Annotated in this window: 685 protein-coding genes, 3 tRNA genes and 1 pseudogene; 374 read left to right on the top strand and 315 right to left on the bottom strand. The window is 41.0% G+C overall.

Going from position 1 to position 819,679, the window contains the following annotated elements:
• Positions 1 to 1,937 (bottom strand): immunoglobulin domain-containing protein (locus tag WFY05_RS12465; RefSeq protein ID WP_340113198.1); only part of this gene is annotated, 1,937 nt, incomplete at its 3' end.
• Between the two features lie 1,172 nt (positions 1,938 to 3,109).
• On the opposite strand from WFY05_RS12465, the gene WFY05_RS12460 reads away from it, so the two are divergent.
• Positions 3,110 to 4,273 carry an ATP-binding protein gene (locus WFY05_RS12460; RefSeq protein WP_340113197.1) on the top strand — a complete coding sequence of 388 codons (1,164 nt, stop codon included), beginning with the start codon at positions 3,110 to 3,112 and terminating at the stop codon, positions 4,271 to 4,273.
• Between the two features lie 1,094 nt (positions 4,274 to 5,367).
• Here WFY05_RS12460 and WFY05_RS12455 read toward each other — a convergent pair.
• The gene (locus WFY05_RS12455; RefSeq protein WP_340113196.1) at positions 5,368 to 8,280 is read right to left on the bottom strand and encodes an FAD-binding and (Fe-S)-binding domain-containing protein; all 2,913 of its coding nucleotides are present in this window, start codon (positions 8,278 to 8,280) and stop codon (positions 5,368 to 5,370) included.
• Positions 8,281 to 8,548: 268 nt separating this feature from the next.
• Here WFY05_RS12455 and WFY05_RS12450 point away from each other — a divergent pair, with 268 nt between their 5' ends.
• The 11 genes and pseudogenes from WFY05_RS12450 to WFY05_RS12405 all read left to right on the top strand — a co-directional run bounded on the left by WFY05_RS12450 (position 8,549) and on the right by WFY05_RS12405 (position 22,531).
• Positions 8,549 to 10,495 (top strand): helix-turn-helix domain-containing protein, encoded by a 1,947-nt coding sequence (locus WFY05_RS12450; RefSeq protein ID WP_340113195.1) that lies wholly within the window; start codon positions 8,549 to 8,551, stop codon positions 10,493 to 10,495.
• A 191-nt stretch (positions 10,496 to 10,686) separates the two neighbouring features.
• Positions 10,687 to 12,648 carry a helix-turn-helix domain-containing protein gene (locus tag WFY05_RS12445; protein WP_340113194.1) on the top strand — a complete coding sequence of 654 codons (1,962 nt, stop codon included), beginning with the start codon at positions 10,687 to 10,689 and terminating at the stop codon, positions 12,646 to 12,648.
• A gap of 166 nt (positions 12,649 to 12,814) precedes the next feature.
• Positions 12,815 to 14,101 carry a hypothetical protein gene (locus WFY05_RS12440; protein ID WP_340113193.1) on the top strand — a complete coding sequence of 429 codons (1,287 nt, stop codon included), beginning with the start codon at positions 12,815 to 12,817 and terminating at the stop codon, positions 14,099 to 14,101.
• A 45-nt stretch (positions 14,102 to 14,146) separates the two neighbouring features.
• Entirely contained in the window at positions 14,147 to 15,562 is a 1,416-nt protein-coding gene (locus WFY05_RS12435) for a hypothetical protein (RefSeq protein WP_340113192.1), read from the top strand.
• A 214-nt stretch (positions 15,563 to 15,776) separates the two neighbouring features.
• Positions 15,777 to 17,675, top strand: coding sequence for a helix-turn-helix domain-containing protein (locus tag WFY05_RS12430; protein WP_340113191.1), 1,899 nt, complete (start codon positions 15,777 to 15,779; stop codon positions 17,673 to 17,675).
• 170 nt (positions 17,676 to 17,845) lie between these two features.
• Entirely contained in the window at positions 17,846 to 18,352 is a 507-nt protein-coding gene (locus WFY05_RS12425; RefSeq protein WP_340113190.1) for a hypothetical protein, read from the top strand.
• A gap of 172 nt (positions 18,353 to 18,524) precedes the next feature.
• Positions 18,525 to 18,926 (top strand): annotated as a pseudogene (locus WFY05_RS22265) (helix-turn-helix domain-containing protein); the annotation flags it as partial.
• Between the two features lie 66 nt (positions 18,927 to 18,992).
• The gene (locus WFY05_RS12420) at positions 18,993 to 20,492 is read left to right on the top strand and encodes a hypothetical protein (RefSeq protein ID WP_340113189.1); all 1,500 of its coding nucleotides are present in this window, start codon (positions 18,993 to 18,995) and stop codon (positions 20,490 to 20,492) included.
• 193 nt (positions 20,493 to 20,685) lie between these two features.
• Entirely contained in the window at positions 20,686 to 21,264 is a 579-nt protein-coding gene (locus WFY05_RS12415) for a hypothetical protein (protein ID WP_340113188.1), read from the top strand.
• Positions 21,265 to 21,338: 74 nt separating this feature from the next.
• Positions 21,339 to 21,782, top strand: a complete 444-nt coding sequence (locus tag WFY05_RS12410; RefSeq protein ID WP_340113187.1) for a hypothetical protein — start codon at positions 21,339 to 21,341, stop codon at positions 21,780 to 21,782.
• Positions 21,783 to 22,021: 239 nt separating this feature from the next.
• Positions 22,022 to 22,531 (top strand): hypothetical protein, encoded by a 510-nt coding sequence (locus WFY05_RS12405; RefSeq protein WP_340113186.1) that lies wholly within the window; start codon positions 22,022 to 22,024, stop codon positions 22,529 to 22,531.
• Between the two features lie 37 nt (positions 22,532 to 22,568).
• Here the strand turns inward: WFY05_RS12405 and WFY05_RS12400 are convergent, their stop codons facing one another.
• From WFY05_RS12400 to acs, 4 genes are all read right to left on the bottom strand, one after another.
• Positions 22,569 to 23,312 (bottom strand): SIR2 family NAD-dependent protein deacylase, encoded by a 744-nt coding sequence (locus WFY05_RS12400; RefSeq protein WP_340113185.1) that lies wholly within the window; start codon positions 23,310 to 23,312, stop codon positions 22,569 to 22,571.
• 66 nt (positions 23,313 to 23,378) lie between these two features.
• Positions 23,379 to 26,075 carry a bifunctional acetate--CoA ligase family protein/GNAT family N-acetyltransferase gene (locus WFY05_RS12395; RefSeq protein WP_340113184.1) on the bottom strand — a complete coding sequence of 899 codons (2,697 nt, stop codon included), beginning with the start codon at positions 26,073 to 26,075 and terminating at the stop codon, positions 23,379 to 23,381.
• Between the two features lie 307 nt (positions 26,076 to 26,382).
• Positions 26,383 to 27,633, bottom strand: a complete 1,251-nt coding sequence (locus tag WFY05_RS12390) for an L-lactate MFS transporter (RefSeq protein WP_340113183.1) — start codon at positions 27,631 to 27,633, stop codon at positions 26,383 to 26,385.
• A gap of 65 nt (positions 27,634 to 27,698) precedes the next feature.
• Positions 27,699 to 29,621 (bottom strand): acetate--CoA ligase, encoded by a 1,923-nt coding sequence (gene acs / locus WFY05_RS12385; RefSeq protein WP_340113182.1) that lies wholly within the window; start codon positions 29,619 to 29,621, stop codon positions 27,699 to 27,701.
• 643 nt (positions 29,622 to 30,264) lie between these two features.
• Here acs and WFY05_RS12380 point away from each other — a divergent pair.
• Both WFY05_RS12380 and buk read left to right on the top strand, forming a co-directional pair.
• On the top strand, positions 30,265 to 31,161 hold the full coding sequence (locus WFY05_RS12380) for a phosphate acyltransferase (protein ID WP_340113181.1): 897 nt from the start codon (positions 30,265 to 30,267) through the stop codon (positions 31,159 to 31,161).
• A gap of 1 nt (position 31,162) precedes the next feature.
• On the top strand, positions 31,163 to 32,236 hold the full coding sequence (gene buk / locus WFY05_RS12375) for a butyrate kinase (RefSeq protein WP_340113180.1): 1,074 nt from the start codon (positions 31,163 to 31,165) through the stop codon (positions 32,234 to 32,236).
• Between the two features lie 46 nt (positions 32,237 to 32,282).
• Here buk and WFY05_RS12370 read toward each other — a convergent pair whose 3' ends face one another.
• The 5 genes from WFY05_RS12370 to WFY05_RS12350 all read right to left on the bottom strand — a co-directional run bounded on the left by WFY05_RS12370 (position 32,283) and on the right by WFY05_RS12350 (position 38,891).
• Complete coding sequence (locus WFY05_RS12370; RefSeq protein ID WP_340113179.1) at positions 32,283 to 33,236, bottom strand: hypothetical protein; 954 nt, start codon at positions 33,234 to 33,236, stop codon at positions 32,283 to 32,285.
• Positions 33,237 to 33,465: 229 nt separating this feature from the next.
• Positions 33,466 to 36,207, bottom strand: a complete 2,742-nt coding sequence (locus tag WFY05_RS12365) for a hybrid sensor histidine kinase/response regulator transcription factor (RefSeq protein WP_340113178.1) — start codon at positions 36,205 to 36,207, stop codon at positions 33,466 to 33,468.
• On the bottom strand, positions 36,204 to 38,156 hold the full coding sequence (locus WFY05_RS12360) for a B12-binding domain-containing radical SAM protein (RefSeq protein WP_340113177.1): 1,953 nt from the start codon (positions 38,154 to 38,156) through the stop codon (positions 36,204 to 36,206). Before WFY05_RS12360 ends, WFY05_RS12365 begins: the two co-directional genes overlap by 4 nt.
• A 58-nt stretch (positions 38,157 to 38,214) precedes the next feature.
• On the bottom strand, positions 38,215 to 38,511 hold the full coding sequence (locus WFY05_RS12355; protein WP_340113176.1) for a hypothetical protein: 297 nt from the start codon (positions 38,509 to 38,511) through the stop codon (positions 38,215 to 38,217).
• 65 nt (positions 38,512 to 38,576) lie between these two features.
• The gene (locus WFY05_RS12350) at positions 38,577 to 38,891 is read right to left on the bottom strand and encodes a hypothetical protein (protein WP_340113175.1); all 315 of its coding nucleotides are present in this window, start codon (positions 38,889 to 38,891) and stop codon (positions 38,577 to 38,579) included.
• Positions 38,892 to 39,304: 413 nt separating this feature from the next.
• Between WFY05_RS12350 and WFY05_RS12345 the strand changes: the two genes are divergently transcribed.
• From WFY05_RS12345 to WFY05_RS12335, 3 genes are read left to right on the top strand one after another with little or no spacing between them, the layout of a single operon-like run.
• Positions 39,305 to 40,939, top strand: coding sequence for a hypothetical protein (locus tag WFY05_RS12345; protein ID WP_340113174.1), 1,635 nt, complete (start codon positions 39,305 to 39,307; stop codon positions 40,937 to 40,939).
• A 27-nt stretch (positions 40,940 to 40,966) separates the two neighbouring features.
• Positions 40,967 to 41,470 carry a holin family protein gene (locus tag WFY05_RS12340; RefSeq protein ID WP_340113173.1) on the top strand — a complete coding sequence of 168 codons (504 nt, stop codon included), beginning with the start codon at positions 40,967 to 40,969 and terminating at the stop codon, positions 41,468 to 41,470.
• A complete protein-coding gene (locus WFY05_RS12335) occupies positions 41,467 to 42,306 on the top strand; it encodes an N-acetylmuramoyl-L-alanine amidase (protein ID WP_340113172.1) in 840 nt (279 codons plus the stop codon). The genes WFY05_RS12340 and WFY05_RS12335 overlap by 4 nt, the downstream gene beginning before the upstream one ends.
• Before the next feature lie 57 nt (positions 42,307 to 42,363).
• On the opposite strand, the gene WFY05_RS12330 is transcribed toward WFY05_RS12335, so the two are convergent.
• Positions 42,364 to 42,693 (bottom strand): hypothetical protein, encoded by a 330-nt coding sequence (locus WFY05_RS12330; RefSeq protein ID WP_340113171.1) that lies wholly within the window; start codon positions 42,691 to 42,693, stop codon positions 42,364 to 42,366.
• Positions 42,694 to 42,703: 10 nt separating this feature from the next.
• On the bottom strand, positions 42,704 to 43,150 hold the full coding sequence (locus tag WFY05_RS12325; RefSeq protein WP_340113169.1) for a hypothetical protein: 447 nt from the start codon (positions 43,148 to 43,150) through the stop codon (positions 42,704 to 42,706).
• 203 nt (positions 43,151 to 43,353) lie between these two features.
• Between WFY05_RS12325 and WFY05_RS12320 the strand changes: the two genes are divergently transcribed.
• From WFY05_RS12320 to WFY05_RS12305, 4 genes are all read left to right on the top strand, one after another.
• A complete protein-coding gene (locus WFY05_RS12320; RefSeq protein WP_340113168.1) occupies positions 43,354 to 45,222 on the top strand; it encodes a heparinase II/III domain-containing protein in 1,869 nt (622 codons plus the stop codon).
• 110 nt (positions 45,223 to 45,332) lie between these two features.
• A complete protein-coding gene (locus WFY05_RS12315; protein WP_340113166.1) occupies positions 45,333 to 46,415 on the top strand; it encodes a mannose-1-phosphate guanylyltransferase in 1,083 nt (360 codons plus the stop codon).
• 111 nt (positions 46,416 to 46,526) lie between these two features.
• Complete coding sequence (fucP, locus tag WFY05_RS12310) at positions 46,527 to 47,822, top strand: L-fucose:H+ symporter permease (RefSeq protein WP_340113165.1); 1,296 nt, start codon at positions 46,527 to 46,529, stop codon at positions 47,820 to 47,822.
• Positions 47,823 to 47,840: 18 nt separating this feature from the next.
• Positions 47,841 to 48,188 (top strand): L-rhamnose mutarotase, encoded by a 348-nt coding sequence (locus WFY05_RS12305; protein ID WP_340113164.1) that lies wholly within the window; start codon positions 47,841 to 47,843, stop codon positions 48,186 to 48,188.
• Between the two features lie 76 nt (positions 48,189 to 48,264).
• Here WFY05_RS12305 and WFY05_RS12300 read toward each other — a convergent pair whose 3' ends face one another.
• Positions 48,265 to 49,755, bottom strand: a complete 1,491-nt coding sequence (locus WFY05_RS12300) for an OmpP1/FadL family transporter (RefSeq protein WP_340113163.1) — start codon at positions 49,753 to 49,755, stop codon at positions 48,265 to 48,267.
• A 49-nt stretch (positions 49,756 to 49,804) separates the two neighbouring features.
• Positions 49,805 to 51,256 carry a hypothetical protein gene (locus tag WFY05_RS12295; protein ID WP_340113162.1) on the bottom strand — a complete coding sequence of 484 codons (1,452 nt, stop codon included), beginning with the start codon at positions 51,254 to 51,256 and terminating at the stop codon, positions 49,805 to 49,807.
• A gap of 98 nt (positions 51,257 to 51,354) precedes the next feature.
• Here WFY05_RS12295 and proS point away from each other — a divergent pair, with 98 nt between their 5' ends.
• Together proS and WFY05_RS12285 are read left to right on the top strand one after the other, a co-directional pair.
• Entirely contained in the window at positions 51,355 to 52,830 is a 1,476-nt protein-coding gene (proS, locus tag WFY05_RS12290; protein WP_340113160.1) for a proline--tRNA ligase, read from the top strand.
• A 168-nt stretch (positions 52,831 to 52,998) separates the two neighbouring features.
• A complete protein-coding gene (locus WFY05_RS12285; RefSeq protein WP_340113158.1) occupies positions 52,999 to 53,685 on the top strand; it encodes a hypothetical protein in 687 nt (228 codons plus the stop codon).
• Between the two features lie 34 nt (positions 53,686 to 53,719).
• On the opposite strand, the gene WFY05_RS12280 is transcribed toward WFY05_RS12285, so the two are convergent.
• Positions 53,720 to 54,133, bottom strand: coding sequence for a hypothetical protein (locus WFY05_RS12280; RefSeq protein ID WP_340113157.1), 414 nt, complete (start codon positions 54,131 to 54,133; stop codon positions 53,720 to 53,722).
• A gap of 278 nt (positions 54,134 to 54,411) precedes the next feature.
• Between WFY05_RS12280 and pepT the strand changes: the two genes are divergently transcribed.
• The gene (pepT, locus tag WFY05_RS12275; protein WP_340113156.1) at positions 54,412 to 55,638 is read left to right on the top strand and encodes a peptidase T; all 1,227 of its coding nucleotides are present in this window, start codon (positions 54,412 to 54,414) and stop codon (positions 55,636 to 55,638) included.
• 67 nt (positions 55,639 to 55,705) lie between these two features.
• Positions 55,706 to 57,025: a tRNA lysidine(34) synthetase TilS gene (gene tilS, locus WFY05_RS12270; RefSeq protein ID WP_340113155.1), complete on the top strand. Its 1,320-nt coding sequence runs from the start codon at positions 55,706 to 55,708 to the stop codon at positions 57,023 to 57,025.
• 53 nt (positions 57,026 to 57,078) lie between these two features.
• On the opposite strand, the gene WFY05_RS12265 is transcribed toward tilS, so the two are convergent.
• The 16 genes from WFY05_RS12265 to WFY05_RS12195 form a co-directional block, all read right to left on the bottom strand.
• Positions 57,079 to 57,873 carry a cation efflux transmembrane domain-containing protein gene (locus WFY05_RS12265; protein ID WP_340113153.1) on the bottom strand — a complete coding sequence of 265 codons (795 nt, stop codon included), beginning with the start codon at positions 57,871 to 57,873 and terminating at the stop codon, positions 57,079 to 57,081.
• 13 nt (positions 57,874 to 57,886) lie between these two features.
• Positions 57,887 to 60,055, bottom strand: coding sequence for a TonB-dependent receptor (locus WFY05_RS12260; RefSeq protein WP_340113152.1), 2,169 nt, complete (start codon positions 60,053 to 60,055; stop codon positions 57,887 to 57,889).
• 6 nt (positions 60,056 to 60,061) lie between these two features.
• Positions 60,062 to 60,136, bottom strand: a complete 75-nt coding sequence (locus tag WFY05_RS22355) for a hypothetical protein (RefSeq protein ID WP_496196617.1) — start codon at positions 60,134 to 60,136, stop codon at positions 60,062 to 60,064.
• A complete protein-coding gene (locus WFY05_RS12255; RefSeq protein ID WP_340113151.1) occupies positions 60,126 to 60,536 on the bottom strand; it encodes a Fur family transcriptional regulator in 411 nt (136 codons plus the stop codon). The genes WFY05_RS22355 and WFY05_RS12255 overlap by 11 nt, the downstream gene beginning before the upstream one ends.
• A 119-nt stretch (positions 60,537 to 60,655) precedes the next feature.
• The gene (locus WFY05_RS12250) at positions 60,656 to 61,054 is read right to left on the bottom strand and encodes a hypothetical protein (protein WP_340113150.1); all 399 of its coding nucleotides are present in this window, start codon (positions 61,052 to 61,054) and stop codon (positions 60,656 to 60,658) included.
• A gap of 167 nt (positions 61,055 to 61,221) precedes the next feature.
• Positions 61,222 to 61,653: a hypothetical protein gene (locus tag WFY05_RS12245; protein ID WP_340113149.1), complete on the bottom strand. Its 432-nt coding sequence runs from the start codon at positions 61,651 to 61,653 to the stop codon at positions 61,222 to 61,224.
• Between the two features lie 134 nt (positions 61,654 to 61,787).
• Positions 61,788 to 62,798: an aldo/keto reductase gene (locus WFY05_RS12240; RefSeq protein ID WP_340113148.1), complete on the bottom strand. Its 1,011-nt coding sequence runs from the start codon at positions 62,796 to 62,798 to the stop codon at positions 61,788 to 61,790.
• A 237-nt stretch (positions 62,799 to 63,035) separates the two neighbouring features.
• On the bottom strand, positions 63,036 to 64,184 hold the full coding sequence (locus WFY05_RS12235) for a serine hydrolase domain-containing protein (RefSeq protein ID WP_340113147.1): 1,149 nt from the start codon (positions 64,182 to 64,184) through the stop codon (positions 63,036 to 63,038).
• 126 nt (positions 64,185 to 64,310) lie between these two features.
• The gene (locus WFY05_RS12230; protein WP_340113146.1) at positions 64,311 to 65,417 is read right to left on the bottom strand and encodes a ligand-binding sensor domain-containing protein; all 1,107 of its coding nucleotides are present in this window, start codon (positions 65,415 to 65,417) and stop codon (positions 64,311 to 64,313) included.
• A gap of 11 nt (positions 65,418 to 65,428) precedes the next feature.
• Entirely contained in the window at positions 65,429 to 65,572 is a 144-nt protein-coding gene (locus tag WFY05_RS12225) for a hypothetical protein (protein WP_340113145.1), read from the bottom strand.
• 22 nt (positions 65,573 to 65,594) lie between these two features.
• Positions 65,595 to 66,803 (bottom strand): thioredoxin family protein, encoded by a 1,209-nt coding sequence (locus WFY05_RS12220; RefSeq protein ID WP_340113144.1) that lies wholly within the window; start codon positions 66,801 to 66,803, stop codon positions 65,595 to 65,597.
• Positions 66,804 to 66,830: 27 nt separating this feature from the next.
• The gene (locus WFY05_RS12215; protein ID WP_340113142.1) at positions 66,831 to 67,628 is read right to left on the bottom strand and encodes a hypothetical protein; all 798 of its coding nucleotides are present in this window, start codon (positions 67,626 to 67,628) and stop codon (positions 66,831 to 66,833) included.
• A gap of 340 nt (positions 67,629 to 67,968) precedes the next feature.
• Positions 67,969 to 68,559, bottom strand: a complete 591-nt coding sequence (locus WFY05_RS12210; protein ID WP_340113141.1) for an alpha-ketoglutarate-dependent dioxygenase AlkB — start codon at positions 68,557 to 68,559, stop codon at positions 67,969 to 67,971.
• Between the two features lie 137 nt (positions 68,560 to 68,696).
• Positions 68,697 to 71,630, bottom strand: a complete 2,934-nt coding sequence (locus WFY05_RS12205; protein ID WP_340113140.1) for a LamG-like jellyroll fold domain-containing protein — start codon at positions 71,628 to 71,630, stop codon at positions 68,697 to 68,699.
• Positions 71,631 to 71,987: 357 nt separating this feature from the next.
• On the bottom strand, positions 71,988 to 72,371 hold the full coding sequence (locus tag WFY05_RS12200; protein ID WP_340113139.1) for a VOC family protein: 384 nt from the start codon (positions 72,369 to 72,371) through the stop codon (positions 71,988 to 71,990).
• Between the two features lie 132 nt (positions 72,372 to 72,503).
• Positions 72,504 to 75,734 (bottom strand): S41 family peptidase, encoded by a 3,231-nt coding sequence (locus WFY05_RS12195; protein ID WP_340113138.1) that lies wholly within the window; start codon positions 75,732 to 75,734, stop codon positions 72,504 to 72,506.
• 287 nt (positions 75,735 to 76,021) lie between these two features.
• On the opposite strand from WFY05_RS12195, the gene WFY05_RS12190 reads away from it, so the two are divergent.
• From WFY05_RS12190 to WFY05_RS12180, 3 genes are all read left to right on the top strand, one after another.
• A complete protein-coding gene (locus WFY05_RS12190; RefSeq protein ID WP_340113137.1) occupies positions 76,022 to 78,439 on the top strand; it encodes an ABC transporter permease in 2,418 nt (805 codons plus the stop codon).
• Between the two features lie 177 nt (positions 78,440 to 78,616).
• The gene (locus WFY05_RS12185; protein WP_340113136.1) at positions 78,617 to 79,252 is read left to right on the top strand and encodes a 3-keto-disaccharide hydrolase; all 636 of its coding nucleotides are present in this window, start codon (positions 78,617 to 78,619) and stop codon (positions 79,250 to 79,252) included.
• Positions 79,253 to 79,344: 92 nt separating this feature from the next.
• Complete coding sequence (locus WFY05_RS12180; RefSeq protein WP_340113135.1) at positions 79,345 to 80,841, top strand: IMP dehydrogenase; 1,497 nt, start codon at positions 79,345 to 79,347, stop codon at positions 80,839 to 80,841.
• Between the two features lie 75 nt (positions 80,842 to 80,916).
• Here the strand turns inward: WFY05_RS12180 and WFY05_RS12175 are convergent, their stop codons facing one another.
• The 15 genes from WFY05_RS12175 to guaB all read right to left on the bottom strand — a co-directional run bounded on the left by WFY05_RS12175 (position 80,917) and on the right by guaB (position 103,865).
• On the bottom strand, positions 80,917 to 82,488 hold the full coding sequence (locus WFY05_RS12175) for a M61 family metallopeptidase (RefSeq protein WP_340113134.1): 1,572 nt from the start codon (positions 82,486 to 82,488) through the stop codon (positions 80,917 to 80,919).
• A 161-nt stretch (positions 82,489 to 82,649) separates the two neighbouring features.
• Positions 82,650 to 84,953 (bottom strand): GH92 family glycosyl hydrolase, encoded by a 2,304-nt coding sequence (locus WFY05_RS12170; RefSeq protein WP_340113133.1) that lies wholly within the window; start codon positions 84,951 to 84,953, stop codon positions 82,650 to 82,652.
• Positions 84,954 to 85,030: 77 nt separating this feature from the next.
• On the bottom strand, positions 85,031 to 87,442 hold the full coding sequence (locus WFY05_RS12165; RefSeq protein WP_340113132.1) for an alpha-ketoacid dehydrogenase subunit alpha/beta: 2,412 nt from the start codon (positions 87,440 to 87,442) through the stop codon (positions 85,031 to 85,033).
• 301 nt (positions 87,443 to 87,743) lie between these two features.
• Positions 87,744 to 88,808: a 3-isopropylmalate dehydrogenase gene (gene leuB / locus WFY05_RS12160; RefSeq protein ID WP_340113131.1), complete on the bottom strand. Its 1,065-nt coding sequence runs from the start codon at positions 88,806 to 88,808 to the stop codon at positions 87,744 to 87,746.
• A 20-nt stretch (positions 88,809 to 88,828) separates the two neighbouring features.
• The gene (locus tag WFY05_RS12155; protein WP_340113130.1) at positions 88,829 to 90,412 is read right to left on the bottom strand and encodes a hydroxymethylglutaryl-CoA lyase-like TIM-barrel protein; all 1,584 of its coding nucleotides are present in this window, start codon (positions 90,410 to 90,412) and stop codon (positions 88,829 to 88,831) included.
• 75 nt (positions 90,413 to 90,487) lie between these two features.
• Entirely contained in the window at positions 90,488 to 91,078 is a 591-nt protein-coding gene (gene leuD, locus WFY05_RS12150; RefSeq protein ID WP_340113129.1) for a 3-isopropylmalate dehydratase small subunit, read from the bottom strand.
• Positions 91,079 to 91,161: 83 nt separating this feature from the next.
• Positions 91,162 to 92,583: a 3-isopropylmalate dehydratase large subunit gene (gene leuC, locus WFY05_RS12145; protein WP_340113128.1), complete on the bottom strand. Its 1,422-nt coding sequence runs from the start codon at positions 92,581 to 92,583 to the stop codon at positions 91,162 to 91,164.
• A gap of 40 nt (positions 92,584 to 92,623) precedes the next feature.
• Positions 92,624 to 94,129 carry a 2-isopropylmalate synthase gene (locus WFY05_RS12140; RefSeq protein ID WP_340113127.1) on the bottom strand — a complete coding sequence of 502 codons (1,506 nt, stop codon included), beginning with the start codon at positions 94,127 to 94,129 and terminating at the stop codon, positions 92,624 to 92,626.
• 507 nt (positions 94,130 to 94,636) lie between these two features.
• Positions 94,637 to 95,428, bottom strand: a complete 792-nt coding sequence (locus WFY05_RS12135) for a class I SAM-dependent methyltransferase (protein WP_340113126.1) — start codon at positions 95,426 to 95,428, stop codon at positions 94,637 to 94,639.
• 246 nt (positions 95,429 to 95,674) lie between these two features.
• Positions 95,675 to 97,258: an OstA-like protein gene (locus tag WFY05_RS12130; protein ID WP_340113125.1), complete on the bottom strand. Its 1,584-nt coding sequence runs from the start codon at positions 97,256 to 97,258 to the stop codon at positions 95,675 to 95,677.
• Positions 97,258 to 98,220, bottom strand: a complete 963-nt coding sequence (locus tag WFY05_RS12125) for an AAA family ATPase (protein ID WP_340113124.1) — start codon at positions 98,218 to 98,220, stop codon at positions 97,258 to 97,260. Before WFY05_RS12125 ends, WFY05_RS12130 begins: the two co-directional genes overlap by 1 nt.
• A 17-nt stretch (positions 98,221 to 98,237) precedes the next feature.
• A complete protein-coding gene (locus WFY05_RS12120) occupies positions 98,238 to 99,590 on the bottom strand; it encodes a peptidylprolyl isomerase (RefSeq protein ID WP_340113123.1) in 1,353 nt (450 codons plus the stop codon).
• Positions 99,591 to 99,592: 2 nt separating this feature from the next.
• Entirely contained in the window at positions 99,593 to 100,453 is an 861-nt protein-coding gene (locus WFY05_RS12115) for a hypothetical protein (protein ID WP_340113122.1), read from the bottom strand.
• Positions 100,446 to 102,341, bottom strand: coding sequence for a peptidylprolyl isomerase (locus WFY05_RS12110; RefSeq protein WP_340113121.1), 1,896 nt, complete (start codon positions 102,339 to 102,341; stop codon positions 100,446 to 100,448). Before WFY05_RS12110 ends, WFY05_RS12115 begins: the two co-directional genes overlap by 8 nt.
• A gap of 48 nt (positions 102,342 to 102,389) precedes the next feature.
• Complete coding sequence (guaB, locus tag WFY05_RS12105; RefSeq protein WP_340113120.1) at positions 102,390 to 103,865, bottom strand: IMP dehydrogenase; 1,476 nt, start codon at positions 103,863 to 103,865, stop codon at positions 102,390 to 102,392.
• Positions 103,866 to 104,002: 137 nt separating this feature from the next.
• Between guaB and WFY05_RS12100 the strand changes: the two genes are divergently transcribed.
• Positions 104,003 to 105,907 carry a RecQ family ATP-dependent DNA helicase gene (locus tag WFY05_RS12100; protein WP_340113119.1) on the top strand — a complete coding sequence of 635 codons (1,905 nt, stop codon included), beginning with the start codon at positions 104,003 to 104,005 and terminating at the stop codon, positions 105,905 to 105,907.
• Positions 105,908 to 105,961: 54 nt separating this feature from the next.
• On the opposite strand, the gene WFY05_RS12095 is transcribed toward WFY05_RS12100, so the two are convergent.
• Positions 105,962 to 107,590: a SulP family inorganic anion transporter gene (locus tag WFY05_RS12095; protein WP_340113118.1), complete on the bottom strand. Its 1,629-nt coding sequence runs from the start codon at positions 107,588 to 107,590 to the stop codon at positions 105,962 to 105,964.
• A gap of 297 nt (positions 107,591 to 107,887) precedes the next feature.
• Between WFY05_RS12095 and WFY05_RS12090 the strand changes: the two genes are divergently transcribed.
• From WFY05_RS12090 to WFY05_RS12055, 8 genes are all read left to right on the top strand, one after another.
• Entirely contained in the window at positions 107,888 to 108,505 is a 618-nt protein-coding gene (locus WFY05_RS12090; RefSeq protein ID WP_340113117.1) for a DUF5063 domain-containing protein, read from the top strand.
• The gene (locus WFY05_RS12085; protein WP_340113116.1) at positions 108,506 to 109,078 is read left to right on the top strand and encodes a 3'-5' exonuclease; all 573 of its coding nucleotides are present in this window, start codon (positions 108,506 to 108,508) and stop codon (positions 109,076 to 109,078) included. It abuts the gene before it with no gap.
• 3 nt (positions 109,079 to 109,081) lie between these two features.
• Positions 109,082 to 110,272, top strand: a complete 1,191-nt coding sequence (locus WFY05_RS12080; RefSeq protein ID WP_340113115.1) for a class I SAM-dependent rRNA methyltransferase — start codon at positions 109,082 to 109,084, stop codon at positions 110,270 to 110,272.
• Positions 110,273 to 110,372: 100 nt separating this feature from the next.
• On the top strand, positions 110,373 to 111,086 hold the full coding sequence (locus tag WFY05_RS12075; protein WP_340113114.1) for a phosphoadenylyl-sulfate reductase: 714 nt from the start codon (positions 110,373 to 110,375) through the stop codon (positions 111,084 to 111,086).
• 118 nt (positions 111,087 to 111,204) lie between these two features.
• Positions 111,205 to 111,441 carry a DUF6132 family protein gene (locus tag WFY05_RS12070; protein ID WP_340113113.1) on the top strand — a complete coding sequence of 79 codons (237 nt, stop codon included), beginning with the start codon at positions 111,205 to 111,207 and terminating at the stop codon, positions 111,439 to 111,441.
• On the top strand, positions 111,425 to 111,730 hold the full coding sequence (gene trxA, locus WFY05_RS12065; RefSeq protein WP_340113112.1) for a thioredoxin: 306 nt from the start codon (positions 111,425 to 111,427) through the stop codon (positions 111,728 to 111,730). Before WFY05_RS12070 ends, trxA (WFY05_RS12065) begins: the two co-directional genes overlap by 17 nt.
• Positions 111,731 to 111,741: 11 nt before the next feature.
• Entirely contained in the window at positions 111,742 to 112,482 is a 741-nt protein-coding gene (locus WFY05_RS12060) for a class I SAM-dependent methyltransferase (RefSeq protein ID WP_340113111.1), read from the top strand.
• A gap of 108 nt (positions 112,483 to 112,590) precedes the next feature.
• Positions 112,591 to 113,937 carry an outer membrane protein assembly factor BamB family protein gene (locus tag WFY05_RS12055; RefSeq protein WP_340113110.1) on the top strand — a complete coding sequence of 449 codons (1,347 nt, stop codon included), beginning with the start codon at positions 112,591 to 112,593 and terminating at the stop codon, positions 113,935 to 113,937.
• A 42-nt stretch (positions 113,938 to 113,979) separates the two neighbouring features.
• Here WFY05_RS12055 and WFY05_RS12050 read toward each other — a convergent pair whose 3' ends face one another.
• Positions 113,980 to 115,491 carry a PepSY domain-containing protein gene (locus tag WFY05_RS12050; RefSeq protein WP_340113109.1) on the bottom strand — a complete coding sequence of 504 codons (1,512 nt, stop codon included), beginning with the start codon at positions 115,489 to 115,491 and terminating at the stop codon, positions 113,980 to 113,982.
• 259 nt (positions 115,492 to 115,750) lie between these two features.
• Between WFY05_RS12050 and WFY05_RS12045 the strand changes: the two genes are divergently transcribed.
• The 6 genes from WFY05_RS12045 to WFY05_RS12020 all read left to right on the top strand — a co-directional run bounded on the left by WFY05_RS12045 (position 115,751) and on the right by WFY05_RS12020 (position 121,576).
• A complete protein-coding gene (locus tag WFY05_RS12045; protein ID WP_340113108.1) occupies positions 115,751 to 117,379 on the top strand; it encodes a thiamine pyrophosphate-dependent enzyme in 1,629 nt (542 codons plus the stop codon).
• Positions 117,376 to 117,957: an indolepyruvate oxidoreductase subunit beta gene (locus tag WFY05_RS12040; RefSeq protein WP_340113106.1), complete on the top strand. Its 582-nt coding sequence runs from the start codon at positions 117,376 to 117,378 to the stop codon at positions 117,955 to 117,957. Before WFY05_RS12045 ends, WFY05_RS12040 begins: the two co-directional genes overlap by 4 nt.
• A 164-nt stretch (positions 117,958 to 118,121) precedes the next feature.
• The gene (locus tag WFY05_RS12035) at positions 118,122 to 119,354 is read left to right on the top strand and encodes a hypothetical protein (RefSeq protein ID WP_340113105.1); all 1,233 of its coding nucleotides are present in this window, start codon (positions 118,122 to 118,124) and stop codon (positions 119,352 to 119,354) included.
• A gap of 17 nt (positions 119,355 to 119,371) precedes the next feature.
• Complete coding sequence (locus WFY05_RS12030) at positions 119,372 to 119,803, top strand: ACT domain-containing protein (protein WP_340113104.1); 432 nt, start codon at positions 119,372 to 119,374, stop codon at positions 119,801 to 119,803.
• 40 nt (positions 119,804 to 119,843) lie between these two features.
• Complete coding sequence (locus WFY05_RS12025) at positions 119,844 to 121,142, top strand: phenylacetate--CoA ligase family protein (protein ID WP_340113103.1); 1,299 nt, start codon at positions 119,844 to 119,846, stop codon at positions 121,140 to 121,142.
• A 5-nt stretch (positions 121,143 to 121,147) separates the two neighbouring features.
• Positions 121,148 to 121,576: an ACT domain-containing protein gene (locus tag WFY05_RS12020; RefSeq protein WP_340113102.1), complete on the top strand. Its 429-nt coding sequence runs from the start codon at positions 121,148 to 121,150 to the stop codon at positions 121,574 to 121,576.
• Between the two features lie 68 nt (positions 121,577 to 121,644).
• Here WFY05_RS12020 and WFY05_RS12015 read toward each other — a convergent pair whose 3' ends face one another.
• Complete coding sequence (locus WFY05_RS12015; RefSeq protein WP_340113101.1) at positions 121,645 to 124,017, bottom strand: ABC transporter permease; 2,373 nt, start codon at positions 124,015 to 124,017, stop codon at positions 121,645 to 121,647.
• A gap of 76 nt (positions 124,018 to 124,093) precedes the next feature.
• The gene (locus WFY05_RS12010; RefSeq protein WP_340113100.1) at positions 124,094 to 124,792 is read right to left on the bottom strand and encodes an ABC transporter ATP-binding protein; all 699 of its coding nucleotides are present in this window, start codon (positions 124,790 to 124,792) and stop codon (positions 124,094 to 124,096) included.
• 322 nt (positions 124,793 to 125,114) lie between these two features.
• Here WFY05_RS12010 and WFY05_RS12005 point away from each other — a divergent pair, with 322 nt between their 5' ends.
• The 10 genes from WFY05_RS12005 (at position 125,115) to WFY05_RS11960 (ending at position 136,591) form a co-directional block, all read left to right on the top strand.
• On the top strand, positions 125,115 to 125,945 hold the full coding sequence (locus WFY05_RS12005) for a prephenate dehydratase (protein ID WP_340113099.1): 831 nt from the start codon (positions 125,115 to 125,117) through the stop codon (positions 125,943 to 125,945).
• Between the two features lie 16 nt (positions 125,946 to 125,961).
• Entirely contained in the window at positions 125,962 to 126,486 is a 525-nt protein-coding gene (locus WFY05_RS12000) for a flavodoxin (protein ID WP_340113098.1), read from the top strand.
• A 185-nt stretch (positions 126,487 to 126,671) separates the two neighbouring features.
• Positions 126,672 to 127,988, top strand: a complete 1,317-nt coding sequence (locus WFY05_RS11995) for an aminotransferase class I/II-fold pyridoxal phosphate-dependent enzyme (protein WP_340113097.1) — start codon at positions 126,672 to 126,674, stop codon at positions 127,986 to 127,988.
• 42 nt (positions 127,989 to 128,030) lie between these two features.
• Complete coding sequence (locus WFY05_RS11990) at positions 128,031 to 128,597, top strand: Crp/Fnr family transcriptional regulator (protein ID WP_340113096.1); 567 nt, start codon at positions 128,031 to 128,033, stop codon at positions 128,595 to 128,597.
• Between the two features lie 456 nt (positions 128,598 to 129,053).
• A complete protein-coding gene (locus WFY05_RS11985; RefSeq protein WP_340113095.1) occupies positions 129,054 to 129,281 on the top strand; it encodes a 4Fe-4S dicluster domain-containing protein in 228 nt (75 codons plus the stop codon).
• Between the two features lie 81 nt (positions 129,282 to 129,362).
• On the top strand, positions 129,363 to 130,484 hold the full coding sequence (locus tag WFY05_RS11980) for a 3-methyl-2-oxobutanoate dehydrogenase subunit VorB (protein ID WP_340113094.1): 1,122 nt from the start codon (positions 129,363 to 129,365) through the stop codon (positions 130,482 to 130,484).
• A gap of 10 nt (positions 130,485 to 130,494) precedes the next feature.
• A complete protein-coding gene (locus tag WFY05_RS11975; protein ID WP_340113093.1) occupies positions 130,495 to 131,280 on the top strand; it encodes a thiamine pyrophosphate-dependent enzyme in 786 nt (261 codons plus the stop codon).
• A 12-nt stretch (positions 131,281 to 131,292) separates the two neighbouring features.
• Positions 131,293 to 131,844, top strand: coding sequence for a 2-oxoacid:ferredoxin oxidoreductase subunit gamma family protein (locus WFY05_RS11970; protein WP_340113092.1), 552 nt, complete (start codon positions 131,293 to 131,295; stop codon positions 131,842 to 131,844).
• A 178-nt stretch (positions 131,845 to 132,022) separates the two neighbouring features.
• Entirely contained in the window at positions 132,023 to 135,820 is a 3,798-nt protein-coding gene (lacZ, locus tag WFY05_RS11965) for a beta-galactosidase, LacZ type (RefSeq protein ID WP_340113091.1), read from the top strand.
• A gap of 147 nt (positions 135,821 to 135,967) precedes the next feature.
• The gene (locus tag WFY05_RS11960) at positions 135,968 to 136,591 is read left to right on the top strand and encodes a class I SAM-dependent methyltransferase (protein ID WP_340113089.1); all 624 of its coding nucleotides are present in this window, start codon (positions 135,968 to 135,970) and stop codon (positions 136,589 to 136,591) included.
• Here the strand turns inward: WFY05_RS11960 and WFY05_RS11955 are convergent.
• From WFY05_RS11955 to WFY05_RS11800, 32 genes are all read right to left on the bottom strand, one after another.
• Positions 136,588 to 137,103, bottom strand: coding sequence for a hypothetical protein (locus WFY05_RS11955; protein WP_340113088.1), 516 nt, complete (start codon positions 137,101 to 137,103; stop codon positions 136,588 to 136,590). The genes WFY05_RS11960 and WFY05_RS11955 overlap by 4 nt on opposite strands.
• 85 nt (positions 137,104 to 137,188) lie before the next feature.
• Complete coding sequence (locus WFY05_RS11950) at positions 137,189 to 138,046, bottom strand: alpha/beta fold hydrolase (protein WP_340113087.1); 858 nt, start codon at positions 138,044 to 138,046, stop codon at positions 137,189 to 137,191.
• A 160-nt stretch (positions 138,047 to 138,206) separates the two neighbouring features.
• On the bottom strand, positions 138,207 to 138,953 hold the full coding sequence (locus WFY05_RS11945) for a hypothetical protein (protein WP_340113086.1): 747 nt from the start codon (positions 138,951 to 138,953) through the stop codon (positions 138,207 to 138,209).
• Positions 138,940 to 139,941, bottom strand: a complete 1,002-nt coding sequence (locus tag WFY05_RS11940) for an alpha/beta fold hydrolase (RefSeq protein ID WP_340113085.1) — start codon at positions 139,939 to 139,941, stop codon at positions 138,940 to 138,942. The genes WFY05_RS11945 and WFY05_RS11940 overlap by 14 nt, the downstream gene beginning before the upstream one ends.
• A 129-nt stretch (positions 139,942 to 140,070) precedes the next feature.
• A complete protein-coding gene (locus WFY05_RS11935; RefSeq protein ID WP_340113084.1) occupies positions 140,071 to 141,147 on the bottom strand; it encodes a helix-turn-helix domain-containing protein in 1,077 nt (358 codons plus the stop codon).
• 84 nt (positions 141,148 to 141,231) lie between these two features.
• Entirely contained in the window at positions 141,232 to 141,978 is a 747-nt protein-coding gene (locus WFY05_RS11930) for an alpha/beta fold hydrolase (RefSeq protein ID WP_340113282.1), read from the bottom strand.
• Positions 141,979 to 142,000: 22 nt separating this feature from the next.
• Positions 142,001 to 142,843 (bottom strand): class I SAM-dependent methyltransferase, encoded by an 843-nt coding sequence (locus WFY05_RS11925; RefSeq protein WP_340113083.1) that lies wholly within the window; start codon positions 142,841 to 142,843, stop codon positions 142,001 to 142,003.
• Positions 142,844 to 142,861: 18 nt separating this feature from the next.
• A complete protein-coding gene (locus tag WFY05_RS11920; protein ID WP_340113081.1) occupies positions 142,862 to 143,710 on the bottom strand; it encodes an SDR family NAD(P)-dependent oxidoreductase in 849 nt (282 codons plus the stop codon).
• 290 nt (positions 143,711 to 144,000) lie between these two features.
• A complete protein-coding gene (locus WFY05_RS11915) occupies positions 144,001 to 144,387 on the bottom strand; it encodes a hypothetical protein (protein WP_340113080.1) in 387 nt (128 codons plus the stop codon).
• A gap of 25 nt (positions 144,388 to 144,412) precedes the next feature.
• Positions 144,413 to 145,084 (bottom strand): hypothetical protein, encoded by a 672-nt coding sequence (locus WFY05_RS11910; protein WP_340113079.1) that lies wholly within the window; start codon positions 145,082 to 145,084, stop codon positions 144,413 to 144,415.
• Positions 145,085 to 145,123: 39 nt separating this feature from the next.
• The gene (locus WFY05_RS11905) at positions 145,124 to 146,194 is read right to left on the bottom strand and encodes an alpha/beta fold hydrolase (RefSeq protein ID WP_340113077.1); all 1,071 of its coding nucleotides are present in this window, start codon (positions 146,192 to 146,194) and stop codon (positions 145,124 to 145,126) included.
• Between the two features lie 43 nt (positions 146,195 to 146,237).
• Positions 146,238 to 146,429 carry a hypothetical protein gene (locus tag WFY05_RS11900; protein ID WP_340113076.1) on the bottom strand — a complete coding sequence of 64 codons (192 nt, stop codon included), beginning with the start codon at positions 146,427 to 146,429 and terminating at the stop codon, positions 146,238 to 146,240.
• On the bottom strand, positions 146,416 to 146,643 hold the full coding sequence (locus tag WFY05_RS11895) for a DUF8691 family protein (RefSeq protein ID WP_340113075.1): 228 nt from the start codon (positions 146,641 to 146,643) through the stop codon (positions 146,416 to 146,418). The genes WFY05_RS11900 and WFY05_RS11895 overlap by 14 nt, the downstream gene beginning before the upstream one ends.
• 123 nt (positions 146,644 to 146,766) lie before the next feature.
• A complete protein-coding gene (locus WFY05_RS11890) occupies positions 146,767 to 149,436 on the bottom strand; it encodes a winged helix-turn-helix domain-containing protein (protein WP_340113074.1) in 2,670 nt (889 codons plus the stop codon).
• Positions 149,437 to 149,987: 551 nt separating this feature from the next.
• Complete coding sequence (locus tag WFY05_RS11885) at positions 149,988 to 150,698, bottom strand: DUF4386 domain-containing protein (RefSeq protein ID WP_340113073.1); 711 nt, start codon at positions 150,696 to 150,698, stop codon at positions 149,988 to 149,990.
• Between the two features lie 72 nt (positions 150,699 to 150,770).
• A complete protein-coding gene (locus WFY05_RS11880; protein ID WP_340113072.1) occupies positions 150,771 to 151,763 on the bottom strand; it encodes a linear amide C-N hydrolase in 993 nt (330 codons plus the stop codon).
• Positions 151,764 to 151,777: 14 nt separating this feature from the next.
• Positions 151,778 to 152,608 (bottom strand): class I SAM-dependent methyltransferase, encoded by an 831-nt coding sequence (locus WFY05_RS11875; RefSeq protein ID WP_340113071.1) that lies wholly within the window; start codon positions 152,606 to 152,608, stop codon positions 151,778 to 151,780.
• Between the two features lie 6 nt (positions 152,609 to 152,614).
• Positions 152,615 to 153,742 carry a C45 family autoproteolytic acyltransferase/hydrolase gene (locus WFY05_RS11870; RefSeq protein ID WP_340113070.1) on the bottom strand — a complete coding sequence of 376 codons (1,128 nt, stop codon included), beginning with the start codon at positions 153,740 to 153,742 and terminating at the stop codon, positions 152,615 to 152,617.
• 33 nt (positions 153,743 to 153,775) lie between these two features.
• Positions 153,776 to 154,477 (bottom strand): hypothetical protein, encoded by a 702-nt coding sequence (locus tag WFY05_RS11865; protein WP_340113069.1) that lies wholly within the window; start codon positions 154,475 to 154,477, stop codon positions 153,776 to 153,778.
• An 11-nt stretch (positions 154,478 to 154,488) separates the two neighbouring features.
• Entirely contained in the window at positions 154,489 to 155,130 is a 642-nt protein-coding gene (locus tag WFY05_RS11860; RefSeq protein ID WP_340113068.1) for a class I SAM-dependent methyltransferase, read from the bottom strand.
• A 6-nt stretch (positions 155,131 to 155,136) separates the two neighbouring features.
• Entirely contained in the window at positions 155,137 to 156,144 is a 1,008-nt protein-coding gene (locus WFY05_RS11855) for an amidohydrolase family protein (protein ID WP_340113067.1), read from the bottom strand.
• A gap of 92 nt (positions 156,145 to 156,236) precedes the next feature.
• Positions 156,237 to 157,412 (bottom strand): serine hydrolase domain-containing protein, encoded by a 1,176-nt coding sequence (locus tag WFY05_RS11850; RefSeq protein WP_340113066.1) that lies wholly within the window; start codon positions 157,410 to 157,412, stop codon positions 156,237 to 156,239.
• A 16-nt stretch (positions 157,413 to 157,428) separates the two neighbouring features.
• Positions 157,429 to 157,992, bottom strand: a complete 564-nt coding sequence (locus WFY05_RS11845) for a nitroreductase family protein (protein WP_340113065.1) — start codon at positions 157,990 to 157,992, stop codon at positions 157,429 to 157,431.
• Between the two features lie 140 nt (positions 157,993 to 158,132).
• Complete coding sequence (locus WFY05_RS11840; RefSeq protein WP_340113064.1) at positions 158,133 to 158,696, bottom strand: DUF4386 domain-containing protein; 564 nt, start codon at positions 158,694 to 158,696, stop codon at positions 158,133 to 158,135.
• 17 nt (positions 158,697 to 158,713) lie between these two features.
• On the bottom strand, positions 158,714 to 159,067 hold the full coding sequence (locus WFY05_RS11835) for a heavy metal-binding domain-containing protein (protein ID WP_340113063.1): 354 nt from the start codon (positions 159,065 to 159,067) through the stop codon (positions 158,714 to 158,716).
• An 8-nt stretch (positions 159,068 to 159,075) separates the two neighbouring features.
• Positions 159,076 to 159,432, bottom strand: coding sequence for a heavy metal-binding domain-containing protein (locus WFY05_RS11830; RefSeq protein ID WP_340113062.1), 357 nt, complete (start codon positions 159,430 to 159,432; stop codon positions 159,076 to 159,078).
• Positions 159,433 to 159,464: 32 nt separating this feature from the next.
• Positions 159,465 to 159,662 carry a hypothetical protein gene (locus tag WFY05_RS11825; protein ID WP_340113061.1) on the bottom strand — a complete coding sequence of 66 codons (198 nt, stop codon included), beginning with the start codon at positions 159,660 to 159,662 and terminating at the stop codon, positions 159,465 to 159,467.
• 532 nt (positions 159,663 to 160,194) lie between these two features.
• Positions 160,195 to 160,800, bottom strand: a complete 606-nt coding sequence (locus WFY05_RS11820; RefSeq protein ID WP_340113060.1) for a hypothetical protein — start codon at positions 160,798 to 160,800, stop codon at positions 160,195 to 160,197.
• Between the two features lie 20 nt (positions 160,801 to 160,820).
• Positions 160,821 to 161,798 carry an NAD(P)-dependent alcohol dehydrogenase gene (locus WFY05_RS11815; RefSeq protein WP_340113059.1) on the bottom strand — a complete coding sequence of 326 codons (978 nt, stop codon included), beginning with the start codon at positions 161,796 to 161,798 and terminating at the stop codon, positions 160,821 to 160,823.
• Entirely contained in the window at positions 161,779 to 161,988 is a 210-nt protein-coding gene (locus WFY05_RS11810) for a hypothetical protein (RefSeq protein ID WP_340113058.1), read from the bottom strand. The genes WFY05_RS11815 and WFY05_RS11810 overlap by 20 nt, the downstream gene beginning before the upstream one ends.
• 11 nt (positions 161,989 to 161,999) lie before the next feature.
• Complete coding sequence (locus WFY05_RS11805; protein ID WP_340113057.1) at positions 162,000 to 162,710, bottom strand: DUF6090 family protein; 711 nt, start codon at positions 162,708 to 162,710, stop codon at positions 162,000 to 162,002.
• 35 nt (positions 162,711 to 162,745) lie between these two features.
• Entirely contained in the window at positions 162,746 to 163,930 is a 1,185-nt protein-coding gene (locus WFY05_RS11800; protein ID WP_340113056.1) for a serine hydrolase domain-containing protein, read from the bottom strand.
• Positions 163,931 to 164,347: 417 nt separating this feature from the next.
• Between WFY05_RS11800 and lacZ (WFY05_RS11795) the strand changes: the two genes are divergently transcribed.
• The 3 genes from lacZ (WFY05_RS11795) to WFY05_RS11785 all read left to right on the top strand — a co-directional run bounded on the left by lacZ (WFY05_RS11795) (position 164,348) and on the right by WFY05_RS11785 (position 169,277).
• The gene (lacZ, locus tag WFY05_RS11795) at positions 164,348 to 168,394 is read left to right on the top strand and encodes a beta-galactosidase, LacZ type (protein ID WP_340113055.1); all 4,047 of its coding nucleotides are present in this window, start codon (positions 164,348 to 164,350) and stop codon (positions 168,392 to 168,394) included.
• Positions 168,395 to 168,717: 323 nt separating this feature from the next.
• Positions 168,718 to 168,963, top strand: coding sequence for an AbrB/MazE/SpoVT family DNA-binding domain-containing protein (locus WFY05_RS11790; protein WP_340113054.1), 246 nt, complete (start codon positions 168,718 to 168,720; stop codon positions 168,961 to 168,963).
• Positions 168,954 to 169,277, top strand: a complete 324-nt coding sequence (locus WFY05_RS11785; RefSeq protein ID WP_340113053.1) for a type II toxin-antitoxin system PemK/MazF family toxin — start codon at positions 168,954 to 168,956, stop codon at positions 169,275 to 169,277. The genes WFY05_RS11790 and WFY05_RS11785 overlap by 10 nt, the downstream gene beginning before the upstream one ends.
• A 321-nt stretch (positions 169,278 to 169,598) precedes the next feature.
• Here the strand turns inward: WFY05_RS11785 and WFY05_RS11780 are convergent, their stop codons facing one another.
• The gene (locus tag WFY05_RS11780) at positions 169,599 to 170,366 is read right to left on the bottom strand and encodes a response regulator transcription factor (RefSeq protein ID WP_340113052.1); all 768 of its coding nucleotides are present in this window, start codon (positions 170,364 to 170,366) and stop codon (positions 169,599 to 169,601) included.
• Positions 170,367 to 170,990: 624 nt separating this feature from the next.
• On the opposite strand from WFY05_RS11780, the gene WFY05_RS11775 reads away from it, so the two are divergent.
• The 8 genes from WFY05_RS11775 to WFY05_RS11740 all read left to right on the top strand — a co-directional run bounded on the left by WFY05_RS11775 (position 170,991) and on the right by WFY05_RS11740 (position 180,005).
• A complete protein-coding gene (locus WFY05_RS11775) occupies positions 170,991 to 171,872 on the top strand; it encodes a TlpA family protein disulfide reductase (protein ID WP_340113051.1) in 882 nt (293 codons plus the stop codon).
• A gap of 100 nt (positions 171,873 to 171,972) precedes the next feature.
• The gene (locus WFY05_RS11770; RefSeq protein ID WP_340113050.1) at positions 171,973 to 172,383 is read left to right on the top strand and encodes a hypothetical protein; all 411 of its coding nucleotides are present in this window, start codon (positions 171,973 to 171,975) and stop codon (positions 172,381 to 172,383) included.
• A gap of 160 nt (positions 172,384 to 172,543) precedes the next feature.
• A complete protein-coding gene (locus WFY05_RS11765) occupies positions 172,544 to 173,161 on the top strand; it encodes a hypothetical protein (RefSeq protein ID WP_340113049.1) in 618 nt (205 codons plus the stop codon).
• 471 nt (positions 173,162 to 173,632) lie between these two features.
• Positions 173,633 to 176,146, top strand: a complete 2,514-nt coding sequence (locus WFY05_RS11760; protein ID WP_340113048.1) for a glycoside hydrolase family 3 N-terminal domain-containing protein — start codon at positions 173,633 to 173,635, stop codon at positions 176,144 to 176,146.
• Positions 176,147 to 176,266: 120 nt separating this feature from the next.
• Positions 176,267 to 176,764 carry a hypothetical protein gene (locus tag WFY05_RS11755; protein WP_340113047.1) on the top strand — a complete coding sequence of 166 codons (498 nt, stop codon included), beginning with the start codon at positions 176,267 to 176,269 and terminating at the stop codon, positions 176,762 to 176,764.
• Positions 176,765 to 176,792: 28 nt separating this feature from the next.
• Positions 176,793 to 177,338, top strand: coding sequence for a pyridoxamine 5'-phosphate oxidase family protein (locus WFY05_RS11750; protein WP_340113046.1), 546 nt, complete (start codon positions 176,793 to 176,795; stop codon positions 177,336 to 177,338).
• Between the two features lie 91 nt (positions 177,339 to 177,429).
• Positions 177,430 to 178,371 carry an NAD(P)-dependent alcohol dehydrogenase gene (locus WFY05_RS11745; RefSeq protein ID WP_340113045.1) on the top strand — a complete coding sequence of 314 codons (942 nt, stop codon included), beginning with the start codon at positions 177,430 to 177,432 and terminating at the stop codon, positions 178,369 to 178,371.
• A gap of 44 nt (positions 178,372 to 178,415) precedes the next feature.
• Entirely contained in the window at positions 178,416 to 180,005 is a 1,590-nt protein-coding gene (locus WFY05_RS11740) for a sulfatase-like hydrolase/transferase (RefSeq protein WP_340113044.1), read from the top strand.
• Here WFY05_RS11740 and WFY05_RS11735 read toward each other — a convergent pair.
• From WFY05_RS11735 to WFY05_RS11670, 14 genes are all read right to left on the bottom strand, one after another.
• Complete coding sequence (locus tag WFY05_RS11735; RefSeq protein ID WP_340113043.1) at positions 179,989 to 181,191, bottom strand: MliC family protein; 1,203 nt, start codon at positions 181,189 to 181,191, stop codon at positions 179,989 to 179,991. The genes WFY05_RS11740 and WFY05_RS11735 overlap by 17 nt on opposite strands.
• Before the next feature lie 10 nt (positions 181,192 to 181,201).
• On the bottom strand, positions 181,202 to 183,670 hold the full coding sequence (locus tag WFY05_RS11730) for a hypothetical protein (protein WP_340113042.1): 2,469 nt from the start codon (positions 183,668 to 183,670) through the stop codon (positions 181,202 to 181,204).
• A 21-nt stretch (positions 183,671 to 183,691) separates the two neighbouring features.
• On the bottom strand, positions 183,692 to 186,367 hold the full coding sequence (locus tag WFY05_RS11725) for a glycoside hydrolase family 3 C-terminal domain-containing protein (RefSeq protein WP_340113041.1): 2,676 nt from the start codon (positions 186,365 to 186,367) through the stop codon (positions 183,692 to 183,694).
• A 192-nt stretch (positions 186,368 to 186,559) separates the two neighbouring features.
• Positions 186,560 to 189,304 carry a phosphoenolpyruvate carboxylase gene (locus WFY05_RS11720; protein ID WP_340113040.1) on the bottom strand — a complete coding sequence of 915 codons (2,745 nt, stop codon included), beginning with the start codon at positions 189,302 to 189,304 and terminating at the stop codon, positions 186,560 to 186,562.
• A 143-nt stretch (positions 189,305 to 189,447) separates the two neighbouring features.
• A complete protein-coding gene (locus WFY05_RS11715) occupies positions 189,448 to 190,923 on the bottom strand; it encodes a phytoene desaturase family protein (protein ID WP_340113039.1) in 1,476 nt (491 codons plus the stop codon).
• Positions 190,916 to 191,653 (bottom strand): tetratricopeptide repeat protein, encoded by a 738-nt coding sequence (locus WFY05_RS11710; RefSeq protein ID WP_340113038.1) that lies wholly within the window; start codon positions 191,651 to 191,653, stop codon positions 190,916 to 190,918. Before WFY05_RS11710 ends, WFY05_RS11715 begins: the two co-directional genes overlap by 8 nt.
• Complete coding sequence (locus WFY05_RS11705) at positions 191,632 to 192,792, bottom strand: glycosyltransferase family 2 protein (RefSeq protein ID WP_340113037.1); 1,161 nt, start codon at positions 192,790 to 192,792, stop codon at positions 191,632 to 191,634. The genes WFY05_RS11710 and WFY05_RS11705 overlap by 22 nt, the downstream gene beginning before the upstream one ends.
• Positions 192,722 to 193,276 (bottom strand): lysophospholipid acyltransferase family protein, encoded by a 555-nt coding sequence (locus WFY05_RS11700; RefSeq protein ID WP_340113036.1) that lies wholly within the window; start codon positions 193,274 to 193,276, stop codon positions 192,722 to 192,724. Before WFY05_RS11700 ends, WFY05_RS11705 begins: the two co-directional genes overlap by 71 nt.
• A 62-nt stretch (positions 193,277 to 193,338) precedes the next feature.
• Positions 193,339 to 194,010, bottom strand: a complete 672-nt coding sequence (locus WFY05_RS11695) for a carotenoid biosynthesis protein (RefSeq protein WP_340113035.1) — start codon at positions 194,008 to 194,010, stop codon at positions 193,339 to 193,341.
• A gap of 3 nt (positions 194,011 to 194,013) precedes the next feature.
• Entirely contained in the window at positions 194,014 to 194,694 is a 681-nt protein-coding gene (locus WFY05_RS11690) for a lycopene cyclase domain-containing protein (RefSeq protein WP_340113034.1), read from the bottom strand.
• Entirely contained in the window at positions 194,695 to 195,174 is a 480-nt protein-coding gene (locus WFY05_RS11685; RefSeq protein WP_340113033.1) for a sterol desaturase family protein, read from the bottom strand. It abuts the gene before it with no gap.
• Positions 195,171 to 195,689 (bottom strand): isopentenyl-diphosphate Delta-isomerase, encoded by a 519-nt coding sequence (idi, locus tag WFY05_RS11680; protein WP_340113032.1) that lies wholly within the window; start codon positions 195,687 to 195,689, stop codon positions 195,171 to 195,173. Before idi ends, WFY05_RS11685 begins: the two co-directional genes overlap by 4 nt.
• A complete protein-coding gene (locus WFY05_RS11675) occupies positions 195,686 to 196,522 on the bottom strand; it encodes a phytoene/squalene synthase family protein (RefSeq protein WP_340113031.1) in 837 nt (278 codons plus the stop codon). The genes idi and WFY05_RS11675 overlap by 4 nt, the downstream gene beginning before the upstream one ends.
• A 145-nt stretch (positions 196,523 to 196,667) precedes the next feature.
• Positions 196,668 to 197,315, bottom strand: a complete 648-nt coding sequence (locus WFY05_RS11670) for a carbohydrate-binding family 9-like protein (protein ID WP_340113030.1) — start codon at positions 197,313 to 197,315, stop codon at positions 196,668 to 196,670.
• Positions 197,316 to 197,466: 151 nt separating this feature from the next.
• Between WFY05_RS11670 and WFY05_RS11665 the strand changes: the two genes are divergently transcribed.
• Positions 197,467 to 200,409, top strand: a complete 2,943-nt coding sequence (locus WFY05_RS11665) for a DEAD/DEAH box helicase (protein WP_340113029.1) — start codon at positions 197,467 to 197,469, stop codon at positions 200,407 to 200,409.
• Positions 200,410 to 200,570: 161 nt separating this feature from the next.
• Here WFY05_RS11665 and WFY05_RS11660 read toward each other — a convergent pair whose 3' ends face one another.
• On the bottom strand, positions 200,571 to 202,751 hold the full coding sequence (locus WFY05_RS11660; protein WP_340113028.1) for a CotH kinase family protein: 2,181 nt from the start codon (positions 202,749 to 202,751) through the stop codon (positions 200,571 to 200,573).
• Positions 202,752 to 203,047: 296 nt separating this feature from the next.
• Here WFY05_RS11660 and WFY05_RS11655 point away from each other — a divergent pair, with 296 nt between their 5' ends.
• The 4 genes from WFY05_RS11655 (at position 203,048) to WFY05_RS11640 (ending at position 207,258) form a co-directional block, all read left to right on the top strand.
• The gene (locus WFY05_RS11655) at positions 203,048 to 203,500 is read left to right on the top strand and encodes an Hsp20/alpha crystallin family protein (protein ID WP_340113027.1); all 453 of its coding nucleotides are present in this window, start codon (positions 203,048 to 203,050) and stop codon (positions 203,498 to 203,500) included.
• A gap of 371 nt (positions 203,501 to 203,871) precedes the next feature.
• A complete protein-coding gene (locus tag WFY05_RS11650) occupies positions 203,872 to 204,123 on the top strand; it encodes an OadG family protein (protein WP_340113026.1) in 252 nt (83 codons plus the stop codon).
• A 36-nt stretch (positions 204,124 to 204,159) separates the two neighbouring features.
• Positions 204,160 to 206,043, top strand: a complete 1,884-nt coding sequence (locus WFY05_RS11645; protein WP_340113025.1) for a biotin/lipoyl-containing protein — start codon at positions 204,160 to 204,162, stop codon at positions 206,041 to 206,043.
• Between the two features lie 9 nt (positions 206,044 to 206,052).
• Entirely contained in the window at positions 206,053 to 207,258 is a 1,206-nt protein-coding gene (locus tag WFY05_RS11640; protein WP_340113024.1) for a sodium ion-translocating decarboxylase subunit beta, read from the top strand.
• Positions 207,259 to 207,390: 132 nt separating this feature from the next.
• Here the strand turns inward: WFY05_RS11640 and WFY05_RS11635 are convergent, their stop codons facing one another.
• The 3 genes from WFY05_RS11635 to lacZ (WFY05_RS11625) form a co-directional block, all read right to left on the bottom strand.
• A complete protein-coding gene (locus WFY05_RS11635) occupies positions 207,391 to 207,954 on the bottom strand; it encodes a hypothetical protein (protein ID WP_340113023.1) in 564 nt (187 codons plus the stop codon).
• 241 nt (positions 207,955 to 208,195) lie between these two features.
• Entirely contained in the window at positions 208,196 to 210,505 is a 2,310-nt protein-coding gene (locus tag WFY05_RS11630) for a glycoside hydrolase family 20 protein (protein ID WP_340113022.1), read from the bottom strand.
• 25 nt (positions 210,506 to 210,530) lie between these two features.
• The gene (gene lacZ / locus WFY05_RS11625; RefSeq protein ID WP_340113021.1) at positions 210,531 to 213,683 is read right to left on the bottom strand and encodes a beta-galactosidase, LacZ type; all 3,153 of its coding nucleotides are present in this window, start codon (positions 213,681 to 213,683) and stop codon (positions 210,531 to 210,533) included.
• Positions 213,684 to 213,961: 278 nt separating this feature from the next.
• On the opposite strand from lacZ (WFY05_RS11625), the gene WFY05_RS11620 reads away from it, so the two are divergent.
• The 13 genes from WFY05_RS11620 (at position 213,962) to WFY05_RS11560 (ending at position 228,949) form a co-directional block, all read left to right on the top strand.
• A complete protein-coding gene (locus tag WFY05_RS11620; RefSeq protein ID WP_340113020.1) occupies positions 213,962 to 215,209 on the top strand; it encodes a tagaturonate epimerase family protein in 1,248 nt (415 codons plus the stop codon).
• 52 nt (positions 215,210 to 215,261) lie between these two features.
• On the top strand, positions 215,262 to 216,662 hold the full coding sequence (gene uxaC, locus WFY05_RS11615; RefSeq protein ID WP_340113019.1) for a glucuronate isomerase: 1,401 nt from the start codon (positions 215,262 to 215,264) through the stop codon (positions 216,660 to 216,662).
• Between the two features lie 91 nt (positions 216,663 to 216,753).
• Entirely contained in the window at positions 216,754 to 217,854 is a 1,101-nt protein-coding gene (locus WFY05_RS11610; protein ID WP_340113018.1) for a sugar kinase, read from the top strand.
• Positions 217,855 to 218,188: 334 nt separating this feature from the next.
• Positions 218,189 to 218,860, top strand: coding sequence for a bifunctional 4-hydroxy-2-oxoglutarate aldolase/2-dehydro-3-deoxy-phosphogluconate aldolase (locus WFY05_RS11605; protein ID WP_340113017.1), 672 nt, complete (start codon positions 218,189 to 218,191; stop codon positions 218,858 to 218,860).
• 37 nt (positions 218,861 to 218,897) lie between these two features.
• A complete protein-coding gene (locus WFY05_RS11600) occupies positions 218,898 to 219,881 on the top strand; it encodes a TRAP transporter substrate-binding protein (protein WP_340113016.1) in 984 nt (327 codons plus the stop codon).
• A gap of 21 nt (positions 219,882 to 219,902) precedes the next feature.
• Positions 219,903 to 220,373, top strand: coding sequence for a TRAP transporter small permease (locus WFY05_RS11595; RefSeq protein ID WP_340113015.1), 471 nt, complete (start codon positions 219,903 to 219,905; stop codon positions 220,371 to 220,373).
• Positions 220,373 to 221,836 carry a TRAP transporter large permease gene (locus WFY05_RS11590; protein ID WP_340113014.1) on the top strand — a complete coding sequence of 488 codons (1,464 nt, stop codon included), beginning with the start codon at positions 220,373 to 220,375 and terminating at the stop codon, positions 221,834 to 221,836. The genes WFY05_RS11595 and WFY05_RS11590 overlap by 1 nt, the downstream gene beginning before the upstream one ends.
• 158 nt (positions 221,837 to 221,994) lie before the next feature.
• Positions 221,995 to 222,636 carry a hypothetical protein gene (locus WFY05_RS11585; protein ID WP_340113013.1) on the top strand — a complete coding sequence of 214 codons (642 nt, stop codon included), beginning with the start codon at positions 221,995 to 221,997 and terminating at the stop codon, positions 222,634 to 222,636.
• A 14-nt stretch (positions 222,637 to 222,650) separates the two neighbouring features.
• Positions 222,651 to 223,691 (top strand): sensor histidine kinase, encoded by a 1,041-nt coding sequence (locus WFY05_RS11580; RefSeq protein ID WP_340113012.1) that lies wholly within the window; start codon positions 222,651 to 222,653, stop codon positions 223,689 to 223,691.
• Entirely contained in the window at positions 223,666 to 224,349 is a 684-nt protein-coding gene (locus tag WFY05_RS11575; protein WP_340113011.1) for a LytR/AlgR family response regulator transcription factor, read from the top strand. The genes WFY05_RS11580 and WFY05_RS11575 overlap by 26 nt, the downstream gene beginning before the upstream one ends.
• A 170-nt stretch (positions 224,350 to 224,519) precedes the next feature.
• Positions 224,520 to 225,218 (top strand): hypothetical protein, encoded by a 699-nt coding sequence (locus WFY05_RS11570; RefSeq protein ID WP_340113009.1) that lies wholly within the window; start codon positions 224,520 to 224,522, stop codon positions 225,216 to 225,218.
• A 226-nt stretch (positions 225,219 to 225,444) separates the two neighbouring features.
• Positions 225,445 to 227,196 carry an ABC transporter ATP-binding protein gene (locus WFY05_RS11565; RefSeq protein WP_340113008.1) on the top strand — a complete coding sequence of 584 codons (1,752 nt, stop codon included), beginning with the start codon at positions 225,445 to 225,447 and terminating at the stop codon, positions 227,194 to 227,196.
• Positions 227,186 to 228,949 carry an ABC transporter ATP-binding protein gene (locus WFY05_RS11560; protein WP_340113007.1) on the top strand — a complete coding sequence of 588 codons (1,764 nt, stop codon included), beginning with the start codon at positions 227,186 to 227,188 and terminating at the stop codon, positions 228,947 to 228,949. Before WFY05_RS11565 ends, WFY05_RS11560 begins: the two co-directional genes overlap by 11 nt.
• A 9-nt stretch (positions 228,950 to 228,958) precedes the next feature.
• Here WFY05_RS11560 and WFY05_RS11555 read toward each other — a convergent pair whose 3' ends face one another.
• Genes WFY05_RS11555 through WFY05_RS11525 form a run of 7 tightly spaced genes read right to left on the bottom strand, consistent with a single transcriptional unit; the run spans position 228,959 to position 236,030 of the window.
• Positions 228,959 to 230,047 carry an AMP-binding protein gene (locus tag WFY05_RS11555; protein ID WP_340113006.1) on the bottom strand — a complete coding sequence of 363 codons (1,089 nt, stop codon included), beginning with the start codon at positions 230,045 to 230,047 and terminating at the stop codon, positions 228,959 to 228,961.
• Positions 230,026 to 231,075, bottom strand: coding sequence for an o-succinylbenzoate synthase (locus WFY05_RS11550; protein WP_340113005.1), 1,050 nt, complete (start codon positions 231,073 to 231,075; stop codon positions 230,026 to 230,028). The genes WFY05_RS11555 and WFY05_RS11550 overlap by 22 nt, the downstream gene beginning before the upstream one ends.
• The gene (locus WFY05_RS11545) at positions 231,072 to 231,980 is read right to left on the bottom strand and encodes a 1,4-dihydroxy-2-naphthoate polyprenyltransferase (RefSeq protein ID WP_340113004.1); all 909 of its coding nucleotides are present in this window, start codon (positions 231,978 to 231,980) and stop codon (positions 231,072 to 231,074) included. Before WFY05_RS11545 ends, WFY05_RS11550 begins: the two co-directional genes overlap by 4 nt.
• Before the next feature lie 9 nt (positions 231,981 to 231,989).
• Complete coding sequence (gene menB / locus WFY05_RS11540; protein ID WP_340113003.1) at positions 231,990 to 232,808, bottom strand: 1,4-dihydroxy-2-naphthoyl-CoA synthase; 819 nt, start codon at positions 232,806 to 232,808, stop codon at positions 231,990 to 231,992.
• Positions 232,783 to 234,477: a 2-succinyl-5-enolpyruvyl-6-hydroxy-3-cyclohexene-1-carboxylic-acid synthase gene (gene menD, locus WFY05_RS11535; RefSeq protein ID WP_340113002.1), complete on the bottom strand. Its 1,695-nt coding sequence runs from the start codon at positions 234,475 to 234,477 to the stop codon at positions 232,783 to 232,785. The genes menB and menD overlap by 26 nt, the downstream gene beginning before the upstream one ends.
• A 3-nt stretch (positions 234,478 to 234,480) precedes the next feature.
• Positions 234,481 to 235,611: a chorismate-binding protein gene (locus WFY05_RS11530; RefSeq protein ID WP_340113001.1), complete on the bottom strand. Its 1,131-nt coding sequence runs from the start codon at positions 235,609 to 235,611 to the stop codon at positions 234,481 to 234,483.
• Positions 235,608 to 236,030 (bottom strand): PaaI family thioesterase, encoded by a 423-nt coding sequence (locus tag WFY05_RS11525; protein WP_340113000.1) that lies wholly within the window; start codon positions 236,028 to 236,030, stop codon positions 235,608 to 235,610. Before WFY05_RS11525 ends, WFY05_RS11530 begins: the two co-directional genes overlap by 4 nt.
• Before the next feature lie 377 nt (positions 236,031 to 236,407).
• On the opposite strand from WFY05_RS11525, the gene WFY05_RS11520 reads away from it, so the two are divergent.
• The 3 genes from WFY05_RS11520 to WFY05_RS11510 all read left to right on the top strand — a co-directional run bounded on the left by WFY05_RS11520 (position 236,408) and on the right by WFY05_RS11510 (position 240,466).
• The gene (locus WFY05_RS11520) at positions 236,408 to 237,274 is read left to right on the top strand and encodes an alpha/beta hydrolase (protein ID WP_340112999.1); all 867 of its coding nucleotides are present in this window, start codon (positions 236,408 to 236,410) and stop codon (positions 237,272 to 237,274) included.
• Between the two features lie 140 nt (positions 237,275 to 237,414).
• The gene (locus tag WFY05_RS11515; protein WP_340112998.1) at positions 237,415 to 238,623 is read left to right on the top strand and encodes an esterase; all 1,209 of its coding nucleotides are present in this window, start codon (positions 237,415 to 237,417) and stop codon (positions 238,621 to 238,623) included.
• A 634-nt stretch (positions 238,624 to 239,257) separates the two neighbouring features.
• Positions 239,258 to 240,466, top strand: a complete 1,209-nt coding sequence (locus WFY05_RS11510) for a phage integrase SAM-like domain-containing protein (protein ID WP_340112997.1) — start codon at positions 239,258 to 239,260, stop codon at positions 240,464 to 240,466.
• A 294-nt stretch (positions 240,467 to 240,760) separates the two neighbouring features.
• Here the strand turns inward: WFY05_RS11510 and WFY05_RS11505 are convergent, their stop codons facing one another.
• The 3 genes from WFY05_RS11505 to WFY05_RS11495 are packed head-to-tail and all read right to left on the bottom strand — an operon-like array spanning position 240,761 to position 242,402.
• Positions 240,761 to 241,591, bottom strand: a complete 831-nt coding sequence (locus tag WFY05_RS11505; protein WP_340113281.1) for a nucleotidyl transferase AbiEii/AbiGii toxin family protein — start codon at positions 241,589 to 241,591, stop codon at positions 240,761 to 240,763.
• A gap of 6 nt (positions 241,592 to 241,597) precedes the next feature.
• Positions 241,598 to 241,792 (bottom strand): hypothetical protein, encoded by a 195-nt coding sequence (locus tag WFY05_RS11500; RefSeq protein ID WP_340112996.1) that lies wholly within the window; start codon positions 241,790 to 241,792, stop codon positions 241,598 to 241,600.
• Positions 241,782 to 242,402: a DUF6088 family protein gene (locus WFY05_RS11495; RefSeq protein ID WP_340112995.1), complete on the bottom strand. Its 621-nt coding sequence runs from the start codon at positions 242,400 to 242,402 to the stop codon at positions 241,782 to 241,784. Before WFY05_RS11495 ends, WFY05_RS11500 begins: the two co-directional genes overlap by 11 nt.
• Before the next feature lie 494 nt (positions 242,403 to 242,896).
• Between WFY05_RS11495 and WFY05_RS11490 the strand changes: the two genes are divergently transcribed.
• The 4 genes from WFY05_RS11490 to WFY05_RS11475 all read left to right on the top strand — a co-directional run bounded on the left by WFY05_RS11490 (position 242,897) and on the right by WFY05_RS11475 (position 247,676).
• Positions 242,897 to 243,832, top strand: a complete 936-nt coding sequence (locus WFY05_RS11490) for a hypothetical protein (protein ID WP_340112994.1) — start codon at positions 242,897 to 242,899, stop codon at positions 243,830 to 243,832.
• A gap of 80 nt (positions 243,833 to 243,912) precedes the next feature.
• Positions 243,913 to 244,419, top strand: coding sequence for a hypothetical protein (locus WFY05_RS11485; RefSeq protein WP_340112993.1), 507 nt, complete (start codon positions 243,913 to 243,915; stop codon positions 244,417 to 244,419).
• Entirely contained in the window at positions 244,419 to 245,324 is a 906-nt protein-coding gene (locus tag WFY05_RS11480) for a DUF4249 domain-containing protein (RefSeq protein WP_340112992.1), read from the top strand. Before WFY05_RS11485 ends, WFY05_RS11480 begins: the two co-directional genes overlap by 1 nt.
• Before the next feature lie 6 nt (positions 245,325 to 245,330).
• Positions 245,331 to 247,676: a TonB-dependent receptor gene (locus WFY05_RS11475; protein ID WP_340112991.1), complete on the top strand. Its 2,346-nt coding sequence runs from the start codon at positions 245,331 to 245,333 to the stop codon at positions 247,674 to 247,676.
• A gap of 19 nt (positions 247,677 to 247,695) precedes the next feature.
• On the opposite strand, the gene WFY05_RS11470 is transcribed toward WFY05_RS11475, so the two are convergent.
• Positions 247,696 to 248,010, bottom strand: coding sequence for a hypothetical protein (locus WFY05_RS11470; RefSeq protein WP_340112990.1), 315 nt, complete (start codon positions 248,008 to 248,010; stop codon positions 247,696 to 247,698).
• Positions 248,011 to 248,248: 238 nt separating this feature from the next.
• On the opposite strand from WFY05_RS11470, the gene WFY05_RS11465 reads away from it, so the two are divergent.
• The 9 genes from WFY05_RS11465 (at position 248,249) to WFY05_RS11425 (ending at position 259,913) form a co-directional block, all read left to right on the top strand.
• Complete coding sequence (locus WFY05_RS11465) at positions 248,249 to 249,940, top strand: tetratricopeptide repeat protein (RefSeq protein WP_340112989.1); 1,692 nt, start codon at positions 248,249 to 248,251, stop codon at positions 249,938 to 249,940.
• 174 nt (positions 249,941 to 250,114) lie between these two features.
• Positions 250,115 to 250,513, top strand: a complete 399-nt coding sequence (locus WFY05_RS11460) for a DUF3244 domain-containing protein (protein ID WP_340112988.1) — start codon at positions 250,115 to 250,117, stop codon at positions 250,511 to 250,513.
• 55 nt (positions 250,514 to 250,568) lie between these two features.
• The gene (locus tag WFY05_RS11455) at positions 250,569 to 250,991 is read left to right on the top strand and encodes a hypothetical protein (RefSeq protein ID WP_340112987.1); all 423 of its coding nucleotides are present in this window, start codon (positions 250,569 to 250,571) and stop codon (positions 250,989 to 250,991) included.
• A gap of 120 nt (positions 250,992 to 251,111) precedes the next feature.
• A complete protein-coding gene (locus WFY05_RS11450) occupies positions 251,112 to 252,341 on the top strand; it encodes a C10 family peptidase (protein ID WP_340112986.1) in 1,230 nt (409 codons plus the stop codon).
• A 386-nt stretch (positions 252,342 to 252,727) separates the two neighbouring features.
• Complete coding sequence (locus WFY05_RS11445) at positions 252,728 to 253,432, top strand: tail fiber domain-containing protein (protein ID WP_340112985.1); 705 nt, start codon at positions 252,728 to 252,730, stop codon at positions 253,430 to 253,432.
• A 24-nt stretch (positions 253,433 to 253,456) separates the two neighbouring features.
• Complete coding sequence (locus tag WFY05_RS11440) at positions 253,457 to 254,266, top strand: tail fiber domain-containing protein (protein ID WP_340112984.1); 810 nt, start codon at positions 253,457 to 253,459, stop codon at positions 254,264 to 254,266.
• Between the two features lie 6 nt (positions 254,267 to 254,272).
• Positions 254,273 to 256,717: a T9SS type A sorting domain-containing protein gene (locus WFY05_RS11435; protein ID WP_340112983.1), complete on the top strand. Its 2,445-nt coding sequence runs from the start codon at positions 254,273 to 254,275 to the stop codon at positions 256,715 to 256,717.
• 19 nt (positions 256,718 to 256,736) lie between these two features.
• A complete protein-coding gene (locus WFY05_RS11430) occupies positions 256,737 to 257,321 on the top strand; it encodes a tail fiber domain-containing protein (protein ID WP_340112982.1) in 585 nt (194 codons plus the stop codon).
• Between the two features lie 126 nt (positions 257,322 to 257,447).
• On the top strand, positions 257,448 to 259,913 hold the full coding sequence (locus WFY05_RS11425) for a T9SS type A sorting domain-containing protein (protein WP_340112981.1): 2,466 nt from the start codon (positions 257,448 to 257,450) through the stop codon (positions 259,911 to 259,913).
• Positions 259,914 to 260,057: 144 nt separating this feature from the next.
• Here WFY05_RS11425 and WFY05_RS11420 read toward each other — a convergent pair whose 3' ends face one another.
• From WFY05_RS11420 to WFY05_RS11390, 7 genes are all read right to left on the bottom strand, one after another.
• Positions 260,058 to 260,366 carry a hypothetical protein gene (locus WFY05_RS11420; RefSeq protein ID WP_340112980.1) on the bottom strand — a complete coding sequence of 103 codons (309 nt, stop codon included), beginning with the start codon at positions 260,364 to 260,366 and terminating at the stop codon, positions 260,058 to 260,060.
• A gap of 4 nt (positions 260,367 to 260,370) precedes the next feature.
• Positions 260,371 to 261,165, bottom strand: coding sequence for a relaxase/mobilization nuclease domain-containing protein (locus WFY05_RS11415; RefSeq protein WP_340112979.1), 795 nt, complete (start codon positions 261,163 to 261,165; stop codon positions 260,371 to 260,373).
• On the bottom strand, positions 261,162 to 261,476 hold the full coding sequence (locus WFY05_RS11410) for a plasmid mobilization protein (protein WP_340112978.1): 315 nt from the start codon (positions 261,474 to 261,476) through the stop codon (positions 261,162 to 261,164). Before WFY05_RS11410 ends, WFY05_RS11415 begins: the two co-directional genes overlap by 4 nt.
• A gap of 111 nt (positions 261,477 to 261,587) precedes the next feature.
• Positions 261,588 to 262,472, bottom strand: a complete 885-nt coding sequence (locus tag WFY05_RS11405) for a DUF8464 domain-containing protein (protein ID WP_340112977.1) — start codon at positions 262,470 to 262,472, stop codon at positions 261,588 to 261,590.
• Between the two features lie 246 nt (positions 262,473 to 262,718).
• Positions 262,719 to 263,888: a virulence-associated E family protein gene (locus WFY05_RS11400; protein WP_340112976.1), complete on the bottom strand. Its 1,170-nt coding sequence runs from the start codon at positions 263,886 to 263,888 to the stop codon at positions 262,719 to 262,721.
• Between the two features lie 49 nt (positions 263,889 to 263,937).
• On the bottom strand, positions 263,938 to 264,240 hold the full coding sequence (locus WFY05_RS11395; protein WP_340112975.1) for a helix-turn-helix transcriptional regulator: 303 nt from the start codon (positions 264,238 to 264,240) through the stop codon (positions 263,938 to 263,940).
• 129 nt (positions 264,241 to 264,369) lie between these two features.
• Positions 264,370 to 264,882, bottom strand: coding sequence for a hypothetical protein (locus WFY05_RS11390; RefSeq protein WP_340112974.1), 513 nt, complete (start codon positions 264,880 to 264,882; stop codon positions 264,370 to 264,372).
• Between the two features lie 656 nt (positions 264,883 to 265,538).
• On the opposite strand from WFY05_RS11390, the gene WFY05_RS11385 reads away from it, so the two are divergent.
• The 37 genes from WFY05_RS11385 (at position 265,539) to WFY05_RS11205 (ending at position 319,815) form a co-directional block, all read left to right on the top strand.
• Entirely contained in the window at positions 265,539 to 266,816 is a 1,278-nt protein-coding gene (locus WFY05_RS11385) for a site-specific integrase (RefSeq protein WP_340112973.1), read from the top strand.
• Between the two features lie 26 nt (positions 266,817 to 266,842).
• Positions 266,843 to 267,658 carry a hypothetical protein gene (locus WFY05_RS11380; RefSeq protein ID WP_340112972.1) on the top strand — a complete coding sequence of 272 codons (816 nt, stop codon included), beginning with the start codon at positions 266,843 to 266,845 and terminating at the stop codon, positions 267,656 to 267,658.
• 111 nt (positions 267,659 to 267,769) lie between these two features.
• A complete protein-coding gene (locus WFY05_RS11375) occupies positions 267,770 to 268,129 on the top strand; it encodes a helix-turn-helix transcriptional regulator (RefSeq protein ID WP_340112971.1) in 360 nt (119 codons plus the stop codon).
• Positions 268,130 to 268,303: 174 nt separating this feature from the next.
• Positions 268,304 to 268,969 carry an LvrA C-terminal domain-related protein gene (locus WFY05_RS11370; protein ID WP_340112970.1) on the top strand — a complete coding sequence of 222 codons (666 nt, stop codon included), beginning with the start codon at positions 268,304 to 268,306 and terminating at the stop codon, positions 268,967 to 268,969.
• Between the two features lie 4 nt (positions 268,970 to 268,973).
• The gene (locus WFY05_RS11365; RefSeq protein WP_340112969.1) at positions 268,974 to 270,290 is read left to right on the top strand and encodes a replicative DNA helicase; all 1,317 of its coding nucleotides are present in this window, start codon (positions 268,974 to 268,976) and stop codon (positions 270,288 to 270,290) included.
• 17 nt (positions 270,291 to 270,307) lie between these two features.
• Positions 270,308 to 270,685 (top strand): hypothetical protein, encoded by a 378-nt coding sequence (locus WFY05_RS11360; protein ID WP_340112968.1) that lies wholly within the window; start codon positions 270,308 to 270,310, stop codon positions 270,683 to 270,685.
• Between the two features lie 110 nt (positions 270,686 to 270,795).
• Positions 270,796 to 271,323 (top strand): hypothetical protein, encoded by a 528-nt coding sequence (locus WFY05_RS11355; protein ID WP_340112967.1) that lies wholly within the window; start codon positions 270,796 to 270,798, stop codon positions 271,321 to 271,323.
• Positions 271,324 to 271,642: 319 nt separating this feature from the next.
• Entirely contained in the window at positions 271,643 to 273,778 is a 2,136-nt protein-coding gene (locus WFY05_RS11350) for an ATP-dependent helicase (protein ID WP_340112966.1), read from the top strand.
• Positions 273,779 to 273,850: 72 nt separating this feature from the next.
• Positions 273,851 to 274,438 carry an RNA polymerase sigma factor gene (locus WFY05_RS11345; protein ID WP_340112965.1) on the top strand — a complete coding sequence of 196 codons (588 nt, stop codon included), beginning with the start codon at positions 273,851 to 273,853 and terminating at the stop codon, positions 274,436 to 274,438.
• A gap of 125 nt (positions 274,439 to 274,563) precedes the next feature.
• Complete coding sequence (locus tag WFY05_RS11340) at positions 274,564 to 275,799, top strand: FecR family protein (RefSeq protein WP_340112964.1); 1,236 nt, start codon at positions 274,564 to 274,566, stop codon at positions 275,797 to 275,799.
• Between the two features lie 82 nt (positions 275,800 to 275,881).
• Entirely contained in the window at positions 275,882 to 279,253 is a 3,372-nt protein-coding gene (locus WFY05_RS11335; RefSeq protein ID WP_340112962.1) for a TonB-dependent receptor, read from the top strand.
• 27 nt (positions 279,254 to 279,280) lie between these two features.
• On the top strand, positions 279,281 to 280,831 hold the full coding sequence (locus WFY05_RS11330) for a RagB/SusD family nutrient uptake outer membrane protein (protein ID WP_340112961.1): 1,551 nt from the start codon (positions 279,281 to 279,283) through the stop codon (positions 280,829 to 280,831).
• 193 nt (positions 280,832 to 281,024) lie between these two features.
• Positions 281,025 to 282,731 (top strand): carboxylesterase/lipase family protein, encoded by a 1,707-nt coding sequence (locus WFY05_RS11325; protein ID WP_340112960.1) that lies wholly within the window; start codon positions 281,025 to 281,027, stop codon positions 282,729 to 282,731.
• Positions 282,732 to 282,740: 9 nt separating this feature from the next.
• Positions 282,741 to 284,336: a carboxylesterase/lipase family protein gene (locus WFY05_RS11320; protein WP_340112959.1), complete on the top strand. Its 1,596-nt coding sequence runs from the start codon at positions 282,741 to 282,743 to the stop codon at positions 284,334 to 284,336.
• A gap of 65 nt (positions 284,337 to 284,401) precedes the next feature.
• Positions 284,402 to 285,289, top strand: coding sequence for an alpha/beta hydrolase (locus WFY05_RS11315; RefSeq protein WP_340112958.1), 888 nt, complete (start codon positions 284,402 to 284,404; stop codon positions 285,287 to 285,289).
• Between the two features lie 49 nt (positions 285,290 to 285,338).
• The gene (locus WFY05_RS11310; RefSeq protein WP_340112957.1) at positions 285,339 to 287,513 is read left to right on the top strand and encodes a hypothetical protein; all 2,175 of its coding nucleotides are present in this window, start codon (positions 285,339 to 285,341) and stop codon (positions 287,511 to 287,513) included.
• Positions 287,514 to 287,644: 131 nt separating this feature from the next.
• On the top strand, positions 287,645 to 288,223 hold the full coding sequence (locus WFY05_RS11305) for a LamG-like jellyroll fold domain-containing protein (RefSeq protein ID WP_340112956.1): 579 nt from the start codon (positions 287,645 to 287,647) through the stop codon (positions 288,221 to 288,223).
• Positions 288,224 to 288,245: 22 nt separating this feature from the next.
• Positions 288,246 to 292,046 carry a beta-galactosidase small subunit-related protein gene (locus tag WFY05_RS11300; RefSeq protein ID WP_340112955.1) on the top strand — a complete coding sequence of 1,267 codons (3,801 nt, stop codon included), beginning with the start codon at positions 288,246 to 288,248 and terminating at the stop codon, positions 292,044 to 292,046.
• A 199-nt stretch (positions 292,047 to 292,245) separates the two neighbouring features.
• Positions 292,246 to 292,833, top strand: coding sequence for an RNA polymerase sigma factor (locus WFY05_RS11295; protein ID WP_340112954.1), 588 nt, complete (start codon positions 292,246 to 292,248; stop codon positions 292,831 to 292,833).
• A 197-nt stretch (positions 292,834 to 293,030) separates the two neighbouring features.
• Positions 293,031 to 294,074 (top strand): FecR family protein, encoded by a 1,044-nt coding sequence (locus WFY05_RS11290; protein WP_340112953.1) that lies wholly within the window; start codon positions 293,031 to 293,033, stop codon positions 294,072 to 294,074.
• A gap of 130 nt (positions 294,075 to 294,204) precedes the next feature.
• Positions 294,205 to 297,615 (top strand): TonB-dependent receptor, encoded by a 3,411-nt coding sequence (locus WFY05_RS11285; RefSeq protein WP_340112952.1) that lies wholly within the window; start codon positions 294,205 to 294,207, stop codon positions 297,613 to 297,615.
• A gap of 19 nt (positions 297,616 to 297,634) precedes the next feature.
• Complete coding sequence (locus WFY05_RS11280) at positions 297,635 to 299,239, top strand: RagB/SusD family nutrient uptake outer membrane protein (protein WP_340112951.1); 1,605 nt, start codon at positions 297,635 to 297,637, stop codon at positions 299,237 to 299,239.
• 73 nt (positions 299,240 to 299,312) lie between these two features.
• Positions 299,313 to 300,584 (top strand): hypothetical protein, encoded by a 1,272-nt coding sequence (locus tag WFY05_RS11275; protein WP_340112950.1) that lies wholly within the window; start codon positions 299,313 to 299,315, stop codon positions 300,582 to 300,584.
• A 128-nt stretch (positions 300,585 to 300,712) separates the two neighbouring features.
• Entirely contained in the window at positions 300,713 to 302,089 is a 1,377-nt protein-coding gene (locus WFY05_RS11270) for a T9SS type A sorting domain-containing protein (RefSeq protein ID WP_340112949.1), read from the top strand.
• 16 nt (positions 302,090 to 302,105) lie between these two features.
• The gene (locus WFY05_RS11265) at positions 302,106 to 302,477 is read left to right on the top strand and encodes a hypothetical protein (RefSeq protein ID WP_340112948.1); all 372 of its coding nucleotides are present in this window, start codon (positions 302,106 to 302,108) and stop codon (positions 302,475 to 302,477) included.
• A 156-nt stretch (positions 302,478 to 302,633) separates the two neighbouring features.
• A complete protein-coding gene (locus tag WFY05_RS11260) occupies positions 302,634 to 304,973 on the top strand; it encodes a beta-glucosidase (RefSeq protein WP_340112947.1) in 2,340 nt (779 codons plus the stop codon).
• 11 nt (positions 304,974 to 304,984) lie between these two features.
• Positions 304,985 to 306,577, top strand: a complete 1,593-nt coding sequence (locus WFY05_RS11255) for a GH39 family glycosyl hydrolase (protein WP_340112946.1) — start codon at positions 304,985 to 304,987, stop codon at positions 306,575 to 306,577.
• Between the two features lie 88 nt (positions 306,578 to 306,665).
• A complete protein-coding gene (locus WFY05_RS11250; RefSeq protein WP_340112945.1) occupies positions 306,666 to 308,777 on the top strand; it encodes a hypothetical protein in 2,112 nt (703 codons plus the stop codon).
• Between the two features lie 58 nt (positions 308,778 to 308,835).
• Positions 308,836 to 309,600, top strand: a complete 765-nt coding sequence (locus WFY05_RS11245) for an SDR family NAD(P)-dependent oxidoreductase (protein WP_340112944.1) — start codon at positions 308,836 to 308,838, stop codon at positions 309,598 to 309,600.
• A gap of 25 nt (positions 309,601 to 309,625) precedes the next feature.
• On the top strand, positions 309,626 to 310,480 hold the full coding sequence (locus WFY05_RS11240) for an alpha/beta hydrolase (RefSeq protein ID WP_340112943.1): 855 nt from the start codon (positions 309,626 to 309,628) through the stop codon (positions 310,478 to 310,480).
• 15 nt (positions 310,481 to 310,495) lie between these two features.
• Positions 310,496 to 312,256, top strand: a complete 1,761-nt coding sequence (locus WFY05_RS11235; RefSeq protein ID WP_340112942.1) for an alpha-L-rhamnosidase-related protein — start codon at positions 310,496 to 310,498, stop codon at positions 312,254 to 312,256.
• A complete protein-coding gene (locus WFY05_RS11230; RefSeq protein ID WP_340112941.1) occupies positions 312,256 to 313,575 on the top strand; it encodes a family 43 glycosylhydrolase in 1,320 nt (439 codons plus the stop codon). The genes WFY05_RS11235 and WFY05_RS11230 overlap by 1 nt, the downstream gene beginning before the upstream one ends.
• A 28-nt stretch (positions 313,576 to 313,603) precedes the next feature.
• Positions 313,604 to 314,410: an SDR family NAD(P)-dependent oxidoreductase gene (locus WFY05_RS11225; protein ID WP_340112940.1), complete on the top strand. Its 807-nt coding sequence runs from the start codon at positions 313,604 to 313,606 to the stop codon at positions 314,408 to 314,410.
• Between the two features lie 58 nt (positions 314,411 to 314,468).
• The gene (locus tag WFY05_RS11220) at positions 314,469 to 315,986 is read left to right on the top strand and encodes a hypothetical protein (protein ID WP_340112939.1); all 1,518 of its coding nucleotides are present in this window, start codon (positions 314,469 to 314,471) and stop codon (positions 315,984 to 315,986) included.
• A gap of 85 nt (positions 315,987 to 316,071) precedes the next feature.
• A complete protein-coding gene (locus WFY05_RS11215) occupies positions 316,072 to 318,594 on the top strand; it encodes a glycoside hydrolase family 2 TIM barrel-domain containing protein (RefSeq protein ID WP_340112938.1) in 2,523 nt (840 codons plus the stop codon).
• 62 nt (positions 318,595 to 318,656) lie between these two features.
• Positions 318,657 to 318,962: a Crp/Fnr family transcriptional regulator gene (locus tag WFY05_RS11210; protein ID WP_340112937.1), complete on the top strand. Its 306-nt coding sequence runs from the start codon at positions 318,657 to 318,659 to the stop codon at positions 318,960 to 318,962.
• Between the two features lie 148 nt (positions 318,963 to 319,110).
• Positions 319,111 to 319,815, top strand: a complete 705-nt coding sequence (locus WFY05_RS11205; protein ID WP_340112936.1) for a hypothetical protein — start codon at positions 319,111 to 319,113, stop codon at positions 319,813 to 319,815.
• 498 nt (positions 319,816 to 320,313) lie between these two features.
• On the opposite strand, the gene WFY05_RS11200 is transcribed toward WFY05_RS11205, so the two are convergent.
• Positions 320,314 to 320,387 (bottom strand) — tRNA-Pro (locus tag WFY05_RS11200).
• Between the two features lie 171 nt (positions 320,388 to 320,558).
• Here WFY05_RS11200 and trxB point away from each other — a divergent pair.
• Together trxB and rhaB are read left to right on the top strand one after the other, a co-directional pair.
• Positions 320,559 to 321,560, top strand: a complete 1,002-nt coding sequence (gene trxB, locus WFY05_RS11195) for a thioredoxin-disulfide reductase (protein ID WP_340112935.1) — start codon at positions 320,559 to 320,561, stop codon at positions 321,558 to 321,560.
• A 141-nt stretch (positions 321,561 to 321,701) separates the two neighbouring features.
• Positions 321,702 to 323,171, top strand: a complete 1,470-nt coding sequence (gene rhaB / locus WFY05_RS11190) for a rhamnulokinase (RefSeq protein ID WP_340112934.1) — start codon at positions 321,702 to 321,704, stop codon at positions 323,169 to 323,171.
• Between the two features lie 49 nt (positions 323,172 to 323,220).
• On the opposite strand, the gene trhA is transcribed toward rhaB, so the two are convergent.
• Both trhA and WFY05_RS11180 read right to left on the bottom strand, forming a co-directional pair.
• A complete protein-coding gene (gene trhA, locus WFY05_RS11185; RefSeq protein ID WP_340112933.1) occupies positions 323,221 to 323,862 on the bottom strand; it encodes a PAQR family membrane homeostasis protein TrhA in 642 nt (213 codons plus the stop codon).
• Positions 323,863 to 324,043: 181 nt separating this feature from the next.
• A complete protein-coding gene (locus tag WFY05_RS11180) occupies positions 324,044 to 324,550 on the bottom strand; it encodes a VOC family protein (protein ID WP_340112931.1) in 507 nt (168 codons plus the stop codon).
• Positions 324,551 to 324,645: 95 nt separating this feature from the next.
• Between WFY05_RS11180 and WFY05_RS11175 the strand changes: the two genes are divergently transcribed.
• Complete coding sequence (locus WFY05_RS11175; protein ID WP_340112930.1) at positions 324,646 to 325,053, top strand: hypothetical protein; 408 nt, start codon at positions 324,646 to 324,648, stop codon at positions 325,051 to 325,053.
• A gap of 43 nt (positions 325,054 to 325,096) precedes the next feature.
• On the opposite strand, the gene WFY05_RS11170 is transcribed toward WFY05_RS11175, so the two are convergent.
• From WFY05_RS11170 to WFY05_RS11120, 11 genes are all read right to left on the bottom strand, one after another.
• Positions 325,097 to 325,567, bottom strand: a complete 471-nt coding sequence (locus WFY05_RS11170; RefSeq protein ID WP_340112929.1) for a hypothetical protein — start codon at positions 325,565 to 325,567, stop codon at positions 325,097 to 325,099.
• Positions 325,568 to 325,692: 125 nt separating this feature from the next.
• On the bottom strand, positions 325,693 to 326,535 hold the full coding sequence (locus tag WFY05_RS11165) for an N-acetylmuramoyl-L-alanine amidase-like domain-containing protein (RefSeq protein ID WP_340112928.1): 843 nt from the start codon (positions 326,533 to 326,535) through the stop codon (positions 325,693 to 325,695).
• A gap of 6 nt (positions 326,536 to 326,541) precedes the next feature.
• A complete protein-coding gene (locus WFY05_RS11160) occupies positions 326,542 to 327,615 on the bottom strand; it encodes a VOC family protein (protein ID WP_340112927.1) in 1,074 nt (357 codons plus the stop codon).
• A 17-nt stretch (positions 327,616 to 327,632) separates the two neighbouring features.
• Entirely contained in the window at positions 327,633 to 328,427 is a 795-nt protein-coding gene (locus WFY05_RS11155) for an SDR family NAD(P)-dependent oxidoreductase (RefSeq protein WP_340112926.1), read from the bottom strand.
• Positions 328,428 to 328,549: 122 nt separating this feature from the next.
• The gene (locus WFY05_RS11150) at positions 328,550 to 330,010 is read right to left on the bottom strand and encodes a sodium/proline symporter (RefSeq protein WP_340112925.1); all 1,461 of its coding nucleotides are present in this window, start codon (positions 330,008 to 330,010) and stop codon (positions 328,550 to 328,552) included.
• An 85-nt stretch (positions 330,011 to 330,095) separates the two neighbouring features.
• Positions 330,096 to 331,019: a YitT family protein gene (locus tag WFY05_RS11145; protein WP_340112924.1), complete on the bottom strand. Its 924-nt coding sequence runs from the start codon at positions 331,017 to 331,019 to the stop codon at positions 330,096 to 330,098.
• Positions 331,020 to 331,155: 136 nt separating this feature from the next.
• Positions 331,156 to 332,214, bottom strand: a complete 1,059-nt coding sequence (tolA, locus tag WFY05_RS11140; protein ID WP_340112923.1) for a cell envelope integrity protein TolA — start codon at positions 332,212 to 332,214, stop codon at positions 331,156 to 331,158.
• A 21-nt stretch (positions 332,215 to 332,235) separates the two neighbouring features.
• Positions 332,236 to 332,643, bottom strand: a complete 408-nt coding sequence (locus WFY05_RS11135; RefSeq protein WP_340112922.1) for an ExbD/TolR family protein — start codon at positions 332,641 to 332,643, stop codon at positions 332,236 to 332,238.
• Between the two features lie 9 nt (positions 332,644 to 332,652).
• Positions 332,653 to 333,345, bottom strand: coding sequence for a MotA/TolQ/ExbB proton channel family protein (locus WFY05_RS11130; protein ID WP_340112921.1), 693 nt, complete (start codon positions 333,343 to 333,345; stop codon positions 332,653 to 332,655).
• A 147-nt stretch (positions 333,346 to 333,492) separates the two neighbouring features.
• The gene (gene nhaD / locus WFY05_RS11125) at positions 333,493 to 334,872 is read right to left on the bottom strand and encodes a sodium:proton antiporter NhaD (protein WP_340112920.1); all 1,380 of its coding nucleotides are present in this window, start codon (positions 334,870 to 334,872) and stop codon (positions 333,493 to 333,495) included.
• A 124-nt stretch (positions 334,873 to 334,996) separates the two neighbouring features.
• The gene (locus WFY05_RS11120; protein ID WP_340113280.1) at positions 334,997 to 339,358 is read right to left on the bottom strand and encodes a translocation/assembly module TamB domain-containing protein; all 4,362 of its coding nucleotides are present in this window, start codon (positions 339,356 to 339,358) and stop codon (positions 334,997 to 334,999) included.
• 191 nt (positions 339,359 to 339,549) lie between these two features.
• Between WFY05_RS11120 and tsaD the strand changes: the two genes are divergently transcribed.
• On the top strand, positions 339,550 to 340,578 hold the full coding sequence (gene tsaD, locus WFY05_RS11115) for a tRNA (adenosine(37)-N6)-threonylcarbamoyltransferase complex transferase subunit TsaD (RefSeq protein WP_340112919.1): 1,029 nt from the start codon (positions 339,550 to 339,552) through the stop codon (positions 340,576 to 340,578).
• A 6-nt stretch (positions 340,579 to 340,584) separates the two neighbouring features.
• Entirely contained in the window at positions 340,585 to 341,277 is a 693-nt protein-coding gene (gene sfsA, locus WFY05_RS11110; RefSeq protein WP_340112918.1) for a DNA/RNA nuclease SfsA, read from the top strand.
• 20 nt (positions 341,278 to 341,297) lie between these two features.
• On the opposite strand, the gene WFY05_RS11105 is transcribed toward sfsA, so the two are convergent.
• A complete protein-coding gene (locus tag WFY05_RS11105; protein WP_340112917.1) occupies positions 341,298 to 341,819 on the bottom strand; it encodes a DUF4251 domain-containing protein in 522 nt (173 codons plus the stop codon).
• 97 nt (positions 341,820 to 341,916) lie between these two features.
• Positions 341,917 to 343,506: a beta-N-acetylhexosaminidase gene (locus tag WFY05_RS11100; RefSeq protein WP_340112916.1), complete on the bottom strand. Its 1,590-nt coding sequence runs from the start codon at positions 343,504 to 343,506 to the stop codon at positions 341,917 to 341,919.
• 96 nt (positions 343,507 to 343,602) lie between these two features.
• On the opposite strand from WFY05_RS11100, the gene WFY05_RS11095 reads away from it, so the two are divergent.
• The 4 genes from WFY05_RS11095 (at position 343,603) to WFY05_RS11080 (ending at position 345,819) form a co-directional block, all read left to right on the top strand.
• A complete protein-coding gene (locus tag WFY05_RS11095) occupies positions 343,603 to 344,271 on the top strand; it encodes a B3/B4 domain-containing protein (protein ID WP_340112915.1) in 669 nt (222 codons plus the stop codon).
• Positions 344,272 to 344,326: 55 nt separating this feature from the next.
• On the top strand, positions 344,327 to 344,881 hold the full coding sequence (locus tag WFY05_RS11090; RefSeq protein ID WP_340112914.1) for a 1-acyl-sn-glycerol-3-phosphate acyltransferase: 555 nt from the start codon (positions 344,327 to 344,329) through the stop codon (positions 344,879 to 344,881).
• 165 nt (positions 344,882 to 345,046) lie between these two features.
• The gene (locus WFY05_RS11085) at positions 345,047 to 345,625 is read left to right on the top strand and encodes a superoxide dismutase (RefSeq protein ID WP_340112912.1); all 579 of its coding nucleotides are present in this window, start codon (positions 345,047 to 345,049) and stop codon (positions 345,623 to 345,625) included.
• A 20-nt stretch (positions 345,626 to 345,645) separates the two neighbouring features.
• The gene (locus tag WFY05_RS11080; protein ID WP_340112911.1) at positions 345,646 to 345,819 is read left to right on the top strand and encodes a hypothetical protein; all 174 of its coding nucleotides are present in this window, start codon (positions 345,646 to 345,648) and stop codon (positions 345,817 to 345,819) included.
• A gap of 61 nt (positions 345,820 to 345,880) precedes the next feature.
• On the opposite strand, the gene WFY05_RS11075 is transcribed toward WFY05_RS11080, so the two are convergent.
• From WFY05_RS11075 to WFY05_RS11065, 3 genes are all read right to left on the bottom strand, one after another.
• A complete protein-coding gene (locus WFY05_RS11075) occupies positions 345,881 to 346,954 on the bottom strand; it encodes a BamA/TamA family outer membrane protein (RefSeq protein WP_340112910.1) in 1,074 nt (357 codons plus the stop codon).
• A gap of 10 nt (positions 346,955 to 346,964) precedes the next feature.
• A complete protein-coding gene (locus tag WFY05_RS11070; protein ID WP_340112909.1) occupies positions 346,965 to 347,993 on the bottom strand; it encodes a S1C family serine protease in 1,029 nt (342 codons plus the stop codon).
• 117 nt (positions 347,994 to 348,110) lie between these two features.
• Positions 348,111 to 348,305 carry a cytochrome c oxidase subunit II gene (locus tag WFY05_RS11065; protein WP_340112908.1) on the bottom strand — a complete coding sequence of 65 codons (195 nt, stop codon included), beginning with the start codon at positions 348,303 to 348,305 and terminating at the stop codon, positions 348,111 to 348,113.
• Positions 348,306 to 348,489: 184 nt separating this feature from the next.
• Here WFY05_RS11065 and WFY05_RS11060 point away from each other — a divergent pair, with 184 nt between their 5' ends.
• On the top strand, positions 348,490 to 350,439 hold the full coding sequence (locus WFY05_RS11060; protein ID WP_340112907.1) for a BamA/TamA family outer membrane protein: 1,950 nt from the start codon (positions 348,490 to 348,492) through the stop codon (positions 350,437 to 350,439).
• Between the two features lie 65 nt (positions 350,440 to 350,504).
• On the opposite strand, the gene eno is transcribed toward WFY05_RS11060, so the two are convergent.
• From eno to crcB, 3 genes are all read right to left on the bottom strand, one after another.
• Complete coding sequence (gene eno / locus WFY05_RS11055; protein ID WP_340112906.1) at positions 350,505 to 351,803, bottom strand: phosphopyruvate hydratase; 1,299 nt, start codon at positions 351,801 to 351,803, stop codon at positions 350,505 to 350,507.
• 269 nt (positions 351,804 to 352,072) lie between these two features.
• The gene (locus tag WFY05_RS11050; RefSeq protein ID WP_340112905.1) at positions 352,073 to 352,429 is read right to left on the bottom strand and encodes a DUF190 domain-containing protein; all 357 of its coding nucleotides are present in this window, start codon (positions 352,427 to 352,429) and stop codon (positions 352,073 to 352,075) included.
• Between the two features lie 101 nt (positions 352,430 to 352,530).
• Positions 352,531 to 352,911, bottom strand: coding sequence for a fluoride efflux transporter CrcB (gene crcB, locus WFY05_RS11045; RefSeq protein WP_340112904.1), 381 nt, complete (start codon positions 352,909 to 352,911; stop codon positions 352,531 to 352,533).
• Between the two features lie 35 nt (positions 352,912 to 352,946).
• Here crcB and dacB point away from each other — a divergent pair, with 35 nt between their 5' ends.
• Complete coding sequence (gene dacB / locus WFY05_RS11040) at positions 352,947 to 354,374, top strand: D-alanyl-D-alanine carboxypeptidase/D-alanyl-D-alanine endopeptidase (RefSeq protein ID WP_340112903.1); 1,428 nt, start codon at positions 352,947 to 352,949, stop codon at positions 354,372 to 354,374.
• 285 nt (positions 354,375 to 354,659) lie between these two features.
• Here the strand turns inward: dacB and WFY05_RS11035 are convergent, their stop codons facing one another.
• From WFY05_RS11035 to WFY05_RS11020, 4 genes are read right to left on the bottom strand one after another with little or no spacing between them, the layout of a single operon-like run.
• Positions 354,660 to 360,266 (bottom strand): T9SS type A sorting domain-containing protein, encoded by a 5,607-nt coding sequence (locus tag WFY05_RS11035; RefSeq protein ID WP_340112902.1) that lies wholly within the window; start codon positions 360,264 to 360,266, stop codon positions 354,660 to 354,662.
• A gap of 11 nt (positions 360,267 to 360,277) precedes the next feature.
• Positions 360,278 to 361,417 (bottom strand): ABC transporter substrate-binding protein, encoded by a 1,140-nt coding sequence (locus tag WFY05_RS11030; RefSeq protein ID WP_340112901.1) that lies wholly within the window; start codon positions 361,415 to 361,417, stop codon positions 360,278 to 360,280.
• Between the two features lie 7 nt (positions 361,418 to 361,424).
• Positions 361,425 to 361,940, bottom strand: coding sequence for a phage tail protein (locus WFY05_RS11025; protein ID WP_340112900.1), 516 nt, complete (start codon positions 361,938 to 361,940; stop codon positions 361,425 to 361,427).
• Positions 361,941 to 361,971: 31 nt separating this feature from the next.
• Positions 361,972 to 363,198, bottom strand: a complete 1,227-nt coding sequence (locus tag WFY05_RS11020) for an ABC transporter substrate-binding protein (protein WP_340112899.1) — start codon at positions 363,196 to 363,198, stop codon at positions 361,972 to 361,974.
• A 468-nt stretch (positions 363,199 to 363,666) separates the two neighbouring features.
• On the opposite strand from WFY05_RS11020, the gene WFY05_RS11015 reads away from it, so the two are divergent.
• The 17 genes from WFY05_RS11015 (at position 363,667) to WFY05_RS10935 (ending at position 388,195) form a co-directional block, all read left to right on the top strand.
• Entirely contained in the window at positions 363,667 to 364,263 is a 597-nt protein-coding gene (locus WFY05_RS11015; RefSeq protein WP_340112898.1) for a Pvc16 family protein, read from the top strand.
• A complete protein-coding gene (locus WFY05_RS11010) occupies positions 364,260 to 365,135 on the top strand; it encodes a hypothetical protein (protein WP_340112897.1) in 876 nt (291 codons plus the stop codon). The genes WFY05_RS11015 and WFY05_RS11010 overlap by 4 nt, the downstream gene beginning before the upstream one ends.
• A 20-nt stretch (positions 365,136 to 365,155) precedes the next feature.
• A complete protein-coding gene (locus WFY05_RS11005; RefSeq protein WP_340112896.1) occupies positions 365,156 to 367,243 on the top strand; it encodes a phage tail sheath family protein in 2,088 nt (695 codons plus the stop codon).
• 27 nt (positions 367,244 to 367,270) lie between these two features.
• The gene (locus tag WFY05_RS11000) at positions 367,271 to 367,717 is read left to right on the top strand and encodes a phage tail protein (RefSeq protein ID WP_340112894.1); all 447 of its coding nucleotides are present in this window, start codon (positions 367,271 to 367,273) and stop codon (positions 367,715 to 367,717) included.
• 4 nt (positions 367,718 to 367,721) lie between these two features.
• Positions 367,722 to 368,162 carry a phage tail protein gene (locus WFY05_RS10995; RefSeq protein WP_340112893.1) on the top strand — a complete coding sequence of 147 codons (441 nt, stop codon included), beginning with the start codon at positions 367,722 to 367,724 and terminating at the stop codon, positions 368,160 to 368,162.
• A gap of 2 nt (positions 368,163 to 368,164) precedes the next feature.
• A complete protein-coding gene (locus WFY05_RS10990) occupies positions 368,165 to 368,329 on the top strand; it encodes a DUF5908 family protein (RefSeq protein WP_340112892.1) in 165 nt (54 codons plus the stop codon).
• A 1-nt stretch (position 368,330) separates the two neighbouring features.
• Entirely contained in the window at positions 368,331 to 369,050 is a 720-nt protein-coding gene (locus WFY05_RS10985; RefSeq protein ID WP_340112891.1) for a CIS tube protein, read from the top strand.
• A gap of 2 nt (positions 369,051 to 369,052) precedes the next feature.
• Entirely contained in the window at positions 369,053 to 370,798 is a 1,746-nt protein-coding gene (vgrG, locus tag WFY05_RS10980) for a type VI secretion system tip protein VgrG (RefSeq protein WP_340112890.1), read from the top strand.
• A 1-nt stretch (position 370,799) separates the two neighbouring features.
• Entirely contained in the window at positions 370,800 to 371,093 is a 294-nt protein-coding gene (locus WFY05_RS10975) for a PAAR domain-containing protein (RefSeq protein WP_340112889.1), read from the top strand.
• A 1-nt stretch (position 371,094) separates the two neighbouring features.
• Positions 371,095 to 371,505, top strand: coding sequence for a GPW/gp25 family protein (locus WFY05_RS10970; RefSeq protein ID WP_340112888.1), 411 nt, complete (start codon positions 371,095 to 371,097; stop codon positions 371,503 to 371,505).
• An 11-nt stretch (positions 371,506 to 371,516) separates the two neighbouring features.
• Positions 371,517 to 374,828, top strand: coding sequence for a baseplate J/gp47 family protein (locus WFY05_RS10965; RefSeq protein ID WP_340112887.1), 3,312 nt, complete (start codon positions 371,517 to 371,519; stop codon positions 374,826 to 374,828).
• Complete coding sequence (locus WFY05_RS10960) at positions 374,816 to 377,575, top strand: baseplate wedge protein (RefSeq protein WP_340112886.1); 2,760 nt, start codon at positions 374,816 to 374,818, stop codon at positions 377,573 to 377,575. Before WFY05_RS10965 ends, WFY05_RS10960 begins: the two co-directional genes overlap by 13 nt.
• Positions 377,576 to 377,586: 11 nt before the next feature.
• The gene (locus WFY05_RS10955; RefSeq protein ID WP_340112885.1) at positions 377,587 to 381,855 is read left to right on the top strand and encodes a PKD domain-containing protein; all 4,269 of its coding nucleotides are present in this window, start codon (positions 377,587 to 377,589) and stop codon (positions 381,853 to 381,855) included.
• Between the two features lie 2 nt (positions 381,856 to 381,857).
• On the top strand, positions 381,858 to 383,381 hold the full coding sequence (locus WFY05_RS10950; RefSeq protein ID WP_340112884.1) for a contractile injection system tape measure protein: 1,524 nt from the start codon (positions 381,858 to 381,860) through the stop codon (positions 383,379 to 383,381).
• A gap of 4 nt (positions 383,382 to 383,385) precedes the next feature.
• Positions 383,386 to 385,419: an eCIS core domain-containing protein gene (locus tag WFY05_RS10945; protein ID WP_340112883.1), complete on the top strand. Its 2,034-nt coding sequence runs from the start codon at positions 383,386 to 383,388 to the stop codon at positions 385,417 to 385,419.
• A 61-nt stretch (positions 385,420 to 385,480) separates the two neighbouring features.
• Positions 385,481 to 386,803 (top strand): ATP-binding protein, encoded by a 1,323-nt coding sequence (locus WFY05_RS10940; protein ID WP_340112882.1) that lies wholly within the window; start codon positions 385,481 to 385,483, stop codon positions 386,801 to 386,803.
• 126 nt (positions 386,804 to 386,929) lie between these two features.
• On the top strand, positions 386,930 to 388,195 hold the full coding sequence (locus WFY05_RS10935; RefSeq protein ID WP_340112881.1) for a glucuronyl esterase domain-containing protein: 1,266 nt from the start codon (positions 386,930 to 386,932) through the stop codon (positions 388,193 to 388,195).
• Positions 388,196 to 388,417: 222 nt separating this feature from the next.
• On the opposite strand, the gene WFY05_RS10930 is transcribed toward WFY05_RS10935, so the two are convergent.
• Positions 388,418 to 389,680 carry an aminotransferase class I/II-fold pyridoxal phosphate-dependent enzyme gene (locus WFY05_RS10930; protein ID WP_340112880.1) on the bottom strand — a complete coding sequence of 421 codons (1,263 nt, stop codon included), beginning with the start codon at positions 389,678 to 389,680 and terminating at the stop codon, positions 388,418 to 388,420.
• Between the two features lie 255 nt (positions 389,681 to 389,935).
• Between WFY05_RS10930 and WFY05_RS10925 the strand changes: the two genes are divergently transcribed.
• Genes WFY05_RS10925 through porD form a run of 4 tightly spaced genes read left to right on the top strand, consistent with a single transcriptional unit; the run spans position 389,936 to position 393,226 of the window.
• Positions 389,936 to 390,757 carry an outer membrane protein assembly factor BamD gene (locus WFY05_RS10925; RefSeq protein ID WP_340112879.1) on the top strand — a complete coding sequence of 274 codons (822 nt, stop codon included), beginning with the start codon at positions 389,936 to 389,938 and terminating at the stop codon, positions 390,755 to 390,757.
• Between the two features lie 4 nt (positions 390,758 to 390,761).
• Positions 390,762 to 391,097: a DNA-directed RNA polymerase subunit omega gene (locus tag WFY05_RS10920; RefSeq protein WP_340112878.1), complete on the top strand. Its 336-nt coding sequence runs from the start codon at positions 390,762 to 390,764 to the stop codon at positions 391,095 to 391,097.
• A 10-nt stretch (positions 391,098 to 391,107) separates the two neighbouring features.
• Positions 391,108 to 392,310, top strand: a complete 1,203-nt coding sequence (gene coaBC, locus WFY05_RS10915; protein ID WP_340112877.1) for a bifunctional phosphopantothenoylcysteine decarboxylase/phosphopantothenate--cysteine ligase CoaBC — start codon at positions 391,108 to 391,110, stop codon at positions 392,308 to 392,310.
• Positions 392,311 to 392,314: 4 nt separating this feature from the next.
• Complete coding sequence (porD, locus tag WFY05_RS10910) at positions 392,315 to 393,226, top strand: type IX secretion system protein PorD (protein WP_340112876.1); 912 nt, start codon at positions 392,315 to 392,317, stop codon at positions 393,224 to 393,226.
• A gap of 11 nt (positions 393,227 to 393,237) precedes the next feature.
• Here the strand turns inward: porD and WFY05_RS10905 are convergent, their stop codons facing one another.
• The 7 genes from WFY05_RS10905 to WFY05_RS10875 form a co-directional block, all read right to left on the bottom strand.
• Complete coding sequence (locus WFY05_RS10905; RefSeq protein ID WP_340112875.1) at positions 393,238 to 394,851, bottom strand: TIM-barrel domain-containing protein; 1,614 nt, start codon at positions 394,849 to 394,851, stop codon at positions 393,238 to 393,240.
• Between the two features lie 139 nt (positions 394,852 to 394,990).
• The gene (locus tag WFY05_RS10900) at positions 394,991 to 395,992 is read right to left on the bottom strand and encodes a virulence RhuM family protein/type II toxin-antitoxin system death-on-curing family toxin (RefSeq protein ID WP_340112874.1); all 1,002 of its coding nucleotides are present in this window, start codon (positions 395,990 to 395,992) and stop codon (positions 394,991 to 394,993) included.
• 208 nt (positions 395,993 to 396,200) lie between these two features.
• Positions 396,201 to 396,557 carry a cupin domain-containing protein gene (locus WFY05_RS10895; protein WP_340112873.1) on the bottom strand — a complete coding sequence of 119 codons (357 nt, stop codon included), beginning with the start codon at positions 396,555 to 396,557 and terminating at the stop codon, positions 396,201 to 396,203.
• A gap of 120 nt (positions 396,558 to 396,677) precedes the next feature.
• Positions 396,678 to 397,544: a helix-turn-helix domain-containing protein gene (locus tag WFY05_RS10890; protein WP_340112872.1), complete on the bottom strand. Its 867-nt coding sequence runs from the start codon at positions 397,542 to 397,544 to the stop codon at positions 396,678 to 396,680.
• 461 nt (positions 397,545 to 398,005) lie between these two features.
• The gene (gene eptA / locus WFY05_RS10885; protein WP_340112871.1) at positions 398,006 to 399,529 is read right to left on the bottom strand and encodes a phosphoethanolamine--lipid A transferase EptA; all 1,524 of its coding nucleotides are present in this window, start codon (positions 399,527 to 399,529) and stop codon (positions 398,006 to 398,008) included.
• Positions 399,510 to 400,385, bottom strand: a complete 876-nt coding sequence (locus WFY05_RS10880; protein WP_340112870.1) for a phosphatase PAP2 family protein — start codon at positions 400,383 to 400,385, stop codon at positions 399,510 to 399,512. The genes eptA and WFY05_RS10880 overlap by 20 nt, the downstream gene beginning before the upstream one ends.
• Before the next feature lie 3 nt (positions 400,386 to 400,388).
• On the bottom strand, positions 400,389 to 400,748 hold the full coding sequence (locus WFY05_RS10875) for a diacylglycerol kinase family protein (RefSeq protein WP_340112869.1): 360 nt from the start codon (positions 400,746 to 400,748) through the stop codon (positions 400,389 to 400,391).
• Between the two features lie 338 nt (positions 400,749 to 401,086).
• On the opposite strand from WFY05_RS10875, the gene recN reads away from it, so the two are divergent.
• Together recN and WFY05_RS10865 are read left to right on the top strand one after the other, a co-directional pair.
• Complete coding sequence (gene recN, locus WFY05_RS10870; protein WP_340112868.1) at positions 401,087 to 402,742, top strand: DNA repair protein RecN; 1,656 nt, start codon at positions 401,087 to 401,089, stop codon at positions 402,740 to 402,742.
• Between the two features lie 52 nt (positions 402,743 to 402,794).
• On the top strand, positions 402,795 to 403,634 hold the full coding sequence (locus WFY05_RS10865) for a CvfB family protein (RefSeq protein ID WP_340112867.1): 840 nt from the start codon (positions 402,795 to 402,797) through the stop codon (positions 403,632 to 403,634).
• 16 nt (positions 403,635 to 403,650) lie between these two features.
• Here WFY05_RS10865 and WFY05_RS10860 read toward each other — a convergent pair whose 3' ends face one another.
• From WFY05_RS10860 to WFY05_RS10845, 4 genes are read right to left on the bottom strand one after another with little or no spacing between them, the layout of a single operon-like run.
• Positions 403,651 to 404,847 (bottom strand): DUF6340 family protein, encoded by a 1,197-nt coding sequence (locus WFY05_RS10860; protein WP_340112866.1) that lies wholly within the window; start codon positions 404,845 to 404,847, stop codon positions 403,651 to 403,653.
• Positions 404,848 to 404,850: 3 nt separating this feature from the next.
• A complete protein-coding gene (locus tag WFY05_RS10855; RefSeq protein ID WP_340112865.1) occupies positions 404,851 to 405,891 on the bottom strand; it encodes a DUF6340 family protein in 1,041 nt (346 codons plus the stop codon).
• Positions 405,888 to 406,961 carry a DUF6340 family protein gene (locus WFY05_RS10850; RefSeq protein ID WP_340112864.1) on the bottom strand — a complete coding sequence of 358 codons (1,074 nt, stop codon included), beginning with the start codon at positions 406,959 to 406,961 and terminating at the stop codon, positions 405,888 to 405,890. The genes WFY05_RS10855 and WFY05_RS10850 overlap by 4 nt, the downstream gene beginning before the upstream one ends.
• Before the next feature lie 3 nt (positions 406,962 to 406,964).
• Positions 406,965 to 409,049, bottom strand: coding sequence for a hypothetical protein (locus WFY05_RS10845; protein WP_340112863.1), 2,085 nt, complete (start codon positions 409,047 to 409,049; stop codon positions 406,965 to 406,967).
• Between the two features lie 155 nt (positions 409,050 to 409,204).
• On the opposite strand from WFY05_RS10845, the gene WFY05_RS10840 reads away from it, so the two are divergent.
• Both WFY05_RS10840 and WFY05_RS10835 read left to right on the top strand, forming a co-directional pair.
• Positions 409,205 to 410,971, top strand: a complete 1,767-nt coding sequence (locus WFY05_RS10840) for a M20/M25/M40 family metallo-hydrolase (protein ID WP_340112862.1) — start codon at positions 409,205 to 409,207, stop codon at positions 410,969 to 410,971.
• Positions 410,972 to 411,084: 113 nt separating this feature from the next.
• Entirely contained in the window at positions 411,085 to 411,948 is an 864-nt protein-coding gene (locus WFY05_RS10835; protein WP_340112861.1) for a hypothetical protein, read from the top strand.
• On the opposite strand, the gene WFY05_RS10830 is transcribed toward WFY05_RS10835, so the two are convergent.
• On the bottom strand, positions 411,945 to 412,667 hold the full coding sequence (locus WFY05_RS10830) for a YdcF family protein (RefSeq protein ID WP_340112860.1): 723 nt from the start codon (positions 412,665 to 412,667) through the stop codon (positions 411,945 to 411,947). The genes WFY05_RS10835 and WFY05_RS10830 overlap by 4 nt on opposite strands.
• A 50-nt stretch (positions 412,668 to 412,717) precedes the next feature.
• On the opposite strand from WFY05_RS10830, the gene WFY05_RS10825 reads away from it, so the two are divergent.
• From WFY05_RS10825 to WFY05_RS10810, 4 genes are all read left to right on the top strand, one after another.
• On the top strand, positions 412,718 to 414,151 hold the full coding sequence (locus WFY05_RS10825; RefSeq protein ID WP_340112859.1) for a RapZ C-terminal domain-containing protein: 1,434 nt from the start codon (positions 412,718 to 412,720) through the stop codon (positions 414,149 to 414,151).
• On the top strand, positions 414,148 to 414,276 hold the full coding sequence (locus tag WFY05_RS10820; protein ID WP_340112858.1) for a hypothetical protein: 129 nt from the start codon (positions 414,148 to 414,150) through the stop codon (positions 414,274 to 414,276). The genes WFY05_RS10825 and WFY05_RS10820 overlap by 4 nt, the downstream gene beginning before the upstream one ends.
• Before the next feature lie 134 nt (positions 414,277 to 414,410).
• Complete coding sequence (locus WFY05_RS10815) at positions 414,411 to 415,121, top strand: YebC/PmpR family DNA-binding transcriptional regulator (RefSeq protein ID WP_340112857.1); 711 nt, start codon at positions 414,411 to 414,413, stop codon at positions 415,119 to 415,121.
• A gap of 406 nt (positions 415,122 to 415,527) precedes the next feature.
• Complete coding sequence (locus tag WFY05_RS10810; protein ID WP_340112856.1) at positions 415,528 to 416,751, top strand: isoprenoid biosynthesis enzyme family protein; 1,224 nt, start codon at positions 415,528 to 415,530, stop codon at positions 416,749 to 416,751.
• A 6-nt stretch (positions 416,752 to 416,757) separates the two neighbouring features.
• On the opposite strand, the gene WFY05_RS10805 is transcribed toward WFY05_RS10810, so the two are convergent.
• Together WFY05_RS10805 and WFY05_RS10800 are read right to left on the bottom strand one after the other, a co-directional pair.
• Entirely contained in the window at positions 416,758 to 417,198 is a 441-nt protein-coding gene (locus WFY05_RS10805) for a MarR family winged helix-turn-helix transcriptional regulator (RefSeq protein WP_340112855.1), read from the bottom strand.
• 16 nt (positions 417,199 to 417,214) lie between these two features.
• Positions 417,215 to 417,703 carry a glutathione peroxidase gene (locus WFY05_RS10800; RefSeq protein ID WP_340112854.1) on the bottom strand — a complete coding sequence of 163 codons (489 nt, stop codon included), beginning with the start codon at positions 417,701 to 417,703 and terminating at the stop codon, positions 417,215 to 417,217.
• A gap of 191 nt (positions 417,704 to 417,894) precedes the next feature.
• Between WFY05_RS10800 and WFY05_RS10795 the strand changes: the two genes are divergently transcribed.
• The 9 genes from WFY05_RS10795 (at position 417,895) to arsB (ending at position 423,674) form a co-directional block, all read left to right on the top strand.
• Positions 417,895 to 418,191 (top strand): ArsR/SmtB family transcription factor, encoded by a 297-nt coding sequence (locus WFY05_RS10795; RefSeq protein ID WP_340112853.1) that lies wholly within the window; start codon positions 417,895 to 417,897, stop codon positions 418,189 to 418,191.
• A gap of 53 nt (positions 418,192 to 418,244) precedes the next feature.
• The gene (locus WFY05_RS10790; protein WP_340112852.1) at positions 418,245 to 418,508 is read left to right on the top strand and encodes a thioredoxin family protein; all 264 of its coding nucleotides are present in this window, start codon (positions 418,245 to 418,247) and stop codon (positions 418,506 to 418,508) included.
• Positions 418,509 to 418,520: 12 nt separating this feature from the next.
• Positions 418,521 to 418,928, top strand: a complete 408-nt coding sequence (locus WFY05_RS10785; protein ID WP_340112851.1) for a nitrophenyl compound nitroreductase subunit ArsF family protein — start codon at positions 418,521 to 418,523, stop codon at positions 418,926 to 418,928.
• Position 418,929: 1 nt separating this feature from the next.
• On the top strand, positions 418,930 to 419,631 hold the full coding sequence (locus WFY05_RS10780; RefSeq protein WP_340112850.1) for an aromatic aminobenezylarsenical efflux permease ArsG family transporter: 702 nt from the start codon (positions 418,930 to 418,932) through the stop codon (positions 419,629 to 419,631).
• 34 nt (positions 419,632 to 419,665) lie between these two features.
• Positions 419,666 to 420,709, top strand: coding sequence for a permease (locus WFY05_RS10775; RefSeq protein ID WP_340112849.1), 1,044 nt, complete (start codon positions 419,666 to 419,668; stop codon positions 420,707 to 420,709).
• A gap of 19 nt (positions 420,710 to 420,728) precedes the next feature.
• A complete protein-coding gene (locus tag WFY05_RS10770) occupies positions 420,729 to 421,502 on the top strand; it encodes a pyrroline-5-carboxylate reductase family protein (protein ID WP_340112848.1) in 774 nt (257 codons plus the stop codon).
• 41 nt (positions 421,503 to 421,543) lie between these two features.
• Positions 421,544 to 422,017 (top strand): thioredoxin family protein, encoded by a 474-nt coding sequence (locus WFY05_RS10765; RefSeq protein ID WP_340112847.1) that lies wholly within the window; start codon positions 421,544 to 421,546, stop codon positions 422,015 to 422,017.
• A 10-nt stretch (positions 422,018 to 422,027) separates the two neighbouring features.
• Positions 422,028 to 422,456: an arsenate reductase ArsC gene (locus tag WFY05_RS10760; protein ID WP_340112846.1), complete on the top strand. Its 429-nt coding sequence runs from the start codon at positions 422,028 to 422,030 to the stop codon at positions 422,454 to 422,456.
• Between the two features lie 123 nt (positions 422,457 to 422,579).
• Positions 422,580 to 423,674 carry an ACR3 family arsenite efflux transporter gene (gene arsB, locus WFY05_RS10755; RefSeq protein ID WP_340112845.1) on the top strand — a complete coding sequence of 365 codons (1,095 nt, stop codon included), beginning with the start codon at positions 422,580 to 422,582 and terminating at the stop codon, positions 423,672 to 423,674.
• Positions 423,675 to 423,706: 32 nt separating this feature from the next.
• Here arsB and WFY05_RS10750 read toward each other — a convergent pair whose 3' ends face one another.
• From WFY05_RS10750 to WFY05_RS10735, 4 genes are all read right to left on the bottom strand, one after another.
• Positions 423,707 to 427,777, bottom strand: a complete 4,071-nt coding sequence (locus tag WFY05_RS10750) for a CehA/McbA family metallohydrolase (RefSeq protein WP_340112844.1) — start codon at positions 427,775 to 427,777, stop codon at positions 423,707 to 423,709.
• Between the two features lie 203 nt (positions 427,778 to 427,980).
• A complete protein-coding gene (locus tag WFY05_RS10745) occupies positions 427,981 to 428,877 on the bottom strand; it encodes a mechanosensitive ion channel family protein (protein WP_340112843.1) in 897 nt (298 codons plus the stop codon).
• Between the two features lie 60 nt (positions 428,878 to 428,937).
• Entirely contained in the window at positions 428,938 to 431,157 is a 2,220-nt protein-coding gene (locus WFY05_RS10740) for an amino acid permease (RefSeq protein ID WP_340112842.1), read from the bottom strand.
• Between the two features lie 66 nt (positions 431,158 to 431,223).
• A complete protein-coding gene (locus WFY05_RS10735) occupies positions 431,224 to 431,574 on the bottom strand; it encodes a thermonuclease family protein (protein WP_340112841.1) in 351 nt (116 codons plus the stop codon).
• Positions 431,575 to 431,722: 148 nt separating this feature from the next.
• Between WFY05_RS10735 and WFY05_RS10730 the strand changes: the two genes are divergently transcribed.
• The 4 genes from WFY05_RS10730 to WFY05_RS10715 all read left to right on the top strand — a co-directional run bounded on the left by WFY05_RS10730 (position 431,723) and on the right by WFY05_RS10715 (position 437,753).
• The gene (locus WFY05_RS10730) at positions 431,723 to 433,264 is read left to right on the top strand and encodes an SLC13 family permease (protein ID WP_340112840.1); all 1,542 of its coding nucleotides are present in this window, start codon (positions 431,723 to 431,725) and stop codon (positions 433,262 to 433,264) included.
• A gap of 104 nt (positions 433,265 to 433,368) precedes the next feature.
• A complete protein-coding gene (locus WFY05_RS10725) occupies positions 433,369 to 434,859 on the top strand; it encodes a Gfo/Idh/MocA family protein (RefSeq protein WP_340112839.1) in 1,491 nt (496 codons plus the stop codon).
• Positions 434,860 to 435,125: 266 nt separating this feature from the next.
• A complete protein-coding gene (locus tag WFY05_RS10720) occupies positions 435,126 to 436,994 on the top strand; it encodes a sensor histidine kinase (protein ID WP_340112838.1) in 1,869 nt (622 codons plus the stop codon).
• Positions 436,995 to 437,753, top strand: coding sequence for a LytR/AlgR family response regulator transcription factor (locus tag WFY05_RS10715; protein WP_340112837.1), 759 nt, complete (start codon positions 436,995 to 436,997; stop codon positions 437,751 to 437,753).
• A 36-nt stretch (positions 437,754 to 437,789) separates the two neighbouring features.
• Here WFY05_RS10715 and WFY05_RS10710 read toward each other — a convergent pair whose 3' ends face one another.
• Positions 437,790 to 439,211 (bottom strand): monomeric [FeFe] hydrogenase, encoded by a 1,422-nt coding sequence (locus tag WFY05_RS10710; RefSeq protein ID WP_340112836.1) that lies wholly within the window; start codon positions 439,209 to 439,211, stop codon positions 437,790 to 437,792.
• Between the two features lie 362 nt (positions 439,212 to 439,573).
• On the opposite strand from WFY05_RS10710, the gene WFY05_RS10705 reads away from it, so the two are divergent.
• Entirely contained in the window at positions 439,574 to 440,809 is a 1,236-nt protein-coding gene (locus WFY05_RS10705) for a hypothetical protein (RefSeq protein WP_340112835.1), read from the top strand.
• A 201-nt stretch (positions 440,810 to 441,010) separates the two neighbouring features.
• Positions 441,011 to 442,279: a hypothetical protein gene (locus tag WFY05_RS10700; protein WP_340112834.1), complete on the top strand. Its 1,269-nt coding sequence runs from the start codon at positions 441,011 to 441,013 to the stop codon at positions 442,277 to 442,279.
• A 127-nt stretch (positions 442,280 to 442,406) separates the two neighbouring features.
• Here the strand turns inward: WFY05_RS10700 and WFY05_RS10695 are convergent, their stop codons facing one another.
• The 11 genes from WFY05_RS10695 to WFY05_RS10645 all read right to left on the bottom strand — a co-directional run bounded on the left by WFY05_RS10695 (position 442,407) and on the right by WFY05_RS10645 (position 453,524).
• The gene (locus WFY05_RS10695) at positions 442,407 to 442,598 is read right to left on the bottom strand and encodes a cold-shock protein (RefSeq protein WP_340112833.1); all 192 of its coding nucleotides are present in this window, start codon (positions 442,596 to 442,598) and stop codon (positions 442,407 to 442,409) included.
• Between the two features lie 83 nt (positions 442,599 to 442,681).
• On the bottom strand, positions 442,682 to 443,443 hold the full coding sequence (locus WFY05_RS10690; protein ID WP_340112832.1) for a LytR/AlgR family response regulator transcription factor: 762 nt from the start codon (positions 443,441 to 443,443) through the stop codon (positions 442,682 to 442,684).
• A gap of 12 nt (positions 443,444 to 443,455) precedes the next feature.
• The gene (locus WFY05_RS10685; RefSeq protein WP_340112831.1) at positions 443,456 to 445,177 is read right to left on the bottom strand and encodes a sensor histidine kinase; all 1,722 of its coding nucleotides are present in this window, start codon (positions 445,175 to 445,177) and stop codon (positions 443,456 to 443,458) included.
• Positions 445,178 to 445,297: 120 nt separating this feature from the next.
• Positions 445,298 to 446,599 (bottom strand): peroxiredoxin family protein, encoded by a 1,302-nt coding sequence (locus WFY05_RS10680; RefSeq protein ID WP_340112830.1) that lies wholly within the window; start codon positions 446,597 to 446,599, stop codon positions 445,298 to 445,300.
• A gap of 180 nt (positions 446,600 to 446,779) precedes the next feature.
• Positions 446,780 to 447,205, bottom strand: a complete 426-nt coding sequence (locus WFY05_RS10675; RefSeq protein ID WP_340112829.1) for a DUF4488 domain-containing protein — start codon at positions 447,203 to 447,205, stop codon at positions 446,780 to 446,782.
• A gap of 385 nt (positions 447,206 to 447,590) precedes the next feature.
• Positions 447,591 to 448,862, bottom strand: coding sequence for an NADH:ubiquinone reductase (Na(+)-transporting) subunit F (gene nqrF, locus WFY05_RS10670; RefSeq protein WP_340112828.1), 1,272 nt, complete (start codon positions 448,860 to 448,862; stop codon positions 447,591 to 447,593).
• A 20-nt stretch (positions 448,863 to 448,882) separates the two neighbouring features.
• Complete coding sequence (gene nqrE / locus WFY05_RS10665; protein WP_340112827.1) at positions 448,883 to 449,500, bottom strand: NADH:ubiquinone reductase (Na(+)-transporting) subunit E; 618 nt, start codon at positions 449,498 to 449,500, stop codon at positions 448,883 to 448,885.
• Positions 449,501 to 449,520: 20 nt separating this feature from the next.
• Positions 449,521 to 450,165 carry an NADH:ubiquinone reductase (Na(+)-transporting) subunit D gene (locus WFY05_RS10660; RefSeq protein WP_340112826.1) on the bottom strand — a complete coding sequence of 215 codons (645 nt, stop codon included), beginning with the start codon at positions 450,163 to 450,165 and terminating at the stop codon, positions 449,521 to 449,523.
• A 3-nt stretch (positions 450,166 to 450,168) separates the two neighbouring features.
• Positions 450,169 to 450,867: an NADH:ubiquinone reductase (Na(+)-transporting) subunit C gene (gene nqrC / locus WFY05_RS10655; RefSeq protein WP_340112825.1), complete on the bottom strand. Its 699-nt coding sequence runs from the start codon at positions 450,865 to 450,867 to the stop codon at positions 450,169 to 450,171.
• A gap of 18 nt (positions 450,868 to 450,885) precedes the next feature.
• On the bottom strand, positions 450,886 to 452,061 hold the full coding sequence (locus tag WFY05_RS10650; RefSeq protein WP_340112824.1) for an NADH:ubiquinone reductase (Na(+)-transporting) subunit B: 1,176 nt from the start codon (positions 452,059 to 452,061) through the stop codon (positions 450,886 to 450,888).
• A gap of 116 nt (positions 452,062 to 452,177) precedes the next feature.
• Positions 452,178 to 453,524, bottom strand: a complete 1,347-nt coding sequence (locus WFY05_RS10645) for a Na(+)-translocating NADH-quinone reductase subunit A (protein ID WP_340112823.1) — start codon at positions 453,522 to 453,524, stop codon at positions 452,178 to 452,180.
• A 270-nt stretch (positions 453,525 to 453,794) separates the two neighbouring features.
• Here WFY05_RS10645 and WFY05_RS10640 point away from each other — a divergent pair, with 270 nt between their 5' ends.
• Positions 453,795 to 455,078 carry a type IX secretion system plug protein gene (locus WFY05_RS10640; protein WP_340112822.1) on the top strand — a complete coding sequence of 428 codons (1,284 nt, stop codon included), beginning with the start codon at positions 453,795 to 453,797 and terminating at the stop codon, positions 455,076 to 455,078.
• A 62-nt stretch (positions 455,079 to 455,140) separates the two neighbouring features.
• Here the strand turns inward: WFY05_RS10640 and WFY05_RS10635 are convergent, their stop codons facing one another.
• The 3 genes from WFY05_RS10635 to WFY05_RS10625 form a co-directional block, all read right to left on the bottom strand.
• On the bottom strand, positions 455,141 to 455,848 hold the full coding sequence (locus WFY05_RS10635; protein ID WP_340112821.1) for an outer membrane beta-barrel protein: 708 nt from the start codon (positions 455,846 to 455,848) through the stop codon (positions 455,141 to 455,143).
• A 43-nt stretch (positions 455,849 to 455,891) separates the two neighbouring features.
• Complete coding sequence (locus tag WFY05_RS10630) at positions 455,892 to 456,911, bottom strand: DUF481 domain-containing protein (protein ID WP_340112820.1); 1,020 nt, start codon at positions 456,909 to 456,911, stop codon at positions 455,892 to 455,894.
• A 157-nt stretch (positions 456,912 to 457,068) separates the two neighbouring features.
• Positions 457,069 to 458,901: a sensor histidine kinase gene (locus WFY05_RS10625; RefSeq protein WP_340112819.1), complete on the bottom strand. Its 1,833-nt coding sequence runs from the start codon at positions 458,899 to 458,901 to the stop codon at positions 457,069 to 457,071.
• A 686-nt stretch (positions 458,902 to 459,587) separates the two neighbouring features.
• Here WFY05_RS10625 and pruA point away from each other — a divergent pair.
• From pruA to WFY05_RS10610, 3 genes are all read left to right on the top strand, one after another.
• Complete coding sequence (gene pruA, locus WFY05_RS10620; RefSeq protein ID WP_340112818.1) at positions 459,588 to 461,225, top strand: L-glutamate gamma-semialdehyde dehydrogenase; 1,638 nt, start codon at positions 459,588 to 459,590, stop codon at positions 461,223 to 461,225.
• Positions 461,226 to 461,327: 102 nt separating this feature from the next.
• Complete coding sequence (locus WFY05_RS10615) at positions 461,328 to 461,639, top strand: FtsB family cell division protein (RefSeq protein ID WP_340112817.1); 312 nt, start codon at positions 461,328 to 461,330, stop codon at positions 461,637 to 461,639.
• 87 nt (positions 461,640 to 461,726) lie between these two features.
• Complete coding sequence (locus tag WFY05_RS10610; RefSeq protein ID WP_340112816.1) at positions 461,727 to 462,317, top strand: YqgE/AlgH family protein; 591 nt, start codon at positions 461,727 to 461,729, stop codon at positions 462,315 to 462,317.
• A 108-nt stretch (positions 462,318 to 462,425) separates the two neighbouring features.
• Here WFY05_RS10610 and WFY05_RS10605 read toward each other — a convergent pair whose 3' ends face one another.
• From WFY05_RS10605 to WFY05_RS10595, 3 genes are read right to left on the bottom strand one after another with little or no spacing between them, the layout of a single operon-like run.
• Positions 462,426 to 462,713: a GroES family chaperonin gene (locus WFY05_RS10605; RefSeq protein ID WP_340112815.1), complete on the bottom strand. Its 288-nt coding sequence runs from the start codon at positions 462,711 to 462,713 to the stop codon at positions 462,426 to 462,428.
• A gap of 26 nt (positions 462,714 to 462,739) precedes the next feature.
• The gene (locus tag WFY05_RS10600) at positions 462,740 to 463,243 is read right to left on the bottom strand and encodes a thioredoxin family protein (RefSeq protein ID WP_340112814.1); all 504 of its coding nucleotides are present in this window, start codon (positions 463,241 to 463,243) and stop codon (positions 462,740 to 462,742) included.
• 11 nt (positions 463,244 to 463,254) lie between these two features.
• Positions 463,255 to 463,833, bottom strand: a complete 579-nt coding sequence (locus tag WFY05_RS10595) for a glutaredoxin domain-containing protein (RefSeq protein WP_340112813.1) — start codon at positions 463,831 to 463,833, stop codon at positions 463,255 to 463,257.
• A gap of 196 nt (positions 463,834 to 464,029) precedes the next feature.
• Between WFY05_RS10595 and WFY05_RS10590 the strand changes: the two genes are divergently transcribed.
• The 3 genes from WFY05_RS10590 (at position 464,030) to WFY05_RS10580 (ending at position 467,388) form a co-directional block, all read left to right on the top strand.
• Complete coding sequence (locus WFY05_RS10590; protein ID WP_437127409.1) at positions 464,030 to 464,734, top strand: NigD1/NigD2 family lipoprotein; 705 nt, start codon at positions 464,030 to 464,032, stop codon at positions 464,732 to 464,734.
• Between the two features lie 133 nt (positions 464,735 to 464,867).
• Positions 464,868 to 466,961 (top strand): dipeptidyl-peptidase Dpp5, encoded by a 2,094-nt coding sequence (gene dpp5, locus WFY05_RS10585; RefSeq protein ID WP_340112811.1) that lies wholly within the window; start codon positions 464,868 to 464,870, stop codon positions 466,959 to 466,961.
• A gap of 4 nt (positions 466,962 to 466,965) precedes the next feature.
• Positions 466,966 to 467,388, top strand: a complete 423-nt coding sequence (locus WFY05_RS10580; RefSeq protein WP_340112810.1) for a VOC family protein — start codon at positions 466,966 to 466,968, stop codon at positions 467,386 to 467,388.
• 65 nt (positions 467,389 to 467,453) lie between these two features.
• Here the strand turns inward: WFY05_RS10580 and WFY05_RS10575 are convergent, their stop codons facing one another.
• A complete protein-coding gene (locus WFY05_RS10575; RefSeq protein WP_340112809.1) occupies positions 467,454 to 468,725 on the bottom strand; it encodes a M14 family metallopeptidase in 1,272 nt (423 codons plus the stop codon).
• 95 nt (positions 468,726 to 468,820) lie between these two features.
• On the opposite strand from WFY05_RS10575, the gene WFY05_RS10570 reads away from it, so the two are divergent.
• Entirely contained in the window at positions 468,821 to 469,939 is a 1,119-nt protein-coding gene (locus tag WFY05_RS10570) for a Gfo/Idh/MocA family protein (protein ID WP_340112808.1), read from the top strand.
• A gap of 66 nt (positions 469,940 to 470,005) precedes the next feature.
• The gene (gene malQ / locus WFY05_RS10565; protein WP_340112807.1) at positions 470,006 to 471,490 is read left to right on the top strand and encodes a 4-alpha-glucanotransferase; all 1,485 of its coding nucleotides are present in this window, start codon (positions 470,006 to 470,008) and stop codon (positions 471,488 to 471,490) included.
• Between the two features lie 47 nt (positions 471,491 to 471,537).
• Here the strand turns inward: malQ and WFY05_RS10560 are convergent, their stop codons facing one another.
• Entirely contained in the window at positions 471,538 to 472,341 is an 804-nt protein-coding gene (locus tag WFY05_RS10560) for an alpha/beta fold hydrolase (RefSeq protein ID WP_340112805.1), read from the bottom strand.
• A 46-nt stretch (positions 472,342 to 472,387) separates the two neighbouring features.
• Complete coding sequence (locus WFY05_RS10555; RefSeq protein WP_340112804.1) at positions 472,388 to 473,101, bottom strand: pyridoxine 5'-phosphate synthase; 714 nt, start codon at positions 473,099 to 473,101, stop codon at positions 472,388 to 472,390.
• Positions 473,102 to 473,169: 68 nt separating this feature from the next.
• Between WFY05_RS10555 and WFY05_RS10550 the strand changes: the two genes are divergently transcribed.
• The 9 genes from WFY05_RS10550 (at position 473,170) to murI (ending at position 483,375) form a co-directional block, all read left to right on the top strand.
• Complete coding sequence (locus WFY05_RS10550) at positions 473,170 to 473,835, top strand: CBS domain-containing protein (protein WP_340112803.1); 666 nt, start codon at positions 473,170 to 473,172, stop codon at positions 473,833 to 473,835.
• A gap of 10 nt (positions 473,836 to 473,845) precedes the next feature.
• Positions 473,846 to 474,727, top strand: a complete 882-nt coding sequence (locus WFY05_RS10545; RefSeq protein WP_340112801.1) for an NAD kinase — start codon at positions 473,846 to 473,848, stop codon at positions 474,725 to 474,727.
• Between the two features lie 317 nt (positions 474,728 to 475,044).
• Positions 475,045 to 475,803, top strand: coding sequence for a DUF6089 family protein (locus WFY05_RS10540; RefSeq protein ID WP_340112800.1), 759 nt, complete (start codon positions 475,045 to 475,047; stop codon positions 475,801 to 475,803).
• Between the two features lies 1 nt (position 475,804).
• A complete protein-coding gene (gene uppS, locus WFY05_RS10535; RefSeq protein ID WP_340112799.1) occupies positions 475,805 to 476,551 on the top strand; it encodes an undecaprenyl pyrophosphate synthase in 747 nt (248 codons plus the stop codon).
• Between the two features lie 4 nt (positions 476,552 to 476,555).
• Positions 476,556 to 479,270: an outer membrane protein assembly factor BamA gene (bamA, locus tag WFY05_RS10530; RefSeq protein ID WP_340112798.1), complete on the top strand. Its 2,715-nt coding sequence runs from the start codon at positions 476,556 to 476,558 to the stop codon at positions 479,268 to 479,270.
• Between the two features lie 70 nt (positions 479,271 to 479,340).
• Entirely contained in the window at positions 479,341 to 479,853 is a 513-nt protein-coding gene (locus tag WFY05_RS10525) for an OmpH/Skp family outer membrane protein (protein WP_340112797.1), read from the top strand.
• A gap of 59 nt (positions 479,854 to 479,912) precedes the next feature.
• Entirely contained in the window at positions 479,913 to 480,422 is a 510-nt protein-coding gene (locus tag WFY05_RS10520; protein ID WP_340112796.1) for an OmpH/Skp family outer membrane protein, read from the top strand.
• Positions 480,423 to 480,668: 246 nt separating this feature from the next.
• Positions 480,669 to 482,537: a glycosyltransferase gene (locus WFY05_RS10515; RefSeq protein ID WP_340112795.1), complete on the top strand. Its 1,869-nt coding sequence runs from the start codon at positions 480,669 to 480,671 to the stop codon at positions 482,535 to 482,537.
• 1 nt (position 482,538) lies between these two features.
• Positions 482,539 to 483,375 carry a glutamate racemase gene (murI, locus tag WFY05_RS10510; RefSeq protein WP_340112794.1) on the top strand — a complete coding sequence of 279 codons (837 nt, stop codon included), beginning with the start codon at positions 482,539 to 482,541 and terminating at the stop codon, positions 483,373 to 483,375.
• 105 nt (positions 483,376 to 483,480) lie between these two features.
• On the opposite strand, the gene WFY05_RS10505 is transcribed toward murI, so the two are convergent.
• Positions 483,481 to 484,566: a phosphotransferase enzyme family protein gene (locus WFY05_RS10505; protein WP_340112793.1), complete on the bottom strand. Its 1,086-nt coding sequence runs from the start codon at positions 484,564 to 484,566 to the stop codon at positions 483,481 to 483,483.
• Between the two features lie 40 nt (positions 484,567 to 484,606).
• Entirely contained in the window at positions 484,607 to 485,509 is a 903-nt protein-coding gene (locus tag WFY05_RS10500; protein WP_340112792.1) for a nucleotidyltransferase family protein, read from the bottom strand.
• 323 nt (positions 485,510 to 485,832) lie between these two features.
• On the opposite strand from WFY05_RS10500, the gene gluP reads away from it, so the two are divergent.
• Positions 485,833 to 487,050 (top strand): glucose/galactose MFS transporter, encoded by a 1,218-nt coding sequence (gene gluP / locus WFY05_RS10495; RefSeq protein WP_340112791.1) that lies wholly within the window; start codon positions 485,833 to 485,835, stop codon positions 487,048 to 487,050.
• A gap of 85 nt (positions 487,051 to 487,135) precedes the next feature.
• Here gluP and WFY05_RS10490 read toward each other — a convergent pair whose 3' ends face one another.
• Positions 487,136 to 487,651, bottom strand: a complete 516-nt coding sequence (locus WFY05_RS10490; RefSeq protein ID WP_340112790.1) for a gamma carbonic anhydrase family protein — start codon at positions 487,649 to 487,651, stop codon at positions 487,136 to 487,138.
• A 401-nt stretch (positions 487,652 to 488,052) separates the two neighbouring features.
• On the opposite strand from WFY05_RS10490, the gene WFY05_RS10485 reads away from it, so the two are divergent.
• The 4 genes from WFY05_RS10485 to WFY05_RS10470 all read left to right on the top strand — a co-directional run bounded on the left by WFY05_RS10485 (position 488,053) and on the right by WFY05_RS10470 (position 492,171).
• Positions 488,053 to 489,894, top strand: a complete 1,842-nt coding sequence (locus WFY05_RS10485) for a 2-oxoacid:acceptor oxidoreductase subunit alpha (RefSeq protein ID WP_340112789.1) — start codon at positions 488,053 to 488,055, stop codon at positions 489,892 to 489,894.
• A 3-nt stretch (positions 489,895 to 489,897) separates the two neighbouring features.
• Positions 489,898 to 490,950: a 2-oxoacid:ferredoxin oxidoreductase subunit beta gene (locus WFY05_RS10480; protein ID WP_340112788.1), complete on the top strand. Its 1,053-nt coding sequence runs from the start codon at positions 489,898 to 489,900 to the stop codon at positions 490,948 to 490,950.
• Between the two features lie 136 nt (positions 490,951 to 491,086).
• Entirely contained in the window at positions 491,087 to 491,620 is a 534-nt protein-coding gene (locus tag WFY05_RS10475) for an RbsD/FucU domain-containing protein (protein WP_340112787.1), read from the top strand.
• 5 nt (positions 491,621 to 491,625) lie between these two features.
• Positions 491,626 to 492,171: a dihydrofolate reductase family protein gene (locus tag WFY05_RS10470; protein WP_340112786.1), complete on the top strand. Its 546-nt coding sequence runs from the start codon at positions 491,626 to 491,628 to the stop codon at positions 492,169 to 492,171.
• Between the two features lie 101 nt (positions 492,172 to 492,272).
• Here the strand turns inward: WFY05_RS10470 and WFY05_RS10465 are convergent, their stop codons facing one another.
• The 3 genes from WFY05_RS10465 to WFY05_RS10455 are packed head-to-tail and all read right to left on the bottom strand — an operon-like array spanning position 492,273 to position 494,876.
• A complete protein-coding gene (locus WFY05_RS10465; RefSeq protein ID WP_340112785.1) occupies positions 492,273 to 493,013 on the bottom strand; it encodes a DUF3667 domain-containing protein in 741 nt (246 codons plus the stop codon).
• A gap of 59 nt (positions 493,014 to 493,072) precedes the next feature.
• Entirely contained in the window at positions 493,073 to 494,353 is a 1,281-nt protein-coding gene (locus WFY05_RS10460; RefSeq protein ID WP_340112784.1) for a cryptochrome/photolyase family protein, read from the bottom strand.
• A gap of 52 nt (positions 494,354 to 494,405) precedes the next feature.
• On the bottom strand, positions 494,406 to 494,876 hold the full coding sequence (locus WFY05_RS10455) for a hypothetical protein (protein ID WP_340112783.1): 471 nt from the start codon (positions 494,874 to 494,876) through the stop codon (positions 494,406 to 494,408).
• Between the two features lie 316 nt (positions 494,877 to 495,192).
• On the opposite strand from WFY05_RS10455, the gene WFY05_RS10450 reads away from it, so the two are divergent.
• The 5 genes from WFY05_RS10450 to WFY05_RS10430 all read left to right on the top strand — a co-directional run bounded on the left by WFY05_RS10450 (position 495,193) and on the right by WFY05_RS10430 (position 499,909).
• Complete coding sequence (locus tag WFY05_RS10450) at positions 495,193 to 495,684, top strand: hypothetical protein (protein WP_340112782.1); 492 nt, start codon at positions 495,193 to 495,195, stop codon at positions 495,682 to 495,684.
• Between the two features lie 276 nt (positions 495,685 to 495,960).
• Positions 495,961 to 497,004, top strand: a complete 1,044-nt coding sequence (locus WFY05_RS10445) for a sensor histidine kinase (protein WP_340112781.1) — start codon at positions 495,961 to 495,963, stop codon at positions 497,002 to 497,004.
• A gap of 1 nt (position 497,005) precedes the next feature.
• Positions 497,006 to 498,103 (top strand): sensor histidine kinase, encoded by a 1,098-nt coding sequence (locus WFY05_RS10440; RefSeq protein WP_340112780.1) that lies wholly within the window; start codon positions 497,006 to 497,008, stop codon positions 498,101 to 498,103.
• Entirely contained in the window at positions 498,075 to 499,112 is a 1,038-nt protein-coding gene (locus tag WFY05_RS10435) for a histidine kinase (protein ID WP_340112779.1), read from the top strand. Before WFY05_RS10440 ends, WFY05_RS10435 begins: the two co-directional genes overlap by 29 nt.
• Before the next feature lie 74 nt (positions 499,113 to 499,186).
• A complete protein-coding gene (locus tag WFY05_RS10430) occupies positions 499,187 to 499,909 on the top strand; it encodes a LytR/AlgR family response regulator transcription factor (RefSeq protein WP_340112778.1) in 723 nt (240 codons plus the stop codon).
• Here the strand turns inward: WFY05_RS10430 and WFY05_RS10425 are convergent.
• Positions 499,894 to 500,466: a hypothetical protein gene (locus WFY05_RS10425; RefSeq protein ID WP_340112777.1), complete on the bottom strand. Its 573-nt coding sequence runs from the start codon at positions 500,464 to 500,466 to the stop codon at positions 499,894 to 499,896. The two genes, WFY05_RS10430 and WFY05_RS10425, sit on opposite strands and share 16 nt — an antisense overlap.
• A 48-nt stretch (positions 500,467 to 500,514) precedes the next feature.
• On the opposite strand from WFY05_RS10425, the gene WFY05_RS10420 reads away from it, so the two are divergent.
• The gene (locus tag WFY05_RS10420; protein ID WP_340112776.1) at positions 500,515 to 501,333 is read left to right on the top strand and encodes an aminotransferase class IV; all 819 of its coding nucleotides are present in this window, start codon (positions 500,515 to 500,517) and stop codon (positions 501,331 to 501,333) included.
• A 40-nt stretch (positions 501,334 to 501,373) separates the two neighbouring features.
• On the opposite strand, the gene WFY05_RS10415 is transcribed toward WFY05_RS10420, so the two are convergent.
• Positions 501,374 to 502,528 (bottom strand): iron-containing alcohol dehydrogenase, encoded by a 1,155-nt coding sequence (locus tag WFY05_RS10415; protein WP_340112775.1) that lies wholly within the window; start codon positions 502,526 to 502,528, stop codon positions 501,374 to 501,376.
• A 45-nt stretch (positions 502,529 to 502,573) separates the two neighbouring features.
• On the opposite strand from WFY05_RS10415, the gene WFY05_RS10410 reads away from it, so the two are divergent.
• Positions 502,574 to 503,197: a hypothetical protein gene (locus WFY05_RS10410; protein ID WP_340112774.1), complete on the top strand. Its 624-nt coding sequence runs from the start codon at positions 502,574 to 502,576 to the stop codon at positions 503,195 to 503,197.
• 110 nt (positions 503,198 to 503,307) lie between these two features.
• Complete coding sequence (locus tag WFY05_RS10405; protein WP_340112773.1) at positions 503,308 to 504,003, top strand: head GIN domain-containing protein; 696 nt, start codon at positions 503,308 to 503,310, stop codon at positions 504,001 to 504,003.
• A 199-nt stretch (positions 504,004 to 504,202) separates the two neighbouring features.
• Here the strand turns inward: WFY05_RS10405 and WFY05_RS10400 are convergent, their stop codons facing one another.
• The 7 genes from WFY05_RS10400 to WFY05_RS10370 all read right to left on the bottom strand — a co-directional run bounded on the left by WFY05_RS10400 (position 504,203) and on the right by WFY05_RS10370 (position 516,595).
• Positions 504,203 to 507,901, bottom strand: a complete 3,699-nt coding sequence (locus WFY05_RS10400) for a rhamnogalacturonan lyase family protein (protein ID WP_340112772.1) — start codon at positions 507,899 to 507,901, stop codon at positions 504,203 to 504,205.
• A gap of 107 nt (positions 507,902 to 508,008) precedes the next feature.
• Entirely contained in the window at positions 508,009 to 510,567 is a 2,559-nt protein-coding gene (locus WFY05_RS10395) for an RICIN domain-containing protein (RefSeq protein ID WP_340112771.1), read from the bottom strand.
• A 16-nt stretch (positions 510,568 to 510,583) separates the two neighbouring features.
• A complete protein-coding gene (locus WFY05_RS10390) occupies positions 510,584 to 513,007 on the bottom strand; it encodes a glycoside hydrolase family 2 TIM barrel-domain containing protein (protein ID WP_340112770.1) in 2,424 nt (807 codons plus the stop codon).
• A gap of 162 nt (positions 513,008 to 513,169) precedes the next feature.
• On the bottom strand, positions 513,170 to 513,631 hold the full coding sequence (locus WFY05_RS10385) for a hypothetical protein (protein ID WP_340112769.1): 462 nt from the start codon (positions 513,629 to 513,631) through the stop codon (positions 513,170 to 513,172).
• Positions 513,632 to 513,724: 93 nt separating this feature from the next.
• Positions 513,725 to 515,137: an NAD(P)(+) transhydrogenase (Re/Si-specific) subunit beta gene (locus tag WFY05_RS10380; protein WP_340112768.1), complete on the bottom strand. Its 1,413-nt coding sequence runs from the start codon at positions 515,135 to 515,137 to the stop codon at positions 513,725 to 513,727.
• An 11-nt stretch (positions 515,138 to 515,148) separates the two neighbouring features.
• Positions 515,149 to 515,454 (bottom strand): NAD(P) transhydrogenase subunit alpha part 2, encoded by a 306-nt coding sequence (locus tag WFY05_RS10375; protein WP_340112767.1) that lies wholly within the window; start codon positions 515,452 to 515,454, stop codon positions 515,149 to 515,151.
• Positions 515,455 to 515,464: 10 nt separating this feature from the next.
• On the bottom strand, positions 515,465 to 516,595 hold the full coding sequence (locus WFY05_RS10370) for a Re/Si-specific NAD(P)(+) transhydrogenase subunit alpha (RefSeq protein WP_340112766.1): 1,131 nt from the start codon (positions 516,593 to 516,595) through the stop codon (positions 515,465 to 515,467).
• A 221-nt stretch (positions 516,596 to 516,816) separates the two neighbouring features.
• Between WFY05_RS10370 and WFY05_RS10365 the strand changes: the two genes are divergently transcribed.
• Both WFY05_RS10365 and WFY05_RS10360 read left to right on the top strand, forming a co-directional pair.
• Positions 516,817 to 517,599 carry a Mut7-C RNAse domain-containing protein gene (locus WFY05_RS10365; RefSeq protein WP_340112765.1) on the top strand — a complete coding sequence of 261 codons (783 nt, stop codon included), beginning with the start codon at positions 516,817 to 516,819 and terminating at the stop codon, positions 517,597 to 517,599.
• A gap of 137 nt (positions 517,600 to 517,736) precedes the next feature.
• A complete protein-coding gene (locus WFY05_RS10360; RefSeq protein ID WP_340112764.1) occupies positions 517,737 to 518,231 on the top strand; it encodes a hypothetical protein in 495 nt (164 codons plus the stop codon).
• Positions 518,232 to 518,243: 12 nt separating this feature from the next.
• On the opposite strand, the gene WFY05_RS10355 is transcribed toward WFY05_RS10360, so the two are convergent.
• Entirely contained in the window at positions 518,244 to 520,013 is a 1,770-nt protein-coding gene (locus tag WFY05_RS10355; RefSeq protein WP_340112763.1) for a histidine kinase N-terminal 7TM domain-containing protein, read from the bottom strand.
• 181 nt (positions 520,014 to 520,194) lie between these two features.
• Between WFY05_RS10355 and WFY05_RS10350 the strand changes: the two genes are divergently transcribed.
• The gene (locus WFY05_RS10350) at positions 520,195 to 522,339 is read left to right on the top strand and encodes a S46 family peptidase (RefSeq protein WP_340112762.1); all 2,145 of its coding nucleotides are present in this window, start codon (positions 520,195 to 520,197) and stop codon (positions 522,337 to 522,339) included.
• Positions 522,340 to 522,555: 216 nt separating this feature from the next.
• Here WFY05_RS10350 and WFY05_RS10345 read toward each other — a convergent pair whose 3' ends face one another.
• Together WFY05_RS10345 and WFY05_RS10340 are read right to left on the bottom strand one after the other, a co-directional pair.
• Positions 522,556 to 524,019 (bottom strand): sulfatase family protein, encoded by a 1,464-nt coding sequence (locus WFY05_RS10345; RefSeq protein WP_340112760.1) that lies wholly within the window; start codon positions 524,017 to 524,019, stop codon positions 522,556 to 522,558.
• 306 nt (positions 524,020 to 524,325) lie between these two features.
• Positions 524,326 to 525,132, bottom strand: coding sequence for an NUDIX hydrolase (locus tag WFY05_RS10340; RefSeq protein ID WP_340112759.1), 807 nt, complete (start codon positions 525,130 to 525,132; stop codon positions 524,326 to 524,328).
• A 188-nt stretch (positions 525,133 to 525,320) separates the two neighbouring features.
• On the opposite strand from WFY05_RS10340, the gene WFY05_RS10335 reads away from it, so the two are divergent.
• Both WFY05_RS10335 and WFY05_RS10330 read left to right on the top strand, forming a co-directional pair.
• Entirely contained in the window at positions 525,321 to 526,598 is a 1,278-nt protein-coding gene (locus WFY05_RS10335; RefSeq protein ID WP_340112758.1) for a BamA/TamA family outer membrane protein, read from the top strand.
• A gap of 150 nt (positions 526,599 to 526,748) precedes the next feature.
• Positions 526,749 to 528,842 (top strand): beta-glucosidase family protein, encoded by a 2,094-nt coding sequence (locus WFY05_RS10330; protein ID WP_340112757.1) that lies wholly within the window; start codon positions 526,749 to 526,751, stop codon positions 528,840 to 528,842.
• Between the two features lie 289 nt (positions 528,843 to 529,131).
• Here the strand turns inward: WFY05_RS10330 and WFY05_RS10325 are convergent, their stop codons facing one another.
• The 3 genes from WFY05_RS10325 to WFY05_RS10315 form a co-directional block, all read right to left on the bottom strand.
• Positions 529,132 to 530,109, bottom strand: a complete 978-nt coding sequence (locus WFY05_RS10325) for a lipid A deacylase (protein WP_340112756.1) — start codon at positions 530,107 to 530,109, stop codon at positions 529,132 to 529,134.
• A gap of 189 nt (positions 530,110 to 530,298) precedes the next feature.
• Positions 530,299 to 531,105 (bottom strand): hypothetical protein, encoded by an 807-nt coding sequence (locus WFY05_RS10320; protein ID WP_340112755.1) that lies wholly within the window; start codon positions 531,103 to 531,105, stop codon positions 530,299 to 530,301.
• Between the two features lie 35 nt (positions 531,106 to 531,140).
• The gene (locus WFY05_RS10315; protein ID WP_340112754.1) at positions 531,141 to 531,386 is read right to left on the bottom strand and encodes a hypothetical protein; all 246 of its coding nucleotides are present in this window, start codon (positions 531,384 to 531,386) and stop codon (positions 531,141 to 531,143) included.
• 198 nt (positions 531,387 to 531,584) lie between these two features.
• Between WFY05_RS10315 and WFY05_RS10310 the strand changes: the two genes are divergently transcribed.
• Positions 531,585 to 533,642: an acetate--CoA ligase family protein gene (locus WFY05_RS10310; protein ID WP_340112753.1), complete on the top strand. Its 2,058-nt coding sequence runs from the start codon at positions 531,585 to 531,587 to the stop codon at positions 533,640 to 533,642.
• Between the two features lie 8 nt (positions 533,643 to 533,650).
• On the opposite strand, the gene WFY05_RS10305 is transcribed toward WFY05_RS10310, so the two are convergent.
• The 3 genes from WFY05_RS10305 to WFY05_RS10295 form a co-directional block, all read right to left on the bottom strand.
• Positions 533,651 to 534,079 carry a hypothetical protein gene (locus tag WFY05_RS10305; protein ID WP_340112752.1) on the bottom strand — a complete coding sequence of 143 codons (429 nt, stop codon included), beginning with the start codon at positions 534,077 to 534,079 and terminating at the stop codon, positions 533,651 to 533,653.
• A gap of 128 nt (positions 534,080 to 534,207) precedes the next feature.
• Positions 534,208 to 536,520 carry a M1 family metallopeptidase gene (locus tag WFY05_RS10300; protein WP_340112751.1) on the bottom strand — a complete coding sequence of 771 codons (2,313 nt, stop codon included), beginning with the start codon at positions 536,518 to 536,520 and terminating at the stop codon, positions 534,208 to 534,210.
• An 81-nt stretch (positions 536,521 to 536,601) separates the two neighbouring features.
• The gene (locus tag WFY05_RS10295) at positions 536,602 to 537,174 is read right to left on the bottom strand and encodes a HupE/UreJ family protein (RefSeq protein ID WP_340112750.1); all 573 of its coding nucleotides are present in this window, start codon (positions 537,172 to 537,174) and stop codon (positions 536,602 to 536,604) included.
• A 72-nt stretch (positions 537,175 to 537,246) separates the two neighbouring features.
• Here WFY05_RS10295 and WFY05_RS10290 point away from each other — a divergent pair, with 72 nt between their 5' ends.
• Genes WFY05_RS10290 through tsaA form a run of 4 tightly spaced genes read left to right on the top strand, consistent with a single transcriptional unit; the run spans position 537,247 to position 539,080 of the window.
• Positions 537,247 to 537,759, top strand: a complete 513-nt coding sequence (locus tag WFY05_RS10290) for a DUF6702 family protein (protein ID WP_340112749.1) — start codon at positions 537,247 to 537,249, stop codon at positions 537,757 to 537,759.
• A gap of 53 nt (positions 537,760 to 537,812) precedes the next feature.
• A complete protein-coding gene (locus tag WFY05_RS10285; protein WP_340112748.1) occupies positions 537,813 to 538,193 on the top strand; it encodes a hypothetical protein in 381 nt (126 codons plus the stop codon).
• A 2-nt stretch (positions 538,194 to 538,195) separates the two neighbouring features.
• Entirely contained in the window at positions 538,196 to 538,540 is a 345-nt protein-coding gene (locus WFY05_RS10280) for a translation initiation factor (protein WP_340112747.1), read from the top strand.
• 42 nt (positions 538,541 to 538,582) lie between these two features.
• Entirely contained in the window at positions 538,583 to 539,080 is a 498-nt protein-coding gene (gene tsaA, locus WFY05_RS10275; RefSeq protein ID WP_340112746.1) for a tRNA (N6-threonylcarbamoyladenosine(37)-N6)-methyltransferase TrmO, read from the top strand.
• 34 nt (positions 539,081 to 539,114) lie between these two features.
• On the opposite strand, the gene WFY05_RS10270 is transcribed toward tsaA, so the two are convergent.
• The 5 genes from WFY05_RS10270 to WFY05_RS10250 form a co-directional block, all read right to left on the bottom strand.
• A complete protein-coding gene (locus WFY05_RS10270) occupies positions 539,115 to 541,490 on the bottom strand; it encodes a penicillin-binding protein 1A (protein ID WP_340112745.1) in 2,376 nt (791 codons plus the stop codon).
• A 64-nt stretch (positions 541,491 to 541,554) separates the two neighbouring features.
• Positions 541,555 to 542,034 carry a DUF456 domain-containing protein gene (locus WFY05_RS10265; protein WP_340112744.1) on the bottom strand — a complete coding sequence of 160 codons (480 nt, stop codon included), beginning with the start codon at positions 542,032 to 542,034 and terminating at the stop codon, positions 541,555 to 541,557.
• A 72-nt stretch (positions 542,035 to 542,106) separates the two neighbouring features.
• Positions 542,107 to 542,931, bottom strand: coding sequence for a CPBP family intramembrane glutamic endopeptidase (locus WFY05_RS10260; RefSeq protein ID WP_340112743.1), 825 nt, complete (start codon positions 542,929 to 542,931; stop codon positions 542,107 to 542,109).
• A gap of 54 nt (positions 542,932 to 542,985) precedes the next feature.
• Positions 542,986 to 543,495 carry a GtrA family protein gene (locus WFY05_RS10255; protein WP_340112742.1) on the bottom strand — a complete coding sequence of 170 codons (510 nt, stop codon included), beginning with the start codon at positions 543,493 to 543,495 and terminating at the stop codon, positions 542,986 to 542,988.
• 112 nt (positions 543,496 to 543,607) lie between these two features.
• A complete protein-coding gene (locus tag WFY05_RS10250; protein ID WP_340112741.1) occupies positions 543,608 to 544,978 on the bottom strand; it encodes a C1 family peptidase in 1,371 nt (456 codons plus the stop codon).
• 819 nt (positions 544,979 to 545,797) lie between these two features.
• Here WFY05_RS10250 and WFY05_RS10245 point away from each other — a divergent pair.
• From WFY05_RS10245 to WFY05_RS10075, 35 genes are all read left to right on the top strand, one after another.
• Positions 545,798 to 550,075 carry a hybrid sensor histidine kinase/response regulator transcription factor gene (locus WFY05_RS10245; protein WP_340112740.1) on the top strand — a complete coding sequence of 1,426 codons (4,278 nt, stop codon included), beginning with the start codon at positions 545,798 to 545,800 and terminating at the stop codon, positions 550,073 to 550,075.
• A 143-nt stretch (positions 550,076 to 550,218) separates the two neighbouring features.
• The gene (locus WFY05_RS10240) at positions 550,219 to 550,602 is read left to right on the top strand and encodes a helix-turn-helix domain-containing protein (RefSeq protein WP_340112739.1); all 384 of its coding nucleotides are present in this window, start codon (positions 550,219 to 550,221) and stop codon (positions 550,600 to 550,602) included.
• A gap of 279 nt (positions 550,603 to 550,881) precedes the next feature.
• On the top strand, positions 550,882 to 552,363 hold the full coding sequence (locus WFY05_RS10235; protein ID WP_340112738.1) for a metal-dependent hydrolase family protein: 1,482 nt from the start codon (positions 550,882 to 550,884) through the stop codon (positions 552,361 to 552,363).
• A gap of 48 nt (positions 552,364 to 552,411) precedes the next feature.
• Positions 552,412 to 553,878, top strand: a complete 1,467-nt coding sequence (locus WFY05_RS10230) for a metal-dependent hydrolase family protein (RefSeq protein ID WP_340112737.1) — start codon at positions 552,412 to 552,414, stop codon at positions 553,876 to 553,878.
• Positions 553,879 to 553,885: 7 nt separating this feature from the next.
• Positions 553,886 to 555,229: a metal-dependent hydrolase family protein gene (locus WFY05_RS10225; protein ID WP_340112736.1), complete on the top strand. Its 1,344-nt coding sequence runs from the start codon at positions 553,886 to 553,888 to the stop codon at positions 555,227 to 555,229.
• 55 nt (positions 555,230 to 555,284) lie between these two features.
• On the top strand, positions 555,285 to 556,499 hold the full coding sequence (locus WFY05_RS10220; protein ID WP_340112735.1) for a CaiB/BaiF CoA transferase family protein: 1,215 nt from the start codon (positions 555,285 to 555,287) through the stop codon (positions 556,497 to 556,499).
• Positions 556,500 to 556,543: 44 nt separating this feature from the next.
• On the top strand, positions 556,544 to 557,002 hold the full coding sequence (locus WFY05_RS10215) for a MaoC/PaaZ C-terminal domain-containing protein (protein ID WP_340112734.1): 459 nt from the start codon (positions 556,544 to 556,546) through the stop codon (positions 557,000 to 557,002).
• A gap of 20 nt (positions 557,003 to 557,022) precedes the next feature.
• On the top strand, positions 557,023 to 558,609 hold the full coding sequence (locus WFY05_RS10210) for a class I adenylate-forming enzyme family protein (RefSeq protein ID WP_340112733.1): 1,587 nt from the start codon (positions 557,023 to 557,025) through the stop codon (positions 558,607 to 558,609).
• Between the two features lie 38 nt (positions 558,610 to 558,647).
• Positions 558,648 to 559,424, top strand: coding sequence for an enoyl-CoA hydratase-related protein (locus WFY05_RS10205; RefSeq protein ID WP_340112732.1), 777 nt, complete (start codon positions 558,648 to 558,650; stop codon positions 559,422 to 559,424).
• Positions 559,425 to 559,447: 23 nt separating this feature from the next.
• A complete protein-coding gene (locus WFY05_RS10200; RefSeq protein WP_340112731.1) occupies positions 559,448 to 560,509 on the top strand; it encodes an AI-2E family transporter in 1,062 nt (353 codons plus the stop codon).
• A 25-nt stretch (positions 560,510 to 560,534) separates the two neighbouring features.
• A complete protein-coding gene (locus WFY05_RS10195) occupies positions 560,535 to 561,290 on the top strand; it encodes an enoyl-CoA hydratase/isomerase family protein (RefSeq protein ID WP_340112730.1) in 756 nt (251 codons plus the stop codon).
• 61 nt (positions 561,291 to 561,351) lie between these two features.
• On the top strand, positions 561,352 to 561,984 hold the full coding sequence (locus tag WFY05_RS10190) for a MarC family protein (protein ID WP_340112729.1): 633 nt from the start codon (positions 561,352 to 561,354) through the stop codon (positions 561,982 to 561,984).
• A 325-nt stretch (positions 561,985 to 562,309) separates the two neighbouring features.
• Positions 562,310 to 562,630 carry a helix-turn-helix transcriptional regulator gene (locus WFY05_RS10185; RefSeq protein WP_340112727.1) on the top strand — a complete coding sequence of 107 codons (321 nt, stop codon included), beginning with the start codon at positions 562,310 to 562,312 and terminating at the stop codon, positions 562,628 to 562,630.
• Between the two features lie 270 nt (positions 562,631 to 562,900).
• The gene (locus WFY05_RS10180; protein WP_340112726.1) at positions 562,901 to 564,370 is read left to right on the top strand and encodes a metal-dependent hydrolase family protein; all 1,470 of its coding nucleotides are present in this window, start codon (positions 562,901 to 562,903) and stop codon (positions 564,368 to 564,370) included.
• A 7-nt stretch (positions 564,371 to 564,377) separates the two neighbouring features.
• Entirely contained in the window at positions 564,378 to 565,751 is a 1,374-nt protein-coding gene (locus tag WFY05_RS10175; protein ID WP_340112725.1) for a serine hydrolase domain-containing protein, read from the top strand.
• Positions 565,752 to 565,825: 74 nt separating this feature from the next.
• Entirely contained in the window at positions 565,826 to 567,190 is a 1,365-nt protein-coding gene (locus WFY05_RS10170) for a serine hydrolase domain-containing protein (RefSeq protein ID WP_340112724.1), read from the top strand.
• Between the two features lie 26 nt (positions 567,191 to 567,216).
• A complete protein-coding gene (locus WFY05_RS10165; RefSeq protein WP_340112723.1) occupies positions 567,217 to 568,569 on the top strand; it encodes a metal-dependent hydrolase family protein in 1,353 nt (450 codons plus the stop codon).
• An 18-nt stretch (positions 568,570 to 568,587) separates the two neighbouring features.
• Complete coding sequence (locus tag WFY05_RS10160; RefSeq protein WP_340112722.1) at positions 568,588 to 570,294, top strand: amidohydrolase family protein; 1,707 nt, start codon at positions 568,588 to 568,590, stop codon at positions 570,292 to 570,294.
• Between the two features lie 93 nt (positions 570,295 to 570,387).
• Positions 570,388 to 572,028: an amidohydrolase family protein gene (locus tag WFY05_RS10155; RefSeq protein WP_340112721.1), complete on the top strand. Its 1,641-nt coding sequence runs from the start codon at positions 570,388 to 570,390 to the stop codon at positions 572,026 to 572,028.
• A 71-nt stretch (positions 572,029 to 572,099) separates the two neighbouring features.
• Positions 572,100 to 573,356, top strand: coding sequence for a DcaP family trimeric outer membrane transporter (locus tag WFY05_RS10150; protein WP_340112720.1), 1,257 nt, complete (start codon positions 572,100 to 572,102; stop codon positions 573,354 to 573,356).
• A gap of 116 nt (positions 573,357 to 573,472) precedes the next feature.
• Positions 573,473 to 574,381: a hypothetical protein gene (locus tag WFY05_RS10145; protein ID WP_340112719.1), complete on the top strand. Its 909-nt coding sequence runs from the start codon at positions 573,473 to 573,475 to the stop codon at positions 574,379 to 574,381.
• Positions 574,382 to 574,428: 47 nt separating this feature from the next.
• The gene (locus tag WFY05_RS10140) at positions 574,429 to 575,634 is read left to right on the top strand and encodes a DcaP family trimeric outer membrane transporter (RefSeq protein ID WP_340112718.1); all 1,206 of its coding nucleotides are present in this window, start codon (positions 574,429 to 574,431) and stop codon (positions 575,632 to 575,634) included.
• Positions 575,635 to 575,668: 34 nt separating this feature from the next.
• The gene (locus tag WFY05_RS10135; protein ID WP_340112717.1) at positions 575,669 to 576,433 is read left to right on the top strand and encodes a hypothetical protein; all 765 of its coding nucleotides are present in this window, start codon (positions 575,669 to 575,671) and stop codon (positions 576,431 to 576,433) included.
• Between the two features lie 68 nt (positions 576,434 to 576,501).
• Complete coding sequence (locus WFY05_RS10130; RefSeq protein ID WP_340112716.1) at positions 576,502 to 577,266, top strand: hypothetical protein; 765 nt, start codon at positions 576,502 to 576,504, stop codon at positions 577,264 to 577,266.
• 86 nt (positions 577,267 to 577,352) lie between these two features.
• Positions 577,353 to 578,429, top strand: coding sequence for a PCMD domain-containing protein (locus WFY05_RS10125; protein WP_340112715.1), 1,077 nt, complete (start codon positions 577,353 to 577,355; stop codon positions 578,427 to 578,429).
• Between the two features lie 44 nt (positions 578,430 to 578,473).
• Complete coding sequence (locus WFY05_RS10120) at positions 578,474 to 579,589, top strand: HlyD family secretion protein (protein ID WP_340112714.1); 1,116 nt, start codon at positions 578,474 to 578,476, stop codon at positions 579,587 to 579,589.
• Positions 579,590 to 579,638: 49 nt separating this feature from the next.
• A complete protein-coding gene (locus WFY05_RS10115) occupies positions 579,639 to 580,667 on the top strand; it encodes an MFS transporter (RefSeq protein ID WP_340112713.1) in 1,029 nt (342 codons plus the stop codon).
• Positions 580,668 to 580,678: 11 nt separating this feature from the next.
• Positions 580,679 to 582,076 (top strand): efflux transporter outer membrane subunit, encoded by a 1,398-nt coding sequence (locus tag WFY05_RS10110; RefSeq protein WP_340112712.1) that lies wholly within the window; start codon positions 580,679 to 580,681, stop codon positions 582,074 to 582,076.
• A 113-nt stretch (positions 582,077 to 582,189) separates the two neighbouring features.
• Positions 582,190 to 583,563 (top strand): BamA/TamA family outer membrane protein, encoded by a 1,374-nt coding sequence (locus tag WFY05_RS10105; protein WP_340112711.1) that lies wholly within the window; start codon positions 582,190 to 582,192, stop codon positions 583,561 to 583,563.
• 26 nt (positions 583,564 to 583,589) lie between these two features.
• On the top strand, positions 583,590 to 584,078 hold the full coding sequence (locus tag WFY05_RS10100) for a hypothetical protein (protein WP_340112710.1): 489 nt from the start codon (positions 583,590 to 583,592) through the stop codon (positions 584,076 to 584,078).
• 196 nt (positions 584,079 to 584,274) lie between these two features.
• On the top strand, positions 584,275 to 585,333 hold the full coding sequence (locus WFY05_RS10095; RefSeq protein WP_340112709.1) for a BamA/TamA family outer membrane protein: 1,059 nt from the start codon (positions 584,275 to 584,277) through the stop codon (positions 585,331 to 585,333).
• 20 nt (positions 585,334 to 585,353) lie between these two features.
• Complete coding sequence (locus WFY05_RS10090) at positions 585,354 to 586,076, top strand: ABC transporter ATP-binding protein (protein ID WP_340112707.1); 723 nt, start codon at positions 585,354 to 585,356, stop codon at positions 586,074 to 586,076.
• Positions 586,073 to 587,356: an ABC transporter permease gene (locus tag WFY05_RS10085; RefSeq protein ID WP_340112706.1), complete on the top strand. Its 1,284-nt coding sequence runs from the start codon at positions 586,073 to 586,075 to the stop codon at positions 587,354 to 587,356. The genes WFY05_RS10090 and WFY05_RS10085 overlap by 4 nt, the downstream gene beginning before the upstream one ends.
• Before the next feature lie 10 nt (positions 587,357 to 587,366).
• Positions 587,367 to 588,017: a DUF3299 domain-containing protein gene (locus WFY05_RS10080; RefSeq protein WP_340112705.1), complete on the top strand. Its 651-nt coding sequence runs from the start codon at positions 587,367 to 587,369 to the stop codon at positions 588,015 to 588,017.
• A gap of 89 nt (positions 588,018 to 588,106) precedes the next feature.
• Complete coding sequence (locus WFY05_RS10075; protein WP_340112704.1) at positions 588,107 to 588,622, top strand: nuclear transport factor 2 family protein; 516 nt, start codon at positions 588,107 to 588,109, stop codon at positions 588,620 to 588,622.
• A gap of 435 nt (positions 588,623 to 589,057) precedes the next feature.
• Here the strand turns inward: WFY05_RS10075 and WFY05_RS10070 are convergent, their stop codons facing one another.
• Complete coding sequence (locus tag WFY05_RS10070; protein ID WP_340112703.1) at positions 589,058 to 589,207, bottom strand: hypothetical protein; 150 nt, start codon at positions 589,205 to 589,207, stop codon at positions 589,058 to 589,060.
• Positions 589,208 to 589,420: 213 nt separating this feature from the next.
• On the opposite strand from WFY05_RS10070, the gene WFY05_RS10065 reads away from it, so the two are divergent.
• The 8 genes from WFY05_RS10065 to WFY05_RS10030 all read left to right on the top strand — a co-directional run bounded on the left by WFY05_RS10065 (position 589,421) and on the right by WFY05_RS10030 (position 597,249).
• A complete protein-coding gene (locus tag WFY05_RS10065) occupies positions 589,421 to 590,890 on the top strand; it encodes a glycoside hydrolase family 30 protein (protein WP_340112702.1) in 1,470 nt (489 codons plus the stop codon).
• A gap of 531 nt (positions 590,891 to 591,421) precedes the next feature.
• Complete coding sequence (locus WFY05_RS10060; protein WP_340112701.1) at positions 591,422 to 592,069, top strand: hypothetical protein; 648 nt, start codon at positions 591,422 to 591,424, stop codon at positions 592,067 to 592,069.
• 30 nt (positions 592,070 to 592,099) lie between these two features.
• A complete protein-coding gene (locus WFY05_RS10055; protein WP_340112700.1) occupies positions 592,100 to 593,236 on the top strand; it encodes a serine hydrolase domain-containing protein in 1,137 nt (378 codons plus the stop codon).
• 47 nt (positions 593,237 to 593,283) lie between these two features.
• The gene (locus tag WFY05_RS10050) at positions 593,284 to 593,775 is read left to right on the top strand and encodes a hypothetical protein (protein ID WP_340112699.1); all 492 of its coding nucleotides are present in this window, start codon (positions 593,284 to 593,286) and stop codon (positions 593,773 to 593,775) included.
• 126 nt (positions 593,776 to 593,901) lie between these two features.
• Complete coding sequence (locus WFY05_RS10045) at positions 593,902 to 594,915, top strand: sensor histidine kinase (RefSeq protein WP_340112698.1); 1,014 nt, start codon at positions 593,902 to 593,904, stop codon at positions 594,913 to 594,915.
• Positions 594,905 to 595,606 (top strand): LytR/AlgR family response regulator transcription factor, encoded by a 702-nt coding sequence (locus WFY05_RS10040; RefSeq protein ID WP_340112697.1) that lies wholly within the window; start codon positions 594,905 to 594,907, stop codon positions 595,604 to 595,606. The genes WFY05_RS10045 and WFY05_RS10040 overlap by 11 nt, the downstream gene beginning before the upstream one ends.
• An 82-nt stretch (positions 595,607 to 595,688) precedes the next feature.
• Positions 595,689 to 596,294 carry a hypothetical protein gene (locus WFY05_RS10035; RefSeq protein ID WP_340112696.1) on the top strand — a complete coding sequence of 202 codons (606 nt, stop codon included), beginning with the start codon at positions 595,689 to 595,691 and terminating at the stop codon, positions 596,292 to 596,294.
• Positions 596,295 to 596,733: 439 nt separating this feature from the next.
• Entirely contained in the window at positions 596,734 to 597,249 is a 516-nt protein-coding gene (locus WFY05_RS10030) for a lamin tail domain-containing protein (protein WP_340112695.1), read from the top strand.
• 103 nt (positions 597,250 to 597,352) lie between these two features.
• Here WFY05_RS10030 and WFY05_RS10025 read toward each other — a convergent pair whose 3' ends face one another.
• Positions 597,353 to 598,009, bottom strand: a complete 657-nt coding sequence (locus WFY05_RS10025; RefSeq protein ID WP_340112694.1) for a Crp/Fnr family transcriptional regulator — start codon at positions 598,007 to 598,009, stop codon at positions 597,353 to 597,355.
• Positions 598,010 to 598,187: 178 nt separating this feature from the next.
• Between WFY05_RS10025 and WFY05_RS10020 the strand changes: the two genes are divergently transcribed.
• The 7 genes from WFY05_RS10020 to WFY05_RS09990 all read left to right on the top strand — a co-directional run bounded on the left by WFY05_RS10020 (position 598,188) and on the right by WFY05_RS09990 (position 604,265).
• A complete protein-coding gene (locus WFY05_RS10020; RefSeq protein ID WP_340112693.1) occupies positions 598,188 to 598,532 on the top strand; it encodes a NifB/NifX family molybdenum-iron cluster-binding protein in 345 nt (114 codons plus the stop codon).
• 27 nt (positions 598,533 to 598,559) lie between these two features.
• Positions 598,560 to 598,910, top strand: a complete 351-nt coding sequence (locus WFY05_RS10015) for a thioredoxin family protein (RefSeq protein WP_340112692.1) — start codon at positions 598,560 to 598,562, stop codon at positions 598,908 to 598,910.
• Positions 598,911 to 598,986: 76 nt separating this feature from the next.
• Positions 598,987 to 599,907, top strand: coding sequence for an NAD(P)/FAD-dependent oxidoreductase (locus WFY05_RS10010; protein WP_340112691.1), 921 nt, complete (start codon positions 598,987 to 598,989; stop codon positions 599,905 to 599,907).
• A 39-nt stretch (positions 599,908 to 599,946) separates the two neighbouring features.
• Entirely contained in the window at positions 599,947 to 600,369 is a 423-nt protein-coding gene (locus WFY05_RS10005; protein ID WP_340112690.1) for an OsmC family protein, read from the top strand.
• A gap of 3 nt (positions 600,370 to 600,372) precedes the next feature.
• Positions 600,373 to 600,795 (top strand): thioredoxin, encoded by a 423-nt coding sequence (gene trxA, locus WFY05_RS10000; protein WP_340112689.1) that lies wholly within the window; start codon positions 600,373 to 600,375, stop codon positions 600,793 to 600,795.
• 254 nt (positions 600,796 to 601,049) lie between these two features.
• On the top strand, positions 601,050 to 602,477 hold the full coding sequence (locus tag WFY05_RS09995) for an FAD-binding oxidoreductase (RefSeq protein ID WP_340112688.1): 1,428 nt from the start codon (positions 601,050 to 601,052) through the stop codon (positions 602,475 to 602,477).
• Positions 602,478 to 602,534: 57 nt separating this feature from the next.
• Positions 602,535 to 604,265, top strand: a complete 1,731-nt coding sequence (locus tag WFY05_RS09990) for a tetratricopeptide repeat protein (RefSeq protein ID WP_340112687.1) — start codon at positions 602,535 to 602,537, stop codon at positions 604,263 to 604,265.
• Between the two features lie 60 nt (positions 604,266 to 604,325).
• On the opposite strand, the gene WFY05_RS09985 is transcribed toward WFY05_RS09990, so the two are convergent.
• Positions 604,326 to 605,672: a PQQ-binding-like beta-propeller repeat protein gene (locus tag WFY05_RS09985; RefSeq protein WP_340112686.1), complete on the bottom strand. Its 1,347-nt coding sequence runs from the start codon at positions 605,670 to 605,672 to the stop codon at positions 604,326 to 604,328.
• A 158-nt stretch (positions 605,673 to 605,830) separates the two neighbouring features.
• On the opposite strand from WFY05_RS09985, the gene WFY05_RS09980 reads away from it, so the two are divergent.
• Together WFY05_RS09980 and WFY05_RS09975 are read left to right on the top strand one after the other, a co-directional pair.
• The gene (locus tag WFY05_RS09980; protein ID WP_340112685.1) at positions 605,831 to 606,391 is read left to right on the top strand and encodes a c-type heme family protein; all 561 of its coding nucleotides are present in this window, start codon (positions 605,831 to 605,833) and stop codon (positions 606,389 to 606,391) included.
• A gap of 84 nt (positions 606,392 to 606,475) precedes the next feature.
• On the top strand, positions 606,476 to 608,548 hold the full coding sequence (locus WFY05_RS09975; protein WP_340112684.1) for a beta-galactosidase: 2,073 nt from the start codon (positions 606,476 to 606,478) through the stop codon (positions 608,546 to 608,548).
• Between the two features lie 121 nt (positions 608,549 to 608,669).
• Here WFY05_RS09975 and WFY05_RS09970 read toward each other — a convergent pair whose 3' ends face one another.
• From WFY05_RS09970 to WFY05_RS09935, 8 genes are all read right to left on the bottom strand, one after another.
• Complete coding sequence (locus WFY05_RS09970) at positions 608,670 to 609,434, bottom strand: SDR family NAD(P)-dependent oxidoreductase (protein ID WP_340112683.1); 765 nt, start codon at positions 609,432 to 609,434, stop codon at positions 608,670 to 608,672.
• Positions 609,435 to 609,446: 12 nt separating this feature from the next.
• Positions 609,447 to 609,938, bottom strand: coding sequence for a cyclophilin-like fold protein (locus WFY05_RS09965; RefSeq protein ID WP_340112682.1), 492 nt, complete (start codon positions 609,936 to 609,938; stop codon positions 609,447 to 609,449).
• A 127-nt stretch (positions 609,939 to 610,065) separates the two neighbouring features.
• Entirely contained in the window at positions 610,066 to 610,752 is a 687-nt protein-coding gene (locus WFY05_RS09960; protein WP_340112681.1) for an alpha/beta hydrolase, read from the bottom strand.
• A gap of 33 nt (positions 610,753 to 610,785) precedes the next feature.
• Positions 610,786 to 611,124: an alpha/beta hydrolase gene (locus WFY05_RS09955; RefSeq protein ID WP_340112680.1), complete on the bottom strand. Its 339-nt coding sequence runs from the start codon at positions 611,122 to 611,124 to the stop codon at positions 610,786 to 610,788.
• Between the two features lie 50 nt (positions 611,125 to 611,174).
• Positions 611,175 to 611,573: a cupin domain-containing protein gene (locus tag WFY05_RS09950; RefSeq protein ID WP_340112679.1), complete on the bottom strand. Its 399-nt coding sequence runs from the start codon at positions 611,571 to 611,573 to the stop codon at positions 611,175 to 611,177.
• Between the two features lie 19 nt (positions 611,574 to 611,592).
• Positions 611,593 to 612,351, bottom strand: coding sequence for a carboxymuconolactone decarboxylase family protein (locus WFY05_RS09945; RefSeq protein WP_340112678.1), 759 nt, complete (start codon positions 612,349 to 612,351; stop codon positions 611,593 to 611,595).
• A gap of 306 nt (positions 612,352 to 612,657) precedes the next feature.
• Positions 612,658 to 613,236, bottom strand: a complete 579-nt coding sequence (locus WFY05_RS09940) for an NADPH-dependent FMN reductase (RefSeq protein WP_340112676.1) — start codon at positions 613,234 to 613,236, stop codon at positions 612,658 to 612,660.
• A 159-nt stretch (positions 613,237 to 613,395) separates the two neighbouring features.
• Positions 613,396 to 614,019: a superoxide dismutase gene (locus WFY05_RS09935; protein ID WP_340112675.1), complete on the bottom strand. Its 624-nt coding sequence runs from the start codon at positions 614,017 to 614,019 to the stop codon at positions 613,396 to 613,398.
• A 202-nt stretch (positions 614,020 to 614,221) separates the two neighbouring features.
• Between WFY05_RS09935 and WFY05_RS09930 the strand changes: the two genes are divergently transcribed.
• Together WFY05_RS09930 and WFY05_RS09925 are read left to right on the top strand one after the other, a co-directional pair.
• The gene (locus WFY05_RS09930) at positions 614,222 to 614,848 is read left to right on the top strand and encodes a helix-turn-helix transcriptional regulator (RefSeq protein WP_340112674.1); all 627 of its coding nucleotides are present in this window, start codon (positions 614,222 to 614,224) and stop codon (positions 614,846 to 614,848) included.
• Between the two features lie 114 nt (positions 614,849 to 614,962).
• Complete coding sequence (locus WFY05_RS09925) at positions 614,963 to 615,361, top strand: pyridoxamine 5'-phosphate oxidase family protein (protein WP_340112673.1); 399 nt, start codon at positions 614,963 to 614,965, stop codon at positions 615,359 to 615,361.
• Positions 615,362 to 615,486: 125 nt separating this feature from the next.
• Here the strand turns inward: WFY05_RS09925 and WFY05_RS09920 are convergent, their stop codons facing one another.
• From WFY05_RS09920 to WFY05_RS09860, 13 genes are all read right to left on the bottom strand, one after another.
• Complete coding sequence (locus WFY05_RS09920; protein WP_340112672.1) at positions 615,487 to 616,218, bottom strand: DUF169 domain-containing protein; 732 nt, start codon at positions 616,216 to 616,218, stop codon at positions 615,487 to 615,489.
• Between the two features lie 225 nt (positions 616,219 to 616,443).
• Entirely contained in the window at positions 616,444 to 616,824 is a 381-nt protein-coding gene (locus tag WFY05_RS09915) for a DUF2255 family protein (RefSeq protein WP_340112671.1), read from the bottom strand.
• Between the two features lie 11 nt (positions 616,825 to 616,835).
• A complete protein-coding gene (locus WFY05_RS09910; protein WP_340112670.1) occupies positions 616,836 to 617,063 on the bottom strand; it encodes a tautomerase family protein in 228 nt (75 codons plus the stop codon).
• 86 nt (positions 617,064 to 617,149) lie between these two features.
• A complete protein-coding gene (locus WFY05_RS09905) occupies positions 617,150 to 618,016 on the bottom strand; it encodes an aldo/keto reductase (protein WP_340112669.1) in 867 nt (288 codons plus the stop codon).
• 39 nt (positions 618,017 to 618,055) lie between these two features.
• Entirely contained in the window at positions 618,056 to 618,616 is a 561-nt protein-coding gene (locus WFY05_RS09900; protein WP_340112668.1) for a DapH/DapD/GlmU-related protein, read from the bottom strand.
• Positions 618,617 to 618,625: 9 nt separating this feature from the next.
• Positions 618,626 to 619,105 (bottom strand): (R)-mandelonitrile lyase, encoded by a 480-nt coding sequence (locus tag WFY05_RS09895; protein WP_340112667.1) that lies wholly within the window; start codon positions 619,103 to 619,105, stop codon positions 618,626 to 618,628.
• A 15-nt stretch (positions 619,106 to 619,120) separates the two neighbouring features.
• Positions 619,121 to 619,789, bottom strand: a complete 669-nt coding sequence (locus tag WFY05_RS09890; protein ID WP_340112666.1) for a cyclophilin-like fold protein — start codon at positions 619,787 to 619,789, stop codon at positions 619,121 to 619,123.
• A 201-nt stretch (positions 619,790 to 619,990) separates the two neighbouring features.
• Positions 619,991 to 620,848, bottom strand: a complete 858-nt coding sequence (locus WFY05_RS09885) for a DUF3737 family protein (RefSeq protein WP_340112664.1) — start codon at positions 620,846 to 620,848, stop codon at positions 619,991 to 619,993.
• Between the two features lie 178 nt (positions 620,849 to 621,026).
• The gene (locus WFY05_RS09880; RefSeq protein WP_340112663.1) at positions 621,027 to 622,274 is read right to left on the bottom strand and encodes a DUF418 domain-containing protein; all 1,248 of its coding nucleotides are present in this window, start codon (positions 622,272 to 622,274) and stop codon (positions 621,027 to 621,029) included.
• A 3-nt stretch (positions 622,275 to 622,277) separates the two neighbouring features.
• Entirely contained in the window at positions 622,278 to 623,213 is a 936-nt protein-coding gene (locus WFY05_RS09875) for an EamA family transporter (RefSeq protein ID WP_340112661.1), read from the bottom strand.
• The gene (locus WFY05_RS09870; protein WP_340112660.1) at positions 623,210 to 624,376 is read right to left on the bottom strand and encodes a MalY/PatB family protein; all 1,167 of its coding nucleotides are present in this window, start codon (positions 624,374 to 624,376) and stop codon (positions 623,210 to 623,212) included. The genes WFY05_RS09875 and WFY05_RS09870 overlap by 4 nt, the downstream gene beginning before the upstream one ends.
• 5 nt (positions 624,377 to 624,381) lie before the next feature.
• Entirely contained in the window at positions 624,382 to 624,885 is a 504-nt protein-coding gene (locus tag WFY05_RS09865) for a DUF3737 family protein (protein ID WP_340112659.1), read from the bottom strand.
• A gap of 545 nt (positions 624,886 to 625,430) precedes the next feature.
• Positions 625,431 to 625,853, bottom strand: a complete 423-nt coding sequence (locus WFY05_RS09860; protein ID WP_340112658.1) for a hypothetical protein — start codon at positions 625,851 to 625,853, stop codon at positions 625,431 to 625,433.
• Between the two features lie 115 nt (positions 625,854 to 625,968).
• Here WFY05_RS09860 and WFY05_RS09855 point away from each other — a divergent pair, with 115 nt between their 5' ends.
• The 27 genes from WFY05_RS09855 (at position 625,969) to WFY05_RS09725 (ending at position 640,393) form a co-directional block, all read left to right on the top strand.
• On the top strand, positions 625,969 to 626,148 hold the full coding sequence (locus tag WFY05_RS09855) for a hypothetical protein (protein ID WP_340112657.1): 180 nt from the start codon (positions 625,969 to 625,971) through the stop codon (positions 626,146 to 626,148).
• Positions 626,145 to 626,312 (top strand): hypothetical protein, encoded by a 168-nt coding sequence (locus WFY05_RS09850; protein WP_340112656.1) that lies wholly within the window; start codon positions 626,145 to 626,147, stop codon positions 626,310 to 626,312. Before WFY05_RS09855 ends, WFY05_RS09850 begins: the two co-directional genes overlap by 4 nt.
• 74 nt (positions 626,313 to 626,386) lie before the next feature.
• Complete coding sequence (locus tag WFY05_RS09845) at positions 626,387 to 628,390, top strand: hypothetical protein (RefSeq protein ID WP_340112655.1); 2,004 nt, start codon at positions 626,387 to 626,389, stop codon at positions 628,388 to 628,390.
• 12 nt (positions 628,391 to 628,402) lie between these two features.
• Positions 628,403 to 629,284 carry an AAA family ATPase gene (locus WFY05_RS09840; protein ID WP_340112654.1) on the top strand — a complete coding sequence of 294 codons (882 nt, stop codon included), beginning with the start codon at positions 628,403 to 628,405 and terminating at the stop codon, positions 629,282 to 629,284.
• A complete protein-coding gene (locus tag WFY05_RS09835; RefSeq protein WP_340112653.1) occupies positions 629,232 to 629,903 on the top strand; it encodes a hypothetical protein in 672 nt (223 codons plus the stop codon). Before WFY05_RS09840 ends, WFY05_RS09835 begins: the two co-directional genes overlap by 53 nt.
• A 19-nt stretch (positions 629,904 to 629,922) precedes the next feature.
• Positions 629,923 to 630,372, top strand: coding sequence for a hypothetical protein (locus WFY05_RS09830; RefSeq protein WP_340112652.1), 450 nt, complete (start codon positions 629,923 to 629,925; stop codon positions 630,370 to 630,372).
• Positions 630,373 to 630,375: 3 nt separating this feature from the next.
• Positions 630,376 to 630,594 (top strand): hypothetical protein, encoded by a 219-nt coding sequence (locus WFY05_RS09825; protein WP_340112651.1) that lies wholly within the window; start codon positions 630,376 to 630,378, stop codon positions 630,592 to 630,594.
• Complete coding sequence (locus WFY05_RS09820; RefSeq protein WP_340112650.1) at positions 630,581 to 630,808, top strand: hypothetical protein; 228 nt, start codon at positions 630,581 to 630,583, stop codon at positions 630,806 to 630,808. Before WFY05_RS09825 ends, WFY05_RS09820 begins: the two co-directional genes overlap by 14 nt.
• A gap of 3 nt (positions 630,809 to 630,811) precedes the next feature.
• Positions 630,812 to 631,069: a hypothetical protein gene (locus WFY05_RS09815; RefSeq protein WP_340112649.1), complete on the top strand. Its 258-nt coding sequence runs from the start codon at positions 630,812 to 630,814 to the stop codon at positions 631,067 to 631,069.
• Between the two features lie 2 nt (positions 631,070 to 631,071).
• Positions 631,072 to 631,638: a hypothetical protein gene (locus WFY05_RS09810; protein ID WP_340112648.1), complete on the top strand. Its 567-nt coding sequence runs from the start codon at positions 631,072 to 631,074 to the stop codon at positions 631,636 to 631,638.
• A 2-nt stretch (positions 631,639 to 631,640) separates the two neighbouring features.
• Positions 631,641 to 631,934, top strand: coding sequence for a hypothetical protein (locus tag WFY05_RS09805; protein ID WP_340112647.1), 294 nt, complete (start codon positions 631,641 to 631,643; stop codon positions 631,932 to 631,934).
• Positions 631,935 to 632,480: a hypothetical protein gene (locus tag WFY05_RS09800; RefSeq protein ID WP_340112646.1), complete on the top strand. Its 546-nt coding sequence runs from the start codon at positions 631,935 to 631,937 to the stop codon at positions 632,478 to 632,480.
• 6 nt (positions 632,481 to 632,486) lie between these two features.
• The gene (locus tag WFY05_RS09795) at positions 632,487 to 632,714 is read left to right on the top strand and encodes a hypothetical protein (protein ID WP_340112645.1); all 228 of its coding nucleotides are present in this window, start codon (positions 632,487 to 632,489) and stop codon (positions 632,712 to 632,714) included.
• Positions 632,715 to 632,734: 20 nt separating this feature from the next.
• Entirely contained in the window at positions 632,735 to 633,412 is a 678-nt protein-coding gene (locus WFY05_RS09790) for a DUF3164 family protein (protein ID WP_340112644.1), read from the top strand.
• A gap of 144 nt (positions 633,413 to 633,556) precedes the next feature.
• Positions 633,557 to 633,655: transfer RNA gene (locus WFY05_RS09785), tRNA-OTHER, on the top strand.
• A gap of 39 nt (positions 633,656 to 633,694) precedes the next feature.
• Positions 633,695 to 634,171, top strand: coding sequence for a DUF4494 domain-containing protein (locus tag WFY05_RS09780; protein ID WP_340112643.1), 477 nt, complete (start codon positions 633,695 to 633,697; stop codon positions 634,169 to 634,171).
• Positions 634,172 to 634,226: 55 nt separating this feature from the next.
• Positions 634,227 to 634,562: a hypothetical protein gene (locus WFY05_RS09775; RefSeq protein WP_340112642.1), complete on the top strand. Its 336-nt coding sequence runs from the start codon at positions 634,227 to 634,229 to the stop codon at positions 634,560 to 634,562.
• Between the two features lie 81 nt (positions 634,563 to 634,643).
• Positions 634,644 to 635,174 (top strand): hypothetical protein, encoded by a 531-nt coding sequence (locus tag WFY05_RS09770; protein ID WP_340112641.1) that lies wholly within the window; start codon positions 634,644 to 634,646, stop codon positions 635,172 to 635,174.
• Positions 635,175 to 635,178: 4 nt separating this feature from the next.
• Positions 635,179 to 635,598 carry a hypothetical protein gene (locus WFY05_RS09765; protein ID WP_340112640.1) on the top strand — a complete coding sequence of 140 codons (420 nt, stop codon included), beginning with the start codon at positions 635,179 to 635,181 and terminating at the stop codon, positions 635,596 to 635,598.
• Positions 635,599 to 635,815: 217 nt separating this feature from the next.
• Complete coding sequence (locus WFY05_RS09760; RefSeq protein WP_340112639.1) at positions 635,816 to 636,769, top strand: reverse transcriptase domain-containing protein; 954 nt, start codon at positions 635,816 to 635,818, stop codon at positions 636,767 to 636,769.
• On the top strand, positions 636,762 to 637,064 hold the full coding sequence (locus tag WFY05_RS09755) for a DUF8468 domain-containing protein (protein WP_340112638.1): 303 nt from the start codon (positions 636,762 to 636,764) through the stop codon (positions 637,062 to 637,064). Before WFY05_RS09760 ends, WFY05_RS09755 begins: the two co-directional genes overlap by 8 nt.
• Positions 637,065 to 637,074: 10 nt before the next feature.
• A complete protein-coding gene (locus tag WFY05_RS09750; protein ID WP_340112637.1) occupies positions 637,075 to 637,491 on the top strand; it encodes a hypothetical protein in 417 nt (138 codons plus the stop codon).
• Positions 637,484 to 638,689 (top strand): phosphoadenosine phosphosulfate reductase domain-containing protein, encoded by a 1,206-nt coding sequence (locus WFY05_RS09745; RefSeq protein ID WP_340112636.1) that lies wholly within the window; start codon positions 637,484 to 637,486, stop codon positions 638,687 to 638,689. The genes WFY05_RS09750 and WFY05_RS09745 overlap by 8 nt, the downstream gene beginning before the upstream one ends.
• A 10-nt stretch (positions 638,690 to 638,699) precedes the next feature.
• Complete coding sequence (locus tag WFY05_RS09740; protein WP_340112635.1) at positions 638,700 to 638,912, top strand: helix-turn-helix domain-containing protein; 213 nt, start codon at positions 638,700 to 638,702, stop codon at positions 638,910 to 638,912.
• A gap of 18 nt (positions 638,913 to 638,930) precedes the next feature.
• Complete coding sequence (locus WFY05_RS09735) at positions 638,931 to 639,392, top strand: helix-turn-helix domain-containing protein (RefSeq protein ID WP_340112634.1); 462 nt, start codon at positions 638,931 to 638,933, stop codon at positions 639,390 to 639,392.
• Between the two features lie 57 nt (positions 639,393 to 639,449).
• A complete protein-coding gene (locus WFY05_RS09730; protein WP_340112633.1) occupies positions 639,450 to 639,857 on the top strand; it encodes a hypothetical protein in 408 nt (135 codons plus the stop codon).
• A 323-nt stretch (positions 639,858 to 640,180) separates the two neighbouring features.
• On the top strand, positions 640,181 to 640,393 hold the full coding sequence (locus tag WFY05_RS09725; protein WP_340112632.1) for a hypothetical protein: 213 nt from the start codon (positions 640,181 to 640,183) through the stop codon (positions 640,391 to 640,393).
• Between the two features lie 56 nt (positions 640,394 to 640,449).
• Here WFY05_RS09725 and WFY05_RS09720 read toward each other — a convergent pair whose 3' ends face one another.
• From WFY05_RS09720 to WFY05_RS09695, 6 genes are read right to left on the bottom strand one after another with little or no spacing between them, the layout of a single operon-like run.
• Positions 640,450 to 640,887, bottom strand: a complete 438-nt coding sequence (locus WFY05_RS09720; protein ID WP_340112631.1) for a hypothetical protein — start codon at positions 640,885 to 640,887, stop codon at positions 640,450 to 640,452.
• Between the two features lies 1 nt (position 640,888).
• Positions 640,889 to 641,386, bottom strand: a complete 498-nt coding sequence (locus WFY05_RS09715) for a phage virion morphogenesis family protein (protein ID WP_340112630.1) — start codon at positions 641,384 to 641,386, stop codon at positions 640,889 to 640,891.
• Positions 641,386 to 643,497 (bottom strand): phage portal protein family protein, encoded by a 2,112-nt coding sequence (locus WFY05_RS09710; protein ID WP_340112629.1) that lies wholly within the window; start codon positions 643,495 to 643,497, stop codon positions 641,386 to 641,388. Before WFY05_RS09710 ends, WFY05_RS09715 begins: the two co-directional genes overlap by 1 nt.
• Positions 643,498 to 643,503: 6 nt before the next feature.
• Positions 643,504 to 643,926 carry a phage protein Gp36 family protein gene (locus tag WFY05_RS09705; protein ID WP_340112628.1) on the bottom strand — a complete coding sequence of 141 codons (423 nt, stop codon included), beginning with the start codon at positions 643,924 to 643,926 and terminating at the stop codon, positions 643,504 to 643,506.
• Positions 643,927 to 643,937: 11 nt separating this feature from the next.
• Positions 643,938 to 645,473: a hypothetical protein gene (locus WFY05_RS09700; RefSeq protein ID WP_340112627.1), complete on the bottom strand. Its 1,536-nt coding sequence runs from the start codon at positions 645,471 to 645,473 to the stop codon at positions 643,938 to 643,940.
• A complete protein-coding gene (locus WFY05_RS09695) occupies positions 645,473 to 645,922 on the bottom strand; it encodes a DDE transposase family protein (RefSeq protein WP_340112626.1) in 450 nt (149 codons plus the stop codon). The genes WFY05_RS09700 and WFY05_RS09695 overlap by 1 nt, the downstream gene beginning before the upstream one ends.
• Positions 645,923 to 646,071: 149 nt before the next feature.
• On the opposite strand from WFY05_RS09695, the gene WFY05_RS09690 reads away from it, so the two are divergent.
• The 21 genes from WFY05_RS09690 to WFY05_RS09590 all read left to right on the top strand — a co-directional run bounded on the left by WFY05_RS09690 (position 646,072) and on the right by WFY05_RS09590 (position 665,551).
• On the top strand, positions 646,072 to 647,001 hold the full coding sequence (locus tag WFY05_RS09690) for a hypothetical protein (protein WP_340112625.1): 930 nt from the start codon (positions 646,072 to 646,074) through the stop codon (positions 646,999 to 647,001).
• 66 nt (positions 647,002 to 647,067) lie between these two features.
• The gene (locus WFY05_RS09685; protein ID WP_340112624.1) at positions 647,068 to 648,174 is read left to right on the top strand and encodes a hypothetical protein; all 1,107 of its coding nucleotides are present in this window, start codon (positions 647,068 to 647,070) and stop codon (positions 648,172 to 648,174) included.
• A gap of 1 nt (position 648,175) precedes the next feature.
• Positions 648,176 to 648,343: a hypothetical protein gene (locus tag WFY05_RS09680; protein ID WP_340112623.1), complete on the top strand. Its 168-nt coding sequence runs from the start codon at positions 648,176 to 648,178 to the stop codon at positions 648,341 to 648,343.
• Positions 648,344 to 648,362: 19 nt separating this feature from the next.
• A complete protein-coding gene (locus tag WFY05_RS09675) occupies positions 648,363 to 648,773 on the top strand; it encodes a hypothetical protein (RefSeq protein WP_340112622.1) in 411 nt (136 codons plus the stop codon).
• Between the two features lie 24 nt (positions 648,774 to 648,797).
• On the top strand, positions 648,798 to 649,190 hold the full coding sequence (locus WFY05_RS09670) for a hypothetical protein (RefSeq protein WP_340112621.1): 393 nt from the start codon (positions 648,798 to 648,800) through the stop codon (positions 649,188 to 649,190).
• A 3-nt stretch (positions 649,191 to 649,193) separates the two neighbouring features.
• Positions 649,194 to 649,490, top strand: a complete 297-nt coding sequence (locus tag WFY05_RS09665) for a hypothetical protein (protein ID WP_340112620.1) — start codon at positions 649,194 to 649,196, stop codon at positions 649,488 to 649,490.
• Positions 649,487 to 649,903 (top strand): DUF5675 family protein, encoded by a 417-nt coding sequence (locus WFY05_RS09660; protein ID WP_340112619.1) that lies wholly within the window; start codon positions 649,487 to 649,489, stop codon positions 649,901 to 649,903. Before WFY05_RS09665 ends, WFY05_RS09660 begins: the two co-directional genes overlap by 4 nt.
• A 3-nt stretch (positions 649,904 to 649,906) precedes the next feature.
• On the top strand, positions 649,907 to 650,311 hold the full coding sequence (locus tag WFY05_RS09655) for a hypothetical protein (protein WP_340112618.1): 405 nt from the start codon (positions 649,907 to 649,909) through the stop codon (positions 650,309 to 650,311).
• A 7-nt stretch (positions 650,312 to 650,318) separates the two neighbouring features.
• Positions 650,319 to 650,828 carry a hypothetical protein gene (locus WFY05_RS09650; protein ID WP_340112616.1) on the top strand — a complete coding sequence of 170 codons (510 nt, stop codon included), beginning with the start codon at positions 650,319 to 650,321 and terminating at the stop codon, positions 650,826 to 650,828.
• Between the two features lies 1 nt (position 650,829).
• Positions 650,830 to 651,288, top strand: coding sequence for a hypothetical protein (locus tag WFY05_RS09645; protein WP_340112615.1), 459 nt, complete (start codon positions 650,830 to 650,832; stop codon positions 651,286 to 651,288).
• Between the two features lie 83 nt (positions 651,289 to 651,371).
• Positions 651,372 to 651,527: a hypothetical protein gene (locus WFY05_RS09640; protein ID WP_340112614.1), complete on the top strand. Its 156-nt coding sequence runs from the start codon at positions 651,372 to 651,374 to the stop codon at positions 651,525 to 651,527.
• A 4-nt stretch (positions 651,528 to 651,531) separates the two neighbouring features.
• Complete coding sequence (locus tag WFY05_RS09635; RefSeq protein ID WP_340112613.1) at positions 651,532 to 655,209, top strand: coiled-coil domain-containing protein; 3,678 nt, start codon at positions 651,532 to 651,534, stop codon at positions 655,207 to 655,209.
• Positions 655,206 to 656,066, top strand: a complete 861-nt coding sequence (locus WFY05_RS09630; RefSeq protein WP_340112612.1) for a hypothetical protein — start codon at positions 655,206 to 655,208, stop codon at positions 656,064 to 656,066. The genes WFY05_RS09635 and WFY05_RS09630 overlap by 4 nt, the downstream gene beginning before the upstream one ends.
• A 3-nt stretch (positions 656,067 to 656,069) precedes the next feature.
• A complete protein-coding gene (locus WFY05_RS09625) occupies positions 656,070 to 659,252 on the top strand; it encodes a hypothetical protein (protein WP_340112611.1) in 3,183 nt (1,060 codons plus the stop codon).
• Positions 659,249 to 660,268, top strand: a complete 1,020-nt coding sequence (locus tag WFY05_RS09620; RefSeq protein WP_340112610.1) for an FISUMP domain-containing protein — start codon at positions 659,249 to 659,251, stop codon at positions 660,266 to 660,268. Before WFY05_RS09625 ends, WFY05_RS09620 begins: the two co-directional genes overlap by 4 nt.
• 12 nt (positions 660,269 to 660,280) lie before the next feature.
• Positions 660,281 to 660,613, top strand: a complete 333-nt coding sequence (locus WFY05_RS09615) for a hypothetical protein (RefSeq protein WP_340112609.1) — start codon at positions 660,281 to 660,283, stop codon at positions 660,611 to 660,613.
• Between the two features lie 9 nt (positions 660,614 to 660,622).
• Positions 660,623 to 660,988 (top strand): FISUMP domain-containing protein, encoded by a 366-nt coding sequence (locus WFY05_RS09610; protein ID WP_340112608.1) that lies wholly within the window; start codon positions 660,623 to 660,625, stop codon positions 660,986 to 660,988.
• Positions 660,989 to 660,990: 2 nt separating this feature from the next.
• Complete coding sequence (locus tag WFY05_RS09605) at positions 660,991 to 663,771, top strand: hypothetical protein (protein ID WP_340112607.1); 2,781 nt, start codon at positions 660,991 to 660,993, stop codon at positions 663,769 to 663,771.
• Positions 663,772 to 663,775: 4 nt separating this feature from the next.
• Positions 663,776 to 664,288: a hypothetical protein gene (locus WFY05_RS09600; RefSeq protein WP_340112606.1), complete on the top strand. Its 513-nt coding sequence runs from the start codon at positions 663,776 to 663,778 to the stop codon at positions 664,286 to 664,288.
• Positions 664,289 to 664,310: 22 nt separating this feature from the next.
• Positions 664,311 to 664,574, top strand: coding sequence for a hypothetical protein (locus tag WFY05_RS09595; protein WP_340112605.1), 264 nt, complete (start codon positions 664,311 to 664,313; stop codon positions 664,572 to 664,574).
• Positions 664,575 to 664,732: 158 nt separating this feature from the next.
• Positions 664,733 to 665,551: a DNA adenine methylase gene (locus WFY05_RS09590; RefSeq protein WP_340112604.1), complete on the top strand. Its 819-nt coding sequence runs from the start codon at positions 664,733 to 664,735 to the stop codon at positions 665,549 to 665,551.
• Positions 665,552 to 665,575: 24 nt separating this feature from the next.
• On the opposite strand, the gene WFY05_RS09585 is transcribed toward WFY05_RS09590, so the two are convergent.
• Entirely contained in the window at positions 665,576 to 666,052 is a 477-nt protein-coding gene (locus tag WFY05_RS09585; protein ID WP_340112603.1) for a DUF3737 family protein, read from the bottom strand.
• Between the two features lie 213 nt (positions 666,053 to 666,265).
• Here WFY05_RS09585 and WFY05_RS09580 point away from each other — a divergent pair, with 213 nt between their 5' ends.
• On the top strand, positions 666,266 to 667,162 hold the full coding sequence (locus WFY05_RS09580; protein ID WP_340112602.1) for a helix-turn-helix domain-containing protein: 897 nt from the start codon (positions 666,266 to 666,268) through the stop codon (positions 667,160 to 667,162).
• 27 nt (positions 667,163 to 667,189) lie between these two features.
• On the opposite strand, the gene WFY05_RS09575 is transcribed toward WFY05_RS09580, so the two are convergent.
• The 5 genes from WFY05_RS09575 to WFY05_RS09555 all read right to left on the bottom strand — a co-directional run bounded on the left by WFY05_RS09575 (position 667,190) and on the right by WFY05_RS09555 (position 671,015).
• Entirely contained in the window at positions 667,190 to 668,287 is a 1,098-nt protein-coding gene (locus WFY05_RS09575; RefSeq protein WP_340112601.1) for an MBL fold metallo-hydrolase, read from the bottom strand.
• 158 nt (positions 668,288 to 668,445) lie between these two features.
• Positions 668,446 to 669,111 (bottom strand): SDR family oxidoreductase, encoded by a 666-nt coding sequence (locus WFY05_RS09570; RefSeq protein WP_340112599.1) that lies wholly within the window; start codon positions 669,109 to 669,111, stop codon positions 668,446 to 668,448.
• Positions 669,112 to 669,306: 195 nt separating this feature from the next.
• A complete protein-coding gene (locus WFY05_RS09565; RefSeq protein WP_340112598.1) occupies positions 669,307 to 669,513 on the bottom strand; it encodes a hypothetical protein in 207 nt (68 codons plus the stop codon).
• A gap of 42 nt (positions 669,514 to 669,555) precedes the next feature.
• Entirely contained in the window at positions 669,556 to 670,230 is a 675-nt protein-coding gene (locus tag WFY05_RS09560) for a hypothetical protein (RefSeq protein ID WP_340112597.1), read from the bottom strand.
• Between the two features lie 221 nt (positions 670,231 to 670,451).
• On the bottom strand, positions 670,452 to 671,015 hold the full coding sequence (locus tag WFY05_RS09555) for a Crp/Fnr family transcriptional regulator (RefSeq protein WP_340112596.1): 564 nt from the start codon (positions 671,013 to 671,015) through the stop codon (positions 670,452 to 670,454).
• 175 nt (positions 671,016 to 671,190) lie between these two features.
• Here WFY05_RS09555 and WFY05_RS09550 point away from each other — a divergent pair, with 175 nt between their 5' ends.
• From WFY05_RS09550 to WFY05_RS09520, 7 genes are all read left to right on the top strand, one after another.
• Entirely contained in the window at positions 671,191 to 672,528 is a 1,338-nt protein-coding gene (locus WFY05_RS09550; RefSeq protein WP_340112595.1) for an outer membrane protein assembly factor BamB family protein, read from the top strand.
• 662 nt (positions 672,529 to 673,190) lie between these two features.
• Complete coding sequence (locus tag WFY05_RS09545; RefSeq protein ID WP_340112594.1) at positions 673,191 to 677,249, top strand: hybrid sensor histidine kinase/response regulator transcription factor; 4,059 nt, start codon at positions 673,191 to 673,193, stop codon at positions 677,247 to 677,249.
• Between the two features lie 187 nt (positions 677,250 to 677,436).
• Complete coding sequence (locus tag WFY05_RS09540; protein ID WP_340112593.1) at positions 677,437 to 678,030, top strand: hypothetical protein; 594 nt, start codon at positions 677,437 to 677,439, stop codon at positions 678,028 to 678,030.
• A 333-nt stretch (positions 678,031 to 678,363) separates the two neighbouring features.
• Entirely contained in the window at positions 678,364 to 680,142 is a 1,779-nt protein-coding gene (locus tag WFY05_RS09535) for a T9SS type A sorting domain-containing protein (protein ID WP_340112592.1), read from the top strand.
• Between the two features lie 19 nt (positions 680,143 to 680,161).
• Entirely contained in the window at positions 680,162 to 682,243 is a 2,082-nt protein-coding gene (locus tag WFY05_RS09530; protein WP_340112591.1) for a T9SS type A sorting domain-containing protein, read from the top strand.
• 85 nt (positions 682,244 to 682,328) lie between these two features.
• Positions 682,329 to 684,851: a T9SS type A sorting domain-containing protein gene (locus WFY05_RS09525; RefSeq protein WP_340112590.1), complete on the top strand. Its 2,523-nt coding sequence runs from the start codon at positions 682,329 to 682,331 to the stop codon at positions 684,849 to 684,851.
• A gap of 26 nt (positions 684,852 to 684,877) precedes the next feature.
• On the top strand, positions 684,878 to 687,082 hold the full coding sequence (locus WFY05_RS09520) for a serine hydrolase (protein WP_340112589.1): 2,205 nt from the start codon (positions 684,878 to 684,880) through the stop codon (positions 687,080 to 687,082).
• Between the two features lie 64 nt (positions 687,083 to 687,146).
• On the opposite strand, the gene WFY05_RS09515 is transcribed toward WFY05_RS09520, so the two are convergent.
• The 4 genes from WFY05_RS09515 to WFY05_RS09500 are packed head-to-tail and all read right to left on the bottom strand — an operon-like array spanning position 687,147 to position 689,549.
• On the bottom strand, positions 687,147 to 687,869 hold the full coding sequence (locus WFY05_RS09515; protein WP_340112588.1) for a HesA/MoeB/ThiF family protein: 723 nt from the start codon (positions 687,867 to 687,869) through the stop codon (positions 687,147 to 687,149).
• A complete protein-coding gene (locus tag WFY05_RS09510; protein WP_340112587.1) occupies positions 687,853 to 688,308 on the bottom strand; it encodes a molybdenum cofactor biosynthesis protein MoaE in 456 nt (151 codons plus the stop codon). Before WFY05_RS09510 ends, WFY05_RS09515 begins: the two co-directional genes overlap by 17 nt.
• A gap of 12 nt (positions 688,309 to 688,320) precedes the next feature.
• Positions 688,321 to 688,572, bottom strand: a complete 252-nt coding sequence (locus tag WFY05_RS09505) for a MoaD/ThiS family protein (RefSeq protein ID WP_340112586.1) — start codon at positions 688,570 to 688,572, stop codon at positions 688,321 to 688,323.
• Positions 688,573 to 688,574: 2 nt separating this feature from the next.
• Positions 688,575 to 689,549 (bottom strand): GTP 3',8-cyclase MoaA, encoded by a 975-nt coding sequence (locus WFY05_RS09500; protein ID WP_340112585.1) that lies wholly within the window; start codon positions 689,547 to 689,549, stop codon positions 688,575 to 688,577.
• Between the two features lie 324 nt (positions 689,550 to 689,873).
• Here WFY05_RS09500 and WFY05_RS09495 point away from each other — a divergent pair, with 324 nt between their 5' ends.
• The 7 genes from WFY05_RS09495 (at position 689,874) to WFY05_RS09465 (ending at position 708,089) form a co-directional block, all read left to right on the top strand.
• Complete coding sequence (locus WFY05_RS09495; protein ID WP_340112584.1) at positions 689,874 to 696,683, top strand: LamG-like jellyroll fold domain-containing protein; 6,810 nt, start codon at positions 689,874 to 689,876, stop codon at positions 696,681 to 696,683.
• A 410-nt stretch (positions 696,684 to 697,093) separates the two neighbouring features.
• Positions 697,094 to 698,920, top strand: coding sequence for an NPCBM/NEW2 domain-containing protein (locus tag WFY05_RS09490; protein WP_340112583.1), 1,827 nt, complete (start codon positions 697,094 to 697,096; stop codon positions 698,918 to 698,920).
• A 22-nt stretch (positions 698,921 to 698,942) separates the two neighbouring features.
• Complete coding sequence (locus tag WFY05_RS09485) at positions 698,943 to 699,932, top strand: glycoside hydrolase family 43 protein (RefSeq protein WP_340112582.1); 990 nt, start codon at positions 698,943 to 698,945, stop codon at positions 699,930 to 699,932.
• A 62-nt stretch (positions 699,933 to 699,994) separates the two neighbouring features.
• The gene (locus WFY05_RS09480; protein WP_340112581.1) at positions 699,995 to 700,966 is read left to right on the top strand and encodes a glycoside hydrolase family 43 protein; all 972 of its coding nucleotides are present in this window, start codon (positions 699,995 to 699,997) and stop codon (positions 700,964 to 700,966) included.
• Between the two features lie 425 nt (positions 700,967 to 701,391).
• On the top strand, positions 701,392 to 703,692 hold the full coding sequence (locus WFY05_RS09475; protein WP_340112580.1) for an alpha-L-rhamnosidase-related protein: 2,301 nt from the start codon (positions 701,392 to 701,394) through the stop codon (positions 703,690 to 703,692).
• 493 nt (positions 703,693 to 704,185) lie between these two features.
• Entirely contained in the window at positions 704,186 to 705,631 is a 1,446-nt protein-coding gene (locus tag WFY05_RS09470) for a sulfatase family protein (RefSeq protein ID WP_340112579.1), read from the top strand.
• Between the two features lie 34 nt (positions 705,632 to 705,665).
• Positions 705,666 to 708,089 carry a family 78 glycoside hydrolase catalytic domain gene (locus WFY05_RS09465; RefSeq protein ID WP_340112578.1) on the top strand — a complete coding sequence of 808 codons (2,424 nt, stop codon included), beginning with the start codon at positions 705,666 to 705,668 and terminating at the stop codon, positions 708,087 to 708,089.
• Positions 708,090 to 708,170: 81 nt separating this feature from the next.
• On the opposite strand, the gene WFY05_RS09460 is transcribed toward WFY05_RS09465, so the two are convergent.
• The 4 genes from WFY05_RS09460 to WFY05_RS09445 all read right to left on the bottom strand — a co-directional run bounded on the left by WFY05_RS09460 (position 708,171) and on the right by WFY05_RS09445 (position 714,315).
• Positions 708,171 to 709,730 carry an L-serine ammonia-lyase, iron-sulfur-dependent, subunit alpha gene (locus tag WFY05_RS09460; protein ID WP_340112577.1) on the bottom strand — a complete coding sequence of 520 codons (1,560 nt, stop codon included), beginning with the start codon at positions 709,728 to 709,730 and terminating at the stop codon, positions 708,171 to 708,173.
• Positions 709,727 to 710,722: an ornithine cyclodeaminase family protein gene (locus WFY05_RS09455; protein WP_340112575.1), complete on the bottom strand. Its 996-nt coding sequence runs from the start codon at positions 710,720 to 710,722 to the stop codon at positions 709,727 to 709,729. Before WFY05_RS09455 ends, WFY05_RS09460 begins: the two co-directional genes overlap by 4 nt.
• Before the next feature lie 4 nt (positions 710,723 to 710,726).
• Positions 710,727 to 713,186 carry a glycoside hydrolase family 95 protein gene (locus tag WFY05_RS09450; protein ID WP_340112574.1) on the bottom strand — a complete coding sequence of 820 codons (2,460 nt, stop codon included), beginning with the start codon at positions 713,184 to 713,186 and terminating at the stop codon, positions 710,727 to 710,729.
• 205 nt (positions 713,187 to 713,391) lie between these two features.
• Entirely contained in the window at positions 713,392 to 714,315 is a 924-nt protein-coding gene (locus tag WFY05_RS09445; RefSeq protein WP_340112573.1) for an AraC family transcriptional regulator, read from the bottom strand.
• 383 nt (positions 714,316 to 714,698) lie between these two features.
• Here WFY05_RS09445 and WFY05_RS09440 point away from each other — a divergent pair, with 383 nt between their 5' ends.
• The 10 genes from WFY05_RS09440 to WFY05_RS09395 all read left to right on the top strand — a co-directional run bounded on the left by WFY05_RS09440 (position 714,699) and on the right by WFY05_RS09395 (position 739,069).
• The gene (locus tag WFY05_RS09440; RefSeq protein WP_340112572.1) at positions 714,699 to 717,962 is read left to right on the top strand and encodes a SusC/RagA family TonB-linked outer membrane protein; all 3,264 of its coding nucleotides are present in this window, start codon (positions 714,699 to 714,701) and stop codon (positions 717,960 to 717,962) included.
• Positions 717,963 to 717,978: 16 nt separating this feature from the next.
• Positions 717,979 to 719,796, top strand: coding sequence for a RagB/SusD family nutrient uptake outer membrane protein (locus WFY05_RS09435; protein ID WP_340112571.1), 1,818 nt, complete (start codon positions 717,979 to 717,981; stop codon positions 719,794 to 719,796).
• A gap of 20 nt (positions 719,797 to 719,816) precedes the next feature.
• Positions 719,817 to 722,546 carry a SusC/RagA family TonB-linked outer membrane protein gene (locus WFY05_RS09430; protein ID WP_340112570.1) on the top strand — a complete coding sequence of 910 codons (2,730 nt, stop codon included), beginning with the start codon at positions 719,817 to 719,819 and terminating at the stop codon, positions 722,544 to 722,546.
• A gap of 12 nt (positions 722,547 to 722,558) precedes the next feature.
• Positions 722,559 to 724,268: a RagB/SusD family nutrient uptake outer membrane protein gene (locus WFY05_RS09425; RefSeq protein ID WP_340112569.1), complete on the top strand. Its 1,710-nt coding sequence runs from the start codon at positions 722,559 to 722,561 to the stop codon at positions 724,266 to 724,268.
• Between the two features lie 28 nt (positions 724,269 to 724,296).
• On the top strand, positions 724,297 to 727,233 hold the full coding sequence (locus tag WFY05_RS09420; RefSeq protein WP_340112568.1) for a T9SS type A sorting domain-containing protein: 2,937 nt from the start codon (positions 724,297 to 724,299) through the stop codon (positions 727,231 to 727,233).
• Between the two features lie 101 nt (positions 727,234 to 727,334).
• Entirely contained in the window at positions 727,335 to 729,884 is a 2,550-nt protein-coding gene (locus WFY05_RS09415; protein ID WP_340112567.1) for a glycoside hydrolase, read from the top strand.
• Between the two features lie 14 nt (positions 729,885 to 729,898).
• On the top strand, positions 729,899 to 731,485 hold the full coding sequence (locus tag WFY05_RS09410) for a glycoside hydrolase (RefSeq protein ID WP_340112566.1): 1,587 nt from the start codon (positions 729,899 to 729,901) through the stop codon (positions 731,483 to 731,485).
• A gap of 30 nt (positions 731,486 to 731,515) precedes the next feature.
• Positions 731,516 to 732,901 carry a sugar porter family MFS transporter gene (locus WFY05_RS09405; protein WP_340112565.1) on the top strand — a complete coding sequence of 462 codons (1,386 nt, stop codon included), beginning with the start codon at positions 731,516 to 731,518 and terminating at the stop codon, positions 732,899 to 732,901.
• A gap of 39 nt (positions 732,902 to 732,940) precedes the next feature.
• Positions 732,941 to 736,276: a DUF5107 domain-containing protein gene (locus WFY05_RS09400; RefSeq protein ID WP_340112564.1), complete on the top strand. Its 3,336-nt coding sequence runs from the start codon at positions 732,941 to 732,943 to the stop codon at positions 736,274 to 736,276.
• Positions 736,277 to 736,294: 18 nt separating this feature from the next.
• Positions 736,295 to 739,069 carry a DUF8487 domain-containing protein gene (locus tag WFY05_RS09395; RefSeq protein ID WP_340112563.1) on the top strand — a complete coding sequence of 925 codons (2,775 nt, stop codon included), beginning with the start codon at positions 736,295 to 736,297 and terminating at the stop codon, positions 739,067 to 739,069.
• 163 nt (positions 739,070 to 739,232) lie between these two features.
• Here the strand turns inward: WFY05_RS09395 and WFY05_RS09390 are convergent, their stop codons facing one another.
• Positions 739,233 to 742,103, bottom strand: coding sequence for a BspA family leucine-rich repeat surface protein (locus WFY05_RS09390; protein WP_340112562.1), 2,871 nt, complete (start codon positions 742,101 to 742,103; stop codon positions 739,233 to 739,235).
• 676 nt (positions 742,104 to 742,779) lie between these two features.
• Here WFY05_RS09390 and WFY05_RS09385 point away from each other — a divergent pair.
• Both WFY05_RS09385 and WFY05_RS09380 read left to right on the top strand, forming a co-directional pair.
• The gene (locus WFY05_RS09385) at positions 742,780 to 743,286 is read left to right on the top strand and encodes a hypothetical protein (protein WP_340112561.1); all 507 of its coding nucleotides are present in this window, start codon (positions 742,780 to 742,782) and stop codon (positions 743,284 to 743,286) included.
• Between the two features lie 123 nt (positions 743,287 to 743,409).
• Positions 743,410 to 744,009 carry a hypothetical protein gene (locus tag WFY05_RS09380; RefSeq protein ID WP_340112560.1) on the top strand — a complete coding sequence of 200 codons (600 nt, stop codon included), beginning with the start codon at positions 743,410 to 743,412 and terminating at the stop codon, positions 744,007 to 744,009.
• Between the two features lie 26 nt (positions 744,010 to 744,035).
• Here the strand turns inward: WFY05_RS09380 and WFY05_RS09375 are convergent, their stop codons facing one another.
• The 5 genes from WFY05_RS09375 to WFY05_RS09355 all read right to left on the bottom strand — a co-directional run bounded on the left by WFY05_RS09375 (position 744,036) and on the right by WFY05_RS09355 (position 748,831).
• The gene (locus WFY05_RS09375; RefSeq protein WP_340112559.1) at positions 744,036 to 744,884 is read right to left on the bottom strand and encodes a YncE family protein; all 849 of its coding nucleotides are present in this window, start codon (positions 744,882 to 744,884) and stop codon (positions 744,036 to 744,038) included.
• A 449-nt stretch (positions 744,885 to 745,333) separates the two neighbouring features.
• Positions 745,334 to 746,251 (bottom strand): hypothetical protein, encoded by a 918-nt coding sequence (locus tag WFY05_RS09370; RefSeq protein WP_340112558.1) that lies wholly within the window; start codon positions 746,249 to 746,251, stop codon positions 745,334 to 745,336.
• A 482-nt stretch (positions 746,252 to 746,733) separates the two neighbouring features.
• Entirely contained in the window at positions 746,734 to 746,994 is a 261-nt protein-coding gene (locus tag WFY05_RS09365) for a hypothetical protein (protein WP_340112557.1), read from the bottom strand.
• Positions 746,995 to 747,004: 10 nt separating this feature from the next.
• On the bottom strand, positions 747,005 to 747,940 hold the full coding sequence (locus WFY05_RS09360) for a DUF3871 family protein (RefSeq protein ID WP_496196616.1): 936 nt from the start codon (positions 747,938 to 747,940) through the stop codon (positions 747,005 to 747,007).
• A 54-nt stretch (positions 747,941 to 747,994) separates the two neighbouring features.
• Positions 747,995 to 748,831 carry an AAA family ATPase gene (locus tag WFY05_RS09355; protein ID WP_340112556.1) on the bottom strand — a complete coding sequence of 279 codons (837 nt, stop codon included), beginning with the start codon at positions 748,829 to 748,831 and terminating at the stop codon, positions 747,995 to 747,997.
• Positions 748,832 to 748,962: 131 nt separating this feature from the next.
• On the opposite strand from WFY05_RS09355, the gene WFY05_RS09350 reads away from it, so the two are divergent.
• From WFY05_RS09350 to WFY05_RS09320, 7 genes are all read left to right on the top strand, one after another.
• Complete coding sequence (locus WFY05_RS09350; protein WP_340112555.1) at positions 748,963 to 750,432, top strand: amidohydrolase family protein; 1,470 nt, start codon at positions 748,963 to 748,965, stop codon at positions 750,430 to 750,432.
• 606 nt (positions 750,433 to 751,038) lie between these two features.
• Entirely contained in the window at positions 751,039 to 753,321 is a 2,283-nt protein-coding gene (locus tag WFY05_RS09345; protein ID WP_340112554.1) for a hypothetical protein, read from the top strand.
• Positions 753,322 to 753,640: 319 nt separating this feature from the next.
• Complete coding sequence (locus WFY05_RS09340; protein WP_340112553.1) at positions 753,641 to 754,066, top strand: hypothetical protein; 426 nt, start codon at positions 753,641 to 753,643, stop codon at positions 754,064 to 754,066.
• A gap of 193 nt (positions 754,067 to 754,259) precedes the next feature.
• Positions 754,260 to 754,904: a hypothetical protein gene (locus tag WFY05_RS09335; protein ID WP_340112552.1), complete on the top strand. Its 645-nt coding sequence runs from the start codon at positions 754,260 to 754,262 to the stop codon at positions 754,902 to 754,904.
• 65 nt (positions 754,905 to 754,969) lie between these two features.
• Complete coding sequence (locus WFY05_RS09330; protein ID WP_340112551.1) at positions 754,970 to 755,857, top strand: hypothetical protein; 888 nt, start codon at positions 754,970 to 754,972, stop codon at positions 755,855 to 755,857.
• A gap of 87 nt (positions 755,858 to 755,944) precedes the next feature.
• Entirely contained in the window at positions 755,945 to 756,388 is a 444-nt protein-coding gene (locus WFY05_RS09325) for a hypothetical protein (protein WP_340112550.1), read from the top strand.
• 368 nt (positions 756,389 to 756,756) lie between these two features.
• A complete protein-coding gene (locus WFY05_RS09320) occupies positions 756,757 to 757,878 on the top strand; it encodes a fatty acid desaturase family protein (RefSeq protein ID WP_340112549.1) in 1,122 nt (373 codons plus the stop codon).
• Between the two features lie 95 nt (positions 757,879 to 757,973).
• Here WFY05_RS09320 and WFY05_RS09315 read toward each other — a convergent pair whose 3' ends face one another.
• Complete coding sequence (locus WFY05_RS09315; RefSeq protein WP_340112548.1) at positions 757,974 to 758,360, bottom strand: hypothetical protein; 387 nt, start codon at positions 758,358 to 758,360, stop codon at positions 757,974 to 757,976.
• Between the two features lie 398 nt (positions 758,361 to 758,758).
• Here WFY05_RS09315 and WFY05_RS09310 point away from each other — a divergent pair, with 398 nt between their 5' ends.
• Positions 758,759 to 759,304 (top strand): lipocalin-like domain-containing protein, encoded by a 546-nt coding sequence (locus WFY05_RS09310; protein ID WP_340112547.1) that lies wholly within the window; start codon positions 758,759 to 758,761, stop codon positions 759,302 to 759,304.
• 630 nt (positions 759,305 to 759,934) lie between these two features.
• Here the strand turns inward: WFY05_RS09310 and WFY05_RS09305 are convergent.
• The 8 genes from WFY05_RS09305 to WFY05_RS09270 form a co-directional block, all read right to left on the bottom strand.
• Positions 759,935 to 760,021: transfer RNA gene (locus WFY05_RS09305), tRNA-Leu, on the bottom strand.
• Positions 760,022 to 760,146: 125 nt separating this feature from the next.
• A complete protein-coding gene (pyrI, locus tag WFY05_RS09300; RefSeq protein WP_340112546.1) occupies positions 760,147 to 760,614 on the bottom strand; it encodes an aspartate carbamoyltransferase regulatory subunit in 468 nt (155 codons plus the stop codon).
• Between the two features lie 12 nt (positions 760,615 to 760,626).
• Complete coding sequence (gene pyrB / locus WFY05_RS09295; RefSeq protein WP_340112545.1) at positions 760,627 to 761,535, bottom strand: aspartate carbamoyltransferase; 909 nt, start codon at positions 761,533 to 761,535, stop codon at positions 760,627 to 760,629.
• A gap of 314 nt (positions 761,536 to 761,849) precedes the next feature.
• Positions 761,850 to 762,452 (bottom strand): IMPACT family protein, encoded by a 603-nt coding sequence (locus tag WFY05_RS09290; RefSeq protein WP_340112544.1) that lies wholly within the window; start codon positions 762,450 to 762,452, stop codon positions 761,850 to 761,852.
• Entirely contained in the window at positions 762,452 to 763,306 is an 855-nt protein-coding gene (locus WFY05_RS09285) for a hypothetical protein (protein WP_340112543.1), read from the bottom strand. The genes WFY05_RS09290 and WFY05_RS09285 overlap by 1 nt, the downstream gene beginning before the upstream one ends.
• 41 nt (positions 763,307 to 763,347) lie before the next feature.
• A complete protein-coding gene (gene dnaA / locus WFY05_RS09280; RefSeq protein WP_340112542.1) occupies positions 763,348 to 764,772 on the bottom strand; it encodes a chromosomal replication initiator protein DnaA in 1,425 nt (474 codons plus the stop codon).
• Positions 764,773 to 765,059: 287 nt separating this feature from the next.
• Positions 765,060 to 766,313 carry an MlaD family protein gene (locus WFY05_RS09275; RefSeq protein ID WP_340112540.1) on the bottom strand — a complete coding sequence of 418 codons (1,254 nt, stop codon included), beginning with the start codon at positions 766,311 to 766,313 and terminating at the stop codon, positions 765,060 to 765,062.
• A gap of 45 nt (positions 766,314 to 766,358) precedes the next feature.
• Positions 766,359 to 767,534 carry an N-acetylmuramoyl-L-alanine amidase family protein gene (locus WFY05_RS09270; RefSeq protein WP_340112538.1) on the bottom strand — a complete coding sequence of 392 codons (1,176 nt, stop codon included), beginning with the start codon at positions 767,532 to 767,534 and terminating at the stop codon, positions 766,359 to 766,361.
• 293 nt (positions 767,535 to 767,827) lie between these two features.
• On the opposite strand from WFY05_RS09270, the gene WFY05_RS09265 reads away from it, so the two are divergent.
• Together WFY05_RS09265 and WFY05_RS09260 are read left to right on the top strand one after the other, a co-directional pair.
• Positions 767,828 to 770,413, top strand: coding sequence for a putative LPS assembly protein LptD (locus WFY05_RS09265; protein ID WP_340112537.1), 2,586 nt, complete (start codon positions 767,828 to 767,830; stop codon positions 770,411 to 770,413).
• An 11-nt stretch (positions 770,414 to 770,424) separates the two neighbouring features.
• On the top strand, positions 770,425 to 770,802 hold the full coding sequence (locus WFY05_RS09260; protein ID WP_340112536.1) for a RidA family protein: 378 nt from the start codon (positions 770,425 to 770,427) through the stop codon (positions 770,800 to 770,802).
• Positions 770,803 to 771,470: 668 nt separating this feature from the next.
• On the opposite strand, the gene WFY05_RS09255 is transcribed toward WFY05_RS09260, so the two are convergent.
• The 11 genes from WFY05_RS09255 to WFY05_RS09205 all read right to left on the bottom strand — a co-directional run bounded on the left by WFY05_RS09255 (position 771,471) and on the right by WFY05_RS09205 (position 785,011).
• On the bottom strand, positions 771,471 to 774,338 hold the full coding sequence (locus WFY05_RS09255) for a bifunctional fucokinase/fucose-1-phosphate guanylyltransferase (protein WP_340112535.1): 2,868 nt from the start codon (positions 774,336 to 774,338) through the stop codon (positions 771,471 to 771,473).
• A gap of 112 nt (positions 774,339 to 774,450) precedes the next feature.
• The gene (locus tag WFY05_RS09250; RefSeq protein ID WP_340112534.1) at positions 774,451 to 775,593 is read right to left on the bottom strand and encodes a GDP-L-fucose synthase family protein; all 1,143 of its coding nucleotides are present in this window, start codon (positions 775,591 to 775,593) and stop codon (positions 774,451 to 774,453) included.
• Between the two features lie 87 nt (positions 775,594 to 775,680).
• A complete protein-coding gene (locus tag WFY05_RS09245) occupies positions 775,681 to 776,061 on the bottom strand; it encodes a GxxExxY protein (protein WP_340112533.1) in 381 nt (126 codons plus the stop codon).
• 39 nt (positions 776,062 to 776,100) lie between these two features.
• Entirely contained in the window at positions 776,101 to 777,258 is a 1,158-nt protein-coding gene (gene gmd, locus WFY05_RS09240) for a GDP-mannose 4,6-dehydratase (protein ID WP_340112532.1), read from the bottom strand.
• A 1,240-nt stretch (positions 777,259 to 778,498) separates the two neighbouring features.
• The gene (locus WFY05_RS09235) at positions 778,499 to 780,217 is read right to left on the bottom strand and encodes an ATP-binding cassette domain-containing protein (protein WP_340112531.1); all 1,719 of its coding nucleotides are present in this window, start codon (positions 780,215 to 780,217) and stop codon (positions 778,499 to 778,501) included.
• Complete coding sequence (locus WFY05_RS09230) at positions 780,214 to 781,236, bottom strand: nucleotidyltransferase family protein (protein ID WP_340112529.1); 1,023 nt, start codon at positions 781,234 to 781,236, stop codon at positions 780,214 to 780,216. The genes WFY05_RS09235 and WFY05_RS09230 overlap by 4 nt, the downstream gene beginning before the upstream one ends.
• Before the next feature lie 32 nt (positions 781,237 to 781,268).
• Positions 781,269 to 781,541 carry a PqqD family protein gene (locus tag WFY05_RS09225; RefSeq protein ID WP_340112528.1) on the bottom strand — a complete coding sequence of 91 codons (273 nt, stop codon included), beginning with the start codon at positions 781,539 to 781,541 and terminating at the stop codon, positions 781,269 to 781,271.
• Positions 781,542 to 783,371: an asparagine synthase-related protein gene (locus WFY05_RS09220; protein WP_340112527.1), complete on the bottom strand. Its 1,830-nt coding sequence runs from the start codon at positions 783,369 to 783,371 to the stop codon at positions 781,542 to 781,544.
• A gap of 129 nt (positions 783,372 to 783,500) precedes the next feature.
• A complete protein-coding gene (locus tag WFY05_RS09215) occupies positions 783,501 to 783,638 on the bottom strand; it encodes a hypothetical protein (RefSeq protein WP_340112526.1) in 138 nt (45 codons plus the stop codon).
• A gap of 102 nt (positions 783,639 to 783,740) precedes the next feature.
• Entirely contained in the window at positions 783,741 to 784,151 is a 411-nt protein-coding gene (locus WFY05_RS09210) for a lasso peptide biosynthesis B2 protein (protein WP_340112525.1), read from the bottom strand.
• Between the two features lie 14 nt (positions 784,152 to 784,165).
• Positions 784,166 to 785,011: a hypothetical protein gene (locus tag WFY05_RS09205; RefSeq protein ID WP_340112524.1), complete on the bottom strand. Its 846-nt coding sequence runs from the start codon at positions 785,009 to 785,011 to the stop codon at positions 784,166 to 784,168.
• Positions 785,012 to 786,714: 1,703 nt separating this feature from the next.
• On the opposite strand from WFY05_RS09205, the gene WFY05_RS09200 reads away from it, so the two are divergent.
• A complete protein-coding gene (locus WFY05_RS09200; RefSeq protein ID WP_340112523.1) occupies positions 786,715 to 787,092 on the top strand; it encodes an HU family DNA-binding protein in 378 nt (125 codons plus the stop codon).
• Between the two features lie 595 nt (positions 787,093 to 787,687).
• On the opposite strand, the gene WFY05_RS09195 is transcribed toward WFY05_RS09200, so the two are convergent.
• From WFY05_RS09195 to WFY05_RS09060, 29 genes are all read right to left on the bottom strand, one after another.
• A complete protein-coding gene (locus WFY05_RS09195; protein WP_340112522.1) occupies positions 787,688 to 788,515 on the bottom strand; it encodes a glycosyltransferase family 2 protein in 828 nt (275 codons plus the stop codon).
• 384 nt (positions 788,516 to 788,899) lie between these two features.
• On the bottom strand, positions 788,900 to 789,247 hold the full coding sequence (locus WFY05_RS09190; protein ID WP_340112521.1) for a hypothetical protein: 348 nt from the start codon (positions 789,245 to 789,247) through the stop codon (positions 788,900 to 788,902).
• A gap of 93 nt (positions 789,248 to 789,340) precedes the next feature.
• Positions 789,341 to 790,174, bottom strand: a complete 834-nt coding sequence (locus tag WFY05_RS09185; protein WP_340112520.1) for a glycosyltransferase family 2 protein — start codon at positions 790,172 to 790,174, stop codon at positions 789,341 to 789,343.
• A gap of 2 nt (positions 790,175 to 790,176) precedes the next feature.
• Entirely contained in the window at positions 790,177 to 791,451 is a 1,275-nt protein-coding gene (locus tag WFY05_RS09180) for a hypothetical protein (protein WP_340112519.1), read from the bottom strand.
• Positions 791,423 to 792,004: a WcaF family extracellular polysaccharide biosynthesis acetyltransferase gene (locus WFY05_RS09175; protein WP_340112518.1), complete on the bottom strand. Its 582-nt coding sequence runs from the start codon at positions 792,002 to 792,004 to the stop codon at positions 791,423 to 791,425. Before WFY05_RS09175 ends, WFY05_RS09180 begins: the two co-directional genes overlap by 29 nt.
• 4 nt (positions 792,005 to 792,008) lie before the next feature.
• Positions 792,009 to 793,184, bottom strand: a complete 1,176-nt coding sequence (locus tag WFY05_RS09170) for a glycosyltransferase (protein ID WP_340112517.1) — start codon at positions 793,182 to 793,184, stop codon at positions 792,009 to 792,011.
• A 12-nt stretch (positions 793,185 to 793,196) separates the two neighbouring features.
• A complete protein-coding gene (locus WFY05_RS09165) occupies positions 793,197 to 794,228 on the bottom strand; it encodes a glycosyltransferase family 4 protein (RefSeq protein WP_340112516.1) in 1,032 nt (343 codons plus the stop codon).
• Position 794,229: 1 nt separating this feature from the next.
• A complete protein-coding gene (locus WFY05_RS09160; protein WP_340112515.1) occupies positions 794,230 to 794,961 on the bottom strand; it encodes an acyltransferase in 732 nt (243 codons plus the stop codon).
• Positions 794,958 to 796,094, bottom strand: a complete 1,137-nt coding sequence (locus WFY05_RS09155; protein ID WP_340112514.1) for an O-antigen ligase family protein — start codon at positions 796,092 to 796,094, stop codon at positions 794,958 to 794,960. The genes WFY05_RS09160 and WFY05_RS09155 overlap by 4 nt, the downstream gene beginning before the upstream one ends.
• Before the next feature lie 66 nt (positions 796,095 to 796,160).
• Entirely contained in the window at positions 796,161 to 797,273 is a 1,113-nt protein-coding gene (locus WFY05_RS09150) for a polysaccharide pyruvyl transferase family protein (protein WP_340112513.1), read from the bottom strand.
• Positions 797,270 to 798,097, bottom strand: coding sequence for a glycosyltransferase family 2 protein (locus tag WFY05_RS09145; RefSeq protein WP_340112512.1), 828 nt, complete (start codon positions 798,095 to 798,097; stop codon positions 797,270 to 797,272). The genes WFY05_RS09150 and WFY05_RS09145 overlap by 4 nt, the downstream gene beginning before the upstream one ends.
• A gap of 5 nt (positions 798,098 to 798,102) precedes the next feature.
• Positions 798,103 to 799,071 carry a sulfotransferase family protein gene (locus tag WFY05_RS09140; protein WP_340112511.1) on the bottom strand — a complete coding sequence of 323 codons (969 nt, stop codon included), beginning with the start codon at positions 799,069 to 799,071 and terminating at the stop codon, positions 798,103 to 798,105.
• Positions 799,072 to 799,078: 7 nt separating this feature from the next.
• Entirely contained in the window at positions 799,079 to 800,347 is a 1,269-nt protein-coding gene (locus WFY05_RS09135) for a flippase (protein WP_340113278.1), read from the bottom strand.
• A gap of 1,006 nt (positions 800,348 to 801,353) precedes the next feature.
• Complete coding sequence (locus tag WFY05_RS22260) at positions 801,354 to 801,635, bottom strand: type II toxin-antitoxin system RelE/ParE family toxin (RefSeq protein WP_367575980.1); 282 nt, start codon at positions 801,633 to 801,635, stop codon at positions 801,354 to 801,356.
• Positions 801,636 to 801,642: 7 nt separating this feature from the next.
• Complete coding sequence (locus WFY05_RS09130) at positions 801,643 to 801,861, bottom strand: hypothetical protein (RefSeq protein WP_340112510.1); 219 nt, start codon at positions 801,859 to 801,861, stop codon at positions 801,643 to 801,645.
• Positions 801,862 to 803,254: 1,393 nt separating this feature from the next.
• Positions 803,255 to 803,893 (bottom strand): nucleotidyl transferase AbiEii/AbiGii toxin family protein, encoded by a 639-nt coding sequence (locus tag WFY05_RS09125; RefSeq protein WP_340112509.1) that lies wholly within the window; start codon positions 803,891 to 803,893, stop codon positions 803,255 to 803,257.
• Complete coding sequence (locus WFY05_RS09120; RefSeq protein ID WP_340112508.1) at positions 803,857 to 804,180, bottom strand: DUF6922 domain-containing protein; 324 nt, start codon at positions 804,178 to 804,180, stop codon at positions 803,857 to 803,859. The genes WFY05_RS09125 and WFY05_RS09120 overlap by 37 nt, the downstream gene beginning before the upstream one ends.
• Positions 804,181 to 804,342: 162 nt before the next feature.
• Positions 804,343 to 804,723: a HepT-like ribonuclease domain-containing protein gene (locus tag WFY05_RS09115; protein ID WP_340112507.1), complete on the bottom strand. Its 381-nt coding sequence runs from the start codon at positions 804,721 to 804,723 to the stop codon at positions 804,343 to 804,345.
• Positions 804,716 to 805,009, bottom strand: coding sequence for a nucleotidyltransferase family protein (locus WFY05_RS09110; protein WP_340112506.1), 294 nt, complete (start codon positions 805,007 to 805,009; stop codon positions 804,716 to 804,718). Before WFY05_RS09110 ends, WFY05_RS09115 begins: the two co-directional genes overlap by 8 nt.
• A 443-nt stretch (positions 805,010 to 805,452) precedes the next feature.
• The gene (locus WFY05_RS09105) at positions 805,453 to 805,827 is read right to left on the bottom strand and encodes a type II toxin-antitoxin system VapC family toxin (RefSeq protein ID WP_340112505.1); all 375 of its coding nucleotides are present in this window, start codon (positions 805,825 to 805,827) and stop codon (positions 805,453 to 805,455) included.
• A complete protein-coding gene (locus tag WFY05_RS09100) occupies positions 805,814 to 805,990 on the bottom strand; it encodes a hypothetical protein (protein WP_340112504.1) in 177 nt (58 codons plus the stop codon). The genes WFY05_RS09105 and WFY05_RS09100 overlap by 14 nt, the downstream gene beginning before the upstream one ends.
• A gap of 803 nt (positions 805,991 to 806,793) precedes the next feature.
• On the bottom strand, positions 806,794 to 807,324 hold the full coding sequence (locus tag WFY05_RS09095) for an REP-associated tyrosine transposase (RefSeq protein ID WP_340112503.1): 531 nt from the start codon (positions 807,322 to 807,324) through the stop codon (positions 806,794 to 806,796).
• A gap of 173 nt (positions 807,325 to 807,497) precedes the next feature.
• Entirely contained in the window at positions 807,498 to 807,953 is a 456-nt protein-coding gene (locus tag WFY05_RS09090; protein WP_340112501.1) for a hypothetical protein, read from the bottom strand.
• The gene (locus tag WFY05_RS09085) at positions 807,953 to 808,243 is read right to left on the bottom strand and encodes a nucleotidyltransferase domain-containing protein (protein ID WP_340112500.1); all 291 of its coding nucleotides are present in this window, start codon (positions 808,241 to 808,243) and stop codon (positions 807,953 to 807,955) included. Before WFY05_RS09085 ends, WFY05_RS09090 begins: the two co-directional genes overlap by 1 nt.
• Before the next feature lie 803 nt (positions 808,244 to 809,046).
• Entirely contained in the window at positions 809,047 to 809,313 is a 267-nt protein-coding gene (locus tag WFY05_RS09080; protein WP_340112499.1) for a type II toxin-antitoxin system RelE family toxin, read from the bottom strand.
• Positions 809,303 to 809,533: a hypothetical protein gene (locus WFY05_RS09075; RefSeq protein ID WP_340112498.1), complete on the bottom strand. Its 231-nt coding sequence runs from the start codon at positions 809,531 to 809,533 to the stop codon at positions 809,303 to 809,305. Before WFY05_RS09075 ends, WFY05_RS09080 begins: the two co-directional genes overlap by 11 nt.
• Before the next feature lie 402 nt (positions 809,534 to 809,935).
• Positions 809,936 to 810,238, bottom strand: a complete 303-nt coding sequence (locus tag WFY05_RS09070) for a nucleotidyltransferase domain-containing protein (protein WP_340112497.1) — start codon at positions 810,236 to 810,238, stop codon at positions 809,936 to 809,938.
• Positions 810,223 to 810,651, bottom strand: coding sequence for a nucleotidyltransferase substrate binding protein (locus WFY05_RS09065; RefSeq protein ID WP_340112496.1), 429 nt, complete (start codon positions 810,649 to 810,651; stop codon positions 810,223 to 810,225). Before WFY05_RS09065 ends, WFY05_RS09070 begins: the two co-directional genes overlap by 16 nt.
• 355 nt (positions 810,652 to 811,006) lie before the next feature.
• Positions 811,007 to 811,540: a winged helix-turn-helix domain-containing protein gene (locus WFY05_RS09060; protein ID WP_340112495.1), complete on the bottom strand. Its 534-nt coding sequence runs from the start codon at positions 811,538 to 811,540 to the stop codon at positions 811,007 to 811,009.
• A 1,906-nt stretch (positions 811,541 to 813,446) separates the two neighbouring features.
• On the opposite strand from WFY05_RS09060, the gene WFY05_RS09055 reads away from it, so the two are divergent.
• The 3 genes from WFY05_RS09055 (at position 813,447) to WFY05_RS09045 (ending at position 818,411) form a co-directional block, all read left to right on the top strand.
• A complete protein-coding gene (locus WFY05_RS09055; protein WP_340112494.1) occupies positions 813,447 to 814,235 on the top strand; it encodes a polysaccharide biosynthesis/export family protein in 789 nt (262 codons plus the stop codon).
• A gap of 1 nt (position 814,236) precedes the next feature.
• Entirely contained in the window at positions 814,237 to 816,738 is a 2,502-nt protein-coding gene (locus WFY05_RS09050) for a GumC family protein (RefSeq protein ID WP_340112493.1), read from the top strand.
• 545 nt (positions 816,739 to 817,283) lie between these two features.
• Positions 817,284 to 818,411: an MraY family glycosyltransferase gene (locus WFY05_RS09045; protein WP_340112492.1), complete on the top strand. Its 1,128-nt coding sequence runs from the start codon at positions 817,284 to 817,286 to the stop codon at positions 818,409 to 818,411.
• A gap of 567 nt (positions 818,412 to 818,978) precedes the next feature.
• Here WFY05_RS09045 and cysC read toward each other — a convergent pair.
• Positions 818,979 to 819,593, bottom strand: coding sequence for an adenylyl-sulfate kinase (gene cysC, locus WFY05_RS09040; protein WP_340112491.1), 615 nt, complete (start codon positions 819,591 to 819,593; stop codon positions 818,979 to 818,981).
• Between the last annotated feature and the right edge of the window lie 86 nt (positions 819,594 to 819,679).

The raw sequence follows: 819,679 nt of genomic DNA, 5'->3' as shown, positions 1-819,679 counted from the left end.
GTTGTACCGCAAACATCTTCCACTGTTGGCAGTGTAGGAGCTACAGCTCCAGCTTCACATTCGACGGTGCTTGAAGTAGAAACAGCTTGTTGTCCTTCTGCAATCACTTCAGCAGGATCAATAGTACGGTCTACGGTGTAAGTATAAGTCCAGTAACTGACATTATTTGCTAAATCAGTGTAGGAATATGTATATACCCGTGTACCTTCACAGGTGATTGTTCCTTCAACTCCATCTACGTAATCTACAGTACTAACCAATACTCCCTGGATGGTCCCGTCACAAACATCTGTTGCTGTGGGAATAGGATCTGGTGGAGATGCAGCAGAGAGGCATTCAACTGTTTCAGAACCATTTGCTATATCAACAACAGGGGGAGTGTCATCCAAACTCAAAGTTGCCGCACTGGAAGTTACAGATTGTCCACAGGCATTGGTTGCAATTACATAATAACTACCAGCATCATCTATACTAACGGATGAAATTGTATAAGTAGCACTAGTTGCACCAACAATTAATGTTCCGGTAGGAGGAGTACCTTTGTACCACTGGAAATCGTGTGAAGCTGCACTACCCTGAACAGTTACCGAAAAGCTTGCTGTACTATTAATACAAACATTACTTAAACTTAATGGCCCTGATGTTATTACTGGTTGAGGACAAGAAGCAGGCGGTAAAATAGTTGCAGTTTCGCTTGGAGTTTCACAACCATCCACAATACTAACAATACAACGATAAGCATAAGTTTCATAGTTTTGAGCATTTTCAATGGTCAACGATGAACTGGTTTCACCATCCAAATCAACCCATGTAGGAGTTTCGCCTGCACCAACCGGTTCCTGAACTTGCCATTGGTAGGATAAAATACCATCACCGGTAGCACTAACATTAAAGGTAGCGTTTGCAGTAGCATAAGTTCCATCCGTATTATAAGTAAGATTAAAATCTTGTGGTTGACCAGTTATAGTAGGTCCGGGTACTACTGTTATTGTTGCTGGGAGAGATGGAAGCAAATCTTCCTCCTCGCAGCCAGGAACGGCAACCATTGCCCTGAAATAGGTTGTTCCCGTCAATGGTTCAGATGGTGTAAACTCTGTTAAATCAACGTTAAAAGTTCCTTCAATTCCACTAGTAATATCGTTCCAAGGATCGTCATTAGTGGTTGAATATTGCCATTTAGAAACGGTTCCTTTTTGTCCATTTAATGATAATTTCCCTGGGATTTCACCCGAGCAGATTTCTATGTCGGGTGTTACCATTCCACCTACTCCAATCTGGAGGGAAAGTGTGTCAACACCACATCGGTTGGAACCGATACTATTTCCACTTACCGCGACATATTCGGCTATATTTATTACTCCTGAAGGATCACAGATATCAAATCCTATATCTTCAAAAGGAATGTAAATTTCAAAAAACTCTCCATCACCTGGATTTTCAAAATCTCCTGCAACTCCAGATATACCAGTATCATCAGTAATCTCGGTTAAATATTCATCAAAAACTTTGAAATTTCCATTATCTCCAACACCTATTTGTAAGATATAATCAGCACCAGAAACAGGGAAATCAGGATTCAGATCAGTATCCACGGTTAAACCGGTTCCTGGTTCTGTATCCAGATATATTCTGAATATTGCCGCACCATTGTTCCCGTTCTGAAATCCGAGTTGAATAGCAGTTGGTTCACCAGATCCGTTGGTAATTAATTTTGCCCAAACCTGTTCAACATCACAGGTGCCACTAGCCTGCCCATAGTATTTTGTAAATGAATCATAATACTCATCATTTGGATCAGTTAGATAGTCCGTCTTCAAGGAATAATTCCCATCAACCTGTCCGTTAATTGTAGTTGCTGTTTCCAGCAGAAAGATCCCCATCAGCAGCACCATCAGCACTGCGCGGGATGTACTAAAAGTTTGGTAAAGTTTTTTCATCTTGTTTGTTTTTAAGGTTATTATACTTTTTAAAATTTTGGCATATATATAGGTTAGCCCGGCCACGTGGCAAGGCATAAACACACAGCGCATAAATAAGAACTCGGGGTTTGTAAGATTACTCGGGGTTTGTAAGATTACACGGGGTTTGTAAGATAAAGCGGGATTTGTTTGGACACAATTACAAGACACTGCCGTCCACAGCAATGGCATGTAATTTTACCCTTTGGTTAGTTGAACTAACTTTAAGAGGTAGATCTGCTAATGGAAAAGAAATTAGTACTTTCCATATGTTCAGTTTAAAAGAAAAATTCTGTGATTGGTGAAGAAACCCTAATTTTTTATCACAAATCACATATGTAATTTATGAATAATTATAATAGGTTCATATACAATGATGTCCCATTATGAGAAAACGATGGTCAAAATGTATAAAAGCGCTATTTTTAGGTATGAAATAAGGTATCACTTGTACCAAAATGAAAAATAATTTGTGATTTATTACTTTCAATTGATCATAATTACATAAAAAATACGCTATTGAGCATAGGTTTGGAACCCGGTTTTTGCTCAAATTCCGACAGAATAAAGCCAGAATTATCAAAAGGAGATGGGGTGGCTTCGGTCGCTTTGCTCCCTCGCCATGACGCTTTATAAAGGATAGTATCTGGCAGCAGACAGCGACAGTTTTGTTAAAAGTTAATATGCATTGTCCGCTGCCAGTTCATTTGCTAAAAGGAAAGTCATTGCGAACGGAGAGAAGCAATCTCTTCTACTAGTACTTGAGTTAATATACACGTGCCAGAGCATAAGAAAGGTGGCTTTGGTCGCTTTACTCCCTCGCCATGACGTTTTATCGAGGATAGTATCCGGCAGCGGACAGTCACAGTTTCGTTAAAAGATAATACGCATTGTCCGCTGCCAGTTCATAGGTTAAAAGAAGGTCATTGCGAAGACGACGGAGGAGGAGGAAGCAATCTCCTCTTCTTCATGAGTCGTGTAAAGGATAAGCGGGCTCTTTAGTTGACTGAAAACCATGAGTATTAACCAGTTGATCCTTCAATCGTCAGAAGTCAGTAGAATGGCTGGGTGAAGACAAATGTTATTGTCAATATCCCTGTAAATATAATATTAGATATAAAAAATGCAGGAATAATGTATATATTTGTAGTATGTATATAAACAGGAAAATAGAAGAAGAGGCACTGAAACTGTTGACATTTTTTCCGGTAATCGGAATTATTGGTCCCCGTCAAGCTGGAAAAACAACCTTGGTAAAAGAGCTTATGAAACTTATTCCAAAGGAGACTATTTATCTTGATTTGGAAAGTTCTGAAGATTATACTTTGCTGAATGAAGCTGAATTGTATTTAAAGGAACAATCCGATAATTGTGTCATTATTGATGAAATTCAGCGCATGCCAGCATTATTTCCATTGTTACGTTCGTTGATTGACAGAGACCGAAACCCGGGAAGATTTATTATTCTTGGTTCGGCATCGCCGGAATTGATAAGGGACAGTTCTGAGTCGTTGGCAGGAAGGATCAGTTACCTGGAATTAATGCCATTTAGTTTGACAGAATTACCTCAGGAAATTCCAATGAACAAGCATTGGATTTTGGGCGGTTTTCCGGAAGCTTTATTGTCTGGAAATATCTTCTTTGCAAACAAATGGCACGAAAGTTTTGTAAAAACTTATATTGAGCGGGACTTACCGAATCTGGGATTTCAATCAGATCCAATAAGGGTAGAAAGAATAATTCGGATAATAGCAAGTCTTCATGGACAAATACTGAATTATTCTACCATTGCCAATGCTGTAAATTATTCTGTATTTAACGTACGTAGGATAATCAACATATTGGAGCATGCATTCATGTTAGTTTCATTGCCTCCCTATTTTGTAAATACGAAGAAACGACTCGTAAAATCTTCCAAAATTTATATCAGAGACTCAGGAATCCTACATTATATTTTAAAAATTAATGATTATAAACAACTCGTATCTCACGCAGCATTGGGAATGTCGTGGGAAGGATATGTAATTGAACAAATACGGAATAATATTAGCACCCAGATTCGTTTATCTTTTTATCGAACACAAGATCAGTCAGAAATTGATTTGATATTTGAAAAGGGTATTGAAGTGGTTGCAACGGCTGAAATTAAATATACAGCCACTCCTAAGCTATCGAAAGGCAATACGCTGGCCATTCAGACTATTGGCTGCAAAAATAATTTTATCATTACACCTGATTCGCGGAATTATTTATTGCGAGAAGATGTTCGGGTCTGTTCACTTAAGTGTTTTTTGGAGAACTATTTACCAGTGTAATTTTGAAAACGTATTCAGATGGCTTCGTTTGTTTCACTCGCTCGCCAATGACAGATTTCATTTCCAGACCCTGAAACAAGTTCAGGGAGACGTTCATAAGATTCTTTGCAAGACATTACTTGAGTCGTCATGCTGAACTTCTTTCAGCATCTCTGTTATCGCCTCATTGTGCCCAAAATTTTTGGGTGAACTCTCGCCATGACGCGATAATAGGGTACATCCGGCAGCGGACCGCGACCTTTTTGTCAGAAGCTAATACGCCTTGTCCGCTGCCAGTTCATAGGTTAAAAGAAGGTCATTGCGATGACGACGCAGGAGGAGGAAGCAATCTGTTATACATGTACTTAAATTATGATGCACGTGCCAGGGCATAATAAAGATGGCTTCGGTCTCCGTCAGCTGACGGATCCCTCGCCATGACGCGATAATAGGGTACATCCGGCAGCGGACAGAGACAGTTTTGTCAAAAGCTAATACGCCTTGTCCGCTGCCAGTTTTGTGGTAAGTTGGGTGTCATTGCGATGACGACGCAGGAGGGGGAAGCAATCTGTTATACATGTACTTAAAATATGATGCACGTGCCAGGGCATAATAAAGATGGCTTGGTCTCCGTCAGCTGACGGATTCCTCGCCAAGACGATAAAGTAGAGGACCCCCGGCAGCGGATAGCGACAGTTTCGTTAAAAGATAATATGCATTGTCCGCTGCCCGTTCGAATTAAAAAATGCCAGTCATTGCGATCCCGAGTAATCGGGAGAAGCAATCCGTTTCATGGATAAGCAGGAGAGGAGAATATCCAATAATCAATGCTCAATATTCAATATTCAACGATTCTACTTAGTTGAAATTTCTACATTGGAAATTGGATATTAAAATTTGGGATATACGGTTATTTAATAGTTGCAAATTAATTCTGTCTTTTTACCGCTTACCCTAAAGGGTGAAGACAGAATCAATTCGCTCCCTTTAGGGATGGGGTAATCGAATTGAAATTCAGGTTTAGAATCTGACATAAGCAAAAGAGAACAATCTTATAGTTTTGTCTGATTTTATTAAATCCAAAGGATTGGACACGAAGTTCGAGCGATTTTACCTTAAACCAGTGCATCATACAACACCTCCACCGGATGCAAAGCCTTTTTTCCGGTGCCGTCTTTTATCTGGTGGCGGCATGAGGTTCCGGGAGCAGCAATGATCGTTTCGGCGTTGGCATTTTTCACAGCAGGGAACAATACCATAGCACCAATTTTCATCGACAATTCGTAATGCTCTTTTTCATAACCAAACGATCCTGCCATACCACAGCAACCCGACGGGATCTCCTGAATACTATAATTTTTAGGGAACGACAGTACCTTTTTCGACGGATCTGTTGATGCAACGGCTTTTTGCTGACAGTGTCCGTGAAGAAGAATTTGTTTTTCTTCGTTGGTAAAAAGTGACTGATCGATATTGCCTTTATCGATCTCGGCAGCCATAAATTCTTCAAACAGCAAAGCATTTTTTGCCAGTTTATTCGCGGCTTCCTGCAAGTTGTCGGCAACCAGGTCGGGGTATTCATCGCGGAAAGCCAGAATAGCTGAAGGTTCTATACCGATCAGTGGCGATGCTTCAGAAACAATGTCTTTTAACAGGCTAACATTCTCGCTGGCTATTTTTTGCGCTGTTCTTACCAATCCTTTTGAGAGGAAGGTTCTACCTGATTCTTTGCTAAACGGGATTTTAACCTCGTAGCCCAGTTTTGTGAGCAACAGGATGGCTTTTATACCAATATCGCTTTCGTTGTAATTGGTAAACTCGTCGTTAAACAAGTATACGGTTCCTTTCGAAGTTTCGGGCTTTGGTATTCCGTTCCCGGTCCATTTATTCAATGTAATATTCGACAGCTCCGGAACATTTCTTTGGGTTGAAAAACCAATCAGACTTTTTGTGAATGATAGGTTCATTACCAGATTTGAGAACGGACGAAATACCATGGCCAATTTGTTCAAACGTGGGAGATAAGCGATCAGTTTCGAACGCATCGGAATGCCGTGAATGTCGTAATAATGCTGCAAAAATTCGGCTTTGAGTTTGGCCATGTCAACATTCGACGGGCACTCGCTTTTACAGGCTTTACATGAAATACACAGGTCTAGAATATCGTAGATCTCTTTGTGATCGAAGGCTTGCTCTTTCTCGTTGTTGTACAGAAACTCGCGCAAAATATTGGCTCGGCCTCGAGTAGTTTTATCTTCGTCGCCGGTAGCCATAAAAGTGGGGCACATGGTTCCGCCAATTTTATCGCTTTTGCGGCAATCACCCGATCCGTTACATTTCTCAATGCTTCGGAAATAGCCGCGGTTTTCAGAGAAATCAAAGTTCGTAATGTAATCAGGGATGGCTTTGCCCGGAATTACTCTCAGACTTTCAGTGATCTCAGGTGTTTCCACAATTTTTCCGGGATTAAAGATATTGTCCGGGTCCCAGGCTTTTTTCACCGATCGGATCAATTCGTCGTTTTTCTCACCCAGCATGAAAGGAATAAATTTACCCCGCACGCGTCCGTCGCCATGCTCGCCGCTCATCGAACCGCGGTATTTTTTAACAAGTTTGGCTACCTCGTTCATCAGCGTGTTGAACAGCTCAACATCTTTCGGATCTTTAAAATTGATAAGCGGGCGGAAATGAATTTCTCCGGTAGCAATGTGCGCGTAATAAATACTTTCGAGCCCCAGTTTTTTCAATACTTTTTTAAGGTCGGCAATGTAATCGGGCAGGTACTCCGGATGAACGGCTGTGTCTTCAATACCCGGAACGCCTTTTCGGTCGCCCGGAATGTTGGCCAGCAATCCCAGTCCCGCAGTTCGTAAGGACCAAACCCGCTTTATTTTGTCTTCGCCTGTAATAAGGGGGTAGTGGTAGCCCAGTTTTGCTTTGCTCAATTCCTTTTCCAAACGGGCAGCAGTGCTTGTTAATTCTTCCTCTGTTTCAAACGAAAACTCAATCATAAGCATGGCGCCCGGATCGCCTTTAACAAACCACCTGTTTTTATTTTGCTCGCGGTTTTGTTTGGCAGCCTGCATTACCGGATCGTCCATCAACTCGATGGCCGTAGGTTTATATTTTAATGCTACCAGATTGCCGTGCAGTGATTCTTCCAGCGTTTCGAAGTGTGCACATACCAGTCCTTTATATTTCGGAGGAAGTGGAATGACATTTAATTTTAATTTCGTTGAAAACGCCAGCGTTCCTTCCGAACCGGCCAGCAGTTTACTGAAATTAAAAGTGGGACCACCATCGGTATAAATTTCAGAATCGAGAAGCACATCGATAGCATAACCCATATTTCGGCGGGTGAGTTTCGGATCAGGAAATTGCCCGCGTATCTCTTTTTGATTGGCTTTATCGGTAAGCAGCTCATTTATATTCTCATAAATCGCTTTTTCAAGCTGATTTGGATTGCCGTTTAGTTTTGCCTTGAATTCTTCTTTTGTCAGCGGCTTGAAAACGGTTTCAGAGCCATCAGATAAAACAGCGTCAACTTCCAGAATATGTTCGCGCACACTGCCATAAACCAGCGAATGCAGTCCGCAGGAGTTGTTTCCGAGCATCCCACCCACAACGCAACGGTTGGCAGTGGAAGTTTCAGGGCCGAATTGCATACCGTATGTGGCAAGGAACTGATTTAGTTCAGCCAGTACCACTCCGGGTTCGATAAGCACATAGTTTTCCTTCTCATTGAATTCAAGGATGCGGTTCATGTATTTCGATACATCGACCACAATACCCGGTCCAACTACCTGACCTGCCAGTGACGTCCCGGCACCCCGTGGAATGATCGAGGTACCGTTCTCACGCGCAAAATTGATGATCTTCTTTACGTCTTCTTTATTTTTTGGACGGGTAACAGCCAGCGGCATTTCTTTGTATTGCGAAGCATCGGTCGAATAAAGAACACGCTGCACATTATCGGTAAACAGATCTCCTTCGAGTTGGGATTTCAGCAGATCAAAATCGGGTATCATATTTCTGTTTTTGTAGCGAGGTAAAAATAGAAGATAAAAGGTGTGCTTGCAAGTTCCTTTCAAAAAAAACAATGAAAGAATACCACAAGCTAAAACAACCATTTTAGTTGAAGATTTGATTCCCATATTCGTTTATTCTTTTGGAACATTTATCAATATTATTTCTGATGATTAGTAGTGTGGAACATTCAGTCGAATGATTGTACTTCTGTTCAAAATTTTGTAAATTATACATAGGGGATCGTTTAATGTTTTACTGTAAAAACCAATGAATCAGAAATCCATTGATGATCAGCACTTTTTAAAGCAGCTGGAATCAATTGTTGAATATAACCTGAAGAACGAGAAATTTGGGGTGGCTCAACTTGCTGAGGCAATGGATTTAAGCCGGTCGGCACTTCACAGGCATTTAAAACGACTTACACAGAAATCAGTAAGCCAGTATATCCGCGAACAGCGCCTTCAAAAGGCGCTTGAAATGTTGAGCCAGGATGGTAAAACAGTTGCAGAAATTTCTTACGAAGTAGGATTTAGCAGTCCTGCATATTTTAATCATTGTTTTCACGAACACTACGGCTATCCGCCTGGTGAATCGAAAAAGCATCTTAAAAATTTGCAACACGGGGGTAAGAGAGATGAAAATGGAGTGAGAACTTTGGTAAAGGCAGGTCGTTCATTTTTGCTTAAACGAATTGGTATTGCAGCGGTGCTTGTTGTTGTCGTTCTCGCCGGATGGCTCGTGATCGACAGGTGGATGGTGCATAGTCCCCGTGATTTAAGCATTGCCATTCTTCGGTTCGAGAACCTTAGCTCTGATGATAATTCCCGTTATTTTGCCGATGGGATAAGGGAAGATATTATAAATGACCTGCAATGGATTACGGCATTAAAAGTTGTTTCGCGTACTTCAACTGATCAATTCATAGGAAATAATTATTCCATCCGGGAGATTGCTAAAAAATTGAAGGTGAGGTATATTGTTGAGGGAAGCGTTCGGAGGATGGATGGAAAAGTAAGAATAAGTGTTCAGTTGATCGATGCCAGGGAAGATGTTCATTTGTGGTCGGATAATTTCGACAGGAATTTGGAGGATATTATGGGCGTTCAATCTCAGATTGCGCTGCAGGTAGCCAATAATCTAAAAACTGCTATTTCGGAAGATGAGCAGATACGGATCGAAAGAATTTCTACCCGGAGTGCAGAAGCTTACGACAATTACCTGAAAGCACGTTTCTTTCTGCACAGAGCAAATAGTCCGGAACGAATGGGATTCGATCAGTCAGGTGTGCGTAACTGCATTAGGTATTATGAAAAAGCCATCGAGGCCGATCCAAATTTCGCTGAAGCATATGCAGGTTTGGCCAATGCAAGTTTCAATTTGTCGGCATGGGGATTTATAAACAACAGAGAAGGGTTTTTGAAGGCACGGGAAATGAGTATGAAAGCTTTGGAGATTGATCCCGAATGTGCAGAAGCACATGCTGTACTTGGAGCTTTCCTGGTTTGGGCAGCACGCGATTTTGAGAATGGTGGCAGGGAATTAAAAACATCGGTTGAATTAAATCCCAATTTTGCCACCTCGCGGCAGTGGTATGCTCAATACCTGATGATTACAGGTCCCATCAGCGAGGCACGCATACAGGAAAACAAAGCCGTAGAATTGGAACCCTATTTTTGGGTGGTAAAAAATTTGGATGCCTGGATCGCTTATTTCGAAAAAGACTATAAGCGATCGTTAATAGTGGCAAATGAGGCTCATGATTATAATCCGAATTACCCGGACAATATGTGGTTATTTTTTTTGAATTATGTGAAACTTCATGAGGGAGAAAATGCAAGAGATCAACTCAAAAAAATTGATAAGCAGTTTTCTTCTAACGGTTCACGAGCTAATGAGATCGACGAAGCTTACGAGAAAAAGGGGATTGACGGATTGTTCGAGTGGATGATAGCAATTAACAAATCTGATCCAATTGCAGTTGAAGGCCTTAACGGCGATTACTTTTACCTGGCCTGGTGGAATGCCATTCTTAAACACACCGATCAAGCACTATACTGGCTCGATGAGAACCTCACTTATAAACGACCGGATTACCATTATTTTAACCTGATTCTCTTTCATCCCGATTTTGAATACCTGCATGATGAACTTCGTTTTCGTGTAGTGGTAGATAAACTGGGGCTTTCCAGGTATTGGATCAATGTCCGTTCGTAAGCGAATTTTTACTTCTGAAATCCGGTCCTAGTTGATTTATTCCAGAGAATTCCAGGATTGCAGTTAGCCCCTCCTTTAGGATCTTTCGAAGGAGGGGTTTTTTATTGCTTACGAGTGAACCGGCAATTGCTTATCGGTTAAATTCTTCGTAAATTCATTAAGCAAAAAGATTAAATCAGCAACCGCAAACCATGAGTTCCAACTCCGTTGACGATAAAGCTTTTTTAAGTCGTTTGACATCCATTGTAGAAGCCAATATGAAGAATGAACATTTTGGGGTAAGTGAATTGGCTCAGGAATATGGTAAAAGCCGATCGTATATTCATCGAAGGCTAAAAACATTAACAGGTCAATCCATTAGTCAGTTTATCAGAACCGTCCGGTTGCAGAAGGCAATGAAGTTGCTTAAAGAAAATGACATTTCGGCAGCGGAAGTAGCTTATGATGTTGGTTTTAGCAGTCCGGCCTACTTTAGTCATTGTTTTCACGAACACTATGGTTTTACACCGGGTGAGGTAAAAAACAGGTTTGTTGAGTTCGTTTCGGATGAAGCGGAATTACACAGTGAAATTGCTGATTTCCCGGATAAATCGAGTGATGAGCAAATTTTAAAACGGAAAAAATCGGCGTATAAAAAGTTAATACTGCTGGCTGGTCTCGTGATTATTTTGGTAGCCGGCACCTGGTTCTTCTATTTTAGCCGCGATTTATCGATTATCGTTTTGCCTTTCGAAAATTTTAGCAATAATCCCGAAAGCGAACACTTTACAGAAGGAATCAGAGAAGATATTCTGGATGATCTGCAAATGATAGAAGGCTTAAGAGTTCTTTCGCGAACTTCAGCCGAACAGTTTCGGAACAGTTCCTTGTCGGTTAAAGAAATTGCGCGAAAGATGAAAGTTAAATATGTGCTTGAAGGAAGTGTACGGTGGCATGAAAATGAAATCAGGATTAGCTGCCAGTTGATTGATGCATTCCCTTTCCGCGAGGATCACGTTTGGTCTGATAGTTTCAATCGAAAACCGGATGATTTTATTGGAGTTCAGAGTGAAATATCATTAGAGGTGGCTTCTAATATCAAAGCATCTGTTTCGGAAGACGAAATAAAACAGATTCAGAAAATCCCGACTCAAAACTCAAAAGCCTACAATTATTATTTACAGGCTCGTTTTTTACATCATAAAGCCGATAGCCCGCAACGTTCAGGATTTGACAGAGTTGGAGTAACAAACTGTATTCAATACTACGAAAAAGCGATTGCTGAAGATGAAAATTTTGCTCAAGCATATGCCGGATTGGCAAAAGCGTGGTTTAGTCTTAGTGCCTGGGGCTTTCTAAATTCAAATGAAGGATTTTTAAATGCTCGTAAACTAAGTTTGAAAGCTTTGGAAATTGATCCGGATTGTGCGCAGGCACATGAGGTACTTGGAGATTTTCTTATTTGGGGACAACGCAATTTTGAGGAAGGAGGTAAGGAGTTAAAAACATCCATTCGTTTAAATCCTAATATTGCATCATCGCGCCAGGCATACGCTCAGTATTTAATGATCACTGGCCCAATCGAGGAAGCTCGGGTACAAGTTAATCATGCTATAGAACTGGAACCTTATTTTTGGGTTATTCAAAATTTGAATTCGTGGATTTATTATTTCGAAGGAAAATACGAAGAGGCCCTTGAGGCATGTACAATTGCGTACGATTATAATCCAAATTTTAGTAGTAATGATTGGTTGTTTGTACTAAATTATGCAAAACTTGGTAAAGGAGAAAAAATGGCAGAAAAGCTAAAATATATTGCTAAACGTTATTCTGAAACCGATGATTACACTACGCAAATCCAACAGGCATACGACAAATCTGGTATTGAAGGACTATTCCAATGGATGATTGATGTAAATAAAAATAATCCAATTCGAGTAGAAGGATTAAGCGGTCATCCCTTTTTTATTGCATGGTGGTACGCCATGTTGGGAAATAAGGACGAAGCTGTTTTCTGGCTTGAAAAAAATATGCAGGCAAAACATAAACTTTACCACTATTTTAATTTAATAGCTACCAATCCCGATTTTGATTTACTGCGTGACAATCCCCGATTTTTGAAAATTGTGGATGATATCGGATTAACTCCATATTATAAGCGAAACGCAAAGTAGAGATTCTAACTGTGTCTTTAATCCCCATCAACATAGTTGTAATAAAAACAACATAATTGAAACAGCTATCAACATAGCTGTTATGCACTACCATCTGCTTTTCCCGAAATTGAATATAGATTAAATCAATTCCAAAATCGATTTTAAACTTTCAAAAATTACAATTATGAAAACACTTGTAAGACTATGTTTTATTTTGCTTTCTATGAGCCTGTTAATAGGCTGCTCAAAAACCGATGAGTTTTTAGAAGATTCTCAGCCAGAACTTAAAAAAGCAAAAACGAATGTTATGCCAAGTGCAGCCACAGATGTACTTGTCAAGGCTGAAGAAGACTGGAACAACATTAACGAAGCACTACAAAATGCGGGTTCGGGCGAAGTTGTGCAACTTGGCGAAGGGCTTTTTTATTTGCACAAAAGTATTATTCGCTGGGATTTTAATGGAACACTTAGAGGTTCTGGGATGAATGAAACAATTATTCAGACGGTGCCCGGAGAATTGTTCGATGTTAGTGAATGCCCTCCAATTCATTGGACATTCGAGGAGAATGACGGGGGCTTTATGTTTTGTTTCCCACATAACTTTACTACCGATGAACGAATTGTAATGGTATCAGAACTGTCGATTGTTGTAAGTGAACCAACTACCCATTACCTGCGGTGGAAAGGCTTAGAAAAAGAGATGGAATTTAATTCGTTGCAGGCAATCAATGTATTTTATACTAACCTGGATAATGATTTAGCAAATCCCATAAATTTAAATGTTCTCTATAAAAATCTTTGTATTACTGGCGAAAAAGATGAAAAGTATGCATATGAGGGTTTCAGCATTTTTCACGGCTTAGCCGCTTGTGGATATTCAAACGGAAGCTTTGAAGCTAAAAATGTATATGTTGAGAATGCGGCAGGGTGTATCACACCCTTTGGTTTCTATGGTGATGATGCAACAGTGACTGTAAAAAATTCCACTTTAAAATCTTGCGTTCATGGAGTCTACTCTTTCCTTAACCATAGTTGGACAATTGTTAACAATGTTATTGAGGATAGTAAACTTGGTGTTGTCATGTTAAAGCAAAGCATATCAGGAGAAATACCGGATGGAGTCGACGGAGTTTCATTTGTTAAGGATAACAGAATCTGTTTTGAGTATAAGCAAGGATTAGGAGTAGGAATACAAAATGTAAACAATGTAGAGATTAAAAATAATACTTTCGTGGGAAGTAGTATGTTTGGTGGCATTGGTGGGGCAGGAGCCATAACCGGAGGAGAAAACTGGATTATTAAAGACAATGACTTTTGTGGCGTAGTTCCTCAACCTCCCTTCAATTGCACCATCTGGTTAAATAACTTAACGAATTCAGAAATTAAAAATAATACCAACCAGCTAATTGGTGGCCCGGGAGCCGCTGAGTCATCTGTTATCATTGGGCCTGGCCATGAATGCGATGAATAATTACAGGATGATACTGAAGTTCTAACGTTGAAAAAATTTTAAAAAATGAAAAAACTAAAATTATTATTTATAATTATTACCTGCTTTGGCCTGATAATGGGCTGTAGCAAGGACGAAACCCTGGTAAACGACCCGGGTGAAATGAACCTGAAAAATGCATCGACGGCACCAACCTTTGTGGTTGAACCTAACGGTGTTGACGACACTGAAAACCTGAAAAATGCTTTTGCCGATGCGATGGCTGCTGAACCCGGTTCGATAGTTAAATTAGTTGAAGGTGAATACCATATCAATTTAATTGAAGTTTTTGAATTTCACGGTTTATTAAAAGGAGCAGGAAAGGGTAAAACCATAATTACAACCGTTGCCGACTTAAATGTAGATGATTTGATCAGTCAAGACCTGAAACCCAATTTATTATGCTTTATTGGGGGCAATGTTTGTGTACGCGATTTAACAATTCATACTCCTCACAAACCATTAAGTTCAGGAAGTATAGACTGGATACATGGTCAGCTTGCTTTTTGTTCTATTACGGCCCAGTATGTTGCAGAAAACGAATATGTTAATGCAATGGTTGATAACGTTGAGTTTATTTCAGAAGGATGGGTATTAAATGGATTATTGGCAGAGTCAGGCTTTTTCGAACCTGATCCTGAGAGTGTTCCTCGTGCGGATATCGATATATCAATAAGCGGGTGTTCTTTTAGCGGTCCTTATTGGTGGGGCTATGGTGTGCTACTGCAGGAAATTCGGGCAGGAAATGTTATCGTGGGTTCTCAAGGGAGCACCAATGTTTTTGATAACTGTGATTTGGGCATCTGGCATAATGTAAGCTTAAATACGGTGGTGTATGGAAACGAATTTACCGGTCAGGGAAGATGGTTCCCGTTGCAAATTGTAAATGGCACCTATTTTACGCAGATTCACATGGAACAAGTTTTTCAGTCAGTATGTAACGTGGAGAAAAACACATTTAATGTGTCGTCTTCTACGGGTGCAGTTCTTATCAACGACAACCGTCGAACTCAATATGAGAATGAACTACCCATGTGGGTGCAGGTTAAAAACAACAAAATTCACACAGAAGGAAGTATGAAAACTGCTATTGCATGTTTAAATGCAAGTGGGGCGGTAATACGTAATAATAAATTTACAGGGGAAGCTGAGTTTGGACTTCGGATATTTCCCCAGGTGGCAGAGATATATTCAGATAATGGACTTATACTTGGAAATAATTTCTCAAATTCAGAATATTCAGTAACAACAGTTCTTTTAGGCCGGGGAACTCGAAATTGGTCGGTTGTTGGTGGAGACTTAGGAGAAAGCATAATCGATGAAGGTGAAAATAATCTTATCTCTGGATTCAACAATACCACTTCAGATATCCCGTTTGGACAAACCATTTCCGATAACCTGCAGGAAATAAAAGGGCCAATGGACAATTTTAAAAATGATTGAAACTACCTGATATTAAAAATTTTATCGCAAAACTGCACCTGAAATCCAATCTTTATTGATTTAATCCAAAGGATTTTAAGAGTGCAGTTGGCCCCTCTTTTGGATCTTTCAAAGTAGGGATTTTTATTTTAATGCTCAGGAAGTTGTAATTGTTTATCCGTTAATTTCTTCGTAAATTCAAGAAGCCAAAAGAATTAATCAGCGACCACAATCCATGAACTCCAATTCTGGAAATGATAGGGCCTTTATAGCTCGTTTGACTTCTGTTATTGAAGCCAATCTGGGTGACGAGAATTTTGGAGTAAACGAACTGGCAGAAAAGATTGGTCTGAATCGTTCTCAGGTTCACCGAAGGTTAAAAAAGGCGACAAACAAATCGGTGAGCCAGTTTATACGGGAAATGCGGCTGGGAAAAGCAAAGGAATTACTCGAGAAGGGAAATCTGACCGTTTCCGAGATAGCTTATAATGTAGGTTTTGGCAGCCCTTCGTATTTTATCCGGAGTTTTCATGATTATTTTGGATATCCTCCCGGCGAAGCTAAAAATCTGATCCGGCAAAACAACGAATCGGAAAATGAGGTTCAATCTCAATCTAAACAAAAGAGATTGCTTACAAACCACAGGAAGCTCTTTGTTGGTATTGCAGTTATCACTGTTTTTCTGACTGCCTGCTTTATTTATTATATTTTTACTGTAGGATCATCCGTAAAAATCGATAACCACAATATTGAAAAATCGATTCTTGTTCTGCCCCTGAATAATTTCTCACCTGAAAAAAGTGATTCTATCTTTTCCAATATGCTTTCTTTTGAAATCCGGAGCCGTCTCGTAAAAATAAAAGGATTAAATGTTATTTCCAGTCTCACTGCAAACCAACTTCGGCAGAGTAAACTTTCATCACCCGAAATAGCAAGGAAGGTAAATGCTGACTTTATTTTGGACGGTAGTATACAAAATCAAGACAAAGATTTACTCATTAATATTCAATTGATAGATGCCTTGCATGATCGTATTCTATGGCCGGGAAATTATAACCGTAAATATTTGGATATTCTTGGTATCGAGGATGATATTGCAATAAATGTGGCTAACTCGTTACAATTATTCCTGCCTCCCGAAGAAATAAAACAAATAAAAAAATTACGTTCTATAAATCCTGAAGCAGAGTATAATTGCCGAATGGGGCAATATCTTTGTCACACAAGAAATGTCACGTCAATTCAAGACGGTATTAAATATTTTGAAAAAGCCATTGAAATCGATTCGAATTATACTGTGGCTTATGCCGGCCTGGCTGATGCCTATTATGCGCTAGCCTTTACAGGAAATGTGGAAAGAAAAGCAGGGTATGACAAAGCATATAAACTGGCTGAAAAAGCTTTGGAAAAGGATTCAATGCTTGCCGAGGCGTATGCTGTGAAAGGAGTTGTCAGTTATTTTGGTTATTGGGAATGGGAAAAAGCAAGAGGTTTTCTCGAAAAAGCTCTTGAAGTTGATTCCAATTGTATGGTAGCCCATTTGTATTACAGCAGTTTTCTGGATATAGTGGGGGAACCGGATAAAGCGCTTCAACAAGTCAACAAGGCTATTGAACTGGAACCTTTATATTTCAGGTCCTACTTTTTTAAGGGATTAATTTACCGGAATGCAAAAAAATACGCCGAATCTACAGATGCTTTAATGATGAGCAGTGAACTTGGAATGCAAGCATATGCAGGAATTTTTTTTAATTACCTGCATTTAAATAATGATAGTTTAGCTATTGAATACCTGCAGAAACATTTTTCCAGCAGACCTGTTTTTCAAAAATATACTGACGATATTTTGCCAGCATATAAATCATCAGGAATGAATGGTGTTTTAAAGCTATTGCTCAAAGCAAACTTAGAGTTGAAGTATCCTGATTTGCGCAGCATTGCATCAATTTATAACATGCTCGGGATGCAAAATGAAGCACTGACCTATCTTGAAAAGGCGTGCCGAATAGGCCAGTATGATGTCCCACGAATAATAAGATACTCGAAGCTTGAAAATCTATATTCCGAACCTCGTTTCCAGGCGCTTGTCGATACCATGAACCTCAGGCTCTATTTCCCAAAACCTTCGAAATAAATTGTATCATTTCCCCCCTAAAAATCATAATTACCGCATTCCTGGTGTTCATGCACACATGTTTTCATTAAATACATCATTGTTAATAGGTTCTGCCTACAGCTTTTCCCGAAATTGACGTTGGATTAAATCAATTCCATTCTGTCATGTTAAACCAAAAATGAATGATTATGAAAACTCTAACAGTTTTATTTTTAGGAGTTATCCTCATACTTGCAGGATGCTCAAAAACCGATGATTTTCCGGAAGGAAATATGTCTGACATCCAACTAAAATCTGCCGATTCAAGAACTATCAATTTTGAATTAACTGATTTCCTCCCCGTTCCATATTACACGGAAGTATATTGCGACGGAGAGGTCGTTGATATTCTGGAGGAATATGATCCCGGATCCGAAATTACAGTACATGTAACCGCACACATAATTGATGGCATATTTGTATGGGCGGTAATGCATGCCGAAGGAACACTGACAAGCAAAGTGACAGGTGAGATATTTAAAGTAAATGATAATACCAGAATAACATTCGATGAAAATGGTGAGGTTACTTCAAATATTTATCATGTTCATGCAAAAGGGGATCAAGGTACTCATATTATGAATTTTTTTGAATTAGATTTTGAAGCACAGACATATGTGCTGACAAAAAGCGTTTGTCCCGGAGATGACGAATAATCCAACTCATGTACAGCCCTTTGAAGTGTAACTTCCCATATCAAACGAAAAAACAAATCGTGTTTAAACTGTGTCTGGAATCAAGTCTATCATTGATTTAATCCATTGATTGGTTCTTAAATAGGTGCAGTTAGCTCCTCCTTTAATTTTCTGAAGGAGGGGTTTTTAGTTTATGCTCGTTCTATGTTGTAATTGCTTATACGTGAATTTCTTCGTAAATTCAATAAGCCAAAGAATTAATCAGCAACCACAGACCATGAACTCCAACGACGGAAATGATAAAGCTTTTCTAAATCGAGTTAGCTCCATTGTAGAAGCCAACGTCGGAGACGAGAATTTTGGAGTGAGTGAACTGGCGCAGGAAATTGGAATGAGCCGCTCCCAACTCTTTTTCAGGGTGAAATCTGATACAGGAAAATCTGTAAGTCAGTTTATTCGGGAGATCAGGTTGAAGAAAGGGCTGGATCTGTTAAAACAATCGAGGTTGACAGTTTCCGAGGTTTCTTACCGGGTAGGTTTTAGCAGCCCGGCTTATTTTAACAAGTGTTTTCACGAGCAGTTCGGTTATCCGCCCGGAGAAGCAAAAAATCATGTTCAGGCAGAATTTGATTCTCAAGAACAGGGTAAAGCCTCAAAAGAAATGAATAAAAACGCTACCAGACATTCTTCCATACTTAAATTAGCTGTCATCGCATTAGTTGTTCTGATAGGGGCTTACCTGGGATTTCAAACATTTTCCGACAACGAATCTCAAAACGATTCCAAAACAGCACAAAAATCCATTGTCGTTCTTCCCTTAAAAAACCTTAGCAATAATTCAGAAATTCAATACCTCGCTGATGGAATTATGGAAGATATTTTAACCCGCCTTTCCTATATTGAGGATTTGGTTGTAAAATCCAGGATTTCGTCTGAAAAAATGGGTGGCGAAAATTTAACGGCCAAAGAAGTTGCTAAAGAAATGGATGTGGAATACCTGCTCGAAGGTAGTATTATTCCGGAGGGTGAAAAAATCAGGATCAATGTACAGTTAATAAGTGCAAAAGAAGATAAACACTTGTGGGCAAATCATTTCGACAAAGACTTAACCGAAGTTCTTCCTTTTATCACTGAAGTTTCCGGACAAATAACCGACCAACTTGAAATCATACTCTCACCAGAAGAAAGACACCAGATAGAAAAGCATTTTACAGAAAGTCAGGAAGCATATGATCTGTTTCTGCAGGGACGCTATTACTATTTGTTGCGGACAAAGGAAGGAGTTGAGAAAAGCATTACACTATACAACCAAGCACTTGCACTCGATTCAAATTTTTGCCTGGCTTATGCAGGTTTGGCTGACTCGTATGTTTCCGGTTCGTTTGATAAGTTTATTCCAAAAGGTGTAGGCATCCCTAAAGGAAAAATGTTTGCAAAAAAAGCCTTAAGTATTGAACCGAATCTGGCAGAACCACATGCAACTCTGGGTGCAATAGCTACTTTTTTCGAACAGGATTGTGATAGGGCGGAACGTGAATTTCAACAGGCTTTGACAATCAATCCGGGTTATGCAAGAGGATATAAATTGTATTCAGAGTATTTGAGTCTTGCGGGAAGGCTGGATGAAGCAAGAACCAATCTTAATAAAACCTTGGAACTTCAACCAATGTATTTACGACATATAAAGCTAAGTCAGGAGCTTTATGTTAGAGAAATGAAGTTTGACAAAGCACGTGAAGAGGCGGAAAGGATTTTTTTCATGGATAAAGATGAAGTTGGTTATCATATCAGGAATTTTTATAGTTATCTCCTGCAAAATGAAATCCCAGAAGCCATGAATGAGTTTAAAAAGTATATGGTTAGCCTTTCGCCTAGCTCTGATGCGAATATTATAGATAGTATCTATGCGAAATCAGGAAGAGTTGGTTTTATTCGATTTGTAATAAACGATGCAAAAGAAGCGGTGGGATACGATATTCTGGCAGGATTTTATTTAATGATTAATGAAAAGGACTCGGCCTTTTATTACCTGAATAAAGTCTTTAATGAGTATGAGAAAGAGTATGTTTACGGGATTGAATATAATCCGATATTTAAAGATGTCCAATCAGATCCTCATTTTACGGAGATGCTTAAAAAAATCTATCAGGCTGATGAATAGAAAGTATCTTAACAAGTGTTGATAATACTGACCAAAGAATATCATCACACATTTCAGAACATAATTTCAACAAACAGAACATAGTTGCAATACTTGAAAACGATATTGCTATGTCTTGCACCTGCATTCTCACGAACTTTTCTTTTGGATTAAATCAATTTCAATCCGCATGTTTAACTTAAAATTTCGTGATATGAAAACAAAAGTTTTATTATTCGTTTGCCTTTTTACAGGCATTGCCGTTCTCTTTCCTTCTTGCTCTGAAAAAAACGCTTTGGTTCCGGACTTGAACCAAAATGATGAGATGAATATTTTGAAATCGAAGAAAATCCCGACCCAGTTTTCCGGGATTTGTACACCCATCGATAATATGGGATATGACATTATTTCATGGTACGATACCACAGATGATCCAAGAGTTACAGGAGTTTCCTATTGGGTATTTACCGGCATTGAACCAATCGATGAAGTTACCATTGAACTTACCGGAACGACTGAAATATTTGTTGGTGCAGTTACAGTAGATGATGTTGTTAACGGGAGATATACTGGTAAATGGGAAATGACCTGGAAGGGGTATCAAACCTATACAAGTCCTGAAAGTATCACTTTTAAAATAGTGGCTCACGGTACTGGAGCAGGTACTGAAGGAGAAGTTCTTGGTTTAACTGCCCGATGGAAATATACCATGGACTTTGATGGAACTCCTGAGAGTGGTGCAATTTACTACTCCAAAGGCAAAATTACTGAAACCGTTTCCAAAGATTTTTAGCCGTAATCTGATTCTTCCGTTAGAAATTATAGCCCTTTTAAATGTTAACAATAAAAACTTAAAAAATTATGATTATGAAAACACTTAAATTTTTACTTGCATTCATTATTACAATGACATTTTTCTCTCTGAATTCTTATTCTCAGTGGCCGGATGATCCAAACGACACTTATTCGTACGGGAATAAAACAACGTACTATTATTATACGGGTATATTTTCACCTGATCTGCCCGGAGTAAGTGAAACAGTTACCGGTTCTGCTGAAGCCTGGTGGACAATCTCGGATATTAAAGCAAAGCAGCATGAATTAGTTAAGGGTAAATATGTTGGCGATGTTACGGGAACAATTTACTACACATCGAATGTTACAAACTATTGGTATATAGATGGAGTAATGGTAAAGTTTAGTCAAACATTATGCATTGAAGACGAATATGGTAATATTTACTATACTTCACATGGTAATGTTCATGTAGATTTTACGGATGGCATACCTAATCATGCACATTTCTTTTGATCATTTTTATTCATACCATAAAGTTTAATAAATGAGACCTTTCCCACCTTCCTATTTAAGATTTTAAATATCTGCACCTGAAGTCCAATCTTAACTGATTTAATCCAACGGATTTCAATAGTTCAGTTGGCCCCTCCTTTTGGTTCTTTCAGAGGAGGGGTTTCTTTGTTTTTGTGAAAATTATTGAGTTGTATTTTGATTATTAGTAACTTGAAGCGAAATCATTTAAGCCAATAACTATGAAATCGCGCACAATTTCCATGTTCGTTGCCTTCATTGCACTTGTGTTGAATTCCTGTAGTAATAAAGAAACTGTCCCTTTTGAGGCCACTTTTACCGGCGAATATGCTCAGGTACTTACCGGCGATGATGTCAAAGGTTGCCCTGATGGATTCGAATGTCACGTAACTGTGAATTTTAAAGGAACAGCAACCGAACTGGGTAACATTTCAGGTACGTTTAATTTTTGCGCCTGCGGCCCTGAAGGGGAATATGCGCCAACCGAATCATACCTGGTATCGGAAGATGGAGATTCATTGTTCTTCACATGCAGCGGGAAAGTGATCGAAGGAAGACTTCCTAATCATCCTGAGTTTGTGACTTCTTACTGGAAAGATCCCTTTGTTTTTAAAGGTGGTACAGGTAAATTTGAAGGTGCATCGGGTGGCGGTTCAACCGATGATTATAACAGTTCAGAAGATCCGAATTCACATCATCACTGGACAGGAAAATTAAGTTTGAAAAAATAGTAGTCGGCAAAAAGTTTAGGGCTCAATTCTGAAGACTTTATAAATACAATAGTTTCCCGATTTCGGCCATAATTTCAGCTGCATCACCCTGCAGAAAAACATCGGTTATTTCGCGGGTAAAATGCGTTTCTTCAATGTTAATTTCAATGATTTTTGCACCATGTTTTTTGGCGGTAACCGGAATGTCGGCAGCAGGAAGAACTTCAGCATTGGTTCCGATTATCAGGAGCACATCGGCTTGTTGGGCTTCTTCAAACGCATGTCTTTTGGCATATACCGGAATCGGTTCATTAAAGAATACGATATCGGGCTTTAAAATGCCTTTGCACACAAAACAGGTGGGGGGGAGAAAGTTGAGGTCGGCAAAGCTTATGTCGTACTCCGAACTGCAATCCATGCAAACCAGTTGTTTGTAGGTTCCGTGAATTTCATAAACACGTTTGCTTCCGGCTTCCTGGTGGAGGTGGTCGATGTTTTGCGTTATTATGCTTTCCAGAAAACTGCGCAGCTGCATTTTTGCCAGTACTTTGTGGGCTTCATTGGGTTGGGCTTCACCCAAAGTATCGTAAAAAATCTCCTTTATTTTAAGCCAGGATTGCAGCGGTTTCTTTTTAAAGAATTCAATTTCAAGGAAAATAGGATCGGTTCTGTTCCACAATCCGTTTTCGCCCCTGAATGGTGGAATGCCGCTGGGAACGGAAATGCCGGCACCGGTAAATGCCACGGCATACTTTGCTTTTCGAATAATTTGTACGGCTTGATTTATTTTGTTGCGATCCATGTATTTAAAAAACTCCCGGGAAATTAAGATTTTTTCCCGGGAGCATACTTTTTATATTCAATTTTGTTATTCTTCCTCATCCAGGTTTTTGCTCACTGAAACCGTGGTATCTTCATTAAACCGGATTTTGAAATTGAGTTTCCGGAACACAGTGATCATCGGTTTATTGTCGCGGGTAGTTTCGGCTACCAGCTTTTTAATTCCCCGGCCTTTTGCAATTTCAAGGCAATATTTGGTCAGTGTAAATCCCAACTCTTTTTTCTGCCAGGCATCGGTAATTAAAATCGCATATTCCATAATCTCAACATCAGGATCGGCAATCAAGCGACCAACACCCATCAGTTCTTTTGTTCCGTCGGCTTTTTCATGTTCGGCAACAATGGCAATCTCACGGTCGTAATCAATAAAGCAGAACTGCGAGGCCACTTCATGTGAGTCGAAGTAAAAGTCGTAACGGAAGCGGTGATAGATCGATTCTTTTGAACAACTACCCAGCAATTCCAGCCACATCGGCTCGTCTTCCGGACGTATTGGTCGTAACATTACCGGCGTGTCGTCTTTCAGCTTGCAGGAACAGGTTAAACTTTCCGGGTAAGGGCGAAGTACCAGGTGAGAATATTCTTTTACCGGTTTTTTCAGCAGGTCGTGATCCACTACAATCCGGGCATCGAGTGCAATTACATCCTTTGGCGTAACGATCAACGGATTTATATCAAGTTCCTCAATTTCGGGATAATCCGCTGCCAGGTACGACATTCGGATCAGCACCTCAATCAGTTTATCAATGTTTTTCGGAGTGTCTCCGCGCCAGCCGGTCAGCAATGGATAGATTTTTAGCGATGATAGCATCTGGCGAGCCAGCCGCTCGTTTAAGGGAGGGAACTCAAGTCGTTTATCCTTAAACAATTCGGCAGAGGTTCCGCCCATTCCCACCAGCATAACCGTTCCGAATACCGGATCTTTCTTTGTCCCTACGATCAGTTCGATACCGTCTTTGTTATCGACCATTTTCTGAACGGTAACGCCGTCAATTTTTGCGTCAGGTCGTTTTTGCGCCGCAGTTTTTATCATGTTCCGGAAAGTAGCACGCACCATTTCTTCATTTTCAATATTCAGGGCAACGCCTCCAACATCCGATTTATGGGTAATGTCGGGCGAATAGATCTTGAGCACCACCGGATAACCCTTTTCTTCTGCAATGCGAACTGCATCATCTTCAGTGGCTGCAGGTGTGGGGTGAGTAGTATCAATGCCATAATCGTTCACCAACATTTTTGAATCGTCTTCGTTCAAAATTTTGGTTTTCTGAAAGACATCGCTCAGGTATTTTTTACGAAGTTCGTTTCTGTCGTATTGGAATGAAACTGGCACTTCGCGTGGTGTTTCGTAAAGCATTTCCTGGTTTTCGGAATAATACGAAAGTGTCATAAATGCACGTATGGCCTGTTCGGGTGTCGGGTAGCTCGAAATACCAGCGTTGTTAAATATTTGAATACCCTCGTGCATGGCCTTTCCTCCCAACCACGCTGCCATTACCGATTTGGTAGTGTTCTTTGTCATTTCGGCAATCGCTTTTGCCGTAGCCGTTGGGTCTGTCATGGCCTGAGGAGTTAACAGCACCAGCACGGCGTCTACCATTTTATCTTCCAGAACGATCTCGGTGGCGCGTGCAAAGCGTTCAGGTGTGGCATCTCCAAGTACATCAACAGGATTACCATGCGACCAGAAAGGTGGCAGGTAATCATTTAGCTTGTCCATGGTTTCGTCGGAAAGCTTTACCAGTTTCCCACCCATTGAGATCAGCGAGTCGGTGGCCATTACACCGGGGCCACCGGCATTGGTTACAATAGCCAGCCTGTTGCCTTTTGGAATACGTTTTCTACCTACCAGGTCGGTAAAATCGAAAATATTACCAAAGTCGAATACCCGGGCTAAACCGGCACGGCGGAAAACGGCATCGTAAATGGAATCTTCAGAGGCCATTGCGCCGGTGTGAGAAGCTGCCGCGGCTGCCGACTCGGGGAATCGACCTGATTTGTATACAATGATCGGTTTTTCACGCGAAAAGGCACGCGCTGCCGACATGAAAGTACGCGCATTATCAATCGATTCAACATAAAGTACAATCGATTTGGTATTCGGATCCTGGCCAAAATAGTCGATGAGATCACCAAAACTTACGTCCATCGAGTTACCGATGGATACGAAATAGGAGAATCCGATATTCGACTCGTAGGCCCAGTCAAGCACGGAAGTACACAATGCTCCGGATTGTGAGATAAAAGCCACGTGTCCTTTTTTCGGCATTCCATCGGCAAAGCTAACGTTCATATTTAATCCCGGAACGAGTATTCCCAGGCAGTTCGGACCGATAATTCGCATGTCGGGGAATTTGGCTTTTTCGGCTTTTACCTGGGCTTCCAGCTGTTTTCCTTCCTCGCCCGATTCTTTAAAACCGGCCGACATAATTATTAAACCGTGAACACCAACTTCACCACATTCCCTAACCAGCTGTGGAACCCACTTTGCTGCCGTCATTATAACCGCCAGATCGGGCACTTTTGGAAGGCTTTTTATATCGGGGTAGCACGGAATGCCAAATACCGCCTCGCGTTTGGGATTGATGGGATATACAACGCCGCTGAAACCTCCGCTAACGAGATTTCTTAGCGTGATCCCGCCAACACTGTCGGGATTATTGGATACACCAATAAGTGCAATTCGTTTTGGTTTAAAGATACTGTCTAACTTCTTGATAGCCATTGTTCAATATTTTTGGGTTGATCGATTGTTGTATTGCTTTGAAAGGTTTTGCAATACAGCTTGTTTTGGTTTCTAAATTTCATCAAAAAAAGTCAGCTTTAAAAATTGCAAATGGCGAAAGAGAAAGCAGCTTAAATTGTGTAAGAAGTTGATATTTAATGATTACTGGGTGTGATTCTAATTTCGAACATTATTAGAATATGTTTAAAAACAATCGTAGGGGCAGGTGTTTTAGAACACAAGTTGCCGGAAGCCAAAAAAAAGCACCCCGAAATGGAGTGCTTTTTCACATAATGTGGTGTGTATTTTATTCTTGTGGTGTCTTTACAAATGAAATTAATATGGTTCCGATTAGAACGGCGGCTCCCGAAATAGTGAAAGCAAGTGCAAAGTTATTCAGGTCGCCCATTCTTCCACCCAAAATAGGACCGAAGATACCACCAACACCGTAGGCCAGAAATACAAAGGGGTAGTTTTGCCCAACATTTTTAGCTCCAAAAGTATCGGCTGTGATGGTAGGGAACAGGGCAAAGTTTCCGCCAAAGTTAAAACCAATGAGTGTAGCTCCCAGGTAAAGCAGGATTTCGTTACCGGCCATAAAAGTAAATAGGATAACCGTAATACCCTGAATAGCTGTCATCAAGGTTATGGATAGTTTACGCCCAAGCTTATCGCTTATAAGGCCCCACAAAATCCGACCGAGGCCATTAGCAAGGCTAAAAAATACGGCCATTGCCGTTCCTGCAATCGCACTCGCCGCCGTTTCACTTATTCCTGATTCCATAAGTGCCTGCATCGGGTAAAGTTTCATCAACCCGATGGACATTAATCCGGCACCGGCACTAAACACAAAAGTTAAAAAGATAAGGTAAAACTGAACTTTGCCCAGCATCTCGTTGCTTGTTAAGTTCAGGCTGGTTTTTGGTTTGGTTTCTTTGGCACTTTCTTCGGCTTCAAAACCTTCGGGTTGCCAGCCTTCGGGAGGAAATTTCATCCAAAATCCGCCTATAATAACCATCAATGCAAATGCAAATCCATAGATCACGAATGTTGTTGACAGGCCAAAATTTTCAATCAGATGACCCCACGAACCGGCTAATTTTACCCAGAGCATGGCTCCAAAACCGAAACCGGCAACGGCAAGCCCGGTTATCATTCCTTTTTTATCCGGATACCAGCGCATGCCTACCGCGATCGGCACCACGTAGGCAAAGCCGATTCCCATTCCGCCTACCAGCCCAACCAGAATAAGCACCGTGATGAAGTTGGTACCCCCAAATAAACCGGCCAGCAAATAGCCAAGCCCCAGAATTACTCCGCCTGTCCAGGAAAGTGTTCGTGGCCCCCATGATTTTAATTTTTTGCCGGCAAATACCATAAAAAGTGCAAACGAAGCAAGTCCGACAGCAAAAACCCACTGGGTGTTCTCACTCGACCAGCCTGCTACTTTTAAAGAAGGAGTGAAAACCGACCAGGCATAAATAGCGCCAAGTGCCAGTTGGATCAAAATAGCTCCAAGAACCACAAAACCGCGGTTAAAAGTTTTTTGATTGTTCATAGTTTGGTTTTTTATATGAAAACAAAAAGACACCTTCATGTTGAAGGTGTCTTTTGTGATATTGCTTAGCGTTTAACTTCTACTTTTGCTCCTTGTATAATGTCGTCAACAACACCCGGATCGAGCAATGTTGAGGTGTCGCCAAGGTTGGTCGCATCACCCTCACCAATTTTACGAAGAATTCGGCGCATGATCTTTCCGGAACGGGTTTTTGGCAGTCCGCTCACAATTTGAATTTTATCGGGTTTCGCAATCGGGCCAATAAATTTATTTACCGTTGCCCTGATCTCATTTTCAATGCCATTCAGTTCTGCATCGGTCATCTCTTCGCAGATCACATAAGCATAAATACCCGATCCTTTGATATCATGCGGGTAGCCAACTACAGCCGATTCCACCACTTTAGGATGCTGGTTAATGGCATCTTCCACTTCGGCAGTACCGATGCGGTGACCCGATACATTGATTACATCGTCAATTCTGCCTATAATTCGATAATAGCCCTCTTCGTCGCGTTTGGCTCCGTCGCCGGTGAGGTAATAACCTGGGAACGATGCGAAATATGTTTGATAACAACGTTGATGATCTCCCCAGGTGGTACGTAACATTCCAGGCCATGGATGTTTGATGCACAAAATGCCTTCCTGGCTGTTTCCTTTTAGTTCGTTTCCTTCATGATCGAGCAGAACAGGTTGAATCCCCGGAAGCGGGAGAGTTGCCAGCGATGGTTTAGTGGGTGTAATTCCGGCCAGCGGTGTGATCATAATACCTCCGGTTTCAGTTTGCCACCAGGTATCTACAATCGGACATTTACTTTTTCCTACCAGGTCGTGGTACCAACGCCAGGCTTCTTCATTAATCGGTTCGCCAACGGTTCCCAGTACTTTCAGCGAACTGAGGTCGTGAGAATTCACCCAATCGTCGCCTTGGGCTACAAGTGCACGTATAGCTGTTGGAGCCGTGTAGAACTGTGTGATTTTGTATTTGTCGACAATGTCCCAGAAACGGCCGGCATCGGGCCATGTGGGAACTCCTTCGAACATCACCGAAGTAGCACCGGCCAGTAACGGACCATAAACAATGTAAGAGTGCCCGGTTACCCAGCCAATGTCGGCGGTACACCAGTACACATCACCATCGCCATACTGGAACACATTTTTAAAGCTGTATTCGGCATACACCATGTAACCTCCGGTAGTGTGCACCACGCCTTTGGGTTTTCCTGTCGATCCCGAAGTGTAAAGAATGAACAGCACATCTTCGGCATCCATGGTTTCGGCTTTGTTTTCAGTTGAAACACCATCGATAAGATCGTGCCACCACATGTCTTTCTCCTTATTCCAGTTAATTTCTTCTTTGGTGCGTTCGAGTACCACACAATGCTCTACCGATGGACAGGTTTCCAAAGCTTCATCCACAATACTTTTTAGAGGGATGGTTTTTGTTCCCCGGTAACCACCATCAGAAGTGATTACTGCCTTGGCTTCAGCATCGATCACGCGATCAGCCAGTGCAGTTGCCGAGAATCCTGCAAATACAATGGAGTGAATGGCACCGATACGAGCGCAGGCCATCATTGCAATGGCCAGTTCAGGAACCATAGGTAGATAAATAGCTACACGATCGCCTTTTTGAATACCAATTTTTTTCAGCCCGTTGGCAAATTGTTTTACTTTTTCGAACAACTCGCCATAAGTGAGTTTAATTTCTTTTTCCGCCGGATCGTTAGGCTCCCAGATAATCGCTACCTGGTCTTTGTGCATAAACATGTTGCGCTCAAAAATATTCTCAGTAATATTTAATTTGCCATTAACGAACCAGTTGACGTCCGGGGCACCATCGCCCTCAAACTTGTACTGAAGTACCTGATCCCACTTTTTTTGCCAGTAATGGCTTTCGGCTATTTTCCCCCAAAAACCATCGGGATCGGCTACACTTTCCCTGTACTTTTCGAAGTACTCGGCCAAACTTGTAATTTTATTTACCATAGTTATAACTTTTAGGTTGTTTATGTTAGATATTGAATTAGATACCAGCCGATTTACGACACGGTATTATAAAATTCCATTTGAACGATTCATGCTTGTTGAGAATCTATTGAAGTCTTGTCCATGTTTCTCACCATTCGATGAACCCGCAAACATCTCAAAAATAAAATCGTATGACAGGCAGTGTTGAAGCAAGTTGATAGTATTTGATTTACAACTTAATAGGTTTTGAAATTAGTACATTTATTAATTTATTAAAAAGATTGAGATATATTATAAAACAGCAATTTGATGTTTTGGTTTCTGGTTATAAAACATACCCTGAGGTGTTGAATTAAAGGATGAAATTGTATATATTTTAAGACAATAAAAACCGGAAATTACACCACTTCTTTACAAGTTAAATATGCGGGTAAACGCAAGTTCGAAGGCCTTGGATAATAGATGTATACATTCGTTAAAATGGCAATTTGCAAGCTGCAGCAACACTTTAGTAACAAAGTTTCGTTTTTGTATGTATGGTTCTATCTATTTAAAAAAATAAAATTACAGCTCATGGTTTATAACATAAAATATACTGAGAAAAGTTACGAATTGCACCGGCTGTTTGCTGTAATTTCGTAGTATAACTAAAAGTCATAAAATGAAGAGCTTTAGTGAATTACTGGATGCAGCCCAAAAACAGCCGACCAAACGGCTGGTGGTAGTCAATGGTGTTGATGTAAACACCTTGGAAGCATTGAACAAAGCTGTTGAAATGGGCTTTGTAAAACCCATACTGACGGGAGTCCAAAAACGCATTGAAGAAAAACTGAAGGCACTGCATATTAATTCGGGTAAGTACGAAATCGTGAATGTGGAAAGTTCGAAAGAAGCAACCGAAAAATCAGTACAACTGGTACACGATGGCGAGGCAGACCTGATTATGAAAGGGATGGTTTCTACCGACCAGTTTATGAAAGTCCTGCTAAAAAAAGAATACGGTCTGCTGCCATCGAAGGCAACACTCAGCCATATTTCGGTAATGGACAATGCCAATTACAGCAAACTGCTGATCTTTACTGATCCTGCAGTAATTCCTTATCCTGATCTAACGCAGAAAATATTAATGACCAAATACCTCATCGATGCTGCTCACGGATTGGGAATTGAAGTACCTAAAGTAGCCGTGATTGCGCCAACAGAGCAAATCATCATTTCAATTCAGTCGTGCATGGATGGAGCAACAATCGCAAAAATGTCGGAGCACGGACAAATTGAAGGCGGAATAGTAGATGGTCCGATGGCGCTCGATGTAGCGATTAACGTCGAGGCCGCCGAAATAAAAGGTTTTACATCGGTTGTAGCCGGTGATGCCGACTGCCTGCTGTTCCCAAATATTGATGCGGCCAATGTATTTTATAAAACCAATTCAAAATTGTGTAAAGCCGAGATGGCCGGAATAATAGCCGGTGCTAAAGTTCCGGCGGTGGTGTCATCGCGTGGCGACAGCGAAAAAACAAAACTGAACTCCATCGCTTTGGCTTCGTTATTAAGTTGATATGTATCGTGTTCTCGCCATAAATCCCGGTTCAACCTCTACAAAATTTGCTGTCTATTTTGGTGACGAATGTGTTTTGCGAAAAACCATCCGTCATCCTCTGGAACAACTGCTGCGTTTTAAAAGTGTTGTCGATCAGTTTGATCTGCGTAAAGGACTCATCATTGAAGTCTTGCAGGAAGAAGGTATCGAGGTCGATTCCATAAAATACATCATTGGCAGGGGAGGTTTGACTTATCCGCTTGAATCGGGTGTGTACCGTGTGAATAACCGCATGATTGAACACTTGCGCGAAGGAGTTCTAGGGCATCACGCAAGTAATCTTGGTCCTATGCTGGCCGATTATATTGCGCTGCAGATACCCGGCGCGAAAGCATTTATGGCCGATCCGGTAGTAACCGATGAACTTGAAGATGTAGCACGGTTCGCAGGGCATCCTAAATTTCAACGACGTTCGATTTTTCATGCACTTAATCAAAAAGCTACAGCACGAATCCATGCTCAAAAAGTCGGAAAATCTTATGAATCGTTGAATTTGATCATTGCGCATTTAGGTGGTGGAATTTCAGTTGGTGCACATAAAAACGGTCGTGTGATCGACGTGAACAATGCATTGGACGGCGAAGGCAGTTTTAGCCCTGAACGATCGGGAACACTTCCGGTTGGCCAGTTGATCGATATTTGTTTTAGCGGGAAATACAGCAAAGAGCAGATTCGAAGAATGGTGGTTGGCGAAGGTGGTTTTGTAGCTTACCTGGGGACTAATGATGCCCAAAAAGTGGAGAAAAGAGCTGATCATGGTGATACAGAAGCGGCTATTGTTCAGGAAGCGCTTTTTTACCAGGTGGCTAAAATGATCGGTGAAATGGCCGTTGTACTCGAAGGTAAAATCGATGGAATATTGTTAACAGGTGGCCTTGCTTTTAATCCTGAACTCGAAAAATACATACGCACAAAATGTGGTTTTATTGCTGAAATTTATTCCTATCCCGGAGAAGACGAGTTGGAAGCTTTGGCGATGAACGGACTTCGTGTGGCACGCGGCGAAATAGAAGTGAAGGAATACAAAAAATAAAGTCCCCAAAAACTGGAGACTTTATACGCCCTAAAAGCTACTTGTATTATTTATTGTTATTCATGGCATACGGTTCGGTGTACAAGTAGTTTTTGTGCGATTTGCGTAGACACCAACATTTTTCATCCACCATCCAGTCTTCGAGTTTAAGCGGTTCTTCTTTTGTAATTGCCAGGAACTCTTTACATTTTCTTTCGTACTCGATGGCTTCGTAAACCGCTTCGTTTTTAGCTGACAGCAATCCTGCCAGGTAGCGGTTTTCAGAAAGGCTGGTGTTGTCGGGTGCGGGGGAAATCTCTTCAATGTAAATATCTTCCAGGCTCCAAGGTTCTTCTTCTGAATCCAGTGCCAGAAATTCATTTACAATATGATTCATTTCAATTTCACGTTCTACTGCCTGATTTTTTTCTGCCAGCATGTTTTCCAGAAATTCTTCAAAATCATCGTTGGCCTGATCGCTGGACATCGCAGATTGAGCGACCATCCAGGCTTCAACGTTCAATTCTGTTTCATTTTCAGTAACTAAGAGTTTTCTGATCTTGCGCTCATTTTCCAGGCTGGTAAATACTTCCTCGTTTTTTTGAGTGTACAGATCGTTCAGGAATTCATTTTCAAGCGTTACAAAACGTCGATCGTTCTTTTCATTAAAATAATGTTCTTGAAATTCACTAATCGAAGCGATGTCTTCAAGCAGCAAATCAGGTTCTTCAAAATTTGAAAAGTCTTCTAATGCCTGGTTCATTGCGTCGTGGTGCTGTTGAGTGATGAATCTTCTAAGTTTATCGAGTTCAAGACTGTAAACCTGATTTGGCACAAGTTGAGCTTCGATGGAATTAAGTGTTCTAAACGTCTGATCTTCGGTGTGCAATGTATAAGATCTTGCTTCAATTTTAGTAAATGATGTTGTAGTTAAAAGTACATAGCAAATTACCATTATAAAGATCATGGTTTGGTTATTCCGGGTTTGTTCGCTTTGAAATTTGTTTGATTGCGTTTTCATTTTTATTTCCTCCTGACTTTAAATGTTTCGAAAATTACAATTCAAAGGTAGTTCAACAGCCAGGTGGATTTCTACCACTGATGTTCCAATAAATGAAACTGAAATTTTGTTGTACGCAAGTTATATTGCGGGGTACGGAATATCTACCACAGGAGTACCAAAACATAAAACAGATGTTTCAGATTGCAGTGAAGTAACGTTTTGAAAGGCTTAAAAAGCAAGGTTGGATTTATTCCTTTTTCAGGTATTCCGACGGAAGCATTCCAAACAGTTCTTTAAAGCATTTGGCAAAATAGGAAGGATTATTAAATCCTACTTCGTAGGTTATTTGTGCAATATTCCCGAATTTCTGATCCATTAAACTGGCGGCTCTTTTTAAACGAATCGTTCTGATAAAATCTCCCGGAGATTGATTGGTAAGCGCCTTAATTTTCCGGAAAAGCTGAGTTCGGCTCATAAGCAGTTCATCCTGCAACTGGCCAACCTCAAATTCGGTATTGCCCATATTCTCCTCAATAATCTCCATAATTCGTTCGAGGAACTTCTCGTCGGCTGAGGTAACCGCAATATCCTTAGGCTCTAGTTTTAGATTTTTATTAAAACGCTCGCGGAGTTTCTGGCGTTGTTCAATAATTTTTTCAACCCGCAGTGCAAGTTCTTTCATGTTGAATGGCTTGGGAATAAAAGCATCAACACCGGTTTCCAAACCCTGCATTTTATCTTTATGACTGGCTTTACCGGTAAGCAAAATTATTGGAATATGACTGGTGCGTTGGTCTTGCTTTATTTTTTTGCTCATTTCAATTCCGTCCATTTCGGGCATCATCACATCCGATATAATCAGGTCGGGAATGTTTTGGATGGCTGTTTCAAGACCGGATTTTCCGTTTGTTTCGGTAACTACCCGATAACATTTACGAAGGTTTTCCCGAATGAATTCACTGATCTCGATGTGGTCTTCAACGATTAAAATTTCAGGTACATTTTCATTTTCAAGGGCGGTGGTATCTTCACAAGTTGCAGTCTCCTCGTCGTTGGTACTTGTCGGGCTTATTGCTGAAGTGTACTGCTCCAAAATCGTATACTCATTATTTTGCAGGTGTTCTTTTCCGAGTGGCAGGCTCACTTTGAATTTGGTTCCTTCGCCAACAATACTTGCTACGCTGATTTGCCCGTACATGAGTTCTACTAATTCTTTTGTCAACGACAAACCAATTCCCGTACCGATAGCATTACCGTCATTTGAACCACTGGATTGGTGAAAACGATCGAAAACCCGGGTGAGTTCTTCAGGCTGAATTCCTTTTCCAGTGTCCTGAATCACGAGTTCCAGTAGATCCGGTTTTGGGAAATTGGCAAAACAAAATACCTGTCCGTTTTCTGGAGTGAATTTTAATGCATTGGAGACAAGATTATTTATGATCTTCTCCAATTTGGAGGCATCAAAAAATCGCAGCTTTTTATCGGGTGGTGTATAGCTGTTAAAACTGATGTTTTTTTGTCGTGCCATTGACGCGAAGGCTGCAAAATGTGCTCTGATAAATGAGACAATATCAGATTCAACCAATTCCAACTTCATGCTTTTTGCATCGATCTTTGAGAGATCGAGAATCTGGTTCACTAGGTTAAGAATAGCATTTGCGTTTTTTCGCATCAGTTTGATCTGCTTACGCGAAGGTTTTTTCTCCGCCTCTTTCGAAAGCATTTGTTCGAGCGGTGCAATAATAAGCGTTAGCGGAGTTCGTAATTCATGGGAAATATTCGAGAACAACCGGGTTTTCAACTCATCCATTTCGGTAAGCAGACGATTGGCTTTTTGCTTGTGTTTGTAACTGCGATAAACCGAGAATAAAACTATCAGTGTCAGAAAAATTATGGCTGCAGCCACAGCAATAATGGTTTCACGGCTTTTTTGTTTCCTCTCTGCATCCAATTGGGCAATATTCAAATCCATCTGATATTGCATTCGATCAAGTTCCAACTGGGACTCAATTAACTTATTATCGGCTTCGTATTTGTTGAAACGTTGTAAGTAGACATAAGCGTTCGCGTAGTCGTGACTTGCAGCAAAATATCTGCTTAAAGTTGCGGTAAATTCAGCTTTATATTTTAACGATATTACATTTGAATATTCCGGATTCTCAAAAATCTTTAATGCAGCATTTAAATGCGAATCTGCTTCTTCAAGGTTATTTTGCTCAAAAAGGAATTTTCCGAGGAAATAATTTCCCAGAAATCTTGTTGACATATTATCTAATGATTCTGATAATTTTTCCCCTTCAGAAAAATATAGGAGAGCAGAATCTGATTTTTCTTCTTTACTATAGACGATGCCAAGGTTAAAATAACTATTTACCAGTCCGTCTATATCTTTTTGTTCCGATAATATTTTTATTGCCTTCAAGAGGAATTCTTCAGCAAGACCTAATTTGTTTTGTTCTTCAAACATTCCTCCGATATTGAGGTAAACATAGGTTAACCAGATTGTATCATTGCTTTGCTCGTACAATTCTGCACTTTTTGTATAGTTGTCAGACGAGAGTTGATATAGACCTAAATCTTTGTAAAGCCCCCCAAAACCATTATAAGTTCTTGCTAAACCTTTGATGTCTTTGGCAATTTCATAGTAATCGGCGCTGTAACCGAAATATTGATGGCTTTGAAAGTAATTTCCCGCCGTCCTATGCAATCTTGCCATTCGGTAAGCACAGAAACCTGCAGATCCGTAAAACTCCCTCTGATCGCAATACTCTAGCAAATCGTGCCAAAAAGCCAAAGCCAAAGTGTCGCTGGATTGTTCGAGAATTCCTGTAACATCCTTCAGGATATCTTCTCTTAGCGAATCTGTCTTGAGCGATTTAAACACCGCAATCATTGAGTCGAGCGGTCCTGGTTCTGAACAGTAAGTTCGATGCGAAAACCAACCGGAAAAGAGGAATAAAATAAGTATAACTTTTAAAAGTTGCTTCAATCGATTTTGTTTGATAATTCGACCACTCCCAATCTTTGCATTTTCTTTAACCAAGATAGTATTTCTTTTTTAGATCCCACTGATTTATTCTTTTTTACATAATCCGAGAAATTAAGTTTCGAAAGATTTTCTAAAAAATGTACTTCTTTCTGGTTTAGCCTTATTTTTTTGCATTTTATGGGTGAAATGGCAACGATCAGGTAGTAGTACAGACCTTTTCGCAGGTGCTTTTTATTGTTCCTCCAGCCATTCTTAGATGGAATAATGCTTTCAAGAATGTAATTTGTTTTTAAAATTTTCCAGACAGGTGTCGGCAGTATTTGAGAATCATTGGAGACAACCTTTTGAGTTTTTGGGATATGATTTAATCGCCATTTTGAATTTATTGTGAGTATAAGTGCTACATAAGAATCCAGGTTGAAGATATCTCTAAAATATGGCGGTAGATTATTGTTGCGTTGTTCAATGTAATGTGAAAGAATGTGTATCCAATGGACAACAACTGGAAGGTTTGATTCCTTTTTGGGATGCAACTGCTTGTATACTTCTTTGACCACATGTACGAGTTCAACTGTTTTAGCATCAGCGCGAATGGAATCCGATAAAAGGTAGATGGTATTTCGAAACAAGTTCATTTTATTGATCAACTTATTCAGGAAAACCATTTCTTCACGTTTCAGTGTCTTTACCGGTAGATAGTAAAAAGAACTGAATAGTTCGGGATATTTGCGTATTAGTTTCAGTTCTTCTTTCCCGCAAAGTGTATTGGAAAAATTAGAAAAATTTCCGTCGTACTTAAGCTTGTCTTTATGGGACTCATAAAGAGGTGTTCCAGGAAGCAGCGAAAGTTCTGAACTTTGCACAAAACACCCTTTTGATGCCAATTTTAGAAGTGTTTCCAGTGTTTGTTCGAAGTCTGATTTTGTTTCTTCCGGAAAGCCAAGGATAAAGGAGGCAAACATATTCAAACCAATCGCCCTACATGTATCTGCAAGTGCATAGGACTTTTTAATATCCAGATTTTTCTGAATTTGTTTCTGAACTCTTGGTGAGCCGGTTTCTATTCCAAAAAACACGGACTCACATCCTGCCTTTTCCATTTGCACAAGCATTTCTTTCGATATGCAATCGATACGCGCAGAACACGTCCATTTGAATTCAATCTCTTTTTCATTTTTTAGTTGAATCAGCCCATCACACAGTTCGAAAACAAATTTTCTGTTCATAGTCAGCATATCGTGTGCAAAACCAATATTCGAAATGTGCAGTTTTTCACGAACTGATAACATTTCCTGAATGACACGATTTACCGATTTAGTACGGTGTTTTTTTGAGAAAAAGTCGTTGGTAGTGCAATAGGTACATTTAAACGGGCAGCCCCTGCCAATATCCAGTTTTACCGTTTTTTTTGCAGGGAAAAGATCGTATGCAGGAATAGGCAGATCATCGAGCTTTTGAATCGGAAGTGCCAGGCAATTTTCTTTTATTTCGTCGGTTGAATTTCTGTAAATAAGGCCGGGAACTTGACTAAGATCTGATTTATTACCGGCAATTTCATCAAGTAATAGGGGTAATGACAAATCTGCTTCACCTTTCAGGATATAATCCACGAAAGTGAATTGGCTGAGTGTTTCTTTTGCCGTGATGGACGCTTGGGGTCCTCCAAAAATGATTTTTATATTTGGCTGCAAAGATTTTATGGCCTTTGCAATCAATAGTGATGAAGCATAGGATATGCACCACGTAGAAAATCCTAAGACATCAGGTTGATGAGATAATATATCCCTTGCAACTGTCAGGTAATCTTCCGATTCAATTAAGCGGTGTTTAGGCTCATAAATAGCTACTTCGTTTTTGATACGAAGAATAGATGCCAACGTCAATAAACCTAAGGGCACAAAATCATCTTCCCGCTTTTTAACTATTGGATTTATTAGCGGGGGTATCAACAGGATTTTGTGCTGCTTTTTAATTGGGATTTAGTTAATTAGAGATAGATTCAAACCACTATTCGTATGAATTTACATCGTCGGGATCTATATCATTACCATAATAGTCGAAATCTTCAAACATGATGGATGATTTAGTCGTCAGTTTTCCCTCATTTCTCAAAAATTGAACAAAAGCTGAAATTACAGTAGTATCACTACCGTATTCTTCTGCAAGAATTCCCCCTGTCTTATGAAAGAACTCAGCTATTGCTGAATCAAATGTTTTACTTCCATTTTCATCGTAGTGAGTTCCGAAACCTCTCAATTTGATTGTAAATTTTCTTTTTTTTCTGGGTGGTTTTAAATAATCCATTATTTTTCCCTCCTTTTTTGGTTAATAATAATTTGAAAATATTGATGTACTTTCTATTTGGTCCATCATTTTGATGGTTGTGTCAATAAACCGGCTACAGCTCCAATGGCTGCTGAGCCAATTGCTGTTATCAAGGTTGGTAATTCTGTCTCATTAGAAATTTTGCCAAAAGCATACAAAGTAAATATTCCTACGATTATTAGAATGATAACAATAATCAAACCAGTTACAGCAGTTTTATAAACTTGTGAAGGTATATCCGTCACCGAGTAGTCTCCTAGAGCAGAAACAGGATCTTTTTTGAATTCTTCCACTAATTTGGGATCAGAGATTAATTTTTTTCTAAGGTCGTCGAGAGATTTTACTGTCAATTTAGCCATAGCTAAAAATTTTAGGTTAGTATTTTAACTCAATGGGATTCTATATTGGTATTTGAATTGACTGTTTTAACGGTGATACTTTACAAAGGTTTCATATTGTCAATTAATTCTATGTTCGTAAGTCTGTGAATTAGTTGCTGATTATCAGCGATTAAAATAATACAAAAATGTATTTTTATAGTTTGTGTGTCAGCTGTTGAAGGTATCATAATTTGTATTTCTGATTGGAGTTCAGTAACTTGTAGTAACGTGATTTAACCGGAGTAGGCAGAAGTTTTACGAAAATAAGCAACCATAATCATGAACCCGGTTAAAAGCAACAGACGCTTACAATCTACGTATTTATGTGTTCTGATCAACATGATCGGAAAATGTCGTGTTACGATGAATTTGGACTTTAAACCCCATGTAAAATGACTACCGTAAATCGATTTGCAGACTTGCATTGTCATCCTCATATGCGCTCATACAACTGGCTGCATAAACGGCGACGTCCTGAAAAGCAGAGCCGGTATAATCCATGGTGGATCGTACTTCCCAAGCAAAAATCGGAAGAGAAAGGGAAACGTGCGGCGGCCTACACTCAATGCGACATGGCCAAAATTACCAATGGTAATTTAAAGCTGGCATTTGTATCACTTTATCCGCTGGAACAAGGTTGGGTCACCGGCCGAAAGGATTCGAAAAAGATAGTAGCCCGTAATCTGAAAAAATTCCTGGGCGATACTGTACTGAATGAAGTAGTAAGTTCGGTCTTAAACAGATTTCTTCGTTTTATCGGAAACGATGAAGGAGGTGGATTGGCAGTTCGCGATTTTATTCAGGCGATTTATATGAAAATCCCACTTCGCCGGGTTAATTATGTACAGAGCCGCCATTACGATTATTACAAAGAATTGAACGAGGAAAGAGAATTTCTGCTAAAACGAAATGAAAAGCCTACTGAGACGGAGTTATATATTCCCTTTCCCAAACGTTTGTTCGTGAGCAAAAAGAAAGTTCTGGAAAATCACGCCGGGGATTTGAAAGCGAACGGCACCTATGAAATTGCCTTGAACGGAGCTGATGTTGAGAAAATTGTAAAAAACGATAAAACAGCTTTTGTACTTACTATTGAAGGCGCCAATGTCTTTAACAGTCATGAAGATTATAAAGCCATCGAACAAAAGCTGGCTCAAATTAAAAGATGGGAACAGCCGCTGTTTTTCATCACTTTTACCCATCACTTTTATAACCACCTGGCGGGGCACGCTCACAGTATCCCCGATATTGGGAATCTTCTGCTTGATCAGTCGGAAGGAATGAATACAGGCATTACTGAAAAAGGAAAAAAGGTGCTGCGTTACCTGCTTGCACTGGATGAAAACGGGAAATACGTTCCGATGAAACTTGGACGCCGAATACTGATCGATGTTAAGCATTTAAGTGCCAGGGCACGCAGGGAATATTACAAAGAGTTTGTGTTGCCGAGTTTGAAAACGGATCACCCTATTCCGGTGATTGCAAGCCACGTGGCCTATTCGGGAGTGAAAACACTGGATGATCATATTACGCGAATGCCGGATGAAAAGAACGGAGATTTTAGCGAACGTTACGGGCACAAATTCAACAACTGGAACATCAATATTTGTGATGAGGATGTTGTTATCATTTTTAAAACAGGTGGAGTAGTGGGCATCAATCTCGATCAACGGGTATTGGGAGTTGCCAAAGACGACATCGAAAAAAATGAAACGCATGCCTCCTATGTTTGGCAAAATATAAAATCGATGATGAAAGCGGTTGTTTTATCGGATGATCCCGAGATTAAATCGAAAAAAGAAATCGTAAATACTTTTTGTTTGGGAACCGATTTTGATGGATTTATCGATCCGCTGAACAGTTACCCAACAGTTCTTGATTTTAAACAACTCGCCGGCGACCTTATTGCCGAAATTGAAGCAGACCCTGAAAAGGAAAGCCTGTTGTTTGGGGTAAGTCACGAAAAATTTGTTCAGAAAGTTTGTTTCGACAATGCCTTCGATTTCGTTGTAAAACATTTCAATTAAGAATTTTCTAATTACAAAACTTACAATATGGATCTATTTAAAAAACTATTTAGTAAAGGCATTACCGACGTTGTTGACAGCGTAGGAAATGTGATTGATCGGTTTACACTGAGTAAAGAAGAAAAACAGGAATTCAAGCTCGAAATGCAGAGCCGTATGATGAAACTGGAAGGCGAACTGGAAGAAACCTACCGAAAAGAACTTGATGCCCGGCAGGAGATCATTAAAGCTGAGCTGGCACAGGGTGACAAGTACACCAAGCGTGCCCGCCCTACAATCGTTTATTCCGGATTGGCATTTATTTTTCTGGTCTACGTTATCGTGCCGGTTATAGCTTATATATCCGGGGCTAATGAAATGCCTGATATTCAGTTGCCCAACGAATTTTGGTGGGCCTGGGGAACTGTGGTTGGTGTATACGGAGTAGGCCGGTCGGCTGAAAAAATGGGCATAACCAACAAGTTGACCAACTATATGACAGGATCGGGAGCAACTAACGTAACAACGAAAACTAATAAAGCTGAAGGATGATTGCAATTGAAGAACATAAACTTAAAGATGCTGAAGGAAAAGTAAAAATTTCGTTTCAGGAAACACCGAATGTATCCGGACCGTTTAGTTCCGGATTACCCGATACGATTGTAATTCACTATACAGCCGGAAGTTCTGCTGCTTCATCGGCAAGTTGGTTGCAAAATCCTAAAGCCAAGGCTTCGGCTCACCTTGTTGTTGGGAAAAAGGGTGAGATCATTCAGTTGGCGCCTTTTGATATTCGAACCTGGCATGCCGGCCGTAGTTCGTGGAAGGGCAGGAGCGGCCTCAACCAATACAGCATAGGAATTGAAATTGATAATGCAGGAGTGCTGACTCAAACAGCCGAAGGATATATGACGAATTTTAGCAAGTTAGTATCCAATAAAAACGTGGTTTTGGCGGCACATAAACTCGATAGCAACCAGCGTGGCTGGGAAGCTTACACTGCAGAACAAATCGAAGCAGTTGAAGAAATTTGTCTGGCTTTGGTTGAAACTTATAACATTACAGAGATTGTGGGGCACGATGATATTGCTCCTTCTCGGAAACGAGATCCCGGGCCGGCATTTCCCATGGAGTCGTTAAGGAACCGGGTATTGTTTGGCAGAGATGAAGATCTGCCCGACGAGCCAGATGACACACTGGATGAGCTCGCGATTGTTTCAGCCGATAATCTGAATATTCGTACCTCGCCAGGCACCGGTTCATCTCTGGTATCGAATCCGCTTCCAAGAGGAACCAAGGTAAAAATCACAAAAACACAGGGTGGCTGGTCGTATGTAAAAACCGATATCGAAGGTTGGGTCAGCAACCAATGGTTACGAACCGTTTAACAAATAGGTATAATTAAACAGCAGAATTCACCTGTCCGAAGTTCGGGCAGGTGTTTTTTATACCAGGCTAAAAACTTTGGTAATAACCAGGTTGAGCAACTTGGCTTTCAATTCATCAAGTTTTATCAAAGTAAGTCCGGCTTGTTTCAGTCCAACCATTTCAATCAACTCTTTTTTCGACATCACCAGCCATTCAAATTCATCTTTCGACAATTGTCCGTTAGCCAGCATAATTGTCCACTTTTTTATGTCTTCTTTTAAAGAGCCGATCAGGTTTAGCGCATCTTCTTCGGCTTCTGCCTTAAACTTTTTAAACGTAGCTTTTGCAAGAGCTGCACTTTCTTCTTTTAATTCTTTCAGTAATTGTTCAATATCTATCGATGCCATACTTGTTATTTTAAATTTCCGAAGGTTTTATTTTTTTACTTTCCAGTTGTGCAATCTGGTCGAATGCCGGGCCAATTGTTTTTTTTGCTTCATTAATAAAGAACTCACTAAGTGAACTGTCCTCCTCCCATTTTTCAAGAAATCCGCCAATCAAGTGACCATCTTCATCCAGGAGTTTGTCCCACATTTTTATGGTGATTTCGTTCTTTGGTCGGTTTTTTTCGTATTCATATATTTTCTGCAGATTGGCTTTAAGCGTTTTCACTTCATCGGCATGGTCATTAAACTCATCAACGGCAAGATCCATCACCTGTAGTGCGTCTACCTTTAGCGAAGTGGTTTGAACGTAAGCATACTGGTCGAATTGCGAAATGGAGGCACAGCCTATAACGATAATAACACTGATGATCAGCAGGATTTTTTGCCCGAATGTTTGGGTTGAAGTAATTTTTTGCATGATGTATAAATTTGATGAGAACCATGATTTAATGGATTCAGTATGTAATTTACGGAAAATAGGTTTGGAAATCAATGTTTAGAAGAAAATCAGGCCGGATTATCCGGTTTATCCATTATCTGAGGATTCAAAAAATTGACGGTGGTAGTCGTCTTTACGCAAGGAATAATTTACTTTTAAGGTCTGAATCAATAATAAAACTGATGTCGTTAAAAACTATTTTTATCCTGGCCTGTGTGTCGTTTTTCATTTTTGCAGTCACGAATGCCAAAGCTCAGGAACTTCCAAAACTTGATAACCCTATATCGGTTGAGTACCTGAAAAAGAACCTTAGTAAATCTCAACCTCGATTGGTACTGAACCGAAAATTGGAAAAGAATCTGAAAAAGAAACTCAAAATCGATCCGGTTTTGCAGAATATGTATTCAGCTATTCAGCTCAATGCCGAAAGTATTTTTGATGAAGAGTTGCTTACCCGAAAGATGGTTGGTCGAAGGTTGCTGGGTACTTCGCGCGAGATGCTGTACCGGATAAATATGCTGGCCTTTGTTTACCGGATGGAAAAAGACGACCGCATTTTGAAACGCATTAACGATGAGGTGCTGGCAGTGTGTGCTTTTAGCGACTGGAATCCTTCGCATTTTCTGGATGTTGCTGAAATGTCGCTGGCGGTTGCTTTGGCACTCGACTGGACTGCCGGTGATTTGCCGCAATCGACCATAGAAATGGCTAAACAGGCATTAATTGAAAAGGGATTAAAACCCAGCTGGCCCGAGAGTGGGGAACCTCTGTGGTGGACAAACGGCGATAACAACTGGAACCAGGTCTGTAACGGGGGAATGATAGCTGCTGCTATAACCATTGCTGAGGATGAACCGGAATTGGCAGCACGAACTATTTCAAGGGCTCTCGATGGCCTGCCGCATGCTATGGCCGCTTACATGCCTGACGGAGTCTATCCCGAGGGATCGACTTATTGGTATTATGGCACCAGCTTTTCGGTGACGATTGCTGCTATGCTCGAAAGTACTTTTGGTAGTGATTTTGGACATTGGGATTTTCCAGGATTTAAGGAAAGTGCACTATTTCGAGTGCTCACCAACGCACCCTCTGGAATGTACTACAACTTTGCCGATTGCGGCGATCGCAGAAGTGAGAATGGTGATCTGATTCTGGCCTGGTTTGCAATGAAATCGGGCAACGAACTTTTTTTCGAGCGCGAAAGATTTTTGAGACCGGCCGAAGATATGGGAAAATTAACGCGTTTGGCAGGTGTGGCAATGGTTTGGCTCGCGCAGTTCGAAAAAGATGACAATGCAGTCCCGCCAACATCATGGAAAGGAGAGGGGAGTAATCCCATTGCAATTTTTACAGGAGGTGAGAACGATCCGCATGCTTATTACCTCGGCACAAAAGGTGGCCGCGGGATGGTGAATCACGGAAACATGGATGGAGGATCTTTTGTGTTTGAACTAAACGGCGTCCGTTGGGTGGTCGATCCCGGGAACCAGAATTACAATACTTTGGAACAGGCCGGTTTCGATCTTTGGAATAAAAGCCAGAACAGCCAGCGCTGGACCTTGCTTACAAAAAATAATTTCGGACATAGTACCATCAGCATCAACAACTCGCTTCATCGGACAGAAGGTTTGGTAACCATTCTTGATTTTAAGGAAGGAGAACAGCCGGAAGGAAGTTACGACATGACACCGGCGCTGGGCGGTGTGGTGACAAAAGCCACGCGTAAGTTTACAAAAGAAAGTCCGGTTTCGGTTTTAATAGAAGATGATATGGTGAAATCGGATAAAACGGAACTGATCACCTGGCAACTTATGACTACAGCCGATGTGGAAATTGTAGATGGAGGTGCAGTTTTAACTCAGGACGGAAAAACGCTTAAACTTGAAAATCTGTCGCATCCCGAACTGATGGTTTCGCTGGTTTCATTAGATCCTACTCCCCTGGAACTCGACCGGCAAATACCGGGTTTAAAAAGAATTGAACTCCGAATTCCTGCATGGACGATTGACGGGGATCGGGCAAAAATTAAGGTTCGCTTAATTGGCGAGTAAATCGAGATTACGTTTGTAATAAAATTAGCAGAATCATTTTCCTGAAAATTGAAATTGGCTTATTCAGAGAATAACTTTATTTTAGTCGGGCACAAATCTAAAATCACAGCATGCAAAACATATACACCTTGATTATGGCGGGTGGTTCGGGAACAAGATTCTGGCCACGAAGTAAAACGCGCAAACCAAAACAATACCTCAATATTTTTGGTGAAGATTCTTTGCTGGAAGATACCATAAAACGCTTTTCATCTTTTACTGCCGAAGAAAACATATACATTGTTTCGAGTGCTGCCCAGGCCGAAGTGCTGGAAAAGCAAGCGACCATGCTGCCAAAGAAGAACCTGATCTACGAACCGATCGGACGAAATACGTTACCGTGTATAGGTCTGGCAGCTATGTATGCCGAGCAGGAAAACAAAGACGGGATTATGGTGGTCTCACCTTCCGATCATTTGATTACCAATACGGAGCTTTTTAAAGACACTGTTTTGGCGGCTACAAAAATTGCCGACGAGCGCGACGGAATTGTTACCATCGGGATCAGTCCTACATATCCGGCTACCGGCTATGGCTACGTGAAAACAGCTGATAACATTACCGGCGACGAAAAAATTCCTCAGTTTAAAGTAGAACGTTTTGTTGAAAAACCGGATGAGGCAACGGCTACTTCTTACCTCGAGCAAGGTGGATTCTATTGGAACAGCGGTTTGTTTGTGTTTAAGGTTTCTGTTTTTCTTGATGCCGTCGAGAAATTTGCACCATCCCTCTATGCCGACCTCCGCAAGATTCAGGCCGACTTTGGAAATCCAACTTATCCACAAACGTTGGATACCATTTACCGGGCTGTAGAAAGTATTTCTGTGGATTATGGAATCATGGAACACGCCGATAACATATACCTGGTTGAAGGAAATTTTGACTGGAATGACCTGGGAAGTTGGGAATCGGTTTATCTGACGGATGATAAAAAAGATGAAAACGGAAATGCAGGTTCGCAGGAAACCGTATTGGTGGATACCAAAAACTCGTATGTGTATTCCGATAAAGGGCTGGTTGCCGTGGTTGGCCTCGAGGATGTTATCGTCGTTCAGGACGGAAATACGACCTTGGTGTGCAAACGTGATCGCGCAGAGGATGTGAAAAAAGTGGTTGATCAACTCAAAGCTAAAAACAGAGACGGATACCTGTAGTTAAAATACGAAATCACCTAAATAGATTAAGAACAGGTAAGTACAGGGTGCCAGATCTAACTTATTTTGTAATATTTGATGCCTGTTTCAAAAAACTAAAACCAATAAAAAATGAAAGACCAGAAAAAGGTTGTGGTGGAAAAGAAGATACTTCTCCCGTTTATTCTGATTACTAGCTTATTTGCTTTGTGGGGCTTTGCCAACGATATTACCAATCCAATGGTGGCGGCCTTTAAAACGGTAATGGAAATCTCAAATGCCAAAGCTGCTATGGTACAGTTTGCGTTTTACGGCGGCTATGCAACTATGGCCATTCCGGCTGCACTCATCATAAAACGTTATTCTTACAAACTTGGAATCATTATCGGGCTTGGACTGTATGCCATTGGGGCCTTGTTGTTCTACCCCGCAGCGCAATTCGAAATCTTTAGCTTTTTCCTGGTTTCACTGTACATCTTAACTTTTGGATTAGCATTTCTGGAGACGACTGCGAATCCCTATATTCTGTCGATGGGAGATCCTGCCACGGCTACACGTCGTTTAAATCTGGCACAGTCGTTTAATCCGATGGGATCGATTTTGGGGATGTTTGTGGCGTCAAAAGTTATTTTGTCAGCATTAGAATCGGATAAACGAGATGCTGCAGGCAACCTGATTTTTGATACTTTAAGTGCTGCAGAAAAGGCTGCAATCCGAACAAACGACCTGGCTGTAATCCGAAATCCATATGTGATCCTGGGATTTGTGGTCATTTTAATGCTGATTATAATCGCAGTTGCCAAGATGCCAAAACGTGAAAGCGCTGATCACGAGATTCATCCCTGGCACTCGGCAAAAAAATTATTCAAAAATAATATCTATCGCGAAGGTGTAATTGCCCAGGTGTTTTATGTGGGAGCACAAATCATGTGCTGGACTTTTATCATTCAGTATGCTGATAATCTAGGAATTCCAAAGGCTGAAGCACAAAATTACAACATTGTTGCCATGGCTATTTTTATTACCAGTCGCTTTATTAGTACTGCGTTGATGAAATACCTGAATCCGAGGTTTATGCTGACTCTTTTTGCTGTTGGTGGAATGCTTACTACAACTGGAGTTATCCTTATTCAGGGCATGCCGGGATTGTATTTGCTGGTGGCTACATCGGCGTTTATGTCGCTGATGTTTCCAACCATTTACGGAATTGCACTCGAAGACGTTGGCGACGATGCTACACTTGGAGCAGCAGGTTTGGTGATGGCCATTGTGGGCGGTGCATTGATGCCGCCGCTGCAGGGATTTATTATCGACCAGGGAACCATCGGATTTTTGCCTGCAGTAAATTTCTCGTTTATCCTGCCGTTTATTTGTTTTGTGGTGATTGCCATTTACGGATATCGAACTTATCGGGCGCTGAAAGCTTAAACGTATCAATATAAAAGTATGGAATACAAAAGATATTGCAAGGCACTAAAACTGGAAGATGATCTGCAGTTGATAGAAGAATACAAAAAGGTACATGCTCCCGGGGCAGCCTGGCCTGAAATTACACAGGGAATGCGTGAAGTGGGTATTATCGATATGGAGATTTACTTGCTCGGTAACCAGCTTTTTATGATTATGGATACCATTCCGGATTTCGACCATGATACGGCAATGAAAGAATTGGCTACCAAGCCACGTCAGTCCGAATGGGAAGCATATGTATCACAATTTCAGAAGACCTCCGCAGAAGCTTCAGCCGATGAAAAATGGCAGCTTATGGAACGCATTTATAAAATGGACAAATAGAGCTTTAGTTTTGCAGCTCACAAAAAAGCCATTATCTGTTCTCAGGTAATGGCTTTTTTGCTTCGATTAATGTTTGTTAGAATCTAAATCCAAACGACATTAAAATATTGTGGTTGTTATTTTCTCTCGGAACCTGGTAATAATTGGGCTGTTCTGCACCTTCCGAAATTTTGCTCATCGAATTCGTGTACGCTACATTAATGGAAAAGGCGTTTATGGTATAACCAAATCCCGCCGACAGTACATTTACATTGTCGGTCAATGTAGCCTGTTGCGCCAGCGTGTTTTCATAAGGATTTCCGTACATTTGGTAACCTGCGCGAACGGCAAACTGGTTGGTAAGTTTATATTCGGCACCAACCCGAAGATTGATCACGCTGTTGAACACATTGCCCATTTCTGAATTTAGATCGTTAAAATTATCCGATCCGTAACCTCCGCGGCGATAACGCATTGAAGCATAATCCTGGTATTCAGCATCCACACTGATCAATCCACGTTTGGCAAAAACAGCGGCTCCGCTAAGTACAACTTTCCAGGGCGAATTGAAATCATAATCGTACGTATTTACCCCATAGTTGGAATAATTCTGTGCCAGGTACGATTCCATACTCAATACCGATTTCTCACTGATCTGATAAAAAGTAGGCGAGTGGAATGCCAAACCTAAACGAACGGTTTGTACCGGCTTATAAATGGCACCAATTTTAAAATTGAAGCCGCTTCCGCTCATGTAATAGTCGTTATCGTATAGGTAAGAATTATTATCCTCGAGCAGTTCTTCATATCTCGCATGACTATCGTAACGAATATCGTGGAATGCAAGCGTTGTTCCCAGGTAGAACTTGTGGTTGAAATTCAAACTTACATTAAAAAGGTATTCATCCAATCTTCCATCCTGCGAATAGGTTTTAAGCTGATCAACTTTTTCATCCTGATAAAGGATGCTTTGGTATTGACCGTCGATCGCATTTCCATTCTCATCATATATCGGATCGATCAGGTATGTATCCCAAGCCAGTTTTGTTGTCCAATCTCGGTATTGAATGGCTCCTATGTCTTGTTCAAGGTAGGCATTTGCCAGCGCTTCATTGTTGGCGTAAGCCGTAATATCATCAAGCCATGAAACAGAAGACTGATCAAAATTACCAAAGGAATTACTGTTGTAATTGGCCAGTCGATTATAACCTATTCCGTAGTTAACGCTAACAATTCCTGCCTCCGAACGGTTGGTTCTGAAGGTTCCTACAGCCCCAACATTGTTTAACGCGAAGGATTGCTCATTGTCTGAGAAGGTTCCGCCGCCGACGGTCATATCGCTTTTGTTGATGTAATAACTGGGTGTTATTACAAACTCTCCGGTTTGGTAAACAGCGCTACCTGCAGGATTAATGGAAAGCGAAGTAAAGTCGCCTCCCAGTGCGCCAAATGCATTTCCCATTCCGGCCGCTCGTGCCGTTCCCTGTATTTCGTTATACGACATGCGAAATGCATCCGCGAAATTCTGTGCCAACAAGAGTTGAGGCAATACAATCATCAGTGCGATTAAAACATAATATCGTTTCATGGCATTAGCTTTTTTTGTTAATAGATTTTATTAAGTCAGTGATGTTCGGTTATCTTCTGCCTCCCGAGCGGCTACCTCCTCCGGATGACCGGCTTCCACCTGAACTGCTTCTTGAAACTCCTGAACTACCTGAACTTCTTGACCCTCCTGAAGAGTATGAAGAACCTGAACTTCTTGAACTCCCTGAAGAGTATGAACTTCTGTACGATGACGAAGAACTTCTGCCGTAACTGCTGCTGCCCGATTTTGTTGAGGCAGGAGCACGGTATGTTCTAGATGAAGTTCCACGACTTGTACTTCTGTTGTACGTTGAACTTGAGCGGTAACTTTTGTTATACGATGCCGAAGAACGAGCGGTGGAGTACGAACCCGATTTTGTTGATGAGTTGCGCACTACCCGTGGTCGGGTGTAACTGCTATTGCTACTGCTCTTAGTACTAGTTGCCGGGCGGGTATATGTTCTGTTCTGAACACTTGTACCCGGACGGGTATAACTTTGAGTCCTCGATCTGGTCGTAGCTTGAGTTACATTGGCATCACTACCTGCCTGACCGGAACGGGTATATCTTGAATTTGTGGTTGCTCTCCGCTTTTCAGTTAAAACTCGTGAATTATCGGTAGCCGATTTAGTGGTACCTCTTGTCGAAGTAATTCCTGAACTGCGGCGCGCTTCTGTAGTTCCGCTTTTACTTACTGTTCTGTCTCTTGATGCAGCAACTCCTGAAGTACCGGCTCTTCCTCCGACATTTCTGGCAACACTGCTACCACCGGCACCGGTATTGGTTCTTCTGCCATATCTATAGTGATCGCTGTTACCGTAACCCGGGTATATTGGGTGTGAAGGATATCCCGGATAGTATCCGCCACCCCAGCAACCGTAACAAGGATAGCCCCATCCGTAACCGGGATAACCCCATCCGTAACCGGGATAACCCCATCCATAACCGGGATAGCCCCAACCATAACCAGGATATCCCCATCCCCAGCTCCATGAGAATGACCAGGAAGGACCATAATACCATGGATCATAGTAGAACGGATCATAATAAGCCCAGCTGTCCCAGTAAAACGGGTCGTAAAAATACGGACGGTGGAAACGACGAATACGGTAAGCGTAATCCAGTTCTTCGCCTTCGTAATAATTGTTGATGACGTATTTCATCTCATCATCATTATAGTAAACAGTCGTGTCGCTGTCTTGCATTTCCATCTGATCCATGTTGTAACGCAAAACATCGGCATCTTCTTCGCTACCATCAAAAATGTAATTGTTCATGGTATTCGAACCGTCTTCCGATTTTTCAATATCGCTTATAATAAGTGTATTTGCCGATTTCTTTGCCGGCTTTTCAGCTACCGTTTCTTCTACGGTGATTGGCGGAGGAACATCGCCTGGCGAAAAGTAGATGTCGTCAGAATACGTTCCGGAAACATACCCCCCAGTAGAACAAGCTCCAAGCGCCAGTCCTATAAGTCCTAATAATGTTAATCTTGTTTTCATTACGAATCCTCCGTTTATTTAATGTCAATAATAATTACTTTCTTTGTAAGCTCAAAATTTAAATATTTAAAAACAAAATCTATACCAAAGATTAGATTATGGCTAAAGAATTGACTTCGAGGAGCGAGAATTACTCACAATGGTACCAGGATCTGGTGATAAAAGCTGATCTCGCTGAGAACTCTGCAGTAAGGGGCAGTATGGTAATAAAACCATACGGATACGCCATTTGGGAGAAGATGCAGGCCCAGCTCGATAAAATGTTTAAAGAAACCGGTCATGTTAATGCATATTTCCCGTTATTTATTCCAAAATCGTTTTTTAGCAAAGAAGCCGATCACGTTGAAGGATTTGCCAAAGAGTGTGCAGTTGTTACGCATTACCGCCTTAAGAATGATAAGGAGAACGGTGGGGTAGTTGTTGATCCTGATGCCAAACTTGAAGAGGAACTGATCGTTCGTCCTACCTCGGAAACCATAATCTGGAATACTTACAAGAACTGGATCCAGTCGTACCGCGATCTGCCTATTTTGATAAACCAGTGGGCCAATGTGGTGCGTTGGGAAATGCGTACCCGTTTGTTTTTACGTACTGCCGAATTCTTGTGGCAGGAAGGTCATACGGCTCATGCTACTAAAGTGGAAGCCATAGAAGAAACAGAAAAGATCATTAATGTATATGCCGATTTTGCTGAGCAATACATGGCTGTTCCTGTTATTAAAGGATTGAAATCAGCCAACGAACGTTTTGCGGGCGCTTTGGAAACCTATTCCATTGAGGCTCTGATGCAGGATGGAAAAGCTTTGCAATCGGGAACCTCTCACTTTCTGGGGCAGAATTTTGCAAAAGCTTTCGATGTAAAATTCGCCACCAAAGAAGGAAAAGAAGATTACGTTTGGGCGACATCGTGGGGTGTTTCTACGCGTTTGATGGGGGCACTTATTATGGCGCACTCCGATGATAACGGACTGGTACTTCCTCCAAAGTTAGCGCCTTTCCAGGTGGTAATTGTTCCAATTTACCGTAAAGAGGAGCAACTGGCAACCATCACTGAAAAAGTGGATGAGATCATTGCCAAACTTAAAACCAAAGGCATCAGCGTGAAATACGATGATCGTGACACCCGTAAACCCGGTTGGAAATTTGCTGAATACGAATTAAAAGGAGTGCCGGTTCGTTTGGCCATTGGTCCGCGCGACCTTGAAAACGGAACCGTGGAAGTAGCCCGCCGCGATACGCTGGAGAAAAATACAACTCAGTTGGAAGGAATCGAAGACTACGTGGAGAACTTGCTGGAAGCTATCCAAAACAATATTTACCAGAAAGCTTACGATTTCAGGGCTGCGAATACAACCAAAGTAGATACCTGGAAAGAATTCAAAGAGGTACTCAATAACAAAGGTGGTTTTATTTCGGCGCACTGGGATGGTACTGTAGAAACCGAGGATCAGATTAAAAACGAAACCAAAGCAACCATTCGTTGTATGCCTCTGGAATACGAAGAGGAAGAAGGTAAATGTATTTACTCGGGAAAACCTTCAAAACGAAGGGTACTTTTTGCACTTGCCTATTAAGGTACCGTCATTCCATGCCGATAGTTATCGGGAATTTTCGGAATCTGTCCTAGTTAGATGCTGAAATAAATTCAGCATAACGGACTATAAAATATTCAAAGCAGCTCAGTTTGGGCTGCTTTCTTTTTTTGCCGGATTTGCGTACATTTATTCATCAAACTTTGAGTTATGAACGACAAGGAAGTTAGGGCTTCATTTCTGGAAGCACTGGTGATAAAAGCCTCGGTAAAACAGCAAGTTTACAACAACACGCTCCAAACTTTCAAAATACTGAAAAAGGTATTGGGGCAGCTCGAAAAAGAATACAATAAAACCATTATCGATAAGATTCCGGTAAAGGCTTTGCCGCATTTCAAGGATAAAGGTGCCTTCGAGGCCGAGTTTAAGGTTGGGGGCGACCTCCTCTTCTTCAGCATGCACTCCAATGTGTTTCAGTTCGATGATAAACATCCCGTGTGGAAAACAAAATACATCGAGGAAGATCCGATGCGATCGTATTGTGGTACTATAAATTTGTATAATTTTTTGGCCGACTCGTTCAAGTACGATCGAATGAACGATATTGGTTACTTGGTGGCCCGCATATTTATTAATAAGGAAAATCATTTTTTTGTGGAAGGGAAGCGACAATCGGATGAAGTGGTAAAAGATTTTGCCATCGATACTATTTCGCCGGGAATTCTCAGACAGATCATTGAAACTGCCATTCAGTACAGCATTGAATTCGATCTGCTGGTTCCGCTTTACGACCAGGTAAAAATGGCTACGGTGGAACAAATGCGCGAAAAGATTAGCCATTCAAAAATGGTGACCGGTAAGCGTGTTGGTTTTGGCTTTAATGCAGACGATGTCTGACAAATGTATTTTTAAAAAGGCTCCTGTTTAGTCACTAAAATCCGTTCAGGACTCCGTCTATGACGGTCTTAATTTCTGCCAGGTCTTCTTCAAACGTTGTTTTGAAACTTTCCCAATCTTCTTGCGAGACATTTTTTATTTCGTGCATACGTTTGTTAATCGAAGCCTGTTTGGCTTCAAAATCATCGAGTGCGGTATTTTGGGCCTCGCTTAGTTTGCCCCCTTCCTGAATCTTGTCGTTCAGGTCTCTCACTTTTTGATTGATAATTGCCAGCTCTTCGTTGGCCTTTGCCAGCAAATCGCAATGTGCCTTGTGTAACTCTTCGCTAATAACGTTTTCTGTTGTTCCGGCCTTCTCGGTTTCATGTTTCGAACGGTCTGTACATCCGTAAAAAACGAAGAAACTGATCCCGATCAGAATGATTCCTATTAAACTTTTTCGGTTCATGATTCTATTGATTACTGGTTCATTATTTATCGATAATACGAGGTTTGAATAGTAGAGTTATATTTCTGTATGTGTTTAATAACTAAGTTTTTGAGGGCATGATAAAAGTCAGTTTTTGCCGAGTGTTATTAAGGCGTAATAACTATTATCTTTAATAAAAGGATTGAACGAGATATTAAGGATGAACAGGCTCATTGTCTGCTCCAATAAAAAAGGTCGCAGGAGTTTTAAATTTGTATCTTTGAATTCTACAAAAACATAAATATTGCACAAAACAGATGGAAAAAGTAGTAGAACGATTTATTAATTATGCGAAACAATATACCACTTCCGATCCGGAGAGTACCACTTATCCGAGTACCGACCGGCAGTTGGTTTTTATGAAAAAACTGGTGGAAGAGTTAAAAGAGATTGGCATGCAGGAAGTGGAAATGGACAAATACGGTTATGTCACTGCAACCATTCCCGCCAATGGAGTTGAGAATAGTCTGGTAGTTGGGTTTATTGCACATGTGGATACCAGCCCCGATTTTTCGGGTGAAAACGTTAATCCACAGATTTTGGAAAACTACAACGGTAAACCGGTTCATCTTAAAAATGGGGTGGTCATCGATCCAAAAGAGTTTCCCGAGATTCTGAATTACAAAGGACAGGACATTATTACTGCCGACGGAACAACATTGCTTGGGGCCGACGATAAAGCCGGTGTAGCCGAGATAGTTACAGCGGCTGATATTTTGCGTAATACAAAAAGCTTCAAACACGGAAAGATCAGGGTGGCATTTACACCCGATGAAGAAGTAGGGAAGGGCACCGACTTTTTTGATGTGAAGAAATTTGGAGCCGACTTTGCCTACACCCTCGATGGAGGCGAAATTGGCGAACTGGAATATGAAAACTTCAACGCGGCCAGCGCAAAAATTAAAATCAGCGGGCGAAGTGTGCATCCCGGTTCGGCAAAGAATAAGATGATCAATGCGCTGAATGTGGCCAACCAGCTGATCAGCATGTTGCCGGCTACACAACGCCCGGAGCACACTGAGAAATTCGAAGGATTTTATCACTTGTTGTCGTTGAGCGGAAACGTTGAAAGTGCCGAAATGCAATACCTGATACGTGACCACAGTGCCGAAAAATTCAAGCAGAAAAAGAAGCTGCTCAAAAAAGTGGTTAAGATGATTAACACTGAATATTGTAAAGAAATTGTCGATTTGAAGATGGAGGACCAGTACTATAACATGCTCGAGAAAATTAGACCGGTGATGCATGTGATCGACATTGCTGAAGAAGCGATGAAGCTGTCGGAGGTGGAACCTAAAATAAAAGCTATTCGCGGTGGTACCGACGGTGCACGTCTGTCATACGACGGACTTCCATGTCCGAATGTGTTTGCTGGTGGTCATAATTTCCACGGACCTTTTGAATTCGTTCCAATCCCTTCGATGTTAAAATCAGTGGAGGTGATCCTGAATATTGCACAGTTGGTTGGAAAACTGAATAAATAGTTCTGAAAATTCACCGGGAGACTATCAGTTGTCAATAATAGTAACCAGGTGAATAGTTGAAAAGAATATGCTGCAACAATTCATCCGAAATATTGAGGAGAAGCTGCTGATCGTTACAGGTCAGAAAGTGCTGCTGGCAGTTAGCGGCGGTATCGACAGTATGGTGCTGCTTCATCTTTTCGAACGCTCGGGTTTTGAATACGGCGTTGTACACTGTAATTTTCATTTGCGGGATGATGAGTCCGATGGCGATGAGCAGTTTGTTCGCCAGCAGGTGCAGGAACACGGTATTCCTTCGTGGTTCAAAGATTTCGATACCAAAGAATATGCACATTTAAGTGGTATTTCCATCGAAATGGCAGCGCGTGAACTCCGCTACGAGTATTTTGAGCAGTTGCGCCAGGAACACGGCTACCAACTGATCGCCACAGCCCATCATCAGGACGACCTGATCGAAACCTTTTTTTTGAATCTGTCGCGCAAAACGGGAATCAAAGGCCTGACCGGTATCAAGGAAAAAACCGGAAATATTATTCGTCCGTTGTTGTTTGCCTCAAGAGAAGAAATTGAAAAATACGCCGCGAAACATTACATCGAATACCGTGAAGATTCTACCAACAACGATGTGGTATACCAGCGCAACTTTCTGCGCCACAAGATCCTTCCTTTGCTAAACGAATGGAATCCGGCCTTCAATAAAAACCTGCTGGCCAGTATCGAAAACTTACGCGATGCCGAACGAGTTTACAAGTCAGCGCTGGATAAGGATAAAGAGCAATTGCTTGAAGAAACAAAGGGCGAAATGCAGATTAATATTGGAAAACTCCGCACCACAACATTTCCGAGGTTGCTCTTGTTGGAGGTGCTTTCCCCCTTGAATTTTAATCCGGCTGTTATCGAAGAGGTGTTTCAGGGTTTGGATGCCGAATCCGGCAAGCAGTTCTTTTCATCGTCGCACCGCCTGGTAAAAGACCGCGAGCTGCTGTATATAACTCCGCGAAAAGAGGACGATGAACGGATCTATTATTTGGAAGAGCACGACATGGAGTTGTTTGAACCTTTCGATATCAATATTGAAACAAAAGCTGCTAAAGAATTTCAGCTCATTCGCGATGCAAAAGTAGCCTGTATCGACCACGATACAGTGGAATTTCCTTTGCTGATCCGTAAATGGAAACAGGGCGATTACTTTCAACCACTGGGGATGAGCGGAATGAAAAAGGTTAGCGACTTTTTTATCGATCAGAAAGTACCTTTACACGAAAAGGAAAACACCTGGCTGCTGTGCAGTGGCAAAAAAATTGTCTGGATCATGGGGCACCGTCTCGATGAACGTTTTAAAATCGGCATCGAAACACAAAAGGTGCTGGTGCTCAAAATAAGCTAATTCAGCTCCAACTTGCATAGGTAACCGTTGTCTTTCCAAAAACCACTTAATAATTATCCCAGTTGTAAAATTCGAAAGGCCCCCCGTACCACAATCAGAAATACGATTGAACCAATAATTAAATCGGGATATTTCGATTGAGTGAGCAAGACCAGGATACCTGCCAGTATCACTCCTGCATTAATGATCACATCGTTCGACGTAAAGATCATACTGGCTTTCATATGCGCTTCTTTGCTTTTCGATTTTTGCAGCAGGTACAAACAAATTCCATTGGCAATTAGTGCAAGAACCGATATGCCGATCATCATTCGAAAATCGGGCATTTCTTCAAATCCGATAAACCGACGGATCACTTCAGCTATTCCCAGGGTAGCCAGTGTCAGCTGAAAGTATCCGCTTAACCGGGCCACTTTCTTTTTCCGGATAAGTGTTGATCCCACCGCCCAGAGACTTAATCCATAAACAAATGAATCGGCCAGCATGTCGAGTGAATCGGCCACCAGACCCATGGATCTGGAAATAAGTCCCGTAGTCATCTCGATAATAAAGAATCCAAAGTTGATGATCAATACCGTCCAAAGGAGTTTTGACTGTGCGTCGGATGATTCTTGCACGACCTCAGTATCCTCCACATATTGGGTGTTTACCAGTTTGGCGCCAAAGTTTAAGGCTTCTAAACGCGATGTTATATCCCGGTCTTCATTGGTATGATAAACTGTCAGGCTGCGGTTTTCAATGTCAAACTCCAGTTTTCGGATCACATTCAGACCGTCGAGTTTCATCCGGATCATATTCTCTTCCGACGGGCAATCCATCTTTGGAATGTTGTACGCTGATTTTAACATAGCTCTTTCTTTACTACAATATACTAATCTTAACGCCACCGTTAAACACAAAACCATCAGTAGGTGCCCAAATATCAGTAAAAGTTGGATTACTGGTTGGTGGCAGTACCAAAGGCTCAAATTTAGATTGATTGGTATTTGTAAAATTTTCAAAATTGATAAACACCGAAAAGTTTTCGAACATCCGCATCAGCATGGCACCCATTATCCAGTAATCGGTTTTCGGGTGGTACGCGTTGTCGTATTGCTCTCCCGTGTAATATAATTCGTAGCCAGCCGACCATTTTTCTTCAATCTCATACATTAGGACAAACCCTGCATTGTGTTTTGGCGTTAGTGGTTTCTGACGGTTGATGTTGTCGTATTTCATCTGTGTATTTATAAAGGCATAGTTGAAGTACAGCTTAATGGCACTGTAGCTTAATTTTACATTGGTCTCAAAACCTGAACTCAGAATATTGCCGTCGGCACTTTCAAAATAAGCCGTGTTTGAACTATTGTCTTCCCTGAGAACCAGGGCATTTTTAAGTTGTGTGAGATAAAAGAGTTGATTGATCGAGAAGGTCATCTTTTCGCCCAAGGCTGTTTTGTAGTTTACATCAAAATTGGCTCCTGCCGAGGTTTCGGCATCTACCTGATCCGACAAGGGGAGAATGCCTTTGAAGTAAAGTACTTCGGCATCTTCGGTAAATATGGTGGGTAATTTATAACCCATAGCACCACCGAGACGGGTACTCAGTTTAGGATTGGCTTTGTAAAGCAGGGAAAAGCGCGGCAACACAAAAGTACCGTATTCGGCATTGTAATCTGTTCTCAAACCGGCTTCCAATACCAGCTTTTCGCTAAAATCAGTTGTATTTTGAATAAAGCCCCCGATGGTGTTGTGTGTGTAATCTCTTACGCCCGTTGTATCGGTATGCTCTTCGGTAAATTGTTCGAGGTAATGGTTGATCCCGAATTGCCAGTCCGATTTTTTATTCTTGTGCAGATTGTACATAGCTTCGGAAAAGCCGGAAACCTGATGGCCATTGAAGCGGTAATCGGGGACAGTAAGTTCTCGGTCGAACCAGGAAATGCTGTTTTTGAATGATAGAGTTCTGGAATCGGTCGAATGTAGGAAGCTGAGCTGGGTGGAATAGCGTTCCGATTTGTTTTTTTCGAAAAAAACATGATTGGCATCCGTTTTCCCTTTTATCACTTCAATATCGCCACCGTTCCGTTTGTCGATGGTGGAATTAAAACCAATACTGAGTTGGGTGTTTGGATTGAAATAAAAGTACAATTTTGGATTCAGTCCGAAAGTTTTTGCTTCGGGCATGTTCGAAAAGCCATCGTTGTCGGGATCGTACGGAACCTGGAAACTCCCCGAGCCATAAACCGACAATCCGATCTTGCCGTATTTCTGCGCATAAAATAAATTGCCTGTTGAACCCAACGCACTGGTTTGATTGACCATGACGTCCAGCACAGGCTCATCTTCTGGCTGAATGCTTACCAGGTTTACCAAACCCGCAATAGCTCCGCCACCATAAAGGGTCGAGTTGCTTCCTTTGATCAATTCCACCTGTCTTAAGTCCAGCGGAGGGATCTGCATAATTGAAAGTCCGCCGGCAAAACCGCCGTAAAGTGGCATTCCGTCTTTTAGGATTTGTGTGTACCTGCCGTCGAGTCCCTGTATCCTGATGTTCATATTACCTGAACTCAGCGAAGTTTGTTGCATCAGTACTCCAGTGGTTTCTCTGAGCAGCATCCCGATATTCGAAGAGTTCATGGCTGCTTTTTCGCCCAGTTCTTCACCGGTAATGGCTTCAATCCGCGTTGGAATATCCTGGATGCTTCGCGATGAACGGGTGGTGGCAATAATAACTTCTTCCAGTTCTTCTCCGGCTTCCAGTTCAACTTCAATCACTTTGTTGTTGTCGTCAGGGAAGGTCAGTTCAATTTCCTTTTCTTCGTAACCGACAAAGGAAATCACAAAGGTGATTTCTCCACCAGGCAGCTTTCTGAATGTAGCCAGGCCCTCATCGTCAGTAACCGTACCAGTGCTTGTTCCTTCAATGATCACACTTGCCCCGGGCAATGCTTCGCCCGACTCTTCAACCACTTTAATACTTACGGTATTTTGTGCCCATATCATTCCTGAAAAAAGAAGAAAAAGTAAACTCGACAGAATTATTCTCATTGCATATTAGTTTATAGCTTCAATGGTGCAAAAGTAAAGCAATACTGCGTGCAACAGTAGTGCAAAAGTGTTACCGGCAATTCGGGCAGGTGCCTTTTAATACGAAGTTGGCGCTTTCGAAGGAAAAGCCTTCGGGGAGATCGGTTTGAGGAACGGGCATGTCTTTCATGCAATGTGTTTGCCCGCATTTCGTGCATAAAAAGTGAATGTGAAGGTCTTCCGGTTCGCAGGTGCAATCATCATCACACAAAGCATATTTTACCGCCCCGGTTCCATCATCGATACTATGGATCAGATGATTATCCTGAAATGTTTTGAGTGTTCTAAAGATGGTCGAACGGTCGACATCGTCAAATTGCTGCTCGATCTCGTAAAGGCTCAATGCCTTTTTCTGATGGTCGAGTACTTCATAAACCAGCTGTCGCATAGCTGTTGGTTTAATATTCTTTTGTTGGAGTTTCTGATCTGTTTCGACTTTCATAATCACAAAGGTAGAAGGATTCTGTGAATGGCTAATTTGCGAATAACTTTCTTAAACTTAATAAGACAGGAAGCAAAAAACATCTGAAGGATTATTGCAGGACTTTTATAAATTGAGACTTAACCGTTTTGAAAAGTACGCCACAGTACAAAGACTACACCTACAGTAAAGAGTAAGGTAAAAATTAGCTTGTTGTGTTTGGCCAGCCAGTGGGGGAGAAAGATATCGAAATTGGCCCTGTTGGAATCGGAGTACTTTCGCGCCAAAATTGTAAGCGGACAAAACGAGCGAAAGGCAAGCAATACAAGTCCTTCTGCTACTACCAAACCAATACCAATCCAGGTGCAAGTATTTACTGCGTCGATTATGCCGGAGTACAGTATATAAATGATAACGCCCACAAAAAATACCCAGATGATGGTGTGTGCAATTTTTATGCTCAGTAATTTATTTTCAGGATTCATAGGTGTAAAAATAGTACATAAACGCATTGAAGATGCACCTATGTTGCATCTCATTTACGTTGAGAAGTCAATATTGTGTCGATTACATCGGCAAAGAAAATACTTAAGACTCATATCAGGACAAGATTCCTTTTTTACAAATGTGCTTATCAATGTTTTGCTGCCTGCCGGTTGTTTAGATAAGTGGAGACCTGACAGGGCATTTTTCACGGTACCATTTTTCAGAATCGAATTCGAAGAGTAAGACCCATTTGATTGCCTTGAGCCATGTAATTATGAAAGCTGCAGGGAGCGATCTTAAGGGACAGCTTATCTTGCATGGATTTGTTTATTTTCTTAACTCTTGATGAGTTCACAAGAAGCATTGGTATTCCGATTATAGTTACCAATGCTCCACCGAAAAACAGAAGACCCGCTGTTTGAAAGCTGATTCCGTCCGAAACTTCATTAAAAACAAACATTGAGGCCATGGAAACAGGACCAACAATTGTAAATACCCAGGCTATCGTTTTGTTTTCATTCGCTTGTTTCAGCAAAACGTTGATTTCCTCCGGGGAAAGTTGAGCCAGATTTTCTTCCGAATAGGTTCTTTGAGCGAAGCCCGTGAAGGTAAAGAGTAACAAAAGTACCCCAAGAGTTAATGTTGTTTTCATGGTGTAAAGCTTTGTTACTACAAGGTAAGAAATAAAACAGACAAATTACTCTTTATTGGTATATTTGTCATTTTACATTGCTCATCACCCTTCTCCCTCTCGTTTGCAAAGAGGAGGAAAAGGGCTTGATAAATTTATCTGCTGCTGCCCTGCCGTTCGATCATCCAACCCGGATATTCAGGATCGAGGCGACTTACTTCATCCAGTTTCTTTAACTCGCTTTCTTCAAATTCCACGTTTACGGAATCCAGGTTGTCAGCCAACTGTTCGGGTTTGTTTGCGCCAATAATGACCGTCGAAACTGCAGGTTGATGCAGCAGCCATGCTAAAGCGATTTGTGCTACGGTAACTCCTTTGTTGTTGGCAATTTTGCGCATCACATCAACAATGTCGAAGGCTTTTTCCTTGTTCACCGGCGGGAAGTCGAAATTTACCCTTCGGCCTTCTTTGGTTTCCATATCGCGGCTGTATTTGCCACTCAGCAAACCTCCTGCAAGGGGACTCCAAACCATCAATCCCACTTTCTGATCGAGCAGCAGCGGGATTACTTCGCGTTCCAGATCGCGTCCTGCAATGGTGTAATAGGCCTGTAGCGAAACAAATTTACTCAGGTGCTGCTGTGCCGAAATACCCAGAACTTTCATCAATTGCCAGGCAGCCAGGTTGCTGCAGCCGATGTACCTAACTTTGCCGCTTTTAACCAACATATCCATCGCTTCGAGCGTTTCTTCAAAAGGAGTCAGCTGATCGAAACCATGGATCTGGTACAGGTCGATGTAGTCCATGTTCAGGCGGGAAAGACTTTCGTCGGCCTGTTGCAGGATGTGCTTTTTGCTGAGCCCTACCTCGTTGGGGCCCTCACCCATTTGACCACGCACTTTGGTGGCAATCACCAGGTTATCGCGTTTTAATCCGAGGTCGCGGATGGCCTGCCCGGTCATTTGTTCGCTCAATCCTTCACTGTAAATGTTGGCAGTATCAATAAAGTTTATTCCGCCGTCGACTGACTGTTTAACCAGGCCGTTTACCTGGTCCTGGGGCAGTGTGCCAATGGCTGTCCACATACCGCGGCCGCCAAAAGTCATGGTGCCCAAACAAAGTTCTGATACGTATAATCCCGTGTTTCCCAATAAATTGTATTTCATAATGTGTATTTTTTGGATATAAAGTTCAAATCAGTCGGCGGTGTTTTTTAAAAGAACAATATGGTTTGCGAATGGTTCTTGCAACCGCGATGTTATTCAAAACGATAGGCCATAGGGCAGGATAAGAGGCGGTTGAAAGAGAGAACAGTCAATGAACTGAATCATATTTTACGGTATTATTGGTCGCTTGTTTCAAGCGAAGCATCGATTATAAATCGGCGCCGGCCGAGATGCTTTTTACTCATTATCCAACTCGTCGGCAATGGATCGTATAAAGTTTTCGACTGCGAAATGTCGGATGTTACTATCCGCTTCCGGCCATGCACTGTTTATGGCAACCACAAGTTTCCTTGAAGGGTCGATATAAATCATCTGACCATGAATCCCCAATGCCTCGAAGCTATGGTCGTTAAAAATCCACCACCCATAGCCGTAACCTCCGCCGGGCCATAGCGGCATTTGTAATTGGGTTGCTTCCTTGAACCAATCGTCGGGCACAATGGATTCCCCGTTAATGGTTCCGTCCTCAAGCACGAATTGTCCAAACCTCCCAAAATCACGAAGCCGCATTTGGAGACAACAGCCTGCCATTTCCTGGCCGGTGCGATCCAGTCTCCAGGTAGCCGTTTGCTCCATGCCATAAGGAATCCAGATTTTAGAGGAAAGATAGTGCGACAAGCTTTGCTGGGTAGCTGAGCTGATGAGGGCACCTAAAAGGTGCGTTTCACCTGTACTGTAATTAAACTTCTTGCCGGGCTCTGCTTCAGCCGGTTGTCGCCGCATATAGCTAACTATGGCTTTCATGTCATCTGCGGTGGTATAGTTATCAAATCCGGCGATGTCGGAATCCGGATCTGTGTAATTTTCGTTCCATTTTATACCGGAGATCATCGTAAGCAGATGGCGGATTTTTACACTGTCGAAAGCGCTCCCTTTTAATTTGGGCAGGTGATCTGTTACATAATCGTCCACGCTCTTAATATATCCATCCATGATAGCAACTCCCACAAGAGTGCTCGTTACCGACTTTGCAACAGATAATGACGACCACAGGTTTGTAGCGCTGTGTCCGAGCGCATAGCGTTCCATCCTTATCTTTCCGTCTTGTAAAACAAGGAAGCCGGCTACTTTCTGTTCCGTTAAAAAATCTTCCAATGCCTTTTCTTTTTCTCCACCCGGACTAAAGGCAGCTAAGGGCGATCCCTCCGGAAGCTCACGAATTTTATCCCCGTTAGGCACTACGCGCTCTTCCGGAATCCATTGAGTTGGTTTTTGTGAAATTGAATCCGGGTTAGAATTGTCTTGGGCAAAGGAGGAGGAAGCTAAGGTCAGTGTGAGAGCCAATCCTGCAACTGCCAGGATTTGTGAATTAAGGAGTGTACGCATGATTTTATTTTGTTGATTCTAATTTTGATTTGCTGTTATTTCAATTTGATTCATTCTCTACATAACAACTAGTTACTTTCTAATGTTTGCTGGCGGCTATACATTGTTCTGCGTTCGTATATCTTTTTAGAATTGCTGTTCAAATGTTTTCCCATTGAACTGATATACATTTCCATCTGCCATTCCAAACCATAATTTTTCATTATGATCTTCATAAATCGAGAGAGCAAAGTCATTTGTCAGCCCATCCTTTTTTGTGTAATTCACCATATTCTCTCCGTCATATTTCCAGATTCCTGCATCTCTATCTCCAAACCAAATGTTTCCCTGGCTATCTTCTGTGATTCTAAAAACGTGTTCGAGTGTACCGGGTAGCGACATGTCGCCTTTTCTTCCACTTGTAGGGTGTATTAGGTTTTTTTCTTCCGAAAAATTAATTATTGAATCCCCCTGTTTTAGTAATACACCTATTCCATTATTCCCAATCCAAAGTCTGCCTTTAGAATCTTCGAGTATACTTCGTATATGAAGCGGTGCGATATTTCTGTCAAAACCTAAGGTTTCATCATTGATGATTGTGAAATCACTTCCATTATAGCCAAAAACACCAGCGTAAGTACCGAACCATATCCTATTGTTTTTTCCTGTTGAAATACCGGTTACAGCATATAAATTATTAGAAGGATTAAGGACTTTATGGGGAGGAAAGGTCAAATAATTTAATTTTTGTCCATCAAATCGATAAACTCCTTCTTTAGTTCCAGCTTCAAACCAAAGGTCGTTATCCGATTTCATCCACTTACCCTGCAAAGGTTCATTACTCTGAATTTGGAAAATATCTTGTGAAGTTTCTGTATCCGTTTTGGTGTGATTCTTTATCCTTGTCCCATTATAACTGCTCACGCCATTTTGAGTATTAAACCAAATAACGCCTTTTTTATCTTCTTGTACAGAATGGATTTGGTTGTCAGTCAATCCGTCATTATTAGTAAAGTAAGTGAATGATTTCCCATTAAAAACCGCAACTCCTTCCTGAACACTTCCAAACCAATAATTGCCTTTGCTGTCTTGAAAAATAGATCTAATTCCTGAAGTGAATTTCAGGGTGTCGGTTTTTGAAGTTACTACCAATTCATACTTGTTAGTTTCTTTATCTGTTGATTTCTTTTCAACGCAAGAATAGTTTGGAATCAATACGATTATCAGATAAATTAATTTTAGTTTATTGCTCATTTTTAGTTTTACTAGATCATGCTAACGGTTGGTACATGTTGTTGTTGCGACCTGGTAGTTATCGGGATTGGATTTCGTTCCTGTCCGGCAGAATTGAACGATGTTACGAGAATCCAGCGAATGACACACCACGAACCCCGCAATACAATTTGCATTTGTTACAATGCGTTTTTTTTTTTACATTTTTACGTTTTTTAATTCCGTGATATAATTCTCAATAAAATCTACTGAAATGTAGTTTGCTACATATGTTTTTCCTTCTAAAGCAGCTTGTTTTGCTTTGTTTGCAGATATTATGGCTTCTTCGTTTTTACCTATTTGTTCCAGAAGCTTAGCTTTACAATACAAATTAGACTGAGTTGGTCTGGCTTCAATACTTTTATTAATCCAAACAATTGCTTTGTTCATTAATTCAGAATCTTTGTGTTTGTCAAAGTTGTTCGATACAGACCAGGCTGCTTCTTGAAGTTTATTCCAATTAAGGTATTGATATTCCATATAATCCTCACATGTTTTTACTAATGCTTCTTTGTTCTTTGAATTTGGTTTTTTATCAAAGTCGCCTGCATAAGATTTTACTAATCCTGCTGTTATGCACCTATCTGTTAATGGATGCGCCTTCTCCGATAGCTTTTCAGCGGCTTTATCTCTTTGTGATTTCTTTCCCCATCTCCAAACGGAAAACGATAGTTTATCTTCGATTAACTGAATAACTTCCTTCTCACCAACAGATGGGAAATATTTTGAATACTCTCTTAAAATAAAACTATTGAATATAGTGTCGTTATTTGAAATACTTTCAGTCAATAAATTCCATGCATCTTTGGAATATAGATTTTCAATGGAAGCTGAATTTACGAATTGTTTAATTGCTTCTTTCTTCCCTTCATCATACTTATTACAGCTATAATATCCATAAATTGTTTCTAGAGAATTATCTCCTGATTTCAATTTATTTTTAAACCACAACATGTTTTTCTCAGAAATAGCAGTTTTTCCAGCTTGTAGAAATTCTTGTGCTGCTGTTCCGCTAACTTTCATGTGTTGAAGTTGTCCATTACTATCAACAAAAAGATAAGTTGGATAGGCATGTATTGGGTATAATTCCTTTATAAATTCCCATTCTTTTTTGTCAGGATTGACTTTTATACAAATGAAATGACTTTTATAGAAATCAGCAATTTCAGGAATAGTGAAAACTGTTTTTTCCATTACTTTACAATGTCCACACCAGTCTGTGGAGCAGTCAATAAATAGTAATTTATTTTCATCTTTTGCCAAATGAAAAGCTTCCTCTAAATTTTTTATGGGTGTAAATTCAATTTCCTGACTAAAGGCATTTATGGACAGTAAAAGTGAAAAGGTTAATATCAGATATTGCTTCATTAGGAAGGTATTGATTGGTTTCAAATTTTAATAGTTTAAATATACTTCGCCATTTTCGGTTGAAGGATTAGTATCGTATATCTGATAACTAAGATTGCCAGCCTTTTCGGTAAAAATAGAAACTGATTCTTTCTGCATATAAACCTTTGGATTCTGCGCATTACCAATCGCTATCTTTCTGTCTTCTTGTACATCATCATAATATAATTTGTAAAATATTCGCCAGCCTCTTGGTTCAACATCGGGACTTGTTGTATGGTCGCTAAAGTCGATATTAATTTTATTCGTTTGAAATGGTATAAGAGGTACTGGAAAAAGTTTATTCTGGTCTGCTATCATAACAGTCTTTTGACCATCTTCAAATCCGATACTTCCGTGTTTCATTGAAATTAATGCAAAACCAGTATTATCAGAATAATCATTGTCTTCTACTTGTATCCTAAATTCCAAGTCTTCAGTTGGAATAAAGCAATAGTCAGATTTGAAGCACAAATAATCAGAATTTCTTTCTTCTCCTAATTCATTTCCTAATTGATACATGTAATTAGGAACTCCAAAATCTACCCTTACCCAGTGCTTTTGTCCATTATAGTTTTGGATTGCATTGTAGTTGTAGTTTGAGAAATCCAATGACAAAGTATAAGTTTGTCCTTTTTTTAAAGCGAATGAATAGAAGTTGTCATCTTGCGCTTCTATTTTCAATTCACCAACCTCTGGAATTATAGGTTCGTCATCTTCTGTACATCCTGCAAGCATGAGTAGCGAAGAAAATAAAAGTAAGCAGATTGAATAAAATTGATTTTTAGTGTTCTTTGGTTTTACCATAGTTTTGGATTTTTATTTGTTCTTAAGAAATATTTGAAAGTTTTACAAATTTCATACCACTAAACAATAAATTATTGCTGTTTATATCAAATTTGCACTGAGTTTAAAATGCCCACTAACGTATGTGGAGCCCAACCGCTTGGTTAATATCTTTATTGTCGGGTTGGGTTATACGCCCAATTTGGGGAGATAAACCAACTTTTTGTATTCTTAAGGGAGGGAGTATTTCCATTAGTAAACGTTTGAATTTTAGTTTCCCCGAAGATAAAAAGAAAAAGGCTTTGTCGGGCTATTTAACAGTACATTTTTTGATAGGGTGAAGAGAAGTTAGATGTAGCGATCAGTTGCCGAATCCGTATTTTCGGAAAGTTAAATTGATCCGAGGTTCTGTACAAGTTGGATCGGGTGGCAAGGCATGCTCATACCTTTCCTCGCTGCCTTCGCCCATGAGCAGTAAACTGCCGTTCTTTAACAGGATCGTATCCACCTTACTGGTTAGTTTTTCCCTGAAATGGAAGTTTCTTTCGGCTCCAAGGCTTAGCGATGCAATGTTGGTGGTGTCGCCAAATGCAGCCTGATCGGAATGATAATCAACACCCGCATTTCCATCGGGATAGTAGATGCATACACAGGTTTCAAACTGAATCCCGGTGCAGCTTTCGATACGGTCTTTTACCGCCGTCATTTTTTCCGACCAGATTTGATTATGGCCCCATATCGAATCCGGAAATTTCCCGGCTTCATATAAATTTCGGTCCATAAACATCATCTTGCCATAGTTTTCCCGGTACTGCTCTCCCGTGGCCAAAGTCAGTGAAAACCCGGCAGTAAGTTCTTTGTACGTCAGTAGTTCCTTATACAATTCCATCGATTCCGAAGGTGTCAAAAACGCATCAAAATACTCAGCATTACAATTCAGATCTAATTTCATTTCGTTCGCAGCTTTGCCCTCCAAGATACAATTTTAGAGCCATCTTGTCTTAACTTATTGTCCGATGAAAGGTTGCTATATCAATCCTTAATACATTAATCACAGAAAAGGATGCAGTTTACTGGAGCAATGTATCGTTAGTGGTGAATAATTTTAAATACCTCCGATGATTGATCTGTACTAACCTTAACGATATAAAGCTGTGTTTCAGGTAAAGTAAATTCGGTCTCTCTTGCTGTAACAGTAAATTGTTTTACCACGTTTCCCCCCAGGTTATATACCTGAACCAAAGCAGGCATATCATCAAGCCTCAAGGTAAAAGTACCCGTAGGCGACACCGTTGGGAAGATGCTGATATTTGCTGTTTCAAGATGGCCGAATGGCGCAGCAGTATTAGAGCCCCCGGTCATTAAATCGGCGATTTCCGCCTGACTCATGGATGCATTATAAATTTGTAATTCATCTATCCAGCCCTTAAAAATTGGATCGGGCCACTGTGATTTACCCACATAATTTTGCGTGGTATATCCCAAATCAGACGGATTGATGGTTGTGCCGGTATTCCTTCCGGCAACCTCTCCGTCGATATACATGGTAGCCGTGTTTTCCGATTTAGTAACTGCAATATGTGTCCAACTATGTGTAGGGATGGTTTTAGTTGTCCTGATCTGCTGTTCACTTCCACCTGCTTTAATGGCAAAACGAACAAAGCCATCGTTTGTTTTTGGGGTAAGAAACATGTTATAATCAGTATTGATGCCAAAATCCCAGATTCTGGCCCAAGTATCAAGTGCGGCAGGTTTTACCCAAACCGAGATGGTGAAATCGTTTAAAGTATTCAGGAAATTATTAGGCAGGCGCACATACGACGAAGCTGCCCCGTTAAACTGAATTCCACCATTGGTTTTACCCTGTGTTGTCCACCTACAGGAATTAATGTTGCCGTTATTCCCGCTCCAGATATCGTGTGCTATGGTTCCATTATTTTCATCCATGGGCCAGTAAGCGAATGCATTTTCATTGGGGATAAGAATTATGGAATACGTTAGTGAATATTCATTCCCGTTTCTTAAGTAGGTAAGCGAAACTTCCCGCTCTTCCTGAACGTTCTCGAGGACCAGGTTCTGTGTTTCTTCTCCGCTGCTCCACCGCCATATTCCACCTTTCAGCCCAGGTTTTACTGTGGGCATTAGTGTTACTGTTTCACCGGCAACAACAGTTACCTTATCTCCAAATTCCACACCGCTGTTACCGACCTGATAACTATACCCGAGTGGATCAGTTTTTATCCGGAAATTAACAGTGTATTCTGCTCCTCCGAGGTTTGTTCCGGTTACTGAAAACACCGTATCACTTTTTCCAATCTCAGCTTCTTTTGTACCGGATGTTTCCCCGGTGTTCCACTGATACGTGGAATGCCATGATGATGCCGACACCGCTATCCTGACCGTTGAATGTTGTTTTGCCGATACAATGGTATCATTAAAAATGCCTGCGTCGGTGTTAACGGTATAGGTATATACATCGGGCAAACAGTCGCCATGCACTGAAATACTGAATAGCTGGGTACTCTCATTTCCCTTTTCGTTGGTGTATTTTACGCGGTATAAGGCGCTACTGTCAGCCGTAATTTCCAGATTTCTGGTTTCGCTTCCGGTATTCCAAAGCCAGTTACCGGCATCGCTGACGGTGTCGGGTAGAACAGGGATCAAAATTAAGGAACTACCTGCAGTAACATTGTTAAGTTCAGCTTTACGGTAAGTTGTTCCATTGTAAAGGATATTGGCTTCAAGGGGTGTTGGTGCATTCGCAGTTGATAGTACCGGGCGGGTACAGGTTAATGTGCTGAAGCCAAGATGGTCGTATCCTCCGCTTGTACTGCCGTGAGCGCCGTCATCGGCAGTTACTTTGGCTGCCATTTGGTGTGCATAGTTCAACGAAATTCCTTTTATGCCTTCATAGTGACCGATTATTCGATCCCAGTAAGGTCTGAATTGTCCCCGGCTTCCTGCGTTGGGGCCGGTTTGCTTCCACGAGTTGTTATACGATGTTCTCACATCATGATACCAGTAATCTGTCCAGGGTAAATCATCAGCGCCTGTGTTATAAGCAGCCACCCATTCAATACCGGCAAGCAGTCGGTTATCCATATACCCAAATAAATCATCTCCCTGGTTCCAGGCTGTTTGACAGATGTCAACCGCTAAGCCAAGGGCCAGCGTGGCATGTCCCTGGTCGCGTCCCGATTCCTGCATCTGCCCCAGGTGTCCCAAAGGCCCCCTCTCATCTTCGTGAACAACCGGAACAAGATTTCCAATAAATTCGGTCAGTCCCCAGTTATCAACCCGTGGCAGAGTATTATCATCTTTAAATGTTCCTACTTTATCGTATTTATAAAATGCAAGGCCCTGGTTGTAAATAAATTCATCATCGCATAAAATACCGATACTCATTAAAGCCAGTACATTGCACAAGCCCCAGTTCGACCAGTAGTGCCCGGGAGTTCCGTTTGCCCAGGTATCATGTCTTCGGCTTAAGAAATCGTAGACATAAGGATACCACACGGTTTGCATCCATCGTTGAAATTTTTTGAAATCGGCAGGATCCCAACCTTCATAGTCACGCATCAGTTCGGCTGCATTGGCAAATTCGTAACCGTACAGACCTGCTGCAAGCGATACATTGGTATTGCCGGCAAGACCAGTGGTAACACTGGCCCAGCGGTTCAGGATATAAACTGCCCTGTTTGCGTGCGCCACATTGCCGCTGATTTTCCAGCGTAAAGCATTCAGATAAGCGGCGTGCGCTCCCCGGGCTGCATTTATATAATTTTCATCACCCGCAATTCCCCGTTTAATGGTTTCAACCGGCCAGGTTCCAATGTTTGACTGCGACCACTCGTTGGCTTTTAAATTTTCGTAGCCTGCCACAACGGCCGGTTCACCGGCTGCCAACTGGTTCTTTATTCGTTCAAAATCTTCGTTGGTATGTAGCATGCCCGGATGTACAAACTGCTGAGCATGCACGATTAGTGATGCAAAAACCAATAACAAAGTGGCAAAGTTTTTCATTTTAAGGTTTTTTCTTCTCCTCCATGTTTGATGAAAAAGTATCATTCTTTGAACTCTAATTATTCCAGCATACTTTTTCTCACGATGGAACTAGATAATGCGGAATCAGATGGACTCGTTTATCAGGAAAAAACAGTACCGGTTTTCGGGTATGCTGTTTTACAATCCTGCCTGTCCAACGGCACCAAATCCTGATTTAGAATGCTAAAGTAGAAATTTGCACAGATCCGTCAATAAAGCACCGAAAAAAAATGGTGTTTCATCAAAAATTTTGTGAACTCATGGGAGAACTATATTACCCTGAAGAAGGGAAGCAAGGTAAAGGACCCTGTTATTGAATGTATTTTTTTAGAAACACTATTTTCTTGAATGCAGCGCCACACGGTTGCCTTCAGTGTCGAGGATCAGCGCCATAAAACCATATTCATCCGAGATCTTTGTTTTGGGCTGCAACACTTTTCCACCTGCCGTTTCAACGCGGGCCAGTTCGTTGGCCAAATCGCCCGAGTGAGCTGTGAGGTAAATCAAAACACCATCGGCGGAAGGTTTGTAAAATTCTTCATGTCGGACGAGTGAACCGGGTGATCCCAAACCCTCTTCATTCCATGGAAACCAGGCCATGTCGAGTGGTCCCATCTGGTTCCTGTCCATTTTCAAATCGAGTACGGTTTCATAAAAACCCATGGCCCGCTCCATATTGCTTACCGGAATTTCGAACCAACCTACTGCATTGTTTTTCATAACGTTTCTTTGTTAGTGTGCAAATAGTATAACAATGCAGGTTGGCAACTGGTTTATTCTAAAAAGATTCACCGGATGACTATGAACAGAATCATAGCGTCACCCGGTGAATCAGAGAATGTTAAATCCTACTTATTTTAAAAGCTCTTTTACGGCAGCTTCGAGTTGTTGGTCTTCTCCGGCAGCCATTTTGCCCGGCTCGTTCATCACCCTGATATCGGGCTCCAGCTGGTGGTTTTCGAGGAAAGGTTCACCCAGAGGTTTCCATCCGCCCATGGGAATACCAAATACAATGGTAGGATCGATTTGACGTTCCCACCAAACGAAAGTTCCCGTTCCGGGAACCGGCATTCCGAGGTTTTTGCCAATGCCTTTTATTTTGTAGGCTACCGGGAATAAATGCGCATCGGAATAGTTGCTTTCGCCCATAATAACGATCGATGGTTTTGTCCACTTGTCGCCCGGTTGCGAACCGATGTATTGTCCGTGAGGAATGATGTCCATGTATTTCTTACCGTTCAGGAAATCTGACAGTACATCGTGCAGGTTGCCACCGCCGTTAAAGCGCGTATCCACTACCAATGCATCGGCACCGATGTATCTGCCCAGCGATTCTTCGATCACAGTGCGCATGCTCACATCGTTCATGCCACGCACATGCACATAACCCAGTTTTCCGTCCGAAAGTTTTTCCACTTCCTTGCGCCGGGTTTCCACCCAACGATTGTACAGTAACTGGTTTTCTTCGCCCAGCGTAATGGGTTTCACTACTTCCTGCCAGCGCTTGCCGCTTGCCGGATCGTAAAGATCGAGCAGTACATTTTTGTTGTTTTTCCAGTTTAGGAACTGATAGAAATCAACGCCAGTCGTTAATTCATTGCCATCGATTTTCTCTACGATATTACCGGCTTCAATTTTAAGTTCTGCTTTATCTGCCGGCCCGCCGATCAATACTTCGGCTATTTTTAATCCCTCGTCCTTGTGTTCATAATCAAACAAAAGACCCAGCGAACTGGTCTGGTCGCCTCCTTCAGCCCTGTGACTGTAACGACCACCTGTGTGCGAAGCATTTAACTCGCCCAGCATTTCGCCAAGGAGTTCAGCAAAATCGTAATTGTTATTAATGTCGGGCAAAAATTTGCGATAGGCAGTGTAGTAGTAATCCCAATCGACGCCCTGCATGTCTTCCACGTAAAATTTCTCGCGGACCTGTCGCCAGCAATGGTCGAAAATGTATTCGCGTTCGCGTTCGGTTTGCAGCAGCATGTTCCCTGATGTGTTGATTGGTTTCACCTTACCGTCATTTACATCCACTTTCATCGGTTTGCCATCGGCCAGTACAAAAATAAATTTCCCGTCGTCGGATAATTCCATGGAAGTACTGTTCGCGTTGATCTTCGAGAACAACTTGGTTTCTTTTGTTTTCAGGTCGGTCGACCAGAGGTCGTTCTTGCCTTCGAAGCGGGTCATATAAAACAATTTATCGCCTTCTTTCGATAACAACCAGTCGTTCAGATTTGAGGTATTTACGGTAAGGCGTTTCACCCTCTTGTCCATGTTTTCCCAATCGAATGTTACCGGCTCAATTTCTTTCTCTTTTTCATCCTCTTTGGCTGCGTTGTCTTCGTCATCTTTTTTCTTTTCCTCGTCTTTGTCTTTTAGTTCCTTGGCCAGTTCGGCATCCTCTTTACTGAGGTTAAATTCATCGAAAGCGGCCTGGGTGAAGAACATGGCATACACATCGCCGCTGCGTGTGCGACCCTGTTCCGATTTATTGGCTTCGCGGGTTGAACCGTAAATCATTATTTTTCCATCCATTTCCCATTTGGGCATTACTTCGTCGTATCCGCTTTTCGTGAGGTTTTTAAGTTCGCCTTCACCCGAAGCGCTAACCAGCCCGATTTCATCATTCCAGATGTTTTCTTTTGGCCCGAAACGTGCCAGCAGCCATTTGCTGTCGGGCGACCAGGTAAAATACTGGTCTCCGTCGGAGTAGGAATAGTTATGTTCCGGCCCGAGTACCACTGTTGATGTTTTGGTGTCGAGATCGATCACTTTCAGGGTTGTACGGTTTTCGAGGTAAGCCACTTTTTTGCCATCCGGCGAATATTCAGGCTGAAATTCTTCGGCTGCTGTGGCGGTTACCACATCGTCCTTCAAAATGGTCGACATAAAGAAATAAGGTTCTTCTTCGCGGATCAGCGATTTGGTGTAGATGTTCCAGCTGCTGTCGGTTTCCGCTGCATATAGAATTGATTTACCATCGGGACTAAAGCTTACACTGCGCTCCTGGCGCGAAGTATTAGCAATGCGTTTGGTGGTGCCGTGTTCAACACTGCTTACAAATATTTCGCCGCGGTACACATATACAAATTCTTTTCCGTTGGGCGATAAACGCGCTTCAGTAAAGTTTTTTACGGCGGAAGGTTTGGCCAGGTTATCGCGCCCGTCGTAGGAAATGCTGATGTTTACTTTTTGAGGCTGTTCCCCTTCTGCGAGGGTGTAGATTTCACCGTCGAAACTAAAGCAAAGCAGGTTATTGTCCGAGTTGCTTATAAAACGAACAGGATGCTTTTCAAAATTGGTAACGGCCGTATTTTCTTCAGGATCGCTGAGTGAACTTTTATGAATGTTGTACGAGCCTGTTTCTTCCGAGAGGTAATAAAATGCATCATTGTCGATAAATACCGGGTTGCGGTCTTCGCCGTCAAAACCTGATAACTGTTTATAGCTTTTGTTTTCGAGATCGTATACCCAAATATCGCGGGTGACTGCCGACGTGTGGTGTTTTCGCCATTCGTCTTCATAACCTTTCCGGTCGTGAAAGATCAGTTTTGTTCCGTCGGGGCTAAAGTTAGCGTCGTGTGCGGGTGATGTCAGAATCTGGTCCACCCGTCCTCCGTTTACCGGAACACTGTACAATTCAGTCATCACTCCGGAAGGGAATTGCACGTTGGTGTACAAATCCTGACGAAGTGCAGAGAAGATGATGGCCGAATCGTCGTTGGTAAAACTGCTGGGTTTTTCATTGCCCGAATGGAAGGTCAGGCGTTTTGCTTCACCACCGGATGCCGGCATTACAAAAACATCGAAATTGCCGTAACGATCGGAGGCAAAAGCAATGGATTTGCCATCATTGCTCCAAACTGCGGAATATTCATAACTATCGCTTATGGTCAGTGGAACGGCTGTTCCACCGGCAGTTGGTACTTTGTAAATGTCGCCTTTGTAATTGAACAAAATGGTTTGTCCGTCGGGCGAAATGGCAGGGTAACGCAACCATAGCGGATTGTCTTCGGCATAAGTTGTTCCTGTTAGTGTCAGTAAAAGCACTGAGAAAAGGAATGTGATTTTTTTAATCATAATATAGAATTTAAGGATAGTCGGAACGATATCACAAGTATTTAATGCTTTAAATTATAAAATATTAAGGTTAATACACCTTACTTTTATCATGTAGCAGGGAAACGTTTTTTTTGAATCCTGCGCAACACTTAACAACTAAGTTTCACAATGGTTGATTCAAAATCTTAAGCTTCTTCTGAAATTTTCTTTCTCACAAACGCTGAAGGCACATGTAACTTCAATTCAAATTATGCGTCCTACTTATTGTATGTAATTAAATTCTACCTGATTAAATCGATTGTACCATGATCAAAAACTTACTGAAGCACAGTTTGCGCGCCTTGAAAAAACAGAAAGGTTACGTTGCCATAAATGTGTTTGGCCTTTCGGTGGGCATTGCCTGTAGTTTAATCATCACGTTGTTTGTTATTCATCAGTTGAGTTACGACCAGTACAACCTGAAAAAAGACCGTATCTACCGCCTGACACTCGACGGGAAAATAGGGGAGCAGGAAATAAAAGCGTCTTATACGGCATCTGTGATTGGACCAACCATGGCCATCGATTTTCCGGAGGTTGAAAGATTTTGCCGACTGAACACATTCGGCGAAACCATTGTAAAAGATGGCGACCGCGTATTTACCGTAAAAGATTTTGCCGAAATTGATTCTTCGTTTTTTGAAATATTTTCGATCCCTCTTTTACAGGGAAATGTAAAAACGGTGTTGAATGAACCCAACACGATGGTTTTATCCGAATCGATGGCTAAAATTATTTTTGGCGACCAGAATCCGATTGATAAAATATTACGCATTAATACCCGTCAAGAGCCATACAGAATTACCGGAGTGATGGCAGATTTTCCGGAAGAATCGCATTTTAATGCCGACATCCTGACTTCGTTTATTACCAATCCGAGGGCAAACGATCCGGAATGGCTGAACAACAGCTTTTCGACCTACGTTTTATTAAAACCAAATACTTCGCACGATGATGTAGAAGCTAAATTTCCGGGAATGGTTGAAAAGTATATCGGACCTCGGGTGCAGGAATTGTTTGGAATTTCGCTCAGTGATTTCAAGAGCCAGGGTAACAGGTATAATTTTCACCTGCAGCCGCTTACCGAAATACATCTCGATCCGTCGGTGGAAAGTGAAGTGAAACCGGCTACTGATCCCAAGTATCTGATTATTTTCGGTAGCATTGCGATACTGATCATCGTGATTGCCTCCATTAACTTTATGAATCTGTCAACGGCTCAGGCCACCAAACGAGCCAAAGAGATAGGAATAAAAAAGGTGAGTGGTTCATCAAAGGGGATGCTGATCATCCAGTTTCTGACTGATTCGGTGCTGATTTCGTTTATCGCTATGATCATTGCTGTGATCATGGTTTTTCTCGCACTGCCATTTTTCAACGACCTGCTTGATGCAAAAGTCAGTTTCCATCTGTTCAGCAATTTTAAAACACTGCCTTTGCTGATAATTTTTGCCTTTGTTGTAGGTATTCTGGCGGGAACTTATCCCGCTTTTTACCTGTCGTCGTTCAATCCTGCCACAGTATTAAAAGGAAAGATCAGGAACGGTGTGAAAAACGGAAAACTCAGAAGTGTTCTGGTTTCCGTTCAGTTTCTCATTTCAATTGTGTTGATTATCGGTACCATAATTATGTACCGCCAACTCACTTACATGCTGAATAAAGACCTTGGTTTTGAGAAGGACCGCCTGTTGGTGATCGAGCAGGCCGGTTCGATAGGAGATAAGGTGAATACTTTTAAAGAAGAGGTATTGAAGCTTCCGGGAGTGGAAAGTGTTTCAGCATCAACTGCCGTGCCCGGCCACAATAATAACAATAACGGCTATATGCTCGAAGGCCGCGACGGGCAGACATTTCTCCTTCAAACTTCCTGGGTAGATTACGATTTTCTAAAAACCTACAACATTAAATTGGCCGAAGGCCGCTTCTTCGATCGTTCGTACGGTTCCGACCAGCAGGCCTGTTTTGTGAATCAAAAGACAATTGAAGAATTTGGTATTGAAGATTTTGACCAGGCCAGGTTTATTGCGATGGGAGACGAAGAGAACCGCATGCACATGCCCATTATAGGGGTTTGCAACGATTTTCATTTTCAGTCGCTGCATAACCGGATCAATCCTTATATGATGCGGTTTAAAAAGGACAATTACTGGGGCTATGTTACAGTTAAATTTAATTCGGCTGCTATGGCTCAGTCCGTTACTCAAATCGAAAATATCTGGAAACGTTTTGCCTCCAATAATCCCCTGCAATATTTTTTTATGAACGATGATTTTGGCCACATGTACAAAACGGAGCAGCAAAATGCAAAACTGGCTGTTGTGTTTGCCATCCTGGGAATTTTTATTGCCGCACTGGGATTGTTTGGGCTAACTTCGTTTACCATCGAGCAACGTACCAAAGAGGTTGGTGTTCGAAAAGCATTGGGAGCTACCGGATTTAATATTTTTTATGTTATTTCGAAAGAGATAGTCGTTTTGGTCGGTATAGCGACTTTGATTGCCTGGCCAATAATATTCCTGGTTGCCAGAAACTGGCTGCAAAATTATTACTACCGGGTCCATCTTCAGGTGTACGAATTTTTTATCGGATTTTTAATTGCGATGTTGATTGCCCTGGTCACAATCAGCTATAAAACACTGCAGTCGTTGCGGATCAATCCGGCCAATACGCTACGGTACGAGTAAGGATAATGTAAATTTTCATTTCAGAGAACGTCATCAATAAAACCCGGGTTTCTTTCAAAATTATACCTGCATCGATTCATATCTTCGTTTGAATAACTTAAATTTACATTTCAGCAAAAACAAGTGATAAATGCGATTGATTCGTATTTTGCAGCACTAAAAAATAATTTTGTTCCGATGAAAAAACTACTTTTCGTTTTGCTTCTTTCAGGCATATTTACAGCTTGTAGTGATAGTAAGGAATACCTGTTCAACGGAAAAGATTTGGATAACTGGGTGATTTATTTGGAAGACGATTCCATTCTTCCTGAAAATTTCTTTTATGTAAAAAACGGTGTGATTGAAACACCCGGCGTTCCCTTGGGTTATGCGCGCACCAAAAAAGAATACAGCAACTACAAATTACATGTGGAGTGGCGTTATCCCGAAGAACCCGTGAACAGTGGTGTTATGCTGCATGTAAATCCGCCCGATATGATTTGGATAGAGCATTACCAGGGACAGCTGAAATACCTGAATGCGGGCGATTTTATCGTTCATGGTGTTAATAATAAGGCGACTTTGAACGATACGGTTTATACCTCGACCGAAACTGAAAAACCGCTAATTCCGAAAATGCAACCGACCAATGAAACACCTGCGGGAGAATGGAATAGTTACGATATTGTTTGTAAAGACGATACCATCGAATTGTATGTGAACGGCTTACTTCAGAATGTGGCAACCGATTGTTCAACCACAAAAGGCAGCATCGGGTTACAGGCCGAAGGTTCGAAGATCCAGTTTAGGAATATGTATATCGAACCATTGTAAAGCGGACAATTAACGTTGGGGAATATTCGGAAATATATGGTGTAAATAAGACCACTTTTTTATAGTTTTGCGAAATTTTTTATTCGAAGGTTATGGCAAAAATAATGAATGAAGTTTCAAGAACGTTTAGTGAATATTTGATTATTCCGGGTTTAACAACCAAGGCGCATACTCCCGATAATGTGGACCTGGTAACGCCTTTGGTGAAATATAAAAAGGGAGAACAACCTAAAATTGCTCTAAATACTCCATTTGTATCGGCCATTATGCAGTCGGTTTCCGACGATGGTCTTGCCATTGCTCTGGCTAAAGAAGGTGGTTTGTCGTTTATTTATGGTTCGCAAACCATTGAATCGCAGGCCAAGATGGTACGACGTGTAAAGAACCACAAAGCCGGTTTTGTTGAAAGCCGCGCCAATATAAAACCAGACAACACACTACAAGACATCATGATCCTGAAATCTAGAACAGGCTTTTCAACGGTTGGTGTTACCGACGACGGAACTTCGTCGGGAGTTCTATTAGGCATCGTTACCAGCCGCGATTATCGCCCGAGCAAAGACAGCCCGGATAAAAAAGTCAGTGAGTTTATGACTCCTGCCGAGGATCTGATCACGGCTCCTCATACGGTAACGCTGTCAGAGGCCAACGACATCATCTGGGAGCATAAATTGAACCAGCTTCCTCTCGTAGATGAAAACAACCGGTTAAAATATTTTGTATTTCGGAAGGATTACGACAGCCATAAACGAAATCCGAACGAATTGCTCGATTCGCATAAACGTTTGGTGGTAGGCGCGGGAATCAACAGCCGCGACTACTTGGAACGGGTTCCCGCACTCGTTGAAGCCGGAGTTGATGTCTTGTGCATCGACTCATCGGATGGTTTTTCGGAATGGCAGCAGGAAACACTGGAATACGTCAAGAATGAATACGACGGCACTGTAATGGTGGGAGCCGGAAATGTAGTAGACAAAGAAGGCTTCCTTTACCTGGCAAAAGCCGGTGCCGATTTTATTAAGGTTGGAGTTGGCGGTGGTTCTATTTGTATTACCCGCGAACAAAAAGGAATAGGTCGTGGACAGGCAACCGCATTGATTGAAGTAGCCAAAGCCCGCGATGAGTATTTTGCCGAAACCGGTGAATACATCCCAATCTGTTCGGATGGCGGAATTGTGCAGGATTATCACATGACACTGGCACTGGCCATGGGAGCCGATTTTCTGATGATGGGCCGTTATTTTGCACGTTTTGATGAAAGCCCGACCCGCAAACTTCTGGTTAACGGTAACTATGTAAAAGAATACTGGGGCGAAGGATCGAACCGTGCCCGCAATTGGCAACGATACGATATGGGCGGAAACAGCGCCCTTAAATTTGAAGAGGGAGTTGACAGCTATGTTCCTTATGCCGGAAAACTGAAGGAAAATCTGGAGCAAACGGTGGGTAAAATTAAAGCGACCATGTGCAGTTGTGGAGTGAGTTCGTTAAATGAACTTCAGGAAGACGCCAGAATTACACTGGTTTCATCCACCAGTATAATAGAAGGTGGAGCCCACGATGTGATCGTTAAGGATACGAATAATTAAGCGTTTTAAGATATAATAATGAAGTACCGGTGGTTTATTACTGCCGGTATTTTTTTGTTCCTTTGTACCGATTTTTTATTCCATCAACCAGTTACTTAAAATGGATTGCTGCCTTGCGCTCAGCTCCTCGGTCTTAAGCAGTTCGTATTTTGCACGCAGTTCCTTGTCTTTGTTGATGTTGAGTTTTAATCCGGCATACCCCAGGTACTTCTCGTAATCCAAAGGCTCGGTGGTTGTAATGTATTCAAAAACCTCATCGAGTTTTTTACCTGCAAAAGATTCACAGGCCTGTTTCACTTCAGCATCGGTAAAACCACGACCCAGTTCTTTATAATATTTGTTGTACAGAAACCGCATCACATCGTCGAGCGATTGTTGATTGTCGCTGGCCTCACGGATGGCAAAATCGAGTAATAATCCAACCACCGGTCCTTTTTCGTAGTAAGTGATTGCAGTGTCGCGACCACCGCGAACACCAAAGGGGCCTTCGTCCCAGGTGCGGTAGCTCGACTGTTCCAGCGACTGGTAGGCTTTCCCGGGATCATTCTCCGAAGCTGTGATCACACCAGAGAATGCCTGTAACAATTCATCAGCGTTCAGCAAACCGGCACGTTTCATGATCATGTATTCGTAATAAACCGTTAGTCCTTCGCTGACCCATAGCTGGGTCGTCCGGTTTTCTCTGTCGTAATCAAAAGGTCCTAATTCAACAGGTCTGATCCGTTTCACATTGTAATGATGAAAATATTCATGAGTAATAAATGCCAGTGTCCGGTTAATGGATTCCGGCGATCGTAAATTGTTCCCATTAAAACTAATGGTGGTATTGTTCAGGTGTTCGATTCCACCCATTCCCGGACCGATGCCAATAAAGGTGTAATGTTGGTAAGGAATATCGTCCATCAATTCAACAGAAGCTTCCACCGCTTTTTTTAGTTTTGTGCGAAAAGCTTCTTTGTCAAAATCGCCCATTTTATAGCCAATAAACCGGTGGGGGACACCTTGTACTTCAAAAGGCGGAAGTTCTTCCAAATTACCGATCAGGATGGGGCAGTCGTATAAGATATCAAAATTTTTAGCTGTAAACTCATTCTTCGTGCCTTGAACCGGTTCCAGTCCGGTGGCAATGTCTTTCCATCCTTTTGGCAACTGAATGCTCAGTTCAACAGGATTGTTCAGAAAACCGTCAACATACAGGTAAGTGTTGCACGGTGCAATATAGGCATGCTCCTCATCTACTTTACTAACGGCTACAAATGGCCTTTCAGCCTTTAAAGTGTAGTTTACTTTTACGGTTTGCGAAGAATTTACCGGTACTGTCCAGGTATTATCGTTCTGCTGTGTTACAGGTAGTTCTTGTCCGTCGCTACTAAATGCGCCAATCGAAATCAGGTCTTTTCCGTAGTCCATAATCTGATAGTATCCCGGCATCCATTTGGGCATTTTTAACTGCAGGGTGTCTGCATCCACATTTTTAATCTTCATTTCAACCTGGTAGGTATTTGAAGCCGGATCTTCAAACGAAAGTGTGTACTTAAAGTTGGCATTGGGGTTCTGAGCCTGTACGTTGAACTGTCCGACTGTAAAAAGGAAGAGGAATAGGAAACCTGCTAATTTGCTGGTTGTTATTTGCTTAGTGTGAAACATAATTTGTAATCTGATTTTGACGGGTGTTAAAGGTAACAAAATACCCGATTTTGTTTGATCATTGTTTACGTAAATCAGGATTTTCAGCTTTCAGTTCATTCGCAAAAATGGGGATCCGATCTCAGTCGAATCCCCATTTTTATACTAAGTAACTTAAATTTCTATTTCACTTCGCTGGTCATTGAGTAGGGGAAACTCTCCGCTTCGGTTCCTCTTTCCATGTTTGGCCTGGCCGCCATTTTAAACGAAACTTCACCTCCGTTTTGTATCGTCGCGTGCTTCAGGAAATTCTTGTTGTACGACGCTCCATTCAACGACACGGCATCAACATAAACATTGTCTTTTGAATTGTTTGCTGCATTGATTACAAAAGTATTTCCGTTTTCAAGTTTTACGGTGATCTTATTAAAAAGGGGAGATCCCAACACATATTCATCGGTTCCGGGACAAACCGGATAAAAGCCCATGGCGCTGAAAACATACCAGGCTGAAGTTTGCCCGTTGTCTTCGTCGCCGCAATAACCATCGGGTGCCGACGAGTACAGTTTATCAAGCACTTCACGAACATGGTACTGCGCTTTCCAGGGTTTATCGGTGTAGTTGTACAGGTAGATCATGTGCTGAATGGGCTGGTTGCCGTGAGCGTAATTGCCCATTCCGGCAATCTGCATCTCACGGATTTCGTGAATGGTGCCGCCGTAATACGAATCGTCGAAAATTGGAGGAACAACAAAAACTGAATCGAGCATGGCCACAAAATCGTCGTTGCCACCCATCAGTTGTTTCAGGCCTTCAATGTCCTGGAAAACGCTCCAGGTGTAATGCCAGCTGTTTCCTTCCGTAAATGCATCGCCCCATTTGTATGGACTGAAGGGTGATTGAAACGTTCCATCTTCATTTTTTCCGCGCATCAATTTATGTTCCGGGTCGAAAACATTGCGGTAATTACGAGCACGTTTCTTAAACAGGTCGATCTCTTGCTGCGGACGATCAAGTTCCTGCGCCAGTTTCCAGATGCAGTAATCGGCATATGCATATTCCAGCGTTCGTGCTGTATTTTCACGAATACCAACATCATAAGGAATATATCCAAGTTCGTTGTAATAATCAGCTCCAAAACGACCTACTGAAGTGATGTCCTCCATCCAGTTCTCGGTGTTCTTCAATATGGCTTCGTACAAAGTCTCGATGTCGTAACCACGAATGCCTTTTAAATAGCTGTCGGCGATTAGCGATGCAGAGTTCGAACCGATCATACAACCACGGTGACCAGGGCTGGCCCACTCGGGTAACCAGCCACTTTCCTTATAGGTATTTGCCAGTCCTTCCATGATCTGAGAATTGAGTTCAGGATACATCAAGGTAAAAAACGGGAAAACGGCGCGGAAGGTATCCCAGAAACCGTTATCAGTATACATATAACCGGGCAGCACCTTGCCGTTATAGGGACTGTAATGTACGATTTGATTATCCTTGTCGTATTCGTAAAAACTACGTGGGAAAAGCAACACACGATAAAGTGCCGAGTAAAACGTTTTACGGAGTTCTTCGGTTCCGCCTTCAACTTTTATTTTCGAAAGTTCTTCTTCCCATACTGAAGCGCCATCTTTTTTTATTGTTTCAAACGATTTGTCACCAATCTCGCGGCTCAGGTTTAATTCAGCCTGCTCCGGACTAATAAATGAAGATGCGATTTTAGCGTTTACCTGTTCGCCCTTTTTAGTTTTAAATCCGATGACAGCACCAACATGAAAACCTTTGGCTTCGTCGGCATCCTGCAAATCTTCTTCTTTCCAGGTTTTAGTAATTTCAAAATCCTTGTCGAATACGGCAACAAAATAGTTTTTGAAATTGGCAGGAACACCGCCATGGTTGTTCTGACAGTAACCGATGATCTTCCTTTCTTCCGGGATGATCTTCACCATCGATCCGCCGTTAAAGGCATCCAGCACAATGTACGACGATTCGTTATCGGGAAAGGTAAAACGAAAAGCAACAGCTCGTTCTGTTGGTGTGAACTCGGTTGTGACATCGTGATCGGCCAGGTAAACTTTATAATAATGCGGTTTGGCAACTTCAGCTTTGTGCGAGAACCACGAGGCACGCTCGTCTTCCTTCCATTTCAGTTCGCCGGTAACCGGCATTAATGAAAAGGCGGCGTAATCGTTGATCCACGGGCTTGGCTGGTGTGTTTGTTTGAATCCGCGAATTTTATAATCGTCGTAAGTGTATCCCCAACCGTCGCCCATTTTTCGGGTCTGCGGGGTCCAGAAATTCATCCCCCATGGCCGGGCAATCACCGGATAGGTATTTCCGTTGGAGAGTTTGAATTCGGAATCGGTGCCCATCAACGGATTAACGAGGTCCACCAGTGTTTCAGAATCATAGGACGATGTTTGTTGAGTTTCGCTTACTGAACAGCTAAAAAACAGCGATAGCAGCAGAAGAAATAATGTAAATCTCATTGCAATAACTTTGTTGGTTTAAGTATTGCAACAAAAATAGAATTTCTTAACCGAATTCAACTGTATAATTAGAAGTATTACAGATGTGGATAAGCTTTTGGATCTACTTCACCCATCATTTCATACACTTCGCGAAAAAGGCGTTCAACATTGGGTTTCGAGAAATATTCACCGTCGATACCATAGGCTGGTCGGTGTTCCATGGCTGAAAGCGTTCGCGGTGCGGTGTCGAGGTAATCGAAGGCATTTTGTTCTTCCAGTACTTTTTGCATCATGTAAGCCGTACCACCTCCGGGTACATCTTCGTCCATAAAAATCACTTTATTTGTTTTCTTAACAGATTCAAGAATAATGTGATTTATATCAAAGGGAAGTAAGGTTTGCACATCGATCACTTCTATGGAAATGCCCTTGTATTTTTGAAGCAGATCGGCGGCTTTAATCGCGTGGTGCACATTCCATGCATAGGTTACGACAGTTACATCGCTTCCTTCACGCATAATCTCAGGCACACCCAGCGGTACTTTGTAATCGCCGTGGTTCGATGGCAGTTTTTCTTTTACATTGTAACCTTTTAATGGTTCGATCACAAGTGCCGGGTCGTTTCCTGCGAGCAGCGTATTGTAAAACCCTGCAGCCTGGGTCAGGTTGCGTGGAACACAGATGTACATGCCGCGCAAAGAGCCGAGCAGCATCTGCATGGGTGAACCGGCGTGCCAGATCCCTTGCAACTGATGACCGCGGGTCCGAATAATAACAGGTGCTGCCTGTTTTCCTTTGGTACGGTATTGCATGGTCGCCAGATCGTCGCTCAATTGTGATTGCGCATAAATCAGGTAATCGAGGTACTGGATTTCTGCAATAGGTCGATAGCCTGCCAATGCCAGTCCAATTCCCTGTCCAATAATACTGGCTTCGCGAATTCCGGCATCGGAAACACGCTGCGAACCGTATTTTTGCTGCATGCCTTTCATGCCCTGGTTGACATCTCCAAGCTTTCCGGTGTCCTGTCCGAAAGTGACGAGGTTGGGGTATCTCTCGAATAAAACTTCAAAATTTTTATTGACGATCACCGAACCGTTAACTTCTTCCGAATTATCATCGTATTTTACAGGGGCGGCTTCCACATTCAATGTCGAATCTGAGCCGGTGCGATACAGTTCTCCACTGTAAAACGCCCGGCTTCGCTCTTCAAATTTTTTGATCCATTCCTTTAACTCCTTTTTCTCTTCAGTTAATTCAGGAATAACATGGAGTTCGAGATTCAAACGTTTGGCAAAACTCAAATGATGCCTTCGGGTAGGGAAGATCTTGTCGGTAACCTTTTCGAACCTACGCAGACTTTGTAATTCGCTTTTGTCGTCGATTTTATTCAGAATCTTTATAATGGCAGCACGTTCTTCCGAAAAACCATTGGTGTAATTCTTCCAGGCTGTTTCGCGGGCGTTCTTAGCTTTATTTTTTGCCGATTTTTCTATTTCCTTGAGCAAATCTTCATCAGCCGTGCCACTATCGATCAGCCATTTGCGCATCTGATTCAGTGCATCGAATTCATTCTCCCAATCCAAACGTTCTTTTGTCTTGTATCGTTCGTGCGATCCGGAAGTCGAATGGCCTTGCGGCTGTGTTACTTCATCGATATGAAAAAGTACAGGTGTTTGTGTTTCACGACAATAATCAATGCCGTTTTTAAATGTTTCGATCAACCCGGGATAATCCCATCCCTTGCATTTGTAGATTTTAATGCCGTTGCTTTCTCCTTCCTTCTCGAAACCTTTCAGGACTTTCGAAATGCTGGCTTTTGTGGTTTGTAATTCAGTGGGAACACTTATTCCAAAACCATCGTCGTAAACGGCAACTGCCAGCGGAACCTGCATGACTCCTGCAGCATTGATGGTTTCCCAGAAAATACCTTCGGATGTACTGGCATCGCCAATGCTGCCAAAGACCACCTCGTTACCGGTGATGTTGTTTTTCAGGTGTTTGACCAGGTCGGGTTGTTGACGCGCAATCTTTGCTGCCTGTGCCAGTCCCAGCATGCGAGGCATCTGCCCACCTGTCGATGAAATATCAGAAGCAGAGTTATACTGCTTTTTTAAGTCTTTAATTTCTCCTTCGGGAGTGATGTTAGTTGTGCAAAAATGATTGTTGAAATTCCTTCCTCCGGTTGAAGGATTAATCTCATCGTCGGTATCGCCATAGATCATCGAGAAGAACTCTTCAGGTTGCAGCAAATCAAGCGCCAACATAAAGGTTTGGTCGCGGTAATAACCCGAGCGCCAGTCACCTTTTTTGAAATTCTTAGCATAGGCAATCTGAGCAACTTCCTTTCCATCGCCAAAAATACCAAAATGAGCCCTTCCATTATGTACCTCTCTTCTTCCAAGAATACTTAACTGACGGCTTAAATACGCTATGAAATAATCTTCAAGTGCTTCTTTTGTAGTTATTTGCTTGTTTGATACTGTTTTCTCTTTCGCTAAATGCATAAATGATCTTTGTTAAACTGTCGCATATAAAACGAAAATTTATCGGAAATGTTTAGCTAAGGTGCTAATTTAGAATGCACTAAAAGGTGCATGGATTTTAGGTAATTTGTTTATTGAAGCGAAAACCACCTAATTGAAATTGGATAAGCTTTGAGAATTATAGTTTGAATGGTGTTGGAGCTGAAAACTTTTGATCTATTATTTTGGATTTCAAAAAAAGAACCGTTCTCTTATTGAAAGAACGGTTCTTTATATTTTGGCAGTCACCCGTCTTTTCAACTGAGTGAAGACTAATGATCATTTAATTTTTTTCGATCCAGTCAGCGATCCAATCACCAACCTGCGATGTTTTATAGGCCGGACCTTCAGCAATGTCTTCCGTTACAAAGTTTTCTGTCATCGAGGCAGCTACTGCATCGCGGATCAGTTTCCCTTCATCCATGAGGTTGAAGGCGTATTCAAACATCATAGCTGCCGAAAGAATGGTTGCAATCGGGTTGGCAATGTCTTTCCCTGCTGCCTGAGGATAAGAACCGTGGATAGGCTCAAAAACTGATGTGTGGATTCCCATCGAAGCGGATGGCAACAATCCGAGGGAACCGGTGATCACACTGGCTTCATCGGTAAGGATATCGCCAAACATATTTTCGGTTACCATTACATCGAAATTTTTGGGCCACTGGATAATTTGCATCGCGGCATTATCTACAAACATGTACTCAGTGTTGATGTCCGGATAATTTGGAGCCATTTCCTGGGCAACTTCGCGCCACAAACGAGAACTTTCCAGTACGTTGGCTTTATCAACAACAGTAAGTTTCTTATTGCGTTTTGCTGCAAATTCATAGCCGAGCTTTAATATGCGTTCTATTTCTTCACGGGTGTAAGTGTTGGTGTCAAACGCTGTATTTCCGTTGTCTTTTCTTCCTTTCTCGCCAAAATAAATACCACCTGTCAATTCGCGGATACACACAAAATCGGCACCTTCAACGAGCTCTCTTCTAAGTGGTGATTTGTGCAACAGTGATTCAAAAGTTTCAACCGGACGAATGTTGGCATACAATCCCAGTTTTTTACGCATGGCCAGCAAACCCTGCTCTGGACGAACCGTAGCTTTTGGGTTGTTGTCGAATTTCGGATCGCCAATGGCTCCAAACAGCACAGCATCGGAGTTCATGCATAATTGATGTGTTTCTTCTGGGTAGGGATCACCTACTTCGTCGATGGCCGCTGCACCGGTCAATCCGTATTTGTATTCAAGTTCGTGATTAAATTTTTTGGCCACTGCTTTTACAGCTTTCATGGCCTGTTCTACAATTTCAGGCCCGATCCCGTCGCCGGGAAGTATTGCTATGTTTAGCTTCATCTGATTTAAATAATAGTTGATTATGAAATGGAACTCATGAGTTTATCCAGAATTCCGGGTTTAAATTCGTTTTCTATAAGGTTGAGCATGCGTATCGTTGCTTTGATGGCCGCTGCGTTCTGATCCGGATCAAGTCCTTTTGTTTTGAATTCCCTTTTATCTTTCCAGGTGATCACGGTTTCAACCAGAGCATCGGTACGTCCGCCCGGAGGAATGGTGACCACATAATCGATTAGTTTCGGGAATGGACGCCCAAGGTCTTTGTAAATTTTGCGAAGAGCCTTTACGAATGCATCGTACTGACCATCTCCGTCGCCGGTTTCTTCGTAGACTTTTCCATCGATTTCCACCGCAAGGCTTGCCACCGGACGTAATCCCATGGTGTAGCTCACTGAAAAGTTCACCACGCGTACCTTTTGTTCAAAAAGATCATTCTCCAGAACATCAGCAACAATGTAGGGCAGATCGTCGTTGGTAATGGTCTCCTTGTCGTCGGCAAGTTCTATTATCCGGTCCGTTACTTTTTTCAGCGCTTCAGCGTCGAGTTCAATACCCAACTCAGCAAGATTCTTTTTTATGTTGGCCTTACCTGAGGTTTTTCCCAGCGCATACTGCCTGATCCGACCAAAACGTTCGGGTAACAGCTCGTTAAAATAAAGGTTGTTCTTGCTGTCGCCATCGGCATGAATTCCACTACATTGCGTAAATACAAATTCTCCGATCAGTGGCTTGTTGGTTGGTATACGGATTCCGGAGAAAGATTCCACCAGCTTCGACACCTTGTTGAGCTGTTGCTCTTTTACGTTGGTCGTCATTTTCAAGTGGTCTTTAATGGTAGCAATTACACTCGAAAGCGGTGCATTCCCGGCACGTTCTCCCAAACCGTTCACAGTGGTATGTACACAACGAATACCCGCTTTTATGGCATGAAATACATTGGCAATAGCCAGATCGTAATCGTTGTGTGCATGAAAATCGAAATTCACATCCGGGTAGGTTTCGATCATTTCTTTGCAGAACTCATAGGTCTCGTCCGGATCAAGTATACCAAGTGTATCGGGCAACATAATCCGGTCGATTTTTTCATCTTTTAAATTTGTAACCATAAAATGAACGTAATCCTTCGAACTGCGCATTCCGTTCGACCAGTCTTCAAGGTAAACATTCACCTTAATGCCCATCTTATCAGCATTGCTAATCACCTTCCTGATATCAGCAAGGTGTTCTTCCGGCTTTTTACGAAGTTGTTCGGTAACGTGTTTGTACGATCCTTTACAAAGCAGATTAATGACCTTTCCTCCGGCATCCTCGATCCATTTAAGCGAAATATCGCCGTCAACAAATCCTAATACTTCGATTTTATCCAGGTGTCCTTTCTCGGCTGCCCATTTCATCACGCGCTGTGTCCCTTTGAACTCTCCTTCAGAAACACGGGCTGAGGCAATCTCGAGACGGTCGACCTGTACATCTTCCAGAAGTACTTTTGCTACGCTGAGCTTCTCCGTATCGCTGAACGAAACCCCCGAGGTTTGTTCTCCATCCCGCAGGGTGGTGTCCATAATGGTCAACCTTTTCCCCTTAACTTCTACTGTTTTGCCTGTCATTTCTTTCTGTTTTATCGCTGCCATTTCCCGGAAGAAGGAAGATAAATCTTCTCATTCTTCAGCTTTTTTATGACATTATTTTGCTGCTTCGAATTCAGCAATCTGTTCTTTCATTGCCACGAGGTAATCGATGTCATCCAATCCGTTTTTTAAACAGTGTTTTTTGTATGGATTGATTTCGAATTCGGTCGACTCACCTGTAGTTACAATCGTAAATGTTTGTTTTTCGAGATCCACCTCAAAAGTTGTGTTCACATCGTTCTCGATGGCGTCAAATATTTTTTGAAGGAATTCCGGTGACACAACAACCGGTAGCAGTCCGTTGTTCAAAGCATTGCCTTTGAATATATCGGCAAAGAAGCTCGAAACCACTACGCGGAAGCCATAATCATAAATGGCCCAGGCGGCGTGTTCGCGGCTCGAACCGCTACCAAAGTTTTTACCAGCAACCAATATTTTTCCTGAATATTTGCTTTCGTTCAGCGGGAAATCGGCTTTTGGACTTCCGTCTTTTTCATACCGCCAGTCGCGGAACAGGTTGTCGCCAAATCCTTTACGCTCCACTGCTTTCAGGAAACGTGCCGGAATGATCTGATCGGTATCTACATTTTCAATGGGCAGTGGCACTGCCGGTGTTTTTATTACTGAAAATTTATCGTATGCCATTTTTGTTTAAATTTTGCAGAGAGCCAAGAGCAGAGAGCAAGGCGCTTTTTCGTTTTGCCCTGTGCGCTTTGCGCTTCGCGGTTTTACATTAATTCTCTTGGATCGGTTACTACTCCGCTAACTGCTGCTGCTGCCGCCGTAAGCGGACTAGCCAGCATGGTTCTTGAACCCGGTCCCTGACGGCCTTCGAAGTTTCTGTTTGTGGTAGAAACCGCGTATTTCCCTTCCGGAATTTTATCTTCGTTCATGGCCAGACATGCTGAACATCCGGGTTGACGCAGAACAAATCCTGCTTCTTCAAGGATTTCAACCAGTCCTTCTTCGCGAATCTGGCTTTCAACACGCTTCGATCCGGGAACCAGCCAAGCGTCTACATTTGGTGCTTTCTTTTTACCTTTTACAAACTGCGCAAAAGCTCTGAAATCTTCAATACGACCGTTGGTACAACTTCCAAGAAAAACATAATCAACCTGTTTGCCTTTCATGGCATCGCCTTCGTGGTAACCCATGTATTGCAAGGATTTCAGGTAAGTTGATTTGTCGGTTCCCTGCATGCCTTCTGTAGTTGGAATCTGGTGTGTTACACCTATTCCCATTCCCGGATTTGTTCCGTAAGTGATCATCGGTTCAATGTCGGCAGCATCATAAATGTATTCGGTATCAAATACAGCACCTTCGTCTGTTTTAAGCTCTTTCCATTTGGCAAGAGCAGCTTCCCATTCTTCGCCTTTTGGTGCAAACTGACGACCTTTTACATAGTTGAATGTAGTTTCATCAGGTGCGATCATACCGCCACGCGCACCACTTTCAATGCTCAGGTTACAGAGTGTCATCCGGCCTTCCATTGAAAGATTTTTGATGGCCGAACCTGAATATTCAATAAAGTGACCGGTACCACCACTGGTCGATATTTTTGAAATAATGTAAAGTGCAATGTCTTTTGCTGTTACGCCTTTGCCTAACTCACCGTTAACGGTGATCCGCATTTTTTTCGGTTTAGGTTGCATGATGCACTGGCTGGCCAGCACCATTTCCACTTCGCTGGTGCCAATACCAAAAGCGATAGCTCCGAAAGCACCGTGAGTAGAGGTGTGGCTATCACCGCAAACAATGGTCATCCCCGGCTGGGTCAATCCCATTTCCGGTCCGATAATGTGAACGATACCGTGTCCTTCGGATTGCAGATCGTGGTAAACAATACCATGTTCCGCACAGTTCTTTTTCAGCATTTCTACCTGGTTACGCGAAAGTTCGTCTTTAATCGATAGGTGCTGATCCAGGGTCGGAACGTTATGATCGGGTGTTGCCGTCGTTTTATCGGGGCGGAATACTTTTAATCCACGTGTTTTTAATCCCAGAAAAGCCACTGGGCTTGTTACTTCGTGAATCAAATGACGATCGATGTACAATACATTGGGACCACCTTCAACCTGCTGCACCACATGAGCATCCCAAATCTTATCAAATAATGTTTTTGCTTCCATAATATCTATCCATTCTTTCAAACGGAACTTAACTTTAAACTTTGAATTCTATACTTAAAACTTAATTTGCAACCGGCAATTTATTAATGGCATCAAGGAAAGCTTCTACCGAAGCCGTTATAATATCGGTGTGAGCACCAAATCCATGAAAGATCGACTCTTCGTATTCGACCTGCATGTGCACTTTACCAATATCGTCGCTACCGCGGGTGATGGCCTGAACCAAAAATTCTTCGATAACGATCTGACGATGAATAATCTTTTTAACTGCAGAAATAGCTGCATCAACCGGACCGTTTCCTGCAGAAGTAGCATCAAATTTTTCGCCGGCAATATCCAGGCAAACCGTAGCCATTGGTTTCAAACTTTTACCCGAAACAACCTGCAGATAATCGAGTTTTATACGACGTTCCTGGCGGGTAGCATCGCCAACCAACAGCGCGATATCGTCATCACGAATATCTTTTTTCTTGTCGGCCAGTTTCAGAAACTCTTCGTAGATCTCGTCAAGTTTTGGTTTATCCAGCTGGAATCCCATCAATTCGAGACGGTGTTTCAATGCTGCGCGTCCACTTCGTGCAGTCAGCAAAATAGCCGATTCGTTGATGCCAACATCGGTTGGATCCATGATCTCGTAATTTTCGCGGTGTTTCAATACACCATCCTGGTGAATTCCCGATGAATGCGCAAAAGCGTTTCTACCTACAACCGCTTTATTGGGTTGCACCGGCATGTTCATCAACGTTGATACCAGACGACTGGTGTTGTAAATGTTTTTGGTATTTACTCCGGTTTCAATGCCCAATGCCTGGTAGTGGGTTTTCAGGGTCATTACTACTTCTTCGAGCGAAGTGTTACCGGCTCGTTCTCCAATTCCGTTAATGGTTACTTCAGCCTGACGGGCTCCGTTCAAAATTCCTGAAATGGTGTTGGCTGTTGCCATTCCCAAATCGTTGTGACAATGCGTTGAAATAATCGCTTTGTGAATGTTGGGCACATTATCCATCAGGTATTTGATTTTTGCACCAAATTCGTGGGGGAGGGTGTAGCCTGTTGTATCCGGAATGTTAACCACGGTTGCACCGGCTTTAATTACAGCCTCGATTACGCGGGCCAGGTACTCGTTTTCAGTACGTCCGGCATCTTCGGCGTAAAACTCAACATCCTCTACATATTTTTTTGCGTATTTTACGGCTTCAACACCACGCTCAATAATTTCCTCAGGATTGGAATTTAGTTTGTGGTAGATGTGAAAATCTGATGTTCCTATTCCGGTATGGATCCGTCCTTTTTTCGCGTGCTTTAGCGATTCGGCGGCAACATCAATATCTTTTTTTACTGCGCGGGTCAGGGCTGTGATCGTTGGCCATGTTACCGCTTTCGAAATCTCTACTACCGATTCGAAATCACCGGGGCTAGAAATCGGGAAGCCGGCTTCAATAACGTCAACTCCCAAATCCTGCAATGCTCTGGCAACTTCAATCTTTTCTACTGTGTTCAACTGACAACCCGGCACTTGTTCTCCGTCGCGCAAAGTTGTGTCGAAAATGTAAAGTCTGTCGCTCATGTCTTGTATATTTCAATTATTTATTGTCTGTAAATGTGTTCCTTGTATCATTAAAAAAGCCATCCTCTAATCTGAGAATGGCTTCTATTTTAATTTACAATATTTTATATCAACATACCATTCTCAGTTCTGCTTACCTAGAAGAAGAATATCAAGAATAATACTTAGAATAGAAATGTTGATGTTTAATCTCATTTTGATCGTTTACTTACGATTTCCTGCAAATATCAAAATATTTTTCAAAAATGAAAACAAAACACGCTTTTTTGTGAGAAAAGTTAAGAATAATACCACAAACTCTGATTTTGACGTTCAATTTCGGTACGTCCATGCTTATTGTCCAAATCCTGTTCTCCGATATTATACAGTAAGTTTTTGTAGTTCTCGGAAGCTGTTTTTGAGTTGGCTGTAATCGATTACTTTTTCGAAATAAACCGAAGTTATCTCAATGATTTGCTGGACTATACTCATGTATTGGGAAGAATTAAAAATGCTTCTTATTGGTCTTCAGAGATTCTTTACAGCCTTTACTGAGTAAACCATTGGAATCTTATCCTCGAGGCCTTTTATCTTATATTTTCTGTCCGAAATTTTGATGGTGTTTTGAAAGCAATCATAGGGTGAATAATTGTACTCTTTGAAGTCAGTAATGGTTAGTCCGGTTTTAATTAGTGCATCGATGACTGTGCTCAGGCCATGATTCCACGATACCGATTTTTCTTTAATGGCGGCTCCTCGGTCGGTGTAGGTGCCCTCCAGTTCTTCGATAATAGGAGGCGAATCCATGTAATTGTATTCGATGCGTTCGAAGTCGTAACTCATCATCCAGATAATGGGATGGAACTCTACAAAAACAAGTTTACCACCAGGTTTTAAAAAACGGTGGATCACATTGGCCCATTTCTTCATGTCGGGAAGCCAGCCAATTACACCGTAGGATGTAAAAACAATATCAAACTGTTCATCAAGCACTTCGTGAAGTTGGTACACATCGCTCTGAATAAAGCGGGCATTTGTTCCAAGTTTGTCATTCAGTTCACGCGCTTTTTCAATGGCTTTTCCCGACAGATCGACTCCGGTTGCAATGGCTCCGTGTCGGGATAGTGATATGGTATCCTGCCCGAAATGACATTGCAGGTGCAGTACTTTTTTGTCTTTTAGATCACCCAGAAGATTAAGTTCTATTTTGTTGAGCGAGTCTTTGCCTTTCAAAAAAGAATCCACATCGTAAAATTCAGACTTGTAATGAATTTCAGTTTTCCGATCCCAGAGTTTTTTATTGATGGCGATGTAATCCATTGTTTCGTTACTTAGTTTGTTCCAAATTTAAACGATTGATGCTTTTTGTATGCTTAATTCTGCTCTTTTTAAAAGATCATGGGTACATTAAATTCTGGTCTGTTTGATTTCCTGATTTTTTTAATGTGAGATTTACATTAACATTCCGAGGTACTTTAAAGTTTACATTTTAGCTACAGATAGCACAAGAAGTAAGAAAAAAATGAAGTTAAAAGTGGCGTGTCGCCTTAAAAAACAATAATAGCCCTATTTGCCCGCTGCTTCTTTTAATCCCGGCTCCTCTGCTTTTGGTTCTTCTTTCGACAGGCGAAAAATATCGTCTTTCGAAACCGGACGAAGATCGATCAACCACTTAAACGCAGGAAGTTTCTTATCATTCTCTGTCAGGTCGAGAAGTGGTTTAAGTTCCCCTGTCGGTTGTTTTTGAAAAGCAATTTTAAAAATTTTCCCGTCTTTGAAACGTATGGAAATGTTACTGCTCTCGGCCTTGTTCATCCCAATGATCTCTTCTTTTTCACGGGCATAATATAATGTTTGTCCGTTACCGTCAACATCAATGTTGTTCAATACGCCGTTCACTACATAGCCCTTCATGTCCTTACCTTTAATCTGGTCGTACATTCCCGAATCCTGTTCGGCAATAATAAAACTGTTCTTGTACATCATTAACTCGTCGGGAGCGTTGGCATGCTGTAACATTTCAATCCTGTCGGCACTAATTTGTTGCATGTTCGACCACAAAACAGGATTATCAAAAAGCTGAACGAGCGAATCTTTCGTGAAGTAGATCAGCGAATCGCAGACGCCCTGCACATCGTGGCGAAAAAAACGCACACCATAATACGCCTTAATAATGTTCTCACCTTCAACGGTGTCGGGCATGGTGCGCAATGTATCGGCGTGTAGAAAGAGGCTATCAGTGGCGTTGTACGAAATAAAAATGGCGGAGTCAGTAACATTGGCACGTTCGGTAAGTTCGTTGTATTCCACGTTATTTCCTTTAACGATCGTGCGGTTTTCGTAATCTTCAAGATGGACATGCCCGTAGGCAAAACCGTCGCCCTCACCTTTGTTGTATATTATCTGATCGGCTTTTAACATTTGGGTGTCGTTATAAACCTGTGGATGTTTTTTCAAATCGGCTTCACCGGTCATGGTGTTGTACCAGCCATCTTCGGCATAAAGCGTGTTCACCGAGTCGCGAATAGTTGTGGGGCCTGCAAAATAAATAATTTCGGTTTCGGTATTGTACTTGATGTTCTCGCTGTCCATGGTGTACTTTTCGCTGAAGCCCACGACACTATCGGTAAAATGCGCGAGATTATCATTCAGGTAGTATTTACCCACTTTGCTGGTTAGCGTGTTGGTGCTGTCGACTACCTTGCCAAAACAGTCGTAATAACCAATGTCCAGTTCCATGTCGTAATCCAACGTATCGGTGTACAGAATAATCTCTTTATTGTGTAGTTCAACATCATGTATGGCCTGTGCAAAACTCCGGTCGCCGTCATAAAAAACCTTTTGTGCGTACAGGTGAAGGGTGTCGCCCTGGTTAATGTGAACATGACCGAAGGCATCAACGCGGTTTGTACCTTCGTAAGTGTAAGCGCTGTCGCAGTACATCAAAATATCCTCGTGTTTAATGATCACATCGTTCAGCAGGCGCTGTACATTGGCCATATTCTCACTCTGTTCGAATGAACCGGCCTGTAAAATCTCCACTTCTTTTTTTTGCTGAGCATGCGTGAAAAGGGGCAATAAAAGTATCAGCCCCAGAATCAGAATTTGGAAAGGGGCTTTTGTTTTAATATTGAAACGACAAGTATGCATTAAAGCAATTGATCGATAATATCGTCGATGGATTTATTCTCGGCCTCCGCCTTGTAATTCTTAATGATCCTATGTCTTAGAATGGATGGTGCAACTGATTTTACATCCTCGATATCGGGTGAATATTTCCCGTGAAGCGCTGCGTGTGTTTTTGCTCCCAATACCAAATACTGCGAGGCTCGCGGCCCGGCACCCCATTTTAAATACTGGTTCGAAACTTCGGCGGCGTGACCATTACCCGGCCGTGTTTTAGCGGCCAAAGTTACAGCATATTGCAGCACGTTATCGTTTACCGGCACTTTGCGGATCAGGTCCTGGTAAAAGTTGATCTCTTTACCCGAAATAACAGTTTTTGGCTCGCTGTTAAAGGTTGAGGTCGTATTTCTCACAATCGTAAGTTCGTCATCCAGTTTTGGGTAATCGAGCCAAACGGAGAACATAAAACGGTCGAGTTGAGCCTCGGGAAGGGGATAGGTTCCTTCCTGCTCAATCGGGTTTTGCGTGGCCAGTACAAAAAACGGACTTTCGAGTTCGAAATGTTCGCCGGCGGCGGTAATTGCTCTTTCCTGCATCGCTTCAAGCAGTGCCGACTGCGTTTTAGGCGGCGTACGGTTAATCTCGTCGGCCAGAATGATGTTGGCAAAAAGCGGCCCCTGGATAAATTTGAAATTTCGTTCGTTATCGAGAATTTCAGTTCCGATAATGTCCGAAGGCATTAGGTCGGGCGTGAACTGGATACGGTTATATTTTAATCCCAGCGTTTTTGCAATGGTTGTTACCAGCAAAGTTTTTGCCAAACCCGGAACTCCGATCAAAAGCACATGCCCGCGACTGAAAAGCGATACAAGCACCTGCTCGATCACTTCGTCCTGTCCGTAAATTACTTTTTTTATTTCGTTTTTAAGTTCTTCGAATTTATCGCGCAGAGCATCCAGCGCAGCTACATCGTTTTTGTACTCCATGGGTGATTTTTATGTGCTTATTTTATCCAGTTGTCAAATTTAAAGTTGCAGTTTGCATAGGTATTATCAATTCTTATGTAGGTTTGCGATTGCTGATCGGCAATCCATTCCTGCAGCACATCTTCTTTTTTCTTATTCAGGTAAAGATCGGCCAGAACCTGATAATCATTTTGCAAATCGGCTTTATGCGCATCAATTTTATTTGTCAGTTTAACAATCTTAAACACGGTTTGTTGATTTTCCGGATCGATGGTTTCAAAGGGTTCCGAAATTTCGTTCAGGTTCATTTTTGTAACGATCTTACTTACATCACCATCCAGTTCTTCAACTGCAAATTTCGAAGATAAAGTATTTGGATTGATGGCGATTCCACCGTTGTTTCGCGAGTTTTTGTCGAAAGAGAACATGGCAGCGGCCTGTTCAAAAACGATCTCGTCTTTACGGATAAGAGTTGCCAGGCTGTCCAGTCGATCGTGCGCTTCTTCAAGAGCATCCACCGAAACTTTTGGCTTCATCAGAATATGACGAGTGGCTACTTTACCTCCCTGTTTATCGATCAGCTGAATAATATGATATCCAAACTCACTTTGAACCACATTCGATATTTTATCGCCTTTTAAGTTGAACGCTGCAGTAGCATAAGTAGGGTCGAGTTGGGCGCGGCCCATGTAAGGCAAACGACCACCGTCTTTGGCAGAGCCCGGATCTTCAGAATAAATTACGGCCATAGCTTCAAAGCTGGAACCGTTCTCAATTCGTTTTTTAATATCGCGAAGTTTGGCTTTTACCCGGTTCTGTTCCTCCAGATCAATCTGCGGCTGTATCGTAATTTGTGCATATTCGTACTGTGTTGGAATTGTCGGTATCTGTTCCTTGTCGAGGTTACGGAAATAATAACGCACCTCGGAAGGTGTTACGGTAACGTTCTCAACAATTTTAGATCGCATTTGCTGACTGAGCAACTGGTCGCGAATGGCTTCCTGCATTTCTGATTTTACCATTGCGATTGGTTTTTTAAAGTACGCTTCCACTGCGCTCTCGGTGCCAAAGTGTTGCAGGTACATTTGCATTTGCTGATCCATTTGCTGATTCACCTGGCTTGGTGTTACCGTAATCAGCGAGTCGAGTTCGGCTTCTGCAACCAGTAATTTGTTGATCAGGAATTCCTCGAGGACTTCGCATTTCATGTCTCCTTCGGTAGTAATTCCCTGTGCCTGCTGGTTGATGGTCATGTTCTCGATGTCCGATTTCAGAATAATGTTACCACCTACGATGGCCACAATCTGATCGATCACTTTATCCTGAGCCATACTGCTCAAAACAAGTGCACTCAGTAAAAATGTTCCCAGTATTCTTTTCATGTTCTTCATTGTCATTCGTTTTCGACGTATATTTTAAATTTCTTTTGTCGTTCCCCTTCCGTAAAAACCGTATTCTCCAGCTCTTTCAGGAATTTGATTTTTCGCTGGTTCAAAATTAAATTTTTTATGTTGTTTTCCACAAATTCAAGGGGAGCCAGGTCGTTGGCGAGCATATAATCGTGAATATTTACCAGATAATAGTAATCCGAATCGCTCATTTCACGGAGCTTGTTCTGGGTGAGAAAACTTTCCGGATCGTTGATTGATACCGGAAGATTGCGATTTAGCACCGTAAAATCGATCCAGTTGTCGAGTGCGATTTCAAAGTTTTTTGCATACTGCATACAATAGTCCTGCAATTCGCTTTGGCCCTCTTCCGAATCGTCCTTTATCATTTCCTTAAGTTGTTCAGGATGGGCTAGGTCAATCGGTATTTTAATGAATACAGCTTTTACAATGCATCGATCGAGCAGAAAGGTTTGTTTGTTTTGTGTGTAAAATGCTTCAATCTCTTCGCGGCTCACTGCGGTGTCCATTCGTTGTTTTACCAACTCGTTTTTGTAGCGGTAAATGATCAGCGAATTGCGGTACTCCTCCAGTTCGCGGTTAACGTCCTTTTGCTCCTCACTCAGGTTTTCGTTGGCTTTTTGAATCAACAGTTCCTGCTTTACCCACTTATTGATGTATTCGTTTGCCAGCACGGCACTGTCTTCTTTCGAGGAATTGGGTGGTAGCATGCGCGAAACATCAGAAGGGTAGAGGTAGTGCGTGCCCACTTTTGCCAGGGGCTTTTCCTCTGCAGAATTCGAGCAGGCCGCCCACACCACCACCACAATAATCAATAAACCATATTTTCGAAGCGTTTTAAACACCCTCAATTGTTTTCAATATTTTTTTATTCACCTTGATCTTGTATTTCGACCGAAGTTCCTTTATCCACTTTTCTTCGAGGTATTTTTGATAATCGGAAATGTAAAGGCCGCGGGCTTCATCCAGCGTTTTTGGCTCCGGTTCGATTTTGTCGCCACGGATAAAGGTAAGTTCACTGTTAAAATCTGCCGGTTCAGGACCGTTCCAAACATAATAATCAACAATTGGATTTTCGCCTTCTTCCCAGGCACCGTCTTCAATCTGAATCAATTCTCCCTCCACATTGATGTGTTCCATCACTTCATCGTTGTTCATTTCGGCTGCAAAAAGTTTGTCGGCCTGTTCGTGAACAGCGGCATCTGTGCAGGTAATAATGCTTCCTTTAAAACGTTCGCCCCACATGTGGCTGCCTTTGTTCTTTTCGTAAAAAGCTTCCAGTCCGGCGGTATCCTGACTGGCAAAGTTCCAGATTTTCTCCTGTGAAATGTTGAACAGTAAAATTCCATCGTGGTATTCCTGCATCAGGTATTTAAATTCGGGGTGCTTTTCTTCCAACTTCGAATCTTCAAGGGCGAGTACCTCTGCATCAACCCATTTATCGTATGCCGAAAGGTAACTTGCATTTGGCTCATTACTTGCTTCAAGCCATTTTGTAAAATCGGATCCGCTATAATTTTTATCATCGACAGTAAACAGCACCTGATTCGAAATTTCAGCACTATCCTGAATGCTTTTTCCTGCCAGCTCTTTATTACCCAGTTCGTTTTCCTTGAATTGGTATTCTTCCTTCAGTTCAGCGATAAAGGCATGCTGACTTGAGTTACTTCTTTCCGGATCTCTTTTGATGCGTGTTGAAATTTCGGTTTTCATTTCCTCGAAAGGAGCAATTGGTTTTTCGTCCAGCTTTTTAATGATGTGAAAACCAAACGGCGTTTCAATCGGTTTTGTGAAATCTCCAATATTTTCAATGGCGAAAGCAGGAGTTGAAAATTCGGGGATGATACGTCCGGCAGCAAACCACGGCATTTTTCCACCTTCGGTTGCTGTGCGCCGATCGTCCGATTCCTTTTTTGCCAGTTCAGCAAAATCAGCACCATTTAGCAGTTGCTCATAAATCGCATCGATTTTTTCTTTTTGCGCCGCTTTGGTTTCTTCAGTGGCATTTTGTGCTACATTTTTCATGATGTGTGCAACCAGGATCTCTCCTTTATTTTTACGCACATCGTTTACTTTAATAATGTGATACCCAAAGCGTGTACGAACGGGTTCCGAAACTTCGCCCACCGGTGTTTCAAAGGCTGCATTCTCGAAAGGATAAACCATCATAAATGCGGTAAAATAGCCAAGGTGGCCTTTGTTATCTTTTGCCGACGGATCTTCGGAATATTCAACGGCAGCATCGCCAAAATCCCTGCCACGCAGAATTTTCTGACGGATGGCGTTGATTTTATCCAGCACTTCCTGTTCCTGCTCGGGAGTGGCATTTGGATCGAGGCGCAGCAGAATGTGACTGGCGTCCACCTCGCGGGTCATTCGGTCGTAAGTATCTTTTACCAACTGCTCGTCAAAACTTGAATCGGTGAGGTAAGGTGCTGCTATTTCATTTCGGTAACCGGCCAGTTCGTTTATAAACGACTTGCTGGTATCCATTTTAAGGTTTTCAGCTTCAATTACTTTCAATTTAAAATCGATGAACAGATCGAGATAATCCTCCGGCGATTTTTTGTCAGCCTCGCTAAAAACATTGTTGTTGTTTTTTGAGTAGATGTATTCAAACTCGGCCTTTGTTACAGGTTCTCCATCAATAGTTAGCAAGATTTCATCCTCCTGTGCAAAAAGCATGAATGTTGAAATGCATATTGCTACAAATGAAAAGAATGCTCGTTTCATTGTTATTGTTTGTTTTTTATAATTCATATCAAATAATTAGAAAACCGATTATTGCCGGCTACTGTAGTTAGGTGCTTCGCGGGTTATACTTACATCGTGAGGATGACTTTCCTGTACTCCGGCATTCGAAATTCGGGTAAATTTAGCTGTCTGCAGCTTTTTTATATTTTGTGCACCGCAGTAGCCCATTCCGGCACGTAAGCCGCCAATTAGCTGGTACAAAACTTCATACAGCGATCCTTTGTACGGAACTCTGGCTGCAATGCCTTCGGGAACCAGTTTTTTAATGTCTTCTTCCATATCCTGAAAATAGCGGTCTTTCGATCCTTGTTGCATGGCTTCGACGGATCCCATTCCGCGGTACGATTTAAATTTTCGTCCCTGGTAAAGAATGGTTTCACCCGGCGATTCTTCAACACCGGCAAACAATCCGCCGGCCATAATCGAATCGGCACCGGCTGCCAAACCTTTTACAATATCACCTGAATAGCGGATGCCACCGTCGCCAATAACCGGAATACCGTAATCTTTTATTGCCTTTGAAACGTTATAAATGGCCGATAATTGTGGAATACCAACTCCGGCAATGATCCGGGTGGTACAAATTGATCCTGGTCCGATACCTACTTTTACAGCGTCGGCACCTGCTTTTGCCAGTGCCAAAGCCGCTTCGGCTGTACCGATATTACCGGCTACCACATCTTTTTCAGGATATTTTGCTTTTATCTTTTTTAATACTTCGATAACGCCTTTGGTGTGTCCGTGGGCCGTGTCGATTACCAGTGCATCCACCTGCGCTTTGATCAGTTCATCCACACGGTCGATGGTGTCGCCGGCAATACCAACACCGGCAGCTACACGCAAACGGCCTTTTTCGTCTTTGCAGGCCAGTGGTTTATCTTTTGCTTTTGTGATGTCCTTATATGTAACCAGCCCGATCAGCTTGTTATCTTTATTCACCACCGGAAGTTTCTCGATCTTAAATTTCTGAAGTATATCGGCTGCCTTTTCCAGGTCGGTCGACTCGGTGGTGTACACCAGGTTTTCGCTGGTCATTACTTCTGATATGGGGCGGTTCATATTGCGCTCGAAACGCAGGTCGCGGTTGGTAACAATGCCAACCAGGGAGCCATTTTCTTCCACTACAGGAATTCCGCCAATTTTAAAATTGGCCATGAGTTCCAGCGCATCTTTCACCTTTTTTTCGGCTGTAATAGTAATCGGATCGTAGATCATGCCATTTTCAGCACGTTTCACCGTTGTTACCTGGTGAGCCTGTGCTTCAATGCTCATATTTTTATGGATCACACCAATTCCGCCTTCACGCGCTATGGCAATAGCCATATTGTACTCGGTAACCGTATCCATAGCCGCCGTTAAAATCGGGGTGTTAATCGTAATGTTCCTGGTGAACTTTGAAGTCAGATCGACTTCGCGTGGTAAAAGCTCTGAATATGAGGGGAGTAGTAGTACGTCGTCGAAGGTCAAACCTTCAAATTCAATTTTATCTTCAAGAAACGACATGGTTACTTTTTTAAGTATTTTTGTTAAGTCGCAAAACTACAAAAAAATAGCACACAGGGAAGGCTAAAATGGCCGCCGAAACTATTTTGAACAATAAATATTGTTAAAGGCTAAAATGATTTCTTAATTTGTATTAAATGGAGTCTTTCAGGCAAATACTGATCAAACTTTGGGGGTACTCTGATTTCAGGCCACTGCAACTTGAAATCATAGAATCTGTGCGGGCCGGAAAAGATACGCTCGGACTTATGCCAACCGGTGGTGGTAAATCCATTACATTTCAGGTGTTTTCGCTTTCGAAGCCCGGAATATGTGTAGTGGTTACTCCTTTGATCGCGCTTATGAAAGACCAGCTTGAAAACCTCAACAAAAAGGGGATCAAAGCGCTAGCCGTTCACAGCGGAATGTCGAAACGCGAAATCAAACTAACGCTCGATAATGCGGTTTGGGGCGATTATAAATTTCTGTATGTTTCGCCTGAACGCTTGAATTCCGAACGTTTTTTGGAACGCATGAAGCAAATGAATATCAATTTGCTTACGGTTGATGAAGCACACTGTATTTCGCAATGGGGATACGATTTCAGACCAAGTTACCTGAACATTGTGGAGGTGCGAAAGTTTCTGCCTGATATTCCCATATTGGCGTTAACGGCAACTGCAACGCCAAAAGTGGCCGACGATATTCAGGAAAAGCTGGCTTTTAAGAAAAAGAACCTGCTGAAAATGTCTTTCCAGCGCGATAACCTTAGCTACCTCGTCAGGAATGTGGAAGATAAAACAGGCTATTTGTTGAAAACGCTTGCCAAAGTAAAAGGCTCGGGTATTATTTATGTACGAAGCAGAAAAGCCACGCGCGAGATAGCCGAAGAACTTCGTAAAAACGGGATTTCTGCCGATTATTATCACGCCGGATTAAGTAACTTGGTCCGCAACACCCGGCAGGATAATTGGGTGAATGGCAGGACACGTGTAATTGTTGCTACCAATGCCTTTGGGATGGGGATTGATAAACCCGATGTTCGTTTTGTGATTCACATTACACCACCCGATTCGCTGGAAGCATACTACCAGGAAGCCGGACGGGCCGGTAGAGACGGTAAGAAATCGGCCGCAGTTTTGCTTTATAATAATACCGACCGTGTAAAACTGAAAAAGCACGTGACAGTGGCTTTTCCGGAGATTGCCAACATTAAAAGAATCTACGATGCGCTGTGCAATTTTCTTCAGGTAGCCACCGGTTACGGAAAAGGAATGACTTACGAATTCAGTCTTCAAAGTTTTGCTCAGGCTTTTAAATTTCAGCAGGCCATGGTGTATAACAGCCTCAAGATTTTACAGCGCGAAGGTTACCTCGAGTTTACTGAAGAAGTGGATAATCCGTCGAGGATTTCATTTGTTGTTTCGCGCGATGAATTGTACAAATTCCAGGTGGCCAATGCCAATTTCGATAATTTTATTAAACTGATTTTACGTTCTTATACCGGATTATTTAGCGGATATGTAAGGATTGATGAGGAACTGTTGGCCAAACGTGCCGGAATTGATCAGGATGGTGTTTACAATTACCTGAAGCATCTGCGCAAATCGAATCTCATCGATTATGTTCCCCGAAGCCGGACTCCGTTTATTTATTTCAGCAAAGAACGAATTGCAATATCGCGACTGAAAATATCGAAAGAAAATTACGAGGTTAGGAAAAAAGATTTCGCCGAACGGATTGATGCCGTAATTCATTATGCCGGAAGTTCGGATACCTGTCGAAGCCAGATTTTACTTTCTTATTTTGGCGAGGATGATGCAGCACCTTGTGGTAGCTGCGATGTGTGTAAAAATGTTGAACACATGGAAATCACAACCTTCGAATTTAAAAGCATTGGCGAGCGGATTCAGAAAATTCTGGCTGAGCCGGTTAAAATGGAAGACCTGATTTTTAAACTGAAAGGAGATCCCGAAAAAATGCGCAAAATATTGAAATGGTATGTCGACAACCGTAAAATCGTTTTCCGCGTTGATGACCGCCTGGAGTGGAAGGAGAAATGAGCTTAGAGTTAAAAGTGTAAAGAATAACTTCAAATCGCAATAAAATCCATATTTCTATAGTTCCCGAACCTTTGCAATGGCCTGCTCAAAACTCGATAAAATCACTTCTTTCCCCAGCAAATCGCTTACCTCATGTTTATCGAGCTCTTTCAATACATCGGGTTGGACACCTGAAAGGATGACCGTTGTGTTAACATGTTTTAATTCTCGGATGACAGTTTTAAGATTGTGGATTCCTGTTGCATCAATAAAAGGAACATGACGCATTCTGATGATCAGTACACTCGATCTGGAACCGATGGATTTCAGCGTAGAACAATATTGTTTGGCCGATGCAAAAAAGAAAGGTCCGCTGATCTCGTATATTCCCACACCTTCGGGTAAGTCCGAATAATTTTCTAATACATCGCTGTCGACATCCATCGTGGCATTTTTGCCCGAATCGGCCATTCGTTTCATAAACAGTAGTGATGATAACACAACACCCACTTGAATGGCATAAGTAAGATCGACCAAAACGGTAAGAAAGAAAGTAACCAGTAGCACCAGGATGTCGAATCCCGAACCTTTCAGAATGGAAACAAAAGATCTCCATTCACTCATGTTGTAGGCTACCACAATCAGAATTCCGGCCAGGCACGACATTGGTATCAGCTTCGCCCATTTGCCCACAAAAAGCATAATGAGCAGCAAGGTAAGTGCGTGAACAATTCCGGCAACAGGAGTGCGACCGCCGTTTTTTACATTGGTGGCCGTTCTTGCTATGGCTCCGGTGGCCGGGATTCCACCAAATAATGGAGTCACAACATTGGCAATTCCCTGCGCGATCAACTCGGTGTTTGAGCGGTGATTTCCACCGATCATCCCGTCGGCAACTACTGCCGAAAGTAACGATTCAATACCGCCCAGCAAGGCAATGGTTAATGCAGGTGCCAGATACGAACTCAGTTGACTGAGTTCAAAGCTTGGAAAGGCAAGGTGAATATTGTTCGGAATTGATCCAAACACAGTTTCAATGGTGGTAACTGGTATATCAAAAAGCTGTACGAATCCGGTAAGCAATATAATGGCCACAAAGGAACCTGGGATTTTGGTTGTTACTTTTTTAAATAATACGGTGATCAGGATAGTAACGACTGTAATGCCCGCTGCCCAACTATTTAAGCTACCTAAACTTTGAAAATAAGTACTCCATTTGGGGATGAACTCCGACGGAAGTTGATCAATTTCCAGTCCCAGGGCATCTTTTATCTGCGTCGAAAAAATCACCAGCGCGATTCCACTTGTAAATCCGACAACCAATGGGTGTGGAATGAATTTGAGTAGTGATCCCAGTTTCAATAGTCCAAACAAAATAAGGATAATACCGGCCAGCATGGTTGATATCAACAAGCCATTAAAGCCATGAGTCTGCAAAATACCAAAAACAATAACAATAAATGCGCCGGTGGGGCCGCCAATTTGGACCCTGCTACCTCCCAGTAACGAGATAACGAGACCTGCAATTATCGCCGTAATTAAGCCTTTTTCGGGCGAAACACCTGAAGCTACTGCAAAGGCAATGGCAAGTGGCAGGGCTACAATACCAACTATTATTCCTGCAAAAAGGTCGCTGGTAAACTTTTGGTTAGAATAATCCTGTTTCAGAACACTGAACAATTTGGGACGAAATAAATGTACCATGAATGATCAAATGTAGATTTGAACAGCAAAGGTAAGGACAATCTGTTGCTCGTGATGTACTGACTCCATATATTTTTTGAAAGACGTGGTTTGTTAAATCATTCGCATATTTTTTATTCAATCGATTGAATGTTTTGATTAAGTAAAGTGGGATTTAAATTTGTTTTGCTTTTTCAATGTTCATTTATTAGAACTTCCATTTAGACCTTATGATTTTCTATGAAGTGATTCAGTTTTAGCTTCCGGCATGGTATTAAAATATCTTTACTACTTTTGCGGAATATTTAAAAGGTACGAATGAACGATCAGGGTGTCAGTCAAATAGTGTACTCCAAAAACGTGGTTGAGTTTGTTACCGTTGCCAACGAGTTCTGTACAAGCATGGAAAACGTGGGGCATCGTACGCCTCAGGAAAACCTGGATACGCTTCAGAAACTTCTTCCTTTGCTTTACCTGAAAGCAGCCGTTTTGCCCAAGGTAGAATCTGTTATGGATGAAGAACTGGAAAAGTTTGTTTCTGAGCTTGATTACAATACCCTGCACCAAAAGTGGCTGAAATTGCTGTGTGAATACGACAGTTTTTACGAAGTATTTGACCCGAGTATTCAGTTTGGCGACGAAACAGTAACGGCCAGCGTTTCAGAAAACCTGATGGATATTTACCAGGATCTAAAGGATTTTGTGACGGCCTACAGTATCGGAAATGAAGAAGTGATGAACGATAGTCTGGCTGAATGTGTTTTTCATTTCAGTGAGTTTTGGGGGCAGCAATTGGTAAATGTTTTGCGTGCCGTTCACATGCTGGTGGTTGGCAATATCGATTTTTCGGAGGAAACAATTGAGGAACCTGTCCCGGGTAAAGGAAATCCCAAATGGCTGGATAACTTTTGGGGAACGAATGAAGAGGAAGAATAAATGTTTAAAGAAAGTATAACAAACGAGGAGTTGGTTGAAATGCCTTTGAGATCGTTCGAAGGTGAAATTGTAGTTGTCGATTCCATGAAGAGAGTGCGAAATGCAGTTAAAGAATTGTCGCAGCATCGGGTGATCGGGTTCGATACCGAAACAAAACCATCTTTTAAAAAAGGAGTGGTGAATAAAGTGGCTTTACTGCAGCTTTCAACCCGCGACCGGGCCTTTTTGTTTCGCATCAATCACATTGGGTTACCAAAGGAAATTGTGAAGTTATTGGCCAACAAAAATGTGGTTAAACCCGGAGTTGCTATTCGCGACGACATTAAAGGATTGCAGGAGTTTGCCAAATTTAAACCGGCCGGGTTTGTTGAATTACAAGATGAAGCCAAAGATATGGGTATCCAGAATTTCAGCTTGAAAAAACTGGCCGCCATAACCAGTGGCTTTCGTATTTCAAAAGGACAGCAATTGTCGAATTGGGAAGCACCCGAACTTACCGACGCTCAACAACTTTATGCTGCTACCGATGCATGGGCTTCACTCATTATTTTCGAAAATTTTTCAAACAGCTAGTTTATGTCAGCCGATCTTGTTCAAGTGAGCCTGAAATCGGGAAAGGAGCAGTCGCTTAAACGGTTTCATCCGTGGGTATTTTCAGGTGCCATTCGCGATATGAGTGGAAATCCTGCCGAAGGCGACCTTGTAAAAGTCTTTTCGAATAAGAATGAATTTTTGGGAACAGGACATTACCAGATCGGATCAATTGCTGTACGCATTGTTTCTTTTCAGGATGTGGAAGTGGACTATACTTTCTGGAAGCAAAAAATTGAAAGCGCCTGGAAACTCCGGGAAAAACTCGGATTTTCAGATAATTCAGAAACCAATGTTTTTCGATTGATACACGGCGAAGGCGATAACATGCCCGGACTGATCGTCGATTTTTATAACGGAACAGCGGTGATGCAGGCACATTCGGTTGGAATGCACTTGATACGTGAATTGTTGGTAAAAGCCTTGCAGGAAGTTTTGGGCGATGCGCTAAAAGCGGTTTATTACAAAAGTGATAAAACCTTACCATACAAAGCCAATATTGATTCGGAAGACGGTTATTTGTATGGTAGCGATTCTGAGACTGAGGTAAAAGAATACGGATTGAAATTTAAGGTAGACTGGGAAAGTGGTCAGAAAACCGGTTTCTTTGTCGACCAGCGTGAAAACCGAAAACTGGTGGAACAATATGCCAAAGATCGTGAGGTGTTGAACATGTTTTGTTACACAGGAGGTTTCTCGTTTTATGCCATGAAGGGCGGTGCGAAACTGGTCCACTCCGTTGATGCATCGGAAAAAGCGATTGAACTTACCCGCGAAAACGTGGAGCACAATTTCCCGGGCGATAAACGCCACGATGTTTTTTCTGCCGATGGATTCGAATACCTGAAAAATATACGGGATAAATACGACCTTATCATTCTCGATCCGCCGGCATTTGCCAAGCATCGGAGAGCCTTAACTCAGGCTTTAAAAGGATACAAACGGATAAATACACGTGCCTTTGAACAGATCAGGAGCGGAGGCGTTTTATTTACTTTCTCCTGTTCTCAGGTGGTCACTAAGGATAAATTTCGCGAAGCCGTTTTTACTGCGGCCGCTATTGCCGGACGTAAGGTTCGCATTCTGCATCAGCTAACGCAGCCGGCCGATCATCCTGTAAATATTTACCATCCCGAAGGGGAATACCTCAAAGGTTTGGTTTTATATGTTGAGTAGTTGAAGAAATCAAAGATTGATAGAGATTGATTGTTATATTTGAGCACCTGAAGAGTTGCTTGAATCGCAACAAATGAGGATAAAAAAATTATTTTAGATTATGGATTTACGGAAAACAGCCGATCAATATAACTCCCAGCTTACTGATAAAACAAGTGTTGAAAAACTTAAGTTCCTGGCAGAACAACATCCGGGGAAGGTGGTGTTTACCACAAGTTTTGGCTACGAAGACCAGGTGATTACCGATATGATCTTTGATAACGACATCGACATCAAGATGATTACGCTGGACACTGGGCGATTGTTCCCCGAAACGTACAAAGTTTTCAGAAGTACGGTTGAGCGCTATAAAAAGGAAATTCAGGTTTATTTTCCGCCCGCAGATAAAGTGGAAGAGATGGTTACCAGGAAAGGGCCTTTCAGTTTTTATGAGTCGCTCGAAAACCGGAAAGAATGTTGTTTTATCCGTAAAGTGATTCCTTTAAAACGAGCGCTTTCAGGAAACGAAATATGGATCACCGGGCTTCGTGCATCGCAGTCGGACAACCGAAGCGATATGAAAGAGTTTGAAGTGGATGAAGGCAACAATATCGTAAAATGCAATCCGCTAAAAGACTGGGATCTTGATAAAACGATCGATTACGTTAAAGAGAAGCGTATTCCGTATAACGTACTTCACGATAAAGGTTTTGTAAGCATTGGTTGTCAGCCTTGTACGCGAGCCATTCAACCCGGAGAAGATTTCAGAGCCGGACGTTGGTGGTGGGAGCAGGGATCGGGCAAAGAATGTGGCCTGCACGAGGTGAAAAAATAATTCCGAACGATACATTATCGCCCCCTTTTTCAACAAAATCTATTTATGATATTTATTATCTATTGACAGTTTGAAACCAAAATCTGCAACTGTTGTTTGATTAATTACATAGTTTAAAATGGAAGCATTAAAAAACAGGCGTTTACAGCTTATCTTTCTGGTTTTAGGAGCCATTGGAGGATTTCTTTATTGGAGGTTTATTGGATGTACAAGTGGCTCTTGCGCCATTAAATCGGTTTGGTACTGGAGTACGCTGTGGGGTGCGGCCCTGGGTTATCTGGTTGGAGACTTTGTTAGCGACATTCTCCTAAAGATAAAGAAGAAAAAGGAAATAAAGAATGATAGGGAAGTTTAAAAATATTATTAATTCAAGTCGTCCGGTTTTAGTCGACTTTTATGCCGATTGGTGTGTGCCGTGTAAACAAATTCCACCTATTCTGAAAGAAGTTAAGGAGGAGTTTCGCGAGCAGTTGAGGATTATAAAAGTGGATGTGGACAGGAATCCGAATATTGCGACTCAATACCAGATTAGAAGCATTCCCACGGTAATTTTATTCAAAGACGGAGAAGCTAAATGGACCGGAATGGGCGTACGTTCGGCAGCCGAAATAAAATTGATGGTTCAACAACAAATGGACAATTAAATACCTTTAATTTGGACAACCAGCAAAACATATTTTATACTTCCATCTCAACTCACTATTCCGATATTTTTCCATTTAATCCCAAACAACTTTCCTTTGTTACAAACAAATTGAATTCGTTGCCCGATAAACAGATATTGGACATTGGGTGTGCTACCGGTCAGTTGGCTTTTCAGCTGGCAGCACAGGGAGCAAATGTTACCGGTATCGATCTGAACGAGGATCTGCTGGAGATCGCCAACGAGAGTATCCCGCAACCGAACCTGAAGTTTAGATTGGGAAATATGCTGGAACTGGAGGCCGATTTTGAGGCTGGAAAGTTAGACGGGGTGCTTTGTTTTGGCAATACTCTAGTACACCTGCAGGAACTGCACGACATGCGTAAAATGATCTTTGCAGTTTATAATCTTTTAAAAGATGGGGGACATTTCATGTTGCAAATTCTGAATTACGATTATATTTTGAAAGATAAGGTTACAGAACTGCCTGTAATCGAAAACGAAGCCATTCGTTTTGTGCGGAAATATGAATTTGTGGAGAAAAGCCGACTGGTGCATTTTAAAACCGAACTTCACCTTAAAAAGAAGAAAGAAACGATCTCGAACGAAACAACGCTTTTTGCTTTAAAAAGCAAAGAACTGAAACAGCTGTTAAATTCAGAAGGTTTCAGGAATATCGAATTCTTTTCCAATTTTAACGGCGATGCTTTTGGCGGCGCTCATTTACCCCTTGTTGTCAGCTGCCAAAAATAAACTCATCGCAACTATCTCAAGTTTTATTACTCCCTGAAATTTGACGTATCTGCAGGTTCGTGGAAGCAATTCTTCTAAAAGTGTTAATTTAGCTCCAAAACCAAATCAATGAAGAAAGTTGCATTCTATCTGTTATTGCTGTGTTCGTTTCTCAGCGTTAGTGCCCAAGACAATTATTTCCAGCAGTGGCCTTCGTTTCGGGGTCCTTTTGCCCACGGATTTATCGATGAAGCTCAAACAGTAGAAACCTGGAACCTCGAAACCGGCGAAAACATACTTTGGCAAACCGCCATTCCGGGCTTGGGGCATTCCTGCCCGGTTATCTGGGACGATAAAATTTTTGTAACCACTGCCATTAGCGGTTCGGGCGAAAATTATCTGAAAGTTGGTTTATATGGCGATGGCGATGCCGTTGAAGATGATTCAGAGCACGAATTCAAATTGTATTGTTTAGATAAAAACACCGGAGAAATACTCTGGGAACGTTTGTGCCATAAAGGTGTTCCGGTAGTAAAACGACATACAAAGGCCTCGCATGCCGATCCAACCCCGGCAACCGATGGAAAACATGTACTGGCATTTTTTGGATCGAATGGTTTGTATTGCTACAACCTCGATGGCGACCTACTCTGGAGTAAAAAGTTTGGCAAAATGAACGCGGGGCCCTATGATGCACCCAGCCTGGAGTGGGGATTTTCAAGTTCGCCGATCATTCATAGAGGTAAGGTGATTTTACAGTGCGATTTTTTGGGGAACGGTTTTATCGCTTGTTACGATGTGGAAACCGGGGATTTTATCTGGGAAGTTGCCCGCGACGACGTGGCTACCTGGAGTACACCCACAGTTTTTGAAAAGGATGGTAAAACGCAAATTGTGGTAAACGGCTGGAAACACATGGGCGGTTACGATTTTGAAACCGGAAGAGCAATCTGGCGAATGAGTGGCGGTGGCGATATTCCGACACCGACGCCCGTTTTTGCCCATAACCTCATTTTTATAAATAATGCGCACGGCAGATATTCCCCGATTTATGCCGTAAAACCAAATGCTACAGGCGATATTACTTTGGGCGACGATGAATTAACAAACGAATATATTGCCTGGAGCATTAAGCGTGGAGGAGCCTACATGCAATCGCCCCTGATTTACGGTGACTACCTTTATAATCTCCGCGGTAATGGTTCTTTATCGGTTTTTAAAGCCACTAACGGTGAATTAATGTACAAAGAGAGTCTGGGCTCAGTTGGGGGTTTCTCCGCTTCGGGAATTGCAGCCGATAACCGTATTTATTTCTGTGCAGAAAATGGCGATGTGTTTGTAGTAAAAGCCGGACCTGAGTTTGAAGTTCTTGCCCACAACAACATGAATGATATTTTAATGGCCACGCCTGCCATTTCTGAGGATGTGATTTATTTCAGGGCACAAAAATCTGTTATTGCAGTTGGAAAGAAATAGGTCCGAATATATTCAATTGCTTAGGAGATGCAATAAAAGCTGTCACTTTCGATAAACCATCCACCAGATAAGTACACCGCTGATAAGAACGATTATCAGACAAATACCCGCCAGTGGAACAAACAGGATATAAAAACCACCGATCAGGTGTTCAAATATTCGCCCGGTGTGTATTTCCTGCGAAACATTCCATAATGACATGGGAGAAGTTGTACGAATTTCTTCCGGCATATCAGGAAACTGATCTCCGTTCAATCCGATGGCACCACGGTTATAGTCGAACCAATATGCTTTTTCGCGGGAAGCTACCAGTCCCGAAGCCATATCAGCCGCAATGGGACGAGCCATTCCTTCAGGTGCGTGATAGCTTGCTCCACTAAAAAAATCGTTTACCTGCCCGGTTTCGGTATTCCATACGAACATACCGCTGAACGAACCTACCAACAGATGTTTCTTATTAATTGGCTCCAATACATTACAGCCCATAACACTAACCGGTGGTTGGTTATTTGCGGATTGCAGTTTTTTCTGCAGGCTTTCTTCAGCAAAGAAAAAGCCTTCAGAAGTGGAAAAAATGTAACGCTGGTTAGTGGCGTCCCACATTACGCGTCGCAGCTTATCGAACCACGTGTTTGGCTGATCGAGGTGTGTGCCCGGAATAATGCCCACCTGCTTGCTGGCAATAGCAATTAAAAGCGGTGGCCGCAGGTGTATGCCTGCAAAAGTGTTGATCACCAAAAAAAGTACAAAAACGTAACCCACCATGTTGTGCCAGTGAAGGTTGGTGCGTTTCGAGGCCAGCACATCTTCAAACGGTTTACCCTTTTTCTTCCATTGTTTAATAATTTTCGGGAAAAAGAAATGCAGTAGTCCGGTTACCGAAAGAAGGATGGTTACAATCCCCAGCAAATCGACAATAAGTTTCCCGGTAAGGCCGAAAAGTTCACCGCTGTGCAGTTGCCAGAAAGTGTCGAACAAACCTGTTTTACGCTTGTAATTCACCGGATCCGGGAGTTGTATTTTCTGAAATATGTTGCCATCGTTACTTTTAAAAAGGTAGTCGCGGGTTAAAATCAGCAAAGTATCTCCTTTTAAACTTACATCGGCTATCCGGTCGTTTTTTACAGAAAGTTCGATTTTCTCCCATGCTCCATTAGTTATCATGCGTTTGTACAAGCCCAGGTGCGTGCCGGCAAACATGGTATTCCTGAATTCCTGTAAAGCGTAGATTTTTCGGTTGTCTATTCCCGGTGGGAATCCCTGATTAAAATCGGAAAAGTTCTGGAAATCACGATCGCATTTCCAAATGCCGACATTCCCGTAAATAAAAATAGCGTTGCCCGATTGCAACGAACCACGCACGGCCCCCAGGTTCCAGTTGTTGTAGCTGTAATTGCCGGGCAATAGCTTTCGTGAAACATCAATCGCAGAAAACACGCCACGGTGGTTCATAACAATTCCCGAAGCCGCAAACAGAACAGCAATTAATGCGATGATTATTGCGGGCCATTTATGCAGCTTCTTAAAAAATCGGATCACTCGGCTCTTCTTCATCTTTTCGGATTTTGTCGCTTTCCTGATTGGTTTGGCTCTCGTGCGTAAAGATCAGCCATGTTATTCAACTGAATTGTAACAGTTGTTACAAAATGAATAATCCGCATTGGTTTTAATCAATTTCGAGGTATTTCCAAAAGTTTTTTTTAGCTGGATTTTGCTTTAGCGAAACTGTTAAAGAATACATTTTTACATGACAATTTTAATGTGTGACGGCAGTGGGTTTCCATAATTTTGTAAGAAAGAAAATTGTACCAAAATGAAGCAAAACCTATACCTGGGAGTTGAGGCTATCGGACAGGCTGCCATCGATGGTGGCATCTCCGGTGTTTATGCCTATCCGGGAACTCCTTCAACCGAAATAACAGAATTTATACAGGACAGTAAATTAACTGTCGAAAAGGGCATTCGCAGCAAATGGTCGGCCAACGAAAAAACGGCCTACGAAGCTGCACTTGGTATGTCGTATGCGGGAAAACGCTCCATGGTTTGTATGAAACACGTAGGCCTTAATGTAGCCGCTGATGTATTTATGAATTCGGCAATTACAGGAGTTAATGGTGGGCTTGTACTGGCCGTAGCAGACGACCCGTCGATGCATTCGTCGCAAAACGAGCAGGACTCCAGGTACTACGGAAAATTTGCGATGATTCCGGTTCTAGAGCCTTCGAATCAACAGGAAGCATATAACATGGTTTATCACGGATTTGCACTTTCCGAGAAATTGAGTGTGCCGGTAATGGTACGTATTACAACGCGTCTGGCACATTCGAGGTCGGGTGTTTATCGTCTCGAAGAACAAGCGCAAAATCAGCTTGTTCTGCCCAACGATCCGAGTCAGTTTATTTTACTGCCTTCGAGTGCACGCAAACGCTACCAAAGTTTGTTGAGTAAACAGGATGATTTTGAAAAAGAAGCTGAAGATTCGGAATACAATTCTTTGGAGATTGGTTCCGATCGTAGTCTGGGTATCATTGCCTGTGGCATTGCTTACAATTACCTGAATGAGAACTTTCAGGACGAGGAATGTCCGTTCAGTGTTTTGAAATTGTCGCAGTATCCGATTCCGGAAAATACGGTATTGGAAATGCAGAAGCATTGCGATGAAGTGCTCGTGCTCGAAGAGGGCTACCCCGTAGTTGAAGAACTGGTGAAAGGTATTTTTTCGAAAAAAGTAAAAGTAAGCGGCAGATTAAGCGGTGCAGTTCCTCGTTCGGGAGAACTGAACGCAGACCTTGTTGCATTGGCTTTGGGCCGGGAAGACAAGCAGGGACTGGAAGTTCCCGGGTTGGTGGTGAATCGTCCGCCGGCACTATGCCAGGGATGTGGCCATCAGGACATGTTCAATGCCTTGAATGAAGCTGTGAATAAATATTCAAAGGGAAGGGTTTTTTCCGATATAGGCTGCTATACACTGGGAGCTTTGCCGCCCTACAAAAGTATTTATTCGTGTGTCGATATGGGGGCATCAATTACCATGGCAAAAGGTGCGGCTGATGCCGGATTAATCCCTTCGCTGGCTGTGATCGGTGACTCTACTTTCACCCACTCGGGGATTACAGGTTTACTCGATGCAGTAAACGATCAATCAAATGTAGTGATCGTAATTTCCGACAACGAATCCGTATCGATGACCGGAGGTCAGGATTCTTCGGCACTCGGAAAAATTGAAGCTATTTGCAAGGGTGTGGGCGTTGATCCCGACCACATTCGAACCCTCGTCCCGATGAAAAAATACCACGAAATTATGGTGAAGACTTTTGAGCAGGAAATGGCTTATGAAGGCGTGTCGGTGATTGTTTTCAGAAGAGAATGCATTCAGGCAGCAGCACGACGACGCAGAAAAGAAAGAAAAATAAAAGAGAATCCAAAAAAACTGGCAGAATGAAGACAGATATAATATTGGCAGGAGTAGGTGGACAAGGGATCTTATCCATCGCATCGATTTTAGGCGACGCCGCTCTGCGCGAAAATCTTTATTTGAAACAGGCCGAAACCCATGGAATGAGTCAGCGTGGCGGGGCAGTGGTTTCTCACCTGCGGATTTCGGATTTCGCCATTGCAGCCGACCTGATTCCAAAGGGATCCGCGGATCTTATTTTGTCGGTTGAGCCGATGGAAGCGTTGCGTTATCTTCCATTTCTGGCTAAAACCGGTTGTGTGGTTAGCAATGTAACACCGGTACTTAATGTGCCCAACTACCCGAACATTGATGAGGTGTTGCGTGAAATTAAAAAACAACTCAGGTTTGTGGCTATCGATGCGGATAAGATAGCAGCAGAAATAGGGAACAAGCGTGCCTCAAACGTGGTGATGTTGGGTGCTGCTGCTCCTTTTGTTCATATTGATGCCGAAAAAATTGAAGCCGGTATCGAGCGAATTTTTGGAAGTAAAGGCCGGGAAGTGGTCGACCTGAATAAAAAGGCGTTTCAGGCCGGGATGCTGTTTGCATTGAAAGAGATATAGCTAGCGGGGAAATGATTATTTGTTTAAAATAATTTTAAATAAGTATTCTGTGTTGTTAAGCTTCCGGTTCTGTTAAACGATTAAAAAGAAAAGCTATAATTTCGTTATAACAAATTGTATTTGACCTTTCAACCTTTATCGTTTTATAAAAACCAAAAATTTCTATGAAAAAGTTAGTTATACTCTTTCTAATTGTTTCTGCATTGAATGTCAATGCCCAGGATTTTCTGACCCAAAAAGGCATGAAACTCGAAATCTCCGGATTTGTGCGCAATGATTTTATCTTCGATACGCACGAAAATGTTGATGCCTGTGACCATTTGCTCGATATCTTTCCTAAAAAACCGGTTTACGACTCGAACGGTGAAGATATTCTAGCTCATCCAAGTGCCCATTTTCTAAACATTTTTACCCGTTTCGGAACACGTTTTTCCGGACTGGAAATGCTTAACGCGCAGGTGAGTGCTTATGTTGAAGTTGATTTTACAGGTGGAACGGCAACAAACAGTCTGCGTTTCAGGCATGCCTATACCTTGTTTGAGTGGGAAAAAACCAAAATGCTGTTTGGCCGGACCTGGCATCCTACTTTTATCGAAAAAGTGTTCCCTTCTACCCTGCACGAAAATACCGGCTTGCCCTTCCAGGTATTTAATCGAAGTCCTCAACTGCGGGTTACGCATCAACTTGGCGATCATCTCGATTTGATTGCGGCGGCTGTGTATCAGTTTAAGTATTCCAATACCGGTCCCAACGGAAAATCATACGAGTACCAGCGAAATGCATTGATACCCAACTTACATGCGCAGTTGCAATATTACGATGCGAATTGGGTACTTGGTGCTGCCTTCGACTGGAAAATGCTACAACCGCGAACTTCGACCACAGGAACTCAGGGAACATTTAAAACCAGCGAAAAATTTGGTTCTTACGCAATTATCGCCTACCTGAAATACACCCAAAATAAATTTCAGTTAAAAGCGAAAACCATGCTTGGCCAAAACGTTTGTGAGAGTTTATTGCCGAGTGGTTATGCGGTTGCATCGGTTGATGAAGCAACAGGAGCCGAAACCTATACACCATTTAATCACACATACAACTGGATTAACTTTACCTATGGTGGTGCCTGGAAAGTGGGAATGTATGCGGGGTATTTGAAAAACCTGGGAACATCAGAAGATCCAGTAGGTCCACTTTATGGTTTTTACCCCGATATTGATTGGATCTACAAATTGTCGCCTCAGTTGATTTATACCTATAAAAACTTTATGTTTGGATGGGAAATCAGCCTTACAACAGCTGCATACGGTGATAATAACTTGAGCGATAAAGCCAAAGTTATAGACACTGTCGAAGTTACTAATTTCAGAAACATGCTTTCTATTGCTTACAAATTCTAACCGGTAAAACAAAAGCTATGGCCTACGAACTTTCCGTTTTTCTTAAAAACAAGATCACCCATTTCGAGAAGATAACAGCACTGTTAAAATCTTCATCAATAAACATACGGTCGCTAACATTAACCAGTATGCCGCATGGCTGGGGAGTATTGAATTTATTGGTCGATCAACCTGAAAAGGCCTACCAGATCCTTACGGATAAGGGACATTCAGCGACGCTTCAGGAATTGATTGCCATGGAAATGAAAGACGAGGCCGGCGGTCTTGATGAACTACTGGTAAAAGTCGCAAGAGCAGGAATTCATATCGAAAATGCCTATACCCGGCTAATTCAGGAGAGTAAAATGGCTGTACTTCTGCTCGAAACTCCCGATGTGCTGGAAGCCAGACGAAGGCTGGAGATCAATCATGTTGTGCTTCTTGAAGACAAAGTAGTTTATGGCAAATAAAATCAGACGCTAATTCTAAACAAAAACCAATAAAAAATAAATGATCTGGAATGAAACCATTGAATGTGCATCACGCGATGAAATGATGTCCATTCAATCCGAACGACTTGTGCGTACTGTTCAGCGGGTTTATCATAACATACCCAGCTACCGGGCCAAAATGCAGGAAAAAGGATTGCTGCCCGGTGATATAAAAGGTATTGAAGACATTTCGAGACTGCCGTTTACCGAGAAAACAGACCTCCGCGACAATTATCCTTTTGGAATGTTTACGGTTCCAATGAGCGAGATTGTGCGTTTACACGCCAGTTCAGGAACGACAGGAAAACCGACGGTGGTTGGCTACACCCGAAACGATTTGCAAATGTGGTCGGAGGTAGTTACCCGATCGTTGGGAATGGCCGGCGTTCATAAGAACGATATTGTACAAGTAGCATATGGCTACGGATTGTTTACAGGTGGTCTTGGTTTGCATTATGGTACCGAGAATCTTGGTGCCACGGTGATTCCTATTTCCGGCGGAAATACGCAAAAGCAAATTCAGCTGATGCAGGATTTTGGCTCTTCGGTGATCGCATGTACACCGTCGTACGCGCTCTACCTTGCTGAAGCTATGCGCGAAATGGGAATCGATCCGGAGTCTTTAAAACTGCGTGTCGGGATTTTTGGTGCTGAGCCCTGGAGCGAGAGTATGCGAAAGGAAATTGAAGCTCAGCTAAAAATAAAAGCCATCGATATTTATGGCCTTAGCGAAGTGGTTGGCCCCGGTGTATCGTGCGAATGTGAAGAGCAAGCTGGAATGCATGTAAACGAGGACCATTTTGTACCTGAAATTATTGATCCTAAAACGTTAGAACCTGTTGCGCCAGGTGAAGTAGGAGAGTTGGTGTTTTCTACCATCACCAAAGAAGGCATCCCGATTCTTCGTTATCGAACGAGAGACCTTACCCGGCTGATTTATGACAAGTGCGAATGTGGCCGTACGCTGGTTCGAATGGAAAAATGCAAAGGCCGCAGCGATGATATGCTTATCATTCGCGGGGTGAATGTTTTTCCGTCGCAGATTGAAAGTGTGTTGCTCGAAATGAGTGAAACCGAACCACATTATTTGCTGATTGTTGAACGCCAGGGAACGCTGGATGTGCTCAAACTTATGGTGGAAGTGCAGGAACAGTTTTTCTCCGACGAGATTAAGGAACTGGAAGCCCTGCGTAAAAAGATCAGAAACAATATCCAGAGTACCCTTGGAATTTCTACCGATATAAAATTGGTGGAACCAAAAACCATCGAACGTACTGCCGGGAAAGCCAAAAGAGTAATCGATAACCGCAAAATCTGAATGCCATGATAATAGAACAAGTTTCTGTTTTTTTAGAAAATAAATCAGGACGACTGAATGAAGTCACTAAAATTCTGGGCGACGCTGGAATAAATATCTCTGCTTTTACCATAGCCGATACCTCGGATTTTGGCATTCTGCGCTTGATCGTTTCTGATCCGTATAAAGCATTTGAAGTATTAAAACAAAATGATTTTTCGGTGCAGACCACCGAAGTTGTGCTGGCAAAAACACCCAATGAGCCGGCAAGTTTATCCAAACTTTTGAATATACTTCAGCAAGAAGAAGTGTTTATTGAATACATGTACGCTTTTTCGATGAATGATGAGGGCGCGGTAACAGTAATTCGTCCAACCCGCGTAAAATACTGTGTTGAAATGCTTCAGAAACATAAAACGGAGTTGCTCGGGGCTGATGAGTTGTACGAATTATAGAGATTAAAAACGTTTTAGAAATAATTCAGCGGGTAACTCAATAACAAAAGAGATACCCGCTGAATTTATTATTCATACCTGAGAGCTTCGACAGGATTTCGGACTGCAGCTTTATAGCTCTGATACGAAACGGTGAGTAAAGCAATTCCAACCGCCAGTGTGCCGGCAATGGCAAATATCCACCAGTCGAGGGTGGTGCGATAGGCGAAATTCTGCAACCATTTATCCATGGTATACCACGCCACCGGCGAAGCAATTACAAACGATACAAACACCCATTTAATAAAATCTTTATTCAGCATGGTCAGTATTTGTGATACTTTTGAGCCATTTACTTTCCGGATACCAATCTCTTTGCGCTTGCGTTCGATGGCATAAACCGATAGACCAAATAATCCGATGCACGAAATAAAAATGGCAACTATGGAAAAATACCGGAATAAGCCTGAAATTCGGATTTCTGAATTATACATCTGCTCTAACCTTTGATCGAAAAAGCCAATTTCGCAATTGCTGTCAGGAATAATTTCGTTCCATTTTTCGTTAAGAGCCGCTAGTGTTTCTTTAAAATTATCGGGGCTTATTCTTAAGATCATATAATTAGGATTATCCGTCAGCGGAATCATGATCATTGGTTCGATGCCTCTTTTCAGGTTTTCAAAATGAAAATCTTTCGCCACACCAACAATTGTACCCCGATTGTCTTCCTGCCGACCAAAGAATTTACCAAGCGGTTCGGTCATTTTCATGCGTTTAAGCGCTTCTTCGTTTAGAATTACCTCGCCGGCAAATTCCTTTTCTCCTTCATTTATTTTGTCGTAAAACGGTGCAAAACTTCTGCCTTCAACCATAGAAATACCCAGTGTCTCAAAATAATTACGGTCAACTTCCATGCGGCAAATCAGTACTCTGTTCTCCGGGGCTTTTCCCTGCCACGTATAGCCCCATGATGAATTTCCTCCCCAAAATGGCAGTTTATCTGATTTGGTAATATTTACAACGCCTGTAATGGTTTGAAACTCGGTTGAAAGTGCTTCGTGTTTAGTTTGTGTTGCTTCATCGAGCGAGAAATAAACCAGGTTGTCTTTGCTGTATCCCAGGTCGTAATTGTTCAGGTATTTTAGTTGAGTGGTGACTGCTATCGTGCAAATAATCAGAATAATAGACAAAGAGAATTGGACCACTACCAGTAAGCTTCGAAAACTAATTCTGCTGCCCTTGCTTTTTACTGCTTTCTTAAGAATCCGAGCTGGAGTAAACGACGAAATGTAAAGCGACGGATAAGCTACTGAAAGAATGAGTGTGGTAAGAACCATTGCCAGTATCATAAAAAGCAAGTATTTGTTACCTAGCATTCCAAATGCAATAGTCTTTCCTGATACCTGCGTAAACAGTGGAGTAAAAGCAAAAACCAGGACAACTGCCAAGAGCAGGCTGATAAGAATCATCATTCCTTTTTCGTAAAAAAACTGGTGGGTGAGGTTGCCTTTTGTTGCCCCCAGAACTTTTCGTATTCCAACCTCCGGTCGCCGGGTTTCGGAACTGGCGGTTGAAGAATTTACAAAGTTTATCGATGCGATCAGAATAATTATTAATGCGATGGCCAGAAACTGGTAGATGTATTGTATCCGGTTGTTTTTATCCGAAAAATTGTACAACCTCATTTTCGAGAAGGGGAATAAAAACAGTGAGGTATTATCCTGTCCCTTTTCTTTTAACAGGCCTGTAATTTTTGCCTCAAATTGATCAGCGTTCGAGCTTTCGGCAAGCAAAATACTGGTAAACGGCCAGTTGTTGCCCCAACGTGTTAAATCGGCTCCCATGTTTTCGGCTACTTTAACCGAAGCCAGGATATCGAACTCGAACGAAGAATGTTTTCGCGGATAATCGATTACTGCTCCCACCGTAAAATCGAAACTGCCGTAAACGGTTAAAACTTTTCCAATTGCCGATTCGTTAGGGAAAAACAGTTCGGCTATTTTGGGTGTGATCATAATTTTATCGGGTGTCTCTAGCGTGTTTACATCACCTTCGATAATGTTGTATGAAAATACATTCAGAAACTCATTATCGGCCAGCATCAGCGGTATGTTTTTGTACTCAATTGTTTCGTATTTCACTGGCTGTTCTCCAAGGAATGTGAAGGTTGTGGCATTTTCCACTTCCGGGAAGTTTTGTTTAAGCTCGCTCGAAAGCGGGAAAGGCGTACAACCAGTGTGTAAGTCCTGTCCATCGGAATACACCTGATGTTCGTATATCTGGTAAATCTGATCGATATTTGTATGGAACTTATCGTAGCTCAGTTCGTCGACCACCCAGAATAAAATCAGGGTAGTTACGGCCATTCCAATGGCAACGCCTCCGATATTCAAAAAGTTAAAGAATTTGTTTTTTAGGATGTTTCGCCACCCGATTTTTAGGTTTCTTTTAATTGCTGACATGGTTTGTTTTTAATGGTAAAGTTTGTGGTGAAAAAACAGAGAATTTTAGGAGGTAAATGCAAATTAATCTTGGTTTTTATAGTAATATTTCTCCAAGTTCTTTTTTTACCTCCTGTGTAATCACCATACCATCGAACAGGTTAATTACCCGATGGGCAAACTCCGAATCTCTTAACGAGTGAGTTACCATAACAATCGTAGTTCCTTCCTGATTAAGTTCAGTCAAAAGATTCATAACTTCCAGACCGTTTTTCGAGTCGAGATTACCTGTCGGCTCGTCAGCAAGAATCAGTTTTGGTTCGGCAACTACTGCACGTGCAATGGCGACGCGTTGTTGCTGGCCGCCCGAAAGTTGCTGTGGGAAGTGTTTTTTCCGGTGACCGATTTTCATCCTATCCAACACTTTCTCCACTTTTTCTTTGCGTTCGCGGGCACTTAATTTTAAATAGATGAGCGGAAGTTCAACGTTCTCGTAAACACTCAGTTCGTCAATCAGGTTAAAACTTTGAAAAACAAATCCGATGTTTCCTTTTCGCAGCATAGTTCGGTTTCGTTCTTTTAATTGACCAACAGCTTGTCCGTCAAATAAATATTCACCCGATGTTGGATTGTCAAGAAGTCCGATAATATTCAGCAAAGTTGATTTGCCGCAACCAGAAGGTCCCATAATAGCTACGAACTCGCCCTTTTTTACATGAATATTAACCTGGTTTAATGCTGTTGTTTCAATCTCGTCGGTACTAAAAACTTTCGAGAGTTTGGTTGTTTTAATCATTTCGGCTTTTTTAGTATTACGTTTATAAGACGACTGAAATTTCTATGAGTTACACATGAAATTATTTTTGTGCATTTGGATGGAACTAAATGTTGTTCTATTATTTAAATAAAGAAAGGGCTTGAACTATGCAGCAACAAAAACAAACCAAGTTTAATTTTCCATTCATTCCGCGTTAAAAACCGTATTCTCTAAGCATAATTTGTATATTTGGTACGCTCTTAAAATTTAATGGCGGAAATCATTTGCGGTAGTCAACTTTATTTCAGACTGAAGGTTTTTCAGCTGTTTAAATGAGCTAAACCTGCAAGAAACTTGAAAAATGAAACGGATAGCAATACAGGGGATCGCAGGATCTTTTCATGAAGACGCAGCCCTGAAATATTTTGATGAAGAGGTTGAGGTTGTAGAAAGCAAAACATTTACAACGGTTTGTGATTTGGTAGATTCCGATAAGGTGGATTTTGCGGTTATGGCCATAGAGAATTCCATTGCCGGAAGTCTGTTAAAGAATTACCAGTTAATTCGCGATTATCATTTACGGATTATCGGGGAGATTTTTATACATATTCAAATGAATCTTCTTGTAAATGAAGGAGTGAAAGCTGCTGATATAAAGCATATTTACTCTCATCCGGTGGCGCTGCAGCAGTGCATGGAATATATCGAAAGCAATTTTCCCGGTGCTCGATTGTATGAAAGCCTTGACACTGCAGCTTCTTCAAAAAAAGTGGCAGAAGAAAAGTTGAAGGATGCTGCATCCATTGGTAATTTGCGTTCAGGCGAATTATATGGATTAAAAGCACTCGAAACCGGAATCGAAACCAATAAGAGAAATTATACGCGATTCCTGGTCCTTTCAAAACACGGTAATCCTACTGCAGGTACCAATAAAGCTTCAATCTGTTTTGAAGTTGGTCATTTTCATGGTGCGCTGGCAAGTGTTCTGAATATTTTTGCTGAAAACAGAATTAATCTCAATAAAATACAGTCGGTTCCCATTTTAGGGAAACCAAATGAATATACTATTCATGTTGATATTGAATGGGAGAAACCGGAAAATTACGACCGTGCCATTCATCAGGTACTGAAGAGTGCCTCGAGCCTTTCAATTTTGGGTGAATATAAAAGAGGAGAAATAAACTTCCAATAAAACTAAAATTTGAATTATGAGCAAAATTGCAATTTTTTATGGTCCTGTTGGCGGTGCTGTAAACCGCGTTGCTGATAAAATAAAAGATGCCATCGGTGAAGATAAAGTAGAAATGGTGGCAGTAAAAAATGCATCGGCAGCAGATATTGAAAAATACGATAAGATAATATTTGGTCTATCCACGGTTGGGAAAGACACCTGGGATTCCAGTTTTTCATCCGATGACTGGGGGAAATTTTTACCCGAGGTGGCCAAAGTTGATTACAGCGATAAAACCATTGCGGTATTTGGTTTAGGCGATCATGTAACTTATGCCCACGGTTTTGTTGATCATATTGGCTTACTCGGAAAAGAATTAATGGAGCACGGCGCCGAACTGGTTGGCCCGGTGGATACCGAAGGTTACGAGTTTGACGATTCGGATGCAGTAATCGACGGAAAATTTATTGGCCTGCCGGTTGATGAGGATTTCGAACCCGAACTGACCGACGAGCGTGTAGCCAACTGGATCGAACTCATCCGCGAAGATTTTGGGTTTTAAGAAAGATGGATTGCCTTAGGGATTGAAGGATTGAAGGATTGAGGGAATGATAGAAGGCGTTAATGCTTAAATGCATGAATGCTTTAATCCTGAATCCTGTATTCGGCTTCCAGAAACGAGTATCCGGAATCAAGAATCAAGGTTCTTCTCTGAACTTTGAACATTAAACTTTGAACTGATTTTGTATGAACAATTCTCCGTTAGACAAGTCACTTGTCGATGAAAACATAAAAAAACTACGTATTCCTGATATCGGGAAAGCTTCGATTCGCGAAATTGTGGCTTTGGTTAACCTGGTTGAAGAAGCTAGCGATTTTAAATACATACGCATGGAGATGGGCGTGCCCGGATTACCGCCGGCCCAGGTTGGGGTGGATGCGGAAAAGGAAGCTCTCGACAGGGGAGTGGCAGCCATTTATCCCATGGTCGACGGCATAAAACCATTGAAGGAAGAAGCGTCGAAGTTCATTAAAAATTTTCTGAATGTTGATCTGGCACCGGCCGGTTGTATTCCAACAACGGGGTCAATGCAGGGCACTTACACAGCATTTCTGGCTGCCGGACACGTCGATAAGAAAAAAGACACCGCTTTATTTATCGATCCCGGTTTTCCGGTGCAGAAACAACAAATGCTGGTTCTCGGACAGAAATACGAGACCTTTGATGTTTTTAATTATCGCGGCGAAAAACTGGCTGCCAAGCTGGAATCGATTCTGGAGAAAGGTAACATCAATTCCATTATTTATTCTAATCCAAATAATCCGGCATGGATTTGTTTTAACGACGACGAGCTCAAAATAATTGGTGAGCTGGCCACTAAATACGATGTGATTGTGATGGAAGACCTGGCCTATTTTGGAATGGATTTTCGACAGGATCTGTCGGAACCCGGTGTGCCGCCTTATCAACCAAGTGTTGCGCACTACACCGATAATTATATCTTGTTTATTTCCAGTTCAAAAATATTCTCGTATGCCGGTCAGCGCATTGGTGTTATGGCCATTTCCGATGTACTGTTTAATCGCGATTACCCCGATCTGCAGGAACGTTTTAAGGGAACCACTTTTGGCGCCACCGTTACGCTGCGTTTGTTGTATTCCTTATCTTCCGGGACCAGTCACTCGGCACAGTGGGCACTGGCGGGAATGCTAAAAGTCGTAAACAACGGTGAGTATAATTTCGTCGACGGGGTGAAAGAATATGGCGAGCGCGCTCATACCATGAAGGAGCTATTTCTTAAAAACGGATTTAACATTGTTTATCAGAACGATTTGGAAGTTCCAATTGCTGATGGTTTTTATTTTACGCTGGGTTATCCGGGAATGACCGGGAATGAGTTGGTGGCGAACTTGTTATATTACGGAATAAGCGCGATTGCTCTTGATAACACAGGTAGCGAGGAAGAGGGAATCAGGGCCTGCGTTTCATTTGTGCTGAAGGATCAGTTCCTCGATCTGGCTGAACGCCTCAGGTTATTTAACGAACATTTTTCAAAACAATAGAAGATCTGGGCTCGCTTACGCGGGTGGTCAGAGAAGAAGCGTATGGATAAAAACAAAATTATTTCCAGATTTGAACACACCCTGGAACTCATGGATACATTCGACCTTAAAAATGAACCGGTAACCTTACGGAAAGGCGAACTGTTTATCGATTACGGGGAGAAAAACCGGAAAATCGGAATTCTGATGGATGGATTACTGTACGCTTCTTACCTCTCGGATAACGGGACAGAGTGGGTTTCGCGTTTTTTCTTTCCTCCCAATAACTTTATCGTTAGCAACCACCGGGGTTTTGTGTTGGGGAAAGATTCAACTGAAGCGATCAGAGCGTATGAAGATTCCAAACTAATCTATATAGAAAAAGACGAGTTCAAGTCACTTCTCGATACAAACCATAAATTTGAGCGCACGGTACGTATTCTTGCTGAAGAGAGTTACATTCAGTCTATGGACCGAATCCATTCGTTTCAATCGTTGAATGCCGAACAACGCATTCGCAAGTTTTTTGGCGATTATCCCGAACTGGCACAAAAATTACAACGCCAGCACATTGCGTCCTATCTTGGTATTCATCGCAACATCTTAACCCGGATACTTTATAAGTTGTAGATTCAAGCTTCAAGTCGCAAGCTACAAGCGGCGAGGTTTATGTTTAGTTTAGATTGATTACTCATTACTGAATCTTGATAGCTTCTGTTAAGTTGACCAGACACTTCTCACAATATAACAGTTAAGCAATTTTACCATTTATCGGTTTTACATTTCATCATTCAATCTCCATCAATCTCTTCAATCTCAACTTCAATCCTTCAATCACTCCGTCATTCAATCATTTCTCCATCCGATAAAGCAACATTAGTTGCACACTTTTCATGTTGTATAAAATAGTTTTGTGCTTACAGCTGAGAACTCAACAACAAACCTTGTGATAAAATTGGAATCTGAAAGTAAAAATCCACGTTGTGTTAAGATTTTAAAGCACTGATTTTAAAAGGTCAGGAACCTGATTTTTACAGGGTTTTTAGTGGCTTACGTTCGTTAAATTTGTTAGAAAATAGTTATGATATGGCAAGAGTAATTGGAGCAGTCGTAGTTGATAAAGAGGGGTGCAAAGGATGCAGCCTCTGTGTAGAAGCTTGTCCGCACGATGTGCTGGACCTGCATATGCAAGTAAACAGTAAGGGATACCATTATTCGTACATGAAAGATCCGGATGCCTGCATTGGATGTTCCAACTGCGGTGTAGTTTGTCCGGATACCTGTATAACTGTGTACCGCGTGAAAGCAAGCTAAACGTTAGGGACTGAAGGATTGAAGGACAGAAGGATTATTAAAAATATCTGGAAACAAGTATCAAAAATCAATTATCGAGATATGGGAGAAGTAAGATTAATGAAGGGAAACGAGGTGTTGGCCGAAGCTGCTATCCGCTGCGGATGCGACGGTTATTTTGGCTATCCCATTACACCTCAGTCGGAAGTTATGGAGACCCTGATGGCACGTCAGCCATGGAACAGCACCGGAATGGTAGTGCTGCAGGCTGAGAGTGAAGTGGCATCGATAAACATGGTGTACGGAGCGGCAGCTACCGGGAAAAAAGTAATGACTTCATCTTCGAGCCCGGGCATCAGCCTTATGGCAGAAGGGATCTCTTACATAGCAGGTGCCGAGTTGCCCTGTTTGATCGTGAACGTGCAGCGTGGCGGTCCGGGACTGGGAACCATCCAGCCTTCGCAGGCCGATTATTTCCAGGCAGTAAAAGGCGGCGGTCACGGCGATTATAAAATGATCGTACTGGCTCCATCGTCGGTTCAGGAAATGAACGATTTTGTTGATCTTGGTTTCGAACTGGCTTTTAAATACCGTAATCCGGCGTTGATTTTGGCCGACGGTGCGATTGGCCAAATGATGGAAAAAGTAGAGCTGGCCGATTATAAACCTCGCTGGACAAAAGAAGAAATTGACGAGAAAAGCGGAGAGTGGGCCACAGTCGGGAAACCGGCTTCGCGAAAAAAAAATATCGTAACATCGCTTGAGATGGACTCTGATCGCATGGAGGCCAATAACCTGCGCTTCCAGGAGAAATACCGGAAAATGGAGGAAGAAGATGTGCGCTACGAAGCCATTCAGTGCGATGACGCCGATTTTGTGATCGTTGCTTTTGGAACTTCATCACGGGTTTGTTTAAAGGCCGTAGAAATTGCACGCAACAAAGGACTTAAAGTTGGCCTGCTGCGTCCCATCACCTTGTTCCCGTTCCCGAATAAAGCCATAAAGGAACTGGCACGTAAAACCAAGGGATTTTTATCGGTTGAAATGAGCGCCGGTCAAATGGTGGAAGACATAAAACTGGCGGTTTACGAAGCCGGAAGTAATGCACGTGTCGATCATTTTGGAAGAATGGGAGGTATAATTCCTACACCAACGGAAGTAGTAAAAGCACTGGAAGAAAAATTTTCATGGGAGTTAAGTTATGGAGTTAAAAGAAGCTATTAAACCGGAAAAGATGGATCTACAGGAAATTATAAAACCCGAAAACCTGGTTTACCAGAAATCGGAAGTAATCAACGACGATGTGATGCACTACTGTCCGGGCTGTTCGCATGGCGTGGTACATAAAGTGCTGGCTGAGCTCATTGAGGAAATGGGGATTCAGGAAAAAACAGTGGGTGTGGCACCGGTTGGTTGTGCAGTATTTGCCTATAACTACATCGATGTCGACTGGCAGGAAGCGGCTCATGGCCGTGCTCCAGCAGTGGCTACCGGAATTGCCAGGTTGAACCCGGATAACTTTGTATTCACCTACCAGGGCGATGGTGATTTAGCCTCTATCGGATCAGCTGAAATTATGCACGCCTGCAATCGCGGCGAAAATATCCTGGTGATTTTTATCAATAACGGAATTTACGGAATGACCGGTGGTCAAATGGCACCGACTACACTCGAAGGAATGGTAACTTCAACCACACCGACCGGGCGAAATGTGGATTTGAACGGTTACCCGATGAAGATCACCAATCTGATCGCTCAATTGCCGGGAACTTCATATGTAACACGACAAGCGGTACACACTGCGGCGACTGTTCGCAAATGCAAACGTGCCATTAAAAAAGCCATTCAGAATGTAGTGGATAAAAAAGGGACATCATTTGTTGAAGTGGTATCTACATGTAACTCGGGATGGAAAATGACACCGGTTGATGCCAACAAGTGGATGGAAGAAAATATGCTTCCGTACTATCCGCTGGGCGATTTGAAAGACAGTGTGAAAGGTGAACATTCTGATAATTAAAAGATTGAAGTTATGACTGAAGAAATGATTATAGCCGGTTTTGGTGGACAGGGTGTGCTTTCAATGGGGAAAATCCTGGCGTATTCAGGGATTATGGAAGATAAGGAAGTAACCTGGTTCCCGTCGTACGGACCCGAAATGCGCGGAGGTACAGCTAATGTTACCGTAATTGTTAGCGACACGCGAATCAGTTCTCCTATTTTGCAGGAATTCGATACTGCGATCATCCTGAATCAGCAAAGTATGGATAAGTTTGAGAAAGCAGTGAAACCCGGGGGAACTTTATTGTATGATCCCAATGGTGTGATCAATCGGCCAACGCGAACCGATATCAATATTTTTAGAGTAGAAGCTACCAAAACTGCTGTTGAAATGGGCAATCCGAAAGTATTCAATATGATCGTTTTTGGAAGCTATCTGAAGGTACGCCCGATACTTTCGTTGGATAACGTTGAAAAAGGCCTGGAAAAATCCTTGCCCGAACGTTACCATAAACTCATTCCACTTAATCTGGAGGCCATTCAAAAAGGGCAACAGATTGTGGAAGATGTTCAACTGGTTTGAACTAACTAACTTAAAAATAATTGAAGGCCTCTTATTCTGTCAGGAATAAGGGGCTTTTTGTTATGCTGTTTTCAATAAAATTCAAAAAAGAAAGAGTTATGTCAACATAAATATTTGGGGGTACTCGGTAATTTATATTATTTTTATTCTCATCAAATAAACCAATAAACCTGATATCATGCCGAAAATTATTAGCATTATTCTGCTGGCATTGTTTAGCAGTTCTGTGCTTTCTGCGCAGGAAATTAACGATTGGGAAAATCCAGCCGTTTTTAACATCAATCGACTTTCACCTCATGCCTATTTTATTCCATTCGAAACGGAACAAAAGGCGCTTGACAACAATCCGAACGAATCGGAATTTTACAGTTCTCTGAATGGGATCTGGAAATTTAATATTGCGATTAATCCCGATAGCAGACCAATTGATTTTTACCGTGAAGACTACGACTTTAGTGAGTGGGCAGATATTCCTGTTCCCGCCAATTGGGAGCGTCAGGGATTTGACACTGCTATTTATACAAATACGCGTTATCCGTTTTGGGTGATAAAACGAGAACGCCCGAATCCCCCGAACATTCCTCATGAGTACAATCCTGTAGGAAGTTATCGCCGGGATTTTACCATTCCAGAAAACTGGGACGGGAAACAGATAAAAATTCATTTCGGAGCCGTAAAATCAGCCTTTTATATTTGGGTGAACGGACAAAAAGTGGGATACAGTGAAGGTGCTAAAACACCTGCTGAATTTGATCTCACAAAATACATCAGATCAGGGCAAAATACAGTGGCGTTGGAAGTATATCGCTGGAGTACCGGATCGTACCTCGAATGCCAGGATTTCTGGCGGATAAGCGGAATTGAACGCGATGTTTACCTGCTGGCTACACCAAAAGTAAATATTCGCGACTATTTTGTATTGGCCGGATTGGATGCCGCGTATACCAATGGAACTTTTTCATTGGATGTGGAAGTACAAAATCAGGGAGATCAGACCGGTGGAAACTATGCCGTTGAAACTTCGGTAGCCACAATGGATGGCAGCGAAACGCTGATTGATTTGTCGAAATCACTAGGCGTTGGGGCAGAAGCGACACATTTTCAATTCAAAGCAACTGTTGAAAATCCTTTAAAATGGTCGGCCGAACAGCCCAACCTGTATAAGATGCTGATCGTGCTAAAGGATGACGCCGGAAATGTTGTTCAAGCCTTGACACAAAATATTGGCTTTCGCACGTCAGAAATTAAAAACGGTCAGTTGCTGGTAAACGGTCAGCCTATTTATATGAAAGGTGTGAACCGTCATGAGCACGATCCAGATCTTGGACACGTGATCAGCCGCGACCTGATGCTGAAAGATATTCAGGTGATGAAGGAATTCAATGTAAACACCGTGCGCACCTGCCATTATCCCGACGATCCTGAGTTTTATTCCTTGTGTGATCTTTATGGCCTGTACATCATTGACGAGGCCAATCTCGAATCGCATGGAATGGGCTACGGTGAAGCCAGTCTGGCCAAACAACCGGAGTGGGGACCAATGCATCTCGATCGCACGAAGCGAATGGTTGAGCGCGATAAAAACCATGCATGTATCGTTGTCTGGTCACTTGGAAATGAGGCCGGCGACGGCATTAATTTTGTGCAGGATGCAGCCTGGATTAAAGAGCGTGATCAAAGTCGTCCGGTTCAGTACGAACGTGCCGGGTTGGCAGCACATACCGATATTTTCTGCCCGATGTACATGGGAATCGATGGTATTGCCAATTACGCGCAGGGAAATCCTGATCGCCCGTTGATCCTTTGCGAATATTCGCATGCCATGGGAAACAGCTGCGGAAGTTTGCAGGATTACTGGGATGCTATTGAAGCTTATCCTGCACTTCAGGGAGGCTGTATCTGGGACTGGGTTGACCAGGGTTTGCGCGAAGTGGATGAAAACGGCAGAATGTATTTTACTTACGGTGGCGATTATGGAACCGACATGCCAAGCGACAATAGCTTTTGCATCAACGGATTGGTGAATCCCGACCGGATTCCAAATCCGCAATTGTACGAAGCAAAAAAAGTATATCAGAATATTTCGATAAAAGCAACAGATCTGAGTGGAGGTCAGTTCACCATTCAAAATAAATTCTTCTTTACAAACCTGAATGAGTTTACGTTTATTTGGACCATCAAGAATGCCGAAGGAATTGTTGCACACGGAATGCTGCCTGCGCTGGATGTTGCACCGCAGACCACCAAAGCTTTTTCTTTTGAATTACCAGAACTGGATCAGCCTAGAGCTGGACAATCTTATGTGTTGAAGTTTTCGATGATCAACAAAAAAAGAAACGGTTTGGTGAAGAAAGGACATGAGCAAGCCTGGGAAGAATTTATATTGCCCATTCAATCACAGGTATTTATGATGGTTAAAAATACAGGCGATCTTTCAATGGAGCAAAACGAAAATGCCAGCATCATCAAAGGGAAGAATTTTAACCTTACCATTGATTCGAAAACAGGGATCATTTCATCTTATCTGTTAAATGGTAGAGAATTGATGAAACAGGGACCAAAGCTCAACTTTTTCCGGCCTCCAACTGAAAACGACATACGCGACAGAAACGGAATGCGTGCCTGGTCTTCTGCCGGTCTCCATAACCTGGAGCAGCTTGCAGGTGAGGCGACTGTGAAAAAAATGGATGATGGAACGTTGCTTGTGATTATTCCGCTTACACTGAAAAGCACCATGTTGGAATTTGATGCGGTTATTCAGTACCAGGTGTTTGGCGATGGAACATTCAGCGTTTCCAGCGAAGTCAATCTTCCTGATAGAGTGACCGCGGTTGCCAAAGTTGGTTTACAAATGAAAATGCCACGTTCGTTTGATGAGCTAAACTGGTATGGTTTGGGTGGAGTTTCAACGTATCCTGACCGTAAAAGCGGTGGAAAATTCGATTTCTACTCGTCAAGCGCTGAAGACTTGTACGATCATAACATGGTGGTGCCACAGGATAATTGCAATCAAACTGACGTGCGCTGGGCAACTGTTACAAACATGGAAGGTATCGGATTGATGATGAACGCATCGAATCCGATGAATTTCAGTGCATACCCGTACGATGACAAGGACATAACTAGTGCCCGCCATATGAACGAACTGGATGAGGCAGACTTTGTAACCGTAAACTACGATGATGTGGTTGGGGGACTGGGAACAGCAACCTGTGGCCCCGGAGTTCTTCCGCAATATATTGCAGGCAGCGGCATTTATCGTTTTAGTGTTACCTACAAACCGGTTCAGTTTCAGCAAAAGGAAATATTCGACTATGCAGCTGAAAAGTACAATACTGCAGAATTGTCTCTGGCACAGGCGCCGGAAATCATACGCGATGAAGATGGTTTCGTAAGCTTGAGTTCAGAAAAAGGTGCAACAGTTTATTATTCAGTAAACGACGGTAAAACGGAACGCTACAAAAAGCCGATCGATTTATCAAAAGGAGGAAAAATTGCGGCCTGGTCCGAGGTGAAAGGGAAGATGCGAAGCAACCGGATAATGCAGACTTTTGCCATCAATAAATCGAAGTGGAAGGCCACAGCCGATTGCAGCTACCCGGGAGAAGGCCCCGAGGCTGCCATCGATAACAATCCTGAAACTTTCTGGCATTCCGACTGGCGAGACGAAAAGCTGGTTCATCCTCATTTTATCCAGGTCGATATGGGGGAAGCACTCAATATTATTGGATTTGAATATTTACCGCGTCAGGAACAACGCAACGGGCGTATTACGGAATACAACCTGGAGGTAAGCCTTGATGGTAAAACCTGGAAGACAGTGGTTGAACATGGCCGTTTCTGGCCCGGTAGTCGTCGTCAGGAAAGGATGTTCGACAAACCGGAAAAAATGCGCTATTTCAGAATAACTGCTTTACGCGAAGCCGGTAACAGCTTTTATAGCTCGGCAGCTGAAGTGGGCGTGATTCTTTATTAGAAAGCGAATACTATAAAGTACATCTGTTTGCAATGCTTTTAATAATTGCAGGCAGATGTGCTTTTTTATACCACTTTTTATCGAATCTAAGAAAACATAGTACTTTAGCCTCCGGCTTTTTAGGACGATAAAATGGAATCAAATTTTATGGAGGTAAATTTCAAGAAACACTGGGAGAAGGTATATTTCAGCAAAGAACCGCACCAGGTAAGCTGGACCCAGGATACCCCTCAAACTTCTCTCGACTTTATTCAGACATTTGAATTAAAGAAGACATCAAAGATCATTGATGTTGGCGGAGGCGATAGCAAATTTGTGGATCATCTGCTGGATGCCGGTTTTGAAAATGTACATGTGCTGGATATTTCAGGAAAGGCACTGGAAAAAGCTCAAAAGAGGCTGGGGGAACGTGCTGCTCTGGTAAAGTGGATTGAATCCGATATCAGGGAATTTGCTCCGGAAACCACTTACGATGTCTGGCACGACAGGGCGCTCTTTCATTTTCTGACGGACAAAAACGATATAAAAAAATACAGGGAGATTGTTGATCAATGCGTATCAAAATATTTGACAGTCGGAACTTTTTCGAATAACGGACCGGAAGCCTGTAGCGGCTTACAGGTTAAACAGTATAACGAGAGGGAACTTACAGAAGTTTTTAAGCCCCGATTTGACAAACTGCAGTGTTTTACCCGGGATCACATTACACCGAGCGGTTCGGTTCAAAATTTCATGTTTTGCAGTTTTAAAAGAATCGATTCATTGTTTTAGTTTCGAGGTTTATCCGAAATTCTTTTAGCAGTGAACTCAATCGGAGTATGAAGTGAAACTCCGCCCTCGGTTTGCATAATAAACTGAATACCATTGTCAATAATTCTACCAAAATAGCGATGCGTTGATTCTTTTGACTCACCGGAATCCCAGCTGCTTGAAATTTCTTTTGTTTTTGTGATGAATTCCAGTCTGTTGTTTGTTAAAGATCCTTCCTGGATGATATGTTTACGTTTTAGAAATGTAGCTGTACCATGCAGTTCTTCGCCTTCGCCTTCGAAAACAAAAGTTTCAGTATAATTCGAACCGGGCCAGTCGTATTCCACTTCTGCTGCCCACTCTCCGTTAATTTCCGGACGCTTTTTTTGGTCAAACAAATCGAATAAATTTTTAGCAGCATCGGTAAATGTAGACAGGGCGATAAAGATGGTGCCGATCACTATTAAAGTTGAAGTAACTTTATTGTTCCTGATCCACCACATGATTTTCTCGTACCTGCTTTTATCATCCATAGCTATAGTAATTCTCGGTGCTGTTCTCCCTCAATTTACGACATAATCCGTTTCAAACAAAGCAACATGTTACCTGATGATTCAATTAACGAGTACGGTTTGATTTTATAAACTGAATGATTTCATTTTCAAACCGGCTTAGAATTTCCTTGTTAAAGGGCATATGACCCATTTCAGGGATAAGCACCATTTGTGAGTTCGGGATACATTCAGCTGTTTGTATTCCTCCGTATTTGTCGACCAGGTAATCTTCCTCGCCATGAATAATTAAAGCAGGAAGTTTCACCTGTTTCAAGGCTTCCGATCGGTCGGTTATACCGGCCTGTGCTTTTACATGCGATTCGCCCAATGCACCTATGATCGCTTGTCTTTCGTATAAATTTCTGGTGTATTCTACCGCCAGTTCCTCGTCAAATCTGGTGCTTCCGTTCAGGTATTCCCATACTTTCATAAAACCCGGTAGGTCATTTTCAAAATTATTGGTGGGACTCATTTCCATAAAAATCTCCCAGGTTTTTGCAGGAGGTAAAGGAACCTTTGGTGAATTGGTAGAAGCAGAAGCTGATGTTATCGTAATTACCCTTTCCGGGAAATGAATGGCCAGTAGTTGCGCAATAAAACCGCCCATGGAATGACCAACAATATGTGCCTTTTTAATCTCCAGCGAATCCAGAATGTTTATTGCATCTTTTGCTAGTTGCAGAATATCGTAAGGATTTTTCTCGTAATCGATTTTAGTGGAATAGCCAAAATCGCGGTGGTCGTATTTAATTACATAAAAGTCCTTTTCAACCAGTTGGTTGCATAACCTTTCCGACCAGAATGAGGAATTGGCGCCGGCACCTGAAATGAATATTACTGCTTCATTGCCAGATTCTCCATAGTATTCGACCCATAATTTAAGGCTCGGCTCACTGTGTATATACGATGCTCCATTTTGCATTTGATTCTTCTTACCATTAAATTCTTTAGATCAATATTTTGACTTAAATAGAACTGATATTGCTTACATAAGCAATATCAGTTCAGCAATTAAAAGTACTATACTTATTATTAAAAGTACAAGAAATAATATCTTTTCAATTTTCTTGTTCATTTTAGAATCAAAACGATTTACTAATGCCAACTTTCGCATAAAAGGGTAAAGTCGGATTGTCTTCAAAATTTTGTCCAAAGACTTTGCCCAGGTGTAAAAAAAGATTTGTAGATTTTATTGAGGTATTTGCCTGCAAACCAAATTTGAAATTACCGCCTGCACTATTATACCATCCATCAGTAATTTCGGGATAATAATCTTTTAAAAGGCGATTTTCAATTTTGGTTACCTCCGACCTTTCATAAGCGATTTCTGCAGCAATTCCCCATTTGGGTTTCTGATAACCAAACAAAGTTGAGAAACTGGATCCAAAATTCAAGAGACTTGCAACTTCCGATTCAAATTTCTTTGTAGTTACAGAGGCTTTGGCCGACCACCATAAGTTATTATTATTCCATACTTGTGCCTGAAGCCCAACTCTGGCATCCCAATCATCAAAAGCATCTTCACCAAAAGGAACGTCAAATTCTGCATCGATAATAAGAGGTAAAAATTTATTGGATATACTGTATCCATAGTTTAGTCCGTAATATGTGCTGAAATCGGCTCCTAAATTCAGGGTTACAAAATGTTTTTTGCCTTCTGTTACTTCTGACCATTTAATACCCTGTGCATTGACCATACCAACTTTAAAAGTGAGTAAGAGAACGAGTGCTATAAATATTTTATTAATTGTTTTCATTTGTTTTGTATTTTTTGTTTTCTGATTGTTTAAAACCTTTATGATTTTTTTATTCGTGCTATTGTATTTCATTTAAATAGGATAAAACTTTGGGGTACATGTCTTCCCAGCCGAAGTAAAACATTTCATGACCGGCGCCCAGTACGATTTGTATTTCTTTGTTTGGGAAAGGTGCAGCAACTTCCTCGGCCCAATTTTCGCCATAAGCTTCGTTCCGTTCACTGTACATAAAAAGTACCTTTGGACTATAGTTCCCCAGGTTGTTTTTGAAATCAAACCCATGTTCAACTACATAATCAAGCGAGGCACTGTGCGCTACGGCGCCATTCCTCCAAAAAGGATAGGGGCCTGCGTTTCCAATTGTATTTCCTTCAGCATTTTCAAACGAAAGAAAATATAATGCCTTGTAATCCAGTATTTCATGTTCATTTCTTCCGGCAAAAATCTGCTCCGGGAAAATGGCATCATTAGTTGCCTCCTTAAAAAATTCAACCTGATTTGACCGTGATAAATATTCTTCCATCTGATCGAAAGTTAAACCGCCCGGTTCAGCTAAAACTATTCCGTCAATAGCATCAGGATATTGATTGACATAACCAGCGGCGAGCATTGAACCCCATGAGTGGGTAAGCAGAATAACTTTCTGATTTTCATCGTAGCGGTAATAATCAATGACTGCTTCCAAATCATCAATGTACATTTGTACAGTGAATTGGTCTGCATCATGCCGCTGTGATAAACCTGATCCGCGTTGGTCGTAAAATACAATGTAATATCCGTCGTCAACCAAATCGCGGCTACAAAGAAGTGAGCGATAATCTCCACCCGGTCCGCCGTGCAAGACGACAATCATTGGGTCCTCAGGATTTCCAAAGGCTTCGGAATGTAACATTGTGCCATTAATTGTGATAGATGGCAAATCGGGATTTTCATCCACTGTAAGAGGAACCAGTTGTCCGGGTTCATCCATTTCATAAAAATCGTCTTTACTGCAGCCAAAAATTAAAATGGTTGCCCAGACAAAAATTGATAACTTAAAAAATTGTTTCATCGTTTTCATGTTTGTATTTTTTTAAATGATTAATAATTCGATACAAACATAAAGCGAGAAACAAGGCGCATCGCCTCAGCTTAGAAGGTGGCACTTTATTGTGGTGTCAGCCTGAAAGTTGGCACCCGAAAATAGATGTTACTTAGTGGTTATCAGAGAGAAATACTGCGATGGTGTTTGGCCGGTACTTTTCTTAAAATACCGGTTAAAAGATGACTTTGAATTAAATCCGCACTCATAAGCCAGCGACAGAAGTGTTAGCTGTTGATTTTTGGGAATGGAAACCAGACGTTTGAATTCTTCCACACGATAGTGATTGATAAATTCATAAAAATTCTTTCCTTCTTTTTCGTTTATCACCTGCGAAAGGTAATTGGGATGAACCTCAAGTTCGGCAGCCAGATCATTAATCAGTAATTCGTTTTTAGTGAACAACTTTTTGTCATTCATCAAACCTTTCAGTTTCTGGAACAACTCTTCCGAAAGGTCTTTTTTCAAGCCTGACTTTAAATATTTTCCCTTTTCTTTGCGCGCTCTATCAAGTTGTTTTTGAGGATAAACGGCGATTTGTTTAATTCCGAAAAATCCCATCACGAAAACAAAAAACGTAACCGTTAGAAAATCGTAAAAATCATCCACGTCCAGAATTACCACCATCCAGATAACTGCCATTCCCCACACCAGGATTCGCAGCCAGTTCAGGTTTATTTTTTCAATATCCGAAAACTGATTTAATATATTTTTTTTATGACGATTCAGCAAAATGATTGACCATATTTGGTACCCAATTCCGGTAATCAAATAACCCCATAATAAAAGTCTCATAAATAACTCATATCCCAATCCATTATTCTGGTAGATATAGATTTTTTCTTCAGTAGGAAGTAAAAAATAGGGAATCAGATAAATAAAGGCCGCGCTTACAGGAATAAAATGAAGCAACAAAAGTTTTTTGTTTTTTGGTAACTGACGTGTTGACGATGCCACATAAAGGTAAAGCATCACACCATGAATCATAGGAAGAGGCAGACTGAATCCCAGTAAAAATGGATAGTTCAGGTTTTCTTTGGTATAGTTCATGAAAAACAGGAACATATGCACGGAGATTAGAAACATCCATACAATCAATATTTTATCGGATTGTATTTTGTTCTTCTTGAAAATGAGAAGCAACTCAAAAAAAACTGCAATGCTTATTCCGGCAATAAATATCATTCTTAAAAAGATTGGATGATAAATTTATTAAAAGTATACAAATTTCTTTTCAAGTGCATGATTACCCTATATAACAGTAAGTTGCTATTCCGAATTATCCATAAAAAGTTGAAAAAACTCATCCTTGTTTGACAACATTGCTGGATGGTTACCCTCTTCAAACAAATGAATTTTTAACGCCGGATTTTTTATTTGCAGTTTCCTGTATATTTTGTCTAAATGACTGCAATATTCATCTTGCAAACTTCCGGTTAGAAGTGTTGAAACATTCAGTTGTGAGATAGGCTTACGAAAAAATGATTTTCCTGTCTTAGCAAAGTCAATGTTCACCTCGGTATCTAAATCTACTACTTTTTCCCAACCTTCACCATGCATAAGTCTCCAGAATAATTGAGCTTCTTCGTTCTTTTTGTCACTTTCCCTTTCTTTCCAAATACTGTTCACATATGACTCCAGAGGAAATTCTCCCTCAAAACTATCGGCCACCAAAAATTTAACTTTATCCGGATGTTCAAGAGCGAGGTTAATGCCAACCAATGCACCTCCGCTTGTGCCAATCACGTTAATTTTTTTAAGCTTCAATTCCTCCAACAATGCATTTGCAACCTCGGAATTGTAATACCAAAAATCTGTTTCGAACTTCTCTAATCGTGAAGATTGTCCATGTCCGGGAAAGTCAAAAACTATAACCTGATATTTTTCGGAATATGTATTTATAACCGAGTCAAACATTTTGGAAGAAACACTATTCCCATGAATTAGTAAAAGCGGTTCTCCTTTTCCTGAAATTTTGTAATAAACGCTGTTTCCCTGATAATTAAATTGTGGCATCACGAATAAAAAGGATAATATGCTAAGATTTTCTCATTTTACAAAAAGTTACATTCTCCCCACTCCATAAATTGCCATCAGCAGGAAGTACGTTCTCGCAAAATTCGATTTCGGTAAAATCAAATGTTTTTAAAAGACGCATTAAATCATCATGCGAAAAATAGTGCGTCCAAAACCGGTAAACGCTGGTATTTTCATCTTCAGCAACAATATGTTGGTTGAGTATCACTTTTTCTTTTTCATAGAAAAATGATTCTGAAAGCGTTAAATAGGGATTCTCTCTCCAAAATCCCTGCCCAGCAACTTCCCAGTTTTTCGGACTTACTTTTTTATCCAGATCTTTATCATTCAATACATCGAAAATTAGAGTACCGCCGGGTTTTAAAACTTTTTCTATTTTGCTTAGAAGTTGATTTCGTTCTTCAGGTAGAAGCACACCCAGATCGGTGTATATCATCATTACCAAATCAAATGCATTTTCCGGCAAATCCAGGTCCAGGTAGTTTTTATTGATGTATTCAATATCCAGGTTTTTAGCTTTTGCTTGCTGCTTTGCATAATCGATCGAGTTTTCAGAGAAATCGACTCCGGTTACTTTATGACCTCTTTGTGCGATTATTTGTGTGTATAAACCCGGACCACATCCCAAATCAAGGATTTTCATTTCATTATCCTCAACCTGTTCAAAAATCCATTTGATTGTTTTTTCAACAGTTGACTTTTTTCTACTGGCGAGATCTATATCAGGATGCAGGTGAATCTCGAGCAATTGTTTTGAAATGTGCGGATCGGTCCACATCACATCTGTTCCTTTTTCGTAAAGAGCAGGTTTTCCTGCGTATTTAACTATTTTATTTATACCCATTTTTATTAGTTTATCAGTTTATGTACGTTGCGTTTCTTGTTTTGTATTCTGCTCTATGCTTTCAAGTTTTTTTTGAAATAAGTAGCGTACCAGCGAGCTGTTCATATAAAGCCACTTTGCAAAACGCTTTTTCCTTCCTGGAATAAAAATAGTTCTATTTTTTTCTAACGCCTTTAAGGATTGTGAAACAACGCTCTCCGGTGTCATCCATGAAGAATCAGGTATAACACTTTTGTCAAAGTTTTTCAGATCTCCGGATTCATGAAACTCTGTACTCATGAATCCGGGACATAGTGCCTGTATTTTTATACCCGACCCCTGTAATTCGAGGCTGAGGTTTTGCGAAAATGTATTAAGAAATGATTTAGTAGCATCATATAGTGCATTGCCCGGTGTTAATATAAAAGCACCTATTGAAGATACATTTATAATAACGCCCTGTTTTCTTTTGCGCATAATTTGAAGAGCAGCATAGGTAAATTGTACCGATGCTTTTATATGCACATGAATCATACGCATATCTTTTTCAACAGGTACATCAATGAAATTACCGAGTGTGGCAAAACCGGCGTTGTTTATTAAAATATCAAGATCTGAAATTTTTTTAATATGGTCTGCAACTTTTTCAATGTCTTCATCAAGAGCAAGATCAGCCGGTAATATTTCACATTGAATGGAATGCTCCGATTCAAGTCTGGTCGCAATATCCTGAAGTCGATCCTTTCGTCGTGCAATCAATACCAAATCAAATCCGTATTCTGCAAGCTTTTTAGCAAAACATAATCCTAATCCAGCAGAAGCTCCCGTTATTACAGTTCTTCCAGCATTATTATAGTTCAACAGAACTTTTTTTTCTTTGATTTTCACTTGTATGTAATTTAGTTAATGTATTGTATTTCAATTATCAAAGGCAGTAGGTATTTTTTACTGCCACGAAGCCGTGGAACTCGCATAGATAATTTATTAATATCCTTCTGTGTTCTGTAGACAATGCTCCTTTCATTTTTTGTTTTTATTAGATCTTTTGACCTTAGCCCGGATTATTCATAAATAATCCCTGTCTCCGACAGCGACTAAGATTACGTAAAATCTTTTTTTAAAAGTTTAACTTCATCTAAGTCGGGATTAACCTGAACTTAATTCATCTTTTTGAAAATTTATGAATAGTTCTGGTTAGAATTAAAATAGGCAAATAAAAAGAATGTACTTATCAGGGTCAGGTGAATCCATAACGGAAATATTCTGGCTATTTCAATGTAGCCAGAGTATACCGCATAAATCTGAGCCAAGACAATTCCGGTTATAACAGGGAATACAGTTAATACTAAAATTCCTCTGCGTTCAACTGGTTTTATACTTCCCCAAATTAAAAGTGCTGTCCAGCCGACCATTAAAGCAGCTCCCATTCTAAGCGCATATCTGTATTCGGGAGTTATTGCAACTTCCTCATGTTTAAAGAAATATGCTCCGAGTTCCGGAAAAATCATAATAACAGCGGCCAGGGCATCGGTAATGGCACCTATCCAAAATGCAATTTTCAACATTTTTATTTGTGTATGGAATATCATTTTAAAATCTGTAAGCAATTCCCAAGTTAACGTGCATTGGAGAACCTCCGTAACTATTCAACTTTTCGGTAAAGGGTAATTTCACTTCTAAATGTGTATCCAGCCTTTTCTTTACTGTAAATCCACCCTCAATTCCAATCTGGAACCTTCCACCGGCACCTTTGTACCAGCCATCTACAACATCTTCGTAATAGGTTTCTTTGTAGAAATCAGTATGCTCAATCTTATTCAGAAAGATTTTTTCATATTCAGTCGTGAATGCAACAAATCGTTTCTCGCCGTATATTCCAAATGCCACCTCATCGGCTGCAGCAAATCTTTTAGAATCGAAATTCTTTGCCGACATGCTTCCGACTGATAAATTCAGGTTGTTTACGATTTTGAATTTCCCTTTTCCAAAAACCGGCAGAATACCGCCTACTTTAAAATCGTTGTTGCTGAAATTGGCAACGGATGAGCCAAATTCTGCGTATCCTACAATGTTTTGATTTAAAAATCCGACATCAAACTTGCGTTCATAACCCAAGGTAAGCATGGTTGCAGGCTCTATTCCTGTTCTCAAATAAACCCTGTTATATACGTCAGGGTCATTATTTATTATCGTTTGCCCTGACAGCTGATTTAACGTGAACAGCAAGGTCATAGCAATAATAATTGTTATTATATTTTTCATTTTGTTTGTTGTTTTCTGTTTTTTGTTTAAAATCTACTTCTACTGAAAATGATTTCTGATTAATGATGCGATTTCATCCGGTTTTTCCCAGGGGCCGGTATGCCCAACTCCTGAAACCTCAATTAAATCCGATTGTGGATAATACTGCATTTGCATATCGGCATACTCAGGTAATTCATTCAGTACATTTTCACTGCCAATGAATAAAAACCTTCCCTGGAATGAGCTTAGACTTGAGGTGATATCGAAACTATTCGATTCTATAAAGTCTAGGTTATCATCAAGGAGTAAAGCTCCGCTTCTCCAATACGGAGTGTTGGGATCAGCATGAAATTCAGGCTGTGATTTATCGGCCTGGCTTACGTTCATCATATATTGATAATCGGCTCGCTCGTGGCCATCCGGAGTAAAATGATCGTGAGCAAGCAAATACTCTTCCAGCCATTCTTTCCCGATTTGGCTTAATACAAACGTTGTATTATCCTTAATATAATCCCAAACTTCTACAGATAACGGTCCCGGTTCATAGGCAACAATATCTTTCACTTTTTCAGGATAAGTATTGATATATCCTGTAGCCAGTGTTCCTCCATACGACCAGGCAAATATATAAACCTGAGAATCAGAAGATCCTGTTTCGTTTTCCTTAAGCTGAAGATAATAATCGATAATGTCGTTTAAATCCTCAACGTACAAGTCAAAGCTCAATTCACCTTGATCAAAACGTGGTGAAAGACCACCTCCACGCTGGTCGTAAAAAACACAAAAATATTCATCCTGAAGTTGGCTTATTCCACCGTTGGTAACTGTTCTTTCCTCGGGATACCGCGAAGCGTTTTCAACTCCTCTCTGGCTAATCATTGGTCTGTAATCACTTCCCGGACCTCCATGCAGAAAAATAATAATCGGGTTTTCAATGTTTCCCATCGTTTCAGCGTGAAACAGTTTCCCGTTTATTTCAAGCCTTGGCAGTAAAAGATCTTCCGTTACTGTTTTCGGAAGCAGATTACCCGGTTCGTCCATGTCATAGATTTCTTCATCGCATCCGAAAAAAGCAACGAATGCCCAGATAAAAATTGATAATTTCAAGAATTGTTTCATTGTTTTCATGACTTTGTTTTCAATTGTAATTGTTTTAAATTTTCTGTTGATTTTAAGTTGTTTTTGCAAGCATTGAACTAATGATCAGCCCTAATCCAACCCCAACCATAAGGCAGGCTGCAGAAGCCATTACTGATTTTTGAGGCATAAAAAATCCGGCACACAATCCGAGTAGCGATAAGGCTCCGATTATCCATGCATCTGAAGTTGTGATTTTGTATTTATTTAGTTTAATTGTTTTCATGGCATTGATTTGATTGGTCAATTTTTTCCACTGAAATAAGTTTCAGGTTTAAATCGCGAATTTTATTGATGACGCCATATATAAATGCTTCGTCTCGTGCATCTCCCAGCAAGATGGTGTGGTCTCCTTCAATCACAATGTCGAGTCCATCAAACCAGTCTTTCCAGGATGGATTCAGATGACCTTTGATTTTTATTTTAATAATGCTGTTCATTTTAATTTTGCTTTAAAATCACAATCCAAAGGTCTTGATCATCCAACAAAAAAAAATCACCCAGCAGGGTGATTTAAGGGGGTGATTTTGAATATTTAAAATGTTGTAAAAACTATTTATTGATTAGATTATTCCAATCTGCTTCGCCTTTTTAACCGCATCAATGCGGTTGTCAACTTCAAGTTTGAGGTTGATGTTTTTCAGGTGGGTTTTTACGGTGTTTAACGAAATAAACAATTCATCGGCTATTTGCTGGTTGGAATATTCTTTAGTCAATAGTTTAAGCGTATCCAGTTCACGAGAACTTAATACATCTTCGAAACTATTATTAAATGTTTTCTTTTCATTTTCAAATCCCTTTAACAAAAGGTTTAGATAATCTGTTGAAATTGTATCTAAAATTTCATTTGACTTAATTGCTTTTTGTTTTTTTACTTCTTTTAGAATCTTTTCAATTTCAATGCCTTCATTCAAATACAATCTAACCAAACTTTCATCCTGGGTTAGAACTAACAATTCTCTAATACTGTTAATCGCATCATCATTTTTCCCTGTCTTGATGAATACCAGTGCTTTCATAATTTCCACTTCAGCAAACAACTCAACTATCTTGCTATTCTTTAGTTTCAATGATAGTTCCTCAAGAATTGTCGCCGCTTTTTGGTATTTATTAAAAGATATGAAATAACGGGCACTTGCTATACCATATAGAATGTGTTCAATTGGATTATTATTTGTTGGGTTAATTAGTTGTTTGTATAATGAATCAGCTTCATTTTTCATGCCTAGCTGAGATAACAACTTTAGCTTTAATGCAAAGGATAAAACAGCTAAATGATGTCTCGAATTATTCAGGAGTCTTGGTTTCTGCTTTTCAATAGTTTCAAGAGCTGTCCTGATTTTACCGGCTTTATAATAACTTTCAGCCAATAATAATAATCCGACGCCTTTAAATGACATACTCACCAGATTCTGTGATAGTTCATAACCTTTTAATGCATTTTCGATGCCTGAGGTTATATTTCCCTGTTCGGTATATATAAAGCCAATTGTTGAATACAATATTGATGAATACAGGTTAAATTTAAATCCTTCTGTGTACTTTTTCTCTTTATACTTTTCAAGTAGTTCCTGGCATATTTTAACTGATTCATGATATTTCCCTCTAAGCTTTGAGAAATATGCAAAATGGAATGTTTGTACAATTTCTAAATACGTATTATCGATATTCTTTGCATAATCCAATCCAATAAAAAATGAAGATGTGCATTTTTCAAGGTCGAACTGCAATAATTCAGATAATCCCTTTCCATAGTATGCCCAGGAGTTCCAAACATTGTCATTATCATTTAGATGGTTGACGGATAGATTAGCAAAGTATGCAGCACTTTCTACGTCACCCATGTAATCTTTAAGAAGGGTATTGGTTGTATAGAGTCTTCCTAACAGCACCTTGTTCTTATTTTTGATATTTTCATCATGAACCAAAACATTTAGTCTGTTTAAAAACTCTTCGGCTTCAGCTAATCTTCCTACAATTATTAAAGTCCATGCATGCATAACACCGAACTTTAAATTTGAAAAAACCTCTTTCTCAGGAAAAAAATCAGCAAATTTTAAAACCACGGCGTATTGAGAAGTTGCTATCAGGTGATCAATAATTTGATCAATGAGTTCAAGACCTTTTTTAATATTTCCTGCTTGCAGTGTATGCTCAATGGCATGTAATGGAAGCTTGTTCTTTTCAAACCAGGTTCCCGCATTTTGATGCAAGGTTTTAATTCGATGTCCATAGATTCGATTCAGCCTTTGTTCCAATAAATCGCCAAACAGGTGATGATAACGATACCATACTCTCTCATTATCCAACGGAATGAGGAACATATTGTTTTTTTCAAGTATCTCTAACAAATTTTGGCTATTCTTTTTCTCAAGAACCGCATCACAGAGTGATCCTGATAATCTATCAAGTATCGAAGTACAAAGAAGAAATTCTCGCATTTCATCATTTTGAATTGCAAGAATCTCTTCCATAAGATAATCCATAATATACCTGTTGTTACCTGCTAACTGTTCTATGTATTCAGAAATATTATCCTGACCTTTAAAAGTCAAAGACACCAACTGTAATCCGGCAATCCATCCTTCCGTTTTTATTTTGAGTAAGTCAATATCTTTATCGCTTAAACTTAATTTAAGTTTCCGGTTAAACAACTCACCAATATCGCTCTTCGTAAAACTTAATTCAGCTGATCTTATCTCAACAATTTCATTCTGACTTCTAATTCTGGAAAGAGGTATTTGAGGATCTTGTCGGGTAATAATTACAAAATGAATGTTTTTAGGACTATTCTCAAGCAAGAAAAGTAGAATGTCTGAAATTTGCTGATTATTAATTAAATGAAAATCATCCAACGCTATTAGAATATCTTCTTCGATTGGCAAAAGTTCATTAATAAACGACTCAACAATATAGCTAATTTTAATGGTGTCTGATGATTTAAGTAATTCTAAGGAGTTATCGCCGATACTATTATCAATATTTCGGATACTGCTAAATAAATACTTTAAAAAAACTACTTGATCATTATCCCGTTCATCCAAGGAATACCATGCAGTTTTAAAATTATGTTTATAAATCCAATTACTAACAAGTGTTGTTTTTCCATATCCTGCAGTTGCTGAAACCAAAATGAGCTTTCTTTTCAATCCCTGGTCAAGTTTATCGAAAAGCGAAGGACGATGAATGACATTTTCTCCTGATTGAGGTATATGCAGTTTAGTTAGAAGCATACTTGATTAATAGCTAATAGTTTACGGCTGAATTTGATTTAAAGATAACACTTACACCGGGAAAAGCCAGTTTTGCAGAAGATGATCTGCATTAATCATTACTGATTTTTAATCCATCAACACTTTTACAAGTGCCTGATTTTTATTATCTGTAACAAAATAGTAATCATTACAGCTACATCAATTAAAGTGAAGAGGATAATTTTGAGAATGGTTATTTTATGGTAAGCGGTTTTAATTTTTCTCTATTCTAACAAATGTAAAACCTGTGGTTCTCTTCTAAATGGAATTGCAGGTGTTTTCTTTGGAAACACCAGGGCAAGTGGAGCCACAATTTTATAGTTTTCCGGTATTCCCAATTTGTTCAATAGTCTTGGATCTTTGATTTCAGTTCCAAAATTCATCCAGCAAGTGTCCAGTCCTTTTGAAGTTGCAGACGCATAAAATAACCGACAGCAAGAGCGTAATCAGCAACCAGGTTTCTCCAGGAAGTTTCTTACCGACCTTCTGTTTCTGTATAATTCTGATAAATTCATTTTCTTGGTTGGTTACTACCGTTTAATTGAAATTCCTTTAATTAGAAGCCAGCATCCACAAATCAATTCAAATAGAAAACTAGGCAAAGTCAGTGCCATTAGATTCATTGCCGGATTGATAATGGAAAAGATTCCGTATATAAAAATCAGGGAAAACGAAAATATACCAAATCCGGAAATAAGTTTTGGAATGAGTTCTGACCTGTATAATAACAAGGAAAACAGTATCATTTCAATTCCTAGAAATAGCATTGGGACTGAATTGAGTGTGCTATGCTGCTCAAACGCAAATCCGGTTAGTATATGAATGTTGTTTTCAATTAATGCAGGGAATTCGTTTGAATGAATAAGTATTTGCAATGCAAAAAACGAAAACAAGGTTACCACAGCCATTAGCAATGCCTCCACAACTTTTAAAATAAAGGCAAATTTTGAAATAATTTTATCGACGTGCCTAAGCAACAGGAATAAACTGTATCCCAAAGCTACCAAACCCACTGCCAGAAACATTTCAAGCAGAATTCCTATGCGAAACAGAAATTCATTATTAATGATATTTTCAGCTGTTAAAACCGGATTTTCTTTAACTAATAATTTTGACTGGATAAACACATAGCCAAGGGTTGGAACAATTAAATTGAACAAGAAAGTTATTCCAGCTATCTTTCCCGCTTTGTAAATGATGGACTTTTGTTCCGTCGTTTTATTTTCTAATGTTGTTTTCATTTTAGTTTTTAAAAGAAGTAATTCATGGTCTATTAATCAATACATTGGGTTAATTCTTACGAATCCGGAATCTTACTGAGTTGTTGAATAACTGGCAATTTCCTCCTTTTCATTTCCTAAAATATGATTAATAAATTCAGACTTATTGCATATTGAATTTATCATTTCATGGTTTATCGCCTGACTAAAAATCAACCAGTTAGCTTTAACTTCAGGATTTTCATTAATATGAATCGTTTTACTATTGGTATCTGAAAAATTACATTCACTTAAGTATAAAAATCGTATGGCTTTTTGGGATTGTGTTCGGTAATAAATCTTCAGATTTTTAATGTCATAAACTATCTGCCATTGGGTATTGTTTCTTACTGCATCAAGCACAGAAAAACTGTAATCTATCGCATTCTGCTCCTTATATTTCTCGATTAATTCTGTTGCTTTCTTAAATCTTTCCAATGAATTTGTGACGTCAGTTGGGCGATTATTCCTCACGTTTTCCTGAGAACTTTCATTTTGCCGTATTGAACTTTCTAATGTACTATTGGATAAAACTCCCGCCTCACAGGCTTCGTTCTTGTAAATCAACATTTTCCCATTTAAGAATTCAAAAATAGCGCTGTCTCCATTTCTGTCCATCGTGTTAAAATGAATGGGAAATTTGGAATCCAAATCGGATATTCGTACCCTAGAACAAGATTCAATTATATCATTCACAGAACCGCAGGTATCAAGCATGTATTGAATCCACTGGTGAGACATTAATGCAGGTCGGGTATCTGATTTTTCATAAATTGAATCTTCCAAATACAAATGTTCCACAACCAGTCCTTTTTCATTTATGCCGCCATGTGGAATATCCTTGCTTATTTGATTAAAAGTGACACTACCAAATTTTGATTTCCATTCTGCCGGAATTTCCTTGCTTCTTTTACTAAAATAGGCTCTCTTTTTTTGTCCACGTGGATTGATAAATACAGTTCCAATATCACTTTCCACATCCAGATTTCTTCCAAAAATCAATTCTGAGTGGGTTTTAATTGTAAAGGTTGTACAGCCGTATAACATGTGATTAAATGAATTTAATTGCTTTCCAGTTCATAATAAACTGTCCACTGTATTTTTCTGAGAGAATCAATACTTTGCAGAAATTTTCTGAATGGCAAATTGGCTTGATCACTGTCAAGGTAACACCAATCCTGAATATACCGGTAATTATGGTTCCAGTTTTCTATTTCGTTGCTGTCGGCAATCCCAAATTTAAAGACTGTTTCCTCACCAAGTTTTAATTGCTTTTTCATTTTTACAGCCATTGTTTTACCCCGCCATCCGCTTAGCCATTTTGAATTAAATACCTCAAAAACGATTTCAGGGTTGGTGAACTTTTTATGAAGCTGATGAAATAAATTCTTTACATCCACCGGCTCGCAATACATGAAAACGCCTTCAGCCAACAGAAACACGTGATCACGTTCTATCTCATTTAGCCAATCGAATTCAAAAACTGATTTCGCAATTTGTTTGTACCGCTCTGCCGGCGGAATAATCTTTTCTTTAATGGCAATTATTTCAGGGAGATCCAGATCGTAAAACTGGATTTGACCATTATCAATCCTTTTAAACCGGTTATCCATCCCACAACCAATATTTACAATCGCAGCATCAGGAAATTTTTCAATAAAACTTGTGGCAAATAAATCATACTGCCTGGCGCGAAGTGCAATGTGATTAATCAGACTCCTTTTAATTTGATTTGAATTAAAATCTGAAAACCCGGTTTTTTCTTTTAGCGTTTCAAATGTGTTTATAGAATCCGTATCATTCAATATCGGATAATCGGAAGTAGCATCCAGTGCATGACATTGCAGTGTCAGAAATGCTGTTTTTGCTACTTGTCCAATTTTTGTTTCCATTTTACTTCAATTGTCAAAACTGTGTTTTTTTACTTTCATTTCACATGGATTCCCTTCGTAAATCCAGAAACATTTTTCCTGTGGCTGTGCAATAAAAGAAACCAATGTTTTGTAATTATATTTTAGTCCTTTGGGATGTTGACAAATGCTTTTCCCTTCCGACTCATCTCCTTTTTCGCCATGGTCGCTGGCCATTTCATACATAACATGCGTATCGATTAAGCCGTCATGTTTTTTGAATAGTGCAGCCATTCGTTTCGAACGGATTTCGGCATTAAGTGTTTGTTTCATTTCAGGTGCCCCGTTCAAATGCTGCAGTTCCGGAGAAGTTATAAGATTTGTATTGCCCCGGTACCCGTTCTCAACAACTTCATATGCTCTTTTCTCGTAGGTACATTCCACCCGCATGAATTTATGGGTGTCTGCAATATAAAAATCGGTTCCCAGTTCATGATTGGGAACTGATTCAAAATACTCCTTCACCTCTTCAACGGTTGAGCAGGTATTTAGGACTTTCATCAATACCAGCATAGGAGGCCTTATTTTCTTTTCAGGTGCAGGTTTTGTCCACAACAAAGAACCAGCAAAAGTAAGGCCTTTCTCGTTCATTCCATGGTTGTAACCGACCCATCCTGTAAAGGCTGTAACTTTATATCTGAATCCTTTATCGGGATTAACATGCAAAACCCGTTCAAACTTTTGGGTCATGGGTTCTTCATCGGCATTCATTCCAATCAGCGGTTCATTATTTAAGGTACTTTCACCGGCAGCGCCCCAAACAGAGCAGGTTATAATATTTTCTGTGGAAATATTCAACGAAAGTACATCAATGTATGGAAGTTCTGCGCCTTCAGCAATTCCCTTCATAAAATCAATGGCATCGGGATGATATTTTTGAATTTCTTTTTCATACTCCCTGGCCAGAGATTGCCATTTTTTAATTTCCTTTTTAAACGTAAAATACGTTGGGATAAAATACCACATGTTGGGATTAAACACTTGTGACCCCGGCTTTTTTGCCAATGAAGCCATCAGGTAAGACATTTTTGCGAATGATTTTATTTCTTTTTTGCTTTCTTTTCCGAACTGGCGGCCCATTTCGTAAAATGAACCATGAAGATTTAATTCTTTCATGACTTTAATATTCTCTAATTGTTTTCTATAAGTTTAATTCGTCAATACTTTTCGAACGGCATCCGGCCACTCTACTTTACCTTTTTTATAGAAGCAGTATTTGCACACGCCTGAATCTATGGTTGAGACTTGTTTCAAACCAACACCCAGCAGTTCGGCTGTGGTAAAGTCAAAAAATGTACAGTAAGGACGAATATCGCCTTCACCAATCGATTCCCAGAAAGCTACCATCTGGCAGTTTCTGGTTTCAACGCTCATGTTGAAATCATCGGTTTCTTTACCGTCAATAACACGGGTTGGCCAGCCGTTTTCAGTAACACTTTTGCCAACCTTTTTCAGGTATTTTCGCATAAGTTTGCTCAAATAAACTTTACCACCCAGTTTCAATAGAAAAGAAGGGACTTTCTCTCCTGATTTACGAGCATCTTCAATCGAGAACCGGACAAACTCTTCAGTACTGATTCCGGTTGCTTTCATCCCTTTTTTCAAAGCTGCCATTTTCCCCGCAGTTGCCATTAAGGCATCATACATGGGCGTATTAAAAGTTGGTGTTTCCTGTACCAATTTTGGATATTCCTTTTCGGCCACCGAATAAACCTGGTTGGTTGCTGATTCTCCAAATTTCAGGATCATTTGCTTTCGTTTCGATTTCAAATATTTCGGAAAGCTCTTGATTAATTTTACTTGCTTCTTTTTATTGAACGCCGGATTTGACACTTTTTTTATTGTTTCCATTTTTTATTGATTTATTGTTTGATACAACGGATGTAAAATGCCCTGGACTTGTTTCCCAGCAATGTGCTTTTCGAGATTTTAAATCCGTTTTTAACAAGAAGCTGCTCCACGCTTTTTTGAGTTGTTTTTTCTTTTGTGGCATCCTCCGAAGGTTTCCCAAATGTTTTTAGGTAGCGGATACCCATGGCCATCCTGTTAAAGAAATTCATTTCGGTGATGGCAAAGGATGTAATAATCAGTACACCACCTTTTTTCAGCACCCTTTTGCTTTCCAGAACAAGCTTTTCTGCATTTCCAATTACATGGATGAGATTGGCCATAAAAACCGTATCAAACGTTTCCTCGTCAAATTCAAGATCAAAAGCATTCGCCTTTATATATTTCACATTCTTCAGATATCCTCGTTTATTCCTTGCAGCAGTAACCATCTCTTCCGAGTAATCTGTTGCCGTAACCAGCGTCGATACTTTTTGCAGACTCTCGGTGAATAAACCGGTTCCGCAACCCAATTCGAGTACTTCACCCAGGTTTTGTTCTTTAGATAATTCAGCTTGCATGAGCGATAAGATATTATCACCCACAACCTGTTGCTGTTTTTGTTCGAACTCGTCAACAAACTGACTCCAGTATACTTCTTTATTGGGATCACTCATAGCCAACTAATTATATAATTTTTCAAATTCCGGGAATAAGTTTAAACCGTTGCGATATGACATTTTATTGTATTCTTCTTCGGTGAAATCGCCGTCCTTTTTAAGATTTTTCGTGGTTATTGCTGCCAGCTTGTTAATACATAGGTCACTACCAAAAACGATGTTATCGGGACCAGCAAAAGCCTGGAGGGTTTTAACAGCAGATTCACCTGAAACAACTGCCGTATCGTAGTACATCTTTTTCAAATGGTTTAATCCTTTGGTTGGTTCGCCATTCACAAGAAAATCATAAAAGGTCCGGATGATCGGGGGTTTTTTATCTTTCTGCCCGTATTCAATACCAGCCAGTCGCCAGGCTAAAAATGGAATTGTTCCTCCTCCATGTGACAGAATATATTTGATGTTCGGGTACCTGTCCAAAACACCACGATACATCATGTTCGCCACTGCACGTGTGGTATCAAAAGTTACTTCAATCAATGCATTGGGTATTCCCAGTTTAAAGTCAAATGCTTCTCCCGGATCGTTTGGATGAATATAAACTATGGCGTTTCTCCTGTTTAATTCTGTAAAAAATGGTTCAAAAGATTCATCTCCTAAATATTTCCCAGAATAGTTGGTCAACAGACAAACTCCATCTAAATGCAGCGTGTCGAGCGCATAATTCATTTCATCAATGGCAGCTTCCTGGTTTAACATTGGAATAGTCGCAAAACCGCCAAAACTTTCCGGGTATTTTTGTTTTGTCTCGGCAATGATTTCGTTTGTCATCCGGGCCAGTTTTTCAGAAAACCCATCCGGAAAATCAATCCCTTTAAAATATACTCCGGGTGATGAAATGGATAACATGGCAATTTTGATCCCGTTTTCTTTCATTTTTTTGAAAGAGGTTTCTACCGTCCATTTTGGAAAATCCACTCCTAATGAGTTTTTCACACCAGCGTCTTTTAAAGCATTTACATACTCTTTTGGAAAAATGTGATGGTGTACATCGATTTTGTTAGTTGTTTTCATCTCTTTATATTTTTTTAATTCTTTATGTAATCGTTGAAATTCATACCGATTTATTCGGTACTCATTTCATGATTAATTACTTTTTGATTTCGCTATTCAATTGCGGGTAAAATGTATTTATCCAGAATTTTATATTGTTTGACCTTTCTTTGGAAGTTAGCACCCGTAAAAACAACCACCGCGTTTAAGTCCGGGATTACCATGATTTTCTGTCCGCCCCAACCAAGTGCGAAAAACATTTCCCCATATTTTCCACTTTGTTTTGTCCACCAGGTATAGGCATAACCAACATTTCCCAAATCTTCTCCAGGGACTTTTATACCAGTATTTCCGGCGTAAGGTGTAGCACATTTCGATACCCATTCTTCGGACACGATTCGCTGGCCATTCCACTTTCCTTTATTCAACATCATAGCACCAACCTTTACCATGTCACGAGGGGTTAGTTTTAATCCTCCTGCACCCTGAATCTGGCCGCCTGACGGAAATTTCAACCACCAATCAAATGAAGTAATGCCTAATGGTTCAAACAGGTATTTCTCTGAAAATTCATCCAGTTGCATACCGGTTGCATTTTCTAGTATTTCTACTAAGATCTGAATATCTCCGCCTGAATAGTTAAACCTTGTGCCCGGCACTGCAGCAAAATCACTACCAAGCACATAATTTATTGGGCCGACATCCGAGAAAAATATTGCAATTTGATCGTTTTCAACAGAGCTCAGTGATATGGCCCATTCTTCCCACTGCAAACCCGAAGTCATTGTCAGAAGATGTTCAATGGTAATGTATTCCTTATTATTTATATTTAAGTGCTGATAATCTGGCAAATAGTCAAATATTGATTGATTTACACTTTCAATAAAACCTTTGTCCATAGCTATTCCGATACATAGGGAGGTTATGCTTTTTGTATCTGATTGAATACAGTGTTGCATTTCACTGTCCCAGGCAACCCATTCACCTTTATGACCGGGTGCATCCCATTGGTAAGTATGCCCCGGGAAATATTCTTCAAGCACCAGTTTATCATCTTTGTAGATTAAAATGGAATGAACTTCGCCGTATTTACCCCTTTCAATCCGGTCCACCACATCGGTTATAAGTGAAGTATTGAAGCCTAACTGCTCCATTGAAGCAACTTGCAAGCCGTCGGTTGTTTGCTCCGGAACCTGGTAATTACGACCGTTGCTGGTACTATTACAACTTGCAGTGGCCAGAACAAAAAGTAATGTTACAATTCCTGAAAGTTTTACTGGTAGTTTCATCTTTTCTTATTTTGTATTATTTAATCACTTTTAAAATTTGAGCTTCTTTTCTGGAAGGAATACCCGGAATTTTTTTCGGATAACCCAGAGCCAGGGGAGCAACAATTTTGAGATTTTCGCTTATACCTAATTCGTTTCGCAATTCAGGACCTGGTTCTCTGCCAAAGTTTACCCAGCACGTTCCCAGTCCGAGGGAAGTAGCTGAGAACATGAAGTAACACGCGGCCAATGCACAATCGGCAACCAGGTTTTTCACCTGTGCATCTCCCGTAATAAATACAACTGCAGGCGCGTGATAGAAAATATGGAACGCTTCGTTTTGTAGCATCTTTTCGTATTTCTTTGCAGGATCATCGGGATTGGCAGCAATGCGTTCAAGAAAATTCTTTTTGCATTCAGCCGAAATCCGGTCGATCATTTCCCGGTTGCGGACAACAATAAATTTCCATGGTTGCTCATTGCCTGCACTGGGAGCTAAAATGCTGTCATGTATTATATCCACGATTAAATCCACAGGAACAGGTTTATCCTGGTAGTTCCGTACAGATCTGCGGTTTCTAATTAATTCAGATAAATTCATAATCTTTAGTTTAACTGGTTTGCAAAATGATTCTCTCTGGATACCCCGCCCCTAAAGGGAGCAGAGACAATCAATTCGCTCCCTTTAGGGAAAGGGGTAAACGAATTCATATTTATAACCAATATTTTCATTTTCTGTAATTAGCTTCTAATTGAAATTCCTTTTCTAATCAGCCAGACTCCCAAAAAAAATTCATTTAATATGATTGGCAAAGCAAAGAGTAGAACCAATTCGCCCTGTGGCTGATAGACATTTAAATAAATGATGAGCAGAACACCGGCCCAGCCCCAAATGCTTATAAAGCGGGGCAACAGTTGGTATTTAAACAAAACCGTGTAAAAGATCAGAGCACCGCCACAAAAAAACAGCGGGATCAGTGTTCCGGTGTGAAAGGCACGCAGTTCAGTACCATTCGTTAATGCCAGGAGAGGCAGCAGAGCGGCAGAAAGACAAACCAGTGCCTCCACCATCCGAAAACCAAGGTAGCCGATAGCTGCACTTTTCCAGACCCGTTTCAGAACCGGGAACAATAAAATTCCGATACCCATAACTGATATTGCATTGAACATTTCCAGTATTACTCCGGCAATCAGTAATAATTGTTCGTTGGCGGTTTCTATCAATCCACCTCCGACAAGACTGCTTACCATTGCTGTAAGAAACAGCGCACCTGAAGCTTTTATGGCTTTATTCGTTGATATCATTTTTGGTTCTTTTAGTATTATTGAGCTTGTACTATTGCCACCGTATTTGGTTTCATTTTAACTGCAACTCCCGAAACACCTGTTCCACCGCATGATGAATTCGTGGTCATCCGGACTTTTATTATAGCGTCGGCTCCCAATTCGGCTGCTTTCTTTTTTAAATGATTAACAGCTGCATCAGCATCACCGATAACATCGGCTGCGAAAGAACCCATCACAACATATTCCTGTTCCGGTACTCCGAAATAGATCTCTATATTCTCCGCCAGGGTGGGACTGTAGGTTTTACTTCCTGTTTGCGGATAATACGCATAGAAACAACTGTTTAAGAGTGTCATTAGTAATGTGAAAGTTATTGCTCTTGTTTTCATGGCTTTGATTATTTATGGCTTAATTCATCAAATTTTACAGCTGTCCCGGAAGCAATTACGGCGTTTGCCAGTACTCCGGAACCAATTTTCAGGCGAAGATTGACAATACCGTCAGCACCCAGTTCTGCTGCTTCTTTTTTTAGGTATTTCACCGAAGCTCGTCCATCGCCCATGGCATCGACACTGGCAACCACTTCGCCGATTACAGTATAAGGTCTGTTGGCCTTTTCTGTAGAATAAACTTCAACGTTTTTGGAGTTTACAGGAGCATAGTGTACTTGCGAGTTACTACTGCTCAAATGCTCAACACAACAGCTTTCGATCAGTATGCCCGCAATAATTAAGGTTAAGATTCTTGTTTTCATGGCTTTGATTGTTTATTGGCTTTTAATTGTTATCAGGATTTGTGTTTTTCAAACAACGAAATAACAGGTGCAATAATTAATCCGAGGCCCACTCCTGAAATGATGGCGCCAACGAATATTAATACCGATGTTTGCAGATACATTATACCTACTCCCAGGCCGATCATTGTTGTGCCGCCAATGGCCCAATTGCTTTTCTCTTTGTTTTTGTTCTTTTTTAATGTTTCCATGATTCTTAGTTTTTGTAATTAAATTTCGATGATGTAAAGGTCTCTTGAATCGTGACGCAACGCTAATCACTCATGGTGAAATGAATAGCAAGTTTCGCGAGGATGTATAACTGATGATGCAGCGGCATAAATTATGATGTAAGAGCCTTAAAAAGGATAAAACTCGGACCCATTTTAGAACATCTTTTATTTGACGCATTCGCCTGGTATTAACTGATTTCATAACTGACTTTTAAGCTCTCGTGTTCTGTAATTACTGATGACATTGTCACGTTCTTCACTGATCTCCTATGGTTAAATGTTTTACCGATCACGAATTTCAATTTGCTCCCAACAATAATGTGTGGTTTTCTTCTTTGATAATATCAAGGCCATCAAACCAGTCTTTCCAGCTTGAATCCAGATGCCTTTAATCTTTATTTTAATCGTACTATTCATTTCAGTTCTAACTTTAAAATCATAACCTAAAGGTCACCATCATCCGCTAAAAAAAATCACCCCGCAGGGTGATTTTAGGGGGTGATTATTACTACTAAAATGAGTAGCCAAGCGTCAAGCCGAAATCCAAACCGGAGGCATACTTGTATGTTTTTGCCCAGGAATCTCCGTCAGTAGGCACAACATCTTTCCATTTGAATTCTGCACCGATTGGTGGACCATAACCCAGCCAGTAACTGATCGTGAATCCCGACTTCCATACATGGGTTTGCCCAATACCGGGACCAACAAAAAAGGAATCGAATTGGAACCGGGCGTCATCATGAATCCCGTCGAGGTTCATGTACCTGACGTTGAAATCTAAAAAAGTATTTCGGTAAGCCGATTTAAACAGCCCCAGGAAACGGGTGTCGCTAACGAGCGGCAGAATGTATTTATAGTGAATCCCGAAACCGTATTCTTTCTCTTCTGAGATACCCGGGAATGAACCTCCGCCCTGCACAAACAAGGCGTGTTCCGGACTCAAACGCAATTCATAAGCTACGCCGTAACGTTCGAAAGCTAATCCGGCGATATTGAATTGAATTGAATGACGGTGGAACATGGCAACATTATCTTTTTTAATGTCAGTAAAATTTTGAGCGAACACGGTCGATGCTGTCAGCAAAAGCGCCATTGCTATTAGGATGATTCGTTTCATGATTTTGGTTTTTAAGGATTCTAATATTCAATTCGAATAACAACATGCCCTTTTTTATGACCGGTGTCCACATAAGCGTGTGCTTCCCGGATCTGCTCCAGGGTGAAGGTTTTATCAATCGCAGCTTTTAATTTTCCCTCCTCAATCAGGCTTTTCAGAAAGTTGAGGTTCTCGACGGTGTAGGGAGCGACGCCACCGATCACTTTTTTACTGCTTTTTATCGAGAGTTTAATGCCTTCAATAATACGGGAAAGTTCCAGGTGAACAGCCGACAGGTACATGCCTCCCTCTTCGAGTAGATTCACACACTGCGTTATCGGTGCTTTGCCAATGGTATCGAAAATAACGTCGTAGTTGGCGTCCGCTTTCGACAGCTCAACTTTGGTATAGTCGATCACTTCGTTGGCTCCCAACTCTTTTACCAGCTTCACATTTGCAGTGCTGCAAACACCGGTTACTTTGGCTCCAAAAGCTTTGGCAATTTGAACCGCATAAGTCCCGATTCCACCTGAAGCTCCGTAGATCATCACCTTTTGCCCGGTGCCTACATTTCCTTTTTTCAGGTAATGCAAAGCGGCCAGTGCACAATGGGGTACAGCTGCAGCTTCTTCAAAGCTCATTTTTGAAGGCATTTTTGCCATTACGGCTTTTTCGGGCAGACAAATGTACTCGGCATAAGCACCAAAAGCGGCTCCGCTTGAGGCAAAAATTTCGTCGCCAACCTTATATTGAGTTACATTTTTACCAATGGCTTCAATAGTGCCGGCCAGTTCAACACCCAGCACTTTTTTGCGCGGTCCTTTAAGACCCATAGCCAGTTTTACCGGAAAATTGAATATGGAAGGGAACACGGCTCCCCTGATGCGGGCATCAGCTGCATTGGCGGTTGTAGCCATCACTTTTACCAGGACTTCGGTGTCTCGAGGCACCGGATTGTCGACTTCAGTTACACGAAGGACTTCCGGCGTTCCGTATTTTTCACAAACTACTGCTTTCATTTTTTTGCGGTTTTTCAGTTACAAATGGAGCGGCGATCAATCCCACTGCGACTCCGATCAGCAACGAGGCCAGGAAAAACATGACAGAATATTTCAGCAGGATAAATCCTACACCCAAACCCATCATTGTTGTTCCTCCGATTACGAGTGAACTCTTGTTTTCGTTTCTCTTTTTCTTTTTTGTTTTCATGACTTTAAATTTTATTGATTTTTCAGTTCAATTTGAATTTCTGTTATAATGGCGTCTATTTCAGAAATTGCTTTGTTGTAAATCAGGTCTTTGGCTTTTGTGAGGTAAATACTTTCAACCAGAAAATTTTGAATTTCAACAGAATAGAGCCTTTCATGTTTTATGATCTCGAGTGTGGCATAATTAATCACTCCTCTTATTTCGGGATACAGCTCATTTAATATAATTTCCCAGTGTATGTCTTCCAATTTATTCATGCTGGTGTAGGTCATTTCCAGCTTTTGAAGCCCGCTTGTGATTTTCGAATTTTTAAGCAGTTGAATAGCCCCACTGTTGACCAGCGTTTCGTAAATATTCTCGCTGCGGTGGAAATCGGAATACTGTGAAAGTTCCATGATGATAACAGCGATCGAATCGGATTTGTCTGTCGCCTTGTTGTTTATCAACTGACCGGCACGTTCATACCTTCCTGAATAATAATTGTTGAAGTCTCTTACCCCGGTGAGTTCACTGCGATCCTCCATTAACTGACGAACGATATTCTGATAGGATTTTACAGCTTCTTCGCTATCCAGTCTTCGCGAATTCCAGTTATTGATCTGCAAGGCCAACAGAATCCCAACAACCAATAAAAAAATTTCTCCGGCCGCATAAATCAAATAGGAACTTAACTTGTTTTCAGCACCAAGCCTAAACTGAATATGTCGAAAAATACGTAACATTTTATTTTTGATTTTAAAGTGTATAATGAAGTGTTCTAATCTTCAACTGCCGGTAAAACATAGTTGTCTATCAGCTTAAACAGTTTCGATTTTGTGGCCCAGTTTCCACTGGTGAATACCACCACCATATCCAGTTCGGGAAGCACTGCGATTACCTGGCCGCCCCAACCATTTGCACGGTACATTTTTATTTTCTGTCCATCACGGTCCAGTTCACTGATCCACCAGGTGTAGCCGTATCCGTTCAGGCCTGAATCTTCTATCGGAAGCTTTATCCCGTGGTTGTTGCGGTAAACCGTTGCGCTTTTTTCTACCCAGTTCTCCGGGATGATCTGTTGCCCGTTCCACTTGCCATTGTTGAGGTAAAGGGCTCCAAATTTGAGCATGTCGCGCGGAGTAAGGCTTAATGAGCTGGCTGTTTCGAGTCTTCCGTTAGGATAGCTCCACCACGATGCCGAATCGATTCCAAGCGGTCCGAATAAATATTCTGCTGCAAATTCGTCCATGTTCATGCCCGTGGCATTTTTCACGATCTCGCCCAAAATATTGATACCACCACCATTGTAAGTAAAAAAATCTCCTGGAGCAGCCCACCATGGTCTTTCCAAAACGGCCTTTATTTTGTCCTCAACCACATAAAGGTGATCATAGTCATTTGTTAATTGTCCGCCATGAGCCGCGTTCCATTCGTCCCAGGCCAGGCCCGAAGTCATGGTCAGCAGGTGTTCAATCGTAATATATTTTTTGTTGTCTGTTTTCAGGTACTGGCGTTCGGGCAGGTAATCAAAAATCGATTGATCGACACTTTTTATAAAACCTTTGTCGATGGCGATACCGATGCAGGCCGAAGTAAAACTTTTTGTGCACGACATGATCGGGTGGGGCATCGTCGGTGTCCACTGAACCAGCTCACCATAATATTTCGGACCATCCCATTGATATTTGTGTCCTTCAAAATACTTTTCAAAAACCAACTGGTCGGCTTTATAAATAAGCATCGAATGAATTTCTTTGAACCTGCCTTTTTCGATGGCCTTTGTTGCATCCTCCAGTAATTCGATGTTCAATCCGGCTTTGGAGGCATCGCCAACTTTCAGACCGTCGTTCATTTGCTCGGGTACTTTATATTGTTCCGCGCGGGCAGATAAATTGCATCCGGTTTCTGAGAATAAAAAAACCAGGATAAAAATGGCTGCGATTGTTAGTCCTAAATTTTTCATGATGCATAAGTTTTTGTCGTTGAATTTTGATAATGTAAAGTTCTGCCGAATCGTGATGCAGTACTAATCATTTATGCCCTAAACAATAATAAGTTTCGGGAAGAGGTATAAATTATGATGCAACGGCATGAATTATGATGCAGGAAGGATTCTCAAACGGTTGTATTAGCGGGATTTGGTGGAGAATTTAGAGGAAAAATTAGGCTCCACTACTTCGTCTTCGTATTCTAATTCACTCCTCTTTCCAGGGAGAAGAAATTTCGTAATCCGATTCAATTATCTGATGAAGGTATTATTATCTTCCGTGAATTATTTAGCAGTGTCGCGCTTCTAACGAGATATTCAGCCAAACAGCTGGCATAAAAACTGAAAAGGACTATTTTTACAGCTATCACAGAATTTTCAAAAAATTCATCAATGAGTTACAGACGATTCAAACCGGGTTTATTGCTTTTGTTGGCATTAGTGCAACTGACGATAAACGCAGGGGCACAGGAAAGTGTTGAGGTTACAGGAAACGAATGGTATAACCAACCCGATGTTTTTCAGTTGAACAGGCTTGAAGCACATTGTACGCTAATTCCTTACAATAATTCGGATACAGCGCTTGACACAGATATCCGATCATCGGACCAATATTTTACCCTAAATGGAACCTGGAAATTTAATCTGGTCACCAAACCTGAACTCCGGCCAACGAATTTTTACAATGCTGGATACGATATCGGTTCGTGGGATGATATCGAAGTTCCCGGAAGCTGGCAACTTCAGGGATTTGATTATCCCATTTATACCAATGTTACCTATCCCTGGAGCGGATATGAGAACATTTCTCCACCTTTTGCACCTACTGTTTACAATCCCGTTGGCTCGTATTTACGGACATTTGATCTGCCCGAAGGATGGGCATCAAAGCCTTGCATTCTTCATTTTGCCGGTGTCGAATCCGCTTTTTATGTTTGGATAAACGGACAATTTGTTGGCTACAGTGAGGATAGTTTCACACCTGCCGAATTCGATGTTTCCGATTTTATACAAGCCGGAACAAATACCATTGCCGTCCAGGTTTTCCGATGGAGCGACGGCAGCTGGCTCGAAGATCAGGACTTTATCCGATTGAGTGGAATATTCAGGGACGTGTATTTGTATTCCATACCTTCTGTCCATGTCAGTGATTTCTTTTATACAACCGATCTGGATGAAAGCTACACGGATGCTACATTAAATTTTTCGGCAAAAGTTAGTGCCGCTGATCCGGTCAACAAAAGCGGATATTCACTAGATGTACAACTTTACGATAAAAACAAAAACGAGGTTTTTGCTGAGGCATTGAATATTCCTGTAGTTTTCGAAGGAAACGAAGCAAAGATAAATTCTTCGGTGATTGTTCCCGGGCCGGAAAAATGGTCAGCTGAATTTCCAAACCTTTATACCTTGCTTATTTCGTTAAAAGACGGTTCCGGCGAGGTAACAGAAATTGAAAGCTGTAAGGTAGGTTTCAGGGAATTTGAACTGAAAAACGGGCAAATGGTTCTTAACGGCCAACCGATCATGTTCAAGGGAGTCGACCGGCATGAAATTCATCCGGAGACAGGACGTACACTTTCGCGGGAAACCATGCTGAACGATATCCTGATCATGAAACGATTTAATATCAATGCTGTTCGTACTTCGCATTATCCTAACGATCCTATATGGTACGAATTATGCGATGAATACGGCATTTATATCATCGACGAAACCAACCTGGAAACTCACGGTGTTCGCGGCAGCATACCAACAAGCAATCCGGATTGGACTGCAAATTGTATCGACCGTGCTAAAAGCATGGTTGAAAGGGATAAAAACCATCCCTGTGTATTAATCTGGTCCCTGGGAAATGAAGCCGGCAGCGGATCTAATTTTCAAGCGATGGCCGATTGGATCCATGCTTTCGATTCATCGCGTCTGGTGCATTACGAGGGGTACAATGAAGTGGCAGACATGAACAGCTACATGTATGCTTCGGTTGAAAGCGTTGAAAATTACGGTAAGTCAGGAAATCAAAAACCATTGATTTTATGTGAATACGCCCATGCTATGGGAAACAGTGTTGGTAACCTTTATCAACATTGGGAGGTGTTTGCAAAATACGACAACCTGCAAGGTGGATTTATCTGGGATTTTGTCGACCAAAGTCTGAAAGATGAGCAGGGATTTAAATACGGTGGCGACTGGGGCGACAATCCAAACGATGGTAACTTTTGTGCCAACGGTATAGTCAGTGCCGATCGGACATTACAACCCGAAATCTATGAAGTTAAAAAGGTATATCAGAACATTAAGCTGGAATCGATCGATCTGATCAACGGAAAATTTAAACTTAAAAACGGTTTTCTTTTTACCAATGTCAATCAGTTTGCGGCTTCTTGGCAATTACTCTCCGACTCCACTGTGATTCAGACCGGCCAACTTACAGAAAGTCAGTTAACTCTGGATCCGTTGAGCAGTAAGGATTTGAGTATTCCCTTTTCGGAACCGGATACGGAGCCCGGCACAAAATACTGGCTCAACATTCGTTTTACGACTAAAGAAGATAATCTATGGGCCGCAGCCGGGCACGAGATTGCAGCTGCCCAGTTTCAAATTCCGTTTGCTACTTCTGAAGTGGGAAAAACAGATAATTACGGCGACGAAGAACTTGCAACTTTCAGTAATGGTGTTCTGTCGGTTGAAAACAGTTCACTAAAAGTGGAAATTGATGAAGGTACCGGATTGATCGATAACTACACATATCGGGGAACAGAACTGATTAGCCGTGGACCAACACCAAACTTCTGGCGAGCGCCTCTCGATAATGATCGTGGCAACGGAATGCCCGGCAGATGTGCAACGTGGAATAGCGCCAGTTTAAATCGCACGCTCGATACTTTGATTGTGGATGACAGCAACGAAAAGAATATCCGGATTTTTGTCTATTACACTTTTCCCGAACAAAGCTCTATGAGCCTGATTTTGGAATATGGCATTTTATCGAACGGAGAAATTGAAGTTACAGAGCGTTTTTACCCGGGTGTCGGATTACCCGAAATTCCATTGATCGGAAATGTACTTCGTTTACCTTTAGCGTTGAATCGCTTTACATGGTATGGGAAAGGTCCGCACGAAAACTATATCGACAGGCAGTTATCGGCTCAGGTTGGAGTTTATTCCAAATCGGTTGAAGATAACTTCTTTCCCTATATTCAACCTCAGGAAACCGGAAATTACACCGGTGTTGATTGGGTAAAGGTGGTGAATGATGCCGGAAAAGGTATCCTGGTCGCCGGAGATCAATTCGAGTTTAGTGCCCTGAATTACAGTCCGTTCGAATTGGAAGACAAAGCTCATCCCTATGAACTGACAAAAGAAGATGCTACACTGCTCAACATTAATTACCGGCAAATGGGCGTTGGCGGCGATAACAGCTGGGGAGCTCGTCCACACGACGAATTTACCATCTGGCCCGATCAAAACTATAGCTATTCCTACCGGATCATTCCTGTCGACAGTATGTCGAATGAAATGGAATTAGCCAAAATTCAATATGTTTCGGCAATCAGCTCCGAAATACCTGATATCCTCGGCATGAGTGAAGAAGATGCTTTACAGACCATCAGCGATGCGGGATTTATTGCCGGCAAGAGGGAAGAAACTTACGGTACTTATGACAAAGGTCTGATATCCTTTCAACAACCTGTTTCCGGCGAACTTCTGCCGGAGGGTTCGGTAATTAACTACACGGTAAGTAAGGGAAAGAATCTGGCGCTGGATAAACCTGCCTGGGCCAGTTCGGAGGAAAGCAGCAAAGGAAACTTTATCACAAATGCCAATGATGGCAACTATACAACACGATGGTGCGCGGCTGATGGTAACTTAAATCAATGGTGGGCTGTCGATCTGGGAGCGAAATACAACCTCGAATATTTCAGGATTAACTGGGAATTTGCGGGAGCTTATAAATACATCATCGAAGTTTCAGCGGACAATGAGAACTGGACCTCTGTTGTTGATCGACAGGAGAGTAACTCGAACGAGCAGATTCAGGAAGGGGAATTGATAGCTGAAAATGTGCGTTACGTGCGAATAACGGTTAAAGAGAACTTTTCGTGGTACTGGACCAGTTTTTACGAATTCGAAATTTATGGTTCGTCAGCAAATCCAACATCAGCCCCGAATCCTGAATATCAGGCGGAAGCACTGTTAAAAATCTATCCTAATCCTGCGCACGACGATGTAAACATCGCATTTGATCTTATCACTCCCGGAGAGGTAGTTTTAGAATTGTATAATTTGTCGGGTGTTAAAATTAAAGACATCTACAGCGCTTATTCCCGTGAAGGAAAGCATCAGGTAAAATTGAAAAAAGAATTTAACAGCGGGCTATACTTCGTGCATTTCAAAGATAGAAATGGCGAAAGTTTTCATCCTGTAATTTTTTACTAAATCTCCTTCTTGTTAATGCGGTACCGCTAATTTTGAAGTACATAAATTTCCGGTTCCCGAACAAATGTTTTCGTTTGAAAGAGCGGATTGTTCTAACCCTGCTCCCGAATACCTCATCTCCAGGTTCGAAAGTGGGCGAATTACTTTAAAACATTCAAACCGTTTAACAGTCAACATTAAACAAGAATCTAATGCATTTTCTCCCGCAGATAAAAATCCAACGCTTAAACCAAAGCTACGAGACATGCATTAACCGTTGGCCCAAATTTTTAAATCCGGATAAATGTTATAACTTTGTAATTACATTTTTTAAAATATTAGCTATGGAAGTTTCAGTAATAAAAATCGGAAATTCAAAGGGGATAAGATTGAGTAAAACCCTGCTTGACAGATACAACATTAAAGATACTGTTGATTTAATAATGGACAAAGGACAGATTATATTGAAACCAATTTCAAAACCAAGAAAAGGTTGGGAAAAAGCTTTTGAAACAATGGCTAAAAATGGAGATGACAATTTATTATTTGACGATGTGTTTGACGATGAAAATCAGGAGGAATGGAAATAAAACAATATCAAATCATTTTGGTTAATCTCGACCCGACCATTGGCAGCGAAATTAAGAAAACCAGACCTTGTGTGGTAATTTCTCCCAATGAGATGAATAAATATTTACGGACAATTGTAATTGCTCCCATGACAACAAGTTCTAAAAAATATCCAACAAGGATGAAAGTTAAACATGACAATAAAATCGGTTGGATTGTTTTAGACCAAATCCGAACAATTGACAGACAAAGAATAATAAAAGTTTTTGGAGAACTACAAGATTCAGAAATTCAGGAGTTAAAATCGGTTTTAAAAGAAACTTATATTGACTAATAACAGGATAAAAAAACTAAGGCTGACAAAATTTACAGGACAGGCGGGGATTTTAGCCCCCGAAAGTTATCTGGGTGACAAGTCAAACGAGTGCTGTCAATCCCTGCGATTCTGACAGGATTTCTGTTGTAAATTCCGCCACGACCTATACCATCAGCGTTAACACAAAAATTTATAAACTTGCTAAAGTTCAGGAACAGTCTATCAAGCGTCATGCTGAAAAAATAGAAAAAAAAGGATGAAAGGTGTTATACGCATGTCTCCCATTCCTTCGATGTATTTTAAGAAAAGACTCCAATAGTCTATAACTTTTCAAAAACATTACAAAATCCCTTGGCTATTAGCAAAAAGAAACACTGCTTCGGCAGTAGTTTTTACATTTAACTTTTTAAATATTCGCGTTTTGTGGTTCTTAACAGTAGAGCTTGAAATACCTAGTTTATTCGCCACATCATTTAACCGATATCCCAAGGATAAAAGTTTTAATATTTCTATTTCCTTCGGAGATAGCTTTTGTTTAGCAACTTTTTCAAAAATCCTTTTTCTAATGTTTAAATCATATCGCGATGAATCGTCTTGCATAATAATGTGAACATCCCCTGGTTTTTTCATAACAGAAAGTGTTACCAGGCAAATTGACATCCAAATATTTCCTTCGTCCGTTAGTAGTAATGGAGACAATTTATGGTTAATCAGTATATGACTGTTATTGTTTCTATGTTTTAACCTAAAATCGTAGGAGATAGTCGCCTTATCTCTTCTATCTTCTGATAGTTGGTAGAAAAAATCGAAGCCAACCTCATTTAATAATAATAAAAGTTTCAGGTCATCTTCTGGCACACACAAAGGGTAAAAATCAAATCCTAATGACATTACCTCTTTTTGAGAATATCCATTAAGAAATAATGGATTAGGTGAGACATACTGAAAGGACCGCTTGTAATAATCAACAATGTAAAAACTGAGATTACAAACCTTTGATAATGCCTGTAAAGTTTTCAGATAGTATTTTATTTTTCGATAATTTTCAGATCCTATATACTTAGTTTGTTGAATGGGATCAAAAAACTCATCAAGGGCGAAATTCATTTTACTTTATCTAAATAATTGTTTTGCCTAAATATCCTTAATTTGTCTCTAAAATATAAATGCTTTCGCATAAATTATAAAACTATAATAAAATATAAAGTTATATAGAAGATTGATCCATTTCGTGTAAGTTAGAATAGGTTATCTTCCAAGTTAACAGTCTGAATAACGTATCTTTCCAAGATATATCATTACAATTTCTGGTTCACAGAAAAAGTCCTTAACTATATACTTTAAAAATATTTTTTTAATACTAATATTATATCCTTAATTTCAAAAAAACTGATTTTACTATAAACAATTTTACATCCAGGCAATCCAAACAGAATATAATCAATTCTTTATCCAAAGAAATGATTGGCTCAAATATTCAACCAATCGATTAAGATTTGTCCAAATGTCCTATTTCATTTGAATTGATTATAAACTATTATTGTTTAACCAAAAATTGTGAATAGTCGATTTCTGAATCTTAAGCGAAACATAACGCTTATGCTGAACAAGAACAATTGATACGATAAGAGTAACTTTTAAAAACGATTACTACAAAATTAAGAATTCATACTCCAATGGCGAAAAGTTAGATATCGACTCCAACTCTATTAATAATTTAACAATAGTAAAATGAAAAAATTACTTATTCTCTTTCTTATACCATTCCTGCTTTCATTTTTTGTCTTTTCCTGCAACGAAAATTCAAAAAAAACTCAATTAACAGAAAAGGTTGAAACTCTTGAACCTAAAGTCGAGATCAGTGAACTTAATTCTGATTTCATAAAATGGTGGACTTACTATTCATATAACATTTCTTTGTCATCAGATTTCACAGGATTAGACGAACAGTCGGACACGATTGACAAAAAACAATTTTTGAAAGAGTTAATTACCGGCAATTACATTCCTCTAAAAATAAAATCTGACAGTAAAGTAGAAATATATAAACTATATAAGCTTGACGTTAATGCCGACAAAAGAATTGGAGGCACAATAAAAAATGAATCAACTATAATCTACGGTTTATATGAAATGGAAGGGGCGCCACTTCCTGAATTTAACTTTACCGACTTGGACGGAAACGTCTACAACAACGAAAATACAAAAGGAAAAACGTTAATTTTAAAAACATGGTTTATCAATTGCAAAGCTTGTGTAGCTGAATTTCCGGAACTGAATGAATTTGTAGATAAATACAAAGATAGAAACGACATCATTTTCCTGAGTTTAGCGTTGGATTCTAAATCGGAATTAGAGAAATTTATACAACAAAAGGAGTTTGAATATAAAGTAGTTCCCAATCAAGAGGAGTATATCTTGAAAAAATTATACTTGAATGCCTTTCCAACCCATTTAATTGTAGATGAAAATGGAACAATATTAAAAGTGGGAAATAATGCATCGGAAATGATTGCCTTTTTTGAAAATGGAAAGAAATCAACTGACAAAAAATTACCACCACCACCTTCAGCGGCCGCACCACCTCCACCACTACCACCACCATCGAGATAAAAAAATGATAAAGCAGAGTTCGAAAGATTTAGCTAAGATTCTGTGTATTCAGTTAGTGTGTAACTGTTTCAACTAAAGCAAACTTATATAATTGTGAAATATGAAAAACGACTTACTTTTTACAAGTAATGAAAGTAAAAAACGTGGTTATATATTGTTATTTCTTGTTGTACTTATAATTAGTGTTTTTATTGGTTTAATCATAAAAAAGAACTCAAAAGGAGAAAAAAGCTATGTAAAACTCAAAGCTAGTGTAAGGCTGGATAACGAAAAAATCATATTTACGAATAAAGACACTTTCGATTATATAGACGCCGTTATGTATGTTAATAATTATTATAAACTGAGTGGATTCAGTATAAAATCAGGTGAGACAAATACATTTTGGACAGTACAATTTTTTCATCCTCATGGGAGAAATATGGGTCCAAATGAAAAAGCATATTCATTTTCAATAACATGCGATTTATATAATGAAGAAAAAGGCATTTACCAATCCAAACTTAAATAAATTGATGAAAGAAAATGACTGAAAAGTCTAATGACATAGATGTAAAAACTATGCACAACAAGTTACACATAGCAGGGCATATTCGATGTTAAGCTAACTGAGAAAGGTAAATCCGCCCCGGCGGCTTGTAAGCAACCTGTTACAAACAATTTTAATATAGATGCGAAAAGGAAATATAAATCTTTGGACTTTAGGAGTTTTATTTGGTTCAGTACTGGCATTTACAGGTTGGACTGGATTTGGAACACAAACGTTCTTAATGGGAAGAACTGGTGAGATTTCCGGAAAAGTAATTGAGATATTTCCGAATGAACAAGTACAAAGTTACAGTCGAAGAATTAAATATGTTTACTCTATAGATAACAACTATTTTGTTGACTTTAAGAAGCTCGGAACAGAGGATCCAAGGCAAGAAATTGGAAATGAATTGAAACTTATTTATTTGATTAAGAAACCAGAAAAAAATAGAGTTAAAAGCCATTTTTCAAAGTATGACAATTCAGTCGGGAAAATATATTATTCGACAAAAGAAAATGGTTATATCGAGTTACGACTAATTAATGGAATCTTCAAATACAAAGAATTCGCAGAAGGAGGTAAAATCATTTTTGACTTTTTTGGAGAATATAAAATTATCAATGACTCAATAAAATTCGAGAATTATATATTCGAGACTGATAATGAGTATAAAAACAGACCTGATCTATTTGTGTTTTCACCGGACAATGACCGTCAATTAGTTGATTTAAAAACAAAAAGAATTTTTAAAAGATTTTAATAGTTGTGATTAAATTGTAAAAATTGAAAATGATGCGGAACAAAGTACATATTGCAGGGCGGGGCTCGGTGGTTCGCCAACTGTGTCCACCGCTGGCGCGGATTTGGAATCCGTGCCCTGGCCGTAGGACCAGAAACAGACAGTTGAAATGATCGGGTTAAAATTTGCAACCAAATAATATCTTCGCTCGTGCCTTCCAATAGTTATCCCGCTGTAACTGGAGCAATCTGTAAGAATTTAAATACTAAATTGTCAGCCATAGGCTGAGGCTCAGATTATAAATCCGCGCCGGCAATAATCAACTTCGAAATACCCAAATCGATTAATTATCAGTAACTAACAGAAAATATTACTGCCGCATTATTGTTAACCATAAATTTTGTTTTTACCTTTAATAGCAAAACAAAAACCTGGCTTTTTTTAAAGGTTTTCGCGTTCAAACATAATCGCGTAACAAGAGGAGATAAACCAATGAACCTAACTAAAAAATCGAATGGGTCAATAGAATTTTTCCGTCTGTTGATTTTTCTGGTGGTTACAACTTTATTTTTTTCCTGCAGTAAATCAGTAAATTATCCGGTTGAACCTGAACCACTGGGATCGGGAAATCTCAAGTGGTCGGAATCGCAAACTCCCGATGGTTGGATCCGCGTAAGTAATGAAGAAGGGACTACCATCGGATATTCAAAAAAATCCGGACTAAAGCTTATCCAGGTTGACGGATATGCTTTCAAAGACCTCAACCGAAATAATTTGCTTGATCAGTTTGAAGACTGGCGCGTCGACTTTGAAACACGTGCAAAAGCTATGGTGGAAGAGATCCCGGTAGAGCAGATGATGGGCATGAAAATGAATCCTTTTGGTGGATGGAGAGTCAATCCTGATTCGTTGGATACCATCATAAAAAATTCCCTTGATCTTGGTTACAGGCAACTACGGGCACCTCGAGGAGGGTCGGCTGATGCCAGGACAAAGGTGAATTGGAACAATATGGTGCAGGAATACATTGAAAGCCTTGATAATATTGTCTGTATCCCTGTGGTTTGGATAGATGATCCCCGCTCAGGAGACGTTTCCAACTGGCCAAGCAATCTGGCTTTGGCGGCAACATTCGATCCCGAAATCGGAGCGCAATATGGCAGAATGATGTCGGAAGAATGGCGGGCCATGGGAATATCGATGCAGGTAGCCACACAAATGGACCTGGCAACAGAGCCTCGATGGAAACGTATTCCCGGCACCTTCGGTGAAGATCCTGCACTGTCGATGGATATGGCCAGGGCGATAATTAACGGCTGGCAATCGACCTACGATAAAGAAGGAAATGACCTGGGGTGGGGCAAACACAGTGTAAACAACCAGATGAAACACTTTTCGGGAGACGGTGCTGCCGAAGGTGGTCGAGAGTCGCATACACGAGACGGAGCATACAACGTTTTTCCCGGTGGTCAGTTTTTTACGCATGTTTTGCCTTTTCTTGCCTGTATGGATTTGCCGGGGAAAACCAAAACGGTTTCGGCAGCCATGACCAACTATTCTATAGGTATTGAAGCAGATGGATCTCCGGTGGGTGGAGAGCGTGTCGGCTCGAGTTACAGCCATTATAAAATCAATCATTTGTTGCGCGAAAAGTACGGCTGGGACGGTTATATCTTAACCGACTTCGGCATTCTCACCAGTAAGAACTACGGAGTTGAAGATTTGACACCGGTTGAAAAAAGACTGGCCATCCTAACCGCCGGATGCGATGCCTTTGGGGGCGAAGGCAGCGACAGAGAGAAAAGTATTGAATTGGTTATGGAAGCCTATGAATTGGGTGTTACACAACTTGGGAAAAAGCAGATAGGGGAGATCATGAGAAAGTCGACGGAACGGATACTCCGGACCCACCTCAATATCGGTATTGTCGACAATCCATATTTAAGTCTTGAAGTAGCCGAATCCACCTACAAAAAACCGGAGCATGAAGCAGCAGCGCACCAGGCACACCTTAAATCAGTAGTGATGCTGAAAAATCATGGTGGTATTATTCACAAAGCCTCGGCAGGTGAAAATAAACCTAAAGTGTATATCCCAAGATTATATACAGCAGCTACAGGTGGCTGGAGAAAGACACCGGCATCAGCCAAACCCGGATTTGATCTTGAAACTGCGGGCAGGTATTACGATGTTCTGACTGATAAACTGGCCGATCAATATACCGGCCCGGCAGATCACAGAGGCAATCCAACCTTATCGGCACAAGACATCATACGAGCATCGAAAGAAGAAATAGCTGAATGTGATTTTGCTATTGTCCGGATCACCAGTCCTCAAAACGGGAATCCAACCTTCGACGAATCCGGAGGTATGCGGGATGATGGCCGGGAACCTGATGATATCGAGGAGCAGCGAAAGAAGTATACCTACCTTCCAATTTCGCTGCAATATCGACCTTACACTGCCAATTCAGAATTTGTACGTAAGGAGTCGCTCGGAGGAGATATGATTGAAGTAACAGAAAATTCGGAAGATGGCGAAGCAAAGAAACTGAAGAAAGAGAATCGTTCCTATTTCAGCAGAACCGGGATCATCAGAAATGAAAGTCACCTGGATCTCGTGCTGAACACTGCCTCTGTTGCCACTAAGGTCATTGTTGCTCTTGACGCATCGAGCCCGATGGTTTTGGGAGAGTTTGAAAAAGAAGTGGATGCTATAGTCATGGGATTTGGCGGAGGACGAACTGCCTGGCTTCCCGATGAAGTTTTCCTGGAGATTATCTCCGGAGAAGCGGAGCCGTCCGGATTGCTACCACTTCAAATGCCGGCAAATATGGAGACTGTTGAGGCACAATTTGAAGATGTGCCACGGGATATGGAATGTTATGTCGACAGCGATGGCAACAGCTACGATTTTGCGTTTGGTCTGAACTGGTCGGGTGTGATCAAAGATGAACGGACAGCCAAGTATAATGTTCCTCCTATCGCGGGCGAAGCACCTGAATAGATTGAAACCGAGAAGGCGGTTTTCACCATCGAATTGGCGTTATAACCCAACCCTATAATAGGGCAATAACCCAACTTGTTGGGTTCCACACACGTTATAAACCATTTAAATAAAAGGCAAATGGAAAGATCAGAAATTAATATTCACAGAATAAAGGAAGTACGAAATATCTTTTTAATTGTATTAGGATTTCTGGCATTCGGTGCACTTGGCGGAGGAATAGTGCTTATAATCTCTCCATCGGGTGAATTGATGGGGCTTCCATTGTCTGAATTCAAGAATATGCCTTTCGATAGTTTTCTAATACCAGGAATTATTTTATTCGCCGTACTGGGAATTATACCAGCTTTGCTGATAATTGCTTTATTAAAAAAAACTAAATGCAAACTAGCTGAGAAAACCAACATATTTAACGATATGCACTGGGCATGGACTTATAGCATATATGTTGCTTTTGCGCTAATTGGCTGGATACATATCGAATTAATATTTCTGGAGGGAACCGTACATTGGTTACAAACGTTTTATATGTTTTATGCGATTTTAATTATTATCCTTGCTTTACTTCCCCAAATGAGGTATTTATATAAAAGAAACAATAATATTAGAATGCAGTAAAATCGATTAATAACAAAAAATGAGGAAAATGAAACATTTTAAAAAATCAATTTGGCTATCATTTGTAATGCTGCTTTTATTCTCTTTTCCCGGCTTCAGTCAAACATCAGCGTCAGAGGATTCGCAAAGAGATGAATTAATGAATGCAGCACGGGAAATTATGACTTCTGCCAATACCTGTGCACTAATAACTGTCGACAAAGAAGGAAGTCCCGCGGCCAGAACCATGGACCCGTTTCTTCCCGAAAATGATTTTACCGTTTGGTTTGGAACCAACACCAGAAGCAGAAAAGTAATCCAGATTAAAAATAATCCCATGGTAACTTTATATTATTTGGCCAGCGATGAATCAGGCTATGTTACCATTCATGGGAAAGCTCAACTTGTGAATGACGAATCGGAAAAAGAAAAAAGATGGAAAGAGGAATGGAACGCTTTTTATCAGAACAAAACGGAGGATTATCTTTTAATTAAAGTTTCTCCGGAATGGATGGAAGTTATCAGTTATACTCGCGGTATTACCGGTAATGCTTCAACATGGGATCCACCAATAGTAAGATTTGATTCAAAGTAAAATGAAAACGCCTGAAACCTGATTTTTTAAATTATTGGGAGTTTAGGTGCAACTGCGCGGCAGCGGGGAATAAAGCGAAAAATACCAAATAATGAAGGCCATTGAATGTACCCGATACGGCGGGCCTGAAGTGCTCCGGCTAACTCAAGTGGAAAAACCTTTACCTAAAGACAATGAGGTACTGATAAAGATGCGGGCAACCGCTGTAACAGCCAGCGATTGTATCGTTCGTGGTTTTAAACTTCCACGTCGTTCGCCGCGGGGAATTCTGATGGGTCTCGTACTTGGATTTAAAAAGCCAAGGAACCCGGTGCTGGGAATGATCGTATCCGGAACGGTTGAAGAAGTAGGGAAACAAGTCACACGTTTTCAAACGGGAGATGCGGTGTATGGCTGGACCGTGAAGGACGATTTTACCATCCGCTTTGGAACATACGCTGAATACAAATGCCTGACGGAAAACAGCACAATTGTAAAGAAACCAGAAATGCTTGGTTTCGAAGGAGCCGCTGCTATCCCTTACGGAGCTTTGATGGCACTTCTCTACCTAAGAAAAGGAAAAATACAACAACGTAAAAAGGTGTTGGTGTATGGCGCGTCGGGGGCCATCGGTACTGCAGCAGTTCAGCTGTCAAAGTATTTTGGCACGGAAGTGACTGGTGTTTGCAGCACCAACAACCTGGAATTGGTAAAATCGCTTGGAGCCGATGCTGTTTTGGATTACACCAAAGATGATCCGTCAACTGCAGGAAATGATTTCGACTTTATGCTCGACGCGGTTGGTACCTGGAAAGATTCGGACTTTAAGCAGCAATGCCGTAAAGCGTCGACGGTTAATGGAACTTATGTCTCGGTGGATGAAGGTAGTCCGAATGCTACTATTGCCGATCTGGAGCTGCTTAATAAAATGGTGGAAGAAGGTAAACTGAGGCCGGTGATCGATAGAACTTACAAGCTGGAGGAAATGGTTGAGGCGCATCGTTATGTGGATGCCGGGCACAAGAAAGGCAACGTTATCATCGCCATTGCTTAAGAATTACCTATCTTCAATACCTGGTTTGTAAACCTGATAAGTGAATGAATTTTAAGCGCGACCTGATAAATCTGCTGTTGCTTTTTGTTTTAACCGGAATTACATCCTGTAGCAAAAAGAATACACATCCCGAACACCCCAATATTATTTTAATTTATGCCGACGATCTGGGGATTGGTCTGCTGGGCGCAGAAGGACAGCAGATCATTAAAACACCAAATATCGACAAACTGGCCAGCAACGGAATACGTTTTCAAAATGCCTATTCGTGCATGCTTTGTGCACCTGCACGGGCATCGCTGCTTACCGGCCGTCACGATTGTCATGCCGACGGCCATGAGATAACGGACGCGGGTATATACAAAAAAATAAGTACGGGCGAATACACACCTGAGCAGGTTGAGGAGATGATCAACAAGACACTTTCTCCCATGCCTGATAACATCGATTTTATGGCGGATATCGCCCGGAAAGCCGGATACCGAACGGCAGAATACGGTAAACTGGAATGGGGCTTTGCAGCTTCCGATAAACAGATGAAGGAACATGGCTGGGATCAGTATTTTGGTTACCTCGACCATGTTCGTGCTCATGGTTTTTATCCGCCGTTTTTATTTCACAACGGCAAACTCATCGAGATTGAAGGAAACACGCGAACCGATTGTGGCAAAACGAGTGAACCGGAAACACCCGAAGTATACAGTGAGCGCTGGAATATGGAAGGGAAAACGAAGTATTCTCAGGAGCTTTTTATGGATAGTGTGCTTCATTTTATTGAGGCCAATCGAAACCGACCATTTTTCCTGTATTTTCCCACACAATTGCCTCACGGGCCCGTTGCCATTCCGGCTGTTCATCCCGATTTTGAAAATGACGACCGGCTGATGCCCATAGAAAAAGAATATGCTTCGATGGTTAAAATGCTGGATGATAACGTGGGTCAGATCATCGACGAATTAAAACGACTGCAAATCCTGGAGAACACGGTGGTGATTTTTACGTCGGATAACGGACATGAGATTTATTACGCCCAAGAGGGGAGGGTACAAAAACCTTATACCAACATGCAAACGGGCAAACGTTTCAACAATCTCGATTCGAAATACTACAGCGAACTGGCCGGTGATGTTTTCGACGGAAACGGAGGCCGTGCCGGAATGAAGCGCAGTAATCTACAGGGCGGAATTGTTATGCCACTGCTTATTCAGTGGCCGGATAGAATAAAGCCCGGCCGGACCAGTAATTTACTCACCGCTAACTACGATCTGCTGCCGACAATTGCCGATTTGACAGGTTATAAAGGAGAAGTCTTTACCGATGGTCTATCGATTTACAATGAGTTAATGGAGCAGGAAAATGCAGAACACGACTATTTGGTTTATTCGTCGTTTACCGGCCCAACACTTATCACCAACGACGGCTGGAAAATCAGGACTTTTCTATCGAAGGATGTTTTCGAGTTGTATTATTTGCCCCACGATTTTAAGGAGGAACACAACCTGGCAGAGGCTTATCCGGAGAAACTGGAGGCACTGAAAAAAGCACTTCTAGCGGCTTGCGACGGTGATCTAAATAACGGATTGTATTCTTCGGCGAAAAGTCAGATGAGAATTAAAGTCAACGATCAAAAGTAACAATTTCCTTCACCTTAAATTGCCGCATGGCTTCACCTTCTTCAAGCGTGTAGGTGATTTGCCGCATGCCACCAGTAGGATTGGCATTCGAATCGCCGTCTTTATAAACCGGAAAGCGCTGAACCAGGTAATTCTCCACTACACGAAATTCGTCGTGCCCCATATAGCCTTCGCTAAGGGCAGTATTTTGGGTGAGCGGAGGAAAGTTAGCCCTGCTTACTGATTTGCCGTTATTTACCGAAAAGGCCAGTACATTTCCGTAGCTGCCACTGCCAAACGATTGCGTATAGATCAGTAACTCGGGTGAGCCATCGGCATTCAGATCTTCAATTTCGGCATCCGTAACAAAGCCGTCGATGGTGTACGTTTCAACTCGATTTGAATTTTCAAGACCGAAGGGCGAAACAGTAACAGCTGTTTGCGGTCCCTGTCGCACCGAGGTCACATTAAATCCAATTCCCTGCAAACGCAGCACTTTACTGAAAATCGTGGAATCAACTTGTTCAGGATCGAGTGGTTCATCGATTTTTATGTAGTTACCGGCGACGGTAGCGCCGCCCGAACAATAAAAATATAGTACATTTTCATTTTCGGCAGCTATTGAAAGTGTGTCGTTGTTAAAAGCAAAGAACACCTTTGAACCGTCTTCCATGGTGTAGTACATATTTTCCGATTCCCGGTAAATGCTGGCATCCCAGGTGCAGGTTGGCTTTTTTCGGTCGGCCCGCGAGCGTACTTGAACCAGCAATTGATCATCGACAGTCCTGCTTACTTTTACGCCCACCCAGTCGTAGCCTTTATCACGCTGAAAATAATCGGCATTTACATAGTTTCCGGTATGCGTGTTTGCTTTTAGCTTTCCTGAAGCGAGTGTTTCATCGTCTTGCATCCACATAAATTCATTGCCTTTCGTCCAGAATACATAACCGTCGTTATTGCTGTATTTGGCGCCGCTGGCAGCTTCGGTCTGAACAAGCATATAAACTTCTCCTTTGTTCTGATCGGTGACTTCAATCTGCTTGCTTCCAAGTTGTTTAACGTTCAGCTTGTACTTACCGTCGTAGGAAACATAAAGGATCGCTTTCTTCGATGAGGTTTCCGATACATCTGCTGTTTTTTCTTTTCCCGAATTGGAGCAAGAAACCAGCGTAAAAAGCAGAAGTGATATCCAAAGGGCAGTTTTCATTATTGTACTTTTATTTCATTTTAATTTGTTCGGTGTCGCCTTTTAAAATCAGCTCCACACCCGCTGATGCATCATCACCGGCGTTTGAGAAACTACAGTCAAAAGTAACAGTTTGTTTCCCTTTTTGCACCGAAGTATCTGTATTTTGTAGCGCTATACTACGAATTTCGTTCCAGTTTTTATCGTAAACTACCGCTGTTTTGCCATCCTCAATCTTTATACTTTGATCTTTTTCCAGTACGATCGGGAATTCGAGGTTTTTATAATTATTGATTTCAATTTTGATGTTTGATATGTCTGCGTTTTTTGCCGTGATGATCATACCCATTGGCTGTGTATCACCCGTATTTTCAAAACTGAAAGTAGAGTATAACGGTTCACCGGGTTGACGGGTTTTATTCTCGTGTTTGAATTTGTTGGAATAAACCTGTGTCAATTCAAGTGTATTATCGTCGGATTTTTTCAAACGGAATTCGGTGGAGATATCGCGCATTTTTTCTTTCTGCCGTTCGTTAAATACACCGGCCAAACGGGCAGTTTCCCAAATGTTAAGGATGGCAAATATCTCGTCGGAATTTCCATTTTCTTTAATTGAGGTCATGTCTGTTACAAAGGCAAAACCTGCATCGTACCCCGCCGAACGAGCCATCAGCCACTCAATATCTTCGAGGGTGGTGGAGGAGGTCATTCTGAACCAGCCCAACATACCGGGCATCAGGTTACGTTTGTAAAAAGCCTGGTTGCGCAGGCGGTATTCGGTCTGGCTTTCCCGAAATCCGGCGTACCAGGGCTCGCCCCAGTTCATGCGCGAATAAATGTGCCACAGGTAATGTGCCGTTCTGCTCGAGCCTACTAAAAAATGACTTTTCAGATCGTCGTTCAGGTGATTGTACCACTGCGAAACCATAAGCGCTTCACCGTATTTTCCCATTCCGGTGGATGAGGTGCCTTCCACGCCATCGAAATCGAGCATCCGCACTCCGGTATAGTTCATAAAGTCGGCAATGTTTTCGGCAATTTCCTTGTTTAGATCCGCATCCCCCAAAAATACTTTATAGGCATGATCGGCCAGCATCCCGATGGTTTCACCTTTTTCATGCGATGCTGCTGAAGTGCCAAAAGCACCACGCTGGCAGTCGAGCAATTTCCAGGGAGCCGTTTCGCTGACTGCACCATAACGAATGATCTCATCTTCGATGACAACACTGCGCAGGTTGTTGTTCTGAATCTGGTTGAAGAATTCCGGCGATTCAATATCAATTTCAATTTCATCTTCGCCAAGGCTTTTGGTAATGATCGAATTGCCGACTCTTGCCAGTCGGTCGTCGGGAACCGGCGTTACATATTCATCGTTGGTATTGATAAAATTACTGAGCGTGTGTGTGCCAATGTAAATGCCTTCTTCTTCCGCTTTCTCCACACAGGCCTTCATACCGTCATATCCGTTAGGGAATTTCTCTTTGATCAACGGGAAATGTCCCCACGATGCAAAAGGGTGACTGTGATAGAGGTAATTGAAGCCTGACATCTTGGTATATTTCAGACATTCATTGATGCTCTCTTCATCAAAGTCCATAATGATGTAAGAAGAATTAATAACAGGCGATTTCTTTACCCATTGCCCGTCGATCGTAGGGTGGGGAAGTCCCTCAGCTACTTCAAGCTCTCCGATCGTGTTCAGCGTTTCATCTGTCGGACAACCAAACAAAGCTATTTTCGAACCTGTTAATCCACCGTCGTCATAGGCAGGAGCCAGGTATTTTTTATTTCCCCAGTTTTCAATAATACGGTCATGATTGCGGTTACGTGTGTAAGCCTGCAATGAACTTCCGTTGTGTACGGGTTTGGCAGCTTCTACCGAATACAGGGTATAAGGCGTGCCTTCTTCCTTGGTCATGTTGTTCACGTCCGACTGGCTGAAAATATCCATCTGGGGAAGGAAATCGTCGTCTTTCCACGGGTAACCGCCAAGTGTTTTGGCGTTCAGTGCTTGCAGGCCGAGCGTCAAATTTTCGCCCTGAGCAATGCCTACCACTTCGCCAATGCTTTTATTCAGTTTGGTGTAATAAGGTCCCCAAACTGCGGCATCAATTCCTTCTTCGTCAGAAACCGATGCAATCTCGAAACTGATATGTTTTTTTCTCGGCAACACCGTCAACTCAACTGATACTCCATTCTCATATTCCAAAGTCATACTCTCATCTTCTTCAGAAAAAGCTGCATTTACGGGATGCAGGATGGAAGAATCAACTTTTAACGAAAGGATGTAAGTTTCCTGATCGGGTAAAAGAAGTTCCTGCCGGTTGATCTCATCGATCCAGGAAAGGATCTGACCTTTTGTGTTTACGGTGAAACTCCAGTTTTCAGTTTGGTATATATGTCCTTTTTCTGAGGTGCAGGCACTCATCAATAAGGCCAAAATCATCAGGAAAATACTTATGGGATTGTAGCACTTTTTTGCTGTACTGATCAAGTTCATGGTAAAGTGTTTCATTATGTTTTAGTTGTTGTCTTTTACGTTCAAAATACCTCGCAGTCGAATATCGTTTGATGAGGCGCCGATCATGATCCTAAAATCGCCGGGTTCAACCACACGCTCCAGTTGTTCGTTAAGCATGCTCAGCAATTCAGGTGTGATTTTGAAACTTACGTTTTTGCTTTCCCCTTTTTTCAGATGAATCCGGTCGAATCCTTTGAGTTCCATTACCGGTCGCGCCACCGAAGCGAACAGGTCGCGGATGTACAGTTGCACCACTTCGTCGCCATTGTAATCTCCGGTGTTGGTGACAGTACAACTTACTGTCGTTGTTTCGTCGGACGCTATTTGCTTTTTGTCGAAACTGAAATCGCTGTATTCAAATGTGGAATAACTCAGTCCATAGCCAAAAGGGAACAGCGGTTTACCGGTCAGGTTGTGGTAATCGTCGCCTCGTCCGGTTGGTTTATGGTTGTAGTACAATGGAAGTTGCGATTCGTGTACCGGGAAAGTGATCGGCAAGCGTCCGGCCGGATTATAGTCGCCAAACAGCACATCGGCCACGGCATTTCCACCGTCATCGCCGGGGTACCATACATCGAGTATTGCGGGAACTTTATCGATCCAGTTTTGCATAGTAATGGCACTTCCACCTACCAGAACTACAACCATCGGTTTTCCTGTTGCAGCTATTTTTTGGATCATTTCTTCCTGTTTCCCGGGAAGTGAGAGGTAGGCACGGTCGTTAAACTCGCCTTCGTCGATTCCTGCAACCACAACTGCCACATCACTTTTTCGAGCCAGGTTAACGGCTTCCTGAATTTTACGTTCGTTGTTGTCCTGAACACCAATGTTCCAGATCAGGTTAAAACGGGCATTGCCAATGGTTTCGTAGTATTCAATTCGAAGGTCGTATTCCTTGTCTTTCCTGAAAGCATATTCAACGGTTTTGCGCTGATATGTTTGCTTTCGCCAGTTGTCGAGTAACAGTTTGTTGTTGATATATATCCGGTAACCGTCATCACCTTCAACACCAATCTCAAAAGTACCTGTTTCGGGAGCTACCAGTTTACCGGTCCAGCGAATGGAATAGCAGTCGTAATCAATTTTCTCGGGATCGGGAGAAAAGAGCGTCCATCCAAATTTCATCCGCCTGTCGATGCGGGTAAGTACGGGATCCCCTTCCAGCTTCGAATTGCTGAAATATTCACCATTCAGCCCGTTTCTCTGGCCATTTTCGGTAAGCAGATTTTTTGTTGGAATAGTTACAAACTCTACCTTTTCTCTGCCACATCCCGGAACATAACCCACTTCCCCCTGCACTTTGCTTTTTATGCCGTCAAGAATGCTCACCGGATCGTTTCCGGGGCCGGAATAGCCACCAAGGCGGGCTTCTTCAGCATCCACTCCAATAACTGCAATAGAGGAAATTCCGGGATCGAGCGGAAGTGTTTGCTTATCGTTTTTTAATAAAACAATCGACTCAAGGGCGGCCTGCTTTGCAATTTCGCGGTGTTTTTTTGTACCGTTCCATTTGGCTGCTTCTTCTACATCGATGTAAGGATTTTCAAATAAACCGAGTTTAAATTTGGCGCGCAATACACGACGAACCGCTTCATCGATAGCAGCTTCATCAATCATCCCTTTTTCAAAGGCTTCCCAAAAAAGCGGGTAGTGATCGTAGGAGGTTTGAAAGATAACGTCCAATCCATTTTCGATGGCCTGTTCAGTTGATTCGGCATAATTATGAGCAGTAAAATGCAATACATTGGCGCCGCCTGTGGCTCCTGCATCCGAGATTACAAATCCCTGAAATCCCCAATCTTCTTTAAGCTTTTTATTCAGCAGCCAGTCGTTGGACGTACACGGTCTCCCATCAAGCGAATTGTAAGAAGTCATTACCGACCAGGCATTGGCTTCATGAAAAGCCGCTTTAAATGCAGGGTAGTAAATTTCTTCCAGCAAGCGGTCGTTGAAGTGAATGGGATAACTGTCGCGGCCACCGTCGCCAACATTAGCCACAAAATGTTTTGGAGTAGTGATCACTCCCTTTTTCTCGAATTGCGACATAAAAGCCACACCCAAACGAGAAGTCAGGTAAGGATCTTCACCGTAGGTTTCTTCAACGCGGCCCCAGCGAACATCACGTGCAATATTTACGACCGGCGAAAGAATTTGCCGGATACCGCGGGATTTTACCTCCAAAGCAATGGCGTTGGCCACACTACTAACCATCGCTGTATCCCAGGTTGCAGCCAGGGCAATTGATTGCGGAAAGGCAGTAGCTTCAGGCCGCACCAATCCGTGCAGCGCTTCATCGAAAGCGATGATCGGGATTCCTAAACGGGTTTCTTCCACAAAATATTTTTGAATACTGTTGACCAGTTCGGCAGTCTCGGTTGCAGCGCCGCCGCCCGAATAATCGAGTAATTGTTCGGCCGAATTTTCTGATTTTCCTTTGGTGGCCACCTGAAACCCAAATATGCCGTTTTTGTATCGTTCATTGCCATCGGAAAGATCACCGGGTATCATGAATAGTTGCCAGAATTTCTCTTCAAGTGTCATTCTCGACAACAAATCTTCCACCCGTTCATCGGTTGAAACGGTTGCATCTTTATACTTTGGCGTTTCAGTTCTGTTGCAGGATAGTAAACTGATCATGAATGCAATCAGCATACTTTTTACGATAATCTTCTTCATTCGGCTGAGTATATTTTAAAATACTTTAAAAACATTTCTCAAAGATAAGATATTATTTAAAAAGTAAGCTTGCCTCAAACACGAATCGCTTTGGAAATAATCGCAATTATTTCTTGAACCGACACTGTGATGAATTTACAATATATGGCTGAAATAGAGTCGTTCCGAAAAAATATCTGTCGGGAGAATTGATTATCCGGTTGTACCCATGGCATTTGAAATGGCATTCACCGAGATCAGCAATTCGTTTAAAGTCTTTTCCTTATCGGCTTCCGATTCAAAGTCGGTGTTTCGCCACAAGCCAAGGTTGCTCACCTGGTTTTTGTGTAACACGTCGAGAGCTTCTGCACGCAATGCAGTTGAATAAAAATGGTTTTTTCGTCTTTCCTGCATCGGGCGACCCAACAGTTCCTGGGTATGTTCGCGTGTTTTCATAAGCTCGTCGAGGATATTTGGAAGAATCGAATTTCTGACTTCGTCGCTTTTCACCAGCGAAGCATACAGTTTCATGATCTCCTCGTCGGAACTGGCTAAACTGGTATCGATATTGGTAAATACGTAGCGTACAAAATGGCTTCCCCGAATCAGTTCTTTTAACGAACGATACTTGTCGGGATGTTCTTTTTTGAGCTTCTCCAATGTTGAACCAACACCGTACCAACTGGTGATGTGAAAACGCGATTGTCCCCAACTGAATACCCAGGGTATGGCACGTAAGTCTTCAAAAGTCTGCTGACCGGTACGACGTGAAGGACGGGAACCGATCTTGCTTTGTTCAATCACATCGATCGGGGTAGCCTGGCGGAAGAATTCGAGAAAATGTTTGTCGCGGAGCAACTCTACATAAAACTTCTTGCTTTCGGCACCCATGTATTCAACTATTTCGGCGGCAGTGGCATTGCCTTCCGGATGTTGTTTGTGCATTAAGGTGTTCAGCGTACTCCCCGATAACATCAATTCGAGGTTATAGGCTGCATTTATTTTGTTGGCATATTTCTTTTCGATGGTTTCGCCCTGTTCTGTCATTTTTATTTTTCCGGAAAGCGTTCCGTTGGGCAGGCTGCGTAAAAACCAGTGGATCGGGCCGGCACCACGGCTGATTGAACCTCCTTTACCGTGGAAGAATTTCAGGTCGATATCGAATTTGTTGGCAATTTCGGTGAGTTCCTTTTGCGCTTTGTAAAGGTACCAGGTGCTGGCCAGAATACCGCCGTCTTTATTGCTGTCGCTGTAACCGATCATCACTTCCTGTATCTTGCGTTTTCGATTGTTTTGCTTACGCTGGTATTCCAGACTTTTTTGCACCTCGGGATACGAAAAGTATTCCTCCATGATCTTTGGACTGGCAATGAGATCGTCGATGGTTTCGAACAGCGGAACAACAGGAAGCTTCAAAATTAGCTTATCCTCAAATTCGGTCAGTCCGGCTTCACGTGCAAGAATGTATACTGTGAGCAGGTCGTCAACGGTCCGCGTCATGCTAATAATGAGCGAACCCAGTGCGTAACCCGAATATTTGTTGTAATGATTTTCGAGCACGGCAAAACAGTCGAGGGCACTTTTAGCCTCGGTCGGTAATTCATTCCAGTGACGGATAAACGGCCGGTTTGAGCTCAATTCTTTTCTAATAATTTCCGATTTTTCTTGTTCTGTCCAATCGGAGTTCGACGCATCAAGAATCTGATGCAATGCTTTTTCGTAATAAGCACTGTTCTGACGTACATCGAGTTCGGCTAAATGGAATCCAAAAGTCTTAACAATTTGAATGGTGTGATACACCGAATTATGTACCAGCGAATCCTTTACCAGTTCAAAAAGACCGTCTTTAAGAATCTCCAGATCGCGAAGCAATTGTCTGGAATTGCTGTAACTACCGGGAGTATCTAGAAGTTCGAACGACTGTTCGCGGCCAATTTTTACAGGAAGTTTGGAAATGAGCAAGAGTACAAAAAGTTTAAAGGCCTCGCGGCGATTTCCGGCAATCAGCGGTTTTAATTCGTCGGCATTTTCAGCAATAATTTCCTTCAGACGTTTTGAAATTGTGGCGGGTAACTGGTTGATCCGAAAATAAAAACTCATGTCCTCGGCCAGTTTGCTTAGTTCATTTTTAATAACAAGAAACGCATTCAGCCTGAGTTTTTGCAGCGTGCGTTGAGTTACATCGGCCGTTACAAACGGATGTCCGTCGCGATCACCACCAATCCAGGTGCCAAAACGCAGTTGCGGATAAGTATTTGACCGGATCAGTTTTTTTGGATCGAATCCGGCATATTGCCAGGCTTGTATCAGCCTTCGGTTATTGATGGTAACGATTTCGGGAAACACATTGGTAAAATAATGGATCACATTTTCCAACTCGGTTTCCACGTTGGGTTTTTCCATGTAAAATTCATCGATGTTCCAGATTGCATTGATTAGTCGTTTGATCTGGTTCCGGTTTTCCTCCTGTTCGTAAGAGTTGTACATCGAGTTTTCGCGTTTTACCAACAGCAAGTACAATTCGCGGTATTTTTTTAACACCACCGGGCGTTTGGCTTCCGTGGGATGAGCGGTCAGCACTGGTTGAACTTCAATTTCTGAAAGCATTTCCAGAATTTGCTGCTCAGAAATATTATTGTCTTTTAAAAGTTTTAAGCTGTTGGCCCACAAACCATTGATCGATTCCAGCGAGCTCTCTTCTTCAGTGGCCCGGCGGTTTTGCACGGCTCCGTTGGTTTCAACCAGGTTCAGCAATTGAAATGAGATGGAAAACAAATGAAAATGCTTTCGACTAAAATAAACGGATTCAAAACTGCTGTGGTCACAAATCCAGGGCATTGTTTTCGCCAGTTCTGCTTCGCCGTTTTCTTCAAGCACTTCCCTGAAACAGTGCATTAAAAATTCAAGGTCGTGATAAGGTTTACCAAGTTCTTGCTTTATTATTTCGAGTTGATTCATCTGTTTATAATTGTTTATTCTTAAGGTTATCCCGAGTAATATGGAGAACGTCCATGTTTATAATCATTCACGTTTTGTGAGATTTTTTCATGCTCGTTTCACAAGCTATAATTAAAGGAATTTCCCACAACACTAACAACAGTTTAACGGAAGTGTTTATCAATTCGTTCAAATGCAAGTTTCGAACTGATAATGGCCATCGGCAAGCCGGCGCCCGGAGCAGTGGAAGCTCCGACGTAAAAAACGTTGTTGTATTTTTCATCAACATTTCTTGGTCGCATGTGTCCAATCTGGTTCATGTTGTGTGAAAGTCCAAGTCCGCTTCCCCGGTGCAGGTTAAAACGGTCGCGCCATTCGATGGGGGTATAAATGGTTTGTGTAACGATCTCTTTTTGAATGTTCACCCCAATTCTTTCGGAGAAGTCATCGATTATGCTGTTAACAATTTCCTGTTTGTCGCTCCAGTCGGGTTTGTGGTAGAGGTTTGGCACTGGGCAAACAAAGAACAAACTTTCGCAGCCTTCGGGGGCGCAGTCGGCATTATTTTTCGACAGAACGTTTACGTAGTAGTAAGGTTTTTCGAGAGTATCAGGATTTTGCATGATGTTGTTGGCATAAGCTTCGTAGTTGCCGCCCAGGTAGTAATTGTGATGGTCGACCATTGGTAGTTTACGTTTGATGCCCACATAAAAAGTAAGGTAGCCCATGGTCCAGCTCATCTTGTCCAATTTCTTTTCAGAATAAGCTTTGCGTTTAAAAATATTTCCTCGGAACCAGGCTGCATCCGAATTGATCAGGTAGCTGTCGGACTGCCATTTTTTGCCGTTTTGGTCAATCAGGCTAAGCAGTTTGCCATTTTTTTCTTCGAATCCGGTGATTTCGGTATTGTAATGAATCCTGATGTTTTCCTTTTCGAGTTCTTTTACCAATCCTTCAACAATTTTGTACATCCCGCCTTTTACGTTGTAGTAGCCGTCGTGTTTGAACTCGGTGTACGACAGCAGACTGTATATGGCCATGGTATCGAAAGGCGTTCGGCCCAGAAAAAAAGCGACCAGCGAAATGATCTGTACGGCTTCTTTCGACGAAAAGTACTTATTAACGTGTTGATAGAAACTTTTAAAAAGCACGGGAATATGCACGGGATTTACACGCATCAGCGTGAAGATGTAATGCAACATCGAATTAAAATTCTGCTTTATCACCAGGTCAACCGTATCGTTGAAAAGTGCACCGGCTTTTTTCTGGTATTTCTCAAACTTTTCCTGAAAATCGGGTTCGATCTCCGCAAACTGTTCGGCCAGTTTTTGGGCATCTTTAAACAGGTGAAAAGTTCTCGGATTGTCTTTAAAATTCACCGAATATAAAGGATCGAGTTCGAAATAATCGAATGGAAGCTCGATGTTGCAATCTCTTGCAAACTCTTCAAATTCGTAGGACATGCTGAAAAAACTTGGCCCGGTATCGAAAGTAAAACCGTCTTTTTTGATCTGGTTCAACCGTCCGCCGGCCTGCTCGTTTTTCTCGATCATTTCAACCGAATAACCCCTTTTTACCAAACGAAGGGCAGTGGCCAAGCCGCCAAGTCCTGCACCTACAACCAATACTTTTTTATTCATCGTTTTTTTTCTTGATTAATCCCGGCAGCAATTCGTCTTTTACCCACTTAAAATCGGGTTCTGCGGCCAGGGCCTGCATATAATATTTTTCTGCCTGTTCCCATTTTTCCATTTCTTCGTACGACTGCGCAATCAAAACCAGTAAGCTCAGATAGTTCCAGTCGTTTTCCACCGATTCTCCATTTTGTTTCATCAGTTGCAAGGCTTTCCCGAACTTTTTGATGGCCTCGGTTTTTGATCCGCCAAAAATCGGCGGCATGTAAAATTGCGCATTGCCCTGCTGAATGTAGCCCATTGGATTGGTTGAATCGGCTTCGATAGCCAGTTCAGCCTGCTTAACGCTTTTAGGCCCGAAAATAGGGGCTTTGATTGGTGATAAGCCAATTTTATATCCGTAAAAAGCCGATTTGTATGCGTGGATATCTGACGGTCTGTATCCCTCGTCTTCCAACATATCCAAATTTTTTTCGGCCTTTTCGAGGTAATTGCGTGCCTCCTTGTCTTTTTCAACGCCCAAACAATAGCCAATGTATCCGTACTGGTAATTCACCAGTTTGGCAAGCCGGGCAGTTTCACTGGTTTTGTGGCTTTCCATGTCATCGATCACCGCTTTCCAGTCTTCCATCCGGTTGTGAATAAATGCCTGGTAGATCCGTGTTTTTTCAGAAGCTGCCAACAGCAACGGAAATACCACTAAAGTAAATAGTATTATACTTGTCTTCCTTTCCATTCGAATGTACTTTGCAGTTGCGAGCGTAAAGCAATAAAAATCACATATCCCAGCACCCACTTCTGAAAAAATCCTAACAACAGGTTTTTTAAAATGTTTTGTTGGCTGGCAAACGATATAAAAACACGTGTGAAGAGCAAGATCAGCACATACATTACAAAGCTGCCAGGTGGCAGGACAAACCACACGAATAGAAATCCGAGGGTGCTGACCGTCCAAAAAAGGAGGGTCATAAAAATGGAGTTACCAAAAAACATGATCACACTTCTCGAAAGTCCTTGCAGTGCGTTGTTGAAACCGCTGTACATTCGGCAGCGAATATCGTTTGTGCCTGTAAGGCAGCCAATTTTGATGCCTGCTTTTTTGAATGACCGGGCAATGCTAATGTCTTCAACACGTGTCATCCGGTGTTTCAAATGAGGCTCTTGTTGTCTGTAAGTTTGGGCATCGAAAAGCATGAACTGACCGTTGGCGGCAGAAATGGACTCAAAGTTCGATAAACGAATCATTACAAGCGGAAGTAGCGTCAGAAGAATGTAATTCATGGAAGGAACTACCAGCCATTCGCCCCATGTATTCATCATCTGTCGGGGGAAAATTGTCAATAGTCCGAGTTGGTGTTTTCTGACCATGCCAATTGCCTGGTGAACGATGTTTCCACTGACTCTGACATCGGCATCCAGAAAGAGGTAATAATCTCCTTTTGCTTTTTGAGCCAGCCTGTAACAGGCATGATTTTTTCCCAGCCAGCCTTCAGGCAGTCCTTCGGAATTGATCAACTTAATACGTTCGTCGGCAGCAGCAAAATCTTCAACAATCGCTGCTGTTTGGTCCTCCGACTGATCGTTAAAGACCAGCACCTCGATATTTTTGTACGACTGCCCCTGTACATCTTTTAAAATTTGCCCAATATTTTGTTCCTCGTTTCGTGCAGGGATCATTACTGAAACCAAAGGTTGAAAATCAGGATCGGGTTGGGGCAGAGCTTGACGAAACAAGACGTTGACCAGCGCAACGACAAGTTGAAGCACTGCAAATCCGAATATAAACCAGGCAACGATCGACATATTAAACTTCCTTTTTTTCTTGTTGTTGAATACATTCCCGGTAGAAGGCGTTGTATGCTTCCTGTATCGCATTCAGAGAATATTCACCGCTGTAAACAGTCGCGTTCAAATAAACGCTCGGTTTTGCCTGTGAAAAGTAATCTACCAGGTTTACTTCAAACACGAGCTCGACTTCGTTATTTGTTCGTTTGAGAATGCGCTCAATACCCTTCTCGAAAGTAAACGTTCTGCGGTGCATGCTTTGTAATTTTCCCTGCGGAAACATCAACACCAGGTTGTTTTTATTTTCAAGCAATTCAGCTGCATAATTAAGCGATTCCACTGCTGTTCGGTCAGATTTTCGAATTGAGAATCCGCCTGTGTATTGGAAAAACCAATTTTTTTTGAGTTGTTCCTCCAGCATCATAAAATGAAATTTACGATGAAATTTTTGCTGGTTGAGGTGCAATGCCCAGATGCCGTCCCACCAACTGTTGTGGTTGCAGATCAGCAAAATAGGTTTGCCTTGGTCTTCAACATCCGAATTGATTATAAGCTCATGGAATGATCGTTTCATTTTCCGGATGACGTACCATCGAAAAAACGGATCAATTATGGCGTTATGTTTTGCTTTTATGATCACGGCCTGTTCAGTGTAAAAAGTAATACAATAAAAAAGAGGGTCTGGCAGCTTAAAATTACGGGTGCCAGTCGGTTTTTTACGGGTACTCCCGAAAAAAGCAGTACTCCTGAAAGTAAGACCGCCAATACCAGCCAGGCGAGGTAGTTTTGCACAGGAACTGTATTGTTTTGCCAGCTCCACATATCGATCAAAGGCGCTGCCTGTTCAAGGATCAGATCGTAACCCACAAGTGCTAAGCCGGCCAGCAAAATCACTCCGAAGCGATTACTTACAAATCGTTCGATCACTGAATTGGCCGCATAGACCAGCAATAACCAGTTCACCCCGATAATGAGTGGAGTTTCTAATAGCTTTGGTCCAAGTCCACTTCCATAAGTATAATGTCCAAAAATTAATTTGGTATTCACCCCAATCACTTCAACGCCAAATCCGATCAGGTAGATGACGCCAAAAAAGGCCAGTGCTTTTTCGGAATATGTGCGATGAAAAAAGGCCATGGCAACCGTGCTCAGTAAAAGTGCGAGTGGTGTTAGTTTTGTAAAAATGGGGTAGGTAGCTGGTATCGACAAACCGATAATTCCAACCCCGTAAAACACCACAAAAAAGAGCACAACTTTAGTAAAGTGGAGGTCGAGGTAATCCGCTATTTTATCGAATTGCTGTTGCAAGGATCAGTAGAGTTTTTTTAGTTTTTCAATCAGCAGAAGATTAAGCAGGATCATGCTAAAGGCATACGCAAAATCTTCAACAGGTATAGTAAAAATACGAATTCCAAGGGTTTCTGCATCGTTGTACCAAACTACTTCTTCATCGATAAACGATCCTGTGAGGATGCCGTTTACGATAAGAAAAGGGATGAGAATGACGATAAACGTCAGGTAAAAAGACCTTATAGCCCGGGAACGAAACCAAAGTGCCAGAATCAAAACGACGGCCAGTTTGGTGAAAATATAGAAGGTGTAACTCTTTTCAGTATTCGAAATTAGTAGGTCAAAACTGAGTAGTACTAAAAAAATGGTGAGTACAGTATTGAATTTATGACCCAATTTTACCTGCGGGAAATATTCAAGGATCGATTCGTGCAGAAAGATGCTGGCGTATGGAACCACCACAAAAAACAGCACTTCTTCAATTGGCAAATGAAAAAGGTAAATGCCCGAAAGGTAGCTTGGGTTAAATCCCCAATAATCCATTTTGGTAAAATAAACATCGACGGCAATGTATACAGCTGCCACGGCAATGATGGAAGGTAACACATATTTCCAGGATTTATAAAACCGAAGCCGCTTGTCGAAACTCAACGACAAGGGAACAATACCGGTAATCAGCAAAAGCAGGAAGTATAACGACATTTATTTCTTTAAAAATCGAGGTTGAAAAATAAGCAATCCATAATTGTTGAAATCTTTTACATTCTTGCCCCGGTGATGTGCCAGATGTGCTTCGGCAACGGCCTGCAGGTACTTGCTTTTTGGATGAGTAAGAAAAGGTATTTTCAGCCGCTGATGGATCATCACATCATGGATTGTAAAGTACGTCAATCCATAAAGCGAAATGCCAATTCCGATAGCGATTAAAGCGGAAATTGAAAAATAAAATCCGAGCGCCAAAAGGATAATAGCAGGAATCGCATAAACCAGGAAAAAGTAATCGTTCTTCTCAAACCCCGGATTATAGAGGTCGGTTTGCGACGCATTTTTCTTGTGGTCGTTTACATGATGATCGGCATGCCATTTCCACAAAAAACCGTGCATAATGAATTTGTGGTTCGACCATGCAACCAATTCCATGAAGGCAAATGAAAGGATAACCAGTATGATGTTTACAATCATTTATTTAAATGTTGATGTACCCGGTCCACAATCTTAAGGAACCAAACGGTGTAATTCTCCGGGTGCTTGTCAATGTCCTTTTTTAGTTCATCGTAAGTTACATATTTCCAGTTGAATACTTCGTCGGTGTTTATATTGGGGTGTTCGTCGCTGAAACCGATAAACACGTGATCCAACTCGTACTCGGTCAATTCGTTGTCGAGTGGCTCCTTGTAGATAAAGTGAAACATCTCGGAAAGTTCAGCAGTCATTCCCATTTCTTCTTTCAGGCGTCTCTTAGCCGTTTCCAGGCTACTTTCGCCGGGTCGCGGGTGGCTGCAGCACGTGTTTGTCCATAAGCCGTTGGAGTGGTATTTACTAAAAGCACGTTGCTGCAAAAGCCATTCTCCCTTACTGTTCACAATAAAGACAGAAACCGCCCGATGCAAAACAGCATTTCGGTGCGCCTCCATTTTTTCCATAACACCCGTCTCCAGATCGTTTTCATCCACCAGTATTACTTGTTCTGTTATCATAAAATATTAAATTTTCCCAGTACAACAGCTTTTACCATTAATGCCATTTTAACGGAATTTGGAACACGAATTCGTCTTTCTTTAATTTTTCCGGATGGAGTTACCTTTAATTTAAAGAGTAATTTCTGATAATAAAGATAAGCAAGTAATACAGCTATTCGGGCATCTCCCGGCAATTGTTTAATGCCTTGATAGGCAACAGCGAAATCATTTTCTATTTCCGAAATAATGAGCAACTTCTTCTCCTCGGTAAATTCTGCGTTTTGCAAATGATGAAAATAACTTCTACCCAGTTCTTCCGAGTCGGATTTTATATCGCGTAAGAAATTCACTTTCTGAAAGGCAGATCCCAGACGCATGGCCGGTTCTTTTAAACGTTCGAACATATCATCGTCGCGAAGCGTGAAAACCTTTAAACACATTAAGCCAACCACATCGGCCGAACCGTAAATATAGGAGTCCGTTTCATTCTTATCTGTGTAGGTCTTTTTGTGCAGATCGCTGCGCATACTGTCTAAAAAAGCAACGATGTACTCGAAAGGAATCTGGTATTTATGCACAACCAACTGAAATGCGTGTAGCACCGGATTTAAGCTAATATGATTTTGCAAAGCACTTTTAAGATCTGTTTCCAGTCTATCGAGCAACGCTTCCTTGTCGTGTGCATGAAAAGTATCTACAATCTCGTCGGCTAAACGAACGAAACCATAAATGGCATAGATTGCATCGCGCATTTCTTTTCTCATCATGCTGGTAGCCAACGAGAAAGAAGTGCTGTAAGTTGTGGTTACAACTTTCGAGATCTTTAGGGCGGTAATATCAAATAGCTCCATTTTCGGTCTTCACTACAAGTTAATATTGATGATACAAATTGTTCCAGAAGGCCTGAAAACCTTTACTAACTTAATTTCATAATCTTAACCAATCAGATCAATTTTTGTTCAATTAAAATACAAGAAAAATAAACAGTATAAAGTGCTATTCAAATTCTATTTCACCAAAGAATTCCGGACGGTGATAATCCGGCGTTTTGGTATTTATCGGATTCCAGCTCACAAAATGCGGTTCCGAAGTTTCGTCGCCACATTTGTAGAAATTACCTTTTGCCTGTAATTCTTTTAAACTCGATAATTTATCGAAGGCAAAACAATCAATGGGGATTTTAATCATCATTTCCCACTTAAAATCACCTTGTTTTTCTTCAAACGGCTGCTCTCCCAAACTCGATGTAACTTCAATTTTTTCGGCGATTTTCGGATTAACCAGTAAGCGTTTACCGCGTCCCGTTCCATAACCTGCATGAATAGTACCAATGCAACTAAACTCAAAGTTATAGTATCTGTCGTTGTTCAAAGCTATAAAGAACTCCACAGTACTGTCCTTATACACATCGCCATTTGTGCGGGTTTCAAGTGCCCTGATGTATTTTTCCCTCACGTAAAATTTAAGCCAGATCTCTGTTCCGGTATGCGCAATCCTAAATTTTAATTCCGGCTTGTAAGGATAATCCGGCCAGTTGATAACTTCAATGCTTTGAAGGGCGCCTTTTTCTTCAATTAGTTTTGATACCTGTTCAAGCTTTATCGTATTTTCTGCATCAATCGGTGGTACTTTCAGGTGTTGCATTAATTCTTTATTAGGTTTCTAAACAAATATAAGAAAAACAATGAGGCGGATTCGCTGCGTTTCGCAATAGCTTTTTATATTTGAGGTTCTTTTGGATTTTTGAATTAGCGCGATCGAACTCAATAAGGAAACGGCTTTCTGAAACAAGCACATGGAAGAACTCGAATTTATCATAGCACTCACCGATCATCGTTTTCTGGGAAAGGTATTCCAACCGTTCCTGATCAGAAAACGTGAAAAATTTTATTCAGTGGTTCGTTTGCTTAAGCCGCATGATTTTGATACGGGTGACTACACGTGGAACCCTTACGAAAAAGAGTTGGTAAAGATCATTGAACGTTACAGTGACGAGCGCCTGGTAAAACGTTTTTCGCGTTCCGGAAGTGTAGCATCATTTTATTCTTCCATCGACACGGGAGTGTACGAGCAGCAGGTGGTTCCATTTATGGAAAATGCGATGATGGAAGTGGTCTCGATTTTAATGTTGAGCCCGGTCAGGTTGTTTCTGAAGGAAGCCCAATATTCGAATTTATACGATGAAGATGTGGTTGAGGTGCCGCCAGTTTTTGCGCGCCCCGAGTTTCATTTCGAGCGTACCGAAATGCAGACACGTTACAAATTGAAATTGTTTCTCGAAGAAAGGGAACTGTTGATTTCGGAACGAACCTGCACCATTATTGCCAACGATCCGTGTTTGTTGTTGTACCGCAGGCAGTTGCTGGCTTTTGAAAAACTAAATGCCAGAAAACTTTTGCCCTTTTTTGAGAAGGATTTTGTTTCGGTGCCCAACACCATCGAGGACAAATATTACTCGGGTTTTATCCTCAAAACGATTCGAGATTTCGATGTAAAAGCCACCGGATTCACAATTCGTGAGGAACAGCTCGAGAGATCGGCAGAACTGTCGCTGGAAACCAACCTGCAGGCACAACCTGCGCTTGTACTTCGATTTAATTACGGGCAGGAGAGTTTTCTTCCCAACGCAAAAAAGCAAACCGCGGTTAGTTTCAGGAAAGTTGAAAAAAGCTTTGAATTTTACAAGACCCGCCGTGATCAGGCATGGGAAGAGAAGGTCCTTCGTCGTTTAAAAAAGATCGGTTTATTGGAAGATAATGGCGCTTTCTCATTGAAAGGAATGGAGGTTCTGGAATTGCAAAATGCCTTGTATTTTCTCTTGGATTGGTTAAGTCGGCATCGCGCGGAATTGGAACGCTCCGGGATTCGGTTAAAACAAGAAAACACCGGGAAAAAGTACTTTACCGGCAGCCGCGAACTCGAAATCAAGGCCCAGACCAAAGGCGACTGGTTTGATGTGTTTGCCGTTGTTCGTTTTGGCGAGTTTCAGATTCCTTTCATCAAACTGAAAAAATACATTCTGAATAATATTAAGGAATTTGAATTGCCCAATGGTGAAATTGCTGTTTTACCGGATGAGTGGTTTGCGCGTTACAAAGGTTTGCTGCCGTTTGGAAAGGACCACGGGAAAAAGATCAGGTTTGAAAAGCATCATTTTACCTTGCTGCAGGAATCGGTTCAGGAAATTGATAAGGAAGTAAAGCAAAAATACCTCGAACTGTTAAATACCGAAAAAGAGGACCTCGTTGTTCCGGCAAAATTAAAAGCCCGGTTACGGGGCTATCAGGAAGGAGGATTTCAGTGGATGTACGGTTTATACAAAAACGGAATGGGGGCTTGTCTGGCCGACGATATGGGACTCGGAAAAACGCTGCAAACACTAACTCTATTGCTTAAACTGAAACGTAAAGCTCAAGGCATAACTATTTCAGATCCGCTTGATAATTCGGGGCAACTGGATATGTTTGCCATCGACAAAGAAGCTGAAACACCGGATCAGCCGGCCAGCCTGATTGTGGTTCCCACTTCGCTGGTGCATAACTGGCACGCTGAGATCGAGAAGTTTACCCCGTCGTTAAAAGCCTTTATTTATTTTGGAACGCAGCGTAAAAAGGTGGAAGATATTCATAAAATACTTGGTTATTACGATGTAATTATTACCACCTACGGAACGGTTCGGAATGATCTGGAAATGATGGAGGGAAAAGAGTTTTTCTACCTGATCCTTGACGAAAGCCAGTCGATTAAAAATCCAGGATCAAAAACGTATAAGGCGTTGATGTGTATGAAAGCGCGCCACAAACTGGTGATTACCGGAACTCCCATCGAAAATTCGCTGTCGGACCTGTGGTCGCAAATGAATTTCCTGAATCCCGGCCTTTTGGGTAGCCTGGCATTTTTTAAGCGATCGTTTATTACACCCATTGAGAAACACGCCAATGAGGAGCAGCAGCAGAAACTGCAACTGATGATCCGTCCATTTGTGCTGCGCCGGACCAAAAGCGAGGTAGCCAGCGATTTGCCACCATTGATGGAAGAAGTACGCATTTGTCCGATGGTGGGCGGGCAACAACGCATGTACGATAAGGAGAAATCGGTGATCCGAAATACCATACTTTCTACCATTGAAAAGGACGGGATGAACAAATCGCAGTTTGTTGTTTTGCAGGGACTAACGCGTTTGCGACAACTGGCGAATCATCCATCGCTTTTTGAGCAAGTAGCCGATGAAAGTTCGGGAAAATACGACGAAGTTTTTCGCATGCTTCGTAACCTTGTGGCCGAGAAACACAAAGTGCTCATTTTTTCGTCGTTTGTAACGCACCTGGAACTGATAGAAGGGGGCATTAAAAAAGAAAAGTGGAGCTACTCGAAGCTTACCGGAAAGACCACTAATCGTAAACAGGTGATCAGTAATTTTCAGGATGATGAAGAAAATCGCATTTTTCTGATCTCCTTAAAAGCGGGTGGAGTTGGACTTAACCTCACCGAGGCCGATTATGTCTTTATCCTTGATCCGTGGTGGAATCCTGCAGCCGAAAATCAGGCCATTAACCGGGCACACCGCATCGGGCAGGACAAGCACGTTTTTGTGTACCGCTTTATTACCGAAAATTCGATAGAAGAGAAAATACAGAAACTAAAGGAACGGAAAAGCTCGCTGGCCGATAAGTTTATTAATTCAAACGATCCGTTCGAACAAATTTCGAAAGAAGAAATTGTTGATCTGTTTCGGTAATAATTGTATTCCAATTAAAAAATAATTGTGGCACCGGAAACTACAAAAGTGGGAATCTTGATTAATCGACCTTTTCCATTCCGCCGTTTACATCAAAAATTTTAAGGCTTGCCTGTGTTTCTTTTTCAAGGTAGAATTTGTACTTAATTTTTAGTCGGACTCTATTTGTGCATGATTGTTCCTGATTTTATGCGCTGACCTCCCGAATAAATGGAATAAATGAACATGTTGCCATGTTGTCCCAGTTCGTCGTAGGTAATTTCAATACGCTGCCTTCCCGGCACGGCATTAAGCGATTTTCGGCAAACGGTCTGTCCCAGCAGATTTTCAATAACAACTTCCATGTTCGTGTAACTATTTGCATCAATTTCAACCGTAAATCTGTTGCTGAACGGATTGGGATAAACCAGCGGATTCATTTCATTTGAAGCAGTAAGATCCTGATCGATGGAAGTTACAGGTTCAATCTTATCCATCTGTTCATCCAGCCAGTCAATCCGGCCATTGATCCAGGTTTTCAAATATTGTATTTCGTTGGGGTAGGTACCTCCCACGTAATTGTTTGGCCAAACGTAAGAATCCAGAATATTAAATTTCTCGAAGTTTCTGACCTGGGCATCCTTCAGCTCGTAACTACACGAATCGATAAAGCCGAATATGTTGTTTTTATTTAGTACGTCTTTTCTTAGTTCCTCCCATCGGTATTTCAGAACGGTTTCAAAATATGGATCTTCTCTGAACCGGTCCCACCAAAACGGAATTTCGTACCAGTCGCCGGCACCAATACCATCGGATGCCCATCCTATTTGGTATCCTGCACTAAAAAAGTTGGCGTTTCCAAAACAGATGTTGTAATCCCAGAATGGAGTCATGACGATTTTTCCGCCTTTACTGTCCTTGTCTTTGTGGAAATAAACACTTACCCTGTATCCGTCAAGGTCGCGGCTCAATTCGGTGATGATAAAATAGTCGACAAAAGACTCCACATCAATATAGGCGCGATAACCCTGTTCCGGATCTTTAAAATTATCACCGTGCAACGCGTCCTCAAATTCAGTAATATACTCTCTAATGTAAGCGCGTTGTTCAGGGGTGAGTTCATCGTACTTCGGATCGACATAGGAGAATGGAACATCTACACTTCCGGTTCTTCCCATATAGGGCGAGTTCCAGCTGCCTTCCTGGTCTCTGTCGATGCTGATTATGTAACCGCCGGTCAGTTCATCGCCTGAATTATCGTCGGGTTTTAAGGTGGCAATATCAACACGGTTATTATCAATCTTAATTTTCTCAACAAACAGGTAAACTCCTCGGTACTCGCCGTTAATTTCAAGCTCTACAAAACGGTTACGCGGATGCCAGCCATTTTTCATGCCATGACCGATATTGTATGCCAGTGCATTTCTCATCAATGATTTGTCAGAATAAGGGCCGTGGAGCACCCAGTCGTTTTCCTTTGGCATTCCCAGTATTGAAACATTGTTGTTCGAGCCGTCGCTTAAGCGGGTTTCAACCGTGTAGCTTTTCTTGGGGAACATTTGTGCCGTATTACCCCTGATTTCAATGCCGATATCGCCATCATATTCAAAAGTTGTATCGTCGAAATAGTTTACCCCGTTAGCATTGTTAATGATCTGCATTTTTGCCATTATCTTGGGCTCGTCCTTAATGAATTTTCCCTCCGTATTAATTTTTATGATAGGCAGGTTCGAATAGGTGTAAGACACGGGTTCCTGAAACCAATCCGGGACGTCGCTGAAAAGTATGTTACTTCCATCGAATTCTGCATTCAGGAAAATCCTCGACGACATGTCGGAAGAGTTTAGGCTGATATTTAAAATGTGTACAGCCAGAACATTTGTTCCGGTTTGAACCAATTCCTTATTTACAGAAAAACGCTCGGGCTGTCCGCCTGAGTAAAGTCTTGCCTCGTGATCGGAGGAAACAGATGCGTTGATCGTAGGGGTTCCGGCGGAAAGATTTCCGGATCGTCCAATTTCAACACCATTAAGATAGGCGACAAAAGCATCGTCGTAATCGATATCCAAAATCAGGTTATTAACAATATCAGCACTGGTAAGTGAAAATTCCTTGCGCAGGAAAATAGATTTCGATACGGGAATTACGGTCGTGTCATCATTGTCACCATATCCAAATCCACCGTTTCCGGTTTGCCAGTTATCGTCGGAGAAATCTAATACTCTCCAGTCTTCAACTGGCTCTTTTGTTGGGATTGTGTACTTAAATTCATCGGTTTCACTTACAATACTTTCCCAATGCGACTGAGCAAATATTTGCGAAAAAGATAAGATCAGGATGAGTATGAAATGTATTTTTAGCATTTCTCGAAATCGTTTTATTGTTCTTAGTTTCTTAAAAAAGGAGGGGCAATATACAAATTATTATACAACGGTTAGTTCCTGATTGGTTTTGCCTTTAAACGATAGGATCAATACCTTGGCGCACTAAACATCTTCAGCAGAATATTTTGTGTCAAAATTTCACAAAAAATGCCAAAAATTCATCGAATTAGCTGGGTTGTATGTCATTCTTTCTTAGTTGTTTAGGTGGTATGGGTTTTGCTTTTTCTGAAATGTAAATACAAAATGTCTAACTTAAAATAATGGAGGATTAAATTATGGCACTACCAAGAGTATTTAACAGTGATTATTCATCATTTCCTTCGTTGTTCGACAAATTCTTTGAAGGAAATATGATGGACTGGAATAACTGGAATTTTGCAGGCACAAATTCAACTTTACCGGCTGTGAACGTCAGCGAAAACCAGGATGAATATAAAATTGATGTGGCTGCACCCGGGATGACCAAAGGAGATTTTAAACTGAATTACGACAATGGAAGATTGACTATTTCTTCGGAAAAGAAAGACGAAAAGGAAGAAAAACACGGCGATACCGTAACGCGAAGAGAGTTTAGCTACCAGTCGTTCCAACGTTCGTTCACGGTTCCGGAAACAATCGTAAACGCCGAAAAGATCTCGGCAAAATACGACAACGGAATTTTGCATGTAACCTTGCCAAAGCGCGAGGAAGTGAAGCCGAAACCGGCAAAAGAGATTAAAATTTCATAAGTTTACTGAAGGCGTGAAAATTTTCACGCCTTCTTACTTTTTAAAATAATCAATACTCATTATAAATAAAACTGCTGATTAATACTACGAACTTAAGCTCTATTTTCATACTTCCATGTCTTTTGTAACTCCCCAATGTTAAGTATATTAAGAACATGTTGCAGAACAGGTAGGCATTTGTTTTTAAAGTTACCTATGTGCATTACTGCATGTCTATTAGTTTGTTAAGCTCCATTTATTTTTACTCCCAAAGAACTCCTGTATTGAAAATCGTAAGGAAAACTGCATTAAATCTTTCAATTTGATATTGTCATTTCTACATAATTCGGAGATAAGTATAATTTTGGGCCTTTCACAAAAAAAACAACAATATGTCTGAAGTTTTAAAGCTAGTCCTGACCGGCATGGGCACCGTATTTTTTATTCTGATCATGGTGGTATTGCTGGGCAACCTCATAATTCGAATTACCAATACATTTTCTCCGGCAGTCACTGTTCAAGCGAGTTCCAATGCCGGTTCATCCGAAATTGAGCCCGCTAAACTGGCCGCAATCGTTTCGGCGGTCGAAAGTGTTACCCGGGGAAAAGGAAGAGTAACTTCTGTTGAAAAAATTGACAATTAAAATCACAATCCAATAAGAACTATAAAATTGACTGATATGAAGAGAGAGATTAAATTTAGTTTGCTTTACCGCGATATGTGGCAGTCGTCGGGGAAATATGTTCCCCGGGTTGACCAACTGGAAAAAGTAGCTCCGGCAATTATAGATATGGGGTGTTTCGACAGGGTCGAAACCAACGGTGGTGGATTTGAACAGATTAACCTTTTATTTGGCGAAAATCCGAACATTGCCAATCGTCGCTGGACACAGCCGTTCAACGATGCAGGAATACAAACCCATATGCTTGAGCGCGCTCTTAATGCAATTCGCATGAGCCCGGTTCCTGCCGATGTTCGAAAGCTAATGTTTAAAGTAAAAAAACTACAAGGAACCGATATAGCCCGTTCTTTTTGTGGTTTGAACGATCCGCGTAACCTCGAAAACTCCATCAAATTTGCCAAGGAAGGTGGAATGATTTCGCAGGCCGCTTTAAGTCTTACCATTTCTGAGGTACATACGGTAGAATATTATACCAACCTGGCTGAGCAGTTAATTGAAATGGGTACCGATGAGATCTGTGTAAAAGACATGGCCGGTATCGGTCGTCCTGCTTTTATCGGTAAGATCATCAAAAACATTAAAACCTCGCATCCTGAAACTGTTGTTCAGTACCACGGCCACTCCGGCCCCGGTTTTTCGATGGCGAGTATTTTAGAAGCGGCACGTGCTGGAGTTGATTATGTCGACGTGGCTATGGAACCGCTTTCTTGGGGAACAGGACATGCCGATGTGCTGGCCGTTCATGGAATGCTGAAAGATGCAGGTTTCGCGGTGAAAGACATTAATATGAAAGCCTACATGAAGGTGCGTTCGATGACACAGGAATTTATCGACGATTTTCTGGGGTACTATATCAACCCGAAAAACCGTCATATGAATTCCTTGCTTATCGGTTCAGGTCTTCCCGGTGGAATGATGGGAAGTTTGATGGCCGATCTTGGTAACAACCTGGAAAGCTTGAACAAGTGGCTCACAAAACGCAATAAACCAACCTTAACGCAGGATGATCTGCTGATCAAATTGTTCGAGGAAGTAGAATACATTTGGCCCAAACTGGGTTATCCGCCACTGGTTACACCATTCAGCCAGTATGTGAAAAACCTGGCTTTGATGAATGTTCTGCAGGTGATAAAAGGCCGCGAACGCTGGAGCATGATAGCCGATAATATCTGGGATATGATCATTGGTAAGTCGGGAAAACTTCCGGGTGAACTTGCTCCTGAAATTGTTGAGTTGGCCAAAGCCAATGGCAAAGAATTTTACACCGGTGTTCCGCAGGATCTTTATCCTGATGGCCTGGAAGTTTTCAAAAAAGAAATGAAAGAGAACAACTGGGATTTCGGACAGGATGATGAAGAACTGCTCGAACTGGCCATGCATCCCGAACAATATCGTGCTTACAAATCGGGAAAAGCAAAAGCTGATTTTGAAGCCGACCTGGCTGAAAAGAAAACTGCCAAAGCTCCAAAAACAGAGAAAGTGGAAGTACCGGCTGCTTCATTCGAGCCTAAATCGATGATTATTGATGTCAATGGTGAGAAGTTCAATGTAGGTGTAAGTTACGGTGACATTGAAAGTGCTCCGGCAGCTTCAAACGGTTCAGCAAAAACGGTTGAAAAAGAAGCTCCTGCTGCGGTAAACGGAAGCGCGGCATTTGAAGTCATTTCGCCACTTGAAGGTAAGTTCATGCTGACCAAAGATACATCGGAAACACCAATAAAGGTAGGAGACACAGTAAAAGAAGGTGACGTGGTTTGTTATATCGAATCGATGAAAACCTACAATGCTGTTGTAGCCGAGCAGGACGGGAAAGTTGTTGGAATATCGAAAGCCAACGGCGACAATGTGGAAGAAGACGATGTATTGGTACAACTGGCTTAAGATCAATTTATGGACATATTAAGAGAACTGTTTAACATGACAGCTTTTAGCGCCATTACCTGGCAAACGCTGATCATGTGGGCAATAGGTTTTGTGTTGTTGTACCTCGGCATAAAAAAGGGATACGAACCCTTGTTGCTGGTTCCAATAGCTTTTGGAGTTTTACTGGCCAACTTTCCCGGAGGACAAATGGGAGTTGTCGATCCTCAGTTGATTGAACTGGAAGGGCATCGTTATATGAACCTGTTTGAGATTGCGCATGAATACGGGATCATGAATTACCTGTATTATTCATTGATCAAAACCGGGCTTTTACCTCCGATTATTTTTATGGGAGTGGGAGTATTAACCGATTTTGGCCCGATGTTACGCAACCTGAAACTGGCGTTTTTTGGAGCGGCTGCCCAGATCGGTATTTTCAGTATACTGGTGGCTGCTGTGGCAGTTGGTTTTACCCCAAAAGAAGCTGCTTCGCTGGGTATTATTGGTGGTGCCGACGGGCCTACCGCCATTTATACAACCATTAAACTGGCTCCGCATTTGCTTGGGCCGATCGCTATTGCTGCTTATTCCTACATGGCGCTGGTGCCGGTAATTATTCCTTTAGTGGCACGTTTGCTCATTTCTAAAAAGGAATTTACCATCAACATGAAACAGATGGATAAAATGTATCCGGCGAAATATGAGATCAAAAATATTAAAGCGGCTAAAATTATTTTCCCGATTGCTTTAGGAACTCTGTCTGCAGTTTTGGTGCCATCGTCGGTACCGCTGCTCGGTATGCTGCTTTTTGGTAACCTGATCAAAGAGATCGGCTCATCAACAAGTCGTTTGGCTGACGCTGCCCAGGGACCGATCATGAATACGGCTACTATATTTTTGGGACTTACCGTTGGCGCAACGATGACGTCGGAGGTGTTCCTGACAACAAAAACGATAGGTATTGTAGTTGGCGGTTTTGTGGCTTTTGCCATTTCCATTGCCGGTGGTATTCTGGCTGTAAAAATTTACAATACGTTTTCGAAAAAGAAGATCAACCCATTGGTTGGGGCTACCGGATTAAGTGCTGTGCCCATGGCATCGCGGGTGGCAAACGAACTGGCATTGAAATACGATAAAAAGAACCACATCCTTCAATATTGCATGGCCAGCAATATCTCCGGGGTGATTGGATCTGCAGTTGCGGCAGGTGTTTTAATATCCTTTTTGCTGTAACACCGATTTTTAGTTATATGAATTAGAAAAATGGGGTAGCCGCTTGGTTATCCCATTTTCTGTTTTTAGTGATGAATAGTTGTTAATTCTATTACGAGAACAACACATAGTGGTATAACAGCCAGTCAATATCTACTCTGGTAAGTACTTCGGTACAGGTATCATAATATGTACGTAAGGTGTACCACTCCACATTATCCATGGGCCACCGTTATCTGAATTTGTTGGTAGTCCTTCAAGAATCGATTTGTCAGGTGAAACAACTACAATGTGTGGCACTTGTACCTCCATCCATTCGTTTTCTGGTGACGGACCAGTATCATACGGATTTGCATTACTCCTTGGAGCTCCTCCCTGCAAAAAATAGCCAAACCCGGTTTGTGTTATTTTGGGGTCCCTTTTTTCCGCTATAGCAGTAAACAGTTCAATCATTTGAGCATCCACACACATGGGATTATGTCCTGGCATGTGAGGGTTGTCAGGCAGACATGTCCATTCATTTGTGCCTTGACGTAAAATTACTTTGTCACCACCGGGTTCTGCCGGATAATTAAGTATAGTTGCATTTGCTGAAATTGACGGTGGGGCTGCACTCATGGCTTCTTCGATCTTCCTTTTTACCTCCTCGCTTTGTGCCTCTGCACAGAGATTCTCAAACCCGATTAGAATTAACGCTAGAACTGCCAGTATTTTCATCTTTCTATAAATTTCTACAAAAAACATACTAAAAGGTATGAATTATAAAAAAGAAAGACAAACCAGCCTGGACCTGAATTGGATATTTTCAGTTTACAGCTTATTATTAAACAATGTTTTGGCTTGTTGAATACAGATATGAGGAACCTCTAAAATTAAAAAAGAAATGGGACAACCGTCAGGTCATCCCATTTTCTGTATTTGGTAGTGACAAACTACCGATTGCTATTTAACTATTAATCTATTCAATTGTAATTTCGTCGACAAATAACCAGGCTGCTTTTCCTTCGCCGGCATGTCCTTTTGGACAGGTTCCCAGATTCTTCAGTGTTACGCGAACATAGCGTGCCGAAGTTTTCTTTTTTACTTCCAAATCCTGTATCTGTCGTTCTCCATCGTCTGGACTCACTTTATTTTTCACCCGGCCAATTTGCCTGAAATTTTGATTGTCGTCAGAAGCTTCAACGATTAATTCTGTTGGGTAAAAAATCCAGGCTCCGGAATTCTGCAATACTCCGGTACTGACTTTCGATATTGATTTCTTTTCACCCAAATCGATTGTAGCCACCATGTCGTCGCCATTAAAACCTTTCCAGTTTCCGTCGCTATGGTTAATACTGCCCTTAATTCCGTTAACGAGGGCAAGATCGCCATCTGCATCGTAATATTTACTGTTCGGAAATTTTAAAGTCACCGGGCATGCAATGGCTTTATGAATAAAGAATTTTGTTGCCAATGCTTTCGACATTGGTTTTCCGTTTTCAACAACAACTGCTTTTACCGTAGCGGTTTTGTCAATTTCAAAAGGCCCCGTGTATTTCTTTGAACCGGCGTCCGGTTCGCTTCCATCAGTGGTGTATCGTATCTCGGGTTTCCATGCTTCCGTGGACAATTTTACACTGATTGTTTTCTTGTCCACATTCAATTCCGGATCAGCTGATACCTGGAAAGCACTGTTTGCATAATTTACTCCCAGTTTTTCGAAACGTTGGTATTGAGTTTCCATTCGCTGAGAGAAATCTCCCCAATCCTTCGATCCTGCAAGTGACCATAAAACCTCGGACAGCGCAGACATTCGCGGCATAATCATGTATTCCACCTGTTTCCCATCGGGTATGTATTCGGTCCATACGTTTGCCTGGGCACCCAGAATGTGTTGAGCCTCTTTTTCGTTTAACTCTTCGGGTATCGGTTCAAAACTGTACACTTTTTTTAGGGTAGTCATACCTCCCCAGGCTTTGGGTTCCAGCGACGGATCGCCTTGATAATGATCGAAATAACAATGCGATCCCGGAGACATTACTACATCATGACCTGATTTAGCGGCCTTTATTCCCGGGCCTGAGCCTTGCCACGACATTATCGTTGCTGATGGATCTAATCCTCCCTCCAGAATTTCGTTCCAGCCAATAAGCTGTCTTCCTTTGTTGTTCAGAAATTTCTCGATGCGTTTGATAAAGTAGGCTTGAAGTTCATGTTCATCTTCCAGACCTTCTTCTTTCATACGATTCTGGCATAATTCGCATTTCTCCCACTCGGTTTTGGTTGCTTCGTCGCCGCCAATATGAATGTAGGTGGATGGGAAAAGTTGCATCACTTCGCTCAACACGTCCTCAAGAAAGTGAAAAGTTTCATCTTTACCCGCACAGAAAATATGGGTGATTGGCCACACACCACCTGAAGGAACCGGAATATATTCGCCACTGCATGAGTATTCGGGATAGGCTGCCAATCCTGACATGACGTGCGCAGGCATTTCAATTTCCGGTACAATTATAATGTGTTTTTTTTGTGCGTAAGCTACCACCGATTTTATTTCCTCCTGCGTGTAAAATCCACCGTATTTTGGCTCATCCTTTTTCACCGGTCCTTTGCGTGCATCCCATGCCAGGTTTTCACGATCCGCACGCCAGGCACCTACCTCTGTCAGTTTTGGATATTTTTTGATTTCAATTCTCCAACCCTGGTCGTCTACCAAATGCCAGTGGAAAACATTCATTTTGTGAAGCGCGATGTAATCGATGTACTTGTAAATGAATTCAACCGGCATAAAATGTCTTGACACATCGAGGTGCATACCACGCCAGTTAAAACGCGGATAATCGGTGATCTCGCCACATGAAAGTGTTTTTCCGTCGGATGCTGTAAGCATTTGCCAAATGGTTTGCATTCCGTAAAATAAACCGGCAGTGGTGTTAGCATTTAGAAAAACACGATCGTTCCTGATTTTCAGTTGATAACCTTCGGCACCAATTTGTTCGTTAAACGGCTGGTTGAGTTGGAGGAGGATGTTTCCTTTTATATTGCTGCTATTTGGACTATTTACCGGTAAGTTTAATCCACTTGCATCGGAAATTAATTGAACAGCGAGATCTGACAACACTTTTTTGTCTTGTGTATCCTGATCGAAAAGTAACTGCGTTGAACTTTTCAAAGTAAAATTCCCGTCATGTTTTTCGGCTTTGACCGGTTTTGGAATAATGTCCATTGTTTGTGCGTATACTGCTGCATTAAACAGGAGTATCGCCAATAATAAAATCTGTTTTCTCATTTCGTATTATTTTCAATCAAATGTTTTAAAATACAGGTTCAATTGTAAATCCAAATTCATAATCCTGTGCAGGAAGCGAATATTCTTTATACGGACGAGCCCCCCATGAGTTATCACCGGCAACTCCCATTTGTTTCAGATCGGTGGTAATAAACACACCGTCGCGTTTAACAATGTCGTTGGTGTGGCGGTAATCCTGCATGTCTTCCATGTCGAAATCCTTGATCGGGTTGTGCAGTGCTGAGAAGCCGATTGGAGCATCTCCGGTAACGCGCAGACCAAATCCGTTTTCATTTCTTAACTCAAACCAGCGAACACCGGTTTTGTTGCCATTTTCCTGCGGACGCACATATTTAAAATACTGGTGGGCAACCTTGCTGTTGTAAATTCCAACAAATGCACTCCGGTTTCTGTCGATGTAATTTTCCTGTGGACCGCGGCCATAATATTCCAGGTTGTCGAAATTCACCGGCATTTCCCAGCGCATTCCAAAACGTGGCAGGTCCGGAATTTCTTCGCCGTTGATTGAAATGGATGAATGAACTTTTATTTTTCCATCGTTTGAAACGGCATAAGTTACATCCTGTTTTGCATCCACCTGATCTAATGAGTAATTAACGGAGATAATAACTTCGATACCGGAAGTTTGCTCTAAAGTTGTCTTACTCGGCTTAACTCCGCGCGAAACTTCGCGCCAGATTCCAAGACGGTCCAACATTCTGCTTCCTTTATCGTTGTCGTTTGCAGGGCGCCAGAAATTAACCTGTGGCCCGCTTTTAATCAGTTCAACGCCGTTGATCACGTACGAAGAAATTGTTCCGCTTACCTTGTCAAAAGTCAACTCGAAGTTTTCGCCTTCAACTACAATGTTGCTATGAGTTTCTTCGGTCTCCAGTTCGCTGTGGAATCCTTCAGAATCTGAAGCCGCATAATTACCTTCCATTTTAAATTGCTCGTGTGCCACCTCAAAACCTGCAGGACGGAATGGTTTGTCTACTTTCAATTTCACCGAAAAGTCGATAAAACGTTCAATGCTTGGCAATAAGGCAATTTGAGGAACAGGAATAATCAATACCTGACTTTCGCCGGGTTTAAGATTAATGTTTTCGAATGTTCCGCCGAATTTTTTAATTCCGTTGTCTGAGATGGTCCATGAAATTTCGTAATCGCTCAGGTCGATAAAATCGTGGTAGTTGGTCACTTTGAAACCTTCATCTGTCTTATTGAAAAGTACATACTGGTAGGCATATTTAACTTCCCAAATGGCCGGGTGCGGCGTGTAATCGGCCGAGATAATACCGTTGCAAACAAAGTTATTGTCGCTTGGCATGTTCTCGCCATAATCGCCACCATATGCCCAAAACTCGGTGCCGTCAGCAGCTTTTTTTACAAGTGCCTGATCGATCCAGTCCCAGATGTATCCACCCTGTAACTGGTCGTTACGGTCTTCGTTGAACACATCCCAAAGATCGGCCAGGTTACCGTTGCTGTTTCCCATAGCATGAGAATATTCGCTGGAGATAAACGGTTTTGGCTGCTTTTCCTTTTTGTAATTCTCCAATGTATGAACACCGGGATACTGCGGACAAAAAATGTCGGTATTATCGCCCATAATTGCACGCTCGTAATGAATAGGACGCGAAGGATCGCGCTCCTTGATCGCTTTGTAAACTTCGCTGAAAACTACACCATCACCTGCTTCATTACCCATCGACCAAACAATGACACTCGGATGATTTTTGTCACGTTCTACCATCCGTATGTTTCTATCCACGTGCGCTGCTGTCCATTCCGGCTTTTTTGCCAGCGAATGTTCGCCGTAGTACATCCCGTGCGACTCGATATTGGCTTCGTTAGTGACATAAAGACCATACTCGTTACAAAGGTCGTAAAAGCGCTCGTCGTTGGGGTAGTGGCTCGTACGTACCGCGTTAATATTGAATTGCTTCATCAGTGCGATCTCTTTTATCATAGCCTCTTCGCTGATCACGTGGCCGTTGTATTGATCGTGTTCGTGTCGGTTTACACCTTTAATTGCAACGGGAACTCCGTTGATGTAAAAAATAGCATCGATGATCTCTATTTTGCGGAAACCTATTTTTGCGCTAACTACCTCGGTTGTTTCTCCCTCTGCGTTTTTCAAGCTGATCACAAGTGAATACAGATTAGGAGTTTCGGCAGTCCATTTTAAAGGATTTTCAATTTCTTTAGAGAAATTAAGCTGAAGGTCTTCTTTCTTATTGATTTTGGCTTCCTGCTCATCTTCAGCAATCAAACCACCTTTTGAACCAAGAATCTGGTATTGTACACTATAATTACCCGAGCGTAGTTTTGAAACCTGGTTCTTCAGATCAACGTCAAGGTTGAACAGGCCGTTTTTATATTCTGAATCAAGATTGGTTTTGGCAAAGAAATCGCGAATCCGAACCTGTGGAGTAGAGTAGAGGTAAACATCGCGCTCGATTCCGCTGATGCGCCAGAAGTCCTGGCATTCGAGGTACGAACCATCTGACCAGCGATACACCTCGGCAGCAACAACATTTTCACCTTCCTGTATATAATCGGTAATGTCCCATTCGGCAGGTGTTTTACTGCCCTGACTGTAACCCACTTTTTGGCCATTGATCCAAAGGTAAAAAGCTGATTTTACCGCACCAAACTGGATAAAAACACGTCTTCCGTCCCACGAGTCAGGAATGTTAAATGTTCTCCTGTAGGAACCTACCGGGTTGTAATCGTGAGGCACCTGTCCTGGATTAGCCGGGTAAAGATCGTCGATGAATTCGATTTCATTAGAAACCGGCGCTTTGTGATCGGCAAATTCATATTGGTGATTCACATAGATCGGAACACCATAACCTTCCAGTTCCCAGTTCGAAGGAACCGTGATATCATCCCAGTTCGAAACATCAAAATCGGGTTGATAAAAATTAATCGGGCGATCGGCAGGCTTGCGTACCCAGTTGAATTTCCAGGTGCCGCTTAAGGTTTGGTAAAATACCGATTGATGATTTTTTTGGGTTAAGGCTTCTTCAACGTTCCTGAATGGCATTAAAGTAGCATGTGGTTTTTCCTTGTTCAAGTCAAAAACAGCAGGATTTTCCCAATCTGGATTCTCTTGCTGAGCAAAACTGCTCAGACTAAACAGAAGGATGTAAAGTGCGGTTATTGTTTTCATTGATTTAAAATTATTTCAAAAGTATTTAATCTGAATATTATTAATTTACAAAGATAGAATTTCCCCTGAAATTTTCCGATGTCCTTGAACTTTTCAAAAGGTTTTAAAAACGTGAAAAATTAATGATTGCTGTATTGTGTTGAAAATTATTGTGTTATGTTTGATTTGAGCGCTTGAAAAACAGCATTTAATTTGCCAGATTCAAAATATAGTTCTATTTTCGTGCACGTACACGGAAATCAAAAACAGTAAATAATAATCACAATCTAAGCTACAGCATGGAATTAGGAAAATACAGCTTTGGAGTGGGCGACCGCTTCAATCATGAAGGCGAAGCACAGCTGAGTGCATTAATTACCGCCACCTCAAATGGAGTAGAAATTACACCTGTTTGGAACAAGTCGAACCGCGAACATCAGATTGTTCATTCAGAACCGGAAGGAACACGAATTGAAGCGGACAGCGCCGTTAAAAATCTAGGCTGGGAAGGGCCATTTTGTGTGGATGCCGATCATATCAATCTTACCAATGTGGATCGTTTTATCGAACATTCCGATTTTTTTACGCTCGATGTTGCCATGTACATTGGTAATGATAGTTCGGCTGAAGATATTGCGGCTTTCAAGAAGTCGTGTGAAGCTTTTGGCGATAAAGTGGAAATTCCCGGAATTGATGAGCCAATTGCAGTAAGCGATTCACTTCTAAACGAGGTGACTAAAAAATTTCTGGCTGCCGTTAAAGAAGCCGGGAAAATTTACCGGCATATTGAAGCCGTCAAAGGCAAAGGTAACTTCGTAACGGAGGTATCGATGGATGAGGTGGAATCGCCACAAACTCCGGTAGATATGTTCTTTATCCTGAAAATGATTGCCGACGAAAAAATTCCGGCCCAAACCATTGCGCCTAAATTTACCGGCCGCTTTAATAAAGGTGTCGATTATGTTGGCGATACGGTTCAATTTGCCAAAGAATTTGAACAGGATCTGATGGTGATTGATTATGCAGTTAAAAACTTTGGACTGCCGGCAGATCTGAAATTGAGTGTTCACTCGGGTTCAGACAAATTCACCATTTACCCGATCATGGCCGAGATTATTAAAAAACACGATAAAGGACTTCATGTAAAAACAGCCGGTACAACCTGGTTGGAAGAAGTTATCGGTCTGGCCATTTCAGGCGACGAAGGTTTGGCGGTTGCCAAAGACATTTATAAAAAAGCTTTGGGCCGTAAAGATGAACTCTGCGGACCTTATGCCGATGTGATCGATATCGACGACAGTCAGCTTCCGTCAGTTGAAGAAGTAAAAAGTTGGTCGGGTGAGAAATTCGGAAACACATTACGTCATATTCCCGGACATCCGGATTATAACCCGAACTTTCGACAACTGATCCATGTCGGTTACAAAGTAGCTGCCGAAATGGGAGAAACTTACACCGATTTGCTGAAGAAAAATGCTGAAGTAGTTGGCGGCTGCGTGGAAGAGAACATTTACGAGCGTCATTTAAAAAGATTATTCGATTTATAATAACTCCGGACTTCGGGCTTTCAACTTCCGACTTCCGACTTAATTCTTCATTATGAAACCTTTTATGGACAAAGATTTTCTTTTGCAAACCGATGTTGCAAAGGAATTATACCATAATCATGCGGCTAAAATGCCGATCTTTGATTATCACTGTCACATCAATCCAAAAGAAATAGCCGAAGACAAACAGTTCAAAAATATAACTGAAATCTGGTTGTACGGCGACCATTATAAGTGGCGCGGAATGCGTACCAACGGAGTTGATGAACGTTACTGTACCGGTGACGCTAGTGATTGGGAGAAATTTGAAAAATGGGCCGAAACAGTGCCACATACACTTCGTAATCCATTGTATCACTGGACACACCTGGAACTGAAAAGATTTTTTGGCATTGAAAAACTACTGAGTCCGGAAACGGCGAAAGAGATTTGGGACGAATGTAATGCCAAATTGCAAACACCTGAATATTCGTGCCGCGGCATCATTAAAAAAGCCAATGTGCATACCATTTGTACAACTGATGATCCGATTGATTCGCTGGAATATCATCGGGCAATTAGAGCCGATGGTTTTGAAACCAAAGTTTTGCCGGCCTGGCGTCCGGATAAAGCAATGGCAGTAGAGAATACCGGGGCTTACAACGAATACATCATTAAACTGGAAGAAGCGGCCGGGATGAATATTTCATCGTTCGAAGACCTAATGGCTGCCCTGCATAAACGTCATCAATTTTTCCACGACAATGGCTGCCGGTTGAGTGATCACGGTATTGAAACTGTAATTGCGGAAGACTATACTGCGGCTGAAATTGAGCAGATCTTTGCGAAGATCAGGGGAGGAGCCGATTTGGAAAAAGCTGAGATCATGAAGTTCCAATCGGCCATGTTGTACGAATTCGGAATTATGGATCACTCGCGCGGATGGACACAGCAGTTTCATATTGGTGCTTTACGAAACAACAATACACGCCTGTTCAATAAACTTGGTCCCGATACCGGTTTCGATTCGATCGGCGACTTTGAAGTGGCTCGTCCTTTGTCTAAACTGCTTAATCGTCTTGACCTCGAAGACAAACTCGGCAAAACCATTTTATACAACCTGAATCCTCGGGATAATGCCTTAATTGGTACCATGATCGGAAACTTCCAGGATGGTTCAGTTCCGGGGAAAATTCAATTTGGTTCGGGTTGGTGGTTTCTCGATCAGAAGGACGGTATGGAGCAACAAATGACTGCACTTTCAAACCTGGGGCTTTTGAGTCGCTTTGTAGGAATGCTCACCGATTCAAGAAGTTTCTTATCCTATACACGTCACGATTATTTTAGAAGAACACTTTGTAATTTGATTGGCAGAGATGTTGAAAACGGAGAAATTCCATATGATATGGACTTGCTGGGTACCATGGTTGAAAACATCTGTTTCAACAATGCGAAGGAGTATTTTAAGTTTTAGTAAATAAGCTTGAAAAATCAATCGGTTTTGCGGCAAAAATAGTGTGAACTATTATTTTTGCAATCGATTGCATAAAATTAAAAACTAGATCATGGCCAAATTGGAGATTAAATCGAAATCAGAATGCACTTATGATTGCATTTCACTTGGTGAAGTTATGTTGAGACTCGATCCGGGTGAGGGGCGAATTCGTACAACACGTCAATTCAGAGCCTGGGAAGGCGGCGGTGAATATAATGTCTCCCGTGGACTGAGAAGGTGCTTTGGGAAAAAGACGGCTATTGTAACTGCACTTGCCGATAATGAAGTTGGCGCATTAATTGAAGACTTTATGCTTCAGGGCGGGCTGGATACCCAGTTTGTGAAGTGGGTGGAATATGATGGCTGTGGTCGAACTGTTCGAAACGGACTAAATTTCACCGAAAGAGGTTTTGGAATTCGTGGAGCAAAAGGAGTTTCCGACCGAGGTAATACTGCAGCTTCACAATTAAGACCCGGTGATATTGACTGGGAATACATTTTCGGAACACTTGGTGTGCGCTGGATGCATACCGGTGGTATTTTTGCTGCGCTCTCTGTAACCGCAGCTGAAACGGTTATCGAGGCAGTGAAAATTGCTAAAAAGCATGGCACTATCGTCTCTTACGATTTAAATTACCGTCCGTCGCTTTGGAAAGCCATTGGCGGGGAATCAAAAGCACAGGAAGTAAACCGTGAGATTGCCAAATACGTGGATGTGATGATCGGTAACGAAGAAGATTTCACTGCTTGTTTGGGACTGGAAGTTGAAGGTAACGACGAAAACCTGAAAGAGCTGGATTTTTCGGGCTACAAAGGTATGATCAGGAGTGCGATCAAAGAATTTCCGAACTTCCAGGTCATTGCAACTACTTTGCGCACAGTAAAAACAGCCACCGTAAATTCATGGGGGGCAATTTGTTATTCCGAAGGTGAAATTCATGAAGCACATCACCGCGAAGATCTTGAAATAATGGATCGTGTTGGTGGTGGCGACAGCTTTGCATCCGGTCTGATTTATGGTTTCCTTGAGTTTAATGACGGAGCCTTAGCTGTTGAATATGGGGCTGCACACGGTGCTTTGGCCATGACCACTCCGGGTGATACCACCATGGCCACTTTATCGGAAGTGGAAAAAATCATTGGTGGCGGTAGCGCGCGCGTTGACCGATAAAAGGTTCGAAGTAGGAAGCTGGAAGAACGAAGAAAAAACGTTCCTAAATCCCTTAGGGATTAGATTTTGGTAGCCCCGTGCTTTAGCGCGGGGATAATAAACAATAACGAAATACGGCGCATCCAAAAAGTGTTCTGAAAATGATGGTTGCATGTGCCGTAACGTTAAATCGTCGATTAAATAAAACGTTCTAAAGATATTTTGTGGAGAATGAAATTACCCCGTGATTTATCAAATAAATTGAAAATCTTGTCACCCTTTTTTCGGGGGATAATTGGGGTTTGTAAGCTCCGGATGAAATTAAGAAAAGTATAACTGAATCAATAATAAAGAAATGGCTCAATTTTCAAGAATAGAAGTTGCATTAACAATGAAGGAAACCGGAATGGTACCGGTTTTTTACCATAAAGACGCAGAGGTTTGTAAAAACGTGGTAAAAGCCTGTTACGATGGTGGTGTTCGTTTGTTCGAATTCACTAATCGTGGCGATTTTGCCATCGAGGTTTTTTCCGAAGTAACAAAATGGGCAATCAAAGAATGCCCTGAAATGATCATGGGCGTTGGTTCTGTAATCGATGAAGCTACAGCAGCCTTGTACATCGCAAATGGAGCCAACTTTATTGTTGCTCCACTAATCGACGAAGCAACTGCAAAAGTTTGTAACAAGCGGAAAATTGCCTGGAGTCCAGGTTGTGGTTCGGTAACCGAAATTGGCCGTGCTCATGAATTGGGAGCTGAGGTGGTTAAAATCTTCCCCGGATCGCAGGTAGGAGGACCAAGTTTTGTGAAAGCGGTTAAAGGTCCAATGCCCTGGGCGAGTATAATGCCAACAGGAGGCGTTTCGCCCGACGAGGAAAACCTGAAACTTTGGTTCGATGCGGGTGTAACCTGTGTGGGAATGGGATCGCAATTATTCCCGAAAGATGTGCTGGTAGATAAAAATTATGGCTACATTACCGAAAAATGTGCAAACGCACTAAGCATTATCGCAGCGCTAAAGAAGTGATGTAACGGAGCTAAAAAGACGATCAAATAAAATACCTATGATAAAAAACAAAATAAAGCTGCTTTTTGCTGTTCTGCTGCTGGTCCCATTTATGGGCTGCCAGAACACGGAACACCATAAAGTACTGAAACTGGCGCATGGCTTGGATCCCTCGCATCCGGTGCACAAAGGCATGGTCTTTATGGCTGAGCGTTTGGCCGAAAAATCCGACGGACAACTTACTATCGATATTTATCCCAGCGGACAGTTGGGATCGGAACAGCAATGTGTAGAACTCCTGCAGATCGGAAGTCTGGCGATCACTAAAGTGTCGGCAGCCGTTATGGAAAGTTTTACACCTAAATTTAAAGCACTGGGACTACCCTATGTATTCCGTACGAAAGAGCATTCTTTTAAAGTATTCGATGGCGAAATTGGAAAGGAATTGTTGTTGGGAACCGAAGAGTTTTGGATTCGTGGACTGTGTTTTTATGATGCCGGATTTCGGAGTTTTTATACCATTAATAAACCCATTCTCACACCCGACGATCTTACAGGCTTAAAATTGAGGGTTATGAAAAGCCAGTCGGCTATGGAAATGGTTCGTGCGCTGGGTGGTTCACCAACTCCAATTTCGTGGGGTGAATTGTATACCGCTCTGCAGAGTGGTGTAGTTGATGGTGCCGAGAACAATCCGCCCAGTTTATATACTTCACACCACTACGAAGTTTGTAAAGAATATTCATTGGATGAACACACTTGCGTTCCCGACGTACTAATCATTAGTACCAAAGTGTGGAACAATTTAACCGGGCAGGAACAAAAATGGTTGCAGGAAGCTGCTGACGAATCGGTTGCGGTTCAACGGAAATACTGGGCCGAATCTGTGGAAGAATCATTACGCGAAGTTCAAAAAGCTGGTGTAACCATACACCATCCCGATAAAAAATTATTTGCTGATAAAGTACAGCCACTTTTGGATAAATACAGGCAGGATGAGGTGTTGGGAGATTTGCTCCGCAGAATTGAAGCCGTGAAATAACAACAAATCAAACTTATTGAAATGACGCTAAGACAACGTATTGATAAAGTAATTGAAATTGTACTGGTGGCCATTATGAGCATTCTGGTTATCGACGTGCTTTGGCAGGTTTTTAGCCGCTACGTGCTTGCCGCTCCGAGTTCATTTACCGATGAGCTGGCCGGTTTCCTGTTAATATGGGTTGGTTTGCTGGGAGCAGCTTATGTTGCCGGTAAAAACGAACACCTGGCCATCGACCTCATGCTTCAAAAAATGAAAGGTGCAAAGCGTCGTCGACTTCAAATTATCATAAATACAATTGTTGGCGTATTTGCCCTTTTTGTGATGGTAGTTGGCGGCACATGGTTGGTATATACCCGTTTTTATTTGGGTGTAAAATCGGCTGCGCTGGCACTGCCGCTGGGCTATGTTTACCTTATTCTACCCATCAGTGGTATACTTGTGATCTACTATGTAATCGATAATTCACTTAACCAAAAAATTGAAGCATAATGGAATTTCTGGGAGTAATCGTTCTGGTCGTTAGTTTTATTTTCTTGCTGGTAATTGGAGTTCCAATTGCTTTTAGTATTGGCATTTCGGGTATTCTTACCATGCTGGTAACCATTATGCCTGTTCCGGCAGCAACTACTTTTGCTCAGCGAATGGCAACTGGACTCGATAGTTTTGCACTGCTGGCCATCCCTTTCTTTATACTAGCAGGAAATATCATGAATAAGGGAGGAATAGCCATCCGGCTCATTAATTTTGCGCGTGTTATTGTTGGTCGCTGGCCTGCTGGTCTGGCCTTTGTTAATGTTTTTGCCAACATGTTATTTGGCGCTATCTCCGGTTCTGCTGCCGCCTCTGCTTCTGCTATCGGAAGTATAATGATGCCTGAACTCAATAAAGAAGGTTACGATAAAAACTTTAGTGCGGCGGTTAATATTACTTCTGCAACAACAGGGCTTTCTATTCCGCCAAGTAATATTCTAATCGTTTATTCGCTGGCGAGTGGAGGTGTTTCCATAACTGCATTATTCTTAGCTGGTTATGCGCCGGGTATCCTTACCGGTTTGGGAATTATGGCTATGGCCTTGGCGATGTTTTCCTACAAACAGTTTGGAATGAAAGGCATGGTACGAAACGTTTCGAAATTCTTTGCCGTTCTTTTTGCTTTGGCACTGATCGTGATAGGAATGATTAAAGTGAAATCGCTGGTTTCGCCCGGTGCCGCAAGCTTAATTTACGGTGGTTTGGGAGCTGTCTTTGTTGCCTTTTTCGCGTATTATGCGAGCAAGCATAAGCAGGGTGCCAAACGTGCCTTAAAGACATTTTTAAGTGCTTTCCCTAGTTTGATGCTGCTGGTCATCGTAATCGGTGGAATTGTAGCAGGATTCTTTACGGCCACCGAAGCTTCTGCAGTAGCTGTGCTTTATGCATTGATCCTCGCTTTTGTTTATCGCGAATTAACCTGGAAAGACCTTCCCGATGTGATTCTTCGTTCGGTAAAAACAACGGCTTTTGTATTGCTTTTAGTGGCTACCTGTATTGGCCTGTCGTGGATTATGGCCTACGAAAATATTCCACAGAATGTTAGTGAAGCCCTGTTGGCGCTGAGCGATAATAAATTTGTGATTTTATTGATCATTAACCTGATTCTGCTGTTTGTGGGAGTGTTTATGGATATGACACCGGCGGTATTGATCTTTACACCAATATTCCTGCCTATTGTGACCAACCTCGGTCTCGATCCCGTTCATTTCGGAATCATTATGGTATTGAACCTAAGCGTTGGACTTGGTACTCCGCCGGTAGGATCGTTGCTTTTTATCGGATGCAGTGTAAGTGAGGTGAAGATAGAAACAGTAATAAAACCATTGTTGCCGATGTTTGTGGTGATGATTGTAGCCTTGTTGCTGGTTACTTACATTCCTGAAATTTCGATGTGGCTACCGGATAGTTTAGGATTCTGATAGGTTAAACTACATTAAATTAGCACGGGGAGAACCGGTCTGTTTGCGATAGATCGGTTCTTTTCTTTTTCAACGATGATTTACTTCACCTCAACGAAAAAATTCTGTATTAACATGGTTTGGATTTACCTTTGAATTGAACGTAAAAAATCGGAATTATGAAGTCACGAAAATTTGTTCTAATTGCAGCACTGGTATTTATTTTCTCGGGGTGTGTGGTATATTCTTTTTACCCGCTTTATACCGAAAAAGATCTGTTTCCCAACGAAATTCTGACCGGCCAGTGGCTGGAGACGGATAATGATGACGCGACATTTGAAAATGCTAATGGAATATGGACCTTCGAGCATCCATACATCAATAAAAAGAAAAGCGATGAAAGAGACAGCCTTTCGTATGTTCTGACATTAAAACAAAAGGAAGACGGTAAATATTTTGAATCGGTTTTCGATGTGCACGTTATTGAACTCGGGGGCGATTATTTCCTCGATTTTTATTTGCGCGATTTTTTGGAAGGGAAAGAACTTACTCTCGACAATTTTCATATAATACCGGTGCATACCTTTGCAAAACTTACAGTTACTGATTCGGGTTTGTTTATCAACTGGTTCGATCCGGAGTGGCTGGAAGATCTGGTTCGCCAGAATAAAATTCGGATCCATCACGAAGATAATGACGATTTTATTTTGCTGACAGCCAAACCAAAGGAACTTCAAAAGTTTGTAACAAAATATGTAAATTCGGAGGAAGCATTTGAGGATGGACTTCAGGTAGAACTCATCCGAAATAAAAATCAATGATCGGATCTTTAAAAATGAATTTACAGGACTTAGTTCGAAATCGGGTATTGCGGCACATTTTGTTTTGGTGCCTGTCGTTTCTAATTTTGTTGAATATTTTAAAAGTATCAGTTGAAGTTAAACCGATCGATCTTATTTATACCGCAATTTTCCACATCCCGATTATTGCGGTAGTTTACATCAATTTGCAGGGGCTGATACCATGGTTTTTCGAACGCCAAAAATATTTACAGTACAGCGCTTTGGTAATTACTCTAGTGGCTTGTGGCGCCGGATTTTATCTTCTTCTGTTTGATAAATGGATCGATTTTATATTCAGAGGTTACTATTTTATTGCATTTTACAGTTTTTGGGATATCTCTCTGTATTTTGCCATTTACTTGTTGTTAACCAGCTTGCTGCACCTGGCAAGAGGATGGTTCCGCTTGCAGGAAATGGAAACCGAGAAACAAAAAGCCGAGCTCAAAGCCTTGCAAACACAGATCAATCCACATTTTTTATTCAATTCGCTAAACAGTATTTACTCTCTGTCCCGGAAAAGCTCGAAACAAGTACCCGATAAAATTGTGCAGTTGAGCGATCTGCTTCGACATATTATTTACGATTCGGAGCGGGATTTTATACCGCTTGAAAAGGAAATCCGGATGATCAGGAATTACATTGAATTACAAAATCTGAGAACCTCCGAAACCCGGCGGATCAGTTTTGAATTGGAAGGCGATTTAAGTGGTAAATCGATTGCGCCTATGGTGATACTTCCGTTTATTGAAAACAGCTTTAAGCACGGTTTAAAAGGTGGCGCCGACAATGCTTTTGTGAACATCAGAATTAAAACGTTTTCGAAAAGCCTTAACCTGGAAATAGAAAATAGCAAAGGGAAAGCGATTGAACCGGAATCCATGAACCGTGGGATTGGTGTTGAAAATGTGAAAAAAAGGCTCGACCTGATTTATCCGGGGCGACATAAGTTGAAAATAAAAGATGAAAGCGAATCGTTTAAAGTACATTTGCGAATAGAATTGACTGAAAATGAAGCTGAATTGTCTGGTAGTTGATGATGAACCTCTTTCGCAGGAAGTGATCGTGGATTTTGTGAAACTTTGTCCCGAGTTGAACCTGGCAGGAGTTGCCGATGATGCTTTGGAAGCGGGCGAAATGCTTAAAAACGATACAATCGATCTCCTTTTTCTCGATATAAACATGCCAAAATTAAGTGGCCTTGGATTGATTAAAAGTCTGCAGGAAGTGCCGCTTTTCATTTTTGTAACCGCTTATCCCGAATACGCTGTCGAGGGTTTTGAGGTTGATGCAGTGGATTTCCTGTTAAAACCTGTTTCTTTCGACCGGTTCCGAACTGCAGTAAATAGGGCTGTCGAGCGTTTTAAGGCAAAAGATGAAAACACGGCCGGACACATTATGCTCCGGGCCGATAAAAAGAATTATCGCGTCGAGTTCAATGAAATTCATTTTCTGGAAGCGCAGGGTGATTATGTGCGATTTATTACCGAAAAACAAAATTTAACTGTCCACGGTAAACTTAAGAATTTTCTGGCAGAATTGCCTTCCGGACTTTTCGAGCGCATTCACAAGTCGTATGTAATCGCATTAAACAAAGTGGAATACCTCGAAGGAAACCGGGTAAAAGTAGGCGATCATAAACTTCCTGTTAGTCTCAATTTCAGAGAAAACCTAAACAAAAAACTTCATCCTTAGTTGTACGTATAAACGGTGACCGGTATCCCATATTAAATGGCTACAATGCCGAAAACTCATGGAAGAAATCACACGAAGTAATTTTATGTAATTGTGGCTGTTTTTCAAGCTTGCCGTAAGTTTATATTTGGCTATATTTGACGCCGTTTTTAGGAAGTTTTTTAATTATAATGAGATTTTTGCGATCAATATACATCATCATCTTTTCCTTGGTTCTACATCAAACTACACTTGCTCAAGTTCGTTTAGATGAGGTGGATACTACAAAAATTGAATTACCGAGTATCATAAAATACTTACATCGTCAAACCGATCGGGGGATCGAAACTTTTGCCGATATTCAGCCGTCAATAGAACCGGGGCAGAGTATTGATAATTACCACATTATAGACCGCGAATTTCTGATCAAAGACAGTATTGACAGAGTTTGGGACATTTATGTGAATTCAGGTTTGCAACGTGCCTGGAGCACCCGCAAAATACATTATGGCTTTTCCTATTCACGCGACGATGATCACATTTATTATAAAAATGATCCTGTCGGTGGTGTTATTCCGGGACTGATCGTTTACCTCAACCTCGACCTGTTGTTTGGCGTTAAAAACCTGGCGATGGCTTTTGAAGTTACCCGTGTCGATCCGGAAAACAAAGTGATCGAGTTTAGTTACCTGAAAGGCAATGAAACGGAAGGGAAACAACAACTCATTTTTGAATCAACACCAAAAGGCAATACTCTGATTGCTCATCTTAGCTATTACCAAAGCCGTATAAAAACACGCGATAAAGTGTATCCGCATGTTCACGCTACGATCATCAACCGCTTTCACCGAAATATGAAACGGATTTATAAAGAAAAAACAGAAGATTAGGAAATATCCTACTGAATGTTCCTGAATAAATCCAATTACATTTTAATGATACATTTCTCTGAACTTTTATTTGGTGAGTTGGTTTAACAAGCTGAACTGAAAGTTGGCAAAGACGAATGAAATGATGTACAGTCAGGTTAAAACTGAGTAATTTTACTCACCTTTTGCAGGATTGATGCAGTCGAAGGTACATTTTGATTTACTTTGCAGAACAACACGATTTTTCATGGCAGGGAACAGGAAAGCAGACAAAAACAAAACAGGAAATGGCCGGATGGGTATGTTCAAATTATTGAAGCCCTACAAAAAAATGATTGTTTTACTGATCATTTTTGCGCTCGCCGGTAATGCTGCCAACCTTGTTATTCCCCGAATAATTGCACACGGAATTGATTCCTACACCGCCGGCAATTATGTTTTTAAAACCATTCTTACTGAATTTTTGATCGCTGCCGGAATTATCTTTCTGTTTACCATTTTACAAACCATCGTACAAACTTATGCTTCCGAAAAAGTAGGATTCGATCTTCGGAAGAAACTTTCGGATAAAATTTCGCGTCAAAGTTTTTCGTTTATTGAAGAAGCTAATCCTTCTAAATTATTGACCAACCTGACTTCGGACATGGATTCGATAAAAATGTTCGTTTCGAATGGTGTGGCCTCCATTGTTTCGTCGGTGTTCATGATCATTGGTACTTCTGTATTTCTGCTCATCATCAACTGGCGGCTGGCCATCCCGGTTTTATTTCTGATTCCGGCTGTGGGCGTTAGTTTCTTTATTATCCTGAAAAAAGTACGGGTGCTTTTTAAACGCAGTCGCGAAGTGATCGACTGGTTGAATAAGGTCATTAACGAAAGCATCTTGGGAGCCGCAATCATACGTGTCATTAATTCACAGCAGTTGGAATACAGGAAGTTTTTAAATGCCAGTGCCGAATCGCGCGATATCGGTATTTCTATTGTAACGCTTTTTGCCACACTCATTCCTATGATCACATTTTTTGGAAACCTGGCAACGCTGACCATCCTGATTTTAGGTGGTCATTTTGTGATCACGGATAGGTTGTCGCTTGGTGATTTTGCGGCATTCAACAGCTATGTAACCATTCTTATTTTCCCGATCATCGTAATTGGTTTTATCAGCAATCTCATTGCGCAGGCATCAGCTTCATACGAGCGGATAAAATCGGTTTTAGACAAGGAAGATACAGCCGATACCGGAACGATTGAAAAGCAGCTTGAAGGTAATATCGAGCTTAAAAATATTAGTGTTTTGTATGATGACAAACCGGTGTTGAAAGATGTTTCATTTCAGGTTAAACACGGAACGCGCACCGCTGTAATCGGGCCAACAGCGGCCGGTAAAACACAATTGCTTTATCTGCTCACGGGGCTAATAAAACCAAATTCCGGCGAAGTGCTTTTTGATGGAGTAAATCTGAAGGAATACAAAAAAGAGACTTTTCATAACCAGATCGGAATTGTATTTCAGGACAGTGTAATGTTTAATCTTTCGGTACGCGAAAACATTGCCTTTAACGATCAGGTTAGTGATGAAGACCTGAGATTAGCTATAGAAACAGCTGAACTGAAAGAATTTATTGATGTGCTTCCCAAACATCTCGATACCTTAGTATCTGAACGCGGGACCAGCCTTTCAGGCGGACAAAAGCAACGAATAATGCTGGCGAGGGCGCTGGCACTGAATCCCGGCATTTTACTGCTCGACGATTTTACAGCGCGTGTCGATCAGCAAACTGAGCAAAAGATCCTGCGTAACGTATACGTAAATTATCCCGGTTTAACTTTGATATCAGTGACACAAAAGATCAGCCCGGTAAAGGATTTCGACCAGATAATTCTGCTGATGGAAGGAGAGTTGATTGCCTCAGGAAAACATCAGGATTTGCACGAAACATCGCCCGAATATGTACAGATATACGAATCTCAAAAAAGTACCAGTCATTATGAGGTATAATCTGAACGAAAAAGAGGAGGTTCAAAAGAAGAAAAGGCTGGGCTTTAAATCGGTAAAAAGTCTGATCGCTCATATGGTGGCGGAGAAGAAAATTTTGATCGTAGCTTTTGTGGCTATGGTTATAACAGCGGTGCTTAATCTGGTTGGGCCGATCATCATCGGTAATACCGTTGATAATTACATCCAAACCAGTCAGTTCAGGGGTGTTTTAATTAATGGTGGTATTTTATTGGCAACCTACATTGTAGCCCTGTTTGCCGGTTACCTTCAAACGCGTTTAATGGGATCGGTAGGTCAGCGCATGCTGTATAACCTGCGAAATTCGGTTTTTAATAAACTGCAGGAATTGCCTTTCGATTTTTTTAACCAGAATAAAACCGGCGACCTGATTTCAAGGATCAACAACGATACCGACAAGATCAACCAGTTTTTTTCGCAGTCGCTCATGCAGTTTCTGCGTATTATCCTGGTGATGATCGGTTCGGGAATATTTCTGATCTCCATTTTTTGGGAACTTGGATTAGCAGCATTGGCCCCGGCTGTTCTGATCTGGCTGTTTACCCGCATCTTTTCTCCCTGGGTGAAAAAGAAGAATGCCGAAAGCCTTAAAAGTGTGGGCAACCTGAGTTCCGAAGTACAGGAAAGTCTGAATAATTTTAAAGTAGTTGTGGCATTTAACCGCCGCGATTATTTCCGGGAACGTTTTAATGAAGTCAATCAGGAGAATTATAAAGCTGCCGTGAAAGCCGGAATCGCGAACAATCTGTTTTTACCGGTTTACACGCTGTTCTCAAATTTTGGTATGCTGATCGTTTTGGCACTGGGAATTTATTTTATTTCAGTTGGTGAGTTTACAGTGGGTTTACTGATCAGTTTTATTGCTTACGTGAACAGCTTTTACAATCCACTGAGGCAACTCGCTTCACTGTGGTCCAACTTTCAATTGGCTCTGGCAGCCTGGGATCGGATTCGGAAAATCCTGGAGCTCGAAAATAACATGCCTACTGTTTCGTCGAATGGTGTTGATGATACGGCCACTCTGGTTTCATTTCGTGAGGTTTTCTTTTCCTATCCGGGCGGGAGTGAGGTACTTCACGATATTACCTTCAACCTGAAAAAGGGAAAAACGTATGCATTTGTTGGACCTACCGGTGGCGGAAAAACAACGACGGCTTCACTGATCGCGCGTTTGTACGATGCAACAAAAGGAACCGTTCTGCTCGATGGACACGATATTCGTTCGTTTTCGGCCGAAGAACGGAGCAAACGTATAGGTTTTATTTTGCAGGATCCTTTCCTGTTTAGTGGAACAGTTCGCGAGAATATTTTGTATGGAAATGAAGAATATGCAAAAATCAGTAATGAAGAGTTAAAAAAGATTTTTCATGACACCGGCCTCGAACTTTTGTTGCAACGCTTTGAAAAAGGATTGGAAACCCGTGTTGATGTCTCGGGCGACGGTATAAGCCTTGGACAAAAGCAGCTTATCGCTTTCATGCGTGCGGTATTGCGGAAACCCGATCTGCTAATACTTGATGAAGCAACTGCCAACATCGACACAGTGACCGAAAAACTGCTGGATGATATCATCCAGAAATTACCCAATTCAACTACAAAGGTGATCATTGCGCATCGGTTGAACACCATTGCGAACGCCGACGTAATTTATTTTGTAAATACGGGGCAGGTTACCCGTGCAGGATCGCTCAAAGACGCGGTGAATATGCTCATGAAAGGGAAAATGGCGAGCTAGTTAAGTGACTCAAATTAATCTCAGAAGTGCTTCTCTGTCCACTTTAAAAGACTTGTTCCGGGGAAATTCTTTAACAGAATAAATTTGTTTGGGTAACATTTTCTTATTAAAATGCGGTTTCAGTTGACTTATTAAATCCTCACTGTTTTTTTGTGAAGTAGATTCCACAATCAAAATCATTTTTTGACCAAGTAACTGATCGGGAATACCCATTACAACACAAGGCAATTTTAGTTTTTCACTAAACTGTTTTTCAAGCATCTCTGGCTGAATTTTAATACCTCCCGAATTAATTACATGATCGTATCTTCCCAGCCATTTAAACCGGTTGGGAGCAAGTAATTCGACGCGGTCGTTGGTGATTACTTTTTCGGGTAAATAAGCGGCTTCAATAACCAGGCATTCTCTTTTATCCATTGAAAGATTTACCTCCGGCAAGGCTGTAAAAATATCGTTTGCTGTTTCTCCGTTCAACATTTTCAATGCAACATGCGAGCAGGTTTCCGCCATCCCGTATGTTTCGTAAACCTGCGTATCTACTTCTTGCAAAAGTTTTTTCAATTCTAAACCGGTTTCGGCTCCACCAAGTATCAGTGTTTTTAAATTTGGCCACTTTTCTTTTTCCAGAAGTTGTGTGGCTTGCATCGGCACCATAGCACAAAAATCGATCTTTGCCAAGCCGGAAAGTTTGGGTGTCCCTAATGGTTCAACAAAATGCAGGTTTAATCCACCAAGTAGTGCACGAACCATCATCATTTTCCCGGCAATGTATCGAATGGGCAGACAAAGTACTGCTACATCATTCTCTTTTAGCTGAAAAAAATCGATGGTGTTTTTAGCTGATGTCAGCATAGCGGTTTTCGGAAGTTCAATACTTTTTGGAGCTCCGGTCGTTCCCGAAGTTTGCTGCAAAATGTATTCTGAATCCGATAGAAAATCAATAATAAACCGATAAACATCCAATTTCCAATCTGGCTCTTTTTCGGCATCAATCTCGTCTTTGCAAAATTGAATCAAATCAGGCAACGCATAATAGCGACTGTTGAGTGTTAGGCCATGTATTTGATTTTCGTTGTTCATAAAGACTCCAGCTTCCATTTTTTATTGGAATTGTAACGGATATAACCTTCCGAAACATAAAGCGGACTTTCAATATTATTCGTAAACAAGGCACCGGTTCCCAGACCTTGAAAATTGGAGGTTCCCAAAGTTGCTGTCCATTGCACAATGGCATTTAGCCCGATGTTAGACTCAAGTGCCGAGGTTATCCACCAGCCTATATTACGATCTTCGGCCAGTGAGATCCACTCCTCTGAAGCTTTAATGCCTCCGGTTAAAGTTGGTTTAAGAATGATGTATTGCGGTTTTATTTCATCCAGAAGTTTTGCTTTTTCGTTATAAGCAGCAATTCCGATCAACTCTTCATCGAGTGCTATGGGAAGTGGTGTTACTGCACATAATCGGCGCATTTCTTTAACCTGACCGGCTTTAATGGGCTGCTCGATGGAATGCAAGTTGAAAGCGGACAGTTTCCCCAGAATTGAAAGTGCATTTATAGCCGGAAATGCTCCGTTGGCATCCACCCTGATTTCGAGTTGTTCTGCCGGGAAACGATCACGAATGGATTGCAAAATATCCAGTTCTGCTTCAAAATCAATTGCCCCGATTTTTAATTTCAAGCAGGTAAACCCGGCTGCCAGTTTTTCTTCTACCTGCTGCACCATAAATTCTTTGCTTCCCATCCAAATCAATCCATTGATAGGAATTCCCTTTTTATCGGATGTAAATTCTGAAGGATAAAGTAATACCGGCGAATTGGAATCTATTCCTTTTAAGGCCGTTTCAAATCCAAACCAAACCGCAGGAAATTTCGACCATTCACTTTGATTGACGGCTTCACCTTTATTTATTTGGCGAACTAGTTTTTTGATCTGCTCTTCCAGTTCAGGGACCGCGTCGGGGCTGAGTTTTGGGATCGGGGCAATTTCTCCTACACCTTTTTTTGACGCATTTTCAGAATCGGTAAGCGTCAGGTAATACACTTCTTTTTCGGTAAGAACACCGCGCGAAGTGCCTGCAGCTTGCTTAAAAAACAAGGTCCGTTTTGAATAGGAAGCTTGTATCATTTTATCAGAAAAATTCCTATGGAGTAGGTGACAGAAAAGAAAAATGTGGTAAGCGCCAGTATTTTAAGTTGATTGTTCAGTTTGTCGGGTACATGGTTTTTGAAGACTTCGTACAAATGAAAGCCGAGGGGAAATATGGAAAGCAAAAACATTAATTGGTACACCGATTGCCAGGTGCGTATTACATAAATCAGCGATAAAACGGGGGAGAGGATGATCAACGAGGCATGATAAACCTTTGCTTTTTGCGAGCCCATTCTCACTACCAATGTCTTTTTCCCGCTGGCTGCATCGTTTTCAATGTCGCGCATGTTGTTCAGGTTCAGCACTCCGGCACTCAAAAAGCCAATGGATGCTGCCGGAAGCAAGAGTAAAGGATCGAAATGATTGGTGTGCAAAAAGTAAGTTCCGCAAACGCCCAGCAGTCCGAAGAATACAAAAACAAATATGTCGCCAAAACCTGAATATCCGTATGGATTTTGACCAACAGTGTATTTTATGGCTGCAACAATGCTGGCAATCCCCAGGACAAAAAACAGAATGATCATTCCGGCGTTGGCCGTTTTTATTCCCGAAAAAATTAGTAATCCACCTGAAATTAGCGACAAGATCACAAAAGTGGCGATCAAACGTTTCATCTCGGTTTTTGAGATTTTGCCCGACTGAACGGTTCTTAGCGGTCCCAAACGCTTTTCGTTATCTGTTCCATGAAGTGAATCGCCAAAGTCGTTGGCAAGGTTCGAAAGAATTTGCAGAAATATGGTGGTAGAAATGGCCAACCCAAACACCAGCGGATTAAATTGTCCGTCGGCATAGGCCAGAAAACTTCCAAGTATTGCACTCGACAATGCCAGCGGCAAAGTACGCAACCTGAAAGCTTCTATCCAGAATTTCAATTTCTCCATGCCTTTAAATTAAGGAAATTTCGGGTATTTCTGAAAATCCGGGTCACGTTTCTCAAGGAATGCCTTTTTACCTTCCTGTGCCTCTTCTGTCATATAATAGAGCATAGTGGCATTTCCGGCAAATTCCTGGATCCCGGCCTGTCCATCCAGTTCAGCATTTAATCCGGCTTTGATCATTCGCAATGCCAGCGGACTACGTTGCATCATTTTTTTCGCCCATTCCACCACGGTATCTTCCAGTTGATCGAGCGGAACCACTTTGTTTACAAGGCCCATATCCAACGCTTCCTGTGCCGAATACTGTTCGCAAAGGAACCAGATCTCTCGTGCTTTTTTCTGTCCGACAACACGTGCCAGGTACGACGAGCCGAATCCGGCGTCGAAACTACCTACTTTTGGGCCGGTTTGTCCGAAAATGGCGTTCTCGGAGGCAATGCTTAAATCGCAGATAACATGCAACACATGCCCGCCGCCAATGGCATAACCATTAACCATGGCAATTACGGGTTTCGGGATGGAACGAATATGTTTCTGCATATCCAGGATATTCAGTCGCGGAACACCGTCGCTGCCAATGTATCCACCAAAATTTTTCACATTCTGGTCGCCACCGCTGCAAAATGCCTTGTCGCCTTCGCCGGTAAGCACCACCACCGAAATGTTGGCATCTTCGCGGCAACGTACCATGGCATCGATCATTTGCTGTGTTGTGTCGGGCGTAAACGCATTTCGGTAACGCGGCCGGTTTATTGTAATTTTTGCAATGCCTTCAAAAAACTCAAATTTAATTTCGCTGTATTCTTTAAGGATTGTCCACTTTCGTTCCATAATTTTTATTTAAAAATTTGAAAAAATCTCTTGTTATCTGTGGCTCTCCGTTATTCGGAGTTTTGATTTCCAGTATTTCTGTCTGATCACTGTTTTTCAGACTTTCGATGCAGGTTATTAATTCATCTTCGGTGCTGCTGCATTGATAGTTCACTCCAAATGCTTCACTTAACTTTTCAATGTTAACCGGGTGATGTGCATTTACAAATGGCAGGAAAGCTTCATGTTCCGATGGTCCTTTTAGCAAATGGAAGATTCCGCCGCCTTCATTATTCACCAAAATAATCTTTAGGTTTTTGGGAAGTTGGCGATTCCACAATCCATTTGAATCGTAGATAAATGCCAGGTCGCCAACAACTGCATAAACCGTTTTAGTGGTTTTTGAAGCCAGGCCTGCTGCTGTTGAAATGCAGCCGTCAATTCCGGAAACACCCCGGTTGGAATAATATTTTCTTTCATTCTGATCGAAATACAACAGGTAGCGAACAATGCTGCTGTTTCCAGCAAAGACAATGGCCTTTCCCGGAAGTAGTTCAGATAGTTGTTTGAACACCTTTAAATCGGAGAATGCAATTTCTTCAGTATATTTTTTTGTTAAAGCAAGGGCATTCGATTTTTCTTTTACCCAAAAGGCTTTAAATGCGTTTGATTTTTTTCCGGTAGTTACATTCAGCGCTCTAAGTGCAGAGATTGGATCGGTTTTCAGATGCCCGCTAAGGTTTTGAAAAGTATCGATCAGCTTATCTTCCGGCGTGATATACCAGAATTTTGTGTTGTTTAATCCACGTAGAAAAAGCTTTATTTTTTTTGATACTACCTGGCCGCCAAAATAAATCACCAACTCAGGAATGGCCTCAGCGGTATATTTTATTTTGCTGTTTAGTGTGACTTCGGGATTCGGGATCGTGGCAGATTCGTGCAAGTTTGAAACCGGCTCGGCTGCAACAACTACTCTTGGATCCGCGGCAACTCTTTTTAATTCCTTATTAAGTTCATCATTTGGTGGCAGTTGTCCGCAAACGATCATGATTGAATTGGCTTTTTCCCAATGTGTATGAAAAGCTCCACTTGTTGAAACACTTTTTCCCGCTACTTCTTTTTGAATGATCTGCAGATTTTTCGATGCTTCAGGCAACTCCTCGTACAACGGTTCTCGGAGCGGAACATTGATGTGTACCGGACCCGGATTTACTGAGAGTGTTTTGTGAAAAGCTTCGTTGATGGTTCGATGCGCCATCCAAATATCTTCGGTATGGGCTGATTCAAGCGGAAGCGAGTAACTGGCTTTTATATAATTCCGATAAACATTTTCTTGTTGCATCGCCTGGTTATCCTGTTGCCCGATCCATTCTGCAGGACGGTCGGCAGTGACGATCAAAAGCGGTACCTGCTGGTAAAATGCCTCGGCAACAGCCGGTGCATAATTCAAAACCGCGGTTCCCGATGTTGAGATCAGAACACTTGGTTTTCCTGTTTTCAAAGATTGCCCGAGTGCAAAATAGGCAGCACTTCGCTCGTCAACCAAACTGTGGCAATTTTCGCTAAACGTATCGTAAAAAGCACGGATCAAAGGAGCATTTCGCGAGCCGGGTGACACCACAACATCTTCAACTCCATGCGTGAAAAGCAGAGCTGCCAGATCGCTGATGTGTTGCAGATGATGCGCCATTGACTAACAAATATCTTGAATTACTGACAGCAAAGTACTGGCCTTTATTTCGGTTTCGTACCATTCATCAACCGGGTGTGAATCAATCGTCAGTCCACCTCCTGAATACAGGACGATGTTAGCACCCACAATTTTCATACACCTCAGGTTAACAAATAGTGTTACGGGCTGTCCCATTCCAACCGGCCCCAAAAATCCACTGTAATATTCGCGGTTGTGTTTCTCCACATCACTGATCATTTGCAGTGCTTCTTTTTTGGGGAAGCCGCAAACCGCAGGTGTAGGGTGCAGGTTGGAGATCAAATGCCCCAGATTGCCGTTTGTTGGCCCCGAATTCGAAGTAAAATCGGTGCGTAAATGCAGCAGGTTGCCCGCCTTTTTTACATAGGGACCATGGTGTTTTATATTTTCCCAGTGGTTGGCATTCAACACACTGTTAATGTAGTCGGAAACATACTGTTGTTCCAGTTTTTCTTTGCTGCCCCAATTTTCGATTGAACGGTATTTGTCCTGATTTTCCTTGGTACCTGCAACCGACGAGGTATGAAAAATGTCGTTATTCAGAAAGGCAAAGGGCTCGGGTGTGGCGCCTACCCAAAGTTTTCCAGGCGCGCTGAATACGTAGATGAAGGCATTGGCAAAGCGATCGCATAAATTCGATAACAATTCAGGAATATGACCGGCCAGGTTATTTTCAACGATTTTGGCACGGCTCAAAACTACTTTCTGCAGCTCGTTGTTTTTTATCGAATTTACAATTTTATCGATTTGTACGAGGTATTCATCTTTGCTTACTTCGTACGGAAGTTCCTGCTCGGTACTTTCTTTTGCAAGGTGATTGATATTGCCGATCTCTTCAAAATCATTTACTGAAACTTCGCCTTTAAAGTGATAATCCGGTTGAATCAGAAACATTGGATTTTCGGAGGAAGACACAAAGGGTGCCACCAAAAATCCATTCAATACTGTAATGTTTGTTAAATCTTCGATCGGCCGGGGGGCATATTGTTTTTGCACGATCAACTCTGATTTGTCGTTGTTGGGCAAACGGTATGCTGCAAAAGTCAGATTATGCTCCAAACAAAGTGAAATGGTCTCCTGAATTGATTTTATTGATGTTTTTACCTCCCTCATTCGTTCTCCTGTTTCTTTATCTCAACAATCATATTAGTAACCCTTACGGTAGAAATAAGTTTATTGTTTTCAGCAGTAATTTTAACATCCCAAATGTGTGTTGTTTTTCCCTGGTGGATCAGTTCGGCCTTAGCCCTTAAAATACCGTCGGTTACGGTTGATACGTGATTTCCCGAAATCTGCATGCCAAAAACATGATATTTTTCACGATCGACCAGTAAATACGAACCTGCTCCTGCCAGTGTTTCAGCGAGTGTCAGCGACGCTCCACCATGCAGGAATCCGTTGGGCTGGCTGGTTTTTAGGTGTACCGGCATAGTTGCCACAATGCTTGTTGAGCTAGCTTCCGTAAACTTAATGCCGAGCAAGCCAATCATCGATTGTGCACAATATTCGTTTAAAGCCTGTATTTCATCCATTCTTTTTGTCTACTTATCTCCAGCCTCTTATGCAATTATAACAATTACTGCGAGTTTTAAAAATGATATCGAACCGACAAAAATAAAAAAAACAATTGGTAGCCATTTAATTGATGAGTGATTTTAAGGTGAAATTGCGTATTAAGGACTTAAAATTGGTTCGACTTGAGGTATTTATATTTCCGCCGTATTTCATCTTATGCTTTTGAAGCCCCTTAAACGTGAATTTAGAATAAACACTTAATTACAGTATTTTCTATATTTTTAGTGAATCAACCAATACCATAATTAAACCATTTGTTCTTATTCACATCTAAGTTGCCAGGTGATATGATAGTATTATCTAACCTTTCTAATCTTCTTAATGAAAAAAAATAATGAAACAATCAATTTTAATTCTATTACTGTTTTTCTGTACTCAGTCGTTTGCTCAGTTTCCCGGAATGCCACAACAGGGTAAAGCTTCATATGATAGTATTAAAAGTGAAGTTTTAGGAGTTACCCGTCAGTATTCGGTGTATTTGCCCAAAAGCTACACAACAAGTCCTGAAAAGAAATACCCAGTACTTTATCTTTTGCACGGCGTGTGGGGGAACAACACCGACTGGGTGGAACGTGGTCACATTCAGGATGTAGCCAATAAACTGATCGACGCTGAACAAGCTGTTGAGATGATCATTATTATGCCCGATGCCGGCCGCATTTGGAACGGTTATTTCGACATGGACGGTTGGCCTTACGAAACCTTTTTCTTCAAAGAATTCATGCCTTACATTGAATCGAAATACCGCATTACTGGAGATAAGCAACACCGTGCACTGGCAGGTTTATCGATGGGTGGCGGCGGAACAGTAGTATACGCCCAAAAACATCCGGAGCTTTTTTCTTCGGCCTATGCCATGAGCGCCTTAATGGGTATTGAATCCGGTGGTGGTATTCCTCCAAGTGATGATAAATTTCAAAAACTTAATGAAAGTGTCATCGAAAACCATTGTGTAAAATTTGTTGAAAATGCTGACGATGCTACCAAGGAAGAGCTACGAACAGTCCGCTGGTTTGTCGATTGTGGCGACGATGATTTCCTGTTCGATGTAAATATTGCCTTTTGTCAGGCCATGAGAAAAGTACAGATTCCTTATCAGTTAAGAGTACGAAACGGCGGTCACGATTGGGAATACTGGCACTCGGCACTTTACACTGCTGTGCCATTCGTTTCTTATACTTTTCGTGTATGCTCAGAATAAAAGATTGCCCGGCTTTGCTGTCGAAAAACCAAAAACAAGACATTCGTTTTAATAATGCCGAACGTTTCTTCAAAATGAATCTAGAAGATTTCAATTGGTCGGAACAGAACCAATAATACTAACCAATTTAAAAACTTATTATGAACTCAAAAAAACTACTTTTAGTTATCCTTACACTGGCATGTTTCTCCATTTCTTATGCTCAGGAACTCTCCAATTTCTGGGGCCGCGAACCGATCATTTCGCCTGAAATAGGAGAAACCGAAGTCACCTTTCGCTTTTTGGCACCCCAGGCCGAATCAGTAAAAATTACCGGAGGTTTTACGCCTACCGTTAAAAGGAAAACTTCACGGGGCGAGATGGATGTGCCATCCAGCCTCGATCTTACAAAAGATGAAAAAGGCCTGTGGTCGATTACTTTGCCCTTGCCCGAACCTGAACTTTATACCTACAGTTTTAATGTTGACGGCACCACTGTAAACGATCCAAACAATACGTTTATGCAACGCGACGGAACCCGCTACCTGAGTGTTTTGTTGGTTCCCGGCGAAAAGACTGAAAATTATTTTGAAGCCGAAAAACGCGGCAACCTGCACCAGGTTTGGTACAATTCGCCAACCCTTGACCTTAACCGCCGAATGTTTGTTTACACGCCATACGGTTATGAAACCAGTAACAAAAGTTATCCGGTCTTGTACCTGCTGCATGGTGCCGGAGGCGACGAAGATGCCTGGAGTTCAATGGGCCGTGCCCGCCAGATTCTCGACAATTTGATCGAAAAAGGATTGGCTGAACCCATGATTTGCGTAATGCCCAATGGAAATCCAAATCAGATGGCGGCCAATACCCTTCAACTACCTGCGGCTGAGTACGACTATCGCGATCCGGCCAACAGAAACCTGTATGTAAACAGCATCGTGAAGGACATTGTGCCATATATTGAAAAGAATTACCGGGTAATTGCCGATCCCGCACACCGTGCTATTGCTGGTCTTTCAATGGGTGGCGGTCATACCATTTCAACCACCTTATTGTACCCCGGATTTTTCGATTACATCTGCCCACTGAGTATGGGAATCGGAGGAATGAGATTTGGAGGCAGTGAAGCGGATCAGGAAGAAATGATGAAGAACTACGAAACTCAGTTTAAGGCTTTGAAAGAAGCAGGTTATAAAATGTACTTTCTGGCCTGCGGCGATTCCGATTTTCTTTTTGAATCGGCAAAAACGCTCGACAAGATGTTGACAGATACAGGATTGGAACACACTTTTTTCGTGACTTCGGGCGGACATACCTGGTCGAACTGGCGAATCTACCTGAATACCTTTGCACCCAAACTGTTTAAGTAAATTATACACATACTGAAAAAGCTAATCTTGTAGTGCGGGTGAATAAAGAATGAAAAGAGTGGAATTGGCAGACGACATCTATGATATAGCCATATTTTGTGTATACAACCTATTGGTGGTTGAAACGCATAAATGGGGAGATAAAATTAGATGTTATTACAAAACCTATCGGACAGAACAGTTTCGTTGATACGGAAAAGTTGTGACATAATTGCGACAAGTATAAAAAAAGAGGTTAATCCTATTTGGCTAACCTCTTCATTTTCAGCAGTCGGGATGACAAGATTTATTTTTTGAATGAATCTCTGGTGGGGGAGATGCTCAACAAAAGAACCTTACTCACTTCGTTCGTTATAGTTTTGTTTTTTTACTTAGCCTCAAATAAATTTGAACTCTTTATAAAAAACAAAACCCTTCACTTTCGTGAAAGGTTCCTTTGTTGTCGGGATGACAAGATTTGAACTTGCGACCCCTCGCCCCCCAGACAGAAATATTCATTTTGCATAAATTGTCATATGTTTGTATGTGATTGTAATACAGGATTATATGTATTTTTCTTTTGCCATGAAATATTATTTATTTACCTTTAAATACCAATTTGTTGTACCTATGTTGTACCCATAAATATGCGTAAATGATTAGTTTTAAGGCCGTTTTAAGGAAAAAGAAGTTGTCGACAGGTAAATATCCAATTTATTTACGAATTTCCAAAGATAGAAATTCTATTTTCTTTCGTACCCCGTACACGGCAGAGACAAGAGAATGGAACGCAAAAAAGGGATTATTCAATCAAAACTCAACAAATTATTTAAATAAAAATCGTTTACTACTCAAGCTTATCGATCAGGCAACAGGTATTGTTACAGAACTGCATCAACGAAAAGGAAGTTATACTTTGTCGGAAGTTGAACGAGAATTTCGCATTAGTGCTAATCCAGTTCACCAAAACATATTTAAGTTCTGGGAAGAACTCATTGCCGAAATGGAAAAAGCAGGAAGAACCGGGAATGCGAGAATATATAGAGATACGTCTAAGTCAGTTAAAAAATATGTGAATAGAAAAGTACTATTATTTGAAGATATTACCCCTGCTTTTCTGGAAAAATATGAAGCCTATTTAAGATCAAGAAAAGGGACTGACGGAGGAATAAGCGTGCAAATGAGAACGATTAGGGCTGTTTTTAATTCAGCTATAAAACGAGAATTGATAAAGCCAAACGTTTACCCGTTTAAAGTATATAAGGTTTCCAAATTTAAAGGACGGGGACTTAAAAAAGCACTTTCGTTTGAAGAAGTTCAAAAGTTGATTAACCTAGATCTGGGAAATCATCAGCGGCTCATAAATTCCAGAAATTATTTTGTCTTCAGCTTTTATACACGAGGAATGAACTTTGCAGATATGATGAAACTTCAATGGAAAGATGTTTCAGAGGACAGAATATATTATATACGGTCAAAAACTAAAACAAATTTTCATATAAAGATTTTGCCTCCCGTTCAAAAGATCTTGGAATATTATCGAAATAAGAAGAGTCGTACGAGTTATGTTTTTCCATTACTTTTAAAAGATAAACTAACTCCGTCTCAAATCGAAAACAGGAAGAAAAAAACATTAAAGCAATACAATAAAGATTTAAAAGAAATTGCTGGATTATGTGGAATAAATAAATCAGTATCAAGCTATGTTGCCCGGCATAGCTATGCCAACAGCTTAAAGCAGAAAGGAATTTCTACCGATATTATCAGTGAATCGTTGGGGCACCAAAATTTAGCTATTACCCAGGCATATTTAAAAGAACTTGATAACTCACTTGTTGATGAAGCAATGGAGGTATTATTATAGAAATATAGCAATACACTCTTGTTTCAAACCCGTAAACACCTCTAGCAACATTTCCGAAAGATTTTCAAAAGGAAAAGGAATAAAAAATGAATGGAAAAAGCGGATGTGTTAATGTGGGATATCAAATAGTTTTAACCGAAGTATACGAGGTTAAGTCTTTTTGATATTGGCATTGTGCGTTGGCCTGAATTAACTCTTCCGGTTTTGAAATGAATGGTTTATGCCGGAAGCTTTTAAAAACCCGCAGGGCTTGTCTTTTGGAAATTTAGTAGTTTTGTATAAGGGTTTGAGCTTTTAGGACTTTGGAAACTGAACCTTCATCTTCCATTCCTGCTTATTGATTACATTGGCACTGAAATCCTGAATAACAGTTATCATTTCCTCAAATGATGGAGAATCACCATAAATCATTTGTTCCTGCATGGTTTTGTAATCAGCTTCCCATGCTTTGATAAATTTGGGGATTGGTATTGGATTAATGGTTTGTGGTTGATGGAGATTGTAATTAACTCCTCCAACACGAAAGAAAGAATGGCGGTGAACTACGATGGTTTCATATAGCTCCTTGTCAAGTATTGCACTTTCAGCATAACCACTTTTGATTAACTGAAATATATCGTAAAGATGACGGCTTAATCTTTCTACCCTAATTCTATCGTGTGGGCGTTGAAATTCCTCATGTAACAAAAAGATTTTTTCAAGAAAAGTTCGTTCAGGAATGGCTGTTGGTATATCAACAGGTGTTCCAGTAAAGTCCTGGTCTGGATAATAGTCATCCAGTAGTGAGCTGAAAGTTTGAACTTTATTTGGTTCTTTTAATGAACTGCTACTTATTTCCAAAAGTACTCGTGGTTGAATATAACCAGGATACTCAATAACATTTGGATAGAAGATCTCAACTTTTGCCGGGTCGGCATCACTGGCTTCAGGTTCAATATAGTTTAGGGTTACATCATTTAATCCATTTTCTTTAAGCTTAGCCTCTAATTCCGGGGTAAATGATTCCGAAATAAATTTTCCGGTTTTTTGTCTCAGCTTTTTTATCTGTGTCCGGCTAATTTTACCCTCAGAACCAAGATAGTTCCGGTCAAATGCTAAGTCAATATCTTCCGAAAATCGCTCAATTAAATTTCAGGCTTTACTCAATGATGTACCTCCTTTAAAAATCAGGTATAGCCCAATATCCATCTTAAAAATTGCCGATAATGTTTGCACAACCCACCAATCTTTTTCTACAGCATAAGGAGTCATCCCCTTTTCTTCTGCAATTTGGGTATAAGCATTAACTTTAGTTTGAGCGGGTACCTCGTGCCATTTATTTGCCATGCTTTGTCATATTTGTTAGGGCTTCTCGCATTATCACTCTAATCCATTCGGGAGCTAACTTTGTATCATGTTCCAAACGATAACTATCCTCTTTTTTTAGGTACTTTAATATTATTCGCTTTTGACTTTCGGTCACATTGTCTTTCCCAAGTTCTTTCAATGCCTGAATTGCCAGGCTACTGATTTCGCCGATGGCTGCCAGATTTTTAGGACTGGTCTTTTTGAAAACAATTGTACGTTTGCCAACATTTATTTTGCGCGCGGCACCATCCGTTAAATACACCACGTTCATTGGAACCTGTGTAGATAGGCCAAAGGTATTTAATGCCAAAGCTCCTGTTGGAACAATTCGAGCTTTATCTCTTTTGGCAATGGCTTTGGCAATGGCTTCGGTTCCCGGTTTCACCGGTCCTAAAATCGGGTCTTTCTCCAATCGGGCATAAATACCACGCGCTACTCTTGAAATTTCTTCTTTTTCAACAAGGCGCTCCAAGGCTTTTGAGATGGTCTTGTAGTTCCCAAAACGCAAAAAATCTTCAACAAAAAACAGCGAACCCCCTCTCGCTTTTTTTATTTTTGTTAAAACTTGTATTTCAGTATTTATAATCAATTATTTATTTGTTTATTGTCGCAAATTTAGTAAATATTTGCGACATGTAAATGCAGACAATAAACTTAGATATCAATTTTTAAATAGTCAATACTATAGGTTAATGAATCCACCACCTCCTTTATTTAGAAGATTTTTAAATTACTCTGCCATTTTACTTTTAACATTATTCTTAATGTGAGAAAGAACTGATAATTATATATTTATAGTGTTGATTCAGGAACCCCTGTTCATCGACACAAATTCTCAGGACAAGGACAGTATAAAATCAGTGAGGGAAAAACAAAAACACAGAGGTGTTTTGATTTAAATGTTTAGTTGCAATTGCTTAATTACAAACGTAATAAGGTAATTGCAAATAGAACAACAATTAAAACAATATAAAACCAAGGGCAAAAAGTAACCCAGCCCTTTAAAAGAACCGGGTTACAGAAACTGTTTTTTAACCGGAAAGGGGAGCAGCCACTCCCCATTCCACAAAACTTTACAAAGAAATGAAAAAATTAGTATGGTTTGCTATGATTTTAGCAGGATTAAGAATTTTTAATGCTTGTGAAAAAAGTGATGATTTTATCGATGTGAATGTCGAAGATGCTCAGGCAGAAGTAAAACAACTGTCATTTGACGGATTAGACAGTATTGCTTTTTCTGTGGAAAATAACATTTTTGTTTTCGAAACTGAAGAAGATTACCAAAAATGTCTTGACTTCCTAAGTGTCTTTGACGTAGAGGACTATGAACTATTTGAACTGGAAGTAGGCTTTAGTTCACTTCTTTCCAATTCAAGATCTAAAGGTCAACCTTGTCCTATTGAAGATGAAAAATTTGCTACACTTTTGAGTCCTAATAAGCAAATTATCGTTGAACATTATTTATTTACTTTAAATCACGACGAAGAAAAAGTAGACGCCTTGTTTATTGGAGATGATTATGAGTTGAAGAGTATAGATGTAAATTCGATGAAAGAATTTAGCTATGATGATGATGTATTTGCAATCTTAAAAGGTGAAAATTTAAAAAGTGTTGCTACCGATTATTGTGGTCAGGAAAATTCTATTCATGAACCAGGAGACGGGATTGTTACAGTTGTTGATTACAACAAGTATGGTATCTATAATTCTTTAGTTTCGAAGATATATACTGTATTCCAAGGATTGCCGCTTTATTTAAAACATGAAACAATAGATTGGCCATGGGGAACTGTTCCCTCTGGAATTTCTTCACGATGTTTTTATAAACGTGAGGGAAAACAAAACGAGATTATTTATTCTTATGGTTACACATATGATGATACGCTTAAAAAAACTTTATGGGATAATGTTAGAAGATTAGTGGGATTTCGTTTAGATATGGAATACTCTTGGTACTTTTCAGGAAATCCCTACTTAATCTATACAGATACTAATATGATTGAATGTCATCAGTACTAATTAGATATTTCATCTCCGGCAGGACCGGAGATGAAGTTTCATTAGCTACATGGAAACAATAAACAAATTGAACTATGAACATGAAAATAATTATATTTCTGCTATTAATGGTTCCTCTATCTTGCTTAGCCCAAACGGAAAAAGAGAACGCTAGAAATTGGAATATTGGTGCAAGCATTGTGCACCGAAACCTCAACTCATACGAAAATTTAGACAACTATAATTACCCTCGATTAAGTGCTGAATATAGCTTTCCCAAATGTTCGTCGGTCGAATTGATGGCGGAACGCGTTGGAAAAATTAAAACTACAAACTATACTTATCCGCCCTACTACCCTATAACTGTAGGTTATAAACTTAATATTTTGCCTTGGTTCACAAAAAACGAATGGCTAGTGCAAAACCTGAAAATTTATAACAGTTTACGTTATTCAATTATTTTTTATGAAGGACATACCGATCATAAATTATTGTATGCTCCGGGAATTGAGTGTTATGTCTATAAAAACCTTGGGATAAACACCGAGTTCGTATTCGGACAAAACATGAAAACCACTTTTGCACTTGGACTAAAATACCGTTTTTAATGAATCGAATCCCCTTAATCATATGCTTAGTTCTTACACTTTCCGCCTGTATCGAGGTAGTTGACCTTGATGTGGAAGATGTGCCCCAAGAACTTGTAGTAAACTGCTTCTTCACTGAAAACGAACCTTTCGTTGTAAATGTAAGCCGGCTGGCTCAATATCCTGATTTAAACGACCGAAACATTGAAAATGCCAGTGTTACCATTTTTGAGAACGGAACAGAGAAAGGCAGATTAAAACACACCGAAAGTGGCATTTACACCAGCAAAGCATTTACCCCAAGCCGGGGAAATATTTATTCCATTAAAGTGGAAGTGGAGGATTATCCTGAGGTAACCGCAAGCGATTCGATCCCTGAAAAAGTATTAATCGAGAATTGCACCTACAAAAGGCAGGCTGGCTATGATGAAGAAGGAGATCCATACGGAGAAATTGCAATTGCATTCACAGACCATCCAAAAGTTGAATTTTACACAGTACAGTTTTATTTAAGATGGTTGAAAGCCATATACGACCAAAACGGAAATTATGTTGGGGATGAAGTAATATGGTATCCAACAGAACAATTCAGTAACGACCCGGTAATCCTTGCCGAAGGCATAACTAAGAACGACTACTCAAAGTATTTTGCATTTAACGACGCTCTATTTACAAATAAAAAGTATCAATTAACTGTAAGTGCTTCATCTGAATATGACTCAGAAGACAAACTGAGGGTGCTTTTCGAAACCGGGACAACTCATTATTACCAATACCGGAAACGCCTTTTAAAACATGAAAGTTACTCATATGAAGATCCTTTTAGACCTTATTCTCCGGTTCCTCTTTATTCCAACATTTCTGGAGGACAGGGAATTTTTGCCGGCTATCAGCGAGATATTTATTATTTACACTTCTCTGATTAATCAAATTTGAAAATTGTCCTTTCCATATTATTTGTTTGCTTAGTTTATCTGGCTACTGCACAGGTAAGTATTCACGGCTATGTTCAGGATAAAACAACTAAGGAGCCACTGATTGGAGCCACAATCTCAATTTCATGGACCACCCAGGGGACCACGACAAACAACAGCGGTTACTTTACGCTGCGTGTTCCCGAGTCAGTAACAACCAGTCTGACCATTCGATACATCGGTTATAAAACTCAATACATTGAGGTTTCCGGACACAATACTTCACCCGGGTATTATTTCCTCGAACCGGGAGTTGAAATTGAAGAAGTAACGGTTAATGCTCCGGTATTTTCAGAAAAACAATTCGGGGTGAATATGACTGAAATTCCGGTGCAGGAACTAAAAAAATTACCGGCACTTGGCGGCGAAGTTGATCTCTTACGCACCTACCAGCTTCTGCCCGGCGTTCAGGGTGGCAGCGAAGGAAAATCCGGGTTATATGTTCGTGGAGGAGGTCCGGGACAGAACCTGGTGTTACTTGATGGTTCGCCGCTTTATTACGTCAATCATTTAGGCGGTTTCTCCTCTATTTTCGATCCTGAATCCGTTAATAATTTCAAATTGTATAAGGGAGGTTTCCCTGCACATTATGGTGGACGTTTATCATCGGTTTTGGATGTTCAAATGAAAGAGGGTGACAAAAGTAAGCACCAGACATTTGCAAGTATCGGTACCATTTCAGGCCGGTTCAATATGCAAGGCCCTCTACAACAAGGCAAAGGTTCGTACTTTGTTTCGGTAAGGCGAATGTGGCTCGATTTATTGATGCGGCCTTTTACATTGGCTGTTACCGAAAAAGCTTCAACGGGATACAGTTTTTACGACATAAACTCAAAAGTATCACTCCAACTATCACAAAAAGACAAGCTATTTCTAAGTTTGTATTCGGGCGATGATAAGTTGGTGCTTTCGTACAATGAAAAATTTATAGGCCCAGACCAGAAAGCCAAGCAAAAAGTAAAATGGGGAAACCTGCTTGCTGTGGCGCGCCTGAATCATACCTTCAAACCTGGACTTAGCAACAACACCAAAGTTTCGTTTACCAAGTACCGCTTTATTGATAACGACTTGTACCAGGATAAATCGGATAATATCGAACTCAACTCCGAATTTAAAAGCCGTATTTACGACTGGGCCATCAACAGCGACTTTGAATTTCAACCTGGGAATAAGTATAAAATGTTGGGCGGTGCCGGAGCCACTTTCCACTTTTTTATGCCGGGAAAAACAAGCGCCACCCACACTGAAGCCGTTGAAACATATATCGATAGCACCTATGGAAGTACTTCGTTGAGAGCCTTCGAAAGTCAGGCTTATATCGAAAATATTTTCTCATTTAAACACCTGAACGTTAACCTGGGAGCGCGGCTCTGTCATTTTCTAGTTGAAGGAAAAAATTATTTATATGCCGAACCGCGTGTTTCACTGGGAGTCCCATTGTTTTCAGCTACTTCAGCTACAGCCTCTTATACACAGATGCACCAGTTTGTAAATATGCTTTCGAATCCAACGGCAGGTTTTGAAACCGACTTTTGGGTTCCGGCTACCCGAAAAGTTCCTCCGAGTGATTCAAAACAGTTTGCATTAGGAATTGAAAGGAATACCCAGGATTTTGAGGCAGGAATTGAAGCGTACTACAAAAAACTAAACAACCTGGTAACCTTTAAGGAAGGCGAAGTTTTTCAGGGAAATGCTACCGACTGGCAGGAACGTGTAGCATTGAATGGTACCGGAACCTCGAAAGGCCTTGAATTCTTTTTAAGGAAGAAAACAGGAAAATTCACGGGCTGGGTGAGTTATACGCTGGCAAAATCTGATCGACAGTTTGATGATATCAACTTTGGTGAAACCTATCCATACAAATACGACCGTCGTCACGATTTGAGTTTGGTGATAAGTGTTCCGATAAACGAAGAATGGAATTTCTCGAGTACCTGGGTTTATGGTTCGGGCTACCCCATTACACTTGCTTTGGGAAAAATGAATACCATTGAAATGAATGATATCCCGAATGGCTCGAATAACTATTACCAGTTTGATGAATATGGCGAATACTACGGAAAGAAGAATTCGTTTAAAATGCAGGACTATCACCGCCTCGACATTGGTCTTACAAGAACCCGGGAAAGTTACGGAGTGGAGCGCACTTTAACCATTGGTATTTACAATGTGTACAACCGAAAAAATCCATATTACTATTTCTATAAACAACGAAAACCCTGGCGCGGCGATTATACAACCGAGCTATACAAGAGCAGTTTTTTACCCTTTTTACCCGCAATAAGTTATAGCTGGCGATTTTAAAAAAAATATTCTATCCTTACTACATCTCTCTTGTTAAATTGGGATTCAAATTAAATTTAAATAGTATTTGGAAGATGAGCCAAATCATTATTGCTGCGATCAGCCATAAAAACCACCTCGGAATAACAACACTCTTATTCAATTTCTGCTTATGATCTTCCAAAAGCTGTTCCAGCTTATCTGTGTTTATATGATATTTTAATTTGGTTGTTTTAAGAGTCTGAAATTGCCTGGCAGTTTCAGGAGCAATCTCCTTTATATTCTCAGTAGTTTGTTTAAGTGTTTTGATTTTTTGAAATTGGCTCTGTGTGCAGGCGGCAATTAACTCTTCCATTTGTGGAATGAATGGCTTTATGTCGGAAGCTTTTGAAAACCCGGAGGGCTTGTTATCCGAAAATGTAAGTATTTTGTGAGAGGGGTTGGTGCCTTTTATTGCCAATTCATAGTTGAACGTATTTGATATACATAAAATGCAATATTTCTCTTTATATTTTTTATTGACAAGTACAACCGACCTTAAATCCCAAACAAACTTTAAATAATTTTCTATATTTGATAAAAACCTTAATCACATGAATAAAAGGCTAATAACAATTTTCATATATACCTGTATACTGTTTTTGGGCGTTTCCTGTCGATTTCAGGACAAAAAGGTGAAGCCAGTTCTCGAAAGCGCTGAAGCCTTATTGGAAACTCACCCCGACAGCGCTCTGGTAATATTGAGCGAAATTGCCAATCCGAAATCGCTGCAAAAATCATTGTATTACGAATATTTTCTTGTGCAAATACAGGCCAAATACAAATGCGACAAAGACATTACTTCCGATACATTAATTTTTACAATTCGCGATTATTACCAAATCAGAAATAATCCGGACGAAATTGCGTTGGCAACATTTTATGGTGGAAGGGTATATCAGGAACAAAAAAAAATTGAAAAGGCATTATTACAATATTTAGATACCGAACAGATTTTAAAACAAAGCACAAATTATAACTTAAAAGGTTTGTGTCATAGTGCAATCGGCTATGTGTATTATAAGCAACATTTAGTTAGTGAGACCATAGAGCACTATAGAATTGCAGAAGAATATTTTGGACAAGCAAAGAATTACAAAAACCAAGCTTCTTCAAACAAATTCATTGGTAATTGCTTACTTAAAGCTGAAAAGATTGATAGTGCTTTTATTTATTATAAGAAAGGATTAGATATTGCCGATAAATATGAAATTAGAAATCAACAAGTAGAAATAAGGCAAAGCCTATCAGTAGCCTACAGAGAGATAAAAGATTGGCAGCAGGCGACTTATTTTGCAAAAGAAGCTATAGAGTTTTCGACTGATTCTTTAAATAGGGCAAAATTAGCAGCTAACCTGGGGCGTGTTTATGGCCTTCAGAAAGATAGTGATTCAGCTATTTATTATTTGCAACATGCTTTAGACTATATGCCTCGTGAATTAAACAATTACCTTGCTGCAAACATTTATAAAACATGGTCGGCCATTGAAGAAAATGAAAATAATTATAAGGAAGCATTAAATAATTATAAATTTTACAGCAATCACCTGGCACAAATTATAACTGCGAATAAGAATGCAGCAATGTTGGAAATTGAAGAAAAATACAACTTCCAGCTTATCGAAAACCAAAATAAACAATTATTGATTGATCGACAACGGATATTATTAATTGCTTTGGTCTTATTCCTAATATTGGGACTAATAATTTTATACTTATTCAAACGCGCTACTCAAAATAGAAGACGACTAAAAGAAACAGAACAAAAGGTCAGGCAGTTAAACAGGTTGGCTCAAAGTTTTAATGATAAAGAAAAATCATTTCGTAATATCTTAATTGAACATTTTGATATAATTAAAAAAGCTGCTTTGCTGGAAGGTTACCTAAAAGAGGATGAGCGAAAAAAAGGGCAACCTTTGTTACGGAGATTTAATGAGGTAGTTTATGGACAGAAAAAACTGAACTGGGATATACTTTATAAGACACTAGACAAATTGAATAATGGGTTCTTTGAAGAGTTCAAAAATAAGTTTTCTCAACTTGATGAATCCGAATTTCGTATTTGTTGTTTATTGTATGTCGATTTTAATAACACCGAAATTGCTATATTATTAAACTACAGCATTAATACAGTACAAGCCAAAAGAACTTTAATCCGAAAAAAACTGGGTATAAAAACCTATGGTAATATCTTGGATTTTATGAAATCTACGAATACAAACCAGTCTCATTCCTCTTCTTTTTAACAATAAATTCCACAAAAAGCTGTATGAAGACAAAGACTGTTTTTGCGCAACTCGCTAAGGATGTGTCTTATATGATTTTTAGTTCCTTGTAAAAAGTTATATGAGCTTGAAATATCCTTGTGGCTGAATTGTTGGTGATCTACTTTTGCTCCAAACAATTTACAATAAGAAATCATGAAAAATTTATTCAAAATTTGTCTTTTATTATCGGTACTAATTATTCCGCAGGTAAGTCACTCTTTAACTTTTGCACTTCCTAATCCAGAAGATATTGAAAAAGTGATAGACTTGGATGGTAATTTGGGTAATAGTCCAGAAAAATCACTATTTCCAAAGCCGGTATACGCAACAATTAGTTCCTTTGAACTAAATGCTGAAGTTTCAAAAAATCTGGGAGATATTAATATCGAGGTTTATAGCATAACCTCCGGGTTCGTATTTGAAAACAACGTCAACACTCAAACACAACAGTACATATCAATCAATATTTCTGATTGGGATAGCGGCATCTACGAGATTCGTTTCGTAAATTCTGTAGGTAATTGTTTGTATGGCACGTTTGAAATAAAGTAATTTAGATGAAATTTTTATATAAAATCATACTAGTCTTAAATTAAACATATTTGTTATGAATAAAATACTCACTATAATGTCTTTTGCTTTTTTATTATTGTTTTTCGGATGCAAGAAAGATCATGTAGATGGTCCCGGGGATAGCCCATTTATGGAAGAATTATCAGCTACACTGCCTTCCGAAGGTGGTAAAGTAGTATTACAGGCTAAAAATGTGTTTTTCAGTATTCAATATCTTACAAGTATTCAGTCAGGAGATACCATAAAACAATCGTTCCCGGATTTTAATGCTGGTGAGCAAGTAATATCCGGAAGTTGGTTCACGGTTGAGACCATAGGAAATGGGGAGAGCGCATTGCCCAAAGAAATTGAAGTTTCTGTCCAGGCAAACGCTAATAGTACAGAACGACAGCTACTTATAACTGTATGGAACGGTTTGCGCAGTGATCTGGTAATGTTGACACAAAGCCCGGGCTAGAGGTATTTCCTTAGATTATTGCAACCCCTTATGATACCTTGAATTTTCTTATGGATGAAGAATGTATACTCAGGGTTTATTATGCCCATACATTAAATTATTTACGCTAAATTATTATACATGACAACAAAGAATTACTTATTTGTTTTGATAATTATTCTGTTTTTTGGATGTTCTAAAGAACAACTGGATCTGGATTTAAACGCAATTGTTGAACCAAAGAATAATATTAATGAATCAGATGGTTTATCACAAGAATACCATAATGCGGTTGATTTAGTTAACCACTTTTATGATCAAGTTAATATTGCTTCTGAGATAAAGTCTACAAAAATTTCGGATTTGTCGCTAACAAATATGGAAACGTTACATTTACAAACATTCAATACAAAATCAGCTGAAGAAACAATTATCGATAGTATCAATATCTATACTTTTGATTTGGATATTGATGGCGAAAGTGGTTTTGTAATAGCTAGCGGAGACGACCGGGTTGGTAGAGTTTATGCTTTTGTAAAAAGTGGAGCACTGGCTGATACTGCACATATTGAGGGAATGGCTCAAATGGTTAGAAACATTCCAAAGTTGTGCAAACACGACATTGAAGTATATAATTCTGGCGCAATTACGACAAAATCTACATTAACTTCATTTGTATATGGCCCTTACATCGAGACTAGATGGAACCAGGATGAGCCATATAATTATGGATCACCTACGAATGGTTCTTGCACTAATATGGATTATTATTATGCCGGATGTGGAGTTATTGCTATGGCCCAGACAATTGCCTATTATGGAAAGTGTTCTCAAAGCTATGATTTTTCAGCACTTACAGCACAAAATCATATAACAATATGGTCCAGTGAATATTTACAATCAGAGGTATCCTCGTATATCGCTTGGTTGGGTAGTTATGCAAATATTAGAGCAGATTATGATTGTGAAGGGACATCATCGAAAATAGGAAATTGCAACAATGTATTAAAAAACATGGGGTATAGCCGCCATTACGAAACAACAAACGATGTTAGCGATTCAAGATTATATAATAGTGTAAAAACGCAAAATGTTGTATTAACAAGAGGATCAACAGCCTCCGTGGGACATATGTGGATATTTGATGGTTTAACCGGACAAGCAAATTCTGATGGAAGTTTGTCAAGTATTGCAACGGTTCATTGTAATTGGGGTTGGGGAGGATCATGTAACGGATGGTACGCAGCCTATAATAACATGTATAATGAACCAAGTTATAGCGCATCAGATAATGATCCTAACGATGGGGCGGACGATCCTGGTATCTATAATTTTTATAAAGACAACGCGTATATTTATATCACAGAATAAAACCCGCGTCAACACCACGGATCCCGTTATAAGTCGGCATCAGTGGGGACAATTTGATGGAAATTTTAAGATTCAGTAATAAAATACTGAGAACTACCCTTTTACTAAAAAATACCAACAATTAAATTCTTGATCAAAGAAAAAAGTAACCTAGCATTTTAGGTGCCGTGTTAAATTTATTTTATAAATCCGGAGTAAGAAGTAGTAGCTTCTTGCACTATAATACATTGTAAAAATATGAAAACTACTTTTAAGTTAATCATTTTAGTTTTCTCATTTTAGTTTTCGTCGTAAACACCTTCCCGGGATATGCCCAGGTTAAGGTTTATGATGATAATCGTGTAAAGCTATTTGGAGATAGACCAACCGATGATTACAATAAGGATTTGTCACTTCAGGTTTATGGAAAATATGGAGAATACCTAACCAACGGACGAATTGGTATAGGTGACTACAATGGAGGAGGCTTTATGACAACCAAAAGGGTATATTTTGGAGAGGCTGGCAATAATTTCGACTCAGACAGATTAGAACTTTGTGGCTCGGATGGGCTTTATTTTACCTGGGGACAAGGATATGATTTTGAAAATGTAATAGGAAAACTCGATTGCGAATACGAAGTAATTAGTGTTTATCCTTTATATGAAGATATTTATATTAATGTTTCCTCCTTTAAATTCAATACTGATGTTTATGCACATGGGATCATAATTAACTCAGATGAAAGGTTTAAAGAAGACATTACTCCGCTAGACAGTAATCATTTAAAGTTGAGTGAAATAAGTCCGGTATCGTATAATTTGAAACCCAGTGAAGCATTTGTTTTCCCATCAGGGTTAACATCCGAAACAGAAAAACAGAGACTAGAGATACGAGAAATTACAGAAGCAAAAGAAAAGATAAAAATTTTAGAGAAGGAGCGATTTGGATTTCTGGCACAGGAACTACAAGAGGTTTTTCCAGAGTTGGTTTCGCAAAATGATGATGGACTCTATGTCGACTATTTAGGGATCTTACCGCTCTTGGTAGAAACAATAAAAAAACAGCAACAACAAATAACAGCTATCAACGAACTATTGAATAAAAATTAATAAACACTAAAAAGAAAATAAATCATGAAAAAATATATCATACTTATCTCTGCTTTTGTAACTATAATGATTACAAATCAGCAACTAAATGCTCAGATAAAAGTTAATAGCGATGGGCAGATAAAAATTTTGGGAGACAGAGAAACTGATGATCCTAACAAGGATTTATCGATGCAGGTCTTCGGTAAATACGGTACTTACTTGACTAACGGTAAAATAGCTGTTGGAGATTACGGGCGCGTTGAGAATAGCGGGGCTAATGTTTTTATCGGAGAACTTGGTACCAACTGGGATAGCGACCGATTAGAGCTTCACGGGAAAAAGGGAATATACTTAACTTATGAACAAGGATATAACTATGGTGATATTATCGGCAAATGGGACATTGATCAGCCCGACCGCTTTCAGTTTGAAGTAGATGTTTATGCGAAGGGAATAAAACTCAACTCCGACGAGAAGTTTAAAACAAACATTAAACCTTTGGGCAAGAAATTGGATGTTTTAAAACAATTAAAAGGTGTCAGTTATAAATTGAAACAGGAAAAGATTAAACTTTCGCCTGAAGAGATTGAAGAATTATCAGGAAAGGAACAAGAAGATTTGGCATTGATCAATAGTTCAACTACAGATGATCGTACCAGATTGGGATTTTTGGCACAAGATGTGGAAGCTTTGTTTCCGGAGTTGGTTGAAGAAGACAAAGACGGGTATAAATATGTTGATTACGTTGGACTGATACCTGTACTGGTTGAATCGGTTAAAGAACAACAAGAGCAAATTGATGAACTTTTAAAGTTGGCTGAAAAAAAGGGATTATTAAACCAAGAAAACTAAAGGAATATGAAACGGATAGTTTTATTAATTACTGTTGTATTTTGGGTTTCGCAAGTGAAAGCTCAGTATGTCTATGATGAATGGGGTAAAGTAATTCCTTTTTCGCTACAGGAAGAATACAAAGATGAAATAGAAAAATACGGTGTTCCAGTTTTTGCAATCCCAAAAATGAATAACGATTCACTTTGCAGAAAATACAACGATGGAAAATCCTTCCATGAACTAGGTTCTGATTTTACAGGTGGAATAGATATTAAAAGTAAACAGATTCATATAAAAAAAGATGGTGTATGCATTCAGCTTAAGAATGGAAAATTGTGGAGATATTCCATTGAAGGTGAGTCGGCTGGGGGTATTGGATTTGACCTTGGGTTCCCAAAACTACAGGAAGGGACTTATATTGCAGTTTTTGCACCAGATACTACTTATATAAAAGACCCATATAAAATCTACTATTCCGAAAATCTATTGAAGAGACATAAAAAAATGGGGATACGTGGTGGTGTCTCAGGGAAAAAATTAATATTAGAATATTATGAGCCTGATTCAATAAAAAATAAAGAAAATATAGTTATTAAAAATATTTATTATGATTTTGTAGCATTTCCGGGTAGGGATCCATCATCATACAACAAGCCAGCTTTGAAAAGCGGATTCTATGGGTCTTCTGAATTTCCGGATTGCCAGCAAGATGTTGAATGCACATTGTACAAAAATGAAGCAAAATCTGTGGTATTTCTTTATGTGAAATTTTTGATAGATGAAGATGAAGATGAATATTTGGAGACTAACTATAGTAAAGCAACCGGATTTTTTCTTAATAAATCCGGCGGATATGAAGACTCTAATTCTCCTGTTTTGGTTACAGCAGGACATCTTTATAGCTATTATAAACTTGATATAACACCTATTGATATAGATAGTTATATTAGTGAATTTCGTGTGGTAACAAAATATCAAAATTCAGAATGTGGTAATGATGATATTGAAAGCAAGGGAATTTTACTGGATTGTTCGTTTAATAGAATAGCATTAGGAAGTTCTTATGATGAAGGAGGCCTTCCGTTTTATTCGGCAAATAAGGATTATGCTGTACTTCAGGCTAATTCAACAGTGAATAATTTATCAAAATATGATTTAGTTTATGGCGCATGGACCAAAAATTATAATTACAATACAGGTGTAGGCTATATTTGTATACATCATCCTAAAGGAGATTCAAAAAAATTTAATAAAGATAATGATGCTTCCTATTCTGTTTCAACCGATGGATTTAAATTGAAATATGATATTGGAATCACAGAGGGAGGAAGTTCAGGTGCTCCAGTATTTAATTTATCTAAAGAAATTGTTGGTTTTCATGTAAGAGGTGCTGTAGATAAAGATTGTAATTTATTAGGTCAAATCAGTTCTACAAGTGGAAAATTCGATTATCTCTATACTGAATTTAGTTCAATACTTGATCCAACGGGGGGTGGTTCAGCGCAAAGTTCCAACCCTCAGCCACCTTCCTATTCCGAACTCCCAGATCATTGTAAAAACTGTGAACAAGATGGAGATGAGACTGGGATAGATTGCGGAGGGGGTTGTTACCCGTGTGGCATGCAGGATGTTATGGCAATAAAAACTGAGATGGATTTGCAGGGGGTAAATAAAAGCCGTTATGAGATTTTTGCAGAACCCGATCCTGGGTCTTTACTGGCATTAAAAAGCGGGAATTCTTCGCTGGAGGCAGGGATGAATGTTTACCTGAACGGCGGTTTTGAAGTGCAAAAAGGTGCCACCTTTTATGCAGGCATCGATGCAGAATTGATGAGTGAAGCAGACAGGGGGTGCCAGCCTGCTTGTTTTGCACCAAATTGGGCATTTAGTCCTAACGGTGATGGTGTTACTGATTACTGGTATTTTAACCAGGCTTTCATTCAGGAATATAATATCAAGATTTTTAGCCCGGATGGCAAATCCATAATATATTCAGATAATGGTGTTCCTGTATTTGGCAATGGTACTATATATGCATGGGATGGCAGTGGTTACAATTTTACTCAATCAGAACAATTTCCGGTAACTATTGATTATTTGGATTGTTATGGAATATGGCGCTCTAAAAATGACTGGATATGGGCAGGTTATTCAGCTAATAAATCAGCAGAAATTCAATCGCAGAATTCTCTACAGGAAATAAATACAAAAAATGTAGACGGTAAATCAGATACAGGTTCAATTGATCTATTCCCAAATCCAGTTACAAATCAACTAAACATACAATACTCGGGTGATACTTTTCCTTTAAAATACAAATTGACCGATCTAAATGGAAAAGAAATTATTATGAAAGAAACAAGTACTGCCAATGAACAGGTTGATTTAAGTGGAGTTTCATCAGGTGTTTACATCATACACGCAAAAGCGGGAGATTGTAATTTGATACAGAAAATAATTAAAAAGTAGCGATGGGCAGATAAAAATTTTGGGAGACAGAGAAACTGATGATCCTAACAAGGATTTATCGATGCAGGTCTTCGGTAAATACGGTACTTATCTAACTAACGGTAAAATAGCTGTTGGTGATTATGGACGTGTTGAGAATAACGGTGCCAATGTTTTTGTCGGTGAACTTGGAACCAACTGGGATAGTGACCGATTAGAGCTTCACGGGAAAAAGGGAATATACTTAACTTATGAACAGGGATATGACTACGGTGATATTATTGGGAAATGGGACATTGATCAGCCTGACCGTTTTCAGTTTGAAGTAGATGTTTATGCGAAGGGAATAAAACTCAACTCCGACGAGAAGTTTAAAACCAACATTAAACCTTTGGGCAAGAAATTGAATGTTTTAAAACAATTAAAGGGTGTAAGTTATAAACTTAAAGAGGAAAAAGTTAAAGTTTTGCCTGAAGAAATAGAAGGATTGTCCGAAAAGGAGCAGGCTGACGTGGCATCAATCAGCACTTCGAAAACGAATGATCGTAACAGATTGGGCTTTTTGGCACAAGATGTGGAAGCTCTGTTTCCGGAGTTGGTTGAAAAAGACAAAGATGGCTATTAATATGTTGATTATGTTGGACTAATACCGGTACTGGTAGAATCAGTAAAAGAACAGCAGGAGCAAATTGACGAGCTTTTGAAGTTAGCTGTGAAAAGGGGACTAATAACTAATGAAAACTAGTGGAAAATGAAACAAGTATTTATCTTAATATCAGTTGTTTTTTTTGCTTTGCAAGTGAAAGCGCAATACATCTACGATGAGTATGATGAAGTAATACCATATACATTGACAGAAAAGTATAAGGATATAATAGAAAAGAATCAAATACATTCAGTGTTGCTTCCCCATTATGATAACGATTCAATTTATTTTAAAAGTAATAAGGTAAATTCTTATGATGAGGTAGATTCCAGATATGCGCAGGTTGTTGGTTTTAGCATTGATACCAATATTGTTTTTCAGGATTATGCTTCGAAGGTTAATATCGATGAAGGAACTTTATGGATTATGACTTTAGAAAGTTCAACTGCTCAATATTTGGGAATTAGCATAGAACAACTTGATTTTCCTGATGAAGCATATTTTACTGTTTACCCGGGAACTATTCCTGGAGTAATTGTGGAGCCAGAGGTCGCCTTTAAGGAAAGTATGAATGATTGGGCAAAAGGGAATTGCTTTGAAACGAAAGTTTATGATAAAAAAATAGTGATTGAGTTTTTTGTCCCTAAAGAAATTAGATCTAAACCAAATTTTATTCTAAAGAAAATTGATTATGGATTCAAAGGTTTAGGTAGACCAGGTAGTAAAATGAATTATGAAAAAATTAAAAAAGAGAATAGTGGAGGCAGTTCTTCCATTCTAAAAAGTGGAGGACTAACTAATACTCCAGCACTAACTTGTCAGCAAGACGTCGTCTGTGCTAGTGTTAATGGTTGGTCCCAGGAAGCTAAATCAGTCGTTAATATAAAAATCCCATATACATATAATAACAATAATTATGAGAGTCAAGGAACTGGCTTTTTCATCAATAAAGCAGGAAATGGATATAGTGATTCTGATCAACCAATTATTGTTACTTGTGGACATTTATTTGCTCCAGAGGTAACCCCTGGAAATCATTACGATATTTCTGGCACACACGGGAAAATTCAAATTTATGTTGATTACGAAAATCAAAGCTGCAATGAAACTAAAACAAGATATGGAAAGAATATTGTTGCTGGATTTAGCAGTGCAAACCGTTTAAAATTAGGATCTTCCTACATTGTAGCATCAAATTATAATGAAAGTCAAGATTATGCCATTTTACAACCAAGTAAAACGGTGGATAAATTGAAAAAATATAATATTGAATATGCAGGATGGACATCTAATCCAGATTATTTACAGGAAGGCTATGCCGCAATTGGACATCCGGCAGGGGATGTTAAAAAGGTTAATATCGAAAACTCCAGAGCGTGGGCAAATGCTGACAATTTTGGATTGTATTTTGACGTCGGTGTAAGTGAACATGGTTTCTCTGGATCTCCAATATTTAATTCATCAAAGAAAATAGTAGGTTGGTTATGCACTGGGACAGGAAGCTGTTCAACTGTTGGGCAGACGAGTTCTAGCAATCATACTTCATGTGGTAGATTTGATAATTTACATTTTGATATTATGACTTATGTCGATCCAACAGGTATAGGTTTAGCTCAAAATACGAATCCCCAGCCACCAACTCCTGAAGAACTTCCTTCTCATTGTAGCAATTGTGTACAAGATGATGATGAGACTGGAATTCATTGTGGTGGAAGTTGTTACCCTTGTGGCATGCAGGATGTGTTGGCGATAAAAAATGATCTAGATTTGCAGGGAGAAAAAAAGAGTCGGTATGAGATCTTTGCAGAGCCTGATCCGGGGAGCTTACTTTGTTTAAAAAGCGGAAATTCATCGTTGGAAGCTGGCATGAATGTTTATTTAAATGGAGGATTTGAAGTACAGAAAGGTGCAACCTTTTATGCCGGTATAGATGCTGAGTTAATGTCAGAGGCAGATAGGGGGTGTCAGCCTTCATGTGTGAATCTTGCCAATGTATTTACTCCAAATGGTGATGGCGTAAATGATTATTGGGTATTCTCGCAAACATTTGTGACGAGTTACGATTTGCTGATTTGGGATAGGAACAATCAAATAGTTTATTCTGAAAGTAATCAACCTGTATATGAAAATGGCGTTATTTTTGCTTGGGATGGTTCTGGGACCAGCAATGGCGAAGTTTATTATGGAACTTTGACATATACCGATTGTTATGGAAATACATATTCTGAACCTTTCTTTACTCATACATATAAATCGGCAGAAATTCTGTCTGAAAATTCTTTGATAGAAGAAAATAAACAGGCCAAGGTCATCGAAGTTGAAATGAATGAAGAGAGTGGATACATTAAGGCATATCCAAATCCATTTAACGATAAAATTCATGTTGAGTACACTGGCAATACTTTTCCATTGGAATACAAAATTTTTGATGCAAGTGGGAGATTGATACTGAAGAACTCAATTGATTCAAATACTGAAGAAATTAATTTGGGAGGCTATTCTCCCGGAAATTATATTATTAATGCCAAAGCAGGCGTATATAATTTGAGTCAGAAACTCATCAAAAAATAAACAGCACTATCTCATAAACTGTGTAAATAGGAATACCGGGGGTTGCAACTCCCGGTATTTTTTTGTTTATTTTTAAACTTTACACAGTAATGAAAAAAGAAGATTTATTAAATGATGATTTTCTATCAAGCCACAAATAAAATGTTATACCGGTGCCTTCAGATAAAGATAAACCACATTCTGAATAATCATCCAAATCATAATTCCTGCGAGTACCCATAAAAACCATCTCGGAATAACCACACTCTTTTCTAATTTCCGCTTATGATTCTCCAGAAGCTGTTCCAGCTTATTGGTGTCAACCTCATATTTCAGTTTTGATGTTTTAAGAACCTGTAATTGCCTGGCAATTTCAGGAGCAATCTCATTTATATTCTCAGTGGTTTGTTTGAGTGTTTCAATTTCGGAGGTTAAAATCTCCAGTAATTTTTGTTGCGATAAATTTTTTCTCATGGTATTAAAAGCTTATTCCAAAATCCCTTGAAGGACGGTTTTGTTGTGCTTGTTTTCTTTGTTTCTCTCGTTCGGCACGGTACATTATTTCATAATTTTGCAGAATCAGTTTTTGCAGATTGGCAGCACTAAACTCCCGGCCAACACTACTGCCTTTAATGGTTTCCTCTCCAATCTGGAATTTCAACCCAACAACTTTTCCATCGGAGGCAATTCTCCTGTGGGTTTGGATTCCATATTCTTCCATCAATTGGGCATAATCATTAATGTCGCGAGGCATTACAGTCAAAACCCGTTGGTGGGCTTCTTTAATGTAGTTGCCCAGTCGTTGCTCATTTTGTTGCTGAATTTCTTTGGCAGTAGTAAATCCCCATTCTTTAGCCACACTTTCAGCAATTCGCTGCGCCTTTTTGCTGATAAAGTGGTCTTTGTACGCTTTCCCGTTAAAATCAATACGGTTGACGAAAATGTGCAGGTGCTTGTGTTTCTCATCGGTATGCAGAAAAGAAACAAACTGATGATCGTCCAATTTCATTCGTTTCAGAAAGTCTCCGGCCAGTTTTGCAAAATCCGAGTTACTAAGTTTATCACCGTCAGGAATGGATGGACTTAAAACCATGGAAAAAGCATTCTTCTGGCATTTGGAATTCAGGTTCTGAAAGATCCTGAACTCCGTTGCAATTTCTCTGGGAGTTTCGCCTGCAACTTTATTCCGGCTGATCTCCTTCGCTCCGGGCTTTTTCATGGCGTAATTGACAGCATTAATCGTATGTGAGATGCTTTTTGCTTTGCCGATCATTGTTCAAACTTTCCAAGGTGGATTTTAATCAGTTTAATTACTTCTTCCAATTCCCGGAGAACAGTTTCATTCTTATTAAAATGTTTGCTTCTTACCAGGTTGCCGATGGCCGTAAAGTTGCGATGGTAGGTGTGCAGGTTATTGTACACCTCCAATTCTTCGGGAGAAAATCGTAAGGTTACCTTCATGTTCAGTGATGCCCGCCGGGCAAACTCACTGGTACCTAATCCACATTCCTGGGCAGCCATTGTGATGGCCCTTTTTTCGATATTGCTTACTCTAAACGAGATATATTTTGTGCGAACTCTCATTTTCTTTAACCTTTAAATTAATATTTAGAACCTGCGCTGTGCGCCCCTTTGCGAGCCTGGGAGCAAAGCGAGAGATGCCCATGGTGCAACCTGGGCACCTCTCGACATGGCTTACCACGGAGACCTCCGCAGATGTTGGCTTCGGGCTATCAACAGCTGATTCAGATCTTTTTCGTTTTTATAGATGGCCGACATATCGACACTGTTCGTTAGATCGGCCAATAACTGTTTGGTTGCTTTTTTACCAGCTGAATCATTATCGAGATAGAGACCAGCTTTCGGATAAGTTTGGGCAATCTTATGGATGCGGTTGATAAACGAAACAGAATTCAATACCAAAAAATCTGATTGGTGTGGTAAGCCAGGATAATGCATTAGCAAACTAAAAAAATCAAACATGCCTTCAGTAACACTCAAAAATTGTTTCCCTGTAGTGAAATAGGAAAAGTCTTTTGGTGCTGCAGCATTTTTATAATATGGATTTCGAAGTTCCCAGCTTCCCGAAACATTTTCCAAACCTAAAGCGAAGTATCGTTTTTGATTCATCGAATAATGAACCTGACTGGCAAAACGGCTTGCAGTTTTTGCGTCAATTTTTCTTTCCGATAAATATTTGATCAAAGCCGGGTGCCGAATGGGGAGGATCTTTTCGATCTGGATTTCAGGTTCAGGCGCTAACTCAACCAAATTATGCTGCTGTTGAAAAGAGAAAGATGGAATGTTTTTAGCCAAGATTGCCAGTGCTTCAATGACACTGCAGCTGTTATTCATTTCAATTACCAGGTCAATAATATTTCCTCCTTTTCCAAGACCATGATCGTACCAGCGGTTAAGAACCTTGGAAACCTTAAATGAGGCTTCATTTTCCTGTCGGATCGGACTAAGGTACCAGGCTGAATGTTGGTTTTCTTTTGCCGGTGAGTATCCGGATCTTTTCAGGAATTCTGTTATCGGAATTTCACGGGCTGTATCACATTGTAGTTTTTCTTTTTTCATCAGCAAAATTTTTAAAAAAGTTGATTTTCGCTTACCTACTTACCTACGATCAGATTATCAGTCTCTTAGTATATAGGTAAGTTGATTTTTCATCCTACCTATCTTACCTGATAGGTAACTTAGGTAAGATCCAGGTAACTTAAAAACTATTCATCTTACCTAAGTAAAGCTCAGTGTTTATCGTACTTTTCATTCTTTTAGGTAAGTTGGTAACTTGTTTTCTGCTTTTTTGCAGAAAACTACTGTTTAGCCTGTGTTAATATTTGATCGGGCCAAATAACCCCAGACCTGTCTTTTCGGGTGTTTTACCCGCTGAAAATTAAATCCCGACAGAGCTTTGCCAATATTGATGTGATTCAATCTCAGGTTTAGAAAGTTCAAAGCTATTTCAACATCCGAAGCAGTTACAAAATCTTCCATATCCTGAGATTTTTCGTAATACTTTGCAATTAGTTCCTGTTCGGTTGAGAGCCGGGTGTACTTCTTATTTCGTTCCTCGTTTTCAGTCACATCCTTTAACGAAAGTTCTGCGTCAAAATCTTCCAGCTGATAAGCATAATGATAAGCCTGGCTCCATACCTTATTAATATCCACTTCTTTTGAGTAGGCAAAATCAATTTTATCACGAAGTTCAAAACACAACCAGCGAACAGAACCGGTTTCATCACTGAGAAAGGATGCCATATTTGTAGATCCCACGAAAGAACAGATCCGTGGTAGGGTAGTGTTCTTTTTATCGTAGGGTAATCTTTCATTGATAAAAGTTTTCGAAAAGAAGGCTTTTAGTGCATTTACATCTTTTCTGGAAAGTACGGCCAGTTCGTCGAGGTTAAGCAGAAAATTTCGGCAAAGCTGAATGCGTGCATCCTTATCGTTGCTGATATCTTCAGCCATATATTCAGAAAGTAGTGGGGGACAAAGAAACCTGCACCAGGTGGATTTCCCTGAACTTTGACCTTTGTGACTAAGAATGAAAGCCTGCTTGTTAAAATAGTCAGGTTCCAGAGCACATCTGACTGCTCGTACCAACCATTTCCGAAAGTGATACAGAAAGGCTTCATCTTCATAAGTAGGAACATAAGAACACAGTTTCTGTATGTAATCGATGCCATCCCATTTGGGTAACGATTCAAAATAGTTCAGAATCGGATTATGTTTGGCAATGAGTTCTGACTTGATAAAGATTTCCAGTTTTCCTGGCGAAATTTCAATCCCGGCTTTTGTGAGTTCAATAATCAGTGAATTGATATTAAGATAGTGCCAATGGTTTTCTCCAATTAATGAAATCTGATAGTCATGAGATATTTCATTATACCTGATGTCGTATTTTTCAAAAAGATAATCAGCTGTGTAATCAAAAACAGTTTTCTTTTTGGGATTATTGGCAATGTATAAACCGGATTCTTTTTCTTCCATAACCGTACTGGATTAAGATCTAACTTCAAAAGGCTGTTGAATGCCGGTTTTAATACTTTCGGTTTCTGGATAGCATCTGGTTGAATTTCTCCTCGTCTTCCAGTTCTTCTTCGGAAATACCCATCAACCAAAGATCGATGTCCTTTTTATAAAAGAATTTTTGCCGGATATTGGCATTGGTACCGGTTGGGATAAGTTTTTTACTGAGCAGCTTGTAAATTTTGCTTTTGGATAGCCCGGTGTACTGAGCCAGTTCTTCAACATTAAAAACGGTTTTGTTCTCTGCGAGTAGAGTTTTAATTTGTTTCAGTTCGCTAAGAACCTGTTTTGATAGAAATACTTGATTTTCCATAGGTGACATATTTATTAATGAGTAATGACGCTTGATGCGAGAAAATCTCATCAGCAAATATGTAGCTATATGTGGCAGTAAATCAAGAGGGTAATTTGAATTACGGGCTAATTACGGGAGAAATACCGTCTATCGAAAAAGTATTTTCTGAAAGGCCTTTAGGTTTTCTGAAAATTCCGTTTCACTTTCATTCACAAACTCTGAAAACCGCGAGTTCAAACTCGCCCTTTTTACTTCTGAACCATTTAGAGTAAATGTATTTTCAATGAAATTGAAAAGAATCTCTTTTGGTTCCTTTTTGAAATCTCTAATTCCTCCATTAATAAGTAAATGCAGTATTCTAAACAGCTTTTTATAATCAGCTGCAGCCCGATTATCCGATACCAGTTTAAAATCGATTTTACTTTTTATTTCAAGTCCATTTAATACCAGGTTTATATTTTCCCGATCTGTTTCCACGAATCCCAGGTCTGGTATATGGATTCCGTTCAAATTATTTTTTACAAACTGAAAACAACCGGAGGGTACTTGTTTTGATAATCTGCGAGCTTCATTCAGTGATCCGATAAAAAGTAAAGTCAAGAAAAGTATTGTTAAGCTTATGGCAGAGTAGAGGATAACATGGATAAATGAAAATCCCATGCCCCAGAGTCCGAATAACAGAATCAGAAGACAAACAAACAGGATAAAAAGGATCGTTGTATTGTGGTTGCGTAATATTCTTATATTGAAGATCCACCGGAGTTTCCGGTTGAATCGAAATATAATTACTCCTGATTTCTTGATTATTGTTTCCATATTGGCTCATCTGTTAACAGGTTCCGGTAACTATCAACATTATTTTATTTTTTCAATAGCATTGATAATTAACTGATTAAAAGTAAATAATCTGTCAGGTGCAATCAAATGAAAATCCGTGTTGGCGTAGATTTTACGCTCATTTGGCTGTATTTGGCTTTCGAAATGTTGAATAACATAGAATGACTCTGTGTATCTGGTAGTTTTTGGTTGTTTTTATTGGGTGATTTTGTTGTACCTATGTTGTACCCGTACAAATAAAAAAGGAGCTAAAAATTCGTTTAACTCCTTGATTTTAAGTGGTCGGGATGACAAGATTTGAACTTGCGACCCCTCGCCCCCCAGAGGTGTAGTTTTCTTCTTTATTTGTTTTGTAACTATTTGATTTTATTTAACTTTAAGCCAGTATTGATAAGGTTTGTGTGAAGTTAAAAAAAGACCGTTTTTAGTCGTTTTTACACCAAAAATGCGACTAAAATGCGACTAAATCAGCGACTAACATGGAAGTAAACCGGACATATAAATTCTTTATGCGGACTACACAGCCGGATGCTGATGGGAATTACCCGGTGTACCTGCAACTGACCCGAGACCGCAAACGTGCCTATATCGCTTTAAAAATATATGGAGAAAGGGATCGATGGGACGATGCCCAGGAACGCTTTGTAATAGAGAAGGGATTGCGAACCAAAAAAGAAAAGGAAGCCAATGAGCAACGTAGAAAGGATAATGACCTGATTGATAATTATAACCAGAAAGTAAAGGCGGTAATCTCACAGTTTGAACACGATAAGAAGGACTGGACGATCAACCAGTTTAAGAATGCCTTTCTTTCACGGTCGAAACAAGGTAATTTCAATGATTATCTGGACGACCATATTCAAACTTTAAAGGAAACGGGGCATACAGGTAATGCCAATTGCTATGCATCCACGCAGCATATCTTAACCTTATTTGATAAAAAACTGGGAGAAAGGACATTTGGGGAAATCGACATCAAATACGTGAAGCGTCTCGATGTGTTTTTACAGAAAAGGGGAAACTCTGGCAATACCCGTAAATATTATTTTAAAGCCTTACGGGCAATCCTGAACAAAGCATTACAGGACGGTGAAGGAAATATAACTACCTATCCGTTTGGTACAGGGGGATTCAAAGTGTCCGAATTGGAAGAAAAAACGGCTAAGAGATTCCTCCCGGTGGCTTACTTGGAAAAACTGAAATCAACTAGTTCGAAAAGAGAGGTGGGAGAATATGCCCGTAATTTGTTTCTTTTTTCGTACTACTGCTTCGGGATGTCATTTATTGATATGGCCCTTCTAAAACATCGTAACCTGGTTAGCCACGATGGGGAACTATATCTGGTTTACAAAAGGGAGAAGGAAAAAAATAAACGTAACACGCCACCGATACAGATTAGGATCAAACCTGAAATTGAAGAATTAATTGGTCACCTAAGGCAGTTTAAGGAGCCAATTGAAGATTACCTTCTTCCAGTAGTAACCATAAATCACTTTGGGGAAAAACTCTACAAGCATATTACTAACAGGAGGAAACGGTATGTGGGCTATTTAAAGGATCTGGCAACGGAATTTGAGTTTGATTTCAACCTAACTTCCTATGTGTCACGCCACACGATGGCTATGCAGCTTCAGAATAATAAAATTCCAAGGGAAGTAATCAGCCAGGTAATGGGGCATCAGAACCTGAAAACAACCAATGTATACCTTGACAGCCTGGATAGTTCCGTGATAGATCAGGCCAGTAAGGTTCTATAGCATTAAAATAAATTCAAATTAGTGTGATGAGACAAATAATGAACATAATAAAGAATGAAGGAATAGTTGTAGGGAAAAATGAGAAAAAGGCGAGGTTCTATTGTCAGGATTCGGGTCCTATTCGGCTGATTGAGATTGATGAATTTGGGGACTATATCTGTACAAACATAGATGAATGTCCAATTGTAATGGATGGGATTACTGCATTTGCCGTCAAACAATGGGGTAAGAACATTGCATTTTTATTCGATACCTATTATAAAATTGAAAAGCAAAAATATTTAAAAACTGAGCAGGCAAAATTGGAGTCTTTAGAGAGAAATCTTGAAGAAGAATTTTACAAAATTCATATTGAAAAGGAAGACATTTCTGTCATATCTGATTTGTTGAAAACTTACATAGAAGATAAGGAAATAGAAGAGCTTAATGCTATTAAAAACAATTATTTAAAGTATATACAAACTAACTCTCCAAAACAAATTGTGGTAGAAGGAAGAATGAAAAAAATTGTTGATGATGAAATCAATAAAATTGTGTCGATATGGGAAAATCAAAGTTGGGATTATGTTTTTTATGATCAAGCTGATTTCGAATTATTTTTTAATATGATAAGAACATTTTTTCAAGATCAACCAATTACTCTACCAAAGTCTCCGATAAAGTTGAAACCTAACAGAAAATCCTATGCTATTACTGCAATGGGTAAGATTCACTCCAACATAAAAGAAGATTATAGTGAATCAGGGGAGTATTTTAATATTGCCAGGACATTAGATCCTTATCAACATTGCGAGGATAAGGATCTAAAAAATGCAATGTCGAAATATTCACAATATTATTAAAAATTAATCCTAAGTGATTGGAATTAAGATAGTCCCTTAAACCCCTTAGGTCCTTTTTCTAGTCCCTAGTTCCCCCCATTACCTTCGTGATACAAATTTCAGAGAAGTATCATGAAAGAAAACAATTACTCATTTGACAATCTTCCACAGCTTGTTGCCCAACTAACAAAGGAATTCCAAGATTTAAAATTGGTGGTCAATAAATTATTACTACAAGATATCAAAAAGGATGATCGACTGGGAATAATGGAGGTTTCTGACCTAACAGGATACAGCCGGAATACATTATATCAGTTAGTGCATCGAAACAAGATTCCATACCACAAGCCTGAATATGGTGGTCGAAAACTAATTTTCTTCCAGTCAGAAATCGATGAATGGCTTAGAGGCAAAAAAAATGAAACATCTCAAGAGTATTGTGTCCGCAAACAAGATGAATTATACACAAACTCGAAAGGAGGTATGCGATGAGCTGGAACACGTTAAGTCGAATTGGTGGACGGGAAATTACCCATAAGGTAGTTAAAAGTCTTTGGGGGGATCTACGAATTGTATCCGCAGAATATTCCCGAAAACAAGGTGAGATCGTATGTTTTAGAGGAATTAAAAAGCAGTGTGAGTGGTATATTAAATCGAGACATTAATATGGGATTAAAAGGTTACATAAAATTGCAACGCACTATCCAAGAAAGTTGGATATGGAACGACTATCGATTTAAATGGTGGTTGATAATTCTTCTTAATGTGAATCATGCCCAAACCAAGGTTTCCGTTGCTAATATAATTTACGATTGCCGGCCTGGTCAATCTTTTAGAAGTATTGAAAATTGGGCAACACTTATGGGTTGCGCAAAAAGTACTGTCGATAAGTTTTTTGATCTTTTACAAAGAGACGATATGATCAAAAGGGAAACTATTGGTAAGGGGAAACGAAGGAAACACTTGCTAACAGTGGTTAACTGGACTAAATATCAAGCTAAGGGAAACGGTAAAGAAACGGTAAATGAACGCAAACTAATCCCTAACAATAATGAAAATAATGATAATAAATTATTTGAACATTTCTGGGATTTGTACGACAAGAAAATCGGGAAGCAGAAATGTATAAAACTGTGGCAAAAGCTTTCCAAAGATGAAATAGAGAAAATTATGGTGCATTTTCCAAAGTACGTTGAATCCACTCAAGAAAAGCAATTCCGAATGCATCCTTCAACCTATTTGAATGGGAAATGCTGGAATGATGAAATAATCAGTATTGCGCCAAAAGAATCAAAGCAGGAAAAAATTAATAGACAACTCTTAAAACCATAATGCCATGAAAATTTCGGAAACGATATTAGATAGGTTGCCACCACAGGCAGTAGATGCAGAGAAAGCCGTTCTGGGTGCTCTTTTACTTGAAAAGGACGTATACGAAAAAATCAGCTCCTTTTTAGATACAGGCCATTTTTACTTGGATTCGCATCAGCGTATTTTTGAATTTATTAAAAAGAATTTGATCCAGAAACAACCAGTTGACCTGATTACTGTAACAAAGAGCTTGAAAGATTCATCACTTTTGGATTCAGTAGGGGGACCACAATACCTGACATCTTTAACCCAAAACGTAGCATCAGCGGCACATATTGAAGCACATGCTCGGATTATCGCAGAAATGTATTATAAGCGGGAGTCTATTCACAAGGCAACCGAAATAATATCGATGTCTTATGATGGCAAAGATGTTGAAGAAATTAGCCATCAGTGGCAAAATTCAGCAAGCCAAGTAGAGAATATTTTTATGGTTGCTGATTCTGGAACTCATATCAGAAAGGTACTTAAGGATACGATTGAAGAAATTAATCGTGATAGCGTAGCTCTAAAGCAAAAACATTCACCAGGTATTCCTACTGGTTTTCAAACTTTTGATAATGCTTCAGGTGGTTGGAGGAATGGAGATCTGAATATCCTTGCTGCAAGACCGGGAGTCGGAAAAACTTCCTTTGCTTTGCATTTTGCCCTGCATGCTGCATTTTCTGGATATTGGGTTAATTTCTATTCATGGGAAATGAAAAAGGAAGATTTAGCAAGGATTCTGATTGCAGCTGTTAGTGATATTTATCGTTCAAACATAAGAGATGGGAGGCTTGAAGATGAAGATTGGAAAAGGATAAATAAAGCTGTGGGGCAATTGGAAAACCTTCCGGTTATCTTTCGTGATGCCAGTGGAATGAACATAGAACAAGTCCAATCTACTGTAAGGGAAAATTACAGACATAGTCACTGTGATTTTGTGGTAATTGACTATTTGCAATTGATCAGTCCGGTAAAGAAAACAGCGATTAGGGAACAGGAGGTGGCACAAATCAGTCGTACCCTAAAATTAATCGCACAAACACGTAATATACCGGTGTTGGCGCTATCACAGCTTAATCGTACTGCTGAAGGAGAACGTCCTAAATTGTCTCATCTAAGGGAGTCAGGGGCAATAGAGCAGGATGCTGACAACGTTTTGTTCCTTCATCAGTCCGATGAAAATCAAAATATGATACAACTTACAATAGCTAAGCACAGAAGAGGTCGTCAGGGGAGTTTGGATATTTCGTGTAATGACCAAATGACCCGATTTCAAGAGATAACTTTAAAATCATAACAATTAAATTTTAAAACATGAAAAAAATTGAAGTTTACAAATGCATTTTCTGTAGCGAAATTTTCGATGACAGAGACGAATGTACTATTCACGAGCAAGTATGTCCTGAAAGGATGGATACAATGACTTGCTTAAACTGTAAGTTTTATAGGGACAGTACTCTACTATTTCAACCGGGTGGTTTAGCGTCCATACCTATTTGTCTAAGAAATATTGATATTTCAGAAGGCTTCAAGCAACAATGTGACAATTATATTGATGATGCTGCTTCTATCGGTAAAAGTATTTTAAAACAAGCTGAAAGGAATTTTGATCCAACTTCATTGTTTAAAATGCTAATGCGGGATCTCTTTCCGAATAATGAAAATGGGAATGACTTCGAACTTCCATTTTAATCTTTAGGAGGACATTCGGATTTTGAAATAAAATACTGCCGATTGTATTAACAATTGGCAGAACTTTCAGGACTTAAAATAATGAACGCAAAATCTTAAATTCTAAAACCATGAAAAAATCAAAACGAAAATATTACATACCTAACATTGAAGAGAAACTTCGATACCTGAGAGTGTTGGAAAGCAATGATATGAATAAGAGCTTGACGGCACGGCAGCTCAACATTTCAAGAACTGCATTAATTAATTACTATAAGCAGTATTGGAATGAATATATCGAAAAAAGAAATCAGGTGAATTCAAATGCACTTGAAATTGAATCTAAAAAAATTATGCTTTCGGCGGATCTGGAAAAAGCCAGGATAGTGATTGCAGAAACTTGTCAAAAGGCAATTCACCAAATGAATACTCGTCTTACCATCAATCCTGAGAGAGTAAAAACGAATGATTTGATTTCATACATAAATACTCTGTTGCCGTATATAGCAGATAAGAAGGCAGTAGCAGGAACAAAGGATTCAAATGACAAAAGTGTCAGCCATACAACTTTCGTTCAAAGTCTAACTCAAAAGATTCAGCAGATCAATCTGGAAAAGAAAAGGCAAGAGTTATTAAAAGAACAACAAAATACAGGTTAACAAAATCGTTTATTCTGAACTTGAATTTTAATTCGATGTAATTCAGGCTATTATGCAATGAGTGACAAGCTGTTGTGTTTTTTCAAGTGATTAGTTGTTCTTTGATCTTGATTACTGCCAGATACTTTAAAAAACCAAATTGTATAACAGGCAAGTGGATAAAAAATGCTCGGATGGATCGGCAGACAGCAGTTCAATTCCGCTGAGGCTACCACTCTATCCGAGCACCTGACAAAGGTATGGAAAAAAATTGAAAATAACCTCGCAAAAGTTAGATCAGATTATTACAACCAAGAATATGAATTTAAAAATGGGAAGGATGATACAAAAAAATAAATACAGAGAAGATAAATTAGTCGAACTATTGGATTTGGTTAGATCAGATAATATAAATAATCCAAAGACAGAAAACTACTCACAAGTACGTGAATCACTATCTGGCTACACATATACCGAAATTGAGTTAGATGGTTTGACAAGGGAACGAGTAAAGGAACTCCAGCTGATAGCCAAGTCTATTGAGAAAAAGGTTGTAAGTCATAAACTTGAAAATCCTGCAAGATTCAAGATTAATTACGCAAATGAATTGAACGCTGAACAACTAAGTGCAGTACTGGAGATTGCTAATCCACTTTTGGTTATTGCTGGTGCCGGAAGTGGTAAAACACGGGTTATAACCTATAAAGTAAGCTACCTGATCGAAAAAGGGTATTTGCCGGAAGAGATACTGTTACTTACCTTTACCAGGAAGGCATCAAAGGAAATGCTCAATAGGGTAAGTGCTCTTCTAAAAGGTGAATACCCGGGTAATGTTTTTGGTGGAACCTTTCATTCATTTGCCAATTACATCCTGCGTACATACCACCGGTTGATCAATATGCCACCTAACTTTACAATTATCGACACCCAGGATGCAGCTGACATTGTTGATCTGGTGAAAACAGAACTGAAACTTGGAAAGAAAAAGGATAACAAAGCATTTCCACGAAAAGCCACCATTTATGATATTATATCCAAGGCAAGGAATCTTGAACAATCGATTGACGAAATTATTGATACTTACCATGGGAATCTTGAGGTTTACCAGCAGGAAATAAACGTGATCAACGAATATTTCATAATATACAAAAAGGCTTCAAATCTGCTTGATTACGACGATCTGTTGGACAAATTACGGTTCGAACTGAAAAGCAATACGCCGTTTAGAAACGCTTTGCAAAATCGCTTTAAATATATTCTGGTGGACGAATACCAGGATACCAACCTGGCTCAGGATGAAATCGTTGAGTTAATTGTAGGAAACCGCAGTTGTGTAACCGTCGTGGGGGATGACATGCAATCCATTTACTCGTTTCGGGGTGCTAATTTTGAAAACATACTACGTTTCCCGACCAAATTCCCGCTATGTAAAGTCGTAAAAATTGAAACAAATTATCGGAGCAGTAATCAGATACTGGATTTTACAAATAGGATTATAGATTCAGCACTACTTGGCTTTAAGAAGAAACTGGCTGGAATAAAGGAATCACCAAATGTCCCTTCGATTAAGAAGTTCTATGATCCAGAACTGGAAGCAACCTTTATCGTAGATAAGATGCTTGAATTGCGCAATAAGGAAATACCCCTGACTGAAATCGCTGTACTGGTTCGAGCGATGTGGCACTCCAACTATGTCCAGGCCGAGCTTATAAAGCGATCGATACCATTTGTTGTGATCGGAGGGATCAAGTTTGTTGAAAGGCGGCATGTAAAGGACGTAATGGCCTTTTTAAAGATAAGCTTTAACGTTCTTGACGCCGTTTCATGGCACAGGGTATTGATACTGGTCCGAGGGATAGGAAAGGTCACTGCTCGTGATATTGTCAGGGAAATCCGAAACAAGAACGGGACAGTGGATTTCTCTCGATTTAAAGGTAAAAAGTTTGCTGAAGCATTAAACGATTTATCCGCCTTAATCAACGGCTTGATAAAACTTCAACAAAACCCAGTTCAGGCCATTGAAGATATATTAAGCTATTACCGAACGGTTCTGGAAGGAATTGAGGCCGATGCTGAAATCAGGTTCAAGGATCTGGAAGTACTTGTTGGACTTGCTTCGAAATATGATTCTGTTGAACGCTTTTTAAGTGATTTGACGCTGGAACCGCCATCAAATAAAATTCAGGATTCACTAAGTCCTTTAATCGATCAGTCAGACGAAAAACCTGTTACCATTTCGACGATCCATTCAGCTAAAGGACTGGAATGGCATACTGTGTTTGTTCCATTTGCATTGGATGGATTGATCCCTTCAGTGAAATCACTCGGTAGTATTGAGGAATTGGAAGAAGAGCGCAGGTTATTTTATGTAGCTTGCAGCCGACCAAAGGAAAATCTTTACATCACAATGCCTTCGTTTGTTTCTTCTTGGGATGCAGTTTTTACGCAGCCGTCGAGATTTCTTCCAAGAAAATAAGGAACCCAAATATGTCGCTGTTAAGAAATTTGTGAATACTCCTCCCAATTTATTTATATTTGCTCAGAACTTATGAATGTAAACGCCGATAAAGAATTATGGGAAGACTTCCTTAAGGGAGAGGATTATGCCCTTTCTCATATTTACTATCAGCATGTACAGAGTTTATACCGGTACGGCAAAAAGTTTTCTAATGATGATGAACTGATCAAAGACACCATTCAGGAACTCTTTTTTGATTTAATCCGAACCCGGAAGAATCTTTGTAGTACGGATAATATTGGCTTTTATCTTATTGCATCGTTTCGAAGAAAATTGGCAAAAGGTATCAGAAAAAGTAAAATCTTTTCCAACACTCCTGACGAAGAACTTTTTAAAGCAGAGATAGAATATTCAATTGAAAAAGAGTTAATTGAAAAAGAAGAATTGTCGGAAAAAGAAAAGCTGGTTCAAACTGGATTAAAGGAATTATCTGCAAAACAGAGAGAAATTCTATACTACAGATATATATGCGAATTTTCATACGAACAGATCTGCGAGATTACTTCTCTTAAATACGATTCGGCTAGGAAGCAAGTTTTTAGAGCATTAAAATCGTTACGCAAAGCCCTAAGCGATAATTCAAGTATGGTTTTCTTCATATTTTCTTTTCGGTGGTAAAACTTTTTTTAAAAAAAAAGTATAATTCTTGTCCACAAAACTTTTCCTAAAGTCTTTATTCGTTTAAAGAGACATTCTCAATAAAACAATAAAGCAATCTTTTTATTTAAAGGATCGAACCTAAAATGGAAAAGAAATATCTAAAATATAGCCTGGAAGAGCTCCTTGATGACAGTCAATTTGTTGCCTGGATTCTAAAAGGAAAGAACAAGGCGGATTGGAACTCCTTCATTCACGAACACCCCGAATTCAAATCCAAAGTCAAAAAAGCTGAAGAAATCATTCTGTTTTTAAAAGATACATATGATATTCTTGACGAGGAAGATGTGATGAAAATGTGGCATAACATCGATCGATTCAACAAGTTGTATGGTAGTGTTTCCAAGCGAATACAACTTCGTAGAACAATTGCTATCGCTGCATCGGTTTTAATCGTTATCTCGGTGGGAATTCTAGGCTATTCATATTTCAACAACAGGAATATAGAATATCAATTTGCCTCGTCTGATATTTCTGATACCCAGGAGGATGCTCGTTTAATATTGTCAGATGGTGAACAAATCGACCTTGAACTAGATAATTCTACCATTGAAATCGATGAAAAAGAGAAAATTACTATCAATAACGAGGATGTTATTGATCAGTCTGCAAATGAAGAAAAAGATGCAGAAAACAACCGGATGAATGAGGTAGTTGTTCCTTACGGGAAAAGCTCGGAATTATTACTTGCTGATGGTACAAAAGTGTGGATAAATGCCGGGAGTCGTTTTGCTTTCCCAACAAAATTTACTAAGGATACTCGCGAAGTATACCTGGAAGGAGAAGCTTGTTTTAAAGTTGCTAAGAATCCCTCACAACCGTTTATCGTTAATGCAAATAAGTTGGGAATTAAAGTTCTGGGAACTCATTTTAATGTTTCAGCTTATCCAAATGACGAAAACATCGAAACCATTCTTGTTGAAGGAAGTGTTGTTGTTGGTAAAAAAACATCATTTGGAATGAGTCAAAATGTAGAGTTAAAACCTTATCAAAAAGCAACATTCAATAAAGAAGAAAAGGAAATAATAGTGTCGGACGAACCTGATGCCGATGTATACCTTGCGTGGACAGAAGGTTGGTTTCAGTTCTCACATCAAAATCTGGACAAAGTCTTTACAAAATTAGAACGATACTATAATGTAAACATCATTGTACGAAACGAATCATTTCCTCAAGAGGGAAAAATTACAGGGAAACTTGATTTAAAAGATTCATTAGATGAAGTTTTAACTGCTCTCTCGGATGTGATAAAAATGGAGTATCGCATTGATGGAAAGAAGGTATTTATAAATAAAAAGATGGAGGAGATTCCTATGAAATAAAGAAAGAAAACCGGTTAGCGGGCAGGCTTTCCGGTTTTCAAACTAAATTAAATAAAGTATTTAATCTAAACGTTTCAAAATTATGAAAAAAAAGCGAACAGCGCTTTACTTCCCAAGAGGAAGTATGGCTAAAATTCTTTTAAAGATGAAATTACTAACTATCCTGTTGCTTTCAGTCTTTGCTGTTTCGGCAGCTAACGATTCCTATTCGCAACAAACTAAATTCAATCTTGATCTTTCGGAAGTTAGTGTAAAACAGGTGTTTACTGAAATTGAGAACAGTAGTGAATTCATTTTACTTTATGATGAGAACAGTGTTGATGTCAATAGGAAAGTGAGTGTTCAGGTTACTGACCAAACAGTGGAAAATATTCTTGATCAGGTTTTCGCTGGAACTGAGAATACTTATAAAATATACGATCGGCAGATTGTTATTTTAAAAGATGAAAAGGCCAAGGTTCCTGAAGAAATAGTAGAACCCACTGAATCAAAGCAGGAGAAATCAATAAGTGGTAAAGTAACGGATTCGAATGGAGAACCGCTTCCTGGTGTGACAGTGGTTGTAATGGGCACAACAATTGGAACGACAACTGATTCTGATGGAAATTATACACTGGAAGTCCCGAGTGATGATGTTGTGTTGCAGTTCTCATTTGTGGGTATGGAAACCATGGAAGTGCCGGTAAATGGACAAAGTATAATCAATACAACATTAGCCCAAAGTACTATTGGATTGGAAGAAGTAGTGGCCGTTGGATATGGTACTCAGAAGAAAAGTGATGTAGTTAGCTCGGTCGTTTCTGTTGAAGTGGAAGATGTAGTAAAAGTTGCCAGCTCAGATTTAGGTGAAATGCTCCGTGGTAAAGCTACAGGTGTTCAGGTTACTACTGCCGATGCTAGTCCAGGAAGTAGTTCTTCAATTCTGATAAGAGGGAAAAGATCAATAAATGGAGGTAACAATCCTCTTGTTATAGTTGATGGAGTCCAGGTGTCAGACATTAATGAAGTAAATCCTAATGATGTTGCATCTATGGAAATTCTTAAAGATGCTGCTGCCCAAGCTATTTATGGCGCAAGAGCCTCAAACGGTGTGATTTTAATTACTACAAAAAGAGGCAAATCAGGAGAGACCCAGGTTAACTATTCTGGATATTATGGTTTACAAACTGTCCAAAAACATTTTGAAGCCTATAATGGAGATGAATTTATTGCCTATAAAAGAGAGGCCTTTCGCGCTAACGGAGGACCTGACGGTGATTTCTTGCCAGATAATCAGGTGTTTACGGCTGATGAATTAGAGACCATTGCAAGTGGTGATTACATTGATTGGGAGGATAAAGTATTGCAACTTGCTCCTATAACAAATCACAATGTCAGCTTAACCGGTGGAACTGAAAAAACAAAGGTTTTTACTAGTATTAACTACTTTAGTCAGGAAGGGATTATTAAAGGAACGGATTATGATCGCGGGACTGTTCGTCTAAATATTGATCAAACGTTAACGGACTGGTTAAAGTTGGGAATTAATTCTTCCTGGCAAATTTCACAAAAGGACAATCCCGGAACAACTCACGCAACCAATGAACCTGCCGCCGCAATGTTAGTGAGAACAATTACAACATCACCATTAGGACAAGTTTACAATGATGATGGCACTTTAAAACTTCATCCGAGTGACGTACAAGATAGCTGGAATCCTTTGCTTGATCTACAGGAAATTACAAATGATACAAAAGAAAACCGCAGTATTATGAATGTCTTTGTGGATGTAACTCCTTTCAAAGGATTCAAATATAGGTTGAATGCTAGTCGAAATGGATTAAACCAAAAGAATTACCTGTATAATTCATCAAAATCACTATCCGGTACATTAGCTGGTGGATTAGGATTAGGATCCGTAAGTTATATTGACAATGCAACCTGGCAATTGGAGAATATTGTAACCTATAAACCAAATTTAGGAGATGGGACACACGCTTTGGATTTTACATTTGTTCAGAGTTTTTTGAACTCAAAATATTCTCGTTTTCTTAATGAAACAACCAATATACCGAGTGATGCTATCGGTATTTATTACCTCTCTGCCGGGGTAAGCCAACCAAGTATTAATGCAACAGAAAGAAATTTATTGTCTTATGTTTTTCGTGCTCAGTACAATTATGGTGGAAAATATTATTTATCAGCATCCATGAGAGCTGATGGATCTAGTGTTTTTGGAGACAATAATAAGTGGGGATACTTTCCGGCAGTCGCCGCTGGATGGAATATAAACAACGAAGATTTTTTAATTGATAGCGAAACCATTAGCGTCCTGAAATTACGAGGTAGTTACGGAAGTGTTGGTAATGAAGGTATTCAACCATATCAAAGTTTAAATACGGTTCTTCCATACGATTATATTTTCGGTGGTTCCAAAACAGCAGGACTTTTACCTGGAGGAACACTGCCAAATCCAGATTTGAAATGGGAAACGACTACCTCTTTCAATATCGCAGTTGATTATGGCTTCCTGAAAAATCGAGTAACTGGAACTTTTGAATACTATTTAACCAGAACAAAAGATTTATTGGTGAATAGAGCAATAGAGCAAGTAACAGGATATTCACGAAAAATTGTAAACCTTGGAGAGATAGAAAATAAAGGGATTGAGTTTTCTCTGAACGGTGATGTAATTAGAAAATCTGACTTTACATTAAGTCTTGGAGCGATGATTAATTTGAACCGAAACAAGATAATAAGTCTGTACGGTGAAGATAATGATGGCGATGGAAAGGAAGATGATGATATCGCAAATCGTTGGTTCATAGGTCAACCAATCGATGTTTACTACGACTATAAAATGGTTGGCATATTTAGCACTGCAGAGGAAGTTGCAGCATCAAACACACCAAATGCTGTACCAGGAGATATTCAGGTTTGGGACAGAGATCCTAACGATGGGGTCTTGAATCCGGATGATAGAGTGATCACTGACCGGACACCAGACTGGTATGGTACATTTAACCTGGATATGACATACAAAGGACTTGATTTTTCTGCTAGTCTCTATACTGTTCAGGGTGTAACTAAGTTTAATACTTTCTTGGTTGATTACTGGACAGGTGGTAATCCTAGAGGTATTTTAAACGGTATTAAACAGGATTATTGGACTCCTGAACATACCGACGGAACACGTCCAAGGCCGTTAGAAGCAACTGGACGAAGATTTATGGATCAAGGTAATGTTACTGCAGGTTTGCAGGATGCTTCATTTATCAGACTCCAAAATGTGACAATCGGATATTCGTTACCCGATGACGTTATCAGTAGGTTGGGCTTATCTAAATTAAGAGTGTACTTCACTGGCCAAAACCTATTTACAGTGACCGATTTTGAAGCCTATAGCCCGGAAAACGATGCACGTTCCTACCCGGAAACTGTTTCGGTAATCGGTGGACTTCAAATTGGATTTTAATTAGTTGAAAATTAAAATTTTAGTAAAATGAAAGTAATTTTTAAAATATATACACTATTAAGTATATTTCTTATTTTCTCATGTTCTGATCAGCTAGATGAGACACCAATTGATGCGATAGATGCTGATTACATTTATAGCTCTGAAGCCGGCCTTGAATCAGGGATTACCGGATTGTACAATAAAATGCGCGAATTAAATTATGACGAAGGTACAGGTTCTATATTTTCAAGTGTTTTTTTCAGGATTGCTACCGACTTAGGTCTTGGTCGAGTAAACCTGGATCAATGCTATAATCCTAATAGATATAATGCTAATTGGCCCATGCAAAATTGGGGGCGATTGTATTACATTATTGATAGAAGCAATGCTATTATTGCCTTTGCATCTGATATCGATATGGATCAGGATAAAAAAGACGTATTACTAGCTCAAGCTAGAGCAATTCGGGCTGAGGTTTACATGCAATTGTATACAACTTATAATAATATCATCTTTAAACCTGAACCAACAACAATTGAGAACATAGATCAAATAGATTATACACCTGCAGATCCAGCTGATATTTGGGCATTAGTAGACAGCGATCTTGATTTTGCAATATCAAAACTTGATTGGGTGGTTGAACCTGGAAGATATGGACAAGGCGTTGTAAGGCATTTAAGAGGGATTAGTGCTATGTGGCAGGAGGATTGGCAGGAAGCCGTTAATCAGTTTGATGCTATCGTTGAAAATGGTACTCATCATCTTGTAGAAGTGGATGAAGTATTTACGGGAGATAAGAATCATGCTGAGTCACTTTATACCTATCAGACAAGTCGCGCCTTAGGAGGTGGAAATGAACTTGCCGGTGGTGGGCCTTCCGCTTTAGCAAGTATGTTCAATTGTCGCATTTACGAATTATCGAGTGGCGAGATGATTCCCGAAGTACAGTATGGAGGTTTAGCATTCGGATGGGCTTTCCCCAATGACTATTGCCAGTCCTTATACGATAGAGAAAATGATAAGCGATATACGACATATTATTATGAACAAAATTATATTGTGAATAATCCAGACCACCCGAATTTTGGTCAACCTCTACCGGAATCCTCTATTGAAGATAATTATAGAAGGTACCATTTTAGTCTGAAAAAGTTTCATGATCCAGACAAACCGGCTAGTTCAGACCAGAGTTACCAAAATTTTGTTCATTATCGATTTGCAGAAACCCTGCTTTTTGGAGCTGAAGCTCACTGGCATTTATCGGGAAGTAACACAGATGCAAAAGCTTTAGAGTATATCAATATGGTTAGAAGAAGAGCTTTTGGAGACAATAACCATGATTATACAACAATAGATCTGGACAGCTATCTTGAAGAACATGCTCGTGAGATGGCTCTTGAAGCTTCACGTTGGTATGTACTTAAAAGACTTGGTGTGTTAGTTGAGAGAGTGAATCTTCATTTTCAGGGGGGCTCAAATTCAGGTAATGTTCATGGAGTTCAAATGGAGGATTATATGGTTAACTATCCTATACCACAATCTCAAATAGATTTGATGAAAGGATTTCCACAAAATCCTGGTTATACCCAATAAATAGCTAGTTTGGTTAGAGTTAGGGAGGTATCTTCGGAAGAAGGTATCTTCCTTTCTTACAGCAAGAGTCTGCAATCTGATTTAAATGAGGATTTTTCCTCAATTGTTTAGGTCGGTTATTTCCTTATGAAAACATTCAAAAGTTAAGCCAGACGTTTACACGAAAATAAATAAAATTTTATAACCTAAATCGATGCCTAAAAACAGAAGAAATTTTTTAAAAACTGTTGGCCTCGGATCAGCCACGCTCGGATTTGGAGGAATGACTTTGTCTTCCTGCTCTAATGAATCCATCACCAAGGAATCCTTACCGGAACAAACGGTTGAAGTTTCAGAAAACGGTGCTATTGTTGAAACGAAATATGGGAAAATAAGGGGTTACCGCAGAAACGGTATTTATACCTATAAAGGGATTCCATACGGAGATTCAACGACAGGGAAAAATAGATTTTTGGCCCCTAAAGAGCCGGAGCCATGGACCGGTGTGCGAAATGCTTTATATTGGGGAAATGCTGCCCCGGCTGAAGCTGGTTTAGGCTATCCGTTCGAGCCAAGTTTCGACCACATGGACAATAGTTTTACCTACAATTGGGGCCATAAACGATTTGGAGAGGATTGTTTGTCGATAAATATATGGACCCCGGAAATAAATGATAATACAAAGCGGCCCGTACTTGTCTGGTTCCATGGAGGTGGTTTTGCCGGAGGTTCTTCACACGAACTTGATGCCTACAATGGGGAAAACCTGAGTCAAATAGGAGATGTAGTTGTTGTAACAATAAATCACCGCCTTAATATGTTTGGATTTTTAAACCTTGGTGCCATAGGGGGAGAAAAATACAAAGATTCTGCTACTGCCGGTATGCAGGATTGTGTTGCATCGTTGAAATGGGTAAACGAGAATATCTCAAATTTTGGAGGAGATCCGGGGAATGTGACCATATTCGGTCAGTCAGGTGGTGGTGCAAAAGTAAGTATTGTAATGGCTATGCCTGAAGCTAAGGGACTTTTCCATAAAGCTATGACAATAAGCGGTGCTGCTTTGAATGTTGCATCATACGAATCCCAGGCAGAATCGGCAGGCGCCCTTCTTAAAGCTGCTGGGATCAGCACTTCGAATATTGATAAGATACAGGAAATTCCATGGCGGGACCTTTATAAAATAAGTCTGGATTCAGGACTTGGAAGAGGTTTTGGGAGATTTGCACCATGTTTGGATAATTTGCACATACCTCAACATCCATTTGATCCGGCAGCACCTGCTATATCTTCAGGTATTCGAATGATTATTGGTAACACCACCGGAGAACAGTCTCATAGTGGTAATGACCCTTCTTTGGAGGACATCACTTTTGATGAGCTCAAAGAGAAACTCCGTAATTCAAAACGAGGCGGAATATTTGACAGAGGAATACCGTTTGGGAACAGCCGGATCGGCGAAGTTGTGGATGCCTATGCAAAAGTATTTCCTGAGAAAAAACCTGTTGCGATTTGGTCGCTGTTGAGTGGTCGTGATCGTATGTTAACACAAGCTGAAAGACAAACAGCCAACGGCGGGGCCGTCTATAACTACTGGTTCGATTGGGCTACACCACTTTATGACGGAAGACCAAGAGCTTACCACAATACTGATATCTCATTTTGGTTCAACAATACAGACTTAATGGATACCATTACAGGAGGAGGTGCCAGACCACGCAGATTGGCTGAAAAAATGAGTCTGGCACTTACCAGTTTTGCCAGAACGGGCGATCCAAATCATCCGGGAATCCCAAACTGGCCAAAATATGACACAAAGGATGGAGCAGTAATGATCTGGAACGATACCTGCGAAGTAAGAAACGATCCTGACCGCGAAGCCAGAAACTTGGCTAATGAAATAAGAAATTCAAATTCTTAAATAAAAACTATGAAACCAATAAACAGAAGATCTTTTCTAATTACCACACTTTCGAGCATTCCGGCAGCAATGTTAGCAAGTAACGGGATGTTAGAATTAACATCGTCAGATGTTGAAGCTGAAACCATTTACGGAAAGGTTAAAGGTTATGACTTTGATGGCGTTAAGATTTTTCGAGGTCTTCCATACGGTGATTCTACTGCCGGTGAAGCAAGATTTTTACCACCTAAGAAACCACAAAGCTGGGCAGGCGTAAAAGATTGCACAGCCAATGGATCTCGTTGTATTCAGGGAGGACGCAGTATTTTTGAGACAGATCGACTTGGACCTTATTTTTCGGGAGGTCGTTCAGATCGATTTGAGCTCTCCAAACAACCCAGTGGTGAAGATTGTCTGAACCTTAATGTTCTTACTCCCGGATTGACGGGCAAACGTCCTGTAATGGTCTATATTCATGGAGGTGGCTTTCAGGATGGTGGAGGATTACTCGCTGTTTTTTCCGACCGGCATGTCAGGGAACAGGATGTGGTTCTGGTAGGTATTAATCATCGTTTGAATGTATTTGGATACACCTATTTTGGAGGGATTGACAAAAAATATGAAGTTGGGAATCCCGGACAGTTGGACTTGGTTGCAGCCCTGGAATGGATTCGCGACAATATTGAAAACTTTGGAGGTGATCCCGATAATGTGATGATTTTTGGTGAATCAGGTGGTGGTGCTAAAATCTCCACACTTTTGGCGATGCCCGCTGCAAAAGGATTATTCCATAAGGCAGCTATCCAGAGCGGAAGTTTTGTAAACAAGGCCACTGACATTGAATCAGCAACAAAAACAGCGAGGAACCTGATGTCGAAATTTGGGATAACCCAAGTAGATGATCTGCAGAAAGTGCCGGCAAAGGAATTGTTTCAAACAACAATGCAGAGCAGAATGAGACTTGGACCTGTTGTTGAGGATCATTCTTTACCAAGAGATCCATGGTATCCTGATTCTCCGGAGATATCTGCCAACATACCCTTAATCATCGGTAACGATAAAGATGAATCCACGCTTTTCGCTCTTAGCAACGAATCACTTTTCAATCTTGATGAGTCAGGATTACGTACTGAATTATTGAAAGCAAAGATACCTGAAAGCAAGGTAGATGACTTACTAAAACTATATAAAAGGAATCACCCTGGAGACAACCCAAGTGATTTGTATTTTCGTATTTCAACCGATCGTGGAGCCCGTTATAATGCAGTAAAACAGGCCGAGATGCAATTAGCAAGGAGGAAGGCAGAAGTATTTATGTATTATTGCCAATACAATACTCCTCTGGAAGATGGCAAACTAAGATCATTTCATACCTGCGATCTTCCTCTAACTATGCGATTAACCTTATTTCCTGAAACAGAACAACTTTCCCGTCAGCTAAGTTCAGCCTGGGCAGCATTTGCCAGGAATGGCAATCCGGGGACTAAGAATCTTCCCTGGCCTTCCTATACAGTCAAAAACAGGGCTACTATGATTTTTGATATCGATAAGAGCGAAGTAGTAAATGATCCGGATAAGGATATTCGAAAAATGCTTCTCGAAATACCATCTCATTCTTTATTGTAAAAGGATTCGTGATTGAATCTCATCAAAAGAAAATTGAAATCTAAATTATAAAAATGAATGCTTAAATGAAAAAAACACTTTTGATAATTTCCCTTTTGACTTTAATGTATGGAAGTGCAAACTCACAGAAGATTGTGCACCTATATGAAGGGAAAGCCCCCGGATCAGAGGATTGGAACTACACTGAAGTGGAATTTGCCAATCCCGGCACTAAAACAACAATGCTTCGTAATGTTGTTGATCCTACTCTGGAGGTATTCATACCTGAAGAATCGATAGCTACAGGTACAGCAGTGATAATTTGTCCCGGAGGGGGCAATGTCTGGTTGTCATATGAAAGCGAAGGAACGGCAGTGGCCGATTATCTCGTGAAAAAGGGAATAACAGCATTTGTTCTTAAATATCGTCTTAATAAGACTCCAGAAGATCCTAAGGAGTTTGATGATTTCTGGAACAACTTCGGTTCAAGGGTAAAAGCATTCTCAAAGGAGAATTCTTCAGATAACAAACCAGTTGTAAGCCCTCGCAACTATGGGGGAGAAGATGGTTTAAAGGCGGTTCAATATGTAAAAGAACATGCCGGTGAATATAATGTCGATCCTGAAAAAGTAGGGATAATGGGATTCTCTGCCGGAGCCGGAGTTACTACTCATGTGATTCTCAACAGTGATGCGGAATATATGCCTGACTTTGCAGCTCCTATTTACGGTGGTTGGTTAAGAGGAGAGAATGTTCCTGAAAATGCTCCGCCTATATTCATATTGTGTGCGGCTAATGATCGTATTGCAGCAGGAAGTCCCGATTTGTTCAAAGCATGGTTAGCTGCAGGCAAATCAGCGGAACTTCATATTTATTCAAAGGGTGGGCATGGATTTGGTATGGACAAGCAAGGATTGCCTGTGGATAATTGGATTGAGTTATTCCATGACTGGGTAACAACTACCGGCTTCTAACAATCCCCTAATTCATAAAAAATTACAATAACAAATAGAAAAACTAATTATGACTATAAAACGATTTCAACTATTGATTTTCTCTCTTTTCATAATGGCTGCGAGTTATGCTCAAGGAATTAAAGCAGGAAATACTTCTACGCCAATTAATCGACATGAGCTAGTTACCCGACACAATATTCGGTGGGGATGGGAAGAGCGTGGACAGATTCCGATGGGTAATGGCGAGTTTTGTTTTAACGTTGACGGAACAGGACTTCAAACCTTTGGAGGTAATACAATGTCGCACTGGGGATGGCACTCATTTCCACTTCCGGAGGGTGTAACTCCTGACGAGGTTCCTGAAACAGGATCTTTCATTAATGTAGGAGAAGGTGAGCGGTATATCGGACCTGATACCGTTCCTGCAGGAAAAGAAGCGATACGAAACTGGATGTATGATAATCCCCATATCATGAATCTTGGGCGATTACGTTTTGTTAGAGGAGATGGTTCGGAACTGACTGTAGAAGATATTACAAGCAATGGCAGCAGGAATCTTGATTTGTGGACGGGAACACATAGTTCACGGTTTGTGGTAAGTGGTGATTGGGTAACCAAGGGCGATTGGGTGAATCCGTCAGAAGCAGCAGGCAGTGGTTTTCAGGTAATAGTTACTACCTATGTTAATCCGGAGACTGATCAGGTTTCGGTAAAAGTTGAGTCTGATCTACTTGCCAGAGGGGTAATCAAAGTGGCACTTGATTTTCCTTATCCGACATTAAATAATGAAACTGACTGGGTAGGTGATTTCAAAAGAACTGAAAATAATTTAACTACTCTAACACAAACCAGTAAAGTCCGGGCTGACTTTAAAAGACAGGTGGATGATTTTACCTATTACGTTGCGTTGAACTATACTGAGGGTGCTAAGGTAACGCCTTCAACGTATGATGGAGGTAAAGTTTGGTATCTAGAAGGAAATGGAGTATCAACAGTTGAATTTAGTACTACTTACTCACCGACACCTATAGGTGATGAGGTGCCAGATTTTGAGTCAACCAAAAAGGCAAACGCAGAATATTGGGAAAACTTCTGGATGAATGGCGGTGCTATTGATCTTTCTGAAAGTACCGATCCGAGGTGGTATGAATTGGAGCGTCGCATTGTACTTTCGCAATGGGTAACTGCTGTGCAAACAGCTGGGAGTTGGCCTTCTTCAGAGAGCGGACTCAGGAATATAGATCCCTGGCGCGGGCAATTTCATTATGAAATAATCTGGTTTCACCAGGCTCATTATGGATTTTGGAATCGTTGGGAATTAACTGACGAAGCTGTACAATCTTATCAACGTTTTATCCCTACTGCACGTAAACGAGCACAACAATTCGGATTTAAAGGATTAGAATGGCCTAAATCGGCTAGTCCATCAGGGCGCAGTGCTCCATGGGAAGGCAATCAATCCTTATTATGGAAGCAGCCTCAACCGCTTCATTTTGCAGAACTGGACTTCAAGATACACCCTACGACTGAAACACTTGATAAGTGGGCTGAAGTAGTATCAGGGACAGTAGAATATATGGTCGACTTTTTAACTCTTGACGAAGAAACCGGAATCTATCATATTGTCCTTAATCAGGGACGTGGAGAATGGGGAGCCAACATGGATAATCCTCAAGTTCTGGCTTTCTGGCATTGGGGAATTGAGCAAGGGCAAACCTGGCGTGAGCGGATGGGATTAGAACGTAATAAAGAGTGGGACGAAGCATTGGATAAACTGGCAACTTTTAAAATTGAAGACGGGATTTATGTTGGTGCTAATGGTCGACCATTATGGTTGACAGGAATCCTTGGATTGATGCCACCTTCCAAAGCAATTACACTCGAAACAGCAACGCGTACACAGGCTAAAATGAATGAATTGAGAGCTGCATCGCATAGAGGTGTTGAAAGCATTTCAGGTGGTGTTGGCTGGGGATCAGGAATGAGCGCTGTTGGTCTGGCAAAAATGGGAGACTCAAAAAGTGCTGTGGAAGCGATACTTGGGGGACTCGGAACCGGCTTTGACAAGGCTGGTATTAACCGTGGCCTTGGTGGTGACTATTTACCTACAAATGGTGCTTTGTTATATGCCGTTGCTGTAATGGCTGCAGGCTGGGAAGGAGCACCGGACCGAAATGCACCCGGATTCCCGGATGACGGTTCATGGGTTGTTAAGTGGGAAGGGCTTATACAAGCTCCTTAACAAGGAGGAGATTTGAACGTAAACAAAATAGATTCATGAGTAGAAATTCCATGTTTTACTTATCACTTTTTATTTGTCAACTAGTAGTTTTCACATCCATACATAGTTTAGCACAGATAAAAAAATCAGAGGTGGTTTATATCATCTCTGATTTAATTGACGCTAATGAAAATGTAACGCTTGTTGGTAATCCGATGGAAATTGATTCTCCGTATGGAAGTGCGGTTCAGTTTGACGGTAAAGACGACGCTATTTTTATTGATGAAATGCCGTTAAAAGATCTAACGGAAATTACCATTGAAATGATTATTCGATTTGATAGTGGTGGCAGTCATGAGCAGCGCTACTTTCATACCGGTACGGTGAAAAAGGATCGTTTACTTATGGAAATGCGATCGAATGCCGATACCTGGTATTTAGATGGCATGTTCGAATCGAGAAAAAAATGGGTTGTGTTAATGTCTCCGGAATTGACTCATCCCCTGGACGAATGGTACCATATTGCCTTTACCGTTAAAAACGGAGAACAGGCCACATTTGTTAACGGCCAAAAGGAACTGGAAGGCGATGTCGATTTTGCTCCCCTTAAAAAAGGAAAAACTTCGGTTGGCGTTCGTCAGAATAAAATTTCCTGGTTTAAAGGAGCAATTTATAGCATAAGAATCACCGATAAAGTACTAGATCCCGATGAGTTCAATTTTTCCAAATAGAATGATTTTAACAATGTTGAAAATGAACATGAACAAAATATTGATTCTTTTAGCCTGCACGTTTTGTGTAACTTCTGTATGGGCTCAAAAGGGAGATTTTTTAAATAACCTATCCTATTACATCGAGAATACTGAGGTATTTGAGCAGGGACAGGAAGAAGGCAGAGCATTTCATATTCCGGAGCAAAACATTTTACTAAATGGTAGTTGGAAATTTTATTATAGTGATGTGACTGAAGGAATCCCAACTGATTTCTTTAAAACAGATTTTAATGATTCAGTATGGGATCAAATTGATGTTCCATCCAACTGGGAAATGAAAGGTTATGGAGACCGGATGTTCCGAAATATCAGTTTGACCTATCAATATGGAAGAACAGAAGAGGAAAAAAAATCAGCAGGCGAATTTGCTGTAATACCTCCGGAAGTTCCGGATGAATACAATCCTACCGGAGCGTACAGAAAATCATTTGATTTGCCATCTGATTGGAATGGGCAGCAGGTTTTTTTACATTTTGAAAAAGTCGCATCAGCATCATTTGTTTGGGTGAACGGGAAAGAAGTTGGCTATAATGAAGGTGCTCAAGAACCTTCTGAATACAATATCACATCTTATTTGAAGCCTGGTAAAAATACCATCGCGGTTTTAGTGTTGAAGTTCTCTGACGGATACTATTTGGAAGGACAGGATTATTGGCGTCTGGCCGGTATTTTTGATGATGTTTGGGTGTATTCTTCACCACTGGTTCGTCTTTTTGATTGGCAGGTAATCACAGATTTTGATGAAAGTTATACTGACTCAAAACTGTCTCTCAATATTGATGTAAAAAACTATGGAGCGAGTTTAAAGGATTATAAGCTGAATGCAACTTTGGAGAGAAAAGGCCGGAAAATTGCCACCATTAAAAGTACAAAAATCGATGTGAAAACCGGTAAGCAAACCATTAGTCTTTCAGAATTAATTCGACAACCAGAAAAGTGGACTTCAGAAACTCCAAATCTCTATGATTTGAGAATGGAGTTACTCAACAGCGAGGGCAATGTAGTTGATCAAATACAGACCAGAATTGGTTTCCAGAAAACAGAAATCATTGGGAACGTTTTTTACCTAAACGGTGTGCCGGTGAAACTGAACGGTACAAATACACACATGCAGCATCCGGAAATGGGGCATGTTGTGGATGAAGCTACTATCCGTAAGGACATGGAATTGTTGAAGCAATTCAATTTTAACCTGGTTCGTATTTCCCACTATCCTCCGGTCAACAGGTACCTGGAGCTGGCGGATGAATACGGTCTTTTTATTGTTGATGAAGTGGGTAATGAATGTCACGCCACACAATACATGTCAGAATTGCCTGAGTACACTGAAATGTACAGGGATCGAACCCGAAAAGCAGTGCTTCGTGATCGAAACCATCCAAGTATTCTGTTTTGGAGTGCCGGCAACGAAGCAGGTGAAGGCGAAAATATCACCGAAGTGATAAAGGAAGGGAAACGGCTCGATCCAACCCGCTACTGGATGTACGGAGGAAACGATATGGTTCATCCTGCAGAAGATATAATTGGTCCGCGTTATCCTTCTCCGTTACAGGAAGAAGTTAATCTTGGACTGGACACCACTGATAGCAGACCATCATTTATGGACGAATATCTTTCCGTAACCGGTAATGGCGGGGGCGCTCTTGATGAGTACTGGCGGGTTATTTACCGGCATCCGAGAATTATGGGTGGTGCAATATGGGATTTTGTTGGTAATGGTTTAACCGACTCGGTTCGTATTTTATCTGATAAATCACCGTTTGAAACACCAAGCTACGCTATGGGTAACTCTAAATTGGTAGAAGGAATAAACGGAAAATGTCTGGATCTGAACGGGCATGATGAATGGGTTGAAATATACAGAAGTGAGAATTTAGAAATTTCAGGGGATCAGTTGACCATTATGATGGATGTTTATCCCCGTTTGTTAAATCGTAGTTCCGGCAATTTCTTAACAAAAGGGAGCAATCAGTTTGGAGTGGTACAAAACGGAAAAAATACCCTGGACTTTTACATTTTTACAAACGAGAAGCAGGTATTAAGTGCAGCACTTCCCGGAAATTGGGAAGGAAATTGGCACAACATTGTTGCTTCCTTCGATGGAAATCAAATGAAGATTTTTATAGACGGGGCAGAAGCCGCAAGTATGAAAGTGAGGGGGGAAATTAAAAATTTACCGTACCCTGTAAACATCGGGAGAAACGCCGAATCTCAAACGCAGGATACGAAAGACTATACCTCTGATTCGAAGATTGATAATGTAAAGTTATTTGCAAAAGCTGTGGCACCAGGTAGCGATATGAAGCCATCCGATGCCATTTTATGGTTAGATTTTGAGGGAACAACAAACGGAGGAACATATTACAGCAATGGAATGGGTGCCCGAACCTATGGCAGTATATGGGCAGATCGCACCCCACAGCCGGAGATATGGCAGATGAAAAAATCGGCGCAGCCAATTTCATTTAAATTATTGAACGGGGAAAAAGGAGTTGTTGAAGTTTGGAACCGAAGCAATTTTACAAATGCCTCTTATTGGGAAACAACCTGGACACTTACCGAAGACGATAAGGTACTTCAGAAAGGTATTTTGGAATTGGACGTAGAGCCGGGAAATCGTGCTAAAGTTACAGTTAACTACAATAAGCCAGAGATTATTCGAGGCAAAGAGTACCGTCTCAACATTAGTTCCTCATTAGGGAATGACGAAATTTGGGCTAAGAAGGGACATGAAGTATCATGGGATCAGTTTGAGCTAACAGGCTGGAATGATCCGGCACCACCAAGAGTGCCAACCAATTTGGCAGTATCGCTATCCACCAAAGATGGGAGTCATATCATTACAGGTGAAGGATTTTCCTACACTTTTGACGGCAATTCGGGTGAACTTAAATCTATGTTGTTGGACGGAGATGAAATGCTCAAGGCACCTATCAAACTAAACATCTGGCGTGCGCCGGTTAACAACCAAAACGATCGATGGGCTGGCTACAGCTTCAGACAACCTAACTGGAAGCCGGAGTATGGAAGAACCATGGCTACGGATTTATATTCAAATGGAGTTGATGAGCTCCAGTTTATTCCACTTGAAGTGAGAGCGGATGAGGCTGAGGGAGTGGTATGCATATATGTCCGTGAAGTTGCCCTAACAAGGCAAGATCAGAATACCGTATCGCTTGATTACCTTATTGAAGGAGGAGCAGCTGGTGCAATTGGTGGATTCGAAAGTATCTATGAATACAAAATTTATGGAGATGGCAGCATAGAGGTTAATCACAGTGTTATGCCACAAGGTCAAATGCCCCAGTTGCTACCACGAATCGGAATAAGTTTGATGATGGATAATAAATATGATCAGGTGGAATGGTATGGCAGAGGTCCCCAGGAAAATTACCCTGATCGTAAAAGTGGCTACAGACTTGGTATATACAATTCAACTGTAGATGAAATGTACGAGCCTTATTTGGTTCCACAGGATTATGGTTTGAGAATGGACAATCGATATTTGAAAATGACGAATGGTAACGGAATCGGTCTTGAGTTTTCAATGAATCAGCATTTCAATTTTAATGTTCATGCATTTACAACTGAAAACATCACAAGGGCGCTCTACGCATTTCAATTGAAAAAGGCAGACGGAATTACGATTAATCTGGATTATAAAACTACAGGTGTAGGTGATACCTCGCAACCGGTTTTAAATTCTTACCGCGTGTATCCGCAGGCATATTCGGGAAATATTACTATTAAACCAATTAATGAGAGAAATGAGGTCAGATAAGTTATGGGAAGACTAAAAATTCCATCACGAAGTTCATTGAAATAACTAATCCAGGTGATGACCAATTATTAGAGTTGAATTGAGTTGAATCATAGAAAGAATTGTTGGCGATATATTCAGTTTAGATTCGATTAAACTTTTTATTAAACCCACTTTAGAGATCACAATTTGTTTTTTATCTTCACAGGAGAAAATCTCTATGCCAATTAACGAAAATATACCAGATTACGAATTAGTTAGAAAGCTTCACGGGGATGATGTTGATGCTTTTGATCAAATTTTTAATAGGTATGGAGATCGACTTTACGGTTTTGCGTATAAGTACTTGAAGTCCAAGGAAGAAACGGAAGGGCTTGTACAGGACGTTTTTCTAAAGATCTGGGAAAATCGCAAAAAACTAAAAAAGGAATCTTCACTCAAATCATATCTTTTTACAATTGCCTATCACAATATTTGCCATTTGTTCAGAAAGAAGCAAATATTTTTGAAGTATATTGAGGAAAGCAAAGTTGTTGAAACCAAGACCATTGACCTTGAAAAACAGCTTGAGTACGAAGCTACACTGTCGCAAGTAGACAAGTTGATTGATAAATTACCTGGAAAGCAAAAAGAAGTATTTATCAAAAGCCGTAAAGAAGGAAAAAGTACAAGTCAAATTGCAAATGAAATGAATCTTTCGCCGGGTACAGTTGACAATTATATTTCAACAGCGTTAAAGCTTTTAAGAAAACAGATCTCGGGGGAAGATTTTGCCTTACTATTATTCTTCGCATTTTTTTTTCAATAAATCAAGACCTAAAAGTGACTCATAATTAGGTGGTTACTCATTCGTCAGGAATATTGTTCTGAAAAAATCGCTTTTTTTTTGTGAGATTAATGCTAGTTGTGGCTATTACTAGTAGATGAGGATATAAAATTGATTGTTTATACCTTTAGTTTAGTTAAAAATCCTATTTGTAAAAGGGGATTTTAAAATAGAAATTAATGATTGACCAAGGTGATATATTAAAGTTGGAGCGATTCATAGAAGGAAAAGCTTCGGAATCGGAAAAGCAGCAAATATATGCCCTTTTCGCAGAAAAGGAGAATGATTTGGATTTTCAGAAAATAGTCAGAAACGACTTTTTTGATCATCTGAATAATAGAAAAGATGAAAACTATAATCTGTCATTCTTACTTGACCGAATTCACCACACTATTAATAGGAATGAAAACATCAGAAAAAAAACTGTAATTAGAAAATTGTACAGTTGGTATTCTGTGGCAGCAGCTATTCTTCTCATTCCAATATTAATTGCAAGTGTTTTGTGGATCTCTGATATAAAGACACGTGGCTATGCAGATGAAGGATCCATGATTTCCACACTACATGCTCCTCAAGGGGCCAGGATAAGTTTTTCGCTTCCCGATGGGACCGAAGGATGGCTTAACAGTGGTTCGTCAATTGAATATCAAATACCGTTCTCAAAAAACAGGAATGTAGAATTAGTGGGTGAGGCATGGTTTAGTGTAACTCATGACCAAGAACATCCATTTGAAATACAAGCAGGAACGTCTCGTATTAAAGTATTAGGAACTAAATTCAATTTAAGTGCTTATCCAGATGAGAACTATGTTGAGGTTGTTTTGGAAGAAGGAGCTGTAAATTTTTCAACAACAGAATCCAAGACAGGTATCACAATGAAGCCTTCTGAGAGGTTAATTTATAAATCAGACTCAATAAACCTTACTATTACCGATCCGAGTAAATATTCTGCATGGAAAGAAGGAAAACTTGTTTTCAGAGGTGATTCAATGGCTGAAGTGGCCCGCCGATTAGAACGGTGGTATAATATTGAAGTTGTACTGGCAGATAAAGAACTTGAGGAATATATAATAAGGGGAACATTTGAAGATGATTCACTTGAAGATGTTCTAAAATACCTTGCTATGACTTCGCCAATTCGATATCAAATAAATGAACGAAAAATTTTAGATGATGGCAGTTATCGAAAAAAGAAAGTGATGCTATATAAGACTAATCAATAATTATTTGAACTAAAACTATGACTAAAATGAAAAATCAGACTGGACCACCATAAGTAAAAAAAGGAAATCGCGCCAACGATTTCCCTAAAAAATCTTTGTCAAATTTTTTAATACTTAACAATTCAAATTTATGAAAATTAATAACATTTTTCATGAGTGTGATTATCTCGCTCTACATAAAATATTAAGGATCATGCGAATCACTATATTTATACTTCTTGCTTCCATCTTCCAAACTTTAGCGATTGACACTTATTCTCAGAGTACTAAGATTTCACTTCAGTTATCGAATATAAAGTTGGAAGACGCATTTGACGAAATAGAGAATCGTACAGAATTCTTTTTCCTTTACAATGAAAAGTTAATAGATATTGACAGGATGGTTACAATTTCTGTTGAAGATCAGAAGATTGATGAAATTCTTGATCAACTTTTTAAAGGCACAAATATCGATTATACGATAACTGACCAGAAGATAATTTTAGCACCTTCTGATTTACCCACCACTACGCAACAACAACGAAAAATTTCCGGTAGAATTATTGATGAGAATGGACAGGCACTTCCAGGTGTTACCGTTGTAATAAAAGGAACAACCCAGGGGACTGTTTCAGATTTTGAAGGAAATTATTCATTAAGCGTAACATCTGAAAACGATATTCTTGTCTTTTCATTCGTTGGAATGCAAAAACAGGAAATTCCTGTTGGAACACAAACATCCATTGATGTTGTTTTGGTTCAAGAAACCGTTGGTATCGATGAAGTTGTTGCTATCGGATATGGTGTTCAAAAGAAAAGTAATGTTACTGGCGCCATATCAAGTATACAATCATCCGATTTAGAAAATCGTTCAACCGGAGATATTGCCCGCTCTGTTCAGGGGAAAGTGGCAGGTGTTCAGGTTATGTCATTATCTGCCGCTCCTGGAGCAAGCGCAAGTTTTCGAATCAGAGGATATTCCAGTAATGGTCTATCAGATCCGCTTTTTATTGTCGATGGCCTTAAAGTGCCTAATATTGATTTCCTGGATCCTGAAAACATCAAATCCATTGAAATATTGAAAGACGCAGCTTCGGGTGCAATTTACGGAACAGAAGCGGGAAATGGAGTTGTACTTATAACAACCAAAACTGGTAAAAAAGGAAGAAGTCAGATTTTTTATAATACACAGTTCGGTGTTCAATCGATGACCAATAAGGTTGAAATGATGGATACCAAAGAATTTAAACAATTTTGGAAGGATGCTGGTGTTTCTGAAGGAGCATTTCAGAGTGGAAATACCAACTGGCAAGATGAAGTTTTTGAAAACGGAGAAACACAAAGCCATATCGTTGGTTTTGAGGGAGGTAATGATAAGGGATTATTTTTTGCTTCGATGAAATACAGCAAAAACGATGGAATGGTAGTTGGAAATAAAGATGTATTCGAACGGCTTGTCGGTCAGCTCAATGCATCTTATAACATTAATGATTGGTTAAAGGTTGGAACTACTAATTACATCGAACGCAGTACGACAAAATCAGTTTCACAAAACGCCTACAATTCAATAAACAGTGTTATTGGGAGCGCCTATTTCTACGATCCTACGGTACCTGTTTATTATGAAAATGATTCAGATGCACCTACAGAATCGGGCTATAATTTGCTGGCAGCTGAAGCTGAAGGGTATAATGTGCTACGCAATAGTGAAAACAAACTTTACGGTACTTCCCGTTTCCTTATTGAGCCTGTGAATCCTTTAGGAATGATACATAATTCTGATAATTTAAGAAAGCGATCATCGTTCAGCGGCACTTTTTATGCAGATCTTACACCATTCAAAAACTTCACTTATACTTCCAGGCTTGGCTATCAGCTTGGATCAGCTCATAATTCAACCTATTTGGAACCTAACTGGTGGAATGCTTCTAAAAATAGAGTACATGCCGCTCTTTCCGAGAGTATGTATCAAACAACATATTATCAGTTGGAAAATTTTGCCAACTATAATTTTACAAGGAACAAACACGATTTCACCGCAATGGTGGGTATGCAGTATACACAAGGTATAACTGAGTATATTTCAGCAAGTACAGATCAGTTGGTCAGCACTTTACCGAATTTTCATAATTTAAACAGTTCATTTACAGATGCGAATGATAATGTGGGAGGAAGCAAATCAGAGACCAGCAATATTTCATATTTTGGACGTCTCGCTTGGAACTATGGAAGTAAATACATGCTCCAGGCAAATTTCCGTGCCGATGCTTACGACGCTTCACGACTTTCAAAAAATAACCGATGGGGCTATTTCCCATCAGTATCGGCTGGGTGGGTGGCTTCCAATGAGAATTTTATGCAGAACCTGAACAAAGATATTTTTTCGTATTTAAAATTTCGGAGTTCATGGGGGATAAATGGGAATGTAAACTCACTGAGTAATTACAGGTATACCACCTATGTGAACTTGGCAAGTGATTATTATAATTTTAACAATGGACTTCAGGCGGGTTCCGCTCCATCAGATGTTCTCCCAAACGAGGATCTAACTTGGGAAGAATCAGAACAATTTGATGTTGGACTGGATACCCGATTCTTCAGGGATCGCCTAACATTTACATTCGATTATTTCTATAAGGTTACAACTAACCTGTTGACAGAGATGACCGCCCCAGCTGTATCTGGAACCACCAGTCAATGGGTAAATTTAGGAAAAATTGAAAACTCTGGTTTAGAGTTTGATCTTGGTTGGAAAGATAAAATCGGAGATTTTGAATATGGAATACAAGCAAATATATCTACTCTTCATAACGAGGTTTTAGAAAGTCCGTATGAAGAAGGTCGTTATCCCGGTGGAGGTGGTTTTTTTACTGAAGCCACTTATTTTGAGGTAGGGTATCCAATCTGGTATCTTAGAACTAATATTGTTGACCATATAGACTGGTTGACTGGTCAACCCGTTTTTAAAACAAAAGAGGAACTCGGGACAGATGACGGTAAAGACTACGTTGGTTCCAGTATCCCTGATTATACTTACGGAATTACGTTAACAGCCGATTATAAAAACTTCGACTTAAAAGTTTTTGGCTCAGGAGTTCAAGGCTCAGAATTGTTCTGGGCAATTGTTCGGTTAGATCAACTAAAAGGGAATTTACCTACTGCCATTGTTGAAGATTACTGGTCGATGGATAATATTGATGGCATACATCCTGCCCCAAGTATTTGGACTAATAATACAACCTTATATTATTATGGCTCATCCGACCATTTTGTATTCAATTCGTCTTATTTCAAAATAAAGCAAATTCAACTTGGATATACATTCCCAACTAAATTAATTTCCAAATTAAATATGTCTTCATTAAGGGCATATGTTTCCCTTGATAATTTCTTCACGTTCACCAAGTATCCAGGTAATGATCCGGAATCAATGTCGGGTCTGTCTAAAGGTGACGAACCCAGGAGTTCTACCGGCATGTCGCAAGGAGGAGGAATGGGAGTAGATAGAATTCAATACCCCGCCATGAAACAGGTATTAGTTGGTCTTAATGTTTCATTCTAATCTTAAAGATAAAATCGATATGAAAAAATATAAATTAATTATTACACTGCTGGTTACCGGGTTATTGTTTACCATGTGCAACCAGGATCTTTTAGATATTGAACAACAGAGTGTTGCTAATTTAGACAGTTATTATGCTAACGCTACGGATGCTGATGCCGAAGCCCTTATTGCATATATTTATGCTGAAACTTATAATATCACCGGTTATTTTTGGGTAACTTTTTTAAACTCAATGTCTGATGATTCTCCGGCAACAGGTGGTATATATTCCAATATTAATACTACTTCAACGAACCATACAGGTAATCAGTATTTCACAAATTTCTACAACATCAATTACCTATGTAATTTAATTATCGAGAAACTAGAACCTGATTCAGAGGTGAAAGAGCAGGTCATTGGTGAAGCCTATTTCTGGAGGGCATGGGCGTATACTAAACTTATCAGATTTTGGGGCAATCCTCCTCTTATTGATCATGTATTATCCAATGATGAATTAACACCTGTTAATGGCACAACCGAAGAACTTTGGGATTATGTGGAAACCAGTTTACAGGAAGCTATCAGCAGGCTCCCGGAGAAATCCGGGTTGGGAGGTCAGCAAGCTATTGGTGGTCGTGTCACAAAACATTCAGGTTATGCGCTCTTAGGTAAAGCACAGTTGCTTAAAGGAAATTATTCAAATGCCATAACTAATCTAGGCATGGTTATCAATTCAGGAAATTATGATTTGATTGAGGATTTTAGGGATTTGTATCATATGGCTGCCGATTTTTCTGATGAGTACATTTGGGAGTGGAATGTGGATGATAATTCAACTGCAAGTACCTATATGAACGAAGGAGACTTTAGATTCATGAGATTTACCTGGAACACTGCAAATGTTACCGTTCCTGGCGGAATTCAACAGCAGGGCGTTAGCGGTGCTGATGTTAATAAGAATTTTTATGACTTTATGGTTGCCCGCGGAGAAAAAGGAAAACCTCGTTATTTAGGGACTGTTTGGGATTATGAAGATATTTTACAACGTTTTATTGATCTTGGTTTAGCTACTGATACGGAAGATGCCATATCTAAATTCTGGAAAACCGATGCATCAATGATCAATTGCCAGGGCTATTTCAGGAGTAAAATGTTGGCATGGGAAGATGAAGTGGTTCCAGAGTCAATCGATAACGGTCTTCCTTATACTTATACAAACTGGCCCGGGATGAGGTATTCTGAAGTTCTTTTGTTATATGCTGAAGCTTGTATCCAATCTGGAACAAACATCTCCGAGGGGATGGAAGCACTAAATAAAGTTCGGAACCGTGCGGGACTTAACGGTCTTGCATCATACACAATGCAAGATGTTAAAGATGAAAAGAGAGCAGAACTTGCATTTGAAGGTGAAAGATACCTTGACTTAATACGTTGGGGGGATGCACCGGAACAACTGGCCAATCGTGGTTTAAAAACTTATACTTTTTACGGATACATTTCCTCAACAACAAACTACGATGTTACTGAAGAACCATTTGCAGGATCTTCTGGATTTCAGACTGGGCGTGATGAATTATTCCCATATCCTTATTCAGAGATGCTTCTAAATCCAAACTTAGAACAAAATAATGGTTGGTAATATGAGAGATCGCAAAACAATTATGTGATGCTTTTTTTCTGTATTGGATTTTGAATAATTAATAAAGAGTATTATGAAAAGAAATAAAATATTACTAGCTGCTTTAATAATCCTTGGACTGCCTTTCATGTTTTTATCTTGCAGTGAAGAGGATGAAGTAATTATTAAAGCTACCCTCGAATTAGAACTAGGAGAATTGAGTGTTCCTTATACAGCTGGTGACACAATAATTGGTGTTTCAGCTAACGATGACTATGCAGTTACTTTATATGAGGATGCTGGAGATTGGATATCATATGAAATACAAAATAATGGCGAATCTCTATTGGTATCATATACCCCAAACGATTCAACACTAGAGAGAACTGGACGCTTAATTATTATCAATGACGATGTCATGAGGTTTTTGGACATCAAACAGGAAGGTGTACCAAGTTCTGGTTCAAATAAAATTGATATTGAATATACGGTCACTACTCAGGGTGGATATACCATATTTTCAGTGGGGGAACAAGAATGCAATAAGATTCCTATTGGAGCAACGGTTGTTATTGACTGTGGAGATGTAGGCACAATTTCGTTGTTGGATGCCAACTACACAGAATATGTTGGAGGTGGACCCGTAAATGGTACTTTTAGTTTTGTATGGACTCAAGAGATTGCCAATATTACAGCAACGGGAGGAATCACCACCGGAGTATTACGTGATGGCTTTGAAATAAATTCAGTTTATGCCGTATATACGAAAGGCAATCTGCAATATTCAATCAATAGTCAAGGTGGCTATACAATTCTTTCCGTTTCTGCGGAAGAATGTGCTAAGGTACCAGTAGGTTCAAATGTAATTTTCGAATGTCCAAGTGATGCAGGAACAGTTTCGCTTCTTGATGCTTCTTATAATGAATTTGCAGGAGGGAGTCCGGTCAATGGTTTATTTAGTTTTGGTTGGACATCTGCCATTGCAGAAATTACTGAATCAGCAGGTATCACAACCGGAGTTCTGCGTGATGGATTTGATATTTCCAGCATGTACTTCACTTCAGTAATTACTGATCTTGAATATTCAGTTAATAACCAAGGGGGCTATACAATATTCTCAGTTACAGTTGAAGAATGTGCAAAAATTCCGATAGGAGCAACTGTGGTCTTTGAGTGCCCAAGTGATGCAGGAACAATTTCACTTCTTGACGCCAACTATGTAGCATTTGCTGAAGGAGGACCTGTTAATGGGGTGTTCAGTTTTGTTTGGACCAAAGAAATAGCTGCCATAACTGCAACATCGGGAATTGCAACCGGTGTTATTCGTAATGGATTTGAAATAACATCATTATACTGTCATAATTAACTATTTCAATTATAATAGGATCATATTGTACATTCTGCAGTATGATCCTAAACTACCTTTCCTTTTATAACTGAACTAGTCAAAAGCTGGTTTCATTAAATTCTTTTACATACTTAAAACTCAATACTATGAAAAACTTTACCTTTTTTCTTCTGGCATTCTTTTTTGCCCTTAATAATTTATTTGCACAGGACTCAATGAATAGTGTAAACTTTTTAGGCGAAACGCCAAATTCTGCAATAGTTGGTGGAAAAGCAATATTGGATGTTAATATCAATGTTGCGGATTCGCTACCAGCTAATTTAATGATAGGTATTATCAAACTTGATGCAGAGGGAAATCCCGATATTCAGCCTGCGACAATGAAGATTATTCAACTAACAGATACTGTTCCCTATTCAAAACAAATTACGGATACGGTAGCTGTTCCTGCTGATTTGGCATTAAGCTCAACATTAACTAACGGAGACAAATATGCATATTTCTGCACTATTTTAACAGCTGCATTTTCACCTATAGATCAGGAATACAGTGAAGTAAATGTTGTAGACACTTCTGTGGGCAATAATGTAAGCTTCTCCCCTTCCCCGTATGATATAGTAATGCCAGGTAGCAAAATTGCACTGACTGCGGACCTAACTATAGCCGATGCTCAAGCCGCGAACTTAATGCTAGGTGTAATTAAACGTGATGCGGATGGAAATCCAGATGTTCAGCCGCAGATTATGAAAATAATTCCTCTCACAGGAGATGCGCCATACTGTATGCAAGTAACGGATACAATTTCTTTACCTGCTGACTTTGCCTTAAGTTCAACCTTAACAGACGGAACAAAATATTCTTATTTCTGCACCATTTTAACAGCTGCATTTTCTCCGATTGATCAGAAATACAGTGATGTTAATGTTGTGGAAAGCACAAACAGCGTGTCTTTTTCTCCCGTGCCAGATGGCGCAGCTTCACCCGGGGATAACATATTAATAAGTGCCGGTCTAACAGTAGCAGATGCTCAGCCAGCGAACTTAATGATTGGTATCATTAAACTCGATGTAGATGGCAATCCTGATGTTCAACCACAGATAATGAAAATAATTCACCTTACCGATGAGGCACCTTATTGCAAACAGGTTGCTGATACAATTTCTATCCCCGCCGACTTTGCCTTGAGTTCTACATTAACGAACGGAGACCAATATGCATATTTCTGTACCATTCTAACGGCCGCATTTGCTCCAATAGACCAAGAATATAGCGAAGTGTTAATTACTGCAACTTCAATAAATGAATATAATCTAAAAAGTGTAGGACTTTATCCTAATCCTGTTAAAGACAAAATACATCTAACAGATTATGAACCGAATGAGCAAGTTGGGATTTACAATGTCGCCGGTACCTTGATATTAAACTCAGTAATGTCTTCAAATGAGATTGATGTTTCAAAACTTAATCCAGGTGTTTACCTTATCAAAGGAGAATCTTTTGTTTCGAAGTTCATTAAGCAATAATTGAAATTATATAACAATGAAAAAGAAATTTTCAATAATCACTGGACTCTTTTTACTCATATCTGTTCAATTTTCAGTTGCTCAGAACACTCCTGATTATTTTGTTGGTGACTGGGATGTTGTGGCTAAAGCTACTCCAAACGGAGATGCAAAAATGAAAATGCATATAGAACGTGTTGACGGGAAATTAACAGGGTCAATCAAAAACGAAGGTATTGATGCTGTTAAAATAAGTAAGGTAGAAGAAGCTGAAAATGAGATTACAATCTATTTCAGCGCAGCTGGTTATGATCTTTATATGACATTGAAGAAAAAGGATAATGATAACCTGGATGGTCGCTATCTGAATATGTTCGATGTCGAAGGGAAACGTACAATTGAGAAATAGACATTTACAGAATGAAAGGGAGGTAGAATTTCCTCCCTTGTTCAAATCTTGTATTAATTGTAATAGAATTTAATTCCGTCGGCAGCTCAAATTCATCTGATTTTGTCACGTAATCTTAAGCATGATCAGAAAGCTGTTTTAACTAATAAAAGAGTAATGAAACGATTTAAAATAATAATAGTTAGTCTTTGTCTGATTTCCGCTAGCCTAATACTGTTTGAAAAAGTGTACGGACAAGATATTTCAAACCTCCCTCAGTTAGGGAAAGCACCAATCGAGGAAGTAATAGCAGCAATGACGCTTGAAGAGAAGGCTGCTCTGGTAGTTGGTACTGGATTAAAAATGGGGGAGAAAGAAAACAATATGGGATTTCAGATTCCCAACCAACCGATTCCAGGCAGTTTGGCAGATCAAACTAAAGTATATGTTTCAGGAGCAGTAGGTAGAACTTTGGAAATTCCTCGTTTGGGAGTTACAACTATTGAAATGGTTGATGGACCGGCCGGACCAAGTTTCGGTTCAAGAACTACCGCATATCCCATAGCAACTAATTTGTCCTCAACATGGGATGTCGATCTTGTATACGAAATTGGAAAATGTATGGGTAATGAAGTTTCAGAATACGGGCTTGATTTATTACTCGCACCAGGTATGAACATCCATCGGAATCCATTAGGTGGTCGAAATTTTGAGTATTATTCTGAAGATCCGTTGCTGTCTGGGAAAATTGGAGCTGCTATGGTCAAAGGTATCCAATCACAAGGTGTAGGAACTTCAGTAAAACATTTTGTAGCAAACAACCAGGAAACAAACCGGATAGCAGTGGATGCGCTAATTAGCGAACGTACCCTTCGTGAAATTTACCTGAAAGGTTTCGAGATTGCAGTGAAAGAATCTGATCCATGGACATTGATGGCTTCCTATAACTCGATAAACGGTGCGACAGCAACAGAAAATTTTGATTTGCTTACTACCATTGCGAGAAAAGATTGGGGATACGAGGGAATAATCATGTCGGATTGGGATACCGGAAAAGATCCGGTGGAACAATTGAAAGCAGGATTAAACCTGATCATGCCTGGACCATATCAAGATACAGTGATTATTCAGGCTGTTAAAAGTGGAAAATTAAGCGAAGAAGTACTGGATAAGAATATCGCATGGATATTAAAAAACACAATGAGATCTCCAAAATTCAAGGAATACGAGTATTCCAACAAACCTGCCCTGGAGAAAAATGCTCAAATAGCAAGAAAGGCCGGTGCTGAAGGTATGGTGTTATTAAAAAATGAAGACAACGCCCTTCCGTTAAAAGATAAAGATCAAAAAATAGCCTTGTTCGGAAATGGCTCGTATGTTACCAATGTGGGAGGATCAGGCAGTGGGTTTGTAATGCGTGCAGGCCCAACCGTGAATATTATTGATGGCCTGATAAATGCAGGATATAAAATCGAGGAAAAGTCAAATCAGATTTATAGCGATTACATTAAAGAAAATACACCCAAACAAAACATGATGCGGGCCATCAGAGGCTTTATAAATAGAGCTGTTGAAATGCCTGTGAGTAAGGAATTGGCAGAAACAATTTCAGAAAAGGCAGATATTGCAGTTATAACTATTCGTCGAAATTCAGGTGAAACTGCTGATCGAAAAATTGATGGTGATTTTAACCTGACTGAAACGGAAAAGAACAATATTGAAAACATTACAAGTACCTTTCATGCTTTAGGTAAAAAAGTCATGGTTGTTTTGAATATTGGAGGGGTGATTGAAACAGCCAGTTGGAAAAACTTGCCGGATGCGATATTGATTGCATGGCAACCGGGACAGGAAGCTGGAAATGCAGTTGCAGATATATTAAGTGGGAAAATTAATCCATCAGGTAAACTTCCTACTTCATTTCCGATTCAGTACGATGATGTACCTTCTGCAAAAAACTTCCCTGGAACTCCTTCGGATAAACCCGAGAAAGTCATTTACGAAGAAGGCATTTATGTTGGGTATCGTTACTTCAATACCTTCGATGTTGAAACATCATATCCTTTTGGGTATGGATTAAGTTACACCGGTTTTAGCTATAGTGATTTGAAACTCAGTTCGACGAATTTTAGAAATGAAATTAAGGTCAATTTTAAAATAACGAATAACGGCAGCATTGCAGGAAAAGAAGTTGTTCAATTATACATTACAGCTCCTGATAAGCAATTGGATAAGCCATCCAAAGAATTGAAAGGTTTTTCAAAATCAAAATTGTTACAACCCGGCGAATCACAATCAGTATCCTTCATAATTGATGCAAAGAAACTGGAGTCTTTTTATTCTGAGAAGTCTTCATGGATAGCAGATGCTGGTGAGTATACAGTTAAGATCGGTGCATCGTGTGAGGACATAAAGCTTTCACAGAAATTCAATTTAAAAGATGATATTCTGATTAGGAAAGTGAGTAAGGCTTTGACCCCCAAGGCAACAATCAATGAAATTAAAAATATTAAGTAAAAACTAGAAACATGAAAAAACTAAGATTACTAATAATTCTTTTGTCACTATCTACATTTGTTGGCTGCAATAGCGCACAAAAGAATCAACCGGAACAACAAGAACAAAAACAGGGACAACCTGCAATTTCTGATGAAGTTAAACAATATCTGAAAGAGCAAGGAATAGATGTGAGCAAGCCCGTAGGACCTATGCTTTCCACCAATGTGCAAGAAGCCGAAATAAATGTGGATTGTGCAGAAACCCTTAGTGATTTTTTGCATGTTGAACGATATAACAATTTCGAGAGTAGCATGGAATTTGTGGATCAGCGAGATGCAGATATAAAATTCTTCAACGAGAGCGGTTTGCATGGAAAAATATACCGCGTTTGGTTCATTGGAAATAGCTATTATGATGAAATCACCGACAAGGTTGATATTAGTGAGATGTCGGATTATTTATCAGATGCCAGCAAAATTTCAGATTATGTGTTGGTTAATTGCAGCCATCTTGGAGTAGTACGAGGATGGGATGTCAGTGACGATATAAAGGTTGAACGTCTTTCAAAAATTTTGAAGGAGCTGAAAAAGAACTTCCCGAAAATAAAATACATAGAAGCAACCAATGAGCCTGATTATGCCAACGAAGGAGTAACACCTGATAACTACTACGACTATTACAAAATTTATTATCAGGCAGTAAATAAGGTTAATGATGAATTGAATCCAGAAATTCCGTTGTTGGTAGGTGGTCCTTCAGTATCGCAATTTTCGATGAAATGGTTACAGCCATTTCTTGATGCCTATGTCAAGGATCCTTCACCAGAGAAGCGCCTTGATTTTATTTCATACCACGGATATTATACTAAACCCGATTCTGCATATATTTTATTTAAAGATGATCCGTCTCTAGTAAAAGAACAGCGTACACTGCTTAACAGAGAACTTGCTAGCAGGGGAATACGTATCGATATACCGGTATTTATTACTGAGATGGGAATCTATCCTGGACCTGCTTTTGACGATTTTGTAACAATGAAGAATGATCATTTAAGACAGGCTGTAGGAATGGCCTCATTGTTTTATTGGTACCTCACTACGGCCGATAAAACATATCCATTCAACTGGGTTATGCGCCATCGCAAAGAAGGACGAAAAGATCAGTTGGTAACAAGGAATGAATTTGGACAACCAATGATAGAAACACAAAAGCTTACTCCATATGGAAATATGATGGTAATGATGTCAAAAATGAAAGACACCAGGATTTCTTCCACGTCAAGTACTGAAATTGAAGAGGGAAAAGGATTGTATTCATTAGCCACAAAAGATGAATCAGGGATTTCAGTTATGGTTTGGAATTTTCAAAGTCGGGATACACAAGGTTTTGATGCCACTTTAAATCTGAATAATCTGCATAAGGCACTTAATACTAAAAATGTCAATGTAAAGCTTTATAAAATAGATGGTGAACACAGTAACTATCATACAGATCTGGAGAATTGTAATCTTCAAATGGTTGAAGAGAAAACGATAAAAACTGATGATGTTTTTAAATCGACTTTACATTTTGAACCCAATACTTTGCAGCTTATTGTTTTGGAACCCGCAGAAACAAATTAGAACATTTGCTATCAGAAGCGAGTACAACATAACTGATGAAAGGCATTTCAAGAAATTGCAACTCGAATAACCAGGAAAAATAGAAGATATGAGGCCTAAAATTCTTACAATTACTATCGTTATTATCTTATGCATTGTTGCGGTTATAAGCATTCAGTGTAAAAGAGAGACTGGGCTAAAACCAATTGACCGTTATGCCCTGGTAACCCGGCACAATATTGAATGGAACGATCCATCTGGACAAATTCCTCTTGGTAATGGTGAGTTTTGTTTTAATGCAGATGGAACAGGGCTTCAGACTTTTGGAGGCAATACCATGTCGCATTGGGGTTGGCATTCATTTCCACTTCCTGAGGGGGTAACATCTGATCAGATTCCGGCAACCGGTACTTTTCAGCAAGGGCGTAATGCCGGACCCGATATTTTTCCAAAAGATAAGGATAACATTCGTCAGTACATGTTTGATAATCCTCATATTTTCAATCTTGGCAGAATACGTTTTGCAATGGAAAACGGAATGGAACTGACTTTGGAAGATGTCAAAGGTTTGTCACGATCACTTGATCTGTGGACCGGGATATTACATTCTTCCTTTACGATAAATGGTCAGCCGGTTAGGGTCGCTACTTGCGTAAATCCTAATTCAGATATGGTTTCTGTACAAATTGAATCTCCACTTTTAGAAAATGGAGAACTTGTTGTTGGCATCGATTTCCCATATCCTAATTTAGAACGTTACAAACCCTGGGTTGGTGATTTTGAGCAAATAGATAAGCATAAAACAATTCTTCTTAATGGTAATGATCAACGTGCTGATTTTCGTAGAGAAGTTGATTCGGTAACCTACTTTACGTCTTTGATATGGAGTAAAGGAGCTGAGTTAAAACCAATTTCCGAGAATAATCCGCATGCATGGCAACTTGCAACAGAAGGAGTGAACTCGCTTGAGTTTACATGTGCCTATTCGAAATCATCAGACAAGGAACAGGTTCCGGATTTTGTGCAAACGTCAACAGCTTGTAAGTTACATTGGCCGGAATTTTGGCAAAGTGGAGGAGCTATCGATCTTTCAGAAAGTACCGACCCAAGATGGAAAGAACTTGAACGAAGAATTGTATTGTCTCAATATCAAACTGCGGTACAGTCGGCCGGAAGTTTTCCACCTGCAGAAGGAGGACTTATGGGAATCGGCCCTTGGAAGGGACAATTCCACATGGAAATGATCTGGTGGCATACTTCACATTTTGCTTTATGGGATCGTTGGGATTTAGCAGATAGTGCTTTAACAATTTACAAACGATTTACTCCCTCAGCACGTGCACTTGCTGAGCAGTTGGATTACGAAGGACTTAAATGGCAGAAATCAGCAAGTCCCGGAGGACGCACGGCTCCGTGGCTAGGAAATCAGGTTTTGTTATGGAAGCAACCTCACCCAATCTTTTTTGCCGAACTCGATTATCGCCTACATCCAACTAGAAAAACACTAGAGAAGTGGGCCGATATAATTGATGGGACAGCAAAGCACATGGCTGATTACCCGGTGAAAGACGAAAATGGTATTTACCATTTAGATCCAGTGATGCCTCCGAGCGAACAGGGAATTACTAAGGATGCTGTATTTGATTTGGCTTACTGGACCTGGGGATTGAACCAAGCTCAGACTTGGCGTGAACGAATGGATATGGAACGGGAACCGAATTGGGATGATATCATTAAGAACATGGCTCCTTTACCAACAGATAGTGGCGTTTATATACACTCTCCAGAATGGAAAGATACCTATACAAAACGGGCTTGGGAGCATCCTGATCCTGTTGGTGTTTATGGCATGCTACCTCCTCAAAAAAATGTAGATAAGGAAATTGCTCATCAAACCCTTTTAAAAATTTGGGGTACTTGGGACTGGGAGCGTTGCTGGGGATGGGATTTCCCCTGGACTGCAATGGCAGCAGCACGTCTTGGTGAACCGAACCTTGCTATTGATGCCTTGCTGAAAGATGCGGGGACTAAGAATTATTATGACGAACGTGGTGTTTGTACCGGTGGCCCCTGTCCTTATTTGCCGGGGAACGGAGGACTACTTTATGCGGTTGCAATGATGGCCGCAGGCTGGGATGGTGCTCCCGACATCCATGCTCCGGGATTTCCTGATGATGGTTCTTGGAAAGTTCGATGTGAAGGTTTGAAACCCGCGCTTTAAGCTAAAAACGAATTTATAAAATATATTCTCAAATATTTAAAAGATTAAGAAAACAATTATGGAAGGTTTAAAAGACAAAGTAATAGTGTTCGCCGGTGCTGGTGAGATTGCTGATGGTGTAGCCAAATTTTTAGGAGCCGGAGCCGCTAAAATTGTTGTTGGTGACATTGTAAAGGAAAACGCCGAACGATGTGTTGCAAGTATAAAAGAAGCAGGCGGAGATGGAATCGCCACCAAAACAGACATTTCAAGTCCGGAAGACGTGAAGGCGCTGATTGATCTGGCAATTAGTGAGTACGGCAAAATAAATGGATTGTTTAATGTTGCAGCCAATATCAATCCTGCCGAAGTTATGAAAGATACAAATCCGGTTGATATTGATTTAACGGATTGGCAGCGCAACATTGATATTAATCTTACCGGATTTATGCTTACATCAAAATATGCAATTCCGCACATTCTGGAAGCCGGTGGAGGATCAATAGTAAATACTGTTTCAGATGCATTGTACGCAGGCATGCCCGACAAGGTAACTTACGCAGTTACAAAAGCAGGAATCGGAGCAATGACAAGAAATGTAGCAAGCAGATTCGGTAAGCAAGGTATCCGCTGTAATGCAGTTTCACCTGGTTTGGTAATGACAGAAAGTGGTCTCCAAAATTCCGAGCAAATTGTGGGTATGGTATTGCAAATGATCCCGGCTCCACGAGTTGGAAAACCTGAAGATATGGGATCCATTGTAGCCTTCCTTCTTTCAGATCTGTCGGAATGGATTACAGGGCAGTCAATTTGTGTTGATGGTGGTGCTGTGATGAGAACTTAGTACAAAATTTAGATCAAACCTTAATATGAAAAATTTAGCAATAGCTCTGTTTCTGATAATGATCACTTATTGCAGTTATGGACAAAAAATAATACCTCTGTATAATGGTGAGACACCTCAGGGAAATGAGCTATTAACGTTGGAAGAAAGAGTTCGGCTGGATGAAAACGATGAGATTGTTACCATTCGTAATGTATCAATGCCAACTTTAACTGTTATTCAACCTAAAGAGGAAAACAATAGGGGAACGGCTCTTATAATCTGCCCGGGTGGTGGTTTTCAGGGACTGGCCTATCAACAGGAAGGAACAGCTACTGCAAAATGGTGCGTAGAGAATGGCATTACAGCATTTATTTTGAAATACAGATTGATGCCGTTCCCATATGCTGAATTAGATAAAGCTAATCCGTCTCAACGTGATTCACTCTTCATGAAGTTTGTTCACCTTGCTGTTGCAGATGGACTTGAAGCAATAAAATATGTACGGAATCATGCATCGGAGTATGGACTTGATCCTGCCAGAATTGGTATTGTGGGATACTCAGCCGGAGGAACACTCGTTGGTTCTGTTGCCCACATTTATACCTCGGAAAGCAGGCCTGATTTTGTTGTCCCTATTTATGCCTACTGTGGAGCAATGCTTGGAGATGAAGTTCCAACTGATGCTCCTCCTATGTTTCTTGTGTGGGCTGCTGATGATCAAATTGCGAGTGGTAATCCGGGACTATATGAAAAATGGAAGAAAGCTGGTAAATCAATTGAGATGCATAGTTTTTATTCCGGAGGACACGGCTTTTCAGTTATAAAGCAAGATAAACCATCAGATATTTGGCCTGAGCTGTTTATGGATTGGATGGAATATCAGGGATTTATAGAATAATATAGAATTGAACAGATGAAGAAAAAAAGTATAATTTTAAGTCTACTATTGGTGTTGTGTTTTACAGGAATGGCGCAACTCCCCCCGGTGTTTAAGAATCAGGATCCAGGTAAAGTCCGATCGACAAGCTTAGTTCGTAAAAATCTTACACCTGAGCGAATTGTTTGGAGTTCTGATACCACCGGAAATTATATCCGGAATGCAGAATCGTTGCTAAATCCAAGTACTGGACAAGCAGATTTAAGCTTTGGCGAGTTTTTTACGATTCAAAATGATGAGGAAACTCAGCACGGAATTATACTTGATTTTGGTAGAGAAATCCAGGGAGGAATCGAAATAGTTACAACCCGTGGAAATCTGAGTCCTGCCGGGAAAGTGCGTATTCGTTTTGGTGAATCGGTAGCAGAAACAATGTGTGATGTTGGAGAAAACGGAGCAACCAACGACCATGCCATGCGTGATTTTGAAGTGACATTACCAACTATGGGCCGGTTGGAAGTAGGCGAATCCGGATTCCGTTTTGTACGCGTCGATTTAGTGGGCCCAAATGCAAAAATCCTAATCAAAGAAATTAGTGCCAGTTTCAGGTATCGAGACATTCCTTATTTAGGTTCATTCGCAAGTAATGACGAACAACTGAATAATATTTGGATGACCGGCGCATATACCGTCCATCTTAATATGAATGAATATCTTTTGGATGGAATAAAAAGAGACCGTCTGGTTTGGGCCGGTGATATGCATCCTGAAATGATGACAATTAATTCAGTATTTGGCTACAATGATGTGGTACCAAAAAGTCTTGACTTTGCCCGTGATCAATATCCATTGCCCAATTGGATGAATGATATTAGTTCGTACTCAATGTGGTGGATACTTCTGCAGCAAGAATGGTATAAATCTCAAGGAGACTTTGAGTACCTGGCCAAGCAAGAAGAATATCTCGTTGGAATACTTAACCAACTTGCAAAACATATTGACGAGGATGGAAAAGAAACGTTGGATGGAATGCGCTTTCTGGACTGGCCATCCAGTGAAAATGAAGCAGCTATTCATGCGGGTCTGCAATCAATGATGGTTATGAGCTTTGAGGCAGGTGCAGAACTTTGTAGCTTGCTCGACATCCCGGAGACCAGGGAGATGTGTCTCCAATCAATAGAGAAATTAAAAAAACATATACCTGATATGGCGGGATCGAAACAAGCTGCTGCTTTGTTGGCCATGTCGGGATTAATTTCACCGGAAAAAGCAAACTCTGAAGTGCTAGCTAAAGATGGCGTTCATAAAATGTCAACCTTCTATGGTTATTACATGCTGATTGCACGTGCTATGGCTGGCGATTATCAGGGAGCGATTGACAATATCAGGGAATATTGGGGAGCTATGCTCGACTTGGGAGCTACTACTTTTTGGGAAGATTTTGACATCAGTTGGATGGAAAACGCAGCCCGGATTGACGAGTTGGTACCTGAAGGAAAAGTAAATGTACATGCAACTTATGGAGGCTACTGCTATGAAGGTTACCGACATAGTTTTTGTCATGGATGGGCATCAGGTCCGACAGCTTGGTTAACACAGTATGTACTTGGTATAAATGTGGTAGAAACGGGATGCAAAACGATAAAAATCAGTCCTCATCTTGGCGACCTTGAATGGGTTAAAGGAACTTATCCAACTCCGATGGGCATTTTGTCTGTCGAGCATAAAAAAATGCCGGATGGTTCAGTGCAAACAAAATATACAGAACCTGATGGCGTAAAAATTATTCTGGAATAATGAAGTATTGTCTCATAATTACTCTTTTTCTATTTTTTGTTCAAGGGGCTGTTGGTCAAAATCCAATTGTTCCGGCCGGTATGTATATTGCCGATCCATCAGCACATGTCTGGAAGGATGGAAAATTATATGTTTATGGTTCATTGGATGAAAGCACTGAATATTACTGTTCGTTCAAACATCATGTGCTTTCAACTTCCGATTTGAGAAACTGGAATATTACAGAAAATGTTTTTTCTTCGATTGGAGAAAATGACCAGGTTCCTTATTCTAATAAAGAACTCTACGCTCCGGATTGTCAGTACAAGGATGGTACATATTACTTGTATTATTGCCAACCAGATCGAAAGGCCGCAGAAGGTGTCGCTACAAGCAGCTCTCCATTAGGGCCATTCATGAACGGCAGAAAAATGAACTTAGCCGGAATAGAAGAAATTGATCCTGCTGTGTTTATCGATGATGATGGTCAGGCTTACTATATATGGGGCCAATTTCAGGCAAAAATTGCCAAACTAAAGCCTAATATGACAGAAATAGATACTTCGACTATTGTAACTGATGTGATTACCGAAAAGGAGCACTACTTTCATGAAGGAAGTTACATGGTTAAACGCAATGGCATTTATTACCTGATATATTCAGATATGAGCCGTAATAATCGGCCAACTTGCATTGGGTATTCTACCAGTAATTCACCAATGGGACCGTTTAAATACGGTGGGGTAATAGTTGACAATGATAAATGTGATCCGGCAACATGGAACAACCATGGATCTATTGTTGAGTTTAACGGACAATGGTACGTTTTTTATCATCGATCAACCCATAATAGCCGGATGATGCGAAAAGCTTGCGTCGAACCCATTTATTTCAATGAAGATGGATCTATTGATGAGGTTGAAATGACATCACAGGGTGCAGGCCCTCCGTTAAATGCCTTTGAAAAAATTGATGCCGAACGTGCTTGCCAGTTATTCGGGAATGTAAGAATTGAACAATGGGAGCAAGCTAATGAAAAACTTGGAAAAATTCAGGATGGTGATAACGTGGCTTATAAATACGTTGATTTTAAGAACAGAGCAGATGAAATCAAGTTGAGAGTTAAAGCACTTAAAAATGGCGGAACAATCATTATCAAACTTGATCAACCATGGGGACCTAATGCTGGAGAGTTAACCATACCGGGGAGAGAAAATGCAGAATGGGAAATCGTTTCTGCCAAAATCAAAAAAGTTGAGGGAATTCATTCTGTTTGGTTGACATTTCAGGGGAAAGATGGTGAGATGTTTGACCTGGACTGGTTTGAATTCGGTCATTAGCAATGAAAGAGAACTAAAATACGCATAAATGAAAGTAAAAGACAAAACAATAGTTGTTACCGGTGGTGGAAGCGGAATGGGTAGAGAACTGGTTTTAGCATTGCTGAAGAAAGGTGCTAAAGTAGTTGCCATCGATATTAATAAAGATTCGTTGGAGGAAACGGTTCGAATAGCCGGGGATTATGGCATTAATGCTAGTACATTTGTGTTAGATATTACAGATAAATCTGCCGTTGAAGAAACAGTAAAAAAAATGCTTGTGCGGCTTAAGTCGATTGATGGACTCATTAACAATGCTGGAATAATTCAGCCATTTGCCGCGGTAAACGATTTGGAGTATAAAACTACCGAAAGGGTAATGAACGTCAACTTCTGGGGGACATACTATTTAACCAAAACCTTACTTCCGCATCTATTAACACGACCTGAAGCACATATTGTAAATGTTTCCAGTATGGGAGGATTTATTCCATTTCCAACCCAAACCATTTATGGTGCTTCGAAGGCAGCTGTAAAAATATTAACTGAAGGACTTTATGCGGAATTAAAAAACACTCAGGTAAAAGTGACAGTAGTTCATCCGGGTGCAATTATGACGAACATTACACAAAATTCGGGATTAGGTGGACCGAAGGTTGATAACAACGATAAGAATAATATGGCACTTTCTCCTTCAAAAGCAGCTCAGATTATCATCAGAGCAATGGAGAAAAACAAATTCAGAGCTACAGTAGGAAAGGATGCCTGGTTTTTGGATAAGCTTTATCGTTTGGCACCAAAATTTGCAACTAACTTTATTGGTAAGATGATGAAAAAGAGCCTTGCACAACATTAACCATTAGGATAATTGCTCTCTGTTCCCGAAATTAAAAGTTTTCAAATTAAACCATAAAATGAACCTGAAATTAGCAGCCCTATTAGGATTTGTATTCCTTCTTTCAAGCAGTTGTACTGATAAGAGACCAAAAGAAGACGAATTGGAAATCAATCTTAAAACGATGAATTTTATTGGCGAGGTTGACGAAAGGTACCAGTCAATAAATATCGAAATGTGTGAAGTTGTGGGAGGCGATTTTTGGATTCCTTATCACCTCTTTGATACTGCAAAAGTAAAAAGCGGTGGATTTGCGGCTTTGAAACGATCAATCCCGCCCGTAAATCTTTACGATAATAAACTTCGCACACTTGCTTCAGCCTTGGGACCAATGTATGTGAGGGTGAGTGGGACATGGGCAAACACAACTTATTTTCAGGATAATGACGAATCGAAACTCAAAGCTGCGCCCGAAGGATATGAAAATGTTTTAACCAGGGCAGAATGGAAAGGTGTTATTGATTTTTGTAAAGCAACCGATTCGAAACTCGTAACTTCTTTTGCCATTAGTAATGGAATGCGCGACGAGGATGGAAACTGGATGCCGGCGCAGATTGAGCCACTAATAAATTATACTAAAGCGATTGGTGGAGAAATTGCTGCTGCCGAAATGTTTAACGAACCTTCTCATGCCGGACATGGGGGTGCTCCGGAGGGATATGATGGAAATGCGTTTGCAAGGGATTTCGAAGCTTTTAAAAGTTACGTTGATGTGGCTATCCCTGAAATGAAAATTCTTGGCCCGGGCTCAACGGGTGAAGGCGGTATAATTTCTGGGCAGTCGTTATCAACCGACAGTATTTTTACAGCACATCCAAAACCTGAGTTCGAAATATTTACTTATCACTATTATGGTTGGGTATCGAAACGTTGTATGGGTAACCGTACACCGGAAAATGCTTTGGATGAAGACTGGCTGAGCAAAACAGAACTCGGGTTGGAGTATTATGAAAATGCACGTAATAGATATGTGCCGGGTGCACCCATTTGGTTAACAGAAACGGCAGAGACTGCGTGCGGAGGAAATCCCTGGGCCGCAACATATGTAGATTGTTTTCGATATTTGGAACAACTAGGGAGATTGGCGAAAAAAGGGGTGAAAGTGGTAATGCACAACACCCTTTGCGCCAGCGAGTATGCGTTGCTTGAACAAGATACGCATGAACCACGACCAAATTACTGGGCTGCTCTGCTTTGGAATAAATTGATGGGGGAAAAAGTATACGATGCAGGATTAAATGACGATGGAATTGATGTTTTTGCCCACAATCTAAAAGGGCAAAAAGACGGATTCGCTGTTTTAATTGTAAACCCAGGCGCTTCAGAAAAGACGGTGGTAATTCCTTCAAATGCCGAACAATACCTGCTTACTGCTAATGGCGAAAATCTTCAAACTAAATCGGTAAAACTCAATGGTGAAGTACTGAAATTAACTTCAGACGAAAGTTTGCCTACGATAAAAGGGGAAAGAATAAAAGCCGGTGAAATTCAGGTTCCCGCATACAGTATATTATTCCTGTCATTTAATGAAATTTAGAATCTTATTCTATGCATGTTTTATCAGCTGTTTTCCTTTACAAAAATCTAAACCAGGAAACTATAAACCTTCAAAATTGTACAATATGATCTATCATTACCGAGCAGGATTTTATGCTTTAATCTTCTTCCTATCGATAAGTTGGGGATGTAATTCAAAATCCGATAATATGGACAACGAGCGTGAGCAGTTATTTAATAACGGATGGAAGTTTATACGTGATTCTATTGGCGAAGCGGAACAATTGGTATTTAACGATTCTGCCTGGTTGGAGGTTGATCTTCCTCATGATTTTAGTTTGATGGACATCGATGGAGAAGATGCTGCTGACCAGATTGGTCCTTTCTCAAAAAAGTCTCCTGGGAACGGAAATTCAACCGGACATTTTTTGGGAGGAACCGGATGGTACCGAAAAACTTTTTCGATCGATAAAAAGGATGAAGGGAAAACCGTCATATTAAAGTTTGAAGGTGTTTACATGGAATCGGAAGTTTGGGTGAATGGCCATAAAGCCGGCAGTCATAAAAATGGCTATACTCCTTTCTGGATCAATATTACACCGTTTTTGAACACGGCAGAAGAATCGAATGTAGTTGCAGTAAAGGTTGAAAATATTGGCCGAAATTCGCGCTGGTATAGCGGTTCTGGAATTTACCGAAACGTGTATATACAGGTCACTGATCCTGTTCATGTTGGGGTTTGGGGAACAAAAATTACTACGCCGGAAATCAATCCCAACGAAGCAGTTGTCGAGGCTGAAGTTACGGTTCAGAATGACAATATAAAGGAGGTAAATGCAGAGATAACAATTAATATTAAAGACGCGAATAATATTTTAGTAGGTACTGTCGGCGGATCAGATGTAATTCCATCAAAATCAGAGGCAGTAGTAAGAAGTCTGGTCAAAGTTGAAAATCCGGTTCTCTGGTCATTGGATTCGCCTAATCTTTATACCGCAGAAGTGGTCGTTAAAGTAGGGGATGAGGTAAAAGACATATACGATCAAACTTTTGGAATCCGTACTATAGAGTTCTCTGCCGATAAAGGATTTCTTCTAAACGGAGAATCAGTTTTACTAAAAGGAGCATGTATCCACCATGATAACGGATTGCTTGGTGCAGCTGCATTTGAAAGAGCAGAAGAGAGAAAAGTTGAGGTATTAAAAGCCAATGGTTTTAATGCAATTCGCTGTGCTCATAATCCATTTTCTGACGCTTTTTATAAGGCTTGCGATAAATATGGAATGCTGGTGATTAGCGAATTTACAGATATGTGGGAAAACTATAAAAATCCTCAGGATTATTCGCTGTTTTTCAAGGATTGGTGGGAAAAAGATTTAACCAACTGGATGATGCACGATCGAAATCATCCAAGCATTATTATGTGGAGTATCGGAAATGAAATTTTTGAGCCGGTGGATTCAACTCGTTTACGAATTGGTACTCAACTGGCGAATCGTGTCAGGGAGTTGGATGATAGTCGTGGTGTAACCATGGGAGTAACAGGATTTTTCTATCCAAAAGGGTGGGAGTCAACAACTCCAATGTTTGATCTGCTTGATGTTTGTGGTTATAATTATATGATCGATGAAGTAGAATCCGATCATCAGAAATTCCCGGAGCGAATAATTTATATGTCAGAGTCCTACGCTACATCTGCTTACGATTATTGGGAAACTGTAGAAAAATACCCTTTTGTGATAGGCGATTTTATATGGACAGCCTGGGATTATCTGGGTGAAGTTTCTATTGGAAAACCGAATTATGTTCCGGAAAGTCAGGGACTGGGATTTTCAGGGAATTTCTCCGGATTTAAACTGCCGGAAGGTGTAAATATATTTGATCTTCAGGCGATGCGTCCATCTAACTGGCCCTATTTTCTTGCCAATTGCGGAGACATTGATATAACCGGGGAGAAAACTCCACAAATGCTCTATCGCGATGTAATTTGGGGAAACAGCAATCTTGAAATAAATGTACATGAGCTAATTCCTGAAGGAATGATAGAAACAGCAGGAGCATGGTCGTGGCCAATGGAATTTCCTCATTGGAACTGGCCGGGAAGTGAAGGTAAACCACTTCAGGTAAGAGTGTTTACAAGGGCTTCACAGGTTAAACTGGAATTGAATGGAGAATTGTTTGCTGAAAAGGACTTAGCTGAAGCAGATAAATACATCGCCACATTTGAGGTGCCATATCAACCCGGAGAATTAAAAGCCTCTTGTTTTGAAAAAGGCGTAGAGGTTGAAAGCAAAATATTAAAAACTGCTACGGAACCAAAGACCATCAGGCTAACTGCAGAGCAGAGTAAATTGATAGCTGATCGTAAAGAAGTAGTATTCGTAAAGGTTGAAGTGTTGGACGAATCAGGACAACTTGTTCCAACTAATGAAGTAACAATTGAATTATCTATATCAGGAAATGGTGAAATTATTGCTTCGGGCAATGCAAGTCCCAATGACATGGAGAGTTTTAATAGCACAAACATAAAAACATATCAGGGGAAAGCACAGGTAGTCATTCGTCCATTCGCTAAAGCTGGTGAAATAATATTAAAAGCTCACTCTCAAAATTTAACAGATGGAGTACTAAAAATTGTTTCAGAATAAATATTAAACCTTTGAATAGAAAAAACAGGTTTGTGGTCATTTAATGTTGTAGGTTTGTAGTAATGATCGATAAATTGATAAATACAATAAAGGAAGACGAGAAGAATTGGTCGCGCTTTCAGAAGGTATTTGTTGAAAGAGAAATTACCTCAAAAACGATCCTGTTACAGGAAGGGGAAATTTCGAAGCATATTTACCTCATTAAACAAGGCTGCCTGCGTGAGTGGTTTAATAAAGATGGAAAAGATATAACCTTCCAATTCTTTTTTGAAGGACAGGCTATTGCTTCCATCGATAGCTTCATGAATAACAAACCAAATCTATTTACTATTGAAAGTATTGAACCATCTATTTTTGTGGTTTTTTAGGCCTTTTTTTGATGTGTATTTTGTGCAAACAAAAAGAGTCACAAGAAATAAATCTTGTAACTATTGATATTTATGTTGGTATTTGAGTCTTCGGTTTAAAAAGAAATTCCAGCTGCTTTTCTTATCTTCAAAGTACAGTTCCCATCCAATGGATACAGAAAACAACATTATTGCAAAAGATGCCAAGTGCCTAGCAGAAAGAGTTTCTGGACTAACTTATAAGCTATTCTTTTGGCGGAATAGCTTTTATGAAGTGTCGTATACATACGGAAGTGATGATATAAAGAGGATAGAACATTTGGAGAATGAAAGTACCCTGAACCTTTACATTGAAGCTATGCACCACACCGGGGAGCCGGATACATGTGAACGCGATCAGGATGAGAACCTGAACAAAACAGGAAAGATAATAGCCAGGATTTTAAAAGAGGACCATTTGGATTTTTATCTTAAGCTGCTTTGGGATCAAAAACTACACTGGTATTGCAATATGCTTGAAGTACGTGCAGCCTACCTCATTGATGAAATTAAGACGGCTGAGATTAAAATAATCGAAGCCAGGGACATAGCTATCCGGGAGTTACTAAAGGGCGATCCTGAACGGCATATAAAACCACCCTACATCAAAACATCGGAAGGAGGGATAATGATACAATATCCAAGGTGGACTTATAACAGGAAAAGCATGGCCAACTTTATCATTGAAGATGATTTTCTATATGGTAATGGAATTAATGATGTTTTGGGTAGAGTTCATTCCTTTGGTGGCTATGAAGATGCTACTGTGCAGGAATATTGGGATGAGCAATCACGGTTAATTGAAGAGATTAAGCGGAAGAGAGGGATTGCATAAAATTCAACTTACATCTTAGGAAGATGATAAAGTCGGGACAATATCGGGACATAAAAAAAAGATTAACCTGTTTTTCAACTAGTTAATCCTTTTAAAAGTCGGGATACCAGGATTCGAACCTGGGACCCCCTGGTCCCAAAACAGGATCGAATGTCGCCGAATGAATATCCGAATTTTAATTGATGAGTTTATGAAACTAGGGAAGTAATAATTTTTTCTTTGGTTATAATATCTTTAGGGTATGCATCAGGGTATGAGTCAAAAGAAAACCCGATGTAATAATCTGTATAACATCGGGTTGTAATATGTATTAGTGCCCAGAAAAAGACTCGAACATTAAATAGTGTCTATATCATTCTCAGATTAATACTATTTTGATTTTGTATATTTCTTTGAAGGTAATAGGTTAAAATTTAATTGTAAAATCTGCGACTAAATTGCGACTATTCAAATAGAAAAAGGTTAACAAGTATTTGTTAACCTTTTGATAATCAGTTGTCGGGATGACAAGATTTGAACTTGCGACCCCTCGCCCCCCAGACGAGTACGCTACCAGACTGCGCCACATCCCGAAATAATGTGCCTGCAAATGTAATGTTAGAATTCGTTATTACAAAAGCTTTTTTTCAATTTCCACCGAAATAAGATCAATAGAATTCATTTATCGCATATGTTTATAATCGATTAGTTTTTTCTTCGCAAACTCACTTTGTTTTGTATTTTTGTCGCAAAAATTACATACCATGTTTAAACCACTTGATATTAACGATAACGAAGAAAAAAAATCCGGTGAAGAGGCTGCTAGCGAGCGTGTTAAATGTTTGATTGTTGGGTCGGGACCTGCAGGTTACACTGCGGCTATTTACGCTGCCCGGGCCAACCTTGAGCCGGTAATGTACGAAGGCTTGCAGCCCGGCGGACAATTAACCACTACTACAGAAGTTGAAAATTACCCGGGTTACCCCGAAGGAGTTACCGGTCCGGTAATGATGGAAGACCTTAAAAAGCAAGCACAACGTTTCGGAACTGATGTACGTTGGGGAATGGCTACAAAAGTTGATTTCTCGGGTGAAATTCATAAGGTTTGGATCGACGATGAAAAATTGATCGAAGCTGAAACCGTGATAATTGCAACCGGTGCAACTGCCAAATATCTGGGGCTTGAAGATGAGAAAAAATATGCCGGTGGCGGAGTTTCTGCCTGTGCAACCTGCGACGGATTTTTCTACAAAGGAAAAGACGTAGCCGTTGTTGGCGGGGGAGATACAGCAACTGAAGAAGCCATGTACCTGGCCGGTTTGTGTAACAAGGTATATTTGATTGTTCGCCGCGATGAGCTTCGTGCCTCAAAAGTAATGGCGGAGCGCACGATGAAAACTCCAAACATCGAGATTCTGTGGAAGCACCAAACCAAAGGATTGTTTGGCGATAACGGAGTTGTTGAAGGCGCAACGCTGGTTAAAAATTTAGGTGAAGCCGGTGAGGAAGAAGTGAAGATCAAAATCGATGGTTTCTTCCTGGGAATCGGACACAAACCAAACTCCGATATTTTCAAAGATTACATCGATACCAACGAGGTTGGATACATTAACACCGTTCCCGGAACTTCTAAAACAAATGTTAAGGGGGTATTTGCCTGTGGCGATGTTCAGGATGATCAGTATCGTCAGGCAGTAACGGCAGCCGGTTCAGGGTGTATGGCCGCTATTGATGCCGAACGCTACCTTTCCGAAAAACACGGATAATTCATTTATTACGATAGAGCAACAAAGCAGGAGAGATCCTGCTTTTTTTTGTTTTAAACGCGGAAAACAGATACAGCAGGATACGGGAAACAAACAGATTTATTTAATTTGCAATTCATAAATCGGAACCTGAAAACTGTTATGAACAAAAAGCAATTACTGGCATTCGATCTGGGTGCATCGAGCGGTAGAGCCATTCTTGGAACATTAGAAAACGGGAAACTGGAACTGACAGAAATTCACCGTTTTAAAAACCAAATGATCCGTATTCACGGAAATTATTACTGGAATATTTACAGCCTTTTTGAAGAGCTGAAAACAGGATTGAAAAAATGTATCCTCGAGCATCGTGTACAGCCAGATTCCATTGGGATTGATACCTGGGGAGTTGACTATTCGCTGGTTTCAGAATCAGGACAACTGGTGGGACTTCCGTTTGCATACCGCGATCACCGGACTGATCAAATAATGGACGAGTTCTTTACTATTATGTCTAAAAAGGATACCTATCTGCTTACCGGTATACAGTTTTTGCAGTTCAACACCTTGTTTCAGTTGTTTGCTTCAAAAAAGGAAAGTCACTCGCGATTAAATATTGCCAAAAGCCTTCTTTTTACACCCGATACGCTAAACTACCTCTTTACTGGCGAAAAGAAGAATGAATATACTATCGCCAGCACTTCGCAGATGGTAAAGCCGGGTAAAGCCGAGTGGGAAGAAAAATTACTTTCGGCGGTTGGCGTTCAACCCGGACTCGTTGAAGAACTGGTTCAGCCGGGAACTTTAATTGGCAACATTCTGCCCGAAATTCAGGAAGATACAGGAAGTAAAGAAATACCATGTGTTGCTGTGGCGTCGCACGATACGGCATCGGCCATTGCATCGGTTCCTGCAAGCGATGGCAACTGGGCATACCTGAGTTCAGGTACCTGGTCATTACTTGGAATAGAAAGTACGGTGCCACTGGTTTCGGAAGAAACACTCGAGATGAATTTCACCAATGAAGGCGGTGTGGATGGAACTAGCCGTTTCCTGAAAAACATTATGGGAATGTGGCTGATTCAGGAATGCAAACGCATTTGGGATGAAGAAAAGGAGCTGGAGTGGCAGGAAATTGTGGACATGTGCATGGATGCTCCGCATTTTAAATGCTTTATCAATCCTGACAATTCAGTATTTCTCAATCCGGGAAATATGCCCAAAGCCATTCAGAAATATTGCCGAAATACCGGACAGGCTGTGCCGGAAACGAAGGGCGAGATCGCACGTTGTATTTACGATAGCCTGGTGCTAAAATATAAATTTACCATCGAACAGATTGAGTCGGTTATCGGCAAAAAAATAGATAAGCTTCACATTATAGGAGGAGGTGCCAATAACAGCATGATGAACCAGTTAACGGCCGATGCGTTGGGAATCCCGGTTTATGCCGGACCAACTGAAGCAACGGCAATTGGGAATTTAATGATCCAGGCACGTGCCCTGAAAGCGGTAGATTCGCTTGATGAAATAAGGCAGGTGGTAAAGAATTCGTTCGAATTAATAGAACATCAACCCAATCCATCACTCGACTGGGATTCAGCCTACCTCAGGTTTAAAGAACTCGACTAATTTGTTATTTGAAAGTGATCCTTTTGAAAGGACAGGATTCAGAAATAAGTTATTTCAGGCTGTAAAATACCGAGAAGAAATGCATGATGCTTCCCGCCAAAACAAACAGGTGCCAGATGCCATGACCATACTTCAGCTTTCGCCAGGCATAGAAAATAACACCGATTGAATAACAGGCTCCTCCGATAAAAAGGAAGACAACGCTGGCAGGAGGCAGGTTCTTGATCATTGGAACAATGGCAAAAACAAACATCCAGCCCATAGCAAGATAAATGCCCACCATTAATTTACGAAAGCGCGTAAGGTAAATCGAACGGATAACAACTCCACCAATGGCCAGCGCCCATATAATCCCAAAAATGGTCCAGCCCAAAGCACCACGCAAGGTTGTCAGAACATAAGGCGTGTAGGTTCCGGCAATAAGCAGAAATATGGCAGCATGATCGAAACGCGCGAAAAGGTTCTTGATTTTTTCTTTGGTAAAACTGTGATACAAGGTTGAAGCCAGATACAACATAACCATTGTACTGCCAAATATGCTGAAACTAACCACGTGCCATGCATTGCCTTTTGTGGCTGCAATAACCACCAATAAAACCAGTGCAGCAATGCTTAATAAAGTACCGATTCCGTGAGTTATACTATTGAAAATCTCTTCACCCAAACTCAAAGTTCGGTATCCTTCTTCCATTCGATTTTGCCTTTTCATACTATCCATGCCAATTATTCGAATAATGATCAAAGATATTCGAAAATAACCAAATAACATTCAGGCAAATGTTAATGAATGATTATTAAAAATAAGAGTTTTGTGAATCGGCTGTAAATCAACCGATAAATACATTTGTGTGTCTGTTATTTAGAATCGTCGGCTATTCGGGGCCAATAATTTCAATAAATATTCCGTCGGGATCCTGTACCAGCAAAAATTTTTGATTGCCACCGATCGTCGAAGGGGAGCCGCTTAAAATTTTCACCTCATGCTTTTTAAGCCTTTCCAATACAGGATTGATATGTTTCACTTTTAGCGTAATGTATTGCATCCCCGTATCATCGCTCATGTGTTTTTGTTTCGGATGCTGCGATTTTGTCCCCAGGCTCATCAACTTCCATTCGCTGGCCTGTTCGCTGTTTTCGAGCTTTAGTATGGTCACATCGAGCTGGTATTTATCGGTTAAACCGAGTTCTTTACCGGTTTCCTTATCAACCGAGAATTCTCCTGTTTTAGTCATTCCTATAATGTTGGTATAGAAGTCGATGGAGCGTTCCAGGTTTTCAACTACAACGCCAATCCCAATGCTGCGATTACTAAAGTTGTTTTGGGCAAAGCTTGCGAGTATCCAAAGGTTCAGAAAAGCGAAAACTGCTAATTTTTTCATAAGGTGTGGTTTAATTGATTATTGGTGGAAGTAAAGTTACAATTTTAGCGGATAAGAATTGAGGTAAGTTGTATCTTTAAGCAAAATGTAGCATCATGGATTTTCCACAGGTAAGTAACAGCAATGTTGAAGCCCTTTTAAATAAAGCGGAAATTGTTCGGCAAACCGCTGAACAGATCATGAAAGATTTTGGGATGTTTGGTGTTGAAATTTCATTTTCGGGAGATGTACACCAGGCCTACGGGGAACTTCACCATCAGTTGGTTGACCAAATTAGCCGCTTAATTGAAACGAATTACGATCTTTTATTGTCCGTGCTTTATCAGGTGGATATTACCGAACGGGAAATGGCAAAAGCCCAGGCCGAATTGCCGCAGTATACCCACATTGAAGTGATTGCACACCAGGTAATTGCCAGAGACCTTAAAAAAGTGTTATTGCGTCGTTATTTTAAAATGAAAGATGCCACCGATCGCTTCAATGACAACGAATTGATGGCATAGAAAAAGCGCCGAAAAGGCGCTTTATATATCATTCAAAAAATTTTTACTGTCCGAATACATACCTGATGTTAAATCCAAAACCTCCGGCATGAAAACTGGTATTATCAACAACTTCCAACAAAGGGCGGTAGTCAATGCCTAATGCCATAGGGATACTGTTAAATCTGTATTCAAGACCTATCTCAAAAGCAGCTCCAAAGTTAAAGTTGGTGTCATTATCTTTACCATTATCATATACTCCAAGATAAGGTCCAACACCCATATACCAATTAAAAGCTTCACCGCCAAGAGGTCTGTACAGAAAATCCCATAACATATCAACGCCGAAACCGTTACCGAATGACACATCAGCATGGATTCTACTAAATTGCCCGGTGCTAAAAATTCCATCTATAGCTACATTTCCTCCCGAAACATCACCAAAGCGAACACCAAGTTCTTGGGCATTTGAAGCGACGATACTTCCCATAACAATTGCTGCAACCAGCAAGACTTTTTTAATTGTGCTTTTCATAATTTTTAATTTACGTGTGGATTATTTGTTTTCAAGTTACAAAATTACGAACAATATGTTCAGTCAAATAGTATTAATCTTTGAAAAAGGTTTGTTTATCGGGGGTATAAAAAGTGTTTCAAATGTTAGAGTGGTCGTACTACAGCAATGCCTGTTGTGCTTTTTCCGGCTCTTAGATAATCTTCAAGTGTATTCTTGGAAATTACCACTTTTTTGGCGGAAGATGAAGCATGCATCAGATGAATCCGACCATTTATACGCACCAGAATTCCAACATGCGACATATCCAGTCCGGCAATCGAGGTCGTTATCCCAACAATATCGCCCGCTTTGAGCTGGGTTTCATGACCGGAAATCTGATCCTCAGGAATATAGAACATTTTTCGCTTGCTGATTTCTTTCTCTTTTTTAGCCAATGCATCCACAAAATCCTTGTTTGATTTAAGTTGCGGATAACTGTCGGGGTGAGTACTCATAAAATCAACACGGAGCGGATAAACTGTGTTGGTAATTTGTTTTGAGTATTGTTTAACAAATCCTTGTTGTTCATTCTCAAAAATCCAATCGCTAAAGTAATGAAGCCTCGATGGATAATTATCGATGACGCCAAAGCGGTACCTGATTTTTTGAAGTTCCCCTGCAAAAGCAAAAAATGAAGTATTTCCATTCTTTACACAGCGTGCAATAGCCAGGCAGTTTTCAGCGTATGTGGTGCAATCCATTCCGCGAAGATTGACAATTAACTGTTCTTTTTCTGATTCAAGGGTATGTGCGACATAAGGTGTCCCCAACAACGATTCTCCGGCAAGAACAACGAGTTCTGCTGTCGATTTATCGGATTCCAGTTGCAGCTTTTCAAATATTTCGGATAAGATCGCCGCGTCTTCTTCCTGGAAAACGACCTTGTTTTGGGCCAATGACAAATTAGCCCATACAATCAGGAAAAGAAGGAGTAATCGGATTTTCATTTGTTATCAGTTTTTATCCTTTACACGCATAAATCGAAATAGTTTCATGATGTAGTTGGGCAGCGGTCGGTGTCCTCGTTTTTTGAGGTCCATGTACCAGCCAATTTTCTTAAGTATCGGGATCCGGTGCGTCTCCACAAACTCTATAAGTGTGCCTTCCGGTGCCTGGATATAGGCAAAATTTCCGGCTGCTTCGCCCATGTCGAAGGTTTCCATGGCTTTAGCGCTGTCAACCGTAAACGGATGGCCCACATTTTTTGCTCGTTCGCGAAAAGCATCCATACCGTTGATGTCGAAACAAAGGTGAATAAAACCGGGATCTCCCCAGATACGACCTTCATAAATATCGCGGCCTTCGTAATCGATAGCTTCAATAAGTTCGATAACCGACTGGCCAAAAAACGGACTGAATGCACCACTTTTTACATCGGAATGTTTTAGTAAGATACGTCGGAATTTTCGATCGCCTCCGGGCAGTCCTTTCAGGTCTTCAAAAACTCCCGTTTTATCGTAAACAATCTGGTCGTATTGCAATATTTCCTGGTAAACGGGCAGGCTTTCTTCCATGTTTTTTACTCCGATCAAAGCGCCGAGAATTCCCCCACTAACCGATTTTTCCTTTTTACGGAATACGCTTTTCTGGTTTTTAACTTCCCACATGTTCCCGTAAATATCTTTCAGGTAGAAATGATCGTTGCCTGCCGGATCTTTTGTTACGGGTGTAAGAATATTTAGCCCGGAAGCCTTGAACGTATTGTAGGCTTTTTTTACGTTTTTGGTTTTTATTTTTCCAATGGTAATACCAAGATCACCAAGCTGAATCTCGAAAGGGCAGGGAACTGGTTTTTTCCCGGTGTGTTGCCAGATCTCGAATCCGCCGCCACCCTGCATATTCAGTGCCAAAACGGCATGACGTTTTCGTGGTTTACCGTCGGTATGTGCCAACATTAATTCGGCGGTAGCTTCTTCTTCGAACATCCTGATGTCCATCGAAAAATGTTGACGATACCATTTCCAGGCTTCGTGAACATTTTCCACTCCAACTCCCAATTGTTGTATTCCGTTAATTTCCTCTTTCATACCTTTTTCTTGTTGAATTACATAGGTTTAACACGTGAAGCGAGGTAGTAGTACAAGGCAGGAATAAACCTGCGGATATGTACCATTATTTTATCTTTTTTCCCAACCAAAATCTCTTTTTTCTCTTTTTTTAGCCCATTACAAATTTTACGGGCACAAACGTCAGCTGGCATTCCTTTTGCCTGGTTATCATCTAGCTTTCCGTGGGCTTTCCCTTCTTTATTAACGGCATTTACCGAAATGTTGGTATTTATAAATCCGGGAATGATCATCGAAACCTTAATGTTGTTTGATTTGTTTTCGGCCAGCAAACTCTCGAAAAAACCATGCAAGGCGTGTTTCGATGCCGAATACGATGAACGGTACGGAAATCCAAATTTTCCAACCAGGCTGGAAGTTGCAGCCAGTTGTCCACCACCATTTTTAATCATATCGGGTAAAACCAGTTTGGTCAAAGCGATGGTACCAAAGTAATTTACCTCGAATAATTTACGATCTACAAACATTGGGGTTTCACTTACCAGCGATCTTTGGCTGATCCCTCCCAAACTGTACAAGGCATCAATTCGAAGATTTTTAGCTATTACCGTTTGGTAGGCGGCTTCCACAGATTTTTCGTTACCAAGGTCGAATGGAACAGTGGTCACCTCGCAATTCTTGGCTTCACAGGTCGCTTTTACTTCATTGAGCGCTTCTTCGTTTCTACCCGATAAAATCAGGTGTCCGGCTTCCTCCGAAAGTTCGATGGCCATTGCTTTTCCAATGCCCGAAGTTGCCCCTGTTACCCATATGGTTTTTCCCTTAAAAAGCATCGTTTTTTCCAGAATTCACGAAGATAATAGAATATTTAGGCACAGAAGAATTCAAGCCTTTAAAATTCTTAAAAATTTGCACAATTGTTTTGCTATTGTGACCTCAGTTATAGGCTGATGCCTTACTTCGTACTTGCAGTATCGTTTGACCGTTCAGGAAAGACAAGGCTAAAAACAATACCCATTGCAAACGCCAGCAGATAACTTGCCAATCGTTCGGAAACTCCTGTGATATCCACCAGCCAGGTTTTCCATACTACGGCCGAGATGGTTCCTGTAATCAGGATGGCAAAAATCCCGGTTCGTGACAATTTCTTCCAGAACAGAAGCAAAATAATTGCGGGTCCGAATGAAGCTCCAATTCCGCTCCAGGCGTAGGATACCAGTCCATACACTGTGTCTTCCATGGTTATTGCCAGTATAAAACCGATAACACCAACTGCGAGGGTCAGGATTTTATTCAAAAACAACATTCTCCGCTCCTCGATTTTGTGCGTTGTAACATGGAGGTAAAAGTCTTCAGTCATTGACGAAGATACAACCATCAATTGTGACGAAGCTGTTGACATCATTGCTGAAACTGCACCAGATAGCAGTATTCCTGCCAAAATCGGATTTAACAAAGTCATGACCATAAGTGGCAATATCTCTTCTGAATCCTGCGCCACACTCGAAGCTGCTTCTCCTAACAGGCCAGCCTGGACCAGTTTGTAACCTACAACTCCAATCAAAAATGCCCCAATATATGCCAGTAGGGTCCAGATGATGGCCAGCCAGCGACTTTGCTGAGTTTCTTTTTTGTTGCGCATGGCCATCATTCGGGTCAGCAATTGTGGTTGACCGGTGTAACCAAATGCCCAGCTTAATCCGTTCAGAATAAGCAAACCTCCGGTGGCCTGTTTTGCCGTATCAATATTCAGAGGGACCAAATAACTGGCATGTGTTATGGCTTCAGCAATATTGATGTTGTGGGTAGCCGCAATGCCCAGGGCAACTATGGGAAGTACAACACAGGTTACAACCATGAGTACGGCCTGAAAGGCATCGGTGGCAACCACAGTGATAAAACCACCGAGCATGGTGTACAGTGTTACCAGCGACGAACCAATCACCATGCCCCAAAACGGATCGATTTTAAACGTATCGTTGAAAATTTTACCGGCACCACTGAACTGGGCCGCGATGTACAATACAAAAAAGAAAATAATGATGAACGACGACAGAATACCGAAACTTCGCTGTGTGCCTCTGAATTTTGCCGAAAATAAACCCGGTACTGTTAGTGCACCTGTTTTTTCAGTGAGTCTTTGCAGCGGCTCGGCCATAAATATCCAAAGAAAGAGGATCCCGCTCACACAGCCTAATGCAACCCAAATTGCCGCCATTCCTTCGGCGTAGGCATGCCCGGTCAGTCCCAAAAGCAGCCAGGCCGATTCGCCTGTGGCACGTTCGGACAAAGCGAGTGAAAAACCGGAGATTTTTTTCCCGCCAATTACAAAATCGTTGTTGGTCTTTGAACGACGTGCGGAGTAGCTTACAATTCCTATGAGAATGACAATGTAGGCAATAAAAACAAGGATCATAAATTTGTGCTGCTTTAGTTGAAATTCATTAAAGATAGAAAGATTCTGTTTAGCAGCAATTCAAGAATTGGCAAGCAAATCTATGCTAGTCGTTTTTGGTATTAAGGCTTTGAAAACCTTCGCCTAAAATTTCTTTAGTGTCCATTACCGTAATAAAAGCGTCGGGATCGATGTTTCGTATGTACTCTTTCAACACCGCAACTTCGCGTCTGCTTACTACCGAAAAGATGATTTCCTTGTCGTCGTTGGTGAACATTCCTTTACCGGCAAGGTAAGTACCTCCACGATCGAGATCGCCAATAATTTTATCGCGTATCAGGGCGTGCTTTTTCGAAATGATAAACAGTGCTTTGTTGTAATCGGCTCCTTCGAGCGTAATATCAATTACTTTTCCAATGATGTAAATAACAACCCACGAGTACAGTGGAATGGCCCAGTCGCCGAAAGCCAGCAATCCAAAAAGAACGATAACGGAATCGACGTAAATGATCAGCCGACCGATCTGCATGTGCGTATATTTTCCGATGATCATGGCGATGATATCCGAACCGCCGGAAGTTGCTCGCGATTTAAAGATCAAACCCAGACCAAATCCTGCAAGAGCTCCGGCAAAAACACACGAGAGCAACACGTCCTCTACAAGAGGTACGTCGGCAGGTACCTGACGTGCCCAGGTCAGCAGGTCAGTAAAAACTGCAGTAAGTACCGATCCTGTGATTGTTTTCACGCCAAACCGGGGCCCCAGAATCTTGATTCCGGCAATGATCAGTGGAATATCCAGCAGAAGCGCAAAAAGACCGATCGGAATGCCATCGGGCCAAAACGAGAATACTCCTTTGCTGAGGTAGTGTACAACGATGGAGATACCGTAAACACCGCCCGGAACAATTTTATGCGGCGTTATAAAAAACACAAATGAAGCCGCCAGAATGAATGATCCGGTGACGATGAAAACATAATCTATCAGCCATTTCCTACTGAAAATCCTGTCTCTGGTTAAGAATGCCATATCGTTAGAATTTTCGGCAAAAAACCGAAAATTGTTGGAATAAAAACGTGATTGTTATCAGCGATTTACGGAATAAATCAGAAGAGATTATGTTTTAAAAGATTAGATATGAATTGCCGGATGTACCCCAAAAAAACTAGTCGAGCACAAAGCGGTAGGTGATGGTTCCACTTTGAAACGCAGGTGCATTGTTATCGACATTAAATTTGGCTTTTAATGCTGCTTCTTCAGCTGCTTTATGGAATCGTTCATCCGCAATACTTGTTCCTGGAGCACCAGCATCAGCTGAAGTAACATTTCCATTTCTATCTACAGTAATTCTTACTACAACAGTACCGGCATCGTCACCCGGATATTTGGGTTTTGGCCAGTTTCCTGCTGTGGATCGGCCAGATAAACTGAATGAAGGACCAGATCCCTGGTTGCCGCTGCCGCTGCCACCCGGTCCGTAGTTATTGGCATTTTTATCGCCGGTGGGAACGCCCTGGTTTCCGCCCTGAAAAGTAACTCCCTGGCTTTTTCCTTCACCTGTTCCCGTGCCGCCACTTCCGTCACCACTATTGGCAAAAGCATTGGAGGTGCGCGAATTTATCTCGTTTATTTTTCGTTGCTCTTCCTCACGTTGTTTACGCTCGGCTTCTTCTCGTGCTTTTCGTTCCGCTTCTGCCTTGGCTTTTGTCTCCGCTTCAGCCCTCGCTTTTGCCTCTGCTTCAGCTTTTGCCTTTGCAGCAGCATCTTCAGCCTGCTTTTTCTTTAGTGCTTCCTGCTCTTTCCTACGTTGCTCATCAAGTTGCTCCTGTTTTTTGCGTTCTTCTTCGAGGCGCTTTTTTTCTTCGGCAGCATCGATGGCAGCTGTTTCTTCGTAATCCTGGGTCATAGCCACTTCTTTGGCCGGCTCGGGTTGAGATTGTTGTGCTGGAGGGGGAGTTGTTTGTGTTGGCGGAAGTGGTGTAGTTTGTTCCTGATTTTGAGGAGGTGGCGGAGTTTGCCTTTGCTGACGACGGGCCGGTGCGGGTTCACGCTCGCCTAAACCTGTTTCAGAGTCGCCAAAATTAACCAGAATACCTTCTTCTCCTGGAAGCGGCAGAGGAGTAAAAAAGCCAAAGATCAGCAATAATATCAGCACGATCACGTGAAATATGATCGTTCCGACAAGCCCCTTCTTTTTTTCGCTATAGTATTCTGTTTCCTTCATAAAATAATCGTGGCGCAACTATTATTCCGGTGCCGTGGCCGCTATCATTTTATACTTATTTCGGCGGCAGATGTTCATTATTTTTACAACTTCTTCCCAATCCACCGATTTATCGGCGTGCAGCGAAATATAAATATCGTCGTTTCCAACACCGTATTTTCCTTGCAGAAACGGTTCGATCTCGGGGAACGAAACGCGTTTCAAACTACCATCATCGTTGATGTAGTATTTCAAATCTTTAGTGATTGAAATGGTAGTAATGGGTTTGGCAGCTGTTTGATTATTACTTTGTGGCAGCAGCAACTTGAGTGCGTTAGGCGCAATCAACGTTGATGTGACCATGAAGAAGATAAGCAGCAGAAAAACAATGTCGGTCATCGACGACATGCTAAAAGCTGCATTAATTTTATTTCGTTTTCTCAATGCCATAATGTGGTATTAAGCCGGTTCGTTCAACAAGTCCATAAAATCGGAAGTGGTGGCTTCCATTTTAAATACTACTTTTTCAACATTCGATACCAGAATATTGTAAGCAAAATAGGCGATAATACCTACGATCAATCCGGCTACTGTGGTAACCATGGCCTGGTATATACCGGTTGAAAGCAAGGTGACATCGATGTTATTCCCAGCATTCGACATGTCGTAAAAAGCCTGTATCATTCCCATTACTGTTCCGAGGAACCCTATCATTGGAGCTCCCCCGGCAACCGATGCCAGAACGGGAAGTCCTTTTTCCAGTTTTTGAATTTCGAGGTTTCCTACGTTTTCGATGGCGGCATTTACATCGGTGAGTGGTCTGCCAATGCGGCTGATCCCTTTTTCGAGCATGCGCGATGCCGGATTTGGATTACTGCGACACAAGGCAATTGCGGCATCAATTTTATTGGAAGTAATATACACTTTAACTTTTTCGAGCAAGCCCGAATCAAATTTTCCGGCCTTTTTTATGGCAAAATAACGGTCGAAGAAGATGTAAACGGCCACAAAGGATAGTAAAATAATGGGGACCATGATCCAGCCTCCTTTTAGTGCCAAATCGATAAATTTTGTGGAGATTCCTTCCGGTTCGTTTGCCAGTGCTTCCATTTCCTGTGAAAGATCTGCCTGGATCATCAATAAGTTTAACATGTTCTCTTAATATTGTTCTACAATTATGAAATAAAAACGAGGTATAATATCAAATATTATACCCCGCTAAAGTAAGGAATATTTTTAGTGCTTTTTTTTGTCTGATGTACTGTGTTCCTTTAGTTATGAACAATCCTTATTTAATTGTTACAATCCGAACATCAGATAGTAAACGCCTGCTCCGGCCAGGTAACCGATTACAGCCAGCCAGGTAATTTTTTTCAGGTACCAGATAAAATCGATTTTTTCGAGGCCCATAGCGGCAACACCGGCAGCCGATCCAATAATCAGCATACTACCTCCCGTACCGGCTGTGTACGCCAGGAATTCCCAGAAGGCACCGTCAACCATAAAGTAGGCGTTGTATCCTGTGGCTGCTGCATCCGTAATCGGATACATACCCATGGCACCTGCAACAAGCGGTACATTATCAACGATCGACGAAAGTACACCGATAGCCAGATCGATCAGGAAGATGTTTCCGAGTTTCTCATCGAGGTATTGCGACAGTAAACTCAGGTGGCCGGCCGATTGCAATGCGGCAACTGCAGAAAGAATTCCGAGGAAAAACAGCACGGTCGGTACATCAACACGACGCAGCACAGCTGTTACTTTCAACTTTTCGCGTATCTCATGCGGTTTGTCTTTGTGAATCAGTTCACCAACTACCCACAAAAGACCCAGAGAAAGCAACATGCCCATATAAGGAGGAAGGTGCGTTACTGTTTTGAATACCGGAACAAACAGGAGACCTGCTACACCGAGCACAAGAAACAATATTTGTTCGGTTTTAGTGGTGTATTCAATATCGTCATCCTCCAGTGCCGGACGCGTTACATTGCCTTTCATGGTGAACGAAAGAATTCCCAGAGGAACAATCATACAAACAAGACTTGGCAGGATGACGCCTTCAATAATTCTGAGTGTTGTTACTTGTCCTCCAATCCACAGCATAATGGTGGTTACATCGCCAATTGGCGACCAGGCACCACCGGCGTTGGCAGCAAGCACTACCATACTGGCAAAAAACCAGCGTGTTTGCTTATCGTCGATAAGTTTTCGTAAGAGCGCCACCAGTACAATGGTTGTGGTCAGGTTATCAAGCAATGCCGACATGAAAAAGGTTAGGAAGCTTAATATCCAGAGTAATTTAACTTTGTTGGTGGTTTTTATTTTGTCGGTAATGATCTTAAATCCTTCATGCTGATCCACAACTTCAACAATAGTCATGGCGCCCAACAGGAAAAACAGGATTTCCGCAATTTCCCCGAGATGGTGAATGATCTCACTTTCTACAATAAACTCATGAACTGCGTGCAAGCCATGCGAATCGGGATGACTGGCGAGGAAATTGGACCACGACGGGCTGAATCCCAAATGCAAAATCGATTCGGCACCAAGAATGTAAACTACCCATGTTAATGTTCCGATAATTAAGGCAGAAGCAGCTTTGTCTACCTTCAGAGGATGTTCGAGAGCAATAGCAGTATACCCCAGAACAAAAATCACAACCATTAATATAAACATAACTGAAGACGTTAAGGTTTTAGTTTTAAATTAAGTGCACAAAATTAAGTTTTGCTGATGACAATAACAGGAATTTTATCAGCATTTTTTCAATATTTAATGTTTGCCGATATGTTGACGATCTCTATTCGCTTTCTTCGTCTTTCTTTTTACCGGTAAATAAATTCTTTAATTTTTTTAGCAGGTCACCAATAGTATTGTATTCTTCAGTAACCGATAAGCCAATTCCCTGGGTATAAGGTGCGGTTTCGTAGATGAGGTTATTGTTCGAACGGTTGTAGGCTTTAAATTGAAGTTTCCCGCTGGGCACCAGTTTTACATTAATTTCGAAATCACCTACAATTTGGCTGCTGTTTGTTCCGTACTGATTCACGTTATTCCCGATATTTCCGTTCAGGGTTACGCGATCGTTTAAAATCTGTGTACTCAGTGCCAGTTCAATTTCGTCGTCGGTAACATTGTTTCCGGGACGGTAGTTAATGCCCACATCCCAGTTTTCGTTGATTTGCGAGAGCCAGTTGCTCAATTGGTTTGAGAAGAGTTCGCTGGCTGTTGTTCCAAACATGTTTGTATTTTGGGCTTCGTAAATGCCACGTTTGTATTCCGGGGTATAAAACTTCCCCATTACAATTAGCGACAAAATCTGTTTGTTGAGTTCGTCCTCGGTATTAATGTACTGCTGCACTTTGTCTTCAACTAGAGCTTCGATATTCGGGAGATTAATGTCGAAACTGATGGTCGGGTTGGCCAGTTCATCCTTCAGGTGAATAATGCATTCAACCTGTACCCTTTGATTTTGACTCAGGTTTTCATAATCGTCGCTCAAAAGGTCGTAAAGCGAAGCTTTTAATTTATAAACAGCACTTAAATCGATATCGGCGTTGTAAGGATCGCCCGACCAAACTATCGATCCGCCCTGCTGGATGGTAAATCGCTTGTTGATCACATTCTGAAGGGTGAAAAGATAATCTCCCTTGGTAGGTTGGTAGTTCCCCGAAAGGAAGATATCACCTTCGGGATTCATTTCGAAGATAAGAATGCCTTCGCCCTGCGCTTTAATGATGTCGCCAATTTGTGAGTTGTAGATCAACTGAACCTTAGCTTCGGGAGTTGCTTCGATGGCCAGGCTTAGACTGAGTTCTCCCGCCGGCTCCGATGAAATTTTGTAAAAATCAGATTCTTCAGTAGCATCGGGTTTTACAAATTGTATAAAATCGTACTTTTCTGCTTCATTCTCCGCTTCCATCGAAATATTGATCTCGGTGCCTTGCAATGAAGTAACCGACCCATTTAGTTTCACGACGTTGCCTTTACCCGTGATATCAAGTTGTCCGCTTACCACTGCCACGCCATAAAATTTATCGTTATCGCTCAGTGTAGTATTCATGGCCCGTATTTTATTCGAAGTCATACGAAGGTCAAAAATCATGTTCTGAAAGTTATCGTGAACGATGGTCCCGTTAAATCTTCCTCGGTTATTCCGGTCGTCGGTCACCAGGATATTATCGAACAAAATGGTATCGTTTATAAAATACACACTGTCACTAAATGAATATGGAATTTGTGTCACATCAACGGTCAAACCTGCATTGCCCCCCATTAAAGCACCGTTCAGAAGAATGTCATTCGCCGTTCCCCCGATGTTTACCTTTCCGCTACCGTAGCCCTGGAAATCGGAGAAACTCTTTCCTATAAAGGATTCCAGCACAATCAGCGGTACACTATCGAGGGTAGCATCAAAATCCAGTTTGCTGGTCGAAGGCTGATACGAACCATTGGCGTTGAGTTTTGTGCGATTATTACTGACTACTTTTAATTCCGAGTCGATCTGCGATTTATCGCTGTTCCACCTGCTTTTCAGCGAAATGTCGCCCAATATTTGGTCTTTATACTTCAGGTTCGAAACGGTCATGTCCGATAAAAACATGGGCTCATTAAACAAGTTCGAGAATCCTATTGTACCATTGGCTATACCCGAGAAATCGAGTTCGGTTTTAAAATAGGTGCCCAGGTGTTGCAGGTTTATGTTTCTGAACTGAAGCCGCAGCAGGTCGGTTTGACTTTTACGGGCCGTTCCGCTTAGCGACAAACGCTGGTTCTCGTTAAAGATATTTAGCCCCGAAACTAGTATGTCGTTCGAATCGATACTGATTTCAAAAGGTGTGATGTGCCACAGCGTATCGGCAATATACAGGTTCGATTCGCTGCCTGAGATATTAATCTGCGTAGATTTACCCGAAGCCGAATTTGTGAAAACGGTATGCGTTCGAATGTCACCGCTGTAGGTTATTTCGTCGTAATTGCTCCACGAAATGGTATTGTCAATCACATTTTCGGCAATTTTCGAATCGATTTTAAAGTTGTACAAATTCATATCTTCGGCCAGGTGAATTTCGCCAAAACGGAATTTCGAAGTGTAAGTGTCGTCGATTATCTTGTTCCCGATAAAAATATCGCGGCCAATAAAATTGTTGTAACGAATGCCGGGGATGCTTCCTTCCAGTTCAAAGTTGTTTTCTTCCGAATTAACGACCCCGTAAAGCAGAAACGGTTTGTCGATTCTTAAACCCGGCAACATGATGTTGGCCAGACTGTTGATGTCTTTAACACTAAATTTATAGCTGAATGTATTTCCCAGTTCAGCCTGGTTGATTGCAATCGGATATGAAGGAATAAATTCATTAAATGTTTTGGCCAGCGTGGTTATCAGACTTCTGAAATGGTAATCGCCTTCAATATCGACGTCTAAAAAATCAGAACGAAAAGTTAAGGAGTCGGTGTGGTTTTGCTGAGAGGTATTCAAGGTCATTCCGCCAAGATTGATCTCACCGTTTCGGTTTTTGTAGAATCCTTCCCGGATCTCGATGTTGCCATCAATGTTATCGATTTTTGTTCCCCTAAAATTTGCATTCATATCAAATGCCGTTTCAGCATTCGGAAAAGTTTCGCTCAGGTTAAGCTTGCCGGGAAGAGCACGATCGACCTCGAGCATAAAATCGAAATCGGGAATTTCGTGGTTAAAATCAATTTGTCCGAGAAACGAAAATTTCAAATTCGGGTCGTTCATACTCAGCAGCCCATCAAACATTTTATCGAGCAAAATGCCATCGAATTTTATGTCGGTATAGGCATAATCCAGGAGATCGATCCTTGAAATATCGCCTTTAAAAATCCCTGAAACATGTTTACTGCTTGTATTGTAATTTCCATCAACCGATCCGCTGAATGTAAGTTCGCCAAGGTAGTTTTTGTTGAACAATTCATCGAGCCTGAATTTTTGAGTGGATAGGTTACCGCGGTAATAAATGTTTCCTGATTTTTCAGGTGTAACGAGTATATCGGTTTTCAATGTACCCATTTGGCTTCGCAGGGTTCCGAAGGTTACAAAATCGCTGAGGAAACCGCTAAAATTACCGTTAAAATTGAGTAAACCGGCCTCGTAGAATCCTTCAGGAAAACTCAGGTAGTCGTATTTAAATGTATTTGGAAGACGAATGTTGGCCAGATCGGAAAAAGAAGTTTGCGATTCCTTTAGGTCGATAAAAAGATACATGTTCTCGGGGTCACGCGGTTCGTTGATGTAGAAATCGATTATGGCGCTGGTTTCCTGTCCCGTATTCAGTAATATGTTCTTTCCTTTTAAATCGTTGATGTTTCCGTATACCCGTCCTGAAAATTCAACCAGTTGATCCATTCCTTTAAATCCCGGAAGCAGTATTCCCAGTTCGCGAAAACTGACCTTCGATTTGTCAAGGGTAAAGTCGATGTTCAACGGAGTTTTTACCGAGTCGTTCTGTTCCGGAAGTTCAAGATGAACATTGGCATTGTCAATGGCCGAATAGCGACTTTCGAGGTTGCCTTTCAGAATGTTTATTTCTTTGGCTTTTATGGTCACATCAGCATTCAGCTTATTTAACTCAAGACTTTTGCCATCGTTCATCACTAAACGATTGATCCTGAACGAAACCGAATCGGCAACACTTCGGAATCCTTCAACGTCGAGATTCAGGTTATCGACAAAAACTCTCTTTTTATCTTGGGCATAATAATCGTAATACTCGATGTCCATGCCTTTGAAAAGAAAAGAATTGCAGGCAATAAACCAGTGGTTATTTTTATCCAACGATTGATTACCGATAGCCTGAAAAATGAAGTTAAAGTTGAAATTATCGGCCGTGTCGCGGTTGACTTTAAGTTGATTTCCACTAAATGAAAGTTCATCGATCTGCAGAATGTGCTTCTTAATTTTAAATGTATCAATGGTGGCTGTCACCAGTTCGGCATAAAGTAAGGTGTCGCTGCTCTGGTCTTCAATGAGGATATCTTCGAGGTAAAGCTTCTTAAAAAATCGGATATCCACGTGACCTACCGTGATGTTAGTATTCAGCTTTTCGGATAAAATGTGTGCTACGTGACGGGTAATACGGGTTTGTACCCAACTGTTCTGCAGGGCCAGATAGGATGCTCCCAGTAGTGCAACAAGCACTGCCAAAACAATGATGCTTATTTTCCAGCCTTTTTTGATAGTTTTGCAAATTTAAGCGAACATATATCTTTTAACGGATTTAGTGACAAGTAAAATGAGCGTTTTGTCAACCAACCCTTATTAATAACGCAAAGATATAAACCAGTTCCGTTAATTCTTGTTTAATAAACGTAATTTACTTTGATACTTATATGTCGGAAAATGGAATAACAATATTGGGAATTGAGTCGTCGTGCGACGATACTTCGGCGGCCGTTATCCGCGACGAAATGATTTTGTCGAATGTAGTGGCCAGTCAAAAAGTTCATGAAGAATACGGAGGCGTTGTTCCGGAACTGGCTTCGCGGGCACACCAGCAAAATATTATACCGGTTGTCGATCTGGCAATTAAACGTGCCGGGATCGACCGAAAAGAGATTGACGCGGTAGCATTTACACGTGGTCCAGGATTGTTGGGCTCGTTGCTGGTTGGTACTTCGTTTGCCAAAGGTTTTTCACTCTCGATGAAAATTCCTTTAATCGAAGTGAACCACTTGCTGGGGCATGTCTTGGCTCTGTTTATCCGTGAAAATGGAATTGATTACAATCCACCCAAATTCCCGTTTTTGTGTTTATTGGTTTCCGGTGGAAATTCGCAGATCATTTTGGTGCGCGACTACCTCGATATGGAAGTGATCGGGCAAACCATCGATGATGCCGCCGGGGAAGCGTTCGATAAATGCGCAAAAGTAATGGGACTGCCTTATCCCGGAGGTCCGCATGTTGACAAACTGGCTAAAGAAGGCGATCCTAAACGATTTGAGTTTTCGCGTCCGCGTATCCAGGGACTGGATTACAGTTTTAGCGGATTAAAGACCAACTTTCTTTATTTTCTGCGCGATCACATAAAAGTGAACGAGAATTTTGTGGAGGAGAACAAAGCCGATCTTTGTGCCTCGCTGCAACACACCATCATCGAAATTTTATTGAGCAAACTAAAACGGGCCGCCAAAGAAACGGGGATCAAGGAAATTGCGATAGCCGGTGGCGTTTCGGCCAATTCAGGATTGAGAAATGCATTGAAAAAGAATGCCGATAAATTTGGCTGGAACCTGATCATTCCGAAATTTGAATATACCATGGATAATGCAGCCATGATCGCCATTAGCGGATATTACAAATACCTGAACAAAGAATTTATCGGGCAGAATACGGTTCCCTTTGCACGCACACAACTCTGATTTTTAATGAAGTTCAAAACACAGCTTATACACGGAAAACTCATCAAACGCTACAAACGTTTTCTGGCTGATGTTGAGTTGGACGATGGTACGGTCGTAGTGGTGCACTGCACCAATTCAGGTACCATGAAAAGTTGCCTCGAAAGTGGGGCAGAAGTTTACCTGACACCGGTTAACGATCCAAAGCGAAAAACAAAGTTCACCTGGGAGATGATCAGGATAAACGGCGACTGGATTGGAATTAACACCGGAAATCCAAATGTTTTGGCGAACGAAGCCATAAAAAATAACGAGATCCCGGGTTTGACAGGATACTCTAACGTTAAACGGGAAGTGAAATACGGCGATTCGCGCTTTGATGTCTTTGCTGAAAATGAACACGAAAAGTGTTTTATAGAGGTGAAGAATGTTACCCTGAAAGAAGGCAAATATGCCTTGTTTCCCGATGCTGTGACCACGCGCGGACAAAAGCATCTGAAAACACTGATGCAGGTAAAAGCCGATGGAATGCGGGCCGTGATGCTCTATATCGTTCAGCGAACAGATGTGGAGGTTTTTGCTCCGGCTAAGGAAATCGATCCGGATTATGCAGCAGCTTTAAAGGATGCTGTTGAAAATGGTGTTGAAGTGATTGTAATGCAAGCCAAAATAAAACCGGAAGAGATTCGCTTTACAAATCTGCTTCCGGTCGATATTTAACTTTTTACGTTCGGTAAATTCTATTGTTCTTCTTTTTCTGGAATCTCCTCAAGATCACCGTAATAAGAAATGGATTGACGGTTGGTACTGATCACATTCAGTGATGACGAACCTGTTTCCGCAATCGTGAATGTAAAATTAATCACATCGTTTTTGTTTTTAGCTCTGAACTTGACAATCCAGCCTCCTTTTTTCCAATCTTCGATAGAATATTCAGTGATGTCGGATACAAATTGCAAGGGCGATTCTCTTGAACCATAATCTGCCTGGTAAGCTTCGCCAAAGTAGGGGAGGTATGAATCCACCTTTTTGTCCTTTAAAATGACACTGTAAGAAGTAGTTAGAGATCTGCTTCTTCCTTTTGCGGGAAGCATCTGCGTGGCGCTGAACTGCCATGCTTCAGCTTTAATCAGCGCTTTTGTTTTTTCAATCTGCTCAGCCTTCTGTGCTGCCTTACGCTCTTTTCTGCTCATTTTAGTGTCCTGCGCTTGCATCAAAACCGATGAAAACAGGAACAAACTTAATATCAGTATATGTTTCATGATTATTACTTTTATATTTTAACATTGGCCAATGGCCGACTGCTTAACAATTCTACCTAAAATTAAGCCGAAAAAATGTCATAATGAAAGATCACTTCTATTTTTTTCGGTGATCGCGATAATTTATGCCTGCTTTATTCAGGCGAAGGTAATCAACTTCCAGTCGTTTTGAAAAATCCTCAAAGTCTTTCTTTTCTTTCGGAGTCCAGGCAACTTCAGCCTCAGCCTGCAAGCGGGGCAGCAACATGTATTCTGCCTTTTTTGTTGTGGCCACATATTCTGTCCAAAGATTGGTTTGAACACCTAAAATATGTTTTGCTTCCAGTTCGCTCAGTTCTTCGGGCAGAGGCTCGTAACTGTACACTTTTTCAACGGCTAGAAATCCACCGATGGCGAGCGGTTCATCCTCTTTGTTTTTCGATTGATAGTAATCGATGTACATGTGCGAATTCGGACTCATCACCACATCGTGGTTTTGTTTGGCGGCTTCAATACCTCCTTTTGTACCGCGCCAGCTCATCACGGTGGCTTCCGGTGCAAGACCGCCTTCCAGAATTTCATCCCAGCCAATCAGTCTGCGTCCTTTTGAGCTCAGGTAGTGATCGATTTGCGTGATAAACCAACTTTGAAGTTCGTGTTCATTTTCCAGGTTGTTGTCCTTAATTCTTTTTTGACAGGCATCGCATTTTTTCCAAGCATCTTTCGGGCATTCATCGCCGCCAATATGAATAAATTCCGATGGGAAAATGTCCATTACTTCATCCAGCACATCTTTTAGAAACTCAAAAGTTTCGTCTTTCCCGGCGCAGTAAACATCTTTATGAACGCCCCAGGTTTGTTGTACTTTATAAGGTCCTCCGGTACAACCCAAATTGGGATAGGCTGCCAGTGCAGCACTCGAATGCCCGGGCATTTCAATCTCCGGAACAACAGTAATATAACGTTCAGCGGCATAGCGAACGATGTCGCGGCATTGATCTTGTGTATAAAAACCGCCGTAGCCAATTCCATCCATTCCCTGTCCGCTGCCGTAATGACCCAGCATTGTTTCATCGCGCCAGTGCGAGATCTCTGTCAGCAACGGATATTTTTTGATCTCAATCCGCCAACCCTGGTCTTCGGTCAGGTGCCAGTGGAATGTATTGATTTTATACATGGCCAGAATGTCGATGTACTTTTTAATAAAACTCACCGGAAAATAATGCCGGCCCACATCGAGCATATTTCCGCGCCAGGAAAAACGAGGCTGGTCTTTTATGTCGACACACGCAATGCTCAGGCTTTGCCCGTCGGCTTCAAGCGGTAAAAGTTGCTTGAGCGATTGCATACCATAAAATAAACCTGCCGGAGTTGAAGCGGTGATCACAATGCCATCTTTGCTCACTTTTAGAAGGTACGCTTCATCGCCGAGGTCAAGAGCATGAATAATTTTAAAATTCACTGCCTTTCCGTCAGCATTTGTTGAAAGTTGCAAACCATAAACATTTTCAAAATACTCGTTAATAAAGCCTGCAATTCGTGCTACTTCTTCGTTGTTTGCATCGAATTTTAAAGTCGTGTTTTTATTGATTTCGAACCATCCTTCCTGTGCCGAAATTTCTGCGGGTTTGGGAATGATAGAAAGCTCCTGTGCGAATGCCGGAACGGCCAGAATAATTAGAACGATAAAAGAAATAAGTCGATTCATTTTAATAGTTTTGATGTTTATAGTACGAAAATAATGAGTTTTGTAAAAATTTCATAAGTTTCGCTCGAAATGATGAAAAATTAAATATGGTCGTTCATGCAAAAAATTGAAATCTCAGAGAATTTAAAGCAAAAAGTGCCTGAACTGAATTTGTCGTGTATAGAATGCGACGTTGAGGTGGAAGAGAAAAAGGAGCAGCTCTGGGAAAAGATCGAACAAAAGATCTCGGAACTGAATGAGACCCTCAAAGTGGAAGATATCAGCAAATTACCGGCGATTTCTGCATCGCGAAAAGCCTACAAAGCCTGTGGAAAAGATCCGGCACGTTACCGTCTTTCTGCCGAGGCCTTGCTCCGAAGAGTAGTGAAAAGGAACGAAATCTACCAGGTGAATAATGTGGTGGATGCTTTGAATCTGGTTTCAATTACATCGGGATTTTCGATTGGCGGATACGATGCCGATAAAATTAACGGAGATATTGTTTGTGGGATCGGCCAAAAAGATGAACCGTATTCCGGCATCGGGCGGGGAGAACTGAACATAGAATCGATGCCTGTTTTTAGAGATGCTGATGGGGCTTTTGGAACTCCAACCAGCGATTCGGTGCGCACCAGTGTTAGCTTGGAAACAAAGCGTTTTCTGATGATCATTATCGATTACGGATCGCAGGGGCAATTGGACGATGCAACAAAATTCGCTGTTGACTTGCTCACGAAATATGCAAAAGCTACTAATTTTGACCTTAAAACAATCGGTGTCCATTAGGCATCGAGAATTGACGAGTTATTGAATCTCCAATTGATTAAACTGAACTAAAAATATGAAAGGATTTGCCAAATTAATGTTGCGATTGCTGGGATGGACACCGGTTTACGAAGATATCCCCCAGGTTGATAAATGTATAATTATTGGTGTACCTCACACAAGCGCCTGGGATTTCATGATTTCGTGGTTGTATTACGCATCGGATGGGAGAACGGCCAACGTGCTCATAAAAAAAGAATTTTTCTTTTGGCCGCTGGGCTATTTCATCAAAAAAATGGGGGGACTGCCCATCGATCGTTCGCGGGGCGCCAATGTCATCCGACAAACCATTCAGCACATCAATGAAAAAGACCAGGTTCATCTGGCGCTTACTCCTGAAGGGACCAGAAAATTAACTAAAAAATGGAAAGCCGGTTTCCATATTATTGCCCGTGAAACTGGCATTCCGGTGTATTTGGGCAGTTTCGACTGGGGAAGAAAAATTATTACTACCGGCGAACGCTTTGAAATTACCGAAGACGCCAATGCCGATATCAAACGAATGAAAGCCTATTACCGGGAAAAAGGTATTGTTGGCAAACATCCCGAGAAGTTTACGACTGAGAATTGATGGCTGTCTGGCTGATACTTGAATTTTATTCTAGCGCCTTAATTCTGCTTTCGGATTTTATTTAAACTCCTTCCAAATTGGTTTTGACATCAATCCTTTTTGGCGTAACTTCGTTATTGCTACAAAAAAACCAAAAAGAAATCTTTAATCTTTAAATTCATTATTATGGCTTTTAGTTTACCAAAACTTCCGTATGCCAACGATGCATTGGAACCAGTGATAAGTGAGAAAACAATTAATTTTCACTACGGAAAACACCATCAGGCTTATGTAAATAATGTGAATACCCTGGTGAGTGGCACAGAATTCGAAAATGCCAGCCTCGAAGATATTATTAAGAAGGCTGACGGTGGAATTTTTAACAACGGAGCCCAGGTGTGGAACCACACGTTTTATTTTATGCAGTTTAATCCCGATGGATGCCACGAACCCAAAGACGAGCTGAAAGCAGCGATTGAGTCGAAATATGGTTCGTTCGAAGCTTTTAAGGAAGCGTTCACGAAAGCAGCCGCAACTTTGTTTGGTTCAGGGTGGGCCTGGTTGGTTGTTAACAAAAGTAACGATCTTGAAATTGTACAAACGAGTAACGCCGGAAATCCAATGCGTGATGGCATGAAACCGATACTTACCTGCGATGTTTGGGAACATGCTTACTACCTCGACAAACAAAATGCACGTCCGAAATACATCGAGGATTTCTGGAAAATTGTGGACTGGAAAGTAGTGTCGGAGCGGTTTGCCTAATTGTTTAAAACGATAAAATCATGAGTAAGGAAAAAGTGCTGGCGGCCATGCAGGCTGCGGGAAAACCTATGAAGGCCGGCGAAATTGCCGAAGCTGCCGGGTTGGATAAAAAAGAGGTAGATAAAGCGATGAAGGTGTTGAAGAGCGAGGAAAAAATCGTTTCACCCAAACGTTGCTTTTGGGAACCTAAGTAAAGAATTGAATGAATTCACAAGAGGCTGTCGTTAATTGGCAGCCTCTTTTTCGTTGTTATAATTATCGGCCAAACGACTCACCAATTCTGAAATACAAGCCCCAGTCGTCTTTTCCTTTGGCTACATCTATTCCTATGTTAATGCGTTCTTTCTTAATCATCAAATATCGTAACCCAACACCGGCGCCGGGAAGTACCTCGGTACTAAAAATATCGCCAAAATTATTAACGGCAGAGGCCACACCGGCAAAACCCACTGCCCCGAATTGCTTGTAAAAACGCCAACGGTATTCGGCCTGAATGGCATATACTTGGTTGTCGCGGTATTTACCGCTCGAATATCCGCGTATATCGTCGTGACCCACAACGCTTTGTCCCTGGAAAGGTACATCTCCTGTTGCGATAATGGCCTTCATTCTTGTCGCCAGAATATTTCTTTCGTTCTTTAGCTTGTAATAGTGGTTGTAAGTTAATTCCAGCTTTTCGAAATTGTTTCCGCTGTTTAGCCAAGTTCGGTAGAATTCGTTTTTAATCTCGATATTATATCCGCCGTAGGGATTCATTTGATGCTCTCGTTTATCATAGTTCAAAATTAAACCCAGATTATTCATATTTCGGGTATCGGTCCTGATACTGTCGGGAACAAAGTCAGGCATATCAAAATCGGTTATAGTTTTTGAAAATACTCCACTCACTCCACCATACAGTTCTTTATAAATCTTTCGTTCAACACGCGCAAATGCAAATTTAGCCCCGGTGCCAAAGTCAATGAAAGTGCCGCCGATCAGTGGAAGGTCCTGCCAGTACTGGTAATTAAAATTGCCAAATCCAATGGCAGCCAGAATTCTCCAGCGGTCCTCGTTGAGGAATAGACGCTGAAATGCCGCAACAAAGTAACTTTTGTTGGTTGTATACAATCCCATAATCCCCGACGACGAAGAGGGTGAAATGGTATCATTTTTATTGACTTTGTAAAAGCCCTGGGTCATTGCGCCAAAGGTTGTTCCCAGTGTTTTGTTGTAATTTACAAAAGGAATGGCGGCCAGGTTCACCTTTTTGGTCGTATCCTGTTCCTGACCGTAAGCCAGGATGCCAATGAGAAATGTGAATAATGTCAGGAGTAATTTTAATTTCATGGTTTCCGGTTTATTGCGTCATTCGCCAGCGCAGTGTTTTTGTTTCACCATTCCGAAGTATTTTAACCTGATATTCCTGTCCCTTCTCGAGGTTGTTCATGTATTCGTAAAAATGCTCAATGTTCTCGTTCGAGTTTAACAAAATATCATCAAACTGAAGGATTACATCGCCCCCTGCTAAGAATTCCATTTCTCCAATTTTCATTGAAACATAACCGCCCTTTAAGCCCATAAAATAGGCCGGAGAATTATCCACTACATTCTGCACCATTAACGCACCTTCCTGTGGCACATTAAAAATTTTGCATAATTCGGGACCCATTGGGAGTATATCGGTGCCAAACCAAATGCGGCCCTGCTGGGTGAGAATTTCTACGGCAATGTTTGATGTGGCAGCAAATCCCAGTCCTTCAAAACCGCCCGAAAACGTCAATATCGAACTCACTATCCCAATTACTTCTCCCTGCATGTTGAACATCGGGCCGCCACTATTGCCTTTGTTGATCGATGCATCAGTCTGGAAAAATTCCTGGGTCTTACCTTTAATGGTTGTATGCATTTCAGTATGTTTGCCACTGATGATTCCTTTCGAAACGGAGAAGGACAGCCCGAGCGGATTACCGATAATAAAAATATCTTCGCCCACACGCACCTTGTCTGAGTCACCTATTTTAGCTGCCTGGAAATTGCTTGCAGGCCTTTCCAATTCTATAAGTGCCACATCAGCAGTTTTGTCTAACCGGCGGTTGGTAGCGTTTAACATTGAGCCGTCGGCAAATTCAACCTGAATTTTTGAGGCATTGGCAACAACGTGTGCAGCGGTTAGAATATAGCTGTTTCGTTTGCCCACCAACACTCCGGACCCAAATCCCTGGGCCGAGGTTTGCGTGGTTGGATTACCAATACCCGGATTCTTTTTTTCGAGTACGTGTATTTTAACTACGGATGGTTTTACTTCGTCGACTAAATCGGCGAAAGTTTGTGCGTTTGCTTGCCACAATATTACGCTGAGCAAAAGGATTGCGAGAAATTTGTTCATTTTACAATAATTTGGAATAGTTCGTTTACTGTAAAAATAGGGTTTAAATTTTTTGTGTCAATACTTTATTTGCACCAATTTTAGCTAATTTGGACAATGGGAGCTAAAAAGAAAGGATTATTTCTTTTTGTTTCGTTTGCGCCAAAAATATACCACCAAAATCAAAACAGGTATGCCGATCAGAAGAATAACGTTAAACAGGTCCCATTCCACTGGTTCCGGATCGCCATACGGAACACCTCCGGGTGCCTGGGCAAACAATAAAGTGGAAAAGACGAGCAGTAAAATAAACAGACCTGATTTCTTGAGCATACTCTTTAATTTTATTTTTATTCGCTGTAATAAAAGCAAATAAGTGCGAGGATTTGTTCACGAATTATCGGAGGTTTCAACACGCTTAAAAATTACCAGAAAAGGGGAGAATCGAAAAAAAACAGTGTTTTATTATTTCTTATCTTTATACTGTTCACCCGATTCGAACTATATGGTCCATTCAATGCGAAATTGTAGACACCGGTACCTCCTGATTCTTACCTTTTTGCTTCTTGGTTTTGGCTTAAAAGCGCAGGAACCTGATACGGTCATTATTCGCTTCGACCAGATACTGGTACTTCCCGATACATCGTACTTTGGCGTGAACGATTCAATGATCATAATAGAAAAAGGGACAGAATTCGAAGTGATCAAAAATTTTCTGGTCCGCAAACCTTCTTATTACAAACGGAAACCGCACAAAGTAGAGTCGGCCAGACGACTGAATGCCAAATACGGTCGTATCCTGATGGGAGAGATTTATGATTCGAAGGATAATTTGCCGGAAGAATTTAACCCGGCAGATAACTACTACAGCATTTACCAGAATCGTGTGGTAAAATCCATACAGATCGAGCGGGTCGCCGTTTTGGATGGAAATGTTTTTGATACCGCCAATGTAAAAACAACAGGGGTGGGGCGCTTTTTGAATTCCACCTATCAACCTACCAGGGAACGGGTGGTGAAGAATAACCTGAAATTCAGGGAAAACGACCTGCTGAATCCACGTATTTTTTCCGATAACGAAAGGTTATTGCGCGATCTTTCCTATATCGAAGATGCAAGAATTCAAGTAATGCCGGTAGAAAACTCGATGGATTCGATTACTGTTCTGGTGGTGGTGAAAGACCGGTATCCGATTGGTATTGGCGGAAAAATTAATGATTACAATGCATTTGAAATAGAACCTTACAGTCGCAATTTTCTGGGAATGGGCCACAATCTCGGCGCCATCTTTGAATTCGACGGAAGTACTGACGAAAAATTTGGCTATGGTGCCTATTATGGTGTCGATAATATTGGAGGATCGTTTTTTAATGGCGAGGTCAGTTACAGTCGCGGACTGGATAAGGATTATTTCGGTGTTACGCTTTCTAAACCATTTGTTACGACATACACCCGCTTTGGTGGCGAATTACATTATGAGAAAATCACTGAGAAGATTAGGAAGTTGCGAAATGTCAGGGATTCGCTGATTGATAGGAACGATATGTACAGCGCGAACCTGGTTGATATGTGGATGGGGTATTCTTTTCTGTTTCAATACGACAACAAACACCCCTTTCTGAATATTGCCGGACGTTACTATTATAAGAAATTCACAGATCACCCGGATATAGATTACGAAAATAATTATCCTTTTCACGACAATCAGGCATTTCTTGCATCGCTGTCGTTTCAGCAAGTTTCCTATATAAAAACCACCAAGTTGGTTCAGTATGGTCCCATTGAGGATATTCCGGTCGGCATTAATGCGAGCATTACAGGCGGGTGGCAGCACACTTCATTTGTCGACCGGCCTTATGCAGGTGCCCGCCTGAATTATGGAATCTTTTTTCAGAACGCAGGAATTTTTTCAACTTCAGCTGATTTCGGAATGTTTCGTTATAAATCAAAGTTTGAAGATGTGATTAACGTATTGAAACTAGCTTATGCAAGCCCGCTTACCAAGGTGGGCAACCTCGAATTACGAAACCTGTTTCAGGTTACGTTTAATGCGGTGTACAATCCACGCTACCTGATCCCCGTGTTATATACCGACTATTTGATGGCACGCGACAGCCGCGACGGATTTTACGGCAACCAGAATTTTGCAGTGAATTATCACCCTATTTTTTATACCAATTATAACCTTTGGGGATTTCGCTTTTCGGTAGATCCTTTTGTCGACTTTGGCTGGATAAACCAGGCCATTTACGAGGATAATAAATGGGACCGTTACACCCGCCTGGGACTTAATTTGAGTACCAAAAACGAAAGTTTGATTTTTCCGGCCATGCACATTCAACTGGCTTATTATATTGACGCTATTCCGCAGAAAGCCCGTTTTAAATTTAAACTGATGTTTAAAGACATTAAACTACTCAAGAAATTTACCGAACTAAAACCCCGCATCGCAGAGGCGATAAGATAGAAAAACATAAAAAAACCGCCCCGTCGGTTGACGAAGCGGTTTCATTATATCGTTAAAAAATAAGCTTATTTCTTGTAGATTTTTTTGTATCCATAAATGGCGCTGGCACCCAGTTCTTCTTCGATGCGAAGCAGTTGGTTGTATTTTGCCATACGGTCTGAACGGCTCATAGAACCGGTTTTGATCTGACCTGAATTGGTAGCCACTGCAATGTCGGCAATGGTTGAGTCTTCAGTTTCACCCGAACGGTGAGAAGTTACCGAAGTGTAACCCGCGCGGTGTGCCATTTCAATTGCATCAAGCGTTTCGGTTAAAGTACCAATTTGGTTTACTTTAATAAGAATAGAGTTAGCAGCACCCAATTCTATACCTTTTTGCAGGTACTCAACGTTAGTCACGAAAAGGTCGTCGCCAACCAGCTGACATTTGTCGCCAATGGCAGCGTTCAGTTTTACCCATCCGTCCCAGTCGCCTTCGTCCATACCGTCTTCGATAGAGTCGATCGGGTATTTTGCGATCAATTCAGCAAGGTAAGCGGCCTGTTCCTCAGAATTACGTTTTACTCCGTTTGGCTCGAAGATGCTGTAATCGTAAACACCGTCTTTGAAAAACTCAGATGCAGCACAGTCCATTGCAATTGAAACATCGCCACCGTCTTCGGCACGGCCAGGTTTGTATCCTGCATTTTCGATAGCCGAAAGGATCGATTCGATAGCTTCTTCAGTTCCACCTAACATAGGAGCAAAACCACCTTCGTCGCCAACTGCAGTTGAAAGATCTTTACCGGCTAGTACCTTTTTCAATGCGTGGAAAACTTCAGCACCCATGCGCAGACCTTCTTTAAATGAAGGAGCACCGATCGGGCGGATCATGAATTCCTGGAAAGCAATGGTTGCGTCAGAGTGCGATCCACCGTTGATGATGTTCATCATCGGAACAGGCAATGTTTTTGCATTGGTTCCGCCAATGTATTTGTACAACGGAAGCTCCGAGTATTCAGCGGCAGCTTTGGCAACAGCCAGAGAAACACCCAACATAGCGTTGGCACCTAAGTTCGATTTTGTTTTAGTACCATCAAGTTCCAGTAATTTGCTGTCGATAGCAACCTGGTCAGTGGCATCCATACCAATAATTTCTTTTGCAATAACGTCGTTTACGTTTGCAACAGCTTTTAAACATCCTTTTCCTAAGTAACGGCTTTTGTCGCCATCACGAAGTTCGAGTGCTTCGTTTTCTCCGGTTGAAGCTCCTGACGGAACAGCTGCACGGCCAAAAGCACCGCTTTCGAGCAATACATCAACTTCAACAGTTGGGTTACCACGTGAATCAATAATCTCTCTTGCTTTTACATCGCTAATTAACATCTTGAGTAGTTTTTTTTATTGTTTAACTTTATTTTGTTATTTGCAGTAAATCAGGATATTAAGTCCTGATTTTTTTGGCAGTCCAAAGGTAGTAATTTCTGGCACACTAAAACAGAGCTAAAATGCATGAATCGGCTGATTTGATATTGGGTTAACTTAAAAAGTGTTAAAGAAGCTACGAGTTACAATCCCCAGGCTACAAGTATCCATCATCCAGCTTTCATCTTCCCACTGCTAGCTTCAAGCTTCCTGCTTCCAACTTCCCGCTTCTACCTGTACTTTTCTCCTTTTTCGTAGCGAATCACGCTCAGTTCCTGGAAAGTTACCAGTCCGCCTCGTTTGCTGGCCTCCATGATCTTATTAACCGTTTCGGCAAACTTGTCCAGTTTGTCGATGTTATCGATGATCTCGACGATGACGGGCAGATCATTTGACAGTGCAAAAATCTTCATGGTGTGTATCGAGTGGCTGGCACCAAACGACATCATTCCCTTGTACACAGTAGCTCCCGCCAAACCTGCGTTCCGGGCTTCAAATACAATTTCTTCGAACAACACCCGTCCGTTTATTTTGTCCGATTCGCCGACATAAACTTTGAGTACCCCTGTTTTTTCTGAAATGTTCATAGCATTGGTTTTTGGTTGATTGCATTCAATCCTGTTTACATAAATCGAAGGTCTGATGTTTCAGAATTTAATGAATTTGTTCGGAAGTTCGGTGGCGATGCTTAGAATATTGCTTTTACAGCGATCATTCCGAGGTAAACAGCCAGCAGACCAAAAACAAGGCTGCCACCTACATTTAGGATGAATTGTCCGTAAACGCCTTCGCGCAGCATGGTTAGGTTGTTGTAGGCGAAAGAAGAAAAAGTAGTAAAACCACCGCAAATGCCTACTGCCAGGAACAGACGCCATTCGGCACTCAACAGGTTGCCTTTCTGGGCCAGTGCGAAAACCGCTCCGATAATAAAACTACCAGCTATGTTGGCAACAAAGGTTCCCCACGGAAAAGTGCTCGACATATCGCGTTCAACAAAAAGCTGAACAAGGTAGCGCATCACACTTCCGATAAAACCACCGACACCAACTATGAAGAGTGTTCGCAACATATTTTACGTACTTTAGAAGCTCAAAAGTAATAAAAATGATTGCACGTTTCTTTTTCATCTTGTTTTTAGGCAGTTTCTCACTTTTTCTTCAGGCACAGGAAAACTTTGAAAATTCGATAAATGAATTGTTGAAAAAGCCTGAATACAAAAACGCCACTGTTGGGATTTTGGTTAGCGATCTGGAATCGGGGGAGAAGCTTTATAGCAGGAACGCCCAAAAATTGTTGATACCGGCATCCACCATGAAACTAATTACTTCGGCTACTGCCATAGAAATACTTGGTGACGATTATCGTTTTCAGACCAAACTTGGATTTACCGGAAAAATAAACCGTAACAAAGTTCTGAAAGGTAATCTCGTGTTGACGGGAGGCGCTGATCCCGCACTTGGATCGGAATATTTTCAAGATCATTATTATCATTTTCTGCAAAAGTGGGTGCAAAAAGTAAAAGAGGCCGGTATCGATAAAATTGATGGAGATCTGGTGTTAGATGCCTCGGTTTATGATACCGAAAAAGTACCGGCTACCTGGATTTGGGAAGACATTGGAAATTATTACGGCGCAGGTGCTAATGCTTTTACGGTGTACGATGACATGTTTCGAATTTCGTTTCGATCACCTAAAAAGGTCGGAGAACCAACCGAAATAATTTCTACCTGGCCAAAGATCGAAGGAATTAAAATTAAAAACGAGGTTCGATCGGCAGGCGATAATCGCGACAATGCCTATGTTTTTGGAAGTCCGCTGGATAAAATCCGGGTGATTCGCGGAACAATTCCGGCTAACCGGAGGGCATTTACCATTAAAGCCGCAATACATGATCCCGGGCAGGTTCTGGCAGCTGATTTTCAGCAGGCTTTGATCGATAAAGGTGTCTTCTTAAGCGGTAATGTTATTTTTAAAAACGTTGATAAATCAGAGGTACAAAATATTTTTATTCAGGAGTCGCCAACACTGGCAGAAATTACCAAAGTGCTGAATTACGAAAGCGTGAATTTATTTGCTGAACACTTCCTGAAACAAATTGCGGTTGAAAATACCGGTATTGGAAATCGTGAAGACGGTATTGAAATGGTGAAAGAATATTGGCAGGACAGGGGATTAGCTGCCGATGCTATTTTTATGGAAGACGGAAGTGGCCTGTCGCATTTCAATGCCGTTTCGCCTGCATTTTTTGTTGAGATGCTTAGCAAAATGGTATATAATAAGGCATTTGTTGCATCGCTTCCGGAAGCCGGAGAAGGTACCCTGTATTCTTTTGCACAGGCTAAATTCCCGGGAAGGACTTTGCAAGCTAAAAGCGGTAGTATGACGCGTGTTCGCTGCTATTCCGGTTATTTAAAAGCCGACTCCGGACAAGAACTTGTCTTTTCCATCATGTTCAATCATTTTTCGGGATCACATTCGGCGCTCGTCAAAGAAATTGAGCATTTGCTTTTGGAACTGCAAGAAACAAATTAGTTGCTGAAGTAAGTCAATGGAATATCATCCAATTATTTTGTCATTTCGAGCCATCAATCCAACTTTTTGACTGTAATACGATGTTGAAAGAGATGCTGAATCGAGTTCAGCATGACGAATTTTATAATGTATTTTTTCATTTCACAATACCGTCACCCTGAACTTGTTTCAGGGTTTTGTAAAAAATCTACAGGGGCTGCAAATCTTTTAAGGAAGTAGTGATCTTAGATCATAAAAAAACAGGAACCCAACCCGGATTCCTGTTCTATGATTTAATGTGATGATTTATCGTTTGTTCAAAATAAGTTTTCGCATGTAATGCTGCCCGTTCGCCTGAACATTTACAAGATACATTCCTGAAACCTGATCGCTTAAGTTGAGGTTGATGAGTTTACTTGCCAGGTAAGATTTTTTAAGGATCTGTTTACCCGCAATGTCGGTCACAAGTACTTCAGTTTTATCTGCAACCTGCGTATCAAATTCGATGGTTACCAATCCTTTCGAAGGATTCGGGAACATATTCAGACTTAACTCGTTGTTGTTTATTTCGCCTACACCTACCGGGAATCCTTTTACGCAAACCGCAAAAGTATCACTCACTGAAGCCAGGGATGGATCGGTAGCTGTGATAACCACTGAAATACAGCCAGTGTCAGCAATTGAAGGTGTGATGTAAAGGGTATCATTCATAACCTCGAACCATGCCGGCAAGACTAATTCATCTTCCAAGGCAAATTCAATCAGCAGCGAATCACCGTCGTTATCAACAAACAATGAATCGTTGAAAGGGATTTTAAGTTCCCGATCGGCAATGAGTTCCTGGTCGGATAAGGCGTTCATGACCATCGGGACCTGGTTAATATGATAGATGGTGAACGCAAAAGTCCGTGAAACAGTGCCACCTTCGCTGTCTTCCACGTTTACGGTAATGGTGTCACTTCCGTTGGCAGCAGCTGGAATGCTTAAGGTTAATTCACCGCTTGCTTCGGGTGAGGTGTAATCAACACTGATGTTATTAACAACATCGCTGTTGATCCCTGAAGCGCTTACTGCAATTTCCTGCCCGGCACAATCAGCGCCATATGAAATACCTGTTAATGGAATAATGAATTCTGAAACAGTACTCGTTGTATCGATATCAGCAATAGGATCGAGGGCAGGAGCTAGGTTATCTGATGTAACAATAACATTAAACGAGAACTCCAGCGAATCTCCTTTTGAATTGCTTAACAGCCATTTCTCTTCAGTGGTACCTACCGGGAATACACCGTCAGGTCCGAGACCGGAAATTTGGGCGAATTCGGCGCATTTGTTGTTTGTCGTTAATTCGGGGTAGGATATGGATATGGTGGTATCGCACCTGGCAGCACCAAGATAAACTTCAATATCATCAACCGGATTCATTGAAAGAGGGAAAGTATCGATAACATTAATAAGCCTGATGCAGTTACTCCTGTTTCCTGCTTCGTCGACAGCAAATACCTGTACCACTATTTGATGACCGTTTTCGTTACAGTTAAATACATTGGAATTAGCTAATGCATAAATATTCAGGTTTTCCGGTGCACTAACATTGTCGGTAGTTCCGTTTGATAGTTCAGCCACTTGGTCATCAGTTAGCGGGTATTCGCCATTTTCATCCATGTAAATGGTAATTGGATTACATTCTACATCTGGTGCGATGTTATCTCCAATTGTAACGATAGCGGTACAGCTATCTGCATTGCCGTTTACATCAGATACGTAGAGTGTTATTAGGTTTGAGCCTAAATCAGCGGCAGTAAAATCGTATTTATTCAGCCACATGGAATCAATTCCCGAGATATCGGTTGATCCATTGTCTATCTCAGGTGCAGTAACTGAAGCAGTTCCGCTTTGATCGAGCCAAATAGATAAATCCTGGCAAACTACCGTTGGAGGTGTACTATCAACAACACCAACAGATTTAACAAAAAACGAATAATTCGATTCATCCGGATCGTCTGAACCCACAGAAATCAAAGAGATGTTCTCCCCGAGTTGAACTGGTTGGAGGGAAATACCGAAGCTTGTTGAATCAGAAGGAATAAGATTAGTTTTTATCCCGGCAGTATTAAAAGAGTAAAATGCAGGAGCCTGGCCTATAGAATACAACGTTAAATCGGCATTCCCTTCGTTGAGTACAAAAATGGTAGTATCTGATTGATCTCCCATTTCAACATCTCCAAAATCAATGGTGTCTCCGACGTTTATGTAACTTCGTCCGGTTTTCAAGGCAATGTCCGGTTCGAATAAAACAACATTTATAGTAAAACTTCCTGAGGTTTGATTGCTACCGCCATTGGCTGTTCCGTCTCCGTCATTCAATGTAAGAATGAATGTTCTTGAATCAATTCCAGAAGGGGCTGAATAGCTTAGGTTTCTGAGTAAGCTTTGTATGTTTGCATTCGTTGAATTTGCACTGTTAAAATCAATTTCAAGTGTATTTCCACCTTGTCCGTCATTAGTGGCATGAACAGTTCCAATTGCGGTGCCTCCCACAGCAACTGTTTCTCCGGCAGCAATTGTGGCATCGCCACCTGAGGTGACGGTTGTTCCATCCATTCCAAAATTACCGTTCGCTGTTCCGCTTGTTTGATTAAGACTAAGATATCCTCCATTCATATCAGGTGAGTCAACATCTGAAACCGTGGCATCATTCAGATCACTTATGCTTTGGGCTCCATTCCCTACTTCGATCTCTGTAGATGAATCGCCGTAAACATTCGTTATTACAGGAGGATCGTTTACAGGAGTTATATCGATATTTACCGTTCCTAAAACGACATCAGAACCTCCACCAAGACCAGTAAATCCATTGTCATTTATTGTTAATGTTAAGGTTGTCGCGTCATTCCCACTTAAATCCTGAGGGGCTGAATATTGAATATTTGTAGGGAAGTCGAGATAATTATTGATATTTGCAAGTGAACCCGAAATCGTAATATAACCCGATGCATTTCCGTTAAAATTCATATTTGGTGCGTTTGCCAGAAAAAATACACCGGAACCAGCTTCTATTGTCAAAGTAATTATGCTGTCACCCGAATCATCCAGAATATTAGCCGATGCAATATTAACGGGAGTCGGCGTATCTTCCAATACTGTAATATTTGCAGGCAGACCTGTTATTGACGGATCAGTGTTATAATCGATCACAATATTCAGATTATCAAAAGGAACATTAGATAATGTTTGGTTTGTTTGTGCAAATAACCAATTACTGATATCTTCAAAATCAACATCTTCAATCAGTACATTTCTTTTTGTTGGATCATACTCGGTCCGGTTAGGAGCCGTTGCTGCAAAACCGTCTACTACCAGAGCCTGTACGTAAATTCCGGAAGGATCCTCTGAAGCAGGAATAGCTCCACCGGATGAAGCAACCACACCGGTGTATAAAACCGAGTAAATATCAACTACTCCATTTGTCGGATCGTTATCATCATCCTCGTAGGCATAAAAGGTTTCGCCGTCGGTTGCCAGTGCCAGGTTTCCGGATTCAAGCGTTATACTTCCGGTTTCGGTTGAACCGTTACTTCGTGTTACTGAAAAAACATCCGGACTTGTTTCGGTAACTACAATTACCTGGCCTGAAGGCACAATCGTTGATGGAGACGTCCAGGAAAGAACCGCTTCTCCCGAAGAAAACATGAGCGTAGTATTATCGAATGAATTATCGGTGAAATAGATGGTTGTACTTGCCGGAATATCCTGTGCCGCTACAAAGGAGAATCCATCGGGTGATTCATGGTTTAAACCCGTTATCGCTACCAGAGGATCGGATGTGCTGGTATCGTCGTTTGAGATTGTTCCTGTGGCATCGTTCGGAGATCCTCCGTCATATCCTGTTCCTGAAGTAATAATGAGCTGAACAGATTCCTGTGTTTCAACATCAGAATCTCCAACGGGGACTAGCGAAACTACAGCAGTTGATGTGCCATTGGCAATTACTGCACTACCGGAAGATGCAGTGAAAGAACTTGCTCCGTCAACGGTGTAATCTGTCGAAAAGTTGGCAGTTCCTGCTACGTCAAAGTTTATGGTAATGTCACCTGAGGCCGGTGCACTCATTGTAAAAGTATAGAAAAGGGTATCGACTGCATCTTCCACAACATCCGACGGAGAAACAGCAAGTGTAACTGTCGGACTTGCAGAGCCTTTTGAAATGATAATATTGCTGAACGGTACTTCAGAAAGATCTTGATTTGCCTGTCCATGCAGCCAGTTACCAACGTTCTGGAAGTTAGCATTATCGACGGTTACATTTCGTTTCGCCGGGTCGTACTCTGTTCTGTTCGGTGCGGTGGCAGCAAAGCCATCAACAACAACAGCGCTGGTGAACACAGTGGACGGATCTTCTGACGATGGAATATTTCCGCCTGACGTTGTAGTCGTTCCCGTAAATAATACCGAATGAACTTCTGTTACGCCATTGGTCGGATCACTGTCTGAATCAGTATAGGCATAAAACTGCTCGCCAGTGGAAGCATAAGACAGGGTTCCGCTTACCAGCGAAATGCTACCATTGTTACCACTTTGGCTACTGGCAGTAAAAGTGCCTGCCGGATCTTCTTTTACTGCAATAACTTCGCCTCGCAGAACATCGGTACCCGGAGAGGTCCAGCTCAAAACAGCTTCCGTTCCTGAAAACGCCAGCGAACTGTTATCAAAGGAGTTTTCGGTAAAATAAATTACGGTTCCTGAGCTAATATCATCGAGTGCTACAAAAGAAAATCCTTCCGGATCGTTTTGATTGGTTCCTGTGATTGCAACCAAAGGCATTACAGCTTGTGTATCATCATTAACAATAGTTCCGCTGGCCGATGACGGACTTCCGGCATCATAACCTGTTCCTGATTTCAGGGTGAGAACGATTGTTTCATCGGGTTCAAGTCCGTCATCTGAAACGGGAGTTAACGTGATGTCAGCTGAATTCGTGCCCGAAGAAATGGTGACTGTCCCGCTGGACGCATTGAATGTTGTCGCACCACTTTGCGTGTAATCGGTGGTAAAGGTTGCTGTGCCGCCAACACTGAAATTGATAGTGATATTGCTTGTGGCATTCGCACTCAGCGAAAATGTATAAGTGATTGAACTGCCACTGTTTTCATTAACTGAAGCAGGTGACGCGGATACAGTCAATACAGGATTTGATTCTGAAAGACTAAAATTGGTAAAAGACTGCGTAGAAAGCGCTACGGCAGTGCCTGTAGTATAATTCGTTGGATTCTCCAGCATGGTTTGGTTAACATTGGTGCGGTCTCCGGCGCCGGTGTTGAATTCCAGGCGATCGGGTACAGAACCGTATGTAAAACCGTCAACCACAACGGCGTTGGCGTAATCGTTGGTGGGATCTAAATCGGCAGGTATGTTTCCTCCGGTTGCTGTTGGTATTTCTCCTGAACCGGTGCACAATACGGAGTAAATCTCAGTCACTCCATTCGATGGATCTTCATCCACATCAGAATAGGCATACAGCGATTCCCCGCCTGAAGCTATCGAAAAAGACCCGCTCGAATTTGTTTTTACTGCAGTTCCGTTTCCGCTGCTTGAACTTATGCTGAAGGTGTTTGTACTTGTCCCGGTTTCGCTTATAAATACAACGTTTCCGGTATTAATTGCTGAAGTAACTGTAAATGCAACTACTCCTTCTTCGAGGTTTACAAAAGCATTGCCTGCATTTGAATATTCATTTTCAGTAAAATAAATAATATCCCCGACAAGCAAGTTTTCTGCTGCCAGAAAAGAAAAGCCATCGGTGTTTGGACTTGTGGAGTTATGGTTAATCCCAATCACAACAACTTTTTGTGCCAGAAGCGATTGTGTCCAAATCATTATTAATAGAGTGAGAATAAAAGTAAATGTTTTCATGCTGAATGTTTTTAAGTTATGATGTAGGGATTTTGCCACCCGCTTAACGGGAGGTCTTTAAATTGATCGTACAGACTTTCTTCTCCATTAAGATCAATCTGTTGCAATGCTGTACGTTTATAGGGTTGTTTTGTGAAATCGTAATGCGATACGAAATATCCAGTTGTTTGTGATTCATGAAAAGAATTAAACGATAGCTCTCTCCGGGGAGACCGGATTTTGATATCTTCGGAATAGGTGCCAAGTTCCGGTGGAAGATTTCCTTCCTCGTCAACCGAGTTCAATACAGTTAAACCTGTTTCAAATCCCAGGAGACTGATAACATTGGGAGAGGCATTGTATTTTTTTTCAAAGGCCTGAATGAAATTGTGCATTTCCGGTTCTTCAGGAGTGAAATCCCATGAGGAAATGGAAACAACATTTTCTAACGCATATTCTTTGATGGTTTCTGTATTGAGGCCGATCAATGGTGAACAAATAACAGGCAGGCTTTTATCTTCAATTTTTTCGGAGAGAATGCCCAATACTTTCTGTTCTTCTTTGTAGGTAAATAGTGAGAACACAAAATCAGGTTTGTTGTTCTGAATGCCGTCGATTAGCGCCTGGTAAGTTTCTGTTTTATAGTCGAAAGGAGCAACATATGAGAATGCAACAGATCCTCCGTTTGCGATGAAACCTCTAACAAAACTTTCAACCAGGTGATAGCCGCCATCGTAAAACGATGCTGCAATTGCTGCGCTTTTACCAAAGTTTTTTGCCGCATATTCTCCCGATTTATAAGCCGATTGCCAAAGGTTCAGGGTATGGTGTAACACATACGGATTAACATGTTCTTGTGTTAATACATTTCCTCCTAAATCGAGGTGAATGAGATTTTTTTTGTAGGCGGAGAAGATACTTGCCAGATCTTTCAAATTATGGATGCTGCAGAAAGATACGGTCAAATCTACGTTTTCCTGAAGTATCATTTTTTCAGCGGTTTTCAACACAGAATCTCCGCATGCATTTCCAATGCTTTCAACTAATAGTTCAGGAGTATTAGCATTGTTACCCCAATCTGATACTCCCATCCTGAACCCGTTTAAAAAATCGAGTGCCAGAGTAGGGAACATGTCTGATCGGGGTAACAATATGCCAATTTTAATACTCATATACAGCTTAGCTTCGCGATGGGAAAATACCAACAAGGGCAATACTGATGTTTAAACCGAGAAAGGGATCTCTGGTGCTGAAAGCCTGACTTCCACCTGCATTGTTACTATTTACGCCTGCTAAATTAGCACCCGAACTTGGCTCTTCACCAAATGCTCCGCTATGGGCTGCCAAATAACCAGTTGGTGCTGAGGATTCACCTGCTCCTGTTTGCACTGCAACCGAGGGTGCATGATTGTGAGACGGCATATTTGCAACGGTTAAGGTTACCTGTTCCTGGCCACCTTTTTGTCCTTGCCTGATGTCACTCAAGCCTGGTCCATTACCCATTCCTACCATCGACCGTCCTCGTAGGTCGGGGAGTGCAAAAGTAGTTCTTCCGTCGCCTCCGTATGTTGTTCCCAGGAGAGAAAACAATGCTGTGTTTTGGGAGATTGCTAAAAGTTGACCTTGACAAAATGCCCAGCCTCGTGGGGCGAAATTAAAACCAAAAGCTTGAATTTGTCCTAAAAAGGGTTCCATAATTTATAAGATTTAATGGTGAATAATTTATTTAAACAAACAAGTAAGGATTAAGCCATCCTGAATGTATATTGTTTGTATCCTGATCCAAAGTTGTTTCAGTATGATCATCTTCGGAGCGGATTTTTTCAAGAATCACATTTTGAGGCGAAGAAAAATGTCCCGAAACTGTTTTGCACACATAAACCGGGCTTTCTGTAGTACAGCCGGTTCCTAAATCAAATTTAATTTTTCCGACAGGCGATTGCAGCGAAAGCTCGCCGGCTGTTAGATTTCGTTTATTTTGTTGACTTTTCAAAATCAGTCCGGTTTGGTATCCCAGGTAACTAAACTGATCGGGATTCGTGTAAAATTCATTCTTATAATCAGAAACAAATTTTTTATTCTCCTCACCTTCTAAATTCGTGGACCACGATCCCAAATGATAAACATTATCCATGGTTTCGCCAGCATGAATTAACTGGTTTTCATCGGCAACAAAAGAAGTTGTCATTATTGGGACAGTTAATTTTTTATTTTTTACAGTCCTAAGAAAATTGTAGGCTTTAGGTCCGTTCATCAATATAAAAATGCCATCAAATTCCTGTTGTTTTATTTGAGTGAGCGTGCGCTCATTAAAATCGCTGTCAACTTGTTGGTCTGTAAATACTTCCGAGATGCTTCCTCCTGACGTTTCAACTCCTTGTCTGAAAGCATTTATCGAATCGTATCCACTATCGTACAAACCGCATACAACGGCCAGTCTTTTCCCAAAGTTATCTACCATAAATTTCCCGGCCATAAGCGAGTTCCGGCATAAATTTAAAGTCGAGAAGTTGAGGAATGGATTGCCTGCTAATTCATTGCCTGTGGAATTTTCACCGGCATTAGCAATATAAGTCGGTATTTTTGCTTCCCGGGTAATTTCACCGACATGATAAGCGACATTAGTATTTAAGAGCCCAATAATCAGACCGACCCGGTTGCTTTCTATTAATTTCTTTGTTTTTCTGACTGCCTGGGATGTGTAACCAAATTTTACCATTTCAGTGACTAACTCTATTTTGGAACCTTTGGCTGACAGTTCATCCAAAACCAAGTTGAGTCCATTCAAAAAAGATTCCGGATATTCCGGATATTTGGTCGAAGTAGGTAACAAAACACCAATTCTTTTAGTGTTCATTATTGATTCTGAAGCGGTAGAAGTAACTGATCCGGTGGTTAATGCTGCACCCAAACTCAGCCCAAAAGATTTAAGGAAATTTCTTCTGTTATTCATAATTTGATCGGTAACTGGGTTGTAATGCAATGCAATTTAAGACAAATAAGTCTTAAATAAAAGCATGTTTCAAACTTTATTTTTTTTAGGTTCAGATTAAAGCTAGTGAGTTTTGTATGTATTAAATTCTGAGAGCTTATTCGGCAGGAGTCAGCCTAATATAATTCTATTTGAAATGGATACAATTCATTTACAAATAGTGAAATTATAATAAAATAGTTTTTTGTTAAGTGGTTTGTTTTTCAGTTGATTATTGATTAATCCTTATTTAGATTCAGTAAAAGTATTGACTTGTACTCCTTATTGTCGTAACTTGCAGTAACTGTTAAATCACTTGAATCCTGAACCCGGATTCATTTTATACAGAAGATAGACGCCAAAGCCCTTTTATCATTAGAATTTATAGGTATCCCAGCGGGATAAAACTCGTATGTAGGTCGTTTAAATACAAACCCTAATGAGAAAGAAATGATATTCGAGACCGTACAAATTCTAAAAGAACAACTTGATAATTACTTTGACGAGGTAGGTTTAAATAAGAATCTGATCCTCGATAATGTTGCTCTTTGGGAGTCGGGAGCAAAAGAAGCAGAACGGCTTGACGGAAAGGTGATTATTAGCCTGTTAAGTGTTGAAGAGGAGCCAACTCTTAAAAATATGCCTGCGGTTAAAGTGGTCGACAACAAATCGGAATACCGCAATCCCCCGGTAAACCTGAATATATATTTAATGGTAGCTGCCAACTGCGAATTTTACGATACTTCGCTCACCAGTATTTCGCGTACCATCGAGTTTTTCCAGGGGAAAAAAATATTTACATCATCAAATACGGTATATAACCGCGACAATGCTTCTCTGGAAGACCTGGATCATTTCAGGTTTATTGTAGAACTGTACACTCCGGGCTTCGAAGTACTGAATAATATATGGGGAACTCTGGGCGGGCGACAGCTGCCTTCGGTGATCTACAAGGTCCAGATCCTGCAGCTTGAACGCGATAAAAAGCTGGGAACTTCAGAAGTTATTACTCACATTAGTGGAACCCTAAACGATATGCAACAATGACGTTTTCAATCACATATAAACCCCTGTTCGAGGTAAAGATATTACACCTTTATTATTTAGATAAAGGAAATGATGAGTTCTTTTTAATGAACGATAAAGACAAGAAAAAGCAGCTTGCCGACTTTGATATTTCAACCATTTTTGAATTGGTCCCTTCAACTGTAACTCTGCGCCAAATGGCCGGTCATAAACTGGTTTTTAAAACCACTAATACCGGTTTTACTGTTTGGGCACACGTTTCAGAGAATAGTGATTCCACTCCACTGGTAACACTGGATGACACATTGGAATTCACATTTTTGTTAAAACTTATAGATCACAATTTTTACAATCTTACGCATCTTGATCTATCGAATGCAGGTAAGCTCTTTTTCTTTTCCAATAGACGACTGAACACTGAATCTCCCGGTTTCCCACTCATCAAAAAAAGTAATGTAACACAAGCAGCCGGCGACGATTATGTACTTAGCGTTGAGGGTGAAAAGGATATGCTGGGCAAGTTGTCTAGCTCTGAAAAGAAAGGATTGTTCGGGATAATTAATTTATCGATGAAAGGCGATAATTCCACGCTTAATATTACTACTGCACAGCAAAAAATCAGGAATCCTTTCGCCTCTTTTCAACTGGTTTTTCGGAACCGAAAAACATACTGGCGGTACTTTTTCAGAACCGACCAAACAGTGAAAAATAAAGATGATGTAGAAAAAGAAAACGGTAGTGCACAACAACTGGTCACTAAAAAGGATCATCCGCTGACAGAAAAAGGATTTATAAAGATTGAGCTCGACAAAGGACAATTGCCTAATCCCGATGCAAGCATCATAAAGCCCAACGAGGCTGACAATAAAATATACTCAGAAATATACATGTAACACATTAAATCAAAACAGTTATGGCAACAACTTACAAAACACCGGGCGTTTACATCGAGGAAATATCCAAATTGCCTCCATCGGTAGCGCAAGTTGAAACAGCTATCCCTGCTTTTATTGGTTATACTGAAAAAGCGACCAATAAAATAAAAGGCGATCTTAAAGGTGTTCCCACAAGGATTACCTCGATGCTGGAATACGAAACGTATTTTGGTACTGCAAAACCCGAAACTTCCATTGGAATTACAATTAATGATACCCTGCTGAATGGCGTAACAAAACGCGATTTAGTGGTTACACAGCCCGCATCAAGGGAACCGTTCCTGATGTATTATTCATTACAACTATACTTTGCCAACGGTGGCGGGCCTTGTTACATTGTTTCGGTTGGCCGCTACGGAACCGATTTGGATGACGATGACACTCAGGTGACTTCGATCAACAATTCGGATGATTTTAATGACGGATTGGCCGAGGTGGCCAAAGTGGATGAGGTTACTTTGCTTCTTTTCCCGGATGCCACTGCACTGTCAACTCCATCAGAATTTTTTAGCCTCTACAACGATGCTTTAGCGCAGTGTAACAAACTTCAGGATCGGTTTACAATTATCGATACATTAAGTTATGATGCAGCAAGCCCAACTGATTCGAACATTGCAGATTTGCGTAAATTTATCAGTGCCGATAAAGCATACCTGAAATATGGTGCAGCCTATTATCCGTTTTTGAAAACAATTCTGAATTATCAGTTTGATGCTAAAAAAATTGTTGTCTCGCATTATTCCTACGATGCAACAGCTTATGAAACCATCGATGCCAATGTAACGGCTATTGAAAGTCCCGGATCGGGATTACCTGCTACTGTGGCTGATTTGGTGGATTTGACAACTACACCCGGAGATATTTCGGGAGCAGTGAGCGATGTACTAATGCAAATGTACAGTGCCGGCGGCTTCGATCTTGGAGGAACTTTTTCGAGCGACAGCACCAAAAAAACAGCTTTTCTCGATGCGGTTGAAGCATTGCTCGAATCGCTTGGCGAACTCAATGATTTTAAAACAAAACTGAACACTGAGGCCAAAGCGGCTTCTGATACAATTTCGGATGAAGATCAGACAATTGCCGACGGAATAGATGCGGCATTAAATACCTTTAATGCTGATTTTGAAGGAGCAGGAAAGATCGATGAGGTCTATATTAACCTCAAGGAGCTGTTTGTGAAAATGCAAAACGCTGACACTTCTACAAAAATCAAAAATTTATTGGATGTAAACGCTGTAAACTTCGATGCTGAACTAAAAAAGCTTGAAGATTATACCCCGCTGAATACACAAACGGGCATTACATCAAACTCAGATGCTTTTGCTAATGTGGTTACAAACATGAATGATCTGATCACTGAGATCAGGAAAGTAGAAGGAAAAGACAAGAATAACGGTGCCATGAACGGACGGAGTTTAAATGCCGTTGAACAGGTTGACGATGCCACTTACAATAAGATTCTCACCGAAATTGGAAACCTTCCGCTCGAACTACCACCAAGTGCTGCCATGGCAGGTGTTTATGCACGTGTTGATGGTGAACGCGGTGTATGGAAAGCACCTGCAAATGTAAGCCTGAATTATGTTTCGGGATTAACCGTAAAAGTAACCAACGATATTCAGGACGACCTGAATGTACATACGCAAGGTGGAAAATCCATCAATGCAATCCGGGCTTTCACCGGAAAAGGAATATTGGTATGGGGTGCACGAACACTGGCCGGTAACGACAACGAATGGCGCTACATTTCGGTGCGACGTTTCTTTAATATGGTGGAAGAGTCAGTGCAAAAAGCAACCGGAGTTTTCGTATTCGAACCTAACGATGCCAATACCTGGGTAAAAGTAAAAGCCATGATTGATAATTACCTGGTGAACCAGTGGAAAGCCGGTGCACTTGCAGGTACAACACCCGAACAGGCTTTTTATGTAAAAGTTGGACTTGGAGAAACAATGACAGCGCAAGACATTCTCAACGGTTATATGATCATCGAGATAGGTATGGCAGCCGTTCGTCCGGCTGAATTCATCGTGCTGAGATTCTCTCACAAAATGCAGGAGGTTTAAATCAATAAAACTTTAAAAGAATAAATTATGGCAACTACATATCCATTACCAAAGTTTCATTTTAAAGTGAGCTTTGGCGACACAGAATTTAACTGCACCGAAGTTTCAGGCCTCGACTTCGAACGCGAAGTGATCGAGTACCGTGCCGGTGCCGATGCCGAATACCACAAAGGCAAACAACCCGGTCTTTCAAAATACAGCAACATTACTTTGAAACGCGGAACATTCGCCGATAAAGGGCGTGAGTTCTACGAGAAATGGGTGAAAACCGTTTATTTCCAGGAAGAAGGCGAGCAGTATCGTGGCGATCTGGTGATCAGTTTGTTGAACGAAAGTCATGAGCCGGTAGTGAGCTGGAAAGCGATCAATGCCTACATCACCAAAATACAGGCGACCGATTTTAAAGCCGATGGCAACGAAATTGCAATCGAGACCGCCGAGTTCGTGCATGAAAAACTGACCATGATCGAATAAGCAAATGAGTGAATTCCATCCACCCATAGGATTTCATTTCAGCGTTGAGTTTCCGAATATCTCATCCAGTAGCGGCGATCAGCGTTTTCAGTCGGTTGCAGGACTGACTGTTGACGTGGATACTGAGGAAATTGCTGAAGGAGGAGAGAACAGGTTTAAACACAAAGTTCCCGTTCGGACCAAGTATCCTAACCTGGTTCTGAAACGCGGACTACTGGTGGATTCGGAGGTGATAAAATGGTGCCGTGATGCGGTTGAAAACTTCAGCTTTAAGCCCACCAATCTCATTGTAAAACTGCTGAATGAAAAACATGAGCCGCTGATGACCTGGAACGTAGTTCATGCCTACCCGGTGAAATGGAGCATGAGCGACTTTAATGCTGGAGAAAGCAAGCTGGCCATCGAAACACTGGAACTTACTTATAACTATTTCAACGTAATATAATTATGCCGATAGAAATTAAGGAACTACATATCAAGATCAATGTTTCCAGTGAGCCGGAACAGCGACAAAGTAGTGGTGTTGGTGAAGGGGACAACTCAAAAGAAAAGATCATTGAGGCCTGTGTGGAACAGGTGATGGAAATCTTATCGAAAAAAGAAGAACGCTAATATGTCGGGAGAACTTACAAAACTGCAGATAAAAGCATACCGCGACGAACAGTTCAATAACGAAGTTGCCCATGGCGAATTTCAGACTTTGCTGAACCCGGAAAAGTATGTTTTCAAGTACAAGGTGGAGCAGAATGAGCAGCAGGCATCGGGGACAAGTTCTTCTTCGCCGCGCTATAATCGCACACCGCCTGAAGATCTCGAACTGGAGTTTATCTTCGACCGAACGGGAGTTTTGGTGAATTATGGCGACACTTCAACTGCCGATGACAACGAACTTTCGGCCGATGAAGGAAACGGTATAATGGAAGATATCGACCAGTTTAAACGGGTGGTATTTGATTACAACGGTGATGAACACCGCCCTAATTACCTGGTAATTTCGTGGGGAACGCTTTTATTCAAAGGTGTTTTAACCGAAGTTGATATTACGTTCAAACTGTTTAAATCCGACGGTACGCCGCTTCGCGCAACAGCCAATGCAAAATTTAAAGGTTTTGTTGAAGATACCTTGCGGGTAGCCACCGAGAATAATAATTCGCCCGACCTTACTCACATTCGGGAGGTTAAAGAGGGCGATACGCTGCCATTGATGACGCACCGGATTTACGGCGATTCGAAATATTACCTCGAAGTGGCAAAAGCAAACCGCATCACCAATTTTAGAAAATTAGAGGTAGGACAGAAAATATTCTTTCCGCCCATAGAAAAAGTATCGTAAATATGCCTGAAACGCGAGTCATACCAACTGCACGGTCGGCCGACCTGGTTACTTACAAAATTCTTGTAGAGGGGGAAGAACTGTCTTCTACTAACCAGGTTTTGAGCATTACGGTGCAAAAGGAGATCAACCGGATTCCCTGGGCAAAAATTGTCTTGCTCGACGGCGATCCTGCGGCCCAGGATTTTGTATTGAGCAACGAAAGTTTCTTTGTTCCCGGAAAGGAAATTGAGATTAAATGCGGTTACCATTCCGAGGAAGAAACCATTTTCAAAGGGATTGTGATCCGGCATAATCTGAAGATTCGGTCCGACAAAGCACAGCTGGAAATTGAATGCAAAGACAAGGCCGTGAAAATGAGCATCGGCCGCAAATGCAAATATTTCTATGACAGCAAAGACAGCGATATTCTGGAAGAAATTATTGGTACTCATGGACTGGAAGCCGATGTGGAATCCACTAACGCTGATTATCCTGAAATGGTGCAGTATCGTGTTAGCGACTGGGATTTCTGCATAACGCGTGCCCAGGCAAACGGCAAAGTTTGTGTGATCGACGATGGTAAATTTTCGGTGCTGGCTCCCGATTATTCGCAGGAAGAAAAAATGACGCTGGTTTACGGGGCTACGATCCTTGATTTTGATGCGGAGATGGATGCCCGAAATCAGTTTGCCAATGTAAGCAGTTTTGGCTGGGATGTGGCGAACCAGGAAATTGTGGAAAAGGAAGCCAATAATGACGATGTTGAACTCAACGGAAATATCTCGCCCGATGAACTGGCTTCGGTAATTGAGCTCGATAAACTGGAATTACGCGATGGAAGCGCCAGTACCGATGCCGGTTTACAGGATTGGGCCAATGCCAAAAAGTTATTTAATCAGCTGTCGAAAACGCGCGGAAGGGTGCGCTTTCAGGGTGTGCCCGATGTGAAGCCAAATACAACAGTAATACTGTCAGGCGTGGGTGATCGATTCAACGGCAAGGTATATGTTTCTGCCGTTCGTCATCAGATTACTGAAGGCAACTGGACCATTGACACCCAATTCGGAATCAATCCTAAGTGGTTCTCCGAAACAGTTGATATCAATGAAATGCCGGCAGCCGGATTGCTTGGTGCGGTTAGCGGATTGCACGTGGCAAAAGTCACGCAAATTCACGACGACCCGAATGGCGAATACCGGGTACAAGTGCGCATGCCAATTATTAACAACGACGAACAAGGTGTTTGGGCACGCGTGGCAACACTCGATGCAGGCGACAGTCGCGGTTCTTTTTTTCGCCCGGAATTGGACGATGAGGTGATCGTTGGTTTTCTGAATGACGATCCAAACGATCCGGTGATTTTGGGCATGTTGCACAGTAGTGCATTGCCATCGCCGCTTGAGCCTGAAGAGCCCAATAACGAAAAGGGATTTGTAACACGCAGCGAACTGAAATTCCTGTTTAACGACGAGAAAAAGTCGATCGTTCTTGAAACGCCCGGCGGAAAAATAATAACGGTTGACGATGATGCAGGAACGATAAAAATCGAAGATGAATCGGGAAATGTGAGCACTTTCGATTCCAGCGGGATAACACTCGAAAGCAACGGAGATATTTCGATAAAAGCAACGGGTGATGTAAACATCGAAGGAACCAATGTCGGCATTACAGCCAATGCTGAATTTAAGGCCGAAGGAGGCGCCGGTTCAGAACTGGCATCATCGGCCATTACAAAAGTTACAGGATCATTAGTACAAATAAATTGATATGCCACCAGCAGCAAGAATAAATGATATGCACGTCTGTCCGATGGTAAATCCGAACGGAGCACCACATGTTGGAGGACCGATTTTACCTCCCGGCGAACCGACGGTTATGATTGAAGGATTGCCCGCAGCGCGCGTAGGCGACATGGCTACTTGTACAGGGCCGCCCGATACGATTGCAATGGGATCGGGAACCGTTTTTATAGGAGGAATGCCGGCCGCTCGTGTAGGCGATCTCACGGCACACGGCGGATCAATAGTAATGGGAAGTGCATCCGTAATAATTGGAGGTTAACATGCAGGAATACAATTCATTTTTAGGACGCGGATGGAGTTTTCCCCCGGAATTTAAAAAGGGGACAAAAAGCGTGAAACTTCTGGAAGACGAAGAGGACATAAAAAGTAGTCTGGAGATTTTGTTGTCGACCCGTTTGGGTGAACGAATTATGGTTCCCGGTTACGGCTGCAATCTTGATGAACTGCTTTTTAAACCCTTAAATCTTACGTTGAAAACTTACGTGATCGATCTGATAAAAAGAGCCATCCTGTATCATGAACCACGAATCGATGTGAATAAAATCGCCATCGATCCAATCAATGAGCTGGAAGGCGAACTGCTGATCAACATTGATTACACCATTCGGTCGACCAACTCGCGAAAAAATATGGTATTCCCATTCTACAAAACCGAAGGCAGCGAAACATAAACGAAACTTAAATGGCAAATTGCGGAAAAGACATATTACTACCTCGTGAGGGAGCCGAACAACAATCGCGGTTTATTGAGGCGCTCGATCCGGCATGGGTAAAACTGAACGATTTTGGGCTGGAAGAGTGGATGAAATTTGCCTGGGATTTTGCGGATCACGTCAACTATTTCGATACCAAAAACGACCAGGTTCCGGCCGGTAACTGGCAGGACTTTTTTATCGCAAAAGATGAATTGACAAGTTTTTTGGAAGAGCTCGAAAACGGTTCGGAAATCACACCACACCTGGCTTTGTTCATTACGTTTATTAAACTGCTTGATACCACGAAAAAACATTTTAACCGTTTAACAAAGCGACACCTCAATTTTTACTATAAAAAGGTACTGAAACTCGAAAAACAAGCGGCAACTCCCGATACCGTTCATGTTTTATTTGAACTGGCCAAAAACGCGGAATCGGAAATCATATCCGAATCTACAGCTTTGGATGCCGGGAAAGACGCAAACGGTAAAAAACTCATTTATAAAACAGAGGAAGACCTGGTAGCCAATCAGGCCAAAGTGGCGGCACTAAAAAGCGTTTACAACGATCACGAGTACCAAAAAATAAAAGCTGCCGATGTTGCCAATTCATACGATGGCGCCGGTGCCGATTTCCCGGATAAAAGTGTAAAATGGTGGCCGTTTGCCTACTACGAAGTTCCGCCGGAAACGAATGAGCCAGATTTGCGCGAATACCCTGAATTGCCTGATGCCAAAATTGGTTTTGCGGTTGCAGGCGAAATTCTTGAACTGCAGGAAGGAGAGCGCTTTGTACAACTGACACTCGATTTCGACACGGCACTTTCAAAATCGTATTCGTTTGATGATTTGAAAGCCAATCTTGAAATTCTGTGTACTGGCGAAAAAGGCTGGCTAAATTCCGCAGAAATCATCGAAACGTTCAAAAACAATGCAATCGGTGCTGATTTTTCATCCGGATCTAATGCAAGCGATTTGAGTTTGATTCATATCCTTTTCAAAATTCCAAAAGACGAGAAAGCTGTTGTAGCTTACGATAAAAAAATACATGCCGAGAATTTCGATACAGAATTTCCGGTTTGCCGAGTACTCATCAACACAAGCAATGAAACGGGGCACGAACTCTACCGCGATCTGGTCGATAAAAAACTGAATGAACTCTCGATAGATGTGGCAGCGGTTGGTGTAGAGAACCTGACCCTTTACAACGATATTGGTGCAATAAATGCCGCAAAACCCTTTTATCCGTTTGGCACACAGCCGGTAAAAAAATCGAAGTTTTATGTAGATTATGCCGAGTTGTACAAAAAGAAATGGAACAAACTGAACATTAATGTTGAATGGAAAAATACGCCGGATGACTTTAAAGACTGGTATTATGCATATCGTCAAAATAAGTTGGCACGTTTTTCCGGAAAGAATTATATAACCGGTATTTACGATATTCCGGAAATTGATTCCTCTTCTGATTCAGGTGATGAAACTTCAGATAGCGCAACCTTTCCAAATGTGCAATTGAACGCAGTTTCGGGGCAATTTAATTTTTCTGGATTGGGAAATATATCTCAATTCAATTTTCTGACCAAAACGCTTATCGTTAAAAACAACTCGTACTTTACTGCAGCTGTAGAACTGAATCAGCAAGAGGTTTGGACCGTACAAAGCGAGTTGAAAGAGGTTTCGCTGTTTGATGAACCGGTGGAGCAAATCTTTTATTTTTCGTTTGATTTGTCAAATCCCGATGCAGAAAATGAAAATGTTGGTCCGGTTCGACTTTCATTAAATACACCATTTCTGCATGATATGTATCCGCGCTTGTATGCGTTGGCCATGAGTAATGAGGATAAAAGCGTAATTGTTCCCAATGAACCTTACACACCGTTTATCGAAAAACTAACGCTGGATTATTATGCTTCAGCGAAACTAAAACCTGACGAAGATACCTATGAGGTTAAAGATTTTGAACTGTACCACGAACATCCTTTTGGTCAGGCTTTGGAAGATATTGAGCAAAAAATTGCCAATAAGATTTTGCACGGAGACGAAGCAAAAATACAGCATGCAGTCCCCACTTATTGTAATGGCGGAGAACTTTACATAGGGCTTGAAAATGCACAGCCACAACAAAATGTATCGCTGCTGGTACAGGTGCTCGAAGGCAGTGAAAATCCGGAAGCAGAATCGTTTGTGGGCAAACAAAAAGTAGAGTGGTGGATGTTGTGCAGCAACGAATGGAAACGCCTGGAACGTTCTTCCATTATTTCCAACCAAACCGATAACCTACTAAAATCGGGCATATTTAAGTTCAAAATTCCTAAAGAAGCTACCAGTGACAACACTTTGCTTCCCGACGGAATGATGTGGCTGAGAGCCAGGATTCACAAAAAATATAATGCTGTTTCAAAAGTTATTGGAATTCATGCACAGGCAGTAGAAGCCAAATTTGAAAACAATAATAACAAGCTGGATCATCTGAACGACGGATTGTCCTCTAACACCATTTCGAAGATGGTAGTAAGGCCGCCAAGAATTAAGTCGCTTTCGCAACCTTACAGTTCTTTTGGAGGCCAGCCAACGGAAAGTGATTCAGCTTTTTATCGCCGTGTTAGTGAGCGATTGCGACATAAAAACCGGGCCATTACTTTGTGGGATTACGAGCATCTGGTACTTCAGGAATTTCCTGAAATTCATAAAGTAAAGTGCCTGAATCATACTTCAACAAAAGTTGAAAATGAAAAACGAAAAACAAGCTACCTGGCGCCCGGAAATGTGTTGCTGGTAGTGATTCCCGATATCGTTAACCGAAATGTATTCGACATCTATAAACCCAGGGTGAGCAAGGCAACACTGAATCGTATTGAGAATTTTATCCGGAAATTAAACTCTCCATTGATCAGTACGAAAGTGATCAATCCGGAATACGAGGAAGTACGTGTCGATCTGAAGGTACAATTTCATGAGGGATACGACGAGGTTTATTACAAATCAGTACTAAAAGAAGATCTGACGCGCCTGCTTTCGCCCTGGGCTTTCGACAGCAAAGCACTTATTCAGTTTGGCCTTTCGTTGCACAAAAGTATTGTTATCGATTACGTCGAAAAACTAAAATATGTGGACTTTGTCAGCGATTTAAAACTGTTTCAAACCGATGCCGCCACGGGCAAGGAAACGGAGGTGAAAATCGCAAGTCCGAACAGTCCCGAAGCCATTTTGGTATCATCGAAAATGCACGGAGTTTACGATGTCGAAAATAATTGTTCAAACGTCAAAATCGAACCCGCAGAACCATGTCAGAGTTAAACGAACATATTACCATTCCTAAAAAGGTGGCAACAGGCGACGACCTGGATTATGCTTTCCTGCGCCAAAAAGGACAGGAATACATCGAAAAGCTCGCCGGAAATATCTGGACCGATTACAACGAGCACGATCCGGGTATCACCATCCTCGAAATGCTAAGCTATGCCATTACCGATCTCGGTGCGCGCATTTCAATGCCGCTCGAAAATATTTTAACTCCTTCCGGCCCGGGATCGCTAAACGATCAGTTTTTTGATGCCAAACAGATTTTGCCTTCAAAACCGATAACAGAAGACGATTACAGGAAGTTATTCATAGATATTGACGGCGTTAAAAATTGCTGGCTGCAAAAATTTGAAAAGACAGTTCATGTGGATTGTAAAAATGACTTACTGAGCTACGATCCAAAAGATTTTGAGGCCCTTGATAAAGAGGAACAGAAGCAGTTCATAATAAATGGATTGTACAAAATTATTGTGGATTACGACGAACGCGTTCTTGAAAAAGCGGATAATGAGGATGCCAAAATTGAAGAAATTGATCAGAAAATAATTACTACTTACCATGCCAACCGTAACCTTTGCGAGGATCTGGTGAAGGTAGAAAAAGTGGAAACGCATGCGATTCAGGTGTGTGCCAGCATAGAACTTGATCCCGAGGTGGATGAAGAAAAAGTTCATGCGCAGGTTTTACGCGCCATCGATGCCTATTTTTCACCAAAGCTCTGGTTTTATTCGTTACAACAAATGTTTGACAAAGGGTATTCAAGCGACCAGATTTTTGAAGGACCGGTTCTTGGGCATGGTTTTATCGATCCTGAAGAACTTGAAAAGGCCAGCCTGCGAAAAGAAATTCGCCTGTCCGACATTGTTAAACTGATCATGAAAATTGATGGGGTAAAACTCATCAAAGACATCTCGATAAATGATTGCAATAATCCCGAGGAAGAAAAAGATGTTTGGCTGGTTTGTGTGGATGAGGGCAAGAAACCCGTTCGCTGCCACCTGAGTGCCTTCAGCTACTACAAAGGCGTGTTGCCGGTAAACGTAAACAGCAAAAGAGTAAAAGAATACATGGCTGAACTGGATACCGAAGAAGGCGACCGACAGGAACTTTCAGCGTTGGATAAAGATATTCCCGTTCCTGAAGGCGAGTATTTTGGAACCGGCGAAACAACTACCATTCAGAACGATTTTCCGGAGACTTATGGAATTGGGCAGGTGGGTTTGAATTCAAGAGCCACAGTTACACGAAAAGCGCAGGCGAAGCAGTTAAAAGCTTACCTTTTGTTTTTCGATCAGATTTTTGCCAGCTACTTTGCCCATCTCGATAAAGTAAAAGAATTGCTTTCGGTGGATAACAGTTTGAGTAGTACGTATTTTACACAGGCTGTAAAAGACATTAAAGGATTTGCCGATTTGGTAGAAGATTACCCGGAATCAGATGATGAACTCCTGACCAAAAACCTGTTGGCAGATCTCGATGAAAATATTCCCCGCAAAAATCAATTGCTCGATCATTTGCTGGCACGCTTTGCCGAAAACTTCACCCAGTATTCATTTTTAATGAAACAACTGTACGGGAATTACGCCGGACAAGCCGTGGTAAATGCCAAGCAAACTTTTCTTTCGGAATACGGCGAGATTGTGAAAGAAAACGGTGAAAAAAAAGAAATTGTAAACAAAGGCATCAGTAACTGGCGTGGAAGTGCGTTCAATTATTTCGACCAGGAACCTACTCAACTTTGGGATACAAAAAATGTGGCCGGTGCTCAAAAACGAATAGCTCGTTTGTGCGGCGTTCAGGATTTTTGCCGGCGCAATCTGTCAGGTTCGTATGCCGAGATTTATGAGCTGAAAGATTCGGACGAAAAAACCGTTTACCGCTGGCGGATCAGGAACGATGAAGGCGAGGCTGTACTTTCGGCAACGGTAAATTACAATGCGCCCCGTTTTGCCCGCGAAGAAATGTATCAGTCGATCGTTAAAGTGGTGGAAACTGATCCTGAAGTCATAAAAGAGGGATTTCAGCTTACTATTAACGATGAGGCCGAGGTTGGAAATTTCGAAATTCAAAAAGCGGAGAGTGGAAAGTATTCGTTTGACGTGATCAATCTGAATGCCGATCCCGACAGCACCGACCGGATTATTGCGCGGCAATTTCTTTACTACGACACCCAGGAAGAAGTAAAACAGGCTATTCTTGACCTGATCCGGTTCCTGCGCGAAGATTTTAAAGAGGAGGGAATGTACATTGTTGAACACATTCTGCTGCGTCCCGATGTGACTGCAGACGAGGGATTAAAAGATGAGTTTATGTCGGTGTGTACCGATAATTGCGAAAGCTGCGAACCTATCGATCCGTATTCGTACCGCGTTACTGTGATTTTACCCGGCTGGACATACCGTTTTGGAAATATGGATTTCAGAAACTTTATGGAAGACTTGATCCGCAGGGAATTACCCGCTCATGTGCTGGCACGCGTTTGCTGGATTGGAGAACCAAAAGGCTGGGTAGATGACGATAAAAACGACATGGTTCAGTTTGAAAAAGCATACAAAGATTGTCTGCTTTCGAAAACAAAATCGGGGCAGAAACAGGTGAAGACTAAATTGAAAAAGCTAATAGAATCGCTCGAACAACTGAATTCGATTTACCCCGCAGGCCGGTTGATCGATTGCGATGATGAAGAAGATTCGTTGGAAGGCCGGATGATTCTGGGCCGAACAAATATTGGAAACCTTTAATTACAGAAGTGATGGCATCGAAATTAACAGAAATCACAACCAAGTATCATACTTTCGTCGATAACCAGGTATTGACCGAAACCCAGTTGAATGAGTTTATAACTTATTTTGACGACCAGGATCGTTTGACGCGGGTTTTCCTGAATGGCGTTGGACTGGTTTGCGGATTCAAGGTCAGCAAGAGTGGGGCGAATATTACCATTTCGCAAGGTGTTGGTGTAACTACTGACGGCGATTTGATTCAACTACAAAAGGCCATTGAGAAATCGCCATTGAAGAATATTGTCACCGGTTCGTTGACGTATTCCATGTACAAGAAATTTAAGGACGATGCTGCTTCGTATGAACGTTTTCGAAAACTTTCCGGTGGTGATGACATGGGCTTCGAAGTGCTTGATCTGTATGAGCTTTATCCTGCGGATACACAGGTTGAAGATGTAACGTCATTGAGCGAACTGCCTGATTTGAATAATATGGTAGTGTTGCTCTATCTTGAGTCATTTGCCGATGCCAGCGATCTGTGCACAGCCATCGATTGCGACAACCAGGGAGTTGCCCAGATCAATCGTTTGCGGGTGTTGCTGGTCTCAAAAGCCGATGCCGAATTTATCGCTTCCAACGATGTGATTTATACCAACCACGACCGCTTCGAACAATACTTTAATCTGCCCGAACCTGCAGTGAAACGGGTGGTACTCAATCAAATCAATACCTCGAAATACGAAGAATTAAAACGGGCTTATTACGATGCAATAAAAGGCAGCACATTAAGCAAAAACAATACGGTTTCGCAACTTGGACAGGGGATAAGTTTGATCGTAAAAAACTTTGGCAAATTGTTGCAAGTCAGTATTTCCAAAACTTCGCTGAGTTCTACGCTTTCAAAACTGAACAGTTATTATGCCTTCAGTCCGTATGGTGTGCCTTTCGATATTCAGTACCGTTACGATCTGCTGAAAGATCTGGTGGATACTTACAACGAATTAAAAGATTTGCTGCTTCAGCTCAAACAGCTTTGTTTGCCCGATATTACTGCTTTCCCAAAACATTTGATGCTGGGATTGCTATCGGAAGTTATTAGCGAACCTAAAGATTTGCGTCATGATTTTTATCCTTCGCCGGCCTCGGGCTGCGATTGTAAAGAGATTGCAAAAGCCAGAAGTCTTTTGCTAAAACTGTTTGAATTGATCAACAATTACAACTTCAAACCGGGTGGAGATATTAGGATAACGCCTTCGAACAAATTGCATGAATTGAGCCAGCGAAGCATTCCATTTTATTATAAGCTCGATACCAGTTTTTTGAAGGCCTGGAGCTATTCAAAAACGAAATTATTTAAATACAATTTCAATTTGGGATACCGGATTGAGAATCTGGCATCAGCGCCGCAGGTTCAGGATCCGCTGAGCTACAACATGGATACCTCCGATTTTTACCGGATCGAAGGTCACCAGGGGAAAGATTACCGCGACGTGCTGGAAGACCTCGACGATCAGAAAAAAAAGTACGGACTTTCCTTCGATGTAAAAGCACTATCAGTCAATCTCAGAACGGATAATCTCGACATTGATGATTACGAGTGTGAATTCGAGGATTTGAAAGTGATGCTGAAAGCGTGGACAAAAGAGCAGGACTGCATTCTTGCCGAGGTGGCGAGTTTCTTTTCGGCTTTCAGTACCAAGATTCCCGGGGCAAATGTTAAGGAAGCTGAACTTGATTTGAAAAGGCCAATGGAGCTCAATACGAATTTTGATGTGAATTATACAGCCGCCAGGACTTATCAACCTGTTTATTACAAATCGACGATCGGAACGGCTTCAAGAACCTTGTATGAAGAGGCCGACAAAGGTAAGGCAGTTGAAGAGAATATCACAACTGTAGAAGATACCATTGGCGTGGAAATGATCAAGGCGATTGAAGAGACCAAAGGTGGATCGGTAAACGATATTATTGCCAATGCCAGCAAAAAGTTAGCTGATAAGGTTGATACCGAAGAATGGAATGCCGAGCCCGATTTAAAAGAATTTGTGGTGGATAGATCGGTGGAACTGATGGCGCACACTTATGTGCTCACTCAGCGAATGCCGGTAGCGGTTAACCTGGTTGATGTAAGCCGGGTAAACGATTATAAACTGTCGTTAACTCAGTTGTGCAGTCTTGTAAAAAAATTAAAAGCGAGATACCAAACTACGAAACTGTCGGTTGGACTGCAGTCGTTCACGGGGTTGCTGATCAACCAGTTATCAACTGTTTGTTGTTCGGGTAAAAAACTGGAAGTTTTGCTCGACGAGGTAAATGCGCGCAAAGAGCAGATCTTACTGCGTTTGCAACTTTCGAAATTTATAGAGCAACATCCCGGGCTGGAGCACAAAGCCGGTGTTGAGCCGGGCGGAACGCTGGTTCTGGTTTATAAAAACAGCGAAACAACACGCGATGTTACCAATGTATTTTCCGACGCTGTACTTTCAAGATCATCAATTGCAGCCGAGGAGTTGATGGCTTCGAAGGCAATGATCTCCGATAAAATAATGAATCTGGAGAAGCTGTCTTTATCGGAGCGATCAACGGTTTTGAAAAGCGCTACTGAATTGATTAAATACGAGGATTATACATCCCGTTTAAAAGAAATTAATGTGCTCGACCGCTTGATCCCAACTACGCAAATTGCTGACAATACGGTAGTGGCCGATTTTGCTTTGCCTTACATGTGTTGCTCTGATTGTGCACCGATCAATTACATTATTTCAAAACCGCCGGCAACATTACGACTTTCGCGCGACAGGTATTGCCTGCTGACAGATACCGATCCGATACTTTACGAAGTTTCGCCTGCCGACGGAGAAATTGGAATGAATCCCGAGGTTTCGGGAGTGAGCATTGCAGATGGCAAAATAAGTATCGTGGCCGATAATTTCCCGGAAGAAATGTTAGGACAGGCGATTCATTTTACCGTTGACAATCAGGTAACCGATGCGGTATTGACGGTTTACCAGGGAATTCAGGTTGATTTTGAAGTTCCGGCCGAACCAACGACGGAGGCAACTCATCGTTTTGTGCCAACCGGCGATTTGGAAGGAACCGGCTTTTTCTGGGAGTTTGGTGATGGAGCAACAGCTACTGCACAAAATCCTTCGCACACTTATAAATTGCCGGTTAACGACGAGAACAAAGTTACGCTGCGATTAACAGCTACTGCAGCTAACGGCATTTGCAAAACAACTGTTGAGCACGATATTATTTTTGCTGAAATACAGCCGGAGATTAATCTTGATACCGATACATTCTGTGCCAACGATAAAACGGAATATTCGTTTAAAGTGACACCCGAAGGAGCTAAAGTTGAGATATCGGGCGATGGAGTAATTGCAAATAATGCTGGAGGATTTAGCTTTATTCCGGCGGCTGCCAAACCGGGAAGCAACAAAATTTTATTGAACGGTGAAGATTCAGGATTGTCTGTTACTGTTCATGCAGCACCTGAAGCGGCTTGTACGCCAAAACAGCTTGAAAATCAAAATATTCTTGTGATCACCAACGAATCCAAAAATGCCTCGACGTTTGAATGGACCATAAATGGTTCTCCGCAGACAACCACAAATCTTGAGCCGATAACGATCAGTATCCGGCCCGAAGATCCTACAGAATGGAGAATTACCTTGGTGGCAAGAGGCGCAGATGTGTGTCCGGCTGATCGGATGAGCACATCGGTAACAACAAAGTACATTGAGGAAACACAGGTGAATACCTGTCTTGAAGAAACAAAAGCTGCAATAATCAGCGATGCTAAAATTTTGTCAGGCATTAAGCCGGATACAAAAGGAGTATTGGCAAATATTCTGATGCAGACCCGAAGTATTTATGGTGGTACCAGCGATTTTAATAAAGGAGTTCTCGACCGTATCGATGAGTTCTTAAAAGGCGATGCCAACGCCGAATTGGAAAAAATGTTCCCGGGTCTTATGAATGACACCTCGGGCATGGTCATGGAGCTGGCCAATAATCCGGAACTGCAGAAACAGGCATTGACATTACTTGAATTGCAATTGCAACTCTTCTACAACATTTTGGGATGTCAGGATAATGAGGTGATTGAGAAGTTTAGTGAACTCATTGGCAGCATATTGAGCCAGATACTGGGTATGTTGAAAAAGTTGCAGGGAATGCAAATCATCTTTAGCGATACCATGAAAAAGTTTGTGGAGGTTTATGCCACAAAGGTTGCCGACATGCTACTCCTGGCCGATCATATGAAAGTGATCATCGAAAATAAATTTATCTGATCTTGAATGCCGACCGACATATCATTGACAAGGTTTTTCTCGATATCGATGCGATAAGCGAGAAGGAAGCCTACTGGTTAAAAGACCACATCAGTTCGTTTTTGAACGACCAGGTTTTTCCGGGGCTGGAACAATTGTTTAATGATGTGGGAGCCGATGATAACATTTTGCGTTTTGAACAGATCGATCTGGATATTTCGCTGCATAACTGGGATAATCCCGATGCCTTGCGAATAGAAATTAAAAATCAGTTGAAGCAAGAAATGGCCATCGCAGCCATTATAAAACGTTACCCGGTAAACGGTGAGAATAAAGGTTCGAACGGCATTTCAGAATACCATCAAGTCAATAAAATTTCCGGCGAGCAGAATCTGCAAAGCATATTCTTGTTTTTTCTGAAGAAAGGACATTTACCGTGGTATGGGCAAAAATCAGATATTGATCAATTGCTTTCAGAAAAGGAATGGACAAAAGGTCTTCAACAGGAGCGTTTTGTAAGCGAAGTAAAACAGCTTCTGAAATCGGATGAAACGGTTTTGGAAAGGTTTGTGTTGCAACTTCCGGTTAGAAACATCATGCAGTTCATTAACTCATTTGAGGCTTATGACTTGACTCTTGATCCCGGGTGGAACACTTTTGTCGAAAGTCTGGGTGCTTCTCTCAGAAGTCAATTTATATCCGTTTTATTGAAAATAGGAATGCAACAATCTGCATTAAAATGGAAGCCGGATTTGATATGTTTTTACGCTGCATATTTATCAGAGAATTATTCCGAAAAATCGATAGACGAACAAATTCATCTGCTTGGAGATACGCTTAAAAAAATTTCTCGAGACACAAGATTTTTGCTTGCGAAAAAAGATAGTGAGAAAGTTTCGGATTTATTAACACAGCGGGACCGGAATCGACTCACGGAAAAGGGGGTAACAAAACAAAAAGGGGGTAAAACTGAAAAAAATTCAACCATTAATTCAAACGAAAATAGTTTTACAACAGAAAAAGAACCGCTGTTTTTTGAGAAAGACGCCGGCGATATTGCCGTTCAAAATGCAGGACAGGTTCTTTTTCACCCCTTTTTGAAATTGTTTTTTCAGCAATTTAACTGGCTCGATGAAGCCGGTAACATAAAGGATCATGATCGCCTAAAAGCCGTGCAGGCACTTCATTATTGTTCTACAGGAAATGATCAGTATTTTGAAGGCGACATGGTTTTGGAAAAATTTTTGTGTGAGGTGCCGCTTCAGACAACACTACCTGCCTCGAGTCTGTTGAATGAATCCATTAAAAAGGAAGCGGATAATATGCTCGGCGAACTCATAAAAAAGTGGCCGGCCTTAAAAAATACTTCGCCCGATGGATTACGGGAGATGTTTGTGCAGCGAAATGGTAAACTCATTCAAAAAGATCGGAATTTTAAGCTGATCATAGAACGAAAAACACAGGATATCCTGTTGGAAAAATTGCAATGGAACATTTCCATTATTAAACTGCCGTGGAAGAAGGAATTAATAATTGTTGAATGGTAATCGTATGAAAACAAATGCAGCAAAGCAAGATGCGGTAAAAAGTAGTGATAACCGTACTCCTTTTTTTTCAAATGTAAAAGCTGATTCATTTTTTGCTTCGGCTGACCATGCATATAACAGTCGAAAGGAAATTACAGACAGTGAGATGTCTATTCAAATGCAGCCAGAAGAAGAGGAAGAACCGGTTCAAACACAAAGAACCGGAAATCTTCAGATGCAGGAAGAGGAGGAGGAAATGATACAGACGCAACCAATGGAGGAAGAGGAAGAAATGGTTCAGCCAAAAATGCAAGGAGCTCATACGATCAATAAGATACAACAAACCGCGCGTACAGGTTTTCTGGGAAGTCCGGTAGCTTATCCTTTTTTCCATCAAATTCAAACATCTTTCGGGAAACATGATATATCGGGTATACAATCTTACAGGGACTCCAACTCGCGAAATGCAAACCGTAAAATGGGTTCATTGGCTTATGCTTCAGGTAACAAAGTTGCATTTCGTGGATCACCGACTCTTCATACGGCAGCTCACGAAGCAGCACACGTAGTTCAACAACGAAAAGGGGTGAGCCTTAAATCAGGTGTCGGAAAACCCGGTGATTCGTATGAACAACATGCCGATGCGGTGGCTAATCTTGTTGTGCGTGGAAAATCAGCAGAGAATCTTCTAAACAATATTCAAGATAGCAAATCTGTGATGAGTAATGCTATACAATTTACAAATACAAATGCTGGCGCGGATTTAGGAACGTTTTGGGACATGTATGTATATCCGGGAAATCATCCGGGGGTTGCACAGGGGCAAAAAAATACAGGACGACAAGTTCGATCTTTTCAACGATTGCACAACCGTTCAAGCCATCGTGAAGAAGGACAGCGGATTATTGATGTTAACGATCGTAGTTTAGCCGCAAGCCAAACTCTTACCGACAGCGAACAAATTACTCAACCAGAAGAGAGCGGCCCGCGCGAATGGAATATTGATTTGACAACACATGAGTTGTTTGATCCTCAACCCGAATTGGCCGATGTAATCCAGAATGCCATAGGTGATTGCTATTTACTTGCAACGTTGCAAGGTATGGCTGCACGTGGAGGGGGCAGAACGCAGTTAACCAACGCTGTAAATGAAACCGAATCTGGGTATTCAGTTGAGTTTTACCGGCCACAAATAGTTGGGGGACAGGCAATAGTTGATGCCAATTCACGAATTAGGGTTTCATTAGGTAGAGGATATGATCCAAGAGGTGTTGAACTCAGAGAGAAAAACGAAGTGATGTCGGATGCAGATGCCAGACAACTTTTAATCGAAAATGGCTATGAGTCACAATTGCAAGATGGAGATACTATTAACGTTTGGTGGACAAAACGTATTGTTTGGCCTTGGGCAATAGAAAGAGCTTATGCCGCTGTTTGTGGAGGATTAAGTCGTATGGAGGGAGGTTTTTCTGCCTTGCCAATTATGGTGCTAACCGGTGAGATTCCACGTCACATTTACAACTACTCCAGTTTTTCAATAGCGAATATCTCATTAATGTTAAGCACAATGAACAGTTTGGTTGATAACGATACAATAATCACAACCGGAACCTACGCCAATCTGGATACAATTTATAGCAGATCATTTATTCTTGAGGGAGCTAATGAAACGAATGGTCTGCGCTTTAGAGGTTTAGACGGAATTGTCACTTCGTGGATTCCATGGGGGCAGATTAGGAACTACATTGCAAATTTCGTTATTCTTGATCCGCTTGGTTATGCTGAAGGCAGGCCAATTATTAGCAACAAGGCAGATTATTCCGATTGGGAACAGGCATTGATAGATGCATCGTCCCGAAGTGGAGTATTGATTACCGGAACCTTTGCAACACTTTGTTTAGGACAAGGATTGGTTCTTGTTCCTGCTCATGAATATTCTGTTACGGCGGTGTCGGCAAGCGGAGCCCAGACTTCAAATCCATGGGCAGCTCTTCATCCGGGACTAGTTACCCCTGCACAAATAAGAAGAGCTTTCCAATTAATTACTTTTAAAGTTTAAAGGCCTATTAGATTCTAGAAGGGAGTTAGTCGGAATAATTAAAAGCTTGAACTCAGAATTTATGGTTGTAATAAAGGAACTGGATTTTTTGAAAAGTGTAATTGAGTATAGGCTCAACAGTCACTTAAAGGCAGAAGAGAGTGATTTCCCAGAATGGAATATATCAAAAGGAATTAACTCTGAATTACATGAGTTTTTGATTGAATATCAACTGTCACAGGTCGAGATGCTTATGCTGTTAATTGCCTTAGTTCCACATGTATCTCCCGAATTCTTCAATAATATAATTGCAGAATACCTCCCCAACGGAGGCGACTTCCCCGAGTTTGGCGGAGTAAAAGGTAAGAACCACCGCGGAATATTGCCCACCGGCGAAACCTTGCTTTATATTCTGGCGGGACGCGATCTGGATAAAAGAGTGAAGCTCTCGGCAATGTTCGAAGATGATCACCTGTTTGCACGCAAAAGTGTTTTGTACATTGAACCGGTGCCGCATGGCGAACCCAAAATGAGCGGCCGGCTGGTTCTCGATGATGAATATGTCGACCTGTTTTCTTCGGGAAAGATCTCGCGCCCAAAACTAAGCGGCGATTTTCCGGCGCAGTTGATCACTACCGATTTGGAATGGAATGACCTGGTTTTGGCTGGTAAAACCATGGAAGAGATCAGGGAAATTGAGGTTTGGCTAAAACACAACGCTCAACTGATCGAAGACTGGAAAATGCATGGGAAAATAAAGCCCGGATACCGGGTTTTGTTTCATGGTCCTCCCGGAACCGGAAAAACCATGACCGCCTGTTTGCTCGGTAAATACACTGGTCGGGATGTATTTCGGATCGATCTGTCGCTGGTGGTTTCGAAATACATCGGCGAGACCGAGAAAAATCTGTCGAAGCTTTTTGATAAAGCTGCCAATAAAGACTGGATCCTGTTTTTCGACGAGGCCGACTCGATTTTTGGTAAGCGCACCAATGTCCGCGATGCACACGATAAATATGCCAATCAGGAGGTTTCGTATTTGCTGCAACGGATTGAAGCACATGCAGGCCTGGTTATTCTGGCTACCAACATGAAGGCCAATATCGATCCGTCATTCACCCGCCGCTTTAATTCTTTTGTGGAATTCGAAAATCCGGGAGCGACAGAGCGATTGCAACTGTGGGAGAATTACCTGCCGAAAGACATTAGCCTCGATAAAAAGATCAGTATAAAAGACCTGGCCAGAAATTATGAATTAAGTGGTGCCAATATTGTCAATGTTATTCATTATGCTGGCCTTCAAACCCTCGAACAAAACAACAAAACAATAGCCGGAAGCGACCTGCTAAAAGGCATTGAACGAGAATTCAGGAAGGAAGGAAAAATGATACGAAAAAGTAGGTAAGCACTATTTGGCGTTAATTGCATAAGCTCTGCTGAGCGATTGCATTCCCGTCATGTATGGTGATGTTGTAATTTTGGGAAGTGCGATTAAAACCTTAAATTCACAGTATACGCAAAGGGGGATGCAATGATACGTACTGTTATTCTGCTGTTATTTTCTGTAATTATCACAACTGCCTCGGCACAATGGGAACCAAATTACGATGAGGCCAAGGTTCCGCAATTCAAATTGCCCAATCCGCTCAAAACATTTTCAGGGAAAAAGATCAGAAATGTAAAGAATTGGGAGAAGAAAAGACGACCTGAATTGCTGGATTATTTTGCTGAGAATATTTACGGAAAGATTCCGGACAAATTGAAAATCAGTGGGTATGACATTCTGGAAGAGAGTGAAAATGCACTCGGAGGAAAAGCCATTCGCAAACAGGTTGAGTTGACTTTTGAAAAAAACAGCCGGACACTTCATTTTACCATTCTCATATACCTGCCCAAATCGAATGAGAAAGTACCGGTATTTTTAGGTTATAACTTTTTAGGAAATCACACGGTATGCGAGGATGCCAATATTCTGATTTCTACGGCCTGGGTAGCCAATAATCCTTCCTTAGGGATAGTCAATCATCAACTGACTGAACAATCAAGAGGAGTTCGAACCGATCGCTGGGCCATTCGGGAAATGCTGGCTGCAGGTTTTGGTTTTGCCACGATTTATTATGGCGAGATCGATCCAGATAAAAACGATATGACCGACGGAGTTCAAAGCCTGTTTTATATCGATGATCAGCTTCAGCCTGCTGATGACGAGTGGGGATCGATCGCAGCATGGGCCTGGGGCTTAAGTCGGGCACTCGATTATTTTGAGGGTGATGATGATGTGGATGAGTCGAAAGTCGTTGTTTTCGGGCACTCCCGCTTAGGGAAAACTGCCCTGTGGGCTGGAGCCAGTGACCAGAGGTTTGCAGGTGTTATTTCCAATGATTCGGGTTGTGGAGGTGCAGCCTTGTTTAAACGCGAATTTGGCGAAACCATCTGGCGCATCAACCGAAGTTTCCCTTACTGGTTTTGCGATAATTTTAAGAATTTCAACCACGACGAAAAAAAGCTTATAGTCGATCAACATGAACTGATTGCATTAATTGCTCCTCGTCCGGTTTATGTGGCCAGTGCCGAGGAAGATCAGTGGGCCGATCCAAAAGGAGAGTTTCTGGCGGCTTATTATGCCGGACCGGTGTACAAACTTTATGGAATAGAGGGGATTCCGGAGGATGTTCAGCCCCCCGTAAACAAACCCATCCTAAACACGGTGGCTTATCATATACGCAGTGGCGGACACGATGTTACCGCGTTTGACTGGAAGCAATACATCAACTGGGCACAGATCTATATTCAATAAAATTTTCTGGATTCTTCGGGAATGATCAACAAAATTTAGAGTAGAAAACTTTCTGAAAACTCTCTCTCGATTCCTCCCTACGCGTAGAGAGGAACGATTGTGTCAAAGGCACAATCAGGGTGAGTCTGAATATTAGAACCGTAATTTGCTATTGATTTTCGGTGACTTTCAATAAAAAAGGGAACCTTAAAAAGGCTCCCTCCATATATTATTTGATAAATCTTATTTATCAACTTCTACTTTTGCCATTTCACCCGTACGGTATTCTCCGGCTATCAGTTTTTTGCGGGTTTCTTTAAATGCATCCACGGTCATTTTAACATCTTCGAGCGTGTGCATCGCAGTCGGTATCAAACGAAGAAGAATTTCACCCTTCGGAATTACCGGATAAACCACTATCGAACAGAAAATGCCATAATTTTCGCGAAGGTCGTAAATCATTTGTGTGGCTTCTTCTTCTCCACCTTGCATATAAACCGGGGTAACCTGCGTATTGGTTTTTCCAAGATCGAAACCTGCCTCTTTTAAACCGCTTTGCAGCGCCTTAACAACCGACCACAGATTTTCGCGTAACTCTGGCATGGTACGTATCATATCCAAACGTTTCAATGCACCGATTGTCATGGCCATTGGCAATGATTTTGCAAATGTTTGCGAACGCATATTGTAGCGCAAAATGTAACAGATATCGGTTTCGCAGGCAATAAAACCACCAATACCGGCCATTGCTTTAGCAAAAGTTCCGAAGTAAAGGTCTATTCCATCCTGAACTCCAAAATGTTCGCCCGAACCGGCACCTGTTGGTCCCATGGTTCCAAATCCGTGAGCATCGTCGACAAACAAACGGAAGTCGAATTCTTTTTTCAGTTCAACGATTTCGTCCAGTTTACCAACCTGGCCTGTCATACCGAAAACTCCTTCGGTAATCACCAAAATACCTCCACCTGTTTCAGCAGCACGTTTCTGTGCAAAACCAAGCATTTTACGGCATTTGTCAATGTCGTTGTGCGAGTATACAAAACTTTTTCCACCTTTTGCTTTATGGAGAAATACACCATCCATAATGCACGCGTGCGATTCAGAATCGTAAACAATTACATCATTACGGCTGGCCAGCACATCGATGGCCGAAACCATTCCCTGGTAACCATAATTCAATAAAAATGCATCTGGTTTGCTTACAAATGCTGCCAACTCACGTTCAAGCTGTTCGTGTTTAACGGTTTGCCCCGACATCATACGTGCCCCCATCGGATACGCCATCCCATACTGGGCGGCAGCTTCCGCGTCGGCTTTCCTTACCTCAGGGTGATTACCCAGCCCCAGGTAATTGTTCAAGCTCCAGGTTAATACTTCTTTCCCACGGAATTTCATTCGTGCAGAAATTTCACCTTCAAGTTTAGGAAATGCAAAATAACCATGTATCTGATCCATCCACTTCCCAATGTCGCCTTTGTTGTTTCTGAATTTCGCAAATAAATCCACTTCTTTACTGTTTTAAGTATTCGTTTAAGCTTGCAAATGTAAACTTTTTTAAAATGTGAGCAAATGTGTTAAATAATACTAAGTTGTGCTTAATTTCTTATGGCTATCTTGTACTTTGGTGGACCTGTATTGAAAGGTGGAATAGTTATTGAGCTAGAAATGAATGAAATAAGTAAGATTTTTAGTCTGTTTTTCAATGCAAATTTTGCAGCTGATATAGTTTCACTTAATTAAAAAAAAGTATATTTTTGCGCCATGTTTAAGAAAATGAGGATTCTGGGAATAAGTATTGTATTGTTAGCCATGATTTTAAGCGCGTGCAGCGACTTTAATAAAGTGGTTAAAAGTACCGATTACGAATTCAAGTACAAAAAGGCAGTAGAGTATTACGAAGATGGGGAGTACGTTCGGGCATCGACACTGTTCAAAGAACTGGTAAACATTTACCGCGGAACCAGCAGAGCCGATAAGATCTACTACTTCTATGCAAAAAGTACGATGGGCCAGAAAGATTATTTAATGGCCGGCCATTATTTTAAATCTTTGGTTCAGGAATTCCCGATGAGTGAATACGCCGAAGAATCGCAGTTTATGATCGGCTATTGCTCGTATCTTTTATCACCCAAACCAAGGCTCGACCAACAGATTACCCAGGAAGCGATCGATGCCCTGCAGTTGTACATCAACCTGTATCCGTTTTCGGAAAGGGTTGACGAGGCCAACCGCCTCATTGATGAACTGGAAGATAAACTCGTGTATAAGTCGTATTTAAATGCTAAATTGTACTACGATTTCGAAAGGTATAAAGCTGCTGTTGTGGCACTTACGAACAGTTTGGAAAAATATCCCGACAGCAGGTACCGCGAAGACCTGAAATACATGTTGCTAAAGTCGAAGTATTTGCTGGCCGAGCGTAGTGTGAGCGACAAGCAGATAGACCGTTACTCCATGGCGCTCGACGAATATTTTTCGTTTATCGATGAATATCCGAACAGCAAGTACAAAAAAGAGATTGATAAATATTACGAAAAAGCATCAGAGCTTTTACATTACATAGAAGAAACAACTATAGAATAGAAATATGGATTATAAAAAAACAAAAGCAGCACCGTCAACCATCTCACGCGATTTGGAAGTGCTGACACAGGAAACAGGAAACATTTACGAAACAGTGATGGTTTTGGCCAAAAGAGCCAACCAGATCTCTTCAGAACTAAAAGAAGAGCTGAACCAGAAACTGCAGGAGTTTGCTTCCTATACCGATAATCTGGAAGAGATTTTTGAAAACCGCGAGCAAATCGAGATCTCTAAATTCTACGAACGTTTACCAAAGCCAACACTTATTGCGTTCGAAGAATTGAAAAACAGTGAAATTTATCACCGTAACCCATCGCGCGAGAACAAGCAACGCATATAATTTCATGCCGATGAGGCTGAAAGGTAAAAATATTATTCTTGGAATAACCGGAAGTATTGCCGCTTACAAAGCAGCAGTACTTCTTCGGCTTTTAGTAAAAGAGGGAGCCGAAGTTCAGGTGGTGATCACACCTGCAGGGAAGGAGTTTATTACTCCGGTTACCTTGTCAGCACTTTCGGGCAAACCTGTTATCAGCGAATTTTTTGGATCAGGCGATGGCACCTGGAACAGTCACGTAGATCTGGGTCTTTGGGCCGATCTCATGCTGGTAGCGCCGGCAACTGCCACCTCCATTGGCAAAATGGCAAACGGCATTGCCGATAATATGCTCGTTACCACTTATCTTTCTTCGAAATGTCCGGTGATGGTTGCCCCGGCAATGGACCTCGATATGTTTGCTCATCCTTCCACTCAGCGCAACCTGTCGATTCTGAAAGATTACGGAAACCTCATTCTGGATCCTGCCAGCGGAGAACTGGCCAGCGGGCTTGAAGGGAAGGGACGGATGGAAGAACCCGAGAACATTCTGGAAAAGGTCGTAGGGCTTCTCTCACGAAAAAAAAAACTGCTGAATAAATCGTTTCTGGTCACAGCAGGACCTACTTTCGAAAAAATTGATCCTGTACGTTTTATTGGAAATTACTCCTCCGGGAAAATGGGTTATGCCATTGCCGAAGAACTGGCTGCTGAAGGAGCACAGGTAATTTTGGTTTCAGGCCCCGTAACGGTGTCGGCTCAAAACCGTAATATCGATGTAGTGCTTGTTGAATCGGCACATGAAATGTACGAGGCTGCGGTAAAAGCTTTTGGCGAATGTGACGGTGCGGTGATGTGTGCGGCAGTGGCCGACTTTACACCCGTTGAAAAACACGCTGAGAAAACCAAGCGGGGAAAAGAGAACTGGAGCATTAAATTGCAGCCCACAAAAGACATTGCCGCGGAACTGGGAAAAAGAAAGACGGACCAGCAACTTTTGGTAGGTTTTGCACTCGAAACCACTGATGAGATCAGCAATGCCGGAAAAAAGCTCGAGCGTAAAAACCTCGACTTTATTGTGCTGAACTCGCTAAACGACAAAGGTGCAGGATTCGGTGTGGATACCAACAAAATAAGCATTCTCGAAAAAGACAATAAAAGACAGGATTTTGAGTTAAAAACTAAGAAGGATGTGGCCCGCGACATTGTAGAAAAAATGATTGAATTGAAAGCGTAGCATTATGAAGTCCAAATTATTTTCCACCATATTATTAGTGCTGTTGATGGTTGTTGCAGCATCAGCACAGGAGTTGCGCTGTAACGTAACGGTTTCGGCACGCGGTATAAAAGGCGCCAACCAGAACCTGTTCCGTACCATGCAGTCCGACCTGTACGAGTTTATGAACAACCGTAAGTGGACCGATCATGTTTACAGTTACGACGAAAAAATAAAATGCAACATTCTTATTCGTCTTGATGAACAGATCTCGGCTGATGAATTCAAGGGTTCCATCCAGGTGCAGCTTACACGACCGATTTTTAATTCGAGCTACACATCAACGGTGCTGAACATTAAAGACAACGATTTTCATTGCAATTACGTGGAGTTTCAGCCGCTGGAATTCAATGAGACTTCGAACCGCGACAACCTGACCAATATCATGGCTTATTATGCCTACATTATTTTAGGCTTCGATTACGATACCTTTTCGCCCGAAGGCGGTACACCGTATTTTGAGAAAGCGCAGGCCATTGTTAACAACTCGCAAAATGCGCGCGAGCGGGGCTGGAAAGCCTTTGAAAGCGAACGCAACCGCTACTGGCTGGTCGAGAATGTTTTAAATAAATCGTATTCGTCGTTCCGAAGTGCGATGTACACTTACCACCGTCTGGGACTGGATATGATGTCGGATCGCGTGGAAGAGGGTAGGGCCAATATCGCAGAATCGCTGCGCGACATCCAGAAAGTTTTCCGTCGCAGGCCATCTACTTATATTTTGCAGATGTTTTTCGATGCCAAATCCGACGAACTGGTTAAAGTATTTTCCAAATCATTCCCCGACGAACGTAACCGGGTAGTAGCTATTTTAAACGAAGTAGATCCTTCAAACGGCAGCAAATACGATAAAATTGCCGAAAGCGAAGGATTGTAATTCCCGATCTTCTATTTCGGCTCCTTGAGTTTAATTTTAAAAGTGCTGCCTTTTTTCAGTAACAATAATTCAAAATTGTCCGAATCATATTCGTACTTATCGGCTCCGGTAACCGATTTAGCTTCCTGAACTCCTACCAGCCTTAGTTTATATTTACGTTCCTCTTTTGAGGCTACTTTTAGTATCCCTTTCTTTTCATCCATTTCAACAGTTATATCTGTATATTCTGTGCCCTGTCCGGCAGGTTGGTGAAAGACATAGCTCGATTTGCCTTCGGGAAATATCAGGAACTCTACAATGTCCTTTTTGTCGATATCAACAGGAATAATCGCTCCGGCTTTTATAAATATAGGATATTTTTCAAGTGGATAATATTTAAGGATCGTCTCTGAAGCTGCAAATACCTCTTTTGTATTCCAGTAATTGATCCATTTGTTTTTATCAGGAAATACAATTTTTACGGTATCGTTTTCGCTTGTAATGGCTTTAACGAAGATATCATCACCCAGCAAATGACTGTTATTTTCCGGAAAGCTCTTCTTTATAATTGAATGTCCGTTTAAATGCCCTTCAACGGAAGTGCTGAAAAGGTAAGGTGCTATTCTTTTGTGAAGTTGCACATAGTCCTTGTAAATAGTAATGGTCTGCTTATCGTAGTTCCAGGGTAAGTGGTGCTCCAGTGCACCGTCCCGGCCGCCATTAACCATGGTGGGCACCATACTTGCCAGTTGGGTATATCGTATAAATGATTTTTTATCGGAAGGCTTGCCCCAGTAACCGCCAATTTCGCAGGCAGGAGCCCCATATCCTTTGTTTGCCGATAAGTAGATAAAACTCAACTGGCTGGTCAGTCCGCTAAAATCTCCGTCGAAGTCGCCAGTCCACTGGCAATGCGAATAATTTTGCGGAGCCATATCGAGGTATTGGTCCAGTATATGCACATGTCCGTAGGTATAACACAAAAAATCCGGGTTGACTGACTGGGCATATTCAAATGCATCTTTGTAATGATAATGTCTGAATTCTTTGTTCGACAGGTAGCCCGCTGATGTCAGTATTCCGTCGCGCAACCATTCGGCGCTTATATCCACTTTCCAACCGTCGATGCCCAGTTTTAGTACCTTATCCACCTGTTGGTGCCACCAGTCTCTTGCTTTGGGGTTGGTAAAATCAATGTGGGCGCCTTTTCCTTTATGCCACTGATACAGGCCGCCATTATTTACCGTGTAATTGTTGTTTACGGCCGTTTCAAACAGTGGCGACTGGTTTAAGGGAACCTCCCTCGACTCCTTGTTCACAAATCCGCTGTACCATAAAATCAGTTTGATATTTATGCTGTGCAACTCATCGATCAGTGCTTCATAATCGGGATAAAGCGCCGTATCGAACTCAAAATTATTATAGGCCGACGACCACGGACTATCGAACAACACAACATCAACGGGGATGTCGTTTTTTGAATAAGCCTCCACCAGGTACCTTACCGTATTTGAAGTATGAAACTGGTCTTCCCATATCCAGTGGCCAAATCCCCAATACGGGGTAATCGCAGGTTTAGCTGGTTCTTGCGCCTGAATCCCCGAAAAAAGGATCAGAAATAGTAGAAGGACGGTAAGCTTTGTCATGCATTTATTTTTTAGCAACGGTCACTTGTATGTGGGGCGGGCGGGATTTCGAAAAGAAATCCAGTCAGACCTACAGGAAAGTGGGCACGAGGTCTGACTTGTCAGACCGCTAAAACCTCCGCCTGCCATATATAACTTGTTAACGTGCTTTATTTTTCTTATTTATCAGGTTTACTATAATTTTTGTAATTGTGTCTTTTTCTTCAGTCTTGCTAACAGCAATCATTAAAGTCAACGCAACCAAAGCATTGTCCGCAATTCTTTTTTCTCCATTTTCGTTATACAGAATTCCGTTTCGTTCCAGGAAGTAAAGAAAAAGGAATGCGGCAATTCTTTTATTTCCATCTGAAAATGAATGGTTTTTTGTTACCAGATAAAGCAGGTTTGCAGCTTTTTCTTCAATGCTTGGATATAAATCTTTTCCGTCGAATGTTTGATAAATTGTTGAAACCGAACTTTTAAAGGAATTGTCTTTTTCGCGACCAAACAATTCACTATTTCCATATTTCTGTTTTACCAGTCGAATTTGTTTAATTGCTTCGTCGTAAGTAAGTTGATATTTTTCTTTTCCTGAAGTTTCCTCGATTTTTAACGTCTGGTAATCATACCGGTCTAAAATGTCCAGAGCAAAAGCGTAGTCAGTGATAATTTTTAGTAAACCGATACTTTCTCCACTTGATAATTCTTTTTGGTTTACAATATTCCCTAAAATTTTTACAGATTCCTTTAATTCCCTTAATTGCTCATTTTGTTTGGATAACCGTTTTTCATTTATTGAAAATCCTTTTATTAAAAAGTTTTTTAAAATTTTGTTTGCCCAAATTCTGAATTCGGTTCCTCTTTTCGAGTTAACTCGGTATCCGACCGCAATAATTACATCAAGATTGTAGTATTTGATTTTTCGTTTTATCTCCCGGTCACCTTCTTTTTGAACTTGTTCAATTTTTGCACAAGTTGACTTTTCCTCAAGTTCTTCAGTTTTATAAATATTGGAAATGTGTCGGTTTATCGAAGTCCTGTTTGTTTCAAATAAAGATTCGAGTTGATATTGATTTAGCCAAACTGTTTCATTGTCAAGCTGAACTTCAATTTCAGTCTTTCCATCTTTTGTCGTAAATATTTGAATTTCGGAATTATTCATATTTGATTTTTCTCAAATATAGCCAATCTTTAAGTGACTTTTTTGTCCCCTTTCAAAATGCCCTGTAACGGTAAATTGTATGAGTAGTGGCAGATTGCGTGGTAATTTCCTGTCAAACCGCTACGCTGTTTGAGCGGGCTACAAACTCTGATATTTACCACATTGCCTGCCATTACTTATACAAAATGTTGGCAACAGTTTTTAGCTGTTATTCCTTCAAATATACCAAAATCATCTTTGTCGGTTGGTCTCCTGAGTTAATTACTGCATGTGTCTCAGCATCACCAAACCAAATGGATGTACCAGATTTAACTTCAATTTCCTGAGTCTCTCCATTCTCGGGAGTAATCTTAACTTTTGCATCTGTTAAGACAATAGTTAAGTGAGGTTCGTGATGGTGCATCCCCAATCCGCATACATCGCCTTGTGGTAAACTGAAATATTCGATTACTTCAATTTTGTCATTATCAATAATGACTTTTTCTCCTGATTCAGGAGTTTCCTGATTTTGCGCAGCAAGTGTGCCACAAAAAAACACTAATGATAAAATAAACAAATTCTTCATGATGTTAATTTTTTAATGATTAATAACTACATCACAAAGTTAAATGCGCATCTATCAAAGCGTTTTTCTTAAAAAATCATTCTTTTTGTTTTGGCATCCAATACAAAATACATTGACTATTTATTTGTTTTGATTCCGATATTCAGAGGGAGATACATTGAACGAATCCTTAAAAATCCGGCTAAAATGTGATACATTCTCGAAGCCACAATTAAAAGTAATATCACCAATCGATTTTTCTGAACTGATGAGAAGCAGACTGGCTTTTTCAAGTCTTTTCATTGTTAACCATTTCCCTGGAGTGGTACCATAATGTTTTTCAAAATCTCGTCTGAATGTACTTGTACTTCTGTTAGAAATCTCAGCAAATTCTGAAATTTTTAAATTATACATATAATTCACCTCCATTACTTCCCAAATCGGTATCACATAATCTTCAGTGATCTGATTTATATATGCCAGGATGTGCTTATTTTCTGGGTGTGTCAGGATGTTGTAAAGTAATTCCTTGAACTTTCCTTCAAAAATAGTATCAGGTAGTAATTGTGGATTCTTAAAATAAGGTAAAAGGCTCTCATAACAATTACGAATCTGGTCGTTTAGCATGAACTGTTGAATCATGTCTACATTTACTTCAGGCAGATTATTTAGCTGTAGATAGTTTCTAAATTCATCGAAAATTTTCTTCAAATAATTATCTTTTAAATACAATACCAAAACTTTCCAATCTGTAAAATCATTCGGTAATTCCTGATGGAAGGCACCTCTTTTCAACAAAAAGCCCTGACAATCATTTAATATCCATTTTTTATCTCCATGCTTAATAATCCGCTTGCCGCTAATAGTAAAGGTTAACTGATTATGATTAGAATATAACTGAAGGACTTTATCCTTCTGAGGGCATTCGTAATAACAGAATAGCTGGTCATTTAAGCTTAGCTGGTTAAATATATCCGGATTCGATCTATGTATTTCGTATATATTCATTCAATTAAGTTCTACAAGCATCAACAATCTCGGATTCAAATTGTTGCCAACTAGTGTGCATCATTACTAGTAATGTTATTTTCCTTATATCAATTATTTTCTTTTTTAAATAAACTGTCTGTTTTACAATGCAATATCCGTTTGTAAATATTTGTAAGCGTTTATAAACGCTTACAATCGGAAAAAAAGCTTACAAAACCTCCGGGTGAAAAATCTCTCGCTGCAATTCGGTCCGGGTGTCACCTGGATTAGTAACCTTAAAATTATATGTTAATCAGGGAAATAGCAACAGGCAGAGTAACTTGTAGGGGTTCTAAATAGTAGCTTTTTCGCTTCGTCGGATCAAAAAAACTTTACGATGAAGCTTTAACTGCCGGCTCAGCAGTGGGGGCGGGCTACTTCCCATGCAGGAGTGCTTTTCAAACCAAAATACAATACGAGTAAAAACGAGCAGCTCTGACTTATTTTTTCAGGATACTCATATTTTCATCATAAACCGGGCTGTCGATCTCCAATAAGTCTAAAACAGTATGAAAAACATGATGCTGCGATAACAATTGGCGATCCTTAAATTCCAGTGAATTATTCGAGGCCCATACAATAAATGGAATCTCGTATTGCTCTTTTGGTGCAATGCTTAGCGGTATTCCGTGCATGTATAGGTTTTTCTCGCCGAGGGATTCACCGTGGTCGGAAATAAAGATCATGGAAGTATTGTATTCCTCCAGTTGTTCCAATTCCTCAATCAAACTTGTCAGAATGTGATCGGTATAAAGAATCGTGTTGTCGTAGGCATTTATCAGTTCCTGCTGGGTGCACTTGGCCAACTCAACGCTTTTGCACACCGGTGTGAATTGGTTAAATTCGGGCGGGTATTTTTTATAATAGGCCGGCCCGTGACTGGTACTGGTATGCAGGACAATAAATATTTTGTTTTTTTCGCTGTCCAGTATCTCATCTTTCAAACCATACAACAGAATTTCGTCATACTCAAAATCTTCTTTATTGTACGCATTAATGAGCTCTTCCTTTGTCTGGTAGTCTTTTATTTTAACGGTGGGCTCTCCCCAGTTTGTTGTTCGCCATATCACCTCAAAACCATTTCGGTACAGATAGTTGGGTAAAATTTCGTACAACTTACCGGTCTTCTTGTGTTCTAAAATCGATTTTATTCCTTCGGTGGTATAAGTAGCGGCCGATTCTGCGGGGTAAACATGCAGATTGTCAATTTCTTCCAGTTCGGGGTTTGTATTTCTCGGGTAGCCGTATAGCGAGAAATTTGCGCTTCTTGCAGATTCTCCAATTACAAGAACAACCACCGATTTTGTGCTGTCCCTGGCTGTGGCATCCGGTAGCAATATTTGTTCCTTATTTTTTTTGTTCTTGCTGTGATAATACCTGCTGGTATTTACCACATACGACCATGGCATCACCAAAGCCCCTAATTTTTTCGAGTTTTTATCGATCCATAACCAGTTGGTGGCGTTGGCATAAACCAGGGCCAGTAACAAAACCAAAGTTACAGCTACCTGCACACCGAACCTTTTGAAATTCGCGTATTTGACTTTAATTTTCAACAACAGAATGCTCGGAATAATCCCCAGGAAAATAATGTAGATCAAAAAAGTGATTGAAAAGAAACTGCTTGCTTCTTCATAATTCGTATTCAGCACGTTACCGATCATCGATTTGTCGATGATAACGCTGTAGGTGTTTATAAAATATACCGCAACAGCATTGATGTTAAAAAACAATACCAGCAACCATTTACCGACTTTACGAAGCAGTTGTACGCCGATGTAGAATACCAAAGCATTTAGTGCGATGGTTAAAACCAATAAACTGATAAGCAGCAAAACACCGTTTAAAGTTTTAATATCGATAATGCTGTAAACGAATTTATAAAAGGAAAAATGATAAAGTATCAGATTTAAAAAACTAACTATTAAAGCATAATAGATGAGTTTAATTTTTCTTTTGAACATACGATTTTAAAATTAGGTACAGTGAAATCACTAAAGCGATTAATGAAAAATAGAATATCAGTAAATTATCGGCTACTATTTTTTGAACAATGGCAAAAATCCAGGCGGCAAAAAGCACCACAAATACAGGGTGGTATTTTTTATTCCTCATCCAGGTCAACCAGTTGAGTTTGGCATTGATCCTGATTCCGAGAACTGCTACGATATATCCGATGGTGCTGCCAATCAGAACATCAAAAGGATAGTGCGCACCAACGCCAACCCGCGAAAAGGCAATAAACAGACCTGTTGCAAGCATTAAAATGATCCATATTATTTTCTGCCTGTTCCTGGCCGGCATAAAAGCAAATAACAAGGTTGTTATTACTACAAAAGTAGCTATCGAATGCCCCGAAGGTAATGATGTATTTCCGGTGAGGGTTCTGCCTATAATGGTAAAGGTATCGTTGTCGAATATGGCTGCCGGCCTTGGTACATGAAATAATTTTTTTAAGCCGGCCGATACGATCAGTGAAAGAATTGCCGAAGTTATTAAGCCTTCCCAGAGTTTTGGTGAATACACCATAAAAACCGTTAAAAGCGGGAAAAAGATAAGAACATCGCCCAATTGCGTGAGGTTAAACTGTAAACCCGGAAATTTGGATAAATAAGCATTGATCGTTAAAAACAGATCTTTTTGAAGGCTAATATATTCATCGACATAACTACCACTTCCTTTTGAGAAAATAAAATAAATATAAAAAAGAAGCAGAACTAAAAAGGGTGGAATTAACGAGCTGTAATTTACCCGCGTAAAATTCTCTGTAACTTTACTGTTTAAGTGCGTGTTAACTAATTTTGACTGATCGTTTTTCAAAAGCTAAAATATATAAGGAAAATAAATAATTGCTGCTATAATTATAGTGAAAATTACTGCAAACGAAACTGCTCCCGCAGAAATGTCCTTAATTAAGCCAATACGGCTGTGAAAATCAGGATGAATATAATCGCACAGTTTTTCTATGGCAGTGTTCAGGCTCTCAACAGCCAGAACCAGGCCCATCAGTAAGAGTTGAATGATCCACTCCATGCGAGAAATCTCAAAGTAAAATCCCAGAACGATAAAAACCATTGCGATGGAAAATTGTGAGATTACAGCATGTTCGGTTTTTAAGAGTAAAAACATTCCCCGTAAAGCATATTTCAGGCTTTTTACCCGACCTATTAAAAAATTACGCATAGTGGTATCTAATTTTTCGTGTGATATTACATGAGCAATAGCTTTTGCGGAACCAAAACAGTAGTTCTCCACGTTTGTGCCCTCTGTGTGAATCACCCAAATTTTGCACGAAAGTAGTTCATTTTGTGGATTTTTAAAATTCGAAGTTCGATACAGAACATGCTAATATCTATGCAGAATTTAATACTAATGAGATCGGCGGATATTAAATAAAGCCAAATTTAATTCATATTACAAGCTTATGTCACGTTTCCCACGCTCCACGATTTTTTATTGCTTGCAGGCGGTGCTTCTTCTGCTATTTTTGGTATTTTCGTTACTTCGTAATACAGGGTAATATGCTGTCGAAATTATTCATTACTAATTATGCTTTGATCAACGAATTGCAGGTCGATTTTCACCGCAACCTGAATACGGTTACCGGTGAGACCGGCGCCGGGAAGTCGATCATCCTCGGAGCTCTTGGATTGATCCTGGGCGCCCGGGCCGATCTTTCGGTGTTAAAAGAAAGCAGCAGGAAATGTGTAGTGGAGGGGACATTCGAAGTTAAAAATTACAGGCTGCATTCGTTTTTCGAGACCCACGACCTGGATTACGACGACATCACCATTTTGCGTCGCGAAATTACTCCTGCCGGGAAATCGAGGGCATTTATCAATGATACACCGGTTAAGCTGAAGGTGATCAGGGAACTGGGACTGCAACTGATAGATATCCATTCGCAGCATCAGAACCTGGAACTCAGCAATCAGAAATTTCAACTCGATCTTGTGGATGCGGTTGCTAAATCGGCGGGCTTGCTCACCGATTATAAGACGCTTTACACGGCTTTTAAAAAGGCTCAAAAAGCGCTCGCAGATCTTGAAGAAAAGGCGGCCAAAGAAAAAGCCGATCTCGATTATTTTGAGTTTCAGTTTAACCAGCTTGAAGAAGCCGCTTTACAGGAGAACGAACAGGAAGAACTGGAGCACGAACTGGGCATCCTGAATCATGCTGAAGAAATAAAAACTGCTTACTCGGCCGTTTCTGAATTGCTCGATGACGAGCAGTTGTCGGCGGTTCAAAATGTAAAAGCCGGGAAAAAGGCGCTCGAAAAAATCAGTGCTTATGCTGAAGAAGCTGCCGAATTGGAAAAACGCCTTGAAAGTGCTGCCATCGAATTGCAGGATATTGTGGATGAGGTTTTGATGCTTGCCGAGCGCATCGAACACGATCCGGCCCGCATCGAGCAGGTAAACGACCGTTTGAACTTGTTGTACAGCCTTCAGCAAAAACACAACGCAGCCTCGGTAAGCGAGTTGATAAAGCTGCGCGATGAACTGGATGAAAAAATAAACACGGTAACCGGTTACGAAGGCGAAATTCACAAGCAGCAAAAAGCCCTGGATGAGTTGCGGGAAAAGCTAAAACAAAAGGCGGAAGAACTGACAGCTCTTCGGAAAAAAGCTTTTACGGGAATTGAAAAGTCGGTGATTACCGACCTGACTCAACTGGGAATGCCCAAGGCAAAATTCAAGATCGAACATCACCCGCTCGACGATTTCCGTGAGGACGGTCTGGATGCGGTCACCTTTTTGTTCAGCGCCAATGCCGATGTGAAGGTCGATGATATTTCCAGGATCGCATCAGGCGGTGAGATGTCGCGGGTAATGCTGGCCATCAAGAACTTATTGCGCAATTCGAAAGCGCTGCCCACCATTATTTTTGACGAGATTGATACCGGGGTGTCGGGCGAAATTGCCATAAAAATGGGGAACATCATTAAAACCTTCTCCGGATCGACACAGATCATCAACATTACCCACCTGCCACAGGTGGCTGCGCGCGGCGACTCACATTTCAGGGTCTACAAATTCGAAGAGGCAGGCAAAACATATACGTCGATTAAACTGCTGAATGCCGACGAAAGGGTGGAAGAGCTTGCCGTGATGGTAGGTGGCGAAAAACTGACCGATACCACTTTGCAGACTGCCCGCGAATTGCTGGCAAATTAGCTCGAGGCTCCAGGTTTAACTTATAGGAACTACTTTAAATAGCTACTCAATTATGACAGAAATAGGAAAAATAAATACACTTCCCATTGTGCGTGAAACGGCCAACGGCGTTTATCTCGACGGCGGCGATCTGGGCGAGATTCTGATGCCTCAGAAATTTGTTTCAGACGAACATAAAAATGCCGGAGAAGCCGAAGTTTTTATTTATACCGACTCGGAAGATCGACTGGTGGCCACTACTGAAAAACCACTGGCAATGGTTGGCGAATTTGCTTACCTCGAAGTAAAAGCTGTAACCAAAGTTGGTGCTTTCCTCGACTGGGGACTGCCCAAAGATCTGCTGGTTCCATTCAGCGAACAAAAACAACGAATGGAAACTGGCAGGCATTACTGGGTGTATGTTTACCTCGATCTTTTGACGCGCCGTATTGCTGCTTCTTCTAAATTGCACAAGTACCTCGATAACACTCCGCCGGAATACAAGCCGGGTCAGGAAGTGAAGGTGATTATCACCGAAAAAACGGACATCGGCTACAAGGTGATAATAAATCGAGAGCATTCGGGGATCCTATATAAAAACCAGGTCTTTCGTGAAATTCATGCAGGCATGGAAACAACTGCCTATATAAGTAAGGTTAGGAACGATGAGAAGATCGACGTAATACTTGACAAACCCGGCTATAAAAAAGTAGATCCGGTAACAGGCGATATCCTCGAAAAACTAAAAGCGAACAACGGATTCATGGCAGTTTCCGACAAGTCGTCGCCCGAAATGATAAAAGCGCTTTTCGGTATCAGCAAGAAAACTTTTAAACAAGCCGTGGGCGCGCTTTATAAAAAGCGTCTGATCGCTTTTGATTCCGATGGTATTCGTTTGATCGGGGAGGAGTAAACCCGGGATATGGTCTTTATTCGTCGAGGCTAAGTTGCTTTTCGATGATTTGCTGATCTTGTTTGCGCTGTGCCAGTATGTTGATGTATTCGCGGCAATTGGCGGAATGTACTTCGTTTTTTTCGCCATATACATAATACGATTCTACCACCCAGCCCAATGCGGCATCAATCTGGTCGTTCATTTCGCAGGCCACAGCCATGTTGAACTTACATTTTGCAGCAAGAGCCTTGTTCTTGTCATTGGTATACTTTTTCCACACTTCGGCTGCCTCCAGCCATTTCCCGTTATTCACCATCTGCGAAGTCGGTTTTATTTCCGGATTTCCCGATTCATAAAATATACGCTGAACCGTTCTCCAGTGAGGTACCAGAAATTCGGCGGTATTCGCACCGGCAATATCGGCGGCATTTAAAACGGCATCGCGTCGCGGCGGAATGCGTTTCAATGCTTCTTTTTTATAAGAGGATTGATGCGACCAGAAAATGGTATCGCCTCTTGAGAAATGAAAGGCCAGTTTTTTCTCTTTCAGGTCGTAAGCTGTCCAGGAGTAATGGACGTGCACCACTTCCTTTGCTGTGGAACTGTACTCTAAATACGCAAGGGCATTTTCGGTGTAAAAATGATCAAGCGATAGCAATACATCGGCCGAACAGGTATCGGCAATAGCCGAAAGCTCTTCCTCTGAATACAAGGCCAGTTTTGGATCAAGGTATTTTTTTTGCTCAACCCGACCCGGCATCGGTTTCGTTTTTCTGATTTCTGCAGCCAAAATGTGTGCTCCCACAATGCTTGTCAATTCCTCCTCAGTCAGGCTTGAATCCGCCGGATCAAATTCCGGCTTTGTGAGCGTATCGATAAGCTGTGTATGCGAATAATCAGCTGCTTTTATCTCGGTGATTTTTTCGAAAAATTGCTGCTCCTTTAATGTGGAAATAAACAGCTCAAAATATATTTTTGAGGCTATACTATCCAGGTTCGTAGAATCGGTGACGCTTTCACTGTCAAGGAGATAAATAGCTGTATTTGGATTCCAGGCAACATTTACATTGTTGTAACGTACCGCCATTTTCTTATAATCTTCAGGCAGCTTTACCCTGGCCGGTTCCACAATGTCGATACTAATTGTTTTGGGATTGTACAGCGTGTAACAGCCCTGAGTAAAAATCAGAATGCCAAACAATAGCGCAATATTGAAAGTTCGTGCTTTCATTGACTATGGCTTGAGATTGGTTTCGGTCTGGTTCAGCCGGTTAATGTCCTTTTGGCGTTTAAGAAGCAGTTGACGGTATCGTAAAATCATTTTCAGGTCTTCCTTACTTCGGTAGTCCTGGGCAATTTGCTGAGCGGCAATGAGCCACTTTTGAGCGGTGTCGAGTTCATCCTTCATTTCGTAGCCCAGCGCCAGGTTGTAGCGGGCATTAATAGCCATTTTGCCGTTGCTGTCGTCGGTATATCGTTTCCAAAGCATAATGGCGTTGTCCCATTCTCCCTTTTGAACGTACGCGTCGGCAGCGGCAAAATCGGGGAGTGGGGGAACCGAATACATGCGGTCAACACTTTGCCACGAGGCAAAAAATCGTTTTGAATAGTTTTCCCCGGCCATTTGCGAGGCTATTTTCAGAGCTGTAATTCGCGGTGGCAGTTTGCTTTTGCGCCGGTAATTCCCCTGGTCGTCGTAGCCGTTCCAGAAAATAGTGTCGATCATGGTTTTGTGTTCCAGCATTTTTTTTGTGTTTGGATTATAAACTGCCCAAACGGCTGCTGTAATCACTTCATTCGATTTCCCCGGATATTGCTCGGTAGACGAATATTCTGAGTAGAAAGAGGAATAGGTCTCCAGCGAAATCAACAGGTCGGATTGAGTGGTGTTCGTTATTTTATTAACCACATCAAAATCGAGTGCCGGCAATTTTTCGCCATGATGTTCCTTGAAAAGCTCAGGGAAGATGTGAATATTGGTAAAAGCATTTTTTTCTTTCAGGTTTTTAGCCAGTTCCTGCATGCACATGTTCACCAAAATTGAATCAAGGTTTTCCGGATCCTTACGCGCTTTTTTCAGCCTGAAGTCATCCTGGTAGTAATGTTGCAGTGTATCGTTTGTGTATTTGAAATTGCGGTAAACGATCGATACATTTTCGGCCTGTGGCGGCACGGCTATTAATCCCGGCTGGTAAATTTCTATGGGATATTCTTTATAAACGGTGCACGCGCTTAAGGCAACTATTATGATGGCAAATAGTAAAATGCGTTTCATTGGCTTTGTTTTTGGAGTTCACGTTTCCGGTATTTCAGGCGTTCAAGGTAGTCGTAGGTCAACTGTTGGTACATGGTGTTGTATGAGTCTACTCCGAGCGAAATGGCTTTATCCAGATCGCCCTGAATTTCGGCTGCAACAGCGAGGTTATAAAGCGCTTTACTTTTTACACTTTTCTTAGTGCTTTCTGTAGCCAGTTTTGTCCAGATTTTGCTTGCTGCAGCCCAGTCGCCTTTATCAATGTATTCACCTGCCCACTTTAACTGCTCGTCACCACTGGTAAACAGCTTTCGTTGTTCGGGAATCCACGAAGTACCGATCTTCTCGGTAAAATCGAGAGCCAATGCTATCCCGGCTTCAGTGAGCGCCTGTTTTACCGGAGTAAACCGGGTAAACAATTCCTGTGCCGAGCCGGCCATATCTTCCCAAATAATGGTATCGCGCATAAATTCACGCAGCACTACTTTTTCACTATCGGGTTCATAAACTTTAAAGAGTGCCTCGTAAACCACAACCATGTGTGCTTCCAAAGCCGAAAAAAATCCATTGTCGGCCGGATTAAAGTAGGTTTCTTTGTCGTACTTCGTTATAACTCTTGTGCTGAACATGTCTACCGACAGAACAGCATCGGTACTGTACGCTTCACAAAGCGATTTTACTGCATCCCACGACATCGATTCGCTAAAAAATGCATTTTTTTTATGCTCAATAAATCGTTGCTCCGGAATAACAACATCGTAACGCCCCGATTCAAACAGCAGATCTCCCATAGCTTTTAGCATGGTATCAGCGGCCTGGATGTCTTTTATTACGGTATCAGTATTAAATCCTTCGTCGAAGAAAAGTTGCTGTAGTGAGTCGGATTTTAGGTTGGTGTATGAGTCGTCGACTGTTCGGTTAATAATAAGCAGACTTTGTATCTCCGGCGATAATTCTTTTTTTGCTTCTTTAGGGAGTTCTATCGTTATTGTTTTTAACGAAGTGCATGAGCTCATAATCAGAAACAACGGAAGCCATACAACATAATATTTTTTAAAGAATATGTTCATTTTCAGTAAACGAAAGATCATGTTTTAATACACACCCCAGTATTTTCTCAAAAACCATTCCACACTGAGTAGAAATAATAAAACGAAAAACAGCCATTTCAGGTTCAGCAACTCATTTACCATTTCCTGGTAGTAGCTCACCGCTTTAAGCTTATTACTGCTTTTTAGCTCGTTGATGAGCTGCCCGGTGTTGCCAGGTAGGTAAAATCCGCCACCACTTAAACTTGCCAGTTGATAAAGTGTATTGTGGTTGGCACGTGTTACTACATTTTCGAGATTTACTGCCACTACCGTGAAATAGCCAGTTTCGGTAAACTGTTCGTCGCCAAGCATAACTTCAGCTTTAAAAGTATAGTCTCCTACCGGAAGATGCCCGGTGTTTAAGTAGTAGTTATCGCCCTGAATATCGAAAGTGAAATTGAATTCTTCGTTGTTCGAATTCCTCAGTACAATATTGACTTCGCCACTGTTTACTTTTTCGTAGGCGTCGTTGTAAACCTCGGCAGTAAGTATCACGTCGTCTGTTTCGGCATAAACAGGCTGATGGTCGATAATGAAATTGTCCTCATTCTCGCGCAGTGCCAGGTACTGGATCATTTGGTTGATCAACTCGTTAAAATGCTGATGACTCTGGATTTGGTAATAATCGTATAAACGCCATCGCCAGATTCCTTCGCCAAAAATAAAACCAATCTTCCTTCCCTCGACTTTTCCGGTGGCCATCAAAGGTTTACCGGTTTCAATGTTTTTTAGTTTTTGGTAGAAGAGTGTTGTGAATCCGTCGTCCAGGGTGTAATCAGCAAAATTTACCATTAAGGGCGGAAACATCGGGAGCAGTGTTTTAAAGTCTTCCGAAAGCTTAAAAGTGGCAAAGGCCGGATTTAACACCGCCTGAGCTTCTTCTCCCGAACCGGCCAGCAGATCTATCCGGGCACCCTGCGCCAACGTATTGAATTGCGGGATAAATGTTTTGCTGCCTAATATAAAAAGCACTGGTAGTCGGGCCGCTCTGGCTCTCTCCACTATTTCACCCATCGATTTACCAGAGGTTGGCAACTGGTTTAACAGTAGCAGGTTAAATTCTTTCAGGTCGTTTGGATAGGGTTCTTCAGTAAATACCGAAACATCGTAACTTTTTTGTTCGTCGAGTGTGTTTTTTATGGCGCCGATATCGGGGTGCGATCCATCGGAAATGATCAGCACTTTTTGTTTGTTCTCGAGAATATTGATTACAAACTCAGATGTATTATTGTCGGTGTTTCGCTCGTTATCGGTAGTTTCAATTCTTGCTGTGTAATGTTGCAGGCCCGGCTCATCGGCTTCCAGAATAAACTCCTTGGTAATAAAATAATTATTGTTGGGCGGGGTGATCATCACACTTTCCAGTTCCTGGTTATTATGGAAAACAGAGAGTTTCAGTGCCTTGTTTCTGATGCGCGAGAACTGAACATCCACTTCCACCGGAAATTTATTTCCCGAAAATGCTGTTCGGTTTGTTCGTACATCCTGAATTCGGGCGTCCTCAACAATTGTTGTGTCTCCAAAACCGATGGTGTACACCGGAAATCCCACTTCTTCGAGCAGGTTCAACGGATTCTTGCCCCGGTTATAAATGCCATCGCCGGCTACGATAAGCGCCCCGATATTTTGGTTAAAATGATTGTTGACCACCGATGTCAACATCTGGCTGTAATCCGATCTTTTTTCGTTAAAAGTCAACTCATCAGGATTCAAGTCATCTCCAAAAGTGTAGTTGATCACTTCGAAATCAGTCGAAAGTTGATCGTTGATTTCATCATGAATGCCATCGACAGCAATGGCGGCATTTGTAGAATCACCACCAAGAATCATCGATGAACTGTTATCCCAGGCCGCAATGATCACAGGATTTTGTGTGATCTTTTTCAGGTTGCGGATAAAAGGCGACAACAGCAGAAAAGCGATCAGAAAAAACGACAGAAACCGCAGGCTCATCAGAATAAGCCGCTGGCTTTTTGAGAGTTCGTTGTTGGCTTTATTCCTGAAATACAGCAACAAGGAAATTCCAAGAGCTGCCGCTAAAAATGCTAATAAAATTGCAGGCCAGTATGTTGTTCCGAATGAGATCAAATCGTATAATTTTTAAAAGTCGTAAATATAGTCATCTACTTTTTTATAATCATGAATTATGGTTAATATTACACCACGGTTCCGGGGAATCGGGGAGTGATTTTAGTTGTTAAAACCATTTCCGAAACAAATTGTTTCATTCAAAATTTTTAATAATGAAGTATTTATCCATTGTATTGATTGTTCTTGGATTTACCGCCTGCGGACCAAAGTATAATCCTGATATTACTGTTGCAGAGATACAGGACGACATAGGTTACCTGGCATCCGACTCGTTAAAAGGAAGAAAATCGGGTGAAGCCGGTGATAAACTTGCGGCTGAATATGTGCGCTCCAAATTTGAAACTGCCGGATTGGATTTGATGTACGACGATGGATTTCAGTATTTTAATCTCGTAGCTGATGCAGAATTGGCCGGGGGAAACATATTAGAAGTAGGGGAGCAGAGTTACACTCCGGAACTTGATTTTCAACCTTATGCGTTTTCTGCAAATGCAACGGTGGAAGCCGGCGTAGTTTTTTGCGGATATGGTTTGGAGGTGGATCAGGACACACTGAAATGGAACGATTTTTCCGGTGCTGATGTATCCGATAAATGGATGCTTGCACTTCAGGGCGATCCTGAACTTGATAATATGAACAGTCCGTATTTGCAGTATTCAACCGAACGTGCAAAAGGATTAACGGCTTCCGACAAAAACGCTGCCGGATTGATTCTGGTTGCCGGGCCGGAATTTAATGACAAAGACGAACTCTCGTCCTTGTTCTTCGATAAGAACAGCAGCCGTTTTTCCATTCCGGTTTTACAGGTCACGCGTAAAGTTGCTAACGAAATTTTAAAAGGAACGGGTGAAACAGTGTCGTCGCTGGAAGCTAAGATAATTGAAAAGAATACCGGGATGAATTTGGCAACGGAGGCAATTGTGAACGCTACCATAAACGTAAAACTCAAAGAAAAGACGACAGAAAATGTAGTGGCAATGTTGCCCGGTACCGATGAGAAACTTAAAGATGAATATGTGGTTGTTGGAGCGCATATGGATCATCTTGGAATGGGTGGACCGGGTTCAGGTTCACGTGCTGTTGATACAATTGCTGTTCACAACGGTGCCGACGATAATGCATCGGGAGTTTCAGCAGTGATTCAGGTGGCCGAGAAAATAGCTGCAGAAAAGAGCAACAGACGCAGCATTATTTTTATGGCCTTTGGTGCCGAAGAAATGGGATTGGTTGGCTCGAAAGCATTTGCCAACGATCCGGCTGTTGATCTGGACAGTGTAGTGGCCATGATCAATTTCGATATGATTGGCCGCCTCGATACAACCACAAATGCTATCAGCATTGGCGGAACAAAAACTGCGAAAGAAACCGAACAGATTCTTACTGATCTTAATCCCGGCTTTGAGCTGGCTTTTTCAGGCGAAGGAATCGGCCCTTCGGATCACGCCTCATTTTACCTCCAGGATATTCCGGTGTTCTTCTTTTCCACCGGTGCTCATCCCGATTACCATACTCCACGCGATGATGCAGAATTGATCGATTACGAAGGTGCACAAAAAGTTATGGAATACGGTGCTGCTGTTCTGGAAGAAGTTGCGAACCGCCATGAAAAACTTACTTTCCAGGAAGCCGGAAGCAAGTTCCAGCGCAGCCGTGGTGGACGTTTTAAAGTGACTTTCGGGATTATGCCCGATTATGCCGGATTGGAAAAACGAGGCATGCGTATCGACGGCGTAACCAAAGATAAACCGGCCTACCGTGCCGGCATGGAAAAAGGCGATATTATTACCGCCATTGAAGGAAAACCGGTAAAAAACATTTACGATTACATGGCTCGTTTGCAAACACTCGAAGCCGGACAGCGTGTTTCTGTTGACATCATCAGGGACGATAAAGAAACAGTGTTGATTGTGGAGTTGTAAATCATTTATACATTTCAATACTGAAAAAGGATGTGGGTGCATGTAATACCACATCCTTTTTTTGTGCTTATAATTTTGTAACTTGTTTGAATAGCAAAAAATACAGAAGCAAAATGAAACATTATATACCCATTATTTTCCTGGCGATACTATTTTGGGGTTGTGGAGGAGAAATGCAGGCACCTGCTGAAAAAGCAACTGATTTGTCGAGTGATAAAAGTGTGGAAGAAAATATGCCTGAAGAAGATATGGTACCCGAAGAAGAAACTGTTGCAGAAGATGCCGGTTCAGATATAGGAGTCGGAGAAACAACAACCACAACTTCTCCTCAAATTGACACGTCCATGTCAGGAATGAGCGATTTACTTACGGACGCAGATCTTTATGAGCCGAACTTCAAGAAACTGGCTATATATTGTCCTCATAAAATGACCTATAAAAAAACAAGTGAAGTGATCGGTTTTGTTGCTGATCTTCTCGATGATGAAATGATCAGTCGATTGATGGATGAAAGGGTGGCAGAAACTACCGGCGATGAAGATTTCGAATCGGCAGATGAAGATCTGTTGATACGAGAACTTCAGTTATTCAATTTTTTGGAATTGAGACTTGACGATGCCGATAATGAAGGATTTACCATAAAAAAGATTCATGATAAAGACATTCAGCAAGTTGCGGTGAATATGGAAGGCTGGCATTGGAAAGTTACACCGACCACCACTGATGCCGTGCAACAACTGGTGCTAAAAGTGATTGTTTACGATGATAATATGAAGCGTGTTACCTCGTTTGATAAAACCTACCACATCGATATTAAAATTGAATCACGATTATTTTTGCGTAATACTTATGCGTTGTTTGTTGAGAATCCGGAATGGGCTTTTGCCAGTATAATTACACCGGTATTAACTTTCTTATTGGGGCGCTACAATTCGAGAAGACGTCGTAAAAAAAAGAAAACTGATAAAGGGGCTTAGATCCATCCCCGAAGTTTATAATACGAAAGTGCAAGCATTTCCCGCACGAACAGTATTTCGTATTTCAGGTGGTTCCAAACCTGGTAACGCATGTTCATGCTTTTTCCTACATCGGGAACCAACACTGTATTTCCGCCCAGTTCATCGTCGTGAAAAGTAAAATCGGCTTCGGCGGCATTTTCAAATGCCGGCAAAGCGTTTACCTTTTCAAAACCCACTTTCTGAAAACAAAGCACCGCACGCCGCATGTGTTCGGGCGAAGTAACCAGTAATATCGGCGTTTTGTAATTCACCAATCCGGCGCAATTCAGCGCCTGCGAGCGCGTATTGGTTCCTTTGGTTTCTAATATTATGCTCGAAGGATCTATACCTCTTAATATCAGTTCCTCTTCCATTTTTCGGGGAGTACTTCTGCTGTCGGCTGCATCACCGGGCATAGCGATAATGATTTTGGAATCGGGGAAACTCTGATAAGCATTGGCAGTATGCCAACTGCGCATTAGGTTGCTTTGGCTGGGCATTCCTCCACCTCCCATAAGCACAATATATTTAGGCTTCCATTGAAGTTCCGATTTGCTGGTACCCAGCCAGTGGTAACCCCAGTAGGGCCAGGTTGTAAAAGCTATCAACACACAAATGGTGAAAAACATGCCAACGATCACAAAGAAATTTCTCAGTAGTCTTAAAAAATAGATATTTTTGACTCTCAGTTTGGCCATAAGCGATTTTTGATCGTATAAAAGTAAGTTAAAAATTAAAATACCATCATTTGAATACTTCAGAAAAAAACGAGATACTACAACTCTTTGAGCATCAGTTTAATGAAAGCGTTGAAACTTTTGAAATGTTACCACAGTCGGGTTCGTACCGCGAATATTGCCGGCTGGGAAATCAGAACCGGACCGTTATAGGGGCCCTGAATAGCGATGTGAAAGAAAATACGGCTTTTCTGTCGTTTTCAAACCATTTGTATCATCGAGGAATCAAAGTGCCTAAGATCTATACGGTGAGTTCTGATCTGAAAAAATACCTGCTTGAAGATCTGGGTGACACCACGCTTTTTGCTTTTTTGAGCAAAACCCGTGAAGAGGAAGGATTCTCGGAAAACATCATTGCTGAGTATAAAAAAGTGTTGACGGCTTTACCCAGAATTCAGATCATTGGCGGTAAGGATATCGATTATTCGGTGTGTTATCCGCGAGAAGCTTTCGATAAGCAATCGATGATGTGGGACCTGAATTATTTCAAGTATTATTTTCTGAAACTGGCCAAAATTTCGTTTGATGAACAGGCACTGGAAGATGATTTTCAGCAATTCAGTAATTACCTGCTGAGTGCCAGTTCCAATTATTTTTTGTACCGCGATTTTCAGTCGCGAAATGTTATGCTGAAAAACGATGAAGTGTATTTTATCGATTACCAGGGAGGCCGCCGTGGTGCCCTGCAATACGATTTGGCTTCGTTGTTGTACGACGGAAAAGCCGATATTCCCGAAAGCGTGCGTCAGCATTTGTTCGAATTCTACCTCAATGAATTGAAGAAATACATGAAGGTAGACGTGGAGCGCTTCAAGGCCTACTTCAAAGGTTTTGTGCTCATCCGTATTATGCAGGCCATGGGCGCTTATGGTTTTAGAGGATTCTACGAGAAGAAGGAACATTTTCTGAAAAGCATTCCATACGCACTGAAAAACCTGGAGTTTCTTTTAAAAGATCTCGATTTGCCGGTAAAAATGCCCGAGTTGCTGAATGTTCTGAAGAGTCTGACTAAATCAGAAGTTCTGAAGGAAATCGGGAAATCCGATTCCGACCTGACGATCAGGATCACCAGTTTCTCTTACAAAAAAGGTATTCCTGAAGATCCTTCCGGAAATGGCGGCGGTCATGTATTCGATTGCCGTGCCATCAATAATCCGGGACGTTATGAGGAGTATAAAAAGCTAAGTGGTAAAGATCTGGCTGTACAGGAATTTCTGGAACAAAAATCGGAAATGGGGCTTTTTCTCGAATCGGCCAAAAAACTGGTGGAACAGTCGGTGAAAGTGTATCTCGAGCGTGGATTTTCGCATTTGTCGGTAAGTTTTGGTTGCACAGGCGGCCAGCACCGTTCGGTTTATTCGGCCGAAAAATTGAGTGAATATCTGCAAAACAATTATCCGGTAAACGTTGTTTTAGTACATCGTGAACAGGAGAATTGGAGATGAGTAAAAAAGCATGTAAGAAAAAAGGTTTCGAGGATAAAGAGCACCCAAAATACACCTGTAAAAAATGTGGTGCCCGGGTAAAAAAGAAAGACAAGGTTTGTAAACCCGAAAAAATGGCTTCGTAAAAAACGCTTGTTGAACGCCCACCACATTTTCTAATATTTTTATGGTTTAATTTGTAAGCGATTTTCGTGTTACCTTCTTGGTAATTAGACGGGCAGTTTATATTTTCGCACAAAATTTTAAAACAGACTAACAAATGGGAAGAGCATTTGAGTACCGCCGTGCAGCGAAAGAAAAGCGCTGGGATAAAATGTCGAGGGTTTTTCCAAAACTCGCTAAGAAAATAACTATTGCAGCCAAAGAGGGAGGACCCGATCCGGATATGAACCCGGCTTTGCGTACGGCAATCTTAAATGCCAAGCACGAAAATATGCCCAAGACCAATATCGATGCGGCCATTAAGCGTGCTTCGGGGAAAGATGCCGCCGAGTATACTGAGGTCTCATATGAAGGGAAAGGGCCGCACGGAGTTTTGGTTTTTGTTGAATGTGCAACCGACAACACTACCCGCACCGTTGCCAACGTTAAAAGTTATTTTAATAAAGCCGGTGGAGGTCAGGTTCCAAACGGATCGCTTGAATTCATGTTTTCGCGGAAGGCTGTTTTTGAGTTTGACCTGCCCGAAAGAATGGAACTCGAAGAAATTGAGCTGGAACTGATTGATGCTGGTCTGGAAGAAATTGAAGAAAACGAAGGTAAATATTATGCATACGCCGATTATACCAGTTTTGGTGATCTGGCTTCGGAGTTCGAAAAACTGAACATTGAACCCAGCAAGGCGGAATTACGTCGCATTCCGACTACACCGGTTGAATTTACGGAAGAGCAGATGGAAGAGATCGAAAAAATGCTCGATAAAATGGAAGAAGACGACGATGTTCAGGCGGTTTATACCAACATTGCATAAGTTTCGAAACAAGATTTTAACGATATTTGAAAACGCATTTGCCACCAGGTAGATGCGTTTTTTGTGTCCGAGTTTGTAAGTATACTCTATACCCATTCGTTTATCCTCCCCTGCAAGCAAGGAAGGAAGATTGGCTGGTGGTATTGACCAGTGCAGCTCAATTGTTGAGCTAAGGATCTTTGAAAAGGAGGCTAATCGTCTCTCCTTTGTCAAAGGGAGAGACAGGAGAGTGGGTAAATTATCTTCACATTTTAACTCGTTTAATATTTCTTTTTGATTTTTAGAAAATATTATTGTTTTAGTTTTATCACCCAAATTGCGGCATTAACCTCAAAAAAAGCTACACTCATCTAAAAACTTCAAAATTTCTGTAAGTTTTCCCTTATTTTCGGGTAAAACAATACTTATGCTGCCAGTACAGGAATACATTCAACATTTTAAAGAAATCTGGGAATCGAGCCCAGATCACTTTCCACACTTTCGCAAAGAATACAGCACCGTTGAAAAACAGGCACGGGAGCAGAATTACGAGCATTTTCAGGTCAAAATCAAAAGTCTCCAAAATCGCAGTAAAATACAACAGCTGAAAAACGATCCCGGAAGTTCGTTTTTCCCAATGTTCAAGGCTTTTCTCGAAACGGTTTTCGATTTTGAAAAAGACCACCTCAAACTGATTCTTTCGGATGAGTTTAAAAATGTTTCAAAAGACTTTTTTTACAAGGCCCGTGCGTTTGGTCCCGAGCTGAAACCTGATAATATTTATCAGGGTATGCGAAATGTCTGGATCATGAACGGCATTCAACTCATGCTTAATGTTCCGGTAAGCATAACTCCATCGGTTTTTGCATACTCCATGATCTATCCGTATAGCGATAATTTTCTGGATGATCCGGATATAACGGGTGGAGAGAAAGAGATCTTCTCAAGACGATTTAACAGAAGATTACATGGAGAAGAAGTATCACCTGCTTCATTTACTGAAGCGCAATTGTTTAAGTTGGTTGGAATGTTCGAGGATGAATTCCCCAGAATCAGTTTTCCTAAGGTATACGAAAGTTTGTACGCCATCCAAAAAGGACAGACCGAAAGTCTGGAAATGCATGCCGACAATGGACTGTCCGACGACAGCATATTACGAATTTGTTTTGAAAAGGGAGGCGCTTCGGTTCTTGCTGACGGATATCTTGTTACAGGAAAATTAACCCGCGAACAGGAACAGGCTTTGTTTGGCTACGGTGTATATCTTCAGTTGCTTGACGATATTCAGGATGTAAAAGAAGACTCGCTGGCTTTTACCAAAACCATGTTTTCGTGTCTGCCCGAAGATAACCTGGGAAGTTTTGTCAACCGCACGATCAATTTTGGCCGTGTAGCTTTGGAAGAAATGCGCTGTTTTGAAGGCGCCCGGAATGATGAATTTATCGATTTGATGAATCGCAGCATCGAAACAATGATCATTGAATCGGTTGGATTGAATAGAACCTGGTACACTCCTGCTTATCTGAAGGAACTTGAAAAATATTCACCACTTCATTTCGAATTTGTTCGACAGAAACGGGCCCAATCAAAATCTCAACGATTCGCAATGTTCCAAAAATATTTCGATACGGCCCAGCCGGTGAATGTCTAATGGTATTTAATTCTTAATCGCTTGAATCAAGTGGTTTAGCTTATCACGCAAGTCGATAATTTCATCTATACTTAGGTCGTCAACATCCAGTTTCCCGGCCAGCTGCATGGGAATTTCGGCGGCTTGCTCCTGAAGGTTCAAACCTTTTTTGGTCAGACTAATTACCATGCTGCGTTCATCTTTTTCCGATCTTTTACGCGTGATCAATCCCTGAACTTCCATTCGCTTGAGCAGGGGAGTTACCGTATTCGTATTCAGGATCAGTTTATGGGTAATTTCATTTACCGAAACCCGGTCGTTTTCCCATAAAACCATTAAAACCAAATACTGAGGGTAAGTCAGATCGAGTTTTTCGAGCAATGGTTGGTAGGCACGCGTAATCAGCCGCGAAGCCGCATAAATGGGAAAACAAACCTGGTTACTTAATTTTAACTGTTCATATTCCATTTAACGAAATTTGTTTTTAATTCTGTTCCAGCAATTTAGTAATCTCCGGTTCAAGTTTCTCGGGTGTGGTAATTGGCGCAAATCGCTTTACAGGTTTTCCATTCTGATCGATCAGAAATTTTGTAAAATTCCACTTGATCTTTTTTCCCAAAGTTCCACCCAGTACATTTTTTAGGTATTTAAAAAGCGGGTGAGCGTTATTGCCATTTACATCTACTTTCGAGAACATCTGAAAAGTGACACCATAATTGATCAGACAACCTTCAGCGATCGATTTTTCGTCGCTGGGTTCCTGGTTGCCAAACTGGTTACAGGGAAATCCCAAAATAGCCAGACCTTTGTCTTTGTATTTCTCGTGGAGCTCTTCCAAACCGGCATATTGCGGCGTAAAACCACATTTACTTGCCGTGTTCACAACGAGTACTGTTTTGCCCTTAAAGGCTTCCATGTCAATTTCTTTCCCTTGTAAACTCTTTGCTTTAAATTGATAAAAATTGTTTTCCATTGTTTAATCGTTTTTATACCATTTAATATATATCGTGTGCGATACAAATATAGGCATTTTAAAAATATATCGCACGCGATATAAAATTTTGGAAGACCATTTAATAATTAATTCACCTAAAAATCACAAAGAATCCATTGCATATTCAAAAAACAGTTCGTAGTTTTGCGAACAACGAACAATTAGTTATTATGGATGTAAAAGTATTTTCAGACAAGCAGGAAAAACTGGCCCGTTATGCCAAGGCGTTGGGACACCCGGTGCGTGTATATGTACTCGAATTACTGGGAAAACAATCGTGCTGCTACAGTGGCGATTTAAGCGAAGAGTTGCCGATTGCAAAATCGACTTTGTCGCAACACCTCAAAGAGTTAAAAGATGCGGGATTGATCCAGGGCGAAATTGAAGCCCCACGGGTAAAGTATTGTATAAATAAAGCGAACTGGGAAGAAGCAAGTGAATTGTTTAAAGCACTAATGAAAGATTAAAAAATTTAAATAATATGTTCGCCATTTTGCGAACTACGAACAATTACAACATTATGAATTATACAGATTTAAAACCGGCCAAAATGAACATTCAGGTGTTAGGAACCGGATGCGCCAAATGCAAATCGTTGGAAAAAGCTGTGATAAAATCGGTGTCTGACCTGGCTTTACAGGCTGACGTTAGCAAAGTGGAAGACATTGTGGAGATTATGCAGTTTGGTGTAATGAATACACCTGCTCTGGTTATTAACGGGAAAGTGGTTTTAAGCGGCCGATTGCCCAAAGACAAAGAATTAAAAGAATTATTAACCCAATAAAATTCAACTAAAATGAAAACAAAAATCAACTTAAAACTGCTTAGTCTTGTTTTTGCTCTGTTAGTAAGTTTAGGCCTTTCGGCACAACAAAGTACACCAACTCAGGAGAATGAAACGACAAAGGTGGATGTTTATTACTTTCACTTAACTACGCGTTGTGCCACCTGCAGAGCTATTGAATCGGAAGCAAAGCAAGATGTAAAAGAACTTTTTGGAAACGATGTAACATTCGCTGCCTACAACCTTGATGAGCCGGCCGGTGAAGCCAAGGGAAAAGAACTGGGTGTGAACAGTCAATCGTTGATAGCGGTGAAAGGCGATAAAAAAGTCAATCTCACGAATGAAGGATTTTTATATGCCCGCACCAATCCCGAGAAATTCAAACAGGTAATCGAAGAAAAGATTAAACCGCTGCTTTAGCATGGAAGGATTTTTAAGCGGACTGCTCGAAAACAGCTCATTGCCTTTTTTTACCGCATTGATACTGGGACTAATGACCGCCATTAGTCCATGTCCGTTGGCGACCAACATCACTGCAATTGGTTTTATTGGCAAAGACATTGAAAACCGAAACCGTGTTTTTTATAATGGTTTGGTTTATACGCTGGGCAGGGCAGTGGCTTATACCGTTCTTGCTTTAATTATTTTTCTGGGTGCCGACCAGTTTTCGCTGTCCGGGATTTTTCAACGTAATGGCGAAAAGATCATCGGTCCGCTGCTGCTTATCATTGGTTTGCTGATGCTCGATGTATTGAACATTAAATTTCCGGGAGTTAGCAAACTAACAAAGCGATACGAAAAGAATGGCATCAGAAATTACTGGGATGTGCTTTTGCTGGGCGTATTATTTGCGCTGGCTTTTTGTCCATACAGTGGTGTGCTTTACTTTGGCATGCTTATCCCGATGACCATCAGCAGTGCATCAGGTTTGTACTTACCGGTAGTATTCGCCATTGCAACGGGTATTCCGGTCATTATTTTTGCCTGGCTGATTGCCTATACCATTTCGGGAGTCGGGACAGTGTACAACAAGCTTAAAACCTTTGAGATCTGGTTTCGAAGGCTGATTTCAGTAGTTTTTATATTGGTAGGAATATACTACATCATAACCGTCTATTTTTAATAAATCGTTTAGGGAAGAATTAAGGAAGAGAGAAATGAACGAAAAAGTACTGACACTGGAAAAAACTAAAAATACCTGGCTGGTACCGGTTTTATTGTTGCCGCTTTGGGTATTGCTTTACGCCAACCTGGAGCACATAACCAATTTTCTGGTGTACGATCTGGTAGGCCTTGAAGAAGGAAAACACCTGACCGAATCCATCTGGTTTTTTGTTTTTGAAGTACCCAAAGTCATGCTTTTGCTGGTGTTGATCGTATTTTTTGTTGGCATCATCAGAAGTTGGTTTTCGCCGGAGAAAACAAGAAAAGCGCTTGAAGGAAAGTCGGTTTTTGCCGGTAATGTAATGGCCTCGGGACTGGGGATTTTAACCCCATTCTGTTCGTGTTCGGCAATTCCTTTGTTTTTGGGATTTGTAGAGGCCGGAATTCCGGTAGGAGTTACCTTTTCGTTTCTGATTGCTGCTCCGCTGATCAATGAAGTGGCCTTAATTCTGTTGGCCGGACTGTTTGGCTGGAAAGTCGCGTTGATTTATGTAGCAACGGGTCTGGTGATTGCAACCGTTTCCGGATTTATAATCGAAAAACTAAAACTTCAAAAATACGTGGCCGACTGGGTATACCAGGTTAAAGCCAACCAACAGGATCAGTCTGAAGAACGCCTGAATTTTTCCGACCGGATAAAAGTTGGCATTGATACTGTAAAAGAGATCGTTGGTAAAATCTGGATTTATATCCTGATTGGTATTGCAGTGGGTGCCGGTGCTCATGGCTATGTCCCGGAAGATGCACTGGCCCGGATCATGGGCGAGGGAAGTTGGTACGCCGTTCCACTGGCGATCATGCTCGGGATACCGCTGTATTCGAACGCCGCCGGAATTATTCCCATTGTAGCCGTGTTAATGGAAAAAGGAGTTAGTCTGGGTACTGCCCTCGCATTTATGATGTCGGTTATTGGCCTGTCATTACCCGAGATCATCATCCTAAAAAAAGTATTGAAATGGCAGTTTATCGTCATTTTTGTGGGGATTGTTGCGCTGGGAATTATCATTGTAGGATTCACCTTTAACTATATCATGTAAAACTATCAAACAAAAAATTATGAAACTAAAATCAATAGGATTTGTTGGCGGGGGAAGGATCACACGGATTTTTCTTCAGGGGCTGACAAACAAAAATGCCTTACCCGAAATCGTAAAAGTTTTTGACCCGAATGCCGAAACTATAAAAGCATTGCATGCTGATTTTTCAGAAATAACTGTTGCTGAATCTGCTGCCGAAGTTGCCACAGAAGACATCGTTTTTATTGCGGTGCATCCTCCTGTAGTGATGGAAACCTTGCAGGCCATAAAAGAATCAGTAACAGAAGATACGATTGTAATTTCTCTCGCACCAAAAATCACCATTGAAAAAATGGCATTGGTTCTGCCAACTCAAAAACTGGCAAGAATGATTCCTAACGCCACATCGTTTATTAACGATGGTTATAATCCACTTACTTTTTCTGACGATTTTGGTGCGAAGGAGAAAAAACAGGTATTTAAAGTGCTTAAGAAATTGGGCAAAATCCTTGAAACAGAAGAATCGAAACTGGAAGCATATGCGATTGTTTCGGCCATGTTACCCACCTATTTTTGGTTTCAGTGGCAGGAGATGGAAAACATTGCCCTCGAAACCGGTTTATCGGAAAAGGAAGCTCGGAAGGCAGTTTCATCAAGCTTGAAAAAAGCATGGAAACTCTATTACAAGTCTGATTTGAATCCTGAAGAAGTAATGGATTTAATCCCGGTGAAACCCATTGGGGAAAACGAAGATGAGATAAGAGATATACTGAATACTAAACTGATTGGTTTGTTTGAGAAGATCAAACCGTAGTTTTTTGAATAGACTGGAGTTGTTTTAGGAAGACATTTTAGATGAATATGATAAAGAAACATGGCATTCTGATCGTTTTGATTCTTGTAGTAGCAGGTTTACTTATTGCATTGGTTTTCAAGAATAAAATTTACGATTACATTGGAAGTGAGGTAAGTAAAAGTGCTTCAGAAGAGACGCAGTTTGTTGCTAAAGAATACATCCGTAAGCATTTCAACTACCTTGATAATAACGAAGACTTTGAATTTACTTTGTTGGAGTTTAAATCATCAGGTTGTACCATCTGTAAACAAATGGAGCCGGTTTTGGAAGCCATAAAAAACTGGGATGCTACAAAAGTAAATGTTCAGGTTATTCAGATCTTAAATCCCGACAGCCAGGAACTGATGAAATATTTTGGAATTGCAGCAGTGCCAACACACATCATTCTTGACAAGCAGGGAACAGAAGTTTTCCGAAAATACGGTTTTGTTTCAAAAGAAGAATTCAAAAATATAATTCAATTAAAAATTTAGAAAGAGAAGCATGAAAATACTTATACTTTGTACAGGTAACAGTTGCCGCAGCCAGATGGCACACGGTTTTTTGCAGTCGTTTGATGTGCGTATTCAGGTTGAATCGGCCGGAACAGAAGCATCGGGAAAACTCAACCATAAAGCTGTGGAAGTGATGAGCGAAATTGGGATCGACATCAGCTCGCACACTTCCGATTCGGTAGAAAAATACCTCGGAGAGGAGTGGGATTATGTAATTACTGTTTGCGGCGGTGCCAACGAAAATTGCCCGGCATTTTTAGGAAAAGTAAAAATGCGTTTGCATATGGGCTACGACGATCCTTCGCATGTGGTAGGAACTCCTGCATTTATCGAGAGTGAATATTATCGCGTTCGCGACGAGATAAGATCCGGGTTCCGAAAACTTTATGAAGAAGAATTGAAACCACAGTTGAGTTAGTTCAGTGTTCAAAGTTCAGAGAAGTTCTCAGTTTGTAGATGGCAGATTGGCTACTTTAATTTCTGTCATAACTTCGAACCACTTTCTAATCTTCTAAAATTCTAACATTCAAATATTCCAAATATGCCGTCACAACCACGTCTCAAATTTCTCGACAGATATTTAACGCTATGGATCTTTTTGGCCATGGCTGCAGGAGTGTTCAGCGGGTATTTATTTCCGGCGATCGCCGAGTTCTGGGAGTCGTTAAAACCATCGGAAGAAAGTACAACTAACCTGCCCATTGCTATTGGTTTGATATTGATGATGTATCCACCGCTGGCGAAAGTAAAATACGAAGAATTGGGCGATATTTTCAGAAATTACAAAGTGCTGAGCCTTTCGCTTATCCAGAACTGGGTGATTGGTCCGGTTTTAATGTTTGCACTGGCCATTGTGTTTTTTAAGCTGTTTCCAGGCGAAAACAATGCCAATCTGCCTTATATGTATGGAATTATCATGATCGGGCTGGCACGATGTATCGCCATGGTGATTGTGTGGAATGACCTGGCTAAAGGCGACACTCAATATGCTGCCGGACTGGTTGCATTTAACTCCATATTCCAGGTGCTGTTTTTTTCGGTTTATGCTTGGTTTTTTATAGCCGTTTTACCCGGCTGGTTTGGTGTTCCTACCAACGCCGCAGTTGAAAATATTACCATCGGGCAGATCGCCGAAAGCGTGTTGATCTATCTTGGAATTCCGTTTGCAGCCGGTTTTCTGACACGTTTTATCCTGATCAGGGTAAAAAATAAAAAGTGGTACGAACAGAAGTTTATTCCTAAGATCAGTCCGATAACTTTGATCGCATTGCTTTTTACCATTGTGGTGATGTTCTCGCTGAAAGGGGAGTACATTGTTAAAATTCCTATGGATGTAGTTCTGATTGCTATACCACTACTTATCTATTTTGTGGTGATGTTTTTTATTTCCTTTTCCATGGGGAAAAAGGTGGGAGCCAACTACAAGCAAACCGTTACGCTGTCGTTTACCGCTGCCAGTAACAATTTCGAACTGGCAATTGCCGTTGCCATTGCCATTTTCGGGATGAACTCGGGAGAAGCTTTTGCAGCAGTTATTGGTCCGCTTGTTGAGGTTCCGGTGATGATTGCACTGGTAAATGTTGCGCTTCGAATGAGACAAAAATTCAGTAAAACAGAAAAGGCTGTTTCCAGTTAGTAACAGCCTTTTCGTGTAAATCGACGATTTTATCAGCGCGTTTTTATCAGTTGTTCGGTTTTTGTCCAGTCATCCAGTTGAACGGTGATAAAATAACATCCCGGACTGAGATGTATATCCTGTATCTTAATTATACCTTGTTGCCCAAATACTTCCGAATACATGAGTTTTCCTGCGATATCACGAATATGTATTCTTGACTTTTTATAATCGCCATTTCCGCTAATCTGTATATTAATTTCATTCTTAAACGGATTCGGGTAAACTTTCAACGACAATTCTTCAGCAACCGGTGTTGAGGGTTTAACAGAAGCGCTTTTGGTTGATGCCGCTACAGAGATGTCAAAATCTTTCACATCTCCTTCAAAACCGTCGTCGCAGGGCAAAGGCAATGCTTGATTTCTCATACTGATTCTCATTCGGGTATTTTCGGTAATTACAGGAACCGTAATATCTGCACTTATTGTTCCCTTTTTACTCGGAATAGAAAGTACAGTTTCTGTTAAATCGTCGAATACACCGTCGTAATCCGAATCGATCCATATTTTCCAGTAATTGCGGTTTTTACTGTTCTCCGGAGTAAGTTCAACAGTGTTTGTTCCGGCGCTCAGTGAAACAATACGCTCAGTATAATACTGGTAACCTGATCCCAACTCGAAAGTTTCAGAAAAGCTGCCAATCGTAACTGCCTTTATGAAATCTCCGGTATTGATCATATTCTCTGGGAAACAGTAGTCGGAAGCTTCGCAGGCATCATTTGGATCTGTAGGACAAGCGTCGCATCCATCCGGAACGCCATCATCATCCGTATCAACATTGTCATCATAACCAGGACAAATGTCGCTGTCATCGCAAATACCATCAATATCGCTGTCAGAAAAGGTTCCTGCACACACATTACAATCAACATAGATATCATTTTCTGTACAGGGATCATTATCGTTACAACTCTGTCCTAAAAGATTATTATCAAACTCAGGACATTCATCGCAACCATCCGGAAAACCATCTCCATCTGTATCAATATTGTCGTCATATCCCGGACACTGATCAACTTCATTACACACTCCGTCGCCATCGTCATCAGCACAAGGTTCAACTTCGCCAGTACAGAAATCAACTGCACTAAAGCTAATACTCATGGTTGATGATCCTGAGTCGCCATCATCGCCATCGGTTAAACTGACTGTAACCGATTGCACATATCCGGAAATACTAATTTCAACAGTACTTACATCTGCTCCGCTGTATATGCCTCCAGATTGCGTAATACCATTTTCATCAATATAAATTATCGAGACAAGTTCAGTGTATCTGTTGGCTGGTTTACCTAACTGTGTGTTGATTCCACTTATTGTAAAGGAAACATCCATACTATTGTTTGGAAGATCTAATGTTGTTGAACTGAGACCAGATCCGGAGTGAATCAATAAATTATCTTCAAAATTGGTAGTTTGAGCCATACAATCATCGATACAATCGGCAATACCATCATTATCCGAATCGGTATCCTCAATACCACACCCACAATCTCCGGGTTCCGTTTTATTCGGATCATCCGGACAGCCGTCAATACAGTCGGCTAAACCATCGTTATCCGTATCAGTATCAGCAACTCCACATCCACAGTCACCCGCTGTTGTTTTGTTTACATCATCAGGGCAGTCATCCATACAATCAGCAACTCCATCGCTGTCGGAATCAGTATCCGGGATACCACAACCGCAAACCCCCGGTGTCGTCTTACTGGCATCATCCGGACAGCCGTCTTGACAGTCTGCAAGACCATCACCATCTGTGTCGATAGATACACCAAATTCATCGACATAATCCGGACACGGTGAATTAATTTGATTATCATTGGCATCGCAAACTCCATCACCGTCGCTGTCGAGACAACTTACTGTAAGCTGTTGCGAAGTGTTGTTGCTGGCATCGTCATCATCCGTTACAGTTAGCGTTACGGTAAATGTTCCGGGAGAGGAATAAGTGTAAGTTGGATTTTGTTCCGTAGATGTGTTCCCATCTCCAAAATCCCATTGCCAATCGACAATGGTTCCATCGCTGTCACTTGACTCATCAGTAAAATCTACGTCAAGATAAGTAGCAGAATATGAAAATTCCGTTGCAGGAGGAATATTATCATCGCCAACAGTATATTCGATGGTTAAAACGGCTGCAGAGGCAGGCAATCCGTCATAAGCCACGGCAACTCTTTTGTTGGTTTCGGTTCCGGTAATAAAAAGCGAAATGGCACTTGTTACAGAAAATCCGGGTCGATCGACAATTTCCTGAATAACAGGCGAAAAGTCGGGTGATTGCTGATTTATACCAGCTTCGTTAACCGTGTTCCAGTCAGGAGGGCTCCAGTTTACGTTATTTAAAGTCTTGGTCCGGTTTGAAAGATCATATGCTGAACTTGTAAATGCCGGCGAATCATCACTCGCATCTCCCGATATGATAAGGTTAACAGTTCCGGCTGAAGCTTCATCAACTGTAAATTGAATCGATGCACTTGTAATTGTAGCTCCCTGTGGAATATTAAGGTCGCTAAAATGCAGTCCGACTGTTTGCAAAAACTGGTCGTTGTAGGTATCGTAAATCAATTCCAGGTCGGTACTGGTTGTGTACATGGCTCCATTTTGACCTTCCTCAACATCATCGTTGCTTGATGCAATCTGCGCAGAAACAGTTTCAGAAAAGACTCCAACTGTAATGTTCACAGGTTCGGAAGTGGTTTCTGCATTCAAATCATCGCTTGCTTTTGCTGTAATGGTGTAAGTCCCGTTGGCAGGAATAGTCCAGTTTACTTCGAAAGGCGATGTATTATCTGATCCAACCGAAACACCGTCAACAAAGAATTCAACTTGCGAAACGGAGCCATCCGAGTCACTCGCATTAGCTAAAAGAACGATGGATTGCGTGAGGTTAAAATGTTCTCCTTCTTCCGGATTGGTGATCGAACAAACAGGTGATTCATTGCTTATACCTCCTTCTATAAATATTGGAGAAGAGATTGCTTCATCACCGTCGTTTTGTGTTACTTTTATGTAATAATAATCGCCATCGGAAGTGCTTATATTTTCGCTGATATTTACATCTGGAATGCCGGGAGTCCATGTGCTAAGCACTGCTCCATTTAAAAACAGTTGAACTTGCGAGAATATTTCAGCATCATCATCGGAAGCAAGAATTTGGAGCGATTGTCCTGAATTGCCCTGTATGGTAGAGCCCATTTCCTGTCCATTTATTGTGAACGACAATTTCAGGTTCTTATCAAGCGTGGTAAAAAATCGTTTGCTTTTTATCGCCTCATAAATATCGGCTCTGGTCAGATTACTGGCGAGTACAGCAAGTCGGTTATCCGTGCGCGTTCCCCAATTGGAGGTATGGTTATCCTCCGAACCTCCCGCACCAATCCTCCAGTCTTGGGTTAATGCCTCATCAAAATATCCTAAGTTGCCATCCTGAGAATAATAACCATCGTTGTAGTAATACACATTAAACACATCTGTTTTGTTCCACAATTCCATACCAACAAACTTGTCAGAAGGAGTATCAAGGAACTGTCCAAATTCTTCATCGGTGGAATTCTGCCGGCCGGGATGATTAAAAAAGGCAGCACATTCCCGTGAACTCACCCATGAAAGCAAATCACTGAAATTTGGTTCGGTACCTGTTGTGCAATAATCTTCAGTATTTATTACCGTTACGTGACCGTGTGTGCTGTGCGACCATTCAAAACCCCAAAAAGTGGCAAACACGCCATCTTCATTGTAGTTTTCGGCCGTATTTTTAATGGTTGTCCACTCCGTGGAATTGATCAGATAGGCGTGGTCGGAAAGGCTGAAGAAATCCAGACCGGCGGTATTTTTTGCGTAGTTATAGGCCTCATCTGGTGTTCCTGTTCCATCCGAAGCATTGGAGTGGTTATGAAGGTGACCGTAATAGACATTATAATCTCCAATTGCCTCAGCAGGAGCAGCGTTAAACATTGGTTTGTTTCCATCTCTGGCGTCCGTTTTCGCAATCACCGTTCCTGATATAATCAACAAGGAAAGTATTGCACTAATTTTAAAAGTGAATAAAGTTTGGTTTTTCATGATTTAGTTGTTTTTTTGAAACTGATTTTATAAAGGGTCTGAAAATAAGATCGATACAAAATACGATTTTTTGTTTCAAATAAAAAACTGAATTTCATAAATACATCAATTTGGATTTATGTTCAATATTTTTTCGCCTTTCAATTAGTAACAAATCTTGTTTTTCAATTGATGCAGATACTATTTGTAAGTTAGAAATTAATTCAGTTTTTCTCTCCGGCCGTATAAAAGCGTGTTGTTGGGTAAGCAAACTGGATGTCTTTTTCGGCATTAAAAGCAAGCAATACTTTTTGCCAAAGTGCATTTTCACTGCCGCGGCGGGTGCGCGGGTTGCAAAGATACCGGACCGTTAAACGCACACCAAATTCTTTTACCGAGGTGTAAACGATAGGAGTAAGGTGTTTGTAGTAAATCATATAATTCTTGCTGGCTTCATGGATTTCTTTTTGTGCCTTTATCGGAATATCCTCTTCCAGCTCGTTAATTATCTTTTCGAGCAATGCTTTTGCCTTCTCCCAGTTACTCTCGAAAGTAATGTTTACAGCCACTTCATTCCAGATGTATTCGAAACCCGAACTGTAGTTGGCCTGCGGTTTCAGGAATACCTTTCCGTTTGGCAGGTGGATGATTCTTCCGGTGCTCTGGTCAGCTTCTACCCAGTTGCCAATTTCGAGCATGGTAAACTGAAAAGGACGAATATCGATAATATCGCCGGTGTGTTCGCCAACCTGCACCCGGTCGCCCACCACAAAAGGTTTTCTAAAAATAATGAAGAGCCAGCCGGCAAAATTGGTCAGCGGGTCCTTTAATGCAATGGCAATACCGGCAGTAAACAGTCCCAGAAATGTTCCAAACTCTTCAAATGCCTTAACCCACACTGCACCAATGAGCAGGAAGCCTAAAGTTGGTATGAAAAATGATAAAGATCGTTTCCACTGGTAGCGCGTTTTAATGTTCTCGGTATTTCGCCAGACTAGCCTTAATACAAGAATCCGAAACAGCGACAGAAAAATAATAATTAACACCGTAAACACTATTTTTTCAAATGTTTCGGTATTTAATCCAACATGATGCGTCAGGAATTCATTTATCTGTTTCATTGGCGCACGCCTTTTACGAGGAAATTTACATATTATAGAGCAAATTGCAACTATTGAAATCTAATTAATACTTTTCTGATCTTTTGAATGCACAAAAAGAGTAGTACCTATATTATCGTAACCTTTAAATACCTCTTCCTTACCATGTTTCACCAGTTCTTCACGAAGCCCGATTAAAGTGAGCCCGGCTTTATCCGACTTTTGCGAAATAATTTCTTTGGCCGAAACCCCCTCAGGTTGAATGATCACCTTGATGTTATTCTCGTTAATGGGAAGACGCCCCAGGATGACCAGGTTTTTGAGCTCTTTGCGTATCAACGGGAGTTCTTCTTCTTTGCATAAAGCAAATATTTTTATTTCGGTTTTTTTCAGTTCGGGATGACCAAGAATAATAAAACTCAATAAAATCATCAGGTTGGCATTTTCGGTGTCCAGTGAATTAATCCAAATGTGAATGCCGTTTTTCATGTTCATTGGTTTTTCAGAACATGCCAGGATACAGATGTCGAACTTACCACTGTTAACCAGTGCAAAATTCTCGACCACTTTTTTGAGTTTTTCCGGACTTTCTTTGTCGTATTCAAAAATTACCATATTGTTTTCCATACCGGCCACACCGGGTATTTGTATGGCTTGCGAAATAGCTGAAGTATACGAAGGCGAAATAATGGTATCGATGTAAACATAATTTTCGGTATTGCTGATCCCCTCAAAAATTTCGTGCAATTTCTTCTCGGCCTGATCTACCGTATTCTTCGAATAATAATCCTCAATCAAATGTAAATAGGTTCCAAACCCGTATTTAAACGAAATCCAGTTGAGCAGGTTAAATGCTTTATTCTGGTGAATTGGCTTACTCGATATACAAATGGCACTTGGTCGCCATTCCTGGTGGGTAACTTTATCGCGGCGTTTCTGAAGCATGACCTGTAAATCGCGGTTTAGTTGAAACAAGGCATTGGCAAAAATAGAGGCAAATCCTTTGCGGTATTTGTGGTAATGATTCACGTACAGATACATCAAAGTCATTACTGAAATGGCCAGCAGCGCATAAGGTGTACTTATTTTGAACATCACCCACACCGAAACCAGGAACCCAATCAGTGAAATAAACCATCTGGAACGGAATGTTGGCCGGTAGGAAGGAGAGGAGCCAAAATGGTTGAGAAAAGAAATCAAACACAGCGATCCGTAGGTAACCATAAAAAACATCGAGATTATAGATGCTACTGCATTTACATTCCCGAGCGCCACGAATACAAATGCAATGATTGCGGTTACGAGTGAGGCATTTTGCGGTTCATTGTCGGCAGGATTTACAGTGGAAAGCCAGCGGTTAACTTTTTTTGATGGCAAGGCTTTATCGAGTGCCAGTGCCTGCAATGTACGCGGGGCTACCATAAACGATCCCAGGGCAGACGAGATGGTTGAAGCAGCCAGTCCCAAAGGAACAACAATGGCACCGGCAATGGCAATATCGCCCATGATCAGTTGTTTATTCAACAGGTCCTCAATTGGGGCCGACGACGCCAGTTTGAATACAATAAAAAAGTAAATGATCATGCCCGAGACCGTAGCCAGGATTGTACCCAGCGGAATCGATCGGGAAGGTCGTTTCAGATCACCGGATAATCCCACACCAGCCGTCATTCCTGTAAAAGCCGGGAATATAATGGCAAATACAACAAAGAAACTTTGCGGATTTCTGAATGCGCTGTCTGACAGGGAATAGCTTGTGTTTTCGGCATGAGTGGTGTGTCCCAGGAAAAACATGACCAGTGATATCAGTAAAACGCCAACCACAATATACAATGCTTTTACGCCAAGGTTGGCGCCTTTTTTTATGATCAAAATTGCCAGGCCGATCATTACCGGCAGACTGATCACTTGCCGTGGCAGAATAAAATCATAGCTTCGCGCGATCCAGTCGAACAGAAATTCAAAGGCTTCGGTAAAAGCGATCACGTAAAAAGCCACGCTGATGGCCTGCGAAAAATACAGTGCCATTCCAATGGTAGCCCCAATATTCAGACCGAAAGATCGCGAAATAATAAAGTATTCTCCACCGCCTTCAACGCGCTTGTTGGTGGCAATCTCGGAAATGGCCAGAGCGGTTGGTATAGTTACCATGTGCCCGAGAAGAATGATTAACACCACACCCCAAAAACCGAGCGTACCAACGGCATAGCCAAAGCGCAGAAAGAGAATTGCTCCTAAAATGGTGGAAATTGCAGTGAAAAAAACGGGAGCTGTCCCAAATTGTCTGATCTGTTTTGTCATAAAAAATTATAAAAATTGAGCTGTAAAAAGATAGACAGTTTTTTCGGGTTTACAAGACATAAAAAATCAGTACTCGGCATATTCGGCAAAACCTTTTTCAACCAATTCATCGTTTAACGATTGTTCGTTATCGGCCAGGCGAATAATGCCAATGTAGCGGCCAAATTTGCCCACATCCTTATCGGTTTCAACAATCACTTCGTTGTTGTTTTCTCCAATCCTTTCAAGAACGAAAGCTTTGGCTTTTATGCCTTTTTTATATTCTTCAGAATTCTTTTTTACGTTGTAAGTTTCCGGGGTGTTGATTCCACGCAGCCGTATGCGCTGAAAAGTGGTGATTTTAAATCCAAGATCGATGACCAGATCAATCGTATCGCCATCGACTACGCGGTCTACCTTCGCTTTGTATGTATACATGGTTTGTGTGTTATAATTTTGTTTAAGTTATGCAAAAAGCGAATGATAATCAAGTAAAGCAAGCAAAGACATTCATTCTATTTTTCTGCAAATGATGCCGAACGGCTGCTAAAGTTTTATTAATTTCGGAGAAACCATTGACCAATATATGCCAAAAAAAGTAAAATCAGCATCGCTAAGAAATAAACGTATCGCTTTAATTTTAGCCCCACTCATTTCACTCTTAATCATTCTTTTTACCGACCTTGCGCCCGGAAACAGGCAGGTGACATATTGTTTCGCCGTTGCCCTTTTAATGGCGGTTTGGTGGATAACCGAAGCCATTCCACTGGCAGTAACAGCGCTGTTACCGGTGGCCTTATTTCCGCTGTTTGGAGTAGTAGATGGCAAAACCGTTTCATCCATGTATTTTAATCACCTGATCTTCCTGTTTATTGGTGGTTTTTTGATGGCTTTTGCCATGGAACGCTGGAACTTGCACCGGCGGATTGCACTGCGGATCCTTATCCTGTTTGGCATCAGCCCGGGAAGAATTCTTTTGGGATTTATGCTGGCCACATCTTTTCTGTCGATGTGGATGTCGAATACAGCCACAGCCATGATGATGGTACCGATCGCACTTTCAATTATTATGAAACTGGAAGAAGCGTTGGGAGAGAAAAACACACAAAAGTATTCCATCGGATTATTGCTGGGAATCGCTTATTCCGCTTCAATAGGTGGTGTTGCTACGCTTGTAGGTACTCCTCCAAATTTGTCGTTTGCCCGGATCGTAAACATCATCTTTCCCGAAATGACGGACATTTCATTTGCCGACTGGTTTATCTTTGCACTCCCGGTAACCATACTGTTGTTTGTAGCTTCCTGGTTGCTGCTTTTTCTGATGTACAAGCCCAAAAAAAGCTGGAAGAACATTCAACTCGATGATTTTAGAAAAGAATATACAGCGTTGGGCAAAGCCAAACCCGAAGAAAAAATTGTATTGATCCTGTTTGCTATGCTGGCCACGCTCTGGATCTTTCGATCGGGATTTAATATTCAGTCGTTTGTAATTCCCGGCTGGGCAAATCTTTTTGAGGATCCTTCGTACATTAATGATGGCACTGTGGCTATTTTTATTGCCATTTTGCTGTTTATTATTCCGTCTAAATCAAAGGAAGGCGAACGTTTAATGAATTGGCAAACAGCCCGAAAAATTCCCTGGAACATTGTTTTGCTTTTTGGAGGTGGTTTTGCGCTGGCGCAGGGATTTGTCGAGTCAGGATTATCCGAATGGTTTGGCGAACAACTGGCCGATTTGGCCAATGTTGAGCCCATCGTTCTTACCTTTGCCAATGTTACGATGATGTCGTTCTTAACGGAATTAACCTCCAATACAGCCACAACTGAAATGATCCTTCCAATTTTGGCCGGATTGTCTGTGACCATAAAAATCAATCCGCTTTTACTAATGATTCCCGCAACACTGGCAGCTTCACTGGCTTTTATGTTACCGGTAGCTACTCCTCCAAATGCTATCATATTCGGTACCAACCGTATACGGGTAAAAGATATGGTGAGAACAGGAATCCTGCTCAATATTACAGGGATTATAATTGCAACTCTGGTGATGTATTTCTGGGGTACAATGGTATTTGATATTGATGTATCTGCTTTCCCGGATTGGGCTGCCAATGTAAAAAGTCCATGATTTTCGTCAGTAATTCGGAAACGAATTACAAATCTTTGAAAATAAATTAATAAGTTTAAAGCGAATTTCTGATAATATCAAAAATAAATCATAAAAGTTAAATCATGAGTACAAACCGTAGAACTTTCTTAAAGCACATTGGTGTTGGTGCCGGTGTTGCTGCTACCACTCCGTTAATGGGTGCCTGCAATCCTTCGACAAATGAAGAAGAAAAAGTAAAATTTATTCGGGAATCAGCCGAACGTGTTCCGGCCATGAATTTTAACATGTGTGGATACGCCGCTCCAAAACTCGATAAAGTTCGGGTAGGTTTTGTTGGAATTGGCGACCGCGGTTCGGGTGCCGTAAAGCGAATGACTTACATCGATGGTGTTGAGATTGTGGCACTGTGCGATATCCGTCAGGCGGCAGTTGACGGTGCACAGAAAATTCTGGAAGATGCCGGGCTGCCTAAAGCCAAAGAGTATGTAGGTTCGGAAACTGAATTTAAACGCCTTGCAGCCGATGGAGTTTGCGACCTGATTTACACGGCAACGCCCTGGGAATGGCACGTGCCTGTAGGAATTGCTGCCATGGAAGGTGGTGCTCATGCCGCACTTGAAGTATCGGCAGCAAAAACCATGGATGAATGCTGGCAAATGGTGGAGACTTCGGAGCGTACCAAAAAGCACTGTGTAATTTTGGAGAACTGTTGTTACGACTTTTTTGAACTACTTACCTTGAACATGGTCCGTCAGGGAGTCTTTGGCGATCTGATCCATGGTGAGGGAGCGTATATCCACGACCTGGATTACTGGCACTTCAATAAACCACAGGATGAAAAGATGACCGATGGTGCCTACCAGGGAATGTGGCGTTTGCACGAAAACAGAAGAAAAGCTAATGTATATCCAACCCACGGTTTAGGCCCGATTTGTCAGGCGATGAACATCAATCGTGGTGATAAAATGGATTATCTTACTGCAATGATGGGCGACGATTTTACACTTGCAAAACGTATCGAGGAAAAAGCAAAAGAAGATCCTTTCTTCGAACAGTTCGTAGGTTGGGATATGCGCGGAAACATGGATATGCAAATGATCCGCACCGCAAAAGGAAGAACGATCATGATTCAGCACGATGTTTCTTCTCCTCGTCCGTATTCTCGTATTCACCAGTTGAGTGGTACCAAATGTTTTGCTCAGAAATATCCGATTCAACAAATTGCCTTTGGGCACCAGGTAGCTGATGAGGCAAAAATGAAAGAACTCGAAGAAAAATATACACCCGAAATTGTAAGAAGGGTAGGCGAGATGGCCAAACAGGTGGGAGGTCACGGTGGCATGGATTTTATCATGGACTGGCGCCTGATCGACTTATTGCGCAACGGTCTTCCGATGGATATGGATGTTTACGATGCTGCAGCCTGGAGTTCGATTACGCCGCTTAGCGAGTGGTCGATTGCCAACGGCTCGAAACCTATCGATATTCCTGATTTTACCCGCGGTGCATGGAAGACAAATAAACCGCTCGATTTGAGCATGAACGAAGGCGGAACAACCGGTGTTCGCAACCTGGTTGATGCCAATTCAGAAGGACAGTTAAACGTACATTAGTTTTTTTTCATAGAATAGAATGGAGGCCGTTTCTTTTGGGGAACGGCTTTTTCTTGTTTGAGAATCTGAAGGATTCCTGGAGTCAGTTTTAACGAGAACTAATCTCCCTCACAACATTTATTCTGGATAGTTTCATGGTACCGGTACAGCCGTATTTGTCCGAATTAACCATTTTATCACTTAATTATACCACCTTGTCGGAAAAACATTGAAAACTGCTCCGTGATATTCTTCTTTTGGGAAGTATTAATTCTAAATTTATCACGATGAAAATATTACTAACCTTTTTATTTTCTTTTTTAATTGCTGAAAGTTGCTTCAGTAGTAATACCGAAGAAAAATTACCTGAAATTCCCTGGAGGGCTATTGCTGAAACATGCAGGGATGAAATTGTTAATAATTGGAATGGTATGATAAATGTTAAGCTTTTTGGTAATTACGATTCCACAGATGTCAGGATGGTTGAACATTCAATCAAAGAACTAAATCCTTTACTCGGAACAATTAATTTAGTCCTTTCAGGTTATGATCGGGGAAATATTGAAATATATTTTTTAGACAGCACTAATTTTTATAAATATAAAAGCATCATAACGCTGAACGGTTCAGAACAATCAACGTGGCGTTCTTCTTTTAATACTACCAGAGAAGGTAGGCAGCCTGCACAGGTAAGCATGGCTGTTAATACAGGATTAGTCCCGACGGAGTACAGACAGAATTTTCTTACAAATAACCTGGCTTTTTCTCTGTTCCCTTACTATTGGAATGACATTGAGTGGAAAAAAAATAATCGTACAGCCGATGGTTTACCTCCAAGCATATTTCGGGCAACTGACGTTGGCGAGCGGAAACAACTTTTCTACAAGGCCTTACCGGAGTTTGATCAAAAAATATTAAGCACTGTTTATTCGCCTGATTTTAAAGCTAAACTGGCTGTCGCAAAAGAACAATATAAGACTTATCACATTTCAGAATGGTTAAGAAGATATGCGCGTCAATTTATACTTCTGCCTTCTGGTATACTGTTTTTACTCATGTTATTTGTATTTCTTAAAATTTCAAAAGCAATTGAAAAAGGAGTGACCAATCAATTATTCCGTTTAAATCTGAATGGCGTTATTGGCTTGCTTATGATTGCCATATTGGTGAGTGCTTATTTGGTCGTTTCAGATTCGATCCGGTGGTATAAAGTCATAAAACCAAATGATTTTTTAATAAACTTTCGGAATATTAGTTTGGCGGTGTTAATAGTCGGATTGCCAGCTATCAACATGCTAAGGGTGGTAGAGAAACAAATTCATAGAAATACCCATAAAAAAGTGCTAAAGACTGTCTTAATATTTTTATCCACCGGATTAATTCCATTTAGTGCGTATTTGGCAATTACGGCCTTATTTAAAAGAAATGACTCTCCGTTTATAACCAAGGATGAAATCGAATTTATTTCATTTGTTTTTATGATAATTATGATTATTGCGGCATTCAGGGCTTTAATCAGTTACTTCTTTTTTAAGGAGAAAGACCTTGTTATCGAAAATGAAACAAAACTGATTCATTTACGCGAACTAAAAACCAAAGCAGAATTAAATGCCTTGCACTCAAGAATCAATCCCCATTTTCTGTATAATTCATTGAACTCAATTGCCGGATTGGCGCATACAAATGCCGATCAGACCGAACACATGGCGCTTTCATTGTCGAAGCTGTTCCGGTATTCCATCAACAAAGAAAAATCGGATTGGACAACATTTCATGAAGAACTGGAAATGGTGAAAATTTATCTTGATGTTGAAAAAGTCCGTTTTGACGACCGGCTGGTTTATTCAATAGAAATTGCCGAAGAGATGAAAGAACTAAAGATTCCGCGTTTCATCATTCAGCCACTGGCCGAGAATGCTGTGAAGCATGGCATTTCACAATCGGTGGAAGGTGGTGAAATAAAGATCAAAATTCAGAAAGACAAAAAAGATATTTTGATAACAGTAGAAGATTCGGGAAAAGAATTTCCACAGGATTTAACGCCGGGATTCGGGTTACAGAGTATTTACGACAAACTGGAAATTTTATACGGAGATAAGTTTGAATTAAGTTTCACAAACAGCCCTGTAAAGCAGGTTAGCCTAAAACTTAAATAAATGAGACGCTTTACAACATTGATAATTGATGATGAGCAAATTGCAAGGCAGCGATTAAAGAGACTATTATCTGGTTTCGATACAATTTTTGAGCTAACTGTTGAAGCCCGAAATGGGGAAGAGGGGCTGGCAGCTATAAATCAACTAAAACCCGACGTGGTATTTCTGGATATACAAATGCCCGGGAAAAATGGTTTCGAGATGCTCCATGAACTGGAATATGTTCCGATTATAATTTTTTGCACCGCTTATGAAGAATACGCTGTGAAAGCATTTGAAACTGTGGCTTTAGATTATTTGATAAAGCCGGTAGAGAAGGAGAGGCTAATGTTAACGATCGACAAACTAAAGAGTGTTGAGAGTAAGAATATGAGTCGCAAGATAGCAGAGCTGCTTGATTATGTACATGAAAACAAGGAGTCAAAGGTTTTGCAGTCGATCCCCCATAAAATAGGAGATAGGGTGATCCTGGTAAAACCGGATAAAATTACCTATTTTGAGGCCAGCGACAAGTATGTCGATTTTTATACCAGCGATGGTAAACGATACATGACAGAGATGAGCCTTAAAAAACTGGAAGAGCGTTTAGAAAGCAATTTTATGCGTGTTCAACGGGGGATAATAGTCAACTCTAATTACGTTTCCGAAGTTCGGAAATATTTCAGAGGGAAGTATATTTTGATTCTTGACGATCAGGGTCGGACTAAAATAGAAACAGGGCGATCGTTTGCTGTAAGCATTCGCCAGCTACTTGAATAGTGACTAAATATTTTGTTTCACGTGAGTTTATCCGGTTTATTTCAAATTTGTATTGAATAATTTCCTATTTCCGTTCATATCACCCAGCGATCCGGGGCCGTTGATACAGCCACCTTCACAAGTCATAACTTCGATAAAATCGGCCGGTGCTTTTCCGCGCGAATAAGCTTTTAGCAAGCCCAGCGCTTTTTTATCAATGCCATTTATGGCCATTTCATTGATTTTCAACTCTGGACGTTCGGCTTTTACTGCCGCAGCCACACCACCCGAAAGCGCAAATCCGCGGTCGAGTGTTTTTACATTGTTTCGCCCATCGTTATCATGTAAAGTGCCCAGGTCGATCTCTAAAGCAACAATCATGGCATTCAATTCTTCAAATGACATCACCAGATCGACTTTATTGTTCTTTTTGGCTTCTTTACGTTTACCGATACATGGGCCGATAAACACCACTTTGGTTTCCGGATGTTTTTCACGTGCCATATCGGCAGCATACATCATCGGCGAAGGCGTTTCCGAAACAAAAGGCTTCATCGCAGGAACGTGTTTTTCAACGGTCTCAACATAACTCGGGCAACAACTTGTGGTCATATATGCCTGTCCGGCTTTCATTCGCTCTACAAATTCGGCACTTTCGTGCTCAACGGTTTTACGTGCACCATCGGCAACTTCAATAACTTCGTTAAAACCAATTTCTTTTAGCAGGTTCTCAATCTGTCCGGTGGTAAGGTCAAACTGGCCGTGAATCGATGGTGCAAACAGCGCAGTCAGGTGCTCTTCTTTACGAATCGACATCAAAATATCAACCAACTGGCTTACTTCGAATATACTTCCAAAAGGACAGGCCATCAAACATTTTCCGCAGTAGATACACTTATCGTCATCAATACGTTCCACGCCGTTTTCATCTTTCGAAATGGCACCCACTGGACAGGCAGCCTCGCAAGGAATAGGAACGTGAATGATAGCGTGGTACTGGCACTGCTGTTTACAAATTCCGCAGTTAATGCATTTTGCAGGATCTATTTTTGCTTGTCCGTCGACCATGCTAACTGCGTCTTTCGGACAATTCATAATGCACGGACGAGCCACACATCCCCGGCAAAGGTTACTAACCACATATTGGGCTTTAACACAACTGGTACAGGCTTCGTCAACTACAGTTAGTATTTCGTCTTTTACTTTGTCGCGCGAAATGGCGGAAGCAGCATAATTACTCAAAGGCGTTAACTCGTCCTGCTCATCATCCATGGTAAAACCGAGTAGCGGAAACATTTTATACTTGATAACTGCACGTTCTTTATGAATGCAGCAACGAAGTTGTGCTTCCCTGTTTTTGGGACGCATCTCAAGCGGAATGCGATCGATTTTATCTACCAGATCACCATTGGCAAACAGTTTCACAATTTGTCGTAGTAAATCACGCCGTATAATGTGTGTATTGCTTGTATAACCCATAACTGCCTGTTTAATTGACAGCGCAAAAGTACGTCTTTTAAAAATTTGCGCTGACAAAAAGTAACTGTTTGGTAAGTGGTATTAAGGTAGGCTTAATACCGAAAAACATACCCAAAAGTCCTTAAATAGGGCGATTCAGAAATATGAGAATTGGTCCTGCAAAAAGTATGCTGTAGTTCTTCTTCAAAGGAGCTTATCTATTAAATGAGCATATGGTAATGAATAAACGGGAATGATTTTGTATATTTAATAAACTGAAAATGATCCTTTAAGCCAATATTGGCTGTTGACTTTTAAAAAACATACAATGCAAATTTTATATCCCTTGATAATTTGACAGTGTTTAACATTGATTTGATTCTATGTCAGATCTTAAAAACATATTGTTTTTATTTTTCATTTTGCTGCTGGTTAGTGCTGCCAGCGGACAGGAAATTGCAGATTCTTCTAAAAATGATGGCTGGTTTAATTATATGCAATTTTCGTACCTGCATGGTCATCATACAGATTTTGAGGGATACAGACAATTGCTGGAAGGCGACTTCAATGGAGTAGGGTTTCGTTTAGGTAAACAATCAAGTGGACGGCAGGCCTGGCAGGTAGTTCATGCTTATCCGAAGTATGGTATTGGGGTTGCTTTCTATGATCTTGGCAGGGACAATGTTGATGAATTGTTTGGGAAACCCATTTCTTATTATCTTTTTTACAGCGAACCGATTTTATCTGTTTCGAATAAGTTTCGGTTAAACGCTGATTTAGAGATTGGTTTAGCAACCGCGTTTCATAAGTATGATCCGGAAAATAATCCTGAACAAAATATAATTGCTGCAAAAAGCAACCTACATGCGAACCTGTCGCTCGAATTGTATTATATGTTAACTGAGCGCATTGACTTGGCATTGGGAATTTCTTTTCTACATTTTAGTTGTGGCCGGATGTCAACACCACAAAAAGGTATTAATATGTTGGGATTTAATTTGAGTTCAACTTATCATTACAACTCTCCACGAAATAAACAGTTTGTTGAAAAACCTTATCGTCGCCCCAATTTTATACTTGCTGAAAAGCCCAAATTTGAGCCTTATTCCGAAATAAGTATTATGGCAGCCGTCGGTAATGTACAAGCTGAACCCGGCAACTGGAAACACAAGAATGGCGATATGGATAGCACCCAAAATGTGGGCCCAAGGTATTTTACAAACAGTGTTACCGTAGATTATGCCTACCAGTTTAACCATAAACTAAAAATAATGGGTGGTATTGATTTCTTCTTCGATCGTTCGGTGGTTAACTACTATAGTACAACCAATCCCGATGCATTGAATTTTAGTGATAAAGCTTTTTACGGAGCACATGCAGGAGTACAATACGTAGTGGGTAAAATTGCCTTGATGTTTAATTACGGAAGGTACATTTACAAACCATTTAAGGAACGCGGGAAATGGTATATGCGCGCCGGAGGAAGGTTTGAGATTTTACCAAAGCTTGACGCTCAGCTCTCGTTAAAAACCCGTGACGAACGAGTTGCCGACTGGATAGAATGGGGGCTGGTATATAAAATGAGGTGGAGAAACCAGAAGAACAGCTTGTCATTTTAGTAAGAGTGTCTGGAAAGTTGCAGTGTTTCTAGCATCGGTATTAAATTCTTCTAAAATGGAATAAGAATGCTGTGAAATATTACCGAATTCTTATATAATTATGTTACATTGTCGTCATTTTATCGATGAATCATTAATCAGAATAGACCTAACTTTTATAAACTGCTGATTATTCGACCTCAGATTTTAAACTTCTCAAAAATGAAAACAAAAATTATCTTACTTGTAGTTCTTGTGCTACTTGCCGCGGTAGTAGTGGGCAATATTATTTACGGAAACAAACTGGCGAAAGAAATTGATGCCGGTCTAAAAGAAAAAATAGCAAACAACGAACTACCTGTTGCTATCGAGTACACTGGAGTGAAGGTAAATCCACTTTTCTCGCAGGTAAAAATTAAAGATATTTCTGTTGGCGCTTTAAATAAGGAGGCAACTTTTAAATGCGAGATGCTCGATATTGATATCCCGTATAAAGAGGCGCAGCGCTGGCTGGAGAGCACTGAATTTGAGGCAATTAATTCGCTGAAAATAAAACTGGTGAAACCCGAGGTGAGAGGGGAAGATGAAAATGTATCTGTGATTTTCGACGATGTTACAGTTGATTTTGACGGTCAGCTTAGTAAAGAGGATTTCGACAACATGGAGACACGTTTCCCCGATAAAAAACAAGAATTGCTTTTATCGTTTTCCGGATTGAAAGTGAAACTGCCGGAGAACACCTATTCCAATCCACCCTTATCGCAATTACAGGAACAGTTGACAAGTATTGATGCAGGAAACTATACACTGGTTTACAATCCTGAATTAAAAGAAATTTATATCCGCGAGTTTTCGATTGAATCTCCGGTTATTTCGTACAAAGGCCATGCTACATTTAAATACGAAGGTGAAGGAGGAAGGGATTTTGAACCCAAAACAGCTGCGATGGAAAGCCGTTTAAGGCTCGAACCTAAACACTTTGAATGGGAAGATGAAAACGGCGGAAAAGGCGAATTTCAACTCGATAAGCTGGTTTTCAATACTAACTCCACAATGTCGTTCGATCAGAAAACCTTTCCGCAGGGAGACATGGATTTAGAAGTAGTAAATCTGAAAATTCAATACGATAATCCGAACACTAACAATGGACAATCGATGATGAGTCTTTCTATGAGCGACCTCGATGTTGAACGCTTCAACTTTAATTATCACCTGGACCGCGAAAAACTGAGTATTACCAATAGCAGGATTAAAAGTTCGCTGCTCGATGCCTATATCAATGCCGATGTTGATATGGACCTTTCAAATCCGGCCAATTCTACTATAAAGGAAGCAAAAGTTACCGTGCATGACTTAGCGCCCGATTTGGAAAAAATGGTAAATGGTTTTGAACAACAAATGGGAAAAGAACTGCCACGCGAAAACGGGGCGATCGTACTTGAATTAAGCGGAAAGTTGGCTCGGCCAACGATTAAAGGTTTTGAGTTTTAGTATAAACTCACATGTTATGCAACTATAAAAAGTTCGAGGATTTTAACAGAGTTTGGTGCCGAAAGGTGAGGAGCTGGTAAAAAAAAATCCTGCCTCAGGCAGGATTTTCATGTAAGCAATATAATAACTAAACTAGTTTTACATTTACTGCGTTCAGCCCTTTTCGGCCTTCTTCCAGATCAAAAGTTACTTCGTCATTTTCCTGAATTTCATCTTTACATCCGTTGGCATGTACGAAATACTCTTTTGTCGATTCTGCGTCTTTAATAAATCCAAATCCTTTGGCGTTATTAAAGAATTTTACTGTTCCTTTATTCATGTTATATAAAAATTAATGGGCGCAAGCTACAACTAATTTTACAATAAATCACAAAATATATATTAAAGCATGTTTTTTGTAGGTTATTGACTTGCGAAACTACCTAGCGCATCTTTCACAAAATTCCGCTTTTGTCTTGAAATTGGAACCGTTGTTGAATCCTTCATCAGCAATTTTCCACCATCTTCTTTCAAAAAGCTTTTAACAAAATGAATATTGATCAGGTGCGATTGATGCGTTCGAATAAATTGGAACGATTGTAATATCTCGGCGTATTCTTTTAATGGTTTACTAACAACGATCTTTGTTTTGTCACGAAGATAGAAGGTGGTATAATTGTCCAAAGCTTCACAACGAATTATCTCGTTTGTTTCTACATAAAATACTTCATTAAAAGTGGGGAGTGCAATTTTAGGAGATTCATTTTGCCCACGTTTTATAAACTCCATAAGATTCTCGATATTCAGGTTCTGCTTTTTTTGGGTAATGCGCTTTTTAGCCTTCTCAACGGCCGTTCGTAAATCGTCGATATCGATTGGTTTTAACAGATAATCGAGTGCCGAAAATTTAATCGCCTGAATTCCGTATTTGTCGTAGGCGGTAACAAATATGATCTCGAAGTTGATTTCCTGAAACATTTTAAGCAGATCGAACCCTGATTTCCCGGGCATTTGAATATCCAGAAAAATAAGATCGGGTTGATGCAAATTAATTTTCCGGAAAGCATCGTCAGCGTTGGTAGCTACGTCAACTACACGAAACTCATTGCAGCACTTTTTTAAAATACCCTGAAGATTTTCGATATTGTTTAACTCGTCATCGACGATAACACATTTAATATCCATAATTGTAAACCGCTAAAACCAACTCTTTAAAATTAATACGATTTTAGTACCGGACGAAGCGGATTCTATTTTTAATTCAAATTGATGGTCGTACAATTGATTCAGAAGTTTAATTCTTTCTTTTACCAGTTTTATTCCCAAAGAGTTTTCACCAATTGCTTCTTCCGAAAATCCGCTACCGTTATCCGTAATCTGCATCAGCAAATTATTTTCATCCCGCTTAAGCTCAAGTTCTATTTTTCCGTCCTTACCAAGTGGTGCCACACCATGTTTAACCGCATTTTCGATAAAGGGATGTAAAAGCATAGCCGGAACTTCGGTGTTTGCTTTATTAATGGCATCATCGGTTTTAATTCTGAAACTGAAGTTAAAACGCAACTGTTCCATGTATAAATACTCTTCCAGAATAAGCAGCTCATCTTCGAGGCTGATCATTTCTTCGTCACCCGCGTCAAGTACTTGCCGTGTGAGTTTCGAGAATTTACCAAGGAACAGATTGGCCTCTTCCACCTCATTTTTGTTCATCAGGTTTTGAATGGAGCTTAAGGCATTAAACATGAAATGCGGATTTAACTGCGCTTGTATCGCTTTTAGTTTTAAATCGATTAGTTGTTTTTGCCGGCTTAGTTTGGCTCTTTTTCTTTTATTTACCAGGTAATACACTAAAAAAACGAGGGCGAACAAAAGTATAATAGCTGCCCCAAAATAAACCACTTGAAGCAAGGTAAAACTCTGGACTTCCACTGGGGAGGAAAGCACTTCAAATTTAAAATGTAATTTTTGATCTTCTTTATTCCGATTTATCCCAATACGATGAATCGTTAATTCATATTTCCCTGGCTCCTTAAAAAATTTTGAAGAGAAATCGTAATAATTGCCCAATATCTCGTAATCTAAGTATTCCACAGAGATTCTGGAAGCTATTTCCTTTTTTAAAAATATTGCGTAGGGTACGGTTTCATGATTTTCGAAGTAAAAACGAAAATTATCAATACTGTCAACCGGGAAAGCAAGATTGAGTGGCATACCTGATTTCGGATCGAATTGTGAGACCCAACCCCGGTTTAATTTTGAAAAGTTCAGGTTGAATTTATCTTTGTTTGTAAGGACGCTAATTTGGGTGACTCTGGGTGTGAAATCGACCCGCCAGTCGAATATAATTCCATCGCGAATCGAATAGTCGTTTTTATTTACCACTTCAACCAAAATCTGATCTCCGGGAGAATTGTAGGTTCCCAGGTTGGCGAAAGGCCTTTCTACGCCGTATCTTTTTTCGAGATTTGATACCGAAACCGAAGTCCATGGGATGATTTCAACACTGTCGTTTTTTACCACATGGTATTTGTAATCCTTATAGTTGTCGGAAGTAATACCGGCCGCAATTATTTTTACATCGCTACTGTCTGAAATAACATAGCAAACAAAGTCTTTTGTATACGACTTTACATCAGACGTGTGGAAGTTTGTAAGTTCATGATTCAACAACACGCCAAGCATTATTGGGCTACGAAATTTGGCATCACGTTCGAGTTTTTTATATTCAGTAAAACCATAAACACCATTAATGTTGTTTGTGTCTGCATTATAATATCCCTTTTGCCTTAGCATAAATCGACTGTCGGTACGCTCCATTGCAAATTTTACGGTCGGTCGGTAAGTTTGTGAAAGTGCTTTTTGCTTGCTGTACAAAGTTGACAGGATAATAAAAACTATGGCAATTGTTGACTTTCTCATTGGTTTCGTTTTTATTTTGTGAACTACATTTTACGTCTTTCTCTTTTTTTACATGTACCACAATGATCACTTGAATGTGGCGGTGATAACTGCCATATTACAATGTGTTAACGTGCGTATTTAATTAAGTTTTATGTTTTCTTCTAATGTCGAAACAAATTTACCTAGTCTTAAATCATTTTCTTTTGCGACAATTTTGCCATCAGGGTCAATAAAATACAGAGTAGGATAATGTGTAATGTTGTATTCTTTCTGAATTAGTTTTTCCTCTCCATCAGCCACAATAGTCCACTTAATATTATTTTCTTTTAAGAAGATTTCAAGTTCATGCGGTAAATTATTTGCTACACCAACAATCTCAAACTCATTACCACCATATCTCTTGTAAATATCAATGTAATAGTCTTTCATCTCCTGAATACAAGGTCCGCAATTTGTCGCCCAAAAATCTAAAAGGACATATTTTCCCTTATAATCTGATGGAAAATTAATGGAATCTCCGGAACAGGATTTGGCTTTAAATGCTAATGGCGGCATACCAATTTGAGTACTCCCATTTGTGAGTGCTTCATCATCCTTTGTTAAAAATATTTTTGATCCATCGGTGCTACAGTTAAATTTGTAATAATGATTGCCGAGTTTAACATATTCTCCCACGTCATATGTATTGCTTTGTCTACTGATTGATTGAGTTAGAGTAAAAGTTGTACCACCTGTATAAAGACAAAAACCAGAAGGGCGAACTTCAATATTGTAGTTAACAGAGTCGAATTGGAATGAGGCTGACGTTTTTTCGCAGAATTTTATCCACATGCGACCACTAAATTCATCAAAGGCAACCCATGTAGAATCTTTTTGAATCTCTTTATTGACAACCTTCTCGTATAATATTTTATATGGTTGATGTTCCTTATTCTTTTTATTTAAAGAATTACGTTTTGAAGTTTCAAATAAAACTTCATCGCTTAAATCATAATCATTATTGGAATCAAATAGAAAATACTTCCGACCTGTTTTTGATTGTCCTGTTGCAATAATTGCATATGTTTTAACATACTCTGGAATACAGTCTGCTGTATCAGCCCCCCATGCATTATAATAGTAATCAAAATCATTTTTGTGAACGACTCCTGCTTTGTATGACTGATATAAAGCCTGGATATTATTGAACCAACTATAGTAATACTTTATATTTGCTAATGAATCAGGCATGCCTTTTACTTCAGGGAAAACATTATCCCAAAATCTACCGTCTTTAGTACTCATGCCAAAAAATATTGAATGATCATCAATTGGGATACTTTGTTTGATGGCATTTAATTCAATACGCCTATCAAAGTCCGTATAAACTCTTTTTTGTTTCCTATATCCAACTGAAAAAGAAATCAATAGGCTAATCAAAATTAAATTGTATTGTTTCATTTTTGGTTTTTTTTATGCATGTTAATGATCACGTGTAAGTTGTCGTTGCCGATTTCAAAGTACGTAAATGTTCGGTAGGCGATACGGCTGAAAAATAATCAACGGCATCGCTCTGCACCAGCCCCGCGATGCAATAACCATTTTGTGTGTTGTCCTATTTTAAGAGCCCATTATTGAAAATTAGTCCTTCACCTTTTTCCAAATTTCATCGAGGTCATTGTTAGTCCCTTTAATAAACATGTAGTCCTTTTTTATTTCTATGGTAAATGAATTCATTTTGTTAAGATAACCTCTGAAATTTGCATTGGTGTATTGAATAGATTCATTGTAAACACCATTTTCCACCGTAAATGTCCCATTAATTACGCCAAGTATTTGTTGGCTTTTATTAGTGAAATCCATAACCATAAATGTTTCTTTGGTTATTAACTTGTATCTCGACATGTCTTCCGAATCGTAAAGATTTGTCGTTACCGTACCATCAGGATTACAGAGCTGCCATGTGCCTATTAATTTTTCCTGAATGCTGGGCTGATTATTACAAGCTACAAGAAATACGATACAACCCAAAATAACAGGAATAGTTAAAATTTTCAGTTTTTTCATTTTGTCAGTTTTTAAGTTAAATAAATCAATTATACTTTGTTGATAGGTTCGAGTTGTTTACCAAAAGATGAACAACTCCAACGGTTTTTTAAGTTCTGTTTTTGTAAGAAGTACAACGATTCTAATTTGTTGATATTGTAGGTATTATCAGGTTCGATTCATTTGCTTTTTATCAAAACTAAGTAAAAAGTTAAGTTATTAAAAGACCAACTGAGAATTTGGCAGGAATGAAAAAGTATTTGGTTGACGCAGCACATAATATTGTTAAAATGGCGACATAAAAAAAAAGCCACTCTCCGTCAGGAAAGTGGCTTTGAAATATCTAAGTTTAAAACTTCGATTTTGCTCCCCTTTAGGGGAGATCCCGATTTATCGGGAGAGGGGTTTACGATCCAAAGTCGTCGAACAGTACGTTTTCGTCCGGTACGCCCAGATCGTAAAGCATTTTCTGAACGGCGTCGTTCATCATTGGCGGGCCGCACATGTAGAAATCGATTTCTTCGGGTTCTTCGTGCTGGCTCAGGTAATTGTCGTAAATCACCTGGTGAACAAATCCGGTTTTGTAAGTAACATCAGCTTCATCGGCCGCCGGATCAGGACGGTCGAGCGCGAGATGAAACTCAAAATTCGGGAATTTCTTTTCGATTTCGCGGAACTGATCGTAGTAAAATACTTCTTTCCACGAACGTGCACCGTACCAAAAAGTAATTTTCTTATCCTTCTCTTTTAGCGTATGGAACAGATGGAAAAGGTGCGAACGCATCGGAGCCATTCCGGCACCACCACCAACAAACATCATTTCGTTGTCGTTGTCTTTCAGGAAGAACTCTCCGTATGGACCTGAAACCGTCACTTTGTCGCCAGGTTTAAGGTTAAAGATATACGAAGAACAAATACCCGGATTTACCTTTTTAAACCCATTGCTTGCACGATCCCAGGGTGGGGTGGCAATACGAATGTTCAGCATTACAATGTTTCCTTCGGCAGGGTGATTGGCCATCGAATAAGCACGGAATGTTGGTTCCGGGTTTTTCATTTTAAGATCAAACATGCCAAATTTTTCCCACTCTTCGCGGTACTCTTCTGCAATGTCCATGTCTTTAAAATCAACATCGACCTTTGGTACATCTATCTGAATATAACCACCCGATTTAAAATCGAGGTTTTCGCCTTCAGGCAATTTTACCACAAATTCCTTGATAAAAGTAGCTACGTTGTCGTTCGAAACCACTTCGCATTCCCATTTCTTAACACCAAGTACTTCCTGCGGAATTTTTATTTTAAGGTCTTCTTTTACTTTTACCTGGCAAGCCAGTCGCCAGTTTTCATTCTGTTCCTTACGGGTAAAGAAACCGGTTTCGGTGGGAAGAATAGAACCTCCGCCTTCCTCAACCTGGCAACGACACATGGCACAGGTACCACCACCACCACACGCCGATGGAAGCAGAATTTTGTTGTTACCAAGTGTTGACAGCAAGGTGTTTCCGGGATCAGTTTCCACATTCAGGTCGCCGTCGTTAATGCTTACCGTCACGGTTCCCGAAGGAGTAAGCTTTTTCTTCACGTAAAGCAACATAGCAACCAACAGGATAATAACGCCCAGGAACACGGCTACACTCGCCAGAATTACTGTAGTTTGAGCTGATAATATGATCATTATTCTCTGATTTTTCGATTCTACAATTTAATTCCCATGAAACCCATAAACGCCATTCCCATTAAACCGGTAACGATAAACGTAATACCGAGTCCGCGGAGAGGAGCGGGTACACTGGAATACTCAATTTTTTCGCGGATAGCTGCGATACCAACAATGGCAAGGAACCAGCCTACGCCCGATCCTAAACCATAAACAGTAGCTTCTCCGATGTTTACAAAGGCTTTTTGCTGCATAAACAACGAACCTCCGAGGATGGCACAGTTTACAGCTATAAGAGGCAGGAAAATACCCAACTGGCTGTATAAGTCGGGTGCAAATTTTTCAACTACCATTTCAACCAGCTGCACCATCGATGCAATTACTGCAATAAACATGATAAAGGAAAGGAAGCTAAGGTCTACATCGGCAAGCGAAGGGCTTAACCATGCCAGAGCACCATCTTTCAGTACATAGTTCTCAAGCAGGTAGTCAACCGGAACTGTGATTCCCAAAACGAAAATAACAGCAATTCCAAGACCGGTAGCGGTACTCACTTTTTTCGAAACAGCAAGGTAAGAACACATGCCCAGGAAATAGGCAAATACCATGTTTTCGATGAAAATCGACTTAACAAATATATTTATTAGATTTTCCATGATGATCTGTTTTCTTCGTTTTAGTCTTCAATTAATTTACGGTTACGGCTACGTTGTACCCAGATAATGATTCCTACCGTGATCAAAGCCATTGGAGGAAGAATCATCATACCGTTGTTGGCATAAAAACCACCATTGGTGATGTACCAGCTTTCTGGAATAAGTTTGAATCCGAATAATGAACCGGAACCAAATAATTCGCGGGCTGCACCAACTACAATCAGGATCCAGGCATAACCGGCACCGTTACCGATACCATCTAAGAACGATTGCCATGGACGGTTACCCAGTGCAAAAGCCTCCAAACGACCCATGATAATACAGTTGGTAATGATCAGACCAACAAAAACCGACAACTGTTTACTTACATCGTAAACATAGGCTTTCAGTATCTGGTCGACCAGAATTACGAGCGAGGCAATTACTACCAGCTGTACAATAATCCGGATACGGTTTGGAATTGTATTTCTTAAGAGTGAAATAATAACGTTCGCAAATGCTAATACCGCAACTACCGATAGTGACATTACCACAGCCGGTTTTAGCTGGGCTGTTACTGCCAGTGCCGAACAGATACCCAGCACCTGTACGGTGATCGGGTTACTGCTGTTCAACGGATCGGATAACAGCTTTAAGTTTTTCTTTGAAAATAATGGTTCACTCATCGCTTAAGATTTTTTCTTTTTTAAGAATTCTTCATATCTCGTAAAGTCGTCGAGAAGCATTTTCTCCAGTCCTTTACTGGTAATTGTACCACCGGAGATTCCGTCGACTTTGTGTTCGGCCGGCGCATCCTGTCCAACCTTGGCAACAATTATGGAATACAATTCACCATTGTCATCAAATAATTTCTTTCCGATAAATTGCTTCTCAAAAGGTTCAGTAGAGATTTCAGCACCTAAACCGGGTGTTTCGCCCTGGTGGTCGAAGTTGGCACCGTAAATGGTGTTCATATCTTCATTTAGCGAGATATAGCCCCAGATAGGTCCCCAAAGCCCTGTTCCCCGAACCGGAAGAATGTATTTTAAACCTTCGTCGGTGTCGCACTCAAAAACAGGAAGATGCATATCTGCATTGCTTTTAGCATGTTCCTTTTTCAGATCAATGTTAAAAGCATCGCCTTCCACTTCTTCGCCCTTGGTATTAATAACTATTTGATTAACGATCTTTTCGGCATAGATATCGTCAGCGTTTTCAACTGTACTGGCAATATTAACCGATGCAAGGATACTCTGCTTTTTCTCAATCTCGATATTTCTGACCTGTCTTGGCTTAAGCGCCATGGAAACCGAGGCCAGAATAGCCGCAACCAGAATTACCATGATTGCTGCGTATAAAACTGTATATGTATTACCGTTTCTGTTCATGATCTGTCAATTTTTCGATTAAGCAGAGACTTTTGCTCGTTTCAGCCTGCGTTTGATATGACTTTGTACTACGTAGTGGTCAATAAGCGGAGCGAAGGTGTTCATCAACAGAATTGCCAACATCATTCCTTCGGGATAAGCCGGGTTGATCACACGAATTAAAACCGCAATAATACCGATCAGGAATCCGTAAATCCATTTACCTTTATCGGTTTGTGCAGCCGAAACAGGGTCGGTGGCCATAAAAATGGCACCAAACATAAATCCTCCTAAAATGAGGTGATGCCAGAACGGAATTGCAAAGAATACCTGGTTGGCGTCAGAAAGTGCAGAACTTCCGGCAAAAGCGTTTAAAATAAGTCCCATAACCGCACCACCGGCAATGGTTGAAAGCATCACTCTCCAGCTTCCGATTCCGGTGATAAGAAGTAAAACCGCACCGATAAGAATGGCCAGTGTTGATGTTTCACCGATTGATCCGGGAATTAATCCGAAAAAAGCATCGGATGCAGTGTACGTAATACTACCTGCGGCCGCATCTCCAAGCGGAGTAGCACAGGTAATGGCATCGGTTGCCTGGCTCCCTGAAGCTACCCAAACTTTTATACCCGACATTTGTGCCGGATAAGCAAAGAACAGGAAAGCACGTGCTACGAGTGCCGGGTTCCAGATATTCATTCCGGTACCACCAAACACCTCTTTACCGATAATTACGGCAAAGGCAGTGGCTACAGCGATCATCCAAAGTGGTGTTTCTATCGGCATTACCAATGGAATAAGCATTCCCGAAACAAGGAAGCCCTCCTGTATTTCGTGCCCGCGGATTTGTGCAAAAACAAACTCAATACCCAAACCAACACCGTAAGAAACGACCACAATAGGCAGTACTCTGATCAATCCGAAAAGGAATATCTCAAAAAAGCCGGTTGATGCCAGTTCGCCAATTGCTTTGAAATGCTGATATCCGGTATTGTACATCCCGAAAAGAAGTGCCGGCACCAGTGCCAGTACAACAATCGACATGGTTCGTTTCAGATCGATGTGATCGTGAATATGCGAACCTGACTTTGAAGTACTTTTTGACACATATAAAAATGTGAAGAATCCGTCGTGCACAGACTGAAGCCAATGATACTTGCCTCCCTTCTGAACCAGCGGTTCTGTTTTTTCAAAAAAGTTTTTTATGAATTTCATTTCATTTATTGTTTACATTTTTTGCATTCAATGTAACTCGCTTGATTTAGCTTCTTGTGTAACTTAGCAGTTTGACAGCTCGTTTCATTTCAAAAAACTAAATGATTATCCAATTTTTAGCCGAGTTCCTTGATCATGGTATTTATGCCTTCGCGAAGAATTTTTTGTACTTCAATCTTCGAGGTACAGGCGTATTCGCAAAGTGCAAGGTCTTCTTCAACTACCTCGTAAATACCCAACTGTTCCATTTTGTCGATGTCGTTTACCAAAACGGCTTTCAACAAATGAACCGGAAGGATATTCATAGGAACAAGTTTCTCGTATTGTCCTGACATTACAAAAGCTCGCTCGCCGCCGTGCATATTGGCGTTAAGCGTATATTCTTTTTTAGGGAACAATTTTCCGAAGAAGGTTTTCGATGCACTGAATTTCCCAAAACCGGGATCGGCCCAGCCAAAAAATTCGTATTCATCTCCTTCAGGGATAACCGACAGCAATGAATCGTAATATCCCATATAAGTGCTGGTATTTACTTTTGTTCCGGTAAGTACGTTACCACTGATAATTCGCTGGTTATAATCAGCCTCAACCAACTTGTCTTTTACCAGCGAAGCAACAGGCGCTCCCAAAATTGTTTGATAATATTTCGGTTCTTTAATTTCTGAACCGGCAATGGCAATCGTTTTGGTAAGATCAACCTCTCCGGTTTCGAAAAGACGACCAATAAACAGGATAGCCTGAACATCGATGGTCCAAACCACATCGCCTTTATTAATCGGGTTGGTATTCGCGATTTGGATCCCCACATTTCCGGCCGGATGCGGACCTTCGAAAGTATTGAACTCCACATTTTTGATCCCGCTAAACGCAGAACCGGAATTTATACCCAGGTAAATTTTCCCGTCGGTTAGTTTTGCCAAAGCATTAATACCCGTCTGGAAGGTATCCAATTGCCCGTCAACTAAAAAATTGTAATCGGGTGCCAGTGGTGCCGTGTCGAATGTTGAAACATAAATCGAAACGGGTTTTTCTTTCGGCGATGCAATAATTCCGTAGGGACGTCTTTTGAGAAATGGCCAAAGACCACTTTTCAGGATCTGCTCTTTAACCTCCTCTTCCGACAAACTAACAGGATCTGCTTTTTTGAATTTTACTTTTCCTGCTTTTTCGCTTGTTTCGATAACTACCTCCAGAATTTTACGACGTTCGCCACGGTTTACTGAAAGCACTTTACCGCCAACAGGGGCTGTAAAAATAATTTCAGGGTGGTATTTGTCGTAGAATAAGGCGTCGCCTGCTTTTACTTCAGCTTCGGCTTTTACGCTCAGTTTTGGAGTTAGTCCCGGGAAATCGGTTGGTTTTAGAGCCACTGTTGCCGGAGCCGGCAATTTTTCGAGTACTTTTTCAGCACTTCCTTTCAGCTTAATATTCAGCCCTTTTTTTAACCTAATCACTTCTGACATATTGAATTAAGACTAAAATTGATTTTAGGTGGGCAAAAGTAATAATTAATTGCGCTTTAACAATGAATAAAATTAAAGACTTAAGATATAAATATAGTACGATTAGTGCATGTGTGTTGGCATCGAAATAGGGGCATTTTGTAAGCCCCTGATTTTATGAAGAAAATATTCGCTTTCTCAAATTAATTTAACAAATTTGACGTTATTTTAGAAAGGTTATAAATTGCTATTGGGCAAGCTTTTGATGATAAATTGAGAAAATATTAAACGATGAGAAAAGCATTTCTGCTAATTTTTGGAGCTGTTTTATGTTATATCGGCCGGGCACAGGACGACAATTTTTACTACGAAACAGCTGTTTACAAGGAGACAATCAAATCAGCGCAAATGTACCGAACCGGCTTTCTGTTGTCGAACCCGGTGATTGGGCTGAACGAAAACCAGTCGCTTACTTTTAAGTTCGATGATCTGTCACCGGATGTAAAGGATTACTATTATACTATTGTGCATTGCGATGCCGATTGGAAAGAAAGCTACATTCCGCAAACCGATTATCTTGATGGCTTTGCCGACAATCCGATTACGGATTATGCCTTGTCGTTTAATACCACATTCGACTACGTGAATTACCAGATTGAGATCCCAAACGAAATGGTTAAACCCAAGTTATCGGGAAATTATGTGCTGGTGGTGTACGAAAATAATGAGAAGGAGAACAAAGTGCTTTCGCAGCGTTTTCAAATTTATGAAACAGCTGTAACCATTGAAGGAACAGTAAGACGCGCCACTTTCGATGCATTTAAGGGGGGCAGCCAGGAAGTGGATTTTACAGTGTATCATCCTAAGCTCGGAATTCTTAATCCGAGAGAAGAGGTAAAAGTGGTTATTATGCAAAACAACCGCTGGGACAATGCCATTACCAACCTCAAGCCATTGTATATACGAGATGGCCAGCTGATATACGATTACGACAAGGAAAACGTTTTTAAGGCCGGAAACGAGTTTCGTTATTTCGATATTCGAACCAACCGGATGAACGGCGAAAATGTGATTGCAACCGATTTTTTACGTCCGTATTACCACAAAACACTGGCTACAGATGAAATAAGGGCGAATAAGGATTTCTTCCAGTACAAAGAAATGAACGGAAAATATACGGTAGAAAGCCAGGATCAGGAAGTGCGCGATTATGACACGGAGTGCGATTATGATTTTGTGCATTTTAGCCTGCCGGTGGAGTCGCCATTACTGGGCGGAAGCGTGAATGTTTTTGGAGCGCTTACGCAGTGGAACGCCAATAGAGGCAATGAAATGACCTACAATTTCGATAAAGGAGAATACGAACTTACGCTTTTGCTTAAGCAGGGATACTACAACTACATTTATGTTTATGTACCGCAAGGTTCAAGGACGGCCGATCACACCAATATAGAAGGCAGTTTTTGGGAGACTGAAAACGATTATCAGATTTTTGTGTATTACCGCGATCTGGCGGCTCGTTATGATCGTTTGGTGGGGTACCGTTTATTGAACTCGATAGAAAACAGACAGTAAATAACTAAAAAGGTTGTCACTTGGCGTAACAACCTTCTTTGTGTAAATCCTAAAAATTTAGTTTAGTTTCCAACTTTTATTGTTAGTCCCCCTCCAATATAAAACTGGAAAAAAGTAGAGTAAGTTGAAATTCCTGCTCCTGATCCACCACCTCCAAACCAAAAGCTGCCACCTGCAGCCTGAACCGCCGAGTTTAATCCGGTTTGAATTTTCAGGCCGATCATTTCACTGGCCCATATGTTCAATCCGGCTTTGAGACCCCAGGCAAATTTTGTGGCATTGCCTGAATTTCCATTGTCAGGATTTTCGACATTAAAAATGGCCAGGCCTAACTGGGCGCCGGCATAGGGTTCGATGGCTGCTCCGGTTGGAAAATAGCGGTTTCCACCCACTAAAATATAATTGGTAGCCACATCGAAAACAGAATATTGTGCACCGTTGTTGTAATAGTTCATAGGAGCTTCAGTATCGAGCCGGAGATAACTGATCTCAATACTTTGAACCGGTGCAAGCATATATTCCAGTCCGCCTCCCCATTGAAAGCCACCTTTAATTTTTCCATTAAAATAATCGCTGCTTGAATAGTAAGAATCTACTTTGTCGTCGAAGGCATAAAATGTGTAACCGTTGATGCGCAAATGTGGTTCAAAAGATTTTTGTACCACCATTATTCGCTGCGGTTCTTGTTCCGTTTTAGTGTCGGCTGCACTTGAATAACCGTAAACTCCGTTTAAAATAAGTGCCAGTAAGATAAGTGATTTGTTTTTCATTTTTAATTGTGGTTAGATCTGTTATTTGATTTAAAAAACTGTTTTACCATTCCCATCCAAAACCGGTATGGAACACATAATCGTTTTTCGACGATCCTTCAGCAGGTTTATTGTCGAAGTTATGTGTATAACCCAGTTTTACATAAAAGTCGAGTGGAAGATCGTATTTCATATCGAATTTAAAATCGGCACGCCAACGTCCGGATTCCGTAAAACTTGGGTAGGCAATAAATTGTGACATCAGGCTTAAATCTCCAACATTAAAAAGATTCAGTTCCGTGCCCAGGAAACCCTCCCAGCTTGAACGGTCAGCGGTAGTTCCCCCGGAATATCGTTCGTCGTTGTAGTTGGCTCCCGCCGAAAATCCCCAGTACAGGCTATTGGTGTGAATGACGTAGTTTCCCATACCTAGCTTAGCTGTGGTCCTTAAATCGAGTTGCTGCTCGCTATTGCTCAACAGAGAAACCGAAACCAAAGGGTACCAGTCGTGGGGTAGAAAATATTTGTAAGTAAGCGAACCGTCGGTACGGTGAATATCTTCAACATCATCCTGTTGGGTTTTTAACAGGTTGTAACCGGCATCCAGTTGCCAGCGTTTGGCAATGTAGCCCAGGTTACTGCGCATCGAATATTGCCTGAAATTGTTGGCTTTGGTAATGTCCCAGCCAAAATCTACCGAAGCATATACCTGGCTCCAGAATCCCTGGTCGATGTCATCAAGAAATACTATTTCTTCAGGATTTACTTCAATGTTTTGACCATCATCAGTTGAAATAGATAATTTCCCGGGACCCGATGAATTGATATTTCCGTTGTACCGGTCTCCGCTTGAAAGTGTAATCAGGAAGAAAGTTTTTGTATAAATTTCTTTTATGCCGTCCCATTCGATGGTAAAATCGTCATCGCTGTAATCGGTTTCAATCGAAAGCACATTTCGGTCCATCGATTTTACTTCACCAACAATGTAATTTCCGTTGTTAAAGATTATTGAATCTGGTGCCTGTGCAAATGCGGAGTAACCGGTAAATAAAATGAGAAAAACGATAGAAAAAAGATGTTTCATTTTTATTGGATTGTTTGAGTTATAATATTTATTCAAAATTACATTTTATAAGTTAACAATTCCAGTTGCGAATGGTTTTGTTTGGTAGCTGTGAAAAATTGAATGGCCGCTTGAATTGATTTCAAAGAAAACACCGATTGTCGATCAAAAAGTTACTTTACTTAACAACTGCCATATAACCTTTTCCTTCGGTAAATGGAACAGCAAACCAAAATTCGCTGCCTTTGTCCACCGTGGAATTAAACTGCAGTTCGCCACCCAGCAGTGCAATGTAGTGTTGTGCAATTGAAAGTCCGATTCCCGAGCCCGAGGTAGTTTGGTTGATCGAATTTGGAATGCGGTAAAAACGGCTGAAAATATTCTCGAATTCTTCTTCGGGGATGCCAATACCGGTATCTGTTACGATGAATTTGACATACTCGTTTCGTATCATTTCGTATCCAATGGTAACAGTTCCTGCCGCAGTGTATTTTACGGCGTTATCGGTAATAATGGTCAGGGCTTCTTTTAGGAGATTGGCGTCGGTGCTAAAACCAAATTCCGGATTCATTACATCCAGTTTTTGCTGAATGCGCAGATCTTTCGAATCAGGAATATTAGGAGAATAAACGTTATAAATTTCCCGTATCAGTGAGTTGATGTTGGAGAATTCGTGTTTTACTTCGATGTTTTCGGTTTCTATTTTCGAGAGGTGAATGGTGTTGTCGATCATGTTGATCAGCTGTTTGCCGTTTTCAGTAATGGCATCCGAAATTTCCACCCGTTCAAAAGGATTCATTTCTGCATCGGCCAGCATTCGCGTAAAATTCGTGATGATGTTCATCGGTGTTCTGATTTCATGCGACAGATTGGCCAGGAATGCCGATTTCAATCGATCCGATTCTTCGGCACGATTCAGCGCTTTCTCCAGGTTGAATTCGGCAGTTTTACGTTTGGTAATATCGCGTGCCACCGAAATAACAGAATTCGCATTTAATTTGGCCAGACGCATTTCGAACAGAAAGGTGCCATTGGGCGTGTTTAAAGAGTATTCGATGGTTTCAATTGAATTGGTCTTTAAACAGGTTTTTATACAACTGTAAATCTTATTTGCCATGTTATCTGGAAAGCCGGCATTAAAGATCGAACTACCGATAATATTGGCATCTTCGATTTTAAAAAGATCACTTTCTTTAATTACAAAGTCTTCATAAATACCATCCTTGTCAATTACGAAAAAGATATCTGGAATGGCTTCGAGCAGCACTTTGTATCGCCGTTTGCTGGCTTCAAGCTGCGCAATATTTTCTTTTATTTTTGTGATGTCCTCAAAAATGAGGTAGAAAAGATTGTAGCTGGGATTGATGACATGGATTTTAAACCATTTGTCGAGGTTCGCAGCTTTGAACTCAGAAGTTTTACGTCGATTAAATAATAATATTTTGTTAACATCGAATTTACCTTTAAAAATCAGGTTGAAAACATACTCCGCTTCCTGCCCCTGAACTTCATATAAATTGAGTTTAAAAGCTGATTCGAACGCGTTGTTTACTTTATCTACTGTTAGCTTAACCACATTGCCATCTTCATCTCTTTCGGCGCTAATTCGGCTGATCATAAACGACGAACTTTGCAGCACACGATTCAGACTTACCTGCTGGTTGCGGAGCATTTCCCGCAATTTATTCTGACGTATTGAAAAGCGTTTCCACAAATAAAACGTAGGAATAAAAACGGCGGTATATATAAATAGTGGGTGAATAACAAACGACTCGTAATAGGAAAACGAGGTGCCCAGTTGGCCACTAAAATACAAATGCCCGCTAATGGTAAGTAAACTCACAATGCCGTACAGGATGATTTTTAAATCCTCTTCGGTAAAAAAATAAAGGTAAATAAGGCCGGCAATGGTCCACCAGGTGGTAAAATGAACGGTTTGAATGGGGGGCAGGTGATTGCTGAATTCAGAAATGTAATATCCATAAAGAAAAACCGGTGTCAGAAAAACCATGTTAACTGCACAGTTTTCCTTTCCGTTGAGTGTACAAATTATGGTGAGAACAGACGCCGAAAAGAGTAAAATATCGCAGATTAAGCAAAGAATGGTTTCAGGGAAAAAGATATGGCTGAACAATATAATAACCATAACAATTCCCACTGCAGACCAAATGGAAAGAAGTTGAAACAGCTGTCTTTGCTTTTCCTTCGGAAGATCAGCCCAAAACTGGTTGTTTATGATATTAAATAAGCTTCTTAACAATAATGTAAATGTATCAAAAATGTCGTAAAAGCCACATTGACAGGTACAATTTTACGAAAATACATTTATTCGTCAGAACATGAACTTTAATTATTATGCATATCAAGTTCTGGCAACTGATTACAGTTTTAAAAGTGGTAGTATGGCTTTCCTCAAAATCGGTCAAAAAAATGATTTTTGTTTTGTTTTTCGGCCAAGTGGTTGTTTAAGAAAATGTAAAATAGTGAATGACTGATTTTTGTTATGATTTGAACGATTCGTAATTTTTAGTTTTGTACAATTCAGCAGAAAAACTTGCACCTGTATAGAACGTGTTGCTGCATTCAATATCAGTTGTTTTCAACTTATTGTTTTTGAAAGCAACAGGCGAAAAATCGAAAAAGGTTTTATGGCAAGCTGAATGAAGAGAAATTAATTTAAAACTAAAGGAGAATATCATGCCAAAAGGAATTTTTAATGTACCGGTTGCGAAAAACGAACCGGTTTTGACTTACGCTCCGGGAACTCCCGAACGTAAAGAATTGAAAGCAAAAATTACAGAGTTAAAAGCTCAGGAGGTTGATTTGCCAATGGTAATTGGCGGAAAAGAGGTGTTCACAGATCGTAAGGTGAGAATGTTCCCTCCACACGAAATTGCACACACACTCGGTTATTATAACCAGGGCGACGAAAGCCATGTTGAAATGGCCATTGATGCTGCCTTGAGTGCTCGCGAAAAATGGGCGAACATGTCGTGGCAACACCGTGCTTCAATCTTTTTGAAAGCAGCCGACCTTTTGGCCGGTCCATACCGTGCAAAAATTAATGCAGCTACTATGTTGGGGCAATCAAAAAATGCATTCCAGGCTGAAATTGATGCGGCTTGCGAATTTGCTGATTTCCTTCGTTTTGGTGTTCAGGTAATGACTGATATTTACAAAATTCAGCCTGAATCGGCTAAAGGAATGTGGAACTATAATGAATTCCGTCCACTGGAAGGTTTTGTGTTCGCGCTTACTCCTTTCAACTTTACATCAATTGCGGGTAACCTGCCTGCAGCTCCGGCATTAATGGGTAATGTTGTTGTTTGGAAACCATCGAAAACGGCCGTTTATTCAGCCGGTGTAATAATGGAAATTTTTAAGGAAGCAGGTTTGCCTGACGGTGTTATCAACTTGGTTTATGCATCAGGACCGATGACAGCTGACAAAGTACTTACTCATCCCGATTTTGCTGGTATTCACTTCACCGGATCAACCGGAGTATTCCAAAGCATTTGGAAGAAAATTGGTGAAAACATTTACAAATACAAATCATACCCGCGTATTGTAGGTGAAACAGGTGGTAAAGACTTTATTTTTGCCGATAACACGGTAAATAAACGCGCCCTGGCCATTGCCATGTTACGTGGTGCGTTCGAGTATCAGGGGCAAAAGTGTTCGGCAGCTTCGCGTGTTTACATTCCCGAAAGCATTTGGCCCGAAGTAAAAGAAATCTTCGGAAAGGAATTGGCCACTGTTAAAATGGGAACGCCTGAAGATTTCACAAACTTTGTAAATGCGGTTATCGATGAAGCATCGTATGATAAATTGAAAGGATTTATCGATCGTGCGAATGACGATGCTGATGCCGAAGTGATCTTTGGAGGAAAATGTGATAAGTCGGTAGGGTACTACATCGAACCAACTGTTATTCAGGCTAAAACTCCTGATTATATTACCATGCAGGAAGAATTGTTCGGGCCGGTGTTAACTGTTTATGTATACGAAGACGAAAAACTGGACGAGACACTCGATATCCTGGATAAAACTTCGATTTATGCTTTGACCGGCGCCGTAATGTCACAGGATCGATACAACATCGAGAAAATTACCAAGCGACTGGAAAACACCGCAGGTAACTTCTACATTAACGATAAACCAACCGGAGCTGTTGTAGGTCAGCAGCCATTTGGTGGTGCACGCGGATCGGGTACCGACGATAAAGCAGGTTCTATCTTTAATTTCCTGCGCTGGACGTCAATTCGTACCATTAAGGAAACTTTTGTTCCGGCAGAAGATTATACTTATCCGAATTTTCAACCCGACAAAGAATAATAAATACCAACGATAGGTTGTTCATAAAGAGGAGGTGAATTTGTTCATCTCCTCTTTTTTTTGATGCATTAGAATTCTATTTTTGAAACTACAAGTTTCAGTATGAAAAAGGATTTCTTAAATAGCAGCACATTCAAATTTCTGGGGAATAAATTTTTTATTGCTTCCGTGGTATTTGCTGCCTTTATTCTTTTTTTTGATGAAAATAGCATCTCGCGACATTTAAAAGACCGGCGAAAACTTAGCGATCTAAAAGAACAGAAAGCTTACTACAAAGAGCGCATCGTTATCGACAAACAAAAATACCGGGAATTGAACCGTGGAGATGCTGAACTCGAGAAATTTGCGCGCGAACAATACTACATGTCCAAACCCGATGAAGATGTTTTTATAATCGAAGAAATAGAAGACTAAAAACATTTTTTCTCTTTGCCCGTTACCTTATTGAATGCTCTGTACCCTATTTGACGTATGATATTATTTTATTATATTGCTGATAGAATGGAAAACAACAATGACATATTTAAAATAAGAACAAACAACGTAGCACCTCAGAAGGGACGTATTTTGATTGCTGAACCATTTTTATCGGGTAATTATTTTAACCGCTCGGTGGTTTTGCTTGTAGCGTACAGCGAAAAAGGGGCAGTGGGTTTTATTTTAAATAAGCAGGTTGAATTTCCGTTGCAGGAAGCTTTTCCCGATTTTCCCGAATTTAACACCACAGTTTACTTGGGAGGGCCAGTTTCAACCGACTCGATTTACTTCCTGCACAAACTGGGTAACAAAATACCGGGTAGTATTCATGTACTTGGCGATTTGTACTGGGGAGGAGATTTCGATGCCATTAAGCGCGAAATTCGTTTGGGTAGTATAAATCCTTCCGATATTCGCTTTTTTCTTGGTTATTCGGGTTGGGACGCCGGTCAGTTGGAAGATGAATTAAAAGAAGATTCGTGGCTGGTTACCGATGTTGAACAGGAGGCGATTATGGGCGATTTAAGTTCCGACTCGTGGTTTGGTTTTGTAAAGCGTGCCGGAGAAAGGTATACAGTTTGGGAAAACTTTCCGCAAAACCCCGCGTTAAATTAATTCACCACATTTTTGTACAAAAAAAAACCGATCCGTCAATGGACGAACCGGTTTATGTGTCGAAATAAAAAATGTTTTTGACAGAATGTATAAAATCCTGAATTCAGCTTAAATCGACTCGGTTTCTACAACTTTCGATAAGATTTCAGAATAAGGCAATAACAGGTATTTTTTACCTTCGAAATCCAATTCTGTTCCTACATACTTTTTGTAGAGTACCTCGTCACCAGGTGCTATTTCCGCATTTTCGATGTTACTGATTGCTACTACTTTTGCAACCTCTTGCTTCTCTTTTGCAGAATCAGGAATAATAATTCCTGCAGCGGTTGTTTGCTCCGAAGTGTCCTCTGCCAGTTCGAGCAATACATTTTGGTTAATAGGCTGTAATTCTTTCATTTTACAATTAAATTTTAAATTATACTCTAATTCTCTGTCAATAACAGTTTGTCAATATTGTCAGTGAACATCTTTTTGGTGTCTTCTTTTGTTCTTGCAATTCCCGAGGTCATGGTTGGTTTGCCCGACATTGGGATGTACAAAAATGCTGGAATTCCCTGAACTCCGAATACAGCCGCCAGTTCGCGTTCTACCTGTGTGTCGATTTTGTAAACCGTAACTTTGTCGCTGTATTCCTTGGCAACTTCTTCCAAAATAGGAGAGGCGGTACGACATGGTCCGCACCAATCAGCGTAAAAGTCAATCAGCACAGGTTTTTCACCTTTGAATTTCCATTCTTTGGGAGAATTCTCGTAGTCCCATACTTTTTCAAGAAACAATGATTTTGTGAGTTTCACCGTGGCTTTTTCATCAGATGAAACGCTTTTAGTCGGATTTTCTCCAACCGATTTTTCCGATCGTGCCTGGCAGTTGTTAAATCCCAGTAACAGGGCGCCTGCAACTACCAGCGTTAAAAATGTTCTTTTCATATTATTCATCTTTAATTTATTCCTAATAAGATATTTATTCTTGTTTTATCAAATCCAACAATAATCTGGCCATCAATTTCTGTTTGCGGAACGCCTTGTTGTCCGCTTTTCTTTACCATCGCTTCGGCAGCCTTTGCATTGGCGGCAACATTCACCTCACGGTAGCGAACGCCATTTGTGTCTAAATGCCGTTTAACGGTGGTACACCAACTGCATGTGGGTGTAGTATAAACAACAACATTCTTCTGCGCTTTGTTCTTTTCGCCACTTGCTGAAACAAACGATTGCCCTTCAATAGCTGCTTTAAACTGTTCCGGTCGGTGGCATCCTTTTAATGTTTTCTTCAGTTTCCCGTTTTCAAATTTCATTAACAACGGCACACTTGTTATTCCGTATTCCGGATGAATATCGCGAACTTTGGATACATCGGCGAAATATAAAAAAGCATTCTTGATCTCATCCGAAACTTTCTGAAAATTTTCGAATGCACAATTGCTTTGCTCAGAACCGCTTTTGTACAAGAGTAGCCATATTGTGTCGTTCGTACTATTGGCTTCCTGTAATTCCTTTAATGATCCTATTTTTTTCATTGCCTGTAAATATATGTAAAAATATAGATATGTGCATACAAACCCTGTGCCAATCCTTTTAGGTAGATTTTATGTCAGTTCCTGACAAAATCGTGTCAGTTTTTTTAGTGACACGCAACCATTTTCGGTTTGAACCAATCTATAGAGTAAATTGTGAATTAAATTAGAGTAGGATTTTAATTGAGGAAAGATGAAGATGAAAAAGTTTGCATTTGTATTGCTGGCAGTACTTAGTATTGCCCTTTATTCGTGTTTTGACGACGATGGTTATTCGTTGGGGGATTACTGGTTGGGATTCGGAATTATCCAGACAGAATCAGATGCCTATACCATTGTACTGGATGATGGAGATGTTTTGGAGGTGGTGGCCTGGAATGTTCATCCCGACTATTACGAATGGCTGGAAGATGGAGGCCGTATTTTGGTGAATTTTACAATTCTCGACGATGTTAGCGATGAGAATGGAAATATTGAGAAATACCTTGTAAAGGTGAACGAACTCAGCGATGTGTTAATGAAAGGTATTATGAATATTACCGAGGAAAATGCTGATAGTATCGGTAACGATCCTATTACAGTGCAGGAGTACTGGATGACCGACAGCTTATTGAATTTTAAGTTGCGTTACACCGGATCGTATAAAACACATTTTCTGAATCTGGTGCAAGATTCTAATGATCCTGTTACCGAAGACGGTGCTGCTAAACTGGAGTTGCGTCATAATGCCAACGACGACGAGCAAGCCATCAATTTTTCAGCTTATGTTTCGTTTAGCCTGAATAGTTTGCGGGAAGCCGGGACCGATGTGGTAAGTTTTCAGGTTTCATCGACCGATTACGAAGGAATTACCCACACCTTTACCGAAGAATTCGATTACAGTGATTTGGATTTGCCCAACTAGCAAAATTTAAATACAACAGGAATTGAAAGAAAGGTGCCGGAAAAGGCACCTTTTTTTTGTTTTTGTAGAATTCTGTTTGAAAGCTCACACCAAATTAATTACTTTGATGCTAAACTGTTCAAAGAATGATCACATGAATAAAATTACACTTTTCGTAATCGCGTCGGCCCTTGTTTTTGGCTGTCAGCAAAAAGAAACCACCATAATGAAGCAAGCTAAAAACTATGTTCCGGAAACGCCACAATTGCAATCGGACATAATGACACCTGAAATTCTCTGGTCTTTTGGGCGTTTAGGAGGAGCACAACTTTCTCCCGACGGAAGTACGGTTTTGTATACCGTAACTTATTACAACATCGAGGAGGATAAATCGTACCGAGATATTTATACCATTTCGGTTAACGGTGGGGAAGCAAAAAACATTTGTAACACGGCAGCCAAAGAATCAGGTGCAGTTTGGCGTCCCGATGGTAAGAAAATCGGTTATATGTCGGCTGTATCAGGCACTAACCAGCTGTGGGAAATGAATCCTGATGGTAGCGGGGCCAAACAAGTTTCGAAAGTTGATGATGGGATCTCCGGATTTAAATATTCGCCCGACCAGTCGAAGATCTTATATATTAAAGCGGTTAAGCTCGATGAAAGCATCCACGACTTGTTTCCGGATCTTCCGAAAGCCAATGCCCGTTTGGAAAACGATATTATGTACCGCCACTGGGATACCTGGCATGATTATACCTACAACCATATTTTTGTCGCCGATTACGACAAGGGAAAAATCGGGAAAGCCGTCGATATTATGGAAGGCGAGCGTTTTGATTCGCCCATGAATCCATTCGGTGGAACCGAGCAAATTGCCTGGAGCCCAGACGGAAAAACACTGGCCTATACGTGCAAAAAGAAAGTGGGGAAGGCTTATTCACTTTCTACTAATTCTGACATTTATTTGTACGATGTTGAAAGCAAAAAAACAATCAACTTCACATCAGGAATGATGGGTTACGATCAGAATCCAGTTTTTTCGCCCAATGGAAGACTTTTGGCCTGGGAAAGCATGGAACGCGATGGCTACGAATCGGATAAAAACCGTTTGTTTGTGGCCGAACTTGAGACAGGTGAGAAAAAGGACTACACTGAAACTTTCGATCAGAATGCCCAGGGATTAAACTGGAGTGAGGATGGAAATTCCATTTATTTCATCAGCGATATTCATGCTACCGACGAGATATATCGACTCGATATGGCCGATGGTTCCATTGCCCGATTAACTGATGGCGTGCATAATTACCAAAGTGTAGTTCCTGCAGGTGAAAAATTATTGGCACAAAAAGTATCCATGTCGCAACCCGCCGAGTTGTATTTGGTTGATCGGATAACCGGTGAAGAAGAAGCGTTGACCTCTGTAAATAAAGGAATTCTGGATCAGCTGACGATGGGGAAAGTGGAAAAACGCTGGATGGAAACTACCGACGGCAAACAAATGTTGACCTGGGTGATCTATCCGCCACATTTCGATCCGTCGAAAAAATACCCGACCTTATTGTACAACCAGGGAGGTCCGCAGGGAACAGTAAGCCAGTTTTGGTCGTACCGCTGGAATTTCCAGATGATGGCAGCCAACGATTACATTATTGTGGCGCCTAACCGAAGGGGGCTACCGGGATTCGGACAGGAGTGGAACGAACAAATTTCGAAAGATTATGGTGGACAAAACATTAAAGACCTGCTAACAGCTATCGATGAAATGGCTAAAGAACCATATGTTGATGAAAACAATCTGGGTGCTGTGGGTGCAAGTTATGGGGGTTTTTCGGTGATGTACCTTGCCGGTCATCACGAAGGGCGATTCAATGCTTTTATTGCACACGATGGTATTTTCAATTTCGAGCACATGTACACCACCACCGAAGAAATGTGGTTTGTAAACTGGGATTACGGCGGCGCTTACTGGGATAAAAACAATGCCGCAGCCCAACGTTCTTACACCTTTTCTCCACACAAATACATTCAAAACTGGGACACACCAATTCTTATCGTACAGGGCGAAAAAGATTACAGGGTTCCTCCTGAGCAGGGACTGGCAGCATTTAATGCGGCGATTCTTCGTGATGTGCCTGCCGAGTTGTTGTACTTCCCCGACGAAAACCACTGGGTATTGCATCCGCAAAACGGAATTTTGTGGCAGCGTGTATTTTTTAACTGGCTCGATAAATGGCTGAAACAATAAATGAATGCAGCCGATAATCGACCACATTCAGATAACGGTTAAAAACCTTGATGTTGCTGAGAAATTCTACGATGCTTTTCTTCCAATTCTTGGTTTTGACATCAAACGAAAAGTAAAAGCGTCTATTCCTGAACATGATTTTCATGTCGTAGAATATTCGCATGAAGTTTTGGCCTTTGCCATCAATTCTCCGCGCGAAGCATTTAAAAACGATGAGGTGCATCGCCGAAAACCAGGTTCATTGCATCATCTCGCTTTTAAAGCCGAATCGCGCGATGAGGTTGATCATGCTTATCAGCAACTGTTAGAAATCGGGGCTGTAATTGTTACTCCGCCAAAGTTATATCCCGAATACAGCGAGACTTACTACGCCGTATTTTTTAAAGATTTGGAGAATATCAAATACGAGATTGTTTGTACTAAGTAGCTGCCGTTAGATTCATAAAACGAACAATAAAGCAGTTCTATAATATTGCCCAATAAATCTTCGAATCACCGGTTGAGCATAAGTTGCATCGTATTTTCAGCGGTCAGTTCGCCCTTCTTTTGAATCAGGTCGCGCGGAGTATTATCACCAACTTCATAGGTGAAGGCTTCGGCATGAAACGAATGAAATATTGAAACAGTGGAATTAATGTGCAACGCATCTTTTTCGTTGGGTCGTATATTCGGATCGTAACCTGGTAGATCTTCAGCCATTGCCTTAATGATCTGCGGAACAAGGCCGGGCATGTTGCCTTTTAACTGTGGCGCAATGGTATAGTAAATGTCCTCAATAGTGGAATGGAAATCAATGGCCAGGTAAAATGTATTCTTTCTCAGTATTTTACCCTGCATAAATTTTCGTACAGCTTGTGTCTCAGGTTGATTAAAAGCTTCCCAGTCGCGGTTCAAATCGATCCCGGCAGAGCTGTGTCGCCAGTGCCCGTTGTCAACACCATCAGGGTTCATACAGGGCACAACATAGGTACAGTATTCATTCCGGAATGCTTTGGCCAGAGAATCATTCTCGCAAATACGTTCAACAAAGGCTTTCATAGCCAGCCATCCGGTAACTTCGGGTGGATGTTGCCTCGACAGAACCATGACTAATTTATTACTCTCCGGATTATCGATTTCCAGCATTTTTATCGGGCGTCCTTCGCGGCTTTGGCCAATTTCGGAAAGTTGAATAAAGGAGCTGTCCGCCAGGTTTTCGGCCCAGCGATTGATATCAGAAGAGACAATGAGTTCCTGCGCTGCTATCCAAACAGTATCCTTATTCACCGGAAGATCGATGATGCAGAATTTTGGACTTTCCTTCTTATTGTTTGCTGCAGGATCGAGATGACAGGAAGCGGAATCAACAGGCAGCCAGTTTTTTCTGTCATAACTTAATTTAGGATAATATCGATGTGAATACCCCGCGGTGTAGGTAATTTTTAAGTGAATGTTTTGTGGCTTATCTGACCAAACTTTAAAAGCGTACCAAGGGCTGCTGTTAATGGGCGTATTTTCGGGGGTAATCAGCACGCTCACTTCATCAGGTCCGGTAAGTGCTGCACCGTTCAGTCGTGCACCGGCAAATTCGTTCGATAAATAAACACCTAAACCGGGCTCATAAGTTTTTTTTAGTTGAAATTGAATTGGGCGGGTACTTGTATCCACCTTTTTTAACGGCGGCTGTCCCTTCCATTTCGAATCTTTTATCCCACACGATGCCAGGAATACTAATACAAGCAGTCCAAATGTCCTGGAATTTATTGCATTAATAATTTTATGCATGGTTAATTGAACCGGTTTAAGTTTTAAATTGTATTGTTAAATCTAAGCAATTTCATTCAAAACAGTAAATTTGACGTGCATTTCATATCACGATTATGGCAAAAATTAAAGTTGGTTTTATAGGAGCAGGAGGAATAGCCCGGGCACATGCGTACGCGATTGAAGCCCTGAAGTTTTATTATAGCGATATCCCGGAAATCATTCTTGAGTCGGTGACATCGGCGCGCAAAGAAAGCCGCGAATCTTTTACCAAAAAATATGGTTTTAAAAAGGCGCAATCGTTAAATGAATTTGCGTCAAATAAAGAAATAGAGGCGGTATTTATACTTGGTCCTAACAAAGTGCATTTCGAACATTTTGAAATGGCACTTAAAATGCCGTCGGTTAAATACATTTACCTCGAGAAACCGGTTTGTTCGTCACAGGAAGAAGAGCAAAAAATGAAGGTTTTACTGCTGGAAGCGGGAGACAACGTAAAGGTGCAGGTGGGTTTTCAGTATTTGCAAACATCATCTGTACGCCAAGCACTCAAGTTCTGGAAATCGGGGAAAATAGGAAAACCTATTCATTTTGATTTGAAATACTACCATGGCGATTATTTGCAGAAAACTTACCGCGAAAAACGGGTAACACGATTAACTCCGGCTCCGGATGGTGGCGCGATGGCCGACTTGGGCACGCACGGGATAAGTTTGCTAATGGCTTTTTTAGGCGAAGAACTACAAATTACCTCAGCGCTGCAGGCAGGCGATTTTCAGGATGTTCCTGCTGGATCGGACTTGTTTAGCTCGCTCAGTATGTACGATCCCAACACGGGTGCTGTCGGGAATATAGCCGCCAGTCGTATCAGCTCCGGATCGGGCGATCTGGTACATTTCGAATTGTATGCCGAAAAAGGTGCTTTACGTTATTCGTCACAGCATCCCGATTTCTTTGAATATTACCTCGAGGGAACCGATCAGTGGGTAAAACAGGTGGTCGGCAGTCATTATAAGCCCGTAACTAGTTTCCCTTCAGGACATGTGTCTCCCGGGTGGCTGCGTTCGATGGTTCATGCGCATTATCTGTTTTTTACCAACGATGACCAGCAGTCGAATATAGCTGATCTGCAACACGGATTAGCGGTTCAACGTATCGTGCGGGAAACAGCCGATCATCTGGAAATATTCCGACAGGAGTTTAAACATGAAACAAACGATCGGAAAATAAAATGACAAGTAGATTACTAAAGCACAGAGGAATTCCACACTTCAAAATAAACAACAGGCAACTTTAATAGAATGGAAAAGCGAAAAAGCGGAATACTGCTTCACATAACTTCATTGCCGGGAAGCGACGGTATAGGTACTTTAGGGAAAGAATCCTTCAATTTTGTCGATTTTCTGCATGATACCGGTCAAAAGCTTTGGCAGATTTTGCCGCTGGGACCTGCTGGTGCCGGTAATTCGCCGTATCAGTGTTATTCTGCTTTTGCAGGTAATCCTTTAATGATCGATACCGAGCTGTTAATTGAAGACGGACTGCTGGAAGAAGCGGCAATAAACGATCGGCCGGTATTTCAGAAAAGGAAAGTGAAATTCGAAAAAGTGGCGGATTGGAAATACTCCGTTTTGCAGAAATCATTCAGGATTTTTCGCGTTCATGCTGTTCATCGTTTCCAGGATGAATACTGGAAGTTCCTGGATGAACACGCTTGGTGGCTGAACGATTATGCCATGTTTATGGCGGCCCGAAACCATTTCGAAGGACTGGAGTGGGGGAAATGGGAAGAGCCGGTGAAATTCAGGAAAGCTGATGCGATGGATATTTTAAGGGATGAACTGTCCGATGAGATTGAATTCCAGAAGTACCTGCAGTTTGTGTTTTTCAGGCAGTGGCATCGTTTAAAAGCTTATGCCAACCAAAATAGTGTTGATATTGTTGGCGACGTTCCGTTGTACGTTAGTGGCGACAGCGCTGATGTGTGGGCCAATACCGATATCTTTAAACTCGATGACCAGTTAAAACCGATCGAAGTAGGTGGTGTTCCCCCTGATTATTTTTCAGCAACCGGTCAGCTTTGGGGCAATCCTGTTTTTGACTGGGAGCGACTTCGCAAGCGCGATTATGACTGGTGGGTGGCACGACTTCATTTTAACCTGCGCATGTATAATTGTGTTCGTATCGATCATTTCCGCGGTCTTGAATCTTTCTGGTCAATTCCGGCAAAGGAAGCCACAGCTATGAACGGATTGTGGTTGCCTGCTCATGGTCACGCTCTGCTGCAAATTCTAAAGGATCACCTTGGCGATCTTCCGTTTATTGCCGAAGACCTGGGAACGATTACCTCGGAGGTGGATAAAATGCGCGATGATTACGATTTACCGGGAATGAAAGTGCTGCAATTTGCATTTTCTACCGATGCAGCCAACAAAGACCTGCCACACAATTACGAGAAGAATTTCGTGGTGTACACCGGTACGCATGACAATGACACAACTCTTGGCTGGTTAAAGTCGGCAAAACCGGATGAAAAAGCGATGCTTCGAAAATATGTGGACAGGCCTATTGAAGATCAGCTTCGGAAATTGGTGGAAATGGCTTTTGCTTCGGTAGCCAACATTGCCGTTGTTCCTATGCAGGATATATTGGAACTGGATACCAAAAGCCGCATGAACACCCCGGGAACTTCAGAAGGGAACTGGGAGTGGCGATTTCAATGGAAACAACTTAAGCAGGGGCAGAAAAAATTTCTGAAAGAACTCACCTCAAAATATAACAGGTAGGAAATCAGCAACTAAACCTTAAAACTGGCAACATTCAGCTCTGAATTTTAACAACATAACATCACCGCTTTCATAAACTCTTTTGGTTTTTCGGCATGTAGCCAGTGGCCGGCTTCAGGGATGTCGACGACGGTGGCATCGGGATAAATTTCTTTGATCAGTTCTTTGTCTTCATCCTGAATATATTTCGACTGCAGTCCGCGAATAAAAATAACCGGGTAAGCACTGATTGGGATACGATCGTCGAGCCAGTTTTTGTTTACTCCACTCACAATCTCGTCCAGGTGATCGTACAACACCTCGGGATTTACCCGCCACTGATACTGTTTTGTTTTTTTATTCTTCTCGACGTTTTTCAGTAAAAACTGACGTATCCGCTCATCATCGATCTTCTCGGCCATAAAATCGTCAACATCGCTACGTTTCTTGACCAATGAAAAATCGATTTCCTGCATGGCCAGTAAAATGTTTTGGTGCAGATAGTACTGGCTGTTTTCTTTTAATTGCAGGTAGTCTTTTGGAGCAATATCGGCAATCACCAGTTTTTCAATTTTTTCAGGAAAATCGGCAGCAAACCACATGGCTGCTTTACCGCCCATACTGTGCCCCAGTAATGTCGCTTTTTCAATCTTGTGTTGCTCAAAAAATTCCAGGAGATCATCGCGCATATCGTCGAAAGTATGTGAATTGGCAAAAGGCGACCGGCCATGGTTCCGCAGATCGATCATGTAAACCGTGTGTTTTTCGGCCAGTCGTTTACCGATATTCATCCAGTTATCCGAAGAACCATACAAACCATGAACCACAACCAACGGCGATCCGCTGCCTTCTTTTCTGTAAAAAAGTTCCATAATAATTAGCTGTTTATCCCGAATTCCAGGTTTTGCGTAACAATCTTTATTTCAAACACTCCAGGTATTTTTGGATGGTAATTTCAAGTCCCAGATAGAGCGCATCGGCAATTAAGGCATGGCCAATAGAGACTTCTTTCAGGTTCGGAATTTTGTGGTACATAAAATTCAGGTTCTCGAGGCTTAAATCGTGACCGGCGTTTATATCGATACCCAGACTGTCGGCCAGCTTTGCTGCACGCACAAACGGTTCAATGGCCTTATTCCTATCGATGGGGTAGAGCGTCGCGTACGGTTCGGTGTACAATTCAATCCGATCGGTTTTAATCTCAGCAGCTCCTTCCACCATGCGTTCATCCGGATCGACAAAAATAGAGGTGCGGATGCCGCTTTGCTTTAAACGCAGAATTACGTCTTTCAGAAAACCAAGATGTTCCCAGGTATTCCAGCCGTGATCGCTGGTTAGCTGTGTTTCCGAATCGGGTACAAGTGTTACCTGGTCGGGCTGAACTTCGGTCACCATTCTCAAAAAATCCTCACCCGGATAACCTTCAATATTAAATTCGGTGGTAATCAATGGTTTGATCTCGTATACATCCTTTCTCGTAATGTGGCGTTCATCGGGGCGGGGATGTACAGTAATGCCCTGTGCACCAAATTCCTGACATTTTATCGTGGCCGTTTTTACGCTGGGTACGTGCCCACCGCGCGAGTTTCGCAGTGTTGCAATTTTATTTATATTTACACTAAGCCTGGTCATTTTATATTAATTTTGAAGAACGAAGTTACAATTTTAGGTTTTAACGAGTAACGAATAAAGGAAAAGTTTTGTTAGCAGAAAGTCTCATATCAGACGCCATTCCTTCGGTCAGGAGCGATGAAAAAGGACGAAAGGCATTGAGCCACATGGATGTGTACCGTGTGTCGCATATTCCCGTGGTGGAAGATTCGAAATACCTCGGACTTGTTTCCGATAAATTAATATATGACCTGAACCTGGTTGATGAGCCGATTGCGAATGAACTCGACAAACTGAACACTACGCATGCTCACGTTAAGCAGCATATTTTTGAACTGGCCATAGTCATGTACAAGCTAAAAATAAGTGTGTTGCCTGTGCTCGACGATGATCATTATTACGTTGGCTCCATTACACTTTACGACCTGGCCCGAAGATTTGCCAACCTGTTTTCGTTGCAGGAAATGGGAGGTGTGCTGGTGATAGAAACCAATGTTAACGATTATTCAGTTTCGCAGATCAGCCAGATCATTGAAAGCAACGATGTAAAAATCCTCAGCTTTTTTATCGATCGCAAACCCGGGATAAGTACCATCGACCTGATCTTGAAATTGAATACCGAAGAACTTTCGGGAGTTGTTCAGGCGCTTATGCGCTACAATTACAACGTTAAAGCCATATATCGGGACGAGTCGATGCTGAATGATCTTTATAAAGACCGATACGACCAGTTCATGAAATTTATGAATTTATAAACAAGCATTCATGAAGGTAGCAGTTTTTGGCACCGAAGTTTCCGACGATTTTCTTCCAGTACTTGAGGAGTTCTTTGGATTTCTCAAATCGCACGAAGTTGAGGTGCAGTTGTACAAACCTTTTTACAATTACATTACGGAAACACTGAACGCGAAGACTTACTATACTTCATTCTTTCACTCGCATACCGATTTCGATCGCGAAAATAATTACATTTTTAGTGTTGGTGGAGATGGTACCTTTCTGCAATCGGTGTTGCAGATACGCAGTTTCTCGGTTCCGGTAATTGGAGTGAACGGTGGCCGACTTGGTTTCCTGGCCGATATTTCAGCCGAGCAGATTAATGATGCGCTGTTTAATATATTCAATAAAAACTACAAGATCGTTGAACGCTCGATGCTTGAAGTTGAGTTTTCTGATCGCGAGAATCTCGATTTCAATTATGTGTTGAATGAAATGACGGTGCTTAAAACCGACAACTCATCGATGTTAAATGTTGCTGCCTATATCGATGGTGAATTTTTGAACAATTACTGGGCCGATGGTTTGATTATTGCCACTCCTACAGGCTCTACAGCGTACTCGCTAAGTGTTGGTGGACCAATACTGACGCCCAATTCCGAAAATATCATAATTACACCTCTGGCACCGCATACCCTGACAGTCCGCCCGATGGTAGTTCCCGATAATTGCACGATAACTTTAAAAGTAGAAGGCCGCGGATCCAACTACCTTACTTCACTCGATTCGAGATCGGTGTCTGTTGAATTTTCGACGGTTATAAGCGTTAAAAAAGCACAGTTTAAACTCAAGACATTGCAACTGCCCGAGCAGCCGTTTTTCTATACCCTGCGTAACAAACTAATGTGGGGAATCGACCGCAGGAACTGATTTTCCGGGCCTACTTAACAATTTTTAATCTTTGTTTGTGTTTTATAATAGCGACAGGTTATGTTATTTTTAGAATTATATTACTTTTGTAGCTTTTACAAGCAAAAGGAGTGTCGTTTTTCGATGATTAAGTTTGCTGATATTCAGTTGGTTATAGAGGTGTTTTAAAAGCCGGTCCGAAGCAGATTTTATGAAAAAATAAGTACAAAAATCAAGTCTAGGAAATCGCCTGAAAACAGCCGGAATAACAAACACGAAAGAATGATAAAAATAACATGTCCAAAACCATTGTTAAAGAAACGAATTTGAATACCAGTATGAAAAGACTAGCATTGGTGTTTGCAATAGTTTTGATAACCATATCAGGGCATGCACAAAAAACAGCAGATATCGGAATCTGGGGCGGAACAGCTACCTCCTGGGGCGATATGGACAAGAACACTCCGTTTGAAAAATTCAATTTAAATTTCGGAGCTTATTTCAGGTACAATTTCAATGCCCGTGTGGGTATGCGTGCCATGTTTTTAACCGGCAATGTTTCGCGTGAAGGTTTCGTGGAAAATGCAGAATGGGCTTTTGATAAAGGTGTGCAGGATCTGACTGTTCAGGCGGAAATAAACTACCTGAAATACATTCTTGGATCGAAAAAAATGAAGTTTAGCCCATATGTTACTTTCGGGCTGGGAGTATCGTATTATACCTACAATTTCCGACCCGAAGATATTTGGACGTTTAACCCCGATCATCCGGAACTGACGTACACGGCAGGCGGCGACCTCGTAGTCGACGACAGGGAAGAATCGTTGGTGGTTCCGACATTTCCGTTCGGGATTGGTGCCAAGTGGGCCATTGGACAACGACTTGGAGTAGGTGTTGAATACCAAATGAGAAAACACATGAGTGATAAGCTGGATGACCTGGATGATCCGTTGGCATTTGTGAATGATATGGGTGAAACCGTTAATTATACGACACAATTTCACAACAACGATTGGGTGGGTTATCTTGGAGTTCATGTCACTTATAAAATTTATATAGGCAAAAAGGCGTGTCCGGCTTACCAAAGTAAAGAATAGAATGGAGTCGTTCAGAGACAGAATAGATAATAATAAAGTACCAAAGCATGTGGCCATCATCATGGATGGTAACGGCCGTTGGGCTGAGCGACATGGCAAAGTCAGGGTTGTTGGGCACGAACATGGTGTCGATTCCGTGCGTTCGGTTGTTGAAGGCGCCGGCGAGATTGGAGTGGAGCACCTTACGCTTTATGCTTTTTCTACCGAGAACTGGGACCGTCCAAAGTCGGAAGTTCAGGCCTTAATGGAGCTGCTTGTACATGCCATTGAGGCGGAAACCGATTCGCTCATGGAAAATAATGTCCGACTCGACGCCATTGGTGATTTGGAGCATATGCCGTCACACGTGCTCGACAAACTCAATAGTTGCAGAAACCGCTTACAAGAAAATACAGGTCTGAACCTGAACCTCGCTTTGAGTTATAGCGGACAGTGGGATATTCTGAACGCTGCCAAAAAGTTGGCACAGGATTTGGCCGACCGGAAAACAAATGTTGAAGCCATTGATTACGATTTGTTTAGTAACTACTTATCGACCTCGCACATGCCCAACCCGGAATTACTGATAAGAACCAGCGGCGAATACCGCATTAGTAACTTCCTGTTGTGGCAGATCGCTTATTCTGAATTGTATTTTACGCCCAAGTTGTGGCCCGATTTCAGGAAAGACGACCTTTTTGAGGCTATTGTTGACTACCAAAATAGAGAGAGAAGATTCGGAAAAACCAGAGAACAGTTAACGAGATAGATGTATGTGTAAATTTTTAAAATCGACAATAACCTTTTTAATCCTATCCATTGCTTTGTTGCCTTCGCTAACGGCGCAGGAAGTAGATAGTACCAATTTTTCTATTTACTATTCGAGTGCACAGGAATACACCATTGCTGACATCCAGGTTTCAGGAATTCGTTATCTCGATAAAAATGTTTTGATCCAGTTGTCGGGGCTGCGTGTTGGCGAAGAGATTATGGTGCCGGGCGACAAGGTAACACAGGCCATTAAGAAATTATGGCAGCAGGGTTTGTTTTCCGATGTAAAAATAACGGCAACAAAAGTGGCTGGCAACCAAATGTGGTTGGATATCTATCTCCAGGAACGTCCTCGTCTTGCCGACGTGAATTTCTACGGTGTTTCGAAATCGGAAAAAGACGATATTACCGAAAAAGTATTACTGCTTCGGGGAAGCCAGGTTACCGATCATCAGATAAACAGTGCCGAGCGCACAATCATGGGAATTTTCCATGGAAAAGGATTCCTGAACACCGAAGTTAATATTGTACAGCGCGACGATACAACGCAGAATAACAGCGTAATTCTCGATATCTACGTAGACAAAAAAGAAAAAGTTAAGGTCAATAATATCGAAATTGAGAACAACGAAGCACTAAGCGATGTAACACTCGAACGGGCGATGAAAAAGACGAATGAAAAGGCCTTGCGCAACTTTTTCAAAACCAAAAAATTTCTTCAGGAAGAATACGACAAAGATAAGATCAACCTGATCGATAAATACAACGAAAAGGGTTACCGTGATGCGGTGATTGTTGACGACAGCATTACACAGGTGCAGGTAGGACGCAAACAAAAGACCCGGCTAAATATTGATATCGACGTTGAAGAAGGAAACAAATACTACTTTGGCGATATAAAATGGGTGGGTAACACGGTTTATCCGGCCGATTTTCTTACGATGCGACTGGGCATCAAACGGGGCGACGTATTTAACCAGAAGATCCTCGACAAGCGTTTGTTTGATAACGACGAAGGTTTGAACAACGTTTACCTCGATAAAGGATACCTGTTCTTCAATCTTGAACCGGTGGAGGTTAATATCGATAACGACACCATCGATTACGAAATGCGTATTTACGAAGGTAAACAAGCTACCATTAACGAAGTGCGTATTGTTGGAAATACGAAAACACACGAGCATGTTGCCCGCCGCGAACTTAGAACATATCCGGGCGACCTGTTCAGCAAAACCTTACTGATGCGTTCGTATAGGGAACTGGCTCAGTTGGGGCACTTCGATCCCGAAGCCATTAATCCAGATGTGCAGCCACATCCCGAAGACGGTACAGTGGATATTGAATACCAGTTGCAGGAAAAAGCCAACGACCAGATTGAACTTTCAGGTGGTTGGGGAGCCGGCATGTTTGTGGGTTCAGTAGGTTTAAAATTTGCGAACTTCTCGGTACGAAATATATTTAATAAAGAAGCCTGGCGTCCGCTGCCAACCGGTGACGGGCAAACCCTGAGTTTGCGTTACCAAACCAGCGGAAGGTATTACCGCACCATAAGTTTGTCGTTTATGGAGCCCTGGCTCGGAGGTAAAAAACCGAATTCATTCTCGGTCTCGCTGTCGCATTCTAGAGTGAATTACAGCGCCAACAAATATTACCAATCGGGTTATGGAAGCGGCTACGGCTACGGTGGTTATCCAAGCTATGGCTACGGTGGTTATCCGGGGTATGGAGGCTACGGTGGCTATGGAGGTGGTTATAATCCTTACGGTTATGGCGGTTACGGCAGTTATTATCCTCAGTATAGCTACAATTACGAATCGGAGAATGAAGATGATACAGAGGACGAGATCTGGGAAACCACAGCACTGGCATTGGGTTACGGATACCGCCTATCGTGGCCCGATGACTATTTTACGGTGTACCACGAGCTTTCGTTCGAGCATTATAAACTACAGAACATGTACCGGTATTTTTCGTTCCTGGCCGATGAGAGTGGACAGGTGAACGGAACGGCTAATAACTTCAACTTGAAAACGGTTATCGGAAGAAGTTCAGTGGATAATCCATTATACTCGCGCAGCGGATCGAGTTTTTCGCTATCTTTAAAACTTACTCCGCCATATTCGTGGTTTAACAATGTCGATTATTCGAGCCCCGATATTTCGAATGCCGAAAAGTACAAATGGATTGAATATCACAAGTGGTTGTTTAAGGGACAATTGTTTAATCCTTTAACAAAAAATACCAACCTTGTGTTACGAACTGCTTTCGAAGCGGGATTCCTGGGCTATTACGATAAAAACCGGAAATCGCCTTTCGAAGGATACATTGTTGGAGGTTCGGGAATGTCGGGTTACAACATGTACGGTACCGATTATGTGGCCCTGCGTGGTTACAAAGATTATAGTTTGGTTCCGCCGAATTATAACAGTTCGAATATGTATACCAAGTTTACCATGGAAATGCGTTATCCGATTACCTTGAAACCAAGTGCCACGATTTATGCACTAGCCTTTCTCGAGGCCGGTAATACCGGAATAACATTTCAGAACTATACACCGTTTAAATTGCACCGTTCGGCCGGTGTGGGTGTACGTATCTTTTTGCCTATGTTTGGTTTGATGGGAATCGACTGGGGATACGGATTCGACCCGATACCCGGAAGATCGAGCGACAACTGGGGAAGCCAGTTCCATTTCGTGATCGGTCAGCAGTTCTAGAACCTGGAATGAATGTTTTGGCATAAAATATGATATAAGAACATCAGTTTAACTTTAAAAAGAATTTGCCATGAAAAAGATAGTTTTAACGCTTGTTGTAGTTTTCTCACTGGCTTTGGTTTCAAAAGCTCAGAAGTACGGTTTTATCGATTCGGAATACATTATGGATAACATACCTGCTTTTACTGCGGCACAGGAACAATTGGATCAGTTGTCGTCGCAATACCAAAAAGAGCTGGAATCGATGCATGCCGAGATCGAACAGATGTACAAAGATTTTCAGGCCGAAAGTGTATTGCTGTCGGAAGATATGAAACGCAAACGCGAAGATGTGATCATCTCGAAAGAAAAAGACTACAAACAATTGCAGCGCAAGTATTTCGGACCCAGCGGCGACTTGTTCAAAAAGCGCCAGGGACTGGTAAAACCTATTCAGGACGATATTTTTAATGCGGTGCAGGAAATTGCTAACGATGGCAGCTATGCCGTTATTTTCGACAAGGCCGGAGGTACGACTTTGTTCTTCACCAATCCGCGTTACGACCTTAGCGATGAGGTTTTACAAAAACTCGGTTATAAATAGAGATATAATACTATATTTGCATGCAAAAAATTAAGACCACGTTAATTATGAGAAATTTGATGAAACTACTGGCAGTATTGTTGATCACCGTATCAGCCGCTACTGTTAATGCACAAACCTTAAAGTTTGGTCACGTAGATCTTCAGGCATTGGTACAGTTAATGCCGGAAAGAGCTACCGCTGAACAGGAATTCAATGCGTTCCAGGCCGATCTTGAAGAAATTTTGGGTGAAATGCAGAAAGATTACCAGGATAAACTGGCTGAATTCGAGCAAATGGGACAAGAAGTATCGGAGATAAAAAGAAACGCAAAAGTTGCCGAGATACAAGATATTCAACAACGTATCCAAAACTACCAGGTTACTGCTCAACAGCAGATCAATCAAAAACAAAACGAGCTGCTAATGCCGGTTTTCGAAAAAGCCGAAAATGCAATTGCTGAAGTAGCTAAAGAAAAAGGATTGATCTACGTTTTCGACTCAGGTCAGAACAACCGAACAATTCTGTACAAATCGAACCAGAGTTTAGATGTACTTCCACTGGTAAAAACAAAACTTGGAATCGAATAAGACTTTTTTAAGCAGAAAATATTTAAAAGCCATTTGTCCGTTGACAGATGGCTTTTTTGTTGTAGATAGTTCCGCTTTATTTATATCCAGCAGACGGGGTATCGCATGTTGCGGTAGCGGCTTAACATAAGCATCCTTTTTCCCCTAAAAAATTAAAGCGATTATTAAAGCAAAGCTACTTGTTTTACGGCAGGTAGCTTTTTTATTGCGCGCTATTGGAGGGATTACAGATAAAAGTTATATTTAATGGCAACTAAATTTTCAAATACTACACATATGGGAACTGCCGAAAAGAAAAGAGAGGGGATAAGTCAAGCTACCGTACGAAACACAAAATTATTCGAAATAGCCTGGGAGGTATGTAACCAGGTGGGCGGAATTTACACGGTAATCCGCTCGAAAGTACCGTCGGTGATCGAAAAGTGGGGGGTCGATAATTATTTTCTTGTGGGGCCTTATTTCGAGGACCAGGCTGCTGCGCATTTCGATCCGGCAACCGACTACTCCTCACCAATCGGGAAGGCAGTGCTCGAAATGCAATCGCGGGGCTTTGACGTGCATTACGGAAAATGGATCGTTTCTGGACGACCCAATGTAGTGCTATTTAATCCGTACTCGGTATACGATAAGCTCGACGAAATAAAACACATGCTTTACCAGGATTACCACATTTCGGTTCCGGGTGGCGACGACCTACTCGACAAAGTGTCTGCTTTTGGCTTCCAGGTTAAAGAGTTCTTTCATTTTTTATGCCTGAATGGCTATTGCGAAAGCAATGTAATTGCGCATTTCCACGAGTGGATGGCCGGAATCCCGATACCGGGTATTCGTAAGTCGAACCTGAATATTAAAACGGTATTTACTACCCACGCAACCTTGCTTGGCCGCTACCTGGCTATGAACGATCATGATTTTTACAGCCACCTGCCATTTTACAACTGGGAACAGGAAGCCACCAATTTTAATGTGCGGGCCATCGCTGAGATTGAACGTGCTTCGGCACATGGTGCTCATGTATTTACTACTGTAAGTGAAGTTACCGCCAAAGAATGTACACACCTGCTTGGCCGTACGCCCGACCGGATTCTTCCAAACGGATTAAATATTCAGCGTTTTGAAGCTTTGCACGAAATTCAGAACCAGCATGTGCAGGTAAAGAACCAGATACATGAGTTTGTAATGGGGCATTTTTTCCAGAGCTATCCTTTCGATCTTGATAAAACGCTTTATTTCTTTACATCGGGGCGCTACGAATACCAAAACAAGGGCTACGACCTCACGCTTGAGGCACTGGCAAGGCTGAACTGGAAAATGCAGCAGGCCGGTACCGATATGACGGTTGTTTCATTCTTTATCACCAAACGTCCATTTTACACTTTCAATCCCGATGTGCTCGAGTCGAAAGCCATGATAGAAGATGTCCACCGCGTTGTGGATGAAATAAAGGAGCAACTGGGGAAACGCCTGTATACGAACATCACCACGGCCGGTGGCCCTTATGAATTTCCGGATCTGAGAGCGATGGTCGACGATTACCTGCGACTGAAACTCAGAAGGAACGTTCAAAGTTGGAAAACCCACAGTTTGCCCAAGGTTGTCACTCACACACTGGTTGATGATGCCAAAGATGAAATCCTTAACTTTTTGCGAACTGCAAACCTGGTGAATAACCGGCACGATAAGGTTAAGATAGTATACCACCCCGATTTTATTTCTACTTCGAATCCATTGTTTAAAATGGATTACACGCAATTTGTGCGTGGCTGCCACCTTGGTATTTTCCCAAGTATGTACGAACCCTGGGGATATACACCGCTGGAGTGCCTGGCAAGTGGTTTGCCATCTGTGTCGAGTAACCTGGCCGGTTTTGGAGATTATGTGGAAAACAATGTGCCCGATCATGAAGAAAAGGGCATGTTTATAATCGATCGGAAAGACGGCAATTTCCACCGTGCAGCTGAAGAATTGGCCAACATCCTGTTCGATTTCGTCCAGATGTCGAGGCGCGACAGGATTTCGCTGCGCTACAAGTGTGAAGAAGCTTCTCTGCATTTCGACTGGTCGAACCTGGGTAAATTTTACGACGAATCCTACGAACTGGCAGTTCAACGATAATATGGCAGATAAAACTTACGCACCAATTGGTGTTTTCGATTCGGGCTATGGTGGTCTTACGATACTAAAAGAGCTTGAAAAGACTTTGCCGGAATACGATTTTCTTTACCTTGGCGATAACGCACGCACACCTTACGGAACCCGTTCTTTTGATGTGGTTTACCGTTATACCTTGCAGGCTGTTAAGTACTTGTTTGATCAGGGCTGTCCTTTAATCATCATTGCCTGCAATACGGCTTCAGCAAAAGCCTTACGGAATATTCAAATGCTCGATCTTCCAAATCTGGCTCCCCATAACCGTGTTTTGGGTGTTATCCGGCCAAGTGTAGAAAAGGTATCGGAAATGACTAAGAACGGACATGTAGGCGTACTGGGTACTGTGGGAACGGTAGTTTCGGAATCGTACCCCATCGAGTTGGTAAAATGGTCGGAAGGAAGAGTAAAGTCGACGGTTCAGGAAGCCTGCCCGATGTGGGTGCCTATTGTCGAGAACAATGAAATAGGTACGGAAGGAGCCGATTATTTTGTGCGTAAAAATATCTTGAATATCCTGGCCAAAGATAATCACATCGATACACTAATTCTGGGATGTACCCATTATCCATTACTGGAAACGGTAATCAGGAAACATGTGCCCGATGGGATTCACATTTTAAAGCAGGGACACATTGTAGCAGAAAAGCTGGTGGATTATCTTCTGCGCCATCCCGAAATAGAGTCACGTTTATCGCGCTCGGGGCAGGTGACTTTCGATACCACCGAGTCGGCTGAAAATTTTAACAGCAAAGCTTCACTTTTTATGGGGCGTCCTGTTGAAGCCAAAACTGTTTCGTATTGATTGGGTCATCTTTAAAATACTGTGGAGCGAACATCTTTAAAAATCAACGGGTAACTCTTTGTTTGCAATTCAAGTCACCCGTCGAATATTTAATTCCTCAAAATATCAACTTAATGCTTTAACAATCTTGTTCATTTCTTCGAACTGAGCTTCCATGCTTTGCAGTAGTTTATACTGGGCACGGGTACGTATCAGGTTGTGCTCCGGCGATTTAACCTTGTAGTAATTGTCGCCATCAATGTAATCCATTAAAAAGCGGAGCACCTGCTCATAAGTGATGTATTTGGCCGAAAAAGCCAGGTATTCTTTTTCCGTGTCGCTTAAAAACCAACTTGTTTCTTCGAGGTAGCCTTTCGCAAAAGCTTTATAGATTTCCTGATCCATTGAAACGTTCTCCAGGTTCTCGTCGTCTTCGAGACCGGTGTTGGTGTAAAAGCGCATGGCATCGCCAAAATCGTTCAATACAGTGCTGCTCAATACGGTATCCAGATCAATAACACAGAGTACATCACCTTTTTTATCAAAAAGAATGTTGTTGATTTTGGTGTCGTTATGACTGATGCGGGTTGGAATGGTTCCGTCTTCCACCAGTTTCCAGAAATCGAGCATTTCTTCTCTTCGGCTTTCGATCCATGAGATCTCTTCAACAACACTTTCTTTGCGGCCTACCGGATCTTTTGCCAGCACTTCGTCCCACTGTTTGAAGCGGTATCGGATATCGTGAAATCCGGGCAGAATATTCACCAGTGGTTCTTTCAGGTCAGCCACCAGCGACTGGAACCTGCCAATTCCTTTTCCACCGGAATAGGCCAGTTCCGGCGTTTCTGCCGCTTCGTAAGCAATGGTGTCTTCTATAAAAAGACAAACTGCCCAATATTCCTCTTCTTCATCAAGAAAATACAATTTACCATCGTTAGCAGGAATAATCGTCATGGCTTCCCGCATGGGATCGCCACCAGTCGCTTCAACCTTCTTTTTTATATGTAGGCACACTTTCTGAATGTTCTCCATCATATCCGGGATGGGAGAGAAAATGTTCTTGTTTTTGCGCTGCAGTATGTACTTTGGTCCGTTTCCAACGGTATTAATTATAAAGGTATCGTTGATAAAACCCTCGCCAAGTGGCGCTACCTCTTCTACTTGCCCTTCCAGTTTAAAATTGGATGCAATTTCAGTTAAATGTGTACTCATTTGGTAAATTAAAGTAAAGTTGATTTATATAAAGGTGTCGTTAACTCCACAGCTTCTCCGGGTATTCCCCGGCGTCGATAAGTTTGCGTAGTTTATTTACAACCTGTGGTTTGTCTTCTTTGTAAGTGACTCCAAACCAGGGCGAATCTGCTTCAAGTACTTTTACATTGGCTAATTTCTCGTCAATCATTTCAAACACCACTGACGGGATGTACATTTCCGATTTTGGCTTCAGCATTTCCGTTTTCAGGAAATCGACAAATTTGCTTTCCAGGGTTCTAAATATCGAAGGTTTAAATCCCCACATGTTCATCGAAACATTCTCGTTGCCGGTAAGCGTCTGTTCACTGCCATCTTCTTCGATGGAAACAACTCCGCCGTTTTTCTTCACGATTTTTGTGGTTTCCACAATTTTGAGGAGGTTTTTGTTATCGTTAACTGAGCAAACTCCGCGCGATACCGAACCAAAATCGGAAAGTGTGTTTTTTAGGTGGTAGGCAACCATCGAATATTCCATTTCGTTGGTTGATGTGGTCAGAAAATCGGCCATTACCTGGTAAGCTTCTTTTCCGTAGAAATCGTCAGCATTAAGTGCGCAGAAAGGTTCTTTAACCGCATCTTTGGCCACAAGAATAGCATGGGCCGTTCCCCAGGGTTTTTCTCGCCCTTTCGGTAAAGCAAAACCTTCAGGCAGGTTATCCAGTTCCTGGTATACATATTCCGCATCGATTTTACCTTTTAGTTTGGCATCAAATTTTTCGCGGAACGCATCGGCAAAACTTTCCCGAATTATAAATACAACTTTGCCGAATCCGGCGCGAATTGCATCGTAAATAGTATAGTCAATTATGGCTTCGCCGTTGGGGCCAACAGGTTCAATTTGTTTTAATCCACCAAAGCGGCTACCCATTCCGGCTGCCAAAATTAGAAGTGTAGGTTTCATTTGTTACATATTTTCTATTGTTCCCAACAAATTTACATCATCCACTCTGTTATCCTTAGCATTTTCAGATGTATGCGGTGCTTCTTAATTCTATATTAAAGCTTTTGCGAAGAAATAAAAATTAATTCATCTGAAAAAGAAAAACACCAAAAAGATATTAAAAAAATTAAAAAGATTGATTATTGATGCGAAAATTAATTAAAAGAATTATATTCGCGTCCGTACATTTCTTAATGTTTTGTACCCAGAAAAGTGTTTATCATTACATCCAAAATGAACAGAGGTTTTGGTTCTTTACAAACTGAATAAAATAACTTGATCAAATGAGTGAAAATTCATCGAATACCGGAACACGGTTTTTATTACCGCTAATTATTATTGGCATAATGTTTTTTGCCATTGGTTTTGCACTGGGCATCAACAGCTATTTGATTCCGCTGCTGAACAATGCCCTGGAAATATCTTCAGGAGAGTCGTACCTGGTGCTGGCTGCTACTTTTTCGGCATTTCTTATTTTTGGATATCCGGCTTCGTTAGTAATCTCAAAAATCGGTTACAAACGAACCATGGCCTTGTCGTTTTTAATGTTTGCCATCGGGTTTTATCTGTTTATTCCATCGGCAAAAATGGAGAGTTTGCCCTTGTTCTTGGTGGCATCGTTCATCAGTGGGGCAGGGAACGCCTTTTTACAGGCTTCGGTAAATCCATACATCACAATTATGGGTCCCATGGAAAGTGCGGCCAAAAGGATGAGTTTTATGGGTATTGCAAACAAACTGGCCTGGCCGATTGCCCCGCTTTTCCTTTCGCTGGTAATCAGTAAAAGTGTTGATGAAGTTTTGCTCTCTGATATTTTTCTTCCGTTTGTGATCATTATCGGAGTATTCGTTTTATTGGGAGTTCTTGCGTTGCTGGCTCCGCTTCCCGAGGTAAAAGCTGCCGGCGAAGACGATGAAAGTTCAGCAGAATGCCCGTATGCTGTCGATAAAACTTCCATCTGGCAGTTTCCGCACTTGCTCCTTGGCGTGCTGGCCTTATTTATATATGTGGGTGTTGAAACCATTTCATTAGGTACGCTCATCGATTATGCCGAAAGTATCGGATTAACCAATCCGGAAGCTTATGCCTGGATTGCTCCGGTAGGAATGGTGCTGGGTTACCTGGGAGGAATTGTATTTATTCCGAAATACATGAGTCAGTCGCAGGCTTTAAAAGTGGTTTCATCCATTGCCTTCTTCGGTTCTATTATGGTGGTTTTGATGCCTGAAAATATTTCAATATTCTTTATTGTATTTATGGCGCTGGGATGTTCACTGATGTGGCCGGCACTTTGGCCGCTCGCTATGACAGATCTGGGTAGGTTTACCAAAACCGGATCGTCGCTTATGGTTATTGCCATAGTTGGTGGTGCGGTGTTTCCTACTTTATACGGTTTTTTAAAAGATGCCGTTGGCGCTCAGGATGCATATTGGATTGTAATACCCGGGTTCCTTTACATCTTTTATTATGGTGTGAAGGGACACAAGATCAGAATAAAGTAATAAACGTGTCATGTCAGGTTTTAATGTCGTTTGGTAACGATAGTCTGGCACGACATTATTTATATAATTTCGGATAGCGCCGGTACTATTCTTTGTACCAGCTCGAATACATGTGATAGGCGTTGGCAATGCGTTCCACTTCGCCATGCAACAATTCGGTACTAATGTCCTTCACCTTTTTAGCCGGTATTCCGGCATAAACGCTTCCCGATTCCACCCTGGTGCCTTTTGTTACAACGGAGCCCGCAGCAACAATCGAATTGCTTTCAACCACAGCATTGTCCAGAATCACTGCATTCATCCCGATCATTACATTGTCGTGCAGTGTGCATCCGTGAATGATGGCACCGTGAGCAATGGTAACATTGTTCCCGATGTTTGTGGGCGATTTCTGGTAAGTTGCGTGGATGGTAGCGTTATCCTGAACGTTGGAATTATTCCCTATTTTTATATAATGCACATCGCCGCGCAACACAGCGCTGTACCAAATGCTGCAATTATTTCCTATTTCAACATCGCCAATCAAAGTGGCTGTCTCGGCCAAAAAACAATCCTCTCCAATTTTTGGTGTCTTTCCTTTTAATGCTCTTATTATTGCCATTATCTGTATTGAATTTAAATAGGATACAAAAATAAGAAATCCCGAAAACTATCATAGATGTCATAAATTTACTTGTTAAATAATGCTTACATTTGCGAGTAAAGAAAGCATCAACCATCAATGAAATCGGTTCTGAAATTATGAATTATTAATTTTAGGGTCGTTTTTTTTATGATTTCATTATTTTGACCGACAATCGAAAAAACAGGAAGAGAACGACAAAAAAATAGGAAAACAAGATTAAAGCCTGCTTCAGATAAATTGGATCAGGATTAAGCACATATGAATTGATAATTTTCTACAGATGAAATGAGCATTTATAAGGAATTCACACGATATACAGAGGAATTTAAACAAATGCGAATTCTATACGATGCCAATAAAAAAACAATTTTATTCGTATGAAAGACACTAAAGTAATAGAACTAGAAGAAGTTACCATTCGGTTTTCCGGTGATTCGGGAGATGGAATGCAGCTAACCGGAACTTTGTTTTCAGATGCTACGGCACTACTGGGAAACGACATCTCCACTTTTCCTGATTACCCGTCTGAAATTCGTGCACCCCAGGGAACTGTAGGTGGCGTTTCGGGATTTCAGGTACAGTTTGGCCATAAGCAGGTTAATACTCCCGGCGATAACGCCCACGTATTAATTGCCATGAATCCGGCCGCCATTAAAGCCAATGCCCGTTTTATGAGCCCGGGCGGTACAATTATATACGATTCGGATTCATTCACGGAAAAAAACCTTAAGAAGGCCAATTTTGAAACCGAAGATCCTTTTAAGGAATTAAACCTCGAAGATTACTTTAAAATTCCCGTACCTATATCTAGCCTCACCCAGGAAGGTTTAAAGGAGTTTGGGCTCGATAACAAGAGTGTGCTGCGGAGTAAGAATATGTTTGCACTCGGATTGGTGTGTTGGATGTTTGGCCGTCCGCTGGAATACGTCGAGGAGTTTATCCAAAATAAATTCAGGAAGAAACCCGTAGTAGTTGATTCCAATGTAAAAGTGTTGCACGACGGATACAATTACGGGATGAACATGCAGCACATGACACCAAGTTATCTGGTAAATCCTGCTGAAATTGAAAATGGTACTTACCGCAATATTAACGGAAACCATGCAACAGCGTGGGGATTTTTGGCAGCCGCCGAAAAATCAGGATTGCAGCTTTTCCTGGGATCTTACCCAATCACTCCGGCAACTGATATTCTTTCTGCACTGTCGCAACGAAAAGACCTGGGGGTAAAAACCTTTCAGGCCGAAGATGAAATTGCAGGTATAACCTCGGCAATTGGAGCCGCGTTTGCAGGAAGTCTGGCGATTACCACAACATCAGGTCCTGGATTGGCTTTAAAATCAGAAGCCATTGGTTTGGCTGTTATGGCCGAACTGCCGCTGGTTATTGTGAATGTCCAACGCGGAGGTCCGTCAACGGGTTTGCCAACCAAAACCGAACAGTCGGATTTAATGCAGGCGCTTTACGGACGAAACGGTGAAAGTCCGGTCGTTGTTTTAGCCGCCGGTACTCCTTCCGATTGTTTCTATTATGCTTACATGGCATCGAAAATTGCATTGGAGCGCATGGTACCGGTAATTTTACTAACCGATGGTTTCCTTGGAAACGGTAGCGAACCGTGGAAAATTCCTGCTATGGCAGAACTTCCATCCATAACTCCGCGCATTGCAAAAGATGTTGATGAATTTAAAGCTTATCGTCGTGATGAAGCAACGCTGGCACGCGAATGGGCATTCCCGGGAATGAAAGGATTTGAACATCGCATTGGCGGGCTCGAGAAAAACATTACAGGAACCGTCAGTCATGATCCGGAAAATCATCAGATAAACAGCGATATTCGCGAAGAAAAAGTTCAACGTGTTGTTGACCTGGTTCCCGATCTGGAAATTTGCGGAGATGATGACGGAGGCGAAGTTCTTGTTGTTGGATGGGGTGGAACATATGGTCACCTGATTAGTGCGGTACGTGAACTGCGCCGGGAAGGAAAAGATGTAAGTCTGGCACATTTTAATTACATCAAACCGCTTCCAAAGAATACCGGAGAGGTATTCAGCAAATTCAAAAAGATTATTGTATGTGAGCTGAATCTTGGACAATTTGCGGCTTATTTGCGCGATCAGCTGCCTCAATACACTTATTATCAGGCCAACAAGCTAAAAGGTTTGCCATTTACTGTTAGCGAATTGAAAGAAAAAGTGAACAAACTGTTGGAGGACTAAGACATGACAGATTTACAATACACGATAAAAGATTTTAAAAGCAATAACGAAGTACGTTGGTGCGCAGGGTGTGGCGACTTTGCCATTATTAATGCTGTGCAGCGCGCTATGGCCGGAATGGGAATACCCCGCGAAAAGTTTGCAGTTATTTCCGGAATCGGATGTTCTTCTCGTTTTCCGTATTACATGAGTACATTCGGATTTCATACCATCCACGGACGGGCAACCGCTGTCGCGTCGGGAGTGAAAGCCGCAAATCCCGAATTAAGTGTTTGGGTGATGACCGGTGATGGTGACGCGATGGCAATCGGTGGAAACCATTTTATACACCTTATCAGAAGAAACATCGACATCAATCTGGTACTCTTCAATAACCGCATTTACGGTTTAACAAAAGGGCAGTATTCACCAACTTCCGATCGTGGTTTTGTGAGTAAAACTTCACCTTTCGGAACTGTCGAAGATCCTTTTGTGCCCGGGCAACTGGTAATTGGAGCACGCGGTACTTTCTTTGCACGTTCAGTCGACGGTAACCTGAAGCTCAGTCAATCGATCTTCCAGGATGCTGAGAAGCACAAAGGAACATCGGTGGTTGAAGTGCTTCAAAACTGCGTCATTTTTAATAACGGAATTCATTCGGCAATTACCGATCCGAATCACCGTGCCGATCGTCAGCTGATCCTTGAACACGGCAAGTCCATGTTATTTGGTGAAGAAAATGAAAAAGGACTGGTATTTGAAAACGGGAAATTACGCGTGGTGAAAATCGGTGAGAACGGAATTACCGAAGATGATATATTGGTACACGATACCCGGGAAGAAGATCCGACATTGCACATGGCTTTAATAAATATGAAACTGCCGGATTACCCGGTTGCGCTTGGTGTAATTCGCGATGTACCCGCGCCGGTTTACGATGTTGAGATGGAAGCTCAGATCAAAGAAGTTCAGAAAAACCGAAAAGTTACCTGTGTTGACGAGTTACTGAATTCGGGTAATACCTGGGAAGTAACCGGTAATGTGAATGGTAACGGTAACGGCAAAAAATGCTCGTAAAAAAGCAAATCAAAGAATAAAACGGAAAAGACCCTGCTGTTTGGCTGGGTCTTTTTTTGTGGTTGCTAAATTGTGTTCTTGCACAATTACCAGCTTTTGGTAATTTTGAAAAAGGAGTTCGTTAATATTTCATCTTATGAAGAAATTCGTTTTTTTATTTACAATCATACTTTTCATGACATCGACAAGTTTTTCGCAAAGCGACTGGAGAGAGGAACTACAAAAACAACTGCCATTACTTGGTCACAGAAACTGGATTTTAGTGGTTGATGCGGCTTACCCGCTTCAAAGCAAGCCTGCCATAAAAACATTGGCCACCGGAGAAGATCAGCTTGACGTGGTAAATGAAGTTTTGGCCGCTGTTGAAAAGGCACCTCATGTTTATCCTGAAATTTACCTGGACAAAGAACTCGATTTTGTACCTGAGGGAGAAGCAGCAGGAATTGACGCTTATCGTGAAAATTTGTACAGGATTTTACAAGGAAAGAACACTACAAAGGTTTTGCACGAAGAGCTGATCACTGATATTGACGGAGCCGCCAAATTATTCAATATACTCGTACTGAAAACCAATCTGACAATTCCTTATACATCGGTTTTTATTCGCCTCGATTGCGGGTACTGGAATGCAGAACAGGAAAAGAAGTTAAGAGATTTGATGGAAAAGTAGAAAAAATGGCTTTGAAAAAGAATAGTACATTTATAGCTACCAGTATCGATGGATATATTGCCGATAAAAACGGCGGTATCGAATGGCTGAATGCAGTTCCAAATCCGGAGCATAAAGATTTGGGGTACCTCCATTTTATGGAAAAGATAGATGCTTTGCTGATGGGACGACTTACTTTTGAGAAAGTGTTAAGTTTTGGGATCGACTGGCCCTTTGACAAGCCTGTTTTTGTTTGGAGCAGTCAAATGAAATCAGTTCCTAAAGATCTGGAAGGGAAAGTGCAGTTGGTGAGTGGAACAGCAGCGACGGTTCTTTCTGAAATTGAACTGAGGGGATATTCGCAGCTTTACATTGATGGGGGAGCAACCATACGATCGTTTTTGGCGGAAGATCGGATAGATCAGTTGATCATTTCACGAATACCTGTTTTGTTGGGAGGTGGAATTTCACTTTTTGGTGAATTACCCGGGATGCTTTCTTTTTCATTGGTAAAAACAGAAGTATTTCTCAACCAGATTGTACAGGATACTTACATCAGAATAAGGGATTAGGAAGCCAAATCAGAAGTCAAAAGCCATAAAGCATTCAAGAACCTTAAATAAGATTGTCGGATTAAAAGTTTTATCCAGTAAGCGAATTCTTTAATAAGTAATCAGGAGCCAAACAGATATAGATAGCCAAGAATGATAAAAACAGATAAAATCATAAAACTCACGAATGACAAAAAATTAGTAAATAACGCGAGTATAATGGTTTTCAAACGATTGGCTTTGTTGAAAAACTGTGTGTAGATCCATGCAATTAAAATATAGCTGATCAATAAACTTACCGTGGTGTAGGTACCGTAACCGATTTTCAAAAAGTAGAACACCGGGAAGATCAACAATCCGATAACGATTCGTTGTCCGGCTACAAAGAAATTCAGAATCAGTAATTCGGCGTAATTGTATTTTTGCCGGGGGAAAAACAGGTAGGTCCAGAAGGCAAAAATGGGCAAAGATGCCAAAAGAGTTATGGTTTGGTGGTTTTCCAGCCAGTCATTGACCAGTGTCATTTTTTCGGCATACTCATAACCAGCCTCATAAGTAGGCACTTCGTTTCTAAATCCGATGATATGAAACAACAATACTTCGAATGTAGTTAAGACGATCAGAAAGGAAACCGGTCTGAAGTGAGCAACCCGTTTCCCCTCAATGTATTCTCGTGCAGTGTGACCAGGGCGGGAGAGCAACTGTTTAACGGTATATAGGAATCCTGTATCAAAGCTGAGTAGCCCCTGACTCACGTCGAACCAAACGTATTTCAGGTTTATTTTATGGAGATGTATGTTTTGCCCGCATTTGTTGCAATATTCACCTTCAAACTGATTGTCGCAATTTTTACAGGTATGCATTTATTTTCGCTTTTACCAGGTTTTGCTGAATTGATACAGTTAGCCAAATTTATGTATTCTTAGTTAATAATACCGCTCTTGTACGCTTTTAAGGCTCTTTCGCGAGCTAACTTGTGATCGACCATTGGAGCCGGATAATCAAACGAATTCAATTCGGGAATCCACTTTTTGATGTAGTTCAGGTCTTTATCAAATTTTCTCTGTTGCTCGACCGGATTGAAGATCCTGAAATAAGGAGCGGCGTCGCAACCTGTTCCGGCAGCCCACTGCCAGTTGCCATTATTTGCCGACAGGTCGTAATCGAGAAGCTTTTTCGCAAAATAAGCTTCGCCCCAGCGCCAGTCGATTAGAAGGTGTTTGCATAAAAAGCTGGCGGTAACCATTCGCACCCGGTTGTGCATGTATCCGATTTTATTTAGTTGCCGCATTCCGGCATCAACCATGGGATAGCCGGTTTCGCCACGACACCAGCGCTCAAATTCAATTTCGTTGTTTCGCCATTGAATCCCGTTATATTTCTCCTTAAAATTCTCGTGAACAACGCGTGGATAGCGAAACAGGATCTGCATAAAAAATTCTCGCCAGATCAATTCATTTAAAAATACCGGGTACTTCTCATGGACTTCCCGAACTATCTCGCGGATGCTCACCGTACCAAAACGAAGATGAACACTCAAATAGCTGGTCTCATCGTTACCGGGTATGTTGCGTAATTTTTCGTAACGGTCCAAATTCGAGAGATCGTAACCGCGAACTTGTATCGTCGATGGTTTAAAACCGATCTTTTCCAATTCCAGGAAAGGTTCATTTAGCTCTGCCAGGTTTTCCCATTCAGCCGACTGAGTTTCCGGCAGACCCAGTTCACTGAATCTTTCCATCCATTTGTTTTTATATGGGGTATACACGGTATAATTTCCGCCGTCGGGTTTTAAAACTTCATCTTCTTCAAAAATCACCTGATCTTTAAAAGCATGCGAAGCTATGTCGTTTTCATCGAACAGTTCTTTTATCTTATTGTCGCGGTTTTTGGCATAAGGCTCGTAATCCTTGTTGTAAAAAACGGCGTCGGGTTGCTGATCTTTAATGAGTTGCCTCCAAACATGTTCCGGTTTTCCAACTTTCACCAAAACCCCCGAATTTTTAGCTTTTAATTGTACATTGATGGCTTCAAGCTGCCGGTAAATAAATGTTACCCGTGCATCGTCGTTTGGAAGTTCATCGAGAATATTGGTATCGAAAATAAACAGGGGAATGACTTCCTTGCATTGGTAAAGTGCCTGCAATAGTGCGGTATTATCGTTTAATCGTAAATCTCGTCGGAACCAAAAAATTGCTTTCATAGATTAACATTATTTTCAATTTAACAAACCAAACTTTTTAATGTTGGCTGGTTTAAAGTGCTTGCAGTTCTTCGCGGTAATCGTATTGCAGGTCTTCATGCATCATAGAAATTACTTTCTGAATGCGTTTTACCTGGTTAATATAAAGGTTAAAAACAACACGGCTCGATTTGTAATTGAGTTTCGAAGTTTTTAGTTTTTTGCAGAAATACATTAACAGTTCAACCTCGGTTTCTTTCCGGCCCGAAAAACGTATGTGCTTTTTGGTGGTGCGCAATACTTTTCGGATGGTTTTCTTGGCAAGGTAAAAACTACTTCGGTTCAAACTCAAAAATTCCAGGTCAATTTCCTTTTTAACCTGCTTGATGTATTCGTCCTCGTTCCACGCATCAAAAAGCAGGTAGCTCATCAATTCCTTATTTTCTTTTTTGTACTTGGCCAAGCGCAAAATGATTGCCTGCAGTTCTTCGGGAGGCAGGTTGGTCAGCTCTTTTTTTATATGACTGATCGATGCAATTTCCATGATTATTACAAAGAAAACAGATAATTACAGAAGTTTAAAACACTTGTGGTGATAAATCTCTTCAAAAAGTGAAAATAAGGGCTCGTTCTTCAAAATAGCCGTTTTGCACTACGAAACTACTGTTTTGTTCTTCAAAATAAGACCAAATACTCTTTATATGCGTTTTTGGGCTCAAAAATCAATGAACAAATTTTGCAGAATAAAAGCTCCGTTCGCAGATGTTACTCTGTAGATCACTGAATTAAGTGGCGCTGCATCAATCTGTTATATATCTTTGATTTTGTAAACAATAAACAATTATTAAACAGCAGAAATCATGAAAACAAAATCAGTTCTTTTAGCAATTTGTGTCATCCTTCTTAGTGTAGTTGCAAATGCAAAAATCAAAGACGGACAATCAATGAGTGGAAATTCATTAAGTGAGTTAGGTCAGTATACTATTACACATTCCGAAGCTCCGGTTATTCACGATAATCAAGTACTCGAAACTTACGAATTGAGGTACGAAAATGCTACCAATTCAGTAAAAATAGCAGTAGTTGAAGAGAAAAAATGTAAAACATTTATTGTACGTAACGACGAATTTGAAGTACAGTACAATTGTCAGAACGGAGTTTTTGGAGTTAAGAAAATTGAAAAACGTTTCCAGGAAATTCCTGAAGAAGAAATGAATATGAAACTTAACAGAGTAAGCTACTATGCACAACGTGTAATTTGCCAGGGTAAAAAATCGGATGACGATTATCTGGGATTGATAGCATGCTACTTCCCTGAATTAGTAAACGAAGAATATCAGGCCAGTTTCTAGAAACAAGAAAACATTTAAACAGCGCAATTTTTCATAGAAATGTATGAATTGAAGAACCCCGCCAGAGGGCGGGGTTTTTTCTATTGACAAAACGAAGCGAAATTATATAGTGAGTTTTTTAGAGTGAGATCCTAAATACCTCGTGCCAGAACGGGGTATTTATTTATAACTATCTTCGGATCCTCAGCACAATAAAAATTACGTCAAAGATTTATAGCGTGTTTTTAACTGAAATTCAATAACTTTAGAAGAACAAAGAGATAAGATTTAAGATTTGTGAATCAAAATTTTACGACTTTAACCTCGAAGTGGACCTTGAAACGTACGGCCTGCCATCTGGCATTTTGGGGGTTTTACGTTTTGTTTTTTGGCATAATTTATGGCAAATATGGCAAGGATGTCAGTCAGCATTTGATTGAAACCAGTGTTATGTTACCCTTTGTTATGCTGGCTACATACTTTACAATCTATGGTATTTTACCCAATTATTTAAAGAAGCGTAAATTGTTACGCAGCTTGTTTTTTATTGTATTGTTGCAGTTTGTGGTTACCATGAGCGAACGTGCCGCATTGCGCATGCTTAACGGGATGCCGCTCACTGCAGATACCATGATTGATGTAACTTCGATTTATTTATTGCTCGAAACCAATTTTATGGTGGCCCTTGGTTATGCCATAAAAGTGTATAAAATCTGGCATCAGCAACAGGAGGAACAATACAAGGAAGAAAAGAAAAACCTGGAAAATGAACTAAAGCTGCTGAAAGCTCAGCTGCATCCACATTTTCTCTTCAACACCATGAATAACCTGTACGCGCTTTCGCTCGAGAACGATACCAAAACATCGGAAGGAATTGCAAAGGTTTCAGAGTTGTTGCGCTCTGTTTTGTACGAATGTAACGAACGAGAAATACCGCTTGAACGCGAGATTGCCATCATCGAAAATTATATCGAGCTGGAAAAAATGCGTTACGGGAAGCGCCTTATAGTAAAATTTAATGTAGATGGTGACATTCACCAGTACAAAATCGCACCGATGATCCTGTTTACCTTTGTTGAAAATTGCTTTAAGCACGGTTGTTCTAACGATCCCGATAATCCGTATGTCGACATTGGTATTTCTTCAAACGAAGCTCAATTCCATTTTGAAACAAAAAATGGGAAAGCAAAAGACCAGGCAAAACCGGACCCCAAAAATAATGGTGGAATTGGTCTCAATAACGTAAGAAAACGCCTCGAGATTTTATATCCCGGAAAGTATGAGTTAAATTGCAAAAGTGAAGATGATTGTTACAATGTTTCTTTAACACTGAGGCGCTGACATGAAAAAGCTTTTGTACGATAACTCATTTTTGTACAGGGGAACCCGACATTTTTTGTTTTTTACGTTCACTGTTCTGGTGTTTTCGTTCATCCTGTTCAGCCAGGATAACAGTACCTCGTTTGCCCAGGTTTTACATGTTACTTTTATAAATGCTCTTTTCTTTTTTGGCTACGCTTACATCACCATTTTTTTATTGATTCCCGAGTTTCTTCTGAAAAAGAAATTAATGATTTTTCTGCTTCTTTTTGTTTTGATTGGTTTCGGACTTTCAGCAGTTAAACTGGTTATTTCAGAAACCATTTTTTATGCCTCCATATCTCCCGAAAACGTGAGCAGTGAAGGTTATCTCGATTTACGTTTCATCCTTGTAAACACCAAAGACATGTCGTTTATTGTGGCAATATTTTGTATTGCAAAATATGTGAAAGATTTTGTGTATGCCGAGCAAATACGATCAAAGCTCGAACTTCAAAAGAAAGTAGCTCAGAAAAAACTTTTGGGATCGCAGTTCGATCCGCATTTCATGTTTAATACCATAAACAACCTGTACGCGCTTTCTTTGCTCGATCCCGCAAAAACAAGGGAAGTGATCTTTAGGATAAAAATTGTGTTGAATTACATTATCGACGAAAGTCAGAAAGAATTGGTCGATTTAACAGACGAATTTGCATTGGTGGAGAATTATATCCAACTAGAAAAGTTAAGGTACGGAAAACGTCTGAAAATAAGTTTTGAAAAAGAAGGGGAACTCAAAGCGACAAGGATTCCGCCCATGATTCTTTTTTTCCTGGTAGAGAATTGTTTTAAGCATGGTAGCAGTTTAGACGCCGGTGTTCCGTGGATAAGAATTTACGCCGGAGTTGAGAACGACAAAATAAAGTTAACAACTGAAAACAGCAAACCCCGGTCGGCGGTTGAAAAGCACGTGAATGAACGGGAAGGAGAGGGATTTAAAAACCTAATAAAACGATTGAATATATTATACACTCCCAATGGTTATAATTTACAGATCGATAACAGGGAGGCCGCTTTTAAAGTAGTTCTTGAGTTGGAAACAAAGCAAAAAGTTGAAGTTCTACAGCGTACATATCGATAAAAAAGACGTTCTGGGGCATGTCCTTTTCTGGTTGACCTGGATCGTTACTTTTGTGCTGGTGCAAAGCCTGGGCGAAGGTAAGCACGAGTATTTCGTGTGGTTGATGTATTACCTGATCACATTACCAATTTTTGTAGTGCACACTTATCTGATTGCTTACTGGCTGGTTCCCGTTTTCTTTTTTAAACGCCACTATCTGATGCTTACGCTGATCGGATTTGCATTGTTGTTTGTTTTTTCTGTAATCGAGCTGGTAGTAAGCAACGAACTGGTTTTTAAAGTTTTTGATCCATCGAAAGAATTTCAACCGGGCTACCTTAATTTTAAGAATATTCTCATCAGCGGACTTGGTAACCACTACATTATTTTTGTGTTTTTAGCCATAAAGGCCGGTAAATCGTGGTACAGTTCTGAACAACGACGTGAAGAACTCATGCTATCGAGTGTTGAAACAGAACTGGAGATTTACCAGTACCAGCTTCAGCCAAAACTGATTCTATCCTTGGTGGAGCAAATGGAAATGCTTGCACAGAAGCAGCCCGACAAAGCTCCGGATATGATTATCAAAATTTCCGGATTTCTAAATCGCTTTTTATTCGATGGCAAGGAAGATATGATCTCTTTGCAGCTCGATGTAAAGCTTCTGGAAGAATATCTCGATATACATCGCGTAGCCTTGGGCGATCGGTTGCACCTGAATTTTGTGGTGAACGGAAATCTGAAACCTTATATTGTTCCGCCACTTTTATTGCTGCCGTTTTTGCACGATTCGTTAAAAATTGTTTATGAGTGTAACAATTCTTTCGAAATCTCAGTCATTATTAAAACGGAACGGAACTACTTGCTCTTTTCTTTTTCGATATGGAGTGAGCAGAATTTTCGTTTGCCGGATAACAGCAACCTCGAGATTACTAAAAAGCGTTTAAATTACAGGTTTCGGGGGAAGCATCGCTTGATCGAAAATATCGATGATAATTTCAATGAAATTAGTCTGGAGATATTTACATGATGATTTGTAATGATTTTTTTCTTATATTACGAATAGATTACTAGAACAGAAAACAAAAGCTTACCGTATTATCCATGAAAACTAAATGTCTCATTGTAGATGATGAGCCTCTAGCGCGCGACTTGGTGCGGAGCCACATCGAAAAATTAGAAAATTTCCAGATTGTAGCGGAATGCGGCGATGCCATGAAAGCTCTACAGGAGTTGAGAAACAGCACCGTCGACCTGATGTTTATGGACATTCAGATGCCCCAAATTACCGGTATCGAATTCCTTAAAACTCTTAAGAATCCCCCGAAAGTGATCATCACAACTGCGTATCGCCAATATGCACTTGAAGGTTTTGAGCTTGATGTTGTGGATTTTTTGTTGAAACCAATAACCTTCGAACGTTTCCTGAAAGCGGTTAATAAATATTACGAGATTAACAGCGATGATTACACGAACGGTTCGCCGGTGATGAATAACAACAACCACAGCGAAGAGCCATTTATTTACGTGAAGGAAAACAAAAAGGTACTTAAGATTCAATTGGACGAAATACTCTATCTTGAAGGTTTGAGCGAGTATGTTAAGATCCATACAGAGAGTAAAAAGATTGTAACGAAAAACAGCATGACCAATATGGCCGATAAACTGCCGGATAGTGAGTTCATGCGTATTCACAAATCGTACATTGTGTCCATGTCGAAGATTCAGGCTTTTACTACCAGCAGTGTTGAAATCCCCGGAAAGAAACTACCCATTGGGCGGAGTTACAAAAATTCGGTTATCGAAGCGCTTCAGGTACAGGGATAGTTTTGGAACAACTCCCAAAGCCTTAGAATTCCCGATTCACCTTTTCGCAACGATTTTATTGGCGATAACTTTAAATAGTTTTTTCGCACACGGTTAATTACATTCAGGTTGTTTACCGATACAGGATCGATACGGAGTGCCAACGATTCCAGTGCCAGCACAGTTTTTAAAGTTGTTGCACGCACCCTGATGGTGTGTGTGGAATATTTTGCGGGGTGAATATGAGTGTAGCGCTCAGGATCATCGCCCTTTTTTATCAGCCATTCCGAATGATCGGAAAGCGTGATCTTTTTCCATTTTGGCGGATTGAGCCATTCCAAAAATTCAGCGTATTCGTCGATTCCTTCGCAATTAAAGTATTGAAGGGTTTCGTATACGATCTCATCAACGTCAAGATCACCCAGGTAAAAATCGAGCAGGTTGTTTCCAATGCTTAAAAGCTGAGCGTTTACTGACGACCATTCCATTTGCCTCCAGTCATCGAGTTCGCTAAGCAAAAAACGAAAGTGGTGTTTATACGAATTGAATGTTATTGGTGCAGGAATTTCGACCGGCATTTCTTTTGTTTTCAAACATTTCAATAAATTTACCACAAATCCTGAAGAATGGCACTTTTACCCATCCATCAATTTTTTAGTCGAAATGCTAAACTTACTCCCTGCTCCAAGTTTGTTGAATCGGAAAACGAAGGTGGAATTTACGAAGTGCTGCGTGTAGTGGACGGTATACCATTGTTTTTAGAGGATCATTTGAAGCGTTTCTATTGTTCGGCCAAACTTGCCCAAAAATCCATTCGTTTCAATCCCGGCCAAATACTGGAGATCCTGAATGAACTGATAAGTGAAAATCAGGTAAGTGATGGAAATATTCTGATCTCGTGTAAAGAAAATTTAAAGGCATTTTTTATTGCGCATTCTTATCCGTCAGCAGAGAATTACAAAAACGGTGTGAACTGTGGACTTCTACATGCCGAGCGGAATAATCCCAATGCCAAAGTTTTTCAAACACAGGTTCGGGCTGAGGCTAACCGACAAATTGCCCTGCACGGTTTTTACGAGATGTTGCTGGTCGATCACAACCAAAACATTACTGAAGGCAGCAGAAGTAACGTTTTTGTAGTCACCAACAATAAAATTATTACGCCTCCTTCGGGAAAAGTGCTAATGGGAATTACGCGGCAAAAGACCATAATTTGCGCCCAAAATCTTAGCATTGAAGTTGAAGAGCAGGAATTGCCTCTGGAAACACGTTCCGGAGAACAGGCCGTTTTTCTGACGGGAACTTCACCAAAAATACTTCCTGTAAAAAACATTAGTTCCATGAATTTCGATGTGAACAGCGAAATATTGAGGCGTCTGATGCACGAATACAATCAAATGATCAACAGCTACATCGCCGATAAAAAGAATAGCCCTATCAGTTGATCACCAATAGGGCTATTATATATCGCAATAATTTCGATGGTTATAAGCGGTCTTTTAAAATGTCTTCTACTTCTTTATAATCAATATCACCTTTCTCACCGAATTTCATGCCGCTTTCCTGAAAGCGCAGGCTGATTTTATCGATGGTACTTGCGGGCACATCGTATTCTGGCAGGGTAGTGGGTACTCCAAGCGATTCAAAGAATTCAATCGTTTTTGCAATGGCAGCATCAACGCGTTCATCAGCTGTACCTTTTGTAATTCCCCAAATACGTTTCCCAAATTGAAGGATTTTTTCTTTTTTGTTTTCCCGTTTAAGGTTCATCATTCCCGGAAGTACAATGGCCAGTGTTCTTCCGTGATCGATGCCATGAAAGGCAGTGAGTTCGTGACCGATCATATGTGTGGCCCAGTCTTGAGGAACACCAACAGCAATAACTCCATTAAGCGCCATGGTCGCGCTCCACATAAAGTTGGCGGCTGTTTCGTAATCTTTTCGGTTGGCCAGAACTTTCGGACCTTCTTCAATAAGAGTAAGCAGGATACCCTCTGCCAAACGGTCCTGAAGCGGAGCATTCACATTAAAAGTGAGGTATTGCTCCATCACATGTACGAAAGCATCAACAACTCCGTTGGCTACCTGCCGGTCGGGAAGTGTGAATACACATTCCGGATCGAGAATCGAGAACTGCGGCATTACGAGTGGCGATCCAAAAGCTTTCTTTTCTTGGGTGGCGGCTTTTGTTATGACTGAATTTCCGTTCATTTCGGAGCCGGTTGCCGGTAGAGTCAATACATCGGCGAGCGGAAGAGCTGCTTTTACTTCGGCTCCTGTTGCCAGAATATCCCAGGGATCATTTCCTTCGTAACGTGCAGCAGCAGCAATAAACTTGGTAGCATCAAGAACTGATCCGCCTCCAACAGAAAGTAAAAAATCAATGTTTTCGCTTTTTACCACCTCAACTGCTTTCATGCAGGTCTCGAAATGTGGATTGGGCTCAATTCCGCCGAATTCAATGAGTTGCCAATCTTTTAAGGCATTTTTTACCTGATCGTAAACACCGGTGCGTTTTATGCTTCCACCGCCATAGGTCATCAATATTTTAGCACCTTTCGGGACTTCGTTAGCGACTTGGGGAATTGTTCCTTTTCCAAAAACTATTTTTACCGGATTTTTGTATTCGAAATTGTACATGACTTAAATTTTATGTATTATGATATTCGATTAAAACAGATTCTTTTGTCAAAATTAACTCAAATATTCAAAAAGCGAAACAGTGAGGACAGGAAGGATTTTCGCGACCAGATACTCGAATGTAACGATGAAGCATTAATAAAGATTCTGACGCAACGGACTTACTATATTCCTGAAGCAGCACAATTAGCAATTGATGAGGCAATTAGGCGAGGAATTATCAGTTCGGAACAGGACCTGTTACAGGATAAATACCGGGTGCAAGAACTGAATTTTACCTGGTTTCCACAACCGATCAACAATAGCAACAGAACCCGAATTCGAAAAAGTGTGGGACGCAGTCTGGTGATATGCGGGATATTCCCTGTGGTATATGGATTTATAAAGCTCAACGCCGGTAATCAGATCGAAGGCAAATTGATACTGGGGTTTGGTTTACTCTGGATATTTCTTTCCTCGCAGTTATTGCGCACTTTTCAAAAACAATTTGTTTTTGTATTGCTGGCAGCCAATATCGTCTGGGCAGTTTTTGTATTTGTCCGCCTGCTCAGTTTTAATCGGTCGCCTTTCATGGACTTCTTTGTGGCTGTTGTACTTTTTGTGCTTGTTTTGTACGGATTAATTTATCTGTACAAGATCGGTAAAACCACCAAGGACGTTAAAATATAGGAGGAAGTGATGGTCTCAGGCATTTCGTTTATCTATTAAAATCCTCCATTCATCGAAATAAAGAGCAATGACAGGCGTTCTTCCATTACCTTTATCTGAAAATTAAAACCATGAAGACTGTTCTCGCACTTTTTTTAGCCTTAATATTGGTTAGCCCGGCACTTTCTGCTCAGGATGATGATGATTGGGCAAGTCGTGAATATTCCATCGATGATTTCTCGGAGTTATACCTTTATGGTGGCTACAAAGTTTTTCTTACACAGGGAAATAAACCGGCGCTGACCATAAAAACAAGTGACAGCGATGTCCTTGATAACCTGAATGTAAAAAATTGGGGTGATGAACTTAGGCTGGTAATGGAAGACGATTTTATCACTTACAAACGCATTCGGGTGTATCTGACGTTTACCAATCTTGAAGCGATTAAAGCGGAAGGTGGATTAAAGCTGGAAACCGCCGGATTTCTCGATTTAGAAGATTTTTATTTGAGCGTTGAAGGCGGTGCTAAAGTCGATTTACAAATGAAAGCCGATGATGTTGATGTAGCAGGTGAGGGAGGTGTGCTGGTCGATTTGGAAGGAGTTGCCAATTCTCTTGAAGTAAGGTTATCGGGAGCGGGGCATGTTGATGCCGATGAATTAAAATGCGAAGATGCCCACATTGAGATTGAAGGTGTTGGTACTGCCAGTGTTTATGCAACCGATAAACTGTTTGCCAAAATCGACGGCGTTGGAAAAGTTTCATACACGGGCCATCCGAAAGTAACAGAAGATATAAATGGTTTAGGTTCAGTGAGTAAAAAATAACAAAGATACTACTACCGGTTTCTCATACCGGCAATTTTTTAGGTTTGGTTTAGGTTTTATTGAAGGCTGCTGATGAGCAGCCTTTTTTTGTTGGATTTATAATCTGGCAAGTTCTTCAGACTTCGCTTCAATAAGTGTCAAAAATATGGAACCATGGAATTGCCTATGATCATTGCCATGTCATCCTTCAGGAATTAAGTTAATTCTTACGAACCAGCTTTATGGTATTAACAAGTTTTCCTTCGAGGGAAATGGATGCAATATAAATACCGGGATTTAGATCTTCAGCATTCCATTGATATTTAAAAGATCTGCCGTCACTCTCAGTTATTTCGGCACTTTCCACAAGCATTCCTAATACATTGTATATGGCTATGGTTGGATTTACATTACCCGGTAAACTAACAACAATAGTTACAGTATTTCTGAACGGATTTGGATAGGCGGTTAACGATGGCTGTATTACAATGTCTTTAATACTAGTGTTGATTGTATCAGAAGTTTTTGATCCGATAACAATTTCGTCCAACAAACCAAAATCATCGTTTAAAGCTTCAACTCTAATTGTATTTTCAAATTCTGCATTTAGTTTCACCTTTAAGGTATCGAATACATAATTTGTCCAACCAGATGTGGTAGCCATCACATAAGTAAAAGTTGAATCATTGACGGTGATTTCACCCATTCCGGAATCATTGTTTTGGGCGTGTTTGATAAGTAAATTATACCATCCGGAATCAGGACTGTACACATAATCCAGCTTTGCAAAACCGAGTGGATCGAATGCGATATAACCTGTCCCGCTAAAGCCTTCATAGGTATTCTCAACCCGGGCGTTAAAATAAAAACCATCTTCAGCCTGTACAACAATACTGTCGCCCGGTATTACTGAAACAGGATCGGGCCAGTATGATTCATTGTTATCTTCGGTAACCGATTTTACCATGTAATTGTATTGTGTCCCGTTTTCCAGATCAGAATGTGTAAACGTAGTATCGGTGATCAATTCTTTATTTAGTTTCCAGTACAAAGAACTTTTGTTTATGGAATAATAGACATTGTAACCAGCCACTTTTGACCGCTCATAATTGTATGCTCTCTTGGTCACTGTCGCGGCATTCATGCTTCCTTCATAAATATTAAATTCATCAATAGTGCCTAACCATGTCGGATCGTTGTTATATCCGCCTCTGCACAGCCAGGCCTTATCATTACTGATATTTGCAATTGAATTGTTCCCCGAAACATCAGCTTTTCCTACCAGATTCCCGTCATTATATAGTGTAATTGTACTATCATTCAATACGCTCACAATATGATGTGTTTTTCCAACGCTTACCGGATCACCTGTAACGCCTTGTTCAGCAGTCCAGGGCTGAGTCAGGTTTCCACATGAAATGGCAGTACGACTTTCTTCCCATCTGTCGGGAGTTAAGAAGTACCCGTTTCCGCCAAGTCCATTTACATTACCGCCAAAATAGGCCATCATATTTGGTTCTGTATTATCGACATTTGCGGTAATAACTGCCTCCAATGTAATGGCAGAATAATTGTTGATGGCAATAGCATTTGCCGGTAATTCGATATAATCTCCGTTTGATGCAGCTTTATATTTTCCATTCGATATTGTACCCCCGAATAATGTTCCGTCTGCATTCCCAATTTCATCTTTAATATTTCCGTCATTAAACGTGTAGGAGTGTTTTAAAACAAGCCCTTCCTGTTCGCTTGAAAATATGTTTTCCTGGATGGCATTCCAGAAGACCAGGTTTTTTTTGTTTCCCATTCTTCCTATGATATTATGCGGAGGATAAGGTTCAACCAAATTAGGGAAGGCTGATTTAACCGCCGATGGTTCTGATTTATTTCCATCGTTATCAACAGCAACCACATAATATTTATAAACTGTATACAGTGATATTGCACTGTCGGAAAGACTGGTGATATTGGTAGGCGCATCACTCAGCGATTCGAAGGGACCATTATCAACTGATTTATAAATGTAATAGCCCTGGATATCGCCCTCAATATTGGCTCTCCAACTCAAATTAACACGATATTCTTCGGCCTCAACGTTGAATTCTTTGGGCGAGCTGGGTGGAATTTCTCCTGTCGATTTGTCCATATCATACCCGAGGAAGAATGAAGTATGCGGTGGTTGGTTGTAGCTGTTGTTTTGCCACGCAATTGCAAGTCGATACTGTCGATCGTGCATCAGTGTTTTAAGTCGGTGCGTAGTAACATCAGTAGTCGTATATATTCGCAGATGGCGGTTATCGGCAGTCCGCCAGATTACTTCTTCCCGCCAGTCTCCGAAAATATCGGCTTGTAAACAAGGATTTGCTTTTGATCCGTTATTGGAATAACATCCGGTTGCAGTCAATAAGTTTCCGGCTCCATATTTATCAATGTGAATATCATTTAAAAGTTCTCTTCCAAGGTCGGCATCCCACCACACTACATGATTGGTAGAAGACGGCCAGTTACCCGCGTATTCATTGGTTGAGCTTCTAAGTCCGTCAGTGCCTCCCCAAACTTCCATGCCGTAGAAATCAGGTGTTAAATCGCCTGCAGTAGCCCGGCCAACATCACCAGCGGGTGTCTTCCACAATACCTCTCCGGTTGCGGCATCCACCAGGTGCGAGCCGGAATTACTATATTCCCCGCAAGCCCATCTTTCAAGGCCGGGTCGTTCAGGTACCATATCGGCCAAATGCATGGCATCGCCTGTTGAGGTTCCTATATCCTTCTTTAACGACCAAAGCCCTTTCCCGTATTCATCAATGGCACAGTGCCCATAAACAATTTCGTCTCTTCCATCCAGATCAACATCGCCAATACTTAAATTATGACTTCCCATTCCTGACCAGTCTTCATAACCCTCCTGGCTTTTAAAAATCCATCGTTGTGATAAATTCTGGCCATCCCAGTCGTAGGCAGCAATTTCAACTTTGGTATAAATACCACGACACCACAGTACGCTTGGTTTTTCACCGTCGAGGTATGCTACAGCCCCCAGAAAACGGTCAACACGGTTTCCGTAATCATCGCCCCAATCCGATACACTTCCCCGGTTGGGTTCAAGGTTTATGGTTTGCAACTCGCTTCCATCAGTACCTTTAAAAACCGTTAAGTATTCCGGTCCTGTTAAAATATATCCCCAGTTATTCCGGTAGTCGGCATTGTCGTTATCGTTAGCGGCCGGGCCGTGACTCAGAAATTGTTCCGTTCCATCTTTTGTTCCCGGTGCAGTTCTGGCTACTATTTCCGCAATGCCGTCATCATCTAAATCATAAACCATGAAAGGGGCGTAATGCGCACCTGAACGTACGTTGATTCCAAAATCAATTCGCCACAGCCGTGTACCGTCAAATTCGTAGGCATCTAGAATGGTATTTCCGGTAAAACCTCCCTGTGAATTGTCTTTTGAGTTGGTTGGCATCCATTTGAGAATAATCTCGTATTCACCATCGCCATCCAAATCGGCAACACTTGCATCATTGGGTTCATATGAATAGGTAACTCCATCGTTTGAAGTACCTCCCGAAGGTCGTTGCAAGGGAACTTCAAGAAAGTTTTGAGACCAGATATCCGCTGTTACTGAAGGTTCTTGTGTCGTTTCATCAATAATTGGAACAACATAATATTGATTTGTTGCAGCCTGATTTGCACTTTCATCCAGGTAGTTAGTGGCTCCGGTAATGGGCTCGTCGTTTAATTTTACCGGGCTTCCATCCGTTACCCGGTATAGATCGAAAGCTATATTCTCAGGATCTGAATTTAAAATTCGCCAGCCAACATAAATTCCGTTTGAACCTTTTTCCAGGGCTACAACTCCTCGGTTAATATTTTCGACATCGGTTTGTGCGGATGAGTTGGTCATCGCTCCAAGGATCATTAAAACGACGATTAAACTTCGTAAACAGTTTGTTTGAGGTTTAAAATTGTGAACAGTTGTCATTTTCTATACTATTAAGATTGGCGTGTACATGCATGATAAGTTAATTATCTAACAATTACTTTATTTACCTCCGCCTTATGACTGGAGTGCACTGTATATCTTACGATATAAATTCCTGAATGAATTGGAATCCGCGTATTATAGCCCTGTATTTCCTGGTGCAGCAATTCAGCTCCTGCTATGGAGTATACTTTAACCTGGGCCGATATGCCGGGTGTTTGTAGAATGACGATCGAATTTTGCGTACCAAAAATTCGCACTGATTCCATCTCATTTATTTTAACCTCGTTATTAATCCCACTGGGGATATCAGCCTTTTTCAAAGTGGGGGGTAATACAAACATCCACTGTCGATGGCTGGCTGCGGGAGTGTTTCCATAAGGCCACAAACCTACTTGAGTTCCTGCCGTATTGTTTTCACCTTCCAGATCCAGGGATTTGCCGGTACGGTTTGACTGAATCCTGTAACAGTCATCACCTATATGCTCGATCTGAAATGTCTGATTTGATAAATTTTCGATTGAAGATGTTTGGACTTTGTATGTTCCGGCATCCGTCAGGTATTTTCCGGCAAGGTTTTTTATGGTGTATCCGTTTCCTGATTCTGTTAAAGTCCAAAGTTGGGTAGAATCGCCGTACAGGTAATTATTAATGGATACTGAATTTGCTGTCGATTGCATTGGCAAACTTGCCGTGCGAGAAAGAATCAGATAGGAAATACCTGTTTTAATCTGATTTTCTGTCGTTTCAAAAGTAACAGGTGCCACCACTGTTGTTACGCTATAACCCGGAAGTGTTATGAACAGCGCGGAATCATTTAATTCATACTCAGTACTTATTGCATTGTTTTCTGTTTCAGAGGTACGAGTCACATCTATTGAACTTCCAAATTGGTCAAACATCGTTAAATCGATCCGGTGACAAACTTCTGTTGATGAATTATTGAGCAACACAATGGTCAGCGAGTCATTTGGAGGATTTAAGGCTGCCAGCATCTGGTCATTAGGTACAGAAAGAAATTTCGAGCCTGCTTTGATATATCGGCTGAACTGTTGCCGAACGAAATAGTTTTTTACCCGCGTATAAGTCTGCGAGGCAAAATTACCCCGGACCATGCACCACTGATCGTTATTTTCTTCAACATACTGCCAGTCGATCCAAGCTTCAGGCCGAATATATCGGATATCATCCATGAGTTTTTGTGCCAGGCTGAGGTTCCCTGAAATACCTGAACCTCCTGAACCGACTTCGCTCATCCACAGTGCTTTATTGTTAGCCGTTGACAGCGCCCGCAGGTTTGCTCTGGCTTTATGGGTAGCGCCGTAGGTATGCGTATTCCACTGACCGACCAGATCAAGAGCTGTTCCGTCTTCAATGTATGCCAGAAAATCGGTAACAGACTGTTCTGCAATTGATTCATCAGAGGCTGATATTATGGTATTCAAACCCGAAGCTTTCAGTACAGGCGACAGTACCTTTAAAAAGTTAATTTGCGCGGGCGTACTGAAATGACAGCCTTCCTGTCCGCCATTTGCAGACCAGTAATTGGTAACCGGTTCATTAAAAGGTTCAAGGGTTTTGAATACAATACCAAATGAATCTTTGTAAAATTTGCAGACATCCACCAGGTAGTGGGCAAATTCATCATAAAACTCAGGCTTAAGATTGTCTTCCCATGCATTAATGTTACCTGCACAGCAGCCACTGTATGTCATGTAGTAGGGAGCAGAATTGCTAAAAGCTTCAAATATGGCATCCGGTCGTTTCTCTTTGATTTTGAGCATTATTTTTCGCTGCGCAGCATCACGGCTCCAGTCGTAATCAGCGTTCAGCGAGTCTTTAAATCCTTCCATTTCTGCACGAATTCCTTTTCCACTTGCCATGTGATGAGGTGTGCAGTTGCGATTTAGCGGGTCGTCGCCACCGCCAATATTGTAGCGGAATATTTTGTAATTCAGTCCTTCGGGGCTTACCAGCCAGTCAACAATCTCATCAATCTTCTCATCGCTCCATCGTCCGCACATATTTGCCCACCAGCAAAGCGATACTCCCCAACCTTCAAATGCATGGTTAAAAGTTGCATTGGGATTAATGAGATAAGTCAAAGTATCTGTCGGGACAGAGTTATAGTTTTCAGAAATATACCAGTAGTGTTTGTCGTTTGTGCCATTTTTATCTGAATAAACGTAGGAACCGCTTGTGGTTTCATCGGTGCCCAGATATTTAGAGTTGACTTTGCATCTTATCCTAACAAAAGAATTGGATACCTTTTCGATGGCCCATTTTGCATTATCTGATGTTGAATCTGACACAAAATAGGTTCTCCATGTCTCCTGGTTTGCCAGGTATGTATTCCGGCTTTTTGGTTTTATCCAATAATATCCTGAACCGGCGGGAATAAAATATAACAGCTGTTCGTCGGAACCTGAATAAGACTGAATAACGGCCCTTTCTTCGCTGTTCTCGCTCATTACATGGCCGCTTGAATGAATGAGGTAATACGTTTTGGTACCATCGGGTTCTATTACCTGGCTCAGCGAAACTGATGGAATAAGTAGGAGGGCCCAAAGTACCAAAACAAGTATATATTTTCGTGATTGCATGACAATTTAACAATTGCTATTTTGCACTCATCGCTGTGAGTTTAATTTCATAATCTCCTAAAGAGGGCTCCTTGACTTTTAGAACAATATTGCCGGTATTTTTTGTGCTTCTTACCACAACCATTGCCCGTCCGTGAAAGGTTTTACGTGAATTTCCCACATAAGGGTCTAAATCCTTGATGTCGCCGTTGGCAACTCCGATGATTGCTCCCGGTCCTTCAATTTCAAATTGCAGTTGATTATCCGCATTTGGATCAGGAATTCCTTTCTCATCTGTTATTTCTATGGTGATGAACGAAAGATCATGTCCATCGGCTTTAATTTCAGTTCTGTCGGCAGTTAATTTGATTTTGGATGCATCTCCGGCAGTTTTCAGAACGGTGTTTTCCATTTCGGTGTCACCAACCACCCCCACTGCTTTCAATTCACCTTCCCGATACGGCAGGTTGAATAAAGCTTTAAATTCTTCATTTCTTCCGGTCAGTTTTTCTCCAATCAATTCACCATTCAGGTATAAACGAACCTTTTCGTATTTCGAATAAACTTCCACTTCAATTTCTTTGCCTTCATGTCCCGGCCAGGTCCAGCTTTCCCACGTCGGCCATGTGCCCCACATGGTAGTAATAATTTTTGAGCCTTCCTGTTCCGGCTCCCGAACGGCCATATATAACTTCTCGGTGTCGTTGTATAACATGCTGCGATAGTGAGAGATGGGTTTCCGCCAGCCTGTCATGTCTATATCTCCGCAATAGGATGCATGCCAGGGAAAAAGGTCCCTTTCCCAGTGTTCTCCCGGTACATCGCCTTCGTAGTACCAGCGTCCAATGCCTGATTCGCCAAGGTAATCGATGGCAGTCCAAACAAAATCACCGATAATGTATGAATTATCTTCCACCAGGTTCCAGCAAAAAAACGCGTCTTTAGGATAAGACTCTGATTGATAGATTATTCGAGACAGAACACGTTCGTGATCAGTTTTGGCCTCGTGTAACTGGTAATTGTAGCCACATACATCGTGCTCGGCCATCAGCGGATCAAAGATGTCCCAGCCTTGTCCCCACGTGGTCATTGCTGATGTTACCGGACGAGTAGTATCAATTTCTTTTACGGCTGCAGCCAACTTTCGGGCAGTTTCCACTGCTTCTGGTTTTGTTCGTTCGATAATCTCGTTCCCGATGCTCCACATAATAATTGAAGGGTGGTTTTTGTCGCGTTTCACCATGGTTTGCACATCAGTTTTCCACCATTTATCAAACAGGGTTGAATAATCGTGGGTGACAGGTGTAAATGTATGTTTCATTTCCCGCCATCCGTCAAATGCTTCGTCAATAACCAGTAACCCCAATCGATCGCAAGCATCCAGGAACGCTTCTGAAGGAATGTTGTGGGAAGTCCGGACTGCATTAAAACCGGCTTCTTTTAATAATTCTACTTTTCGTTCTTCAGCACGGTCGAATGCCGCAGCGCCAAGGCAGCCGTTATCGTGGTGTACACAACCACCGTTTAAAATTACTTCCTGCCCGTTTAGTTGAAAACCTTTTTCACTACTGAATTCAATGCTGCGAATTCCAAAAGCATGGTCTGTTTTATCAATGATCTGTTCACCTTTTTTTATGCTGACACCGACGTGATAAAGATGGGGAGTTTCAGGTGTCCATAGCGCGGGATTTTCAACGGTAACATTTTGAATGATTTTCTGCTGCGAATTTGGTAGCAATTCCAATTTTACTTCATCGCTTCCGGCTTTTTGTTTGTCGCTGTTGCTAATCTCTGCCGAAAGAGTAACTTCCTGTATCGTGGAAGTTTCATTCTTTACCATTGTTTTAATTTCAACTGTTGCTGTTTTATCCGTGATCTCGGGTGTGGTAATGGCAACTCCCCACTGATCGATATGTACAGGATCGGTTATAATTAGCGACACATGGCGATAAATTCCCGAACCACTGTACCACCTGCAGTTTTTTTGCTGTGAATTATCAACACGGACTGCTATGGTATTTTCTTCTCCAATTTTCAGGTGAGGAGTGAGGTCGTAATAAAACGATGAATAGCCATAAGGATAAACACCAAGCGACCGTTCGTTTATGAAAACCTCGGAATTCATATAAACTCCGCCAAAATAAATAATAACCTTTTTGCCTTTCCATGTTTCAGGCACCTCGAATTGTTTTCGGTACCACCCAACACCGGTCGGCAGATAGGCACCATCGTTTCCTGCAGGATTGGAAGCATCAAAATCACCCTCAATACTCCAGTCGTGCGGAAGGTCGAGTTTGCGCCACTCTTCATCATTATAACCGGCTTTGGAGGCATCGGCGATGTCGCCTAAATAAAACTTCCAGTCATTGTCGAACTTTTGTTTGCGATCCGGAATTTGGTCACCTTGAATGCTACAAGAAAATAACAAGATCACTGAAAGGACGGACAGAATTGATTTCATCTGAAGTTATTGGTTTAATATTTTAGTGCAATATGGAGTTTCTCGTAACAATGAAGCGCCTGATTTCGGGCGAATATTGCAGGAAACTCGTCGGACATCAAAAATATTAAAATCCTTTAATTCCCTTTTAGCTTTACACTAAAGGACAGCTATCTTAATGTTTCAGTAAATTTGGTTAATGCGAACCTGCTTCCCGTTGATGGTGAAAGTATCACCAGTTGTTTTTCCGGCCATCATTTTGCCAAAGGGAGATGAAGGTGAAATGCAAAAAACAACTGTTTCATTCACGTTAATTCTTCCGAACGGAATGGAAATAAAATAGGCGCCCTGTGTGGTGAACACCAAACTTCCAAATACCACTTTATCGTTGACTTCTTTAGTGTCAATTTTTGCGAGGTTATTTCTAAAAGCTTCTGTTTTACTTAGCTGCGCCTGATTTTTCTCAAGTTCCATTTGGGTCATGGCGCGCCCGGTTTCGTATTTGTCGCCAACGCTGCTTTTGGTTTCATTATCGCGCGATTCTTTGGCAGCTATAATCATTTGGTTCAATGCCAGTATCTTTTTTTCGATCTCGATTGTGAGTTGTTCGATAATCTGAGCTTTTAAATTTTGACTGACTTGCATCTTAACCTTGTTTTTCAAAAATAAAAGTAAATCAAAAATGCCACCACCGTCAGCAGACGGGATGGCATTTCCGTATTTCGTTATAAATTGTTCTTACATACTCTTGATCTCGTTCACCAGGCTGGTGATTGATTTCTTGGCATCGCCAAACAGCATGCGGGTTTTGTCGTTAAAGAACAGGAAGTTTTCGATTCCTGCATATCCTTTACCCATACCACGTTTCATGATAATGATGTTTTTGGCCAGGTGTGCATCAATGATCGGCATTCCATAGATCGGGCTGCCCGGATCGTCGTAAGCTGCCGGGTTCACCACATCGTTGGCACCTACCACAATGGCCACGTCAACGTTTGGCATATCCGGATTAATATCATCCATTTCCACCAGTTGTTCGTAAGGAACATCGGCTTCAGCCAGCAATACGTTCATGTGACCGGGCATACGTCCGGCAACCGGGTGTATGGCATATTTTACTTCCACGCCCTTGCTTCCAAGCAAGCTGTCGAGTTCGTGTGCAATGTGCTGTGCTTGTGCCACGGCCAGTCCATAGCCTGGAATGATCACTACTTTTTGTGAGTAGCTAAGCAGAACCGCAGCGTCGCTTAAGGTAATTTCCTTGATACTTCCCTGTACATCGGCATGGCTGGCACCACCACCACCAAAAGCGCCCACAATAACGTTGATCAGCGAGCGGTTCATAGCCTTACACATTTGAATGGTAAGGATGGTTCCGGCTGCACCAACGAGGATACCACCAAGGATCATGGCTTCGTTTTGATAGATAAAACCTGCCATTGCTGCTGCAATACCCGTTAATGAGTTTAGTAGTGAAATAACCACAGGCATATCGGCTCCACCAATAGGCATTACAAAACTCACACCGTAAACAATACTCAAAATGAGCAGTCCGTAAACGAGGTAGGTCCTGGTTTGAACGTCGAATCCGCCGAAAATTACGAGTAGGATAAGCGCCACGATTACTGCCATGAAAAACAGGTTCAGGTAAGTCATGAATTTGGCAAATATATCGCCAACTTTTCCGTCGAGTTTTCCATAGGCGATCATACTACCACTAAAAGCAATACTACCGACCATTAATCCCAGCAGGGTAACCAAAATGGCATTATTCGGATCTTTGTGGTATTCGATCAAAGCAACGGCTGCCGAAGCAGCACCCCCTGTAGCATTGAAGAAGGATACCATTTGTGGCATGGCGGTCATTTTCACCTTACGCGCCATAATCGATCCAACGATAGTACCGGCTCCGATAATCAATAAAATGGCAATAACATTCACCAGACCAATTCCTTCGCCTGCAGCGTCTTTATTAAGGATCAAAGTGGTGATCATTGGAAGTATCATACCCGATGCAGCCCAAAAGTTTCCTTTACGGGCCGTTTCCGGATGACTCTCAAGTTTCAGACCGATCACAAACATGATCGCTGACAGAAGATAGCTGTATTCCAGGACAACTTGTCCCGGCATCATTGTATTTAGTAAAATCATAGCGTTCATGGTTATTTTTTCTTCTTTTTAAACATTTCGAGCATACGATCTGTCACAACAAAACCTCCTGCCACATTCAGCGTAGCCATAAAAAGTGCTATTGAGCCAAGCACCCATTCCAGTGTTGTTGTTGCATGACCAACAAGTATGATCCCTCCGATAATGATAACCCCGGATATTGCGTTGGCTCCCGACATGAGGGGAGTGTGCAACACCGACGGAACATTTGAAATAACCTCAAAGCCAAGAAAGACGGATAACACGATAATGAATATCGCATCTTTATTCGCTGTTAAAAAACTTAATACGTTTTCCATATTTTAGATTTTATTTTGTTTCGATTACTGATTTTACACGTTCGTTGTATAATTCTTTTGCATGCGTAATGCAGGTTCCTTTTACAATGTCGTCTTCAAAATTCAGGTTCAAAGCACCTTCTTCTCCGATGATAAGTTTCATGAAATTCAGTACATTTTTACCAAACATGCGACTTGCATCTACCGGTTTTTGAGCCGGATAATTTGATTGGCCAATGATTGAAACACCTTTGTGAACCACGGTTTCGTCGTTTTTGGTGAGTTCGCAGTTACCACCCGACGAGGCAGCAAGGTCGATGATTATCGAGCCGGGTTTCATTCTTTCAACCGCTTCCTTAGGAATCAGCAACGGAGCTTTTTTCCCCGGGATCTGTGCAGTACAGATCACCACATTTGCCTTTGCTGCATGGTCGTTAATGGCCTCCTGTTGCTTCTGTTTGTAATCTTCGGTTTGCTCAACGGCATATCCACCGGCGGCTTTGTCTTCAGTGGCACCTTCCACTTCAACAAACTTTCCGCCCAAACTCATTACTTCTTCTTTAACGGCCGAACGTACGTCGAAAACCTGTACCTGAGCACCCAGTTTTCGCGAAGTTGCAATGGCCTGTAAGCCTGCAACTCCTGCTCCCAGGATCAGCACATTTGCCGGACGAATCGTTCCTGCTGCCGTCATGAACATAGGGAAGAAGGTAGGAAGTTTTACTGCTGCCTCCAACACGGCCATGTAGCCCGAAACAGTTGCCATTGAAGAAAGAATATCCATGGCCTGCGCACGGGTGGTACGCGGGATCATGTCGAGACTGAAGGTGGTGAGCCCCGCATCGAGGAATGTTTTTACCAGATCAGTTTCCCATAAGGGATTAAAAGCACTGATCCAAACCTGCGAATCCTTAATTTTCTTAGTATCTTCTTTAGCTGGTGGCTGAATCTGCAACAGCACTTCGGCCTTTGCAAACACATCGCTACGACTTGCAATCTTTGCACCGACTGCTTCGTAGTCGGCATCATTAGCAAAAGCTTCCTCTCCGGCACCTTTTTCAACCAAAACCTCAACTTTTAACTCGGTAAAGGTCTTAACGGTCTCCGGAAGCAATGCTACTCGGGTTTCTGTACCGTACTCTTTTAGTAAGCCAAGAATCATAAAATTTGATTTAGATGTTTAATAAGAAACAAATCTAACAAATAAAAATCATCGTGTGCGTTAACGGTATTCAAATTTATTATGATGTATAACAGTTTTAACTTTTACTGTCGGGTAGGATTTGTTAGTGCATAGACGCTATGAAATAGGCCATTATGACATTGGGCAGCAGTAGCTGAACTTATTTTGAATGCGTATAAATTTGAAGTAACTTTAATTTTATGCGGGATTTTCATGAAAATACGACAAATCATGCTCCAAAAATAAGACAGGTAAAGTTTCGGTTTTACGAGGAACTCAACGATCATCTTCCGGATAAACAAAAAAAGAAATCGTTCGCATATACTTTTAAGGGAAAGCCCTCGGTAAAGAATGCAATTCAGGCAATAGGAGTACCTCATGGTGAAGTTGATCTTATTCTGGTGAATGGCAATTCTGTTGATTTCGATTACCAGTTGAAGGGCGGGGAGGAGATTTCGGTTTATCCGGTATTTGAATCGTTAGATATTGCTGAATTAATCCGTTTGCGTGCCGAGCCATTGCGCCAAACAAAATTTGTGGTGGATGTTAACCTGGGCAAGCTTGCACTGAAACTTCGTTTGCTGGGTTTCGATACCGTTTTTCGAAACGATCTGGAGGACGACGAAATTGTGGAAATTTCCCGGAAGGAATCTCGTATAATTCTAACTCGCGACAGAGGTATTTTACAACAGAATGCAGTTACGCACGGATATTTCCTACGCAATACTAATCCTAAAAAGCAACTGGTTGAGCTGGTAAAACAGTTGCAGCTTCAAAATTCTTTTCAACCATTTACACGCTGTTCGGTATGCAATGGTTCGCTCGAACCGGTTGAAAAGTGTAAATTGCATAAGGAACTAAAAGCCGGTATTTTGGAATTTCATGATGCATTCTGGCAATGTAAAGGTTGCAAAAAAATATACTGGGAAGGATCGCATTTCAAACGCATCAATCAATGGATAGAAGAGCTTAAAGATTCATAATTAGCAGACTAGCTGGTGAAAATACTTCTCAGCAAAGAAATGTTTGGATGCATTTAAGATGTAATTTAGAAGGACATAAAACAATTTTGGATTTTGAGGGTTGTATTTGCTCAGTTAATACTTTTTAATACGAACGAATGATGAAAAAGATTTTGATGCTGCTCTTGGTCAGCTCGTTGGTTTTTAATGCATTTTCACAGGAACACGAACACCACAACGAGGAGCATGAACAGGAACATCATCATGTGCATGAAATTGGTGTGTCGGTAGCACCGGTTTATTATACTAAAGCCGGTGAATTAAGTACAGCTACACATTTTCATTATACATACAATTTTCCGCAAACCGGATTTGGACTGGGGATTGGTTACGAACGAATTTTCGACGATCACAAGCATAATTTTGTGGGTGCAGAGTTATCCTATCGTATTGTTCACCCTTTGAGTTTAAGCCTTTCTCCCGGTGTAGCTTTTGAAGGCGATCATCCGGATGAAAAGGAATTTGCACTGCATTTTGAAACCGTATATGAATTTGAAGTTGGCGCATTTCATATCGGCCCTGTGATGGAGATGGCTTATCATCCCGAAGATTTTCACGTAAGCCTGGGCGTTCATATTGGTTTAGGCTTTTAAGTAATCCGGTTTTTATTTGGAAGGAAGAATAAAGAAAAATTCAGCACCTTCGCCTTTCTTGCCGCTGCTTTCAACGCCAACCGAACCGCCCATTTTTTCGATGATACGTTTAGCAATCGACAGCCCCAAACCATAACCAAAGGATTTGTCGGGAGCCAGTCGTGTATGTTTATTAAACAACAAGGTTTGATCTTCAGTCGATATTCCATCGCCATTATCGCGTACCCAGAATTTCACCTTATTTTTGCCGATTTTTCTGCTGCCCACGGTAATTACAGGTGGATTTCCACCATACTTGATGGCGTTGCTGATGTAATTCATCCACACTTCAATGATCCAGGGTCCGTAGGCCAGAACCGGCTGCCAGTCGGTAGTCACTTCAATTTGTGCATCGTACTCGCTGATCAGATTTGCTACCTGTCCTGTTGCCTGATCAAAAATCTGTTGCATATATACCGGCTCTTTTTCTACATCATCATAACCGGCGGTCGCCAGTTTCATCAGTTCCTCGGTGATCTGAATGGTTTTAAATGCCGAGTCTTTAACCAAGTGTGAAATTTCCCGGATCATTTCGTGATTGCCTTCTTCCTGTAAATCGACAAGTATTTCGCTGGAAGAATAAATGCCACCCAGCAGGTTTTTTAGGTCGTGGGCAACGGTATGTGCAAATGAATCAAGATCTTCAATCAGCTTTTCGTTGCGTTCGATCTCCTTTAGTAACTGGTGGTTTCTGTTTTTAAGTTGCAATTCCGATTTTCGGATTGAGCTAATATCGGTGATAATAATAAGCTTCCCCGACTTTTGTTTACTGCGGTTGAAGATCGGCGATATTTTTACCATGTAATAGCGAATCCCTTCTTTCTTCTTCAATCGCATCTCGAAATTATTTTCCTTATCGTGTTCAATGGCCGTCATTAAATCGCTGTAGTTTTTAAATATTTCCTTAAAATCTGCACGATTCATATTCTCCGAACCGAAATTAAAAATCTGTTTCGATGTTGGATTCATTTCTTCAATTTCCCCCTGGTTGTTCACTACAATCACACCATCCTGTAATACCTCAATAAGTTTTTGCGTGGCCAGGGGAATAACCTCAAACATGCGATGGCGGTATACTCCTATGGCAATGACCAGTCCGGTTACCACAAAGCAGGCTGTGGTCCAGTCGAAACCCGGAATAGGATTCAAATTGGTGATGTAGGCAAAATTTCCAAGAACAGGAATAATGGATGCGATAAGTAAAAGAGAGATTTGTGACCTGTAATAACGGCTAAAATGGAAATATGAGCGGACCAGATTCAGCAGCCCTAAACCAATCAGCAAAAAAGCATAACCATAAAAAATCCAGAACCATGGGCCATGTTCGTAAAACATGATGTCGGAATTTTCTGGCAGGCTGATATCTTTCCATACCCAGTGGTGCAAATTGTTGGTAAGAACCAGCAAAACTGTTAATATCGGGAGTATACTTAGCAGCAAGTAATTCTTTGTGCTTAAAAAACGGAATTTCTGGTTAAATGCCTGCGTAAAGAAGAAATAACTGACCGGAAGAAAAGCAATTCCGAAGTAGGAAAGCTGCGACCAGAATATTTTATTTTCGAGAACAGGCGTGCTGAATTCGCAGGCATAGGTAAAGGCCCAAACAGCCACATTAATTTCGATGACTATGAGGTAGCGAACTTCGGCCAGACTTCTGTTCTTCCACAACATCACTACAATTGCAAGTGCTGCCAGAGTGGTAACAAACTGAATGATACCGTTTGTTGAAAGAATTTCAAGCATAGATTTGTCGGGTTCTTTGTTCGAGGCTAAAATAGTCAAATATTAAAAAACAGTTCGACCAAACGTTTACGAGTAATTAACAGTTATCAACTCCATTCATGTCCGGAATTGCTGAAAATCATTTTTTATAAAATCATTTTGAATTTATTTGCACTTCATTTTCAAATTCTAAGATTTTACAATGAAGAAGTTAGTATTACAGGTTCTGATATTACTTGCAGCTGTACAAGTGTCGGCTAAAGAAGGGATGTGGATCCCTACGCTGCTCGAAAAGTACAACATGACCGAAATGCAGGAAAAAGGTTTCAAGCTGAGTGCAGCAGACATTTACGATGTTAATCATGCGAGCATGAAAGATGCGATCGTTTTGTTTGGACGTGGTTGTACCGGCGAGGTGATCTCCGATGAAGGATTGCTGATCACCAATCATCATTGCGGATACCGGAATATTCAATCGCACAGTTCTGTTGAAAATGATTATCTCACCAATGGTTTTTGGGCCATGAGCAGGGAAGAGGAACTGCCCAATCCCGGTCTCACGGTAAGTTTTCTGGAATATATGGAGGATGTTACAAAGCGTGTGTTCGACGAAACCAAAGGTTTGGAAGGTGAAGTGTTTCAGAAAAAAATAGATCAGAATATTGATCGCATAAAACAGGATGCCTCGAAAAACGGCAGGTTTAAAACCGATGTAAAACCTTTGTTTTATGGGAATCAGTATTTTCTGTACGTGTACAAAGTGTACAAAGATGTTCGTTTGGTGGGAGCGCCTCCTTCGGCAATCGGAAAGTTTGGAGGCGATACTGATAACTGGATGTGGCCCCGACATACCGGTGATTTTTCCATTTTCAGAATTTATGCTGATAAGAATAACGAACCTGCAGAATATTCGCCCGACAATGTTCCGTATAAACCCAAAAAGTTTTTGCCGGTGTCGCTAAAGGGAATTGAGCCCGGCGATTTTACCATGGTTTTTGGATATCCGGGAACCACCACGCAGTACTGGCCGCATCAAGCCGTTGAGGTAACTATGAATCAGCGTGATCCGGACCGAATTATGCTGCGCGACAAAAAGCTTGAGATTATTGGTGCCGATATGCAAAGTGATCCACAAATACGAATTCAATACGCGGCTAAATATGCGAGTATCAGTAATGCCTGGAAAAAATGGCAGGGCGAGATCAAAGGACTTGAACGCCTGGATGCCGTGAATAAAAAGCTGGAGTTTGAAGCTGAATTTGAAAACTGGGCTAAACAAAAGGGAATATGGGACAGCCAATACAAAGTTGTATTCGATAATTTTGAAGATTTGTATGCCGAATATGCCAAATACATAAAAGCCGGCGATTACTATTCTGAAGTTGTAACACGTGGAGTGGAATTGTTTGGACAAGCCCGCAGCCTGAATGACATTATAAACAGCATTGAAAACAAACAGGAAGAAAAAGTAGCCAGTCAGCGAAAGACAATGTTGAGAGGACTGGAAAGATTCTATAAGAATTTTAATCAGCCTACCGACGAGAAACTGTTTGCCGAATTGTTACCAGTTCTTGTAAGGGATCTTGAACCTGAGTTTGTACCCGAGGAAGTTAAGGCGACTGTTGAAAAGTACAATGCGCAGCAACTGGTGAAAAAAGTATATCGAAAATCGATTCTTACCGATCGGGAGAAACTAAACGATTTACTTGAAAATGCTTCAGAAAAGAAGCTGCTGAAACTTCGAAAAGATCCGGTTTTGCTGTTGTTTAACCGCCTTAATTTTTTAACTGAAACCAAGATAAAACCCAATGTGAAACGCATAGAAGCCGTCATCGATGCCAATATGAGAAGTTATGTGGCCGGCCTTATGGAAATGAAAAAAGGGCAGGCATTTTATCCCGATGCCAATCTGACTATGCGAATTACTTACGGACAGGTTGAAGGTTATAAACCACGCGACGGTGTGAAGTACATGCACTACACAACACTCGACGGAATTATGGAAAAAGGTAATCCGGCAATTTACGATTACGATGTTCCTGAGAAGCTAAAAGACTTATACAAAGAAAAAGATTTCGGGCGTTATGCGGTTAATGGTACAGTACCGGTGGCGTTCACTGCTTCAAACCATACCAGTGGCGGTAATTCAGGGAGTCCGGTTATTAATGCTGACGGCGAACTCATCGGTGTTAATTTCGACCGTTGCTGGGAAGGCACCATGAGCGACATTATGTACGATCCGGAGGTTTGCCGTAATATTTCGCTCGATATTCGTTATGCACTTTTTATCATCGACAAGTTTGCCGGTGCCGGTTATTTGCTGAAGGAAATGGAGATGGTGGAGTAGGAGCTATTGCTAAGTCTCAGTTATAAGTAATATTCACCCGGGATCTTAAAGTCACCGAGTGAATATTTTAATCCAGAGTTATTTTGCAGTTAAACTCCCTTCTAATTTTGGATCAACAGACCTAAGGAAATGTTGATTTTACATTTCTTGGTTACAAGTAGCTGAATCCTAGGTGATTTTACTAACACTCTTTCTGAAGCATTGTCAACAATTTTATTATTTATTCCAGCCTCTAAGGTTGTTGTTGATTTCATTCTCAAAAGAGTTTAATCTGTTTTTCAACTCCTCTGCTTTTTCAGGATATTTCATTGAAACATCATATGATTCATCAACATCCTTACTCAGATCATACATAAAAGGACCAACCTTAATCATCTTGTAAGTGCTGTTTTCTGACTTATTTTCTCTGAAGTATTTATAATTACCATCGATTATAGCTTCCGGTGTTTTACCTTGAAATAATACAAGTTCTCCACGATTAAATTCGGTATCTTCACCTTTAAAATAGGATAAAGCATTAACGCCATCAATTTTTCGATCTTTAGTTAATTCAATACCCACTAAATTCAATAGAGTTGGATAAAGATCCATACCACTAACTGTATGGTTAAGTATGGCTCCTTCCAGAATAACTCCCGGCATCCAGGCTATAAATGGAACTTTAAATCCTCCGTTATGGATATTTCCTTTTCTTCCCCTGTTAGGTCCTGAACTACCTTCAAACCATGGACCATTATCACTGGTGAAAATCACTATGGTATTATTATCAAGCCCGTGTTTTTTTAATGTCTTCATAATTTCACCTACACTCCAGTCAAGTTCCTGAACACAATCTCCGAATAATCCGCCATCAGACTTACCAATCCAGTCATCACTGGCATTAGGCGGGTTGTGTGGAAAGGGAGAGGCATAATATAAGAAGAAAGGCTTGTCTTTATTTTCTTCAATAAAGCGAATTGATTTTTGAGTTAAGTCCTTGGTTAAAACAGTTTGATCAGCAGGGGCCTCAATAGCTACTTCACTATTTTCATATATTCGATATGGCGTCATGTCGTTGCTGTAATGGGCACCATAGAAATAATCAAAGCCATTATCATTGGGCCTTTCGCCTTCTCTTTCTCCCAAATGCCATTTTCCTATCAATGCCGTTGAATAACCTCCTGCACCCAGTACTTTCTGGAGCATTACTTCATCCTGTGCAATGGTTTCCATTCCGTAGGAATAAACATTTGCAATATGCATGATCCGATTTGCAGTCCTATATTTGAAATCATCACACCTGAGAAAAACATTTGGAACATGTGCCCTTACAGGATAACGTCCCGTTAATAATCCGGCTCTTGATGGTGAACATACATTTGATGGAGCATAATAATTCGTTAGTCTTACTCCTTTTTCTGCTAATGCATCTATTTCGGGTGTTTTAACAGCTTCTGATCCAAAAGCAGAAATATCGCCATAACCCATATCATCGGCATAAATAATGATAATATTGGGTGCGTCTTTCCCTACTTGAGGTATGCTTTCCAAATAGCTCTTTTCAAGATCAAATCTAAAATCCCGCTTTTTTGAATTTCTTTTTTGTGCATATATCAGATTTGTTACAATTAAGAGCGCTATAATTGTCATCAGAGATCTGCCCCAGCGCAACTTATACTTGCCGTTTAGCTTTTGTTTCATAAAAAAAAATTTAATCTTCATTTTTACTTGTTTAATTAAATGATTCTATTTTACGATTGTAAATACAACGACAGCTTGCAATAAATTATACTCCACATAAAGAGTTTAATATTTTTGCTTGTACACAAAATATCTAAATTGCACGCTGTATACAATTGAAAGTTGATTTCAATACAACTATCAAAATCTTATGAATAACTGAATATTAAGCCTACAAGTAAATGTAGTAAAAGAGGATTTTTAACATTCAGATTAAGCATCCGAAGTATTTAGACCATATAGTTATTAACCTTTTTGCTAAATTTATTATACAAATAAACCAATTCCCTTCTTTAGGAGTGACTCATATTTTTCTTTATCAAATGAGTATAAATACGGGGCTTTATTGGCTGCTCCCGTCATTAGTTTTTCATGTCTGTTTAAAATATCCAGTTTTAGCATTTTACTCTGAAAATTTGATCGTTCCAAGGGTTTTCCAAGAAAACCTTCATATACTTTTTTTAATGCTTTCATCGTGAATTTTTCAGGTAACAGAGCCATACTTATAGGAAGATAACTTAGTTGTATACGAACATGATCCATTGCTTTATTAAAGATATCATCGTGGTCCATAACCAATTCAGGCTTATCTTTTATGGGTACCCACCTACATTCTGAACTATATATATCCTCAACAGGTGTAGTATTCTCCATATTGACAACCGTAACAAATCCGGTTGTCAGGTAACGGGTTCTGAACCACTTTTCTATCTTAATGTCATATTTCGCCGCTATTGAAAGCATTAGCTGAATTTCTTCCTCGCTTCGCCTGTTTATACCACTGAAAGTATGAAACTGCTCTAATACTGAAACGGATATTCCTGTTCTTTCTTTCAAAGACCTATGAGCTGCATCTTCTAAAATTTCATCTTTATAAACTACACCGCCAGGAAGAGCCCATTTACCTCCCATTTTCCATTTCATCAATAATACATTGAGTTCCTGCTCATTGTAATCAAATCCAAAAACCACACAATCTATTGAGTGTCCCGGTAAAATTTTCTCTATGTTGTAAAAACTCATATTAAAAAAATATGCGACAAATATATAAAATTTATATTGTATTGTTTGCACACAATAAAAAAACAATTTACTATTGTGCGATTTTTATACAATAGGGCACAAAATAGCAGAGGATTTATTTTTTGTGATGTTTAAAAGTCAACAGGATTATTTAGAAAATGAGATATTTCTATAAATATCAGTTACTTATTACTCCTGGAATTTGAGTTTATTTTAAGTTAATTATTAAAATTTGAGTAATGAATAAAAAAACAACTTTACTAACAATTGCTTTATTATTAATAAGTATAATAGTTGTTAATGCACAAAAGCCAACAAGAGAAAAGTTTCTTTCAGAAAGAGAAAAAGCGCAGTCTGAACTAGAAGCTGCCAAACAAAATGGAAATAAAGATTCCATTAAAGTTGCCAAAGAGAACTACAAACCTTATAAAAAGCTATATTTTGCTGCAGCACCGGTTTATTTATATAATCCTATGCTCTTAAATGCAGTTGGACTTTCAGGTAGTTTTAATTTTAATCTTGACAAAAAGATGGGAAGTCCAATGTCGAATATAACACTTACAGCTCTTAAATCGCTTAACAATAGTGGTTGGCTATTGGATGCTATCGGATGGCAATACCTGAATGAGGATAAATGGCGTTTTAATGAAAGAATCTCTAAAATTGAAATGGAAATGCCTGTATCTCTTGAGCAATTGGGCCCCGGAATGGAAACAACTATGCACGGAGATGTTACGATGTATATTGGCAGGGTATACAGGAAAATTGCAAATAATTTTTACGTAGGTCCGCTTGTTCAATATAACAAGGCTTCAATGACATTTGATACAGTTAGTATTCCAGGAATGGGAGAAATGAAAATTCCGGATAGTAATACAGAATTTTTAGGAGTTGGTATGGGAGCTAATTATGATACCAGGGATAATAAAATGTATGCAACAAAGGGATGGTATAACTTTAATGCATTTACCTATTTGAACCATGCATTAGGATTTAAATCAACAAATCCTGAAACGGGTCAGGAATACACTGATCCGGTGGCTACTTATTTTGTTGGTGATGTGAAGAAATTCTATTCGCCAAATAATCATTGGAGCAGAACATTGGCATTCCGATTAAAATATGATTTTAGATTAGGTGATACAGGCTCATCACAATGGGTTAATCAAACTACCTACCAACGTGGATTTAAATCACAGGCAGTTACAGGAAATCATGTGCTAGTTCTAAATGCTGAATATGCTCATTTCTTTAACAAAGTGTTAAACGGCAAGGCTGGTGTAGCTGTATATAGCGCTTATGGTATTTACGGACAAGGGAATCTAAGTCCAAAATTTAATACTAAAACAACCTCAGGTTTGACAAGCGGTTCGGCCATTACAGCAGGTTTAGGTTTAAGATACATGTTATTACCTAAACAAGGCATTGTTGCACGGGCTGACTGGGCCATGGGTTTTATTCCAGGATCTAGTTCTGACCAAAATGCCTGGAATATTGGTATTGGAAGATTCTTCTAAATTTAAATTTAGCAGGGAGAATTAATACCTTAATTTCTCCGAATGAAAATAACAAAACAAGAAATAGTACTCAACGCCCAAAAATTTTGGGTACTATTTCTTTTCCAGTAATTTAAAATTAAAGGGGATGATGAAATGAAACCGTTTAGTATGAAACCAATACTATTAATATTACTGCTTTTTTTGGGAGTATCAAAAATTGTCAACTGCCAAACAAAAAGTGAATTTGTACCACTTTCTTATGAAGAGGCTGATGCCAAAGCTGATTCTATTTTAAGACTGATGACACTGGAAGAAAAAATCAATTATATTGGCGGTAGGCATCTGTTCTACTCAAACGAGGTAAAACGTTTAGGTATTCCGAGTTTGCCCTTTGCCGATGCAGGACAGGGACTTAGAATGAATCCTCGAATTGCAAACATTGGTTTTAAGAAAATTGCAGATAAATCGGTAGCTTATCCTTCTCCCATTTTGCTTGCTTCTACGTGGAATAGAGCTGCAGCTTATGTATACGCTTACAGCATTGGCGAGGAGTGTCGGGCTGCAGATATACCTGTGCTTTTGGGCCCCGGTTTCAATCTTTACCGAAATGCTCAAAACGGTCGTAATTTCGAGTATTCAGGAGAAGACCCATATTTAACCGGGAACATGATTTCGGAATACGTAAGCGGAATGCAGGCAACAGGTACGATTGCTACTTTAAAACATTTTATAGGAAACGACACGGAGTATTATCGGAAAAGCAATAATTCCATCATTGACGAAAGGGCTTTACATGAAATATATATGGTTCCTTTCAAATATGGAGTTGATGCCGGTGCAAGAGCTGTAATGACCTCTTTTAATCAGGTTAACGGCGAATATGCAGGCCAAAGTAATTACGTGATCAATCAATTATTAAGAAATAATCTGGGATTTAAATGGTTAGCAATGACCGACTGGTTTTCGGTTTACGATGGCGAAAAAGTAATAAAGTCGGGACTTAGCCTTGAGATGCCTTCGCGTAAAGCTACAAAACATACCGATAAATTATTGGAGGAAGGCCTGGTTACTGAAGCAGATATTAACCGAATGGTTAAAAGCACTTTGCGTACTTTTATTTCTATGAAATCGTTTGACACAAATGCCACACCACTAAGCGACGACGATTACAAACGACTGGAAGATGTTGCCCTTAACACTGCTCGTGAAGGTATGGTACTGTTAAGAAATCAGAATAATATCCTGCCAATTGATAAATCAAAAGATCAAAGAATTTTGGTTACCGGCGAATATCTTGATAAGCGATTGCGTGGCGGAGGTGCTGCATCCGTGAAAGGATACAACAACATAGTACTTAAAGATGCATTGAAAGAAGAATTTGGCGAGCAACTTACTTTTGAGAAAAAACCAAGTGTACAGGAGCTTAAAGAAGCTGATATTGTAATTGTTAGTGTTGGAACAAAAGATAGCCAGGGATTCGATCGTCCTTACAATTTGCCGGAAGAACAAGAACAGCTTGTTCAACGATGTTTAGCTGCAAATCCCAACACTGTAATCCTTGTAAGCTCAGGTAGTGCAATAAATATGAGTAAGTGGCAAAATGCACAAGCGATACTTTATATGTGGTACATGGGACAGAATGGCGCTTTAGCTGCGACCGAAATTCTTTGTGGAAAAACAAATCCTTCGGGAAAACTGCCTATTACAATTGCTGAAAAGTATGAAGATACGCCTGGTTTAGGTTATATGCCTGAAGGTGAAGAGCTATATTCGGGATTCAAGTTCAAGGGTCGTAAGGATGTTTACGATGTAAATTTTAAAGAAGGAATATATGCGGGTTACCGCTGGTACGAACATAAAAACATTGAACCCCTCTTTTGTTTTGGGCACGGTCTAAGCTATACTACATTCGAATTGTCCGATTTAAAATTTTCATCTAAGGCAATTGACAAAACACAAAATCTGGAAGTCAAGCTATCCGTTAAAAACACGGGTATGGTTGACGGAGCAGAAGTGGTTCAGTTATATGTGTCAGATTTGGAATCTTCTGTTGAGCGACCTGTGAAAGAACTGAAAGGTTTTAAAAAAGTATTTTTAAAGGCGGGGGAATCAAAAGAAGTTTCTTTAGTCCTGGAACCTCATGACTTTGCTTTCTGGGATCCGCAAACAAAAGACTGGAAAATTGAAAGCGGTGATTTTGAAATTATGGCAGGTGTATCAAGTAAAGATATTAGATTGAAAGAAAATATTGTAATAAAGTAAGTGCATATTTATAACTTTATATTTTAAGAGTATTATTGGTATTACCGGTAATACTCTTCTTTTTTGGTGAAATTTTGAGGGATTGTTGTATTCGATTGTATGACATACAGTTAATAGTCGAAATCAGGTTGGTTGGCGCCGTTTGAGACATATTGGTTTTCAAAGACAATTTAAGATAAATTGCTTTGGGATCTGATTTGAATAAAAAAACAAACGCCCAAATTATTTGCGATCTGATAGATAAATTTATGACTCCCGACTTCAGACCGAAAGTAATGATAATCAATAATCATTTCCCAAACACGTAAATAATCGATATTTGCTGTTGCTGGTCAATGGTTTCCCAATCGACAACGTGCATCGAAAGATTAAATCTTCCTTTAATGTTTTTGTGGTTGATAAAGTACCAGATAAGGTCGGTGCGTGAGTAATTGGAAGCTCTGTAATACGGATCGCCAAAAGCAAATTTGTGACCGCCACCGACATTCATTACCGATTTTATCCCGAAGTTTTTATAACGCATGTTGGCTTCCGCAAAAAAGCTGTTCGAGACTTCATAACCATCTGTAATGCTACGTTCGCGATAAGTCGAGTTCAGCAAACCCATTTTCAGGTATCCCTGAACCTCCAAATTTTCGGGAATTCTGAATCCTGCCTGGAGTGCAAATCCCAGGTAGTCTTCAATATGAAGGGGCGGATCATTGTAACGTGTATGCGCGTTATGGAACATGATCAGGTAATTCTGCAAAAAGAGGCTCTTGAAAAATAGTTCACCCGAAAAACCGGCCATAAACTGTTCGCGTTGTGTTTCGGTTTGGCGGCCTACCCAGTCGACAAAAGCCAACTGATGTCCCCAATTCCAGTTTATTTTACCATACAAACCTTCAATATTGGGCCGGTAGTACAGCAAGGTATCGGAAAGCATGGCCAGTGGGAAATCAAGCCTGTCGCGGCGGGGAAAAGCACCAAACAGAAATTCTTTTTGAGCATCGAAATATTGATAATATAGTGTTAGTTTTAGTATTTGTGCGTCGATATCGCTACCAAATTCAAGCAACTGACTTAGTCCGCCCCGTAAATGATGATTATCGATGGATACGCCCAATTCGAAAGCACCCCGAGAACCAATAATTGTTTGAGGCGTTGCATAAGGTTGGGTAAACTCGCGATTGTCGCCAATACCTTCAAATAATACCTGGTATTTAAATTCCTGGGCGACTGAAACCAGGGAGGACAAAAGAAAAAGTAATATTAATCCTTGCTTCATTTGGTTAGAATTCGAGCTACGAATGTAACAATTCAAAATTAGTTTTATGCTTCAACCTTTGAGTTTAGTGTTCAGTTTGCGGTATGCAATTTGCAAAGGGCAACCGGCAAATTTACAATTTTGCAGTTCTTCAATCAGACAAAGTATTTGAGGGAAATTGCTGCGACAAAGCAACTGCATTCCAATAAATCAATCACATAAAATATAATTGTCACGGCGTGGATTAATGACCATTACAGGAAGTTTTCCGGCTTTGCTGATGATTTTTCGCTCGGGCAAACCAACCAGGTAGTCCAACGGAGTGATGCTTGAGCTGCCGAGTAGAACAAAAAGATTACAATCGGATGCAAGAGCGTGTTCCAGTACTTCAAACGAATTTCTGAAACTTGATTTGCTTCCTTTGTAAACGGAATGACGGATGTTGAATTTATCGTAAAGCTTGCGGCTGAGCATTACATTTTTAGCTACATTCTGTTTTCCTTCTTTCGATTTATCGTTGGCGGCCACCATTACAACTTCGGCCTTATTGTAACGTCCGAAATACGAACACCACAGACTACCGTCGCTGTTTTCTTTGCGGAGATCCATGGGTTGAACAAGCCGGTTGTAATCGGTGATTTCTGATTGAGGATGAACAAAAATAAAGGGAATCGGGCTTTCAGCCAGCGACGAAGAATAGGCTTTAAATTTGAGGGCGTTGGCAACAATCAGAATTCCTTCGTGATTTTCGGCCAGTAAATCGGGCAGCGCCACTTTTTTTTCGGAGAGGAGTAGTGTGGACACCTGTAATGCCGGCAGTTCTTCTTTTATCTTTTGGGCATATTGATAAAGCTGTTCTTTAGAACCAGCAATTCTTTGTTTTGAGGGGCGATTAAAAACCAGGCAAAGTTCTTTCTTGAAAATATAGGCGAGTTTTATGCCGTGTTGAATCAGGACATCGTCGCCTTCGCTTAAGGTTGTATACACAATAATTTTTTGCTCCTGGATCTTTTCCATTGCGGTAAAAGCTTAATCGCTCCGGCTTTTTGTTTTTACTTTTTGGTCCAGGCCTGCCAGGTTTCCTTGAGAATTACAGGAAAACCCTTCATCTGTAACTTCTGACCCGAACGGGTATCAATGACTTCGAAACGTGGAGATAAAACTAGCGCCGAAATGGTTATAATCAGCACAGCCATTCGCGGAACTGTACCAAAAATAGCCCAATATCCCAGAAAAATTATTATTCCCACAAGTACGACTATCAATAAACGGTAAATAAAACTTTTAAAATAGATCATCTGATATTTTGTTTGCTACACCGCTTCTGTTTTGTGTAGTAAATTGATAAAACAGCACTTCCTTGTTCAGAACAAAAGCTGTAGAAAATGCTTTCTCAACAAAAATAAAGATTTCGTGATAGCGACCTTACTGATATGGAAAAAAATCAGGAAACGTTAGCTGCGATTTCTCTACTTTTATAACCAAAAGCTTAAAACATGATCAACGAACAGTTGCTCAATCCAAAAAGTATAGTTGTTGTTGGTGCGTCGAATAACATTCACAAGCCTGGAGGAAAGATTGTTAAGAACCTGATCGACCACAATTTTAAGGGGCAACTTTATGCCTTAAATCCGAAAGAAGATCAGGTGCAGGGAATCCCATCGTTTGCAACGGTTGAAGAATTGCCAGCGGTTGATCTGGCTGTTCTTGCTATTCCTGCCAAATTTTGTGTGGATGTAATTATTTCGCTCTCCGAACAGAACGATACCAAAGCTTTTATCATTATTTCGGCCGGTTTTTCTGAAACCAGTGTTGAAGGGAAAAAACTGGAAGAGCAGTTGAAGGAAGTGGTAGACAAACACGATGGCTGTTTAATTGGTCCCAACTGCATTGGCGTTATGACACCGAGGCATGCCAGCGTGTTCACCACGCCTGTACCTGAATTAACGCCTGATGGCTGCGATTTTATTTCCGGATCGGGGGCAACAGCTGTTTTTATTATCGAATCAGGAATTCCCAAAGGATTGCGTTTTGCCAACGTTTTTTCAGTAGGCAACAGTGCTCAAACGGGCGTTGAAGACGTGTTGGCATTCCTCGATGAAAACTATGTGGAAGGGGAGAGCTCACGAGTGAAGCTTCTTTATATCGAGAACATCGATGATCCGGATAAATTGTTATATCACGCTTCGTCGCTGATTCAAAAAGGATGCAAAATAGCGGCGATTAAAGCCGGAAGTTCTTCGGCAGGCAGCCGGGCGGCTTCGTCACATACCGGAGCTTTGACCAGTTCGGATGCTGCGGTTGACGCCTTGTTCAGAAAGGCCGGAATTGTTCGTTGTTACGGCCGTGAAGAATTAACCACTGTTGCCGGTGTTTTTATGTGCAAAGCGCTTGAAGGTAAAAAAATGGCCATTATAACACATGCCGGTGGACCGGGCGTGATGCTGACGGATGCTTTGGAGGATGGAGGTTTAAAGATTCCGGCCATTGACGATTCGCCGGCAAAAAAAGAATTACTTCAAAAATTGTATCCGGGCTCGTCGGTTGAAAATCCGATCGACTTTTTAGCCACAGGAACGGCAGAGCAACTTGGTGTAATAATCGATGCCTGCGAAAATGATTTTGATGTGGATGGTATGGCCGTGATTTATGGCAGCCCCGGACTTTTCCCGATTCGCGATGTGTACGATGTACTTTCGGCTAAAATGGAAACGTGCCAAAAACCTATTTATCCGATCCTGCCTTCAGTGATCAATGTAAAAGAAGAAGTGTCGCGGTTTATTTCGCTGGGACATGTCAACTTCCCGGATGAGGTATTATTGGGGCGCGCACTTACCAAGGTTATTCATACACCACCACCCAGTCTCGACAATCAGCCGGAATATCCAATAAATATTGACGAAATACGCTCAATAATATTGAAGGCCAAAAATGGCTATCAGTCCCCCTCGGTTATTCATCGGCTTTTTGATTTGGCAGGAATTGCGCGAGTAAAGGAAATTGTGGCTAGCACTGAATCGGAAGCAGTTCTGGCTGCCATGAATATTGGATTTCCTGTGGTAATGAAAGTGGTTGGACCGGTACATAAAACCGAGGTTGGGGGAGTGATACTTGATGTAAGAAGCGTAACCCAGGTACGAAAAGAATTCCATCATCTTTTTGAGATTGAAGGAACAGAAGGAGTTTTGATCGCCCAAATGGCTTCGGGCACGGAACTATTTCTTGGAGCGACTTACGAGGAAAAATTCGGACACGTGGTGCTGTGCGGAATGGGCGGAATTTATGTGGAAGTAGTGAAAGATGTAGCTGCGGGACTGGCTCCTTTATCGAAAGGTGAAGCCATGACAATGATCAAAAGCCTGAAATCGTACCGAATTCTGAAAGGTTACAGGAAGCAACCCAGCGTTAATATCGATTCATACGCCGACAGCATCGTTCGCTTATCGTGGTTGCTGCGTTATGCCACCGAAATCAAAGAAATCGATATTAATCCCTTGCTGGGGAATGACCGGAAAATACTGGCTGTAGATGCCCGAATCAAGATTCAGAAATAGTGGCTTACTTATAAAAAAAGCTTTGCCAGCTTGAATTTCTTTGTCAGTGGTTCAATCTGATCTTTTACCAGTTTGTAGTAATCAGCGGCTTTACCTTCGCCAAGTAATTGTTCAATAAAATCTTTGCGTTGGCTTTTCAGGGCATCCACTTTGGCCATTTTATCTTCTTCTGTGCCCGAACCATTTACTGCCTCCAGAATGTTACCAACAAAATCCTTGTTATTGCCTAAAAGTTTCATCAGTTTATCGGGCGATGTAAAACTTTTACCAGGATCAAGAGCTTTTAGTATGTCTTTGCTGAATTCGTTGTCCGATACATTATCAATCAGAGGTCTGTCAATTTCTCTTAAGCCAGTCGGTACCATAGTTTGCGAATACAAGTTGTTGGATATTAATACAATCATCAGAAAACTGAGCAGGGAAATACATTTCTTCATCCTTACTTTTTTTGAAAGTTAATGCTTCAATAACAATATTCCGGTGCTATTTGTTCCTGCGGATTAAAGCAAAAAAAAGACTGCCGGAAAGTGGCAGTCTTATGTATTTTTTTCACGCATGTCAAAATTTAATCGTCGCTTTTGGCTTCCTGCATTGGATTTTGACCTCCATACCGGCCACGACCATATCGGTATTTGTACAGTTCGAAACGGCTGGGTTGTTTACGATGCGGCCAGAAATTATTATCCATGTCGGTGTCGGCAGTTTCATAAAATGGATCGAGTGTAATTTCTTTCACCTCCTTGTTAAACATGAAAACCTTCGACACTTCTTCGTTGTTTTTTCGCCAGATTTCAGCAGGAATACGCTGTATCTCATTACTTCCATCAGTAAATTCAAACTTAATAATAAGCGGCATAACCAAACCACCAACATTTTTAAAGTCGATTTGATAAAAATTCAAGTCTCCGCCTAGCATTTTTATTTCTTCTTTGGTAAGCGTTGCGAGATAGCGGTCGTATTCTTGTTTATCCTTATCGGTAACTTTGTATTGGTCGTAAGTGGTATAAAAATCAGCAGCTTCCGGGTTTTGTGCTAGGTAGGTCTGGTCGGCCAGTTCGGCGTTTCTTACATCAGTTAAGGTAACCTTTTCGTTATCCTGTTTTTTCTGTAGCGGTTTTTCTATTTCCGGATTTTTTGTATCGGGTTGATACCATGTTACATTTTCGAGCGAAATATCGCAATTGTCGGTGGTAAAAAACCAACCATGCCAAAACCAGTCGAGGTCAACACCCGAAGCGTCTTCCATGGTGCGGAAGAAATCAGCCGGAGTAGGGTGTTTGTACATCCAGCGCTGGGCGTATTCTTTAAACGCGTAATCGAAAAGTTCGCGCCCCATAACTGTTTCGCGTAAAATATTTAGTGCGACTGTGGGTTTACTGTAAGCATTGCTGCCGAGGTTCCATACTGATTCGGAGTTTGTCATGACGGGCGAGATGAATTTTTTGTCGCCTTTCATGTAAGGAACAATGGTATAAGGTTTTCCTGAACGTGAAGGGTAGTTGGGTTCCCATTCCTGTTCGGTCAGAAACTGGCAGAAAGTGTTCAATCCTTCATCCATCCAGGTCCACTGGCGCTCGTCAGAATTCACGATCATAGGGAAAAAGTTGTGTCCTACCTCGTGGATAATAACACCGATCAGCGCATATTTCGAGCGCTCACTGTACGTTCCGTCTTCTTGAGGGCGACCACCATTAAAGCAGATCATCGGATATTCCATTCCGCCTACATAGCGGTTACTTACCGAAATAGCCGCCGGATAAGGATAATCGAAAGTATGTTTCGAATACACTTTTAAGGTATGTGCAACTACGCGTGTTGAATATTGCCCCCAAAGCGGATTTCCTTCCTTGGGATAATACGACATGGCCAGCACCGTTCGGTCGCCAAATTTAACACCCATAGCATCCCAGATAAATTTTCTTGAACTGGCAAATGCAAAATCGCGAACATTCTCGGCTTTAAATATCCATGTTTTCTCCTCGTTGGATCTGCCTTTTTCAGCTTTCTCCGCTTCATCCTGAGAAACAATAACTACAGGTTCATCCGAATCTTTTGCTTTTTCAACACGATCAATTTGATTTTTACTCAGTACATCTTTTGGATTCTGCAGAACACCAGTTGCTCCAACCACATGGTCGGCGGGAGCAGTTATAGCCACTTCGAAATCGCCAAAAGTTAGCGTAAATTCACCGGTTCCGAGGAACTGTTTATGCTGCCATCCTTCAACTTCGTTGTAAACTGCCATTCGCGGATAAAACTGCGCAATGGTGTAAATGTAATTGTTTTCGTCTTCGAAATATTCATAACCCGATCTCCCGCGATCTTCAGCCATGTTGTTGATGTTGTACCACCATTTGATTTTAAAGGTGAAACTTTCACCAGATTTCAAAGGTTGTGGCAATTCAATCCGCATCATGGTTTTATTGACCGTGGCAATCAGATCGTTGTTATTTTTGTCTTTTACGTAATCAAGTTTAAATCCTCCGTCAAAATTATTCTGCATACGCTGCATCTGCTGAAACGAGACCCGCTCACGCATTTCGGATGTTTGGATTTTATAAGTGTCCGAGTTTTTTGCCCGAATGTTCTGGTCGAGTTGAACCCAAAGGTATTTTAGGACGTCCGGCGACTGGTTGTAATAAGTAATGGTCTCATCTCCGAAGATTCGCTGATTTTCATCATCAAGCCTGATCGCTATTTTATAATCGGCTTTTTGCTGGTAATACTCATGCCCGGGAGCCCCCGACGCTGTTCTGTATACATTGGGCGTTGCCAGTTCTTCTTTTAACTGTTTGAACTTGTTGTAGTTGTAGTTTTCCTGGCTAAACAGGCTAAGTCCTGGCAATAATAAAATGATAAAAATTGCAGCTCTTTTCATTTCTATTTGATACGATTTTTTAATATTTTGTGGAATTTTGATGACTGCTAAAGTAACAATTCTCACCACTTATTGTTCCTTTTACCAGAATTTATTCTCAATTAATAAAATTAGCGAGATACCAAATGCTGCTCCAGAAATGTATATCCTCCAGAAATCGTGTCTGAGTTTGAATAAGTTGACCGTAATCAGCAAAATCAGGAAGTATATGGCCAAAATTACAATCTGTCCAAGTTCCAATCCGAGGTTGAATGCCAGCAAAGGTGTAAAAATGTTGCCCTCACGTCCCAACAGCTCTTTCAGGTAATTCGAGAATCCTAATCCATGAATCAACCCAAAAAACAGGGTTACGATGTAACCCAGTTGCTGCCGGCCTGATTTTAAAGGCAGCACATTGGAAATGGCCGTGATGAGGATGGTTGCCGGGATCAGGAACTCCACAACATCGGAAGGTATACTTACAATATTAAGTGTCGACAGTGCCAGGGTGAGTGAGTGTCCAACAGTAAAAGCAGTTATAAGAATCAATACTTTACGGATTTGATTCAGGCTGTAGCCCGCACATAAAACAAGCACAAAAACAATGTGATCGTAACCATGAACATCGATAATGTGCTGAAATCCCAGCCGAAGGTACATTTCAAACTGACTCATAAATTTTCTTAATTTTGGGCATTAATAATTACTTGAGTATTAATACTCCAATGTAAACAGTAAATTAGGCGCGTGAAAATAATTAAAAAATATTTATCGGTACTATTCTTCTTTTTACTAACCAGTGGTGCGCTGATGGCTCATCCTTTTTACCTGAGTATCTGCCAGATGGAATTTAATCCTGGAACCCACGCGCTGGAAATTTCACTAAAAACTTTTGCCGATGATCTTCTGTTCGGTTTCGAGAATGCCGGCCATAAGGAAGTTTTTCTGGGCGAAGCACGTGAAAATCCAAAGACCGATGAATTTCTGTATAAATATGTCAGCTCAAAATTGCAATTTGTAATTAATGGAAACCCGGTGGAATACAATTTTATTGGCAAGGAACTGGAAGATGATGTAGTCTGGTCGTATTTTGAAATAACAGATGTTGACGAACTTCATACGGTTGGTGTGCAATGCACTTTACTGACCGAAATTCATGAAACACAAAATAACGTTATACAGGTAGAAAAAGGCAAAAAAATAAAAAGCCTGTTGTTGAATTTGCAGAAAACCTCCGGTGAACTCGAATTTGATAACTGATCAAAAATGAAACTTATACCTGTTTTGGTGTTTATACCTAAATAAATACAAAAATGAATCCGATTTCAGTAATAGGCGCTTTTATTATGACGCTCGCTTTTTTAGCGTACGGTATTGGAAGTGTTACACTTGAGCGGTTTCGAATCGTAGGCAATATTGTGCTTATTTTCATGAGTTTAGGGATATTGTTCGAGACTGCCGCAATTGTCCTGATGATTTTGGGAAAAGAACATGGCGGAGATGTTTTACATGTGTGGACCGGCAGCGTTTCATTTTTTCTATTTATTGTGAATGCTACCTGGGTTTGGTTACATTACCTGCGCAATGGAATAGATGCCGCGGTAGGGAAGTCGTTAGTAAATTATACTAAAACTGCTTTTTTTATTTGGGTAGTAGCTTACCTTGCCGGAATTGTATTATTAATTTGGCTTTAATTATGACGAAAGATTGGAAAGACCGACTTGGGGTTGTATTCTCAACCAATCCCGATTATCAGTACGATAAAGACAATGAGGAACAGGAAACTACGTTGCCGCCGCAACAGCAGAACCTGAAAGTAATGCTCGATCGCAAACAACGAAAAGGGAAATCGGTGACTTTAGTGACCGGATTTGTTGGTGCCGAAGACGATTTAAAAGAACTGGGCAAAATGCTAAAAAGCAAATGCGGCGTTGGTGGCACTGTGAAAAACGGCGAAATTCTTATTCAGGGCGATTTTAGTAAGCGCCTGATTGATATATTAAAAGCCGACGGATATAAAGTAAAGCGTTCGGGTGGCTGATCTTGCTTTTCCGAATCATTCAAAACCGCAAAAACCAAAAGCATGACAGAAGTTTTAGAAACGGTGAATCTTACCGTAATTGGAAAGATAAGGACCACTCACAACGAAATTTCCAATATGCCCATTCAGTCTGTTGGAGCCGATATGCAGAACGGAACTGCTGAACTGTATCCAAAATACGCAGAAGGATTATTGGATGTTGACGGCTTTTCGCATGTGATTTTACTGTACTATTTTCACCGTCAAAATGGCTATAAGCTCAAGGTTAAACCATTTATGGATACAATTGAGCATGGTGTTTTTGCCACACGTTCGCCCAAGCGGCCCGCTTCCATTGGGATGTCGATTGTGCGGGTATTAAAAATTGAAGACAACAAAATCTATTTCGAAGGAGCCGATATGCTCGACGAAACGCCGTTAATCGATATAAAGCCATTTTTCCGATCTTTTGATAATCGCCCGGATGCTATAAGCGGCTGGCTGGAAGGAAAGGATGAAAAAGAGATCAAAAAGATCCGTTCCGACGACCGTTTCAAGTAACCCCGGATACTGGAGTTCATTGCTTCCTTCACTACTACTCCTTCTTCTTAAAAATACTTTTGATCTTCTTCCAAAACTGACCTTTTTCTTTTTCTTCGGCTTTTACTTCGCGTCTGTCACCAAGCTTTTCTTGTTTATCTCTTCTGAAAATATCAGCAAGATTAAATTCGTGTTTTTGAATATCCAGAACATCTCTGTAAACAGGTTCACTAAGCATAGCCAGCATTTGCACGCTTGGCGTTTGAAAGGACGAATTGGCCAGACTGGCGTATTTGGGATCGCGATAGGTTTTATAGAAGAATTTACCAACAATTGGAAGTGCCATGTAGGCTCCCTGACCAAGTGTGGTGGTTCGGAAATGAACGCGAGGATCGTCGGCACCTACCCAGCAACCCGTTACCAGGTTGGGTGTTAATCCGATAAACCAACCATCGGAATTGTTCTGTGTGGTTCCTGTTTTTCCGGCAAAATCACCCGGAATATTGTAAATGGTGCGGATGCCTCGGCCTGTTCCCGAGTTTACCACTTCTTCCATCATATTAATAATCGCCCGGCTGTTTTCGGACGACACCACCGGATCGTACTCCAACCGGTGATTAAAGGTGTGCAATACATTGCCGTTTTTATCGGCTATTTCAACCAGGTAATTGCTTTCAACCGGTACACCATCGTTTACAAGGCCTGCATAAGCTTCAACAATTTCTTTTAACGAAATAGAGGCAACACCCAAGGCCAGCGACGGATATTCCGGCAAATCAGCTGAAATGCCCAGATCGTGGGCGATATCGATGGTTTCATCAATGCCTGCTTCAAGCAACACATCCACCGATATGGTATTTATCGATTTCGCAAGTGCTCCCTTCATGCTGTAATATCCTTCGTATTCGTTGTGCGAATTGCGCGGTGCCCAGTCGTTGTATTCTTCATAAACTTTATACTGGTTGGGGAAATAAGTATCGGCTGGAATGTTCTCTTCCAATGCGGCCAGGTACACAAATGGCTTAAAGGTTGATCCTGTTTGACGCGGTGCTTTTACATGATCGTATTTAAAAAACCGGTAATCGATTCCGCCTACCCAGGCTTTAACTCTGGCATTATAGGGATCGAGCGCAATAAAGCCTGCATTCAACATTTTTAAATAATGCTTTAACGAATCGAGCCTGGTAATGTCTTTGTTTTCCAGTCCGTTCCAGGTAAAAAGCGTGGTATTGATCTCTTTGTTGTATTTTTTTAGCTCTTCGCTGTACGAACTCCCACTGTGATTTTGGTTCTGAACAGCACTTTTAATGATCTCAGGATTCTCTTTGAAAAGATCGCGGTATTTCCAGTGGTTATCAAATACCTTTTGCAGGTCTTTCATGTATTCACGCACCGACTGCTGGGCATAAACCTGCAGGTTATAATCGAGTGTTGTGGTAACTTTTAAACCATCGGTGTATAAGTTGTAACGGTCGCCTTTCTCGTTGCTGTTTTCCTTGCACCATTCCAGAAGTTCGGGTTTAATCATTTCCAGAAAATAAGGTGCCGGTCCCTGGTTGTAGGAAATCAGACGGTATTTAACTCCCAGCGGTTTTTCTTTGTAAACAGCTGCCTGTTCCGTGCTTAAATAGTTGTGTGTTTCCATCAGATCGATGACCACATTCCTGCGGCCAAGAGCCCGGTCGGGATGGGTGCGCGGATTGTAATAATTATTGGCTTTTAACATGCCCACCAAAACAGCAGCTTCGTGAACATCGAGATTCCTGGGTGACTTACTGAAAAAGCGTTCGGCGGCAACTTCAATACCGTATGTGTTTTCGGCAAAAGGAACAGTGTTCAGGTATAAAGCCAGTATCTCTTCTTTGCTGTAAATCCGTTCGAGGCGGTAAGCGATTATCGATTCGCGAAGTTTATTTACCGGCATCGAAAGCGGACCATAATCTACCCGTGGAAAAAGGTTCTTGGCAATTTGCTGGCTGATGGTACTACCACCGCCCGAATTGTCCTGCCGGAGAATAATTGATTTTACCAGTACGCGCGCCAGTGCAATTTCGTCGATACCACGGTGCTCATAAAATCGGGCATCTTCGGTAGCGATTAGTGCATGAATTACACTTGATGAGATCTCATCGAAGGTGGCATAACTGCGGTTCTCTACATAATAACGTCCAAGGATTTTTCCATCGGAAGAATACACTTCAGAACCCAGTGGGTTGTTTATCTGGTGAAGTTGAGTTTTTGATGGAACAGGGCCAAGCACTCCCAGAAAAACCAGGATAAAAAACAAGCATCCCAGGAGAAATAAAACGACAGCACTTTTCCATATCCATTGCCAGACGGGGAATTTAGCTGATTTCTTCTTCGATTTTTTATTACGGCTATGCGAGGGTTTGCGTTTGGAAGCCGCTGTATTTGTTTTCTTTTTCGCCACTTGACAAAACTATAATTTAATGGATAAGTTTTCGGATAAAACCTGATTTAAGATCCTTACTTTACTAAACGATTAACTCTTTAAAAAAGTGCCAGGTCATTAATCCCGAGGTGATTAATTTTAAAAGTGTTCCGAGCAAAAATCCTATAAACGATCCAAAGCCTGATTTTATGGCCACACCGTGATCTTTTCCTGAAGTCAGTTCTCCGATTACCGCACCCAAAAATGGCCCGATGATTATGCCAAAAGGCGGGAAGAAAAACAAGCCGATCACCAAGCCGATAACACTGCCCCAAACCCCACGTTTGCTGCCGCCAAAACGTTTTGTTCCCCATGCAGGAATAATGTAATCGAGTGCGTAAACCACTACCGTAGCAATGGCCCAGAGAATAAGAAAGCGACTGGAAAACTGGTAGCGTTCGGTAAAATGCAAAAGAAGTAATCCGATATAACTTAGAGGAGGCCCGGGAATTACCGGCAGCACGCATCCCAGTATTCCACTGATGATAAAAATAACTCCCAATCCAATCAATACATAATCCATTGCAGGCTTGTTTAAATTTTAAAATTCAAAAATAGTTTTTTGGAAGGAGCGAATTGAGACTTTTCGGTAAACTTACGATTTTTTTCGATTTCTGCGCAACCAGGGAATGCTTGTAAAATACATCAGAATAATTGAAAGCCCCATTATAAAGGCGCTAAACGCAAGCAATTTGGGTCTTTCCATGAGGTAAATAGGATGTTCGTGCATTTGGTCGTAATAAGAAACGGCCAGTAAAACGAGTGTATTGTTGATTGAATGTCCGATGATGGCTGCCAGAATATTGTTGGTGCGCAACATCAGCCAGCCAAGTAAAAGTCCAAGAACAAAGGTTGCCGGCATTTGCCAGGGATTGAGGTGGAATAGTGAAAACAGCAGCGCCGACATAACAACCGCAACAAATCCATTGTAATTCTTTCGGAAGCCATTAAAGATCAGTCCCCGGAAAATCAACTCCTCAACAACAGGAGCAATCACTGCCACTTTTAGGAAAATTCCCGTAAAACCGTAATCTCCTTCAAATATCTTGTTAAACAATTCCCAAAACCACGGCGGAGGAGGTAACACTTTTGCGACCCATTCATTCACTAGGTCGAGAAAATTATGTGCACCCCACAGAAATGCAATTATCGGGATAAAAATCAGTGGATTAAAAAGTTTGAAGGGAAAAATATCAAGCACAGGTTCCTTCGATTTTTTAATACCGTAGATTAAAATAAAAAGTACCGAGCCCACACCGAGAACAATTTTTTTTATTGGATTGTACAGGTATTCGGTATCCTTGTAATAATCGATAAGTGCCAATGGAAAATCCACCAGGGTTTGAATAAAGATGTACAAAATAACCAGGTGGATGCCCTTTAAAATGGTGGGATAATATTTTTGCTGATAATTTTCCATACGCATATTAAAGATAGCTAAATAGCGTAAAGTTCAAATCAAAGCCCATAAATTTTATCCGGCGATTTCTTGTCGGGCAGTTTGAAAGGTAAAGTAGCGTTGAGCGAGATAACTGTATATAACAACAAGAATTGTGGTAATAACTTTTGAGAGTGGTGCGTACCAGCCAAAATATTCGACAAACATTTTCAGGAAAACGTAATTCAGCAAAATAGAACCGCCTACCGAAAGCAGGTAACGGAACAACTGGATGCGTCCTTTTAATATGGAAGCCGTAAATGTAACGTATTTTGCCAGAAAAAATCCGGTGGAAAATGTGATTGGAAAAACAAAGAGAAACGCTGCAATGTGCCCGCTGATGGCAACAAATCCCAAATCAACGATCTGCCCCTTAAGAATAAACTGATAAACAATGAAGTAAAGTATAATATCGAGCAGGGTGTTGGCGCCACCGGTTGCTGCATAGCGAAAGATCTCGCGCGGAATAAATTGCAGGAAGGAAAAATAGAACGTGTCTACAATCCTGATGATAATGCTCCCGATTTTTTCAAAAAGATTTCGCACAAGCTTATAGCTAAATATTTTGAGCGAACAAAGAAAAGAAAACTATTTCAAAAAACATATTTGAAGCTGTAAGGATCCGATCCCTTCAAAAGGATCGGATCCTTCTTTCACCTTAAAACATGGGATCCCAAGGTGGTAGCATTTCAGTCTCCTCTCCATAAATATCGAGAACCTCCCGGCTGATGTATTTTTTATTTACAACAATGCGAAACATGTATTCATTGAACCAGTCATCGGTGAAAGTGAGGTAGCCTTTTTCCCCGGCTTTTTCGCCCCAACTGTTTTCGAATTGCCATTTTAGCGGTTTTTCGTTCTCGTCCACTTCAACAGCAATTAAGGCCATTCCGTGGCTCGAACCGGTTTCTTTGGTTTGGATACGCTCTTTCTTGTCCATTCCAAAAGTTACATTGTATACCGCTTCGTAGTTAAAGTTATCCACGTCGAGCACGCCAAAATCGCGGCGCAATTGTTTACCCACATCGCACGATGTGTACATCGCCTCGTTATTTTTTATCGATTCGATGCAGAATTGCTTGATCACATCATTCGGAAGGTTCACGTAATGCCAGTTTTCGCCTTCCTGTACGTTGCGGTAATTTTCCACTTCGTAGTGTTTCAAGTAAGGGCGCGAAGGATCGTTCATCAGCATTACATAATCGCTCAGCGGAGTTTCGCCCATAATTTCTTCCATAAATGAAAGTGGTGTATACGAAAGGTTTTTCGAAAGAATTCCGTTTTTGTCTTCGTAACGATATTTAAAAATAACCGGTGGTTCACCCAGGTTAAGCACCAACATACGATAAACCACGCCCAGCATTTCAATCTTCCGGGCCTCTATTTGCTCATCGTTTTTGCCTTCGTTTTTCATATCGCGCAATTCGAGTGCCTGTTCGCGCAATTTTCGTTTGAGCAATTTGGTCATCCAGGCCGTGTTCTCGCTCGAATAGGTTTCTTCCATGGCTTCCCTTGGGACCATTCCGTATTTGTTGGCGAGGTTTACAAAATTGATCCACTGGCCTCCATCGTCAACAGGAGACTGAAAATACCAACGTACTTTTTCATCGTCGAAACCACGGTCGGCAGTAGCAACAATATTATTCAGAAATAAATTCGATTTCTCAAGCAAATCATAGAAATAAAGGTAGTTCTCCGAAAATTCGAAGGATGATACATTAAAATGCCGCATGGCTGCCGGACGAAAAATATTCAGTGAGGTAAATAACCAGCAACGTCCCGAACTTTTTTGGTCGGTAATTCCCGACACATCAACCCGGTAAGTAAAATAATGATCGTTGCTACCTTCATTTTCCCGGCTCCATGCCAGGTCAGTAATCGGGTTCGATGATAAGGCATTCTGCATTGCCTCAGAGTAATTATCTTTTACAAAACCTGAACGGATCTTTTCCAGATCTTGCTGATCGATGCTTTGCGCCATTCCAACAAACGGAAGTGCCAGAACAACGAGTAATAGCCAATTCTTCATTGTATAAATTTTTGATGTTATTTTAGAATTTGCTCAAAATTAGAAAATATACAACAGTCGGGAAATTTTATCACTATAGAATAGATAAAGGCCCAAGATTTAAGTCCTTATCTATAATGCCGGAGGTTTTCGACGACTCTTTTTTTCAGACTGCTGCTTTTTGTTTTCCATTCGTTTCAGGCGCGAAGCTTTGGTAGGCTTTGTTGTTATACGCCGCTTCGCCGGGGTAAGTGCTTTTTTAATCAGTTCGAAAAATAGTGCAGTAACTTTTTGACGGTTTCGTAGTTGGCTTCGTTCGGTTTCATATGTCAAGATTAATTCACCATCTGAATTTATCCGGTTTTTAAGTTTACGGATCAGAATACTTTTTTTGCTTTCAGAAAATACGGCAGAGTGGGGAATCGAAAACCGCAGTTCGACACGCGTGTTTACCTTGTTAACGTTTTAGACAGTTTAAACAGCTTTGGTGCAGGGATTAATAGATTTGCCATGGGCTCTTTGTCGACAATCTTGATTCTGTCGGATTTATGCCAGTACCCCCTGCTTGTAAGGCATAATCTCAACAATACGGAACATTTTGAAATATCATCTATTTGAAATCGATTTTGGAATTCTATCATGATTTTTTGATTTTAACGTATTCTCTTTAAAAAGGAAGTTTCTTTCAAATATGCAATTATACCACAACATCAAACCCAAAATAGTAGAAATGCAAACGGTTCTACTCATTAGTTTTAACAGAATTGAAATGTTTTTCTAAAACATTAGTTTTACTTTTAGTCTTTTCAACTCGGGTATAACACCATTATGAAATTTCAAATGCGTAGAATCAAGCATTTTATTATAATAGTTATTATTTTTTTGGGTTTGCCGACCTTTACCCATGGAAACGATACCATATCGTTTTCAGCAGCTCCGTCAGATAAATTTTCAGAGCTGAATACGCTGAACGATGGGTTTGCCACGCTCCACATGGACCAGGTTTTTGTTGACGCGAAAGGTAGAATGTGGATAAATCCAACTGTCGGAGATGCAAAAGATTTACGCCTGTCATTTTTCGAATACGACGGTACACAGAGTCTTTTTTATGAATTAAAACCAAATTGGCTCACTGAAGAAAACATGGTCCCGGTTTGGTACCTTCTTGGACTCACGCCCGATGGATTTCTCTTTGGTGCGAATCGTCAAAACAATATCCTGTTTTACTGGCATCCCGACACACGAGAACAATTCTTCTTCAAGCTTGAAAATGGATTAAAGATGCTGAATATGGCTTCCGATCCAAATGGAGGTATTCTTGTTCTTCTTTTAGATGAAGAAAATGGTACCTATATCGTAACGCGGCTTTATCAGGAAACAAAAATGGACGTAGCATCTATCCAACTGAATTTTGATGATGATATATTGCCGGTCAGCCCGGGTTCGTTGGCACATCCTTTTGAGGTTAAGGGCGAATGGGCCTGGTTCTTTCATCAACGAAAAGGATTGGTTAAACTGAACACGAATAAACAGACTATAGTTTTTAAAGCCTGGAATGAATTTGAGAACATCCCACCTGTTAATAAAGATGTACTGGATGTACATCATAAAGAATTTGTTTGGAAACTGATTGATAAAAATAACGATGAAATTCTATTGTACCTGGGGTATCAAAATGGTTTTTTCAACTTAAACAACAGCTCCCATCAACTTAGTGTTGCAACACAACTGGATGCATTATTGCTAAAAGATAGAGGAGAAAATTCCTTTCTCGGCGTCTATTTTGCCAAAGATTTAGAGAACAACCTTCTAATAGCATCAGGATATTTTGACCCCTGGGTAAATTACAAAAAAGTAAACAACCTTCAATCTGTATTAATAGATAAGAAAGGCAATTGGTTCAACTACACTTCGCTTGTTCATAAAATGATTGATCAATCCTGGAATTCCGATTTTGCATTTGACGGGAAATTTTTTAGTGCAGATTTTCAACAGGAGATTGGCTCGACAGTTACGGAAAGGGGAATGAAGTTGTTGACTTTAAATCCTGATTTGGAAATAAATTCAATAAAGCACGTGAAAGGATACAAATTACTTTCCATGTTGCAAATAGACAGCACACATGTATTGATTAATACAAACCTGCAGGTACTCCGCTATAGCGAGGAATATACCGAAAGGCAGACCAAGGTCTATCGGCTGATAAAAGATGGGTATCATATTAAAACTAAGGATTATTCTTCAGTTGTAAAAAGAAACAATAAAATTTGGATGTCGGCACGGTTTTACCTCAAAAACAGAACAGGTTTGCAATGGTACGATCCGGCTACAGATACCACCGATCATATTCCCACAGAAATAGTTTTTGAGAAGTTTGCCTTTATCAGCGATAAAGAAGTTGCCTTGTTTGAGGATAACGGAGACTTTACAAATCTCGGAAATCTACATGTTTTCAATATCGAAACAAAAACGATGCGACCTTTTCTGTCTGAAAATGTACCGTTTACGATTGGGGCAACAGTGAATGACATTTATCAACCGGAAGATAGTATTTTATGGATTGGTGCACAGAACGGATTGTGGCAGATCGATTTCAAAAGAGGCAAGATACAGCACTATAACCAGGATGAAAACTTAAAAAACGCCAACATTATCTGTATTAATGAAGCTAAAGACAGTGTACTTTGGTTAGGTAGCGGCACATTAGGTATTTTTATATTGGATAAACCACGCCATTCCATCAAGCAAATTTCCATTGCCAACGGATTGTCGAACAACACCGTTGCCGGTATTCTTACTGACGATCATTTGAACAGATGGGTTTCCACTTCTTATGGAATAACCGTATTAAATCCGGAAGGAAAAATCTTGTTTTATTTAAAGCAATCAGATGATTTAATCAGCAACCAGTTTAACGAAAACTCTTGTCTGAAGTTATACGACGGGAAAATGGCTTTTGGAAGCGATGATGGACTTAGTGTTCTGAATCCCAATCACATCCTTCAACTATTTTCAAAAAAGAAAAGTAATAAAATCTATTTGACCGGATTAAAATATTACGACAAAAAGAAAAAGGAGAATGTTGTGAGACAGGGGGCGTATAATAGCACTGATTTTCTTCAAATTCCTGCTGCTCACAACTATATAAACATTGATTTTGCAATTTCAAGTTATATAAATCTGCAGCAGCAAACCTACAGTTACCGATTACTCCCTTTTTCCGAATCGAATGAACAAGATGTGTCAATTGAATGGATAAACCTTGGATCAGAATCACAGGTTACGATCAACAACCTGCCTCCCGGAGAATTCATCGTTCAGGTTCGTGGTGCTGATGAGCATTCAATTCAGGTTGATGCTCCATTGGAAATACCAATAAACGTGCACGATTTATTCTATCGTACCTGGTGGTTTTATTTGTTAAGTGCATTCACTGTTCTCATGATTGCTTTTATATGGATCAGAAGAATTATTTCGGAGAAAATACGTCTTGAATTGGAGGTAGAACGGCGAACGATACAAATTCAGGAAGATAAAGCTACTATTGAGTTCCAAGCTGAAAAACTCCAGGAACTCGACCAGGCCAAATCGCGTTTTTTTACCAATATTTCACACGAATTTCGTACTCCGCTTACTGTCATCCTGGGAATGGCAGGGCAAATAAAAGAACAAACCAGAATCAAAAAATTAATTCAACGAAATGCACAGGTATTGTTACGCCTGATTAACCAGATTCTGGAACTAAGGAAATTGGAGAACGTTGGTGCTGAAGCCCTTTTGATTCAGGGAGATGTAGTTGCATTTATCCGAAACATTGTAGAATCCTTTCACTCCTTAGCCGATGACAGAGGCGTGTTATTAAAGTTCGAACCGCAATACGAGGAACTTGTATTGGATTACGATTCCGAAAAATTACTTCACATCGTATCGAATTTGCTCACCAATGCAATTAAGTTTACTCCCGATGCAGGCGAGGTGAAAATCATTGTTGAAGCCCCAAAAGATGAGAATTCTTCAGTTTATCAAATTTCAATCTCCGATACCGGAACAGGGATTCCCGAAGAAAAACTTCCACATATTTTTGATCGCTTTTACCAGGTGGATGATGAATTAAGCCGAACGGGAAGTGGCACCGGTATTGGTTTGGCTTTAGTAAAGGAATTGGTTAAGCTCTTAGGCGGAGAAATAAGCGTTGAAAGCAAACTGAATAGAGGTACTGCTTTTAAAGTGCAACTTCCTTTTACCCAAAATGCCGAATTAGCAGAAGATACCCGGAACGTAACCCCGGATTTCATTGACGCGAATGAGGAACTTTCCGAACTAACTGCTCTGGAAAAAGTGAATGGTGAAGAATTACCAACTCTACTGATTGTTGAAGATAATAGGGATGTGGCAGAATATTTATCCACTTGCCTGGAAGAAAAATATAAGTTGTTATATGCCGTCGATGGTCAGGAAGGGATCGACATGGCTCTTGAACATGTTCCGGATATTATTCTGAGCGATGTTATGATGCCCAAAGTGGATGGATTTACGCTTTGCAACAGCTTAAAAACAGATATTAAAACCAGTCACATTCCAATTGTTCTGTTAACGGCAAAAGCCGATATCGATTCACGGATTCTTGGTTTACAACGTGGAGCAGATGCCTATTTGGCGAAGCCGTTTAATGAAAAAGAATTGGAGGTTCAGCTTCAAAATCTGCTACAGTTGCGCATTCAATTACAACAGCGCTACGCGAACACCGAAAATCTGGAGCCCAGCGAGGATGTTGCCATTCAACAGGAAGACGAATTTGTAATTCGTGTTCGTGAAGCAATACTCGAAAACATGGACCAGGACAACTTCGGAGTTCCTGAGCTCTGTAAAATACTTTTTATGAGTCGCACCCAGCTTCACAATAAGCTCAAATCGCTCACCAATAAGTCTACTTCTCATTTTATTCGTTTGATTCGCCTGGAAAAAGCCTGTCAACTTCTGCGGGAATCGGATTTAAATATCAGCCAGGTTTCGCTGGAAGTTGGTATTGAAAGTCTGCCGTATTTTTCAAGAATTTTTACAGAACATACCGGCCTATCTCCGAACAAATACCGCGAAAAATACCATTTAGAACAATAGGTTAAGCAAATGGAACAATAGGTTAAACCCCTGACATATCGCATCTTGTATATTTACAGGTCGATTAATCTTTATGATCTAACAACAAGATACTGTAATTATGTTTCGAAGCAATTTTATGCGATCGTCAAAACCATATTGAATTGACGAATCAAAAAAACAAATCATCCAACGAAATTCGTACTGTTAAACATGATGATGAATTTATTGTACGAATACGCCAAATCATACTGGAAAATATGAAAGCAGAGGGATTTGGTGTTCGAATGTTGTGTAAAATAAGCTTTATGAGCCGAACTCAATTACACATCAAAATGAAATCAATAACCGGGCGTTCAACTTCTCATTATATAAAGTTTGTTAGAATACAAAAAGCCTGTCAGCTTTTGCTGGAAACCAACCTGAACATTACGCAAATTGCAATAGAGGTAGGTGTCGACAGCCTACCTTATTTTTCACGAATATTCAGAACAGAAACAGGCTTCAGTCCACACAATTACCGGGGAAAAATCCGATCGGAACAATAGGTTAAATATTCGGAACAATAAGTAAAACTGTGCATCCATCTTATTCGGAGATTTGTAGAACGAAAAGCAATAATTCTGTGAAAATAGGATATTGTCATAATAGGTTTAATCACATGGGAATAAAACATTTGTTTATTTATTGATTTGCGATCTGAATTTTTGTAACTTTTATTAATCGAATGATTATGAGTCCATTAAATTCGTTTTTTTAGTATCTCAAGACTGCCAAATACTGCAGAAATAATAATAATCGACATTATAAACTTTAATTACCCAACAATGAAAAAAACAGTATTTATTCTAATTGCTTGCTTGATAATTGGTTCATCACTTGTTAAAGCACAATCAGGGACCTCTGGTCAAGTAGACGATAATGTAGTTCTAATTAAAAACGTCAACATCTTCGATGGTGAAAACGAGAAATTACTGGAAGGCTACGATGTTCTTGTGGTGAAAAACCTGATCAAAAAGATCGACAAGAATATCCAAATTGCAAGTTCCTACGAAATTGATGTAAAAACCGGTGGATTAAAAGTACAACAAGGAGCTCATGCCAATGATTTTTCCGTATCCGGCGATCAGACCGTAATGGTTTACGAACCCGAAAAGGATGTAAAGAAAGAGGTTACCGTAAAAGTTATTGATGGAGGTGGCCGTACATTAATTCCGGGCCTGATTGATGCCCACTGGCATACTACCTACGCGTCTACGCCTGCTACTATTCTTTTAATGAACCAGGGAGATATGCCCGAAGTGGCTATTCTTAGTATGACTGCAGCAGAAGAAACACTATTACGTGGATTTACTACTGTAAGAGACATGGGCGGAAACTGCTTTGCTATTAAAAAGTTGATCGATTCGGGACAATATCCGGGTCATCGTATTCTTCCATCAGGTCCTTTTATGAGTCCGACTGCCGGTCATGCCGACCATTACAAAGTTCCGACTGAAACTCCAAGAGATAAACGTTTCCTGAACTATTGGGAACAGAATATGATGGCCATGACTTCTGACGGGGTTGATGAGGTTCGGCTTCGTACCAGGGACATTTTAAAATACGGTGCTACACAAATTAAAATCTGTACCGGTGGTGGAGTGTCTTCTTTGTATGATCCACTGGATGTTAGTGAATATTCGATGGATGAAGTGAAAGCAGCAGTAGAAGAAGCTACGAACTACAACACTTACCTGGCATCGCATGTAATGACCGACCGGGGAGTTCGTGCCTCTGTAGAGGCTGGTGTAATGAGTATTGAACACGGATTTTTTGCATCAAGAGAAACGTTGGAATTGATGAAAGAAAAAGGAGCCTGGCTGAGTCCTCAACCCATGAAACCGGAAGATATGGTTTGGGCCAATCCCATAAGCGCAGCCAAATACAAGCAGGTAACCGATGCTGTTGCTGCCCTGTATCCAATGGCTAAAGAAGTAGGCGTTAACCTCGCTTTTGGAACTGACCAGTTACTTGATGCATCAAAAGCACACCAGCAAAGCGATTACCTGGTTCGTCTGGGCGAATGGTTTACTCCTTACGAAACGCTAAGAAAAGCCACATCAGAAAATGCCCGGTTTTTAGAATTGAGCGGCCCACGCCACCCTTACCAGGAAGGACCACTTGGAGTAGTGAAAGAAGGAGCTTATGCCGACTTGATCATAGTTGATGGCAATCCTCTTGAAAACCTGGAATTGGTTGGAGATCCGGGTAAAAACTTTGTGCTGATTATGAAGGACGGTAGAGTCTATAAAAATACTATAGAATAATCGGTTTTAGAATCCTATCAGTAGGTACTAAATTATAAATAGCTAACAATGAAAAAAACAGCATCTTTTATTCTTTCAGCAATCATGCTGCTAGCCGTGAGTTTTATGGCTCATGCGCAAGATGAAGAAGTTACCTTAATTACCAATGTCAACATCTTCGATGGAGTAAACGAAAAGCTACTTGAAGGTTACGATGTTCTTGTGGTGAAAAATCTGATCAAGAAGATCGACAAAGACATCAAAATTGCAGAATCGTACGAGATTGATGTAAAAACCGGTGGATTGAAAGCCAGGCCAGGTGGATACCTTTCTGATATGACTCCTCAAAGCGAAAATAATATTGTGATGGTTTATGAGCTTGAAAAGAATGTAAAGAAAGAGGTAAAGGTGGTCGTTATTGATGGAGAAGGCCGCACGTTAATCCCGGGCTTAATAGATGCCCACTGGCACATGGCCCTGGCCGAGCTACCTATGACATTTATCTTAACCGGAGATGCTTTTGAGGTCGGAATAAGAAGTGCCATTGCCGCCCCAAAAACCTTAATGCGTGGCTTTACTACAGTTCGGGATATGGGCGGAAATGTATTCAGTATCAAAAGGTTGATTGATGAAGGAGTAGTGGTTGGCCCGCGTATTTTACCTTCCGGTCCAATGATCAGCCAAACGGGTGGACATTTTGACTATAGACTTATCAATCAAATACCAGATAGACTTGGCAATATGACCTACTGGGAAGAGGTAGGAATGACAGCAATTGCAGATGGTGAGGCCGATGCGCGCAAGCGAGCCCGGGAAGCTTTTATGTTAGGAGCTTCTCAGGTTAAAATTGCTGGTGGCGGAGGTGTGGCATCTAGCTACGACCCAATCGATGTACGCCAATATTCACTTGAAGAAATGAAAGCTATTGTGGATGCTGCAAAAAGCTACAACAGTTATGTAGCAGCCCATATTTTTACCGACGATGCTATTCAAACTGCCGTAAAAGCCGGAGTTAAAAGCATCGAACATGGTATGCTAATGGGCCGCGAGACCCTTCAAATGATGAAGGACAATGATGTATGGTTAAGTACCCAGCCCATATTGAATGATGAGGATGCGGAAGAATTTCCTAATCCTGAATCAAACAGGAAGTTTACAGAGGTAACAAAAGGTACAGACAACGTCTACAAGCTTGCGAAAGAAATTGGAGTGAAAATGGCATTTGGAACAGACTTATTTATGGGTGCAGAGGCTGCAGCCAAACAGGGAAAGTTGCTTGCCAAGCTTGATCGTTGGTTTACTCCGTATGAGACATTAAAGATGGCAACTTCAAATAATGCAGAGCTGCTGAAGCTATCAGGGCCACGCCACCCTTACCAAAAAGGAGAGTTGGGCGTGATCAAGGAAGGAGCTTATGCCGACCTGCTTATCGTAGATGGAAATCCGTTGGAAGATCTAAGCCTGGTCGCTGATCCTGAAAAGAATTTTGTGGTAATCATGAAAGACGGAAAAGTCTACAAAAACACTTTAAAGTAAATTAGTCATGAAAAAGATAAACCTTATCATTCGGATGTTTGTGGCGATGATCCTTTTTAGTGGATTCACTTTTGCCCAAACACCGGAAAAGCAAATCTTAATTACAAATGCCAAAATCTTCGACGGAACGAATAAGTTGGTAGAAGGAAAAGATGTGCTCATTCGGGGCAACAAGATCGTGCAGATTGCTGAAGGGATCATGATTACGCAAGACGAGAATTCCCAAATCATCGATGCCACAGGCATGACGCTGATTCCCGGGCTTACCGATGCGCACTGGCACACGATGCATGCCCACATTGCAAGTATGCAAATCCTTGTGAATGACATTGGCTATCTGACACTGGCAGGCGCAGAAGCCGCCGAAGCAACACTGATGCGGGGCTTTACTACTGTCCGCGATGTTGGAGGTCCGGTTTTTGGAATCAAGAAGATGATCGACGAGGGAAGATATCTGGGGCCTCGAATCTATGCTTCAGGTGCTTATATAACGCAAACCTCCGGCCATGGAGATATGCGCTTTCCAACGGTGATGACAAGGAAAGACGGAAGAGAACTTCTCGATGGGGAAATGATGGGGTGGACAAAGATCGCAGACGGTGTTCCCCAAGTGATAAGACGGGTGCGTGAGAATTTAATGGCCGGTGCCACTCAGATCAAGGTCATGGCAGGGGGAGGCGTGGCTTCACTCAGCGACCCGCTGGATGTAAGGCAATATACGCTGGATGAAATGAAGGCTGCAGTGGAAGTGGCTGATACCTGGAATACCTATGTATGTGTGCACGCCTATTCAGATGTTGCGGTCCGCGGAGCCCTGGCAGCGGGCGTCCAATCTATTGAGCACGGACAGATGATAACGGAAGAAACCGCAAAACTGATTAAGGAACATGACGCATGGCTTTGCTTGCAACCCTTGCTGAATGATGAAGATGCCGTTCCATTTCCGGAAGGATCTTTTGAACAACAAAAATTCCTGCAAATGACTGCCGGCACGGAGAAAGCCTATGAGTTGGCCAGTAAGTATGATTTGAAGGTTGCCTTTGGCTCCGATTTGCAAAACGGTGCAGCAATTGCTGCCACACAGGGGAAAGCACTGGCAAAACTCAAAAGGTGGTATGAGCCATGGGAGGTGTTAAAAATGGCCACCAGCACCAATTACGAGCTCTTCAAAATGTGTGGACCCCGGGATCCGTATCCCGGAGAGAATGGCGTGATCAAGGAGGGTGCGTTGGCTGATTTACTCCTGGTCGACGGCAATCCGCTCGAAAACCTCGATTTGATCGCCGATCCTGGAAAGAACTTCAAGGTAATAATGAAGGACGGAAAAGTGTATAAGAACACTTTAGAATAACTGGTTTAAGAATGGTATCAGTAGGTATCAAATTATGAATTTAAAATAGCTAACAATGAAAAAAATTTTAGAAGGAATCAAAGTAATTGAAGTCGCGTCGATGGCTGCGGCACCAAATGCAACGGTGATCCTTGCGGATCTCGGGGCAGAAGTGATCAAGATTGAACCGCTAAGCGGCGATCCCTGGCGCTATGGGCATTTAACACCTGGATTACCACCAAGTAAAGTTGCCTGGACAACATACATTCAGAACCGTACCAAGAAGTCGGTGGCACTGAACCTGAAGGAACCAAAGGCACAGGAAGCCTTGTTTAAACTGGCGGCTACGGCCGATGTCTTTCTGACTAACTCCCCCTATCCGGTACAGAAAAGTCTTAAGCACACCTATGCAGACATTAAGGCGGTTAATCCTAAAATCGTTTATGCCTCAATCAACGGCTTCGGCCAGGAAGGTCCCGATAAGAATTCGCCGGGCTTTGATGCCACCGCATGGTATGCAAGAACCGGGATTATGGAAGAACTGCGACCTAAGGACGGAGCCCCTGTACCTTTACCCGTTGGGTTGGGTGACCTGGGTACGGCATCAACCCTCGCCGGTGCAGTATTGGGAGGACTTTTCCACCGCGAGCGTACAGGTTTGGGCGCTGAAGTTTCTACTTCGTTGATGCATAATGGATTGTGGGCAAACTCCTGCATGACGCAGGCTGCCCTGGTTGGCACACCGCCCATGCCAAAATACCACATCGAAGAGTGGCCGAACCCGGTATCCGGTGGCCGTTTCAGAACTAAAGACGGCCGTTACATCATAATCATGGAAATAAATCCCAACAATATCGGGAATCTTCGGGATGCCTTCGGTGCGGATCACCTGAAGGGGGATGAGCGTTTCGCAACTCCGCAGGCGCGTCTCCAGAATGCCAGGGCACTTTTCGATGAAATGCAGGGTATTGTTGAGAAATATGATCTTGCTGATGTAAGAAAACGCCTGAGTGAATTTGGCGTGAATTACAGCGTGGCGCAAACAACTGAGGAATGTACACGCGACGAACATATGATTGCAAATGGCTGCTTCCCTGAAGTTGAAGGCGCAGATGGTATTCGCACTGTCGACAGCCCGATGCAGATTAATAGCGAGGGCTATGAGAGAGTGAAACCACAAGCACCACCGGCTGTTGGCGAACATACCATAGCTGAACTTACAGCACTCGGATACAGCGAGGACGATCTTAAGGCGTTAGCTGAAGCTCGTGTAATAGGCTTACCCAGATAGTAGAAATACACCAATAAAAAATGCAATAATAAATATTTAAAATTATGAGTAACGAATATAAATTTTTCGAAGATTTTAAAATTGAAGAGTCTTATATGACTGCTGGCAGAACAATAACGGAAACCGATATTGTGATGCACGCCATGCATTCTGGTGACTTCATGCCGCACCATATCGATGAGGAATTTGCAAAATCACAGCCGATCAAACACCGAATTGCGCACGGAAACCTGACGTTCGTCTTCAGTACGGGGCTGATTTTTCAGACTGCGGGAATGAATCCCAACGTCATGAACTATGGCTATGGTAAGATCCGCTACCCTGGTATTGTCTACATCGGAGATACAATCAAAACCGAGGTCAAGGTCGTAGACAAGAAAGATGCCAAGCAACCTACCCACGGTGTTTTGACGCAGACCGAGACGACGACAAACCAACGTGGCGAGACGGTGTGCTATGTCGAGCACATGCTCTACGTGACCAAACGGAATCCCAAAGCGTAAAATTGAATTGAAGTATAACGATGAAGACAATCGATATGGGATACAATATATTAAAATCATTTCATGGCATGGATGTCATCTGGCTTTTAGACCAATGGGTTGAGCGTCAGCCAGACAAGACATTTGTAATTTGGGCACCATTTGAAGGCGAAGAGCGTCGGTGGACTTATGCTGAATTAGCAGGCTACGCCAAACAATTCGGTGCAGGATTACACGCCCGGGGTGTCAGAAGTGGGGATTTTGTTCTTATTCATTCTAATAATTCGCCCTATTTCCTGACAGCCTGGTTTGGCTGTGCTTATGTCGGTGCTGTCCCTGTAACCATCAATATCCGGTCGGTTGCCGAAAATATTAAGTATTTCGCTGAAGTGATGGAGCCGGTATATGTCATTACACAGCCTCACTTTGCCAGAATGGTGCAGAAAGCCTGTGGTAAAGGGCCTAAAATGATTGTTACCGGTGAGGCAACCAACGAAGATGAAATGAAGGGTGTAGATGCCGAATCCTTTACCTCTGTATTTTCAGATATGCCTTTGCCTGCATTGCCACCAGATCCTAAAAAGAATTTTGCTGTACAATTCACGTCGGGTACAACATCCCGCCCAAAACCTACTGTCTGGACAAACGCCAATGCGCTCTGGGGTAGTAAATCCATGTCAATGAATTTGCGGCTAAGACGTGATGATGTTACGCTGATAAACATGCCACTTTTTCATGCGAATGCCCAGATTACTTTGCTTACAGCGCTGTGGTCGGGAGGAACGATTGTTGTGCATCCCCGCTTCTCTGCATCGCGGTTTTGGGATGCCTGCGCGAAGTATGGTGTTACCTGGATCTCGATGATTCCCTTTGCATTTAAAGCATTGAAAGGCCGGCCTGTACCGAAACATAAGGTTCGGTTACTGGTAGGGCTGGAGCGTCTGCCTGAGGCAGAAAAGGAGTTTGGTGCAAAAACACTGGCCTTCTGGGGAATGACAGAAACAGTTACGGCATGTATCATAACCGATGCTGATATTTCGGGTCCTGCCGGTACAATGGGACGACCGACACCATTCTATGGAGTTGAAGTTCGCAAGAAAGATGGTACTCCGGCAAAACCCGGCGAGGAAGGTCGGCTCTATATCAGAGGCGAAAAAGGTGTAACACTCTTCAAAGAATATTATAAGCATCCTGAAGCGACCCAAAAAGCTTTTGATGAAAGCGGAGCTCTCGATACAGGAGACCTGGTACGTATCGATAAAGACGGTTGGATGTACTTCGTCAATCGTGAAAAGGATATGCTTCGTGTTGGTGGAGAGAATGTGGCAGCATTGGAAATTGAACAGGCAATTTTTGAAACCGGATACGTGCTGGAATGTGCGGTAGTGGCTCAGAAACACTACATGCTGGGTGATGTTCCTGCTGCCTTTATCTCGTTAACCGAATCGGGCAAAGCACAAAATATCGAGGAACTCAAAGACAAGATTGTTTCTCACTGTCGAAAGCAATTGGCTGATTTTAAGGTGCCCCGGTCAGTACATATTGTCGACGATTTTCCTCGTTCAACCCTGGATCGGATAGCTAAAAGTAAACTGAGAGAACAGTTGCCTTCAATAGAATCCGATTAATGTGTGTAGTAAAAATTGACAACCATAAATAGCTTTAAATGAAAGAATATAAATATATGAAAACCGAGCGTCAGGGAAATGTTGGAATTGTAACTTTCAACCGCCCTGAGGCCTTGAATGCACTTAACGAGCAAGTGGAAACAGAAGTTACCGATGCTTTGCTGGAATTTGATGCAGACAATAGCATTGGCTGTATGATCCTTGCCGGTGGCGAAAAGGCATTCTGTGCCGGAGCCGATTTAAAATGGATTGCTTCACAGGATTTTGAGAGCGCCTATCTTACTGATCTGGCAGCCTATATGGACAAAGTTGCGGAACTGCGTAAGCCTGTTATTGCAGCGGTGAGAGGTTATGCCTTTGGGGGCGGTACCGAAATATCGCTTATGTGTGATATGATTATCGCAGATACAACCGCAAAATTTGGCTTGACTGAAGTAGGCTTAGGTGTTATTCCCGGAGGTGGTGGCCCGGCCCGTTTGGCTGCTGCAGTTGGAAAAGCAAAAGCAATGTATTATGTATTGACCGGCAAACCTTTTAGTGCCGAAGAAGCCGAGCGAATAGGTATGATTACAAAGGTTGTTGAAGATGGTCAGCTAATGGATGAAGCGCTGAAGGTTGCAACAACCATTGCCAATAATCCACGCTTAGCAGTTTTGGCCGGTAAGGAAGCTGTAAACCAACAGGTAGAAACCCCTCTTATTCCGGCATTGAAAGTGGCCCGCCGACTTTTCCACGGGATGTTTAGTACTCCCGATCAAAAAGAAGGCATGACAGCCTTTGCCGAGAAACGAAAGCCCAATTATCATAAGTATTAAAACGCTTTAAAAATTTAATCAAGATGGATAATAATCAACAAATTAACCAGAAAACACAATATGTAATTGAAATTGCAATTCGCTTAGGTTTTCTTGCCTTGCTGGTTGCGTGGTGTTTGCAACTACTTTACCCATTTGCAGGAGTCGTTGTATGGGCTCTGATTTTGGCTTTGGCCACAGCCCCAATTTATAACATGCTAAACCGATGGCTTGGAGATAAACCTTCACTGTCTGCTGCATTGCTCGTGATAGTTGGTTTAATTGTTATTATTATACCCTCCTGGCTGTTTTTCGACTCTTTCTTAGCAGGAATTAATCAGCTGGAAGCCAGTATGGAAGCCGGCTCCCTGGTAGTCCCTCCTCCCAGCCCGAAAGTGGCTGATTGGCCATTGTTTGGCGACGAAATTTATGGATTTTGGGCTCAGGCAGCGTCAAATCTCGATGATTTTCTGATTCGGTACGATGATCAGGTTAATAAAATGGCTATAGGTCTGGTAAATGGCGTAGCTAATATGGGAGGGAGTGTTCTCCAGTTAATTCTGTCAACGATTATTGCCGGTGTTTTACTGGCAACAAAAGGTACGGCAGATTTTACACAAAGATTCTTTTATAAGCTGGTTGGCTCCACCGCTGATGAATTTGCAAATATTGTAACTACTACCGTACAAAATGTTCTGAGAGGGGTAGTTGGTGTAGCACTGATTCAAGCCTTACTGGTGGGAATCGGATTTCTTCTTGCAGGTGTACCTTACGCAGGGCTTTGGACACTCTTGGTTTTTGTTTTGGCAATTCTTCAGCTGCCTGTTCTGCTACTAATAATATTTGTTATCATCTGGTTATTCTCCGTAATGAACCCATTGCCTGCGGTACTCTGGACCATATATCTGTTACTGGCGGGCGCATCAGACAATGTGTTAAAACCAATATTGTTAGGGAAAGGAGCTGCTGTTCCTATGGTAGTAATTTTCCTTGGTGTGATCGGTGGTTTTATGCTGTCCGGGTTCATCGGTTTGTTTACCGGTGCTATTATCATATCGCTTGGCTATAAGTTGTTTATAGCATGGATAAATAAAGACAAAATCTAAAAAATAATATTTAAAATAATAAAAGATGAAAAAAGTAATTGTTGAAAAAAAAGGTGGAATTGTTTACGTTAAAATTAACCGCCCTGAAGTATTGAACGCATGTGATGGTGATACCTATAACGCTATTGCTGATGCATGGGAAGATCTTGAAAATGACCCAAATTTACGAGTAGGAATTCTCAGTGGAGAAGGTCGTTCATTTTGTGTTGGTACCGATATTAAATGGGTTAAATCGCCCGAAGCTGAAGGCTTTGTAGATCGTTTGTACCCACGCATGCTTACCCTTACCAAACCTGTGATCGCAGCTATTCATGGTCACTGTAATGGGGGTGGTTTGGAACAGGTATTAGCCTGTGATATCAGAGTTGCTGCAGAAAATGCCCACTTTGGTTCAGGTGAAGTTCGATTGGGCTGGATTCCGGGAGGCTATGGAACTCAACGCTTACCACGTGTAATTCCATTAGGCAATGCGCTCGAATTATTATACACCGGTGGCCGCATTGATGGAACAGAGGCATATCGTTTAGGCCTCGTTAATCATTTGGTGCCCGAAGATCAATTAATGGCAACATGTGAAAAAATTGCCGGTGAGATTCTTAAGAGTGCTCCACTTGCTGTACAAAAAATGAAGGCTGTTGTTATGCAAGGGCTTGATATGCCTCTGACTCAGGCTGTCAGACTCGAAAAAGAGTACTTCGACTGGCTCATGCGGACCGAAGATTCGAAGGAAGGTGCTCTGGCTTTCGCCGAAAAACGAGCTCCAAACTGGAAGGCTAAATAAAATTTAGTTCCCGGCAAATTTGTAATCATTTTAAAAATAGTAATAACTAAACAGTATAAAAATGGAAATTGGAATATTAGATATAATAGTACTCCTTCTTATCTTAATGGGACCGCTTAAACCAGCGATTGTTTTTGTAACACTTACCGCTAAGTCTGATGCCAAGTTTAGGCGGCGAGTTGCACTTAAAACCGTAGTTACTGCAACCGTTGTTGCCGTGTTATTTGTGCTTGCAGGTGAATTCCTCCTAAATGCCTTCCATGTATCTCTTCCGGCCCTTAAAATGGCAGGCGGATTAATTTTACTGCTTTATGCCCTTGAAATGGTGATAGGTGGCGATTCAAAAAAAGATGATGTAAAAGAAGATATAGAGGTTTCTTCTGATATAGCAGTATTTCCACTCGCCATGCCATTAATGGCAACTCCCCAGGCTTTGGTTGCACTTACCACCGTTACAGCATCAAAGCCGGAAACATCGGAGTTACTATTGATAGTAGGATTAATTTTCGGTGTTATGATCCTCAATTTTTTCTTTTTACTGGGAGCCAATAAAATATTGGGAGCAATTGGGCCGGCGGCACTTAAAGTAGTATCCGTAATAGTGGGATTACTTCTTGCAGCTTTAGCCATTCAGTTAATGATTTGGGGGCTTACCGATTTAGGTGTATTGGAAGCGCTGGATGCTGCCCATTAAATTATCCGGAGCAGGGCAGTGGGATTGAAATTTAGCTGCAATGCAATGGAAAGGTTTACAAGAACACGTTGAAATAATAAAACAAAATCACATGAAAAAATATCCTTGTAATTACTGTAAACCCTTCAGGTGAAGCATCTTGTGTGTTTACTTGTCGATTAAACTTCAGTATCTAACAGTATGATGCTGAAATAATAATTTAGAATCGATTTTATACAATCGCCAAAACGGTAAAGAATTGACAAATCTAAAAAACAAATCATCTAACGAAATTCGTACTGTCAAACATGATAATGAATTTATTGATCGAATTAGTCAAATCATCATGGAAAATATGAAAGAAGAGGGTTTTGGAGTAAGGAAGTTGTGTAAATTGGTTAGCATGAGCCGAACCCAATTGCACATTAAAATGAAATTGCTCACCAACCGCTCAACTTCTCACTATATAAGATTGATTAGGATAGAAAGAGCCTGCCAGCTTTTGCTGGAAACCAACCTGAACATTACGCAAATTGCAGTGGAGGTAGGTGTCGATAGCCTACCTTATTTTTCACGAATATTCAGAACAGAAACAGGCTTCAGTCCACACAACTACCGGGGAAAATTCGATCGGAACAATAGGTTAAACATTCGGAACAATAAGTAAAACTCGGTAATAATGTAATTCAGAAATTTGGAATCAGAAATAAATGGTTAGAACACGAATTAAATTAAATGACAACAAATAGGTTTACATATTAATAAGAACCACTAGTAATTATTTGTTAAGCAGATAAAAGGTTGTAGGTTTTTGTAACAAACAGGTTAATAGTTCATAAAGCAAAAATATCTAATCATTTGATCAATAAAAACAAGCCTTGAAAGGCTGCCAAATAAAACATATAATAAATAAAGTATAGAATTTAAATAGCTAACAATGAAAAAAACAGCAACTTTTATTTTTACAGCAATTATGCTGGTAGCCGTGAGTTTTATGGCTCATGCGCAAAATGAAGAAGTCACCTTAATTACCAATGTCAACATATTTGACGGCGAAAATGAGAAACTACTTGAAGGCTACGATATTCTCGTGGTTAAAAATTTGATAAAGAAGATCGATAAAGACATTAAAATTGCAGACAGCTATGAAATTGATGTAAAAACGGGTGGTTTAAAAGAAATGCCCGGAGCACACGCCCATGATTTGCAGGGAAGTGGCGATAAAGTAGTGGTGGTTTACGAACCGGAAAAAGAGATCAAAAAGGAAGTCAAAGTCAAAGTCATCGATGGTCAGGGGCGCACCCTGATTCCCGGACTAATTGACAACCACTGGCATACCATGATGAACTTTTGGCCTGTATCCAAAGTACTCAATGCGGACATTGGTTATCTAAGCCTTGCGGCTGCTGTATATTCTAAAGAAACACTTTTGCGTGGCTATACCACCGTACGCGATGTAGGCGGTCCGAGTTTTGGCGTGCATAAGGCTATTGAAACTGGTTTCATCGTTGGTCCGCGTATGTTTGTATCGGGCCCTTATATCTCTCAATCCTCGGGCCATGGAGATTTCAGAGGACCACTGGATGTTCCCACAAATCCGGGTGAGCCTCTTAGTTATAACGCAAGAACGGGATTTACCCTTATTGCTGACGGCGTGCCTGCAGTGATGATGCGGACTCGCGAAGCGCTGCGCCTGGGTGCAACCCAGGTCAAGGCGATGGCAGGGGGTGGTGTATCGTCCTTGTACGATCCGCTGGATGTTACTGAATACACCTTCGAAGAAGCGAAGGCGATATGTGATGTGGCTGCCACCTGGAATACTTATGTGGCCATTCACGCCAATACCGATGAAGCCATTCATATGTGGGTAGAAGCAGGTGCCAAGTCTGTTGAGCACGGCTTTTTTATTTCTGACGAGACAGCAAAGTTAATGGCTGAGAAAGGTGTATGGTGGAGCATGCAGGCGATGGATGCCTATGGTGAAGATGCTTTTGAATTTGAAAACCCTATCAGTAGTGCAAAATACATTGAATGTGTTTCCGGTCTTGAATCTGCCATGGCTGCCTGCAAAAAATACAATGTGAAAATAGCCTGGGGAACGGATATGCTTTTCGATCCTGTGCTAGCGGCCAAGCAAGGCAAGTTCCTCGCCAAAATGCAGAAATGGTTCACCCCATACGAAGTCTTGAAAATGGCAACGCACGACAATGCCGAATTAGTAGAAATGTGCGGTCCCCGAAATCCCTATCAGGAGGGTGAATTGGGTGTGATAAAAGAAGGTGCCTATGCCGACCTGATTGTAGTTGAAGGTAATCCTCTGGAAGATATAGACCTGGTTGCCGACCCGGAAAATAATTTTAAAGTGATTATGAAGGATGGAAAGGTTTACAAGAACACTTTAAAATAGATAAAACATGAAAAGTCTAAAAACAAATATTTTAAAAACTGCATTTGTAGTTGGTTTGGCGCTGAGTTCAAGCCTGTTGTATGGTCAGGATAATCCATTGGCGAAATACCTTGAAGTGCCGGGTGCTACGGTAACCCTGCCTATTAGCGCAGCTAAATCACCGTTTTCGCTCGAGTTTGCGCAACAAGCACAACAAAGCTTCGAAAATTTCCACTACCAAATGGGAGGCGACCATGCGGTGTATTATAATCTGCATCTGAGCGAGATGTTGCCAACCGCTACTTCTAAACCCAATGAGCTGTATAAGCCGCTGGAAAAAAGTCTTGATCCGGAAGTTGGCAATAAAGTAACTTTTCCGGTTAAGGAGGGCGAGTTGACCGTCAATGAATATGTGGTCCACCCAAATCATCGGGTACAGGGAGTCCTTATGATTCACAAAGGCAAAATCGTTTATGAAGCCTATCCCGGCATGAATCCTATGGACATGCATGCCTGGATGTCACCGGGTAAAACAACCGTCGGCTTGATTATGGCTCAGCTGGAAGCCGAGGGCAAAGTCGATATGCAAAAAGAAGTGGTGGATTACATCCCCGAGTTCAAAGGAACCAATTGGGACGGCATCAAAATGATCGATGCAGCCAATATGGCTACAGGACTCCAACTGGAAGAAACTCTGGACGCCATCATCAATCCATCTTCCATCATTGTAAAATTCTTTAGCGCTGAGTTTGGCGCAGCTAATCCTGAAACCGGGAAAGTAGATAGCTGGATGGATATTTTGAAGGATGCAGAAAAAATTGAAGGTGAAAAACCCGGAGAGGTCTTTCGTTATTCTTCAGCCGTTACTCAAATTTTTGTGGTGATTGCCGAGCGCATTGAGAACAAGACCTGGGCCAAACTATTTGAAGAAAGAGTCTGGGGTAAAATGACTGCCCGTCTCGACATGCAGCATCACCTGACACCCGATGGCACATCCGTAGCACATGGATTACTATCAACCACGCTTGAAGACTTTGGACGCTTTGGTATGTTGTTTACTCCCAGTTGGGATAAAGCAGCCGTAGCGCCTGTGGTTTCCCCGGCAGTATTGAAAAGATTACAAACCGCCGGAAACGTAGAAGCTTTTAGAAGAGGTGCAAAATTTAAAGGACTGACGGAAGATTTTGGGGAAGAACCGCTCATGAATTCTATGCAGTTTGATGCGGTATTTGAAGATGGAGCACTTTATAAGCACGGTAATGTTGGGCAGGGTATCTATATCGATCCGGCACGGGATTTTGTCGGGGTATATTTTTCTACCAACGGTTACATTCCTCCTTATGGCGAAGACAAGATGATGGGGTACTTAAGAAGAGCAGCAAAATATCTTGATGGCAAATAAATTCAAGGTGATTATGTAGGATTACATAGTGTATAAAAACACTTTGAATCAATAAACTAAAAAGATAAAATATCATGAAAAAAAACATTCTGTTTATAGCTGCATTATCATTGTCAATCAGTGTTATGCAAAGTTGCACACAGGCTAAAAATGATAAAACTATGGTAAAATCAACCAACGACGATTCCGGTGTTATCTATGCCAAACCAGAAAACATTGCTTCCAATATTTCATTCGATGAAGTTGCACGAATCAGCACCTATTTCCATCAACCGGAAAATGCTGTAAAAATTCAGTTTCCCAGTGATGAAACCAAATATGCATGGCAACATTGGTCGCAGTTTTACATTACCGCACCGCTTTTCAGAAGTGGACAGGTAAGTGAATTGCCTTATAATATTCATCCTGAAATTGGCGAGGTAAGTTTTGTAGGTAGAAACGACAAAACAGAAACCGTAAACTCCCATTTCGAAAACTTCCCGATCGATGCGATGGTGGCAGTAAAAAATGGAGAAATTGTGTACGAACGTTATAAAACCATGCGTCCTGTCGATAAACACATCTGGTTCTCGTGCAGTAAAGTTACCGGTGCTACCATGCTGGCCTTTTTGGAGTATGAGGGAAAAGTTGATGTTAAAAAACCTGTCACCTTTTACCTCGAAGAGCTGAAAGGAAGCGACTGGGATGAAGTAACAGTTGAGGAAACGTTAGATATGGCTACCGGATTGAATGGTACCGAGCATGACGAACCTTTACATGATTCCCGCACCAATCCTGAACAAATCTGGTTCCGATGGGCTGCCACTTCCGATGTGGCTGTTTTGCCGGGAGACAGAAGCAAAAACTGGTACGATGTTCTAAAAGAAATGAAACGGGTAAAACCCGGGCACGAAGCATTTGAGTACAATTCGATCAATACGTTTGTGGTAAACTGGATTGTAGAAAAAGTTGGAGGAATGCCAATGCACGAACAATTGAGTGAACGTATTTGGAGTAAACTGGGTATGGAGCACGATGCCGCCCTTTCAGTTAGCCCCAGTGGAAAGACGCTGGGTTGGTTAGGAATGAACACCAGTGTAAGGGATATGGCACGATTTGGAATGGCTTTTACACCCAGCTGTACAAAAATTGCCGGAGAGGAAATTATTCCTCAAGCCATTATTAAAAAGATTCAGGATACTTCACATTCCGATATGTATGACAAGGCCTATGCCGGTAAAAAATTCGTGCAATCTTTCCCCGATGTGGAGGGCTTAGCCAACCGATACCAATGGGATGTGGTATTCCCCAATGGCGATTTCTTTAAAAGTGGAGTAGGCGGACAAGGTCTTTTCGTTTCACCTTCTCAGGATATGGTAGTTGCCTGGTTCTGTACCGGCGATGGAAGCGATCGGGAAGAAGCGATGGCAAGGGCGATTATTTATAGTCTTGCTGAATAATAAACTCGAATGTAAATCTGTCTGATATGAAACGCAGTTCTATAAAAGTTGTCGTTAGCCTATTCCTGGTATTCATTTTCAGCAATTCCGGTTTTGCTCAAGAACCGGTCAAGCAAATTTTAATAACCAACGCGAAGATCTTTGATGGCTCTGATAACTTGGTTGAAGGAAAAGATGTGTTGATCCGTGGAAACAAGATCGCTCAGATAGCTGAAGGGATTATGATTACAATGGATGAGAATTCAACGGTAATTGATGCGGGAGGAAGAACGCTGACGCCCGGCTTTATTGATATGCACTATCACCTGAGTCTTGCAAGCGTTAAGATTTCAGATATGGCTGGTTCGTATGCTCCTGATCTTGATTATATTGGGATTCAGGCAGCTCTGGAGGCAGAGCGGCTTTTAAAGCGAGGCTTTACCAGTATACGGGATGTTGCTGGTGCTTCATGGGGAGCAAAAATGGCAGCCGACCGGGGCGAAATTGCAGGACCCAGGGTATGGCCAAGTTTAAGAGCTATCTCGCAGTTTGGAGGGCATGGTGACGCCAATCCAAGATACATGGAACCAAGGGAGTTTGGAGGTCCTGAAAATAATCTGGAGCGATTGGGCTATAGCAGGGTTGTAAACGGCAGAGATGAAGTATTAGTAGCCACTCGGGAAAACCTGAAAAACGGAGCTTCCCAAATAAAAATGCATCTGGCTGGCGGAGTAGGTACTGAGTTTGACCCAATCGATGGAAGGCAGTTCACTCTTGATGAGATTAAGGCAGCCGTTGAGGTGGCTGAAGGATTCGGGACCTATGTTATGGCTCATGTTTATACCGTCGATGGCATCAAGCAAGCTATTAAGGGTGGCGTAAAATGTATTGAACATGGCAATCTGATCAATGAAGAAATTGCCAAAATGATGGCTGAAAATGATGTCTGGTTAAGTCCGGAGGTAGTAGTATATCTAACCTTCTCCTCCGATCTTGGACCGGTGCGACTGGCAAAGGGAGCAATGGTTAGAGATGGACTTGATAATATGTTTAAGCTGGCTAAAAAGTATAATCTAAAAATAGTTTTCGGTACCGATGTGGTTGTTAATCCTGAGGCCGCTGCTGACCAAAACAGGGAGTTTGTAGAACGTGCCAAGTGGTTTACTCCGGCTGAAATATTAAATCAGGCCACTTCCCTTGCTGGTGAACTCTTGCAGTTATCCGGCGAACGCAGTCCGTACCCCGGAAAAATTGGTGTTATTGAAGAAGACGCTTATGCAGATATACTGCTGATTGATGGAAACCCGCTTAATGACATTTCAATTCTGGCTGATCCCCATAAGAACCTTGCATTAATTATGAAGGACGGTAAAATCTATAAAAACACCTTAAATAAATAATCTTAAACAAACGAAATTATGAAAAAAATCAAGCAATTATTCGCAGCAATTCTCATGTTTGGAATTGCAATAGTATCATGCACATCTCCAACTGAAAAAACAAATGTAGATCAACCCAAATTTAAATCGTTGCCGGCCGACACCGAATTTGATGTTGTTATTCTGAACGGCCGGGTAATGGACCCTGAAACTAATTTCGACGCGGTTCGAAATGTGGGTATCAAAGACGGAATTATTGGTTTAATTACCGAAGATGAAATAAAAGGTAAAGAATCTATTGATGCTACCGGATTGGTGGTGGCCCCTGGTTTTATCGACGGCCACCAGCATTGCATTATGCCCTATGCCTACAGACTGATGGTACGCGATGGTCGTACAACCATTATGGATTTGGAGGTGGGAGCACCCGGATCCAAGGTCGATGCATTTTATAAAGCCAGGGAAGGAAAGTCGCCGATCAATTTTGGAGTTTCAGTGTCGCACGAGTTTGTACGTGCTGCTGTTCTGGATGGGGTTGACAACTGGCAAACTTTTCATACCCCAGACATGCGTTTGACCAGAGGAGGCAGTGAGGGATGGTCCAAAACCAGACCAACGCTGGAACAAGGAAATCAAATCCTCTCTTTAATCGATGAAGGTCTTCGCCAGGGAGCGCTGGGAGTTGGTTCTACCGTAGGGTACATGCGTGAAGGCGTATCCTCCCGTGAAATATTCGAATTACAAAAGCTTGGTGGCAAGTATGGCCGCTATACAGGTATGCACTTCCGCCTTACCCCGGGCAACGATGTGCAGGAAGTAATGGGTATTCAGGAAATGCTGGCAAATGCTGCTGCTTTACATTCTCCGGGTATTGCCTTACACTTTAATAATCCCGGCTACAACATGGTACACGAATTATTAGTTCGAATGCGTGAGCAGGGTTATAATGTTTGGGGCGAAGTATATCCTTACAATGCCGGTGGAACAGCCTTGAATGCTGTTTTTTTAGAACCTGAAGTATGGGTTCAATCACTGGGATACAAGTATGAAGAAACGTTAATGGATGTTGAGACCGGGGAATTTTATACGCAAGAGTCGAGAGAGGAAATGCTTAAGAAAGAACCTACTCGTCTGGCAATTGTATATAAAATGCCTGAAGAAGCGATTCTGGACTGGCTGAAACTACCGGGCGTAGCGATAGGTAGTGATGGAATGCCGATTATCGATGATGCCGGTCTGGAATGGGATACCCCATATGAAGAATTACCAAATACACACCCTCGTTTTTCAGGAAGTTTTGCCAAAGTATTGCGACTGGCACGGGAAAATAATATTCCGTTGATGCAGGTCGTATCCATGACCAGTTACAACTATGCCCGACCTTTAGGTGAAATGGGACTAAAATCAATGCAAGTCCGCGGTCGTATGCAGGAAGGTATGGTGGCAGACATCACCATGTTCGATCCGAAAACCGTAACCGATAATTCTACTTATGCGCATGGATTGGTTCCATCAACAGGCATACCTCACGTTATTGTAAACGGAATTATTGTTATGCGCGATTCCGAACCTCTTAAACGTTTCGATGCCGGTCAGCCTATTCGTTTTGCAGTGCAGGAAAAAGGAAAGTTTGAACCACTTACCATTGATGGCTGGACCAAAGAATTTTATGCCGTGCCGGAAGACTTTAGTGGAACGGCTGATTTATGCTGTGGCAATTTTGGCCAGGAAGGTCATAAACATTAATCTGCTAAATAATCTGTCTGTCATATAGATAGGCAGATTGTTCTTATCGTGAAAAATGAAAATACTTATAAAAACACTTTAAAATAATTTATCATGAAAAATTTAAACCTTCTGCTTTTCACCCTATTGTTTTCCAGTATGGTGATGGCGCAACAGTATGACGTGGCTATCTTGAATGGAAGGGTCATGGACCCAGAAACGATGTATGATAACATCGCCAATGTTGGTGTGAAAGATGGGCGAATCGCCATTATCACCAAAGACAACATTACTGGCAAGGAAACCATTGATGCCACTGGATTGGTGGTGGCCCCCGGTTTTATTGATGGCCATCAACATTGTATTGAAACTTATGCTTATAGATTGATGGTACGTGATGGCCGTACGACCATTATGGATCTTGAAGTGGGTGCCAGTGGTCCCAATGTTGATGCGTTTTATAAGGATAGGGAAGGAAAATCACCGGTAAACTTTGGAATTTCAGTAGCACATGAATTTGCGCGTGCAACTGTTTTGGATGGGTTTACTGAATGGAAACATTATAATACACCTGATGGATTCGTTTCAAGAGCACAAGCCCAGGGATGGTCTAAAACAAGGCCAACGCTTGAACAAGGCAACCAAATCCTGGCTAATATCGATGAAGGTCTTCGCCAGGGAGCGCTTGGGATAGGTTCTACTGTCGGATACATGCGTGAAGGCGTATCATCCCGTGAAATTTTCGAATTGCAAAAACTCGGCGGTAAGTACGGTCGCTATATAGCTATGCACTTCCGTAATACTCCAGGCAATGATGTACAGGAAGTTTCGGGTATACAGGAAATGTTGGCAAATGCCGCTGCTCTTGGTTCACCAGCAATAGCCTGCCATTTCAATAACCCGGGATACAATATGGTACATGAATTACTGGTTAGAATGCGGGAGAAAGGAAATAATGTTTGGGGAGAAGTTTATCCCTACAATGCCGGTTCTACTACTTTGAATGCTATGTTTCTTGAACCTGAAATCTGGGTTGATGCCCTTGGTTACAAATATGAAGAAACCTTAAAGGATGTTGAAACCGGAGAGTTTTACACGGTAGAGTCAAGGAAGGAAATGCTCAAGAAAGAACCTACCCGTCCAATTATTGTGTACAAAATGCCCGAAGAAGCAATTGTAGACTGGTTAAAAATGAAGGGAGTCGCTATTGGTAGCGATGGAATGCCAATAATTCCGGATGATGGCCTGGAATGGGATACCCCTTATGAAGACTTTCCAAATACACATCCACGTTTTGCAGGAAGTTTTGCCAAAGTACTGCGACTGGCAAGAGAGAACAATATTCCATTGATGCAGGCTGTATCCATGACCAGCTACAACTATGCCAAACCTTTGGGTGAAATGGGCTTAAAGTCCATGCAAGTCCGCGGTCGAATGCAGGAAGGCATGGTAGCCGACATCACCATGTTCGACCCTGAAACAGTCACTGATCATGCCACTTATGCGAAAGGCACACTTCCGTCCACAGGAATTCCCCATGTGATTGTGAATGGTATAATCGTGATGAGAGATTCAGAACCATTGAAGCGTTTCGATGCCGGCCAGCCTATTCGTTTCGAAGTACAGGGAAAAGGAAAGTTTGAACCGCTTACCATTGAAGGATGGACTCAGAAATTTTATGCAGTGCCGGAAGACTTTAGTGGAACGTCTGGTTTGGACTGTTGCGATTTTGGCCAGGAAGGTCACGAACATTAACCGGCGTAGGACACTTATTCCTGTCCGAATAGAAAAGACTGAATTATAGTTCTCAGTAAAAACAATAAATAATGAAAATAAAACTCTTTTGGATATTTATTGTGTACTTCTTTCCAATGATTGTTTTCGCCCAACAGGCGGATTCTCTTGTAGTCGATTCTTTAAACATCAGCCAAAAAATATTTCCGATGGGTGATGTCAAGGAAACGAGCCAGGTACTTTCAGCCAATGATTTGGTGGAATCTGATTTCCCCGGATCATGGCCGATGTTTGGCTCTGATATACGTATGAAAATTGGTGGATATGTGAAAGTAGATGCCATCTATGATGTAGATGGAACCAACGACAGAACACAGTTTCTGATGTCAACCATTCCGGTTGAAGGGCAGCCTGAGCATGATTACCATGGCTATTTTAGTTTCTTATCAAAAGAAACCCGGTTTAACATCGATATCAGGCGTATAGGAGAAGGAAAAGTCCCCCTCAAACTTTTTATTGAAGGGGATTTTTGGTCGGAGGGTAGTCGCTTCAGACTCAGGCATGCTTATATAACTGCAGGAGATTTCATCATTGGCCAAACCTGGACCACCCTTTCCATACTTGAATCCTTACCGTTTATGATTGATTTTGCAGCCGGTGATGCACTCTTTGGCGGAAGAACCACACAGATCAGGTTTCAAAAACAATTTGAAGGTAAGTTAAAATTAGCCATGGCTGTTGAAAGCCTGGATTTGATGGGAATTGAAAATCCCGGTGACTTGCCTGGAAAACCATCTGCACAATTACCCTTATTTGCCGCCCGGCTGGATTATAACTGGAAAAGTGGATTATTGGTATTAGGTTCCAGCGCCGGACAGTTGAGATGGGATAAAGGTGCTGACGGCACCACACAGGCACTTCAGATTGCCGGTGTAATAGCCGGGAGGCAGTACATTGGAAAGAAGAATTATCTCACCTGGAATGTAAGTGCCGGATACGGCTCAGGCGAAAATATTATGGCTTTTGCAGGGAGTAATGCCAATGCCGTTATAACTCCGGAAGGAAAGCTGGAGACAATTCCTTCTTTTGCTATGGTACTTGGTTTCATGCATAAATGGACCGAGACCTTATCCTCTAACTTTTCGTATGCATACGGTTGGCTTGATACGCCCGAATCAAGGGCTGATTATGCTATAAAACGTGGAGGGATCGGACATGTGAACGTCATTTTCAGACCTTATAAGCGCTTTTCAACCGGTATGGAATATATATGGGGAGCACAACGAACAACAAATGATGCTTTAGGTAGTGCCAACAGAATTCAGGCAATGGCAAAGTTTGAATTTTAATCAATAGATATTCTTTTGATTCATGATCATTAATCAATAATATGAGAGGTATTTAATGCGCATTTCACGATGCAAATGCTTTTTTTCTTTATGAATAAATTTTAAAACATAAAAAAATGAAACGACTTTATATTGTATCAATTGTATTGTGTATGCAACTGTCTCTCTTTAGTTTATCGGTGTATGCTCAGGAAGAAACAGCTCCACAAAGCGAAGCCGAAATTGCCAGGGAGCTATCGAATCCAAATACCACACTCGGAACCATGGCTTTTCCCATCGACTATATTCATTACAATGGCGACCTGCCGGGGGCTTCCAGTCAAAATGGCTTTTTACTGAATTTTCAACCCAGTTTACCTATCCCATTGTCGCAGGGAGTGAATTTATTCGTTCGGCCGTTAATCCCGGTTTATTTAAGCCAGCCGGTATATGGCGATAATGGTTTCGAGAATAAAGGTTTCAACCTGGGGAACATCAGTGCCGATATAGCCTTAGGAAAAACATGGCCTTCAAAACTAATTACTATAGCCGGAGTATTTGGTGGCTTTCCAACTGCAACCGACAAACAATTGAGGTCGAAATATACGACAGTTGGTCCTGAATTTATGGTGGCTCAGCTGTTTAATTGGGGAGCACTTGGACTTTTTCTTAGTCAGGCGTGGAGTGTAAATAGTTACACTCCCGACGATGAAGTCGGGATAACCTCTTTACCCGACGAGGTCTGGATTTCTACTGCCAACCGACAAACGGCAAGTGTTACAGCCGGACAATATTTTTATATTTTCAATTTGAAAAATGCCTGGCAAATTACGGGTCAACCCACTTTTGCCTATAACCACAAAGCCGAAAAAGGTAACCGCTTTACTTTTCCGGTCGGAACGGGTGTAAACAAAGTAACCCGTTTTGGGAAGTTACCTGTAAAACTCAGTGTTCAATATTGGTATTATCTGGCGTCGCCCGATGTATTTGGCCCGCAACACCAGATTCGCGTGCAATTTGCTCCAGTGGTTCCTTTACCATGGTAGTCATATTTGAAAAATAGTAAACAGGATAATTAAAACTATAAGCTTGTATGAATTCTATAAAACACCGGTTTCATCTTATAATTCTTAGTCTTTTCGTTGTTGCAAATTTAAATGCACAGGTTAAAGACAGTATTATTCATACCCGCGATGATATTGGCGATATGAATGCAGCGGTAATTCGTGCAGGTGAATTTCCCGGGGCGATTACCCTGCCCGGTTCTCATGTTTCATTGGCAATCGGAGGATTTATAAAAGCGACTGCCATATACGATACGAAGTATTCTGTAAAAAATGAGATTATAATGCCCGGTACTTTCAAATCGAGTGATTTCAATGAAGGGCAATCTTATATTGGCGCACGTTCTTCCCGTTTGTTTTTCGACGGACGGGTAACATACGATGGCCTGGCCATTAAAGGATATTACGAAATGGATTTTAGAGGAGCTTATGGTTTTACCCTTCGACATGCTTATTTACAATTGAACAATAAAAAGGGGCAAAGCTTGTTAATGGGCCAATACTGGAGCCTGGTCATGGATCTGAAAAGTATCCCTGAAGGTCTGGTTGAACCAACAATGAGTGGTGGAGGATTTTCACGTCACGGACAGATTCGATTTGTAACTCCTTTGAGCAATAGCTTAAGTCTTTCAATTTCTCTCGAAGAACCAAACAGTACTGATATAAAAGGAGAGGCCATACTTCCGCAAAACAGATATGCCGATGTCATCGGTTTTCTCTCAATAGATCCATCAGAGGCTGTTCATCTTGGATTAACAGGTATGTATCGTCCTCTAACTTATGTTGTTCAATCTACTCGAAACAAAGAAGTAGAAAACGGATGGTTAGGTAACGCAACTGCTGTTTTCAAGCCAGGGGCAAAGGATAAAATAGCTCTCTCTGCAATGATCGGTTCCGGTGCTTCAAATTATATCATGGGAACCGACGGTACAGGCGCTTATTATTCTGAAAACAGTTTGGAACTGCAGGTCGAGCGTGGTGGATTTGGCTCGATTGGTCATAAATGGAATGAAAAGTTAAGAAGTAACCTGGCACTTGGAATGTTTCATGCCGATGAACTGGACACCAATCCAAATCCTCATATTAAATCGAGCACTTTTGGTTTCGTAAATACTTTTTATCGTTTGAATAAATACGTAAATGTGGGTATAGAATGGCTTTATACGAACAAGAAACAGTTTAACGGTGAGGGCTTTACAAACAACCGAATACAATTTGGTATTCAAATATTTTAATGAAGAATTTAGCAACTATTTAACAAAAATAACTATGGTAAGAAAGATCAAAACATTATTTGCATGTATGCTTTTATTTCCTTCATTTTTGTTACATGCACAACAATTTAACTCGGACAATTACTTAACGATGCCACACGGTACCGGTACTTTTGTTGTCACAAGCGGGCAAAGGAATTCCACTCTACTCATGTCGTTTGCACTCATCGACCGTTTCGAGTTTTTTGCCCAGGGCAACCTGTATCGCGATTACCGTGTAAAGGACTACAACCAGCATTTTACTACCACCGTTTATGCCAAGTATATGTTCTGGGTAAATGAAAAGAAAAACGGCGGAGGTGCTGCATTTTTAGGATTTGGGAAGTCACCGGGCTATTACGACGAATTTAACTACTCGGAGCTGCACAAGAATGTCTGGACAGCTATACCTTTCACCGTCTCTTTATTTAATAATGCTGTTTCGTGGGATATTATGCCGGGAGCACTGGTTGATTTCGATCACGGAAACAATAAGGAAACAGCCTGGGGTTTTACCTGGTCATCCAGGCTTGCCATTTATAAAATTATCCCTAAAACGGCGATTATAGCCGAGGCTTTTGGGACAGAAGGAAATGTCTATTCAAAACCGGAATATAAAGTTGGTTTAAGATGGGAACCCAACGACTACATCATTCCGGCAATATCATACGGAGCAAGCTTCGACGGGAGCAAGGCTGCTGGATTTGAAATTGGAATAATCATTTTTACTCCACAGTTTATTAAGAAGGATTTTATAAAAAACAACCATATTCAATATTAAGAGTACCCGCAATAATCATTTGTAGCCATGCCAGAAAAGAACAAGCAAACTCTATAATCTAAATACAAATGAAGAAAATTATATTGTCACTATTCATCCTGTTTTATGCTATAAATCTGTTAGCACAAGAGGATACATTATCGGTTGATGAGAAACAAACACCATATGATTTGTTGTCGAGCTACTATTCCGGGAAATTCAAGCCCTTTAAAAAAGGCAATTTTTTTGCCGGATTGGCATTCTCTCTCACCGATAAAAAACTGGAAAATACGGATTACCTCATTCAGCAGGTTATTGATGGCGATCGTCTGTCATATGATGTGCTGGTAAAAGGAGGATACTACACCGGCGATTACGGAATGGTTTTATTAAATCTCAACTATTTTCAGGATAAGTTTTCTGGTACGATTTATCGCGATCCGGACACACTCCAGTCGAACACAATTAGCAGGGGATTTGCAGTAACACCTGCAATCCGTTCATCCGTTCCGCTTACAAAAAGTGAACGTCTAAGCTTTTTTACCGAAATCGGTTTGACATTTGGAAAAACTAATTCGTTAACCCGCAATACCAAAAATCTGGATGAGATTGAAAAAATATATGGTGACGACTTCCATTTCAGAGTTGGGCTAAGTCCGGGGATTACATTTTTTGCTATGGAGAATTTTGCCTTTGAAGTAGAATTGAATGTGTTAGGCTATGATTTAAGAGTTTCTGAAAGCAGTAAAAACAATGGCCCAAAATCAAGAGAAGTAAGGCAAAATGTAGATTTTAATATTGATCTGCTATCGCTGCAATTGGGATTGGCCTACTATTTCGGTGCAAACAAGTAACCATAAAAACTATGAAAATGAAACGAGTCCCGAATTTTCGGGACGAGTTCCATACTATACCTTTTAAAACAAATAATTTTAATAGTATGAAAAGGATAATATATACTATTTTGCTGATACTTGTTATCGTCTCTTGTGTAAAAGAAGATTATTTCGGATTATCGCCTTACGGAAATATTAAGAAATTTTTAGTGAGTAACCAGGCCGGGAATGCCGTTATCGACCTAACTACCCAAACAGTTACCGTTGAAATTCCAGCCGGAGTAGATCTGACAGCACTCGCTGTTCAGGAACTCACAGTTTCAAGCTTTGCTACAGCCAGTTTAGCGATTGGAGAGGAGATCGACCTCAGCAGTGATGCCACGATAAATGTAACTTCTGAAGATGGCAATGTTCATGTCTGGACAGTCAAATCTTTTATTGCCTCGGCTACACCGCAGCTCGCGAATGGTGATTTGAATGCCTGGTACAAAACCAGTTCGGGATATTATGAACCCGGAGCCGATGCGGCGTCAACCATTTGGGGAACAGGAAATCCTGGAACTCGAATTTTAGGAAAATTGGCTACTACACCTTTCGATCTTGGTGGCGGAAACCTGGCCGCACATATGGAAACCTACGACCTTGGTTTGGCAGGAATTCCACTAAAAACTCCAATTGCCGCAGGATCGCTGTTTACCGGTTATTTCGATTCCGACAAGCTTGATCCAACGGATCCGGAAGCTGCTGTTGTTTTTGGAACTCCATTTACCGGCAGGCCAGATAAAATCAGGTTTAAGTATTCTTATGTTCCGGGAGAAACCAATGAAGACCGCTACGGTAATGTATTGGATTTCGATGACAACTGCGATATATATGCACTTCTGGAGGTCCGGCTGGCCGGGAAGACGCAGCGCCTTGGAACAGCCTGGTTCAGAAGTGATGCAAATCAGCCGGACCTGGTTGAAAAGGAAGTTGAATTTGTTTATGGCCCGCTTGACGATTCCTATCCGGAATATATGAGGGAAGAAGATGTTGATTTTGTTGCGGCCGATTCGGCTGCATATATGTTGCCTACCCACATCACTTTTGTGGCTTCATCGAGCTATGCCGGAGCTGTTTTTGCCGGAGCCGTGGGCAGCGAATTGATAATAGATGATGTGGAAATGATATATGAAGAGTAGGTATTTTAGAACAGAGTCCCAGAAAATAAATACAAAATAGCGTTATGGCAGAAACCAAAGCAAAGCAGGATGCAGGTCAACAAAAAAAGAAAAAAACGCCATCAATGGTGTGGGTTACACGAGTAACCTTGCTGTTGGCGGCTTTAATTTTTGTTTGGTACGTTTTATCCGACAGGAATACACCCTATACACAACAGGCAAGGGTTACCGAACTGGTAATCCCAATTTCGCCAAGAGTAAGTGGTTATGTAACTGATGTTCGTGTAAAGTTAAACAGTGCTGTTAAGGCTGATGATCTCCTGTTTCAATTGGATAAGTCTCCGTTTAATGTTGCTTTACGTCAGGCACAGGCGAATTTGGATTATACAATGCAACAAATGGGGGTGAACGGGGCTAATGTGAAAGCCGCTGCAAGCAGTGTTGGAGTTTCCAGGGCCCAGCTCGATCGTGCCCAACGTAACTATGATCGAACCCAACGATTGATCAATAAAAATCCGGGTGCAGTGTCTCAGGCAGATATCGATCGTGTTGAAACATCACTAAGCCAGGCACAGGAACGATTGGCTTCAGCAGAAGCAAATCTTGAAATAGCCAAAGAACAGCTGGGAGTTGCTGGTCCTGAGAATCCACAATTGCGACTGGCATTAGCCCAGGTGGAACAGGCTGAGTTGAATTTATCATTCACATCGGTTTACGCACCAAACGACGGATTTATTGAAAGTTTTAATATTGATGTCGGTTATTTGGGACAACAAGGACAAGCGCTTGCCACATTGGTTTCGAAACAGGACATTTGGATTCAGGCCGATTTTAAAGAGAATAATATTTCGAATATGAAAATTGGTGACCCTGTAAAGTTTATTCTCGATGTTGCACCGGGCAAAATATTTACCGGAACGGTACGGGGCATTGGAAATGGGGTTGACTCAGGTAATAAAGTTAATCGTGGTGGATTACCCGCAATAAATAGTTCCAGTTCCTGGTTGCAGGATCCTCAACGCTTTCCTATAACAATTGCTTTTACCGATGAAGATGCAAAACGTATCTGCCGGGCTGGTGGCCGGGCAGATGTGGTCGTTTTTACCAAAAATCAGGGGATTTTATACAAATTGGCTAATTTCCGTATTTGGCTTAATTCATGGCTTTCTTATGTCAGGTAGTTCTTCCCATAGAATTTTCTTTGTTCCGGTAGCATCCGAAAATATTCCGATGTTAAGGTATGCTTTGGGTGCAACCATAATGATGTCGGTGGCTATGGCTTTTGCATGGGATATGGCTTATTTAACACCTGTTCTGTCTTTGAGCTTTCTGGGTGTTGGAACGAAGATGCCTACGCTTAAGGGAGGAATATCATTTGTAGGTATTATCGCAATTCTAACGGTAATTGGTTTTCTGACTACAAAGTACTTTGTTCAATACATCGTATTTTTTGTCCCACTGCTTGCACTAATCATGTTATCTGTTTTTTATACCACCAAACTAACATCCACACTTAAGTTATTTATATTAATGATATTGCTTGTAATGCCCATGCTTGGGATGATGGGAACGGCAGTTGCTTTTGGTTTCACGCTTATATTTATTTTTGGTGTATGCGTAACCATCCTTCTTGTGTGGATGGTTTTTACGCTAATTCCAGATCACGTACAAGCACAAAAAAAGAGTGTAGAAAAGAGTGCTGCTCAAGCTATTCCGGAGAATATTCGTTTTACAAAGGCATTGGAAACGCTCTTAATTGTTTTTCCTGTTGTGCTGTTATTTTTTGCGTTTCAGTTTACCGGAAGTTTGTTGATTCTGATTTTTGTAGTAGTGTTATCAATGCAACCGGCTTTTGGCTCAAAGAATGCCATCGCCATGCTGGTAGGAAACCTGGCCGGAGGTATCGCATCCATTGTCGTTTACGAACTTTTGGTGATTGTACCCAGCTACCTGTTTTTTGTATTGCTTATAGCTACTGTAAGTTTATTCGTTGCCGGAAAGCTTTTTTCAGGAGGGAAAATGGCTCCCTTGTATGGTATGGGGTTTTCTACTTTTTTGTTGATCATTGGCCAGTCGCTTACCAGCACGGCAGATGCAGGCAGTAAGGTTTGGCTTCGTGTTTTGCAAATAATGGTTGCAGTAAGTTATGTTGTTCTGGCTCAAAAAACGCTTGAAGCTAATAAGCAGTGGCGTAAATCAAAACGAGTAAAAGAAAATACAGATGTACAAGACAAAGGTGTGGTTGATAATCCGGAATAAATAATTTTAAAATGAAAAGACAATATTTATACGCTCTGTTACTTTTCTTACTTGGTTTGTCCGGGTGTATGATGGGGCCCAATTTTACAAAACCGGTAACACAGAATCCTGCTGGTTTTCGATTTGATACATCTGATAATAATGATGAAGTAAATTTACTATGGTGGGAATTGTTCGAAGATGAAGTTTTAGACACGCTGGTAAAAAAGGCCTTATTGAATAACAAGGATGTGCGAATTGCAGCTTCACGACTTGAATCAGCCAAAATAAATATTGCCTATACGAAAGCTGACCAATGGCCGGCGTTTCATTATGGGGCTGGTGTTTCGGCTTCCGGATTTTCAGGTAATACTTCCAGCAGTTTTAATGTCTATCCACAGGTAGGATGGGAAATTGGATTTTGGGGAAAATACAGGCGATTGAATGAAGCAGCCCAGGCAACCTACCTGGCCGGCGAATTTGCCCAACAAACGGTTAAATTGGGAATTGTAAGTGCAGTAGTATCAACCTATTATTCCATACTGGCCTCCCAAGATCAACTGCAGATTGCCAGTAATACTGTGGCTTCACGAGATAGCGGGCTGATAATTATGCGTGATAAATACGAAGGTGGTTTGATTTCGCTAATGGATTATAATCAGGCCAAAATACAACGTGATGTGGCAGCCACTATTGTTCCCGTATATAAACGAATTATTGCAAATTATGAGAATGCGTTAAGCATACTGATTGGAGAAGCTCCGCATGAAATTGAAAAAGGAAAACCTTTTTATCAACATAAGTATCAGTTGGATATTCCGGTAGGAATACCATCAGAATTACTTACTCGCCGACCGGACATTCAACAAAGTGAAGCGCTATACAGGGTAAGCACTGCCCAAATAGGCGTGGCAGAAGCCTTACGCTGGCCATCCTTAAGTTTAACTGGTCTAATGGGAGTAGCAAGCAGCGATCTTACATCACTGAATGCTATGGGATTGACATGGTCGGCAGGAGGGAGTTTATTCGGACCTATTTTCCAATATGGTAAAAATAAAGCGCGCGTTGAGCTGGCCAGACAAGATGCCCAGGTTGCACTATTGCAATACGAGCAGACTGTCCTCAACGCATTTAAGGAAGTTGAAGATGCGCTGGTAAATATTTCCACCTACGAGGAGGAGTTAATTGCTCAGGAGTCCCGAACATCAACGGCAATGGAGTCAGAAGAATTAGCGTATGTTCGTTACGAGGAGGGATCAACTACCTATCTGGAAGTACTGGAACAGCAGCGCCAATCCTTTTCCGCTCAACTTGATTTACTGGCCAATCGCTTAAATATTTTAAACTCCTATATTTTGCTTTACAAAGCACTTGGCGGAGGCTGGTTGTCGCCTGAAGAGCAACAAGTATTTCTTAACAATCAAGAATAGATGCAAATAGAGAACGGTTGTATATATGGTTTATAATGAAAGCATAAAAATTAACACAATGAACAAAGGAGTTTTTACCGCAACTCTATAATATGCCCAACAGAGATAACTTTATGAGTACAAGAAAAACAATAATAGAAAATAAATTGGATAAGAAAATTCAACTGAAAATTCGAAAAATAGTTGTCCACAACTTGCGAAAAGTTAAAGTCAACATAAATCCTTTTTCAGGTTTTGTCTTTCCTGGAAAAACAAATGCATTTTGCCGAATTCACTCAAATTTCAGAACAGTTTGGAGAAGGATTGGTACAGCTTTTTCGGCACATGTTTATGTTGCATTGATTTGTTTTTTTTCACTTTTGATTCCGGCAGTTTCTGTCCTTGCGCAAACCGATTCGATGAACGTTGCCGTTAAAGGGAAAAAAATATCCTTTAAGGATTCTGTTGACGGAGCTTTTGATGTAAGCTCCTTTTTGTTGGAACATCGGGGAGTATTACCCGTTATTTCGCCTATTACAGAGCCTGCAACCGGGTATGGCGGTGCTGTTGCGCTATTGTATTTTCACAATCGTAAAACCAAATATAAAAGTTACGTACCGCCTGATGTTTCCGGGTTGATAGGTTTAGTAACATCCAACAGAACATGGGGAGTTGGAGGATTTCATTCCCATACTTTTGGTGAAAACCGGGTTCGTAGTATGACAGTGATTTTTAAACCCGATTTAAGAATCGATTATTATGGAAATAATAATGAAATCCTGGAAAATAATCCCGTTACCGTAAACCTGGATGCATGGGTTTTTTATCAGAAATTACAACTACGTATCGCTGAATCTCAGTTTTATGTCGGTGCTTCGTACACCCATTTTAATAGTACAGTTACGCTGGATACCATTGAAGGTAACCGTTTGCTGAACGAAATAATTAAACGCTTAAATGTAAATTCTCAAATTGTTACCATAAAACCACAAATTGTTTATGATAGCAGAGACAATGTTTTTACACCAACAAAAGGAATTAATTCTGAATTATCCATAAACCACTCGGCCAAATGGCTCGGGTCCGACGATAACTACAGCATTCTTAAAACCAACTTTTACGGCTATTTGCCTATTGGTCCGAAACTCTTTTCGGGCTGGCGTTTTAACGGCAGTTTTATGTTGGGTGACGGGCCATTTTACGCCTATCCATTTGTATCGCTCCGGGGAATTCCGGCCATGCGCTACCAAAGCGACAATGTACTTGTTGCAGAAACTGAATGGCGTTACAATTTTTATCGGCGGTGGTCAGTAGTTGGTTTTACAGGTGTGGGAAAAGCATTTAAAGATGCAAGTACCTTTAACGATATTGATTTTACGTACACCGTAGGCAGCGGATTTCGATATAAACTGGCGCGAATGATGGGTATTCACACAGGATTGGATTTTGCCATGGGTAATGGAAAAGATTTTGCATTCTATGTTGTTTTTGGAAGTTCGTGGCAGTAATAGGATATAAATGAGAAAATAAGGATATGATAAGGAAATTAAGTTTAATGGTGTTAACGGCGATACTGGTATTTGTTTCGTGCGAGCAACCCATGGATCCCGTTATAAAATCGGTACAAGAAACAAATGCGCTGCTACAGGCGCACCAATGGCACGTTGATGATTTTAATGTAGAGGTGAAGGATGAAGATGTACCCGCACCCATACTTTGGAACCTGGCAGATTCAGTTATGAAAGCCGGTATGTTCGATTTGGATGACATGGTTTTTGATGCTTCCGAAACACGTAAAATGAAAGTGGAGTTTACTCCCAACGGTACAAATTTATATTATGCATTTAATAAAAAATTATACTCCCCATGGAGTATGTCGGTTGGATTTAACTACCAACACAATAAACGGTATCAATTAACAGGAATGTATAACTTCCTTGGCAGTCGGAACCAGTTTACTTTGGGAATAACCTATCGGTTCGGTATCAGGGGGAAAAATTACCTGCACGGACTTACATTGTAATCCGCTGGTGGTAGTAGAGCGGAGTAAAGTATTAGGCATGAATTTTTACAAAAAGAAACATATAAAAAGTATCGTATCCAAAGTTTTTGGATTCGTTTATTCTTCTGGTTTTTTCAAACCGCTCTTCTTGTCGTTTTTATTCCTGATACTCTCAGTTGTGGTAAATGCACAGAGACCGATACGAAACGTTCAGAAAATGAATGACATGTTGGATGAATTATATTTTGATGAGTCAGATACAAGCCGGTTTACAAATGACCAAAAAGGACTATTGCCAATTCCGATGATTGTAACAGAACCAGCACTGGGCGGGTTTGGAGGCGGTGTGGCTCTTGGGTATCTGCACTCAAACAAACGTAGTTTGAGAAAGAATACTCCGGCCACTGTTTCAGGGATATTTGGTGGAATGACAATGAACAAATCGTGGTTATATGGGGCAGCACATTCAGAAACCTTTTTTAATGATCATCTCCGCTATACAGGTGTTGTTGTTAAATCAGAGGTTAACATCGCTTTTTATGAGAAAATTCTTTCTGCCACTATACCGATAAAAGTAAAGCTTAATCTTTGGGGCACAGCTCATAAATTATTATTCCGTCTAGGCGAAACAAATCTCTTTCTCGGTCCCCGTTATATTTTTTCGAAAACAGTGATCCGACCGGATATAAATACCACTTCCCCGGGATTGGATTCTTTGATTAATAATATTACGGGTACTTCCAAATTGGGCATGTTGGGCCTGGTATTTAGTTTTCAAAATGTGAAAAATACATTTTCTCCTGATAAAGGATTCGATGCAGGTTTGTATCTCGATTACAACGCCACTTTTTTCGGTGGTGATGAGAATTTTGCCAAAATGGAACTCTTTACCAAGTATTATTTTAATCCTGCACAGAAAATATATGGCGCGGTTCGTTTCGAAGGACAATTTGTTGAAAACAATGCACCGTTTTATGCCAAACCTTATGTAGATTTACGTGGGGTACCTGCCATGCGCTACCAGGGAGATAATTTAATTTTAGCAGAAACACAGTGGAGATGGGCTTTTTATAAGGAATTGTCGGTGCTTGGTTTTGTGGGAAGTGCAAAAGCAATGAATGATTTTGCTAAATTTAAAGATGCCGATTGGATTTACAATTATGGAGGTGGGTTTAGGTTTGCATTAAAAAAACTATTTCGGATACGACTGGGAGTTGATGCGGCTTGGAGTAACGAGGATTTTGCCTGGTACATTTCAGTCGGCAGCTCATTTTAAATTGTGCTACAAAAGATTTTATGAAACAAATCAACATAAAAGATCTTGAATTTAAATGGAACGGACAGGAGAAGACACTGCTCAAAATTGACCATTTGAGTATTGCCAAAGGTGAACGTTTTTTTCTTCAGGGAGAAAGCGGAAGCGGTAAAACCTCGCTTTTAAGTTTGCTTGCAGGAATAACCGTTCCTCAAAAAGGAGCCATTGAATTGCTGGGGCTGTCCATAAATAAAATGAAAGCCAGCGAACGTGATGAATTTCGTGCCAAACATATGGGCTATATTTTCCAGCTGTTTAACCTGGTGCCTTATCTTTCGGTTATCGAAAATGTTACGCTTCCCTGCCAATTTTCGAAGCAACGAAACAAAGCTTTCGAAGTATCAGGAACTAATGCAAAAAACGAAGCCATTCGTTTACTGAATCATGTAGGTTTGGCAAGTAAGGAAGTGCTACACAAACCGGTAACCGAATTAAGTGTGGGGCAGCAACAACGTGTGGCTGCCTGTCGTGCCCTTATCGGAAGCCCCGAGATTATTATTGCCGACGAACCCACTTCTTCGTTGGATGAAAAAGCACAACAGGCATTTATTAGCTTGCTTTTGGCAGAATGCTCGGCCAACCAAACTACCCTGGTTTTTGTAAGCCACGATAAAAAGTTCTCGCATCTGTTTGACAAAAGTGCACACCTCGAAAACGGAGAAATTATTCATACGGAACAAAAAAGCGAAGGAGGTGCCCTATGAAATTCATCTTAAAACTTGCACTAAAAAGTATTCGCTACCGAAAGGCAACACTTTTGCTTAGTATTCTCTCCATCTCCTTAAGTGTGATTCTGTTACTTGGAGTTGAACGGATCCGCTCTGGTATTCACGAAAGTTTTACCAGTACCATTTCGGGCACCGACCTGGTGATGGGGGCCCGAACAGGAAATATTTCCTTGCTCTTATCTACGGTTTTTCATATTGGTTATTCCAATCAGAATGTCAGTTGGGAAACCTATGAAACAGTTTCCGCGATGCCCGAAGTTTCGTGGAGTATTCCGCTTTCGCTGGGCGATTCGCACAAAGGTTTTCCTGTTTTAGGCACAAATGCCGAATTCTTCACGCATTTTAAATATGGCCAAAACCAAACGATTCAAACAAAATCGGGAACGCCCGACATAGAGGAAATGAATTGTGTTCTTGGAGTAAAAGTGGCAAAAGAACTTGGTTATGCGGTTGGCGATAAGGTGGTGGTGACCCATGGCATGGGAAAAGAAGAATTTGTAAAACACGATGCCGAAAAATTTACCATTTCCGGGATATTGAATCCAACCGGCACTCCCGTTGATCAAACTGTTTTTGTTTCGCTTTTTGCCATAGATGCCATTCATTCACACTTTTATAGCAACGACGCAGCTACGCACGATGTATTCGCGGATGTACTGGATGATCATGACGAACACGAAGGAAATGACCATGATCACGCCGAAAATTCTATTACCGGATTTTTTCTTGGTCTGAAGAATCCTGCTGATATTTTGAGTGTTCACCGTGAACTGAATAACTATCAGGTTGAACCTTTATCGGCAATAATGCCGGTGGTAACACTAACCGAACTGTGGACAATTGTTCGGCCCATAGAAAAAGTGTTGATTGTGATTTCTGTTTTGGTGTTAATTGTTGCATTGGGCGGAATTTTGGCCACATTAATTACCAGCCTGAACGACCGCCGGCGCGAGATGGCAATTTTACGTTCGGCAGGTGCAAAACCCAAACATATTTTCGGTTTAATCTTAATCGAAACCATCGGTGTAATTATAAGTGGAGTGATCGTTGGAATCGCAATTTTACAACTTCTGGCGATCCTTAGTAAAAACATTGTGGCCGAAAAATTAGGATTAATAATCCCAATGGAATGGTTTACGACAAACGAATTTCTGTTGCTGGTAAGCATTTTAGTACTGGGAACTTTTGTCGGATTAATTCCCGCTTATCAATCGTATAAAAAATCAATGTCGGATGGACTTACAGTTAAAAAATAACAATACAAATATGAAATTGATTGTAGTAATTTATTTGCTGATATCAGCATTTGCAGGAGTGGCGCAAGACTTCAAAGAACTATCGTGGAGTGAGCTTGCACCAAAAGTTGAATTTGATGATCCGTTTACAAAATTATCTTCTGAGCAATTATACAATTTAAGCCAGGTCGCAAAATACAGGGAAAGAGTAGCAGCAATTGATACTGATTCCCGAATAAAAAAACAGACAAAAATTGATAGTCTGGAGCAACAACTTCAAGCTGAAGGTGTGAATATTGACAACCTGCTGGATATGCGGGCCAAAATAGGTGAATTGCGCAAAGAAAAGGCAGAAACAGTAAATACGGCACTCGACAATACAACCATAAGTCTTTCGGGATATTTGTTACCCCTGGATTATGTTGATGAGAAATCGACAGAATTTTTATTGGTTCCATGGGTTGGAGCTTGTATACATACGCCACCACCACCCAAAAACCAGATTGTTTATCTAAAATATGAGAAAGGATTCAAGGTTAATTCACGCTTTGAAGCAGTTACGATAAAAGGACAAATTCAGTTGAAGGACAAAATCTCACAGCTTTTTTTAGTCGATGGTTCTGATGACATATCAACCGGTTACTCAGTACTGGATGCTGATATTTCGAAATATGAACAATAATTTATTCAATCTGCGAAAGCAATTATCTGTAAATATGAATACAGAACTTATTATCAGGAACATATAAAATCTATTTAAAATTTATACATATGAAAAAAGTAAATTACATTATGATGGTGCTATTGGGAATTATGATTCTTTCCTGTACCGATCAGAATCAAACAATTCAAGAGAATCTAAATATTGTGGAGAAATTTCAAAAGGCGTTTCAGGATCATGATATTGAATCCCTAAAATCAGTTTTGGCTGACGATTATGTTGGGTATGGTCCTTCTATCGGTGATTCGATACATAAAGATGATGCCTTACTAATTTGGGATCAGAACCTGGAATACTTGTATGAGAAAGTAGCGATGAATGTTGAAAAGACTGTTGCTGTATCAAATGTCGAAGTAAAGGATGGCGGGCAATGGATCTCAAGTTGGGGAACTTTAACTATAAAATTCCAAAAAGGAGGCAACGAAACAACGATATGGGCCAATCAAATCTTTTTGGTAAAAGATGGAAAAATAAAGAAGACCATCATATTTTACAACGAAGCTGACGCTTTACGACAGGCTGGTTATAGCTACAGTTTTAAAGAACCTATTCCTTCGGACAAATAGTGTAGGCCAAAGAATCAAAAGGACATCAGAAAATTGGGACAATTGGATTACATGATAGTTAGTAAGGGTTAGTACAACGCGGACAAAGAAAAAAGGAAAAGCTATATTTTGAGCTCGTAGCCTTTCCTTTACCGTATCTTTTAAACAAGCACTGTTTCACAATGTGTCATGAACTGTAAAATCCCAGGTGTTTAGATACCGATTCTTTCATTAAAATTCATCATTTTCATTCGTTTTAGGTCTTTTGTTGATGTGTCTTTGTGCAAATTTTGTGCAAATAAAAAAGAGCTACAAGAAATAAATCTTGTAACTCTTTGATTATTAGGTCGGGATACCAGGATTCGAACCTGGGACCCCCTGGTCCCAAAACACAAGATAAATTCACCTCCTGAATTATCTTCATTTTTTAGTTTTGAGAATTTATCCTTTGGAATGTTAGAAAACAATATTGTTCTGAATAATGAAAAACGTATCAACTTTGGTAGATAGTTTGTTTACATTCTGTCCGCCGGCGCCACTGCTTCGCGAGGCCGTAAAAGTACATTCTGCTTCAAGCTGTTGTTTTTGTTCTTCTGTGAGTTGCACCCTAAAAATTTGTAAATGCTGTTTTCAGCTACAAGATAATTGTTTTTGATTTTAAGGGAGTGGTCTTTGCATTCTTAAAGAAGGATTTTATGGGTTTGACAGTGATAGGTGCTGATTAGTTTATATTGCTAAGATGCTGAATGTGTTTACTCACGATTATTAATATGCGGGTAATTTTGCGGCATTAATTATCAACCAAAACTTTTGAATAAAATGAGAAGGTCAATTCCGGTAATACTATTCCTATTAATAGGATTAATAACCCATGCACAAAAATTTCAGTGGACTTCAAGTACCGAAGGTGAAATATGGAAACAAACTTCGATTCAACTCGAAAAAACATCAAATGTAGAAACGAGTTTGACGGTTGGTGAAGATGATTATATTGTGACCTTTAAAGCCTGGGGAGGAACCTTTAACGAAAAAGGCTGGGATGCTCTGAATATGCTACCACGCGAAAAACAGGAGATTATTTTAAAGAAATTGTTTGCACCCGATGGTGATCTTAGATATACCCTTGGTCGTTTTTCAATGAATGCCAACGACTATGCACGCGACTGGTACAGTTGCGATGAAGTGCCGGGTGATTTTCAGTTAAAGTATTTTAATATCGATCGGGATAAGACATCAATCATTCCATTTATTAAAGCAGCACAAAGTTATAATCCTGAATTAAGATTTTGGATTTCTCCCTGGTCTCCGCCATCGTGGATGAAAATCAATCAGTACTATTCGGTGGTGAGCAACAGTGAGTTTAATGAACTGGATCCAAAACTGGATTATCTCCTTTTTGAGGATGTAGACGATAAGGACAAATCAGTATTTCCAAATCAAGTGACCGAAAACGACTACTTTATACAGGATCCACGCTATTTACAGACCTATGCCGACTATTTCAGTAAATATATCTCGGCCTATCAAAAAGAGGGAATTGATATTGGAATGGTGATGTTTCAAAACGAAGCCTGGAGTTATACCCCTTATCCGGGCTGTGCCTGGACGGCAGATGGAATTATTCGTTTTAACGTTGAATACCTCGCTCCAACACTCAAAAAAGATCATCCCGATGTGAAGGTGTATTTGGGAACGATCAACACCAATCGCTACGATATTATTGATGAAGTTCTTTCTGATCCCCGAATGCCGAAAACCATTCAGGGAGTTGGTTTTCAGTGGGAAGGTGGACAGATATTACCCAAATTAAGGGAAAAATATCCCGATTATAAATATGTTCAAACTGAAAGTGAGTGTGGCTGGGGATCGTTCGACTGGGGTGCCGGTGAACATACCTTCAATTTAATAAATCACTACCTGGGTAATGGATGTGAAGAATATACCTTTTGGAACTCTATTTTATACGATAACGGTGTAAGTGGCTGGGGATGGATTCAAAATTCATTGATCAGAGTTAATTCTGAAACAAAAGCGGTTACATACACACCTGAGTATTATGCAGTAAAACATTACACTACTTCTGTTCCGTCGGGAAGTGTGGTCAAAACTTTTAAAAGCGGAAGAGAAGATAAAATACCCATTCTGGTTGTCTTTACACCTGATGATAAATATGTGGTGTTGGTGGGTAACTTTACAGATGAAGAGCAGGAGGTTTCGGTAAAAATCGAAGGGAAGTACTTAAATGTAAAAGTAAAGGCTCATTCGTTTAATACGTTTAAAGCATTATAATTTAAAGAATCGAAATTAAAATATTTCTTATAAGACAGACCTGAATAGAACTTCTTTTAATGCGGATTATCGCCCGATTCCTCTCTCCTGCGCGAAGGAAATCGGGCGATAATTTATTACGGGTTTATGCCACTTCCATTATCAAACAGCTATAATACACTTTTTAATAGTTGTACATTTCCAATCCGAATCATTGACTCTGTCTGCCTTAGAAGCAAAATCATATTCGAGCTAATGTTTTGTTCTTCAGTTTGGTGCCCTAATTAATTTTTTTAACTACAATTTCTAATCCCAAATAAGCGTATTGTGATCCGTGTTTCAAATTCTGAAGTTGAGGATCTGTTTGAAGAGCATATCCAAAACACAAATGGCCCATAACAAATTATGTTAGAATGCGTAACAGTAAAATATTTAAAGAATAGATTAAAAAGGTGAAAGTGTCGATAAAAATCTGCCAGGAATATATCGGATTTTTAAAGCATTTAATAATTGCAGAATTTTATACCAATTAATCACTAACTGATTCTCGCCATGAGATCATTACCAAATATTTGCATTCTGTTGTTCTCATTCCTATTGGTAACTGCTTGTTCGGAAGAAAAGCTTGTAATTAATGAGATACCGATTGAGGACAGATGTATCTTTAGTACAGGCGACACCTTGCTCTATAAATGCAGTAATGGATCAATTGACACTGTATTTGTGAGAAAGGTTTTCTACAGAACTGAATCTGGAACCCACACAACGCTGGGAAATCATGACTACGACTACGTTACCGACGAACAAGAAATAATAATTGAGGCTTCTAATGATAACTGGATATCAATACTGAACAAAACCTATGATAATGATTGGAGATCGCAGAGCTTTACAATTTTAAAATCGGTAGAATACAGGGATATTGATAATTATATTCCACGGGGAGATATAACATGGGGAGATAACAACAAAGGTTTTTTAAGTATTGCAGCAAATTGGGGATATGAAGGAGAATGGTATCAGTTCCATGCAATAAAAATATTTAACAATAAAAGTTACCAAAACGTATATTCCAATTCAAGAGGCGACGAAACTAACGGTTTTGAGATTTACTGGAACTTTAAATACGGGATTATCAGCTTCACTGGAATTTCAAATGGGCAAGAATTGAACTGGTTGATGGAAGATAAAGATCAATAAGACTCTTTTTTAAAAAGACATACCTGAAAAATGAAACTACCCAGCAGCAATATCAAATTAGGAGCTATCGTTTTTATAGCTATAGTAATCAGCTCGTGCAGGGCTATTTACTACAATATACCTGATATTGATGACCACAAAATTTTCCCCGCTCAAACGATCAGGCACGATGACTCAAATGTATTCCGTTTCTACAAAGCTGAAAATGCAAATGATTTTGGTAAAGAAATTTTGGTAAATAACAAGTCATTTGGAACTCAGGTGGTTGATCTTGAGTCATTTTGTAATTGTACCCAAACAGCTGCTTTTTTAATAATAAGAAATGACTCTGTGATTTATGAATATTATGGTGAAGGTTACAGTGACTCCACTCTGCTCAATCCATTTTCCATTACCAAGGCATTTCTAACAACGCTAACAGGTATCGCAATAAGAGAAGGCAAAATAAAAAGTGTTGACGATCCGGTATCAAAATATCTACCTGAATTCAGTGATACAGAAATTGGTGATGTGAAGATTCGACAATTGTTGAAACATACATCCGGTATAAAATTTAATGACAGCCAATTAAATCCCCTGGCAGGAAACGCAAAATATTACTATGGGCGAAATCTCCGTAAATACATGACCCGGCTCGAATTAGATACGCCGGAAGGAACTGAGTATAAATACAGCAGTGCAAATGCGCAATTACTGGCAATGACAATTGAAAGAGCTGTTGATACCACCTTATCTGCATATTTAGAAAGCAGGTTGTGGCAAGAAATAGGCATGCAGTATGATGGAAGCTGGAGCATGGACAGAAAAGGTGAAAATGCTATGGAAAAAGCATTTTCAGGGTTGAATTCCACTCCAATTGATCTTGCGAAACTGGGACGATTATACCTGCAAAAAGGCAAATGGGACAACAAGGCGATAATTCCAAAAGAATTTGTGTGCGAAGCCACAAAAAGAGATGTAAGCGAGGGGAGTAGATTGGATTATCAGTATAACTTTGGAGTGGGGCCTGAAAAATACGGCAGTTTCTTTGCTGTTGGCCTGTATGGACAACTGGTGTATGTTTATCCGGAAGAGCAAATAATAATGGTTCGAAATGCCGAATCGTGCAGACATTATAATCCACCGTTTATTTACTATGTGATGGCACAGATTGTTGATCAGCTTTAATACATCATGACATTAAATTATCCATATGAATTCAAATTAATCCTGTTATGAAATCTATACACTTTCTTTTTATTGGATTAACAGCACTCTTCTTAAGCTGTAACAATACTACTTACACGATGCCTGGATTAATAACAATTAGAACTTTTGAAGGTAGTGTTGGCCCGGAACAAGATAGTATACTCGCCATTATTTATGATAAAATGAACCGTGATTCTATTGAAAGTGAAATTGTAAGCAATTATTCTGAGTTTGATAGTGTGAGTATTTTCATAGGTTTAGACAACGGGGGAGGAGGCATCCCAGATACAGAAGGAAGAGATCGTTATATTCTAATAAAGATTCTTGTAGATTTTAAGGCTTCTCAAACATCGCAAGCTTATCAGATAACGGAATATTACAAAGCTCTAATCATCGAGGAACTCAAAAAATACGGTTATTCACAGATGCAGGATAAAAAGTCAACATATTACGTTCTTGATACCAAACGAAATACTCTGGATCATCGAGAGGTAAGCCCTGCTCGTCAAACCGAATAACACTTCAATTTAAAGTGTAGATAGAAAAAGTGGAAATGTCGACAATATACGAGTGGGGATATAATGTATTTTTAGAGATAATAATATAATCTGACCTTTGAAACAGTGATTTAAAGAAAAGGAATTATGAAAAAGTCAGTAATTATTTTATCACATATTGGATTCTGGCTGATTATCTGGATTCTATTCGTTGGAATTTTTTACCAAATGTATTCTCTTGCGAATGCGTTTATGGGATCCGGATCTCTGTCTTTTTGGGATACATATGAATTTCCAACATTGGCAGTAATGGTACTCACGATTCCCTTTTACGGTTTCTTCTTCTTCACAAAACTAATTCTGAAGAATATTAAGTTATTGATATATCCTTTGATACTGATTATACTGCTGTATCCTTTAAACTTATTTATTTTAAGAGATAGTGGTAAAGGTATATATATAAGTGCCTTAATAAATGTCATTATCATTTTATTGTTCGGTCTACTGGGAGGCTTAGCCTATTTCTTTACCGATTGGTTTAAAAAGAACAAATTAAAAACAGAACTTGAACGAAAAAACCATGAAAGCACTTTAGCCTTACTTCGTTCACAGATAAATCCGCATTTTTTGTTCAATACATTGCACAACATTAACACACTTATTCACGATGACCAGGATAAAGCGACTGAATCACTGGTTATGCTGGCTGATATCATGCGTTACATGCTGAAAGAAGCTAAGTTTGATTTGGTGGAACTGCAAAAAGAAATAGAGCATTTGGAAAGCTATCTAGCACTGGAAAAATTACGACTGAAAAATGAAAAGTTTCTGAATTACTCATTTAGAGGCGATTGCAAAGGAATTAAAGTCGCGCCAATGCTTATGATCCCTTTTGTTGAGAACGCGTTTAAACACTCGGTCGATTCAAACATTGAAAATGGGATAGTAATAGAATTAGCAATCGAAAATGGCACTCTAAAATTTTGTTGTATTAATCAGTTTTATAATTTGGAGTCGGATAAGGATAAAGGGCATGGCATTGGATTAGAGACTGTTCGTAAACGATTGGACCTGATCTATCCGAATAAACACAATTTGACTGTTGATTCAAGGAATCAGATATTTGCGGTAAATTTAGAACTTGAACTAAATGAAAATTAATTGTATTGCCATAGAAGACGAGCCTCTTGCCTTAAAAAAGATTAAGGAATATATAGTGCAGGTAGATTACCTCGAACTGTTGGAGGGATTCAATAACGCAATTGACGCCGTCGGGTATTTAAAGGAAAATACTGTTGACCTGATTTTCCTTGATGTTAGAATGAAAAAACTATCGGGGATACAGTTCCTGGAAGCACTTCAAAACAAACCCAAAGTAATAATTACTTCTGCTTACGATGAATACGCCCTAAAAGGTTATGAATTAGATGTTGCCGACTATCTTTTAAAACCTTTCACTTTCGATCGATTCTTAAAATCGGTTGATAAGGTGTACAACCAACTAATGGAAACAAACAGTAGCAGTTCCAATGGTTATATCTTCGTGAAAACGGAACACCGTATTGAGAAAATAGTCATTAACGATATTCTATTTATCCAGGGGATGAAAGATTATTTGCAGATTCATACCAACGACAGAAAGATCATGACCTTGCAAACTTTCAAGAATCTTTTAGAGATATTGCCTGACAACGATTTTCAAAGAGTTCACAATTCCTATATCGTATCCATTTCAAAAATTGAGAATATTGAAAGAAACAGGATACGAATCGGTAAAAATCTAATTCCAATTTCCGATAGTTATAAAGATAAATTTTACGGGATATTAAAAGAGAGAAAAATATTGATTTAGGATAGTAAAGAATAAAAAGGGCATTTCATTCTGCTAAAAGAAACTTCTATAATTGATCTGAACAACCTGAAGTTACATCGCCATGAAAGAACTAATTTTCACTTTATTTATTCTCTTCCCTTTGTTCCTTAGCGCCAAGACGCAATGCTTAATTAATAAGAAGTCATTATACATTAAGGATGCAAGAAACTCACAGAGTATCCGGTTATTTTCCAATAACGAATTCTTTCAAGTTGAGAATGAAATTTGGGAAAGCGATGATAAAAATTCAATTTTGATTTTTACCCCGAGTTTACTTCAAAAAAGTAATTTCACTCAAGGTCAGAAAAATGAATTACAATCTAAAAGTACCAACGAACCGTTTACTATCCATCGAAAATACGAAACTGATATATCGCTTGAGAATAATCTCCCTGCGACAGCAGTATCAGCTTATAATTTTCAAAAGGTGGAAAGACGAACATTAATGGCAATTGGATTAATCGTTGTTGGCATTCCTGTAACAGCAATTGGTCTGACAAGCAATGAAATGGCAATTTTTACTGTTGGGGCAACCGCAATATTTGCCGGATGTACAATTGCGTTAACCGGAGGATACCGGGTAATTGAACCAGGATTTGCAATTAAACGTGAGGCAGTTACAATATCGGCGGTAGAAAATGGTTTTGGACTTGCATTAAATTTCTAAAAGGAAAACATTTTAAATCTAAGCTGATTACCAATACCAAGGCATGATTTTCAAAGAGTTCATTATTCTAATATAGTATCCATTTCAAAAATTGAGAATATTGAAATAAACAGGATAGGAATCGGTAAAAATCTAATTCCGGTTTCCGGTAGTTATAAAGATAAATTTTACGGGATACTAAAGGAACGAAAAATATTGATTTAAAACAGATATAGAAAAAGTACGTATTGTGCGAGCTAACCAAAGTCGATATCCTTGCAAAATTATCCGAAATATCTTTATTTTTTGAACTTCAGCTACAGCCATTTTAAACCCTGGTTTTCTATTTTCCTGAATTTTGAATCGCTTTCAACATTTATTTGTATTTTACGCAGCCAAAAATAATTTAAATCAAGTTTAGTCATTTTTGTGGCTAGCCATTTAGAAAAGAGAATATTCAATGAAGTACCTTAAATCCGTCCTATTTTTTTCAATTCTTTTTGGAGTGATCGCGTGCAGTAAGGATGATGATGAGCCGGAAGTACCGGAAATTCCTGATGTTGTAATTAATGAATTGCTGCCCAAGAATTCACAGAATGGTTACGACCACGATGGTGAATACGATGATTGGATTGAACTGTACAATCCTGCTGACGTCGATCAGGATATTTCAGGATATTATCTTTCCGACAGCAAAAAGGAACCTTCAAAATGGAAGTTCCCTGAAGGAACTGTTATCGGCAAAATGGGCTATCTGATTGTTTGGTGCGATGGCGATACACTTCAGGCCGGTTTGCATACCAATTACAGATTGTCGGCCGATGGTGAGAATGTGGTTTTTCTGGATACTGAGTTAAATGTAATTAACCTGGTGGAGTATCCACTGACTCTCGTAGAAAAATCGTGGGCGCGCAAACCCAATGCTACAGGCGAATTCGAATGGTCGGTACCCACTTTTGATCAATCGAATGATTAAAGCATCCTAATTTATTTCAATTGTAATACGATTTAAACCCCGTTAAAATGGTTCTGCTTTGTAGTTGCTTTTGGACTGAATCTTTCGGCAGCTAATTCCGCGATTATCCATTTTTACTGATCGTTGTCAGCGCCTTCGCGTCAGTAATGTCAATGTTTTTGCCATCAAGGCTTATCATGCCTTCTTTTTCAAATTCCTTTAAAAACTTAATAGCACTTTCTGCCGATATGGAGGCGAAATCAGCCAGATCCTGGCGGGTGAGGTAACTAAAAATATCTTCACTCAGAAAATCATCCTGAGAAAGGTAAAGCAGTGCCGAAGCCAGTTTGCCACGCATTTGTTTGTACGAAATATTTTTGATGATCTCAAGCAGATGTTTTTCCTGCCTGTAGTTTTTTGAAGTCACCTGCAACGCAAATTCAGGATGATCGACCAGAATTTGTTTGAGGCTTTCTTTTTCGATCATACAAATTTCGGCATTGGTGAGCGCCTGCGTAGAGTAGGTATGAACGTTCTCGCCAAAGATAGACGCGAAGGCCAGAAAATCGCCGGGTTTGGCAATGGCAAAGTTAAGCTGTTTTTCGAAACCGGTTTGCAGGTAAACTTTTACAAGACCTTTTACCACATAAATAACATAAGGCGCAAAAGCCCCTTGTTTAAAAATGTTTTCACCCTTTAAATATTCCACCCGGGTTTTATGTTCTTCAAGGTCGGAAAACTGCTCGAGCCGGCAATCGTTATATGATTCTGAATGTTCCATTTGTAAGTCATACAAATTTATCATTTCCTCGCAAAAATCAGGCTTTAAAAACAAATTCTGTCAAACGACAGGAAAAAAACTGTTAAAGTTCAGTTGCCCGGCTACAACCTCACAGCGCTAAATTCTGGCAGGGAATCATGGCTCGCTCTATCTTTGTAAACGTAAAACAAAGCAAAAAATGAGACGGGTAGCCATACCAATAGCAGACAATAAACTGAGCGAATATTTCGGAGGATGTAATTTCTACGAAATTTTCGAGATCGAAGACGGAGCGGTTCGAAAGTCGTCGGTAGAAATACCAACTGTAGAAACAGTAGATGAACTGCCGCAGTGGCTCGAACAGCGTGGAATTACCGATGTGATTGTATTTAAAATCAAAAAAGAGATCATATCGCTGTTTGCTTCCCAAAAAATAAATCTGTTTGTAGGAATCCATCAGGATACACCCGAAAATCTTATTGGTGATTACCTAAATGGTAATCTTGAGTCGGACAAAGAAATAATTCAAGAGATAACGCATTAATTAGTAACATTTTAATTTGATTTAATCATGAAACTATTAAGTACAGCACTGCACGAAATTGATAGCGCAGCAGAATTGGAAAAATTCATCAACGAAAACGAAAATGTAATGGTTTGCTGTGGCCGCATGGGCCCGATGTGTCTGCCGGTATACGATGTTATGGAAGAGTTGGAAGAAGAACGTACAAACGTAAAGTTTGCTACTATGGCTTTCGATAATCCTGAGGCAGCAGTAATTCGTAACGCACCCGAGTGTCGTGGTTTTATGGGACTTCCGTTCACTATGTACTATAAAAACGGTAAAGTTGCACATGCTACCAGCAGCATTCAGAATATGCAGCAGGTAACCAGCATCCTCGACGAACAATTTGGAGCATAATAAAAACCCAACTTTATATATGGATATTCCCGGTACGTCCGGGATATCCAATTTTTAACGAGTAACTATTCATAAAATGAGCGAAGTTTTTGATACCATTGTGATTGGAGCAGGAGCTGCAGGTTTAACTGCAGGCATTTATTCGTCGCGAGCCAAACTTTCAACTTTAATTTTGAATGAAGGAGCTGTAGGCGGACAAATGGTGCTGACCGAGGAGATTGCCAATTATCCCGGTGTGCCAACCACGAAAGGATACCTGCTGGCCAATAACATGAAAATGCAGGCCAAAAGTTTTGGTTGTAAGATCAAATCGAATGTAAAAATTGCCAGGTACGATCTTGAAGGAGAAATTAAAACCATTGAACTGGAGGATGGTCGCTCATTTCAGGGAAGGTCGGTGATTCTGACTCCCGGAGGAAGACCTCGTTCGTTGAATATTGAAGGCGAAGACACGTTTAAGGGGAAAGGAATATCGTACTGCGCTACCTGCGATGGCGATTTCTTCACCGGAAAAGAAGTAGTGGTTGTTGGTGGTGGAAACTCGGCACTGGAAGAAGCCGTTGCACTGACCAATTTTGCAACAAAAGTGACGATCGTTCACCAGTTCGATCAGTTTCAGGCTTTCAAACATGCAGTGGAAGAAGCTGAGAAAAATCCGAAAATCGATATTGTGATGGAATCGGAACTTCGCGGATTTTATGGAAACGGTTCGTTGCAGAAAGTTTCAATTGAGCACCTTCCAACAGGAAACCGCTCGGAACTGAATACCGACGGGACCTTTATTTTTATTGGCTATGTGCCCAATACCGAAGATTTAAAAGATGTGGTGGCACTGAACGAACGCGCTGAAATTATTGCAGATGCCGAGATGAAAACCAACATTCCGGGTGTTTTTGCTGCCGGCGATTGCATTAACAAACGTTACCGCCAGGTAACAACTGCCGTGGCCGATGGAACGATTGCGGCTTTGAGCGCTTCAGAATTCCTTCGTGGATAAACACGAAAAAAATAGAAAGAATACAATTTAAAATAAGATATGTCGAAACAAGAAGTAAAAGTAGACTGGCTGGAAAACATGGCTTTTGAAGCCGATATAAGTGGTCATAAAGTAATTATAGACGCTGCGGAAGCAGTTGGTGGCGAAGATCGCGGACCACGCCCAAAACCACTGATGTTGACCGCACTGGCTGGCTGTACCGGGATGGATGTGGTTTCCATCCTCAAAAAAATGCGGGTAAAACTCGATGGTTTTAATGTTGCTGTGGAGGGAGACCTTACGGAAGAACATCCAAAGCAGTTTTCAAAAATGCATGTGGTGTATGAATTCAAAGGAAAGGACCTTCCTTTGGAAAAACTTCAAAAAGCTGTTTCTTTGTCCGAAGAAAGATATTGCGGAGTTAGTGCGCTGTACAAAAAAGCGATTGAACTGACTTCAGAAATTAAAATAAAAGAAGCTTAAGTTATGTCTACAACATTAATTGTAATAGGTGCGGTACTTGTTGTTTTAGTGGTTTTGATAACGGTAAATTATTACCGCATGAAAAATGCCAAGCCCGTTGCCAATAGCAAAAACATTAAAGTACTAAACAACAAAAATTTTAAAGCCGCCACCAAAAGGGGAGTCGTTCTCATCGATTTCTGGGCGGCTTGGTGTGGTCCGTGTAAAATTATTGCACCAACATTAAATGAAATTGCCGACACCCGCGACGATTTTAAAGTGGGCAAAATAAATGTTGATCACAACCAGCAAGTGGCAAAGAAATTCAAGGTAATGAACATTCCTACACTTCTTATTCTAAAAGATGGTAAAGAAGCAGGTCGGATTGTTGGGGTGAAAACAAAACGTGCTATCCTTAAGGAGGTAGAAGCTGTTATGGCCAGTTAACATTTGAAACTACAGAAATACAACTTATACATTTTATAGAGAGGTGCCTATGGTACCTCTTTTTTTATGTTCAAGTAGTTGATTTTTAATATTTTTTATAATAAAATACTTGCATGTCTTTAATAGGTGTCGTAACTTGTTTCATAATTCGAGTAATTGTTTCTTCTGTTGGCTTCACAAACACGATCCGAGAACCTGAGACTATTTTAGATTTTGTAACGGGGATACCTTATAAAATCTTTAAAGCTAATAATATGGAAAATTTAAATGTAATTCTGGATACCGGAGAAGAATCGGTTATTCAGGCTTCAGTCGTTTCCGACTTTGAAGCAGGTTTCAGTGGATCGGTAGTAAAAACTTCCGATGACGATTATGATGATGTACGTCAACTGTGGAATGGTATGCACGACAAGAGACCGGCGTTAATAGCACGGTGTACAGGAGTGGCCGATGTGATTGCAGCTGTAAATTTTGGCCGCGAGAATCATGTGCTTACTTCGGTTAAAGGCGGTGGACACAATGTGGCTGGGAGCGCTTCCAACAATGGTGGATTGATGATCGACCTTTCGTTGATGAAGGCCATTTGGGTTGATCAGTCGAAGCAAACAGCACATGCCCAGGGTGGTGCAACGCTGGCTGATCTCGATCGTGAAACACAGGTTTTGGGACTTGCTACTGCGGGCGGCGTGGTATCAACCACCGGAATTGCAGGCCTGACACTTGGCGGTGGTTTGGGCTGGTTGAGGAAAAAGTACGGCCTTTCGATTGATAACCTGGTTTCGGTTGATATGGTAACTGCCGACGGTAAATTCATAAAAGCCAGCGCCGATGAAAATTCCGACCTTTATTGGGCAGTTCGTGGTGGCGGAGGCAATTTTGGTATCGTCACAAATTTTGAATACCAGCTACATCAGGTGGGGCCGATGGTTTCACTGGCAGCACCTTTTTATCCGGCTGAAGAGGCAAAAGAGATATTACCCGTCTGGCGAGAGTTTATGGAATCATCGCCTGATGAGATTGCAGGAACTGCCATGTTTTGGACCATTCCTCCGGTTCCTGATTTTCCGGAAGAAACACATGGAAGAAGAGTTCTGATATTGGCAACGGTTCATTGCGGTGATGTGGATGAGGGTGCAAATACTTTGCAACCATTGAGAGAGATTAGCACTCCACTTGTCGATTTGAGCACACCAATTCCGTGGACGATGCTCCAGTCTATGTTTGATCCTTTCTTCCCGAAAGCTGCGCAGCATTATTATTTTAAATCAACTTATTTGAAAATACTTGATGACGAAGCCATTAATGCGATGCTGGATCAGGCAATAAATCCACCTCAGCCAATGGTATTGATTGCTATTTGGCATTATGGAGGAGCAATGTCGCGTATAGATGATACCACTACTGCATTTACCGGAAGGAAAAACAAATATTTATTTAGCATTGATGCCTGTTGGGCTGATGCGAGTGCCGATGATGAAGTGTTGGCTTATGCCAGGGGATTCCTGAAACACATGCAGGAATTTTCTCCGGGTGGTTTGTATGTGAATTTTGCCGGTTTGGGAGAAGAAGGCATTGATCTGGTAAAGGCTGCGTACGGCGTTAACTACGATCGCTTACTTGGGATTAAGCGTAAATATGATCCGGACAATTTCTTTAGGAATAATCAGAACATCAAGCCTTAATTATTCTGAAAATCCAATTCATTACTATTCCTAAAAACAGAATTTAAAAGTGTAACTATGAAATATTTTATGGTCTGGTTCAGTGTGTTGGGTTTCCTCATTTTTTCGAATTGTAAGATGGGGAAAAAGGAAAAACAACAATTGAGTTATACCACTATTACCTGTAATCCGGTGCCTGCAACAAGTGATGATGACTGGTACAACACCAACAAAACAGCTCCTCTGTTCGATAATCTTGGCGATCATTCTTTTCCGATAAGTACTGAAAATGAACTGGTTCAGAAATATTTTGATCAGGGATTGATTCTGGCTTATGCATTTAATCATGCAGAAGCGGCGCGTTCATTCTATTATGCATCTAAACTCGATCCTGATTGTGCCATGGCTTATTGGGGTTATGCATATGTACTGGGGCCGAATTACAACACGGCAGGTTACATGGAAAGCAAAAACTACTCGCCGGCTTACGATGCAATACAAAAGGCGGTTTCATTAGCGGACAATGTTACACCGAAAGAACGAGCACTTATACGTGCCATGTCGGAACGTTATACCAGAACGGTACCGAGAAACAGAGCTGCTTTGGATCAGGCATTTGCCGATGCCATGAAAACGGCATTTGAAACTTTTCCCGACGATGCGGATATCGGTACTATTTATGCCGAATCGTTAATGAATGTGCATCCCTGGGATTTATATGACTTCGATGGAACACCACAACCCTGGACACCGGAAATTGAGGAAATTCTGGAAAAAGTAATTTCAGAAAGTCCCCGACATCCCGGAGCGCATCACTTTTATATTCACGCTGTTGAGTCTTCACAAACTCCTGAAAGAGGTCTTCATTCTGCCAGTGTATTCGATGACGGACTTGTACCCGGAGCAGGGCATCTGGTGCACATGCCTTCGCATATTTATATCCGTACCGGGCACTATCATAAAGGAACGCTCGCCAACATAAATGCGGTTGCATCCGACAGTTCATACACTACCGCCTGTCATGCACAAGGCGTGTATCCATTGACTTATTATCCGCACAATTACCACTTTATGGCAGCGACGGCTACACTGGAAGGCAATAGCCACTGGGGAATACTGGCATCAGAAAAACTGGGGGAGATGGTTAGCAGGGAGTTAATGAAGGAGCCCGGCTGGGGAACTTTGCAGCATTATTACACCATACCGTACTATGTATATGTGAAATTTGGCAAGTGGAACAAGATTCTTACGCTACCTAATGAAACTCCTTCATTGAGTTATCCGACTGCAGTTCGGGCTTATGCTCGGGGAATGGCCTTTCTTGCCAAACAGGATCTTGCCGGTGCTCAAAAGGAACTTGATCAACTTGAACAGTTGGCTCTGGACGAAGGATTAAAAGATCTGACCATTTGGGAAATAAACTCAACTTATGAATTGGTTCAGATAGCGCGAAATGTATTGAAAGCTGAAATTCTTGCTACGCAGAAAGATTATTCTCAATCAATTGAATTACTCTGTGATGCAATAAAAGTGGAAGATGCATTAAACTACAATGAACCGCCTGATTGGTTTTTCTCAGTACGTCACCATTTAGGTGCTGTTCAAATTGAAGCGCAAAATTATCGGGATGCCATCGAAACTTATCGGGAAGATCTTGCTCATTTTCCCCGAAACGGTTGGGCATTGCATGGCATGAAACTAGCCTATACTAAGATCGGAGATTCTGATAAAGTCGCCGAAATTGATGAGCAACTAAACGATATCTGGTCGACAGCTGACATAATTATCTCCAGTTCGAGAATAAAGTGAAATACAAAATTTAAGGCCGTAATTACCCGGCCTTGCTAAAAGTTGTAGGTGGTGTTTTTCTTAATTTCCTATGCAATAAATCTTATCTACTCCCTTAAATATGTAATCATTTCCGGCCACAGCAACCGATGCCCAGAATTTGTCATCGAGTGTATTGCTTCCCAGAGCTTTAAATTCTGTTCCTGTCTGAACGATTTGAGTAACGCCTTTTTCATCAGAAAAATACAGCCGGTCGTTGGCAATCCACGGTGATGCCCAGCATGTTGCTGCCTTACCTGCTTTTTCTTTGTAAAGTCGTTCCCCTGTATTTGCATCAAAACACGATACTTCTCCGCCACGATCGGAAACAATGTAGAGAAGGCCATTGTACAAAACCGGTGATGGATATCCAAGCCCTGCAAGAGTATCAGACCATGCTACAAATTCATTTCCATTTTCGTAGGCCGGAGTCAGAGTTCCGCTTGCACCGGCTTTCACGGCATGTATTGGTCCAATGTCACGTGGACCGCCCGAAAGACCGATATATATTTTTTCTTTATCGTAAACCGGCGAGGCTGCCGCGCGTCCTTTATTGAATTCGAGTTCCCACAAAAGTTCTCCGGTATCCGGATTATACGAACGAGCTTTCGAGCCTAGTGTTACCAGTTCTGTTCGCGCCGTGTTTTCCCATATTACAGGTGTGCTGTAGGTAGTTTTTTCATCGCGGTTCACTTTCCATTTTTCTTCTCCGGTTTGAGCATTATAAGCTACCAAAAAGGAGTTTTCCTCGTTATCAACCAGCACATAAAGTGTGTTGTTGTAGAGAACCGGCGACGATCCTGTTCCCCATCCGTTGGCTGTCGGGTACACTCCGGGATCCTGTTTCCAAGCAAGGTTACCTTCCATATCGTAACAATACACGCCATGCATGCCATAGTAAACCCAAACATGTTTTCCATCGCTTACCGGTGTTTCGCAGGTATAGGTACTGCGTGCATGTTTTTTTATTCTTGGTGTGCCTTCGTAAGAAGTTACATTCCAGAGTTCATTCCCGGTTTTTATATCGAGACAACAGAGTTGTAAGCGGTAAATATCTTCAGGCAGGCTATTTTTGTCGGCTTCCTGTTGCGCAGGATCTTCTGATATTGGTTTTTCAGGTGCCTTTTTTACCAAAACAGCGGTTGAATAGAAAACTTTATCGCCGGAAACGATAGGCGATGACCAGCTTTCACCTTCCAGGGGATGTGTCCATTTAATGTTCAGACTATCATTCCATGACGTAGGCAGCATTTCATTCACCGTGATCATGTTGTCATCCGGTCCGCGAAATTTTGGCCAATCATTGTTGGTCTTACATGCTGAAAGAATGAAAACTGAAATGATGAGGATAAAGACTCCCCTGAATAAGTTGATTTTTTGCTTTTTCATGATGGTTAAAGTTGTTGTTAATTTTGGTCGATTTATCGTAAAAATATGAAATTTAATGAAAGAAGAAAATCTTTTGGAAGCAGATTAAAGCACTAATCGATAATGATTTAACCCAATATTTTTCATATCTTTTGTGCAAAAATAAACATATGATTATTATGCGTAAGATTTTAACAATTACAGTCCTGGTTGTATTTATTCTCTTTTCGTGCAAAACAGGTATTGATCCTGAAACCTATCAGGAATATCAGTCAAAGGGAAATGAAGTAACAAACCTCGCACAAGCAACACTTCTTTCCAATGTTGGAAGTGCCATTCAAAAAGGTGGTCCGGAATATGCGGTTGAGTTTTGTAACCTGAAAGTGTCGGGGATAGTTGACAGTTTAAATCAGGTTAACAATTGTAAAATATCACGTATTTCCGAAAAAAACAGAAATCCCGGAAATGCATTAAAAACTAAAGCAGATAAAAAACTATGGGAACTTTTTGAAATGAGCGCCCAAACCGACACGGTAATACAGGATAACAACGCGATATTGTATTACAAACGTATTAACACTGCTATGCCGGCCTGTTTAAAATGTCATGGAAATCCGGATGCAGATATCAATTCCTCCACAAAAGAGAAACTGCAACGACTTTATCCTAAGGATTTGGCAACCGGTTACGATCTCAACGAATTCAGAGGTCTGTGGAAGGTAGAATTTAATATGCAGTAAAGTTTTCGAAATTCTATTTTGTAAATTGGACAATATCCTATAAAACCTTATACTTGTATTTTAACCCAATTATCTGATCGACCGATGAAATATTTGCTGACCTATTTGCTGTGCGCGCTGATTGTTTCTGCAACTTTTGCGCAAAATCCAAAATCCTGGTTCCCTGACAATCAGCTAACCACAGTTGGTGCGTACTATTATCCTGAGCATTGGGATGAATCGCAATGGGAGAGAGATCTGAGAAAGATGTCGGAGATGGGATTTGAGTTTACCCACTTTGCTGAATTTGCCTGGGCGCAGCTCGAACCTGAAGAAGGCATTTATGATTTTGCCTGGCTTGACAGGGCAGTGGCACTGGCCGATAAATACGGATTAAAGGTGATGATGTGCACTTCAACGGCAACGCCACCGGTTTGGCTTGTTCGCAAACATCCCGAAGTACTGAAAACCCACGAGGACGGAACAAAAATGGATCATGGTTCGCGTCAGCATGCATCGTTTTCGAGTAACTTTTACCGCAGCTATTCGCTGAAAATGATTGAAGAACTGGCTAAACATTATGGCAACGATTCAAGGATAGTTGGTTGGCAATTGGATAATGAGCCCTATACAAATACTGACTACGGTCCGGATGCGCAACGGCGATTTCGGGAGTGGCTTAAAAAGAAATACCAGACAATCGATGCGCTGAACAAGGCCTGGGGCACCAATTTCTGGAGCGGTACCTATACCGATTTTTCACAGATCAATATTCCGAAACACAAACAGTGGGGAATGAACTTGTACCAGCGCCTGGATCACGGGCGCTTTTGCGATGAGGAAACTTCTTCTTTTCTCGATGATCAGGCGAAGGTGATTCGTCAGGATTCAAATCCGGAGCAGTGGATCACAACCAACTATATTCCATACTACGATGCCCGCTACATAGGTCAAAGTAAGGAACTGGACTTCATTACCTACACCCGTTACATGGTTTACGGCGAACATCCAGGTATCGGACTGAAAGGTTATCGCGTTGGAGAATACTCACGTATAGCCATGGCCAACGATTATTTTCGCCCTCTTTCGCCACTTTATGGGGTTATGGAATTGCAGCCCGGACAAGTAAACTGGGGGACGATCGACTCACAGCCTCTTCCCGGAGCAGTTCGTTTGTGGTTGTGGCATGTGTTTGCCGGAGGAAGCAAATTAACCTGCACCTATCGTTTCCGTGCTCCGATTTATGGCTACGAGCAATATCACTACGGAATTGTTGGAACCGACGGCGTAACGCCAACACGTGGAGGTTTGGAATTTCAGCAATTCATGGACGAGATAAATACCCTGCGCGCTGCCTATACCGGTAGTGCTGTGCCTTCCGAATATCTGGAAAGGAAGACAGCGGTTTTGTACGATCCTGATAACACTGCGGCCATCAGTCAAAATAAACAAACGCGTCTTTGGGATACCGAAAGCCACGTGCTGAAATATTACAAAGCTTTAAAATCGTTTGGTGCACCGGTTGATTTTATCCGCGATACCATGGATTTTTCAGAATATCCGGTCTTGGTAGTACCGGCCTATCAACAAATGAGCCTTAACACAACAGATAAACTTACAAAGTATGTGAAAGCCGGTGGTAATTTGGTGATGTCGTGCCGAACCGCACATCAGGACGAATTTGGACATTTGTGGCAGGCAAAACATGCAGAACCGATTTATGATCTGATCGGGGCGGAAATTGAATTCTTTGATTTGCTGCGATCCTATGCACCTGATACCATAGTTACACCCGAAGGCAATTTTGCCTGGACTACCTGGGGCGATATCCTGAATCCTTCGACCGGAACCGAAAGCTGGGGAACTTATTCCGGAGATTTTTATGCCGGAAAAACTGCCGTTACTTTTCATCAACTTGGAAAAGGCACAGTAACCTATTTAGGCGCCGACAGTAATGCAGGTGATTTGGAACACAGTGTTCTTCAGAAAGTTTATAAGCGACTGGAAATAGATGTGGAAAACTACCCGCCGGGAGTTATTGTGGAATACCGCGATGGATTTGGTATTGCCATGAATTACACCGATAAGCCTTTTGAAATGCCGGTGCCGGAATCTAAAATTTTAATAGGAGAGAAAACCATACCGACTACCGGTGTTTTAGTGTGGGAAATTGATTAAGTCATTTACCTGAAATTGATCCTTTCCTTTGGCTGCCAGCCAGGGATTGTGTGAATTTTTAGTTTCTGATTTTTACTTTGATAAACTTCGGTGTTTTTTGTAAATCAGTCTGTTGGGTTATTTATGAAAAAGGAATCCCGGAAATCTGCTCACAGACCGATAAGTATTTTTCCTGAATTTCAATTTCTTTTGCCTGCGGATTAAATGGTTCTTCCTTTTTGTGATAAAGGTAACGACCACTAATTCTGGCCGCTTCATCGTTGGATGTGGCGAGCCAGACCTGCGTAGCAAATCCCTTGTTCAGGTCGTCGGGAGCTCCGCTGCCACCCATCTTTGTGGGTACCCAACCCGGATCTACGGCATTTGAAATGACTTCGGGCCATTTATGCGCAACCGCAAGTGCCAGAATCAGATCGTGAAGTTTGGTGTCGGAATAGCTGGGATTATTTTTTCCCCCAAGAATTTCATTTAGTTGTTTTAAATCAGCATTGCCATGCAGGTGCATATTTGAGCTCAGGTATATCAGTCGTTCTGGACGATGAATTAAAGCCGTTAAAATATATGGTGCAAGGCTGTTGACTGCATAAGTCAACGGCAACCCATCTTCGCTTTTGGCGTTTGCCGGAAGCTGATAAACACCGGCATTATGAATAATGGCATCAAATTTTCCCAGGTCATTAACCTGCGTGGCAATACTTTTGGTTTCTTCCATACTCGAAAGATCTCCAATTATTACATGTTCCGCATCAGGAATTCTTTGGATCGTTTGTTTAGCTCTTTCTTCATTCCGCGTATGGGCAACCACCTGATGTCCCAGCGAAATCAGTTTTTGGGCGGCCAATAGTCCCAGTCCGTCTGAGGAACCTGTGATAAATATTCTTGCCATTTTCAAACTCTTTTATTCCACTGGCAACGATAAAGTAATCGTTACATTTCCCGCTCCGAGCACTTGCATCAACTCTTCCTTTGTGATATTGTCAATTTTTCCAAGTCGGGTGAAACTCCAGGTATTTGGCGCATAATAAATGACCAGTGCATTTCCCTGGTACAAAATAATATCGCCCGGTTCAGTGGTTATCGACTGATCGTTTCGTGGATAACTTTTACCGAGTGACCCTACTTTTTCCATGTTGCCATAGTCGCGCATTTCAACTGTAATTGATCCTTTTTTCAGTTCAGCTACCAAAGCTGCAGCCGAAGAATTATCTGCAAGAGTTGCGGTAAGTGTGGTATCCCCGATTTGTAAATTCATAGTACTTGTGTTTATCGTATCGATTGTAATTTCTTCGTTTTCAGTGTCAACAGATTCTAAATCGTGACTTTCGCCTGAACAGGCGAGGGTAATTGTAATGACTGCGATGCTGAAGAACAAGAAGATATTTATTTTCATGGTTTTTGTTTTAATTCCACAGAACATGATGTGGATTGTAAGTTACTAAGTTTCGACGGCTCTAAAAAGAACTAAAACGCCCCGCAAATAGGAGGCGCTTTATAATCAATTACCTTTCGTAGAATCTTTATTTCAGATTTTCTTTGAAGAATGATTCTAATTTGTCGAACGGAATTACATCTACTTTGTCATACAAATCGGTATGAACAGCACCCGGAATAATCATCAGTTCTTTTGGCTCGTTTGCTGCTTTGTAAGCATCTTCGCTAAAGTAACGAGAGTGTGCATTTTCGCCGGCAATAATTAATACCGGACGAGGCGAAATCTCATTGATGTACGTAAGCAACGGCATGTTCATAAACGATAATGCGTTGGTTGCAGTCCAAGATCCGTTTGAGTTGATCGAACGTGAGTGAAATCCGCGCTCTGTTTTGTAGTAGTTAACGTAACCTTGTACAAATTCTGGTTCTTCACCGGTTAACTGATCAGGCTCAGGCAATCCGGCAGGACCATAAGCAGGTGCTCCGTTTTCTGCATCTTTCCAACGTTGCTCACCCAATTGTTCCAGCATTTGTGAACGTTGTTCCGAAGTCATGCTGTCGAAATAACCCCGTGCTGTAACGCGCGACATGTCGTACATACTGGCAACTGCCACAGCTTTTACACGTTTGTCGACAGCGGTAGCGTTTAGACCCATTCCGCCGAAACCACAAATTCCCATAATTCCAACTTTCTCACGGTCAACAAAGGATTGAATTCCAAGGAAGTCGATAGCTGCGCTAAAGTCTTCAGTGTTAATATCTGGTGATGCCACGTTGCGAGGCTCGCCACCGCTCTCACCTGTAAATTAAGGATCGAAGGCAACTACGGCAAAACCACGTTGTGCGAACTGGTTTGCGTAAAGACCTGATGATTGTTCTTTAACTGCTCCGTAAGGACCACTGATTGCCAATGCAGGAAGTGGTTCTGTTCCTCTGTCTTTTGGTAAATACAGGTCACCGGTCAGGGTGATTCCGTAACGGTTTTTGAAAGTTACTTTTTCGCGTGTAACCTTGTCACTTAATTCAAAAGTGTAATGTTCTTCTGTCTGTTTCATCTCTGTTTGTTTACTTGTTTGTTTGTTTACTGAATATGCCTGTGACAGTGTAGCGACTGACAACAGTGCCACAAATAATAGTTTTCTCATTTTCTAATTGCTTAATTGTTTCTGTTTTGTAATTGTTTTCTGTTTCTTGCTTAGCCCAACTTGTTGTATTCTTCGTCGGTAACCGGGCCGTTCCATTGTGTGGTCGATCCTTCAACCGGAACTGACAATGCGATGTGTGCGAACCAGCTGTCTTTTGCTGCTCCGTGCCAGTGATTTACTCCGGCCGGAATGTTAACTGTGTCGCCCGGATGCAACTTCTGGGCAGGTTTGCCTTCTTCCTGGTACCATCCTGTTCCGGCTGTGCAAAACAAAATTTGTCCGCCGCCATTGTGTACGTGCCAGTTGTTGCGGCATCCCGGCTCGAATGTTACGTTGAACGAAGGAACGCCTTCCAAGGTTAATACTGCCAGGTAACTTTGTCCTGTAAAGTATTCTGCGTAAGCATCGTTTTTCTGTCCCAGTGGGAATGGTTGTTTAAATTCACTCATTTTTTAATCCTCCTTTTATTTATTTGTTTTCTGGTATTACTTCGTTTATGCATGCCAATGCATTCAATGTTCTTGGGAAACCCATATAAGGCAAACATTGTGTTACAGCTGTCAGCATGATGTTTTTATCGTTTCCAACACTCAGGTTCCCGTTTACGTGCGATTTTACCTGGTTTTCGCAGCCGCCCAGTGCGCTTAAAATACAAAGGGTGAGTAGCTCGCGGGTTTTAAGATCCAGTGTTCCACGTGTATAAATATCGCCGAAACAAAACGCCGATAAGTAGTTCTGAATGTGCTTCTGATTTTCGGGAGCCATTTCGTGCATTTTGTCGATGATCTCACCAAAAATGCTTTTTTGCACTTTTAATCCATCTTCGAAACGGGTTTCTTCGGTCACTGTTTTCTGACTCTCAACAGGAAGCGAAATGTTAGCCGCCTTAAAAACCTCGTTGGCTTTATTAATGGCATTTAGCGTTTTTGGAAATCCAAGGTAAGGCGCACATTGATATATGGCTTCCTTGATTTCAACCGGCGATACGCCAATATTTAAAGCTGCAAAAACATGTGCCTGCAGTTGCTCAAGCGTTTGATTGGTTGTTAATACAACAATTGTAATTAACTCACGTAATTTGTCGCTCAAATCGCCCTGATAGAAGACCTCTCCGAAAATGAAACGGTTTAGCATCTCCTGCAAATCCGGATCAGTTTCTGCCAGTGGACCTGTGTGTTGTCCGAATAATTCTTCAAACTTTTTCTTACTTAATTCTATCCTGTCCATTTGTTTGTTTTTTAAGAATTGCTCAACCTCAAACAATTATGAAAGTTTCACAATGCAAATATCATTATTAGCTATCTTATAAAATTACCAAAATAACGGATAGAGTTACCCCGATTACGGAATGTTATGCAAAAGGAGGGAATTGGGGTCTGTGAAATTGAAAATTGTGATAATTTGCTGGGAATTAGCTTAGTGTTTTATTGTGAAAAGTGCAGATTGGGGCATGCTGATTTTAGCTGACGGGTGAAATCATCAACACAAAAACAAATTAGGGGGTAAAAAAACGTGCGTATTAAGGAATGGAAGTTATCCTGCAACCGGGACAAAAGTTTCTCTGACCTCAACCTTTCTGCTGGTAGCCAGATTAACCAAAAGATTCAGTTTCTCTTTATTGGCAGCTGTAATTTCTGTAGGATTTTCTGCTTCAAACAACGTGCTTCTAACCAAAGGCGCGCTAAATGGAACCGGCCAGGCCCGAAGTGCTTTTGCAATGGCGTCCATGGTGTTAATGCCTTGCATGGCCTGAATTCCGTCGGCCCAGCAGATCATACCAATATTTTTGTCGGTAAGGTAGGGGATCGGTGCTTTTGAGCTGACCTCGAGCCAGTCGAGGCAGTTTTTCATCGCACCGGGAATGCTTCCATGATACAAAGGAGCCAGCCAAAAATGTACATCGGCTTCTAAAAACTGTTGATTCATTACTTCTACCGAATGTGGGACTTCTGTAAGGGCTGTGTCAAAAAGAGGAATTCCGGCATCGGCTAAATTGAAAATTTGGTTTTCAATACCCATCTCGTCCAATCTTTCTGACAAGTAGTTGGAAAGTAACACCGGTGTTGAATGCAACCTTCTTTCCATGGCTCCGTTAAATATTATGGCTTTCATATCTGTTTTCTGTTATGGATTTGGTTGAAGTTTAGCGCTTGTTATGGTTTTCTGATTTGGGGAACCGGAAAAAATCAGGCCCTGCTAATTTTGCAGAGCCGACCTTTTTTTATCAATTGTTGTGCTATGCTGTTATTGGTTTTTCCAATAATCAGGTTGTTAGAGTTTTGACAAAGCTTCTTCGTATTTTTTCTCTACTGAAGCCCAGTCCAAAACCGACCAAAATGCATCGAGGTAATCAGCTCTTTTGTTTTGGTATTTCAGGTAATAAGCGTGCTCCCATACATCAACACCTAAAATTGGAAATCCTTTGTCACCTGATTCCAAATCCATCAGCGGGTTGTCCTGGTTTGGAGTTGCAGTAACTGCTACCGAACCATCAGCTTTTACGTAAAGCCATGCCCAGCCCGAACCAAACTGTCCTAAACCTGCTTTTTTAATTTCTGCTTTCAAATTGTCTACATCGCCAAAAGCTGCGGCAACTTGTTCAGCCAGTTTTCCTGTAGGATTTTCCTGTGGAGTTGGCGACAAAATTTCCCAGAACAGCGAGTGGTTGTAGTGTCCACCACCATTGTTGCGTATGGCTTTGCTGTATTTACTTACTTCGCTGATAATTTCTTCCAGACTTTTGTTTTCTGCTTCTGTACCTTCAACGGCATTGTTCAGGTTATTTACATACGCCTGATGGTGACGTTTGTGGTGAATTGTCATTGTTTCGTTGTCGAAATGTGGCTCCAATGCATCTGTTGCATATGGAAGAGCCGGTAAATTGAATTTGCTCATTATGTTGTTATTTTAATTGTTATTAACTGAGAGCAAATTTACAACATCGATTAATAAAACAACTAAAAAGTTGCTAAAAAGTAAATTGGTTTTGTCTATGTGTCATTGATAATATTGTTACATGTATGGTATGTTGGTGTTTGTGAACTATTTTGTTATTTTTACCTTGTATTAATAAAACAACTAAATGTTGTAAAATAATATGAAAAAGAATTCGTCAGAACGTATATTAATGCAACTCAAAATGAGAGGAGAGGCCACGGCACTTTTAATCTCCGATGAGCTTGACATGACCAAGGAGGGAGCGCGGAAACATTTGCTGAACCTTTCTGAAGCCGGTCTTGTAAAAGCAACGGTGAAAAGTGAAGGTGTGGGACGTCCTTCAACTTATTATTCACTTACCGATAAAGGTTTGTCGCGGTTTCCTAATACACATGCCGACATTACGGTACAATTGCTTCAATCGGTGAAAAAACTTTTGGGCGAAAATGCACTCGATTTGCTGATCAGCGACCGGGAAGCGGTTATTTACGAACGCTACGAAAAGCAAATGGAAGGCTCGGAAACCATTGAACAAAAGCTGGATGTATTAAGCAAAACACGTTCGGAAGAAGGCTACATTGCCGAGTGGAAAAAAGAAGGCGCTGCATATTATTTAATCGAAAATCATTGTCCGATTTGTGCGGCAGCCACCGAATGTCAGGGATTTTGCCGATCGGAATTAAAAAACTTTAAAGAGCTGATTGGCAAGGGTTACGATTTGGAGCGCACAGAATATATCATTGAAAATGGCAACCGATGCGTTTATAAAATCAAAAAATCGAGCTAGACGTTTTTAAAATCCCTCACATTCAAATTTTAACATTTGTAAAAAGAATCACGAGCCAAATCCATTAATTTAGTACGATATTTTAAGCTTAATTAATTTTAGGAGGATACAATTATGTCACAGTTAACAGCTGAAATGAAAGAATTGGTAATGAGCCAGCAGTGCTTTCATGCAACCGTCAGCAAAGATGGAATTCCAAACAATGCACCAAAACGATCAACACGTGTTTTTAATGACGGGACTTTGATTTTTAACGAAGGAGTGGGGGGTATCACTTACCAGAATATTCTGGATGGTTCGAAAGTAGCGACTGCTGTTGTTAACCGCGATGTGATGGACGGTTATCGTTTTATTTCGAGACCGGAAGTTATTACAGAGGGTGAACTTTATGAGAAATCAGCTGAAATGTCGCAGAAAGCGGGAATGCCAAAACCAAAAGCAGTGATTCTGTTACATATCGACGAAATTCACAGTTTGAAGCCAGGACCAATGGCGGGCAAAAAAATTGGATAACCAGTTTAATTAATTAACGTTTGAATGCCGGTTTGTTGAGCTGCTTTGCACAATTAACCGGCATTTCTTTGGTTGTCACTTCCTGTTTTACGGGTTGAACCGCCTCGCAGGGTATTTTGCGGGACCTAATCTATTCTTGATTGAAGATTACGCCAGGTTTCTTTGGTCAGGAAGCTTTCTTCCACCTGCTCTTCCAATTCCAGAAATCGTTGATACGGTATCCCAAATGAAAGAATATCTTTATCGATAAGTTTGCGCACCGAAAGATCGGTTAGCCCCACAAAACAATTCGAGCCTCCTTTTTCTGCTTCGTGCATAGGATACAAAATGGTTTGCTGGCATCCGGCTGCGAAATCGATTTTAACATTGTCCTGCGTTTCTTTGTCGTAATTGGCGAGTACTACCAGCGCAGAAATCTGATCGGCATTGGCCAAAATAATGACAATTTCAGGAGTTTCGTCTTTCGTTAGTTCTGCAAGTGGTTTAAAAACAATGTACTTCTTGGTTACAATTTCAGGCAATCCGGTTGCGAATTTTTCAGCCAGATCCTGCGTTTTTAAATAATATTCACCATCGCGTCCATTCGGGAAACCGGTGGACAAAAGCTGCTTGATAAAATTTACATCGTAACATCCTACACCCAGTCCAACCTGGCCGCCCATACAGGGTGTTGTTTTTTTATCGAATACAACGGTTTTTCCGTTGGAGGCAGCATTTAATAAGGAAACTACGCAGCCCCATTTCCCCTCTTTAAACTGGGTGGCTTTTTCCGGTTTGCTGGTTGAACGGAAAACAGCAACCGGATGAGTCTTTAGCTTTAAGGCTTCTGCAATTTTACTTTTGGTTTTTAGAATCATTACATTTCCGTTTTTGAGTTCATTAAATATCGGAAAATATTTACTCAAATCTCGTAAGATGATTCCGGATTGGATTTCAGTTCTTCTTTCTTTCCCTCATTCTGACGCTAACAGGGAGAAGTTGTACTTTACCTTTTGTCAATGTACTTTTTTGTGATGTTACAAGGCAAAAACTGCTTTACGGAACGGTGCAAAATAGTTTTTAAAACTTGATTGAAATTCGAATTAAAATACCCGAACAGTTGCAGCTTTAGCCCTCTCACTTATCATCGAGTTCAAATAAGGACTGTCTGTGTATTTTGCACGGTAGGCATCGTCAATTTTTTCGTTAAGACCACTATCTGTAATGGTCTCAAACTGTACCTTTTTTACCATTCCGGCGGCTTCAATCTTACCCGCTTTTTGTTTGACAGCCGACTGGTACCATCTTGATTTTGTGCCGTAATAGGCTCTTACATATAGATTTCCATCAACCTTTACATTCCATATCCAGGTTGGCGTTCCGTAGGTTACTCCGTCCTCACGAAATGGCGCAATATGAAAATCGTCATTTTGAGCTATAAGAGCTATATCCTGTGGTGTTAATGATACTGAGTTTGCTGTCATCTTTTGACTTTTTACATTTTGTATCCCGGTTCTTTGTAGAGCACATCTTTTTTACCCATGATGTCATTGGGATAAACTTTCTTCTTCCAGTCATCAAAAGTAAAATCTTCAATGCTTACAGAATAAGATTCATCACCGTATCCAATCACTTTTTGAGCAGCCTTTACGACTTCTTTGGCCAGTGCTTGCTTTTGCTCTTCCGTTTTGCCTTCCAGCAATTTAATTTGAAAATGTGGCATATCCGTATTTTTTCGAACACAAAAAAGCCTGTCGAAGAAAAGCCTCTCTCCGACAGAACTTTAAAGTGATTCTCCCCTTTAATTAATTATTTTAATTTGCCTCCGTATACCGGAAACATGCTGGCATCGCCGTAATCTTCGATTTGTTTCAGATTCTTCAGTGTTTCCATATCTGCTTCCGAAATCACAAAATCAACATCTGCATTGTTTTTCATGTGTGCCGGATTGGCGGTTTTTGGAATGGGTAACAGCCCCAATTGCAGGGTGTAACGTATGGCCAATTGTGGTATCGAAACACCAGATTTTTCAGCCATTTTTGCTACTTCCTCGTTTTTCATCAATTCGCCGTGTCCGATTGGAGAATAAGCCTCAACAAGAATGTCATTTTTCTCGCAATACTCAATCAACTCTTTCGGTGTATTGCTGATGTGAGCCAAAATTTGATTGACCATTGGTTTTACCGTGCATGATTCAAGAATGTTCTCGATGTCGGCTTTCTGGAAGTTTGAAACGCCAATAGCTTTCAGTTTTCCTGCTTTGTATGCTTCTTCCAGTGCTTTCCAGGCTTCACGGTTTCCGTCAGCATGAGTATCTTCTTCGTGGAATTCCATCCATGGTTTCGGACTGTGAATGATCATCATATCAATGTAATCGAGCCCCAGTGTTTCCAACGACTGATCGATCGATTTCACAGCTTCATCATACGATTTTACTTCGGCAGCCAGTTTTGTGGTTACAAATAAATCTTCGCGTGCAACTCCACAAGTTCTGATGCCTTCACCAACTCCGCGTTCGTTTTGATATGCCTGAGCAGTGTCGATGTGACGATAGCCCAATTCTACGGCATCTTTCACCGCTTGTATTGAATCTGAATCACTTATAAACCATGTTCCGAGTCCCAGTTTTGGGATTTCAACGCCGTTTGACAGCGTATAATTTTCTTTTAATATCATAATAATATCTCCTTAAAATTAATAATTGTCTCTATCTGTTTAGTCTATTTTTTTGATGAATTTGGCAGGAATCCCACCAACAATGGTGTTCGCAGGAACATCTTTGTTGACGACTGCTCCGGCTGCTACAATCGAATTTTCTCCCACGGTTACTCCGGCCATAATTGTAGCTCCTGCGCCTATCCAGGCATTTCGCTTTATAACCACAGGTTTTACTTCAAGTGCTCTTCTGTTTTCAGGATCTATGGGATGTCCTTCGGAAGTGAGATTCACTTTGGGGCCGATCAATACGTTGTCTTCAATATAAATCTTCCCCAATGCAAGCATGGTACAGGCATGGTTGATGTATACATTTTTTCCGACGCTAACAAATTCGGCATGGTTGATAAAAACCGGAATTTGAACATAGGAAGTAGGATCAAGAGGCGTTCCTGTTAAATCGCCCCACATTGCTCTTAGCTGATCCGGATCGGAAGTGGCATTGTATTTAATCAATAATTCGGTAGTTCGAATGCCTGATTTGCCCACCTGCTCATACTGAGGATCGCTAAAGGCGACTACTTCGCCGGACTGTAATCGTTCAAATATATTGTTACTCATAACCTTCAATTAATTGATGCCCGTATATTGTTCATCTGTAACGGGCTCTTTCCACTCAACAATTCCTTTCTCGGTATTTGGAACAATGTAAATATGGCTCATGCTTGCATCTTTTGAGGCACCGTGCCAGTGATCTACATCCGGTGGACATTTCACAACATCACCTTTATGGATAACCTCGATGGGTTCTCCTTTAATTTGATGATAGCCAACTCCGGCAGTAACAATTAGAATTTGTCCGGCCGGATGCGAATGCCAGTTGCTGCGTGATCCTGCTTCAAAATAAACTTCACCGCCGGCGGTCGTAAATATGGAATCATTGTCAATTAATCCGGTGACATACACGTTTCCGGTAAAAAAATCATCTGGTGCCAGCTGGCCTTTTTCGAACACATGTTCTACCTCTGTATTTGTGGTGTTATCACAACTTGTAAGAAACATCGCTACTAACATCACGCTTGCAATGATCTTAATGTTTAAATATCTCATAATCATATGTTTTTATTAATTCTTAACAACTTTCTTTACCACAGGTTCGTCATTTCCTAGTTCAATCTTCAAAAAATATATTCCCGATTTTAATGTGCTGAGATCAATATCGGCTTCCATTGTTTCCAGCATTTCCCGACCATTGGAATCAAGCAGAGTAATTTTTTCGAATTCGCCCGATACTTTCACTGAATTTTCTGTCGGATTTGGATAAACTTGAAAATCATTTTTATTCAATCTTTTAATGTCTGTTGTTGGATCAGCCAGTTCCAATGTTACCGTAACATCGCCTTCACCCAAAACTGCTTTTAATTGCTCCTGTGTAACATTGTCGATTTTTCCCAGGCGTGTAAAGTTCCATGAATTCGGTGCGTAATAAATCACCAGCGCGTTGCCCTGATACAAAATAATGTCTCCGGGTTTGGTAGTAATTTGCTGGTCGTTTCGTGGTAAAGTTGTTCCAAGCGGGCCAACTTTTTCCATGTTTGCGTAGTCGCGCATTTCAATAGTCAACGGTGCTTCCTGTAATAGCTCAATCAATGCTGCCACAGATGAATTATCCACCAAAGTGGCAGTCAGCTCTGATTGACCGTTAACCGTAATAGTTATTTGTGTTTCCTGCGCCGAAACCTGCGCTGTTAGAAAAACGATCGCAATCAATAATATTTTGAATTTTGTGCTCATAGCCTCTTCTTTTAGTTGGAATGAAATCACTTTACAAATATCGGTAGAAGAAGTGGGAGAAAATGACCAAAATTACGGAGTCACTTACCACTTTTACGGAATCAGGTTTCTAATGAACGGAATGTTTCAGACACCTGCCTAATATTTTCAGAACAAGGGAACACCGTGAACTGAATTTTCCATCATCGTTTCGCATGGTAATTATACACTTACTTCGCTTAGTACCGTAATTTTACAGCCACCCGGATTTTTACAGTTTTTATCCATGATAATTTCACCGATACGTGGTGCCATAATTTCCCCTTGTGATGGATTTTTAATACTAGTTACCGGGCTGTTTATTTCAGCTTTTAGTGAACTGTATTCAAATGCCAGATCTGCGTTTTCTTTCATCGTGCAGTTTTCAAGTACCAGATTTTTAGCATAACACAAAGGCTGGGTACCTCCAATGATACAATTAACCAAACGCAATTTTTTCGAGTGCCAGCCCAGGTATTCACCTGTAATAACCGAATCGTAAACGGTAACATTTTCCGTATTCCAAAATGCATCTTTTGAAGCCAGATGAGAGTCGCGGATTTCAATGTTACGGGCATACTGAAAACCATAGTTTCCCTGCAAAGTCAGGTTGTCGATTTTGATGTTTTTGCTGTCCTTAAAAATGTAATCGCCATTTGTTACTTTTACATCTTTCAGTTTAATATTCTTACACCACCACAAACATTCTTCCGCATCGGTAAGCTCAACGTTTTCAAGTTCTAAACCATCAATTTCGCGAAACATTTTTGGCGCATCAACACGCGTATTTACCATACGAAGATCTTTGCAATACCAAATGGCAGCACGTCCCCCGGGGGTAAATAATGAGTCTTCGATAATGCTGTTTGTATTGTGCCAAAACGGATATTTACCGCCAAAAGTGCAGCCGGTAGCTTTTATATTGCTGGCTTCTTTTAATGCCGATTCGCCTAAACCAATCTCAACATTTTTAATATGTAAATCCTTCTCCGCAAATAATGGTCGTTCTCCTTCAAAAAATTTGTTCTCTATCGTTTTCATATTTCTAAAACTGATTGCTAAAATTATGGATACAAAAGTCGGGATTACAAGTCTAACAGGATGACCCGTATTCCGGTATTGATTACCCATATTACGGAAATTGCAGGTTGGAATAATCCGATGTATGAAATTTCATCAATGCATCTGTTTGCGTGCTAAAATAAGGGTAGATTTGTTTTTAATTTTTTGCGCTTCTGAGAGCTTGCATCTTGTTATAGGTTAAACTGCGCCAGATCCATTCCAAAGGACCAAAACGGAAATACTTTAGCCAAATGTTGCTGACGATCATTTGGAAAGTAAATATAATAAGCGCACAAACTGTCCAGGCCAGAGGCCCGAATTGCTCAGCTAAACCAAAACCTATTCCATAAAATACAATTATCCCGATTAAACTCTGGAGAACATAATTACTAAAGGCCGTTTTCCCGACTGCCAACACAGGTTTTAAAAGTTTCTGAATCCATTTTTTATCGTACATCAGCGCCAGCGCCATCATATAAAAAATGGCCAGCGGAAATACAACAAATGCAAAAGCAATAGTATAAACGAGACCTTCCATTTCGAGATTATAATATGCGGTATCGTTTTTCAGAACACTTACCAGAAAATAATTCAGAGGAATAAAGACCATAAGACCTGCAATGCAGATCCTTAGCATTTTCTTTTTATGGTTCATGAATTTATAGTACAGGTCGGTTCGCCCAATAACGAAGCCAATTAACATGGCACCAAGTACTTTTGGAATCCGGCTTACTGCAAACAAATAGGCAAAGCGGTAAGGCGCATCAGCCAAGGTAATTTTAATGCTGGTTATGATGCTCTTGCTTTTGCTTAATACGCCCGTCCTGCTGGTGTCCTGGTCAATCCAGCCAAAGTGTTTATACGTTTTTTCTCCAAAGTTGTATAAATAGTCGGAAGGGGAGTTTACCCACGGCCAATTCATCTTCAGGAAATATAGTAAAATGGGGGATAAGAGTAACAGAATTCCTGTGATAAGCAGGGTTTTGCTTGAATAGTTACGGAGAGCAACCAGAATAAATCCTGTTAATCCGTATAAAAATACAATGTCGCCTTCCCAGATTAAGAATAAGTGTATTCCCCCTAAAAGCAGCATAAACCAGAGTCTTCGGCGCAGAAAACTTGCTGTAGATGCATCATCCTTTTTCGAGCGGTTGATCTGAATGGCCAGGCCCCAACCAAATAAAATACTAAAAATGGAGTAGAATTTACTTTCGATAAATACGTGCTGCAAAAAGTATACGGTATTGTCGATCTTTGGAAAAGTGAAGAGTCCGCTCACTTCCGGCGAATACAGGGAGAACCACCTTAGGTTGGCGATAAGAATGCCAAAGATCGCGATTCCTCTCAACATGTCCATGTATTCAATTCTTTCGCGAGAAGTGACCGGTGTCAGGTGTTTTTCCATGTTTTACTTCTTGATTAACTTTTTCCTTTTCAGCCTGACGAGAGATACACTAATAAGAATCAGCACCAATCCTCCGATTTGAACTCCGGTAACTAGTTCATTTCCCAGGCCAACTCCAATAATTATGGCAATTACCGGGTTCACGTAGGCGTGAGTAGCAACTTCGGCGGCCGGACGTACTTTTAACAGCCAGATGTAGGCCGTATATGCGAAAATGGATCCAAAAATAATCAGGTAAATAACTGCTGCCCATGATGAAGTGGAAATAGCAGCCATATCTACGGTTGATGTTTCACCACGCGATAATGCGAATATCCAGAACATGATGGAAGCAAAAATCATTTGCCAGGCAGCACCGGCAAAAGCATCGACTGTGGCTTCGCGCATCGAATAATATTTGGTATAAAGCGTACCCAAAGCCCAGGATATACAACCAAATATCAGAATATAAATTCCTTTATTATGAATATCGTCGATATTTTCATTCAGATATTGCTCCAGGTATAATAGTAAAACTCCAAGAAATCCCAGAATGATTCCGCCGGTTGTAAACGGGTTTCGAAAATTCTTTTTCCACATCGGGAAATCGAGAAGCAAGATCCAGATTGTAGTGGATGAAGCAATGATGGCCACAAGACTGCTGGTTACGTAACTTTGCGCCAGCATAATAACAGCCATGTCGATAAAAAGAAGAATAAGACCGCTCACTGCCGATTTTCTGACCAGGCTTTTCTCGAATACTTTTACACCTTTATAATAGCGCCACGAAAGCAACAAAACTCCGGCAACGGAGAAACGTATGGCACCCAGCAGAAAAGGGGGAAAATCGTTTAATGCATAGCCTATGAAATAATACGTGGAGCCCCAGACCACATAGATCAGAAAATAGGCAAAAATGATTTGAATCGGGCTGTTTTCAGTCTTGGCGGCGCTACTCATGTTCCAAGGGCTTCTTTTATTTTTGAGAGACCTTCAATCAGTGTTTGTCGCGGACAGGCAATGTTTATTCGTATAAAACCTTCGCCGGCCTCACCATAAATGGCTCCAGCACTGATGCGAACATTTTCCTTTTCGAGCAGCAGTTTTTCAATTTCTCCGGATTTCATATCCGTTGTACTGCAATCGACCCAAACCAGGTAAGTGGCTTCCAGTGGAAGAACAGGAAACTGTGGCAGATTCGTATTAAAGAATTCTTTTAAGTACAGGTAATTTTCCCAAATGTAGCTTTTCAGGTTCTCCAGCCATTTCTCCGAATCTTTATTGGAGTAAGCAGCAATTAAACCTTCAACGGCAAACGGGCTCACATCGCAAACCTCGTTAATATTGATGGCCTTGTCGATTTTCTTTCGAATGTCAGGATCGTAAGCAAAGATATTGGCGATCTGTAATCCTGCCAGATTAAATGTTTTGCTGGGGGCGGTACAGATCACCGAATTCTCCAGGAATCGTTGCCCTATCGAGGCGAACGGAACATGTTCGTGTCCCGGATGCACCAGATCGCAATGGATTTCATCCGAAATCACGATCACGTTGTTCCGGAAACATATTTCACCAATTTTCTCAAGTTCTTCCCTGGTCCAAACGCGGCCGGCCGGATTATGAGGATTGCATAGTAGCATCAATTTGGCTTTCGGATCGGCTGCTTTTTTCTCCAGATCATCAAAATCGATGGTGTATTTTCCATCCTCATATTTCAGATCATTCGAAAAACTCTCGCACTTATTGTTACGGATTGAGGAGAAGAAGCAATTGTAAACGGGTTCCTGAACAATCACCTTGTCGCCCGGTTCGGTAAGTGCCAGAATTGTGGCTGAAATGGCTGGGACTACACCAATGGTATAGATCATCCACTCTTTTTCCGGCTTGAAATTGTACCGGCGACCAAACCAGCTGATTACTGCATCGTAGTAAGCATCGGGCACTTTTGTATAACCAAAAATACCATGCTGAACACGTTTGGCAAGCGCATCAATAATGGGCTGAGCCGTTTTAAAATCCATGTCGGCCACCCACAACGGAATAATTTCATCGCTGTTATCGGAATCCCACTTGTACGAATTACTGCCTCTACGGACTATTTTTTCGTCAAAATTATTTTGCATAAACTTTAAACCTTTACCTGACTTTCTACAGTAATTTTACAAGCCCCGGGATTTTTACAATGTTCATCAAAAATTATTTCTCCAATTTTTTGAGCCACGATTTTTCCGCTACTCGGATTTTTTACACTGGTAATTTCGCTGTTGATTTCTGCTTGCAAACTGCTGTATTCAAATGCAAGGTCGGCATCTTCCGCCATTTTGCAATTTTCCATCACTAAATTATGGGCATAACACAGCGGTTGGGTTCCACTGATGATACAATTTACCAGGCGCAGGTTTTTCGAGTGCCAGCCTAAATATTCACCGTCAATTACCGAGTCGTAAACGGTTACATTCTCAGTGTTCCAGAAAGCATCTTTTGAGGCCAGGTGCGAATTGCGGATTTCGACATTCTTAGCATACTGAAAACCATAGTTGCCTTGTAGCTTCAGATTGTCGATTTTTATGTTTTCGCTGTTTTTAAAGATATATAAGGGGGTAAAAACATTTAATACAAAACCCCTCTCCATTATTATTCATTAAAATACTTGATTTATTGTCAGTTACGTGATTGTTGTAAAAATCAGCGCAAAAAACAATTTGTACAAAAGTATGATTTTGGTTTAATTCTGCTTTAATTATTTTGAGCCGATTCGTTTAAATTGCTTTTAAATGTTTAAATAAGTGCAATAAAACGCTGTAAAATGGCCTGTACTGGCCTAAAAACAAAGCATTACACCCAAATTACAAGAATAACAAAACGAGGCCTTAAAAGGGCCTTTTTTTGTGCCCAGGTACCAGGTTTCTTGACGGAGACGAAAAAACGATAAAAAACAAAAAATACACGAGTTAGGGCGGAGTTAGGGCATAAAATAGGGCAAAAAACAGGGGTTTAAGACCGCTTTAGTACTTTATATGGTTCAAAAAACGGGGTAAATGTGGCGATTATGCACCCTTTAATCCATTAAAATAAAAGGTTAACATATATAATAAAATCACGCAACTACTTATTAATTAACGCATTGCTTTGTTTTAGGCAAAAAAGGTGGCTAAAAAAATCCCTCTTTATAATGTATTATTTGTTTTTGTCGGAATTTTCATGCTCGGGTTCTGCAGCTATTTGGGGGCTTTTATGCTTTTGGTAGTTCTGTTTAAGCAGTTGATCAATCCTTTCGTTTAGCCTGGCATTTTCTACAGCTTGCTGATCAATGCGCTGGAACAATGCGCTTACAACCGGCTCAACTGGTTCCGCTCCAGGATCATGATCCTTTTTTAATGGTTCGCCAGTTCCACAAACAAACCATTCGGCTGAGTAATGAGGAAATATTTCCAATATTTTGGAAGCAATGCTACATTTTAAGTCTCCATTGTTATTGACGATTTTATTCAGAACTCCCTGTGAAGTCCCTACCATTAGCTCCAGCCTGCGGATATTGATCCCTTCGGACTTAGCTATATATACTATGCGGTCACTAATATTTTGGTAAATATTTCCCAATTAATTGTAATTTATTCCTTATAAAATTTGTTTTATGGAAATAATTCCTTTTAATTTGTAAAAGTTTCAACGTTGAAACTCGCTGTAAAGTTACAAATTCAATAATTAATATCAAATGGGTAAAATTTTAGTGGCAAATGGAGAGAAGCGCAAGCTGATGGAAATCTTCAATAAGAGCCATGTTACTGTAAGACGTGCCTTGAATGGTGAAACCGACACTAAGCTGGCCCGCAAAATCAGAAAAGCCGCAATTGAACGCGGTGGTGTAGAACAACCTCAAACCAAACAATCATGAAAAAGATATGTCTCATAAACTTTACGCTAAGTTTTTTAGCAATAGTGGGTGTGGATACCGATGCTACTCCATTATGGGCAGTGGGTTTGCTGCTTGTATGGCTTGTGGTGTCGGTTTTTCTTTTAAAGAGAGTGATGCCGGAGTTATGGGAAGATAAAAAGTAGGGAGGAGGACAACCCGGTAAAAGGCGCGATGCTGCCGGATCGAAACCGGCACCGGGTACAAAACATTCAGAAAAATGTATCAGCAACTTGAAGATAGTACAATAGTTATTACGGTTAACGACTGGTTGAGAGCTGGCTTATCGTATAATCAGTACAATCATGACCTTAAAGGCGGATTTCTGAAGTTAGCCAGGCGAGGCATTAACGGAAACTCTGAAATTGATGTTACAAGTATTCGTCGCCCGGAGAGGCTAAGGAAAATTGAGGCTGCTTACGGCAAAATTGAAAAGGCTAAGAAGACCTCGATCTTTCATGTGGATATTGACACCGAAGCCCGAGACTTTTATTTGACATTTACTACTGCAGAAGGAGCTCCGATAGATCCGCAAAAGGTTGAAGAGTACACCAACCAGGCGAGCATATTGAATGCATTGAAACAAGGCATTGAAAAACAACTGGCTGCCAGAGCGAGAGCAGGCAAACGCCTTAAAATGGGTGAATTCTGGAAAGATGCCGCTCAGTGGTACCTGGAACAAATTGAAGACTACCCATGTAAAGCCATCGGCAATCCGCGAAGCCTGGAACGGGTTTTTAAAGCATATATTAAAGGAGGTCGTAAGAATTATGAAACGCTGATACACGGTAACCAGGGGAACGATGCTGCGAGGAAGGTTAGTGCAAGGATGGAGCAGCTCCTGGTTGCCCTCTGGCGTACTTACGACAAACCATTTATGAATGTGGTGCATGAGCGGTACCTGGAGTTTGTATCAGGATCGCGCATTGTATTCGACAAAGTAACCGGTGAGCAGTTTGACCCGAAAGACTTCCGGTACAAAGGCCGTGCAATGGAGATATCGGATGCAACGGTTTGGAATTACCTGAAAGACCATGTTAATGAGACTGCCGTGTATGCTGACCGCAACGGAAACTTTGACTACGTAAACAAAAAACGTCCGAAACAGAAACGCAAACTCGGACGCTACTCTCTTTCTAAAATATCGATGGACGACGTGGCCTTGTCGCGCAAAAGTGTACGCGGCTGGGTTTATAAATATATTTCGGTGGATGTATTGAGCGGTTACTGGTTCCGCCCTGCCTATGTGGTTGGTAAACCAACACTCGACACCGTGTATGAAGCATTCAGAAATATGTTTATCGAGCTTGGTGAGCTTGGATTGCCTCAACCAGGAGAGCTGGAAGTTGAGCATGCCTTAATGAAACACCTCGACTGGCTGCCTGAAGTTTTCCAACATGTGCGCTTTGCAAAATCGAGTACGGATAAACGTGCGGAGCATGCGATCAGAGCCTTTAAATATGGTGTGTCGAAAAAAGAGGGACATACACGCGGACGCTGGTATGCAAAACACGAAGCTTACCGTGTGGTACGTAATAAAGTGGAAGGTGATTTTATTGAGCCTGAATTCCAGCCGCAAACCATTGTTGCCGACGATTTGGCCGACATCGATAAACACAACAATGAACTGCATCCTCTGCAGAAGACTTATCCGGGAATGACCCGCCGCGATGTGTTGATCAAACATTTCAACCCGACACTGAAAAACATTGAACCTTATTACCTGTATCGTTTCATTGGTAACGAGACAGAAACCAGCATAAACAACAACGACTATGTACAGGTGCAGCAAATGGATTTCTGGCTGAAGGATTACACCATGCTGAAACGCCTAAAACCAAACAACCGCACTGTAATGGCTTACTGGTTGCCCGAGGCGGATGGCAGCATTGATAAAGTTTACCTGTACCAGGGCGACACATTTATTGGCGAGGCTTATAACTCTACCAAATACGAGTACAACGAATTTACGATTGAGCGTACCGAAACTGACGAGGCGAACATGCTGCATCAGAACAAACGCAACGCCAAGTTCGACAAGTTTATTAAGGAACGCCGCGAGGAACTTCCGGTGGTTGGATTTGAAACACCAGAACAGCAGGCCGACCGAGCAGAAGTAACTCCAGAAGTAATCGACGAAACCGTTCAGCCCAAAAATTACGACGGATACGACGATCTGGATGAAGACATAGACTGGACATCAAGAGCAATTAATTCACTTTAAAATATCACACCCATGATTACTAAAGAATTTAAACTGAAGATTATTGAAGCCCTTAAGCAAGCACGAGGCAATTTCTATGGATCTGATGCGAAGTTTGCAACCAGCATCGGCATATCAGGATCGCAATACAGCCGCATAAAAAACGGCGAAACCGAACGTATTCTTTCTGATGCCAGCTGGATAGCATTGGCCCGTTTGCTGGATGTTAATCCGGCAGCTGATGCAAAATGGCAAACGGCTAAAACACCGGTATTTCAATTTATAAACGCTCAGCTTGAAGTGTGCCAGCGTGAAGGATTAAGCTCTTTGCTTTGCGATTTTTCCGATATCGGTAAGAGCCATGCCGCTCAGCACTATGCCCGGCAAAACCGCAATGCAGTTTATATTGACTGCAGTCAGGTGAAAAGCAAACAGAAGCTGATCCGCCGTATTGCTCAACTGGTTGGCATAGGTGGCAGCGGACGTTATGCTGATGTGTACGAGAACCTGGTTTACTACCTTAAAACCATCCCTAACCCTATGATCATCCTCGACGAGGCCGGAGATCTTCAGCACGATGCTTTTCTGGAGGTTAAGGCATTATGGAATGCAACAGAGCATTGCTGCGGTTATTACATGATGGGAGCTGATGGCCTTCAGCATAAAATGAGCCGGAGCATCGACAACAAAAAGGTAGGATATACCGAATTATTCAGCCGCTTTGGGAAACGTTACGGCAAAGTGATCCCGGTGGGCGACGAGTCAAAAAAACTACTTGAGACCACTGCCCTTATGATCATTAAAGCCAACGCTCCCCAGGGAAGTGATTACAACAAGATTTTGAGAAACACCATGGGCGAAGATGGCCGACCAAGCCTTCGCCGGATATTTAATGAACTGGCTAAGCGAAAATAACGATATGGGTAGAGCCTATTCGGTGGCTAATGTGCTCGATGCCAAATTTAACCGGCTGGAACTGGAAGGAAAATGGCGCGACGCCATAGGCTGCCCGGAACTAACAGGAACCTGGTTTGTGCAGGGGGATATTAAAAACGGTAAATCATCACTTACATTTCAAATGACTAAATACTTGACACGGTTTGAAAGGGTTGGCTACAACTTCGTAGAGGAAGGCTTGAGCGCGACGGTGCAGGATCTGTACCACCGCGAAAACATGCGCGAAGTGGCCGGTCGTTTTATCCTGATCGACAAGGAAAGCCCGGAAGAGCTGTACGAGCGTTTGAAAAAGCACAAAAGCCCGAACATTGTAGTGATTGATACCATCCAGTTCTGGGAATTCAAGTTCTCGGACTATAAGCAGTTTAAACACGAATTCAATAAGAAACTATTCATCTACGTGAGCCACATGGAAGGCAAAAAGCCTGCAGGAGCTGTAGCGCAAAAAATTTGGCGCGATGCCAACGTGGCATTTGTAGTTGAAGGCTTTAAAGGTTTTCCGACCAGCCGATATGGCGGTGGCGAACCGGTGATAATTAACCAGGAACTGGCCGATGCTTACTGGGGCTTAGGGTAAACGATAAAATTAAACGATCATGCTGACAATAATGGACAAAGAAAAGAACCGGTACCTAAAGCGCTTTCACACGCTGCTTAGCAAGGTTGATGGCGACAAAGACATGATTAAGGAGACCATCCTTGACAGTTTTGGAGTACAGAGTAGCCGAGATTTAAACGCTCATGAACTACTGGAGGCCTGCGCCGCCCTCGAGGGTGAATTAAGCCCGAGAACCGCCGACTACGACAAATGGCGCAAACGCCTGATTGGCGCAATTGGCGGTTGGCTGAAAGCTATGAACAAAGAGAGCAATATCGACCTGATAAAGGCGATTGCCTGCAGGGCAGCCGGAGTTGATAATTTCAACCGGATACCGATTGAAAGGCTGCGATCGCTTTACCATGCTTTCAGAAACAAGCAAAAGGATCTTCGGTTTGTGGACGGAGTGACCCGGGAGGAGTTGGATTTCTTAATTGCAATGAACTAACGGATGGGATACAACCGGATTAATTACCTGAAAACGGTACTGAGCATACAAAAGCTGGTGCAACACTACAAGAAAAAAGGCGTGAGCCAAAAGTGGGTTTTCGATAACGTAATCAACCAGCCGGAATACCCGGTGAACATCACCTACGCCACTTTTAGAAAATACATGTGTGTGAACGCAAAAGCAGAATTGAACAAACTAATACCCAATGAGAAAAATTGAAACCAAAGCCGACCTGGAGCTGCGCAAGCAGGAACTGGAGGAACGTATTGAAAAGCTGGAGAACGAACTGGAGGCCGATGGCTGGAACGAAGAAACGAACCGTGAGCTAAACATTCTGAGTCATCGCCTGCGCGTATGCAACGAGCGATTGAACGACGAATGGTTCCGCGATGAATACTGCGACGATGTTGAACAATTACCATTTAAACAATAAGCAATGAGTTATTTAGGAATATATGTCATTATCCTGGTCACACTGGTTGTGATATTCTTAATACAGGCCTGGTTTGATGCCGTAAAAAAGAACTTTTATGCCAACCCGATAGGCAAACGCTGCCGGTACCATTTCTCGGGCAAATGGATAAAAGGAACTGTTGAGTGGAACAATGGCCCTTACTGGTACATTACTCCCGACAGCAAAAAGATGGCCACCGACCTGGTGAACCGCAAAAATGTTAAACCCATTTACTTCTGATTATGGCAACACTCGGATTCAGTACAAAATGGCCTAAAAGTATGGGCGGAGGCGACACCTTGTTTGTTCCCAAAATCTGGAAAGGACTAATCGATAACGATCTCGCTCAATGGGCAGGTCAACATTCTGAATATGAAACCTGGGCTGATTATAGCTTATCGGCTGAAATAATAGATTCGGAATATTATAAGTGGTTCAGTGGAAATACAGTATTTGTGCGCGAACAAAATGCGAAGCTGCACACTATGCGCCAAGACCCGAAAGGACTTTGGGTACCGGGAAGAAAAATACACATGGTTGTTTTTAACCGCACTAAAAACCGCTTTCAGTTTGCTCCTGTTCTGGAGTGCAAGTCAACCCAGGAAGTAAGCATTAAATACAAAGGAGGAGATAAATACCCTGTTGTAACCATCGATAACAAGCAATTTACCGCCAACGATCGCTACGGTGTTGAAATGCTGCGAGAGATAGCTTTTAACGATGGCTTTAATTCGATGGATCATTTTTTCATGTGGTTCAACACCAACGACACCTACAAACTAATTCACTGGACGGATTTAAAATACTAACCATGATAGTACAAGTACATTTCTCAGGAACCGAGATTAACCAGTTTTTTGAATCCAATGGTTTTGAAATCGTTGATGGCGAATTCGGAAGATGGGAGAAAGCCTACCATAACCGTGACGAATGGAACGGCTACACTGCAGATGCCGTGCAGATAGATAACCGATATGTAAAAGCCACCGATTTGTTTGCAGCCGTATCAGAACACCGGCTTAAGCAATTAATAACCGGCATTACTCCGGACGATGTACAAACCTCCGTTAAAACTTGTTTTAATCAACTTTTAAACAGCATTTAAATGATAGATAATAAAGACATAGCAGTATTGCCAATGGATGCCCAGGCGGATGAAATAAACCCATCGCTGGTAGGTGTGATAAGAACTTACACCGGCATCGCATTAAACGTACTAAATCCTAATGCGGAAGATATCTGTATTGAAGATATCGCTCATGCATTGAGTAACCAGTGCCGTTTTGGCGGCCATACGGTAAAGTTTTACAGTGTAGCCGAGCACAGCATCCACTGCGCCGATATGGTAGGCCCTGAATATGCTTTGGCAGCCCTTATGCACGATGCCGGTGAGGCATACCTGGTTGATGTGCCATCGCCCATAAAAATAGTGCTGCCACAATACATTGAGATAGAAGACAGGCTGATGCAGGTTATTGCCGAAAAATACGGTTTTGAGTGGCCGATGCACCACATGGTAAAACGTGCCGACAAGGCCATGCTCGACATGGAGTGGAAAAACCTGATGCTAACCGATAACTGGGTTCCGATGCCTCCCGAATATGCCTGTGCCCGGTTCCTGGAACTGTTTGATAAAATCACTTCAAAATAATGAGATATGCAAGAAAGAATGATTGATGGTTCGGTAGGAGCACCAATGCCTTTTTCGAACGAGAACCTTGAACGAAGCTTAAATGATCCGAACGTTGAGTCGGTAGATGTTTTTAGAGCCACACCAGAAGCAATGAGACGCAGACATGATCTTTTTAGAGATCAACAGGAGGCTAAGGCTCGAAGGAAAAGGAAGAGAAAAAATAGAATAGCTAAAAAATCAAGAAGGTCTTAATTAAAAACAACATAAGAGATATGAAAGAACTTGAAACTTTAACAGAAGATCAACTGCAGGCGGAGCTCGATCGCAGGCAGGCTGCAAAAAAAGAGGAAGCCAAAAAGGCAAAAGAAACGTACGAAAGCAACCGCAACGAGCTGGTAACACACCTTGTTGAATCGGCCATTGAACTGAACCAGCAAATGCAGTTTTTTAAGCAACATGCCATCGACAACCTGAACGACTTTGCCAAAGAGGCTTTTAAATACGGCGACATTCGCAAACACAGCAAAGGTGGCTTTAGCCTGCGCAGTGCTGATGGTACCATGAAAGTGGCCCTGGTGCGAAATACAAAACAGGAATACGACGAGCGTGCGGATCTGGCAGAGAAACACCTGCGCGACTTTCTTGCCGATATGGTGAAAAAACGCGATCAGAACGCTTACGAAATTATTACTGCCCTGCTTGAGCGTGGTAAAGCCGGTGAGTTTAATCCTGCAGCCATTGCAGCACTGATTAAGATGGAAGACCGCTACACCGACGAACGCTGGGTAAAAGCCATTAAACTGTTCAAAGAAAGCCACAACCTGATCCTGATCAGCATGAATGTGGAATTCTACATAAAAAACAGGATGGATAAAGACGAAGCTATCACCCTCACTTTTGCCAGCATACCGATTGAGCAGGAAGCTGAGGCTGAAGAAGCAAAACAGTGACCCTTATTTTTTCATCAATACAACAACCTGGCGGAGTAAAGGTAAACCGACCGCGTTCTTTATAGCAATTCTTTAATCAGGCGGGGTAAATTGAACTTAATTGATTGAATCAGTTTTTTTCGAAGGTTGCAACCCCGCCTTCCTGCCGGATTAGCTCAGTTGGCAGAGCAGTTAGGTAAAGTAATATGCCGAGTTAAAGAGTAGGCTCCCTAATGGTCAGCGGTTCGAATCCGTTATCCGGTACAACTTCTTTTCAATAATTAATAATTAAAAATTCAAGGTATGATGCAAACATGGTTTGAAGCCAAACTAAAGTACATGAAAGTTACCGAAAGCGGTAGCGAACAAATGACAACAGAAACATTCCTGCTCGATGCGGTAAGTTTTACCGATGCCGAAAGCAGAATGATTGCCCAGGCTCAGCAGATGGTGAAGGGTGGCGAGTTTACAGTGAAAGACATTAAGCAGAGCAACATTTCAGAGGTATTTCCTTACGAAGTTGGCGAGTGGTGGTGGAAAGCAAAAGTAAACCTGGTAACGGTTGACGAGGAAGCAGGCCGCGAAAAGAAAATAAGTGTTTACCATGCCGTTGAGGCCGACGATGCCAAAGAAGCATTGCAACGCCTTGATGAATGCCTCGACTATATGGTAATTCCTTATGAAGTGGTAACACTTAACCGAACTACCATTGCCGATATTTTTCCTTACGACCTGGAGGAACATGCAAAAGAATGGGAAGATAAAAAAGAAGGTGAATAACCCGGCTGGCAGCCATCCCGGTTCAAGGCCGGGACGGGTACAAAGAATAATTAATATGAAGTGTCCAACAGGAAAAGTAAAATTTGCCGACCAGGTAGCTGCTGAATTCTACCTCGCAAAACTAAAAAAGACCTCGTGCCGTGCAGTAGTTCCGCAACGGGCTTACCTGTGCGAATACTGCAATACCTGGCACCTGACCAGCGAACCGGAATCGCCCAAGCAGATAGATCCACAGGTGGTCGGATTTTTCATCACTATTCCGAAGGAGAAATGGGAACGCAAGCTCAGGTGGATAAAGAAGTACCAGGAGAAGATCCGGGAGCAGAAGCGAGTGATCACCGACCTGATGGCACAGAATAAGAAACTCAAGCAAAAAGTAAATAGCAAATAAAACCCTCCGCAGTCGGTGCGAATGACAATACGGAGGGCATGTTAAACCGGGTGAATTCACCCATAATTCAATATCAAAAGTATGGAAAATATTCCAAGACGAAACAGATTAGACTTATGCAAACCTTCAGAGCTGGCCATTGTAACAGCTGTTGAACAGGTTGAGAAGATGGGAGCATCGGTTAAATTGACCGATGCAGTTACGAAACTGAATGAAGCCAGGGAACTGGTTGCCGACTTTATTGACCAGCAGATTGCTGAAGACTGGAGAGTAAAATCTTTTAATGATGCTTGTGATCGTTTGGGTTTAGATCCGAACTCTATTCTAACAGCTGCCGACACTCCAGACGAGGCTGCTTACAAAAAGCTTAAAGTTATTGCGAAAGCTATTAACAATGGCTGGGAACCAAACTGGGATGATACCGATGAGAAGAAATGGTGGCCCTGGTTCAATCTGTCTTCGGGTTTCGGTTTTTCGCTCTCGTCTTACTACTACGGTCGCTCGTATACGACTGTCGGGTCTCGCCTTTGCTTTGAGAGCAAAGAGAAAAGCACCTATGCTGCTGAAACATTCCTTAGCATTTACGAAGAGTTATTAACCATCAAAAAGTAACACCATGACTGATAAAAAGAAAAACACCCAGGATAAAGCTGAATTCGATTTCAGAACAATAAAAAGCTTTGAAGATGCCTGTAAACACTTAGGTATCGATCCAACCAAATTGCCCGACGTATCGATGATACCAGAGGAGTTTGCAAAACCGATTATTGCCAATTATAAGCTGACAGTAGTTTACAAAGCTATCAACAATGGCTGGCGCCCCGATTGGAGCAATTGGGATCAGTACAAATACTTTCCATGGCTGTCGGTTCTGTCTTCGGGTTTCGGTTTTTCGGGCTCGTATTACGGCTACGGTCACTCGAATACGTATGTCGGGTCTCGCCTTTGCACTGATAGCAGAGAAAAGGCCCTGTACATTGCAGAGCAGTTCCAGGACGAATACAAGGACTTCTTTTTATACCCCGAAGGGGAATAACTGAATAAACGGTTGTACGCTGCTTTACTGTCAGTTCTGTCTTCAGGTTTCGGTTTTTCGAACTCGAATTACAACTACGATAACTCGAATACGAATGTCAGGTCTCATCTATGCTTACTAAAATACTTGCAGCGTAAACCCTGCCACTTGGCAAAAAACAACTCATTTAAAAGGGCGTTAGTAGCCACACGAAAGCGACCTGTTAAAGCAAAGGCAAATGAAACGAATAGGGAACTTATACGAACAAATCTACAGCATTGAAAACCTGCAACTGGCTGATCAGATAGCCCGGAAAGGAAAAGCAAAACAGCCGGGCGTGATCTGGCACGATAAGAGCCGTGAAGCCAACATTCAGAAGCTGCACGAAATGTTAAGGGATAAAACATACCAAACAAGCGAATACACCACTTTTACGGTATATGAACCCAAAGAACGCCTGATCTTCCGTTTGCCATTCTTTCCCGACCGCATCACCCATCACGCGGTAATGAATATCCTGGAACCGGTTTTTGTTTCAACTTTCACTGCAGACACTTACAGCTGCATTAAAGGCCGTGGCATTCATGCCTGTGCCAATGCGGTTAAACGTGCCCTGCGCGATGTGGAAGGCACTCAGTTTTGCCTGAAGCTGGATATAAAGAAATTTTATCCGAGCATCGACCACGAAATTCTGAAACAATTACTGCGTAAGAAAATCAAAGACAATGATCTGCTTTGGTTGCTGGATGAAATTATCGACAGTACCGATGGCCTGCCCATAGGAAACTACCTGAGCCAGTATTTTGCCAACTTTTACCTTACTTATTTCGACCATTGGATGAAAGAAGTAAAGCGGGTAAACTACTATTTCAGGTATGCCGACGACCTGGTGATTCTTTCCGACAGCAAACCTTATTTGCACCAATTGCTGGCCGATATACGCGACTACCTTTCCGGCAACTTAAAGCTGGAGGTAAAACAAAACCACCAGGTGTTCCCGGTGTCCTCACGTGGGATTGATTTTGTGGGATACGTTTTCTACCACACGCACACACGATTGCGAAAAAGCATTAAAAAGAACTTTGCCCGAATGCTGAAGCAGCGCAAAAACGAAAAATCGATTGCGAGCTACAACGGCTGGGCCGCGCATTGTAACAGTAAAAACCTCTTGAAAAAATTACTCAATGAATAGTTTTAAACAGTTCAACATAAAAGCCCCTGAAAGGGGGTTTGAAGGCGATAAAATTAAGATTTCAAAAGTATTGAACCGTGAGATAGTTGTTCACCGGTTTAAAATTGAAGACTCGAAAGTGTTTAAAAAAGGTGCCGACAAATGCCTGCACCTTGAGATTGCCATAAACGGCAATAAGCACGTACTGTTTACCGGATCAACCGGGTTACTGGAGGCCATTAAGCAGGTTCCTGCCAATGGTTTCCCATTTAAAACCACCATAGTGGAAGAAAACGACAGGTATATGTTTACTTAAAATCATCAACATGCCCGAAGTTTACCGACATAGCAAAAATACAGTAGTTTGTTACATGCACGGCGTACACTATTACGGTTTCGAAAACGGTACCCAACCAGAGCTTAACACCGATCCTGTACGCCTGTATGGACAAACTCTTACTCCCGGCGATAAAATCAACGGTTTCGACAGTGGCAACAGCCGCACTTCTTACATATTGGCTGATCCGGGCGATTACCTCACATATGTGGGCAGATTTGGAGTAGATCTGCTCTTCCAAAGTAGCCCCGGCAAAAAACCACAGCAGGGCAACCTGTTTCAACAGCGACCAAACTGGTACCTCGCATTCGGCTACGTTAGCGAATTTGGCGGTCTGTTCTCCGCTTCATCACCCGGCACCGGCTGGGACATTCAACCAAAGAAAATCATTCGAAACAATGGATAACCTTTTTGGAATAGAAAAAATAAGCGTTGGCGATTGTCAGGAATTGACAATTCAATCGATTAACGCATACGCATACCAGCACGATCATTGGGTAATTGCTTGGAGCGGAGGAAAAGACTCAACTGCAACTATGACACTGATCATTTACCTGATTCTGTCAGGCCAGATCAGGCAACCAAAGAGTTTAACTGTAATGTATGCCGATACTCGAATGGAGCTTACACCTTTGGCTATTGGAGCAGAAAACATGCTGAAGCAGATAAAAGCTTTGAATCTTCCTTGGTTAAGAACTCAGGTCGTTATGTCAGATATGGATCACCGGTTCTTTGTTTACATGTTAGGGCGTGGCGTTCCTCCGCCAAACAATATGACTTTGCGCTGGTGTACCCAACAGATAAAGGTTACTCCCATGCAAAAAGCTATTGAAGCAGAATTCGATACCATAGGAGAAAAGGTACTTACATTCACCGGAGTGCGCATGGGCGAAAGTGCGATCCGTGACGGAAGACTCTCGATGGCTTGCACAAAAAATGGAGCCGAATGTGGTCAGGGTTGGTATATGAACACCCTCGATAATAAGATCACTGCCACAATCGCTCCTATCATACACTGGCGGGTTTGTAACGTTTGGGACTGGCTCCAGGTGTTTGCGCCTCAAAAAAGGTATGGAGGCTGGGATACAAGCATGTTGATTCAAGCCTATGGCGGCGAAAAGGTAAAAGAGGTTAACGCCAGAACCGGCTGCAATGGATGTCCACTGGTAGATGAAGATACAGCTCTGGATGCCATTATGGAGAAATTCCCCAAGGACTGGGGATATCTGCAACCATTAAAAGAACTACGCCCACTTTATCGAGAAATGAGAAAATTTGAATACCGGCTGAGAAAACATGGTGAAACCAAGATGGACGGTACACCAACAAAAAATCCATACAGGGTTGGGCCTTTAACTATGGAAGCCAGGAAGTACTTTACTAATGCAATTATTCATATTCAGGCAAAAGTTAATAGACTGGCCACAGCATTCAATAGACCTCAAATAGATATTCTGAACGATGAAGAATTAAGCAGAATAGAATGGCACTGGGAAAATAATATCTGGCCTCAGAAATGGGAAGGAACGGAACCATTAGCAACTGACCCGTTTAATCAGATTTATAACGATGGATCAATGGAAGTAAAATTATTTGAAATGTAAATTTTAAAACATGGCAACATTACAATCACAAACAGCAAAGATCCGCGCTCACCTGGAGAGCGGAAAAAAGATCACTGCACTTGAAGCACTCAGCCTTTATGGTTGTTTGCGATTGAGTGGACGTATTTACGACCTCACCCACGATGAAGGGTTAAAGATCGATTCGCAAATGGTGAAACGAAACGGAAAACGGGTGGCGGAGTATAGCCTCCTATCTCAATAACCAGAAAAATTACAAGTTATGGAATTAAAGGATTTTAAAAAGGCAGGAATAAAAGACAAAGATCAGCTGCGCGGCTTTAGAATGGCTGAGCGGCTGCGCCTGCTGCGCAAATATTACAAGCTGCTGTATGCTGCTTACAGAGAGCTTGGCGAGAAGAAATTTGAATTGATGTTATCGGTGGCAGCAAAACTAAATGTAAACAGTACAAGTGCCTACGAGCTCGAAAAGGTTGCAAACTATGTGGGGTGCGATCCTGATGAGTTACAACAGAAAACACGTAACCGCGATATTGTGGAAGCCCGACAGGTGGCTATGTATTTATCGAAACGAAACACCAAAGAAAGCCTGGCAAAAATTGGCCGTACGATTGGCAATAAAGATCATGCTACCGTTTTGCATGCCTGCAGAACGGTAAACAACCTATTGGAAACAAATCCAGGTTTCCGGGATAAGTGGATGCCTTTATTAACGGCACAATAGCAAGCTAATTTTTACTACATTTAAACACTGTTTCATTAACCTTTAAAAACAATTAAAATGAAAAGACTAATCTATCTCACACTTTTACTTACAGCCCTGGTGGGTTGCAAGCATAAATACACTTATATCGAGATATCCAAAGAATACGGAAGTGTGAGAGAGCTGGAAAAGAATACCATTAAAGCCAAAACGGATTCTATTGCATACCTGGAGGCTTATCGTAGTTTTTGTATAAGTCTTTCATCAGAATCAGAGGTTCGGAAATCATCCTCAGACTATTCTCATATTTTGGGTTTCAAATTAATGGATTCAAAGGGAAAGGCTGTTGTAATGCCGATGTCTTTTGAATCGAAGCAAAAGCAACAAAAGGCATTGGAGAGTTTAATATTTAATCTATTTAAGCCGGACGATATTGCTAAAACAAAATTGGAAAACTTTAAACGAACGGAATTACTAATTGATTAGTATCTTGATTACTATAATTTACCGAATAAAAAAAGCGGAGGCAAATCACCTCCGTTTTTTTATTGCCATTCGCCCAAAAATGCTAAATTCACGCCCGACTTACAATTTTCATATCCTTGCGCTGCGCAAGGTTTTGCTTACTTCTACCCGGCCACTTGGCGGGTAATAAACCCATAAGCAAAGCCGCTAAGGTGGTATAGTTGGAAACGGCTATGCTGGTTCGCGTTGCGCAGCAATTGAGAATTGTAAGTCACACCTAAGGCGGCTTTGTCCGTTTTATAGATCAATAAAACCGGAGTTCTAATACCCTAAATTTTAAAGCCATGACAAGAGCTGAAATTAACAAGGCGCTGGATGCGTTATTGTTGGAAACAGACGGCGAGGTTTGTATTGAGACCCTCGACGAGTTTTTTGAGTGCTGGCTTACGCACGAGCGTACCGACAGCGACGATTTTAAAATGCGTGCCAAACGCTGGCAAGCTTACACCAGCCTCCGCAAACTATTGCACTCAATCAACCCCGAAGGAGACCACTAAGCCGGTAGCCCGGCAATTTTACTAATCCATAGTCCGCCCCTTATCCCATTTGCATCTTAATTGGCGGTGTTGTCTTCAAACTGCACCGAGAAAGTGACAGGATACCGAAATGTTCCGTTTTTGATGGTTCCTTCACCCTGGCTTGTACGGCTCAAACTGTCGAAGTTTTCAGTTCCCCAGCCTTGCAGTGCTGCATAGGTGTCGGCGATTATATCGTAAACGGCCAGACCTTCCATGCGCTTTACTGCAGGTGCATTCCCGGAAGTGCGCTCCGGCACATCAAATGCCAGGGTAACCGTTACCTGGGCTTCGCAGTCCTGAATCGTATCGGTAAGGCTTTTGGCTTTGGTGACCTTAATTGATATAAGAGCGCATGGCAGCATTACAGCCGGACGTTCGGCTGAGTCGAGCTGTCCAATATTCATGTCAGTCCATTTTAGGGCCGGTACCTGGTCGGCTAATCGTGCGATAATTGCCTGATAGATTGTCTTCATGCTATTTCGATTTTAGAATTTCAATAATCCGGCTTTTCAGCTCGGTGTTAATTTTCTTCACCATAACTTTCGATCGTCCTACAAAAGGCCGCTTGAGCATGGTAAATGCTTTCTTTCCGTAGATGTATGCCTGCAGGCCAAACTGATGCACTGCTGCATAGGCTTTGTCGTTGATCACTCGCACGCCTGTTTCGGTATGTTTGTAGCTGAAGGCATTCTTCAGTTCGTTGGTTTCGCCGGTGAGGATCTTCGCCGTGGTTCGTGCTGCACTAAACTTGCCTGTCTGCCCCGAGTGGCCATACCAGTCGCTATCTGTTTTGCGGCGTTCAACCTCCGGCCACTTCTCCAGGTTCTCATCGGTAAAACCTTCGTTGGTGAACGACTCGCGGAAATGCTCAATAGCTTCCGTTCCCATAACATCACGGGCATCCTTCTCAACAAACTCCTTCACTTGCTGCATTTTCTCGGGAAACTTCTGTGCAAATTCACTGATGTCCATTAGCTTTCCTCCTCTTCCTCTTCCAACTGGCGGCGCAGGCTTTCGAGCATGGCAGCCAGCGCAATTACCGTTGCACGCAGCTTTTTAGCCGTATTTTTATAGTAGGCCGTTTCTTCGGTTACCACGAACTTAGCCGTTTCGCCAGGGTTGTTTGCGAAGACCGGGTCGACAGGTTCAGCTTCATCAGGCACTTTTGTTGCCGGTTTTTTTGTAGGCTTAACACTACACTGGCAATTCCAACGCGATGGCGGCAGGTTCTTTTTCCACCACTCGTCCCGGATAGGCAGGATTGTTCCAACCAGTGCCAGGTGATCCAGGTCTTTATGCTCGGCAATGCTCTCGATGTACTCGAGATTGGGATACAGCTTTTCGTTGGCCAGATACTTGCGGAAGTTGATGGCCGCACGGGTTGATTTAATCGCCGTATTGTACTGCGTTTGCAAGTGTCTCTCCTCAACATCTTTAAGGGCCAGACACTTCTTTTTGTAAGCTTTAAACGTAAGCTGGTTACCATCTTCATCGTAAAGCAGTTCTGCAAAATCTTTGGTAAGGTTATGTGCCTTAAAGCCCGAGAACTCGGCTCCGTTCTTACGAAATTCCTTAATAAAATCGGCGTTGCCTTTTCCCCAGTCGTCGCCCTCTTTACCAAATTCGATACTGAAGGCATTCTGCAGCGGATCGTTTGAGAGGTTAAACAGGCTTTTGTTCACGGGTGAAGTATCACCACCGTACACCTCTTTAATTGCCTCTGCGAAGATCTTGTCGAAATCGATGCTGTAACCGTCTGCCAATTCCACTTTACCTGTTATCCAACGCTTGAAACGCTGCCACAGGGTTCTGTTGATCGCCCCGGAATCTGTCAGTTCAGTTACCGGGGCTTCTGCGAAAAAATTGCGAAGCTTTTTCTTTTTGGCTTTGGGTTTCTTTTCCGGCTCAGGATCTGGTTTCGGTTCCGGTTTTGGCTCGGGTTGTTTTTCAGGTTTCGGAATACCTGAAGTTTCATAGAACCAATCGTCGTCAACATAAACATCGGCTTCTTTTTTCAGTTTGATGCCACGTTCAATCAACTGGTCGGTGGTGGTGTTTTCGCCCTGTTCCGGGAATGAGAAGTAACCACCGGCAACCGGATAACCACGTTTAAGCAGAAGCGGTACCAGTTTCCGGTTCAGAATACGACGAACAAAACGGCGGTCGTTTTTGGCAATTTCTTCCTGCGTTTCCTGGTGAACTTCCGACTGTGAACGCGAAGATCCATCGAGGGTAGTCATTAGGTTACCTAATACCGCAATCAATATTTCTTCGTTGCAGGCATCTTTCAAATCCTTGTAAAGCGTATTGCTGCCACTGCTTTTGTTTTCCTTCACCTCCAGATCGGTTTCCTTTGGGATGGCCGCACGTGGATTGGAACCAATCTCCGACAACGCTTCAAACAATTGTTGTTTTGCTTTAGGATCGTAACCGTTGTATTTTCCTACCAGGAACGGCATACCGAAGATCTCGGCAAACTGTGCCCAGTCGCCAAAACCGCCTCGCTTGTAAATTACATACGGAGCAGCTTTGAATATAAAACCCAGGTCGTCGTCTTTCCCACACTCGATAATGTACGGATCGTTCTCATAGTCGTAACCTTTGGTAAGATCGCCTTCTTTCTCAATTATGAACCTGCGGCGTTCTTTTAAGGGGCGATCCATTTTATCGATGCGAATGTGTTTGCGCGGAATGCTGAACACATCGAACTCGGGATTAAAGGAGATATCGGCCACGGTTTTTCCCCAGGCTTTGCTCAGCACAATCTCACGGATCAGCTCTTCGAACTCCGGAGTGTCGATCAGGTCGTCCATGGCCTCAACGGTTTGCCCGTCTTTCATGAATGCGATCTCGGCATTGGTAATTGCATTTACCCGCTTATCGATGGCATCGGAAAGAACCGGATCGGCCAGTATGTTCTCATACAGGTTGTAGAGCTTTGTACGATAGCCGCGTTTGGCACTGTTTACCGCTTCAACCCAGGAGCTGATGTCTTCGCTCTGGATGCGTGCCGGACGAACCACCATCATATCGATGGTTTGTTGAGCCGGATTGGGTGTGGTATTTTGTTTCTTTTCAGCCATGGTATTTTAATAAATGTGGTTACTGCGTCGTGGATTGCTTCCGATAATAAATGGTGTGGTGTTTTCTTCCTCGCCCAACTCATCGGTTGGCAATGGAAAGTCGGGAACGATATCGCCTTTTTGCACACCTTTTAGCCAGGATATTGCAGCCTGGTACCGTCGCTCGCGAACGGAAAAGTCGACACCCGGATTGGCAATGTTTATGTAATGCCATACGGCAATGTCTTTGAGCCAGATCAGGAGCAGGTCGTCGCGTTCGTCGCCTGCCTTTGCCCAAATGGCCTCTATGTCGTATTTGTGCAGGTAGCCTTTGGCTTCTGATTCGGCTCCTTTAATTGCCATGGTTAGCAGCGTTGTTTCTGCTCCCTCAATAGCCTGCATGGTTTCTTCGCGCAGGTGGCTGTTTAATTCTTCAACTGATAGGTACATATTGGTATGTTTTACATTCGATGCTTATTTCTTGGAGACTTCCATGTCTTGAAACTATCGGGAGTCATGGCTGTATTTTTCTCGTTAATAATCCACACACCACCTTCGATACAGTCGGGGCCATCGGCAGGCGATTTCATTTGTGGATTTAAAAGCTTGAACTGCTCTTCGAGCCGGATCATGTGTGGGTTGTCCTGCTCTTTAATATTAAAGATCAGGTTTCCGAACCGGTTGATCGGTTCCAGGTTACCTTCTATGCGGCTAAACTTATCCGGCTTATCGCGGGTGTCGGGTGTGATGCCGATAAAACCCTTTGATTTTGCCGCTTCGTTAAATAAGGGAATAAAAACCTGCTGGTAAAATGGATCTTGCAGCTTGTTGTTTTCAATGAAATTGTAGACCTGCGTTTTACCACCGATGTAGTTCCGGAGTGCATAATACCATTCCACAAACTCAGCATTGGTAACATGATCGAGAAATCCCGAAATAACATAGTATTTACCTTCGCGAAATCCGATTGCAAAAACCGACTTATACGATCCCTTTCCGTTCTTACTGTTGCTCGGAGCAGGGTCGCCATAAACCACAATAAATTTAAAGTGATTGAGGTGTGGTATTTTCCCCCAGGTGATCTCCTTAAACACATCGCCTTCAGCCAGCGGATTATTCATGTATTCGCTTTCGTAAGCTGCAGTACTGATCTTGCTTTTTATCCGGGCAATATGCTCGGGCAGGTTTTTCTCCGGCCAGGTGGAGTTTCCGTGTTTATCCTCCAGGTTAACGATGTCCACTTTATCGGCCATCTTCATAGCCCGTGCCATGCAGCTGTCTTTTGCAATCAGGTTGTTTAACCAGATCACCTGAAAGTCTTTACTCACCGACCGGGTTGGGAACACCGCTTTCTCAAACCAGTACCAACGTTTTTTAATGGTTTCACTATTCCGGCAATCTTCATCCGTATCGATATCGGAAATGATCACCTTGTCGGGGCGCACTTCTTCGTCGCGGGTACCACGAGGCGACTGATCGGCACCAACTGCCAGAAAAGAAACACCCTGAGTGGTGGTAAAATCGCCGCGCTTCCAACTGCCCGGCATTTCCTGTTGTCCGTAATCGTGAATGATACGTTCATTGCTCTCCAGGTTGATCTTGTATGGTTGTAACAGATCTGCAGCATTGTCCCAGCTGTTAGAGATAAGCATAACCGAACGTTTTTTGCCGGTGAGTGCCTGGTTTAAAGTGATCATCATTTGCACAGCATCTTTTGCAAGCTCTCTGGCCCACACATCGCATTCGTACCACTCTGGATTGTTTAACTGTCGGTTAGCAGCCCGTTTATGGAAGCTTGCCGATGGTGCATAACAATACTTTGGGAAGTAATACATTTTCCAGGCTTCGAAGTCTGCCTCGAGTGCTGCAATGCGTTTTCTCTTCTGCTCCGGAGTTTCGGTCAGATCGGCATGCACCGAGGCGACAAAACTTTCGTAGTAGTTATCCCAGTCGCGGGCAGCTTGCCTGTCAATCGGTTTTATTTTGTTGTACGCCATCAGCCTTTTAATGAATGTTTGATAAAGTCGTTAAAGATGCCGGAGATCTCGATCGATTTTGCAGCATCGATCGGACGCAACCAGTTTAACAGCCGTTTCGATACTTCCACTATATCGGCCACGCTGGCTTCTGTTTCCAGGGAGCGAATTGCAGATGTAAGTTTATTCAGGGTATCGGCCTCTTTGGAGTCGGCATACCGTTTCCCTTCCTCCTTTAATTCAATGGCACGTGTCAGTTCATCAAACTGTGCGTAAAGTCGCCCCAGTTGTTTATCGCGGGTAACGAGCATTTGCCTGCGGATCTCGTCCCAGTTACCGGCACGCACCCAACGGGTCATCGTTACTGTTGTGGTGCCAACCTTTTCAGCTACTTCTTTTTGCGAAAGGTTATTGGTGACATATTCGGTATATGCCCACTCCTTTTTCTGCTTATTTGTTAAACCGGCCATGTTCTATTTTTCGGGCTAAACTAAAGCTTGGAACTTACTTTATATAGTTTTTGTATTTACCTACTACTTAAAAGTTTATGGTAAATACATAAAGTTGCACGAGTGGTAAAATGGCTTTTGTTTTGAAGTGCTTAAGAAATCAAAAAGTAATGGCCAAAACATTTATACTACACGACGAAAGTCTGAACAACCACGGATTCTGGATGATGACATCCGGTGCCGATCTTTCGCAGTTCAAGAAAAACCCGATCATGCTGTGGAACCACAACCGTACCTGGCGAGGAAACGAAGATGAAGTATTGCCAATTGGTCATTGGGAAAACATTCGCATTGAGGGAACCAAAATACTTGCCGACGCGGTATTCGATGAAGACGACTTTTCACAGAAAATTGAAAAGAAAGTTGAAAAGGGAACTCTGCGTATGGCCTCAATGGGAGCTATCGTTATCGAAGAGAGTGTGGATAAAAAGTACATCAAACCCGGTCAACGTTATGCAACAGCATTAAAATGGAAAGCCAAAGAAGCTTCAGTTGTTGATATCGGGTCCAACAACAATGCATTAGCCCTTTACGACGATTCGGAAAAACTTATCGAGCTATCAGAAGGTGGCAATACCATTCCATTAAAAGCAATTGAAACTCAAAATAATATTGAAATGAAGGATTTAGCAAAAGTTTTAAAACTAAAGGACAATCCGACTGAGCAGGACTACATTAATGCAGTTCAGCCTATGATTGACGAGGTTGTGACCCTTAAAGCTGACCTGAAAAAAGAACAGGATGAGAAAAAAGTCCTGCAGGATAAGCTCGATGCTATTGAATTGGCTGATAAGGAAGCCAAAGAAAAAGAGGCAAAGGCATTAATTGCCACTGCCATTAAAGATGGTCGCCTGGACGACGATGAGAACCACACCGCAGAGGCTTTCTACCTGCGCAATTTTGAAGCTGATTTTGAAGGTACCAAGGCTATGCTCGAGAAGCTGCCTAAAAAAGCGAACCTGAAAGACCAGTTTGCTAACGACGGTGAAGAAAGCGCCTGGGAAAAACGTCAGCGCGAGATTGCTGAAAAGAACAAGTAGCCCTTCGACTACGCTCAGGGTGACAGTGATCAGTTTACAATGAATTAATTGAAAAACGTTTATAAGATGAAAGCAACGAAAACCATTCTCTCTGTACTTATCGTCCTTTTGGTTGGGGCGACTTTTGGAAGCGACATTGCTTCGGCAGCCGGTATTAACCCGGTGGCTTTTGTTGGCGGTACCGGCGTATTAGGACTCCTTATTGGAGGCAGCCTTAACGGTGCTTTGCCAATGGCAATCAATATCACCAGTGTTTATGCCGGTGAAGTTTTAGACACGCTCCTGGTAAGAGCTACCACAGCCAACGAGCTGGTGGATGGCGGACACATTCACATGGAGCCGAACATTCAGAAGAAATTTACCATTCCGCGTTTGAAAGTGGGTAAAATGCTGCAGAAACGTAAAGAGCAGCCTACCGAGGAAGACAGCAAAGGTGACTTTAACGTAACCGAGAAATACCTCGAGCCGCAGGACGTGATGGCATTTACCACCTTTAATCCTCGTTCGTTCGAGAAGTTCTGGCGACCCTTCCAGCCAACCGGCAACCTGGTATTCCGCGAACTGCCACCTGAAGCACAGAATAAGATGCTTGCAGAGATGGCGAAAGTGGTAAACTTCGAACTGGGTAATGAATTCATTAACGGTGTAAAAGGCGACGCTGAAGGCGAATATTTCGACGGCATCCTTACCCGTATTTCCGCTGATGGTGATGTGCTGACTGTTGATACAGCAGCAGCTATTACTGAAGTTAACATTATTACAGCGTTGAAAGCTGTTGTAGCCAAGATTCCAAAGGCTCTGAAAAAAGCCAACGTTAAGCCAAAGGTTAAGTTGTTCATGAGCGTTACAAACGCCGAAATGTACGACTACGTACTTACCGAGAAGCCTTACAAAGGTATGGATTACACCGGTATGAATCCTGAGCGCTTCAAAGGGTATAAGATTGTTCCTCTGGCCGACTGGCCCGACGACGTGATTGTAGCGGCATACGCCAATACTGAAATGGATTCGAACTTCTGGGCTGGAGTTGACTATGTTGACGACGCTGAGGTGATCCAGATCGATAAGCTTACCAACGCAGGTGAGAAATACTTCTTTAAAATGTTGTTGAAAGCCGATACCAACATTGTATTTGGCGAAGACATCGTGCTTTGGGACGGTAGAGCAGTATAGTATGGCAGGTAAAAACACAGAAGGAAAGGTTTCAGTAAAAGTGCTGAAACCTTTCCATACAGGAATAGATAAGCCGGTTTATTACAAACCAGGTGGAGATAACGTTGAGCTTCCTGAAAAGGTAGCACAGCAGGCAATTAAGCAGGGACTGGCCGAGGCCGTTAAGTAGTAATTTAAAACGAACGAACATGGCAAAAGTTAAAGTAATAATTGAGCGCAGATGTCACGATAAGGACGATCCTAAAAAGGTGTTCGCTGTTGGGCAAAAGGTTGAGTTCGATGAAAAACGAGCTGAGGATGCAGTAACCCGAGGTTACGCAAGTTATGTGAAGGCTGCTCCTGACACTGAAGCCAGGAAAAAAGCGGAAGCTGAAGCCAAAGCGAAAGCAGAGGCAGAAGCAAAGAAAAAGGCAGAAGCGGAAGCTAAAGCGAAAGCAGAGGCAGAAGCAAAGGAGAAAGCTGAAAAGGAGGCCAAAGAAAAAGCTGAAGCTGAAGCAAAGGCCAAAGCTGATGCCGAGGCAAAGAAAAAAGCTGAAGCAGATGCTAAGGCAAAGGCCGAAAAGGAAGCCAAAGCGAAAGCAGAGGCCGAGAAAAAGTAGTAGTAACGCAAAATCGAATATACGATGAAAAGATTCTTTTTAATGATGATCCTGGTAGTTACGGTACTTGTTGCCGGGGCACAGGAAAAACTGGTAAGCCATAAGAGCTTTGGCTCTAAAGCTGCTTACGAAGTAACACTAACGAACGATACCGTGGAGTTCACCCCGAAGTACTCGGCCACTTCATACATCGTTCCGATCGACACCAACGTGGTGATTATGGCTGATACAGTGAATGCCAATCCGGGTAACGTGGTGTATTTCCAACTGACCACCGATGCAACAAAACGCTATGTAACTTTTAGTACAGGTTTTAATGCAACGAGTGACAGTATATCGGCCAGTAAGTCGCGAACCTGGGCATACGTGTTCGTGCGAGGCAAATTTGTGCAAATCAGCAGGTCTACCGAATATTAATTATTGAACCGGGCAGTTCCTGACGATTCTGTCAGGGCTGCCCTTCTCCAATTAGGTATGAGCGACCAGGAAAGAGACAACATTGATTTGCAGAAGCTTTCGCAGCGCGAGTTACTGATTGTAACTCACCGGAAAGTGAACGAAATAGCCGACTCGCTCGAGAAGATCTCTGAAAGGCAATCGAAGCATGAGGTGAGGATCTCGCTGGTAGAACAGCGGGTAATGTTGTGGGGAGCTCTTTTCGGAGCAGTAGCGGCAATAGTAACACAAGTAGTTGTAGCACTAATTAAAGGACAATGAAAGCAGTTTTAATAAGGCTAAGGCAATTGAGCAACCACCTGCAAACCTGCGGGAGGTTTATCGTGATGAACGACGACGGCGATGTTGTCTTTCAGGCCGTAAGCCTGGAACTTCCCTGGAGAGGAAATATCCGCAACGAAAGCTGCATCCCTGCAGGTGCTTATTCAGTTAGCAAGGCAGTAAGCCCGAAGTTTGGCGAAGGAACCTTTAAGCTGCACGAAGTATCAGGCCGGAGCAACATCCTTATCCATCCGGGCAATTTTACCCGCGACATTGAAGGTTGTATTCTGTTGGGCGAACGGTTCTCTGACATCGATAACGACAAGATTACCGATGTGACATCGAGCCGGAAGACCATTAACACGCTGAAACAACTGGCTGACGATTTTGAGTTGAATATCATTCAAATTTAAGACATGACCATTCTGAAGAAAATATTTGGCACTAAAACCATCGATCCGCAAAAAACCTTTGATACGGTTGCATCGGGTATCGATAAGCTGTTCTTTACTGCAGAGGAAAAATCGGAAGCATCGCAGAAAGCCTGGGATCAGTGGATTGAATGGTACAAGCTGAACAGCGATGAAAACAGTGCCCGAAGTAAAACGCGCCGGATACTGGCTATCCTGTTTGCGTCGTTCTTCCTGTTTTTGTTGTTGGCAGCAGCAGCACTCTACTGGTTCAACGAGGCTTATTCAGCCTTTTTATTCGACCTGGCAAAAGAGATCTTCCCGCTGGTTTCGGGTATCATGCTCTTCTATTTCGGCTACTACGGCTGGAACTCGATTGTGAAAAACAAAAAAGAAACAAATTCTAAATAATACTACAATGGCAGAGAATCTCATTTTAAAAGCACGAATTTCCTCCATGGCAATGGCTGATCCTATTGTTAATGCAGCCGGACTGGCTACAGCAGTATGGACAGACCTTCCGCTAACCCTGCGCGACGACGAAGTATCGATCGTTGACCTTGATCCTGAAGAGAGCGAAGTGTTCTCTCACGAAAATGATGTGGCTGAAGACTACGACATTATCGGAAAAGGAACCACCATTAAAGGCTCGTTCATTAAGATTGCTTACGACGACCTGGTGACCTTGCTTGGCGGAACCAAAGAGGGTGTAGATCCTGACTTCAAATTCCACCGCTCGGGCCAGCGTGCCCTGTTCAACAAAGCACTGAAATTCACATTGAAAGATGGAAACACCATCGTGGCCGTGAACGTGAAAGGCTTTGTGCAGTCGAGTATGAGCATTGGCTTCGGCGGTGTAAGTAAGTACCCGTTCTCGTTTAAAGTACTTCCGGGAGCATCAGACTGGAACGTAGACCTGGTTTGGTAATATGGATATACGCCTTGAGGCAGCAGAACGAATTTTGAACAGGGGCGTGCGGTTTAGGCTGCCCGCCCCTTTTTTTTCGCGTCTGCTGAAGCGGAATACAATAGTTGTACATCCGCCCTACGGAGGCACTATCCTTGAATTTTCGAGAATCGTTCTGAAACATAAACTGGAAGATGCGATCGCATTGAGCGATTATGCTGCCCTGGAGAAGTCGATAAGTCCGGTTGCCTTATGTGTGGCCATATCGATTTTGAATGATAAGCATAAGATTGCGGAACAAGCCCACGAGCTGGCTGAGAAGCTGCTCTGGAAAGTGAAACCGCGATTGCTGATCGAGATCTTCCTGACCATTGAGCGGATGAACCTCCGCGAGGATTTTATGACTATTACCAGGTATTACGTGATTCAGACATCGATGATGATGAATCCGAATCTGGGTCAGGAGGAAAACGGGAGGTAAAGGGCTTTTATACAGGCCTCCATAGCCCGTGGGGATTAATCGGAAAGATAAAGGATCAGCGCGGATATACAAGCGAGCAGGTATTGTGGGGCGAACCCTGGATAAACCTGCTGATGGAAGCAGCCGATGCACCGCGATGGGTGAAAGGGCGCAAACCGGCACCGGTAATCAACTCGAAAGAGGAACTGGAGAAAGTGCTGGGAAAAAGTCAAAAGGAAAAAGTAGAAAGTCAAAAGTAAAGCAATGACTGAAGAACCTGTTGAAATAGATCTTAGGCTTATCCAGGATGTTGATACGGAGGGTAAGAAAGCTACTGAAGGAATCAATGATGTTTCGGAGGCTTCGGAGAAAATGAAAGCCGAAACCCAGAAAGCGATGGAGGCACAAAAGAAAGTGATAGCCTCGCTTACTACTGAAATAAACAACCTGAAAAAGGAGCTGGCCAAACCCGTAAAAACGAACGACGCAGCCCTTATTCAGGATAAGGAAAAGCTAACCCAAACCGTTGCCCAGCTCGAAAAGAAACTGAAGGATGCTGAGGCAGCATACACCGCTTTAGCTGCCAAAGGCAAAACCACCACTACTACAACTCAGGGAATTGGGAGTTCTACGGTAAAAGCAGCCAAAGGAATGAACCAACTGGGCTACTCGGTGCAACAGGTAGCACGCGAATTACCTTCGCTGTACATTAGCCCCCAAATGTTCTTTCTGGCCATATCGAACAACTTACCGATACTGCAGGATCAGCTGCGCAGAACCAGGTTGGAAAACGAAGCATTGAAAGCCAGTGGTCAGAGCACTGTGCCGGTTTGGAGACAGGTTGCAAAATCAATTTTTAGCTGGCAAACAGCACTGATAGCTGGGATTACTCTATTAACGGTATTCGGGAAGGACATATTTGCAGCCATTGGCAATATGACGCAGTTTGGCGATGCGGCACGGCTTACCCGTAAGGAGCTGAAAGAAATGACTGCGGAGTTGTCGAAAAACATGGGTACCGAACTTGGACAGATGGATCTGCTGTTCTCGAAACTCGAATCAGCTAAAAAAGGAACCAATGAATATTATTCGTCGAAACGCGAAATTATTAAACAGTATGGTAACTACCTGCAGGGATTAGACAACGAGATTACAGCCCTGAATGATGTGGCCGGAGCTTACAAGATTGTACGATCGGAGATTATTAAAACGGCTAAGGAGAAAGCTCTGAAGAATGTATTTGAAGAGCAGCAGACACAATTCACTGATACCTACCTCACCCAATTGCCAAAGATTCGTGAATTGCTGGTGGATCAGTACGGCGATATCATGGGAAACCAATATGCCGACCTCATTGATGAACAGTTGCAGCAAGGTAAGGAATTTAGCTACGATGTACAGCGTGTGATCGACAGCTTTACAAAAACAGGTTTCCAAACCTTTACCTCCACATCGGGAGCAACGCAAACGGTTGAGTACGAATATAACAACCTACGTGAAGCGATTGAAAAGGTAACGGATGCACAGAGCACTTTTGAAGGTAAGGTGGCCGATGCAAAAAAATCGTTGAACTACGTTTATAAAACCGAGTCGAAAGAAGTAAACTCCCTTATTCAGGATCAGCGCGATTTGATTGAACAATACAAGCTGATGCCGGAAGCTACTGAAGGACAGATAAAGGCTAAAAACAAACTCATTGAAGCTGCAGAGGAAGAAATCAAACGCCTGCAGGAACTTGGCAGAACCAATAAAAAAGAACAGAAGAAAGAGGAAACTGAAAAGGGGAATGCAAAAACCGACCTTGCGGAGATCTCGGTAAAAACCCAGGAGGAAATCGATGCGGATACCATAGCAGCTATGCAGGACGGTGCTGCTAAACGGATTGCTGAGGTAGAACTGGAGTACACCAAACGCAAAAATACGATAGCTGCCAAGTTAAAAGAGATTGAAGAGCTGGAGAAAAAGACCGGAGCTCCGGCCACCGGGCAACGCCAGTTACTGGCCAATCTGCTGGAAGCATCAACCGCGCAGTATGAAGCATCGAAACAAGCCATTGAAGCCGAAGCACAGGCCGAGATAGACGGTGTTTTTGCCGATGTGAACCAACGCTTTACTTCGCAGCTGCAAAACCAACTGAACCGGGTAAAAACCTACTACGATGAGCAGTTGAAGATTGTACAGGACAATACCACTTCGCGCAAGCAGCTGGAAGATCTGCAAGCCGAACTGGAAGAAAAACGGTTAAAAGAACTGGCCATCGTCAGGGAAGAGCACAATTTAAGAACCCTTGAATTTGAGGAGCAGATTGCATTAAAGCGTCAGGAAAATGCAAACGAGGAACTGGCATGGGAAGCTGACAAACAAAAGAAGCTGCTCGAGGTACAATTGCAGTATGCTACACGCCGCTTAAATGCCCTGAACAATATTAAGATTAACGGTGGTGATGCTGAGGAAGAAATTGCCCGCCTGCGTGCCGAAATTGAACGTCTAAACAAGGAACTTGGAAAAACCGACAGCAGCAAGCTTCGTGAGATTACGGATGTATTACGAAACTCGCTCGATTCGATTGCCTCTTCGCTTAGTAAAATACCCGGAACCCTGGGTAAGATTGGTGAGGCCATGTATGGTATTGCCGACAATGCTAACAATATTGGAACCATACTGGATAAGAACAGTTCGAAAACCGACATTATAAGTGCCGGTGTTGATGGGCTTGCCAACCTGTTTGGCATGGTTGCCGGTCAGATTGCCGAGAACAAAAAAATGCAGGAAGAGTGGAACGAGAAGATCCGCGAAGCTGCACACCAGGCTGCACTGGCACGTATTGAACTACAGGCTTACCAGGAAGGGAATATTTTCGGCATAGAGAATCCGTATGCAAAAGCCATTGCCGGTGCAAACGAATATTCGGCAGCCATGCAGGAACTGCAGCAAAGTGCTGCCATACTTGCACAGGGGCAGGTTCAGGTTGGAACCACAAAAAAGGTAAGTGGTAAAAATGTTGCTACAGGTTTGGCTTCGGGAGCTGCTGCAGGAGCAGCTGTTGGTACAATCGTTCCGGTTATCGGTACTGCGGTTGGTGCCGTGGTTGGTGGTATTATCGGAGGTATAGCCGGGTTGTTCTCGAAAAAGACAGTACCGGTGTTTGAATCGCTGGCTAAAAAGTATGGCGAGATCTACGACAAGGAAACCTTTGAGCTGAATCCTGAGATACTGGCCGACTACGAAAAGCTGGACGATGCCACTAAAAAACTGGTGGATAACTGGGAAGAGATACGTACCAAAGCGGAAGAAGCCCAGCAACAGATGCGCGACACCTTTAAGTCGCTGGCAGGCGATATCGGTACTCAGCTATCGGATGCCCTGGTGAACGCTTTCCGTAACAACGCGCTTACCAGTGCGATGAATGATTTTGAATCGGGTGTTTCATCGATGATCGAAAACATTATCGCACAGATGGTTTTTGCCACTTATTTTCAGAGCATGCTGGACGAACTGCAGCAGGGATTTGAAGACAGTTTTAAGGACGGTGGCGACCAGGATATAATCGACGACATTATAAAATTCACACAGGAATATACCGACGCGATACCCGGCTACATGGATGCTATGAAAACATGGCGTGAAGAAATGAAAAGGCAGGGATTTGATGTGTTTGAAGCGGATACACGGACACCATCGAGCAAAGGCATTGCACAAGCGAGCCAGGACTCAGTGGATGAACTGAACGGCAGGATCACCAACATTCAACAAATGATTTACGACATACGCGGGAACGGGCAGCAAGGCCTGAACCAGAATGCGGAGTTTATTAACCATCAGAAAGCGATCCGTAACCAGCTGGACAGGATTGCAGAGAATTCAGAGTTCCTGCGCAAACTGGAACGGATTGATACCAGTCTTGATAATATGAATTTAAGAGGGGTGAAGATTAAGCAATGATAGGAGCAGTAATCATAGACGGAACGGACATAGCCACGCTGGGTGTAATGATGGTTCGTGGTGGCGACCATGACTTTATTTCTTTTCCTTCCAGGAAAGACCCGGTGCTGATTGACTGGCCTGATGAAGATGGTTTTGAGATCGGCGATTTTGAACCTGCGTATGATGCCAAAAAGCTAACTGTGAATTATCTTTTAACGGGTAATGAAACGAACTTTTTAAGCCGTTTAAACGCCTTTGCAAACCTTCATTTTGTTGCTGCCAACAATTCGATCTATGTACGCGAATTTGATACAACCTTTAGTTTGCGCTTTGCCGGGATCAGCTCACTGGATTTGAGCCGTGGTTTTACCCGTACCGGAGAAAAACGTGCCCGGATCAGTATCGATTACATAATGGACAATCCTACGCAGTTTTTGAACCCGGCCATTACGGTTCCAACCGCCAATAGAACACCCGATACAAAGGTGGAGATTGGCGGAGTTGACCTGTCGGCATTTGGGATTATCATTAAAGGTGTGTATCCAACCGCACTGAAACAAGCTCCTAAAGATGGAATTATTTACAGTAGTCGCTATACCACAGGTCAAACGGTGACTTTCCCTTCGGCAGTAAAAAAACAAAAGCAAAACATTGCGCTGTCGTGCGCCATGGTGTGTGCCGACAGGGACGAGTTTATGGAGAACTGGAATGCATTATGGAATGCGGTTGCCGTGAGTTCGCTTAGCCTGGGACTGACTGCAGCCGGGAAAACTTACACGGCTTATTACAACGATATGAGTGGTTTTAAAAAGCGGCCTCTGGGAGTGAAGGCAAAGGCAGAGTTTGAAATGAATTTTATGGGATACGAGGTTTAGTACATGAAGATCTACGATAAAAATAGTGTTGAGTTACTGGATGTGCAGGTAAGTGATGAGAGTTACCGTTTCCGGGAAATTGCAGGGGTGTCGGCGTTGACTCTGTATTTTCGGTTGAATGAGTTTGTGGAGATTCCAGTGCAATCGTATGTTGATTACCAGGGCGAACGGTTTTATTTGTTCGATACTTCCAACTTCAAGAAAAACAGCTCGGAGGATTTTAACTACACGTTGATCCTGCACGGCATAGCCGAAAAACTGAACACACTCCGCTTTTACGACTTTGTACAGGGCGGATTGATATTTACACTTACTGCCACACCAGCCGACCACATAGCTATGCTGGTGAATGTGCTTAACTCGAAGGACAGTGGATGGTCGGTTGGTACGGTTGACGATATGAGCGAGATTGTAGTAAACTATAATCACAACTCGTGCATGGAAGCCCTGGGCATGATGTGCGATGAAGCAGAGACCGAGTTTGAGATCACAGGCGGGAAAGTAATCAACCTGCGTAAAACTGAATATAATAAAGAAACGCCTCTGGAACTGGCTTACGGTAAAGGCAACGGATTAAAACCCGGAGTTGAACGCCGGAACGATGACAACAAACGACCGGTTGAGCGGCTGTTTGTTCAGGGTGGTACCCGAAACATTGACTATTCAAAATACGGATCGCGTTATCTACTCCTTCCTGCCAACCAGCAGCTCACCTATAACGGGCGCACTTACCAGGTTGATGAAAATGGATTATACATCCAGCGAAACGACAAAGCGTTGATTACAAATTTTGAGGGTAGCCTGGATGCATCGACCATTTACCCGAGTCGGATAGGCGTGGTTTCGGATGTTGAGATTGAAGACCTGGAAAATAATCTCTACAATGTTATTGACGACAGTATCCCGGAGTCGCTGAACTTTGAGGAGCAGCTGATCGCCGGGCAAACCATGACCATAGTGTTCCAGACCGGCATGCTAACCGGGAAGGAATTTGAGGTGCATTACACCCATGAGTTTAAACGATTTGAACTGGTACCCAAAGATATTGACGGTTACAATATGCCTTCCGGAGCATTTGTACCTGCGGTGAATGATACCTTTGTTGTATTTGGCTGCTCGTTCCCCGATGCCTACGTTCGCGACGATGCCACCAAAACAGGTGCAAGCTGGGATATGTTCCGCGAGGCAGTGGCTTATATGTACGAAGCCGAAGAGGACAAATACAGCTATGGCGGTTCGGTTTCTCCGATTTGGTTGAAAGAAGGCTGGGGTGCCATTTCTTTAAAGTTGATACTGGGTGGATATTGTTCCCTCACAGATCCAGAGCTGGGCGGAGTATTAATCCGAATCCGGAGCATTAAAGATTATGTGAATAATCCGTACGACGTTGAGATTGATTTAAGCAATGCCCTGGTAAAACCGAGTATAGCATCTACACTGGCAAAAATCAACTCCTATAAATCGTCGTTGCAGCAGCTGATCCAGAATTATTATGAAACAATAGAAGAGGGTGGCGACATTGGGGATATCATCGATATACTGCGGGAAAGCGGTTATATCGATACGCAAACCAAACTGATCAGCGGCCAAGTGATCTGGAAAGAAGGCATGACCTACGAAACCACCGATTTTTTATACTTGATACTGGGCACCCGTTACGAATGCCCGGCAACTACGATAACCTTACAGGATTCAGATCCAACTAATGGCCGTATCGATGTATTTTATCTGGACACTTTTGGAAACCTGAATGTTAAGACCGGCACACCATCGGCCAATCCACTGGAACCTGTTCTGGGCGAACTGGAACTGTTTGTGCAAAGCGTATTTATCGGAGCCGGTGCCCTGGAGCCTTCAAATATTTCGGTAGAGAAGATCTACGACGAAAAGACTGCCCAGGAGTGGACACCAACGGCAACTGCAGAGGCGGGTAAAACTTACATTAACCTGGAGTCCATTGAAGATCCGTACAGTGGTGACAAACATATTAAAGCCGAGGTTGATGTTCCGGACGAGGAGGTGAGCCTTCCTGATCATTATATTGGTGAGGAGTACCAGGGCGGAAAGATATTCTGGATAAATCCTGCCGACAGCCGCAAGGGATTAATCGCTGCAGAATTTGATACGGTAACGGATGTTTTCTGGAGCCGTTTAAGCGGGTTCCCGATTTACAGTACAAACGGACGTGCTACTGCTATTGGCACAGGTCAGGCCAACTTTGCGGCTATGCTGGCAAACGATGCAGCAGCCGGTCAGGCAGCCCGTTGGGTTGATGAGCTGGTTATTGACGGTTACGACGACTGGTTTATTGGTTCGGAAGACGAAATGAAGATGCTGTGGAAACGCCGCAACCAGATCGGGAACTTTAATCCGACCAAAGACTACTGGACATCGACTGAAAAAGACTGGAACGAAGCCCGCCGTATCGATTGGGAAAGCGGCACCGCTGCTTCACGCGATAAAAACACCCGGCGCAATGTACGTGCCATACGTGCTTTTGACGACAGCCTGTTGCCATCGAGCACTCCGGTTGAATATTACACTCCTGTCGATACGAACATTGTTTTCCAGGCTCCGGAGGAAGTGCTGGCAGCAGAAGGAATACTCTCGTTTAAAATGAAGAGCTCTTTACCATGGAGGCCAAACTCTATCCTTCGGATTGAAACTTATCTCGGGGCAGTACGCACAGGAAGTTGTGGGCTTAGCCCGGCTACTAACCTGTTCGGATTTAATCCGCTCGACAATGAGAGTTACCAGTTGGTAGCCATTTACCATGCCAACTTTGCCCTGAGTCAGACCCGTTTTGATGCCGTGAAGTTTTCCTTTATAGGTAGCTGGCCAAACGATATTGATGTGCTGATCGATTCAATACGATATCAGCACACCACTGCTTTGCAGGAACGCGAACAGGGAGTGGTATTGCAGGTTCAGGAACAGGTGCTTATTGCAGCAGACTGGACATTAAATGCCGAAACAGGCATTTATGAATATGTATATGAGAATGTAAATATTAAGGATACCTCGTTTGTGGATATTGTTCCATATACCGAGGATGTGTCGATTGTAATTGCAGCGGGAGTATTCCCGGAGACAAAGAGCAGCAAAGGACAGGTGATTTTATTTGCGCAATACCAGCCCGAAGCTGATATAAGAATAACAGTTAATATAACCGAGAGTACGCTATGATAGGGAAGTTTAGTTTACCGTTACCAAGAGGGTTGAACTGGAAAGGGCCCTACAATCCGGCAACATCATACAGGATAAATGATGCTGTTGGCTATGATGGCAGCTCGTATATCTGTATCTCTCCTACGACCGGGAATGATCCAACAAACGATACTTACTGGGACTTATTAGCATTAAAAGGGACTGATGGCTCCGACGGACAGGATGGAGCAGCAGGCGCAGATGGAGCAGACGGTTTGTCGGCTTATCAAATTTGGTTAAATGAAGGTAATTCGGGAACCGAACAGGACTTTCTTGATTCGTTGGTTGGCCCTGCCGGAGCCGATGGAGCTGACGGTGCTGATGGTACCGGAGGTGGTACTGATTTATCGGATGTAAAATATTCCGATTATATGTTCTCTGAAAATGCCTCGGAGTTATATACATTGGTTTGGAAAGCTGAGGCCTACAATGAACGATTGGGCGAATTTAAGGCCACCGTTTTTATCCGTGACAGGGTCACTAAAACAAAATACCATCTCCAGGCAATATTAGGCTTCGACCATCTGGACGACACCGATAGAGACAGCAAGCAGAGCAATGTGATCTCTGATGGAACCGTTACTTTGACTTTGAGCATTAATGCTGCCACAAACTTTCTTGAAGCTACTTTAAGCGGTATGCCCACAAATAACAAGGTTATACATTATTGTTTTGAACGCTGCGTGGTTGCAGCAGAAGATGTTCCTCTTGAATTTGGGGTATTGTATAATAATCCTGCAGTAAAAGATACCCGACTGATTGCTCCAAGTGGTTACCGGGTGGCAAATATTGAAGATATAACCGGCTTATTGGATTACCTGGGAGGCGCTGGTGAAGCCGGTGGCGAGCTGAAGGCAACAGACGGTTGGAACCTGCCAAATACTGAGGCTACCGACAGCAAGGGATTTGCAGCCTTGCCTGCAGGCTACAGAGATGCGATAGGTGAATTTAAAGAGAAGCTTGCAAAAGCCAAAATATGGATAAACAACACATAAAAAACTATAACTATGGCAAAAAGAATTAAAGGCTCTGTCAGCCCTGAAATGGCAGCAGGAAGGGTACTGGCTCATGGAAAGGTAACTGATCTTTCGGCTGGTTTTAATATCGATAAAGGATACACTCCTTTTTCATTATTCATAATCGAAAAAGCAAATAAAAGTACTGATCCGGTATTGGTGAACTGTGAGACATGGCACGGCGATGGTTTTGCCGATTGTCCGCTAACTCCTAATTGTTGGGATGTTCCGTTTGTTCGCCGCATTAATACCAATGGTATTGATCTGGCATTGTATGATGTTTACTGGGGTACCGGAGGAGACGTTAGCGATGACGATGAATAGTATTTAGCGATGAGAAATCTAATAGGAAATAACAGAATACCCGTACGAATCAGAGGGATAATCTTTCAGCGTGGGTTTCCACCTGCAGCATATGGTGTTTTATACAACCCGGCAGCAATGAAGAATCCCAATCTGTTTACACCTCCCGGATGGCGCGTGCCAACCACTGAGGATGTAACGGATTTAATTAACTATCTGGGCGGGTCTGGTGTGGCAGGTGGTAAGTTAAAGAAAACCGATGTGTGGGAAGATCCTAACACAGGAGCAACTAATGAAACAGGATTCTCGGCTGTTCCGGCAGGAAACCGAAAAGACGACGGAACTTTTGAGAACAAGACTAAGAAGATTCGGATTTTAATTGATAATAGATTTTAGATATGGGACAATTCACAAGTTATACCGGCATAGTTAATGGCTTACCATCGCCAGGATCGAATAAGGCACATCCATCCGTATTTATTTATAACGGTGAAATGTACATGTACAGTTCCGGCGATAATACGGCCTATAAATGGAACGATACAAGCGGAATATGGGAATCAAATACCCTTTTTGCCACCTTTAGCGGTGGAACACCTTATAATTATGCCGCTTCTACTATTTTTACCTACAATTCTGAATTGTATCTAATAGAACAAAAAATTTCCGCACCGCAAGGTTGGAAGTGGAGCGTAGCAAACCAACAATGGGAACTAAACACCGCAATAATAGCCGGCTTAACTTATTCCAGTACCTATCCCTGGCCTAAAGTTTTCTTTTTAGGTGGTGAAATGTATTTGCTAATGGGGAACTCCGCCGGGACAACTGATGGTTGGAAATGGAACGAAACCGGCCAGCAATGGGAAACAAATGCTGGGATAACTGCCGGCCTTGAAGCCGACACAGGGGCTTATAATAGACTTGGTGTTGGATGGAATGGCGACGCTTTAATATTGATACTTGATGCCACTTTTCATTATAAATGGAACTCAGGGACAAGTCAATGGGATGCAATAAGCCTGGGAACGCTTCCAGACTATGACTATGAACTTTTTACATGGGATGGCACATTCTACTTAATTGCCGGTTCATCTTCATACTTGGGATACAGGTATGAACTTACGGGGAAAATCGATTCTGTAACTACTGAAGAAGGAACAAACCTGCAGGCAAAATTAGTTCTCAACCTTACGGAAGCATTGGAATCTGGAGAAACCTTAACGGCATATGATGCACCCTCAGCAGGCGATTTTGGTGATCCTGCTTACTTGGTCGAATTAACCCAGGTTGATAGTGTTACCTGGGAATATCAAACCAGCAAGGAAGAGGGAAGTATGTGTTACTTCCAGGTAAACGAAATTGCCAACGAAATTGAAATTGACTCCGGTGAATTTTCCGGGCGGTTTTACATTACAGCGGCAATAGTTCCAACAGCAATTAATATTAACAATGCCGACAATTACAGGGTTTTAGACAGTCCGGCGCATAATTTTAATCATGGACTTATTCTCTACAATGGATTTATTTATGGTTCGGCTCGTAACCTGCCAACAATAGGAGACGCAGATATTTTTAAAATTGAGGCAGCCGATTATTCAAATTATAGCCAAACACCATTATATAAATACAAAAACACCGTTAATGGTAGGCTTTATCCTTTCGATCAGCTCATCCAGGCCGGAGGGTTTCTTTGGTTGCACAATCAAAATAACTTGGTAAGAGTTAATCCAAGTGACCTCGATTATATGGTTTTTAATGGAGTGCCAGCAGCAAGCCATAAAGAACCACTTTGTACCGATGGAACTCACATATATTTAACTGGTGGCCTTGCAGCTACGAAATTAGATATTTCTGAATTGACTGGCACTTTTGCTTCGTATGGTTACGATGGATCGGATGCCGTTGCAATTCCACCGGCGGCTATTGTAGGATCGTGCACATTTAATCAATTACATCCGACAGAAACGGTATATTGCCATTCTTCAATAACCGACAGCCAGTATTTGTACTGCAGCATGTCAACACCTGCCAGCACACTAATCGGATACGATAGTGCCTTGGATATTAATATGTGCCATGTTCAGAAGATACGCAAATCGGATATGGTTTCGGTAGGTGATGTTGCTATACCTCGCTGTACTGACGATGTAATTCAAAACGGTGAATATTTATTTTTAGGCCCTGAATTGGGAACCGCCCCAAACGCGAATCAATTAGGCCATGACTGGGGCCTTTTGGCTATCAGGAAACAAACGCTGGAAATAAAGTATTTAAAAACGATTGTTCCGGCAAACGATACAGCATTAACCGACCGTAGTTTGTTTGGATTATTCCTTGTAGGGGATAAGATTATTGTACAGACGAATGCGACGCTTAAATATACACTTGTTATCGACATTTCAGAGGTTGAAAGCTGGGGGCCAGATCTTCCGTTTGGATATGCAACAGATGATATTTTTACATTTCAACTTAACGGAACAAATTTTACAGTTGCTTGTAACGAGTTGGTATTAGATAGCGCAGGTAATGTTCACACCAACACCTGGGAATCCGATACAATGGTGTTTAAGTTTACGCTTGACACCTTAACGGCAACCGATCCGGAGCCAGTAATAAGTACATCGTTGGTTTCATCAAGTTCTGATAATGCTGTAATAAGCGGCGAAATCATTAACACAGGTCAAAGTGCTATGACTGCCGTAGGCTTCAGATACGGTACTACTCCTGGAAGTTTAACCACAAATGTACCTGCCACCCTTGGCGATACTTTTGAAGAAACGCTATCGAGCCTCACACCGGGTATTTACTATATACAGGCATGGGGAACTAATACAGAGGGAACCTGGTACGGGAATATTATTGTGTTCTCAACCTACAACGTACTAACGCTTAGCCACGACAGCGACGATGCACTACTCGAATGGGTGGATGAAGCATTCGGATGCTCCATTCGTTGCGTTCAGGATGCGCCGGGAGTGGCAGACGGAACCACCGAAACCGCCACCGACCAGGACGGGAACGAATACAACACGATAGTTATTAATGAGAAGCGCTGGTTTGTTGAAAACCTGAAAGCAGTAAGCTACCGTAACGGTGAAAGTATCCCGGAAGTTACAGACGATATTGCATGGGCAGCCCTTGAGTCGGGAGGCCGTTGTTTCTACCAAAATAAAGAATAAGAATATGAAAGCACTATTATTGATTCCATTGTTATTGATCCCTTACCTACTTTACATTTATTGGCGTTACGGCATGACAGTCTCCATTTCGGCTACTGCTAAGCACCACCGCAGTACCTGGGAAAGCGTTTGGTTTGCCTTATCGCTTTGGGCAGTGGGTATTCCACTGATGATTGTGGGTTTTGAGGTTTCGAATCCCGACAGTGTATTGATACTTTGGCTACTGGCCGGTGGATTTATTTGCCTTATAGGTGCTGCCCAGGTATTCTGGAAAGGTGGGATGGAGTATAAGGCACACATGACAGGCAGTTATGGCGGCATAGGAGCCGGAATGCTGGCCCTGTTGATACATTGCACTTCGGTTGTAACTATTGCACTGGTGAGCCTGTTTGTTGTGTTTGCAGCGGTGCAAATGATTCCGTGGAAGAAGTTTGAAAAGTATAAGATACAAAACCGGATCTACTGGGTTGAAGTGTCGGCTATTGTAACCGCTCAACTGGCGCTTTTGTTGGCTTAATTAACGAATAGGAGGACAAAAAATGACTGTTAAGGAATGGTTTAAAACACAAGTAACGTTCGATGCTATTAAGGCATCGCTACCCATTTGGAAGAAAGTGTTTACTGACGGGTGGAATCTGATTATGTTTGCCGCTTTGGCAATTATGTGTTTTGTAATGTGGCGAACGAGCGACGACGCGGGAGCAGCTACCACCTTTTTAAGCACGTGGCTGGTGGTGCATCGTTACATAATTGCATTTAAGAACATGCAGCTGTCGGATTTAATGAACAGAAGAGGGGAATAAAAACCCCCGCCTCTCCCTGGTAAAGCTCTCACCCCGTACCAGGAAGCAAAGGTGCCATAACACCACGGCGAAGGCAGTAATGTCTTCACGGTGTTATGGCACCTTTATTTTATGGAGTGAGAGACGACAAATGTAAGAACTTTTTAATGATTTAGTGAATGAAAACGCCAATCAGTTACTACGGAGGGAAGCAAAACCTGATTACCACCATTATGCCATTGATACCCCCGCATGTTACCTATGTTGAACCTTTTGTGGGTGGCGGGGCTGTGTTTTGGTCGAAGCCCAAAAGCGAGGTAGAAGTGATCAACGACTACAACCGTGAGCTGATAAACTTTTACGAGGTGGCACAGAGCGAGTTTGTGGAGCTGGAGAAGATGATCAGAATTAGTTTGCACTCGAGGTCATTGCATAGTGATGCTACGGTGATTTATAATAATCCGCATATGTTTACCCGGATAAAAAGAGCCTGGGCAGTTTGGGTGCTGGCTGCACAGTCGTTTAGTGCCATGCTGGATGGCAGTTGGGGCTACGATAAGCAGAAGGGAACTACCTCGAGGAAGATTGCCACCAAGCGCGATCAGTTCACTATTGACTATGCCATACGCCTGCAGAACGTGCAGATTGAATGTACCGATGCGCTCCGGGTGATCCGTGCCAGGGACTATGATAAGGCTTTCTTTTATTGTGATCCGCCGTACTTTAATTCTGATTGCGGCCATTATGATGGCTACTCACAGGACGATTTTGAGGGGCTTTTGAAGCTGCTGGCAGGCCTGCAGGGTAAGTTCTTGATGAGCAGCTATCCGAGTGATATACTGGCTCAGTACGCCCGTGAGAACGACTGGTGCACCCGGCAGATAGAGCAGGCGGTGAGCGTGGCCAACGGCACCGGCAATGGAGGGAAAAGAAAGATAGAGGTACTTACAGCCAACTACGACCTGACCAACCCAAGTGGTGGCCTGGTATTGTTTTAATGGCCTTATAACAGCCTTGCAACACTATTGCAACTTTTTTGTACAAAATGTTTTAGATTTGTGTACTAAATGATTTGGCGAATATATATAATCGCCATTTTTTATTTTAACATCTTTAAATTCTATGTTCTTCGACCACCATGTACACTCCTGTGCATCGGTAAGTTCAACGTTCTCCAGGTACAATCCGTCAATCTCACGAAACATTTTTGGTGCTTCAACACGGGTATTAACCATTCTGATGTCTTTGCAGTACCAAATAGCAGCACGACCATAAGGAGTAAAAAGCGAGTCCTCAATAATTGCGTTGGTATTGTGCCAAAAAGGATATTTACCGTAAAATTCGCATTTTACTGCACGGATATTGCCGGCTTCTTTAAGCGCTGATTCTCCTGGATAAAATTTTACATTGTTCAGGTGTAAATTCCGGGCTGCAAATAAAGGACGTTCTCCTTCAAAAAATTTGTCTTCTATCAATTTCATTGCGATTTTTGTTCTCATTGTTATAATCAGACAACTTTATCTTTAATTGGTTTAAAATGGAGGCGCAAATTCCTGAAAAATTTTAATAAAAGAATGAATTTACGATGGAACCGATAGGAGCAATTACCCGGATTACCGAATTACATACCCATATTACGGAATATTGGTTTAGTGGGTAACACCTTAAAGAATAGTTGTTTAAATTTGTACTCAGTTTTAAAGCGATGAATTATGAGCGAAGTATTCAAAATAAAATCAGTAACCGAGTATAATAATCTGGTTGGACAGGAAACGCTGCACCCCCTGGTTAGTGTTATCGACTTTTCTAAAACCGAGCCGTTCCATTATTTCAAAGGGCAAATGGATGTTTATGCCATCTTTCTGAAAGACATTAAATGTGGGAATATAACCTATGGAATTAACGATTACGACTACGAAGAAGGTACACTGATTTTTATTTCGCCAGGCCAGGTATACGGAATTGAGGGAACCGGGGAAAAACAACAGGCTTCGGGTACCGCCATTATTTTTCATCCTGATTTGATACATGGCACATCACTGGGGAAGCATATCGATGACTATTCATTTTTTTCGTACGAAGTGAACGAAGCGCTGCACCTGTCGGCACGTGAGAGGTTAGTAATAAATGAATGTATTTCGAATATCAACTACGAGTTGCAACACGCTATTGATTCGCACAGTAAAACACTGATCGTTTCGTATCTCGAGCTTTTCTTAAACTACAGCAAACGCTTTTACGAGCGTCAGTTTGTTACGCGAAATCATGTAAATAAAGACTTATTGGCTCGGTTTGAGAAAGTACTAAACGACTATTTTAAATCGGAACAACCGCTTGAATCGGGCTTGCCTTCAGTTCGTTATTGCGCCGATAAATTGTTTATTTCTCCCAACTATCTGGGCGACCTGTTAAAGAAAGAAACCGGAAAATCGGCGCAGGAGCACATTCAGCTTAAAATGATTGAATTGGCAAAAGAAAAGATTTTTGATACTGAAAAATCGATCAGCGAAATTGCTTACGAACTGGGTTTTAAACATCCGCAGCATTTTACCCGAATGTTTAAAAAGCAGGTTGGTATGTCACCAAATGAATACCGAAGTCTTAACTAATTGCTAAAATTCGAATTATCCTTCGGATCAGTCAATTCCTTTCCACCACATTTTGAAGGTTTGCGTGCTGTCGGATAGTAGGACCGGCTCACCAATTTGCGGTGTTAAAACGGCAATCTCAGAATCAGCCTTATTTGTCATGATCTTATTTAGCGGCTCATCCCAGGGATGGTTGGCCAAAGCAAATTTGGAATTATGAACCGGCAAAATATTTTCAGCCTGAAGTTCTTTTGCTACTTTAAATACTTGTTCCGGCATCATATGAATCAGGTTCCAGTTGTTATCGTATTGTCCCTGTTCAAGTATGGCCAGATCAAATGGACCGAATTTTTTACCAATTTCTGCAAAGTGCGTATCATATCCGCCATCGCCACCTAAAAACAGATTGTAATCCGGTGTTTGCAGTACAAAAGATGCCCACAGAGTTTGGTTGCCTTTCATTCCTCGTCCCGAAAAATGGCGGGCAGGAGTGGCTGTTAACTGCCATCCGCTTTCTAATTCTGTTCCTTCGTACCAGTCCAGTTCGGTAATCTTCGAAGGATCGAAACCCCAGTGTTCAAAATGCTGGCCAACTCCCAAACTGCTAATTATGTGGTTTGTTTTGGGTTTTAAATCCATTACTGTTTTATAATCCAGGTGATCCCAGTGGTCGTGAGTAATGATCAAATAATCGATGGGAGGGAAGTCTTCAGCCTGAAATGCGCTTGTTCCTTTAAAAGCTTTGTTTATGAATGAAAAAGGCGATGCATAAGGGCTAAATACAGGATCGATAAGAAATGTTTTTCCTTTTAACCGGATGAAATACGACGAATGTCCGAACCAAACCAAAACATCTTCTTCAGGATTCAAAGCTTTAAGATCGGTATTAATCACCGGAAGTTCTTTGGTTGGTGAAAGCCGGATTTTCTTGCGGAACATAAAATCCATCATTACCTTAAACCGGCTTTTATCGGCAGTGATTGTTGGTGTTTTGCTCAGGTTTTTAAATTCACCGTCTCTGTAATTTGGCGATTTTTTAATCCGCTCTAAACGCTCGCCTTTGGGCAGTTGACCAAATTTGGGCTGGTTTAAAATAATAAAGGCCGTTACAGCTATTATGAGTACGATCGCTATTAGTATTCCCATTATTTTCATGTTTTCAGAATAAATGCTTTTGTCCGATAATTATGGATGTAAATATGGTCCGAATTTTTGTTATTCAACTTATCCCGTTTACGGATTTACCTACCTGAATTACGGATAACAAAACATCCGTTCAAAAGATTTGTTTTTGGGAATATTATTTAATTCTGGTCAATATACTTTTTTAAGGCTTCAGATATGCTATGTTCACCGCTGCTCATTTCGATGGTTTTACGGAACGTGGCTTCATTTTCAAGAACGGCCATTATTATTTCGGCTACAGCAGTTCTCGGAATCTCGCGCTCGAGTTGAGAAGGATCATTTGTCATTTTTACTTTTCTGGCTTCGTATTCGTCGGTCAACCTTACTGGCCTTAAAATGGTATAATCGAGCTCGCTTCGAGTCAGTTCCTTATCAGCGTAATGTTTGGCAATATAATAAGGTTTTATGCTCGATTGGTTCCAGTAAGATCTGTCATCGGCACGCGCGGCACTCACCATTACAAAACGTTTTACCTGATGATTTTCTGCCGCATGGATGGCTTTTACTGCCCCGTCTAAATCAATTTCCAGTGTTTTATCGAAACCTGTTTTACCGCCTGAACCTGCAGTAAAAACAATAGCATCAAAACCTTTAACCACTTTACCGATTACTTCTTCAGAACTTTCCAGGCTTTCAATGATTACCGGAACTCCAATTTCCTCGAAATATGCGCGCTGTTCTTCTTTTCGAATAAAAGTGGTTGGTTTATATTTCTCCGAGGTACTTAATCTTTCTGAAAGGATTCGCCCTATTTTTCCGTTTGCTCCAATTATTAATACTTTCATTTGGTTCTTCTTTAAATAATACATACAACTGTTGTCCAAAAATGTTTTTCACAGTGGAAATTGAGGAAAGTAAATGCAGTTTGCCGGAAAGCGGGAATGGACGAAAAAAGGTCCTCCGGAAATATACCCGGAAGACCTTTCATTTAGTTATTTTACGACAATAAAACTATCGTTGTTCCTTAACTGGCATTTATTTTATTTCTGTTTTTTTCGTTGTATGACTAAAACACCAACAATCCCCATAAAGCCTCCCATAAATCCGCTGATGGCACCACTCATGCCATTCCCCATTGCATTGTCGATTATTGAGTCGGGCACAGGAATAAAGAAGTATACCATTATAAAACTCATAATAAATCCCATTGTTCCACCTATAAGTCCTTGTTTCAAAAAGTTTTTCATTGTTATTTGATTGTGTTTATAGTTAAAATACTTTAGGAAAGCCTATTGCAATAAGGTGCTGATAAAAATCCCAAACTGTTGATCTTCAATTTTATGAGGACTGTAACAATCGAAGTTATAAGCTGCCCCAAATGAAAACGTTTTATAGCTGAGTCCCAGGCGACCATAAACAAAACTACGATCGTGTTTCCCAATTTCTGTATTCTGGCTGTAAATTCCCTGAACATGAGTATACAACGACCATGCACCTTTAATTTGCGGACGATATTCAACGATGGCTAAAGTTTCGAAATTTTTAGTTTCGGTGAGGTGAAAACCCGAATTGATTACACCCATAAAATTTCTGCTATGATAAGCATACTGGGCGCCTGCATACGGCCTGAATCCCCACTGTGAGTTAAAAACTGCTCCTGAAAGCAGGCTAACTCCTTTATACAGATCGTATTTAAAAAAAGCCAGGTTGATCGATTCTCTTAAAAATTCATCGTTATCGTAGTCGGCTTTTAAATACGATAAACCAAAAAATCCAAACTTACTGCCTGCAGCCAGTTTTTTATCAATTATCAGCTGCGAAGTCCAACCATCGGTTCCGAGGAAAATTTCCAGGGGAATAGGTGCCGACTGATGTGCCGGAGCATCACCCGGTTGAGCATTACTTTGGATTGAAGTAAAAACTGCGATAATCAAAACCAATATTCCAACGCCAATTCTTTTCATAACTTTTCCTTTTTAGTTTGTTTTTTCAATTCTTCGTTTCCTTTGATTCAGCGATAATTCCTGGCAGACTGGGCATAGTTTTCTAAAGCAAGCCGGTGTTCTTTATGCTTCTGCAATGATGTTGTCGTGACCGTGTCTGGTCATTCAACTTGAATATTAAGAAGACGATGATGCAAATGTATTTTTGGGGGAGGAGAATTCTTTTTACAAATGTTAAAAAGCTATTTTTTTGAGCGGATGCGACTTAACTGTACCTGCGAAATGCCCAAATAACCGGCTGTATCGCCCAGACTAATTCGTTGCTGGAGGTGCCCGTATTCGCGAATAAACTTGGCGTAGCGCTCCGTTGCATCAAGATAAAGCAAGCCTTTCAGGTTTGAAATGGCGGTATAAGCAACTATCGAAACAAACTTTCGGGCGAAACTCTCGAAAGAATGATATTGCCGGCAAAGACGCTCAAATTCCTCGTATTCCAGGTAGTGAATCACTGATTTCTCCAAAGCTACTGTTGAATATTCGGCCGGCAAATCATTAAAGAAGCTGTCGGTGGCAATAAAAAATTGGTTCTCTTCAAAAAAACGAAATACAAACTGATTGTCGTTATGGAAGTAGAAGTGCTTTACCAAACCAGATTTTACAAAAAACAAGTGCCTGCATATTCTACCTTCATTATGTATCTGTTCTCCTTTAGCGTATGTTGCCGTTTTAGTGAGTTGTAATAATTCGGCAGCCGCTTCATCCGAAAGCGGTGAAATCTTATTTATATTATTTAAAAATTCGTTCATGAACTAAAATCAAACAACACTGCGCTTGTAACGATAATATGAAGGCTTTTCGGCCTTTTTTGTTCAAAGGATACTAATGTAGTTATTTTCAATGTGAGCACCTATTTGCCGCGAAAAGGATTAAACTATTTCACAAATTCGAAGTCAAAAAAGCTAAACCACAAAAAAACTAACTATGAAAAGGTTATTCCTACTTATCCTGTTTGTTTCTTCGTTTACATTTGTTTTTGCCCAGGACTGGCCCCAATATCTCGGACCTGATCGTAACAGTATTTCACCGGAAAAAGGCCTTCTTCGTTCGTGGCCCGAAACAGGTCCGGAAGTACTTTGGCGGATTGATGTTGGAATTGGCTATGGTGGCCCGGTGATAAAAGACGGGAAAGTGTACCTGCTCGACCGTAATGATGAGGAAGGGGATAAGATGCGCTGTTTCGACCTGAATACCGGCGAAGAACTTTGGAAGTTTGAATACGATGCGGCCGGTGAAGTAATGTTTCCGGGCTCGCGAAGTGTCCCGATTGTGGATGATAAGCATGTGTATTCGTGCGGCCCATACGGCGATTTGTATTGTATCGACATAAATTCACACAAACCGATCTGGAACGCTAATGTGTGGACTGATTTTGGAGGAGAGATTCCCGAAGGTGGAAATCCCGGATTTGGAGACAGCGGAGGTTTTCCAACCTGGGCCATTTCGCAATGTCCATTAATTTATGGCGATTTATTGATTCTTGCTTCGCAGGCTCCTGAAGCCGGTGTAGTAGCTTATAATAAAAATTCGGGTGATTTAGTTTGGAAAACACCTTCGCTGGGGAAGACCGGGTATGTAAGTCCTACAATTGTTAAAATTGATGGTAACGATCATGTAGTGATGATAACAGCATCGGGTGGCGGTCGTGGCGGCCAGCCGGTTGAACCGGGAAGCGTGGTTGGGATCGATCCGTTAAGCGGAGAAAAACTTTGGGAATTTAACAACTGGGTGTGTCGTATTCCGGTGCCAAGTGCTGTTGATGCCGGCGATAATAAGTTATTGATAGCCGGAGGATATGAACTTGGAGCTTTAATGATTCAGGTTGAAAAGCAGGCCGACGGAACTTATGGCACCAAAGAAATCTTCAGAACGGAAGAGTTTGGCGACCAAACAAAAACACCGATCCTTTACGAAGGATATTTTTATGCCGAATATGGAACAAACAATACCCGCGACGGTTTAACGTGCATGAATATGGATGGTGAAATTATGTGGAAAACCAAACGCGATCCCGATTTCAATAAAGGAAGCATGATTATAGCCGACGGCTTAATGCTGGCTACCGACGGCGCTAAAACTTTGTACTTGATCGAGCCGGATCCTTCAGGCTTTAAACCTTTGGCATCGTCTGAGTTATTGACGGAAAAAGAAGGTGGAGGAGGTCGCTTTGGCACCCAAAACTGGGCTCCGATTGCACTGGCTGAAGGGAAACTGCTGATTCGCGATCAGAAACAGATGTTGTGTGTGAAGGTGGGTGAATAAATGCTCAATTATTCCAGCATGACCGTCAAATTCTAACTCATGTAGGTTCATTTTGTGAATTAGCCTGGTGAAAAGCGCTTAAGTTGTTGAATTTAAGCGCTTTTCTTTTTGATTTTACAGGTAGCGTTATTGACGGGAGAGAATACGGTTACCTTGCACAGAGTCCATCAGGTTTGGATATGTTGGATTCCAGATTGCCTTTGTATTATCCAATTCAGAAGGCAAATTATTATTTGTATTACATAATGAATTGGCATTTAGGCGTTTAATTTGTATATTATTTATAAGCGAATTTCAATGTCATGAAACAGTTAGAGTAAATAACCGTAATACTTTTATCTCAAAAGATGGGCAAGTGGGAAATTGTATTTCTTCAGGAGCAACTGATTTTGTTATGGATTTAAACACAACTGCAGAATAATAAAATGATCATTCATCGAAGGTACATATTGTTGCTATTGATTGCTGTTTGTGTAATAAATATACATTTTTGTGAAGCTCAATATTATCATTCGTTTCAATACTTTGCTCCCGATGAAGTTCAAGTTGCTTTTTCGAGAGCATTTCTTGACAGAGACGGATATATATGGTTTATTCCAACACAACAAGACTCCGATGAATTTTACAGATTCGATGGATATTCTTTTAAGTATATAACTAAATTGAAAAATCTTGATGGTTTTTTAGCTTATGGCAACATCAGGAATAATGCAAAACTTGATCATGATAGAGAATTCTGGATAGCCGGAAATACCGGTCTGTTGTGGATGCGAAATGGAAATATCTACAGACATATTAACAAAACAAATGGATTAATTAATGATACCATAATAGCTATTGAACCTGCTGAGAAAGGAATCTGGGTTGTTCAAAAAGGAGGGATATCATTTATTATAAAAGATGAAAATGACGTTGAAGTTTTCAATGTGCCTGATGCATTAATACCTACCGATATTCAAATTTCAAAGTCTTTGTCAGAAAATATCTACCCAATTCTGATAAAGACACTAAACAACGATTGTTTGGTCGCTCACCAAATTAATATTGACGGGACAATGGTCCTTCATAAATTTTCGTTTAAAGACTCGGTTTTTTTTGTTGAAGAATTTGTTAAACTGCCATTTGCACTAAAAAGACTAAATGAAATTAACAATCACCGGGATTTGATTGGTTATTCAAGTGACGGTGCGAAATTAATCTATATTCAATCGGATGGGACCTTTGAACCAATCGGCGAGGAATACAGTGATTATTTTGGGGAAGATAAAAATGGGAACGCGTATTTTTGTGCAAATGAGCAAGACAGTTCAGAAATTATACGGGGCCATATCAGTGATTTTATTAAAAATTCCAGTACTACTAAAAGCACGGCTTACTTTAAATACAGTGCAAAATTAAAAAGGATACCACTATCGAATATTTACACTAATGATGTATTTTATTGCGGCAGATATCTCGCCATAAAACCATTTGATGAAGAACAGGAATATTTACTTTCTGATGATGAGATTATTAAAACCAAAACAACGTATTGGGGGATGTTTTGCCAGATAAACAGTAATAGTCTGTGGTCGTCAAAATGGCAAACCAACGATACGAAATTGATTACTTATAATCCAAACATCATATTGCACGAATTCAGCAATGATATTAACGGATTTTTTGTATTCAATAAATCTGAGAGTAATTTAGTGGTTGCCTATCCACGTTTTTTGGATAAAAAGAGGAATCCTGATCCCGAATGTTTCCATCATAATTCCAGTCATAAATTTAAGTTCCTGTATACCAATCCGAATAACAGGATATTAAGGGACAAAAAAAACAACATTTGGATTAAAGATTGGTCCGATAGTGAGTTGAAAAAAATAGATGTATTAACAAAAAATACTGCCACTGAACAAACTCTGAAAGTTAAATCAAAGGGCTGGTGGGTTCCGGATCAGGAAGGTGGAGTCTATCTCAGAGATAATGATTCAACATTCAGTCATTTATCTGAAAATTTTAAATATTCCTATAATTTTCCATTTCGTGAAGAAGTATTAGCAGCGAGATTATTAAGTCGTGATAAGCTTATCTTTCAATTTAATAACTCATTGTTTACGTGGCATAAAGGGGAATGGTGTAATATTAACTTATCGGACACGTCAGGTTTCAGGATAATTGACGATAACAATTACGGTGCAGTAATTGAGTTCAACTCAAATCGCTGGGCAAGGATAACCGAAAACAATGAGTTAAAATTCTATGATAAATATTTTGAAAATAATAAATATGAAGAATTTACTTTTTCACAAACCGACAAACATAACAGAACCTTTTTTCTGCACAAGAATCCTGAAGATTATATCACTGACGTTCTGCTGATTGAAGAGAATGGAAATACTAAAATATTACCCTTTGCAAAACCTGTTAATGTGCTATTTAAAAGATATTTATCTACTCCAGAGATACTGGACGAATCAAAAGAGATCGTTTATCTTTTAAATAATGATATTTACATATTCAATGATTCAATCGGATTTTTCTACAAAGTTGGTAGTACAAATGGTTTTCTGACTTATATCTGGAGTAGTTTTATAGACGATGAACTATACATATCCGGCTGGGGAAACCATATTCTCGAAGTGGATTTTAATAGCATAAAATATAAACTTCCGGAAATTATTCTTCAAAATGTCATTTTAGCTGATCGTACTAAACTATTCCTTTCTGACGAGCAAATTGAGTTGAAGGAGAATCAAAGTATCGCTTTTCAATATTTTACCACCGACGAGTATATCACTAAGAATATAGAATATCAAACCAAACTTGTTGGATTTGATGGACAATGGAAGACACAGGCAAAGAGAAACTTTATTGAATACACGCACCTACCTCCCGGAGATTATACTTTTATGGCCAGGGTGATTGGTGAGAACTGGGTATGGAGCGAACCCGTTCGTTATAATTTTACAGTACTTCCATTGTGGTATCAGTCGAAGCTGGCATATACTACATATTTAATACTACTTTCTGGATTTATTTATTTAATCGTTAAAATAAGTATCAGTCGATTAAAACGAAAGAATATTATACTTGAAGCAAAGGTTAAAGAAAAGACAGATCAAATAATAAATCAGCACCTTCAGGTTGAAGAATTGAAAAACCGATTTTACACGAATATTTCACATGAATTCAGAACACCGCTCACGCTAATAAACGGTAATACAGAACAACTCGAAAGAGAAACTGAAAAGCCAAGACAAAAGAGAATGATTCACTCCATTCGAAAAGCATCGAACCAGTTATTAAAGCTGGTAAACGAAATGCTGGATCTTACCAAACTTGAAGCAGATATGTTTAAGTTATCAGGACAACGAACCAATGTAGTTCATACAATCAAACTGGTGTGGCAAATGTATATTTCGGAAGCCGATCGTTACGGAATAAAATATACTTGCACCTTCAGCAGGAAAAATATACTGTTATGGCACGATAAAAATATCCTGGAGAAAATTTTACAGAATCTGATATCCAATGCTTTGAAATACACGCAAAATGGAGGATCTGTTCATATCCAAACAGATGTAATTGATCGTGATGGAAATGATGAAGAGTGTTTAAGAATTTCGGTAAAAGATAACGGAATAGGAATACCTTCAGATCAGATTCAAAAAATATTTGATCGTTTTTATCAAACCGGTCAAAAATCCATTAGAGTTACGGCAAGCAGCGGAGTTGGACTGGCACTTGTAAAAGAACTTGTGGAACTGCATAAAGGAACGATAGAAGTAATAAGCGAAGAGGGAACAGGTACTGAGTTTATTCTGTTATTTCCAATGAATATGGAAGAAAAATTAAATGGTGATGAGATCTCTGAAAATGAAAAAACTCCTTACCAGTTACACCAGGAAACCCGGCAAGTTGATACGTTTCTGAATACCGGAGAGAATGGTAAAACTGAATTAAAAAAAACAGACAAACCTTTGATTTTAGTAGTTGAGGACAACCACGATCTACGTGAACACATAAAAGACATATTACATGATACGTATCGTGTAAATGAGGCAATTAACGGGGTGCATGGTTTAGAACTCGCCATTAAGAAATTGCCGGAACTGATACTCAGCGATGTAATGATGCCCGAAATGGATGGGGAAGAAATGTGTCGTAAAATAAAAGAGAATAAAATAACCAGTCACATCCCGGTGGTTCTCTTAACTGCAAAAGCAGATAAAAAAAGTAAAATTTCCGGACTTGAACTTGGTGCCGATGATTACATCACAAAACCTTTCGATCGTGAAGAACTTATCGCCCGTATTAAAAACCTGGTTGAACAGCGCAGGTTGCTAAAGCAAAAGTTTTCATACGCTTTTATTAAGGGAGAGAAAAAGCTAGCTGGCAACATCAGGGATGATAAGTTGATAGAACAGGTAGTTGATTTTATTCAAAAGAATATCGACAGAACAGATATTACTGTCGAACGACTATGTCGAGAGTTAGCAATGAGCCAACCGAACCTGTACCGCAAAATAAAAGCCATCACGAATTATACTCCGTCGGAACTGATCCGTTTAATCCGGATCAAATATTCGATATCCTTACTTCAATCCGGTAATACTGTTTCTGAAGCAGCTTATGCATCAGGATTTAACAGTGTGGCCTATTACTCAAAAAGTTTTAAAAAACTGATGGGCAAATCACCGGGCAGATATTTAAAATCTACTGATTCTATTAATTAGAATAAACAAGTACTGCTATCATTTAAATCTCCAACAAGCATTTTTCAAATCCTGAAAAACGAAATTTCATTTTTTGAAATCCCTTTGAATGATTCGTATAAAAGTCAGAATGATTTGTGTAAGATCATTTAGTAGCGAATTAATAACTTGAATACCAATGAATTCATGTGGAATTAAAATTTAAGTTATGAAAAGGATTTTATTGGTATTTTGTATTGTGTTCCTAATTTTCTCGTGCGAAAAAGACGATCTTACAGGTTCTGATACTTTGGACAGTCAGGATTTATTATTGAAAAGCGGCAAACCCAATCAACCGGGCGACAATTTAAAAGTATTTAGGTACCAAGGTGAAACCGTTGGATATGTGATATACGATGAAAAAAGTAACCTAATGGCATTTGTTGGTGGTGATGTTCGTGAATTTTGTTCAGGTGGTTGGGACGTTGATATTTTAAACTTGCAAGAAATTGTTTTGGAAGATGGTGGAGACTTCCCCAGGGTCATTCAACTAAAGAAAGGAGATGAGGTTAGAGTTCAGGTCTATAACTTATCTTATTGGGATTGTGACATTTTAGCATCAACCGAGCCCGTATTTGTTGGCAAAGGGCACTACGTGTTCACAGATAATGATGCATTTGCATGGGATGGGGAAGGTAATAACACCAATGTGTACGGATTTAGATTAAATGGTGATGGTGTTACCGTTATATGGCATGTGATGTGGGATGGTGAAGATTTTTGGTCATCACTTAAACATAATGAAATCGTTAAATTGAAATAATCGAATTTAGAAAATGAAGAGATTGCAGAATCTCATCACTCTTTTTTAACACATATAATGAGGCCGTCTTAAATCTTGTTATGAGATGGCCTCATTGCCCTCAGTTCCTGCCCTGAAATTATTTAGAATTCGTAGTGGAGAAGCTATGTATACTGATTAAAGCTACTTATGTATTATGACGGATAACCAGATTAGATCAAATTCTTCCCCAGACCTAAACTGAATGATTTGTACAAAAGATCGAATGATATCTGAAAGAACACCACCTATTAAATCGGTATCTTACTGAATAGCTACTAATAGCTGTAAATGTGAACTCAAAAATTATTTAAGATGAAATCAAGAATTTTTACTTATGTTACAATTTTAGTGCTGTTGACTATCCAGTCAGTTTCCGCACAAAGTTGGTATAACAGGGGTAGCCTGCCGGAATCATATGATATGGGTGGGAATCCTATGAACGATCATGGAACAACCACTCCAGGGTATGTAATTTCCAATACTTCATCACCTCCGGATGGATTTGGAACGTATATGACAATCATTAGTGCAAGTCAATACCTTGGCAAAGCTATTAAATTGAGTGCCTATGTAAAATCGGAAGATGTTACAAACTGGGCCGGATTATGGGTGAGAGTTGATAGGGAGGATGGCAGTTTAACCTTCGATAATATGTCTCCAAGACATATTTCCGGAACAACCGATTGGACACAATGTGAAATAATATTGGATGTCCCGGTTGAAGCCTCAGAAATATATTTTGGTTTGTTATTGGATGGAGACGGTAAAGTATGGGTTGATGGGCTGAAACTGGAACAAGCAGATAAAATATGGGAAACTCAAAACTCAGGTCTTCAAAGTGATGTGTGTTTTTCGATTCAGGCAATAGATGAAAATGTTGTTTGGGTGGGTGGCGAAAATGGTTACTATTCAAAAACGGATGATGGTGGTGCTACCTGGTCTCCTGGAAAAATAAATAATACGCCGGATGGAGCACTTTTTTCTGTGGCGGTTATTAATTCAAATGTATGTTATTTCCTCTGGCAGAATTGGAACTCTGGAGATGCACGGATCTACAAAACAGTAGATGGGGGAGCTAACTGGGTCTTATCATACAGGAATATAACTCCGGGTGTATGGTTAAATTCAATTGCTTTCTGGAATGAGAATGAAGGTATCGCTACAGGTGATCCGATTGATGGTGAATTCCTAGTTGTTACCACATCTGATGGTGGATCAACATGGGAAAAAGTCGCCGGAGAATATATTCCAAATCCAAAAGATAATGAAGTTGGGTTTACCGCTAATGGAGGAACATCCCTGGCAGTACAAGGCGATGGGAATGTTTGGTTTGGAACATTTAACCAAACGAATTCTGCACCAGTACGTATTTTTAGATCTAACGATTATGGGAATACCTGGAACGCCGTAACAACACCAATTTCTACAAATGGTGAAGCATCAGTAATTGCGACTATCGCTTTTAAAGATTCACTTACAGGATTTGCAGGAGTTAATATCTATCCTTATTCAGGCTCCGATAGTACATTGTTACAAACAACTGATGGTGGATACAACTGGTCTTTTGTCGAGTCTTTTCTGCCAATTAATCCCAATACAATAGCATTTATACCCGGAACAAATTCACTTTTTGTTACATCACTTCAGGGAACAGGATTTTCTGAGGATGGTGGTTTGACCTGGCGGCTTGTTAGTACAGAAATACTAGCACCAATGAGTTTCGGCAGTACTAACTCTGGCTGGGCTGGAGGGAACTTTGAAGAGCGACAAGTGGTAAAATACTACGGCGATTTTGTTACCTCAATCCCAGCCAATGCTATTCCATATTCTAGGCATTTTGATCTTGATCAAAATTATCCTAATCCGTTCAACAGTATCACACAGATTAATTATGATTTATTGGAAGCGACGCAGGTACAGCTTTCCCTTTACGATCTTGCTGGAAGAAAAATTAAGATACTAGTCGATGAACATCAGCAACAAGGACTACATTCTTTTCAATTTAATGCCTCAAACTTGCACGACGGTATATATATCTATGAATTGAGAACTGAAGAATCCATTCAAAGTAGGAGAATGATAAAGAACTGATCTATTACTTGTAAGAATCATGAGATTATTATCGACCATATTTCTCATTTTGTCTGTGACAAATAGTGTTTACTCTAAAGTTTTGGATGTTCCCACTGAAAAATATCCCACTATTCAGGCAGCTATTGATAGTGCCGTGGCTGGTGATACAGTATTGGTTCAACCGGGTATTTATTACGAATCCATCTTTATTGGCAAAAATATTTCGGTAGCCAGCTTATTCCTAACCACCGGCGAAGCTTCCTTTATACATAATACTATAATTGATGGAAATGATCTCCGAGGCTGCGTCGGAATTAGAAATTTTCTTAAAAAGACTTCATATCCAAGCGCGACCACACTGCTTTGTGGCTTTACCATAAGGAATGGTTCTGGTGGTTGCGGGAGTCTAAGTGTATGCACCGGAGGAGGGATTACTATCAAAAATTCCAGACCCATTTTATCGGATTTGATCATCACATCGAATACAGGATCTTGGGGTGGTGGAATTTATATGGATAGTAATTCTATACCTCATTTTAGAAATGTTACCATCAAGGAGAATTTCGCCGATAGAGGTGGAGGAATTTTCATTGGTTCAGTTGGGGGACTTGGAAATTTTGGAGGACCATACACAGGTGTTGCCCATCTTGAATTTGACGAATCGAAGCCCAGCAGTATTTATAACAATTATGCCACTTGTGGAAACGATCTGTATTATCATGGGAACCGTAAACGTGGTGACAGCACAATTATAAACCTGGTACTGGATACCTTTACGGTAAAAAAACCTACCAATATTCACCTCTGTCCTAAAGACAGATTCACGGTTCAGATTCGTAACAATAAAATAGAACAATCATATCAGGATTTATATGTTTCGCCTTCTGGCGATGATAACAATAGTGGTTTATCTGCAGAAGAACCTTTAAAGTCCTTTCAATCTGCAATCGTAAAGATTTATGCTGATAGTCTTCATCCAAGGACGATTCATCTTGCCAATGGAAATTATATAATCGATAATTTTTCATTTGGAATTCCTGACTATGTGAAAGTAAAGGGAGAGTCAAGGGACCTAGTTAAGTTACAAAATACAACTTATAATGAATTTTTCAGTCTACGCAAAAATAAGTCTGCAACTCTTGAAAATATGACATTGCTGGGAGACGGAGACCAAACAGGTATTTATTCCAACAATTCAATACTGGCAGTTCGCAATGTTACTTTCAAGGGAGTATCTTTAATTATTAATAACTCGGACGCTCAAATAACTAACTCAGTAGTTAAAAACAATCAGGACGCGGCCGGTATTGTAATGTTCGAGTCAAAAGCTGAGTTAAGAAATGTTGAGATTAGCAATAACAAAGATTGGTTGGTTGGCGCAATACGGTGTGAAGAGAACTCATATATAAATATGTTTAATTGCACGCTTAACAATAATACATCTAATAATTATAGTACCGGAGGAATACATATTAGCAATGAGTTATCCATTCATATTGTGAATTCAATTTTATGGAATAATGGATGGAAGGAAATTGGGATTAATGTAGGTGGAGAATCTCAAAATGTAATTGTAAGTGTGGTTAATTCATTAATAAAAGGTGGAGAAGAAGGTAGTATTTTACATTATTATCCGGGTGGAACTGTAAATTGGTTAGATGGGAATATAGACCTCGATCCACAATTCCTTGATGCTTCAGCTGGAGTTTATTCACTATCATTTACTTCTCCTGCAATTGATAATGGGATTCAGGATACAATGATTGTATACAACGACGGGAATGATACCCTCTTTGTTCCTGCAATGGAACATTATGGCTCATATGTTGATATGGGAGCGTACGAATTCAATCCCGAAATTACTACAATAAGAAATCTACAACGGGATGATCAGTTTACATTGTTCAAAATTTATCCTAATCCAACTTCAGGCAGAATAGAGCTCAGTGGCCTTACAAATCCTGCGGATCTAAATATTTTCAATATGAAAGGTCAGTTAATAAAAAATATACAGCAGGTTATGAAGACTATTGACATATCGGAACTTCAGCCCGGGATTTATTTATTAGAAATGCATACAAACGATAATAATTATTTATCCAAGGTGGTTAAAAAGTAGCATGCTTGAATGGGCAATAAAGGATCACTGAAAGGACCGGATCGACAGTAGACTGGTTCATTTACAAATTACAAATTTAAAGGTCATGAAACATTTAACACTACTACTTCTTATTTCATTGTTAGGTATCGCTCAACAAGGGATTAAAGCACAAACATACTTTGGAGATCCCGGTTTAAAAAACAAGTCGGGGAAGAAAACTGATTTAAGCGACGAAAAACGCCGTGAAATTAATGCTCTAACGGATTCCATTGGTAAACGAAAAAGCGAATACACCAAGGAAGACTGGCAAGCGTTGATTGATGTTTGGTGGGGCGAAGGATTATCTACCGATATGAAACTAGAGATATTCGACCGCTACTGGAAAGTGATCGATGAAGAATTTGCTTGCTTTAATCGGTTAGATATTGATTGGCAGCTTTTAAGGCAATTGTATAGGCCTGAAATTGAGGCAGGTGTGAGCAGAGGTAGATTTCAGGCCATATTAAGCCACATGAACTTAGCTTTAATGGATGGGCATACTTATGCATTAAATTCATCTATTGCCATGAATATCTCAGAAGTAGGTATTCCATTAATCGGTAGGAATAATCCTTTTGATTCAAATGCTAATAATCTGGGTGCTGCACTATCACCTCTTCCGGACAGTACTTTATTAGTTTACAAGGTTGTTGAAAATCATCCATTGGGGTTAAAGCCTGGAGATAGAGTAATAGGCTATGAAGGTGTGCCCTGGTCTATTTTATACAAACAGTTATTATCATGTGAAATACCTCTTGCAAACTTATTCCCAGGTTGCACAAAAGAAAGTACCTATCATTTTTGGTTAACCAGTGCAGCAAATAATGCTCATCTTTTTGAAACCGTCGATATAATTAAATATGGACATTCTGATACCTTGCATCTGTCCACAGAACCTTTGCATAATGTGGAAATCAAAATATATGCAAATCCTCAATTATCAGTTCAAGGTGTTGATTTTCCTGATTATGAAAATGGCCAGTCGGTAAGTTTTGGGGTGTTGGAAGGCAGCAACATAGCTTATGTATACATGTATGATTGGTTTAAAGAAACCGGGGGAGATGATTTTAAAGACTTCATGGAATATCTATTACTTGATTCGATTTCGGAAGGATTGATTCTGGATACTAGATTCAACAGTGGAGGTGATATCACCCTAGCAATAGGTGGGATTGAACCGCTGTTTAATAATAGTTTTTATACGTTAGGTTGGTCAATTAGAGAGAATAAAACAGATCATTTAAAATTAACTAAAAATTTCAGCGATTTTAACAGATTTTATGAACGGGACAAAATATCGGGTAATGATCAGATATACGGTAAACCTATTGCCATTTTAACAGGACCTGCATCTATAAGTGTTGGAGATATTTTTCCATATGTGGCTAGTAAACATCAGTACTCTAGAACTTTTGGAAAACCAACTGCTGGTGCTTTCTCTTCATATGACTATGGTCAAAGTATGATCACATCAAATAAAGATTTCTATTTTAAGTATGCCGTATGTAATTTCTTTAGTCCTGATAGTTCGGATGTGTATCTAGCGCATACAGCTCCTCCTGTAGATGAAGAAATATGGCTGGAGCCCGATGCTGTGGCAAAAGGAGTTGATAATGTAGTTGCCCGTGCTGTAGAATGGATCAATCAGGAAGTCTATCCGTATTCTGCAATTGCTTACGATGTTTATCAGAAACCAGGCACCATCTATAAAACAGGAGTACATATAAAAAATTCTGACGATCACGAGGTTGCGGTGTGGTCTTATTTGTACAACAAAGACTTGAATTTAATTGATTCTATAGAGTTGCAACACATCGATTCAAGCTATTATTCGGCTGAGTTTCTACTGAGCGAGCAGGAAGCAGATTATCATCTTGGATTTAAATCGTTTGACCTCACAAAAAATGTTCAACACGAAATTTCTTCTGCAAACTTTTTTACTACCAAAGGTCCAATTAAATACATGGCCTATCGCGTTGGCAATGATTCAATCATAAATCCTAAGACACACCCAGGCGACCGATTTAGCTTCCACCTTTTAATGTATAATGCAGGGAAATCATCCATTTTAAATGGGATTAAAATAAAAGCAAAAAGTCTGGATCCTGCCATTAATGTTTATCGGAATGAATCAGGGCCAACCAATATCGATCCTTTGGGAACAACCTGGTTTCAGTCAGGACTTGGTATAATCGTCTCTGATACTGCTAAAACGGCTGAATACCCCATACAACTTAACATTTATAAGGATGATCAGCTGACCTGGATTGATACTATGTATCTCGCTGTGAATGATGGAACAGTCGATATCACTGAATTGCAGACATCATCGGTAAGTTTGCAGCAGAATTTCCCAAATCCTTTTACTCATTCATCCCACATAGTATATCAACTCCCAAAACAAACTAAGGTACAACTCACCGTTTATGATGTGACAGGAAGAAGAGTGTGTACACTTGTTAATCAGCAACAACAAGGGGGATATCATCAGGAGCTTTTTGACGCATCCGGTTTGCAAAGTGGAATTTATATCTACGAATTAAGAACGGAAAAATCCGTTCAAAGCCGGAGAATGATTAAGAACTGATTACGTAATTCATAAATACCAATGTCATGAAAAAAATTATTTTCACAATAATTGTTGGCTTATTTTCTTTACCCATGAGCCTTACGGGCCAGATTATAAATGATTATTTAAACAGCGATCAAAAAAAACAAACCGTTAATGAATACAATGGTGTTGAAGAGGATTTTAAAAAGCTGAAGAATCTTTGGGGTAAATCCACGTTAAATTCAGATTTTGATTCGATTCTGAGTGAATTGTTACAGTATGCTTTGGACTCAACAATGGCAGTTCACAATATTATTGGAGCTTCGGCTAGTTTGATATTGCCAGAAAAGGGTACCTGGAAAGGAGTTTACGGAATGTCTAATCCATCAACTAAAGATAGTATTAAATCAGACATGTTATTTGGAATTGGTAGCTGCACAAAAATCTATGTTGCGGCAGTTCTGTTAAAATTGGCTGAAAAAGGATTATTATCACTTGACGATTCTTTACATCATTGGTTACCTGCATACGAGAATATCGATAGTACTGTTACCATCCGCCAATTGTTAGGCCACAGAAGTGGTGTTAATGACTATCTCAATGAAAATCCTGCTACTTGGAATGCTCTTATAAGTGATTTTTCAGCCTATTGGTCCCCGGAAAAGATACTTTCTTATGTACTACCTGAAAATTTTCCACCTGGTACATTGGGGAGATATTCCAATACAGGTTACATTTTAGCCGGTATGATAATTAAAGCAGCAACGGGTGATACAAGTTTTACCCAAACATTGCATAGTGAAATTTTAGATCCGCTTAATCTTACATATACAATGGTCGATATTGAAGAACCGCTAGTGGCAGACTTAGCTCATGGTTGGTTTGATTACGATGAGGATAAAATTCGGGAAGATGTATTTGAACACCCTAGAACTGCATTTTGGAGCGGTTACTGGACAGCAGGTGCGATTTTAGCAACTGCCAAAGACCTTTGTGATTTTACTTGGCATAATTACCGAGGTGATATTTTGAATCAAACATCATTGGAGGCGATGTTTGATTTTAAACCAGTACAAATTAGTTATAACTGGGAAGATTATGGATTAGGTGTAGTCAAACAGAATATGTTAGGTGAAGAAATTTATTGTCATAGCGGCAATGCAGGGTGGTATTCAGCATTCACAACATACTTTCCAAAATATGATATAAGCATTTCAGTTTTAGTGAATCAGGAACCCGTTGACCTTGTCCCTCCGAATTTTGGATCAAGGTATGCAGCCATTGAGTTATTTAGGGTGATATTGGAATACTTTAAGTTCCCATACGATAAAGTGTATCCATATAATTCAGTTTCAAAAACCCATAATATAACAGGATCGCACTTCCAGGCAAAAGTTCACTTGAATAATCCCAACAATCACTCTGTCGAGCTTTGGGCATATTTAATCAATAAAACTGATGGAACTATTGCAGATTCTACCCAATTAGCACTCGCAGATTCAACCCTTTATGGCGGGTTTTTAAAGATACCTCTTTTGGAAGATAATTTCTCCTTGACCTATAAAAGTGTGGATCTAGTTAGCGGATACGTGCATACTCTTTCTGATGTGGACAATTTTACGACCAAAGGTCCGGTTGAATACCTGGCCTATCGTGTTGGCAATGATACAATCTTAAATCCTGAAACACACCCTGGGGACCGATTTAGCTTCCACCTTTTAATGTATAATGCAGGGAAATCATCCATTTTAAATGGGATTAAAATAAAAGCAAAAAGTCTGGATCCTGCCATTAATGTTTATCGGAATGAATCTGTTCCAATGAATATTGGGCCTTCAGAAACGACTTGGTTTCAGGCGGGACTTGGTATAATTGTCTCTGATACTGCTAAAACGGCTGAATACCCCATACAACTTGACATTTATAAAGATGACCAGCTGACCTGGATTGATACGATGTATCTCGCTGTGAATGATGGGACAGTCGATATCACTGAATTGCAGACATCATCAGTAAGTTTGCAGCAGAATTTCCCAAATCCTTTTACTCATTCATCCCACATAGTATATCAACTCCCAACACAAACTAAGGTACAACTTACCGTTTATGATGTTACAGGAAGAAGAGTGCGTACACTTGTTAATCAGCAACAACAAGGGGGATATCATCAGGAGCTTTTTGACGCATCCGGTTTGCAGAGTGGTATTTATATCTACGAATTAAGAACTGAGGAATCTGTTCAGAGCAGGCGAATGCTTAAGAATTGATAATCGTGTTTGAAATACATTACTTTATACATGGGCTATATCACCCGTATTCCAAACAATTTTATCATTTGGAGAACCTGATCAGATTGAATCGATTATGCTGAATGTTAAAAACCAGAAGCTTTCCACTCAAAACTTCACCGTATCCGGTAATGATTTTTATGATTTCGTTGGCCTGGAGCGTTCCTGCAACTCCCGGTAAAACACCAATCAGCCCGATCTCATTTTCAAGATAAGTTCCGTCTTTTGGTACAGCAGGAAAAAGATCGGAATAAACCGGCCCGTCTTCATAGTTGAACACACTAAGCTGAGCCTCGTAATTTAAGACCGATGCAAATGCCAGCGGCTTATTCAGTTTTGCTGACATCTTGCCAATAAGAGCCCTGGTTTGGTAGTTGTCGGTACAATCGGCAATAACATCGTAAGCACTAAACAGTTCTTCGGCGTTTGCTTTATTCAACCTAAAATTATAGCTGTCTATCTCAATTTCAGGATACAATGCATTCAGCTTTTTTGCGGCCAACTCCACTTTTTTTAGTCCAAGCTCGGCTGAAGTATACAGAATTTGCCGCTGAAGGTTTGAGACGCTTACATGATCATCATCCACAATACCTATCGTACCAATTCCCGCTGCTGCCAGGTAGATCAAAAGTGGACTTCCCAGTCCTCCAGCACCAATAACCAATACACGGGCATTTTTTAGTTTTAGTTGCCCTTCTTCGCCTATTTTAGCCAATGAAAGGTGACGTGTAAAACGCGAATAATCTTCTTTATTTAGCTTCTTCATGATGATGTTCGTGGTCATCAGTTACACAATCACAGTTTTGTCCCCACTCGCTTGTGCCATCGGTAAAAAACTCGTGTTTCCAGATGGGAACTTCATTTTTTACACGATCAATAATAAAGCGATTGGCAGCGTAAGCTTCCTTTCGGTGCCCCGATCCGGTAATGACAACAACGGCACAACCACTAATATCAACTTTGCCTAAACGATGCACGCAAACCGCATGGTTAAGGTTGAAACGGGCGATGGCTTCTTCCAAAATGTTTGCAATCATTTTGTTGGCCATAGGTTCATAGGCCTCGTATTCCAGATGAGTAACCGCCCGGCCTTTATTGTTGTCTCTTACCTCTCCGCTAAAAAGAACCACCGCACCGCTGTTCGGATTTCGGAATTCATCAAAAAGCTCGGCGTAGTTTATTTCTTCATATTGCAGGTGTTTCATATATCTTTCATTTTAACCTCCGCTTGAGGGAGGAATTAAAAACAGCATGTCGGCCGATTCTATTTTTTGTTCCGGCAAAACAAATTCTTCATTTACCGCAATTCGGCAACTCGATAGTACGTCTGTTGCTTCAGGTTTTGTGAGCTTCAGTTCATCGATAACTTTCGAATAAGTGGAATCAGTTTCCAAAGTAACTGAGGTTTCACTACCGAAATATTTCCGAAGACCGGCAAAACATACAATTTTGATGATTTGTTTATCCATATTTATCCTCCTATGTTTCTCATTGATAATTCGCTGCCATGAAACCGAACCGGCTGTTTCAGCAACAGCAATCCTTTCAGTTTTTCAGTTAGCTGATCTTTGTCGTGTAGATGAGGTGCCAATTTCTCACCATGAGCATTACTCAAACAACCATAAAAAATGCCGTTGCTATCCATTCTTAGCCTGTTGCAATCGTGGCAGAAAGGAGTGGACTCATTGGCAATTATTCCAAAGATCCCCCGATTCGATGTTCTCCAGTAATTGGCTGTTTCGGCATGTTTCCTCGGGAGCTTTTCGATTGCGTACTTCTCTTTAATGGTTTCGAGGATTTCAGCCTCCGAAAAGAAATGACCATTTTTTGATTCATAGAGATGTCCCATTTTCATTAATTCCAGGAATCGGATTTTAATGCCCAGTTCAGTCGCGTAATCCAGTAGTGGAATTATTTGCGAATCATTTTCACCGCGCATAATAACGGCATTCAGCTTTACATTTAATCCGGCTTTAACGGCTGCTTCGATGCCGGCAAACACCCTTGATGGATCAGGATGTCGAGAAATTCGTTTGAACAGTTCACGATCGATGGCATCTACCGAAATATTTACAGATTTTACTCCGGCTTCAGAGAGTTTAATGGCTTTCTCTTTCAGGTAATAAGCATTGGTGGTAAGTCGGATATCATTTATTCCGATACTCCTGATATTTTTAATTAATGTGTAAAGATCTCTGTACAATAGAGGTTCTCCGCCGGTTAACCTTATGCTTTTTAGTGGATTTAAGCTATGTATTTCAGAGATAATACGGTTGAATTCATCGGGAGTCAGTGGCTGTTCTTTGATTGAATTTGTAGAAAATACTGCAGGAATATCATTTGCATCTTCGCTTACACAATAAACACAAGAAAAATTACAGGTATTCAATAAACTAATCCTCAACTTCTCAAATCGACGTCCTATCCGATCTTCAATTTTCGTCATGCTTATTTAACTGATAAGCGAAATAATTGTTTTTGAGATTCGGATTTTTGAGTATTTATTTCCATCGGGATATCCGACTGACCGATGCTTAAAGATTTTTTTAAAATTGCATTTTCCCTTCAACCTAAGAAAAAGTCATTTTTACACTTATTCCTTGCAATTGATAAAAATTTACTTTTAATTTAATCAAATATTATCACGTTTATCTTCTTTGCTGAGAATGTAGTTTTCCTTTGCCGAGAAAATGAGCCTCGAAAGAGATTTGAGTCGATAATATTAAGCAAAATTTAACTACTCTTTATTTAACTACTTAAAACTAGACTTATGAAGAACAAAACTTTACTTCTTAGATTTTGTATGGGCACTTTGTTGCTCGGAGTGCTGACCTTATTCAGTACAAATGCATGGGCACAACCACCTACCTGGGATGCTCCCACTTATTACGGTGAAGTGCCTACCTCTGGTAATGCTTACTATATTTATAATGTAGGTGTAGAGGGATTTTTAACTGTTGGAGCTGATTATAATCAACATGCAACGGTTGCTCCTAAACCGAGATTAAATCAATCTGCGGTTATAGTTAGCTGGACGATGGATAACTCAACCGGGAAATGGACTTTTCAACGTACTCAAGATGGAAATCCAATTGCAAACCAATATATATTTTCTACAACCTGGGAAGGTGTAGGCCATTTGTTTTGCGATAATAATCCTGATAATCCAACTAATGAGAACATTCATTTTAATATGGTGGAAACCGATGCAGTAAATCATCATTTCACCATTCAGAATGAAGATACATGGGGAGGTTATGTTGCTGATCAATTTGTTGGAACAACGGCTGATGCAATTGAATACAGAGCGGGATACAGCAACAGGGTTGATTATGATATTACTTCAGCTGATGATTATATCAAATGGATCTTCATTTCACAGGCGAATTATGATCTTTATCAAGCCAAAGCAAAGTTGGACAGATACATGAATTATGCTATGGTGGTTGGTGGAGTTGACCTCACATCGTATATATCAGTTTATAACTCTGATGTAACCGCTGCTATTAATGCCGCTGCTGTTAATTTGAAGGCAGAACTGGGACCTATTGATGTTACCTCATCCATTACAAATCCAAGTTTTGAGAGTGGCTTTACAGGCTGGACAAATGGACTTCCATTTTACACCCAAGGTAACAATCCGAATGGTACAGGTATGTCCAAAGATGGTTCAACTTATGCAGAAAGATGGACCGGATCGGTTGGTTATCTGCCAAATGGATCTATTACACAAACCGTCACAGGCCTGACAAATGGTTTTTATAACCTTGAAATTAGTGGGCATGCAGTGCAACAAGCAGGTGCAAATCCAATGCATTCCGGTGCATATGTTTTTTGCGGAACTGATTCTACTGAAGTCACAGTTGGTGATAATTATGTTGTCGATATCGTTGAAGTTACAGATGGTTCGTTAACCTTTGGATATACGTTGGAGGGTACCACATATGTTAACTGGACGGGTTTTGACAATTTCAGGTTGTATTATTACCCACCGGCTGCTTCTAATGCAAGCTTATCAAGTATTACCTTGTCTGAAGGTAATCTGACTCCGGGTTTTGACTCGGGAACGACATCGTACTATATAATATTACCTAATGGTACAACAAGTGTAGATGTAGACGCTACAACTGTTAAGACCACTTCAACTATCTTATCAGGAACAGGATCAATCCCAGTAACAGATGGCGTTGGTTCAACTGATATTGTTGTGGAATCCGCTGATGGAACAACAAAAACTTATACACTGTTTTTTAAAATCCCTGAATTAATGCACTCTTATACTTTTGAAACAGATTTATCAGATGTTATAGGTGATGCAGATGGTACTGCAGTAGGTGGTGCATCTGTTTCCGGAGGAGCGTTAGTATTGGATGCCAACGGAGAATATGTTACTTTCTCAGGAGCATCACTTAATTTAAATTCGTATGATGCAATTACAACAGAATATTTCTTTCAGGCATCAACAACAGCAAATACCGCGTGGACCTGGACAAGTTACTTTGGAGGAAACGGAGGAAGCAATGCTTTCTATACCGCGTTAAGCCATTGGGGGAGAGAAATGCGTACAACCTACTCAGGACAAGAAATTGTTAGACGCGATGTTTACCATAATGATGGTAGTTTACACCATATTGTATCCATTTTAACCAAGGATTCTTTGTTGTTATACCGGGACGGTGTACGATATGACCAAAGGGCCATTAGTGGTGGATTTACAATTGATCAAGCACAAAACTATTTGGGAAAAGGATCCGATGCCTGGGGGGGAGATCCAACTTGGCAGGGATTGATTTATGAATTTAATATTTATGATGGGATTATGCATCCGGACTCAATTGCTGCGCATGCTGCAGCATTAATCGAATCAGATGCTAATTTGGCATCCCTTACCGTAAGTACGGGTACCTTGACTCCGGATTTTGAAAAATCTACCTTGCATTATGTTGTAGAAATTCCTCAGGGAACAGCAAGCGTAAATATTAGTGCAACACCGCTTGTTTTGGGTGCAACCGTAAGCGGTGAAGGAAACGTTGATGTTTCTGGTGGTTCAACATCTGCAGATGTCACGGTAACTTCAGTTAACGGACAATTTACTAAGACTTACACTGTTGACTTTGTCATTGAAGATCCAAATTGTTACACACAAAGTTATGACGATCTTGTTAATCTTATTGATGATCCCGAGATCACCGACGATTCTTATTATGGTGGCTGGGGTAATAGTAGTATCGTTTACGGTTTGGAAGCCTATTGCGGCATATCAGCAGGAAAGATTGACGGTAGCGAACTTTGCTGGCCAAACGGAGGTTCTCTGGATACAAAAGCGATCGATTGGCTTCCGAATACAACTTACCTGGTACGTGCCAAAGTAAAAACATATGGTACTTTCAACATGGGTGCAGCAAATATTTATGGAGATGCAGATGGAAACCTATCGGGGCAAGATTTGCTGGTTCCGGATACAAAAGGGGAATGGAGGACGTTTGAGGCTACTTTTACCACGAATGCATATCCAGGTTCAGGCGTTGTATACTTCAATAATTGCGGAAGTGCTAATGGTATGAAGGCCTATATCGACAACTGGGAGCTATATGACATAGAGAGTGATAACACCGAGTTAATATCGTTGACTTCTCCGCAAGGGAAAATTACCCCTGACGTTATGCCGGGAAGAGATGCCTATAATTTAAAATATTCGCTAGGAGTAGTAACCGACAGTATTGTTGAGATCAATGCAGTTCCGCGTTTTGAATCAGCTGTTGTTAAGGGAACTGGTGAATATAGGGTCGATGGAAGTGCTCTTCTTGTGAAGATAACTGTTAGATCCAGAAGTGGAAAATTAGGATCTTACTGGGTACAGGTTGAACCCAATTTCGACGATGTATCATTAACTTCATTGACAGCAAGTACAGGATTTCTCAAACCTGACTTCGATAGTGAGACTACGGAATATCAATTGATCGTACCATCAGGTACCGGGTCTGTTGATATCAGTGCTGAAACAGGCGATCCTGAGGCAAGTCTGACCGGAATTGGAACCTACACTTTGGTAAATGACAGCGCAACAGCCGAAGTGATTGTAGCTTCTAGGGATAGTACAAACTTCCGCACCTATTTGCTTAACATTGTTGCTACAGATTCATATTATACCTTGACTCACTCGTATACATTTGAAGATGGTACCTATAACCTTAGTACAGTATTTGACCAGGTTGGAACGCTTAACGGAACAATTGGTGGAAATAAAATTATCATTGCGGATGGCAAAGCAACTGTGTCAGGAGCTACATCAAATAGTGATGGATGGATTTCATTAGATGGTGCAAAATTAGCGCTTAATAAATATTCCGAAATTTCCATTGAAGCATTTTTAGAAACGGGTAATACACGAAATACAGGCTACACCATGTTAGCCTATTTCGGAACTTCAACACCGGGCAATGGTTGTTTCTGGATTCAGCCAACAAGAGGTGCTACCGAAACCAGAGTTGAAACAAATAACGGCACCACCACCATAAATGCTATAAAAAGCGGATATGAAGTAGACGACGGGCTGATACACCACCTTGTAGCTGTGCTTACAAGCGATGAGCTCATCTATTATCTCGATGGTGAAGTTCTAGCTGAGGCATCGACCCAAGGCGCCGATTTTATCAGCACAATTGGTACCGATGTTGCAAATATCTTCAGGGGTGTTAATGGCTGGAACGATCCGAATTATAATGTTTCGTTGCACGAATTCAATATTTACGAAGGTGCATTGGATGCCGATACCATTGCTCAACGAGCCAATGAGTTTTTGGGGCAAAGAGATGCAAGTTTAGCCTCTCTAACTGTTGATGCCGGAAAAATGAGTCCAACTTTTGATGCCGGTAAAACCAGCTATTTCGTTACCATTCCTGCCGGTGCTACCTCAATTAATGTAGAAGCAGTACCAAGTAATGCTAATGCAACGGTGGTTGGTACCGGAGCAGTTGATGTTTCATCTGGTAGTGCAATGGCAACCGTGGAAGTAACTTCTGAGGATGGATCTATCCATAAAACATATACTATTGAATTTAAACCAGCGGTTGAATTAAGTTTAAGGCACTCGTATACTTTTGAGGATGGAACAGCAGCTGATGTAATAGGTGATCTTGATGGTAATTTGAACGGAAGTAAAATTTCAATCGCAGATGGTAAATGTACTGTTTCAGGTGCAACTACACCAACAGACGGTTATATATCGCTTGATGCAGCCAAACTTGCATTGAATACATACGATGCTATTACGGTTGAAGCTTATATCGAATCATTTAATAATGCCAATACCAGCTATACCATGTTATGTTACTTCGGTAATAATACAGGTGGCAGTAAGAGTTTCTGGTTCCAACCTACAATTAGTGGAACTGGTTCAAGGGTTGCCGTTGACAATACCAATCCGAAAGCTGAATATGCAGTAGAGGTAGATGACGGTAATCTTCATCATGTTGTGGCAATATTAACCTTAGATGTATTAAAGTATTACTTAGATGGCGAACTGATTGCTGAAACAACAACAGGAGGAAACTATATTTCTACCATTGATAATGTAGTGGCCAATATCTTTAAAGGTCCTGACGGCTGGGGTGATCCAAACTATAATTGCTCACTCGATGAGTTCAATATTTACAATGGAGAAATGGATGCTGATTCTGTTGCAGAACGTGCCAATGACTATTTAGCATTGTCTAATTCAGAATTATCTGCTCTGACCGTGGACGGTACATCAGTTCCTGGTTTTGATCCGGGTACTTTAAGTTATGATGTGGAGGTAGCTGATGTTGCAGGTGCTGTAGTAGCAGCTGTAGCAAAATACGAGAGTTCAACGGTTGAGATTACACAAGCATCTGCTATTCCGGGAACTGCTACTGTTGTAGTTACCTCCGGCGACTCAAGTAGTACATCAACTTATACCATCAATTTCATGCAGGAACCAACATCTGTCGATGACGTAACAGATGATTACCTTGATAATCCGGGCTTCAATATTGAATGTAATTATCTTGCCGGTGCTGATTCTATAAATTTGGCCACCGACAATACCGGAGCGTCTTCAATGGAGATAACCGGCTGGTCAATGGGTGAAGGAACTGAATGGAGAGCTTCTGCCACGTTTGAGTGCGGATATACCGGCATGTTGAATGGTGGAATGATTCCATCTCTTGATTCTGAAGGAGAATCAGGAGAAGAAAAAGGTGTTTTGGGTATTCAAGCTTCATGGGGAGGTCATGTTACTTATTATCAGGAAGTGACTTTACCCGCCGGTACATATATCCTGAAAAATATGACCTATAATTCATCAGCCACTACGCAAGCAGGAAGCAGTCTGTTTGGTTGGGTACCCAATGAAGGTAGCATGATTTTGTCTTCTAAAGCTTCATTTGCATCAGGAGTATGGGAAAAAGATTCAGTTCAGTTTATCCTTACTGAAGAAACCACTGGAAAAATCCAGGTTGGTGTTCAGGCCATTGGTGCAGGATCCGGTGATAATGCAAAAGTGTTCTTCGACTACGTAAAACTATATAAAACAAATGCAAATAGTTTTGTTGTCGATACAGAGTCAATGAGCTTAGATGATGTTGACAATACAACAGCTGTGTTCAATATCACGGGAAGTGGTTCTGATTTTGAGGATGTCACATTTACCGTTCCAACAGGTTTAAGCCTGAGCGTTGACGGTGTGGAAGTGACAACCATAAGCGGAGCCGATGTGACTGCAGATGGAGGAGTAGATGTTACCGTAACTTTCGATGGCAGTGCAAATATACTTGATGGTGAAATTGTTATCATGAGTGGATCGCTTTCTGAATCTGTTTCGGTAGTTGCTTCTGCAGATATGCTTTGCTTCGAACCGCTGTTTACAGATCGTGAAAATCTTATTTCACATCCATTTATGAACAGCCTCGATTCATATACAGGCTGGGGGAACCGCACTATTTATACAGGTGAAGATGCTTATTGCGGTGCAAGTTGTTACTATGCCGACGGACAGGAGGTTTGCTGGCCTAACGGTGCTTCACTTGACTATGCTATAACCGGTATGAAGAGCGATACTTGGTACCGTCTCAAATTTATGGTAAAAACCGTTGATGGTTCGTTTACTATAAATACCAACGGATGGTATGTAAATGGTGAGCAAGAAAATGTAATGGAGATTAACACCGGTGGCGAATGGGCTGTGTTCGATACCACATTGCAGACCGGAACTTTGACCGGTGGTCAGAATTTGTACTTTAATAACTGTGAGGGAGCTACAGGTATGAAAGCATATCTGGATAATTACGAATTGTACGAAGTAGATGCTCCAACATCGGCAATTGACTGGAAAGAAGCTTCTATTAGGGTTTACCCGACCTACTCAAGTGGTGACTTTAAAGTGGAAACCAGCGGAAGTCGTGGCATGATTACCGTTTACAACCTGACAGGTAAACTGGTTCTTCAAAAGGAGATTGAGAATAACCTGGAAACTATTACAGTTCGTGACCGGGGTATGTACCTCCTGAAGGTTGAAAATCAGGAAACATTAAGAACTTTTAAAGTCTTTAAAACCAGATAATTTAATAGGTAGTTAATAAAAGGTTTTGTTTTAAAAGGGCTGTCGAAATTTGTTCGACAGCCCTTTTTATTCATGTATTAAAATGAAATCCAATAGTTGAACAGATTGCAAAAGATTGCGGTTTTTTCCTTTATCGTTGTGTTGCTGATTTACTGATTATTGTTTGCTGAGTTTGTATTAAGAGGAATCGGCCAATCAATGTACATTTGTTGCTTTTGAGTATTGAAGCACATTTATAAATAATGATGACTAAACCGACAACTAAACAACATCACCCGACTATAAATAACTTCCGTTTATTTCAGATTACTGCTTAATAAATCAATAGAAAAATATCAATGATGACTAAACGAAGACTTATACAGAATACTACGAGACGGAACCTTTTCTTACTTAGCATACTCGGTTTAATGCTTCCATTTTTTTGGGCATGTTCAAGTTCGAAAAAGCAGGATGAGTCCTCACTGGCAGAATTCAGGACCTGGGCACTTACACCTCCCATGGGCTGGAACAGCTGGGATTGCTTTGGCCCTTCGGTGGTGGAAGAGGAGGTAAAAGCAAATGCCGATTATATGGCTGCTAATCTAAAAGAATCCGGTTGGGAGTACATAGTCGTCGACATTCGCTGGTACGTCGATAACCAAACCACCGGGCATTACAATGCCTACAAGAATTCAACCTTTATAATTGATGAATATGGCCGTTATTTGCCTTCACCAAAGCGTTTCCCGTCAGCAGCAAACGGAGCCGGATTCAAACCACTGGCCGATTATATTCACGGGCTGGGTCTGAAATTTGGTATTCATATTATGAGGGGAGTGCCCAAAGAAGCCGTGTTTAACGAACTTCCAATAAAAGGAACAAGCTTTACGGCAGCCGACATTTATTCAACCGATCACGAATGTACCTGGCTGCAGGACAATTATACCATCGTGGCCGGCAAATCCGGTGCTCAGGAATATTACAATTCCATTTTCGATTTATATGCTTCCTGGGGAGTAGATTATGTAAAGGTCGACGATCTGTCGCGTCCTTATCACGACGATGAGATTGAAATGATCCGAAAAGCTATTGATCAAACCGGAAGACCTATCGTTTTCAGTATGTCTCCGGGAGCTACTCCGATAGATGAGCATGCACATGCGGCAGCAAATGCCAATATGTGGCGGACAATCGATGATTTTTGGGACAATTGGGCCCAACTGAATTATTCATTTGGGAAATGTGCCGAGTGGGCGCCCTATATTCAACCCGGAGCCTGGCCCGATGCCGATATGCTTCCGATGGGAAAATTCATCCGTGGAGAACGCGCTAGCAACCGTTATACCAACTTCACAGAAGATGAACAGTATACGCTGATGACGCTATGGACCATTTTCAAGTCACCTTTAATGTTTGGCGGAAACCTGCCCGATAATAATGATTTTACCAATACTTTGCTGACCAACGATGAAGTATTGGAGATGCATGCCAATTCCGTCAATAACAAAGAGTGGTATAACGAAAATGACCTGATTGCCTGGACGGCTGACGATCCTGAAAGCGGTGATAAGTTTCTGGCACTTTTTAACAGTGCCGGCGATGGCTTTGTAATAACAAAAGACTTGTTGTACCGGAGTGGAACTGTATCGCCGCTCACTGATGGATTTGGAGAAAACATTGATATTGAATTGCCCGCAGGCAGCGAACGTCTATATCTCATTGTAAATGATGGCGGAGACGGCTATGCTTACGATCATGCCAACTGGATAAATCCTGTGGTTTATCTCGATAACGGTGATTCCATCCAACTCACCGATATAGAATGGGAGTCAGCCGGAGCAGGGTGGGGAACCATTGGCCTGAATAAAAGTATTACCGGGAATCCGTTGAATGTGAAAGGGACAATTTATGAAAAGGGAATAGGGACACATTCACGATCCATTATAGTTTATACAATTCCGAAGAACAGTACACGCTTTAAGGCTTTTGCAGGTTTGGATATTGGCGGAACAGATCATCAGGGTGGTTCAACGGTGGAGTTCATGGTTTCTACTACCGACCCAACTCCAACCGAAGCCGACAAAAACGCTACAGTTTCCATCCCGGTAGACTTAAATGATTTAGGATTCGGTGGGGAATGTAACATTCGCGATCTGTGGGAGAAGAAAGATGTTGGAATATTTTCCGGTTCCGGGTATACTTCAGTTGTGAATTATCACGGAGCAAAATTATATCGCATTTCAGAATCGAGATAGAACATAGTAATTTATAAAAGAAATGAATTTAAGGATTAAGAATTTAGTGAGAGGGATAGCAACTTTATTAGGTGTGTTTGCAGTTTTTACTGCTTACTGTCAATCAGATGGCGACAACTTGTACAACTTCGAATCAAATGGCAATCCGATTATTACGCACAAATATACAGCCGATCCTGCTGCCTGGGTAGAGCGCGATACGCTTTGGTTATATACCGGGCACGATTTTGCCGGAGGTCAAAAAGGCTATAAGCTGAAAGACTGGCTGGTTTTCTCAACCACCGATATGAAAAACTGGACAGAATACCCGGTGCCTTTAAAAATTAGCGATTTTTCGTGGGCAAAAAGCGGTGATGCTTATGCTGCACATGTTGTCGCGCGCAATGAAAAATATTACTGGTATGTAAGTACCAACTGGTCTGGAATCGGAGTGGCCGTATCAGATCGCCCCGAGGGCCCGTATAAGGATGCTCTGGGAAAACCGCTTTTGACAAATGACGATTGTTTCGATTCCCAACATTCATGGGCTTGTATCGATCCTGCAATATTCATTGATGATGACGGTCAGGCATGGATTTTCTGGGGAAACGGACAATGTTATTATGCCAAATTAAAGGAAAATATGATTGAGATTGATGGTGAAATCAAACGGATCAACTTTGAGGGTTTTGGGTTTACGGAAGCCCCATGGATACACAAGCACAATGGGAAATATTACCTGACTTACGCCAGTGGATTTCCCGAGAAGATCTCCTATGCCATGTCTGACAATGTGACCGGGCCTTGGGAATACAAAGGTATTCTGAATGAAATTGCGGGAAACAGCAATACTAATCACCAGGCAATTGTTGAATTCAAGGGCAATCCCTATTTTATTTACCACAACGGAGCGATACAAACTGACGGAAGTAGTTACAGCCGTTCGGTATGCATTGATCGTTTGTATTATAACGAAGATAATACCCTGAAAAGAGTGCAAATGACAACTGAAGGTGTACAAAAATTAAAATAAGGGGTGTACATTCGGGAATTTAATCTTCTGAATTCTTTATTGATCAAATCAAATCCAAAAAAATGAGCAAAGTATCTTTATTATTCGTTACAATTGTCACGATTTTTTTATTTACGAATTGTCAGGAAAAAACCACAGAGTACAGTGGTAATCCGCTATTTGAAGAGCCCTTAACTGCGGATCCCAGCGTTCTCGTATACAACGACACGCTTTACCTGTTTACCGGATCAGATGAAGTGCCTGTGGGCGAAGACGGATTTGTTATGAAAAAATGGTACGTGTTTTCCACGGCAGATATGGTCAACTGGACCAATCATGGTGTAAAGCTAAGTGTTAAAGATTTCGATTGGGCATCGCATAATGCTTTTGCCGGGCACTGCGTTGAAAATCACGGAAAATTTTGGTGGTATGTGCCGATGGTGTTAAAAGATACGACAGCGATTTTACACGAAGGATTTGGAATTGGCGTTGCAGTTGCCGATCACCCGCTGGGACCTTACAAAGATGCCTCCGGACAACCCATCATCTGCGACACAACAACTAATTCGATCGTTCTGAATATTGATCCGGCAGTTTATGTTGACGATGACGGGCAGGTATACATGTATTGGGGTTCGTGGAATGCTGCACGCTATGTGAAATTGAAAGATAACATGATTGAAACCGACGGGCCGGTTGAAACCGTTGAAGCCAAAAACTTCTTCGAAGCACCCTGGATACACAAGAAGGGTGAAACCTACTACCTCTCATACGCGGCGCACTATCCTTCTACCACCGAATATTCGACTTCTAAAAGCGTAACAGGTCCCTGGAAATATCAGGGTTTAATTAATGATACCATTACCAACTCACCAACAAACCATCAAGCTATTGTAACGTTCAAAGGACAGGACTACATTTTTTATCACAACGCCGGCACTCCAACGGGAGGACCTTTCCGTCGCAGCGTTTGTGTCGATAAACTGGAGTATGATGAGAACGGCAAAATTATAAAGGTCGAGCGTACTAAAACCGGCGTTCCTGCAATTGATTAAGCAAGAATACTGCAGAAGATATAAAATTTTTTTTCCGGAAGAATCAATTCCGCTGTTGTGTTAAGTTTAAGGCTCTGGATCGATAAATCTAACAAATATCAATGTTATGACACGATAATAGATTAAGGATAAAATTCTAACCTATCTTCATTAATCAGAAACATATGTCTAACCTTGTTTGATGTTACTTTTAGTCAATCCGTGATGTGATTTACTGACTTGTAAATTGGAGTTTTTTAGCGATAAAATATTGTCGTTTGGCAGATTCTGAACAATCATTTATGCGATTATTATTTAAATATAAGTAGATTAACAAACCAATGATAGAATTTCGAAAAACGATACAAAATATACTAAACAGGCAAGAAAATAACGTAACGCTAAAGCACTTATGTAAATTGTTTTGTTTTCAAATCTTAATACTGTTGGCCATACTGTCGGGTGGATTCTTCGCAAATGCACAGAGCAATTTGAATAAACCATGGAACGCTAATTGGATCTGGCAAGAAACAGATGGTCCCCGGGATACCTGGATGTGTTTTCGTAAAACAATTTCGCTGGATTCTGTTCCTTCAAAAGCAATAGCGCGTATTTCTGCCGATTCGAAATACTGGTTGTGGATTAACGGGGAACTTGTGGTTTTTGAAGGACAGTTAAAGCGAGACAGACTGAATGAAACGTATTATGATGAGGTAAATCTGGCTCCCTATCTAAAATCTGGTTCAAATTTAATAGCTGCTTTGGTTTGGTATTGGGGAAGAGAAGGATTTTCGCATCACGACGGCGGAAAGGGCGGATTATTATTTGAAGCTGATTTTAGCGAAACTCCCATATTTTCTGATTCAACCTGGAAAATAAAAAGACATTCAGCCTACGAACATTCAACAACCGGAGGACAACCCAATTTCAGGCTTTCCGTATGGAATGTCCGATTTAGGGCTACCAATAATACATTGGAAGGTTGGCAGTTGCCGGAATACGATGATTCTGATTGGAAACCTGCAGCTGAAAAAGGTGTTCCGCCCATGCTTCCCTGGAATGAAATGGTCAGGCGCCCCTTTCCGAAATGGAAAGATAGTGGATTGCAGGATTATACAAATTCGGCATCGCTTCCCGGTTCTGGAAATGACGGAATCGTTGAAGGCATTCTTCCTTATAATGCCCGTGTTTCAGCCTATCTTAAAGTTAAATCTCCGGCCGGCAAACTGATCAACATTCAGACAGATCAATACGATGGATGGTACGACTTTGGAGAAGGACCGGCTAACCGGGCTGAATACATCACAAAAGAAGGTATCCAGGAGTTTGAAACTTTGGTTTGGATGAGTGGAAATACAGTTAATTATACAATCCCCGAAGGAGTGGAGATTATATCACTAAAATATCGGGAGATTGGCTACCCGGCTGAATTCACCGGTGATTTTACATGTAATGATCCGTTTTATAATACACTTTGGAACATGGCCCGTCGAACTTTATACATCAACATGTTTGATAATTTCATGGATTGCCCGGATCGTGAACGCGCCTTGTGGTGGGGAGACGTTGTTAACCAAAGTGGAGAATGCTTTTATACACTCGACACCACATCCCATGCACTTATTCGAAAATCCATCAAGACCTTGGTTGACTGGCAGCGCGATGATAGTACGCTTTATTCTCCAACATCTACACTTTGGAGTGCCGAATTACCTCAGCAGATGTTGGCGAGTATCGGCTGGTATGGTTTCTGGAATTATTTCGTGAATACGAATGACAGTTCTACTATTCGGAATGCTTATCCTGCGGTTCGAAAATATTTGAGTATTTGGAAAATGGATGAGAATGGATTGGTGCAACATCGAAGAGGAGCATGGGATTGGGGCGACTGGGGAACCAATATCGATATCGCCATTCTCGACAACGCCTGGTACTACCTCGCCTTAAAAGCAGCTATACCAATGGCTACAATGAGTGGTTATGCAAAAGACACTGCTCAATACAGTTCACGAATGAATAGTATGGAAAATAATTTTAACCGGGTGTTCTGGAAAGAAGATGAACAACATTTTCGTTCGGACAATTTAGCTGTTCCCGACGACCGTGCGAATGCCATGGCAGTGCTTGCCGGCCTTGCTAAATCAGAGCAATATACAGGTGTTAATAAGGTGCTGAATGAACAAATCTTTGCCAGTCCGTATATGGAAAAATATGTGCTCGAGGCACTTTGCAGGATCGGTTCCGATTCGTTGGCGCTGGTAAGGATGAATGAGCGTTATACTGAGATGGTTGAAAGTAAATACAATACTTTATGGGAAGTTTGGAGTGGACTAAAAGAAGGTACCATCAATCACGGATGGAATGCACCCAATACGGTGTTGTCACAGAATATTGTTGGTATTTCTCCTGTTAAACCGGGATGGACTGTTTACGAAATTCTTCCAAAAATGGGAGGTTTGAAAAAAGTAAGCCAAACCGTACCTTCTGTTAAGGGTGATATAAAAGTTTATCACACCAAAGGACATACTAATTTTACTACTCGTTTGGAGTCTCCCAAAGGAACAAAAGCCATTGTTGGTATTCCACAACAGAAAGTTCGATCCATCAACATTAATGGCCATCAGATCTGGAATAATGGCAAAACTATTGCGAGTGTTCCGGGCGTATCTTCAAAAGGTGTAAAAAACGACTTTATTAAGTTCATGGTTGAACCCGGAATTTGGAAGATTGAAGCCACACTAGAGTAACAATTATTAAAACACTAATCACTCAACATAAAGGTATCTACGGAAAGATAAAAAGTAAGCCATTAACTATAACGACTTGCTTTCTATGCATTTATATTGAGAAAAACAGATGTTTTTTTTAATTCATCGTTCTGTTCTCGTCAGGTGAGTTCGTAGGCAATCTGGCGGATCGAAAAGTCTTTTATCCGGAGGATTTGCAATAGTTACTATAGTGGTTGACTATTATAAGGCAACAGTCTGTAAATTAGGTTGTTGGTTTTTTCTTGGCACCATATAAAGAAGTACTGAATACGATATATGAAAACATAACGATAATAATAATCGCTTAGTTCGCTGTATTGCTTTTTGTTTAAAACCACCTATTTTTATTTACTGTAATAATTCTTTCACGACAAAATTAAGTTACAAATCAAATGAAGAGCTTATTAAAAAATAAAGAGTTAATAATGAGAATTTTGATTGTTGTTTTACCCTAAAAATTGATAAGGATACGATGAAAATACGGATATTAAAACCCGATAATTCTCAGAAAAACAAAAGTATGAAGTCTGTTTTTACAATATCAGTAGTTTTATGCCTATTACTGGTTTTTGCATCATGTAACAAAACTGAAAAAAGAAAAACAACAAACAAGCCCAATATAATTTTTATTCTTACGGACGATCAGCGCTGGGATGCTCTTGGATTTGCCGGTAATTCTATCATTAAAACACCAAACATGGATAAACTGGCAGGCTCCGGTTTATATTTCAAAAATGCCTTTGTTACAACCCCAATTTGTGCTGCCAGCAGGGCATCGCTGTTTACCGGACTTTACGAGAGAACTCACGACTACACATTCACTCAGCCTCCAATAGACGATCAATACATGTATGAGAGCTATCCGTATTTATTAAAAAAGGCGGGATATAAGACAGGTTTTGTCGGAAAATTTGGTGTGAAAGTTAATGAAGGTATTGAAGATTCATTATTCGATTCGTTCATTGTTACTAACTACCCATATCTGAAAGATGTTGGCGGTGATAAAATGCATTTGGTTGATATCAACGGAAACTATGCCATCGATTTTATAAAATACAATAAAGATAATCCATTTTGCCTGTCCCTTTCCTTTTGGTCGCCACATGCCGATGATGGGGCAGAAGAACAATATTTCTGGCCTTCGTACTGTGACAGCATGTATGCTAATGCAGATATACCTGTTCCCGCAACAGCTGATCCCGCTTTTTTTGAGGCATTACCGGAATTTTTGAAAAAGACAATGAACAGGAAAAGATGGTACTGGCGCTACGATACTTCTGAAAAATTTCAGAAAATGGTAAAAGGATATTATAAAATGATCAGCGGTGTTGACAGTGTGATTGGCCGGATACAAACTGCTCTTAAAGAACAGGGACTGGATGACAATACCGTGATTATTCTTATGGGCGATAATGGTTATTTTCTGGGAGAAAGAGGATATGCAGGGAAGTGGCTGATGTACGAGCAATCTATTCGAGTGCCCCTGATAATTTTTGATCCAAGACTACCGGAGTCAGAACAAAGTAAAACATTTGATGAATTAGTGCTGAATATCGATGTCACGCCAACTATACTTGATCTCGCCGGTGTTGCTGTTCCCGACAGGTATCATGGTGAAAGCTTGAGCGCATTTTTCAATGGAAATGCTGAAAACTGGAGAACTTCCATTTTTTGCGAACACCTTTGGGCAACAAATCCATTAATTCCCAAAACTGAATGTTTCAGGAACAAAAACTGGAAGTTTATAAGGTATGAGGCGCATCCTGATTTTGTGGAATTATACAATCTGAAAGAAGATGCGAATGAAGTCAATAACCTGGCCTTTCAATCGGAATATTCTGAGCTGGTGAACAATTTTCGACACAAGAGTGATTCCGTTTCGATGAGATTACTTTCGGATAGAATAAGTTCCAATTAAACTAACTTGCCTGACAAGATTGGAAATGGCCAAAATGAAATCATATACAATTCTATTTTTTCTGTTTGCTATATTATCCTGCAAACAACCTCCAGAACAAACTGACATCCCTGTTTTTGATAGAGGTGTGATAGCAGACTGGATTACGGATACACGAGAATTGCCGAAAAAAGATTCACTGTTCTACCTCGACCGGCCGACTCCACTATTTCGAAAGGAATTTGTACTGGGTGATGAAATAAAAAGTGCAACGCTTTTTATTACGGCTGCCGGCTATTACAAGGCCACTATAAACGGTCAGAAGATTGGAAAAAGTGTTCTTGATCCGGCATGGACAGATTACAGCAAACGGATTTATTATTCTGAATACGATGTTACATCATCACTGATTAAGGGAACCAATTGTTTGGGAGTTTCACTGGGTAACGGATTTTATAATCCACTTCCGCTTCGAAAATGGGGACGGAGAAATTTAAGAAATGATTTGAACAAAGTTGGGAAACCTGCTTTTATTGCAAAGCTTGTAATAAGCTACGAAAATGGGAAAACGCAAGAAATTGTATCCGATAATACCTGGAAATTTGCGTTAGGGCCACTTTTGCAAAACGATGTTTACATTGGCATTGTTTATGATGCCCGGAAAAAAATATCCGCTTGGAACTGGCCTGGATATGACGAAACTTCCTGGAACTTTGCACAAAAAACTGAAAGCCCCGGAGGAAAAATACAAAAAGCATTCTTTCCACCTGTGCAGATTGTAAAAGAGCTAACACCAGTAGAAATTTATTCACCTGTTACCGAAACGTTCATAGTGGATATGGGAGTTAATTTTACCGGAACCTACAAAATAAAATTATCGGGGAAAGTGGGCGATACCATTAAGTTTAGGTTTGGTGAAAGAGTATATGAAGATGGGACCCTGAATCCGATGACCACAGTTGCCGGACAAATTAAACGCAAAGGGGTGGGAGGCCCCGGTGCCCCGGATATAGCCTGGCAAACCGATAGTTATATTGTTGGAGATACCACAAATACCTGGTTTTCTCCGGAATTTACCTATCACACTTATCGGTACATGGAAATAAAGGGACTCAGCAAAAAGCCTAAAATTTCTGAGATCAAAGGATTGTTTATGCATTCAAATGTTTCTAATGAAAACAGTTTTTTCTGTTCTTCCGATCTTTTAAATTCGATTCAGGAAGCCACTGAACGAACATTTCTGGCGAACCTTGTAAGTGTTCAGTCCGATTGTCCGGCAAGAGAGAAATTTGGTTACGGTGGCGATTTGAATGCAACAAGCGAGTCGTTTATATACAATTTTGATATGCAGGCATTTTACCGCAAGACAATTTACGACTGGATTGATGCTATGAATGATTCCATTTTTGTTGATACTGCTCCATATACCGGAATAGAATATTGCGGAATCAGCTGGGAGTCAGCATTTCTTATTACTCAGTATTATCTCTATTTGTACTATGCTGATACAGATATAATTAAAGAACTTTATGAACTGGATAATAAGTGGATGGACAAAGTAGCTCGTATTCATCCGGATGGCATGGTTGATAAAGGGCTCAGCGATCATGAATCGTTGGAACCTGTACCGGAGCAATTGACGGGGACAGCTCATTATCTGCAATGTGCACGGATCATGCAAGTATTTGCCGGAATAATGGGGGACAAAGAAATGGAAGAGAAATATGAAAGGCTGGCTGAAAAGCTCAAAAGACTGATAAGGGCAGAATTTTGGGATAAGCCGGTTGTGGGGGAAATTAACGGACAAACATTGTATTCTACCCTACTTTATCACGGAATTATTCCTGAAACAGATTTGAGTGCTGCAGCGGATTCTTTGCTACTGGCAATTAATAATGGTCCTTCCGGCCATTTTAATACCGGGATTTTCGGAACAAAATATGTATTGGAAGTACTTTCACAATATGATAGCCCCGAAAAAGTATTTGAAATTGCAAACAGCACAGAATTTCCGGGCTGGGGATTTATGATTGATAAAGGGGCAACTACACTCTGGGAAACATGGAAAGAGAGTGAGAACACATATTCCAACTGCCATCCCATGTTTGGATCTGTAACAGAATGGTATTATCGTTGGCTTGGTGGAATCCGGCCCCAGGCTCAAAATCCGGGATTCAAAGTGTTCACTTTGGCTCCTGCAACTCCTGAAGGACTCGAGTTTGTAAACTGCGTCTATCATTCTCCCTTCGGAGAAATTGTATCGAACTGGCAAAAGATTGGCGAAAATTCTTATTTGTACGAAATGAAAATCCCGGCCGGAAGCAAAGCTGAGGTTAAACTAAATATTGCTAACTCTCAATCTATCTCAATCCAAAAAGAAGGAGTGAATTTTGATCATGAGAAAATTGAAGGTCTGGAGACCGGAAGATTTAACTTAAACGAGGGGAGCTACATCATTACAGTTTCAAACAGAAGTTGAAATTGTAAATGTTGTTTTGGTAAAAGATGCTCCAGTACAAGTACTGTAGGTTTTGAACAGCTTACTTTCGATTTAAATAATTTACTTTTTTGCAAGTTTCAGTTTCAGTTTAATCGCTTCCTCAGTAATTGCCAGTCCTCCTTTTCCTGTACATTTCACGCAATTTGGCATTGTTTTACTCACCCTGGAGACTGTTTTTATTACCTGGTCAAGCGGAATAACATAATCGTACCCGGACACGGACATTATGGCTGAAGCGTAAGCATTAACAGCAGCACTTATGTTTTTCCCAAGGCACGGTACCTCAACCCTGTCGGCTACAGGATCGCACACCAGACCAATCATGTTTTGAATGGCCATAGATGCAGCACCTATTGCCTGTTTTACTGTTCCTCCCAATAACTGAACGATTCCCGCCGCCGCCATTCCTGCAGCTGCTCCACATTCGACTTGACAACCATGTTCCTCGGCGGAAAATCCCGGTCCCTGAGCAAAATAAGCGCCTACAATTCCGGCGGCAAAGTAGGCTTTAATAAGTTCATCTTGGGAAGATCTCAGATTTTCAGAAATTGCTTTTAACGAACCCCCAACCGTTCCACAGGAGCCAGCCGTAGGCACAGCAACAATAACTTCCATAGAACTTTTGGACTCCATGATTGCCGATACGTTCGCGATTATCCTGTTTATTATCGAATCCTTTATTTTACCTTCTTTCTCTGCCTTTTCAATTAAATGCGACTGTTGCTGCAGTATCCGGTCCTTGAATGAGGTTCCAGCCAATCCGGTAGCAATACTTTTATGAATGATATGAATGATTTCCTCCATTTTCCTGATCAACTCCTGTTCGGGGGCTTCACTTATGCATTTTTCATAAATTAATCCCATGTCTCCCAGGTCAGCATTGTTTTCTTCGGCATAATCGATTAAAGACTGAACGGAGCTAAATGGCATCTCCGATTGTTTGCCGCCGATGACGGGCATTATTGGGTGTATAAGTGCAATCTCATCGACAGCCGGAAGTTGTTGAACTTGCCTTACCAATTCAGACGAAAAGGATTGCGAAGATTTTAATAGATATTTTATTTCCTCTTTTTTCTTTTCGGATGATATTTCAATACCTGAAGGGATAACGGTTTTTAATTCTTCTGACTGGTCCGGCTTATTTTTGGTGGAAATCAGCATGTAATATAAATCACCGCTTAATTGCACCTGAAAACCGTCAACAGACCGGATTTCAAAACTACCACCCCCAAGTGAAACAGCGATAATTTGTACTTTCTTTTGTGACTTTCCCCACAACGTTAGGCGCACTGTATTGGCATGGTTGGTTTCGAAGGAGCTGATCTTATATTCGATGGCTATTCTCTTTTCCTGAGCATAACCTTCAGTATCTTTCATTCGTTCATCGGTGATCTCCAGTCCCAAAAGACCGCCGTTCATTCCCATTGTTGTTCCTTGTTCGCGATAATTCGGTGCCCAGGCTCCTTCACGATCAAATTCAATAAGTGCCTTTTGTAAAGGTTCATTTAATATTTCAGTTCCGATTTTGCCTATTCGCCAGGAGGCTGCCGTATGTGAACTGGATGGTCCTCTCATTACAGGGCCAATCACATCGTTAAAAATACCGGGTAATTTTTTCATGATTCAAAAAGTTTAATTTCCTGTCCGAAATTCGTAATAAGTGAAGCATTGTAAATATCGGTTGCTACGGCATAATCCTGAATGGCAACTCCCACACTTTTGAATAGTGTAATCTCATCATCAGATTCCCGTCCTTTTATTTTATTTAAACAGAAATCTCCGATTTCCCCAACAATGTGTTTTTCCGAAATTATACCTTCCAATATAGGTTTTATCATATCACCACTTTCTTTCAGACAAGGTCTTGCCTGATCAACATAAACCTTGGCATCCCTGATTAAAAAGGGATCGATTTCCTGCATTTTTGGCTGAAATGATCCAATAGCATTTATGTGGACACCCATTTTAACTTCCTCTTTTTTAAATAGAGGTTTTGTGGAATTGGTTGCAGTACAAATTATATCGGCTTCAGACAATAGGGAAGTGTCTCTGCTAAATATCAGTTTCGGTTTCAATTTTTTTCCCATCTCTTCGATAAGTCTGCTTGCCCGGTTTTTGTTCTTATCAAAGACAAAAACTTTTTTAATGTTGCGTTCGCAAAGCACTGCTTCAAGCTGCGTTCGTCCCTGTGCACCGCAGCCGAATAGGGCCATTGTTTGGGCATCCTTTCGCGAAAAATAGCGGGTTGCCAGTCCGCTGGCAGCACCGGTTCGCAGGGCTGTGATGTACTCGCCATCCATTATCGAAAGGATTTCGCCACTCACCGAATCAACCACCAGAATAATTCCCTGAATAGTTGGAATCCCCTGTATGCAGCTTCTTTCGCGCTGGGTAATGATTTTAACAGCCACACGATTATCTTTTTCAACATGGGCAGGTTTAAACAACATCAAAAGTTGTTTTGAGGGAAGACTTGATACATAGCGTGCAGGTACAAAACTCTCGCCGGAAGATAAAGAAGTAAATGCCTGTTCCATGGCATCAATCGCTTTCTTCATGGAATAATTTTGTTTTATTTCAGCAGCTTTAATTATCCGAACAGGTTTTCTCATTATCTCATTTTTGGGTTAATTGGTAAACTTCTCCTTTTACGGTTTTAAATTCAACCGAACCATCCTTGTTAGTTTTTATTTTTACTTTTTCCCCGTCTTTGGTTACCTTAAGATTTACCCCGTTGTTGATGCGGCATATTGTTCCGGCTTTTGATATGATTTCAAGCTCGGTAATGGATTTGTCCTTCCAACTCATATCCAGCTCAAAACCGCCGCGGACACAAACTCCGTCAAAATGACCTTCATTCCATTCATCGGGTAATGCAGGCAGCAAATCAATAGCACCTTCATGCGATTGAACCAGCATTTCGGTAATACCGGCGGCAACTCCCATTGTTCCGTCAATCTGAAGAGGGGTGCCACATTTAGCGAACAATTGTGGATAGCACTGCTCCCGAATATATCCTTTAAAAACGGTATTGGCCCTGTTTCCATCATAAAGCCTTGCCCAAAGAGCCATTTTCCATCCCCGTGAAAATCCTGTTCCGCCATCTCCACGTTGCTCCAGTACTGCTTTGCATGCATCAATATATTGAGGGGTTCGTTTTGCTGAAATTACATTTCCGGGATACAAACCATACATATGAGAAAAATGCCTGTGTTTATCTTCCAGTTGTGCATAATCTTCTGTCCATTCCTGCAAAGTGCCATCTTTCCCGATTTTTGGTGGCGACAATTTTTGGCGGGCTTCGGCGACTTTTTTAGCAAACTCATCATCCAGTCCTAATATTTTAGACGACTCAATATAGTATTCGAAAAGGTCAGTAAGAATTTGAATGTCAATGGAAGAACCATAGCAAATGGTTGCAAAATAGTACATCCCTGTAACCTCGTCGTAAAAATATTCATAGCCGGGTCCTTTGGGTGGATTTTCAGGCGAAGTGGAGGGATTGGTCACCAGGTATTTCCCTTGCGGATCTTTAATCAAGAAATCCATAAAAAACTGAACTGCACCTTTCATCACCGGATAAAGTTCCTGGAGGTATTCCTTATCCTGTGTATAAAGGTAGTGATCGTACAACTGGTTGGTCAGCCATGCACCTCCAACAGTAAACGTACCCCAGCAAGGTCCGTCCATTGGGGCGGCTACCCGCCACAAATCGGTATTTTGATGAAATACCCAACCACCGGCGCCATAATGCTCTTTTGCCACCTGCGCTCCCTGGTCGCTGAGTTCTGTTACCATTTTGGTCAGCGGTTCAACAAGTTCAGCCAGATTGCCCGATTCAGCCGGCCAGTAATTCATTTCAGTATTAATGTTGGTGGTATATTTCGAATCCCACGGAGGATTCATATATTCATTCCAGATTCCTTGCAGATTGGCAGGTTGTGTGCCGGGTCTTGATGAACTTATCAGCACGTAACGGGCAAAATTGTAACACAACGATGCAAGACTGGCATCAGTATCCGTTTTTATTGCTGCCATTCTTTTATCTGTTGGTAGGTAGGAGTTTTTCGATACCGGAAGTTCCAGAGAGACCCGTTTGAAGTATTTCTGATAATCAAGCACCGAAGCAGTTGCCATTTCGTCAAAAGTTTTGCCCTTTATCGCTTCGAGCGCATCGGCCACCCGTTTATTTTGATCTGCGCTTACATTTTTATAATTTATAAAATTGGTTGCTGCCGCAATGCACATGGTCACGGCATTTGCATTTTCTACAATTAAATAGTCGTCTTCCGTTCTTATTGTCCCACCTTCAGAATAAGCTTTGAGTTGAGCTTTGTACCTCAGCTTACCTTCAATTCCCAGGTAATCTGCCGATTTTCCATTCAACATTAATCCATCTTCGTCTATCTCGTCCATGGAAAAATAATCAGTTGCATAATTGGAGTGGGCAGCATTGCGAACTCCACGTAACTGCGCCTTAAATGAGAGGCTGCCCGGTTTACTGGTTGTTATGTGCACAAGTATTACCTGCTCGGGAGCTGAAGAAAGAACCTCTCTGCCATACGTAACTCCGTCTATAGTATATTCTACGCCGGTTATGCCTGTGTTTAGATCGAGCCATCGTTTGTATTCGCTTATTTCCGAATGGTTTTCAAAAAAAAGAATAAGGTTAGCCAGTGACTGATATTTCTGTTGTTCAACCGGATAACCCATTAAATGTCTTCCAAATAATTTATGTGCTTTTATCGGCTCGCCGTCAAAAACATGTTTCTGAATTTGAGGTAGAAATTCTGCACCTCCTTCTACAACTGTTGAATATGGGCCACCGGTCCAGTAGGTATCTTCATTGAGCTGGATTCGTTCTTCATCATATTTCCCAAAAACCATGGCACCGAGCCTTCCGTTTCCCACAGGAAGTGCTTCTTCCCACTCTTTTGCAGGTGAGTCGTACCATAACAAGGTTGCCGGATCAAATTCCCTGTTTTCATTGTTTTCTGAAATGTTCTTAATCTGAGCAGATGCACAAACGGTTATTCCCGAACATAAAAGAAAAAGAAAGATTAAAGGTTTATTCATAAAGCTGGTTTGATTCCGTTATACGATCCTGTAATTTTCAATAAATATATAGATTCTGGATGGCTTAATGGTTTGTGATGAATCTGAAATTTAGAAATTTGCCTTAGTTTCTTTAGTGCCCGGTAAAGGACGATCCTGTATTCTCGTTTACACTATATCAATTTCTTCAGATGTAGATGATTTTATTTTCAGCTCAACCTATCCTTTATGTATTTGGTTTGTTCATTTTTGTAAAAGTACCCGGGCTCGATCCAATGTGCTTTGTAAATATTCGCGTAAAATAGTATTGGTCGCTGTAGCCAAGTCTGAACGCTACTTCTTTTATTTTAAGCGATCGACTGATTAAAAGTCGTATGGCTTCCTGCATTTTCAAATTAATGAAATAATCCATTGGAGAACTTCCTGTTTTATTCCTGAATATCTTGGTCAGGTGCGACTCAGATAGTTGGACATGATCCGAGATGTCAGATATTTTTATTGTTTTATTTATGTTACTTTGCATAAAAATAATAGCCATATCAACCGGATTTGTTCCTCTGTATCCTTTTGCAGCACGATAAGTTTCAACAAAAAAGAAGGAAGCCAGTAAACTGTTCAGACTTAAATTGGCAAAATTTATATTTTCTTTTGAAAAGCCTAATTCCAAAGTTGTCAACAGCTCATTGAATTGTTCGATCCTGTCGTCTATTCTCGATTTTGTTGATTGTTTTATCGTAGTGATTTTGCCAAAATGTTCAGTAAATCCGGAGCTGCGTTTACCTCTGAAGTGTAACCAGTAAATCGACCAAGGGGTAGCAGGAGATGCCCAATAAGTATGCGCAACATGCTGTGGAATCACAAAAAAGCTGTTTGGTTCGAGCTCGTATTTTTTGTTTTCAATTAAAATTGTTCCATTTCCGTCGATGCAATATATTAATATACAATCATTTATTCCCTTTTTTCTTTCTCTGTAATGATGTTTTGCATGGGGATAAAATCCAATGGCAGTTATGTATAATTCCTTTATTAATGGATTTTCTTTAATATTCTTTAATTGTTTATGGGATAATACAACGCTTCTGTCTCCCGTAAAACTATCCGATTTGCCAAGTAAAGGGGCTGCCAGGTTTTTATCCATTTTATTCTCCATCAGAACTGGTTTAAATTCTCATATCAAAGAAAAGATAATGTGATCAGATTGTCAAATTATTGGTTCTTTTAAATATCTTGTCTTTTCTATCATAGCTGTGGCTGATATCCTTTTTTGATTTTTTAAGCTTTATCATAAAATTTTTAAAGTTATTGATATGTAGGTATTTGAGAGTGTTTGTTTTGTGGATTTATTTTTGATGACTAGGATTTTTTAAAATTCAACCTGGCAATATTTGTCCTTTTGTTGAAAATGTATTTTGTACAATTAAGATAATTAATAATCGGATAGTGCAAATAATTGCAATATTATCCATTTACTCAACTTGTATTTCCCCTTAATTTTGTATTTGATTGTATAAAACTGAATTAAAACTAAAGCTTATGAAATTATCGAGCAGGAATAGCATACTGCATACATGTCTTCGACCTGTCTGGATTTTTCTTTTTCTTTTTTTGTGCGGGGCTTCATTTGAAGCAGCTGCATCCAGTTCCGAAGAAAAGGACGAGTTAAATGCTATTCAAGAAAGTGTAAAAATTAAGGGTACTATCGTTGATGAAATGAATGAACCCATTCCCGGAGTAAGTGTCGTCATTCAAGGTACTACGAAGGGTACAGTTACAGATGTAAATGGTACTTTTGAACTTGAGGTTCCCCTCAATTCGGTTGTAATGGTATCATACATTGGCTTCGGTTCTCAGGAAATTACCATTTCCGGAGATCAAACAGAATTCAACATTGTTTTACTAGAGGAAACGGAAAGTCTGGAGGAAGTAGTGGTAGTAGGTTATGGTGTTCAAAAGAAAGAAACCGTAACCGGATCGTTATCAACAGTTTCTTCGGAAGAATTGGTTTCGCAACCGGTAAGCAGTGTTTCGCAGGCCCTGGCAGGGCGTCTCCCGGGTTTAATTGCCAATCAATCCGGAGGTCGACCCGGTAAGGATGCTGCTACAATAAAAATCCGCGGTATCGGAACCCTCGATCAGGGTTCCGGCTCAAATCCACTAATATTAATCGATGGAATCGAGCGGGATCAGACAGCATTAAATTTTCTTGATCCCAACGAAATTGAATCGCTGTCTATCCTTAAGGATGCATCTTCAACCGCCGTTTTTGGTGTTCGGGGAGCAAACGGTGTAATTCTGGTTACAACAAAACGAGGAAAGAGCGGTCCTGCCCAAATTAATTATAAAGGTTCGATGGCCGTAATGGTTCCAACGTTTAAGATTGATCCTGTTGATAGCTACACGCAAACAGGCTTGGTAAACGAATACATGGGCTTTGCAGCCAATTCTACAGATCCAACTGCACCATATCCACAATCGATAAGAGACAAGTTTAAAGGTGTTGCTGATGGTAATCCGCTGAACCCCAATGATCCGTATTTTTATCCAAGTACTAATTATGCTGATTTGATGCTTAAGGATTATGCCTTACAACAACAGCATAATATAACTATTGGAGGTGGTACCGAACGACTTAAATATTTTGCCTCGTTGGGATACTTTAACCAGCAGGGAATGTTTGAAAATCTAAATCCTAATCTTGATAAATCAACCAGTTATAAAAGGTACAACTACCGTACAAACATCGATATAAACATTACACAAACCACTTTGGCCAAAGTAAATATCGGGGGAAGTTTTAACGAGAATATCTCATTAGGACAAGCCGGAAGAGAACCTGCAGAAGGTTTTTACTGGAATATGCTGGTACACTCTTCTCCCTGGGATGGATATGTACAGGACGACAAAGTTGTACTGCTTCAGGACAATGCCAACTCTGTACTGCTGAACAGTGATATGCGCGGTTATACCATTGAACTTCAAAATACAGCTGACTATAGTATTGTTCTCGATCAGAAACTGGATTTTATAACTAAAGGTCTGTCGGCTAAAGGAACAGTATCTCTTGTTAGTTATTTCCAAAACTTTATTCGCAGGGATAAGGATGAAAAGAAACGTCCTTACTGGCGACCTTACCTGAATGAAGATCAGAGTGTAAGTTTGTACCAGGTGCAGGAAGATGTGCTACCGTATAATTCAACCTCACAGAGTAAAACACGAAAAGAGTATTATGAATTTGCACTGAATTATAACCGTAATTTTGGTGGCGGACATAATGTAACTGCCTTGGCACTGGTAAATGCCGATAAATCACACTTTTCTGAATCGTACTGGAATGAAATTCCGAGAGCCTATTTGGGGGTAGTTGGCCGTGTTACCTATAATTACGCCAACAGATATATGCTTGAATATAACCTGGGCTACAATGGTTCTGAAAACTTTGCAGAAGGAAAACGATTCGGTTTTTTCCCTGCATATTCAGCCGGATGGACGTTTACCGAGGAAAACTGGCTAAGAAACCTGATTGGTGAAAAAATACTGACTTATGGTAAGTTGAGATTTTCGTATGGAAAGGTGGGTAACGATCGCATGAACCAACGCTTTTTGTATTTACCCGACAAATATGTAATGAACAATTATGCCTATTACGGATGGCGTGATACAGGAATTAACTTCGGATTGCCTGGTGAAGTGCAGAATTATCCAATGGCTTACCAGGGGGCTGCCGGAAACCCGAACGTAACCTGGGAAACTTCAACAAAAATAAACTATGGTGTCGACCTTCATTTTTTGGATAATAAACTGACAACCAAGTTTGATTATTTCACCGAAGATCGAACCGATATTCTAATCAATCAACAAGTTGTTCCAGTCTATCAGCAAACAGGAGAACTGGCACTTAATCTGGGCCATGTTGAAAATTCAGGATATGAAGTGGAACTAGGCTGGAGTGAAACAAAAAACAACTTCCGGTATTGGGTAAATTTAAATTACTCATTTGCCCGAAATAAAATACTGAAGATGGATGAGCCACAGCAACCGTATGAGTACAGGATGCAAACCGGAAGACGAGTTGGAGAGATGTGGGGCTACATCCAGGAAGATTTCTTCAGAACAGAAGCCGATGCCAATGCCTATCGCGATGAATTATGGGCAACTTACAGTGCACTAAATCCTGACGCGGACAAATATTCGTACCAGGCTTATCAGATATTTACGGCCGGTCATGATGTGTCAGCCGGCGATTTGAAATTTATCGACAGGAATGGCGACGGTTTAATCAATAACCTCGATGAAGGTTACCTGGATACTCCAAGTTTCCCTGAAACCATGTTTGGGTTGAATACAGGATTCGAACATAAAGGATTCTCCTTATCCGTCCTGTTGCAGGGAGCTTCTAATTATTCAATTAATACGAGAACAAACTATAATCCAACTCCGAACAAAGGAACAATACTCGATTTTGTAATGGATCGATACACTCCGGAAAAATATGCAGCGGGTGAAAGTATTGAATATCCCCGGCTATTAAATACAAACGATAACTGGAAATATGTTGGGACATACTGGATTAAGGATGCTACATATCTTCGACTTAAAAATGTTGAAGTGGGTTATACATTTAATTCTGATGTGAAGGTTATTAAGAATCTTGGATTGAACAGTTTCAGGATTTTTGCTAATGGAATGGACTTGCTTACGTTTTCGAAGATCAAAAATATCGATCCGGAAACGACGAATGGAGTACTTCGTTACCCCAGATCAAGAGTGTTTAATTTAGGGGTAAATGTTCAATTTTAATTGAAAACAGGATATCATGAAAAAGAATAAAATACATCAGATAATAAAAGCTTGTTTAATTGCAGTCGTATCGCTTTCTGTATTTTCTTGCCAGGACAATTTTCTGGAAAAACCAGCAGGAGCCGATATCACATTAGACACAGTTTTTGCATCGACAAACAATGCACAACAGCTCATTTTTTCGCTTTATCACGATGAATACTTTGGAGCAGATAATATCAACCTGAGTTGGTGGGACGGCTACCTGAGCTGGTCGGATATTGGCGAGCAAATGTACGTTCCAAATATCAGCGATAATCAATACATGAAATACGTTAACGGTACGTTGAGCTCTACAACAAGCCAGATTTATCCGCTCGACAAATTATATCTGGCCGTAAGAAACTGCAATACATTTATTGAAAAATCAGGTGATATACCAACTTCTTCTTCGACTGAGCAGGAATATGTAAAACGTATGCTTGGAGAAGCTCACACTCATATTGCCTATCAGTATTTTAAAGGATTTAAAAACTGGGGAAGTCTACCGTGGATCGGGAAAAGAATGGTAGGTGGAGAAGATCCAATTCCAAGAGCAGCCTTTGGCGACATGATCGATAGCATGGTTTACCATTTAGATTTGGCAGCAACCTTGTTGCCGGAACAGTGGGAGGATCGTTGGACAGGGCGATTTACCGTTGCAGCATCAAAGGCTTTAAAAGCTAAAATATTGGTTTATGCGGCAAGTCCGTTATATAATGGGCCTACTCCTGAATATGCTTCAGGATATGAACATCCAGAAGTGTTAGGTTACGGGAATAGCGATGATCAACGCTGGCAACGAGCCGCAACTGCCTGTAAAGAAGCTATAGATGCTGCTCATGCCGTCGGACACGCGCTGTATACCGGCGGTGGTGTTGAACACAGTATTTACGAACTGGCCATAAACCTTACTGATGAACACATTATTTATCAGCGTTTTGATCCGGGTAACTCAGAAGGCGGCTGGGAATACACGCACAATATGATGAACTGGCCATACGGAATTGGCTGGTACAATCGTGTTGATGTTACCTATCAACCCACTTTTCAGCATGTAGATGGTTACCAATTGCGTAACGGTAAGTTCCCGATCTCAGGTTACGAGAACGGCGACGGGACAAAACCTGTAATCTCACAAGCCGGTATTGACGCCGGATATAACGATCAGGAATACTGGAAAGATAGAGACCCGAGATTTTATCAAAATGTGGTGTATCACGGATCAGAATTTGGAACAAGTTACAACAGTAAGTTGATCAATTTTGATATCGATCCTTCTGTTCCCGACAGAACACATGGCGACTGGACAGAGTTTAAAACCAGCTTTATGGTACGCAAATTTGTAAACGAAGAATTGGGAGCAGGTCCTTCAGTGGTTTACAGACCGGTGCACCCAATTATTCGTTTGGCCGAGTTGTATCTTCTTTATGCTGAGGCATTAAGTGAAGCAAATAACGGCCCTACAGCAGAAGCCATTCAGTATTTAAATGAAGTTCGGTCACGTTCCGGGATGCCGGGATATGAAGCCGGTAATTATGAGGGGTCTTCAGCGAGAGAACAATTCCATAACGCGATTAAATATGAGCGTCAGGTAGAATTTTTCCTTGAAGGTCAGCGCTATTTTGATCTTAGAAGATGGAAAGAAGGTGATGAGTTGCAGCTGGATATGGTTGGTGCAATTATTAATGATGGAGTTGTGTCAAGGAATAAGATCAATTGGGTGGATTTCTTTGAAGATAAATATTACTTCCATCCGCTCCATAATGATTGGGTTAACAATACTCCGGGACTCTATCAAAATCCAAAGTACTAACCAGACTAATTATGAATATTATGAGAAAATATTTAAGCAAAATAATATTACTTCTAATCTCTGTGCTTGGATCGCTTTGTGCATGGGCGCAAAACGACTCCCTGGAGATTATTGAAGTAAAGCACAACGACGAAATAAACATTGCTTACGGCTTACAAAAGAAACTCAACGTTTCCTCATCAATGGCTACTGTTACAGGCGAGGAGCTTTCAAAAGGTGCTGTAAGTAACTTTGGCAACACCCTTTATGGTAAACTGGCCGGTTTATCGGTAATACAGGGAGGAGGAGAACCTGGCTATAATTTGCCCACGCTTCGGATAAGAGGTGCAAATGGTGATCCACTGGTTATTATCGATGGATTTGAAAGAGATTTAACCTATTTGAATCCTGAAGAAGTAGAAACAGTTTCAGTACTGAAAGATGCCGCTGCCGTTGCGTTGTTCGGAATGGAAGCCGCCAACGGTGCAATCCTGATTACCACAAAGAGAGGTAGAGTTGATGAGAACATTATTGATGTAAGTATTCAGTCAGGTCTTCAGAGTCCTTCAAATACAATTGATGTGTTGGGAGCGCGGGATTATATGACCTTGTATAATCAGGCAGCCGCAAACGATGGGCTAAGTGCAAAATATTCTGATGCCGATATTGCAGCTGCCGGAACATCACCTTTGTACCCCGACGTTGACTGGTACGATCAGGTGGTAAAAAATGCATCAAATATTTCAAGGGCAAATGTGGGAATCAGAGGTGGTTCTGATTTTATCCAGTACTACGTTAATGTTGGATTTTTGTATAACAATGGGATGTACAAACCTGAAAATCCTGACATGAAAGCCAACGCTAATTTAACTCAGTTGAACCTGAGATCGAACATTGATATTAACATATCAAAAACTACGCGATTCTCTATGGATTTGTCGGGGATGATGAACAAAAATACATTCCCTGCTTATTCTGCCGGCGAGATTTGGACTGCATTGTCTACCCTTCCGCCAAATGCATTTAATGTAATTAATCCGAACGGAAGTTATGGAGGTACATCCTTGCTTAACAATAATCCGTTTGCAATGATTGAATACGGAGGAAAAAACAACTCGGTTACCAGTTTCTTAAATGCCGGTTTTTCGTTAACGCAAAAGCTCGATTTTATTGCCGAAGGTCTATCTGCCGGAATTGGATATGTATTGGATAACGGAGCTGTTAACGGTGACGGTAACTGGAGGTATTTCCCTTATTCTCAAATTGGATCGGCTGCTGGCGGAAGTTACAGTTACTACTCGTATCGCGAAGCTTCGTCGTATAATGTTTGGAGCAATGCCAGCAGTGTAAGAAACAATGTGGTTACTGCAAACATTAGTTATGACCTGACTACTTCGGAAAACCACGATTTAAGTGTCTTGCTTCGATACCAGGGTGATAAGGAATACCGCGAGAATACAGATTTGTCCCCATACCTCACCAATAATTATGGGGCGCGGGTGCAATACGCTTATGCCGGTAAATACCTGTTGGAAGCGTCGGCCAGTTATTTTGGTTCCGATCAGTATGCCGAGGGGGATCAGTATGGTTTCTTCCCGTCAGTTTCTGCAGGATGGATATTCTCAAACGAAGATTTTATTGGTGAAGAAAGTGCTATCAACTATGGTAAACTAAGAGCATCATATGGTATTACCGGTTTAAATCGTTATGTAAACGGAAGATATCCCTTTACACAGTTTTATACGGGTGGAGGTTCTTTCCCCATAGGTACAGGCTGGGACATTATTAATGGTATTCAGCCGGGAATGTTGGCCAATTCTGATATTCAGTGGGAAATTTCCAGGAAACTAAATATTGGTATCGATCTGGAGATGTTCGATCACCTGACTTTTGCCTTCGATTACTTCCTGGATAATCGATCGGATGTTTTATACATCGATTACAATCATCCTTCGGCAACGGGAGCTGATTTACCTTATGAGAATATTGGAGAGCTTACCAACTCAGGATTTGAATTTGAATTAGGCTACTCTTCGCAAGAGAATGAATTTAAATGGTTCTCGAACCTCGTATTCTCATATTTCGACAATACCATCGATGAAATGGGCGAATCGCTGAACGGATCGGATTTGGCACAACTGAACAGAACCGGAAACTCAGTATCGACCGTTTATGGTTACCAGGTTGAAGGAACTTTTGACAGTGAAAGTGACATTCAATCGTCACCAACTCAAACTTTTGGTACGCCCCGGGTAGGCGACCTGAAATATGCTGATTTAAACAACGATCAGGTTATCGATTCAAGAGATATGACCGCAATAGGTGATGTTGTAGGTAACGTGGATGTTGGTCTGAATCTCGGACTAGAGTACAAAGGATTTGATCTGGAAGCCATGTTGCAAGGACAGTTTAATCGCGATATTTTACTTTCTGAAAGTGTCCTTTACCAACCATTCTTAACCGGTAATGCTGCTACCGAGATTGTAAACGAAAGCGATTTTCCTGCTTTGTCGTTAACCAATACAAATAATTACCAGGCTTCTACATTCTGGGTGCGAAAAGGCGATTTCATAAAACTTCGCAACATCGAACTTGGATATTCGCTCTCGGAGAATTTTACCACCCGAATTGGAATGGAAAAAGTAAGATTCTTTGTCCGGGGTGTTAATATGCTGACACTAAGTGATTGGGATTACACGGATCCTGAATTTACGGGAATCGGATATCCCCCGATGAAATCCTATTTTTTAGGTTTAAATCTTAACTTTTAAATAAGAACAGATATGAAACGAGCAAAACATTATATAAAAATCTCATCAATCCTGGGTGTCCTGATCATTCTTTTATCAGCTTGTCAGGAGCTTGATATGGAACAAGATACCGGAGTTACGGATGATCTGATGTGGAACAATCCAACCTATATCGATCGCTACATTGTTGATCTGATCAGTGAAATGCCAAATGGATTTAGCCCCGAAGGATTTAGCCAGGGTGAATTGTATGGGAATGCAACCGACGAAGCCGAAAATGCCAATCCATGGGCAAGCATTCAGAATTTCAATTCAGGAAACTGGAACTCTGTATCTCATCCCGATAATGTATGGAATAAATACTATAACGCCATATACAAGGTAAATCTGTTTTTGGAAGAAACGAAATCGACAACTTACGAAACATTTGAACCGGCTAACAGGCAGGTATTTCTTGAAAACCTGGCCTATTACAGAAATGAAGCCCTGTTCCTGAGGGCCTTGTATTACTACGAACTGATAAAAAGATACGGCGCAGTTGTTTTGGTGGGTGAAAATGTGGTGCAAGACATGGGTGATTTGTCGAACAGTGCATTTGCTGAAGGCAGAGCTACTTTCGAGGCGTGTGCTAACTATATTATTGACCAATGCGATTATTTGATCGACAACGAATTGCTGCCCTTGCTTGATGAAGGAGCTGACCAGGGAAGACCAAACGGAACCGCTGCAAAAGCTCTAAAATGTAAAACCTACTTGTTGTTGACCAGTTCAGTTTACAACAGTTCAGTTACTGAAGGTTCTGATCAGCAGAAACAGTACTGGAAACAGGTTTTAGATGTGGCACAAGACATTGCTTTCGATCGTGTATTTACATTTGGTCCCTACGACCAGTTTAATGGCACCAGCCCCGAAATTATTCTGGGTTACCGCCAGGCCGATATCAATTACATTGAGCAGGTTAACTTTCCGGTAGGTTCGGAAGGAGTTCTAACCACAGGAAGCACAAATCCAACTCAAAATTTGGTTGATGCCTACCGTATGTTGAACGGCAAAAAGATTGATGAACCTGGATCAGGATATGATCCGGCAAATCCTTATGAAAACCGTGATGAGAGATTGTTGCACACCGTAATTGTAAACGGCAGCAATTGGGACGAAAGAAATACGGAATCTCGAATAATCGAAATATTTAAAGGTGGACGCGACGGAATGGATCGTGATTATGGTACTAAAACAGGCTATTATTTGAGAAAGTTTCTTGATCCTACACTCGACCTGAGACAAGGACAAACATCGAATCGCGAATGGCCAATTTTCCGGTTTGCCGATATGGTTCTGATCTGGGCAGAGGCTGCCAACGAATTATACGGTCCTTCTAACTTGGGAGAGTCTTATTTAACAGCTACTACATTGCTAAATCAGACCGTTATGCGTCATGGCGGGCTGCCTGAAATCATGCTGAATAGTATGAGTAAAGAAGAAATGAGAGACAGAATTCGTGAAGAGCGCTTTATTGAATTTGCTTTCGAAGATCAGAGAGCATGGGATGTACGTCGGTGGGGGATTGCACCGGAGGTATTAAGCCAGCCGGTATATAAAATGGATATTACTCAAAATTCGGACGGTTCGTACAATTACCAGAAAATGGAATTGGAAGACAGGTATTTCGAAGAGCGCATGAATCTATATCCAATTCCACAGCGGGATGTGAACAACGGACTAACTCAGAATATGGGTTGGTAATGTAATTACAACATTAAAACAAGGAAAAATGAAAAAAATAAAATATTTAGTTGCATTATTAATCTGTTGGAGTTCTCTGGCGGTAGTTCACGCCCAGGAGCATTTTATGCCAAAAACAGACGGGACGAAATATTACCTGCTTATCTACGATGGAGCAGGAAATGAAAAAGTATTAAGTTTCCATCCCGAGGTAGCATCGTGGTCGGATCAGTTAGGATATTCAGATTATTTCGATGGCTCAGGATCACAGCTTTGGGTGTTTGATGAGCAGGAGCAAAATCCGGGCTATATCAATGTTCGTAACCTGGATGAGAGTTTAAGTGATAAGCATTTTTTGAAATCATGGAGTAACCTGGCCTATCTTGAACCTCAGGATGCAGATCATGGACGAGAAGGGAACGAGACACATGATAAGGAACTGGCGTTTCGATTCACTAATATTTTTGATGATTGGTATGCATTTGAAACTATTGATAAACCGGCCGATTTAAGTGGAATGAATTATTCTCCCGGTCCCAATGCCCTGAATTTTGACGCAAGTGGCATTGCTGCCTTTCGTCTGAAAACAGCTGATATTACGCAGGAGAATGCTGTAAATTGTGTTTTTAAACTCGTCGAGTTCAATCCAATTGCCCTGTTTGAATCTTCCATTGAAAGAGGTATGGAATTATATGAGGCTAATTCAGACATATCAGAAGTAGTTCTTGCTGACTTTTTCTACGCTTTGGAAAAAGCCCGGGAAGTAAGGGTTTTTGGAACCGATGGTGAGATGCTTAATTACCAGCCAACTATTGATGCGGCAACGGCGGCTTTCAATAATTATCTAAGTTTATCTGATGAGGTCGAGAATGCAAAAGCGTTCATCGATTCTTCAGCGGTTGACGACGATATTAAGGAATCATTTAATGCTTTGATTGATAACCTTGAAGAGTTTCTTGCATCAGATAATCCTGATTATGCTTCCATCGACAGTTTAAGTAATAACCTTTCGGTAGCACAGAATTTAGTGGAAGCGATTATGCAGGCTGAAGATTATGCTGCTACTTTGGTTGATCTTGATGATCCAAGATACAATTCAGGCGTACTCCTTTCAGTAGAATCGTCGAAAGCTGTGTTGGCTGAACCGACAAGCAACGCTGATGATTATAATAATGCAATAAATGTAATGGACAAAGTTCAACAACTGATAGCCGAAATATTTACGGCAAATGATTTAATTGCCAATACACAAGAATTTGAAGAAGCTAAACAGGAGTTGAATAACGCCATTGAAGATGCGTTGACATTAATAAATACCGAAGGGGTAACAGCACAACAACTGGATGAAGGTATCGTAGCTATGCAAGCTGCAATAGTAGCATTCCAGAAAGCTTTGGAAGCCGGTGATACCAGTGTTGAGCTAATTAATGCGGATTTTGAAAATGAATTTGAAAAATGGAACTCAACTTCTGATACTGATTGGCTGCCTTATACCGAAGATAAAGGAGTTGACGGCTCGAAGAATATGACCATCTGGCAAGGGGCCGATTATACTTTTATTACGTATCAATCTATTTCAGACCTGCCGAACGGAACCTATGAGCTAAGTGTTATGTCGGTTGTAAGTAACGATAGCACCATTGCACTTTTTGCAAGAAGTGGTGATACTGAAGAAATTAAACCACTGGCCTTTGAGGAATGGACAAATACAAAACGTATGCTGAAAATTGAGGTTACAAACGGCGTGCTGGAATTTGGAATAAAAGGAGTGGGAGCCAATAACGGAATTCCGGCCAATAACTGGGGAACCTTTGATAATTTCGAATTAAAATGGCTGTCTAACATCAGTGTTGTAAATCCGGGATTTGAAAATGAGTTTGAAGGCTGGACCTCAACATCTGATACAGATTGGTTGCCTTATATTGAGGATAAAGGTGTTGACGGGTCGAAAAATATGACCATCTGGCAAAGTGCCAACTATACTTTTATTAATGGTCAAACTTTGCAGAATCTGCCGAATGGCAAGTACCAGGTTTCGGTAATGAGTGTAGTGAGTAACGACAGTACTATTTTCTTATATGCCGATGGTGGTGAAATGGTTGAAGAACCACTGGCCTTTGAAGAATGGACAAATACAAAACGGAAATTAGTAGTTAGCGTTACAAACGGCAGTCTTACTTTTGGTATAAAAGGTGCCGGAGCCGAAAATACAATCCCTGCAAACAATTGGGGAACTTTCGATAATTTCGAGGTGGTTCGTTTGCCTGAGGTTGATCTGATTAATCCTGGTTTTGAGGAAGAGTTTTTGGGATGGGATCATGAATCGGATACCGATTGGCTGCCTTATACCGAAGATAAAGGTGTTGATGGTTCGAAGAACATGACTATCTGGCAAGGAGCAGATTACACTTTCATTTGCGGACAAACAGTAAACGGTTTATTGGATGGAAGCTACCAGGTTTCGGTAATGTCAGTAGTGAGTAACGACAGTACAATTTTCTTGTATATTGATGGCGGAGAATTAGTGGAAAAGCCACTTGCATTTGAAGAGTGGAGCAACACCAAACGTAGCCTGGCGGCAGCTGTTAGCGGAGGAACACTAACCTTTGGTATTAAAGGTGCCGGAACAGAAAATACGATTCCAGCAAACAACTGGGGAACTTTTGATAATTTCGAACTGAAACTGCAATCAATTATTCCTTATTACGAGATTGTAATACCAAATGCACCAAAAGCAATGGTTACTAATGTAGATATTCAGGAATCGGAGAATGAAATAGTTTATTGGCAAAGTGGTCAAAAACTAAATATTCGTTCTATAAATAATATTGTGAAATATTCCGTATATAATATTCTTGGAGCTCAGGTTGAACAAGGTGAAACCCTCAGTACTACAATTTCGATACCAGTGAAACAAGGTGTTTATATTGTAAAAGTGTTAACTGAAAACGGATACGTAGACACCGAGAAAGTTTCAATTAGATAGTTTAGTTTGGTTAGAGGAAAGAAGATGTTCATCCGAACATCTTCTTTTTCTTCTCATTGGGTTCTAATAATTTAGAGCTGTAGTTTTTTCAAGCGATCGTTATGAACTTTTTTAAGCTGTTTTTGGGATTTATATTACTTTGTGTAAATAGTATTGCTTTTACACAAAGCAATATTCAACCGATTGCAAACTATACATTTAACGGTGGCGCCGCAGTTGACGAAACAGGAAACTCGGAGTTGTTCCTTTATAACAATGCGTCAATGTTTTCCGATAGCGAAAGAGGTTCTGTTTTACAATTCTCCGCAGACGATAAAAGTTATGCAGCATTTAATAAGAACTTACTTGATACAGATACCTTCACGATTTCTTTCTTTTTCTTTTGGGAAAATGTCAATGCCGGTTCATGGCATCAGCTTTTTGAAATTCACAATCAGGAAACAAATTCAAATTTGTTTTTTACACCTCAGATTGGATGGGGAGGTTACGGTTGCGCTTTAATTAGCGACAGCAAAGAATACAGCTTGTACGAAACCATTGAAACCAGTGTTCTTCAAAAGAATAAGTGGTTGCATATTGCAATTACTTTTGAGGATAAACTGGCAAAGATTTATCTGGATGGATCTGAGATCTCAAGCGGATATCTCAATATTTCTCCCGCATTAATTCAGGGTGATTCATTGTATTTAGGGGGTAATCCACATCGCTCTGACAATTATTATATTTCAGCACGTTTAGATGAAATTAAAGTTTTTGATCAGGCGCTTTCAACAAATCAAATTCAGGCGGTTTATAACGAGACTGAAATTCCTGCACCCGAAAACAAAACTACAAACTGGGAGACAGCGGGTGATACAATTGATCTGAATATCGATCTTTCAGCTAAAAAACAGACCATTCAGAATTTTGGTTCGTCGGATGCCTGGAATACGGAACGTATCGGCAAATACTGGCCGGAAGAGAAAAAGGAAAAGCTGGCCGAATTGTTATTTAGTACGGAAAAAGATGCCAACGGAAATCCGTTGGGAATTGGACTTTCTGCTTGGCGTTTTAATATTGGTGCCGGAACAGCAGAACAAGGAGCCGCCAGCCGAATTAGCGAAGAATCGCGCAGAACAGAAGGATTTTTGAATGCCGACGGTCGCACTTACAATTGGGAAAAGCAGGAAGGACAACAGTGGTTCCTGCAAAAAGCCAATCAATACAATATTCATCATTTAATCGGGTGGCAAAACAGCCCGCCGGTAGCTTATACCGAAAATAATCTTGGATTTCGCGAATACGGAACCGAAATGGCAACAATTCTGAAGCCTGAATATTTTGATGATTATGCACGTTTTTTAGCCGATATCAGCGAGCATTTTGACAATAAAGGAATTCATTTCGATTATATTAGTCCGCTTAACGAACCGCAGTGGGGGTGGGCTCCTTCTACAAGCGGAGGCACTGTAACACAGGAAGGCACACCGTGGACCAACCAGGAGATTTTTGATGTGGTTTCAGCAATTGACGATGAATTTTCGTCTCGAAATATATTCAGCAAACTTTTTATCACTGAAGCCGGATCGATTAACAGTATGATCGGAGGAACAGGCCATGCCGATAACCAGTTGTATAAATTCTGGAACGCCAATTCCGGACTTTCATTGCTTGACAAATCATCTTTTTCTGATATCGTTTCTTATCACAGCTATTTTACCGATTATGGATCTGCGTTGGTTGATACACGCGAGGAAATGGTTCAAATGGCGCAGGTGTTAAATCCGAAACCGCAATTGTGGCAAACCGAATATTCGTTGTTGGCTGATGGTTACCGTTTTGGTTATCCTTCGAATGTGAAATTAACAGAGATGCAGTGTGCACTTTCGCTTTCCAGAACGATCATGGCTGATTTGAACATTGCCAATGTCTCGGCCTGGCAGTGGTGGACAACCTTTGAGATGGGAAAACATAATGGCGAATCGCGTTTTTGTTTGGTTGAAGCACTGACCAAAAATGATAACAGCGATGGTGTCTACCATTTAACGAAACTGTTTTATACGTTCGGAAATTTCTCACATTTCATTCGCCCTGAAATGACAAGAGTTGAGCTAACTCGCTCAGATAATCTGACCACAAGCGAAACCTACGATAATATTGTTTTTTCAGCTTATACAAATACGAAAGAGAATTCGCTGGTATTGGTTGCAGTAAATTTCACGGCAGATGCCAGGGCAGTAAACTTATCACTTGAAAATGCCAATGGAAAAACAATAAAAAATCAGGCACTCTTTTTAACCGACGAGTTTACAAATCTTGAAAAACAAGACATTGATCTCTCGGATGGAAATCTTATCATTCCGGCTCATTCAGTTGTAACTTACACGGCCGATTTGGAGGTGGAAACATCAATTGATCAGGACTTGAAAGAACAGGATTTTAAAGCATATTACAATGGACAGTCACAGCAAATTATAATTGATTTGCCATTGGGGCATTCCTACAAACAAATTAGCTTGTACAATATTTCCGGTCAGTTGCAGCTAACTATGCCGGTTGAGAAACAACAGCAAAGGATTAGCATTCCTGCAGCTGAATATAACAAAGGTATTTACTTCGTTTCCGGAATTGCCCCCGGTAAGCGGGAAACTGTAAAAGTCATCATATTTTAAAGGTGTAAGAAAAAATGAAATCTATTCTAATCATATTGTCAGTTTTGCTTTCGTTTCAGTTGTTGGCGCAAAACAACAAGGTAACAGTTCAGGTAAACCCGGATAAAACCTACCAAAGCATCCAAAATTTTGGAGCTTCTGATTCCTGGCGATGTCAATTTGTTGGCGAAAACTGGCCGGTAGAAAAACGTGAGAAAATTGCCGATTTGCTTTTTTGTATGGACACAGATGAAAGCGGAAATCCAATAGGAATTGGGCTATCAAACTGGCGATTTTATATTGGAGCCGGTTCTATGGAGCAGGGCGATGCTTCCGACATTGTAAATGTGTGGCGACGTTCGGAGTGTTTTCTGGATGCCGATGGAAATTACGACTGGACGAAATATAAAGGCCAGCGTTGGTTTTTACAGGCAGCCAAAGACCGGGGTGTTCCTGAGTTTACTGCATACACTATTTCGCCGCCCGTGTTTTACACTAAAAACGGACTGGCGCATGCAACAAAAGGCGATCTGGGTTTTAACCTGAAAGAAGACAAATACGAAGCTTATTCGAAATTTCTTGTAGATGTAGTGGAGCATTTTGAAAAGAATGAAAATATCCATTTTGCCTACCTGAGTCCGTTTAACGAACCGCAATGGGCATGGGATGCAAGCAATCAGGAAGGTACGCCGGCAACAAATAAAGAGCTTTACAAATTCACACGTATTTTATCGGATGAACTAGCCTCGCGTGGTTCAATTACCAAATTGCTTTTTGGTGAAGCCGGAGATGTGGAATACCTGTACAAAAAGAAAGGAAATAACTCAAATGGCGACCAGATCAATGTTTTCTTCAATCCGAAATCGGAGATGTATCTTGGCGATCTGAAAAACCTGGAATATGCCATTACCTCGCACTCGTATTTTACCACCTGGCCTATAAAAGCACAAATCGAATACCGCCAAAAACTGGCAGAGCGTTTAACCGAGATAAATCCTGAATTGGATTACTGGCAAACCGAGTTTTGTATTCTGGAAAAGAATGACGAAACCACCGGTGGTTGGGGACGCGACACCGGAATGCCGACAGCCTTGTATGTGGCTCGTGTTATTCATTCCGATCTTACAATTGCAAATGCACGTTCGTGGGATTGGTGGACAGCACTCTCGCAGTTTAATTACAAAGATGGCCTTGTTCACCTAGACGACGGGAAAGGCCCTGGAGTTAATAACGCTACAGGACAGTTGAATTACGATTTGCGTTTCGATGGCGAAATTACAGAGACCAAATTGCTGTGGGCAATGGGTAACTATTCAAGGTTTGTGCGTCCTGATATGGTACGGATTGATGCAAAAATTGAGAACAGTTTATCGCTGGTGGAGCAGGCAACAGATTTGCAGGTAGCAGCTTTTAAGGACCTGTCTTCAGGGAAACTGGTATTTGTTTTTATGAACTATAAAGACGAAGATAAACCGGTAAGTTTAGCCGGGAGGGTGCAAGCTAGAGATAAAGCAGCTCTTTATATCACTGACGAAACAAGAGATCTTGAAAAAAGCACCGTTCAATTGGAAGAGCTTGTAATTCCTAAACGATCGGTTGCAACTTTAGTGATAGAAAAATAGAAAAACATAAATCAACAAGTCAACTTAACAATGCAAAAATTAAACACAAGGTACATATTCACGATCTCAATGGTTTCGGCAATGGGAGGTCTGCTGTTTGGATACGATTGGGTCGTAATAGGTGGAGCAAAACCGTTTTACGAGCAGTTCTTCCACATCAGTCAAAGTCCTTTTTTGCAGGGGTGGGCTATGAGTTCTGCACTTCTTGGATGTCTATTGGGGGCCTTAACTTCAGGAGCTTTTAGCGACCGATTAGGACGGAAAAAACTACTCATATTTTCAGCTTTCCTTTTTACGCTCTCCGCAATAGGTACGGGAGCATCAAACAATTTTACTCCATTTATTATTTACCGCATTTTGGGTGGTGTTGGTATTGGGCTGGCATCTAATTTATCGCCCATGTATATTGCAGAAGTCTCGCCTGCATCAATGCGTGGAAAATTTGTTTCACTGAATCAGCTAACCATTGTGATCGGGATTTTGGGAGCACAAATTGCCAACTGGCAAATTGCTCAACCTGTTCCGGAAGGTGCTACAGCTGCCGATATTCTGGCATCTTGGAACGGACAAATGGCATGGCGCTGGATGTTCTGGGCCGAGACTTTACCGGCTGGAGCATTTTTCCTGCTCATGTTTATCGTTCCTGAAAGCCCGAGATGGCTGGCTAAAAATGGCAACGAAAATAAAGTATTGAGTATTCTTGGTAAGATTGGCGGAGAAGAGTACGCCAAAAAAGAATATAAAAGCATTCACGAAAACCTGGTGCACGATAAAGGCCGAGTGAATTTTAAATTCCTGAATTCTCCCGGAATGCGCAAGATATTATTGATAGGTATTGTTATTGCAGCTTTTCAGCAGTGGTGCGGTATCAACGTTATCTTCAATTATGCGCAGGAAGTATTTGCTGCAGCCGGTTATGGTGTTTCCGACACCCTTTTCAATATTGTGGTTACCGGAAGTGTAAACCTTGTTTTCACATTTGTGGCCATTTATACGGTTGACAAACTAGGCCGCCGGGTGCTGATGATTCTAGGTTCAGCCGGATTGGCCGGTATTTACGCTTTAATGGGAGCCGGATATTATTTTCAGGTTACCGGGTGGCCTCTGTTACTTCTTGTTGTTTTAGGAATTGCCTGTTATGCCATGTCGTTGGCGCCGGTTACCTGGGTTGTACTTTCCGAGATCTTTCCAAATCGTATTCGCGGTGCGGCCATGTCGTTCGCAACAGCATCGTTGTGGATTGCTAGTTTCCTGTTGACCTACACATTTCCATTGTTAAATTCAGCCTTTGGCGCCTCAGGTACTTTCTGGTTATACGGAATAATCTGTGCTGCAGGACTGTTGTTCATATACAAACGATTACCGGAAACAAAAGGTAAATCACTGGAAGAAATTGAAGTGGAGATTTTGAACTAATGAGAATTGAGATTGCATTAACAGAGAAAGTAATAGATGATGAAACAAGTAAAAGCGCACATAGACAACCTGGTACTTCCCACTTACGAATTGGGAAAATCAGAAATTAACCCCGTATTCTTTGAAAAAAGAGTTTACCAGGGATCATCGGGTAAAGTTTATCCGGTTCCGTTTATCGATAAGGTTTACGATCATAAAGTAGATCGGAATTACCAGGCAGCAACACTTGAAAACGAGTTTGTGAAACTGGTAATGTTGCCCGAAATCGGTGGAAGAATATTTGAAGCGCAAGATAAAGCCAATAATAATTACAACTTTTTCTACCAGCAGAAGGTGATTAAACCGGCGCTTGTTGGTTTAGCCGGCCCCTGGATTAGTGGAGGTGTGGAGTTTAACTGGCCACAGCACCACCGTCCGGGAACGTATTTGCCCAGCGATGTTTACATTGAAGAAGAAGCTGACGGTGCCAGAACGATCTGGATGTCGGAGTACGACCCGATGTACCGTCTGAAAGGAATGCACGGAATTCGCATTCGCCCTAACAGTGCTTTGGTTGAATTGCGGGGACGCTTGTTTAACCGCACGCCGCTGACACAAACGTTCTTGTGGTGGGCAAACGTGGCTGTTGAGGTGCATAAAGATTACCAAAGCTTTTTCCCGCCCGATGTGCATTATGTGGCTGACCACGCAGTGCGTGCACAAAGTAGTTTCCCTTTTGCTGAGAACGATTATTACGGCATTCCTTACCACGAAAGACCGGGTAGAAACGATTTACGTAATTACAATAATATTCCTGTGCCAACCAGCTATATGGTTTGCGATACGAAATACGATTTCTTTGGAGGATACGATTTTAAAGAAGACGGTGGATTTATTCACGTTGCTAATCGTCATATTGCGCCGGGTAAAAAACAGTGGACTTGGGGAAGTGAAGATTTTGGCCGTGCCTGGGATCGTGAACTGACCGATGAAGGTGGACCATATTTCGAGTTGATGGCAGGCGTTTATACCGATAATCAGCCCGATTTTACTTACCTGCTTCCTTACGAAACAAAAACTTTCTCGCAATTCTGGTGGAGCTACAAAAATCTGGGACCGGTACAAAATGCCAATAAAGATTTGGCTATCCGGTTCGAGATTCAGCAAGGAAATAAATTGGATTTAGGTGTTGCAGGTAGCCGTAAATTCGAAAACCTTCAATTCATTCTAATTATCGGTAACGAGAAGAAAGTTTTTGAAAATCAAACGATATCACCTGAAAAACCATGGAAAGATACTTCTATTCAGATTGAGGCGGGACAGGAGAATTCAATTTCGTTGATTGTGGTTGATGAAACTGGAAAAGAATTAATCGCCTATCATCATCGAGAAGTTCCAAAAGAACGCAACCGTAAACTGGCATTTGAGCCAAAACAGCCCAATGAAATTGAAAGTGCCAATGAGTTGGAATTGATTGGCGAACACCTGGAGTTGTATCGTCATCCTACGCGTTACCCGGAACCATATTGGCAGGAAGCCATAAAAAAAGATCCGAATAGCTACAAATCATACATTGCTTTAGGTCGCGTTGAGCTTAAAAATGGCAAGTTTGCCGAAGCTGAAAAGAACTTCAGAACGGCTATTGATATCATGACCACTTATCACCCAAACCCGGCATCGGGAGAGGCACATTATTTCTGTGGTTTAGCTTGTTCTCTTCAGGGCCGAAAAGACGAAGCTTACGGATTATTTTACAAGTCGACCTGGAACTTCGAGTGGCGATCATCTGCCTACTATCAGTTGGCAACGCTCGATTGTTTGAAGGCTGATTATGATACAGCTTTAGAGCATTTGGAAGCATCGTTGGATACCAACCGTCAGAACAATAAAGCATACATCTTAAAAGCTATAATCCTGAAAAATCAGGGCGAAAAAGCAACTGCAGAAACCGTGCTGGCAGAACTGTTCAAAACAGATGCACTCGATCAGTGGGCAAAATTCGAATTGGCCACCTTGTCGGGTAATTTCGATGAGTTTATCGAGTCATCAAGAAACGATGCACAAACAATAATCGACATTGCGTTTGATTATGCCAAAGCCGGTTTTTATCAGGAAGCAATTGAAATTATCGAGTTGCATCATAAAAACGAAGTTCCTGAGTGTGTTGTGCCAAATCCGATGGCAAAGGCAGTAATGACCGAGTTTGTTTTGGCCTGGTTATACGAATTGAGCGGTGATAACACAAAAGCTGCTGAGATTCTTTCACAAACAAAATCAGCGTCGTATGATTATGTTTTCCCATCGCGTACTTACGAACAACTGGTGTTGGAATGGGCATTGCAAGTTGATTCGGAAAATACAATTGCAGCTTTCGGATTAGGGAATTATTATTTCAACCTGAAGCGTCATAAAGATGCAATAAGCATATGGGAAAAAGCCGCCGATGCAAACAGTAAATACGGTACGCTGTATCGTAATTTAGGAATCGCTTATTGGAATACTTTTGAAGATGGCGAAAAAGCAAGAGAAGCTTTCCTTAAAGCTGTTGAACTGGCTCCGAACGATATGCGTATTCGTTACGAATTCGACCAGTTGCGTAAAAAATTGAACGACGATCCGAAACAACGATTGGAAGATCTGTTGTCGATTAAAGACCAGATTACAACCCGCGATGATTTTTCGGTTGAACTGGCTGCGCTGTACAATTTTAACGGTGAATACAACAAGGCATTAAACCTCCTTGAAAACCGTGATTTCCATCCATGGGAAGGTGGTGAAGGCCAGGTTCTGCGTCAGTTTACCTACGCCTGCTTAAAACTTGGACAACTGGCCTTGCAAAACGGAGATGCTGAATCGGCTTTGGAGTACTTTAATAAATCAGTAAATACACCGGATAATCTGGGTGAAAAATACCATCCGCTTCAGGCAGTTGCACACATTAATTACTGGAAAGGCATGGCTCTGAAAGCGTTCGGAAAGACAGAAGAAGCCAAAGCACATTTCCTTGAAAGTAAAAACGAAGAAGGCGACTTTATTGATATGGCCGTGAGTACTTATTCAGAATTGTCGTACTACAAAGCCCTGTCGCTAAATGAATTGGGTGAGAAAGTTGAGGCTCAGAATTTATTGGAGGATATTAAGAAATTTGGAGAATCCAAGTTGAACGAGAAAGCGCAGATTGACTATTTTGCAACTTCGCTGCCACTGTTGCTGGTTTTCGAAGATGATATCCAGAAACGAAATACCATTGATGCGAAATACCTGATTGCATTAGCGCATGTTGGTCTCGGATCATATGGCGATGCAATTGACAATCTGAAAGAAGTATTGCAGTTGAATTCGATGCATGTGGGCTCAAAGAATTTATTGGAACAGGTTACTGCTGAAGTTTCGTAAGAATTAATTGAAAATGTTATGAGATTGAAATATAGTGTTTTAGTATTATTTATAGCCATTGTTTTTGCGGGGTGTTCAAAATCGTCAGTAAAGGAAATCAACCTGGCCGGAGAATGGTCTGTGAAACTCGATTCCATGAACATTGAAATGGATGAAAGATGGGCCGATAAAAGGCTGGACGATGTGTCGGTTCAGTTACCAGGTACTTTAGACGATGCCGGATTAGGAAAGGCAAATACGCAAGAGCCGGTAATGGACAACAGTGTAATGTGGGGACTTACTCGAAAGCATCAATACATTGGAAAAGCTTGGTACCAGAAAGAAGTTGATATTCCGGCGAATTGGGAAGGGAAAAACATCGAGTTGGAACTGGAGCGTGTGATCTGGCAATCGCAGGTGTTTGTTGATGGAATGTCGGTTGGCAAAAACGAGAGTTTAACAACGCCACATTTCTTCGATTTAAGTTCGTTGTTAACACCGGGAAAGCACCTGATAACTGTTTGCATCGACAACTCGAATATATACCCGCTGATAAATGTGCAAAGCGACAAATATCCCGATCCGATAAATCAGGATTTGGCGCATGCCTACACCAATCATACGCAAATTAAATGGAACGGTATAATCGGCGATATCAAACTTACCGCATCAGAAGCAGGAAAAATTAAGGACTTGCAAGTGTATTCGAACGTTGCGGAAGGTACGATTAAAGCTATTTTTAAGAATACAGGCAATGTTGAAAATCTGAATTATCAAATTCTGACAACCGCTGGTGAAGTTGTTGCCGAAGGTGTAATTGAAAAAGGCGCTGAAGAAATCACACTTCCAAAACCTAAAGGAGTGGAACTCTGGGATGAATTCAATCCGAATTTATATGATTTTAAGGTAACTGCCGGAAATGAATCCACCACAGTAAGATTTGGTTACAGCCAGATTGCAAAAGATGGTGGTATGCTTACTTTAAATGGTAAACGAATCTTTTTACGTGGTAACCTGGAATGCGTGATCTTTCCCTTGACCGGTCATCCGCCAATGAAAGAAGAGGAATGGGCAAAGTTGATTGCACAAGCCAAAGCATATGGATTAAATCATCTGCGTTTTCACTCGTGGTGCCCACCTGACGCTGCATTTGAAGCCGCCGATGAGGCGGGGTTTTATTACCAGGTGGAACTGCCACACTGGAGTTTGCATTTTGGCGAAGATGAAAGAACAACCAAGTTTTTATTAAACGAAGCGGATAGGATTTTAAGCAATTATGGAAATCATCCTTCATTTATTATGATGGCGTTGGGTAATGAACTGGAAGGCGATGCCGATTTGATGAATTCTACAGTAGCAGCTTTACGCGCAAAAGATAATCGTCATTTATACATGACAACGACCTATTCGTTTCAGTATCCGTTAGGAACGATTGCTCAACCTGAGGATGACTTTTTTGTAACCCAAAAAACCGATAAAGGCTGGGTTCGCGGACAGGGTATTTTTAACGAGCAGTATCCTAATTTTAACGAAGATTATACTGCCACCAGCGAACATGTACCGGTTCCGTTAATTTCGCACGAAATCGGGCAATATTCTGTGTATCCCGACATGTCGGAAATTGAAAAATATACCGGTGTTCTTAAGCCGCTCAACTTTATGGCAGTTCGGAACGAACTCGAAAAAAACGGTTTGTTGGATCTGGCTGATAAATTAACTTATGCTTCAGGAAAACTGGCCGTAATTCTTTACAAAGAAGAAATTGAACGCGCTTTGAAAACGCCGGCATTCGATGGTTTTCAGTTGTTGCAATTACAGGATTTCCCGGGCCAGGGAACTGCGCTGGTTGGATTGTTGAATGCTTTCTGGGAGTCGAAAGGTGTAATCAGTGCTGAAGAATTTCGTCAGTTTAATGCCGAAGTGGTTCCGCTTATTCGTTTCGAAAAAGCAGTTTTTGAAGATGGCGAAACGTTTAAGGCTTCATTAGAGGTAGCCAACTTCTTTAAGGAAATGAATGGACAAACGCTGGCCTGGTCAATTGTTAACGACGCCGGCGAAACTGTGGATTCGGGAATCGAAAGCAATATCGATTTACAATTGGGCAACAATGGTAATTTAGGAAATATTGAGTTTGGCGTTAATGCTGAAAATGCTGAAAAAATAATGATCAATGTATCATTAAATGGTACAAGTTATAAAAACAGTTGGCCAATTTGGGTGTATCCAAAAGAGGCAAAAGTAACTTCTGATAAAGTAGTTGTAACCGCATCCTTTCAGCAGGCTAAGCAGGAATTAAAAAAAGGAAATACAGTACTGCTAAACCCTGATTATAATAAGCTGAAAGGAGTTGCCGGACGTTTTGTGCCAGTGTTCTGGAGTCCTGTACATTTCCCGAATCAACCAAGTTCAATGGGCTTGTTACTGGATGAAAATCATGCTGCTTTTAACGATTTCCCAACCGATGCATATACTGACTGGCAGTGGTGGGATTTGTGTATCAAGTCTAAATCGCTGATTGTAGATGGAATGGATGTAAAGCCAATTGTTCGGGTGATCGATAATTTTGTAACGAACCACCACCTGACCAATATTTTCGAAACAAAAGTAGGAGAGGGTAAACTGGTATTTTCATCCATCGATTTAATGAATAATCTCGATGAACGTCCTGTGGCGCGTCAATTACGGGCGAGTTTGTTGAAATACATGGAAAGCGATGCTTTTAATCCTGAAGGAAATGTAAGTATAGAAGACCTTAATTTTACTGATATAAATTCGGAAAAGAAATTTGAGGCTACTGATATTTATAATGATTGAAAGGATATCAGACGTAACGAGATAAAAAAAACGTTATGGATTTTGTTGGGAGTGTAATCTAAACACGGTCTGTTAATTTTCTTTCATTCAAGTCCAGCAATAAATAGCTAAATCCTCAGTATTTTTATCTTACACACTTTGTGAAAAACTCTATTCAATGGGCTTACTCTTTAATAATCTTTTCAGCAAATGATTTATTCTTGGAGGTCAAATTCATGATATAAAAGCCTGCAGGGAATTCAGATATGTCAATGGTATTGCTTACCAGGTGAAATGATTTTAACAACTGACCATTGGTACTATATATTTTTATGTCCACAGGTTCATTAAGATCTTCGATGGATACAATACCTGGGGTGGGATTGGGATAAACTGAGAATGATTCAGCTGTGAACAAGTCATCAATACCAACCTGCAGCGGACAGGTTCCCCATTTTGGGTAATATGCAGGTTGTAGGGATGGTGCAAAACCCACCGGTTCAGATGGAATGTTTTCGACGCACCAATTTGATAAATCCTGATTAAATATCATTGTCATCCCACCATCCTGAGAAAACATCCCGCTCATATTCCTTACGTTACTTACGTCCCAGGAACCGATATCCTGATTAAATGAGGTATTTGCATGAAATATCCCGCCCATATCTTCAACTCTGCCAACATCCCAGGAACCAATATTTTGATTAAAAGCATTATTGTGATAAAACATACTGTTCATATTCGTTACACTACTTACATCCCATTCTCCAATTTTCTGATTAAACGATGTACCTTTAAACATGTGTGACATATTTGTTACCTTGCCAACATTCCAGCCGCCAATATCCTGGTTAAAAGCACCTGCAGATTCAAACATTCCACCCATATCCGTCACATTTCCTACATTCCAGGAGCTAATATTTTGATTAAAAGCCCCATTACGAAACATTTCATGCATATTAGTCACCTTACTCACATCCCATAAATCCAAAGGTTGGTTAAACGTCATGCGTGCAAGAAAGGTAGCTCCAAACATAAAAGCCATATTTCTTACATTGCTCACGTCCCAGGAATTTATTTCTTGATTGAAATTGACTGCATATCCAAACATCCCTTCCATATTAGTCACCAGTCCTACATCCCACGCTCCAATATCCTGATTAAATGATGTGGCTAGATAAAACATATTTGGCATGAGAATTACATTCCTAACATCCCAGGCACCGATATCCTGGTTAAAGGAACGGGTACCATAAAACATGGACGACATATTCCGTACCCAACGAACATCCCATGATCCAATATCCTGGTTAAAGGAATCGGCGTCAAAGAACATGGAGGTCATATCCGATACCCTACTAACATCCCAGGAACTGATATCCTGATTGAAATCTTCCATGCCATAAAAAAGGCTATCCATATCAGGAACAAGCGAGGTACAAAGAATCGTTAAATCGGCGCCCTCATCTCGTCTTTTTTCAAGTAACTTTCTGTCCACTGCTTCATAAGTAATGCCATTAACCGTACCGGTATCTCCGGGTTGGCAGTTTTCACATTTGATAGTGATACTGTTTTCATCCAGGTAAAAGTAGGGATCAGCAGTTGTGCCGGTGATATTGAATTTTAAAACCTTTGAAATTAGTGGAGTAGTTGGGCTGAATTTTGATTCCAAACGTAACCATGCGGTGTATTGGCCGGGATCAAATAATCCAGGTGTAATCTCTAAAGTAATCACTTGGGAATCTTCGGGGGCCAGTTCAAATTCAGAGGGTGAAACAGACATTGCACTTGAATTAGTAGTACCGCTATTTTCAATATATGCAAATACTGAATCTGTTTTTGCTCCTGAATTAGACACAAAAAAGGTTGTATCAAATTTCGTTAAAATTAGAGAAAAGTCGCCTAAGTCCAGCCTTGAATTATCAAATGTTAAACGGGGATACAATACTTCACATAATGCATCAAAAATAATCCGGCTGTTTGCATTATCATCATTGGCCATTACTGCAATACATATACTATCTACAGGGGAATAGTAAACTTCGGTATTGACACCGGGTGACCAACCTGAATGTCCCCGGAATTCTGTATTAAATATAGAAAACCTGGATACACCCAAACCATAATCTTCCGGTCCGAAAGTAAGCATTTGCTCCATAGTTACCGGTTCCAGTATTTTGCCCTGCATCAAATACTTCATCCAGCGGGCCATATTTTCGGCGGTTGAAATGACACCACCGTTTCCAAAGGAAACACTGGCAACCGAAGTCCTTAATATGTCATGTATATCTTCCAATATGCCATCACCATCCAAATCAAACCACGGATGGGCAAAATCACCTGGTATGGTGTCTGACCAAGTGAAATAAGTGTGGTTGAGTCTGTTATTATCTCCCAGGTATTTATTCATCGCGTGCGGAAAATATAATCCTGTGGCTTCTTCGATAATCATACTTAGAAGACAATAATTAGTATTTGAATAGTGATAACCCATTCCGGGTGGGAAATAAGGCTCATGTACAAAAGTTGATAAGCGTTCTTCCTGCGTCCATAATTTATCCAGATCAGCGGATACTTTGGATTGAAAAGAAGGATCATCACCCATGTTGTAAACACCACTGGTATGATTTAACAACTGTTTTATGGTAATGGTGGTGTCAATGTAGGGGAATGCAGGAAGCCACTGATATAATGAGTCATCAAGATGCAATTTTCCATCATCCACCAACTGCAGTATCACCGCAGCGGTCATTGTCTTGCCGACACTTCCGGTTCTAAATAACATATCCGAACGAATAGTGTCATAATTAACAGGATCGGATATGCCGCTTGCACCCAACCAAATCGAATCATTGGGCAATAAGACTGCCGCAGAAAGGCCTTTTATGTTTTGTTGTTCGACCTGATTGTCTATTGCCTGCCGAAGTTGCGCAGCAAGACTGCTGTCAATATCCTCCACGATAGTTGGATATTTTTCAGTCGGAACTCGTAAATCTTTTGAATAGACATTATTTAATGCGAATAAAACAAAATATATGACTAATATTAATTTCATGACTTTTGTGCTAGCATCTTATTAAGATACGAATTAAAACACTGAAATACAATTAAATATGTACAATAAAGACTAATTTGTCTTATAATTTGAAGGCTATGTGGTTATGGTGCTAGTCCATAAATATAAGGATTCAGTATTTAACACTTCCTAAAAAATATGTAACTCTTCAAATCATTAATTAAATAGAATGAATTATTCACATACGAGTGTTATTATTGATCAATTCACAATCCAATAGCTTCATTCAATCCACCACCAAACTGCTAACATCTATTCTGAGGGTTGAGGTATACGCGAGAAAAATACTTTTACTTCTGGATAGGACTTTATACCAATGAAAGGAGAAAGTGCTGAATATCGGTGGCATGTAGACCCTCAGAATGGAAAATTAAAAAGTTTGATAGCTCTTCCATCCGAGGAGAGATAGTATTATTTCATTAACATTCAACGTGTATGTTGTGCAATCCAGTCCTAAATTTTCCAGCGAAGAAATGAGTACCTGATTTCTGATTTGCTCACCAATCAGGTGAATTATTATGTGTTTAGTATTCATGATTAACATTTTAATTTGTGATGATGATCAATCAACAACCCTAAATATGAAACATTAAAACACCATATCTCACTGCCTTGTAATAGATTACATTATTTATTCCTAAATTGTAAAGAAAAAATGAAAACATGTTACGCTACAATATTCTTATTGTCAGTACTTCTTTTTTTTAATACTGCATGCGAGACACATCCTTACAACACGCTTACTATGGTTTATGGTGAAGCAACCCTAACAGATCTAGTCTCAATTGATAATGGTATTCAAAGGTACTACCCTGTCTTTTCCTGGCAGATCAATCCTGATAGTATTGGATTAAGAGAATTCAGTAACTGTCGATTATCCCTAAATAAGGAGAAAGAGTATTATATCAGTTATCATTTCGTTTTTTATACCTATGAGGATACTGTACTTTTTGAATGGGAGGATTATGGACAATATGATCTTGATTTTGATGGTTATCATTTCAATTCAGCTATTGGAAACAATTGGGATAGCAGATCCTATTTGCAAGAAGATCTAAACACATTACATATGAACGATATCCCAAATATAAAGGATTGGGATTTGAGTATGGATTGGGATTTAAGTAATTGTAGTTTTGAAGAGGTCAAAGTATATTATTAAAGGACAACTAATAAGTCTATTCAATTCGATTGCCTCCTATTATCTGCTAACAAATTGCTGTAAAAATTTAACTCACATCTTATGTATTATTTTGTTACATTTAATAACTTAAAAACCAAATCTATGAGATACATTGTCTTCCCAATAATATTTTGGTGTCTGATTTCTTCTTATAGTAATGCTCAAACAAATTATGGCGAAAATTTAGTACTTACAGTTGAAAAAGTTATTAACTCTAATGCTAAGGAGTTCTTTTTCAAGCCAAATACAAAGATTCGCATCTATACTTCTCGAGGTAAATTAGTAAAAGGATCTGTCTCTTCCTTGTTACAGAATGCAATTGTTATAAATTCAATTAGGACAACCTATAGCGATAATTATTCTGCCAATTATAAAAAGATGCACTCTAATGGCATGGATACGATCCTACTTGCTGACATTAGTTGGATAAAAGGAAGGGTATTCAAGGATGAAGGGAGAAAGGTTGCTGGTGGAATGTTGACACTTGTTTCAATTCCTGCTGCATACTTTCCTTTGTATGCTGCTGCTTGGGGAGCTATAGGCCCAGCCTTTTTACTTGCAATACCAGTTGTAGGAATAATGGCAGGAGGAATTTCTCTAATGGGACCACGTAAATTCAAAACGGATAGTGGATGGGGTGTAAAAATAATCCCAAACGCCAATAATCAATTGATGCTTATTCAGCACAATGGCTTCATTTAAACAACCAATAAAACTGTAATTCACTGTTACTTTACCCATTCAATATCAGTTGGATAATTTAATTCATCCATGAATAATAAGTAACTATCATTTACCAAATCCACTTTATAAATTTTATTTGCAAAGTTCATAGTTATGTATGCATAAGTTCCATTTTCATCAACAGCTAATCCCACTGCATTGTAACCCATAAAAGTGCAGATCAATTCATTTTCATAAGCATCTGGCTTTGCTCTATAGATAAATCTTCCATCGCAATGATAAAAAATCCCGTTGCAAAAATCAATATCTCCTAGTGCTTGTAACAAATGTATTGAACTCTGGTAGGAATTCAGATTTATACTCAGAACCGTGCCATACCCTGTATTTGCAACGATCAAAAAACTATCAACCACAACTCCATTCACATTTTGCAGATTCTCAGGACTTGGATTCTCCATGGGAACATCAAGAATAAACTCTCCAGTGGCAGTTGTAAAACTCACCTTGTCATTTTTGTTGTCTAAAAATGCAAATCTGCCATCTGGGAGGATGCAAAATTGTAAAGGGTAAGAAACTTCTGGAGAAATAGAAATGTCTCTTATATGATTTCCTGACAAGTCTATTACAGACACTATGTAATTGTTATGTACATATATCGTATCATTTTGAACCTCAACTCCTACATTTAAAGGGCGGTATTCAAAATTTTCTATGTCTATTAATCTCTTATTTCCCTTTTCATCAACTCGCCATACTCCAGCATTATCACAAAATATCATTTTAGGAACAATCTCGGGTAAGATTTCTTCTTGGTTATCTTGGCAGGAATAAGTAAACATCAGTTGTAATACGACAATAACCAAAATCGTGAACTTGAAAGTTAGTGTTTTCATAATTATTGATTTTATTGCGTATGCAATTCAAAGTGAGAATGTTGTAATTAAATTTACAGACTTTAAATGAAATATAAAAGAACCACCCTTTTTAGAATGATTCTTTATTCAACTTACAAATCAATGTTGCAATTAAGATCACACAAAAAATGTGGACCTTCTTTTAAGGGTTGACGTATAGAAATTTTAGCCACTTTCTTTTCGAGATAGGGGTATATGTTCATCTAAAGGAGATAATGCGAAAATTCCATACATGTCACCCTAATTGAGGGGATTATTCGTGTATAAAATTGTATTTGTCTAAGGGGGGATTTAACCTTTGCTCTTTTGATCAAAGGCTGCTCTTGGGAGTTTAGTAGTATTTTGAATAATGAAAAAGGGTCTAGCTATAAGAAGCTAAACCCTCAGTATTTTTTTGTTACACACTTTGTGAAACAGTGTCTTCAAATCTACATAACAGTATTTCCCTCACAGCCTCTATATAGCTCAGTTTCATCAACAGCTATTCCTCCATCAACATTAATAAAGGTAAACCATCCGTATCTATTTCCGCCTACTTCATCTGGAATAACATCTACTGAACTATTCCTTGTTTCTGTAAAGAGAATAGAACCATTTGCATCTAAAAGGTTTAAGTCAACTGCAAGTGTTCCTTCTGCATTATAAAATTTATGCTGGAATGTATACCACCCTGCGGATGTTATTTCATAATTATTAATATTTTCCAAGTCTTGTCTTACAGCAAAATTGGTATTGTTTGAACCTGCAACCAATAATTTTCCTGTAGATTCATCTTTAGTTACATGAAAAATAAAATCTCTTAGATGTGCTCCACTAATCCTAGATGTTGCAACTGAATAATCAAAACCTGAACCAACTGCCCAAGCAGGATCTAAATAAATATCAATTTCAGCACTCCAACCGTTGTCAGGGAATATACTTTGGTATCCGTCAAATCTGGTAAATGGACCTGTTACTCCACCGTCTTCAGTTACACCGTCTTCAAATAGTGCATACCAACTGCCAAACGAAGCAGGAAGCAAAGAGGTTGCCTCAACTCTTGTAACAGAACCATACCAGCCAGAATTACCGTCCATCCATCCAGTTGCATCATCTTCAAATCCTTGATAATAATCCGGTTCACAATACATAATGTCTCCATGGGACAAATGGGCATCCACAGCAGACTGGGCTACTTCAATTAAGATATAATTCCCATCGCTGGTTAAATGCCAGATTTTAACTTTCTCAGGTTTGTCACTTGCACTTTTTAAAATAATGTCGTTCACACCAGTAGGTTCTACAGAATCTTTTTCACATGCCGAAAAAAACATGGTAATAAAAGCTAACAGTAATAATTTTTTCATAGTTCTACTTTAAAGATTAAGATTGAATAATTTTTGATTTATTTTATATTAAATATGTGTAAATAAGAGCTTTAATGGACATATGGCTTAACAATACTGATAACACAGTTATCGCACAACTCAATTGAGTCAAGATCAAATACAAGCCTGGAATTTGTCCATATTGGGGTAAAGGATTAATATGAAGTGAATATAATAATTACGAGATTAAATCCAAAATTTTGAGCTTATGCTTAATTGGATAGTTTCAATGTGGGAGAATCAGTTTTTTGGTGGGACAGAATCCAATAGCTTCAATTAATCCACCATAAACTGCTCACATCCTCTCAGAGGGGTACAGTATAGATGCGTGAAATATTTTCTCTTCCTGCTGGTAGTTTATACCACTGAAGGGAGATTGTGCTGTATATAGGGTGTAGTGATATGCTCAGAATGGAAATTAGCTGTAAGGAACAAACCCACAAGAGCCTTTGCTCAAATGATCAAACCTTCACAGCAAAATACCACACCAAATAAGCTTTTCGTTCAATGATGAACACATCCTGAAGATGGAGAGTCATCTTTACAGCTTCAACGGTGTATTCTTTTCCTTTCTCCAGAGGGGGAACATCCACTTTTGCTATCACCCAGAACGGACAATACAAACGTTTTAGCTTTCCTCTGGGGAGTACAACAAGAACACTATTTGTTCCTACGATACTAAAAAGCTCGGAAATATACTCCCGAGCTTCTTTTTCGTTCATTGCTGTCATATCAATTCCCCAGATACCATGAATTTGAACCACTTTCCAAATGTTCAGCCAGAAATTGTGTAAAGGAAAAGCAACCTGCTCCTCTGTCAAGGAAAGTGTCAATGTATGATGATTTATTGGCACCAGTGAATAGGTTGTACAATCTCCAGAGGTCTATGCTTCCATCACTCTTTCGGCTGAATGATTCATCGTTGTAATACTCACGGGCAATAGCACCCACCTGAGCATCACCCAAAGGAAATGCTTGCAGAGTTTTCTTTTGTTTAGCTGGCAGATATTGATACATACGAGCTTTTCCCAAGAGTTGAGCAAATAGGTGTTCCGGCAATTCATAGTTTCCAAAGTTCCGCAAAAGCTGTAACATCCTTGCTGGTTCAAATTCACTCAGCAACTTGTATATGGACATAGCAAGTTCATTGATCGATCTCACCTTGATTTCCTGATAAGCTCCATCGGTGAATACACATAAATTGGTGCACACCTTGTTCTTAAATCCAACAAACACTTTGAATTTCTCCTCACTCTTTTTGTTGTACAGGTTTTCATGGTTGTATGCTCTAACACCACCAACAGAAAGTGAAAGTGTATTTCCATGAACATCTTCAGCAATACTGGGCACTTCAATTACAAAAGCCATACGTTCGAAATAAAGTGTTTTCTCAGCTTCAGACAATTCCTTGGCAGGTTTTCCCATTGCTTCAGGAATTCGCCCTTTAATGGGATGTGATACACGAATATTGGGCTTCAACAGGCTCTCCTGAGGAAAGAATTGCTGTGTAACTTCATAAGTAGCTTCCACAAACTCTGTATGACTTATAGTGCTTTCATTGTCTTTACTAAACACCGGGATAATGCATCCATTTTTCAGCTCTTTTGGCAGAATGGTAATTGTATTAGCCTCGATAAACTGGGCTGTTGACTGCTGTTCATCTACCAGAACAGCTTCTTCTACAACTGGATTTACAGGTACTAAATTAATAATGGTAAAATTTTAATGGTTAATGTTTTCAGCAATGGGGCTGATGATTTGATTCTTTCGTTCAATGGCTAGTGGTTCAATTTGTGCGCGGAACTCCGGGAATTGTTTGATGATATCACGCAACTGATCAACTGAATTTGCCTTACCAATCAGTTCTATCACTTCTTCCACAGATATGCCGGACATACACCATCGTTTAATGCGTTCACCGGTTTTGGATGAAATAACAAACTGCGGTTTGTCAGCAAACATACCTGTTCGATCTTTGGAGGCAGTTGCATTGTGTTTCAGATCCAGTTCAAACACAAGGGTGAATTCATAATCCATCCCATCACGTGTAACACCTTTCAGTCCTACCTTCTCAGGAACCATTTTACCATTCTTATCAGAAAGCACATAGTCCTGCTTAGAACGGATGGTGGAAATTACATGACAATTGGATTGCAGGATTTTCTGTACAAAAGCATTATGACGAGGCGTAATTTTACTCCAATTGGTAAAACTGTTCCCAGTCATATTTCCATGCTGATCAAGGATACCACCAGATCCATCCCATTCGTGAGTGATGGAATCAATGATAATAACTTCCATATCTGCCTGTTCACAGGCTTCAATGGCTTTAATATACCGTTCAGGTGTGAACGGGGATGAGAGCTGCAGTACGTTATACTGACCTAAGTGTGCGTACAAATCAGCTGAATGGTTCTCTGTGTCAATTACAGCAATTTTTGACCAGTCAGTGATTCCTGATGCCAGCAGTAGTGCTGACATTGTTTTTCCAGCTCCAGCAGGAGCCTGTAAGGCAAGCTTAATCTTAGCTTCCTTACGTTGAGCTTTTCTGATTTCCATAATAATATGATTAAGTGATTTGAAGTGCAATAGGATTTTATACCAGTGGATTATTTTGTAACTTGTTTAGTCTTTTCCTCCCTCTCATCTTGTGATATCCAGAAGATTTTATAAACCAAAAATTAACTGTCATGAAAAAGGATGTACTTTTTACATTATTTCTTCTGTTTGTGTTTTTGTTGTCCTCATTGCTTTTAAACTGCTCTCAAAAGAGAACTGTCGTTTCTGATCTGGCTATTGTTCACACTTCTATTATAGATGCTACTGGATCACAAGCACAATCCGATATGACTGTGCTTATAAATGGTAACACAATAACTGATATTGTACCTAGCAAAAGCGTAAAAATTGATTCTAAATCTAAAATCGTCGATGGAAAAGGGAAATTCTTAATACCTGGATTATGGGATATGCATGTTCATATATCAAACGATAGTATATTTTTCCCGTTGATGATTGCAAATGGAGTAACCAGCGTTCGTGATATGTTCTCGAATAGAAAAAATTTTCCAACTAAGTTAGAGTGGCGTAATCAGATTAATACGCAGAAGTTAATTGGTCCTAACCTTTATATTCCTATCGCTGTTTTTGGACCTTTACAAAGATGGAATGGAATTAAAGTAAAATCAAAAGAGGGAGTAATAGCAGTTGTTCAGGAGATACGAGAGTCTGGCGCAGATTTTATAAAAGTGTTTGATTTATACGATCCGGATATCTATTTTACCCTGTTGAGTGAAGCTCAAAAGAATGGGATACACGTTGCAGGACATGCTCCAATGTCAATCAATATAAATGAAGCTGCCCAAGCTGGTCAAAGAAGCTTTGAACATTTGTTAGGAGTTTTATTGGCATCTTCCTCAAAAGAAGAGAGTATCAGAAAAGCAATGTATGCTAAAGCAGACTCAGTACATGATTCTTTTTCTGATCTTGCTCATCTTTTGTACTTTATCCACCCAGGGGAAATTCTTGACAGCTATGATACAGCAAAGGCAAATCAGTTGATGGAGCAGTTAAAAAACAGTGGCTGCTATATTTGTCCTACCTTATCATTGTGGAATGGTCAGTTAAAAGTTATTAACTCCGAATTGATTCAAAATGAAAATATTAAATATGTGCCGGCACAATACCTGAATGGATGGTCAACCTTTGCTTCAAATGGTTTCACTGCTCATATTTTACCGAGCGAATATGATCTGTTTAAACGATTTATAAATAAGCGATTTGAAATGGTTAATGAAATTAATCAATATGGTATTCCTTTTCTTGCGGGAACGGATGTTAGCTGGTGGAATCACAATATAATGCCAGGGTTTTCTCTGCATGAAGAGTTGTCCTTACTTGTTAATGCAGGGCTTACACCGATGCAAGCCTTGCAGGCTGCTACAAGAAATGCAGCAGAAGCTCTAAACGTATTAAATAAAACGGGAACTATTGAAGTGGGGAAAAACGCTGACCTGGTTTTGTTAGATGTAAATCCTTTGGAAGATATTAATAATACAAGGAAAATTAATGCCGTAATCAAGGCAGGGCAATATATTTCAAGGGAAGAGCTGGACAAGCTTTTAAAAGAGGTTGAAATAAAAATACATGAATCACAATGAGTATGAAGGTGCAACAAAGATTCTTTTAGGCTTGTTCTTCAAATAGATAACATGGATGAATCCTTTAAACTATCTAAAAATACAATAATAGTCCGTTTCAGAATCAACTTTTGATGACATTAAAATGTATGATAAGAAATGCAAAATAGATAATGCCCCGCTAACAAAAGCTATATGTAATACGGGGTACAGCAGGTAATTCAACCTAAGTTCTTCGTTACAGTAATGCCAATTTGTCTTTGACATTTGGCAATTAAAACCAAAATATGAACAAACGAATTGGCTCAGAGGCAGCCTGACTGTGAAGCGTTTCAATGTCCCGCACTCCACATGGCTAAACCGTCAACTGAATAATTTCTTTGAAAAGGGCTAACCTCTTTGGTCGCCCTTATCTTCCATTTTTTCAGTGGATTTTAATTTCACATACACCTCAGGAAAAATCCGTCTCAAAAAATGTGACTAAGATGCAGTATAAAGATCTGATAAGAAGTTGTTTATGTTGATTTATTTTTTGCACATTAAAAGATTAATTCGTAAATTATTTAATCTTATAATTCACCTAATTACTTTTTTAAACAGATTAACTAAAAACCAAAATCACCTTCTATGAAAAACCTTCTTACTCTACTAATCTGTCTGATTCCATCTTTAGCGCTTTCTCAGATTCATATGATGGAAATAGTTGATACCACTTCTTTAGATAGAGACCAACAATCATGCGAGGACTTAACGTCAGTATACCAGGAAGACCAGATTGATTGGTTTGATATTTTAAAAACAAATCTTTATAAAACAGAAAAATCAGGAAATGACACTATAGTGGTCGATTCGACTTACACCTTTCATTTTTATACTCCGGTTGATTCAGTCCTTGTTTTAAAGCAATATGCAAATTACTTTTTCGATGAAAATAAAATATTACTTAGCAGGTTTCAGATGGATAGTTTATCCGGGGAATGGCTGCATGTAATTGAAGATGTATACTACTATGATGATTTTGGAAACGAAACTCTTAATGTCACCGATGTAAAAGACACTATTAATAACACATGGGTGCATGATAAAAAAGTCGAGCACGATTTCGATATCAATGGGAACGAAATCTATTATGCTTTTTACCGGTGGAATGATTCATTAAATATATGGATTGGAAGTAGTAAAACGGTAAGAAATTACGATGAACAAAATCATTTACTCTTGCGGGAAATATATGAGTGGGACAGCGATTCCATTAAATGGGATATGGTTATTAAACATGAATATGCTTTTGATAGCAAGGGCAATAAAATTTTAGACGTGTCGTACGGAAGGGACTGGCAAACAAATGTATTAACGCCAAGCAACAAATATGAATATCAATTTGACGGAAATGGGAATAAAATTATGGGGGCCAGTTACAGTTGGAATAAAGAAAAAGAACAATGGCGTGGAACTTCTAAATCTGAAAGTGTTTACGATGATTTTGGAAACAGTACTTTGTCCTATGATTACACATGGGACAATGAAAATGATAAATGGAAATACTGGCAAAAATCAACAAAGACTTTCACTGAAACGGGATACAATTATGAACTTTATTTTTGGGATGATGGATTATTACAATGGTATGGAGCCAGTAAAGTAGATCTAGTTTTTAGCACATTGGGCAAGGATTCTATAAGCATTGAATATGAATGGAGTTTCGAAGATACTGTTTGGTATAAAAGATCAAAAACAGAATATTCTTATTACAAACCGGAGCTTTATCCCTTAAGAATTATTTACAAATGGAGCAGGGAAATAAATGATTGGGAACTGGACAGAAAGATTGATTTAGACTATGATGAAAGTGACCGACTCATTTTAGAAGCATATTATAATTGGAATGATAGTCTGCAAGCATGGATAGGTGAATCTAAAAATGAAATATTTTACAATAGTAATGGTGACAGAACTGCGACAATTTATTATGGATTCGATACCGAAGTCTGGAAAATCATTGCTAAATCCGAGAATATTTACGATGACCATGGCAGCCTTATCTTTTCCAAAGTATATAATCTCCATGTTTATGCAGATACCTTAAGAACCATTTCAAAAACCAAATATGAAATAACATATGATTCTGTCGGGAATCAGACCAGTTATGCAGAATTTGATTGGGATTTTAATTCAAATTCATGGTATGGGATTTATAAAACAGAAAAATTGTATGATAGTTCCAACAGAATAATAAGTGTTGCAGGCTATTCATGGGACTATGAAAAAGAAGATTGGAAAGGGGGTACAAAAAAAGAAACTTCATATGATAAGAACGGGAATGAAACAAGCAAGACATATATCTATTGGAACCAAGCTACAAACAATTGGATGCCAAACTCTAAAACTGAAACCTACTATAATAACGATAATGAAAGAACAAAACTTATTGATTATGATTGGAATGAACTAACTGAAGCTTGGGAGGTAAAATATAGCATTAATTATACGAAATACAACTATGTTTTTGACGACAACAATAATTTGACTTTGCTCGAATATTTGCAGTGGGACGAAAACCTGTTAGAATGGAGAGCTTATGAGAAATATTATTTTTATTATTCAACTCACCAAATGAACCCAACCGGGATCTTATCGAAAACAAACGAAAAATCAATTATCCATGTATATCCAAACCCATTTTCAGAAAGGTTATTCTTTGAATTCTCCCGTGAAGAATCTGATACCGGATTACTTGAAATATTTGATGCAACAGGTAGAAAAATCGCTGTGCTCTTTGATCAAAATATCAATAAAGATGAAACTTACCGTGTAGAATATATGCCAAACAATATAGCAACCAACATGATATTCTACAGATTGACGTATAGTGATGAAGTCATTAATGGCAAATTAGTTTACCGAAAATAGTATTTCAGTCATTAAAATTTTATTGGTCATTTAATTTAAAACAATTAAAACCGTTGGGATAAATCTCAACGGTTTTTTTAATGTTGCCTGAATGTATTCGCATTCAGCATTTCCATTTTTTCAGTGGCATTTTTTATACATGCATCAACAGGAAATGCCTTCTCAAAAAACTTGTAAAAATACAGCAGAAAACCTGTTTTTCAATTGACACACGATTGCAATATTTTTGTGATTAATTAACTATTTTGTAACTTGTATTCACTACCAATTTTCACTTTTCCTTTTAAACCCATTTTTTTGAATTTAAAACTTGTGGGTTATGAAAAAAGCTTTCTGCCTTATCACATTCCTGATCATTGTTTCAACCCTCTATAGTCAAACAACTAGTGGACAGTTCACTACCGATTACTATTTGCAAAAAAGTAAAAAACAGTATAAGACAGGCGGAATATTACTTGGAGTAGGAACCACAATGGCGGTGGTTGGAGCTATAGGTTTTGATAAAAATTTTGTAATGTTTGAGAAAGGTGGCAATGAAACAAAAGCCGATGTTTATGGATTTATAATGCTGGCAGGTTTAATAATGGACATTGTAAGCATTCCAATTTTAATATCTTCAGCAGTGAATAAGAAAAAAGCTTTAAGTCTTGTAATTAATAACCAATTGATCTACGATCCGAATGGTTATTTATTGGCATTTCAAAAACAATCCATACCATCTTTAACGCTGATATTGAAATTTTAATCATCGCGCCAAATTATAACAGATTAGAAAAATCCTTCTCAAATATTTGAGAGAAAATAAAACATAAACACCAGATTGTTTGGTGGATGCAATATAAAGCCAATTGTATTTGTGGAGGCTATTTCGTAACTTGTTAATATCACCATTCTTCAAATTTCCTTTTAAGCCAGTTTTGAACTTAAAGTTATTTGTTATGAAAAAGTTGATTTTCATATTCATACTTCCGTTAGTCTTATTCGGCTGTGGGAAAGAAAGTAGGGAAATCCCGCTTTATGAAATACCAGTTGAAGACAGGTTTATCTATAAAAACGGTGACAATCTACTTTACAATTGTAGTGATGGTTCTTCATTACTAATAAAAATCGAAAATGTAAGTCTAACGACTCAGACATGGACTTTTAATGGTTGGTTTAGCGCTGAACCAGTTTTCAAATATCATTCATACCTGATTGCTTATAAAGTCTCAGACGAATCATGGAATACATTAATAAACGAAACTTTTGAATTTCTAGGTGAACAGAATGATGCGGAAAATATTGGTTATATCAGCTCTCTGACTCATTATATTTCAACAGGATTACATGAAGACGGACGACCATGTACATCGATATCATCTTCCTACGGGGATTTTATTGCAAGTAGTTGTATAGAATATGAAGAAATATCAATTAACAACACTTCCTATTTAAAAGTGTATCATCATAGTTTTGATTCTGGTACCGATGAGCCCCTTGAATCTAACGTTGAAATGTTTTGGAACCTAAAGTATGGCATTATCCAATTTAAGGGAACTACTGGTGACACAACCAAAACCTGGGATCTAGCAGGAAAAATCTGATATAAAGCTTCTGCAGCCTACAATTGGAATAGAATCCTGATTTTTTTCACCTAAAAATAATGCTTATGAAAAAGTTGATTTTCATACTCATATTTCCGACGGTTTTGTTAGGCTGCGGAAAAGATGGAGAAGAGCTCCTTCCAAACTTTATTGACGGCAAATTTGTGTATAGCATAGGTCCTGTTTATACAAGAAATTTAAATTGGACAAATCCGATTGAATTGACGGCAGATGATATTTCCGATGGAACATATGCACCTCAATATTATAGCCCACAATGGTCATCTGATGGATCACAAATTCTTTATATTAGAGATAATAGGTATAATTCATACTCCATTATGAAAATGGATAGTAATGGAGACAATAAAGAACAGGTTTTGGCATTCTATTATAGAATTCATACAATGGACTGGTCCAATGATGGTCAATGGATTGCTTATCCGAATGGAGATAGTGTTCATATTATATCTGTTGATGGAGAGGAAAAAAAAGTTATAATCGTTAATGATAATCCAAGTATAGAATTTATTAGCTGGTCATCTGATTCAAAAAAAATAGCTTTGTATGATACAGGAGGGAATTTAATTATATTGGATGTTGAAAGTGGAGAAGAAAGTTTACGTAAGACCAATATCTGGGGGATGGACTTTAAACCCAGGTGGTCACCCAATGATAAATACATTGTATACAACACCTCAATCGAAGGAACAGGACAAATTGTGCTACTCAATATCACTGATAATTCTGAAACAATCCTTCAGAAACCACAAGGCGTGATCGATATTTTCGGATGGACTCCTGATGGGGAATATATCATCTATGTATCAGGAACAGGTAAGTATCGTGACTTTACTGCATTGCAAGTATCAAATGGACAAAAAAAAGAATTAATATATAAATCTGACGGTTGGTTAGACTACCCCAAAGGTGATTTATTTATTTTTCAGTAAATGGAGATATTACCTAAAAAGGGCAAATAAAGAGTTGTTTGTCTCTATTTGTATTAGTAACTTGTATACAAGCAGAAATTCATTCTTATGAAACTAATCTTCTATTTAAGCTTATTTTGTTTATTATTTGAATTCACTTGTCAGGGGCAAAATAAGTATTCACTGGAATACTTCCAAGAGTCCTCGCCCGAACAATTAAAAAACTACCTCATGCAATTTCATAAAAAGAAAAATGCAGGCATAATTTTAACTTTAACCGGGTCTGCATTATTCATTGGAGGTGTAGCAACTTTTAACCATTACGATTTATTTGATGATAGAGCAGGGGTTGGCGTTGGAATGTTCATTTCTGGATTTATTGTTACGTCAATTGGCGCGGTGATGTGGGGAACCTATGCTTCACGAATAAAAAAAGTCAGGAAAATACTGAATAATCAAAATGAATTATCCATAACATTGGCACCATGTATTTTGAACAACAATGGATATCAAGATATACATCCCGGACTTACCTTAAAACTCAACTTCTAGAAATGAATTATAATGTTGGAAGCAAAATTACGGTACTTACGATAAATAAAGTTATTTGATTGAGACGCGAAGTGAAGTGCAATGCTATAGTATTTTCGTCTGATATTTTGTAATTTACTAATACCACCAATCTTCAAGTCTCCTTTAATCCAGTTTTTACCTAAAAACAATTATTATGAAAAAGTTGATTTTCATTGTAATATTTCCGCAGGTTCTGTGAGGCTGAGGAAAAGAAGGTGAAGAGCCTGCAGCAAATTTTATAGATGCAAATTTGTGTACAAGGAAGGTTCTGTGTCCACGAAAGAATTAAACCGAACAAGTTCACTTGAAATAATTTTTGAAGTTGTTGTTCAATTAATATTTAGAATATGCTAAAGAAAACCACCATTCGGAAGCGAGTAAGATTTAATAGTTCACCAAAACAGGATGAATTTCTCCGCGAGTTAAAAAAAAGAGTAGACCATTATTTTCATGAAAACAAGATTTCAAAACACGCGAATCCTCAGATGGTATGGAAATCAATTATTGGATTTGGGTCATGGTTATTAGTTTATGCTCTGATAATGTCAAACTTGTTAAGCCAATTCCCGCTTCTATTGATTCTTGCATTTACTTTACTGGGCTTTGTTAATATATTTTTGGCTTTTAATGTAATGCATGATGGTACACATGAAGCTTATACCGACAAGAGAAAATTGAATAAACTACTGGGATATACTTTTAATTTTATTGGTGGGAATCAATATTTGTTCCGTTTGATGCATGGAGCTCATCACGGTTTTGTTAATATACAAGGAATAGATGTCACATTAGAGACTCATGGACTGTTTCGTTTTACTCCACATGAACCTTACAAATGGTATCATAGATATCAGCATTTTTACACCCCGGTACTTTACATGTTTGCTCATATTCATTGGGTTTTTATCAAAGATTTTAAATGGTTTTTTGTCGAACGAAGTATTGGTAACGTAAAAAATATAAAGACTCCTTTTAAAGAATACGTAATTCTTATTGGCACTAAAGTTATTTACTTGACACTTACTTTGGCTTTGCCAATTATATTTTTGTCTGCACCAGTTTGGCTGATTTTGTTAGGATTTGTTTCAATTCATATTTTACCAAGCCTAACTTTCGCCCTCATTTTTCAAGTAACACATGTTTTTGAAGGAACATCTTATCCTGAACCAGACAATAATGGTATTATTGATAATTCATATGCAATTCATGTACTTGAAACAACTGCCGATTTCTCACGCAATAATAAAACAGGAAGATGGCTTATGGGATGCATTAATATTCATGTCATCCATCATATTTTTCCTGAAATATGCCATATTCATTATCCTGCTCTAACAGAAATCCTTATTGATGTGGCTAATGACTTTGGATTGGAATACAAAGAAAACAAAACCTTCTGGATTGCTCTAAAAAAACACATATGGATGTTGAAGGAACTGAGTAACCCTCCTGCACCGGAGCTTTATTAGTGTAACAAGTCTCCCAAGTCCAATATTTTGCTTGTATATGAATCTCATGTATAAAAGGAAAGACCAACCAATCGGCTGATCTCCCTTTCATCCTGCTAGCGGTTAACCACAAGGGTAGTTAGCTTTTTATCAGCCATTGTTACTTCCGGTTCACCTTCAAAGATGGCTTCTTCAAGCGTTGCTCCTTCGGGTAGATACACCCATCGAAGGGATAATTCTAACACTTCGCCGGTTTCCTTGTTGGTCCATTCATAGGCTTCACAACTTTTCTTTACAACACTCCCGGGAACTCTTTCTCCAACCATTTCTTTGGCTGTTTCTTCGTCAAAAGTGGAAGGAATACTACACTGTTTTACCGTAGCATAAAAATTTCCTGTGTTTTGACTTTGTACGAAGCTTAAGCCTCCCTGTATGATGAGAGCTACGAATTCACTTCCATCATCTTTTCTCTGCCTTACGGCGTAATCAAAAACTTTAACCATAATTCAAATTTTTAATTAATACTTGATTTGGCAACCGGGGGATGTCCCGATTGCTTGGGATCTATGGGGGGGTATTGGTGGAAGTACCCTTACTTCTTATATGAACTATAATTTTTAAAGATTCAGTACATCTTATATTTAGGAGCAACTATATGTGGAGTTTAAATGAATTGACTTATGATTTGATTTTTTGTACCTTATTATGTCATTAAACTAATAATCAGATTTCAAAGAGGAGAAATGTCTCCTGTAATTATCAAAGATCTGTGAATGAACTGCTACAGGCAAAAAATTGGGTTATACACCCAAATTGGCGATATAACCCAAAGTGATAATAGAGAAATACCCTAAAGTTTTGGTGTACATATACGTTATAGGTCATTAAAAAACTAAAAGCAATGAAAGAATTTATTACGATCTCATCTTTAATAATCTTATGTTTTACAAGTTGCAAACATAACTCTTCAACAAAAAATGATGAAACGGATACAATTATTGAGAACATAAACATGGAAAATATGAAAAGTCAACAATTTGTAGGTTCCTGGGAATTACAAGAATGGACTATCGAGTCAAAAGATGGGAAAAAAGATTTTCCTTTTGGTAAGGATGCAATAGGGCAGATAAATTATGAAAGCAATGGAAATATGTCAGTAATGATAATGAAAAATAATAGGCCTAGATTTCTTTCAGAGGATCCGCTTCAAGGCCAACCAAATGAGGTTATCGCTGCTTTTAAGGGATTTATTGCTTACTCGGGAAAATATAAAGTGAATACTAATTCAAAACAAGTAGTCCATCAAATTAAAATAAGTTCTTTCCCGAATTGGATTGGTCAAAATCAAATCAGAAAATTTGAGTTCAACGAAGATAAGCTAACCTTAAGCACTGATTTTATTGGTCCAAACAAACATAAACTAGTATGGAGAAAAATTGACTTCTAAATAAAGACCTACAACATTATATAAATTGAAGTAAAACGCACTTTGTACTTGCCGTTAATACTCTCAGTAATATTATTATTCCTCTGGAGGAGATGATATAACTTTTCTTGTTATTTCTCTACTTTTATCGAAAAGCAGACTAATCAAAATAATTATTGCATTTCAGAACGTTAATCAAAATTGTTTGTGACAAAACCGGAGTCAAATTCACATCCCTTTCAATGAATAATCATAAAGCTATTAATATGAGCAACGAAATGCCAGCTGATTTTTGATGCTGATAAATTCACTTTTAACACGAGTAATGAACCCCTATCATCATATCTCCATCTTCAGGAAAGAAGAAAAACGTGGCAATTAATCAAAGCATCATCCAACACAAAATGATGTTATTCCCATTCAATTCCAATAAACATTGAAAATGGTGTAAAATGCACTTAAAAAGCGCATCAAAAAGCGATAAATATATTAATCGTCTATACTTTAATTGAATTGTGGGGGAGTGGTAAATGGGTGTTATGGGGACACTGCACCTTTCTCTTGGATATTGAAAAAGTTTCAGTAGTGTTACAGTAGTAAAAAACAAAACTCCGATAACTGATTCAATATGAATAAGATACCGAAGTTTATTGGTGCCCAGTAAAGGACTCGAACCTTCACGTCCATGCGGACACTAGTCCCTGAAACTAGCGCGTCTACCAATTCCGCCAACTGGGCATTTTCTTTTTAGAACTTTCCTTGTCTTTCGGGGTGTTACCCCGTTCGATTTTGGACGTGCAAATATATAAAAAATCCGCTCTTTGCACATACAAAAAGCGGATTTATCTGATAGCACAAAAAAATTAAACCATTTTGATTTGATCGAGGTTGGTAATCTTTTCGCAATACTTGCATTTTAAGGCAATTGGCGATTTTTTGATTACCGAGAAACAGGTAGTAATTTTCTCGTTATTGGTGATACATTTTGGATTAAAACACTTCACAATACCGGTTATTTTTTCCGGGGTTTCAACGATTCGCTTTTCCACTACGGCGTAATCGCGAATGATGTTTAGCTTGGCGTGTGGGGCGAGCAGCGCAATTTTATTGATCTCGCGGTCCTCGAAAAACACGTTCGATACTTTTATAATTGCTTTGGATCCCAGTCGTTTACTGTCGAGGTTGGTTCCGAAAGTAATCTGATTATCAATTTTGTCGAGTCCCAAAATACTGATCACCTTAAACAGGTGTTTTGCCGGAATATGATCGATAACCGTACCTTCTTTAATGGCACTGACTTTTAGTTTGAGTTTCTTTTTTGAATTATCCATGGTCTTTCGGAATTATTTAAGGTTCATAACGTGAGAAATAATGGCTTCCCGTGCAAATATTCCGTTGCGGGCCTGATCGAAATAATAAGCCTTATCGCTCGAATCAACATCGGTGCTTATTTCATTAACGCGTGGCAGCGGATGTAAAATGCGCATGTTGGGCTTGGTATTTTCAAGCATGGCTTTATTCAGAATGTAAACATCCTTCACTTTTTCGTATTCAATCGGGTCGGCAAAACGTTCTTTCTGAACGCGCGTCATATATATAATGTCAGCCTCCGAAATTATGTCGGTAAACTCTTCATGTTCAAAATAACGGATGTTTTTCACCTCAAGGTGGTGTTTGTATCCCGGAGGCATCTGAAGGTCTTTTGGAGCGATAAAATTGAAGATCGGATGGTCAAACTCCGACATGGCCTGTAAAAGTGAATGTACTGTGCGCCCGTATTTCAGGTCGCCTACCATAAACAGGTTCAGGTTGTCGAGCGTTCCCTGTGTCTTTAAGATCGAGTACATGTCCAGCAGGGTCTGGGTAGGATGCTGATTAGCACCATCACCTGCGTTGATCACCGGAACGGGCGATACTTCCGCAGCATAGCGAGCAGCTCCTTCAAGCGGGTGGCGCATTACGATCAGATCGGCATAATTACTTACCATTTTAATGGTGTCATGCAGTGTTTCTCCTTTGGTAGCGCTCGAACTATCGGGATCGGCAAAACCAACGATTCGTCCTCCCAAACGACTAATGGCCGTTTCGAAACTCAAGCGCGTGCGTGTAGAAGGTTCGAAAAACAACGATGCTACAACTTTACCTTGCAAGAGGTTCTGGTTCGGATTTGCTTCAAATTCGGCAGCCAGCTCCATGATCCTCATGTACTCTTTTTTCGAGAAATCTGTAATCGAAATTAAATCCTTCTTCATTACCTTAAATATTGATTTTATGAATTATTGGTAGCAACAAAAAAAAACCAACACCTCTTAAAAGAAAATGTTGGTTTTTATGAATCATAAAAAAAGTTCTGACTTTTTTGTTTTGAAACACGATTGCTTTAAAAAATCGTATGATGCATCGATAAGGAAAAAGAACCCTCTTTTTGAGTTCTGTAGTACCTCTTTCAAGAAAATTTGTTAGGAATATAGGACCTTGCATCATGTTGTCAAAATTAGTCAGATTCTGTTTTTTGCTTATATTTTCGTGTTTCTATTTATCAGCATTTTATTAACATTGGCTTAATTCACGAAAGCTTTTTTATGGCTACACCATAAATACTATCAAAGATGTTTTGCGCTTTCTCAGTGTCGCTTTTACGAACCGAAAAAATCAGTCGGCAGGATTCCTGAAAATCGGTTTCAACAATGTTCAGTCCTTCCTGCTTTGTGGTTTGCATCACTACATTTAACAAGGGGTATTCAAATTTTAGTTCGAAGGTATTTTCGATCAGTTTCGAAACGATCTCAGCATTATACAGTGCTTCGATGGTTGCATTTTTATAGGCATTAATAAGGCCGCTAACGCCCAGTAAGGTTCCGCCAAAATAGCGAACCACAACAACCAGTATATTTGTTACTTCGTAGCTGGTCAATTGTCCGAGTATGGGTTTTCCCGCTGTTGAAGACGGCTCACCGTCGTCGTTGGCGCGGGTGAGTATTTCTTCGGTTCCTATTCGCCAGGCATAACAATGGTGACGGGCACTGTGGTGTTCTTTCTTCAGGCCCTGAACGTATTCCTTGACTTCATCCTCATTTTTCACCGGATAAGCGTAAGCGTAAAATTTGCTCCCTTTATCTTTGAAATATCCTGTGGCTGCTTTCTCTATGGTTTTGTATTCGTCGTTCATTACAATAAAAAGTAAAGACTGATTATGGCCAGTATAACGCCTGCAAAGTTAATTTTATTCAGTTGTTCTTTAAAAAGTAAGGTTCCCAGAACAGTTGTTAGTGCCACCACCGACATGTTGTTCAAAGCAAATACCAGCGAACTTTTTAGTCCTGTGTTATTGAGTGCCAGGATGATAAAATACAGCGATCCGAAATTAACGATGCCCAGCAGTAAACCCAGTAGCAGGGTAGGAGGATGAATCCTAACTTGTAGCTGACGGGTAAGCAGTTGAAAGATGGTACCGCAAATAAAGGCGACAAAGAAAACAACAGTGGTGTAGGCACTTACTTCATTTGCTGCTATTTTTTCGGCCTGAACAAATTTAACGAGTGTGTCGACCATACCGCTGCCCAAAAATATAAGGAGCGGTAGTGCAATCAGCAGCAGGTTGGTTTTTCGCAGGTCTTTTTTGTAAACTGTAAGTGCAATGGCTATAAATGCTCCGGTCAGTCCAATGTATTTTAGGGTTGAAATGTGTTCGTGATAATACAGTAACGAAAACAATACCGGAAAAACCAGCGAAAGTTTATTGGCCAGCGTAGTTACCGCAATGCCGGCTTTTTGCGAAGATCGTCCGATGAGAAAGAACATGACGATAAACAATATCCCAAGCAATGCACCAAAAGGAAGCCAGCTAAAAGATTGCTGTATTGAAATTTCCTTAAAAGGTTGAAAGAACAACAAGCCAAGTAAAGTGGCGGCGAGATAATTGTAGGTAATCAGTGGTGATAGCCGGCATTGGTGGTTTTTGGCGATCCTGAAAACCACATAAATCATCGAAGAAGAAATAATGCTGGCGAATAAACTAATCATTCTGACAGAAAAAAGGCAGACTTAAAAGCCTGCCCTGTTCTTTACATTTTTAATTTCTTTTCTATCTCTTCAACAAAAACCCTGAAGTTCTTGTCGGTGTCTTTCAGGTTGTTCACCGTTTTACAGGCGTGAAGTACAGTGGCGTGGTCTTTGCTCCCGATTTGAGCTCCAATACTTGCCAGTGAGTATTTGGTGAGACTCTTGGAGAAATACATGGCAATTTGCCGCGCCTGAACAATTTCCCTTTTACGTGTTTTGGCCTGTAGCGCATCAACCGGCATATTAAAGTAATCGCAAACCACTTTCGAAATGTACTCGATCGACAATTCGCGTTTTGAATTTTTCACCAGTTTAGTGATCAGTTTTGCTGCCAGTTCCAGTGTGATTTCGCGTTTGTTCAGCATTGACTGGGCCAGCAACGATACCAGCGCACCCTCCAGTTCGCGAACATTATTGGTAACATGCGAGGCAATGTATTCCAGAACTTCTTCTGAAAGCGTGATACCGTCTTTATACACTTTACGACGCAGGATTTCCATGCGCGTTTCAAAATCAGGAATCTGCAGGTCTGCAGTTAATCCCCACTTAAAGCGCGAAAGTAACCTTTGTTCCATTCCTTTTAACTCGATGGGCGGTTTATCCGATGTAAGGATCAGTTGCTTTCCCATTTGGTGTAAATGGTTGAATATATGGAAGAAAGTTTCCTGTGTTTTTTCTTTTCCTGCAAATTCGTGCACGTCATCAAGAATCAGAACATCTACCATTTGGTAGAAATGAAGGAAGTCGTTCCGGTTGTTGTTGCGTGTGGCTTCGGTAAATTGCGTTTGAAATTTATTGGCATTTACATACAGTACTACTTTGTCCGGGAAACGCTCTTTAACTTCAATACCGATAGCCTGAACCAGGTGGGTTTTTCCAAGTCCTGAGTTGCCGTAAACCATTAAAGGATTAAAGGCTGTACCTCCAGGATTTTGTGCCACTGCATATCCCGCACTTCTTGCTAAACGGTTGCAATCGCCTTCCACAAAATTCTCGAAGGTATTGTCCGGCTTTAGTTGCGGATCGATTTGTAGCTTTTGAATGCCGGGGATGATAAACGGATTTTTGATCGTTGGTTTCTCATCGGCTTTCAACGGAATTGTTAACGGTTTGTTCTGGATCTTTGTATTGTTATTGGTAGGGTAGCTCACCGTATACGGCTGGCTGTTTTTGTTGCCCATAACAACATTATACTCCAGTTTAGCGCCGTTTCCGATGACCATGCGAAGTGTTTTTCGAAGGATGTCAATAAACTGTTCTTCGAGGTACTCGTAAAAAAAAGCACTTGGGACCTGAATAGTTAATACTTTGTTCTCAAGTTTAACGGGTTCGATAGGTTCGAACCAGGTTTTGAAGCTGCTGCTAGGAACGTTATCTTTTATAACGTTAAGGCATTTTTCCCATGCAGATTGGTGTTCATTGTTCATTTACAATTGCAGGCTAATTGAGGTTCTACAAAATTTTTCCTTAGTGGTATTCCTGAGAACAAAAATTGCTAAAAAAAAATGAAAAAAAAAATCACATTTCTATTGTTTTGTATGTGAATTTTATACTAGGTTCTTTATCAGGCTATTAAAAAAATATATTTTTCAGATATTTATAAGTGTCTGAAAATCAATTATTAACAATTAATGCCTTGATAGCTAATAGAATAACTGGTTGGTAGTGGTTGGTAAATGAAGATGAACAATATATAAGGATATAAAGAGGTAAATTAATTTATAGATTTAAGTGCTTTATCGAGCTTAATCAGCTTTCCCTTTTTAAATGCGACGATCGTGGATTCCGGGAAGTTTTTTCGGACTTCGCGATGAAGTTCTTCGATCTCGGAATACACTCCTGTATTTCCAATTAAATAAGAGTAGGTTCCTCCGGAATAATATTCCTCCACATTTTCGAGACCTTTGAACAGGTCGCTGTTCATATCTACTTTTATTTTACTCGATACCAGGTGTATTTTAAATACGATATCTTTCGATGAAACATCTTCGCGGGTATTGACATATACTTCTTTTCCAAAATCGAAGGCCGAGAATTGCAGGTACCGTTTTGGATTGGTTTGAATGTCTTTTACCAGGTAGGCGAGGTTTTCTGAAAGTGTATTGATCGAATGGTAAAGCTCATCGTCGTTCAGAAGTAAACCGGCCGAACTTTCATTGCTATTCAATTTATCGAGGGTAGAAACCAGTTGTTCAGAAACGGTTTCGATATTATTTAGCATGGGTGTAACTGATAATTGCGAAAGTGTATCGCTAAACGAATGCAGGTTTTGCAGGGTTGCCCTAAATATTTCTGTATTGTTATTTAAACTGGTTGTAATGTCGTCTACATTCGAAATAATGCTTTTTATGCTGGTTTTTTCCGCCGATACAATTTCTTCGAGGTCGGCAGTGGTCGCTTCAAGGTTTTTTATGGTTTGGTTGATGTTGGCAAAACTGGAAGAGAGGTTTTCCTGTGCATCTTCGTTTAAAATCATGGTCAGCACCGTAATGGCCGAATCGATGGTTCCCAGCAGTTCTTCGGCTTTATTTTTTAGTGGCAGTACCTGGAGACTTACCTGTTCTTTTAAATCGCTTTCAATCGCACCCAGTATAGTGTCATTGTTTTGATGGTATTGTTTCGCGTCGCTCATCAGCAATTTAACCGAGCGTGTTCCCATAATGTCGCTGCTAACGATTTGGGCGACCGAGTTGAGCGGAATTTTGAAATCGGCATCAACGGCAAGAGTAACCAGCAATCGGCCACTATTGTCGGGAGCAAATTTTACTTCCCTTACCTTGCCGATGGGGTAACCGTTCAGTGCAATATTAGCCGAATTGGCGAGCCCGTCAACGCGGTTGTAATACACGTAGTAAAAATCGTTACGAGAGAAAATGTCATTGCCTTTAAGGTAGGCCAATCCCCAAACCAGAACGGTTAGTGATATAACAATTAATATTCCAAGTCGTGCAAATTTCGAAATTCTCATGGGCGAAAATTACAACATTTATTGTAAAATTGAGGCATTCAGCGGTCAATTCTTGTTTTCCTGAAGCTTTTTTAACGAAATCAGCTCGTTGTTTTTAAAAGCCACAACAAATGCCGATTCATAGCGCACAAGTAGTAATTCCTTATTGATCTCGGCATTTTCGAGCGATGAATATTTACCTACAAAGTAGCGACTAATGCCTGGCGAATCAATCCTGAATACATTATCAAGACCATTAAAATTCTCGGGTGTTGTTTCTATTTTTTGCTTTAGTGCCATAATTTGAACCGAATAGAAGAGGTCTTCTTCTCCGGCACTTTTCTCTGCTGAGCCTGGTGTTGTTGCCGGTGTTACATTCGCACCTGTAGCCACTTTTTCTATGGGCTGAGGTGTTTCATCGTCTGTAACGAGGTGGAAACTGCTTTTCTGTTCCACATTGGTTTTGTAGGCCTCAAAAGCGCTAAATATAGCCAATGCAATCTGATCGCGACCATTATTGCTGTTGAGGAAGTCCCGTTCGCTGGCGTTGCTCAGAAATCCGGTTTCCACCAATACCCCCGGCATGGCGATTTGGCGCAACACCAGGAACCCGGCCTCTTTTACACTTCGGTCTTTGCGTTTGGTTCGTAGCCGAAATTCGTTCTGAATGGCATTGGCCAGCGAGATACTTTGTTCCTTGTATTCATCCTGAACCAGCTCGAACATGATGTACGACTCCGATGAATTTGGATCGAATCCTTCGTAAGTAGTGGTATAGTCATCTTCCAGCAAGATCACTGAATTTTCCTTTTTTGCCACCTGAAGGTTGTCCTCGCTACTGTGTTGCCCAAGCACAAAGGTTTCGGTTCCGTGCACGTATTTATAATCCACTGCATTGGCATGAATCGAAATAAACAGGTCGGCATCTGCCTTATTGGCGATTTCTGCCCGTCGGTACACCGGAATAAAAACATCGGTTTTACGGGTATAGATCACTTCAATCTCGGGGAATGTACGTTCGATGTAATTTCCTAGCTTAAGCGCGATATCCAGTACGATGTCTTTTTCCTCAACATCGCCACTGCTGGTTCCGGAATCGATTCCTCCGTGTCCGGGATCGATCACTACAAGCGATACCAGCGAATCGTCCTGCTTTGCTTCGGAGCGGTTATTGGCCGGCACCGATTGAAGCACTGCAAAAGCAACAATTAACAAGAGGTATTTTAGTGGATTTTTCTTCATAATGATCAAACAAGCTCTTCGCCAACATATAAAACCGAAATTCCCCGGAACTTATTATCTTGCTTCCTCTGAATTCTTTGCCGGGATCGTTCTTCCTGCTTTATCTGATAAAAATAGAAATTTAGAATTATTTTGCATTTATTAGCTTAATAGTATAGTGCATATTTATATTTTTGTCGAGCCAATAGTAGTTGAATACAGAGAACATATTGAATAAATTAGTACTTACATATCTCTTCCTTTTTTGTCCTATCTTCTTACTTTTTGGTCAGGAAACTGAAACGGCAGTTCGAATGGATACACTGGTCGAATCGCGGGTTGTAAACGACACTGTTTTAACGGATACTTTGCATGTGATGGCCGTTGATACGATTAGGAAGAAAGCACCTGTAATCGCCGATCCTATTCAGTATGAAGCGTCGGACTCGATGGTTGTCTCGCTCGACGGACAAAAAGTGTACCTGTATAACAATGCCCGTGTAACTTATCAGAATATCGAACTGAATGCCTATTATATCCAGCTTGATCTGGACACCAAAGAAATATATGCAGAGGGCATTCTGGACTCAGCCGGCGAACTCAGCCAAAAACCCATCTTTAAACAGGGTGCTGAGGAATACGAATCGGAAACGATGCGTTATAATTTCGAAAGCGAAAAGGCTTTTATTACCAAAGTGGTTTCGCAACAGGGCGAAGGTTTTATTCACAGCGATCGCACCAAGAAGATCGGTGAAGAAGTATTTATTACCGAAAAAGCCAAGTATACGACCTGCGATGCGGATCACCCGCATTTTTACCTGCAACTGACCAAAGCCAAGGTGATCTCGAACGAAAAGATCATTACCGGACCGGCGTATATGGTGTTGGAAGATTTTCCGATCTATTTTCCCTTTTTGCCTTTTGGTTATTTTCCCAATTCGCCGACCTATTCATCGGGGATTCTGATTCCCAAATACGGGGAAGAGAATAACCGTGGATTCTTCCTGCGCGACGGGGGGTATTACTGGGCGGCAAGTGAGTACTTCGACCTTGCTGTGCAAGGCGATGTCTATTCTAAAGGATCGTGGGGAACCCGGATTAAAACCAGCTACCGGAAGCGGTATAAATTCAGCGGAAGTTTTGGTTTCGATTACGCCATTAATAAATACGGTGAAAAAGGTTTGGATACCTACTCAAAATCAAAACAATACAAATTAACCTGGTCGCATTCGCAGGATGCCAAAGCCAATCCTAACCGTACTTTTTCGGCCAGCGTTAACCTTTCTTCGAGCGGCTACGACAAACAAAATGCCTACAATACAAACGACTACCTGACGACAACTAAATCTTCGAGTATCTCGTATTCACGAAGGTTTGAGAATACGCCGTTTAACCTGTCGGTAAACCTCAGGCATTCGCAAAATACGCGCGACAGCACCATGTCGCTTTCCTTGCCCGAGATGACTTTTAGTATGGCTAAGGTGTATCCTTTCCGCAAAAAGAACCGAAGCGGAAAACTGAAGTTTTACGAAAAGCTGGGTTTTAATTACACCGGTAATTTGAAAAATACCATCTCGGCAAAAGAGTCCGAAATTTGGGGGAGCTCATTTACTGAAGACTGGAAAAACGGAATCAGGCACAATCTGCCGCTGTCGTTTCCGAGTTTTAACCTCTTTAAATACATTAACTTTAGTCCGGGCATCAGCTACAACGAAAAATGGTATTTTAAAAAGTACGATTATGAATACGTGGAAGGCGGTAATTTTACCGATAATCCGTCAGGAGTGCCAAGTACCATCCGTGTTGATACCATTACCGGATTGAATCGTGTGTATGATTATGCATACAGCCTGAGTTCGTCGACCAATATTTACGGAATGTTTATCCCGCGGAATCCAGATTCGAAGGTGAAAGGGATACGGCACAAAATGACACCTTCAATTGGTTTTAGCTACCGGCCCGACTTTGGTAGGGACAAGTTTGGATACTGGCAGGAAGTGCAGGTAGACTCGACTGGGAGAACGCAATATTTTGATATTAACCGCGATGGTGTCTATGGAGGATCACCGGGAAGGGGAGAGTCGGGAGCAATTTCGTTCAGCCTTAGCAATAACCTGGAAATGAAAGTTCTGGAGAATGCTGATTCGACCAAAGCAGACGAAGAACAGAAATTTAAAAAAGTGAAACTGATCGATAACCTGAGTGTTTCATCATCTTATAACCTGATCGCCGACTCGCTTAACCTGTCGCCCTTTAGTATCAGGGCACGTACTACGGTTGCCGGAGTAAGTATAAACATGGGAACGACACTCGATCCATACATGGTGGATGAAAATTACCGAAAGATCCATAAATACACCTGGAACGAACGAAGCGGATTAGGAAAGCTCGGACGTGTAACACGTGCCAACCTTTCGTTTGGAATGAGTTTTAATTCAAAAAGTAAGGATAAGAATAAAAAGGGTGGAAATGGAAACGATGATAATTCAGCCGCTCCCGGAGAAGATGCGCCGGAGGATGCAGGCGTTTTAGCTTCAGCCTACGACAATTACCTGGATTTTAGTATGCCCTGGGATTTTGGTTTTGATTACAGCCTGAATTACACCGGTCCGTCCCGCTCATATCCCAACGGACGGGTATCGCAAACTATCGGCCTGCGTGGCAACGTTAAGATCACCGAAAAATGGAATGCCAGTATGAATACCAACTTCGATATCCAGGCCGGAGAGTTTTCATTTACTACCTTTAATTTAACCCGCGACCTGCATTGCTGGGGTATGTCGTTTAATTTTGTTCCGTTCGGATTCCGAAAAAGTTACAGCTTTACCATCAGTGCCAAATCATCGATGCTGGCCGACCTGAAACTGCAAAAACAACAAAGTCACTACGATAACTTCTAAAATAGATTAGGATGAAACGAATTATAGCTACCGAAAATGCTCCACAGGCAATCGGACCATACAGCCAGGCCGTTGAAGTCAACGGAACACTCTACATTTCAGGTCAGGTGCCGCTTGATCCGGCAAGCATGAAAGTGGTGGAAGGAGGAATTAAAGAGCAAACCGAGCAGGTAATGAAAAATATCGGTGCCATCCTCGACGCCGCCGGATATTCGTTTGCCGATGTAGTAAAGTCGACCTGTCTGTTAAGCGATATGGCCGATTTTAAAGCCATGAACGAAGTATACGGTTCGCGTTATACCGAAAATCCGCCTGCACGTGCTGCATTCGCTGTTAAAGAACTGCCGCTGGGAGTGATGGTAGAGATTGAAACGGTGGCGGTGAAGTAGGGGATGCCGGAAGCTCGAAGCAAGAAGCTGAGGGATTGAAGGACTGAATCGCAGTGATCAGTGGCAATGTTCAGAGTTCAGAGTTTGGTGACTGCGCTATTGAGTCAATACTTTAATGTTAGAAGCATGAAGCACGAAGCATGAATCATGAAGCTCAATTTCACAATTTATCAGTTTTCAGTCGCAGTGATCAGCATTCAGTGTTTGGCGTATAAAGTCAAAAGTAAAAATATCCAAATACAAATGTCCAGTGACTAATGACTAGTAGCTCGAAGCTTAAATGATCAATATTCACCCTTTGAAATAATGCGATGCATTAAGTCGAAGACTTATTTCACAGGGTTCAATTTCCTATGACGTGTAACCAATGACCAATGGTTTGCAGCAGATCCCTCTCCTGAGTCCTCGGGATCGGGATGACAGCAAATTATGATGTCGAGGCGGCACGGGAACCGTTTTGTTGAGATTACATTCGTTGGGTGCCGCCGGTTTATATACATAAGATTGTCATTCCGAGGGAGGAACGACCGATGGAATCTGTTTCTTGAAAATTGTTGTGCGCCGCCCAAAACACATCCCACCCGTCATTCCAAACCGTCAAATGACGGAGAAGAATCTTTCTCAATACTGTTCTTCATACTTTTTGCTTTTTAATATAGAGCACTCAACTAGCTTTTCGTGACCTGGAAACCGGTTTGGGATATTTCAAAATCAACAAAACGACCCCGTTCGTTTACTGGATTTTTACTTAGCGTATTTTTGATTCGTGCAGCTGCTTCATCATCTCTGGCAACGATCAGCATAAATCCACCACCACCGGCTCCCAGCAATTTGAATCCAAGTGTATCCGCCTGAATGCGATCGATCATTTTCTGGATTTCGGGCGTGTTGGTACCCGCATCTAATTTCTGGTTGAGTTTCCAGCTTCGGTCGATCATGGATGCAAATAAAGCCAGGTCTTTTTGCAGAAGTACATCGTAGGTGTTGATGGCATGAAGTTTTAAGTCTTCCAATACCTCCAGATGTTCCTTTGAATTCAGGAACATTCCCCGAACGATCTCCCCTAAAATATCTTTTGCAACCCGTGTAATCCCTGTATAGTACAACAAAATCCTGCCTTTTGTAAGCGGATCATTAAAGAGTGATTCGGGCAGCCATTTAACGCGTGGCTCCTGATGTTTTCCTGCATTTGTTTCCAGGAGTTTTATGCCTTCAAACAGGCCCCCGAACTGATCCTGCCAGCCTCCTCCCGTTGTCAGCAGCTGCTCCAGGGCAAGTGTACGTTTCCCGACCTCCTGTTTATCCCAGTTCAGGCAGCACACTTCAGAGAGGGTTCCCAGCACTGTTGCTGCCAGGATGGAACTGGTACCCAGTCCCGATCCTTTGGGAACTGCCGAAAGAATGGTCAGTTCAAGACCTCCCCCAAGGCTTTCCAGCTGATCTTTCAGGGTTTCAAATTTATTCTGCGCAAATTCCGGTAAGAATCCACTGAGGGCCAGGGCGGCTTTGGGGATGGAAAATGCCGATCGGATATTCTCATACGACCGTATATCCTCAAAACTTGTAAGCACCTCGCGTGCCCCAAGGTCGATGGAACGCAAAACGATTTTATGTTCCGAATTGCCTCTGATGTAGCAATGCAATGGGGGCTGACCGTTTAATTCAACGGCAACATTTACGACCTTACCTCCATACAGGAAACAATAGGGAGGCGTATCAGACCAGCCTCCGGCAAGATCAAGGCGCACCGGGCTTCTGCCCCAGGCAATCTGGTCGGGCAAAAGGCTTATTTCAGGGGATACCCGGTCGTTTTTGCAGAGGTCAACAATTTGCTGCTGCAGGTATTCAAATGCTTCTTTCTCCTGCCGGGCTCCGTCTTGTCCTTTTAAGCGAAGAACCTGTGACCTGAACATGAAATCGTGGATCGGCAGCCAGTCATTCCCCGAGAATTTTTTTTCTTCAGGTAGTTCAAGTTTGTTGCTTAAAAAATCAGAAGCCGTTTTTTTCAGATCAAGCTGATAAAAAACCGAGCTTTGATAATTGGCTGCCAGTGCCGGGTAATTTGTCTTTCTTAAATCCGTTCTTTGCGCCTCAAGACGATCGATAAAACTCTGATCATTCAGATCGGCACAACTCAAGCGCTTACTTTTTAGCCATCGCTCTGTAAATTCCTGATTCTGGGGCGGATTGATCTGAAGCAACCATTGTATATAAGCTTCATCAATCTGTTCCTTAACCAGCACAGGAAACAGTGAAAGCTGAAAGATGTCTTCTTCGTTGTCAAAACCATCGAAGGCATTCTGAAGGTTTCTTTTTTGCAGCCATTCGTTTAGTGGCGTATTCATAAAAAGCGTGGAAGCGTTCTTCCGTTCTCCCCTGAATTTGTCATTAAAACCATAATTACGCAGGGCGACTTCATTTTTTCCAAGCGGTACGATATCAAGACAGGACCCCGGATCAAGCTGAATACTCCACTTATTAGACGGGATTCCGGTCAGCACATTATCATGAGTAAACGACCATGAATCGGGAACCACTGAATTTTCCACCCAGATGTTCTGATTGGCTGGAGAAAAATTGTTTTTAAGGACTGAATTAAGTACAAAAACCGAAGGATGTGGTTTTATCTGTTTGTGCCATATTTCACGTTGGTCATTAACCCGGTTTTGAATCGCCAGGTTGCTGCTTACCAGTTCAGAAGTGTTTCCCAGGTGGTAAAATTCTCCGCCTTCGAGGTTCAGCAGTGCCACTTTTAGTTGGTTGATTTCAGCATTGTGTGCTCCGGGAGCATTTCCCAGGGCAGTGCCAAAAGTGCTGTACAGGTCATAAAAGTTAGGAATTCCTTTTGTGAACTTATTCCCGTTCCAGCCACAGTTCTTCATTAATATCGAAATGGCTTTAGGGCTCAGCAGCCAGATCCCGATGTCCATTAAGAAGTAGTGATCGTGCACCAGTTGCTGTATTTTCGGGATCGAAGGTTTTTGCAACATAAATTCCAGTTGCTCCGGTGTTTCATGTTTGGCAAAAAATACCCCGTGATTGGTTGCTTTTTCAGGTTCAAGCCAAAGTCCAAAACACACCACATCGGCTTCAGGGATTTCCGGAAGTTGTTTACCTCCGAATATGAGTGTATCACCACTGGCAATCAGTGTATTTAATTTCTTTGGTGCCTGTTCCAATAACTGATCAAAAAGCGGAAGCTGTAAATGCACCAGGCGTTGGTTTAATTGCTGTCCACGCGACCAGCGAAATACGGGCATGGGGATCAGGCTTTTTCCCAGTGGTGCATAGGCCGGCAGCCTGCGACTTTGTCCTCCGGCGTGAATGATGGCTCTTTTCTCACCGGGCAACCAAGCCGTGAAATCCCCGGCATTTTCGTTTTGGAACAATTCCGATAAAATATGAGCAGTTCCGCCTCCCGAACCGACTTTAGTATTTTCGGGATCGGAAGTAACAAACCAATCCTTAGGATCTAATTCGGCAATGTGGTGAAAATGGGGAACTACGTTTGTTGGAACCGATATAAGGTGTTTCATCAATTTAAAAAGTTGCTTGTTTCATCGGCATTTTCAGGCAGCCGGTTTTATTTTTCGTGAAAATAGTAAAACCTTCCGGGCCTTTTTACTTATTTCATCCGAAAATATATTTTTACCTTTTGGCCTGATACCACTCATACATTCTTTTTACACCTTCCTCAATTTCGATTTTGTGCTGCCAGCCCAGTTCGTGAAGTTTTGTAACATCGGTGAGTTTACGCAGGGTGCCATCCGGTTTGGAGGTGTTAAATACCAGCTCGCCTTTAAAACCGACGATTTGTTTGATCAGAGTTGCAAGACCTTTGATGCTGATCTCTTTCCCTGTGCCGATATTGATGTGGGTGTTTCTGACCTCCTTCAATCCCCCTTTATCCCCCTTCACCAAGGGGGACGAGATCACATCCTTAAAGTCGACGTTTTCCATCAGGTACACGCAGGCATCTGCCATTTCTTCACTCCAGAGGAATTCGCGCATCGGAGCGCCGGAGCCCCATACCTCGACTGAGACTTTGCTTTTCAATCCCCCTTGATCCCCCTTTTCAAAGGGGGACGAACTAATTCCATATTCTGACAGGATGGAACATACTGTATCAGTTGAAGAATTGCCATTTATACCTTCAATGGGACGCTGATCCAGGTCTGAACGAACAGCTTCCCAGTTGTTCTCTTCTAAGCAATGACCAAGGTGGATCTTACGGATCAGTGCCGGCAGAACATGTGATTTTTCCAGGTCGAAATTGTCATTTGGCCCATACAGGTTGGTGGGCATAACTGATAAAAAATTCGTGCCGTATTGCAGGTTGTAGCTTTCGCACAATTTAATCCCGGCGATTTTGGCAATGGCATAAGGCTCGTTGGTGTATTCCAGCGGGGAGGTGAGGAGTGAATCCTCCGGCATGGGTTGCGGAGCCTCCCGCGGATAGATACAGGTACTCCCCAGAAACAATAACTTCTTTACACCATATTTCCAGGCATTATGGATAATGTGGTTCTGGATCACAAGATTCTCGTAAATAAAATCAGCACGATAGGTATTGTTGGCTACAATTCCACCCACTTTTGCTGCGGCCAGAAAAACATATTCCGGTTGTTCCTGTTCAAAAAATGTTTCCACAGCCTGTTGGTCCAGCAGGTCCAGTTCCTGCCGGGTTTTTCCGATCAGGTTCGTATAAGCTCTTTTCTGCAGGTTTTTCCAAATGGCCGATCCTACAAGCCCCCTGTGACCGGCGATGTATATTTTGTCGTTTTTTTTCATTTTAATAATTCTGTTTGACATAGGATAATTGGTCTTCTCTGATTAAGTTTGAACTATTTTACTGATTAACACGGATTCCACAGACCTTTAGGTATTGATAAAACGTTTCCATTTCAAACTTGTTTCTCCGAAGTTAATCAGCAATCCAACTTTTAAACCGGAGGCATTTAAGTAGTTGATGGTTTGTTTACTGAAGTCAGTAGCCAGAAATCCTACAGCTTTAATCTCAAGAATTATCGCTTCATAACAAAGAAAATCTACCTTGAAATACTTTTTTAAAGGCTCTCCATCCAAATATACATTTAACTTATGCTGTTTTACGAATGGTATAGCTTGCTTTATAAATTCTCTTTCTAAAGCTTCCTGATAAACAGATTCAAGAAAGCCATTTCCAAGCTTTCGATGAACATTCATCATACAGGCACCGATAATATTATATGTTTCTTTTTCGTATAGCAGTGATGACATAATCTGCGCAATCAGTGGAATTCTGCGTAATCTGTGTCTTTATTCAAAATAGTTAAGCGTCCTGTACCCACCATCCTGTAAATAACGGTCTTTTTTCATCAGTTTGATATCCGATTCCATCATGTCTTCGATCAGGCCCTGAAGATCGTATTTCGGCTGCCAGTCGAGTTTGGTGTTGGCCTTGGTCGGATCACCGATCAGCAGATCCACTTCAGCCGGACGAAAATAAGTCGGATCAACTGCCACACTGGCTGTTTTGCGATGTTTAATACGTTCTTTGATGTCCCCCAGGTACTCTTCACCCACTTTTTTGTTAAAAACCTTTTCATCTACCGCAGAGATAAACCCTTTTTCTTCAGCATTCTCCCCGGAGTAACTGATTTCCAGTCCAATTTCTCCAGCGGCCATCTGCACAAAATCGCGGATGGAAGTAGTGATCCCGGTGGCGATTACATAGTCGTCGGGTACTTCCTGTTGAAGGATCAGGTACATGGCACGGATGTAATCTTTGGCATGTCCCCAGTCGCGTTGTGCCGAAAGATTTCCCAGGAAAAGGGTGTCCTGCATACCCAATGCAATCCTCGATAAGGCCCGGGTGATCTTACGGGTCACAAAGGTTTCGCCACGGATCGGTGATTCGTGGTTAAACAGGATGCCGTTACTGGCATGGATACCATAAGCTTCGCGGTAATTCACGGTGATCCAGTAGGCATACAATTTTGCTACCCCGTAAGGCGATCGCGGGTAAAAAGGAGTGGTTTCCTTCTGAGGAACCTCCTGTACCAATCCGAATAACTCGGATGTAGAAGCCTGGTAGACCTTCGTCTTCTCTTTTAATCCAAGCAGGCGTACGGCCTCCAGAATGCGGAGCGTGCCCAGCCCATCGGCATTGGCCGTATATTCAGGTGTATCAAAACTTACCATTACGTGACTCATGGCGGCCAGGTTGTAAATTTCATCCGGCTGAACCTCCTGGATGATCCGCGTCAGGTTCATACTGTCGGTTAAATCGCCGTAGTGCAGGATCAGGTTGCGGTTGTCAACATGCGGATCCTGGTAAAGGTGATCGATGCGATCGGTATTAAACAGGGAAGAACGCCTTTTTATACCGTGAACTACATAGCCTTTTTTGATCAGGTACTCGGCCATATAAGCGCCATCCTGTCCTGTTATCCCAGTTATTAATGCTGTTTTCATAAATGTTAGTTATTTATTTTGTGATGTTAATTTATCCTGCTGAGTGAAATGAAGCCCTGATGCTTCGTTAGAGTTAATGCTGTATTCATGATGTAATAATAAGATAATTGTGTTCTTCATCATCCATCAAAAATAGGGATTTTATAGTTGATTAATAAATTTCCAATGTTCAATACTCACTATCCGGGGACTAATGACTTTTAGCTCAGGTGCCCCGAAGGGATTCCGATGGAAAAGCCCGGGTTAACGGGCAACGCGAGTAAATCGGCGCATGCGGCTGCCTGGATAGATGTTGGTGGGTTGTTTGCGCCGAAATAGCGTTGGTAAATTGAGCATTCATGTTAATTCATCTGACGCTGACACCCCTCCTGGCCAGGAGGGGAATTTCTTATTCCAGGTTTGTGAAATGCTTCAAGGTTGCGGTTGCGGTTGCCGGTGGTCTGTGATTGAGATCCCTCATTCGTTGCTCTCATTCGGGATGACAATTGTAATTATAAAACCAGGCGGCGCGTGAATTATCTTATATTATTGTATTTGTGCTGCGCCGCCTCAAAAGCCCTGAAAGGGCGATAGCTTAATAGCCCCGGGTGAAGCCCGAGGTAACGATCAGCGTGAGTAAATCGGCGCATGCGGCTGCCTGGATAGATGTTGGTGGGTTGTTTGCGCCGAAATAGCGTTGGTAAATTGAGCATTCATGTTAATTCATCTGACGCTGACACCCCTCCTGGCCAGGAGGGGAATTTCTTATTCGAGGTTTGTGAAATGCTTCAAGGTTGCGGTTGCGGTTGCCGGTAGTCTGTGATTGAGATGCCTCATTCGTTAGTCGGTATTCAATTCCCAATGACAAGTGCCTAATGACCCGTTGCTTGTTTTCCTGACCCCCAATCCCCAAGGGAGCGTTTGTTATTCATTTATGGACTGCGGGATAGATTTGTTGAAGGATTGAGTTCTATACTGTTTCAATGCTTAAAGGCAAGGCAAAAGGCAGAAGGCAGAAGGCAGAAGGCAAAAGGCAGAAGGCAAAAGTGAAAAGTTCAATATTTAATATCCAATGTCCAATTCTCAATGACAAGTGACCAATGGCTCATTGCTCGTTCCTCATTTTCTCAGACCACCTAAATCCCCCCAAGTGGGGACTTTTGTTCAGTAATAAGATAGTGAATGACAGTCCAAAGAGCTTATGTTGAGTTTACGATGGATTGAAGTCGTTTTAATGAAATAAAGACCGATGACTCACGGCTCACAGCTCGTGGCTTGTAGCTCCTTTATCCAAATCAATCACATGATCGAACCAGGGGAGGAGGGAGCGGCGATGGGTGACAAAGATGATGGTTACCGTGCTTTTCAGGGCGGCAATGGTTTCCATGATCCGCTGTTCATTCTCCGGGTCGAGTGATGAGGTGGCTTCATCGAGCAGAAGGAGCGAAGGGTGGCGCAGCAGTACACGTGCCAGTGCCAGTCGCTGGCGTTCACCGCCGGAAAAGTGAAAATGGTAGTTCACCAGATGTTCATCGAGTTTATTCGGGAAACGTTCCACCAGATGAGCGGCATTTACCCGCCCGAGCATGTCCATGATGGCTGCATCGTTAAAATCCTTACGGCTGTCCCATACCAGGTTCTCACGCAAGGTGCCATCGATAAAAAAGGCATCCTGTGGCAGGTAACCGATGCTCTGCTGCCAGCCGGGAAGTGTGTCGTTGTTTAGCTTTTTTCCGTCGACGCTGATGGTTCCCGAATGCGGTTTTTGCAGCCCGGCGATCAGATCCATAAAAGTGGTTTTCCCGGCGCCCGAACTGCCCATGATGCCTGTGATCCGGTACGCGGGTATGTTTTCGTTCCAGTCGGTGAACAGGCGATTTGCTCCGGGGTAGCCAAAATTCAAAGCACTGATACTGATCGCCTTTTGCAGATCGATATGTTTTATTGTTTCTTCCCGGTGCAAAGCATGGTCTTCCAATTGCCGGTCGAGGTTGATTACCAGTTCCACCGACGGGATGTTGGTAATGATCATGTTCACATCGGTGTTCATCGCGGTAAAGCGCGGATAGATCCGGGAAAAAAGGATGATCAGTATAAAAAAGGAAGCCAGTGGCACCATTTGAAATCGGAAGCCCACATAAACCACCCCAACAAGCACCAGTAATCCGGCGATCCGATAGATCAACTGGGGGAGGGCATAGTTCTTTTGCATCCGGTATTCGATATCCACCAATGTGGAAGAAGCTTCGTCGAACTTTTTATAATAGAACGGCTCCGAGCGGTGGACCTTGGCAATTTTTACGGTCTGCCAGAAATCATCGATGTACTTGAGCAGGCGGTTGTATGATTCGATATAGCCTTCGCCCAGGTGAAAAGCTTTAAACAGAAAGCGACGTAACAGTATGAAGAGCACCAGACCAATAAGCGTGATGATCAACGTAAATTTCACCGACACCAGCATGGCCCAGGCCAGATAGGCAGCGGCCATGATGAGCGAGGTAAGCAGACGCAAGAGAAAATATACAAAGTTAGCCAGGTTGGGTACCTCTTTGCTCAGTACCTGCAGGTGATTGGTCTTGCTGTTTTGGTTGAGCACGGTCCAGTCGGCCATAATGATCTTGCGAAACAGTCGGCGGCGCAATTGGTAAATAAAACTTTGCTGCCAGGAGGCATCGAGCAGCGACTTTGTATACTGAAGCAGGGCGCTGACTATCAGTAAAACCACAAATACCAGCAATATCGATTCGAAGCTCAGGTTAAAGTGGAGTTTCTCTGCCCATTGGTTGATGTAAAATGCTAATCCTTCCGGAGCACTTTCCGTTCCGGGGGTAAGCAGTTGCAAAAGCGGGATCAGCAATACAATGGATACACCGCCAACAGTACCCATAATGAGAGTAAGCAGAAAGATCAGGACCAGACGTGCCGGTTGATGCCGCCTGATGAGGTGAAGACTGTCTATGATCAATCGATTTTTTTTCATGAAAATCTGCGGATCAGTTTTTTTATGAGCCGGTAAAGGTTGTGAAACAGCGGATGTGCTAATAATCCTTTTCTGTCCAACTGATCGTAGGTAAAATTAAAAGTTTTCAGCACATTCCATTTGTAGCTAAGACCGGGAAAACAGCGCATCAGGTAGATCATTCCCACAGTAAGTCCTTTGAAACTATCGTCGTATGGCTGTTCTTCCTTCCTGTTGATGCTTTCGTTATTCTTCTTTAAAAGCCAGGGGGAAACTTTTGTTGTACAGGAAAGAGGCTCTATATCGGGAAAAAATTCTTTAAGCATGGCATTACACAGTGCCACCATGCGCCCGGCTTTCAGTTCTTTTACATAGCCCGAAAAAACAGATTGTTCGTATCCAACTTTAACAAGGTAATCCTTAATATCGACGAGCCACTTTAATCGTTCCCAGCGGTGCAAACCACCGTGGATGATCAAATACAGCAATTCGAATTCGCGGTTTAACAGCTTTATCGTCTGGCCTCCAAAATCAATAGTCCGGGTATTGTTCCAGAGGAGTTCCTGTATGGATTGTTGGCGAAGGACATTCGATTTAAAAGGTTGCCAGTGGAACTCAACGCTCAATTCCCCTGCGGGATGAATCAAGGCCGCCTGGTTGGTATACTTGAACAGTCGTTGTTGTTTTTGTTCTGATTCCGGCCAGCTAAAATAAGGCGAGGAGTATCCCCGTTGCAACAGCAGTTCGTAGGCCTTTGAAAGCGATTCCGCTTTGATAAAAAAATCAAGATCCTGGTAATTCCGGTAGAGCGGGTCTTTGTATAACAGGTAGGAGAGTATGGGGCCTTTAAAAGGGATAAACTCAATGCCCTCTTCAATAAATAAGCTTATAAGTGCATTGAATTCCGCCAGTTTGGGCAGGTGCTGGGCTTTGGCTCCGGGAAATTCCGACCGACGGTTTTCGCCCAGGAGGTCATCGATCTGGTCGTGGCTTAGTTGGTGGTGTTGGTATAAGATTTCCCGGTCAAATTTCTCAATCATTGTTTTGTTACGTTGAAAGCAGACACTGAGAGTTATTTTTCTTCTTTTGCAAATACCAGTTTAAGGCGGATCATCTCCTCCAGGTGTTCTCTTACTTCCTTCATGCATTGTTGTTCTTCCACATCAAATTCTTCCTGAAGTATATTGCAGAGTTCTTTCAAAGTTTTTGCGTCCTCTAGCAGTTCCCAGATTCGTGTGGCCACGGGGTTCAGTGAAAAATATTTGCCCTGGTCGAGGTCCATCATTACCATTTCGTTATGCAGATTTCCTGATACTGCTTCTTTTTTTCTAAAATATCTTTTCATTTATAATGCAGGTACTTTTTTGTATTGAATAGTATATTCGTGCAACTGTTTTGCAAAAAACAAGGCTAAAAGTAAATAGGAGAATGAGTTATAATCAGGATTCTTATTGAATTGAATTATATCTTTTTTTATTTTTTTGAAGTCAATAAAAGAAAGTTCAGAATTTTGCTCAATAGAAGGAAGCTCATTTATGATTTCCAAACTTAATTTATTCACCATTTTTGGTGATTCCTGATAAAGAACAGGATCAAATGAAGATAAATTCCATCTTACGCTTTCTGGAAGAAAACCATCACTTATTTCCCTCAAAATTGTGCGAGAGAAATTACTATTTGCAAGCAATTTTGAAGGTACTTTTAACATGTATTCCACAATATTCTTGTCAAGAAGAGGAAAACGATATTCTATACCTTTATGCATACCTTCAATATACCAATTTTCCAATCTATAATTAAGATGGTAAGTTTTTAGAAATCCCAAATGCAATTTTCTTCTGGACGTAAAAAAATAAAAGTTTGATACTGTTTTTTTATCTGATTTTTGATATTCGGCCTTGATGTATTTACTTGATTCCTTTTGTAATTTCCGCACTGATAATGGTAAGATGTTTAAGGCTGGAAATAATATTTCGTTAATTATACGTTTAAATAGTGAACGTGGTTTGGCGATGCTATTCCTTTGCAGAAATGATGAAAATTGAAGATTAAATAGAAGATCCATATCTATTCCACGATCACCTTTGCTAACAAATTCGTCCCCTCCATATCCACTGAAGATCAAATTAACTCCTTCTGTTTCGGCTTTCTGTAAAACCTTGTACTCCTGATAAAACTCTCCAAACCTGAGTTTATTTGAAACAAAGTGGCGAAAATCGGTAAATGACCATTTTGCAAAATAAGGAGTGATCTCGTTTAATTTACATTGTTCACGGATAAGTTCACGCTCATCATATTTGCCTGATTTATTGTTTAATTCTGAAGGTGACCATGAAAACCCGTAGAATATTTTTTGATGTTGATAATATTTTTTTGCCAGTGCTGCTACAATGCCTGAGTCCAATCCACCACTAATATGTGTACCTGCTGTATATTTAGGATTACATCTGATTGCCACAGCGTTATCAATTATTTTTTCGATATCCGACAGCATTTGAACTTTACCTAAATTATTATCAATCTGAATCTTTTCAGGATGCCAATATTTTATTGTCTTTACACTATTTTTTGAAAATTCAAGATAATGACCAGGAGGCAGCTTTTTTACTGCAGAGTTAGGAGTTTGAGAAAAATCAATCATTTTGAATTCATTGAGCAAGAATTCCCGGTTTAATTTATCTCCTTCATAAAATGATCTGCACAAACTGGTTATATCAGAAGAAAAAAATAAGTTATCATTATACTTAGTATATGCAAGAGGTCGTATTCCTAAATGGTCTCTAAAAAGAAAGAGTTTATGAGATTTTTTTAAAAATATTGCAAAAACAAAATCACCATTTAATTGATTTACAAATCCTAAGCCTCCGTTTCGATAGGCAACGTACAATTTTTCAGCAGTGGATATAGTTTTTCCTGAAATGCCATATGATTCAATAATCGTATCAATGTTATATATGCATCCCGAGAGAAGCAAAGTGTTTCCAGTGTTTGGATCATTAAAAAAAAAGTCATTTTTAGATAATGGTATTTTTTTAGAAACGTAATACCCTGCAAAGAAATTCCCATCCGTTTTTCTCTGATGATAGAAATCATCAAATTTCATTAATTGTTCAAGTAATTCAATCTTTGTTTCGATTAATGAATGCCTTGAACCTGATAAACATCCATAAATCATACACGTAAGTTTAAAAATGCGGAAACTATATTAAATAAATCCTCAACTTTAGTTGCTTGTAATGTTAAGAAAGGAACAAACATGCATATTTTGGCATTATGTTCTGTTCCAAAATATTAATACTATTCTTTAAGGTTTACTACCCGGTCGCTGAGGATGAGACTCAGTGGTATTGGTTGCGGATGTACCAAACGTATCCTTCTTTATACTCAGTGTTTGGACTTCAGGTTTTTGCCAGGTTCTCTTTTTGATTTCCAAGTTTTTCATAACCAATAATTTCAAGTTTTTTTTAGTGAACTAACAATTAAAACTTGGGTTTGTTTTTTATATTCAGGCGTCAGGCATCAAAGTTAGTATTATATTTTTTCATTAAAAGTTTTTTAATTCCAGATAGTCCCAATTTTTATCAATAATTTCAAATTGGGACACTTTTAGCCACGCATGGGCCTCCGGTTTGCCGTTTTTGTTGTGTTTTATGCCCAGCGACAGCCGGGAAGGGATATTTCTGCGGTTCAACATCCAGCGGGCTGTAAGGCTTTGTACCAGGCATACATTTTTCCAGAACGAAAAGCGGTTAGCCCTTGCTATTGCCGATTTTATGCTGATCAGTAGCTCTATGTCCGGTGTTGTATCTGAACAGTGCCTGGTGCTTATCCGCATGATCCATTTAAAGGGCAGCATCAACAGAACCACCTTGGCGAGGTACATCATGACCAGTGCTTCTAGCAGCAGTTTTTTGTCCCATTTTGGTAGCGATTGCCATTTTTTGATCTGTTTCATGTGTAAAGTAAACATTAAAAAACTGACATATGTTTGTAAAGTACTGCGATCAAATCATTCAGGGGAAATTCTTCCGGTCGATCGACACGGGTGATCTGAACATTTTGGCTGATTTCCAGTAGCTTATGGAGGTAGTAAGCTTCGGTTTCTTTCATCCCGGCCAGCATTTCCCAGCCACAGATCTCTCCGCGTAACAGGATAAAGCGCTGCATCGGTTCAAGTTCTGTAAGTTTGAGTTGCTTGGTTTTACCTTTTACAATCCACAGCACATGGTCGAGTGGGGCATAAGTTTCTGAGGGTGCCTCCTGTTCGAACCACTTTTTTTGGTTAAAAGGATTTACCCCCGACCATTTTTGCTTGTTGTTAGGGAGTTGCGACAGGGTGTTTTCCGTTAATGCCATTTTTGTGCTAAGGTGGCGAATCATCGGCTTTGAATCATTGAATTCAATAACAGTAACATCGTCGTTCATGAAAGTGGCTCCCTGAGCACAGAAGCCGGCAGTAAGCGAAGATTTACCTGCCCCGGAGTCGCCACAGACCATAATGCCTTTTTCGTTCAGGGCAAATGCACTGGCATGAAAGTTCAACCATTTACGCTGGTGCAACAGACTTACCAATCCCCAGTTGCCCACCAGGATCTCGATGATTTCGTCTTGTGCATCTGTATCCGGAGCAAATTCCAGCCGATTACCTCCTTGGGTATACAGCCATCCCGCACCTTCCATATACATGCTGAACTCGTCGGGAGCAGAACACTGTTGATCTTTGCAGAACAGTGGATCAGCAATTTTTGTCGGTGTATCTGTAATTCTGATTTCGACATCTTTTAGCGGGAAGCGGAGTTTATAGTCACTGGTCATTGGTTACTGGTTGCTCGATATTAGATTCTTGATACTCGATACTTGATACTTGATACTTGATACTCGATACTTGATACTCGATTCTCGATACTCGATTCTCGATTCTCGATTCTCGATTCTTAATACTCGATACCCTGATTGCTTCGCATCGGGATTCCTGCCAGCCGGCAGGCTGGAATTCCACTAACAACTTTTAATGCGTTTCACTTTTAAAAGTTGAGTGTCATTGAACTTGATTCTCGATACTTGATACTGGATGCGAATTTATAATTTTTTGGTTTGAAGGTAGTATTTTGAACAACGAACTTAAAACCTTGAAGGTTTGTGAAACACTTCAAGGTTGTTTAATGGAACGTCAGTAGAATTTTGTTTGAGATCCCTCACCCATTTCATGGGATTCGGGATGACAATCTTAATAATAAGACCAGGCGGCGCATGAATTATCTTGTAACATTGTATTTGTAATGCGCCGCCGGATTAACGGTTTACCAGTCCTGAAAGGGCTAAAGCTTAATAGCCCCGGGTGAAACCCGGGGTAACGAGCAATGCGAGTAAATCGGCGCAATCGTGTATGCAGTTTGAAATGCCGGCCCTTCTTGTGCCGAAAAAACGGGGGTTCATTAAAACGCTTTACCAAAATAAAAGTTGATATATTAGATTTTGGGTATCGTTGCCATACAAATGTGGATTCAACCGGCCACTATTTATAAAGAAGGGGCAACGGAGAACATCCTAAATTCTCAATATCTTCATCTCATCCCTACGGGACTTTGGCTGGGCATGTATTTTGTATTTTACCGATATTTCCTGCCTACGGCAGGTAACTGTTCAAATACCTGTGTCCTAGAATTGGTTTAGAAAAATCCCCCTCTGTCGGCCACCCACGTGCCTTACCCTGACACCTATCTACGGTAGGCAGGTCTCCTCTCTATCTTATAATCTTTTAGCTACTAAGGTTGCTTGTTAGGTTAAGGTTCTTTGTTTTGGCTTTTAAACCTTGAAGGTTTGTGAAACGCTTCAAGGTTGTCTATGCGGCTGCCGGTGGTTTATTCGGAAACCCCCTCTCCCGAGTACTCGGGATCTCCCCCCAAGGGTGGAGAAAAGAATTCTTTTTCCAAATCCTCATTTTCGGTTGGCCCTGAAGGGGCGATAGCTTAATAGCCCCGGGTGAAACCCGGGGTAAACGAGCCACGCGAGTAAATCGGCACAACATTTAAGTCAATTTGAAATACTGGCCATTTTTGTGCCGAAATGATCAGGTGTTGATTGAAGCTTGTTTTATGAACAAACATTCAATACATATGCGGGTTCAACCGGCCTCAATTTATAAACAAGAGGCAGCGGATGTTAATAATTTTTGTTCTATTTATTATAATATTTTATCAAATAAGGCACTTGTTGAAAACAGGAGGCCAGTCCTTTTCCTGTTCTTACACGGATCTGATTTAAAATATCTGCCGAAAATAAAAAAGCTCACAGCTAATGGTTTTTATATGACAATCAGATGTTTATAACTTTCGAATACATTTTATAGCTAAATATTGCGCTTTGCCCATCATCGTGCTATATTTGTATTAGAACCCATCTCAAAACAATAACCCATAGTGTAATAATTTAAACCGGACCTGACTTTTGTTGGAGAAATCCGTCCGATACCTTTAAAGGTTGGTAGTCGGTTTAGTATAAATTTAAATTCTAATAGTATGAATTTAAAGACTATTTCGAGGTTAAACCCTCAGGACAGAAATGAAGCGCCAAAGCTATATGCATCGGCGGTTCATGACGAACGTGTTGAACTTGATGATCTGGCTACCATGGTGGCCGATCGGTGCTCGCTACGCCGTTCCGATGTGCACGGTGTGCTGGTTGCCTTAATGGATCTGGTCCCCGACCAGTTACTGGAAGGCAACATTGTTGCTCTCGGACAACTCGGAAGTTTTTATGCCAATGTTAGCAGCGATGGTGTAGAAACCGAAGAGGAAGTTTCGGTTTCGCAGGTACGCGGAGTGAATATCCGCTACCGGCCAACAAAAGAGCTTAAGAAAAAACTGCGGATGATTGACTATTCTTTCGCCGGTTAATTCTCAAGCTCATGTGATGAATCCAGAGGCTCGTAATGGTGTTCCCGCACCAACGGGCCTTTGTTTTTTTACGTCATCGAAGTTAAGCTTATCCTCCCGTTATTCCATATTTTTTCCTCATTATTTTCCAGGATTTTATCTTCTCAAAAAACTTGCGGACATGTTTTAAATCTTATACGGACATTTTTTATTTTCTTGCGGACTTAAAAAAATTAAGTAGGGAAGTTTTTTTCGTCTTGTCAGTGAGTTTTTTAACAGTAGCACGAATGTCCTCCTTTTGAAAGGAGGTGGCGCCGATAGGTGCCGGAGGATTAGAATAAGATATTCCCAAAATCAATCCCCCTTTAGTTCCCCCTTTTCTAAGGGGGACGAGGAAAAATCAATCCCCCTGAATCCCTCCCGATGCTGCGATCGGGACAGGCTCTTCTCCAAGGGGGACGAAGAACGGTCAATCCCCCTTTGATTCCCCCTTCTCCAAGGGGGACGAGGAAAGAGGCAATCCCCCTTTATTGTCTTTTATTGCCAGGAGCACGAAAGTCCTCCTTTTGCTAAAGGAGGTGTCGCCGATAGGTGACGGAGGATTAGATTATCAATTCTACTTCAGCAACTGCGGGATCTTTCTCAGGTTTTTCATCAGCAATACGCCAAAGGGGAAGCGAAAGCCGTTATTGCGCAGGACCCGCAGGTCTTCACCCTTTTTACACAGCAACTCGCCAAAGTTGCCGGTACTGGCACCTCCTTTGCGCATGCGGACAATGGTTTCGGGCAGGTAAGCCAGATGTATGCTTTCCTTGCGCATGATCCGCAGCATCTGGTCGTAATCGCCGGCAATGCGAAAGCTGATGTCGAACAGCCCGTGTTGCTCATACACCTCGCGGCGCAGGTAGAGCGTGGGGTGGGGTGGTGCCCAGCCCCTGCTGACTTCCTTACGGTCGAAGGGTGTGCTGATCCAGGTGCGAACTACCTTATTCGTATCATCGGGATCGACAAATACCAGGTTGCCGTAAACACCGTGGATTTTTTTTGCTGACTGTTTTTTTAGAGAATTATTTGCTTCATAGTTTGAGACCCCCTCTCCCGAGTACTCGGGATCTCCCCCCGGGGGGGGAGAAAGGAATTCGTTTGCTATGGCTGATATTATATGTGGGCTGGCCAGCATATCATCGGAATGGACAAAGCCGATCACATCGCCGGTGGCCAGTTGGATGCCTTTGTTCAGGGCGTCGTAAATGCCGCGGTCGGGTTCGGAGATGTAACGGCTGACCGAGGAAAAACTTTTTACAATTTCCAGGGTACGGTCCTTCGATGCGCCATCGATAACGATGTGCTCGATGTTGGGGTAGTCCTGGTTAGCGACAGATTGGAGGCAGTCGGTTAGGTTGCGTTCGCTGTTGTAGGTTGCGGTGATGATTGAGATTTTCATAGTTGTAATACCCCCTTTGTCGGCCTCCCACTTGCCTTACGCTGACACCTGCCTGCCGGCGAGGCAGGTTTCCCCCTGAACCTCTCTGTCCGTCCTCGCACGTTCCTTATGCCGGACATCTCTCCTGGAAGGAGAGAAAATAAGGACTTTTCGATTCGTTGGGAAACAGATCGGAATGTTTTATTGTTTGTTGCGGTTACTATTGTGATTTTCATGAATTTGTATGAAAAAGATTAATGGCGCACGAATGTCCTCCTTTTGAAAGGAGGTGGCGCCGATAGGTGCCGGAGGATTGGAATAAGATATTCCCAAAATCAATCCCCCTTTAGTTCCCTCCCGATGCTGCGATCGGGACAGGCTCTTCTCCAAGGGGGACGTGAAGAATCAATCCCCCTGAATCCCTCCCGATGCTGCGATCGGGACAGGCTCTTTAACCTCTCTGTCTTTCCTCCCACTCCCGATTGATATCGGGGCCTTACGCCAGACATCTCTCCTAAAAGGAGAGAAAATAAGGATTTTTTTATTTTTTGGGGACGAACAAGTTTCTAAACTCCCTTGCTTCTGACTTCCATCTTCCATCTTCCCACTTCCGACTTCTGTCTGCCGACTTCTAACTTCTGTCTGCCGACTTCTAACTTCTAACTTCTTTTTCAAATTTCCATCCCATATTCCTTCTTCACATATTCCCTGATCTTTTCCACATTGCATCCGCAGGCTTTTTTTATTTCCCATATTTTGGCATCTACCAGGGTGCGGTACCACCAGCCCTGCAGGAAGTGCTAGTAGAAGCCTTCCTTTCCTTACAAAGGATGATTACTTTTTAATTTATAACGACTTTCCCTTCTGTTGTAATTTTAACTCTTTAACCTTAAGCACGATAAAATACTCGTAAATACTTATGAGAATTGAGTAGATAAATCCTGGTTTGCCATCGAGAAATCCGCGATTGACGATGTACATATGAATGAAACGAAAGAGAGGTCGACCCGGTAAGCGAAAGGACAATTTTTTCATGGCATTTCTCCGAATTATCCTGTCGCCTGAAAAAAGCTCTTTGAATTTAAAATCTCCGCTTTCAAGTGACGACATGGTTTCTATAGCCTCGTATGTACTGTATTTATTGTGTCTTTCTATCCAGTCAAAATATCCTTTGCTGAAAAAGTAATGTTCGAATCTTTCTTGCAAATAACCAACCTTTCCGTCGATCAAAGCAACAGGATTGGCACCTCTTTCCCAACTCATTTTTTTAGGTTGCCACAACCTTGCGATCCATGCCTGTTCTCCTCCACAACGTTTCAGCCATTTTCCCATAAAGAAGTTTTTCCTTCGTGCAAAAAAAGCAATTTCTTCAGTTTCCGGATTAGAACAAATTTCCTGGATCTCTTTGGCCAATTCAGGTGGTGTGACTTCGTCAGCATCGACATACCAAACCCATTTGTATTTGAATTCAATGTTCTGAACGGCCCAGTTTTGATTATTTGCTCTTCCGTCGTATTTGCGTTGAAAGAATCGGCAGCCATATTCTTTGGCAATTTTTTCGGTATTATCGCTGCTGAAAGAATCCAGTACAACAATATCATCCGACCAGCTTACGCTATCCAGACAGCGGGGCAGGTTATTTTCTTCGTTTAATGTTTGAATGAAAATGGAAACGCTCATAACTAATTCACGATATTTTTGATATCCACTAAAAACATGTCTCTTTTCCCGTTCATGGCCGAATCGATAATGACTTTATCCCCTGAACTGTTAAAACGGGGATGCAGATCGACCCTGACCTCTCCATCCAGTTCTTTTGGTGTTTTGTACCTGCCAATTTCAAATAAAGCTTCCGTTTCCATGTTGTATAAATAAAGGGGTAGTTTGTTATTTCTGTCTGTGTATCCGTCGGTGAGTATCCACTTTTTGTCAGAGGAAATGGTACAATGCCCGTCGCTGATCAATTTCCCGAATGCAATACGTTCAGCATTGTTCTCCGACTCAACATCCTGAATTAAATAATAACTGTCGCCCATTATTTTTTGCATTAGAAAGCGAGGTTTGCCAAGGGCATAGTAGATTGGTTTTATTATTTTTTTTAGAGGTCGAAGAAGATCCTTTTTGCCGGATTCTCCCTGACCCAGTAACTTTCGTTTACCTGCCCATGCCAGTATAGTAGAATCGTTTTTCCAGGAATAATGACTGATCATTCCTTCGAAGATTAACCTCAAATTTTTACCATTGCTATTCGCTGTAAAGAACCTGCTGTAAATGATGCCATCAGGCCTTTGGAAGCGATGCAGGAAACAAAACCTTGTCCCGGAAGGATTGAACATCATGTGATTCACCCAGTGTTTGGTGTATAATCCCAGGTTGTTCTCCTTGTATTCTGCAATTTCTTTTATCGAAAGAATTAGTTTTTTTGTGTTCTTCTCAATATCAACGCTGTAAATACCGTCTTGCTCCGGTTTATCAATATCCGACCATGAATCGATGGCGCAGGCATAGCCATAATCTTTGCGGTTTTGGTAGAGCCTGCCGTAATTCAGGGTGAGTGCCACTTTCCCGTTGGCAGCAATGGTGTAAATACTGCTATCAACAATCTTTTCTTTTCCGCTGGCCGGATTCACTATTTTCGATCGCTCTTTGTTTCCGTTAAAATCATTGAAAATGATTTCTTCACCATTTTCATTTTGGTTAAGCCATTGTAATTGGGTGCCTTGTTGCCAGTTCCACGATTGCGTTTCACCCATTTTAACAAATTGTCCATCGGCCAGTTTGATGTAACCCATTTCCACCGTTTCGCCTGAATCCGGGAAATTCGTTAATAGTTTGGAACGATGTGCCAAAACTTTTGTTTCATCCTTATTCCAGGGCGATTTATCGTAATAACCAAAAAAATAATTCCAGTCGTTAGCCGGATTGATTCTATTTATCGGACAATGGGTTTTTTTCATGGCTTCTGTCTCTGCTTATTATTCTGGCTTTAATTGGTTTTGCCGGGTTTCCAACACAAACTTTCCAGGCGGGTAGGTCTTTAAACACACTCGACCGGGCACCCACCACTGTTCCTTCTCCTATGGTTACGCCCGGACCCACGAAAACATCGGCACTTACCCAGGCTTGTCCTTTTATGACAATTGGTTCAGCGTATAGCGTAAAATGACTGTCCTCGTAATCGTGTGTGGCGGAGCATAAATAAGAATATTGAGATACGGTGGCCTGTTTACCGATATGTATTTCAGCGGTAGAATAAATGATGGCATACGGTCCGATAGTTCCGAAGTCTTCCACGGTCAGGTTCCAGGGCATGGTTATTTTAGCAGAAGGAGATATCCTTGCTTTTGGTGATACCTTTGCGCCAAACAACCTCAATAAAAAAGCACGCCAGCGACGCATGGGGCCAGGGGTTGTTCTAAAAAATATGGTGTAACAAACGGCCCATAATACCCTTTTAATTTTCACCTTTAAGGAATGCGGACTGGGCTTATTGGAGATGTCTATGTTCATAGAATTAATCGATTTTTACAAATTCAGGTCTTGTAATTTCTTTATTTTTTACCCATTGAAAAAGCTGGATCATCTGATTTGATATTTGTTCCCATGAATATTTTTGTTTCACCAGAGTAAGTCCGTTCTTACCCATTTCTTCCAGCGAACTTTTATTTAGCGATAAGGCTGTATCTAATGATTTAATCAGTGGATCAACTCCATAATCGATCCACCAGCCACAGTTATGCTCTTCAATTTCGCCCCATGGAGCTCCCTTGGTTGTAATTACCGGCTTTTTAAAGGCAAAAGCTTCCGGTATCACGATGCCAAAATTTTCGGTTTTAGTTGGCAGAACGAACAAATCGCACATACTGAACAGGGCATTTTTATCTTTTCCGTAGACGCTGCCTGTAAAGGTTACACGGTGATTTATATTTTTCTTATCTACTATTTGCACCAGTTCACTCAGGTATTGTTGGTTTCCGTCGCCTGCAATCACCAGATGCCAGTCTTTAAATTTGTCTTTTAATCTGCTCCAGGCCAGGATTAAATTTTCTACCGATTTTATGGGATCCACTCTGGACAGGAAAAGCAAAATCCTTTTGCCTTTTAATTCCGGCCATTTGTCAAAAATTTCTGTTTCATCTGTTTTTTCCTGGTATAAGGATAAATCAATTCCAATTGGAACAATCGCGATTGGACATGTTGCTCCAAATCTTCTTACATTCTCGTATTCATTAAGAGTTGTAACATGCACACAATTGCAGCTTTGCAATGATTTAGATATGAACAATTTTGACATTATTTGCTTTTTAAACCTGCTCACTTTCAAAGCTTCGGAAGCAAACATTCCATGTGTTGACAGCAGGTACGGGATCCTGTACTTTTCAGCATAATTGAATCCGGCAAGGTGCGAATAACCCCAAATGGAATTGATATGCAGTACATCGTAATCCCTTTTTTGCTTTAAAAACGACTGCATCTCTCTTGAATATCCGAATTTGAATCCGTTCCAGGGCTGTTTTTGAAAGGCTTTGAAGTGCAGTTCAGGATATTCATCTTTACCTGTATCACCATCGCAGAGGGTAAGGATTTCGTAATCCAAGGAACTATGTAAACTCTTGTATTGTTCCTTTAGATAATAAGCGATTCCGCCCCCTTTATTTGAAATGGAATTCGAAAATACTCCGACTTTCATGACACAATAATATTATAAGACAATACTCATTAAATTAGCTGCTCCAATCTCCGGAGTGATATTTTCCGCGATTCTTTTACTATGGATTGAAAAATCATAAAGTTGTTTGGAGTCAGCCAACATAATTTTCTGCATGGCCTCTTTTAGGTTTTGGACTTCAGTATTTATACTGTATCCATTCCAATTATTAATTACGAAATGTGGTGTTGCACCACAAATGGTTGTTGCTATTACTGGAAGTCCGGCTGCAACGGCCTCATGTATAACTAGCGCCCATGGTTCAAATACAGATGGTAATATGAAACAACCAGAGTTCTGCATTTCCTGAATGAGCTCATTATGAGGCATAAAATCATTCACAATTATACTATTGTCATTTAGGAATTGTTCTTTTAACGGGCCATCTCCAATCATAGATAGTTTCCACCCCCTTTTATCTTTTATTTGCCTCCAAGCATTTAAAAGATTATCCAATCCTTTTACTTCTACAAATCTGCCAACGAAAATAAATTTCTTAGGATATTCTTTTCGTTTTTTTTCAGTAGAAACTTTATTGAAAAGTTTAACGTCACAACTTAAACCATTGTATAATATTTTTTCTTTCCTAAATCCTAGTTTCCTAGCATATTCATATTGGTAGATTCCTGCTACCCAAATGTGTGAAAATGTCTTTTTTAGGAACCAAGGACTAATAATAGTATTGATTTTTTGTTTGATACTTCCTGTCCATTGGGTATCTGAGTATGAAACAACAGGGATATCTAATTCTTTTCTAATTTTTTTTGATACATTAACAAAATCTTTTATAAACCACCCAGCAACTACTACCAATTTGGGATTTATTTTCAGTATTTCTGTATAAAGTTTATCAGAATGAAATTGCCCCGGAGGATAAGTAACAAGACCTTCAATATTGCCTGGGACATAAGTATAATTCTTACTTACACTAAATGAATGTATTTCAACATCATAATTATCCAACAAAGCCCTAATGGACACTATTTGGTGTGGCATGTAGCTTGCAACTAAAAAAACAATTTTCATTTTAATCTTCTTTCAATAATATTGCTTTAATTTCTTTTTCTTCCTCATCTAAAACCCTGTAGATTCCTGTCTTTTTTAATTCTGCCGGTGAACCTGCGATTAATGAGTAATTAGGTATTTCAAAAGTTTTGTTACACATGCTACCTCCTGCAATAATACAGTAATCTGGGGTAATTGTACCTTTCATAATATTTGCGCGATTTCCGATCCAATTGTTGTTTCCAATAATAATTCGCTTATTTTTAGGAGCAACTTCACCGTTTTTTTTGTTTTTTATGTAATGAAAGGTAGTGTCAATTAACTGGCATTCCCAGGCTATTCTACAGTTATTTCCTATGGTTATACTTTCGTAACTGATTATTTTAGTATTATTACTGATGCGTACATTATCCCCAATAGTCAGTTCTGCATTTGGTTCTACTCTGATAGATACTCCAATTCCATAATGAGAACTGCCTTTAAAAGTTAATGCACCTCTTATTTTTAGCAAAATTCTGTTATTTTTCCACACATTGGTATCTTCTCCAAAATACCCCATTCGAACCATGAAAGGTTTAACCTCTCCTTCAATATTGATTTTACCTGATAAATCATAGAAATAGGTGTTTCGAGTGACGATAATTGGTAATTTGAGAGCCTGTTGTAAAGGAAGTTTTGAGAAATTTAAGAATATCGTTTTTATAAAACCAATACGTATAACTCTTCTTAGTATGTTGATAATTTTCCAACTCATTGAAATATTTGTTGATATTCAGAATTCGATTGTTTTAAATAAATATCTGTAATTCCTAACGATAACCAAAAATGGATAAAAAGACTACTCCCAGCAGAAAAGGCATATCCCTCAGAGGTTAAGTGTATTATGTAGAAAATGTTATAGGCGCCAAGCAGTGCAGAAGAATAAATGTTTTCATGTTTAAAGAGAGAAATAAGGTTCCTTATTTGGATTAAAAAAAACGGTAAAAAGCCAAATAAGCCGGTCATTGATAAAATAGCCAACCATGATGAACCTGGTTCTATTCTGCCAGAACTTATGGAAAATTTGGAACCTTTATTATTGTCGGTATCAACAGATGAAAAGCCAATGCCGATGATTGGGGATGTAAGAAATTCATTGATTCGTGCTTGCCATAATTTATCTCTTGAAGCGGTCAAACTACCTTGCTGACTGCTATATTCTATCTTTTTTTGAAGAAATACTGTATGTTGCTTCCAAAGAGGGAATGATAGTATTAGAATTCCGGAAATCAACGCAATACTGAAAAGGTATTTGAAAGGTTTACTTTGGTTAAATTTATATATGAAATATAATATTCCACCAGTTCCTCCGAGAAGTGCAATTCTGGAACCTGCAACAATGGCGGAAAGGAAACACAAAAGTGCGGCAAAATAATATAGCCAACGTATCTTATTTTTATTGTGATAAAGTGCCAGTGTAATTGAATAAATCATTGCAATAACAGCAATTGGTGATAATACCATGGAACCATTAAAAAAACCTGAATAGTTATGATGTGCATCTAATCCCGAATAGATTCCAGTTACTTTTGCCAGAAATGACACTGTTACCAGTATGATAAATGCATTTGATAAAATATGAAACAGCTTTAATTTAAACTGATCCAATATATCCGAATGAACCAAAGGGCCTAATAGTCCCATGGTAAGGATGAATGCAAATAGCCTTTCATACGGACTAAAAAACTCTGGGATTATATTGAATATAATACTGTAAAGAGCAGCAAAAACTAACCAAAGAGATAGCAGATTTAGTTCAAAATTTTTACTTAATACCAGCAGAGCAAAAAAGCAACTCCATAAAATCACAAAGTACAACACACCAATATCAATTCCTAATACAGTCATTTGATTTATCAGAACCAATGAAGTAAGAATTAATAAGAAATAAAATAAGAGTTTCACTGTAAGTAGTTATTGGTTTAATGCAGTAGCTAAGAACTTTAAAGACGATTTACGTTCTTTTTTTAGGATCTCATTTACGTGTGAGTAGTCAATTTTCAAGAAAGAGTTATTGATATCAGGGAACCGTTCACCTGCAACTATTGATCTGTGTTGTAATTTTAGAATTTCTAACAACTGTTTTTGTCTTGAATCATGATTTTCCTTACCGCGTAATATTGATAAAAAAGGTTTTTCAAAGTTAACAGCAAAAGCAGTAGCATGAAAAGATTGTCCTAAAATAACAGCTGCATTGGCAAAAAATCCTAACCATTCTGCTGGTCCAGCATCAAGTATATATTTCATATTGGAATTGAAATAATCGTAAAATTTTCCGTTTATCCGTATAATCTTGTATCCGGTTTTTTGTTGAATATGGAGCGCAAGTTTTTCCAAATATCTGTCTTTGGAAGAAATGCCATAGCATAAAATATAAGGGCTATCCACTTTCGGCGCCTTCATTACATTCATCCAATCATTTTTATTTAATAAAAGTGTTGGGTCAAGAACTACCTTAGCATCTATACTCGTGAGTTCTTTGATGATTTCTGTTCCTGCGTATTCTCTAACTCCAATAGCCGAAAAATTTTTCAAAAATTTTGCATAGCTTTTTTTATATTTTTCAGGAACAGACGTACATCCAAAACTTGAGGCATAGGCTATCTTTTTCTTTCCTTTCACGAAATCCAGAAAAAAGCAAGGATCTCCTTTTACAAATTCAGGCCGCCAGATCTGATCGCTTCCTGCTAAATAAATATCATATTCCGGTGGATTATCCATTAATGAATCAACAGTAGGATAACTGCTTTTAGAAAGCTGATAGTGTTTGGTTGTAAATGTTTTATAGTTGTTTACATAGGTTGAGTATTTTTTGCCGGGAAGCAAGTCTTTTAAAAAAGCATTTGCTTTTGCTAAGGCTTTCGATTTTAATGACTGCTGTTGCTGATGAAATGGATTTGGGTATTTGTAATCGATTATTTCGGCCTTGTACCCCAAATCTGCAATCGCTTTTTGCGTGGCGTATGCTTGCAAAATTGAGCCGTAGTTGTATATGTCGTGTACGGTTATTATTCCAACTGATTTCATTTGTTATGTTTTTTAGGGAGAAAAAGTAATTTGGTTGTATTGAGTATACTCAAACAAGCTCTTAAGTAACCTTTATGTATTCTTATGAAGTCGATATATTCGACAATGTTTCCTCCGGTTTTGGAAAACAATCTCTTGGCGCGTTCTTTTAGAGGTAATTTTGGATCGTTCCATAGTATTCGTTCTCCGATGGAGCATTGTCCCACAATTTTACTGGTGACATGACATGAGAATCCATTTTTTATTGCTCTATATCCGTAATCGTTATCTCCAAGACCATGACTAAATCGTTTACTTAAGTTTCCAATCTTATTGTAAATAGTCTTTGAGACAAGAACAAAGTTTCCGGTTACATAAGTGCATGTTGAAGGAACTCCTGAAGGAATTACTTTTTCTCTATTAAACCGCCCACTGTATGAAAGATCATGAGATATAGGATCCTCTAACGCACTGACAAGAAGTGATTCAATATTCTTATTTTTTAGAGAGATATAATCATTTAGTATGGTTGTTAACGCATCAGGAAATATAAAAGTATCGTCGTTTAGCCATAAATAAAAGTCATATTCTTTCTTTTTTGCCGCAATTTCCCAGGCCAAGCGCATTCCTCCTGTCCAATACAATGATCCGGTACCCGAAATGACATTAATTTGAGGGTGATTTTCTTTAACTTTTACACCTGTGTTGTCAGGGGATTTGTCATCAACGAGAAAGACATCGAAATAGTATCCATCGGGAACTTCCGCTTTATATAAATGCTCAAGACATTTAAGTGTTGTATTTACCCGATTGAAGCAGGTCATTAAGACTGCGATTGATTTCATAAATGTTAACTTAGTAATTTTCCTTTGCTCCAGTTGCTTATTTTAGAGTACATCCATGTATTGAGATGGAATCTATTAATTAGTTTTGTTCGCTGATATTGTAGCATATCCTCTATCGGGAGTTGAAAACTGGTTTTAACCTGGCTCAGTTCGTTTAAAATATGCTCTTTGTTATACCCCTGAATTTCGAATGTTTGATTTTCAAGTTGATTAATGTACTTTTTCGCAACACTTATGCGAAATTTTGTATTCAATATGTTCTCCCACTTTCTTAATGATTCTTTTTCTATTTTTTTATACTTTTTTGCTCCGGTCGGATCACCCATCTTTCCTTTAGTATTTTGCGACTCAAAATTTGTTGTCATATCTAGTAAATAGTCAATTTCCAGATAGTTACATATTCTTTTTACTGATGCTTCGGGATTTTCAACAAATGATTCATATGTTAAAGCGATAGACTTGTTTTTTAGTAGTTTATATCCATCCGATAACAGTTGCGGGCCATCATATAAATCGATAGCGTATTCATGGAGCCTTTTAAAGGATTTATTTGACCAGGTTTCCATTATTGAACTCATTACGTGTATAGGGTTACGAAACAGAAAAATGAATTTTGCATTTGGGAATAGTTCAGCTATCTCAGGAATTATTAAGTAATATCTAGGAGTTTTATCCAGGAAGAAAAGCTCACCATTTTTACACTGCTTATCATATAAATTAAAAATAAATGTTCGAAGCTCGGTTATATAATCTTGTTTTGAATTTGGAAGATTATTGATAAATGAATTTAGTCCGCTACTACTTTTAGTGTGATTATAAAGTGATGCAATGCCAGAAGACTTGGTGCTAAAAAGAAACGGCAATAATAACCAAGGTTCAGCAACACTTGCAATTTGAGGGTGTGTCATTAAAACTCGTTGAAGTAAAGTCGATCCTGAACGAGGTAACGAAAAAATAAATATAGGTGATTTCATTCTGCAATTATAATTTGAATAAGGGAATTGTAAGAATGCCCGTTTTTTGTTTTACAATGATAACTTTAATAATATTTTCGGTACCAAATGTAACAGCACTTGTAATTGCAGCGCCGATACCTCCGTAAATAGGGATAAGCCAAAAATTTAATCCAACGTTTATAACCGCGGATAGAAGTGTAATTTTTCCCAATAGTTTTTCAAATCCGGTCATCATTAAAATTACCCCGGTTGCGCCTGTTCCTATGTTTATAAATTGCCCTAAACTGATTATAACCAGTATCGCGTATGATTTAGTAAACTCCGTTCCCCAAATACTTAGAATATATTTCCCGAATAAAATAAAGATCAATATACTTACGACAGATAAAACTATTAATCCTCCGGTAACTTTTTGAATCATTCTTTCTAGTTCAAGGATTTTACCCGTTGCAAATAAGGATGCAATTTTAGGAGCTAAATTTGAGTTTGTTACTAACAATAGAAAATTAGTTAACAAGCCAAGCCTTATTCCCACACTGTATAATCCAACTTCCTTTACATTGCTAAGCCATCCCAACATTATCGTGTCGGCATTGGTGGCTATCAGATTCGAGGAACTAAAAATCAGCAATGGAATCCCCACTTTTAACATTCCTGCTGCATTGGATCTTTTCTTTCCGTTGAATTTGAAAAGTTTTTTCCAATAGCTACCAATGCTAATAGTAACCAATATTCTTGCTGTTGCATATAATATGGCTACATTAATAACTGTGATCTTAATTCCAAAAATAATCATGGCATTTAGTCCGATTGCGACGATCATTGCACTCAGTGTATCGTTTACAAGACTACTTTGCCATATTTTTCTGAAGCCGTTAACTCCCGACGCAAAAATCCTTGATGTTATCTGAAAAACTACAACAGTAAGTGAAATAATAAGTGGGATTTTTAAGTCAGGTTCATGAAATACGTTTTCAATTAACCAAGGTGAAACTAAAACCATCAAACCACTAAATAAAAGAGCGAGTGGTATATTGATTCGAAATGCCGAAAATATAGTATTCGCAACATGCTGCCAATCTTGTTTCTCGAAGCCAATTGCCACCTCTTTCAAAACAACATTGTTCATGCCAACAGTGGCAAAAATTAAAACAATTGCCACAATGCGATTGGAAAGATTAATAATACCTAATCCCTCGGGACCTATTGTTCTACCCAATATAATGCTAACGGCGAATGTTGCAGCCATGCCAACAACTTTCACCATCATGGAGGCCGACGACTTTTTTATCACTTCCAAGGTGTGTATGTCGAGCCGGGCAATAACTGTTGCAGCTTTATTTTGAAGTTTTTGTATCACGCTTACTTGTGGTTAAACAAACAGATTTTATTTTGATAAGAGAAAGTTCAGCGAATAAATCTGCAATCTTAATTCGTTAATCGACATTCGAAATTCAAGGCAAAAGTTAAAAGTTCATCCCTGTGAAATGATGTTATGCATCAAAATCTTTGATTTTATTTCACGGGATAAAAAGGCAAAAGTAGTTTCAGTTGCCAGTCTCAGTTTTCAGCACAGCACATCTGCAATCATAAATCGTTAATCGACATTCGGTCTTCGTTGCGTGAGATCCTTCACTTCGTTCGGGATGACAGGTACGGGATTAGGTTAGGCGGCGTTATGATGTATTTTGTTTTAATGTTATTCTATGTTACGCCGCTGTTGTATATCTTTACGTTGTCATTCCGACACCGAGTACCTCAGTTAACGAGGTGGAAGGAATCTGTTTCTTGATGCTAAATACTCGATTCTCGATACTGGATACTCGATTCTCGACTCTGGTTACTTGATACTTGATACTTGATTCTCAGTACTCAGTACTTTTCTTCCAAATCTGCAATCTTCAATCGTTAATCGTCATTCGTAATTCAAGGCAAAAGTTCATCCCAGTGGAATAACACTTCGCGTTAAAGCTTCGATTTATTCCACGGGATTCATCCCTGTGAAATGATGCTTCGCATCAAAATCTTCGATTTTATTTCACGGGATTCAATATCCTCGCGATTCGACAAAGTTCATCGGGACTGATCGCCGGCATTTGTCCGGCTACAGAATGACCAGTGACTAATGTCTAATTTCTAATTCCCAGTGTCTTGTTTCCGCGACCCCCAACCTCCCAAGGATTGCATACGCAATCGGGACAGGCCTAAAGGGGCGTTTGTTCAGTTTCAGCGAACACATCTGCAATCTAAATTCGTTAATCGAAATTCGAAATTTAAGGTCCCTCGCTGGCACAGGCGATTTAATCTGTTGGCTTTATCTGATATTTCACAAATCCAAAAATTTCAATTTGTTGCTTTGTGATTCTGTAAACGATAGTGTAGCCTTTAAAAATTAAATCCCGAATGTTTTCATCGTCAAAATATATCGATCTTCTATTTGATTTCGGATTCCTTGGAATTGCCTTGATTTTTGTAATCAGGTCTTTTTTGAATTTTTTTGCAGCAGTGGGATTATCAATAGAGATGTATTTTAACTGATTTTCCAATCGAATAACAAAGCTTTCTTTATAGACGATTTTCATGAATGGATTAAATAATGCTGTCTATACGATTCTCAAATTCACTTTGAGAAATAAATTTTGCCTGTCCTTCCTGAATCTCGTCAAGTTCGCTTTGCAGATATTCCTTTGTTTCAAGAAATGCCGTGTCGTCGCTTATTATTTCAATCTCTTCTTTACTGAATTTGCTCAATAGCCAAAGAAATTTCTCGTAAACCTTGTCGTTTATTTTTAATTGCAGCGTACGCATAGTCATCGTTTTTTACAAATATACATAAAAGCTATGCCAAATGTTCATGCTGATGTTCAATTCGTTGCACATTCAAAGGCAAAAGGCAAAAGTGAAAAGTTAAAAGTAGTTTCAGTTGTCAGTCTCAGTTTTCAGCGAACACATCTGCAATCATCATTCGGTCTTCGTTGCGTGAGATCCCTCTTCCTCGCGCTGCTCGTCATCGGGATGACAAGTATGAGATGATGTCAGGCGGCGTTATGATGTATTTTGTTTTAATGTTATTCTTTGCTACGCCGCTGTTGTATATCCTTACGTTGTCATTCCGACACCGAGTACGTCAGTTAACGAGGTGGAAGGAATCTGTTGCTTGATAGTTGATGCCTCAACGCTATCGGTCGGAATTTCACTTCGTTCAACTAAATGCTAATAAACAATTCAGAATATTCAACTACCAATAACTAATGACCAATTCCCAGTGTCTTGTTTCCGTGACCCCCAACCCCTAAAGGGGCGTTTGTTCAGTTTTCAGCGAACACATCTGCAATCGAAAATCGGTCTTCGTTGCGTGAGATCCCTCACTTCGTTCGGGATGACAAGTATGAGATTAGGTTAGGCGGCGTTATGCTGTATTTCGTTTTAATGTTATTCTTTGCTACGCCGCTGTTGTATATCCTTACGTTGTCATTCCGACACCGAGTACGTCAGTTAACGAGGTGGAAGGAATCTGTTGCTTGATACCCGATACTCGCGGCTCGCAGCTTCGATGCATGAATGCTATAATGCTTTAATGCAGGAATGCTTAAATGCTGGATCCTGGATACCCCGATTGCTTTGCATCGGGATTAATTCCGATGCTTCGGTCGGAATTAGTTCATCTAAACCAACTATTTCGCTTCGCTTATAATTGATAAGATTCACTGAATTCCACTAACAACTTTTAATGCGTTTCACTTTTAAAAGTTGAGTGTCATTGAACTTGATGTTTGATACTGATGCTCTGTACTCCATGCTTACTACTCTGTACTTACTTTGTACTTAATACTTGTGGCTCGTAGCTCGTGGCTCTTTTACCGGAGATCCCTCTTCCTCGCTGGTGCTCGTCATCGGGATGACAAGTATGAGATGATGTCAGGCGGCGTTATGCTGTATTTCGTTTTAATGTTATTCTTTGCTACGCCGCTGTTGTATATCCTTACGTTGTCATTCCGACACCGAGTACGTCAGTTAACGAGGTGGAAGGAATCTGTTGCTTGATACCCGATACTCGCGGCTCGCAGCTTCAATGCATGAATGCTATAATGCTTTAATGCAGGAATGCTTAAACGGTTGATACCAGATCCTTAATCCCGGCTTTTGACTTTTGACTTCTGACTTCTAACAGCTGTTTCGTAATCCGTGATTTCGATCATCTCTAAATTGGCCTGCCCTGTTTGTCGGGTTGATCCTGCATGAGAATGATTCTGCTTTTAATGGTTTCCCAGCGAAAAGCTCCCGACGAAGCAAGCATTTGAATCGGTTCACTGAAATCGATATCATCAAAATAAAGTAAGGATTTCAAACCCATTATTCTGTTGTTCCGGTATTTTAGCTCGTAGGCATCGAGCATTTGATTAAGGCTTAAGTAGGGTGACAAATAAGCGATATCGATAAAATCCTTTAGTCTTGTTCCGTTGGTAGTTATTGCATTTAACTTCATTGCAGAAATTTCGGAGAGTGAGGCGATTCTAATATCTTCGATCATCTGTGATGGCTCTAACCAGGGATATCCATGGCGGATACAGTCAATTTTTGTGCTTTCAATTTCTCCTTTAATCGTATTTTTTGCCAGAAAGTCGGCTTCAAAACTGTAATTCTGCTTTAGGTGTTCCATTAGTTGGGGAGCATCGAAATTTTCGCTTGTAAACAAATCGATGTCGATGCTTATGCGGTGACCTATTTGTAATGATAAAGCAGTTCCGTCTACCAGGATAAATGAGTCAAGCAGGGGATCATTCATCAGTCGCCTGATAAGTTTCAATGTGTTGTCGGAAACTGTATTGTAGAACAACATCGCAGTTCTTCTTTTTTCAGGTTAAAAACGGTACACACAAAAGTGATATCTTTTTTATGCAGATTCGGAATTTTCCGGATGGAATGTTTTACCTCGTTTAATCCGTATTTACTTAAAATAAACTGAAAGTCCTCGATTCTTCCTCTTTCAACAACACGCTGTACTACAAGGTTCTGCATTTGTTGCCAGTTAAACTTGCTTAGGTCGTATTCCCAAAGCAAAGTCTTACGGATACTATAGGTTTTATTTTTATCGTAGCTAAAAAACATGGATTCTAATTCTCGCATTTGTGCAGTACTAATGTAGTTATTTTCCGGTAACAGATAAGGCCGGTGTTCGAAATTAAGTATTGCGTTCAGGAACTAAAGGACTGGATTGTGAAGGCAAAAGTAGTCTCAGTTGCCAGTATTCAGTGTTCAATTCCCGGTACTCGATTTTTAATGTTTGATCTACTTATTCTTTTTAAGGTCGCTTTTTATCGTGGCAAGGACACTTAGCAACAGTGGAATATCTTCGCGGAGCGTATTGAAAATCTGTTCGGCATCAACATCGAAATAATGGTGAACAATAATGTCGCGCATCCCCATTGCCTGTTTCCACTGTATTTGAGGATATTTCGGTAAGAGTTCTTTATTGCTTACTTTGTCAAGGTTTTTAATGCTTTCGCCCACGGCTACAAGTTTCATGCAAACACTGTCGAGTAGGATCATGCCTGCTTCTGAGGACGTGAAATCATCGGATGATGTAACACTTCTTGTTCTTTGCCTTACGGTGTTAAGGTTATCTTCGATTAAAGTTATCAGGTCGAAGGCCAGAATTTTATCAAACATAAATGCCCTCTCTTTCAATTCTTTTTTTCAGCATCTGATTCATCACCTCACGAAGGCGCACTATGTCGACATTACAATGCAACAGACTTTCAAGTTCATCTTTTAATGCTGCCAGTTTGAAAAGGCTTAAGGGTTTCCCCTCGTAGTAAATATCTACATCACTTTTCCCGGTTTGCTCACCACGGGCTACCGAGCCAAAAATCCCCATCTTGTTTATACCGTATACAATACCTCTTTTTGTTTTGAAGTCGGATAATAAGCTTATATATTCTTGTGTAGAGTTCATTTATTGTTGCCCAAGTAAATTCTTTTGTAAAAGTACAAAATCTTTTATTTGCTGAGATCTTAGCGTGTTTAGTATTTATTAGTTAAAGCCCGAAGCCCGAATTTCATCCCTATGAAATGATGCTTTGGATCAAAATCTTTGATTTTATTTCACGGGATTAAATATCCAATATTCAATGTCCAAGTTTGCGTTGGCTTCCCCCTTTAGGGGTCAGGGGTAGCGTGGGCAATGGTCAGTATTCAGTTTGCAGTCTCAGTATTCAAGGAATAAATCTAAAATCTTCAATCGTTAATCGACATTCGGTATTCAACTGCAGTTATTGAGTGACTGAGTGACTGAGTGACTGAGTGACTGAGTGACTGAGGGATTGAGTTAATCAATGCTTTAATGCGTAAATAACTGGTTCTTTTCGTTCATGAAATGTAGCTGGTGGTTAAACAGGTCTATTTTTCATATAAAATAAGGTCGATATGGCTATCCATTTTTCTAAATCCTTTGTCGGCTGTTACCAACGGAGAATTGATGTAAAGGGATGTGGCAGCTATGATTGCATCGGGTAATTTTGCATTGAACTTTTTTCGTAAATCAATTGTCTGCGTCTTAACTTCGTTGGGAATATCGATGACCTTGCACTCTCTAATAAATGACATGAGTATTGTTTTATCACTTTCTTTTATGCCCGGATAAGCAAGGAGCTCCAGTTCTGTTATGAAGGAAATGAATAATTGTTTTTCTTCAAGAATGGGAATCAGCGTTTCTTCTCCGCTCAAAAGGTAGAGGATAATGTTTGTGTCGATAAGAAGACTATTCCCATTCATCTCTCATTTTTGTTTGAATCAATATTGGATCAGAATCCAGGGATAATGCTCCACAATATTTATTGAAGTCAATCTTTTTAAGACTGGTTTTCCCTTCTTTTGCCTGTTGAAGCAAAATTTGTATTTTCTTTTTATTTGTCCCTTTTGTTATTATCGTAGTCATGCTCGTTTTTTTCAAAAATAAGTATTTTCTCTAAAATTGCCATGAATTCAGTTGATACTCGTTGCTGGATACTTGATACTGGATACCCCGATTGCTTCGCATCGGGATTAATTCCGATGCTTCGGTCGGAATTAGTTCATCTAAACCAACTATTTCGCTTCGCTTATAATTGATAAGATTCACTGAATTCCACTAACAACTTTTAATGCGTTTCACTTTTAAAAGTTGAGTGTCATTGAACTGGATGTTTGATACTGATGCTCTGTACTCCATGCTTACTACTCTGTACTTACTTTGTACTTAATACTTGTGGCTCGTAGCTCGTGGCTCTTTTACCGGAGATCCCTCTTCCTCGCGCTGCTCGTCATCGGGATGACAAGTATGAGATGATGTCAGGCGGCGTTATGATGTATTTTGTTTTAATGTTATTCTTTGCTACGCCGCTGTTGTATATCCTTACGTTGTCATTCCGAGGTGATCCGTCAATCGACGGAGAGCCGAGGAATCTGTTTCTTGATAGTTGATGCCTCAACGCTATCGGTCGGGATTTTACTTCGTTCAACTGGATTCTTGTAACCTGGATATTATATTTTATCAAACACTTTTTAGGGAAACTTGCTGTATATTTTACTTCGTGGTGCGAATGCTGCGAAAATTATTGTGTCATTCTCAAAAAAGAAACCGATCCTGTATTTACCTTTACGGTATCGATACGCGGTAGTATGTCCTTTCAGTTTTTTGATGTTTGGTAATTCACTCGCTGGCGCAGATTTGCAATCTGTGCCATTGCCTGCAAGGCAATATTATTTTATCACAATAACATTAATTAATCCTTTCTCTCCGGCATAATCAGCCGCACTGCTATATAAGTAATCTTCAGCTCTGAATACGATACCTTCTTCTACCGGATTATTATGGATGTAATCAATTTTCTGATCAATTACCTTGTTGCTCCATAATTCTATCGGTTTATTGTCGCCCCGCCAAAACCGATTCCCTTCAGAAGTTTTAAATTGTTGCAATAACCATTCTTTTCTACTTTCCTGAATATTATCCTCAATAGATTTTACTATGGCTTTGCTGGTAAATTTTTTATAATCTCGTAAAATATCATGCAATAAAATCTCCCCACCAGCTCTTAATACCATGTGAACATGATTTGTCATTATACACCATGCAAAGATTTCCATCCCTTTGTTTTTCTGGCAGTATTTTAAGTTCTCAATAAGGATATTTTTGTACTCATTACGTGTAAATACGTCAACCCATCCCTGCACAGCAAATGACACAAAATACACGCCTTCTGGATTGTGAAATTTGTATTTCCTGCTCATTGTTATTTTTTTAGCCTTTTGGGCTAAAGCACGGATTGCAAATCCGCGCTAGCGGAGGAAAACGGGTATTTTTTGGATTGTAATTTTTATGCAAATGTTTTTCAGCCTTGTGGCTGAGGTACGGATTGCAAATCCGCACCAGCGGAGTAATATTTAAAATCGAACTCAGGTTATTAAATCCAGTTTCGTTTTTCGATAAACCGGAAGGTATGTTCAATGTTGTTTTCAAGATATGAACAATTGGCAATTACCTCGGGGATCAAATCAGTAATGGCTTCGGGAATGTATTCGTGGGTGATCTGGTTTCTCAGATCGCGAATTTCCAATAGCTGATCGGCTGATTCAATGATATTCATTTTTTCGCCTTTGTTCAACATATCGATAAAAGGAACAAAAGGTTCGTGTAGTAAGATCCAAATTGTACGCAGCACTTTTTGCGTATAGAGATCGGAACATCGGCCAAATTTTGATGTTAAGGAGTCGAATGATTCCATATTTTCAAAAGTATATTCACTATTAGGGAAAATAGCATTACACTTCTCAACAGACAGGCTTAAGGTATTAACTGCCTTTTTTAGAAGATCCAGTTCTTCGGACAGAAGTTGTAAGGTTAATTGTTCGTTTCGCATTATACAATAGGTTGAGCGGTGGTTAAAATTAACCTTTTGAAAGCAGATGTGTCGTTTTTTGTAAAATTAACAAGGTCAATTTTTTGCCAGCCAAATTTTTTATAAAAATCGAGGCGAAAGCGTCTTAACCTGGTTTTATTAATCATTTGGTCGGTAAGTAGAAGGATATCAATGTCGCCACCACGTCCCTGATCATTTGTTCGCGATCCAAAAAGATAAACCTCTGTGTCGGGTGACAGATCGTGAGCTTTGTCTTTTATAAAAGTTTTTATTTCGTTTTTTAGCCGCATTATACAAATTTAAGAAAAAGTAGTTAAAGTTTGCTGCTGTATCCGATTGTATAGTGTTCTGCCGGAGGGTTGTCTTCGGGGAGTCGCAGTTGACTGTCTCAGTTTGCAGTTGCAGTTTGCAAGGACTGAAGGACTGATTTGTTGAAGGACTGGGTTCAGAGTTCAGTCGCAGTTGCCAGTCTCAGTTTGCAGTGTTCAGAGTTCCCCCGACAGTTGTCGGGATTAGTTCTACCAACTACTTTTGATTCGCAAACTCTCAAAAGCAGGGTATCACTGAAAGAGTTCAGAGTTCAAACAAGGCAAAAGGACAAAGGATAAAGGCAAAAGTTAAAGGATCCAATTTCCAATATTCAATTTCCAATATCCTCCCGATTCGACAAAGCTCATCGGGACTGATCGCCGGCATTTGGCAGGCTACAGAATGACTAATGACTAATGGCCAATTCCCAGTGTCTTGTTTCCGTGACCCCCAACCTCCCAAGGATTGCATACGCAATCGGGACAGGCCTAAAGGGGCGTTTGTTTGCTGCATCAAAGTTTGATCTTTAGTACTCAATACTCACTACTCATCTTTCAAATCTTCAATCTAAAATCTTTACCCGGCTAGCGCAAGCTGACGGGGTTAATCGAAATTCTACAATCAATGCTTAAATGCTTGAATGCGAAAATGCCTTAGTATTTGATACTGGATACTGGATACCCCGATTGCTTCGCATCGGGATTAATTCCGATGCTTCGGTCGGGATTTTACTTCGTTCAACTGGATTCTTGTAACCTGGATATTATATTTTATCAAACACTTTTTAGGGAAACTTGCTGTATATTTTACTTCGTGGTGCGAATGCTGCGAAAATTATTGTGTCATTCTCAAAAAAGAAACCGATCCTGTATTTACCTTTACGGTATCGATACGCGGTAGTATGTCCTTTCAGTTTTTTGATGTTTGGTAATTCATCGAGACTATTCGCTTTTTCGAATTGTTGGATGCATTGAAATACAACTTTAGCAAGTGTTTTGTCCTTACTTCGGGCCAGATCTTTTTCAAAACCACTGAGAAAACTAATCCTCATTTTTATAATCTGTTTCCTTGTCGTTTAAAATATTTTGGATCGTGTTTAACACTTTTTCTTTCCCAACATATCCGGTGTTTTTGTTTTCTTCCATATCGGCCAGTAGTTGAGCTTCAACAACGTCGCTTATTGTTTTTATTTCAACTCCCAGTCGATGCGCCAATTCTACGAAAAAGTTAAATTCTTTTTTATCTCTGGGATGTATAATAATGGAATCCATAATTCACTTTTTTACAAATATACTAAAATGCCTTGACGCCGGGAGCGCGAAGCACGAAGTTAAAAACAAATCTGCTATCTATATTCAATGCGTCAATGCTTTAATGTTAAGGCAAAAAGTAAAAGTTCACCCTGTGAAATGATGCATTGCATCAAAATCTTCGATTTAATTTCATAGGATAAAAGTAGTCGGTAGCAGTTATTGAGTGAGTTATTGAGTTACTGAGTTTATCGATGTAAGAATGTTTTAATGCGTGAATGCTTAAATGGGTTAATTCTCAATACTCAATATCTAATATCCTTCTGATTCGACAAAACTCATTGGGACTGATCGCCAGCATATACCAGGCTACAGAATGAACAGTGACTACAGGCTAATGAATCGCAGCTCGCAGCTCAAAAATTATTTCCTGTAAATGCATTTGCCTACCCGCTTGATATGGTCGATCAGGTCCTTGTTTTTGATGGTGCTGAAAATGGAAATGTCGAACATATAGGGTAGAAGCAGCTTGTCAATTTCATCGGTGATATTATTGAGATCAGCCGTTGCGATGTTTTTGCCTTTCAGAGTAAGATCGATATCGGAACCTTCGGTATAATTACCTTTTGCCCTGGACCCATATAAAATAACCTCACTTACGTGGCCGTATTGGCTGAAGACCTTTTGTAATTGTGTGATGGTTTCCGGGCTCAATCCATATGCCATAGTTGTTCCATTTTCTTTTCGAACGCAGTAAATAAAGTGTAGTACTGATCTACTATCCGGTTTAATATCTGTTCCGAAATTTCTTCCTGGTAAGTGTGAGAAGTCAGGTTCCGGTCGGCAATCATATTCATCCATACCTCGCCATTGGTGATCAGCCCCCGGTTAAAGGCCAGCCGGGTAGCATCTTTTGATCCGTAAATAGCCGTTTCGCCACGGTCTTTTAAAAAGTCTTGCATCACCTTCCAGCAGAGCTCATGGGTAAATTCAAAACCTTGTATAAGGCCTTGTTTTTCAAGGTCAGTAAGACCGGATTTATGATACTGATGTACTCCGGCAGTGAGCGTTTCCAGTGCTTTCCTGTAATTGGTAAAACGCTGTTTCCATCTAATATCGTTTTGTTCCTTGTTGCTCATTATTGACGAAGGTAGAAAATTTTTGAGTTTTGTGAGACTGGTTTTTGAATTGAATATGTGAATGCCAAAATGTTTCTTAGCTCAGAGCCTGCCCTGACTGAGCGCGGCGAACGTCATGGGTTCGGTTGCGGTTAATGAGTTAATGAGTAACTGAGTTAATTAATGCTTTAATGCGTGAATGCTTAATGGGTTAATATTCCCCTGTGAAATAATGCGAAGCATTAAGTCGAAGACTTATTTCATGGGGTAAATGGCTGAGGTACGTATTTCAAATCCGCACCAGCGGCGCGAGGTGAGGTACGAGACGTGGTGGTCTCATGCCCGGTCTACCCAACTTTATTATTTGTATGAATGCTTAAGCTTCATCCATTTTCCAAATCAGCAACGCCGGCTTATCGGCAAAGTAGCTGCTCATTTCATTAGCAGTAAGTACCAGGTGGCGGACTTTACGGCCTACCAGTGTTTCGGCGCGGTGAACGAGCTGGTTGATATAGTCGTGGTCGAGTTGATCGCCTACCAGCACCAGGTCGATGATCTGCGAGTCGATACCGCGGGCAAAATCGCCGGTAATGTAGGCGGCTTCGAGGTCGCCGATCTGGCTGGTCACGCGTTCGATCAGCTGGTCGATACCAATGGTCTTGATCAGTATATTGTGGATCTCGTTAAACAGGGGATGTCCCGTGTTGGCCGAGAAATATTTTCGGTTGCTCTGTGTTTCCGAAACCAGCAGTCCGGCCTTTTCGAGGCGGTTGAGCTCTACCCGAATGGAATTCGACGATTCGCCAAACTCCTGTGCGAGGTTTCGCAGGTAGCTTTTGTTCCGGCTGTTCAGAAAAAACTTGAGCAAAAGGCGTGTGCGGGTTTTGGATGTAATTAATGAGTTGAGCATAGCAGGGTTTAGAGTTCAGTCTCCGTTATTGAGTTATTGAGTGATTGAGTGATTGAGGGATTGAGGGATTGAGTTTATCAATGCTTTAATGCTTAAAGGCGTAAATGGGTTACTATTCACCCTTGTGAAATGATGCTGTGCATCAAAATCTTCGATTTTATTTCACGGGATTAAAAGTTGAAAGTTGAAAGTCGAAAGTTGAAAGTTGAAAGTCCCCTGCTGGCGCCGATTTGCAATCGGTGTCATTGCCTGCAAGGCAATATTATTTTATCACAATAATATTAAGTAATCCTTGCTCTCCGGCATAATCAGCTGCACTGCTATATAAGTAATCTTCTGCACGGAAAACCTCGGGGCTCTGTAATTGAGATCCCTCACTTCGTTCGGGATGACGTTTAATGAGACATGTCAGGCGGCGCTATGGTGTTAATATTTGAAAGTTATTCTTTGTTGCGCCGCAGTATTATACCCCTGCGTTGTCATTCCGAGGAAGCCGTCAGCTGACGGGGACCGACGGAATCTCTTTGTAATTTGTAATTTTCAATATCCAATATTCAAGTTTGCGTTGGCTTTTCCCTTTAGGGGTCAGGGGTAGCGTGGGCAATGGTCAGTATTCAGTTTGCAGTCTCAGTATTCAAGGAATAAATCTAAAATCTTCAATCGTTAATCATCATTCGATATTCAACTGCAGTTATTGAGTGACTGAGTGACTGAGTGACTGAGGGATTGAGGGATTGAGTTTATCAATGCTTTAATGCTTAAATGCGTAAATGGGTTACTATTCACCCTTGTGAAATAATGCGAAGCATTAAGCCGAAGACTTATTTCACTGGGTTCCATATCCAATATTCAATGGTTCAAGGCTCGTGGCTCGCAGCTCATTTATCAGATCCCTCTTCCTCGCGAGTGCTCGTCATCGGGATGACGTTTAATGAGACATGTCAGGCGGCGCTATGGTGTTTTACTTTTGTTGTTATTCTTTGTTGCGCCGCAGTATTATACCCCTGCGTTGTCATTCCCCGCGTATCGATTCACCGAAAGAGTCCTATGGACCTATGGAAGAGGAAGGAACGACTGAAGGAATCCAAATCTGCAATCATAGATCGTTAATCGTTGATCGACATTCGGTTGCTCGCGGCTCGTGGCTCAAAACTTGCAGCCCGTTCACAGCTCCGCCCTCTTCCCGAGTCGTACTTTCATTGCTCTCGGGACTTCGCTTTGCTCAGCACTTCGAGGGCTCCGTTCACAGCTCCGCCCTCTTCCCGAGTCGTACTTTCATTGCTCTCGGGACTTCGCTTTGCTCAGCACTTCGAGGGCTCCGTTCACAGCTCCGCCCTCTCAGTTACATGCGTGGTGCAGGTCCGAGGATTGGAAATGGTTCGTCAGTTGACGGAGCGGACATAAGAAATCAATAGCCGTTTGCAGAAGGAATAAAAAAGATCCAGCTGACGTTTGGCAGGTAACCGGCGGTTACATCTGTTAGGATTTTTATGTCATATTGAGCAAAATTTTAACTCAAAACTGTGTACAAATATAAAAAATGAATTTAGCCGTCAAAGCGGAAAATTGTTGTAATATATTGTTTAGAATAATTCCAAATGAAAAGTAACATTCGCTTAAAACAACAGGAAGGTTTTTTGCAGTATTCTGTTAAGCTACCGGCTTTGGTAATGGTAAGCTAACAATTTGTTTTAAGGTGCTTCACCTGCATTGTATTGGAAGATCGCCGGGGCAGGGCTGATTTTTTCTGTCGATCATCAGTAAGGTTTCGTTAAGTTTAAATCACGTTTTTTGTTTATGATAAGAACGGCAAAAGCGAGTAAGTTATTTGCAGGTTGTAAAAAAGAATCTAATTTAGCGCCCTTAATTTATGTACCAAAGAAAGTCCAAAAATCACCTGATGAGCATGAAGAAACAGACCCTGAGTTATCCTTTCCTAATTGCAATCGTTTTGCTGGTACTTGCGTCGTGCAGTACGCCGCGTGAACAGCTGATCTATATGAATGGCATTCAAGCCGACCAGACCTACGACAATGTTCCATTACCGGGTGAGTATCGTATCCGTCCCAACGACCAGTTGTTTATCCAGGTGATCAGTGATGACCCGCTGAATGCGGCCTTTCTGAACCTGACCAATACGCAGATGAGTAGTTCTGCCGGAAGCAGTTCAGGGAGCATGGAATTAATTACATACCTGGTAGATGAGCAGGGACAAATCGAATATCCGCAACTGGGAACTATTGAGGTGGAAGGATTAACCACTACCGAAGTTCGGGAATCACTGCAAAAAGAGGTGGATCGATACCTGGAGGGCGCTTCGGTGTTTGTAAAGCTCGTAAACCGTACGCTTACGGTGCTGGGTGAAGTTAAAGCACCGGGACAGGTGCTGATGGTGAAAAACCAGTTATCGATTTTTGAAGCACTTGGTGCCGCAGGTGATATTACTGATTATGGTGATCGAAAGACGGTTAAACTGATCCGTGAATTGCCCGAAGGAAAGCATGTTGTGGAGCTGGACATGACAGATCCCGATCTGATCAACTCACCTTATTATTATATATTGCCACACGATGTATTGTATGTGGAGCATCGTACCAAAGTGTACGGGGCGAAGAATATGCCTTACGGAACCCCTATTGCCATAACGACTTCTATCATTTCAACTTTGGCACTTATTTTAACTCTGGTAAAATAACATGGAACAAACAAGAATTACGGTGAATCGTCCGCAGCCTGGTTTGCAACAAAATAATGGTGACATTAAAAAGATCGTTTTTAAGCTCCTGCGCAACTGGTACTGGTTTTTACTGAGTGTACTTATTGCGGGGAGTGCCGCCTTTTTATACAATCGTTATACCACTCCCATGTACCAGATGGATTCGTCGATCCTTTTCGAAGGCGATGCTTATGGTTATGGAGGTGGTGCAGCTGATCTCGGAGCACTGGGAAGTCAGGCAAATGTATTCCAAGGACTGGGAGGCATGAGTAGCATGCAGAATATCTATAACCAGATGATCATTCTGAATTCGACACCTATTGTTACCAGAACACTTAACGGACTCGATTTTGAAGTGAGTTATTATAACGTTGGACGAATAGCTGATTCGGAAGCCTACAACGGAGTGCCTTTTCGGGTAGAGTGGGACAGAGCTCACCCACAACTCATAGAAACTGATTTTGATCTCACCATTCAACCTGATGGACAGTTAACCATAACTACTGAAGGAGAAGAGGGAGAGGTCTACGATTACGCTGAAGATAAAGTGCTTAAGACCATTACTGAGTTCTCTTTTTCGAAGACGATTGAAGCCGGAGTAAAACTAACTTCTGATGAGTTCGCTTTTACGATCCTGCTTAACGAGCGTTTTGATCCTAAAGCCCCGAACAACTATAAATTTTGCTTTCATACACCTGCTTCGCTGGTGAAAAAATACCGTAGCGCATTACAGGTGAGCCAGCCCGACGATTATGCTTCGGTGATCCGGCTCAGCCTTCGTGATCTTAATATTCAGAAAGGTGTGGATTTTCTGAACCGCCTGGCGGAAGTATACCAGATGGACAACCTGGGTAAGAAAAATGAGAATGCTAACCGGACCATACAGTTTATCAACAATCAGTTACAAACTATTTCCGATTCGCTGAATGTTTCGGAAACCCGGATGGAGGATTTCCAGAGCGAGAACCAGGTGCTGGACCTGTCAGCGCAATCGCAACAGTTGCTCGAGCAGTTGAGTGAACTGGACAAGGAAAGAGTTGCCATGGAGACGCAGAACAAGTACTACCATTATCTGAAGATGTATATTGAGAGCAGTCAGGAGTTGGAAACGGTGATTGCGCCTTCAGCCATGGGTATTCAGGATCCTTTACTGAACAGCCTGATCCTTCAGTTAAATGAACTGATCACCCAGAAATCGAGCCAGACCTCGATCCGGCAGGATTCGGATCACCCGACGATCCGCCGCCTGAATGCACAAATCGAAAGTGTTAAGAAATCGCTTTTGGAGAATACGAACAGCATTATTTCGCAGTCGGATATTGCGCTTAGCGACATTAACCGACGGATAAAGAGCATGGAAGCTGAGGCCAGGCGTCTACCGGCTACCGAACGGAATTACGTAAATATTGAACGCGATTACCAACTGAATAATGAGATTTATACTTACCTGCTCCAGAAATTGTCGGAGGCACAGATCGCCAAAGCCTCAAACATTCCCGACAGCCAGGTGATCGAAGAGGCAAGAGATGGAGTGAAAGTAGCTCCGCAAACCCGACGTGTATATGCGATCGCGCTATTACTGGCTTTGATGTTCCCGGCTATGCTGATCTTTTTGGTGCAGTTTTTTAATAATAAGGTGATGAGCCAGGAAGAAATTGAGGCGATGACCGATTTCCCGGTGATCGGCCATGTATTCCATAATGTACGTGAGTTTGCCAGTCGTACGCTGGTACTGGACAAACCCAATTCGCCGGCCAGTGAGCCTTACCGGGCCATCCGGAACAAGCTGAACCTGATGACCAAAGGGAATGAGAAGCCGGTGATCGCAGTAACTTCTACCTTTCCGAAAGAAGGGAAATCGTATAATGCCATTAATGTGGCATCGTCATTTGCACTGATGGGAAAAAAGTCGGTGGTGCTCGACCTCGATCTGAGGAATTCGAAAATGGAGGAGGAGTTTAATCTGAAATCGCACCTGGGGGTGGTAAACTACATTATTGGAAAAGCCGGAATCGATGAGATCACATTTCCGACAAAGCACCCCAGGCTTAAGATCATTCCGGCAGGACCAATACCTCCGAACCCGGCGGAGATGCTTACTGACGACCGGGTAATGGAACTGATTAAAAAGCTAAAACAACAGTACGATGTTATTGTGATCGATACACCGCCTGTAGGCTTTGTGGCGGATATTTTCCAGTTGTATGAACAGATCGATGCCAACCTGTATGTCGTACGCCATAAATACACCCATAAGTTGGGGCTGCAAACCGCTCTGGATGAAGTAAAGAAACATCAACTGAAAGGAGTGGGGATTGTTGTAAATGACATTAAGCGTGGTAAAAAGAACTATGGTTATGGTTACGGCTACGGTTATGGCTATGGTTACGGTTATGGCTATGGCTACGGTTATGGTTACGGCAGCGACAAAGATCTAAAGAAAAGCAAGCGTAAACGGCTCAATCCGGAGGAGATAAAATAAGTTGTGACGTTACTTTCAGGATCCGTCAGCTGAGGTATAATTGAAAGTATGAAGACGAAGTGATACCGATGCGCAGCCATCGGGATGTAATGGGTTCCTTTCCCCGCGCCCTGGGGCAATCTGAGAAACATCACAGTTGTATTCTGAGCAGCAGGTCGATGCTTATAAGATGTCTTTGCAAAAGTTCATGTATTTTGTCAGTAAAAACAAGGTTCATTCTGACCCAATGTAAATTTTAAAAATGATTGAATTGAACATATTAATTGATTATTATTGCCGCCAGGTTAACCAAAAGTTAATTGTGTTACAGTGGTACAAATAAATACTAATTAGTGGTTTATTGTCTTATTTGTTTGATTTTCATAGTATTTTTTACCGATTTGTAATGTTCTGGTCTAAAAATGTATGGGTTTGTAATTTAAATGGATTTTAAATTATTCGATATTTCCCTAATTGGGACATATGTTTGAAATTTATTTCTTTTATTAGTGTTGTTGTTATAAACAAAAGATAAAAAACCAAATTACACAAAGATTACACAAAAAATGGAAGCTGTACTGACCTCACTTGCTTTACTTATGGCGTTTTTTATTTCGGTTTTGGTAATTCCTCCTGTTTTAAGGGTGGCTTATTCCAAACAGCTTTTCGATGCGCCGGAAGGAAGAAAAGTTCACACACGTATTATTCCCCCGTTAGGTGGCATAGCCATTTTCCTGGGATTTGTACTTAGTAGCATAATTGCAACCGATGGATTGAGTTTTGATGAACTCAAATACATTATCGCCTCGGTGATCATCGTTTTTTTTATCGGGCTAAAAGATGATCTGATGGATATCTCTGCCGGAAAGAAATTTCTGGTTCAGATCATTGCCTCCTTAATTCTTGTAATATTAGGTAATGTGCGTATAACTTCACTGCATGGTATTATGGGTTTTCATGAAATATCCTTTCCCGTAAGTTTTCTGTTGAGTACTTTTGTTGTTCTGGTTATTATGAATGCCTTTAATCTCATCGATGGTATCGATGGGCTGGCTTCAGGACTGGGGATGCTTGCCGGTCTGTTTTTTGGCGTCTATTTTTATCTGGTGGATCATATTCCGTTTGCGATCATGTCGTTTGCCCTGGTGGGCAGTTTAGCCGGATTCTTCTTGTACAATGTTTTTGGAAAAAAGAATAAGCTATTTATGGGCGACACGGGATCGCTGACCATCGGTTTGGTGGTTTCGGCACTTGCTATACGATTTAACGAATTCAACATACATACAGATCATGGTTTTGCAGTACATTTTGCTCCTATGGTATCCATAGCTGTGCTTAGTGTACCGCTTATTGATACCCTTAGGGTGATGATCATCAGAATGGTACAGGGACGGTCTCCTTTCTCGGCCGACAGAAATCATATCCACCATAAGATTTTGGAACTTACTCCAAGTCATTTGAATGTGACCTTATGGATACTTGCTGCAAACAGTGTATTGATCGGAATAGCTTACTGGATGAGTTTTTCTGCCATTAACCGGACTGCCTTGCTGGTCATCTTATTTTGTATTACCGTTACTTTCTCGCAATTGCCATCGCTTTTGGTGCGGTGGGTAAAGAAAGATGTGGCAGAAAGCAAAAAACGATCACGAATCACACATGCGTTCTCACACAAAGGAGCCTGGGGTAAATAGATCTGTTTCTTAATTATACCACATTAAAGGTACGGTTGTAATGCAAAGTGCTATACCGGCGCCGATCTCCACCACGAGAAGTGTCGAATGACCAAGGGCTCACAGCTCGATGCTCAGGGCTTGTAATTACAAGATATCACTCGGGTTCCAACTGTGTTGAAAGACTAAGGGACTGAAGGGTTGAAGGATTGAGGGATTGAAGGATTGAAGGATAGGAATGCTTAATTGCATGAATGCGCAAATGCTAAAATATCCAATATTCTATATTCAATTCGCCAAATGGTTTGAGATCCCTCTTCCGACTGCTCGGGATCGGGTTGACAAAAATTTTTGTGTTGAGGCGCGTGTGAAACGTTTTTGTTTCGAATTAATTTCTACAAGCACCGTGGATGTAGCTCTTATTACTGGAGGGATCCGTCAGCTGACGGAGACTGAAGGAATTTCTTTCCGGATCCTTGATCCTTGATACTGAAAGCTCAAAGCATAATTCCCAATGTTGATGACTAACTGCCGTTTACCAGAGCCATAAAACCAATAATCAATTTCCAATTTAACAGTTTTTCAATATTACAGTATATCACTAGGATCCCAACGTACCTCAGGTATAATCTTCTTTAACATTTCCCGTACAGTTTCATTGATCTCGGGATTGGTATTTTTAACGGACATAAAAGGATGTGCAGGAACCTCGAATGGAGCAGAGATACCGGTAAAATTAGGAATCTCTCCGGCTCTTGCTTTTTTGTACAGGCCTTTGGGATCACGTTGCTCACACACTTCCAGCGGAGTGTCGATAAACACTTCCAGGAAATCGTCTTCGCCGATGATCTCACGGGCCATGTTACGCATTTCATTAGTGGGGGAGATGAAGGCGCAGATCAGGATAATGCCACAATTCATAAAAAGCTTACTGACCTCTGCTATGCGCCGGATGTTCTCCATACGATCAGCATCGGTAAAACGCAGGTTTTTGTTAATGCCCGAGCGAACATTGTCGCCATCCAGGATCTGGCAGAAATAATTAAGTTCAAAGAGTCGTTTCTCCAGTGCGCTGGCCAGGGTGGTTTTCCCTGAACCGCTTAGGCCGGTCATCCAGATGACTTTTCCTTTTTGTTTAAGGTAGACTTCTTTGGCACTTCTGTCTTTGATTTGCTCGAATGTTGTGTAGATATGGTTTTCCATTTTGTAAAGTATTTTTTATTGAGGCTTTGCCTCAAACTCCAGTTACTTTTTTGTCTTAACACAAAAAACTAACGAAAAAAAGTCAA

The sequence above is a fragment of the Maribellus mangrovi genome (assembly GCF_037646455.1).
Taxonomy (GTDB): Bacteria; Bacteroidota; Bacteroidia; order Bacteroidales; family Prolixibacteraceae; genus Draconibacterium; species Draconibacterium mangrovi_A.
The sequence above is the reverse complement of the archived record's forward strand: the minus strand, read 5'-3'. Positions and strand labels throughout refer to the sequence as shown.

Coding starts and splice junctions, on each gene's coding strand:
- WFY05_RS12460 (WP_340113197.1), top strand. CDS start 3,110: ATGTATATAAACAGGAAAATAGAAGAAGAGGCACTGAAACTGTTGACA.
- WFY05_RS12455 (WP_340113196.1), bottom strand. CDS start 8,280: ATGATACCCGATTTTGATCTGCTGAAATCCCAACTCGAAGGAGATCTG.
- WFY05_RS12450 (WP_340113195.1), top strand. CDS start 8,549: ATGAATCAGAAATCCATTGATGATCAGCACTTTTTAAAGCAGCTGGAA.
- WFY05_RS12445 (WP_340113194.1), top strand. CDS start 10,687: ATGAGTTCCAACTCCGTTGACGATAAAGCTTTTTTAAGTCGTTTGACA.
- WFY05_RS12440 (WP_340113193.1), top strand. CDS start 12,815: ATGAAAACACTTGTAAGACTATGTTTTATTTTGCTTTCTATGAGCCTG.
- WFY05_RS12435 (WP_340113192.1), top strand. CDS start 14,147: ATGAAAAAACTAAAATTATTATTTATAATTATTACCTGCTTTGGCCTG.
- WFY05_RS12430 (WP_340113191.1), top strand. CDS start 15,777: ATGAACTCCAATTCTGGAAATGATAGGGCCTTTATAGCTCGTTTGACT.
- WFY05_RS12425 (WP_340113190.1), top strand. CDS start 17,846: ATGAAAACTCTAACAGTTTTATTTTTAGGAGTTATCCTCATACTTGCA.
- WFY05_RS12420 (WP_340113189.1), top strand. CDS start 18,993: ATGAATAAAAACGCTACCAGACATTCTTCCATACTTAAATTAGCTGTC.
- WFY05_RS12415 (WP_340113188.1), top strand. CDS start 20,686: ATGAAAACAAAAGTTTTATTATTCGTTTGCCTTTTTACAGGCATTGCC.
- WFY05_RS12410 (WP_340113187.1), top strand. CDS start 21,339: ATGAAAACACTTAAATTTTTACTTGCATTCATTATTACAATGACATTT.
- WFY05_RS12405 (WP_340113186.1), top strand. CDS start 22,022: ATGAAATCGCGCACAATTTCCATGTTCGTTGCCTTCATTGCACTTGTG.
- WFY05_RS12400 (WP_340113185.1), bottom strand. CDS start 23,312: ATGGATCGCAACAAAATAAATCAAGCCGTACAAATTATTCGAAAAGCA.
- WFY05_RS12395 (WP_340113184.1), bottom strand. CDS start 26,075: ATGGCTATCAAGAAGTTAGACAGTATCTTTAAACCAAAACGAATTGCA.
- WFY05_RS12390 (WP_340113183.1), bottom strand. CDS start 27,633: ATGAACAATCAAAAAACTTTTAACCGCGGTTTTGTGGTTCTTGGAGCT.
- acs (WP_340113182.1), bottom strand. CDS start 29,621: ATGGTAAATAAAATTACAAGTTTGGCCGAGTACTTCGAAAAGTACAGG.
- WFY05_RS12380 (WP_340113181.1), top strand. CDS start 30,265: ATGAAGAGCTTTAGTGAATTACTGGATGCAGCCCAAAAACAGCCGACC.
- buk (WP_340113180.1), top strand. CDS start 31,163: ATGTATCGTGTTCTCGCCATAAATCCCGGTTCAACCTCTACAAAATTT.
- WFY05_RS12370 (WP_340113179.1), bottom strand. CDS start 33,236: ATGAAAACGCAATCAAACAAATTTCAAAGCGAACAAACCCGGAATAAC.
- WFY05_RS12355 (WP_340113176.1), bottom strand. CDS start 38,511: ATGGATTATTTAAAACCACCCAGAAAAAAAAGAAAATTTACAATCAAA.
- WFY05_RS12350 (WP_340113175.1), bottom strand. CDS start 38,891: ATGGCTAAATTGACAGTAAAATCTCTCGACGACCTTAGAAAAAAATTA.
- WFY05_RS12345 (WP_340113174.1), top strand. CDS start 39,305: ATGACTACCGTAAATCGATTTGCAGACTTGCATTGTCATCCTCATATG.
- WFY05_RS12340 (WP_340113173.1), top strand. CDS start 40,967: ATGGATCTATTTAAAAAACTATTTAGTAAAGGCATTACCGACGTTGTT.
- WFY05_RS12335 (WP_340113172.1), top strand. CDS start 41,467: ATGATTGCAATTGAAGAACATAAACTTAAAGATGCTGAAGGAAAAGTA.
- WFY05_RS12330 (WP_340113171.1), bottom strand. CDS start 42,693: ATGGCATCGATAGATATTGAACAATTACTGAAAGAATTAAAAGAAGAA.
- WFY05_RS12325 (WP_340113169.1), bottom strand. CDS start 43,150: ATGCAAAAAATTACTTCAACCCAAACATTCGGGCAAAAAATCCTGCTG.
- WFY05_RS12320 (WP_340113168.1), top strand. CDS start 43,354: ATGTCGTTAAAAACTATTTTTATCCTGGCCTGTGTGTCGTTTTTCATT.
- WFY05_RS12315 (WP_340113166.1), top strand. CDS start 45,333: ATGCAAAACATATACACCTTGATTATGGCGGGTGGTTCGGGAACAAGA.
- fucP (WP_340113165.1), top strand. CDS start 46,527: ATGAAAGACCAGAAAAAGGTTGTGGTGGAAAAGAAGATACTTCTCCCG.
- WFY05_RS12305 (WP_340113164.1), top strand. CDS start 47,841: ATGGAATACAAAAGATATTGCAAGGCACTAAAACTGGAAGATGATCTG.
- WFY05_RS12300 (WP_340113163.1), bottom strand. CDS start 49,755: ATGAAACGATATTATGTTTTAATCGCACTGATGATTGTATTGCCTCAA.
- WFY05_RS12295 (WP_340113162.1), bottom strand. CDS start 51,256: ATGAAAACAAGATTAACATTATTAGGACTTATAGGACTGGCGCTTGGA.
- proS (WP_340113160.1), top strand. CDS start 51,355: ATGGCTAAAGAATTGACTTCGAGGAGCGAGAATTACTCACAATGGTAC.
- WFY05_RS12285 (WP_340113158.1), top strand. CDS start 52,999: ATGAACGACAAGGAAGTTAGGGCTTCATTTCTGGAAGCACTGGTGATA.
- WFY05_RS12280 (WP_340113157.1), bottom strand. CDS start 54,133: ATGAACCGAAAAAGTTTAATAGGAATCATTCTGATCGGGATCAGTTTC.
- pepT (WP_340113156.1), top strand. CDS start 54,412: ATGGAAAAAGTAGTAGAACGATTTATTAATTATGCGAAACAATATACC.
- tilS (WP_340113155.1), top strand. CDS start 55,706: ATGCTGCAACAATTCATCCGAAATATTGAGGAGAAGCTGCTGATCGTT.
- WFY05_RS12265 (WP_340113153.1), bottom strand. CDS start 57,873: ATGTTAAAATCAGCGTACAACATTCCAAAGATGGATTGCCCGTCGGAA.
- WFY05_RS12260 (WP_340113152.1), bottom strand. CDS start 60,055: ATGAGAATAATTCTGTCGAGTTTACTTTTTCTTCTTTTTTCAGGAATG.
- WFY05_RS12255 (WP_340113151.1), bottom strand. CDS start 60,536: ATGAAAGTCGAAACAGATCAGAAACTCCAACAAAAGAATATTAAACCA.
- WFY05_RS12250 (WP_340113150.1), bottom strand. CDS start 61,054: ATGAGATGCAACATAGGTGCATCTTCAATGCGTTTATGTACTATTTTT.
- WFY05_RS12245 (WP_340113149.1), bottom strand. CDS start 61,653: ATGAAAACAACATTAACTCTTGGGGTACTTTTGTTACTCTTTACCTTC.
- WFY05_RS12240 (WP_340113148.1), bottom strand. CDS start 62,798: ATGAAATACAATTTATTGGGAAACACGGGATTATACGTATCAGAACTT.
- WFY05_RS12235 (WP_340113147.1), bottom strand. CDS start 64,184: ATGCGTACACTCCTTAATTCACAAATCCTGGCAGTTGCAGGATTGGCT.
- WFY05_RS12230 (WP_340113146.1), bottom strand. CDS start 65,417: ATGAGCAATAAACTAAAATTAATTTATCTGATAATCGTATTGATTCCA.
- WFY05_RS12225 (WP_340113145.1), bottom strand. CDS start 65,572: ATGCAAATTGTATTGCGGGGTTCGTGGTGTGTCATTCGCTGGATTCTC.
- WFY05_RS12220 (WP_340113144.1), bottom strand. CDS start 66,803: ATGAAGCAATATCTGATATTAACCTTTTCACTTTTACTGTCCATAAAT.
- WFY05_RS12215 (WP_340113142.1), bottom strand. CDS start 67,628: ATGGTAAAACCAAAGAACACTAAAAATCAATTTTATTCAATCTGCTTA.
- WFY05_RS12210 (WP_340113141.1), bottom strand. CDS start 68,559: ATGAAATTAGATCTGAATTGTAATGCTGAGTATTTTGATGCGTTTTTG.
- WFY05_RS12205 (WP_340113140.1), bottom strand. CDS start 71,630: ATGAAAAACTTTGCCACTTTGTTATTGGTTTTTGCATCACTAATCGTG.
- WFY05_RS12200 (WP_340113139.1), bottom strand. CDS start 72,371: ATGAAAAACAATGCAGTAGGTTGGTTCGAAATTCCGGTAAGCAATATG.
- WFY05_RS12195 (WP_340113138.1), bottom strand. CDS start 75,734: ATGATTAAAAAAATCACATTCCTTTTCTCAGTGCTTTTACTGACACTA.
- WFY05_RS12190 (WP_340113137.1), top strand. CDS start 76,022: ATGATCAAAAACTTACTGAAGCACAGTTTGCGCGCCTTGAAAAAACAG.
- WFY05_RS12185 (WP_340113136.1), top strand. CDS start 78,617: ATGAAAAAACTACTTTTCGTTTTGCTTCTTTCAGGCATATTTACAGCT.
- WFY05_RS12180 (WP_340113135.1), top strand. CDS start 79,345: ATGGCAAAAATAATGAATGAAGTTTCAAGAACGTTTAGTGAATATTTG.
- WFY05_RS12175 (WP_340113134.1), bottom strand. CDS start 82,488: ATGTTTCACACTAAGCAAATAACAACCAGCAAATTAGCAGGTTTCCTA.
- WFY05_RS12170 (WP_340113133.1), bottom strand. CDS start 84,953: ATGAGATTTACATTATTTCTTCTGCTGCTATCGCTGTTTTTTAGCTGT.
- WFY05_RS12165 (WP_340113132.1), bottom strand. CDS start 87,442: ATGCATTTAGCGAAAGAGAAAACAGTATCAAACAAGCAAATAACTACA.
- leuB (WP_340113131.1), bottom strand. CDS start 88,808: ATGAAGCTAAACATAGCAATACTTCCCGGCGACGGGATCGGGCCTGAA.
- WFY05_RS12155 (WP_340113130.1), bottom strand. CDS start 90,412: ATGACAGGCAAAACAGTAGAAGTTAAGGGGAAAAGGTTGACCATTATG.
- leuD (WP_340113129.1), bottom strand. CDS start 91,078: ATGGCATACGATAAATTTTCAGTAATAAAAACACCGGCAGTGCCACTG.
- WFY05_RS12140 (WP_340113127.1), bottom strand. CDS start 94,129: ATGAGCGACAGACTTTACATTTTCGACACAACTTTGCGCGACGGAGAA.
- WFY05_RS12135 (WP_340113126.1), bottom strand. CDS start 95,428: ATGGATTACATCGCCATCAATAAAAAACTCTGGGATCGGAAAACTGAA.
- WFY05_RS12130 (WP_340113125.1), bottom strand. CDS start 97,258: ATGCATACTTGTCGTTTCAATATTAAAACAAAAGCCCCTTTCCAAATT.
- WFY05_RS12125 (WP_340113124.1), bottom strand. CDS start 98,220: ATGGAGTACAAAAACGATGTAGCTGCGCTGGATGCTCTGCGCGATAAA.
- WFY05_RS12120 (WP_340113123.1), bottom strand. CDS start 99,590: ATGAAGAACATGAAAAGAATACTGGGAACATTTTTACTGAGTGCACTT.
- WFY05_RS12110 (WP_340113121.1), bottom strand. CDS start 102,341: ATGAAACGAGCATTCTTTTCATTTGTAGCAATATGCATTTCAACATTC.
- guaB (WP_340113120.1), bottom strand. CDS start 103,865: ATGTCGTTTCTTGAAGATAAAATTGAATTTGAAGGTTTGACCTTCGAC.
- WFY05_RS12100 (WP_340113119.1), top strand. CDS start 104,003: ATGGAGTCTTTCAGGCAAATACTGATCAAACTTTGGGGGTACTCTGAT.
- WFY05_RS12095 (WP_340113118.1), bottom strand. CDS start 107,590: ATGGTACATTTATTTCGTCCCAAATTGTTCAGTGTTCTGAAACAGGAT.
- WFY05_RS12090 (WP_340113117.1), top strand. CDS start 107,888: ATGAACGATCAGGGTGTCAGTCAAATAGTGTACTCCAAAAACGTGGTT.
- WFY05_RS12085 (WP_340113116.1), top strand. CDS start 108,506: ATGTTTAAAGAAAGTATAACAAACGAGGAGTTGGTTGAAATGCCTTTG.
- WFY05_RS12080 (WP_340113115.1), top strand. CDS start 109,082: ATGTCAGCCGATCTTGTTCAAGTGAGCCTGAAATCGGGAAAGGAGCAG.
- WFY05_RS12075 (WP_340113114.1), top strand. CDS start 110,373: ATGGATTTACGGAAAACAGCCGATCAATATAACTCCCAGCTTACTGAT.
- WFY05_RS12070 (WP_340113113.1), top strand. CDS start 111,205: ATGGAAGCATTAAAAAACAGGCGTTTACAGCTTATCTTTCTGGTTTTA.
- trxA (WP_340113112.1), top strand. CDS start 111,425: ATGATAGGGAAGTTTAAAAATATTATTAATTCAAGTCGTCCGGTTTTA.
- WFY05_RS12055 (WP_340113110.1), top strand. CDS start 112,591: ATGAAGAAAGTTGCATTCTATCTGTTATTGCTGTGTTCGTTTCTCAGC.
- WFY05_RS12050 (WP_340113109.1), bottom strand. CDS start 115,491: ATGAAGAAGAGCCGAGTGATCCGATTTTTTAAGAAGCTGCATAAATGG.
- WFY05_RS12045 (WP_340113108.1), top strand. CDS start 115,751: ATGAAGCAAAACCTATACCTGGGAGTTGAGGCTATCGGACAGGCTGCC.
- WFY05_RS12040 (WP_340113106.1), top strand. CDS start 117,376: ATGAAGACAGATATAATATTGGCAGGAGTAGGTGGACAAGGGATCTTA.
- WFY05_RS12035 (WP_340113105.1), top strand. CDS start 118,122: ATGAAAAAGTTAGTTATACTCTTTCTAATTGTTTCTGCATTGAATGTC.
- WFY05_RS12030 (WP_340113104.1), top strand. CDS start 119,372: ATGGCCTACGAACTTTCCGTTTTTCTTAAAAACAAGATCACCCATTTC.
- WFY05_RS12025 (WP_340113103.1), top strand. CDS start 119,844: ATGATCTGGAATGAAACCATTGAATGTGCATCACGCGATGAAATGATG.
- WFY05_RS12020 (WP_340113102.1), top strand. CDS start 121,148: ATGATAATAGAACAAGTTTCTGTTTTTTTAGAAAATAAATCAGGACGA.
- WFY05_RS12015 (WP_340113101.1), bottom strand. CDS start 124,017: ATGTCAGCAATTAAAAGAAACCTAAAAATCGGGTGGCGAAACATCCTA.
- WFY05_RS12010 (WP_340113100.1), bottom strand. CDS start 124,792: ATGATTAAAACAACCAAACTCTCGAAAGTTTTTAGTACCGACGAGATT.
- WFY05_RS12005 (WP_340113099.1), top strand. CDS start 125,115: ATGAAACGGATAGCAATACAGGGGATCGCAGGATCTTTTCATGAAGAC.
- WFY05_RS12000 (WP_340113098.1), top strand. CDS start 125,962: ATGAGCAAAATTGCAATTTTTTATGGTCCTGTTGGCGGTGCTGTAAAC.
- WFY05_RS11995 (WP_340113097.1), top strand. CDS start 126,672: ATGAACAATTCTCCGTTAGACAAGTCACTTGTCGATGAAAACATAAAA.
- WFY05_RS11990 (WP_340113096.1), top strand. CDS start 128,031: ATGGATAAAAACAAAATTATTTCCAGATTTGAACACACCCTGGAACTC.
- WFY05_RS11985 (WP_340113095.1), top strand. CDS start 129,054: ATGGCAAGAGTAATTGGAGCAGTCGTAGTTGATAAAGAGGGGTGCAAA.
- WFY05_RS11980 (WP_340113094.1), top strand. CDS start 129,363: ATGGGAGAAGTAAGATTAATGAAGGGAAACGAGGTGTTGGCCGAAGCT.
- WFY05_RS11975 (WP_340113093.1), top strand. CDS start 130,495: ATGGATCTACAGGAAATTATAAAACCCGAAAACCTGGTTTACCAGAAA.
- WFY05_RS11970 (WP_340113092.1), top strand. CDS start 131,293: ATGACTGAAGAAATGATTATAGCCGGTTTTGGTGGACAGGGTGTGCTT.
- lacZ (WP_340113091.1), top strand. CDS start 132,023: ATGCCGAAAATTATTAGCATTATTCTGCTGGCATTGTTTAGCAGTTCT.
- WFY05_RS11960 (WP_340113089.1), top strand. CDS start 135,968: ATGGAGGTAAATTTCAAGAAACACTGGGAGAAGGTATATTTCAGCAAA.
- WFY05_RS11955 (WP_340113088.1), bottom strand. CDS start 137,103: ATGGATGATAAAAGCAGGTACGAGAAAATCATGTGGTGGATCAGGAAC.
- WFY05_RS11950 (WP_340113087.1), bottom strand. CDS start 138,046: ATGCAAAATGGAGCATCGTATATACACAGTGAGCCGAGCCTTAAATTA.
- WFY05_RS11945 (WP_340113086.1), bottom strand. CDS start 138,953: ATGAAATACAATAGCACGAATAAAAAAATCATAAAGGTTTTAAACAAT.
- WFY05_RS11940 (WP_340113085.1), bottom strand. CDS start 139,941: ATGAAAACGATGAAACAATTTTTTAAGTTATCAATTTTTGTCTGGGCA.
- WFY05_RS11935 (WP_340113084.1), bottom strand. CDS start 141,147: ATGATATTTATTGCCGGAATAAGCATTGCAGTTTTTTTTGAGTTGCTT.
- WFY05_RS11930 (WP_340113282.1), bottom strand. CDS start 141,978: ATGCCACAATTTAATTATCAGGGAAACAGCGTTTATTACAAAATTTCA.
- WFY05_RS11925 (WP_340113083.1), bottom strand. CDS start 142,843: ATGGGTATAAATAAAATAGTTAAATACGCAGGAAAACCTGCTCTTTAC.
- WFY05_RS11915 (WP_340113080.1), bottom strand. CDS start 144,387: ATGTTGAAAATTGCATTTTGGATAGGTGCCATTACCGATGCCCTGGCC.
- WFY05_RS11910 (WP_340113079.1), bottom strand. CDS start 145,084: ATGAAAAATATAATAACAATTATTATTGCTATGACCTTGCTGTTCACG.
- WFY05_RS11905 (WP_340113077.1), bottom strand. CDS start 146,194: ATGAAAACAATGAAACAATTCTTGAAATTATCAATTTTTATCTGGGCA.
- WFY05_RS11900 (WP_340113076.1), bottom strand. CDS start 146,429: ATGAAAACAATTAAACTAAATAAATACAAAATCACAACTTCAGATGCA.
- WFY05_RS11895 (WP_340113075.1), bottom strand. CDS start 146,643: ATGAACAGCATTATTAAAATAAAAATCAAAGGTCATCTGAATCCATCC.
- WFY05_RS11890 (WP_340113074.1), bottom strand. CDS start 149,436: ATGCTTCTAACTAAACTGCATATACCTCAATCAGGAGAAAATGTCATT.
- WFY05_RS11885 (WP_340113073.1), bottom strand. CDS start 150,698: ATGAAAACAACATTAGAAAATAAAACGACGGAACAAAAGTCCATCATT.
- WFY05_RS11880 (WP_340113072.1), bottom strand. CDS start 151,763: ATGTTATACGGCTGTACAACCTTTACAATTAAAACCCACTCAGAATTG.
- WFY05_RS11875 (WP_340113071.1), bottom strand. CDS start 152,608: ATGGAAACAAAAATTGGACAAGTAGCAAAAACAGCATTTCTGACACTG.
- WFY05_RS11870 (WP_340113070.1), bottom strand. CDS start 153,742: ATGAAAGAATTAAATCTTCATGGTTCATTTTACGAAATGGGCCGCCAG.
- WFY05_RS11865 (WP_340113069.1), bottom strand. CDS start 154,477: ATGGAAACAATAAAAAAAGTGTCAAATCCGGCGTTCAATAAAAAGAAG.
- WFY05_RS11860 (WP_340113068.1), bottom strand. CDS start 155,130: ATGAGTGATCCCAATAAAGAAGTATACTGGAGTCAGTTTGTTGACGAG.
- WFY05_RS11855 (WP_340113067.1), bottom strand. CDS start 156,144: ATGAAAACAACTAACAAAATCGATGTACACCATCACATTTTTCCAAAA.
- WFY05_RS11850 (WP_340113066.1), bottom strand. CDS start 157,412: ATGAAACTACCAGTAAAACTTTCAGGAATTGTAACATTACTTTTTGTT.
- WFY05_RS11845 (WP_340113065.1), bottom strand. CDS start 157,992: ATGAATTTATCTGAATTAATTAGAAACCGCAGATCTGTACGGAACTAC.
- WFY05_RS11840 (WP_340113064.1), bottom strand. CDS start 158,696: ATGATATCAACGAATAAAGCCATAAAAGCTTCAGGTGCGCTGTTTCTT.
- WFY05_RS11835 (WP_340113063.1), bottom strand. CDS start 159,067: ATGAAAACAAGAGCAATAACTTTCACATTACTAATGACACTCTTAAAC.
- WFY05_RS11830 (WP_340113062.1), bottom strand. CDS start 159,432: ATGAAAACAAGAATCTTAACCTTAATTATTGCGGGCATACTGATCGAA.
- WFY05_RS11825 (WP_340113061.1), bottom strand. CDS start 159,662: ATGGAAACATTAAAAAAGAACAAAAACAAAGAGAAAAGCAATTGGGCC.
- WFY05_RS11820 (WP_340113060.1), bottom strand. CDS start 160,800: ATGAAACGAATCATCCTAATAGCAATGGCGCTTTTGCTGACAGCATCG.
- WFY05_RS11815 (WP_340113059.1), bottom strand. CDS start 161,798: ATGAAAGCAGTAGTTTGTGAAAAATACGGAACGCCGGAAGTCCTTCGT.
- WFY05_RS11810 (WP_340113058.1), bottom strand. CDS start 161,988: ATGAAAACAAAAAAGAAAAAGAGAAACGAAAACAAGAGTTCACTCGTA.
- WFY05_RS11805 (WP_340113057.1), bottom strand. CDS start 162,710: ATGTTACGTATTTTTCGACATATTCAGTTTAGGCTTGGTGCTGAAAAC.
- WFY05_RS11800 (WP_340113056.1), bottom strand. CDS start 163,930: ATGAAAAATTTAGGACTAACAATCGCAGCCATTTTTATCCTGGTTTTT.
- lacZ (WP_340113055.1), top strand. CDS start 164,348: ATGAGTTACAGACGATTCAAACCGGGTTTATTGCTTTTGTTGGCATTA.
- WFY05_RS11790 (WP_340113054.1), top strand. CDS start 168,718: ATGGAAGTTTCAGTAATAAAAATCGGAAATTCAAAGGGGATAAGATTG.
- WFY05_RS11785 (WP_340113053.1), top strand. CDS start 168,954: ATGGAAATAAAACAATATCAAATCATTTTGGTTAATCTCGACCCGACC.
- WFY05_RS11780 (WP_340113052.1), bottom strand. CDS start 170,366: ATGAATTTCGCCCTTGATGAGTTTTTTGATCCCATTCAACAAACTAAG.
- WFY05_RS11775 (WP_340113051.1), top strand. CDS start 170,991: ATGAAAAAATTACTTATTCTCTTTCTTATACCATTCCTGCTTTCATTT.
- WFY05_RS11770 (WP_340113050.1), top strand. CDS start 171,973: ATGAAAAACGACTTACTTTTTACAAGTAATGAAAGTAAAAAACGTGGT.
- WFY05_RS11765 (WP_340113049.1), top strand. CDS start 172,544: ATGCGAAAAGGAAATATAAATCTTTGGACTTTAGGAGTTTTATTTGGT.
- WFY05_RS11760 (WP_340113048.1), top strand. CDS start 173,633: ATGAACCTAACTAAAAAATCGAATGGGTCAATAGAATTTTTCCGTCTG.
- WFY05_RS11755 (WP_340113047.1), top strand. CDS start 176,267: ATGGAAAGATCAGAAATTAATATTCACAGAATAAAGGAAGTACGAAAT.
- WFY05_RS11750 (WP_340113046.1), top strand. CDS start 176,793: ATGAAACATTTTAAAAAATCAATTTGGCTATCATTTGTAATGCTGCTT.
- WFY05_RS11745 (WP_340113045.1), top strand. CDS start 177,430: ATGAAGGCCATTGAATGTACCCGATACGGCGGGCCTGAAGTGCTCCGG.
- WFY05_RS11740 (WP_340113044.1), top strand. CDS start 178,416: ATGAATTTTAAGCGCGACCTGATAAATCTGCTGTTGCTTTTTGTTTTA.
- WFY05_RS11735 (WP_340113043.1), bottom strand. CDS start 181,191: ATGAAAACTGCCCTTTGGATATCACTTCTGCTTTTTACGCTGGTTTCT.
- WFY05_RS11730 (WP_340113042.1), bottom strand. CDS start 183,670: ATGAACTTGATCAGTACAGCAAAAAAGTGCTACAATCCCATAAGTATT.
- WFY05_RS11725 (WP_340113041.1), bottom strand. CDS start 186,367: ATGAAGAAGATTATCGTAAAAAGTATGCTGATTGCATTCATGATCAGT.
- WFY05_RS11720 (WP_340113040.1), bottom strand. CDS start 189,304: ATGAATCAACTCGAAATAATAAAGCAAGAACTTGGTAAACCTTATCAC.
- WFY05_RS11715 (WP_340113039.1), bottom strand. CDS start 190,923: ATGAATAAAAAAGTATTGGTTGTAGGTGCAGGACTTGGCGGCTTGGCC.
- WFY05_RS11710 (WP_340113038.1), bottom strand. CDS start 191,653: ATGGAAAGGAAGACAAGTATAATACTATTTACTTTAGTGGTATTTCCG.
- WFY05_RS11705 (WP_340113037.1), bottom strand. CDS start 192,792: ATGCGATACAGGAAGCATACAACGCCTTCTACCGGGAATGTATTCAAC.
- WFY05_RS11700 (WP_340113036.1), bottom strand. CDS start 193,276: ATGAAACGATCATTCCATGAGCTTATAATCAATTCGGATGTTGAAGAC.
- WFY05_RS11690 (WP_340113034.1), bottom strand. CDS start 194,694: ATGTCGTTATACTTCCTGCTTTTGCTGATTACCGGTATTGTTCCCTTG.
- WFY05_RS11685 (WP_340113033.1), bottom strand. CDS start 195,174: ATGATTGTAAACATCATACTGGTTATCCTTTCATTTGCCTTCATGGAA.
- idi (WP_340113032.1), bottom strand. CDS start 195,689: ATGATAACAGAACAAGTAATACTGGTGGATGAAAACGATCTGGAGACG.
- WFY05_RS11675 (WP_340113031.1), bottom strand. CDS start 196,522: ATGGAGCTATTTGATATTACCGCCCTAAAGATCTCGAAAGTTGTAACC.
- WFY05_RS11670 (WP_340113030.1), bottom strand. CDS start 197,315: ATGCAACACCTGAAAGTACCACCGATTGATGCAGAAAATACGATAAAG.
- WFY05_RS11665 (WP_340113029.1), top strand. CDS start 197,467: ATGGAAGAACTCGAATTTATCATAGCACTCACCGATCATCGTTTTCTG.
- WFY05_RS11660 (WP_340113028.1), bottom strand. CDS start 202,751: ATGCTAAAAATACATTTCATACTCATCCTGATCTTATCTTTTTCGCAA.
- WFY05_RS11655 (WP_340113027.1), top strand. CDS start 203,048: ATGGCACTACCAAGAGTATTTAACAGTGATTATTCATCATTTCCTTCG.
- WFY05_RS11650 (WP_340113026.1), top strand. CDS start 203,872: ATGTCTGAAGTTTTAAAGCTAGTCCTGACCGGCATGGGCACCGTATTT.
- WFY05_RS11645 (WP_340113025.1), top strand. CDS start 204,160: ATGAAGAGAGAGATTAAATTTAGTTTGCTTTACCGCGATATGTGGCAG.
- WFY05_RS11640 (WP_340113024.1), top strand. CDS start 206,053: ATGGACATATTAAGAGAACTGTTTAACATGACAGCTTTTAGCGCCATT.
- WFY05_RS11635 (WP_340113023.1), bottom strand. CDS start 207,954: ATGAAAATACTGGCAGTTCTAGCGTTAATTCTAATCGGGTTTGAGAAT.
- WFY05_RS11630 (WP_340113022.1), bottom strand. CDS start 210,505: ATGAGAAAACAGATTTTATTATTGGCGATACTCCTGTTTAATGCAGCA.
- lacZ (WP_340113021.1), bottom strand. CDS start 213,683: ATGAAAACAATAACCGCACTTTACATCCTTCTGTTTAGTCTGAGCAGT.
- WFY05_RS11620 (WP_340113020.1), top strand. CDS start 213,962: ATGGAATTAGGAAAATACAGCTTTGGAGTGGGCGACCGCTTCAATCAT.
- uxaC (WP_340113019.1), top strand. CDS start 215,262: ATGAAACCTTTTATGGACAAAGATTTTCTTTTGCAAACCGATGTTGCA.
- WFY05_RS11610 (WP_340113018.1), top strand. CDS start 216,754: ATGGCCAAATTGGAGATTAAATCGAAATCAGAATGCACTTATGATTGC.
- WFY05_RS11605 (WP_340113017.1), top strand. CDS start 218,189: ATGGCTCAATTTTCAAGAATAGAAGTTGCATTAACAATGAAGGAAACC.
- WFY05_RS11600 (WP_340113016.1), top strand. CDS start 218,898: ATGATAAAAAACAAAATAAAGCTGCTTTTTGCTGTTCTGCTGCTGGTC.
- WFY05_RS11595 (WP_340113015.1), top strand. CDS start 219,903: ATGACGCTAAGACAACGTATTGATAAAGTAATTGAAATTGTACTGGTG.
- WFY05_RS11590 (WP_340113014.1), top strand. CDS start 220,373: ATGGAATTTCTGGGAGTAATCGTTCTGGTCGTTAGTTTTATTTTCTTG.
- WFY05_RS11585 (WP_340113013.1), top strand. CDS start 221,995: ATGAAGTCACGAAAATTTGTTCTAATTGCAGCACTGGTATTTATTTTC.
- WFY05_RS11580 (WP_340113012.1), top strand. CDS start 222,651: ATGAATTTACAGGACTTAGTTCGAAATCGGGTATTGCGGCACATTTTG.
- WFY05_RS11575 (WP_340113011.1), top strand. CDS start 223,666: ATGAAGCTGAATTGTCTGGTAGTTGATGATGAACCTCTTTCGCAGGAA.
- WFY05_RS11570 (WP_340113009.1), top strand. CDS start 224,520: ATGAGATTTTTGCGATCAATATACATCATCATCTTTTCCTTGGTTCTA.
- WFY05_RS11565 (WP_340113008.1), top strand. CDS start 225,445: ATGGCAGGGAACAGGAAAGCAGACAAAAACAAAACAGGAAATGGCCGG.
- WFY05_RS11560 (WP_340113007.1), top strand. CDS start 227,186: ATGAGGTATAATCTGAACGAAAAAGAGGAGGTTCAAAAGAAGAAAAGG.
- WFY05_RS11555 (WP_340113006.1), bottom strand. CDS start 230,047: ATGGAAGCTGGAGTCTTTATGAACAACGAAAATCAAATACATGGCCTA.
- WFY05_RS11550 (WP_340113005.1), bottom strand. CDS start 231,075: ATGATACAAGCTTCCTATTCAAAACGGACCTTGTTTTTTAAGCAAGCT.
- WFY05_RS11545 (WP_340113004.1), bottom strand. CDS start 231,980: ATGGAGAAATTGAAATTCTGGATAGAAGCTTTCAGGTTGCGTACTTTG.
- menB (WP_340113003.1), bottom strand. CDS start 232,808: ATGGAACGAAAGTGGACAATCCTTAAAGAATACAGCGAAATTAAATTT.
- menD (WP_340113002.1), bottom strand. CDS start 234,477: ATGGCGCATCATCTGCAACACATCAGCGATCTGGCAGCTCTGCTTTTC.
- WFY05_RS11530 (WP_340113001.1), bottom strand. CDS start 235,611: ATGAGGGAGGTAAAAACATCAATAAAATCAATTCAGGAGACCATTTCA.
- WFY05_RS11525 (WP_340113000.1), bottom strand. CDS start 236,030: ATGGATGAAATACAGGCTTTAAACGAATATTGTGCACAATCGATGATT.
- WFY05_RS11520 (WP_340112999.1), top strand. CDS start 236,408: ATGAAACAATCAATTTTAATTCTATTACTGTTTTTCTGTACTCAGTCG.
- WFY05_RS11515 (WP_340112998.1), top strand. CDS start 237,415: ATGAACTCAAAAAAACTACTTTTAGTTATCCTTACACTGGCATGTTTC.
- WFY05_RS11510 (WP_340112997.1), top strand. CDS start 239,258: ATGATTAGTTTTAAGGCCGTTTTAAGGAAAAAGAAGTTGTCGACAGGT.
- WFY05_RS11500 (WP_340112996.1), bottom strand. CDS start 241,792: ATGGCAAATAAATGGCACGAGGTACCCGCTCAAACTAAAGTTAATGCT.
- WFY05_RS11490 (WP_340112994.1), top strand. CDS start 242,897: ATGAAAAAATTAGTATGGTTTGCTATGATTTTAGCAGGATTAAGAATT.
- WFY05_RS11485 (WP_340112993.1), top strand. CDS start 243,913: ATGAAAATAATTATATTTCTGCTATTAATGGTTCCTCTATCTTGCTTA.
- WFY05_RS11480 (WP_340112992.1), top strand. CDS start 244,419: ATGAATCGAATCCCCTTAATCATATGCTTAGTTCTTACACTTTCCGCC.
- WFY05_RS11470 (WP_340112990.1), bottom strand. CDS start 248,010: ATGGAAGAGTTAATTGCCGCCTGCACACAGAGCCAATTTCAAAAAATC.
- WFY05_RS11465 (WP_340112989.1), top strand. CDS start 248,249: ATGAATAAAAGGCTAATAACAATTTTCATATATACCTGTATACTGTTT.
- WFY05_RS11460 (WP_340112988.1), top strand. CDS start 250,115: ATGAAAAATTTATTCAAAATTTGTCTTTTATTATCGGTACTAATTATT.
- WFY05_RS11455 (WP_340112987.1), top strand. CDS start 250,569: ATGAATAAAATACTCACTATAATGTCTTTTGCTTTTTTATTATTGTTT.
- WFY05_RS11450 (WP_340112986.1), top strand. CDS start 251,112: ATGACAACAAAGAATTACTTATTTGTTTTGATAATTATTCTGTTTTTT.
- WFY05_RS11440 (WP_340112984.1), top strand. CDS start 253,457: ATGAAAAAATATATCATACTTATCTCTGCTTTTGTAACTATAATGATT.
- WFY05_RS11435 (WP_340112983.1), top strand. CDS start 254,273: ATGAAACGGATAGTTTTATTAATTACTGTTGTATTTTGGGTTTCGCAA.
- WFY05_RS11425 (WP_340112981.1), top strand. CDS start 257,448: ATGAAACAAGTATTTATCTTAATATCAGTTGTTTTTTTTGCTTTGCAA.
- WFY05_RS11420 (WP_340112980.1), bottom strand. CDS start 260,366: ATGAGAAAAAATTTATCGCAACAAAAATTACTGGAGATTTTAACCTCC.
- WFY05_RS11415 (WP_340112979.1), bottom strand. CDS start 261,165: ATGATCGGCAAAGCAAAAAGCATCTCACATACGATTAATGCTGTCAAT.
- WFY05_RS11410 (WP_340112978.1), bottom strand. CDS start 261,476: ATGAGAGTTCGCACAAAATATATCTCGTTTAGAGTAAGCAATATCGAA.
- WFY05_RS11405 (WP_340112977.1), bottom strand. CDS start 262,472: ATGAAAAAAGAAAAACTACAATGTGATACAGCCCGTGAAATTCCGATA.
- WFY05_RS11400 (WP_340112976.1), bottom strand. CDS start 263,888: ATGGAAGAAAAAGAATCCGGTTTATACATTGCCAATAATCCCAAAAAG.
- WFY05_RS11395 (WP_340112975.1), bottom strand. CDS start 264,240: ATGGAAAATCAAGTATTTCTATCAAAACAGGTTCTTAGCGAACTGAAA.
- WFY05_RS11390 (WP_340112974.1), bottom strand. CDS start 264,882: ATGGGATTTTCATTTATCCATGTTATCCTCTACTCTGCCATAAGCTTA.
- WFY05_RS11385 (WP_340112973.1), top strand. CDS start 265,539: ATGGAAGTAAACCGGACATATAAATTCTTTATGCGGACTACACAGCCG.
- WFY05_RS11380 (WP_340112972.1), top strand. CDS start 266,843: ATGAGACAAATAATGAACATAATAAAGAATGAAGGAATAGTTGTAGGG.
- WFY05_RS11375 (WP_340112971.1), top strand. CDS start 267,770: ATGAAAGAAAACAATTACTCATTTGACAATCTTCCACAGCTTGTTGCC.
- WFY05_RS11370 (WP_340112970.1), top strand. CDS start 268,304: ATGGGATTAAAAGGTTACATAAAATTGCAACGCACTATCCAAGAAAGT.
- WFY05_RS11365 (WP_340112969.1), top strand. CDS start 268,974: ATGAAAATTTCGGAAACGATATTAGATAGGTTGCCACCACAGGCAGTA.
- WFY05_RS11360 (WP_340112968.1), top strand. CDS start 270,308: ATGAAAAAAATTGAAGTTTACAAATGCATTTTCTGTAGCGAAATTTTC.
- WFY05_RS11355 (WP_340112967.1), top strand. CDS start 270,796: ATGAAAAAATCAAAACGAAAATATTACATACCTAACATTGAAGAGAAA.
- WFY05_RS11350 (WP_340112966.1), top strand. CDS start 271,643: ATGATACAAAAAAATAAATACAGAGAAGATAAATTAGTCGAACTATTG.
- WFY05_RS11345 (WP_340112965.1), top strand. CDS start 273,851: ATGAATGTAAACGCCGATAAAGAATTATGGGAAGACTTCCTTAAGGGA.
- WFY05_RS11340 (WP_340112964.1), top strand. CDS start 274,564: ATGGAAAAGAAATATCTAAAATATAGCCTGGAAGAGCTCCTTGATGAC.
- WFY05_RS11335 (WP_340112962.1), top strand. CDS start 275,882: ATGAAAAAAAAGCGAACAGCGCTTTACTTCCCAAGAGGAAGTATGGCT.
- WFY05_RS11330 (WP_340112961.1), top strand. CDS start 279,281: ATGAAAGTAATTTTTAAAATATATACACTATTAAGTATATTTCTTATT.
- WFY05_RS11325 (WP_340112960.1), top strand. CDS start 281,025: ATGCCTAAAAACAGAAGAAATTTTTTAAAAACTGTTGGCCTCGGATCA.
- WFY05_RS11320 (WP_340112959.1), top strand. CDS start 282,741: ATGAAACCAATAAACAGAAGATCTTTTCTAATTACCACACTTTCGAGC.
- WFY05_RS11315 (WP_340112958.1), top strand. CDS start 284,402: ATGAAAAAAACACTTTTGATAATTTCCCTTTTGACTTTAATGTATGGA.
- WFY05_RS11310 (WP_340112957.1), top strand. CDS start 285,339: ATGACTATAAAACGATTTCAACTATTGATTTTCTCTCTTTTCATAATG.
- WFY05_RS11300 (WP_340112955.1), top strand. CDS start 288,246: ATGAACATGAACAAAATATTGATTCTTTTAGCCTGCACGTTTTGTGTA.
- WFY05_RS11295 (WP_340112954.1), top strand. CDS start 292,246: ATGCCAATTAACGAAAATATACCAGATTACGAATTAGTTAGAAAGCTT.
- WFY05_RS11290 (WP_340112953.1), top strand. CDS start 293,031: ATGATTGACCAAGGTGATATATTAAAGTTGGAGCGATTCATAGAAGGA.
- WFY05_RS11285 (WP_340112952.1), top strand. CDS start 294,205: ATGAAAATTAATAACATTTTTCATGAGTGTGATTATCTCGCTCTACAT.
- WFY05_RS11280 (WP_340112951.1), top strand. CDS start 297,635: ATGAAAAAATATAAATTAATTATTACACTGCTGGTTACCGGGTTATTG.
- WFY05_RS11275 (WP_340112950.1), top strand. CDS start 299,313: ATGAAAAGAAATAAAATATTACTAGCTGCTTTAATAATCCTTGGACTG.
- WFY05_RS11270 (WP_340112949.1), top strand. CDS start 300,713: ATGAAAAACTTTACCTTTTTTCTTCTGGCATTCTTTTTTGCCCTTAAT.
- WFY05_RS11265 (WP_340112948.1), top strand. CDS start 302,106: ATGAAAAAGAAATTTTCAATAATCACTGGACTCTTTTTACTCATATCT.
- WFY05_RS11260 (WP_340112947.1), top strand. CDS start 302,634: ATGAAACGATTTAAAATAATAATAGTTAGTCTTTGTCTGATTTCCGCT.
- WFY05_RS11255 (WP_340112946.1), top strand. CDS start 304,985: ATGAAAAAACTAAGATTACTAATAATTCTTTTGTCACTATCTACATTT.
- WFY05_RS11250 (WP_340112945.1), top strand. CDS start 306,666: ATGAGGCCTAAAATTCTTACAATTACTATCGTTATTATCTTATGCATT.
- WFY05_RS11245 (WP_340112944.1), top strand. CDS start 308,836: ATGGAAGGTTTAAAAGACAAAGTAATAGTGTTCGCCGGTGCTGGTGAG.
- WFY05_RS11240 (WP_340112943.1), top strand. CDS start 309,626: ATGAAAAATTTAGCAATAGCTCTGTTTCTGATAATGATCACTTATTGC.
- WFY05_RS11235 (WP_340112942.1), top strand. CDS start 310,496: ATGAAGAAAAAAAGTATAATTTTAAGTCTACTATTGGTGTTGTGTTTT.
- WFY05_RS11230 (WP_340112941.1), top strand. CDS start 312,256: ATGAAGTATTGTCTCATAATTACTCTTTTTCTATTTTTTGTTCAAGGG.
- WFY05_RS11225 (WP_340112940.1), top strand. CDS start 313,604: ATGAAAGTAAAAGACAAAACAATAGTTGTTACCGGTGGTGGAAGCGGA.
- WFY05_RS11220 (WP_340112939.1), top strand. CDS start 314,469: ATGAACCTGAAATTAGCAGCCCTATTAGGATTTGTATTCCTTCTTTCA.
- WFY05_RS11215 (WP_340112938.1), top strand. CDS start 316,072: ATGATCTATCATTACCGAGCAGGATTTTATGCTTTAATCTTCTTCCTA.
- WFY05_RS11210 (WP_340112937.1), top strand. CDS start 318,657: ATGATCGATAAATTGATAAATACAATAAAGGAAGACGAGAAGAATTGG.
- WFY05_RS11205 (WP_340112936.1), top strand. CDS start 319,111: ATGGATACAGAAAACAACATTATTGCAAAAGATGCCAAGTGCCTAGCA.
- trxB (WP_340112935.1), top strand. CDS start 320,559: ATGTTTAAACCACTTGATATTAACGATAACGAAGAAAAAAAATCCGGT.
- rhaB (WP_340112934.1), top strand. CDS start 321,702: ATGAACAAAAAGCAATTACTGGCATTCGATCTGGGTGCATCGAGCGGT.
- trhA (WP_340112933.1), bottom strand. CDS start 323,862: ATGGAAGAAGGATACCGAACTTTGAGTTTGGGTGAAGAGATTTTCAAT.
- WFY05_RS11180 (WP_340112931.1), bottom strand. CDS start 324,550: ATGAAAAAATTAGCAGTTTTCGCTTTTCTGAACCTTTGGATACTCGCA.
- WFY05_RS11175 (WP_340112930.1), top strand. CDS start 324,646: ATGGATTTTCCACAGGTAAGTAACAGCAATGTTGAAGCCCTTTTAAAT.
- WFY05_RS11170 (WP_340112929.1), bottom strand. CDS start 325,567: ATGAAAAGCACAATTAAAAAAGTCTTGCTGGTTGCAGCAATTGTTATG.
- WFY05_RS11165 (WP_340112928.1), bottom strand. CDS start 326,535: ATGAAAATCCGATTACTCCTTCTTTTCCTGATTGTATGGGCTAATTTG.
- WFY05_RS11160 (WP_340112927.1), bottom strand. CDS start 327,615: ATGAAAGAGGAAATTAACGGAATACAACAATTGGGAGTTGGAGTGGAA.
- WFY05_RS11155 (WP_340112926.1), bottom strand. CDS start 328,427: ATGCTTTTTAAGGGAAAAACCATATGGGTAACAGGGGCAACTTCGGGC.
- WFY05_RS11150 (WP_340112925.1), bottom strand. CDS start 330,010: ATGATCCTTGTTTTTATTGCCTACATTGTCATTCTCATAGGAATTGTA.
- WFY05_RS11145 (WP_340112924.1), bottom strand. CDS start 331,019: ATGGCATTCTTAACCAGAGACAGGATTTTCAGTAGGAAATGGCTGATA.
- tolA (WP_340112923.1), bottom strand. CDS start 332,214: ATGAAGGAAACAGAATACTATAGCGAAAAAAAGAAGGGGCTTGTCGGA.
- WFY05_RS11135 (WP_340112922.1), bottom strand. CDS start 332,643: ATGGCATTGAGAAAACGAAATAAAATTAATGCAGCTTTTAGCATGTCG.
- WFY05_RS11130 (WP_340112921.1), bottom strand. CDS start 333,345: ATGTTAAACTTATTGATGATCCAGGCAGATCTTTCACAGGAAATGGAA.
- nhaD (WP_340112920.1), bottom strand. CDS start 334,872: ATGTTTATATTAATGGTTGTGATTTTTGTTCTGGGGTATACTGCTATT.
- tsaD (WP_340112919.1), top strand. CDS start 339,550: ATGTCGGAAAATGGAATAACAATATTGGGAATTGAGTCGTCGTGCGAC.
- sfsA (WP_340112918.1), top strand. CDS start 340,585: ATGAAGTTCAAAACACAGCTTATACACGGAAAACTCATCAAACGCTAC.
- WFY05_RS11105 (WP_340112917.1), bottom strand. CDS start 341,819: ATGAAACATATACTGATATTAAGTTTGTTCCTGTTTTCATCGGTTTTG.
- WFY05_RS11100 (WP_340112916.1), bottom strand. CDS start 343,506: ATGAATCGACTTATTTCTTTTATCGTTCTAATTATTCTGGCCGTTCCG.
- WFY05_RS11095 (WP_340112915.1), top strand. CDS start 343,603: ATGCAAAAAATTGAAATCTCAGAGAATTTAAAGCAAAAAGTGCCTGAA.
- WFY05_RS11090 (WP_340112914.1), top strand. CDS start 344,327: ATGAAAGGATTTGCCAAATTAATGTTGCGATTGCTGGGATGGACACCG.
- WFY05_RS11085 (WP_340112912.1), top strand. CDS start 345,047: ATGGCTTTTAGTTTACCAAAACTTCCGTATGCCAACGATGCATTGGAA.
- WFY05_RS11080 (WP_340112911.1), top strand. CDS start 345,646: ATGAGTAAGGAAAAAGTGCTGGCGGCCATGCAGGCTGCGGGAAAACCT.
- WFY05_RS11075 (WP_340112910.1), bottom strand. CDS start 346,954: ATGAAATTAAAATTACTCCTGACATTATTCACATTTCTCATTGGCATC.
- WFY05_RS11070 (WP_340112909.1), bottom strand. CDS start 347,993: ATGAACAAATTTCTCGCAATCCTTTTGCTCAGCGTAATATTGTGGCAA.
- WFY05_RS11065 (WP_340112908.1), bottom strand. CDS start 348,305: ATGCTCAAGAAATCAGGTCTGTTTATTTTACTGCTCGTCTTTTCCACT.
- WFY05_RS11060 (WP_340112907.1), top strand. CDS start 348,490: ATGCGAAATTGTAGACACCGGTACCTCCTGATTCTTACCTTTTTGCTT.
- eno (WP_340112906.1), bottom strand. CDS start 351,803: ATGTTAATTAGCGATGTAAAAGCAAGAGAGATTATTGATTCACGTGGT.
- WFY05_RS11050 (WP_340112905.1), bottom strand. CDS start 352,429: ATGAACATTTCAGAAAAAACAGGGGTACTCAAAGTTTATGTCGGCGAA.
- crcB (WP_340112904.1), bottom strand. CDS start 352,911: ATGTTGCGAACACTCTTCATAGTTGGTGTCGGTGGTTTTATCGGAAGT.
- dacB (WP_340112903.1), top strand. CDS start 352,947: ATGATTGCACGTTTCTTTTTCATCTTGTTTTTAGGCAGTTTCTCACTT.
- WFY05_RS11035 (WP_340112902.1), bottom strand. CDS start 360,266: ATGAAAACATTTACTTTTATTCTCACTCTATTAATAATGATTTGGACA.
- WFY05_RS11030 (WP_340112901.1), bottom strand. CDS start 361,417: ATGAGTATTAAAATTGGCATATTGTTACCCCGATCAGACATGTTCCCT.
- WFY05_RS11025 (WP_340112900.1), bottom strand. CDS start 361,940: ATGGAACCCTTTTTAGGACAAATTCAAGCTTTTGGTTTTAATTTCGCC.
- WFY05_RS11020 (WP_340112899.1), bottom strand. CDS start 363,198: ATGAATAACAGAAGAAATTTCCTTAAATCTTTTGGGCTGAGTTTGGGT.
- WFY05_RS11015 (WP_340112898.1), top strand. CDS start 363,667: ATGATATTCGAGACCGTACAAATTCTAAAAGAACAACTTGATAATTAC.
- WFY05_RS11010 (WP_340112897.1), top strand. CDS start 364,260: ATGACGTTTTCAATCACATATAAACCCCTGTTCGAGGTAAAGATATTA.
- WFY05_RS11005 (WP_340112896.1), top strand. CDS start 365,156: ATGGCAACAACTTACAAAACACCGGGCGTTTACATCGAGGAAATATCC.
- WFY05_RS11000 (WP_340112894.1), top strand. CDS start 367,271: ATGGCAACTACATATCCATTACCAAAGTTTCATTTTAAAGTGAGCTTT.
- WFY05_RS10995 (WP_340112893.1), top strand. CDS start 367,722: ATGAGTGAATTCCATCCACCCATAGGATTTCATTTCAGCGTTGAGTTT.
- WFY05_RS10990 (WP_340112892.1), top strand. CDS start 368,165: ATGCCGATAGAAATTAAGGAACTACATATCAAGATCAATGTTTCCAGT.
- WFY05_RS10985 (WP_340112891.1), top strand. CDS start 368,331: ATGTCGGGAGAACTTACAAAACTGCAGATAAAAGCATACCGCGACGAA.
- vgrG (WP_340112890.1), top strand. CDS start 369,053: ATGCCTGAAACGCGAGTCATACCAACTGCACGGTCGGCCGACCTGGTT.
- WFY05_RS10975 (WP_340112889.1), top strand. CDS start 370,800: ATGCCACCAGCAGCAAGAATAAATGATATGCACGTCTGTCCGATGGTA.
- WFY05_RS10970 (WP_340112888.1), top strand. CDS start 371,095: ATGCAGGAATACAATTCATTTTTAGGACGCGGATGGAGTTTTCCCCCG.
- WFY05_RS10965 (WP_340112887.1), top strand. CDS start 371,517: ATGGCAAATTGCGGAAAAGACATATTACTACCTCGTGAGGGAGCCGAA.
- WFY05_RS10960 (WP_340112886.1), top strand. CDS start 374,816: ATGTCAGAGTTAAACGAACATATTACCATTCCTAAAAAGGTGGCAACA.
- WFY05_RS10955 (WP_340112885.1), top strand. CDS start 377,587: ATGGCATCGAAATTAACAGAAATCACAACCAAGTATCATACTTTCGTC.
- WFY05_RS10945 (WP_340112883.1), top strand. CDS start 383,386: ATGAAAACAAATGCAGCAAAGCAAGATGCGGTAAAAAGTAGTGATAAC.
- WFY05_RS10940 (WP_340112882.1), top strand. CDS start 385,481: ATGGTTGTAATAAAGGAACTGGATTTTTTGAAAAGTGTAATTGAGTAT.
- WFY05_RS10935 (WP_340112881.1), top strand. CDS start 386,930: ATGATACGTACTGTTATTCTGCTGTTATTTTCTGTAATTATCACAACT.
- WFY05_RS10925 (WP_340112879.1), top strand. CDS start 389,936: ATGTTTAAGAAAATGAGGATTCTGGGAATAAGTATTGTATTGTTAGCC.
- WFY05_RS10920 (WP_340112878.1), top strand. CDS start 390,762: ATGGATTATAAAAAAACAAAAGCAGCACCGTCAACCATCTCACGCGAT.
- coaBC (WP_340112877.1), top strand. CDS start 391,108: ATGAGGCTGAAAGGTAAAAATATTATTCTTGGAATAACCGGAAGTATT.
- porD (WP_340112876.1), top strand. CDS start 392,315: ATGAAGTCCAAATTATTTTCCACCATATTATTAGTGCTGTTGATGGTT.
- WFY05_RS10905 (WP_340112875.1), bottom strand. CDS start 394,851: ATGACAAAGCTTACCGTCCTTCTACTATTTCTGATCCTTTTTTCGGGG.
- WFY05_RS10900 (WP_340112874.1), bottom strand. CDS start 395,992: ATGAATAATTCCGAAATTCAAATATTTACGACAAAAGATGGAAAGACT.
- WFY05_RS10895 (WP_340112873.1), bottom strand. CDS start 396,557: ATGAAGAATTTGTTTATTTTATCATTAGTGTTTTTTTGTGGCACACTT.
- WFY05_RS10890 (WP_340112872.1), bottom strand. CDS start 397,544: ATGAATATATACGAAATACATAGATCGAATCCGGATATATTTAACCAG.
- eptA (WP_340112871.1), bottom strand. CDS start 399,529: ATGTTCAAAAGAAAAATTAAACTCATCTATTATGCTTTAATAGTTAGT.
- WFY05_RS10875 (WP_340112869.1), bottom strand. CDS start 400,748: ATGCGTAATTTTTTAATAGGTCGGGTAAAAAGCCTGAAATATGCTTTA.
- recN (WP_340112868.1), top strand. CDS start 401,087: ATGCTGTCGAAATTATTCATTACTAATTATGCTTTGATCAACGAATTG.
- WFY05_RS10865 (WP_340112867.1), top strand. CDS start 402,795: ATGACAGAAATAGGAAAAATAAATACACTTCCCATTGTGCGTGAAACG.
- WFY05_RS10860 (WP_340112866.1), bottom strand. CDS start 404,847: ATGAAAGCACGAACTTTCAATATTGCGCTATTGTTTGGCATTCTGATT.
- WFY05_RS10855 (WP_340112865.1), bottom strand. CDS start 405,891: ATGAAACGCATTTTACTATTTGCCATCATAATAGTTGCCTTAAGCGCG.
- WFY05_RS10850 (WP_340112864.1), bottom strand. CDS start 406,961: ATGATCTTTCGTTTACTGAAAATGAACATATTCTTTAAAAAATATTAT.
- WFY05_RS10840 (WP_340112862.1), top strand. CDS start 409,205: ATGAAGTATTTATCCATTGTATTGATTGTTCTTGGATTTACCGCCTGC.
- WFY05_RS10835 (WP_340112861.1), top strand. CDS start 411,085: ATGAAACATTATATACCCATTATTTTCCTGGCGATACTATTTTGGGGT.
- WFY05_RS10830 (WP_340112860.1), bottom strand. CDS start 412,667: ATGGCCAAACTGAGAGTCAAAAATATCTATTTTTTAAGACTACTGAGA.
- WFY05_RS10820 (WP_340112858.1), top strand. CDS start 414,148: ATGAGTAAAAAAGCATGTAAGAAAAAAGGTTTCGAGGATAAAGAGCAC.
- WFY05_RS10815 (WP_340112857.1), top strand. CDS start 414,411: ATGGGAAGAGCATTTGAGTACCGCCGTGCAGCGAAAGAAAAGCGCTGG.
- WFY05_RS10810 (WP_340112856.1), top strand. CDS start 415,528: ATGCTGCCAGTACAGGAATACATTCAACATTTTAAAGAAATCTGGGAA.
- WFY05_RS10805 (WP_340112855.1), bottom strand. CDS start 417,198: ATGGAATATGAACAGTTAAAATTAAGTAACCAGGTTTGTTTTCCCATT.
- WFY05_RS10800 (WP_340112854.1), bottom strand. CDS start 417,703: ATGGAAAACAATTTTTATCAATTTAAAGCAAAGAGTTTACAAGGGAAA.
- WFY05_RS10795 (WP_340112853.1), top strand. CDS start 417,895: ATGGATGTAAAAGTATTTTCAGACAAGCAGGAAAAACTGGCCCGTTAT.
- WFY05_RS10790 (WP_340112852.1), top strand. CDS start 418,245: ATGAATTATACAGATTTAAAACCGGCCAAAATGAACATTCAGGTGTTA.
- WFY05_RS10785 (WP_340112851.1), top strand. CDS start 418,521: ATGAAAACAAAAATCAACTTAAAACTGCTTAGTCTTGTTTTTGCTCTG.
- WFY05_RS10780 (WP_340112850.1), top strand. CDS start 418,930: ATGGAAGGATTTTTAAGCGGACTGCTCGAAAACAGCTCATTGCCTTTT.
- WFY05_RS10775 (WP_340112849.1), top strand. CDS start 419,666: ATGAACGAAAAAGTACTGACACTGGAAAAAACTAAAAATACCTGGCTG.
- WFY05_RS10770 (WP_340112848.1), top strand. CDS start 420,729: ATGAAACTAAAATCAATAGGATTTGTTGGCGGGGGAAGGATCACACGG.
- WFY05_RS10765 (WP_340112847.1), top strand. CDS start 421,544: ATGAATATGATAAAGAAACATGGCATTCTGATCGTTTTGATTCTTGTA.
- WFY05_RS10760 (WP_340112846.1), top strand. CDS start 422,028: ATGAAAATACTTATACTTTGTACAGGTAACAGTTGCCGCAGCCAGATG.
- arsB (WP_340112845.1), top strand. CDS start 422,580: ATGCCGTCACAACCACGTCTCAAATTTCTCGACAGATATTTAACGCTA.
- WFY05_RS10750 (WP_340112844.1), bottom strand. CDS start 427,777: ATGAAAAACCAAACTTTATTCACTTTTAAAATTAGTGCAATACTTTCC.
- WFY05_RS10745 (WP_340112843.1), bottom strand. CDS start 428,877: ATGAAACAGATAAATGAATTCCTGACGCATCATGTTGGATTAAATACC.
- WFY05_RS10740 (WP_340112842.1), bottom strand. CDS start 431,157: ATGACAAAACAGATCAGACAATTTGGGACAGCTCCCGTTTTTTTCACT.
- WFY05_RS10735 (WP_340112841.1), bottom strand. CDS start 431,574: ATGTATACATACAAAGCGAAGGTAGACCGCGTAGTCGATGGCGATACG.
- WFY05_RS10730 (WP_340112840.1), top strand. CDS start 431,723: ATGCCAAAAAAAGTAAAATCAGCATCGCTAAGAAATAAACGTATCGCT.
- WFY05_RS10725 (WP_340112839.1), top strand. CDS start 433,369: ATGAGTACAAACCGTAGAACTTTCTTAAAGCACATTGGTGTTGGTGCC.
- WFY05_RS10720 (WP_340112838.1), top strand. CDS start 435,126: ATGAAAATATTACTAACCTTTTTATTTTCTTTTTTAATTGCTGAAAGT.
- WFY05_RS10715 (WP_340112837.1), top strand. CDS start 436,995: ATGAGACGCTTTACAACATTGATAATTGATGATGAGCAAATTGCAAGG.
- WFY05_RS10710 (WP_340112836.1), bottom strand. CDS start 439,211: ATGGGTTATACAAGCAATACACACATTATACGGCGTGATTTACTACGA.
- WFY05_RS10705 (WP_340112835.1), top strand. CDS start 439,574: ATGTCAGATCTTAAAAACATATTGTTTTTATTTTTCATTTTGCTGCTG.
- WFY05_RS10700 (WP_340112834.1), top strand. CDS start 441,011: ATGAAAACAAAAATTATCTTACTTGTAGTTCTTGTGCTACTTGCCGCG.
- WFY05_RS10695 (WP_340112833.1), bottom strand. CDS start 442,598: ATGAATAAAGGAACAGTAAAATTCTTTAATAACGCCAAAGGATTTGGA.
- WFY05_RS10690 (WP_340112832.1), bottom strand. CDS start 443,443: ATGGATATTAAATGTGTTATCGTCGATGACGAGTTAAACAATATCGAA.
- WFY05_RS10685 (WP_340112831.1), bottom strand. CDS start 445,177: ATGAGAAAGTCAACAATTGCCATAGTTTTTATTATCCTGTCAACTTTG.
- WFY05_RS10680 (WP_340112830.1), bottom strand. CDS start 446,599: ATGAAACAATACAATTTAATTTTGATTAGCCTATTGATTTCTTTTTCA.
- WFY05_RS10675 (WP_340112829.1), bottom strand. CDS start 447,205: ATGAAAAAACTGAAAATTTTAACTATTCCTGTTATTTTGGGTTGTATC.
- nqrF (WP_340112828.1), bottom strand. CDS start 448,862: ATGATCATATTATCAGCTCAAACTACAGTAATTCTGGCGAGTGTAGCC.
- nqrE (WP_340112827.1), bottom strand. CDS start 449,500: ATGGAAAATCTAATAAATATATTTGTTAAGTCGATTTTCATCGAAAAC.
- WFY05_RS10660 (WP_340112826.1), bottom strand. CDS start 450,165: ATGAGTGAACCATTATTTTCAAAGAAAAACTTAAAGCTGTTATCCGAT.
- nqrC (WP_340112825.1), bottom strand. CDS start 450,867: ATGAACAGAAACGGTAATACATATACAGTTTTATACGCAGCAATCATG.
- WFY05_RS10650 (WP_340112824.1), bottom strand. CDS start 452,061: ATGAAATTCATAAAAAACTTTTTTGAAAAAACAGAACCGCTGGTTCAG.
- WFY05_RS10645 (WP_340112823.1), bottom strand. CDS start 453,524: ATGTCAGAAGTGATTAGGTTAAAAAAAGGGCTGAATATTAAGCTGAAA.
- WFY05_RS10640 (WP_340112822.1), top strand. CDS start 453,795: ATGAGAAAAGCATTTCTGCTAATTTTTGGAGCTGTTTTATGTTATATC.
- WFY05_RS10635 (WP_340112821.1), bottom strand. CDS start 455,848: ATGAAAAACAAATCACTTATCTTACTGGCACTTATTTTAAACGGAGTT.
- WFY05_RS10630 (WP_340112820.1), bottom strand. CDS start 456,911: ATGAAACATCTTTTTTCTATCGTTTTTCTCATTTTATTTACCGGTTAC.
- WFY05_RS10625 (WP_340112819.1), bottom strand. CDS start 458,901: ATGGTTTTTCTGACACCGGTTTTTCTTTATGGATATTACATTTCTGAA.
- pruA (WP_340112818.1), top strand. CDS start 459,588: ATGCCAAAAGGAATTTTTAATGTACCGGTTGCGAAAAACGAACCGGTT.
- WFY05_RS10615 (WP_340112817.1), top strand. CDS start 461,328: ATGAAAAAGGATTTCTTAAATAGCAGCACATTCAAATTTCTGGGGAAT.
- WFY05_RS10610 (WP_340112816.1), top strand. CDS start 461,727: ATGGAAAACAACAATGACATATTTAAAATAAGAACAAACAACGTAGCA.
- WFY05_RS10605 (WP_340112815.1), bottom strand. CDS start 462,713: ATGAAAGAATTACAGCCTATTAACCAAAATGTATTGCTCGAACTGGCA.
- WFY05_RS10600 (WP_340112814.1), bottom strand. CDS start 463,243: ATGAAAAGAACATTTTTAACGCTGGTAGTTGCAGGCGCCCTGTTACTG.
- WFY05_RS10595 (WP_340112813.1), bottom strand. CDS start 463,833: ATGAAAAAAATAGGATCATTAAAGGAATTACAGGAAGCCAATAGTACG.
- WFY05_RS10590 (WP_437127409.1), top strand. CDS start 464,030: ATGAAAAAGTTTGCATTTGTATTGCTGGCAGTACTTAGTATTGCCCTT.
- dpp5 (WP_340112811.1), top strand. CDS start 464,868: ATGAATAAAATTACACTTTTCGTAATCGCGTCGGCCCTTGTTTTTGGC.
- WFY05_RS10580 (WP_340112810.1), top strand. CDS start 466,966: ATGCAGCCGATAATCGACCACATTCAGATAACGGTTAAAAACCTTGAT.
- WFY05_RS10575 (WP_340112809.1), bottom strand. CDS start 468,725: ATGCATAAAATTATTAATGCAATAAATTCCAGGACATTTGGACTGCTT.
- WFY05_RS10570 (WP_340112808.1), top strand. CDS start 468,821: ATGGCAAAAATTAAAGTTGGTTTTATAGGAGCAGGAGGAATAGCCCGG.
- malQ (WP_340112807.1), top strand. CDS start 470,006: ATGGAAAAGCGAAAAAGCGGAATACTGCTTCACATAACTTCATTGCCG.
- WFY05_RS10560 (WP_340112805.1), bottom strand. CDS start 472,341: ATGGAACTTTTTTACAGAAAAGAAGGCAGCGGATCGCCGTTGGTTGTG.
- WFY05_RS10555 (WP_340112804.1), bottom strand. CDS start 473,101: ATGACCAGGCTTAGTGTAAATATAAATAAAATTGCAACACTGCGAAAC.
- WFY05_RS10545 (WP_340112801.1), top strand. CDS start 473,846: ATGAAGGTAGCAGTTTTTGGCACCGAAGTTTCCGACGATTTTCTTCCA.
- WFY05_RS10540 (WP_340112800.1), top strand. CDS start 475,045: ATGAAAAGACTAGCATTGGTGTTTGCAATAGTTTTGATAACCATATCA.
- uppS (WP_340112799.1), top strand. CDS start 475,805: ATGGAGTCGTTCAGAGACAGAATAGATAATAATAAAGTACCAAAGCAT.
- bamA (WP_340112798.1), top strand. CDS start 476,556: ATGTGTAAATTTTTAAAATCGACAATAACCTTTTTAATCCTATCCATT.
- WFY05_RS10525 (WP_340112797.1), top strand. CDS start 479,341: ATGAAAAAGATAGTTTTAACGCTTGTTGTAGTTTTCTCACTGGCTTTG.
- WFY05_RS10520 (WP_340112796.1), top strand. CDS start 479,913: ATGAAACTACTGGCAGTATTGTTGATCACCGTATCAGCCGCTACTGTT.
- WFY05_RS10515 (WP_340112795.1), top strand. CDS start 480,669: ATGGCAACTAAATTTTCAAATACTACACATATGGGAACTGCCGAAAAG.
- murI (WP_340112794.1), top strand. CDS start 482,539: ATGGCAGATAAAACTTACGCACCAATTGGTGTTTTCGATTCGGGCTAT.
- WFY05_RS10505 (WP_340112793.1), bottom strand. CDS start 484,566: ATGAGTACACATTTAACTGAAATTGCATCCAATTTTAAACTGGAAGGG.
- WFY05_RS10500 (WP_340112792.1), bottom strand. CDS start 485,509: ATGAAACCTACACTTCTAATTTTGGCAGCCGGAATGGGTAGCCGCTTT.
- gluP (WP_340112791.1), top strand. CDS start 485,833: ATGAGTGAAAATTCATCGAATACCGGAACACGGTTTTTATTACCGCTA.
- WFY05_RS10490 (WP_340112790.1), bottom strand. CDS start 487,651: ATGGCAATAATAAGAGCATTAAAAGGAAAGACACCAAAAATTGGAGAG.
- WFY05_RS10485 (WP_340112789.1), top strand. CDS start 488,053: ATGAAAGACACTAAAGTAATAGAACTAGAAGAAGTTACCATTCGGTTT.
- WFY05_RS10480 (WP_340112788.1), top strand. CDS start 489,898: ATGACAGATTTACAATACACGATAAAAGATTTTAAAAGCAATAACGAA.
- WFY05_RS10475 (WP_340112787.1), top strand. CDS start 491,087: ATGAAGAAATTCGTTTTTTTATTTACAATCATACTTTTCATGACATCG.
- WFY05_RS10470 (WP_340112786.1), top strand. CDS start 491,626: ATGGCTTTGAAAAAGAATAGTACATTTATAGCTACCAGTATCGATGGA.
- WFY05_RS10465 (WP_340112785.1), bottom strand. CDS start 493,013: ATGCATACCTGTAAAAATTGCGACAATCAGTTTGAAGGTGAATATTGC.
- WFY05_RS10460 (WP_340112784.1), bottom strand. CDS start 494,353: ATGAAAGCAATTTTTTGGTTCCGACGAGATTTACGATTAAACGATAAT.
- WFY05_RS10455 (WP_340112783.1), bottom strand. CDS start 494,876: ATGGAAATTGCATCGATCAGTCATATAAAAAAAGAGCTGACCAACCTG.
- WFY05_RS10450 (WP_340112782.1), top strand. CDS start 495,193: ATGAAAACAAAATCAGTTCTTTTAGCAATTTGTGTCATCCTTCTTAGT.
- WFY05_RS10440 (WP_340112780.1), top strand. CDS start 497,006: ATGAAAAAGCTTTTGTACGATAACTCATTTTTGTACAGGGGAACCCGA.
- WFY05_RS10430 (WP_340112778.1), top strand. CDS start 499,187: ATGAAAACTAAATGTCTCATTGTAGATGATGAGCCTCTAGCGCGCGAC.
- WFY05_RS10425 (WP_340112777.1), bottom strand. CDS start 500,466: ATGCCGGTCGAAATTCCTGCACCAATAACATTCAATTCGTATAAACAC.
- WFY05_RS10420 (WP_340112776.1), top strand. CDS start 500,515: ATGGCACTTTTACCCATCCATCAATTTTTTAGTCGAAATGCTAAACTT.
- WFY05_RS10415 (WP_340112775.1), bottom strand. CDS start 502,528: ATGTACAATTTCGAATACAAAAATCCGGTAAAAATAGTTTTTGGAAAA.
- WFY05_RS10405 (WP_340112773.1), top strand. CDS start 503,308: ATGAAGACTGTTCTCGCACTTTTTTTAGCCTTAATATTGGTTAGCCCG.
- WFY05_RS10400 (WP_340112772.1), bottom strand. CDS start 507,901: ATGATCCTTGGAGCGATGACCAACTCATCCGCACAAACCGATGTCGAA.
- WFY05_RS10395 (WP_340112771.1), bottom strand. CDS start 510,567: ATGCAATCACGAAAATATATACTTGTTTTGGTACTTTGGGCCCTCCTA.
- WFY05_RS10390 (WP_340112770.1), bottom strand. CDS start 513,007: ATGAAATCAATTCTGTCCGTCCTTTCAGTGATCTTGTTATTTTCTTGT.
- WFY05_RS10385 (WP_340112769.1), bottom strand. CDS start 513,631: ATGCAAGTCAGTCAAAATTTAAAAGCTCAGATTATCGAACAACTCACA.
- WFY05_RS10380 (WP_340112768.1), bottom strand. CDS start 515,137: ATGATTTTACTAAATACAATGATGCCGGGACAAGTTGTCCTGGAATAC.
- WFY05_RS10375 (WP_340112767.1), bottom strand. CDS start 515,454: ATGGAAAACGTATTAAGTTTTTTAACAGCGAATAAAGATGCGATATTC.
- WFY05_RS10370 (WP_340112766.1), bottom strand. CDS start 516,595: ATGATTCTTGGCTTACTAAAAGAGTACGGTACAGAAACCCGAGTAGCA.
- WFY05_RS10365 (WP_340112765.1), top strand. CDS start 516,817: ATGCGGGATTTTCATGAAAATACGACAAATCATGCTCCAAAAATAAGA.
- WFY05_RS10360 (WP_340112764.1), top strand. CDS start 517,737: ATGATGAAAAAGATTTTGATGCTGCTCTTGGTCAGCTCGTTGGTTTTT.
- WFY05_RS10355 (WP_340112763.1), bottom strand. CDS start 520,013: ATGCTTGAAATTCTTTCAACAAACGGTATCATTCAGTTTGTTACCACT.
- WFY05_RS10350 (WP_340112762.1), top strand. CDS start 520,195: ATGAAGAAGTTAGTATTACAGGTTCTGATATTACTTGCAGCTGTACAA.
- WFY05_RS10345 (WP_340112760.1), bottom strand. CDS start 524,019: ATGAAACAAAAGCTAAACGGCAAGTATAAGTTGCGCTGGGGCAGATCT.
- WFY05_RS10335 (WP_340112758.1), top strand. CDS start 525,321: ATGAATAAAAAAACAACTTTACTAACAATTGCTTTATTATTAATAAGT.
- WFY05_RS10330 (WP_340112757.1), top strand. CDS start 526,749: ATGAAACCAATACTATTAATATTACTGCTTTTTTTGGGAGTATCAAAA.
- WFY05_RS10325 (WP_340112756.1), bottom strand. CDS start 530,109: ATGAAGCAAGGATTAATATTACTTTTTCTTTTGTCCTCCCTGGTTTCA.
- WFY05_RS10320 (WP_340112755.1), bottom strand. CDS start 531,105: ATGGAAAAGATCCAGGAGCAAAAAATTATTGTGTATACAACCTTAAGC.
- WFY05_RS10315 (WP_340112754.1), bottom strand. CDS start 531,386: ATGATCTATTTTAAAAGTTTTATTTACCGTTTATTGATAGTCGTACTT.
- WFY05_RS10310 (WP_340112753.1), top strand. CDS start 531,585: ATGATCAACGAACAGTTGCTCAATCCAAAAAGTATAGTTGTTGTTGGT.
- WFY05_RS10305 (WP_340112752.1), bottom strand. CDS start 534,079: ATGAAGAAATGTATTTCCCTGCTCAGTTTTCTGATGATTGTATTAATA.
- WFY05_RS10300 (WP_340112751.1), bottom strand. CDS start 536,520: ATGAAAAGAGCTGCAATTTTTATCATTTTATTATTGCCAGGACTTAGC.
- WFY05_RS10295 (WP_340112750.1), bottom strand. CDS start 537,174: ATGAGTCAGTTTGAAATGTACCTTCGGCTGGGATTTCAGCACATTATC.
- WFY05_RS10285 (WP_340112748.1), top strand. CDS start 537,813: ATGAATCCGATTTCAGTAATAGGCGCTTTTATTATGACGCTCGCTTTT.
- WFY05_RS10280 (WP_340112747.1), top strand. CDS start 538,196: ATGACGAAAGATTGGAAAGACCGACTTGGGGTTGTATTCTCAACCAAT.
- tsaA (WP_340112746.1), top strand. CDS start 538,583: ATGACAGAAGTTTTAGAAACGGTGAATCTTACCGTAATTGGAAAGATA.
- WFY05_RS10265 (WP_340112744.1), bottom strand. CDS start 542,034: ATGGATTATGTATTGATTGGATTGGGAGTTATTTTTATCATCAGTGGA.
- WFY05_RS10260 (WP_340112743.1), bottom strand. CDS start 542,931: ATGGAAAATTATCAGCAAAAATATTATCCCACCATTTTAAAGGGCATC.
- WFY05_RS10250 (WP_340112741.1), bottom strand. CDS start 544,978: ATGAAGAATTGGCTATTACTCGTTGTTCTGGCACTTCCGTTTGTTGGA.
- WFY05_RS10245 (WP_340112740.1), top strand. CDS start 545,798: ATGCGTAGAATCAAGCATTTTATTATAATAGTTATTATTTTTTTGGGT.
- WFY05_RS10235 (WP_340112738.1), top strand. CDS start 550,882: ATGAAAAAAACAGTATTTATTCTAATTGCTTGCTTGATAATTGGTTCA.
- WFY05_RS10230 (WP_340112737.1), top strand. CDS start 552,412: ATGAAAAAAACAGCATCTTTTATTCTTTCAGCAATCATGCTGCTAGCC.
- WFY05_RS10225 (WP_340112736.1), top strand. CDS start 553,886: ATGAAAAAGATAAACCTTATCATTCGGATGTTTGTGGCGATGATCCTT.
- WFY05_RS10220 (WP_340112735.1), top strand. CDS start 555,285: ATGAAAAAAATTTTAGAAGGAATCAAAGTAATTGAAGTCGCGTCGATG.
- WFY05_RS10215 (WP_340112734.1), top strand. CDS start 556,544: ATGAGTAACGAATATAAATTTTTCGAAGATTTTAAAATTGAAGAGTCT.
- WFY05_RS10210 (WP_340112733.1), top strand. CDS start 557,023: ATGAAGACAATCGATATGGGATACAATATATTAAAATCATTTCATGGC.
- WFY05_RS10205 (WP_340112732.1), top strand. CDS start 558,648: ATGAAAGAATATAAATATATGAAAACCGAGCGTCAGGGAAATGTTGGA.
- WFY05_RS10200 (WP_340112731.1), top strand. CDS start 559,448: ATGGATAATAATCAACAAATTAACCAGAAAACACAATATGTAATTGAA.
- WFY05_RS10195 (WP_340112730.1), top strand. CDS start 560,535: ATGAAAAAAGTAATTGTTGAAAAAAAAGGTGGAATTGTTTACGTTAAA.
- WFY05_RS10190 (WP_340112729.1), top strand. CDS start 561,352: ATGGAAATTGGAATATTAGATATAATAGTACTCCTTCTTATCTTAATG.
- WFY05_RS10185 (WP_340112727.1), top strand. CDS start 562,310: ATGGAAAATATGAAAGAAGAGGGTTTTGGAGTAAGGAAGTTGTGTAAA.
- WFY05_RS10180 (WP_340112726.1), top strand. CDS start 562,901: ATGAAAAAAACAGCAACTTTTATTTTTACAGCAATTATGCTGGTAGCC.
- WFY05_RS10175 (WP_340112725.1), top strand. CDS start 564,378: ATGAAAAGTCTAAAAACAAATATTTTAAAAACTGCATTTGTAGTTGGT.
- WFY05_RS10170 (WP_340112724.1), top strand. CDS start 565,826: ATGAAAAAAAACATTCTGTTTATAGCTGCATTATCATTGTCAATCAGT.
- WFY05_RS10165 (WP_340112723.1), top strand. CDS start 567,217: ATGAAACGCAGTTCTATAAAAGTTGTCGTTAGCCTATTCCTGGTATTC.
- WFY05_RS10160 (WP_340112722.1), top strand. CDS start 568,588: ATGAAAAAAATCAAGCAATTATTCGCAGCAATTCTCATGTTTGGAATT.
- WFY05_RS10155 (WP_340112721.1), top strand. CDS start 570,388: ATGAAAAATTTAAACCTTCTGCTTTTCACCCTATTGTTTTCCAGTATG.
- WFY05_RS10150 (WP_340112720.1), top strand. CDS start 572,100: ATGAAAATAAAACTCTTTTGGATATTTATTGTGTACTTCTTTCCAATG.
- WFY05_RS10145 (WP_340112719.1), top strand. CDS start 573,473: ATGAAACGACTTTATATTGTATCAATTGTATTGTGTATGCAACTGTCT.
- WFY05_RS10140 (WP_340112718.1), top strand. CDS start 574,429: ATGAATTCTATAAAACACCGGTTTCATCTTATAATTCTTAGTCTTTTC.
- WFY05_RS10135 (WP_340112717.1), top strand. CDS start 575,669: ATGGTAAGAAAGATCAAAACATTATTTGCATGTATGCTTTTATTTCCT.
- WFY05_RS10130 (WP_340112716.1), top strand. CDS start 576,502: ATGAAGAAAATTATATTGTCACTATTCATCCTGTTTTATGCTATAAAT.
- WFY05_RS10125 (WP_340112715.1), top strand. CDS start 577,353: ATGAAAAGGATAATATATACTATTTTGCTGATACTTGTTATCGTCTCT.
- WFY05_RS10120 (WP_340112714.1), top strand. CDS start 578,474: ATGGCAGAAACCAAAGCAAAGCAGGATGCAGGTCAACAAAAAAAGAAA.
- WFY05_RS10115 (WP_340112713.1), top strand. CDS start 579,639: ATGTTAAGGTATGCTTTGGGTGCAACCATAATGATGTCGGTGGCTATG.
- WFY05_RS10110 (WP_340112712.1), top strand. CDS start 580,679: ATGAAAAGACAATATTTATACGCTCTGTTACTTTTCTTACTTGGTTTG.
- WFY05_RS10105 (WP_340112711.1), top strand. CDS start 582,190: ATGAGTACAAGAAAAACAATAATAGAAAATAAATTGGATAAGAAAATT.
- WFY05_RS10100 (WP_340112710.1), top strand. CDS start 583,590: ATGATAAGGAAATTAAGTTTAATGGTGTTAACGGCGATACTGGTATTT.
- WFY05_RS10095 (WP_340112709.1), top strand. CDS start 584,275: ATGAATGACATGTTGGATGAATTATATTTTGATGAGTCAGATACAAGC.
- WFY05_RS10090 (WP_340112707.1), top strand. CDS start 585,354: ATGAAACAAATCAACATAAAAGATCTTGAATTTAAATGGAACGGACAG.
- WFY05_RS10085 (WP_340112706.1), top strand. CDS start 586,073: ATGAAATTCATCTTAAAACTTGCACTAAAAAGTATTCGCTACCGAAAG.
- WFY05_RS10080 (WP_340112705.1), top strand. CDS start 587,367: ATGAAATTGATTGTAGTAATTTATTTGCTGATATCAGCATTTGCAGGA.
- WFY05_RS10075 (WP_340112704.1), top strand. CDS start 588,107: ATGAAAAAAGTAAATTACATTATGATGGTGCTATTGGGAATTATGATT.
- WFY05_RS10065 (WP_340112702.1), top strand. CDS start 589,421: ATGAGAAGGTCAATTCCGGTAATACTATTCCTATTAATAGGATTAATA.
- WFY05_RS10060 (WP_340112701.1), top strand. CDS start 591,422: ATGAGATCATTACCAAATATTTGCATTCTGTTGTTCTCATTCCTATTG.
- WFY05_RS10055 (WP_340112700.1), top strand. CDS start 592,100: ATGAAACTACCCAGCAGCAATATCAAATTAGGAGCTATCGTTTTTATA.
- WFY05_RS10050 (WP_340112699.1), top strand. CDS start 593,284: ATGAAATCTATACACTTTCTTTTTATTGGATTAACAGCACTCTTCTTA.
- WFY05_RS10045 (WP_340112698.1), top strand. CDS start 593,902: ATGAAAAAGTCAGTAATTATTTTATCACATATTGGATTCTGGCTGATT.
- WFY05_RS10040 (WP_340112697.1), top strand. CDS start 594,905: ATGAAAATTAATTGTATTGCCATAGAAGACGAGCCTCTTGCCTTAAAA.
- WFY05_RS10035 (WP_340112696.1), top strand. CDS start 595,689: ATGAAAGAACTAATTTTCACTTTATTTATTCTCTTCCCTTTGTTCCTT.
- WFY05_RS10030 (WP_340112695.1), top strand. CDS start 596,734: ATGAAGTACCTTAAATCCGTCCTATTTTTTTCAATTCTTTTTGGAGTG.
- WFY05_RS10025 (WP_340112694.1), bottom strand. CDS start 598,009: ATGGAACATTCAGAATCATATAACGATTGCCGGCTCGAGCAGTTTTCC.
- WFY05_RS10020 (WP_340112693.1), top strand. CDS start 598,188: ATGAGACGGGTAGCCATACCAATAGCAGACAATAAACTGAGCGAATAT.
- WFY05_RS10015 (WP_340112692.1), top strand. CDS start 598,560: ATGAAACTATTAAGTACAGCACTGCACGAAATTGATAGCGCAGCAGAA.
- WFY05_RS10010 (WP_340112691.1), top strand. CDS start 598,987: ATGAGCGAAGTTTTTGATACCATTGTGATTGGAGCAGGAGCTGCAGGT.
- WFY05_RS10005 (WP_340112690.1), top strand. CDS start 599,947: ATGTCGAAACAAGAAGTAAAAGTAGACTGGCTGGAAAACATGGCTTTT.
- trxA (WP_340112689.1), top strand. CDS start 600,373: ATGTCTACAACATTAATTGTAATAGGTGCGGTACTTGTTGTTTTAGTG.
- WFY05_RS09995 (WP_340112688.1), top strand. CDS start 601,050: ATGGAAAATTTAAATGTAATTCTGGATACCGGAGAAGAATCGGTTATT.
- WFY05_RS09990 (WP_340112687.1), top strand. CDS start 602,535: ATGAAATATTTTATGGTCTGGTTCAGTGTGTTGGGTTTCCTCATTTTT.
- WFY05_RS09985 (WP_340112686.1), bottom strand. CDS start 605,672: ATGAAAAAGCAAAAAATCAACTTATTCAGGGGAGTCTTTATCCTCATC.
- WFY05_RS09980 (WP_340112685.1), top strand. CDS start 605,831: ATGCGTAAGATTTTAACAATTACAGTCCTGGTTGTATTTATTCTCTTT.
- WFY05_RS09975 (WP_340112684.1), top strand. CDS start 606,476: ATGAAATATTTGCTGACCTATTTGCTGTGCGCGCTGATTGTTTCTGCA.
- WFY05_RS09970 (WP_340112683.1), bottom strand. CDS start 609,434: ATGGCAAGAATATTTATCACAGGTTCCTCAGACGGACTGGGACTATTG.
- WFY05_RS09965 (WP_340112682.1), bottom strand. CDS start 609,938: ATGAAAATAAATATCTTCTTGTTCTTCAGCATCGCAGTCATTACAATT.
- WFY05_RS09955 (WP_340112680.1), bottom strand. CDS start 611,124: ATGAGAAAACTATTATTTGTGGCACTGTTGTCAGTCGCTACACTGTCA.
- WFY05_RS09950 (WP_340112679.1), bottom strand. CDS start 611,573: ATGAGTGAATTTAAACAACCATTCCCACTGGGACAGAAAAACGATGCT.
- WFY05_RS09945 (WP_340112678.1), bottom strand. CDS start 612,351: ATGGACAGGATAGAATTAAGTAAGAAAAAGTTTGAAGAATTATTCGGA.
- WFY05_RS09940 (WP_340112676.1), bottom strand. CDS start 613,236: ATGAAAGCCATAATATTTAACGGAGCCATGGAAAGAAGGTTGCATTCA.
- WFY05_RS09935 (WP_340112675.1), bottom strand. CDS start 614,019: ATGAGCAAATTCAATTTACCGGCTCTTCCATATGCAACAGATGCATTG.
- WFY05_RS09930 (WP_340112674.1), top strand. CDS start 614,222: ATGAAAAAGAATTCGTCAGAACGTATATTAATGCAACTCAAAATGAGA.
- WFY05_RS09925 (WP_340112673.1), top strand. CDS start 614,963: ATGTCACAGTTAACAGCTGAAATGAAAGAATTGGTAATGAGCCAGCAG.
- WFY05_RS09920 (WP_340112672.1), bottom strand. CDS start 616,218: ATGATTCTAAAAACCAAAAGTAAAATTGCAGAAGCCTTAAAGCTAAAG.
- WFY05_RS09915 (WP_340112671.1), bottom strand. CDS start 616,824: ATGACAGCAAACTCAGTATCATTAACACCACAGGATATAGCTCTTATA.
- WFY05_RS09910 (WP_340112670.1), bottom strand. CDS start 617,063: ATGCCACATTTTCAAATTAAATTGCTGGAAGGCAAAACGGAAGAGCAA.
- WFY05_RS09905 (WP_340112669.1), bottom strand. CDS start 618,016: ATGATATTAAAAGAAAATTATACGCTGTCAAACGGCGTTGAAATCCCA.
- WFY05_RS09900 (WP_340112668.1), bottom strand. CDS start 618,616: ATGAGTAACAATATATTTGAACGATTACAGTCCGGCGAAGTAGTCGCC.
- WFY05_RS09895 (WP_340112667.1), bottom strand. CDS start 619,105: ATGAGATATTTAAACATTAAGATCATTGCAAGCGTGATGTTAGTAGCG.
- WFY05_RS09890 (WP_340112666.1), bottom strand. CDS start 619,789: ATGAGCACAAAATTCAAAATATTATTGATTGCGATCGTTTTTCTAACA.
- WFY05_RS09885 (WP_340112664.1), bottom strand. CDS start 620,848: ATGAAAACGATAGAGAACAAATTTTTTGAAGGAGAACGACCATTATTT.
- WFY05_RS09880 (WP_340112663.1), bottom strand. CDS start 622,274: ATGGAAAAACACCTGACACCGGTCACTTCTCGCGAAAGAATTGAATAC.
- WFY05_RS09875 (WP_340112661.1), bottom strand. CDS start 623,213: ATGAGTAGCGCCGCCAAGACTGAAAACAGCCCGATTCAAATCATTTTT.
- WFY05_RS09870 (WP_340112660.1), bottom strand. CDS start 624,376: ATGCAAAATAATTTTGACGAAAAAATAGTCCGTAGAGGCAGTAATTCG.
- WFY05_RS09865 (WP_340112659.1), bottom strand. CDS start 624,885: ATGGAGAGGGGTTTTGTATTAAATGTTTTTACCCCCTTATATATCTTT.
- WFY05_RS09855 (WP_340112657.1), top strand. CDS start 625,969: ATGGGTAAAATTTTAGTGGCAAATGGAGAGAAGCGCAAGCTGATGGAA.
- WFY05_RS09850 (WP_340112656.1), top strand. CDS start 626,145: ATGAAAAAGATATGTCTCATAAACTTTACGCTAAGTTTTTTAGCAATA.
- WFY05_RS09845 (WP_340112655.1), top strand. CDS start 626,387: ATGTATCAGCAACTTGAAGATAGTACAATAGTTATTACGGTTAACGAC.
- WFY05_RS09840 (WP_340112654.1), top strand. CDS start 628,403: ATGATTACTAAAGAATTTAAACTGAAGATTATTGAAGCCCTTAAGCAA.
- WFY05_RS09835 (WP_340112653.1), top strand. CDS start 629,232: ATGGCCGACCAAGCCTTCGCCGGATATTTAATGAACTGGCTAAGCGAA.
- WFY05_RS09830 (WP_340112652.1), top strand. CDS start 629,923: ATGCTGACAATAATGGACAAAGAAAAGAACCGGTACCTAAAGCGCTTT.
- WFY05_RS09825 (WP_340112651.1), top strand. CDS start 630,376: ATGGGATACAACCGGATTAATTACCTGAAAACGGTACTGAGCATACAA.
- WFY05_RS09820 (WP_340112650.1), top strand. CDS start 630,581: ATGAGAAAAATTGAAACCAAAGCCGACCTGGAGCTGCGCAAGCAGGAA.
- WFY05_RS09815 (WP_340112649.1), top strand. CDS start 630,812: ATGAGTTATTTAGGAATATATGTCATTATCCTGGTCACACTGGTTGTG.
- WFY05_RS09810 (WP_340112648.1), top strand. CDS start 631,072: ATGGCAACACTCGGATTCAGTACAAAATGGCCTAAAAGTATGGGCGGA.
- WFY05_RS09805 (WP_340112647.1), top strand. CDS start 631,641: ATGATAGTACAAGTACATTTCTCAGGAACCGAGATTAACCAGTTTTTT.
- WFY05_RS09800 (WP_340112646.1), top strand. CDS start 631,935: ATGATAGATAATAAAGACATAGCAGTATTGCCAATGGATGCCCAGGCG.
- WFY05_RS09795 (WP_340112645.1), top strand. CDS start 632,487: ATGCAAGAAAGAATGATTGATGGTTCGGTAGGAGCACCAATGCCTTTT.
- WFY05_RS09790 (WP_340112644.1), top strand. CDS start 632,735: ATGAAAGAACTTGAAACTTTAACAGAAGATCAACTGCAGGCGGAGCTC.
- WFY05_RS09780 (WP_340112643.1), top strand. CDS start 633,695: ATGATGCAAACATGGTTTGAAGCCAAACTAAAGTACATGAAAGTTACC.
- WFY05_RS09775 (WP_340112642.1), top strand. CDS start 634,227: ATGAAGTGTCCAACAGGAAAAGTAAAATTTGCCGACCAGGTAGCTGCT.
- WFY05_RS09770 (WP_340112641.1), top strand. CDS start 634,644: ATGGAAAATATTCCAAGACGAAACAGATTAGACTTATGCAAACCTTCA.
- WFY05_RS09765 (WP_340112640.1), top strand. CDS start 635,179: ATGACTGATAAAAAGAAAAACACCCAGGATAAAGCTGAATTCGATTTC.
- WFY05_RS09760 (WP_340112639.1), top strand. CDS start 635,816: ATGAAACGAATAGGGAACTTATACGAACAAATCTACAGCATTGAAAAC.
- WFY05_RS09755 (WP_340112638.1), top strand. CDS start 636,762: ATGAATAGTTTTAAACAGTTCAACATAAAAGCCCCTGAAAGGGGGTTT.
- WFY05_RS09750 (WP_340112637.1), top strand. CDS start 637,075: ATGCCCGAAGTTTACCGACATAGCAAAAATACAGTAGTTTGTTACATG.
- WFY05_RS09745 (WP_340112636.1), top strand. CDS start 637,484: ATGGATAACCTTTTTGGAATAGAAAAAATAAGCGTTGGCGATTGTCAG.
- WFY05_RS09740 (WP_340112635.1), top strand. CDS start 638,700: ATGGCAACATTACAATCACAAACAGCAAAGATCCGCGCTCACCTGGAG.
- WFY05_RS09735 (WP_340112634.1), top strand. CDS start 638,931: ATGGAATTAAAGGATTTTAAAAAGGCAGGAATAAAAGACAAAGATCAG.
- WFY05_RS09730 (WP_340112633.1), top strand. CDS start 639,450: ATGAAAAGACTAATCTATCTCACACTTTTACTTACAGCCCTGGTGGGT.
- WFY05_RS09725 (WP_340112632.1), top strand. CDS start 640,181: ATGACAAGAGCTGAAATTAACAAGGCGCTGGATGCGTTATTGTTGGAA.
- WFY05_RS09720 (WP_340112631.1), bottom strand. CDS start 640,887: ATGAAGACAATCTATCAGGCAATTATCGCACGATTAGCCGACCAGGTA.
- WFY05_RS09715 (WP_340112630.1), bottom strand. CDS start 641,386: ATGGACATCAGTGAATTTGCACAGAAGTTTCCCGAGAAAATGCAGCAA.
- WFY05_RS09710 (WP_340112629.1), bottom strand. CDS start 643,497: ATGGCTGAAAAGAAACAAAATACCACACCCAATCCGGCTCAACAAACC.
- WFY05_RS09705 (WP_340112628.1), bottom strand. CDS start 643,926: ATGTACCTATCAGTTGAAGAATTAAACAGCCACCTGCGCGAAGAAACC.
- WFY05_RS09700 (WP_340112627.1), bottom strand. CDS start 645,473: ATGGCGTACAACAAAATAAAACCGATTGACAGGCAAGCTGCCCGCGAC.
- WFY05_RS09695 (WP_340112626.1), bottom strand. CDS start 645,922: ATGGCCGGTTTAACAAATAAGCAGAAAAAGGAGTGGGCATATACCGAA.
- WFY05_RS09690 (WP_340112625.1), top strand. CDS start 646,072: ATGGCCAAAACATTTATACTACACGACGAAAGTCTGAACAACCACGGA.
- WFY05_RS09685 (WP_340112624.1), top strand. CDS start 647,068: ATGAAAGCAACGAAAACCATTCTCTCTGTACTTATCGTCCTTTTGGTT.
- WFY05_RS09680 (WP_340112623.1), top strand. CDS start 648,176: ATGGCAGGTAAAAACACAGAAGGAAAGGTTTCAGTAAAAGTGCTGAAA.
- WFY05_RS09675 (WP_340112622.1), top strand. CDS start 648,363: ATGGCAAAAGTTAAAGTAATAATTGAGCGCAGATGTCACGATAAGGAC.
- WFY05_RS09670 (WP_340112621.1), top strand. CDS start 648,798: ATGAAAAGATTCTTTTTAATGATGATCCTGGTAGTTACGGTACTTGTT.
- WFY05_RS09660 (WP_340112619.1), top strand. CDS start 649,487: ATGAAAGCAGTTTTAATAAGGCTAAGGCAATTGAGCAACCACCTGCAA.
- WFY05_RS09655 (WP_340112618.1), top strand. CDS start 649,907: ATGACCATTCTGAAGAAAATATTTGGCACTAAAACCATCGATCCGCAA.
- WFY05_RS09650 (WP_340112616.1), top strand. CDS start 650,319: ATGGCAGAGAATCTCATTTTAAAAGCACGAATTTCCTCCATGGCAATG.
- WFY05_RS09645 (WP_340112615.1), top strand. CDS start 650,830: ATGGATATACGCCTTGAGGCAGCAGAACGAATTTTGAACAGGGGCGTG.
- WFY05_RS09635 (WP_340112613.1), top strand. CDS start 651,532: ATGACTGAAGAACCTGTTGAAATAGATCTTAGGCTTATCCAGGATGTT.
- WFY05_RS09630 (WP_340112612.1), top strand. CDS start 655,206: ATGATAGGAGCAGTAATCATAGACGGAACGGACATAGCCACGCTGGGT.
- WFY05_RS09625 (WP_340112611.1), top strand. CDS start 656,070: ATGAAGATCTACGATAAAAATAGTGTTGAGTTACTGGATGTGCAGGTA.
- WFY05_RS09620 (WP_340112610.1), top strand. CDS start 659,249: ATGATAGGGAAGTTTAGTTTACCGTTACCAAGAGGGTTGAACTGGAAA.
- WFY05_RS09615 (WP_340112609.1), top strand. CDS start 660,281: ATGGCAAAAAGAATTAAAGGCTCTGTCAGCCCTGAAATGGCAGCAGGA.
- WFY05_RS09610 (WP_340112608.1), top strand. CDS start 660,623: ATGAGAAATCTAATAGGAAATAACAGAATACCCGTACGAATCAGAGGG.
- WFY05_RS09605 (WP_340112607.1), top strand. CDS start 660,991: ATGGGACAATTCACAAGTTATACCGGCATAGTTAATGGCTTACCATCG.
- WFY05_RS09600 (WP_340112606.1), top strand. CDS start 663,776: ATGAAAGCACTATTATTGATTCCATTGTTATTGATCCCTTACCTACTT.
- WFY05_RS09595 (WP_340112605.1), top strand. CDS start 664,311: ATGACTGTTAAGGAATGGTTTAAAACACAAGTAACGTTCGATGCTATT.
- WFY05_RS09590 (WP_340112604.1), top strand. CDS start 664,733: ATGAAAACGCCAATCAGTTACTACGGAGGGAAGCAAAACCTGATTACC.
- WFY05_RS09585 (WP_340112603.1), bottom strand. CDS start 666,052: ATGAGAACAAAAATCGCAATGAAATTGATAGAAGACAAATTTTTTGAA.
- WFY05_RS09580 (WP_340112602.1), top strand. CDS start 666,266: ATGAGCGAAGTATTCAAAATAAAATCAGTAACCGAGTATAATAATCTG.
- WFY05_RS09575 (WP_340112601.1), bottom strand. CDS start 668,287: ATGGGAATACTAATAGCGATCGTACTCATAATAGCTGTAACGGCCTTT.
- WFY05_RS09570 (WP_340112599.1), bottom strand. CDS start 669,111: ATGAAAGTATTAATAATTGGAGCAAACGGAAAAATAGGGCGAATCCTT.
- WFY05_RS09565 (WP_340112598.1), bottom strand. CDS start 669,513: ATGAAAAACTTTTTGAAACAAGGACTTATAGGTGGAACAATGGGATTT.
- WFY05_RS09560 (WP_340112597.1), bottom strand. CDS start 670,230: ATGAAAAGAATTGGCGTTGGAATATTGGTTTTGATTATCGCAGTTTTT.
- WFY05_RS09555 (WP_340112596.1), bottom strand. CDS start 671,015: ATGAACGAATTTTTAAATAATATAAATAAGATTTCACCGCTTTCGGAT.
- WFY05_RS09550 (WP_340112595.1), top strand. CDS start 671,191: ATGAAAAGGTTATTCCTACTTATCCTGTTTGTTTCTTCGTTTACATTT.
- WFY05_RS09540 (WP_340112593.1), top strand. CDS start 677,437: ATGAAAAGGATTTTATTGGTATTTTGTATTGTGTTCCTAATTTTCTCG.
- WFY05_RS09535 (WP_340112592.1), top strand. CDS start 678,364: ATGAAATCAAGAATTTTTACTTATGTTACAATTTTAGTGCTGTTGACT.
- WFY05_RS09530 (WP_340112591.1), top strand. CDS start 680,162: ATGAGATTATTATCGACCATATTTCTCATTTTGTCTGTGACAAATAGT.
- WFY05_RS09525 (WP_340112590.1), top strand. CDS start 682,329: ATGAAACATTTAACACTACTACTTCTTATTTCATTGTTAGGTATCGCT.
- WFY05_RS09520 (WP_340112589.1), top strand. CDS start 684,878: ATGAAAAAAATTATTTTCACAATAATTGTTGGCTTATTTTCTTTACCC.
- WFY05_RS09515 (WP_340112588.1), bottom strand. CDS start 687,869: ATGAAGAAGCTAAATAAAGAAGATTATTCGCGTTTTACACGTCACCTT.
- WFY05_RS09510 (WP_340112587.1), bottom strand. CDS start 688,308: ATGAAACACCTGCAATATGAAGAAATAAACTACGCCGAGCTTTTTGAT.
- WFY05_RS09505 (WP_340112586.1), bottom strand. CDS start 688,572: ATGGATAAACAAATCATCAAAATTGTATGTTTTGCCGGTCTTCGGAAA.
- WFY05_RS09500 (WP_340112585.1), bottom strand. CDS start 689,549: ATGACGAAAATTGAAGATCGGATAGGACGTCGATTTGAGAAGTTGAGG.
- WFY05_RS09495 (WP_340112584.1), top strand. CDS start 689,874: ATGAAGAACAAAACTTTACTTCTTAGATTTTGTATGGGCACTTTGTTG.
- WFY05_RS09490 (WP_340112583.1), top strand. CDS start 697,094: ATGCTTCCATTTTTTTGGGCATGTTCAAGTTCGAAAAAGCAGGATGAG.
- WFY05_RS09485 (WP_340112582.1), top strand. CDS start 698,943: ATGAATTTAAGGATTAAGAATTTAGTGAGAGGGATAGCAACTTTATTA.
- WFY05_RS09480 (WP_340112581.1), top strand. CDS start 699,995: ATGAGCAAAGTATCTTTATTATTCGTTACAATTGTCACGATTTTTTTA.
- WFY05_RS09470 (WP_340112579.1), top strand. CDS start 704,186: ATGAAAATACGGATATTAAAACCCGATAATTCTCAGAAAAACAAAAGT.
- WFY05_RS09465 (WP_340112578.1), top strand. CDS start 705,666: ATGAAATCATATACAATTCTATTTTTTCTGTTTGCTATATTATCCTGC.
- WFY05_RS09460 (WP_340112577.1), bottom strand. CDS start 709,730: ATGAAAAAATTACCCGGTATTTTTAACGATGTGATTGGCCCTGTAATG.
- WFY05_RS09455 (WP_340112575.1), bottom strand. CDS start 710,722: ATGAGAAAACCTGTTCGGATAATTAAAGCTGCTGAAATAAAACAAAAT.
- WFY05_RS09450 (WP_340112574.1), bottom strand. CDS start 713,186: ATGAATAAACCTTTAATCTTTCTTTTTCTTTTATGTTCGGGAATAACC.
- WFY05_RS09445 (WP_340112573.1), bottom strand. CDS start 714,315: ATGGAGAATAAAATGGATAAAAACCTGGCAGCCCCTTTACTTGGCAAA.
- WFY05_RS09440 (WP_340112572.1), top strand. CDS start 714,699: ATGAAATTATCGAGCAGGAATAGCATACTGCATACATGTCTTCGACCT.
- WFY05_RS09435 (WP_340112571.1), top strand. CDS start 717,979: ATGAAAAAGAATAAAATACATCAGATAATAAAAGCTTGTTTAATTGCA.
- WFY05_RS09430 (WP_340112570.1), top strand. CDS start 719,817: ATGAGAAAATATTTAAGCAAAATAATATTACTTCTAATCTCTGTGCTT.
- WFY05_RS09425 (WP_340112569.1), top strand. CDS start 722,559: ATGAAACGAGCAAAACATTATATAAAAATCTCATCAATCCTGGGTGTC.
- WFY05_RS09420 (WP_340112568.1), top strand. CDS start 724,297: ATGAAAAAAATAAAATATTTAGTTGCATTATTAATCTGTTGGAGTTCT.
- WFY05_RS09415 (WP_340112567.1), top strand. CDS start 727,335: ATGAACTTTTTTAAGCTGTTTTTGGGATTTATATTACTTTGTGTAAAT.
- WFY05_RS09410 (WP_340112566.1), top strand. CDS start 729,899: ATGAAATCTATTCTAATCATATTGTCAGTTTTGCTTTCGTTTCAGTTG.
- WFY05_RS09405 (WP_340112565.1), top strand. CDS start 731,516: ATGCAAAAATTAAACACAAGGTACATATTCACGATCTCAATGGTTTCG.
- WFY05_RS09400 (WP_340112564.1), top strand. CDS start 732,941: ATGAAACAAGTAAAAGCGCACATAGACAACCTGGTACTTCCCACTTAC.
- WFY05_RS09395 (WP_340112563.1), top strand. CDS start 736,295: ATGAGATTGAAATATAGTGTTTTAGTATTATTTATAGCCATTGTTTTT.
- WFY05_RS09390 (WP_340112562.1), bottom strand. CDS start 742,103: ATGAAATTAATATTAGTCATATATTTTGTTTTATTCGCATTAAATAAT.
- WFY05_RS09385 (WP_340112561.1), top strand. CDS start 742,780: ATGAAAACATGTTACGCTACAATATTCTTATTGTCAGTACTTCTTTTT.
- WFY05_RS09380 (WP_340112560.1), top strand. CDS start 743,410: ATGAGATACATTGTCTTCCCAATAATATTTTGGTGTCTGATTTCTTCT.
- WFY05_RS09375 (WP_340112559.1), bottom strand. CDS start 744,884: ATGAAAACACTAACTTTCAAGTTCACGATTTTGGTTATTGTCGTATTA.
- WFY05_RS09370 (WP_340112558.1), bottom strand. CDS start 746,251: ATGAAAAAATTATTACTGTTAGCTTTTATTACCATGTTTTTTTCGGCA.
- WFY05_RS09365 (WP_340112557.1), bottom strand. CDS start 746,994: ATGAACGAAAAAGAAGCTCGGGAGTATATTTCCGAGCTTTTTAGTATC.
- WFY05_RS09355 (WP_340112556.1), bottom strand. CDS start 748,831: ATGGAAATCAGAAAAGCTCAACGTAAGGAAGCTAAGATTAAGCTTGCC.
- WFY05_RS09350 (WP_340112555.1), top strand. CDS start 748,963: ATGAAAAAGGATGTACTTTTTACATTATTTCTTCTGTTTGTGTTTTTG.
- WFY05_RS09345 (WP_340112554.1), top strand. CDS start 751,039: ATGAAAAACCTTCTTACTCTACTAATCTGTCTGATTCCATCTTTAGCG.
- WFY05_RS09340 (WP_340112553.1), top strand. CDS start 753,641: ATGAAAAAAGCTTTCTGCCTTATCACATTCCTGATCATTGTTTCAACC.
- WFY05_RS09335 (WP_340112552.1), top strand. CDS start 754,260: ATGAAAAAGTTGATTTTCATATTCATACTTCCGTTAGTCTTATTCGGC.
- WFY05_RS09330 (WP_340112551.1), top strand. CDS start 754,970: ATGAAAAAGTTGATTTTCATACTCATATTTCCGACGGTTTTGTTAGGC.
- WFY05_RS09325 (WP_340112550.1), top strand. CDS start 755,945: ATGAAACTAATCTTCTATTTAAGCTTATTTTGTTTATTATTTGAATTC.
- WFY05_RS09320 (WP_340112549.1), top strand. CDS start 756,757: ATGCTAAAGAAAACCACCATTCGGAAGCGAGTAAGATTTAATAGTTCA.
- WFY05_RS09315 (WP_340112548.1), bottom strand. CDS start 758,360: ATGGTTAAAGTTTTTGATTACGCCGTAAGGCAGAGAAAAGATGATGGA.
- WFY05_RS09310 (WP_340112547.1), top strand. CDS start 758,759: ATGAAAGAATTTATTACGATCTCATCTTTAATAATCTTATGTTTTACA.
- pyrI (WP_340112546.1), bottom strand. CDS start 760,614: ATGGATAATTCAAAAAAGAAACTCAAACTAAAAGTCAGTGCCATTAAA.
- pyrB (WP_340112545.1), bottom strand. CDS start 761,535: ATGAAGAAGGATTTAATTTCGATTACAGATTTCTCGAAAAAAGAGTAC.
- WFY05_RS09290 (WP_340112544.1), bottom strand. CDS start 762,452: ATGAACGACGAATACAAAACCATAGAGAAAGCAGCCACAGGATATTTC.
- WFY05_RS09285 (WP_340112543.1), bottom strand. CDS start 763,306: ATGATTAGTTTATTCGCCAGCATTATTTCTTCTTCGATGATTTATGTG.
- dnaA (WP_340112542.1), bottom strand. CDS start 764,772: ATGAACAATGAACACCAATCTGCATGGGAAAAATGCCTTAACGTTATA.
- WFY05_RS09275 (WP_340112540.1), bottom strand. CDS start 766,313: ATGAGAATTTCGAAATTTGCACGACTTGGAATATTAATTGTTATATCA.
- WFY05_RS09270 (WP_340112538.1), bottom strand. CDS start 767,534: ATGAAGAAAAATCCACTAAAATACCTCTTGTTAATTGTTGCTTTTGCA.
- WFY05_RS09265 (WP_340112537.1), top strand. CDS start 767,828: ATGGATACACTGGTCGAATCGCGGGTTGTAAACGACACTGTTTTAACG.
- WFY05_RS09260 (WP_340112536.1), top strand. CDS start 770,425: ATGAAACGAATTATAGCTACCGAAAATGCTCCACAGGCAATCGGACCA.
- WFY05_RS09255 (WP_340112535.1), bottom strand. CDS start 774,338: ATGAAACACCTTATATCGGTTCCAACAAACGTAGTTCCCCATTTTCAC.
- WFY05_RS09250 (WP_340112534.1), bottom strand. CDS start 775,593: ATGAAAAAAAACGACAAAATATACATCGCCGGTCACAGGGGGCTTGTA.
- WFY05_RS09245 (WP_340112533.1), bottom strand. CDS start 776,061: ATGTCATCACTGCTATACGAAAAAGAAACATATAATATTATCGGTGCC.
- gmd (WP_340112532.1), bottom strand. CDS start 777,258: ATGAAAACAGCATTAATAACTGGGATAACAGGACAGGATGGCGCTTAT.
- WFY05_RS09235 (WP_340112531.1), bottom strand. CDS start 780,217: ATGAAAAAAAATCGATTGATCATAGACAGTCTTCACCTCATCAGGCGG.
- WFY05_RS09230 (WP_340112529.1), bottom strand. CDS start 781,236: ATGATTGAGAAATTTGACCGGGAAATCTTATACCAACACCACCAACTA.
- WFY05_RS09225 (WP_340112528.1), bottom strand. CDS start 781,541: ATGAAAAGATATTTTAGAAAAAAAGAAGCAGTATCAGGAAATCTGCAT.
- WFY05_RS09220 (WP_340112527.1), bottom strand. CDS start 783,371: ATGATTTATGGATGTTTATCAGGTTCAAGGCATTCATTAATCGAAACA.
- WFY05_RS09215 (WP_340112526.1), bottom strand. CDS start 783,638: ATGAAAAACTTGGAAATCAAAAAGAGAACCTGGCAAAAACCTGAAGTC.
- WFY05_RS09210 (WP_340112525.1), bottom strand. CDS start 784,151: ATGAAACAGATCAAAAAATGGCAATCGCTACCAAAATGGGACAAAAAA.
- WFY05_RS09205 (WP_340112524.1), bottom strand. CDS start 785,011: ATGACCAGTGACTATAAACTCCGCTTCCCGCTAAAAGATGTCGAAATC.
- WFY05_RS09200 (WP_340112523.1), top strand. CDS start 786,715: ATGAATTTAAAGACTATTTCGAGGTTAAACCCTCAGGACAGAAATGAA.
- WFY05_RS09195 (WP_340112522.1), bottom strand. CDS start 788,515: ATGAAAATCTCAATCATCACCGCAACCTACAACAGCGAACGCAACCTA.
- WFY05_RS09190 (WP_340112521.1), bottom strand. CDS start 789,247: ATGGGAAATAAAAAAAGCCTGCGGATGCAATGTGGAAAAGATCAGGGA.
- WFY05_RS09185 (WP_340112520.1), bottom strand. CDS start 790,174: ATGAGCGTTTCCATTTTCATTCAAACATTAAACGAAGAAAATAACCTG.
- WFY05_RS09180 (WP_340112519.1), bottom strand. CDS start 791,451: ATGAAAAAAACCCATTGTCCGATAAATAGAATCAATCCGGCTAACGAC.
- WFY05_RS09175 (WP_340112518.1), bottom strand. CDS start 792,004: ATGAACATAGACATCTCCAATAAGCCCAGTCCGCATTCCTTAAAGGTG.
- WFY05_RS09170 (WP_340112517.1), bottom strand. CDS start 793,184: ATGAAAGTCGGAGTATTTTCGAATTCCATTTCAAATAAAGGGGGCGGA.
- WFY05_RS09165 (WP_340112516.1), bottom strand. CDS start 794,228: ATGAAAATTGTTTTTTTAGTTGCAAGCTACATGCCACACCAAATAGTG.
- WFY05_RS09160 (WP_340112515.1), bottom strand. CDS start 794,961: ATGAGTTGGAAAATTATCAACATACTAAGAAGAGTTATACGTATTGGT.
- WFY05_RS09155 (WP_340112514.1), bottom strand. CDS start 796,094: ATGACTGTATTAGGAATTGATATTGGTGTGTTGTACTTTGTGATTTTA.
- WFY05_RS09150 (WP_340112513.1), bottom strand. CDS start 797,273: ATGAAATCAGTTGGAATAATAACCGTACACGACATATACAACTACGGC.
- WFY05_RS09145 (WP_340112512.1), bottom strand. CDS start 798,097: ATGAAATCAATCGCAGTCTTAATGACCTGCTTCAATCGGGTAAATACA.
- WFY05_RS09140 (WP_340112511.1), bottom strand. CDS start 799,071: ATGAAATCACCTATATTTATTTTTTCGTTACCTCGTTCAGGATCGACT.
- WFY05_RS22260 (WP_367575980.1), bottom strand. CDS start 801,635: ATGAAAATCGTCTATAAAGAAAGCTTTGTTATTCGATTGGAAAATCAG.
- WFY05_RS09130 (WP_340112510.1), bottom strand. CDS start 801,861: ATGCGTACGCTGCAATTAAAAATAAACGACAAGGTTTACGAGAAATTT.
- WFY05_RS09125 (WP_340112509.1), bottom strand. CDS start 803,893: ATGTTGTTCTACAATACAGTTTCCGACAACACATTGAAACTTATCAGG.
- WFY05_RS09120 (WP_340112508.1), bottom strand. CDS start 804,180: ATGCGAGAATTAGAATCCATGTTTTTTAGCTACGATAAAAATAAAACC.
- WFY05_RS09115 (WP_340112507.1), bottom strand. CDS start 804,723: ATGTTTGATAAAATTCTGGCCTTCGACCTGATAACTTTAATCGAAGAT.
- WFY05_RS09110 (WP_340112506.1), bottom strand. CDS start 805,009: ATGAACTCTACACAAGAATATATAAGCTTATTATCCGACTTCAAAACA.
- WFY05_RS09105 (WP_340112505.1), bottom strand. CDS start 805,827: ATGAATGGGAATAGTCTTCTTATCGACACAAACATTATCCTCTACCTT.
- WFY05_RS09100 (WP_340112504.1), bottom strand. CDS start 805,990: ATGACTACGATAATAACAAAAGGGACAAATAAAAAGAAAATACAAATT.
- WFY05_RS09095 (WP_340112503.1), bottom strand. CDS start 807,324: ATGAGCAGGAAATACAAATTTCACAATCCAGAAGGCGTGTATTTTGTG.
- WFY05_RS09090 (WP_340112501.1), bottom strand. CDS start 807,953: ATGCGAAACGAACAATTAACCTTACAACTTCTGTCCGAAGAACTGGAT.
- WFY05_RS09085 (WP_340112500.1), bottom strand. CDS start 808,243: ATGCGGCTAAAAAACGAAATAAAAACTTTTATAAAAGACAAAGCTCAC.
- WFY05_RS09080 (WP_340112499.1), bottom strand. CDS start 809,313: ATGAGGATTAGTTTTCTCAGTGGTTTTGAAAAAGATCTGGCCCGAAGT.
- WFY05_RS09075 (WP_340112498.1), bottom strand. CDS start 809,533: ATGGATTCCATTATTATACATCCCAGAGATAAAAAAGAATTTAACTTT.
- WFY05_RS09070 (WP_340112497.1), bottom strand. CDS start 810,238: ATGGCATATGGATTGAGCCCGGAAACCATCACACAATTACAAAAGGTC.
- WFY05_RS09065 (WP_340112496.1), bottom strand. CDS start 810,651: ATGAGCAACAAGGAACAAAACGATATTAGATGGAAACAGCGTTTTACC.
- WFY05_RS09060 (WP_340112495.1), bottom strand. CDS start 811,540: ATGCTCAACTCATTAATTACATCCAAAACCCGCACACGCCTTTTGCTC.
- WFY05_RS09055 (WP_340112494.1), top strand. CDS start 813,447: ATGAAGAAACAGACCCTGAGTTATCCTTTCCTAATTGCAATCGTTTTG.
- WFY05_RS09050 (WP_340112493.1), top strand. CDS start 814,237: ATGGAACAAACAAGAATTACGGTGAATCGTCCGCAGCCTGGTTTGCAA.
- WFY05_RS09045 (WP_340112492.1), top strand. CDS start 817,284: ATGGAAGCTGTACTGACCTCACTTGCTTTACTTATGGCGTTTTTTATT.
- cysC (WP_340112491.1), bottom strand. CDS start 819,593: ATGGAAAACCATATCTACACAACATTCGAGCAAATCAAAGACAGAAGT.